This is a genomic window from Akkermansia sp. RCC_12PD (assembly GCF_036417355.1).
In the GTDB taxonomy this organism is placed as follows: Bacteria; Verrucomicrobiota; Verrucomicrobiia; order Verrucomicrobiales; family Akkermansiaceae; genus Akkermansia.
Map to the genome: position 1 here is coordinate 2,360,202 of NZ_CP143889.1, position 808,061 is coordinate 3,168,262.

Genomic DNA, 808,061 nt, shown 5'->3' on the forward strand with positions numbered 1-808,061 from the left:
ACATCCCGGCCAGGAGCAGAAGCGCCCGGGAGGAAGAGGAAAGAGCCAGGGGATTGCCTTCCGCCTGCATCCGGAAAGCCGTCAGGCACGCCACGGCAATCGCCCCGAAAGCCAGCAGGAATGAAGAGCTTCCCGTGCCGGGGGCCTTCTTCTCCTGCCGGATGCCGGAGTACAGGCCGCAGCCGCAGTAGAGGAGCAGTGTGCAGAGGGAAAGCAGGGTGACGGCCGGAATGTGTCCGTTCGCGTTGTATTCGTCAAACCAGCCCATCAGCAGCAGCGTATAGGACGCGAGGCCGATGGCTCCCACTTTCGTCCAGCGCGTGAAAGCCAGCACGGAAACCAGCCCGGCGTTCAGAAGGGTCATGTACAGGAACAGGGAAACCGTGTGGTCCTGCCCGGTGGACAGGATGACCGGCGTGAGAAAACCGCCGATGATGCCCAGAACGGCAATGACCTGGAAGCGGAGCCGCACGGCCAGGACGAACGCAGCAGCCGTGGTGGCGGCCAGCAAAAGGGCGGAAACTGCCGTATTGAAAAAGGGCAGCGCATAAAACATGCGGCCCGCGCAGGTGGCCAGGTACAGCACCAGAATGCCGGTGGCGGTCAGGGTACCGGAAAGGGTGGGGTATCTTTTCTTCAGGCGCGAGAGGCCCGTTCCCAGCAGGGCAAGGGCTGTCAGGTAGGTGAGGACGATTCTCCATTCCGGAGAAATCAATTCATTGTCAATGCTGTATTTGACAAAGAAACCCGTTCCCAGAAACAGGATGAATCCGCCGATCCAGGAAAGCAGCTTGGCTCCTATGAAATATTCCCAGGAAAAGGCGGGGGAAACGGCTGCCGGCTGTCTGGCCTTCCTGGGTGCGGGAGCGGGGGTCTCATAGGGGATGATGGCCGTGGCGGCCCGTGGCGGGGATGGCACGGGGCGCGGTGTGGCGGCTCCCGGTCTTGCAGCGTTCTGGGGTGTGCTTCCCGTAACTGATTTGCCGTAGGACATATGCATGTCCATATGCGCCTTGATTTCGGCAAGTTCGTTTTCCAGCTTGCGTACCTTGTGTTCCAGGAAAATGACCTGGCAGGCCTTCACAAACGTGAAAACCATGCCGGAAAGAAGGGCCAGCACAAGCAGTAAAATGAAAATTTCCATGGGGCAGGGGGGTAGGGAGAATGTATTCTACATGGGAAAAACGGGACTGCAAGACGCAAAAGGGGACATGTCCGGCTCTCATGAAAACGCAAATAGCGTCGGCCGGGCAGAGCCTGCGGATGGCATCTGTTCCGATGACAGGATTGATTTTTCGCAATCATTTAAAAACGAAGAGGGGTGGTTCCTCTGGAAAGGAATGGCCGTGTCGTACTCCTCTGGATATAAAACGGAAGGATGACTCAATAAGGTTTTTTTGCTGTTGTAGGCGGATAACGGATTTGTTATCATATTATACACATTAACGTGTAAAAAATTATGAAATTTACGATTCCTTTTTCATTGCGTCGCAGCCTCTTTGCGGGCTTCTTCATGTCCCTTTCCGCCTCCGCGGCAGACTATACCGTGGACGCTTCCCAGACCTCCGACCCTGGCCGGAAAGTATACCAGACGTTGGCGGAGCTGGCTTCAGCCGGAGTCCTGGCAGCGGGAGACACTGTCATTCTGAATAACGATGACTCCAGCCTCACTTCCAAGTTGCCCGTTCTCGTCAATTTCCGCTCCAATGATCCGGAAACGCCGCGTACGGTGGATCTGTCTGGATTGGGAAATACGCCTTTGTTTAGTCCGGCCAAAGGCAATTACACGCTGAATATGGAATCGGTCGTTTTTTCCAATGCTCCAGCCAGAGTATTTTTCTACAACAACAGCTCCAGCTCTGCTCCCATCTCCTTAAAAATTTCCGATAATGTCTCGTTTACGAAAAATTACAGCTCTGATAGAAATTCCTTCACCGCTAACGGATACGGTGGGGCGATTTGCCTGTACTCATCAGCGGCCACCGCACTGTCGATGGGAAACAACGCCATGTTCGCCGATAACCGAGCTGCCGGCAATGGAGGAGCGATTTCCATACACTCATATGGCAAAACCGCTTCGCTGACCATAGGGAACAACGCCGTATTCTCCGGAAATTATGCTTCCGGCAATGGCGGGGGTGCGGTTCAGGTGTACGGAGCAACTGGTTCCGCAGCGGTTATAGGAGACAACGCGACATTCACCGGAAATTATCTTTTAGGAGGTTACGGCGGCTCTGGCGGAGCCATTTATGTCGTCATGCCGGACAGCACAAACTACGGGGGAAACAGCCTTGTCATAGGCTCCAATGCCGTGTTTTCCGGGAATTATGTTTCCGGCCGTTACAGCAACGGCGGAGCGATTGCGCTTTCATCATCATCCCGTTCGGAGACTTCCTCGCTCGTTCTTGGCCCCGGCGCTGTATTCACAGGGAATTACGTTTTTTCTTCCGCCAGTCCGTCCTACGAAAGCATAGGCTCCGGGGGAGCGATATACATAACTTCATCAAGATATTCGAACATTACGGTGCGGGACGGAGCGACCTTCACCGGCAATTACGCGTGGACCAAAGGCGGGGCCATTCTTATGCAAGGCAGCTACGCAGGCAGTTCCAGCCAGTTCCTGGCTCTGACCCGTGACGTTCTTTTCAGCGGCAACATGACCGGCGGCACGTTTACCCGGCACTCTGACGGTTCCTTCTCCGTGGAAAACGGAATCGCCAACGCGATCCATATGGGAGGCGATCAGAGCATTCAGCTGGCTGCTTCCGAAGGCAGGCAGATCCGTTTCAACGACCCCGTCACCAGTTCGGCTCTGAGTTCCAGCCGGGAAAACATCGCCTTTTCCATCAACCAGTATATGGATGGCGACAATCCCCGCACCACAGGCGGCACGGTCATCTTCAGCGGGGAGCTCTACCAGGGGGAAGATTCCCATCTGGTTGCCAGCCGTTATAATGACTTCAAGGGACAAACCACTCTCTACGGGGGTACCCTTGTTTTGGAACATAACGTAGTCTTCGGTAATTCCGACCTGAGGGAGGACACTTCCATGACCCTGGAAAACGGGACTCTGGAAATCACCGGCGGCAGCACGGTCAACGCCGCCTCCTTCACCGTCTCCCATGCGGATATTGTCCTGCGTCCGGGAAGCAGCGCCTTCATCAATGCCAGGGACGTGGATATTTCCCACGGTTTCATTTTCGACATGCAGAAACAGCTTCCGTGGGCGTCTTCCCCGCAGTCCTCCCGCGGGATTTCCATCTCGGCTGCAGATTCCTTCACGCTGGGCGGTTCCGTCGGTATTCTGGACAACGGCATATCCGCCGACTACTTTTATGCAGACAACTCCTGGGCACAGAAGCGTGTCTTCATTGTGCTTACGGACTCGGACAAGACGCATGAGGGCGACTTCTCCGGACCTTATTCTCTAGCTACTGGCTCCGAAAATGTGGATAGCCCCTATGCCTACACGGGCACCTGGAGCCACCAATGGCTGGACGCGGACGGCGACGGCTTTTCCGAACAGCTTCAGCTTGTCTGGACGCCCACGCCCGGGAAAGAGGACATTCAGGAAATTCTGCCCGAGCTGGCCGGCGACATGGCCCTGAACTCCATGTGGTCCTCCGCCTCCAATGCTCTCGGCATGTCGGGCGCCGCTCTCGGCAGCCTGGACGCTCTGCGTTTCCTGGCGGGGCCGGAAAACAACTACTGGGTCAAGGGGCTGGGAGATTTCCTCTTCCATGCCACCGAAGGCGGCCGGGACGGGTTTGACTACAACGGCGGCGGATATGCCGTGGGAGCGGACCGCAGGGTGGCGAAGAATACCATCCTGGGCTTGGGATTCGGCGATCTGTACGGCAGGTTGTACAGCCGTAGCTTTGTGGGAGACATTGGCCAGCAGAGCCGCATAGCCATGCTCTATGGAGGATGGTACAAAGACCTCGGCAGGAAGGACGCTCTCATGGTGACGGCCTCCGCTGGCTACGGTTGGACAGCCAACAGAATGAATTCCTTCCACACTGGCGGATGGTCTCGCGGAAAATGGACCAACCGCACCCTGGCCGCTACCCTCAACGGGAAGTGGAGCCGTCGGTTGAGTGATGTTCTGGCGGTGGATTTCAACCTTGGGCTGGAATACACGGACGTGACCCAGGGTTCGTTCACGGAAACGGGGTGGGACGCGCGCCGTTTTGAAAAAGGGCACTTGAAAAACCTGTCCCTGCCTGTGGGCGTGGGGCTGACCTGCCGCAGCGAACTGAAGGGAAGGGAATGGATCAACAGCGTGGCGGTGAGCTACCTGCCCGATGTGTACCGTGAAAACCCGAGCGCGCCTGCCCAGCGCCTGCTCAACGGTTACCGCTGGGAAGCCAGGGGAACGGCGCCCGACCGGAACGCGGTGAGGGTGAACGTGAACAGTGCGCTGCAATTGAATGCGCGCTGGAGGGCGTACGCAGGATACGAATTTGAGGGAAGAAACAAGGCTGTGGCGCACCGGTTCAACGCGGGAGTAAGTTTCGCCTATTGACGGCAGCCTGAAATGCTCTCCGGTTCCTTTTTTTCAGGGAAAAGGGCCGGATGGCGGCTCCCGTGATCCTGATGTTCCGGGAGGGATTCTGGAGGCATGGACGGCGTGTTCGTTCATGCCTCCGTCTTTCTTTTCGGTGACATGCCCCAGGCGGATACGGACGGTTTTTTCTTGAGATGGGCACTCTTTTCTGATTCCATTACCGAGCATTATCATGAATGGTTTTCAACTTCTTCAATGTGGTTTTGGCGTGGCGGCCCTGCTGGCGGGCCCCGTCATGGGCGCGCCCGCTGTCTATCCCGTTCCCCAGCAATCCAAACTGTCTTCCCAGACGGCGGCTTTCTCCGGGAAACCGTCCGTCGTGGTCCGTTCCGCCAGGACGCAGGGAGACAAACTGCTGGCCGGCGTGCCGGAAAAATCCGGCGCGTACAAGCTGGTGGTCTCCCCGCAGGGGAAGGTGGGCATCGGCGCCCATGACGAGCGCGGGGCGTTTTACGCCATGCAGACGCTGCGCCAGTTGGGCAAAAAGACCGGAAACGGCGACGCCGTGATGCTGCCCGTGGGAGAAATCACTGACTGGCCGGACATTGAGTTCCGCGGCACGGTGGAAGGATTCTACGGCACCCCCTGGAGCCATGAAGCCCGCCTGAGCCAGCTGCGCTTCTACGGGCAGAACAAAATGAACACCTACATTTACGGCCCCAAGGACGATCCCTACCATTCCTCCCCGCACTGGCGGGATCCCTATCCCGCGGACCAGGCCGCCCAAATCAGGGAGTTGGTGAAAGTGGCCCGGGAAAACCATGTGGACTTCGTCTGGGCCATTCACCCCGGCAAGGACATCAAGTGGACGGAGGAAGACATGAACAACGTCATCAAAAAGTTTGAGATGATGTACAAGCTGGGAGTACGCTCCTTCGCCGTGTTCTTTGACGACATTTTTACCGAAGGCAAGAGAGGAGACATGCAGGCCCTCCTCCTGAACAAGATCAACAACGAATTCGTCAAGGTCAAGAAGGACGTTACTCCCCTGGTCATGTGCCCCACCCAGTACAACCGCGGCTGGGCGGACGACAAGCCGGGAACTTACCTGGACATTCTGGGCGAACAGCTTGACCCCTCCGTCCATATCATGTGGACGGGCAACTCCGTGTGCCATGACATCACACTGGAGGGCCAGGAATGGGTGAACAAAAGAATCAAGAGGCCGTCCTACGTCTGGTGGAACTTTCCCGTTACGGACTACTGCCGCTCCAACCTGTGCATGGGCCGCGTTTACGGACTGCCCCAGGAACCCGGATCACGGGAATCCATGAGCGGGCTGGTCTCCAACCCCATGGACAAGCCGGAAGCCTCCAAGGTAACGCTCTTCGGCATTGCCGACTACGCCTGGAACATCAACGGCTTCAAGTCGGACGAAGCCTGGAAGGAGGGCATTGTGCGCCTCTATCCGCAGGCTGCGGAGGCCATGCAGGCATTTGTGGACCACAACTCCGACCAGGGCCCCAACGGTCACGGCTACCGGCGTGAGGAATCCGTGAACATAGCCCCTGTGGTCAACCGCGTGCTGGAAGCCGCCCGGGAGGGCAAGGTGGTGAAATCGGACACAGACCTGCTCAAAAAGGAATTCTCCCGCATGGCCGCCGCCGCTCCCGTCATACGGGAAAAGGTGGACAACCCCCGCCTCATGAAGGAAATTGGCGCCTGGGTGGACGCCTTTGAACAACTGGGCATGGCCGGGCAGCACGCCGTGGCTGCTCTGGAAAGCAGCAATCCCAAGGCGGCCGTGACGAACTTGGTGAAAGCCACGCAGGCGCTTGCGGCCATGGACCGCATCTCCCAGCAGCACAACCAGCAGGGGCAATTGTACCGTTCCGCGGTGAAAACCGGTTCCCGCGTAATGACACCCGCCGTCAATGAACTGGCGGACATCGTTTCCAGGAAAACCTTCCCGTCTCTTTCCGGAACGCCCGCCCTCTCCCCCAAGCCCCTGGTGAAGGGCGGCAGCATGGACAAGGCGGAACTCTTCTGTGACGGGGACCGCGGCACCTTCTGGCATTCCGGAGCTTATGGACAGCCGGGGGACTGGTACGGCGTGGACTACGGCATGGCTATCCCCGTCAGGAGCGTGGAAGTGCTGATGGGACGCAATGACAAGGACGGAGACTACGTGGCCAAAGGGCAGCTGGAAGCCACCCAGGACATGAAAACCTGGAAGCCCCTGGGACCGGAAACCTCCGGCATGCAGGTGGCGTGGCAGGCGCCCAAGCCCGTTTCCGTCCGCGCCGTGCGCTACCGCGTCATTGAACCTAAAAAGACGGACAACGGCCGTGGCGTATGGACGGCCATTCGTGAAATCTCCGTGAATGCGCCGGCCGCCGCCCGCGCTTCCTCCAATGTGGCGGGGCTGGAAGGCGTTTCCGTGCAGAAATCGGACAAAATCGTGCGGATCAACCGTGTGATGGAAACCCATAAGATGAAGCCCGGAGAATTCATCGCCCTGGACCTGGAAGGGCCCACGGACGCCACCTGGCTGGAAATCAACCTGGAACGGGATGACGTGAACTCCTGGGCGGAAGTGGTGCTGGATGTGGAAGGGGCCGCCAAGCCCGTGGTGCAGAAGCTGGACAGGCAGGGCCAAAACTTCATTGCCAAGGCCAACCAGCTTCCCAAGGGCATCAAGGGCATGAAACTGGTCAACAAGAGCGGCAAGGAACAGGACGTGGTGCTGAACATGTTCAAATTCGACGTCCCCCCCCGCCGATCCTGGAGCTAACCTTGCGGCCCTGAGCGACAGGAACCTGAAAACGGTGTACCGTGCGGACAAGCCTCTGGACGTGGTGATTCCCAATCTGGACAACCCCAGGGCGACCAAACTCGTCGTGGTAGGGTCCGCGGCATACGCTGTGCAGGCCCGCAGGGGTGAAGGCGCGTGGACATCCGTAGGCAAGAAGGCCGCGGGAGCCGGAGCGGCGGAATTCGCCATTCCCGCCGGGACTACTGCCGTGCGCCTGTTCTACAACGCTCCCCAGAAGGATGCCGTGATCAATGAAGTGATCTTCTCTTCCAAAAAATAGGCGGTTTTATCCGTCTTCCGCAGGGCCGCCCGGATATTCCGGCGGCCCTGCTGCGTACCGGCATGACGGCTCCGGCAGGCGGCCGGACCGGAATGGTGAGAAAAAGACCGGGCGTGGCCGGATGCCTTTTCCATGCCTCGTAAAAACGGCCTGGAACTCTTCCGCGTAAAGGGCGCGGGGAATGAGGAGCGCATTCAAATGGCCAGCCGTGCCGGGTACATTCGGCAGCCGTCCCGGCTGAAACATTCGGAAACAACCTTGACCCTGTTGGCCGGAGGGTTAAAATATTGACATGACACCGGGCTTTCATTGGACTCTGCGCCCCTCCGTGAAGGAGGACGATCCGGCCCTGAAAGCATTCCCCGCGGAACTTCCCCTGCTGGTCAAGCAGCTCCTGCTCCAGCGCGGATTCAAGGGAGGCGCGGAAACGGAACTGTTTCTGGAACCCAGGCTCTCCCACCTGAGCGATCCTTTCCTGATGGGGGAAATGGGCGCCGCCGTGGAACGCATCTTCCAGGCCGTGGACGCGGGGGAAACCGTGTGCATCTACGGGGACTACGATGTGGACGGCGTCACCTCCGTGGCCCTGCTCAGGGCCATTCTGATGGCGTACGACCTGGACCCCCAGTACTTCATTCCCGTCCGTTCCCGCGAAGGATACGGCCTGAGCGAAGCGGGCATGGAACGCTGCCTGTGCGAATGCTCGGACAAGCCCAGCCTGCTCATTACGGTGGACTGCGGCACTTCCTCCGTCAGGGAGGTGGACATGCTCAACAAGCGGGGAATAGACGTCATCATACTGGACCACCACGAGGCCGGACCGCAGGGCAGGCCGGACGCCGTGGCGGTGGTCAATGCCAAAATAGAGGAAAACAGCCCGTACACCTACCTGTGCAGCGCGGGCGTGGTTTTCAAGCTGGCGCACGCCCTGCTCAAGGTGCGGAAATTGAAAACCTTTGACCTCAAGCTCTACCTGGACCTGGTTGCCGTGGCTACCGTGGCGGACATCGTCCCCCTGGTGGATGAAAACCGGATTCTGGTGCGCCACGGCCTGGGCAGGCTGGCCCACAGCCGCCATACGGGGCTGAAAACCCTGACGGAAATAGCGGGCATCCGCCCCTCGGACGCCGCCAGCCATGCCGGATTCCTGAACGCCGCGCACGTGGGCTTCCGGATCGGGCCGCGCATCAACGCCGCCGGGCGCATGGACTCCCCCATGGATGCCCTGGAACTGCTGCTGACCATGGACAACAGGCGCGCCGTCCAGCTCGCCCAGATGCTGGACTCCCATAACCGCAAGCGGCAGGAGGAGGAGGAGGCTATCAGGACGGACGCCGTCCAAATGCTCCACAACTCCTTTGACCCGGAGCGGGACAACGTCATTGTACTGGGCTCCCGCGCGTGGCATCCCGGCGTGGTGGGCATTGTGGCCTCCCAGCTCATGCGGCGGTACCACAAGCCGACCTTCGTCATCGCCTTTGATGAAAGCGGGGTGGGCAAGGGCTCCGGGCGTTCCATCCCCGGCGTCTCCCTCGTGCAGGCCATCCATCAGTGCGCGGACACTTTGGTTTCCGGCGGCGGCCATGACATGGCGGCGGGCCTGGTGATTGAGGAATCCCGCATGGACGACTTCCGGCGGGCCTTCAACCGCTATGTTTCGGAGACCACCACGGAGGAACAGCGCTGCCCGGTGCTGAACATAGACATGGAAGTCTCCTTCCAGGCCCTGACTCTGGACCTGCTGGACAGCTATGAAAAGCTGGAACCCTTCGGCAACTCCAATCCCCAGCCCCTCTTCATGAGCTCCGACGTCTTCCCCACGGAGCCGCCCAAGCGCGTGGGAACCAACCATCTGAAGCTCTTCATGCGCCAGGGCATGGTGGAACGGGACGCCATCTTCTTCAACGGCGCGGAACGGGAACTCCCCGAACCGCCGTGGGACATCGCCTTCACGATTGACCGGAACGTTTACCGGGGCAGGGCCTCCCTGTCCATTTCCATTCAGGAAATCCGTTCCCACCGGGAAATGTGATTCGTCTTCCGGGTCCTTTTTCCCTGCGGGGGTAAAAGTATCATTCCCGATATGCGCCTTTCCGCGCGCCGCAGGCTTGACAACAATCCGGCGGAAGTGCATTGTCTGGCCTGTTCCGCCCATTCGGGGAGGATTTGTTGTAAAAATAGGCAAGATGAATACCCTGTTCCTGCAAGGTCGTCTATTGCTACTTCTCGGACGGTAGTCCGTGAAGATATCTTGATATGCGCCGGTGAGCCGTTCCGGCGCGAGGGAAGTAAACGGCTGGTCTTGATTTGCGCCAAAGGAATGATTCCGGAACAGGAACGTTTTCCGTGCGCAGTTTCCGAAGGAATGAACACTTAACATTTTTACTGTAATGAAAGAACACATACATATTTTTGATACGACGCTGAGGGACGGGGAACAATGCCCCGGAGCCGCCATGACCGTGGAACAGAAGGTGCGGATAGCCATGCAGCTTGAAGCCTTGGGCGTGGACGTCATTGAAGCCGGGTTCCCCGTCATTTCCGACGGCGACTTCCAGGCCGTCCGCACCGTGGCGGAGCGCACGGAGTCAAGCCGCGTCTGCGGTCTGGCCCGCTGCGTGGAAAAAGACATTCTGGCCGTTCATGAGGCCGTGGCTCCGGCCGGGAACCGGGGGCGCATCCACCTCGTTCTGGCGACTTCCCCCATTCACCGCCAGTATAAGATGAACAAGAGCCGCGAGGAAATCCTGGCGATGGCCGTCAAGGGCGTCTCCCTGGCCGCGGGGCTGTGCCGGGAAGTGCAGTTTTCCGCGGAGGACGCCTCCCGCACGGAACCCGATTTTCTGGCGGAGGTGGTGGAAGCCGTCATTGGCGCGGGAGCCTCCATCGTCAACATCCCGGACACGGTGGGGTACACGATGCCGGATGAATTCCACCGCCTGATCTCCTACTTGAAGTCCAACGTCCCCAACGTGGACCGCGCCGTCATTTCCGTGCACTGCCATGACGACATGGGGATGGCCGTGGCCAATTCCCTGGCGGCCATCCGGGCCGGAGCCCGGCAGGTGGAAGGGACGATCAACGGCATCGGGGAACGGGCCGGAAACACCGCTCTGGAGGAGGTCGTCATGGCGGTCCATTCCCGCCCGGACTTCTTTTCCGGCCTGGAAACAGGCATCCGGACGCGGGAGCTGGTGAAAACCAGCCGCATCGTGGCGGAGATGAGCGGCATGGCTGTTCCCCGTTCCAAGGCCGTGGTGGGGGCGAACGCTTTTTCCCACGGTTCCGGCATTCATCAGGACGGCATCCTGAAAAACCGCAGCACGTATGAAATCATGAACCCGGAGGAAATAGGCTGGGGCCCTACGGAACTGCCCCTGACCAAGCATTCCGGCAGGCACGCCGTGAAAATGCGGCTGGACGCGCTGGGCTTTTCCATCCCGGAAGAAGACATGCCGCGTTTCTTCGAACTGTTCAAGCAGCGCGGAGACCGCTGCAAATTCGTGTATGACGACGATCTGTCAGACATGGCCAGGTCCATGCTGGCCTGAATTCACGCCGTCCGGGAACCTGTTGCAAGGTTCCCGGACGGCGGCTGTCCCGTAACCGGAGACGGCTCTGCGGCGGCGGGAGAGCAAGGTTGATGAAAAACCCCATGAATTTGCTCCGTATAGATTCCATATATGTGGCTCCCCAAACTAATCCCGTCCCTGTTCCTCTGCCTGTCCGGTCTTTTCGCGCAGGCCGCGGAGAATGTCCGCGTTCACGGCATTGCCGACCTGTCCCATGAATTCTCCTTTTATGCGGACGGCAGATTCCGCAGCCAGTATCTTCCCGACCAGGTTGTCTTGAGCAACTGGGGCAACCTCTATGATCTGGATACGGACAACATCAACCTGATCGCCCTGCTGGGCTGTGATGGCAACGTGCGCTACAATGCCCGCGACGTCGCCTTTCTGAAGAAATTCCTGCGGCAGGGCGGCTGCGTGCTGATTGCCGGGAATGCGGGAACAAAAGGCCAGAACCTGCTGCTCTCCGAATTCGGCGCCCGGTTTGAAGGAAAAGCCGTGCCCCCCTTCTCCCTGACTTCCGCTGTGGGCGGTTCTTCCGCCGTTGCCGGAAACAACTTGAGCGTGCTGGTCTTGAAACCGGGAGGGAAGTGGGAGACCCTCGTGCAGGATTCCGCGCAGGCCCCCGTGATGGCCCGCAGGAAGGAAGGAAAGGGAACATTGATTGCCGTTGCCCGCAATTTGCTGGGCAGCAATCCTGACGGCAAGGACGCCCTGAACAGGGAATGGGTAACGCCCGTACTGAAGGAGGCCGCTTCCGGCAAAGAGGTGAGCGGAGAAAAGCCGCTGCCCGCGGTAGGTTCCACCCGGATGGGAAATTCGAAGGTGGTGGATGGCGTGACGTTCCATTATTCCGATTATCTGGCGCCCTACTTCCAGGACATGATCAGGATTGAGGCCCAATGCCGCCCCGCCATGGAAAAGCGCCTCGGCGTGCCTCTCTCCCAGGGAATGGGAAACCAGGTGGGGCTGCTGGCGACCGGAGGCGGGGGTTTTTCCGCCGGAGGCTATGTGGGCCTGGCCGTCTTCTGGGAGAATTTTCCGAAGGAAAAGAAGGGCATGATCGAATTCCTGTGCCATGAATTCACCCACTCCTGGGTGCTTCCCCATCCCGAGGTATGGAACGAACCCATCGCCACCTACGTGGGGGACGTGGTCATGGGCGACTTGGGCTATCCGGAGGAAGGCAAACGCCGCATTGAAAACACCATCCGCCGCGCCAGCACCCTGGATCCGGACATGACCGTGTACGACATCTACGGCAACACGGAACGCCCCGGAGCCGTCCGGCTGGACGGAGGCAGGAAAAACGAGATACACTGGGGCAAGTCGTTCTGGGTCTTTGAACAGCTCCGCGGCATGGACCCGGAGTTCCTCTCCAAATACTTCCGGGCCAAGCGGAAATATGTTCCCGCCAGAATGGACCACCGCTATAACATGGATGACACCGTGGCCATCATCAGCATTGCGCTGGGGAAGGACATGTTCCCGTGGTTCAATGAACACGGCATGCCCGCGGACCGGGAAAAGACCCCGTTCAGCAAGCATATTCCTTCCGGCAAATAAATGGGGCGCACCGCCTTACCGGACCAGTTTCAGAATGATTCTGCGCAACCTGTAGGAGACTTTTTTCAGGAAGGTGTTCCGGCTGAGTTCCCGGTACGCCGCGGCGTGGTCGTTCCGGCGCATGGCGGAAAAGAAACTGTCATCAACTCCGGGATGTGCTTCCAGTGCCTGGCGCCAGATGGAACTTTCGTTCAGCTTTTGCAGGGCTTCCGGCATGCTGCGGGCCGTGAGCTGGCCTGAAACGGCCAGGGTTGCCAGAAAACTGCGGACGTTGTTCAGGAACGCCCTCAATTCGCTTTTTTTCCAGTCTTCCCGGTCCGTCATGCCCATTTTGCGGGAGTGCAGGCGGATCATGTCGTCAAACAGGGACAGCGTGAGATTTCCCGTCACTCCCCCGAATTTGTACACGTACACATCCTTTGCCAGCAGGGCGATGCGTTCTGCCGCGGGGAAGACCCGGAGGTTGAACAACTGGTCTTCCGCATATCTCAGTCCGCTTGGGGCGGGACGGCTGGCAAGCAGGAATTCCCTGCCGTAAAGCTTGGTGCACATTTTCCCGTAAGTGTAGAACAGGCCATACCGGTCCATGCCGAAAAAGCCGGAATAATAGGAAGAAAGGAACTCCTGCCGCTCCACCACGCGGTTTTCCGGAATGGCCCCGTCTTTTCTGCGGAAGAGGCCGAAGCGGTCCAGATGCCTGACATAGTCCCCGATGACGATGTCGGCGTTTTCCCGCATGGCCATTCGGGTCATGGCTTCCACGCAGTCCGGAAAAACGACGTCGTCGCCATCCAGAAACATCACGTATTGCCCCGTCGCCCTGTCCATGCCGGCATACCGCGCGGCGTCCACACCCGCGTTGTTCTGGTGGATGGCCGTCATGCAGGAATGCCGGGCCGCATACTTGTTCAGAATATCCGGCGTATGGTCCGTGGAACCGTCGTTGACCAGGATGATTTCCAGAGAAGGCCAGGTCTGGGACAGCAGGCTGTCCAGGCAGGCGGAGATGCTCGTTTCCAGATTGTAGATGGGAACAATGACGCTGACCAGGGGAAGCTCTGCGCCGTTTTGGATGGAAGTGTTCATGTTACCGGTGGTGATGGAGATGGCCGTCCTCAACGCAGGAAAAATGCCCCGAGCGGGCAGGGGGGAACAGAGCCTCTCCGGAACGCGGCAGGAAGAATAGAATAGTTGCCGGAATGAAACAATGCCGAAAAACCATTTCTGTTGTCGGATACCTCCGGATTCTTGTTTTTATTCTTTTAGTATTCAATATATAATAAACTCTAATAAAAAATGTTGCTTCTTAAAGAGACTGGGTAAACGGATTATCAGTCCGCTGTCAATCGAAGATCCTGGCAATAGGCAGATTAAGACAATTATAACCCTACTTAAGCAATAGGGATTTTTTTATTTACCTCCGCATAATATTGATTTTATTAGGTTTCCCGGAAGCTTTTTTCAAACGGACTGATAATCCGGTAATATTTAGGCACGGGTCTCTGTTTTATGTATGTGTTTTGAATTTATTCCAGTTTCTTTGTACACATCCTTGTTTAACTGGATCATTCTTTTATTAATGGCCGTCGCTGTATATCAGGCGGGAACCGGCGTGATTTATACGGGTTCCATGGCCAAAATGAATAATTTCACAGGATTTGTCTTTGTTGTGGCGCTGATCCTGTACATGGGGGCCCGCCCGGTCAGCCCGGAATTCGGAGATACCATCAATTACGCCGCGGAATTCCAGACGCTTCAGACGGAGGAAAGCGGCAACTGGATGGCGCAGGCGACATCCCTGCGCGGGGAATGGCTGTTTGCCCTTATTCTGCATGCGTGGGTGCAGTACGGGAATGTCCACGACTATTTTCTTTCCTGTTCTGCAGTGTACGTGGGGGCTCTGGCGCTGGCCAGCTACAGGATTTTCGGCGGAAGGTGGTTCATTCCCTTTCTGACGGCTTGCGCCATGTTCACCTTCTGGGTTTACGGGGTCAACGGAATCCGCAACGGCATGGCCGCCTCCGTGATGATTCTCGGTCTGTCCTTCCGGGATAACCTCAAGTACCTGGTGCTTTTTTCCCTTCTTGCCGTCAGCCTGCACAAATCCATGGCTCTGCTCATCGGAGCCGGAGCCTGCGCCTGGTTCCTGACAGATACCCGGTATTATGTGGCGGCGTGGCTGGCCTGCATTGTGGCGGTTATTCTGGCCGGTCCGGCCATTGGGGAAATGATTGCCTCTTCCGGCCTGTTTGACGATCCGCGCCTGACCCTCTACATCAGTTCCGCGGAGGAGGTAAAGGCGGCCAGCCCCTTCTTCAGCAGCACGGGGTTTCGCTGGGATTTCCTCCTTTACAGTGCGCTTCCCATCGTGACGGGCTGTTATTTTATTTTCAGGCAGGAGTACCGGGATGCCATGTATACGTGGCTGCTCAATATTTACATCGCGGCGAATGCGTTCTGGATTCTCTGCATGTATGCGGCGTTCAGCAACAGGTTCGCCCAGCTCTCCTGGTTCCTGATGGGATTCGTATTCATTTATCCCTTCTTCAAGTACAGGTTCTGGGCGGATCAGGAAAAGAAGCTGGCCGGTTTTTTCCCGCTGATTTATGCGTTTACCTTCTACATGAATATTTACAACGCATGAGAAAAAAACTCATCAGGATTGCGGCGGCTCCCATGTCTCTGGACCTGCTGCTCAGGGGGCAGTTGAATTACCTGAACGGGTATTTTGACGTTCTGGCCGTAGCTTCCCCCGGTGTGGAGCATGCGCGCATCCGCCGGCGTGAAGGCGTGGAGACCGTGGAGCTTGAAATAGAGCGGACGATTTCCCTGTGGAAGGATTTGAAGAGTTTGTGGCGTTTGTTTGCCCTGTTCCGCCGGGAACGCCCCTGGGGCGTGCACTCCCTGACTCCTAAAGCCGGTCTTTTAAGCATGGCCGCCGCCGCCCTGGCCCGTGTTCCCGTGCGGGTGCATACGTTCACCGGGCTGATTTTCCCCTACCGGAAAGGCGCGTTTAAATTCCTGCTCAGGCAGATGGACCGCCTTACATGCCTGTTCGCCACCCATGTCATCCCGGAGGGTGAAGGTGTCAGAAAGCTTCTGATTGCGGAAAAAGTGACGGGAAAATCTCTGGAAGTCCTGGCCTACGGTAATGTCAACGGCGTTGATTTGGAGCATTTCCGGCAATCCGGCCGCCGGGAGGAGGAAAGGCGGCGTCTTGGTCTTCCCGCAGGGGCCGTTTTGTTTGTCTTTGTCGGCAGAATCACGGAAGACAAGGGCATCCGGGAATTGCTTGCCGCGTTTTCCGCATTGCGCGGAGATGAGGAGCAGGGGGGAATTCCTGTTTTTCTAGCGCTGGTGGGTGGTCTGGAAGGTTATGCTGCAGCTGATTTGGAGATGCCCGGAGTGTTCGTGCCCGGCTTTCAGGAGGACATCCGGCCCTGGCTGGAAGCCGCGGACGTTTTTGTTCTGCCCAGCTACAGAGAGGGATTTCCAAACTCCCTTCTTCAGGCGGGAGCGATGGGACTGCCTTCCATCGCCGCGGATGTGTGCGGATGCAATGAAATTATAGAAGATGGCGTGAACGGCCTGCTGGTGGCCGTCCGGGATGAAGAGGCGTTGCGCAGCGCCATGGCCTCCTTCCGGGATGATCCGGAACGGCGGCGGCAAATGGGCGCGAGAGCCGCGGAAAATGTAAGGAGGAAATATTCCTGCCGGATGGTATGGGATGCCCTGCTCAATTTTTACGGGAGAATATCATGATATACGGGAATGGCATCAAGCGTCTTATGGATTTTTCTCTCGCACTGGCGGCCCTGGCTCTGCTGTCCGTGCCGTTCCTGCTGCTGGCGCTGCTGCTGGCCCTTGCCAACCGGGGAACGCCGTTTTTCCGCCAGACGCGCCCGGGGCGCGGCGGCAGGCTGTTCCGCATTGTCAAATTCAAGACCATGACGGATGCCCGTGATTCCCGCGGAGAACTGCTTCCGGACGAACAGCGCCTGACGCGCGCGGGGGCCCTGGTGCGTTCCCTGTCTCTGGATGAATTGCCCCAGTTGTTCAACGTTCTGGCCGGGCAAATGAGCTTCATTGGTCCCCGGCCGCTGCTGCCGGAATACCTTCCCTTGTATACAGCGGAGCAGGCGCGCCGCCACGACGTGCGGCCCGGCATCACGGGATGGGCCCAGGTGAACGGGCGCAATGCCATCAGCTGGGAACGCAAGTTTGAGCTGGATGTCTGGTATGTGGACCATCTGAACTTCCTGCTGGATATGCGCATTATTTTTTTAACGCTGGCCAAAGTGGTCCGGCGGCAGGGCATCAGCGCGGAAGGGTGCGCCACCATGCAAAAATTCACGGGTTCAGGAAAATGAAAAAGAACATAGCTATTGTAGGCGCCGGAGGATTCGGCAGGGAGACGGCTTGCTGTCTCCGGGCGATCAATGAAACGTCGTCCGCATGGAATTTGATAGGCTTCTTTGACGACAAGGTGCCGGCGGGCACGAAAAACGAATACGGCCAGGTGCTGGGCACCGTTGAAGACTTGAACGCATGGAGAGAGCCTTTGTCCATCGTGCTTGCGATAGCCTCCCCGGATGCGCTCAAGCGCATTTCCGGACGGCTGGACAACGCCCTGCTGGATTTTCCGAATATCATCGCGCCGGACGTGAAGTTTTATGACTGCGGCAGTGTCTCCATGGGGAAAGGCAATGTCATCAGCTTCGGCCATGTCTTCAGCTGCCATGTGAACATGGGTGATTTCAACCTGTTCACCTGCGGTTCCCTGATCGGGCATGACGTCGCCCTGGGGCATTGGAACGTAGTGGCCAACGGCTGCAAGGTTTCCGGGGGCGTCACGCTGGGGAATTCCAATTTCCTGGGGGCCGCTTCCGTGGTGCTTCCCTGCCGGAAGGTTGGGGAGCGTGTGGTGCTGGGAGCTAACTCCACGCTCGTCAGGGATGCGCTGGAAGAGGGAACCTATGTGGGGTGCCCTGCCGTGCTTAAAAAGTCCGCGCCTCCCTCGCCCGAGAAGAAATCCATGATCTGGCTGTCCCTGGCGCAGACGGGAGAGGCGGAAGAGCGGTTTGTACGGGAGGCTTTTGATTCCAAATGGGTGACGACGGTAGGGCCGAATGTGGACGCCTTTGAACGGGATCTTGAAGAGTACCTGGGCGAGCGGCATGTCGTGGCTCTGGCGTCCGGAACGTCTGCCCTGCATCTGGGGCTGGTGATGCTGGGCGTAGGGCCTGGGGACGAAGTCCTCTGCCAGTCCATGACGTTTGCGGCGTCCGCCAATCCCATTGTTTACCAGGGAGCTTCCCCCGTGTTTGTGGACAGTGAGGAAAAAACATGGAACATGTCTCCCGAATTTCTGGAGGAAGCCATCAGGGACCGCATCAGGCAGACGGGCCGCGCTCCCAAAGCCATTATTCCGGTGGACCTTTACGGCATGCCCGCCAGCATGACGGAGATTATGGAAATTGCCGGGAAATACGGCATTCCCGTGCTGGAGGACGCCGCAGAAGCGCTGGGTTCCGAGTACCGGGGGAGAAAATGCGGCATATTTGGCACTTATGGCGTTTTTTCTTTCAACGGGAACAAGATCATCACCACCTCCGGCGGGGGCGCCCTGTGCTGCCCGGATGAGGAATCCCGGAACAGAGTCAAATTTTACGCCACCCAGGCACGGGACCAAGCGCCGCATTATGAACATTCCCACATCGGCTATAACTACCGTCTCAGCAACGTGTGCGCGGGCATAGGCCGCGGCCAGATGCTTTCCCTCCCCTCATTCCTGGAGAAGAGGCGCAACATTCATGAGCAGTACAGAAACCGGCTTTCCGGCGTTCCAGGGCTGTCCCTGCTGGAAAACCCGTCCTCCCATTACCGTTCCAACCACTGGCTGACCTGCGTGCTGGTCAATCCGGAAGAAGCACGTTTTGACCGGGAAACGTTGCGGCTGGCCTTGCAGAAAGCGGGCGTGGAAAGCCGCCCCCTCTGGAAGCCCATGCATTTACAGCCCGTGTTCCGTTCCTGTCCTTTTTATGGCGCCGGCGTGTCGGACCGCCTGTTTGAGCGGGGGCTCTGCCTGCCGTCGGGGAGCGCCCTGGGCCAGGAAGAACTGGACCTCATCATTGATGTGATTTCCAACCTTTAACACGTATGCCCATAACTCACAGCCCCATAGCGCGATCTCTCTATTACACCAGGCATTATTTACTGAATGTCAACGGGAAGTTTATCTTCTTCCTGGATATTGCGGTGGCGTCTTTCATGACGGTGCTGGCGTGCTATTATTGCCGGTTCCTCTACCGGGGGGACTGGGTGGACAACAATCTGCTGTACGCCCTTCTTGTCGATTTTGCGGTTACGGCCTTCTTCCTCTGGAATTCGGGAGTTTACAAAACGCTTGTCCGTTATACGACCATGAAGGACCTGCTGAGGATCATGGTGGCCGTTCTTCTGTCCAACGTGGTTTTGTACGTGTTCAGTATCATTGTATGGCCGGCGTATTTCCGGATATTCATTGCCTGCGGCATTTTCAATTTCATTCTGACTTCTCTAGCGCTGATCGGATGCCGCATGGCGTGCATCGGCGGAAGAAGATGGCTGGAGAATTTCAATTCCAATAAAACGGTTGCTTCCATTACCACAACCGGACGCAAGAGGGCGGCATTGGTCGGAAAACTGGATGCCTGCCTGTTGAAGGCTTCCCTGATCAAAAGCCTGAAGAGTGATGAGTATGAGATTGTGGGCATCCTGACGTCGGAACCGCATGCGGACGGGAAGAAAATCAAGGGCATTCCGGTGCGTTTCGTCAAGGAAGTTTCCGATGTGGAGGAGGTTCTGGATGTTTTCCAGGCCTCGGCCATCATTTTCGTGGGAAAAGGATATCTTCTGGAGGAAAAAAAGCTGGCCGACATCTGCCTGGAGAGGGGCATCAACCTGCTCGTTTCCCATGATCTTTTCCAGTCGTTTGACGACTATTCCGGATTTGCGGTGGACGGGGTGCAGATTGAAGACCTGATGGAGCGCGAGGAAATCAAGATCGACGAAGAAGTCATTTCCGAAGGAATCAGGGACAGCGTGGTGATGGTGACAGGAGCCGCCGGCTCCATAGGCAGCGAGCTCGTCAGGCAGTTGTGCCGGTTTTCCCCCCGGAAGATCGTGCTGCTTGACCATGCCGAGACGCCGCTGTGGATGATCCGCAAGGAAATAGAAAAGGATTATCCGCATATTCCCATCGCAGGCGCCGTGACCAGCATCTGCCACCACCGCCAGATGGAGCGGCGCATGCGGGAGTACAGGCCGGATTTGATTTTCCACGCCGCCGCGTACAAGCACGTTCCCATCATGGAGGAAGATCCCTGCACGGCCGTGGTCAATAATGTGAAAGGAACCATGCACGTGGCCTCTCTGGCCGTCAAGTACGGCGTCAAGCGGTTTATCATGGTTTCCACGGACAAGGCGGTGAATCCTACCAGCGTCATGGGAGCCACCAAGCGCCTGGCGGAAATGTACGTCCAGAGTCTGGGAGAAGCATTGAAACAGAATCCGGAAAAAGGTTCCACCATCTTCATCACCACCCGTTTCGGCAATGTGCTGGGAAGCGCCGGTTCCGTGATTCCCTTCTTCAAGGAACAAATCAAGAGAGGGGGGCCCGTGACGGTGACCCACCCTGAAATTGTCCGTTATTTCATGACTATTCCGGAGGCTTGCCGGCTGATTCTACAGGCGAATGCCATGGGGAAGGGCGGCGAGATTTTCGTGTTCGACATGGGCGAACAGGTCAAGATCGTGGATCTGGCTGAAAAAATGATACGCCTGGCGGGGCTTTCCCCCTTGAAGGATATCCGCATCGTCTTTACCGGATTGCGCCCCGGAGAAAAGCTGTATGAAGAGCTTCTGACGGATGATGAGCAAACCCTGGAAACTGCCCACAAGCGCATCCGAATTTTCCAGACCAGAAAATATGAAATTTCCTCCCTGAAGAATTCCCTGGAAACCCTGGTCTCCCATGCTGAATCCCTCCGGATGGAGGATACCATCCGTTCCATGAAGCAGTTGATTCCCGAATATAAAAGCAATAATTCCCCTTATCAGAAATATGACTACCTGCACTCAAAAAAACTCCTCACCATCTAACCCTTGCCTAATCCATCCAATGAAATACCTACATCCATTCCTCCGTTCCACCGTGTGGAGCCGCCTTCTGGTGGGCGCCGTCCTGGTATGCGTTCTCTCCGCCTGTGTCAAGCCTGAAGAAGTCAATTATGTCCAGAACCTGGTGCTGGACCAGAAATCTTCCATCGGGAAGGAGTATAAAATAGTCATCAAGAAGGATGACCGCCTCTTCATTTCCGTCAGCAGCAAGAATCCCACCCTCGCCCAGATGTTCAACAAGGACAGCGGCAGCGTTTCCAGCCCCAGGGACGACGAGCGCGGATACTTCGTGAATACGGACGGCGATATCGTGTTCCCCGTTCTGGGCAGAATCAAGGCTGTGGGCAAGACCTGCACCCAGCTGGCGAACGATATTGAAAACGAGATTATCAGGGAAGGGTACATCAAGGACCCTGCCGTCAGCGTGCGCCTGATGAACTTCAAATTCTCCGTTCTCGGGGAAGTGTCCAAGCCGGGCAATTATGAAATCAAGGGGGAACGCCTGACGCTGCTGGAAGCGCTGAGCAAGGCTGGAGACCTGAACATGGATGGCAACCGTGACATTTATATCATCCGGGAGGCTGGGGGAGAGCGCATCGCGTCCAAGGTGGACCTGCGCAACAGCGACCTGTTTCATTCCCCCTATTACTATATCCAGCAGAATGACGTTATTTACGTCACTCCGTCCGACAGAAAAGTGAATACCCGGAGCGAGCAGCTCCAGATTTATCCCTACCTCATTTCCGGCACCTCTATTGCCATGGTCATCCTGGCCTTCTGCATTTAATCCCATGAACGATCTTTCTCCCAAGAAGGAATCCCTGGATGCCGTGGGCGCTGCCTCGGTATCCCTGTTTCCCAGCCCCAAGGCCATTCTGGGCCGGATTGTCCGGAAGTGGTATTGGTGTGTGCTTTCCCTGTGCATCTGCCTTCCCCTGGCCTATTTGTATGCAGCGCGGCAGCCCCAGGTTTACGGAAAGGCCACCACCATCCTCATCAAGGACGATTACCCCAAGGAATCCGTGGCCGCCACGGTGCTGGCCACCTCCAATGGCATCGTCAATACGGTCGCCACTAACCTGGATAACGAGATGTTCCTGCTTTCTTCCCATTCCTTGCTGGAAACGGTAGTCCGGAAGCTGAAGCTGGACGTCACCTACTGGAAGAAGGACAAGTTCCGCAAAGTGGAAGTTTATGAGGATTCCCCCATTGCGGTGCAGTTCACGCCGGAGGGGGGAGCGGCTGACGCCAGGTTCTGCGTGGTTCCTCTTTCCGGGAAGGAATTCCGGCTGGAGAAGGATGAAAAGGACCGCGGGGGTCAGGAAACGGGAACTTTTGGCAAGGAGGTCCGCTTCGACTCCCTGACGTTCATCGTGGAGAAAACTCCCCGGTTCAGTGAAGCCGCGCTGAACGTGCCCGTGATTGTCAGGAAAACCTCCGTCAGGAATGCGGCGGTGGGGTTGAGAAGCGGATTGACCGTCAAAAAGGCAAATGGAAAGAATAACCTGGTCAATGTTTCCATCCGCTGCAACAACCCGGTGAAGGCGGAGGTCATCCTCCACAGCATCGTCCATTTTTACAATGAGGCGTCCCTGAAAGAAAAAAACACGCGCGGCACAAAGACGAACAAATTCATCGGGGAGCGCCTGGCTGTCATCAGCGAGGAAATGAGAAAGAATGATCTGGCCGTTGAAAAGCTGAAAAAGGAGACAAATATCCTGACAGACCTGTCCACCGCGCTCACGGAAGAATATGAGAACAGCATCAATGACAAGAAGGATTTGAGGGAGCTGGCGCTGGAGATCAAGTCCATCGAATATCTGAAGCAGTATCTGGAAGAGGAGGCGGAACATGACGCGAAGCTGGTGCCCATCAATTCGAAAATAGCGGACATGGGCATCCGGGACCAGATCGGCGTGTTCAATGACACCCTGCTGAAGAAGACCAGCCTGAAGGTGAATGCAGGGGACAACAATCCCATTGTCCGTGAGCTGGAAGCCAATTTGTCCTCCCTGAAGGATGCGTTGAAACGTTCCGTGAACAATTACTATACTTCCCTGTTGGTCAAGAAGAAGAACATTCAGGACCAGCATGAGAAGACGCGGGAGCACATCAGGAACGTCTCCAGCAGGGAACGGGACGTTAACTACATTGACCGGGAGCAGCGCGTCCGGGAATCCCTGTATGTTTTCCTGTTGAACAAAAGGGAGGAAAATTCCCTGGCCCTGGCCGCCACGGAAGACAATGCGCGGATGGTGGACGGCGTGCGCGGAGGGGCCGGTCCGCTGGCTCCCAACGTGCCCAAGATTCTGCTGGTGGGCTTCCTCGTCGGGCTGGCCGTTCCCGTCCTGGGATGCGTGATTGCCGCGATGATGGATTCACGGGTGAAGCGCAGGGAGGAAATAGAATCCCTGACGGACATTCCCGTTTACGGGGTGCTTCCCCGCAAGCCCAGGAAGTTGAAAAACCAGGAAATCGTGGTGAATCTGGAAGAGCCTTCCGAATTGTCGGAAAGCTTTCCTCTTCTCGCCGAACGCCTGGTCTCTCTGGCGGAAGAAAACGGTCCCGGCTGTTTCAGCATTCTGCTGACATCTTCATGCCCCGGAGAAGGAAAGACCTATCTGGCCGTGAATTTGGCCCTGTCCCTTGCCGTGGCCGGAAAGAAGGTTCTCCTGATGGACATGGACTTGAGGAAGGGAACGCTCAGTTCCCTGCTGGGAGGGCAAGGGAAGCCCGGAATAGGGAATCTGGACCGCTCCGGGGAAGGCGGATGGCGCTCCCTGGTGGAGAAATCCTCCGTTTCCGATCATTTGGATTATCTTTTTGCCGGAACTCTGCCGGACCATCCGTCCCGGCTTTTGCTGCATGACCGCGTCCGGGTGCTAATGGAGGAATTGAAGGAGCATTACGACTTCATCTTCATGGACTGCGTTCCCTACGCTTCCCTGGCGGATGCGCGCATCGTCGCCAGGCTGGCGGACGCCACGCTGTACGTCATGCGGGCCGGGTGCGTGAGGAAACGCGACCTGCCCTGTCTGCAGAAAACGTGGAAGAATGGGAAATTGAAGCGCATGGGCATTGTCCTGTGCGATGTGGAGAACCATTCCCGTTCCTCCCGGAAATATGCCATGTACAGGAGTTTTGACACTTCTTCCCCGTGTCCGGGAAAATGACCCTGCCTGAAAACCATGATCATGTCCGGTTCGCGTCTCAACGTTTTGTTTCTGGTGGAATCCCTCGCCGGGGGAGGAGCTGAAAAAATCCTTTCCGGCCTGGTGCGCGGATTGGACCGGGACAAATTCAACGTGACGGTATGCGCTGTCGTGGATTGCGGGCAGTACCGGGATGAAGTCCGGAAGCACGCCCGCTACCGCTTCATCGTGGGCGGACGGGGCTGGCTTTACCGGTTGAAGTACGCGCTGGTGTACCGTTTTTTGCCCGCCGGGTGGATTTACAAATGGTTCATTGCCGGGGATTACGATGTGGAGGCGGCCTTTACGGAAGGCCTGCCTACCCGCCTGCTGGCGGCCGCGCCTGCGGGAAAGCGCGGAAAGGCCGGGAAGACCAGGAAAATAGCCTGGGTGCATGTGGACCTGGAAGCCAGGCCCTGGACACAAGGGGTGGTATTCCGGTCGCTGGACGAGGAAAAAAGGGCTTATGGCCGTTTCCACGTGGTGGCCCATGTGTCGCGGATGGTGAAAGAGGCTTTTGAAAGGCGTTTTGGAACGCATCCCGGTTCCGTCGTCGTGCATAATCCGGTGGACCGGGACGAGGTGCTGGCCAAATCCGCCGCTGTGGAGGAAGTTCCTGAAAAAAAGTGCTTCAGGATAGTTTCCGTCGGGCGTCTGGAAGAACAGAAGGGGTTTGACAGGCTTATCCGCGCCCTCGCCCGGCTGAAAGAGCGGGGCCACGCAGCGGAATTGGTTCTCCTTGGGGAAGGAAGCCTCAGAAGCGATCTGGAACGGCTGGCTGCCGGGCTGGGACTTTCGGAATCCCTGCTGATGCCCGGTTTTATGGAAAATCCCTACCCGTGGATGGCGGGGGCGGACTTGTTCGTGTGCAGTTCCCGCAGCGAGGGAATGAGTACCGTCGTGACGGAAGCCCTCATTTTGGGCGTGCCCGTTCTGGCGGTGGAATGCTCCGGAATCGGGGAACAACTGGGAATGGGCAGGTTTGGCCGCATGGTGGATAATGACGACGAGGCGCTGGCCCGTGCGCTGGAAGACTTCGTGTCCGGCGGGGAATCGTGTGCGGAATGGCGGGAAAAGGCGGCTTTGGGAGGCCGGCAGGTGGCCTACGCGGGCGCCGTCCGGGAGGTGGAACGTCTGCTGGAGGGAGCGGAAAGATGAAAAAAAGAATCGTGTTTTTCGTCAACAGCCTGACGGGCGGCGGCGCGGAAAAAGTCCTGCAAACCCTGCTGAACGGCTGGGAAGGGCGCGGCTGGGATATTTCCGTCTATTGCCTGAAAAAGGAGGACGTGCCGCCCGGTTATCCCCGGAACATTGCCTTCCGTTTTCTGCTTGATTCCCTGAGGAAAGGGGACGGGTTTTGGACGCGCCTGAAAGTCAAGGCGGGAAACAAGCTGAAGCTGCTGGTATACAGGCATTGCCCTCCGCCGGTCTTTTACCGCATGTTTGTCCGCGGAACCTATGATGTGGAGGCGGCCTTCATTGAAGGTTACGCCACCAGAATTGCCAGCGGCTCTCCCAATCCGGACAGCCGTAAGCTGGCATGGGTGCATATCGACCTTGCCGCCAATCACTGGACGCTGCCGGCCTACAGGAATGCGGAAGAGGAAAAACGGGCCTACCGGCAGTTTGATACGGTGGTTTCCGTTTCCCGTGACGTTCGGGAATCCGTAGTGGCCCTGGCCGGTCCCCTGCGCGATGCCAGGGTTCTTTACAATCCGATCGATGCGCAGGCCATCAGGGAAAAATCCGCGGAATTCGTGCCGCAGCGTCCGGAGGGGAAGATGCTTTTCTGCGCTTCCGGACGCCTTGTCCCGCAGAAGGGGTTCGACCGCCTGGCGGAAGCGTGCCGTCATCTGGTGCAGGCGGGATTCTCCTTCCATCTCTGGATTCTGGGAGAAGGACCGGAGGGCCGGAAGCTGAAGGCCCTGGCCGGGGAGTGGGGCTTGCAGGACAGGATCACATTCCTGGGCCATCGGGAAAATCCGTATCCCTATATGCGGGCGGCGGACTGGATGGTGTGTTCTTCCCGCAGCGAGGGGCATTCCACCGTCATTTCGGAAAGCCTGGTTCTCGGTATTCCCGTGGTTTCCACCCTGTGTTCCGGCGTCCGGGAGCAATTGGGGGACGGGGAATTCGGGCTGGTTGCCGGCAATAATACGCAGGACCTGCTCCGCGCTCTGGAAGATATCCTGACGGGAAGGGCCGATCGCCGGGATTACGGCGAACGGGCTCTCCGCGGAGGCAGCCGTTTTGATCTGGACGGACGGATGAGTGCCCTGGAAGGGCTTTTTGAAACAACCCATTGAATCGCATGCCTTTTGTCTCCGTTATCATTCCTGTTTTCAATGCCGGGCATTTTCTGGAAGAATGTGTGGATTCCGTCCTTCGGCAAACCCTGACGGATTTTGACGTCTGCCTGGTGGATGACGGTTCCACGGACGGGAGCGGCATCCTGTGCGATGCCCTGGCCACCCGGCATGAGAGGATCCATGCGGTTCACATGGGGAGGAACAGGGGCGTATCCGCGGCGAGGAACCGCGGCATTGAAGAAACGGAGGGCTCGTGGCTGTGCTTTGTTGACGGGGATGACCGCGTGGAGCCCGCGTGCCTGCGGACTCTTGCCGCCGCCGTGGAAGACGGGGAATGCGATCTGGCCGTCGCCGGGCTGCGTTCCGTGCGTGCCGGCGGAAAGGACGTGCTTACGGTGCCCGTGCCGGTGGAACTGGAGGCCGTCCCCGGAAGGGAGGAGGAGTGGGTGCGCCTGTTCCGCTCCTTCCTGCTCTTCGGGCCCGTTGCCAAGTTGTACCGCAGGGAGCTGGTGGACAGGTATTCCATCCGCTTTCCGGAAGGCGTCTCCTACGGGGAGGACCTGGAATTCAACATGGCCTACCTGAAGCACATCAGGCGGCTGAGGACGGTGGACAAGGCCGTTTATTTCTACCGCAGGGCGGAAAAGGGCACTCTGTCCACGCGGTTCGTTCCGGAAAAATTTGAATGGATTGCCGGACAGTTCAGGATGGTCCGGCAATATTTCCGCGACCAGGGGCTTCAGGGCGGCCTCGTGGAGAATTATCTGGCGTCCCGGTGGTGGGGAATGGTGTATGATTCCCTGTTTGAAATTTACCGTTTCAAGGAGTGCCGCGGCGTGAAGGACCGCTTCAAGGCCGTCCGCAGTATTCTGAAAGTTCCGGAAAACGCGTTGCTGCGCGCCCATCCCGGCGCATTTCCCTGTCCGGAATGGATGAAAGTCTGCCTCTTTCTTCGTCTCCCCTTCTGCCTGTTCCTGCTCCTGGAAGGGGCGTACGCCGGGAAAAAATCATCAGACGGCCATGCGTAAAATTCTTCTATATCCTCACGGCGGCAGCGGCAATCACGGGTGCGAGGCGATTGTCAGGTCCACCATGCTGTTGCTGCGTCCTGAAAAGGGCAGCCTTGTTTCCTCCGCCTGCGGGCAGGACGTCCGGTGCGGCCTGGACCGCCTGGTGCGCGTTCTGCCGGAACGGCGCCCCATCCGGAGGCTTTCCCCGGCCTGGGCTGCGGCGTGGATGCAGCTGCACGTTCTGGGGGTGAAGGATGCGTTTGACCTGATTGCCTTCGGCGGCATTGTGAAGGAAGCTGGGGATGCGGACCTGGCCCTGTGCGGCGGAGGGGACAATTACTGCTACGGGGAACCCGTCCATATCTACCTCCAGAACGAATTGCTCCGGAAGGCCGGCGTTCCTGTGGTCCTGTGGGGTTGTTCCCTGGAAAGGGAGGACATGAAGGGCAGGATGCTGGAGGACCTCGGGGCGTTTGACCTGATTGTGGCGCGGGAGTCCCTCACGTACGACGCCCTGCGGGAATGCGGCCTTTCCCGCGTGGTTCTGTATCCGGACCCGGCGTTTGCCCTGCCGGCCAACGAGGTGGAAGTTCCGGAGGGCTGGAAGGAGGGGAACATGGCCGGAATCAATGTCAGCCCCATGGTGATCGGGCACGAGGGGAGGCCCGGAGCCGTGATGGAAAATTATTCCCGGCTTGTCGAATGGCTGTTGGAAAACACGGAAATGAACGTGGCCCTGATTCCCCATGTGGTATGGGCCGGGAATGACGACCGCAAGCCTCTGGCGGAATTGCACGGGCGTTTCCGCCATACGGGAAGGGTGGTCATGATTGAAGACGCCCCCTGCGGGGACTTGAAGGGGTATATTTCCCGGTGCCGGTTCCTGGTGGCCGCCCGTACGCACGCATCCATCGCCGCTTATTCCACGGGCGTTCCCGCGCTGGTGGCTGGGTATTCCGTCAAGGCGCGCGGGATTGCCCGCGACTTGTTCGGAACGGAGGAGGGGCACGTGGTCCCGGTGCAGTCGCTGGACGGCCCGGATGAGTTGCGGAACGCCTTTGTTCGGATGATGGAAAGGGAGAAGGAAATCAAGGAGGCATACGGGAAAGTGCTTCCCGCGTATCTGGAACGGCTGTGCGGCTGCCGAAAAGAACTTGAATCCCTGGTGAAACGGTCATGACTCTTTATGTTTCCATTCTTTCCGCAGCGGCGGTTCTTACGGCAGCGGCGGCCTGCGTGGACGCGTGGCGCTTCATGGGAATCTGGACGGGCCGCATCCGCATCGGCCGCTGGCGGGACCGCCGCGCATGGCAGGACGCCCTGGCCCGGAAGGCCGCGGCATGGCTGAAGCGCATGCCGGCAGTCCCCAAAAAGGACCAGGGAAGGCTGGTCCTCTGGGACATGCTGCGGGGTGCATATGCGGACGCCGCCATTCAGGGCTGGCAGCTAGGCGGCCTGTCCCTGGGCCTGAATGCCTACGCCGGAGACCGGAATGACGGGGGGCTGAAGGAAAAACTGCGGGACGCCCTCGGCAGGCATGAACTGGTCGTGAATTATCTGGAGCGGGAAAATCCCGGAACATGGGAAGTGGACAGGATGCTGCTGGATTATGCCGTGCTGGAAGCCGGATGCGGCGGAGAGGACCGGCTGATGGAAAAGTCTCTGGCCTTTCTGGAATCCCTGAAAACGGAGGCGGGTACTCTGGCTTACAGGCGCGGGCAGCCCGCCGTCCGCTACGTGGACACCATCGGCCTGGCTTGTCCGCTGGCGGCGGCCTGCGCGGCGCGCACGGGGCGGGAGGAATACTGGAACCTTGCGGCAAGGCAGGTGGAGGAATACGATGCGGCCCTTCTGGCCGGGTCCTCTTTTCCGGCCCACGGGTTTGAGATGGACCGCGGCTATCCCCTGGGGCTGTACGACTGGTCGCGCGGTATCGGCTGGTATGCGCTGGGGCTGTGCGAACTGTACCGCCTGATGGAAGCCCACGGACGACCGGAGGCGGGTGCGATGGCGAAGCGCATTGTGTCCCTGTCCCGCGAACTTCTGCCCCTCCGCAAGCGGAATGGCGGATTCGGGTGGATGGTTGCCAGGCCGGAATCCGTCTTTGAATCTTCCGGAACCGCCCTGATGGGCCTGTTGATGCTGGAGGCCTACCGCATTTCCGGGGAGCCCTGTTTTCTGGAGGCCGCTTTTGGTGCGGAAAAGGCCCTGATGGGGGTGACGCGCCGCAACGGAGCGCTGGACATGTGCCAGGGGGATACCAAGGGAATTGGCATGTATTCGGACGTCTGGGGCCTCATGCCCTTTGCCCAGGGAATGGCCCTGCGCCTGAGCGTGGAACTCAATAGGGAGGAACGGAAAGAATGAGAACGCTGAATTCCGGCAAAAATTTTCTGGTAACCGTCAGCCTGATGGTCACGATGACCTTGCTGGGATTCGTGACGCGCAAGCTTTTCGTCAATGAAATCGGCGTGGAATACCTGGGCCTCAACGGGCTGCTGACCAATATCCTGGCGGCGGTCACCCTGCTGGAATCCGGCTTCGGAACCAGCGTGGTGTTCCATCTTTACAAGCCGCTGGCTGAAAACGACCAGCCTCGCATTCTCGCCCTGCTGCAATTCTACCGCAAGGTGTACCGCCTCATTGCGGCGGCCGTGTTTTTCCTGTGCGTGTGCCTGTACCCCTTTCTGGGGTGTTTCATCAAGAACGGGAATCATCTGGACTACCTGACACTGGTTTATTTCATCTTCGTTTTCAATTCCATCCTGCCGTACCTGACGGCGTACAAGAATTCCCTGATCAACGCGGACCAGAAAAACTATCGGCTGGGGACTATCAATTTTGTTTACCAGGTGGGCCTGAACCTGTCCAAGCTGGGCATCCTTTACTATACGGGCAACTACATCCTGTACCTGGTGGTGGAATCCCTGTTTCTGGCGGGGTTCAACGTGGCCATGGTGCGGAAGGTGGACGCGCTTTACCCCTATGTGAAAAGCCGCATGACCCATGCGGTGGACGCCGTGACGAAGAGTCAGATTGCCGTCAACGTCAAGGCGCTCTTCCTGCACAGCGTGGGGGGCTATTTCATGCATTCCACCAGCAACATTGTCATTTCCAGCTTCGTGGGGCTGGCGGCAGTGGGCTTTTATTCCAACTACATGCTCGTGGTCGGAACGATTTCCACCTTCATCATGCAGGTAATCAACAGCATGGCGGAAAGCGTGGGCAACCTGATCGCCAGCGAGGACAGGGCGCACGTTTATGAAATTTTCAAAAGGATTTTCCTGATCAACTTCCTGGTGTCCGGCGTGGCTTCCATCGTCCTGCTGAACACGCTGAATCCCTTTATCGGCTGGTGGCTGGGGGACGGGTACATTCTGCCGGGAGCCGTCTCCTTCGTGATCATCCTGAACTTCTTCGTGGTGGGCATGCGCCGCTCCGCCATGGTGTTCAAGACCAAGGCGGGCATTTTCCACCAGGACCGCTACTCCCCGCTTCTCCAGGGGGTGATCAACGTCGTCCTGGCCGTGATACTGGTGCGGTGGTGGGGGATAGCGGGCGTTCTGCTGGCGGCCACGCTCAGCCTTCTTTCCATCGGCGTCTGGCAGTTTCCGCGGCTGGTGTACAGGCATGTGTTTCACCAGCCCTTGAGGAAATACTTCCTGGCGTACGGGCAATACGTGCTGCTTACGGCGGCGGGCTACACTCTGACGTATCCCTTCTGTTCCCGGTCCTGGTTTGCTTCTCCGCTGGCTGACCTGCTCCTGTGGGGAACTATTTCCGTCGTCGTCCCGCTGGGGCTCTGCACAGCCGTTCTGTTCAGGACGGCGCCTTTCCAGGGATTGTTGATTCACGTGCGCAGACTGGCATGCAGATGAAGCGTATTTTCATAGCTATTCAATATATGGAACTGGGGGGCGCGGAGCGTGCCCTGCTGGGGCTGCTGGAAGCGCTGGACACTTCCCGTTTCCGGGTTGACCTGTTCGTTTACAGGCATTCCGGGGATTTGATGCCGCTGATTCCGGAAAAGGTGAACCTGCTGCCGGAGCTCCCGGCCTACCGGGCGCTGTCCCGGCCCCTGAAAGACATCCTGACGGAAGGCAGGCTGGGAATTTTCTGCGCCCGGCTGTGGGCCAAATGGCGTTCCGCGCGTTTTGGGAAAAGTCTGAACGGGTTGGAAAATTACGCCGTGTTCGATGATGCCGCCGCGGCTGCGGCCCCCTTTCTGCCATCCTTAAGAAAGTTGGGAATGTACGATTTGGCGGTCAGTTTCCTGACACCCCACCGCATCGTCAGGGACAAGGTGCTGGCCCGCAGGAAAGTTGCCTGGATTCATACGGATTACTCTTCCATTGGCATCAATGCGGAGCGCGAACGCCCGGTATGGAGCAGTTACGACCGCATCGTATCCATTTCCCCGGAGGCGGGAAAAGGGTTCCTGTCCCGGTTCCCGGAGCTGGAAGACAGGCTGATGCTGATGGAAAACATCGTTTCCCCCCGGGCAGTGCGGGAGCAGGCCGCGCTGGAGGACGTTTCCGCCGTGATGGAAGGTTCTCCGTGCCTGTGCACAGTGGGAAGGTTCTCCCATGCCAAGGGCATGGACCGCGCCGTCAGGATAGCCGCCCGTCTGGTGGAGATGGGAATGAACGGGCTGCGGTGGTATCTGGCAGGCTACGGGGACGAGGCTTCCCTGCGGCGGGAAATTGCCGCGCATGGGATGGAGGAACACGTCGTTATCCTGGGAAAAAAGGCCAACCCCTATCCTTATATGGCCGCCTGCGGCCTGTATGTGCAGCCGTCCCGCTATGAAGGGAAGGCCGTGGCGGTTAGGGAGGCGCAGATTCTGGGGCGTCCCGTGGCCATCACGCGTTTTCCCACGGCTTCCGGCCATGTGGAGGACGGCGTGGACGGAGTCATTGTCCCGAACGACGAAGAGGGCGCCGCGAAGGCCCTGTTCTCCCTGCTGCATGATCCCGCCCGCCTGGAAAGCCTGGCGGCGGCATGCCGCGCGCGGGACTACGGCAACCGTGATGAAATCCTGAAACTGGAGGCGCTGGTCTGAACATGGGAAGACGTATTTTATACATTGCCAACGGCATCACCGGGCCGGGAGGGCTGGAACGGGTTCTGTCCGTCCGGACGCGCCTGCTTGCGGAAGAATACGGGGACGAAATCCATATCATGACTCTGAATGAACGGGGTGCGGAGCCCTTTTACGATTTTCACCCGGGAATCCGTGTTCATGACGTTGCGATGGAGGGTAGCCCCGTGGCACGGCTGGCGGCCTGGGTACGGGGCATCCGGAAAACGGTGCGTACCGTGAATCCCGATGTGGTGGACGTGTGCGACGACGGGTTCAAGGGATTCTGGATTCCCCTTCTGCTGTCCGGGCGGCGTCCGGTCATCTATGAACGCCATGTCTCCCGGATGATCCAGACGGAGGGCGGGTGCCCTTCCGTTTTCATGAAGATGGAATTTGCCGCCATGTGTTTCCTGGGGGGGCGCTTTGCCCGCTTCGTGGTGCCTGCCTCCGGAAACAGGGTGGAATGGAATATGCGCAATGTGGAGGTCATTCCCAACCCTCTTCCCTTTTATCCGTCCGTTCCGTCTTCCGGAAAGGAAAAGCGGGTGATTGCCGTGGGCAAAATTTCCCCTCAGAAAAACTATGGGGCCTTGCTGGAGGCCTGGAAAAGGGTACACGGGAAATTTCCGGACTGGAGGCTGGACCTGTTCGGCGCGGAGCGCGACGGAGGCAGGCTGAGAACGGCGATTCGGTCGGCGGGGCTGGAAGAAAGCTTTGTGCTGCATCCGCCCACGAGGGAAATCATGGCGGCGTACCTGGGAGCCTCCATCTGTGCGATGTCTTCCAAATATGAGGGATTCGGCATGATGATGGTGGAGGCCATGGCGTGCGGCGTACCGTGCGTGGCCTTTGACTGCCCCTGCGGTCCCGCGGACATCATCAGCCATGAAGAAGACGGCCTGCTGGTGGAGAAAAACAATATTCCCGGACTGGCGAATGCCCTGGAGCGCCTGATGGGGGATGAAGTGCTGCGTGGAGCCCTGGCGGCGAAGGCACGGGAACATGTGAGGCGTTACGCGGCTGAAACGGTGGCGGAGCAGTGGAACAGGCTGTATGGCCGGGTTCTGGAGGAAGGAAAGGGGGGACGGCCATGATTTCCGTCATCGTTCCCGTGTACAATGCGGAAGCTTACGTGTCCCGCTGCCTGGAAAGCATCCTGAACCAGACGTACCGGGATATCCGGGTTGTCTGCGTGAATGACGGCTCCACGGACGGCACCGGCTCCATTCTGGAAGACTTCCGCCGCAGGGACAGCCGGGTGGAGGTTCTTGCCCGTGAAAATTCCGGACTTTCCGCCTCCCGCAATGCCGGGTTGGAACGGGCGGATGGGGAATACGTGATGTTTGCGGATGCGGATGACTGGCTGGACGAACATGCGTGTGCGGACGCGGTAAAAGCCATGCGGGGCCGGGATGCGGACATTGTTTTCTGGAGCTATGTGAAGGAATATGAATCGGTCTCGTCCCCGGTTTTGTTCTGGCCGGAGGAACGCGTCTTCGAGGGGGAAGCCATGGCGTGGCTGAGAACCCGCCTGCTGGGCCCCGGCGGCGCGGAACTGGCCCGGCCGGAAAGGATGGATTCCTACGGAACGGCCTGGGGCAAGCTTTACAGGCGTTCCCTGTTCCGGGATGCGGAGGCCGCGTTTGTGGATACCGCGCTCATCGGTTCCGCGGAGGATGTTCTCTGCAATCTTTCCCTGTTCGGAGCGGCCCGGAGGGCCGTCTATATTCCTTCCACGTTCTACCATTACCGGAAGACGGCTTCCGGGGCGCTGACCAGAAGGTACAAGCCGGACCTGGTGGCGCAGTGGGAGGAGCTCTTCAGGCGCATGGATGTACATGTGAGGAAACATGGCGCGTGTCCGGAGGCAGAGCGGGCCCTTCGGAACCGCATGGCCCTGTCCGTCATCTTTCTGGGGCTGAACATCTGCGATGCTCCCGGGTCTCCGGTGCGGCACGCCGCCATGCTCCGGAACCTGCTGGAACGGGACTGGTGCCGTGCGGCGGTCGGAACGCTTCCCCTGAAGCCGCTCCCGTTCCACTGGAAAACGTTCTTTCTGGCGGCGAAGTCGGGATTCGTTCCCGGCCTGTACCTGCTCCTGCGAATCATCAAGCGAATTCTGGCAACATGACCCCCCAACGAGTATTAATGGTATTCACCATCATGAACCGCGGAGGCGCGGAAACGATGGTCATGAATTATTACCGCCATATCGACCGCCGCAGGCTCCAGTTCGATTTCCTGGTTCACCGGGAGACCCCCGGCATTTATGAAGAGGAAATCCGGGAACTGGGCGGCCGGATTTACAGGCTGCCGCCCATCACCCTGTCCGGTCTGGCCGCGTACAGGAGGGAGGTGGCGCGCTTCTTTGACGAACACCCGGAATACAGGCTGGTTCACGGGCACTGCTCCGAGCTGGGCTACTGGGTGTACCGCGAAGCGGCCGCGCGGAACATCCCCTTCATTGCGGCGCATGCGCACAGTTCCCCGCTGGGAATGGATAAAAATTCCCTGTTCCGTTTTCTGCTCAAGCATCTGATGCGCCCGTACCTGACGCACCGTTTCACGTGCAATGAATTGTGCGGCCGCTGGCTCTTTGGCCGCAAGGGAATGAAGGATGCCGTGGTGGTCCGGAACGCCATTGATGCGGGAAAATTCAGTTATTCTCCGGAAACCCGTGAGCGGGTCAGGAGGGAAATGGGCTGGGAGGGAAAACTGGTGGCAGGCCACACGGGCAACTTTTCCTGGCCCAAGAACCATGAGTTCCTGCTGCGCGTTTTTCAGGCGTTCCTGGTCCTGCATCCGGATTCCCTTCTGGTGCTGGCGGGAAGCGGCGGGGAAAAGGAGGAACAGGTCAGACAGGAGGCGGAGCGTGCGGAATGGCGGGGACGCATCCGCCTGCTGGGCGGCAGGGACGACATTCCGGATTTACTGCAGGGAATGGACGTTTTCGTTTTCCCGTCGTGGTTTGAGGGGTTCGGCATCGCCATGCTGGAGGCCCAGGCGGCGGGGCTGCCCGTTTTGGCCTCCGACCGGGTTCCGGAAGATGCCGCGGTGGTGCCGGGCCACGTAAGCTTTCTGTCCCTCAGGGAATCCCCCGCGGTTTGGGCGCGGGAAATGGAGGAACTGGCCTGCGGATGGCGGCGGAACGATACGGCGGAGGCCATCCGGCAAGCCGGGCTGGACATTGCCGGCAATGCGCAGAAGCTTCAGGAATTCTATCTGGAACAGGGAGGTGAATCATGAAGACAATGAAGACGTTGACCGTGTTCACGCCGACCTTCAACAGGGCGGAATGCCTGCGCCGCTGTTATGAAAGCCTGCTGAGGCAGACCTGCCGCGACTTTGTCTGGCTGGTCGTCGATGACGGATCATCCGACGGAACCGCAGACCTGGTGCGGGAATGGCAACGGGCGGGGCATGTGGAAATACGCTACCACTATCAGGAAAACGGAGGAATGCACACGGCCCATAATGCCGCGTACAGGCTCATGGACACGGAACTCAACGTCTGCCTGGATTCCGACGACCTGATGACGGAAGACGCCGTGGCTGCCATTCTGGAACTCTGGAAGCGGCGCGGAAGCGAACGTCTGGCCGGAATTGCGGGGCTGGACGCCGACGTCCGTACCGGGGAACTCATCGGAACGGCCTTTGAAGAGGATGGCAGGGAGATGACGCTGACCGGATTCTATGCATCGGGGGGCAGGGGAGACAAGAAGCTCGTGTACCGGACCGCGCTGATGAAGCGGCTGCCGCCTTATCCCGTGTTTCCCGGTGAAAAGTATGTGGGGCTGGGCTACAAGTACATGCTGGCGGACGAAGCGGCGCCCCTGCTGGCCATGAACAGGGTGCTTTGCCTGGTGGAATACCGGGAGGACGGTTCCTCGAAAAACATGTTCAGGCAGTACGTCCGGAATCCCAGGGGATTTGCCTTTCTGCGGAAGGAGGGGATGAAGCGCCAGCCTTCCGGGCGCAGGCGCTTCATGGAGGCGGTGCATTACGTGTCCGCCTCCCTGCTGGCGCGCCATGCCCGCTTTTTGCAGGAATCCCCGCGTCCGTTCCTGACGCTGGCGGCCGTGCCCTTCGGAATAGCGCTGATGTGCCTGATTATCGTGAAAACCAGAAACAACGGATGACCGGAATATGAAGATTGCGTACGTACTGGATGATCTGGACGCGGCGGGAGGAATTCAGGCCGTCACGCGCGCCAAGGCTGCGGCGCTGGCCGCCGTGCCGGGCAATGAAGTCGTTCTGGTTGCGGCCAACGACGCCCGCCGGACTGCGGCGGATTTGCCGCCGGGCGTCAGGGTGGTGACCCTGGGTGTGAATTATTATGAGGACGACTGGAAGGGATTCCTGTATGTGATGAAGGGCATCCTTGTCAGGCGCAGGCGCCATGCGGAGGCTCTCCGGAAAACCCTTGGGGAGCTGGAGCCGGATATCGTCATTTCCGTAGGGCAGTCGGAAAAGTTCATGATTTCCCGGATTTCCCGCGGCAGACCATGGAAAACCGTGCGCGAATACCACTACTCCGGTACCTACCGGAAAGATTACGCGAGGCTTCAGGGCGGGATGAGGGCGCGTGTCATGGCCGCCGTTTCCGATTTTTATGAATTCGCGCTCCGCCAGGGCGGCTATGACGCCACCGTGGTGCTTACCCGGCAGGATATGGAGACGAACTGGAAGGGAAGGAAGGGCGTGCACGTGATTCCGAACCCGTGCATCCGCCGGACGGAACGGACTGCCTCCTTGGACCGTCCCCGCGCGGTTGCCGTGGGGCGTCTTGTTCCGGTCAAGGGATTTGACCTTTTGATCCGTGCGTGGGAAAAAGTGGCTGCCGTCCATCCCGGATGGGAGCTGGAGATATGGGGGGACGGTCCGGAAAAGGAATCCCTTGAAAACCTGGTCCGGGAAAAGGGGCTGGAAAGGCAGGTATTTCTGCGCGGAGCCACCTCTGAGGTGCAGGAAAAACTGCTGCAGTCCTCCATGCTGGTGTTTTCCTCCCTTTTTGAGGGATTCGGCATGGTGCTGGTGGAGGCGATGGCGTGCGGCGTGCCCTGCGTGGCGTTTGAATGCCCGTGCGGACCGCGGGATCTGATTGATCCGGAAAAAGACGGCCTGCTGGTTCCACCAGGAGATACGGGCCGTCTGGCGGAGGCCGTCATCCGGATGATTGAACATCCCGAATTGAGGCGCGCCATGGGAGCCGCCGCCCGGAAGAAGGCCGGACGTTATGGGCTGGACGCCATTGCCCGTTCCTGGATGGACCTGTTCCATGCATTGAAAAATTCTGAAAACACGAACCTTGCCTGATGACCATGCCACTCGTTTCCATTATCATTCCGTGCTACAATGTAGCCGCATTCATGAAAAAATGCCTGGATACCGTCTGCGCCCAGACGCTTCGGGACATAGAAATCATCTGCATCAATGACGGTTCCACGGACGGAACGCCGGACATCCTGCGGGAATATGAAGCCGCGGACGAAAGAATCCGCATCATCGACCAGCCCAATGCGGGCGTGGCGGCGGCCCGGAATGCCGGGCTGGATGCCGCGTGCGGAAAGTACATCGGGTTTGCCGACCCGGACGACTATGTCTCCCCCGTCATGTTCCAGCGCCTGTATCTGGCGGCGGAACAGTATGGAGCGGAGCTGGTTTGCATGGGGGCCACGATTGCCGGGGACATGCCGCTCTCCGTCCGGTGGAGCATGCTCAACGGCCTGCAATGCCCGGAATGGCACTGCAGCCATTACGACTTTGCGTCCATGGGAACGTTCAGCGAGCTGTGCTGGGACAAGCTTTACCGGGCGGATTTCCTGAAAAAGACGGGCCTCCGCTTCCGGGAGGGAATGAGGCAGGGGAGCGATGCCCTGTTCAACAACCTGCTTCACCCCTATGTGCGGAATATTGTCAAAATACCGGATTGCCTGTACATTTACCGTCCTACTCGTCCGGATTCCCTGGTTAACGTTTACAAGGCCCCGGACAAAAAGGGTTCCGGGTTTTATCCGGCTCTGGAGCGCGTGGACCTGATCGCCGCTGCCTACCGGGAATTGGGCTGTCTGGAAAAAGCCAGGATAACGGTCCTGAACTGGCTGAACGGCAGTATCCAGCTTTTCTCGTCCAACCTGCTCCACCAGACGGCGGGAGAGAAAAAGGAAGCCCTGGATGCGGTCCGCGCCCTGTTGGACAAATACGGGTGGCGAGAATTTGCCCAGTCCCCGGAATCCCCTTTCCGTCTCCTGAAATACATTGCCTGCGGGCACGACTTCCGCGTGAGGTGTGCCCTGTTCGGCCTTTACCGGTTCCTGCATTCCCGCGCCGGAAACAAGCTGGTGGAGCTATGCACCCGGATTATCAACCTGCGCGGAAGCTCCCGGTAGGCGGGCATTCCGGTTCATCTTCCTGCCGTGCAGGCAGGCGCCTGGGGCACTGTCTTCCGGGGCTGGAGGAGGCAGTCGTAAAAAGGCGTGTAAAGCAGGTTGTTGGGAATCAGGTAAAGGTAGCCGTTTTGGGAATCGTAAACGAGGTTGAAGCGTTTCAGAAGGTTGTTGCCCATGACTCCGTCCATCTCCGGCATGCTCTGGATGCCGCTGGTGACGGTGGAAAACGCTCCGGGAATGCGCGGCAATTTGCAGGCGCCGAGCTGGATGCTGTCGAAAATGACGTTCTCCAGCCTGCCCGTATTGGCATCGGAACTGGAAATGCTGGAGACGGAGAACGGAACCTGGCTGCCCAGGAGGCGGTGCTTGTTGACAAAGGGGGTATTGAGGTCCAGAACGCGGTCGGAACCCGTATCTACCGACAGGCGGAGCTGGTAAACCTTCCCGTTGACCGTTGCTTGGGCGGGAACTACCGGGATTCCCATCACGTATTCCATCTTCAGGCGGATGGCGTTTGGCGGCGGCGTGTAGGAACCGTGCGGATACAGGTAAATTTTCCGGTCCGTGTAATTGACTTCCGTGACCTGCCGCTGGATGAACCAGAGGCCGAGAACGCCGTCCCACTGGTCACGGGCATAGGGAATGGCGATGAAAGGGACGCTGGACAGGGACTGCTTTCCGACGGAAAATTTGTTTTCCGCGCTTTTGCGGACCTCATTGGAACCCGTGGCACCGTAATTCACAATAGTTTCATTGAACTCCATCGGAATGCCTTCCAGGGAATTGCTGTTGATGACCATGGAAGTGGCCCCGGTATCAAAAAGAAAAAGCAGGGGACGGCTGCCGTTGACGCGGCATTGCACGTAAATGCGGCTGGCGGTTCCGAGCTCGAACGGAATGCTGTCACTGGGAATGTTGGCGCTCCAGGCGCAGGGAAGGAGCCCCAGCAGAGCGGCAAAAAACGGCAGCAATCTTTTCATGCGTATCATCCCTGTATGTTTGGTTGACAAATAGTGCGTATTTTCCAGAGATGCCCGTTGAGAGAATCTCTTGGGACGGTTGCCCGTTGGCGTGCATCCTTATAACCGACCAAGGCCGGCCCAACAATGCAAAAAGGGAACTTCAAAGATTCCAGATGATTTGAAGGTTGCAGCAAATTATCTTTTTGGAAGAGAGGAGAAAACAGGATGCAAGTAGGAAATAGGAAATTTATTATACCGCAGAGAAAAAAGATATTTTCTGAATTTCTCTCCCAGGAGATGACTCGGAAAACCAACCTCGCGATCATATGGATGCTTATGACGGAAATGAATTGGTTACATAAATATTATGATAGACATTATTATTTCCTAACATAAATACGGAAAATCCGTGTGAATTGCGTTGACATCGGATACGGACATATGGTACGAGAAGGATGATTCTCAGGAACTACCCTCGTTTTTTTGTTAATCATTAACCCCAAACCTTGTGTATCCTATGAACACTCCGAATTTTTGGGCGGTTATTTCCGATACTGTTGACATGCACCTTTTTTTTACAAATCCATGAACCGAAAATTAAAAAATTCTATATTATTTTATTGATTTCTGAAGGAGTATTTTTAGCTTGATACGATGTAAGGGAGAGTAATTCCCACAGGAAGAAATATTGAGTGACAACGGTTTTTAGAAACGATTATTCATGACAAAGTAATTCATCTGCGTCTTTTCCAATTGAAGTTTAGGGTAATTCACATTAGCGAACAGGAAACTATTATTAACTCTATGAATATTTGCATGAATATTTTATGTAATAGAATTTATATAATTCTGTTAATGATTATTCTCAGTGGGTGCGATAAATCTCCCCCTCAACCCGATACATGGGAAAAAATGATGGCGAATACTATGGGTGTTCCTCAAAATTCGTGGAGGCTGCATACTTCAATGCGGGGGAGAATAAGAATAATTTATATTTTCCAAACTGATCAGCAATGGACGGATTGCATTCACCTGCAGGCCTTGAAATTACAAGACGGACTGGACGCAAAAGTTTCTTATTCAGGCATAAGCACAGATAATATTCTGGATATTTCAGGAGTAAAAAATTCTTTTAATGAAGAAATAATAAAAAATCCTGAAATCTATTCATTGATAAATGAGGATTTCTTAAAAGGGGATCTTACTCCGTATAGTATGTTACACATTCGGGAAAAATTCCTGGACCAGGAAAATGGAAGGGATAAATATAAATTTATGGAATTTCCGTTTGGAGAAATTTTCATATTATATAAAAAAATACTTCAGGGAGATAAATATTTAGCAATAGTAGCCATTTCTCCTCATGACAGATGGTAGGAAATGCATTTCATTAGTTTACAGTTAATAAAGTCTGTTTTTCCATCAGGTATCTCTATGGTGATTAATAGAAAGGTTATCCCGCTGATCCTTATTCGGGGATGGCCAGTTCCATTGGCCGTGGAATGAAGGATACTGACTCTGAATGGGGATTATGGAAATAGACAAAAGTATAAAACGCCAAACAGGCGCAGGGGAAATTTTAATGAAGGAGAGAATAGAATGAAGTATTCACTCATAATCATTTTTTTAATAATCCTGCAATCATGTTGCTCTTTAAATGTTAAAGAAGTTTCTCATTCTCAGCTGGTATATCCTTTAGTCACGCAGACAGCTCCTCCTTCTCTATATTACTATGGAACGCATGAAGGCTATGATTATTTTTCTATTTTGTTTACGAAGTACAAAGTTCTTGGAAGCAATATGAACGATCAATTCAGATTTGATTTCACATCCTGGAATAAAACCCACAGAATGGAAATGCATGTGCACATGCTGGAGTTAATTCCCCAGACAATTTACGAATCAGAAGTGTATCATAAAAACAGTCGACCCGTTCTTGAAGAGAAATCAAAAAATGTAATTATTATTAAAAGGACCTATATGTAGGCTTGGCGTGCGCATAGGCAAGCGTGTTTAATGGCGGGCAAGGATTCCCTTGCTTTGGACAACGCCCTTTATCATGTGATTGTCTGCAAGGAAAAGTAGAATGAGGTCCGTTCCTCTGTCGGAGAAACGTTCCTGAAATCTGCCTTTCACAAAGATAAAAAAGCCAGGGGCGTAATGGTGAAAAGGCCATGGAGAGCATTGTTGTATCAGTCAGATTGCCGGGAAAAGTCCATGTCATGGTAAAAGAATATTTGCCGCCTCAGTAGTTTTTTAGGTTTATTGAAGTTATTAAAATTATGTGACTTATGAAATAGTTTTAATTTTTATGGCTTCCAGTCAATTGTCATCTGCAACTCCGACAACTTATTTCGATGAATCGCGAGCATAAAAAATTTCGCCATTACCGGGTGTTTTATACAATTCACACACCCTCTGCATAGATGTTATTGTCGACTTAGTGGCCCACAAAGTCTGCAATAGTGATGAGAAGCTTTCCTGCTTTCCAGTTCTTCTGCCAGCTACTCGTAATTCTGGGAATGACTTCTCTCCTCATGCGTTTTCCGCCACTGCGGCAAACATGGTAGTGCTAAAGTGAGCCATTTTCCTCACGTTTTGGTGCGTTTTTACACGTTTTTAACGATTTTTGAGGGAAGTGGGAAGGGAAAGAAAAAGCCTCACAAGTAGCTAACTTGTAAGGCTTTATTTTGGTAGGCCCGGTAGGGTTCGAACCTACGACCAAGGGATTATGAGTCCCCTGCTCTAACCGCTGAGCTACGAGCCCGTTGAAGAACAACGTGCAAAAACATTAGCAGAATCCGGCGGGAAAGGCAAAGTTTTTATCCTGCTATGAACGTTTTGGATTTGCAGAAGATATGCCCTTAAAAATCAGGTACGGAGGATATGCACCCATCAGAGTACCTATTTTCAGAGGAGATTGCTGCCATAAGAAAGGCTGGTGAAATCCATTGTAGATGGATGAAATCCGCAGATGATTTTCTTTTGGAAATCAAAACAGGGAATCTTTCCATGGAACTGGACAATTGTTTTATGTATTCCTGATTTGCCTTTTAATAGCCCGCAGGACAGGAAGTCATGTTCCTTTCTTCCGTACAAATTGACTGTTTGTGGGGAATTTGTATAATAATTTCATCGATTTTGAACAATATGAGGATAAAGGTAAAAGTTGGGTTCATAGAGGGCGCCGAGGAATGGCAAATTAATTTTTTTCTACGGCGTTTCCAGAAGATTGATGGATCTGTTCTTGAGTTTGAAATTGATAAGGAAAGGGCTGATTTTCTTATTGCCTTCCCTTGGTTATATACGTCTTCCAGAGAGAATTATCTTCAGTTTCTGGAGGAATCCCGCGGAAAGATTGTTATCATGGATGTACTGGGAGAGGCTCTGGCTCCCAATTTGAATTTGTTTGATTACCATATCGGTTTTGACGCGCCTGATGACGATGGGCGGCTGCTTTGTATGTCCTATCTTTTTGATTTGAGGATGAAATTAAAAGATCTTCACACAATGAATCCGGACGATGCATTATGCGGGAAAGACGGCTTTTGCAATTATATTTATTCCCACGGCCTGGGGCATCCGTACCGCATCCAGTTGTTTTCCGAGCTTTCCGCCTACAAGAAGGTGGATGCAATAGGAAAGCATTTAAATAATACGCCATGCCTTATTCCAAGAGAGGCGGAGGACTGGCTGGCAGGAAGCGTTTTATTGAAAAAACCCTATAAGTTTTCCATAGCGTGTGAAAATAGCTGGTACCGGAGATATACGACGGAGAAGATAATAACGAGTTTTCTGGCCTGTACCGTTCCCGTTTACTGGGGTAATCCTCTGGTTGAGGAAGAATATAATCCGAAGGCTTTCATTAATTGTCATCGTTATTCATCCTTGAAGGAAGTTGTGGCGGAGATCAAAAGGATTGATGAAGATGAAGAATTATGGAAAGCCATGATGGCTGAACCCAGGCGGCTGCCGTGGCAGATTGAGCGGGAGCAGGAGAAGAAGGATAAATTTAACGCAGAGTTGATGAAAATTTTTACTTCTCCCGTTGAACATGTGAGAAAAAGGGGTGACGGCTTTTGGATGAACAATTACAGAAATTTTTTCACCGATAAGATGACTGTGAAGAAGGAAGATGACCGGAAGAAATTGAAGTCTGCTCTGAAGGAGTGGAATAAAAGGCTGTTTCCCAGGTTTTAAGGAGTATGGTGATTATAGCCTGCTATTTGTTTCCTGCCTGTTGTTATGCGGCGGGAAACCGGGCAGTCATTTTGATGGGCGGGGGAAGAAAGAAGCTGGTAGTTCTTCCTGGCAGGGCTGGAGGAACAGGCTGCTTGAAGAGGTCATTCCGATAAGATGCTGCTCCGCTTGTTGAACCGGATGGCCGTAGCAAATCAGGCCGGGGAAGAAATTGACGGGATTTGAATGGGAAGATGGTGTTTTCCCTTCAGGCCCGTTTTCCTGTCGCAAGGACGGACGCAGAAAGGGGCACAGGAGGTTACACTTGCAGTTTCGTCCAGCTCCGTCCTTTGACAATTTTATAGAGAATTACGGATTGCACGGCCATTTCAAAGGCGAAGAGCATCCAGATGCCCCACAGGGTCATGGTTTCCGGCGCCAGCTTGAACCAGGCCCAGGTGCAGCCCACCCGGAAGAAGCCCATGATGCCGTAGGAGATGAACATGACTCTCCGCGTGTCTCCAGCGCCGCGCAGGGACATTTTCATCACGATGCAGGCAGCGAAGAAGGGCTCCACCAGCAGCATGGTGCGCAGCACGGGAATTCCGGTATCAATGAGGGTCATGTTTCCATTGGAGAATATCTGCATGAAGAGGGAGGGGAAGATGCAGAAGAGCACTCCCAGGCCCGTCATGAAGATGATGGCGTACCGCATGCATTTCCAGATGGTGATGCGGGCCATCAGCGCATTCCTGGCGCCCAGGTATTGCCCCACAAGCGTGGAGGCCGCCATGCCGATGGCGAAGCCGGGCAGGAAGCTGAGGGATTCAATGCGCACGGCGATGTTGTGGACGCCGAGCACGCCCGTGATGGGAAGCTCGCTGATGATGGAGAGGCAGAACATCTGGATTCCCCACATGCCGAAGACTTCCACCGCTTGCGGGAGACCGATTTTCAGGATGCGCTTCTGCATGCCCATGTCCGGCCGGAGATGGGAGAAGGAGAGGTACAGAGGCGGCGCATAGTGTTCCCCCTTTTCCCTGACCAGTTCTTCCAGGGACAGGCCGGGATGTTCCGCGAAGATTTTTTTCCTGCGCCGCATCATGATGAAGAGAAGCAGGCACATGCTGATACCGTAGCCGCAGACCGTTCCCGCCGCGATGCCGCCGATGCGCCAGCCGCCCAGCGGGGCGTCCGCAAAGACGAAGAGGACGCTGAAGATAACATTGAGGACGCCCACGTTCATCATGATCCAGAAGGGCAGCCGGGTATCCCCGGAACCGCGAAGCGCCGCGTTGACGGCAAAGACCACGCCGCTGAAGGGGGCCGCGAATGCGGCTACGTACACGTATTGCAGGGCGTATTCCCGCGCGGCTTCATTCATGGTCAGCACGTGGGTGACCAGGAATCCGCTGCATGCAAAGAGCAGCCCGCAGGAGATGATCCCGGCGAGCAGGCCGAGCATGGCGGCCTGGTGCAGCCCGTGCTGGGCCTGGGAGTAGTCCCTGGCCCCCGTCATGCGGGAGACGATGGCTGTGGCTCCCATCATGATGGAACCCTGGATCACAAAGCCGAACCACATCAGGAAGACGACGGCTCCCATGCCGTCGGAGATGTTGATGGTGTCCTGGGCGTCTACCCCTATCTTGGTGGCGATGAAAAGGTCCGACGAGGTGACGAAGAAGCTGAGGAGCTGTTCCAGAAAAGGCCAGAAGGCAATGACGGCTATCTGCCGGGGCAGTGAAAGCCCGGCCAGTTTGCCGCCCAGCCGCGCACGGGAAGCCCGGCCGCGGATGATGCCTTCTCTTGCGTCTCCCGCACTCATTTCTGGGCCGTGTAAATGCTGGCGATGCCTCCGTTGAGGGGTTCCGCCGTGATATTGGTGTACCCGCAGTTCCGGAGCAGGTTTTTCATATCTTCTCCGCTGGGGAACGCTTCAATGCTGTCGGCCAGGTAGTCGTAGGCCTCCCGGTGGCCGGTCATCCATCCGGCGATGAGCGGAAGGATGCGGTGCAGGTAAAAACGGTAAGGACGCTTCAGCAGGTTTTCAGGCAGGGAAAAGTCCAGGATGAGCAGGTGCCCTCCGGGGCGCAGCATGCGTCCCATTTCTTTCAGGGCGTCCGGATAGCTGGCCATGTTGCGCAGCCCGAAGGCTACGGTGACGGCGTCGTAGGAAGCGGAGGGGAAGGGAAGGTTCATGGCATCCGCACAAACCAGATTCGTCAGTCCCCGTTCAGCGGCTACATCCAGCATGGGCTGGCAGAAGTCGGACCCCGTCAGGCGTATTTCCGGCATGGCGCGCAGGATGGCCAGGGCCAGGTCGCCCGTGCCGGTGGCCAGATCCAGCAGGCGTTCCGGCTTCCATTCCGAGACCAGCTGAACGACACGCTGCCGCCACAGCAGGTCCACCCCCATGCTCAAGACATGGTTGGTGGCTACATAACGCGTTGCAATGGCGGAGAAGGCAGCTTTGACGAATTCGGGGTTGCGCATGCGAACGGAGAGGGGATGAAGTAAAAAAGAGCACCGGAAGTGCTCTTTTTTAGGAAAGGGATGGGGTGTCGGACGGGGCTCGAACCCGCAACTACCAGAATCACAATCTGGGGCTCTACCATTGAACTACCGACACCATGTAGTGCTGTGGTGCGGCAAACATTACCCGCGCATATTCATTTTGGCAAGAAGAAAATAAGTTTGACGAGGGTTTTTAGAGAAAAATCTTCCAAAGATGAAAATTGCTGTTTCATTGGGATAAATATTTGTTTCCCGTTTGGAAAACCATGACAGTGGGGAATGATGTTTTATTGTGTTGGCGGGGTTTTTAGGTAAACTTTTTCATTATGCTCGTTGACATGGTAAATTCCTCCTCTGGGGCCGACCCGGTACACTTTTGTGTTCCGGGCGGAGAGGAGAGATTGTGCCCGGCGCGTTCCGGGTGTCGTGTGAGCGCAGAGAGGCTCGTAATCCGGCAGGAGCGGCTTGTGGGTGCATTGGGAAAGGAGAGGAAAGACTGTCATGGCAGAGGCTGTGAACAGAAGCGGTGGTTTCATCATGCCATGAATTTCTATGTCGGGAGATTGCTTTGTCAAGCTCCTGAATGGAGTTGAATGCTTTTGGAAAAATGAGAAGGGATTTTTATCTATTTTTTGAAAACGTTTGTTTGAATTTATTTTGTTTCCAATTATTATTACTGCCGTTGCATGGCTCTCACATATTGCAACTAACTAATTTCAAATAATTATTGCCTATGAATTTTCTTCCTCATATTCCTTTGCTGTCTACAGTTTTTGTAGGGATGGGCTATTATTTGCTCCCGTTCAGCATTGTTTTATTATGGTTTTTAAACGATTCCAGAAAAACAAAGTATTTACTTCTTGGCGCATTGGTTCTTCTGAGCATGATCTGCACGTTTTTTGAAGAGGCATGCTGCCCAAGCAGGGAATATCCGTGGGACTGCATGGTAGAGTGCATGTTCAAGGGAATGCTGGTGCCTTTGCTTTGCCTGTTGGGTTATACCGTGTATGTGTTTTTTGTGTACCTGTCTTCCTTCCGGGAAAAGTAAATGGAAAGGCGTGGGATTTATCGCCCTGGGTGTCATGAGTCTGGCGTTCGAGTATGTGAATGCCAGTTTTTCCATCATGCTGCTCACGGGATATTTCATCCTATTCATCATAAGAAGGAAGTTTCAATCCCACGTGCCTTTTTTGAGGAAGTGCAATGCCGTACTGGCTCTGGGCGTGATTCCGGGCATTTGCATGATTGGCGTCGTGTGCGCCCTTTTGTTCCCGCCGCCTCAGGATTACCTCTGTGAAAGAATCAAAGAGGAAATGAATCGGGATATGGCCATGTGGAACTACCGGAACAACTTGCTGCTACTGTCCTCCCGTTTTCTGGGCATGGAGCAGGGAAGCGACGGCATTACTGTGAAGTATTATTGTGAAACGAACATGGGTCCTGCCGTGTACAAGGCATTCTGCAATGGCTATGGAGGCTACAAGAGGGCTGAATGCGTTTTGCTGAAGAAATAGGCGGTACGTTTGCTTCTGTCTCTGCCCGTTTTTCTGAATGCAGGTGGTTCAGATTTCAATGTCCCCTTCAAAGACAAGGTCTGCCGGCCCGGTAAGGGTGACGTTGGTGAAGTGGTCTCCCGTGCGTGTGAAGCCGACTTCCAGCGTATCTCCCCCGGCTACGTCCACTTTGATGGGGGAAGGTGCGTCCGTCAGTACGGCGTGAACCAGAGCGCTCGCAGTCATTCCGGTGCCGCAGGCAAGTGTTTCGTCCTCCACTCCCCGTTCATAGGTACGTATGGCGATGTGGCGGGAAGACAGCACTTCTGCGAAGTTGGCGTTGGTGCCCTTGGGGGAGAAAGAGTCATGGTAGCGCAGGTAGGCTCCCATGTTGACGATGTCTGCGTCTTCCAGACTGTCCAGGAAAGCCACGGCATGGGGGACGCCGGTGTTCAGGAAATGGACGTCCGTTCCGACGACGTGGTCTGCATTCAGCACAAAAAGCTGGAGGGAATGCGGTTCCGTCAGGTTGACGGTGACATTGCCGTCCTCCCTGAAGGAGGCGGTGACGATGCCCGCCATGGTTTCGAAGGGAAGGGGCTTGGTCCGGTCATGGCGGAGCAGGGCTGCGGCAAAATTGCCGAAACAGCGCGCTCCGTTGCCGCACATTTCTGCTTCTCCGCCGTCGGAATTGTAATAGCGCATGCGCACCGCACCGCCTTTTCCCTGGGAGGACTCCACGGCAATCAGGCCGTCCGCGCCGATGCCGAAGCGGCGGTCACACAGGGCTTCTATGGTTTCCTTGTCCAGCACGGAAGAGAGGCTTTCGTCGCGGTTGTCCACCATGACAAAGTCATTGCCGGCGCCCGTCATTTTATAGAAATGAAGTAGCATAATAGTAAGTTGCGTTGTGCGGAAATCCTAGTCCCACCCCCCTGTTTTGGCAAGACAGCTTACATGAATGACATGGCGTCCACGTCAATGACGGCCGTCAGATCGTCTCCTAGCCCGGCTTCCTGCACCAGCTTTCTGAGTGTGCGCGAGATAGCGCGCGCGGAAGGACCCTTGACCGTGATCTGGTACCTGAACTGGCCGTGGGCACGGGGAATGGGAGCGGGCATGGGATCCGTCATCGTCGTGTCTGGCGGCAGCATTCCGCGGAGCCTGGCTCCCAGGGTCCGGGTGGCGAATTCCGCCATGTTTTCATGCTGGGAGCGGATCGTCAGCACGGCGATGTGGGTGAAGGGCGGAAGATCGAAGGCTCGGCGCATTTCCAGTTCCTGAGCCGCGTAGCCGTCCGTATCATGATGCCGTGCATATTGCAGGGAGGGGGATTGCGGGGTGAACGTCTGGATAATGACTTCCCCGGACAGGTCTCCGCGGCCTGCGCGGCCCGCCACCTGCGTCAGGAGCTGGAAGGTGCGTTCGCCTGCCCGCGGGTCGGGAATGTAAAGGCCCAAGTCCGCATTGAGCACACCCACCAGTGTGACGCCCGGAAAATCCAGGCCTTTGGCGATCATCTGGGTTCCCAGCAGAATGTCTATTTTACGGGCCCGGAACTGGTTCAGGATGTCCCTGACGGCGTTTTTCCTCCGCGCCACGTCTGCGTCCACGCGCGTGATGCGTGCCGCGGGAAAGGCGCGGCGCAGGATTTCCTCCACTTTCTGGGTACCGTAGCCCTGGAGAAGAATGTTGGCGGATTTGCATTCCGGACAGGCTCTGGGCACCAGGGACTTGAAGCCGCACAAATGACACATCAGGCGGTCTTCCGTGCGGTGGTAGGTGAGGGGAAGGGAACAGTGCATGCACGTGATGACGTGCCCGCAGTCCGGACACTGGATGGAACGAGCGAATCCGCGGCGGTTGAGCAGCAGGATTACTTGTTCGCCTCTGTCCAGCCGACGGTCGATGGACATTCTGAGGCGTTCCGAAAGCACATTGGGGCCGGCTTTATTTTTACCCTCCGTTTTCATGTCCAGAATGCGGATCAGCGGGAGCTGCTGGCCGTCCGCACGTTCCGTCAGCCTGGCCAGGGCATATTTCCCGGTCTGGGCATTGTGGATGCTTTCCAGGGACGGTGTGGCGGAACCCAGAACGACGGCGCAGCCTTCCAGATGGGCGCGCAGGACCGCCAGGTCCCGGCCGTGGTAGCGGGGCGAGCTTTCCTGTTTGTAGGAGGCATCATGCTCTTCATCCACAATAATCAAGCCCAGGTTCTGGAGAGGTGCGAAGACGGCGGAGCGCGGACCGACGACGATGCGCGCCTTTCCGGACCGGATGGCGTGCCATTCATCAAAGCGCTCTCCGTCGGAGAGCAGGCTGTGCAGTACGGCCACGGAGGAAGGCATGTCAGCAAAGCGGGACTTGAAACGCTGGACGGTTTGGGGCGTCAGAGAGATTTCCGGAACCATGATCAGGGCGGATTTTCCCTCCTTCACGATTTGGGAGACCGCCTGGAGATAAACTTCCGTCTTGCCTGAGCCGGTAACGCCCTGAAGAAGCACCGGTTTTTTGGTTTCCTCCCGGCACATGGCCGTGACGGCTTCCAGAGCTTTTTCCTGCTGGGGGTTCAGCTTCATGGACTGGCTGGGGGCGAATTGCTCTCCGGTCGTAGGGTCCCGGTGGACAGGTTCTTCCCGCAGGGTAATGAAACCTTTGCCTGCCAGGCCGCGGGCGACATTCAGGGCGCCGGGTCCGAATTCCGACAGAGGCGCCGCCTTATGTTCTACCGTCGAAAAATAATCCAGCATTTGAGCCTGGCGGGGAGCCTTGCGGTACAGTGTGTCCAGTTCTTCCCGGGTGGCCTGTTTTTCCAGATGAACCATTTTCCGGATTTTCTCCGCCGTGTTTTCCTGCCGGACCGTTTCCGGCAACAGGCAGCGGATCATCTGGTCCAGGGCTACGGAATAATAGTCGGCCGCCCATGCGGCCAGATCCATCATCACCGGAGAAACCAGCGGTTCCGGGTCGATCAGCTTGAGAATCGGCTTGAGCTTGTCCCGCCACGCCGGATCCGGTTCGGAAAGGGTGAGAACGGTCCCCGTAGCCATTCTGTTGCGCAGGGGGATCTGCACGCGGCATCCGGGCCGGACGTTTCCGGCTTCCGGAGGAATGCCGTAGTCCAGCACCAGATCGCTTTGACCGTCAACCAGGATGCGTGCCGCCAGCATGGGATGAAAAAGGGCAGGGATTAATGATAGGCGAAGGGAAAACGGGAAATGCCGCTCATATCCTTCAGCACTTCCACGTGATTGTAGCCGTCCATGATCCGGATAACGGCAGCAGCCTGGTCATGGCCTATCTCCAGGGCCACGAATCCGTTTTCCGTCAGGTGCTCGCGGGCCTGGGAAAGAAAGCGTTCAATAATTTCCCACCCCTGGGGGCCGCCGAACAGGGCTGTATGCGGGTCTCTCATCACTTCCGGGGCAAGTTGTTCCCCGTCCGCGATATAGGGCAGGTTGGCAACAATGACATCAAAGCGGGCTTCCTGCATGGTCCGGAGCTGTTCCACGGTTTCTTCCATATTCTGCTCCGGTTTTTCCGCAGGCTGCCATTCTTCGTCGGCCGGAGTGGCAGGCAGGTTTTCAAACAGGTCCGTCTGAATGGTGGAAACCCTGGCTCCCAGCCTCATGGCGTTTTCCAGGGCCAGATCCAGCGCCTTGGGGGAAATGTCCGCCAGAACGACTTCCCGTGCGCGGTCCTTCAATTCCAGGGCCAGCGTGATGCCGATGATTCCGGACCCGGTACCCATGTCCAGGATACGGACGGGATGGGCAGGTATCCTGTTCAGGACCATTTCCACCAGTTCTTCCGTTTCCGGCCGGGGGATCAGGGCACGAGCATCCGTCAGGAACTCCCGGCGGAAAAATTCCGTGGTTCCCAGCAGATGCTGTAGCGGTTCTCCTGCGGCCTTGCGCTTCAAAAGCTGGCGGAGGGGCACCAGTTCCTCTTCCTCAACCGGTCTGTCAAACTGGGAATAGAGGGTCGTGCGGTTGCAGTGCAGAACGTGGGCCATCAGGTGCTGCATGGTGGCGCGTGCCTCGTCACAGCCCTGGCGTGCCAGGTATTCCGTGCCGGACTGCAAAACTTCCAGTAAGGTTTTCATGAAAAGGTGAGAAGGAGGGTTAGGACATGCCGGCTTCCGCCAGGCGTTCTTGCATTTCTTCATGCTGTAGGGCCATGATCAGGTCCTCCATCTGGCCCATCAGGATACCGTCCAGATTGTGGGAGGTGTAGCCGATGCGGTGGTCCGTCAGGCGGTTCTGCGGGAAATTGTATGTTCTGATTTTTTCTTCACGTCCTCCGGAACCGATCAGGCTTCGACGCGCGGCAGAGTACTTTTCCGCCTCCTCTCGCTTTTTGGCTTCAAATAGCTTGGCACGCAGGATTTTCATGCCCTTTTCGCGGTTCTTCATCTGGCTGCGTTCTTCCTCGCACCGGACGTAAACGCCCGTGGGAATGTGCCAGATCTGCACGGCAGATTCCGTCTTGTTCACGTGCTGGCCGCCTGCGCCTCCGGAACGGCACACTTCAATGCGGAGGTCCTCCGGGCGGATTTCAATGTCCACTTCCTCCGCTTCCGGCATCACGGCCACGGTAGCGGTGGAGGTGTGAATGCGCCCCTGCGTTTCTGTAGCGGGGACGCGCTGCACACGGTGCACGCCCCCTTCATACTTCAGGAAGCGGAAGACTTCATCCCCGGCAATGCGGCAGACGACTTCCTTGAAGCCGCCTACGTCGGAAGGGCTGCTTTCCAGATGTTCAAAACGCCAGCCGCGTTCTTCCGCAAAGCGCTGGTACATCCGGAGCAGGTCCCCGGCGAACAGGGAGGCTTCATCCCCGCCCGTACCGGCGCGGATTTCAATAATGGCGTCCCGGTCCTCCGTCGTGTCACGGGGGAGAAGGCTGTACTGGACGTCACTGCGCAATTTTTCCAGCGCTGCTTCCAGTTCCGGAATCTCCAGGGAGGCCAGCTCCGCCAGTTCCGGATCATCCGTCTTGGCCAGCTCCTGGTTGTCAGCCAGCTGCTGTTCCGTGGCGTTCAGGGTATCCCACGTGTCCATCAGTTCCTTCAGGCGGCGGTGCTCCCTCATGGTTTCAGAGGCCCTCTTCTGGTCGTTGAAAAAATCCGGTTCTGCAATGACTGTTTCCAATTCTTCCAGGCGCTGGCGGCGTTTTTCAATGAGGGGTGTGTAATCCATGGCGTTTGCGTGTGAAAAATTCTAAAAGATAACAGGGCTTTCTGGAAGTCAAATCCGGGGGATGTAAGACATGTTCCGGTATTTGAAAAGGAAGGGGATACCCCTCCCGGCTGTCCCGGCTGCGCTTTCCGTATTCCGGCATCGCCAGACCAAAAGAAAACCGCAGCTATTACGTCTTTCCAATATGCCTTCCCTAAGTAAGGAGGGGCGGAAGCATCGTAACTGCTGCGGCGGTAAAGCTGGCATCGCGTACGGGACTCGAACCCGTGTTGCCCGCGTGAAAGGCGGGAGTCCTAGACCGCTAGACGAACGCGACTTTTAGGTTTGCAGGGACTGCGCGGCGAAGTAAACACCATCACTGTTCCAAAGGCAAGGATTATTTGATCATGAAGTAAAAAATTATGCTATTTGCCTTCCGGAACGTGGGATTCGTCATATTCATCCAGCCTGTGTTGCCAGAGGTAGTACTGCGTTTGCTGGACAAGCACTCCGGAAAGGGCCAGCAGTGAAATTAGGTTGGGCAGGGCCATCAGGCCGTTGGCACAGTCTGCAAAGACCCAGACCAGGTCTATTTTTGAGATGCAGCCCGTAAAGACGGCAACCACCCAGATGAAGCGGTAGGGCTTGACCAGTTTCAGGCCGCCCAGATATTCCAGGGCTTTTTCTCCAAAGTAGGACCACCCGAGAATGGTGGATACAACGAAGGTGACCAGGCTGAGCGTCAGCAGGGGAGAGCCCATGTAGGGGATTTTGCTGAATGCCAGGGTGGTAAGGCGGGAGCCGTCGCTGCATGAAATGTCCGGATGGGCAATGATGCTGGTGGTGAGCACGATGCCCGTCAGGGCGCAAATGACCACCGTATCCCAGAATGGGCCGCTGGAGGAAATGAGCGCTTGCCGGACGGGGTTGCGGTTCTGGGCCGCAGCGGAGGCTATGGCGGCGGAACCCAGTCCAGCTTCATTGGAAAACAGTCCCCGGGCCACGCCGGTTCTCATGGCGGTCATGACGGCGGCACCCACGACGCCGCCCGCAGCGGCTTCTCCCGTAAAAGCGCAGTCCAGAATGCACTGAATGGCGGGAAGGATATGGTCCGCCTGGACGATCAGAATATACACGCAGCCAAAAATGTACAAGACGGCCATGAACGGAACGAAAAAGGCGCACACGCGGGCTATTCCCTGAATGCCGCCCAGCATGACCAGGGCGGTCAGCGCCGTCAGGACAGTGGCCGTGCCCCATGCAGGAATGGAGAAGGCATGATAGAGCTGTTCCGCGGCGGCATTTCCCTGAGTCAGGTTGCCGATGCCAAAGGCGGCAATGGCCGTGAAGACGGCGAAGAGCACGCCCAGCCATTTGCATTTCATGCCGCGTTCCAGTACGAACATCGGGCCGCCGCTCATGTTGCCGTCCTTGTTTTCCACACGGTACTTGATGGCGAGCAGCCCTTCCGAGTAGCGCGTGGCCATGCCAAGCACCCCCGTCAGCCAGCACCAGAAGATGGAGCCGGGTCCCCCTGCGGCAATAGCCACTCCCACACCGATGATGTTGCCCGCTCCGATGTTGGCCGCCAGGGCCACCATCAGAGAACTGAATGGGGAGATATCCCCCTTGTCCGTGTGGTCTTTCACAAAGTACAGTTTCAGGGCCTTGAGCAGATAGCGTTGCGGAAAACGCAGAATGACGGTCAGGTACAGATGCGTGCCCAGCAGCAGAATGAGCAGAGGCCAGCCCCACAGAAAGGAACTGAAGGCGGACAGCCAGGAGGTGAGCATGTCTCCGGTTTGGAAGAAAGCATTTTGCAGAGCGTCAAACATACCGCAGGAACTCTAAGGGAAAACTGCCTAGTGGCAAGTTCTTTGATGGTTTGACGGGCGGATGGAAGAAAAAGACGGCCCTGGAAAATGAAAAAACCGCAGAAGAACGTTTTCTGCGGTTTTGGAAGCCGGAAGGTTTTCCTGGCGGGGGTAACCCGGCTTTTCCCTGTTCCCTGTTCCCTGTTCCCTGTTCCCTGTTCCCTGTTCCCTGTTCCCTGTTCCCTGTTCCCTGTTCCCTGTTCCCTGTTCCCTGTTCCCTGTTCCCTGTTCCCTGTTCCCTGTTCAGGTGAATTATTGAATTTCCCCTGTTCAGTAATATAGATACAAGCTTTTTATTTTGAAAGAATTTTGAACCTCGTAAAATCTCGAACAATACAAATACTGAGAAGATTATCCTTAATTTTCTTATTATATTGTTAATAAAGGAAGTAGGAATAATTTCTTTTCCGTAAGCAGCGAGTATGGGATGAGAGACGTTGCCGTTGTGCTACCCCGCTCTTTTTTAATTGAAGGTTGATTCCGGATCCAAATCGGACCTTTGGTTAAAAGCCGTAAAAAAGGAATAAGCCCCCGGAAAAGGACTAGATGCCGGGATACAGTAAACCCGCGGGAATCCTTTCGGATCTTGGCTCCGCGGGTTTACCTTCTCATCCCGGAATCAACTCCGGAAAAGGTTCAAATTCAATTCCTTGATGATGGATTGAAGTGCCGCCTGCCCCCTGACAGTGTTTCCTGCCGGGTCCAAGGGGGGAGAGAAGGCTGCCAGCGCCATCTTGCCGGGGGATACGGCCACCAGGCCGCCTCCCACGCCGGATTTGGCGGGCAGCCCTGCCTTGTACATCCAGTCTCCGGTGGAGTCATAGAGACCGGACATGCACATTTCCGCCAAAATGGGCGGAACGTTTTCTTCTTTCACCACCCGTTTCTTGCTGACCGGGTTGATGCCTCCGTTGGCGTAGCAGGAGCCCATCAAGGCAAGCTGGGCTGTGGTGATGTTGAGGGAGCACATGCGGGTGTACAGGTCCACGATCATCGGCGGCGTGTTGTAGAAGTAGCCGTAGCTGTCCAGCAGCCACGCGATGCCGCGGTTGTGCTGGTTGGTGGCGCTTTCCGATTTGTATATTTCCTGGTTGACCGTCAGGGCCGTGTTGGCGAAACTGTTGAAATTATTCATCATGTTTGCCCAGATTTCATCCGCGTCCGCGCCGTTGACCAGGCTGACGGTAGCCATGGCTCCGGCATTGACCAGCGGATTGAGCGGTTTGCCACCGTGCAGTTCAATGGCCATGACGGAGTTGAACGGTTCCCCGGTAGGATCCGCCCCGATTTTTGTCCTCAGCTGTTTCATGCCGACCAGGTCCATCACATAAGCCAGGTTGAAGGCTTTGGAGATGGATTCAATGGCGAAGGGCGTGTCCGCGGACCCTGCCGTCAGTACGTCTCCGTTGACGGTGACGGCGGCGATGGCCAGCAGATCGGATGGGACCTGTGCCAGGGCAGGGATATACGAAGCGTTTTTGCCGCCCTGGACGGTTTTTGCAAAGGCGTAGGCATTGTCCAGCGCCGTTTGTATTTGTTCTTTGGAAGGAATGTTGTCCATGAGAGTATCTCGGATTGGTTGTGATGCCTAGCGGTTTGGATTCGTTTTTTCCCAGCCGAAGGGTTCAAAGGCGTCTTCCGGGTCCACGGGGCGTTTCCAAGAGGGCTTGGCCATGGCATGGATCACGAATGGTATGCCTGCGAAGATGAATGCGCCCACAACCAGCAGAATGATGTACATGGCGTTGCTGCCCACCGTGATCTGGTTCGGCGGGATGAAACTGACCAGGAAGGCCGCCAGGCTGGCCAGGAAGCCGAGGCCGCCCACCACCCACATGCCGAAGGTTTTACCGCCGGGAATGCGGAAGGTGCGGGGAGTGTTGGGTTCCCTGTAGCGGAGATAAATGCCGGAGGCGAACATCAGCATGTACATGATGAGGTACAGGATGATGGTGAGCTGGGAGATGATCTGGTAGGCGGACTGAACGGATGGCATGATCACGAACATGATGGAAAGCAGCGTGACGATGCAGCCCTGAATGATCAGAATACCTTCCTGCACATTATTCTTGTTCCGCTTCTGCATGACGGGCGGCAGGTTGCCGGCCAGGCCCACCTGGTAAAGACCCTTGGAAGGACCTCCTACCCACGCGGTCACCTGGGCCAGAACGCCCACAGCCAGCGCCAGCGCCATAATCCAGTTCATCCAGCCCAGGCCAAAGAAGCTGAAGTAGTTGTCATAGGAGATCAGCAGGCTTTGCACCAGGTTGATCTGGGAATTGGGAATGATGAAGCCGATGGCCAGCGTGCCCAGAACGAAGATGACCACCGTGATGATGGCGGAAATCAGAATGGCCAGCGGATAGTTGCGGCCGGGATCGTTTACGTCCTTGACGTGTACGGCAGACATTTCCATCCCTGCGTAGAACAGGAAGATGCTGGCTGCCAGAACCAGGTTGTTGAAGTTGGTCATGTCCGGCACCAGTTTGTCCCAGCTCATGTCCAGCAGGATGGGGTTGCCTCCGGCCCAGTAGCTGAGGCCCAGCAGAATCAGAATGGCGCCAGGAATGATGGTGCCGATCATGGTTCCCCATTTGGTGACCCCGGCGGAAGTCCTCATGCCGCGCAGGTTGAGCAGCGTAGCGGCCCAGTACACGCACAGCACGATGATCAGTATGTACCATTTATTGGCGGCCAGGGCTTCGTCCCAGCGCTGGTTGGGTCCCATGAATGCCAGGGATACGGCCGCGAAAGTAAGCACAGTCGGGAACCAGATGGTACTTTCAATCCATTGAAGCCAGATGGCCAGGAAGCCCCATTTCTTGCCGAAGGCTTCACCCACCCACCGGTAAACGCCGCCTTTCTGGGGCCAGCCGGTGGTGAGTTCCGCAGCTACCAGGGAGACGGGAACCAAAAAGAAGACCGCAGCAAAAATGTAATAAAACACGGAACTGAGTCCGTACGTACTTTCCGCCGGCATGCCTCGGAGGCTGACAATAGCGGAAACGTTAATCATGGCGAGGGTGAATACCCCCATCCGGATGGCGGATTTTACCGCCGGGGCATTGTTCGGAGCAGCGGGACTGGTTGTGGCAGTCCCTGGTTGAGTCGTATTATTCATTGGTTTATTCCGGGTTGAGAATCGGGAGGCGTCGGGCTGTTGCCAGGCACCGGCCCTTATGGGAACGACTAGCCGGCACGGGGTTTCGTTGAAGATATGGAGCAGATTGCGTTATTGAGTTTGTCTTAACAGACCTTGGCGGAACGGGGAAGAATCCGGAAAACAGGTTCATATCCCGGGCAGTTCCGTCATGTGTTTGAAGAGAGACTGAATGAGGGAAGGAACGAGTGCCGACTAATGCGGCAGAGTTCCGGTTTTCCCATTCCTGCGTTGAGTGATCTGGATGAGGAAAGGCTTTTTAGTGGAGGGTGCCGGATGGAGACGGAAAACCGGGTGAGTACGCTACAAGGGGAATTGTCCATGAAAGTTTCTGCAAACGGCAAGAATTCCAACGGAAGATATGGAAGACTTTTGAAGAGTTGCGGACAGAAGGCGGATATGTTTTGAAGCGGCCATGAAAAAGATTCCGGACGCGGTTTAAAAGCTTCTCAAGGTGTCCGACCACGCAGTTTCGGAATGAATTACTGCGTTCTTGGGGAAGCAGTTGCCGCCGTATGCGGAGAGAATCAGATCTGATTTTTTCAGGATTTTTGCATTGTTGGCAGGGCAGGGGCTGGTTGTGGTGGAGATTGAGATACCTTGCGGTCCGGAATGATTCATGAGGGTAGTCAGTCCATTACGGCTGTTGCGTTTCCGTGGCGCGGAGTCCTGTTCCCGGGAATAAGAAAGCGCCGGGCGGACCCGGCGCTTTCCAGTGTGTTTTGCTATAGCGGAAAGTATAATGTTTCCGGATCAGACCACTCCCTGGTCGATCATGGAGTCAGCCACCTTGACAAAGCCGGCAATGTTGGCGCCGGTGACGTAGTTGGTGAAGGATTTGTCAGAGGAGTATTCCCTGGCGTGGGCCAGAGCGTTGGCGTGAATGTTGGCCATGATGCTCTTGAGCTTGTGGTCCACTTCTTCGCGCGTCCAGGAAAGGCGTTGGCTGTTCTGGGACATTTCCAGGCCGGAGGTGGCTACGCCGCCGGCGTTCGCCGCCTTGGCCGGACCATACAGGATCTTGGCGGCCAGGTAGGTTTCAATGCCTTCCAAGTCCGTAGGCATGTTGGCTCCTTCGGCAACCAGGGTGCAGCCGTTCTTGATCAGGGTGCGGGCGTCTTCTCCGTTGATTTCATTTTGCGTGGCGGAGGGGAAGGCGCAGTCGCACGGAACGCTCCAGGGACGCTGTCCTTCAAAGTACTGTGCCTTGGGGAACTGTTTCACGTATTCTGAGATGCGGCCGCGGCGTGCGTTCTTGAGATCCATGACCCAGGCCAGCTTTTCCGGAGAGATGCCGTCGGGATCGTAGATGTACCCGTTGGAGTCGGACATGGTGACGGGCTTGGCTCCCAGTTCATTGAGCTTTTCAACGGTGTATTGCGCCACGTTGCCGGAGCCGGACACCAGGCACACCTTGCCCTGCAGGTCCTCGTTGCGGGTGGCAAGCATGTTCTGGGCGAAGTAGACGCAGCCGTAGCCGGTCGCTTCCGGACGGATCAGGGAACCACCCCAGTTCAGGCTCTTGCCAGTGAGCACGCCGGTGAATTCATTGCGGATTCTCTTGTACTGTCCGAAAAGGTAGCCGATTTCGCGGCCGCCTACGCCGATGTCCCCGGCGGGAACGTCCGTATCCGCACCGATATGGCGCTGAAGCTCCGTCATGAAGCTCTGGCAGAAGCGCATCACTTCATTATCGCTCTTGCCTTTGGGGTCGAAGTCAGAGCCGCCCTTGCCGCCGCCCATGGGCAGAGTGGTGAGGGAGTTTTTGAAAACCTGTTCAAAGCCCAGGAATTTGAGGATGCCCAGATTCACGCTGGGATGGAAGCGGAGGCCGCCCTTGTACGGTCCGATGGCGCTGTTGAATTCCACGCGGTATCCGCGATTTACCTGAACCTTGCCCTGGTCGTCGATCCACGGCACGCGGAACAGGATGGTTCTTTCCGGTTCAACGATCCGTTCCAGAATCGCGTGATCTTCGTACTTGGAATTCGCGGCCAGGACCGGTTCGATCGTGCTGAGCACTTCCTGAACAGCCTGGATGAATTCTTTTTCGTGACTGTTCTTGGATCTGACCAAGTCGAGTACGCGCTGGGAATATGTCTGTGCCATCTCTCTGTATTGTATTTGGGTTAACGCTGCGTGCGCGGCTGGTTCCGCGTGTGCGCCTTCCGTTTATCATTCCGCAACACTGGCTAGCAATCATTTTTTTCTTTGATGAATAGAAGGGGTCAGCAGGAAAATGGAAAATATCTTTCCATGTTGTGATTTTTAATCTGACCCCTTGATGGAAGGTTTCATGCCACTTGGTTGTCATGGGAAGCGGAAGACTTTGCCGGGATTTCTTCCGGACCGGACGAGAATCGGTCAGCCGCGTGTTCTTCCCGTCTGAATTTTTCAATCCGCCATGAAAGAACCGGGTGGAGGAGGCGGTTTTATAGCCTTAACAGGATGTAGCGATCGCTTGTTTCAAAACCAAGTTTTTATATAATGAATATTCATCTTCCATGTGATTGAGATGAATTTCCGGACATCTTGCCTTCTGAGGCCCGCCAAAGTCAGCTACCGTAATTTTGCGGTATTCCCTTTCCTGCGATTGGCCTTTAGAGTAGAGACATTAAGCAGCCCTGCATTTTTTTCCGGAGGGGCGGGCGGGAAGAGGTGCCGTTATGAAAATGCAAGCCATGCAGGTGGCGATGATCCGTCCCGTGTCTGCAGCAATAAAGATCGATAAATCATTTTTCCCTGGATGCTCCCTTAGGTAGGTTTCCGTTTATTCCCGGAAGCGATTCATGTTGGAAATTTTCCCATGGACGAGGCAGATTCCATGCGGATATCTATGAAATTTTTCAGATCATCCTTGTTTGCCTGCCGGTATTCCATCTCTCTTTTTCCATTAAAATACAGTTCATTATTGATCTTGGTCCGACATTTTCGTCTGAAAAAGACTGCGGTTGTTCGTTTCTGCTGTTTCCTGCCGCATGAACGGTTTCCTGATCAGGTCGTCAGCCGTTCGATCCAGGCTCTGGTTTTCAGGTCCGTTTCCGCCATTTTCCTGGCCCGGTGAAGCAGGGTTCCCATGGATTTTGGGATGCCCATGTGCAGGCGGTTGCTGATCCATGCGTAGGGAACCATGGTGCTTTGCCGCACGGCCAGCGCAATGACGAGTTTGGAAGGGTGGCTGTAGGGTGTAGTGAGCAGTTCTTCTTCTGACAGACCGAAAGCCTTCAACCCGTTTTTGACAATGATTTCCGCCTGATATTCCCCTATTTCTGAGGCCCGGACACCTGTCGTAACGGGTTTTCTGCGCGCCAGCCTGGGAAGTTCGCTCACCAGTTTGGCACGGAAGGAGCTGGACCCGTAGCACCAGCCGCGCTGGACGGTTCCCGGACCCACGTGCCCTACCGGAATCAGGGAGCGTTCGTCCATGCGTTCCGCTTCAAAACGGCCCATCAGGTGGTTAAGATATTTTTGGCGGCCTTCTTCCGTGTCCGTGCAGCCGAAGCATACGAGACCGCGCTCCGGATGAATCCATTTGGGGCGTTTGGCAGGGGCATCCAGCCACGCCGGAAGGCTGGTCCACTTGCAGCCGGACAGAAAGGTATGGTGGCGCGCCAGCCCGGAACGCGCGGGGTTCAGGTGGATGTAGTCGATGATGGTGGAAAAGTAGTGGGCATTGTCCGCCTCCACCACCATCGCGTGGTAGCGGCCCGCAAAGAGGTGGCCGCGCATGCGGTGGCGCGCATTGAAACGCTGGGTATAGGCGGTTTGCAACCATTTCATGCCGTCCACTAGATTGGCCCTGGAAGTCTGGAAGAGAAGATGGTAATGGTTAGCCATCAGCGCGTATGCATAGACGGTCCAGCCGCATCTTCTGGCGGCCTCTTGGAATGTCCGCAGAAACGTCTTCCTGTCTTCATCATCCAGATAGATGGCGTCTCCGCGGTTGCCTTCACTCTGTACGTGGTAAACCGCTCCGGGGTACTCTATTCTCAGCGTACGGCTCATAATGCCGGAAGCGTACCGGATGGAGGTAAAAATTCAAGTTTGTTGTTATTTTTAACCTGACCCCGGTTGCGAGGCAAGAGGATGTAAAATTGCATTTTAAACGAAGGCATTTTTCTGAGAAGAGAGGTTTCCCCTCGCTGTATTTCCTGCCGGAATCATGACGGTCCTACGATTGGAAGTTCTTCAAGACCTTTCCCATATCAACCCAATTGAAACCTCCGGGAAACTGGAACGTCCACATTGCTCCCCTCGCTGGGTCGGAAAAGACCATGGACAGAATTCCCTTTTCCGGTTTTCCCGTCCACGAAGCGGTCACAGGCGTGCCTCTCTCTACATGGACCGTCCTGTTGCCGATCCCCTTTTCAGGCGCTCTCAAGAGCTTGACGAGTTTCTTCCCCTCTTCAATGGCTTGGTAATAATGTCCGTAGGCTTTTCCGGCGGGATTACCGATATTCACCAATGCACTCGTCCATCTGCCGTTTCCCGGTTTTCCCCTTTCCATTACCGGAGATACGGTTACGCTAAGTTCAAAGTTTTCATGTTTCGGAAAAATACGAACGTCATTAATCTCGTACATAGATGACGTCGTGATGCTTTTACCGGATTTCAAGACGCGGGCGGCATCGGTTCCATGAATATAGCGGTCCAGCACCATCAACTGCTCCGTTTTTTCTGTTCCATCCTCCTCTTTCCAAACGAAGCGGAAAAGAGCGTTTTTGCCCCATTCCCTGGGCAGGGTAATTTCTTTGCTGCTTCTGTTTGTCAATGTCAGGCGCAGGCCGAATGAGAAACTGAAAGGGCCCCCTCCTTCATAAGATTCCAAGGAAACCTTCAGGGGAGATTCGGGATCCTCCAGCGGTGCCGGATACACTCTCGCGGAAACATGCTCTCCCTCCGTCATCCAGATTTCATTGCCAACAATGAGTTTGTCACCACGCGTTTCTTCCAGTCCCACTCTGGTTTCATATTCCGTTTTGCCCGTCCTGGTATTTAGGACGGAAAGGCGGCCACTCCATCGGCTCCACCCGATATTGACAATCCTATCGCAGTCCAACCATTCCGCACTTGATAAATCATCAGAAGATATAGACCAGTCCAATGAATTGATCCGTTTGCATTCTCCTATGGCGGGACAAATCCACCACGCTCCGACTTCCGCACTGTCGGAAGCGTTTGCACGGGGGATGCCTCCTATGGCGACAATCCAGCCTTCCGGATTTTCCGTGGCAGTCACCAGGCAGAAACGGACCCCTTTTGGGCCGTTCCATTGAACAATTTTTCTGTCTTTTTTTGATCAAGAAAAGAATATGGATGCCCGAACCGGTTCGCCATAGCCATGTTCATGGCTATCTGATAGCACGGACTGTCGGAATCCATGACGACGTAACGCCCCGTTTTGGCATATGGTGTCCGGTCGTGATTGGAAAAAGTTTTCATTTCCCTCACAATGCGTTCGGGAGGACGGTAGGCGTAGAAACCTTGCGCAAACTCCTTTTTGTTGGATTCGCCTCCGGAATCATATTTGGGGTAAACGGAATAACTTATATAGAAAGAAGATTCTGGAGTCAGGCAACGGGTGGAAAACAATTGTCCCTCCTTGGCCGTATGCGCCTTTTTTTCAACCCACGGAACGGGGTTTTCTGTAGGCGAAGCTTCGCAGATGGAAACGCTCAATGCTAAAATCAATGGAACGACGGATTTCATGGATGGGAAAGGGTGGTTAGTTAAAGTCTTTCCCGTCTTCTTGGCGTTAACGAGAAATGGATGGAACAAACGAACATCCATACCGCTTAATGAATTATTCTTCCCTCTACATTTTCCTCTTCCGGAATGCAAATTTAAACGGAAACAAGGAAAATGATTTTCCTTGTTTCACCCTGTTGTCGTCAAGGGCAGGTTGAACGTGCTGGCCATTGGTGACTGCGGCATCTATCCAGAAAAACGGAGCCTTATTGCAGTTTCTCTCTCCGCATGATCTCGGAGAGCACCAGGTAAAGGTCCGTCTTGTTGACGACGCCCAGAAGATGGTCGTTGTCCGGATTCACCAGGGCCAGGGATTCTCCGCAATGGGGGCGGGAGAAAATGCCCAGGGCTTCCGGCAGGTGCATGTCCGCGGGGAGGGTGGGCATGTCGTTGCGCAGCACGTCCATCGCAAGAACGGCCTGGGCCAGCTCCTTGTTGCGGGCGAAGGCCGCCACGTCTTCCGCTTCCACGCTGCCCAGGTATTTTCCGGCGGGGGAGGTGACGAAGATGGGATGCGCGGGATTCTTGATGAGCATGGCGGCGATAGTTCCGAATTTGTCCAGCGGATGCACCACGGGCGGATCTTTGCGCGCCACGTCCTGAAGCTGTACTTGGGCGAGCGGCTTGTCAAAGGTGCTCCTGGGGCCGAAGGCCAGGGAGTCATGGTACATGGACTGGGCCTTGGTCAGCCGCGCCGTACCGTAGGAAACCAGAACGCCGATGATGAGGGGGAACATCATCTGGCCGGCCATCGTGAATTCCACCACCAGCACCAGGGACGTGATAGGGGCGTTGGCCGCCGTGGTGAAGAAGGCGGCCATGCCCACCAGGGAATAGGCAATGGCGTGTTCCCCCGGCACGCCCATTTGCGTGAGCGCCGCGCTGAACAGGAAGCCGAAGACGCTGCCGATGGTCAGGCTGGGCGTCAGGGCCCCCCCCACGGTACCGACGCCGAAGACGATGGCAACGGTGCAGATTTTCAGGGCCAGCAGGATGGACGCCTTTGTCGTGTCGAACTCGTAGTGGATCAGAGCCGTGATGATGTTCTTCCCGTTGCCTACGATTTCCGGGTAGAAGATGGCGATGACGCCTACCAGCATGCCGGCGGCCATCAGGCGCACGGGCAGCCAGTGCCTTTTGCCGTTCAGGTATTGGCGGGATTTCTTCAGGACCAGCAGCCAGAGGCTGGCCAGCAGGGAGGCCAGGCACCCCAGCAGGACGCACCAGAGCACGTGCTGGTTGCCTGTCAGGGAGACTTCCTGCTGGAGCTGGTAGATGGGGGCCGGTTCATGGAAAAGCCCCATCGTGAAGTAACCCGCACAACTGGCGACCAGGAGGGGGGCCAGGAAGTCAATGGTCAGCGCTCCCAGAACAATCTCGCTGACGAACAGGCCGCCGGCCAGCGGCGTGTGGAAGGCGGCGGACATCCCGGAGGCGGCGGCGCAGGCCACCACCAGCCTCAGGCGCGGTGCGGAAAGGTGAAAGAAGCGGCCCAGGGCGGATCCCACCACGGCGGCGGACTGCACCAGCGGGCCTTCACGGCCTATGGAGGCCCCGGAACCGATGGAAAAGACGGCGGAAAGAGAGCGCAGAAGGCTGGGTTTGGGCGGCACGTAGCCATTGCCCAAGGCCACGGCTTCCATGTATTCCGTGGCTTTGGCCGGTACAAAGCGCTGCGTGAACAGGAGGGTCAGGCCGGCCAGCAGGCCACCCGCCGCAGGAACGAAAATACACCAGGCCCAGTCCTGGGAAGCCATTTCCTGGAAAGCCTGTATTTGCCTGTAACCGTGGCGGCCCGTCAGCAGGTCCTGCACCAGTTCCACACCCATTTCGAAAAGAAGGGCGGTCAGGGCGCCCAGGGCGCCGACAAGGGCCGCCCAGATGAAGATGACCTGCTTGTCTCCCAGCTTGATTTTCTCCCGCAGGTTCAGCGCCATACGGAGCCAGGACCAAGACATATGCGTCTTGCCTGCGGTCTGGTCTTCCTCGTTCGTCATTGCAGGGCTTGTTGAAGGGATGACAGCAGGGTGGCTTCATCTCCCGTCCATTCCCCCCTGGGGCCCAGCGGGGCGTTTTTATGCCAGCGCAGCAGCTTCTGCATGGTGGTCAGGTAACCGGTGACCATGACAGTAGGGACGCCCAGCATGACAATCAGGTGGGCCGTCTGGGCGCCGTCCGGCCAGCGGATGCCTTCCGGGCTGATACCTACGGAGACATACATGGAATCCAGAGCCGTAGTGCGGCCGTGCGGCACCGCCAGCCCGTGGTCCAGATAGGTGGTTTGCGTTTCTTCACGCAGGAGCACGGCATTCTTGATATGCCTGGACTGTCTTTCATCAAGGACTTCCGCCATGGAATCCACCAGGGTTTCCAGAGCCTGTTCCTGTGTTGTGTCGGGCTGGAGTGTGCGTACGTGAATTTGAAGATTGTTTGCCACCGGGTCTGCTAAAGGCTTTTGGCTTTTCATTCTAGGAGGGGAACCATGATTATCAAGGAAATTCTGGCCTGCGGACGGGGAAGGAAGGCGTCTGGTGTCCTGGCACGGGAAAAACGCGCCGCGCCCGGCGGGTTCCGGGAGGCTTTTGGGGCGGTTTCGTCATGAAACGGCGTGTTTTGGGCTTTCTCTTCTCCGGAAATGAAGCTACCCTGCCGCCGTATGCAGGATTCGGAGGTAATCAAACTCGTCAAGCCCGTGCCGTCCGACAAACTGGCCATCCAGGTGCTGGTGATGTGGTATAATGCGGTGCGCCCCAAATGGAAAAAGCCGCTGGATCTGACGATTACCGGCTTTTTTGTGCTGATGACCCTGTATTCCTTTTCCCTGCGTCCGCTGCCTCCGTTCGCGTGGTTTTCCCTGGCCGGGGCCCTGGCGGCGATCATTCTGTCCTGGTTTTACGTCCCCTTTCTGGCGAAGGCCGCACTGACCGCCAACAAGAAGGTGCCGCTGTATTATCAGGAAAAAGACTACGTTTTCCATGAAGACTACCTGACTTTTTCCAGTGAAGGCGTGGACCCCCTGAACATTCCCTATGACCGCTTTACGACGCTTTGCAGGACGCGCCAGGCTCTTCTCTTCCTGTTCGGCAAAAAACTCGTGCTGTGGCTCCCTCTGCACATCATGAGCGCGGAGGAAATGGAAAGCATCATGAACCGGTTCCACAATCACGGGGTGGAGGTGAAGGAACTTTACTGATGAGGAGGCGCTGGCCGGATGCCGGAGTTGCGGAAAAGGGTAAAGTGCAGCATCTGAAAAATCGCATTTTCCGGGCTTTTTGATTGAGCGGAGGTGCAAAACGGGTAGGGTAGGCCCATGTCACGTTACAATGGAGAACAGGTACTGGTGGTTCCCCGCGCCGTCTTTGAGGAAGCCGGTTATTTCCAGGGACACCGCGAGGGCGGGGAACATTATCTGGACGCGTTCATGAAGCCTGGAATAGCCTCCTTCATGGACCGGGAAGCTGCGGAGAACGATCCGTCCCACAAGCAGATCATCGCCTATGCCATCTTCTGCCACCAGGGCCGCATCCTGCACTACACCCGCGGCGGTTCGGGGGGAGAAGCCCGTCTTCATGACAAGGGTTCCATCGGCATAGGCGGCCATATCAATCCGGTGGACCGCCAGTCCGGCCATGACAACGTTTCCACCTATCTGGCCGGTGTGGAGCGTGAAATCCGCGAGGAGCTCGTCATTGACGGCGGCTGCACCCAGCGCGTACTCGGCGTGATCAACGACGATTCCAATGAAGTGGGCGCCGTGCACCTGGGCATCGTCCATTTGTTCGAACTGGATACGGACCGGGTGCGCGCCAATGAATCCGCCCTGGACAATCTGCGCTTTGTAACTCCGGAAGAATTGTCCGGAGATATGTTTAATAAGCTGGAAACCTGGTCCCGGCTTGCCCTGGAGTTGTTCAGGAAAAGGCGTTCCTGATTTTACTGTTTTGCGGGGCAATGCTTCTACCGCATTGTTCCGGACAGGCTATTCCGGGGTTGCGTTGCCGGAAAAGCGGCTCCTTACCTGGTTTCAGCCGCGGCGGCGACGGCCGAGCAGGAGCCCCAATCCCAGCAGTCCGAGCGAGGCTGAGGCCGGTTCCGGAACGGCACTCAGAGCGTATTCCTTCATCTGGTCTTCTGTCAGGGCTCCCATATACAGGTCAAAGTTGTTCAGGGTATATTCCCCGGTGATCCCGTTCGGGACGCTCCAGGTATTGCCGGAACCGTCCTTGGCGGAGAAGTTGAGCTGGGTCATGGTGACGCTGCCGAACCTGACGCCGGTGCCGTTCAAAGATGCAAGAGTGGTCAGTGAAGACGTGTCATTGCCCAGCATGGCGGAAATGGTGACATTTCCATTACTGTAAGTGTAAAACAGGGTAAGGGGCTGTTCTGCGGAATAGCCGGACAGGGTATTCGTTTTCCAGGGGGAAGCGGCAGCGGTGCCTCCGTTGTAGTTAAAGCCTCCCACGCACAGGGTAAGGTCTCCGGAATCCGTCAACTGAAAGCCCATTCCTTCCAGGTTCTTGTAGTTGGAGGTGGTGTTATAGGTGAACAGTAGGCCCACATCCGTTCCGGAGGTGGCTTCCAGACCGGAAATGGTGAATGCCATGGTCCATGAAGTGGTTCCGCTCACCGGAACGGTGGTGGGAGAAGAGACATTCAGAGTATCTCCGTTGCTTCCGTCGTAGATGGTATAATCCTTTGAATAAGCCGGATTCAGATCATTGATGGAAGCGCCGCAGCACAGGCTGCTTCCCAGAATGGCGGCCAGGAGGGACAGGTATTTGGTCTTCATATTGATTGCTCTAGCAGATTGGAAAAATGCTCCCGGGCAGGAGAACATCCGTTTTTTATCGGATTCTTAATCCGCCAACAATTAAAAATATTAACGGTGAATGAATTATTTATCATAAAACATTGATTCCCATGGAAGTTTTACATATCTGGTCTTTTTTTAAATTCATTCCCCTATGATTCTCTAGTCTTTATCACTGTTTACTGAAGCGGATGTTACAGGCGGATTAAGAATTCGCCGCGGCATTGAAAATTCGCTGTAAGATCAGGAACTGTATTGGGTTGTGCATAATTATGGAATATAAAAACCATGGATAATTAATTCCTGAAAAACAAGATGGAGAATTTATCAGTATGTTAAATGTCCATGAATTAACCTTAAATCAATTTTGGAATGGAGCCCTTATACCCGGAAACCGTGCCGGGAGGGGGAAAAAAGAAGGAGATAAAGAAAGAATCCATACCGCCCGGCATCATGCGGCGGAAATGGCAGGGGATAATTCATTGAGTTCTTGTCCCGGAATTATAAAGCGCCTTTAGCGGAAAGGAGGGGAAAGGGGCCGTTCTGACCGGCAGGACCGGAAAGAAAGGGAAAATTCGTTTCTCCACATTACCGGAAAGAAAAATCCCCGGCAAGTTGTACTTGCCGGGGGATGAAAGAACAGTCAAAGAATCTCCCATTTTAAGGGACAGGCTTTTTTATCGCCTGGAAGGGCCGTCCATGATAGCCTTGTGGCTCATGTTCCAGCCGCCGCCCAGTGCCGTGTACAGGGATACCAGTGTGCTGGCGTGCTGATAATAGTACTGGGAGAGCTGGATCTGCGCCGGATACAGGTTCTGCTGGGCGTACAGCACTTCAATGTAGTTGGAAAGGCCAGTGCGGTAGCGTTCAAAGGAAAGCTTTACGGCCGTCTGGTAGGCTTCCACGGCTTCAGACTGGATGGTCGTAATGTCGCGGAGCTTGGTGCGCTGGATCAGTGTGCTGGAGACTTCAGACAGGGCGTTGAGCACGGTTTGTTCGTAGTCGTTCTTGGCCGCCAGGAATTCCGCCTTGGCCGCCTTTTCAGAGGCTGTGAGCCTGCCCGCCTGGAAGAGAGGTCCCGTCAGGTTGGCCCCAATGCCCCAGCCGCTACGGCGTCCCTGCACATGGCGCAAGTCACTTGAGGCGATGCCTCCGGCTGCCGTCAGGGAGATGGTCGGGAAGTAGTCGGCAATGGCCGCGCCTACGTCGGCATTGGCGGCGCGCAACTGGTATTCGCTCTGGCGCACGTCGGGCCTTCTGGAAAGGATATAGGCCGGGATGCCGGCGGGAACCTTGATATTGTAGGAAATATCGCGGAGGCTTCCGGAACGGCGGATATGGCCGGGAGCGCGTCCCGCCAGGGCGGAGACAGCGTTTTCCAGATTGGCTATTTGCGCTTCAATAGCGGGAATCTGTGCCTGGGAGGAGGCCAAGGCAGCCTTGGCGGAAGATACTTGGAGCTTGTCGCCTACCTCGCCTTCCAGCTGTTCGTCAAACAGGCGGAGGCATTCGGAATAGGATTCCACGGATTTCTGCACAATGGCAAGCTGTTCGTCCAGTTGGAGGAGCTGGAGATAGGAGTCAGCCACCTGGCGGAGCAGGGAGAGCATCAGGGCGCGCTGGCCTTCTTCGGAAGCCAGGTAATCCGCACGCGCCGCTTCCGTCAGACGGCGGGTCTTGCCCCAGATATCCAGTTCCCAGGAGATGCCGCCGTCAATCATGCCGGGCGTCAGCGTGGTGCCTGTGGTCTGCACGATGTTGCCGCTGGTGTAGTTGGCCCCCTTGCTGAGGCTGCCGGCATAGTCCGCCCACGGGAAGAGAGGGGCTTCCGTCACGGTAATGTACTGGCGTGCCTTTTCCACGCGCGCCATGGCCGCTTTCAGGTCGCGGTTATTGTTGTAGGTGTCCGTCAGGAGGTCTTGAAGGTCCTTGTTCTTGAATACTTTCCACCAGGGGAGGTCTGCGATGGATTCCGTGGATGCTCCGGCGCCCCTGAATGCAGCGGGCATGGGCATGTCCACGGGCTTGAAGTCGGGGCCCATCATGCATGAGGAAGCCGTCACGACAGTCCCGAGCAGAATGAGGCGTGTGATATATTGATTCGGTCGCATATGCGTATGTGTGTTTTAAATGTGGTCAGGGGCGTTGTCAGCCTTTCAGTGATTCATGGGCTTCATGAAAGAGGTGCTTGCGGGCGATGATTTCATCCGGATCGTCCGTTTCCACAGTCTTCCGGGCGATGCGCACGCGGAAGAGCTTCATGATGAAGTAGAAGGAACTCGGAATGAGGAAGATGCCCACGACTGTCGCCATCGTCATCCCGGCGATCACCACGATCCCGATGATGTTGCGGGAGTAGGCTCCGGAACCGGAGGCGATGGCCAGCGGTACGCAGCCCAGGATGAAGGCGAAGGAGGTCATCAGGATGGGACGCAGGCGGATTCTGGCCGCGGAAAGCGTGGCTTCCATCAGCGTCTTGCCGCGCTCCATCTCAATGACCGCGAATTCCACGATCAGAATGGCGTTCTTGGCCGCCAGCCCGATGAGCATCACCAGGCCGATCTGTGCGTACAGGTTCAGTTCATAGCCGAACCAGTACAGGCCGAGAAAGGCGCCCAGGGCCGCAATCGGCACCGTCATGAAAATACTGAGCGGAAGGGCCCAACGTTCATACAGGGCCGCCAGGATCAGGAACACGAAGATGGAGGAGAGCATGAAAATCTGCACGATGTTGATGCCGTTCTGGATTTTCTGTTCCTGATAGCTCATGTCCGCGTAACTGTAGCCCATGTCTGTGGGCATGCAGGCCTCGAACGTTTTTTGCAGGGCCTCCATGGCCTGGGAGTTGGAGAAGCCCATGGCCGGAGTGACCATGAGTTTGGATGAGTTGTACAGATTCTGGCGCAGCAGGAATTCCGGCCCCTTGGTGTCCGTGATCTTGACGAGCGTGGAGAGGGGTACGGAACTGCCCGTGTCGTTCTTCACGTAGAAGTTCTTGAGCATGTCCGTTCCGTTCCGGTCGTCGCCCTGGGCCTGGATGTACACCTGCCATTGCTGGCCGTACAGCGTGATGTAGTTGATGAACAGGGAGCCCATGTACGCCTGGAGCAGGTTGTTGGCCTCGCTGATGCTGACGCCCAGCGTGGCGCATTTTTCCTCGTCCAGCCGCACGTCCTTTTGATCCACGGCAAAGGACATGACGCTGCGCACGCTGCCGTTATGGAGAGGATCAAAAATCGGAAGCTTGCTGGCCTCCTTCACGAAGATGTCCGTCTGTTCGGCCAGGTATTCCGTTCCCTTGCCGTCGCGGTCTTCCAGCATGAAGGTGACGCCGTTAGCGGAACCCACCCCCGCAATGGCCGGAGGCTGGAAGCACATGGTGACGCCTTCGGAAACCTTGGTGCTCAATAGTCTGTTCAGCTCGGCGGTAATCGCCTTGGCGCTTTGGTCCGGATTGGGGCGTTCCTCCCAGGGCTTCAGCATCACAAAGAAGAAGGCGTTGTTCGTGCTCTGCACTCCGGTAAGAAGGCTGAACCCGGAAATGGCGATCACATCCTTGACGTTCGGATTCTGCCGGATCAGTTCGCTGACCTTGTCCGCGGCGGCGGTCGTGAGCTGGAGGGAGCGCGCTTCCGGCATGATCAGGGCGGAGAACAGGTAGCCCTGGTCTTCGTCCGGCAGGAAGCCGTTCGGAATGTGCTTGGCTACGGGGATGATGGCGTACGCGATCAGGGCCAGCAGAGGAATGGAAATGATGAGCTTCCTGGTCAGGAAGTGGCATATCTTCGTGTAGCCGCTGGCGGTGGCGTCATAGCCCCGGTTGAAGACGCGGTAGAAGAATTTCAGGGGGCCGCCCTTGTTCGGGTCCTTGGGCTTGAGCAGGATGGCGGACAGGGCCGGCGAGAGCGTCAGCGCGTTGAACGCGGAAATCAGCATGGAAATGGCAATGGTCACGGCGAACTGCTGGAACAGCGTACCCGTGATGCCGGGAAGGAGCAGGGACGGCAGGAACACCGCCGCCAGTACGAGGGCAATGGCGATGACCGGGCCGGACACTTCCTCCATGGCGGCGAAAGCCGCCTGGCGCGGCGTCAGGCCGCGCTCCATGTGGGATTCCACGGCTTCCACCACCACGATGGCGTCGTCCACCACCAGGCCGATGGCCAGCACCATGCCCATCAGGCAGATGGTGTTCAGCGTGAAGCCCAGCAACGGGAACAGCGCGAAGGTGGCGATGATGGAGACCGGTACGGCGATGGCGGGAATCAGGGTGGCGCGCCAGCCCTGCAGGAAGACGAATACCACCAGCACCACGAGGAGGAGGGCTTCCACCAGCGTGTGTTCGATTTCCACAATGGAGGCGCGCACGGCCAGCGTGGTGTCCAGCGTCATGTTGTATTCCATGCCGGGCGGGAAGCTGCGGGAACGTTCTTCAAAAAGCTTTTTCAGGGCGTCCACCGTATTGATGGCGTTGGAGCCGGGGGCCGCATACACGGCGATGGCGCCGGAGTCCTTCCCGTTGTACTTGCTGGATACGTTGTAGGTCTGGGAGCCCAGTTCCACCTTGGCGATATCCTTTAGGTAGAGCAGCTTGTTTCCGTTGGCACGGATGATGATGTCGCCGAATTCCTCAGCGGTCTTCAGGCGTCCCTTGGTCTGGATGCTGTACGTGAATTCCGTTCCGGGAGGCGCCGGTTCCGCGCCGATCTGGCCGGCGGGAATCACGGTATTCTGTTCACGAATGGCGGCCTGAACTTCTCCCACGGAGATGTTTTGGGCAGCCATCTTGGTGGTGTCCAGCCAGATGCGCATGGCATAGCGGCCCGCGCCGAACACCTGCACGTCGCCCACGCCAGGGACGCGTTTGACGGGATCCACCAGGCTCACGTAGGCGTAATTACTCAGGAAAATGGCGTTCAGGCTGTTGTCCGGGGAGTACAGGTTGAGCACGGCCAGCGGGCTGCCCGTGGACTGGGTGATGGTGATGCCCATCTGGGCCACTTCCGACGGAAGCTGGGCGGTGGCCTGGCCGTAGCGCATGTAGGCCAGCGTCTGGTCCATGTTCGGGTCTGTTCCTACTTCAAAGACGATGCTCAGGGAGCAGATGCCGTTGTTGGCGTTCGTGGAAGTCATGTAATCCATGCCCACCACGCCGGAAATGGACTGTTCCAGCGGGGAGGCTACGGAGTTGGCCACCGTTTCCGCATTGGCGCCCGGATAGGTCGCCTGCATCTTGATGGTGGGCGGGACGATGTTCGGGTACTGCTCAATGGGGAGCCCCAGCAGTGCCAGGCCGCCGAGCAGGATCATCACGATCGAAATGACGATGGCGATGGTCGGGTGTTTGATGAAAAAGCTGGACATGGTGTTAGATCATGGAATTGCGCGGAAGAGCGGCGGGGAATGCGGCTTCTCGGGAAAGAATGTTATTTGGAGGCCGGCTGGGCGTTGTCGTGGTGCATGCCTTCCGGAGTTTTGGCCTTTTCAAAGGACTGGGCGCCTACGGAGGGCATGACGGGCTGGGAGACGACATGCTTGTAGGGAGTCGGGTTGACAGGGGCTTGTCCCTGCAATCTGGCGGCCTGCTGAATGCCTTCCACCACAATGGGGCTGTCCTTCGTGAACGTGGAATTGGGCATCGGAATAATGTCGATCACCTGCATGCCGTCAACGACGGGTCCGGTTTGCACCACCTGCATGTGGGGAATGTTCTTGTCGTCCAGATAGACGATGAATTTGGCGCTCTGGTTGGACAGGATGGAGCGTGGCGGAACCAGCGTGGCGTTTTTCAGGATTTTCACAGTGGCCTGGATGCGGACGAACATGCCGGGGCGCAGGATCAGATTCGGGTTGGGAATGTGGCCGACGACATTGATAGTGGCCGTCTGGGTGTCCACGTTGCGGTCGGCCGCCACGGAGTAGCCTTGCTGGGGGTAAAGGGTGCCGTTGGGAAGGATGACGTTGAACTTGAATCCCTTTTTGCCGTTTGAACTTTCATCCAGGGAGCTGAGGTCCAGAAAATCCTTATCGCTGGGGTTGAAGTCCACGCGGATGGGATCAATGGCGGAAATCGTGGTCAGAGGCGTGGGGCTGGAGGGAGTGAGCAGGTTGCCGATGGAGGGAGTCGCCAGGCCGGCCAGGCCGGAAATGGGGGCGGTGATTGTCGTGAACTTGAGATTGATCTTCGCCTGGTCCACCTGCGCCTTGGCCGTAGCGATGGCGGCTTGCGTTTCCTGAACCTGTTGCAGGGCGTCGTCCAGCTGCTTGCGGCTGACGGACCCGGACTTGACCAGCGGGGTATAGCGTTCTACGTCCAGCTGGTATTTCTTCAGTGTGGCTTCGTATTGTTCCAGGCGTCCCTGGGCCTGTTCCAGCGTTGCCTGGAAGGGGCGCGGGTCAATCTGGAAAAGCGTCTGGCCCTTCTTGACATAGGCGCCGTCCTTGTAGTCCTTGGAAAGCAGGTAGCCCGTCACCTGGGAGCGGATTTCCGCGTCTTCCGTGCCGCGCAGGTTGCCTATCCATATCGCCTTGATCGGCACGTCTTCGGTCACCAGCTTGGTTACCTGCACGTCAGGAACGAGAGCCTGCGGTTGGCCGGCTCCGGCATCCTTTTTTTCACAGGAACTTAAAATTATCACCGGAGAGCACAGGAGAATGGTGGTGGCGGCAATCGTCAAAGGCTTGTTGTACATAAATGAACGCGGTTGTTTACAAACTGGATTGCCGAAAAGTGCGGCAAGTCGCGTGAATTTTGCTTTTTTTTCACCAAAAGTCAACGCAAAGATATGTCCTCTTTCATGTGAAATATGCGTAATATTATCATAGTGAATGGATAAAATAATTGAACAAATGTATAATATGTTATTCCTTGTCGTGATGATGACAGGGAGAACCGCGAATGGCGATTTTCCGCTGGCATTCAGGAGGTCAGCCGTCTTTTGCGGAGCATGGCGTCCATGTTCGGCTTTCTCCCCATGAAATCGGTGAACTGCTGCATAGGTGGGACCGTGAATCCCTTTTCCAGGATGGCTTTCCGGAATTTTCCGGCGGTTTCTCTGTTCAGCAGCCCAGAATGTTCGAAAGCCTCGAAAATGTCCTTGTCCAGAACCTCCGCCCAGCGGTAGGAGAAGTAAAAAGAGGCATAGCCGGAAGAAGAGGCGAACAAATGGCGCGCCGTCCTCAGCCTTCCGGCCTGCCTGCAATCCTTGAAATATTCCAGGTCTCCCGCCACGATGGAATCCACATCATCCAGGGAACACGCCGCAAACCGTTCCGGATCCATGTGAACGGCCAGGTCCGTTTTCGCATACAGAAGTTGTGAAACCAGCGTAACAGCGGGCGTGTTGCCGCGGGATTCCTCCAGGGACCGCAGCATGTCTTCCGGGATGGGCTGTCCCGTTTTTTCATGCCGGGCAAAACTTCTCAAAATATCAGGATGGGAACACCAGTTTTCCATGAACTGGGAGGGGACTTCCACGAAATCCCGCGGAACGCTGGTGCCGGCCAGGGAAGGGATGGAAACTCGCGAAAACATCAGATGCAGCAAATGGCCGAATTCATGAAAAAGAATCCTGACCTCCCTGTGAGAAAGAAGAACTGGCTCCCCATCCGCGGGTTTTTGTACATTCAGGCAGATCATTCCCAGGCGCGGTTTGCCGGGCTTGCCGCCCGCAGGCGGGGCGCCTGCATCCAGCGGTGACATCCACGCTCCGGCCCGCTTGTTGCTGCGGGCGAAAATATCCAGGTAAAAATACCCCAGCCGTTCTTCCTTGCCGTCGTCAATGGCAAAAAAGCGGACGTCCGGATTCCAGACCTCCGCCTCTCCGCCTTTTTCCGGTCCGGAAATGCCGGTCAATGGTTTCCGGACAGGGAGTTCCGTTACGCGGATGCCGTACAATTGTTCCGCCACGCCAAAGAGTCCGGCCATGACGCGGGGAAGGGGGAAATAATGCCGCAGTTCTTCCCGGTCCAGGCGGAAGCGCTCTTCCGCCTGGAGGTTGGCGTAATAAACCGTGTCCCAGGGGTGCAGGCTGACCTCTTTATTCTCCGTAAGCCGTGCCTTGACCTGGCGCAGAGACTCCATTTCCCTGAAAAACGGCTCCTTCACCCTGTCCAGAAGTCCGTTGACGAACCGCATGGCCTCTTTTCCGTTTCCGGCCATGCTCTGTTGCAGCGCATAATCGGAATACGTCCTGTAGCCGCACAACTGCGCTTTCTCGCTGCGCAGGGAAAGCATTTGCCTGACGACCGGTTCCGTGTCGTAGCTGTCCGTAGCCAGGGTTTGAAGATGTTCCCACAAATCCTTGCGGATTTTTTCACTCCGCACCTTCTCCATCACCCGTCCGGCAGCGGCGGAATTCAGGGTGAACGTCCAGCCGGGGCCGGTTTCTCCGGGATGGCGGGAGCGGAATTCCTGCGCCGCCTGCCGCAGCGTTGTCCGGCTCAGGCCGTCCAGGGCGTCGGCGTCGTGTACCGTCCAGCTCCAGTTCTTCCGGGCGTCCATGTACAGATTGTTGAAACGCTGGGCACACAGGGCCAGCTCCCTGTCAATGACTTCCAGCCTGGCGCGCTTTCCGGGCGGCAGGTCCGCCCCGTTATCCCGGAAGCTCTGCATGCACAGTTCCATGTAACGTTTTCTTTCAGGGTCCGCAACCACATCGCCCAGCCGGACATGGGCGGTTTTCAGGGTATTCCACAGGGACTGGTTTTTGGTGAGGGAAGAATGGAACGCGACTGCGAGCGGGGTGGCCTCATCCATGGCCTTCCGGATGGAATCGCTGTCGCACAGGCTTTTCAGGGCATATGCCTTGGCCATCGGCTCCGTCAGGGAAACATTGACCTCTTCCAGTGCGCCGAATGTATTTTCATACGTTATTTCTTCCGGAGCTGTGCGGCAGATCCGGTCCACTGCTTCATGGGCGCGCCGTATGGCTTCCTTCACGTCCGGCTGCAGGCGGTCCGCTGCCAGGGCACTCCAGCGGATGGGGCGTGAAGTATCCAGAAAGGGGTGGGCCGAAGACGCGGCAATGCAGGGAACCAGGCCGGAAAGGATCAGTGGAAGAAAAGCACGGAACAGGCGGATGCGGAGCATGCGTTCCACTTTAATGAATGCCTTCCCTTCATTCAAGCTCCGCGCTTTTTGTGTCTGCAAACGGCGGGAGGCCGGGACTGCCCTTGAATGCTGGCCCCTTTGCATGTATGAAGAAATGCGATGCCTGCCAAAATCCATCTCTACGACACCACGCTGCGCGACGGAGCGCAAAGCGAAGACGTGAATCTGAGCGCAACGGACAAGGTCCGGATCGCCCGCCAGCTGGATTATCTGGGTATGGACTACATTGAGGGAGGCTGGCCCGGCGCCAACCCCGTGGAAACGGAATTCTTCAAGGCCATGCGGGAGGTGGAGCTCAAGAACGCCAAACTGGCCGCGTTCGGCAGCACGCACCATCCGGCGCGAACGCCGGAGACGGACCCCACCTTGAACGCCCTGATATCCTGCGGAGCGCAGGTGGCCACCATCTTCGGCAAATCGTGCCCCCGCCACGTGGAAGTGGCGCTGGGCATTTCCAGGGAGCGAAATCTGGAAATTATCGGGGACTCCGTGGCCTTCCTCAAAAAGCATTTGACGGAAGTTTTCTTTGACGCGGAACACTTTTTCGACGGATTCAAGCGGGACGCCGAATACGCCCTCAGCGTTCTTCAGGCCGCCCATGAACACGGTGCGGACTGCCTCATCTTGTGCGATACCAACGGCGGCACGATGCCGGAGGAAACAGGCTCCATCATCAGGACGGTGAAGGAACGCCTGCCCGGCGCCGTCCTGGGCATCCACGCCCACAACGACTGCGAGCTGGCCGTGGCCAACAGCCTGGCAGCCGTCATGAACGGCGCCGTGCAGGTGCAGGGCACGGTCAACGGCATCGGGGAACGCTGCGGGAACGCCAACCTGTGTTCCGTGATACCCAATCTTCAACTGAAAATGGGCGGTTTTTCCTGCCTGAGCGAGATTTCCCTGACGCGCCTCAAATCCACGGCGGCCTTTGTTTCGGAAGTGTCCAACCTGGCTCCCTTCCGGCGGCAGCCCTTTGTCGGGAACTCCGCCTTCGCCCACAAGGGCGGCGTGCACGTAAGCGCCATCATGAAAGACTCCGCCCTTTACGAGCACATGGACCCTTCCCTGGTAGGGAACGCGCAGCGCGTGCTGATGACGGAGCAGGGGGGGAAAAGCAACATTCTTTCCCTGTCCCGTACCCTGGGCTTTGAGCTGGAAAAGGGGGACCCGGTGCTGGATGTCCTTTCCGCCGCCGTGAAGAAAAACGCCGCCCTGGGGTACGACTACGTAGCCGCCCCGGCCAGTGCCGAACTGCTCTTCCTGCGCCATATGCCGGACAAGGCGCTGAAACCCTACTTCAACATCCTGCGCACCGTCGTTCTTACCTCCCGCCATGAAATGGACCCGGACATGATGGTGGAAGCCTCCCTTAAAATAGACGTGCACGGCAACGTGGAACATACCGCCGCGGGCGGCTTCGGGCCCGTGCATGCGCTGGACCGCGCCTTGCGACGCGCCCTGACGCGCTGGTACCCGGAACTGGAGCAGATGCACCTCATCGATTACAAGGTGCGCGTGCTTTCCCCCACCCGGACGAACATTCCGGATGCCGCTGAGGAAAACGGAACCGGCTCCAATGTCCGTGTTCTCATTGAATCCTCGGACGGCGTCGCTACCTGGACTACGGTGGGCGTTTCCTACAACATCATTGAGGCCAGCCTGGAAGCCCTGGCGGATGCCGTCACGTACAAGCTATACAAGACGGAGCAGGCCAGATGGCGCGCGGAATGCTGATGGACAGCCCCCCGGAAGCTGACCGCCTGACGGTCTTATATTCTCTCTGAAGCGCACGGCGGCTTCCGGCGGGGAGAGAAGGCGCGCTCCGGATAAAATTCATTTGAATTTTACTTCCTCCGGTATTGGCATATCTTCCGGCAGGTCAAATGGAAGGACTACAGGACAGTTGTAATCAAGTATACCGGGCTCCTGCTTCATGGTCAGGGGACGGCTTTCAGGTTTAAAATGAAATACCTGGACAGTACTTGGGAATTCAGTTGCATAACGATGATGTTCTACATCATACATCAATGTCCAGTTAACGGTTGAAAAAATTCCGTACCGTTTGTTTGTTCCATATTGATCCCTTCTGGTGTATTCGCCCAACAATGCGATTCCCTGGACAACCACGCATAAATAAGGGCGGCTTCCCAGGCTTGCGGGTTGTTGTTGACGGCCATGGCGGAAGATAAGTTCCTGGTTGAATGGAATGATCAGCACCGGAAGCCATCCGCGGGAACCGGGCCATTCCGGGAATGCAGATAAAGACTTCCATTCCCGCTGTACGACCGGCAGTTGATTTCTCATGACCGTCCATAAATAATCACGGCAAAGAGGCTGGTTTAACATTATCCATAATAGATGGGGAGGCATTGTATTGCGGTTGTAGGCCTCTACAAATTCCTCGCCGCAACTGCGTACAAAGCTCAATTCCCAAAGCGGGAGGCCAAGTTTCGTTCCGTTTCACATCATTCCACTAGCTGCCGGTAGCTGCAGATATGGTTGACCGCCTCCCGATTGATCTCCACCCATACCGTCTTGTTATTTAAAGACGGCATGGAGAACAAATTCACCCCGGCATGGACTTGCTGAAGAAGCGTCAACCCTAAAAGAACGCAATAAATGGAAACGGAACTATATACTTTAGTCTTGTAACTCCCCCATAATCTATTACACTACTCCTAGAAAAAGAAAGGAGTAGAACATGACGTACCGTGAATTCATTGAAAAATTCCCTGATGATGAGAGCGTGGCAAAATACCTGATTGAAAAACGGTTTGATGGGAAAATAGTTTGCCCGTTTTGCGGGAAAACAGAGAAGGTTTATCACGCTCACTATAATTGCCGCAACGCCTATTGCAACAACTGTAAGATGGAATTCTCTATTTTCAAGGGAACCATTTTTGAAGAAACAAGAATGCCTTTAAGGCATTGGCTGTATGCTATCAATATGGTTTGTTTGTCTAAAAAAGGGATTTCAGCCATGCAATTGAAAAGGGAGTTAGGTGTTTCCTATAAAACCGCTTGGAGGATGATGCACAAGATTAGAGGGGCAATGGCAAAAAGGGAGGTAGGAGAAACCTTTGAGGCGATTGTTGAGATTGATGAAACCTATGTTGGTGGAAAACCCCGGAAGAAGAATGAGCATGGGGATGATGACGACTTGCCGAAAAATCCTAGAGGAAGAGGGACGGCTAAAGTTCCTGTTATTGGAGTCAGAGAAAGGGGAACAGGAAAAGTTCATGCCGTCGTTGCCAATAGGAATGGAGAGGGAAAACGATTGACGGGCAAACAATTATTCAATGTCCTTAGTAAGGTTTGCAAACCTAATACCAAAGTCATGACTGACCAGTTCAAGGGCTACAATATTCTGAACTATCCTAACAATAAGAACCTTACCCGCATCATGATTGACCATAATGTTATGTTCAGCGCGGGAAATGGGGTTCATACTAATGGCATAGAAAGCTTTTGGGCCTTATTGAAAAGAGGGATTCATGGAATATTTCACCATGTCTCTCTTAAACACCTACAGAAATATGTGGATGAATTCTGTTTCAGGCAATGCTATAGGAACGAGAATAAGGCATTTGAGGTTTTGATGGAGTTGTGCTGGAAATGAAAAGCCGCCACCCTGCGAACAAGGTGACGGCCAGTCAATGCAAATCAAAGAATCGCCCCCTTCCCCGAAAGGAAGGAGGCCAGTTAATTCACCGCCGAAGAGGTCTAGAAGGTCCAGCTAATACCAGCTTGGATGACATGGTAAGGGTCAGTATCATGGAATTTGAGAAGTTCGTACCCTAAAATCAAATCTGTTGTATTGCCAATGGCAAAGCGGAATCCTAACGTAGCAGAGAATGTAAAATCTGCATTGAACTCAGTTGCACTAGCTCTACCTCTCTCTATTCGATAAGTAGAATCAGATTGCCAAATTTTTCTATCAATCGTTGCTGTAGCTTTCAAAGAATTGAAAGTTACGCCAATTTTGCCACCTAAGAAGAAATATGCTTTCTCTTGAACCAAAGGAAGATTCAATGTATATCCTGCCAGTAGGGGGATAGATGTTTGGTATTTGATTTTCAAGTCAACATTCGTAATGTTTTTCTCATTTAGAAAATGTTGAATTTGAGCATCGGAATATCCCCATTCACGTCCAATATCGAAGGCATTGAAATGTTTAGCATCGGAAGACATCAATCCCGCCGTCAAAGACAATTCGTGAACGATATCTCCTGTTTCAGTATATGAATTTAGGCTGAGCAAACCGCCGCCAAGATTAGGCATGTCGCTATCTCCTGCAATCCCATAGGCCCCTTTGATAGTCATTCCAAAGGTAGAATCGTATTTCTGCGTATAGGACGGAGAACTGTAAGAACTGCCTACTCTATAATAATTCCAAGGGTCAGACGCTTGGGCCGAAAAAGCACAGGACAACAGGCCTAATGCACACGTTATAAACAAGTTTCTCTTCATGGTCGTTTATGGATTGAAGTCATAATGAACACACGGTCATCAACGAAACGCTCTAATTTTGCGTCTAATTGTGAATCGCAATAATCATCATATGCGAGTTATTATCATAACAAATGCGAACAACACAAGCTCTTTCTTTCTATGAACTGGGTTCTATCAGATAATCAAGCCGCATGTTTACGAGCAATTCCAAGCCTGAACCGGACTATGTGGACACTAAAAAATTAGGCCAATGGCTCAGCGAACATTCCATTAGCCGTGCCGAAATAGCCAAGGCTCTTGGAGTCCAAACCACCGTGGTTCATAACTGGTTTGCCCGTCAAAGAATCCCTAAAAACGTGCAAGGCTCATTGCGTCATTTAATGAGTGCCGATTATCCTACGGAATTGGAATCTCAAATTGCCGTTCGAATGAAAAATTCTACCCTGAACGAGGTAGTCAAGAGGGCCGTCAAGGAAGGATTATCCGTGGAGGAATGGATTTTGAGGGCGGTGGAAGGAAATTTAAAAAAGGATAATAAGTAAGAAAGTTGCCTAAAGAAGATAATGCTAAGGAATACTTCAAGGGAAATAAGAACAATTTTGACATGATGAGTTAATCATTGGATTCAATATTAAAAAAATTCTCACACATGTTAAAGAAAATACTTAATCAGACTATTACAGGTAGTATTTGGAAATTTCTTTCAGGAAGTATAGGAGCTATTTGTACCCTTCTTTATTTTGGGAAAAATTTTTTCGAAATGCACATAATTTATTCCATTCTATTAGGAATAGGCATTTTACTTGTCTGTTTTATTATTAGATTCTTATATTTCCTTATTAAGGAAATGTCTATATTTGTGCACAATACATATGTAAATTCTATTTGGGGAGAAGCTATTGTTGATTTAAAAAACGCTTATGCTGAGATTAATTTTTTAAGAAAACAGGAAAATTTTAGTGACCATGAATTTATGTCCATAATGATTACTTTTTGTGATACACTAAAAAATATTTTTGATAGAAAGACTAAAGCTGATTGTTGTGTATCAATCAAAGTTCCTACTACTGTAGAAAATGCTTCTCTGGAAACTCTTGAACTAAGAAATTTATGTCGAGATAGTTTTCATCATAATCGTGATACCGAAAAATATGCGAAAACTAAACATTCTATTATTGGAAATACTCCGTATAGAATTATTGTTAATAAAATATTGAAACAAAATTCTAAAAACTTAGCATATGTAAATAATGATATAAATAGTTCTAAAGATTATGACAACTCAAGTAAAGAATGTTACCCTAATGGAATTTTGCCATATAGTAGCGAGCTCGTTTTTCCTATTATTCCTGCTAAAAGAGATAAAACAAAAAATTATAAAATGAATGGCTTTATTTGTATTGATTGCAATATGAAAGACAAATTTGATGAAACTAGATATGATATCCCAATGGTTGAAGGAATTGCAGATGGAATTTATGATATTATATTAAAAAGAAATCTAATAAAATAAAAATATGAGTAAAACATATTATTCACACATAGAGTTTGAAATATCAAAAAAAGACAAAAACTCTATTACTCTGAAAAGTATTATAAGAAATAAAAAACAAAATTATTTAAAATCCATAGAACAATCGAAATTGATACTGCACTATTTCGATGAAGATGAAATTGAAAAGTTACAAAAAATTGAAAAGGAAATAGTTCAAAATATTCTTCATGAAAGAAAACAAAAAAAATTTCTTAACAAAGTAAGAAAAATTTTTATTCAAAATTAGGATATTATTTTTCTTCAAAAAAGATTTCCGAACTTGAGTATATAAACCCCTAAAAAAACTCCTTCCAAAAAAAGAAGGAGTTTTTTATTCCCCTACGAAGTAGGAGAGGGGGTAACAAGACTAAAAGGGATAATTCCGTAATAAGATAAGCCCATTTCATTTGATAACCCAATTTCTCTCTACTTAAGTTGGTATAAAAAGATATGTTCCCGCAGCTTCAATATCAATCTCCACCCCACCATAAGTGAGAATGCCTTCCCGTGTCAATTCAAGTTGGATTTCGATTTTACGCTGTCCGGTTCTACCTGTCTGAAGGATAGTGCCGTTATAATGCCTTTTCGTGGTCAGGGCAGCTTCTGAGGGATGCTTTTGCGTAGTGATGAGGGCCGATCAGGGTTGAAAAGACCGGATATTCGAGTTGATGTTGAAGCAGCTACGCAAGTCCCCGCCGATGCCGTACCCCGCAAGCTTCAGAAGAGGGCACGGGGCAGTTGGCGTGTGGAATGCGGCCGCGGCGGTGGGCTACATGGATGCCGCCCCCGTTTCGGAAACATATTCGGAACCGTGGTACAGCAGTTTGCCCTCCTTGATACTGAAGTACAAATCCGCATACCAGCCGCCGGTCTGATAGCTGATGAACAGCAGCGGCCTTCCGTCTTCGCATTTGTGGAACCAGTTTTTCAGGGCGTCATAGAAAACAGTAATGCTGGAGCATCCCTGTTCGACAGTACCCCGCGTCAGGGTGCACGGCACCATCCTGCCCCGGATGTCCATGTACCATTGCTGCCGGTCCTTTTTGGCAAACAGGGACAGGGCGTGCATGTTTCCGTCCCGCTCGCAGGCAATGTCCCACTGGTGGGCGTAGGGCGGCCGTTCACCGCCTTCCAGGTCTCTTCTCGTTTCCCTGCACAGGGCGGGAGGTTGGGCTGCTTCCGTATAGACTTCCGGTTGGGAGGAGGTTACAGGCCCTGTCCATTCGGGGTTAATGGAGGAAACGATTTCGGCGGCCTGTTCGGGCGTAAATGTGCGGATGCCCTCGCGGCAAGGTACGGGCAGGGAGGAAAAGGGAGGCGGCGGTTTTTCTATTTTACTTTTCTTTAACGCGTTCTTTTCTTTCCTGCTTCCCATGGGCGGCAGGAGGCTTCCCTGTTCGGGCTCGGGTTCGGGAAGCCTGAAAAATTTCCTTTCCGGAGGCTGTCCTGCATTGGGAATGAATTTGGGCCGTAAACCGGCAGGAAGCGCCGTCAGGCTCATGGAGATGGCTATTCCCATGAGCGGAAGGATGTAGAGGGTGAAAAACAACACCCGTGATTTTTTGTACACGAGGAACCAATTGAAAAAACATACCATGAACACCAGTACCGACAGGGAAATGATCAACAGGAAAGTTTCATCAAGACGCAATGTTCTGGGAATGAGCAGGAACACGCCCCCGAAGAACAGGTACGCGAAAAGAAGATAACTGGCAATGCATTTGCTCATGCCGTATTCGCTGCCCTGGAAAAACAGGTCGAATGAGATGATCTTCAGAAACAGGCTGGAACCTCGGCTGCCTTCTTTCCTGTGCTGGTTCATGATTCTATCCTGTAACTCATTTGTTCTTTTAAGTCAATCGGGTTGGAGGCGCAAGCCCAGCCGTTTTTATGGTCAGCCGGTTTTTCCGGAAAATGAATGCGGAAGTGCGGATGGAGGAAATGGCGGTATTTTCCCCGTTTCCGCCCGGTGGGCCGCATCTGCCAGGGGGCAAATAAAACATTGACCGGACGGGAGGGAAGTTTTATTCTGAAAGCCTCATTCAACCGGAGGAAGATTACAGCCGTGGAGGACGATATTATTTGCACAGAAAAAATCATTGCGGAACGCAAGACGTTCTTTCTTGATCTCAAACAGAATGCGCGCGGCAAAGTGGTGCGTATTACGGAAAAGGTGAGTTCCAACCGGGACCGGATCATGGTTCCCGCGGAAATTCTGGATGATTTCATCGCCGCTCTCCAGGATATCCGGGAAACGCTGAAGCAGCAGGGGGAATAAATCCCCCTGTCTTTTTTCTTCTTTTTAACGCTGGCGGGGCTGTGGTTGTCCCGCTTTTTCGCGGTATCCGGATGGCTGGGAATCCGGCAGGCAAAAAGTGGCTTTGTCTGAATTAGGCGTTGTCAAAAATAAAAAAGGGAGTATTTTTGCTTCCCGGTTTTGCCGTCCCCCTATCTCTGTATTCCGGCGCATGCTGCGCTCCGGAGGCACGGGGGCGGAATGTTTATGGCAACCACTAGTATTTCAGACATATGACGACACAACAGGAATTGACTCCGGAGCTGATAAGGGCCGCGCTGACAACGGTTAAATTCCCGGGTTTCAGCCGCGACATCGTATCCTTCGGGCTAGTGAAGAAGATCGACATTGACGCTGAAAACAATGTCACGATTGATTTGGTGATTGAGAGCAAGAATGCGGATATTCCCCGTTACATTTTTGAAGGCGTCCATGGTGTGATGAAGCATCTGCCCGGCGTAAAGCATTGTGACGTCAATATTGAACACAAGGCTCCGGAAGCTAAAAAGGGAGTCAATGACGATCCCTCCACCTGGAAATCCTCCGTCCCCGGCGCCAAGCACGTGATCGCCGTTGCCTCCGGCAAGGGCGGGGTGGGCAAATCCACCGTTTCCGCCAATCTGGCGGTGGCCCTGAGCAAGCTGGGCTATTCCGTGGGCCTGGTGGACCTGGATATTTACGGTCCCTCCATGTCCCTGATGTTCGGCACCAAGGAACGGCCCGGAGCCAATGAGAATGACGAATTTCTCCCGGTCACGGCCCATGGCGTGAAGCTGCTTTCCATGGGGCTGCTGATCAACGAATCGGACCCCGTTGCGGTGCGCGGCCCCCTGGCGACGCGCTACGTTCAGCAATTCCTGCGCAACGTGGCTTGGGGGGACGTGGATTTCCTGATTCTGGACCTGCCGCCCGGCACCGGAGACATTCAGCTCACGATTGTCCAGACGGCTGAACTGGATGGCGTAGTGGTGGTCACCACCCCGCAGGAGGTCGCGTTGATTGACGCCCGCAAGGCCATCGGCCTCTTTGAACGGGTGGAAACCCCCATTCTGGGCGTGATTGAAAACATGAGCTATTTCCAGTGCCCCTCCGACGGCAAGATTTACCACATCTTCGGAGAAGGCGGCGGCGAGCGGGAAGCGGCCAAGCTGGGCGTGCCCCTCCTCGGCAAGATTCCGTTGGATATCGCCACCCGCTCTGGCGGGGACGAAGGACGCCCCGTGGCTCTGGAAGACCCTGAAAAGAACCCGGTTTCCGCCGCGTTCCGCCAGGTAGCTGAACAATGCGCCCGCGTGGTGCTTGACCGCTGAATGTCCGGACGGGGCAGGAGGCCCCGGTCCGGTTGATACCCTTAACCTTGAAGCCGGGTTGGAGCCTGCCGCTCCGGTCCGGCTTGTTTGCCGGCATGTTCCGGCTCCCTGAAGGAGGAATGCATGGAAGGAAAGAAAGAAATGAATAAGACGTGGAATTTGAAGGAGATGAAAAAACTGATACCGCTGGCCCTCCCGGTGCTGGTGGTCAACCTCTCCATTGTGGGCATGGGAGCGGTGGACGCCATTGTGGCCGGGCGCGCCGGCGTGACGGACATGGCCGCCGTGGCGCTGGGGTCTTCCGTGTACCTGCCTGTGGCGCTGTTTGCCTGCGGCGTACTGATGATCATCGGCCCCGTGATTGCCAACATGCGGGGGAAAAGCCATGAAAGCCGCGTAGGTTACATGACCAACCACGGCCTGTGGCTGGCGCTGATGCTCAGCCTGGTTTCCATGCCGGTCATTTATGTGCTGAGAAACGTGTTCGGCTGGATTTCCGATGACGTCGCCATGTGCCAGATGGCTTCCGCCTACATGTTCGCCATCATGTGGGGACTGCCCGCCAACCTGGGATTCGTGGCCCTCAAGAGCCTGAACGAGGGGTCCAACATGACCCGGCCAGCCATGTACGTGGGGCTGTGCGGGCTGCTGCTCAACATTCCGCTGAACTACATCTTCGTCTTCGGCCTGTACGGTTTTCCGCGCATGGGCGGAGCGGGGTGCGGCGCGGCCACGGCAGTCATCTTCTACATTGAATTCCTGCTGATGTTCCTGCTGGTCTATCTGAATCCCAAGCACAGGCCGTACCGCAGGCACATCGTTTCCTGGCGGCGCCCCACGCCTTCCGTCATCACTCACCTCATGCGGCTCGGCGTGCCGATAGGCGTTTCCCAGTTGTGTGAGGTGATGCTCTTCTGCGCGGCCGCGCTGGTGCTGGCCCCGCTGGGAGAAACGCAGGTGGCCAGCCACCAGATTGCCGGGAATGTGGGCGGCCTGGTCTTCATGCTTCCGCTCTCAGTAGGGCTGGCGGCCTCCATCCGCGTGGCGTACCACCACGGCAGGAAGGATCTGGCGGGCACCAAATCCGCCGTTCTGTCCTCCTATGTGCTGGTGCTCACGATCTGCCTGTGCACCTTTGGCGGCATCACCCTGTTCCGGGAGCAGATTGTGCACTTGTACAATGATTCGGAGATGATTGTCAGCACGGCTTCCGTCCTGCTGATTCTGGCGGCGGCCTACCAGCTTCCGGACTGCCTGCAGGTGCTCTCCGTCGGGGTGCTGAGAGGCTTCCGGGACACCGCTTCCATCACCGTCATCACCTTCTTTTCCTACTGGATCGTCGGGTTCCCGGTGTGCTATATCCTGGCCCGTACCAACTGGATTGTTCCGGCCATGGGCGCGCGCGGCATCTGGATAGGGTTCATCATCGGCTTGTCCGTGGCGGCTGTGCTCCTGCTCTGGCGGGTAAGGCGCACCACCAGGCGGGAGTTCGCCCGCATGCGCTTAAGCGGAGAATGACTTTTTCTCCGGAACGGAAATAATTCACCTTTCCCGTTCCGGAGTGGGTTGAGTCGTCCGGAGACCTTTCAGGATATCGACTGCTTCACGGGCATTCATGATGTCCTTGAATTGGAAGCCTCTTTTCTTTCCGTATTTCAGCATGATGTCTCCGGAGCCGTTTTTGCGCAGACGGTGCCGGATCCCCTTGATTTTGTGAACGGAATAGGTCCGGATGCTGTGGTCGATGATCGTCATCAGGCGGTGTTCCGTCAGCACGTAAAGGGTATTGCGGCGGCGTTTCCGTTCCTTCCATGGAGCCGCAAATGCATTCAGGGGATAATAGATGGCTCCAAGGACGATACAAATCCATCCCGGAATAAAAAAGTAAAAAACGGGAGTGAACCTGCCGTCCGCCGGAAAACTGGTTACACGTTGCCAGCCCCCCAGAGTAAGCGCCAGTGGCAAGATAAACAGGAAGATTCCGTACAGGAATTGCCTTGTGCCCACGAAAGTCCAGCACCGTTCCATGGGATGGCTTTTCCACAGCACCTGTTCTCCGGGCTTGAGTTTTCTGCTCCAAATTTCTTCAGAGGCATCAATGCCGTCGTGACATCTTCGGGGCAGGACAGACTGATCTCTGTCGGCTGATGTAGCCAATGCTGCTGAAGCAGAGGCGTTATGCTGGTTCACCAGCTTTTTCAGAACATCCGCCGCTTCCCGGGGATGTTCCATGTCTTCCATCACAAAACAACCTCCTTTCCGGTACTCCAGAATAACATTCCCGGTACCATCCTTGCATGAATATGTCCGGATGCGCCTTCGCCTAGGAATAGGATAAGAGTGGAAGCGGAACTCTTGTGAGGAGGGGAAAAATAAAGGAGTTTCCCGAACGATGGTTAGCAGGCGCTGGTCTGTGAAAACGTAGCGGGTATTGCGCCTGGTTGTTCGTTTTCGCCACGGGGATGTCAGCAAATACAGGGAAGAAACCAGCAGGGGAGTGATGATAAGGGCGGCAAGGAGGATGCCTAATACGGAAGGGAAGCGATAGTATTTCATCCTGGCATCAAAACACAGGCTCAGGAACGTCGGCAGCATCAGGAAGAAGGCTGTGCACAGGCTGAACAGCGCGCTTCCGAATAGAAGTTTTCCCGTATCCCAACCAGTCCAGCTCCGTTCCACAGGCCGGCCTTTCCATAAAATCCTCTCTCCGGGTTTGAGCCTGCTGGCCAGCAGTTCTTCCGGGGTCTGTTTACCCTCGCTTCGTTTCATTGTGATATGGATATAAAGATGAGAGCATTTTGTGTCAACGGTTTGTAAAAAATGTAGAGTCAAGGTACATGACTTTTAAGTTGGAATAGATTCAGGAGCTTTCAGGCAATGCTGTTTCTTCCGTAGTGAAAATCATGGTTTAAATTTATTAACATCAAGACTTTACTATACATCTGGTCTTTTTCCGTCGTTTTCCCTTGTGGAGAAAAACAGTTCTTTTATACTAAACAGAATCGTACTATTTGATGCTTTTATATGTCTTTAACTATTAAATCAGAACAGGAATGCCGCTGGGACATTGCCTCCCTGGGTGAAGTGATGCTGAGGCTGGACCCCGGAGAAGGGCGCATTCATACCACCCGTTCCTTCCGCGTGTGCGAGGGCGGAGGGGAGTACAACGTGGCCCGCGGGCTAAGGCGCTGCTTCAGGATGCGCGGCGCCATTGTCACTGCCATTTGCGACAACCCGGTGGGGCGCTTGCTGGAAGACTGCATGCTCCAGGGTGGCCTGGACATGGATTACGTGGCGTGGAAGCCGTTTGACGGCATTGGCCGCGATTGTCGCGTGGGCCTGAACTTTACGGAGCGCGGCTATGGCGTGCGCGCCGCCGTGGGCTGTTCCGACCGCGGTCTGAGCGCCGCCTGCCAGATGAAACCCGGGGAGGTGGACTGGGACGCCCTGTTCGGCAGGGACGGCGTGCGCTGGTTCCATACAGGCGGCATTTACGCGGGCCTTTCGGAAACGACCAGCGCCGTGGTGCTGGAAGCCGTGCAGGCCGCCCGCAGGCACGGGTCCATCGTTTCCTATGACTTGAATTACCGCCCCTCCCTCTGGAAGAGCATCGGAGGGCAGGCCCGTGCGCAGGAGGTGAACCGGGCCATCGCCCCCTTTGTGGACGTGATGATCGGCAATGAAGAGGATTTCCAGGCGTCCCTGGGACTTTCCATTGAAGGGAGCACGGAGGATTTTTCCCGCATTGACCATGACTCCTACCGCCGGATGATCCGCCGCGCCGTCAAGGAGTTCGGCTTCAAGGCCGCGGCTACTACGCTGCGCGTGGCCCGAACGGCCACGCTGAACGACTGGGCGGCCATGCTGTATTACGACGGCGAATTTTATGATTCCATTTCCTTTCCGAACCTGGAAATCCTGGACCGCGTGGGCGGCGGGGATTCCTTTGCCTCCGGCCTGATTTACGGCCTGCTGTCCGGCAAGGGGCCCCAGTACGCCGTGAACTGCGGCTGCGCCCACGGCGCGCTGGCCATGACCACTCCGGGGGATACCTCCACGGCCACGCTGGCGGAAGTGGAAAAAGTGATGAAAGGCGGAACCGCCCGCGTGGACCGTTAACCCTTTAACTCTTTCTGACATGATTGAAAGCTGGAGATGGTACGGTCCAAGTGATCCTGTGACGTTGAGGGACATCCGTCAGGCCGGAGCCGCGGGCATCGTGACGGCCCTGCATGAAGTGAAGTGCGGGGAACTCTGGACGCGGGAGGCCGTGGCCGGACGCGCGCGGATGGTTGAAGAGGCCGGGATGAAATGGGTGGTGGCGGAAAGCATTGCCGTCCATGAAGACATCAAAACGCGTTCGGGGAACTGGAAGCATTATCTGGAGGTTTACAAGCAGAGCCTCCGCAACCTGGCCGCAGGAGGCGTGAAAGTGGTGTGCTACAATTTCATGCCCGTGCTGGACTGGACGCGTTCCGACCTGGCTTTTCCGCTGGAGGACGGCAGCAGCGTTTTAAAGTATGACGCCGTCCGCGTAGCCGCGTTCGACCTGTTTATTCTGGAAAGGGCGGGGGCTGCGGACGATTACGCGCCGGAAACGGCGGCGCGCGCCCGTGAACTTTTCCAGTCCATGGACGGAGACGCCCGCAAGGCGCTGGCGGATTCCATCCTGCTGGGGCTGCCCGGCACGGTGGATGACCTGACGCCGGAGCAGTTCAGGGAGATGCTCAAACGCTACGAGGGCATTGACGATGCACAATTGCGCCGGAACCTGTATGACTTTCTGAATGAAATCATGCCCGTGTGCGAGGAAACGGGCATCCGCATGGCCATTCATCCGGATGACCCGCCGCGCCCCATCTTCGGCCTTCCCCGCATCATGAGTGATGAGGAGGACATGCGCCAACTGGTGCGGGAGGTCCCCTCCATGCATTCCGGCTTCACGCTCTGCACCGGCTCTCTGGGCGGCCTTTATTCCAATGCGCCGCACCTGCTGATGGAGGAGTTTGCGGACAGGGTGTATTTCGCCCATTTCCGCAATACGGTGTTTGACGCGGACCATGAAAGCTTCCGGGAATCCGGTTCCCACCTTTGCGGCCATACGGACATGGCCTATGCCATGCAGTGCCTGCTGGACGAGGAAGCCCGCCGCAAGGCCGCGGGATGGCCGGAGTGGCGCATTCCGGTGCGCCCGGACCACGGGAAGCTGATGGACATTGATCTGGAGAAGCACTGCTATGCCGGGTATTCCTACGGCGGCCGCGTGATCGGCCTGGCGGAACTGCGCGGCCTGGCGCTGGGGCTCCAGTCCTTCCGCCCGCTGGCGGGAAAGACCGCTGTCGTGACCGGGGCCGCGGGCGTCCTCTGTTCCGTGATGGCCCGTGACCTGCTGAAGGCCGGGGCCAGCGTGGCTCTCCTGGGCCGTACTCGCTCCAAGCTGGAAGACCTCCAGCGGAAGCTGGCGGAGGAAGGTCTGGACCGGACGCTGGTGCTGGCTGCGGACGTGCTGGACAAGGCTGCTCTGGAACAGGCCTGTTCCCGCGTGAAGGAAGAATGGGGAAGGCTGGACATCCTGGTGAACGGCGCGGGCGGCAATGATCCGCGCGGAACCAGCCCGGCGGAGCAATGCATGCCGGACACTCCGGCGGATCAAGGCTTCTTCGGCATGGACATGGAGGGCTTTGAGTACGTGAACCGCCTCAACATGATCGGCACCATTCTGCCTTCCCAGGTGTTCGGGGAGCTGCTGGCCGCCTCCGGCGGGTGCATCGTCAACATCTCTTCCATGGCTGCCTTCCAGCCTCTGACCAAGGTGGGCGCGTACGGAGCCGCCAAGGCCGCGGTGGACAATTTTACCAAGTGGCTCGCCACGCATCTGGCCCCGCTGGGCGTCCGCGTGAACGCGATTGCCCCCGGGTTCTTCATCACGGAGCAGAACCGCTTCCTGATGATGGAAAAGGACGGGGCAACCCCCACGCCGCGCGGCCGCAAAGTGCTTGCCAAGACGCCCATGCACCGTTTCGGTGAACCGGAGGACCTCTGCGGGGTGCTCCGCTTCCTGGTCTCTCCCTCCGCTTCCTTCGTCACGGGCGTCATCATTCCCGTGGACGGGGGCTTTCTGGCCTATTCCGGAGTATAACCGCCAACGTTTGCCGCCATGTTCATCAACGACGATTTCCTGCTGGACACTCCCCAGGCCAGGACGCTTTTTCATGAGTACGCGGAAGGACAGCCGATCATCGACTACCATTCCCACCTGGATCCCGCCGCCATTGCGGACAACCGCCAGTTCTCCAACATCGCCCAGCTCTGGCTGGACGGGGACCATTACAAATGGCGCGCCATGAGGACAAACGGCATTCCGGAACGCCTCTGTTCCGGAGACGCTCCGGACCGGGAAAAGTATGACGCCTGGGCGGCTACGGTGCCGCGCCTGCTGCGCAATCCGCTGTACCACTGGACGCATCTGGAACTGCGCCGCCCCTTCGGCATTTCCGGCATTCTGTTCAGTCCGGAAACGGCGGATGAGGTCTGGGAAAAAAACCTCCTCCATGCTTCAGTCCGGAGGAATGGGCGCGCTGGATATCCTGAAAAGGATGAACGTGGAGACCGTCTGCACCACGGACGACCCCTGCGACGACCTGTCCGCCCACCGGAGGCATGCCTTTTCCGGGGATTCCGTCAAACTGCTCCCCACCTTCCGCCCGGACAAGGCGCGCGCCGTCCACCAGGGCAGTGCGTGGCGGGAGTGGGTGGCGCGCCTGGAACAGGCATCCGGCATGGAAATCCGTGATTTGGCCGCTTTCAGGGAAGCGCTCGCCTCCCGGCATGACTTTTTTGCCCGTCACGGCTGCAAGCTCTCGGACCACTCACTTGAAGCGTTTGACGAGGAAAGCTTGTCCGGAGAGGAAGCCGCCGCCCTGTTCGCCTCCGCTCTCCGGGGCGGTGACATCGCCTCCGGGGATGCGGCCCGTTTCTCCAACTACCTGATGGACTACTTCGCGGAGCTGGATTCCGCGAAAAACTGGGTGCGCCAGCTTCATGTGGGCGCGCTCAGGAACCCGAACGGAGCCGCCCTGCGGGACCTGGGGCCGGATACGGGCTTTGACGCCATAGCGGATTTCACGTACATGGCCCCGCTGGGCCGTCTGCTGGACCGTTCCGCTCAACAGGGAACGTTGCCGCGAACCATCCTGTACAACCTTAATCCGCGGGACAACGCCGCTCTGGCCGTGCTCTGCGGCAGTTTCCAGGACGGCGTCACGGCTGGAAAAATGCAGTACGGGGCCGCCTGGTGGTTCCTGGACCAGATGGACGGCATGACCCGCCATCTGGAAACCCTCAGCCAGCTCGGCATGCTCTCCCGTTTTGTGGGCATGCTGACGGACAGCCGCAGCCTGCTGAGCTACACGCGGCATGAATACTTCCGCCGCATCCTCTGCCGCGTCCTGGGGCGTGACATGGCGCAGGGCCTGGTTCCGGACGACATGGAGATGGTAGGCTCCATGGCGGCGGACATCTCCTACAGGAACGCCAAACAATATTTCAACTTTTAAATCATGAAGACACTGCTGGAAAAATTATCCGCCATCAGGCTTGTCCCCGTCGTCGTCATCCATGACGCGGACAAGGCCGTACCCCTTGCCAAAGCGCTGCTGGACAACGGCTGCGCCTGCATGGAAATCACGTTCAGAACGCCCGCCGCCGCGGAAGCCATTGCCCGCATTTCCCGGGAAGTCCCCGGAATGCTGGTGGGCGCGGGAACCCTCCTGACGCCGGAACAGGTGCAGGCCGCCTGCCGGGCGGGAGCCTCCTTTGGCGTGGCTCCCGGCTTTGATCCGCAGGTGGTGAAAGCCGCCGCGGGGATGGATTTCCTGTTTGTGCCGGGCGTCTCCACCGCCTCGGAAATGAGCCAGGCCCTTTCCCTGGGCTGCCTGTTCCAGAAGTTTTTCCCGGCGGAGGCCGCGGGCGGCGTCAGGATGCTTAAATCCCTGCTGGCCGCGTTCCGCCATACGGGCGTGCGCATCATGCCCACGGGCGGCATCAACGCGGGCAACATCGGCTCCTGGCTGGAAATCCCGGAAGTGGCCGCCTGCGGCGGTTCCTGGATTTGCGAATCTCCTCTCATTGAGGCCGGAGACTGGGAGGAAATAGGCAGGCGCACGCGGGAAGCCCTGAAAGCCTTGAAGGCAGACGCCCTTTAACAACCAACTGCGCTTTACCCATGCTCCAGGAACAACCAAGGCAGGACTCATTCCGGTGGATGATTCTCTTCATGCTCTTTGCGGCGACGACGATCAACTACCTGGACCGCCAGATTCTCTCCATCCTGAAACCCATTCTGGACCAAGAACTGGGCTGGACGGACGCCCAGTACGGCATGATCATGTCCATCTTCCAGGCTTCCTACGCGGTGGGCCTCACCATGTTCGGGTGGATTATCGACAAATACGGCGCGCGGATGGGTTTTGCCATTTCCATCATCTGGTGGAGCGTGGGCGCGCTTTCCCATGCCTTTGCCGTAGGCGTCAAATCCATGGGCCTCAGCCGCGTTATCTTGGGGCTGGGGGAAGGCGGCAACTTCCCGGCGAGCATCAAGACGGTGACCAACTGGTTCTCCTCCGGAGAGCGCGTGTTCGCCACCACCCTGTTCAATTCCGGCGCGAACGTGGGGGCGCTGGTGGCTCCGGCCACCATCCCGTTCATTGCCGCCGCGTGGGGCTGGCAGTCCGCTTTCATTGCCGCGGGCGTTCTCGGTTTTATCTGGGTGATATTCTGGCTCCGCATGCCGAAGAACCCGCGCGTGAAGCTGGCGGAGGAATCCGCCGCCCTGGCGCAGGCGGAAAAGGAGGAAGCCAGGGCCTCCATTCCGTGGAGGAAATTGCTGGCTTACAGGCAGTCCTGGAGCCTCATCCTCGTGCGCTTCCTGACGGATCCCATCTGGTGGTTCTTCCTCTTCTGGCTCCCGGATTTCTTCAGCAAGCACTTTGGCTATAACATCAAGGAATCCGCCCTGCCGCTGATCGTCATTTACGCCCTGGTGACCGTACTGAGCATTTTGGGCGGCACCCTGACCAAGTTCCTGGCAAACCGTGGATGGAGCCTGAACAAGGTCAGGAAAATCTCCATGCTCATCTTTGCGTGCTGCGTGGTTCCGGTGATCTTCGTCCAGTACTTTGACATGTGGACCATCGTGGCGGTGCTGGGGCTGGCGGGAGGCGCACACCAGGCGTGGTCCGCCAGCGTGTACACGCTGGGTTCCGACATGTTCCCGAAGTCGGATGTGGCATCCATCACCGGCCTTTCCGGCATGGCGGGGCAGATCGGCAGCGTGCTGTTTCAGACGGCGGTGGGCTTCACGTTGTCCCACTTCGTAGCGCTGGGCAATCCTTCCCACGGCTATGACATCATCTTCATCGTGTGCGGATGCGCCTATCTGGCCGCCTTCATCATCTTCAGCCTGATCGTTCCCAAAATCAACATGGTGGAGGTCAGGGAAAGTTAAGCTTCCGGTCTTGTGACGGCGGCGTGCGGGGAGGAAATTCCCACGCCGTTTCCATTTGATCCAGCTTTCTGTGGACAGGAACAATGGAATACGTGCCATGCAGCACCCCGGTATTTGTCCGAAGGCGCATTGCCGCCGGGAATGATGCTGATTCCTGGTCTCTTACCTTCAAAAACATGAGAGAGGGAATAAATCCCCTCCGGCATGTTGAAAGTGCTGCACGGGGAAAATGTCTCTTGAACCGGGGAGGCTTTTAACCCGGAGAAGCGGGCGCTTTCCTTTCCCGATTGTTGGAATAGCCATTCACGGGAATGCATATTTTCACCTTCTTTCTTTGTTTTCTTATAGCGGGGATTCTCTGGTGATCCGGGGGGCGCATTCCGGGGTTTTTCTTCCGGTGCTCAAGGAGTTTTTACCAGAAAAGAAGTCTGTAAAAAACAGGCTGTTCCGGATTTCCGGAACAGCCTGTGAATTGATTAATAAAGTATTTGTTCCGTCCTTAACCGACGCGTTCGACCTTAACGGAGTGGGCCTGGCCGTTGATGACGATAGTCAGGTCACGGGAGCCGGAAGGTCCGCTCACCTGGGCGGTGATGCCGTTGTCGATGATGGTCATGGACGGAGCGGCAGACGCGGGAGCGGAGGCTGGAGCGGTGTTCACCTGCACGGGGACTTCTTCCTTCGGTTCCGGCTTCTTGTAGAAATCTTCCACCTGTTGCGGGAACATGGCGTAAATCACGCAGTGTTCGTCGTCCGTGGGGAGTCCCTTTTCCGCAAGCTTCCTGCGCAGGTCTTCCATGCCGGGCTTGATCAGGTCCGCCGGACGGCAGGTGATCGGTTCCTTGCCCATCTTTTCCGCGCAGAGCTTCTGCACTTCCGGGTCCACGGGGGCCGGGGTGCGGCCGTAGTAGCCCAGGGCGATGTCCGCCGCCTGGGGAGTAATATTCTTCCAGCGGCCGAACTTCACGTTCAGCATGGACTGCACGCCCACAATCTGGGAGGTGGGGGTCACCAGCGGAATCCAGCCCAGGGCCTTGCGGACCACGGGGATTTCCGCGAACACTTCTTCAAACTTGTCTTCCATGCCCTGTTCCTTGAGCTGGGTGCGGAAGTTGGAAAGCATGCCGCCGGGTACCTGGTAGCGGAGCGTGTCGGAGTCCACCACTTCATTGCGGTGGGAAGTGAACTTGCCCAGGCCGTCGTAAACGGGCTTGAGCATTTCGGAAACTTCAATGAGCTTGTCCGTGTCGTAATCCGGCTTGCGGGGATTGCCGTTCAGCAGGGCGAGCATGCGCAGGCAGTCCGGCTGACCCGTGCCGTTGGCGAAGGGGGAGATGGAGACGTCGCACGCGTCCACCCCGGCGTCAATCGCGCTGAGGTAGGTGGAGGCACCTAGGCCGGCGGTGTCATGCGTGTGAATCCAGACGGGAATGTTCAGGTCCTTCTTCAGGGCGCTGACCAGTTCATGGGTCACATAGGGGGGGATGAGGCCGGCCATGTCCTTGATGACGATGGCGTCCGCCCCCATGTCAGCCAGTTCCCGGCCCATGTCCACGAAGCTTTGCGTAGTGTGCACGGGGGAGGTAGTGTAGCAGATGGTGCCGTGGGCCTGTGCTCCGGCCTTTTTGGCGGCGCGGATGGAGGTTTCCATGTTGCGCGGATCGTTCACGCAGTCGAAAATGCGGAAGATGTTCATGCCGTGCTTGGCGCTCATGGCGACGAAGGCTTCCACCACGTCGTCCGCATAATTGGTATAGCCCACGATGTTCTGGCCGCGCAGGAGCATCATGTGCGGCGTCTTGGGCGCGGCCTTTTTCAGGGCGTCCAGGCGGTCAAAGGGCCACTCTTTCAAAAAGCGCAGTCCGGCGTCGATAGTGGCGCCGCCCCAGGTTTCCAGGGCGCTGAAGCCCATGGAGTCCAGAATGGGGGCGACGGGCAGCATGTCTTCCGTCTTCATGCGGGTGGCCGCCAGGGATTGGTGCCCGTCGCGCAGAACGGTACAGTTGAATGTAACAGGATTCATATTTTATTTAACGATCGTTAAAAATTGAAGGAGGTGGCTTCTTGAAAAAAATTGTCTCATATGAGTTTGAGGAGGTCAAGCTTACATGAATGGAATTTAGAATTATTCTAATAAAACTCAATTATTGAACAGGAGCCATCAACCTGGCAAGGTTGCATAGCATTTTGAACCCCAGCGATTTTTTGTTGTAATCCTCCAGGGATTCCCTGACGGATGAGTAAAAGTCTTTTTCCAGCATGGCCTTTATCTCCGCGCAGACACCGGAATCGCGGACAATGGCGGTGAGTTCGAAGTTCAGGGCCAGGGAGCGGTTGTCCAGGTTGGCCGTTCCCACGGTGGCGATGTCGTCGTCCATCAGGATCACCTTCTGGTGCAGGAAGCCTTTTTTATAAGCCCAAAGCTGGATGCCGTAGGTATCCAGGTCCCGAAGGAAGGTGAAGGAGGAAAGCTTCACCAGAATATGGTCCGCCCGTTCCGGGCGCAGGATGCGCACGTCCACGTTCCGCAGGGCGGCCGCCTGGAGGGCAGACATCACTCCTTCGTCCGGGACGAAATAGGGCGTGGAAATCCACAGGCGGTGCGTGGCCCGGTTTGCCAGGGCAATGATGGTGGTCTTCCATGCGGGAATCACGTCCGCCGGGCCGGAGGGCAGCACCAGCACCGTTTTATCCTCCGGCTGGGGTGTAATCTCCCAGCACAGGCGGGGGAAGGTGGACGGGTTGGATTTCAGCATGGTGGCCCAGTTCCAGTCTTCCAGAAAGCTGATCTGGGTCTGCTGGACGGAGGGGCCGTGGAGCTGGATGAAGGTGTCTCTCCAGTATCCCAGCGCCCCCTTTCCCAGATACTCCCGGCCGATGTTCATGCCGCCAATGAAAGCGGTGGAGCCGTCCACGACGACCAGCTTCCGGTGATTCCGGAAGTTCAGGCGCAGAACGTTGCTCAGGAAGTGACGCTTTCCATTGAACGGCTCAATGTTCACCCCCTCCTTCCGCAGGGCGGAAATATAGCCGGGCGGCAGCTTGTGAGAGCCTATTTCATCATACAGCATATAAATGTTGATGCCGTCCCGCGCCCGCTCGATCAGCAGTTTTTTCAGGTTTTGGCCCACCGAATCGTTCTTGATGATGAAAAACTCGATCAGGATGTAACGCTCCGCCTTCTTGATGGCATCGTAAATGCGGGGGAAGGCATTGTCCGCATCGATCAGGAGATGGCAGGAATTGCCCCTGCACACGGGCAGCCGCACGATGTCCCCCAGCGTCTGCATGATTTCCCCCGCCGTGTCCGCTGTGCGTATGGCGTATGGCTTCATGCAGTTCGTGATCTTGTCCGTCAGCTCTCCCCACGGGGACTCGGAATCCGTCTGTCTCCGCCGCGTTTCCACATAGCCGCTGAAGGTGCGCCGTCCCAGAATGAGATAAAAGGGCACGGCGATGTAGGGAAAGGCCAGCAGGGAAATCAGCCACGCGATGGTACCCTGGGGCGTGCGTGTGTGGAGCAGCGCCGGAATCAGGCAGAATGCCCCGGCTATGTGGCAGAGGGCGGCGAATCCCAAATATGGCTCGTCAGGTATGAGCATGGAAATCATGGAACGCGTAACGGAAGAAAATACAGGGACGGGAAATAGTGAAAAGGCTGGCTTTTGGTGCTGGAGATGGTACTAAAGTGGCGCATGCTCGTATTATCACGGGCCAAGGGCTGAGAAAAGCGCAAATTACGGAAATGAAGCAGTATTTGGAACTTTTGGACGACGTTTTGACCCATGGGGTGGGGCGGGAGGACCGGACTGGAACGGGCACTATCGGCGTGTTCGGCAGACAGAGCAGATATGACCTGCGCGACGGTTTTCCGTGCCTGACCACCAAGAAGCTCCACCTGCGCTCCATCATTTACGAACTGCTCTGGTTCCTGAAAGGTGAAACCAACATCAAGTTTCTGAAAGACAACGGCGTCAGTATCTGGGACGAATGGGCTGATGAAAACGGCGAGCTTGGCCCCGTGTACGGCGCGCAATGGCGCTGCTGGCCGGGGAACGACGGCAAGCCCATTGACCAGATTGCCAGACTGATTGACGGCCTCAAGAATAATCCGTGGTCTCGGCGCCACATCGTCAGTGCCTGGAACGTGGCCCTGGTGGATGACATGGCCCTGCCGCCGTGCCATTCCCTCTTTCAGTTTTGTGTAATTCCCGCGCAGCCGGGAGAGGAAAGGAACGGCCTTTCCCTCCAGCTCTACCAGCGCAGCGCGGACCTCTTCCTGGGAGTTCCGTTCAACATTGCCTCCTATGCCCTGCTGCTGCTCATGACAGCCCAGGTGTGCGGCTATGAGGCCAGGGAATTCATCCATACCTTCGGGGACCTGCACCTGTACCGCAACCATCTGGACCAGGCACGGGAACAATTGTCCCGCATGCCGCGCCCGCTTCCGGTGATGAAGCTCAATCCGGATGTCAGGACCATTGATGGATTCCATTACGAGGATTTCGAACTTATCGGGTATGATCCCCTGCCGCATATCAAGGCCCCCATTTCCGTATAATTCCGCTCATCTCATTCCCTGATCATCATGTCACAGCCCGTCACTTACACAGGAGTGGTCGCCATGGCGTCCGACCGCGGCATCGGCTACCGGGGCGCGCTGCCCTGGCATCTGCCGGACGACCTCAAAACCTTCAAGCGCCTCACCACGGGGCATCCCGTTCTGATGGGACGCAAAACCTATGAAAGCATCGGCAGGCCGCTCCCCGGACGGCAGAACATTGTGCTGACCCGCGATCCGTTCTGGACGGCGGAAGGAGTGGACGTCATTCACTCCGTGGAGGAACTGGAGCGTCTGTCCCTGATGGACCCGGAAGTCATGGTCATCGGCGGTGCGGAAATCTTTTCCCTGATGATGCCGCTCATGTCCCGCATGTGGATTTCCCATGTCCGGGAGGAATACCCGGCGGATACGTGGCTACCGCCGTTTGAAGACCGTTTCCCGTCAGCAAATCTTCAGGAACAATTTGAAGGTTTTGATTTGTTTTTGCACGAATAGGGGATTCCGAATCCGTTGGCAATGGAATTTATTGACAATAAATGTTTTATTTTTATAAAGCATTGATAATGCTTGATCTTATTAAATTATGGTCTTTTTTCGATATTCTCCCTTGTTCATGACTGTCTTGGAATTATAAAGAGGGTGGACGACCGATCAAAAACGCGGATTCGGAATTCGTTACATTAACCGCGTATGAAAACTGTTCTGTCCCTGATAGTTGTTCTGTGCAGTACGGCATCCTTCTCCCTGGGAGCCTCCCTGTATTATTCCGGTTCCAATGATGGCTGGTGGGAAACGGCCGGGAATTGGAAAAGGGATTCTCCTGACGGCCCCGCTTCTGCATCAAAACCTGCTACGGGAGATACCATGTACATCGGCTCCGGCGGAAATATCAACGTCAAGATAGGGAGCAACGGAGGCAGCAATACATTCTACGGCATGAATATCAATATCGCGGAGGGGAGTACCCTGACGGTGACGACCAACGATGCGAAATTCTGGGGGTCCACCTTCACCATAGGCTCCGCGGACGGTCTGATTTTCACAAACAATGTGTGGGGGGACTATAAAAACGGCGCTCCAGAGGTGGGCCGCCAGCCTCTTACGTTTAATCTGGGCCTGGAAGGTTCCGTAGTGTACCAGGCCAATTTCAACAATTCGTCAAGCGCCCACTTCAATTTGAACGGTTCCCTGAATATTCTGGGAGGAGGAGAATTCTCTATCCAGCGCAGGGATTTGATGACCTTCGGGACCAATGGAGATGCCTTGTCATTTGATTTTTCCAATTTTCAGGTGAGCTTTGAATCCGGGGAAGTTTCGACCCTTTATGACCAGTCTGCAGAGCTGACCGCCACCAGAGAGGACTTGGGCAAGTACAAGCTGGTTTATGACGCCGACGGCAAGAAGCTGTATGTGGAATACGTGACGGGCTCCCAGGCCGTTCCAGAACCTTCCGTTTCTCTGCTGGGTTTCGCGTGCGTGGGTGGATTGCTGATGAGGCGCCGCCGTCAATAACTCGGAACTATTCGGATAGTCTGTTCCGCGTGAATGGTTTAAATGCGGGAAGAGGCATTCATCTATCCGTGGAGCAGCCCCTGGCGAGTCCAGGCAAGTAAAAAAGGCGGGAAATCTCCCGCCTTTGGAATTGATGCGACAAAACGAATTGTCCGTCAGAACCGTCTGCGGCGCATCAACAGCGTGCCGAGTCCAAACAGCCCCATGACGGCGGTTGCGGGTTCCGGGACGGCCATGGCTACCAGTTGAACATTTCCATCATTGTATTGCAGGCCGAATTCGCCTTCCTTGAGGTTGCTTGCATCCTGGGCGTAAGTAAGCGTATTGCCGTCGGAATCCATTACATGTAATTGGGAACCGTCAAAGTTGGAAATGGAACCGTCTCCGAAGCCGACATGTAGCATGTCAATGGAAGCAGTCAGCCCGGCTAGAGTGTAACTGCCCTTCAGAATGGTTGTTTTATCTCCAAGCCATGCCGTTCCAATAGTAACCAGGCTGTTTCCGGTCATCTGTCCGAAGTCGAAAACTGTTCCGTCCGCAACACCCATGTCAAAATTGAAATTCACTTGAGTGTTGGTTCCGAGATGCATGGAAAATGCTCCGTAATCTCCCCATTCGGTGGCATTAAGGGTGACATAGTCTCCCAAATAGATACCTGATGCACAACTTTTCAGATCGTTTCCGGCTGTAACGGTAATAGCTGTCTGGTTGCTGGTGAACGTCTGTTTTCCGCCTTCCACGGAAAAGTCATACCCAATAAAGCCGGGGTCCTGATTGATGGGCTTGTAACCGTCTCCTGATTGAAGACTGCTCTGGGATGAATTTTTAAGGACACCCCAGTTGTTTTCTGACCAATTTCCATTCTCGCCCCCATTCCAGACGTAAACCCAGTAACCGTTGTAATTGAAGTCGGGGTGTAATACGGTAGCCGCCTGAGAGGCGGAAACGGCCATCATTGCCATGAACAGCGATAAAATCTTCTTCATAAAAATGGTTTCTTCCTTGAACGAAAATAAATGTGTCGGATTTGATATCCGTTGTCAATAGATATGTTTGATAAATAGTGGTTTTTGAAAATTTAAACAAGGAATTCGCTTGTATTTCAGTATTTTCACATAATCTATAATTTTTATTAATCACTAAAAAAAAATAAGTAACAACAAAATGAAATCATTGCCGGATATCAAATCCGTATTTGCTTCTTCCTTCCAAGGAATTTATCGTTCGGAATAGACTTTTCCGACTGTGTTAACGGAATGAAAGGAATCACTCAGTTTTTCCGATGGAATGCATGAATAAGCTAAAGCAGCCTGTGGCGGCTGGATAATTTTCTGGTCCATGAGGAAAGATTTGATCCTGTTGCTCTACAGCATCATTTGCAGTAATGGCTAGATACTTTTCTTTCCCCTGCCGGAGTCCGGACTCAGAATTTTTAGGGCGGGAGAACCTCTGTCGGTTTTGCTGGAAGAGATAGGAGAATGCCGCAGCGGAAAGTTTTTTAGTCAGGAATGACTAATGCTGAATACAGTTGAACCCGTCTCGCGCGGAACCTTGAACGGAACCCGTGGGCAGGAGATTAAAACGTGGGATTGAGGTGCAAAAAGGTGCGGTGGGCATGACCGATTCCACAGGAGGCTGGCAGGGAAGGGAAACAGTGCGCTTCCGTTTGTTCACTTTTCCGGACGGGAAGACGGAGGGCTTCCGGGAAAAGCCCCTTCCTTCATGGATGTTTCCATTTCTGGGCTGTTCCTGAGTAGCGGGGCTTTATTTAAAATCGTCCTTGCCCGGAGAGAAGGGTTGCACGACCCAGTCGAATTCCAGTTCCCTGTCGCCTCCTCCCATGGAGACGTATTTCGGTCTGATCGAAGTCCCTACATCATCTCCCTCTTTTTGGGATGAAGGTTTTTCCCAGATAAAGGAGATCTCTTTTACCCTCTTTTCACCGGATTCGAGGAAGATCGTATGGGTTCGGGCGACCGGCATGTACCAGGAAGCGGCATCCGGATAAGAACAGGCGGTTTCCCAGGCAGCTTTATTTTCTTTTCCCTTCTTTTCCGCCTTCCAGGTGACGCTCAGGGAAGTTTTCCCCTGGCAGCCGTCTTCTGCGCCTCTAGTGTACTGAAGGGAGAGTGAATCCTGTGTAACGATGATGGGATTAATCAGGAAAAATCCGATGATAATGGAAGTGGCAGCAATCATATTTTCATGCAGGGGGGGTGGGAAAAAACGGGGCGGCAGGATTTCTGCCGTCCCGCTGGAAGAGTTTTTTATTTGCCGGATTTGCCCAGCTTGTAACCAGCATAGGTTTCCGTATTGTACAGGGGCTGTCCTTCCGGAACGGCATACCCGATTGCCTTGCGGATGGCGAGGAAGTCCGCCACGCCTTCCGGTCCCACCTGGTTCAGGGGGGCCTTGTGCAGTCCGGCCAGCAGGACCATGCGGCAGTAGGCATCCGCGTTTTCCATGAACCATTCCGCTTCCTCCACGTGGCGCCCTCCGGCGATGACGCCGTGGTTTTCCATGAATACGACGGTGGATTGTTTGGATACCTCCGCAACGGCCTGGGCCGTTTCCGGGGAGCCGGGCGTTCCGTAAGGGGCCAGCGGGATATGCCCCAGGAAAATGTCCGCTTCCGGATTGATGCCGGAGGGGGGAACCTGGCCGGCGAACAGGAAGGCGTTGCAGTGCGGTGGATGGGCGTGGATGCAGGAGTTGACACCCACGGATTTCATCATGGCAATGTGCGTCTTCACCTCGCTGGTAGAGGGGCGGATGCCCGCTTTTTGGCGTCCTTCCATGTCAACCAGGCAGATGTCCTCCACCTTCATGAATCCCTTGGAGCACAGAGTGGGGGAACACAGCACGAGGTTCTGCGCCACACGCACGGAGATGTTGCCGCCGTTTCCGTCCACATATTCGCGGTTCCACAGGCGGCGGCCCATGTCGCACATGCGTTCCTTGATCACCAGGATTTCAGGGGAATTGAAAAACGCGTCCACTTCCTCCTTCGTGACGGGATTGTACTTTTCCCACGGGAATACCTTGTCCGGGAGGGGCGGGGAGATTGACCAGTCTTCTGACATATTAGTTGCGTGTTAATGGTTGAGCTTTTCGTAGGCTGCCTTCTGGGGTCCGGGCAGGAATGTCCGGTACGTGATGCCGAAGGCGTCCCTGGCCTGCTCGGGCGTAGAGTACACTCCGGCTCCGGCAAAGGCAAACATGGATGCGCCCAGAACGGTGCTTTCCGAAACTTCCGAGACTTTCACCGGAATTTGGAGAATGTCTGCGCGCATCTGCGTCCAGATGTTGTTTCTGGCTCCACCTCCTACCAGGATGAGGAAGCCGCTCTTGAAGCCGCCCACGGATTCCAGGCGGGCCAGGCGGGATTTCAGGCGCCAGGAGAGGGCTTCCATGGCAGCGCGGTAGATGTGGGCGCGCGTCCTGCCCAGTACCAGGCCGTTGATGGAGCCCTTGCTGTCTCCGGAGGCCAGGAAGTCCGGCACCATGGTGACTCCGTCGCAGCCGGGCGGGATCAATTCCGCCTCCGCATCCATGACGTCATATGTCTCTCCCAGGAAGCAGGTGGATTTCACCCATTCAATGATGCCGGAGCCGAGCCATTGCAGGCCGGGGTTGAGCAGTCCGGGCTCCGCGTCGAACTCCGCCGTAGCTCCATCCGCATAATCTTCCGGAGTCAGGCGCGCCTGGGTGGAGCGCACCATCAGGATTTCCCAGGTTCCGGAGGAAAGGACCGGCTGGTTCCTGTCCGCTCCGGAACCGAAGATGGCGAACTGGGTATCATGTCCCGCGGAGATGACGGGAACGCCCGCCAAGGCAGGAATTCCCATGTCCGCAGCTGCTTCCGGTGTGACAAGGCCGATGGTTTCCCCCGCATCAACTATGGGCGGGAAAAGATCGCGGCTCAGGCCGAGGTGGTCCAGGATAAACGTGGAAAAATCACCCGTTTCCATATCCGTAAGCTGGGACGTGCCGGCCATCGTGCGGTCCGTCGCCATGATGCCGGTGAGTTTGCAGGCCAGAATGTTGGAGATGAAGAGCCACGCATGGGCCTTTTCCAGCAGGTCCGGACGGTTTTCCTTGATCCAGATGAGCTTGTAAATGGTATTGAAGGCAAAGGCTCCCACACCGGAAATCCGGTTGAGCTCTTCCTGGGAAATATATTTGCCGATGTGCTTCATGACGTCCGCCGTGCGGGGGCATTTCCAGGAAATGACGGGATAAAGAAGGTTGCCTTCCGCATCCGTCAGCGCGCCGTCCACGCCGAAGGTGGTGATTGTCACCGCCTTCACCTGCTCGGCAGGCAGGCCCTGGAGCGCCTGGACGGCGCATTCGGAAAGCTGGTTGAAAATCCGGTCGGCGTTCCATACATGGAAATCCGGGTTTTCCTGGCCCGGCAGCGTGGCGTTGGGTTGTGAGGCCTTCCCCACAATAACGCCTTTTTCGTCCACAACCATCGCGCGCACATTCGTCGCGCCGCAGTCCAAACAGAGGGAGTACATAGAGAAATACTAAATATTGAAGATTAGATACTAAAGGGAAACTGTTCAGAGATTTTGCCCGGCAAGCGTTTTTGTCGTAGCGGCCAATAGCCGCATTAATTCCAGGCAATCCTGTTTTAAACTTTCAAATTGCTGGTCCGTCAGGCAGGAAGTTGCATGCAGAAGGCGGAGCCAATACCAAGTCTCCGAACATTCTTTTAGTGAAATGTGTACTTTGGAGAAGAAGTCTTTTTTGCTGACGGCATAGGAGGCTTCCGCAAGATTGGCCCCGATGCTTGTTCCGGAGCGTAGAATTTGCTGGATCAGTGCCTGTTCGCACCGTTGCTTGCGAAGATGGCGGCATAAGGAAACGATACGAATGGAAAAGGCAAAACTTTTTTCATGAGCGGCACTTTCGTTCATCTTTTAGTCTTTAATCATTCGTATTTAGTCTTTGATATTAACGCTGAACGTCATCAGGGGAAGAATTTCTTCCCCTGATGAAAAGGTCAGCCGCTAATATTTGCCGTACAGCGGGCCGTAGTTGGCGCAGGCGCGGAAGTCGGCGCCTTCCGGGTCCGCGGTGCCGTGGAGGCCCCAGGCGGAGGGACGGTAGATTTGGTCGTCCGGGATGTTGTGGGCGTATACGGGGATGCGCAGCATGGAGGCCAGCGTCAGGATATCCGCGCCGATGTGGCCGTACGTGAAAGCTCCGTGGTTGGCGCCCATATTGGCCATGACACTGTACACGTCCGTGAAGGCGCCCTTGCCGGTAAGGCGTGGGGCGAACCAGGTGGTGGGCCAGCCTGGATCGGTCCGTTCGTCCAGCGTCTTGTGCACCTTGTCGGGCAGGTCCACGGACCAGCCTTCCGCCACAATGAGGACGGGGCCCAGGCCCTTGACGATGTTCAGGCGCATCATGGTGACGGGCGCGCCGCCCTTGGTGACGTAGTGGACGGAGTAGCCGCCGCCGCGGAAGTATTCCCGGTTGGCCGGGCACCAGGTGGCCTGGCTCATCATCTTGTCCGCATCCTCCTGGGTGACGTCCCAGTGCTTCTTCATGACGGGGTTGCCGTCCTTGTCCGTGCAGGCCATGCAGCCGTCCAGCGCGGCGGAGCCGGAGTTGATGAGGTGGATGATGCCGTCCTTGGCTTTGCCTTCCAGCTTATAGCCAGTGACGCGCTTTACGGCTTCCGGGCTCCAGTAGGTGCGCACGTCCGCAAAGACGTTCGCTTGGCCGGTGAGCAGGTAGCCGAACAGGAGGCACGCTCCGTTCAGGGAGTCGTTTTCCGTGGCGAAGGGCATCGGCGCGCGCGGGCCGTTCCAGTCAAAGGTGGAGTTGAGCAGGGTTTCCGCGATGTCCCCGTTCGGGTAAAAGTCCGTCCAGTGGCGCTGGCCCTGGAAGCCGCCGGCAATGGCCTGGTAACCCAGGGATTCTTCTTCCCGGTCAATCTTTTTGAGTTTGGGGTTGCCCTGCATCATGTCGCGGAAGATCATGGCCATCAGCACGCTTTCCTTGAAGGTTTTGCGGCGGCCGTTCTCATCCAGCTTCAGGTCCGGGCGGTTCTTGTCTTCCGCAAACTTGAAGACGGAGTCCGCCCATTTCATGGCGATGTCGAATTCCTCTTGGTCGTAAATCTTCTGGTCCATGCGGCGGCGCACTTCCGTCATGTCCACGGCCTGTACGCGGATGCCCAGGTAATTTTCCCAGAAGGACTGGTCCACGATGGAGCCGGCGATGCCCATGGAACAACCGCCGATGGAAAGATAGCCCTTGCCGCGGAGTGTCGCCACAGCCAGACCGGCACGGGCGAAGCGGAGTATCTTTTCCGCCACGTCATCCGGAATGGAGGTGTCTCCCGCATCCTGCACGTCCTTGCCGTAAATGGAAAAGGCGGGGAACCCCTTTTGGTTCAGGCCCGCCAGGGCGGCGGCCAGGTAAACGGCGCCGGGTCGCTCCGTTCCGTTGAAGCCCCAGATGGCCTTGGGCGTGAAGGGGTCCATGTCGAAAGTTTCACTGCCGTAGCACCAGCAGGGCGTTACAGCCAGGGAGACCCCTACGTTGTTGGCCTTGAACTTGTCCGCACAGGCGGCGGCTTCCGCGGGGCCGCCGATGCAGGTGTCTGCGATCACGCATTTGACGGGATCGCCGGAGGCGTGGCGGACATTGGCTTCAATAAGGGCGGCGGCGGCCTTGGCCATGTTCATGGTCTGGTCTTCCAGAGATTCGCGGACGCCGAGGCGGCGCCCGTCGATCGTGGGACGGATTCCTATGGTGGGGAGTATTGTTTTCATATCTTGCGTATGTGATGTGCAGGGATTATGCCGGAATGGACTCTTCTTCATCCTCCTTCTTCAGATGGATGTTCCGGAAGAAGAAGCCGTAAATTAGTACCACGGCAAAGCAGATGATGGGAATAAAGAAAGATGACCGCACGGCTTTTTCCACGAAGTTTTCCTGGGCCGTCTGGAACTGCTTCATGTCCAGGGGATGGTAGATCAGATCGTTCAGGACGTCGGGCCGGGAGGCGGGGAGCGTGGTCAGGGCCGGAATCAGGGAAAACTGCTGGATCTGCTGTTCCCGACTGGCAGCGGCGGGCAGCCGATTCAGGTTGTCCTTGAACAGGGAAAGTTCTGCGGGCGTGAGGCCGGAACAGCCGGGCAGCGTTTTGGCGGCTTCACTGAAGGCGGCTCCGGTCAGGGAAGGCAGGGACTGGAAGGTTTGCAGGTTCTTCTCGAACTTGGCGGCGGTTTTGGCCTGTTCCCCTCCTGCTGCGGCGTTTGCTTCCGACATTTTGTAGAGGGTGAGCATGGAGCCGGAGATGGATTTTCTGGAGTCAGCGGCTTCCACCTGGGCGATCAAGGGACGGTCGATGGATTCAAAATAGGCCACCTGGTTTTTCACCGTGGTATTGTCAATGCAGGCGCCCATGTACGGGGTGATGACTGCGCCGCCCAGAATGGCCATGATCAGGCCGGCCGCGCCCAGCTTGACTTCCGACCCCAGGCCGCGCAGCGCGATGCCGTAGATGGTCGGAAACATCAGGGACATGCAGCCGGAAATGGCAACCAGAGTCCAGACGGAGAATTCTTTGGGCAGGTACATGGTTCCCAGGCAGCAGAGAATGCCGGCGACGGCGAAGAGGGCCATCATGTTGGCCGGGTTGAATTTCTTCATCAGGGCCGTGGTGATGGCGCGGCAGGCGATAAAGAGGATGATGGAAAAGATGTAATAGTTGGAGGCGGCTGCTTCCTGCATGCCGGGGAAGACGGACATGATGTACTTGATTGTCCACGTCCAGACGGCGATTTGCACGCCCACATAGAAGAATTGGGCGACTACGCCGCAGGTATAGCGGGGAAGCCTGATGAGCTTCACGAGCTGGCAGCGGTAATCCGGCATGATGATCAGGAAGGCGATGGGGCCGATCATCATGATCAGGATCTGCTGCACCATGCTGAATTCAAAGCTGGAATAATACTGGAACAGGAAGGGAACCAGAATGAAGGCGATGCAGAGGCCCAGGCGGCCCAGTTTGGAGGAAAGCGGCCGCGTGTTTTCCTGCGTGGGTACGGTTGAGTCGTCGGACTTGTAGCGGCAGAAGAAGAACCAAATGACGGCCGCAATGGCGACGAGGCCAACGTAAGGCACGCATACCCAGAAAAGTTCGTCGCTCACGATGGCGTTGAGCTGTTCCGGGTCCATGGCCTTGCGGGTGTCCATGTCCGCATCGTTCAGGTGGGACAGAATGAAGTATTTTGCCAGGAAAATACCCGTCAGGGAGCCGATGGGGTTGAAAGCCTGGGCGAAGTTGAGGCGGCGTACGCTCGTTTCCTGTGACCCCATGGACAGCACGAAGGGGTTGCAGGTGGTTTCCAGGATGGAGAGGCCGCCCGCCAGTACGAAAATAGCCATTAGGTAAATGTCAAAGCTCTGGCCTATGGCGGCAGGAATATAGCAGAGGGCGCCTATCATGTAGAACCCCAGTCCAATCAGCACGCCCGCCTTGTAGGAAAATTCTTCCAGCAGGATGGAGGCGAAAATCGCCAGCACCGCATATGCCCCATAGAAGGAAATCTGCACCCCGGCTGACTCGGAGGCGTTGATCATGAAAATTTTGCTGAAAGCAGGGACCAGATTGTCCGTCATATTGTTCAACAACCCCCACAGGGCGAAGCAGGAGACCAGCATGAAAAATGGCAGCCGGTACTGCTTGGGTACGATCGGCACGGTAGAGGTACGATTTGTGTCCATATGCTTTTTCTAATCTCTCACACGAATATCGATGCGTCAATCTGGAAACAGGGAAGAAGTTGGGAATCCGATTTTTCTTCCATCCATATGAGCGCGTGCCTGAAAATATCCATATGCAGCTAACTATGAAAAAATAATCACGTTTTGAGCTGTTCCGTAGTGCGCATGCACGAGATACGCTTCCCTATCAAACGTGAAATTCAGGAATGGGTTCTTTCTACACCGCCATCACGGCAGGAAACAGATGCAGGAATGCCGGCGGAACAGGAACTACGATTTTCGGGAAAGTGGGGCCTGTCGCTAGAGGTATGTCCGGAACCTTGGAAACGGAAGAGGGAGAGCGAACAGAAATGGACAGGGAGAGTCTGCCGTGGATTTTGAATTTATTCATTTTGTTAGAAAAATATATCTATTTTTTAAATTAATTGTTGATTATTTCTGATTTTTTCATACCATAATAGGTGAAACATTGGAATTATCATCTATTTAAACAATTAAACAAAATAATGTTATGGGAAAATTAAGCGAAGCCAAAAACAAGGTGCAGGAAGAGAGGAAAGAAGTTCAGGAGCAACTGGATATCCTCATTTCTCTTGCAAAATCTCAAACGGAAATATTCCAGCAGCGAATCGAAGCCAGCTTGAAGGATGGAAAAATCAGCGACGATCTGACAGTACCTATCACGAAAGTCCTGGCCAAGCAATTGGAGTCCAGAGCCGTTTACAAGGAAGGCTCTGGTAACATTGTGACCAAGGTGACCGACGCCTTCAAACAGTTATTCAATGGGAATGGACAAATTGCGGATGCAGTGGGCTCCATCATTTCTACCGGGATTGACGCCATTCTGGGGGCAGGAGAGGGAACGGAGAAGATCGTGGAAACATACTATGTGGTCGTGGAATATCCCGCTTTAATACGGTACGATATCAGTTGCTGGGGCCGGAATATGAAGGCAACCGGTTATTTAACCTCCATCCTGACAAACGCCATATCATACACGGCCTACAAATCCGCTGTGGATGTCAGTAAAATGGACTTCAACACATTCCTGGCGGCCTATGCGGGCATTCTGAACAAGGCGTTTGGAGATAATCCCAAACAGATGAAGGAAATGATTGAGGAAGCAAAGGAAATATTCAACATGTTCAAGGACAATAAGATGAAAATCGATGGAGGGGATGATGTACAATATGTCAAGTCGATGCCATCCGTAGAGCATTACACGCGCCATGTAGAGGAGAAAAAAGCCGTGATTGGGGACTTCTGATCCGGAAACAGCATGATGTGCCATGAAGACTGAACTATCAATCAATGAACTGAGAAAGGGGGATGTCCTCCTTTTCTCCGTGCTGCAAGGGGACATAATCTCTTCCCTGATCGGGCTGCTGACAAATTCGGATGTAAGCCATGCCGCCCTTTATGCCGATGAGGAAAAACAGACCCTGCTCGAAGCCACCGGAGAACATCCTGTCCTGGAAAATCCGGCCCGGGAAAGGTTTGCCGGGCGTACCATCCATGTTTACAGAAACAGGGCTCTCCCTTCGCTGGACCCGGTTGTTGAAACAGGCAGGAAATACTTGCAGCAAAAACTCCCGTATGGCGGCATTTATTTGCTGGGGCTGCTTCTGGTTACCTCCAAATATTGCCGGTTCCGCTGGGACCGCGAGACGGCCGGGGCCGCAATATGCCTGCTGGCGTCTACCTATCAGGCATTGCGCTCTTTGCTGGAGGGCAGCCATCCTACGGCATTTTGTTCTCAATTTGTAGCGGAATGTTATGAAGAGGCCGGAGAGCCCTACCACTTGCACTACAAACAGCCGGTCATCCCTCTGGATGCTCGTGTCGGGGATGGGGATCGGTCTCTTCTGTCAGAAGCTCTGGAAGAAATGGAAGCCGGGAAACTGAACGTTGACGGTGTCGGCCCGGACGGGTATGAGGAGAATTTCATGATTCAGGAATTATCTGAAAACGTCTTTGATCCGGAGAAGCACGGGGCCGTCTTGCTTCAATCTGCCAGGGATGCCATGACTGACCAGTCGGAAAACGGCGGTTTTGTGTGTTCTTCATTCAAGGAGAAAATAGAGCTTATCCTATGGACAGGAAGGGTTGCCTATGTCTGGTACTGCCTCCTTACCCACAAGAAAGACTGGAAAAGCCTGTGGAGCCGGCAAGCCCAGAAAGAAGCCCTTCTCTGGCTCAATGAACATCGTTCCTCCTTCATTGCTCCTTCTGATTTCAAGAATACTGAGGAACTTTCCTGTGAAGGCTGCATTGCCGGGAACTGATCATTAAACGCCGTCCTGTTTGTTTGGAGAGCCGGACATACAGGGCGGAGTCTTTCTCCAGATCTTGAAGCTGCTCTTCTGCCTGTCCCATGCGGAAATTTATCCGGACGCATGCGGGAGAAGGCGGGCCTTCTGCTTGACTCTCGTTGGAGGGGTGTTTAAGCATGGACGCATGATTAAGTATGTTCCCGTCTTTGGCCTTTTTCTGATTGGTGGGCTGGTCTCCCATGCCGTGGAAAATTCTGTGGCCGTTCCTCCGTCTACCTCCGATACGCCGGAGGCGCCGCTTCCTTCCGGGGAATTGCTTTCCGACCATGTGGCGGAAGCCGAGTTCACGGGCATCATTCACAGAAAGTGCATGTTCAGGACTTCCCTGTGCCCGGACAAATGCGCCCATCCCAAGGACTTCGCCACCTTCCGGATCATCAAGTACCTGGATTACCGGAAGCCGGGCAAATATGGCGATGAGAAGCAGGAAAAGCTGATGGTTGACGTAAATCCGGATCACAAGCCCATTCTCCAGGATGCCTCCATCCTGAAGCAGATTGCCGCGTTCAAACCGGGTGACAAGGTTGTTCTGCACTGGTCCCATTATTATATGCACAAGGATTCCAGTTCCTTCCCGGAGCGGCCCGTGATTTCCATACAGCCTCTTTCTCCGTCCGGCAGGGAGAAGAAAGAGTGACTTCTGGTCTTTTTGCAGAAAAGCGGGCCGGGCTGGACTTGAAAATGCGGGGTGTGCTAGGAACCACGCTGGTAATGGCACGATGGACGGATAAGAATGATGCGTCCATCGCGTAGTTACCGTTACACACCATATTTACACCATGCGTTTACCTTTGAACAACTTGACAGTACTCTCCCTGCTGTGCGCGCTGGGAATGTCCATGACTGCTGCCCTGGGTACGGAAAGCTTTGAACAAGCCAAACGTGGCACGTTCACCAGCCTGCAGACCAAATACGGTCCCCTGTCCTGTGCGGATGGAGTGGCGGAAATCGGGGGAACCGGAAAATCCGGAAATTCTTCATTACGGATGTTCGGCGGGAAAGATGCCGAACTCAAACTGGACTTGAAGGACATACCCTCCACGGAAGTGCGGCTTTCCGCCTGGGCGGAACGCTGGACGGGGCAGGCCCCTTTTGAATTTTCCATCACGGCGGTTGGCCCCCAGGGAGAAAAGGAAATCTATGACGGCAAAAATATCAGGACGGGCGGGTTTAAGACAAAGATTGAAACGCGCGTTCCTGCAGGCACCCGTTCCCTGGTTTTCAAGCTGACGGCTCCGGAAAACAAAGGATTGAAGCTGGACGACCTGTTCATTGTCCCTTCCATTCCCATGAAAGTGGACCCTCGCGTGGAAATGTCCGCCCCGGTGGCTCCCGTGATGAAGCGCATCCCGGACAATCCCGTTCTTTCCGTGAACGTGAAAACGGAAGGATGCCTGAATCCCGTTTCCCTGAATGCCGTTAATCTGGATTTCTCCGGCACGGACAGGCTGGCGGACATTGAATCCGTGACGGTGCTGCGCGGCGGGGAAAAACCGGAAATCCCTGAGGGAGCGGCTACATTCCCTGGAGACCCGGCCCAGGTTCTGGGTACGGTCCGTGTTTCCGGCGGCATGAAGCCCCGGATTTCCGTCAGGGGCCGCTTGGAACTGGAACCCGGCGACAACCACATGTGGGTGTGTGTCACGATGAAGGACGGAGCCTCCCTGGACGGCAAGGTGGTTGTGCGCCCTGCCAGCGTCGTGGCTGGCAACAAACTGATGAAAGTGGCGGATGCCATCCCTGTGGCGCAGCGAATTGGCGTGGCTGTGGTGAGGCCCGGGGATTTTAACTCCAAATTCTACCGCATTCCCGGCTTGGTACGGACGAAAAAAGGGACCCTCCTGGCGGTTTACGATATCCGCTATAACCATTCCGGCGACCTTCCGGCCAATATCGACGTAGGCGTGAGCCGTTCCACGGATGGGGGGCGCACCTGGTCCGATGTGAAAATTGCCGTGGACGATTCCAAAATAGACCCAGCCAGGAAAGACGCCAAGGGCGTGGGAGACCCCTCCATTCTGCTGGATGAAAAAAACGGCCGCGTGTGGGTGGCCGCCATCTGGAGCTACAGGCATTCCATCTGGGGCAGCAAGTCAGGGGGCAATTCCCCGGAAACCTGCGGCCAGCTGGTACTCGCCAGCAGCGACGACGACGGCCTCACCTGGTCCAAGCCCGTCAACATTACGGAACAGACCAAAGACAAAGGATGGCGGATTCTGTTCAACGGACCCGGAAACGGCATCTGCATGAAGGACGGCACCCTCGTTTTTGCCGCCCAGTACTGGGATGGCAAGGGAGTGCCGTGGTCCACGATCGTTTATTCCCAAGACCAGGGCAAGACCTGGCACTGCGGTACGGGTGTCAGTCAGCAGACCACGGAAGCGCAGGTTATTGAACTGAAAGATGGCTCCGTCATGATCAATGCCCGCTGCAACTGGGGCGGTTCCCGCGTGGTGGGAGTGACGAAGGATCTGGGCAAGACTTGGGAAAAACATCCCACCAGCCGTACTGCCCAGCTCAGGGAGCCCGTCTGCCAGGGCAGCATCCTTGCCGTGGACGCCGTGCCCGGAGCGGGCAGACTGGTTCTGTTTTCCAATCCGAATACGACATCGGGCCGTTCCCATATGACGCTCAAGGCCTCTGCGGATGACGCTTCCTCCTGGCCGGAAGACAAATGGCTCCTGTACGACGAGCGCGGTTGCTGGGGGTACTCCTGCCTGGCGCCTGTGGATAAAAACCACATCGGCGTCCTGTATGAGGGCAGGGGCGCTTTAAACTTCCTGAAGATTCCTTACAAGGAAGCCCTCAATCCTCCGGCCGGGCGCTGAGCTTTTTCCGGCAGAACCCCGGTTTGGTGGAATTCGAGCCGCTTCGCTTCCTATGCGGGGCGGCTTTTTCTTTTCCCGCTGGTCAGGACAGGAAGGAAGCCAGAGCCTCCTTCAGCATGTTCCGGGCGCGGAACAGAAGGCTTTTAGTAGCCGGAACGGTCATTTCCAGCGTTTTGGCTATCTCCTCGTAAGGCATGTTCTCAAAGCGGCGGAGCTGGACGGCCAGGCGCGCCTTTTCCGGCAGGGCTGCAATGGCGTCATCCACGGCTTGCTGAAGCTCCGTTTGTTGTAGCGCGGCGTCCGGGGATTGGGAGCCTTCCAGAAACAGAATAGCACCTCCTTCCTCCTCAATGGCATCCGCAGATGTGGTGGGCTTGCGCTTCTGGCGGCGGACTTCATTGAATACCAGATTACGGAGAATCGTGAACATCCAGGTGGTGAAACGGGCGGAAGGTTCGTAATTCTTCGCTCCGCGCCATACGCGGATGAATACCTGCTGGGCAATGTCTTCCACTTCCGGACCGTTGTTCAGCATGCGGGCCACCGTGGCGTACACGGAATGCTGGTGTTTGCGGATCAGCATTTCCATGGCGGAGGCGTCCCCGTCCCTGACCCTCAGCATCAGCAGGGCGTCTTCGTCCGGTACGGCGGATGGCATGTCTCGTGCTTCGTCCATGAAAAGTCCCTTGTATAAACACTGCACCCGGGGGAAAGTTGCGTCCGGAAGGGCGAATGGCCCGGAAAATATATTTATCCCATTCTTCCGGAATGACGAGATGAAAACGGGTCTGTTCCCTCTTTTCGAAGGATTCCGTCCGGAGGATGGAAAGGAATGGATTTCCTGGTAATCCAGGATCCCATATCGGAAATGCCGGGAAAAATCTTCCGGCATTTTCCTGTCCTGTTGGCCGGAATGAAAACGCTTGGATGCGGGGAATGTCCGTGCTACTCTCCTTCCAAGTTCGGCAGGGGTGCCACAGACAAAAAGGCTGAGATTGCGGCAGCATGCTGTTTCCGCAGGACCCTTCAAACCTGATGCGGGTAATTCCGCCGCAGGGAGTTCGATCAAGCGGGCCGTAACCCGTTTTTTGCGGATGTTCCGTTCGGCGGCGTATCCCTTGCCGGTACTTAACAGCATCCATGCCATGAACGATACCGCCAAATTGTCTTATCCCGGGTCCCGCCGCATTTATATTCCGGGCCGCCTTCATCGGGACGTACAGGTTCCCATGAGGGAAGTCATCCTGAGCGATACCCTGCTGCCGGACGGCACCGTCCATTCCAATGATCCCGTACACATTTACGACTGTTCCGGCCCGTGGGGGGACGAAGCCTATGCAGGCTCTGCGGAGCAGGGGCTGCCGGCCCTGCGAGCCGCATGGATACGCTCCCGCGGCGATGTAAAGGAAGTGATTACGGAGAATGGCCCCTGCCTCCAGGCTGCCGGGGAAGGCCCCGTGACCCAGCGGCACTATGCCCGGCGCGGAATGATTACGCCGGAAATGGAGTTTGTAGCCATCCGTGAAAATCTGGGCCGCGAACAAGTATTCAAGGCTGTTTACGACCGTTACCCGAATGAAAAGAGCCGTCCGGACGAGGCCGGAGAAATCCTGGACGCACTGACGGTGATGCCGCGCCCGTCCGGGCTGGAAGCCGCAGAAGGATTCGGGCCGTCAAGCATGGTGGCGCGCGACCGTCTGGACCATCAGCACGCGCCGGAGCGCAGGAGCGGTTGCCGCATGCCCGCGTATTTCACGGCCGAATTCGTCAGGGATGAAATCGCCGCAGGCCGCGCCCTCATTCCCGCCAACATCAACCACCCGGAATGCGAGCCCATGGCCATAGGCCGTAATTTCCTGGTGAAAATCAACGCCAACATCGGCAATTCCGCCCTGGGGTCCAGCATTGAGGAGGAGGTGGAAAAACTGCGCTGGGCCATCCACTGGGGGGCGGACACCGTGATGGACCTTTCCACCGGAAAGAACATTCACGCCACCCGTGAATGGATTCTGAGGAACTCCCCCGTGCCCATCGGGACCGTGCCCATCTACCAGGCGCTGGAAAAGGTGGGCGGCAACGTGGCGGACCTGAGCTGGGAAATTTTCCGGGACACTCTCATTGAACAGGCCCGCCAGGGTGTGGACTACGTGACCGTGCATGCCGCCCTGCTGCTCAGGTTTGTGAACCATACGGCCCGGCGCATGACGGGTATCGTCTCCCGCGGCGGTTCCATCATGGCCCAGTGGAGCATGAGCCATGAGCAGGAAAACTTTCTTTACACCCATTGGGATGAAATTTGCTCCATTCTGGCGTCGTACGACATCGCCGTCTCCATCGGCGACGGGCTGCGCCCCGGTTCCGTGGCGGACGCCAACGACTTTGCCCAGCTTGCGGAATTGGAAATCCAGGGAGACCTGACCATGCGCGCCTGGCGTGCCGGCGTTCAGGTGATGAACGAGGGCCCGGGCCACGTGCCCATGCACCTCATTGCGGAAAACATGAACAAGCAGCTTGAATGGTGCATGGAAGCTCCCTTCTACACGCTTGGACCGCTGGTGACGGACATTGCTCCGGGCTACGACCACATTACCGGGGCCATCGGCGGGGCGATCATCGGGCAGCGCGGCTGCGCCATGCTTTGCTACGTCACCCGCAAGGAACACCTGGGCCTGCCGGACAGGGAGGACGTGCGGGAAGGTGTGGTCACCTACAAGCTGGCGGCCCATGCGGCTGATCTGGCAAAGGGCCACCCCTCCGCCCAATGGCGGGACAACGCCCTGGCCCAGGCCAGGTTTGAATTCCGGTGGGAGGATCAGTTCAACCTGTCCCTGGACCCGCAGAAGGCCCGTTCCTACCATGATCTGATGCTCCCCCATGCCAATGCCAAGAAAGCCCATTTCTGCTCCATGTGCGGCCCGGATTTCTGCGCCATGCGCCTGAGCCAGGACATCCGCCGCCGTTCCACGGGAAAATAATCCTCCATCCATTTCCCGGAAGCCGGGTGGAGGCTTCCGGGAATGGTGGGGTCTTCCGGGTGCGGAAGTGTTAAAAATGGGATGACACCGCATCAATTTGTGTTATTGTGCCCTGTAAGATGAATACCTTTTTTCATATAGCAGGGACGGCTTCACTTTCTCTGGCCGTAGCTCCCGCCACTCTCGCCGCTCCGGTCTGGGAGATTGATTTCAACAAGGGACTGGAGACGGCCAGGGACGGAAACCGCACCGTGATGGTGGAATTCACCGGTTCCGACTGGTGCCCGCCCTGCAAATACCTGCGCAGTACCATTCTGGACTCTCCGGAATTTGCAAACTATGCGGAAAGAAACAAGCTGGTGCTTGTGGAACTGGACTTTCCGCGTACGCCGGGGAAAATCTCTAAGGAACTCATGAAGGAACGAGAGGACATTATGCGGCGGTATGGCGTTACCGGTTTTCCCACCGTGATGCTGATGGACGGAACCGGAGCTCCCTATGCCCGGATCGTGGGGCCCACAAAAACGGCGCCGGAATATCTGGAAAAGCTGACAAAGGCCCAGGATCTGAAAAATTCGCTGAACGGGGAAATTGCCGTTGCCCGGAAGCTCTCCGGCAGCGAACGGGCTGCCGCCCTGGCGAAGGCTCTGGAAAAAGTGCCCGCGGAATTGCAGGGATACCACAAGGAATTGATCGCGGAAATCATGGCGTCTGACCCGGAAGACCGGTTCGGATTTGGAAAGAAGGAGAAGGAAGCGCGCATGATGGCGCAGCAAAGTGAGATGCTTGAGCAATTTTATCTCTCTCAGAGGGGGAAGATAAGAGGTGAGGAGCTCCGGAAGAGCCGCGAAGAAGCTGAAAAAATACTGTCGTCTCCCGATCTCCTGCCACCAATCCGTTTGAAACTGAATAAATTCATCAGTGACAGCTATGCCTTGGAACGCAACTATCCTAAATCCCTTGAATACCTGAAAAGCGCACGCGATTCCGATCCCGGCTCCAAGGAATCCTCCAGGCTGCAACCCTGGATAGAAAATATGGAAAAAATCATAGCACGCGAAAAATAAGAGGGCTGCATTCCTTGTTCTTGCTATTTTCCCGTTCATGCGGCTGAATACGGTTTCCTTCCCTCCCCACGGAGGGAAGAGTGATTTTTCCGTATAATATTTAGACAAAGGAAAGATGGCATTCCGCTATGATGATAGAAAGACCGCAAGACGAGGAAATGAATATGTCCGCACAGGCCATGGAACAGGAAATGAATGAGGATGCCGATCATCTGCTGAGCTGGGATGAATGGCTGCGCCGCCATGTGTCCCAGCTTCTCCTGTTCGCACGCCAGCAATCCCGTTCCCCGGAGGATGCGGAGGACATTCTCCAGGATGCCCTGGTCCGCCTGGCGCGCAAGGAAGCCGCAGGAGAATTCGTGGGCGGCCAGGAAGCGTGGCTCTCCTATGTCTTTGCCTCCATCCGCCGCCTGGCCGTGGACTATGGCCGCAAGGCGGACCGCCGCCAGAGGCGCGAGGACGAGGCGTGCAGCGCCGATCCGGCGCAGGATGCGTGTACGGACCCCTGGTTTTCCAGCTCTGCTGCGGATGAGGAGCTCAAGCAATTCATGGAGATGCAGCTCAAAAAGCTCCCTTCCAAATTTTCCGAAGTCATTGTGCTGAAAATATGGGGTGAACAGACCTTCCTGCAAATAGCGGAGACGCTGGAAATATCCCAGAACACGGTGGCAAGCCGCTACCGCTACGGCATTGACATGCTCCGGAAAGCGTTGAGAAACAGAAAAGAAGAAATTTGAACATACCTGCTCCACTCTTATGAAACATGAATCAGCATCATCCTCAGAGGAAGACGGCGGCGGTACCGCCACTATCCAGCCTCTCCCCGTATCCGATGAACTCATTGCCCGCCTGGCCGTCAGGTGTGAGGAAATATTCCCCCTGAATGACCGCGTCCGGCATGAAATTTCCGATGAAGAAATTCATGAAATGGAATCCCTGCTGAAGCGTTTTCAGCCGGCGCCTGCAAAAATCCTGTTTCGGGAGCAATGCTGCTCCCTGATGTGCACTGAATCCGAGCGTGAAATGGAAGACCGCCTGAAAAAATTCTCCGCCTCCTCCATGCTGGAATTCTCCGTCTGCAAAATGGCTTACGCCATGGAAGCCGAGGGAGAGGTGAAGCAGGAAAAAAATGTTTCCGGCCGCATGTGGAGGAAGCTGGCCTATGTCTCCGGAATTTCCGTGGCGGCGGCTGTTGGAGCCATGCTGCTCATGCAGAACATGCTGGACTCCCGCAGCGACGGGGCAGAGGCCATTGCGGAAAAATCGGAAAGCGTCCCCCTCCCGGAAGAGCACCAGGAATCTTATCGTAACCCCACCATTTTTGAACTGCAGGGGGGAGATGAGCGGGTGCCGGTCGTGGCCCCGGCAAATAGCAGGAAAATCATTCCTGAAAGGGAATATTGAGTAATTCTTCAATGGGCCGTTCAGTAGCGCCAGCCCCGGATTTTGATGATCCGGGGCCTCTTTTTTGCCGTGGATTGAAAAAAATATGCAAATTTTTGAACATGCAGTGTCCGGACATTGTATATTATCTCACATGAATATGAAAACCTGTACCTTTCTGACATTGGGGCTGTTGATAAGTACGGGTTCCGGTTTCTCTATTGACCGGCCCGCTGGAAATACTGCCGCTCTTCAGCCTCCCTCTCTTACTCCTTATCCTTCCCGGCCTGCTCCTCTGCCTGCGTCCCGGCCCGTGAGGCTGGGCATTGTGCCCGGCACGGTTCCGCAGGCGCTTGTGGCCCAGCTGGAGCTCAGCGGATTTCCCGGCGTGCTGGTGACCAAGGTTATTCCGGACAGTCTGGCGGCCAAGGCTGGCTTGCAGGAAAACGACGTCGTTGTCAAGCTGGGGGACATGTCCTTGTCCGGCCCCCGTTCCGTGACGGAAGCTTTGGCGGACAAGGCGCCGGGAGACAAAATAACTGCAGTGCTTTACCGCAAGGGCAAAAGAGAAACGGCAGACCTGACTCTGGATGCCGGAACGCTTTCCGCCGAGGAAATTCTTGCGGCCCAGGGTGATCCTCGTTCGCATCCCCGTACGTCTCCCGGTGGATTTTCCCCTCGTCCCACCCTGCCTCAGGGGCTGCTCGGAACGCAGCCGGATGCCTTTGACCGGATGCAGCAGATCATGGATGAATTCCTGAAAAATTCCGTGATGGATGATCCCGGAATGGATGACGTCTTTAGCAGGATGAACCTGACTCCTGGGTCGGCCCAGGTGCTCAGAAGCCTTCAAAATCTGCAGAAGATGCCCATGCCCTCCATGGGGAACCTTCCGGGGGGAGTCTCTGGCTCTTCATCCGTCCGCATGACGGACAACAACGGCACGATTATTATTTCCTCCAACTCTCAGACCGGGACCTCCGTCCATGTAACGGACCCCTCCGGAAAGGTACTTTATTCCGGCCCCTACAACACCCAGCAGGAAAAGGACGCCGTGCCTGAAGCTGTTCGGGAGCGGTTGAAAAACATAGAAACCAACTTCTGCTTTTAAGATTTCTGCTGAATATTCGTGATCATGTTAAGGATGGCTGCTCCGTTTACCGGGGCAGCCATTTTCATTGCCGGGAAAACCGTGAAAAGCCCGTCAGTGGATGCCAGTCAATTTCCTGTATGTTTCCAGTGCGAAGGAATCCGTCATGCCGGAAATGTAATCCAGCATATGGATCAGGCGTTTTTCCCGTGACTCTTCATCCGCAGGCAAAAGGGTTCCCTGCAAAAGGATGGCTACCTTTCTGGCTTGTCCGGAACCGGGGTTGTCCACCCATTCCATGAAAAAGTCGATCAATTCTCCCAGCACCTTGTAGCCCATGGCCTCCACCTGAATGACGTCCTGCGTCTGGTAAACGTCGCGTATGGCATCTTTGTAAAGACGGTCCAGAGGTCCGGCCAGTTCGGAAACGTCAATGAGGGACTTTTCCATGCTCCCGTCCAGAAGGCGGTCTTCATAGGCCTTGAAGCCCTCTACTACGGCGCGGATACTTCTGCCGATCGCCAGCGCCCGCATGTAATGTACGCAGGAATCCTCCTCCCTCCGTACTGCCAGATCTTCGGCATACTCCCTTTGAGAGGGAGTCAGGAAGGGATGGAACAATTCCATGACGTGGTCGAACCTCAGGATTCTTGAGAAAAAGCCGTCTTCAATATCCGCAATGCGGTAGCAGATATCGTCCGCGGCTTCCATCAGGAAAGCCAGGGGATGGCGGCACCAGCAAAGGTCGTTTCCTTCCGCCTCCGTCCGGGGTATCAGGCCCAGGCTGCCCGCCACAAATGCGGCGGCTTCCATTTCCTGGCTGCCTATGCCGAACTTTTTGCATTCCAGACTGTTGTCGGGAGTAAGCATCTTCTGTTTGGCTTTAAGGGAATAGGACTGTGTACAGGGATACTTCATGAAAGCGCCCAGCACGGCAGCCGTCAGCTTCAGGCCCTTGCCCTCCATGGGGTCTCCGGTGCGGGTCAGGATGCGGAAGCCCTGTGCGTTCCCTTCAAACGGGCGCGATAATCCATGCCGGAACAGGGCCGTCTCAATGGCATCCTCCCCCGAATGGCCGAACGGAGGATTCCCGATATCGTGCGCCAGACAGGCGGTGGAAACGATGGTAGCCAGGTCGGAAGGAATGATATGGGCCGGCAGCGAGTCTTTTCCGGAGAGCCATTCTCCCACCAGCATGCCCAGGGAAGAGCCGACGTGGGCCACCTCCAGGCTGTGGGTAAGGCGGGTGCGCACATAATCGTTGCGCCCCAGAGGAAACACCTGCGTCTTATCCTGAAGGCGGCGGAAAGCGCTGGAAAACAGGATGCGCCCGTAATCCCGGTCATAATTGCTGCGGTGCTTTTGCGGAGCCGCCGTACTCTGGTGGCTTGATCCCCAGCGGGCGTCTGACAGAAGCTGTTCCCAATTCATCTTTTGCGGCACGTTGCCGATGATAAGGGCGTCCGGTGCGGACACAAGCAAAAACGGGAGGGCAAAGGCGTCAATAAGTCAGCATCAGGCCTACACCCCAGTGCAGGTTATTGTCGTAATTGGTGGAAATGCTCACATGAGGCGTCAGGATGTAATGCAGTCCAACGGAATAATCCCGGTCCGTATTCAGGGAAAAGCTCAGGCGCAGGCGCGATGTCAGCGGAATATCGTCCCGTTCAAGCTGGAGACGCACCTTCCCGTCGGTATCAATGCGGGCGTCCGCCACCAGCAGCAGAGGCAGCGTGTACCGTGTTCCCAGGGTGCCGTCCAGTTCACGGTCCTTCCTGGTGGTCTGGCGGAACATGTTGCGTTCCCCGGCCTCGCCCTTCCTGTATGTCCAATCCATGCCGATGTAGGGATAAAGCCACTGCTTTTCTCCGATGTACCTGCCCAGGCGCGCTTCAGCTTCATACCCGCGGGTATCCTTGTATCCTGTCTGCCACTCTCCCTGGATGCTCCAGCGCGTGCCGCCGAACTCCAGATCCCCTATATTCCCGTTAGAGGCAAAATCATTATTTACGGTCAGGTACCATTTACGGTCCATTGCGTAAACGTGCTGGAGCGCCTGGCGGGGATGGGGAAGCTGGGGATTGGGCGGCGAATCCTCATACGTGAAAATACGCCCCATGCCGCTCATCATGTGGTACAGGATGTGGCAGTGGAAAAACCAGTTGCCCCGCGTCTTCTCCGCGGCATTGAACTCAATCACCTGCGTGGCCATGGGCTGGATGTCCACCGTGAACTTCAGCGGGGAAAAATCCCCCTGCTTGTTGACCAGGCGGAAAAAATGCCCGTGCAGGTGCATGGGGTGCCTCATCATCGTATTATTGGTCAGGATGATGCGGACATTCTGACCCTCCCGGATCATGATCCGGTCCGTTTCCGACAGTGTCCTGCCGTTGATGCTCCAGACGTAGCGGTTCATATTTCCGCTCAGTTGAAAATGCAGTTCCTTCACGGGAACGCCGGAGGGGAGGTTCGTTTTTGCGAGGGACCTCAGCATATCGTACGTCAGCGTAACCTCTCCTTCGTCTTCCTGCATGTCCTCCGCATGATGCTTTCCATGGGAACTGCCAGAAGACATGGACATCATGTGCATGCCACCCGCACGGGGAGAATCCATACCTCCGGACATGTTATGATTCATGTGCTTCATGCCGGGCATGGAGCCGGAGCCCATGTTCATCATCTTCATGCTCCCGCCCATGGTCATCATGCCGTTCATCCTCTTCATGTTCTTGAAATAATTCAGCTTGGGAAAGGGACGCAGGGGCTGCTTCTCCCCATGCCCCAGCCACAGTGAGGAAGACCCGGTGGTATCCTCCGCCGTCGCCTGGAACTCGAAAGCCCTGCCTGTTTCCGGCACGGTCAGGATCACATCGTAGGTTTCTGAAACGGCAATAATCATCCGGTCAACGTCCACGGGGACCACGTCCTTGCCGTCGCTGGCCACGACGCGGATTTTCCCGCCGGAATATCTGAGCCAGAAATAAGTGGAGGAAGCCCCGTTCACGATGCGCAGCCGCACGCGGTCCCCGGCCTTCAAACGGGGCAGGGAAGCATGCGGGCTCCCGTTGAGCAGGAAGCGTTCGTAATACACGTCGCTGACGTCCATCGGGTTCATGCGTTTCCATTCGCTGGTCAGCTTGGTGCCCAAATAGCCGGCCCGGAGCGCCTCCCAGTAGCTCTGCACGCTCCCCTTCCGGATGGAAAACCAGTCGGACCCCGTATGGAGTTTTCTATTCACCTCGTTCGGATTCTCATTGGTCCAGTCGCTTAAAACCAGGGTGTATTCCGGCAGGGTGTCCTCCGCTCTGCGCGCCGGATCGTTCCTGCGCTTGTGGACGACGAAGGCTCCGTACAGTCCGCTCTGCTCCTGAAGACCGCTGTGGGAATGGTACCAGTACGTGCCGTTCTGGATAATGGGAAAAGTATAAGTATGGGTGGTATGGGGCTTCACGGGTGCGGAAGTCAGGTAGGGCACGCCGTCCTGGTCATTGGGCACCAGAAGGCCGTGCCAGTGGAAGGACGTCTCCGTATCCATCATGTTGTGCACCCGGATCACTGCCGTGTCCCCCTCCGTAAAATGCAGCACGGGACCGGGAATGCTGCCGTTGATGCTCATGGCGGGACGCGCCGTTCCCGTGAAATTGACGGGGGTATTCCGCACATACAGGTCGTACTCCACCGTCTCTGCCTGGGCCGGGGAATGGAAGACGTACCCGTAAAGGCAAAGGAGGAGGAATAAATAATGCACAATCCTGAACATGAAAAAATGGGGCTGGCAGGAAAGACCGTGCCGCCTCCTTCCCGGTTCAAAATGAAAATGTACGGATGCGTCATATTCTGGAATAAAAAACAACGCCCGGGGTAAAACTCAATTTATCCAAACGGGGAAATGTTCCGGACTGCTTCCTTGTAATTGGCAGGAAAAGAAAAGGGGACAGTTGATTGAACAATAAAAAGCGGGGGCTTGTCCGTAAGGAACAGACGCATCAAACTCCATGATTCCCATGAAAGCCTTCATCATTTCAACCTGCATCTCTCTGTCAGCCATGTGCGCCTCCTTTTCTCAAGAAGCCCGTTCGGAATCCGGAATTGAACCCGTTGCTTCATTCAAGGGAGCCCAGGTAACCGGAGTCACGGTCACGGACAAGGGCAGAATCTTCGTCAACTTTCCCCGCTGGCATGAAACAATACCTTGCTCCGTGGCGGAGGTGGACCGGCAGGGAAACTTCAAACCCTATCCGGACGAGAAAACCAACCGGTGGGAAAAGGGAAAAACACAAGATGGAGACGCGTTCGTATGCGTGCAGTCCGTCGTTGCCGACAGAGACCGGCTTTACATCATTGATACGAAAAACCCGATGATAGGAACCACGGTGGCGACACCCACCTTGTACGTCTACGACCTCAACACCAACAAGCTGATCAGGAAATACCCACTCTCGGAATCGACCAAACCCAAGTCCTATGTCAACGACCTGCGCGTGGACCGGGAGCACGGCAAAATCTACTTTACGGACTCGAACGAACCCGGACTGATCGTGCTGGACATCAAGAGCGGAGAAAACTACCGCATGCTGGACAACCACTCCTACACGACCGCGGAGCAGGACCACATCACCGTCAACGGCAGGCGGCACGACGGGAAAGTCCATTCCGACGGCATAGCTCTGGATAAAAAGAACGGTATCCTCTATTTCCATGCCTTGACGGGCAGGACCCTGTACGGAATACCGGTGCGCCAGTTGATAGACCGCCGGATAGACGAGAAAAAAATCACCAAAATGAAAACGCCTTCGCCCGACGGCATGATCATGGACAGCCGGGGCAACCTCTATATGGGTGATCTGGAAAACAACAGCATCGTGTACCTCACTCCGGACCGCAAAAGCATCCGGACACTTGCCTCCGGAAAGGAAATCAGCTGGCCGGACACATTCAGCATCCATGACGGATACCTCTACTTCACCAACTCCCGCATCCAGGAAGCCCAGGGCGACATTTCCGACATGGTATTTACCCTGGAAAAGGTCAAACTGCCGGAATAAAGGATCCGCCGGAGTTCCAACGTCAGAAGTACTTCCGTTGGCAATGGCGCCTCCATTTCCTTCGTGATTGCGGTTGTTGATAAACTGAACGTTGTCCAGGCGGACAAGTGCGCCCTGTGACGAAATAGTCTCCGCTGTCCGGCTGGACATGAAGAACCTTCAGCCGGAAATCCGGGAATGGACGGCGGAACGCCGGGATATGGATTTCAACCGTCATATCAACAATGCCGCCTATCTGGTTTGGGCGCTGGAATCCCTGCCGGAAGCCTGGCAGGCGGAACGCGCCCTGACTGGCATTCACCTGCACTTCAGGAAGGAAAGCCATGCCGGGGAACAGATGAAGTCCCTATTGTTCCGCCAGGAGAATCTTACCTGCCACCATATCATGCAGGGGGATGAACTGCGGGCGGAAGCGGTGCTGGAATGGACCTGATGGACAGAATGATGAAGAAAAAACTCTACCTGTCCATCAAGTACGCCAGCTCCATTAAAGTCATTTAGCCACTCAACAACAAGGCCGCCCCGGTTCACCCCGGGCGGCCTTGTTGTTTTTGCAGCAGAAACGGTGTTTCCACCATTTCCCCTGATCTGTCCTGACTTTTTTTAGAAGTCGTAGCGGTAGCCGATGCTTCCGTTTACCGAGCTGGCTCCGTTGCGGATGTCCGCGTTGCCGTTGACAAAGACCGTCCCCTGCGTCCCTACCGGCACGCTCAGGCCCGCTCCTATCTGCAACGCCGTCCGACCTACCTTGGCTCCACGCACTTGCTGCGTGTAGCCGGGGTTGGCAAGGAAGCCCACCGACGTTTCTCCCCGGTCGTCTCCCAGGTCCTGGGCCGCGTTGATACGCAGTTCCGCCAGCGCTTCCCTCCCGAAGATGTTGCTGCCTACAAGACCCATCCACCGGCCGCCCAAGGCAAGTGTCCCCGTCGTCCATTCCTGCTTGTCCACGCTCAGGCCCGCGTTGCCCGCTCCCGTTTCACGGTAGCCGTCCATGCGCGTGGTGACCACCGAGGCGTTGAAGAGGGGCTGCAGGATGCTGCTCCTGTTTTCGTTGAGGTAGATGTCGTAGGTGAGTTCATACATCGCTCCCATTCCCCAGCCGTTGGTGTTGCCTTGCGTCCTGTAGCTGCCCGCTCCGTAGTCCACCGTCCGGTTGAGTTTGGCATCGTTCCACCCGCCCGTCAGGATGAGCGTGTGGGCCCAGCGCTTGCTTTGGTAGCGGCCGAAGAGGTTGGCGTAGTAGCTGTCCAGGTGGCCGTCGGCCGTGTCCGCCGCGCTGGCCGTCAGGTCGCCGTAGTTGGCCGTGAAGGCCGCCCCCATCGTGAAGGAGTCGCTGAGGTCCACGTCCACCCCGAAGGTGCCCCCCCCAGGTGGTGAGCTTGTAGCCGCTTTCATCACCCCTGGTGTCCAGCTGGGCGTAGGAGCCCGTGCCTTCCATCCACATGTGGAAGTAGGGGAGGTCTTCGTTGATGTAGGCGGGGTTGACGCCCATCTGGTTGGTGCGGTTGCGTATCCATCCCATTTGTTCTCTCAGCGCGTCGCGCTGGGCGGTACCCAGGGCGTTGACCGTGGAACCCGCCGACGCAGCCAGAGCTCTGGATGCACCGGACAGATTCGGAGCTTCCCCCGTAATCATATTGCTCACAGCATTCATGAGCTGGCCCAGTTGGGAAGTTGCGTCCAGATTGTTTCTGGCTTCCCACAGGAGATTGGAACCGGCTGCCGCATTGTAGGAGTCAGCGGCGGGAGTGAAGATGTTTTCCTGCTGAACGGTGGCGTTCAACACGATGTTATTCCCGTCCCTGGACATGACGGCATCCTTGTAGTACACGGCAAAAAGCCCGGTGGTCCCGATGGAAAGGGAAGCACCTTCATCCAGTCCATTGATCAGGTCCGCCGTCATCAGCACCACGTTTTCCAGGTTATCATACGTGCCCAGGCCGGTGTTGCCCGTCATGTTGGCAAGCACGAACTGGGCTCCATCTCCGATGGTGATGGAATCCGCCGTGATCATGGCGGAGCCAAAGGGATCCGCCTGGTTCAGGTTATACACGAATTCCGTGGTGGAACCGCTCTGGAAGTCAATGCTGTTCAGATTCAGGGCCGTATTGGCGTTTCCGCTGCCTGAGCCGGTGGCTTCCACGCGCAGGATGCCGGAAGAGCCCACCGCCACATTCCTGTAGTCAAGTCCGGCGGAAGCCTCCGTCCCCTTCAGGACGAGCGTGCCGCCGTCATGCACGTTCAAGTCGTACGCGGTGCTCCCGGTCCGCATTTCCTGAGTGACCTTTCCGGAGATGTCCAGAGTGCCCTCTCCCTGCAAAGTGCCGGAGAAGGAGGCGCTTCCAGCCGTGGTGGAGGTGATGGACAGGGTGTTCCCGTTCAAGGCCAGAGCGCCGGAACCGGACAGCCGCAGAATGGACTTGTCCCCCGTGCCGTCCAGGCTCAGAGTTCCATTCAGCGTGACGGACGTTCCGGACAGCCGGGCTTCTCCGCTCAGGGACAGTTCCGCCCCTTCCTGAATGCGGAGGGAGCCGGTTCCGGTGATGGTGCCGTAATCCATGCTGCTTGTTCCGGTCAGGTCGAGAGCGCCCTTAATAGTCAGGGTGCCTCCGGCTTCCGTGGCGGTAAGGATTCCGATTCCGGCGTTGCCGTTAATGGTCAGGCCGCCTCCTTCCAGCGTGAGGGTGCCCAGGGAGTTTTCCGCGCCGTTGAGTACGATGCCGCCTTCACGCAGAGTAAGGGTTTCCATGTTCATCGTTCCTCCAACCGTCAGTGTCCCGGTTCCTTCCTTGATGAAGGCAACGTTGCTGCCTCCCGTGATGCTGCCTCCCATGACGGTATCCTGGCCGGCCGGGTCAATGTCGTCTTCTCCCGTCGTCATTTCTTTGTTGTTGAGAATGACGACGGCCGTGCCATCTCCGGTGTTGTTGACGACCAGGCTGCTGCCGGAGGCTCCTATCAGGTTGTTGATTTTAGCTCCTTCGCCGTCGTCTTCTCCAGGAGTTCCAGCCAGGTTGACCGTCAAGGTCTGGCCACTGCCGATGACAACGCCGGCGTAGCCGGAGAGCGTTTGATAGGAGTTGACTTCATGAGCGTTTCCTCCTTCCGCCTGCACGCGGTAGAGGCCGGTGGCCGCTCCGCTGAGCACCAGGCTGCCACCGTCCGTTCCTGTGACCCGGATGCCGTAGTTGGTCAGAAGGTCGGTAGTGAAGGCAATGTCGCCCAGGTTACCGACGGTCAGCGTTCCGCTGGTCAGGGTCAGGTAGCTGGAGGTGTCGTCGGTTTTGTGGTCCAGCAGAAGGTTGACAACGGCGTCGTTGCTCAGGTCCAGCGTCAGCCCTTCTCCCGCAATGGCCAGGTTCGGGGCGCTTCCCGTTCCGCTGCCGTTGCTGATGACAGCGTCGGATGCCTGCGTATCCTGGCCGATGTTTTCCGTCCCAAGGGCAATGGTAAGCCCGTCCAGGCCTCCTTCTCCTACAGTTACGGATCCGGTGACTCCGGTCAGACGGGAGCCGGCGGCGATATTCAACGTCCCCTTCATATGGCTGCCGTTGGCTCCGGAGAGGTTCAGGTTGCCTTCCATGATGGAAATTCCTTCCGTGATTCCGCCGAGGATGGTTTCTGCTCCTGCCGCGTCTGCCCCGAGTTTCAGGTCTCCCGCTCCGGTTTTGGTCAGGGACGGGCTGTCAGTCAGTGCATAAACGGTGGCGGAGGTTCCTTCTCCGGTAACGTTGATTTTGTCAAATTGGGTGAAGGTTGTGTGTTGGAAGTCCGTGGCTCCAAAGCTTCCCTTGAATTCAAGCGTCCTGTCTCCCCCTACCGTCGCTCCGGCGCTTCCTCCAATGATGATGCCGCCTTCTTCCCCTTCCGCTCCAAAGACGCTTCCTTCCGTCAGAGAGACGAGTACGTCGCCTCCTACCGTGCCGCAGTTGCCTGCCCCGTAGATGTCGCCCAGGTAGGTCCCCGCCCCAAGGGTGACGGTGACGCTGCCGCCAATGCTGACGGGCAGGGCCGCGGCGTCTTCCGCCGTCCATGCGCTTCCTCTCCAGGACCCCCCCACGATCCGGCCCGTGAAGACGGATCCCCCGTCAATGGCGACGCTGGTATTTCCGTTGGTGGTCAGCGTGGTGCCGTCCCCCCAGTTCCAGAAAGAGCCGCCCATGATGTCTCCCGTGAAGATGATTCCTTCTTTTCCGGTGATGGAGACGCTTGAGTTTCCTTCCACTTTTTGTATGCCTCCGTTGCTTTCGGATTTCGTGTTTGCGTAACTGCCCCCATAGATGTTTTTGACGAAGTTGTTTTGCCCGTCTGTGCCGGAGAGTTCCGCATTGCTTAAATCAACAGTTACCGAGGTGCTGCCTTGGATTGTCGTCCCTGAAACCTGGTTGGCCGTCCATGCGCTGCCGCCCGTGATGAAGTTCTGGTTTGTTGCGTTGCTGAAGTCTCCCAGGTTGACGGTCGCGTTGTTGCTATACTGGATATTGGTGACCAGGACGTTTGTGTTTCCTGTGATGATGGTGACGGCATTATGGGAGGAAGTGCTTCCTCCGATGATGGCTCCGGCCACGATGGCGTTATCCTTGACGGTAACGTTTGTGCTGCCCGTCAGAGTTGTGCTCGCTCCCTGCTTGTTTCCGCCGATGACGTGTTCCGCCGTGGCGTTTCCCGAGAGCTGCACATGGGTGTCTCCCGTCAGTGTGCTGGTCTGGAGGTTGTTCCTCCATACGTTGTCTACCCCCCCGGAGATGATGCCAAACGCCCCTCCGTTAATATCCATCCAGATGTCCCCCTGGTAGTTGAGGTTGCCGGACGACAAGGTCGCCCCACTATTGTATACCCCGGCCAGGTTGATTTTGGTTTCGCTGGAGTTGATGATTTGATAAACTTTGTCCCCGCTGGTCGTCAGGGTTCCGTTCAAATATCCCAGGCTGACATTGGTCGCGGTTCCGTCAAGCGACAGGGTAAAGGCATTTTTGATGGTTTTTTCCAACGTTCCGTCCGCTCCCGCCGAAACCCAGGTCACGCTGGCTATCGCGCCTTCATTGATTGTAAGCGTGGAGCCGTTTATGTTGTATTGGTCCGAATTCAGCCCCGTGACGGAAAAGTTCGTATTAAGGATGCTCCCTAAATCGAACGTGTATTTCTGACCGTCCGCCACCAGGCTGTCAAGTGCGCCGCCGATGTCAATAGTACCTGAAGTGAAGGATACACCTTCCATGGTAAAGGAAGAGCCGGATTCCGTATAGGTTAACTTGGCTCCATCAACAGTCACATTCTGCAATGTGCCGGTGCCGTTCATATTCAGTACTGCATTTGTTCCCAGAGTGGCGGAGTTGAAATTCAGCGTTCCTCCTGCCATGGTGATTATTCCGGAATAAGCCAGGGAAGAATTATTGATATTCAGGATGCCTCCTTGGGCCGTGATATTCGCGTTGATGACGGCTCCCGTCAGGTTCTGCGTACCCGTTCCGGCCATGATTAGATTTATTCCTCCTGTGGGAGTAGTCTTGCCGTTCACCCCGGCGTACTGCGTGGTTTCCCCGATGCTTCCCCCGTACGTGTAATCTCCGTTGCCCGTCAGGGTAAGATCCGCTCTGGCGGAATTGGCCGACTGGACGCGTCCCTTATGCGTTCCGCTGAATTCGTCGGCATCATTCAAACCGGCCAGAGAAGCGGCATTGGAAATTTGCAGCGTCAGGTTGTTGGAACCTTGATTGGTTGAGCCCGACAAATCCACTGTTGCGTTGGCGAGCGCCGTTCCCGTAATCTGGAGAATGGCCCCTCCGGACTGCGTCTTCTTCTGGGAAAGGATAATGTTCCCGCTAAAATTGCTTTCCTGGGAACCAAGCACAAATTTGGAGGCATAGTCGGCATTCTTGTTAGCCGCTACCAGCATCAAATCTCCTTCTCCGGCAAATGAACCGTTCAAATTGATGGTACAGGCGCCGTTTGAATTCTGATTAATGGTAAACGAGGAGCCTGCTCCTAAATAAAGCCCTGTGGAGTAATTGTTATTTCCTGAAGTTACATCAAGGTTGAAGGATTGCTCCCCAGTGACTGAATATTCATTGGCGGACTCATTATTATTGAAGGTGGAGTCCGCTCCCCATGCGGGAGATTCAGAAGTTGGGACGGCCAAGGAAACACTGGTGTAACAAGCCAGAACAGCCGCCAGCAGAGCAATAGGCAGGTGTAGACGCATTTTTTGTTATGGTGTTAATTTTTATGTATTTATGTATAATAATACGAATTTGAAATCCGAAGTCAACGAAAATTTTTGATATGAAAACGTTTTAGAAAAGATGAGAAGAGTGAAGAAGAAGCAGGAACGAAAGGGAGAAACTATGTGAATACATATTCAATAACATCACTATTAATGATTTAGATATTTTCCAAAATAAATTTAAATCTTTATCGAATTTCAAAACCGTTGCGCTAACCTTGGAGGATGATTGTAAAAAATTGTTTATCAATAGATTTCTTTGTTGATTATCTTTAAGACACGAGCACAAATTACTCGAATTCTCCTCCTACCGATAGACGAGCCACGCTAGTCATGCATCGTTGCTTTGGCAGGATTAGTCTGCGAAGGTATCACTTCCGAACGTTTTCATTCTCCGGCCCGGCATCTAATGTTTCAGGGACCAGTACAGGAGGGAGTATTCCGGATGTGTAAAAGGTAAAGGGATACCGTGAGGCCGGCTTCTTCTTAACTCTCGAATGGCTGAATTCGTGCCACTTATTTTCGTACAAGGGGGGGTATCAGGCAACGGATCTGATCATGAAATTGAAACTCCAGCTGACTTTCAGAATCACCTTGAACAACTTCAAACAGGTGTGAATCAGAAAAAACAAGGTACTGATATGGGTGCTGGTTGAGCAATTTTGAAAAAGAAAAACGCCTCGAAATTCTTGATTCCGAGGCGTTTATGAAAATGGTACGCGGTACTGGTTTCGAACCAGTGACCCCATGCGTGTGAAGCATGTGCTCTACCACTGAGCTAACCGCGCGTCTATGGTGCGGAAAAAATATATCGGAGGGTTTGGGAATTGGCAAGGAGTTTTTTGAAGTCGGATGAAAATGATCAAAGTTTTTTCTTTCCTTGCTCTTTGGTAGGAACTGTCTTTATACGGGGAAAAATAGCCGGAAGGATTGATTTTTCTCATGCAGGGAAAATCTGTTTCCGACTGAAGCCCTCTATTAATGATCAACATGAAAATACCTCTGTTCCTGAAAGGAAATTACTGTGTACACTTGGCGCGAAGGGAATCGGGCCGGTGCTTTGGTGAGTTGTCGTGCCTACACGGAGGATTTCCGATTACCTGGTTTATTCCATTTATTGCGATAGGACGGAACGGCGCATCGCCGTGTAGATTTCAAATGGAGGGATGCTTTTGGCGCAGGATTTTACGCTTGCAGGCGTGTGCAGGACCTAGTGTATCCATTTCATAGTGTTACTTTCCCTTTTCCTGCGCATATCTCCCGGCAATGCTGAATTTCCCATCGGAAGAAGATTTGGCCAATAGAAAAAGCAAAGATGGCTGCGGTCATTTTGTCCCAATGGAAAGTGACCATGATCATACATATTGGAGAAGAACGATACCCGTCATGCCAATGGATTTGCAGTTTCTCATCACGCAGATGATTTCCATTCCGTTGCCGGAGAAAATGATTCTACTGCAGTTTCAAGATTAATGAATTGGGAGATGAGCGTTTTCCGTTAAAGGGGAAGGGCAGCGCTGCCCTGGCGATAATGCCGTGCTATTGTATCCTGAACCATAGGGGACGGGAATTTTCCTCTTGCCATGATTTTGGCACATAACGGCTTTCCAGGGGAAGGGAAATTGAATAGGCGGATCAACTTCACTGACCGGGAAAAAGCCCCCTCGTTCTTCCGGAGGGCTGGGGTACTGTCATTCTGTGTTTTTCAACGGCGGGTGTCCATACTGACAATTGTTTGGGGGAGGTAGCGCTTCGTAAGGATGTTGCTGGCCATGATGAAGCCGGCGAGATGAAGGAAAGTCTGCCGCCTCTTACATCCAATCAAAGGCTGGGAGTGACTGCCTGGATTTTTTGAAACTGTGGCTTGGAGGATTTTCCCAAGAGAGAAGAATGTTTCTATCCAAGGCTACTTTTTCTACTGTCGGGCCTCCCGGAATTCCCAGGCACGGCATGTATACTTTCCTCTTCTCAAGATTTTCTTCTTCATTTTATCAAGTTATTAATTGTCAATATTTTCCAGTGCTCTTTCCGGGAAAGGGGGATGGTGGCTGAATTCCGGCTTGTAGAATATCCGCCGTCTTTTTAAACTCCGGGCATGAGTTGCACAAGCCCACCCCGAGCATGGGCCCAGATTGATACTGGTGCATTGAAGCACAATCTGAATGTCGTCCGCCGCATCATGCCGGACCACCGTTTGATGGCCATTGTGAAGGCGGAGGCTTACGGACACGGTCTGGAAGGCGTGGTGAAGGCTCTGGACGACGAGGGCTGCGCTTTTTTCGGGGTGGCGACCGTGGCGGAAGCCGGCCGGGTGCGGGACGCTGGGGCCAAAACGTGCCCTTTCATTCTTGGTCCCTGTTTTGCGGGAGAACGGGAGGAAATTGTCCTGAACGGCTGGCGCGCCGCCCTTTCCAGCATGGAGGAGGCGGAACATTTCAATTCCCTGGGGAGGCTGTACAACAAGCCCGTGCATGTCCATCTGGCCGTGGATACCGGCATGGGGCGCAGCGGTTTTCTGCCCAGCGAACTGCATGGCCTTACCGAAAGGCTTAAGCAATTCTCCTTCCTGGATTTGGAAGGCGTGTTTTCCCACCTTTCCGCGGCATCGGACGATATTTCCTTTACGCACGGTCAGATCAGCGGATTTGCGGAGGCGGTGAATGAACTTTCCAAGGGCCACGAGTACAAGTTCCGCCATTTGTGCAGCAGCGCGGCCGTATTCAATTACAAGGTGCCCTGTGCCAACATGGTGAGACTGGGGAGAATTCTGTACGGGTATTCTCCCATGCCGTCGCCCCACAACAAGGAACTGCGCCCCACGCTGACGCTCTACAGCCGCATTACTTTGATACGTACATTGCCGGGCAATCACGGCGTCTCCTACAACCATTGTTATATCACCAAGGGTTGCACGAAGGTAGCGACTATCGGCATCGGTTATGCGGACGGCTATCTTCAGTATTTGTCCAATCAGGGAGCGCGTGTGTATATCAACGGCCAGTACTGCCCCGTTCTGGGACGCATTACCATGGACCAGATCATGGTGGATGTAACGTACATGGACCAGGTGAATACCGGTGACCTGGTGGAGATCATGGGGCCCAATGTGAGCTGGGAGGAGCTGACGCGCCGCGCCAATACCATCCCCAGCAACGTGCTGACCAGCATCAGTTCTCGTGTTCCGCGGATTTACGTGTAAGCAGTTTCGCGCGGAGGCCGGATTCTATTGTTTTTCTTTTTTCCGGGATGCTTTCCCGGAAAGTTCCGGCTGTCATGCCATTCCGGATTTTGGAGAATTGGAAAAGCCTGCTGATGAAAACAGAGTAGTTTTTCAGGATATTGCCGGACGGACGGCTCCGCGCTTTTTAAGCTTTGGTCCGGTGGTTCGGAGTTTTTACTGTTTGCGGGTGTTTTTCCCGGCTGGCGAAAATTCTCGTTCCGTTATGCTTCGGGAAGGGTTTTCCATCGCGGGAGGGGGAGCAGAAATGCCGGGGTGGGGGGGATGCTTGCAGGAAACAAGGAGGGTAAGAGAAATTTTCCGTCAAAAAGACAGTTTTTCTGGCGTTCAGCTTTCCTTTTAATTTTCCGGCGGAGTTTTACCTCTGCCGGAGTTTGTCCCAGTCTTCCGGCTCCAGGGAGCAGGGGTCCGGAGCTACCCAGTGTCCCGGTTCTATTTCCACGGGCGTCAGGTCCGCTCCCACGGTTTCCGGATAGGCGGGGTGCTGAATGCGGTGGCCGAAGGCAGAACCAAGCGGCGGATTGATGGGGGAGGGTACGTCTCCCGGCAACGGCTGGTGCGTGTTGGCTTTAGCGGGGTCCGGTTCCGGAATGGCATCCAGCAGAGCCTTGGTGTAGGCGTGCCTGGGAGCCTGGTAGATGGTTTCCGCGTCTGACATTTCCACGATTTTTCCCAGGTACATGACGGCCACGCGGTCGGAGATGTGTTTGACTACCGCTAGGTCATGGGCGATGAAGAGGTAGGAGAGCTTGCGTTCCTCCTGGAGTTCCAGGAGCAGGTTGAGCACCTGGGATTGTACGGACACGTCCAGAGCGGAGACGGGTTCGTCCAGAATGATGAGGCTGGGATTTAGCGTGAGGGCGCGGGCGATGCCGATGCGCTGGCGCTGACCGCCGGAAAATTCAAAGGGAAAGCGGTCGATGGCGCTGTCCGGCAGGCCCACGCGGTCCAGCAATCCGCGCACCCATTCCCGGCGCTGCGCCGGAGTGCCCATGCGGTGGATGACGAAGGGTTCCGCCACAATCTGCCCGATGGACTGCCGCTGGTTGAGGGATTCCGCAGGGTCCTGGAAGACCATCTGGATGTGGGGCCGCAGGGGCCGCATTTTGCGCTGGGAAAGGGTGGCAATGTTCTGGCCGTTGAACTGGATGGACCCTCCTGTAGGCTTCAGCAGGCGCACGATGCTTTTGCCGATGGTGGATTTTCCGCAGCCGGATTCCCCCACCAGCCCCAGCGTTTCGCCGGGATAGATGTTGAAGGAGACGTCGTCCACCGCCTTCACCCAGCCCGCCTGGCGCAGGAAGATCCCGGAGCGGACGGGAAAGTACATTTTCAGGTTGTTGACTTGCAAGAGTGGTTCCGGCATGGCAAAGGAGGGGTTAAAGGTTGGCGCAGCGGGGGCAGGCTTCCACGAAGTGCCCGGGGGTCACTTCCACCAGGGGCGGGCGTTCCGTCAGTTCCTCCGCAGGCACGCCCTGCCGCTGGCAGAAGCGGCAGCCGGGCACGAAGTCCGCAATGGAGGCCACCTGGCCGGGGATGGTGGGCAGCTTGGTCTTGCGCACGGAGCTTAATTGCGGGATGGAGGCCAGCAACCCCCTGGTATAGGCATGGAGCGGATTGGAGAAGAGTGCCCGGACCGGGGCTTTTTCCACCACACGTCCGGCATACATGACCACGACGGAGTCACAGCTCTGGGCGATGACGCCCAGGTCGTGCGTGATGAGGATGGAGGAGGAGCCCATTTCCGCCTGAAGGTCCTTGAGCAGGGAAAGTATCTGCGCCTGCACCGTGACGTCCAGCGCCGTGGTGGGTTCGTCCGCAATGATGAGTTCCGGATGGCAGGCCAGGGCGATGGCGATGACGACGCGCTGGCGCATGCCGCCGGAGAGCTGGTGCGGGAATTCGTCCACGCGCTGTTCCGGAGCGGGAATGCGGACGCGCTGCAGGAGCTGGATGGCGGCGTCGCGCGCTTCCCTGGCGTTCAGGCCGCGGTGGAGCATCAGGGATTCCCCTATTTGCCGCCCTATGCTGTGCACGGGATTCAGGGCCGTCATGGGTTCCTGGAAGATGACGCCGATGTGCCTGCCGCGGATGCCGTGCATGTCCGTTTCCTTGGCTTGGACCAGGTCGCGTCCCTGGAACAGGATTTCCCCGTCCAGGATTTTCCCCATGGGCTGGGGCAGAAGGCGGACGATGGACATGGCCGTGACGCTCTTGCCACAGCCGGATTCCCCCACGATGCCTACGCAAGAGCCCTTGGGGACGGTGAAGCTGACGCCGTCCACCGCTTTCAGCAGGCCGGATTCCGTCTCGAATCCGGTGACCAGGTTCTTGATTTCCAACAGGGGTTCGCTCACTTGTTATTTTTCCGTGGTAGGGGGTTCTTCCTGAGTGACGCCGTTTTCCGGGATGGCGGGGACGGAAGGCAGCTTGTCCGCGCCGTCCTTGTTGTCCAGGCTGTCGATGGAGTCAAGGAAGCGGTACTGGTCGTATACGGCGTCCACTTCCTCGAAGGTTCTGCCCTCCCGCTTGGCTTCCAGCGTTTCTTTCTTCACGTCGTTGTCCACCCAGTACAGGTAGCTTTCCATGGGGTCGAAGACGACCGGATGGCAGAATTGCGTGGTGGCGCTGTTGGGCCATTTGACCCATCGCCAATAGCCCAGGCGGATGAATTCCGTGGTCCAGCAGGGCACCCACAGGGCTTCGTCATGAATTTTCTGCTGCACTTTCCAGGTGGCTTTCTGCAGTTCGTCTTCCGTAGCGGCGTTCGTTTCGTCGTCCAGCAGCTTGTCCATCTCCTTGTCCGCATAGGCGGTGATGTTGTTGGTGTACGTGATGAGGCTGCCGCGTTCGTCGTAGGCGTAGCGGGAATGGAAGCCCTGCTCGTTCATGGGGTGGGGCGGAGTGAATCCCCAGGCCATGAAGGAGGCCTGGGCGCGCTTTTCCATGATCTTGCGGAAAGCTACGGTGGAGTCCAGCGGGTCAAGCTGGATTTCCAGGCCGCACTTGCGGGCGTCTTCTTTCAGCTTGCCCAGTGTGGAGGCCAGGGTTGGAGAAGAGTTGGGGAACGTGATGGCGGCGGTCAGACGGGTGCCGTCCGGCTTGCGGAGAATGCCGTCCGGACACGGAATGGTGTAGCCTGCCTTGGCGAAGAAGGTGCGCGCCTGTTCCGGAGAGTAGGACCGCGCCTTGATGTAGGGATTGGTGAATTTACCGAAGCCTGAATCGTAGGAATTGAGGCGCTGGTAATCTCCCCGGAATGTGATATCAATGATGTTCTGGATATTCAGCGCGTGCTGGAAGCCCAGGCGAACGTTGAGATCGTTGAACGGCGGCTTGGATGTGTTCAGGAAGATGCCCGTGGGCGGCCGAGGATAGATGGTGTAAAATGTGCTGCGGTTGATGTAGCCGTTGTGGACTTCCGGGATTTCCATGCGTTCGTGCCACAGTTCCGGCTTTGTGATGTTCAGCACGTCCAGCTCCCCGATGCGGAAGAGTTCAATGGCCTTGGACGGTTCCCCGATGAAGTTGTACACGATCTGGTCCACGTTATACATGTACTTCGTGAACTTCTTGTCCTTGCCCCACCAGTCCGGAATGCGCTGGAGGATGACCTGCCGCCCGCGGATGATGCCGTCAGGCTTCACCACGTATGCCCCGGTGGTGGGAGGCACGCGCCACTGGTAGCGTTCCACATAGCTGGGGCCGAACTCGCAGTAGAAATGCGGCGGGGACGGGATGAACAGGGTGCAGTAGTAGGGCAGCAGGGGCTTGGGGGAGGGAAGAGTGACGGAGAAGCGGCTATCGTCGTAAATGGTGATGTTGGAGGCGTTCTGGTAGTAGAAGTTGTTGTAAAAAACGTCACGGCTGTGTTCCGAGGTACGGATGTACATGTTTACCAGCAGGTCCACCGCCTTGACCTTGGCTCCGTCCGAGTAGCGGGCGTCCGGGTCCAGTTCGAAATAGACGGTGCGCCTGTCCGCGGATTCCGCCCATTTTCTGGCGATGCCGGGAATGATTTTTCCGGTGACCGGGTGGATGGAGACGAGGCCGATGATGATTTCATCATACAGGGGGCCGCGGAATCCGCTGTTGCTGTTCGGGCCATTGGGACGGAATGTATCCGGGTAGGAGCCGGGAGCCCACTGGCGCAGAACGCCGCCTTTTTTGGCGTTCGGGTCGCCTATTTCCGGATTGTCCAGCCCGTCTTCCCATTTGAGGTCTGCGGGGATGTCCGCCGGAGTCTTGAATTTAATATAGTCCCCTTCGCTCTGTCTCCGGTGAATGACGGACAGCGCGGCTTCGTCGGAGATGAGTTTGCTCTGCAGTTTTTCACGGATTTTGGGGTCTTCCTCCTTGAAGAATTTTTCCCGGAGTTCCCGGATTTCCTTTTGCTTGGCCGCTTCTTCCCTGGCCAGCCTGTCGTTGATCTGCCTGTTCCACCGTTCCGGGAAGGTGTCGAAACCCGGCGGCAGGGTTCCGAAAGGAACGTTCGGCTGCCAGCCCACCCCCTGGGATTGGGAGGAATCCTTGCAGCCGGCGCCCGCTGTCAGCAGAAGGGACACGGAGACGGAGGCAAGGATCGTGCGGAGAATGGCGGAAAGCTTGAGCATGGAGTCTGTGAAAAAGGGAATATTCTTATTTGTAAGTGGTGAATTTTTTTGGGTCGAAGGCTTCGCGGACGGCCTCCCCGATGAAGGTGACGAGCAGCAGAGTGATGACCAGGGCGGAGAAGGCGGAGGTAACCACCCAGGAGGCGGAAAGGTCCGCAAGGCCGTCATTCAGCAGGCGCCCCCAGCTTGCATAGGTGTCCGGAAGGCCGAAGCCGAGATAGTCCAGGGATGCCAGGGCCAGGATCAGGGCGGAGACGCTGAACGGCACCAGCGTGACCAGAATGGCAACCAGGTTCGGCAGGATGTGGACAAAGAGGATGCGGTTGGTGGACGCCCCCACCACGCGCGCCGCCGCCACGTAGTCCCGCGCCTTTTCCTTCATGGTGGAGGTTCGGAGCTGGTAGGTCATGGACATCCACCCGAACATGATCAGCAGGCTGATAATCAGGAACATGCCTTTCATCTGCAGGGGCACCATATCCGAGATGATCATGATGATGAAAAGGAAGGGTACCTGGGAGAAGATTTCTATGAGGCGCTGCATGCCGAGATCAAACATGCCGCCGAAATACCCCATCATCATCCCGAAGGTGATGCCGATGAAGTACACGATGGGCAGGTAGAAGATGGCGGCTTTCATGTTGACCTGAAGGCCGCCGTACAGGTAGGCCAGGATGTCCGCCCCCTGCGTGTTGGTGCCCAGCAGGTGGCCGCCCTTGAGGGGCGGGGCCGGGTGGTAGAAAATGCGGCTGATTTTGTTTTCATCCGTCTGTTTCAGGAAGTCCTCCTTGGTGCCGGGGCCGTTGTAGTGTTCAGCCACAATCTTGTTGTTCTCGTAGGTGGCGCTGTACACTTCCGTCCTGTCCTCCAGCCATCCGGTGGCGCGGTCCACCTTTTTTCCCTTGCGGAATTTGTAGCTGATGTGCGGCAGGGCCTCTTCATCCTTGTGCAGGCGGGAAGCAAGACCGGAGTACGGTTTGCCATCGGATTCGCAGACCAGCCCCTCTTCATTCACGACCAAGGCTTCCGAACCGGGATTGGTGGAATCTCCCGTGGGATCGTAGGGGACGAGGGGCATGACGACCAAAGAGGGTTTTCCCGGCTGTCCCGCCTGTTTTTTCAGTTCCCGGTAATTGGCTTCCGCATCCGCAAAGTCCCCGGTCTGGCCGAAGGTAGAACCCTTGTACACCTTGCGCATGATGGCAGGGAAATACCAGGAGCCATCCTGGATGACCAGAAGCGCCCTTTTTCCCACCAGACACTGGTCCATGCAGGCCAGCAGCGTCAGGGCCAGCAGGATGACCAGGGAGACGTAGCCGCGGGAAATGCTTTTGAACCTTTGGAGGCGTCTTTTGGTGATCGGCGTGGGGCGGAACCGGCGCGGTCCTTTCAGCCTGATCCAGAGGCCCGCTCCGGCCATGACCAGCACGCAGGCCCAGCCGAACCACAGGAATTTCCCCTGAGGCATCAGGAGGCCGCTGCTGTTCTGGTCCGCGCAGACGATGTGAAGCATGCTCATTTCCCGCGAGACAGTGAAGGGCCAGCTCAGCGTGGGGAGGAGCAGCCCGCACAGCTCGCCCGCGGCGGTGAGGACCGCCAGGATGATGAGAAGGTATGCCAGTTTTCTAACCATGTGTGTTATTCAAATTTAATGCGCGGGTCTACGGCGGCCACGATGATGTCGGAAAGCAGGTTGCCCAGCACCATCAGGAAGGAGGTGAGCAGCAGCGTGCCCATGATCAGGGCGTAGTCCTTGTCCATCAGGGCCTGGTAGCTCAGCATGCCGAAGCCTTGGATATCGAACACCTTTTCCACCAGCATGGAGCCGGCCACAATCAGGCTGATCAGACTGCCGAGCGTGGAAGCGATGGGAATGAAGGAGTTGCGAAAGGCGTGCTTGATCACGGCCCCCTTGAAGCTCACGCCTTTGGCCATGGCCGTCCGGACGTAGTCGGAGGAAAGGTTGTCCATCAGGTTGTTCTTCATCATCATCGTAGTGATGGCGAAGGAGCTGACCACGTAGCAGATCAGGGGCAGCACGGTGTGGTGCAGCAGGTCGGCCGCCTGTTCCCAGAATCCCATGTCTGCGAAATCCGCGGAGGTAAGGCCGCATAGCGGAAACCATTCCAGGCGCGCCCCCAGGTACACCACGAGCACGGCGCCCAGCGCAAAGCCGGGAACGGAGTACCCCAGGAAGATCAGCACGGAGGAAATGTTGTCTACCAGGCTCTTGTGCCGTATGGCCTTCACAATGCCCAGGGGAATGCACACGGAGTACGTGATGATGGCGCTCAGGATGCCGAAGTACAGGGACACGGGAATGCGCTCCTTGATCATGTCCCAGACCGGTTCATTGTATTTGAAGGAATTGCCCATGGTGCCCTGGAGCAGGCCGTCAAAGCTTGTCTTGTACATCACGGCCCGCCAGGCATAGCCTTTCGCCTTGTCCTGAATGGCCCCCTCATTTCCCGTCTGCCGCATGCGCCTGGCCCAGCGTTCGGCGCGGTCCATTGGGGATTCCACCTCCACCGTCCATCCTTCCGTAGCCGCTTTCCGGGAAGGCGTCCCGGAAAAGAAAGCGTCCTTGACTTCCTTGGAATCCTTGTCCGGCCGCACGACGACGACCTGTTCTCCCGTCTCGTTCAGATTGATTTTGGTGTGGGTGTCGGAAATGCCGGCATATTCGTCCTCCCTGTCTGCCGGCTCCTCACCGCTAATAACCCCGAATTCCTCGCGGGAAATGGAAATCTTCTTGGGCAGCACGCCCAGCCATTGCAGATAGGCGGTGACGATGGGTTCCTGAAGGCTGTATTGCTCTTCCAGCCGCTCCATGTCGGCCTCGCTCAGGTTATTGTCCCCGCGCTGGGACCCCGCCTTCTGGCCGGACAGGGCGCTCATGCTCTGCTGCTGCATCATTTGTTCAATGGGACCTCCCGGAACAAAGCGGGTTATGCAAAAGACGAGAAAGGTGACCCCCAGGAGCGTCAGGGGCATGAGAAGGAGTCGTCTGATGATATAGGTCTTCATTCGTCGCGCAAAACTCTACTGATTTGTGGCATGCTAGGCAAGCCGCAATCCTTGTTTGTGAGCCTTTCCTAACATGTGGCTTTCCACGTTTTCCCACATTCCGGACAGGAGAATACAGAAAAACCGCCAAAATGGCGCCGCATTTCCAGCTTCCGGCTTTGGAGGTCCGGCCGCTATTCGCGGAAGGGTTATATTCCTTCCCCCAATCGGCGCGCCAGCATATCCGGCAGTCCGGCAGCCAGAATGCGCCGCTGGGCTTCCTCTAGGTCGTATTCCACGCGGCGCTGGTAATAAACCATGCCGTTCGTATCCAGAATGCCGTAGGCGGCGCGGGGGTCTCCGTCGCGCGGCTGTCCTACGGACCCCACGTTGATAAGGTACTTGTTGGTTTTGAGAAGCTGGATATCCCCGGATTCGTATTCCTGGATGCTCCCTTCGTGCCGGATGAAGGTGCGCGGAACGTGGGTGTGGCCGTTGAAGCAGAGGAACTGGTTATCCCGCAGCATGTTGATGCTATGCGTAGCCGTGTCCACATTTGTGACGTATGCCCAGGAGTTGGGCTTGTCCTGCGTGGCGTGAACCAGCACAATTTCATTGGGAAGAATGCGCTGGAAGGGGGCACGGCGCAGCCATTTTTTCTGCTCGTCGGAAAGCTGCTGGCGCGTCCACATCAGGGCACTGTACGCCACGGGATTCATGCCTGCCGGATTGTCTTCCCCGATCGCTTCCTCGTCGTGGTTGCCGCGGACGGTAGGAATCTGGCGGGAACGGATGAATTCAAGGCATTCGGAAGGATTGGCATTGTAGCCCACGATGTCGCCCAGACAGTAAACGGCATCGCATTGCAGCTGTTCTATATCCTTCATCACCGCTTCCAGGGCGGGCAGGTTGGCATGGATGTCGCTGATCAGGGCTATTCTACTCATGGTATTGCGGAAAACTATTATAGCGCATTTCCCGTTTTTTGCCAAGGGGGGAAATTGCAACGGCGTAGCAATGGCCAAAGGCAGGAGATTAAATATCAGTGTAAGGGGATAAAGGCCGCAAAATAATTCTGCGGAGATAAAATATCACTTGTGCCCGGAAATCTTTAATCTTTTCCATCCGGCACCGGATCATCCCGTTTGGCTTCCGGCAGAGATTCCAGCGCTTCCCTCAGTCCATCCACGGGGTATCTGAGGGAATTGGCCAGGTGGGCGGTCATCATGTCGCGCGCTATTTCATCTGTAGGATAAAGTTCGCGGAAGGGAATCCTGTCCTTTTCCGGTATATGCAAACGGTTTTCCAGCACGAAAATGTTGGTGACCAGGCTGGGAACGCGGTTGTGGGGGTCTTTGAACAGTTCTTTTCCCAGTTCCAGCGCTTCTCTGGATTTGGAGGGCACACGGGTCAGAGCGTAAAACTCCTTGCGCGCCGTCAGGGCTGGAGCCCTCAGTTCACGGGCTTTCCGGTAGGCTTCCGCGGCCTTTTCAAAATCCGGCTGGCGGTACGTATCGCTGTACATGTTGCCCAGCAGGGAATACAGGTACCAGCTGTCGGGATTGGCCTTGATGCCCTTTTGCAGAAAATCGCGTCCCTTCTGAATGTACTTGCGGAATCCTTCGCGGCGTTCCAGCGGGGAAAGGCGCTTGTTGTCCAGATAGCTGGAGGAAGCGTTGTTGCCCAGATGCCAGGAACCGTTGTCCCAGTAAAAATCGGAATGGGGTGCAAGGGCGGTGATCTGGTTGTAGCGGCGCTCCAGATTGGCCCAGTCGGAAACCAGGAAGCAGTCAAAGGCTTCCATGCTCAGCACCGCCGCCACCAGGGAACGCAGGCCGCCCAGAGACACCATGGCAAGCTGCTGTTCCAGATAATCGGAGGATGAAAGGTTCACCGGCTCTTCCAGCAGTCCAGCGTTCTTCTCCTGCTCCAGAATACGTTCCTGCAGGGGCAGGCGGATCATGCCGAAGCCCAGCAGGGCAATGATGAAAATGACGGTGTTTTTCAGCATGATTCGTAAGGGGCAATGGAAATTACTGATGACCTACTGTTTAGAGATATAAGAGGTCATGATAGTTCAGTAATTCCTACTTCTTTTAGGTACTGATAAATACCATCATAGAATGAATGTTGCCGAGTGAAATCTGTGTCACTGCCTTCAGGTATAAAAATCACAAAACCCTGACGTGCACGTGTTAATAGAACTCGGTATGTATTCTTCAGGTAGAGCTGGGCATCTTGATTACGCACCATTTTCCATTTGGAGCCACTAAAATTGTAGGGTTTAAAAGACCCGTTTTCCATACGGTAGTCCGCATCCCATGCCACAAGGCTCCAATCTATTTCTAGACCTTGTATATCAAATTCTGTAGCCGTATCTTCTAAGAAATAGGAAGAACGCACATCTTCCTTATTGTTCAAGAACCAATTTTTTGCTTGGATAGTGCTTTGTACGCAAATGCCAAATTGACGCAATCGCTTAGCACCAGAACTGGCGATGAGTCCGTAACGCTCTGTGCCACCAGCTTTAGAATATATCCAATTCCGGGCTTTTTCTAGACTGCGCGTCATTACAATAGGATATTTATACTTTAATTGGGAATAAAGATTCTGTGCCCTTGGCAAGTCATTATCCAAAAGTGATTTTACAAAATCTGAGACTTGTTCACTGCGGAAAGAGCGGAGAGACACAGCTAGATGTAAATCTCTTTCTGGATAGTAATTTAATCCGTTAAAAAATTTTTCAAGTTCCAGCCCACGTGTGTATTCCTCATCAGAGATTTGACGTGACACATAAACTTTCCAATGAGGGAAACGATTTTTAAGGGCATCAAACCAGGCTGGTAATCCAGCTTCTCCGGTATGTATTTCTTGGCCACCACCAATTAAACAGATGATCACAGCCCAATCATCGTGGCGATCCATCGCACTGATGAGAAACTCAGGTTCGGACATCTCCCAAGAGAAAACGTTACGTTCTTTCATGAACTTGGCCGTTTTTTCTTGTGTCCAAGCACGCTGTGCTTCGTCAAAAATCGCTACCTTTTCAAGAGGAGCTTGGTCTGGTTTGTTGAGAGCATTGTCACGGAAATGGTGAATATTCTGAATGAAAACAGAGGATTTTCTTTCAGCATCAGTTTTAGTTATTTTTTGATCAGAACGCTCAACTTCATCTCGGGCAAGAGCTTCTCGTAACACCGATACTAGCGGGCCATTACCAGAAAGAAAGACAGCATGTTCTCCTTCATCATATTGGTGTCGTTCATTAGCAATATTGAGGCCCACTAAGGTCTTTCCTGCCCCCGGCACACCAGTGATAAAGCAGATCGATTTTTCATGGTTCTTTTTACTATCATTGATGATACGGTTAATAGTTTCTGTGGTCTGATTCAGATTAGAAGCTCCTGCATCACTGCGTGCGATTTCTTTAACATCATGCCCACGGTATAAAGCTTGAGCTGCTTCAATGATCGTGGGCGTAGGCTTATATGGAGATGAAAGCCACTGATCAAAAGAGAATGGCTTATCAGATAGTTGGTCAGTTAACTCTTTTAAGATTGGGCCTAATGAATTTTCATTACACAGAATAGGGCGATAAATATGGTCATCATCAGAGATAAGCTGGTATGGAACAGAAGGGGCATCACTACAAACAACGAGTGGCACAATTATTTTATGATGGCTCTCTTGATGAAAGTATTTTAAATCAAGAGCATAGTCTACTACTTGATCTATAACGTATTTAGAGTAATGTTTTTCTCCTGTCTTAAATTCAATGACATAAAGGATGCCAGAAATTGTTATAATGACATCAATGCGTTCTCCAATACGAGGAATTGTGTATTCAAATGTAATGAATCCTGAAGGAAAATTCTTAAGAACTTTCTGAAGTATTTCGATTTCACGAATCCATGCATTACGTTGAGTTTGTTCTAATACAAATGGGTTGTTGCGAGTAATTTGCCCAAGAATTTCATCTAAGGATTATTTGCAAAATTGTTGTATATTATTGGAATAATAAAAACGATACATTGTGTCTTATAGATTTAATTCATGGGTTGTTGTACACAAAAAATCCTTGGAGAAATAAAACTTTGGTAGATTGAAAAAAACTACCTGAATTATTCCTAGAATAAAGAAAAGAATAATCCTAATCCATTTTCAGGCGCTGGCGGATATCCCTGTCCAGTTGTTCCCATTCGGGTACGGAGGCTCCGGCCTGATGGGCTTTAGCGAGGGGATCGCCCCAGATGGCCGTGTATTCGATGGGGCGTCCTTCGTTGTAGTCCACGGCGCTGGACGGGATGAAAGCTCCCATGCTTTCCGTGCGGGAAAGGTGGAATTCGACCAGGTCGTCCGGCAACGTGTGGCCGCGGGCTTTGGCGGCCCGGACCACTTCTTCCATGATGCGGCGGACACGGGCGACGTTTTCCGGGTTTTTGTAGAGTTCCGCGATGCTGATGCCCCCCAGCGCCAAGCAGAGCCCGTTGAACGGTATGTTCCAGACGAGCTTGTACCACTGGATCTGTTCCGCGTTGTCAAAGGCGCGTGTCTTGATGCCCGCCCCGGCAAAGAGAGCGGAAAGTTCCTGCGCCTTTGCGGAGCCCTTCGGTGACGGTACGAACGGTGCGAATTGAATGTTGCCGCCTTCCAAATGGTTGATGTGGCCCGGTTCCTCCCGCATGGCGCAGATGAAGCACAGGCCCACGTAAATGCGGTCCGACGGGATAATACGGGCGATTTCCTCCGCGTTTCCCATGCCGTTCTGGAGAGTGGCTACCACCGTGTCCGGTCCCATCAAGGGAGGGAGGGCCTTGGCAAATCCCGCATTGGCCGTGCTTTTCCAGGCGACGACGACGAGATCCACCGGACCGACTTCCGACGCTTCCCGGTATACCTTGATGCGGGGCAGCGAAATGTTCCCGTGCAGGCTTTTCACTTCCAGACCGTGTTCTTTCAGGTAGTCGTATTCCGAGCGTACGATGAACGATACGTCCTGGCCGGATTCCTGAAGTCTGGCTCCGTAATAGCAGCCGAGCGCCCCGGCTCCCAGAATGGCTATTTTCATGGCGGTGAAGGAGGGTGTTTTTTCTTGGACCGTTTACAGCCCCTGGACGTTGCCTTTGTTGTCCAGATAGATGTGCATGGCGTTCGGGGAGACGGGCAGGGCGGGCATGCGCATGATTTCCCCGCAGAGGGCTACCAGGAATCCGGCCCCGTTGGCGATTTCAAAGTCGCGCACGGTGACGGTGAATCCGGTGGGGCGGCCGCGCAGCCTGCCGTTGTCGGAAAGAGAGTTCTGGGTTTTTGCCATGCAGATGGGGAGGTCCGTTAGACGGCTGGCTTCAAACTGGGCCAGCTTCTTTTTGGCCGCAGGCGTCAGTTCCACGCCGTCCGCTCCGTAAATGCTGCGGGCGATGATATTGAGTTTTTCCTCCACCGGCAGGGCAGATTCATACAGGGGCTTGAAGGGCGGGGAAGGACGGTCTGCCGCTTCTACCACGATTTGAGCCAGTTCCTTCCCGCCTTCCCCTCCGCGGGAAAAGATGTCCGCAATGGCGCAGGGGATGCCGCGTTCCGCGCAGTGCTCCATGATGGCGTCCAGTTCCTCCTGGGAGTCATCAAAGAATTTGTTGACGGCCACGACCACGGGGCGCTTGTAGTGGGCGGCGGCGTCCAGATGGGCGTCCAGGTTTGCCAAGCCCTTTTTCAGGGCGGCCACGTCCGTGTTTTTCAGATCCGCCAGGGCGGTTCCTCCGTGCATTTTCAGGGCGCGGGCCGTGGCGACGATGACGATGGCCGCGGGATTCAGGCCGGACTGGCGGCATTTGATATCCAAAAATTTTTCCGCACCCAGGTCAAAGGCGAATCCGGCTTCCGTCACGGCATAGTCACCGAAGTGGAGAGCCATTTTCGTAGCCAGCACGGAGTTGCAGCCGTGGGCGATGTTGGCGAATGGGCCGCCGTGCAGGAAGCAGGGCACGCCTTCCACGCTCTGGACTAGGTTCGGCATCAGGGCGTCTTTCAGCAGGGCCATGACGGAGCCGGTAATGCCCAGTTCCTTGGCGAAAACGGGTTTGTCGTCCGCCGTGAAGCCGATGACGATGCGGTTGATGCGATCCTCCATGTCCTTGTAGGACGTAGCCAGGCACAGGCATGCCATGATTTCAGAAGCCGGGGTGATATCGAACCCTGTTTCCCGCGGGAATCCCTGCCTGTTGAGGCCCACGATGATGGAGCGCAGGGCCCGGTCGTTCATGTCCATCACGCGTTTCCAAGTGACTTTGCGTTCGTCGATGTTCAGTGTGTGGAAGAACATGGCGTTGTCAATGATGGCGCTGATGAGGTTGTGCGCGGAGGTGATGGCGTGGAAGTCCCCCGTAAAGTGCATGTTGATTTCCTCCATCGGCGTCAGGGAGCTTTGTCCGCCGCCGGTGGCGCCCCCCTTGCGGCCGAAGACGGGTCCCATGGAAGGCTGGCGGAGCGCGAGGCAGGCTTTCTTGCCGATGGCCTGGAGCCCCTGTGCCAGACCGATGGACACGGTGGTTTTTCCTTCTCCGGAGGGGGTGGGGGTGATGGCGGATACCAGGATGAGCTTGCCGGGAGTGGCGGTCTTGTCGAGCACACTCAAGGGAATCTTGGCCTTGTTGCGGCCAAAGGGAATGACGTCGTTTTCATCGACGCCCAGCTTGCTGACACAATCGGAGAATGCGGGAATGACCATGTGCGTATGATGACGGAAGTATGGGGCTTTTGCAAGAAGTTCGTGGACTGTGGAGAGAGGAATCCGGGCCGTTTTTACAGCCGGTGGGGAGGGACGGCGTAGGCCGGGCAACGGACGGAGAGGACGACGGCAATCAACCGGAGGGATTGTTTCATCCTGCGGGATGAAGGGACCGGAGCACGGGAACAGAAAACGGAAGAGGGCACCGGATAACGGCGGCATTATTTTTGAAAAATGGAGGCAGGCGTAGGGAAAGTTTCTTGCCGGTTTCTGCAGGAAAAAGAGGGAAGGAGGACGAGCGGGAGAAAGGCGGAAAAGGTCCGGAGTTTTTCCGGCGAAAGGCTGGTTCATCATGATTTTTCCGCGGAAAACCGGGAAGAAAACGGTTGCCGGCTGGGTTGCTGCAAGGGAGCGTAGGTCGCATGCAAACTTTGTGTCTTTGTTTTAAGGCTGTTGAAACGGTCTGCTCGTTTTTGGAGAGAGGAAAGTCCTTTTTCCATTTTATGATAGAATAAGCCGGGGAAACGGGTATAGTTTCCGAACGCCTGCGACGATGACGGGCGGCGCTTATCCCTTCACCACCATGAGTACCAACCAACCATTGAATGCCGGAGGCGGTCACATCGCCTGGGTAGATTTTCTGCGCATCCTGGCCTGCTTCCTCGTCGTGCTGGCCCATTGCTGCGATCCTTTCGTAGGGAGCTTTGACGGCAGTTTTGACTTTAAGTCGGGCGTCTTCATCGGCAGCCTCGTACGGCCCTGTGTTCCTTTGTTTGCGATGATTTCCGGCGTCCTGCTTTTTCCCGTGACGATGGAAATGGGAGCTTTCTATTCACGCCGGCTCAAGAGGATTCTGATTCCGCTGGTCGTGTGGTCCCTGGCGCTTCCCCTGTTTTACTTCCTCTACTTTGCCGCAGGTGTGCAGACGGCCAGCCCCAACATCGTGATGGACACTTACACCTGGAGCGCCACGGTCGATAAGCTGTACACCTTTATTTTCAATTTCAATTATGATACCACTCCCCTCTGGTACGTGTACATGCTCGTAGGCCTGTACCTCTTCATGCCCATCATGAGCGCGTGGCTGACCCAGGCCAAAAGGAAGGACGTGAAGATTTTTCTGGGAATCTGGATATTCAGTATGGTCCTGCCGTACGTCCAGATGCTGGCTCCGACGCTGGGGTATGAGGGCAATTACGGCAATATGGGGATTCTGGGCATCTGTGACTGGAACCCGTACGGCATGTTCTACAACTTCGCAGGCTTCATGGGGTACATGGTCCTTGCCCATTATTTGATGAAGTATCCCCTGGACTGGAACTGGAAAAAGACACTGTCCATCACGCTCCCCCTGTTCCTGGCCGGATTTGCCATTACCTTCTTCGGCTTCCTGGAAACGCAGAAGCATTTCCCCGGCCAGTATTCCAAGCTGGAGATTCTGTGGTACTTCTCCGGCATTAACGTGTTCATGATGACCTTTGCCATCTTCGCCATAGTGAGCAAACTCCGGATTAAAACCAGCCCGGCGTTGTCCCGGATAGCCGCCCTGACCTTCGGCGTGTACCTGTGCCACTTCTTCTTTGTGCAGTGCGCCTATGATGCTATTGACTTCCTTGGGTGGACAGGTCTTCCCGCCTGCGTGAAAATTCCGTTGATGGCCTGCCTGGCGTCCGCCGTTTCGCTCTTCCTTGTCTGGCTGCTGAACCTCAACAGGTGGACGCGCAAGAGCATCATGTAAAAGATCCGGATATTTGTTTGCACGGACGCTGCGGAACGAGTGAAACTGTTCCGCAGCGTTTTTTGTTCGGAAAGGCTTTTTTCTGTGGTGGACAGCAAAGGCTGCGGTGTGGTTTGAGGAAAGTTGCTGGACGAATCGTCGTGGTCATTTTATTATAAATACGCATCACGTGCAGGCACCGGTTATCCGGATGAGGCATCTCTTTTGAAGAGAAGAGCCGGCATCCGTGGTTCCCGGGCCAACCCCAAGCACACAGAAAATTCCCGGAAAGTCGGCGCTTTTTGTAACCTGTTGGGGATGTTAGATTGACAGTAATGATCATTTTTTAAGGCGTGGGTGCTTGCAGATTGGTATGGCAGGTTGGCGCAAATCATTATTTGTGCAATTAATGATCAATTTGTAAGCTCCCCCGCCGTCGCACCCTCACGGGTGCGTGGATTGAAACAGGATTTGGAACTTACCGTTTCACCGTGGGCCGAAGTCGCACCCTCACGGGTGCGTGGATTGAAACTATGAGTGCGAAAAGTGCCACTCGATCACCGCAAGTCGCACCCTCACGGGTGCGTGGATTGAAACCCGGCTGACGTTGCGGCGATGCGAGAGGCACCCGTCGCACCCTCACGGGTGCGTGGATTGAAACTACAGTCCGCAAGTTGTTCTTCAGGCGCGTTACAGTCGCACCCTCACGGGTGCGTGGATTGAAACCCGGCGAGGATCACCTGGTGGAATTCGTATTGGAGTCGCACCCTCACGGGTGCGTGGATTGAAACCAATTTCTCCAATCAGGCCGCGGCATCCGTGCAGCGTCGCACCCTCACGGGTGCGTGGATTGAAACTTTCCGCATCCCATTCGATTTTAACGTGTTATAAGTCGCACCCTCACGGGTGCGTGGATTGAAACTCCGGGTTGGCGTTGTAGGTGTCGTCTATCACGTCGCACCCTCACGGGTGCGTGGATTGAAACTACCTGTCCCGCACTTTTTGGATTAACACGGCCGTGTCGCACCCTCACGGGTGCGTGGATTGAAACATTTTATGCTCATCCGTCCATCCCCTGCGCCTCAGTCGCACCCTCACGGGTGCATGATCATATGGATTGTTCATAATTCGAGCAGAATGCTTTTTCATATACACTGTAGAATGCAGGAGCAACGGTTATGCTTCAACATTTCACGATGCTAAAAAGCCGCCAGATTTTTTCTGGCGGCTTTTTTGTGTCGGTTAAGACAGGTGGGACAGGCCCGGATGATCTAAGGCCGGTTAGTCTTCCATGTTATCCCCTTATGGATCATGATTTCCCGTCAGCCATTCCACAGGTATTCCTGATATTTTTATCAGGCTTCCTGCCTTCGGCAGCTGTTTGTATGAGATAGTTTGCCCTGTGAAGACAAGGGGTTATCCCGTTATTGCTTCCATCTTTTGAGGTGCGGGAAGAATTGCTTCATGCCGGACCGGGCTTCTTCCACGGTATATTTCTTTTCCGAGTCCTTGTTGAATTCATCAAGGTATTCCAGGTTGTGCTCGATCATTTCATCCATGGTGCAGTCCCGGGTGAAACGGCCCTCTGCATAGCAGTAGTGGCAGTAGTCCTCGTTGCTGCTTCCGTCCGCTTCTTTTCCGAAGGTGGAGTCGTTTACGGGCATGCCGCAGCTCTGGCAGAATTGTTGTTCCATTTCCATGTTTGTTGGAGGGGTGTTTGTTACTTGTTCTCTGCACGAATGTCCGTGATATTCCGGAGAAGGAGATTGTTCCTATTGTGCCGGGAAAGGGCTATAGCGGCTGGGCGTCCGTCTTGGGGATCCAGACGGGAGTGTTCTGGAAGGTGCTGGCGTAGTACCAGGAGCCGCGTTCCGCTCGCAGGATGAGCGGCGTGGATTCCGGGAGGGTCATGAGGGCGGGACTGCCCATGTCCGCGGCATGGCGGGCGGGTGTTTTTTTCGTGACTACGAGGAGGCGGTCCGGCGGGATGGATTCCGGCGTTTCCGGGTACATGATGTAGTTCATGACGGCGGCTACGGTAACCAGACCGCTGAGGGTGGCCAGGATGGTTAGCAGGACGCCGTGCCTGCGGGAGACAGTAAGGAGGGCCAGGAAGGTGAGCATGACGGCTCCGGAGAGGATGGCTATGGGTACCAGCGCATCATGGCTGATGTAGGTGAGCCACTGGTTTTCCGTGGTATCCGGAGGAAGGATGGCCCCTTCTTTGCGTTCGATGAATTGGAGGTTGCTTTTCGCTTCCGTGAAGTACGGGGAGAGCTCCAGGGCGCGGCGGTAGTTGAGTGCGGCCAGGCCGGGTTTGTTGAGGCGGTAGTAGGAGTTACCGGTGCCAAAGCAGGCGTAGGCGCGGGCCGATTTGGAGAGGTTCGGATTTTCGCTTTGTTTATTGAAGTAGTCAATGGCTTTTGTGTATTCGCCCTGTTCATAGGCCCGGATGCCTGTTTCATCCGTTTCAGCGGCATGTCCGGACATTGCGGAGAGGGAGGCGGCCAGAATGGCGCCGAGCAGCAGCAGGGGAAGCTTGGCGATGGTTTTTTTTATGGATTGCAGTATGTTCTGGCGTTCCGCATGGGGCAGTTCGTCCGCGGTGCCGGAAGGTTGGAAGGCTCTGTCGTCCCGGAGTTGAAGGATCGTTTTCATTTCTTCATTTTGTTTGGACGGCGGGATGTAGCTTTCTATGAAGTTACCGGCGGCGCGCAGAAATTCCGTGGAGCTTGCCTGGCGCGGGGTGGAGGCAAGCTTTTTGAAGGAGCGCATGCGTTCCCTGGCCGTGAAGCTTTCCTTCTGCACTTTCCGGATGTAGCGGATCAGGGCCATGCCGAGCAAGATTACGGCGGGGATGTACGCCAGGAAGTACCATCCCCAGTGGGCCGGGGAAGTGAGGGTGTTCATGATGACGGCGGGCGCCATGCCATAAATGTCCGTCATTTCCGCCACCGGAATGGTTCCTGCCGGCGGAGGCGTAGCGGGCGCTCCCGTTCCGGCGGCGGTTCCCGTGATGGCAGAGGCTTTCCATTCCAGCGGAATGGGGGCGGTGGTTACGGTTTTGTATTGCTGCGTGCTGGGGTCAAAGAAGGTGAGTTCGAAGGACGGGATGGCGTCCGTCTGGGCGATGGGGCGCAGCATTTGCTGGAATTCCACGGTTCCCTGTGTAGTGCGCGTGTTCTGGCTGGGATCCAGCTTGTTGGGAGGGTAGAGTTTCCAGTTGGAGGCATCCGTCAGCGAAGGACAGTTGATACTGTGGATGTTGCCTGAGCCTTCCACTTTGATTTTAACGGTGATGGGTTCGTTGGCGCTGAGATCTCTTGCGTCCGTACTGGCGGAGATGCGGAAGTTGCCTACGGCATTGGTGAAGGAGGCGGGGGCGCCTTCAGGCAATTCCTGCGCGGTGATTTTCACTTCCGGTATGGCCATTTCCACCAGCATTTCCATGCGGCTGAAACTGGCGATGAGCGGGTCCGCTTCCGGTAGGATGGCGCGGGCCGTGACTGTGCCGGATGCCTTTACTTCTCCGGCGCGCAGCGGGAAGAAGGCGCTCTGAAAGGTCATGACATTCCAGTTGACGCCCCGGTAGAGTACGGAGCCGCGAGGCTGGCCCCGGAGCAGTTCCACCAGAGTAGGTTCAAAACGCCATGCCGCCAAGTTGGATGTAGTAATAGTAGGGATGGTGTATTCCAGGATGTTTTCCGGAGCGTAGATTTTCAGTTCGCAGCGGTCCGGCTGGTGAACGTATGGTTTCTGGTTGTCCACATGCCACAGCATACCATATGGAACGGTAGTGCCGTTCATGTTCAGCGTGTTCCATTTGATGGCACTGTACGGGTAAACTGTCAGCGTCTGGGGGGGCGTAGTGTAAGTGCGGCCATTGTTCGTTTTCAGGGTCAGGGAGGGAATTTGCACGGTGCCCGCTTCATCCGGGGTAATCTCAATGGCCATCAGGAAGGCGGACTGGTTGGGAGAGCCCGGCCAGCGGATGTAGTTGCCCTGGCTGATCCAGTGCATGCTGGCGCCCTTTACCCTGGGGAGCGGGTCCTGGCGGGCGATGCTGCCGTCTGTCAGGATGATGAAGAGACGGGTTTGTTCGCCCGGCACGACGGCGTCAGAAAGCCATGTGGTGACGACTTCCGCCATAGCCGTAAAGGTCATGCAGAAGAGAAGGGGGAGGAGGGCGATCAATTTTTTCATCATGTTGCGGATGTGTTTGAAAAGTTGTTGTAGTGGTATTGACGGACCAGGGATGAGGTTAATAGTCCTTGTCCGGCGGATAGTCGGGAGAGCGTTGGGGCACGGGGCAGCCGGGTTCAATGTCCCGTCGTTCCATCAGGATGGCCCGGGCTTCCCGCCGTTCTTTTGCTTCCTTGCTTTCCTTTTGCGCGGCTACAGGGACGGGTTTGCCGTCTTCCCCAGTGGGCTGAGGCTGAGAAGTGGAAGAAGCGGGAGCTTCAGGTAGCTTGTCTTTTTCCGGAGAGGAGGGAAGAGGCGTGTTTTTCATTTCGTCCTGCTTGTTCTTGTCCTGACTGCCCGGAGTATTCTGCTGATCCTTGTTCTGTTGATCCTTGTTCTGTTGATCCTTGTTCTGTTGATCCTTGTTCTGCTGATCCTTGTTCTGTTGATCCTTGTTCTGTTGATCCTTGTTCTGTTGATCCTTGTTCTGTTGGTCCTTGTTCTGTTGATCCTTGTTCTGCTGGTCCTTGTTTTGCTGATCCTTGTTCTGCTGGTCCTTGTTCTGCTGGTCCTTGTTTTGCTGATCCTTGTTCTGCTGGTCCTTGTTCTGCTGGTCCTTGTTCTGCTGGTCCTTGTTCTGCTGATCCTTGTTCTGCTGATCCTTGTTTTGCTGATCCTTGTTTTGCTGATCCTTGTTTTGCTGATCCTTGTTCTGCTGATCCTTGTTCTGCTGATCCTTGTTCTGCTGATCCTTGTTCTGCTGATCCTTGTTTTGCTGATCCTTGTTCTGCTGATCCTTGTTCTGCTGGTCCTTGTTTTGCTGATCCTTGTTTTGCTGGTCCTTGTTCTGCTGTTGCTGCTGTTTTTTCTTTTCTTCTTCCAGCTTCTTTTTCAATTCCTCCAGTTGCTTGCGGTATTCATCCAGCTCCTTGTCGTAGCGGAGCATTTCCTCCTTGTTGGCGGCAGCTCCTTCATGGGAGCGGTGGGCGGAAAGGGCATCGTCAAAGCGTTTGACGGCTTCCTTGATGTGTTGTTTGGCCTCCGGTATTTTAGCCAGCCGGGCGTCGATTTCCTTGATCTGATCGTCAATGGAGGCAGGCTGGGGCGGCGTCTGTTTTTCCTCCGACCTGGAGAAGGTCATGGACGTTTTGGCCTTGGCAGCTTCCATGTTGCCGAGGTTGAAGTGGGAGTCCGACTGAAGGCTTCTGTTGGGAGACAGGAGCGCTTGGGAGAATGCTTCCGCCGCTTCCTTGGGATTACCGGCCTTTTGCTCCAGGCAGCCTTTGGCGAATTCCAGGGCCTGGCGCGTTTCTTCCGGCAGGTCCGGCAGGGCGATCATGCCGTCTATGGCCTTAACGGCTTCTTCCGTCTTACCCGTGCGGATCAGGTCCGTGACGTTGTCCAGCATGGCAGTGTCCGCCCGGGCTTCCGTGCCCAGCAAGCCGGTGCAGAGCAGGACCGTTCCGGCCAGAAGCGCCATGCCGCGGCGTGAAGAACGGCGGAAGGAGCGCCAGCGGGTTCCGGCAATGAGGGTGAGGATCAGGCAGATGAGGGCGGGAACGGCAAAGATGATGTAGCGGTCGTTCGGGATGCGGCGCGTTTCCTCTTTTCCTTCCGTCACGTCCAGCCGTTCCGCAATGTCTTTGACGAAGCGGTTGAGGGCGGCTCCGTCCGAGAGCTGCACGTATTGGCCGTCTGTCTGGTTGGCCAGGTATTGCAGGCTGTCCGGATTGAGCCGGGAGACGACATGCTGCCCGCGGCGGTCGCGGTATAGCCCGGAGGGAGAGTTTTCATCCGGAATGGTGGTGCCGATGGTGGTGCCGATGCCGGCCGTGACGATGATGAGCTTGCTTTGCCTGGCGGCTTCCGCGGTTTTATAGGTGACGTTGACCGTGTCTTCCCCGTCGCTCAGGATGACCAGGGCGTTTTTGGAGTCCGCCTCCTTGTCGCGCTTGAAGGTTTGCAGGGCCAGGCGCACGACTTTTTCCAGGTTGGTGCCCCCCTGGGAGACCCATCCGAACTGGAGTTGTTCAATGGTTTCCTTCAGCGCGTTATGGTCGTGGGTCAGCGGCATGAGCAGGACGGATTCCCCGGAGAAGATGATGATTCCGAAGTTGTCCCCCGGCAGGGCGTCCAGCAGGTCGTAGGCGGCGGTTTTCGCCCGGCCCAGGCGGGACGGGGAGGCGTCCTTGCTGAGCATGGAGCGGGAGCAGTCTATGGCGATGAGGATGTTGCGTGATTTGGGCACTTCCTTTACTTCCGTGTAGCCGTCGATGGGGCGTGCGATGGACAGGATGCAGAAGACGGCCGCCAGCACGGAGAAGATGACGGGGAGCACCCGGTGCCAGGAGGCCGGAGCGTGGACCAGTTCATGCCTGTAGTCCGGGGAGACCAGCACTTCCCATTTTCTGGAGCGGCGGCGCCACAGCCACCATGCCGCCGCTGCCAGCAGGGCGGGGAGGATGAGCGCATACAGAACGTTGGGATAGAGGAATGTCATGGGGGAAAGGGTGTGTTACGGGGCCGGGGTGGGTTTGAGCACTTGCAGGGACAGCCCCAGGAGCGTCAGCGCGCCGCCTGCAATGAGGAAGTACATGAAGTATTCTTCAATATGGCGGACGGTATGCACCTTGGCCTCGCTTTTTTCCAGTTTTCCGATGGAGGTGAACGCCTTGTTGAAGGAGGCCATGTTCTGGGCCCGGAAGTGTTCGCCGCCCGTGATCTGGGCTATTTTCCGAAGCGTGGGTTCGTCGAATTCGCTTTGCACCACCATGCCGTTGGCCAGGGTGCCATTTTCCGTGCCTACGGCAATGGTATAGATTTTGATGCCCAGCTTGGCCGCGTTTTCCGCCGCCACCAGCGGGGATATCTGGCCGGAGTTGGAGGCACCGTCCGTGACCAGGATGATGATTTTGGATTTGGTGTCCTTCCGGTCATCCAGGCGTGTGGCCGCTGCCGCAATGGCGGAGCCGATGGCCGTGCCGTCCGCCTGGATCATGCGGAGGTGGAAGTTGTGGATGATTTCATTGACCAGGGCGTGATCCAGCGTCAGGGGGCAGAAGGATTTGGTTTTTCCGGCAAAGCCGACGATGCCGATGCGGTCGTCCGGCCTGCTGTCCACGAATTGGGTGATGACGTGCTTGGCGGCCACCAGGCGGTTGATGGGCATGCGGTTGAGCACCATGTCCGGCGTGTCCATGGAGTAGGAGAGGTCAAAGGCGATCATGATGTCAATCCCGTTGACGGTGCGGAAGCTTTTGTCTTCCACTTTTTGCGGGCGCGCCAGCGCGATGGCGATGGCGGCGGCGGCCAGCACGAAGCAGACGGCCCCGATTTTCCCGGCCAGGGAATGGGGAGTGCGGGCCAGGGGCGCGATGAAGCGCACTGTGGGGTAGGTGATGGAACCTTCCGCGCCGCGCCTGCGGCGGAGGATCAGGAGGCACAAGATGAAGGGAAGGACGTAGAGCCATTCAGGTTGTGCGAATTGGAAGTGTTCCATCATGGTGGGGTCAGCGTTGGTTGGTGCGTGCAGAAGGTTTTTTGACGATAAGGTCCGTTTCCTCCTGCGTGGTGCGGGAGGCCGCATCTATGTCGTTGATTAATTGGACTGTCCTGTCCGCCAGTTCGTTGACCATGGAGTCGTTTTCCGGGGTGTCCGGCTCGTATTTCAGGACGGCCATCCGGTCCAGCAGGTCGCGCGTGGGGCCTTGCAGTTCGGTGGAAAGTGCCGTGAGGGCATCCGCCCGGCGGTTGAATTCCTGCTGGGTTTCGTACAGGGCGGGGTCTTTGGTTTCCCCCACCAGGAATTTCCGCAGTATGAGGGAGAAGTCCACGGCGGCCTGCCTGAGGGACGGGTGTGTTTCCCGGAGCATGGTGATGTCCCTGACGGCGGACTGGGCCGGGGTCAGGGGAGCGGGGGCCGTGCGTCCCTTTTTGCGGATGAGCAGGATGACGGCGGCGGCCACGGCCAGCAGGATGGCGGCCAGCGCAAGCCAGATTCCCCATGTGTCCCAGAAACCCGCATGAAGATAGGCGTCCGGGGCCTGCGTTTCCATGAGGGAAGGGAAGGCGGGCGGTTCCGGAATGGCCGTGGGTGGTGGCTGGAAGGCGGTTGGTGCAGGCATGGCGGAAGGAGGGGAAATTTAGCGGGAGAATTTACGGGACCTCCGGGCAAAGAGGCCCTGAAGCGGCGGCATGAAGTTGTCCGTGGTCCGGAGGTCCAGGAAGTCGATGCCCAGGCGGCGGAAGTCCTGCGTCCATTTTTCCCGGTGCAGGTGTACGGAGTTGGCATGGGCGTCCCGGACGTCCTGACGGGAGAGGTTCAGGAACATGTTTCTGCCCGTTTCCGGGTCTTTCAGAATGACGCGCCCGGCGTCCGGCAGGTGAAGTTCCATGGGGTCCGCAATGCGGATGGGAATGAAGTCGTGCTTGAAGTTGAGCTGGCCCAGGGCCGCCTTGTTGTGTTCTCCCCAGAAGTCGCTGATCATGATGACCATGGCGGCTTTTTTCTGGGAGAGGACGAGCTGTTGCGCCACCTCGGAGATGCTTTGGTCCGCCCCGTCGTTTTCGCTGGCCACGATTTCACGCACGATGCGCAGCGTCTGTTTCATGCCCTTGGCGGGGGGGATGTAGCGGGACTGGCGTCCGCCGTAGATGAGCAGGCCGCATTTGTCCCCGCTCTGGGCCGCGCTGAAGGCGAGCACCGCCGCGATTTCCGCCGCGTAGTCCAGTTTGGAGGCGCGGGGGGAGGCGGAGGAGGCGTAGTGCATGGAGCCGCTGACATCCACGGCCAGAATGACGGCCTGCTCCCGTTCTTCCCGGAAGCGTCGCACGTACGGAGACCTCATTCTGGCCGTTACCTTCCAGTCGATGAAACGGGGATCGTCCCCCGGCATGTATTCCCGGAAGTCGTCAAAGTCCAGTCCCTGGCCGCGGAAGCCGGACTGGTACTGTCCGGCGAAGTTTTCCGTGGCCAGGTGTTTTGCACGCAGTTCAATGCGGCGTACGCGCTTGAGAATGTCTGAGGCTTTATCCATGAAGTGGTCCTCCCTGTTTGGGGGCAGTCAGGTCCGGCAGGGTATCCGCCTGATGCGGTCCGGATGGAAAAGCGGGCGGGGTACGCCCGCCTTGGGCCGTCACGGTACGGGGACTTTCGTCAGGATGTGGTCGATGACGTCGTCCGTGGAGATGTTTTCCGCCTCCGCCTCATAAGAGAGCAGGATGCGATGGCGCAGGATGTCATGGGCCAGGTCCTTGATGTCCTGCGGGGTGACGAAGGAGCGGTGGTGCACGAAGGCGTTGGCGCGGGAAGCCAGGGCAAGGTTGATGGTGGCGCGGGGGGAGGCGCCGGCGCGGATGAGGCCGCGCAGTTTCACGTCCACCGTTTCCGGGAAGCGGGTGGCGCGCACCAAGTCCACGATGTAGCCGCGCACGGCGTCGTCAATGTAAATCTGGTTGACCAGGTCACGGGAGGCGGCCACCTGTTCCGGCGTGGTGACCGGGGAGGTTTCCGGGGGCCTGGCGGAGCTGGCCATCAGGTCCAGCACCTGGAGTTCCTCTTCACGGGAGGGGTAGGTGACCACTACCTTGAAGAGGAAGCGGTCAAGCTGGGCTTCCGGGAGCTGGTAGGTTCCTTCCTGGTCAATGGGGTTCTGCGTGGCAAGCACGAGGAAGGGGTCCGGCAGGCGGTAGGTTGTTTCTCCCAGCGTTACCTGGCGTTCCTGCATGGCTTCCAGCAGGGCGGATTGCACCTTGGCGGGGGCGCGGTTGATTTCGTCCGCCAGGATCAGGTTGGCGAAGATAGGCCCTTTTTTGGCCGTGAACTGTCGTTCTTCCGGGTTGTAGATCATCGTGCCCAGAAGGTCGGCGGGCAGAAGGTCCGGCGTGAACTGGATGCGGGCGAATTGCGCGTGCAGCGTGCCCGCGAGTGCCTTTACGGAGAGAGTCTTGGCCAGGCCGGGAACACCTTCAAGCAGGACGTGCCCCTTGCAGAGAAGACTCAGGATCAGTCTGTCAATCAGGGCCTGCTGGCCGATGACCACCTTGCCTACCTCCGTTCGGAGAGCAGAAATCCACGATGAGTTCGCGGCGATAATTTCGTTGAATTCTTGGGTGTCCATGGTTCTCTAATAGCGGGTATGACAGTCTGTCAGGGAATTGCGTTGAAAAATTTCCGTTATTTTCCAAGAGCGAATCCGGTTTTCAGGAGGAGGTCCTCCCGGAAATGGGGCGCCGTCATCTGAAAGCCGATGGGGAGTTCCGCGCCGCCTTCCTTTACGGAACCGCATGGGATGGAGATGGCGGGCAGCCCTGCCAGGTTGGCTGGGATGGTGTAGATGTCCGCCAGGTAGGTCTGGAGGTGGTCCAGGGCGGAGTCCCCGATTTTGGGAGCGGGCGTCGGGGAGGTGGGGCCCACGATGATGTCCGCCTTTTTGAAGGCTTCCGCAAAGTCCCTGGCGACCAGGGAGCGGACTTTCTGCGCACGGGAGTAATAGGCGTCATAGTAGCCGGAGCTGAGCACGTAAGTGCCCAGGATGATGCGGCGCTTGACTTCCGGGCCGAATCCTTCCTCCCGCGTTCTGGAGAAAAGTTCCATGAGGCCGCTGGCATCCTGCGCCCGTTGTCCGTAGCGCACGCCGTCAAAGCGGGAGAGGTTGGAGGAGGCTTCCGCACAGGCGATGATGTAGTACGCGGCCACTACGGCGTCCGCATGGGGCAGGCGGATTTCCACGAGTTCCGCGCCCAGGCTTTCCAGCTGGCTGATCGTGTTCCGTACGGCTTCCGAGACGCCTGCGTGGTTGCCGGAAGTGAAGTATTCCGCGGGAATGCCCACTTTCAAGCCCTTTATGTCCTTTCCCAGCACGGCTTCAAAGTCCGGCACGGGCTGGTCTGCGGAGGTGGAGTCCTTGGGGTCGTGCCCGGAGATGGCCTGGAGCAGGATGGCGGCGTCTTTCACCGTTTGGGTCATGGGGCCGATCTGGTCCAGGGAGGAGGCGAAAGCCACCAGGCCGCAACGGGAGACGCGCCCGTAGGTGGGCTTGAGACCTACGATGCCGCAATGCCCCGCGGGTTGTCTGATGGAGCCGCCCGTATCGGACCCCAGTGCGGCAATGGCCGTTCCTGCCGCTACCGCCGCAGCGGAACCGCTGGAAGAACCGCCGGGAATGTGGTCCGGGGCGTTCGGGTTGCGGGTGACGCCGTAGGCGGAGTTTTCCCCGCTGGCGCCCATGGCGAATTCATCCATGTTTGTACGGCCCAGGGGAATGCCGCCGGCTTTTTTCAGAAAGTGGACGGATGTGGCGTCATAAGGGGCCGTGTAGGGGGAAAGCAGGCGAGAGGCACAGCGCGTAGGTTGACCGAGAATGCTGATGTTGTCTTTGACGGCAATGGGGACGCCCGCCAGCGGGCTGGCTACGTCCGCCGCGGCTGCGGCCCGCAGGGCGGCCTCCCGGTCAAAGGATATATAGGCGTTGGTAGTTTTGTCCGCCTCAATGGCGTCTGCCGTCAGGTTGACGAGTTCGGCAGGGGTGAGTTCCTTGCGGCGCAGGCGGTCGCGCCATTCGGCCAGGGTACCTTGAATGCTTGACATTGAAAATTTAGGGAGTGAACGGTTGAAGCGTGAAAGAGAGGAATCAGGCGGATTCCACCACCTTGGGCGTGCGGAATTGGCTCTGGGACTGCTGAGGGGCGTTAGACAGGGCTTCTTCCTGGGAAAGTCCGGGCTGCGGTTCGTCCTTCCGCATGACGTCCATGGCCGGCAAAGGATGGTTCATCGGGGTTATCCCCTCCACGTCATAGGATTCCAGCTTGGCAATGTAGGCAAGGACTTTGTCCAGATCCTGGGAAAACAGGTCCGTTTCCTCTTTAGTCAGGTCAATTTGCGCCAGCCTGGCAATGTAGGCTACGTCGATTTGAGGCGTACTCATGGGTGGAAAGTGTGTAGTGAGGGTGAAGCCACGGGGCGGCCTTACTGTTGTTCCAGCAGGCGAATGATCCAGCAGAAGGAGGCGGCGATGGCGCAGACCAGAAGCCCCAGGAGCATGAAGTTTTCCCTCAGTTCCCGGCGCATGTTCGTGGCGCGGCCGTCACGGGCCACCACAGCGCGCAGGGCGCGGTTCTGGTTGCCTTCCCGGATGCGGTCGGGCGGAGGCATCGTGTTGCGGTCCAGCCGCATGCGGGTCTGCGGGGCCGGGCGTTTGAGAGAGGCTTCCAGTTCTTGGATGCGGAGCTCGATTTCACGGGAGGCGCGGTCCAGCTCTGCCAGTTCGGAGGAACGGCGCTTGGCTTTTCTTTTGATCATGATGCGGAGGGGCTGAAGATCCAGATGAAGAAGAGGATGATAAGGGCAATCAGGAGCAGGGGAAGATGGAAGGAAAGGCCCTGAAGGAATTGGGTCATGAATTCGCGCGCGCTGATGCGCACCTTGCTGGAGCGACGCACGCCGGTAAGTACTTTGGTATGTTGCATGCGGGCGCACTGCTGGACAGCGTCCGCGAATTCCTCTTCGCAGCGGTCAATGACCTGCTGGCTTTGGTTGATCAGGTTTTCCGTGTTTTCAATGGGCCATTCGTCGGGGCGCACGGTGCTGAGCATTTTCAGGTTACGGGTCATCGCCATGTGGATTTGCTCCAACTCGTTGCTTTCCTGGCGCAGGCTTTCCACTTCACGGCTGATGAGATCCGCGGCGTTCACCATGCGGTCGCCCAGTTCATTCTGCTGGTCCATGAAGCGGGCCTTGCGCATATGGATTTCCTCCAGGCGGCGCCGGGAGCTTTCCACTTCTTCCTTTTCCCGCCTCAACTGCTCCAGCCTGAGCTGGGCTTGTTCCATGTCGGAATCCACCTGGTCCTCGGGATGGGGCGTATAGCCGGGTTCGGCGTCCATGCGGCGGTATTGGGCGTTGCTAGGTCTCATATGCGGTAAAGAATGTGCTGCAGCCCGTCTTCCAAAATTGCCGCCCTGCGGGCGCTTGGCGGGAACGGGCAATCCTTGCGCGTGCCATTATTTAACTTTGACAAAATAAATCAAGCCAAGAAGACGGCAAAAAGAGATTTTTCCCCATGGATGCGGATGGTCATGGACAGCCGGAACATTTTTCCCGCGGATGACCGTGGCGGCAGGGGACTGACGGGGCTCCGCAGGACATTCCCGGCGGCTTTCCGCCAAAGGTGCGCTTCCACATGCTTTTTTTATGGTCAAGGGCATGGAATTGCTGGTATGTAAGGGATATGCAGTCTGACACGATAGAGTGTAAGCCGACGATGTGGTTCACCGGCCGTGCACTGGTCATGGCCCTGATGTTTCTGGGGTTCGGCGCGTATTTCTATTATGATGCTGTTTCCGGCTATCCGCAGAAGAATCTGGAGTACTTCATGCACAAGACTTTTGTGGATGCCGGAGCCCTGTTTGACCGGGAAAGCCGCCTGAATGGCGCCGACAGCGGAGAATGGGCGCGTACCGTCCAGTCCCGCATAGTGGACTTTCCTGAAGATTATGAAATTCCCGCCGGAGTGGACAGGAAGGAAACTCCCTGGCCTGCCGTGCTGGCAGATTACGACCTGATGTCTGCGCCCGGCAAGGGATGGAGCGCCGCATGGCAGGCTTATTCCGGGGAAAAGCAGTACCCGCTCAAGCCCGTGGAGCAGCCGTATGACGGCTCCAAGATTTTTGAACAATGGGTGGCCGGCAGTATTTGCATGGTCTTGGCGGCGGCAGCCCTGTTCCTGCTGGTGAGAACCCGCCGCAGGAAGATGGCCCTGGAAGACGGCCGGGTGACTGCCGCCGGCAGGCAGTTCCTGGTGGAGGATATTGCCCGGCTGGACCTGCGCAGGTGGAAGATGAAGGGGCTGGCCCATGCGGTTCTGAAGCCTGAGTGCGGAAAGGTGAGAGTAAGGCTGGACGGCCTGACTTACGGGGGCTTCCGCAAGGAGGACTCTCCCAACAATGCGGAAGATTTTATGAAGGCCCTGCTGGCGCGTTATCAGGGAGAGGTGATTGATTATGAAGAAATTCTGGAGGCGGCTGAAATTTCCTCCGCCAAAGAAGGGCGCTAATGTTGATACGGAGCATGCTGTATGAGTAAGTTTCCTCCCCAGGCAAAAAACGGGCGTGACCGGGCATTTGGCATGGCTTGCTGGACATTGGGCGGAATGGCCTTTGTGCTTCTGCTGATGGTAGGCGTTTCCTTCAGCCTGTCCGGCAGGACGGTAGTGGTTGAAAAAGTGGTGCAGGTTCCGGTTCCGCAGCCAGTTGCCGTCGCATCCCCTGCGGCGTCTGCCGAGACCGGTGCTGACGCGGCTGAAGAAGACCCTGCCGGGATTCCCGACCATCCGAATTCTGCAGTAAGGCCGCGTTCCGTGGAGGAAATGCTCCTGGCGGCGGATCTGGCCGATCCGGAGGAAATTCCTTCTGCGGTTCCCTCTTCTCCTACAGGAAATGCTGGGGCGGTTTCCGCCCAGTCTGCATTGCCGGCGGAAAATCCGGACGACGTGATGCCGGCCATGACCGAGGAGGTGGCGGCTCTCGTCAAGGCCGCCAGATACGCCCAGATAGAGGGGGATCTGAAAGTGGCGGTGCTCAAGCTGGAACAGGCCATGAGGATGGAGCCTGACAACCCGGTGGTGCTTTATTATTACGGCCTGACCTATGAATGGTTGCGAAATGCCGACAAGTCCCGGGAGTTTTTCCTGAAGGTGTACACCCAGCGTGAGAAGGCGGGAAAGTACTTCTCCAGGGCGGCCAAGCATCTGCAGGCCGGCTTTTCAAGAGCTGCGGACATGCGCGGCGACATGTCCTTCGGGACCATTCTGGAATACCGGGACCCGGAATGCAGGACCGGAGAGCGGGTAAAGCTGACGGTCCCCATCCTCATGAAGGACGGATTGAACGTCAGGCCGGAAGATCTGCGCATCATCATCCAGTTTTTTGACGAGGTGAACGGGAAAAAGGTGGAAAAGACGCGTGCGCAGGAATTGCCCTACACATGGGTAACGGAACCCGTGGACTGGGCGGACGGGGAGGAAATCATGGAGATGACCTACTACATGCCCCCTCTGACGGAAGAGGAGACGATCGCCTTCGGGAGCCTCAAGTATTACGGCTATACCGCCAAATTGTACTACAAGGGCGAACCGATGGATTGCCAGGCCTCCCCTCCTGTGTTATTCTTGCTGGAACAAATGAAGCAGAGCGCCCCCTCCGGCATGCCCGAACTTTACGACGGCGGCCTGCTTCCCCCTGTGGATGCCGCCCCGGTCTCCGATTCCTACGATTCCCTCCTGCCTCCCTGATGCCCGACTGCTCCATGTTCGATCTTCCTCATAACTTTGGCGACTACACACTGGTGGCTCTTGTCGGCCGCACGCGGGGGGGTATTCTCTACCAGGCCATCCAGCAGGGCATGGACCGTTCCGTATTCATGGAATTGCTGGTGCCGGACAATCAGGAAGGAGTGACGGTGGAGGATTTCATCATGAAGGCCCGTACGCGCGCCGCCATCAACGTACCGGTACTGGGAACGGTGTACGAGGCTTCCCAGGTCCAAGGCTACTGGTTCGTTACCAGCGAGCAGCTGGGCGGCTCTTCCCTCCAGGGCATGCTGGACCGAGGGGAAACCCTGTCCGTCAAGGATATGCTGAAAGTGATTGAAACGGCAGGGACCATTTGCGGCAAGTACGAGCGTTTGCAGACGGCGTTCAACCTGATGGAGCCGCGCCATATCTTTCTGGACGACAAGTCCTGCGTGCGGGTGATGAATACAGCCATGCCCGGGAATTTTCACGAAGCGCAGTCCTGCGAACAAATGGAAAAGCTGGGAGAGTATCTTCTCCCCCTGGTGACGCCGGACGTGCCCGGCGCCACGCGCATGAGCACCCTGCTGGGCTGGATGCGCGACGGGCAGAACGGCAGCCGGATGCAGTGGGAACAGGTCATGGAGCTGATAGCGGCGGTTCGGGAGCAATTGGGTCTTTCTCCCCGGGCGACCACCCACCGCTATACCGTCCCGGCGGAACCGGTCAGAAAATCCCGGATGTGGATGATATGGACCGGGGTGGGCGTTTTGGCCGCCGGTGCGGGCACGGCCCTCCTTCTTTTCTCCGGTCCGGCCGCAGAAACGGCCCCGTCAGGACCGCCTCCGGCCCCGAAACATTATCCGGATTTTTCCGCTAGCGACCATACGGAAGTTCCCGTCACTATTCCCGGTACGGGGGACCTCATCGTGGGAGCCCATGAGATCACGATGGAATCCTACCGGTTGTTCCTGGACCAGTGGTCCCGGCTGACGCCGGAGCTGAAGGAAAAGTATTCCCATCCGGATCAGCCGGACAAGCAGAATGCCACCCATGTCCCCAGTGACTGGGAAGCCATGTGGAAGGCCGCCAGCACTCCAGGCGGCAAATGGAAGGGAAGGAGGATCACTCCCCGTTCCCCCGTCGTCAACGTCACTTTCTGGGATGCCTGGGCCTATGCCGCCTGGAAACCCGTGGGGTCTGGGGAACCGCGCTACCGGCTGCCTTCCCGCCAGGAATGGATGGCTCTGGGGGCCCTGATGGAAACGGGCGAAAAGGGGGATAAAACCCTGGTCATTGACAGGTACAGCAATGATTATGATCTGAAGACCGGCATATGCGGCATGGCCTCCGGCGTGATGGAATGGACCTCTTCCGTGGAAAAGGACCCCGCGCGCGTGAAGGAACCTCCGGGCCCCGTCGCCTGCGGCGGAGACTGGAAGCACCCCGGCATTACGGATAAGGTGGAATACCTGCGCTCGCGCGACGAATGCCGGGACAACTTGGGATTCAGAATCGTGCGGCCTGTCCGGTGACACATTTTCAACAGACAAATACATAAACACTTCAATCACTATGAAACATGTTCTCGCATTCATGATGCTGGCGCTGCTGGGCGCCTCCGGAGCCCTGGCCCAGATAGCGGTTAAAATCGTTCCGGAAAAGAAAACCTTCCTCACCGGGGAGGGCAACTACATGAGGCTGACGGTGACTAACAACTCCGGCACGCCCGTTGAACTGAAAAGCCGCGAGTATTCCTCCTGGCTGGACATTCACGTGGAGCACACCACCGGGGGTGCGATGCTTCCGCAGTCACGTTTTGCCGTTTTTCCTCCGCTCAACGTTCCTGCCGGCATGAGCGTCTCCCGCAAGATTGACCTCCGGCATTTCTATAATTTGTCCAGGGAGGGGAACTACCATGTGCAGGCCGTGGTGAAGATGCCCAATGAAAAGGACATGTTCGCCTCCCCAAAGGCCCTGTTTTCCATCCGTACGGGCACGCCCATGTGGTCTCAGACGGTAGGCATTCCAGGGAGTGTCAAAAAATGCAAGTTCTCCGTATGCACCATTCCGGAGCGGGGTATCCAGAAGCTGTACATCCAGACCAGGGACCCGGAAACGGGTGTGGCGTACAATGCCGTGTGTGTGGGAAACTGGCTGGGCACCACCCGTCCGCAGTGCCTGGTGGACGGGAAGGCCAACATGCACGTTTTCTTCCCCACCACTCCCACATTGTGCGCCTATGCGCGCATCAACTACCGGGGAACGATGGAAAAGCTCCAGTATTTTAAGAAAGTAATGGGTACGCCCAGCATGGTGTTCCTGCCGGACGGCAGCGTGCGCGTGACGGGAGCCGAGCATTATGATCCTACGGTGCAGCCCAAGGCTGTTCCGGATGCATCCGTGGTGCCGGGGATGTAAGAAAACACCCGGACCGTGGATCCGGGTGCAAAGGGGGAACGCCTGCGGGCGCCGCTAATCCGTCCGTATTTCCCGAACAGGCCGTTGTGCAGACATGCTGCAGATGTGGGATTGGGCCGCCGGAGGCGGATTATTTCCTCCTTCCCGGCCTGTGGGAAAGAAAGGGAAAAAGGGGAAATCATTCCGTCATTTCTCCGGCTTCGGTTTCCGGTTGTTTTTCAGAATGCGCTTCATGCTCTCCTGCACTACTTCGATCGGCAGGGCGTAATTCTCAGCCCGGTTCACTCTGGCAATATTCATGCCGATTAATTCTCCTTTGAGGTTGAGGAGCGGCCCTCCCATCAGCGTGAATCGGGAGGGGGTGTCGTGCTGGAGAACCATCGGAAAATCGTCGCGCCGTTTGCTGAAGCCGCCGCTGATCTCATCATTGGATGTTTCCGGGACCTGATCCCCCAGCGCCTTGCGCCGTGAACCCAGAGTGACGGTGTAGGAAATCTCCCTGTCTTCGCGCCTGACGCGCAGCTTGAGTTTTTCCCCGATGGCTTTTTTCGATAAAATGGGGGAAATGTCTTCCAGTGTGGAGACGGGAGTACCGTCCAGGGCTACAATCCTGTCTCCGGCCAGGGCGCCCGCTTGGAAGGCCGGACCATCCTTGACCACTTCCTGAAAAGAGCAGGGGGCTCCGAACACCACGCCCAGATAGACCGTATCCTTGTTTGGGATGGGGCGCCGTGCGGCGCTGATGGTACCCAGCTGGGGACGGCGGGAAATTCTGGTGGTGGACCCGTTGCTGACCACGAGCATGCCAATGGGAGCATCGCTGCTCACAGGGCCCGGCGCCGGAAGATCGGCGGCATCCACCTTGATCAGGGCAATGTCCGTGGCCGGGTCTGTGCCGACTACCTGAAAACTTTCATACTTGGAGGAACCTATGCGGATGAGCAGGCCGTTGCGGGACTCGAATTCGGACGCCTTCGTGGCGATATAGCCGTCCGGCGTCAGGATCACGCCGTAGGCCACTACGTCATGTTTGGAAAAAAAGACGGCGCTTAGATTCTGCAATCGTTCCCGAACGGGTTCAATGGTTTTCAGAACGACCTTGCCGTTGATGCGCTGTTCAAAGTCCAGGCTGCCATTGCTTCCTTCAGCCGAAGCCCAGGGAATCCATAACGCCGCCAAAGGAAACAAATATGCATAAGGGAGAAACTTCATGGCAGGGAAATGAATGGAATTAACCGTTCCGTCCGGGAGACGCCGCCTTGTCTTCCTCCGGAGGAACCGTCAGGGCATCAAACTCTTTCATGGGAACGTGCAGATTGTCTTCCAGACCGGAACCGACCCGGCTGTGAATACCGATTAATTCCCCGTTCAGGTTGAAAAGCGGGCCTCCGGAATCGCCGCGGATGAGTTTGCAGTCCGTCTGGATGACATCGTTTTTCAAGGAAACGATCCGTCCCAGGCGCACCATGGGACCGCGTTTCCGGTCCAGGCCGCCGCCGTGGCCCAGGGCAAAGACCCAGTCCCCCACCTGCGGCCGGTTTTCGGCCTTCTCGACGATGGGAAGATTCTTGTTCAGCCTGGTGGAAATCTCTGCAATGCCCGCATCTGAATCACTGTTCTCAGCCGTGGTTTTTCCCGGTATGCGGGTACCGTCCGGTAAAATGATCTTGAGGACGGTGTCTTTCTTGCCGACTACGTGAGCGGCTGAAAAAATCAGTCCCTTTTCGGAGACCAGAATGCCGGTTCCGCTGCTGTTGTTTACCTGAATGCATACCAGGGCAGAGAGCACTTTGGGAAGCACGGCCTGAAGCTGGTGCTCGATTCTCTGCAAATCTTCCACGGATTGCGGCGTGGTACGCAGAATTCTGGATGATGCGGACGCAGACTGGGCAACACCCTGCTGCATGGCAGCCAACAGGACCGTTCCGCATAAAACGGTGGAAAGGCAGAATCTTCGCAAGGTTTTTTTCATGATACCGGATTATTGTTCAGAAGCGGGAATTTCCTGCTTCCGGCCATCCGTCTGTCCGTTCCCCATTATGGAGTTGTAACAGGTAATTCCAATGACCAGTCCCGCCAGCGTGATGAAGGTGATGAACAACTCTTTCATGTTTTTTCTAACATAGAATTTGCCGCTCCGTCTGACGAGAGAAATTCATTGATAAGGCATACTTTCTCATGACAGAACAATCGGAACGGAAAGAAGCGCACCCGGAAAACAGGAAAATAAAGGTTGCTTTTTGCCTGTATTGACGTATAAATCGTTCAGCGACGCGGTCCGCGTCACTATTCATTCAAAGCGGATGTAGCTCAGGGGTAGAGCGCAACCTTGCCAAGGTTGATGTCGTGGGTTCGAATCCCATCATCCGCTCCATTTTTTTTGTCTTTGTTATTGTATAAATCCTTGCATTTTAAGGTGTTTTGAGGTTTTGGATTGTGTGTTGCTGCACCTAAGTTTGTGGTTCTGCTATGATTCTGCCATATATCGGGTTTTCTGAATGTAGCAAATGATCAAAACCACATACACACAAATCATTATATCTGGAATCATTAAACATGAGAATTCATGGTAAGCTTGCTTCCGTATAAGCGGTAAACTCAAGGGACGTACCAGCCGCATTAATATTTGCTCCATCAGTCTCCGGGTAAATCGGAAAACGCTGTTATGAAGGAAGCCGAACTTCGAGCTCGCTTCGTTGCCGAATAATTGAAAAAGGAAGCCAAGGGAACTCTGTTAAACGTGGATGTGAACGTTTCACTCACTGGAAACAAGTCAAAATCCATCCTGCGTGACAAGAGATATATTCCCGGCATTAAAGATCCTCTTGTTCAATGGCTGAAAGAATACGGAACTTGTTATTCAGGAAATACGGTGTCAGCATAGTTGGACAGGTTAAGGGGGAATTGGGGAAATTGATGGTGATTCCCGGTCATGTTTTTACCGGAGCTTTTCCCAGGGGCACCTCTCCCCTGGTCCTACTTGAAAGAGGGGATGGGGGAGGATGAATGGGGTTGGAAGCAGGGAGGCGTAACGGAGGGGATCCCTGTTCTGCAATTTGTTCAGAAGGTGGCGGAATTCATATTCCAGTTGTTTTTCCGGCAGGGGGAGAAGGGGAAGCGGTTCCACGGGCGCGATTTTCTGAAGGTCGAAATGGTAGCCCCTGCGAAGGGATTCGTCATGAACGGCTTTCAGATAGGCGTCCAGCGTTTGAAGAGGATGGGGAGTTTCCCGGAAACGTTGGAGCTGGGGATGATGGATATAGCCTTTGGTCTGGCCTGAGAGCACTTTCCGGGCCAGCAGTCCTTCCCTCCACAGGGCGACCAGTCCGGAGGAATCCAGATATGACGGGTGAAGGGACCAGAGCCTCATGATTTTTTGGACCGCAGGAGGCATCCGAGCGTTGAAGGGGAGACGGAAGGAAGCCGTCCGGCATATTCCGGATGTTTCAGGCTAATGCGATTTCTCCCTGAAGGTCTTCCGGTTCCGCAGGGGAAGGAGTTTGTTCCGTGACGGGCGTGTATACCGGGGAGGAAGTTTCCTGCGCCCGGGTTTTGACGGCTTCCAGAATGAGTTCCGCGGTGCGTTCCAGACCGTAGTCCGATGTGTTGATGCACAAGTCGTAAAGACGTGCGTTGCCGAGTTCCTGTCCGGTGTAGTGCAGGCAGTGGTTGCGGCGGCGGGAGTCCATCGTGTCCATTGTCCGGGCTACGCTGCGGGGGGAGACTCCGTAGTTTTCCACGACGCGCTGCATGCGGGTGGCGGGGTCGGCATGGAGGAAGACGCTGAACAGGTTGGGACGGCCTTTCAGGATGAAGTTGGCGCAGCGGCCCACGATGACGCAGGCGTGTTTGGCGGCGATATCCCGGATGACTTTGCTCTGGGCCAGGAAGGTTGCGTCTTCCGGCGGCTGTTCTTCCGCCGTGTAGGCATAGTTCTGGGCGTAGAGCTCGTAAAGGAAGCGGCTGGCAAGCTGTTGTTCGTGCCTGCGGATGTAGTCCGGTGTGAGGCCGCTTTGCGCCGCGGTGAGGTACACCAGTTCCGAGTCATAGAATTGGATGCCGAGCCGTTCCGCGATCATGGCGCCGATGGCGTGGCCGCCGGAGCCGTATTCCCGGTCAATGGAGATAACCAGAGGCGCATCCGGAGCGTAGGCCGCCGTTTCCGCGGACGGCAGAGGGGCCTGCATGGCGCCGGGCCGTGCGGCGCGTTCCAGCAGCCTGTCCAGCCAGAATACGTGTTTGTTGAAGAACCGGACGATCATTCCCACCAGAATGGCGGCCACGACGGTTCCTTCCCGGATGCCGGAGAGGCCGTGCAGCAGGAAAAACGAACAGGCGAGGCCGATGCAGACGAGCGTGCAGTCCATGCCGGTTTTCACGGCTCCGAATTCCCATTTGAAGAGTTTGACGAACGCCAGGTTCATGCCTTCCGCCGCCAGCAGGACGGCGTCCGCCTTGACCTGCATGAAGACTCCGAAGCCCAGAATGACGCAGCTCAGCAGGCAGATTACTGCGGACCAGGCGTACCCCGCCGGTTCCAGCGGAGATACCAGCCACATAGAGAAGTCCGTCAGCATGCCGAAGACGAAGACCACGGGGATCTGGAGCAGGTGGACGGGCCGGAACTGCCTTTTGAGCAGGGCCGCCTGCACGGCGACAAAGCTCAGGTGCATGAGGATGGTGATGGTCCCCATGCTCAGAGGGAGGGCCAGGCTGAGGATATAGGGCGTGCAGGAGATGGGGGAGACCCCCAGGCTGGCTTTGGCGGACAGGGCGATGCCCAGGGACATGATGAAGAGGGCCGCCACCAGGACGAAGCAGCGCAGGATGTGTTCTCCAATGCTTCTCCGTACGTGATAGTCTGCCATGGTACCAGATGTTAGTCCTTATGTCAGCATCAAGTCAAGGGTTCAAAAGCCGGAATTCCGGTGGTCGCTTTTTTTCATTTGCTTTCACATGGATGCTTCAGGCATGAAGGATGGCGGACGCCTGTGATTCCGTCCGGAAACCCTGACCGGGAATAGACATGGGAAACGGCTGGAGAAGCGAAGCCGCGCATGAAGGAGGGTGCGGGGGAAGAGGCCGTTTTGCCTGTCCCGTTCGTACCGGGATTTTGGATCCGGGGTGGGGGCGGGAGGTTTTCCTACAGCTCGAATACCGGGTTTTCCACGGCGTTTTTCACGGCGATGAGGAATTGTACGGCCTGTTTCCCGTCCACCAGGCGGTGGTCGTAGGAGAGGGCCAGGTACATCATGGGCCGAATGGTGATTTGGCCGTCCCTGACGACGGGGCGTTCCTGGATGGCGTGCATGCCCAGAATGCCACTCTGGGGCGGGTTCAGGATGGGGGTGGAGAGCAGGGAGCCGTACGTGCCTCCGTTGGATATGGTGAAGCACCCTCCCTGCAGGTCCTGCATGGAAAGGGTGCCCTTTCGTGCTTTTTCCGCCAGCGCGGCGAGTTCCAGTTCCAGTTCCGGGAGCGTTTTCCGGTCGCAGTCCCTCAAGACGGGCACCACGAGGCCCTTGTCCGTGCCGATGGCGACGGAGATGTCGTAGTACAGGTTTTCCACGATGTCCGTGCCGTCTATTTTGGCGTTGACCTGCGGCACTTCCTTGAGCGCCTTGACGGCGGCCTTGATGAAGAAGCCCATGAAGCCGAGTTTGGTGCCGTACCTTTCCCGGAAGGAGGCGTTGAATTGCCTGCGCAGTTCCATGACGGCGCTCATGTCGCATTCATTGAAGGTGGTGAGGATGGCCGCCTGGTGCTGGACTTGTGCCAGCCGGGCCGCGATGGTGCGGCGCAGGGGGCTCATGGGTTTCCTGATGAAGCGGGGTGCGGCCTGTTCCGGCCCGGCGGATTGCTTTTCCCGTGGCGTTTCCGACGGTTCGTGCGCCTGTTCCGGGTGTTCCTCCGGAGGAGATGCCGCCTTTTTTACGTCCGGCTGCGGGGTGTTTTCCGGTTCCGGAAGCACGGTGGCCTCTTCCTTTTCCGGAACGGAAGTTCCGGCGGACGGGGCAATGCGGCCCAGAACGGCTCCGATGGGGGCTTCAGCTCCTTCCGGTACGAGGATTTCCAGCATGCCGTCCTCATCCGCTTCCAGATCCGTGGAGACTTTGTCCGTTTCCAGCGTGACCAGGGTGTCTCCTCTGGCCACTGCGTCTCCGGCGCCCTTGTGCCATGCGGCTACGGTGGCGGCGGTGATGGATTCTCCGAAACTGGGGATCAGGATGTCGCTCATGGGATGGTGATGGTCAGGATTGGGCGCGCGGTCCGAAGGCCGTGGCGATGAGTCGTTTTTGCGCGGCGGCGTGCAGGGCCTTGGCCCCTTCCGCCGGGCAGGCCATGGGGGGGCGCCCCGCATAGCGGAACGAGGTGGCGAAGAGGCGGCCCAGCCGGTTGCGCAGATGGCCCCACGCCCCCATGTTGGAGGGTTCCTCCTGGCACCATACGAAGTCGCGCACTTTCTGGTAGGGGGCGAGCAGGTAGGTAAGCTGTTCCTGCGCCAGCGGGTAGATTTGCTCCACGCGGATGATGACGGTGTCCGCGATGCCGTGTTCCTTTCGGTAGGTGTCCAGGTCGTAGTAGATTTTTCCCGTGCAGAAGACGGCGCGCGTGATTTTGTCCGGAGCCGGGCTTTCCGGATCAGCCAGTACTTCGTGGAACCGGGACGGAGCCAGGAATTCACGGCGGGCGGAGGCGGCTTCCGGCCGGGAGAGCAGGCTTTTTGGCGTGAAGACGATGAGGGGCTTGTGTACGTTCTGGTGTATCTGGCGGCGCAGGGCGTGAAAGTATTGGGCGGGTGTGGTCGGGTTGATGACCTGCAGGTTGTCGTCCGCGCAGAGCTGGAGGTAGCGTTCCATGCGGGCGCTGGAGTGCTCGGACCCAGCCCCTTCGTAACCGTGGGGCAGGAGCAGCACGATGCGGCATTTCTGGTGCCATTTGGCTTCCGCGGCCGCAATGAACTGGTCCACGATGACCTGGGCTCCGTTGGCAAAGTCGCCGAACTGGGCTTCCCACATGACCAGGGCGTCCTGGCTTTCCAGGGCATAACCGTATTCGAAGCCCAGCACAGAGGCTTCTGACAGGGAAGAGTTGTAGATGCGGAAGGCGGTGGTGCCGTGGTTCAGTTTTTCCAGCGGCGTGTACACGGAGCCGTTGTTGAAGTCGTGCAGGACGGCATGCCGCTGGGAGAAGGTGCCGCGCTGGCAGTCCTGCCCGGAGAGGCGGACGGTGTGGTTTTCCGTGAGCAGGGATCCCCATGCCAGGGATTCCGCCATGGCCCAGTCCAGCGGGCCGTCTTCCCGGAAGGCTTCACGGCGGCGGGAGAGGAAGCGTTTTTCCAGGGTGGGGTGGGGCGTGAAGTTTTCCGGCAGTTCCGTCAGGATGTTTCCGATGCGCCGGAAGAGGTCCGGACTGATGCCCGTGCGCACGCTGAGGCGGGGAATGGGGGATTCATCCGCATCCTGCGCGCTGACCGGGAGGATGTAGTCCGCCGGGTGCTCCTTCATCTGGTCGTATGCCTGCTGCATGCCGTTCCAGATGCGTTCCCTGATGCCATGTTCCTCCTGTTCCGTCAGTTCCCCCCGTTCCCGGAGCAGGGTTCCGTACAGGGCCGCCGCCGTGGGGCGCGCCTCTATTTTTTTGGTCTGCATGGGGGCTGTGAAGGCGGCCTGGTCCGTTTCATTGTGTCCCAGGCGGCGGTAGCAGTACATGTCCAGAATGATGTCGCGGCCGAATTTCTGGCGGAACTGGAGCGCGAATTCCGCGGCCCAGATCAGGTTTTCCGGGTTTTCCCCGTTGATGTGCAGGATGGGCGCTTCCAGCATCTGGGCCACGTCCGTGGCGTAATGGGAGGAGCGGGCTTCATCCGGGCTGGTGGTGAAGCCGATCTGGTTGTTGATGATCAGGTGGATGGAACCGCCGGTCCGGTAGCCTTTCAGCTGGGAGAGGTTGAGCACTTCCGCCACCAGCCCCTGTCCGGCGAAGGCGGCGTCCCCGTGGAGAATAAGCGGGAGCACATGCTTTCTTTCCATGTCATCCAGGCTGTGCTGCCTGGCCCTGGCGCGGCCTTCCACCACGGGGTAGACGGCTTCCAGGTGGCTGGGATTGGAGGAGAGGTTGATGTGCAGGGGCACGCCGTCCACGTGGCGCGTGGCGGCATAGCCCAGGTGGTATTTCACGTCGCTGCGGCCGATGGGGGATTCCGGAAGGTAGTCCGGCGTGAATTCGTAAAAGATGGTTTTCAGCGGCTTGTGGAGGATGTTTGCCAGCACGTTGAGCCTGCCCCGGTGGGCCATGCCCATTTCCACGTGGGAGATGGCCGCCGCAGGACAGCGTTTGACCAGGGCGTCCAGCAGGACGATGGCGCCTTCCCCCCCTTCCAGGGAGAAGCGTTTTTCCCCGATGAAGCGCTTGCCCAGGAATTCCTCGAACAGTTCCGCCTTGCAGAGGTGGATGAAGGCGTCCCGGCGGGTTTCCGGGCCGTAGTCCACGCCGTCCGCCCGGCGGTCTATTTTTTCCTCAATCCACGAGCGGATTTCCAGGTTGTCAATGTGCTGGTATTCAAATCCGATGGCCCCGCAATAGGTGTTCCGGAGGTGGGCGATGATTTCCCGGAGGGTGAAGATGCGCCCTTTCTGGAAGGTGCCGATGTTGATGGGCTGGTCCATGTCTTCCGGGCGGAAGCCCAGTTCTTCCGGACGTACGGGAACGGTCGCTTCCTCCGGAGAGTCCAGCGGGTTGAAGCGGGCGCATTTGTGCCCCATGACCCGGTATGCCCGGATGAGCTGGTTGACGCGCCCGCGGCCTTCCGCACTTTCCGGCGGAACCGTGTACGGGGAAGCGTCCGCGGCGTTTTCCTCTTCCCGCGGAGCGCCGCCGCTGCCCAGCTCGTATCCCTCAAAGTAGGCCGCCCAAAGGGGATCTACGGACAGCGGATCGTTTTTCCATGTTTCATGGAGCGCCGTGATTTCCTCAGGCGTGAGTCTGGAGAAGATGGAGGCGTTCATGCGGGAAGGATGGACGGAATGGTGAACAGTGGTTTATTCGCTGATTGTCGTCCGCTTTCTGAAGGCGGAATTTCCAACCATTAATAGCTGTGCTCGTTGAGTTGCACCTTTCCGCGGAAGACCCAGTAGATGGCTGCGGAGTAGGCGAGGACGATTGGAACACCGATGAGGGCGATGTAGGTCATCACTATCAGGCTTTCCCGTGTGGAGGAACCGTTGACGAGGGTAAGGGAGTGCTCCGGATTGGGCATGGAGTATAGCAGGTTGGGGAACATGGAGGCCCCAAACATGGCCATCATGCACCCCATCGTGGAGCAGGAGGCGATGAAGGCCCAGCCTGACCGGTTTTTGCTCATGAATATCCAGATGGCCGCAATGGAAACAGCCGCCAGCGCGGCGATGCCGTAGATCCAGGGCGAGCGTTCCAGCGCCGCCGCTACGTGCGGCACGTACAGGAGCGTGGCCGCGCCGTGAACGATGATCAGGATGGTAAAGATGATGATGCAGGGCTTGAGGAGCCTTTTGATTTGCTGCTGGAGTTCACCCTGCGTTTTCATCATCAGGAAGATGCCGCCGTGCATGGCGAAGAGGGCCACCGTCGTGAGGCCCAGCAGGATGGCGTAGGGGTTCAGCAGGCTGAGGAAGGTTCCCGTGAAGTTGCCCTGGTCGTCCAGCGGGATTCCCCTGGTGACGTTCCCCATGGCCACCCCGATGAGCAGGGCCGCAAGGAGGCTGCTGACGGAGAAAGTGATGTCCCAGCCTTTGCGCCACCACGGCATGGGCTGCTTGCTCCGGAATTCGATGGAGACGGCCCGGAAGATAAGGGTGAGCAACAGGAGCATGAAAGCCAGATAGAATCCGGAGAAGACGGAGGCGTACACGTACGGGAAGGCGGCGAAGAGGGCGCCCCCTCCCGTGATGAGCCAGACTTCATTGCCGTCCCATACGGGACCCACGGCATTGAGCATCAGCCTCCTGTTTTCATCTCCCTTGATAAAGAACTGGAGGGTGCCGGTTCCCAGGTCAAAACCGTCCAGAACGGCGTAGCCGGAGAAGAGTACGCCGACGAGGATGAACCAGATGATTTGCAGGTCTGCGAGAGTGAGGTTGTCCAACATGGTTTTAAGTGGGGGGATGAGGGTTAGTCTTTGACGAAGGGGACCTGAAGCTTGCCTTCACCCGTGCCGTCGTCTTCCTTCGCTTCCTGGTCGGGGCCTTTGTGGATTTTATGGGTGATTTGATAAAGAAAGAGGGCCAGAAGCAGGGTATAGATGACGAAGAACATGCCCAGCGAGGAGAGTGCCTCCGCCGCGGTGAGGGTGGGGGAGACGGCGTGCTCCGTCCTCAGGATGCCGTACACGATCCAGGGCTGGCGGCCCATTTCCGCCACTGCCCAGCCTACCTGGTTGGCAATCTGCGGCCCCAATACGGAGAAGACAAAGCACCAGAGCAGCCATCGTTTTTCAAAGAGCCAGCCGCGTTTCCACGCCCAGAGGCCCAGCAGGAACAGGGCGCCCAGCGCACAGCCGATGAGGATCATGAGGTGGAAGGAGTAGAAGACGGGCAGGATGGGGGGGGCGTTCGTCCTGCGGAATGGCGTTCATGCCGGTGATGGGGGTATCCAGGTCATGATGAGTCAGGAAAGTGAGCATGTACGGGATGGAGATGCCTGTCACTTCATGGGTGGACGGGTTCATCCAGCCGACGAGGTGGAGCGACTGCGGAGCCCCCGATTCCATCACGCCTTCCATGGCGGCAAATTTAGCGGGCTGGTGGATGGAGACTTCACGAGCGCTGGAGTCTCCCGTGATGCCCATGCCTACCACGCCTATCAGTCCGATGACCAGCGCTACCTTGAAGCTTTTCTTGGCTCCGCCCGTGAAGCGTTTTTTGAGGATATACCAGGCAGAGACGCTGAGCACCAGCGTGGCTCCCGCCAGCCAGCACCCCGCCAGGGCGTGCGTCAGGCGGTCCACCGTAGACGGGTTGAAGACCACATCATAGAAGCTGGTGATGTGCGCCTGGATTTTTCCGTTTACTTCCACCAGCTTGTAGCCGGCGGGCGTCTGCATCCAGGAGTTCGCCACAATGATCCAGATGGCGCTGAAATGGGCGCCCAGGGCCACCATGCAGGCGGAGAAGAAGTGCATTTTGGGCCCCACTTTGTCCCAGCCGAAGAGCAGGATGGCCAGGAAGCCGGATTCCAGGAAGAAGGCGAAGATGCCTTCCGCCGCCAGGGGGCTGCCGAAGATGTCGCCTACGCAACGGGAGTAGTCCGCCCAGTTGGTGCCGAACTGGAATTCCATCACAATGCCGGAGGCCACGCCCAGCGCGAAGATGATGCCGAATATCTTGGTCCAGAATTTGGCCTGCTTGTGGTAGAGCTCGTTTTTTGTTTTCAGCCAGAGGCCTTCCAGTGCCACCAGTACCACCCCCAGGCCGATGGTCATCGGCGGGAAGATGTAGTGGAACATGATGGTGACGGCAAACTGAAGACGGGATAATAAGACCGGATCGTCCATGATTGATTGGGGATGAGTGGTTGTTTATGGAACAAGATGCCGGCAGCCAAATTCCGGAACCTTTATGTTTTATACATCCCGGAGAGGGCTTTGTTCAATTATTTTCCTTCTGCTCTGACAACTTTTTTAGATTTTCTCTAAAAAACAAGGGCTTAAAGGCGGATGAACGCTTCCGTGCCTTCTTCCGTCAAGTCAAAAAGGGTCAGCATGTCCTGCGGAGAAAGGCGAATGCAGCCGTGGGAGTCCGGTGTTCCGAGGCTGTCCGTCCGGTTGGTGCCGTGGATGTAGATGTAGCGCTCCCGCGTATTGACGTTTTCGGGGTCCAGGCCGTCCAGCCACAGGATGCGCGTCAGGATGAAGTCAGAATGTTCATTCATGCCCTCCGGGATGGCGGCCGGGTAGCGGCCAACCGGGAGCCGAGAGACGAAGATGGTGTCCTCAGGCAGTCCCGCTCCGATTTTTTTGCAGATGCGGAAGCGGCCCAGGGGCGTTTTCCCTGACCCCTGCTGACTGCCTGTGCCAGCTTTCCCGCTGGAAACAGGGCAGGAAAACAGGATTGTTCCGGCGGATTCCAGGGTCAGCTTCTGCCGGGAAAGATTAATGTGCAGAACCGCGGGAGGAGACATGCCGGGAAAGGAAAAAAGAGAAAAGGGGAACGGGAATGGGATTAGGCTTCCTGCTCCATGCGGGCGATGATGGCGCGAATGGCGTCCGTGAGCTGCCGCGCCACCTTGTTGTAGGCGGCCTGCCCGCATCCGATGGGGTCACTGATGTTCCTGTTGTCCGTGTAGCAGGTGACCAGCCTGATCTTGTCCGCGTGTTCGGGAAAGTTGGCCAGCATGACGGCCAGATGGCTTTCCGTCATCGTGTAGATGTCCGTGGATTCTTCCACCAGTTCCTGCGTGACGGCGCGGCTTGCATGGCCGGAAAGGTTTACTCCGTGCTCCCTCAGGACATGGAGCGTTTCCGGACTTGCCCCCTGCCCGTTCCAGGCCGCCGTACCTGCGGACCCCGCGAGCCATTCCGGATGGCTGGCGGAAAGCTTCAGGAAGAGGCCTTCAGCCATAGGGCTGCGGCACGTGTTTCCGGTGCAGATGAAGAGGATCTTTTTACGCTGGTTCATGAATCAGACTGTTTTTTGGGGTGGTGCGGAATGGGAACCTCATTAGGTTCCTGGTACAGGTTGTCCGGAGGGAGAACGCTGCCGGCTCCGTTTCCGTTTTCCGGAAGGGTGGAGGGCGGCGGATCTTCCTCGTCATCTTCTTCCGCATCATGTAAAGGAGGGGAAAACCAGGGAATCAGGCTGCCGGCCAGGGCCACGCCCAGCACGCCGGTTACGGGAGTCATGACGGGGAACCACACCCCGTGTACGGAAAAAAGGTACCACGCAAGGATGGGTGCCGACAGGATGCACAGGATCCACAAGAGCCAGCGCCCCCGTTTCCGGAAGCGGAGGGCCCACGTAGCCAGGAGCAGCACGTCCAGCACAATGACCCATTGTACCCATGCGGGAGCCACCGGAACCAGCACGGGAGGGGCCGGGGACAGGGCTCCCATGATGCTGCGGATGGTTTTTGCCGTCAGGAGCGCCTGGGCGTCGGGAGCCTCGGAGGGGGTGAAGGGTTCGGAAACGATGACGGCGTCTGCGGAGGAAAGAAGTTTTCTGACGGTGCTCATATCCGGGGGACGGAGGCCGGACATGACGGGAACGATGACTTCCTTCGTGTCCAGTAACGTGGGAGCGCTGTTTTCCGCCAGCGGGATGCGGCCATATTCATCCAGCGGAATGGAACGGTTGTTGCCGAGAAGGAGGGTATCGCCGGGGATGAGCCTGACGTCTTCCGGGTCCAGGTCCAGCGCATTCAGCGCAGCGACGAGGGGAAGGGTGGGGATGATGTCTTCTCCCCAGCGGACAAAGAGAGGGAACGATTTGCCGCTTTCCTGGCTTGCGGAGAACAGGTCGCTGTTTTCCACAACCGTTCCCAGCGTGCCGGCTTCCGTGGTTATTTGGGGTGCTTCCCCCACCAGCCTGTCCGCACGGGGGAATTGGTCCGTTTTGCCGATGATGTTACCGGGAGGGATGGCCAAATGCTTCCAGCCGGACGGCAGGGACGCTCTGCGGGATGATTCGCTCATCTGGCGTCCCAGCGCTTTGTGGCGGAAGCGGTCCAGTTCATATCCCACGGCAGATTTGACGATGTTGTCGGGTTCCTCTTCCCAGGCCATGGGGGCAATGACGTAAACGTTTCTGGCGCCCTGTTCGTACAGGTGGCGGAACAGAACCGTATAGTCCATCGGATTGGGCGGATAGGTGGGGAAACTGTTCAGGGCGGATTCCCGGTGCAGGGAGACGACGGGGAGAGGGGCCGTCTGTCCCTTGTTGAAAAACTCGTAAGGCTGTAGAACAATGTCGTTTTCGGCGTTCAGCCCCTCCGTCCTTATGGTGTGGTATTCCTTTTGCAGGGCGCGGACGGCGGCCCGTTCATAAAAAAAGACGGTAGGGGGGATGAGCAGGTAGCCGAATATCCAACCCAGCCCCAGCGAGAGCTGGAAAAGGGACAGAATGAGCAGGAATTTGGGTTTAAGAGTCATCAGGGCGGCCAAATAGTTATTCTAGCATGCCTGCCAGAGGCTCGGCAAGCATGGAACCGGGGAGAAGACGGCGCAGATGCGCCAGCCCTGCGGGGATTTGTTCCAGATACCAAGTTTTCCCTTTGTTGTGGCCGATGTTGGCGTACGCGCCCAGCATCTGCATGAGCCTTTGCAGTGCGCATGCTCGGAAGATGTCGCGGTCCAGGGCGCGCCCGGTGAGGTGCTCCCATTCCCGGAGCAGTTCGTCCGTCTGTTCCGTTTCCAGATGCGCGTACCCGTCAAACACCAGGGAAGCCAGGTCATACTCCGGACGTCCGCCGCGCATGCCCTGGAAGTCGATCAGCCAAGTTTTTCCTGCATGGATGTGCACGTTCTGCGACTGGCTGTCCCGGTGAACGGGGCAGAGCGGCAGGCCGGCCAGGAATTGCGCCATTTTCCGCAGCGCGGGATGGTTCAGGAAGCCGTTCGCGGACAGGCCCAGGTGCGTGCCCAGCAGATGTTCCGCAAAATATTCCTGCTCCCAGCGGTACAGGGATTCGTCAAAAGAGGGTTGAAAAGAAAAATTTTCCGGGAAGGGGCATTCATGCAGCAGGCGGAGCTGTTCCATGGCCCGGATGTAGCGGAAACGGAGTTTCTCCCAGGGTTCGCTTCTGAAAGACAGGAGATTGTCGTCTCCCAGGTCTTCCGCCAGGGCTGCTCCGCAGCCAGGGCCTAGGGGTTCGTAGTCATAGACCTCCGGCACGTTGACGCCGTTGGCGCGCAAATGGCGATCCGCGGGGATGAAAGAGTCGTTGTCCGCGCGATCATCTCCCCAGAGAATGCCGATGCAGGTCCGGTCTCCCAGGCCGATGCGCACAATAGTGCGGCCGGATGCGCCGAGGGCAATCGTCCGGAAGTCCTCTTCCCGGGGCGTGACGTGAAAGCTCCGTTGGACCAGGCGGGAGAGTTCTTTCATGGGAGGAATGCAGGGAGCCGCCGTGCAGGCGGAAAGGGAAGGAATCAGGCGGGGAACTGGTGGTTTTCTCCATAGCCATAGTTTTCCACGACGTAGTCCACGTCCTTGTCACCGCGGCCGGAACAGTTGACCAGAATGGCTCTTCCGGGGTTTTCCTGCGCCCACTTCATGGCATACGCAATGGCATGGGAACTTTCCAGGGCCGGAATGATTCCCTCATAGCGGGAAAGTTTGAAGAAGGCATCCACGGCTTCCTCATCCGTGGCGGTTACGTAATTCACGCGGCCGATGTCGTGCAGGTAGGCGTGTTCCGGCCCCACAGAGGGGTAGTCCAGGCCGCTGGCCACGGAATGGACCGGGCCGGGGTTGCCGTCGTCATCCTGGAGCATGATACTTTCGAAACCGTGCAGAACGCCCTTGCTCCCGTAGGTGATGGAGGCGGAATGCTCCCCTAGTTTGGGGCCTTTGCCGAGCGGCTCCACGCCGTAAATATCCAGCGGATCGCCCAGGAAGGCGGTGAACATGCCCATGGAGTTGCTGCCGCCGCCCACGCAGGCGCACACGGCGTCCGGGAGCAGTCCGGTCATTTCCAGGAACTGTTCCCGGGCTTCCACGCCGATGCACATCTGGAAGTCGCGCACCATTTGGGGGAAGGGGTGGGGGCCTACCACGGACCCGATACAGTAAATGGAGTCCTTGTAGCTGTTCAGGTAGGAATCAAAGGCGGAATCCACGGCTTCCTTCAGGCTCTGGAGTCCGTGGGTGACGGGAACGACCTTGGCTCCCAGAATTTTCATGCGTGTGACGTTGGGCGCCTGCTTGGCAATGTCGACCGCTCCCATGTGAATCTCGCATTCCAAGCCGAAGAAGGCGGCCGCCGTCGCCAGCGCCACGCCGTGCTGGCCCGCGCCCGTTTCCGCAATGATGCGTTTTTTGCCCATATATTTGGCGAGAAGGCCTTCCCCCATGCAATGGTTGAGCTTGTGCGCACCCGTGTGGTTCAGGTCTTCTCGCTTCAGATAAATCTGGGAGGTGCCCAGGTGGCGGGACAGGCGTTCGCAGTGGTAAACGGGAGTGGGGCGCCCCTGGAACTGCTTGCGGATGCGGCGCAGTTCGTTGATGAACTGGGCGGAATGGGCGATGGTCTGGTAAGCCTCCGTGATTTCTTCAAAGGCGGGGACGAGTTCGTCCGGCAGATAGACGCCGCCGTATTCGCCGAAGCGGCCCCGGGCATCCGGAAAATTGCGTAGATAAGTATGGAGATCCATGGTGTGTTTCATTCGTGACTGCCAGTATTTAGCACGATGACCCGGTCCAGGCAAAAACAATCTCCACCGGAAGCCCGATTTAAGAGCTGGAAAGCGGCCGTGAAAAGCGTTCCGGCAGGCAGGAACGGCCGGGAGGAGGAACTCCTCCTTCAACGTCCTCCCTGCATGGCTGGCAGGGAGGGGGAAAGAAACGGACCTGTGCCCGGTTTTCAGCCCAGGCGGCGTCTTTTGATGGACTTGCCGGTGTCCGCGATGGCTTGGCGCGCCTCATGGTCCGGACCGGCCATCAGGGCGGCCAGGTCCCGGACGATGTTCTGGCGCATGCGGTCCACCAGTTCCCGCCCTTCCTGGGTGATGGCGACCATGATCTTGCGTCTGTCCTTGGCCGCGCTCATGCGGGTCAGGTAGCCCATTTCCTGGAGTTTGTCCACCATGCCGGTCGCCGCCGCCGTGGAATGGCCCATCTTCTGCGCGATGCTGGACATGCTCAGGAAGTCCTCGCTGGCCAGATAGGTCAGCAGGAAAAACTGAGGGTAGGAAACCTTGCCTTCATTCAGCTCCGGAGAGAGGTTGAGAATGCAGGAACGCTGGGTGAGCAGGACGAAGTCCGCCAGCTTGTTTGCTTCTTCAGAAATGGAGTTCATCGACGTTGTGAATGTTTGGGGTAAGTTTGGTGCTGTGTTCGCATCCGGAAGCTGTCCGGCGGTTCGGCAAACCTACCTCTTGCATCTTTCCGGAGCAAGTCAAAAAGATAAATTTTTATTAAAATTTTACATTTGCGGATAGTACGACTTTTGGTGGTAACTTTTATACAATATGTTGAATGTGAATAGAATGATATTATTTTGATGATACAATGTGAATAACATGTAAAAAAGATGCGTAACCTGCTGAGAAAATAAATCATTTCCGTGTCCGGCATTTATAGCTGTCAAAAATGCCGGAAAAAGATGGATGCAGGATGACAAGGCCCTGCCGGATCAGGATGGCGGAAACGGGAAAAAGGCTGGAATTTGCCACTTCCAACGGAAAGTTTTATGCCGGAGCGGAGGCGCTTCAAGGGGATGGAAAACGGTGGATTTGCGGTGCCAGGCCCGTTCCGGAAGAGTTGGAATGCCTTCTCCGTGGAGGAGGCTTTTTTCTTTAAAACATCCTTATGGAAAATGCCGCTAAAGTGCTGTCTGCCAGGAAATGGCTCCGCCGATGCGAAGTTTCCGTGCAGGAGGGGTAAACGGGGGTGAAAGACTGTGGAAAGGCGTCAGTTCAGAGTCAGGTCCGGAGACGGTACAGGCGAGGAGCCGGGCGGGCAGGCTCACGTGCAGAGAGGCATTTTTCTCCGGGTTTTCCCTTCAATTCAGGGATATTCGGGCGGACGGGAAGCTTTCCTTCCTGTTACTGCCTTCTGGTGGCAAATGCTTCTCCGCCGACCAGCCAGTTCTTTCCATCCGGGGTATGGATGTTTTTCCAATGGAACGTATGATCCGTGATGTCGGAAAAAATCCATTTCATGTTCTTTTGCGTGATTTCGGTCAGGATGATCTGGCCGTCCTCCTTTTTAGCTTCAAGTTGTACGGCTTCCCCGGCGGTTCCGTAAAAGATGTCCCACGCGCGTTTTCCGGGGTGGTAAATCCTGATGGTTGTTCCGTAGGCCGCATCCGGCCACGTTTTCGTCTTCCTGGCCTGGCGGGAAGGGCAGATAAAGATGTCCTGAATGGCCGTGCCTTCCAGAACCCAGGAGAAAATCCATTCCCCCGGAACATGGCGTTCCTGTTCCGTACCATGGCCGTCAATCCATTCCATGTCCCAGGTTCCCACCAACGGACCGAACCAGTTGTCTTCTTCCGGAATGGAGGGGTGTTTGCCCTGGCTCGTCAATGCTTCTTCAAATTCTTTCATGTGTGGGAGTGTATTTTGCCTTCCCGTGGAGAAGAAACGGAGACGGGGACGTTGATTAGCAGGGCAATTCCGGGGAAAGGCGTCTACCCGTACCGCCGCAGGAGGCGATTGATGATTGAGCCGGAAGTCCGGAATCTGGGAACAAATCTCGGTCCATGAAAAACAGGAACGCTGGCGGTAGGGAATATCGTGGGTAGTAAAACGGCTTTTTTCAAACGGGCTGTACAGGGGAAGGAAAGTCTATCCCTCCGGCGGGGAGAGGGGAAGGCCGTTCTCCGGGGCACGGTTTTTCATGAAACAGGGCCGGAGAATGGCCGGAAAGCCGCTTGTTGCGCGTTAATTGGCGGGAGGAGGGGTAAAGACGCGGGAACCCAGGTCCTTGTCCAGGAGGAGCATTCCCTGGCCTTCTCCCTTGATCAGGCGGAGCTTGCTGATGATGTCCTTGACGGTTTCCTCTTCCTCCACCTGCTCGCTGACGAACCAATGCAGGAAAATGTCCGTGGCAAAGTCCTTTTCCTCCTTGGCCAGGCGCACCAGCTCATTGATGCGGCGGGTAACTTCCTGTTCATGCGCAAGCGTGGCTTCGAACACTTCCAGTACGTTGGCCCACTGGGCCGCGGGAGCGTCAATGGGAAGCATGACCACCTGGCCGCCGCGGGCCAGCAGAAAATCATAGAGCTTCAGGGCGTGGGCGGTTTCCTCCTGGTACTGGACGCGCATCCAGTGGGCAAACCCCGTGAGGCCGGCGTCCTGCATGTAGGCGGACATGCCGAGGTAGAGGTTGGCGGAATACATTTCCCATTTGATTTGCTCATTCAGAGCAGTTGCCATTGTTGTACTGATCATAATAAATAATCCTGTTGATTTCCCTTTCCTTCTACAAAACAAAGTCCGCAGGATCAAGATAATCCTGCGGACTGTATGACGGGAAATTCAGGGAAAAACCGCTAAATCAGGCTTCTACGGAAACGGCTTCCGGAGTTTTTTCCACGGGGGCTTCTTCCGTATCCAGGGACACGGTTACGATTTTTTCCTCTTCCGCGGCAGGTGCTTCCACTGCGGGGGCCTGTTTGGAGGCCGGAGTTTCGGAAGGCTGTATAGCTTCTTCCTGCGGGGCGGGCTGTGATGCGTCTTCCTTGACGGCGGCTGCCGCCTTGTTCCTGCCTTTGGCGGGTTTCGCTTCCTTTTTAGGCTGGGACGGGGCAGAAGCCGTCTTCGGCTGGCTTACGGTGTTGTTGGAGAAAACCAGAATATAGCCTTGTTCGGAAAGCCACAGCAGGTCGCGGACCAGAAGCTGCTGCTTTTCCTTGGCCTGGGCGGTTTCTTCTTCCGTCACACCTTCATGGTCCGGAATGGGAGAAAGCTCCTTGAGCATGACGTCCACTCCCTTGCCGGGATGTTCCTTTGCCCAGTTCACGATGGACATCAGGGAATCGGAAAGGATGGTGCCTTCCGTCATGGCCTTGGGCCGCGCGGGTCCCGTATAGTGGTTGCCCTGCCATTTGAAGATGGGCATGTGATGGCGGGCCAGTCCGTGGCAGAGGTTCGGAATAAGCATGCTGGGATGACGCCGGGTGGTGCTGGAAAGTTGAATCAGATGAGCCCACAGGCCGGGAGAAAGATGGTTCTTTTTCACTGCGCCGTTTACGAACACCTTGTCCGTGACGTCATAACACTCTTCAAAATGATTGGCTTCAAAGTCCTGTTCCACGGCGGACGGAGTTTCCAGAAGGGCTTCCGGAGCTCCTTCCCGGAGGGGCTTCCAAACCGTGCGTTTGGAAACGGAGGCCTGCCAGGCTTCCACGGTTTCTTCGCTCTTGTCCGTGACGATTTTGGAACGGAAAACCTCGAAAGGCATGTCCACAAACTTGGTGCGGTGCAGATTCATCAGGGCGGACTGGTAGCCGTGCCAGTTAACCGGGCCTATCAGTTCATTGTTCAGGGAACACTTGGCAATCGCCTTGAAATCTCCTTTAGGGGCTTCCACTTCCTGTTCCACGGACTCATAATACCTGGGCAGCCATTCGGCGTTCCAGAGGTGTTTGACGGCCTCCTGGCGGGAAATAAAGCAGGCTCCGTCGCCATGCTTGCAATGGTACAGGTCCGGACCGTTTTCCTGTTTCATGAAGACCAGGTCATAACGGTCAAATGCGCCCATGACCACCTTGGCCAGGTCCATCAGGGAAATGGTGCGGCGGTGCTTCTGCACCTCCTGGGAAAGCGCGGCCAGGCCGGAGTCCACGGGGCGCAGCTCCACGCGCAGCCCTTCCGCCGGTTCCGCCTGCGGCGCCCGCGCGGGGCGTTCATGGCGGTCTCCGTCGCGGCGTCCGCGGAAAGGTCCGCGGCTGCGGTCGTCCCGGTTAAACCTTTTTTCTCCCTGTCCGTCAAAACGGCGCTCCCCCCTGGGGCGGCGTTCGTCATGGTTGTCGCGGCGCGGCCGGCGGTCACTCTGACGATCCCTGTCACGGTAAGCCGGCGAGGAACCGGAGTATTCCTTCCGGGCTCCGGCTCTTGCCCATGCCGGACCAAATTGGAAGTCGGCCAGGCCGGAAAGATCCGGCAGTTGCTGCTTGGAGTCTGTGGAGGGAGTTTCTTCGGTCATGATGTACGGGTTGTTTCAATAGCAACTAAATGAGGTATATGGCAATCATTTTACGTGCAAACGCCCCTAAAAATGTTCAAACTGTCATGAAATGCGGCTGGAAATGCTTGTCATCCGCCTCATTTTTTCATCCAACCTTCGTTAAAAATTTCTATTTTATGGATAAAATACGTCAACGACTTTCCGAACTCGGCTACTCCGTTTATGATGCTCCGGCCCCGGTAGGCTCCTATGTCCAGTGCGTGCGCACGGGCAATCTGCTTCATCTCTCCGGCGGCATTTCCGTAAATGGAGAGGACAAATACTTTGGCAAGGTGGGGCAGGACCTCTCCGTGGAGGAAGGCCAGGCCGCGGCGCGGGCTGCCATTCTCAACCGTCTGGCCGTCATCGTGCAGGCGGTGGGCTCCCTGGAAAAGGTTTCCCGCATCGTAGCCGTCAACGGCTTTGTCAATGCAGGGCCGGAATTCTATGACCATCCCAAGGTGCTCAATGGCGCCTCCGACCTGCTGGTGGAAGTCTTCGGGGAAATCGGACGCCATAGCCGGACCGCCGTTGGCGTGTCTGCCCTGCCGCTCAACGTAGCGGTGGAAATCAGCATGGTCGTGGAAGTCCGCGACTAGGCAATTGACGGGCCTGGAGGGATTCGGGCTTGAATCCGCCCGGTATTCCTGTAAAGTGCCGTCCGGTCAATGCCCTCGTGGCGGAATGGTAGACGCTGCAGACTTAAAATCTGTTGTCCGCAAGGACGTACCGGTTCGAGTCCGGTCGGGGGTACTTCGCTAAACAGCAATAAATTGCATAGATAAAAGGCTCGCTTTTGGCGGGCCTTTTTCGTTTTAGGGAGTGCGGGAATTGCAGGTCAACGCTTACACGTGTGGTGAGAGAGAATTTGAAGAGAAAATCAGGATTGAACCCTCCGTATTCTACCAGCACCCGGAGACGGTAATTCTCAAAATTACGATACCCGCAGGCCCTCCCTTGGACGAACTTCATCTTCCGGTGGATCCTTCCGTGATTGCCTCGTTCTTCCTGTACCTCCACATACGGATGAGCGGGGCAAACCACTTCCTGATGGTCACCGCTATTTTGCCAAGTTCCATCGGAGCCTCATGGAGCGGCATTCTCACCATTTCCTTGAGTTGGCCGATGTCGCTTCTGTATTGTTTAACCGTCTGTAATAAGTTGCCTAACTTCTCCCTGAACTCATGGCATACCCAGATGGCCGGGTTGATCTTAAAGGAGCGAATCCAGGTTTTGCTTTCCCGGACCATCAGCTTGCAGCCCCTCTTTCTCAAGGAGGGGTGATGAAACTGCTCGTGGATGATGCGTTTCCTCGTGCTTGACGGACACCGAAGTCCTTGTCCATGATTTTGTTGTCAACGTTTTTGATGTTATTCCCGGGTGCTGGAGCGGCGATGCGATTTACTGGGAAGCTTTTCAGGGAGCAGGCCGGCGATGGGTTTTCTGAAGAGATGGGCGGCACTGTTGGCGTCTGAATAGTCTGGTGTTGATGATGGCTTTTTTGGCGGATCATTCACCGATTTTGATGTTGAGCCAAATGAATGGAAGATGCGGGCATGTGTTTGTCAAAAAACTGGACTGGTAACAAAGGTAAAAGACTGGAAAAGCTTTGGGCTGCCATGCCGGGTAATCTGTTTTTTCCTGTTTCCGTCAAGATATTGCTCCTGGTATTTCTGTCGGTCATGGTATGGCAAGGTGCTTTCCATTTTATCCGGTTGTGGAAAAATGAACAGCTCCGTCCATGGAATGTTCCTGGGCGGAGCTGTTTGAAGAATCGGCCTCCGGAATGTTGTACCGGAAAGACAGATTTCTATTTATGAGCGTTCTCGTAAAAGAGGTTGCCGTAATATTGGGGGATGAGCCAGTCCTTCCCCCAGGATGTTTGTTTGAGTTGTTCTATGTCTTTGGGAATGAGATCGTCGGCGGTCAGTTCGTTTTTGTTGTCTACGTTGCAGTTGTAGGGTTCGCACCCCCATTCCTTGCGGATGTAGTCGGAAAAGTCCACTATCCGGATAACCGTGTCAATCCGGTGCGTGAAGAGGAAATGGTTATATTGCGACTGGAGGTGAACTTCAAAGGGATCCGGATAGTTCCGGTCGTTGAGCTTGATGAGCAGGAGCATTGTTTCAATGAAACAGCGCTTGTCCTTGCAGGCTGCCGTGTAGGGAAGGGCCAGATTTTTGGCAATGCACCAGGCATAATTGCAGAGATTGACGAAACGGTCCACAGGATCGCGGTAGGTGATGATATGACGGTAGCTTCCAAGTTTTTCCGCGTTGTAGCTTGCATGCCCCCTGACCTGGGAACAGGCGAAACCGTCCCGCCATATCGGGTTTTGAGCTCCGGTTTCGCGTATCATGTATCCGTTGTGTTCGTGCAATGTAGTTCCGAGCATAGTGGAACAGGCATTTTTGGCGACCAGATAGCCTACAGTCTTATGCTCCTGAGAGACAACGAAGCGTGTGCCTTCCCTTGCATGGGGGTCACTGCACAGGAAACGCAGTCCTCCGCGGGAGTTGAGCAGAATCCATTCGTCTGTGGCGGGATTGCGGTGCAGGTATTCCAGAGAACGGTACTTGGGCCACCACAAGGTCATGGCGGTTTCCGATCTGGAGAGAATCTGGGCCTGGTCCGGACAGGAGTCCGTCCGGGTGAGTCTGTCGCCTTGAATTTCACAATCAGCTTGGAAATGATAGGCAACGACGCGTATGATTTGGTTGTTAGACATGTTTCTGTTTTACAGGATAGCTGTGAAACATGTAACAGGAAACGGAACAGGGAAAAGAGTGCCACTTCCTGGACAGACGGGATTGGCGAAAGGGATTTGCCTTGTGTTTTTTGCTTCCCAATGTTTATTGAAGACATTGTCCGGAAGATGTCTCCAAGGAGAATATCCCTTGACGGTAGAATATAAAAACAGTTCGGTTTAAGGGAAAAAACTATTTCCCCTTGTCCCATTTACGGCAGGGAATTGGTCCGTGGCTTAATACGGTTCTGTACGTTTTCCCAATCCCTGTGAAAACAGGTTTTTTGTTTGTGATTCATTCTCTTTTCTCTGCGGGAAAAATAGCCGGCTACGATTTCCCGGATTTCTTCCAGCCATTTGTAGCAGCCATCGGGCGTACGGTCTGCAATGATGCGGAACATTTTTCTTTCAAGGGAGGTTATTCCGCAGAAAGCGAAGATTCAGTTTTTCCTGATGTGCTTGGAGAGGATCGCCGAAAACGAATTGTTCACGTTTCTCCAGAGTACTGGAAGTATTGAAAATCAGGGGCGCTTTGCTTTCAGCAGGTCGATGGAGCCGTGTCCGTTGTCTCCCTTCGGAAATTTCCTGCCTGAGAACGTGTCCCTTCAAGGTTTCCACGGCTGCCGTGGCAATGGCCGCATGGAAACTGTCCTTGCAGGTGTGTCCTGGAATAACGGATATGTTCATGTCGGTCGATGAGGTTGTTGACCCCCGTCTGTGTAGAAGTAGCGTTCCAGCTACGTTGCCCCCAGGGCTAACTCGAACTTATTTCTTTTTCCTGAGAAGCCTGTCATGATTAGAACGGTGTTTTCCTTTATAAAGAAAATCAGTTTTGCTGTTCCTGCCAACTGTACGGTCAATGAGAGCGGGAATGTCTTCCTTTGAATATCCTGCCTTGAGAAGGAATTCCTCCGCGTTAGCATAGTTGCCTGGAAATACGGCAACAAGGATTTCCATGAACGTTTTTTCAAGCTCTTTGACTTCGTCTTCGAAAACCTGATTTCTCGTGTTGATAAAAGACTCTCCTGTTGCAACGTCGTTCATGAGTTTCCGAAGATCTTCCATTTTAAGATGACGGAGCTTTTTTACTTGTTCTTCGGCAGGTCGATGAGCAAGGCTTCCTTGTTGAGGGTCATCCTCGGTGATCCGGAAGGGATTGGTCTCGTGCGCACTTTTGAATTGCCTCAATATATGGGCATAATAAGGGAGCAGGAGGCGTGTAATAATCCGCTTCTTTTCAGGCTCCCTGATTTTATCGGTTTTTCTAACCAATCTGATATATTTTTCCATGAAGAGACAAACCTTGGATTTTTGGTTAATGTCAGACATTTCGTCAATGTTTATTTCCGGTTCGGTGTGCTTGTATGTGTTGAAGGAAAAGGTGGGGGCCAAAGCTACGAGGTAGCAATGCCATATTTTTTCCCTCAATTCGGTATCAACATTGTCTCGTGTAGTTACCTTGAAGGTATGTGTATGTTTTTTAGCCTTTTCATAAAATGATTTGAACAGCTTGTTCCGCAGGGATGAGGAAAGTTCCCGGACGGCGGGAGAGGGCTGTCGGTATGAGTCAATGCAGGCGGGACTTTCCAGCATGGGGTGGGAGTCGGCAGCATTGGCCGCCCCGATAAAGAGACAGACCACAAATATGTATAAAGGTGGTAACGTGTTCATAGTGTTTTAACCTTCATTGCTGTTTTTTTAAGGCCGTGCCAGATTTTTCTGCGATGGTTTTCGTCGTAAGTTTGTCAATAGCCTCAATATAAGCTTGCCATTTTGCTTTCCTGAAAAATGGCATTTTCTTTTTCATTTCCAGGCCTGACATTTTCTGAATGAACAGGGAAATCACATTTTCCCCTCTGTCAATAGGATGTTGGCACTGAATCAGATTGCCAGAGAATAAAACCAAAACCGTGGGAATAGGGAAGAAGAGTCCGCAAACATGCAGCCTTAAAAGATGGAATCATGGAGGGCCTGAGGCGAGGTATATTGGAAATGGAAGGACCTTATATGAAATTGAACGTCTTGGGGAACCGTTTGAGGGCAGGGAATGCCATGATTTTTTGTTTACGCACTAAAAAAAGCGCCTCCCATGGCGGGAGGCGCTTGGAAACAGGCTGATGAAAACAGCAAGTTACATGCCCTTGTTCTTCATGGCTTCCGCCAGGGCGGCGCCCATCTGGGCCGGCGTCTTGGCGACCACGATGCCCGCTTCGCGCAGGGCTTCCTGCTTGGCGGCGGCGGTGCCTTTGCCTCCGGCCACGATGGCGCCCGCGTGGCCCATGCGGCGTCCCTTGGGAGCCGTGGCTCCGGCGATGAAGGCGGCCACGGGCTTCTTGCAGTTGTTCTTGATCCATTCAGCGGCTTCCTCTTCCTCGGAACCACCGATTTCACCGATCATGATGAAGGCGTCCGTGTTGGGGTCTTCCGTGAAGAATTGAACGGCCTGCTGCTGGGTCATGCCATGGACGGGGTCGCCGCCGATGCCGATGCACATGCTCTGGCCCAGGCCCATGTTGGTGACCTGCCAGACGGCTTCATAGGTGAGCGTGCCGGAACGGGAAACGATGCCGATTCTGCCGGGCTTGAAGATGTACGCCGGCATGATGCCGATCTTGCAGCTGGCGGAGGGGTTGACGATGCCGGGGCAGTTCGGGCCGATGAGGGTCACGTCCTTGTCTTTCAGGAATACCTTCACTTTCTGCATGTCCTGCACCGGGATGCCTTCCGTGATGCAGACGATGAGCTTGACGCCCGCGTCCGCGGCTTCCATGATGGCGTCAGCCGCGAAGGGCGGCGGGACGAAGATCATGGAGGCGTTGCAGTCCGTGGCCTTTTTGGCTTCCGCCACAGTGTCGAATACGGGGACCTTGCCTTCAAAGAGCTGGCCGCCCTTGCCGGGAGTTACGCCGGCAACCACGTTAGTGCCAAAGTCCATGCAGTTTTTGGCGTGGAATGCGCCGGCGCTGCCGGTGATGCCTTGCACGACGAGACGGGTGTTTTTGTCAATGAGAGATGTCATTGTCGTAATAAATGGTGAGGGTTATTTGACTGCTGCAACCGCCTTCTGGGCAGCTTCGTCCAGATTGTCGGCAGGGATGATGGCGATGCCGCTGTCGGCGAGGATTTTCTTGCCGATTTCCACGTTGGTGCCTTCCAGGCGGACGACGAGCGGGATTTTCATGTCGATGTTTTTTGCTGCGGCCACGATGCCCTGGGCGATGACGTCGCAGCGCATGATGCCGCCAAAGATGTTGACGAGAAGGGCCTTGACGTTCTTGTCGCTGGTGAGGATGCGGAACGCGTTGGTGACCATTTCCTCCGTAGCGGAGCCGCCCACGTCCAGGAAGTTGGCGGGATCGCCGCCGTAGTATTTGATGATGTCCATCGTGGCCATGGCCAGTCCGGCGCCGTTCACCATGCAGCCGATGTTGCCGTCCAGGCCGATGTAGTTCAGGTCGTATTTGCCGGCTTCCACTTCGCGGGGGTCTTCTTCCGTTTCATCCCGCATTTCCATGATTTCCGGATGACGGTACAGGGCGTTGTCGTCAAAGTTGAATTTGGCATCCAGGGCGCACACGCGGTCATCCGTGGTGACGACGAGGGGGTTGATTTCCACCAGGGAGCAGTCCAGGGCGGTGAAGAGCTTGTAAACATTGGTAATGAGCTTGGTCGCCTGGCGGAGCAGGGGACCGGTGAGGCCCAGAGCCACGGCGATTTTGAGGGCCTGGAAGGGCAGGATGCCCAGGGCCGGGTCAATGTGTTCGCGGATGATGGCTTCCGGGTGGATGGCCGCTACTTCTTCAATGTCCATGCCGCCTTCCGTGCTGGCGACGATGACGGGGCATTCCCGGGCGCGGTCCTGCAGGATGGCGAAGTAGCATTCCTTTTTAAGGTCCACGGCTTCCGCCACCATGATCTTGCTGACCAGCTTTCCGGCTTCCCCGGTTTGCTTGGTGACCAGTACCTGGTTGAGCATCTTGCCGGCTACGTCTTCCACTTCCTCCACGGAGTTGACGACGTGCACGCCGCCCTTGAACCCGTTTTTGAATGTCCCTTTGCCGCGTCCTCCGGCATGTACCTGTGCCTTAACTACGTATTGGGAAACGCCCATGTCGCGGGCTACTTGTGCTGCTTCCTGGGCGGTGGTGGCGGCAATGCCCTTGGGAGTTGCCACGCCAAAGCGCTCAAAGAGTTGTTTTGCTTGATATTCGTGAATATTCATGACAGTGGGCCGTTCGGCCAAATGTTTGCGGAAGAAAGGCTAGGACTATTTCCCGTGCCGGTCAAGGGATAATGGTTTGGTCTTTTTATTTTTTTCCCGTTACCGTTGTGGAAATCAAAGAGGACAGAAGGCTTGACTGTCTGCATAAAGATTGGGAAACTTTCCTTCCATTTCCGTATGTTGCTATTTTATGAAAATTTATCGACCTGCCGATAGTTGTTTTGAAGAGATGAAAAACCGGATGAACCGCCGGGCCCTTCCCGAGAATTCCGTAAGAGATACCGTTGATTCCATTATTCAGGACGTTGCCGCCCGCGGAGACGCCGCCCTGTTTGATTATGCCGCCAGGTTTGACAAGGTCACCCTGGACAGCGGCTCCCTGTTTGTCACCGCGGAGGAACTGGCGGAGGCGGAAGCCGCCGTGGAGGAATCCGTGAAGGAGGCCATTGCCGCTTCCCTGAAGAACATTCATTATTTTTCAGACCGCAGCCGCAGGCAGGACTGGTCCGGAGTGAATGCCCAGGGCGTGGAGGTTGCGGAACGCTTCCTTCCCTATGACCGCGTGGGCATTTACATTCCCGGGGGCAAGGCGCCCCTTGTGTCCACCTCCATCATGACGGGCGGCTTTGCCCAGGCCGCCGGCGTGCGGGAAATCGTGGCCGCCACGCCGTGCGGGCCGGACGGACGGGTGAACCCCGCTCTTTTATATGCGCTGAAGGCTTCCGGCGCCACGGAAATTATCAAGATAGGCGGCGCCCAGGCGATCGCCGCGCTGGCGTTGGGTACGGAGAGCGTGAAGCCCGTGGAAAAGATTTTCGGCCCCGGCAACCGTTTTGTGGTGGAGGCCAAGCGCCAGCTGGTGGGCGCCGTGGCCATTGATCTTCTTCCCGGGCCGAGCGAAGTGATGGTGCTGGCGGATGAGACGGCGGACGCCGAGTTTCTGGCCGCCGACCTGCTGGCCCAGGGCGAGCACGGGCCGGACAGCGTCGTGGTATTTGTGACTACCTCGGAAGAGCTGCTGGAACGGGTGGAGGCGGAAGTGGAACGCCAGGCGGCCCTGTTGAGCCGGGGCGCTATCATCCGCGAGGTGCTGGACAAGCACGCGTACGGTTTTCTGGTCTCCTCTATTCAGGAGGGAGTGGACCTGGTGAATGCATTTGCTCCGGAACACCTGGTTCTGGTGACGGAGGATGAAGAGTCCGTGCTGGCGGCCATTCGGACGGCCGGCGCCATTTATGCGGGGGCCCTGTCTACGGTGGCTTGCGGCGATTTTCTGGCGGGTCCCAGCCATACGCTGCCCACGGGCGGGGCGGGCAAGTCGTTTTCCGGTCTGCGGGCGGACCAGTTCCAGCGGCGCACCAGCGTGGTGCGCATGAATGGGGATGCCGTTCTGAGGTCGGCTCCGTATGTGGCGGAGTTCGCCCGAGTAGAGGGGTTGGATGCCCACAACCATTCCCTCCAGGTACGCGCTTTGCGCGTGAATCCGTAACAGTAACCAAGATAGACATACGTCCCATTATGAAACAGGAGCAAGGGACCAGGGAACGGCTGCTGGAGGCCGCCGAAAATCTGTTTGCCGAATACGGCTATACGGAAACGTCGCTGCGCATGATTTCCCAGGCGGCCGACGTCAATATAGCCTCCGCCAACTACCACTTCGGCGGCAAGGAAGGGCTGTGGAAGGCGGTCATGATGAAGTACGCCCCGCTGGCACGGGATTTCCGGATGGCCCGGGTGGCGGAGGCCATGGAGCGGGACGGCTCCATTGAGGCCCTGGCCCACGCATACGTGTACCCCTCCTTTTACGGACTTCTGAACACGGGGGACCTGACTCTGGAGGAACTGAACACGTTCCCCCATTATCTGCGCCTGATGGGCATTTGCCATGTGCAGACGCCGGAAATTGCCGTGGAATATATCAAGGAGGTGTATTCCCCCATTCGGCGGCAGCTTCATGACAGCATCCGCAAGATGTTTCCGGACGCTTCCTCATACCAGATTTTCTGGACGGTGCTCGCCATTGAAAGCATCATGATCGGGCTTCTGACGCGTCTCCGGATGATCATGGAGCTGATGGAGGCCAACAGGATTCCGAAAGGGAGCGTGAAGGATCTGTTTGAACTCATTGTCCATCAGGTGGAATCCCTGATCCGCATGTGCGGAAAGACCATGTAGGCATTTTATCTTTCCGGAGTTCGGCATGTTCAAGTCCCTCATCCGTACGTTTGCCATCGTGGTCGCATTCGTTGCGGGTTACATGATGCCCTGGCTTCATGTGTACGGCTGGACATTCAAATGGATGCTCATTGGCATGCTTTTCGTGACTTTTCTGGGAATCCGCTTCAAGCGGATGAAGCCGGAACGTCCTCATTGGCTGCTGGTAGGGGCCAATTTGCTGATTGCCCTGGCCGCATGGGGCGTATGCCGCGCGTCGTTTGGGTCCGGTTACCTGGCGGAGGCTGCGTTTTTCGTGGGCGTCATGCCTACGGCCACTGCAGCTCCGGTGGTGATGGGGCTGCTGGGCGGCAGCGTGGAGTTTATGCTGACCGCCCTTCTTGTGACCAACGGCGTCATTTGCATTCTGCTCCCTTTCATTCTGCCCATGGTGGTGGGGCAGGGCGGCTTTGAGATTTATGTCAACGTAGCCCAGAACATAGCCCTGGTGATGCTCCTGCCTCTTGTGCTGGCCCTGGCCGCGCGCCGTTTTTATCCCCGTGCCATCGCGTGGCCCCGGAAGCTGAAGGACGTCACCTTCGGCGTCTGGGTGGTGATTCTGGTGCTGATTGCCGCAAACGCTTCCCATGACATTTCCTCCCGGGCCGGTATTTCGGAACGTGTGCTGGAGCAGATAGGAGCTCTTTCCCTGCTGATTTGCGCCCTGAACTTCGGCCTGGGCCATTTGCTGGGCGGCAGGGCCCGCTCCGCGGAATGCAGCCAGGCCCTGGGTCAGAAGAATACTACGCTTTCCATCTATCTGGCTCTGACGTATTCCAATCCCATCGCCGCGCTCGGACCTACCTTTTACGTTCTGTGGCATAATTTGTGGAATGCGTGGCAGCTTTACCGTGCGTCGGAACAAAAGCGCCGGATTGGAAAGTAGGCGGTTCCGTTTTTTATCGTATCCCGGCGGCCGCGTTTTCTGATCAATTATTGGCTGGGGGAGCTTGAGCGAAACGTCGCCTCCCTCCTTCCAGCGGCGTTGCGGCACACGCGGCATTCAAAAGGCTTGAATTCCGGGGGAGGGCCGTTAACGTTGTGCTCCCGTTATGCAGGCGTCCACTCCTCCCCTGAAACCTCTTTCTTCACGCACCAAATGGCTGATTGCCCTGTGCCTGTGCATGGCCGTCCTGTTGCTGGAGTTTTTGACGTATCACATGGCCTACCGCATCGGTTACGATGAAGGAGCCCTGCATACCCCTCCGGTAGTGATCCAGAAGAGTGATGAAAAAGCTTTCCAGAAATTGTCCCGTTTCATGGCGGATGTGTTCGCTTCCCGGGAAAGCCTGTCCGGAATTCTGGACAACCGGGAGGAACGCCTCGCCTGGATCAGGGATCCGGAAGTTCGGTCGGAAACGGCCTGGGGGCTGACCCGCGAACTGATCAGCCGCGGCGGTGTGAAGCAGGCGCTTCCTTCGGCCAGGGAATTGATTGAGGCAGGCTACGCGGAGGGAAAGCGGCAGATATGGGCTCCCCGCGCTGATGCCGTGGCCCGGGCCCTGCTGGCGGAGCACCAGTACGCGGCTGCCTACGATTATTTGAAAATAGCCGTGGATGGGTATGAGAAGGGGAGCATGGCCGCCGAGCTGGTGAAAGCCCTTCAAACCATGAGTTCTATTGACCAGATATTGAACCGGAATGACCAGGCAAATGCGTTGCTGCAGCGCGCCGTGGAGGCTTCCGCCCTCCTGGGGAGCGACTCTCTTGCCGTTAAGTCCAGGCTTCTGGCCGCCCAGGGCAGGCTGGCCCGCGCTGCGGGCCATGTTCCGGAATCACGGGCCTATTTCAAGGAAGCTCTGGTTCTGTTCCCCCAGGAACAGGGCAAGACCACGGGAGACCTGGCGCTGGCCAGCATCAGCATGGGAGAAGCCATGCTGGAAGCAGGCAGGAAGGAGGAGGCCCGCGAGCTGTTCCTGAAGGGGCTCACCGGCTCGGAAAATGCCTCCTATCTGCTCAACGACTGCCTGAACGCTCTGCGCGGGCTGGCACGCATCTCCACGGAGCAGGGAAATTATGAAGAGGCGCTGGCCTACCTTCACCAGGCGGAAGGCGCCGCCCGCGGCGTGCTTCCGGCGGACCACGCCTTCTGGGCCGGTCTGTATGACCAGCGCGGATGGGTCAACATCATGCGAAAGGCCGCGCCGGAAGCACGTGCGGATTTCCTGAAAGCAGTGAGCAATGCGGCGGTCTCTCCCATGATTGCCGCCCAGTCCCGCGAGGGCCTGGGGAAAGCGTGGCTGGACGCCGGGGAAGGAGGAAAGGCGCGGGAAAACCTCCGGCAATCCATCCAGGTCCGGGAATCCAACTTCTCTTCAGATACCCTTTCCCTGGGCAGGGTGTACCATTCCCTGGGAATGGCCAGCGACATGGAAGGGGACCGTGAAGGAGCCCTCCAGGCGTATTCCCGCGCCGTGGACGCCCTGCTGAAATGCGGGGACGGGCCGGAACGGAAAAATTTGCTGGTCCAGTCCTACCTGTGCAAGGCCTACGCCCTGTGCGACGGTGAGCAGTGGCAGGAGGCAGTGAACGCTTTTGAAGCCGTGCTGCCGCTGCTGGAAGGAGAACAGAGGTCGGAAAACTACAAGCAGCTCGGCCGCTGTTACGATGAACTGGGAATGACGGAGAAGGCGGATGAATGCTGGAAGGAATCCGGATTTCCGCGGGTGCGCCGGAGTTCTCCCGTGCGCCGGACGGACGGCGGCAGGGTATCTTCCCGGCGGTGACGGCCCTCCGCCGCCGCGCCGTAAGACGTTGCGGACTGCTGATTTTGCTTGATTTGTGCCCTCTTTTTGGCTCAATGCCTGCATGAGTTCCGAGCGCCATTTTTCCAATAAGCCTTATCGTCCGTCGCGCAAGAAAAAGTCTTACTGGAAACCGGTCCTCTGTTTGGTAGCGCTGGGCGGCCTCTGGTTCGGCTATGTCCAGTACTGGCCCGCCATTGAAAGCTGGTTCAAGCCCACGATTCACGAGGTGCACAGCCAGACCCAGGCCATGGGGCATCTTCAGGGCATGCTGGACTCCTGGAACGGCTCGAATGAGGAATTGGCGGCACTGGCCGCATCCGTGGACAAGGAGGTGGAATGGATGAATTCCGCGGAGGCGCGCGACTCCTTTGCATGGCTTCTGGCTATGGAAATGGACCGGCGCGGCATGGTCAAGGAGTCAGAGCCCATGATTGCATCCCTTCTGGAAAAGAAACTCTCCAATTCCGGCTCCCTGCCGGGGACGGACCGGGACCGCCTGCTGAACGTCAGCCTGAACTGGGCGCGTGAATTTGCCGCGCGCAACCATGACGCCGCAGCGGAACGGTTGTATGAAGTGATTTTGAACAATACGCCGGAAGACCATGTTTCCGTTCTGCTGGCCTGCCTGGAACCGCTGGCCCATTATGCCTATGACCAGGCCAAGTTCGAACGTTTTTCCTCCCTGTGCAAGCAGGCCTCCTCCCCTGTGATGAGGAGCATGTTGAAAAAGCCCGAGGACGTAAAAAGCATGGTGAAAATCCTGCTGCTTCAGGATACCCTGCCGGAAAAGGCGACCGGACAACCTGGCCGTACGGACAGCACCATTGCCAGGGAATTGCTTTCCCGATTCCGCCTCACGGCCAGTCCGGACATGGGGCGCATCATCCTGAATGAACTGAACATGCCCCTCAATGCGCGGCGGAAATATTCCCAGGCTGAATTGAAGGGCATGGCAGACCAGTTGGAAGCCGCCCTGATCTGCTTCCGTGCCGCGGAGACGGAAATGGACTGCACTCCGGAGACTATGCTCGCGCTGGCCCGCGTGAGGATGCAAATGGGGAATTTGAAGGAAGCGGCGCGGCTGCTCTCCCGTGCGGAAGGCTCCGCCATGACGCTGGGGGTGGACGCCCCGCGCATTCTCAGCGGTTCCAGCCTGAGCCAGGAAATTGCGGAACTGCGTTCCCAGCTGGACAAGTACGCGCAGGCGGAAGCCTTGGTAAAGCGGGCGTATGAAGATGTGAATATTGCCGCGGCTTTCCTGAGGGCGAAGGATTACGACCAGGCGGTAAAATATTCCGATCAGGCGATGAAAGTGGCACGGGAAAGCACCACCTTCATCCAGGCTCTTCAGCCCGTGATCATGACTCTCCAGGCGGAAATCAGCGCCGGGAGGGAACAATGGGCGGTAGCGGAATTGCAATACGGAAAGCTGGTGGAAACATGGGATGCACTGAGTGATGAAGACAAGGCCACTCTCCAGACCAACCTGGCATCCATCCAGTCGGAGGAACTTTACAAGAAAATCCACCGTGACTGGGCGGAAGTGTGCCGCAAGCAGAATAGAACCACGGAGGCGCGCCGGGTATTGACAAAAATCGGAGAGGCTCCTGCGGAAGAACCGGAACGGCCTGCCGCCCGCCGCCGCAGAAGGTAATTAATGTCCTGATGCCTGCGTACGGGCGAAGATAACAGGACGGGAATAAAAATACGGAACCGTCTTCAAATGTTGCCGGATTCTTTGAAGACGAACGTTGGAGAACTTTCCCTTCCCCCTCCATCTTCTTCCGGCACGGAACCCAGCTATGTCTCCGGAGAAGGAGCGGCGAACCGCACGAAAGGTAAATCAACTGCGCACTTTGGCCTTTTGTCTTGATTGGAGGGAGGTCCGTTTGCCGTGGGCCATTTTTTCCCGGCGGTCCGCTGCGGACTGGCGTCGGGAACGCACGGTATATTTTGCGAAAACTTGGCTAACGGTCAAGTTGCCCTGTTCAAGAAGCTTGAAAATATTGTCTCTCACCCTCATTGCCTCCTGAAGCGCCGCTTCCGCACCTCCGTACTGGGAATCCGAAAAATAACGGGTGAATAAGCGCTTGTTCTTACAAATAGCCAGCCGGTAGCCTTGAAAGGCCGTAGTTTCGTAAGTATAGCGGGTGATGTTTTTACAAGGCATATGCGCGTGAATTATTGGGACCAGAGAATGCGGGCAGTAGTAATAAGCTTCTCTTAGGATATGTCCCAATTCCGGTAAAATCCAGAAAAAACACAATTTGTTAGATTGTGTGCAAAAAATGTGCGATTATATGCTTGTAATAAACTTATTGATGTTTGTCAGCCGTGACAAAAAAATGACCGTTGAAGACACGAACTTTTAGCTTTTCTCCGGCATGAACCTGCCCGGTTTTCCGGATTAACTGTCTGTCTTCATTCTCCACGAGTGCGTATCCCCGGCGCAGCGTCTGTTCGGGATTGTGGGCTTCCAGCCTGGTCTGCAAAAGAGTCAGGGAAGATGAAAACGCCGTCATTCTGGCGGTTGCGGCATGAAGCAGCCGGGACTGCAGGGCTGAGAGCTGCTGGGCCCGCCCCTTGTTGAGATGGCAGGGATGGCTCAACTGGAGCTTGTGTTCCAGTTGATTGATTAAAAGTAAATTATGTTGTATTCGGAATAAAGAGGAAGACAGCAGGGATTCTTCCATCCCGTCCAGACGCTGTGCGTACGGGGCCAGAAGAGAGTCTGCGTCCAGCAATCTGCCGCGCAGATAAACGTCCAGTTTCAGCCGGGCGTGCAGCAGGGAATGGCGTGCTGAAGCATGGAGCGCCTGCTCCATTCTTCCGAGTTTGCGGAGCCATTCCGGGCCATCCGGCGTGGCGAGTTCCGCCGCCGCGGTGGGGGTGGGAGCCCGCAGGTCGGCCACAAAATCCGCAATGGTGAAGTCGGTGTCGTGACCTACCGCGGAAATAACGGGAATGGTACATTCGTGGATGGCGCGCGCCACAGTCTCCTCGTTGAAATTCCACAAATCTTCTATAGAGCCGCCTCCGCGGCCCACGATGAGGACGTCCACGGGGGGCAGTCCGTTGTGCGGCGCATGGGACCATGCCCGGATGGCGGCGGCAATCTCGCGCTCCGCCCCGCTTCCCTGGACGCGGACGGGCAGCAGGTATGCCTTCACCCAGGGGGCGCGGCGTTCCAGCACGTGGCGCATGTCCTGGATGACGGCTCCGGTAGGGGAGGTGACGATGCCGATGGCGCGCGGAAAGCGGGGAATGGCTCTTTTGCATTCCGCGTCAAACAGGCCTTCCCGCTGGAGCTTTTCCTTCAGTTCCAGGAAGCGCGCCTGGAGATCACCCATGCCGGCGGCCCGCACCTCTTTGATAACCAGTTGAAGCTGCCCCCTGTCCGGGTATACGGTGGCGTTCCCCAGCACGTGCACCTTCATGCCCTCCTGGAGCCGCAGGGGACAACGCGCGGCGGCGTTCTTGAAAAAGGCGCAGAATATTTCAGCACCCTGTTCCTTCAGGGTGAAATAAATATGTCCGCTGGTATGGTGCTTGACGTTGCTCAGCTCTCCAACAACCCACTGGGTTCCGACGGAGATGCCGACCACGTCCCTGAGACGGTAAACAAGCTGCTTGACCGTGATGGGCCGGGGGGCGGAAGCCGTTTCCTGCGGAAATTCCATGGTTTACGGTTCAAAGGGAATGTTCAGCGCCTCGTACGCCAGCATCCTGCACTGCTTCAGGTCCAGCTTGCCGGAAGGCAGCACCGGGATATGCTCCACGGGGATGATCTCTTTGGGGCACCACAGGGCGGGCAGCCCCTGGTCGATCAGGCCGTGCCGGATCAAGGTGCGCGCCTGGTGCACGTAATCCGTCACCAGGGTGGTCAGCAGGGCCACGGCTTCTCCCTTCGCCTGGTCCGGAATGGTGACCACGGCAATTCTCCGTTCGTCGTCAGTGGGGTCCAGGTTCCATATATTCATGATGGCTGCTTCCAGCGCTTCATGGGGGACCATTTCCCCGCCGATCTTGGAGAAGCGGGAGACGCGCCCCTCTATTTTAAGAAAGCCGTATTCGTCCGCGGCGCCAATGTCTCCGGTCTTCAGCCAGCCGTCCACGAAGATGTCCCTGTTCACTTCCGGTCCGCCCAGGTAGCCGGGGAAAATGTTCGGCCCCTTCAGCCAGATCATGCCGGAAGTGGTGACGGGCACTACGCGCCCCGTATGCGGACTGGTGATGCGTACGGCAATGCCGGGCAGCAGCGCGCCTACGGTCCCTTTTTTCATGCCCGGAATAAAGTCGCCGGCGGCATTGGACGGAGCAGAGTCCACAAAATTGACGGAACAGACGGGGGATGCTTCCGTCAGGCCGTATCCTTCACACGGAATGGTGCCGAATTTTTCCCGGAAGGCGGCGGCGAGGTCTTCAGGCAGTTTTTCCGCGCCCACGATCAGGTAGCGGACCGTCTTGAAAGTATCCGGTTCGCACCGCTTCATGAAGCCGCGCAGGAAGGTGGGGGTGGTAACCACCAGGCTGATGCCGTACTGCTTGATCAGCGCGCCCAGACGCTTGGCTTCCAGAGGGGAAGGGTAGGTTACCATGTCGTATCCTCCGATCATCGGATACCACAGGCCGATAGTGATGCCGAAGCAGTGGAACACGGGCAGGCTGCCCAGGAACCTGCTCTGCGGGGCCAGAGTGATGCGGGAGGAACACTGGGAAATATTGGCAAGCAGGTTGTGGTGAGTGAGGGGAACCCCCTTGGGCTCTCCGGAAGAGCCGGAAGTAAACATCAGCACGGCTTCATCCCCGCCCACAGGCGTGTCCAGCCCCAGTTTCCTGATCATGAAACCGGCTGTCAGGAACTTGATGGCCAGTCCCCACCGCTTGGCGGAACCTTTGAGAAGGGGAAGTTCGCGCTCCATGAAAATCAGGTCCCGCTGGGGTGGCCACGGAAAGTTCTGGAGCTTGCGCATGAAGGTGTCCGCCGTGATGAACCAGTCCACGCCGGACTGTTTTACGGAACTGGCGAAAGCGCTTTCCGAGGCGGAATAATTGAAATTGACTGGGGTCTTGCCCGCAAACAGGCAGCCCAGATTGGCAATGGCCGCCCCTTTGCCTGGCGGCAGGATGATGCCCACCCTCCGGTTGGAGGTGATTTTCTTCAGTCGCCTGGCGAAGGCTATGGAAATGGCCAGAAGCTGGCCGTATGTCAGGGAAGTGTCGTCAATCCCGTCAATAACCCGGCAATCCGAATGCTGCTTGAGACTGCGGAACAGCAGGGCGGAAAGGGAGCCGTGGAGCTGGGGCAGCGTGGCATACGCCTGGGCGGAGCATTCCAGCCATGCGGTGGTCAGGCGCGCGGCCATTTCAGCGCCCGGCGCCAGCTTGGGAAGGATGTAAATCTGGATGTCCGCCTGGGCGTCCGTATCCGCTTCCGCATCCAATACGGAGCTGGTGTAAAAACCCACATACACCGGGACGGGGGAAATGTGCAGGGCTCCCAGGGTTTTCATGACCCGCGGGGGAATCTGGCAGATGGAACCCTTGATATGCGCCACAGGGCCGGGCAGGAAAACCACCCTGCGCCCCTGGTTGATGCGCTCCATGATCGCCGCGCGCAGGGCGATGGGGTCGCTGGTTTCCGCGCGAAACAGAATGCCGTCCGCCTTGGTGGATTCCAGATGGGCCGCGATAGCCGCGTCCGGAGGGAGGGCTTCCTCCACCAGGTAGGTAATGCGGTCCCTGCCCAGTTCCTTTTCGAACATAAGCAGGGTTTTGTGGGACAGCTTGTTGAAAATCAGCAGGTCGCCGGCGTCGGATAGATGGGAGGTACCGAAAATGGCCATGAGGGAAAAATGAAAAACTTGCTCCATTTATTCTAGCGACCTGATGCCCGGAGGGCAAGAAGGAAAGCCGTCGCCTTTCCCGCTGTCATGAATGCACCGTGATCACCGGGGGATACAGATGGAAATTACCCTTTCACTTGTTATCGAAAATATACGGAATTTTTGAAAAACTTTTTCAGGGCCTGCAGAAATTTAAAAAAAAGGCGTCTGGCCGCCGTCGATTCTCCATATTTCGGGTCAGAGTGCAGACTGTTTTTCACGGCGGGATAAATTTATTTTTCTGTGTTTTCGTGAAAAAAATGATACTGGGAGAAGGTGGGGAAAGAAGTCTGAAGCAGTTTCTGTCAATTTGTAGCAATTACAATATCATGCAAATGAAAGACTTGAATCAAAGGCTGCCGTTCCGCGCCTGTTGCATGCGGAATCCATTGGCGGAGGCGCGGAAAAGATGGGAACGGAATGAAAAGGAGAAGGGAATGTGCGGATTTGAAATCCGTTCAGAAAAGGAAACTCAGGAGAAAAATGTCTTTTGATAATTGCATAAGTATTTCATTTAAAGAATATTTTATAATAAATGGAGTGCATGAAATTATTGAAAATAATTGTTATGTTCTTGAATTTGGTGAGAGGCGTTTGGAAGAAGAAAAATGATTTAAAGCATTGTAAATGGAACTTCCAGATTGACACCGGATTTCAAATTCGATAAACCGCTAATGATATAGAGAGCCTCCTCTGTTTTCCTGAAAAAATAGATTATAATTAAATATATTCATAACCAACATTTTATCTATGAAGCTTCACTTGCCCTTGCAACTGCTGTCCGCCCTGCTTGCCTGCTGTGCCCTCGTTTCCGCCCCCGCCTATGCCCTTGATCTGGGAGCCAATGAAACCATTACGGAGAATACGGACTGGACGGAAAATACAAATGTAACCGCCAACGTCACCCTGACCATTAACCCGGACGTTACAGTTACCCAGGAGACGGGTTCCCTGGTCATAGGAGCGCATACGCTGACGATTGACGGCGGAGGCACGCTCAGCATTCTCAGCACCGCTACGGAACACACGCTGGCGGCAGACGGGCGCCTGAATATCCAGGGCGGCTCCACGCTGGACCTGACGGCTCCGGATGCACGCCTTTCCGTGGCGCAGGATGCCAACTGGACCCGGTTCATCATCTCCGTAGCGGATAACAGCGTGTTGAAAACACGCAGCATGGATGCAGGGAATTACGTATTCGGAGCCAGAATGACCAATAAGGAAAATTTACTCCTGTCCGGCGGCGGCACCATTGAGGTGACAGCCACCGCGGCGGAGACGATATCCAACATCGGCTTTACCGTGAATGAAGGCGGAGGCAGCTACCTGGTGACCAATGCCGGAACGACGGTAAAAATGCGTCTGAACACTGACAAGACCATTCAGGTTGTTCTGAATGACGTGCTGACCCTGGGCGGTGCAGGCAATATCGAAGGCGGGGACAAGGATGACATGTTCACCGGGAACGGAGGATTGAAGAAAGTGGGGGACGGAACGCTGACGCTGGGATTCGCCAATTCCTTTGGCGGCGGTGTGGAACTGAATGGAGGTACGCTGATTGTGGGTCATGCCGGCGGCATGGGCACGAACAAGGTTCTTTCCGTGACGGGCAATGCGGCCATCGGAGGCATATCCGCCGCGTATCAGGGGCTTTCCCTGTCTTCCGGCGTCACCCTTGACGTGTCCGCGGTGGACGCCGGCGCGGGGCTGACTTTAAGCGGGGGCTCCCTGTCCCTGGGCGGGCAGAACACGATGACCGGCAACCTGAATCTGGGAACCGGCCTGTTCATTGATGCCAGCCATATGACGAAAAACGGGGACGCCCTGCTGGCTCTGAACGGTTCCTTGACGGTGAACGGCAGCTTGCTGCTGGAGAATGCAGACGACGTTTCATGGGGCGCCGGAACATACAGCCTGATCAGTGCTACGGGAGGAATTACCGGGGATCTGGCCAACACCGTCCTGCTCGGGTCCCAGTATATAGGGAATTGGGATACGGCGGACAATGTCCTGAAATTCGTGGTGACGGAACTGACCTCCATAAGCTGGACGGGCGGAGGGGACGCTACCTGGACGGTGGGGGGAAGCGGGACCAATTCTCCGTGGAGCGCCGGAAGCACTTTTGAAAACGGCATGGGAGTATCCTTTGGGGATATTGCCGGCAATGCTCCCCAAACGGTCAACATCGCCGGGCAGGTAAATCCCGGCCTGATTCTGGTCAACGCGGAATCCACCGATTACACATGGACGGGAACGGGCTCCCTTACGGGAAGTTCCAAACTCCAGAAGACCGGAAACGGAACGCTGATGATCGCCACGGACAACTCCGGCTTTTCCGGGGAAATCCTGCTGGGCGGCGGCGTGGTGGAAATGCAGAACGCCGGAGCGCTGGGGACGGGAAACATTATTTTCAACGGGGGCGCCCTCAAATACGGCACGGGCATCACGGCGGACATCTCCGGGCAGCTCAAGACGGATGCCCTGGCAAGCAACGCCATTCTGGTGGACACCAACGGGAATGCCGTGACGTGGGCCTCCCTGGCTGGGTGGACCGGAACGCTCACCCGTTCGGGAGAAGGCAGCCTGACGCTGGGCGCAGGTACTTATGAAGGCAAGCTGACGAATGAGGGGACAGGCTCCCTGACCATCGGAGCAGGGAACTCCTCCCTGACCGGCGGCATTGGGGGCACCGTAAGCAAGACGGGAGACGGGACGCTGACCATCAACAGGAATGCCTTTACCAATTCCAACGGCTCCACGCTCATCGTGGAAAGCGGGACTCTTTCTCTGAAACAGGATGAAGCGGCCTGGACCGGAAGCATGAATATTGTCCTGAAAGACAATGTGGCAATGACTGTCCCCTATGGTGTCGGTGTGAACGGAACAGGGACGCTGACCATGGGTAAGGGGACTTCGCTCACTTTGTCAAATGGGGGCGGTACTTCCGGGGTGTTCAACATGAACATCATTCTGGATGCGGCGGGAGGGCAGGCTTCCCTGAGTGCGGGCACTTTCGGGAATAATACGTCCGTCGGGAGCACGATCAGCGGTACCGGCGATTTGAAAATTACGCATATCAACAGCAATCAATGGAAATTTACCGGAGGCTGGGTGAAAAACTCCTACGACGGCAATACGGAAATTATTGCTACGGACAAGAATATTAATCTGACCTACGACGTAGGAAATGCCTCGGTTACCAGTGGACAGACTGTAACCCCCTGGGGGAAGGGGAATGTTACGATTGGAGGAGGTGCGGGTACGATTGCGGTGACATTCTCCGGATTGAATTCTAATGCTGCTATGGGAGGAGTTGCTCTGGATGGCGATATCACACTGAAAGGGGTGAACGCCGCCACTAGATTGAATATTTTTACCGGAGCCTCCGGGAACATGGTTCTCAACGGCAAGGTTTCCGTGGAGACGTCCGGTTCCGGAACAGCGATGATTTCAAGCGGAGACATGCTCCGAATGGAAGGCGGCCTGGGCGGGACGGGAACGCTGGCGGTGAATACCAGAAATAATGTCGGGGCCCTGACGCTGGGCGGGGATGTCTCCGGATTTTCCGGAACTCTGAATCTCACCGGCTCCAACCTGTACCTGGATGCGGATACGGCTTTGGCAGGAACGCTGAACGCCTCTTCCGCCAAGGTGACGGCCCTGCGTTCCCAGAATGTGACGGGAACTTTGAATGCCGCCTCCCTGGCCGTTGACGGAACCGCCCTGAGTGCGGATGGCGCTGTCCTGACGGTTGCCAATCTGGCGCTGGGCGCGGATGCCGGAGTGAGTCTGAACATTGACGGCAATGTAGCCGAAGGGACATACACGCTGGTGGGTTGGGACACCCTGACGTCCGGGAACTTTGTGGATGCAAACTCCATGACCCTGACCGGAACCCTGGCGGGCCTGTATCAGGGCACGTTCACCGTGGATACGGCCGGCAAGACGGTATCCGTCAGCGTGAGCATGGCGGATGGAGTGATTGTGTGGGACGGCAATCCGATCGGCGCAGTGGACAACACCAAGACGTACCTGTTTGACGGAACCCATACGGGCGCCGTTTCCTTGACGGGAAGCATGGACGCCAAGGCCATCTACTTCAACAACGGAGCGGGGCAGGATCTGGCGTTGACCAACAACGAAGGGGAACTGGCCGGCAACGGTACCATCACCAAGCTGGGAGAAGGAAAGGTAAGCTTCAACAGCTCCAACGAAAATTACGCCGGGGCGGTCAACATTCAGGAAGGAACAGTGGCCGTGACGGCGAACAAGGCGCTGGGTACGGGCACCGTAACGGTGGCGGGTGAGGGAACGCTGGAAATCGGCGTGGGCGGCAATATCACGGACATTTTGGGAGAAACGATGCCCGTGGTCAACGGCGGAACGCTGGCCTTCACTTCCGGGGTGGAAGTCACGCTGAACAAAATTCTTGACAGCGGCACGGGCGCCAATCTGGAAGTAACAGGCGAGGGGACAACCCTGAACCTTCTCAATGACAATCCTCAAAGGAACATCGTCTCCACTTATGTGGGGACAGGCTCCATTCTGTCCATCACGGCGACGAACACTATGAACACCCTGCTGTCCGGCAGCCTGACCGTCAACGGCGGCAGCCTGAACACGGACGGCGACAGCTTCGGCTACACCGGGGCGACACTCGGTTCCCTGACGCTGCAGAACGGCGCCGTGTGGACGCTCACGGGCACCAAGCACAATACGCTCAATACCCTGAACTTGACGATGGACGCCAGTTCCGTGCTGGTCAACACCAGCGGCAATGGCTTCTATGTCCTCAACGGCAGCCACCGGATCAACACGCTGTCCAGCGCTTCCGGCATGTCCGTGTTCACTTCGAACGGGGAGTTTAACAACAATAAAATGACGATCTCGGGGGCTACGGCCTTTAACATTGCCCGGGGCAACTTCGCACTGGATGACACCAGCACGGCGGACTTGAAGATAGACGTGATCGTCCAGGGCGGCAGCAACATCACCAAGACGGGTGACGGCGTTCTTCAACTGACGCGCGCCAACACATACTCGGGGCAGACCCTGCTCAAGGAAGGAACGCTTCTTCTGACGGGCGCCGCCACGCTGGGCAATGGAGCCGGCGCCGTGACGCTAGGCGGCAACGGGGACGCTTTCCTGACTTTTGCTGTGGACGGAGACCGAACGGTGGGCAATGCCATTGGCGGCACGGGCACCTTTACCCAGAAGGGGTCCGGAATCGTTACGCTGGGCGGAGCCAATACCTACACCGGCATCACCAGTGTGGAAGCCGGAACGCTGAAGGCGGGAAGCGCCACGGCTTTCGGGACGAGCTCCGTATCCCTCTCTTCCGGGGCCACACTTGACATCGGAGACTATGCGCTCGGCAATGCCGTGGCCGTAAAGGCCGGTGCTTCCGGCGCACTTTCCACGGCATCCATCATCAGCAATGGAGGCACGCTGGGCAGCCTGACGCTGGGCAGCTATTCCCGGCTGAACGTCGATGGCAGCATGGCCCTGGCCTCCGGGGCGGCGCTTACTTTTGACATGACGGGTTTGACGGCGGGAGACAATGCGCTGGTGACGCTCACCGGCGGCCTGACGGTCAGCGGAACGCACAACCTGACCCTCTCCAACTACGAAACGCTTACCGATTCCGGGAACTACTCCCTGCTGACGGTGGGAACCGGGACGCTCATGGTAGGCTCCTTCAATGTCGGAGAACTCATTAACGAGGCCCATCCGGAACTCACCTACATGCTGGGGCTCTCCGCGGACGGAAAGACGCTTCAGCTTAAAATAGAGTCCTCCGCGGACATGCTCACATGGAATGGAACGGCGGATGCCGGAACATGGAGCGCCGGCGACGTTTCCAACTGGACCTATGCGGGAAGCAGTACTAAGCCGACAAGCACGGACGGCCAGCCTCTGCTCTTTGACAACACGGCGGCCAACAAGGACGTGACGATCACGGGGAACGTGGCGCCGTCTTCCGTCGTGGTCAGCAACAGCGGTAATAACACCTACACCTTTGAAGGAGACGGCCACATTACTGGGGATACGACCATTCTTACCAAGAGGGGGGACGGAACGCTGATCATCCGCAACACCAACAGTTATGGAGGTTCCACGTCCCTGGAAGGGGGCATTGTGGACATCAACGGGGACGGAGCGCTGGGAACGGGCTCCATCATCTTCGGGGGCGGTACGTTGCAGGCCTCCGGGAACGTGACGCTCACGCAAATCATGGTGCAGAAAAACGCCTCAGACGCCGTGAAACTGGCTGCCACGGGCGCCGATACAGTGCTGACGGTAAGCACTGGCGGCCAGGACAGCTTCCTGGGGCTTAACTGGAATGTTTCCGGGAACGGCAGTGTCGCGCTGGGCGGCATTGCAGATACGAAGGTCCTTTCCGGCACCATCGCGGTGGCGGCCGGTTCCAAGCTCAACCTTTCCGGCGGAACGGAAATAGCGCTTTCCGGCATCCTCAAGAATATCTCCGGAACCTTGGAGAAAACGGATGGCGGCTCCCTGCTCATCAAGACGATCAACGGGAATGACGCGCTCAACGGAACGTTGCGCAACAGCGGGGCAGACATCGTCTTCTCCGGTTACGGAGCGGCTACGTCCAACCGGACTGTCACGGTCAATGGAATGCTGGATGCCTCCGTGGTCAATGCAACCTACGGCGTAACGCTGAACCTGAAACATTCCCAGAACATAGGCACGTTGCAAGTCGGCGGCGGAACCTTTGACGGCAACACGCAGGCCTCCGCAGTCATCGTCGGAACGGGGGTCACCCTCACAAGCAACAGCGTAACGCTGGGAGGAGACGTGGCCGGTGAACTCAACATCGCAGGAGGAACGGCGCAGCTGGGTGCTCTCGCTTTCAGCGGAACGGTCAGCTCCGGCATTACGCTGAACGGCAACGGTACGCTTACCATGGGCGGCAACATCACCGGAACCTCCGGTACGCTCACGCTGGGAGAAGGCACGCTCAACTCCAGTGCGGCCTGGTCCGCGGAAAGCGGAGTTGTGCTCAACGCGGCGCAGGGCAAAACCGCCACGGTAGACACCACGGGAGGGAACATCACCCTCAACGGCGCACTTAGCGGAACGGGCAGCCTCGCTAAAACAGGGACGGGCCAGCTCAGCCTTGGCTCAGCCAGTGCGGACTACGCGGGAACCGTAACGCTCTCTTCCGGCACGCTGGCCTTCCTGGCAGGGGCCGACGGTTACAAGGGCGCCCTCAACATCACCGGGGGCGAACTGCAGGGCGGCCAATACTACAGCGGCGCCAGCAAAAATGTCACCGTCAATGCGGCGGCCGGAGTCAGTTCCATCTCCCTGGGCGGTTTGAACGGCTCCTCGCTCAAATCCATAGGTATTACGGATGCCGGTACGGTCATCAGCGGCATCAACGGGGCGGCCAGCCTGGACAGCGCCAATCTGGTCGTCGGCACGGACAATGTCGCCAAGACGCAGGACTTGGCAGGCAGCGATTCCATCATTCAGTTCAATGAGAACGGAGCTACGCTGGACATCGCCAGCCTGACGCTCTCCCTTTCTGCGGACGTGGTCAACGCCATGCAGGGCTGGGGAGCCGGAGAACGCACCGCATGGCTCAACCTGACCAACGGATCTCTGAGTTACGGCACGGCCACCTTCAACCCGCTTCTGGAAGGCCTGGGCTTCACCGTCACGGGTATCAACGGCGGCTCCATCGGTATCACGGGCGACGCCACGCAGATCTATGCGGTGGGCAGTGAAGACAAGGAAATCACCAGCAACGCGGAACTTGATCCCTACCGGGCGGTTATTGTGGACGGCAATCTGGCCCTCAACCTCCCTGGTGTGGATGACGAGGCGGAAGGACTGACCATCAACAACCTTTCCGGAGCGGCTTCCGGAGTGATCACCATTACTGCAACCGATGACAAGACGGCCTCCGTCATCCTGAACAACGAACTGCTGGGAAATGATCCCAATACGTCCGGACCCGACACGAAATACGCCGGAACCATTAACGGCGGCACGGCCAATATCACCAAGACGGGTGCGGGTTCCCTGGAACTTTCCGGCAGCCTGAACACGGACGGCGCGCTGGACATGCGGGAAGGCAGCCTGACGCTTTCCGGCACGGCGGACCTGGGTTCTATCGTACTTGACTCTAGGGAGGCGGACAGTCTCTCCACCCTGAACGTCATCGGCACGGCAACTGCCGGAACGCTCACGGATGAAGGCAACGGCGGAACGCTCAACATTGGCGGGGACGGCAAGCTCACGCTTGATACGGCAGGTTCCGAACTCTCCAACAGCACTGTGACGGGTTCCGGTACGCTCCAGGTGGCGGACAACGCCTCCCTGCTATTCAACGGCACATCCAAGCTTGACGGCGTACAGGTGGAGCTCTCCACGAACGGAATGCTGGAACTTGGCAACGCAGCTAACAGCCTCTCCGGTCTTACGGGGAATGGAAGTCTAAACAACGGTTCCGCCCTGGAAATCACCGCCTCCGGCAAGTCCGTCTTTGAAGGCTCGCTGACCGGGGAAGGCAGCATCACCATGAACGGAACGGGTACGCAGACTCTCAAGGGCAGCGGCTCCGCCGGGCAGTCCCTCAACGTTACGAAGGGAACCCTGGAGCTGATGGGCGCTGAAGGGGGCAACGGTTCCGTCACCTACAAGACGCTCACGGCAGGTACCGGCGGCCATGTGCGCCTCACGGCGGTGGGTGACGGCGTGGACGCTGTCAACACCACGCTGACGGTCGGCAACGGCCTCAATCTGGCGGGGGCCAATCTGGACCTGGTCATCAACACCAACAGGGATGACCTCTTCGCCAACCCGGTCATTACGGTTCTGGCAGGGGATGTCAACCTGAACGGCACTACTGTTTCCCTGGACAGTCTGGGCGACTACGACGATCCGGCGGATCCAACGGCCAACCTCAACTTCACGCTGGTGGACGCGCAGGGTGCTGGCGGTACGGTAACGGCTGACGGCGCTTCGGTGACGTCCTCCGGATACTTTGACTTCTATTACCAGGAACTCGGCATCCGTGCGGAAGGCGGGAAAATCATCGTCAGCGGCATGGTCAAGACGGACAACGCCTTCATGGACGCGGCGGATACGGCCAACTCCGCAGCGGGAGCCAACCTTCTGTGGAACAACCGCGGCAACGCGCCCAAGGGTACGGTGTTGGGTGACCTGCGTGAAGCAGTACGCAACGACATCCAGTCCGGCAACGCGGGACAGGCCGCTCGTTCCATGGCGGCGTCGGCGGGTTCTACGGTCAACGCCCTGGGTACCGCCCAGCGCGACGCGCTGAGAGAACAAATGGGATGGATACGCAACCGCACCAACCAAATGGGCGTCAACCCCGCCTACATCAACGAAGACCTCCCCTACTTCCACATGTGGATGGAAGGCACGGGCTCCTACGCCCAGCTGGACACCAGGGGTGATGAAAGCGGCTACAAGCTCACCACCTGGGGGGGCACCTTCGGGGTGGACGTGGACCTCAGCGACTCCTTCACGATGGGGGCGGCCTTCACGGCCAACTACGGCGACCTGACGGCCAGCGCGGCGGACACGGCCGACGGCCACCTGGACAGCTACTACGCCAACCTCTTCGGCCGCTACCAAAGCAAGCGCTGGGCCCACACGCTCATCCTGACGGGCGGGTGGAACGATGCCAAACTCAACCGGACGGTGGACTACGGAGCGGGCAGCTACAGGACGCAAGGCAACACCAACGGCTGGGGAATGGGAGCGATGTATGAACTCACCTACGACATCTACCTCAACGAAAACAGGAGCAGCATCCTGCAGCCCCTCTTCAACGCCTCGGTGGTCACCACGCGCATGGACGGCTACCGTGAAACGGGAGCGGGCAACGCGGGCCTGAGCGTGGACAAGCAGGAATGGACGACGGGGACACTTGCCTTGGGGGGCCGGTGGATGGGTCTTGTAGGCAGCAACATCTTCGGGAGGGAAGCACTGGCGGAACTGCGTATCAACGCGGCCCAGGACCTGGGAGACGACCGGGGAGAAACGTCGGTGGGCTTCCTTGCCAACCCCGGCTACACGCAGCAAGTGCGTGGAGCCAAGGTAGGTCGGACGGCGTTGCAGATAGGAGCGGGCCTGAGCGTGCCGGTAGGGACGCAGGGGACGGTCTTTGTCAACGGCAACGCGGACATCCGCAACGGAGCCAGCTCGGTAAACGGAAGCATCGGCTACCGCTACGACTTCTAAAAAAAGTCAAGACAGATCAGGGGAAATGGTGGAAACACCGTTTCTGCTGCAAAAACAACAAGGCCGCCCGGGGTGAACCGGGGCGGCCTTGTTGTTGGTGGTAGGGAGATGGACAGAATGGACACAATGGAAAAGGGGAAACGCTGCCTGTCCATTTTGTCTATTTTCCTATTCCCCCCATAAAATATTTCCCCCGGAATTTCCCCCTCACAATAAACATTTTGGAATAAAAACCACTATATTTTGATATAAAAAATATTCACATTAATTTGAACAGCGGATTAAAAATCCGCTGTTGAGCGGCAAAGTTGCCAATATACCAGAACCAGCCCTCTTGTCTGTTTATATTAATAAAGATAACACCATGCGGCATTCCTTTCGCGGACCAGATCAGGCCGGAAAAAAGCCCTTTTGAAGATGCGCAACACCTAGGGAATCAACGTTTAATCTTGTAGCAGGATTTTTAATCCGTTAGTAATCATAAAAAGCCTCCCGTGCTGGTTCGGGAGGGATTTTCACCCTCATTTTCTCTAAGAAAAACTATGAAGTTGCATCTTCCCACTGGTTTGCTGTCCGCCCTGCTTGCATGCATGGCTGTCGTCCCCTCCCCGTATGCGCGCGCTGCTGAATATACGTGGCTGGGGCAGAATTCCGATATTCATGGAGCCAACAATTGGGATCCTTCCGTAACGGATTGGTCGGCCGTCTGGTCGGGCACGGCTGCCAATACCATTATTCTTGACCAGGGCAGCCTGACGGGCACCAGCAAGGAGCTTCAGGCTTCCTTTAATACGCTTTCCATTGGTGGGATTACCGTGACCGGAGGGTCGGACGGATTCGGCGTAGTCAAGGGAGGGGGATATAACCGCGCCATCAATTTGCGTGACGGGGGGGCAGGATATACGCTGTTTGACATTGGCGGCGATTTTACCCTGGGCAGTTCCGGCGCGCCCTGGGCAAACGGCATTATCTTCAATGCCGATGCCCTGTTCAAGATAGCAACCGGCAAAACCATGAACATGTTTGGCCCTCTGGGCGTGGCTGGGGAGGGAACCCGGACCGTAACCGTGGGGGCGGAAGGCCATTCCGGCACCCTTATCCTGAATACGGCCGCCCAGGCCGGGATGAACGCGGACTGGGTTGTTACTGGCGGGGCTACGCTGCAGTTGAACGATGCTGCGGCCCTGGGTTCCGGCGCCGTCAACCTGAATGGAAGCCATTTGACGGCTCAGCAGGATACCACTCTCGCCAACGCCCTGACCATAGGCGGTTCGTCGGGCATGACGGTGAATGCCGCCACGCAGTTTTCCAATGTGATCCTTTCCAATGCTTCTTCCCTGAACATGAATGGAGGAACGCTCTCCATTGCGGAATCCGGTTCCCTGTCTCTGGGAACTTCCGCTACCGTGACGGGCAACCTGACGCTGGGGAATGGCTCCTTTTTGAATTTCTCCGTGTTGCCTTCCTCCGGAGCGTACCTGCTGAATGTCACCGGAACGCTGACCGTAAACAGCGAACTTCTTCTGGGAGAAGCAACGATTAACGGCATGACTTGGGCGGCAGGTTCCTATGGCATGATCAATGCGGGTACCATTGCCGGAGTTCCTTCCAACTCCTTCGTTCTGGGGGATAATTTGATGGGATCCTGGAATGCGGAAAACGGAAAGCTTACACTGGTGGTGGCGCAGGCGACTCTGCTTGAGTGGAAGGGCGGCGACGGCGTCTGGTCCGCCGCCGCTCCCGCCGTCTCCCCGTGGAAAAATGACGGCGTGTACGGCAATGATGCCGGTGTCATCATGGGGGATATTGACGGTAATGCCCTGCAAACAGTGACCATTGACGGCGTTGTTTCCCCCACCATCATGATGGTGCAGGCGAACGACACGGATTACGTATGGAATGCAGCTGAAGGCGGCGGCTCCCTGGAAGGTGTTGGGAATCTGGAAAAAACCGGAAATGCCACGCTGACCATTAATACGGACAACACCGACTATTCCGGCAAGATCATCCTGGGAGGCGGCACAATTGAAATGGGCAGCGCTTCCGCTTTGGGCACCGGGGACCTGATGTTCGACGGCGGTACCCTCCGGTACGGTGCCGGTATAACGGCTGACGTCTCCGGCCGGATTTCCGCCGCAAGCAAGGAAAACATCAAGGTGGATACCAATGGAAATAACGTGACGTGGGCTTCCGTGGACAGGTACAAGGGATTTGCCATGGAAAAGTCCGGGGACGGAACATTGAACCTGGGCGCTGCCGTTTATACGAATGCGCTGACAGTGAACGGCGGCACTGTTTCCATCGCCTCCGGGGAAGTTCAAACGAGGTTTTCAGCGGGAATCTCCGTAAGCGCGGGGAGTTCCCTGTCCATTACCGGATCTATCGACGGCATTGCTTCGGGAAACAGCGCCAGTATCGTTATTAACGGTATGAGCGGTGCGGGCAGGATTGAACTGGATAACCAGGCGGCCAAATCCCGTTTTTACATTTCCGGAGATAATTCCTCCTTTACCGGGGAACTGGTGGCGACGGGATTGAACAACAATCCGGGCAACACGAATGATGCCCGCGACATTCAGTTTGCGACCGCCGCCAGCATGGGGAGGGGTACGATCACCTTGAATGGACGCGGCTTCTGGCTGGATAGCCCCAACACGGCGGATACCGCCGCCATGGCAACGATCAATGTGCTGGAGAAGGGAACCTACCTGAACGGGGGAAGCGGCAATTCCTATTATTTTGGAGGCGCGTTTACCGGAAGCGGCGAGGTAACGACCGCCATGGGCGGAGCCAGTGCGTTTTGCTACCTTTTGGGGGATATGACCGGCTTTACGGGAAGCTTTAACCACAGCAGTACTAACAGCGTCTATACCTGGGTATTTGGCAATGGAACTGCGGCTACTCTGGATAATGGCAAACTTTTCGGGGACGGGGTAATTTTGAAAGGCTCCAGCGGTACGGCAAAGTATAAATTTTCCTACGCGGACGACCTCGTTTTGATGAACGCCGCCGTAGGCGCTGAAGGCGCCCTGAACGCCGCATTGGAACAGGCCGGAACCGGAACGCTGGTGCTGACGCAGGATAATACCGCCACGGGAACACTCACCATCACCAGTGGCAAGGTCCAGCTTGGAAACGGAGAGGCTGCTGGTTCCTGGACGGGGCAGATTACCGGGGCGGGGGAATTGCTGGTAAACAGATCCGCGGGCTCCCCTGTAATCAACCTGAATGCCTCCAATAACTATGAGGGCGGCACCGTTTTGAACGGCGGCAGCGTAAAAGCGCTGGGCGCGGGATCCCTGGGTACGGGGGCCGTCACTGTCAACGGCGGCTCCACCTTGGACATGAACGGCCAGGCCGTGGCCAACAGCGTCACCATCACGAAGGGCGGCCTGCTGAACTCGGGGGCCTATGTTACGGCCGGCGGCGTGAACGTGAATGCGGAAGCCGGTTCCGGAGACATTAACCTGGGCGGCCTGGCCGGGGACAAGGTGGGTACCATCAATACAACCACGGCGGGAACCGCCGTCACCGGCCTGACCGGAAACCTGACCCTGGCGGGCGGCAACTCCCTGCACGTGGGGGTAAACAACACTTCCTACGCGGCCGGGGGCGACCAGAAGAGCCTGCTTCAGTTCAATGACACGGCTACCGGTACCGTCTCGTTCGGCGGGGACGCGTCCGACCTGACGCTGCATCTGGACATTGATACGGACATCCTCATTGCCATGCGCGATCTGGAATCCGTCGGTATCCTGCTCACCAACGGAACGATTGGCGGCTTGCCGTCGGATAATCTGGTTGAATGGCTTAACCAGCACCTGACCTTTAACGCCACGCTGGAAAGCCTCGGCTTCGGCATTCAGGGCGTGGAGGGTGGAAGCATCCTGATCTCCGGAAGAACGGACCAGATCTACATCGCATCGGAAGACGGGAATACGGTTACCAGCATTCCGGCCCTGAACTCCTATTCCCAGGTCATCGTGAATACGGACTTGGCGCTGAATGTGGATGTGCCCGCCGCCAACACGGATAAGACCGTCATCCGCCATCTTTCCTCCGGCACCTCCACCACGGGCAATCTGACTATCAACGCCACGGGGGACGGCTCCCTGAATGTGGAACTTGCCAACGACCTGGACAATTCCGTGTTCAACGGCAATCTCACGGTTAACGGCGAGCGTGTGGACCTGGTCAAGACGGGTGACAAAACGCTGACTATCAACGGAAACATCGCCACGGCCAATTCCGTGGTCGCGCAAGAGGGAACGCTGGCGCTGAACGGCTCCGCCAACAGCATCGGCACGCTCAACCTTGCCTCCTCTGCAGATGGGGCGGCCAAGGTAGTCATCCGTGGCACCACGACGGCTTCCCTGGCGGATGACGCGGCAGGCGGCAGCCTGGAAATCGCCTCCGGCGGCACCCTGAAAACTACCGGGGATTCCTCGCTGAACCTGGCCACTTCCATTTCAGGAGCGGGAACGCTGAACATTCAGGAAGGCTCCAGCCTGACCTTGTCCGGTGAGGCCGGGCTGTCCGGAACGTCCGTCACGCTGAATGGAACTCTGAGCCTGGACGGCACGGGGGACAAGTCCATTCTGCGGCTGTCCGGTTCCGGCGCTCTGGCCTTGAACGGGAACACCCTGTCCATCACCTCCACCACGGCTGGAAGCGCCTCCTTCTCCGGCACTTTGCAGGGAGAGGGCACTCTGGACATCTCCGGAAAGGTCACTCAGGAAATGCGGACCGGGAGCACCGCGTACGACTTGAACGTGCATGACGGCGGCACGCTCGTCCTGAAGGGGACGGAGGCTTCCGCCGGACTTGACTACAGGAATGTGGCGGTGGGCTCTTCCGGCATCCTGCGCGTGGAAGCCACCGGCTCAGGCAGCGGAAACGCCAATACGGCCCTGAATCTGAACAGCATTGACTTCCAGAGCGGTTCCACCACGGAATTCGTGTATAACCTGAACCAGGCGGATCCCTTTGGCTCCGCCATGATCACGGCGGATTCCATCACCATCGGAGATGGAGCCCAGTTCGTGCTTGCCAACATGACGGGCAACACCGGCCTGGGCACGTATGATAACCTGGAAAACGTGGTGCTGATGACGGCGGACCTGATCAATGGACTGGATGAAGGTGCTTCCCTTTCCATCGGGACCACCGGGCTTTTTGCCGTGTACTACAAGGATGCCGTCATGTCCAGGGACGGGAATAACATCGTGTTGAACGCCACCGTTCAGCAGGAAAACATCTTCACTCCCGCCGCTGACTCCTACAATGCGGCAGCCGGTTCCAATCTCCTGTGGGAAGCCAGAAACAATCTGGACGCAACTTCCCAACTGGGCCAGCTCATGAATGCTGTGAGCAATATGATTACGGGGGAAGCTCCGAATCTGTCCGGTGCATCCAGAGCTCTGGCTGCGTCGGCGGGTTCCACGGTCAACGCCCTGGGTACCGCCCAGCGCGACGCGCTGAGAGAACAAATGGGATGGATACGCAACCGCACCAACCAGATGGGCGTCAACCCCGCCTACATCAACGAAGACCTCCCCTACTTCCACATGTGGATGGAAGGCACGGGCTCCTACGCCCAGCTGGACACCAGGGGTGATGAAAGCGGCTACAAGCTCACCACCTGGGGGGGCACCTTCGGGGTGGACGTGGACCTCAGCGACTCCTTCACGATGGGGGCGGCCTTCACGGCCAACTACGGCGACCTGACGGCCAGCGCGGCGGACACGGCCGACGGCCACCTGGACAGCTACTACGCCAACCTCTTCGGCCGCTACCAAAGCAAGCGCTGGGCCCACACGCTCATCCTGACGGGCGGGTGGAACGATGCCAAACTCAACCGGACGGTGGACTACGGAGCGGGCAGCTACAGGACGCAAGGCAACACCAACGGCTGGGGAATGGGAGCGATGTATGAACTCACCTACGACATCTACCTCAACGAAAACAGGAGCAGCATCCTGCAGCCCCTCTTCAACGCCTCGGTGGTCACCACGCGCATGGACGGCTACCGTGAAACGGGAGCGGGCAACGCGGGCCTGAGCGTGGACAAGCAGGAATGGACGACGGGGACACTTGCCTTGGGCGGCCGGTGGATGGGTCTTGTAGGCAGCAACATCTTCGGGAGGGAAGCGCTGGCGGAACTGCGTATCAACGCGGCCCAGGACCTGGGAGACGACCGGGGAGAAACGTCGGTGGGCTTCCTTGCCAACCCCGGCTACACGCAGCAAGTGCGTGGAGCCAAGGTAGGTCGGACGGCGTTGCAGATAGGAGCGGGCCTGAGCGTGCCGGTAGGGACGCAGGGGACGGTCTTTGTCAACGGCAACGCGGACATCCGCAACGGAGCCAGCTCGGTAAACGGAAGCATCGGCTACCGCTACGACTTCTAAAAAAAGTCAGGACAGATCAGGGGAAATGGTGGAAACACCGTTTCTGCTGCAAAAACAACAAGGCCGCCCGGGGTGAACCGGGGCGGCCTTGTTGTTGAGTGGCTAAATGACTTTAATGGAGCTGGCGTACTTGATGGACAGGTAGAGTTTTTTCTTCATCATTCTGTCCATCAGGTCCATTCCAGCACCGCTTCCGCCCGCAGTTCATCCCCCTGCATGATATGGTGGCAGGTAAGATTCTCCTGGCGGAACAATAGGGACTTCATCTGTTCCCCGGCATGGCTTTCCTTCCTGAAGTGCAGGTGAATGCCAGTCAGGGCGCGTTCCGCCTGCCAGGCTTCCGGCAGGGATTCCAGCGCCCAAACCAGATAGGCGGCATTGTTGATATGACGGTTGAAATCCATATCCCGGCGTTCCGCCGTCCATTCCCGGATTTCCGGCTGAAGGTTCTTCATGTCCAGCCGGACAGCGGAGACTATTTCGTCACAGGGCACTTCCGGGAATTGGGTAATGTATTTGTTCAGGGGAACGGGACGCCTGCGGCGGATGTCGATGACGGCCCAGAGGCAACTTGCCTCAATGATGCCGTTTCCCTCCGCATCCCGGACTTCCAGATTGCGGCGCGCCTGGAGGGGAGAGGCCTGGGCCGTGCAAGTGCGCAGCTCCACGGTCTCCTTCCAGGCCGGTCGGCGCCTGATAGCCATGTCCAGGCGAACTTCCACCCAGGCCAGCCCGCGGGACATGACGAAATCATAGCCGAACCCCAGGGTGGAGGCGTGTGCCTCCGCTATTTCCTGAAGCCAGTGCAGAACCGTCTCCGGCTTCATGAGGCCGTCCGGTCCGCTTTCATAACTGCGGACGGAGGCTTGCGTGGAAAAGGTCCCTGCGGCTTCAAGATGTTTCATAACCGTACATGCTACCCGGACCTTCCCGCGGGAGCCAGTCAAAAACGGGTAATAAAGCCGTAAAAACAGCGGGAGAATGCACGGCCGGAGTTGGGCCATTCCGCCCGTTTCCGGCGTTAAAGAATGCTCCGGAAATAGGCAATGGTTTTTTCCAGCCCCTGTTCCAGCGGAATGACCGGCTGCCAGCCGAGCTTTTCATGCGCCAGCCGTATGTCCGGCTTGCGCTGGACGGGGTCGTCCTGGGGAAGGGGGCGGAACACCGTTTTGGAAGAAGCCCCGATTATTTCAATGACTTTTTCCGCCAGCTCCAGGATGGTGAACTCTCCCGGATTGCCGAGGTTGACGGGACCGTGGAAATCTTCTGCCGCCATCATTCGGACCATGCCTTCCACCAGATCGTTCACATACTGGAAACTCCGGGTCTGCCTGCCCGTGCCATAGATGGTAAGATCTTCCCCCTTCAGCGCCTGGACGATGAAATTGGAAACCACGCGGCCGTCATTCAGGGCCATTCGCGGCCCGTATGTATTGAAAATGCGGATCACCCGCACGTCCACGCCCATCGTGCGGTGGTAATCCATGAACAGGGTTTCCGCGCACCTTTTGCCTTCGTCATAACAGGAGCGCGGGCCTGCGGGATTGACGTTGCCCCAGTAGGTTTCCGGCTGGGGATGCACGGCGGGATCGCCGTATACCTCGCTGGTGGAGGCCTGGAGAATTCTGGCATGGCACCGTTTGGCAAGAGCCAGCACGTTGAGGGCGCCGAGTACGGAAGTCTTGAGCGTATGAATGGGATCGTGCTGGTAGTGAGGGGGGGAGGCGGGGCAGGCAAGATTGTAGATTTCATCCACTTCCACGGAAAAAGGCTCTGTAATGTCGTGTGCCAGCGCCCGGAATCCGGGACGGTCCAGCAGGTGCAGGAGATTCTTTTTGGAACCCGTAAAATAATTGTCGATGCTGGTGACCTCGTGACCGTCGTCCAGCAGGCGTTCACAGAGATGGGAGCCAATGAATCCGGCTCCCCCGGTGACTAAAATCCTTTTGCTCATGGTAGCGTTTGCATGCGTTTTTGCATCCCGGCGCATTCTCCGGCTCCTGACAGTTCCGTTTGGAACGGTAAAACCGCTTCCTGCCGTGCGCCGCCGCTTAATGTCACATATCCGTCACGGCATGGCAAGCTTCATCAAGGAATACCGCGGCCGCCAGGGCATTCTCTTTGTCCCGCAAATTCAGGATTTGGGAAGGGTCAGGAGAAAGCTGGCGCCCCCCAGCGTACCGAACTCCAGTTTCAGGTCCCCCCCCAGGGAGCGGGCAATGTCCCGTGCCAGGGAAAGTCCCAGGCCTACGCCGGGTTTCCGGCTGTTAGTGGCTTCCTTTGTGCGCCGGAACGGCTTGAATACCAGCTTGCGGTGCTTGGGGGAAATGCCGGGACCGTTGTCCCGGAAGCGGATGACGATATTATGGCGGTCCGCCTGGACGGTCAGCTGGACTTTGGCGTTTTCCCCCTTGGCGTATTTGATGGCGTTGGAAGTCAGGTTGTCCATGATCTGCTCCACAGCCACGGCGTCCGTATGGACGGGCAGGATGCGGATGGGCTGGGCCAGGGCAAAGGAAAAGCTGATGCCCGTTTCCCGCAGGCGCCGCTCTATCTTCTCCGCAATGGGTTCAAAAAGTTCCTGGCAGGTGAGCGTGTCCTTCGTGCGCCGGATGGCGTTCCTCTGAAGTTTGGAATAAGCCAGCACATTGTCTATCAGGTGTTCCAGTCTACGGCATTCCCGCTGCATGTTGGCGTAATATTCCGGTTTTTTTTGTTCCGGTACCATGCCGTCCTCCAGCATCTCCGTGTACAGGGAGAAAGAGGTGAGCGGTGTTCTGAGTTCATGAGTGACGGCGGAAACGAAATCCCCGCGCCTCTGCTCCAGGCGGAACGTACCCAGCATCAGCCAGATAACGCCGGCCGCCCCCAGCAGCACCATGCTCCAGATCAGAGTAAGGGTCCACGTCAGCATCTGTTTGTGATCCTGAACAGGCAGCTCTGCCGCGTCTCCCGGCAGGAAAACGAGGGGAGCGTTGGCAAAGAAAAGCGTGCCTTCCCGTCCGGCCTCTTCCGCTGGCGGGGCGGCGGGATCGAAAGTCGCCAGACGGCTTTGAGGGAGCGCCTTGGCCACCTGTTCCGGGAGACGCCTGTTCAGGCTCTCCATATTCATCAGGGCTCCCTGCAGGTAAACGCCGCGGTTGGTATGCACCTGCCGGAGAATGTACAGATTGCCCCCGTCTTCCACCGGAACCAGGGAGGAAACGGTCTCCACCTGGGCAGGAAGCCCGTCCCGCGGCGGTTCCGGCTCCGGAACCTCATGAAGAATTTCATTCCTGATATCCGCCCACAGATTGCCGCTGGCCGGCAGGGAGATGAGGGCGGAAACCTTCTCATTCAAACGCTGGTAAAGGTTCTTCTCCCCGTTCAGCCGTTCGGAAAGCTCCTTATTCAGAGCAGGTCCGGAGACCTGCCCGGAGGGGGATATCTGAAGGTAGGCCGTGACGTAATCCGGCAGGTAGGAGGCCAGGTTGGAGGAACGGGCGGGTTCGCTGGGTGCCGGGGCGTCCATGCGCTGGTCGTAGGGGCGCCTGTAGGCGTAAAAAGGCAGATATTCGTAATAGCCGCGCGCCTGTTCAAAAGTGATGAAGGCGGTGAGCAGGCGGTCCATCTCCAGCTTGGCCTCATGAGCCAGGGACTCTACCTTGATTCGGTGTTCGGAATGGCCCGTTTCCTCCGCCTGAATCAGGAGAACGTGGGTGAGCCAGCCCAGAGTGCCGACGACCAGCAGCAGGCTGACGGTGAGCAGGATGATGCGGATGCGCCTGTTCACGGATCAGGAAAGGAAGGATGAATTCCAGCGGTAGCCCTGGCTTCTGAGTGTCTCCAGGGAGGCGGCCGCCTTCCCGCCCAGCTTGTCCCGCAGGCGCATGACGGTCATCTCCACGGAGCGTGTATCCGTCAGCCGCGGGTCCATGTCCCACACGCGGCGGAGCAGCTCGTCCCTGGTAATAACCCGGTTGGGGTGGGTGGCCATGTAGCTCAACAGCTCGAACTCGCGTGCGGTGAGGGTGGCCGTTTTGCCGTCTTCAAACGTAAGAAGGCGGTTGGCGCTGTCCAGCACAGCGCCGGGAATAGTGATCTCCCTGATCTGGCGCGGCCGTTCCGGAGACCTGCGGAGTACGGCCTCAATGCGGGCGATCAGCTCACGGATGCTGAACGGCTTGACGATGTAATCGTCCGCCCCCAGCTTCAGCCCCTGCACGCGGTCCTCTTCCTCCCCGCGGGCCGTCAGCATGATGACGGGCGTTCCGGGGCGTTCCTCGGACATGACCTGGAGCACCTGGAAGCCGTCTGCGCCGGGCATCGCCACATCCAGCAGGGCCAGGTCGAAATTGCGTTCCCGCACGGCCCTGATGGCCGCCAGCCCTTCCTCCGCGGCCAGCACCTCGTAGCCGGAGGCGGTCAGCACGTCCGTCAGGGCGTGCCGGATGCTGTCGTCATCCTCTGCAACCAGAATGGTATATGTTAAGCTGCTCATCGTTTGAGTCTATAAAAACACACAATTTCCCCTTTTGTATAGAGAAACCTGCGCCCCTCCGGTAACAATGCCATAACAGGAAGCGCTTCTGCCGCGGAATTCCCGACCGTTTCAATTCTGCGTGAGGTTCCGGTACGGGGCGGGAAGGCTGGCGGTGGGAATCTCAATGGCCTCCATTGGTCCCGGCACGGTGCCTTCAAAAAACGGCACTCCCTTGTAGGAAAGAATGATCCTGGAATGGACCATGCCGCCGGTGGTCTGGCGCAGGAAATCCTTGTTCCGGAAAACGAGCAGCGTTTTTCCGTTCTCCGCGGCCACGGGGCGGCACTGGAAATTGCCCAGCGTAGCGCCGGAGGCGTCCGTCATCTGGACGGGAAGCACATACGCTTCTGAAAAAGTGGGGGCATACACTCCCCACAGGGAAGTGAGGCCCATGACGATGACAATCAGGACGCCGACGAATACTTTTGTTGAAGTGGACATGCGGAGAGTTGAATGGTGCTGCCCGCATATGTCCGCGTTCCGGAACGGATACCGTGCGGCGTCAGCGTTGTTGTTTAAGCCATTCGGCGGCCTGCGGGGCGTAATAAGTAAGGATCATGTCCGCCCCGGCGCGCCGGATGCAAGTTAGAGTCTCCAGAACGGCCTCCCGTTCATCCAGCCAGCCGGAGGATGCCGCGGACTTGATCATCAGGTACTCTCCGCTAACGTGGTAGGCCGCTACGGGCAGCGTGACATGCCTGCGCATGGCCGCGATTACGTCCAGATACAGCGTGGCGGGTTTCACCATCAGGATGTCTGCGCCCTCCGCTTCATCAAGCTGGGCTTCCCGCAGGGCTTCCCGGATATTGCCGGGATCCATCTGGTAGGTCTTCTTGTCCCCCTCCTTCGGCGCGCTCTCCAGAGCGCCGCGGAATGGCCCGTAAAGGGCGCTGGCATACTTGGCGGTATAGGCCATGATGGAAACGTCGTCCAGAGCCTCGGAATCCAGAGTGGCGCGGATGGCGGCCACGCGGCCGTCCATCATGTCGCTGGGGGAAATAATGTCCGCCCCGGCGTCTGCGTGGCACAGGGCCTGGCGGCAGAGGACTTCCACGGAATCGTCGTTGAGAATCTCCATGGTGCCGTCGGACCGGAACTCCACCAGGCCGTCGTGTCCGTCGGAATTATAGGGATCCAGCGCCACGTCCGTCATCACGGTAATACCGGGAACCCCGCTTTTAAGGGCGTAAATGGTGCGGGGAATGAGTCCGTCCGGGTTGCACGCCTCACAGGCGTCCGGCGTTTTCTTGTTGTCCGGAATGGCGGGGAAAAGGTCCAGCGTGTGGATTCCCAGGTCCATCAGGCGCTTGGCCTCCTCCACCAGTCCCCGCACGCTCCAGCGCGTGCAGCCGGGCAGGGAGGAGATGGGCTGGTTTTCGTCCCCTTCGTGGACGAAAACCGGGCAGATAAGATGTTCCGGGGAAAGGGAGGTCTCCCGGACCAGATCCCGGATATTGGCGGATTTTCTGTTGCGGCGCGGCCGTATCGGTAGATTCATCATGATGGAATTATGGAAGAATATTTGAGCGGGCATGTTTGATCATCTTCCCCGGCTGCCGGAATTCCCGGGGCGGAAAGCTTTTTTCTACAGTTTCAGCGGATTTTCATCGTCCGCTCCAGTCAGCATCCACCCTTTCTCCGTCCGGGTGAAGTACAAGTTGCATTTGGTGAAGCCGGACTTGAGATTCGGCTTGAGGCCGATGGTGGCCTTCAGAGAAGTCCCCCCGTCCTTCAGCTCAAAGGCGCCTTTCAGCGTGGGCTTGTAATCCTTCCTGTTCCGGGAAGCAGGCTGGAACTCCTCCTTGCTCATAACGGCTTTCAGTTGTGTGAGCGCTTCTTCAAACTCCGGAACGGAGGCGAATCTGGACGGAGCCAGCATCCGAATCAGCGTCAGGCTGTCTCCGGCCTCCAGGGCGCGTCCGGCTGCGGAAACGGCTTCCTTCGGTTCAGAATAGGCAAGGGCCGGATACGTCCTGTGGAAATCCGCAATGATGCGGCTGGTGGTGGACTCGTCCGGCTTCAGGTTCCAGGAGGAAAAAGCGTCCCCCACATACATCTTGAACACCGGGAAGCCGTCCGTGGGATCCTGTATCTTTTCCAGCGCGTAGCGGTAGATCAGGGCGGGTTTGTCTATGTCCGGCAGGCTCATGCGCGGCGGCAGAATGGTCATGGCCGCAATGCTGTGAATATCCTTGTCCGTCTTCTTGGCCTCGTTCTTGTTGCGTTCCGGCTGCTCGTCCCTCTTGTTCGGGTCAAGCTGGTCGTCCGGGTGGGGCTGGAGGGGAATAAGGATGGTGTTCGGGAACCCCATGAAACTGAGGTTGGTGGGTTGGATGTAGCGGTTCTCCTGGTTCTGGTCCTGCAGGCGCATGGCTTTCACCACGGGGGTCAGACGCGCGCTCTGGGTAATAGCGGACTCCATGTAATAGGGAGCGACGAGCAGGGCCGCGATGCGGGCCGGATCGCCCTCCTTCACGGTGCGGATCAGCAGCTTTTTAATCTCGTCGTCGGACTTGCCCTTGACGGCCTCCATCCGGAACCTTTTGATGTGCTCCAGGGCTTTCTTCACGGCGGCCACGGAATACTGGTGCGCGAGGCCGAAAATCTTCTTCTTGGCCTCGGTAGAAATCTGCGCCGCCCGCTGGCGGACATGGTCGTTGAAGGGCAGGAACGTATTGTCAAAACTGCCGGGAGTCAGGGACGCTTTCCATTCCCCGTTCTTCTTGATCAGGGCTACGGCGGTGGCCGCGTAAATATAGGGGTTGGTCCTGTCGGGCAGCATGATATAGGCCATGGCCAGGTCCCCGTCCATGATGATGGAGGCCTCATCCACAAACGGCGGCCTTTCCGGGGAGGACGCCGTCACGTAAGCCTGCACGGCCTCCATGCGGGAAAGGATGCTCTTCAGTTTCAGCGTTCCCACGAACGGGGACGTAGCGGGCAGGGACTTGTAGGGGTCTGCGGTCCAGTCCGTCTTTTCCTGCAGGGCGCGGAGAAGAAGTTTGGCTGCATTGAAGGGCGTGCTCTGGTCCGGCAAAGAGGCATCGTTCCCGTTCCCTTCAATCCCGCCCTCCGGCGTTTTGTCCAGATTGATCGGGAAACTTGCCGGGGCGTCGGCAGGGGGCTCCTGCGCGGCCGCGGAAAATCCGCAGGGCAGGCTGAGGCAGAGAAGGGCAAGGGGGAGGAATTTCATAACCGCTGGGTGCCACTATGGCATAAAGGGGCGCGGGTGTAAATCATTCGTTGAGGGGGGATAGAGGATGGAAGGCGAATGGTTGCATTCCATTTTTTTCCAGTTCTCCCCGCGATGGTGCAGAATGAGAAGATGTTTATAGGGAACGACGAAAAAGAAACTTGAAGATTTGTTTAACCAGATGGGCGCTGTACAGGAAGCCATCGGATGCTCATTTCTTGGGTAGGAGGAAGAAGCCAGAGAGCGGCGCAACCGAGGATTCCTCCTGCGAATGGTGTGAAGGAAAAGCTGTTCCATCGTTCAGACTTGGTGAAATGAAGGGAGATGAAAACGTACCAGTCCAGCAGAATGATCCATACGTTAAGCAGAAGAAGAGCGGCTTCCAAGGTATAGCAGATGACATTCAGCATGAATTTCTTGTTATACCAGATTTTCCGGTGCGGCAACCGTAAGGAAGAAAAAGGGGATGGTGCTCCTTCTCTTCCGGAAAGCTCCCGTGCGGCCTATGCCTTGAATTTTTGGGAGGGGAAGCTTTTTGCATTTGCCAACAGTGCCTAAGGGGGGTTAACTAATGCGCGTATGTCCGAACACAAGGAAAGAAAGACTCTTGAAGAACGCAACCAGATGTCTGATCTGGAACGCCTGCGCCACTCCTGCGCGCACGTTCTGGCTACGGCCATTTGCCGCATCTGGCCGGATGCCCAGCTGGCGGGCGGTCCCGCCGTGGAAAACGGTTTTTATTACGACGTGGAGCTGGACCACCGCATCAGCACGGAAGACTTTGAACGCATTGAAGCGGAAATGAAAAAAGTGGTGAAGGAAAACCAGACCTTCCAGAAGGAAATCATCTCCCGTGCAGACGCCATGAAAATGGCGGAATCCGGGGAACTGGGCGCTCTGGGCCCGCGCAGCGGCCCCTCCCGCTTCAAGATCGACCTGCTGAACGACATCCCGGAAGACGAGGAAATCTCCCTGTACCGCAACGGAGACTTCACGGACCTGTGCGCCGGCCCCCACGTGGGCCGCACCGGCAACTGCAAAGCCTTTAAAATCATGAGCGTGGCCAGCGCCTTCTACAAGGGGGACAAAAACCGCCCCATGCTCCAGCGCATCTACGGCACCTGCTTCCCGAACCGGACCCAGCTTGACGAACATCTCGCGCGCCTGGAGGAAGCGCGCCGCCGCGACCACCGGAAACTCGGCCGCGAGCTGGGCCTCTTCTGCATTGATGAGGCCGTGGGCCAGGGCCTCATCCTCTGGAAGCCCAAGGGCGCCCTCATTCGCCGCTCCCTTCAGGACTTCATCACGGAGGAACTGGACAAGCTGGGCTACTCCCAGGTATATACCCCCAACATCGGCAAGCTGGACCTGTACCGTACCTCCGGCCACTTCCCGTACTACCGGGAAAGCCAGTACGCCCCCATCCCGGAGCGCGACGCCATGGAAAAACTCTGTGAGGAAGGCGCCACCTGCGCGGAACTCTTCAACGGCCTGACGGACGGAACCATTGAAGGCTACATGCTCAAGCCGATGAACTGTCCGCACCACATTAAAATTTACGCTAATGACGCCCATTCCTACCGCGACCTGCCCGTCCGCCTGGCGGAATTCGGTACGGTATACCGCTGGGAACAGAGCGGGGAACTGGGCGGCATGACGCGCGTGCGCGGCTTCACCCAGGATGACGCCCACATCTTCTGCACCCCGGACCAGCTTGCCGGAGAAATCCGCCAGTGCCTGGGCATTGTGAAAACCATCTTCGGCACCCTGGGAATGACGGACTACCGCGTGCGCCTCTCCATGCGCGATCCGGAAAGCGACAAATACGTGGGTTCCCCGGAAAACTGGGACAAGGCGGAACAGGCCCTGCGGGATGCCGCAGAATGGCTGGGCGCGGACTATAGTGAGGAAGCCGGGGAAGCCGCCTTCTACGGTCCCAAGATCGACTTCATCGTGCGCGACGCCATCGGCCGCGAGTGGCAGCTCGGCACCGTGCAGGTGGACTACAACCTGCCGGAACGCTTTGACCTCCATTACACCGGTGCAGACAATAAGCCGCACCGTCCCGTCATGGTGCACCGCGCGCCATTCGGCTCCATGGAACGCTTCACCGGTCTGCTCATCGAACACTTTGAAGGGAAATTCCCCACCTGGCTCTCTCCGGAGCAGGTGCGCGTGCTCCCCATCTCCGACAAGGTGATGGACATCGCCAAAACCTACCGTGACACCCTGGCCTCCAAGGGCGTGCGCGTCACGGTGGATGAAACCGCGGACAAAATCGGCGCCAAAATCCGCAATGCCCGGCTGGAGCGTGTGCCCTACATGCTCGTCATCGGCCAGCGGGAGGCGGAGGAAGGCACCGTTTCCGTACGCCACCGGGAGAAGGAAGACCTGGGCTCCATGCCCTTTGAGCAATTCATGGATGCCGTCTCCCGGGAAATAGCAGAGCGTCATATTTCCCCCGTGATTTGAGTTGCCAAGTTATTTTATTTAGTTTAGTAATATCCGGACGTGCCAATAAAGCCAACGAAGAATAATGACGGTAATCGCCGCCGCGAGCGCGGTGATCAGACTCGGGTCAACGAGCGGATCCGCGCCCCCCGTGTGCGCGTGGTGACCGCCAATGGAGACCAGCTCGGGATAATGAACACGCGTGACGCGCTGGAAAAGGCCAAGGCCCTTGGCCTGGACCTGGTGGAAGTGGCGAGCAACGCAGACCCGCCCGTATGCCGCGTGGTGGACTACGGACGGTACAAGTACCAACAGTCCAAGCTTCAGAAAAACAACAAAAGCCGTACGATCAAACTCAAGGAAGTCAAGCTCCGCATCGGTACGGACACTAATGACTACAACGTGAAAATGGCCCGCACGGAAAGCTTCCTGGACCACGGTCACAAGGTGCGCTTCCAGCTCCGCTTCCGCGGTCGTGAAAACGCGCACCATGAGCTGGGCTACGACATGCTCAACAAAGTCATTGCGGACATGAAGACCATGGCGCAGGTGGATCAGCCCCCGCGCCTGGCCGGCAACACCATGCATATGGTGCTGGCTCCGCTGCCCGCCGCCCAGCGCGTGAAAAAATTCACCGCCCACCTGGACGCCGATTTCGACTCGGAAGACTCCGCCTTTGACGCGGAAGACGACGAATAAAACTGCGCCTTTTTCCATTTCACAGGCTTTCCGCTCCAAGAGCGGAAAGCCTTTTTTATGCCGGAATACCGCCATATACGGTAGTGATCCGTACCCAACGAGTTGTAAATTGCCCGGAAAACGGATGCGGCAGTACGCCACGTAATAATGGGAAGAGACGTTTTCCGGCACCTCCTTTCCAACCCGTCTCCATGGTGCAGGTGGGAAAGTTTCTGGACGAAATGCGCGGGACGGACTACTATTACTCCTGCATCGCGGCAGGCACGGGCCGTCAGGTGGCCGGAACGACTCCTTGGCGGGATCTTTTTCTGCCCTTCGCACTCCCCGCGCCAACCCCCAGCTCACAGGAAAATCCCAGAACACCGGCGATTCCTGTAACTCGCAGGGTATCTTAGATTGACATCCCCCATATACTATTTCAGGCGTGGAATATGCATCTCCGCGGGCAGGTTGGCGCAAAATATCCTTTTCGTGCCTGACCCTTAACATATATATTCCCCCGCCGTCGCACCCTCACGGGTGCGTGGATTGAAACAGGGAGAATGTGGTTAACGTGGATATTGAGGGAGTCGCACCCTCACGGGTGCGTGGATTGAAACCTGCCGCCTTTGACTACATGGACGGCGTGGGCGTGTCGCACCCTCACGGGTGCGTGGATTGAAACAATGGCTATCAGGAGGCAGCTCCGGAACACCCAGTCGCACCCTCACGGGTGCGTGGATTGAAACCCCGCGACCTTGCCGAGGGGGAAACCTCCCCAGTGGTCGCACCCTCACGGGTGCGTGGATTGAAACGATTTCACAGAAGAGGACAGAGCGGAAGCCAGAAGTCGCACCCTCACGGGTGCGTGGATTGAAACAGCAAAATCTGGAAAACGGAACATCCAGCCTTTTGTCGCACCCTCACGGGTGCGGCTGATGGAAGTTTATCAGGAGCAGATGGTCCGATGCGTTCTTCTGATGATTCCTTTTGCCTGAAAGGCTTTTCGATGACGTTCAGACCATGAAAAAGCGCCGGACCCCGGGAAGGGGGCCGACGCTTGCGGTATAGGAGGGGGGAATTAATGGGAGCAGCTGGCGCAGGCCCAGCCTTCGCGGATTTTGGCAAAGAAGTCGTTGCCTTTGTCGTCCACCAGGATGAAAGCGGGGAAGTCTTCCACTTCAATTTTCCAGATGGCTTCCATGCCCAGTTCCGGGTATTCCAGCAGTTCTACCTTTTTGATGTTGTTCTTGGCAAGAATAGCGGCGGGGCCGCCGATGGAACCCAGGTAGAAGCCGCCGTGCTTGTGGCAGGCGTCCGTCACCTGTTGGCTGCGGTTGCCCTTGGCGATCATGATCATGGAGCCGCCGTTTTCCTGGAACAGGTCCACATAGGAATCCATGCGTCCCGCGGTGGTAGGCCCGAAGGAGCCGGAGGGATAGCCTTCCGGGGTCTTGGCCGGACCGGCGTAGTAAACGGGATGGTCCTTGATGTACTGGGGCAATCCTTCTCCACGTTCCAGACGTTCCTTGAGCTTGGCGTGGGCGATGTCCCTCGCTACGACGATGGTGCCGTTCAGGCTCAGACGCGTGGTAACGGGGTATTTGCTCAGGTCCGCCAGCACTTCCTTCATCGGGCGGTTCAGATCGATGGAGACGGCCTCGCTGGAGGTCATACGGAGGGCTTCCGGAATATACTGGCCGGGGTTGGTCTCCAGCTGTTCAATGAAAATGCCTTCCGGCGTGATCTTGGCTTTGGCGTTGCGGTCTGCGGAACAGGAGACGCCCAACCCCACCGGGCAGGAAGCGCCGTGGCGGGGCAGCCGGATTACGCGTACGTCCAGCGCATACCACTTGCCGCCAAACTGGGCGCCCAGCCCCAGCTTGCAGGCTTCCGCATGCAGTTCCTTTTCCAGTTCCACATCGCGAAAGGCGCGGCCATATTCGTTGCCAGTGGTAGGAAGATTGTCGTAATACTTGGTGGAGGCCATCTTCACGGTCTTCAGGCACTTTTCCGCAGAGGTGCCCCCGATGACGAAGGCGATGTGGTAGGGCGGGCAGGCCGCCGTTCCCAGCGTGCTCATTTTTTCCACCAGAAATTTCTTGAGCGTGGCGGGATTGAGCAGGGCTTTCGTTTCCTGGTAAAGATAGGTCTTGTTGGCGGAGCCGCCGCCTTTGGCGACGAAGAGGAAGGAATACTTCATGCCTTCCACGGCTTCAATGTCTATCTGGGCGGGCAGGTTGGTTCCGGTATTCTTCTCCGTGTACATGTCCAGCGCCACGGTCTGTGAGTAGCGCAGGTTGTTCTGGGTGTAGGCGTCGTACACGCCGTGGGAAAGAAATTCACAATCGTCGCAGCCGGTCCAGACCTGCTGGCCTTTCTTGCCGACGATGGTGGCGGTGCCCGTGTCCTGGCAGAAGGGCAGGATGCCGGCGGCGGCCACTTCCGCGTTGCGGAGCATCGTCAGAGCCACGCTCTTGTCATTGGCGCTGGCTTCCGGATCGTCCAGAATGGCGGCCACCTGCTTCAGGTGGGCGGGGCGCAGGAAGAAAGCCACATCGTGGAAGGCTTCCGCGGCCAGAAGGCGCAGGCCTTCCGGTTCCACCTTGAGCATGGGGTGACCTTCAAATTCCCCTACGCTTACGTAGTCGGAGGTGATGAGGCGGTACTGGGTGTCGTCCTTTTCCAGGGGAAAAGGGTCCTGATAATGAAAATCCGGTGTTGCCATAACGGGGGAAAATATAGCGGAGGCCGCCCATGGGTTCGAGCAAAAAAAACAGGGCGGTTCCCTGGCGGGTAAGAACAGGAAAAGCTTTGGCCGCCGCTCCTGCATGGAACAGGATGGTGTGTGTTCAAAGAACTGCGGGCAGGCTTCCTCCAGGGCCCCCGGGGATGGCCATGTGCGCCGTGTTCCGCTGCATGCGCCGTTCGTCAATAAGGATGGAGAACAGGGGGACCGGGAGGAAAGACGGGGCCTCCAGAGGAGGCACCGCAGATTTCTTCCGGCGCCAGACACATGAATGATCCGGTTCCGGAAGACAGCGGACGGCTTCACCTCTCCCCGTGGGTTCCCGTTCCATATGGAGCCGGATGTTTCCGGAGCTGGAAACGCAGTTCCTGGGCGACCATTTCACCTCCCTCTTCTCCACGTTGCCGATGTCTTCAGGACTGATTAAAAATAATACGGAAGGGCGTGACCGGAAATCTTCTTCCGTTCAAGGAAGGCATGTCACCTTCTCCGGCCAAGGGTAACAGAACAGAAAATTTAAAAACCTCAGTGGGATAGAATATCCATGACGGCTTTTTCTTGGTTCTAACTATATGGTAGCAATTTATCAGTGCGGCTTGCTTGTAGAGGAATCCGGCCCGGAGGTACGCGGGATTCCGTACCTTTTGGGTTCTTCCGCAACGCGGAGGGATTCCGGGTAAACATGCTCCATGCGTTCCTGAGCGTCGCGGATCAGGATTTCTTCAGCCCATTCTTCCACAGTCATGTTGTCCTTTCGGGCGGCTTTTTCAATGAGCTTGTAATCGTCGGTATTCACCATGACGGCAAACGGCTTCCAATGAGCCCTGGCCGCTTCCTTGAGTTCCTTTTCCCTCTCCGTCTTCTCCATCAACAGTTTGATGAGAGCCTCCTTGTCCTTCGGAATAAATACTCTGGCCAACCAGTTGCGAACCGTGTTGGCCGACACGAAACATTTTGCCGCGAACTCCTCACGGGTCATTTTCTGCTGTTTCAGCCAAACCTTGATTTGGGCCTTGAGTTCGTCCTGGTTCTCACTCATGCACACCTTGTAACGCTATCGGTGCGAAAATTCAATCTTTTTTATGAATATGTCCTTAAAATGGTATATTATTCTTGACGAAAGTACCGTTTGCGTTGCAATATCCCTACGTAAAGGCATCCAAAGTTCAAATTCATACCTGAAAAGATATTTCATGAAGACGGGAAATAAGAAAAAAATCCAGAAAAAAATTCAGATCAAGGGGAAAATGCCGCTGTCCATCCAATTTTTCCGGGATGCGGAAGCGGACGCCCTCCACGTGCAGCGCTGTCAGCTGGACAGGGCGACTCTGCTTGCCTGTGCCGTGAAACGCCTGAGGGAAGAGCAGGCCGGGGAATCCGCGTCCGGTCAAAAGCCATCCGCATGACTCAGGATATTTACTGGGAGCTGCTGATTTGGTTGTTCCGCTCCTTTATGGGTGTAACGGCGTTTGCCTTTACCGTAGCCGCGTACCAGGCCATGCGGTGCCGGAGAAGGAGAGACCGCAAACGGAAAAGGTAGGGGCGGGATGTGCGGAAAAGCCGTACTTCCTGCGGGAAGGCTCCGGAATCATCTGTGGAATTGAACTCCGGGGGCATTTTCCCTATCTTCCGGAAATGTCCAGCAGCCTTCCGGATGAAGCCTTTCTGTCCCGCATGTGCCATGAGGAACTCTGGCGCCTGTTTCCCATCATCCTGAGCGGTTCCAGAGAGGAATGGGCGGAACTTTACCGCCGGGAGAGGGACCTGCTGGCGGAGGCCGTGGGCTGCACCCGCATCACCCGCATTTCCCATATCGGCAGTACGGCGGTGCCCGGCCTGGACGCCAAGCCTACCATTGACATTCTGATGGAGGTTTCTCCGGATTCGTTCGTTTTTGAAACGCCTCCTTTGCTGCGGAAATGCGGTTATATGGAGACGCATCGTGACGAGGAACGCATGGGCCTGGTCATGGTAAAGGGCTATACGGCGGAGGGGTTCCGGGGGCAGGCCTTCCACCTGCATGTGCGCCCCTGGCGGGATTGGGATGAGCTTTATTTCCGGGATTACTTGGCTGCTCACCCTAAAGAGGCGCAGAAGTACGCCGAGCTTAAGCGCTCTTTAAAAGAAAAGTTTGAGTTCAACCGCGACGCTTATACGGAAGGAAAAACGAAGATCATCACGGCCATGACCCGCCGGGCGCGGGAGGAAATGCCGGGCAGGTACGTTCCGTAAGGCCCCGGGGTGGGACTGTCCGCTTTTTATCGGAAGGGTGCGCGTGGCTTCGGCATGTGGCGGCTGGGGTCGCTATGGAACAAGCCCTTTTCCCTCATCCAAAATATCCTTTACAGTTTTTTTGGAGCCTATTATGTTGTAAACAATATAGTTAATAGTGATGAATATTGGAATATTCCTTGTGATCTTCCCCCTGGCATGTGTTGCCGAAGAGATGGAAAACCCCGGACTGGGCCAGATCCGGCCGGAGACGGCTGCTTCCCTGAAAACGCTGAGTCAGGAAGTAACGGCGGCGGAGAAACAATCGTTCCAGGTTCCCTCCTTTGATGGAACACGGTATAGCATTCCGGATGCTTCTCCGTATTGGGAGGCGGATTCCAGCACTCTGGTTTCGCGCAGTATGGGGCGCAACGAGGCCAACAGCCCCTGTTATACTGAAACCAGGGAAATGCTGAGCCCTGACGGAATGCTGCTGACCACCGTCCGGATGCGGAAGGTAAGAGACTCAGACCATTTTTTGAAAAAGAAGTTCACCGGGCCGTTTTCCCATATCTTTTTGTGGATTCCCTGACGGATATCGTGGAAAAAAAGGAAGAGCGTCTCTACTTCACTTTTTGGGATGTGGACCTTTCCTCAGGGGATCTGGTCCGGATCTACGTGCGGATCTATTTACTGCATTCCCGTCAATTGGTCTCGGAGGATATCCGGTATTCAAAATCCCGGAAGGGGAAAGATCAATAAATGCCGGGGGCGAGGGGGGCCGCAGCATTTAAGTGTATAACGGCAGGTGGATACTCTTCATAATTGGACGGTATGATTTCCGGCCGGTGCCTCGCTGAAAGGCATCTCACTGCTTTTTACCTGGACGGCATGGCGGCAAATATTTTTAGGGAATTTCCCGGATGGAAATCAGTATTGCCAGAAAAGGGGAATGGCAGTAACATTCCGCCGCTATGAGTATTGAAAGTTTCGCAAACCAGCATGTGCTTGAGCTGGTGGCTTATCAGCCGGGCAAGCCGATCGAGGAAACGGCCCGGGAACTGGGCCTGGACCCCCGTGACATTGTGAAACTGGCCTCCAATGAAAATCCCCTGGGACCGTCCCCCCGGGCGGTGGAGGCCATCTCCCGGGCGGCTGCCGGAGTAAACATTTATCCGGACGGCGCGGCTTTCCGGCTGCGTTCCGCCATTGCGGAATTCTGCGGCGTGGATTTTGGCCAGACGGTGGTGGGCACGGGCAGCAGCGAGGTAATCGAACTCATCTGCCACGCCCTGCTGAACCCGCAGGCCGAGGTGGTGGCCGCCAGGCACGCCTTTTCCATGTACCCCATCATGGCCAGGCTGTTCGGCGCGGCGTACGTGGAAATTCCCAATAAGCCGGACTGGACCCATGACCTGAACGGGTTTCTGAACGCCATTACGGACCGCACGCGCATCGTATTCATCACCAACCCCACCAACCCGGTCGGCACCGTCGTCGGCCAGCGGGAAATCGACGATTTCATGGCGAAGGTGCCGGACCATGTGCTGGTGTGCTTTGACGAGGCGTACCGGGAGTTTTCCGACAACCCGCCGGATACCCTCAAATTCGTGAGGGAAGGGCGCAACGTGATCGTTTTGCGCACCTTTTCCAAGGCTTACGGCCTGGCGGGCCTGCGCGTGGGCTACGGCATTGCCCCGGAACCCGTGGCCAACATGCTGCACAAGGCGCGCGCGCCGTTCAACCTGCACGTTCTGGCGCAGGAAGCGGCCCTGGCCGCCCTGGAGGACCAGGAGCATGTGCGCCGCACGGTGGAAAACAATGCTGCGGGCATGCGCTTCTACGAACAGGCGTTCAGGGACATGGGGCTGGAATGGATTCCCAGCCAGGGGAACTTCATCCTGGTGAAGGTGGGGCAGGGCAAAAAGGTGTTCAACGACATGCTTGCCAAAGGGGTGATCGTCCGCGCGCAGGACGGATACGGCCTGCCGGAGTGGATTCGCATCAGCATCGGCACCCCCGCGGAAAACGCGCGCTGCGTGGAAGTCCTGAAGGAAGTTCTTTAAACAATTTCACCGTTGGATCTGTCATACCTTTTATGATTTCACCGCAACAATACATTGACGGTCTTGAATGGCGCTATGCCTGCAAGAAATTTGATCCCCATGCCCGCATTGAAGAACCCGCCTGGCACGCCCTGGCGGAAAGCCTGCGGCTCAGCCCGTCTTCCCTGGGACTCCAGCTCTGGAAATTCGTGGCCGTCACGAACAGGGAGCTGAAGGAGCGCCTGCGGGAGGTTTCCTGGAACCAGTCCCAGGTGGAGGACTGCTCCCACTATGTGGTGCTGTGCGCCCGGAGGGACGCCACCCAGAAGGACGTGGACCGCTATCTGGCCCAGATCGAATTCACACGCCATCCGTCTGCGGAAAAGCTGGCCGCCTCTGCGGATTTCTACGGCGGCTACGTGAAAGCCCTGACTCCGGAAAAAATGAACACATGGCTGGACTGCCAGGTATATATCGCCGTCGGATTTCTGCTCAGCGCGGCTGCGGCTCTGCGGGTGGACTCCTGCACCATTGGAGGCATGGACCGCCAGAAATACGATGAAATTTTAGGGCTGGACGGGACGCCGTACCGTTCCGTAGTGGGCGTGGCCCTCGGCTACCGCGCCCAGGATGACGCCTACGCCCGCGAAGCGAAGGTGCGCTTCCCCGCCGGAGAGGTGATTGACATACGCGCCTGAACCGGCTCCCCCTTCCGGGACCGGGCTGCCTCAAGGCAGTCCGGTCCTTTTCTTTCCGTAAAATCGGAAAATGCCCCTTCATCCCAGAGCCGTTCGTGCCGGAATGGCAAGAGGGCTTTCGGCCTCTTTTTTATTTCCTTGCAAGAAAGGAACGGATGTTGCGTAATTCTTACAACAAATCGGGCATGCCATTCTTCCCGGAATCACATACGAAAATGAACAAGAACATACTTTTAATGATGGCCGCATTTGCGGCGGGTCCGCTGGCGGGACAGGATGCCCGGCAAATAGCCGACTCCCTCTCCATCCCGGAAATCAAGGCCGGGACCAGGCAACTGCCGATGCCCAGCGCCTCCGGAGCCCAAATCAAGCTCCTGGGGGCCGACTACGAGGAACTCGTCAACAGCAAAGGGAAAATAGCTCCTGTCATTTCGGACACTCCGGTAAACCTCAGCTTCAAAGTGACCAAGGGCGGCAAGGAGGCCATCAGCAAGGATTATGAAATCATCCTGAAAGCCCCGGTAGCCACGCAGGGCAATCCCAAGCCCCGGGTTATCCCGGAAATCCTGCAATGGAAGGGCGGCAAGGGGGAATACAAGCTGGGTTCCTCCATCACTGTTTCCTGCCCAGACAAGGAATTTGCCCGTACTTTTGCCGCCGACCTGGAAGACGTGCTGGGCCGCAAGGTCAAACTCGTCTCTCCCGGAGGGAAGGCGGACATCTCCTTCTCCTTGTTCAAGGAAAGCAACGTCGGGAAGGAAGGGTACAGCCTTGCCGTGAATTCCGGCGGTATCCGCATCGGCGCCCTTACCCCTACGGGCCTCTACTGGGGCACCCGCACCCTGCTCCAGATGCTGCGCCAGAACCCGGAGAGCGTGCCCTGCGGCACGGCCGTGGACTTTCCCCGCTATCCCGTGCGCGGCTTCATGCTGGACATTGCGCGCACGCCCTATCCCCTCAGCTACCTCAAGGACCTGATCCGCACCATGTCCTGGTACAAGCTGAACGATCTTCACCTAGTCATCAACAACAACTACATTTTCCACGAACACTACGTGGACAACGGGCATGACCCGTTCAAGGAATCCTACTCCGCCTTCCGCCTGGAATCCAACGTGAAGGGGAAAGACGGCACGCCCCTCACCGCGAAGGACCTTTCCTACACCAAGAAAGAATTTGCGGATCTGATCAGTTACGCCAAACACCACGGCGTCAACATCGTGCCGGAGTTCGACACCCCCGGCCACGCCCTCTCCTTTACCCGGGTGCGTCCGGATCTTATCTACAAAGGTCCCATGAACCATGAAAAACGCCGCTGCGAAATGCTGGACGCCGGCAACCCGGAGACGATCAACTTCGTGACCAAGGTTTTTGACGAATACCTGCTGAAAGACCCCAAGCTGGGCCGCCCGGTATTTGCCGGCTGCAAGGTGTTCCACGTGGGAGCGGATGAATTCTATGGAGACAAGGAAGACTATCGCCACTTTGCGGACGGTGTGCTCAGCCACGCCCTCAAACGCGGCTATACCCCACGCATCTGGGGCAGCCTCAGCGCCAAGCCCGGCAAGACCCCCGTGGTGAGCAAGGGCGTTCAAATGAACCTCTGGAGCACCGGCTGGATGAAGGCGTGGGAAGCCGTCAACCTTGGCTACGATGTCATCAACACGAATGACGGCGCCCTTTACATCGTGCCCTATGCCAACTACTACCGCATGGACAGGAACCACAAGGGCCTCTATAGCAACTGGATTCCCAACCGCATCGGCAATGAAACGCTTCCTGCCGGGCATCCCCAGCTCCTGGGAGGCACCTTTGCCATCTGGAACGATGAAACGGATATCATGCACACGGGGTATAGTCCGTACGATATTTGGGGAATGCTTTCCGGTTCCATGGATGTCCTCAGCCAGAAGCTGTGGGGCAAGGCCAAGGCGCCCGACACGTTTGAACAGCATCGCGAACTGGTGGCGGCCATCGGCAACGCTCCGCGCACCAACCCCCTTCACAAATGGAAGGACACCCAGCCCTTTTCGGTCACTCCTTCCTCCCTGCCCCAGAAGCTGGACAAGCCTGCCCTGGGACCGAAGTACCGCCTGACCGCGGAACTGGAACTCAACGCCGCTCCGGAAGGGAAGGAACAGGTGCTGCTTTCCGCTCCGGAGGGCGAACTGCTCGCGGTTATGAAGGATGGTACCGTCGGATTCCGTCGTGATGACTCCCTGGAATTCTCCTTCGGCGTCAAACTGCCCGCAGGCAAAAAGGTCAAGGTGGAAATTGTGGGCGAGCCGGAAAAAACCAGCCTGTTCCTGGACGGGCAGCCTGCCGGAACTGCCGTGCTGAAAAGCTTTTCTGACAAATCCAAGGACTTTATTGAAAAATTCAAGAACCGTCCCAAGGTGCACCGTTCCACCTTCATCCTTCCGCTGAAGACCCTGGGTGAATCTTTTCAGGGCAAAGTGTATAACTTCAACGTCCAGCCCTTGTAACACCTCGTGTTCCGTGCGTCCGCGCCTTTTAAAAGGCGTAGCGGACGCACGGAACCTTGGAAAACCAGGTGATACAGGATGAAGGCTCTCCTCATTATTGACGTTCAGAATGACTATTTTCCCGGAGGGAAGTGCGAGCTTTCCGGTCCGGAAAAGGCTCTGGGGAACATCGTCTCCGTTTTACGGCTTTTCAGGAAGGCCGGGCTGCCCGTGATCCATGTTCAACATGTCAACACCCGTCCGGATGCCACCTTCTTCCTGCCGGGGACGGATGGCGTAAACATCCACACCGGATTGACGCCGCTGCCGGGTGAGGATGTGCTCGTCAAGCACGCCCCCAACAGTTTTTACCGGACGGGCCTTGCGGACCTGCTCCGTGCGAAGGCGGTTGACGAATTGGTTGTGTGCGGCATGATGACGCACATGTGCATAGATACCACGGTCCGCGCGGCCTGGGATTATCAAATTCCCGTGACCTTGCTGTACGATGCGTGCGCCACGAAGGACTTGTCCATCATGCGGGAGACGATACCGGCCAAAACCGTGCATAACGCCTACATGGCGGCCCTGGATGGAATATTTGCACGGGTCCTGACTGCCGGGGAAGTGGAAATCTAGCCCCGGAACACCTCCGCGGGGACAGGGAAGGGCCGTCCCGGCAGCACACATGCCGGAATGACCGGGATAAATGTGCAGGCATGTCCCTTCCGGCGCATGGCCCATGTGTTCAGATAATTCCCCGGCGGATTTCCCGCCATCCCGCCGGAGCCGTGCCCCGGCGTTCCGAAAAAACTGATCACGGCAGTTTGCGCATCGGACGCCCGGAAAGGCTTATCGATCCTCCGTATCCTCCCCCATGGGAACGAGGTTTTCAACAGGCACCCATCCTTCTTCCCCGGAAGCGGAATTCCGGCACCATATCCAGCCGTTGAGCACCTGGGAACCGGTCAGGACTTCTCCCTCCTCCGCATCCAATTCCCTGGCGGAATAATCTTCCAGCGCTTCCCCCTCGCTGCCGCCCAGCCATTGGATCACCTGTTTGGGAATCCAGCCCTTGTTCCGGTCTTCCGTCTCGCAGAAATACCAGTCGTTCCAAGCCTTGTTCTCCTCATATTTCTCTCCAATGACAAGTTTTTCCCCCCTGGAAATGATGACGGGGTTCGGAAACTCGCTTTGGTGTCTTTTTATTACCTGATACTTCATGTTCGTGTTATTCATTTGAGTTTCCTTTTCCGGAAAAAACGGACTGCTGGGACATTTTTTACGGCTTCGCTGTTTCGGAATCCGTCTCCTGTTCCCGCATTCCCTTGTACCTCATGGGGCGGTAGCCCCCGCGCTCCAGAATAGCCCGGCTGAAGAAATGTTCCGCGCATTTCCATACCGGCAGGGGGCCGGCTTCACTCCCCAGGAATACCTCCCTGCCGTCTCCGTACCACTCAATGAACATGAGTACGTGCCGCCCCGGTACGATCAGGATGTCGCCCGTTCGCAACTCTTCCCAGCCCAGCGGCGTGCACAGGGAGGGAAGCTCGCGCGTGGACCAGGGCCGGGACAGGCGCCAGCACCGGGAGACGAAGCCGGAACAATCCACCCCGGCGGCAAACCTGCTGACCGCGTCATCTCCCTCCGCCTGCTTTTCCGGGGTGCCCATGTCTCCGGCAGCGGCGGGACGTCCTCCGTTTTCAGGGTCGCGGTTCAGGCGGCTGACGAATTGCCGCGGAGTATCGAACCCGCCCCATTTGTACGGCATTCCCGCGGACCGGGTGCCGGGCTTCCACCAGGCTCCTGCATGGGTGCCGGATGAGGAGGCGTCCGGGGTGTCTATCCTGATACCTTCGGGGTCCGTTCCGTGCCGGATGTTGCGTCGGGTTCCCCTCCAAGCCAGGTCCGTATAGGCACGGCTGGTGCGCAGGGCTTCCACCCTGGTGACCGTGGGCGCGGCAGACGGAATATCCGGTACAGGCGGGGAACAGGAAAAAAGGGTTGCGGAAAAGAGCACGCCTGCGGTACGGACATTCATGGGTAGTCTTTATGGCATCCGGCGGAGCCTTGTCAAGCCCCGGAGCGCATGTCTCTTGCAGCGGTTTAAAATATTGACTTGATAAGCAAAGCTATGAGAAAGTGCCAATAGTAGCGGCGTGAGGGAAATTCCCTGCATCCGCCGTAGCGATTTAATCCCGTATCAGAAACCATTATGGAAGAAACCAATCAGTCATCCGAACCTGAAACTCCCCAGGAAACCGTGGTTCCTGCTCCTGTTCCACCCCCCACTCCCGCTCCCACCCCTGTTCCGCCGCCATCTCCTGGACCGGTTCCTCCTCCTTCCGCGGCTTCAGTTCCGCCTCCCCATCCCGAGCCGCCTCCATCCCCCGAGCCGGCCGCTTCACCGCAGTCCAACAGTGACAATTTTGCGCTCGTTACGGCTATTTCTCCTCTGCTTTCCCTGTTCACCGGAGCCGTTCCTGGATTGAACATCATTGCTCCGCTCATCTGCTGGCTGATCTGGAAGCAGGACTACCCCCTGGTGAACCAGGTGGGCAAGAACGTTGTCAATGCCCAGATTTCCTGGGGAATCTACCTGTTTGCGTCCTGGGCGGTCTTCGGAATTCTGACCTTGATCTTCATTGGTTTCCTGTTCATTTGGATCATTCCCTTGGTGTGGATCATCCTGTCCATCATATACACGATCAAGATCGCCAACAGGGAATACACGTATCAGATGCCTTTCACGATCACCTTCATCAAGTAATCTCCGGATTGCCTGTGAATATTCAACAGGGGCCGGCCTGCGGTGCAAGCGGGGCGGCCTCTTTTTTGAATCATGTCTTCCTGCCGGATGGGGGGATGCCCCCTAAAATTTGCTGTTGCCCGCGGACTGTTTTCTGGCCGTGGCCCTCCAGGAGGGCCATAAGTGCCATCGGGGCCGGAAACTCCCGCTTGCAGGGAAACCGGCCATAAGAGGGAAGGCCGGTCCGCCGCGGGATGGGGCGGCAATCATTCCTGAACGCCTGTGTTCAGATGGGGATTTCCCGGTCGCTGCCGCCGTACATGAAAGTATGCAACAGGCGTGTGACCTGGTTCTGATCGGAATGAAGCTGGGCAGCAGGGCGCAGGGCGGCGTAGGTCAGGCTGTCATGCCCGGTAAATTCCCTCATGTGGAATCCCTGGAAATTGGTCATGGGCTCGCTGTCGTGGTACAGCTTGCCCCTTCTGAGCAATTCGTCAAAGACGTGTTCCGCCTCACGCGTGCGGGTCAGCGCCTTTTCCGGATGCGGCACGCGGATGACCAGGGCCCCTCCATCCCCACGGAAATTGATGCCTTCCCCGGCCATGACATCTGCGGAAGGCTGGCTGGTGGTGCTGCCGAGCAGCAGCACCCCGTTGTCCACCAAATGGATACGGTCGCAATGGGCCTGTTCCTTCACGTGAAGCACGCCTCCGTAAATGTGGGTGGAAACGCTGCCCGTCAGTTTTTTGATGCGCGCCAGACCGTGCCTGATGACGAACTCCGAGCCGTCGCAGGGCAGGTCTATGGCTGAGGCAAAAAGCCAGCCGTCCGTCATCGTGATACGTCCTTCATGCTCCCTGGCTCCCTGGATGCGCCCCTGTCCCATCAGAACGCGGCCTCCGTTGATCTCCAGGCTTCCGTTGGCCTTGTCCCCCAGAAACATGGTCATGTGGTCCGGCAGGTTGCCGATGAGCGTCAGGGCGCCTCCGTTGCGGACGACCAGGTGGGCGGTTCCGTGGCCGTGGTCCGGCTGATTGGGGCCGCCCACGTAAACGGGGGCGTTGATGATGTAAAGGCTGCCTCCGGCATCAATGGTCAGGGAGTCCTGAACATCCGTCTGCCCCTGGACCACGTCATTGGTGATGGTGACCGGGCACATGTAGGAAACGCGGTTCATGGATGACGCTGAAAGCGGCATCATTCCCGTTAGGATGAATGGGTTGATATTGCTCATGATATTGGTTCTACAGCTGGGTTGGCATTTGCGGCGTAATGAAAGTACGCCAATATGTTTGACCGTCCGGAAGTGAAAAATGTTCGGGTAAATTTTCTGATTTTTTCCGGGTGGGAGCGGAACGGAGAAAGGAGGATTGGGGTCATTCCCATTCCACGCGGGTAAGCTCCAGCTCCCGTCCCCGGAGGATGGCCAGGGCGGGTTCCCCGCAGCCGGGGCAGATGTAGCCGTGGTCCGTGAAGAGGAAATCCTCTTGGCAGTCGTCGCAGCGGCAGAGGGCCTCCACCCAGGTGATCTCCAGGGCGGCATTCCCTGCCGCGTAGGCGTCTCTCAGGGCCAGAAAGGCGGATTGCAGGGCGTCCGGCACCACGCCGCTCAGGCTGCCGATGGTCATGTGCACGCGCACCAGCCGGGAGCCGCCGTTTTCTTCCATGAGGCGGCGCGCCATGTCCAGCGCCCCTTCCATGATGCCTACTTCATGCATGGGCGTTTTCCCGGTCCGCGCAGTCCTCTACCGCCCGGGCAATGAGATTTTCAATCAGTTCCAGGGCCTGCGGCATGGCCGCCCGTACCTCTGCGGACATGGGCTGGCAGAAATCCGTGTGCGCGGCCTCCACCCCCACCAGCGTGATGGCGCGCGGCAGGGTGCCGCAGAGCTGGGCGGCGCCCAGCACCTCCTTCATGCCTATCTGGTGCGGGGAAATGACGCAGGAGAAATGGCGGGGGAGCTCCTCCTTGCTGCGCGTGACGAGCGTGCCCGGTGCGGCTCCCGTCTTCACGGCGTCCACCAGGATGACCGTGTCCGCGTCTTCCAGCAGGGGCAGCAGCGTCATGCCCAGTGTGCCTCCCTCCTCCACCTGCACCAGCGGGCCGTAATCCCGCTCCTGGAGCCGTTTCGCCAGTTCCACGCCCACTCCGTCGTCCCCCATGAGCGGGTTGCCCACGCACAGCACGAGCACGGGGTAGGCATTTCCCTTTACGGGGCAGCCACGCCGATCCTCCGTATATTCTTCAGCTTTCATGAATATTGATCCGGTATTATTCATCCCTGAACTTCACTCCCTTGCGTAGCCAGCGGCCGCCGCTGAACATGGAGGAGATGGTGCCGTCCCGGTCCACGTTTCCGGAAAGAATGGAAAGATACACGTGGATCATGGCAAAGATGATGAAGCACCACATGCCGATCAGGTGGATCAGGCGCACGTACGGGACCCCGATCAGGTCGTTCAGCGGCATGAACCAGTGGTAAAACCAGTGGCGCGGCTCGTACAGCGCGTACAGTGCCAGCCCGGTAACGATCATGGTGGTGAACAGGACGTATACGCCCGTATACGTCCACTGCTGGAGGGGGTTGTGGCCTATGTAGCGCGGACCGTCGTAGCTCCGCGCAAAAACGTAGTCCACCGCCGTGGTGTACAGGTCCTTCCACTGTTGTCTGGAGACGGGGAACAGCGCCCGGAAGCTCTGGTACTTGTTGGAGGCCATGAAAAAGCAGGAAAAGCGGAGCATCATCACCACCACCAGCGTCCAGCCCAGGGCGTAATGGACGAAGCGGAGCGTGCCGAACTGGAAGGCTCCGTGCAGGTCCCCCATTTTCAGGAACCAGCCTTCCGCGATGCAGATGCCCGTAACGGCCAGGCCGATGATGCAGAACACCCATGTCCAGTGCAGCACCCGCAGCGGCCAGTCCCAGACGTGGAAGTAGCGGAAATTGGCCTTGGCCTTGGAAAGATGGCGCACGTCCCGCATGGCGTGCATGGGCACCACGCCCAGCAGGCGCCACGGGGCACCGGAGCGATGCACGGCAATCCCCACGGGCTGGAAGCCGGACGGATCATAGGCTTCAAAAGCCTTGTTCATGCGTTCCTTTTCCAGATTGCTGACCTCGCACAGTTTTTCCAGGGCGTTCAGGTTGCCGCGGGCCACCATGAAGGGGACGGCGTCTTCCTTGTCCGCGGCTTTCAGGATGGCGGTGCTGTAATGGCGTTCTCCGGACGGGGCCTCCCAGGAATCCGCCTGCTGGGCGTAATTCAGCTGGATGCCGCGTTCCCGTGCCGCGTGCAGCAGGGCCAGGTCCCCCGGGTCCGTGCTCCCGTTGGGGGAGGCGCACACGGCCAGCGCCAGGATTTCTTCCGGAGAGTAAACGGTACTGGCCGGAATGGCATCCTCCACCACCAAGGTGAGGTCTTCATTGATGAGGGTCGTTTTCACGGGTCCTGTCTGGTCAGAATGGCCTCTCCCTCTTCGTCAAACAGATGGACGGCGCAGGATTGGCACGGATCATAGCTGTGAATGGTGCGCAGGGCCTCCACGGGGCGGGACGGGTCCACCAGCGGATGCGTTCCGGTATGGGCCAGGGAATACTCGTACGGCCCCATCTGGCCTTCCGCGTCCCGTCCGGAACTGTTCCAGGTGCTGGGAACCACGGCCTGGTAATTCACCGTCTGGCCGTTTTCAATCCTTACCCAGTGGCTGAGGCTGCCGCGGGGGGCTTCCACCCAGCCCACCCCCTTGCAGGAGGAGGGCCATGTCTCGGGCTCCCATTTCTCCGGGTTGAAGGTGGCGGTTTCCCCGTTCTTGATGCGGTTTGTCATTTCCTGGAGCTGATTCACCATCATATCCACATTGATCATGGCGTCCAGGGCGCGGCCGTACACGCGGCCCAGCGTGGAATTCATGAAAGCGTTGTCGCGCGGCAATCCCAGCTTGTCGCAGGCGGCGTCCACCCGTTCCACGATGGCGGGAACGCCCTGGGCGTAGCCGATCATCATGCGGGCGTTCGGTCCCACGGCCATGGCGTGGCCGTCGTAGCGCGGAGCTTTCACCCAAGTGTACTGGGGGCGGTCGGAAAGCCATTTATAGGGCGGCCTGGGACCGTTGTAATCCGCGTCCGTCTGGCCGTCGTACGGGGCCAGTCCCGCATCCCGCCCTTCCGTGTACTTGTACCACGCGCTGGTGACGAATTCCTTGATCTTGTCCTGGTCAAAGGGAAGGACGTTCTTGTAATCCCCGTTCAGCAGGACGCCCGGCTTGATCATGCCTTTTCCGGCAGGGGCACCGGTATTGATTTCAGACGGGTCTCCGGTGCAGAACAGGTTGGGGTTGGACGCGCCGATGTGGGCGTAATCCTTGTAAAAACCGGCAATGGCCACGATGTCCGGGTAGTATACCTTGTGGATGAAATCGTGGCAGGTATCTACGAGCTGTTTCAGGTAGCTCAGAGAAAACTGGTTGATGGCCTGGTCGTTGTTCATGTTGATGGCGCAGGCCATGCCGCCCACCAGGAAATTGGGGTGCGGGTTCTTGCCGCCCAGGATGGTGTGGATCTTGATCATGTCCCGCTGCCAGACGAGGGCCTGGAGGTAATGCGCCACGCCCAGCAGGTTCACCGCCGGCGGCAGCTTGTAGGCGGGGTGGCCCCAGTACCCGTTCGTAAAAATGGAATACTGTCCGTGGGCGATGGAATCCTTCAGTTTCTTCTGCACTCCGGCAAAGTACGTAGCGGAGGAAAGGGGCCAGTCGGAAAGGGACTTGGCAATGGCGGCGGTTTCATTCGGGTTCGCCTTCAGGGCGGAAACCACGTCCACCCAGTCCATGGCCTGAAGCTGGTAGAAATGAATTACGTGGTCCTGAATGCCCAGAGCGCCGCTGACCAGGTCCCGCATAAGTTTGGCCTGGATGGGCACGGGGTATTGCAGGGCGTCTTCCACCGCGGCCAGGGCGGCAATGGCGTGGGTGCCCGTACAGACGCCGCAGATGCGTTCCACAAAGGCCCACACGTCCCGCGGATCGCGCTTGCAGGCGATCACTTCAATGCCGCGGTACTGCGTGGTGGACGTCCAGGCGTTTTTGATCACGCCGTCCCCGGCCTCCATCTCCACCCGCAGGTGGCCTTCAATGCGTGTCACGGGGTCGATGACCACGCGGCTGGATTCCGGAACGGCCGCTGATGTATAATTGCTCATGGTAATCTGGTGTAAAAGGCTTCTTATTCTTCAGTTTCCTTGTCGGGGGAGCCGGGCTCGTCCCCAAAGGCGGGCAGGGAGACGTTCGCCTCCTCCTTCATGTGCTGCTGCCGGTAATGAATGGCGGACCCCACCGCATGGGCGGCGATGGCCGTGCCCGCCGCGGCCACGCCCACGGCGCCGATCACGTTGGCGGAGGCTTCCACGCCGAAGCCGTTCACGTTGGGCAGCGTTTTGTAGAAGGGAGTCATGCGGTCAAAGAAATACAGCTCCGTGCATCCGATGCACGGGTGGCCGGACTGGATGGGGAAGCTAACGCCGCCGTTCCATTTGACGATGGGGCAGGGGGAGAAGGTGTCCGGCCCCTTGCAGCCCACCTTATACAGGCAGAAGCATTCCCGCGCGTTCTCATCGTCAAACACGTTGACGAACTGGCCGGCGTCAAAGTGAGCCCGGCGCGGGCAGTTGTTGTGGATGCGCGTGCCGTACGCCATCAGGGGGCGCGTTTCCAGGTCGCACTCCGGTGCGCGGTCAAAGGTGAGGATGTACATGATCACGGCCGTGATCACGTCCCCGATGGGAGGGCAGCCCGGTACGTTGATGACCGTGCGGTCTGTCAGGATGTCCCGGATGCCTACAGCCCCGGTAGGGTTGGGTCGGGCGGCCTGGATGGAGCCGAAGTAGGCGCAGGATCCCACGGCCAGGATGTAGGAGGCGTTTTCCGCGCAATGGCGCAGCATGTTCTCCACCGTATCTCCGGCCACGGTGCAGTACACCCCGCCGTCGTTGACCGGGACGGACCCGTTGATGACAAGGATGTGGGGTTCCTTGATCGCCTCTTCCAGGGCCTGGTTGGCGGCCTCCCCGGAGGGGGCCATGAGCAGTTCCACATACGGCATGGACACGGCGGAAAGCACCATGTCCCCGATCTCCTCATTATAGCTGCGGATGGTGCTTTCCAGGCACCCGGTGCATTCCTGAAGCTGGAGCCAGATGACCACGGGCCGTTTGAGATTCGCCATCTTGTCCGCAATTTCCTGGGCGTTGGAGACACCCCCCGTCACGGTGGCGACGCCCATCAGGGCAATCATTTTCAGGCACCATTTGTTGAATTCGCGTCGGCTGACGCCGCGGCGCTCCATATGTTCCCCCAGGGTTTCCCCGGGGCGCCATGTGGTTAAAATCTCATGGTTCAGGGAGGCCTGCTCCGCCTCCTTCAGGGAAGATAGCTCAGTGCGCTTCATGTGCGTGGTCCGGGTAAATATGTTTCCATTTAGACACTATTTCCAGTAAATGCGATCAATATTTTCCAATATTTCCCGCACGGTCACTTACCAGGACCACACGTTCTGAATCTGGAAAACCACGGCAGTCTGCCCCCGGCGCCCGTTGACGGGATTTTTCACGAGCTGAATGTCAGGCTGAAGCGTCATGGTAGGCGTTACCTGCATCACGTATGTCAGTTCAATGCCATATTCATTCTTGTTCACGTACGGGCCGTTCTTCCTGGCTCCCTGCTGCCAGAGGAATCCCAGGCCCAGGTAGCCGTCATTGGAGGCACCCTTCCCGTAAAAGGGGGAAAGGAGCACCAGCCCTGTGGTGGCCGCACATCGCACACCGGTCAACGCAGCTGCGTTGTCGCTGGCCCAGCCGCCGCGGAAGAACCAGCCCAGATGACTGTGGCGGCCGAGCTGCTGCTGGAAGTTGACGCCTACGCCGCCTCCGTTTTCACTGTCGCTGGTGGCGAAGAAGGGCTGGAGGCGGTACACGCCCGGTCCCCACCCGCAGAAATCCTCCGCCACGTAGCCGAATTCAAGCACGTTCGTCCAGTTGTCAGAGTTCAGGTTCTTGAACGGATTGTGGTTGGCGGTCATGTTGTTGGCGGCTGTGGCGCCCATCACATAAAAGGAGGAGGTGGGTTGCCACGCAAAATGGAACCCCAGGGAGTTGTCCGTGAGCGGAAGCATGGGATTGTTGCCGAAAACGCTGTTGGTCAGGTTATTGTTGTGGGAATTGGCATACGCATTGTGGTCCATGTAATTGGTAGTGTCCAGTTGGCCCGCCATCAGCAGGAGCTTGCCGCCCGCGCCCACCCACGCCAGGCTCAGGTTGCTGAGGTGCGGGTCCGGCCCCTGGAAGGAGCTGGTGGGGTTCTGGAGGGAACCCAGGGTGGTGGCGGGGCCCTTGTTCCCTTCATTGAAGTCAAAGCCGTTGCCAAAGTCGAACTCGGAGGCCAGGTACAGGCCGCTGCCCGTGGAGTTGTTGCGGAAAATGGTGATATTGGTCAGAAGAGAACCGTTATAAGAGGGGAAATCCGTTTTCCCGTTCAGGCCGCCGCCCGTCAGGCCCGTGTAGTTGAAGCCGAACTGGGCGGAATAGGTGATGCCGTATTTGGACAGGGCCGTCTTGAGCTTTTGTGCTCCGGTGGAAATCATGTCCTCGCGGATCCAGGCATTCGGTTCCACGCAGGTATTGCCGAAGACGTAGGAACTGTCCAGATACGGCATCATCTTGAGGGGCTTGGAGGCAAAAAACTCAATGCCGGGCTTGGATGGGCGGGAAAGGTGCTGAAGAAGAATGCTCGGCTTGGTAGGCACGCCGGGCGTGCGTTTGGTAATCTGTTCCTCCGGCCTCTGTCCCTTGATCAGGCTGGGGCTTATTTCTCTGCCTTCCAGCGGCTTGACCCGCAGGCCGCGTTCCGTGTTCAGATAAACGGCCTCCGGGGCCGGCTGGGGAACCTGCTGGGCCAGGACGGGATCACAGGAAACAAGGGCGGCGGCGGCAAAAAAAGGAGGAAGCAATACATGTTTCATATGACAGTCAGACAAGGCCGTACCCGGAATTGTCATAACGCGGGGGGCATGCTGACACGAATACCTGACAGGCCTTCGCAAAAAAAGATGAAAGCCCGGGCGCCTTCCGTAAAAGCCGGTAAATCCCGGAGCGGTTGCTTCTGTGGCACATCGCCGGGGCCGCAGGACCGGGCCGTCTGTGCGGAAATCCCGCATTTCCGGGATCAGTCCTTTCCGTACAGCGGGGGAACGGGAGCCTTTGCCGGAAGCGTGTACAATTTTTCAATATCGTCCAGGTACCTGGCAATGGGCGTGTTGGCCGGAGCCTCTTGTTCCCGGATCATCTTCATGGTCGCCGCATAGGAATCAAACGTTTTTCCGGAACCGGTCCGGGTGTTGATTTCATACCAGTCCATATAATCCCGTACGCGCCGGGCCGTTTTCATGGAAAGTTCCCGTATTTCCCGGAGCTGGCTGATTTTCAGTGCGGCTTTCCTGCGGTCCAGTTTGTCCGTCTGCATCAGGGCGACGAGTTTGGCGTATTCCACGATAATGGGGCGGTAGGAGGGAAAGGAACGCCTGCTGAGGTTGAACAGGCTGCCGGATATGTTGGAAAGCTGCCTCTTCAGGTCGGGCAGGGAGGCGGCCTCTTCCAGATTGTCCACGGGGAAAGTGGTGGTGGTACGCGTGTCCGGATCATACTTGACCAGCGTAAGGGCTTCCTGCAGGTGCCTTTCCGTCTCCATGATCGTGAGGGTTTCCGTCACGGGGGGGGTAGCCATGCGGGAAAGCTGGAGCGTCCACCATTTATGCAGGGAGGAAGGCGTCAGATTGAGCTGGGGAAAGTGGCGCTTGATGAGGTTTTTGGGATCATCCCCCCCCAGAATCGCCTGGTCCAGCAGATGTTTCATCCCTTCCGGTCCGTTTTTCTGGTTTAGCAGACAAAGCATCAGGGCACCGCAGGAAGTCTGGTAGGCGGCGTAGGAAGTAGCGTCCAGCTCCTTCTCCGGTTCCCGGCTTTTCAGGATATCTTCCGGGCTCATGATGCCATCCTGCTGGAACAGGGTGGAATACAGCGCGCGGTCCGCTTCATTGGTGTGCCACAGAACTGCCTGTTCCAGTCCGGTGATAAGCCAGGGGGGAAGGCTGACCTGTTCCGGAAGCCCCTCCGGATCGACATTCCGCAGCATCATTTCATAAAGCAGGGTGGAAATGACCGCGTGCCGGAGCCTGTCCTGGTTGATGCCGCGACCCAGGTGGATGTAAATATTGTACGTGATGGCGTCCCCCAGAATCGTGGTCTGCATGCGGATGGGATTGGGCGGGACCGGGGTGCCCGGCTCCCCCATCAGGCGGATGATGATCCGGTTTTTCCATTCGTCCGGCTGCTTGAGGATTTTCAGGAGCGTCGTACGCATGGAATCTGCGCGGGAGGCGATTGCCCCGGCCAGCAGGGCGTCCTGTCCGATCACGTGGAACTGCTTGGAAGAGGAAATGCTGGTGAAGGGCTGCCGCCGTACCGGGGCTTCCGTGGCGAGAGCCGCAGCGGGCGGGGCTGCCGCTTCTCCGGACGGAGCCGCAGGAGCGGAAACGGGTTCGGCAACGGGCGCAACGTTGGACCGGCCCTGCAGGACGGGGCGGTCGGAGGAATCGTCCAGATGGTCCGTGTCCGGAACGGGCAAGGGAACTGTTTCTTCATGCGCGGCGGCAGGCGGCGCGCTTTCTCCCCGTTCCGCCTCCTGTCCGCAAACGCAGGGAACAAGGAGCAGGAGGGGCAGAAGAAAGCTGGTGCATGTTCCTCCGGAAATCATCGGTCGGGATCGGGTTAATCGAATTGTTCCGCCAGGCAGCCGAAATCCTCTTCCGCATGACCTTCGCGGCACAGGCGGTCCATGATGGAAGAGACGAGCGCCGCTACGGGAGGCTGGATGCCCTTTTCCGCCGCCAGTTCCTGGGCGTAAACGCTGTCTTTCCGCATATTGTCCAGGGAAAAGTGGGTGGAAAAATCGCGTTCCGCCATCAGGGGAAGCTTGAACGCCGCCAGCGGGGAGGCGATGACGTTCCGGGAAATGGCCTGCCCCAGCAGTTGCGGGGAAATGCCGTAGGCCTGGGTGATGGCCAGGGCTTCGCTGAGGCTCTGGACCATCGTGGCGGAAATCATGTTGGTGATCAGCTTCACGACGGTGCCGGCGCCCACGCCGCCCGCATGGAGAATATCCTTCGAGCTATGTTCCAGAACGGGACGCATGCGGTCCAGCGTGGAGGAATCCGTCCCCGCGTAATAAACCAGTTCCCCCTTTTCCGCGGGCATGCGGGAACCGGTGAACGGGCAATCCACATAAGTGCAACCGATTCCGGAGCACATCAGGGAAAGCTTGTCCACCGTGGCAAGGTCGATCGTGGAATGGTTCAGGATCACGTGTTCCGGGGTGAGGGCTCCCCTCATCTGTTCAAACACCTCCAGGCAGGCGTTTCTGTCCTTAAGGTAGATCTGGATAATTCTGGAAGCGCGGACGGCGTCCGCCGGGCTTGCGGCCACGCGGGGGTAACCTTCACGGGGCGTGCGGTTCCAGACGGTCACGTCGTCACCCAGGGAGATCATGTGCCGGGCAATGCGCGAGCCGATGATTCCCAAGCCGAGAATGGAAACTTGATGCATAACGGGATTCGGGAATGAAAAATGGGATCAGGAACCGATGCGGAAACGGCTTCTTCTGCGCGGTTTTTCCGCGGCTTCCGCCTGTGCCTGTTCCTTGGCGGGCGCGGTCTCCGCCTGCTGGTTGGCGGCAGTGTGCGCGGGGCCTGCCTCCTTCACCTGGGAGGCCAGGGAAGCGGGTTCCGGTTCCGTACGGAGGCTCACGGCGATGTGCCGGGATGCCGGAGCGGGGCGTTCCTGGGCGTTCGGATCTTCCGCAATGCTGGCGGGAACTTCCCCGGCTTCGTGAGAAATGGCTTTCGGGTCGCTCACCGCAACGGCCATGTGGGTGTCGGGAACGTCCGGAGCCGGTGCGGCTTCCTTCTCTGCCTGCTTGCGGCGCGGCAGTGTGCTGGTGCCGGTGATGGCCAGTTCCAGGTCGGAATCCGGCAATCCTCCGCAGCGGATGGCGGCATCGTAACTCTTGCGGGCCTGCGCTGTGCGTCCCAGCCGGGAATAGGTCCATGCGAGGTTGAAATGGGCTTCGGAGGATTCCGGATGGATCTTCAGCGCTTTTTCAAAATGGTCAACCGCCTTTTCGTAATTCCCGGCGCTGCTTTCCAGGTTGCCCAGGTAAAGCAGGGCCGGAGCGTTGGCTGGGTTCAGCCTGACGGTCTCCGTCAGGGAGGCCAGCGCCTGCTGGTCGAGCCCGGCCCGGTACTGGGCCACTCCCATCATGAACCATGCAGGGGAGGAGCCGGCATCCAGCTCGGTGGCCTTTTTAAGATGTTCTATAGCTTCCTCCGCCTTGTTGCGCTGGAGCAGGATGGTTCCCAGGTTCACCAGGGCGGGTACATGGTTGGGCTGCAAATCCAGAAGAGTGCGGTAGAGCTGTTCGGCCGCTACGTAACGTTTTTTGGCAAAGGCTTCCGCGGCTCCCTGGCCCAGGGCCTCCGCCTCCAGTTTTTTGCGCACGGCGGTTTTCATGCCTTGGTTTACCTGTTGCTGGTCCGGCGCAGCGGAGGAGGCTGAAAGGGCGGCCAGTTTCGCCTGTTCATTGAACTGGCGCGTCAAATCCTCCAGCTTTCTGCTGAGTTCCTCCACCTGGCGGTTTTTCTGTTCCACGGCTTCTTTGGCTTTTGCCAGGGCCTGGGTCTGAGCCTTGTTCGCCTTTCTGTTCTTGGACGCGTCATTTTTCATTTTGCTGCGCGCCAGTTCCAGTTCCTTGGAAAGCTGGGCAGCCTTTTCCCGTTCTGAGAAAAGTTCCTTGGCCAGCTTGTTCATGTCTTCCTTCTGCTGGTCCGTCAGGAAAAGTTTTAACTTGCTGTCCGCCGCAAGGGTATTGACGATTTGCTGTTCGGCGGGCGTCAGCTTGATGATCTCCCTGTTGCCCAGCAGGGCTGCAATATCCGCCGTGGCCGGGTTTTGCTGGAACTCCCTCATGTAAGTGCTGATGAGCAGGGAACGGCTTTGGTCCTGGATGGAAAGAATGCGGCTCTGCTTGGCGATGATGGAGCGCATCAGCTTGACTTCCTCCGTAAGCAGGGGGCTTTTTTCCGGATGCTCGGACAATTTGGAAAGCTCCACATCCGCGTTGATCAGCTTGGTCATCATCTCCGTGATGCGCTTGCGGTAGCCGATGTTCTCGTCGCTCATGGCAATCAGCTTCTGCTTGAGTCCGGCGGATTCTTCTCGGGCTTCTTCCAGAGCTTTCAGATTGGCCTTGCGCTGTTCCTCGGAATCGGAATTGGCCGTTTCCAGAGCGGCGATTCTGGCTTGTGCATCCTTGAGCTGGGCCATCAGGGTCATATTGCGGTCCAGCAGGTTCCTGGTCTTGTCCGGATTGTTCAGTTCCAGCAGGGCCGCCAGCTGGTTGCGTTCATTCTGCAGGGCGTCTCTATCGTCCGTCGTTTTCTTCAGGGCATCTTTATATTCCTGAAGTTCCTGCCGGAGGGAAGCTATCAGTTCCAGATGCTGGGCTCTTTCCTTCCCCAGCCTGTCGACGGTCTGTTCCAGTTCGTCCACGCGCCGGGTCAGTGTCTGAAGAAGCTTGTTGTTCGTGGCCCTTTCTTCATTCATCTGTTTCTTGACCTTGATCAGCTCGTCGCGGTAAACGGACTCTCCTGTGGCGGCCACGGCCAGGTCTGACAACGCTTTCTCCAGTTGCCTGCGGGTGCGCTTGAGGGCATCGATCAGGGCCTTGTTTTCCATTCTGGACTTGTCCAGGGCATTGAGGACGCGGTCGTAAGTACTTTCCACGACTACCGGAGGGGTTCCGGGAGATACGGACGATCCCGGAATGGGATTGATGGGAAGGGCTCCTGGCGTTGCCGGGAATTCCACGCCTTTGTACCCGGGGGGCAACGTGATGTTGGGTTTGAGCCTGGGACGGTCCGCGGAAGGAACGGCGGGAGGGTGCTCCACAGTCAGAGCGGGACCTGCCGGACGGGCTGCCGCCTGCTGCTGCGCCAGTTTTTGCCATCGGTCCAGGTTTTCCCTGTTGATCTGGCGGCGCTGTGTGAGCAGGTTGGGTCTCCATTGCGGATGAGATTTGACCAGTCGTGCGAGTTGTTCCTCCGCCTGCTGGGTGAGGCGGATGGCCCCCACATAGTCCCGCTTTTCCGCCAGTCCGGCGGACTTGTTGACCAGGCTGAGCGCCTCCACGTACATGTCCGAGGGGTCTTGCCACGTTCCGGAGGACGCGGACATGGAGCCCGGCACATAGATTTCCTGCGCCATAAGCGGCAGCGCGCCGCAGGAAAAGGCCATAGCAAGGGTAACGCCAACGGGGAGAGGAGTCATCATGGGGAGAAGCTCTGTTTACATACTTCAACCAGAACTGAACTGCAAGGATAAACCGTGTCCTTGTGCTTGTGTTCGGAATACGGGGTGCTAGACTTTGAGCAATCCTTGATTTTCCTGATGAATATATCTGTTTTGGACCGTTTTTTGAGATATGCGGGTGTGGATACTCAATCATCCCCGGACTCTGGAACCGTGCCGTCCACGCCCGGACAGACCGTTCTGAGCCAAATGCTGGCGGAGGAACTTCGGGAAATGGGCGCGCAGGCGGAGCTTGATGAAGCTTCCGGCATCGTGTACGCTTCCATCCCTTCCAATATCCGGAAAAAGGTTCCGGCCATCGGCTGGGTGGCGCATGTGGATACGGCTCCCGGAGTACCGGGCAGCGGCGTGAACCCTTCCATCGTGCATTCCTATGACGGGGGTGATATTGTTCTGGACGGAGAGCGGGGAGTAGTGCTTTCACCGGACGTATTTCCGGAATTGAAGGAATATGTAGGCCAGAACCTGGTGGTGACGGACGGGAAAACCCTGCTTGGAGCGGACGACAAGGCGGGCATTGCGGAAATCATGGACATGGCCGCCTCCTTCCTGCTGCATCCGGAACGCCCCCACGGAGACATCAGGATTGCCTTCACCCCGGATGAGGAAATAGGGCGTGGCGCGGACAACTTCGACGTGGCGCGCTTCGGCGCGGACTTTGCCTACACGGTGGACGGAGGACGGCTGGGAGAAATCGAATATGAAAACTTCAATGCCGCTTCCGCCGTGGTGACGGCGCACGGCAAGAGCATTCATCCCGGAAGCGCCAAGGGCAGAATGGTGAACGCCTCCCTTCTGCTCATGGAATTCCAGTTCATGCTGCCCACGTTCCAGAATCCGGCGTGTACGGAAGGCTACGAAGGATTTTATCATCTGGACTCGTTCCGCGGGGACGTGGAACAGGCCGTGGCGGAATACCTGATCCGGGATCACGACTCCGCGGAATTTGAGTGCAAAAAGGAATTCATGCGCGACTGTGCCGCCCTGCTGAACCGGAAATACGGGGAGGGCTCCGTCATCGTGGAAATCGAGGATTCCTATTACAATATGCGGGGGAAAATTCTTCCGCATATGCACTTGGTGGACCACGCCCGCCAGGCCATGGAAGCGGTGGGAGTGCGGCCGGAAATCATCCCCGTGCGCGGAGGCACGGATGGCGCGCGTCTTTCCTTCATGGGGCTGCCCTGTCCCAATCTGTGTGCGGGAGGCCACAACTTCCATGGAAGATACGAGTATGTTCCCGTGCAGTCCATGGAGAAAATTTCCGCCATCCTTCAGGAAATCGTTTCAGGATACGCTCGCGGGAAATGAGTGTCCGTTTGTGCCTGGAGACGGTCCGGGGCTGTTTTCTCCCGGAATGCTGCGGAGGCGTTTCTTCCCGTGCGGGTTTTTTCACGGGCGGAAAAGAGGGGCTTCCGCATGACTCCGGAAATTTCTTGACCGGGAAAGACGGCAGTTTTTTTTCTGGTTGCGGGAACGCAGATCAGTAGAAGACCGGATGCCGGGGGGACTTCTCCCTTCCGGTCCTTGAAAAAAGAAGGGGCCGGGCTCATGGCGAGCCGACCCCTGAAATTGATGGTCTGTCACGGGATGCCTTTATTTGGCCGCCGCTACCGCTGTTCTGGGAGCATCCTCCTTGTATACGTGCAGTTCCGCCAGGCGGACCTTGCCGCCTTTCTGTGAAAATTTGACACGCAACCTGTTTGTGGTGACCGGGTCGAACGTTCTCATGCACTTGATAAAGCCGTTGCCGGGGGCCTGGAGCATGCGCAGAACTTCCGGCTCATCGGCATACATGGCCTTCTGTGCATCGCTTACTCCAGCGGTAGCCGGACCTACGGAACCCCAATGGACGGGAATCCACTTGCCGCTCTTGTAGGCTTCAATGATGATGCGGGAATTCCCTTTGTCCAGCTTGAGGTCCACCGCCCGCAGGGTGGCGGGGGATTTCAGGGTAAGCTCCAGTACCAGGGGATTGTCTTCCCCGTTCGGCATGTCCAGCTCTTCCACGGTAGTGACGTCGCGGTCCAGAAGTTTGGCCGTGTCCACGCTGCCGCCGGTAGAAGCCTTCAGCTTGTAATCCGCGACTTCTTCAGACCCTTTGCTCAGCAGCTTGAGTTCGCGTACGCGGCATTCCAGGCCGTGCCAGTCCGTGGAAACACGGAACAGGCAGCGGGACCCCTGGGTCAGGCAGGAATCGTTCGGGGAAACCCATGTCTTTTTGTTCTTCTTGTCCGTTTCGTCGTACACCTCGATCTGGTTGCCCTGGGAGGCCGCAGAAATATAAGTGCCATCCGGCAGGTGGAAGGAACAGCCCCAGTTGCCATGGTCGCGGATCAGGATGCCCGGAACCCACAAATGGTTGCAGTTGGTGACGGGGCGCGCTTTCTCCCCACATCCCACTTCAAAACCGCCGACGGCGATGGGGCGGTCATACTCCACGTCCAGATCGTTCACGCGCCATTTGATTTTGGCCGTCATCTTGGGAACGCCCGGCTGGGTGGGGCCGCTGAGTTCCTTGCTGTAATTGTAAACATTCCATTGGCCTCCGAATTTGGTACCCGGCGTCCAGGAGATGGTTTCCATCGGGGAAAAGGTGGTGGTGTCGCTGAACTGGACGGTGCCGGCAAAGTCGTACTTGTACGCTTCATTGGCCTTGCTTTCCAGTTCCTTGTTGCGTTGCAGGCCCAGGGCACGGCCGCCCAGGGGCTGCTGGATGTCCAGGTTCAGGGAATATTCACCGGGCTGGAGTTTGTCGTCCTTGCGCTTGGGTTCAAAGAAAATGCGCACATCCATGCCCAGGATCATTTCCGCACAGGTGGCCTTGGTGAGTTGGTCCACGCCGGGAAGGGCCATGATGGCCTTGGAAATGGGGAGGGCCCGGGAATTGACCAGGTCCATGAGCTTGAAGCGGCAGCCCTGTTCCACGGGAATCTTCTTCATGTCCCGGATGGCGGACTTGAGGGAGGCCGGGGCCTTGGAGCCCAGAGCCGCACTGACCATGCTCCAGTTGCGGATGTAGGTATTCAGGAAGCGGGATTCCGTATCGTTAATGGGGGGAACCTTGCGGAAGGACTTGGCCTGGAACTCGGGCTTTCCGGTGATGGCCAGGTTCTGCCGTTCCGCACACAGCGCCGTGATCCACACGCCGGTGCGGATATAGGTGCCTATCACGGGATCCGCCGTCATCAGCTCCAGTCTGTTGGGATTCTGCATCATGCCTCCGTCAAACGGGCGCAGCAGGGTAAGCTTCCAGCGGAAAGCCTCCATGTTCTTGTAATAAACTTCCGGATTGACGCGCCAATAGGAGGGGAGGGCCCACATAATGGACAGCGTTTCGGAGGAGTGACCCTGGTCGCAGCCGCCGATGGGGCCTTCGCTGTACATGATGCGGCTGTTTTTGGTGTATAATTCCGGTCCTCCGCAGATGAGGGAGGCGATGAAATAGGGACCGTGGCGCCCGGAATAGGTGCCTCCGCAGTTGCGGTTGGGTTCAAAGGAGAAGGATTCCGTCATGCGGCCGTAGGGCCCCATCCCCGTGGGGCAGAGCTCCTGGGCGCGGTCCATCATCTTGTCCAGCACGCCGTCTTCCACCCGGGCCGGGGTTTTGCTGGCCAGCGCCAGGAACAGGCACATATGGGAGCCGCCGATGCTGACCCCCGTGCCCGCATAGCCGGGATGGATGCCGTGCCCGGTGACGAAGTCCCCGTAAAGCACTTCGTTCTTCATGCGCTGCACGCCGTTACGGATGGCGGGCAGCACGGAATTGTCCCGGTAGCGCAGCCAGTACTCGCACAGGAAGATGCCCGCGGAAGCCTGGGGAACCGCCCACCAGCACTGGGAGCCGGAAAAGGCGATGTAATGAGCGGCCTTCTTGATGACCGGATCATACTTGGGATTGCCGGTAGCCATCAGGGCCAGACCGGCCCATGCCGTATCGTAATGGTTGCCGCAGTAGCCGCCAGGGCGTTCCCAGGAGCCGTCCTCGCGCTGCTGGGCGGCGAGCCATTCGCTCATCATGTGGACCACGGCCTTGCTCTTGGCGCAATTTTTCGGGAAGCCGGGCGCATAGGACCCCAGCTGGGGAATCTTGAACGTGACGTTCTTCACGTACTTCTTGACGGCGTCCGGCAGGGTGGAGGCCCCTCCCGTGTACACGGTGACCCCTACGCTTGCGGCCCCTCCGGGGGTGCCGGTCCCTTTCAGCTTCCAGTTGCCTTTGGGGATGTCGAAAACAATAGAGGAGACGGCGTGCGCCAGCCAGACCTTGCGTTCGGGATCGTATTTGGCGGCGCCGTAGCCCACGCTGTACTGCAAGGGCCTGAGCTTTGTCAACGGAATGGGGCCTCCGGCCCCTTCCAGCCTCAGGTCCGACCATTCGAAACCGTCGCTGCCGATGCCGTTGCCGCCGTCGTCAACGTGCAGCCGGATCTGCTGGCCGCCCTGGACGGAGATGGAAAGATTGACGGGCTTCTTCGCCTTTTCCTCCCTGAACACTTCCTTCCAAAGGGGCTGGAGGCCCTGGACTTTTTCCACGTTCTCCGCAGGAATCAGGTTCAGGGTAATTTTTCCGGCGCCTTCCGCCTTATCCACCAGCAGGCCGGCGTGCATGTCCAGGCCGCGGGAATCCTGGAACTGGTAGGGACCGTAGGGAACATCCAGGCTCAGGGAGGTTTTGAAGGGCTGGCCATCGATACCGAGGATCACGTCCCCCTTGTTCACATATTTTTCAGCGGGGGAGCCTTCGATCACCTGGGTGACCACGTACACGTTCGCCACGGGGTCGCCGTTGGGGTCCAGCAGGGATTTGGGAAACATTCCCCTGAAATTGGGATTGGGCCAGGACGTATCCAGACCCCGGGCACGGAATCCGAGGGGGCCGAAAGTAGTGATCCACCCTTCGGCTATCTCTTCCTTGTTGCCGAACCAGCTTGTATAAAGCTGGGAGTACTGTTTCTTCCACTGGTTCAGGGGAAGCGCCTTGGCATACTTCTTGATGTACGCGTTGACGTCCCCCATATTGGTAGTTTGCCTGTGTGCCGTTGCGCGGGGCCTGCCTGCGGATGCGGTTGCGGCGGTATGTGCGTTGCGGGAAGGTGCGGCTACTCTGGCGGTGGTGGAAGACGGTTTTTCCTTTTCTACCGGAGCCGCTTCCTTAGCGTCGTCGGCGTCATCCGTTTCTGCAGGTTTTTCCGCCACTGCTTCGGGAACGGTTTCCTCGTCTCCTGCCTCTGCGGGCGCGTCCGCCTTGTCTTCAGCAGGTTGGACGGCAGCGGGGGATGGTTCCTGCGGAGGCTGTTCTTCCGCGGTTGCGGTTTCCTCTTCAAAGGGATCTGCCGCTTCCGGGGTAGGCTGTGCGGCCTTGTTCCCGGCTTCCGGCTTGGGGGCCTTCTTCTTTTTGTGAAGCTTGGCCGGTTCCTGGGCCGGAGCGGTTTCTTGACTGCGGCTGTGGGTAGAATAGTGGTACGCTGCGTAGCCTCCTCCCAGCAGGACCAGCAGCAGAATCCATATTCCCAGGGAATTTTTTTTCTGACGAGGCTGGGGCATGGCGACCGGAGAAACGGGTGCTTCCGCACCCGGTGTGGCCAGGGCCCGCTGGTCGCGCTGGAGGGAAACGGACTGGGCCTGGGGTTCTGCCGTTCCGGCCGCCGGATGGGCGCCGGGTATGGCATAAACCAGATACAGCGTGCCCTGGGCCGGAATTTCCGCCAGGGCTCCGGTGCGGAACTGGGCCTCAAAATCGTTTTTGAGCGGAATCACCTCCTGCTCGATGTCGGTGCTTTCCGGATAGCGCAGCTTGCCGCTTTCCGGGTCGCGCACGGCCAGGCCCTGCGGGCAGAATTCCCGGACCAGGTATTGGACATGGCTGGAATCCGCCGCAAAATAAACGTGGCAGAGGGGATCCGTCTGCTTCAGCGACTGGATAAGATAGCCGTTGATATTGAATCCTGAGGGAAGGGGAGGAGTTGTTTCCATGAACAAAGACAGTTGATATTCCTTAAAACTACTACCATATTTCTGCGCCTCTTTCAATTTAAAAGAAATGTCGTCCGAACATGGGTCTTGTGACGCGATTAAATGATTATTTGCTTGAATGCACGCTAATTATGTGGTGCAAGCAAGGCTCGATTTTCCGTTCCCCCTACAACCATGAGTTCCGACATCAGACTAGACGCCTTGCAGTACCACTCCCAGCCCCGTCCCGGAAAGATGGAGACGCTGCCCTGCAAGCCCTGCTTTTCACAACGGGATTTGACGCTTGCCTATTCCCCGGGCGTTGCCGAACCCTGTCTCCGCATTAAGGAAGACCCTTCCCAGAGCGCCCTGTACACCGGCCGTTCGAACCTGGTGGGTGTCATTACCAACGGCACGGCCGTACTCGGCCTGGGCAACATAGGCCCGGACGCCGCCAAGCCGGTGATGGAAGGCAAGGGACTTTTATTCAAGGTATTCGCGGATATCGACGTTTTTGACATTGAGCTGAACATCAAGGAGCCTGAAAAACTCATCGAGGTCATCAAGACCATGGAACCTACCTTCGGCGCGATCAATCTGGAAGACATCAAGGCACCGGAATGCTTCATGGTGGAGGAACGCCTGCGCGAAGAAATGAACATTCCCGTGTTTCATGACGACCAGCACGGCACGGCCGTGATTTCCGGCGCGGCCCTGCTGAACGCCGCGGAATTGACGGGACGCAAGCTGGAAGACCTGAAAGTCGTCGTCGTCGGGGCCGGCGCCGCGGGCATTTCCTGCGCCAAATTCTATATGACCCTGGGCGTGCGCCGCGAGCATATTTACATGTTCGACTCCAAGGGGCTGATCCATACGGGCCGCATTGACCTGCATGCCACGAAGGCGCAATTCTCCCAGTCGGAAGACTGCACGCTGGAAGAAGCCCTGACCGGGGCGGACGTCTTCCTGGGCCTCTCCACCAAGGGGCTTCTGACCCAGGACATGGTGAAGCTGATGGCCCCCTCCCCCATTATCTTCGCCTGTGCGAACCCGGACCCGGAAATCACCTACCAGGACGCCAAAAAGGCACGCCCGGACTGCATCATGGGCTCCGGCCGTTCCGACTGGCCCAACCAGGTGAACAACGTCTCCTGCTTCCCCTTCATTTTCCGCGCCGCGCTGGACGTGCGCGCCTCCGTCATCAACGAACAGATGAAAATCGCCGCCGCGCGCGCCCTGGCGGACCTGGCGAAGGAACCCGTTCCCCAGGAAGTGGTGGACATGTACGGCGGAGAACCCCTCAGCTTCGGCATCGACTACGTGATTCCCAAGCCCATTGATCCCCGCATCATCGAATGGGAATGCCCGGCCGTGGCGCAGGCAGCCATGATCTCCGGTGTGGCGCAGGCTCCCATCCGTGACATGGAAGCGTACAGAATGGAATTGAGCAAGCGCATTGCTGCCGTTAGGGAACGCGCCTCCGGCGTTGTGCGCAGTTATCTGTAAGGCCGGAATGGCGCACCTTCGGGCTCTTGACGGTAAAATATCCCCAACCGGGAGGAACACCTGGTTCCTCCCGGTTTTTTGACAGGCTTTCATTCTCTGTTCCTTCATTCTCCCCTTACGGTACGGACCAGAAGGGAAAGGGGATAATTTTGGGCGCATATGAGGGAGGCGGGATTTTTTAAATGTCTTGAACAGGAGCGGATCATGATGTATGCGACATGAAAATGGATTTCTATGGAATTTTTCAGCATGGAATGATCTTTGCCGCATGTGCCACGGGGCCTATGCGAAGGCCCTTGTTCCGCCGGAAGCGATACCTGCGGAACATTTGCCCATGAAAAAGATGCTGGAGGGACCGGCCCCAGTGGGGAAAAAACTTCCTTCTTTCCGGGATGTCTGCGACCGTTATCTCGTATCGGGCCTTTTGTCCCGGGACCCGTGCATTCTGAAAACGGCGAGGTACGGCCTGGATATGGTGCCTGACGCCGCGTGGAAGGTGGAAGAGGAATGGAGATGGAAGGCCCTGAAAGTCTATCTGGACGGTTCCGTAGCGTGGGTTTCCTTTGACGGCAGGGGAACGCCGGAAGATGGGGAACTGGGATTCGGCCGGGTAAAGGTGAATCACGGTTTCATGACGGTCTCCATCCAGGAATATGAGAACTGGAAGACGGGAAAAACCAAGGTTCTTTCTGAAATGTCCTGCCTGTTTGACCCCTGCGGAGAATGGATGAGGGAAATGAGGCACCTCTCTTTCCCCAATGGGAGAGACTTTGTTGACTGGTCGCTTTCTCATCATCCGGACGGACCGTTCAGGTTCAGGAATGACAACCGGGTTCTGGCGGGCAGTCCGAATTATACCCTGCATTCCTGGAAAGTGGAAAATGATCGGCTGCTCTGGTGGAAAAATGAGGAAATTCCCGCCCCTGAAAAGGAAAACGAAACAAGGCGGACCCTGGACTGGCATGGAGACGTGGCTGACCCTGTTCTGGAAAATGCCGCCGTGTACGCAGCCACCATGTATTTCCCGGGAGGGGAAAGCTCCCATCCTTCCCGCAAAATCATGGAAGACATGGAAAAAAAGGAAGTCAGGTGCCTTTATTACGACGCCTCCGGGCATGGAACGGCCCTGCTGGTGTACCGGAACGGGAATCTGGACAAAAAACAGTCCTGGTTCTTGCAGCCGCGCATGGATGCCCGGGCCGTGGCGGAAAAGGAAAAAAGGCGCGAAATGACGAAGAAAGGCGCCTGATAAGGTATCTTACCGTTTTTCTCCGTATGCGGAAAGACAGAAAACGGGCGGTTCCTCTTCACCGGAAGCCGGAGCCCGGTTCATTAACCCTGGGCCAGGGCGTTCCGTACCTGTTCCGTCTGCGACGGGTCTGGAATAAGCTCCACAAGGATGGCAACGTTTTTTTCAAGCGCCTCAAGCTGGTCGAATTCATCCGCCGTGCGGATGCACACGTAGCACATGCCCCACTGTTCCGCAATGGCCTTGAAGGAATGGTCGTGCGGCTGGATGAGCAATTTTCCCAGGGCTTCCGGGTGTTTGTCCCCTCCGGGAAGGGAGCGGAAAATGCCGCCGCCTCCGTTGTTGATGACGCCCAGGACACGAGTTCCGGGATCCAGTTGCGGGAGCATGGCCAGCGCATTGGAATCATACAGGGTGGTCAGGTCCCCTAGAAGAGCCCAGGCGCGGGCGCACCGGGCGGAAGCGCCCAGGAATGTGGAAATCTGGCCGTCAATGCCGTTGGCTCCCCGGTTGGCGCGTACGTTTTCCGTAGGTACCGCCGTCTGGGCGAAGCTGTTCCAGTAGCGTACGGGCATGGAATTGCCCAGGTAAATGCAGTCGCCGTCCGCGGCAAAGCAGGAAAAGGCGCGCACCATGGCCTGTTCGCTGTCCGGGCAGGTGATGAGCAGCTCCTCCATTTGAGCCTTGTGGCGCTTGTTCATGGCGCGCAGGCCGTTGACGTCGCCGACGGAATCCACATCCCCCAGGGCGCGCAGGACGGCGTCCAGATCCCCCGTCACCACGGAGGAAGGCCGCGCCAGTCCGGAAAAGCCGGTGCGGGTGATGGAAAACACCTCCGTGGAGGGAATATCCTCCAGGTCCCGCCAGAAGCGGGCCACGGGAACGTCCCCTACTCTCAGCAGAACGGCGGGCGGATTCTGTTTCAGCAACCGGTCCGCATCCGTCAGGGCCAGATGCTCCAGTTCCTCCCGGAGCCCGGAGGTGGCGTCCGCCACAACGGGAGCTTTTAATTCATTGGCCAGCCACAGGGCGGGGGCCTGTTCCGTGGGGTCCAGGCCGCCGATCATCAGAACAAGGCCGCGGCGCGCCTTGAAGCGCAGGGCCTGGGCCAGATCGGACAGGGAACCGCGGAACTCGTTCTCTTCCGGCGGTTCCGCCGGGTAAAGGTCGCAATGGCCCGGATTCCACGCGGGGTCCGGGTCCGGCAGGCAGACGTTGATATGGAGGGGGGACGCGTAATCCCAGTCTTCCAGGATATCTTCCGGCAGTTCGTCCGACGTCTGAAGATCAATCGTGGGAGCGTAAATGCCGAACATGTCCGCCTGCTCGATAGCCTGCGGGGCGGCGGAACCGCGGTAGTCCGCCGGACGGTCCGCCGTGAGCAGGAGCAGGGGCCTGCGCTGGTAGTACGCTTCCACCACGGCAGGGAGCAATTCCGCCGCAGCCGTGCCGGACGTGGTCACCACGGCTGCGGGCAGCCCCATGTCCTGAATGCGCCCCAGCGCGAAAAACGCGGCGGAACGTTCGTCAAAATGGGTCCATTTCACCAAATCCTCCGCGGCGGCCAGCACCTGCAGCAGCGCCATGTTGCGCGCGCCGGGGCAGACCACCCATTCACAAATGCCGCCCAGGCAGCACTGGGCCAGCAGGGACTTGACGAAGGACGTGGAGGCGTTCACGGGAGCTAGCCTTGTTTTTTGGCCGCCTTGGCCGCTTTTTCCGCCAGCTTGGCCTTCTCCTCTTCGGAAAGGATGCGCGGGAAAACGGGAGCGGGATCGTTGATGCGGTGGCCTGCGGGAAGAACCCCCCAGGCGAGCACGGATGGCGTCAGTCCCTGGAACAGGGAATCCGCGTTCAGTTGCTCCAGAATGCGGGAAGAGGCGCCGGGAAGCACGCAGCCGATGAGATAGCCCGTCTGGGCGCAGCATTCCAGCAGGTGGCGCAGCACGCAGCCCAGCCGCGGAGCGCTGGCCTCGTCCTTGGCGAGTTGCCAGGGCTGCTGCTGTTCAATATAGGCGTTGCAGGCGGAAACCTGCGCGTTCAGGGCCGCCAGCGCGTCGGAGACCATGTTCTCGTCCATGAATCTGGAAAACTGGACCACCGCCTGGTCCATGGTCGCGCGCAGGGCCTTGGAAGCGTCATCGTCATATTCACCGGGTGCGGGAAGGACGGACTCACAATAACGGCGGGTCATGTTGATGGAGCGGTTGCACAGGTTGCCCAGGTCGTTGGCCAGCTCCGTATTGTACAGCATGACCAGGCGGTCCGCGTCAAAATTGGCGTCCTTTCCGGTGGTGATGTCGCGCACCAGGTAATAGCGCACGGGCTCGGGGCCGAATTCCTCCACCAGCAGGTTGGGGTCCACCACGTTGCCAATGGATTTGGACATCTTCTCCCCATTAATGTTCCACCAGCCGTGCACGAGCAGGGTGGGCATTTCCTCGTCGGAAAAGCCCATGGCGTGCAGCATGGCGGGCCAGTACACGCCGTGGGCGGGCACCAGGATATCCTTGCCGATCACCTCGCAATCGGCGGGCCAGAGTCTGGAAAATTCCGGCAGTCCGCTTCCCGGTTCCGCCAGATAGCCGGCGAAGGAAACGTAATTGATCAGGGCGTCAAACCAGACGTAGGTGACGAAATCCGGGTCAAAAGGCAATTCAATGCCCCAGGAAAGGCGTTCCTTGGGGCGGGAAATGCAGAGGTCCGCGTCGAAGGAGCGTTCGATCGCGTTGAGCACCTCCGCCTTGCGGAAGGCGGGAAGGACGAAGGAACCGCTCTTTTCCACAAACTGCTTCATCCATTCCGCCTGGTCGGCCAGGCGGAAATACCAGTTTTCTTCCTCCAGTTCCACCACTTCCCCCCATTCCGGGCCGAAATTGCCGTCTTCATCCCGTTCCTTGTCCGTAAGGAACTGTTCCTGCCGGACGGAATAAAAGCCCCTGTAGGATTTTTTGTAAAGCTGGCCCTTGTCCTTCAGGCTGGTGAGGATCTTCTGCACGCACGCCTTGTGGCGCGGGTCCGTGGTGGCGGCCCAGCCGTCGTAGCTGATGCCCAGCCGTTCCCAGAGCGCCAGGAACCTGGCCGTGATGTTGTCCACATGTTCCTGCGGAGTAATGCCCAGTTTCTCCGCCGTCTGCTGTACTTTCTGGCCGTGCTGGTCCACCCCGGTCAGAAAATAGACTTCCTCCCCCTTCATCCGGTGCCAGCGCGCAAGAACGTCCGCAAGGACTTTTTCATAAGCGTGCCCGATGTGGGGCGGTCCGTTGGTGTAATCAATGGCCGTGGTGATATAATACATGCGGCAAAAGATACCCCTTTCCGTCCATTTTGCAAGCAAAGTCATTTTCTACGCGGCGCGTACAATTATGCCGCAGGGCTTTCTTTGACAGGAGTTTGATTTTCGTTTTCATCAAATTCTTCAGAAGACAGGATGGACTTTATGGAATCAAGAGTCCCGTTTTCCTTAATACACATGTAATATAGTGCGTAAAGCCTTTCTACATAAATCCATCTGTTGCGCAGGTACATTTTATAGGACATGTAGGCAATGGCTGCGTAAATGAGAGCGACAAACAAGGGATTCTCATACCAGAATGTTGTATTTAAATTTAAGCATGCCGGATCAAGACAATGCACCATAGCTATAATAAATACCAGAATTCCTGCAAGCATCATGCTGGCAAACATTTTTTCTTTAGCCTGGGAGGATTTTAGTTCGGAAGCAAAGCTGGTGTTGTGTTGGATGATAGTTTGTTTGATATGTTGGTAATAATTCTGTAAAAGCCTGCGTGTCAGATTATTATTTTCATTTTTTGCTGTGCCGGCAGATATATCTGCAGTCAATTGTTTCATGATGTTGAACAGGTATTTTTTATTTTTCATCCCGGTACTTTCTTTTTGGAACATTATTTTTTCTCCGTATTCTTCCAATAAAATTGATGCAAAAATAAATTTCAATCTTGTCAAAGATATAATTTTGTTTTTCCGATTGATCATATAATTGCGAGCAAAAAGAACGTGTTTAGTTCCTTCTACATGGTCAGAGCAGATAAGAACATTATAATAGGGACGATCAGTTAGATCAATGATCCAAGCAGGTTTGTTTTTCAGGAGATTGGTATGTCTGAGAGAATAGCGTATCCATTCCGATAGACCAGAAAGAACTTCTCCAATAACATAAGCCAAAATAATGAGGACAATTAATGAAGCAAAACTAAGGTTATTCGCGATTTGTGTATATTCTGTCGAGAAAATTTTTCCATTTATCCCCCAAACGCATCCTGTAATAAATACGGTTCCCGGAACAATGAATCCAATCAGTTGAAAACGGTCGGGATATGGAATAGAGCGTTCCAAAGTAGAATTATCTGTCATAGAAATGAGATAATAGGTGGTGAAAAGAGATGCTGGTAATTATTATAATTTTAAAAACCATGGTTTTGTTTGAGGTTTTTTCAAAAATAGTGAATAAGTCGCTATGTTGATTTTTCTATTTTGTCGTGCATACCCTATGCCGCCGACAAAGAGTAACATTGCAAAGAGAGGATATATAAAAGTAAAGGGGAGTGTTGGATTATAGGTTTCATCTGATAATACAAACTGCTCTTTATGAATATGATATAGGAATATTGAAAATAAAAATATGAATGAACAAATCATTATTTTTCTATAAAATATACGGTTTTTATCAAGAAAATATAAATATTCTTTATAAGATTTGCTTTCCATTTTTAGTTTTTCTTTCTCTTTTTTAAAGGCGATTATAAATTCTGATTTCAGGCATATACATTGGTGGAATCCTAAATATTTAAAAATATTTTCACTGTCTTTAAGAGTCATAAGCTCGGAATGATTTGGCTCTATAATAGGATGATCATGAATGGAATGATGCCTTACATTTGTAAGAATACTCTTTAAATCCTCTTCTTTTTTTTGTTGTGTGAGAATAGTAAGGGGCCTTGTAATTTGAAGGAATGATGGCTCTGTAAGTTGGACATAATGCAAGAAATAATAACAGAATGCATCCACCAGACATATCAGCACTAGGATGATGCAGATACATAAAAAATAGGGCAATATTTCATGCAGGTAGACTGGAAAGATATTTTTTAAAGTTCCTATCTTGTCAGCTACTATCTGATGCAAATTGTTCTTTAGGGCTGTGGGAATGGAGAAGAAGATGAGCATTGCATAGAAAAATGAAAGAATATAATTACCTAATAATTGGATAATATTTATAAAGGAAGAAATCATTTGTAATAAAATAATTATTTTGTTTTTATAAAATTTTTAATATGGAATAAATTTAGTGAAATAATAATATATTTTTATTTATTTGTCAATATATGTTAGAAAATATTGTTTTTTGAATTTATTATAATTATTTTTAAATTGATTGAAATTTGAACGGATTGCATGGACTTCCAGTATTGTGCACTGTCCCATTGTTCTACTAATGAAAAAGTGTAATGATAATTTTGGGACCTATCTACTTGATTAACCATATGATGAGAAATCCTTGTAACAACAAGGCTATTCGAGGCCAAGGCGCGATTCCTGCCGGTTACCTTTCCATGCACCGGATTTGTGTAAAAGGGAAAGGCCGTTTGCTGAACGGTTAATCAGCTATATAGGCCCCATAATTTTCTTCCTTCAGATCAATTAAAAACCGTTCTCTGATTTGAGAACGGTTTAAGAGATGGAAGGTATCTATTTTATTTCCCATTTACTGGGAAAGAATAATATAAGCCTTCTCCAGCTGGTTGAGGGCCCGGGCCAGCACGGAACGGGGGCAGCCCGCATTCAGGCGCATGAAACCTTCCCCCTCCTTGCCGAAGATGGCGCCGTTGTTCAGGGCCAGACGGGCGCCGTTCACGAAGAAATCCTCCAGTTCCTGCCGGGACAGGTTCAATTCCCGGCAGTCCAGGAACACCAGATAGGAGGCGTCCGGAAGAAGGGCCTTGATCCTGGGCATGCGGCTGCGCAATTCCGCGTCAAGGTAGCGGATGTTTTTCTGGATGTAGTCCAGCGCCTGGCGCAGCCATTCCTCTCCTTCCGGCTCCGTATAGGCGCTGATGAGCCCCGCATACGCAAAAACGTGGCCTTCCGCCATTTCCCGCCCGTTCACAAAATTCTGGTACTTCTCAAACAGGGCCGGATTCTGGCAGAGCAGGTAGGAACTGGCCAGACCCGGCACGTTAAACGCCTTGCTGGCCGCCATGTATGTGACGGAATTGTCTCGGGCTTTCTCCGAGACGGTGGCAAAAACGGTGTGCCGGCGGCCGGGGAGGGTGAGGTCCGCATGAATTTCATCGGAAATGACCAGGGTTCCGCTTTCCGCGCAAATTTCCGCTACCTGCTCCAGTTCTTCCGGACTCCAGACCCGGCCTCCCGGATTGTGGGGATTGCACAGGATGAACATGCCGCATCCGCGCACGGCCTCCCGCATATGCTCGAAATCCATCCGGTAGCGCCCGTTTTCCAGTACCAGCGGATTGTTGACGATTTCCCGCCCGTTTTCGCGGATAATCATCGCAAAGGGATGGTAAACCGGGGGCTGAATCATGATCCTGTCCCCCAGTTTGGTGAAGCACTGAATGGCGCTGGAAATACCCGGAACAATGCCGGGGGCGAACCCGATCTGGTCCGTTTCCACCTGCCAGCCGTGGCGGCGGCCCACCCAGCCCCGGATGGCCTCGAAAAAGGCGGGGGGCTTCACCGTGTAGCCCAGCAGTTCGTGTTCACAGCGGCGGCGCAGGGCTTCCATGATGAACGGGGGGGTTTTGAAGTCCATGTCTGCCACCCACAGGGGCAGCAGGTCATCCCGGCCCCAGCGCGGCAGCAGGGCTTCGTATTTTAGCGCGCCGGTGCCGCGGCGGTCGATGATTTCATCAAAATCGTACTGCATGGGAATAGCGCTCAAGGCTTTCAGGCGGCAGGAGTCACGCCTTTTTTCAGAATGATGTTGCCGTATTTGGCGGTTTCCCCGGTGATGACCACGGCATAGGCTTTTTTGGCGCGTTCATAAAATGCGTAGCGTTCCATTTGTTCGATTTCGCCGTCGTAGCCCAGCGCCTTGCGGTATCTGGCTTCTACGGCGGGGTCCAGAGAATCGCCGGGAACCGGGGCCATCATGATCACCGGGGTGGCGTAGGCGTCCAGTTCAAAAAGGGGAATGACGGCGCCCAGCAGGGAGTCCGCGTTCAGGCCGTCCGCCCTGAGAACGGTGTGATTGAAGGTATGGCCGGGGAAGTGGGCGTCTGAAAAGACGATTTCATCTCCGTGGCCCATTTCCGCAAGAATTTTCAGCAGGGACGGGCTGATCAGGGGGGAAATATTTTTTAACATGCGCGGCAGTATAGCAAACCCGCAGAGGGGGAAGCCATCATAAAAATCAGCCAGCCGGGGACTGCCGCTAGCCGTTGAACATCAGACCTTGACCGCCTTGAAAACGTCCGCGCACAGCTTTTCCATTTCCGGCATTTGCTGTTCCATGCTTTTTACCAGCGCGAGCTGGGTGCGCGCCCGGTGCAGGTTGTGCCGGTCTTTTTCCGTCTTGAAATAAACGTCCCCTTCCAGATAGTCCGTCAGGAAGCGGATGCCGGTTTCCAGCGTGATCAGTTTGCCGGAAAAGGGGAGCAGGGAAACCTCCAGGGGAGTGATGAAATCTTTGGCGGTTTCCAGGTAGCCCTTCACGACGGCCTCAAACATGGGCATGCGCATGAAGGTCTTTTCCAGGTCTTCTTCATCCTCCGCCGCGGGAGAAGTCATCGTGCGTGCCATGTCCCCGAAGTCGTAAAGAATGCTGCCGGGCATGACCGTATCCAGGTCAATGACGCATACGGCCCGGTCCGTTTCCGTATCCAGCATGACGTTGTTGATTTTCGTGTCGTTGTGCACGATTCTGACCGGGAGTTCCCCCTTTTCCTGAAGGTTCAGGAGAAGGTCCACTTCCTGTTCATGTTTCCTGATGAATTCCAGTTCCTTCCGGCAGGAGGCCAGACGGCCGGAGGAATCCTTCCGTGCTGCTTCCATCAGGCGGTTGAACCGTTTGCGGGTGTGGTGGAAGAAGGGGATGGTTTCATGGATGTCCTCCGGATTCATATCGCACAGAAGCTGCTGAAAGGCCCCGAAGGCCCTAGCGGCTTCATAGGCCTGGCGCGGGTGTTCCGCTACGTCGCACGTGTAGGTATTTTCAATGCAGTTGTAGCAGCGCCAGTATCCTGATCCTTGGAGTTTCAGGTATTTGCGGCCTCCGCGGGCGGAGTACAGGTTCAGCGTCTGGCGGAAGGGGGTTTTCAGCACCCGGAGCATTTTCCACCGGATGTGGTTGGTCACCTTTTCCACATTGTGCATCACGTCCCTGGGGCATTGGAACACGGCGTCATTCACCCGCTGAAAGATGTAGCGGTCCGTGGAACCGTCCTCCCGGCGGTAGGCGGCCCGGAAAGTCAGGTTGATGTGCCCGCTGTTGATGGTGTCGCAATGGAGGAATTCCCCGGCGATGGCGAATGCGTCACCGAGTGCGGCGACCTGTTCCTGTACGGAATGGGTATGGAAGACGGCGGACAGGGGCATGGGAAAGGAATAAATGCGGGCTCCAGCATGTTCATGGACGCCTGAGCCCGCTGGAAAGATGGGGCTTTAGAAGGAATAGGCCACGCCCACCCCCGCAACGAAGGTGAAATTACGGTATACCTTGGAGGGTGTTCTCCAGGGAAACCGTTCGGAGGCGCCGCGATGATTGGCGGCCATGCCGCCGTTGCCCAGCCAGACCGTGCCGGCAAAGGGTGTGACGACGAGACGTTCCATAGCCTTGAAAGGTACGGCCACAGTCAGGGAAATACCCTGCGTTCCGTTGGCATTGAGGGAATTGCGGTCAAAATATCCTGCCGTGGCATTCCAGGTTCCGGACACGATCAGGGAGGTGGAGCGGTTGAAGTCATATTTGTAGCCCAGCGTGTTGGAGAACCACCAGCCGGACATCCAGCGGAACGTGTACTGCACGCGGCTATCCCAGAAGAAGTTTTCCAGCCCCTTGCCGAAGTTATGGTGGATGTCCAGCACGAAGCTGTGTTCTTCCGCCCGGCCATGGTCAAAGGCCGGAAAGCCGGAGGTGTTTCCCTTGTGGATGTTCAGCGCGCCGGGAAGGCCGCCGTTCACGAACTGGTAGCTCAGGGCCGCTGTCGTGTAATTGCTGAATTTGCGGGAGATTCCCAGCAGCCCCGTGGATTCGTCGGAAATACCGGTGCTGTCATGATCCAGATTGTTCTGGGTCAGCCACTGGTATTTCAGCCCGGCCAGAATGGAATATTTGCTGTTCAGGTCATAGGCACCTACGGCTTCCACGGGAACGACATGGTCGCTGCCGGACTGCTGGAAGGCCAGGCCGCGGCTGACGTACTTGGTGGCGTAACCGGTTCCCACAGTGGCGGAGAACGGACGGGAGGCCTCGTAAGGGGAATTCAGCGATTCCAGCGGAGGAGTAATGTCCGCAGAAGCTGTTCCGGAGAGAGAACCCATGATGGCACATGCCGCTGTAATAATATTCTTGTATTGCATGATTGGTGGTTTGTGAAGGCGATTATATTAATATTCTTCAATAAGGAAAGTCTTTAAAAGAAAAATATGTTTATATTTAAAACGAATGCCTGTTTAAATGGAGCCCGGAATGGGAAATGCTCCTGTTTTAAAGGAAAATATTCAATGCTTCCTCTTTCTGATTAAGATAATGAATTCGGAAATGGTTCCTTGTCAGCAGGTTGCAGGAACATTCCGGATTGCCTGTGTCAACGGCGGACAAGACAGTGGTATACCTTGGCCAGCAGCCTTTTTCCTTTTCTTTTCATGAGCTGCCACTTTGTAGAAGGGATTTCCGGTTAATTTTTCTCTGTGGAGTAGGGTGTATGTTCCAGCGCTTCAGGACGTTTTTTGGAAAGCGCGTCCCGAAGCCATTGGCCGGATTGTTCAATGTGCGCCTGAAGTATCTTGTTTACGGCTCCATAATCCATCTCCAAGCTTGTTTCATCCGGAATCCTATCTGCGTATTCCGGTAACCATGCACTCCCTTAAATGAAAAAGCTCCAGAAGAGAGATGAAGCGGCCGGAACCTCGCAGGAGATTGTCGATGCAGATGAACGGCCTTTTGAAAATAAGTGCAAAGCAAATACCGAGACAGGAATCCGTGATGAAATTCTTGCAATGGGCGATGTTGCCGAGCCAGTCGTTCAGCGTTGCTTCCTCCATCGTGCCGGGCAGATTGAGAAGTTCCCGGTTGTTGATCTCCTTCTTTGAATGTCCACCATGTTCAGCAGCGGAGCTTGCAGTCTGGAAGATATGTCCAGAAGCAGTTTCCGCTTGGACTCCGTGGGGTCCAGGATGTAGGAGACGACGAAATTTCAGGCACCTTCCAGCTGGCTACGCCAGTTTAAGCCACTGCTCCCGGCTGTGCAGGAATACGGGGTCCATGACCCAGGTGCTGTCCGCAGCCGAAATGCTGCCGCAGGTGGTCAACCATGCCCTGTTCCCGGACGGATATGGGGTCGAACCGTTTCAGCAGCCTGGAGATTTTCCGGAGGTAGCGCTCCGAAGGTTTGTCGTGCCGGGCCATGGACGGCCCGTAGGCGATTTTTCTCTTTTCCCCTTTCGCGAAGTCGAGGAAAAACAGGGACCCCAGGAATCCCGGATTCCAAACCTGGTCCGATCCCACCATGAACGTGTCGAAATGGTCGTTCATGTAATACGCATGGTCCAGGTTGTGCATGGGAATGATGGAGAGCTTTTCCTGTGCCAGAAATTTTCTGAAAACCGTGCAGGTGCCCTTTTGCCGGTCGGGTATAGGAAAAATCAAGCAGGGACACTTTCTTCCCCATCCGTTCCAGCGTGCGGTAGGAGGGTATAGGAGGTCAGGACGGCTCCGTAATTGCAGGTCATCCACATCCCCAGCAGTCCGATATTTGTGCATTCAGCCCCGCAATGAGCCGGAGCGGAGCCTGGGAGGGACGGGTGGTGGAGGGAACATTTATGGACGGCCAAAGAGGCCGTTTCTACCTCAAACGAGGTAACTTCCCTCATTATCTCCCTCTTAGTAACCGGGTTATCAATCTCGCCATGAAAGCCGCCGCTCAGAAAAACGTCACGATGGAAGAGTTTATGGGGTGGGCTGTTGAAGAGGTCGCAAAGAAAATTGTTGAGGAGAGTGGGTGTAATCTCAATAGAGAATCACCGGCTACTTAAGTATATAGGTTCCTTTATTTTTTGTTTCATGTCAGTGTCTGAAGAGGTAGGGAGAAAAGAAAATGGAGTTCATGTTACTTAAAAAGCCCGCTCCTGCGACATACTTTGCATACTAGTTTCCAAAAAGTATTCGGCATGCCGTTGCTCCAATAACAAAGCCGCAATATTACATGCAGTGGAAAACTTTGAAGATTTCTCGTACGCGGCATGAACTCCGTCCATCGAAACAGGCTGCCGCCTGCGATACTTTGCTCCCAGGCATATTCTACAAAATCCCTCAGGCTGCGGGTGGTTTCCCTGTCGAATTTCCTGTCCCGAGCGAGCTCACTGTAGAAAGCTGCCGTTTCAAAAAGAGCCGTAAATTTCTCGGGGCCGTTGCTCATAATGACGGTGGAAGCGGAAAAACGGCGTTGTCGGTAATAGACCGTTACGGCAGAACAGTTGCCGAAATACAATTGAGTGCTTGCAAATTTCGCCCAAGCCATTTCGTCTTCTCCATTTTTGATGCCGGGAGGAAACAGTGATTCTGGAATGTAGCTCCGTTCCATGACGATAGCTGAAGTCCAAACCGCCGTCCAGTCCTGCATGCGCACAATGAAATAATTGCATACTTCCCATGGCGGCGTGCCGTTTATTGTTCGTTGCATATCCTCCTTGGTGATATGTTGCCGATATTCAAAGGCAGACGAGTACCAATGGATGTCCGGATAAGCTTCAAAGAAACGAAGGGCTGTTTCCAAATGAAATGGAAGCCACACATCATCTCCATCCAAAAAAGCCACATATTTTCCTCGGGCTTCGGCGATAGCGCGGTTGCGTGCTGCGGAAACTCCTGCATTGGCTTGATGAATTAGGCGAATTCGGGGATCGGTAAAGGAATGGACAACCTCAGTCGTTTTGTCTGATGACCCATCGTCCACGACGACAATTTCCAGATCCTGGATGGTCTGCGCCAGAGCGCTTTCCAGCGTTTGCCGAATTAGGGATTCTATATTATAAGCGGGAACCAGAACGCTGAATAAAGGTGTATGCATCTTTTCCTATTTCTAAATTCAATTGTTACGACAGTGCTTTCAAGAGGAAATCCGCCGATTGTTTTCTAAAGACCGCCAAACGGGCATCAACGTCATTCCAGTCAATGGAGGAGGACATCTGGGCAAACAGGGGCTGGGCCGGATCGCAGATACGGTCTTCGAGTCCCAGGATATGTAGCAGACTTTCAAATCTGGCATGCTCGGCTGATTCCTTATTGGTTTGAGGCATCACTAAAAACGGAGTATGCATCAATATTGAAAAAATGGTGCCATGATAGGAATTCGTCAGCACGTATTGAGCTTGATCAATGGCTGAACACCATTCCAGAGGGGCAGGTTCATACAGGTGTAGCGAGGCGATGTAGGGGCGGCTGCCTTGGCATGGCACCATGCGAATTTCTGTACCTGATTGTTGCGACAATGCCTGAATGGCCTGTTGGTGCATTTGTTGCCCATTTTTGATGTTCAACAGATAGACAAGCAATGTATGTTCCGGGATGGAAGCAGATATGCATTGGGATTTGATTTCGGTTCGGTACTGGTCGGGCATCAGCAAAAGTGTAGGGTCGCAAACCAGTACCCCGTCTTTCCTGCCCATCTCCCGGCACACAGACAATCCTGCGTCTTCCCGTACTGAGACATGCTGAGGAATGTGTATGAGTGTTTTGACCGTATTTTTCCAAGTTTTGTCCAAACTGGTCCACGCAGAGCTTGCGGCATAAATAATCGTTTTTTTTCCGGGAGGTGCGAATGAAAGGAAGTTAAGAGCATTTACGCCTTGCCATATCTGGTCACTGCCGGCGATATAGGCATCCGCCTCCGGAGGGGCGCTTTCCACCTGTTCCCCGCTCATTTCGTCCGTATGAGGCACGCAGGAGTCCAGAAATTTTGTAAAAGCGAGATTCTTTTCGGGTGGTTCCGGATTTTGCCGGGAAAGTCCGGAGCGGCGGTTAACCCAAGATTGTAATGCTATATAATAACGGTAAATATAATGTCCGCAACGGGAGAAAAATCCCGAATATTTCAGTTCCGGGTAAATTCCGGTCGTATTGCATATCAGGAAGGCGTCATGTCCTTTTTTCCGCAAGAAATATATCATCGCATATGTTTGCAGGCCGGAGCCGTAATTATGCGTTGATTTAAACCATGAGTATGTAGTAATGATGCCTATTTTCATTGTGATTCCTCTTCCTCAAAAAAGCAAATTTCAGACAACTCCTTCCGATACCCCATGGGTACCGAAAATTCATCCGGCAGACAGCCTACGCTGATAAAACATGAAACGGTCCAGTTTTCCGGAAATTGTATCAATTTCCGGAGTTTAAGATCATGCTCCTTTCCCCAAAACCAATGCAAGGGGCATGTCCCGTAGCCTAAATATTGAAGTCCATAAAGAAGGTTCATGCAAAAGATGCCGTTATCAATAAAAACCTGATTTCTTTCATGAGGGGAGGAGAAAGACTTCAAATCACCCGCCACCATGATCAAGGCTCCTATGGTGTCCGTAAATCCTCCCGTTCCCTTTTGCAGGGAAAGTACCTGCCTGATCTTTTCCTTGTTGTATATGATCTTGAGTCTTGTACTTTGCCTGTTGCAGACGGAAGGAGATTTCATCGCCCATTGAACCGCCTTGCATATGTCCTCCTTGGGAATTGGCTGGCCCGTATAGTGTCTTACGCTAAAGCGTGATGCGGACAAAAAGGGCCAGGGCTGCCGCGCGTCGTCCATGTATTTGGAACGGGTGAACGTGAGCGTACCCCCTTTGCAAATGGTGTGTTCAGATGACCTGTACTTTTTTACAAGCCCGGAGATATGTTCAAGATAAGTCTCATTCTCCTTTAAAAGTTCCTCTGATGCATGAGTTTGATTGAAGAGAACATATGCAGTCAGGACATCCAGGCAGCATTGTATTTCCGGTACGTTTTTCTTACCTCCCAATTTTTCAATATGCATCAGAAAGTGTTCGATATCCGCAATAACGGCCTTACCGAAAAAGAGCCGTGTTTTTTCAAGAGACAACCCCTTTTCAATGATATGCGTATACCACTGCAACAGGGGAATGAGTTTATCAATTTCATTTTGTTCCCGGTATGCCGAGTAGTTGCGGAAGCGGGCAAAGTCGTATGCAGTATTTGCAAGATGCTGTTTCAGGGGGCGTATTTGCCGGATAAAATACCCTATTTTACTTTTCAATGTGCGTAAAAACATTGCTTATTCCTCTCTATTGGTTACGGCATTTTTCAAAAAGGCGAGGGAGTCGGCCCTCTGTTGTTCAATCACACGATCCACTTTTTTCCAATCAATTTCTTCTGACAGCAAGGAAAGCGCCTGTTCGTTCAGCTTCGACAAATGGCGGTCTTGCAAGCCCAGCATTCCCAGCAGGGACAAGAGACGCGCGTTCCCCGTCTTCTGGTTTTCAGGACAAATGTAAACAAATGGCTTGTGAAAGATGAGAGCAAAAACGACGGCATGAAAAGAACTGCAAATAATGCATTGAGAATTTTTTATATAGCACAGCCATTTTTCCGGGGTGACTCTCGTATTGAGAGCTTTTTTGAAATGTTCCCCAGAGGCTGAATTGACGAGATTCACCCAGCGCAGGTGATGCTCCCGCGCATATTTTTTCATATAGCCTTCGGAATCACCTATGGGGTATAAGACATAGCTGGCAAGATAGGGGGAGGGGCATGTGTCCTTGTCCGTTTCTCTTTGCACAAGATCGCTGTAGTCGTGAGCGAAAAGAAGAAGGGTAGGGTCCATGCATACTGATACTTTCCTGCCTATGACCTCTTCCAGTTTTTCCGCAATATTGACCTCTCTTATGCTGATGGCATCGTATCGCGCCAAATATTGCCGGAGCTGGTCGGGATGCCGCGCCAGGTCAATTCCCTGGCCCATGCTGGCGGCATAAGAGACAAGTCTGGAAGAGGATGGAGCAAAGGTTCCAAAATAAACAGGGTCCAGCTCCCCGTCTGCGGTAATGCCGCTGTTCCATATCTGGTCGCTTCCGGTAATATAGAGATCATAGCGCAGCTTTCCGTTTTCCAATTCGGATAGTGAATGATATTTGCGGCACGACAATGTCAGGCAGCGTATATTTTTTTGTTGATATAATCTTTTCAGCACATGGGATTTCCAAAGAGAAAGCGTGGCTGCCGGAGATTTCCGCAGGTAGTTCCGCAAATGGAAGGGGAATTGTTTTCTATATTGAATAATTTCGGAAGAATGCCCCAGGCTACGTAAAACCTGTTGAAGGGCGTAGGCTTGAAGGACTGCTCCACAATTCGATGCTCCCAAAAACGTAAGGATACCTATATTCATGTTTTTCGGTGAATCAACTATTTTTTTCTAAAAAAGCGGGGCATGTTTTTTATGAATTTCATGCAATTCGAACTGATATTTTCATTGAGTAATCGCAATCCCATTCCTGCTTTCATCTGATTCCTGTACATGTCTTCAAAGTATCCGTTTCCCTTTCGGAAAGCTTTCTCAATTGGCTGCTTGAATATATTACCGTATCTTTTCACGTAATGCTCAAATATCCTGTCATCTTCCTCTATCTGTTTTTTCAGTCTCCATGGTTCGTCCATGATACGGCACCATAATTCATCATCGAGATCTACCCTGATAATAAATTCCAGAAGTTCATTAAGATTGGAATAATGATCAACATGGATAAAAGAATCGGGATTAAATTCATTGGATATCTCGGGATTGCCCCAGTAGATAGGCAACGTATCCGCCAGCATGCTGGTAAGGAGTTTTTCTGAAGTATATCCGGGAAACCAGGCGTTTTCCGCCGAAATGGAGAATTTATAGGGATTCTTTAAGTCAATGCTTTCAGAAAGCCAGTCTTTGTTATGACGGGAGGTCAGTATATCTATGTTGTGTTTATAGCGTCCTGGGGCATCTACTTTCCGGTAATGGGAAAGGAGGTCGAACAGCTGGCCTCTCATGGGATGCCCTTTTCCGTTAGAGTAGATAAAATTGCAAAATGCTTTCTTTTCTTTGAGTATTTGAACGGCAGGTCTTTTTTTGCATTCGGAAATTTTCCGCCGCAACTCCCTTTCATACAGTCTTTGAATAATACGGTCTCCGCAGGCTTCCGGATAAAACCCGATGTAATAATCAAAAATATTTAAATCGGGCATAATAGCTTCTCCTACACAATGCATGATTGTGATTGCAGAAGGTGCTTTGTCTAGAAAATCGGAAAACGAAACGAATGATGAGTACATGAAAGGAGTGGCGAACAAATAGTCCCCTCCTTCTTTAAGATGATGGAATTTTATCCCTTCAATATCGGAAAGCCCCGAGATGACATTTTCAATGAGCCAGGATGGAGTATTCCTGACAAAGGATATTTTGCAGTTTTTCATTTTTCAGAAATCTATATTTTGATGCCGGACAGAACTGAGCAGCTCGTTCAATAAAGGGAAGTTCCAGGGGTAAAGGTGTCTCTTCCAGCGTTTTACATGAAATTCACTTAAAATCAATTTCAGCCACATATCCCTGTTTCCCAGCCATTCTGGGTTATTTGCGGGAGTGTCGTCAAATGTATATTCATACAAGGATACATTATTTGATTCAAAAACAGTGCGTTTGTTAATCCCCTGCATACCAGGGCTGCTTTTAATATTCAGGACTTTGAAGGTTGCATGGGGGAATTTTTTAGAAAGTACCATGCAAAAATTTCTTATGCTATCATCATCTTCCTCTCTGTTCATCACGCAGCCGATGTTTTTTCCCTTTTCCAGTCTATCACAAAGAGCGGAGGTTCTTCGCGACATTTTGGAGTGGAAAAGTGCCATTCCCTCATCCACGGAAGATGTTTTCAAAAAGTCATGAGAAGAAATCATGCCGGTTTCCATATCCTGAACTACTCGGAAATGATGGTTAGATGGAAGCTCCATCCATGTATTGAACAGAGAAAATGTCCGGGAGAAAATAAGTTGTCCATAAGTTTTCAGACTGTAATTCGTCATCCAGTCACATGGGCACGACATTTGGCGCATTCCAAGGTACTTGAGCATCTCGGCGCTTCTGCATGCTCTCCCTGCCGAAAAGATAAAATCGCAATGCAGGCATGAAGCGCTTTTCCGTGTAATGATGCGATAAAACAGGTTTTTCCATACCATTTGGCAATATTCATGTACAATCACTTGTATACATTTGAATGCGGAACGCAATTTTAAGGCTTTCATTATTTGTCTCTCTTATTGTTAAAAAGGAAGTTTTCTCCGCAATGTATCAAAAAGAAAAATTCTTTCTTGTCTGTTCATTCCGAAAAAAATAATGGAAAGGCAGCCCAGGACGATTGCGGAAATAATCAATAAAATATTACCGAGATCATCGGGCGACAATATGCCTGTTTGTTGGATACCTATGACTGTAAAAGAAGAAATTAAAACGGTCATGGCGATTCGGGGGAATACATTTCGGGCAAATGCTCCGAAGGGGAATTGTATAAACCTTTTTAGGAGAGGGAATCGGGAAATAAAGGCTATAAGCGACAATAGTATGCTTATCATATAGGCGGATTCAGGATTTCCCGTGTATTTGAAACACAAATAGGATAGCGGTACGTTAAGTAACAGGATGGAACTGATCCAAATCTGGTACAACGCAATTTTTCCGACGGCGAGCATAATGACAACCAGGGGGGTCGCCATGGTATCAATGATGATATTTAAAATAATCAGGCGTGAAAAGGAAACGGCATATTCCGGGTATTCTCCTAGCCAAAGGCTCAAAACTGCAGGCATCCCTACAATCAGCGGAAATCCTATTGCATATAAGAGAAGAAAAGAATAACGGGCTTCCATATAGGCCAGTTTGTTCATTGTGGCGTAATCGGCCCTGGCGAACGCCTTGGTGATCTGAGGATGAATGGCGGTCGTAAAATTACCGGCAAGACTGCAAGCCGCATTTGTAATTTGAGACGCAACGCCAATTGCCGCATTCAGCGTGACTCCGAAAAACAAATTAATCAAAATATTGATGCCGTTTGTTTTCAAAATATATGAACTGCTTCCGAGAAAATTCCACAATGAAAAGGCAAACATCTTTTTCAACAATGGAATATCCAGTATGAACGAATATTTGCACTCTTCAAAATGCCGGGTACAGTAGGCCGCATAAATATACCTGACGCAAAATGCGGCAAGCATCACAAGAACCGCATAGATGACCAGGCGGTTGGAATCAAGAAAGCTGATCGTTAGTGCAATAGCCAGTTTCAAGATGACTTCAAAGATGCCTATGTAGGCAAATTTGTCAAAATGCTCATGAGCCGTTAACGCCGCATTATAGGGAATGCTGAGAACCCCCAATACGAACGTGACGACTGAAAACTGGTAAACCCAATTGATGGTAGAAAAACTGTCGGCGGGAAAAACCATTTTGTGATTCAGGAACCAGAGTCCAATACTTTCCGCAAATACCACGGTCACTAATGAAATGATCAACATGATATTGATGGAAGTTCTAAAAATCCGGCTTTGTTCCATCATGTCCGACTTGCCCAGACCCAAGGTCAAATAGCGCTGGATGCATGAGGTCATCCCTGCATTTAAAAGGGCGAAAGTGGCTATCATGCCGCCCACGGCATTGTAAATGCCGAAGTCTTCTATGCCGAGCGCGTTCAGGATGACCCGTGCCGTATAGAGCGAGACCAGAATGGAAAAGGCTGTTCTCAGATAAAGGAAAACCGTATTCCGGGCAATGCGTTTTGTATCTGCCTGTTCCATTATTGATTCCGGGAATTGAGTTTTGATGCCACCATCCTGATAAAACGCCCCAGCCTGGTTCTGTAACGGGTAGCGCGACTTGAACGGAAACTGCGCGCATGAGACATGAATCCTTTTGAACTCAAGGAATTCATGACGGATGAACGCCCTTCCGGCATCTTGACTGGAACCGAAAGAGATGATTGTATGGCTTCTTTTTCCGACAGGGGCTCCGTTTTGAAGTTACCCTTGATGTGGGAAAAGACCTCCCTCCCCATTTCCGTGTTAAGTAAAACCAGAGACACTCCATTAGGATTGAAGATGTCCGGCTTGATGTTCTGAACCGCCCAAAAATCCCCCAGGGAAATATCACCCGTTCTTTGAAAGGAAGTATAAGGGCAGCGATAACATGACGGGCGCATGTACAAAGCGCTATTATATGCCCTCTGCCATACCTGGGTTTCATCAGAACCGTTAAGTTCTTTTCCATTGGAGAATTCGACTCGTATTTGAGGGTTCAACCATCCATGGGTTTTGTCCTTCATGCAGATAGAGGCAATACGTTTTTTTTGATAACCTTCAAGCCACTTGACATATCCTTCAAAAGCAAGAGGACTGGCCACTCCATGGCAGACTAGGTCGCACGTCAGCAGGTTAGGGTGGCTTTTTTTCAAATAACGCCTCAATCCGGCAATTTGGCAAGGCGTACCGCTGAATAAAACCAAGCGTCCTGTTTTTAGCGTTTCCTTAATTTCAGAGAATATATCTCCAAGGCTGCTTTGCGCATATTTGGAGCCAGCAAAGGCGAGACAATCCTCCATTCTTTCCCTCAGCACATGACGAATGGTCATCTCATCATCATAAATGGCGCCAGCCACCATTCCTCCTTGCGCGATGACATATGTGCATAGTTCCAGAAAAACTCCTCCGGATGAACTTTTGTTCAGCAGGGCGGGGTCTTGATTGGTTGCTGCAATTATTTCCTGGCCATTGCCGCCATGGCGGATTTCATCTGCATGCCGCCCGGGGCAAGTCTTTTGGCATATATGGCAGTCAATGCAATCGTCTTGATTGATGTCGGGGTATAAAAAGCCTTCTGCATCAGCAACCATCTTAATGCAATGACGCGGACACGCCCAGGCGCAAGCTCCACATCCGCAGCAATCGTCCTTTTCTATAATCTGGTCCATTGCAATCGACTAATTAATTTATGCCGTTTCGGCCGTCAATTGGCGGCATCGTGAAACAGGCTCGCATTTAAGAAGGTCTACCATTTTTTAACAAATAAGGGAGCGCAAATATGTTCGCCGTCATATTTGAGGCCGCAATGTAAAGGCGCACCCATAGATAAGGGGCAATTCCCATGAGCGGTCGTGTGGGTTTCAGCGTCGGCAGCCAGCATGCCGGGCTGTTGCGAAGTATTTGATACATCCATTTGGACAAGATGCTGGAACGCATGCTTCGTACCGCCTCGGGAGTCATGGGGCACTCGCGTGACATCATGGCATATTGATGGAATATCTCCCAATCCGACTCAAGGCACTTACGGGCATTGGGAACCACACGGGCCGTCGCGGATCCGGGGCGCCGGCGATAAAAGGCTGATTCTACATGAGAAACCCCATAATCCAAATGAGTAAGGGCAAAGCGGATGAAAGCGCTCGTGTCTTCTGAATATTCCATGCTCTCAGGAAAGAACGGCAGTTCTTTTATGGCTTCCCGGCGAATGCACAAGCTGGAACTGCTCATATACCGGATGCGCCTGTCTTTGAAAAAATGTATGGCGGAGCTGTGCGTGTCTTCCGGCATGGCGGAAGACAAGTAATCACCCGGTATTTTTTCTACGATTTCGCATTTGGAGGAATGCCAGCATACTTCGGGATGTGATATGAAGAACCGGCGTGCCAGTTCCAAATGCCAGGGCTTCCATAGATCATCACTATCCAGCATAGCTATGTATTTGCCCCGTGCTACGGCAAACCCGGCGTTTCGGGCCGCGGACACGCCTTTGTTCTTTTGGCGTATCACTCTGAGACGAGGATCTTTGAGTTCGGCAAGAATCCTGGCCGTATCGTCTGTAGAACCATCCTCCACGACAATAATCTCGAAGTCGGCACATGTTTGGCAAAAAACACTTTGCAACGTGTCTCCTATGTATTCCTGTACATTATACGCTGGAATAACAACGGAGAAGAGCGGGGCGCCGTTCTCCGGCGGCTGAATCTCCCATCTTTGCCCTGGAACGGCGGAATGCTGTTTTTGAGCTGCATTCTCTTCGGGCGGGGGAACCCGGTTTCCTTTGAGCCAGAAATGCAGACAAAGCGGAAGTGAAAAAATAAAAGAAAGACCTTCGGACAATAGATGATAGGCGGTGGTCCAGCTTCGGCAAGGCCACCCCAGAAGAGAATGCAGCTCCCGTAAATGGGGGCTCCATTCCCGTCCATTGTTCAGATAAATACTGCGTATCCATTTACCGACAAGATGTTTGCGGCAGAATGACAGGGCTTGGTCCAGCCTTCCTTCTTCATATAAAGCGTTCCATTTCTCATAGAGGCCGCGGCTGGAGACGATTTCCGTATTGATATCTGCCGCCCGCGTCGCCACCGCTGAAGAAGCGTGAAAACGATAAATGCAATCGGCTTTCCTTCCCATTCCGATCAAGGGAGATTGCAGGGCAAAGCTCAACCAGGCCAGGACGTCTTCTCCGTAAGCCATGTCCGTCGGAAAAAGTTCTTTTCCTGGAATGGCCTTTTTCGCCAGAATGGCGGTGGAAGAGCATACCCATGCGTTGCCGGAAAAGTAATCCACGACATCGTATCCCGGATCCGGTTCAAGACCGGCAAGACTTTCCTTGACACAGTCGGAACGTAAAAATGGGGAGGCATACCAATGAACTTCCGGATGTTCCTCAAAAAAATGACAGGCATGCTCCAAATGCCATGGCGCCCAGATGTCGTCGCCATCTAAAAACGCGATGAATGTTCCCTGGGCCGCTGCAATTCCTGTATTGCGGGCCGCTGAAACGCCTGCGTTTTGTTGACGTATCACACGGAGGCGGGGATCATTCTGCCGGGCCAGCATTTCGGGAGTGCCATCCGTTGATCCGTCATCAACGACAATGATTTCATATTTGTCGAATGTCTGGGCATAAACCGAATCAAGAGTTTCCTGGAGATAAAGTTCGACATTGTATGCCGGGATCACAATGGAAAAAAACGGAGTCATGAGTTGGTTCACTTCATTCAAATGTTAAAACAGCGGTAAATAGCATGGCCGTGGCCGTCATTCCGGTTCATTTCTTGGCTGTTCGGGGGTGAAAGGATAATCTGCCCAGTAAAAACGGGCAAAATCTGGAAATAAGGAAGTAACAGGCAACGCATAGCAATAAGCATGCAAGCGCCACGCTTGTTCCGACCACATAGTTCATTCTGGCCAGCGGCATGGCCGTAAACGGCAGGCAGGTCTGGAAAAAAACAACGGGGAATTTGTGCAGGCACATAATAACCAGAGAAGCCCGCCCGGCGTATTCAATGGGTCTTCCTGCCAGAAGGGCCGCGCTTAAGCCCACATAGCCGAGGGAACTGACGAGGGCGACGATAGCCGTGAAAGGAGCAAAGATCGTAAACCCGATTTCCCTGTTGTAATGGACGGGACATAAGATCCAAAGCCACAGTCCCAGTCCGACAAGAGCCGCTCCGGTTATAAACGCAGCAAACCGCATGCGGAACTCTGCAAAAGGAATGCGGAGGACGGGGACCAGAAGCATGCCTGCGAATAAATAGGGCAACATGGCAATTTCCACTTGGAAGCGTTGTATGCCCAATGGCCATGCATGACCGGCAACACTCCAAGCAAGAATGAATACGGCCAGGAAAGCCAATGCCCTGAAACAAGAATTTTCCCGTCCCCACACAGCGTCTTCCCATTTTAAGAAAGGCCATGCCAACAACTCCATCAGCAACAGGCAGGGAAGGAACCAGAGAGAACGGTTGAATTGCAAGTCACCCAGAATAAAAAGGTTGAGCAGATTGCTTGCCAGAGAAAAATCCCCGTCGCTATGCATCAAAGCCGAATGGGCAAATGCTCCCGCCAACCGGAAAATGATGATACTCAATATTCCGAATACAAGATAAGGGATGAACAGAGTTTTCAGCTTTTTGATCAAAAAACCGCTGAATTCGTTTTGACCGCATTTGGCTGTCAATCCCGAGAGAATGAAAAAAAACGGCACATGGAAAGAGTACAGGTATTCATGCAGGGTTCCACAACCGGGAACAGAAGGATCAGACAAGGTGTGCCCCAGGATAATGAAATAAATTCCAATGCCCTTGGCGATATCCAGCCACGATATTCTTTGTTTTTGCATCAATTGAATGACCTGTGACATCAAAAATTACCGTTTTTTTTCATTTCATATACCTTGGCGTCCACTAGGGTGCGGTACCACCATCCTTGGAGAAAATGCCAAAGGAACCCTTCCTTGCCGTCCAAAAAGCCCAACTTAAAGCAATAGCGGTAGATAAAGTAGGCAAAAGCGCGCCAAAACAAAGGCAGGCGTGCATAATACGCCTTTTGATGCCGTTTGCGTCGGGCATGTTGACTCAAATGACCGGATTCGGATTGAGACTCTACCTGTTTGATTAACATGGCTGCCTCGCGCCGGGCATAACCAAGGTGTTTTGTCGTCCATTGCTCCAAATTCAGTAAACTGTGATCTGCAAACCAATGCTGCATTTCAACGGAACGGCCTTCCAACAGCGCCATGTATTCATCCATCGCACGTGTTTCACAACAGGCTTTTCCATGGCGCCATGCTCGCATCAGCAAAATCCGGGGAAGGCCATGTTTCATTTCACGGCCCATGAAAATCCGCCGCAATGGGAATATCAGCCCCGTGACATCGTCAGGCATACTCGGCAGCTTGGCCTGCAATTCTTCCTTGAGTTCATCTGAAAGATATTCATCCGCATCCAGACGCAGGACCCATGAGGTTTCCATGTTCAGATGGTCCAGGGCCCAGTTGAGCTGTGCCGCCTGGTTTCCCGGCCATTCATGATCAATAACTTTGACATTGTTGAACTCTTCGCATATCTGCCGAGTCGCATCGGAGGAATGGCAGTCAATGACATAGATGCATTTTGCCATGGGGCATACATTTTCCAGACAACGGCGTATGTGCAATTGTTCGTTATATGTTAAAATAATAACGGAAAGATCAAGTTTGGTCTTCATATTACAAAATCGGGTTTGGGGCCTTTCCCTGTAATATATTGGTAAAGGGTTATCATTCTATCGGCAATGATGGAAGAATGATACTCCCGTTCAATGAATGTTCTTCCTCTTCTGCCCATGGCGGACAGCTCTTCGGCGTTCTTGTCCGCACAGGCGGAAATGGCGTGGCTTAAACCATCAACGGTATTATCCGTCCAATAACCGCATCGTTCTGTTTCCAAGCTCTGCCATGGAGTATGGCGTGAAGCAATAACGGGCGTTCCCGCCAAAAGGGCTTCCGCAACGACAAGCCCGAAATTTTCCGAATCACTTGGCAGGCACAGAACCGACAGGGCCGCCAGTTCTTCAAATTTACGTTTGCCGGAAAGGAAGCCTGTGAAACGAACATTGGCCAATCCCAGTTGCTTGACGAGTTCGTGCAGCATGGCCGTATAAGCTTCATCCCCGCCGCCAATGATGCAAAGCTCTCCCTCGCGCACGGCGTGACCCGCTGATGCCCACGCACGGATCAAATGATCTATTTTTTTCAAGGGGTGAATTCTTCCCAGATAACCAAGCCTGAAACGGGATTGCTGACGCGGCAAAGTATCCAGATAATCAGGGATGGGAACGGGATTGCCTATCAAAGCTACGTTATTTGTAAACCCCAAAGCCCTGTAGGCGTCAGCCTCCTGTTTGCTGGTCGCATGCACGCAGGCCGCCATGTGTAAATCCTTGTTTAATACAAGACGCAGCATGATGCGCTTGCGCCAGGGATTGTGGAGCAGGGCATTCGCGCCAATGCCCCCGTGCAGGCTGATGATATAGGGTTTCCTGTGGCGCCGGGCATAAAGGGCGGTCGCATGCGGTACATCAGACCAAATGGCGTTTGCGTGATAAATGTCATATTCATCATGAGATTTCAAAAAACATCTTATATTTTTTGAATAACACCAAGGTGTTCGGGCATCATAAGGGACGCCGTAAAATCCCTGTTCCTGTTTGCCTATTACCTTTTCTCCCCGTGAAGAAGTGTCAAGGCTCAGTACGTCTGCGGAGCATCCTGCCTGATTCAAGCCCCTTACCAGGGAAGAAACGGCATGGGTAGTTCCTCCACTATTTTCACCCATCGTCAATACGGAATGCAAGATTTTCATATCATTTTTCCTCTTTAAGCCACGGAGCGGTGGGTTTTGGTCCGGACTTTTTCACATAATTTACAATTTCAACAAGATATGAGGCGGCTTTTTTTCCGGAAAGATTATCGAATGCCCATGAATGGATACGCTGGCGCAACTCATTACGCACTTTCCCATGAAGCAGTTGCTTTTTGAGAACATTGTACAGGTCGTCTTTTTTTTTCCAGGAAAAGGTCTCTCCCCTCCATTTATCTTTCAACAAGGTGGAAGCTCCGCAATCCTCCGAACAAACGACGGGAGTTCCCTGAATCAAAGCCTCGTTTACGACAGCTCCCCAACCGTCATAGACACTGGGGAGGACCAGAATATCACAATTCGCTATAAAAGACTGTACTTGTTTGTTTTCCATTGTACCACAGTATTCAATGGACAATTCGCCGTTACTTCTGAAATTTTCACTGTTGATTAAGGCGTTCAGCTCGTTTTTCAAAGGGCCTGATCCAATCACATACAGCTTATTGAAAAAGCCGGTCATTTTTTTCAGTGTTTGGACAAGGGACAATATCCTTTTCCGGTGATCCAGTCGCCCCACATACACAATATCCGGAAGGGAAGAAACCTCCTTATTCTTTCCGGAAAAATTGTGACACTCGGTGACGGGAATTTCCGTAAAATATCCCCAGTCAAATATCCTGTCCTTATGATATCCTGCCGCTTGATAAGCTTGTACCGCCGTATTTCCTGTGGCCAATATTCCCTTGATATATCGTCCATAACGGAGACGAAGCAAAGTATATTTCAGACAGCGCAGCCTGCCGGAGAATCCCAAATATTTGTATGTCTCAAGATAATTCAGAATGAAGCATCCTTGTTTGCAAGCCCGTTTGAATTGACGGTAGATGAGGGGATAAGCGTTGATTCCTGAAAAAACATGAACTGCATCCCTGTAATCATCCAAAATTTTGTCCGCTTCCTCTTCAGAGGGGCTTATAATGACCAAAGCCTTGCCCATATCGGGAACGGACCATCCCGTACCAATCCTGTCGGCGTCCATCGTGTGCTCGGCAACAAGTAAAACCTTATGATCATCAGCCAGGGCCGAGATAAGCGCTGATTGATGAATAGACAGCATATTTTGCCAAAATAAAAATTGCATGGTCTTAATTGAAAAAAGGAATGGAAGCAGGCTGCAATTTGTATCTCTCCAACGAGAAGATGACGCCGACACATAACCAAAACATGAAGTTCAAGGGCGACCCGCCTGCAAAAATATACCCCTCCGCAATAAAATGAAAAAGAAAGATGATAAGCACACCGCCCAAAAACGAAGACCAGTTATCCTCTTTTTTAACCATCTGCCATACCTTTGACAGGCTAATCAAAACAATGCATACAAAAGAAAGGCCGCCTACCAGCCCCGTCATGGAAAAAACAGCTCCCCAAGAAGTGCCGGGCTCTATCTTGCCCGATAGTAAATTGATAGCCCCGGAATCTTTGCTTACCGTCTGTGAGGAAAAGCCTATTCCCACAATCGGACTGTTTGAAAACTCATGGATTCTTGTTTGCCATGCTTTGTTTCGTGATGCAGTGATAGAACCCATATTCTCATTGCCTATCTGCTTGTTGACCAGCCCTTCAGAAAATACCTCCATCAGCGGCAATGAGATAAAGACGGAGATGCTGGCAATAAAGGCATATTTTACTAATTTGGATTGCCGTTTTCTGAACAAGAAAAATACGATGGATATAGCCCCGGCCAGAGTAGCCATATTCGCGGCCCGGGAAGAAGAAAGCAATGTCGTGGCAATACAGCATGCAAGAATGATATATTTCCAATATTCGACTTTTTGAGCAGCTATTTTTTGGGATAGAATGCCCCAAAGCATATAACACATTCCTATGCCGGCAAACGGACCCATCAGCATAGAATGCAAGGTGATGCCACCAAAGGAACCGGCATTGACGGCGAAGGCAAAGTCAATATCATTGCGTGCCAAATTGATGCCCAGAAAATAGGCTAGCAGAGAACCTGTGCCAATGAGCAGGGAAAGCCAGATCATCCATATGAACATGTTTTGGCGTAAATTAGTCAGGGATTGGGAGGTAAGCAAAGGAGAGGCAACAATCAGAAGCAGCGAAAAGTAAATAAAACGGGATTCCGCATGAAACAGGCTGGGAATATTGTTGAAGAGGATGCTGAGCGCGCAGCCGATCAAAAGAGACAAAATGCAGAACGTAATTCTTGTTGCCTTAAAAAATACATATCCGGAAGCCAGAAATAGCACTAAATAATAAATGATGACAGGATAGCTGAAAAACGCGAGGACATTACACGCAATGCACACGCTTATTGCGAATGCAACGGTATTGTGCTGTCGTATATACTGAAACATATTCAGCTTTCCCGGGGTTGCTCTCTTAAATCTCGCAGAATTGTGGCCGGAACTCCTGCTGCAAACATATAATCGGGAACGTCCTTCGCAACGCAGGCGCAAGGAGCAACCAGGGCCATTTTGCCTATGGTCACTCCCGGTTGAATAAAGGCCCGCGCTAAAACGCAACTGCCCGTTCCGATGCGAATATTCCCGAAACACCCTTCTTTCGCAACGCTTTCGCCATCGGCAGACCAGCGATGATAGCCTGTGCATAAAACGACAAACGAACTGATTGTAGAGTGGCTTTCAAGAATAATGGAACTACCTTCGGAACCGAGAAAGTAAGTATGTCCCCCAATGAAAACATGATCTCCTATCTCAAGATTTAACGCTCCGTTGATTGTAACGGAAGATGTAATGCGGACGTTTCGTCCCACTTTGGCGCCCGCCCAGCGGAGAAGCATATTCTTGAATTTAAAGAAACAGCTTTCGGGTAAAAGGTGCCAGACAAGATTCAGCAAGTATAATTTTTTTGTATTGAGCATAAGAGAAAATTCGGGAAAAAACTGCACTATCGAAACCATCCCCATGCATTGCGAATGTATAGCAAAGGTGATTGAAGAGAAAAAATTTTTGTGTAAAATCTTGATAAGGGATAATGCCATGGGCAGTAGAGATTATTTTTTTTAAATGAATCTCTGTTTTGCCTGGTATTGCGCAGGACTGCACTGAGTCCGGCCGTGCTAGAGCCACCCGTGCGCATGAAGACCATGAAGTGGTTTAGGTAATGAGTGGAAATGCGGTGCTTTTCAATGAAGCGGAGCATGAGCTCGAAATCCGCCGCACTGCCGATAGAGGGATCAAACATGCCGTACTGCTCAAAGCACCGCCTGGTGCAGTAAAAGGTGGGATGGGCGGGATTCCAGCCTTTCTGGAATGCTCCGGGGCGGTAGGGGAAACCCTGCCAGGTGCGGACAACCTGGCGTCTGGAATTGACGTAGGACAGATTGCCGTGCACGGCATCCGGTCGGTTCAGGGCAAAGGCACGGGCAATGTCTTCCAGAACCAGGTTGTCCTGGTAGTAATCGTCTCCGTTGAGGAAGCCGATCACGTCTCCCTCAGCCATGCGGATGCCTTTGTTCATGGCATCGTAGATTCCCTGGTCCGGTTCGGATATCCATTTCATGCGGCCGGAGAATTTGGGAGCATATTTTTCAATGAGCTCTTTTGTCCCATCCTTGCTGGCCCCGTCCACCACAATGTATTCCACGTCCGGGTAGGTTTGTCGCAGAACGCTCTCCAGTGTGTCTTGCAGTGTTGTCACACTGTTGTAACAAACCGTGATAACTGAAATCTTCATTTTGGGAAAATCACGTTAAAGGGTCTCCGTTTGATGGCTCCCATTATAAAATCCACTGTTCCCCCGCAGCCCCCTGGTATGCGGGTCTTTGGGCATTACGGTAAGGGCGGGTTTACCCAGGGCGTCCGGGCGCTGGTGAATGCCTTCCTCTTTGATGACCTTGTAGAAGGTATAAAGAAGGATGTTCAGGTCATACCGGAAGGAGAGGTGACGTTTGTAGCGCAGGTCGTAGCACACCCGTTGGCGGAAGGTGAGGTTGTTGCGGCCGTGGATCTGGGCCAATCCCGTGATGCCCGGGGGCAGGGCCATTCTTTTTTTCCGGGTAGAGGGGGTAAAGATGGCCATTTGCTCCGGAATCCACGGGCGGGGGCCGATGAAACTCATGTCACCCAGCAGGACGTTGACGAGTTCCGGCAGTTCATCCAGGGAAGTGCGGCGTAGCAGGGAGCCCAGAAAGGTGGTGCGCTGTTCGTCCGGCAACAGGCGCCCCTCCGCGTCCCTGGTGTCTTTCATGGTTTTGAATTTGATGATATAAAAGGGTTTGAGGCCGCGCCCGATGCGCTTTTGCAGGAAAAAGGGCGGCGTCCGTTGAATGACGACCAGCAGGACGGCCAGGATGGCGAATAACGGAATCAGGCACACCAGGCTGAGCAGCGCGACCGTGAAGTCCAGGACGCGTTTGCCACAGCGGCCGTAAAAGTCGGCGGGCAGCGGGTTGCCTGAGGAGGCCTTGGTTGCAGAGCGTGGCATGGGATTTGGTACGGGGGAGATGGAGGGTAAGGAGATACTAGATTTTCAGGGGCATGCGGCCTGCCATGGCGGCGCTGTGGCTGTCGGTTCCCCACCAGGAGTAAATCCCGGCGGAGAAGAGGTCTTTTGCCCTGGCGGCGGCGGATTTGCCGTAAAAACCGCCAAGGGAGCCCACATTGCCTTGAAATTTGACTTTTTCCTTTTGTGCAAGGTCCAGGAGTTCTTCCTGGGGAAGGAGGCGCCCGTAACGTTCCGGATGAGCCAGCACCGGGGCATATCCTTTGTCCCGGATGGCTGTGAACATGTCTTTCCATGTGCCGGGGAGATAGTGCTGGGGCAGTTCTACAAGCAGGTGCGTGCCGTCATACGTGAGCGGGGCATATCGGCTGATTTGTTCCTCAAACCGATCGTCCAGCATATATTCGGCGGCCAGTTTGAGTTCAAATTGTTCATTTATAACGGAGGCCAGCAGTTGTTCGAAGCGGCGGCGGAGGAAGTCCGGCGTGTTTTCCGGATAACAGGCCTTGATGTGGGGGGTACAGTAGGCCCCCTTCAGGCCGAAGGATTTAAGACGCCGTATGATGCCCAGGCTTTCCTGCAGGGAGGATGCTCCGTCGTCTACTCCCCACAGGATATGGGTATGCATGTCCATGCCGTCCGGGAAGAGGCTGGAGGTCGTATGCCTGGGGGTAAACAGGTTGCGGAACATGGTTTCACAGGTGGAGTGCCACAGGGAGGGGGGCTAGTTTTTCCCGGCGGCTTCTCTGCCGGAGCCATAGCTGTACCGGTAACCGTAGTTGTAACCGTAATAGCTGTAGCTTGAGGACTTGAAGTCCACGGCGTTGATGATGTAAGCGAGATTCGGCAGTTTGCCGCTATCCGCCAGTTTTTGTATTTGGTTGAAATACCGTTTGTCTATCATTCCGCTGCGGATGAGATACAGGGAAATATCGCTCAAAGCCGCAAGGATGGCTGTATCTGCCAGTATGCCGTAAGGTGGTGTGTCAATGATGACGGCATCGTATTTTTTTCTGAAACATTCCAATATCTGTGCCAGGAGAGGCTGGCTAAGCAACGTGACGGGGTTGGGCGCGGCAGGGCCCGTGCCCAGGAAGTCGAATGGGGTGTTGTTTTCTCCGGCCTGACGGATGATATGGAAAGGATCGTCCACTTGGTTGAGCAGAATGGAGGTGAGTCCGCGGCGGCCATGGCCGCCCATTTGACGGGTTAGGGAGAATTTGCGCAAGTCCCCGTCAATGAGCAGGACTTTTCTTCCGGCTTTAGCAAAGGTTGCGGCCAGGTTGGCAGAGGTGAAGGTTTTGCCTTCTCCGGGGGTGGTGGAAGTGAGCATAATCACATGCCCCCCTTCATCGGGACGGGGAAGAAGGGAGTCTACGTTGTTGCGCAGGATATGGAAGCATTCCGCCATCACAGACTGTTCCTCCTTAATGAAGAGCGAGGTGTTTTTGCGCTCTTTTTTGCTCATCCGGGGCAGTTCCGCGATGATGGGCTGTCTGGTTTGGCCTGTCAGGTCATGCTTGTTTTTCACCTTGTTGTTCATCATGCCCAGACCCAGGAAGGCAAAAAAGCACAGAGCTGCACCGCCAAGGGTGCCGGCCGCGATATATTGTTCCGTTTTAGGGGCGATGGGGAGATCCGACCCGTGGGCGGTTTCCAGGACTCTGGCGCTGGATTCTGCGGCTGCCAGGGCCATGGCGTTTTCCTGCTCCTTGCTCAGCAGGTTCAGGTAAAGTTCTTCCTTGACCTTGTGTTCCCGGATCAGGGGGGTAAATTCCTGTTCCTTGGTAGCCGTCTTGGTCAGGCGTTCCGAAAGAGTCTCGCGTTTTTTCTTGAGTTCTTCAAGTTTAAGGTTTTGATTGCTGCGGTAGTTGGCCAGGGCTTTATTGGCGGCGGAGAGGGTGGAATCCATCCGTTCCCGCAGTCCTACGGCGATGGGGTTTTGGGAGCCCGCACTCCCCGCTATTTTCTGATATTCCAGAAAGGCTTCATTGTAGCCTTCTATCTGGCGGGAAATGCCGTTGTCCGCCAGCCCGGTATCCACGGAGATGAGGCCATCGTTGCGGACGGTTTTCTTCAGGTTGTCTGCCAGGACGGCCGCCAGCTTGATCTGGGTTTCCAAGTCAAAGATTTCCTTTTCCAGCGCCTGGGCTGAACTGAAGTCCGCGCTTATGGTGGTTTCCGCGTTTCCGGCGATATCGTTTTTTGTTTTAAAATCCGTAAGTTCCTTGCCTGCCTTGTTCAGGCTTTTTTCCAGTTCCTCCAGGCGCCCTTCAATGAATTTCTTCGTCTTTTGGGCAGCCAGTTTTTTTTCATCAATGGAAACCTGGTTGTAAACGGCGATCAGCTGGTTGAGAACGTCGGCAGCTTTCTGCGGGTTATTTGCCGTAAGCGTCATTTCCAGCAGGCTGGATTCCTTGACGTCCGGTCTGGTAACGGAGAAGTTTTTTAAGAGGCCATGGGCAGTTTCCAGAACGGTAAGGTGGTTAATGATGATAGGTTTGCCGTCCCATTCCTCGTTCATCAGGGAAGTAGGATGGATGGAGACGGTGGCGAAGGGAAGGGCGATGGATTGTCCGTACGTTCCTTCTAAAGTTGTTGTCTTTTTCTGGCTGGTGGTATAGGCCAGAATGAAGTTTTGTTCTCCCCGGGGAGTGATGGAGAAGGAGCAGGAGCGCTGTTTTCCAATTTCTTCAAAGACGGCCAGGATGGGGCTGCTGTTGTAAAGCTCTATTTTCCGGAAATCTTGGGAGTACCAGTAAGAAGTGTTGAGTTTGAGGTCTTCCACCACTTTTTTCATGACGGCGGTGGATTTGAGGATGAAACTTTCATTGGCCAGATTGGCGGCGCCGGAATCAATGCCCAGCTCTGACATGATCCGGTCAGAGGAAGCGTCCGTTCCCGATTTTGCATCCCGCATGATGATGCTGGCCGTTTTCTGGTAAACGTAGTTTTGTCTTCCCGCCAGATAAAAGGCCAGCATTCCTCCCGCTACGGCAGCCAACATGATGATGAACCAGTAGCGGCGCAGGATGGCGAGGGCCAGATCCAGGGAAAGATTTGATTCTTCCTCCTCCATAACGGGAGGCGAGGGAGAGGGACGGTTTACCATAAGGGAGAGAGGGTAAAAAATGTTGGGAGAGAATACTGGAAATTTGGGGCATTGGCCCGATTGAACCGGACTGTTCTCCGTATTTCTATTTCCGATATAATCGGCTTCGAAGAGGGAGCAGGGTGAGGTTCGTTATAAGCATAAAGCGATTACGGCCAGAGTGACGCCGAGTCCGGAAAGCCCCCAGCCGTACCACTGGGCGGCGTCGCTGCGCGTATTGACCTTGCGTTCCGAAGGCGTTACATAAATGATGTCGTTCTGCTGGATGTAGTAATAGGGAGAGGTGAACAGATCCTTGCTACGCAAGTCAATGCTGGCGATCTGGCGGGTTCCGTTGGTTTCTCGAATCAGCGTAACGTCCCGGTTGCCGTCAATGTTCAAGTCGCCTGCCCGGCTGATGGCCTCCAGAATCGTGAGGCGTTGCCCTTCAATGGTGTAGGTTCCGGGGGAGTTGACTTCCCCCAGCACGGAGAATTTGAAATTCATGATCTGCACGTTGACGGAGGCATCCCGGATGTAGTCGTTATTCTTGAGAGTCGCGGCAATATCGGTTGCCAGCTGGGAGCAGGTCTTGCCCGCGGCCTTCATCTTGCCGATGACGGGCAGAACAATGTAGCCTTGAGCGTCCACCAGGTACCCTTTAGGCTTGTTGTTATTGTTGTTGTTGGTGGCGCCGATCTCGGACATGGCGAAGGGCGCCGTGAGTTCCGGCTGCTTGCTGCTGACTGCGATGTAGAGCTGGTCATCCTTCTGGATGGTCGTTTGGTAGTTTGCCTTGATTCTTTCCTTGGAGTTGTCGGAAACGTCTTGGATGTAAAGGACTTCCTTGGGGCTAACGCAGGAAGGAAGGAGGCTGGCTCCTGCCAGGGCTACGGAACACAGGAGAGCTTTGCTGAAGAGATGGTGTTTGTTCATTAGTTGAAATAATAATAGGAATAATGGAAGGGGGGGATGTTAGAAGGATCTGGTCGCCTCCGTGGTAGAGGGGAGGGAAAGATCGTTCTGCAGAAGGGTTTTCCCCAGTTTGTTCTGGAAGGCTTCGTTGCATTGCTGGATGCCTTCCCGGACCAGGACTTTCCGGGCTGTCCGGAAGACCAGGGAAATATCCAGCAGGAAGGAAACGCGGCGCACGTAAAGTACGTCGTAGCACAGGCGGCGGCAGAAGGGAATTCCGTTGCGTCCGTGGATCTGAGCCATGCCGGTGATGCCCGGCCGGACGGAATAGCGCTGGCGGCAATAATGAGGAGGAAGGGTTTTCATCTGGGAGGGAATCCAGGGGCGGGGGCCTACGATGACCATGTCTCCTTTCAGGATGTTGATCAGTTGGGGAAGCTCATCCAGCGAATTGGTGCGGAGGAAGTTGCCGAGCGGGAACAGTCTCTGGTTGTCCGGAAGGAGGCACCCATATTCGTCACGCGCATCCGTCATCGTTTTGAATTTGATGATTTTGAACAATTTTCCCTGATATCCAACGCGCGTTTGAAGAAAGAAGGGGGATTTTCGCGTGAATAAAAGAAGAAGCACAGATATCGTTAGCAGCAGCGGGCTGAGAATGACAAGCGCTATCCCGGCGAACAGGCTACTGATGACAGGTTTGCAGATACGCATGTACATAAAGGCTAGGGCACAAATAGCGGATTGCAAATCCGGTGTCAATAGTAATCATTAAAGAAAAAATACTTATTTGACATGTCTCTGAAAATTATAAAGACAAAATTATAAAAAAATATGTTCTATTTTTGAAATAAAATATTGATAAATAACATGTTGCATAATATTTTAGTGTTCCCCATTATTTTGATAGGATTTGCAATCCGTTGAATATTTTCTTATATTCGGGTGTGAATTACATATAATAATTTTTTTGTTACAAAAGTTTCGTTGAATTTACAAAATCAATCGCATAATAGAAACGGAATGGGGAAATTTGAGTTTGTATTGTTTTTTGACGCGGAGGGAGTAATTCCACAGGAAAAAAAACTCGGTGTTCTTTGATTTTCGGGGAGGGGCATGCGTCATGTTTTTTTCATGATGGAGCTGTTTCCGGCAGACAAGAAATCTTCAGGAGGAAGAGAACAGGTGCCTTGGTTTGGCCTTGAGTTCGGCTTCCGGTATTGTTAATATAGATGCCACGTATGGCATTGGATGCGCAGGAGCGTCATGTATTTGAGCATGAAGAGGACCATCCTCCCGTTTGGATGGGAATGGCGTGGGGAGTTGTTTCCGTACTGGCCGGAGCGGCTTTGCTGGCTTCCATGCTGACTTTTGACGTCCGGGAAATAAGCTGGAATTATCTCAATAAGTCCGGCGAGGTGATGGAAGGGACGACCAATCTTCTGAATGTGGTGGGGCTGTATGGCGCCGGCATCGTTTACTGGGTGCTGGGGGGAATGGCCTGGATGCTGGTGATTTTGCTGGCCTGGTGGGGATGTTACCGTTTTACCCACCGCGGACAGCTGACCCGCGGTGTGATCTATGGTGGCGTCTTTCTGCTGGTGAGCGGGTGCCTGTTCCTGACTGCCGGCCATGTTACGGGGGCGGAATGGGTAGAGCGTCATCAGGTGCTGGGCGCCGGGGGCCTTGTCGGCAATCTTCTCGGAACGAATCTCCTGATTCCTTTGGCGGGAGTGTCTGTCATTCTGGCTGTTTCCGGGCTGGGATACATCATTGCCTTGATCTATGCGGCGGGCCTGCGGCTCCGTCCCCTTTTCCGCGCTGTTCTCCGGGAGTTCCGCTCATGGAGAATGAACAGGAAAGAAAAAAAGATGGAACGCCGTTCCTCCCAACTGGCCAGAGAAGCAGCCCGCGTGAGAGCCAGCATGCAGGATGCGGCCCTGTCCTCTCCTCCTTCCGCCAGACGGAGCCGTGCGGCTTCTTCCCGCTTGCACCGTACCGGGGATGATCTGGAAGGGTTGTATAATGAAGTGGCCGCCGCTTCTTCTGTCCGGATGTCCGCATCTTCCAAAAAATCTTCCGCTTCGCGGACGCAGGGGAACCTGCCGCTGACGACGACTCCGAAAATCACAGTGGCGGAGCCTGCGGAAATCAAGCCTGCGCCCAAGGTGCAGCCTTTCGCCAAAATAGCCACGCCGCCTACGGAGGAATTCAAGGATTATCAGCTTCCCGGTTTCGAACTGCTGCATTATGAGGAAAAGCCGGACGGACCCACGGATGCGGACCGGGAGGAAATGCTGGAAATCCAGCAAAAAATCATTGAGACGCTGACGACGTTCCGCGTGGATGTGACGCCGGGGGACATCACCCGCGGCCCGACCATCACCCGGTATGAGGTATACCCCGCGCGCGGCGTGCGCGTGAACACGTTTGACCAGTACTCCAAGGATATCGCACTGGCGACCAGAGCGGAAAGCGTGAACATCGTGGCCCCCATTCCGGGCAAGGACACGGTGGGTATTGAAATCGTCAACCGCAAAAAGGTGGCCGTTCCGCTCCGGGAACTGCTCCAGGACCCCGAATTCTGTTCTCCCAAAAAGAAAATTCCGCTGGCCCTGGGCAAGGACGTGTATGGGCGCACCGTGATAGGGGACCTGGCCTCCATGCCCCACCTGCTGGTGGCGGGAGCTACGGGCTCTGGCAAATCCGTGTGCATCAACAGCATCATCTCTTCCATGCTGTTGAAATTCAGGCCGGATGAACTCAGGCTGATTCTGGTGGACCCCAAGGTGGTGGAAATGCAGCCGTACTCCAAGCTGCCTCATTTGATCGTCCCCGTGGTGACGGATCCCAAAAAGGTGCCGAATGCCCTGCGCTGGTGCGTGAATGAAATGGAGCACCGCTACCACTGCTTTGCCAAGGTGGGCGTGCGCAATTTTGAAGCCTTCAACAAGCGGCCGCCTGAAATGCCCGCGGAAGAGGAAGAAGAACCGGAATCCGGAGAAGTGGACGAGGCGCTGGCGGAATCCATCGCCCGGGAGCTGGAATCCCAGGGGGAATGGCCTGCGGAAGAGGATGACGAACTGGACCTGGACGACGACGGCGTGATTCCCGAACGCTTCCCCTACATCGTGATCATCATTGACGAGCTTGCCGACCTGATGCAGACGGTAGGGGCGGACATTGAAACCAACATCGGCCGCCTGACACAGAAAGCCCGCGCTGCCGGGATTCACCTCATTGTCGCCACGCAGACGCCGCGGCGGCAGGTGGTGACGGGTACCATCAAGGCCAATATTCCCACGCGCATCGCCTTCCAGGTAGCCAGCGGCACGGACAGCCGCGTGATTCTGGACAGGCAGGGGGCGGAAAAGCTGGTGGGGAAGGGCGACCTTCTGTACCTGCCGCCCGGTTCCGCCCAGGTGGAACGCGCCCAGGGCGCATTTATTTCCGATGACGAGGTGGAAGCCCTGGTGGCCCACTGCGCGTCCCAGGCCAGGCAGAAATTCCATGAAGAGGTCCAGAAGACGCTGGACGAAGCCTCCCATGGCGGAGCGGACAGCCCGCTGGATGACGCGGAGGAGGAATGCTACGCCAAATGCCTGGAAGTGGCCCTTATTGAACGCAAAGTAAGCACATCCCTCCTGCAGCGGCGCCTGAGCATCGGCTACGGACGCGCCGCGCGCATGATGGACCTGCTGGAATCCCGCGGAATCATTGCTCCTGCAGACAACACCAACCGCCCGCGCAAGGTGCTGGTGGAATAAAGGACAACCTTCTTAATTTCCTCTCTGTCATGAATAAAATCCTTTCCGTGTCCGCCCTCCTGGGAGGCATGCTGCTGGCGGCTTCCTGTTCCCAGCAGGTGCAGCCCGTCAAAAAAGCAGGCAGAAGCCCGGTTTACGTTGGAAAAGTGGAGCGGGTTTACCCCCGCCACAACTATGTGCTGATTGCCCTGGCCGGTACCGTGTATGAACCGGGAACAGTGCTTATCTCCCAATCCGCCGGTTCCGGGGAAAACCGGCGTGTCGCCAACCTCATCGTGACGGAAGAGAGAATGGGGCGCACGCGCATTCCGGCGGACATACGCAGCGGCACGGCGGAAAAAGGCGACCTGGTGTTCCTGTACCAGAATCTGGCCGCGCCGGAAAGCTCCGGAAAAACGGGGGAAGAGCCCACAGACACTCCCGAACCCGGAAAGGAAATCACCCCCCCCGTATCTCCCGACGGCCTGCTGCCGCTGCCCGGTGAGCGCCCCGCTGAGCCGGAGGGCCCCGCGGACAAACCTTCTGCAAACCCCGGCGCTCATTCCATTCAGGATGAAATCATGAAAGATCTGGATACCGTTCCGGGTACTTTGGAGGATTCCTTGAGAGCGGTAAGTCCGGAGAAAAAATCGGCAAGGTGATTTTTTAGATTCATTCAATAAATGCTTGTCTTTTGGCATCCCCCCGGTAGGATGAATCCACTTACACAAATTGGTGACTAGTTTATGAAATCCATCAAAGGCACAGAAACAGAAAAAAATCTCCTCAAGGCGTTTGCCGGGGAGTCCGAAGCCCGCAACCGTTACACCTACTTTGCCGGTGTGGCCAAAAAAGCCGGTTACGAGCAGATCGCGGCCATTTTCCTGGAAACGGCTGACAATGAAAAGGAACACGCCAAAGTGTTCTTTAAACTGTTGAAAGACGCCTGCATTGAAGTGACGCATACCGTTTGCACGGCCCCCCTGGAATCCACGGAGGAATGCCTGCTGGCCGCCGCCGCCGGAGAACACGAGGAGTGGTCGGACATGTACCCCGCCTTTGCCGAAGTGGCGGACAGGGAAGGTTTCCCCGCCATTGCGGAAACCTTCCGCAAGATCGCCACGGTGGAACAGCACCATGAAGCCCGTTACCGCAAACTGGCGGAGAACGTGCGCGAAGGCGCCGTATTCGCCAAGAAGCAGGAAACCCAGTGGAAGTGCCGCAATTGCGGTTACATCCACACCGGAGACACGGCTCCCAAGGTATGCCCCGCCTGCGTGCATCCCCAGGCATTCTTTGAAGTGCTGGCAGACAACTTTTAATCATTTTCCAGTCGGAAACATGATTGGGGCCGGTTTCACGATCTGATCGTGTGATCGGCTCCTTTTTTCCATAAGGACAACCCCATATAATGAACAGGGACAGGGAACGCACGGAAGCGGCGTGGAGGACATATAGCCGGAAACTCTGGAAATTCGGCGGCAGTTACGGACTGGGAATCGCCCTGATGCTCGTCCTGCTGGTGTTGACGTTTGCCGGCACTTTGCACCAGGTCCGGCTCGCTCCCTCCCTGGGATCGGAGGCGGCCATAGAATCCTTCTTCGGCGCTCCTTACGTGCTTATTCCGCTGGGAGGGGAACATTCTCTGATTTCCCTGCCGCTGCCCGGCATGGGCATTACATGCGCCCTCCTGTTCGTCAACTTGCTCATAGGCGGCATGTTCCGTGTAAAATGGACGTGGAGGCATGCGGGCATTCTGATTGCCCACGGCGGAATCCTTCTTCTGCTGGCCGGCATCATGCTGGGCAACAGAATGACTGTGGCCGTGGACCAGGTGGAACTGCCGCAGGGCGACCGCGTGCATGAGCGCGAGCTTCCCTTTGACATCCGCCTCAACCGCTTTATTCCGGAATTCTATCCCGGAACATCCAAGCCGAAATCTTATGAATCCCAGATCACCATTTTCCCGGAATCCGGCGGCCATTATGACGCCGTCATCCGGATGAATGAACCGCTGCGGGTGTCCGGCTGGACCCTGTACCAGATGAGCTGGGGCCAGGACTCCCTGCATCCGGGCAGGCTGATATCTATTCTCCGCGCCGCTCATAATCCGCTGGAACAAATGCCCAAATGGTCTTCCTACATCATTGCCGTAGGATTGCTGTGGCATTTTGCCCTGGTCTTCGGTAGATACCTGCGCCGCAAGCCGGAACAAAGGCTGGAAAAGGAGCCCGTTCCGAAACAGTCCGGCGGAAACGTTGAGGGGGCCGGGCTGGGGAAACCCTGGCGTCTGGCCGGTATTTGCGTTTTGGTGGCCGGAATCTTTGCCGTCGGTATGCTGGCGGCCAGGCCGTCCGTCCATACGGTCCATGTGGAACGCTATACGCCCTGGTCTTCCTCCTTGGTGGAAAAGGTGGAGGGCATGGCCGTTCTGGATGGGGGCCGCGTCAAGCCCGCCTCCACGTATGCCGGATTCCATCTGCTCCGGACCTTGGGCAGGAGGAGCTTCTCCATAGATACTCCGGACGGCAGGAAAAAGCTCACTCCGGTGGAGTGGATGCTGGACTGCATGTTCAGACCGGAATTTGCGGAGCAATACCCGGTATTCCTGGTCAACCGGGAGGAAGTGGTGCGCCGCCTGCATCTGCCGGACCAGGCGGACAAAAGGAAAAAATACTCCTATGCCCAGATTGCCGGCCAGTGGGAGGAAATGTCCCATGCCGTGAGGGAAATACGGATGCTGGGAGAAACGCAGCTCACGGAGGCGCAGAAGGAAATCCTGGCGCTTTCACGCAACTTTGACGTGGCGCGCGGCTGGATGCTCTCTTCCCGCATCATGCTGGAAGACCCCTCTGCCATGGAACGGATGGAATTTCCCCGGTGGTTCCCTGTATCCGGACATCATGAAGAACAGAAGTGGACCGCCGTTCCGGGGAAGGGCGTCGGAGCTTTTCTGGCCATGGCTTCCCTGATGGAGCGCAAGGCCATTGAGGAAGAAGAACCGAAAGGCGGAGAGCTGCGCGCCAAGGCGGAAAATCTGCTGATGGAACGGCTGGTACAGCCGAATGAAGCCGCTTCCGCCGGGGAACGGAATGCCCTGAACCGGGAAATTTTCTATTACCGTCTTGACCCGCTGTATGTTTCCCTGGCTGTCTTTGTGGCCGCCTTTGTCTGCCTGGTGGTCTGCGCGCTGTTCCGCCCCATGCGGAATGCTCCGTTCTGGAGGCGTTTTCTGCGGCCCGGCGGTTTCAGCCCGGCGTGGATTCTGGGCGCGGCGGGCGCGGCCGTTCTGGTGGCCGCCCTGACCATACGTGTGCTGATCACCATGAGGTCCCCGGTAGGCAATACCTATGAAACCATCGCCTTCATCGCCTGCATGGGCGTGATCTGCGCGCTGGTAGCGGAACTCTTCAGCAAAAAGGGAATTGTGCTGGCGGCCGGGTTGATCCTGGGGGCGCTCTCCTGCCAGATGGGCATCATGTATGAATCTTCCCAGGCCGTGGACCACATGGACCCGCTCGTGGCCATCCTGCGTTCCAACTTCCTGCTTTCCACCCACGTCATCACCATCGTCCTGGGGTATGCGGCCGGACTGCTGGCGGCGGTGCTTTCCCATGTATATCTGCTGGCCTCCCCCCTGCGCCTGGTCGGACGGAAAACGGAGCAATCCCTGGACCGCATGGCATACGGCATCCTATGCTTCTCCCTGGTCTTCACGCTGGTGGGCACCGTCTTCGGCGGCATCTGGGGCAATGAATCCTGGGGGCGTTTCTGGGGGTGGGACCCCAAGGAAAACGGAGCATTAATGATTGTGCTGTGGCAGCTGACCGTGCTTCACGCCAGGAAAGCGGGGTGGCTTTCTCCGTGGCTTCTCCACTTCAGCAACGTACTTGGCGGCGTCATCATCGCCTTTGCGTGGTGGGGCGTGAACATGCTGGGAGTGGGGCTGCATTCCTACGGCTTCACATCCGGGCGGGATGCCCTGGACATCTTCTATTGGTCGGAAGCTGTGCTTTGCGTCCTCTTCATTATCCTGCATTACCGCGCCCTCCGGCAGGCGGAGATGAGGTAATTTTGTGACGGTTTTCCGTTGACCGACCGGGCAAAAGTGCGGACATGCGGTATTTTCGTTTTTGCAGGAAAGGGAAGCAAACGGTATTACAGAAGTAAAAATGGGAAAAGGAGTTCTTTCCCCATTTTATCCTTGCCGTTTCATCCCGTCTGGCATATACTTCCACTACCTCATGCAGGGATAGCTCAGTGGTAGAGCGGCTGTCTTACACACAGTTGGTCGGGGGTTCGAATCCCTCTCCCTGTACCATTAATAAACCCCACAAGTTATTAAACTTGTGGGGTTTGCTTTAATGCAGTCTTGTATATCAGGTGATTCTGAACAGAGTTAACAAGAGGCTCTATCTTGTTGGGTCAAGGACAGTCTCAATAAGAAATTGAGATGATCAGGAAATCATGGTGTTTTGAAAAGGGATATTTAAACTTGGGTCTCTTTATGTATAATTCCTTTTTACATTTGTCTTGAAAATTTTCTTCCAATGTATTCAGGATGAATATGCAAGTCATTCATATTAAATCAATAAACATTAATATGAAAAGATTCTTTCATAATACGAATTTTGTTTTTCCAGGGGGATTTAATGTCATTTCATGAGAAGTAACTGAAGTCTTAACGTATCAGGCGTCTTTCATTGAGGGTGCCACAGGTTCTACATTGTCTGCAAATCATTTAACAACATGATTTACAAGACAATGAATAATACCCAAATTACCCAGGAACCCCGTTATCCCTTCGTTCCCATGTTCGCCAATGGGCAACCGCAGGCCGACTTCTACGTCAACGGCATCACCGCCCCCGTTCTCATCTCCCCACGTTCCGCTTCCGATGACACTCGCCATGAATGGACCGGGTACCTCAAGATCATGAAACGCGGTACCTATTTCCTTTCCCTGGACGCCGATTCCTCCATCTCCCTGGCCATTCCCTTCAAGAATGTGGAACTGACCAGCGAAGCAAAGGACCTTTCCGTGAAGCCGGAGAGCGTCGTGCTGGAACAGGGGTATTACTGGTGCCGAATCGTCCATGAGCACCATGCCTCCCTGGGCTCAGGACAGGAGTTCTGCATTGCCATTCTTTCCGACAAGGCGGAGGCGCCCGATATCAATTCCTACCTCGACCCCAATGTAACTCCTCCGGACAGGGAAGGGGAGGAAGTCATCACCCTGGTCAATCTTTATCGGGACGAGGAAGAAGAGAATACCTCCAGCAGCTCTTCGGAAGGGGGAGGGGATGATTTTGGGTTTGATCCCAAGTCAAGCAGTTCCAGTTCCAGTTCCAGTTCCAGTTCTAGCTCCAGTTCCAGTTCCAGTTCCAGCTCCAGTTCCAGTTCCAGTTCCAGTTCCAGTTCCAGTTCCAGTTCCAGTTCCAGTTCCAGCTCCAGCTCCAGCTCCAGCTCCAGCTCCAGTTCCAGTTCCAGCTCCAGCTCCAGCTCCAGCTCCAGTTCCAGCTCCAGTTCCAGCTCCAGTTCCAGCTCCAGTTCCAGCTCCAGTTCCAGCTCCAGCTCCAGCTCCAGTTCCCTGTCTTCTTCCTCCAGCGAACCGCCCACCGAGGAAGAACCATGCCCTTGTCCCTGTGACTGTGACGAGGAAGGCGATGAAAACTGCGTCCAGCAACAGCCCACTCCGGGCGACCCCGACGATGAACAGGACTGCCAGGGCAATGCATGCATCAATCTTTCCTCTCCAACAGGACCAACGCCCCCCGCTCCGGTCAGATTCATGCGCATGGCCCGTGCTTCCACTCCCGCTACCCCCGGCTCCAGCAGCGGATTTTCCATGCGCTACAACCACCCCATGGCATGGAGTGCCTCCTTCTCCAAAGACGAACGGCGCGTCACCGTCAAGCGCCCCTCAGGCAGTCACATTTATTTCAAGGCGGAAACGGGAAGCTCCGACGCTTCCCCCATCGGCAGCTCCAGAAAACTGGACTATCGTGTACGTCTGCTCAACCAAGACCTTACTCCCAATCAACAGGGTATGCCGTCCTACATGGATATGACGCTTCCTTCCGGCATGATCCTGCGCTTCTCTTCCTCTACCGGAGAGGTCGTGTCGGTCACCAGTTCTTCAGGACACGTCATGACCGCCGAGGAGTATGCCCGCAAGGTCCAAGTGGCCTACAACCCGGACGGCTCTCTCAGCAGCGTCTATTCCCGGGCCCAGGGGCTGATGCGCAGCATTCCCGGAAACAACAGTCTTGCCCTGGAGTGGTACGCTCCCGGGAATGTCTCTGCATCCCATGATGGGGAATTTGTGGTTACCGGAGAGCCCTACAAGACGGCCGTTTATAGAACTTCCATGGAGGATGGCGTAAAAGTAACTTACATCACCAATCAACGGGCCGGGCAGGAACCGCGGGTTATCGAACGCCGCGAGGAAGGAAACAAAATAAGCATCATCAAGGGAGAAGGAGATGAACGCATCGTGCGCACGATTGAACGCAACGCCCTGCCCGGCGCCAAGTGGGAGCGGATTGAAACGGTCAGGGGCATCAATGATTCCCGGCCTTCCCGCAGCAGGCGCACGGTGAAGAAGTATACCGACGGAGGCTGGCTGACCATCAGCAGCACGGAGGGCTATAATACATCCTTGGCCCAAACGACGCTCTACACCTACAACGACCAGTACCGGGTGTCTCTGGAAATCAAGCCCAACGGGGGCTGCACGCGCTACGAGTACGACGGCCAGGGCCGGGTGATTCTGGAAGCAACGCCGTGGGCTGGAGGCGGAGAGAAGGGAACGCGCACCACTTATGCAGACCTGAGCTTCAATGATTTCAGGCCGGCAACGGAAAGGGAAATCATCATTGCCCAGGACGGAACGGAAACCGTTCTAAGCCAAAGGAGCTATACCTATGAAGAGAGCCCCGAAGTCAACCGCACGACGGTGACAGAAACAGCTCTGGGGTCCGACCAGGTTCACACAAGCATTTCAGAAACTTATGGGGAAGCAGCACAGTATCCCTATGCCCGGGGAAGACAGAAGATGAGCCAGGGCATTGACGGTGTCCAAACTGTCTATACCTATGAAGCCACCACAGACCATGGGGGTGTTCACAAGGTGACGGAAACTGTTCAGGCAAACGGAAGCATCGTTCCCGCTCAAAGCACCAGAACCGTACAATACATTGCCGAAAACGGCACGACCACAAGAAAAGAGCAGTATGTCCACACGGGAGAAGACTGGTCATTGATTTCCACGGAGGACTATGAATACGATGCCGAGCTCAAGCGAATCAAAACAACGAAGGGCAACGGCCGCTTCAGCACGACGGAATGGATGTGCTGCGGTCCCTTGACGGAAACCAACGAAGACGGTGTGGTAACCAGCTACAGTTACAACACGGCCAAACAGTTGGTGGAAACCATCCGTTCAGCCACGGAAACCACGCCTGAAACAATCACGTCCTACACAAAGGATGTTGCGGGAAGAATTCTTTCCATACGAAAAGACATAGGAGCTATGTCGACAGTCGAAAATATGGAATACGACGACTTGGGAAGAATTATTTCCACAACGGATATTCTTGGTCGCACCACCAGAACTGAATACAGCAACGATCAGCTTACAACAACCGTCACCACTCCTTCGGGGGCTATTTTTGTGACGAAAACTTATTATGACGGCTCTACTCTTTGGCAGGGAGGAAACGGACAACAAGAAATTGAAATACAGCTCGAATTGACAGAAGAGGGTATTCTCACCACCACTCTGTCCAAAGGAGTAATTCTCTCACGTACCTTGGAAAATGGTTTTGGAGAAACTATTCGGGAGGAGCAGTCCAATACTCTGGGAGGTTTCATTGTCACTAGAAATGCTTACAATAGCAAGGGTCAGCTTGTACGCATTCAAACAGAGGATATGGCTCCTGAGATAACTGCTTATGACCAATCTGGCTACGAAGTGAGGCGGATTATTCTTCTGGATGAACTTTGTCCGGATGATGTTACAAAAAACAGGATCACGGAGAATACCATACGCTATCAGATCAAAGAGGACGGAGTTTACCGGGTACATACCACGACTAATTACAATGCCAATGGATTTCCTCTTGTTCAGACCGTGGAAAATCTTCTTTCACAATCGGACCCTATGTTAGAAAGCAAGACTGTTTCCACTGATATTTACGGTCAGTTGAGTGTTCAGTGGACAGAATATGCCGCTCCCACCAGACGCATCCAGTTCAACCGGATTCCCACTTCGGACATTGTCGCCAAGTCTTTCGTTGTTGATGGATTTACCATAAATCAAAATGACCATGCAGGCTTACATTCTTCCCAGGAACGTTTCTTCACTTCCTCAGGAATAACCATGAGGAGAACCGATGCACGAGGCAATGTTGCTATCACAGAGTCCGACGTAGCCAGACGAACTACCAAGACGATGGATGCCGAAGGCAATATGACCTCCATTTCTTATGACGTCTGTTGTGATGAACCTGTCTGCATCACTAATGCATTGGGAGGTACTATGTGCTATTCTTATGACATTCGCGGTAGAAAGACGGCTGAATACGGTACTGCCATTCAACCTGCATGTTTCGCGTATGATGACAATGACCATAGGGTTGCATTGACCACTTTCAGGGCGGATGAGGAGGACATTACCACCAATCCTTCCAACCGAACCGACGGGGATACCACCACTTGGCTTTACGATGTGGCTACTGGTTTGGAACTCAGGAAAACCTATGCTGACGGTTCCTGTATTTCCAAAACCTACGACAAGTTTAACCGTTTGGAAACGCTCACTCAAGCCAGAGGTATCGTAACAACCTATGAATATGCTCCGTTCACTGGAGAACTCATCTCAGTCTCCCATAGTGATGCTACCCAACCTTGGCTTTATTCATATAACCATCTTGGTCAGATAATTTCTGTCTCAGATGCCTCATGTATCAGAGAAATCTCTTATGACGTTTATGGGAGAATGCTCCAAGATGTTTCTTTGGGGAAAGTGGAAAGCTGTCTCCAGGAAAAGTATGATTCTTTTGGACGATCCTCCGGATACTATTTCATGCTGGGAACCCGCGTTGTCCAGCACTCCATCCTTGACTATGACCACAAAGGCGCCATAGTCAGGATGAATCTGGAAGGTCTTGATTCTCCCTTTACATGGGAATATGACAAAACCAGTGGCTTCCTTAAAAACATGTCCTATCCCAATGGCGTCGTTCGCAGGAATAGTTATCATCCTTCTCTTAACCTAATGAGCGCTATTGAGTATGAAGATTCCAGGAATGGAAGTGCGGTTGCTCGTTATAGTTATCAGTATGATGAATTGATGCGGCCCACTCAACATCAGGATTATTGGGATGTTGAGACACCCATAGCGGTAAGAAACTTCACCTACAATAACCGCAGTGAATTGATTAATGGACAATTTCAAGCAGAAGGAAATTGCAGCTATCAATATGACAACATCGGTAACCGTAAAATCTCTCAGGAATTGGAAAAGGAATTATTATCATATGGTACCAACCACCTCAACCAATATACGGATATTGCGCAGGGAGAATTAAAGTTTCAACCTGTCTATGACGCAGATGGCAATCAGATCCTTACCAAAACTTCAACAGGAGTTTGGAAGGTAACTTATGATGCCAATAACCGCCCTGTTAGCTTTATCAGTGAAGACGGACGGACCGTAGTTGTCTGCGGATATGACTACATGGGGCGCCGCTTCGAGAAAAAAGTTACTTTCAATGAATCAACTATCAGTCACGTCTATTACCTGTATCGTGGTTATGTGCAAATAGCTGAGATTGATGTGCTGCATCCCGAACCAGTCTTGGAGAAGAGTTATCTATGGGCGCCTACGGAGACGACTGCGCCATTTCTCTTAATGATGACGTGCTGGAAGAATAGTGAGACTGAAACAAGGGAGCATTTTTATTTCATTCATGATGCATTGAAGAATGTCGTCGCTATCGAAGGGGAGCAAAAAGAAAGAAGAGCTTTGTATGAATATCTTCCTTTTGGAGGAATTGCCAGAGAGGAAGGCGATATGGCTCACGTTAACAAATTCCGTTTTTCCTGCGAATACATGGATGATGAACTGGGTGTGGTTTATTATAATTACCGTTATCTTGATCCTCTCAGTGGAAGGTGGATTAGCAGGGATCCCATTCAGGAAAAAGATGGATTTAATTTATATGTATTATTAGGTAATTGTCCCATTTCCACGACTGATGCATTTGGATTATTGGATTTTAATAATTTTTCAAGTGTTGTTATTGCTCTAATTCCAAAGCAGGTGACGCATTCGGCTAAAAGTACACGTCTGGGGGTATGGCCATTGCCGTTTTTCCCTCTTGTTACGATGGAAGTAAACGCCGGTATTGATGTTGTCGTTTCATCTTGTTGTTCATGTGATGGGCAGAAAGGGTTAGTTGCATCCGGAATCGCTTATTTAGAGGGTACGGCGGGTGTAGGTACGAGCATTGGTGGCAATTCCGGCATTAGTGCAAGACGAGAAAAGAAACCGAGAAGAAATGGAACAAGAACTGTATATAAGAAAAAAGGAGATAATACATATACAAAAAACCCAGTAGGAGAAAATACAGGAGATGGAACAGGATCATCGAACGTTGGAGCGGGAGGATGTCCTGAACGCTGTCCAGATGGGAATGGGGATATTTCTTTCCTTTTTACTGTAGGAGCGTCCGGTTTTATTTCCGGAGGCATTGGAAGATTCTCTGCTGGTGTTGCTTTTGATTCTCCTGTTTTAAAATGTTCAGTACCAGGAAGGTGTGAAGCTTTAGACCCGAGAAAGTCTTCATCCGCTTATGCTGTCTATGGCATGGGAACAGGCATGCGTGTACAAGCATATGGAAGAGCCGAAGTAGAGTTGAGTTTAAGAATAATGTAACCTTGATTTCATGAATAAAATATTTAATAATAAACAACTTTTAGTTATTTTTCTGCTGAGTATTTTTGCAGCAGGCATGTTATATATGCTCGTATGGCTGCTGTCTCAAATGAGACTCTGTTGGTCCAGTGAAGAATGGCCGGAAACAAAAGGTACAATTACACAAGTCGAATATAGAAGAAAAAGTGCAGGTTCAGGTATTCATGGTACTTATGTTAATTTAGATATTGACGTAAGATTTGAATGGAAATCAAAAATGTATCATACCGGTAACCAGGGATGCAGTTTTGATATTCCGTATAAGAAATTGCATGTTGGAAAAGAAATCCCAGTTTTTGTCAATGAAAATAATCCTGACGAGTCTCTTTTATCAAAAGGCATCGCGGGATGGATCTGGATGGCTCTGGGAATATGTTTATTATTTTCCTGTTTTTCATTAATGATTATTTTTAAGCAAGCATTTAATTTATTAAAAAAGAAATAAATAATATTCAGTATTCTTCTTCCTTATCAAAGGATTTTTAATCCTATACCTTCTGCAAGCAGCCAGATTTGCAGAAGGTATATTTTTGTTTCTGTGGACGGCAATATGGCGAATTCTTATCTTTAAGACCAGCCAATTGAGTTATTGATAAAATTGGCAGGATGGATTTGAGGAGCAGGGGAATGGAATGTTGTTCCTTCCTTGAGTAAGTTATTCACAGGATTTAATTCTGTTTAATCCAACGAGCCATGAATACAAAATTTTGACGGATATTGAATTATGAAAATATTAAAGGTATATGTATGTGAAAAGAAATAATGTTAATCTGAAAATATTTTTTAATTTGCGTGTTCTTGAATACTGTAACAATTGACAATTTAATGACGACAATTGCAAATAATTTATTTTTGCCGATATGGTGATTCAGCCCAGACCTTTTTGCTCGCGAGCATGATCAATAGGAACTTTCCCTAATAAAAATATGCCTGCAAGCGTTAAACTTACAGGCATATGGTGACGTTCAGAGGAATGTTCCCGTCAGGCGCCGAAATCCAGCGCCTTGGGCTCGCGAGCCCAGGTGCGGTGCTGCTTCATCGCCGTGATGAAGGGCTTCATCAGCGCCTTGGTATCCTTCGGGGTGAGGAGGCCGGCATCGTCCATGTCGTCAGGCAGGGCGGCGGCCTGGAGCATTTTCCTGGCGTCTCCGGGGAGGCCGATGGCCTTCAGATGCCTGTAAGCCTGGCGCAGGTGGTATTTGGCGTCCCCGTCCATCAGGAGGGTCTGGATGCTCTGCGCGCCTTCCGGCACGATGACGGAGTCAAACAGGACGGAAAGATTGGCGGCCAGGCTGCCGTCCACCAGCAGGTCTTCCCCTTCTTCCGTTTTAACGGTTCCCATGTGGGCGGCAATGATCTGGGGATGGACTCCTTCCTTGTGCAGGGCGTCGCAGATTTCTTCCACGGATTTCAGGCTGACGCCGTCCGCCACCAGCAGGGAGACGCGCATGCCCTTGAGGTTGCCGTCGGGCTTGGCGTACAGGCTCAGCGCCGGGTCCTTTTCCAGGCCGCAGACCGGCTTGGGCAGTTCGCGGCTGAGCTGTTCCCTGGTCAGTTCAATGCCCAGGTTGCGGGCTACTCCGCCAGCCAGGTCCGGATCAATGCGCGTCAGCAGGTCCACGACGCGTTCCCGGATGTAGGGGCGGGTCACCTTGCTCAGTTCAAAACCGAAGGCGTTGATGATGTGCTCCTGTTCCACGGGCGTCTGGCTCATCCAGAACAGGCGCGGATGGGAGTAATACTCCGCAAAGGAGGGGCTCCTGAGGCGTTCCTTGATTCCTTCCACGCGTTCCGGAGTGGTGGTGAACCCTCCGTCTTCCGCGGCTTCCGGAGTTTCCCGCGGCCAGTTGTCGCCGATGGAGTTGGGATTGTAGTTGGCCGGAGCGGTATCTATCTGCATGCGGTGGAATCCGTCCCTCTGGTTGTTATGGAAGGGGCAGACGGGGCGGTTGATGGGGATTTCCGTAAAGTTCGCCCCTCCCAGGCGGTGGCGCTGGGTGTCGCTGTAGGAGAAGATGCGGCCCTGAAGAAGCGGGTCGTCGGAGAAGTCGATGCCCGGAACGATGTTGGCGGGGCAGAAGGCGACCTGTTCCGTTTCTGCAAAGAAGTTGTCCGGGTTGCGGTTCAGCACCATTTTCCCGACGATTTCCACGGGAACCAGCGCTTCGGGGATGAGCTTGGTGGCGTCCAGGATGTCGAAGTCGAATTTGTCCAGGTCTTCTTCCGGAATGATTTGCAGGCCCAGTTCAAATTCCGGGTAATCTCCGCCTTCAATGGACTGCCAGAGGTCTTTGCGGTGGAAGTCCGGGTCCCGTCCGGTGAGGTCCTGGGCTTCGTCCCAGATCAGGGATTTTTTCCCGTAAACGGGTTTCCAGTGGAAGCGGACAAAGGTGCTTTTCCCATCTTCGTTGACCAGTTTGTACGTATGGATGCCGAATCCTTCAATGGTCCTGTAGCTTCTGGGTATGCCGCGGTCGGACATGAGCCACATGACGTTGTGCAGCGTTTCCGGCTGCAGGGAGACATAATCCCAGAAGGAGTCGTGGGCGGTCTGCCCCTGCGGCATTTCGTTGTGGGGTTCCGGCTTCACGGCATGGATGAAATCCGGGAATTTGATGGAATCTTGAATAAAGAAGACGGGCGTGTCGTTGCCCACCAGGTCGTAATTCCCCTCCCTGGTATAGAATTTGGTGGCGAATCCGCGGATGTCCCTCACCGTATCCGGGGATCCCCGGAATCCCTGCACGTTGGAAAAACGCACAAAGACTGGTGTTTTTTCTGACGGATCCTGCAGAAAGGCCGCCTTGGTGTACTTGGAAAGGGATTTGTATACCTGAAAATAACCATGTGCCCCGGAACCTCTTGCGTGAACCACTCGTTCCGGTATCCGCTCCTGGTCAAAATGAGCCATTTTTTCCAGAAAGTGAAAGTCTTCCAGCAGGGAGGGGCCTCTGCTGCCTGCCTTGAGCGTGTTTTGATCATCGGCTATTTTTACTCCGAGGTTGGTGGTAAGGGGCTTTCCCATGCCGTTGTCGCGCATGGTATCCAGGTCTTTGATTTTTTCCGAGGTGTTTTCCGGCATTTTCATGGAGCCGGGGGCGGAAGGTTCCGCGTTGGGAGGAGTGGGTTTGGGCGTCGGCTTGATCAGTTCCGGATCAATGGTGTCCGTATAATGGGGTTCCGCCTCTTTCCCGTCCGGGAAGGGGGCGAGCCGGTCTTGCATCTGCTGGGTCTTTTTTTTCATTGGCTTGTTTCTGAAGGGATTGAATTTTCCTATGAGTAAGTAGTTCGACTCTGGCTTCCCGGACGATGTTCTGTCTTATTTTGTCAGTTCATGTGGAATTCAAATGATGGAAAAACGCTGGAAATGACTTGGCAGGAATGAAATAAACGGTAGGAAACAGGAGGCGGAAACGGAGCCTGTTTGACTGGCATGACGTTTCTGTCAGTACGCTGTCAGGACGGACCCCGGGATTTTCCGTGTCTTCCCCTCCCGCCGTGTCCGGGAAACCTTCCGTCCCTGGCGGCCATGTCCATCCCCGGTTTCATTTTCCGGGCAGGCCGTGTCATGCCGGAACAGGGTTTGCTGCATGCTCCTGTTCCGTTTTCCCGGAAAACCGCCTGTTTCCGGCCGGCCAGCCTGGGTGGCAGCTTTACTCATGGTGAAAGGGGGGCTTACGCCAAGTTGGCGTATTGTAAACGTACCGCAAGGGAACGGCGGCGGGGCGGGAATAGGGTGGTGAATTTAATCAATGACTTCTGCCACCAGATGGAACAGGGAGCAGGGCATCGGGAAGGAAGTGTGCCGGATTGCGTGGAGAGTTATGTAGTGGGTGAAAGGTTTCTTCCGTGGAAAATTTCCGGGGCCCCGTGGAGGGAGACAGAACTTCCGCAAATTTTCATAGACGTGCGGGATAAATAGGTTATGATGATTCCGTAAATTGCGTACCGGAGGCATGCGGCGTCCTCATACGGTTGTCTGTCCGGTGCGGGAACTGATCTTTCATTTATTTTAAAGGGTTATGACGGTGCAAGAAATAGCTGAACAAAGTTTGAAGAGCCTGCTGGCTTCACTGGGATTTTCTGCGGAAGTTGAAATAACGGAGACGGACGGCATCATATGCCTGAACGTTTCCTCCCCGGACTCCAGGTACATCATCGGAAATGACGGGGACAGGCTGGATGACCTGCAATATCTGGTCAACCGCATGATCCAGCGCAAGATTGAAGACGCGCCCCGCGTGAAGGTGGATTGCGACCATTACCGGGAACACAACGAAGCGCGCCTTCTGGAGAAGGCCCTTTCCCTGGCCGCCCGCGTGCAGGAGAGCGGCAAGCCCATGAAGATGCAGCCCCTCAACGCCTATCACCGCCGCCTGGTTCACAATGCCCTTCAATCCGTGGATGGCGTCACGACGGAGTCTGAGGAAGGGGACGGCCGCTACAAGCGGATCACGATCCGCCGGGTATAGCATCCCGCTTGAATTCCATGAGGCGCGGAGCGGTCATTTCCGGCATCTGGCTGGCGGCGGTTCTGGCCGCCGTGGCCCGGGCTGCGCCGGAAACTTTCGCGGCCTCTGATGCCGCCGTTCCGCCGCCCAGTCCCGTCCTGGTGGTTTACGCCTCCGCCAATCCCAGCGCGGAGGAAGCCCGCTGGCTTGCGGCGCTCCAGCCGGGGGGAGAAGGCCGCCGCATTCTGGACGGCCATGTGAAGGATGTTCAGATGGTGACGATGCCGTCCCGCCCGGCTTTGGAAGACTGGAGCGAGGAAGGGCGGCTGTTCCGAGCTTCCCTGCATGGGGTACGCGCGTTGCCGACCGTGGTCATGCTCGATTCCAAGGGGCGCGTTTTCGACTGGATGGCCGGAGGGGCGGATGAAGCCTCCCTGCCCGGAAAAGTCGCCTTGCTGAAGGAAAAGGCGTCCCGTGTCCGGCCCCTGACGGTGGTCAATGACATTCCCAAAGGCGGCGACCCGCGGGAGGAAGCGGCCGCCATCTGCCGCGCCATGGAGCAGGTGCCTGCGGAAGCGTGGTACCGGGATTACCCCCGGACCATGAAAAGGCTGGAAAAACTGGACTGCACGGAGCCTTCCTTCCTGGCCGCCCGCGAAGCGGCGGACCGTTTGGCGAAGAACCGGGAGACGGCCTCCCTGCTGCGCGAATCCTTTTTGGCGCGGGATGCTTCTTCCATCCGGGATTGCCTGGCCGCGTGGCGGAAGAAGGCGGATGATCCCGCGCTTCCCGTGGCTGACCGGCAGTTACTGCTGCTGGCCATGGTCCACCCCCTCTGGGTTCGGCTGGAGGACGTCCTGTACCAGGGAGCGCACAGCGCCGAAAGCGAGGAGGCTTTCAACTGCGCCATTGCCGTGCTTGAGGAAGTGAGGGACATGGACCGCTCCAGCGTTTGCGGCAGGCGCGCGCACCAGCTCCGGGAAGAGCTGAGGAAGGCCCGTCTGGCCGCGGCGCGGTACGATTGAAGGGTCGGATAATTTGTTTTCCGCAACCCGGACAGGAAGCCCCCGCGGCGCGGGCCGGAACCGGGGAATGCCCTTTTCCTGCGCGATTCTCCGGATTACAGGAAGGGGGCCGGCAAATTGGCTTGATTTTGCACATGGAACGGGCTAGTCTGCGGACCGTTATGACAGATTCCTCCATTCCGGACATGATGGCGGCGGCGCGCCGTGACAAATGGACCGACCAGCAGCTGGCAACCAAGGCGGTTGAATTGGCTGAATCCATTCTCAGACAGGCCAATGCCGGGATGCGCAGACATGAAAAGAAACAGGCGGAGCAATTGGAACGGATGATGGACGATCCCGCGGGCAAGGCGTTCACCCTGGCTCTGGCGGACCGCGTATTCCGCCCCGCTTCCCCCGCCCGCGGCGCGGAGCTGTTTCGCTACCTGCTGGGCGGCTATGGCGTGCCCAAATACCTGTCCGGCATGGACCGCCTGGCCATGAAGGTGGGGGACAGGCTGTCCGTGCAGTTTCCGGGCGTGGTGATGCCCATGATCACCAGCCAGTTGAGGAAGGAGAGCTCCAACGTGATTCTTCCGGCGGAGGACAGGAAGCTGCGCCCCCATCTGCGCCGCAGGCGCAAGGCCGGCATCCGGATGAACATCAACCAGCTTGGCGAAGCCATCTTGGGCGAATCGGAAGCCCACCACCGCCTCCAGCAGGTGGTGGACCGCCTGGGGGACAAGGACTGCGACTATATTTCCGTCAAGATTTCCGCCATTTTCAGCCAGATCCATCTGGTGGCCTTTGAAGAAACGGTCAAGCTGATTCAGGAGCGGCTGCGCATTCTTTACCGCGCGGCCATCACGAATGCGGTCACGCTGCCGGACGGCTCTAAAAAGCCCAAATTCGTGAATCTGGACATGGAGGAATACCGGGACCTTCACCTGACGGCGGAGGCGTTCAAGCGCACGCTGATGGAGGAGGAGTTCATGCATCTGGAAGCCGGAATCGTCCTCCAGGCCTATCTGCCGGATTCCTGGGAGGAACAGATGAAGCTGTGCGCCTGGGCGAAGGAGCGCGTGGAGCAGGGGGGCGCCCGCATCAAGATACGCCTGGTGAAAGGAGCCAACCTGGCCATGGAAAAAGTGGAGGCCTCCATGCACGACTGGGCGCAGGCCCCGTACGGAACGAAAGCCCAGGTGGACGCCAACTACAAGCGCATGCTGCATTACGGCTGCATGCCGGAAAACGCCAGGTACGTCCAGTTCGGCGTGGCCTCCCACAACCTGTTTGACCTGTGCTACGCCATGCTCCTGCGGGAGCGCGAGGGCGTGAAGGACTACGTGGAGTTTGAAATGCTGGAGGGGATGGCCAACCACCAGGCGCGCGTGATCAGGGAATCCGCGGACGGCCTGCTGCTGTATGCTCCCGTGGTGCTGAAGGAGGACTTCCACAGCGCCATTGCCTATCTGGTGCGCCGTCTGGACGAGAACACCAGCGAGGAGAATTTCCTGCACGACCTCTTCGGCATGGCGCCGGGCTCCCGTACCTGGGACATCCAGAAAAGGCGGTTCCTGAAAGCCTGCCAGGAGAAGGACAGCGTCAAGTACGGTCCCAACCGCACGCAGAACCGCGCCACGGATCCCGTGGAGCCCACCCATTACCGGGACGCCTTTGCCAACGAGCGTGACACGGACTGGTCCCTGCGGCAGAATTCCGAATGGATCAACGGCCTGATTGCCGCGGAAAAGGAAAAATCCGGGGAGGAAATTCCCCTGGTCATCAACGGTGAGCAGATCACGACCAACCTGTGGGGCGTGGGCCGCGACCCGTCCCGGCACAACGAGGTCTCCTACAAGTTCGCCTATGCGGACTTCGACCAGGTTGAACATGCCCTGGACACGGCCGACAAGGCGCGGACTTCCTGGGCGGCCAGAAGCGCCGGTGAGCGTGCGGAAATCCTGCACAACGCCGCGCGGGAACTCTCCGTCATCCGCGGGGAGGCCATCGCCGCCATGGTCAGGGATGCGGGCAAGGCGCCCACGGAAGCGGATGTAGAAGTGAGTGAAGCCATTGACTTCTGCCGTTATTATGCGGAAGGCCTGGACCGGGACGGCATGAATGACGGGGTGGAAATGACCCCGCTGGGTACCGTTTGCGTGATGTCCCCGTGGAACTTCCCCTTTGCCATTCCCACTGGAGGCGTAGCCGCCGCGCTGATGGCCGGGAACACGGTGGTCTTCAAGCCGTCCGAGCTGGCCGTCTATACGGCCTGGCAGATTGTCCAGGCATTCTGGCGCGCGGGAGTGCCGAAGGAAGTTCTCCAGTTCGTGCCCATGCCGCGCAACGAAATCTCCCACAAATTCCTGACGGACCCGCGCCTGCACGGCGTGATCATGACGGGCTCCTACCGCACCGGAAAAATGCTGCGGGAACTGCGTCCGGACCTGGCCGTTCTGGCGGAAACCAGCGGTAAGGACGCCATGGTCATCACCGCCACGGCGGACCCGGACCAGGCCGTGAAAGACCTGGTGAAAAGCGCCTTCGGCCATTCCGGGCAGAAGTGCTCCGCCGCCAGCCTGGCCATCGTTGAGGCTTCCGTCTATGACAACCCCGCCTTCCTGCGCCAGTTGAAAGACGCCGCCGCCAGCCTGAAGGTGGGGGGCTCCTGGGAGGTCAACTCCGTGGTCACGCCGCTTATCAAGGAACCGGAAGGCAATCTGCTGCGGGCGCTCACCCAGTTGGAGCCCGGAGAGGAATGGCTGCTGAAGCCGGAGCAGTCGGAAGACAACCCGTGCCTGTGGTCGCCCGGCATCCGCCTGGGCGTGAAGCCGGGAAGCTGGTTCCACCAGACGGAATGCTTCGGCCCGGTGCTGGGTATCATCCGCGCGGAAAATCTGGAAGAAGCCATCGACATTCAGAACGACTCCGAATTCGGCCTGACCGGGGGCCTGCAATCCCTGGATGAACGGGAAATAGCCCTGTGGAAGAGCAAGGTACAGGTGGGCAACGCCTACATCAACCGTGTCATCACCGGGGCCATCGTCCGCCGCCAGCCCTTCGGCGGCTGGAAACACTCCTCCATGGGCCCCGGCTCCAAGGCCGGAGGGCCCAACTACCTGACCATGCTCGGGCGGTGGTCGGAAAAGGAACTTCCCCAGAAACTGCGGACTCCCGGCGAACGCATCGCCGGGCTGGTGGAAAAACTGTGTTCCGAACTGCCGGACTGCGCCAAGCGCATCCGTTCCGCCGCGGGCTCCCAGGCCAAGTGGTGGATGGAGGAATTCGGCGTGGAACATGACCCCTCCCGCGTTTACGGGGAAAACAACACGTTCCGCTACGTTCCCGTGAAGGGAATCCTGGTCCGGACGGAAGGCATGGCGGACGACGATGTGGCCATCCTGCTGCTGGGCGCCAAACTGTGCGGCGTGGAACTGCACCTCAGCGTGGAGGAAGGGCGCCCGTGGATTCAGAAGATGAACGGTTATTACGCCTCCCTGGCCGTGGAAACGGAATCGGAGCTCATCGACCGCCTGCCGGAAATAGCCGGAGGCGTGCAATTCCTGCGCGCGAAGGGCATTTCAAACGCCCTGTTTGACGCAGCACGCGTCCGGGAACTGGAAGTGCTGGACCGTCCCGTGCTGGCCAACGGCCGTCTGGAACTGCTCGGCTTCTTCCGGGAACAGGCCGTCTCCGAGACAGTGCACCGTTACGGCAATATCATTCCTCCGCCGGACAGTTTCAAGGGAGCTACGGCTTAAAAACAATACCGTGCGTTTTCGCCGCTCCGGAGGATATTTCTCCGGGCCCGGAATATCCGCGGAATATCGTCTTGAAAACGAGGCGGGGAGCCCATACTCCCCGCCTCGTTTACTAACGGGTTTTTGAATGTCGTTCCGCGTGTCAGCGTTTCAGCACCGGGCGGTAATGTCCGGTAATGGTAAAGGAAAACAGGCAGTCTTCCTCCTGCGTGCCGCTGCCGATGTTGTGGATGATCAGCGGCGTGCCTTGCTCCGTCTTTTTGTCGGAAACGATGCCGATGTGGGGAACGCCCCCTGCGTCCAGGTTCCACGTGACGAGGTCGCCGGGCAGGTAATCCGCCGCCGTCTTCGTGACGGGCACGGACCATCCCTTGCGGGTAAAGAAGGTGCGCAGGTTGGGCACCCGGCGGTGGTCGATGCTGCGGTCCGTGCCCTTCAGGCCCCACAGGTTCGGGTACCTGGAAAAATTGGCCTTCATGTCCTCGTGCACGGCTTTCTGGAGGTCCAGGCCGAATGCCCGCAGGGCGCGGATAACCACGTCCGTGCATACGCCCGTGTTCTTGGGAACATCCCCGTTGGGGTAGGGGATGACCTGGTAGGAACCGTCGTAGGAGGTGGTCACCCCTATCTGTCCGCGCGCCTTGGCGGCCAGCGCGGCGTTGTCCGCCATCAGGAACGCGGAACAGGAGAGGAACAGGAAAGAGAGAGCGGCGGCAAACTTCATAGGTCGTTGTTGAGAGAGTTGCGGAAGTGTGCGGAAGGTCAGACAAAGCTGGCAAAGCCGATGTCCGGCCTGCGCTGCAAGCCGTCGAAGCTCACCTTCTTCGTTTCGTTATGAGCGCGCTGGCGCGCCTCGGAAAGGGTTTCTCCTTGCGCCACTACGGCCAGCACGCGGCCGCCGTTGGTTTCATAGCAGTTCCTGTCTCCGTTCCAACGGGTGCCGGCGTGATAGACGGAGGCGTTCGCCACGTCGTCCAGGCCGCTGATGGCGTCCCCGGAATGGGATGATTCCGGATACCCTTTGGAAGCCAGAACGCAGCAGACGCTCCAGCCGTTCTTAAAGGAGATTTCCTCCGGCGTGAATTCCCCCTTGGCGCCGTGCAGGCAGAAGGAAGCCAGATCGCCGGAAAGCAGGGGCATCACGGCCTGGCATTCCGGATCGCCGAAGCGGCAGTTGTACTCAATGACCTTGGGGCCGTTCGGGGTCAGCATCAGCCCGAAGTACAGGAAGCCGCGGTAGGGAAGGCCGTCTTTCTTCAGTCCGGCTACGGTCGGGGCCACGATTTCCTTCTCAATGCGTTCCAGCATTTCAGGCTCTACCAGCTGGCGGGATGCCACGGCGCCCATGCCGCCCGTATTGGGGCCGGCGTCGCCTTCCTTGAGGCGTTTGTAATCCCGCGCCGGGCACAGGATCAGGTAATGGTCGTCCACCAGGGCTCCGAAGATGGAAACCTCCGGTCCGGTTAAAAACTCTTCCACCAGGAGGCGGCCTTCTCCAAAGCGCCTGTCCGTGAACACCTCTTTCAGGAAGGCATCCGCTTCCTCGCGGCACATGCACACGGCCACGCCCTTGCCTGCGGCCAGCCCGTCAAACTTCAGAACGGTAGGATAAACGCCGCGGATGAATTCCTGGGCCTCTTCCAGCGTGGCGGCCACGCGGGCCTGCCCGGTGGGAATCCGGTGGCGCAGCAGGAACTCCTTGGCGAATTCCTTGCTGGCTTCCAGCTGGGCGCTTTCCTTGACCGGCCCCCAGCATGGAATCCCGACCTTGGCGCAGGCGTTGGCCAGCCCTTCGTCCTTCACCAGGTAGCTTTCTTCCCCGGCTACGCACAGGTCCACCTTATTGGAAACCATCCAGTCGATCAGCGTAGGCAGATCCCTGGCGGGAATGGGCTCGGCCAGGCGGTTGATGGCGTCGCTGCCCGGGAAGCAATACATTTCCGGAGCGGACGGAGATTCCTTCAGTGCCTTGACCAGCGCGTGTTCACGCCCACCTTTTCCAATGACGGCAATTTTCATACGCACATGAGTATGCAGGCGCGGAGTGAATTTGCCAAGCTGAAATGAATGGAGAAACAGACCGTTTGAGGGCATGTCCGCCAGGGGCCGTGGCTCTCCCGTTTGTGCGGTAATTTCATGAAAACAGCACGGGAAAAATCCCCGCCGTGTTTTTTTACGCGATGTTCCATGCACTTCCAATCTTGCCGGGCGGGACTCCTTCTGTTTTAATGACAGCGGTTTTCCCTTGCCGTCTGCGGGGAGGCCGGAAAAAGGGAAATGATGAATGCCGCATTCCACATCAGTCATGCCGGGATACGCCGGATGGCGGGAGCCTGCCTGCCGCTTTTTCTCGTGTTCCTGGCGGTTTGCGGAGGAATGCGGGCGGCCGGAGCCTCCTGGGAGGTGCGCGGGTATGATGTGGAAATGAGGGTTTCCCGGAATGCAGGCGTTTCCGTAACGGAGCGCATCTCCGTCTTCTTCAGCGAATACAGCCACGGCCTGTACCGCACCATCCCCACGGCCCTGCGCATGAAGCGCATCGTCAACGGACGGGAAAAGGAATACCTGTACCACCTCCGGGTGGAGGACGTCAGGGTACAGGGAAGCGGCTTCTCCTGCCAAAGACAGCAGGATGAGGGCAGAAGCCTTCTGATACGGGCGGGAAACCCGGACCGGTTGCAGAAGGGCGATGCCGAATATGTGCTTTCCTACACGGTGCAAATGCCCGATGACCTGGTGGAGGAATACGACGAATTCCATTACAATATCATCGGTACGGACTGGGAGGTTCCTTTGAACGGCGTGCGCTTTTCCATTGCCTTTGACAAGCCTGCCGACTTGTCCGGCTTCCGGATGTACCGGGGAACCTATGGAAGCAGGGATGAACGTGGAATTGACTATGAAATCTCCGGCAATGCCGTTCGCGGCACGGTGGACGGCAGGCTGGGGGCGCATGAGGGGTTAACGGCTTATGTGCGTCTGCCGGAAGGGTATTTTGAAGGCGCTCCCAAGCCCCCTTCCTTCCTGATTTCCGTCTTTGCCGCCGTGTGTGCCGGTCTGGCCGCCGGGGCTGTCTTCCTGATGTTCCAGACCTTCCGGACCGGAAGAAATCACAAAAGGGAAACGGGGAATCCCTTTCCTGTTCCTCCGGAACTGGACAGTGCCTCCCTGGCGTTTGCATGGGGAGGCGTTCCGCGCAACAGGCTGCTTCTTTCTCTGGTTCTCTGGCTGGTCTCCAAGGGATGCATGAAGGTGAAGGAAGAGGATGGGACCGTTTCCGTGCGCCTGATGAAGGGTGCGCATCATCTGCCGCCGCATGCGCGCACGTTCCTGCACGGCCTGTTCGCATCCGGCAAGGGAAACTGGGTGCCCCTGGGCCTCTTCCGGCCCGGTTTTTCCCGCGTGCTGGAGAAATCCTTTCAACAGCTTGAAGACGGATTCCAGGGAGAACGCCGTCTCGGGAACGGACTGGGCGGCCGCATGGCGCTGATGGCTTTTGCCATTTCCCTGGCGGCCTCCGCCGCCATCAGCCTGGCAGGCTGGCATCATTCGTTCATGGTCCATTTTGGCGCCGTCATGGGCGGCACGATCGTGCTGGGCTTTTTGGGAACGGGAATGATTTATACATCAGGCAGGCACTCGGGGAGGGGGCTGTGGATCAGGGTTGTCCTTCCCGTTCTCTGCATGGCCGGGCTGCTGTTTGGCGTGGTGACGGCCTTCCGCCTTCTGGCTGATGCGGTGATGGTGAACTTATATTATGATGCGTGGCTGTGGATTTGCCTCGGTTCCGTTTGCACCGCGTTTCTGGCTCTGGCGCTTGCCTGTAAGGAATCCGCCTACAAAAGAAAAACGGCGGCGGAGGCCTCGGAACTGCTGGCCTTCATGAAAAACGCGGAACCGGACCGGCTCCGGCGGCTGGCGGAGACAAACCCCGGCTATTTCTGGTCCCTGCTTCCGTATGCATACGCATGGGGCGTGGATGACAAGTGGATTCAGAAATTCAAGACTTTGGAAATGCCTGTCCCGGAATGGCATCAGGGCGGGATGAACGCTGAAAATCCGGTGTTTTACGCCGTTGCGTGGAGCCTGTCCTGCCATTTGAACATGTTCCTTCTGTCCTTGCCCTCGGGCCCGGGAAACGGCATGTCTCCCTGGGATGCTGGCTCCTCATCCTCCTTTTCCGGCAGGGGAGGGGTCTCCGGAGGCGGAGGATTCAGCGGAGGGGGATTCGGGGGCGGAGGCGGCGGTTCGTGGTAAAAGCCGGATCACGGCTCCGGACGCAGGACGACGGCCGTGCCGTAAGCCAGCAATTCGCTGAGGCCCTGGCCGATTTCACTGCTGGCAAAACGCAGTCCGATGACGGCATTGGCTCCCATGGCCTGTGCGTTCTCCTGCATCCGCTCAATGGCCAGGGCGCGGGTATCGTTCATGAGCTGGGAATACTGTGTGATCTCTCCGCCTACCAGGGTTTTCAGGCTTGCCATGATATCGGAGCCCACATGGCGGGCCTTGACGGCGTTTCCGGTCACGTGGCCCAGAACCTTCTCAATGGACTGGCCGGGAGTTGTTTCAAGAGTGCTGACGTACATGAAGCATATCTCTGGCAAAAGGGCAGGAAAATCAAGCAAATAAGCGGAGGAAGAGCATCCGCATCCGTACCCGGTGCGGAAGGTGCAGAGACGTTCCCGAAGGAATAAAAATGACTTGTAGAAAAAGTTTTCGTTTCTACGCTCTTCTGCGGCAATCATGGGAGCCGTCCTATTCAGCAGGCTGAAGAATGCCGTGGAGGTTTTACTTTTCCTTCCCCTCGCCCGGCAGTGGAGACGTTGACTGCTCATAGGACTTAGGCTCCGTCTGCTGGGCACCATTGACGGCAGCCCACAGGAGCCCGCCGGAATAGAAGAGTGTGTTGCTGGCAAGCCCCAGCACGCAGTCCACGGGATAAAGCGGCAGCGCAGCCATCGTGGCGAGGGGGCCCCATGCGCTGCGAGAGGTCGAGAGCTGTGCAAGCCCCGGCGGGTTATGGATGCCATCCACTCGGACCAAGTTGTTCTTGCCACGGTAGGGCACCAGCGTCTCGCGGTGGCGGATTTTCCTGTTCGGTTCCTGCGACCATTTCGTATATTCCACCTGCTTCGGCAGTCCGGGAAGCAATTCTACCCCGTGTTCGTACTTGTCCACCTTCACCCAGAGAGTGCGTCCCGTGGGTTCCACGCCACGGGCATACACTTGGTTGGTAAAGGCAAAGTCTCCAAGGCAGACCGGGCGGGTGGAGGGGCTGTAGGTCACTTCGGGCACTTGCATGACCACCGCCGAAGGAAACTTGTCCACCGCCTTTGACTGCGGTACATAGACGGTTCCCCCCACAGGCTTCGTCAAATCGACACCCGTGCAGGTATTTGGCAGTTCGCGGACGCAGTAGAAGAGGTTCCAGCCCACCCCACCGCAACTTGTGAGCAGTAGTGCTGCGGTGATGATAAGGAATGTAGTAAGAATTTTCATCAGGTGTGTCGAGTAGATACTCTCTATATTATAAGCTAACGAATCTCAACCACGTTTTCCAAATAACCACATTTTTTAGCATTACAGAATCCCTTATATATAAACGTTTACAAAAGACAGGTAAAGAATCGTGTTACTTTACCACCCTTCAACAATCTTGAAGTTGCCGTCTTGTCCAACGGCACCTGATTTGACTCGTTCAAGTTTTCGCCCCATGAATTTGCGGTTGTGTTCAGGCTTGATCATATCAAGCGGCATATCTTGGTTATCACCTGGGAAAGCCGGAAACTGTTCTACTGTCTTTTTATCTTTGCTTCACAGACAGGGCTTGCGTGTCCTCCTCCATTCAGCTGGATAATCACGCACTCCTTGTATGTAGGATGATCCTTTAGAATCTTCTTGGCTTTGCGTTCATTTGAAGAAACTGCCTTAACAGTTTCTGCGTCTTCGCGTTCACCATTGGGCTGCTTTTCCAATTATCCGGCCATAATGCAGGCTTTAGCTTCACCCTCCTTCAGAAGGTGGTCCTTGCTCTTGTCCAGAGAAATAGAGGCAGGCATGATGTCAACACTTGTAGATTTACAAACCTTGTGCCCGGCTACTGAGAAGGTAGCTATCCGTTTGTTTTTTACTTTGCTTGGTCCTGCCATGATTTTTTTGAGTTGGGGAGAGAGGCCAAGCAACAAGATATGCGCTATCGGGGGAAGTATTTCGCCTGATGCTGTGAAAGCAAGAAATGCAAAACTCCTTGATTTCTCAAGGAGTTTTGAATGGCGATAAAGCCTAAAGTGGTAGCCCTATGAGGACTCGAACCCCAAAATACGGAACCAGAATCCGCTGTGTTACCGATTACACTATAGGGCTATGTAACGGGCACCTTTGCGGTGCGGGCGGATTTAAGCGGAAACGCCCGTTTTTTGCAAGTTTTTTTTCATTTAAATGTCGTCCGGATGCAAAAAAAATGGGAGTCGCGGCCGGGCGGTCTTTTCATAACGGTTCAGTTTGCCAGGGAGCGGAAGTATTCCTTCACGTATTCTTCCGTGATCTGCTGGCGTTCCGGCGTGCCGTGGCGTCCCTGGGCAAGCTGCCAGGGGGAATTGGAGGACATGCTGCTGCGGGCCAGCTGCTGTGCCGTATATTTGCCGTACTGTTTCCATATCTGCTCCAGGGAGGGAATGGCGTCCGTCTCCGGTTCCAGCGGAGGCTGGCGCCGGCTGGGGTGTTCAATGGTGCCCCAGGGGGCTTGGTCCTTGTATTCGTGGTAGATGGAGGGAAGCACGGGACCCTGGGGCCATGCTTCGGCGGTCTCGTTGATGAGGCGGATTCCGTTTCTGTGCAGATGCCACCAGTCCGCGAGGATGACCAGATGGTTGAGTTTGACGGGATTCAGGGGAGTTCCGTTTTCATTCGCCCGTTGAATGAACCAGTTGCAGAGTTTTTGCGTGGTAATGTGATTGGACATGCTGATAGTTGTGGCCGCTATTATAGAAAGCGCAGGTGTTTTTCACAACACTAAACACGGCACAGGGGTATCCGCCTCAAGACTTCTGCGGGTAAACGGCAGGAAGCCGGAATTCATGCGGCAAAGGGTTACGGTTTAAGTGGAGAAGAAGAATTTGCCGTGTCATATGGTTTCCGGAAATCCGCCGCCATTCTTTTTGTAATAAGAATGTAATGAATATTGTTGGAAACAAGTGAATTTGATCATTTCCAACAAATGGCGAAGAAAGGTAAAAGCCGTAATTGGACACATGTTTTTGAATTTATGGATTGATTTATAGAAATATTTTGAACATTAATCATTCAAACTGTTTAACCTGTTAATTCCATCCTGTCATGAATTTACATTATATCTATCATTCCGGATTGCTGGGGGCTGCCTGCCTCCTTTCTTCTGCTTACGGCGGCTTGATGGCGGATTCTTTTGACGTCCAGACGTACCGCGATTTTGCGGAAAACCGGGGCGTTTTTGACGTCAATGCGGAAAATATTGCCATTTATGACAAAGAGGGCAATTACGCGGGCACCATCTCCCGGATGATGAATTTCGACAGTGTGGCGGATGCCCATATTGGAGAGGCCGCGCTGGTGGGAGGGCCCGGTTTCATTGCGACGGTGGCGCATGATTATTACAATTCTTTCGTTACGTTCACTAAACGTTTTGGCGCCACGCCCGGAACTCCGTTTTACGATTCCTACCGGAGCGTCACGAGAAAGGATGCGTGGGGCGATACACCCAACAATTATACGTACGACTACCGCGTGCAGCGGCTGAGCAAGATTGTGACGGAGGCGCAATACGTTCCCTACCTGACGGACCCGGAATATCTGGACAACATGAAGGGAAGGCTGGTCATGAGGGCGGGGGCCGGAGTTCAGGCGGTCGCCACTGGAAACGGCAAGCAGGAAAGGATTGATGGTTCCTATGGCTATTTGACCGGAGGCACTCTGGTTTTTGAGGGGCAGGCAAAAGTAAACGGAACCGGAGATCCGAACCCGGAAAACGCCAAAACCTATCCGGCCTATCGGTTTTGGTACGGTTTCAAGAGGCCTTCCGAAGCCAATCCATTGCCTTCCGGCGCATTGTCCGGGGACAGCGGCAGTCCCTGTTGCGTGTACAATGAGAATTCCGGGCAGTGGGAATGGGTCGGGGCCGCCCAGTCTGCCGGCGGAAGCGGTTATGGGCTGACTACCCACATGCGTTCCGGCAACCAGTGGGCGCAGGCTTACGTGGACAGCTTTAACCGCACCGTCAGCGTGTCCGCAGGAGGCGGTGCCGTGCTGTGGAATGTGACGGATGCCGATGGAAACGGCACTTTCGTGCAGGGAGATCTTGCCACGGATTACACCGGACTTGCTTCCGGCTTGCGCGGGGATACCTCCACGCAAGGCACGCAGGCGACCAATGAGCAGTTGAATGCGTGCACCAATCTGATTTTTGACGGTTCGGGCGGAGCGATTGTGCTGCAGGGTTCCGTAGACACCGGAGCCGGTTCCTTGACCTTCAACCACGATTACGTGCTGAGCGACGGCGGCAATGCTTCGTACCGCCTGAATACCGCGGGCTTCGTGGTCAATAAAGGAGCCGCGGTCACCACATTGCTGACCGGAGCTTCCGGGGACGAGTGGCGGAAGATCGGAGAGGGAATGCTGATTGTGGGAGGACATGGGAACAATGCGGCGGATATCAATGTGGGAGGCGAAGGCATGCTGATTCTGGACCGGGACGGTTATGCCGCCCATCATGTGAAGATGAACGGAGGGGAGACGATAGTGCGTCTGGAGGGAGAAAACCAGTTATCCGGGGAGTTTATTTTCGGCCACCGCGGGGGCATTGTGGATATGTATGGTCACAGCTTGTCCTTATCCGCTATTACGCATCTGGATTCGGGAGCGTGCTTTGGCAATTTTCTTGCCAATTCCACCGTAACCTTCACATTTACAGGGAATGGGGAACAGAATTACCTGGGTCGTTTTCTGGATGAAGGTTCCCCGAAGAACGGCCAGTTGAACGTGGCGTATGCTCCCGGAACGGCGGAAGGTTCCGTCTGGAACCTGTCCGGCGTCATCCTCAATTCCGGGACATGGACGGTGCAGGGAGGAGAGGTGAAGGTTGCGGGAGTTCCCACGCTGCACGCCGGAGGCTATGTGGATGAAAACGACTGGCAGACGGCCATTTTTACTACCGGAACAATTCAGGTGGAGAATGGCGCGCGGTTTACGGCAGGAGCGCATGCGGAAGTGGCTTCTTCCGTCAACGTGGCGGAAGGGGGAACGTTCGGAATTCTTTCCGGCGGCAGCCACAGCGGAAATGTGATGCTGACCGGGGCGGGATCCATATTCCGGGCGGAGGTGGATTCCGGTTCCGCAATAGAGTCCGGCGTGATTTCCGGAGCCGGTTCTCTTATGAAAACCGGGGAAGGAACGCTGGTGCTGACCGGGGGCAATTCCTATTCCGGCGGGACGACGATTGAAGCAGGAACCCTGGCCGTGGGCGATGGGGAAAGGAATGGAACTCTGGGCACCGGTCCTGTGGTCAACAAGGGAGTTCTTTCCTTCAACGTTTCCGGCTCTGTTTTCTGCAATTCAGAGATATCCGGCACGGGTGTTCTCGTGAAAGAGGGTTCCGGATTGCTTACCGTGCAGAAACGCCAGACATATACGGGAGGAACTACGGTCAATGCTGGAACGCTGTTCCTTATTTCAGGAGGGAAGGAAGGCATCATCCGCGGGAGTCTGGTGATTAACCAGGGCGGAAGGGTTGCTCTCCGCGGGGTTGACTGCTTCGGCAATTCAGGGAATGACGCCTGCGTCGGGAATGTGGAGATCAACGGGGGAACGCTGTTGCTGAACGATACGAGAAACCAGACATTCAGGAATATAACGGTTACGATGGCGGGGGGAATGCTGGACAGCGAAGTGCTGACGGGCAAGGGCGGCATGGACGTCTGGACGGACACCGTTTTCCAGGTGAGGGCGGCGGAGAAGGCGTCGGAAATCGGGAATATCAATGTCCGGCTAAGGGGCGGCAATCCCACGGCATTTGTAGTGGAACGGGGTACGGCGGCGTCCGATTTGAACATCTCCGGTAATATCGTCAATTTCTCCGGTGCCAAAGGCGCCGTTGCCAAGTCGGGCAACGGCATCATGGTTTTGTCCGGCAGGAATACCTATTCCGGGGGCACGACGATCAATGGGGGAACGCTGGTCGCCGCTTCCCATCAGGCTCTTGGAACGGGGCAGGTTGCGGTCCATTCCGGCGGCTGCCTTGTTTTGAGCGGAACGGGAGCGGATGCCGCTGCGGTCAGCCTGGGGAACAATATTCTGGTGAAGGATGGAGGCACCCTGGCCGGTTCCGCCACCCTGACCGGGAATACGACGATGGAAGCCGGCTCCATCTTTGAATTGAGCTTGTCCATTGGGGGACCCGCCGGAGATACACTGGCGTGCAACAGTTTGATGCTTCAGTCCGGCGTCTTCCGGATTGACGCGGGAGCCATGTTGAAACTGGCAGCCCTGACCATCGACTATTCCACCGATTTCTGGGACACATCCCGAATCCTGAATTTCATTGACGGAGGGGATAACGCCATGCTGACGGGCAATTTCACGCTGGATACGTCCGCCGCCGGGGATTATTCGGCCTACGGGGAGTGGAGCTTGCAAAAGAGTGAAGACTCCAAAGATATGAACATGGTGTGGACACCAAATGAAGTTTCCGCTCCGGTTTCCATGCAGTCTGCTGCGTTTACGGCTGCGGCTCCGGTGCCGGAACCGTCCGCCGCGGTGCTGCTGATGGCTGCCGCGGGAGCGTTGTTCCTGCGCCGCTCCGTTCAGCGGAACGGATAAAATGGCCGTTCAATTACAAACACCGCATTCCGGGAGGAATGCGGTGTTTTGTTTTTCTTCCTGTCCCCAGGGAAGGGACGGAATTCTTAAAGGGAAAGGATGCGCGCCCTGCGGGCTACATCCTCCGGGGAAAGGGAGTAAAGGCAGTCCAGCAGGGAGACGGCAAAAGAGCCGGGGGCCGGACTTTGTTCAAAGGCCATTTCCCCGGCGATTCCCATCAGGACGGCGGTGGAAACGGCCGCCTGAAGCGGGGATGGGGAGACGGCGGCGCAGGCGGCGGCCAGCGCGCCCATGGAGCAGCCCACGCCCGTGACGCGGGACATCATGGGATGCCCGTTTTCCGTGGAAACCACCTGGTGACCGTCCGTGGAATAGTCCGTACGGCCCGTGACGAGAACGGCCGCCCCCGTGTGCAGGGCCAGTTCCCTGGCCGCCTGCAGGGCGTCCGCGCTGGAACTGGTGCTTTCCGGTCCTTTCGTGACGGAGGAATAACCGGCCAAGGCCATGATTTCCGAGGCGTTCCCGCGGATGATGCGGGGCGTTTGTTCCTTCAACTGCCGTGCCAGCCGCGTGCGGAGAGAGAGCGCCCCCACGGCCACCGGGTCCAGAACCCAGGGGATGTTCAGCCGGTTGGCTTCCTGCACGGCCGTCTGCATGACGGCGCCTTGTTCGTGCGTGACAGTGCCCAGATTGACCAGCAGGGCGCCCGTTCCGCCGCGCAGCATTTCCACTGTTTCCTCTGCGTCGTTGAGCATGGCGGGGACGGCTCCCGCGGCCAGCAGGAGGTTGGCCGTCAGGGGCTGCACGACGGAGTTGGTCAGGGAGAGCACCAGCGGGGCCTCCTCCCTGATTTTTTCCAGATCTGAGGAGACGGCGCTGACAAGGCCGGATGATGAAGGCATGGCGTTTGAAAGAGTGTCTTGTTGTCCAGTGTTTCCGGAAAGACGGACGATCAGGCCAGCGCCCGTGCGGCGGCTTCCGGGTCCTCCGCTCCGCAAATGGCGGAGACTGCGGCAATGCCTGCGGCCGTTCCCGTGGCCCGCACCTGGCGCGCGCGTTCCGCATCCAGCCCACCGATGGCGACGACGGGCAGGGGGGACCGGGAGGCCAGGGCGGCGAAGCCCTTCACGCCCAGCACGGGCGGGGCGTTGAGTTTGGAAATGGTCGGGAAAACGGGCCCCATTCCCAGGTAGTCCACCAGGGAGGCGTCCACGGCGCGGAGCTGGTCCATGTTGGAGACGGACAGCCCCAGGATTTTGTCCGGGCCGATCATGGCGCGCACGGAGGGTACGGGAAGGTCCCGCTGGCCGATGTGGACGCCGTCCGCATCCAGCGCCAGCGCCAGGTCAATGCGGTTGTTGACAATGAAGGGGACGCCGCGCGCCGCCAGGAAATCCCGGATGGGCAGGGCTTCCCGGTAGCAGGTGCCCGCGTCCGGATTGGTGGAGCGGTACTGCACGATGGTGACGCCGCCGTCCACGGCCTTCCGGACGGTTTCCAGCAGGCCGTGGCGGCATTTGGCCGCTTCGTCAGTGACCAGGTAGAGGTGGAGGTTGAATGATTTCATTGAAGGTATGACGGCAGCCGGGTTAATCTGCAAAGAGGGGGGTGGACAGGTAGCGGTCGCCCGTGTCCGGCAGAAGAACGACGATGGTCTTGCCTGCGTTTTCCGGCCTTTTTGCCAGCTGCGTGGCCGCCCACAGGGCCGCCCCGGAGGAAATGCCAGCCAGCACGCCTTCCGTGCGGGCCAGTTCCTTGCCCGTGGCGAATGCGTCTTCATTGGTGACGGTGATTACTTCGTCGTAAATGGAGGTGTCCAGGGTTTCCGGCACGAATCCCGCGCCAATCCCCTGAATTTTGTGCGGTCCGGCCGTACCCTCGGTGAGTACGGGAGAGGCCGACGGCTCCACGGCCACGACCTTGATTCCGGGATTGCGGGATTTGAGGTACCTGCCCACGCCTGTAACGGTTCCCCCGGTTCCCACGCCCGCCACAAAGATGTCCACCCTGCCGTCCGTATCGTCCCATATTTCCGGTCCGGTGGTGCGGAAGTGGGCTTCCGGATTGGCTTGGTTCACGAACTGGCCGGGAATAAAGCTGTTCGGCAATTCGGCGGCGAGTTCCTCCGCCTTCGCAATGGCTCCCTGCATGCCCTTTGTCCCGTCCGTCAGCACCAGTTCCGCGCCGTAGGCTTTCAGCAGGTTGCGGCGCTCCACGCTCATGGTTTCCGGCATCGTCAGGATGATCCGGTACCCGCGGGAGGTAGCCACGGCCGCCAGGCCGATGCCCGTGTTGCCGCTGGTGGGTTCAATGATGACGGAGTCCGGCTTCAGCTGCCCGGAGGCTTCAGCCGCGTCAATCATCGCCAGGGCAATGCGGTCTTTCACGCTGCCTGCGGGGTTGAAGGCTTCCAGCTTGGCCAGGATGACGGCGCCCAGGCCGTGCCTGCGGTCGTAATTGGCCAGTTCCAGCAGGGGGGTGCTGCCGATCAGTTCCGTAATGTTCCTGTAAATTTTCATGTCTTGTAAGAAAATGAGCGTTTTTGACGGCAAATCGTTAGAGAATGGCGCGGAAACCGTGCTCCAGGTCCTCAATAATGTCGTCTATGTGTTCCGTGCCTATCGAAAGCCGCACCGTGGAGGGCGTGATGCCTCCCGCCTTCAGTTCTTCCTCCGTCATCTGGGAATGGGTGGTGGAAGCCGGGTGGATCACCAGGGACTTGACGTCCGCCACGTTGGCGAGCAGGGAGAATAGTTCCAGGCTTTCGCAGAACTTGCGAGCCTTTTCCGCGCCACCTTTCACCTCGAAGGTGAAAATGGAGCCCCCACCGTTCGGGTAATATTTCCGGTAAAGACCGTGGTTGGGATGTTCCGGCAGGGAAGGGTGGTTCACCTTCTGCACCTGGGGATGGGCAGCCAGGTATTCCACCACGCGCAGGGCGTTCTGGACATGGCGCTCCACCCGGAGGGAAAGAGTTTCCAGCCCCTGGAGAAGCAGGAAGGAGTTGAACGGGCTGATCGTCGCGCCCGTGTCCCGCAGAAGGGTGGCGCGGATTTTGACGATGTAGGCCAGATTGCCGCACACCTCGGAAAACACGGCTCCGTGGTAGTTGGCGTTGGGCTTGGAAAGGCCGGGGAATTTGTCGTTCTGCGTCCAGTCGAACCTGCCTCCGTCCACAATCACGCCGCCCATCACCGTACCGTGGCCGCCGATGAATTTGGTGGCGGAGTGCACGACGATGTCCGCGCCGTGCTCCAGCGGACGGAACAGGAAAGGCGTAGCAAAGGTGCTGTCCACAATGAGGGGAATGCCGTGGGCATGGGCGATTTCCGCCAGGGCTTCCATGTCCGCAATATCGCAGTTCGGGTTGCCCAGGCTCTCCACGTACAGCGCCTTGGTGTTTTTTCGGATGGCCTTGGAGAAGTTGTTCACGTCCCCGGCGTCCACGAAGGTGGTTTCAATCCCGTTTTCCGCGAGCGTGTTGGCAAACAGGTTGTACGTGCCTCCGTACACGGTGGCCGCGGAAACGATGTGGTCCCCGGCGCGGGCGATGTTCTGGATGGCGTAGGTGATGGCGGCGGCTCCGGTGGCTACGGCCAGCGCGGCGGCTCCACCTTCCAGCGCGGCGATGCGTTTTTCAAAAACGTCCGCCGTGGGGTTCATCAGGCGGTTGTAAATATTGCCCGGCTCCGCCAGGGCAAAACGTCCGGCGGCCTGCGCGGAGTCCTTGAAGACGTAGGAAGTAGTTGCGTAAATCGGGACGGCGCGGGCGTCCGTAACCGGGTCGGGATTCTCCTGGCCCACGTGGAGCTGGCGTGTTTCAAATCGATATTTTTTGCTCATGTTTTTATATTCCTATCGGAAAACTAGGGAATAAGTAATGAAAGAAGGGATCCATGTCAAGTACCGGCTGAAAAAAGTGGGGCATGAGGACCAGAAAGGGGAAAAAGGTAGCCGGAACGTTCCGGCCGTACCGGGAGGATCAAATGCCGGCTCCATAGTCGCAGCCCGCTTCCTTCTGCTGGATGGCCAAATCTTCCAGAGTGACGTTTCTCAGATAGTCTTCGATAACTTCCTGCAATCCCTGCCAGAAAGGCAGGGTCGTGCACGTTGCCGCGCGGGGACACGGATTGCTCTCCGTGGTTACACAGGAGATGGGCAGCATGGAGCCTTCCGTCAATTTGAGAATATCTTCCGTAGTGTATTCACGGGGATGCCTGGTCAGGCGGTAGCCGCCGGATTTTCCCCGGGAGCTTTGCACAAAACCCGCTTTCAGCAGAATGGCGATGATTTGTTCCAGATAACGTACCGTGATATCCTGCCGGACGGAGACTTCCTTGAGGGATATGTATTGCTTGTCCTGATGCTGCGCAAGATCAATCATCATGCGCAATGCATAACGCCCTCTGGTGGAAATCTTCATCATGTTGGCCTGAATAAACGACATTTCGGAACAGCCGTCAATCGAGAATGAATACATATTAATAATTGAAAGAAACAATCAGGAGAGAAAGCGGAAATTCAGTTGGAAGGCAAATGCCTGTTTTTTCAGGTATTGCAAATAAAATATTCTTCCCACTCCATTGGAGGAAAGCGGTTTTTTTCTGCATCCCGGACTCGTTTTTTAAATATCCCGGAGCTGTTTATTGAAGACGGCAGCGGAAAATCAATGTTCCGGGCACGGAAAAATGAGACCTGTTTTTGTGGTGTGGTCCGTTTCTTTGCAAAATCCGGAATATTTAATACCGTGAAGAGGAATTTTTAATCCGTTAAAGCTTACGGGAGAAAAATCGCTTGCCATGGGAAAAAGGGACGGAGGAGAGAGTTTTTCCCCATGTTTTTTGTTTGTTTAAGAAGCCGTCGGCTCATGAAAAAGCCGCCTGACCCGGAGGAAAGGCGGCTTGGGAAAGCTATTAATGAGATTCCTGGGGCTTTAGAACGGAATCTCGTCGTCCATGTCTCCGAAGTCGTTGGACTGCTGCTGATTGGAGGGCATGGGGGGAGGATTGTAGTTCTGGGGGGCCTGGGATTGTCCGTAATTGCTGGAACGGGGAGCGGCCTGCTGGCGGGGGGCGGCGCCCATGTCGGAGGAATCGCCGCCGCGGGGGAAGAGCTGGATGTTTTCTCCGATCACGCGCAGCTTGGTGCGCTTCTGGCCGGATGCCTTGTCTTCCCAGGAATCCAGTTGAAGACGCCCTTCTACAAAGACGCCGCGCCCCTTGCTGAGATAGTTGCCGGCCACTTCCGCCTGGCGGTTCCAGAGGGTGACGTCCACGAAGGTGGTTTCTTCCTGGCGTTCGCTGTTGTCTCCGGCGTAATAGCGGTTGATGGCAAGGCGGATGTCCGTGACGGCCGTACCCTTGGGCGTGTAGCGCAGTTCGGGGTCGGCAGTGAGGTTGCCCATTAAAAATACTTTGTTGAGATTGGCCATGTAATGGAGGTGTTAAGTATGATAAGGAGACGCCTTCTGTGCGGTATAGGCGGGCGTATGAATAATCGCTGACAATTATGTCTTCGCGCGCAGGCTTGTGCAATACTAAATTGCGGAATCGTTTGCAAACATGTCTGCTTTCTCCATTGCATTCATCACCGAACCGTGGAATGGTTACCCCCATGAGTTTCAATCAACGGCGGCAAGGCAGGCTGTTCCGGGTTTCCTGGGGCGCGTGTCTTTTGCTGTCCGTTCTGGCCCATTTGTTTTTGCTGGCGGGCACTTATCTGGTGCCGGAGGAATGGCTGGCCTCCCCGCGGCCGGCGGAGGTGCGCCGCCAGGTGGTGGTGACCGCCCGCATGGTGAGGAAGGTGGAGCCGGAGAAGAAGGGCAACAGGCAGGCTCCGCAGGAACGGCTGCCTTCCATGGTGAAAACCAGTGAGGAACAGGAAAGTGCCACCAGACCGGAAACTCCCCGGTTCCAAGGCAACCGCAATACGCGCCGGGAAGGCGGCCGCAAGGACCCGGACAGCAGCAGGGACATGCCCGCCCAGGACGGCGAAGAGCGGGAAAACGGGGAAATCGTCCTGTTTGACCAGGAAAGGCAGGACGGCGACATGAGCCATGAGCGCGACGGGAATAAGGACGCAGATCCGGGGGCTTCCGCCAGCATGCCCTTCCAGCCACTGGAGCCGTCCTCCCCTCCGCCTGGGCATCCGGACGCACTGAATCCTTCCCCCAATGCCACCGGCTCCCCCTCCGCCGTCGGGGAAGAAGGCCTTGCCCGGCAGGACAGGACGCCTGCGCGGGAACATGTCATGCAGCTTCCCCACGCGGTCACGCTGCCCCGGCCCGGCAGGCCGGAAGAGCCGGACGCTCTGGAGGAACTGGCAAAAAGCATCGCCAGGGGCGCGGACCGACCTCCCCTCAATCTTCCGGACCTTCAGCTGCCCCCCAATGCGCGGCCTCCGCAGAAACAGCCCCTGTACGATCCCATGTTCAATGCGGAAAACCAGCCCGGTTTCAAGACGCATGAACGGAAGACCAAGCTGACGGGCAAATTCAGCTTTGGCCGCCGTCCCACTCTGGATGTGGAAGCTACCCCCCTGGGCAGGTACCAGATGATCGTTTACCGCGCCATCGGTGAACAGTGGTACCGCCAATGTGATCTGAACCGTGACCTGATCGTCGCGGGAACCGTCCGCATCCGCATTCTGATAGCCAAAAACGGGAACGTCACCTCCATGAGGCAAACCTCCCGCGTGGGGGCCAGCGAGGTGCAGAAATCCTTTACCTTCCTTGCCATCAAGCTCGCCAAGCTTCCCGCGATGCCGCCGGAAGTGAGGAACGAACTCGTGGGAGAGACGCTGGAAATGTACTTCGACTTCAATTTTTAAAACCAACCAACACAGCTATTCCATAACCACCATCCATTGACATACCATCATGAATTTCATCAAGGACTGCATTACATTCTTCCAGGCCGGCGGCATCTTCATGTACCCGCTTGCAGCCTGTTCCATCCTGCTCATTGCCGCCATCATTTACCGCATGTTCAACATGAGGCGGCGGGGAATCGCCCCGGACAGGCTGGTGCGCGCCGTGGAACAGTACATGCAGGGAGGCCTGGACCGTAGGGAACTTGAAGAACGGGCGCTCGCCTCCCGTTCCGTGCTGGGCAGGCTGGTCCTGGAGACCCTGAATTCCCGCATGGAGGATGAAGCGTCCATGAAGGAAATGATCCAGGTCAAGGCGCGGGAGGAATTCGTCACGCTTCAGGCGGGTCTGCCCCTGCTGGACATGATCGTGATGATTGCGCCGATGTTCGGCATTCTGGGTACGGCCAGCGGGCTGGTTGAGATATTCAGCGTCTTCGGAATGGATGAAAGCCACGGCCAGATTGCCCAGGGCATCGCCCAGGCGCTGAACACCACGATCGCCGGTCTGGCCATCGCCACGCCCGCCGTCATCGCCCATGTCTATTATTCCCGCAAGCTGGAGCGCATTTCCGCGTTCATGGAGGTGCTGCTCACGGAGCTGATTTCCTTCCGCTATCATTCCCAACGCTGATCCGGCCATGCAGTTTTACCGTAAAAAAGGAAGAACCATGGGGGTGCCCATCGTCCCCATGATCGACATCCTCACCATCCTGCTCATCTTCTTCATCGTCCATACCCAGTGGAAAAAGCCCCAGACCCTGTTGAAGATAGACGTGCCGGGAGCGGAATTCATTGAAGGCGCCCCCTCCACGGAACAGCGCGCCGTGCTGGCCGTGACGGAGGAATCCTCAATCTCCCTGAACGGGCGGCTGGTGGAAATCGGCGAACTGCCGGCCGCCCTGGAAAGGCTGAAAAGGGAAAATCCGGACATCAAGCTTCAGCTTGACGTGGACAAAAAGGCGGCCTTCGGCGTCATCGTAGGCATTTGGGACGCGCTGACGTCTGTGGGTATTGACGCCGGGGAAGTTCCTGCCAGAATAGAAATCAGCAAATCCCCCGCACCATAAATCCTCCAGAAAGAACACCCTCCCGCATGTTGTTGGAAATCGTACAGTATGGAAATCCGGTATTGAAAGAAAAATGCCGCCCCGTGGAACATCTTGACGCCAGTTTGAAAGACTTGGCGAACAACATGCTGGAAACGATGTACGCCGCCGAGGGGATCGGCCTTGCCGCCCCGCAGGTGAACGTGCCTGTGCAGCTCGTCGTGATCGACATCCCGGCGGAGGAGGAATCCGTCACCTGGCTGAAAGTGGACGGGGAGGACAAACAGCTGTCCGACATCATGCCGCTGAAGTTCATCAATCCGGTGCTGGAGCCCTATGGCCCCATGCATCCCTGCCATGAAGGCTGCCTGAGCGTGCTCAAGATACGCGCCTCCGTCGTGCGCCCGGACTTCGTCAGGGCTACCCTGACGCTTCTGGACGGCAAACGGGTGACGATAGACTGCAACGGCCTTCTGGCCCGCTGCCTTCAGCATGAATGCGACCATTTGAACGGCATCCTGTTCGTGGAACGCGTTTCTTCCGCCCAGAAAATCACTCTGCGCAATAAATTGAAGCGCCTGGCAATCGGGTATTGACGGTTTCCCGGACCGGGATCGGACCGTCTGCTTGGAAAAAGCCCCGGCGTCAGGTCAAATCACTCTTGAAATGCCGCGACACGGCGCGAGGCCAGCCAGCATTTGCATCCTGAGGTGTAAGGGCATGTGAAGGTCGGGACTGAGCTTCTTTCTGCACGTTCCTGAATCCTTTTCCATGATCCTTGTTTTACTCCGCATCAGCTCAGGGAGTTAATACCGGGGCGCACAGAAGGTCTTGATTCCTTTTTCGCCAAACAGAGTGATGATTTCCTCGTGGGAGCGGGACACTCCCATTATTCATCATACCCGGCATGGCTTCCCGCGGTGTGGGGAAGGGAGGGGATTTTCCTCCTTCCAGGTTTCCGGTCATGCCGGGTCTGCCGTTTGACCGTTGAGGCGCATGGAGAATATGAGGGGTGTCACATTTCATCTGTCCATGAGAAGCATTCCCTGCCGACCGTCTCCCTTTCCTTGGATTTTTCCCCCGCCAATGTTTTTCAGAAGAAAACGCCCGGGACGGTCATCAACAGGCGCCGCTGCCGGACGAAGGTGGAATTTCAGTCCTGTTCCTGTGGGGCTTCCAGAGAAATATGACCAATGCCTGGAGCAGGAGGGAGGCCATGTTAAAAATGAAGATTACAGGAAAGGAACCGGGAAGGAAGAGCGTCACAAGGATGTTGAACAGGCTTCCGCAGAACAGGAACCTGCCGCCAAGGCGTTGAACCCTTACCCATGCTTCATCACTGCTGAAGGCATAAGGGGTGCGTATTCCCAACCATTTGTTGGGCGTTATCTTGGGACAAACGTTGACCATGAGCAGGAGGAATATATTCATGCCTATGAAGATGACTTTGGCCGTGTCTTCCAGGCTGACCGTATTGGTCAGGCTTGTCTTTTGAATGGCCAGGCAAAGATAGGAAAACAGGACGACCAGGAAAAATTCCACGTATGTGGCCATCTTCGCACCAATCCGCCTGTTGTTTTCATTCCTGCTGAAATGAATGGGCAGAAGGATGATCAGGCGGAGAACCTTCCCGATGAGGAAACCCAGGATTCCCAGGCCAATGAATCCCAGGAGGGCGTCCACGCTGTCCTTGTCTGCAAAACGGGTGGGAATGCCGTACTCATTGAAATGCACGGCGACGCGGGCGGGCAGCCGTGACGATACGGCGGCATAGTAAGTCAGCGCGGGAAACAGGGCGATGGCAAGTTCGCTGAAAATCGGCCCGGTCCACCAGGACGGGGAAGATGGAGCAGGGTGCGGGGATGGCTGCATGGCGTTTAATGGTTGGGCTGGGTTCCGATGATTTTGTCCTGTTTGCCGGAGGATGTTTCGCGGGCCGCCTTGAAATTGCCTATCCAGACCAGTATTTCCTGGAGGACGCTCAGGTTGACATCGTAAAAAATGAATTTGCCGTCTCTGTGGTCGCGGACAAGATCGGCTTCTTTCAGAACGGACAGGTGGCGGGAGATGGCGGCTCCGGTGATGCTGAAATGTTCCGCAATTTCTCCGGCAGGCATGGCGCCGTTTTTAAGTATTTCCAGAATTTCACGGCGCGTGGGGTCAGCCAGGGCCCTGAGCGTATATTGCAGGGAAGCGGGGTTATTCATTTTACATTTAACTTTATTGTTAAATATTTTTAATACGGACTCCAAGTGGAGTCAATAAAAATGGAGAGAAGGCCGGACGCAGGCATTCATTCATGCCGTTCCCGCGTGCCGTGATAGCCGCTCTGGCAGGATTTATTCCTGAAAAAAGGAAATCGCATTTGCCGGACTGCCGTCCGTTGTCCGGATGCGGAAACCACCATGTTCCAGCGGGAAAATGGTTTAAAGCTGTTTTCCGGGAATATCGCAGGCCCTTGCCGGCCATGGGAAACATGGGCAGGCGCAGATGCGTGAAATTGTTAAAAAGAAACGAAACTATTTACTTTGGTCTTGTATCAGTCGTTTTGGCTGTCTCTCCCGTCAATTTATTACCGAATATCAGCGTTAGCAGCAATGCGATATTCCAACAAGATTATTCTACATAATTCCGAAAAGAAATAACGCCTTCCTCGCGGCCTGGAAATATTCCAGAGTCAGACGGCGGCAGCTTTCGGAGATTCCCGCTTGACGCGGATCTGGAGGTCCGCCAGAGCGTTCATGTAATAGATGTATGCGTCAAAGGCGGAGGCATACGGAGTAAAGGAGTTTTCCTTTTCCATATAATGGAAGTGGTCCGCGCTCTGAAGCTTCCGCCAGACGTGCGTGAGGTCCTCGTCATTGGCGGCTTTCACTGGCTTTTCCAGGCGGTAGATTTTGCGGATGGCTTCGTCCTGCATGACGTTCCCGTTCCAATGGGACATGGTGCCGAAGGTGGAGCAGGTCATCTCCTGCGTGCATTCGCAGACGGAGAGGGGCTTGATTTCCCGCACGACCTCGGACGGAGTCATGAAACGGTTGCCGGCGTCCAGGCAGGCAATGATCATGGTGCGCCAGAATTCAAACACGCCCGTGGCGTCCGACTGGCGTTCGCCGAGGGTTTCATAGTCCATGGAGAGCGTCGTGACGCTGCCCTGCTGGTGCGTGAGCCAGTCTGCGAACGTGGTCGGGGAAAGGGGGTATTCGGGCCATTCCGGATTGGTGCGCATGACGGCCAGGTCGTTGGACAGTTCCCGGTTGCGGAAGATGGTGGTGGTGGTGTACACCCACGGGGCCAGGAATACTTCATTGCTCTGGAACCCCTTGAGCATGGCCGGATTGCCGTCCGCCATGATGCCCTTGAAGCCGAGCGTTTCCGCCTGGGCCGCAATGGCGTTGGAGTACAGCATGCCGGTATTCATCAGCACGTCGGATTCCTGATGAAAGAGCTTTTTGATCAATACCCTGTGCTCCTCGATCTGTTCCGCGAATTCCTGAGGGGAATACACGGAGGCCAGGGAGTTGTAGTAGGGCATGGTCAGGAAGTCCACGCATCCGGTTTCTGCCAGTTCCTTGAAGGAGGCGATGAGGTCCGGCCTGTGGTACAGGGCCTGTTCCAGAATGACGCCGCTGAGCGCCAGGCCGAAGCGGAATTTTCCCTCCGTCATTTCGATAAGCTGCTTCATCAGCCGGTTGGCCGGGAAGTAACAGCGTTCCGCCACGGTGCTCAAGACGCGTGCATTCAGGTCGTCGTCCTCATAAAAGGCGTGTTCGCCTATCTTGAAGAAATCGTAATGAATCAGGCGGTTGGGCTGGTGCGCTACGAAGGTGAGGGATATATTGCTCATGGACGAAGGAGGACTGGATGGTTGATTGATGCGGATGGAATGTTTTTTGCCGGCTAGCGGTTCAGCACATGCTCATAAACCCTGATGACCTTGTCTGCTGCGGAATCCCAGGTGGAGGCCTTGATGTCCTCCGTGCTTTGTTCCACCACCTTGCGGTACAGCTCTTCGTCCGTGCAGAGGTTCACGATGTGTTCCGCCATCTTGTTGACGTCCCAGAAATCCGCCTTCAGCGCGCCTTTCATGACTTCTGCCACGCCGGACTGCTTGGAGATGACCGCGGGAATGTTGAACTGGGCCGCTTCCAGCGCGGAGAGGCCGAAGGGTTCCGATACGGAGGGCATGCAGTAAATATCCGTGATGGAGAGCAGGTCGTTCACCTTGTCCTTGTTCAGGAAGCCGGTGAAGTGGAATTTGTCCCCCACGCCCTTGAAGGCGCCGGATTCGATCAACTGGCGCAGCTTTTCCCCCGTGCCGGCCATGACGAAGCGCACGTCGTCCGTTTGCTCCAGCACCTTGGCGGCGATCTGAAGGAAGAAGCCCGGCCCCTTCTGGGCGGTGAGGCGTCCCAGGAAAAGCACGAGTTTTTCCGGGAATTTCTTCTTGCCCTTGAAGACCTGGACCGGGTCCGCCCCGTTGTGGATGGGAAAGATTTTATGCGGATCAATGGCATAATGGCCGCTGGCGACGGTGCCCGTGTACTTGCTGACCGGAATGACGGCGTCCGCCTGTTCCATGCCGAATTTTTCAATGTCGTAAATCCAGCCGCGGGCGTCCGCTCCGGCGCGGTCGAATTGGGAGGCATGGAGATGCACCACCAGGGGCTTGCCCGTGGCCTTCTTTACTTCCACGCCGGCCAGGTAGGTCATCCAGTCGTGGGCATGGATGACGTCGAATTCCTGCTGCATGGCGATTTTGGCCGCGATTTTGGAAAATTGAATGACCTTCAGCGCCAGGTCCCCGGCATAGAGGTCTTCCTTGTTTTTGAAAAGCTGGAGATCCGCCTCATGGGTTCTGGAGAAGGAGATGCGCCCTTCCTGGGTGAACTGGATCATGCCGGACTCCCCTTCCACCGTGGTGTAGGGGTCCAGTTCAATGGGAGCGTGCTCCACCATGGCGAAACTTTCATAGGAATACTTGCGGTCCACTTGCTCCACTTCCCGGTAGGAGACATTGTTGAGACCCGTGAGCTGAAATCCGTCAGTGTGGACGGAAGGATCGGCCTTGGGAACAATCACCCTTAAATCCACCTTTTTTGCCAGTGCCTTGGAAAGACCCAGGCAGGCGATACCCAGGCCTCCGTTGACCAGTGGTGGAAACTCCCACCCTAATGTAAGAACTTTGATATTACTCATTGGTTAATGTGGGTTGTCGGTGTCGGGAAGAATGCAGTGGTACGGCGTGTTATACACCACAACCATAAAATCAAATTTTTCATGTCCGGTCTAGAGTAATAATTAGTAATTTTGTTCTATTAATGAAAAGAAAAAGGGTGGTTTAGTTCAATCTTGCGTTCGTCATGGAATTGATTAGCATGGGCAGAGCGTTTCCTTATTTTCCTTTCTTTTGTTTCCATGTGCGCCGCCTTCCACAACACTGAAAAACGGAAACTGCCCCTTGTCCGCGGCTCTGTGATCAGGAGGGAGTATGGAAATGTCATTTCCAAAATAACTCTCAGCGTGTGGATTGCGGAAGAGGGCCTCGTAAGGGTGGCTTATTTTCCCGGAGCGGTGGCTGAGGATGAGCCGAGTTATGCCGTCAGTCCGGAATACGTGGCGCCTGGCGCGGAAATCCGGGAATATGACGAACCGGGAATTCATGTCATTGAAACGCGCCTGCTGCGGATTCGCATCCGGACGGAGGAGCAGAAAGTGGATTTTTATGATATTGTTACGGATGAGCCGTTGCTCACGGATGAAAGCGGATTCGGCCGGGAATCCAAGGACTGGACCGGGGATTGCCGCGTATGGATCAGGAAGCGCCTTCAGGAGACGGAGCACTTCTTCGGCCTTGGGGACAAGCCGTGCGCCCTGAACCTGAGGGGCAAGTATTTCTCCATGTGGGGAGCGGACCATTACGATTTTCACGAGGAGTCCGATCCCCTGTACAAGAGCATCCCCTTTTTTCTCAGCCTCAGGGAAGGGAGGGCGTACGGGCTGCTGTTCGACAATACATGCCGCTCCTACTTCGACTTCGGCGCGACTGATGAAACGGTTCTTTCCTTTGGCTCCTTCGGAGGGCTGATGAATTATTACTTCATCTACGACCGCCGTCCCCTGGATATTGTGGCCGCCTACACGCGCCTTACCGGCACGCCGGAACTCCCTCCGCTGTGGGCCCTGGGCTACCACCAGTCCAAATGGAGCTATTACCCGGACAAGGCCGTGTTCAACCTGGTGGAGCGTTTCCGGGACCTGGGCATTCCCTGCGATGCCGTGCATCTGGACCAGCACTACATGAGGAACAAAGAGGGGTTCACGTGGGATTTGCAGAATTTTCCGCATCCCGCAGGCATGGTCGGCACGCTGAAAGAGCAGGGAATCAAGACGGTGCTGATCGTGAACCCCGGCGTCAGGATCAACCCGGAACATCCGGTGTGGAGGGAGGGCATGGAACGCAACTACTTCTGCCGACGTTCGGAGGGCAACCTGCTGTCGGAGGAAGTCTGGCCGGGACTGTGCAACTTTCCGGACTTCACTTCCCCCGCCGTGCGAGACTGGTGGGCGGAACTGTACAGGAAGGACATTGAGGAAATCGGCGTCCGCGGTCTGTGGAACGACATGAACGAGCCGGTCATTTTCCCGGACCGCACGTTCCCGATGGATACCCGGCACGAATATGACGGAATGCCCTGCTCCCATGAAAAAGCCCACAATATTTACGGACAGTGCATGGCGGAAGCCTCCCTGGAGGCGATGAAGCGCCATGCCCCCGGAAGAAGGCCCTTTCTGCTCTCCAGGTCCGGATTTGCAGGATTGCAGCGTTTTTCCGCCACCTGGACGGGGGACAACCGCTCCAACTGGGAGCATTTGAAACTGGCCAACTTCCAGTGCCAGCGTCTTGCCGCTTCCGGCATCTCCTTTGCTGGGTCAGACGCAGGGGGCTTTCTGGGCCATCCCACGCCGGAACTGTTCTGCCGCTGGATGCAGATGGCGGCTTTCCACGGCCTGTTCCGCAACCATTCCTCCGGGGAATTCGGGGGCCAGGAACCCTGGATGTTCGGGCTGGAAGCGGCCGGATACGTGAAGGCCGCCATAGAAGGGCGCTACCGCCTTCTTCCCTATATTTATACCCAGTTCCGCCGTTATGCGGAAACGGGCATGCCCGTGCTGCGCTCTCTGGCTCTCCAGTGTTTCGAGAATATGGACACCTACTGGCGCGGCGCCGAATTCTTTTTCGGGGACCATCTGTACGTCATCCCCATCCATGAACCGCAGGAAGGCGGACGTTTTCTCTACATTCCGGAGGGCATCTGGTATTCCTACCATGACGACAGCCTGATGAAGGAAACCGGGAGGGACGTGTGGGTGAAATGCCCGCTGGATTTCCTGCCCGTGTATGTCCGCGGCGGGGCGGTGGTGCCGCGCTGGCCCGTCCAGCAGTATGTGGGGGAAATACCGCGGCCTCCGCTGTCGCTGGACGTCTGGTGGGCTCCGTCCGGGGAAGTGGAATCCCGGTTGTACGAGGATGCCGGAGACGGTTACGGCTACAGGCACGGGGAATGTGCCGAGCACGAATTCCTTTTCCGGGGCGGCCCTTCTTCCCTGGAATTGTCATGGACCTGCCAGGGGGACCCCTGCGCCTTCCATGAAGCCGTGGAAGTGGTCCTGCACGGCCTGTCGGATGCGGTTTCCGTCGCGGCGGCCATGGACGGCATCCCCTGCGGTTCCGTCAGGAGGGACGGCAGGGTATGGAGAATCCCCGTGGAGGGCAAATTTGACCGTCTTTCCGTCACTTGGGACCGGGAAAACCCGTTTTCCGCATAATCAGGAAGGAGGGAACAGGCTTCAAGGCAGGTGGAAGCTGTGCCTGACCGTCTCCCTTTTCAGCTTCAGTTCCCGCCATTCGTGCGTGAGGGTGGAGGAAGCCACCACACCCCCTCCCGTGCACAGGGCCAGCCTGCGGCCCTGCCAGTACATGGAGCGGATGCCTACCAGGCAGAAAAAATCCCTGTCCAGCAGCAGTCCGAAGGGCGCGCCGAAATGGGGCGGGCAGCGCAGGCGGGAACGCCAGTCGTCCAGTTGGGCGAGCGTCTCTTCCGTGCGCGGCTGGGAACCCAGCGCGGGCGTGGGATGCAGCAGGCGAATCCAGTGGTCGGGCGGCAGGGGGCGGTCCGCTTCAAGCGTCAGGTAGGTGACGAAGTGGATCAGCGTGCCGAGATTCAGCACCCGGCGGGGCGTGCGGCTGACGCTGCCGCAGGGGGACAGGCGGGAGAGAATGCTCCCGGCCACGATTTCATGTTCCCGGATTTCCTTGTCGTCGTTGATGAACACGCCTTCATCCTCCGGACGCGCCGTTCCGGCCAGGGCCATTGTGGTGAGACGGCGGCCCTGCTGGTGGAACAGGGTTTCCGGAGACGCTCCGCAGAAGCCTTCCTTCTCCGTCCACCAGGCATAGGGATAATGAAAGGGAGAGCTTCCGAAGGCCCTGCGGATGAGTTCCTGTGGAACGTGCGGCGGCTGAAGCTCCCCGAACTGGGGTGTGGCGGGGACGCTCTTGACCAGGCGGCCGGAGGCGATCTGCTCCATTATTTCCGTGAACACCTGAGCATAGGCGTCCGGGGACGGTGCCTCCCAGCGGATTTCCGGCGCGGGGGGCAGTTCGCCCTCCGGCTCGGGGAGGGAATGCAGGGCCGCCGGTATTTTCCAGGGCAGGGGATCGTCCAGCCTGAACGTATTAACGTAAAAGGCGGCTCCGGATTCGGGAGGAACGGCCGATTCCCGGAACGGTCCTTCACCCAGCAGCAGGCCGGCGGAAGGATGCTTGATGAGGGCTCCGGATGATGAAAATGGCATTTCCATGAAAAAAGAATTTGGGAAGGGCGGGTCGCGTTTCAGATGGATGCAAATGGCCGTCTATTCTTCCGGGAGGTCCTTGTTGTCCCGGTTGACGACGGCTTTGAATATGGAGAAAATGCTTTGGGAGCCAAAGACATCTTGAATGACATCCTTTTGCCACAGGCGGCGCCGGTTCATGTACGTTAAAACTTCGCTGATCTTTTTTTCTGCGTAATTGAATTGGTAGGTCCGTCCGTATATTCCCAGGATATAAGCTTCTTTAAAGGAAAGGCTGTCGGATAACAGGGAAACGTAATGTTCTCTTTCTTCGCCGGAAAAATCAGCATTTCCAAGGAGCATGTGGGCGAAAGAAAAGAACGATCTTAAAAACGGGGAAATGGAGGCATCCGCCTGGCGGATGGTATTTTCCTCGGAGAGGGAAAGTTTTTTACAGTTTTGCAGCTTCAGGCCGACGGACTGAACGACATCGAACAGATGGGAGAATGCTTCATGTCCTGTTTCCAGGTGGGGAGACCGGCAATTCCTGTAAAAAGTGATTTGGGTATTATTGGCCAGATTGTGTAGATGATGCAATTGGTTGTAGAAGGAATTCTCAAACATTTGCCTGTTCATGAGGTATTGCTGCTCCGACAATTGCTTGCATTGCGTATATTGAAGCAGAATGGTGATGACCAGGCCGGAAAAAGCCAGCCCCGTGAACAGCGTGCTGGCCAGGATAAACTGGTTGGCAAATTCGGAAATGCTTGTCGGATAAGGCAGATGGGTTATTTGGGGAATGAAATGATGTTCCAGAACAAGTAACAAGATGATGAGAACAGGGGATACGAGCAGGAACCAGATGAGGTATTTGCGTTTGATGCAAATATGTTCGGAATCTTTTCCCGCATGAGGGGGAAGGGGGTGATGACTGGATTCGGCTTGTTTCATACTGGTTCGTCGTTGTGTTCCGGAAAATCCGCGGCTTGTTCCTTCAAGGGCCATGCTAATGAATGCTTTTCCGGAATCAATGTTTTTCACTGGCGCGCAGCGTGCATACGGGAAATGTCATGTCTTTTAGGTTGACGCTGGCGGAGCGGCAAGTAATCTTTAGCGAGCCTTTCCACGATTGCCGCCATGGATGATTCAACGCCTTCAACACTGCCTGCAGGGGTTCCCGTAAAGGCCATGCTGGCGGAAGTGCGCAAGCCGCTGGGGCCGGTGTGGTGGTGCGTGTTTCTCGCCAGCGTTCTGCTGGCCGCCTGGGGCGTGGGATGGAGTTCCTGGCGCATCGCCGCGGAAGGCGTGGGCGTGCTGGGGCTGAACAACAACGTGGTGTGGGGGCTGGACATCGTGCATTTCGTCTTCTGGATAGGGCTGGGGCATGCGGGCACCCTGATTTCCGCCGTGTTGCTGCTGACGCGCCAGTCCTGGAGAAGTCCTATCGCCCGCGGCGCGGAACTGATGACCCTGTGCGCGGTGGTGTGCGCCGCTGTGTTCCCCGTGGTCCACGTGGGGCGCGTCTGGATGGCCTGGATGGCCGGCCCTCTGCCGGAGGTAAGCGGCATCTGGCCGGACATGGCCTCCCCCCTGATGTGGGACGTGATGGCCGTCAGCACGTATTTCCTGCTTTCCCTGACGTACTGGTACATCGGCCTGATTCCGGACTTCGCCCTGCTGCGCGACTGCTGCACGGAGCGCTTGAAACGCCGCTACGGGCTGCTGGCGCTGGGCTGGCAGGGAACCGGGCGGCAGTGGAGGGCCTATGAGAAGGCCAGCCTGCTGTTCGCCGCCATTCTGACCCCGCTGGTGGTCTCCGTCCATTCCGTGGTGAGCTTTGACTTTTCCGTGACCCAGGTGCCCGGCTGGCACCAGAGCATCTTTCCGCCCTATTTCGTAGGGGGCGCCATTTTGAGCGGCATGGCGATGGTGCAGCTGATTCTGCTGGCGGTGCGGCGGCTGATGGCCGGAAGCGGCGTGCGGGAGGCGATCACGCCCGCCATCCTGAATCTGAGTTCCAAATTCGTGCTGGCCCTGGCCCTGGTGATGGGGGCCATGTACCTGTGGGAGCACATGGCCGTGCTGCTGAACGGGGGCGCTCCGGAATTGTTCCCGGGACGGAATCCGGTGGGCCCCGTTTTCATGGCCGCCATGATTGCCGGGAACGTGGTTCTGCCCCAGTTATTCTGGTTCCGCTCCCTGCGGACCAATCCGCTCGTCATCGTCGTGGTGGCCCTGGGGGTGCTTGCCGGCATGTGGATGGAGCGGTTCTGGATTGTGGTGGATTCCCTGAAGGCGTCCCTGCTGGCGGCCAATGCGGGGGATTACTTTCCCAGCCTGACGGACCTGGCCATGATGGCCGGAAGCGCGGGCCTGTTTACGGCCTTGTACATGATCCTGGTACGCGTCACGCCCTTCTTTTCCCTGTGTGACGTGCGGGAACAACAGTCTCTGGACAGGGAGGGCAGGGCATGAAAAAACGCATCGTATCCGGCTGGGTGCTTTCGTTCTCTTCCGAGGAATCCCTCCTGGAAGCCGTTAAAAAGCTGTTGAAGGAGGAAGGTCTGCGCTGGGAAGTCTGCGCGCCTTATCCCTGCGCCGCCGTACGGCTGGCCAACCGCCATGCGGGACGGGCCGTGGGTGCGGGGGTGCGGCTGTGGGCGGTGGCGGGCGGCCTGTGCGGCTTTCTGGCCGTGGCCCTGTGGATTTACTGGACCCAGTTCTGTGCGGACCCCCTGGTGACGCAGGGCCGGGTGCAGGGCTGGGAAAGCTGGCCCGCCTATGTTCCGCCCCTGTTTGAAGGAACCCTGCTGGGCGCCGGAGTGCTGACCGCCCTGGGATTCCTGAAAGGGGCTTTTCTTCCCAAATGGCACGACTGGGCGTTTGACTGCGATTTTTTCAGGACGGATGAGCACGGAGACGGCTATTTTATCCTGCTGGAAGAAGATGGAGAACGCGCCGCTGCGCTGGCCGTATTCCTGAATCCCGCGGCTGCCGAATATATTGGCGGGGAAGGAGGTCGTTCGTGAAAAGGGCCCTGGCGGTGGTTGCCGTTCTGGCCGTGCTGGCGGCAGGGTGGTTTTTGGTTCATGACGACGGGGGCAGGAAAGCCGTTCCCCACATTTTTGACAACATGAGCGAGCGCCCGCTGACGGACGCGCAACACGTGGAAGACACCTCCACCCCCGCGGGCAGGAAGGTCCGCCTGCTGCCTCCGCGCGCCGTGGCCCAGTCCCTGGGCGGGGCGTACGCTGTGCGGGACAGGGACGTCCGGGACGTTTTCGCCGGAGACGATTCCTATTTTTCTTCCGGCCGGACGCAGGGAGGGGATGAGGAAGCCATGCCGCTGGAACTGGGCGGCGTTTCCCGGAGCCGGGACGTTCTGGCGGAGGGAAGGGTCTTGTACGCGGCGCATTGCTCCGTCTGCCACGGGCCGGACGGAAGCGGCCGGGGAAACATGGCCGCTTATGAATCCTACCCGCAGATAGGCTCGTTCCGGGATGAAAAGTATGCCTCCTATTCCCCCGGCAGGATGTTCCGGAGCATCCGCCTGGGGCAGGGCAACATGCCGGCCTTTGGCCATGTGCTGAGCGCGCGGGAAATCTGGTGCCTGGTGGCCGTCGTCCGGGAGATGCAGGCCGGCTCCTCCCCCGCAGGAAAAACGGAAAATTAAAGGAAAGACATTACTCATGAACAGGAATGCAGCATCAACCGGGCGGGAGCGCAGGGACAGGGCGGGATTCCGCTGGGCCGGGCGCTCCCTGGCGCTGGCCTTGTGGCTGGCGTCCGCGCTTCTCTGGTGCGTGCTGATGCGCCAGTCCTATATCGCGATGCCGTGGGACGACATATCCGCCTTCGGCGTGAAACTTTATGAAATGCGCGGCCCCTTTGCCGCCGCCGGCATGAGCGTGGGACTGCTGGGCACAGGTATCTGCCTGGGCTGCCTGTTCTGGCTCTGCCTGTCCTGCGTGACGGGGGCCGGATGGGGAATTTCCCTGCGGCGCGTGCTGGCCGCCGGATTGTGGGGGTGCCTTCCCGGCGTACTGACATTGGCGGGAACGGTCGGCTGCCTGACGACGGTAATTTTTCCGGAAGCGGCCCGCTACTGGGGTGTGGCGGATGTTTCATCCCCCGGCGTCCGGGCGTTCAGCGTGATGGACTGGTCCGATCTTTCCTGGTGGAACCCGGCGTGGCTGTACGTGCGCATGGGAATACTGGCGGTGCTGGCATGGAGCATGGCCCAGATATGGATGACGCTGACCGCTGGGGATTCCGTCTGGAAGCGTTCCCTCTACCGCGGAGCCGCCGCCTTCAGCATGATTGCGGCGGTCATGGCGCTGGGCGTGCTGGGATTTGACGTGCTGGCCGGTCCGGGCGGCGCGGCGCTCTCCATGTTCCCCGTGTACATGATTGCCTGGGTTCTGCTCTCTTCCCTGGCGTTTGCCGTGCTGGCCGCCGTCTGCCTGAGAAGGCTGGAAGGCGGAAAATCCCTTTCATGGACCCGCATGGGCGGCATGCTGGCGGCCATGGTGCTGATCAAGGCCTACATCACCTATTCCCAGTACCTCGTTACCTGGTATGCCTCCATTCCCGGAGAAATGACCTTTTACACGGCGGCCTTGTCCGGATGGTCCGGGGTGCTGGCTGCCGCGCTGGTTCTGGAGTTGCTGGTTCCCTTCCTCGTTCTTCTGTTCCCCGCGCTGCGGCGCAGGCCCTCGGCTCTTCTCTCCGTCTGCGCGTGCATCCTGGCCGGTTCCCTGCTGGAAGCCTGCTGGATATTCTGCCCGCGGCTGGGACTGGAATTACATGCGTGGGGAACGTGGACGCCCCTCCTGCTGCTTCTGGTCGTGATGGGAGGCATTGCCGCCGTTTCCATCCTGGGCGCGCTGAGCGTCCGCAACGTGTTTCCCCGCTCATGATGAAGAATTCCGTTCCAGCTCCGTCCCCTTCCGGCTTCCATCCGGGAGAGCGCCTGCCGCTCTTCTGGCTGGCGGCGGCCTGCGTACTGGGCCTGTCATGGTCGCTGACGTATGCCTTCGGCTTTCTCTTCGGAGAACCTTTGCCGTGGCCGGCGGGGCGCCTGATGTTCGCCTTTTACGGAATTCTGGTTTATGGATGGGCTCTCCCGGTCCTGTTCTCCCGCATGAACGGCACGGAGGGGAAGTGGACCCGGCTGGCGGCGTGGTGCTGGCACGGCTGTCTGGTCCTGGGTTTGGCGTCCATTGCGGCCGGAAACGGCAGCGGGCTGCTGCTGATGCCCTTTGACTGGTGGGTCTGTCCTGTTTTTGCCCTCATTGCGGCCGGAATGGCCTGTGCCGTGTGGTCGGGGCCGCTGGTGTGGCCTCTGCGCCTCCTGTTCTGCTCCTCCGCCGGGTGCATGGCCGCGGCCCTTCTGGTGCTGTGGCATACGCGGGCCCTCTCCATGAACGGCCTGCTGGATTCCTCCTCTCTGGAAGCCTGCTTTTCCTGGGGGATTGCCTGTGCGGCGCTGGGCGCCGGGGCGCTCCGGCTGGGGCTGGCGTCCGGCAGGTGGTTCCGCGTCTTGTCCGTCTGGATGGCCCTTGTGCTGGCGGCGGCTCCGCTGATCGGCGGATTGGCCCGTTTGCAGGGCTTTCCCGTTCCTTGGGCGCTTGCGGAAGCGGGCATGGCGTGGTCCTGGTGCGCCGCCGCGGCTGTCGTGCTGGCGGCTCTCCATCTGTGGATGGCCTCCGGAACGGAATCCGGGACATGGCTGAAAACGGGATGCTCCCTGCTGGCCCTGGCGGAGGTCTGGAACGTGTTTGCCGGAAGCATGCCGGAAACGGCGCAGTTTTCCCTTTCCTCCTGGCATGAGGCGGAACTGTGGGCGTTCCTGGGGGCCGGGGTGCTGATGATGGCCGGACGGCTTCCGGAAACCGGAAAACTTTCTCCGGCCTGGTGGATGCTGGCGGCGGGAATTGGCGGCGTTCTGCTGGTTTACGCGGTGGGCGTGGCCGCCTCCGTGGATGTGGCGGCTTTTCCTTACGCAAAGCGTGCGGAACTGATGAGCGGCTGGGTGGGCATGTCCGCCTGCGTGCATGCCGTAGCCATGCTTTTGTGCCTGGCGGGAGCCCTGTGGATGTGGAAGCCGGATTCCGCCGGAAAACCGGATCAAGCCGGGACTCTCCGCGTGCTTCCGGCTCTGGCAGCCGCCATTGCCGTGGTTTTCGTGGCTCTGGCAGCATCCCTTCTGCATGCGCCTTCTCCTTCCTCCCTGGAGGTCAAGCGCCCCGTCCAAGATGCGGAAGGCGCCCGTATCTACGCCGCGGAAGGATGCGCGCTGTGCCATACCCAGGTGATCCGCCGTTCCATGTCCGGCAGGGACTGGCAGACGGCAATCGACCGGGGAACGGACCCGGATTTTCCCTACCGCGTCAGCGAACCGGAAGACGCGGATGCCGAATTCAACCGTGAAGGCGCGCCGCAAATGGGATTGGCCTCCGTCGGGCCGGACTTGAGCAACGCGGCGGAATACGTGGCAGGCAGGCTGGAATATGAAGATGCCGTTTCCAGAAGCACGCGCCGTGCCGCCCAGCCGCAGGAATGGCTGGCCCTGCATCTCTACAATCCCCGGGAGCCCCAGTTCAGAACTCCCTGGAGCGTATGCGCCGCCATGCCGGGCATGTTTGAATACCGCCGGATTCAGGGGAATGCGCCTTCCGCCGGGGCTATTCCCGTTCTCACGGAACCGGGGTGGGAGCTGGCGCCCTCTTCCCGCGGACGGCATCTGCTGAACTACCTCTCCTCCCTCAGAAGGCTGGAGCCTGAACGGAAAAGGGACGCGGGGGATTCATCCGCGGGAATGTCCCATATCCATCCGGAATATGCCGCCCATCCCCCCGTAGTGGACAGGGAACGTCTGAAAAAGGCGCGCGCCGCCGCCGTGATGGAAAAGGGAAGGAGCGTCTATCTTTCCAAGTGCGCCATTTGCCACGGCAGCGACGGCATGGGGGACAAGGTGACGTATCCGCCCCTGGCCGGATCGGAATGGCTGAAGGAAAAGCCTGCCGTGGAAATAGTCAAGATCATTACCGAAGGGCTGACGGGGCCGATCACGGTGGCCGGAAAGGAATGGAACTCCACCATGCTTCCTCCGGGAGTTACAGACCCGCGCGACCTGGCGGACCTGCTGACCTTCCTGCGCCGCCACTTTGGCGGAATGGAAGGGGAAACCTACACGCCGGAACAGATAGAGGAGATACGCTCCAGCAAGTAATTCCGTCAAGGGGGAATGGACTTATGGAGGATTCCCCAGTCAGCTGCCGGCAGTCTCTTCCTGAAGCAGTGCTTTTACCTCTTCCGGTTCACCGCGTAAAACGGCGTTTTCCAGAGGAGTCCGGCCTTCCTTGTTCCGGATGGAAGGATTAGCCCCGGCATTCAGGAGAATGGCAAGCTCTTTCTCGTTCCGGTGGTAGTGCAGGGCCGTATTGCCCTGGTTGTCCTGCATGTTGGGATCGGCTCCGTTTTGCAGGCACCATTCCAGAAGTTCCTCGGAAAGTGAGCGGTTCAAAACGGGAAAGGATGAAAGGTCGGCTCCTTGTTGGCGCACCCATATGAGCAGCATTCCCTGCGTTTTGACATCGTCCGGAAGGGAGGCTTCAAGAATGCCTGCCAGTGCCGCATTCAGTTCATTCCTGTCTGCGCGGTAATTTCCTGTATTGATGCGGCGCAGGGATTCGACAAGAGAATGGTGAGTGCCGCCCGTCCGGGTGTGGAACATTTCAATCCTCCGCGCGATCTGGGTGTCCCGCGGCCTCCTTTCATATTCCCGCCACCAGCCGGCGCCCTCAACAACCAGAGCCACCAGAATTCCCGCGGCCACCCATTTTCTGGCCCGGGAAGTTTTCTGAGCGGGCGGGGAATAGGAATCCGTTTTGAAAATCATTCTGTCTTGATGCCATTTTTTTCACGTCTTGTCCACTCATCAATAAGAGCCGTTCTTCCCAGTGGAAAAACGGCCCTTATTGAAATGGATGAAACTGTGTTCAGCTCAGAGCTTCCACCAGCCTGTCTCCAAAGGCGGAGCAGGAGAGTTCCGTGGAGCCGGGAATCATTTCCGCAAGGTCGAAAGTGACGGTTTTTTCGGAAATGGTTTTGTCAATGGCCTGAATGAGCAGGTCAGCGGCTTCCGTCCAGCCCATGTAGCGCAGCATCATTTCCGCGGACAGGATGACGGAGCTGGGGTTGGCCTTGTTCAGTCCCGCCAGTTTGGGGCCCGTGCCGTGGGTGGCTTCAAAGATGGAATGCCCGGTGAGGTAGTTGATGTTTCCTCCGGGAGCGATGCCGATGCCGCCCACCTGTGCGGCGAGCGCGTCGGAGATGTAGTCCCCGTTCAGGTTGAGCGTGGCCACGACGTCGAAATTTTCCGGATGGAGCAGGATTTCCTGAAGGAAGGCGTCTGCAATGCAGTCCTTGATCACGATGCCGTTGGGAAGGCGGAGCCAGGGGCCGTCCCCGATGGGCTGGGCACCGTATTCCCTCCGCGCCAGGTCGTAGCCCCAGTCGCGGAAGCCTCCTTCCGTAAATTTCATGATGTTGCCCTTGTGTACCAGGGTGACGCTTTCCCGGCCGTTTTCCACGGCGTAGTCGATGGCGGCGCGCACCAGGCGCTCCGTTCCTTCCCGTGACACGGGCTTGATGCCGAAGCCGGAACTTTCCGGGAAGCGTACTTTTTTCATGCGGTCCGGGAAGACGCGGCTCATGGTTTCAAAGAACAGCCTGGCGTCCTCGGAGCCTTCCTTGAATTCGATTCCGGCGTAGATGTCTTCCGTATTTTCCCGGAAAACGACCATATCCACCTTTTCCGGGGCCTTCACGGGCGTTTCAATGCCGTTGAAGTAACGCACGGGGCGCAGGCAGACGAACAGGTCCAGGTCCTGGCGCAGGGTCACGTTCAGGCTGCGGATGCCGCCGCCGACCGGAGTGGTGAGGGGGCCCTTGATGCCGACCAGGTAGGTGCGGAACGCCTCCACCGTTTCTTCAGGGAGCCAGGTTCCCAGATTGTCAAAGGATTTTTGTCCGGCGAAAACTTCATGCCACGCGATGGAGCGTTTTCCCTGGTAGGCCTTGTTCACGGCCGCGTCAATGACGCGGGAGGCGGCCGCCCAGATTTCCGGGCCCGTTCCGTCACCGATGATGAAGGGAATGACGGGCCTGTCCGGCACGCAAAGCCTGCCGTTCTGCATGGTGACGGCCGCGCCGTCTGCGGGAGGGGTGAATGTTAAGTTGGCCATGACGTGCGTTCCTTTATAGGACGCGGCGCGCTTTGGCAAGATAAAAGAACGGCGCTTCCGGGAGTCCGCGCCTTTTCCGGAACTCAGAACCAGCCGTCTTTTCCCGCGCTTTGCCGGGAATCCTGCGCTCTTTCCTGCAGGCGGCGCAGGAAGTTTTCTTCCGCCTGCCGCTTCAAGTCGCTTTCCATGATGTGTTTTCTGGCCGCCTCGTTGAGCTGGTTGACGGCAATGGCCGCGTCCCGGTGGGTGAGCTTGTTCCACAGGCCCGCGTCATCCCGAACCACGCGGAGAGAACCTTCGATCATCTCGCAGGAGACCAGTTTGCCGTGCAGGCCCTCCGCGGTGACGGGGCCTTTTCCCGCCGGGGGAATAATGATCCGGAGCGGTTCCGGGCCGTCCAGGTCAATGCCGCCGTGCGCCCGGTAGGCGGCTTTCAGGATCAGCGTTTTTTTGCTCCACCACCACGTGGTGGAATATTGGTATTCATATTCGAACGTCCGTTCCACCGTCACCAGGTTGGCCACCTTTTTGTCATTCTGGACAATGAGAGTCAGGCCGCCGTGGTCGGAGGAGAATCCCTTGTTGATGAGGGTCAGTCCCACTTCCTTTCCGGCCTCGATCAATTTTTCGGCCACTTCCATGGGTTTTTCCACCGGAGCGGTGATGCAGGAGCGGATGCCCCAGAACAGAACGGCCAGTATTCCGGCAAGGATGGCGCCCTTGGCAATGATGATGGCCAGGGGAGAATGGAGAAAGGATGAAGGGGGAGGAGGCATGGAGAGAGGTTTCCGGGTAAGCGGACGCGGCGGGTTGCCGGGAAAATCAGGGTTCCGGGTCCTCATGGGAGCCGTCCTTCCTGATGGGGGGCAGGAACATGGCCAGGAAGGCGAAGGCGATGACGGTCAGGTCGTCCAGCTGGCCCACTCCGGGAATGAAATCGGGAATCAGGTCAATGGGGGAAAAGGCGTAGGCCGCCGTCAGCAGGAGGAGCACCAGCTTACGTTTGGTGAAAAGCCGCGGTTCTCCCTCCCGGCTGCGGAAATAGTTGATGGCCCGGACCAGCAACTGCTGGTGGGGGGCGTTGGGAGGAGTAGGAAGATTGTTTTTCATGTGATTGCGTAAGAAAATGTTTGCCGGAACGGAAGGATTGCCGTCCGCCGGGAATAACGGGAAGGAATGCAGACGGCGCCCGGAAAGAAGTCCGGCAATGGCGCATCCTGCTGTCCAGACGCCCTGAAAGTTCATTCGGGAGGGCGCGCAGGGCAGGGACCGCCTGGAGTCATCCCTGGCGGGAGGCTTGTTTTTCATGAGGGGTATGACGATGGAATTATCACACACGCAACAGTCTGCGTCCAGAACAATTGCCTTGATGCCGCACTGTCCGTGTGCTGTAATGGAAGCGTGAAACATACCTTGTTTACCCTGATTACGTTGTGCGCGCTCTCCCTCTTTCCCGTATGCCCGGCTCATGACGCAGGGCATGACGGCGGCGGGGCACAGCAAAAGGCCGGTTTTCCGGAAAAAAAGGAGCTGGACGGGAAAGTCCCCGCCGTGTTTCAGGGAGAATGCGCTCTGGAAAAGGGAGTCTGGATGGTCCGCATGGAGAAGCTGAACAATCATCAGCTGGACAAGGCCGTCATGGCCGGACTGGGGGAAGACCATCCGGATTTTTCTCCCGCGGAAGGTAAAAAGTGTGCGGGGATAATTCCCGTTTCCGTCCCGAAGGGGGCGGAATCCGACCCAGGAAAGTGGAGGGTGTCCGGAAAAAGGGCTTATGCGGTCCAAGAAGATAAGCCCGAATATGTCGCGCGTCTGAACGACCTTGTTTTGGAATATTACGGCCGAGAGATCATGAATGGAATGGAGCGTTACATCGGCATTCTTGACCGGATGACGGACGTGAAAAAACTCGTGTCCCTGAATGAGGAACTGGTTTCCTGCTGCGGGGAACTGGCCCAGTGGGTACAGGTGGAGTCAAGCGTGGGGATGGACGTTCAGTTTGAATATATTCAACGGCACCAGGGATTGGTGGAACAGTACGGGGCTCTGGAAAGTCAAATGAAGGAGGCGCTCCGCAGATGGCAGGACAGGTTCGGGGTGGACGTGATGACGGTGGTGGATATCGTTACGGGAGAGCGTGAAGTCTGTTTCTGGGGAATTCCCGTTTCATTTTCCGCCGACGTATTGCGGGATATTGTCGTCCGGCTGAGAGATTGAGACAAGGGGAACCGGGCATAGGAATCAGGAAGAGGCGTTTTCCGGCGGCATGCCCGGCGGAGCCTTTTCCGAGCTCCCCGGAAAAGGGAAGAAGTTTCCTTTGTCTTCTCCATTTTTCCGTTAAAGGGCGTTTCCGGCGGCTCTGTGAACCCTGGGCGGCAGGGCGGCATTGACACGGGCGGGGGGAGCCGTTACTCTCCTGCCGCATATAATGATCAGTTTTACGAATATCAGCGGGGCCGAAGAGATCGGGGCCAATTGTTATCTGCTTGAAATGGACGGCACCCGGGTAGTGCTTGACAGCGGGATGCACCCGAAGAGGGAGGGACTGGCGGCCATGCCGCAGTTTGACGTTCTGGAACCCAATTCCGTGGAAGCCGTTTTCCTGAGCCATTCCCATCTGGACCATCTGGGCACCTTGCCCGTGCTGCAGGAGAAGCAGCCCGCGGCGGAAGTATTCATGACGCCCGCCGCCGCCGCCCTGTCTGAAGTGATGCTGCATAATTCCGTGAACGTGATGAGCGCCAAAAGGCTGGACCTGGGCATCGTGGAATATCCCTTCTTCACCCATGCGGACCTGGACCGGCTGTCCGACTCCTGGAACGCCAAGTCCTGCAACGAGGTGTTCCGCGTGGGCTTCCGCCAGAATCTGCTGGCCACCTTTTACGATGCCGGCCACATTCTGGGGTCCGCCGGGGTCATGCTGGAGAGCGAGTCCGGCCATACGGTGTTTTACACCGGAGACGTGCAGTTTGAGAACCAGAGCATGATTCCGGGAGCGGATTTCCCCGAATCCGGCGTAGATACGCTGATTATGGAATGCACGCGCGGCGGCTTCCAGCGCAGCGCCCATTATTCCCGGCCTGAGGAAATGGTGCGGTTCGGGCAGGCCATTGCCGATACGCTGGAACGCGGGGGCGCGGTTCTGATCCCCGTATTCGCCATCGGCAAGAGCCAGGAAATGCTGTTCAACATCCACCGTTTCAAGCAGCAGGGCGTGATTCCGGCCAATACGCCCGTGTACTTTGGCGGCCTGAGCGCAAAAGTGTCTTTATTATATGACCGTTTTTCCGGGCTGACCCGGCGGCATGACCACGATTTCAAGCTCAAGGAGGAGATTCAGACCGTGCCGCTTCCGCGCAAGGGGAAGGCTCCGCTGGTCTGCACTCCCGGTAACATTTACGTGGTTTCCAGCGGCATGATGACGGAGAAGACGCTCTCCAACGTGATGGCGGAGCAGGTGCTTCCCCATGAGAAAAACGCCATTCTTTTCGTAGGGTATGCGGACCCCGATTCCCCCGCGGGCCAACTGAAGACGACACCGCACGGTGAACTGGTCAAGATGAGGCCGAACGGGCAGCCGGTGCGCCGCAAATGCACGATTGACTGCTTTGATTTTTCCGGCCACGCCACCCGCGATTCCCTGGTGGATTACGCCGTGAAGCTGAATCCCAAACAGGTGATTCTGGTGCACGGGGACCCGGACGCCGTGGAATGGATGCACGACACGCTGGCTTCCCGCATGCCGGATGCCGAGATCATCGCCCCCGTTCCGGGGAAACGCTATACGTTCGATTCATGAGCTTCACCGGACAGAGAAAAGGCAGGCTGATCGTCTTTGAAGGCATTGACGGCACGGGGAAGTCCACCCACATCGGCCATTTGAGGAAGTATCTGGAAGACAGGGGCTTGGAAGTCGTGCAGAGTTTTGAACCCACGCGCGGCCCATGGGGCCGGATGCTCCGGGATTCCGCCGTGACGGGCCGCCTGTCCGTGCAGGAGGAAGTGGACCTGTTCCTGAAAGACAGGCGCGAACACGTGGAGACGCTGATTGCCCCGGCGCTGGCCCGCGGCGCGTGGGTGCTGCTGGACCGCTATTACCTTTCCATGATGGCCTACCAGGGCGCCCGCGGAGTGGACCCTGCCGCCATCCGCGCCGCCAATGAAGAATTCGCGCCCGTGCCGGATGCCGTGGTCTGGCTGGATATTCCCGTTTCCGTAGCCCTGGAGCGCATCGGCAGCCGCGGAGAACGCGACGCCTTTGAGACGGAGGCCGGGCTGACCGCCTGCCGCAGCGTCTTTGCCTCCGTTCACGAACCCTGGATGCTCCGCGTGGATGCGGACGCCGGACAGGAGGAAGTGGCGCGGAGAGTCCGGAAGGCCCTGCGGGAATTTTTGCCGGAAAATACGGCCGAATAAGGATTGAGCGCCGGACCAGGCATCACCGCCGGAGTCCGGATATTTTCCTCTGGACTCTCTGCCCCTTGATTTTTGATGACCGGGCTTATTGGTCCGCGTAAACCGTCGGATCCGGGATTCCGGCTTCCCGGAAGGCTTCCCGGCGTTCCAGGCAGGTGGAGCAGGCGCCGCAGTGGATGCGGCCTCCCTTGTAGCAGGAATAGGTTCTGGAGAAGTCCACGCCCAGTTCATGGCCTGTCCGGACGATGCCTCCCTTGGAGGTGTGGATGAAGGGGCGCAGGATGCCCAGCCCGGCATAAGTCCCCAGCCGGATGGCGTCCGTCATGGCGGCCATGAATTCCTCCCGGCAGTCCGGGTAGATGCTGTGGTCCCCGGAATGGGCGGCAATGACAAGCTGCTGCGCGCCGTGGCTTTCCGCAATACCCGCCGCCATGGACAGGAAGATGCCGTTGCGGAAGGGGACGACGGTCTGTTTCATCAGCTCCGTGTCGTATTTTCCGTCCGGAATGTTGTCCGCGCCGGAAAGAAGGGCGGATTTCAGATGGGCGGCAATGGGGGTGATGTCGATGATGCGGTGTTCCACGCCTAGACTGGCCGCCTGCCACGCGGCGCATTCCAGTTCCCGCGCGGCGTGGTTGGAAGCGTAGTCAAAGCTGAGGGCCAGCTTCACGTGGTGGTTTTTGTGCGCCCAGTGCAGGGCCGCGCTGGAGTCCAGGCCCCCGCTGAGCAGGACGGCGGTTTCCATTCTTTCCATGGCGGTTTTTAAGATTACAGGGGGCGGTTTTCCGGGTTGTGTTCGGCCATGGCGGTGAGCTGGATGCCGCCGCGGGGGGAGAATCTGCCCTCCACCTTCAGCCAGCGGGGGGAGATGGCCGCCACGAGGTCGTCCGTGATGCGGTTGACGATTTGTTCGTTGAAGGCTGGATAGTTGCGGTAGGAAGCCAGGTAGTACTTGAGGGACTTGGTTTCCACACAGTGTCCGTCCGGAACGTAGGTGATCGTCAGGTGGCAGGAATCCGGCTGGCCGGTGACGGGGCAGAGGGAGGAAAATTCGTGCGTGTCCAGCATGATGGTGTAGGGGCGGGTGCCGCGGTTGGGGAAGGATTCCAGTTTGGCGTCGTCCGGGCTGGTGAAGAAGGAGCTTTGGGAACCGAGAAGGGTCAGATTGTCAGACATGGTTGGTTGATATGGTGGAATGGTGAAGGGGCGGGAAGGTTATTCTTCCCGTGGGGAAGCGTTTGGTTCTTCCCCAGGCTGCCTGTCGGGGAATTCTTTCACGTACAGGTCCTGCTGGGGGAAGGGGATGGAGATGCCGTGCTCGTTGAACGCATTATAGATGCGTTCCCGCACCGTGGAAAGGCTGGAGGATTTTGTCATGACGGGAATCCATACCCATACGCCCAGGTTCACGGAGCTGTCTCCGAAGCTGTCCAGCACCACGCTGGTTTTCTTGATCTTGGAGAGGAAGGGCAGGGAGGCGAGCGTTTCCAGAATAATGCCGCGCGCCTTTTCCACATCCGTTCCGTAGGAGATGCCCACCTCCACCTTCACGCATTCGAATTTGTGGTTGCGGGTCATGTTTCGGAAGTTTTTGTTGAAAAGCTGGGAGTTCTGGAAGGCGATGATGGAGCCGTCCAGCGTTTCGATCATCGTGGAACGGTACCCCAGGGAGGAGACGCGCCCCCGGTAGCCGTCGCATTCAATCATGTCCCCCTGCCGCAGGCGCCCCAGCATCAGGGAGAGGCCGCTGATGATGTTTTCAATGGTGTCTTTCAGGGCGAATCCTATCCCCATGCTCAAGCCGCCCATGACCATCAGGATGCCGTTGTAGTTGGCATTCATGATGACCAGGGCCGTGAAGACGAACAGCCCCCACAGGAACAGGGTGGAGAGCGTGACAAAGGTGGGGATGGTGCCTACTTCATAGTTTTCCCCGTAGATTTCCCGGAGCGTGTTTTTCCCCAGGAAGATAAGGTAGTTGAGCACGATGGCGATCAGGATGACCAGAATGACGTGGCTCCAGCTGAAGGAGATGAGGTCCTTGATTTCCGTAGTAGTGTAAATCTTGCTGATGATGAGGTCGCCCATGTCGAAGGTGGCGGCGGGCCAGATCAGGCTGAACAGGATGAGGAAGATGGCCAGGCAGGGCAGGACGAGCTTGGAGATGAAGGGGCGGAACCAGACGATTTCCTTTTTATTCCGCTCCTTCCGGCGTTTTTCATAATGGTGCAGCAGGTCCCACAGGCCCACCAGAAGAAGGATGCTGGTCATCAGCATGATCCAGGTCATCAGCACCAGGAAGGCCATGAAGCTGAAACCCGCCCAGCACAGGATGCTGCCCAGGATGGTGAAGACCAGGGAAATGGTGGCGAAAAAGCGGTCCAGACGGGGCAGCCTGTGCCGCTGCCGCACCCAGGTCAGCAGGGAGAAAAGGGAAACCAGGGTAAACAGGACGGGCATGGAGACGTTCACCACGATGTTAGGGGCCATGAACATGCGCAGCAGCATGAAGAAGCCGCCCAGCAGGAGATAGGGCATGTAGATGCGTATTCCCGCGTTAATGGTGCCGTATTTCAGGCGCGTAACCAGGGAAAACAGGATGGCGCTGGACAGCAGAAGGAATTCGGCTCCCAGAGAAGCCGCGCTTTTCAGAAGGTAGTCCGTGCTCTGCATTTCTGAAACAATAAGCAGCACGGCTATCAGCAGGATGGTGGTGACATTGGTGAATGCGTGGCGCTTGTCGTAGTTTCCCGACTTTTCCAGTGTCTTTTTAAAACCCCACCATACAATGGCGCGGGAAAGCAGGTAGGCGCACAGGAGCATGCCCAGCAGGACCATCCCATAATGCTGGAGCGTCCCGCGGTCGGAAGGGAGCTGGAGCTTGCTGTCCGCGGATGATTCCCATGCGGACATGCATGCCCTGTAAATCATGGAGGGTTTCAGGAAAATGTATCTGGCAATGTGTGATGGTGTGTAGAATACCTTGCTGAACAACGTATTGAACAATTTGTTGCTTTCGGCGTTCAGGGCGTTGACCTTATTTTCCAAGTTGTTGAACAGTTCCTTGAGATAAGCTAGCTGCTCCTTTTCCTTCTCCAGTTTTTCCATCAGGGAATGGCAAGTGGTCAGGGCTTCATCCCGCTGGACCAGGGAGGTTTCCGACAGGCCGTCCGTGTTGACTTCTTCCAGGGATTGAATCAGTTTCTGGATGCGTGCTATTTCCTCTGCCGCTCTTGCTTCCTGCCCCTGGAAATCGGGCCTGCGTTCATAGTAGAGCTTCACCAGCCTCGTTGCGGCCTTGCAGTAAAAGGCCATGGTGAAAATCTTCTGGTCATCCAGCGCATAAAGCACGGCGGACATTTCATACACCCTGGTGTCAAAAAAACTGTAGGTTTCATCCGCCTCCGTCACCAGGCTTTCGCGGATGGCTATTCTTTTCTCCACGTTCTTTTGCAGAATGGAGATTTCATGGCACAGCGCCAGGATGACAGTGTCCATTTCCGTAGCGGACTCCGTTGTCGGTCCCGCCGCGGCTTCCTGGGACTGGACCGCGTCCTGGATGGGAGCCGCGTTTTCCGGCTGCTGTGCGAGCGCCTGGGCCGCGGCCAGAAAGCCGGCCAGCAGGAAAGAAGCGGAACGGCGGAAAAATGTCCGGTAATCAGGCATGCTCATGAATGTGTCATTTCTAGGGGGTGCGGGCTTCATGGTCAAGGGTTATATTCCCGCCTTTTCCATTCGGGCAGGAACCTTCCGCTGCTGGCGCGGCAGGAATTTACGGACTGGCGCCATCCACGAAAGACGAGATGGCAGGGAGTTTTTGGAATATGCTTTCGCCGTTTTATCCCTCGTCCGGTGCAGAAGGACGGCTGTCCTCCGGAAATTTGTTGTGGACGCCTGTCGATATAATGTTTAGTTTAACGTAAAATATCCTTGGCTTTTTTTTATTTATAAGATAAAGTTCTCCGGACGGTAGTATTTGTTTTATTCGAAATTTTGATGATTCAGATCCCGGATTTTCGGGAGCGCATTTAAGAGAATTCAGGTCGGCCGTCAACCCCGTAATATGAACACAAAATTATATGTAGGAAATTTGTCCTTTGATGCCACTGAACAAGACTTGAGAGATCTGTTTGGTTCTTATGGTGAAGTGACTGAGCTATTCATGCCAACAGATCGCGACTCTGGAAGACCCAGAGGTTTTGCATTTGTAACCATGGATTCCACCGATTCAATGGGCTCCGCAATTGAAGCCGTGAACGGCCAGGAATTTCAGGGACGAGCCCTGGTTGTCAATGAAGCCAAGCCCCAGGAAAACAGGGGCGGAGGCGGAGGAAACTACCGCAGCAATAACAGCGGCGGCAGGCGTGGCGACAACGGCTATGGCCGCAACCGCCGTTATTAATTAAATGGCAAAGGAAGAGCGTTGATCTCTTCCTTTCATAAGAGCCAGGTTCTTTATGTACCTGGCTCTTATTATTTTATTGAGGCAGGACGGTTCTTCCAGCGGATGGTGGGGGAAACGGGTAAAAGAAAAAGAGAGCAGGGGGGTGTCCTGTGCCTCAGAGGCATGCTGCGCTTATGCCGTAAATGAAGATAAACGGAGCCGAAATGAGGAGGAAAGGAGTAAAGAATAGGAAAACGGAAACCTGGACGGCGATGAATAAAGCCGGGCCGTGTTTTCCCCATGCCTTCAGTCAGGAAAGAAAAAGAGCAGGCGCCTCCTGTACGCGTCCGGAGAGGCGGCTTGCCAAATCATGAAGCTTTCCGCTTACAAATACCGCGCAGGGAATCCTGCACCCGCGGGAAGGGATTTGGACAAACCTCCTTCCTCTCCGCTTCCTCCTGTTCCGAGTTCCGGAGCAATTCAAAAGCAGAATGCCGTTCCTCTGGTGGAGAAACGGCATCCCGATCAAAAGGCTGTAACTGCCCCGGTTCAGTTCAGGGACAAGGCTCGGATTCTTTTCAAGGATTCCTCTTTCCCCAGCAGGGAGAAAACGGAGGACAGGTCCGGACCTCCGCTCAGGCCGGTCAGGGCCACGCGGGCGGGGAACATGACAGCCCCCATCTTGACTCCGTTTTCCTTGGCAAAGGCTTTCAGCACGCCAATGAGTTCATGGCCGTCCCATACCGGTTCCCGTTCCAGCCTGTCCGCCAGTTTGGAGAGCAGTTCCACGGCTTCCGGCTGGACTTTGGCGAGCGCTTCCGGGTCCATGGAAAGATCGAAGAAGAAACGGATTTTATCCGGAACTTCCGCCAGCGTCTGGACTTTCGTCTGCACGGTGGCGATGGCTTCATCCAGAATGCCGGAGTCCGGCAGTCCGGCCTGCAGGCAGAACGGGCGCGCCTTGGCGGCAAATTCTTCCGGCGGCAGGGCGATGATGTGCTGCTGGTTGACCCAGCGGCATTTGGTGATGTCAAACTTGGCGGCGGAGTGGTTGACGGCTTCCAGGGAGAAGCGTTCGATCAGCTCTTGCGGGGAAAAGATTTCCGTGTCGTCCTTCGGGGACCAGCCCAGCAGGGCCAGGAAGTTCATGACGCCTTCCGGCAGGAAGCCCTCCTCCGGGTAGGTGCCCAGGGCCGCCCCCACGTCGCGCTTGGACATTTTGGAGCCGTCCTGGTTCAGGATCAGCGGCATGTGCGCGAACACGGGCGGCGTGACGCCGAACGCCTCAAACAGCTGGATGTGCTTGGGCGTGTTCATGATATGGTCTTCCCCGCGGATGACGTGTGTCATCTTCATTTCAATGTCGTCCACCACGTTGACGAAGTGAAAGATGTAGGAGCCGTCCGCGCGGCGGATGGCCATGTCCGGCGTGTTGGAGGCGTCCCGGTAGTCGATGGTGATGTCGCCGCAGATCATGTCGTGGAACGTAACGGGCTTGGAGCGGTCAAAGCGGAAGCGCCATGCGCCGTCGTCCTCATAGACGCGCCCGGCGTCCTGGAGCTTTTTGAAGTAGGCGTCGTAAATATCGTTGCGCTGGCTCTGGAAATAGGGGCCGCAGTCGCCGCCTTTCATGGGGCCTTCGTCCCAGTCCAGGCCCAGCCATTCCATGCCGGTGAAGATCGCGCGTGTGGCTTCCTCCGTGTTGCGGGCCGTGTCCGTATCCTCAATGCGGAGAATGAAGGTACCCCCCATCTTGCGGGCGAACAACCAGTTGAACAGGGCGGTGCGCGCACCGCCGATGTGGAGATAACCCGTGGGAGAAGGCGCGAATCTTGTTCTGACGTGACTCATGATGCGTTAGAGAGTAAGAGCCTGCCTTCCCGCGTCAAGCAGATACAGGGTTTGCATGCCAAAAAAGGCCTGTGGACGGCCGGAGCGGGAAGGCAGGCGTTTCCCGGATTTTTTTATGGCGTTGTCGGCCTTGCGGCTTGCGCGGCACGGCCTTTTAAGCTTCATTAAACGCCGTGTTCTTTTTAAAGCACATATTCCGGCTGCGGGAAAAATGGCAAATCCAGCGGGATGATGAAGAGAAGCCCTTTCTGGAGCATTTGGACGATTTGCGCACCATGCTGCTGAGGATGGTGTTCTGCCTGGTGGTCAGCATGCTTTTGTGTGCCGGGTTCGCCTCCAATCTGATGGACATTCTGCGCCGCCCCGTCAACCAGGTATGGGACATGTTCGAGGAATCCCACCTGCCCGCCGGAATAGATCTGGACTCCTGGGGAAAGGCCAAGGAAACGGCCACCGCTGCCGTGGGGCTGGACGCCGGCCAGCGCCGGATCCTGTTCCGGGAGGTTTCCCCCCGGCTGGCGGAATTGACGGAAGCCGCCCTGGTTCTCCGGGGAGCGCAGGCCCTGCCGGACGACAGGAAGGAAATTTTTATCAGGGAAGCCAGCCCGGCTCCCGCCGTGCGGGAACTGGCGGAAGCCCTGCACGCCAAGGATGCCGTCCTGACGGACGGAACGGGGCGGGGTGCCCTGAAAATGATGAGCGCCTTCCAGCCGGGTGAAGCGTTCATGCTGACCATCAAGCTTTCCCTGTATGCGGGCGTGGTAATCTCCTTCCCCCTGCTGCTGTACTTCCTGCTCCAGTTCATCATTCCCGGCCTGCTGGAGCATGAGCGCAAGCTTCTGTACAAGTGCATGGCGATCGGGTTCGGGCTATTCCTGGCCGGCACGCTGTTCTGCTACTTTGTGGTGCTTCCCAGGGTGCTCACGTTCTTCTACACGTATTCCCTGGAATTCGGCATTTCCAACGAATGGCGCATCGGCTACTACCTGTCCTTCGCCACGCAAATGATTTTAATGTTCGGCCTGGCGTTTGAACTGCCCGTGGTGGTGATGCCTTTCGTAAAGCTGGGCGTGCTGACCTATGATATGATGAAGGCCACGCGCCGCTATGCCATTGTGGCGATAGCCATTCTGGCCGCGATCATCACGCCCACGCCGGACATAGCCACCATGATGCTGATGGCGGTTCCCATGTACGCCCTGTATGAAATCTGCATCATCCTGGCGTGGCTGCATGAGCGCAAGGAAGCCGCCCGCGCCCGCGAAGAAGTGGCGCGCTTTGAAGAAGACTTCAACAACGACAATTCTCCCTACAACTCCTAACCATACATCCAACCATCATTACCATGAATCTTCTGGAAATCATCATTCTGGGCATCGTGGAAGGCCTGACCGAATATCTGCCGGTCAGTTCCACCGGGCACCTGCTTCTGACGGAATCCCTGCTGAACATGTCCCAGAGCAAGGAAGCCCTGGATGCCCTGGCCGTCTGTATTCAGGGGGGCGCCATTCTGGCGGTGCTGAGCCTGTACTACCCGCGCGTGAAGACGATGGTGGAAGGAGTCCGCGGCACGAATCCCGCCGGATTCAAGCTTCTGGTCAATTTGATTCTCGCCTTTCTGCCTGCCGCCGTGGTGGGGTTGTGCTGCGCCTCCCTGATCAAGGAATACCTGTTCAACACGTACACGGTGGCGTACTCGTGGATCGTGGGCGGCGGCGTGATTCTGGCCTACTGCGCCTGGCGCGCCAGGCAGGGAAAGAGCAATGAAGGCAGCAAGGGGGATTCCATTGAAACCCTGACGCCGGGCAAGGCCCTGACCGTAGGCGTGCTCCAGTGCGTGGCGATGGTTCCCGGCACCAGCCGGAGCCTGATGACCATGCTGGGAGGCATGTTCGTGGGGCTGAGCGTGGAAGCCGCCGTGGAATTCAGCTTCCTGCTGGGGCTGATCACGCTGGGGGCGGCCACGGTGCATGATGCGTACAAGGACGGGGCCCTGATGCTGGAAGCCTTCGGCTGGGAGGCCCTGGCCGTCGGAACGGCAGTGAGCTGGTTCTCCGCATGGCTGGCCGTGAAGTGGATGGTCTCCTACCTTCAGAAACACAGCTTTGCGGTGTTTGGCTGGTACCGCATCGCCATAGGCATCGTGACTCTGGCGCTGCTGTCCCGGGGACTGGTGCATTGAACCTTTGGTTTTTCTTCCGGAGGGAGAAAAAGACTCCCTCTTCACGGAAGAAGCCGTAAGCCTTCCATTCCCGGCAGAGGCTTCCGCGGCGAATTCCTGGCGCTGCAATCCTTTTCATTTCGGCTCATATCAGATGAATGGCGCCTTTGCGAGTACTTCATAAGACATTCGCATGATTGAAATTGCGCAGTTGATTACAAACAGGGATGCTGAACGTCATCCATGGATGGAAGGCGTTTTTCAACGGAAATTCCGGAGGATGATGCATCTTTCCGCAAATGTAACCTGATTGTAACACACGGCATCTTTTCTTATGGCATCATGAGGGCATGAAACTGATGCCGTGCTTGATTGCCGTAGTGGCGGGATTGGCCGGGCTGGGACATTCCCAGACACCTGACGGAGACATTGACGGCCGGAGCATCGTCCTGCCGCAGCGGCGGGTGATCCCGCCCGTCAACAGGACCGTGCGCCAGCCCGTCACTCTGGAAAAGGTGAACGCCCTTGTCCGCGTCAACGGACGCAGCGCACAGACCACCCTGGAACTGAGCGTGCATAATGGCGGAAACGTTCCCACGGAGGCGGAACTTGTTCTTCCCGTTCCGGAAGGAGTCGTGGTCAAAGGGTTTTATTACGGAGACGGAAAGGCGTGCTGGCAGGCTTCCCTGATGCCCGCCGACGAAGCGCGCCGCCTGTATGACCGCATTGTGGCGCGCAGGCTGGATCCGGCCCTGCTGGAATTCGCCGGATTCGGCGCCATTCGCTCCAGCGTATTCCCCGTTCCCGCCAAGTCTTCCGTGAAGCTGGGCGTGGTGTATGAACAATTGCTGACTCCGGTGGACGGACGCCTGGATTACGTGCTCCCCCGGACGGAAGCGCTTTCCGGCCATGCGGCATGGTCCATGCGGGTGGAAATCTCCCCCGGAACTGAAGGCATCGGGAATGTGTTCACGCCCTCCCATCCGATGGAACGCCATCGGCTGAAAGATGAAACCCTCGTGCTCACCCTGGCGGAGGAGAAGATGAGCCCGGGGCCTTTCCGCCTGTCATGGATGGAATCCGCCGCCAAAAAGGGGGAAGCCTTTTACGGCCCCGACATCAGCGTCTATGCGGCTCCGGATGCGGAAAACGGCAGGAACGGCTATTTTCTGGCCATGATCGGAAAGGATAGCCCGGGGAATGAAAAGCAAATCCGCCGGGAGCTTACCCTGGTGCTGGACAGATCCGGCAGCATGCGCGGGGAAAAGCTCGCCAGCATGAAGGAAGCGGCCAAGCAGATCATTTCCGGTTTGAATCCCGGGGAACGTTTCAATATCATCACTTATAACGAAGGCGTGAATCTGTTTGAGGCGGCTCCCGTGGAAAAGAACGCCGCTACGGAAAAAGCGGCGCACGCGTGGCTGGATGCCGTGGTGGCGCGCGGCGGCACGAACATTCATGAAGCTCTGGCGACGGCGCTGGCCCAGCCCTCCCGCGAAGGGATGCTGCCGGTCGTGCTGTTTTTGACGGACGGCCTGCCGACCATCGGCCGGACTTCAGAGAAATCCATTGCCTCCCTGGCCGGAGAGGGCAACAGGGAAGGACGGCGCATTTTCACCATCGGAGTGGGGGAGGACGTAAACGCCCCCCTTCTGAGGCGCATGGCGGAAATTTCCGGCGGGTTGCCCTCCTACGTGCTTTCCGGAGAAAACCTGGAACTCAAGCTGGCGCAGGTATTCCGCCAGTTGTACGGTCCGGTGTTCCGGAACGTTCGCTATTCCGTCTGCTCCCTGGACGGCAGGGAACAGCCGGGAAGGGTGCAGGATGCCATTCCTTCCGGGCGGCTGCCGGACATCTATTCCGGAGCGCCTGCCGTTTTGGCCGGCAGGTATGTGGGCACGTCTCCTTTTCTGCTGAAAGGGACCTGTCTGGACCGGAGCAACAGGGAACAGTCGTTTTCCGTAGTGGTGGCGCCGGAACGGATTTCCAGCGTGAAAGATGACTTTACGGCCAGAATGTGGGCGGCGCGCAAAATAGGCAGCCTGGAAACCGCCCTGATGGACATGGGAGCGGACCCCGCCCATACGGGAGTGCTGGGAAATGATCCCCGGACCCGGGAACTGGTTGAGGAAATCATGCAGCTTTCCCGGGATTTCGGAATACTGAGTTCGGCGGCCTCCTTCTTTGCGGACGACGGCAGTTCCGCTCCGTGGCGGGGAGAATCTGTCTCCCCCTCGTCCTCCAGGTTCCGGGATTATGGACGGGTGATGCAGGAATCGCGCGAAGGGCTGGGTTCCATCGCCCTGCAGAGAAATGCCGTGGAAAAAAAGAGGGAATTGTCCGTCAACAAATTCAACCGCCAGATGGACAAGCACGGGCGTTCCGTTTCCTTTGAAGGAACGGCCCAGATCGCCCAGAACGGTTATTTCAACCAGAACGGAGTATGGATGGAAAATACGGTCCTACGCACTCCGGACAAGGAAAGTCCCGTCCGTACCGTGCAAGTGGGTACGCCGGAATACGCCGCCGTGGCGGACAAGCTGATCAGCACGAACCGCCAGGGGCTTCTGGCCCTGGACGGCTCCGTCATGATCCGCCTGGACGGGGAAACCGTGCTGATGCAGAACTCGTTCCCGTAATCCTTTCAACTATACATCTAACAACAAACACACCAATCATGATGAACCATGCTGTCAAATACTCGCTGGCTTTGCTGGGCTCCGGAGCGCTTTGCGCCTCTGCTGAATCAAAGACTGAACAGCCGGAAAACGTTCCACCTCCGGAACAGGAGGCCGGAACCGGGGCGTTGCCTGCACCTGGCTTGAGGTCGATTTCCTTCATGGGAGCGGGAACAGAGAAGAGCGACGCTGAAAAACGGAAAATACATGCCGCAATAGCACGTACGGAAGATCGGAAACTTCGCCGTGAACCTCGTGAAATTCCGGGCATTGCCATTTCAAAGTCCCGTCCGGACAGCCCGGAAGCAGGGAACATTGTTCTCACCATAAGCCAGGTTCCCTCCGGTCCGGACCGGCAGTCAATTCCTCCGGCTTCACTTGCCACCAGCAACGCTTCCGGCCATGATGGAGCGGAAAAGGCGTCCTATTCCATCATTACGGCGGCAGACTCTGAAAAGGCGGGAGAATTCACGGTAACCATCTCCCCGAAAATGGATGATGGAGAAACGCGCAGCAAGGAATCCCATTCCGCCGTTGCGAACCCGGAAAAAGAAGTCGGGACAGCCCCGCAGCCAAAAAACAATGGAAAGGCCCCTGGCCAGGCCGCCGCGGAAAAGGACGACCGCGCCGTGATTCAGATAGCCCTTCTTCTGGACACTTCCGGCAGCATGCAGGGGCTGATCAATCAGGCCCGCACGTATCTGTGGAAGGTTGTCAACGACATGACGCTGGCGCGCCAGAACGGCAAACTGCCTGCCATCCAGATCGCCCTGTACGAGTACGGGAGCGGCAGGCTGTCCTCCAAAGATGCGTGGGTTCGCCAGGTGCTCCCTTTTACGGACGATTTGGACAAGGTGTCCGATGAACTGTTCAAGTTGAAGACCGGAGGCAGTGAAGAATACTGCGGCGCCGTGATGGACCGGGCCCTGAAGGAATTGAAATGGAATACGGAGAATCCCCACGCCCTGAAGCTGATCTTCATTGCGGGCAACGAACCCTTCAACCAGGGCAATGTACCCTATGCCCCCGTGATTGCCCGCGGACTGGAACGCGGCATTACCGTGAACACCATTTACTGCGGAAGCGCGGGAGACGGCGATTCCGTGCTTTGGAAGGACGGAGCCAGAAAGGGGGACGGCAGTTTCCTCAATATTGACCACAACGCCGCTCCTCCCGAACCGGAAACCCCCTATGACGAGGAACTTGCCACATTGAACGTTTCCCTGAACGGAACTTATCTGGCGTATGGCTCCCAGGAAGTGCGGGCGGAAAAACTGGAAAGACAGGCCCGGCAGGACAAATTGACGGAGGCCGTTTCCCCCGCCGCTGCCGCCGGACGGATCGCGGCTAAAGCCAACAAGGCGGCTTACCGCAACACTTCCTGGGACCTGGTGGACCTTTATGAAGAACAGGGCTCCCGGGCTGTGGAAGAATTGGGCAACACCGGAATTCTCCCGGAAGAGTTGAAGGGAAAGAGCGCGAAGGAGGTTGAAGCGGCCGTGAAGGAGAAGGCGGAGGAACGGGCCCGGCTGCAGAAGAAAATTGCCGAGGTGGGCAGGCAGCGGGATACGTGGCTGAACAAATGGAAAGCGGAGCAGAGCGCTTCCGGCGGAGGCAAGGCGAATACGCTGGACGACGCCATCATCCAGGCCGTGCGCCGGCAGGCCGGCAGGAAGAAATTCTCCTTTGTGGAGGAGAACGTGCCATATGAAAATTCCCCTATGAATAAAGAGCAGTAATGAGTGCGCCTGCGGGGTCTCCGGTCTTCCGGCGGCCCCGCAGGAATGCTCCGGCTGAAAAAACTTTTATTCCGTACTTCATTTCCTATACTTGTTTTCCCATGCACCGCTACCGCATTCTGGTCGTAGAAGACGATCACGCCATCAGAAACGGGCTTACGGACGCTCTGACGGTGTCCGGTTACGACGTGCTGCCCGTCAAGGACGGCTATGATGCCCTGAACGTGATCCACGCGGAGGATTACGACCTGGCGCTGCTGGATGTGGTTCTGCCCGGGGCAAGCGGTTTTGACCTGCTCAGGCTCATCCGGGAAGACCGGGCTACCGTTCCCATTCTGATGCTGACCGCCAAGGGGGCGGAAGCGGACAAGGTGCGCGGGCTGAAGCTGGGAGCGGACGATTATGTGGTGAAGCCGTTCAGTCTGCTGGAAGTGCTCGCCCGGATAGAGGCGGTGCTGAGACGCTCCCCGGAAAGGCCCCGGACGCTGGACAGGGTGGGGCTGCCGGAGGGATACCTGGATTTTCCCACCCGCTCCCTGGTGCTGGGAGAGGAGCGGATTGTGCTGACGACTAAGGAATTTGACCTGGCCCGCCATCTGGCCGCCAATGCCGGCAGAATCATCACGCGGGAGGAAATCCTGACCAGGGTATGGAAAATGGACCCCCGCCTGGTGGAAACGCGCAGCATTGACACCACCATCGCCCGGCTCCGGGAAAAAATGGGGAAAAGGAATGCCGCCGTCATCCGCACCTTGCGGGGGCAGGGATACGTCTGGGAGGAAACCGCATGATCAGCCGTTTTTCCTTTCATTTCCTGCTTTGGTCCTGCCTGCTGATTCTGGTGGGGGTCATGGGGTGGCTGAGCCATTCCATGCTGAATGCGGAAAAGAGGAGGCTGGCGGAGACGCACCAGATCCGCCTGGTGGAGCAGAGCCGCCTGGCCCTGTGGCGCATGGATTCCCTGCTGGCCGCCATGATTGCCGCGGAGAACAACAGGTCTCCCGGAGAATATTTTCTTCAAAGCGACGGAACGAGAGACTCCGGCAGGAAGGATGCTTCCGTGCCGGATTTGTCGGAATTTGCCAAGCTATACTTTCAAATAGACCCGTCGGGGAATGTCTCTTCTCCCCAGACGGGGCCGGGAAGCGTGGTCCATGTAAACCAGTTGAACCGTTCCGGCATGGTGCGCCTGTTGCTGGGGACCGTGAAAAAACAGCCTGTTCCGGCGCCTGTTCCACGGAAAAAAGAGGAAAAAACGGAGCATGTGGTCGTTTCCAGATCAGTCCATCCCGACAGAATGCAGGCGGAACAGAAGGCGTCCGTAGAAAGGAGTCAGAAGCAGGTGGCCTTTTCCCCCGTTCAGCAGGAAGCCGGGCAGCAGGAACTTGCCGTGGACAGCCAGAAGGCGTTCCAGCAGGGCATTGAGGACTACAACATGCGCAAAAACCTCTCCAACAGCCAGGCGGTGGAATACAACATCACGGTGGAGAAAAAAGTCGGGGAGCTGGCCAGGGGAAAGGGAAAATCCCCATTCAGGGGCGGTACGGTTACGGCACAGGACAAGGCCACGCCGGAAGGATTGCCCCTGGCTTCAAAAAAAAGGCAGGAAGTTAAAAGTTCCGCAATCGGGGGCAGCTTTTCTAAGGAGAATGGGTTGTTGCATTTCGGCAAAGTGGGGGGCATGCGGGATGAATTCGGGGAACAGGAAGCAGGCAGGGAAGCGTTTTCAGCAGTGCAGGATAATGCCGGGGAACTTTTTCCGGAAAGCCTGAAGGAAAAGGGAAAGGAAGAGATGTATATGGAACTCTTCAAGGCTCCGGGGAGCTACAAGGAACTCTCCATTTCCTCTCTCCAGCCCCAGTGGAGTCAGGATGCGGAATGTTTCCTGACGCGCCGCGTCTCCGACCACGGGCAGGTATGGGTACAAGGTATCTGGCTGGATTGGGACAAACTGTCCGGCTATCTTTTGAAATCCGTAGCGGATATTCTGCCGGAAGCCACTCTGGAGCCTGCCGGCGAGGGGGAGGAAAGTTATTTGACGCTCGCGGGCATACCGGCCATGCTGAATCCCGGAGGCCTGCCCGACATGGCTGGGAATTCCCTGCGCACGGTCTGGAAATCCATTGCCATGGCGTGGTTCTGCGGCATTCTGGCGCTGTGCGGCGTCATTGGCTTCATGGTCGGCATCATCCGCTTGAGCGAACGGAGGGCCGTATTCGTCTCCGCCGTGACGCATGAACTGAGGACTCCCCTGACCACCTTCAACATGTACACGGAAATGCTTTCCTCCGGTCTGGTCCCCAAGGGCAGGGAAATGGCGTACGTGGACATTCTGAAGGAAGAGGCATCCAGGCTGACGCATTTGGTGGACAATGTGCTGAGCTATGCGCGCGTAGAAAAAAACTCCGTAACCCTCCGGCCGGAAAGAATCTCCGTTCCGGCCCTGGCCACTTCCGTCATTGCCCGCATTTCTCCCCGTCTGGCGGCTTCCGGCATGGATTCCCAGCTCTTCATAGCGCCGGAACTCCAGTCGGAATCTGTCATGGCGGACATGACTGCCGTGGAACAGATCGTGTACAATCTGGCGGACAATGCCGCCAAATACGCCCGGTTTGACGGAAGCATCCTGAAACTGAAGCTGACCCGGGAAAAACGGTTCCTGGTGATCCGGGTGGAGGACGGGGGGGAAAGGCATTTCCGAATCCCTGCGGAGGAAATTATTCCGTCCCTTTTCCCGGTCTGCGGAGGAAGCGGCCGGAAAACAGCCTGGCGTGGGGCTGGGCCTGGCCCTGTCCCGTGAACTGGCCCGAGGCATGGGAGGAGAACTGTGGCTGGAAGAAAGTTCCGGAAACGGAAGCCGTTTTGCCCTCAAGCTGCCGCTTGTCAGGGACTGACCGTCAATCTTCATTCAGAGATGGAAAACCTGGCAGCACCTGCTTCATTGAGGATATGGAAAGCGGTTTTGGTGCAAACAGGGTCATTCAACCAAGGGCTTGAATGAGGTATATTCTTGTAAAATATCCTCCATGGGAACTCTATCGGTTAATTGATTTTGGTGAAATTCCCCTACCGGAATGTAGTGGAGCATTTATTGCTTTTTGAAACTCTCTCATCACGAAGAGGCGTGTTGTTGTTCCGGGAATTTTCCATAGTTCCTAATGAATTAAATGTTTAGTTCATTAACAATAAACTATTAAGAAAATGAATGATTACATTCCTCTAAACAAGGCTGTTGGCCCGAAGGTCATTTGCGACGGTTATCAAGCCCTTATCCCACAGAAGCTCGGAGTCGAGGCGCTGACTTTCAACTTTGACGGTTCGGAGTGCGAGCACGCCACTTGTTCTGGTGCTCCGGAAATGTTCATTAAGGTCGAAGAGGACGCCCTGCATTATTTCGGCGTGGAAGCCGACGACACGGGTATCCTTTTTATTGCCGGCGAAGAAATCTGTGAGAAAAACGGAGAAAAGCCCAACGGCAAGCTAAATATTGAAAAGGCTGAGAGATACTTGAAAGCTGGTTATTACAAGGTGGCTTTGAAATATTCCAACAACGCCTACGATCCCTCCAGCAACAACGCTATTGCCTTCAATGTCACCATGGACAAGGAGCCTATTCTTGATGGAAAGTATGAAGGGGACTCGACAATGAATCGTGAATTTTCTCCTTCTCCCAAAATCAAGCTGTGGACGATTGAAAAGGAATCCACCATCACCTGTGAAGAGTCCAAGAAAGTTGAAGTAACGCTCGAAGAACCTGAACCTGTTATCCAAAGAGGTATTGGCGCTTGCAAAACGAAAGCCATCATGCCTCAAATCATCATAACGGCTTGCAAGGATGAAGTGCTTGATCGATGGAACGCGCGTGTCCAACAAGTGTCCGCAGGCAGCACGATTCTTATACTCACGGGAACTTACACAGACGCCATTGAAAACCCTCCCGTTACTGAAGATGAAGCTGTCGAAGCAGTCGACGAAATGAACGGTTATCAAGCTCGTGGAAGAGTTGGAAGATGGCACACTATGCAAGCTTCCCTCGCTCACGAAAAACACCATCGCCGAGAACTTAACGACGCCTTCAAATTCTACTGGGACAATTTGAGAATACAGGATTCAATCGAATTACAACATGTTTCGTGTGAAAAATTCCCGAAAATGGATGATGCCTTGAATGAAATGAGGAAGTTCGTTCGTAGTTGGACAGCCACCTACATGACGGCTGTTAAGAAATATGTCGAATTGTTACCAGATAAAGAAAATACTCGTCCCTACTGCGCCGGACAAAAAGTTCTGAATGAGGCGACTCTCCAAATTATCAACCAAGCGAAAGCCAACGGATGGAGCAAGGTACCCGATCAGGTCACGGAGCCGGGAACCATCGAGCCGCCCTGTTTCCTGCCTCCGGTCAACAAGGAGAAATCCCGGAGCATGGCCGTTGCGGAACAACCGACACCCTTGACCCTCTCCATTGCGGACACTTCGAAGTTCAGGGAAGGCAGGATTATGGTCTGCTTCCGCAACGAGGGTAATCAGCCTGTCCGGATTCTGGATGAAATCAATGACGGAACGGCTGATTATTTCTTCCTGACAGTATTGAGGACGGAACAGGGAGATGCCCGTATTCTGAATGCCGAACTGGGGAAAATGACTTTCCAGCGGCCCTTGAACTACCGGGAGCTTGCTCCCGCCAGGAATACAACGTCACGATTCCGGTATGCCTGGATAAAGTTGAGCTCGAAGACTGGAAACAATGTTCTTGTGAACTGGAAACGAGCTACTATAATCAGCAAGGTAAGAATTGTCTCTTGGGGGTTCTTCAGGCGACGACCAAACTCGCGCTGTGATGAAAAAAATCTTTCTATTTTTTGGAATTGTATTGAACCTGTCCCTCCATGCTATTGCATGGGGGGACATGGCCGACAATGGGGTTGAATGCTCCGTGGTGATGGAAAAAACCCGGTTTGATGTGAGGGAGGCTTTCCCGGACTTCAAGCTGGTGTTCACCAACAAGGGCGAAAAAATCGTGCGCCTTTTCGACGATTTCTATCCCCTGAAGGATGACGGGCCGAATATCCACATCGAAATATGGCGCAAGGCAAATGGGGAGAGAAAAGGTCCTCTAGCCTGGTACAGTCCCATGTATAAAATCGAACGGGTAGGGGCCTTGATGCGCTTCATTACGTTGAAGCCGGGAGAAAAGTATGAAGTGCCCGTCAAGGAAGCTTACCTGTTGCTGGTGTATCTTGAACATCTTCGCAATCGCGAGAGCTATGAATTGGAAGTAAGATTCCATGATGGATATGGAGAATCCGGTGTTCAGACGGATTATGTAGGGAAAGCAGATTTTGAGACGGTGAGCCGGGCCCCAAAAGGAGTTTATTCTCCATAGTCGTTTCATAGGACTCTCTGGATAACATTCAAACTCGTGCTGTGATGAAAAAAATCTTCCTATATTTTGGAATTCTAACAAGCCTATTCCTCCATGCTGCAGCATGGGGGGACATGGCCGACAACGGAGTGGAATGCACCATCAAGATGGAAAAAACTTTCTTTGACGTAAGAGACAGGTTGAGGGATTTTACACTCGTTTTTACCAATAAGGGAAAAAAGTCTGTTCGTCTTTATGATGACTTTTATCCTGAGCCAACCTTAGGTCCGCGTATCAAGATAGAACTTTGGAGTTGGCAAACAGGAAAAAAGAAAAAATTAGTTGGTTCGTATATAGGCGCTTATCATGTTAACAAGATGTTTCAGAACATCCGTTTTATTACCTTGAAGGCCGGAGATAAACATGAAGTACCCATTAAGGACGTTTACTTGCTGGTGAACTTTATCCCTGAAACGCTGCGTTTGTCCAAGGGGGAAATCTACTTGCTGGAAGTGGAGTTTGTAGATGAACGCGCAGAACCGGGAGTCCGAAGGGTGTACAAGGGAACGACAACGTTGGTCACTAAACCTTAATGACGATTGAAAAATCCCCGGTTCCTGATTGCCGAAACCGGGGGATGGTATTTTATTCAGTTGGTGCCGTTATCTTCTGGACGGGACAGCGTGTGACGGCCTACCGCCGGATGGAGAAGGGCGCGATGGCGCCGCGGACGGAGGTGAAGAAGGTCTGGAAGGCGCACTGGCGGAGGGAGGGGGAGAGGACGGTCTGGAAGGGGAAGGACTGCTGGGCCTGCTCATGCCGGAATTGCCGGGCCTTGGACCGCTGGGTCTGATCTGAGGGGAAGACGGGCGGCTTGGCCGGCTGGCTTCCGGTCTGTTTATTCCAGGACGGTTATTGCCCGGGTTGACGGCTCCGGGGCGGTGGGAACTGCCGCCGGGCCTGTTGATTTCCGGCCGATTGCTCGGTCTGCCAGGTTGAATTCCCGGTCTATTGTCTCCGGGACGATTGACCCCCGGGCGATTATGGCTTCCGCCGGGATTTACCGCCGGGGGACGGGAAGGGGAACCGGGCCTATTGATTTCCGGCCGATGGTTGGGCCTGCCGGGCTGAAACCCCGGTCTGTTGTCTCCGGGACGATTGATCCCCGGGCGATTATGGCTTCCGCCGGGATTTACTACCGGGGGACGGGAAGGAGGGCCGGGCCGATGGTTCGGACGGAAATGGTCAGGCCTGTACTGGGGCTTCATGGGCGGTCTTGCCATGGGGCGGCAGTAGTGGGGGCGGATGTAATGGCCCCGGTAATAGGGAGCCGGCCCCCACGTGGGGATGTAGTAATTGGGCCGGATCAGGTTGATGGAATAAATGGGGCTGCCAAACGTGTCATAGGCATAAATGGGCCTGCCGCCATAATAGCCGTAAATGGGGTAGCCGGAGCTGTCATACATGTAGGAAACGCTGGAGCCGCCGCTGCTGTAGGAGCCCGCCACGCTAAAATTGTCGTAGTAAGGATCATAGCAACTGGACAGGGCGCAGCCTATGGCCGCGGCCAGCATGGAGTTTTTCAGGATGTCGTATGCTTTCATGATGTTAAATTCTTTCAGGGTTTGTCTCCCTTTACATGAAAAGCGCTGAAAGAAATGCACATTTGTTTAAAATATTTTTGCTTGGAACGCGGCTTCCTTTTGTCTTAGACTGCAAAAACGTTCTACGCGATGGGAATTCTCTTTCAAGATAAAAAAATAGGCCTTGCCCTTTTGTGCGACAATGCGCCCTATACGCTTGCCATGACACTGGCGTCTTATGAGCGGACCGGATTGCTGGATTATCTGGATGCCGCATGCGTCGTTTATCCGGAAGGGGCGGACAAAGTGGAACATACGGCCCGCGTCTGCGGTATTCCCGCCGCGCCCTCCAGTATGGAGGGCGGATTCATCGGCGCCCTGGCTACGGCTGTCGCCACGCTGGACACGGATTATGTGCTGCTGGCGGAGGACGACTGCATGGTATGGGAGCATCTGCGCGGGGAGATGCTGGAAAAGCAACTCAAAAAGGCGCTGGACCTTCTGGTCTCCGGCCAGGCGGACATGGTGAGGCTGCGGCATGCCTGGCGCGGGAGCACCCGCTATAAGGCTGCCTATACATATTCCTATTTTTATCCCGTGGAGCAACTGGCCACTCTGTGGATGCATGCGGAAGGCCTGTCCGAGGCTCCGGACTGGGTCAAGAGCATGCGCCGTTTCTTCCATCCCGTCCGTTCCAAGCGTTCCATCGGCCGCTGCGTTTATGTGGAACAGAACCCCCATCTGCGTTTTCCCCAGTACATCAGGAAGATTGAAGGGGGCTATATCATTGACAGCGAGGTTTTCGAATGGACCAACCAGCCCACGCTCATTGCCCGTTCCAGAATGAGGCAGATACTGGCGGGGCTGGCCCAGGCCCAGGGAAACATCGGCAAGCTTCCCCAGGACTTTGAAAATGCCGTCAACAACCCCCGCTGGCGGGACGCCCATATGAACATAGGCGTCATACGGGGCATTTTTACTTAAAGAGAAGCCATGGCGGAGGAGGGCAGCCCAACTGCATGGTATGAATGCACCCGGTGCGGCGCCTGCTGCCGCTGGGCCGGCGACGTATGCATTGAGGAGGATGAAGTACGTGAAATCGCCCTTTTCCTGGAGATGGACGAACAGGAATTCATCAATGAATGCTGCCGTCTGCGGGCCAACCGCAAAGGCTTGTCCATCAAGGATGCGGCGGACGGCGCCTGCCTGATGCTGACGGAAAACGGCTGCCGGATCAATCCCGTCAAACCGCGCCAGTGCCGCGATTTTCCCAATAAATGGAATTTTCCCGGTTGGCGGGAGTTGTGCCGTGCTCAGGAAGTGAACCAAACACCGGACCCCCGATAGGAGGAAAGACGGTTTCAACAAGCCTGCCTGCGGCGTTTCCATGCCAGCCAGAGCAGGGCGGCCAGACTCAAAGTGGCGGTGCCCGGTTCCGGAATCAGCGCCAGCGCATTGCCTACATCCGTGGAAAGCCCGTATACTCCGCTGATGAAAAATTTTCGGTCCTCCCGGTGGTACCAGCCGTCTTCCGTCGTTTGGAAGTACAGGCCGCCGTCTTCACCTGTGTAGCAGGCCACTTCAAAAATACCATTGGAGGAGTGGTAGCCGTATTGGAGATCGTCGGAATCCGTCAGATACATTTTCGTCAGCAGGGAAGTCTGGTCATCATATTCCACTCCCCACAGGGTGATGGCGTGCGCCGTTTCGCCCAAGGTGTCTCCAATGCCGAGTGTCAGGCCGTATCCCGCATTCAAACGGTCCAGAATATACTGGGAGGAAGCGGAATAGGAAGTGGCATTGTAGGCGCTGGTCAGGAAAAACGCCTGGTTTTCAGAAAAAATGCTGCGGTAATATCCTCCCTCGGCGGCTCCTTCCTTGAGCTGGGACCATCCTTCCTGTCCCGCAGGAGGATAATCCCCGGAAAGCCACCATTGGAACGCATAAGAGGCGTTTCCGCCCAAATCCGTGAAGGAATCCTTGAAAGTCGTCCATACGGCCTCTCCAGTGGGAGTTCCGGATGGAATGACGTACCTGTCCTGCCACCAGTTGAGAATATTGCTGGCGGAGGCGGCCCAGCAAAGATTGTCGTCTCCCGGAGCAAGCGTTTTATTGGCGTCATACCATCCTCTCTCGGAAGAAACGCCCAAGGTCCAGGTTTCCAGAAGTTCGGCGTTTGCGCAAGATACGGCAAATGTACAAATTGTGATTAGAGAGAAAGGCTTTATCATCATGTCAAGTTGGAGATATTGTGTAATCCTTAACGGATTTGGAATCCGGAGTCAAACTACAATTTTGAGGAGAAAACATTTAGGCTAATTTCCGTTGTTGGCCAGGAGCATTTTTCACTTGGAAAACGAAGGCTGCCGCCTTCAACGATGAATGATTTCCGAATCTGAGCCAAGGGGAATTTTTCTTTCGCCTGTGCCGTTCAAGACTTATTGCAAGAGAGAAGAGAGCTCCTTTACTCCCAGTAAATTGCATTTATCAGTAAAACCGGGAAGATTTACTGCGGCACGGAAACGTGAAATGCTGAAGCAGACCGAGGAAAGAATCGGCTTATTCCCGTACAGGAACCTTCCGGATTCCAAATCCGGTTTTATTTTCTTCTCTAAAAGGGCAAAGGAGAGAAGGACAAAGCAAACACGAATCAGGGATGAAATGAGGGTTATTTAATACTTCGCATAATATATGTAATGCAAAATTGAATAGCGATGAAAATAGATGCTAATCAGTTTGCTGTAAAATAGATAAGAGGTAATCCTGCATTTCAAGACAGGCACGGTTCTCCTGTTGTGAAGCGTTGTTCCAAGGAAGCCGCATCATCCTCTGGGATGAAAACGGTGATGGATGGAATTCAGCCGTTGCTGTTCCAGATGCGTGTAAATCTGCGTGGTGGCTATGTCCGAATGTCCCAGCATCTCCTGGATGATTCGGAGGTCCGCGCCGTTCTCCAGCAAATGCGTGGCAAATGAATGGCGCAGGATATGAGGGAAAACATGCTGGTCAATCCCGGCGGCCCTGGCGCGCTCCTGAAGGATCTGGCGCACCCGCTCCCTGGTCAATGGCCGTCCCCGCACGGTCAGGAAAATGTGGCTCTTTGTTCCCGGTTTGACCAGTTTGGGCCTTCCGCGGTCCAGATACGCCTTCAGAGCCTCCAAAGCCGACGTGCCAATGGGAACGAGTCGGGTTTTGTCCCCCTTCCCCAGTACCCGGACGAATGCTTCATCTGCGTCAAAACTTTCTAATTTGCAATTAATTATCTCACTTACACGCATCCCGCAGGCATAAATCATCTCCAGCAGGGCCCGGTCTCTGCATCCCAGTGGAATATCCTGAATGTCAATACTTTCAAGAAGTTTTGAGACGGTATGCTGATCCAGCACATGAGGCAGTGTCAGACCCTGCCGCGGCATTTCCATGAATGCGGAGGGATCCTTCTCCAGAATACCCGTTCCGGCCAGCCAGCGGAAAAAAATGCGCAGATGCACCATTTCCACGCGCATGGAGCTGCGTGCCATGCCGCGGGACTGCAAATGCCGGAGGAATTCTGCCAGACTGCCTGTATCCACCCGGGAAGGATCCGCATCCCCTTCCCCCAGAAACCGGGAAAATTCTTCCAGGGTCTGCCTGACGGAGATCTGGTAGGCCGCACTCAAACCTTTTTCCGCAGCCAGAAAGCGGATGAAACGTTCTATGTGCACCTGCATGCCGAATCCTCCTCCCTTGTCCCGTCTTTAAAAGCGTTCCACCAGAAACAGGAACTCCGTCACATTCTGGGGGCGGTTCTTTAAATTCCTGCTTCCCCGGAAGGTGGCGTAAGGCGTTTCCAGCGTGGCAATGTGTCCCAGCTTGGCCAGGAAAGCCGTCATTTCCTCATAACCGATGAAACCTTCCGAACTGTAGGACAACAGAATGAATTTGGCAGGACAGGATTCCAGCAAATGGAATAATGACTCCGTGGCCTGCTGACGGCTGTTGTACGTGGAGCGTTTCCAGTCCTTCGGAATGCCGGAAACGCGGCTGATCTTTTCCGGCCGTTTGTAGGAAGACAGCAAATTCAGCATGAAATAGTTGGAGCCGTACGGATGCTGGTTGTAGGGAGGGTCTAGGTACACAACGTCCATCTCCGGCAATTCCTCCGCCAGCTCGTTGGCGTCCCGGCAATGGATGGAATACCGGCAGTCGAACCTAGAGAACACGGGAAATTGCAGGGAAATGTCCCCCAGAATGCGGCTCAAGGCGTTTCCTCCCGAACCGCCGAATTTTCCGACCCCCTGCTTGTCCTTGTAAAATCCCTTGAACACGCCTGCCGTATTGGCATGAATGGAGGCTTCCGCCAGCAAAGGGGCAATGAAGTACGGCCGTACTTCCTCTGGCAGCAGATTGATGGTCTGGCGCGCCGTGTCCAGATAAAGGGCATTCCGGCGCGTGTAAAAAACGCGGTCTTCCGCCGTGATGCGTTCCGGATTCCGGGGAGCGTACAGCTCCGTAATGAAACCGGGGGATTCATGAGTTTCCATATACCGCAGCAGACGCCTGTAATGCCTTTCCAGCTCCAGGCCGTCCACTTCTCCGGAGTTGCTCAAATAACAGGTGTTGACGAGTCGGCTGTATTCTTCCAGATCATTGACGATTAGTTCTTCCGAATGTTTTTTCAGGAAGCGGGCCACAATGCCGCTGCCGGAAAACAAATCTCCAGCCTTGAGATGCTCCTTCCCCAGGCGGCCCTTCACATATTTGAGTCCGCGTCCCAGGAAATTCAGCAGGGAACGCTTGTTCCCCAAGTAAGTTACAATCTGTTCAGTCAGGTATCTGGGGTCTTCCTCTATCTCGGTCGAAAGAGCGGATAATAGCGCATTAGGGGTCATAAGCAAGCCGCGCCAGCATACGGCACTGAGGCCTTCCCGTCAAGTTGAGCCGATGAATAAGAAATGGAACGGGATTTAAGTATTCATCAGGGATTCCGGCTGTGGCAGATGCGCTTTTTGAACCCTTCCCGGAAAGGTCAATCGTTCCACAGAAAACTGCCTGCGCCCAGCGGACTTCCTGTAGATGAACCTGTTTTTTATTTGCTGTTTTGGAAAGGCGATCCCATGGATGGCATCTCCTTTTCCGAAAGAGCTCTCCTGCCTTCCTCTGAAGAAAGGTCTTTTCAAGCCGGAAACACATGTTATATTTTCAATAATCATGAAAACCCGTTTACTACCCTGCACGCTGGCGTGCGTGCTCATGGCAGCCATGCCCGGCTTTTCCGGGCCGGAAGATGACTTTTATGAAGCCAACTTGACGCTCACGCGCGCCGGCCGCCTGGAAAAGGAGGGCGACTTCAAGGGAGCCCTGGAAAGCAGTGAAAAAGCGGCCCGGCTTCTGCAAGCCCTGAAGCAGTCCTCTCCCGACTGGAACCCCTCCTGGATAGCGTCCAAGCTGGAAAATGCCTCCCAAATCCGGGAACGCGTGGAACCGCTGGCGCAAAAAGCCCCCGAACCTAAAAAAAAGGAAGACCATTCCCTGAAGCCGGGAGAATGGAGGGACGTGACCTTTGAACGGGCCTACAAGGCCCACGAACAGCAACAACTGGCTGTCAGGCAGGCTCCCCCCGCCCCGGTGGCAGCCCCGGTTTCCGTGTCTTCTCCCGCGGCATCCCAACGGATCGCTCCCTCCGGCAGGCGTGCGGAGGTGCGCATCGTCCAGCCGCCGGCATCCGTCGTTCCCAGACGCACTCCGGAACCCACCAGGGTGCCTCCGCCGCGGTCGGACCACGGCGGCCGCTTCCGCATCGGCGGTTGAAGGGGGACGGTCTTGGGCACAAACCCCTGCTCCATGTTGAAAGAGACAGGGACGAGGGAGCCGTGATCTTTTTGCCTTCAAAAAGTCACTGACAATTGCAGCCTCTTTAACATGTCGGCTATCTGCGTATTTGTATCTTCCGTTCCATGAACGGAGGCCTTGGTTCTCATGGATGAATGCTTCCCCCGTACCGGGGAAAAGATCAGCGTCTCCGTTGAAACGCGCATTCCCTTGCGACAAAAAAAGAGCCGTCTCCCTGCTGGGGACGGCTCTTGATATAAAGGCGTTTGCCTTAAAGACGATTAGTTCTTGGCGGCTTCTTCAATCGCCACGGCCACGGCCACGGAGGCGCCGACCATGGGGTTGTTGCCCATGCCGATGAGGCCCATCATTTCCACGTGGGCGGGCACGGAAGAGGAACCGGCGAACTGGGCGTCGGAGTGCATGCGGCCCATGGTATCGGTCATGCCGTAGGAGGCTGGGCCGGCGGCCATGTTGTCCGGGTGCAGGGTACGGCCCGTACCGCCTCCGGAAGCCACGGAGAAGTACTTCTTGCCCTTCTCGTTGCATTCCTTCTTGTAAGTGCCGGCCACCGGGTGCTGGAAGCGGGTGGGGTTGGTGGAGTTGCCGGTGATGGAAACGTCCACGCCTTCATGCCACATGACGGCCACGCCTTCGCGCACGTCGTCGCAGCCGTATACGCGCACGGCGGCCTTCGGTCCTTTGGAGAAGGCTTTTTCCTGCACGATGTTCAGCTTGCCCGTGGCGTAGTCGAACTTGGTCTGCACGTACGTGAACCCGTTGATGCGGGAGATGATGTAGGCGGCGTCCTTGCCGAGGCCGTTCAGGCAGACGCGGAGGTCCTGCTTGCGGACGCGGTTGGCGGACTTGGCGATGCCGATGGCGCCTTCGGCGGCGGCAAAGGATTCGTGGCCGGCCAGGAAGCAGAAGCATTCCGTTTCGTCGCGCAGGAGCATGGCGGCCAGGTTGCCGTGGCCCAGGCCCACCTTGCGGTCGTCGGCCACGGAGCCGGGAATGCAGAAGGACTGGAGTCCTTCTCCGATGGCTTCAGCGGCGTCGGCGGCCTTCGTGCAGCCCTTCTTGATGGCGATGGCGGCGCCCACCACATAGGCCCAGCCGGCGTTTTCAAAGGCGATCGGCTGGATTCCGTTGACGATTTCACGGACGTTGATGCCTTTGGAAAGGCAGAGCTGTTCCGCTTCTTCAATGGAACCGATGCCGTACTTGGCCAGGGCTTCGTTAATCTGCTTAATGCGGCGGTCGTAGGATTCGAAAAGAGGCATAATGGTAATAGTGCTTGAAGTTGATATACTCTTTTTAATTCAATCTCATTCGTGACGAGGATCGATGTACTTGGCGGCCTCGTCGAAACGACCGTAATTGCCCGTGCACTTGGCGACGGCTTCGTTGGCGTCCATGCCTTTCTTGATCATTTCCATCATGGGGCCCATGCGGACGAATTCATAACCGATGATTTCACCGTCTTCATCCAGAGCCAGCTTGGTAATGTACCCTTCGGCCATTTCCAGGTAGCGGGGGCCCTTGGCGCGGGTGCCGTACAGGGTGCCGATCTGGGAGCGGAGGCCCTTGCCGAGGTCTTCAAGGCCGGCTCCAATGGGCAGGCCGCCTTCGGAAAAGGCACTCTGGGTGCGGCCGTACACGATCTGCAGGAACAGTTCGCGCATGGCGGTGTTGATGGCGTCGCACACGAGGTCCGTGTTCATCGCTTCCAGCACGGTCTTGCCGGGCAGGATTTCCGCGGCCATGGCGGCGGAATGGGTCATGCCGGAGCAGCCGCTGGTTTCCACAAGGGCTTCTTCAACGATGCCGTTCTTGACATTCAGCGTCAGCTTGCAGGTGCCCTGCTGGGGAGCGCACCAGCCCACGCCGTGGGTCAGGCCGGAAATGTCCGTGATCTCCTTGGATTGAGTCCAGTTGCCTTCCTGGGGGATGGGGGCCGGACCATGGTTGCAGCCTTTCTTGACGCAACACATTTGTTCGATTTCGTGTGTAAACTGCATGGTTTTAGGATGTTAATATGAAGGCGGCCCTGCAGTCATCGGACAGTGCCGCCTTGTAGCGGCACGGATCATATCAGCAAATCCCGGAATGGCAAACACGAATGATTGAAAACCGGGAGAAAACCCTCATAATCAGTCCGCAGTCCCCTTCCCTGCATGAGAACGCGGCATCGTCATCCACTTCTCAACAAACTTGCAATCATCTCTGTCTTAATACTCATGATTGACGGTGCATGGACCATGTGGGGAAAGAAGGGAGAGCCCGGGCGTGTGCAGACCGTCACGACCGCCCTGGACCTGCCCCAGTGGGCGGCGGAATCCGGCCCTCCACTGCGGGTTGCCGTGGCCGGGGACTTCCACCTGCGCCCGCGCGGCGGCAGGCAGGCGCGCATGTACATGGGAAAAATCATGGAGTCCCGGCCGGACATGATCTTTCTGCTGGGAGACTATGCCAACGGGCACACCCGGAAAAGCAGCATGAGCCCGGAAAAGGCGCGGGACTACTTCCGAATGCTCAGGGCTCCGCTGGGCATCTTTGCCGTGCAGGGCAACCATGACCAGTACTACGGATGGGAGTCGTGGAAAAACATGTTCGCGGACCTGGGCATCTGCGCGATGTGGAACGACTCCTTTCTTCTCCATCTGCCGGGTGGCAGAAAGCTCCAGCTTTCCTCCGTGCGGGACGACTACCACATGAGGATCAGGCCGGAGGAACTCCCGTTGCGCCTCTCCCCGTCCATCCCCCACATTCTCCTCTCCCATGTGCCGGACATCTTCCCCCTGCTGAAGCCCGGCACGGCGGACGCCGTCATCAGTGCCCACACCCACGGCGGCCAGATCTGCCTGCCCGGCGGCATTCCCCTGGGCTGCATCTCCCGGGAAAAAGTCAAATTCACCTACCCCTGGTCCCGCTTGAACGGCACCCCCTTTCTGATCACCAGGGGGCTGGGATGCAGCGTACTGCCCCTGCGCCTCTGCTGCCCTCCGGAAATCATCGTGCTGGAAATCCGTTAAACAAATCAACTCCCTCCAACTCTGACCGCCTGTGAAAAACATCCTTCCCTTCTCTTATTCACATTGTATTTACATCTTGTTGACAATAGCCGGTACGGCCGCCTGCCTGGAATCGTGCTCCGCACCCGCTGCCGCGTCGGCTGCCGTGGCCTCCTGGTACGAAGAAACCCTTTACGAAGGCAAGCCCTTCTACGTCACCAAAAACGCCGTAAGTTGGAAAAGCGGCAGAAAAAACGCGGACTTCGGCCATTGGACAGCCGTCAGCGTCTATGACCCTGCCGTGTATATGAAAGCGGAAGGCAGGCAATTCACCATCGGTTCCGGCTACGGATGGGATGGCGTCACGTGGGGAGCCACCCCGCCGGACATGCTCCTCCCTTCCCTGTTCCACGACGCCATGCTCCACGCCAAAATGAACGGCGCCTCCATCGCCAGAAGCCAGATAGACCTGGCCTTCTACGACCTCATGACCGCCCAGCATGCCGGCCGCAAGGGAATCTACTACCGTTTCGTGCGCCTCTTCGGCTGGTGCTTCACCTTCTCCCAGCACCCGCGGACATTGACAATCCACCGGGAGGGCTCCGGAGCTGAATCACTTTTCCGGAAACCATGCCGTTCCGATGGCGGCCATGGCGCCTGATACTCCTTGACTCCAGAGACAGACACTTTCGTCTTTTCCCTTCCTCTGAATGATTCAGCCAGTTGAACATGAAAAAGCTGGCAATCCTGCCTCAAGTAAGGCTTTTCCGGACAGTCTGCGGAGGGAATGAGGATTTAACTTTAAACAGTCGGTTTTGGCTTGTCTTTGTAATTAGTTTAAACTAACTTTTGGTGTCACAACAAACATAAACATCCATGAAAGTCACCATCATCTACGGAACGGAAACAGGAAACTCGGAAAGTCTGGCCCGTGAGGCAAATGTTATTGATATGGAGTATGTAACAGTGGAACAATTAAAAAACGGTGGAGCTTTGTTGATTATCACCAGTACCTGGGGAGACGGGGAGCCTCCTTCCAATGCGGAAACGCTGTACCAGGCATTGAAGAACTCCTCGGAAGACCTGTCCGCAGTCAACTATGCCGTCTTTGCGCTTGGCGACGGATTCTATGAACACTTCTGCCGGGCAGGCAAGGACTTTGATGCCTTTCTGGAACGTTTGAAGGCGCAAAGGCTGATGCCGGTGGTCCTGTCAGATGGGGACCACGATGATACCTTTCCTGAATGGGTGGATGCCGTGGCGGAAACACTCTCCTGAGGGATATTTCTTCTTTTACGGCATGCGGAGGGTCTCATCCCTTTATCAGGCCAATTTCTTAAAGGGGCTCCTCTTTCCGGCGTCACGCGGGGGGGGAGCGCTCTTTGTTCTGAAAAGAAAAACCTCAGCAAATAATCGGCTGCTGCCGGGAACAGGGAATCCTGACGCTTATAACTTGCTTTTTCCGAATTAATGAAAAATCACTTCAAAAGTGAAATATGGTCTTATCTCCAGGGCCTTGTCATAACTCTCCAGCGCTTCATCCTTCCTTCCAAGATTGTTCACTACATTCTCTCTTTGGAAATAAGCCCTGGTATTTTCAGGATCAAGAGTATCTCATGCTCCCATTTTTCCAGTTTCTCCTTCAGCTTTTCTTTATTGTCAAAATCAATCTTGAATATACCCGATACTACCTAACGGCAAAATCTTTGAAAAGACGATAATGGAAATGGAAACCATTTAGCGGGAAAAAGAACCGTTTATTCCTCAATCGGTGTGGCCTCGGGAATGTATTCATTCCCTGCGGGCGCAGGCTGGCGGGTATCGGTGACGAAGCCCAGCACCCGGTCCACGTCCAATTGGGACAGGACGGTGCGCACGTCCTGGTCTTCCAGAAAGCGGGTAAGCTTCACATCGTTGTAAAGCCCCTGCATATCCCCTTTTTCCACCAGTTGCCGGATGGCCGGGTCTTCGCTCAGGCTTTTGAGGCTCAGCACTCGGCTGGTGATTCGGGACCGCGGCATGTAGCAGTCAAGCTGGGTGCGGCGTTGGTCGGAGAGTTCCGGGCTGAGTGTCACCAGATAGGCGATCATCTTGGCTAGGGAGAGCCGTTCCGGGTCGTGCTCAGGAGAGACCTTTACCAGCCACGCCAGATGGGGATTGTCCGTGATGGCCTTCTTGACGGTGTAGATGGTAGGCAAAGAGATGGCGCGGGTTGGATCCATGTGGTACAGGGCCAGTTCCCGGGCGCGGGTCATTTCCGCCATGGAACCGTAATAAAAGATGCACATGACGCCCACCCAGCACACCACGGCGGCCATCAGCAGCGTGGTGACCGCTCCTTTGGCGCCCCCGAACCCCATCCGGCGCCCCCAGGAGAACACGTCACTGAACCAGAAGAGGCCGTGCATGAAGACAAAGAAGACGGCGAGCGCTCCTCCGATGGATAGGACGGAAACCATCCACTCCCGCGGATCGCTGGTGATGAAGGAAAGGTACGTGAACCCGTATTTGGACAGCCAGAAGTACGCCGCCACGGCGGAGAGCACCGCAGCGCCGAACAAGAGCATCTTGATCATCCCCTTCAGCATGCCGAGTATGATGAAGCCGGCCAGCAGAGCACCCAGAACTAGGTAGAATGTGAGGGAGGAATCCATGAAATATCCGGAAAAAATCGGCCGCGCCTTTACAGTGCCCGCTGGCAGCGCTGGCGCAGGTAATGGTCGCACAGGCAAAGCCACGCCATGGCCTCTACAATGGGGACGGCGCGCGGCAGTACGCAGGCGTCATGGCGTCCCTTGCCCTTGAGCCGCGTGTCCTCCCCGGTCCGGTTCACCGTCTGCTGGTCGAGCATCAGCGTGGCGGTTGGCTTGAAACCGATGCACATCAGAATGTCCTCCCCGTTGGAAATGCCACCCTGGATGCCGCCGGAATGGTTGGTTGTTGTCCGGACGCGGCCGTCCTGCATGCAGAAAGGGTCGTTGTGCTCCAGCCCGGTCATTTCCGCGGCGTCGAATCCGGAGCCCACGGAGAACGCCTTGGTAGCGGGAATGCTCATCATGGCGTGGGCCAGCGTGGCGTCCAGCTTGTCGAAGACGGGGTCCCCCCAGTCCGGGAGGGCAGCCGCGCACCGTGCACTTGACCACTCCGCCCAGGGAATTGCCCGCGTCCCGCGCTTCCTTGATGGCGGAGATCATGGCTTCCGCCACGGCGGGATCAGCCGTGCGGACGATGTTGCCCTCCACCACGGCGGCGGTTACGGCCGCCCAGTCCACAGAGGCCTTCACCCGGTGCACCTGGTCCACCCAGGCGATGATTTCCATATCGGGAAACGCCTGCTTCAGCACGGCTTTTGCCACGGCTCCGGCGGCTACGCGGCCGATGGTTTCCCGGGCGGAGGCGCGCCCCCCTCCGGCCCAGGCGCGGATGCCGTATTTGGCATCGTACGTGTAGTCCGCATGGGACGGGCGGTAGGTATGCGCCATCTCGTCGTAGGCGGAGGAACGGTGGTCCTTGTTGCGCACGCTGATGGCGATGGGCGTGCCCAGCGTCATGCCGTCCAGTACGCCGGAAAGGATTTCCGCGCGGTCCTCCTCCTTGCGAGGGGTTACGATGTCGCTCTGGCCCGGCCTGCGCCGATCCAGTTCCCGCTGGATATCCTCCTCTGTCACCGGAACGAGCGACGGACAGCCGTCTATCACCACTCCCACCCCGGCTCCATGGGATTCTCCCCACGTGGATATTCGGAACACCTGGCCAAAATTGCTGGACATGGCGGCATTCTAGACGCCGCCGCCCGTCCGGTCAAGCCGCAGGCCGCCGCCGCGGGACATAAAAAACACCCCGGCCAGCATTGGCCGGAGTGCTGAAAGAAGAAAGCTCCCTGTTACGGGCAGCAGCCGTCTTAGCCCTTCATATTGGAAGAGGCCTTGAAAGCGACCGTCTTGGAAGCGGGGATGGCGATGGCCTTGCCGGTCTTCGGGTTGCGGCCAGTGCGGGCTTCGCGGGTCTTGGTAGCAAACGTACCGAAACCGATGATCTGCACCTTGCCGGCGGACTGCACGCCTTCCTTGATGGATTCCAGCACAGCAGCCAGAGCTTCCTCAGCGTGCTTCTTGGTCGTGTCGGCACCCAGCTTCTTTTGAATCAATTCGATCAGTTGAGCCTTGTTCATAGGACTTCGGTGAATAGCACATGGATATCTGGCAGTAAAGAAAAAATGCGAAATGCGGACAAATCGGCCCTTTAATCACCGTCATCAGGCAGTCTTTCCACGGCGGCGCCGATGGCCAGCAGCTTTTCGTCAATCATCTCATAGCCGCGGTCAATGTGGTACAGGCGGTGGATCTCCGTGGTGCCCTCCGCCTTCAGTGCCGCCAGTACCAGCGCGGCGGATGCCCGGAGGTCGGACGCCATCACGGGCGCTCCGCTCAGGGAATCCACGCCGGAAATAACTGCCGTGCCGTTGTCCACCTTGATGTTGGCGCCCATGCGCTTCAATTCGGAACAGTGCATGAAGCGCTGTGGGAAAATGGTGTCCTTCACGACGGAAATTCCGGGTGTCGTGGCGAACAGGGCCGTCATCTGGGCCTGCATGTCCGTGGGGTAGCCGGGATAGGGCGCCGTTTTGATTTCCCCGCTTTTCGGCATCTTTCCGGCAATGATGGTGACGGTGTCCCCGCGTTCGTTGAACTCCACATGGTGGCCGCATCTGCGGAGCAGGTCGGTAATGACGGACATGTGTTCCTCGCACACGCGCCTCAGCGTCACGCCATCCCCCATCATGGCGGCCGCCACCATGAAAGTTCCGGCCTCGATCCGGTCCGGAATGACGGTATGATTGCAGCCCCGGAGCTTTTCCACCCCTTCAATGACGATCCGGCGTGTTCCGGCCCCCTGGATATTGGCGCCCATCTTGATCAGGAAATTGGCCAGGTCAACCACTTCCGGTTCCGCCGCGGCGGATTCAATGACGGTGGTGCCTTTCGCCAGCACGGCGGCCATCATCAGGTTGTCCGTTCCCAGGACGGTGGGGCCGTGGTCTCCGTTCAAATCCACGGTGGCTCCTTTCAGGCCGCGGGGCGCTTCAATAATCAGGTTTCCGCGTTCTATCTGGACGGTCGCACCCAGGGCCTGAATGGCCCGGATGTGAAGGTCTACGGGACGATCGCCGATCACGCAGCCGCCCGGCAAAGGAATCACGCACCGCTGCATGCGGGCCATCAGCGGCCCCAGAAGACAGATGGAAGCGCGCATTTTGCGCACCTGCTCATAGGCGGCTTCCGAATGCAGGTTCTTGGCCTCCACGCGCACGTTGCCGCTGGACCGCTCCACAGAGGCACCCAGCTGGCCCATGATCTGCACCATGAAATTGGTATCGGAAACATCCGGCACGCGGCGCACTACCACGGGTTCATCCGTCAGCAGGGATGCGGCCAGAATGGGCAGGGAAGCGTTTTTGGAACCGCTGATATTGACGGCTCCCCTGAGCGTAAATCCTCCGTGTACAACAAGCTTCTCCATAGTGGTGGCAATTAGGTGACGGATTCTACACATTTGCGAAGTCCTTGCAATCCCAAACAGGCCGCGGAACCGGACAAATTCCCCGGATGTTTTTGTTCCGGGAAAAACCGCGCCGGAATGGACAAAGAAAAAGACATCAGGGCCGATCAGGTCCTGTAAGCCAGATTTTGTCCGCCGGCGGATGCCGGCTGTGTGGCCATTTTTCTCACGCGGAATGCTGGCATTCCGCGCGCCCATTCGTTTTACGGAACAGATGCGACTAATACCCGGGGATCCGGCGGGCAGGCTACCCTTCCCCTGTTTGTCTTGCATCGCGCGGGGTTTACCATGCCTCCTTGGTCGCCCTCGGAGCGGTGAGCTCTTACCTCCCCTTTTCACCCTTGCCTGAACGGGGGAAACCCCGTCCCGGCGGTTTGTTTTCTGTGGCACTTTCCGTCCGGGAACCCTTGGGAGGTTCCCGTCTCCCGCTTTCACGGGACACGCTGCCTTGTGATGTCCGGACTTTCCTCTATCCCGGTCCGAAAACCGGAACAGCGACCACCCGGACCTGATCGGCACGGACTACATACGCTTTCGGGAAAGTCCGGTAAAGCCCAAAGAAAAAAACGGAGCATTTTTTTGACGCCGGCCTTTCCGGACCTGGCACTTTCCTCCGCTCCATCCCCGTTTTCCAAAAAATCCATCCGGAGGAAGCCTTCGTAAGATCGTTTCCTCCTTTCATCGTAAAGGCCGGAATTCCCGTATTCCCGCATATCCGGAGAGTGTGCGGACTTCTCCTCCGTCCCTCCTGAAAAACTTGGAGGCGAAGCGTTCTTCATCGGCGCCTTTCAGACTCCTCTTCCTTCCCCACTTGCGGCGGAATGTGAGACAAAGGAAAAAGCGGCCACAGGATATTTCCCGTGACCGCTCCAACTTACTACCTATGAAAACCAGCTTCGTCCGTTGCTCCTGAAAAGCTCTCTCCTTCCTCTCAGGCGGACTTTGCCGATAACCCCGGCAATATACTTCCCTGCCGCAGAAAATCAATCCTCATTCTGGTCCGTAACGCCTTTCCGTCCGGAGAACCGCAGTACAGTCGGCTTTACTGCATGGTTTCTGCCGAAGGGACGGCTTTTCTTCCCCTCCGCCCATTCCGCTCCGGGCTCCCGGCCCTTCTAATTGGCTTGATTCGATGCCCGATACAGGGTAGTTCTTCCGGGACAGAAAAGCTCATGAACCTTCACTCCCGTTCCATTTCTTCCCTGCAAGGGGTACTGACCGTACCCGGAGACAAGAGCATCTCCCACCGCGCCGCCATTCTGGGCGGCCTGGCGGACGGAGTGACGGAAGTAGACAACTTCCTGTGCAGTGAGGACTGCCTGAACACCCTGCGCGCCATGGAACAACTGGGAGCGCGGGTGGAGGTGCTGGAGAGCCGGGAAGGCTGCGGCCCCGTGCGCTTCCGCATCACGGGCGTGGCCATGCGGCCCCATTCTCCCTCCCGTCCCATTGATTGCGGGAATTCCGGCACGGGCATGAGACTGCTGGCCGGCATGCTGGCTGCCTGCCCATTTGATTCCGAGATGTTCGGGGACGCCTCCCTGAGTTCCCGCCCCATGGGCCGCATCATGAGCCCTCTGGAACAGATGGGAGCAAAAATTGAGGCCCGCGGAAGCAAACCCGGGTGCGCCCCGTTGTTCATCCATGCGGGACACGTCCGCCCCATCTCCTACACTCTTCCCATGGCGAGCGCCCAAGTGAAAAGCGCCATCCTGCTGGCCGGCATGTTTGCCGAGGGCATCACCACCGTCATCCAGCCTGCCGTCACGCGCGACCACACGGAACGCCTGTTCCGCCATTTCGGAGTTCCCTGCTCCGTGGACGGCCTGGTTGTCAGCACGGAAGGCCCCGCCCTTCCCCGCGCCCATGATCTGACGGTTCCGGCAGACATCTCTTCCGCCGCCTTCTGGATGGTTGCCGCCGCCACCCGCCCCGGCTCCCGTCTGACGCTGCGCCAGGTAGGGCTCAACGAGAGCCGCTGCGCCGTCATCAGCGCCCTGCGGCGCATGGGCGCGCAAATGGACATTGTGAAAACCTCTCCGGAAGATGCCGGGGAACCCTACGGAGACATCACCATCTACGGCGCCGACTCCCTCCATGGCACCGCTCTTTTGCCGGAGGAAATCCCCAACCTGATCGATGAAATCCCCATTCTCGCCGTAGCGGGAGCCTTGTCGGACGGCGACCTTGTCGTCCGCAACGCCCGTGAACTGCGGGTGAAGGAGACGGACCGGATCGCCACCACGGCGGCCAACCTCCGGGCCATGGGCGCGACTGTTGAAGAATTTGACGACGGAATGATCGTCCGCGGCGGCGCGGACCTGAAAGGTGCGGAACTGCCCAGCTACGGAGACCACCGGATCGCCATGAGCTTCCTGGTGGCGGGATTCAGCGCCTGCGGGGAAACCGTCCTGACGGATGCCGGATGCATTAATACGTCCTACCCCGGATTTGATCGGGATTTAAGCCAATTCCTCCAATAACCGGCGGAAAACGTTTATGGGGGCTTCACTTAACCATTTGCCGCCTCTGACCATCCATTTCACCATGGGAGGATAGCCGGATTAAGAAACTCCGGCCTTCCTTCCTCCTTTCCCATTCCGCTCTCCAACGCCCTTTCCCTGGAAAGTGAGCTTGTAAATCTGTTGTTAAAAACTTTCCTTATTCCTTCATGAAAAGGAGGATATTTCCCTCCTTCACCAGGTTTCAAGTCGAGTTCTCTCTTGCCAGATCACTTTTCATCCGCCATAATAAAAAAAGCATATGAACACTTTTGTCTCTCTTTGTCTCATTGGCGGCCTCGGCATCGGGTCCCTCTGCTCTGCCCAGCAGGTCATGGATAACGATGCCAAGAAGAAGGTTATCAAGGATTTGGATAACCTTTTGGCGCTGAACAGATCCGCAGAAACCAAAGTGATCAATGCGGCTATCAGCAGGCTTTCCGCCGCAGGCCGGGACCCCAATGCCGCCTACGATTTGCTGATCCAGTCCAAGAAGCTTCTGATGGAAGCGGAAAAGGAAAAGGACCGCCAGCAGGGCAAAAGCGCCAAAAACGCATCTAATGCCCTGAAAGACTGGATGGACCGTGAAGCCAAGAAATACCAGGACAAAAACTCCCGCAAGGGGTTGATGCTTCAATACCAGTGGGGCGTTCTCGTACTCAAGGCCCGCCTGAAGGAGAACATGATGAAAGCCACTTCCACAGGCAGTGTGGAAGAAGAAATTCTGGACGTTACGGAATTCCAGAAGCCGGCCATGGATCTGTTGAATGCCTACATTTCCGCCTGTTCAGATCCCGACTTCGTGGACCCTTCCTCTTCATCCAAGAATAACAATGGCGGAGGTGCGGGCCGGGCCGGCGCGCGCATTGCGGAGCAATCCGTGCTGGGCACGGAAGTGGGCGAAGCTCTCGGCATCGCCAGCATGTCGTCCCGGGCATTTCCGGACTCCATGAAAAACCGGGATGAAATTTTTGAAAAACTCTTCTTCGTCGGCTACCGGAAGACGCGGAATCTGGCTGCATTAAGGGCGGCGTGGAGTAAACGGATCGCTATGGAAACGCTTCTCGGCAAGGTGAGCCATGCCATTTCCTCCGGTAAAAAGTCCGGGATGCAGGGCCGCATCGCCTCCGCCTCGGAAGAAGAATTCGACGAACGGGATTTATCCCTGCTTGACCGCCTGCGCTGGCGCTGCGAGCTGGACTGCTTTGAACTCGGGGACCAGGCGAACGCCACCCGGAACATGATGGCGCTGATCAAGAACACGGTGGACCCCGTCCGCCGGGAACAGGGCATCAGGACTCTCCGGGACAAGCTCATCCAGAGTATGCGGAAAATGATTCCAGGCGCAGACGGTGAAATGGCCGCATCGGACCCTTCTTCCGCCGCGCCGCGCTCTGCCGCACCCCGTCCTCCCGCCAGGCGGACTCCTTCCACTACGATAACGACGAGTCGGGAAATGGACGATCCGGGTGCCATCGGCACGGACGTTCCCAGACCGCCCAAACCGGACCCCGCCAAGAGCGACGATTTTTTTGAAGACGTCTGAACCGTCTTCATTCTGGAAATGCTGTCCTGCGGAGGCGTCGGCGTACACGGAATGCGCAGAGCATTCTTGACGTTCGGCGTCTCCGTTTTACTATGAGAGCCATGTATCAGCCATTTCAATTTTTCATGCCCGCCCAGATCTTCTTTGGCGCGGGATGTCTGGACCAGCTTGGCACGGCTCCCCTCCCCGGCTCCAAGGCTCTGATCGTCATCGGCGGAACGTCCGTCAGGCGTCTCGGCTATTTGGACCGCGTACAATCCCTGCTGAAGCAGCAGGGCGTGGAAAGCGTCGTCTTCGACAAAGTGCAGCCCAATCCGGTGGTGGAACATGTAATGGAGGCCGCCGCCCTGGCGAAGGAAACGGGGTGCGACTTCGTAGTCGGCCTTGGCGGCGGCAGCAGCATGGACTCCGCCAAAAGCATTGCCGTGATGGCCTCCAATCCGGGAACGTATTGGGACTACATTCAGGGGGGCTCCGGCCTGGGACTTGAAATACCCAACCAGCCCTTGCCCATTGTCTGCATCACCACTACGGCGGGCACGGGAACGGAAGCGGACCCCTGGACGGTCATCACCAAGGAGGACACGCAGGAGAAAATCGGCTTCGGCTACCGGGGAACCTTCCCCACCATGTCCATTGTGGACCCGGAACTCATGCTCTCCGTTCCTCCCAAATTGACCGCCTACCAGGGGTTTGACGCCCTGTTCCACGCCGTGGAAGGATACATGGCAAAGGTGGCCTCCCCCATGAGCGACATGTTCGCCCTCCAGGCCATCGAATACATTGCCAAATACCTTCCCCGCGCCGTGGACAACGGGCAGGACTTGGAAGCGCGTGCCTATGTCGCGCTGGCCAATACCTATTCCGGCTTTGTGGAAACCATCTCCTGCTGCACCTCTGAACATTCCATCGAGCACGCCCTGAGCGCCTACCATCCTTCCCTGCCCCACGGAGCGGGCCTGATCATGATCTCCTGGGCCTACCATGAAGCCTACGCCCCCAGCTGTCCGGAACGGTACGCCAGAGTGGCCGCGGCCATGGGCATGGAACCCTCCGTGGACGGTTTCCTGAACGGCCTCAACAAGCTCAAGGAAGCCTGCGGCGTGGACAAGCTGAAAATGTCCGACTTCGGCATCACTCCGGATTTGTTTGAGGAATACGCCGGAACAGCCTTTTCCACCATGGGGGGCCTGTTTGAGCTGGACCGCTGCAAATTCACCACGGCGGACGTCGTGAGCATCCTGGAAAAGTCCTATTCATAAGCACGGAATTTTCGCCGCCGTTCCTTGTGATTGACTTGCTTCAGGATAATATGCAAGTATCCGGGCCGTCCGCTTCCCTGGCGGGCGGCTTTTTATTTTTTCACTCCTTTTTTTCTCCATGTCCCTTCCCCTCCTCATTACCGGAACCATCGGCATTGACACCATCATTACTCCCCGCGGCCGGGCGGAAGGGGTGTTGGGCGGCTCCGTCTCCTTCGCCGCCGTAGCCGCCCTGCTGTTTGCAGACCGGGTGGATGCCGTCAGCATCATTGGAGAGGATTTCCCCGTTCATTATGAAGAGGCCCTGGCCGCCAAGGGGCTGTGCATGGACGGAGTAGAGCGCAAAAAGGGTCCTTCCTTTGCCTGGACAGGGGAGTATTTCGACAATATGAACAAGCGCAGGACGGTCTGCGCCAACGATTCCGTGATGCTTGACTGGCAAGTAAACGTACAGGAAGCCCTGCGCAGCCATCCCGTGCTGGTTTGCTGCTGCATGGTTCCCGCCCAGCAGCTCAAGTGCATGGAACAGTGCCCGGACGCCTCCCTGGTGCTTTCCGACTCCATGGACAAGTGGCTGCGGCGCCAGCCGGAACTGCTGGACGCCGTCATCTCCCGCTCCCATATCACCATGATGAACGAGGACGAGGCCAAGGAATACGCCGGCGCCTCCACCATTCTGGAAGCCGGGGAATTCCTGCTTTCCAGGGGTGCCACCTACGCCGTCGTGAAGCAGGGCGAATACGGAGCCACCCTCATCGGCCGCGAAAAGGACGGCCGGACCAGGATTTTCCGCTGCCCGGCCTATCCTCTGAAAACGCTTGTGGACCCCACCGGGGCCGGAGACACGTTCCTGGGCGCTCTGGCCGGCTATCTGTCCACCCTGCCGGAGGGACTGCCTTCCTTCGAGGATATGAAGCGCGGCATTGTGTACGGCACGGTGGCCGCCTCCTTCACGTGCGAATCCTTTTCCGCAGACGCCCTGCTTTCCATGACTCCGGAAACGTTCCGCGGACGCCTGGCGGAATACACGGAAATGTGCAGTATCCCTGCCGCGTGCAATTCTTGGATTTAAGCGTTTCCGTCCATGAAAAAAACCGGCGCGGACAGGCACGCCGGGGTTTTGAAAGGGGAATCAACCTGCAAGGTGGAGGACAGGCTACATATCCTGAAGGCCGAATTTGAGCTCGGCTTCCGAAACCACCTGCCCGTTGACCAGGCAGCGCCCGGTAGCCTGCCCGATATTGCCGCGCATCTTGACAAGTTCCGCTTCAATGATCAGGGAATCTCCGGGGACGACGGGATGGCGGAACTTCACCTTGTCCGCACTCATGAAGTAGCCGATCTTGCTGGCGTTTCCAGGCTGGCGCAGCATGAGGATGGAGGCCACCTGCGCCATGGCTTCCACCTGGAGCACGCCCGGCATGACCGGATGGCCCGGGAAGTGGCCCTGGAAGAAGAGCTCGTTCATGGTGAGGTTTTTCAGGCCGCGGCACTTGGTTTCCCCCTCAAAGCCCACAATGCGGTCCACCATCAGGAAAGGATAGCGGTGGGGCAGCAGGCTCATCACTTCATTGATGTCCAGCACGGCGTCCCCGTACGGCACGTTGACGGGGTTGGGCATAAGCTGAAGATTGCGCTTGTGCTCCTTCTTGAGTTTGGCGGTGAGTTCCGTATTCGGGCCGTGCCCCGGCTTGATGGCGATCACGTGGCCCAGGATGGGCTTGCCGCACAGGGACAGGTCCCCGATGAGGTCCATGGCCTTGTGCCGGGCGAATTCGTTGATGAAGCGCATGGGCTCCTTGCTCATGAGCTCCTCCCCGCGGATGACCACGGCGTTTTCCAGGCTGCCGCCCTTGATCAGCCCTTTTTCCAGCAGCGGCTTGATGTCCTCGTAAAACGTGAAGGTGCGTGCGGGGGCCAGTTCCTTTTCATAAGTCTCCGGTGTGATAACGGCGTCAAAATACTGCGTAATGCGGTTTTCCGGCCCCACGCAGGTGACGGAAACGCGGAACTGCTTGGAAGGCAGAATGGTCAGGATGGAGCCGCCCCGGGTTTCAATGGTCACGGCCTCTCGCACTTCCAGATAGCGGCGCGGGGCGTCCAGTTCCACAATGCCGGCGCTTTTGATCAATTCCACGTAGGGAGCGGAAGAGCCGTCGCCGATGGGGGGTTCGTTGGCATCCATCTCAATGACGGCATTATCAATGCCCATGCCCGTCAGGGCGGAAAGGATATGTTCCACGGTGTGCACCTTTACGGAACCTTCCGCCAGGCTGGTGGCCCGTTCGACGGTCTGCACTTTTTCCACGTCCGCATTGATGAAGGGCTGGTCAGGCAAATCCACGCGGCGGAACTTGATGCCGAAGTCGGCGGCGGCCGGCTTCAGGGTCAGGGTGACGGGTTGTCCCGTATGCAGAGAAGTTCCGGCCAGGGAGGCCGGAGAGCCGACAGTTCTTTGGTTTCCACATGCCATGCGGAAATGCTAGTGAATGAGACCCTGTTTGAAAAGCACGAAATCACCGATTTTCCTGTAAATTCAAGCTTTCCAGCGTGTCATCGGAAAAAGGGCGGAAAAAGGGCGCTTGAAAAAGCCCCTCTCTCCCATTAGTCATGACTCATGCACATCACGGACGGTTCCGGCACTTGCGGCATATCCCGCGCATTCATCCTCGGCGCCGGGCTGGGCACTCGCCTGCGGCCCCTGACCGGCATGCTGCCCAAGCCGCTGATTCCCTTCTTTCATGAACCGCTCGTCCTGCACGCGATGCGCCGCTGCCACGAATGCGGCATCCGTGAATTCATCATCAACACCCACCATCTGGCGGACGCGTGGGACAGGGTTTTTCCGGAACGCTCCTGGAACGGCTGTCCCGTGCATTTCAGTCATGAGGCCGTGCTGCTGGATTCCGGCGGCGGCGTCAAGAAAATAGAACCCTGGGCCGCTGCGGACGAACCGCTTCTGGTGATGAACGGGGACACCGCCGCCACCTTCGACCTGCGCCGCGTGATAGCCGCCCACATGGAACGCCGCCCTGCCGTTACCCTGGCGCTCCGGACGGACGGAGACAAGCGGAACGTGGGGTTTGACGCCTCTTCCGGCCTGGTGACGGATATGAGGCACGCGCTGGGGCGGGATCTGGGAACCTGCCAGTTCACCGGAGCGTACTGCATGGAGCCGGAAGTGTTCGGACGCATCCCCGCGGACGAGGCCGTTTCCATCATTCCCGTTTTCCTGGACTACATCCGGGAAGGCCGCCTGCACGGCATTCTGGCGGACGATGGCCTGTGGATGGACATGGGAACGCCGGAATCCTACCTTCAGGCCCATTTGGACTTTTCCTCCCCCCTTCCGCGCATTCATCCGGAAGCGGTAATCTCCCACGGGTCTTCCGTGGACTCCGCCTGCGTGATCGGCCCCGGTGCCATTGTGGAGGAAGACTGCCGGCTGAATGGCTGCATCGTCTGGCCCGGGGCGCTGGTGCCTGCGGGAACCCGCGCGGAACGCCGCATTTTTTATCTTTCCCACTGATTGATCCGATGAAGAATATTCTCCGCCTTCTTGCCCTGCTCCTGTGCGTTTCCGGCCTTGTTCACGCGGAACACCGCGTTTTTACGAAAAAGGACGGCTTCCTCTCCATGAGGGACAAACTGAACGTGTATTTTTTCCGGTCAGATACGCACCGCCTGCTGGTGCGCGACGAAGGCAGCGTGCAAACTCCCCGCTACGGCTCCCTGGACAAGGCCATGCGCAGGAGCCCGTGCGTGGCCGGGGTGAACGGGGGCTTCTTCGGCGCGGATGCGGCGGGGACTCCCCTGGGGCTGGTCGTCCAGGACGGCAAACGCCTTTTCCCGCTGGCCTCCGGCTCCTTTGCCGTGTCCGGGGTCGTTTACTCCGGGGGCAAAAACGGCCTGGAGCTGGTGCGCAGCTCCGTCCTTAAACGGATGAAAAGCCTCCCCACCATGCAGGTCGCCATCCAGGGCGGCCCCTTTCTGGTGGAAAACGGAACGGCCGTCAAAGGCCTGAACGCGGAAAAATCTACCTACCGCACTTTCATTGCTACGGACGGCGGCAAACGGTGGTGCATCGGCGTTTCTTCCTCACTGACGTTGAAGGAACTGGCGGAATGGCTGGCCGCTCCGGGAGCGCTGGGCGGCTTCAAGGTGAAGACGGCCCTGAATCTGGACGGAGGTTCCTCCTCCGCCTTCTGGTGCCATGAATCCGGCATCTCCTACCCTTCCTTCAAGCAGGTCAGGAATTATCTGGGGGTGGCTCCCCTGTCCGGACGATAAACGCCGTTGCGCACGCTCTCCTTTCCCGCTCCGCGGCCGCCCGCCAGAATTCTGCGTATCAGCAGGACCAGGAAAAGCAGGAAACAGGCCGGAATGGCCCAATCCCCCAGCATGGCGTACAGCGTCACCTCCGTACAGCCGGCAGGAAGTTTGGCGGTCATCACGCCCTTGGTGAAGGGGGAGCCGGAAGTATCCCGCAAATCCGCGATCACGGCTCCGTTGGGGCCCAGGGCCACGCTGACGCCCGTATTGGCCGCCCGGATCATGGAGCGGCGCAACTCAATGCACCGGAAAGCCGCGTTGCGCCAATGCTGTTCGTTCGCCCAGGAACGGTTGAACCATCCGTCATTGGTCACGTTCACCAGTACCTGGGGTTCCGGCCGCACGAAGCGGCGCACCCAGCTTCCCACCACGTCTTCAAAGCAGACCAGCGGAATCACCCCTACCGTCACGGAACTGCCGGGACGGATAGGCACCGGCACGGGATTGGAGGAGGTGCCCGGCGTATAATTCATCCCCATGGCCGTTCCAGCCGAGGCTTCAAAGGCTTTTTCCAGGAACGGAAACGTCTCCCGCATGGGAATGTATTCTCCGAAGGGAACCAGAATGGACTTGGCGAAGGGGATGGCTGTGGAATAATCCCCTTCAAAGACGGTCAGGCAGTTGTAGGCGCGCGCCACGCGGCCTTCGTCGGAAAGATAAATATCGTCCGTGCCCGTCAGCAGGATAAAATTGCAAACCCTGTCGCGGATAGCCTGGACGTACTCTTCCTCCGCGCTCAGGAAATTGACGTTGTCCTGCCCCGGAAACCTTTCCCCCGTGGAATCCCGGTAAAACGTGGAGATGGGGAAGGAACTCTCCGGCCAGATCACCCAGGCGGGCATCTCCAGGGAGGTCTCCGTCCCTTCCCGGGCGGACCGTTCCAGCGCTTTTTCCTGGAGTTCCAGCATCCCCTGCTCCGTCGTTTCCAGCAATTCCCGGTAAATGTTTTCCCTGTTGGCCGCATCCCACTTTTCCTTCTGGCTCAGGTTTAACTGGACAGTCATGACGGGAATGGTGAAAGCCCCCTTTCCGGTGGAAACGTCGGAAAGGGGCGCGTAGCGCGCCGTCCACTGCACGCCGATGACGAACATGCCCAGCAGAACCGCCACAAGCATGAAGAAATCCCACGGCACGGACCTTCTGCCTTCATGCATCACCATGGTTCCCGCACGGCGGCAGACGCGCCACAGCCAGATGGAAAACACGGCGGGAATGAAAGCGAGGGCCGTCACGCCGAAGTATTCCGCCCATTGGGCCAGAGGATTCCCGTACAGGGCCACCCCCAGGTTGTTCCAGTTGAAGCCCGGGATCATCCAGCCCCTCAGCCATTCCAGGCATACCCACAGGGAGGCCCCCGCCAGCGCCGCCGCGGCGCTGGGCGCCATGTCGCGCATGGCCCACTCCTTCCAGGCGCGCCTGCGTTCCGCGGGCGGAAGCTGCGCGTCAGGCAGCGGGAGCCGTTCCGGACGGAACCGGGTTCCCATCACCAGGCCCCAGATGCCGGGAAACAGGCCCCCGTAAAAAAGAATCAGCGGGATGTAGCCGAGCGTGCTCACCTCATTGATCCACCACAGGGAAATGCCGAAAAACACGACTCCGCATGTCCATCCGTACAGAAAATACGCCAAACCGCCGCGCTTCCCTTCGCGCCGGGGGCCGTACCACAGGGCCGTCAGCAGGGGCAGAAGCGCTATCCAGACGCAGCCGCTCCAGTCCACCGGAATAAAGGAACAGGCCATAAGCGCCCCGGAAAGGGCGGACAGCAGGAAGGCGGCCCACAGGGGGAGGGCGCGAGGGGTGGATCGTGGAACGGCATGCATCGTGGAATAGGGGAAAAAACAAAGTCTTTTCAGCGGAAAAGGCGCTCCGGCATTCTTCCTCATGCTGACTCATTCCTGCAACAAAAAAGATTGCAAAATTCAGTCAAATGCGGAAATAGTTAGCCCAGTTCATACAACCCATCCATACATATGGCAGATATAGACGAAAAGACACCATTAAACGTCCCCGGCAAGTTTTACGTGGACAGTTCCTGCATCGACTGCGACCTTTGCCGCGAAACCGCTCCGGAAAACTTTGGCCGCGACGAAGACGAGGGCGTATCCTACGTCAAGAAGCAGCCGGACAATGAAACCGAACTGGAAGCCTGCGTGGAAGCCCTGGAAGGCTGCCCTGTGGAAGCCATCGGCGACGACGGCGAATAATTCATTTTCTTGCCACCTTACAGCGCCCGGGCTTGTGAACAGACACGCTCCGGGCGTTTTTCTTTAAAAGGCCCCCTTTTTTCCTTCCCTCCCATGATTCCGCCCTGGTCAGCCTATGTTCCCGACAGGGACCGGCCCGATCCCCATGCCTCCCCCATCCGGTACGACTACCTTTCCCGGGATGAGCAGGAGGTGCGTCAGGCCCTTGCGGACTGGTTCCAGGCCGTTCCGGTGTTCAGTGAAACGCGCAATGTCCATACGGCGGAATCCCTGCTGGGGGCCATCCTCTCCAAACTGCCCCTGGATGAAGAAGGCATGGACCCGGAACTTCTCCGGAAAGGCTGGATGGCCGCGGCAGGGCCGTTTCTGGGAAAGCAGGCCTGCCTGGTATCCCTCGTCAAGGGCGTGGCGACAGTCCAGGTCATTCAGCCTGCCATGCGCTACCATCTCCAGCAGTGGCAGGGAGCCCTTCTGGGAAAACTGAAGGAGCAATTCGGAAAAGACGCCGTCCATTCCATCCGCATACGGATAGGATAATTTTTTCGACGAACGGTTTTTCTTTTATTAATCTATTGATTTCATTGCGTTAACGGAGATTGAATTGTATTTCAGGATTTATAATCCGCTGTCAAATGGATTTTTCTCTTTCCTGATTTATGGTCAGGATCTTTTCTCCATTTCCCATGGCTTCCCGAAATATGAAAGCCACAGAAAAAATAATGTTGGATATTTTCGCTATTATATTTCTATAAGTCAATTAAGTTAATTTATCTTGTTGGCATTTCTATAGCGGATTATAAATTCTATAACGTTTTCGTGAACAAAGCGAAATTCGCGCCGGGTGGCGCGGGCTTTTGCTTTCTAATAGCAGTGATATACAGATGAAAACGATTCTCTTTCCGGCATTATTCACAGCGACAGTACTATCAGCACATGGAGCGGAAATCTGGAGTTCCCTGGACGGAATCATTCCGGAGCTGAAGATGGCGGAGACCTCCATCTCCCGCATTGATTATTCCTCCGGAGGTGCTCTGATTGCGAATGGAGGGCCCTCCGCAGACGCCGTGCAGTCCGTCCTTGGCTCCCTGGATGCGGGATGGTATTCCGGCAATAAGAATAGAGATACCGGTACGCTTGCCTCCGTGACGGCGGATGGCGCTACCAATCTGATTTCCGCCAGCGGCGCAGGTGGCGGATTTACAGCCGTCAAATTTCATGAATTGTCCTCCAACACCATATCCGGATATGAAGCGCTGAGGATTTCCTTTGATACGGGCGGCCTTTTCGAAACCAGCAGGACGGGCCAGCCTCAAAATTTCAGTCTGTGGTACAGTCTGGGAGGAGAGGGGGATTCTCTTTTCCAGGTTGGGTCTACGATTTCCGGCTCGGCGGGAGACGTCAGCAACAAATCCTATAGCTGGACAATTTCCAAAGACGATTACAGCAATTTGTTTGACCAGGGAGCCACTTTTTATCTGGTGATGAATACCGGCGTTCTCGACAGCAGCTACGCTTACCAGGAGCTTGCCGTAAAAAATTTCCGCATGGAGGGCCTCACGGTTCCGGAACCTTCCTCGGCCGCTATCGCATTGCTCGGAGGGCTGGGAAGCCTGTGCCTGAGGAGAAAGAGGTGATAATGCTGCAGGAACCGGAACATCCCTAAATCCGGAATTTTGCTTCATTTTAAGTTTGATGAAAGACAGTTCCTCGTTTAAGTGTAGTAATATTATGCGATTAGCTCCTTCCCTCCTTTTGCTGGCATCAGGCTTAATGCTCTGTTTCCCTTCTTCCTACGGTGACTGGACTTCCCCGCACCCCCTGCAGCAGGAAAAAGCCGCGCCTGTGCCCCTCATTCCCTTCCCGTCCCAGGTGGACTGGAAAACGGGGAAATGCCCTAAAAAGGCTCCCGTTTCCGTGAAAAAGAACGCAGCCCTGGCCAAGACTCTGGGCAAGGAAGGCTACGAGCTCCAGGTCCGCCCCGGCGGCATTCTGATCAGGGCCGCCACGGACGCAGGCGTTTTTTATGCCCGCAGGACGCTGGACCAGCTGGGAGCCGGAGGGGACTATCCGTGCTGCGACATCAAGGACAGCCCGGCGTTCGCCATCCGCGCCTTCATGCATGACGTAGGTCGCAATTTCCGTCCCATTGAGACCCTGAAGGCGGATATTGACGAAATGGCCCGACTGAAAATGAATGCCTTCCACTGGCACCTGACGGACTACCCCGCATGGCGCATCCAGTGCAAGAAGTACCCCGTTTTGAATGATCCCTCCAAGAGGATCAAGGGTCGGGACGTCAACGACACCTACACCTACGACCAGATACGGGACCTGTTTCGCTACGCCAAAAAACGGCACATCCTGATTATTCCGGAAATTGACATGCCGGGGCACAGCACCTATTTCAAAAACTGCTTCGGCTTCCCGATGCACGATCCCCGGGGCATCAAGATTCTGGAGGAACTGCTGGAAGAATTCTGCCGGGAAATTCCGGCGGAGATGTCCCCCTACCTACACATCGGCGCGGATGAAATCCATATCCCCAACGGGAAGCAGTTTGCGGACCGGATGGCGGCCAAGGTCAAATCCTTGGGACGCCAACCCATCCAGTGGGCGGGCAACAATGACCTGCCCGTTTCCGGAGACAGCTACGCCCAGTTGTGGAATGATGAGAATTCCGTAGGATTGCCGGACCCCGCCAAGCAGAAGAATCCCTATTTTGATTCCACGGCAGGCTACATCAATTCTTTTGACCCCGGCATCCTGGTGCGCAGGAATTTCTTCCGCCAGCCCTGCGGAACGGCAAAGAGCGACGACCACTCTCTGGGCGTCATCCAGTGCCTGTGGCCGGATACCCGGGTGGAGGACAAGAAGAACATCCCCATCCAGAACCCCCAGTGGCCCGCCATGTTCGCCATGGCTGAACGCAGCTGGAAGGGCATTCCGGAGGACGGCTCCCGCTTTGCCGGCAAACTGCCGGAGAAAGATACGGAGGCTTACCAGGCCTTCGCCCTGTTTGAAAAACGCATGGAAGCCCTGGCCGGAAACAAGCCCTTCCCCTACTGGCGGGATTCCTTTGTGGAATGGACCGTGTTCGGCCCCGTTCCGAAGGACAGGCAGGAGGAAGTGAGGAACGGGCTGCTGGCGGGGAAATCCCCCGCGGGACTGGAGCCGGTCCAGGCGCGCGGCGGCAATCTGTACTTCCGCACCCGTGCGGGAGCGGAAGGCCTGTTCTCCAAAGTAAAGCCGGGAAACACCGCCTGGGCGGAGACGACTTTTTACGCGCCCAGGGCGGGCACCATGTACGCCATGGTGGGGTTCGACGCTCCGGCCCGCTCCACGCGGCGCTGCTCCGGGGTTCCGGCTGCCGGGGAGTGGTCCCAGTGCGGTACCAGGATATGGGTGAACGGCAAGGAAGTAAAAAACCCCCAGACTTACAAGCTGGCAGGCCAGCGGCGTTATGAAAAGCACACCTGGAATTCTCCCGCCAATGAAATATCCTTTGACAATGAGGAGTTCTGGTGGGCGCGTCCTCCGGTTCCCTTTCAGGTAAAGGCCGGGGAAAATAAAATCCTGATTGAACAGCCGTACACGGGAAGCTTCCAGTCATGGGGCGTCAGCTTCATTCCGGTGAAAAAGTCGGGAGACCGCTGGATTGCCGACCCAAGCTATTATATCAAGCCCAAGGGAGAAAAATAGAATTCCGTCTTTCCACTGCAATGAGAGTTAAACATTTACTCCTTCTGCTGGCCCTCCTGCTGGCGGTTCCTTTCGCCACGGCTGCCCAGCGTCCCAACGTCATCCTCATCCTGATGGATGACATGGGCTGGGGGGACCTGCCCTCCTACCAGGACCGGCGCATGAAGGAAGGGCTTCCCGCCATGGACAACCCGGGCCTCCGGACGCTGGCCCGGGAAGGAATGACGCTGACGCGCCACTACTCCTCCGCCCCGCTCTGCGCCCCGGCCCGCGCCTCCCTGTTCACGGGCGTCCACCAGGGCCATGCCAAGGTAATCCGGGACAGGTCCTTTGACCTGCCCATTGAAGATGCCCCCACCCTCGGCACCGTCATGCAGTCCGCCGGGTACAGGACGGCCCTCATCGGCAAATGGGGGATAGGCGGAGGAACGGAACACGCGGGCACCCCGCAGGAATCCACGGCCTACCCCACCAGGCGCGGTTTTGACTACTACTTCGGCTACCTGGACCACGTCAGCGGCCACCACCATTATCCCAAGGAAGACCCCAATCCCATTTCCCCCACTAAAAAAAGCGGCATCTGGGACGGGGACAAGTGCATTACGGCGGATTGCGACAAGGCGTACTCCGTGGACCTGCTGACGGCCCGCGCCAAAAAATGGATTATAGACACAAGCCGGCAGAATCCCCGCCAGCCCTTTTTCCTGGCGCTGACCCACGTTGCCCCCCACTCCCAGCTTCAAGTACCTACCGGACCCTATCCGGAAGGCCGCGGCGTGAAGGGCGGCGTGCAATGGCTGGGCCAGCCCCACAAGCTGGTGAATACCGCGGAGGGCAGGATCAACTCCTACATCTATCCGCGGTATGCGGACAAGAAATGGCCCATGGCGCAGAAGAAGTACGCCACCATGATCGCGCGGCTGAGCGATTCCTTTGAAGACCTCATCCAGACCCTGAAGGACCTGAACATTGACAAGAACACCGTCATCATCATGACGTCGGACAACGGCCCGCATGACGAAGGCGGCCAGAATCCGCAGTTCTTCCGCAATTACGGACCTTTTGACGGCATCAAGCAGGACGCCTGGGAAGGCGGCTTCCGCGTGCCGACCATCGTCCGCTGGCCCGGCCATGTTCCGGCCGGGTCCACAAGCGACCATCCTTCCCAGTTCCACGACTGGATGGCGACGCTGGCGGAAATCGGCGGCGTCAGGGCCCCCTTCCGCAGCGACGGCGTTTCCCTGCTCCCTACCCTGCTAAACAAGGGGACACAGCCGGACAGCCGCCTCTACATGGAATACAGCGCCAAGATGTCCCGGAACAAGACGACGACGCCCGGCTACCAGGATTTTCTCCCGTCCAGGAGGAACGCCGTCCGGGGCGACCAGCAGATGGTCTACCTCGGCAAATACAAGGGGGTGCGTACCAACATCCAGTCCCATGCGGATCCGTTTGAAATTTACGATACCGCGAAGGACCCTGCGGAACGCCATGACCTGAAGGACACGCCGGAAGGGAAAAAGATGCAGTCCATCATGCACGACAAGGTGCTGAGAATGAGGCGTATTTACGATTATACCCACCCGGCGCGCGGCACCTTTGCCCAGCGGCCCTATGATGCGGAACCCGTTCCAGCCCTCCGGAAAGAGGAAATGCCCGGCAACCTGGTTCCCCTGACGGCGCAGTCCTCGCGGGGAGTCAGCCGGAAGGACGGCAGCGTGAAAAGAGTGCTCTATCTGAACGTTCCGGAAACGGGGAAATATGTCTTTTTCATGAAAACCCCGGTGAAAAAGGGGGCCAGGGCATTCGTCAGGCTGCATGATGCGCATCTACTGGATGCGGAATACGGTTACAAGCCCGGCGCGGAAGTCTCCTCCTCCATGGGGGAACATACGACGGAAAACGATCCCGCAAGCACGGGAATGAAGCCCGTGCCTCTGGAAAAAGGCTGGCATCCCTTCATCATTGAGACGGAAGGCTTCTCCGGCCTTCCCCTTTTCTTCTGGCAAAAGGAAGGCGGAGAAAAACGGGAAATCCCCGTCCAGTCCTTCCGCGTGGCGGGATAAACCGGAAAATACGGGCCGGGAGGTGGGCATTCGCTCCCCCGGCTCATTTTCCGCCCGTCATCAGCACAAGCGCGCGCGGAGCATGCCTCCCGACCAGCAGGTAAACACCCCGCGCCAGCATGTAAACGACGGGCACCAGACACCACCATGCCCAGGAGGGCCATGGGGCCGGAAAGCACGTTTCCACCCCCATCAGGGCAATCAGCACGAAAATATGGGAGCAGTACACGAAGAAACTGCCGGAAGACCACCCGGCCAGGAGTCTTGACAGGCCGGGACTGACGACCTTCAGTACAATCCCGGAACTCAGGAAGGCCAGGACGGCCAGTCCGGAAAAGGAGCCATCCGGAAGAAGGAACGTATCCGTGCAGCTGGCCCAGATAAGAGCCGCGCAGGACAGCAGAATGGCGGCATGCACGGCCAGGGGAATCCTCTCCCAGCAGTTCAGACAGCCGGGAGCGGCGGAAGCCAGCATGATGCCGAGCACAAAATCCCCGAACATGTAGGGACTGGGCCACGCCAGGGAATCATCCCACCTGTTCAGGAACAGGCAGAACAGGCCGAGCGTGTAAAGCGCCGGGCGGCACTTGACCAGCAGGAACGCCGCCAGGGTGAAAATCATCAAATCCCGCAGGAACCACATGGGCGTCAGCATGGGGCACGCGCCCAGACCGAACACGGAAGCCAGGGAGGCGGAAGAAACGGGCATGCCCGCCAGCAGCCAGTAGGCCGCGCACCAGAACAAATAGGGCCGCAGCAGGGACATCAGGCGCCTCGCCGTCCAGGTTCCGGCCTCCTGCCCCCGGAGGCGCGCTGCGGAAAAATACCCGGCCAGCAGGAAAAACGTGACCAGTGCCGGACCGATCAGCCATTGGTTGGGGGGAAACCCTCCCCCCGGAACGTGCTGCATGATGACGCTCAATGTAGCCAGCAGGCGCGCAATCTCCACCCAGGGCAAACGGACCGGGGGAGCGGCGCTGGGAGTGGGGGATGGCGTCATGGCGGGACTATTCTGACGGAATCACGCCGCAAAAGCACTATTTTTCCTCAGGACCGTGATGAAAAGGCTGCCCGCAGGTCCGTCATGAACGTTGACGCATTTTCCCTCAGTCCCGCCTGAAACGTGGAACCATTCTTCTCCCGGCACCACGGTGCGGGCTTTCCGGGGAAACAGGCTTTACAAGGTTTTCTGCATATAAACCACGCCGAAGGAGCGGTTTAATTTGTAACCGATGTTCTTGAGTTCTCCGCAAAAGGCAAATCCGTTACTGGCATGGAACTTCAGGCTTCCCCGGTTTTCGGACGAAATTTCAGCAATGATGTTTTCAATGCCCATTTGCCTGGCGTCCGCTTCCAATTGGTCGAGGCACTGTTTCCCTATGCCCTTCCCCACATGGTCGCGGGCAATGAAAGAGGTGATTTTGGCCGTTTTCCGGAAACTTGCCACAGGGGCATAGGCGCTCAGCCAGCAAAACCCGACGACATTCCCCGCCGACGCGTCCACCACCGCGTAAGCGGGATATCCGACCGTCTTTTCCAGCAGCATGGAAAAAGATGCTTCCGGCAAGGGCGCATCCGCAAAGGCCGCCGTACCATGTTCAATATAATCATTGAAGATTTCCATGACGGGCCTGGCATTCTCCCTTCCAAGTTTCTCGTATCTTACCTGCATGCTGAAAAATCTTTCCTGTGGAAATATGAGATTAAACAGGCGCAACCATCCGGAACAGTGCGTCCTTTGTCATTCGGTCCCGGTGAAGCAAACGGGAAGCAACACCTGCCGTCTCCAGGCTTCCCGTCCAGCCTCCATTAAAACGGCCACGGCCATGGGAATCCGGGCGTCCGTCCGTCTTCCCCAAAAAATGGCTGGTTCCTTTCGGAATCAGCCATGGGAAAGGGATCCGGCAAGGGTCTTGTTCATGAATAAAATCCGTTGTCCGGCTCCCGTTCCGGCTTTTTCCGCCTGAAGCGCGGATGGCGGCAGCGGTGAATCTGCGTATCCGTATCGGCTTCTGAAAAATGGCGCGGGTTAGCCTCTTCCCGGGCCTCCCTGCGCAGGATTTCCAGAAAATCCTTCAGCGGCAGTTCCATGTCCGCATCGTGGCAGGCCAGCATGGCGGACAGGCGCACCTGCCCGTTGTCATAGTCCACGTACATGGCGAACAGCGTGGTCTGGTACAGATGCCACGGTTCTTTTTCCGCACCGTTTTCCAGATGCGTGTTGATGGCTTCCAGAAGCCACGTGAGCGATTGTTCCAGCTCCAGGTTGTCCAGAACGTCCCGTATGAGGGACGTTTCCTGGCCGAAGTCAGTCACGCTTTCCAGTTGTCTTACCCTGTCGATCTTCATGTCTTGAATCTCCTTTCCGGTGTTTCCTTGTTTGGCGGGGCGGCGGACGGCTCTACCGCTCCGAGGGATTTAGACACTTTTTTTCAATAGTTTGTTCAATCTGGAAAAAACTTATTCAGTCCGCGGCAGCCTTGCCGATGTAGGGGAGGTCGCGGTACCGGTTGTCCAAGTCCATGCCGAACCCTACCAGAAAGTCGTCGCCCCAGGTAAAGGCCGCGTAATCCGCTTCAAAGGGAACCTTCCGGCAGCAGTGCTTGTCCACGGCCACAGCCGTCAATACGCGCTGCACGCCCCTCTTTTTCAATTCTCCACAAACGCCCGCCAGCGTCCTGCCCGTGTCCAGCACGTCATCCACCACCAGCACGGGGACGCCGGGACGGAACGCGCCGCAATCTCCGCGCCACGCCACGGAACCGGAACTTTCCATGCCGGAATAGCTGGATACCTTGACGGACCTCACTTCCGGGCGGGATTTCAAATGCTCCGCCAGCATGGACGCAAAGGGCACGGCTCCCTCCAGAAGCCGGAGCAGGACATAGGGGCGGTCCCCCATGTCGGCGTCAATGGAGGCGGCCAGTTCCCGCACGCGTGCGGCAATGGCCTTTTCCCCAATCAGCGGAGTAATGGTGTAAGTCATGAAACGGAAACAGGATAGCCTGCTCCGTGCGGGAAATCAATCCCGGAAGGGGAATGACCGGAACCACAGGACTGCCGGGGGATTCCTCCATGATTTCCCTGCGCCCGGAGGCAGGCCTTCCGTCCGCTCCATCCGGCTTCTATACAGAACAGGCGCCCGGCCGGAATGCGGAGGGCGGCCCCTTTCCCCCGGAAGTTCCCGGAAAAACAGCCTTTCCCGCGCGGTAAAAGCTCTTGCGTCACAGGGATTTTTCTGCATAATCGCCCGGCAAGAATGACGGAAAAACCCATACAACTTGGCTTGGCCGGACTGGGTACGGTCGGTTCCGGCGTTTATGAGACGCTGTGCCGCAACCACTCCCTGCTGGAAGCGCGGAGCAAGATCCCGTTCAGGATCAAGCGCATTGCCGTGCGCAACCTGAGCAAGCACAGGGATACCGCCGTTCCGGAAGAATTGCTGACCGACGACTGGCACGAGCTGGTGGGGGACCCGGAAATAGACATCATCATCGAACTGATCGGGGGCACCCGGCAGGCCTATGACCTGGTGACGACGGCCCTCCGCGCGGGCAAGCCCGTGGTGACCGGCAACAAGGCCCTGCTGGCCGAATACGGCGCGGAGATTTTCAAGCTTTCCGCGGAGATGGGCACGCCCATCTACTTTGAGGCTTCCGCCGGGGGGGGCATCCCCATCATCCAGAGCCTCCAGAATTCCCTGATCTGCAACCACATCAATTCCATCGTGGGGATCATCAACGGAACTTCCAACTACATTCTTTCCGCGATGGGGGAACACGGGGCCGACTACGAGGACGCCCTGGTGCAGGCCCAGAAACTGGGATTTGCGGAGGAAGACCCCTCCCTGGACGTCAACGGCTGGGACGCCGCCCACAAGGCCCTCATTCTGGCCACCCTGGCCTACGGCACCACCATCTCCCCGGACAAAATTTACGTCAGCGGCATTGAAAACATCACCAGCCGGGATTTCGAATTCGCCAAAAAACTGGGGTACACCATCAAGTTGCTCGTGGTCATCCGCTACCATGAAAACCAGGAAGATGCGCTGGAACTGCGCGTCCAGCCCTGCTTCGTCCATGACTGGCACATCCTGGCTTCCGTCAACGGCGTGTTCAACGCCATTTCCGTGAACGGGGACATTGTGGGGGAAACCTTGTTCTACGGCCGCGGAGCGGGCAAGAATCCCACGGCCTCCGCCGTGATCAGCGACGTGATTACGGCCATGCGCGAAAGCCGCTACCCGGAATTCCACACGGGGTTTACCCCTTACGCCAAATCCTGCGGCGTGATGCATATCAACGACACCACGACGCCGTACTACGTGCGCTTCCAGGTGGCGGACCAGCCCGGCGTGATTGCGGAAATAGCCCGCATCCTGGCCACTTTCGGCATCGGCATCTCCGCCACGTCCTCCGCACCCAGCCACATCGACGAAGACGGCGTGGCGTGGAACGACCTGGTATTCATCCTCCATACCTGCCCGTGGGGCCAGCTCCAGATGGCGCTGGAGGAAATTGCCCAGATTTCCTTCGTGGCGCCGGAAGCCCGCGTGCTGCGCATCGAACACCTTCTTCCTCAATCCTAACCTACATCATCCTGTTACATGGCACTTATCGTTCAAAAATTCGGAGGCTCCTCCGTAGGCACCATTGACCGCATCCGCAATGTGGCGCGCCGCATCCATGAGACCGCCGGAGACGGCAACCAGGTAGTGGCTGTCGTCTCCGCCATGAGCGGCGTGACGGACAAGCTGATCGGCCTGGCCAGGGAACTGTCCGCCTCCCCTTCCGAACGCGAGCTGGACGTCCTGATGGCTACCGGGGAACAGCAGTCCATCGCCCTGCTCTGCATGGCCCTGCATGAACTGGGAGACAAGGCCGTGTCCTTCACGGGAGCCCAGGCGGGCATTACCACCTTCGGCTCCCACACCCGCGGCCGCATCCACAAGATTGACCCGGAACGGATGAACAAATGCCTGATGGAAGGCAACATCCTCATCTGCGCCGGCTTCCAGGGCGTGACAGAGGAAGGCATGGTCCAGACGCTGGGCCGCGGCGGCTCGGACCTTTCCGCCATCGCCATCGCCGCTGCGCTGAAGGCGGACGTGTGCCAGATTTTTACGGATGTGGACGGCGTGTACACCTGCGACCCCCGCGTGGTGAAGGACGCCGTGAAGATCCAGACCCTTTCCTACGACGAAATGCTGGAAATGGCATCCAGCGGTTCCAAGGTGATGCAGTCGCGCTCCGTGGAATTCGCCAAAAAATTCGGCGTCGTCTTTGAAGTTCGCAACTCCATGAACAATAACCCCGGTACCATCGTGCAAGAAGAAACTCCCTCCATGGAAGCCGTCGTCATCCGCGGCATCTCCATCGACCGCAACCAGGCCCGCCTCACCATCACCGGCATTCCCGACAAAATCGGCTATACGGCCAGGATTCTGGGCGCCCTGGCAGAGGCGGAAATCAATCTGGACATGATTCTGGCCAACACCGCCCATGACGGCTACGTCCGCCAGTCCTTCACCATGCCTGCCAACGAACTGGGCCGCGCCCAGGCCGCGCTCAAGCCCGTGACGGCAGCGCTGGGCCCCGATGTGAAGGTGGAGACGGAAGCCGGACTCGCCAAGCTTTCCCTGGTGGGCATCGGCATGCGTTCCCATTCCGGCGTGGGCGCCACCGCGTTCAAGGCCCTGGCGGACGCCAACATCAAGACCGGCATGATCTCCACATCGGAAATCAAGATCGCCGTGATGGTGGACGAGTCCGACATCGACGAGGCGGCGCGCGTCGTCCACAAGGCATTCAACCTGGGCGGCCAGAATTAACCAGTCCCCCCTTTCCCTGTTCCAGGCCGGTTCGCTTGCGCGGCGGACCGGCCTTTTCTTTCTTGCCGTTTCATCCCTTTTCATCCCGTTCCCTGCGGATTCCCGCACACCTGATGAAGAAAGCGCCCCTTTTCAACGAATGGGGCAGGAGTGATGCCGTCAAGGGCGGAGTCTGCCGCCAACTGCAACACGGCTTGTGCCTCATGTTGCGGCGGAAGAAGAGAATGAGCAGAGAAAAAAGGAGAGTTTCCAGCCTGATTTCCGGCGGCATCGTTCGTCTGACGGCCCTTCCGCAAGCACCGTCGCGCCATGCCGATGCGTTATATGGGTCTGCCGGAAATGTGCAAAAGGAGGGGAGGCGGGAAAGCGGATGACTTCCTCCCTGGTTTATGCGATCATTGGCACAAGAAAGAGATGAGTGCCGAATTTGTGAACCTGACGGCGGAAAACCTTCCCCATGAACATTTATGCTGCATTATCCGCAGCAAGAAGTTCCATCCGGGCATTGACGCCAAGCGGCAATGGCTTTGCGGCCGGCTGAAGGAGGGCCATGTCTTTAGAAAGTTGAATGAGAAGGCTACAGTTTTTATTGAATATGCTCCCCTGGAAACCGCCTGGGTTCCCATCATCGGCGACAATTATTATTATCTGTACTGCCTGTGGGTTTCCGGCAGCTGCAAAGGGAAAGGGTACGGGAAGGCGCTGATGGAGTATTGTCTGGCGGATGCCGGAAAAAACGGCAAATCCGGCATTTGCATGCTTGGAGCAACAAAACAGAAAGCTTGGCTTTCCGACCAGTCGTTTGCGAAGAAATTCGGTTTTAAAGTTGCCGATACTATCGGCAACGGGTATGAACTGCTGGCCCTTTCCCTGGACGGAACCCTGCCGAGCTTTTCCCAACGAGCTAAAAAACTGGAAATTGAAAGCAGGGAGCTGACCATTTATTACGATATGCAATGTCCCTATGTTTATCAAAACATCGGGATCATCAGGCAGTATTGTGAAACGAACGGGGTTCCCGTGTCTTTCATTCACGTGGATTCCCTGCAAAAAGCCAAGGAATTGCCCTGTGTTTTCAATAACTGGGCCGTGTTTTACAAGGGGAAGTTTGAGACGGTAAATTTGTTGCCGGATGTGGCCGCCTTAAAGAGAATACTGAAAAAGTAATCCTGAAAAATGAACGTGCGGGTCCGTGTTTTTCCGGCGATTGCGGGATGATGCGGGCTTGTCGGAAATATCGGCCCCGGCCCCTTGCTCTCCCGGAATAACGGCCCGGAAGGGGAATGCGCAAACATCCGCCATGCCGGAATACGGATTTTCCCGAAGTTCTGCCGCAAGCGGCCGTTTCCTCCCCTTTCCCCTCCACTGACCTCCCCGGACAAGGTTTTTTCATCAGGGAAAGCAGAGGAAGAGGATGAACGGGACGGGCGGAAAAGGCGGCAGAATCCGGAAAATGAAACCGCGGCGCTCCGGGAAGGCCGTACCGGATTATCTTCTTCTCGCAGGCTGGGGCGCCGGGGGAGCGGGAGGAGCCGGGGCCTTCCCGCCGGAGAAGGGGGCGAAACTCCAATTCACGTTATCCAGGGGACCTCTGCCGCGCACCTGGAACAGGCCGCGCGCCAGCAGGAAGACGGGCGAGGTGAGAAGCTGCGGAATGCCGCGGAACCCCATCTGGAAATCGGAGTTGACCTGGAGGTCGGCCAGGCGTATCCATCCGCCGCCCTTCAGGGACAGGTTGCTGCCCGTGGCCACGAAGTTGTTCGTACGGATGTAGCCTTTTTCTATGGAAAAGTCGCAGTCGGCGCGGGTGAGCTTGTAGTTGATCAGGTGGCCCAGGCCGGGGATGTAATTGGCCAGGGCTTCCCCCAAAAAGCCGAAGATGGGGATTTCCACCAGGTTTCCGTGGACCAGCGCCGCTTCCCCCTTGGCCTGGATGCTGTTCATGTTGCCGCCCTTGGACGAGAATTCAATGGCTCCGTGCACGGTGGCCTTCTCCATTTTTTCCCCGTAGGATTTGCCGATGGCCGTCAGGTTCATGTCCTGGAGCACGAAGGAGCCGTTCAAGGCGTCCCCGCCGTCAATCTGCGCCAGCACGCGGCCGGTGAAGGAGCCTTCCCAGATGGTTCCCTGCAATTTGTCCACCACCACCCACTGCGGGGAGATGAGCACTTCCCCCTTCGTCCTGCCCAGGTCCAGCGTAGTTCCCAGGATTTTATAGCGGACGCGGCCCGCGGAGGCGTCAAAGCGGATGCGCCCCTTCATCAGCTTCAGGTCGTCCCCCATCGGGAACATGCCGCCGCCGGAAAGCGTCACGGGGCGCGTGAAGACGAATTCCCGGAGCACCTTCGCGGCGTCGTCCGAGAACATGCGCAGCGTATGGGCCGGATAGGCCTGCCCTTCCAGGCCCAGAACCTCCACGGTGTCCGGGACAAAACGGAAGTCGATGCTTTTGGCCTTCAGGGAACTGTCCGCCGGACCGCCGGACAATCCGGCGGAGGAAAGATAGTCGGAGTTGGAGACCGTCAGCGCCACGTTGGTCAGGACCAGCTGGTCCGTCACCAGGTGGGCGTCCGCGCGGGCGGATTTGATTTCCACCCCCTTGTATTTGGTGTTGGCGACGGATACGACGGCCTCAATATCGTAGGCCTTTTCCAGATTGTAAAGTCCCAGCGTTCCCTGGAAGGAGAGGTTGATCCCGGAGTTGCCGTGGAAGGCGAAGCGCTCCATGAAGAAGTCATCATCTTTCATTGCCATCAGCTTGTCGATCGTGTCCAGGGGAACCGTGGACTGTCCCATCACGAACATCTGCCCGTCCAAGAAGCCGTTGGCAAAGAGTTCAAATTTCCCTTTTTCCAGTTCTATGCGGCAGTTCTGCACGAAGAGCTGGTTGGGCCTGTATTCCACCTCCAGGTCCGCCGTTTTCACGGGCACCTTGTTCCAGGCCAGGTTTTCCGCCTTGATGCGTGCGCGCACCAGGGTGGGTTCCACGGGTTTTCCTTCCGGAATGTCCAGCCTGCCGTGCACGCGGAGAGTCGCTTTTTCCGGAATCTTCAGTTCCTCCGGCACGGGAACGGATTTGCCGCCCAGGGCCACGAGAATTTCCGGCTTCAGGTCCGATTCCACCGTAAAGACAAGGTCCGTTCCCAGATAGCTGCCGTCCAGTTTCATCCGTCCGTCTTCACGCACCAGTTCCAGCAGCGTCACGTTGACGGATTTGCCGATCACTTCCACGTTGGCCGTGGCGGAATCAAATTCTACCCCCTGGTACGCCACGTCCCTGACGGCGGCGTTCATTTTCAGGCGGTCCACGCGGACCGGGCCGGACCAGTCCACGCCCATGCGTAGCGTGCCCGCGGCATTCAGTTCCGGGTCCCCGTTGATGACCAGGGTGGGCGGCAGTTCCACGTCTTCCGGGGCCATGGACCGGGCCATGTTCAGCATGGCGTTCACGGGTAGCGTGCTGTGGATGTCCACCTTGATTTCTCCATTCACGCCCATCACCTTGCCGGAAAAGCTTCCTCCCTGGTGCCGTATGTCCAGATCCGTCACGTAGAAGTTGCCGTTTTCATAGTTGAAATCCCCGGACGCCTTTAAAAATTTCTCCCCGAACACGGAAAAGGCCCCCATGGAGCCGGACCCCAGCAGCTTGACCTGGTCCACGCCTTCCCATCCTTCCTTGAACAACAGCCTGCCGGATATTTGAACGTGAGGCTCGCTCAGGAATTTCATTTCCCGCGGAACGAGGGATTCGTTGAGGAAGGACACCGTCCAGGACACGAGGGGGGCCGTGCTGGTGACGTCCCAGATCAGGGAGCGCTTTTTCAAATCCGCCTGAAGGGACAGCCTCACGAATCCCGCCGTTTCCGCATCTCTCATGGTGAAGCGCCTGGCCATGATGACGGAGTCCGAGTAGTCGCCGCTGAAGATCAGGTTCTTGACACGAATTCTGCCGTATTGCAGTGAGGGAGCCTGAAAGTCCAGCCCCACGCGGATTCCGCCGCCCTTCATGTCGTCGCTCAGGTTGACCGCAAGCTGCGGCGGGGCGGATTCCGGCCACTTCACCCTGTCCAGGTATTCCAGCACGTGGTCAAGCTGCTTGCGGACGACCGCCACGTCTCCAGGCGTCAGCGCAAAGTCTCCGCCCTCCTCCTGCCCTGCGGGAAAGCTTCCCTGGGCGGTGACCCGTATTCCCTGCACCACGGCTTCCGCCTTCGTGAGGTCCACCATGCCGGGGCGGTTCAGGTCTATCTCCGCATTCAGCCCGGTGACGGAAAAGACCCGTTCCGGCCTTTCCTTGTCCACCGGCATGCTGACGCTCAGCCCCGCCACGTTCACCCGCTCCGGGTCCACCTGGCCGTCCAGCAGCTTTTTCCAGTTCAGGGATATGTCCGCCTCATGAAGCCGGGCGATGGGGCGGCGGTTTTCCGGCGGCGCTTCCGGGTCCAGCATTTCCACGTCCTTCAGCGTGACGACGGCCCGGGGCCAGATGCTGACTTTCAGCGTGCCGATGTGCACGGGCACCCCTTTTTCCAGCAGGGCCTGTTCCACGCGCACCACCACAAAGGAGGGCACGCCCCAGATGGAAATATAGCAAATGAAGCCAAGCACCAGGGCGCACAGCAGAATAACCACGGTGGGGACCAATCCCCTGATCCATCTCATGAATGTCGAATGAGCCATACGCCACTTACTTTACTTGCACAGGTACCTGCCCATGCTACCTTAAAAGGAGAGACATTGCACCATCATTTTACGTTGGCAATTTATTTCGTATTCCGGACATGCACGGGAATTTTCCATTTAAACGGCACCCGCAGGAAGCCCCGGCCCCTGTCATCCGGCTTGAACAGGATGGAACGCCATTCAGTCAAACCATGTGCCAGGTCCGGCTAAAAGCCGGAAGAATCTCAATATTATTGATCATGAATATTATTATCGACAGGGCATCGTCCAGGGGGCATGCCAACCACGGGTGGTTGAATACCTACCACACGTTCAGCTTTGCCAATTATTTCAATCCGGACCGCATGCAGTTCGGGGCCCTTCGCGTACTTAACGATGATACGGTGCTTCCGGACGAAGGTTTCGGAACCCATCCCCACAAGAACATGGAAGTGATTTCCATTCCCCTGAAAGGGAAGCTCCGCCACGGCGACAGCCTGAACAACAGCCACACCATCACGCGCGGGGAAATCCAGCTCATGAGCGCGGGAACGGGCATCCTGCACAGCGAGTACAACGACAGTTCCACGGATAATCTGGAATTCCTGCAAATATGGGTCATTCCGGACAGGATCAACACGGAGCCCAAGTACAAGGATTACGACATCAAGCCCCTGCTGAAGCACAATGAGATTTCCACCTTCCTGGCTCCGGAAACGGATATTTCCATCATGCAGCAGGCGTGGTTTTCCTGGGCGGAACTGGACCGCGGCACATCACGGGAATACAAGTTCAAGGGCCAGAATACGGGCGTGTACGTCTTCGTGGTCGAAGGAGAAGTCAAGATCGGGGACATTGTGCTGAACCGCCGCGACGGAGCCGGAATTACGGATACGGAGGCCATCACCATTGAGGCCCTCCAGAATTCCACCGTCCTTCTGATGGAAGTGGCGCAGTAGCGCAGCCGGAGTTTCTTCGGACGTGCTGCCGGATATTTTTATTCGGGCCTGCCCTTATGCGGGGGGCGGGCCTTTTTGTCGTCCTTTCCCGTGCTTGCTCCGGCCCTTGATGAGCAGGCCCAGCCGCCACCCAAGCTGCACGAGTCCGTAGCACAGCATCCCCAGCACGACGCTGGAGACGGCCCAGCCCGTCAGGAATTCCAGGGAAACCATGCCTATGCCCAAGCCGTTAAACGGAGCCCAGGACCATTGTTCCACTCCCGTTTTCAGCATGTTCCAGGTAGCGCCGGAAGTCGGCAGGCCAAGCCGGGAGAAAAGGAACCAGCCCAGCCACCACTGGGCGGGAATGGCAAAGAAGGTAAAGCCGGGAGGGGAAAGCCAGGCCATCAGGATGGCTACCGGAATGTTGCCCTTGCGCCACAGGCAGGCGAATACGCCCCACAGGCTCTGCATGGGCAGCGGGGCAATCGCGGCGGCGGCTCCCCAGGCTGCCCCGGTAGCCACGGATTCCCGTGTCCACGACCAGTAGACCGGGTCGAAGATTTTTGCGGAAAGAAAACGGCTGGTCCACGATTTTTTACGCACTTCCGTCAGCAGATAAAGCCTGACCTTGCGCATCAATTGCCTGTAGCGGTGTTCCATTCCGCGGCACAGTCTCATACAATCCCGCGCCTGATCAATTGTAAAATGCTCCAGCGCCTTTCATGCCGCATTTTATCCCAAATGCCGCCGCTGCGCGGTTTTGCTTGATTCTGCATGCGGTTTCATGAAATACCTGCGTGCGCACCTTCCTTCCGAATCATGAGCAAGCAACGACTCGACGTCCTTCTGGTTTCCCGCAATCTCGTAGAATCCCGGGAACTGGCCCAGCGGCTCATCATCGCCGGAGAGGTGAGCGTGGGAGGCCACCCCTCCACCAAGCCGGGCCTCAAGGTCAATGAAGACGCGGACATTGCCATCAGGAACCGCCCCCGCTACGTCAGCCGCGGCGGCCTGAAAATGGAGGGCGCCCTGAACGCCTTCCCCGTCTCTGCGGAAGGCAAGGTCTGCCTGGACATCGGCGCGTCCACGGGTGGCTTTACGGACTGTCTGCTTCAGCACGGAGCTGCCAGGGTGCACGCGATCGACGTCGGCACCAACCAGCTCGTCTGGAAACTGCGGCAGGACCCCCGTGTCGTCGTGAAGGAGAAATTCAACGCCCGCTACATGACTCCGGAAGACATCGGGGAACAGGTGGACCTGATCGTCTCCGACGTCTCCTTCATCTCCCTGAAAAAAATCCTGCCCGCGGCTTTCCCCCTGCTGAAGGAAGGGGGTGACGCCCTGGTGCTCATCAAGCCCCAGTTTGAACTCCAGCCGGGAGACATAGGCCCCGGCGGCATCGTCCGGGACCCGGCCCTGCACCAACGCGCAGTGGATTCCATACGCGCCTTTGTCACGGAGGAATTGAACCGCTGCTGGATGGGCTGCGAGCCTTCCCCCATCACAGGAACGGACGGCAACCATGAATTCCTGGCATGGCTCAAGTAGCCGGAGCCCCTTTCCCCGTGAGTCATGACATGCCCCGGAACGCCTCAACAGGCGGTCCCCCCTCCCCACAATGGAGCGAACTTTCCTTTCCCGGCAGATCAGATCCTATGGTACACCTCAGTGAACGGAATGCTGTACCGCTCGCCCCAGATGCCTTTCTCTCCGTCCCGTATTCCGCAGGGAACGACCATGTTGATCCCGACGCCATAAGGAAATTCCAGCAGCTTTTTCATACGCTTGCTGTCAAATCCCTCCAGCGGGCAGGGATCGTATCCTTCTGCGACCGTGGAGATCATAAACGTCTGGGCTCAAGAGCGCATGGCTTGTTGACTGTAACGCGCATATCGCACTCGGAAACTTCGCGCATCATGGGGCGGAAAAGGCCGATTCCCCAGGCCAGCAAGACCGGAAAGCGCCCAAAACGCCGCTACGGCGCGCGTAAAGGAACGGCATCAACTTTCCATAGTATAACCTCCCGGTCCCTGATGCGTTCCGCCGGATGTTTCCACGCTCGAATGCGAAGACGGATTGCGCCCGCTGCCGGTACAAGTACTGCCGCGTCACGAAAACGACTATTTCCGAAGCCGTGGCGGCAGCCGACTGGCCGAGGCAGGCTCCGGCAATGCGGGCTATCAATTTAGGAAGGGTGATTTGGAAGAATTCCCATAACTGCATGTAGCCAGGGCGGCCAGTTCCAGGCAGCATTTTACCTTTTCAGGGGCAAGCTGTTTATTCTTAATAGAATACCCGCACGGCCCGCCGGTAATTCAAGGCTTCTTTCAAATTCATACCGTTCACCGCCACCTGCTATTGATTGAACCGGCCCATGACCGTTTCAGCCATCTTTTCCGAACTGAACGGGTCCTGGCCCGTGATCAGGTTTCCGTCGGCCACGACTTCCGGCATCATCGGGATCAGTGATTTCTTGTAATCCGCCCGCCGTTCCTTCAACGCGGATTCCAGATCGAAAGGCACGTCCTTTTTCTTTCCTGCCAGGCCTTCCTCAAACCAACTGAATCCCGTGACCTTTTTATCTTTTACCAGGTATTGTCCGTCCGAGAGCTTTACGTTCAACAAACCGCATACGCCATGACAAATGGCAGCAACTATTTTATTGTGTTCATAGTGGTTTTTGATGAGTTCCTGCAGGACGGCGTTATCCGGAAAATCGAACATCGCGCCGTGGCCTCCGGCCAAATAAATGCAGTCGAACACCTCTCCGGAAACTTCATCCAGGCTTTTCGTGTGCCGCAGCACATCCCGGAATTCCGAATCGTCCCAGTAGCTTTTGGACAGTTTGTCCATGTACATCGTTTTCAGACTCGTGGGATCGACTGGAGTGTCGCCCCCCTTCGGGCTTGCGATGACAATGTCATATCCCCGCTTTTTCGCGCTGTCATACATGTGGGTAAGCTCGCTGAGCCATAATCCCGTTTCCTGTTTTCCGTCGGGAAACATCCCGGTTCCGGTTACTACCATTAATATTTTCATTTGTTTCATATCTCTGTTTTTCCTGTTCTATATAACTGCCGGTCATCATCTGTAATTCCTGATTGAAGTATGAATTACACACTGCCGGATATATTTTATTTTTCATCTATTGGCACCTTCAACCATGCACGGAAAATGAAACCCTTGTCAATGCGCCACTTCATCCTAATAAAAAGACGCCGCCGCTTAAATGGCCAGTCTTCCATTCCTCTTTTAAAGGAAATCCTTAACAGGAATTCCGGGGGGCCTCCGGGCTTCAAAGCCGCCTTCCTCAAACAGAAAACACACTTTGCCTGTTATCAAATCTATTCATTTCCAGCACGATACACAAACACATCTTCCCTTCCATTCCGCCGGGCCGGACATGAAGAGGAAAAACAGGCTTTATCCTTTGCCTGCCGTCGTGCGCACACCGGAGCAGCTACGGCTGTTCCGCCCTTCCTCAATGACACAAAATCTTCATTTGCGGAACCCGCCGCCCGAAGACTCGGCATTTTTCTCCGGCGGGATGTCGCCGGAAAAAGAAGATGCAGCCCTATCTCATTCCATCAAAAACGCCGCCTTTCCGTGAAACCGGGAAAGGCGGCGCGGCCGTTGTTGAAGCGGAAAATTAAAGCTGGGAAGCGGCGCCCTTGTCCAGGAGGAACTTGGCGTTCGGGTGCTTCTGCAGGTAGGAGGCGGCCACGTCCACCGTCACAGGACCCTGAACGGCCTTTTTCACGATGGAAGCCTTCTTTTCCCCCCAGGCCATCAGGGCCACTTCACGGGCGCCCATGATGGTGGCCACGCCCATGGTGATGGCCGTGGTCGGAACGTTCTCAATGCCGCCGAACGCGGGAGCCGCGTCGGAGCGAGTGAGATCGTCCAGGTGCACCTGGCGGGTGATCGTGGTGTCGTCGGAGCCAGGTTCGTTGAAGCCGATGTGCCCGGTGCGGCCAATGCCCAGAATCTGGAGGTCAATACCGCCGCAATCCTTGATCTTCTGTTCGTAGGCGGCGCAGTGAGCGGCAATTTCGTCGCCCTTCACCGTGCCGGAGGGAAGATTGATGTTTTCCGGCTTCATGTCGATGTGGTTGAACAGATTGGTATGCATGAAATACCAGTAGGATTCCGGATGGTCGCGGTCCAGGCCGCTGTATTCGTCCAGGTTGAAGGAGATGACGTTGGCAAAGGAGAGGCCTTCCTCCTTGTGCATGCGCACCAGCTCCGCATAAAAAGGCAGGGGTGTGGCTCCGGTGGCAAGGCCCAGCACCACGTTCCGGCCTTCGGCGGCGCGGGAACGGATCAGTTCCGCAACTTCTTTTGCCAAGGATTTGGCAGCATCCTGGGGAGTTTCAAAAGTTTCTACTTTCATAACGCGCCACATCCTACTCCGCTCCCCGGCATCATTCAATCAGAAATAGTCCCGGAAAGATGCACTAAAATGGAAAAGACCGCCAAGGCTCCCCCCGGCGAACCGGGCGGGAAGGGATTTTCCCCTGCATTCGGGGGCGCCGTCCCATTCCCTCCTTCCCTCCACTTCCAGCCGCCGCTTTGCCAGCAGGGAGCGGAAAACCTCCGGACGCGTGGCGCGCCGGGAGAAGGGAACTGCCCGCAGGCGCACGAATCCGCCCTTCCGCTGGGGCGGCCGGGCCGCCGCATTCCCCTTGCACTTTCCCTTCCGATCATGTATTGCCTGTCCCTGACATGGCAGGTTTAATCATTTCACCAAGGGCACGCATTTTTCAAGGACACGACTGGGTTTACGGAACGGAGGTCCGCAAGGTTTTCGGCAATCCCCAGCCCGGAGACGTGGTGGCGCTGAAGGATTTCAAGGACCGCTTTCTGGGGTCCGCCATGTTCAATCCCCATTCCCAGATTGTCGCCAGGCGCTTTTCCCGCCGCAAACAGGAGCTGGACGGGGATTTTTTCAGCAGGCGCATCAGCCAGGCGCTGGAGTTGCGCAGCCGCTTCCTGCCGGGGGAAACGCTCACGCGCCTCGTCTGGAGCGAGTCGGACGGCCTGCCCGGCCTGATCGTGGACCGCTACGCGGATTACCTGGTGGTGCAGACACTGACCCTGGCCATGGAACGCCGCCTCCACATCATTCTGAACGTGCTGGAGGACCTGCTCTCCCCCCGGGGAATCATCGTCAGGAACGATTCCCCCATGCTGGCGGCAGAAGGCATCGAACCTTCCGTCAGCGTGGCCCGTGGTACGGAGCCGGAGCCCTTTACCGCGCAAAGCGGGGATATCCAGTTCATGATCAATCTGCAAGCGGGCCAGAAGACCGGACTGTACCTGGACCAGCTGGACAATTACGCGGCCGTGGCGCGCCTGGCGCGCGGACGCCGCGTGCTGGACTGCTTCTGCAACCAGGGAGGCTTTGCCCTGGCCTGCGCCCGGGCCGGAGCGGCGGAAGTCACCGCCGTGGACGTTTCCCAGGAGGCGATGGACGCCGTGGAGCGCAACGCGCGCCTGAATGGGGTTTCCGTACGGGGTGTCACGGACAACGCATTCGATTTCCTGAAGAAGGAAGCGGCCCTCGTCCGGGACGGAGGGGAGCACAAGTGGGACCTGATCATTCTGGATCCGCCTTCCTTCACCAGAAACAAGAAATCCGTGCATGACGCCATGCGCGGGTACAAGGAAATCCACCTGCGCGCCATGAAGCTTCTGGCCCCTGGCGGCATTCTTTCCACCTTCTGCTGCTCCCACCATGCCGGCACGGGCCTGTTCCGGGAGAGCATTCTGGAAGCGGCCATAGACGCCCCAGCCACCCTGCGTCTGATACAGCAACACGGACAGAGGCCGGACCATCCTGTCCTGCTGAACATTCCTGAAACGGAGTACCTTAAGGGTTTTACTTATGAGCTGCTTCCGGGACGATAATATTGTTATAATTACAACATCTATCCCTCTTCCCCTTGAAGGTAACCAACAACGTTGTTTTTTTCTCAAAAAAAACAATCGTTTAAATGAAAAAAAAAGCTTGTAACTCCAGCACTCCTCACCTATATTGCGTTTCGAGCAGGTGAGCGCTCGTTAAAAAAGCTCTCTGGGTTCGCAAGGACCCAGTTTCATAGGGTAGTTGGGGCGCCCCGGTCGTTTTACGACCGGGGCGACTTTCTTTTTCGGGGAATGCCGGGATTTGCATCTTTTCAAGCCGGCGGTTTTATAGTAAAGTAAACATTGTAACAACCTTTTCCCTTCCATGCACCCTGCCGTAGAACAAATCCGCCAATACCTGCAACTGATTGCCCTTCAATTTGTCCAACATCCGGAACAGGCGGAGTTGCGCGTTGCCGAATCCCCCCAGGGCGACGCCGTGCGCTTCCGGCTGATTTTGGAAAAGACGGATGTGGCCCGCATCATCGGGCGCAACGGCATGACCGCTTCCGCCATCCGCTCTCTGGCCAAGGCGGCAGGGGAGAAGAACGGCATCAAGGTCATCGTGCACATGCTTTCCCATGAGGAAGCCGCCGAACAGGCCTGAATGCCCTGCCCCGTACAGCAAAATTGACAAAGCCGGAGGGAACCCCGTTCCTCCCGGCTTTTTCTTTTGAGCGTATGTGTACTTCCGCGCGATGGCTATAGCTCCACGTCCAGCACCAGGGCCAGCAGATTGAAGGGACCCGGTTTCTCCACACGGAGGGCGAACGCAGCCTGTTCATCCGTACCGTAGTTGTGGGTGAGCCTGACATAACCGGAGTACGGAGCCTCCGCTCCATATCTGCCGGGCTGGAAGTGCCGCCACGCGCCGGGAGCCCCCGTGCCGTACAGGAATTGCAGGGAGCTTTCATGCAGAAGCGCCCTGGCGCCCAGTTGTTTTTTCAGCCTGCCGAGCGTCTCCAGACTTTCAAGGGGCATCGTTCTCACCTCGGCCGGGGCGGCCATCCCTACCCTGACGGTTTCCCCTTCCCTGTTTTCCGGGCACAGCGCATTCCCTTCCCCGTCTATCAGGATGGAGGAGCAGGAGCCGTTCCCGTCCATCAGGACCGCTTCGCATCCGGCCAGATGCCGGAGCCCGCCAAGGCGGCCATCCCGGATGACTGCCTCCATGCAGGCGTCCAGATATTCGTTGCCTTCCGCCATGCATTCCACCGTGATGCACGCATGTTCTCCCTCTCCCCGTGCCACGGTGAACCAGACTTCCTCATCCTGCGTGTTCCCGGAACCCCGCAGGGAGGCCACGGACAGAATGCGGCCGTGCTCCAGGCGGTGGGCATGCCACGCCACGATGTTCTGTTCCCTGTTCAGGGTCATGCAGACCGCGCTGCCGTCCTTCAGCACGCACCAGACGTGAAATGCCGTGCTGCGCTGAATGGTCCAGTCCACAATGCCCTCCGTCAGAAGATGGTCGGAAAGAAGGCTCACGTCCCGCGTGAGAAAGCCGTCCGCCTCCAGGGAATAAAAAAACTCCCGCACCTTCCTGCCCCCCTGCTGGACGAACAGCAGGCTGTTTTCTACGGTCAGCGCGTCCAGCAGGGAGGAGCCCACGCCGGAATGGCGTTCGAATTCCGCATTATTTGCATTGATTCCCGTGGAGTCGGACGCCCGGAGCCGCCATTCCCCTTCGCTGGTGCCGATCATCAGGCCTCGAAGGGAGGATATCCACGCGATTCTGTTCTGCTGGGAGGCCGCCATGGTCAGAATCATGGGGGAGTCTGCCGGTATGCCGGGAATAAATGAGGAAAAGTCATCCACCCTGCTGGCCCACAGGGTCTGCGGCTGGCCCGGAGTGCTGCCGAACCAGAGGCGTCCCTGGGAAAATTCAATGGTGCACGGGTAGCCGTTCCTGATCCCGAAGGCCCCAAAGGACCAGTCGCTGGTATCATAGTCGTACAGCATGCGGCCCGGCATGTGCAGGGCGTTGCGCACATGCACGCACCGCGGGGAAACATACTCCTCCACCACGAATTCATGGTCGTATGAACAGGATTCCGACCGCAGTTCCGGAATTCCCGTGGAAGAGCCGTTTTTATAGGACATCAGCCGGAGGGTGTAGAAGGAGAAACCTTCTTCATTACCGCTCAGGGCGAAGTTGTTCCTGAATCCCTCCTTCTGGTAGAAGCTCTTGACGGAGTGCCAGACGAGGGAGGGCTCATTGGGCAGGTAGTTGGAGCCGTCCAGGTACGCCCGGCGCACCTCCCATTCCGCGTCCCATGTTCCGGTGGTTTCCACCGTCCATGCTCCGCTGACGAACGTGTATGTGCAGGCATCCGCGCCTTTTTCAAAGAAGGAGGTGTACTGTTCCGGAGAATTCTTCCCCGCCACATAGTCCACATCCTTCCTGAACGGGCGGATGCAGGTGTAGGCATTCCGCCATCCGTTTTTCCCGTCCATGGAAAAGGTGCCTCCCTTGTAGAAGTTCTGGTTCAGCGTCGCGGTATGGAACAGGGGCATCTGGTCGGCGCGGGCGAAACCTTCATCGTGCCTTCTGGTGATGCGAATGTGTTCCGTGCCCGCCATCTCCGGGGTGAATACGTCTTCATCCGCCGTCACCACCAGCTTGTTCCCGTCCGCGGAAGAGAACACCCGGTATTCGATCTTCACGGAGTTGAGCAGGGAGCTTTCGTAAGGAATGCCGGAAAATTCCAGAGGCTTCAGCCGCCAGTCGTCGTCGGCATGGCGGGAGAGCGTCATGGGGGGAGTCTCCGGCTCCACGCAGTAAATCACGTCGTTCAACTGCTGCATCCGGAGGTTCCTGACCTGCACGTCGCTCTTCCAGGGAGAGACGGTTTCCAGGACATTTCCCTCCGTATCCAGCAAGGGCGCGCCGTCCTTGAAGTAGCGGACGTAGCCGCGGCCCAGCTCCAGCATGAACTGGACGCCCGTGGAGTATTTGAAGGAAACCAGCCTCACCATGCCTTCCGTGCCGCCGGCACGGGCGACCAGGCGCGTGCCGGGCCTGCGCCTGATGCCGCCGAAGGGAGTGACCAGAAAATTCGTCAGGCGGGAGGCTCCGCGCGCCACGGGGTCCAGGTCCGCGCGGCCGGAAAGCCACGGACTTAATTCTCCCGCCGTGAAACTGAGCCGTTGTAATACTTGCTTTGCCATATTCCCCCCACGGAAACAGGGAGGAAGAGGCGCGGTCAAGACGCCGGAAAGGTGCTGCCCCTTCCGGCACCATTTCTACAGGGCGATGGCCCAGAGGACTTTCAGGTAGCGTCCTTCCGGGTAGGTGCTCAGATAGGGATGGTCCCAGCCGGGGCCGGTCATGCCCATGATCTGGAGTTTGCGCCCCTGCCGCTGGGCCGCCTTGACGACGGTCTGCTCAAATTCGGAGGGGGAAAGGAGTCCGGAACAGGAGCAGGTGACGAAGAGGCCGCCCGGCCTGACACACTGGAGCCCCAGCATGTTCAGATCATGGTATTTTTTGATTCCTTCCTCAAAGCCGTCACGGCCGATGATGAATTTGGGCGGGTCCAGCAGCACGGCATCAAACAGACGTCCGTTGCGCACCATCTGGCGCGCGTAGACAAAGGCGTCCGCATGTACGAAGTCGATTCGCTGCTGATTGATATTGCCATTCCTCTTCGCCATGGCGATGGCCTTTTCATCCAGGTCCACGCCCGTGACTTCCGCCGCTCCTCCCAGCATCTTGGCGGCAATGGAGAATCCGCCGCTGTAGCAGCACAGGTCCAGCACCGTAGCCCCCTTCACCAGGGAGGCGAACTTGAGGCGGTTGTCCCGCTGGTCGCAGAAAAAGCCCGTCTTGTGCCCCTGGGCGAAGTCCACTTCATACGTGATGCCGTTTTCTACAATCTTCACCAGCTTGACGGGAGCGGAGGATTCCGGCGCGTCTTCCGGGCGGATGCCCTCCATGCGGGCGATTCCCTCGTCCGCCTGAATCACATGCCTTCCGGTGCCGCACAGGCGGTGCAGCAGAGGAAGCCAGCGCCCCAGCCGCTGCCAGACGGCCAGCGTGCTTACTTCCAGGCTCAGAACGTCCGCGTAGCGGTCCACGACCAGGCCGCCCACACCGTCGGAATCACCGTGCAGCACGCGGTACGCATTTGTCGTCTCATCCAGGCGCAGGATATCGCGGCGCAGTTTCACGGCGCGTTCCAGAGCGGCATCTAGCTCCAGTTCCCCGAAGACATCGCGGCCGTGGTACACCATGCGCAGGGGGGTGCGGCTCGTTTCGTTCCAGAAGCCGGAGCCGAACAATTCCCCGTTTTTGTCGTACACGTGCACCAGACTCCCCGGTGCTATTTCTCCGCTGACGGAGCCGAGCATGCGGGGGAACACGGCGGGGTTGTACGTAAAGTATTTCAGCTCCACCCACGGGGAAAGCCAACTTTCGCTGCCCTCCGGGGACTTGTTGACAAACAGGTTCTTTTTGGGCGCGGAGCGCGGACGTCCCGCCGGGGGGCGGCGGTCCCTGTAGGAAGGTTTGGAACGGGAGTCGCGCGGATTGCGGGGGCTGCGGGGAGAGTGGGAATCGTTCATGAGATGCGGGAAAGAAATGTTGGATCTGCGGCATAGCGGGCCACGGCCAGCTCAACGGCTTCCTGGTACGGCCTCACGGGACGGCCCAGCAGGGAAGCCAGCCGTCCGGAGGACATGGCGGTATGCCTGGGCCGAGCATCCCTGAAACCCGCCTGTTCGTCGAGCTTTTGTTCCGCCACGGGCGGCAGCTCATGCAGAAGCCCGTGCTTCACCGCGCTTTCCAGGGCCGCCAGCGCGTACCCGTGCCATGAGACCGGCTCCCCGGACTGGCACAGGTGCAGGATTCCCGCCGCGTCGCTCTCATAGGCCAGAAAGCGGAGCCATTCGCACAAATCCTCAATCCACGCGGGGAGGGACCATTTGTCCGCCACGGCGGCCAGGGCCTGCCCGTTCAGCGCGCGCCGGAGCATCATCTCCGGGAAGGAGGGGCGGGTGGGATTGCCGAACACCCAAGAAACGCGGGCCACCAGGGCTTCCGGCATTTCCTCCCGTACGCGGAGCTCCGCCTCCAGCTTGGATTCCCCATATACGTTCACGGGGCGGCATTTGTCCGCCTCCGTCTTCAGGCCGGGCCGGCGGCCGTCCAGAACGTAGTCCGTGCTCAGGTGGATGAAGCGCATGCCCTCCAGGCGGCACAGGCGCGCCATCAGCTCCGGCGCCATGGCATTCACCCGGTGCGCGGTTACCGGATCGTCCAGGCAGGCTTCCAGCCCGCTTACCGCCGCGCAGTTGATGACGTGCGTAGCTCCGGAAGAAAGAAGAAATTTTTTCAGCGCGGACAAGTCCTCCAAATCGCAGGTATTGCGCCCGCAGGCAACCACTTCCGCTCCTGCATCCCGCAGGTGTTCCACCAGGCGGCTCCCCACACGGCCTCCGGCCCCGAATACCAATGTTCTGGACATGCGCACAGCCTACCCGCTGTCCCTCTAAAATCCAGTGAAAACCTCTTTTCATCGTGACAAAAAACCAAAAGCTGATTCAATGAATATTGTGTTTTACTATGAATATTCTTTAACGGCTTGCGGCCCTCTCAATGCCAGGGCCGCGGAAGTATGCAGGAAAGGGGCTCTCATCAGGACGGAGGAAGGCGGCTACGGCTGCATCCAGCCCTGGCCGGAGCTGGGGGATCATTCCCTGCAGGAGGAACTGGACGCGCTCAGGAAAGGTAATCCGCTGCCCCTGGGCAAACGGGCCCTGGAATGCGCGCAGGTGGACGGGGAGGCGCGCGCCGCCGGCGTCAGCCTGTTCTCCGGCCTCCACATTCCGGCCAGCCATGCCACCCTTCCCAGCTGCGTCAGCCCGGCCACTATCAGAATCATGGAAACGAAAGGCTTCAAGGCGGGAAAGATCAAGGCAAGCTCCAATCCGGCGGCAGCCCTGGAACGGCTGACCATGCTGGCCTCCATGGTTCCTTCCTGGCGCTGGCGGCTGGACTTCAACGGCTCCCTGGACGGAAACGAGGCGCTCCAGTTCTGGAAATCCCTGCCGCACCACCTCAAGAGCCGGATAGATTTCATTGAAGACCCCTGCCCCTTCTCCGTTCCCGGCTGGGAACGCCTGGTGAATGCGGGCGTGCCGCTGGCCCTGGATATGGGAACAGACACAGAGCACCAGCCCTCCATCACGGCGGACCTGCCTGTCACGCGTATCGTCAAGCCGGCGCGGGAGGCCACGCCCGGGGACCTTAATGATCCCCCCGTATTCACCACCGTCATGGACCACCCCGTGGGGCAGTTGTGGGCCGTTTATCAGGCGGCGGACTATTACCGCGACGCTCTTCCCACGGAGATTCCGCTCTGCGGCCTGTGCACCCACCTCCTGTTTGAACCGGATCCGTTCATCGACCAGATGGGAGGCATGAATCCGCAGGTAGCCGTTCCCGCCGGAACGGGGCTGGGTTTTGACGGCATGCTGGAAGCCCTGCCCTGGAAGAAGCTCTGAACGGAGGACGCCCGTTTCCCATCCTTCCCCCTGATCTTCTTTTTCCTTCCGCCTTCTCCCGGCGGACGCCGCATGCAAAAAGGCATGGAGCCGCAACGGTTCCATGCCTTTCTTTTCCGCCTCTGTTTCAGAATTTCACGGTTTCCGGCCTGGGTCCGTGGAAAATTTCAGACCGGGGAATTCCTTTACGTTGCAGCCGGGCGTTTTGGGATTCACCTGCACCGGGACGAAGGTGAACATCCAGCGGCGGGTGCTGTTGTTGTTCGGGCTTTTTACCAGAACGTGGTTCCAGCCTTTCTTGAGGGTAATCATGGCAGGTTCACGGAAATGGTAGTTTTCATCCACCATCACGCCGCCATTGCGCGGCCTGGCCCACTTGGGAGGCTCAATTTCCTTTCCGTTGACGAAGAACCTGGGATTCGCATGGAACCACTTGCCCGGCACGCTGGCGGGGCCGTTGCGCCAGTCCGACGTGGCCCAGGTGTGGCCGCTCACCCAGAAGGGGACCGTCTGGGCCTTGGGGGAATAAATGTAGGTCTGCGCGTAATAGGTATGGTTCTTGTGCGGGAAGGCCCCCATTTTCGCTCCGTTGAACAGCGTCGGGAAATCGCAGTAATGCTTGAAGATGACAGTGGCGCCGGTGTAGTCGTCCTTGGACCATGTGTAGGTGACACCGCCAATTTCATAGGAATCCTTCATTTTTCCGCTCTTGACGTCTTCCTCCGGACCAAATTCCGTTTCCGTCTTCCCTCCGTGGGGAATGGGCCCCAACAGCTTCCACGGAATGTTCGCCTGGCGCACGTAGTTGAACTCCTTGTTTACGAAGAAGCGGTCCCGGATGGCGAGCACGCGGTTTTCATAGTCCGCAAAGCCTTTCAGGAGCGGATCCCCCTGCACGGGAAGGTTGGAGAAGTATTTCATGTACTCGTCCTGGTTGGGGTCCCTCTGAAACTTTTCATGCGGATTGTTCCACAGGGGTTCCGAAACGAAAGCCATGCCGGCGTAAACGGGCGTCTGGAGGACCTGGTTGCGCGGGTCCGTAATCTCCAGGTCCGGCCATGAGCAGAGGATCATGCCCAGCCCTTCAGCATTCTGGAACGGGCATGCCCGGCGGAAGTACATGGTCATGGCCGTTTCAAACGGATCAATGTGGTTCAGGTAGGTTTCCAGGGAATCGATATACTTCGACCCGTCGGTAGGCCATGCCCGGCGGTTCTGGCGTCCGGACCACAGGTGCTGGATGGAGCCGTTATAGCCCTTCGGATTCAGGCCGGGCTGCCACCTCATGGGCGTGCGCCCGCAGGACTCCACCGCATGGATGTATTCTTTCAGAATGTCATCGTTCACCTGCTCGTCCTTGCCGTGGGCCTCGTCCGTGCCGATGTGGATGATGGGCATCTTTTCCTTGGGAACCAGGGAGCACATCTCCTTGATCAGGGCCACCAGGGCCTTGGTGGCCTTTTCATCGCTCATCTTCACGTTGAGCGCCTTCCGGAAGGCCTGGCTGTGCCCCGGCATGTCCATCTCCGGAATCAGCAGAATATTGCGCAGGCGGCAGTATTCCACCAGCTGCTTGAACTCCTTCTGCGTATAAAACTTGCCGGGCATGCGCGTGAAGTTCTTCGGATCGTTCAGTTCCGGATAAATTTTGGATTCCAGCCGCCAGCCTGGATGCTCCGTGAAATGAAAATGGTACACGTTCAGCTTGAGCTGGCCCATGGAGTCCAGTTCCTGGGCGATCAGGGGCAGCGGCATGTAATTACGGCCCACGTCGTTCATGAATCCGCGGACCTCAAAATCCGGCCAGTCCACGATGTCGCAGGCGGCAATCGTCGTTTTCCCGTCCCGGCGCAGAAGAAGCTGTTCCAGGGTTTTCAGTCCGTAATAAAAACCTTTGGTGTCCCTGGCCGTGATCAGGGCCCCGCCGGGAGTCACCCGCAGGGAATAGGCCTCTTCCTTCAATTTGGGATTTTCCGTGCCGGCCTTCACGTCTCCCTGCACGAATTTGACGGCAAACGCCCCCTCCTGGGAAACCTGCACCCCGTGGCCGGCCAGGAAGGACTTCAGCTCGGACACGATAAACTTCATTTGTTCCGGATAGGAAGTACGGGCTGGCGCCGGGGCCTGGATGCGCACGGACTGGACGGGGACCGCCCTGCCGCTCCACTTCACCTGCTGGGGCATGGGGACCAGCGGCGGCCGGTCCGCCGGGAACATCCGGTAATTGGGGCCGTTGGCGGGGAAGGCGGGAGCCGTGTCCTGCCCCAGAACGCCGCCGACCGCCAGACAAAGGCAGATAACTGGCAATATAAAGGATTTCATACGACGCATGATACATATCCGGGAAAAACGTTCCTGTCAAACTTCAGCGTCATTCCGGCCCGGTTTTGCAAAAAGACCAGAGCTTTTATTCCGAAACGGGAGTGGCCGCCGCTGGCAGGCTGTCTTCCACTTCCCCGGTCACGCCGTCAATGGCCACGCCGCGGCGCACGGCATAAAGCCCGGCCTCATCCCCGCTTTTTCCGGATACGAACGCCCAGTAATAGGACTTCCGGTCATGGTAGCACGCCCATTCCCCGCCAACGCCGGGGCGGACCTCCATCAGGAGGGAATAGGAGTCCGCTGGAGAAACCGTGAATCCGCGCGGGGTCTCCAGGCCGGCAGACGGGAAGGAGCAGATTTTTCCCCTCCAGACCAGTTCCAGAGGCGAGGACGACAACAGGCCGTCCGCCAGATGGCTGGCCGCCAGCATCTGGTGCGCTCCGAACATGGGAAGGCAGGACACACAAAGGGACAGGGAGCAACAGGCACCGGCGCTCAGAAAAAAACGAAGGGGAAAAGACATGGGCGTGCTTCGAGAAATTGCGGAAAGGAATCAACTCCCAAACGCTTCCCCAGTCAATTAAAAAGCCGCCGATTTCCGGGAAAGAAGGAAGAATGCCTGCACGGCGCGGAAGACGGGCCTTTCATGCGGCGGCTGGAAATGAAGCGGAGCCTTCCCGGCCCGGACAGGGGGGCCGCTTGACATCCCTTTTTTACACTCCTATAGTTTGCACTCCGTTGAAAGAAAAGCCGGAGTCATGACAGCCCAGTCACGCAACATCTCGGAATTGGAAAACGCATCCGTCTGGCGTCTTCTGGTCCAGTATTCCCTGCCCTCCATCGCAGGCATGGTGGTGTACTCCCTGTACAACATTATTGACAGCGTGTTCATCGGCCACGGCGTGGGGCCGCTTGCCCTTTCCGGCCTGGCGGTCACCTTCCCCATCATGAACCTGACTTTCGCCCTGGGAACGCTGGTGGGCATAGGCGGTGCGGCCATCAGCTCCATCAGACTGGGAAAGAAGGACCCGGAGGGGACGGAACATACGCTGGGGAACGTCCTGGTCCTGAGCCTGATCGCCTCCGTGGTGCTCGCTGTTCCCACACTGATCTTCCTCAAGGAAATTCTGGCCGCCTTCGGAGCCAGCGGGCAAACCCTGGCCTACGGGTATGACTTCATGCTGGTCACCCTGCTGGGGCTCCCCGTCACATACGTCTTTTTCAATCTCAATCACGTGATGAGGGCCACGGGCTATCCGAAAAAGGCCATGGGCTCCACCCTGCTTTCCGTAGGCATCAACATTGTTCTGGCGCCAATCTTTATCTTCTGGTTCAAGTGGGGCATCACCGGAGCGGCGTTCGCCACATTGATCGCCCAGATTGCCGGCATGGCGCGCGTGCTCATCCATTTTTCAGACAAATCCAGCGCCGTCCATTTCCGCCGCGGCATCTGGAACCTGAAAAGAGCCATCGTTACCGGCATTCTGTCCATTGGGCTGGCTCCGTGTCTGGTGAATGTGTGCGGCAGTGCGGTGGCCATTGCCATCAACAGGCAGCTTGCGGACCACGGCGGGGACCTGGCCATAGGCGCCTTCGGCATCATCAACCGGATTCTCATCCTGTTTGCCATGCTCGTCATCGGCCTCACGCAGGGCATGCAGCCCATCATCGGCTACAATCACGGAGCCATGAAGCCGGACCGGGTGTTGCTCACGCTGAAATACGGGATCATTACGGGCACGGCGTTCACTACGGCGGGCTTCCTGGCCTGCATGTTTTTTTCCCACGGCATTGCCGCCCTCTTTACGGATGACGCACAACTGATCAGCCTGGCCGCGGGCGGGCTCAAGATCGTCATTCTGGCCTTTCCGCTCATCGGCAGCCAGATCGTCATCGGGAACTTTTTCCAGGCCATCGGCAAGGCAAGGCTGGCCATTTTCCTCTCCCTCACCCGCCAGATGCTGTTCCTGCTGCCGTTCCTGCTGATTTTACCGGGGTTCTGGGGACAGACGGGCGTATGGGCGTCCATGCCGCTGGCGGACGTTCTTTCCTCCATCGTCACCCTGTGGTTCATCCGCAGGTTCTTGAAATATTACCGCGGGAAAAACCGGGAATACCTGGCGCAGCCTGCCGGGCAGGTCTAACATTTCCGGCGCTCCTTTTGAGTCCTTTTTAAAGGACATGATACTGGCAGTATGCCTAACGCGCCGCGTTTTACGGACTCTATTTCGATGAGGGCCCCCTAGGAATGAGGCGGAAAGCCCGGACCTTTTCATGGCGTCCTCACAACCGCCTCCGCTCCACCGCGGCGGAAAAAGACAAATGCGGAAAAATTATTCTGCCCAAACTCACAGAGACGATGAAAAACGGAATCATGATGCAATACTTTGAGTGGAACCTGCCCAACGACGGACAGTTCTGGAACAAACTGAAGGAAGACGCCCCCCATCTGGAGGAAATAGGGGTGACGGCCGTCTGGATTCCGCCGGCCTACAAGGGCAAGGAACAGAACGACGTGGGATACGGCACCTACGACTTGTTTGACCTGGGGGAATTCGACCAGAAAAACACCGTGCGCACCAAGTATGGCACCAAGCAGGAGCTCCAGGACGCCATCAAGGCCCTGCACGACCACCATGTGGATGTTTACCTGGACGCCGTGATGAACCACAAGGCCGGAGCAGACTATACGGAAAAGTTCATGGCCAAGGAAGTGGACGAGAACAACCGGGAGGAGGAAACCACGGACGCCTACGAAATTGAAGGCTGGACCGGATTTAATTTCCCCGGCCGCGGAGACAAGTATTCCGACTTCAAATGGCACTGGTACCACTTTACCGGCACGGATTACGACAATAAAACGGGCAAAACCACCGTGTTCAAGATCATGGGGGACGGGAAGGACTGGAGCAGCGGCGTGGATGACGAAAATGGAAATTACGACTACCTCATGTTCGCCAACCTGGACTTCGACCACCCGGAAGTGGTGAAGGAAATGGAAAAATGGGGCGTATGGGTCTCCCGCGAACTTGACCTGGACGGCATGAGGCTGGACGCCATCAAGCATATCAACGACGAATTTATCAAGAAGTTCCTGGCCGCCGTCCGCAAGGAACGGGGAGAGGACTTCTACGCCGTGGGGGAATACTGGAAGCAGGACCTGGATTCCCTGGACGAATACCTGAAGGAGGAACGCTACAAGGTGGACCTTTTCGACGTGCCCCTGCACTACAACATGTACCAGGCTTCCGAACACGGCCGGGATTACGACCTGACCAAGATTCTGGACGGCACGCTGGTCCAGAACCACCCCACCTTGGCCGTCACCTTTGTGGACAACCATGACTCCCAGTGGGGCAGTTCCCTGCAATCAGCCGTCAAGGACTGGTTCAAGCCTTCCGCCTACGCGCTGATCCTGCTCATGAAGGACGGCTACCCCTGCATCTTTTACGGGGATTACTACGGTGTCAGCGGCAATCCGCCCGTACACCGCGGCATCATCGACAACCTGCTGGAAATCCGCAAGAACCACGCCTACGGGGAGCAGAATTACTACTTCGACCATCCGAACACCATCGGCTTTACCCGAGTGGGGGACGAACAGCATCCGAAGTCCGGCGTGGCCGTACTCATCTCCAACGGGGAAAACGGGGACAAGGTCATGAACGTGGGCAAGCAGCACGCGGGAGAAACCTGGAAGGAAGCCACCGGAAACGTGGAGGAAACCGTCACCATTGACGACGAAGGCAACGGCCGGTTCATCGTCCACGGCGGCAACGTGGCCGTCTGGATTCCGGAGGATGCTCCCCAGGACCCCAAGCAGGACGCCCGGAAGGACGATGCCGGGGAAGAAAGCTGATCCATTTGCCGCAGGCGGATGAACACCGCCTGACGGGACTTTTTATCGGCGGTCTGGCCCTTCCGGAATTTTCCGGAACGCGGTCAGGCCGTTTTTACTTTAATTACCAGCTTGCGGATGACGCCTTCCCCAATGCACCCGGCATGGGCGTCTTCCGGGAAAAACACGGCGAACTGGCCGGGCCTGACGGTGAAGGAAGTTTCTTCCGCGTCGTCGTAATGCTGCGCATCCTTCTCCTCCTGGAAGGGTTCGGACGGTTTTTCCAGCACGGCGCGCTCCTTCCAGGTAAAGCGTTCTTCCCGTGAAAGAGGTACGTGGATGTCGATGAACTTGTTATGGACCTCCATCCTGGCCTTTTCCAGGGTCTTCATCGCCGTTTCGTTCACCATCACGATCAGGGCATCTTCCGCAAGAACATGAGGCCCCGGCTCCAGAACGGCCGGATCTGCAGCGCGTACGAAGTCGAAAGCCTGCTTGAACAGGGGATTTAATTTTTCATAACGAGCGGAATCGGAAAGAGAGGCAATAATCATGACAAACAATTCTGTTTAAAGGAAACGCCATTCTAATGTACCAGCAGGCCCCGTCAAATCCTTTGGTAAAATCCATTCAATCCCTGTCCTTCAAACATTATTTGAAACAAACAGTCAATATCTTGGAAAGATAAAAGAACGCTCATCGGATTACGAATCCGTGCAAATCCGCAAAAAGGGGGGAATGAAAAGATAACGCCCGTATGGAGAAGCACGATTGTAAAAGACCTGGGCATCGTTAAACTGCATCTCCTTAACTTTTCCCGGAAATAGAGCTTGGTAGTAAGGGACAAAGTGTAAAAATATTTTCTTGACGCCGGATTCGTAATCCGGCATGTTGAGGCAACAGTCATGAAAAAGATACTCTGCACCCTCTGTTTGGGCCTGGTCTCCCTGGCAGCCTCCGTTTCCGCCGCAACCATTGAGCTGATGCCGGAAATCACCGCCATCACCGGCCAGGGCTACAATTCCGCAGGACGTCTTGCCAACAACAATATCACAGCCGCCGACGTCAAGGCATGGCTGGGACCCGCCGGACGCGCGGACGGATGGTACACCACTACCGGAAACGGTGACATGGGCTGGGGCAGCGCTTCCGTCAATACAGCCAACCAGGCTATCAGCCTTCCCAACATGCCCGGTACGGCCGGGGTCTGCGCCGGCCTGAAAATGACCATTGAAAACATCCAGGCTTATTCCGGACTCACTTTCAGCTTCAGCCTGACTCCTCCCGGAACGGGCCCCACGTACACTTATTCCGTCTGGTATGAAACCACGGACGGAGACCTGGTGGAACTTTGCAGGGGAAGCAGGGGCAACAACGCCTCCCAGTGGAACGTTTCCTACGATGTGACCGATGAACAGCTCGCGGCCATGAAGGAAAACGGCAACGGCAAGGTTTACACTGTCATCGGAAGTTCAGGGGGCACCAACGGCAACAGCGGAACCATCCGCGATATTTCGCTGGAAGGCACACTGGCCGTTCCGGAACCAGCAACGGCTTCCCTGAGCCTTTTGGGGCTGGTCGCGCTGATGCTGCGCCGCCGCAGGGTGTAACGGAAATATTCCTCCCGTTTTTCACGGAAAAGGCTGTCCCCCGCGCGGGAGACAGCCTTTTTTGTCGGAGGACCATTCTGGAAAGACGCCCTTCCCCCATGGTCCGCCATCCCCGCAATTTACCTCCTTTCCTCCCCCCTTCGTGTTCCGGGAATCCCCTTTCGTCATGCGCCATGGTAAATGCTTGCCTTTCCATCTTCCCCGGAATATTAGAGTAACTGTAACCATTCCTCAAAACGATGATCAAGCAAAAGCCCAAACTGGGCACTTACAAAGCCTCCCACGACCGCACCCCCAAATATACGGTCAAGCAGGTGGCGGACATGATGGAAATGTCCGCCTACACCATCCGTTATTATGAGAACGTGGGGCTGATTCCCGACGTGGACCGCAGCGGCGGAAACGCCCGCATGTTTTCTGAATACACCCTGGGCTGGCTCCGCCTGGTTCACTGCCTCCGCATGACGGGGCTTCCCATTGAGGAGGTCAAACACTACATCGACCTGTGCCAGGAAGGGGATTCCACCATTCCGGAACGGGCGGAACTCATCTTCAAGCAGGAAAAAAGCCTCAGGAACCAGCTCCGCGTGCTGAAAAAGCAGATGGAAGTGCTGAAATACAAGAAGAAATTCTACCAGGACCTGCTGGAAAACCGCAGGCCGGACAGCTGCAATCCCCTGAACCACGCCCCCGCAAACGAACCGAACATCACGCCGGAGGACTGAACGCGGTTACCGGATGAAATTGGTTCCCACGCGCGGTTCTTCCTCCGGAAGGGGCACTCCCGCCAGCTTTCCCGCTTCAATGCTTTTCAGCAGCCAGGCCATGTTCCGGCCCAGCGTCCTCATGATTTGCAGGCCTTCCAGGTCCTTGAGGACTTCGTCCGGCGTGTTCCCGTGAACCATGTTCCAGTACTGGGAGGAGACGATGGGCATGGAGCTGAACAGCAGGTATTTATTCAACTGGTCAAGCGTGGCGGTGCTCCCCGCCCTGCGGCAGCTGGTGACCGCCGCGCCGGGCTTGCCCCTGAACCGGGCCGATGCGGCATAAAATATCCGGTCCAGGAAGGAGCTCATGTCTCCCGCCGCTGAAGCGAAATGAACGGGGGAACCAAACACGAAGCCGTCGCAGCCCGGGACTTTTTCAAGGAACAGGTTCACGCAGTCATTCCGGAAGCACTTGCCCGTTTTCCGGCATTCCCCGCAGGCGATGCACCCGGCTACCGGATGGCTGCCTATCCAGAAAATTTCCGTTTCCACGCCGCAGCCCTCCAGCGCCCCTGCAACTTCCTTCAGCGCCGTATAGGTACACCCGTGTTCATGGGGGCTTCCATTGACGAGCGCCACTTTCAGCTTTTTTCCGGAGGCGGCGGGAACGGTTTCCGCGGCGGACGCAAAGCCCAGCCCCAGCCCGGCTCCGGCGGCGGCCATGCCCATCTGTTTCAGGCTCGCTCTGCGCGAGATGCTGCTTGAATTATTCATCATGGATGGTCCTATTACAAAAAAGAGGGGGAAAACATCCCCCTCTTTGTCATGATCCGTTTTCTGTTCCGGACGATGCTATTTCCCTCCGGCGGCCTCCGCGTATTCCTTATCCGTCACGGGGCCGCCCCAGATGGTTTTGTTGGAAGCGGCTTTAGGAGTAATGCCGATGTGGACGAATTCGCTGTCCGGAGCCGCTCCGTGCCAGTGCTCCGTATTTGCCGGGATTTCCACCACGCTGCCGGGCTCCAGGCGGCGCGCCTTCCTGCCGCGTTCCTGGTAATAGCCCGAGCCCTCCGTGCAGAACAGCACCTGCCCCACGGAATGGCTGTGCCAGTTGTTGCGCGTGCCGGGGGCAAAGGTGACGTTGTAGGCGGACATGTCGTAGTCCCTGTTGTCCACCATCATGGCCACCCAGGCCTTCCCGGTGAAATTGGCGGGGGCGGGATTGCCCTTCGGGAAAGGGTCGTCCCTTCCGGCGGAGCCGGAAATATTCAGGATGGCGTCCACCTGTTCGTCCGTCAGGCCGTTGTATTTGCCGATGCGGATGTGGGAGTTCAACTGGCTTTCCGTGCCCTTCATGGAGGCCAGAGCCGCAATGGTGGCAAGCTCCCGGGTTTTCCAGTCAAGATTGTCGCGCCCGAAGATGTCGCCGAAGAGGTGGGCTTTCAGGAACTCGTCAATGGCCGGGGCAAACTGGAAAAGCTCGCCCTTGACCGGAGCGCCGCAGAGTTTTGTCTGGTTCTCCGTGCCGAATTCGATGCTCCTGCCAGCCGGAGGGGCTCCGGCTTCCGCACCCTCCCTGTCGTTGATGCCGCGCGCGGCGCGCTCCTTGGACAGCTCCATCAGGGAGCTCAAAGCGTTCAGGCTGCGGGGGAAACCGCAATAGGCATACATCTGGACGAGAACTTCCCTGATCTCGTTCAGGCTGAGTCCGGCGTCCAGCCCCGCGGCCAGGGCGGTTTTGAGTCCGTCCATGTCGCCGCGGGCGGTATGGGCGCTGATGGCGGCAATCTGCCGTTCCTTTGGCGACAGGGCTTCCGTGCTGTTGTTCATGGTCTGTGCTTCCGTGTGGTTCATCAGGAAAAGGAGGGAACAGGCCGTTCCCAGAAGGATTCGTTTCATCAGGCGCATTATTTGTTGATGGTGATTGTGTCATTGACCCACTTGGCCAGGGCGGCCCGGGACGTTCTGATTCCGTCGCCGGCAAAGGCGCCGCCCTTGAGAACGGAGGACTTAGGGCACAGCTTGCGGACCGCGTCCGCGCAGCGCGCCATGCCGCCGCCCCCATGCGTCACAAAGGGAATCACCGTCTTTCCGGAGAGATCATGCCCCGCCAAAAAGGAGGAAACGGGAGGGGCGATCGTGCTCCACCAGTTGGGACTCCCGATGAACACGACGTCGTACTTCCCGAGGTCCTCCACCCGGGCGCTCAATTTCGGCCTGGCTCCTTCCTGAATCTCTTTCTTGGCCTGCACGGTGCATTCCCGGTAATCGGCGGGATAAGGCTTGACAGGCTTGATTTCAAACAAGGTTCCTCCCGTTTCCTTCTGGATCTGGGCGGCCGCGTACTTCGTGTTGCCGCCCCAGGAATAATAGGCGATGAGAATCCTGGACGGTTCCGTGGAAACTTTGGGCTGTTCCTGGGCTGAACATCCCAGCCCGGTCAGGAGTGACGCCGCCACGGCGGCTATGATTGATTTGCTCTTCATGTCTGGTGTTCCGGTGAATGGTTGACCTGTGCACCGGTCCGTACCGGGCCGGTTCATCCGGGGAAAGCCGTACTCCGGCGCTTCCCCTTGTCTCCTGTTTAAAGGTTACAGTTACTGTAAGTCAACAGGATTTCATGAAAAACTTTTTCTCCAGCTTTTCCGGCAAAGATGGAATATTGCCCCATCAAAGGAAAATCCCCATGCTCCTCATTCCGGCATGAGCCGCCCACATTCGTGAAGATCAACGGCTTTCTGCCGGGCAGAAAAAAATTCCACGCCCCGCATGACGCGACGGAACCGCGACCGCATGCTATTTGCCATCAGTACACATCCGGTACGTTATTTTGATCCGTTCATGACCTCCGGCCATTTGGGAAGGCAAGCGGCTTCAGTACCTTTCACTTATCTCCAATTTTGGAAAAGGAAAGGCGGGAGAATAGAGAGAATCCGGGCGGGGACCTATTCCTTTATCCGATCAATATAAACTATTTCCGGTGTGTCCCCGTTGAACTTGAGTCCGTAAAAATTCGTGATTATTTGCGTCCTCACCTGTCCCGCTCTTTTTTTAAGGGTGAGACGGATTTTTGCCACCGCCTCATAATCAAATAAATTGTTGTCTTCCGCCTTGTTTGCCTTCACATCCAACAAATCCGTGGCAAAAATTTCATAAGGGCGGGTATGGTTTTTTATATCTTTCCTGATAAAAGACTTTTCCACCTGCCCTTTATCAAAATATTTAAAAATGCGGTCCCCGAAACATGCCATCTGTCCCTCTACATCTCCGATGTTCGTGAAACGGCAATGATTTTCAACCAGTTCACGTACTTTCTTTTCCTTGTTTTGGGAAAGGTCCACAACAGAAAGAACGGTTTCAGCCGGTTGTTGAGGCTCTGCCGAGCCTGCCACAGAAGTCCGGGATGGAGGAGGAGAAACTGAAGTCCCGTTATAGTTCAAATGTTCTATATGAAGAAGATGATCTACATGTAAAAAAGGAAAACTTATCACTCCGCCAATAATGGACAACCATCCCAGGCCTTTTGCACTTATAAAATCCATAAATCGTATTTGTCTTTTGGGATTGAGCTGAAATTTCGCATGATGGAACCATATTTTAAACAATAAGTCAAACTTCAACACTCAACAGGGTCGGCAGGATTCCGTTTCCAGCACGTTCCCGCAACTCCCATTTCTTTATCAACTTCCAATGTTGACCATTCCGCGCAGGCAGGGAAAAATCCGGCATTCAATTTTTTCCCAGCCCCGGAAATCATGAAGAATGACCGGACCCTGTAAAATCCGGGATAGGGAATATTCAACGGGGTTGCCCCGCTAGCGGAACAGCCCCGTTTCCCAGGGAATTTTCCGGAGCATCATACCTTCTTTCTCTTCCCAGCCGTCAGGCGGAAGAAGAGGGGAACCAGGAAAACGGCCAGCACCGTGGCGGTGATGATGCCGCCCAGCACGCCCGTGCCCACGGCCTGCTGCGCTCCGGCGCCCGCGCCGCGCGCAAAGGCAAGCGGAATGACGCCCGCGCCGAATGCCAGGGAGGTCATCAGGATGGGGCGCAGGCGCAGCTTGGCCGCCGTTACCGTGGCCTCCATTATTCCCATGCCGTCGCGGTACAGTTCCTTGGCCACTTCCACGATCAGAATGGCATTCTTGGCGGAAAGGCCGATGGTGGTGATGAGGCCCACCTTGAAGTAGATGTCATTGGGCATGTCCCGCAGGAAGACGGCGAGCAGCGCCCCGATGAGCCCCAGCGGAACCACCAGGATGACGGCGAAGGGGATGGACCAGCTTTCATACAGCGCGGCCAGCACTAGGAACACGATGAGGATGGAAAGCCCGAACAGGAGGGAGGCTTGGGAGCCGGCCTGCTGTTCCTCATACGACTGCCCCGTCCATTCAAAGCCGATCCCCGGAGGCAGGGAGGAGGCAATCCGCTCCATGGTCTTCATGGCGTCCCCACTGCTTTTGCCGGGAGCGGCGGAGCCGTTGATGGTGAAGGAGGGATAGTTATTGTACCGGGTGAGCTGTGGCGGTCCGGCCGTCCATTCCAGATCGACGAAGGAGGAGAGCGGCAGGAGGCTGCCCGCTTCATTGCGCACGTGCAGGTCTTCAATGTCGTCCCCGCTCAGGCGGCTCTTCCCGTCCGCCTGGATGATGATGCGGCGCACCTGGCTGCCGTGCATGAAGTCCCCCACATAACTGGAGCCGAACATGACCGCCAGGGAGTTGCTGATTTCCGTCATGGGCACGCCCATGGAAAAGGCCTTGTCCCTGTCAATGGAGACGTCCAGGCGCGGCGTGTCCGCCTGGCCCATGAAGTGGACGTCCGCCAGGCTGGGGTCCGCAGCGGCCCGGCTGAGCAACTCCTCGCGGGCTTCCACCAGGCGTTCGTAGCCGATGGCGCCGTGGTCCTGGAGCCGGAAGTCGAACCCGGAGGAGTTCCCCAGTTCCGGCAGGGCCGGCACGTTCATGGCCAGGACAAACATCTGGGGGTCGCTCATGAAGCGGCCATTGATCCGGTTGACGATTTCACCGACGCCCAGGGCCGGGTCCGTGCGCTCGCTCCAGTCCTTCAGGCCGACGAAGAGCATGGCCATGTTCGTCCCGCTGCCGAAGAAGCTGAAGCCGCCCACGGAATAGACGTGCTTCACCGGTTCGTTCTTCATCAGGTAGTCTTCCACGTCGCGCAGGCGGGCGCTCGTTTCTTCCTGAAGGGTGCCGGGCGGCAGAGAGACAAGCACCATGCAGCTCCCCTGGTCCTCTTCCGGAAGGAAGGAGGAAGGCAGCGTGAGGTACAGGTATCCGGCCCCGGCAATGACGAGGACGTACACGAAGAGGGAACGGACGGGCCGCCGGATGATGCCGGAGACGGTTTTTCCATAGCGTTCCGTGGAGCGGTTGATCGTTCTGTTGAACCAGCCGAAGAAGCCCCTCTTGTCCTGATGCTCCACGGAAGAGGGTTTCAGCATGGCGGCGCAGAGCGCGGGCGTCAGGGAAAGGGCCAGGAACGCGGAGAAGGAGATGGAAACGATCAGGGTTACGGAGAACTGCCGGTAGATATTGCCCACGGCCCCGCTGAAGAAGGCCATCGGGATGAACACGGACACCAGCACCGCGGTAATGCCCACGATGGCGCCCCCGATCTGCTTCATGGCCTTGATGGTGGCCTGCCGGGCGTCCAGACCCTCCTCCTGCATGATGCGCTCCACGTTTTCCACGACGACAATGGCGTCGTCCACCAGGATGCCGATGCTGAGCACCATGCCGAACATGGTGAGCATGTTGACGGAGAATCCGGAAATCCACATGACGGCGAAGGTTCCCAGCAGGGCTACGGGAACGACGAGCGTCGGAATCAGCGTGGCCCGGAAGTTCTGGAGGAACAGGAACATGACCAGGAACACCAGGCCGATGGCTTCCAGCAGCGTGGAGACCACCTTCTGGATGGAAATTTCCACAAAGTGGGTGGTCTCATACGGGATTTGGTAGGAAACGCCGGGAGGAAAATCCTTGGACAGTTCGTCCATCTTGTCCCTCAGCAGCCCCATGGTTTCCACGGCGTTGGAGCCGGGGGCCATCTTGATGGCCATGCCGGTGGCGGCCAGTCCGTTGCACCGGGAGAAGAAGGAGTAATTGTTGGCGCCCAGTTCTACGCGCGCCACGTCCCCCAGCTTGACGGAGGAGCCGTCCGGGAGCGTTCTCAGCGCAATGGCTTCGAAGTCTTCCGGCGTGTGCAATTCCTCGCTGGCCACCACGCTGGCGTTGATCGGCGCGTTTTTGGAGACCGCCGCGCCGCCGATGTCCCCGATGATGATGCGCTCGCTCTGGGAAGCTACGGCGCTGACGATGTCCGTAGGCGTAAGCCGGAGGGCTTCCAGCTTTTCCGGATCAGGCCAGATGCGCATGGACATTTCCGCCCCGAACAGCTCCACGCGGCCCACGCCCTTCACGCGCTTCAATTCAGGAATGAGGCGGGCGGAGGCAAGTTCCCCCAGCTCCGTGCCGTCCAGCGCCCCGTCGGAGGACAGGGAAATGACGGCCTGAATGTTGTTGGAGGATTTTTCCACGAACACCCCTTCCCGGCGTACGGATTCCGGCAGGCGGGATTCCACGATTTTCAGGCGGTTCTGCACTTCCACGGCGGCAATGTCAGGGTCCGTCCCCTGCTGGAAGGTGACGGCTATTTCCACCATGCCGTTGGAGTCGCTGGTGGCGGACATGTACAGCAAGTCCGGCGCGCCGTTGATTTCCTTCTCAATGACGGCGGTAACGGCCTCCTCCGTAATTTGGGCGGAGGCCCCCGGATAAGTGGTGCGGATGGTGATGACGGGCGGTGCGATGTCCGGGTACTGCGCCACGGGCAGCATGGGAAGGGCCAGCAGGCCGACCAGGGAGATCAGCAGGGCCACCACCCACGCGAAAATGGGACGGTTAATGAAAAAGTCAGGCATGGTCTGGCGGTCAGTTGGAGTTTTCCAGAGGAGCGGCCTCTTCCTTCACGCTCACTTTCATTCCGGGCCGGAGGAACATTGTCTTGCTGGTGACCACCCTGTCCCCGTCCTTCAGGCCGGAGGTGACCAGCCATCTCTTTTCATTCATGGTTTCCGTTGTCACCGGGCGGCTTTCCAGAATGCCGTCCTTCCCGACGACCAGGACGGAGGCGCCCTGCGCCGTGCGCATCACGGAATCCCGCGGCACGGAAAAGACATGGTTGCGGACGGCCTTGTCAAAGACCAAGCGCACGTAGCTTCCGGGAAGCAGTTCGTGGTCCGGGTTGGGGAACTGCGCCCTCATTTCAATGGTGTCCGTGCCGGGGTCCACCGCCATGTCCGAGAAGAAGAAATGGCCCTTATGCGGGTATTCCTCTCCGTTGGGGAGCAGCAGCCGGACCTTGATTTCTTCCAGCGGTATTTCCTTCCACAGGCCGGAAAGAATGGCCCTGCGGAGCCTGCTGCGCTGGGAGGCGGGGGAACTGAAACGGACGTAGATGGGGTCTATCTGTTCCACCGTGGTCAGGTGGGTGAACCCGTTCTGGTCCACCAGCGCCCCCTTGGTGACCAGGGCGCGGCGCACGCGCCCGGAAATGGGGGCCGTCACATTGGTGTATTCCAGGTCCAGCCGGGCCCGTTCCAGGGCGGCCTTCGCCGCGGCGTATTCCGCACGGGCGCGGGCTTCCTCCGCCACGGACTGCGTGTGCTCCCGGCCGCTCACGGCCCCCTTGGAAACCAGGGCGGAATACCTTTTGGCCTTGTCCTGCGCGTCCGTCAGTACGGCCTGCGCGCGGTCAAGGGCGGCCTTGCACTCGTCCAGCGCCGCCTGAAGCGGCTCCGGTTCAATCTTGAACAGCAGGTCGCCCTGTTTGACGTTCTGCCCTTCCTGGTAAAAGCGTTCCTGAATGATGCCGGTGACGCGTGCGCGCACCTCCGCCTGAAGGAAGGCCTCCATGCGGCCGGGCAGATTGGAGGTGACGGGGATTTCCTCCCCGCGCACCGTCATCACCGTCACTTCGGGTTCCGGCATCATCATGGGGTCCTGCACGCTTCCGTCGTCCCGGCAGGAAGAGAGGAGAGGCCCCGCGGCAAGAAATAAAGAGAAAATAAATTGGGATTTCATTTGGCAAACAAGGTTGAACATGCCGGGAAAAGGATACTTGTCATGCACTCTTTTTCCATGGATCATGCAGTGAGGTCTATGCTATAAACCCTCCCATAATAGGAGGGTCAACACGAAATTCCGCAATGCAAAATTTTCCCTTTGCGCAGGAAGGTATTTTGAAGCCTAATCTTTATAAAAACGGTAACTAAGGAATTATATAAACTACTGTTTAATAATTTATTATATTTCTCCATAAAATTCATGCCGGGTACTTTCTCCCCCTTTTAAACTATTTCTGCCATACATGGACAAAAAACATTTGCTGACCATCGGAAACATCTCCAAACAGACCGGGGTCCACATCAAATCCCTCCGTTACTACGACAAAATAGGTATTCTGCCGCCGGCCCATGTGGACAGGGAAACAGGGTACCGCTATTACGATTTCTCCCAAATCCAGCTCGTGGAGGCCATCCAGTTATGCGTGGAGCTGGATATTCCGCTGAACCGGTTTACGGAATTCCTGACGGAAGACAAGAAGAGCATCCGCTACGGCAAGCTCATCGCGTACGGGTCCATGCTGGCGGATGAAAAGATCCGCGCCATCAATACCAAGCTGCACATCCTGGACGAGATGCAGAAACACATCCGCCACGCGGAGAACTACCGGTTCCACAACGGCCCCATCAAGCTGGCAATCCCGGAAAAATACTGCTGGGCCCTTCCCTACCGCGGAAGGCAGCGCAGCACGGAATACCATCTGAAATTCAACCGCGCGCTGGAGGACATCAGCCGCCGCGGACTGAAAACAGGATCGGAAGCGGGCATCCTGATGATGTGCCGTAGCGGCGTCACGGAACGCTTCCTTTACATTGAGGTGGACATGGAGCAGTTCCGCGAGCCGCTTCCGGAGGAAATCATTCATCTGCCGGAACTCTCCTGCGTCTGCATGAAAACGGACCACAGCGACATTGAACAGGCCGCCTTCCTGTTCCCGGACCTGTTCAGCCGGGAATACGACCGGATTGTGATGGAAACGGAGCTGTTCCCGGACCATTACTATTTTTCACACCCGCATTATGAAATCAGATGCTCCGTGCCGGACGGCGGGGCATAAGCCCCGGCACTCCTGAACAGGCTGTTCCGGGGGCTTTCACCGCCCTCCCGGAATAAAAAACTCCCGGCTTGCACGTAGCCGTGGCTGCCTTTCATTCCCTCTTCAGGCGGATCAGGACGATTTCCGCGGGAACGCCGATGCGGACCGGAAAACCGTTCCATATCCCCGCTCCGTTGGAAACGTACAGCTTCATGGAGCCCACCTGGTACGGCCCGGAAACGAAGCCGTCATTGAAACGCGCCACCAGCCGGTCAATTCCGGTGATCATGCCGCCGTGCGTATGGCCGGAGAGCTGGAGGTCCACCCCGTGCCGCGCCGCCTCACGGGCAAGGCGCGGCTGGTGGGAGGCGAGAATCCGGACCTTCCCCGGCGGAGCTCCTTCCAGCGCCTTGTTGATGTCCGGCTCTTCCCTGCCCGTCATCCCGGCCACGGGGTCCGTCACTCCCGCCAGAATGACGTTTCCGCCGCCCGTCAGGACATGTTCGTTGGGAAGCATCCGGATACCGAGCGTCGGAAAAAATTCCATCCATTCCTCATAGCCGGAGTAATATTCGTGATTGCCCGGAACGCCGAACACGCCGTATCTGGCTTTCAGGTCCGCAAGAGGCCGCAGGTCCTCTCCGTGCACAGGAACCGTGCCGTCCACGAAGTCCCCGGCAATCACGATAAGGTCGGGATTCAGCGAGTTCGTGCGCTGCACGATCCTGCGGATGCGGTCGGCGCGCGTGATGCCGTCCGCGTGCAGGTCCGCCAGCAGCGCAATCGTCATGCCGTCCACCTCTTCCGGCAGATGGCCGACTGTAATCGTTTCTACCCGCACTCCCGGCACGCTGGTCCCGCCGATGACGCCCACGGTTGCGAGTACGGCGGAAAGAACCAGCAGGGCCAGGTTTACCCTGTTGACGATGATGCGGCGGCGCGCCGTCCTTTTCTTCCGGAGGAAGAACAGCATCAGGCGGTACAGTCCGACCACGATGTCGGCGGCCAACAGCAGGAAGAAGAACAGGAACAGGACGGAAAACAGCCACGCGGCGGCGAGCAGCAGCCACTCCGGCAGAACCGGGGAAAAAAACATGGGGCCGCCGAAAAGGTGCAGAAGGTGGAATTTGAACGCCGCCACGGCCAGCAACGCCGAAAGCGCCGCCTTCCATCCCCAATGCAGGCGCAGCGGCAGAATGGCCCGCCAGAAAATGTAGCCCGCAAGCAATGCTTCAAAAATCAAGATCATGCGTTTGTTCCATTCATGTTACTGCATTCCGCCGCACCTCGCAAGAACGGGAAGCGGCACAGGGACTCGTGAAGGTTTCTGCGCCTTCAGGTGCGGGAATTCCCGGAGAGCTTTTCATGCCTCCCACGTGGATGGGCCTTTTTGTCCGGACCGTTCCTCTTCCCTGCCGGAATGCCCTCATTCTTTTATTTCCCGTAATTGATCAGGAATTCCACCGTTGCGGGGTCTTCATGGGAAAAGAAGAGGCTTTCCCCGCCGTCCAGCCCGGCGATGGCTTCCATATCCTGCGGGGAGAGTTCAAAGTCAAAGATGTTGAAATTCTCCACCATTCTCTCCCGGTGGGTGGATTTGGGAATGGCAATGATGCCTTGCTGGACCAGGAAGCGGAGGGCGACCTGGGCCGCCGTCCTGCCATACTGCGCGCCGACGGCTTTCAGCACTTCATTGCTGAAAAAGCCGTTGCGTCCTTCGGCAAAAGGCCCCCAGGATTCCAGGCGGGTGCCGTACTTCTTCATAACCTCCCGGGTGTTGGCCTGCTGATGGAAGACATGTGTCTCCATCTGATTGACGGCTGGCTTGACTTCGCAGAATTCCGCCAGGTCGATAAAGCGGGCCGGATAGAAGTTGCTCACGCCGAGGGCGCGGATTTTCCCGGCGCGATATGCCTCCTCCATGGCCCGGTAGGTTCCGTAATAGTCATTGAAGGGCTGGTGGATGAGCAGCAGATCCAGGTAATCCGTGCGAAGCTTGTTCAGGGATTCCTCAATGGAAGCCTTCGCCTTCTCATAACCGCCATTGGAAATCCATATCTTGGTGGTGATGAACAGTTCTCCGCGGGGTATGCCGCTCTTTTCCGCCGCGCGGCCTACCGCTTCCTCATTGCGGTAGGCCTGCGCCGTGTCAATGGAGCGGTAGCCGACCTCAATCGCGTCCAGCACGCAGCGTTCGCATTCGGCGGCGTCCGGTATCTGATAAACGCCAAAGCCCAGAACGGGCATGGCTACTCCGTTATTTAATGTAACTTCTTCCATAACTATTTTTTTTGCATTGTTTTGATAAATCAAAATAAATCCTTGTGTTGCAATCTCTGCAACGCGGGTTCATGAGTGGCGTCGTCCATCATATGGGGAAATTCTCCACGATTCTTTTCCATATTCTTCTTATTTGTTCGTGTTCATTTTCAGAAATATCTCAGGCATGCCTGCCGGATCAACGGCATGCATATCCACTAAGTCGAGCCTCTTCACCATGTGTAGCGTTTCCGTCTTATACTTCTGGAAGTGGGCTGTCTGAATATGATGTCGGTAGGCTTCGGGCGAAGCATAGATTTCGAGGATGCGGATTTGTGTTGAATCCCGCTTCATCTGCATCGGATAAATGCAAATAACTCCCGATTCCTCTTTGACCGATGCAGCCCCTACCGTAGAGGCGTATTCCAGATATTCCTTCAAATACTGGGGATGTACTTCGATTTCAGAAATTCGAATTAACATGCCGTCTGCCGAGACTGCCGGCTTCGTTTGGGCTGATAATTGGAATGATGTAATCAACATCAATAAAGGGATAAAAAGATATCTTTTCATATTTTTGTAAAACGATGACTTGTCAATTTTACCTTCTATGGCAGCTTTTGCACGAGTCTTGGCAAAGCTGGTTTCAGAATATCAGATAATGTGCATTCCCATGCAGAATTCGCTCCGCACATCCGCGATATTCAGCCCCATGCCTGCGGCTACCGTGCCCATCTTCTTGAATGCCTTCGTCGTGTTATGTTATTTTCAATGTTCATTCCCTATGATTAACCTCCTGTCGACTATTTTAATGATAAGGATATCCGTCTTTAAAAGGAACATCTCCCGTTAAACGGTCTGCTGTGGTTCCAGCTCCTTCAGCTCGTACTTCCTGGTGCCCAGGCCTATCCTCTCGGCATGGTCCACCGTATGCTGGCCGTTGCGGCTTTTAATGCGCTCAATCAGGGGTTTGCTGTTGTTGCCTTCCGACGGCTGGACGGCATGCACCAGATCCAGGCACGCCTGGTCCAGGGCAACCGGATCAAGCGACGCCAGAATGCCAATGTCCTTCATTTCCGGGTCATGGGGGTGGGCGTCGCAGTCACAGTCGATGGACAGATTGTTCATGACATTGATGTAAAGTATCCTGTCCCCGAAGTAGTCCGCGACCGCCTGGGCGGACGCGGCCATGGATTCCAGAAAGGCGTCCTGTTCACCCAGATTGTCCCATACTTTGGAGACATCCTGCGTTTTCCCGGCCGAATGGATGTACGCCTTGCCGGCGGCGGAAGCCACGCCAATGGACTGGTTTTTCAGAACGCCGCCGAAGCCGCCCATCGCATGCCCCTTGAAATGGGCCAGGTTGATCATGAAATCATAGTTTTTCAGATGATCCCCTACAATGTCGTACTGGAGGTGCTTCCTGTCTTTTACCGGAATATGGAATTCTCCTTCGGCATCCATGATGTCCACCCTGGCAATGTCAAGGAATCCGTGGTCTTTGGCGGCCTGCATGTGGGCCTCCGTGCTGGAGCGTTTGCCGCCGTAGGCCGTGTTGCACTCCACGATGGTGCCGTTTACCTTGCGCACCAGGTCCCCGATGAGGGAGGGCTGGAGAAAGTTGTGCCCTCCGGGTTCTCCCGTGCTGATTTTGACGGCTACCTTTCCGGAAGCCGGACGTCCCAGGGCCTCGTAAATCTTCACGAGGCTTTCCGGGGTGATCTTTTTGGTCATCAGGACTTTTGACGCCTTGCCCGGCGTGGAGCTTCCGTGGGCGTATTCCGGCAGAATGCCGGCCGCCGCCAGGGAGGCCAGCGCCGCGCCGGAGGATTTGAGCCATGACCTTCTCGTTACCGTATCTTTCATGATGAATTTCTAATGGTTGTTGATGATTTTTCCCTTCCTGTCTTTAGGAGCGCATGGCGCCGCCTCCGCGTTCAGCATCTCCGAAGATTTTGAAAATTCCTTCCAGTCCCCGGAGCAGCAATTCCCTGGGGCAGGCAATGTTGAGGCGGATGAAGCATCCCTCCGTTTCTCCGTACATTTCCCCTCCGTTGACCATGACACGGCCTTCTTCCATCAGCCTTCCGACAACTTCTTCGGAAGGGATGCCCAGCACGGAACAATCTATCCAGACCAGGTACGTCCCTTCCAGCGGCAGGACATGGAACTGCGGCAGGCGCTCCCGGAAAAACTCCCGGACCGCCTCGTAATTTCCGTACAGGTAACGCTTCAATTCATCCAGCCACTCCTCCCCCTCCCCGTATGCCGCGACCAGGGCATCCACGGCGAAGGAGTTGACGTCGCACACTTCATTGACGTTGATGGCCCTGTCTATCTTTTTCCGCACTTCTTCATCCGCCGCGACGATGTTGGCTATCTGAATCCCGGCCAGGTTGAACGCCTTGCTGGGAGAAATGCAGGTGACGGAATGGAGAAGGGCCTCCTCCGAAAGGGAGGCGAAAGGCGTGTAGCGGTGGCCCGGATAAACCAGCTCGCAGTGGATTTCATCCGCCACGACAAAAACACCGTTTCTCAGGCAAATGTCCGCGATCTTCTCCAGTTCCTCCCGCGACCATACGCGCCCCGCCGGATTGTGGGGATTGCACAGGAGCATGAGCTTCACGGAAGGATCGGCCGCCTTGCGCTCCAGGTCTTCAAAGTCAACCGTGTAAACTCCGTCCGCGTACCGCAGATGATTGTATTCCGCCGCGCATCCGTCATTGCGGATGGAGGAGAAGAAGCAATTGTACACCGGCGTCTGGACGAGCACCTTGTCCCCCAGATCCGCCAGAGCCTTGATGATGGCGGAAAGGGCGGGAACCACCCCGGTCGTGTAGATAATCCAGTCCGGATTGATCTTCCAGCCGTGGCGGCGTTCAAACCAGTTCGTGACCGCCTCGTAATAGGCGGAGGGAACCCGTGTGTAGCCGAAAATTCCGTGGGCGGCCCTTCTCTGCAGCGCCTCCGTGACGGGGGGAGCCGTGCGGAAGTCCATATCCGCCACCCACATGGGCAGGATATCCGCCTGAGGAACGGAATCCCACTTGTAGGAATTTGTGCCCCGGCGCGGTATGACGGTATCAAAATCGTACTTCATGCGGCCTCCCCCGGCTGGACGTTTCTCGTTTCAATGGAGCAGTTCCCCGGAGCCTTGCAGTGGGCGTCCAGGAGTATTTCCCCGTATCCGTCCGCCACAATGCGGCCGCTGCGCGGGTTCCTGACGCTGGTGACCACGCCCCTGATGCCGGCCTGGACGGAGGAATATTCAAAGCACAAGTCCGCGTCCTCCGCAAACGTGCAGTTCTCCAGAACCAGGTTTTCCGCATAACAGAGGGGCTGGGTCCCGGAAATCCGGCAGTTGACCAGCCGCAGGTTTTTGGAGTGCCAGCCCAGGTACTCCCCGTCCAGCACGGAATCATACATGATAACGTTTTCCGTATTCCAGAAGGCGTCCTTGGAATGAATCTCCGCATGGCGGATGACCACGTTCCTGCAATACTGGAAGGAGTAATTCCCATTCAGCCGGAAGCCGTCTATGCGGATGTCCGCCCCGTGCATGAAGAAGTAGTCCCCCCTGTCCACCTCCACGTGCCGCAGATCCGCGTTCCGGCAATGCCAGCAGCATTCCTGCGCATCCGTCAGGACCACGTTTCCCAATACCATTCCTTCCATGTCGCGGAACATCTTGGGGGCTTCCACACGGGTATCCTTCATGTGCAGGTTGCGGGAATACCAGATGGCGGCGCGGGCCCCTTCCCTGAACAGGCAGTGTTCAATCAGGAAACCGTCGTTATGCCAGAAAGGGTACTTTCCGTTGAACTCGCACTGCACGGCTTCCACGCCGGAACATTCTTTCAGGGCGGACTCTCCGGGAAGAATCGTGACGTTTTCAAGCCTCAAATGGCGGGAGGAGAAGAGGGGGCGCTCCCCCTCGTAGGAAGTGTTTCTAATCGTTCTTTTACTCATGGCGATAAGGTTTTATGAAATGTTTTCCTCGGCGGGATGAAATCCCGTTCCTTCCCTTTTCCGTGGAAAGGAAAAATGTCTCAAGACATCTTTTGCGTCTTCTGTTTCCTTTATTCCACGTTAATGGTTACAGTAACTATCATGCAAAATATTTTTTCATTCTTCTTAAGAAAAGTCATAAAAAAATTATATTCAGTTTATTATACTGTCATGAAATAAATGGAGAACAAGGAGAACCATCAAAATCACCCTTCATTTTTCCGCTTCATGAATTCTTCCGGCCCGGGAAAAGCATGACACGCGGACAAAAGTGCACCGGAACCTCCGGCACGGCAGGCATACGGAGGTGCCGTAAAATTCGCGCTAACTTCCACCTCAAGGTTTTCATGTCAATGACATGCCGGATTTCGGCCCCGTTCCGGTAAGCTTCATCCACGGCCCTGGCTTCCGCCCGAATGTTCAGGTAGATATTATTTCTTCACGGAATAAATCCAGCATCTCTGCGTTTCTTTCATGTCGTCCCGCGGGAAAACCGTTATGGTCAATGAACGCCTTCATCTGGACGCACAGCAAAATACACGGGGTGGCCAAAACGGCGATGCCCGCGTCAAGTGCCTTGTCCATCAATTCCGCCATTGTCGTCCTTCTGGCGGCAGAGATGAGTATCATTGCAGGGAGGCAGTAATGGATGGTTTTGTCCGCAAGCGCACCTTCTACCAGGCGGCCGACGCTGCGGGTTCGCCGCCCAGAAGATCGGAATTGCCGCTCTTGCGGAAGTCTGAAAGAGGTAATGAAAATATTCTTATCCGGCTTTTTGGGGAATTGCTTTCATTTAAAGGAATCGCGGTAGTCGGACATCTTCTCCTTCATGCCTTGGAAAGCATGGCAATCTTCCTCTCCATTTCCGCATACCTCTCACCCACCATTCCTGCCAACAGCTAATCCCCTGATTTACAAAGAAAAAAGAGCCTGCACCGTTGAAGTGCAGGCTCTTAAAAAATGAAAGGTTTTGGCGGAGCGGGAGGGATTCGAACCCTCGGTACCGGTTTTGCCAGTACGTTCCTTTAGCAAAGGAGTGCTTTCAGCCTCTCAGCCACCGCTCCGTCTGGGTAATGTGTGGGGGAGAAGGTACACACTACTCCAAATGATGTCAATACATAAATATACGGGCAGGAATTAATCAAGATAAGTATATTGATACTCCAGTTCCTTTTTCTCATCCGGCTTCAGCGTGAGTTTCCACTGGAATTTTCCGTTAGGATTCAGGGAACGGTTCCAGTTGGGAAGGCTGGACATTTCTCCTTCTCTCAAAACAGTTTCCGGAGTCCCGATAATGTCCTTGTTTACCTGGAATTCCATGTTCCTGCCGGAAACATTCTTCATGGTCAGAGTTCCCTTTATGGTGTATTTCCGGTAGCTGGAGCCTCTCACCTGCACTGGCTCGGAAGAAAGCGTTTCTTCCGAAACATGAACCATGGTTTCCATGGATTTATTCAGCCTGACCAGGACACGTTCTCCCGGATTGGTGAAGGTGAGCGTGCTCTGCCCGGCAAGCCTGCCCTGGGAAACGAATTCCACCATTCCCGTGGACCAGGGCAGATTCAGGGCATTCGTCAACTGGATGCAGTGCCAGACGTCCAGCGGGGAAGCCGCCGCCCCGCGGTCTCGGTTCTGGTCCCATTCCGACAGGTCCTTCTGGTTGGGAATGTCCCACGTATAAATGTGGCGGTAGGGAACATCGCCGCCAAACAGGTTCCTGGTCACCGTCTCCCGGTAGTTGCAGGAAAAATCCGGGATGGAGTAGAAGAACAAATCCTCCGCCTGTTTGACGGTTCCCGGATCAATGGCCGTGGCCTTCTCCATGGTGAATATGGGCTGCGGAGTACGGGCCTGGCTCATGTAGTTGCCCATGAGGGACCGGGCGTATTCCGTTCCAGGTTTTTCGGACCCCAGGGCGGCAAACAAGGCGCTCATGTTCTGCTTCATGGAGATGGGAGAAGGCAGCCCGGGCATTGCCAGGCGAGGGAAGCCGGAAATAAGCTCCATATCCACCTTCTCCAAATCCATCAGTTCATTCATGATCGTCGCCTTACACTGCAATTGTGCATGTCCTTCCGCACCCAGCTCTACCCGGTAGGTGGGCAGCCAGCTGATCCCGGAAGACAGGCTGCTCACGGTTACCGTTTTTCCCGGAGCCGGTTTTTCAAGGTTCATCACCAACCGCGTTCTGTCCGTCGTCCAAGAGGGAAAGGAAATATCCTTTTCCAGAAACTCGACCTGTTGAACCGCGGCTTCCTGAAGCATCACATGTCCAGTCTCCGTCTGCATCAGGAGGCTTCCCGCCATCGCAAAGGAAGACCTGTTCATGTCCCGGCCGTCTTCCACAGGAGAAGAAAGGGAGCCCATCAAATTGGGACGATTGGATTCCCGGACCTTGTTGTTCACTGGCTTCACCATTCTTCCTACAATCATTCCTCCTTCTGTGGTTGTGATCTTGATCAGCTTTCCGGCATTGGCGGCAAGCAATTCATTCCTGCCGTATTCCGGCTTGGGGATGATTTCCTTCACCTTGCTGCTGATCAATTCCCGGACGGAAACGCCCTGCTCTGTGGAAAGCCAGAATGAGCCGTAGGAAGGAGTGGGAAGCCCGGCCAACTCCATGGAGGAGCCTTCCGCCGTCTTCCCTTCCAGCGTCACCGTGCCGTACCCGTTTTTGAACAGGGCCAGCTTTTTAGGAACCATCTTTACACTTGGCAGGGAAGGTTCTCCAGAGGTAGCGTCAAGCATGGAAGCCCATCCGCAAGTTCCAAACAGGAAGAATGGAAGCAGTCCGGCCCCGGCGGCCAGAACCAGACGCCCCGCATCAGTCATGGTATCATTGTCTGTTTTCATGAATACAGACTAAACAGCCCGTTTTCAGAAAATCAACCTTCAACCACCCTCCGCAGGCAAATGTAACTCCGTTGTAACATTCAGTTGCTATACAATGGATGAAAATGGAAGTATTTCCTTTTCTGAGAGATCGGGAGGAGAGCGCAAGACGGAAAGACCGGCCTCCTACACGCCGCAATGTTCGGCGATCATCTCCAGAAAATCATCCAGATAACGTGCGGCCTTCCGCTCCCCGATGCCGTGTATGTTCATGGCCCCCCGGCGCGTAGTCGGTTTCAGCCGGGCCATGGCTTCCAGCGTGGAATTGTGGAAAACCGCATAAGCGGGCACCCCTGCTTCCCGGGCCAGCTCATTCCGCAGTTCTTTCAATTTCATGAATAAATCTTCGTCAAACTCTCCCAGGGCAGCCAAATCCCCGGTGGCACGGACTCTGGTCTGCCCCCGGCGGTCCGGGACCGCACTTTTGCGGGCGAAAGGCCAGATCATGGAAACCGCCTGCCTGCCCATCATTACCTCGTTCCCCTTCGGGCTCAGGGCAATCAGGGGACGGTCCGCTTCCCCGCTCATTTTAGTGAGGCCCGCCATCTGCATGGCACGGAACAATTGGCGTATATCGTCCTCACTCCAGGATGAAAGAATGCCGTACGTACTCAACCGGACCAGAGATGTCTTCAATAAATCCTGGGACTTGGACCCCTTGAGCATCTGGATGACTTTCGTTCTGCCCCAGCGGCCCTGCCAGGAACCGTCCGCCAAGCGGACGGAAGCGCGTGCGATGCCGCTTAATGCCTGCCGCACAATTCTGGTTTCCTCCTCCCCTATCACCTGGCCTTCCTCCACACCCAGCGCCATGCACTGGTCACAGCGGCCGCACGGAACGGCCCCTTCCTCGCCGAAGTAATTCAGAATCCACTGTTGGCGGCATCCGGACGAATAGGCAAACTCCGTCATGGCCTTCAGCTTCTCGCGGTCGCGCACCTCCTTCTCCCGGATGGCCCGTTCATCCAGAGGAATTTTCAAGCCGCTCATGGACGGATCCGCCACCCTGGTCAGCTTCACCCGCTGTCCCGGAACATCATGGCGGCTGATCGCTCCGTTGCGCATCAGGACGGACAGGGCCGCTCCCACCTGCATGGCATTCCGGCATTTGAGGCGTTCCGCCATTTCCTCCAAAGTCCAGGACACGTCGTGGGATTCCGCGCCGCAATGCTTCCGCAGCAATTCATACAGCTCCACAATAAGAGGCACACCGGGATTGACTCCCTCAATGAAAAACTCCTGCGTCCTCAAATCAGCATGGTTGAATAAAAGCTCGCAATATGCGTCCTGTCCGTCTCGCCCGGCGCGCCCGGCTTCCTGGTAAAAAGCTTCCACACTGCCGGGAATCTCAAAATGGGCCACAAACCTGACATCCGCACGGTCGATCCCCATGCCGAAGGCATTCGTGGCAATGACAATGTCCGCCTGACGGTTCATGAAGGCGTTCTGGGCCTCCTCCCGCTGGGCGTCCGTCATGCCGGCATGGTAAGCCGTGACGCTCAGGCCCAGATCGGAAAGCGCCTCGTACACCTGTTCCACCTTCTTGCGGGTGGAACAATAAATAATGCCCGTCTTGTTGCGTTTTACAAGATCGTACAGCCTCTTGTACTTCTCCTTGTGCGTATCGCACGCAGTAATCCGGAAATGCAGATTCTCCCTGGCAAAACCGCGTACAATGGTTACAGGATCATCCAGATGCAGATGCTCCAGAATATCGTCCCGCACTCTGGGCGTAGCCGTGGCCGTCAGGGCTGCAACCTGTGGACGCCCCATGGCCTCAATAGCGCGGCCAAGCTTCAAATAATCCGGACGGAAATCATGCCCCCACTGGCTCAGGCAATGAGCCTCATCCACGGCAACCATGTTCACGTCCACTCCCGCCAGGGCTCTCATGAATCCCTCGTGGCCAAAGCGTTCCGGAGCTACGTACACCAGCTTGTAGCTTCCTTCCTTCATGCCGGACAGGCGTTCCTTCTGCTCCGGAAAACTCAGGGAACTGTTGATCATGGTCGCGGGAATGCCTTTGACAACAAGGGCATCCACCTGGTCCTTCATCAGGGCAATCAGCGGACTAACCACCAGGCACACGCCTTCCCGGCACAAAGCGGGAAGTTGGTAGCACAGGGACTTGCCGCCCCCGGTAGGCATTACCACCAGAACGTTGCGGCCCTCCATGATGGCAGCCACCACGCGGTCCTGCCCTTCCCTCAGCCCGGAAAACCCGAAGTGTTCCTTCAATGCCTCCATGGGCGATCTGATCAGCTTGAACCCACTCATCTTCTCCACATAGTGTGCCACAGGACACGCTGCCGCGCAACGCCTTTCCCCATGATCAGGACGGAATGCCAGCCGCTCGGTACGAGAAGATTCCGTCCATCGGAAAAAGAAAATGCTGATTATTTTATCAAATTACATCACAAACATCTTGACTTTCCCGAAGAAAAATCTATATTTTCTTCACCGCTTATGCGGTACACGACGCAAGTCAAAGCGCCCGTAGCTCAATTGGATAGAGCGTCTGACTACGGATCAGAAGGTTTGGGGTTCGAATCCCTACGGGCGTGCCACTTGCATCACATCCGGTAAAGCATGATTCCTGCCTGAACATTACGGCAGGATTTTTTGTCTATACCGGTAATACATATGGGGGCGCCATGGTTTCGACTGGAAGTCTGCGGTGCTGGCTGCATGTGAAGGTTAATCGGCTGGCCTTCTAAAAAGCCGATTAGAAAAATAAATGCAGAGTCTAACGACCTTGCTCTGGCTGCCTAATTAGTTCAGCCGCGTCAGAACCTCAACGCCTGCTAGAGGGAACGACGAAGATTTAGCAGGCTGGTGCAATGCGGGGTTGCCGCGCAACGCACGAGACTTCCACAGGCAACTAGCGAGCCTGCCTAGTTGGCGCATGACGAAGCAGCCGTGAAAGCAGCAACATGCGTCTGAACATGGAGATGCCGGTATCAACGGCCTTCAGGACACGGGTTCGACTCCCGTCGCCTCCACCATTTCAAAACAACCGCAAGCGTTTGAAAAATAACGCTTGCGGTTTTTGTTTTTATAAAACTGCAAGACAAACTGCAAGACATTGAAATTCGTTTTGGAAACAATGTCTTGCAGTCGGAGGTGTGTCTTGCAGACATGAAGAAGCCCTCCCTCCCCTGTGATGGGCGGGAGAGGACTTCAGTGGGCTGTTTCCTGAACTGGGGCGTTATTAGCTGGTATCTCCGCCGCCATGTAGAGGTAGGCAAGCATGTAGCCGTGCGCATCCTCAATAGATGGCCGCCAGGGTGAATTGCTCCTATTCGCCGGGCCGTGGAAACTGAATCTGTATCTCTGAACTATTCATAAGGCGTAAAATCATAAGTGGAAGTTGACTGAATTAAGCGGGTTTCCAACGACGTAAAGGCATGATAAGCTCCGTTTTGCTGATTGTATCCCGGAGCCGTCATCTGGTGCATGGCTCCGACATAACTATGCGAATTGTAACCCTCACAATCCCAATACAGAGAGTTAACGCCCATCCAGTTAAATGAATCTGTCACGGCATGCAAATCGGCAATTCTCAACAACCTTCGCGCATCATAGCCATTACTGCCTATCCACAGCCCCGCAGGAATGGACAATGATGTATCTGCTTGCTGGTAAGCCAAAAACATATTACAGGACGGAGCGGTATTGAAAGACGGGATGACCGAATTTGTTTCATACACGACCCACTTCGCCTCTGACTTATTGTACAGCAACTCACGCACCCGGACAGGATAACCCGCAGGAGTAGTGGTGCTGTCATTGATCTGGTAAAACGTCACGTCGATGAAACGCACAAAAGTACCGGTATTCCCAGCCGCCGGAGACAAAGTAAACATATCCAGATCCTCTGCCGTCTTTTTTGTCAGATTGTCCGTAGTACCGACAAAAAAGGTCAATTTGCGGGCATTCCTGCTGCCGTTATTGCCCAAAGCAATGGGCAACACAAATCCCCGCCAACCGGAATAATTACACACTCCCAGGAAAGGACTTATCAAATTGACTTGAATTGTACCATTCGCAGCGGCCGTTTTTCGCAGCATCCAACACCACCCCGGCACCGTCTGTTCAACGGCAACGGAATTGCCGTAAAGCGTGAACGCAGAAAGAAAGCTCTGCGTGGAAAACGCATCAGTCACAGCGGCCATCCCCAGCGAGCACAGGCGGTTGACGGCACTTGCCGGAGTATTAGGTGATGCGGCCAGCGGAATATTAATGCCTCCGTTGGCGTTGATGGTACTGGCCACCGACAAATCGCCATCCAGCGTCATGTTGCCCGCTTCATCTGTCAGTTTGTCCTGCTTGCCGTTCCACGTTTCACGTTCTTTAGCCGTTATGTGGGCTGCTGCATCTTCTTTGTGTGCATTAAAGGAAGACGCGTCTGCTTTTGCAGAAAGAGCGGAAGCATCCACCTTCGCGTTCCACGTACTGCGCTCTTCCTCTGTAACATGTGCTATTTCATTCTCCACATGCTCACTCCATTCATCCAGAGGAGTCAGGAGAATTCCATTGATAGAAGTAATTTTATTCATGCTTGTTATTCTTTGTTATTGCTTGTCGTGAAGCGGTTGAAAAACGCCACTGCCATCCCGTCCACCATCGTGAACTCCAAAAATTCTGGCTGGTGAAAAACCCGCGCCCTTCCGGACGGTGCTGCTTCCACGGTCAGCAATCGCATCCCTGGATTCCAGGAATGATTTCCCTCCCTCTACAGGTGAGCTGATGGCTTGGTCCAGCCGCCCCCATCTTTCCGTTCATCGAATAAGACGGCAACGCGTGTTGCCCACTTCGTTGAAAGTTTCTACCCGTTCCTGAAAAATATCATCCTGCGTGAAACGTCGGGACTGGATGAAACCGTTGTTGCCCAGAAATATGGCCGCCAAGAAAGGCTTTGTCCGTAGAAGAATGGATATTGAGAGCGGTGGAGGAGAAATTGGAAAAGGAGCATCAGCAGAGGCTCAGGCTCATCTGAAAAGATGATGTCTCTCAAGCATGCAGGTTCCCATTTTCCCGATCAGAAGGCACAGAAAAAATAGAATCCCACTAAAGACGGAATTCATTAATGGAGGCGGAGCGGAGGGTGCCGGCGGCAAATTTCTCCTTTTCCTTCCCGTGACCGCCGGATTTTTCCGCTTTTGGGCAAAGATCAGGTATTCCCAGCCGGGGTAATGCCGGACCACCCATTGATGAAGAAAGAATGCTCCTGCAAATATCAGAACCGTCGCAACCATGGCAGAAGGGATTCCCCCAGGAAGGATTTTTAACAGGAGCGGCATCAAGTAGGGCAGGATCAGGCAATGAATGGCATAAATGAAGAAGAAGAGGGGAGCGCATGCCTGAGCGATTTTACGAAAGAACGTATTTTCCGTCAGCAGAACACACAGGGAGCCCAGTCCCAGAATACCGGGAATCCAGCAAGGCAGGGTGTGCGGGATTTCCGTGGAGATGGCGCCGCCATGGTTCATCCACGCTATTGCCGCCCACGCGCGGGGGGGAGGAAAGGCAACTTATTTTTTTCAGGAGGCCAGCAGCAGGATACAGACAGCCAGAGAAGTCAGCCGGAAAATTCCGGAAGAAAAAAGTGTGCGAATATTCATGGTCGCTAGGTAGGTATGATGGTGTGTGATTTCATACAACTGGATAAGAACAAGTCAGGACTCCTCCTGCCCGAACGGAAACACCACCGGCACGGAAAGATCGTTTTTGATCAGAATACTGCCCGTGGTATTCCGGAAAGCGTCCCTGCACTGCTGGACATCCTTGCGGGTTATGATCCGGACAATGGTTTGGAAAACGATCCTGATATCCGTGAACAGAAATACATTCCGGGTATAAACAAGGTCGCAGCACAACCGCCTGTAGAACGGAATACCGTTTCTCCCGTACACTTGGGCCATTCCGGTCAATCCGGGGCGGACGGAGCAGCGTTCCGTGCGGTAGCGTTCGGGGAAAACAGCCAACTGCTCCGGAATCCATGGCCGGGGACCTACAAGGGACATGTCACCCTTGATGATATTGATCAACTGGGGCAGTTCATCCAGGGAATAGTGACGTAAAAAAGTCCCCAACGGAAAAGACCTCCGATCATCCGGAAGCAAGTGCCCTTCCGAATTGCGGGCATCTGTCATTGTTTTGAATTTAAAAATCCTGAATAATTTTCCACGATATCCTACACGCACTTGTAAAAAAAACGGAGACCTTCCTGTATTAATCACAAGCATTATGGAAATAATCGCCAGAACAGGAAAAATAAGTATAAATGCACATAATGAAATAACTACATCCAATACGCGTTTTCCAAAAAACTTATACATAGGCAAACCAATTTCTGGGCCTAGATTACCGGATTTCAAATTCGTCCTTTACATGACAGCTTAAAAATTCACAAAAAATATTTTATTATAAATATTTTATATATTCTTCATCATACTGCCTTCTGCAAATTTTACTCATCCAAATTTTTCTATATCAAGTACAAGTAGCTGAACTGGAGTAAAAATTATATAATTTGTATTGCCTGCGAATTTGAAATCCGCGCAGATTTTGCAATCTCTTTGCAAAAAATACTTTATATGAATAATCTCCGTTCAGCAGGGAGTACTTTTTTTGTCTTTCTCTGTAGAATAAGAAAATTAAAGTTTACTGGTTTTCAGGACTTCTTTCTGACATTTGATTGCCGGACCGCCTGTGAAAATCAGATTAATCAAAAACATTAATAATCAAATTACTATATACTGATAAAACCAAATCCGGCGTTTTCATGAAATTCACAGTTTCAAATCAAGAAAAGAAGGGAAAGGCTGCTGAGAACGACAAGAAATCATATTCGAAAATAGAAAAAATCAATTTATATATAATATATTTATTTTAATATAGTTATGCATGATTAATATTTATTCTTGCAGGCAAAGAGAAAAGCCGGAGAAGCGGGACATCTCCAGCTTTGGTACAATTCCATGTTCTTTCCAGGCATATCCGCTTCAACCGCTTGAAAAAGGCCGCTAATGCAAAAACAGAAAACCAGGGGAAGCGGAATACGGTTTTTCATGAACAGGGAAATATTCCGGAGTGGACAACAATCTGATGAAAAATAAGATAATGTGTCGGGCATCTCAACTTCTCCTGACAGCAACAGCTGTTTCTCGTCAAGCGCACTCTTTTCCATCATTTCCGCTCCTTCATCAACGAATGACACGGCCATGATTTGTACCGGCCATATATTGATTTGAAGCGTTTTCCATTTACTGCTGAAGCGGCACTTCATCACAAGCTTTCAAATCTTCTGCTTCACGATCACCCCTCTGGAACGTCCGGGCATGCCCTTCTTTCATCCAGGAACAGAAAAGTCCATCCCGAACGTGTTTTCTACGTCCGGGATGGACTGTAATATCATTGCCGCCTTTTAATCATGAATACGGAAAATATCCTATCCGTATGGGCGTTCCTCATCTTTCAGGCCTGTTGGTAAACTACAATGGAATAGGTTACTCCATTGCTCATCCTGAGATCAATCAAGCCAAGGCGTTCAGCGCCTGTATCATTAGCTGTCAAGGCCAATTTCAAAGTACCGCCATCCTGGGCAGATACGGTAATCCACTCCGGTTTGTCCACTACCTCATAGGAAGTATCTTTTAAAGAAATGGACACGGACAGTACTTGTGCCGTACGATCCGGCTTGAACAGGCTCTGACTGATGGGATAACGTCCCGTCGTCCTAATATCTGATCCCGCATGGATGCAAACGGACCGATTCCTCAATCCGTAGACGTCTCCCGAGTATATGGCCATTTTCAACACGCCGTCTCTCCCGTGGTTGCTCATGGCAAGCGCGTAATCCGACCAGCCGGCATTAATGGAATAACCAATATAATAACTCTCACCCCGGCAGTCCTGGGCAAATAAATAGATATTATTATGCCACTGCTTGTTAACCAGATCGCCTTGATTATCTACATAACCGGGCGAATACAGAACAAGCCTTACCCAGTCCGAAGGCAGAACAGCAAATAAATAATCCAGATTGCGCCCGTTGAGCAGGTTATTCCGGAATCCGGCCACAAATCCGAATCTCTGCTTGCCGTCTCCGCCAGTGGAAATCGGCCACACCATCGGGCTTCCGCCTGTATAATCCCTCCAGCCATCAGCTATCGCAAGAGCGGTATCATACCTGTTGGCCGGTCTGGCCGTGGGAGATACAGGATTTGCGTTATATAGCCTTCCCCACTGGCAATGCACTCCCTGGGGTCTCGTATTGCGGCTGGAACCATTGGCATCATCAATTCTGTAACCGCACAAATCCAGAGTGTAAGTATACTCTCCCCGCAGGTGTCCTGAAAAATTGTCTCCCTGCTGAACACAGTTCTGCAGAATCAATACAGGGTCATCCAGGTTCACCAAATGCCCGAAATAGGTTGTCGGACGTCCGTTCCGGACAAACAGATTCCAGCCCAACGTACCCTTATTGTTGCCATCCGGCAAAAACAGGGGACGGGACAAATCCAGTTTGCGGGCCGCATCCGTATCGGCCACAGGACTGACAGGAATATTCACTCCTCCCACGGCATTGACGGGTTCCGTAAACATACCACCCGCGGCGGTCAGACTACCCGCTAGAATCATATTCCCGGCTCCGTCGCTTTCCGGCGCCCTGTTCCATCTTTCTCTCTCTTTTGCTGAAACATGCTTTACATTATTGGATTCATGAGCAGTGAAAACATCAGCATCCAGTTTGGAGTCCAGTTCCCGGGCATCAGCTTTAGCATTCCATGCCGTACGTTCTTCTTCCATGATATGAATGTTCGTATTTTCGACGTGCTCGGTAAAATCATTCTGAGTCGCCATAAAAACACCGTTGATGGTAATAATTTTATCCATATTTATCTTCATTTATTTATGAAAAGGTTCAGATCCATCCTTATCCATAACTGAATAACTTTCAATTTACAGAATAAAAAACAATAGAAATGAACGCTTTATTATAATTCTCATACTTTCCCGCAACACCTGCATCCAACGCATCACGTTCAAAAGGAATACCGCGCCCTCAGGAAAATAAAGCAGTGTTCCTCATCTGTTTAAAAACAGCATTGAAAGGCCTTGAAGGAGATCATGCTGTGGAAGCCTGCCGTCCCCCAAATTTTTGCCATGGTGAAACTCGCAATGAAGGACATGGCACTCTCCTCTACACAAATTAGGGCGGCCCGGCGTTCCATGCCGAAAAAATCAACGCAGGTTCACACTCCGCGGCCTGAGCGGGATTTTCCGTTCGTTACTACTCCGCCGTTTCTCTTTTAATCAAAAACGGGATTCCAGAGTGGATCCGACGCGGCGTCAAAACATAGCCGCACCTGTTCAGGCGTATTTTTCTCCAGAACCATGGGAGGCAGTTCCTCCCTGCCGAACCATCCGCTTTCAGACGTTTCCACATTAGGGCGGAAGCTTCCACCCCGTTCTTCACAGAGAACGAAGATTTTGCAGACTCCGTAGGCATAGGGGGGAGGATTATGCCTGTTGCGGTCATGAAGCGCTATCAACCGGACGGGTTCCACTTTCAGGCCGGCTTCCTCCCACACTTCCTTGGCCGTATTTTCCCGTACGGTCTGGTTCACATCCACCCAGCCGCCCGGCAGAGACCACAGGCCGGACTCCGTTTCCCTGACCAGAAGAATGTTGCCGTCCCTGAAAATGGCCGCCCGCGTATCCATCTTGGGCGTTTGAAATCCCGTTTCATTGCAAAACAGGCCGCGGACCGTATTCATATCCACCCCGGACTTGGCACTCATGATTTCAGCGGCAATATCCCTCAGTCGCTCGAAACGCTCCAAATCATAAGGGTCTTTGGCGTAAGTGATTCCCGCCTGGGCCAGAAACTGGATTTCCACGGCCCACTCCAGCCAGCGCGGAGGCAGCGCTTCCCGGACCAGATCATCTTCTCCGTTCATGTGGCCCACGCTAGCATTGCCCGCAGATGCTGCCAATCTTTATATTCCTTTTCATACACATGACGGATTGTTCACACAGGAACGCTGGACCATTCCATGCGTCTGCCGCAGACTGGTCCGCGTAACCGGGATTATTGATTAAACATCATTCCTGCTGGAAGAAGGTCCGTTCATTCCTGCCGGTCTGACGGACCGCCCGAAAAAACGCCTCATGACATTTCAAGAGTTATGGGGCGTTTGGATTGTTCCCCCATCCTCTTCCGGCAGTGCGACCGGATCTCCCAAAAACCGGGGTTCCCTGCCCCACAGCCACAAATCCATCATCATCCACACGCGGGCGCCGCGTTCCCTGATCCAGCTTTTAACCCGGGAACGACGATTGGGCACGTCCGGAGCATTCACGGCATAGGCGTCCATCCCGTTGTACCGGGCAATCGCCAGGGCGCGTCTGTTATGAAAGGTCTGGGAAACGACGATCATTTGAGAGACTCCGAACACCTCCTTCATCCGCACCACGGAATCCAGAGTCCTCAATCCGGCAAAATCGCAGACAATCCGGTCTTCCGGAACTCCCCGCTCCACCAAGGCCTGTTTCATTGCTTCCGGTTCATTATAGGCGTGGGAGGAATTGTCTCCGGATACGACAAACACAGTAACCTTTCCCTCCCTCCAAAGTTCCGCGGCCGTGTCCATCCTGTTGTCAAAATAGCCGTTGGGACCGCCCATGAAGGTAGGGGAACACCCCAGCACCAGGGCTGCGGCCCTGACAGGGACATCACGGGGATGGTCAAACAGCCGGTCTCGGGAAGAGAAATCCGCATACCATTCAGAGACGGCTACCAGCATGCCCACGGCAATCACCGCCGCCAATCCTGTCTTCAGCGCCAAAATCAGGATCTTTTTCTTCCTGCACCAAAGGTCCCGGACTATCTTTCCCAATTTGCTGATCATCTTGGCAAACAATGGTTTCTACTTTGCTTCCAGCTTGGAACGCATCTTGTGGGACCACAATTGCATTCCTCCATCAGATACTTGACGATGTTCATATTACCACAGGAATCAACGGCCGCCGCCGCCAAGTGAGAGAACAACGGCAGCACCAGACAGGCCATTCCCCATGCAGGGAAAATATTCTTTTTCATCATAGAGGGTTGATATTGGAAATCCGGAGCACCTGGAAACGGCATTTCCAAAGCACCTCTGAATTATAGAAAATCGTAGGGCAACATGCTACCGGGGTCAATTCCATAAACGGTCCCGCATATATCACAATGGAAGCTATGTAGGGCTGGAGAAACAGCTTCCAGGGACCAACTCTTCCAAAATACCATCTCAAATACAACTCTCATTCCCCATCATCTCCAGAGAAAGAAAACGGTTCCCACTCAACAGGCCAATCTTTTATGAAGCATGCTTGCGATTGCCTGAAATGGGAGCCTCGCAAAATTAACCAGGAAAACATTGCTACCTGCAAATAGAGGCACAACCGGTCATTTGGCTCAACGTCAAAATCGGTGAATGATCTGCCAAAAAAGCCATCATCAACACCAGACTATTCAGACGCCAACAGTGCCGCCCAGCTCTTCAGAAAACCCATCGCCAGCCTGTTCCCTGAAAAGCTTCCCAGTAAATCGCATCGCCGCTCCAGTACCCGGGAATAACATCAAAAACGTTGACAACAAAATCATGGACAAGGACTTCGGTGTCCGTCAAGCACGAGGAAACGCATCATCCACGAGCAGTTTCATCACCCCTCCTTGAGAAAGAGGGGCTGCAAGCTGATGGTCCGGGAAAGCAAAACCTGGATTCGCTCCTTTAAGATCAACCCGGCCATCTGGGTATGCCATGAGTTCAGGGAGAAGTTGGGCAACTTATTACAGACGGTTAAACAATACAGAAGCGACATCGGCCAACTCAAGGAAATGGTGAGAATGCCGCTCCATGAGGCTCCGATGGAACTTGACAAAATAGCGGTGACCATCAGGAAGTGGTTTGCCCCGCTCATCCGTATGTGGAGGTACAGGAAGAACGAGGCAATCACGGAAGGATTCACCGGAAGATGAAGTTCGTCCAAGGGAGGGCCTGCGGGTATCGTAATTTTGAGAATTACCGCCTCCGGGTGCTGGTAGAATACGGAGGGTTCAATCCTGATTTTCTCTTCAAATTCTCTCTCTCCACACGTGTAAGCGTTGATTCATCTGTCGCCCGGCTGAAGGGCTGTTTTTCCACAAGGCGTTTACAGCAATCCTGAACAGCGCATCAATGGAAAAGGCTTGCAAGATTCTTTCTTGCAAGCCTTTATTTGGTGGAGCATAGCGGGTTCGAACCGCTGACCTCTTCAATGCCATTGAAGCGCTCTACCAACTGAGCTAATACCCCTTTGACTTTCGTCTTGGTGTGTCCTGTAGAGGACGGAGAGAAATTAGCATGACCATGGTGCCACCGCAAGTTTTTTCTGCAAAAAAAACGTTCGCGTCCACATTTTTCCCGGAAATGACGGCCCTTCTGCGGCGGCAGGCCGCAGGACTTGCGGAAAATCGGGACAGCCGGGGAAATATGGTTGAATGGGGTTCCGGCCTGCTTTAACCTTTCACAAAAGATGAAACGGCCTATTTCTCTCCACCGCACTCTTGCCGCCACGGCGCTGGCGGCCTTTTTCCTTGCAGGTTCCCTCCAGGCCCAGGAGCCGGGCGGGATGGAAAAGGAACCCTCCGGGACGGAAGAGTCCGGCATTTCCACACCGCGCCGGGTTGCCGGGCTGGGCGTACTTGCCTTCCTGATCGGCTGGATGGTTTGGCGGAACGGTTCCCGCCGCCACCGGGACGCCGGACAGGATACGGAGACCGGCAATGATGACACCAGCCCCAAAGAATGACGCCGTTTCTGAAAGAATGCTTCCATGCCGCCCGTAGTCGTTGCAGAGAGCATCCCCTCCACCCGACACTGCATGAATGTTTTTCTTACCGTTCTGAGCCTTCTTTTCTGCACAGCCCTGGCAGGAACAGCCGCCGACTCCCCCGCGGAGGAGTTTCCCTCCGGCGTGGTTCAGGAGCTGTGGTTCGGCATTCCGGGAGGTTCGGTAAAGGATTTGACGCACCGGAAGGTCTTTGAAAAGCCTTCTTCCGACATCCGGAAGATCGTCCGGCTGGACGCAGAAAATCTGGGCGACCAGTACGGAGCCCGTTATTCCGCCCTGCTCCGCGTCCCGGCTACCGGAGAATACCGCCTTTATCTGTCTTCCGACGATTCCGCCGAACTGTGGCTGGGCAAGGACGCCACCCAGAAGGACATGAGCTGCATTGCCACCGTGAAGGGATATTCCGACCGCCATAACTGGACCAACCAGCCCAACCAGTCATCCGAACCCGTTCACCTGGAAGCGGGCAAGTTTTATTTTCTCCAGGTGATTCACAAGGAGGACGGCGGCCCGGACCACATGTCCGTAGCCTGGTCAGGCCCCGGCATTCCCCAGCCCGTGCTGGTTCCCGCGTCCGCCCTGTTCCTTCCTCCCGGCATGTTGCCGGAGGAGAAGCCGCAACCCCAGAATCTGAATCCGAGTCTGGCCGAATGATTTCGTCAGGCGGAGGCCGTCCCCGGTTTCTCCTGCGTCCCATGCATTCCGTCTGCCGGAAGATGGCAGGAATTCTCCATTTTTCCTGATAAAAGAGATGAGTAGGTGCAGTCGCATTTACTCATTTAGAGAGGAAAGCTTCCCTGCCCCTTTCCTTCTTTCCGGTGTGGTTCCGGTGCGCCCGTCCCGAAGTTTCCAGCGCCTTTTCCAAGATTCCCGGTGATTAGTTATTCACATATTATACACATTCTATTAACATTTCTCTTTTTCCGCACGTCATCCTTCCCAATAAAAACTTGCAGACAATCAAAGCTATACGTCCTGAATCACGTTAAAATCCTTTCCCGGCTTTCCGCATCCCCGTGCTGAAACAAGAATACGTTTTCCCGATCACTTTCCGCCCGCCTACCGGCTCATGCACGCTTTTCCGTCGCCGGACTTTATAGTGATAGTGCGGCGGCTTTCCGTCCCCTGGCGAGGTTCGGGATGCACGGCGAGTCCGGACATGCCTTTCTCCAGTACCTCTACCCCGGGAAATTCACCCGCAAGGGCATTTTCCCGATACGCGCCCGTCCCGGAAAAGGGGTGACGTCAATTATCCTTGTTCACGGAGGGTACGGGCTGTAGATTTTCCGCGCCCGCTTATGACCAAAGCATCCCGACTCAAACGTCTTGATTATCTCAAAGATCAACTGCGCAAAAGGATTGTGATCCTGGACGGCGCCATGGGCACCAATATCCAGAAGTTCAAGCTGAAGGAGGAGGATTACCGGGGAGAGCGCTTCGCGGATACGGAATTGTATCCCAACGACCTGAAGAACAACAACGACCTTCTCGTGCTGACCAGGCCGGAGGTGATTCTGGACGTGCACCGCCGCTTTCTGGATACGGGCCGTGCGGATATCATTGAAACCTGTTCCTTTGGCGCAACCAGCATCGGGCAGCACGACTATTTCTGGCATCATCCGGAAGAGGGGAAGCGCAAGGACCAGTCCTACTTCCAGCAAGTGGTGGATTCCCCCGTTTTAAAGTCCCTGGTGCGGGACATGAACCTGGCTGCCGTTTCCCTGGCCCGCCGGGCCTGCGACGAGGCGGAGGCGCACGACGGCAGGCCCCGCTTCGTGGCCGGGTCCATCGGCCCCATGCCCGTCACCTGCTCCCTGTCTCCTGACGTGAATGATCCGGGCTTCCGGTCCGTGAATTTCAACCAGCTCAGGCAGGCCTACCGGGAACAGGTGCTGGCCATGCTGAAAGGCGGGGTGGACCTGATTCTGCTGGAAACGGTTTTCGATACGCTGAACGCCAAGGCGGCCCTGTTCGCCATGGAAGAGGTGTTCGACGAACAGCCGAACGCCGCCGTTCCGGTGATGGTGTCCGTAACGCTGACGGACAAGGCGGGGCGCACCCTGTCCGGCCAGACGATTGAGGCGTTCTGGAATTCCATCCGCCACGTCCGGCCCTTCTCCGTGGGCATCAACTGCGCCCTGGGTGCGGATTTGATGCGCCCCTTTGCCGAGGAAATCGCCGGGCTTGCGGACTGCTACGTTTCCATTTACGCCAACGCGGGGCTTCCCAACCCGCTCAGCCCCACGGGCTACGACCAGCTTCCGGAAGACATGGCGGCATTCATGAAGGAGTATGCCTCCCTGGGCATCCTGAATATTGTGGGCGGCTGCTGCGGCACCACTCCTGAACACATCGGCGCCATCGCCCGGGCCGTGGAGGAGCTTCCCCCCCGCATTCCTGCCGCCCAATCCCCCGCCCTGCGCCTGTCCGGGTATGAGGCCTATAACCATACCCGTGAAAAAAACACCCTTTTTGTCGGGGAGCGCTGCAACGTGGCGGGTTCCCCCAAATTCGCCCGCCTGATCCGGGAGGGGAACTATGAGGAGGCGGTTTCCATCGCGCGCCAGCAGGTGGAAAACGGCGCGCTGGTGCTGGATTTCTGCTTTGACGACGGTCTGATTGAAGGCCGGGAGGCCATGGTCCGTTTCCTGAACCTGGTTTCCGCGGAGCCGGACATCGCCAAAGTTCCCTTCATGGTGGATTCCTCCAAATGGGAGGTGCTGGAAGCCGGGCTGCAATGCATGCAGGGCAAGGGCATCGTCAACTCCATTTCCCTGAAGGAAGGGGAGGAGGAATTCCTCAGGAAGGCCGCCCTGATCAAGAGGTATGGGGCGGCGGTCGTCGTGATGGCCTTTGACGAGGAAGGACAGGCCGCCAACTACGAGGACCGCATCCGCATCGCGCAGCGGGCCTATGACCTGCTGGTGAACCGGGTGCAGTTCCCGGAGGAGGACATCATCTTTGACCCCAACGTGCTGACCGTCGGCACGGGCATTCCGGAACACGCCAACTACGCCCTGGATTTCTTCAAGGCGGCGGGCTGGATTTCCACCCACCTGCCCCATACCCACATTTCCGGCGGCATTTCCAACGTCTCCTTTGCGTTCCGGGGCAACAACCCGGTACGGGAGGCCATGCATTCCGCCTTCCTGTACCATGCCACCCGGCAGGGGCTGGACATGAGCATCGTGAACGCCGGCATGCTGGAGGTGTACGACAACATTCCCGGGGAAAGGCTGGAGCTGATCGAAGACGTTCTGCTGAACAGGAGGCCGGACGCCACGGAACGCCTGACAGATTACGCGGAGAAGCTGGCCGCGGAAAAAGCGCAGGCGGGCGCGGAAAGGAAACCCGTGCTGGCCTGGCGGGAACAACCCGTGACCGGGAGGCTGGAACACGCCCTGGTCAAGGGGATCACCGAGTTTGTGGACGCGGATACGGAAGAGGCGTTCAAGGAACTGGGTTCCCCCCTGAAAGTGATTGAAGGCCCGCTGATGGACGGCATGAAGGTGGTGGGGGAACTGTTCGGCGACGGAAAGATGTTCCTGCCCCAGGTGGTGAAGAGCGCCCGTGTGATGAAGCAGGCCGTGGCATGGCTGACCCCGTACATTGAGGCGGACAAAAAAGGATCTTCCAAAACGGGCAAGGCCCTGATCGCCACCGTGAAGGGGGACGTGCATGACATCGGCAAGAACATCGTCGGAGTGGTTCTGGGCTGCAACGGCTTTGAAGTAGTGGACTTGGGCGTGATGGTCCATTGCGACACGATTCTGGACCGCGCGGAGCAGGAAAATGCGGACCTGGTGATGCTTTCCGGCCTCATCACCCCTTCCCTGGAGGAAATGTCCCACGTGGCGGCGGAAATGCAGCGCCGCGGCATGACCATTCCCCTGATGGTGGGGGGCGCCACCACGTCCGCCCTGCACACGGCGCTGAAGATCGCCCCCCATTACGAGGGGCCCGTGGTCCATACCGTGGACGCCTCCCAGGTGGTGCCCGCCGCCGCGGCCCTGGTGGGAGAAAAGAAGGATTCCTACATTTCCGCCGTCAAGGAACGGCAGGAGGAACTGCGCACCAGCCATGAAAACAAGCCTTCGAAGGACTTCCTCTCCCTGGAGGAAGCACGGGAACTGCGCTGGCGGGGCGCGGACGGCGGCTATGCCCCGCCCGTGCCGGGGCGTCTGGGACCCGTTTCCATCGGCAGCCTGCACAGTCCAGTCAGCTGCGGCTGCTGCAGCGACGATCCCCGGTATTACGTGACCATTCAGGAACTGGTCGGCCGCATCGACTGGACACCCTTCTTCCATGCCTGGGAACTGCACGGCGTCTGGAGCGACTCCCGGCAGGAATTCCGCACCAAGGACCCGGCCAAGGCGGACGCTGCCGCGGCCCTGTACAAGGACGCCCGCGACCTGCTGGAACAGGCCGTCAAGGAAAACCGCTACCAGGCCCGCGGCGTCATCGGCATCTTCCCGGCCAATTCCGCTCCCAACCATGACGACATCACCGTCTGGACGGATGAATCCAGAACCATGCCGCAGGCCACCCTGCTGACCCAGCGGCAGCAATTGAACGCCCAGGGAAGGAAGCGTCTGGCCCTGGCGGACTTCATTGCCCCGGAAGGGGTGAAGGACTACATCGGGGCCATGGCCGTCAGCATCCACGGAGCCAGGCGATGGGCGCAGGAATGGGAAGCCAGGAATGATTCCTACCGCGCCCTTCTGGTCAGTTCCCTGGCGGACCGGCTGGTGGAAGCCTTTGCCGGGGCCGCCCATGAAAAACTGCGCGTGCTGTGGGGCATACCCGCCGGAACGGGAGTGCGCCCGGCCTGCGGCTACCCCAGCCAGCCGGACCATCAGGAAAAGGAAACCGTGTTCCGCCTGCTCCATGCCGGAGAAGAGGCGGGCATGAGCCTGACGGAAACATGGATGATGCAGCCCGTTTCCGCCGTCTGTGCGCTGGTATTCTCCCACCCGGAAAGCTCCTACTTCTCCGTAGGGGCCACGGACGGGGACCAGCAGCGGGACTACGCCACCAGAAAACAGCAGGCCCATTCCTGACCCGCCCCTTTCTTTCCTTGCTCCTCCAGCCAATGCCCCATACAGACCAGATTCAGGCCCTGTCCGAGTTCCTGCTGGAATACGCCACCACGCTCATGGGCGCCGGGGTGCACACCAACCGGGCCGTGCGCAACATCTCCCGCATTGCCGCCGCCTACGGGTACGCGGCGGACATGACCATCTTCCAGCGCAACATCACCATGAGCCTCATCAGCACGGATGACGAGAATCTGCGCCGGACTTCCGTCAGGAAACTGAAACCCCTGGCCTTCAACCTGAACCTAATCCAGCAGCTCAGTGAACTGAGCTGGCTTCCCGTGGACAACAACGTCAGCATTGAAGAAATGGAGAGGGCCTTCCGGTCCATTGCGGCGACAAAACGCTTTTCCCCCTGGACGGATCTTCTCCTGGTCAGCGTGGGCAATGCCGCCTTCTGCCGCCTGTTCAACGGGGACATCTGGGCCATGCTGACCGTCTTCGGCGCCACCCTGCTGGGCTTTCTGGCAAAGCAGCAATTCTCCCGGCTGAAATTCAATCCCCTGGGCGTCGTCATCCTGTCCGCGTTCACGGCCTCCATGGCGGCGGCCTGCGCCGTCATCTTCCAGTTCGGGGAGACGCCCCAGATCGCGCTGGCCACGAGCGTCCTGTTCCTGGTTCCCGGCGTGCAAATGATCAACTCCATCATGGACCTGATGCACGGCCACATCCTGATGGGGATTTCCCGGGGCGTCCATTCCATCATGATGATCACCTGCATCACCATCGGCCTTTCCGCAACCATGCTTATTCTGGGGGTGAACAGCTTATGAATCCGGACTTCTTCTCCTCCATCCTCTGGGACGGCCTGATGGCCGCCATAGCGGCTACGGGCTTTGCCGTCATTTCCAATCCCCCCAAGCGGGCGATCGCCGTCTCCGCCCTGCTTGCGGCCGTCGGCCACGCCTTCCGCTTCTACATGATGCACTCCTGGTCCATCGACATTTCCAGCGCCACCTTCATAGCCGCTTTCACCATAGGCATGCTGGGCGTGCTGACGGCCAAGCTGGTGAAATGCCCCGCGGAAATCTTCGCCTTCCCCTCCCTCCTGCCGATGATTCCCGGCGTGTATGCCTACAAGACCATTCTGGCCCTGATGCAGTTCATGCAGGAAAACCAGGACATGGAAACCATGAACAGGCTGATCGTGGATATCTGCAAAAACGGTATCACCGCCTTCTTCATCATCTTCTCCCTGGTCATTGGCATAGCCATTCCCCTGCTGATGTTCAAGAGGCTGAACTATACCCGCATCATCAGGCCCCGGAATTGAAACACAAACGCGGAGGAGTCCATTTTTCTCTTGCCAGAACTGGTCCGCTGTGATTAACTACGCCCCGCAAAGGCAGCAATGCCCTTTTCCACAGCCCCATAGTGTAATTGGTAACACACCTGATTTTGGTTCAGTATTTCTAGGTTCGAGTCCTGGTGGGGCTGCCAGCTTTAAACAAAATATCCCGTCTCTCCGGAGGCGGGATATTTGTTTTTACAATGAAGCAATTTTTAGCGGCAGAATCTTCCGTATCCACAGAACACCCTTAAACGGTGATTCAAAAATTGCATAATCCATAGCTCCTGCAGGACGGCCTTCATTTTCCGATGGAATTCTTGCGTGATTCCGCTGTTTTTCCGGAACCTTTGATAAACGAATATTGGGCATGGCGGAAATACATTCCGCCATGCCCAATTTATTTTCCGTGATATGGCCTTTTTATCCTTTGGGATGCCCATCCGCCGATATTGACAGGGAAACTTCTCTGAGCTATTCCATCCGCAGGCCTCCGTCCAATTTCTTAACCCTGTTGATTAACAACAATGGTGTAAGTGATTCCATTATATAGCAAAACATTCACAAGGCCTTGCCTGGCCGAGCCCGTGTTGTTGGGCGTTACGAGAAGTTGCCACGCTCCCGTTCCGCCTTCCCCATCCAGCCATGTTATCCAATCCGGACAATTCACGCACGTATAAGACTTGTCTTCGCAAGTCAGTTCAATATTCAGCGTACTACCCTCTGCCAAAACATCAAAAAGGCTTTGTCGGAGAGGCCATGAACAATCGTCTGCAGGGCGCTGCCCCCCTATCCAGGACTCTTGAACTTTTGAAACAAGATCAAAAGGATCATCCTTCCTTGCCCACCAGCCGGCTGCGCCGGAAACCCCATGTCTGGACATGCTCAGGAGATGATGGCTGAACGCATAGCTCGATTTCATCGCTCCCACCAGTTTTATGGAGCCGTCGCGGCCCTGGGAAAACAGATACAGACGTTTGCGTCCTTGATAATGAGAGTTCGTCTCGCGAAATACAATGAATCTTGCTGTTTTATAACGGTCATAGACAGCGTATAAATAATGACTGTTATCACGTACGCCGCCAGGTCTTTGTGTACTCTGGAATCCACACCGGGGCAGGAAATCACCACCGGTATTGCCGGGCCATACCGATGCCACAGGGCCACCATGTTCATTCTCCGTATAGGAATAAATGAGGGGATCAGCATAATCATTTTGCCGATATGGCCAGGTGACTGGCGGCCATGCTACCCAGAAAACGGCAAACCAGGGTTTATAACACGGTCCGAAATTTGCCCGTACTCCAAATTTTGACGTAGATTCATTCATGGCGTCAATCTGGCCGTAATTGAACAATGTATTAAGCTCAAGTACAAACGTGGTAGGATACCAAGCATACAGATTATCGTCTCCTCCTCCGATTATCCGATGTTCGGACATGATGAATGGGAAATCTTCTGATACGCATGTAGTCACACCGCCCGCCGTAAACGCATTGCCAAGTTTATGATAGAAACCTACGCCATTTTCCTGCTGGGAGGAAAGCATGGGTATCAACGGCTTGGTTAAATCAGCCTTGCGTACCGCATCTGTATCATCTCCAGGTATTATGGGAATATTGACGCCGCCGGCAGCATTAATTGCATTGGAAAATGTTCCACCCTTGGCTTTCAGATTGCCGGAAAGGGACATATTGCCGGCTGCATCCGTAACCGGAGCCTTGTTCCATTTTTCCTTCTCTTGCTCTGTGACGTGGACTGTTGTATTCTCTACATGCTCAGTAAAATCATTCTGAGCGGTCATAAGAATTCCGTTAATGGTAGTAATTTTATCCATCATGGTTTTTATTGGTTAAGAAGTGTCATGCCGTCTTCATCCTGGCGGAGCATTCAGGTTAAATCGTAAAGTAGGAACCTTCACGGCGCCGTGGATATTTCTCCCATGCCCTCTTCATCCGGTTCCGGCTGTCCGGATTTTAATGGATTCTCCATCCAGCGGTTCATGGCTGGCATTACTTCGACGGAATCCTGCCCCTCTTTCCGGAAAATATCATCCAGTCTGTTGCGTTGAAACCGCCCCGGCCGACGCCGGCCAATAAGACACCGGAGCATGGAATGAACAATCAGACACGGTATTGACGGTTTGTTTTTTTCACGGAAAGGCTGCGTTCCCGATGAAAAAAAAGGCATCTGCGATTGAAATCTGCATTTTTCGACGGACTTCTTCCCTGGTTCGGCTTATACTGGAAACATGAAACATCTTCTCTACATACTGGCCGGTGTCCTGTGGTGCGCAGTCTTTCCGTCCGGGGCTGCGGATAAATACAGCATTATTCCGGAACCGGAGCGCACGGAACTGAAGACGCAGATCACCAAAACGCTCAAGCTTCTTTCCGACAAGGCCGAAGCTTCCCTGGGCAAGGACGCCTACCGGCTGGCCGTCACCCCCGGGGGCGTGCATCTGGCTTCCGGCGGACGGGAAGGCAGGCTGTACGGACAGGCCACCCTCCGCCAGCTCCAGGACCAGCTTGCCGCACAGCCGGAGGGCATCCCCTGCGGCGTCATCAAGGACAAGCCCCGCTACCCCTGGCGCGGGCTGATGGTGGACCCGGCGCGCCATTTCATCCCGCTGGCGGATTTGAAAAAATTCGCGGACCTGATGGCCTACTACAAATTCAACAAACTGCATCTGCACCTGACGGACAACCAGGGCTGGCGCCTGCCCGTTCCCGGCTACCCCAGACTGAAAAGCGTGGCCTCCAAGAGGGCGGAAACCTTCGGTGACGGAATTCCCCACGAAGGCATGTACACCCGGGAGGAACTGAAAGAGCTGGTGGCCTACTGCGCGGAACGCGGCATTGAGGTGATTCCGGAAATCGACGTGCCGGGCCACAACGAAGCCCTGGCCGCGGCCTATCCCGAATTCTTCTGCTTCCCCAAACCGGACATGAAAGTCCGCACCGTGGCTGGAAACAGCAAGGAACTGGTCTGCCCGCAAAAGCCGGAAGTATGGAAATTCTACGCGGCCGTCTTCAAGGAATTGAAGGACATCTTTCCGTCAAAAATCGTCCATCTGGGCGGGGACGAAGCACCCACGGAACTTTGGGAAAAATGCCCCCTGTGCCGCCAGGCGCGCGCCAAGGCCTCCATGAGGGACGAGCAGGAACAGATGCGTGACTTCTTCGCCCGGATGACCTCCCTTCTCGCCAAAAACGGACAAACGCCGCAATTCTGGTACGAAGGAAATGCCGGAATCTATCACCCGGGGGAAACAGTGTACGCCTGGCGTCAGGACCAGGCGCGCCAGTCCATCGACAAGACGAAAAAGGCCGGGCTGAACCTGATCATGGCCTCCAACGAATACTGCTACCTGGACTTCCCCCAGATACAGGGACAATACAACTGGGGATGGATGCAGACGACCACCCTCCGGAAATGCTATGAACTGGACCCGGCCTTCGGAAAATCCCCGCAGGAAACCGGCCATATACGGGGAGTTCACGCCGCAGCGTGGGCGGAACACCTGCCGGACCTGAACCATCTGCTCTACCGCGTCTATCCGCGGGCCATGGCCATCGCGGAAGCGGGCTGGTCCCCGATGAACGTCCGCTCCTGGGACAACTTCCGGCGCAAGGTAGCGGATCACCGCGCTTTCGTCCTCAAACGCTTCAACTACGATCTGGAACGAACGAAGGAAAACGAACCTCCCTTCCGCTGGGAAAACAAAAAGTAATTCCGCTGTTTTTCCTTATCACGCACGATTCATCATGATAAAATAATTCCGGAAAACACTTCTCCTCATGTTCAACTTCCTTCGTATTCTGGCCTGTACTCTTCTCTCCTCCGCAGCCATGGCTCAAGCCGCGGACAAATACAGCATTATTCCGGAGCCGGAGCGCACGGAACTGAAACCGCAGACCACCAGGACGCTCAAGCTTCTTTCCGACAAGGCCGAAGCTTCCCTGGGCAAGGATGCCTACCGGCTGGCCGTCACCCCCGGCGGCGTGCACCTAACGTCCGGCGGACGGGAAGGCAGGCTGTACGGACAGGCCACCCTCCGCCAGCTCCAGGACCAGCTTGCCGCACAGCCGGAGGGCATCCCCTGCGGCGTCATCAAGGACAAGCCCCGCTACCCCTGGCGCGGGCTGATGGTGGACCCGGCGCGCCATTTCATCCCGCTGGCGGACCTGAAAAAATTCGCGGACCTGATGGCCTACTACAAATTCAACAAGCTCCAGCTCCATCTGACGGACGACCAGGGCTGGCGGCTGCCCGTTCCCGGCTACCCCAGGCTGAAAAGCGTGGCCTCCAAGAGGGCTGAAAGCTTCGGCAACGGCATCCCTCACGAAGGCATGTACACCCGGGAGGAACTGAAAGAGCTGGTGGCCTACTGCGCGGAACGCGGCATTGAGGTGATTCCGGAAATAGATATGCCGGGCCATAACCAGGCCCTGGCCGCCGCCTACCCTGAATTCTTCTGCTTCCCGGACCACAACACGAAAGTCAGCACGACCGGCGGAGTGGGCTTGTACCTGGTCTGTCCGCAAAAGCCGGAAGTATGGAAATTCTACGCGGCCGTTTTTGATGTGCTCAAGGACATCTTTCCGTCAAAAATTGTCCATCTGGGCGGTGACGAGGCCCCTCTTGAAAAAACCTGGCAAAAATGTCCCCTCAGCGTCAAATACCGCCAGAAAAAGGGCATGAAGGACGTCCACGAGGAACTAAAGGAATTTGAAGGGAAAATGGCCTCCATGCTTGCCGCGCGCGGCAGGCGTCCCCAGCTCTGGTATGAAAAGCCGTGGGCGGAAGCCGGAATCTACCGCAAGGGGGACACCGTCTTCACCTGGCGCATGGGGCTGACTCCCTCCACCATCACGGAAACCAAAAAACAGGGGCTTCCCCTCATCATCGCCGCCGGGGAACACTGCTACCTGGACTACCCGCAAATCCCCGGCCAGGACAACCGCGGCTGGATGCCCACCACCACGCTGGAACGAAGCTACAAGCTGGACCCCGCCTATGGCAGGCCGGAAAAGGCAACGGACCATATCATCGGCGTGCAGGCCACCATGTGGGCGGAGCATCTCCCCACTCTGAACCATCTCCTTTACCGCACCTACCCGCGGGCCATGGCCATCGCGGAAGCGGGCTGGTCCCCGATGGACGTCCGCTCCTGGGACAACTTCCGGCGCAAGGTGGCGGATCACCGCGCCTTCGTCCTCAAACGCTTCAACTACGATCTGGAACGAACGAAGGAAAACGAGCCTCCTTTCAAATAAACACTCCGTATCCCTTTCTCATGAGCAGCATCAAAATAGTACGCCCCCACCGCCCCTCCGTGGAAGAACTCGTCCAGGGGGTCATCTCCGGAAACAGAGCCCTCCTGGGCAGGGCCATCACCCTGATAGAAAGCAACGCCGCCAGGGACCAGGAAGCCTCCCGGGAACTCATCTCCAAGCTCCTTCCCCACTCCGGCAATGCCGTCCGGATCGGCATCACGGGCGTTCCGGGAGCGGGCAAATCCTCCTTCATCGAGGCCTTCGGCACCTACCTGTGTAGAAAAGGCTTCAAAGTGGCCGTCCTCGCCATCGACCCCTCCTCCTCCGTCTCCAGAGGTTCCATCATGGGGGACAAAACCCGTATGGAAGAGCTCTCCGGGGAGGAAAACGCCTTCATCCGCCCTTCCCCGTCCGGAGGCTCCCTGGGCGGCGTGGCCCGGAAAACGCGTGAAACCATGATCGCGTGCGAAGCCGCGGGCTTCGACGTCATCCTCATTGAAACCGTCGGCGTGGGCCAGTCGGAAACCACGGTGCGCTCCATGGTGGACATCTTCATGCTCCTGCTCATCACGGGGGCCGGGGACGACCTTCAGGGCATCAAGCGCGGCATCATGGAACTGGCGGACATCCTCGTGGTCACGAAAGACGACGGCGACAACCGCCAGCGCGCCGCCGCCCACTGCCAGGAACTGAAAATGGTGCTCCACTACCTGCAAAGCCCCACTCCCGGCTGGACGCCCTCCGTCCTCACCTGCTCCTCCCTGGAAGGGCGCGGGCTGGACACCATTGAAGAAACGCTCTTCCGCTTCCGGGACAGCATGAAGGAATCCGGCTTCTGGTACAACCGCAGGCGGAACCAGTCCCTCTCATGGGTGCAGGCACTGGTGCACGAGGCGCTCCTCACCTCCTTTGAGCAGCACCCTGCCGTGGCGGAACGCATGCCCATTCTGGAAAACATGGTGGCGGCGGACAAAATGGACCCCGTCTCCGCCGCCCATGACCTGCTGAGCCACTTCACCTATCCTCTGCCCGGACATTGAAGAAATCCGCCAGAACCCTGGCGTACACCTCCTTCTTGAAATCCGGCAGCCATTTCAGCCTGAACTCCTCCGGGGCTATCCATCTGAAGGCGCAAAACTCCCGGTAATCCAGCGTGGGTTCCGGAGCGTCCGCGTGCAGGCGGCACAGGAAATACTCCTGTTCCTGCCCCACGAAAGGCTGGTCCCTCTTCTTCCGGACGTAATCGAGCACCTCCGGCGGATAATCATAGCGATATCCGCCGCGGGACTCTTCAATGGAATACTGGGAAGGCAGAAAACCGACCTCCTCGCAAACCTCCCGGTGCACGGCCTCCAGGGCCGTCTCACCCGGATCAATTCCCCCCTGGGGAAACTGCCAGGCCCCGGGATCCCTGGAACGCTCACAAATCAACAGCTTTCCGTCCTCCCGGATCATCAACCCCGCCACATTGGGACGATACAATCTTTCCATGTCTTTCTAACTAGCACAAATTTCCGGTCATTTCCAGTCATGTCTCTCACAAGCTTGTTGCAAACATATAAAAATAACTCGAATACAGACACTTTATCTTTCTTCCGAACGGCTCCGGATGTAAATCACAATGCATCAGGGAAATAAGAGGCATAAAAAACAACAACGCCTTTCTTGATAATGGAATTTCCTGCAAACCATCCAAAAAACTCTGGCAGTCAGATATTAACATACTGCCATCCTTCGAACACTGTTTTTTAACGGCAAGTCTATTTTTCTACAAGTAAAAATCGGCACACAGACTGTTTTTACACTTCACGTCTAATTAATAAAATCTGATCATGAAAACTAGAATAAGTTATTTTTCTGCCCTGCTGCTGGCAATATCCTCACTGGCAAGCATAGACGCCAGCGGTGCGGAGCAGTCCAAAAAGGCGACGAGCCACACTATTGAATACAACAAGAACTTTCTCGGCGCTCATGGGCTGGATGAAAATGATCGACAAGACTTTCAGGCCTCCGAAAAGGGATTTATAACAACACTTAAAAATCCAAACATTAAAAACAAGGAGGGACGCACGGTCTTTGACGTTTCTTCCTTTGATTTTACCAAGAACAAGCCGGCCCCCGATACTGTGAACCCGAGTTTATGGCGCGTCTCACAGCTTAATGCCAAAAGCGGTCTGTTCAAGGTTATGGACGGCATCTACCAGATTCGCGGCTTTGATCTTTCCAACATGACTATCATCGAAGGAAAGGAAGGCCTCATCATCATTGACCCCCTCATTTCAGCAGAAACGGCAAAAGCGGGCCTTGAGCTTTACTATCAGGAAGTGGAGCAACCGAAAACAGGGAAACGCCCGGTCAAGGCAGTGGTTTATACGCACTCCCATGTCGACCACTTTGGAGGAGTGAAAGGAGTAATATCCGAACAGGACGTCAAGTCCGGCAAAACGCAGGTACTGGCGCCGGAAGGATTCATGAAAGAAGCCGTCTCCGAAAATGTCTACGCAGGCAACGCCATGGGAAGGCGCTCCACGTACATGTATGCGGCGCCTTTTCACAAAGGTCCGGAGGGGACCGTAGGCTCCGGCCTGGGAACCGCCAGTTCCAGCGGAACCATTACGGTTATTCCACCTACTGATACCATAACCAAAACAGGAGAAACGCGAACGATCGACGGAGTGGAGATGGAATTCATGATGGCTCCCGGAACGGAAGCTCCTTCCGAAATGCTGATGTATTTCCCTCAATTCAAGGCACTTTGCAGTGCGGAAGATGCGACGCATACCATGCACAACCTTTACACTCTGAGGGGAGCCAAGGTACGGGACGCAAGCAATTGGTGGAAGGCTCTTGATGAAGCCATTCAGCGCTATGGCAACAAAACGGACGTTCTGTTTGCGCAACACCACTGGCCCAGATGGGGAAAAGAAAGCATCAACCAATTACTGGCCAAGGAGCGCAACGGTTACAAGTACATGCATGACCGGACGTTAAACCTGATCAACAAGGGATATACACCTGTAGAAATTGCGGAAATGATCAAGCTTCCTGCGGAAATAGACAAGCAATGGTACTTCAGGGGCTATTACGGCACGCTGAATCACAACGCCAAGGCCATTTATCAACGGTATATGGGCTGGTATGACGGTAATCCGGCCAACCTGTATCCCCTCCCTCCTGTGGAAGCGGCCAAGCGCTATGTTGAACTGGCAGGCGGACCCGACAAGATGATCGACAATGCCCAAAAGGCCTTTGACCAAGGAGATTACCGTTGGACAGCCGAGGTTTTAAAGCACGTGGTTTTTGCTGATCCGCAAAACACCAAGGCAAGAAATCTGGCGGCGGACGCTCTGGAACAGCTCGGCTACCAGGCGGAATCCGGCCCGTGGCGCAATGAATTTCTCGTGGGCGCCTACGAACTGAGAAATGGACTGCTTAAAAACCCCCTGAACCTGGTATCCACGGACATTCTGTCCAACCTGACTCCGGAAATGTTGTTCGACTACATGGGAATCAGTTTGAACAGTGATAAATCCAAAGGAAAGAAGCTGTCCTTCAACTGGATAGATCAAAATGGAAAACCGCACGGCTTCTGGGTTGAGGACGAAGTGTTGATGTATCGAGAAGGAAAACCGGTCCAGCATCCGGATGCAGTCATTACCGGAGACCAGCTCAATTTCGCCCTGGTTGCCATGCAGGCGATGCCCCTGAAGGAAGCTCTGGACAAAGGCACGATCAAGATCGAAGGCAATCCGGATAAATTCAAGGAACTGATCGGATACATGGACAAATTCAATGGGAACTTCCACATCATAGAACCCTGATCTTCCATGGTCTTTTTAATGAAACCGCTTTTCCCGGTATCTGGGAAAAGCGGTTTTTTGCGTATGTTCCAACACAGGGTAAAACAAGCTCTTCCGCGTCTTGGTATCAGCTTGTCATGATTACACAAATCCTCCCAGCCTTTCCATGTCCGCCGTCCTAGCACAGCCCCGGCATTTCCAGACATGTACCTGCAATAAATGTGCTGTTACAGGACATAAAACGTGAAAAGGATCTCCGGCTCTTCATAAATTCCTGCCTTCAAATGGGAAAAATCCAGCCCGTCAAAAATTGTTCCGGATACAAGAACTGACAGAAAAACGCCGTGGGAATTTGAAGCAAGAAAAAGAACGGTAGAAAAAGGATTGCCGATGATGCCTCATCTCTTGGAGAAAAAAATCGGCCTCAACAAACTTCCGCCTTGTAACACAGCAACGGAGGATTCTGACAAATTGAGAGAGTGCAGAAGTTGAACATGAACAGTGCATGCAACCAATGGAACACGGGAAATGGACTGTGGAAGAAACAAGGAAGGGGAAAGACGGATGAAAGCAGCGGCAGAAAAAATCATGCCCACTTCTTGAATTGATCATATTTCAACCTTACATCCCGGGACAAAAATGAAACAACCGCCTTCTTCTCCCTTTTCCGCCAGTCGGTTCCTCAACAGGCGGCAGCATTCGCAACCAGGCAATCGGAAATCGGCAGACCGTCCAAAGGACAATCGATGCCCCCTGCACCGCAGGAGATGAAACAATGTGCCAGATTCCTTTTCCGATGCTGATGAAGAAAGCCTCCCTACCCCTTCACACTGTTCTTGGGCTTTAAAAATCGGCCGATCAGGTACTTCCGCACGGGTATATCATACCATCTCAAGCAGACATAAGCTAATACAATGCTCCCGACGACCACACCCAGCGCACCGGGAAACGACTCCCAAAAGGTAAGCTCTTCATTCTTGACCCAGGCATAATACAGGTAAATGAACGGATAATGTACCATGTACAGGGGATAGGAAATGTCTCCCAGGAAATTGCAGATCCGCGTCGTGTATTTATCGGTCGTCTTGCCGGAAGCCCCAAGATAGACGAGAAGCGGGAAAAACAGGGCAAAGCAGACCGTATCATACAAACCGTTCATCCATAAATTCTCTGCCCCTCCCAGGCGCGGCACGGCCAGAAGAACGACGATGGACAGGCTGCATATCCAAAAAGCCCCCTTCACCCGGGCAGGTTTGAATATGCGGAAAAGAAGCAACCCTGCGGAAAAGGAAAACATCAGCCGCAGGAATCCAGCGGTAAACTCCGTCCCGGTCAGGGAAAATCCGGCACAAATATCACCGTACGGCCCCAGGATGGCAAATGCGGCCAGGCCGCAGCCGGCGGCAAAAACCAGCAAGGCAAGAGCCCTGGTGGAAAACTTGTGGATGAACAAGGCATAAAGAACGTTTCCGATATACTCGAAAAACAGGGACCAGCTGGGACCATTCAAGGGATACATCTCTCCGAGTCCCCGGACTTCCGTTCCCGGCGTGGCCGGAATCAACAATGCGTTGATAAACGTAGCAATAAACAGGGCCAGGACAGTCACGGTGGACACATCCCACACGGAGCAGCCCTGAAAATAAAACATGATTCCCCCGATGACGGCCCCCATCACCACCATCGGATGCAGGCGTATCACCCGGCGCTTGATGAACTCCTTGATCCCCATCTTCCCCCAGCGGTCATCATAAGCATACCCGATCACGAACCCGGACAGGATAAAGAAAAAATCGACCGCCAGATAACCATGGTTGATATTCTGATCCAAATGGCTGGTCGCGTAAGCCTCAAAAATGTGGAACCATACCACCATGATAGCCGCTACCCCACGCAGCCCGTCGAGAATATGATAATGCGGTTTTGTATTGGGAAGGGTAGCTGTAGAGAGTTGTGTTTCTAGCATAAATAAGTTCCGGAACGATATTTTTCCTTCTTAAAGGGAGGCGTTTATGAATGGTACCTGTGCAATGATGCGTAATATTTGGATAACGGTCACTCACTTAATTGACTTTTTTGAAAATATTTGTAAAAACATTAAAAACATGTCATTTACTTTTTCATGTTACCATATGTACGCTGAACTTTTCAGATTCTTTCTCAGCTCATTGATAAATTCTTGCGGACAATTCTGAGAATTTTCCTTCCCTCGGCTACTTGGCTGATATTAAATAGCGGCATGAAACGGTTTTTCTTTTCTGTGCTGGTGCTGTGCGTTTGTGCCGCAACTCCACTTTCAGCCCAGTCCAGAACGGGGGCTCCTACTCAGTCCACGGACGATTACAACCAGAGCCAGTTCTGGATCGGCAATTTTCCGGAGGGGCAGTATGTGGTGCATCTCAGCCGTATTGTAGCCGTAGCCCAGCACAGGTATATCCTAGATAATGCCTGCATGGTGCATGAGGTGACCCTCATCACCATGGGGAATACGCCCACCAAGTTTTATTATCTGGAAACGCTGGGACAGGGGTCGGGAATCAACGCCATTAAAAATGTGACCGAACGGGCGAAGGAACTCGGTTCCGGCGCCGTCAACCGGGCGAGCGGAGGCGGCATCGACCCGGATACGACCGTCGTCAAGGCATACCCGAACACGAATACCGTCGAGTTCCGCGTGGCTACGCTGGAACAGCTCAACAAGATGTATGCCTCTCTCCTGAAAGCGTGGCAGGACGGAAAGGGAAGGACTTTCAAGCCGTAAAGGCGAGAGGGAATACTAAAGATCAAAGACTAAAGTTGTTGATGTCCAGGGACGGAATGTCCGGACATTTGTTTTTTGGTCTTTGATCTTTTGTCTTCCGTATTTGAGGCCTCGACCTCAAATATATTTCCGTTCTATCATGTGGGCCTTCAAAGGGTCCGCGGCAAAGAGGTGGGTGAGGCCGATGGCCAGGGCGTCAGCGGCGTCGGATTCCGGCGTTTCCCGTAGTTCCAGCAGGGCGCGCACCATGAAGGCTACTTGCGCCTTTTGCGCTCCCCCCCCGCCCCACGACGGAGAGTTTGACGCTTTTGGGGGAGTATTCCATGATGCGCAGTCCGGCTTCCGCCGCGGCAATGACCACGGCCGCCTTGGCCGCCCCCATCGTGATGGCGGTCTGGTGGGACTGGACGTAGATGATGCGTTCCACCGCCATTTCATCCGGCTCCCATTTGTCAATGAGGTTGCCCAGATGCTGCTTGATGGCGAGCAGGCAACCGGATTGGGACACGGTCCGGGGAATGGACAGCGTGCCGTAGTCCAGGGCATGCGCCCGGCGGTGGTCGCCTTCCACCACGGCGTACCCCGTATTGCGGATGGCTGGGTCTATGGCAAGAATACGCATGGGACACGGTTTCTTCCCCACCGTTCCTTGTGATTCCTAGCGCCTGCGGCGCTTGGGAGCCGCGTGCTTGGGCTTGCGGACGGAGCGCACAGGCTCGTCTTCCAGAAGGGCGGAGTAAGTGTAGTTGAAGCCTTCCAGCTTTTTGCGGGCAATGGGTTTGCCGATGAAGTTTTCCACGGCGGCGGCAAAGTCCACCTCATCCGCCGTCATGATCGTGAAAGCGTCTCCCGTGGCTTCGGCACGGCCCGTACGGCCGATGCGGTGCACGTAGTCTTCCGCGTTTTCCGGAACGCGGTAGTTGATGACGTGGGTGACGCCGCTGATGTCAATGCCGCGCGCGGCCACGTCCGTAGCCACCAGAATATCGTATTTGCCAGCCTTGAATCCCTTGAGCGCCTCCATGCGTTCCTTCTGAGGAATGTCGGAGTGCATGACGGCCACTTCACCGCGGTAGCCGTGCTGCTTCAGCATGCCGCACACGGCGTCCGCCTCCTTGCGGGTGCGGGTGAAGATCATGACGGAGTGGAAGTCCGTTCCCTTGAGCAGGGCCAGCAGCAGTTCGTCGCGCTGGTCCAGAGCCACCGGATAGATGGCGTGGTTGATGGTGGCGGCCACTTCCCGGCGGGCGATGGTGACTTCCGCGGGGTCTGTGAGGCACCATTTGGCAAATCCGGCGATAACCGGAGGCATCGTGGCGGAGAAGAAGAGGGTCTGCCTGCCCTCCCACGGGCACAGGTTGACGATTTTACGGACGATGGGCAGAAAGCCCATGTCCAGCATGCGGTCCACTTCATCCAGCACCAGAGCCTTGATTTCTCCGAAGCGCATCGTGCCGCGGTAGAAGTGGTCCACCAGGCGTCCAGGCGTGGCGACGACGATATCCGCGCCCTTTTTCAGCTCTTCCGTCTGCTTGCCGTAGCCCAGGCCGCCGTACAGCAGGGCCACTTTCAGCCCGGTGAATTCGCCGTATTCGGCAAAGGCTTCCGCCACCTGGTCCGCCAGTTCGCGGGTGGGTTCCAGCACCAGTATCTGGGGCTTGCCCATCGGCTGTATCTTGGTCAGCAGCGGCAGGGCGAAGGCCGCGGTCTTGCCCGTTCCCGTCTGGGACGCTCCGATCAGGTCCCTGCCCTCCAGGATGATGGGGATGGCCTGCTCCTGAATGGGGGTGGGATGTTCATAACCGCATTTTTCCACCGCCTTCAAGACGGGTTCCGATAGGCCTAATTCTGAAAATAACATTGATTTTGTATGTTTGATAAACGCAAGACCCCCAACGCGGCGCCGGACGGCGAGGCAGGCGGGGTCAGGAAATAAACGGATTGGTCAGCAATTCGTTTTTCACGGTGGTGTACGGTCCGTGGCCCGGGAAGATCATGGTGGTGGCCGGCTGGTTGAGCACTTTTGTTTCTATGCCCTTCTTCAGCAGGCGCAGATTGCCGCCGGGAAGGTCCGTCCTGCCGATGGAACCGACAAAGATGACATCCCCGGTGAACATAATCCCCTCGTCCGGAAGATCGTACACGATGCTGTCCGGAGAATGGCCGGGCACCTGGTGCAGGTGCCAGAGCAAACCGCCCCAGTTGGCCGTATGGATGTCGGACGTGAGCACCTCATCCACCACGAAGGGCTGGACGTTGAGGGGGAGCCCCCACGCGTCGCGGGCCATTTTTTCAAGTGTCAGGTTCTCATTGTACGGCTGGCCGGCATGAATGCGGCAGTCGAAAATCTGGCGCATCCGGCAGGCATCCTCCACATGGTCAAAGTGCTGATGGGTGATCAGCAGGTCCGTGATGATGATGTCGGGTTTTTTGGAGTAAATCCAGTCCGCGAATCCGGAGGGAGCGTCCACCGCCACATAAGTGTTATCCTTTGTCTTGAAAAGATAACCATTACAGGAAGCTACTCCGCCCGTATAAACACGAATCCGATCCATGGGGAGGGATTGTAATGGAATCGGCGGGGATATCCAGTACAAAGACAGGGCATGCAACCCGCTTTATGTCATTTTTATAAAGCCGCCCTGCATCAGGCTCCACGGGATGACGTGCCCGGCTTCCATGGGTACTACTTTCTGCCCGTATCCTTCATAAGCGTCCGGCACCAGCATTTCCCGCCTTTCCAGGCGCACCGTTTTGGAGGGCGGCGTGAGTCCGTACAATGCGCACGCATGGCCGGAAACAAATCCCTGCAGGCGGTTCAGCGCATTGTGTTCTTCAAACAGGGCAGCCAGGCGCGGCAGGGCGATGGGAGCGGTAAACACGCCGGCGGCGCAGCCGCAGGCTTCCTTGGCATGGACGGGATGAGGCGCCGAGTCACTGCCGAACATGAGGCGGGGATGTCCGGACAGGGCGGCTTTCAGCAGCGCTTCCCGGTCTTCCGGCCTTTTCGCGATGGGTTTGCAAAACAGGTGGGGGCGCAGCATGCCGCCCGCCACGTCGTCCAGCGTGATGAGAAGATGCTGCAGGGTGACGGTGGCCGCCAGATTTTCAAATTCGTCCAGAAGCCGGACGGCGGCAGCCGTGGTGATATGCTCCATGCAGATGGTCAGCCGGGGATATTGTTCCGCAAGCTTCCTGTAAATACCCAGGAATTCCGTTTCCCGGTCCATTACGAATCCATGGGTTTCACCGTGCACCAGCAGGGGTATACCCATTTCCTGCATCATGGACATGGTGGCTTCTGCGTCCTTCATGGCCTTCACACCGCCTTCGCTATTCGTGGTAGCCCCCGCCGGATAAAGCTTGATCCCGAAAACCAGGTCCTTGAGCCGCTCCAGCTCCCTTTCCGTGTAAGAGCGGAAAAACGCCGTCATATAGGGCTTGAATACATCGCCGCCGCAGGCGTCCATAATGCGGCCGCGGTAGGCCTGCACCTCCTCCGCATCCGCTACGGGGGGAACCAGGTTGGGCATGACGACCGCCCCGGCGAAGGAGGCGGAACTCAGGGGGGCGACCAGTTTCAGCATGTCGCCGTCCCTCAAATGAAGATGCATGTCCAGCGGAGAGTGCAATTCCAGAATCATGCGGGCATCATGCCGGAAGCAACTCCCGAAATCAAGCATGGTCCCCCGCCCTCGGAAAGGAAGCGGCATTGCCGAAGGAAAACGCGGGAACGGTCCGTTCCGTTCCTTTTCCTGAAAAGACAGGGACAACTACCGCAGAGATGACCCATGCCGCCTCCGGCAAATCGGGCACAAAAAAACCGCCCGGAGGCGGTTGTTTCTGCAATGCAAGGTGGCGAAGCGGACGGGGCTCGAACCCGCGACCTCCAGCGTGACAGGCTGGCGCTCTAACCGAACTGAGCTACCGCTCCATAACCTTGACTGCCGTCCCCTGCCTTGCGGTGAGGACGTGGGGTTTATATACGCCTGAAAATATTCTGACAAGAAAAAAAGTTTATTTTTGCAACCGGAAACGGTCGGCTGTGTTTATCATTGAAGAGATTTATCATTTTAACTTTCTATTTATTTCAAAATAATAACAACTTCCCTGCATTATTTATTTTAGTTTGACAACTATTCACTGCATTTGACATAAAAGCCATATGATCCAACCTGCCATAGATATTACCACCTCCGTCCACAAGTTTGAAACCATTCTCTACCAGTTCAAAAGGGACAATCTGAACGAGGTGGACGAGAACCATTACCAGAAAATCATGGGGCTCTCCGTCCGCCAGATGAACGCCCTTGGGGCTCTCAACAGGCTCATGACCAACCGCCATGAGGGCATACCGCTGAAGACGCTGGCCCACCACCTCCGCATGAGCGTTCCCTCCACGTCTCTGCTGGTGGACAGCATGGTGAAGAAAGGCCTGTTCGACCGCAAGGAAAACCCGCGCGACAGGCGTTCCCTCTGCATTCGCCTTTCCGAGGAGGGAGAATCCAGATTCCAGCTGCTTTACAACGGCATGAAGAAGCGCCTGGATTCCCTGTTCGGCATCCTTTCCGATCAGGACCAGGAAGATTTCTGCCGCATTGTGGACACCCTTTACACCCACGTTTATACCAAGTAATACCATATGAACACACACACGCATGAACGGAAAATTCCGCTCCGCCTGCTGGCCGGCTCCGGACTGCTTTTCAGCCTCATGATGCCGGGTTACTCCCAGGGAATGCCGGGGGCTCCCGCCAAACCCAGTACCGTGCTCGTCCAGAAGGCCAGCACGATCGACAGCGCGGTGAACAAGAAATACATAGGCCAGGTGGAATCCATCGACCGGGTTACCGTGCAGCCTCGCGTTTCCGGCAACATTGTGGCCACAAGGTTCCGGGAAGGGAACGTAGTCAAGCAAGGCGACCTCCTTTTTGAGATAGAAGACACGCGCTACAAGGCCGCCGTGGAAGAAGCCGAGGCCAAAAAAGCGCAGCTGGAAGCCAAGCTCCTTTACGCCAAGAACAGTTTTGAACGCTATAACAAGCTGCTCGCCTCCAAATCCGTCTCCATGGACACGGTGGAAAACGCCAAAAGCACCATGCACGCCCTGGAAGCGGAAATACAGTCAGCAGACGCCTCCATCATCGTGGCCAAGGATGACCTGAATTACACCAGAATCATGGCTCCCATCACGGGCCGCACGGGCAGGGTCACGTTTTCCACGGGCAACTACATCACCCCTACTTCCGGCTCCCTGGTGACCATCACAGGCATTGAGGAAGTATACGTGAAGTTCCCCATCAGCGAACGCGACTTCCTTTCCCTGTTCGGCACCCAGGATGACATGAAGAAGGAGGCCATCGTCACCCTGACCCTGGCCAATGGCAAGGCCTATGCCCATCCGGGCAAGGTGTTCATGACGGACAACACCGTCCAGACTACCACGGACACGCTGAATGTCTGGGCCAAATTCCCCAACCAGGAGGATATGCTGACTCCCGGCGGCGTGGTGACCGTCAATCTCTCCAAGAAGAATGTGGACCGATTCCCGGCCGTGAACATCTCCTCCGTCATGCATGACGCCTACAAGAGCTATGTTTACGTCGTAAACGACCAGGGCGTGGTGGAACGCCGGGACGTCACGCTGGGCAACACGGTCAACAACGAACAATGTTTCAGCTCCGGCGTCAAGGAAGGGGAAGTCATCATCATCGACGGCATGCACAAGGTGCGTCCCGGTGCCAAGGTGAACCCCGTGTATTCCACTCAAAACTGATATTTCCATGATTGCGGACCTGTTTATCAAACGTCCCAAATTCGCCATTGTCATCGCCATCCTGATGGTGCTGGCCGGGCTGCTTTGCCTGGAAAAGCTGCCTGTGGCGGAATATCCGGAAATCGCCCCCACCAGCATCAATGTGCAGGCCACCTATACGGGAGCCAGCGCCCAGGTGGTGATGGAAACCCTGGCCTCCCCCATTGAGGAGGAACTCAACGGCCTGGAAAACCTGATCTATTTCTCCTCCAAGTCGGACAACACCGGCGGCTATTCCCTGTCCCTGACGTTCAAGAGCGGCACGGACTCGGACATCAACATGGTGAACGTCCAGAACGCACTCAAACGGGTGGAATACAAGCTGCCCAAGGAAGTGACGGACCAGGGCATCAAGATCAGGAAGCGTTCCTCGGACATCCTGGGCTTCTTCGCCTTCCGCTCCACCAACATGAGTTCCCTGGAGCTGAACAACTTCGTCAAATCCAGGGTGAAGGACGAAATCGCCCGCGTGCCGGGCATTTCCGCCATCAACCTGATGCCGGAAAAAAACTACAGCATGCGCATCTGGCTGGACGCCCTGCGTATGTCCGCCCTGAACATCACGCCCGATGACGTTTCCAACGCCATCAAGGCGCAGAATGTTCAGGCTGCCGCCGGTTCCATCGGTTCCGAAGGGGAAAACAACTTCATCCAATACAAGGTGAACGTTACCGGGCGCCTGAAGACGGTGGAAGAATTCAGCAAGATCATTGTCCGCACAGGTCAGGACGGCCATGTCACCCGCCTGGACGACATCGCCAGAATCGAACTGGGTGCGGAAACCTATTCGGGCAGCAGCCGCAACAACGGGGAAGACTCCGTGAACATGGCCGTGTATCGCCTTGACGACGCCAACGCCATGGAAGCCATGACCGGGGTGAAGGACGCCCTGCAGGAGCTTTCCAAGCGCTTCCCTCCCGGCGTTTCCTATGAGGTGAGCTACGACCCCACGCAGTATATTTCCGCCACCATGGCGGAAATCGTGGAAACGCTCGTCATCGCCCTCATCCTGGTGGTGGGCATCACCTACCTCTTCCTGCAGGACTGGCGCGCCACCCTCATTCCGGCCCTGGCCATTCCCGTTTCCCTGATCGGCACATTCGCCATCCTGTACCCGCTGGGTTTCTCCATCAACGTGCTGACCATGTTCGGCCTGATTCTGGTGATCGGCTCCCTGGTGGACGACGGGATCATCGTGGTGGAAAACACCATGCGCATTCTGGAGACGGAGGACCTGCCCCCGGAAGAGGCCACCAAAAAGAGCATGCACCAGATTACGGGCGCCATCATCGCCACCACGCTGGTAACGGTGGCCATTTACGTCCCCATCGCCTTCTTCGGCGGCATGGTGGGCAACATCTACATGCAGTTCTCCGTAACCATGTGCGTGGCACTCTGCCTTTCCGCCGTAAACTCCCTGACGCTCAGCCCCGCCCTGTGCGCTCTGCTGCTGAAGAACAGGAAGGGCAAGAAGCAGAAAAGGTTCAATCTTTTCCGGCCTTTCAACGCCACGCTGGAATGGGCTCGCCAGAGCTACATCAAGTGCGCCGGCGTCATGGTGCGCCGCGCGTGGCTCACCCTGATTCTCCTGGCCGCAGTCTTCGCCGCCAACTGGAAACTGTTTGAAACCGTTCCCAAATCCTTCCTGCCCAAGGAAGACAAAGGCACCGTCTTTTGCGACATCCAGCTTGCGCCCGGCGCCACCCTGGGCCGTACGGAACAGGCCCTGCGCAGTGCGGAACAAAAGCTCATGGGCATCCCCGGCGTGCGCCAGGTTTCCTCCACCTCCGGCTTCAGCTTCATGGGTGGGAACGGGGAAAACCTGGGCATGTGCATCGCCCAGCTTGATTCCTGGGACAAACGCAAGACTCCGGAACTCTCCGTGGATTCCATTATCCATCAGGCCTCCAACCTGTGCGATGAGATTCCCGCGGCCAAGGCCACCGTCTTCAGCCCGCCGGCCATCATGGGGCTAGGCCTGACCGGCGGCGTCTCCTTCATGCTCCAGGCCAGCGGGAATGAAACCCCAAAGGATCTGGAGCGTGAGCTGGAAAAACTGATCGACCAGATTGAAAAACTCCCGGGAGCCCTGTTCCCGCGCAGCTCCTATGAGGCGAACACGCCCCAGCTTTTCCTGAACATTGACCGTGAAAAGGCGCAGAGCATGCACGTGCCTGTCAACCGTATTTTCACCACGCTTCAGAGCAAGCTGGCCTCCATGTACATCAATGACTTCAACCTGATCGGCTACACGTTCAAGGTGAAAATGCAGTCCGCACCGGAGGACCGCACCACCATCAACGACATCATGAACACCTACATCCAGAACGATCAGGGCCAGATGGTGCCGCTCAGCTCCGTGGCCACCTTGTCGTACATGGTGGGGCCCCGCCAGATCGCGCGGTTCAACCAGCTCATGTCTGCGGAAGTGACCGTGCAGACTAGGCCGGGAACCAGCAGCGGGGACCTGATGAACCAGATTGAAGCCATTCCCCTGCCGGAAAACTACTCCATCACCTGGACGGACATGAGCTACCAGGAGCGCCAGAACGACGGAAAGATCGTCCTGCTGATGGGCCTGGCCCTGCTCTTCGGCTACCTGTTCCTGGTAGCCCAGTATGAAAGCTGGACGGTTCCCATCTCCGTGATTGTCTCCGTATCCGTGGCTCTTCTGGGCGCCCTGCTCGGCTTGCTGATCTGCAACACGCCCCTGAGCATTTACGCCCAGCTCGGGCTGGTCATGCTCGTAGGCTTGGCCGGGAAGAACGCCATCCTGATGGTGGAGTTCTCCAAGGCGGAGCGCGAACACGGCGTCCCCATCCAGCAGGCGGCCCTGGAAGGAGCCCGGCAGCGTTTCCGCGCCGTGATGATGACGGCCATCTCCTTCATCATCGGTGTGTTCCCGATGGTGATCGCCTCCGGGGCGGGAGCGGAAAGCCGCAAGGCCATCGGCATCACCACCTTCTATGGAATGATCCTGGCCACAATCGTGGGCATTCTATTCATTCCGGCTCTGTATTCCATGTTCCAGCGCTACCGGGAGTGGGTGAAAAACCTGTTCTCCGGCAAGGCCGGCTAATGGGTCTCCGGGATCTTCCATCCGGACGGAGCGGCTCATCCGCTCCGTCCTTTTTCATTTCCGGAATTTGTAAATTCCACCATTTTCTTAAAAAGAAATAAAATCTGAAAATCAGCATGTTACGCAGAAAAAAATGGATCAGGTTTTCCCCGCTTCCCGAAGATAGACGCCGTTTTTTCTATCTTGCATGCCGGTCTGGTCCAATTATGATGCACCGTACATGAAACAAACTCCATTACTCCCTATCCTCCTTGCATCGGCCGCCCTCCACGCCCAGGCAGTCCCGGCCCCCATGGAAGTGACCGCCCACGAGTCCGCAACCATCTGGACACAGGGCTACGGAGTCGGAAACGGCAGGCTGGGAGCCCTTTCCTATGGAGAATTCCCCAAGGAAATTCTCGTCCTCAATGAAGAAAGCATCTTTGCCAAGTCCAGCATTGTCCCCAGGGAGGGCGCGGCGGAAGGCCTGAAAGAGGCCAGGGAATTGTGCGCCCGCGGGGATTATAAAAAGGCGGACGAAACTTTCCGCAGCAAAGTCCTGTCAAACAAATCCTCCTCCGGCAGCTACCAGCAGGGCGGCCTGCTTGACGTCCAGTGGCAGGATCTGCCCCCTTCCACTTCTTTCTCCAGAAAGCTGGACATGAAACACGGGAAGGCCCAAATGGACGTACATTTTGCGGACGGGGCACTGAAAACGGAACTGGTCGCCGCTCCATATTCCGATTGCATCGCCTACCGCATGGCCTGCTCCCTTCCCAAGGGCTGCACCGTTACCCTCTCCCTGCGCCATCCGGATAAAAAATCAGAAATCACTCCAACCAGGGACGGATGGATTCTCAAAGGCCAGGGCCACAACGGAGGTACCCGCTTTGAAAATGCCGTCAGAGTGCAGGCCATCGAGGGACGCGTTTCCCTGGACGGCGGCATTCTCAGGATAGACAACTGCAAGGAACTGCTCGTCCTCTCCTCCACTAAAACCGACTACAACAGCCGGAAACCGGACAGCCCGCTGAAAAACGACCTGGGAACCCTCAACCGGAACATTCTGGACGCCGCTTCCAGGGCAGGATGGAAAAAGCTGGAACAGGAAACGGCCAAATACTTTTCCGAACGCATGATGCGCTGCCAGGTGGACATTGGAGACACGCCCGCCGAAACCGCTCAAAAAACGACCCCCGAACGCCTCCAGCTGGTCAGGCAGGGAGGCAAGGACCCGGACCTGATTGAACAGCTTTTCCAGTTCGGCCGCTACTGCATCATTGCCAACACGCGCCCAGGCGCGCTGCCCTGCGGCCTGCAAGGACTGTGGAACCCGGATCTCAACGCCGCCTGGAAAGGGTGCTTCTTCCTGAACATCAACTGCCAGATGAACCAGTGGCCGGCCGACGTGACCGGACTGGGGGAATACCACCGCCCCTTCCTTGAATTCGTGGTCAGCCTTCAGCCCACCGGTGAAAAATTCGCCCGCTTCCTGAAACTTGACGGCTTTTGTTTTGCCCACAACGTGGACTGCTGGAAGGAAACCTACTATGTCGGGAACGTACCCGAATACTCGGCCAGCCTGATGAACGGGGCATGGGCCTGCGCCCACCTGATGGACAGCTACCGCTTTACGGGGGACAAGGCGTTCCTGAAAAAATCCATTCCCATTCTGGAATCCAACGCCCGGTTCATCATGTCCTGGTTCCAGAAAGACGGGAAAGGGCGCTATATCTCCGGTCCGGGAACTTCTCCGGAAAACATCTTCAGAGTCCTGGACGAGACAGGAAAAAAAATCAACCTTTCCGTCTCCAACGGCTGTTCCCATGATCTCCTGCTCGGCAGGGAATCCCTGCGCAACTACATTGCCGCGTGCCGGGAACTCGGAATCAATACGCCAGTACTGGCAAAAGCCCTCCAGTTCCTGCCGCACATCCCCCAGCCGGCCATCGGGGAGGACGGCCGCATCCGGGAATGGCAGGAACCCTTTGAGGAAGTCCAGAAGGGGCATCGCCACATCAGCCACCTGTACGGCCTGTTCCCGGGAAATGAATGGGATGTGCTCAACACCCCTGAATACGCCGCCGCCGTCAAGAAATCCGTGGACTACCGCCGCAGCTTTACCGGAAAAAGCGGCATATGCACCGGCTGGAGCACCGCGTGGCTGATCAACATGTACGCCACGCTCGGCTGCGGCAACGACGCGGAGGAACGCATCTACACGCAATTGAAAAAATACATCAGCCCCAACCTGTTCGACATGCACCCCCCTTACCAGATCGACGGCAACTTCGGCATGACTTCCGGCCTGGCCCAATGTCTGATCCAGAGCCAGATTGAACAGCAAGGCTACCGTGTGATTATGCTCGCCCCGGCCCTGGCCGATTCATGGACGGAGGGTTCGGCCACGGGACTCCACGCTCGCGGAGGGCTTACGGTAGACCTGTCCTGGAAAGACGGGGGCATCAAGGCCACGGCCAAAGCCTCCCGTCCCGGCAAATTCCGTTTCATGCACCGGGGCAGGAAAAAAGATGTGGTCATGAAAGCAGGGGAAAGCATCAACATCTCCTTTTAATTTCCCTGCACTTGAACACGGATAAAGGCGGCCATGCCTCTTTCATCCCGGCGTCCCGCTGCCGGCAGGTGTGGCCGCCTTCCATGCCGTGCCGAATGAAACGGGGGCGGACGGTCCGGAAGCTCCGGCCTTCGCACCGCCTCTTTAACAAGGCTCCGATTCCCCATCCACGGAATAAACGGCAAAAAAGGAACCGCCCTCTACATGAAAGCAACGGGGAACCGACGCTTTTTTCCAAATCGCGCCTATACCGTGCAGGGAACCGGGGAATGCACTTATTCCACCCGCACGGTCTGTTCAATCAATTGGTCCAAACGGGCTGCGGAAACGCCGCCCACCATTTCACGGAGTTTCATTCCTTCCAGATACAGAACCGTCAGCGGAACCGCCTCCAAATGGTACTTGCGTGCCAGCTCCGGATGCGCGTCCGCGTCAATCAACACGGCAAAGGCCTTCCCGTCCTGCGCCTCGGCATAGGATTTGACCGCCTGGACGTATTCCATGGCCTGGGAACTCCACGGGGCGTAAAAGACAATCAGCACCCTGCGGCCGGAAAGTTCCGTCAACTGCCGCATATCCTCCCCCTTGTAAACCATCCATGCCGGCTCCTTCTTTTTGGGGGCGGAAGGCGGCAATACCTGCCTGGGAGGGTCAAAATTCCGCTCCAGCGGGCGCGGGGCGGGCTTCTTCTCCGCATAGCGGGAACGCCTGTCATTGGAATCGTCGCAACCGGCCAGTGCGGCCAGCAGCAGCCCGCTGATCACTATAAACGCTCCCTGCCTCATCACGGAGGCAAGTATGCCCGCGAAAGTCGAATTTGCAAGACTGAACCTTTCCATCCGAATTCCGCGTTTTCGCGGTTGCCTTGGCCGCCCCGTATCTGTTATGGTAGTTATTGAATGAACAGCTTGCCGCCACTGGAATTTGGAGGAGTGTCCCATTGGACGGCCCTGGCCGTTCTGCTGGTGGCGGGGCTGTGCATTGTGGAACTGGGGCAATCCTACAAAAAATCCGTCAGAAACCGCACGGCGTTCTGGCTGGGGACCGCATGCCTGTTGAGCCTGGTTCCGGACCTGATCGCCCTGCTTGCCGACGAGCCGGACAAATCCTGGGAGTGGATGCTGCCCCTTCACTTCTGCTCCGTGATGCAGGTGGCGTGCGCCCTGAGCCTCTGGATACCTTCCCGCATTCTGCGCTCCATCGTATACTACTGCGTGCTGTGCGCCACTCTTCAGGGGCTGGTGACGCCTTCCGTGGCCCACGACTTCCCTTCATGGACGTACTTTGCCTTCTTCCTTTCCCACGGCGTTACGGTCATTGCAGCCCTTTACCTGCCCCTGGCCCTGCAATGGAAGCCGGCGCGGTGGGACTTCCTGTGGGCTCTGCTGTTCGCCAACCTGTATCTGGCCGCGGTGCATCCCGTCAACAAATTCCTGGGCACCAATTACGGCTTCACGGTTTCCACTCCCGCCTCCGGGTCCGTGCTGGACCTGCTGGGGGCATGGCCCTGGTACCTGCTGTGGATGCAAATTCCGGCCCTGATCCTGATGTACCTGCTCACACTGCCCTTCCGCCATTATCCCATGGGGCGCACGGGGGGAGCCCTGTTCCGGAGCTGAAAAACTTATGTGGAAAAAACATCCCCGCAAACTTGAACCGCCCAGCCTTCCATATGATCCCATACCTCTTCCTGTTTCTTCCCGCCGAGGCGGTCTTTTACTTCCTTCTTCACCTTTTTCTGGGCGCCCCTCCCCATCCCCCTGCAGCGCAGGCTTCCGTGTCCCTCCCCTCCGGCTACGCCCTTTCATGGAATGATGAATTTGACGGCTCGTCCCTTGACATGGAAAAGTGGTCCTACCGCCAGACCGGGCCGCGCCACAATGCGTTGAACACTCCGGAAGCCATTTCCACGGGCAATGGAATTCTGAGCATCCGCACTTATACGGAAAACGGAAAACATCATACCGGAATGATCGCCACAAAAAAGAAGAGCCTGAACCGGACATACGGCTTTTACGAGGCTTCCATTGAATTTGCCGGAGACAGGAATGCTTCCTCCGGCATGTGGTCCGCCTTCTGGCTCCAGAGCGACACCATTTCCACTGTGGGCAACACGGGTAAATACGGTACGGAAATAGACATTGTGGAATACAGGCCCAACCCCTCCAACGGATATGAAACCAACCAGGCCATCCACTACCACGGCTACGGGGAACACCACAAATCGGCGGCAAAACAGCACAAAACCGGACTTCTGGAAGGCTATCACACCTACGGCGTACTCCGGACGGCCGGAGGATACACGTTCTATATGGACGGAAAGGAAGTCTGGAAAACGCAGGAAGCCCTGTCCTGCATTCCGGAATACATCATCCTGAGTTCGGAAATCCGGGATAAAAACTGGGCAGGCGACATCCCCGCAAACGGCTACGGCAGCAGGGACAAAAGCCCAACGGCCATGAACGTGGACTATGTGCGGGTTTACTCCCTGCCCGATTCCTACCGGACCGCGCCCGACGGAAAATGGAGCGACCGCCAATGGGAAACCGTCCTGCCTTCCGGCAGGAAAATCGCCCGGCTGGCGCCCCCGGACGGAGCCAACGTCTGGTTCAACAGGGAAAGGACAAGCAGCCTGCTTCTGGATCGCGACGCCGTCGTGGATTCCCTCACCGTCGGGAAAGGGAAATTCTTCCACCTGCAAGGCAGGAATAAAACGCTGGCCATACGGAGCGGAATCGCCGCACTGGAAAGAATGGATCTGATCTTTGACGCGAAGATGGCGCTTGAAGGCGAAGACGTTACCTGGACTCTGTTTGAACCCTATTCCTCCTTGTATGCCAACGGCCCCGTACATGGAAAAGGCAGCCTGATCCTCCGCTGCGGCAGCGGAACACTCGTGGACTCCACGTTTCTCTTCAACGCCCCCGTCACCCTCCAGGGGGGAATGGACGTGAAAGGGCAAGTCGCTCTCGGTCCTTCCGGGAGCCTGTCCATCTCCGGCAAAACCGTTTTCCGCCGGAATTCCCGTCTTGTCGTTCATCTGGACGGCAAAAATGCGTCTCCCAAAATAAAGGCGGAGGGAGGGCTGGAACTGGAGAAAAACGTTTCCCTGTACCCCGAATTTTTCTATGTCCCGGAACCGGGCGACCGGATCATCCTGGCGGACGGCCTTAAAAAGACTGCCGGGGGAACTTTCTTCAACCTGCCGGAAGGCCGCGTTTTTGACGCTGAAATATACCGTGATTCCCCGTTGAAAACCTCGCTCGCCGGAAAAGCCTCCCTGCGCATCCATTACACGGATACGGGAATTCTGCTGACGGTCCTCTCTGTGGACAGGACGGCCCTTTCATCCGTCCCGGATTGAGATGAATAAATAAGGGAAAATCTCCGCAAACCAGCCGCCCCTATCTCACGATCGGCTTGAGCACGCCCAGATAGGTATCCGCCGTGCCCGTCCCGGGATAAATGGAATCTATCCTGATCCTGATGGTATGCACGGGAGCCTTGTAATAGGGGGGAATGACAATCTGCGGCGTCCAGTCGTCCCGCAGGGTGGCGTCAAAAGTGTACTCCCCGTTCAGAATTACCTGGACGCTTTTAGGACGGCCGAACATGGAATACGCAATATTCGGATGGCGGCGAGCCTCCGTATCGTTTTCCGGCAACGTTACCGGGGAAATTCCGGATTCCAGCATGATCCCCAGCAAACGGCCCGGATTCTTAAGCTTCACCTCCAGGGTTTCCCCCTGCCCGTCTCCGGAAACGCCCTCCGCCCAGTATCCCTGGCCGTGCTTCAGGTTGTCCGGAGAGCAGGGATTGCCGTAGGGGTCCTTTTCCAGGGTGGAACTGGCCGTAATGTCGTACTGGTCCGTCAGGGAACCCTTCTCCCCGCGGATGGTGACATGGCCATCCTTGTCCAGTGTCCAGCCGGGGCCGGGGGTCAGCACCATGGAGGGCGCGTACGGGCGGCCATCCGCCCCCAGCAGGGACCAGGTATAAACGCCCTGGGGCGTCGTGACGATGGACTTGGCATCGGCGGAAGGATCCAGCTTCACGGACTGGTTGGTCATCTCGGAGCTGTACACGTTCACCACTGCCCTGGGCGTCCCTCCCGTCCACGTCATGAGGGGGGAGGTAAGCAAGGTCAGGCGCGGTTCCCCCATCCTGACTTTCTCTCCGGGGGTGATGCTGATATCCTGCGTGTAAGGCACGGAAAACTGAAAAGTCAGCACGTGCGTTCCCGGCTTGTTGGGAACCTGGGCCACCAGCCAGTGGGCAATGCCGGCCACGGGAGCCATGGTGGGCGCGTCCGCCTGCTGGTGGCGTCCCTCGGTAAGGGAGGAATCGCACTTCAAATCGTCCACGGACGCCACGGCATCCAGCACCGCCTTGGTGAAGGGAAGATTGCGTATGGGCTCCGGACTGGCGGCGTTGGTCTTTTCGTCAGGGGGACTGTACCGGAACGGAACTCCCACGGGAATCGTCTTCCCCTTGATGCCTTTGGAAATGTCCAAAGCGCAGGTGTAAATCAGTAAAGTCTGGTGCTGCTTCAGGGAAACGGTCAGGTCCAGGGCATTCAGACGGATGCCGTCCGCCTGCGTCAAATCCATGGGAACCGGAAGTCCGGGCACCGGAGCTATGCACTGGACCGCGACATCGCGCGGAGCATCCTGCCGGGTCTTTTCCACGGCGGCCTGTTCCTGATGCGTAGGCTCTGCGGCCATGCACGGCGCACAGCCCACGGCGCCGGCCACACAAATGAGAGAAGCCAGTCTCATGCCGTTAAAATAATGTCTATCCTTCCATTCATCAAGGTTCATTTTCCGGACGTCCGGGGTCCGTCCGTTTGCCCCCGGCCGGAGGCTGGGAAAATTTCTTCCCGTTCCAGTCTTCGCCGATCGCCCAATCCGGCGCCATGAAAAAGGAAATGGGAACGGGCCCCAATCCGTCCATGAACACAACGGTTTCTTCCTGACAGACGCCGGAAAGGAAAATGTCTTCCCCCTGAGCCTGCCGCCAGTCAGCGCTGAACATGTCTTTCACTACATAAAAATCCCTTACGCCAAAACACGCCGCAAGAATGGAATCCTGTTCCTCACTGGTCACATCCGGAGAGAAAACAACAAACCGGATGGACAAGGCTCCGGTATTCTTCCCAATCTCATCCAGGGAATGGCAAACCTTTCCACGGTAAAGAAAAATATGGGAATGGCCTTCCTCCGGAAGAGGATTTTCCGCAACAACGAGCGTATCTTCCAAGGCATCTTCCAGTTCTTCACGATCCACGACACAAGGCAATTTGCCGGAACAACAAAAATCCGGCACCGCAAGTGCGTGGGGAACCTTCATCAAGCGACCGCTTCTATAGCTCCATTGGTACCGTACGCACGCCATGCCGGAATCCCGGGAAAAAGGGTCATGAAGCCATTGGCCGCCCTCTTTTCCTTCCGCCGTTCCGGTTCCGAGCCGGCCAGGATTTTTCCATTCCCGCGAAAGCCGCGTCCCGCGGCTCCTTCCCTGAGGAGTGACGCCACATCTGTAAACAGGACCGCGGGCTTCGGGAAAGGGTTCCGGCAGAGCAACGCCGGAATCGGCAACTCCCCAGCAGAACAGGAGAAAAATTACAGGGTAGTTCATGTTAGATAATACTATATTCATCTCATTAACAACATTCAAGAAATAATCTTCCTTTTCCGGAGTTGGCCCCCCCCCCTCATCCGCCTTCCACGTAAAAAAGCACTCCCGCCAGCTGTTCGCCGGAAATTCCGCCGTCCGGAACCGCTGCCGTTTCATAGCTCTTTCATGATGAAAGGAAGCAGGGGAAAAGAAGAAAAAACGTCCACGGAAGAGCATTCCCGTCAAGCAAAAAAAGTTGAATTCGGAAGACAAAAAAAATGTCCGCAAGACCGGACGGAAATCCCTTGGAAACAACGCCAATACTACCATATGTGGTATACATTAAAAATATCCGTACAATATTTCCTTTTCATCGCGATTTTTTTTCAGTAGATAATGCAAACGTTACGCGCCGCCCCCAACACCGCGACGAAGCAACGCCCTCAGTACCTTTCACTTCGCAAACCATGACTACTGACAACTCGCAAATTACGCTCAAATTACGCACCGGACAGGAAATCATCCTTCCCCCCAGGAAGGACCTGCTGGGCGGCCTGAAGTTCACCAGAAGATTTTCCCATAACGAGGTTCATCCCTACGATGAAGTGGACTGGGCGCGGCGCGACGTCCGCATCATGGACTGGAAAACCGGAAAAACCATTTATGAGCGCCTGGGCCTGGAAGCCCCGGCCCACTGGGACGACAACGCCGTGAAAATCACAGCGGACAAATACCTGTTCGGCAGCGAGCCGGGCTCCCTGGAATACGAAGACAGTTTCCGCAACATTTACGACCGCATTTCCAACACCTACACCGTCTGGGGCTGGGAGGAAGGCTACTTCGCCACGCTGGAGGACGCGGAAATCTTCAATGAGGAAATAAAGGCCATGCTCGTCCAGCAGATCTGGGCTCCCAACTCCCCCGTCTGGTTCAACATCGGCCACTGGGAGCAGTGGCGCTGGGGGCGCCCGGACCTGCGTGAAAACTATACCGGCCACGGCAACAAGGCCTACCACGCCAAGGGCTCCAAGAACAATCTGAAAACCTACACGGTGCAGTCCACCTATGAATATCCGCAGTGCTCCGCCTGCTTCCTGACGGAAGTGGGAGACAGCATGGAGGACATTCTGGACCACCTGACCACGGAAGGCCGCATCTTCGCGTCGGGGTCCGGCGTGGGCATCAACCTTTCCACCCTCCGCTCCTCCAAGGAGCCCATCAGCGGCAAGGGCCGTTCCTCCGGCCCCATCTCCTTTGACCGCGGCTGGGACCGCATGGCAGGCGCCATCAAATCCGGGGGCAAGACGCGCCGCGCCGCCCGCATGGTGCTGATGTTCAGCGACCACCCGGACATTTTCGAATTCATCAACACGAAAAACCGCCAGGAAGACATCGCCAAGGTGATCCTGCGGGAGCACAACGTGCATGTGGAACTCAAGCAAATTGCGGAAACCAAGCTGGTGGCCGGCACCCCTGCGGAAAAGGCCGCCGCCCGCGTCATCCTTTCCCTGCCCCTGGCTACCAAAAACAGCTTTGACCCCCACATGGACGCCCTGCTGTACGGGGAAACGCTTTCCCACCAGAACGCGAACCACTCCGTTTCCGTAAAGGGGGACTTCTGGCAGGCGCTGGCCAACAACGGCAACACCTACACGCGCTGGGTCACGAACCCCGCCCACATTGAACAGACCTTCCGGGCCCAGGAACTGCTGGAAGCCATGGCCAAATCCATCTGGGAAAACGGGGAGCCCGGCGTGCACAACAACGACGTGATCAACCTCTGGAACCCGGTCAAATCCATCGGCTCCATCACCACGTCCAACCCCTGTTCCGAATACGTCTTCCTGAACAACACGAGCTGCAACCTTTCCTCCTTCAACGCCTACCGCTTCCTGACAAAGGGCGATGACGGCAAGCCCGTCTTTGACGCGGATGCCCTGACCCACGCCGCGCGCCTGGCAATGGTCTGTGCTGACCTGAACGTGGAACGAGGCGGCTTCCCGATTGAAGAAATCGCGGAAGGAACGTACAAGTACCGCACCACCGGCATCGGCTTCGCCAACGTGGGCGGCTCGCTGATGGCCCTGGGCGTGCCGTACGACTCTGACGAAGGCCGCTGGATCGCCTCCCAGCTTTGCAGCGCGCTGACGGCGGCCTGCTGGACGGCTTCCGCGGAAATGGGCGCGGAACTGGGTTCCTATGTGGAGTACCCCGCCAGCAAGAAGGACCTGCTGGCCGTGCTGCGCCTGCACCATGCGGCCCAGAAGCTGGCCGTCGCCCTGCCCGCCCAGAAGGACGCCAAGGCCCTGGACGACATGATCGACAACATCATCGCCAATGCCGGAGGAGTCCTGCCGGAAGCGCAGGGGCTGACCGCCTCCTACGCCCTGCATGCCTATCTCAAGAGCTTCAAGGCGCCCACCCAGATGAACAAGGAGCGCATCGCCCCCGCCGCCAAACTGGCGGAAGCCGCCTCCGCCATGTGGGCCAGGGCGGCCAAGGCCACCGCGCACCGCAACGCCTTCGTTTCCGTCATGGCCCCCACGGGCACCATTTCCGCCCCCCTGGGCTGTTATGACGAAGGCACCACCTCCATCGAACCGGACTACACGCTGGTGAAATGGAAGCAGCTTGCGGGCGGCGGCTCCCTGAAAATGTTCAACCGCCTGGCCCTGGAGGGCCTGCGCTCCCTGGGTTATCCGGAAGACTTCGTCAATGAGGCCGCTCTGGAAGTGGCCGGCCTGGACGGCCTGATTTCCGCCTTCCAGGGGAACATGGACTCCGTCGTCAACCAGATCATCATCGACCCCTGCAACGACCAGGCGGGCCCCGTGCGCCTGGCGTGGCGCCGCCTCCTCTCCGGCACGGAATCCCGCAGTGAAATTCAGGAAAAGGTGGCTTACATCAGCAATCCGGCCAACATGTCCGTGCTGACTGCGGACGAGCTCACCGTCGTGAACGGCGCGGCCCATATCGAATCCATCCCGTGGCTGGACAAGAAAGACCTGGCCGTCTTCGACTGCGCCGCCACCAACGGCAACGGCGTGCGCTCCATTACCCCGGCCGGGCACGTGCTGATGCTGGGCGCTCTCCAGCCCTTCATTTCCGGCGCGTGCTCCAAGACGGTGAACATGCCCGTCTCCGCCACCGTGCAGGATATTTACGACTCCCTGATCATGTCCCATGAACTCGGCGTCAAGTGCATCGCCATCTTCCGGGCCGGGTCCAAGGCAAATGCCGTGTATGTGGTGGACACGCCGGAAACGCGCATGTTCAAGGCCAACCACGTCTGGGAACAGCTCGTGGGAGCCGGATCGGAAGCGATTGACGAGATCATCGCGGAGGCGTCCAAGCCGCGCCAGCGCAAACTGCCCGGCCGCCGCCTGGGCCAGACCGTGAAATTCTCCGTGGGCGGCCAGCTCACGGGCTACCTGACGGTGGGCGTCTATGCGGACGGCACCTGCGGGGAAGTCTTCGGACGTCTGGGCCAGGTAGGCTCCTTTGCCTCCGGCATGTTTGAAGCGTACTGCAAGCTCCTTTCCACGGCCCTTCAGTTCGGCGTACCCCTCAAGGAAGTGGTGAAGGGCTTCCGCAACTACTCCTTCGAGCCCTCCGGCTTCTGCCGCGTGGGGGACGACACGGATGCGGACACCTGCACGGAAATCCGCTCCTGCGCGTCCGTGGTTGACCTCATCGCCAAAATTCTGGCGTGGCTCTTCCCGGAAAGCAACGGCTACCGCCTGCGGGACGTATTCTCCATCCCCAGCGTCAGCCTGCCCGGGCAAAGTCCGGACACCACGGTAAGCGTGCTGCCTCCCCGCATCATTACTACGCCGGCCCACAAGCAGAATCCGGTCCTGCCGGAAATTCCCGCCGGAAAAGCGCCGGAAGGCACCATGCTCAACGGAGCCTCCCTCTGCCCGCAATGCCATTCCCTGGCCTACGTCCAGGACGGCAAGTGCAAATCCTGCCGCTCCTGCGGCTACAAGGACGGCGGCTGCGGGGAATAAAGCCCCGGAACGCTCCCGTTCCATCCATTCATCAGGCGGAATCCGGACTTTCCGGGTTCCGCCTTCCTCATGCTCTTATACCGTATGGCACGGGCCGACTCTCCATGTTCAGGAAATGCCGCATGCCCTTGCGGTGCTGAAAATCATGGAACACCCGCAAATGGGTCTTTAAATCCCTCCCCAACGCGGACGGAAACGGGAGCCAGCAACAGGCCAGGAAAAAACGCCCTGCGGCGCCAGCCCAGATTGCCGCATGGCAGGCGGAGCTCCACGCGGTTAAAGAAGAACCGCGTCAGCGCACCGCACCCCAGACGATAATGGCCGCCAGGCACAGGAAGAGGACGCCCAGCAGCATCTTCACCAAAAAGGCGTGCTTCTGCTGGTAGCGGATCAGGGACTCCGCCTTCATTCCCCGGTAGGCCAGGAAGAAAATAAGCAGCAGGGGCAGGATGAATGCCAGGTTGTACAGGGCCAGCATGCCCACGGCGGACGAACTCCCCTGCCTGATCTGGTAAATGATGGGGGCGTACACCTGCCCGGTGCAGGCCAGTTCCAGCGCGGAAATGACGATCCCGGCAACGAACGCCGCCACGATGAAGCGGGCGGACTTGCTCTGCTCCCTGGCCGTCCGGCGGATGCGCTTCTTCAGGAAATCCGGCAAAGTCAGCGACATGTCCGCCAGCCGTCCCCGGCGGGCCAGCCACGCATCCCGGAAGGAAAGGACCGCCGCAAGCAGGGCCAGCAGGGAGAACAGGACGTCCATGACCATCTTCAGGGAAGACCACGCCTGCAACTGCCCGATGAGTTCATGAAACGCCAGACCAATAGCGAAATACGTCAGATAAACGGAAAGAACGAAGCTGCCGCCCGTCAGCAGCAGCTCCCGCGGGGAGCGCCGCGCAATCTGCAGATAGGACAGGAAGAAAATCAGGGTGGCGAACGCGCACGGGTTGACGCCGTCTATCAGGCCGCCCAGCAGCACCACGCCCAGGGAAAGGCTTTCATACGTGTTCCGCACCTCCTTCCCGGCCTGTTTCATGTCTTCCCGCTCCATCATGGCCCACGCGGGCCTGGTCCCATCCGGACGGATGCCGCTTTCCGGCTGCCTTCTCGAATCTTCCAGCAGGGCCTTCAGGTTGCCGGAGGTCAGGCGGTCGCGCATCAGCCCCCCTGCCGCTCCGAATACGGACGGGGCGATCAGTCTGTCCCGCTGGGGAATCCTGAACCGTGAAGACAGCAGGGCGTTGAACTCCGTTCCCCGGTCATCCGTGATGGAATAGGTCTCCAACTGCATGGCGGGATATTCCCGGCGCAGGCTTTCCAGGTCCCGCATGACCCTGGCGCATTCGTCGCAGCCACTTTTCTCAAAGAAAACGACCAGGAACGGCGCATTCGGATCGGGGGGATGTGTCCCGGCCGTCTCCCGGACCGCAACGGAATCCGTCTCCGCCGCCGGCGCGGCTTTTTCCCTGCCCTGCATCATGGACGCAAAGCTCATGACCGCCGGAACGGCCGCGGCTCCGTACTTGCCCGTCAGGGAGGAAGACCAGTACATGTCCTTCAGCACCTCGGTGGAGACGCGGACGAACAACCGGCGTTCCTCTTCCGTCAGCTTGCCCTTGCCGGGGAGAGGATCCGGCGGTTCAAAGGCAAACATGGTGCCTCCACCGCTAAAGTTCTCGTACATTTCATATTCGCGACTCTGTAAACGGTCCGTAAACACATTCTGGAAATAATCGAGAAGCTTGTCCCATTCATTGTTATACCGGCCCTGTTCCTCCAATTCCTCATTCTTCCGGGAAACCTCCCCCAGTATCGCACAAAAGGCGTCCACATCGCACTTGCGCGAAACCACCAGTTGTGCCAGGGAGGCGTAAACCCGTACGCGAAGATCCGGGTCCTTGACGGCCAGCCGGGAAAGGGAGGCCAGCACATCCGGAAGGAGGGATGACTTTTCCGCCTTCCTGCCGCCCAGGTAGGATTTCTCGTAAAGCCGCCTCAGCGCGGGGAAATCCCCTTCCAGAAGTTCCCCCTCAGGCGACCTGAGCGCCATTTTGATCCCGCTTAACGGCATCAGCAGGGTGATGGCGTTGCATCTGACCATGGGGTCGGGAGAGGAAAGGGTCTGAACGATCCATTCCGGAATCTCCCGGATGCCCTGCGGAAAAGTCCTGAGGGACGCGAGAACCGGGTTTTCATCAACTCCGGCGGGAGGGAAAACGGCATGGGGATACTCCTGCAGGAACAGGGCGAATTCCGCAGAAGCCCGCTGCCATGGAGAACGGGCGGGATCATCCGCCACGCCGCGTATGTACTTCCGCGGGAAAAAGATGGAATACTTGTCCGGCGGAATCCTTTCAAACAGCCTGGAAATCTCGTAACTGCCCAGGAAATTCCTGAGGAAATACGTCCAGTACTGGTCGCCGTACTTTTGCGTGAACACTTCGTCCAGAAATGCCTGCATCTCCGCGTTCCTCCGGGAATTATTCAGGATGGTGAGCTTCCTTCCTCTGGATTCTTCCCTTTTGCTGGAAGAATAATATTCACAGACCTTTTCAAAAAATGACTTCATGCGTTCGCGGACTTCCGGGTCCTCATCCTGCGCCACCAGCTTCACGAGAGGCAGGTTCCTGAACAGGAAATCCTTTTCATTATTTACCCTGTAGGCAATTTCAAACCGCATCTCCTGGGACAGGGTGCGGTAGGAAGACAAAACACTGCGGAACGCTTCCTCATCCCCGTATTGCAGCAGGCTCCGGATACATTTGTTCTTCAAACCGGAATATTCCTCATCCTCCAGCGTGGAAAATTCTCTCAGGATATTCACCAGTTCCACTCCGAAAGACTGTATTTTTTTAAGTTTTTTGATTTTTTGAGTCTCCCAGGAGTCATTGGGATCAACCTTGATATCACCGAGAATGACCAGTTTGCACAATTTGCTGATTTCCCCGTAGGTGAGGGACATGGCAGAAACCATTTTCTCCTTTGTTTCAAGGGGAACGGAGGAATCTTTCAGCCGGTCCAGCACAAATCTCCAGGCCTCAGGGGAAGAATCTTCATCCAGGCGGCCCGCCTCCATGACAGCCAGAATGCTTTTCACCTCCGGGTCCGGATGTTCCAGAAGGCACCGGATGACGAGTCTGGCCGTATCATTGAGTTCAGAAGCCGTCAGCATGTTATCCCACTGGTCTTCCTGACGGACCAGTACGTTCACCTTTTCCGCGGGCATTCTCTTGAGCATGGCCTGCATGGCGGGGCTCAGCTCCGCATTTCCGGCCATCATGGCATACAGGATGACGGGGACCATGTCCGGCATGTCGAATGCAAGCTGTTCCAGAGCCGGAGCCAGTGCGGCACTTTTCATCCGCGCCGCCACTAGAAACGCCGCTGCGCGCACGGATTCGTCTTCATCCCGGAACATTTCCACCACGCGCGGATACAGGAGTTCCGCAGAAGAGGGCCGGACAACGCCGCTCCTGACCGCCGCCGCGCGTATTTCTCCCAGCTTCCCGTCCAGGGGAGGCTGGACGATCCTGTGTTTTCCGGCATACAGCAGGGCCTGATGGCGGATTCTCCATTCCGGGTGCCGGAACAATTTCAAAAGCTGTTCGGGATCAATGGCCGTTTGGAGCTTTTCGATTTCCGACAGGGACTTCAAGGCGGCCAGGCACAGGTCTTCCGATTCCGAAGTGGCATGCCTGATCAGCAGCTTCTCCAACCCCGGCAGGGACTCTTCATTGTCGCTGGCCCTCCGGAACGCGATTTGCAGCACATTTTCATCCGTTTCCCGTTCCAGGAAGGGAACGATGTGGTCCACGGCGCTCTTTTCTCCATTCTGCAGGAATACGTCCACCGCCACTTCCCGGACGAGCGGATCGCGGTGGTCCAGAAATTCGTGAATGACGGGCAAGGTGGAAACGGGCTTCTTGCGGAGAGCTTCCAGAGCGTCGATGATGTCGTTCCGGTGGCTGCCGGCCAGTTTGCGCGCCAGCAGGGAGGCGTCCGGCGTCATTTCATCCAGTTGTATCCGGAAACGCGCCTGACGGATGGCCCGTTCCGTATCCGCATCCAGGTCCGGATGCTTTTCCAGATATCCCGTCAGGAATTCCAGCGCCTGCCGCTTGCGGGAGAGAAGAGCCCGGCAGGCACTTTCCCTCGCCTTTTCCGTTCCCGTCAGGATCATGGAATACAGGCGGGTATCGTCCTGTTCCCTTCCCCCGTTTTCGGCCCGGGAAGGCTGTTTCAGCCACGCTTCCCAGGACAGGAGGGGGCCGGGGTCGGCCTTGTCCGGGTCCGTCCAGGGGTCAAAGCCGAAGTCGTTCCCCGCCATATCCTCCAGCGCATCCAGTGCCTTGCTCCGAACGGCCAGGCGCTGGCTTTTCAGCATGGCCACCAGGTCCGGGCGCGGGTCCTTCCCCTCCTTTTCCAGAGACTTGACCAGCGCGGACGGCTGTTCCGCCGCTATCAGCTGCTCTTCCGTCAGAACGGCTCCCCCGGCGTTCAGGCCAAGGAACATGGACAGGCACAGGAAATGGAACAGGAAGGGCTTCATCAGCGCAGAAGGGCGTAAGCCAGAATATTGGCGTTGATTTCAAGGGCGTTTCCCAATTCGCTGCCCCCGCAGCAGCAGCACCCCTTGGAATGGCGGCTGTCGTTGAGGCCGTCCGCGGAATAAATGATGACCAGCTTGTCATTCAGCGTGACTCCTTCCAGATGGCCTTTCGCGGCCTGTTTTCCCGCCTCCAACTGCTTGATGTTGAAGACGGTTGAAAAAACAGGATGGCGCATGGACACGGGCTTGAGAACGGCTTCTCCGAAGATGGTGCGCATCTCCCTGCGGAAGGAAGCGTCCCAGGCGGCATTGGAGCACCCGGCGGAGGCCAGCAGGAAGCCGCCCGACTGGACATATTTTTTCAGGTTTTCCCGTTCCCGTGCCGTAAGGACGAAGTCCCCCTCCCCGGTCATTACCACAAAGGGGAAGCGGAACAGTTCCTCATTGTCCAGCCGTACGGCCCGGAACCGCCTGCTGGTAGAAATGCTGGTTTTCTGCTGGACGGTGGACAGGAATTCGTCACTGAAACAGCGGGAAGTCTGCGTACCCGCATAAATCAGGTTGCCGCACTGAACCACGCCTTCCTTTCCACGGCTTTCCGCCGGATACAGGAACAGCGCGGCAAGAACCGCCGTCATCATTCGTTTAAGGGTCGTTTTCATTGTTTTGGCTCGTTTTGCCTGTGTTGTTCAAAGTATTGCCTGACGGCATCCCGGTAAAGGCCGGGCACCTGCTGCATGGCCGGACTGCCCAGGCCGTCCCCCGGCGTTTTTTCCTGTTTCCGCCCGGCTTCTTCATCCTTATGGCCGGAAGAGGAATGCCGGCCGTTCGTTGCGGTCCCGTCTCCGCCTTCCCCCTTCTGCGGACCCTCGCCCGCTCCTTCCCGGGACGGGCGGGGCTGCTGGAACTTCTCCCTCTGGGGGCCGAACATGGGGACTCCATTCATCAGGCCGTCCCCGCCATCCCCCTGTCCGCTCCCAAATCCGCCTCTTCCCTGCCTTCTGCTCAGCATGGAATTCAAAAGCTGCTGCATGGCTCCGGCGCATTCCCGGCTCATACCGCTTACGGAGCATGCTCCTGACGATGCGGCGGAGTTTTCCCCCAGCAGCTTCATCATGATTTCCCAGGCTCTCTGCGCCCTGTCCGCCGCTGCCGCGGGCTTGCCCGCGTAACAGGCGGAAGCGCTCTCCTCCATGAGTTCCGCAATGCCTGTCTGAAGGCATGCCTGGATGAAGCCGGCCATCTCCCGCTTGAATTCCTCCGCTTCCTCCGGAATGGCGGAAATGACGGCGGGAGCCCTGCTGTGCCAGAGCCAGTACAAAGCCAGTATTTCTTTCTGGGACTCGCCCAGAGCCTTCAACTGCTCCCTCGTCACGGGACGGCCCTCCTTCCGTTCGGACAAAAAGCGCCCCAGCATGGTCGCCGTCTCCTTCTGGGAATCCGCCAGACGGCGGAATTCCATGATCAGGCCGTACCCCTGCATGACTTTTGCGGCCATTTCCGCTTCTCCGCTCTGCCGGGCCGTTTCCTCCTGCGGAGCGCGCAGCCTGTCGCGCATGGTCCGGAAAAACTCCTGGGTGGATTCCTGAGTGCCGGGAAGTTCTCCGGAAAGGTCTTCCTCATTCTTCGCAATGATTCCGGCCAGGGAGGAAGCCGTTTCCGACAGTTTTCCGTCCGTGTCGAAAATAGGAAAATCCTTCGCCATCTTTTCCGCCAGTTTTCTGACTTCCGCGTGCTTTTCCTTCAATTGGACGGCTTCTTCCCGGCTCAGTCCGGACGGATTGGCTTTCTTCGCCCTGTCCAATTCCCGGACCAGATCGTCAATGGACTGGGCCAAAAGGCGGTATTTGTTGACGAACTCATCCACGCCCGTCCTGATGCGGAGCATTTCCCGGTACTGTTCCTCACTAATGACATGTACCGTGACAGGTTCTGAAACCGTCATGTTCAGCAGGTAGGGATTGGCGTCGCGGGCCTCCACGGACAACTGGAGCACATCCCCGGCCCTGGCCCCCAGCGCCGGCAGGGAAAGCTGTTCCGCCAGGAACAGGGACTTTTTGGACGCTTCCGGTACCGGCATTTCAAGCGAACGCGCGCGGGAGCCGCTCACGCTCCTGACCCACGCCACACGGGTGACGCCGTAGTCGTCCTGCACCTCCGCATGGAAGGGAATCACCACGTCTTCCAGGGCCACGGAAACCGGAGCGGGGGCATGAATAACCACGGACGGACGGGCGTCCGCATTCACCCTGACGCGGTTTTCCAGAGGCCGCGCCATCCCGGTCCCGCGGTAATCCGTCATCTGGATGGACGCCGTCCCTGACTGGCGCACGCGGAGGGGGAAGGAAATGCGGCCGTCCGGCAGAAGGACTCCCTGCACGGTTTGCGCCTTCAGGTCCTTCCTGTCCGGCGTAAAGACGGCTTTTCCGGACATCAGAGGACGATTGCTTTCCAGAATGAAATCCGCCGTGCCGCCGTCAATCACCGTCACATCCTGGCCGTTCAGGGGATATTCCACGGGCGGCAGACCGGTATATTCCGGCGGAGACACGATCACGGAGCCGCCCGCCACCTTGGGCTGGTAGTTGATTTCCAGCGGATACCATTCGCTCCTGGCCTTTCCGCCGGCAGTGGCGAAGGCGATCCGGCACGGAGCCGTCAGTTTTTCCAGCCTTCTGGCCCAAATGCCGGACTGGTCGCGGAACGCGGCCAGCTTCTGGACGGGATGGCCGTCCGGCCTGACCCATATTTCCACGGGAGAAGTCAGCGGAGCCCCCGTGACGCGCACCTGCATCAGGGCGTCCTCACCGTACACGACGGAAGAAGGGGAGTCCACCAGTTCAAAACGGTAGGGGGAAAGGGGCGGTATGTCCTCCCACGGGGTGCACAGCCTGCCGTACAGCACTCCGGCCGCGTCCCGGTTCCATGAAACCAGCGCCGCGCACAGGGCCAGCAGCAAAAGCAGGCCCCATACGGATTTTCTTTTCAACAGGCGCCACAGGCGGTCGTTCTGCGCGTATTGCTCCAGCCTGGAACGGGCGGCGCGTTCCGTTTCCCCCATCAGCCAGGCTCCCAGGGAATGGCCGGAAGACTCCGGCGCAAGAGGGCTCCGGCTCATTTCCCAGAAGGAAAGCACGGTTTGACGGGCGTCATGATTGGCGGAATCCGCCTTGCGCGCCAGGTCCGCCGGATTCCTGCGCCACGCATGCGCCAGCAGTGCGGCCAGCAGAACCAGCAGCAGGAGCGCCAGAACGGGGGAGGCCCATTCCCGCGTCTTATTCTCCAAGGGGGAATAAACGTCGGCCAGGACATACAGGCCGCATGCCAGGATGACCGCCATCCCCCACAGGGAGCAGGCGGCGGCCAGCGCCCGGCGTCTTTCCCGGCGCAGAACGGCGGAAAACAGTCCGCGAAATCCCGGAGCGGGCCGGGAGGCGGATGAAGCCGGAGTGTTGGAGTCCTTTTCCTTCATGGGGTCGTTTACAGTAATCCGTTGCGGCGGCGCACCCACCAGTACAGGGCCGGAAGCACGGCCAGCACCAGCAGGACGTACCAGCGGTTCCAGAGGGGGAAGAAGGCTTCCTCCCTGCTCGTGTAGTCGGGCGGCGGTTCCATCATGGCTGGCAGGGTTCCGTCCAGTTCTTCACGGGACAGGCGGCGGCCCCCGGTCAATTCGCTCATGGAAGCCAGAAAAGCCGGGTCCGCATCCAGATTGTCCCGTTCTCCCGGCGGTTCGGGAACATCCAGACAGACGTCCGGCATGGGGGAAGCGCCGCTCCCCGCCATGCGTGCGCGGAGAATGTAGCGGCCCGGTCGGGGGGAAGTGAACACGCCGTTCCAGCGGGGCAGCCCCCCGCGGGAGGCGTCCTGCCGCGCGGCGGCTGAAAAGATGGTTTTTTCCGGATTCCTGATGTCCGCCACTTCAACGGACACCCCGGACGGGCGCCCTCTGCCCCTCCAGCTCATGGAGAAGGAGACGGGAACGCCAGGTTCCACGGAAGTGCGCTCCACATGCAGGGAAAGGTCATAGCCGGGGAGGAATTCGGCCGCCGTCTGCATCCACGGCAGGAACTGCCCCCAGAAATCCTCATACCAGTTCCCCAGCCTGAGTGCCTCCGGGAAAAAGTCCCACTTCCACAATCCGTCGCCGTTGATCATGCCCGCGGCGCCCATGCCCACTCTTTTGACGGCCAGCAGGGGAATGCGGCCGTCCGGGGACCGGGCCACTACCCGCGTGCCGGGGAAAATTCTTTCCACGTCCCAGGAATCCTCAAGCGGCGGCAGAGAACGCCACACGTCGGCCCCGGTCCCCGGCAGCACGACGCCGAACAGGCCGTCCTTCACCCCTTCCGGGGACGGGGTGAGCTGGTGGTCACCCGGGAACGGCGCCTTCCAGGCGAAGGGTTCCAGGGCTTCCATCTCCGGAAAGCGGCCCGCATACGACTTGCCGCGCGCAAAAACGAGCAGGCCGCCGTAATCGCGTACAAAGGAATGCAGAGCGGCGGCGCGCGCCGGGGTGATGATCCGTTCCGCCCCCTTGCCCAGAATAACCATGTCAAAGCGCAGGAAATCCTCCAGGGAGGACGGGATGGACTCACCGTCCGCCTTCGCGCCGGTTTCCTCCCCGGTGTTGATGCTGTAAAAACGCTCCTGGGTCAGCATGTGGATGGAGCGGACGTCGAACGAAGGCTGGCGGCGCAGGAACTGGGCCAGGAATTTGCTGTCCCAGTACGGGGCTCCCTCCGCCATGAACACTCGGATGCGCGATCTCATGGCTTGTACGGAAAAAAGGGCTTCATGGCCTTCCGGTCCGGATTCGTCGCCGGGCACGGCATCGCATTTCAAGGAAAAATGGGCCGATTTGGGCGGGCATTCCAGAGTGAAATTCACTACGGCGTCCGCATCGTCGGCCACATTGACCACCTTCCTGTCCAACACCCTACCCCCGGCATCCAGCAGGGACACGGCGGTCTGGACGGCACCCAGCTTCCTGTTCCTCACCCGCGCGGACGCCTGAACCGTATTTCCGGGGAAGGAGTGAATGATGGTCTTGGTCGCTTCCAGCGTCAGGCGGGGGGCCTCCCACTTCTCTCCGTAGCACAGGGTATGGACCGGAACTCCCAGATTCCCGGCCTCCCGTGCCAGCCTTCCCAGATGCGCGGGCTCCGTGTCCCTGCCGTCGGAAAGAAGGATAAGGCCGGAAGGGGCGCGCCCTCCAGAGCGTTCATCCTCCAGCAAGGCGGCCAGGGAGCGGGACAGGGGGGAGGAACTGCCGTCCGCCTCCACACGGGCGAGTGCTCCCGCATCCGGCAGGATGGAGGAAGAATCTTTCACAGAAACCCAGCGCACGTCCACGCCGTCCGGCACCAGGCCGGCGATGGATTTCAGGTCCCTGCGCGCGGCATCCACCCGGGAACCTCCCGCACCGGAGGACTGCATGGGGGAGGTCATGGAGGAAGAAGCGTCCAGAGCGACGATCCAGACGGGACGGGAATGCACCGTCAGCGTTTCCTTCCTGCCCGGATTGGCAAGCAGGAACAGGGTTCCTGCAATTCCGGACAGGTAGGCCGCGGACACGAGCATGCGGGTGCGCGGGCGGAAACTCCGCGTGCCGCGCGCCAGAAGAAAACAGAACAGGACCAGGCAGGCCGCGGCAACGACGCCCAGCCAGCCCCAGGGAATGACGGGTTCAAAGATCATGATTGCGCCTCCTTTCCATCACGGACCGTCCGGACAGGCAGGGAGGAAAGCCGGAGTTCCAGGGCAAGAAGAAGAACGGCCGCCCCCAGCAGCCACGGCCACAGAGGTATTCTGCCCGTTACTTCCACCAGTTTTCCGGAAGCCGTGACGACAGCCGCGGATGCGGGCAGGTTCCCCGCCGCCAAGGTTTGCAGGTTGGATTCCCCCGCCGGGAAATTGACTACCTGGGTATGCAGAGGCATTCCGGCAGCATGACAGCCGCTCCACACGTAGGTTCCGGGAACGGCGGGAGTCATGGAGGAAAGAAGGCGCTTGCCGGAAGAAAGGCGGGATTCCTTGCACAGAAGTTCCGCACCGTCCGGCCCGGTCAGAACCACGTCCGCGGCATCCAGCGTATCCGGCAAAATCCAGGAAGGAAAGTCCCTGCCCGGCTCCGGAGCGGCTTCCCCCACCCCCTCCTGGCGGGATTTCAGCATGGCTTCCGCCAGGAACGGGAGGAAAAGGGGGGATTTCCCCCAGTCCGCATCCATGGACTGGACCGGAACATTCCACAAAACAAGGGCTCCCCGCCCCTTCGCCCTTCTGGCAATGGCCGGAACCCCGTCTTCATAGCGGACGAGAACGCTGACCAAATCATTCCAGGAATCCGGAGCCAGCCCTTCGTTCAGGCGCCGGAACACGCGGGCATCCAGGGGGGAGGCCGCGTCCCCTCCGCGGAACAGATCGAACACGGGGTCGTCCGGCAGGGCGGCATTCAAAGTCCAGCCTTTTCCCGTCTTCTCGTATTCGGAAAAGGTCCTGGGGCCGTCCGGAAGGCCCATGAGGGCGTTTGCCACGGCATCCCCGGAAAAATCAGGCACGGCCACAATGACGGAACCGGCCTCCGCCAGCGCCTCCATCTTCTTCAAATCCTCTTTTTCCGGCTTGTTCCAGACAATGAAATCCGGCTGTTCCCTCCCCAGCCCCCCGGCGGACTGGACATCCAGAAATGGAATGAACCGGAGAGCCTTCATCATGAAACCGAGCTGCGCCTCGTCCTGCGTTACGGCGTCGCACTCCAGGGAAGCTCCCACCCTGACCACCGTTCCGGCGGTATCGTCCGCAGGGAACGCATCATGGTCCAGCGTGACGAAAACGGGCCATTCCTCCACGGAACTTGGAACTTGCGCCTGGAAGGAAACCGTTTCTTTGGCTCCCGCGGGAATTTCAGCCGTACGGGAAGCCCGCAAGGAACCGGCCTCCAGATGGGCCGTGACGCGTACGGGCTGGGAACCGAAGTTGGAAAGAACGGCCTGCACCGTTACGGACTGCCCGGGAAGCACCGTGGCGGGCATCACCTTCAGGGAAGTCACGGCCGTGTTGGGAAGACATTCATGGACCGCCACCTGAATGCACCGCACGTCCAGGTCCGGAGGAAAAGCCTTCTCCCAGTCCACTCCGCTCCAGTTGGACGACTGGAAATCGGAAAGAATGTAAACGGAGGTGGGACGCGTGGAAGCCGTCCGTGCCGCCTGCTCCACGGCCAGGGCCAGCGCGGCGGCGGTATTGGCCGCCTCCGGCCTGCTGTGGATGCGCTGAAGCTCCCTGTTCACCAGGTCATGGGAGGGCATGGGCTCCCGGAACAGGGCGGCGGGGGCCGCATCCGCCCAGATGAGGTTCACTAGGTCCCCCCTTTTCAGATCCGACATGATTTGTCCGGCAAAGACACCCGCCTTGGAAATGCGGGATTCCTGGCCGTCCGCCGCGGACATGGAAGCGGAACGGTCCACCACCAGAATGACGGAGCGGCTGCCCTGCTCCTCCATGCTCCTCCCGGCCATGTAGGGAAGCAGGAACGCCGCCGCCAGACAAGCCGCCGCCAGTGTCCGGACAGCCAGAAGCAGCCAGTCCTTGGGCCTTCTCAGGCGCACATGGCGCTTCACCGCCCTGCGCAGGAAAATCAGGGAGCTGAATTCCCGTTCCCTGGGCCTGCTGCGGGCAAAAAGATGCACCAGCAGCGGAACGGCCGCCGCGGCCATCAGCCAGAACAGGGGGTTGGAGAAAAACAGGTTCATGGGGAAAGGAAATCGGGAGAGGAAAAGATCAGCCTGCCAGTTGGTCGAAAAGGCCGTAGTACGGCTCCCTGGTGGTTGCGGACATGAAGGCCACGCCCCTTGAAGCGGCCATGGAACGCAGGACCTGACGGTGGCGCATGAAATCGCGCTGGTAGTCCGCACGCACGCTGGCCGCGTTCAGCACCAGGCGGTCTCCCGTCTCCATGTCCCGGTAGCGGACGGCGCCCTGGTCCCTCAGGGAAAGTTCGCCGGGGTCGAGAACCTGGATAAGGATGATCTTGAATCCCCGGTGCAGGTAGGGATTCAGTGCGTGGAAAATGGAGGCGGGGTCGTCCAGAAAATCAGAGACGACGACCAGCGTCCCCTTCCTGCGGAGAAGCCCACGGGAACGCTCCAGCGCGGCGCTGACGGAGGTGAGGCCGCCCGGCGTGTTGTGTTCCAGCCGGTTCAGTATCTGGTCCAGGTGCTTCATGGATGAACCGGGAGGAATGAAACTGCGTATCTTTTCATCAAACAACTGGAGGGAAACCATGTCATGCCCCCGCACTACCAGCCACGCGAAACAGGCGGCAAAAAAAGAGGCGTACTCCAGCTTGCTCATGGGGCCGAGGTCCCGGAAGCCCATGGACGCGCTGCTGTCCACCAGCAGATGGCATTCCAGATGCGTCTCATGTTCAAACGTCTTCAGATAATGCCTGTCCGTACGGGCATACACGCGCCAGTCCACCATGCGGACGTCGTCCCCCTGGGCATACTGGCGGTACTCCAGAAAGTTGCTGGAAGCCCCCCTGCCCCTGGCGCGGTGGCGGCCGGACATCCACCCTTCCACCATCATTTTGGCGGCAAAACGGTAGTTTGCCAGGCGCCGCACGTCTTCGGGACGCAGATATTTGTGGCTCGTTTCGCTCATGAGCGGTCTTCCGGATTGAAAAAAGGAGCGGAAGCGGGATGCTGCGGCAAGTTACAGGGATTCCTGCAATCTGCCCAGAATGTCTTCCACGGAAACACCTTCCCCGGTGGCGTTGTAATTGGGAATCAGGCGGTGGCGCAGAACGGGCCGCATCACTTCCCTGACTTCCTCCACGGAAACGGAGGTCTGGCCGCGCAGCAGGGCCAGCGCCCTGGCCGCCCTCAGCAGGCACTGGGAGGCGCGGGGACCCGCGCCCCACGCCAGATAGGAGCGGATGTAATCCGGCGCGGAAGCGGATTCCGGCCTCGTGCTCTGCACCAGGCGCACGATCGCCTCATACACGTGTTCGGGCACCGGAATCTCCGTGACGGCATTCTGCAGGGCGATCACCTGTTCCGCATCCAGCAGGACTTCCGGCTCCGGCATGGCCAGGCCGCCGGTGCGCCGCAGGATTTCCACTTCCTGCGCGGCATCGGGATACTTGATCAGAATCTGGAAGAAAAAGCGGTCCAGCTGGGCTTCCGGCAGGGGATAGGTGCCTTCATGCTCCAACGGGTTCTGCGTGGCGTACACGACAAAGGGTTCCGCAAGCGTCCGCGTCTTTCCGGCCACGGTGACCTGCTTTTCCTGCATGGCCTCCAGCAGGGCCGCCTGGGTCTTGGGGGGAGTGCGGTTGATTTCGTCCGCCAGCAGCAGGTTCGTGAACACCGGGCCCGGCACATACTCGAACGCCCGGCTGCCGTTTGCGGCAGTCTGTAAAATCTCGCTGCCCAGAATATCCGGCGGCATCAGGTCAGGCGTAAACTGGATGCGCTTGAAATCCAGACCCAGAATCCGGCCCAGCGTGCCGACGAGCAGGGTCTTCGCCAGACCGGGAACGCCCACGATCAGACAATGCCCGCGGCACAAAAGAGAAACGAGCATTTGATCCACCACATCCTCCTGCCCCACGATCACCTTGGCGGCTTCTTCCCGGACGGACGCCACAACAGCGCGGATACGCTCCCAGTCCGAGAAAACGGGTTCTTGTTCTTCAGTATTTATCATAAAATAGTTGGTAGAAATCTCCATCAGATTCTCATAACCATGTCCCCTGCGTCAATTCCATAATGGAAAAAATCAATGATATGCGTTTGCCTTGAAATCCGGCGGGGTTTCCGCCATAATATAACCTGAACGCCAGCCTCCGTTCCTCTATCTTTCCATGAAACCCTATTACACCCTGGCCGATCTTCTGGATGAAGAAAACCCGATTAACGCCGGCGAATCCGTTCCCGCCGGACTGGCCGTCATCGGCTTCCCCATCGCCCATTCCAAATCCCCGGCCATGCAGCAGGCCGCGCTGGATGCCGCGGGCATCAAGACGCGCTACATACGCATTCAGGCGTCTCCGGAAGAATTCGCGGACGTGGTGCGCCTGATCAGGGACAAGGGATTCATCGGCGCCAACGTAACCGTTCCCCACAAGCAGGCCGCCTGCGCGCTGTGCGACGATACGGATGCCCTGTCCCGCGCCACGGGGTCGGTCAACACGCTCGTCTTCCAGAAAGACGGCTCCATCACCGGATTCAACACGGACGGGCCCGGTTTTTCCCGCGCCATCCGGGAGGAATTCTCCGTGGACCTAAGGGATTTGAAAATCGTTCTTCTGGGCGCCTGCGGAGGCGCCGGACTGGCCCTGGCCTACACCTGCGCCATGCAGCGCTGCGAACGGCTGACGCTGGCCGGCAGGTCGGAGGACAAACTCCAGGACCTCAAGAACAGGCTGAGCTCCTTCTTCATTGACGAAAACAGGCTGGAAGGGGCGTCCGACCGCCTGGCTGCCCACCTGAACAACACGCCGCGCTTCAATGCGGCCCTAGAGGATGCCGACCTGATTGTCAACGCCACGGCCCTGGGCCTGAAACCTACGGACCCGTCCCCCGTGCCGTCCTCCCTGTTTTCCGCGCACCATCTGGTATATGACCTCCAGACGCATAATGACGCCTTCCAGATGGAAGCCCGCTTCCAGGGAGCCAGAACGGCCAACGGCCTTTCCATGCTGATTCACCAGGGCGCTCTCTCCTTTGAACGCTGGTTCGGCGTCAAGCCGGACGTAGCCGTCATGCGCCAAGCTCTTGAAAGGAAAGATGCCTGAGACCGCCCCTACCTTCGACATTCAGGCCTTCCGGAACGCCCTGGTGGAATGGTTCAGGCGGGAGGGAAAAGACTACCCGTGGCGGCGCACGGAAGATCCATGGCACATCCTCGTCTCCGAGCTGATGCTCCAGCAGACCACCATCCCCACGGTGCTGGGCAGGTATGAACTCTGGATGCACCGCTTCCCCACTCCGCACCACCTGGCCGCGGTGGACGAACAGACGGCCCTGCGTTCCTGGGAGGGTCTGGGGTATTACCGCCGCGTGCGCTCCCTCCAGGCCATTGCGCGGGAAATCGTCACTTCGTTCGGCGGAACATTCCCCTCCGACAAGGAAGGGCTGAAAAAGCTTCCCGGCATCGGCCCGTACACGTCCGGGGCCCTGCTTTCCTTCGCCTTCAACAAGCCGGCCCCCATCGTGGACGCCAACGTGGCGCGCGTGCTGTCCCGCATAGACAACTATTCCACGGCCGTGGACTCCACGGAGGGACTGAAATATTTGTGGGCGCGGGCGGAAGAACTGGTGGACCCGGATCATGCGCGGGAATTCAACTCCGCCATCATGGAACTGGGGCAGACCTATTGCCGGATCAGCGCGCCGGACTGCCTGCTCTGCCCCGTGCGCTCCTTCTGTACGGCGGAACGGCCGGAAACGCTGCCCGTCAAAAATCCCAAGCCGGAAATCACGCGGGTGGAGCACCACGACATCCTCTACATCCGCAATAAATCCATCCTGCTGTCCAAATGTCAGGAAGGCGAACGCCACGCGGGCATGTACCGCTTCCCCCAGCGGGACGACGACCACACGCTCTCCCTGCCCCATCTGCTGAAACAGACCTACAGTGTGACCCGCTACCGGGTCACGCGCTATATCCACCATGTGACGGACGCCCCCGCTTTAAGACCGGAGGAGGAACTGATCCCGCTGGAAAAAGTTCATGAACTGCCCATGGCCTCCCCGGACCGCAAGGCCCTGAATTCCGCCGCACTCGGCAAACTGCTGGACAAGATCAAATGACTTCCGGCCTGACACCTGAACTCACTCTCTCCGCTTACTGCCAGGGATGCTTCCCGATGGCGGATCCGTCCACCGGGGAAATTTCCTTTTATGAACCGGACCCGCGAGCCCTGATTCCCCTGGACGAGCGCTTCCACATTCCCCACGGCCTGCGCCGCACCCTGCGCAAAAAACCTTTTGAAATACGGATGGACACGGCTTTTGCGGAAGTCGTCCATGCGTGCGCCCGGACGGACCGGCCCGAAGAACAGTGGATAGACGGCCAGATTGAGGAAGTGTACGGCAAACTCCATGAAATGGGATTTGCACACAGCGTGGAATGCTGGGATGGAGAAGGACTGCAAGGCGGCCTGTACGGGATTTCCCTGGGAAAGGCGTTTTTCGGGGAAAGCATGTTCCACCGGAAAACGGACGCCAGCAAGATAGCGCTGGTGGCGCTGGTGCAGTACCTGCGGGCGCACCAGTTCCTTTTTCTGGACACACAGTGGACGACGCCGCATTTGCTGAAATTCGGCACGTATGAGGTGCCGGCCCGGGAATACCGGGAAATGCTGAAACGGGCGCTGGAGGGGTAAAAGGGGCGGCGGCTTTAATGGACTTAATGGACTTAATGGACTTAATGGACTTAATGGACTTAATGGACTTAATGGACGGAAGGGACAAGGATGGACAACGGATTTATTCCCAAACACGGAGGTTACAAAAATCTGGTTGTTTACCGGATTGCAGAGGTCATTTATGATTTCACCTTCCGGTTCTGTAACAAATACGTAAAAAATCAGGGACGAACGTATGACCAAATGGTTCAGGCGGCACGTTCCGGCATGCAGAACATCGCGGAAGGAAGCGTGGATTCGGGCGTCAGCAAAGCATCTGAATTGAAACTCACCGGAATCGCTAAAGGAAGCCTTCAGGAGCTAAGGGAAGACTATAGTTCCTACATGCGCCAGCGGGGGCTGGAACAATGGAAAAACAACAGTCCTTATGCACAGGAACTGATTAAAGCCAGATTTTCTTCAGCACAGGAAGTCATCCGCTGGGTAGGAATACACAAGGAGTTCCGGCCCGACCACTTTGGAGCCAATGCGGCGATTATCCTCATCAATGTGGCTCTTGGCCTTCTCACGAGGCTGATCCAGACTCAGGAACGGGATTTCCTGCAAAACGGCGGCATTCGCGAACGCATGACCCGCGCCCGTTTGGAACAGCGCAAGCGCCGGGACAAGTAACCCATCATAGGAGGGATACCTCACCCAATCCACCCAGTCCACCCAGTCCACCTAGTCCACCCAGTCCACCCAGTCCACCCAGTCCACCCAGTCCACCCAGTCCACCCAGTCCACCCAGTCCACCCAGTCCACCCAGTCCACCCAGTCCACCCAGTCCACCCAGTCCACCCAGTCCACCCAGTCCACCCAGTCCACCCAGTCCACCCAGTCCACCCAGTCCACCCAGTCCACCCAGTCCACCCAGTCCACCCAGTCCACCCAGTCCACCCAGTCCACCCAGTCCACCCAGTCCACCCAGTCCACCCAGTCCACCCAGTCCACCCAGTCCACCCAGTCCACCCAGTCCACCCAGTCCACCCAGTCCACCCAGTCCACCCAGTCCACCCAGTCCACCCAGTCCACCCAGTCCACCCAGTCCACCCAGTCCACCCAGTCCACCCAGTCCACCCAGTCCACCCAGTCCACCCAGTCCACCCAGTCCACCCAGTCCACCCAGTCCACCCAGTCCACCCAGTCCACCCAGTCCACCCAGTCCACTCTGTCCACCCAGTCCACCCAGTCCACCCAGTCCACCCAGTCCACCCAGTCCACTCTGTCCACTCTGTCCATTAAGTCCATTCCCCCTCCCTATCCACAAAAAAGCCCGCGGCTCCGGAGAGCCACGGGCTGACTTTTAACCCTTAACAAAGACTTACGCCTGTTCCAGAGCTGCCTGGGCGGCGGCCAGACGGGCGGTCGGGACGCGGTAGGGGGAGCAGCTCACGTAGGTAAGGCCGAGCGTATTGCAGAACTTGACGGAGGCGGGGTCGCCGCCGTGTTCGCCGCAGATGCCCAACTTGATGTCCGGGCGGGTGGAGCGGCCAAGTTCCACGGCAATCTTCATGAGCTTGCCGACGCCTTCCTGGTCGATGGAAGCAAAGACGTTTTTCTTGATGATTTCCAGTTCCTGATACTGCGGCAGGAAGGAGCCGGAGTCGTCGCGGCTCATGCCCAGGCCCGTCTGGGTCAGGTCATTGGTGCCGAAGGAGAAGAACTGGGCGGTTTCCGCGATTTCGTCAGCCGTGACGGCGGCGCGCGGAATTTCGATCATGGTGCCCACAAGGTAGTCCACCTTGGCGCCCTTTTCCTCGAACACCTGCTGGGCCACCTTGTCGATGATGGCTTTCTGGATGTCCAGTTCCTTCTTGAAGGCCACCAGGGGAACCATGATTTCAGGCACCACGGCAAAGCCTTCTTCCTGGGAGACTTCCACAGCGGCTTCAAAGATGGCGCGGGCCTGCATTTCCGTGATTTCCGGATAGGCGATGCCGAGACGGCAGCCGCGGTGGCCGAGCATCGGGTTGAACTCGTGGAGTTCAGCCACGCGGCGCATGATGACTTCCACGGGCATGCCGATCTTCTGGGCCAGGTCAAGCTGCTGTTCCTTCGTCTGGGGCAGGAATTCGTGCAGGGGCGGGTCCAGCAGGCGGATGGTGCCCGGCAGGCCCTTGAGCGCCTTGAAGATGCCCTTGAAGTCGCCCTTCTGGTAGGGAAGGAGCTTGGAAACGGCCGCCACGCGGTCGCTCTTCTTGGTGGAGAGGATCATTTCACGAACGAAGTCGATGCGGTCCCCTTCAAAGAACATGTGCTCCGTACGGCAGAGGCCGATGCCCGTGGCGCCGAAGGCGAGGGCGGCTTCCGTCTGCTTGGGAGAGTCCGCGTTGGTGCGCACCTTCATCTTCGTGCAGTCGTCGCACCACTGCATGAGCCTGGCGAAGTTCTGGTAGGTACGGCTGTCTTCCGGCTTCATGGTCTTGGAGATCAGAACCTGGATGATTTCAGAGGGGGAGGTTTCCACCTTGCCGGCGTACACCAGGCCGCTCGTTCCGTCAATGGACATGTAGTCGCCTTCGTTGAAGGTCATGCCGCCAACGGTGACGGTGCGGTTGTTGTAGTCCACGATGACTTCGTCGGCGCCGCAGACGCAGACCTTGCCCATCTGGCGGGCGACGAGGGCCGCGTGGGAGGAGACGCCGCCGCGGGCGGTCAAAATGCCTTCCGCGGCGATCATGCCGCGCAGGTCTTCCGGAGAGGTTTCCAGACGGACCAGGAGAACTTTTTCACCGTTGTCCGCGGCTTCCACGCAGCGTTCTGCGTTCAGGTAGATGCGTCCGGTGGCGGCGCCGGGGCCGGCGGGAAGGCCGCGGGTGAGCATCTTGGCCTGCTTGATGGCCTCGCGGTCGAAGATCGGGGTCAGGAGCTGGTCCACCTGGTCCGCAGGAATACGGCGCACGGCGGTTTTCCAGTCGATCAGGCCCTGCTCCACCATTTCACAGGCGATGCGGAAGGCGGCCACGCCGGTGCGCTTGCCGTTGCGGGTCTGGAGCATGTACACGGTGCGGTCCTGGATGGTGAATTCGAAGTCCTGCATGTCGTGGAAGTGGTTTTCCAGCACTTCGCGGATACGCATGAGTTCATTGAACGCGGCGGGCATCACGTCGTGAAGGGCTGCCACGGGAGCGGGCGTACGGACGCCAGCCACCACGTCTTCACCCTGGGCGTTCATCAGGAATTCGCCGTAGAATTCGTTTTCGCCGGAAGCGGGGTTGCGGGTGAACGCCACGCCGGAACCGGATTCTTCACCCGTGTTGCCGAATACCATGGCCTGCACGTTGACGGCGGTGCCCCATTCGGAGGGAATGCCGTATTTCTGGCGGTAAACGATGGCGCGGTCATTGTTCCAGGAACCGAACACGGCGCCGATGGCGCCCTGGAGCTGTTCCCACGGGCATTCCGGGAATTCATGGCCGGTGCGTTCCAGCACCAGCGCCTTGAAGCGGGAGACAAGTTCCTTCAGGTCGTCCGCGGAAAGCTTGGTGTCTTCCACGTCGGCGCTGCCGTAGCGTTCTTCCTTGATGGCGGCAATGGCGGCTTCAAAGGGTTCGTGGTCTTCATCCGGGTTCTTCTGCACGCCCAGCACCACGTCGCCGTACATCTGCACGAAGCGGCGGTAGCAGTCCCACGCAAAGCGGGGGTTGCCGGTGGCCTTCACCATGGCTTCCACGGATTTTTCATTCAGGCCGAGGTTCAGAATCGTATCCATCATGCCGGGCATGGATTCCCGGGCGCCGGAACGCACGGCCACCAGCAGGGGCATGGCTTCCGTGTCGCCGAACTTGCGGCCCAGGATTTGTTCCATCTTGGCAACGCCTTCCTTGATCTGGGCGTCAAGCTGGGAGGGATAGGTGCAGCCGTGGTCGTAGTAATAGGTGCAAACTTCCGTGGTGATCGTGAATCCGGGAGGAACAGGCAGGCCGATGCGGGCCATTTCCGCAAGGTTGGCGCCCTTGCCGCCCAAAAGATTTTTCATGCTGCCATTGCCGTCAGCGGACCCTCCGCCGAAGGAATAGACGAATTTGTCAGTGGATGCGCTGCACGCGCAGGAATTGGTGGACATATCGATTGTTGTAGTCGAATTAATGATTCTGCCCCAAAGCCGGCCGCATGAGTCAACAAGAGACCCAAAAGCAAGTTGGGGTCGAGTAAAGATGCCCGGCGCACCCGCCTTTGTCAACTCGAAATTGTAAGGAAAACAAAAATGTTTTTCAGTTTTTTTGGGGAAAAACAACGCAGCCAAAAAACTTTTTCCGAAGCGTCAGAACCGGAATTTTCATTCCTCCCAGTATTTCCATTCTCTATTTTCCCAGACGGCCCGGAATTTCTTCCGGTCAGACTCATCGGGTTCATGATAGAGGATATTCACCGGAATTTCCACGTAGTAGGTTCCGCCCGTCCAGTACAGCAGCGGAATCAGGATGCCAGGTATTTCGTAACTCCGCGTGCGAGAGACAACCATGTTCCCCTTCATCTGCATGTTGACGACGTGGGCGGAGCTGCTTTTTCTGAGAGGAATCCCCCGGATGTCCCCGCTGACCGGTTCATAGTCTACGTCTGTAGAGAACACCAGAATATTGGAACTGATATTGCCATACCCCGCCACGCGGCAAGCCTTTATCGCTTCCTGACGCAACTCTTCCCTGGCCGTGAAAGAGAGATCGGAAGGGATATAGATTTTCATGGGATTTTCCTGCGTGATGGCGCAGGATGCAAGAAGGAGGGAAGCCCCCCCGAGGAGAAGAACGGATTTCATGACTATGAGAGAATAGAGAGGACAGGAGAGTACGATGGAACTAATGTTTTGACGGACGAATGAACGCTTTTCGGTCTTCAGGAACCACGGAGGCGGATTCATAGGGTGATTGTTTTAATAAATAAAAAGCGGACACTTATCAACCAGATAAGCGTCCGCCGGAAGGAATATGTTTTTTATTTTTACGCCTTGCAGAAGGTGTCTTCATCCGCACAGGAGGACTGGACCCACTTGACGGAGGAATCACTGGAGGCGATATGCACCAGGCAGTGGTACACGGCTTCCTGTTCGGCATCCAGCCGGACGGCCACCTGCGCGGCCGTTTCCGGAGCGGAGCCGATGGCTTTCCGGACTTTCCCCAGCAGGGCCAGGAAGGTTCCGGCGGCTTTTTTGCCGGCTTCCACGCCGGGCTGGTGGTAGGCGTTGATGTTCACCAGGGACGCATAGAAGGAAACGGCGCGCTCAAAGAGGGCGATCAGCATGCCGAGCGTTTTGGCGTTCACTTCCGGAATGGAAATGGTGATGGAGGAACGTCCGGATTCCGCAAGAGCCTGGCGCGTACCGCGCAGGAAGCCCTGGAGGAAGTCCCCGCAGGTGGCGCCCGCTTCCACTTCCACCGCGTCCGCGGAGCATTCCCGCACTTCAATGAAGGTGGCGAAGAAGTTGTTCACGCCGTCGCGGAGCTGCTGCACATACGCGTGCTGGTCCGTGGAACCCTTGTTGCCGTACACGGAAATGCCCTGGAAGACTTCATTGCCGTCCAGGTCCAGCCTTTTGCCGAGGGATTCCATGATGAGCTGCTGAAGGTATTTGGAGAAAAGCACCAGGGCATCCTTGTAAGGGAGGACCACCATGTCCTTTTCCCCTTTGCCGCCGGTGGCCTTGTACCAGGCCAGGGCCAGCTTCATGGAGGCGTTGCACTTCACGCATTCCCGGCGTGTCTTTTCATCCATCAGGCGCGCGCCTTCCAGCATGGCGTCCACGTCCACGCCCTGCAGAGCGGCGGGAACAAGGCCCACTACGGACATGACGGACGTTCGGCCGCCCACCCAGTCTTCCATCGGGAAGCGCTTGAGCCAGCCTTCCGCTTCCGCCGTCTTGTCCAGTTTGGAGCCCACGCCCGTAATGGCTACGGCTTGCGCGGCGAAGTCCAGCGCGTGCTTGTTGAAAAAGTCCTGGGCCACCATCATGCCGTTGCGTGTTTCCGGAGTGCCGCCGGACTTGGAGATGACCACCACCAGCGTTTCTTCCAGAGGCAGGGATTCCAGCACGCGGTACATGCCGTCCGGGTCCGTATTATCCAGGAAGAACATGTCCAGCCCCGCGGCGGGAATGGCGTCGGCCACCAGTTCCGGCCCTAGGGCGGAACCGCCGATGCCGATGACGAGGGCCGCGGAGTATTGTTCCGCGCGGGGAGGGGCGATCCTGCCGTCCAGCACGTCCCGTCCGAAGTCCTTGACGTCCGCCAGAGGGCCGTCAATGGCGGCTTTCAGTTCGGGAGTGGGAGCCAGGGCGGAATTGCGCAGCCAGTAATGGCCCACCATGCGGCCTTCGTCCGGGTTGGCGACGGCGCCGGATTCCAGCGCCTTCATGTCGGCGAAAGCCTTGTCGATCCTGCCCTGCATGGAGGACAGGAAAGCGTCGTCCAGCGGCAGTTTGGAAAAATCAAGGGAGATACCCATTTCCGGGTAGCGAACGAGTTGTTGTGCGTATAGGCTCATGATAGTAATAGAGTGAGAAAGAATTATTTAAGTTTTTTAAGCACGCTTTTCGCCTGCACGTCATCCTGGTCCGCCGCCTTCTGGAACCATTCCCTGGCCTTGGCCGCGTCCTGCTGTACGCCGAAGCCTTTCTGGTACATGATGCCCATGTTGTACTGTTCGGAGGCATAGCCTTCTTCGGCAGCCCTCTTGCGGCGGTTGAGCTGTTCCTTCGCCTCCGCGGGGGACAGGCCCACGGCCCGCGCCGCGTCCGGCCAGGTGTCGCCGTATTTCATGGCGGACGGGGCATAGGCGGCGGCGGCGGCCTTGCGGTTCAGTTCATCGGCCTTTTTCTTGTCCCGCTTCACGCCGTATTTGCCCAGGTCATAGAGAAACGCCATGCCCCAGTAACCGCGGGGACTGCCCAGTTCCGCCGCCTGCTGGAAGCATTCAAAGGCGTCCTCATATTTTTTGGTTCCCATGGAACGGACGGCATCCGCAATATGAAGTTCCGCCTCTTTCAGATCAGGGAATTCCGGAATGGCGGCCCATTCCCTCTTCAACTCCTCCCGGTCCCTCTTGGATTTGGGAGGCATGCCCGCCGGACCGGAAAGGCGGAATACGGGGAAGTACCCCTCCATGGCCCCCATGTTCCCCAGGCCGGACATTAAAAACACGCTGGGAGCCACCCTCCACATGTGCATGTACAGGATGCGCCCTTCCTGCAGGGAATCCTTCGGCAGCCATTCCGGCATGTTGGAAGGTTCCCCGTACTTTTCCGTCAGGCCCACCAGCAGGGCCTTGTAGGCTGATTTGAGCCTGGTTTCATATTCGGCACCCTTGAATTTGCTGCGGGAGTAGAAAACGACGCCGCGCAGGCCGCCGGAAGGGTCGTAGTCAAAATTCAGGGAAAAGGTCTGGCCGCCCACGGGCTGCCTGGTCTTGAACACGCCGTTCAGCCCGGTGCGCCCCAGCAGGGCGTCCGTAGGCGGCCCTTCAATCCGCTTGCTCTGCCTCAGCGCTTTCAGCACCTGGTCCTTGTCCATTCCCGTCTCCAGATTCTCATAAAGGGCGGCAAAGAGATGCGGGCACGCGAACGCAAGAATACTGATGACACAGACTAGTTTTTTCATATAAGAAGCAATGGGCGGTTTCCTATCAAAGGGGCATGGTTTTCAAAAGAATAAAATGCGTCAGCGCAGGTGAGGAAAATTTTTCATAAAATATTCACTTCCAGTCCACCCACAGTCTTTTCAGATAATCCTCCCCCGTAAAGTCCGCAGGCATGGGATCATGGGTGAGGCGGGCCCCGGGAGCGGCGGCCTCCACCATCCTGCGGAAGTCGGAATGGCTCAGCTTGCGGCAATTGCTGGTGCACAGCATCCAGCCGTCCCGCTCCAGGCATTTCCGCGCCAGGGAGACGAGTTCACCGTAATGGGATTCCACCCGGAACACCCCGCCCCTGTCGTCCCGAGAAAAAGTGGGGGGGTCCAGAATGATGCCGTGGAAGGTTCGGCCCTGTCTGGCGAACCGTTCCAGCCAGTGAAGCACGTCCCCCTTGCAGAAGTACTGGCCGGCGGGGTCCATCCCGTTCAGCCTGAAATTTTCCCTGGCCCATTCCAGGCACGGCTGGGCCAGGTCCAGTGTAGTCGTCTGCGCGCCGCCCAGGGCGGCATAAACGGAAAAAGCCCCCGTGTAGGCGAAGGTGTTCAGCACTTTCATGCCCGGCCTGCTCCGTTCCCGCACCCGGCGGCGGTGGTCGCGCTGGTCCAGAAAGATTCCCTGGGAGTAACCCGCGGACATGTCCAGCCTGAACAGAACGCCCTGTTCCTCCGCCTCAAATTGCAGGGGAAGGACCGGTCCGGCAATCTGGATGGGCACCTCCTTCTGATTCTGTTCCAGACGCTTGTTAAATACGGGAACATCAAGTCCAGCGAGCTCCTTCCTCAAATTCACGGGAACGGCACAGTCACGCGTGGAAACCAGAATGCGATCTCCCAGGCGGTCCACAAACACGTCAGGATAGCCATCCCCTTCCCCGTCAATCACGCGGAAAATATCAGTACGCGGGGGAATCAGTCCTTTCTTGTATTCCAGGCAATGGCGGTACGTGCGGCTCACGGCACGGAGAGACTACGGAATTTGACCGCCGGGGGCAATGGCAAAAGCAGGGAAAATGGATTCTGAAACAATCTTCTCGTGCCGGCAGAGAAAACCATGTTCCGCACACCATCCATTTCCCCGGATTATTCCGGGGCATGCCGCCAGCCGGGCGGAATGCTTTCCATTCTTCTCCATGCGGCCCCCGCCACTTTTACACTGAAAAACTTCCTCTTAATTCTGAAAAAATAATTGAAAAATAGTCACTTATTTAAAATTCCAACAAATTCATAAAGCACAAGCAGAAGATATCATCCCTTTCCCGCATGAAAAAATATTCCTTGCATCCTTTTTTCTGATACCCTCCCTTTTTTCTGCCGTCCCGGCGGCAGACGGCAATCCCCCCGGAAACAAGAAGATAAAAATAGAGAAGATCTACTGCGGAGACAGAACTTTTTCCTTCAAGCTCCCGGTGGAAGGAAAAATCCTCACGCCTCTGGAAGTTGAGGAAGGGGAAACCATCTTCATCGGCGTCCATTCAGGCAAGCCCTGTCCGTTTTAAGATTCTGCCGTTTCCACCAAGGATGAAAAACTCTCACAGGGAAATCTGGATACCCATGAAATTTCCGTGCTTTTATCCCGTTATCAGCCACCCACGCCATGAAGGCGGCCCGGCACATGATCCGGAAATATTTCCGAACATCAACCGTTTAGAGGACGGCTCCTTTAAAGCCCGTTCCAACCGCTGAACGGCGACCTGCCTTCCGGGGACGCAGCAAACAGCCGGAGAAGCTTTGATTTTTTTTGAAGGAAGAGCTCTTCCGGCAGCCCCTCTTCAAATCGAGCAATGAAGTTTCCAAGCGCATTTTATCCTGTCTTTCCTGAATAATTTCCTGCGGAAATTCCTGTAAGAACAACGTTTCCTTTCTTCTCCTCCCGGTATATTTGGCGCCTTCCGCGACATCGGGCAGCACGGAATTATTCCCAGATATGAGTAAGGCATCTTTTTCCCCGTCTCGTAAATATCACCCGGTCCGGGAATATCAGGGTCTGCGCCGACGCACCATCAGAACGGCCACGCCAAGCACCCCCAGGGATGCCGCAGCCGGTTCGGGAACCACGGAGAAGGCCATGGCCGCCACACCGGCTTTCTGCCCCCCCAATGCGAAAATCAAGCGTGTCCGATGTTGCCGTTCCCGTCCATTTGACCAGCGTCAGCTTGTTGTTCGCAAAAGAAGGAACTGCAGAGAACCCCGTTCCATCCGTGGCGGCGTATTCAAAGGAACCCGTTCCTCCGGTGACGGTTGTAGCTCCGGGAGTAACAGCTATACTGGAAACGAACATATAAAAGGTTATGGTGTCCCCTGCCGTCAATCCGCCTAGCTGGACGGAGGATGTCGTGGAACCGCCGGCTCCGGGATTCATGAATGTAGACAGCGCTCCATAGTCGAAAGAACCAAGGGTATTGACCAAGTCCGTCATCGCGGCCTCGTTCTGGTAATAGGCGTAATAAGGGGGGTCTCCTTCTCCGGGAGTGATGGCAGTGACATTGGTGTTAAAGAAGTTCCCGCCGCTTTTAACGATTTTAAGCGTGTAGGGAGTACCGTTTCCCGAAGCATCCTGAAGCTGCAATTCAGCCGCGCTGTTGGACGTATACTGATTCATGCCGGGCCTTCCCGTGCCGTCCCTGTACACATCCACCAAGACGGAAGCCGCCTGTGCAAGGGGAAAAAACCCTCCGGCCATAAGTAAAAATAATGTTTTCTTCATGGTTTCCAGCTTTTGTGAAAGATGAAAACAAATGTAGGGATTTTGAATCCGAAACACGTCATAAATACTATTTTTTCATATTCTTACGAAAAAAACACCCCCGTATAGTCGGGGTGAAGAACCAAGCTCCGCACCTCTTGTTTATTTTTATAACTTTTTATTTTTCATCTTTTCTTGTTGACACCGGATTCAAAATCCGCGTTGAGTAAAAAAGAGGCCGGATCAAATGATCCGGCCTCTGGTTTTCAATTTGTTCCGCGAACAGCGTTTTCGTTAGTCGGCGTATTGTTCGTTGAGGGCTTCCATGATTTCCTTGGAGGCTTCCGGAATATTCGTACCGGGGCCGAAGATGGCTACGGCTCCGTGTTCCCTGAGGAAGTCGTAGTCCTGGGCGGGAATGACGCCGCCGCAGAAGACCATGATGTCCGGACGCCCCTGCTTCTGGAGTTCTTCCACCAGGGCGGGCAGAAGCACCTTGTGGCCTGCGGCCAGGGAGCTCATGCCGATCATGTGCACGTCGTTTTCAATCGCCATTTTGGCGGTTTCCTCCGGCGTCTGGAAGAGCGGGCCTACGTCCACGTCGAAGCCGAGGTCGGCATAGGCGGAGGAGACCACCTTGGCGCCGCGGTCGTGGCCGTCCTGGCCCATTTTGGCAACGAGGATGCGGGGACGGCGCCCCGTGCGTTCGGCGAAGTCGTCCGTCATCTTGCGGACTTCCTCCACCAGCGGATCTTGACCATAGGATTGTGCGTACACGCCGGTAATGAGTTTAATTGGAGCTTTGTGCCGCCCGAAGTGCTTTTCCAGGGCGGAGGAAATTTCACCCAGAGAGGCGCGAGCCTTGGCCGCCTTGATGGCGAGGTCAAGGAGGTTGCCTTCTCCCGTACGGGCGCATTCGGACAGGGCTTCCAGCGCGGCTTCGCACGCAGCGGAGTCGCGTTCAGCACGCAGTTTCTGCAGGCGGGCGATCTGGGCGTCCCGGACGGTGGTGTTGTCCACTTCCAGAATGTCGATTTTTTCCTCCTGCTCCAGACGGTACTTGTTGACACCGATGATGGGCTCCTTGCCGGAGTCAATGGCCGCCTGGCGGCGGGCCGCGGCTTCTTCAATGCGCATCTTGGGCAGCCCGGTTTCAATGGCCTTGGCCATGCCGCCGAGTTTTTCCACTTCCTGAAGGTGGGCCCAGCCCTTGCGGATGAGCTCGTTGGTGAGGTATTCCACGTAGTAGGAACCGCCCCACGGATCGATGACCTTGCAGATGGTGGTTTCATCCTGCAGGTGGAGCTGGGTGTTGCGGGCAATGCGGGCGGAGAAGTCCGTCGGCAGGGCGATCGCCTCGTCCAGGGAGTTGGTGTGCAGGGACTGCGTATGGCCGCAGGCGGCGGCCAGGGCTTCAATGCAGGTGCGGGTCACGTTGTTGAACGGGTCCTGCTCCGTGAGGGACCAGCCGGAAGTCTGGGAGTGCGTGCGCAGGGCCAGGGACTTCGGGTTCTTGGGGTTGAACTGCTTGATGAGCTTGGCCCACAGCACGCGCGCGGCGCGCATCTTGGCCACTTCCATGAAGTAGTTCTTGCCCTGGGCCCAGAAGAAGGAGAGGCGCGGAGCGAAGGCGTCGATGTCAATGCCGGCCTTGATCCCGGTGCGCACGTATTCCAGGCCGTCCGCAAGCGTGTAAGCCATTTCCAGGTCCGCCGTGGCGCCGGCTTCCTGCATGTGGTAGCCGGAGATGGAAATGGAGTTGAACTTGGGCATGTACTTGGAGGTGAACTCAAAGATGTCCGCAATGATCCGCATGGACGGGTCCGGCGGATAAATGTACGTGTTGCGCACCATGTATTCCTTCAGGATGTCGTTCTGGATCGTCCCGGAGAGCTGGTCCAGCGTGCAGCCCTGTTCCTGGGCGGCCACGATGTAGAAGGCAAGCACGGGCAGCACGGCGCCGTTCATGGTCATGGAGACGGACATTTTGTCCAGCGGAATGCCCTTGAAGAGGATTTCCATGTCCAGGATGGAGTCCACGGCCACGCCGGCCTTGCCCACGTCGCCCACCACGCGGGGGTGGTCGGAGTCATAACCGCGGTGCGTCGCCAGGTCGAAGGCGATGGAAAGTCCCTTCTGACCGGCCGCCAGGTTGCGGCGGTAGAAGGCGTTGGATTCCTCCGCCGTGGAGAAACCGGCATACTGGCGCACCGTCCAGGGACGCGCCACATACATGGTGGCGTAAGGTCCGCGCAGGTTCGGGGCCACACCGGCGGTAAAGTCCAGGTGCAGGCAGTCGTCATACACGCTCTCGGAATAGGTGGGCGGCACGGGAATTTGTTCATTGGTCACCCAGGTTTCCGTCTGGGTGGCCGGGGACTGGCCGCCGGCCTTGACTTCTGGATAGGCGGCGGTTGCAAAGTCGGGAATATTGCTCATATGATGAAATTTGGTAAATGGTTTAGAGGCCGATCTTGTTCTGAATGGCTTCAATGGTGTTGTAGCAGTTGGCCCTGACGTGGATGAAGATGTCCACGCCGGCTTCCTTGAACGCTTCCACATGGTCCGCCGGATAACCGGCGAGGGCCACCATCATGTCCGGCTTGATTTCCCTGAGCGCCTTGCAGAAGGCGGGAACGATTTCCGGATAGGTGTCGTCCGTGGAGCAGATCACACACACGGCGCAGCCGCTTTCCGCGGCGGCCCTGGCCGCCTCTTCCGGAGTCGGGAAGCCGGACGGGTAAACCACGTCCAGACCGCCTGCGCGCAGGAAGTCGCGGGAGAAGTCCGCACGGGCCTTGTGCTGGCGCAACGGCCCCATGTTGGCGAAGAAGACCATCGGGCGGGTTCCCTTTTCCTCCACCCAGGCGTCGGCCTTGGCGAGCAGGGATTCAAAGCGTTCCGCCAGGCGGCGCTTCGGCAGGGCTTCAATTTCCAGCGGTCCGCCGCACTTGCAGTCCGCGCCGGCCGTGAGGGCCTTGTTGATGAGGCAGGTGGAGAAGCCTTCCTCCGCGGCCTTGCAGACGGAATCCACGCACATTTTCACGTCGGGCAGTTCCACGTCCGCATTCTTGCAGCAGCCGTGGCCCTTGGAGGCGGAACAGGAGGAGCCTTCCGGCACTTCCAGCTTCTTTTCCACCAGGTTGACGTACTGGTTGACGCCCACGATGGACTGGCGGCGCTGGTCGGCCATTTCATACCGCTTGGCGGCCGTGGCGTTCACGCTCTTCTGGATGGAGCCGGACTGAAGGGCCTTGATGATGCCGCCTTCCTTTTCAATTCCCTGGAAGACGTCCCAGATTTTCCGGGAGACTTCGTCCGTCAGGTTTTCAATGTACCAGGAACCGCCGGCGGGGTCCACCACCTTGTCCAGGTTGCATTCGCCCAGCAGGATCAGCGGGCAGTTGCGGGCGATGCGGCGGGAGAATTCGTCCGGCATGCGCACGGCCGCGTCGAAGGGCAGTACATCGATGCTGTCCACGCCGCCCATAATGGCGGAGAAGGCTTGGGCGGAACCGCGCAGCAGGTTGACCCAGGGGTCCACCTTGGAGAGGGTCCAGAAGGAAGTGCGGGCATGCAGGCTGATTTTGGCGGCTTCCTCGCTACCGCCGCATTCCTTGACGATGAGGGCCCAGAGTTCGCGCAGGGCGCGGATTTTGGCCACTTCCAGGAAAAGGTTGGCCCCGATGGATACGGTAAAGCGCATGTGGGCGGCCGCTTCATCCACGGAAATGCCGCGTTCTTCCATGGCGCGCAGATAGGCCACGGCGGTAGCGAGCATGGCTCCCGCTTCTTCAAAGGCGGAGGCGCCGGAATCCGCATAGGGAAGCCCGCTGACGCCGATGGTCTGGAAGGCGGGCGCATTGGCGATGGCCCACTTGGTCATCACGGCCATCTGGTCATAATAGGCGCAAATGCCCTTGCCGCCGCAGAGGGAACCCTTCATCACGGCCTTGCCGACCGGGTCGTAGAGAACGCCGCCCCGGAGGCCGGCGGTGTCGAATCCGGCGGATTTGTACGTGTTCAGGAACATGGAAAGCGTACCCAGGCCGCAGGAGCCGGGAGTGATGTAAACGGGCAGCTTGTCCAGCGGGAGGCCCTTGAGGGCGGTGTCCCAGGCCGCCTGCTTGCGCAACTTGAGGCCGCATTTGCAGTTGAGCTGGACGTTCACGGCGGTCAGGCCGCGTTCCAGATCGTGCAGGATTTTGCTGTTGAAGTCTTCCGGAGTGGAGGCGGGAATGCTCTGGGCGATTTCGCAGGGCTTTTCCACATAGCCCAGGGCGCGGGTTCCGCGGCGGTACGGGAACTGCCCGGCAGGCATGACGGGAGAGTGCTCGTCCCACTTGTTGTAAATGGGATGCAGCGTGATTCCCTCCACGAGCTTCGTGAAAAGTTTTTTATCAAAATCAGCCCCCTTCAAGGCAGCGACGGCTGCCTCACGCCATTCGGCGTATGTGGCTGGTGCGAATTCTCCGAAGTCGATCTCCGGATCCGTTGTTTTGTTTCCCTTTTGCATGGCGAAGTCAATGGGTAAGGCCTAATATGTTGGTTTTTAATTGCGCAAACCAGGCCAGATTTAAAGCGCAGAGTTATTTTAGAAAATCAAATTATAAAGTCCAGCGTGAAAAACACAAGAGGCCCAATGAAGGCGAATTTGCCCTATCACGTTCGGGAAGCTTGCAAAAACAGCATAAAAAGAGTAGATACAGGGTTTAAGCATGCCGACCTCACCTACCGTCAAACTCCCTGTTCAACTAGTCAGGCAGCTCCAGGCATTCCGCCGTCGCCTCAGAACGGTAAAAATACTGGAAGCTATCTGCCTTGCCGGCCTTGCCGTCATCCTCTCCTATGTGTTTCTGTATGTTTCCGACCGCGTTTGGGAAACACCGCCCACGCTGGGATGGATTCTTTTCATCTGCGCCGTGGCGGGATTGCTGACCTTCATTCCGTGGTGGAGCTTCCGGTGGGTCTGGCAGCGCAGAACGGCCGCCCAACTGGCGCGCCTGATCGGCAAAAATGATGCGGCGCTGGGAGACCGCCTGCTGGGGGTCATTGAACTGGACTCCGAAATGTACGGGCACCAATACAGTTCCGAAAAGCTCAAGGAGGCGGCCATGGAACAGGTGGCACGCGAAGTCGCCGGACAGGACCTGACGGTCAACATCCCCAGGCCGCGGCACAGGATTCTGTTCCTTCTTCTTTCCATTCTGGTTCTCTGCACGGGCGCCCTGTGCATCGTCAGCCCGGAAGCGGCGGAAAACGCCCTGCACCGCTGGCTTCAACCCTTCAATCCTCCGGAACGCTACACCTTCACGCAACTGGATCCCTCCCCCGACACCCTGGTCATCCCCCTGGGGGAAAGCCATGCATATGAACTCAGGCTGGCGGATTCCACCAAGTCCCGCCCGGAAACCGCTCATTACGTTTTCGGAAACAGGATGCGCCAGCAGGCGAGTCTGGAGGACGGCGTTTACAAAGTACTCATTCCACCTCTCCAGCAACCGGACAGGCTTGAATTTTCAGCGGGGGACGTCGTGCGCCGCATGCGCATCGTGCCGAAGGCGCGCCCTTCCCTGATCTCCGCCGCGGCCGCGGTGGCCTATCCGGAATACATGGGGCGTCCGGATGGACGGGAACCGATGAGGGCCGGAGTCGTTTCCGCGCCGGAAGGCTCCACGCTGACGCTGGAGGTTACCGCCTCCCAGCCGCTGGCTTTCGCCGCCACGCCCCAGGGAAAGCCCCTGCGCGTGGACGGCAGCAAGGTGATCATTCCCTCCATTCTTCTGGGGAAAGATCCTCAGGAAATAGAGCTGACATGGACGGACCAGGACGGCCTTGACGCCGCGCAGACCGTGAAGGTGCGCCTGGAACCCGTTGAGGACAAGCAGCCCTCCGTCTACCTGAGGGGCGGAGAAAACGACCGCCACGTGCTGGAAGACACCAGCATTGAACTGGAAGTGGAGGCCGCGGACGATTTCGGCCTGCGGGAACTGGGCGTGGAGTGGCAGGGAGAAAAGTCTTTTTACGAGGAAGAAAATCCGGACGGAGAAGCGGCGGCTCCGGAGAAAGCCGGCAAGACCGTTCCGGGACTGCACGGGGAAAAGGTTCTGGAAACGGGCGATCCGACCCGGACCGGATTGAAGGGAACCTTCCTGTTCCAGGCCAGGGCCCTGAAGCTGTCTCCCCAGCGCGTGGTCGTCCGCGGATTTACGCAGGACTACAAGCCCGGCGGCAAAAGAGTGTATTCGGAACCCATGGTCATCATCGTCCTTTCCAAGTCGGAACATGCGCAGATGATTCGCAATGAACTGGAACGCATCGTCAGCGAGCTGGAAGGAATGATCCGCCGCATGGACGCCATGACGGACGAGGCGAAACGCCTGAAAACCCTGGAAGAAAAGGAACTCAGGAATACGGAGGGCCAGCAGAGGCTCCATGCCCTGGCGGATGAGGAACAGGCCAACCGAAGGGAACTGAATGAATTGATCAACCGGTCCGAAACGCTGTTCAAGGAAGCCTCCCGCAATACCCAGATCGATCCATCCGGAATGAAGGAGTTCATGAAGGGAATTTCCATGCTGAAACCCGTTCCCGACAGTGCCATGAAGAACGCCCAGAAAAAATTCCGGGATTCTACAGCGGAGAACAGCACTCCGCAGGAAAGCCGGCAATCCCTCAACGGGGCGGAAAGCGACCACTCCGACGCCACGCAGGCCTTGAAAGACGCCATGAACCAGCTTTCCAAGTCCGCCCAGGACATGGAAGCCAGCACCTTTGTGGCCAGGCTTCTCCAAGCGGCCTACAAGGAAGATTTCATTGCCCGCTCTCTCGCCGGCCAGCTCAACACCGTTGTAGGTATGACCATGGAGGAGCTGGACCCCTCCACCCGCCGGGAAATGGAAACCATTGCCACCCTCCAGAATGCCTCCACACAGGACATAGGCTGGATTCTGGAAGACCTCAATTATTACAAGTCCCGCACGGAGGAACGCATTTACAGCGACCTGTACAACCAGATGAACGCCTTCTCCCTCCGTGAAAAGCTGGACCTGGTGCACGGAAACATTCTGAACTCCATCACGGCGCAGTCCATTGACGAATCCCACCTGTACGCGTCCACCCTGCGCCACTGGGCCAAGCTGATAGACGACTACAAGAAAAGCCGCGGCGGAGGCGGAGGCGGCGGAGGCGGAGAAGAAGAATCCATTTCCGACGCCGACTTCGAGTTCATGCTGAAAATCATCCGAATGATCCAGCAGGAACAGGACATCCGCATGCGTACCCGCGCCGCAGAAAAGGAACACCGCAAACTCAACGCACAAACCCCATGAATACTGTCCGCCTGCCAGTCATTCTTCTGGCCCTTTCGACCTTTTCCCTGCCCTGCCTGGCCACTCCGGAGGGACAAACGATTTATACCGCCAAGCACAAGGAAACGGCGGAAAAGCTGGCCGTCCAGCAGGACGAGCTTCAGGCGGACACGTCCGACCTCATCATGGGAGAAACGAATGAGGAAGTGGTCGACCTCCTGAAGAAATGCCGCCATGCCATGAACGACGCCGTGGACCTCCTGGAGAACTACAACACGGGAGGCCCAACGCTCGCCGCCCAGTCGGACGTCATTGAACTGATCTACCTGGCAGCCAAGGCCAGAATGAGCATGCCGGGAGGGGGCGCAGGAGGCAAACTGCCCAAATTCGGAGAAAATGGAATGAAACCGGGCAGCGAGGCCCTGATGAACATGCTCCGGCAGCTCCTTGGCATGGACAGTGAATCCCAATCCATGCAGCAGGGGGAAAGCGAAGGAGAGGGAACAGGAGAAGGACAAGGAGAGGGCCAGAACAACCGGGGCAACAAACCGGGAAAAGGAGCCGACGGAAAGTCGGATATGGCTTCCTCCCAGGAAAGGGGAGTTTCCAACCCAGACACGGCGGTGGAAAGCCGCTCCGTCCCCAAATCCACCGGGATGTCTGCAGATGACATGCCCGCCGAATTCCGCAAGGCGCTGGACGCCTATAACAGAACCCTCCAGAAGTAGCAAAAGATGAACACGCATTCTGCCGGAGCATTTCTGCTATTCTTTTTCTGCGTCCTGACGGCAGGGGGAGCCGATCCGCGCAGGGATGTGGCTGGCATCATGCCGGTCCGCACGGAAACGGTGCCCGTGCAGGTGGAATCCATGTATCTGAAAGGCCTCAGTTTTTTACAAAACGCCCAAAAAGCAGACGGTTCCTATGAAGACAATGAAGGAAGGCAGCCGGGCATCATCGGTTTCTGCCTGATGTCCGTTCTCGCCCACGGGGACGATCCGAACGCGGGGCCGTACGCCACCATGGTGCGCCGCTGCCTCAACTATATCCTCTCCAAACAGAACAGCGGCTCCGGCTATATAGGTGACACCATGTACAACCACGGATTCGCCACCCTGGCGCTGGCGGAGGCCTACGGCATGGTGCGCGACGACCGCATAGGCCCCGCCCTCCAGAAAGCCGTGGCCCTGACGCTGACCGCCCAGAAGAAGAACAAGACGGGCGGCTGGCGCTATGCTCCGGATTCTACGGATGCGGACAGCACGGTAACCGGATGCCAGATCGTCTCCCTGTACGCCGCACGGAACGCGGGCATTCCCGTGCCGGACGAGGCTTTTGAACGCGGCCTCAAGTACATGGCCTCCTGCCGCGACAACAAAGGAGGTTACGGCTATACCGGACCGTCCGGTCCCCGCGTCACCCTTACGGCCATCGGCTCCCTGACCTTGTCCCTGGCCCGCCAGAAGTCGGACCCGTCTTTCAAAGCCTCCCTGTCCTTCCTGAAAAAAAATCTTAATTACCGGGATTCCTTATATCCATTCTACTTCGAGTACTACATGTCCCAGGCTCTGTTTCATGCAGACCAGCCCCTCTGGGAAGCCTGGAACCATAAAAACATACGCTACCTCCAGGCATCCCAGACGTCCAACGGTTCCTGGCTGAGCGACAGGGGAAGTTCCTATGCCACCTCCCTGGCGCTACTTTCAATTGCCTTGAATTACCGTTTCCTGCCCATTTATGAACAATAAGCACACCCGCACTCTTTCCATGAAAAAAGCCTTTTGTTTCCTGTTGATTGCCTTGGGAATGGCGATCATGCCGCAGTCTGGGATGGCCCAGTCTTCCCTGCGCACGTCTTCCCCGGTGCCTCCACAGGTGGAGCTGATGTACGTCAAGGGGCTCAGATACCTCCAGAACGCCCAGAAAACGGACGGCACCTATGAAGGCACCTACGGCCAGGAGCCGGGCATCATCGGTTTCTGCCTGATGTCCGTTCTCGCCCACGGGGACGATCCAAATGCGGGGCCGTACGCCACCATGGTGCGCCGCTGCCTCAACTATATCCTCTCCAAACAGAACAAAAGTTCCGGTTACATAGGAGATTCCATGTACAACCACGGATTCGCCACCCTGGCGCTGGCGGAGGCCTACGGCATGGTGCGCGACGACCGCATAGGCCCCGCCCTCCAGAAAGCCGTGGCCCTGACGCTGACCGCCCAGAAGAAGAACAAGACGGGCGGCTGGCGCTATGCTCCGGATTCTACGGATGCGGACAGCACGGTAACCGGATGCCAGATCGTCTCCCTGTACGCTGCACGGAACGCGGGCATTCCCGTGCCGGACGAGGCTTTTGAACGCGGCCTCAAGTACATGGCCTCCTGCCGCGACAACAAAGGAGGTTACGGCTATACCGGACCGTCCGGTCCCCGCGTCACCCTTACGGCCATCGGCTCCCTGACCTTGTCCCTGGCCCGCCAGAAGTCGGACCCGTCTTTCAAAACCTCCCTGTCCTTCCTGAAAAAAAATCTTAATTACCGGGATTCCTCCTACCCATTCTATTTCGAGTATTACATGTCCCAGGCCCTTTTCCATGCGGATCTGGACATTTGGAAGGAATGGAATTATAAGAATATGCGGTATCTGGGCGCTTCCCAGGCGCCCAACGGCTCCTGGCTGTCCGACTATTCCCCGGCCTATTCCACGTCCGCCGCCCTCCTCTCTCTCGCTCTCAACTACAGATTCCTGCCCATTTATGAAAAATAGGATACGCTTTGCACTCCTCCTGGCCCCCGCCTGCCTGCTGCACGCGTGGGCGGTCCCTACCGTCGATGTGGTGATGGAAGACAATTACCGCCTCCGCGGAGAAATCGTCTCTTTCGGGAAACAGGGGCTGGTTATTAGGCACCCGTCCGTGCGCCAGAACGTCTCCATTCTGCCCTCGGAAATAAGAGCCGTCTATTTCACGGATACTGCCCCTCCCGACCTGCGGGCCAGGGACAAGATTTTCATCTCCACGGGACACCGGGACATCATTCCGTGCAATATCACTTCCATCTCGTCTGACAAAGTGAAGTACCGGGATATGTTCGGCACCTACCGCTCCATTCCGCGCAGCCAGGTGGCCGGCTTCCGCCTGGGAACTCTCCAGCAGAAGGGATTCTGGCAGGAGCCCCTGGTATTTGACAACAGCTGGCTTCATTCCGGAGACAATGAGAACGACTACCGCATCCAGTCCGGAAGAAAACTGATGAATGCCATGAACCCGAAGCTGGACGGAGACAAGTACCATTACAAGTTGTCCAACGGCAACTATCCTACCTGGGTGCCACTGTACAAGAGCATCGGGCTGGACCCTTCCTCCTTCACCTTCCGAATCGCCCTGACAATGGACGGCAGCAGTGACCGCTCCGGCATTGTCTTCTGCTTCGGCGGCAAGGAAAACGTCACGTTCAGGTCCAACTCCGGCAGCAGCCTCAACAGGCTCATGCTCAGCATTGCCCCCGGCAAATGCACGTTGCTGAGAGAGCAGAAATCCGGTATCCTCCTTTTGGGAGAGGTGGACATTCCGGCCCCGAAAATGACGGCGGGGATAGATATCAGGCTGACTTCCTCCCGGCACGAGAACAATGAACAGGTTTACGAACTGCTGGTGGGGGACATGCCGCCCAAGCTGATCAAGGATCCCTCCCCTCCCGAACAGCAGCTGGAAGGGGACGCCTTCGGACTCCAGATGGAAGGGCATATCTCCCTGACCATCTCAAAGCTTCAGCTTTCCGCCATTTCCCTGAGCGCCAAGGCCCTGACCAAGAACGGCAGCCAGGGGACGGATCTGGTCGTGACGAAGGAGGAGGACGCCATTCCCGGCTCCGTCAACAGCTATAATGACAGGGACAAAATACTGAACCTCTCCACGGATAAGGAATATCCCGGCGTTCCAAGGGAGCTCTCCATCCCGGCCAGATACCTGGACACGGTCTTTTTCGCGGAACCGGAAAAACAGGATGTCGTCCGGGATGAAGCCCGCCACAGCATCCAGATGAAAGACGGTTCCCGCCTGCACGGCGACATCCGGAGCATCGACTCCGGAAAGGTCGTTCTTCAGCATTCCCTGCTGGGCCAGGTTTCCCTGCCGCTGAAAAACATTATCCGCGTGGAATTCCTGAATTCCGCCCAACCCTCCCGCTCCACTCCCTGACAATGAGCCCGACCATGAAACAAACCCGCCTGTTGTTCCTGTCCGCCAGCGCCCTTCTGGCCGCAGTCCACTTCCCCGCCTCGCGCGCGGAAGGCGTCATCACGCTCAAATCCGGAGAAAGCCTGCCCGGACAGATAGGAACCCTGCAGGGCCAGTACCTGAACATACAGTCCAGAATCCTTTCCCGCCCGGTGGATATCAAGTTGGAGGAACTGGACCAAATCACCTCTTCCGTGCCCCTGTCCGTTCCGGAACAGTTTTCCATCATCAGGCTGGAAAACGGTGACGAGTTATACGGCACGCTCAAATCCCTGGACTCCGAAAGCCTTCAATTGGAAACCTCCTGGGGCGGACTGCTTCCCGTCAACAGAAGCCACGTGCGGTACATCGGCTTCGACAAGCAGAAAGCCTATCTGCGCAATGCCACGGCATCCCTCCAAGGATGGACATCCACAGGCAATAGCATGCTGCCGGAATGCCGCAACGGCTCCTGGATCATGCGCGGCTCCAACAATACGGAACTGCAAACCAAATTCGACATGCCGTCCCGGCTGCATGTCCAATTCTCCGTTTATCACACCAATTCTTTCCGAGTCCATGTCTTCCTGTGGAACGACGCTAATTCCCAAAACAAGGTGGAACTGACCGTTTCCCTGGAAAAGGCGGAGCTGATCAAGATCAGCTCCGGTTATCACAAGACCATAGGAAGAGTCAAAAGGCAGACAGAAAGGAACTGGTACGCTGACAAGGGGATAAAGCGTTCCGACGTGCAGTTTTACGCAGACCGGGAAAAAGGGAATTACTACCTTTACCTCAACGGGAAACAGATCGCCCGGTGGGAAGAAGGCAAGGAATTGCAGAACATCTTTGACAACGAGGAAGCCGATGAGAAGGAAGAAGCCGGAAAAGATGCCAAAACCCGCGAATTCAAGCCCGGCAACCACTTTGGCATCCGCGGCTACGATTCCCAGAACATGGCCCTGACCAACATGAACGTACTGGAGTGGAACGGCGCCCTCCCCTATCCTCCGGAGGAACAGGACATCGTCGGTAAATACGATAGGGAATCCTCCACGGACAAGGTGATGCTGGTGAACGGGGACGTACTCCGCGGCAGCATTTCCCTTCAGGAAGACGGCAGAATCCGTGTCAAGTCCGGCCTTTACGACGTCATGGTGCCGACCTCCAGGGTGCGTTCACTGAACCAGAAGAAGGAAGATGAGAAAAAAACGGCGCAGGACAATTCCGACGTGCGCGTTTTTCTGGCCGACCAGAGCATCGTTTCCATCAGACTGGACGCCGTCAGGGACGGCCGACTGGAGGGGCATTCCTCCGCACTCGGCAAAGTCAGCATCCCTATCCAGTCCTTGCGGAAAGTCCTGTTCAATCTCCAGAGTCCGGAACTTAAAAAACAGCGTGAAAATCCGTTCCTCGGCAGGTAGCTGCTTTTCGGGGAAAAAGGCTGCATGGTACACCCTTCCTTGCTACTCCGACGCGAAAAAACGTTACGGAGCAGTGCCGGAAAACCTAATTCCCCTCCATCTCCTCCGCACGACGCACGGCTCTTTTCACGGCCTGAATCCACGCATTGCGGAAGCCGCATTCATCCAGCGCATTCAGGGCGGCAATCGTGGTGCCGCCGGGGGACGTGACAGCATCTCGGAGAGCCATAGGATGTTCTCCCGTCTGTTCCACCATCAGGGCGGATCCGAGCATGGTGCCGGCGGCCAGTTCCAGGGCCGTTTTCCTGGGCAGGCCCATGGCCACTCCGGCATCGGAAAGGGCGTCCAGGGCCGTGAACATGTAGGCGGGACCGCAGCCGGAAATGGCGGAAACGGCGTTCATCCGGGATTCCTCCACCTTGAAAACGGAGCCGCAGCCGGACAACAGGCGGCGAGCCGCTTCTTCATCCTCATCCGTGACGGCTGTTCCCGTACTGTAGGCAATGACCCCGGAAAGCACCATGCATGGGGTATTGGGCATGGCGCGCACGATTCGCGTTCCATCGCTGGCGCAGGCTTCCATGTCATCCAGGGAAATGGCGGCGGCTATGGATATCAACAGCGGCAGCTCTGCGCCGCGCTCGGAGAGGGAGGAGATAAGAGGCAGAATTCCATGCGGTTTCACAGCCAGGATAAGAACTTCCACCGCATCCGCCGCGACTGCCTCCGTGGGCGCCTCATGAACGCCGGGGTATTCCTCCTGAAGGGCCTGCACGTTTTCATGGTGGTGGTCGTACACCCAGACTTCTTCCGGAACCACTGCTCCGGCTTTCAGCATGCCCCTCAGCAGGGCTCCGCCCATTTTTCCCAGTCCAATGATACCTGTTTTCATGATTGAAGATTTTTTAAGGTCAAAAACACAAGAGATTTATAGAAAATAAAATACTGGTTACGATCATAAAATTGAAAGGGAACGATGATCAATTCCCTTTGCAGAAGCAGCCTTCCACATGGTCATTCACAAAGCCTGCTGCCTGGAAAAAAGCGTAGCACATCGTTGAACCGAAGAATTTGAATCCCCTTTTTTTCATGTCCCTGCTCATGGCATCCGACTCGGGAGATGTGGCGGGGATTTGGCTCAGGGTCTTGAAATTGTTTACAACAGGCTGCCGTTTCGGGAAGAATGACAAGACATACTTGTAGAAACTGCCAAACTCTTTCTGAATATCCATAAATAATTTTGCATTATTGACCGTGCTATTGATTTTCAGCCGGTTTCTGACGATTCCGTCAAATTGCATCAACCGATCGATGTCTTCTGGAGTCATTTGAGCTACTTTCTCCACATCAAAACCGTGAAAGGCTTCCCGGTATCCTTCGCGTTTCCGGAGGATAGTAATCCAGGCTAATCCCGCCTGGGCGCTTTCAAGTACCAGAAATTCAAACAGGATCTTGTCATCCGTAACGGGTTTTCCCCATTCTTCATCATGGTATTTTACATATAGTTCGTCTGTTCCTGCCCAGCCGCAACGTGCATTGATGATGTCTTCCATACGTCTCCAGGTTAAAATTCCTTTTTTCTGAACAGCCATGCGGCCAGCGTCATATGAAAGACGAAGTAGCCCAGCGTAATCAGCGCCAGACTGCCGAAGAGGGAAAGGGGAATTACCTGCCCGTTCAGGGCGGAATCCGTCACGGAATAAATCTGGAAATTCGGAAAAATGAGGGAGAAGAGCTTGCCGCCCATTACCTCCCACCAGGACAGGCCGCCCGTTCCGGAGCCCATCCACATGGAGAGCGCCTGTGTCTGGAACAGGCCCGCCAGATAAACCATGAACGTCAGCAGCGCGCTGATGATGGTGCCGTTGGTAATGCAGGACATCAGCAGGGTCAAGGAGGAAAGAACCACGAATTCGCACATCATCACGCCCAGTCCCACCTGGACGTTCCAGGTAGCGCCCTGCAGGCGTATCCTGTCCAGATAAGGCTGCATTTCCTCCACGGTATAACGGCCTTTCAGGGCGGCCATCTGTTCGGCCACGACCGTATCCGTGCGGAGCCAGAGCACCAGTGTCATGACCGCATCCATCAGTAGCACGGCAATCAGCGTCAGGGCCAGCACCCCCAGCACCTTCCCCATCAGGTAGTCGATGCGCGGCACGGGCTTGCACAGGATGGTGTACAGGATGCGGTCCTCCGCATCCTTGGGAATGATCAGCGCCGTGGCGGCCACGCAGAAGAACAGGCCGAACACCCGCATGGCTCCGTACGCCGAGTTTTTCAGCAGGACAAGTTCATTGATTCCCCCCGTTTCCGGCCCCAGCACCTCGCTCAGCCGGAAGGAACTCAGGGCCAGCAGAGCCAGGGCAAACAGCCCAAGGAAAAGAAACACCTTCATGCGGACCAGCTGCGTGAAGGTGGTACCGGCGATTACGGCCATGCGCCCGGGCGAAGGTATATAACCGGAGGTAATCCATGCCATGCGGACCATTTTGCCGGATTCCTCTTTAAATAAAAGAGCTTTTTATTTCATGTGCATGAACTCCTTCCTTCTTGAAGAAAACGCCGGCGCGTGGTCTCATGGAGCGCAGATGAGTTTACGATCCCAACTGGAAGAATTGCTGCCGGAGCTTTTGCCGTCCGATCCGGCCCAGGCCATCAAGGGAACCGAACTCATACGCCTGGTACGGCTGAGGCTGGGCGAAGAATATTCCGACGCCTCGCTGCGTTACCATTTTTCCTTCATGGCCTCCGATCCTGATTCGGAAATCGCCAAGGTAGAGCGCGGCCAGGGCTATTACAGACGCCAGCGGGACCGCGGCGGCAAGTCCGCCGCCAGAGGGCTTCTGCCCCTGTTTCTGGGGGAAGGAGAATCCGACGCGCTGAATTGCCGCGCCAGGGCTCTGGCGCTGGCCGTGCGGCAATACGATACCACGGGGCGCGGGGTCTTCGTTTTCAGCACCAGTGAAACGGGCTCCTCCTGGACGAAACCGGACCTGGCCGTCGTGGAATGGCCGGAAGGGGAGTGGGAGGGAAACGCCCTGGTGTTTGACAGGAGCGCTCTGGAACGCCGCCGCATGATCGGAGCGCCCATGATGGGCATCCGGGGCGTCTGCGTCGCCTGCATGCCGGAGGGGGAAGAGGCCAGGAAGGAATTTTTCCGTACCCTGGCCACGTCCCGGTGGGCCCAGTGCGGGGAACTCGTTATCGTCGGAGAACTGCCGGACGACTCCGAATGCGCGGAACTGCGCGGACTGGCCGCCGAGTTCGGCGTGGGCGTGATCTGCCTGGAAATTGCGGAAGAACGCCTGTGCGAGCTGCCGGGAGCGGAAGAAATTTTCAAGGCAGGGGACGAGGAATGCGCCTCGCTTCTGGCGGAGCTCACCCCCATCCGCCTGGCCGCAGGACGCGTGAAAGCCCTGGAAGCGGACACAGGGGAGACACTGGGAGGGGAATTCGGTGCCCTGTTCGACTGGCTGGCCGCCTGCCTGGAACGCGGAAGCGTGGAGGAGTACGAGTTCAGAGTCTCCTGCTACTGAACAAAACAGAGAGATTCTTGACAGAGAGACCTTATTGAATTAAAGATTTTCCCGCCCCCCATTATCCCTCATGGAACAAGAAACTCTGGTTTATCCTCTTGCAGACAATACCGTCCTGCAAGGCAAATACACGATCCTGAATGTACTCAACGCCGGCGGCTTCGGCATCACCTACCTGGCGCTGGACAATCCGAATTCCCGCTATGTGGTCATCAAGGAATGCATGCCTGACGCCTATGCCTACCGGGACATGGAAACGGGTTTCGTCCACCCGCGGGACGAGCAGACCGCCGTCAACTTCGCCCAGAGCATTTCCAACTCCCGGCAGGAGGCATCCGTGCTGGCCCAGCTCAGCCACCCCGGCGTCGTGCAGGTGTTTGACATGTTTGACGCCAACGGCACCTGCTATTACGTCATGGAGAATATCCAGGGGCAGACTCTGTTCGATCTGATGGCTGCCATGCACGCTACCGGGCAAAGCATGGAGCCGGCCCGGGCCACGGACCTGCTGTTCCGCCTGCTGGATATCCTGCACTACCTGCATTCCATGGGCGTGTACCACTGCGACATCAAGCCGGGCAACATCTTCATCCAGCCGGACGGCACACCCAAGCTGATCGACTTCGGCGCGGTGCGCACCAAGACCCTCCAGCACCAGGGCCTGGTCCAGATCACTCCCGGCTACACGCCTCCGGAATTCTATCCGGGACGCCGCAGCGAAATCGGTCCCTGGTGCGACATGTACGAACTGGGAGCCACCTTTTACGAATTGCTCACGGGCCAGGTTCCCCAGGCCGCCGACCAGCGTTCCGTAGTGGACCGCAATCCGAAAGTGACCAGTTATGCGATTCTCCGCCAGACGTACCCGATGAATTTCCTTTCCGGGATAGACAAGGCGCTTTCCCCCGACGAACGCAACCGCTTCCATTCCGCCAAGGCATGGCATGACTACATCAACGCCATGGGAGCGGCGGGAACCCTGAAAGCGGGGGGAGTGGCCAGAAAAACCCTTCCAAAGGCGCAGAAAAAGTCATCCGCCGGGACCGCCTTTCTGATCATCCTCCTCATTGTGGGGGCAGTTCTCTGGGTCTGCTGGAAACAGGGGCTGATCCAATTTTAAGTCTTATTCAGACTAAATAGCCCAGAAAAACAAAAGCCTCTTCTGTTTTTACACAAGAGACACAACTTCTTTTAATATTGGAAAATATGCTGTTTCATTCTATTTTCTGCCTGCATGACAACTATGTTTTCCCGCCTAATATACTATCTCAGTAATAACCGGATTACAATACGGTCTATTTTTCTGGTTCTTATTCTATTTTTCCTAGGACCGATAACCCGAGCAGAAGACACCGAAAGCGAATGGGCAGAAGGTCTTGAAATCGTATCAAAGACGGAACTTCATTCCGCAAAATTCAACATGGGAATCAGCGAGGATTCCGCAGAAGATGACCTGAAACGCCAAACTATCGGAATTGGAGAAACAATCACCATCAGTTTGGAGGCAAAACCAACCTTGATGGGAGATCCTAAAAAACTGGAATGGATCGTTACCGATGAAGAAGGTGCGTTGATTCTTCCTGAAAAAATGAAAGGAATCACATCTTTCGATGCTCAAGCCAAACCAACAGCAGAAAAAAAACGGACAGGTTACGGTGACAGTAAAAACAGAAGAGGGGTTAGTATCCAAACCGTATTCTCTTAAAATTGTCATCCCTGAGGGAGCGAAGGCTAAAAAGCTCCAGGAAGGCCAGGACACTCCTCCTCAAATCCAGGAACAAATGCCGGGAGTCCCCTTTGCTTCAGCCTGGATGATTGTCCAATTAACTATTTATCCTCTTGACGTAAATTTCTCAAAAATGAAAATCAAGGAAATAGACGAAGGATATGTCAATTCCCAGCACAATAAAAACAATCGTCCACCACATACCCCCAATCCCAAGCCCGTGGAAATTCAACAGACTAAACAGTTTAAGGATGAAATAGCTCTTGATTTGCCGATTACCAAAGATCAATTAAACATTCTGGACAAGGAAAACCCAATGACATGGGGACACAAATGCTGGTTCAGGTTAGTGCCGGCACAATCAAACGGTAATGATCCGGAGTTGTGTGCGGGAGCCGTCCGCAGCGTTATGAATTGCAGTATTTCCAAAACAAATAAGGATATTGCAATAGAAATCGATAAATTTCACTCTGAGAAAAATCCGGTCAAGGTACAAAAAACAACTCCTATTCCAAATAATTTAAATAACTGATCATGAAAAGTATTTTTTTCATTTTGCTTGCTCTGGGTATGGCCAAACCAATAAACGCCGATCTCGTCAAGATCAAGACCGTTCATCCTGCCCCCATTCATCCAGAGCCTGCCAAGCTCTATCCCGTCAAGCTTGATCCAGCCCTAAAGCCGCCGTCAGCCTTAAAAAATCTCCCCCTGCAACCTGAAGAATTCAAAGAATTTGATAAATTACTCGGCCAGGGAGATATAAAGAGCTTCTACAATGTAGCTGAGAAATTATACAGAAAAATCGGTTGTATAGATGAGACTTCCACCAGTAAAGAACTGATTTCATATCACTTGTGGCTCTTCTACTATTTGGGAGCGGCTCCTATTGGTTATCAGGATCTGAGTCGTCCTTCCAAGGAAAATATTCCTCCTTTCATCGGTTCCAAAAACGACATTCTGTTAAAGCATTGGATATTTGATTCCATGCTTTTCCTGGATCATTCAAAGATCGCATCAAAACTTGATATTCGAGAAAGAGAGCTAAATCTTCTTACTGCATCCTATGCTTCATCCTACATCAAGCAGTTCCGTTCCGTAGCCAATAACGGGTTCAGCGATATATTCCCGACGGAAGACAAGATATTCGGGAGAGAATATATCCGGGGACAGTTCGAAGCGCGCAGACGTTACAGTGACATGTATGTCACTGCCCAAAACCGTCAGTTAAGTGCAAAATCCAATCTGGAACGCATGGAAAAACTCTGGATGACGGTTCTGATAAAGCATTTTCCCAACAGCAAAGCGGACATTCTTAAATTCATACGCATGGCAGGGTACCGGGACGGCGAAATGGTGGATCTGTTTGACAGGACAGTGGGCTGCGGACCACAGACAAATTTCATCTACAAGGGATTCCGGAAAAAACGACTTGCGCTAGCACGTCTTTTATCAAAAAAAACGGAAAATACTTTTTTAAATTATCTTTCTTTAAAAAACAAAGCCGGATCCATGGATCCGGCTTTGTTCATTATTCCAGTAGATCGTAGATTTTTTACAGGCTTTCTCCGAAGTCCTGGCGGTACTTGGCGGCCAGTTTTTCAGGCCAGTCGCTCTTGGCGCGGAGCTTGCCCATGAAGAAGCGCAGGACGGGCGGTTCTTCCACGAATTCCAGGCCGCCGATCAGTTCCCGGTTGTCGTAGAGCCATTTCATCCGGTCCGCCGTGTACTTGACCTGGGACAGCGTGAAGACACGGCGCGGGAAGGCCAGGCGGAGAAGTTCCACATCTGCCAGAACGTCGTTGCCGTTCTCGTCCCGGACGCTGGAGAGCGTGCCGCGCTCCATGCCTCGCACGCCGGAGGCGATGAAGAAGGCCGCCGCCAGCGCTCCCGCGGGATAATCCTCCTGCGGAATGTGGGAAAGGAAGCTGCCCGCGTCAATATGGGCGCCCAGGCCGCCCGCGGGAGTCACGCAGGGAATGCCCATGTCCACCATCTGGCCGATGAAGTATTCAATGAAAGAGGGGCTCTGAGAGATCACCGTCAGGTCCGTGGTTTCATACAGGCCCACGGCCATGGCTTCAATTTCGCGCACGGAGATGCCGCCATAAGTCAGGAAGCCTTCAAACAGGGGAACAAGATGTTCCATTTTTTTGGCGATGGCGGGATCGTTCGTGCAGATGCCGCCGCCGCGGGAGGAGGAAACCTTGCGGGCGGAGAAGTACACCAGTTCCGCCAGACTGCACATCGTTTTCAGGATTTCCGCGCAGGAACTGTCCTTGAATTCGTCCTCCCGCATCTTGATGAAGTAGGCGTTTTCACCGATCAGGGAGGCGTCCAGCACCATCATGATGCCGTGTTCGTCACAAATCTTGCGGATTTCCCGCATGTTGGCGATGGAGAAGGGCTGGCCGCCAATCAGGTTGGTGGAGGCCTCCATGCGGACAAAGGGAATCTTGTCCGCGCCGTGCCGGGCGATGCAGTCGCGCAGCTTGTCCGGGTCCAGGTTGCCCTTGAACGGATTGGAGCTGACCGGGTTCACGGCGTCATCCGCCACCAGTTCCTCGATTTTGCCGCCGTTCAGGTCGATATGGGCGTGGGTAGTCGTGAAATGGTAGTTCATGGGGACCACGTCGCCGGGCTTCACGAAGGTGCGGGAAATGATGTTTTCGCAGGCACGCCCCTGGTGCGCGGGAAGAAGATATTTTTTGCCGAATACATCCTCTACGGCCTTCTTCAGACGGTCAAAGCTCTGGGAACCGGCATAGGCGTCGTCCGCACGGAACATGGCGGCGATCTGGTTGTCGCTCATCGCGTTGACGCCGGAATCTGTCAGCATGTCCAGATAAACGTCATTCGTACTGAGCTGGAAGGTGTTGAAACCCGCTTCCCGTGCCGCTTCCAGGCGTCGCTCCACGGGTACGAGGTGCAGCTTTTGGACCACGCGGACCTTGTGCAATTCCAGAGGAATCTGCTCTCCATTGTAAAATTTGACAGAGTTGGATGTTTCTGAATTCATGAAGGAAAGATTTTAGCAAAATTTCTTTTCCGTGCAAATCAAATTCGACAGGAAGGAAGGCATCCCGCATCCTGTGACCGGCTGGCAGAAACGGTGCGGGGAGCGGCTTGAAAATGCCTCTATTCCGTAGTGGAGGGAATGGAGGGAGCCGGTTTCAATGGCGGGGAAAATTCTTCCGCAGCTCCGCAAGAGGAAATTTACATCCATCCGGGACCATTTCGCGGCACAAACCCCATAAAAACAACATAATATTTTAAAATATAAATATTTGAAAACATTTTTCACAAATAATTACGCCAATGGATGCGGCGGACAACACCTTGGGACAGGCAGCAATGCCTCCGGGGGAAAATCTCTGGTTCCAGGCAGGAACGATACCTATTTTTAAAACCTATGAAAGAATTATGGAGATTGATTCAACAGAATGTAGGTGTTGACGGGGACGGAATTCCCGGGCCAAAGACGGCGCGGGCCCTCATGAAGAAGCTGGATATCCAGACTCCAGCCCATGCGTGGCCCAGCCAGGCTGAGGTGCGTTCAGGAAATTCCATGTTCGGCCGCGCAGGAGACGAAAGTTCCCTGACGAATATCAGACTGCCCTATGTGATGCGCATTGCCTGGGATACGGAGAGGACCGTTTCCACCATGCGCTGCCACAAGATGGTTGCGGAATCCCTCACCCGCATTTTCCAGGCGGCGCTGGACCATTACGGCATGGAGAAAATCAGGGAAATGGGCCTGGATTTGTACGGCGGCTGCTTCAACGACCGCGCCATCATCGGCGGCAAGGCCACGTCCATGCACGCCTGGGGCATCGCCGTAGATATGGACCCGGACAGGAACGGCCTGAACATCCATTCTCCAAACGCCGTTTTTTCCCGGCCGGATTATGCCGCATTCTGGGAAATCGTGGAAGCGGAAGGGGCTGTTTCCCTGGGCCGTGAGCGCGATTACGACTGGATGCATTTCCAGTTCGCTACTCTCTGACCGCAGCGGCTTGATCCGCATTCCATCCTTCCTCCCAGCGGCGGCGGAGCCGGTCCCAGCCCTCCCCTTCCCGGCCATGGCCCAGAAAGGAGCGTTTTTTGAGCTCCTGAAAGCTTTCGCCGGGGAGGTGGAGGAGTTCTCCGCGGTCATAGGCATCCTGGTCGCACATGCCGTTGAAAAGAGGAGTCCATTGCCAACGGCGCACGCCCAGGTAGTCCTTGAAGGTATCCACCAGTTCCGTCGTGCAGTTGGCCGTTACGGTGTTGTAGTAGCGCGGCCGGGAATGGAAGCCGTTGATTTTTTCCACAAAGCCCAGAAAAGCCTTTTTCAGGTCGTCCCTGCCGATGTTGATCCGGTACAGGTACATGTCTTCCTTCCTGTAGGTGGTGCGCAGGGCGAAGAGGTCTTCCTCGTCCGCCAGGATGTAAATGATATTGAATTGCTTGTAGAGGCCCCGTATGGTTCCCTGCTCCACTCCCTCAGGCAGGCGCGTTTCCGCGGAAAGGGCCAGGTGCTTCCCGTCCTCAAAGCCGAAGGAGAGCATGGTGTGAGCCACAAATTCCATCCCGTCCCAATGGCTGACGGCAAAGTCCAGCGTGGAGAGCTTGTCCAGGTCGAAACGGCGCGTGACATAGCGCGCATCAAAGTCCTGTTCCGTGCGGTAGATGAAGTTGCGCACATTTGTCACGACCACTTCATTTCCGTTGATTTCCACGGAAGGAAGGCGGCTCCAGGAGGGCTGCCATTCCTTGTCGTTCGTGGCCGGGATGCACAGGTAATACACCAGAAGGAGGAGCAGAATTCCCCAGGAGGACCACCAGGCAGCCGGATACCGTTTCCGGAAGGCAAAGGCGCAGGCCATTCCGGCTACATACAGCCATACCAGCACGCAGCCGCCCCATACGTTGTAAAATACCACGCCCGCCGCCCAGAGAGCCACGCCGAACCATGCCGCGTACATCAGGATGCGGGCGGTTGCCGGTCCGGCACGGCGCAAGGAGGACAGGTTCATGGGAGGAAGCAGGGAAAAAGCCGCGCGCTCCGGTTTCCGAAACACGCGGCCCGCCGATAAGGATTTATCTGAAGGAAAGACCTTTCACCTTGTCCGTCAGGGATTTCAACACGCGCTGGTGCGCGGCGTCCACTTCCGCGGCAGTCAGGGTCTTGGCCGGGTCCCGGTACAGAAAGGTGTAGGCGATGGATTTGCGGTCCGAGGGCAGTTTCTGTCCGGAGGGGTCCGTAAATACGTCAAAGCAGGAGTAGCTGACGAGCAGTTTTTCCCGGGCGGCTTCAATGGCCTTAACGATGTCCGCATTGGGCGTGGAGAGGGGCAGTTCCATGGCCGCGTCACGGGAGGATCCGGGGAACTGGGGCAGTTCCGCAGCCTTGACAGGTGCGGTAAGAATTTCCTGCATCTTGCGCAGGTCCAGTTCCGCCACGTACACGGGCTTGTCCAGTCCCAGTTCCCGGCAGCGCGCCAGGGACAGGCGGGCGAAGTAGCCGCAGGCCTTCCCGTCCAGCTGCACATCCGCACCCAGGGCGGCCTGCTCACGGGGTTTGGCAGGCGTCAGTGTGAAGCGGCGACCGGGGGCCAGAACTTCCATCACGGCCAGCAAGTCTTCAAAGGAGGACTGCTCCGGCCTGGGGTCCGCCCAGGAGCGGGGCGACCTGTCCCCGGAGATCAGGATACCGAGCGTGTCTGTTTCAATGTCCCTGCCCTTGCCGCCGCCCGTATTGCGGAACACGCGGCCCAGTTCAAAGAAGCGCAGCACGGAAGCGCCCTGGTTGCTGTTGCGCACGGCTGCGGCAATCAGGCCGGGAGTGTGAGCCGGGCGCAGGACGGAATGGTCTTCGCTGAGCGGAAGGGCCACGCGGATGATGTCGCCTTCCTGAAGGGGACGCACCGGCAGGGCGTCCTTCACCTGGGCGATGGAGCCGTCCGCAGACTCGGAAGCGATGAGCTTGATGGTCTGGGTTTCATAGAAACCCAGAGCGGCCAGCTTCCGGCGCAGGCGCATCTGGAAATTATAGGCCGCGTCTACCGGGGATTCCGGCACGAAGGGGCCGCAGAACCGGGAGGGAATGCCGTCCAGCCCGAAGACGCGGACGATTTCCTCCAGCAGGTCGCAGGAACGGGTGAGGTCCAGGCGGTGGGGGGGGATCAGCCAGTATTCCGGGGCGTCCGGAACCTGCATCAGGCCCAGCCCCGTCAGGATGCGCGCTCCTTCCTCATGGGAAATGGAACCGCCGGAAATCTGGTCCAGGGCCTTCCAGGGAAGCTTCACGAAGCCCAGTTCATTGGTCACCGTGGCGCCCTTCCCCTGTTTCAAGGACGGAAAAATGGCGGTGGGACCGTCCGGATGTCCGCAGGAAGGCATGCACTCATGGGCGGGATTCGGCACGGGAGCCCCGGCCACATACGTTTTGGAGGCCGTGCCGCCCGCCAGCCGGAGGATCAGTTCCACGGCGCGCACGGAACCGCGCAGGACATTCCAGGCGGAAGTACCGCGTTCAAAGCGGTAGGAGGAATCGGAAGAGAGGGCCAGCCTGCGGGACGTGGCGCGCACGGAAGAAGGCTTGAACCAGGCGGATTCCAGAATAATGTCCGTAGTGGCGTCCGTCACTCCGCTTTCTTCCCCTCCCATCACGCCGCCGATGGCAAGCACCTTGCCGGACTGGTCCGTGACGACCAGATCCGTACAGTTGAGCGTGTATTCCTGGCCGTCCAGAGCCTTGAAGGTTTCTCCTTCATAGGCGGTCCGGGTGACGATGCCTCCCTGCACTTTCGCCGCGTCAAAGGCGTGGAGGGGCGTGCCCTGCTCATGCAGGACGAAGTTGGTGACGTCCACAATGTTGTTGATGGGGCGCAGCCCGATGGCAACCAAACGTTCCTTCAGCCATTCCGGGCTTTCCTGCACCTTCACGCCGCTGATTTTTACGGCCGTGTAATACGGGTTGATTTCCGGCTGGTCCAGGCGCACGAAGTCCCCGGCGGGTTCCAGCTCCACTTGGATGTCGTCAATCGGGACGGGGTTGTATCCGCGGCCTGAGATGGCGGCCAGTTCAAAGGCCATGCCGTTGTGGGAGAGCAGGTCCGGACGGTTGGGCGTCACTTCCACTTCCACGATGGTATCCGCTTTCACGACCTGGGAGATGGGCATGCCCACTTCCAGCGCCTGCGGCAGTATCCAGAGGCCGTGCTCCTTGTCCGGCAGGCCCAGCTCGGAGGCGGAACACAGCATGCCGCGGGATTCCACGCCGCGCAGCTTGCCCACCTTGATTTCAAAGTTGCCCGGAAGAACCGCGCCCGGCAGGGCGCAGGGCACCTTGTCGCCCACCTTGTAGTTCTGCGCTCCGCACACGATCTGGTGTAGCGTGCCATCGCCCACGTCCACCTGGCAGACTTTCAGGCGGTCCGCCTGGGGGTGCTGTTCGGCGGAGGCCACGCGCGCCACTACCACCAGGGGGGAATCCACGCCCTGCTGGCGGATGTCTTCCACCTCAATCCCGGCAAAGGTCAGCATGTCCGACATTTCGTCCACGCTCAGACCGGCCAGGTCAATGTACTGGGAAAGCCAATTAAGGGAAATTTTCATATCTGGATAAGGTAAGATTTATTGGAATTGGGCGAGGAAGCGCACATCGTTTTCAATCAGGGCACGGATGTCCCGGATGCCCCAGCGGATCATGGCCAGGCGGTCCAGGCCGATGCCGAAGGCGAATCCGGTCAGCCCCGTGTAGCGGGCCTGGACGCCGGGTTCCAGCCCCAGCTCGCGGTCCACGGCTTCAAAGACATTCGGGTCCACCATGCCGCAGCCGGCGATCTCCACCCAGCGCGGTTCCTGGCCGTCCACCTTCAGCTTCACGTCAATTTCAAAGCTGGGTTCCGTAAACGGAAAGAAATGGGGGCGGAAGCGCACTTCCGTATCGGAACCGAAGAGGGCGCGCAGGAAGTATTCCAGCGTTCCCTTGAGGTCACCCACGGAAACGTCCGTATCCACATACAGCCCTTCAAGCTGGTTGAAGGCGGAAAGGTGCGTGGCGTCAATCTCGTCCCGGCGGTAGGCGGAGCCTGGGGAAATCACGCGCACAGGGGGCGTCTGCTTCTCCATGGAACGGATCTGGACGGTGGAGGTATGCGTGCGCAGCAGCTTGCCGGAATCAAAGTAAAATGTGTCCTTTTCATTACGCGCCGGGTGGTCCGCCGGAGTGTTCAGCGCGTCAAAGCAATGGAACTCATCCTCAATCTCCGGGCCATCCGCCAGCGCGAACCCCATGCGGCGCAGAATGCCGATGGCCTCGTCCCGGACGATGGTCAGCGGATGCAGCCCCCCAAGCGGGAGGGAACGTGCAGGAAGGGTCAGGTCCACACCGGCTACGGCCTCCCTGTCCGCCAGGGCCTGGACTTCCACGAGCTTGGCGTCCAACGCTTCAGTAATCGCCTTGCGGGCGTCGTTGAGCAGCTGGCCTACGGCGGGTTTTTCCTCCCGGGGCACGTCCTTCATGCCCGTCTGGGCCATGGTCAGCTCCCCTTTTTTGCCGAGGATGGCGACGCGGACATCTTCCACGCCACGCCTGTCAGACACCTGGGCGATGCGCGCCAGGGCGTCCCGTTGAATGCGTACGATCTCTTCCTTCATAAAATTTGACGGGCAATAGATTACCCGTCCTCCCCGCCAGCGTCAAGTCCTTCGGACGGCGGGGTAGCTCCAAAAAACAAAAGGACCGGACCGGAAATGTGAAGGAACAGCACCCCTCTCCATCTAATACCTAATCCTTAATATTAATGTCTCCCTGAAAAATTACACGTATCCCGGCTGGGCGGACATGCGGCCGGAAATCATGCCGAGCACGCAGAAAAATGTATAAACCAGGCAGAATGGCAGAAAGGAACCTTCCTGATGCAGGAAGGAGGTGAACAGCAGGCTCAGGAGGGCGCCCATAGTAAAGCCGATTCCCTGGGACATGCCGGAAAGCCTGATTGACTCGGAGGGAGTCCGGGCGCGTTCCACCATCAGAGCCATCCCGCGGCTGAACACGGTTCCCGTCGCCAGGCCGAACAGAATAGCCATCCAGAGAGCCCAGTCCAGCGGAAGATAAAGAATGCCCCAGCAGGAAAGGGCCGCCAGCGCCATGGCCATCACGATGAGCAACCCCCGTCCTCCCGTGGCCTTCTCCAGTGCGTGCGCGGAAAGCGTGGCGGGAAGTTGGGCGAACATGGCTACGGAAAGAATGAACCCGGCGTCCACGTAGCTCATGCCGCGCTGCCTCAGGAAGATGGGAATCCAGGTATAAAAGAAGTAGGCAGCCCCCACGCGGCTTAAATAAAAAATGGTGACCTGCCATGCCTTGCTGCTGTGCAGCAGATTGTGTCCGGAAGACGCCGGATCGCGCGAAAGCATGCCGACCGGATGCTTGAGGAAGTAGGCGCCCCATACCAGCATTCCCAGCAGAATGGGAATAATCCACACCCCCAGGCCGAAACGCCAGCCGCCCAGCATATTGGAGATGGGTACGGACAAGCCGGAGGCCACCGCGCTCCCCACCCCGATCATCGCGCTGTAAACGCCCATCATGGCGGAAGCGTGGTCCGGGAACTGGTGCTTGATCAGTCCGGGAATGGCCGCTCCGGCAATCCCCATGCCCAGCCCCATCAGAACCATGCCGCCGTACAGGCCCGCCACACCGTCCCAACTGCGCCAGAAAATGCCCGCCACCGCCAGAAGCTGGAACCAGAAGATGATTTTCCACGGAGTCATCCAGCGCGCGACGCGCGGAGAAATGGGAGCGGCCACCCCCAGCACAAACACGGGCAGCAGAGCGAACAGCCCTGAATTCTCCAGGGAAAGCCCCATATCCTTTTCAATCGTCCCCAACAAAGGATCGGGAGAATCAAACCCGGTGCGCAGGTTGAAGCAGACAATCAGAAAAGCCGCCAGCAACAGTACTTTGCCTTTCATAATCCCAGAAGAATCCGTCTTATCCATCCCATGTTATACAGCATCCCCGCCGCTTGCGTTCAAAACGCGTTTCCCGGCAGGGAATCCGTTTTTGCCGCCTGCCGGGAAACGGAAGCCTCCCTTTTTCCAGCCCGTGCGGCATTACGGAAATTAGAGAAAATTATTTGAAATTAGAATAATTCTCTTGACCTTGATACCTTCCTTTACTACGAGGAGATATGTTTACTTTACATTCATCTCCTGAAAAATGCCTTCATTATGCCGAACAATTGCAGAAACTGGGCATCAATTTCATCAGAGTGGCCATTTTTATCGTATTCGCTTGGATCGGCGGCCTCAAGGCCTTTCAATATGAAGCGGACGGCATCGTTCCCTTTGTGGCCAACAGTCCGATGATGAGCTTCTTCTACAACAAGGAGGCTCCGGAATACAAGCAGCACATGAACAAGGAAGGCGCCGTGGTGCCGGAAAACATCGCCTGGCACAAGGAGAACAACACCTACGGCTTTTCTTATGGGCTGGGAGTTTTGATCGTTTCCATCGGCACGCTGGTGCTGCTGGGCCTTTTTTTCCCGAAGGTGGGCCTGGCGGGAGACTGCCTGGCAATCATCATGACTTTCGGCACCCTGTCCTTCCTCATCACCACGCCGGAAACGTGGGTGCCCGACCTTGGAGGGCCGAACCACGGTTTTCCTTACCTGAGCGGGGCCGGACGCCTGGTGATCAAGGACATTGTCATCCTGGCCGGTGCAGTCACGCTGCTGGGGACGGATATCAGGCGCATTCTTAAAGCGCGCCTCGGCTGCGCGGCAGGGGAAAAATCCTGCAGCCGCCGGAACGACTAACTTTTCATACCTCGTTCCTGTTTCATCCCGCCCTTGCCGAAAGCCGGGACGGGAATTTTCTTTTCCACGGAAAGGAGTCATAAACAGATGCCAGGACGGTTTTTTAGAGAAAGAAGCCGTTTCCGTCCCTGGGACAGTACGCCTGATCAGATTCTGCCGGGCAGCGAACGACGCAGTCACGGCTCCCTTGTGTCCCGGACATCCCATGAATGGCTGATTCCTCCCCTTCTCAAATTCACGGGCCTTTCCCATCACTGATTCATGGCCCCCGTCAACACGATGGCCGGTTTTCAGGTATTCATAACAGGCTGAAAAAACACGTTTCCCCTTCTCCGGTCTATCCTCTCCATGAAAAAGCGCCGCCGTTCCTTCCGGAACGGCGGCGCCAGAACACGCTAACCTCTTAAGATATTATTTGGTTGGCCTCTTTCCATATACCAGGGTGCGCTTGCCGTCCCATGAGACAGCCTCAATCCTGGTAGAGCCTTCCGGATATGTCACCGTTGTGGAGGAATTGTCCTTGGAGTCCGTGCCGACCATCGTCGCGCGGACCAGTTCATTATCCTTGTAGGTTTCAAATACGACGACGTTTTTCCATACGTCATGGGAAATGATGCGGCGGTTGCCCTGCTCCGTAATGCCCTGATTGTAGGAACCGCGGACGGGGAGACGGTTTTTGTAGGCCTCCACACTGTTGACGGAGATGTAGTAGATGACCGGGCTTTCCGGCTTTTTGTACTTTCTGGCGTAGGCGACCAGGTTCCTGCAATCCGCTTCCGTGATGGTCATCCGGGCGCAGGTGTAGTCGTCCAGTTCCTGGTCAATAGGCTTGAGCATCCCGGTTTTCCGGAAGAAATCCGTCAGGTCCTGCCGGGAAACGTCGCATGCGTTTTTCATGAACGCCAGCTGGAGTTCACCATCCTTCTTGCCTCTGGTATCCATCTTGATGGCCTTGTAGAAGATGTCCGGATAAAAATCCGGATTCCCCTTGCCGGCCACCTTGAAATAAAGTTCCAGCTGCCACAGGGGGGCCAGCTTTACGAAGTGGTCATGCACCATCGGGCGGTTGTCGCCGCCGGAACGCTTGTCCGGGCCGCCCTGGATGAGCCAGTTTTCCCCCTTCACGATGCCGTTGTTCAGATACGCATTGAAACGGCCGCCAATCATATTTCCGTCGCCGCCGTTGATCCGTTCATGCTCCAGGCGCATGCTGGTGGGATTCAGCATGTAATTTACGTAGGCGGAATAAATGTTGTTGGTCACTTCCCCGGTAGAAACCCATTTCATCGCGGGCCGCACCTGGTTGACATGGCCGAATTCGTGGGCGATGCCCCAGGCGCTGCCGGGAATCTTGTCCGGATTGGCCACTTCCTTCATCGTTCCGTTGTGGAAGGCGGCGCCCGTGCCGTCCGCGTGCATGAATCCCTGCCAGATCACGCGTCCGAACATTCTGTTCTTGGGAAGCATCTTGTACTTGTACAGGCCCATGATCTGCTGTTCCATGCCGATGATCTTGTCGTACAGGGCGATCAGTTCCTCACCCTTGTCCGGGCAGACCTGCCTGAGCTCCTCCACCGGGTACACCAAGTGGACGCGGCTGCCCACGATGTCGATAACCTCCGTCGGGGAGTTTTCCAGCATCTTCTTCCAGTCGCTGTTCTTGTGCACGCCGCCCACGAAAACGCCGTTCACCTTGCCGGAGGGAATGGAGACCTTCACCTTTCCGGCTTTCTTGTAGTTGGGCGTGAAGTATTCGATATAGCCCAGCCCCTTGTTCTTGGCCTTGAAAATGTTGACGCCCGCCTTCAGCGGGTAGGAACTGCGGCCCCCGCCGCGCCCGAAGTTCTGGATGACCAGGGAAAGCTTTTCATCCTTGGGGTCTCCCATGATGACCAGCACGTCCTCTCCTTCTTCAAAGAAAATGCCCGTGGGGTTTTCAAATTTGCTGTACTGGCTGGTGCGCAGGCGGTCCGCCAGGTCCTTCACCGGTTCGTACGGTTCCGCCAGCATAGTGCGGGACTTGCTGTCGTACTTCTTGTCCGCCATCTGCTGGGCGATCCGGCGCACAAAGGGGTCGCGGATTTTCGCAATCCGGTCACGGTTCACGGCGGGCTTCAGCGCCACCATGAATTCATTCGTGAAGACATTGGAATCCAGCGCCTTCAGACCTTCTTCCGTAATGGGAGGCTGCTGAACCTCCTGGGCCGGGAGCATGCCGCCTCCCAGCCATCCGCAGACGGCCAGCAGAAGACACCCTTTTTTGAAAAGCTGTGAAAGCATCATGATTATAAAGTAATACTGGTGAGTTTGCGGAATTGTTTCAAGGAAAATTCCCCGCCGGACCGCCGGACCGGAAAAAAACCGGATTGTGTGACATGGGATGACGCCCAAAATGTTAAAAAGTGTCCACCCTCTTGACGGCTCTTCTATAATGGTGCCCGCAACACATTTTTCCATATGAATACAGAAACACATCAATTTCAGGCGGAAGTCCGGCAGCTGCTGGACATTGTCATCAATGCCCTTTACAGCGACCGCGAGATTTTCGTCCGGGAACTCGTCTCCAACGCTTCGGACGCCCTGGAAAAACTGCGCGTGAAACAGTTGACGGACTCCAACATCTACCAGCCGGACAAGCCGCTGGAAATCAGCATCACCACGGACAAGGACAACAAGACCATCACTATCGCGGACACCGGCATCGGAATGGCGGAAGCGGACCTGGTGGAAAACCTCGGCACCATCGCGCACTCCGGCACCAAGAAGTTCCTGGAGGCGCTGAAGCAGAAGCAGGAAGGCGGAACCGACCTGATCGGCCAGTTCGGCGTGGGGTTCTACAGCTCCTTCATGGTGGCGGAACAGGTGGAAGTGTTCACGCATTCCCATGAACCGGAAGCCGCCTCCCTCCGCTGGGTATCCGAAGGCCGGGAGGGCTATTCCATTGAAACGCTGGACGAGCCCCTGGACCGCGGCACCCGCATCGTCATCCACCTGAAGGAGGAATACGCGGAGTTCTCCCAGGATTACCGCGTGAAGGAACTGCTCCGCCGTTATTCCAACTTCGTGGCCTTCCCGATCAATTTCAACGGGGAGCACATCAACACCGTGCAAGCCATCTGGTCCAAGTCCAAATCCGACGTGAAGCCGGAGGAATACAACGAATTTTACCAGTTCATCTCCCACACGGACGAGAAGCCCCTTTCCTACATGCATTTCAGCGCGGACGCGCCCATCATGCTCCATTCCCTGCTCTTCATTCCGCGGCGGAATCCGGAAATGTTCGGCTTCGGCCGCGTGGACCCCAACGTGTCCCTGTACTGCAAGCGCGTGCTGATCGACGCGAAACCGGAAGGGCTGCTGCCCGACTGGCTGCGCTTCCTGAACGGCGTGGTGGACAGCGAAGACCTGCCCCTGAATATCTCCCGTGAAATGCTCCAGGACAATTCCCTGGTGCGCAAGATCAGCGACATCATCACCAAGCGCTTCATCAAGCATCTGGAGAAGCTCGCCAAGGACGAAAAGGAAACCTACAAGGAATTCTACGCCCAGTTTTCCCGCTACCTGAAGGAAGGCGTGGTGACCTCCTGGCCGAACAAGGAATCCCTGGGCAAGCTGCTCCGGTTTGAATCCACCGCCACGGACCCGGGGGAAACGACCTCCTTCCAGGAATACATCACCCGCATGAAGGAAGGCCAGACGGCCATTTACGCCCTGACCGGCCCCTCCCGCGCCCATCTGGAAAACAGCCCGTATCTGGAAGCCTTCAAGGCACGCGGCTATGAAGTGGCCTTCTTCACGGACCACGGGGACGAATTCGTACTGGATTCCCTGTCCAGCGTGGACGCTAAGCCCGTCACGATGATCGACCGCGCGGACGTGGAACTTCCTGAACTGGAAACGGAACGGAAGGACGCCCTGCCGCAGGAGGAAGCCGCCGCCCTGGAGGAATGGCTGAAAGAACTTTATCCGGACAAATTTTCCAAGGTTACCCTGGGCAAACGCCTAGTCAGCGGTCCCGCGGTGGCCCTGCAGAGTGGCAACGACATGGGGCCGGAAATGAGGGCGTACATGAAGGCCATGGGGCAGGAAGTTCCGGAAAGCCATCCCCAGCTTGAATTGAACCCCTCCAATCCCCTGGTCAAGAAACTTTCCGTCCTGCGGACGGAGAACCCGGAACTGGCCCAGATGGTCGCGGATCAGATCGCGAACACGGCCCTGCTCCGCGCCGGTATGCTGGACGACCCCGCCGTGCTCGCCCAGTCCTCCCAGACGCTGATGGAACAGCTTCTGCTGAAGTAACCCAGCCGGAGGTTCATCCCTTCAAGCCGCTTCCCGCCATCCGGGAGCGGCTTTTTACTACCCTTCCCCACCATGGCTCAAGGCGCAAAAATTCCCCGGCACTTCCTGTTCCTGAAACTGGCATATGAAACGGCCATGTGCCTGCTGGCCCTGGTGGCCGTCACGCTGGCCGCCATCGACCTGACCTCCGGAGCCGCGGAATGGGAAGTCACCGTGGACCGTGTCATTTACTGGATATTCGTCCTGGACTACGTCACCCGTTTTTTCCTCAGCCCCTCCAAATGGCTCTTCATGAAAAGCCACGTCTGGGACCTGCTGGCCATCATCCCGTTCGATTCCCTGTTCCGGCTGTTCCGCTTTGCCAAACTGGAAGAGATCCTGCGGCTCGCCAGGTACCTGGACCTGTTTTCCTACTCCATGCGGTTCTCCGCGCGCATCCGGCGTTTTTTCAATACGAACGGATTCAAGTACATCTGCATTGCCGCGCTGACCATTATCCTGCTGGGGGCCGTAGGCATCCATCTGGCGGAGGGCATGAGCCTGTCCAACGGCATTTGGTGGTCCTTCGTCACGGCCACCACCGTGGGCTACGGAGACACCTACCCAATCACCACGCCGGGCAAGTTTCTTGCGGTCTTCCTGATGATTACCGGAATCGGCTTCGTGGGGACGCTCACCAGCACCATTACTTCCTTCTTCCTGCATACCCACGCAGGGGAAGAATTGCCATACCGGGAGGAAGTGATTGAAGGTATCAAGGAAAAGCTGGACCACCTTTCCTCCATGTCCGATGAAGACATAGACACTCTGGCGGCCATGCTGAAGGCCCTGAAGCACGATCAGCACTCCTTCTCCGAGCCTGAAACGCTTCCGGAAACGCATGCGGACGGTTCAAAGTAACGACTGACAAAAATCCGTCTGGCATTACGCGCGCAAAGACGGACAATCTTTCGCGTTTGGGGCGTTCGCGCCCGCTTTCCTTTCAACCAGCCGCCTTTCTCTGCCATGCCAGCCACCAGCCCTCCCCGCGCCTGGGCCGAAATCGACCTCGGAGCCATCCGCCACAACCTGAACGTCGTCAAGCAGGCGGACAAAGGGGAATATTACATGCCCGTGGTGAAGGCGTCCGCCTACGGCCACGGTCTGGAACAAGTCTGCCGGGCACTGGACGCGGAGGGGATCGCCTTCTTCGGCGTCGCGAACGTGGGGGAGGCACGGCGCATCAGCCAGGCGGGCTGCCGCACGCGGCCGTACATCCTGGGCCCCTCCTTCCCGGAGGAGCGGGAGGAAATCGTGCTGAACGGCTGGCGCTCCTTCATCTCCACCATGGAAGAAGCCGTGCATTACAATTCCCTGGCACGGCTGTACGGGAAAACGCTGCCCATTCATATTTCCGTGGACACAGGCATGGGCCGCGGCGGGTTCCTCCCGGACCAGCTTGAAGAACTGCTCTCCCGCCTGGGGGAACTGGACAGCCTGTACATGGAAGGACTGGGCGCCCACCTGCCCTGCGCGGACGAGGACCGGGAAACCACCCTGGAGCAGATAGCCTGCTTTGAACGGATGGCGGCCCGCATCCGGGAAAGACTGCCGCTGGAATTCTGCCACCTGGCCAACAGTGCCGCTTCCCTGGATTACGATATTCCCTCCAACAACCTGTGCCGCCCCGGCCTGGTCCTGTACGGCTTTTCCCCCATTCCCTCCCCATGGGAAGCGCAGTTGAAGCCTGCCATGTCCCTCTTTTCCCGCCTGACCGTGGCGCGCACCCTGCCGGCAGGCCACGGCATTTCCTACGGGGGCACCTTCGTGACGGACCACCCCACGAAGGTGGCGACTGTGGGCATCGGCTATGCGGACGGCTATTTGCGTTCGCTGGCCCACAAGGGAGCGCGCGTCATGGTGGAAGGCATTTCCTGCCCCCTGCTGGGCCGCGTCACGATGGACCAGATCATGGTGGACGTCAGCCGGGTGCCCAGCCCGGAGCCCGGCATGACCGTGGAAATCATGGGGCCGAACATTCCCGTGACGGAATTGGCGGAAAAGGCGGGCACGATTTCCTGGGAAATATTCACGGGCATCGGCCCGCGCGTCCCCAGGCATTACACGCACTGATTTTTCCGGAGCGCCGGATAAACCGCCCTTCCGGATGAAAACCGCGCCCCCGCGCGGCGCACGCCCCGGAAAGGCATTCCATCCTCGTCCGGCCGGACCTTGCGCCGCCATAAGGCTTGCGGTATGCCGTCCATCCGGAAGGCACAAGCCGCATTTAACTGTCGCCACCTTCCGGCCGGAATGGTACATTGGCGCAGAAATGACTGAATCCACTCCCAAGCGCCTTTTCATCCTGGACGGCATGGCTCTGGCATACAGGGCCCACTTCGCCTTTTTCTCCAATCCCATCCGCAATTCCAAGGGAGTCAACACATCAGCCGTTTACGGCTTTGCCAACACGCTGCTGTCCATTCTGGAACAGGAGCACCCCACCCACATCGCGGCCTGTTTTGACACCTCGGCCCCGACGGCCCGCCACAAGCTCTACCCTGAATACAAGGCCAACCGGGAATCCATGCCGGAAGAGCTAAGCGTTCAGATTCCCATCATTTTCAGTCTTCTGGAAGCCATGAATATTCCCATTCTGCGCTATGAGGGATATGAGGCGGACGATACGATAGGCACGCTGGCACGCATCGCGGACGATACGAAGGAGTTCCACACCTACATGGTTTCCCAGGACAAGGACCTGGGCCAGCTTATTTCCCCCTCCTGTTACCTGTGGCGGCCCGGCAAGCGCGGCAACGACCACGAGGTGATTGACCTGGAAAAGCTCAAGGAACAATGGGGCATCGAACGGGCGGAGCAGGTGATCGACATCCTGGCCCTGATGGGCGACAGCTCCGACAATATTCCGGGTCTGCCCGGCGTGGGGGAGAAAACGGCCAAGCTGCTGATCGGGGAATTCGGCTCCGTGGAAAACCTGCTGGCAAATACGGACAAGTTGAAAGGAAAGCGCAGGGAGATCGTGGAGGAGAACGCCGCGCTGGCAACCCTTTCCAAGGAGCTTGCCACCATTGACAGGAACGTGCCCCTGACCGTAACCCTTGACGAGCTTGTCAAGAAGGAGCCCAGGCCGGACGAACTGCTGAGCCTCCTTCAGGAACTGGAGTTCCGCGCCATGCAGGCCAAGCTGTTTGGCAGGAAGGTTCCGGCCGCCAGAGCGTCCGCCCCCCTTCCCGCAGACGATTTGTTCGCTCCCGCCCAGCCGCGGGAGGCTTCCGTCACGGCCGCCCCGCCTCAGCAGACGGGAACGGGACAGATGGAATTGTTTGAAGAGCGCCAGCTGAAAACCGTGGACGACATCAGGCACGAATACATCATCGCGGACACGAAGGAGGCCCGCGACGCCATGATCGCGGAACTGAACAGGCACGATTCCTGGTGTTTCGACACGGAAACGACGGGTCTGAATCCGATGACGGACACCCTGCTGGGCGTCTCCTTCTGCGCCGAACCCCACAAAGCCTGGTACCTGCCCGTCTCCGGTCCGGAAGACCTGGAAGCGGTGAGGCCCCTTTTTGAAGGCTCCGCGGAAAAAATCGGCCACAACCTCAAGTTCGACCTCCAGGTGATGCGCGCCCACGGCATCCACGTATCCGGCCCGTTTTTCGATACGATGCTGGCCCACGCGCTAATCGCGCCCGGCATGAAGCACGGCATGGACATTCTGGCGGAATCCCTGCTGCAGTATTCCACCATCAAGTTGAGCGACATTGCCCCGGCGGGGGCCAAAAAACGGGAACTGGACACGAAGAATATTCCCGTGGAAGTGATGGGCAGGTATTCCGCGGAAGATGCGGACGTCACCCTTCAATTGTCGGCCATTCTGAAGAAACAGGTAGCGGACAGCGGCATGCAGGAATTGTTCCGCACGGTGGAACTTCCCCTGCTGCCGGTGCTCGCAGACATGGAATTCACGGGCATCCGTGTTCTTCCGGAATCTCTGGAAAAAGCTTCCGTCAAGGTGGGGGCCATCATTGAGGACCTGCGCACAAAGATCGAGACGGCCGCGGGCCACCCGCTCAACCTGAATTCCCCCAAGCAGCTCGGCGATTTCCTTTTCGGGGAACTGGAGCTGGTGAAGAAGCCCAAAAAGACGAAAACCGGGCAGTTCGTCACGGATGAGGAAACCCTTTCCGCCCTGGCGCCGCTCCATCCCGTCGTGGAAGACATCCTGGCCTACCGGGAAAACATGAAGCTGAAGAGCACCTACCTGGACGCCCTGCCCAAGTACATCTGCCCGAAGGACGGCCGCATCCACACCCAGTTCCACCAGATGCTGACGTCCACGGGACGGCTGGCCTCCCAGGATCCCAATCTGCAGAATATTCCGGTACGGACGGAACAAGGGCGGCTGATCCGCACGGCCTTTGTTCCCGCCTCCGGTGAATACACCATGCTTTCCGCGGACTATTCCCAGATTGAGCTGCGCATCATGGCCGCCATGTCCGGAGACCCTGCCATGTGCGAGGCCTTCAAGGAAGGCCGGGACATCCACACGGAAACGGCCTCCCGCGTGTACGGCATTCCCCGCGACCAGGTGGACGCAGTCATGCGGCGCGCGGCCAAGACAGTGAACTTCGGGATTATCTACGGCATTTCCGCCTTCGGGCTCTCCCAGCGGCTGGGCTGCCCCCGCAGCGAGGCCGCCACCCTGATTGAAAATTACTTCCTTCAATTCCCAGGCGTCAAGACCTTCATGGAAGACCTGGCGCACCAGGCGGAACAGAAGGGATATGCGGAAACTCTCCTGGGGCGCAGAAGGATCATCCCGGATATCAATTCCGCCAACAGGACCATCAAATCCGCCGCGGAACGCACCGCCATCAATGCCCCCATCCAGGGAACTGCGGCGGACATGATCAAGATTGCCATGATCAATGTGGACAAGTTGCTGGAAGGCACCCGGTCCCGGCTTATTCTCCAAATTCACGACGAATTGCTGGTGGACCTGCACAAGGAGGAAACGGACCTTATTCCCCGCATTGAGGCGGCCATGACGGGCGCCCTGCCCCTGCCCAACGGCGTCCCCATCCTTGTGGAAGCCAGAACGGGGGACAACTGGCTGGAAGCCCACTAGGAATTTCCCGGCGACAAGGGGCGCACGATACAGCCCCCGGTCCGCGCCGGATTTTTGAATTGACGAATGCCGCCGCATGGCGGATTCTTCCGAATCATGCATTCATCATCTCTTCCGGCGCTTGCCCTGACTGCCTGTTCCTGCATCTGCCTTCAAGCCGCGACGGCCTCCGTAACGTACCCGGGAACAGCGCCCGGCGCGGCGGCAGCCCACCGGGAGGGGGATGTCTACAGCTTGAGCAATAATGTCCTGACCGCTTCATGGAAGGTTTCCGGCAACAGGCTGGTTCCTATGGGAATCGTAAATAAAGAACGGCCCTCCGGGGCGGAGAATGCAGTCCCCAGAGAACAGGCTCCGGAGTTATTCCGTCTTTCCACGGAGAAGGAAGATTACAATCTCCCCTCCTCCCGGTTTGTGATGGAGGGGGCTCCCTCCATAAGCGCCCTGAAAGGGAGCGACGCCAGTCCCCGGCTGGGGGAACGGCAGGAAGGAGCTGTGGTTTCCGCCATTTTCAGGGATAAAAAGAGCGGGGTGACGGTCCATTGGAAAGCGGAATTGAGGGAGGGTTCCTCCTACGTCAAGGAAACCTACAGGATTGAAGCGTCCAAGGATGTGGATTTGAAGAAAATCCAACTGATTGATTTGAAGGACCCCACCTTGGCCGTGAAAGGTTCCGTGCCGGGCAGCCCCCTGGTCAGCGAGAGGGAAGGCACGTTTGCCGGAATTGAACTTCCCGTAGCCAGGGCTCAGGCCGGAGGAGGAACGGGGACCGTCGGGTTTGACTGCAACCTTCCCATGGGCAGCGGAAGTGTCCAGACATTTACCACGGTGCTGGGCGTATGGCCGGAAAACCAGTTGCGCCGCGGCTTCCTTTATTATCTGGAGCGGGAACGGGCGGCGCCCTACCACCAGTTCCTGCATTACAACGGCTGGTATGACGACGGCCTGGACCCCACGGAGAAAACGCTGGTCAAGACAGCCGGAGAATACGGGAAGGAGCTGGGAGCGCGCCATGTCAAACTGGACGGCTTTGTGCTGGATGACGGGTGGGATGACGTCAACGAAGACCTCTGGCAGCCATCCACCAAAAAATTCCCGCACGGGTTCGGCCCCGTAGTCAAGGCGGTGGGCAGGATTCCTTCCAGCTTCGGCATCTGGATTTCTCCGCTGGGAGGGTATTTCGGCCCGGAAAAGAGGGTGCAGCACGCCAAGGACAAGGGCATCCTGCCCGAGGACGCCGCAGGATTCGACCTTTCCTGCCCCAAGTATTACGAATGGTTTAAAAAACGCTGTTCCGACCTGATGAAAAAGGACAAGGTGACCTACTTCAAATGGGACAAGGCCGGAGACGGCATCAGCCCCCACTTCATGGCCCTTCTTTCCATCGCCAGCGAACTGCGCCGGGAGAATCCCCGCCTGTTCATCAACACGACGGTAGGCACCTGGCCCTCCCCCTTCTGGCTCAACCATGTGGATTCCACCTGGCGCAGCGGCACGGCGGATGTGGGCTGGACCGGGAAGGGAAATGACCGCGAGCAGTGGATCACGTTCCGCGACGGGGCCTGCTACAACGTCATTGTCAAGCCCGGTCCCCTTTATCCCCTGAACTCCATCATGCACCACGGCATGGTGCTGGGTACCAAGTTCCAGGCGGAGCGCGTCAGCAAGGGAGAAGACGGCAAGCAGGACAACAGGGACCTGAAGAACGACGCCCGCATTTATTTCGGCTCCGGAGCCAATCTTCAGGAGCTTTACCTCACGCCGTCCATGATGGACAAAAAGGCGTGGGACGACATCGCGGACGGAGCACGCTGGGCGCGGCGCTTCCAGGACATCCTGGCCGATGTGCACTGGGTGGGCGGTAATCCGAATCGATTGGAACCCTACGGCTATGCGGCCTGGAGTCCGCAAGGATGTACTTTGGCCCTCCGTAATCCGGACGACCAGCCGCGAACGATCGTCCTGGACGCCGCTACCGTCTTTGAACCGGTGAAGGGAACGCCTGCCGTTTTTTCCATGAAAGCCTCCTATCCGGACCAGCGTGTTAAAACGTTGAAACTGGAACAGGGCAAGCCGGCTTCTCTGGAGCTTCAGCCCTTTGAAGTGCTGGTGTTCGACATGAGGACGGACAGACACTAACGCATGGGCCGCCGGCCTCTGAACACTAATTAAATATATATCTAATTAAAGAACCAGGGCATCTCCGTCCTGGAATTCCGGAATGGTCACCAGGGCTTTTCCGTCTTTCAACGCCACCACCTGCACCTTGCGCTCCTGCATTCCTGTCGGAGTCTTTACCTGGATGGAGCTCCCATCCCTGAAGGCGACTGAAGGAATCCAGACGGAGCCGGGAACATTTATCTTCATTTCCACCTGAAGAGCCATGTTGACGGGAGCAACCTGCCATTCCGCCACGTGGGATTCATTCGGGTCCAGGGCGGCGATCAGGATGGCGGAATTTCCGGTAGGGTCCAGGGCGGAATCCACCGCCGTGACGCGGCCGCGCCATTGCAGAAGCTTCCCGTTTTTCAGCGTGCAGGAGGCCGTCAGGGGCACCCTCACCCTGCCCTGTTCGTCCCTGGGCAGGGCGGAAAATTCTTCCAGCGGCACGGGAATGCGGATCATCCGCTCCTGAAGAGGGATGATTTTCCCCACCGTCTGGCCGGCCACCACGCGTGAACCCAGCCCCACGGAGCATTCCACCACCTGGCACGTATAAGGAGTGTGGAGAACCGTATCCCGCAGGGCCTGTTCCGATTCCTCCACATACGCCTCCGCGGCGTTCAGCCGGGCATTCACGGCGCGCCTCTGCGGCACGCGGAGGACCAGCTCGGAGTCCCGGCCGCTTTTGGAGACGGAACTGTACGTTTTTTTGACGGCTTTCAATGCCTCCGCCTGTTCCGTGGACACGTCCAGGCGCGCCTGTTCCAGTTCCGCCTGAGCCTTGGCCAGCCTGGCGCGGTATTCAAACTTTTCCAGCTCCACCAGGGGAGTCCCCTTCAGGATGATTTCTCCGGGCCTGAACAGGGAGTGCACCTTGTCCACCTTGCCGGAAACACCGGGGGAGAGCATCGTGAGGTGTGCGGCCTGCACCAAGCCTCGCGTCGTAATTTCAAAGGAATTATCCTGCAATTGCAGGGGGAGAATGGAGCGCTGCGCCGTCTCCGTCCCGCTGTCTGCGGATTCCGTTGTTTCCGGCTCCGTCACAATGGCCGTCCCTATCAAAAGGACGGTGATCCCCAGGCCTACGCCTATGGACAACCATGTTCCCTTTTTTTGGGGAGCTTCGCTCATGAACAGCATTGCGAGAGGGAAGCCGCCTTTACTTGGGATATTCCGTTTCCATGATGTGGGAGTAGGCTTCCGCCGTTTCCACAGCCACGGTTTCAATGTTCTTCATCAATTGGGCGAACTGGGCTTCGCTAAGATCCATTCCCTCCAGTACAAAGGACTGACGGTAATAAACGTACCCGCTGTTGGGGTCCAGCTGGAAGGCGCCGGCGGTCTGGTCCGCATTAAGTTCACTCAGGATGATGCTGACTTCCACCCGGCGGCTTTCGGGGACCTTGGCGGCGAAGAGGACGTCAATGACCAGCGTTTCCGGATGTTCGATCATCGTGTACAGAAGGCTCACGGGCGTGAACGTGTCACAGGGAACGAACGCAATGCCCGTTCTGATTTCATGATTGTCCGCGGAGGTGATCCATTCCGTCTCTTCCCCTCTCTTTCTGAGAACGGTATACACACGGTCCAAAAGGTTGAGCTGCTGGTTTTCCATATTGAAAATTGTTTACAGGAGGGTTTATTTGCAAAAGCGCGAGAAAAGTTGCACGCCCGTTTACTGGTTTCCAGATTACTGGCATCCTCCAGATTCGTCAAGCTCTCCTGACGCAAAGATATTGAAAAACAATGTATGTATTCGGCATCGGAGGCCGGGTGTTCCGGGCGCTCCCTCCCTGAAGCGGAGGCGCGCGCGCCGGATTTCCACCTCATCCGTCATGCCGCGCCCATGCCGGAAAAAAAGGGAGCGGGAGCCTTCCGGTCCCGCCCCGCATGGAGAGCCTGCTCTCCGTCACCAGTTAACCGCCGGCGGCTCTCTCTTAAAGAATGTCTCCCGGCGTGTAACCCGCACCGGAGGGGAACCTGTCCACCAGGTCCGCCACCATGCCCTGGAACGCTTCCACCTGGGCGTCCGCCATGCCGATGGCGGCGGAATTGGCGTCAAAGATTTCCTGGAGGGCGGCCCGGTCAATGCCCAGGCGGCCGTCTTCCGCCAGGCGGTCCAGCAGGTTGTTTTCCGAAATCTTTCCGGCGCGCAGGTCGTTGGAGACGGCTACGGCATGTTCCTTGATGACCTCATGGGCGGTCTCGCGGCCGATGCCGCGCTTGACGGCTTCCATCAGAATGGTGGTGGTCATCAGGAAAGGCAGGTAGCGGCGAAGTTCCGCGGCCACCACGGCTTCATAAACGCCCATCTGGTTCAAAACGGTCAGGAAGGTTTCAAACAGGCCGTCGGCGGCATAGAAGGAATCCGGCATCACGACACGGCGCACCACGGAGCAGGACACGTCCCCTTCGTTCCACTGGTCGCCTGCCAGGCCGGAGATCATCATCAGGTAGCCTTTCAGGATGACATGGAAGCCGTTGACGCGTTCGCAGGAACGGGCGTTCATCTTGTGGGGCATGGCGCTGGAGCCCGTCTGCCCTTTGGCGAAGCCTTCCGTAGCCAGTTCATGGCCGGCCATCAGGCGCAGGGTCTTGGCAAAGGAGGAACAGCCGGAGGTCAGCTCCACCAGGCCGGAAACCACGGAAAAGTCAAGGGAGCGGGGATACACCTGCCCCACGTTCATCCATTTGGCGGGAATGCCCAGATGGGCGCACACCCGGTCCTCCAGCTCCAGCACGCGCGAGGCATCCTTCCCAAAGAGGGAGAGCTGGTCAAGCTGGGTGCCCACGGCGCCTTTCAGGCCGCGGACGCTGTAGCGGTCCATGATGGAAATCCAGGAACCCAGGCCGTGAACGATATCCTCCCCGAACATGGCCACGCGCTTGCCCATGGTGGTGGTCTGCGCGGCTACGTTATGCGTGCGTCCGGCCAGGGCCACGTGCTTCCATTGTTCGGAAAGCGCGCTCATGCGGTTCAGCACGGCCACGGCCTTGTCACGGATGATCTGCATGGATTTCCATACCTGGAGCTGCTCCACGTTTTCCGTCAGGTCGCGGGAGGTCATTCCCTTGTGGATGTGCTCGCATCCGGCCAGGTCGCAGAATTCCTCGATGCGTGCCTTCACATCGTGGCGGGTGACGCGTTCGCGGGCATCGATGGAAGCCAGATTCACCTGGTCCTTCACCCGTTCATAGGCTTCAATCACGCCATTCGGAATATCCAGCCCCAGGTCTTTCTGGGCCTTCATTACGGCAATCCAGAATTCGCGCTCCAGAACGATGCGCCCTTCGGCGGACCAGATAGATTTCATCGCCGGAGAGGCGTACCGCTCCGCCAGAACATTGGGAATCACGCTCATGTCAACAAATGTGTATTATGCAGGTTAAAAAATGGTGAACCGTCATGATCATGACGAACAGGAAAAAAGCAAGCACTTTCCCCTCTTCCGGCGCAGGAAAGGAAGGGCGCAAACCGGGCACCTTCCATTCTCCGGGCTTACGCTCCTCAGGGAACTTTCCCGTCCGGAATCCGCTCCCTTCCATAAAATGGGGGAGGCATCCCGCAGGAGGATGTCCTCTTTTTATCGGGCCAACGAAAAAACACGGGACGCCGCTCCTTCTAATACTGCTGCACCGGGGAGGAAGGAAGAGGCTGCTCCCCCTCCTCTCCCGCAGACAGGCAAAGGAGTTCCGCACGGTGCAGGCACTTGATCCACAAGGAGGCCTCCGACAGGGGGAAACACAGGGAATCGCTCAATGCCTCCACGCGTTTGAAAGAATCCTCCCTTTCATAAGGATCAAGTTTGTCCAGGCGCGCAGCCAGGGGCTCCAGCCACGGAAGCGGTTCATGGCAGACCAGGGGCAGGTCACAACCAGCCTTCAACGATAAAAAAGCGGCTTCGTCCGGGGCATACTGGCCGGCAATGGCCCCCATGCACAGGTCGTCCGTAAACACCACCCCCCGAAAGCCGAGGCGCTCCCTCAGCATTCCGCCGATCACCCGGCAGGACAGGGTGACGGGAAATTCCGCGTCAATCCGGGGGAGCATGATATGGGCGGACATGATGCCGGGAAGCTCCGGACACAGGGCCAGAAAAGGTAGCATGTCCGTCTCGAACAGCTCACGTTCATCCAGGTCAATCGCCGGGAGGCTGAAATGGGGATCCGCCTGCGCACGGCCCATGCCGGGAAAGTGCTTCCCGCAACTTTGGATGCCGCCCCTGCGGAGGTTGGAGGAATACACCCCGGCGTAGGAAATCACGTCCTGGGCATTGTTTCCCCAACAGCGTCCGGGGAGGGCGTTGGCGGCGCCGGGATCGTGGCAGATGTCCAGCACCGGGGCAAAGTTCATGTTCACGCCCAGGCAGCGGAGGGCCAGCGCCGTCACGGAAGCCAGCTCCACCACGCCGGAAAAATCACCGTTCCGCGCCAGGGAAGAAGGGGAAGGCAGGTTCAGACCGAGAGCGGCCGTCCGCACCACCCTGCCCCCTTCCTGGTCCACGGCGATGACGGGATGGTGATTGCTCAATTCCCTTAGCCTTGCCGCCAGGCGCCTGACCTGCTCTACGGATTCCACATTCCGGGAAAACAGGACGAAGCCCGCGGGCTGGAAACGGCGGATGGCCGCTTCTTCACCTGCGTTCAGATCAGGACCGTCGATGCCGATCAGGACGGGAAGCATGGCAGGCGCAGGCTTACTTGCCCAGCAGGGAAGATCTGGTAAACAGGGCGTACACGGGAATGCCGCGCGCTTCGATCGCCTGGCGGCCTCCTTCCTCCCGGTCCATCAACACCAGCGCGGCAGCCACTTTGCCGCCTTCCGCCTCAATGGCGTCAATGGCCTTTAGCGTGGAGCCCCCGGTGGTGATCACGTCGTCCACGACAAGAACCGTATCTCCCGCCTGGAAATTCCCTTCGATGCGGCGTCCGCGTCCGTGGTCCTTCGGTTCCTTGCGCACGGTGAACACCTGGAGCTTTTTGTCGGCCCCCTCCAGCGCGCTGGTCATTCCCACGGCCAGGGAAATGGGGTCCGCCCCCATGGTCATGCCGCCGATCGCCGCAATTTCCGGAAAGCGGGGGAGAATCTCCTCCCGGACAAGCTTCCAGCCCAGGGAACCCACCAGCGTGGCGCCCACGGGGTCCAGGGCGGTCATGCGGCAGTCCACATACAGGTCGGACACCTTGCCGGATGCCAGAGTGAAAGTGCCCGTGCGCACGGATTTTTCAAGAAGGATGCTTTTCAGAAGGTCGTATTGCTCGTTCATGGCGGAGTATGGTGAAGTGATTGGGCCGTGTATATCAAATCCGCCCGCAATAAGCAACGGATAACAGTATGCAAATCTTGACAAAAGAGCGGACAGGGCCCATAACCTGCCTGTCAATTTCCCGTTCCCATGAAACCCGGCATACTGGCACTAGCATCCTTCGGTATCATCTTCGCCTCCTGCACTCAGTACAACAGGCCGCCCCTTTTTGATAAAATTGCGGACAGAGTACGCGGCAACGGGCAGAAAGACGCTTATCTGGCAGGCGTCGGCTCCACGGCGGGCGTCAATACGGAAATCCCGCCGGAGGCACGGCTGGGCCAGGGTTACTGGGACAAGCCCGCCGGCATTCAGGGCGAACCCCACATCATCATTGACCTCAAGCAGCAGAAAGTCTTCTACTACGTGGGAGCCACGCTGGTAGGAATTTCCCCCATGTCCTCCGGCAAGGAAGGGTACGGCACCCCCAAGGGGACCTACAAGATCATCCAGAAGGACGCCAACTACAAGTCAGGTACCTACGGGGTACTGCGCAGCCGGGCGACCGGGGCCGTCGTAAACAGCGACTACAACGCCAGAGCCGGTTCCACGCCTGCGGGAACCTACTTTGACCCGGCTCCCATGCCCTACTGGATGCGCATCACGGGAGGCTACGGAATGCACGTGGGCTTCGTGACCGGGTACCCGGTCAGCCACGGGTGCGTGCGGCTGCCTGCGGATATGGCCAAGACCTTCTTTGAAAACACGCCTCTCGGCACCAAGGTAACCATCCGCTGACCGTTCCTGCTCCGCCCTCCGGCAGACAAACCGGTGGCGGGAAGGGCTCCCTTCTCTTCCTTCATTTTCCGCCGGATGCCGGAAGTTTTTTAAGACACAGGATGAGTGTAACTTCCGCATTCCGGCATTGACAAATGGGGGTGTACTTTATTTAATATATAAGGCTTTGATTTTTCTACCCCTTAATCATGACAAACCAGCAAATTTCCCCTTTGCCGCCCCATTTCAACGCAGGCAGCTATAAAATTACAGCCGTTCTGGAAAACGGGCCGGACTATTATTTATACCAGGCCGTGTCCCCGGAAGGGCAAACGGTGCTGATGCGTGAATTCTGCCCCGCCGGACTGGCCACCCGCGACATGGTCAGCGGCAACCTGACCGTTTCCCCGGAAAACCAGGCGCAATTCGACCAGGCGCGGGAAGCCTTTGAAGCCCGCTGCTCCGTGAACGCCCAGGGAAAACTGCGGGGGTTCGGCACCGTCTTCTTCGTTTATCCGGCGGTTCCGGCTCAGGAACAGCCTCCCGTGGCGGCGGTAGCGCACGCCCAGGCCCTGCGCCCGGCCAAAAAAACGCAGCCGCAAATCCGCAAGCCCATAGCCGGAACAGCCGTTCCCAGGGCCCCGCTGCCCAAATTGAAGAAATCCGGCGGCTTCCCCGTCATCACGGTCATCGTCACCGGGATGCTGGCCCTGTTTGGATTCCTGGGATACCAGATTCTCAAGGACAAGGAGGCGCCCCTTGCCCCGAAGATTGAAACACCCGTGGTGGCGGCGCCCAAGCCCAAACCCAAGCCCGAGGCTCCCAAGCCGGAACCGGTCATCGTGGAACCGGAGCCGGAACCCGAGCCCATCGTCGTGGCGCCGGAACCGGAGCCGGAACCTGAAGAGCCGGCTCCGGACCTCTCCCCTTCCCCGGAAGTCATCGCCATGGAAAAGGCAATCCGGGAAGAGGCCCTGGCATCCAAAGGGAAATTCACGGAAAAGCTTCTGGATAAATATCCCTACTATGCGGAAGCCTACGTGCGCGATTACGTGAAAAAGCGCGGCGGCTCCTTTTCTCCCGAATTTGAAAAATGGCTGAAGAACACGAAGACCAACCGTGAAGTCTTTGCGATGTTCTATCCGCCGGACCCCAGCGTAGCCACGAACGTCGCGATCATGGTGGATGAGCTGGGACTGGAAATGACGGAAAAGTACAACCAGCTCGTCCTGGCCTTCGCCGTGGGACGCCGTGAATTCGGCATGGGCGCCTTCGACCTCACCCAGCAGGGCCGCTACATCGACGCCCTGGGCAAGCTCAGGGAATTCAAGAACTCCGGCATCATGACCTCCCCCGCGGACCTGTACTGCGCGGGCAAGCCTCCCGTCAACTGGTACGGTTCCTCTCCGCGGATGGTGGACGAGGAACTCTATAAAAAGGTGGAGACTTATCTGGACAACAAGAAAATAACGACCAAGCAAGCCTGGATCAACAAGTACAACACTGTCTCGGAAATCGGGGACGAAGGCATTACCCAGGGCAACATCGCCGCATTCCTTCATGAATACATGTACCGCCACAACCAGTTGAGGCGCAAGCGCGATCCGTTCCCCACCCCCGTGGAATTCTTCACCTACCTGGTGGACAAGTACGAAAACTGCAGCAAGTTGCGGGATGTAGACCGCAAACGGGTGGAATGGACCGGGGTTTCCCTGGAAGGGACGCCCTGGCCGGCCATGATGGCTCTTTCCGAAACGCGGCCCCTGCGGGAATGCGACAGCGTATGGGAACGCTACATGGGCCATCGCGGCCCGACGCGCCTGTGGCTGTACGGTCCCTACCGCATGGACGACGACAAGGAGCCCCCCATCCTGTTCAGCTTTGACCCGGATCCCGAATGGTCCCGTGAATCCAACGAACGCAAGCTGCATGAAGGCGGCGTCTGCGGCACGATGTCCCTCATTTCCCGCAATTCCCAGATTGCCCGCGGCATCCCTGCCGCCCCGGCGGGCCAGCCCGGCCACGGCAACCTGATGACGACCAACTTCGGCGGCAACGGCTGCTGGCTAAGCGTAGGCCAGAGCGTAGACACCCTCAAGGCCACCACAGGCTTCTGGTACCTGCGGGACTCCAAGGCGGCGCGCACGGGCAACGCCGAATACCAGTCCGGCCTGGCCCTGTCCATGAACATCGACTATGAAAAATTCATCGGCAGCCGCTTCGCCATGAACGTTTACAAGCTGGCGGGAGGAAACTCCTCCGCGGAATCTTCCGGAGAGATTGCGTCCAACGCGCTTCCGCAGGAATTTACCAAGACAGCCATGAGGACCATTATTAAGGACAATCCGTTCTATACGGAAGCCTGGTACACGCTGTTCCAGACGGAGCCGCAGGACCTCATGGGCGCCAGAAAAATGGTGGAGGAAGTGCGTGAAGCCCTGCCGGACGGCATGGGGATCAGAAAACTCTGGAAAACGCGCAAATACGTTTCCTCCGTGGGCCGTGGCGACAAAAAGGGCAAGGACATCCTGGCCAATCACACCAAGGAATACGTCAACGTGCTCTGCTCCGTGATTCTGGAAAACGCCCTGAAACAGGACAACGAATACAAGACCTTCCAATGGGCGGAACTCATGTCCTGGCTCAAATCCGAATCCAAGGACAACTCCTATCCGGAACCGAAGGCCGCCTACCAGATCGCCTACGCCAAGGCTCAGGGAACCGACCGGCTCAAGAGAACGGTGGACCGCGGCTTCAAAAAAGCAGTCAATTTCTACCGGGACGACAGCAACGCGCTGGCCGCTCCGAAAGACGTGGACCAGCAGGACATGTCCTTCTCCCTGGACGCCCTGTGCATGGTGCTCCCCAAGGACGAGCTGATCCCCTGGATGAAGGAAATGCTGGACACCTGCCCGGATGGCTTCAAGTACAAGCCCAAGAACAAGAAGGAAACGAAAATCCACCCCTTCTACAGCGCCCTGACCAAAAACTACATGTCCCTGGTTGACGGCTCGGAGAAATCCCGCATCAAAGGGGAAATGAAAAAGGCTTCCGAAAACATCCTGAACCTCTCCAACAATAAGGGAGAAGGAAAGGAATCTTCCGGCCGCCGCCGGAGACGCTGAGTTCTCCGCCCCGTGCATCTTTACGTCCACATTCCCTTCTGCCACCGCATTTGCCCGTACTGTGCGTTTTTCAAGCACACGCCGGCTTCCACGGACATGAAGCTCTTCATCCGTGCGCTGGCGCGGGAGGCGGAAGCCCGCGCCGCAGCGCTGTCAACCAGGCGCGGCGGCGAGGCTTCCACGCTCTACTTCGGAGGAGGGACGCCCTCCATGCTGTCGGACACGCATCTGGGGAACCTCATGGAATCCCTGGATAGGCTGATCCCCGTGGACAGCCTGGACGAATTCTCCTTTGAAGCCAATCCGGCCACCTTTACGGAAAAAAAAGTCCGCTTCTGGCGCAGCCTGGGCATGAACCGCGTTTCCCTGGGCGTTCAATCCCTGGACGCCCGCATCCTGCGCCTGCTGGGCCGGGAACACACGCCGGAACAGGCCCTCCGCTCCGTGGACATGCTCAACAACGCCGGAATGCCCCACGTCAACATGGACCTTATGTTCGCCATTCCGGGGCAAAGCCTCTCCGTCTGGGAAAATACGCTAAAGGAAGCCGTTCGGGCCGGAACGGACCACATCTCCGCCTACAACCTCACCTATGAGGAAGATACGGAATTCTTCCGCAGCCTGTCCCGCGGAGAAAAAATCCAGGACCCGGACGAGGACGCGGCCTACTTTGAACTGGCGGAAAACATTCTGGAAGCCGCGGGAATGCGGCATTATGAAACCTCCAATTACGCCAGGGAAGGCGCGCGGTCTCCGCATAACATGGCCTACTGGAAGGGGGAGGACTATGTAGGCATCGGCCCCGGCGCGGTCAGCACCATCGACGGCGTGCGCTACTCCAACACACGGAACACGGAAACCTACATCCGCACCACACTGGAAAACGGCCTGCCGGAATCCGAACGGGAACCCGTCACTGCGGAAGACTACCGCCTGGAGCGCATCGCCCTGATGCTCCGTACGGACGAAGGGCTTCCTTTGAAATACCTTCTGCCGGAAGCCCTGCCCCTGCTGGAACGTTACCGTTCTCTGGAACTGGCGGACGTCTCCGCGGAACAATGCCTCATCCTGAAAGGCCGCGGCCGCCTGCTGGTGGACGCCATCGCCGCGGAATTGTGCTGAGCTGAAAATTAATCCCGGCAGCAAGGAGGAAAAAGGAGCTGTCTTCTGCATGCTGAATAAAATAATTCCATGTAAATCAACGGCATGAATTTGAAAAAACAGCCACGCATACAAGTATTTTCTTGACCTCTGATAGAAATTGTATTCCTGCTCTCATATAAACAGGAAAATGTTTCCATGAGCTCTCCCATGAACATTCCACTCGTTTGCTGTTTAACCGAATTTATCCTCATGCCGCAAACCTTTGCCTTTCAATTATCCCGATCTCATCTCCCAACATCTGAAGAGCATCTCCGGTCTTCACTATTCTGTCCTATACAGAAGCTGCATGGAGACAAATTATTCCCGCTGCCAATACAAAAGGGATTTGATGCGGTAGAAGGGCTGCCGATTCCATAAACCATTTCAATCAATAACTAAATGATGAAAAATATAAAAAACATCGCCCTCATATACGCCTTGTTCCTGTATTGTTCCGCATGCTACGGAGATATTTTTAAAATCAACAGAATAGAACAGGAAATATTGGATTCGGATCCTGAAGTATTGAAAAATCTTTCCTATGATCCGCCAGGCCAGGATTTGCTCTCCAATGAACAAAACAGGAAAGCGTGGCAAACCTTCGTAAAAACCTATGAAACGCCCGTCCGCAAGGTTCAGGACTGGTACAATTCCATCGTCGACAAAAAATCCGCCGATGCCGCGGCTGATTCCTTCAACAAGGACGTTCTGCCTATTCTTAAAAAACTTACAGGATGTTCCGCCGACATGAAAAAACAGGCTCTTGCCATTCCTGCTTCTCCTGAAATGCAAAAGTTCATATTTCTACGCATTTCTCAATTGCAAGGACGGCTGCTCATTATCTTCCTGCCCATGCAAAATGAAGAAAAATTAAAAGCTGAAACATGTTACCGCGACAGTGCCAAACTTTTTGAACTTATTCTAGGATTGACATCCCCATCAGCGCTTGAGATTTCAAGGTTTATTGAATCCCGAAACGAATCCGAGGAAAGCATTGAAGAAGCTTTCAAAGACCCATGGCCGGCATCCCCTCAACCTTAAAGAGCCTTCATAGGGAATACAAATACCCTGCCTAGTCAATCCTGAACTGCCGCGCCATTTTTTTCAGCCACCAGTCTCGGTGGCGCATTTCATCCCGGCTGTTTTCCAGCTTCCTGAGTTCGCTGCCGCGCAGCCCCCCCCTTCATATACTGTTCGTCCAGCTTGCGCATTTCCTCCCGTGTGTTTTTCCGGAGAGCCTTGTAAAACTGGGCTCCGGTCACCAGAACGCCGTCCGCGCCGCTTTTTCCCACCATGCCCATGTAAAGTTTCCTGAGCCTGTTGTAGTCCTCCACCACGCGGTTGTATTTCAGAGCGGCGTACTGGTAGCGTTCCTTCCAGTCTTCCGGACCGGGATTGACGAGCCGGGACGCCACGGAACCGGGAGGAGGGGAAACTCCCGGCGGAAAGCCGCCGGAAGGCAACGGCGTCAGCGGGGGAGCCTGGGGGACGGATTGCGGCTGCCGCGCCGGAATTCCGCTGCCCGTCATGGAGAGGGGAGCGCGCTCCGCCAGCAGGCTGTCCATGCGCACCTGCTCCAGGGATTCCAGCAGACGCTCGCGTTCCTTCTGCAGGACTACATTGGATTCCCTTTCCTCCGACAACGATTTTTTCAGCCCCCCCATGCTGCCGGACATTTCCGTATAAACCAGGGCATACGCTCCGATGCAGCCCAGGAGAAAGCCCAGGCCCAGCATGATTCCCCTTTCCCTCCAAGGCCCCGCCTTCCGTTCCGCAGCCGGGGCCGGATTTTCCGGTTCGTGCCCGGGGGAAGAGGCCAGATAGTGCTCCAAGGGACCCTCGTCAGGCATGGGCTTGATTCAGGGGGGTGGAAGTGAAAAATCGTCAGGGCTGTTCCGGACGGATGCAGTCCGCGCCGAAGTACGGCACGAGCGCTTCCGGAATGCGGATGGAGCCGTCCGGCTGCTGGTAGGTTTCCAGCAGGGCCACATACAGGCGCGGCAGAGCCGTTCCCGAGCCGTTCAGCGTATGGCAGAACTGGTTTTTGCCGTCCGCGTCCTTGTAACGCAGGCGCATGCGGCGCGCCTGATAGTCCGTGAAGCAGGAACAGGAGGAAACTTCCAGATACTGGCCCTGGCCCGGCGCCCATACCTCAATGTCATACGTCTTGGCGGAGGAAAAGCCCAGATCGCCCGTGCAGAGTTCAATCACCCTGTAGTGCAGCCCCAGCTTCTGGAGGATGGATTCCGCGTGGCTGCGGAGCACTTCCAGTTCCCGGAAGGAGTCTTCCGGCTTCAGTATCTGCACCAGCTCCACCTTGTCAAATTGGTGGATGCGGATCATGCCGCGGTTGATGCGTCCGGCGCTCCCCGCCTCCCGCCGGAAACAGGGCGTGTACGCGGCCATTTTAACGGGCAGGTCGCTCTCCTGGAGAATGGTGTCCCGGTACAGGTTGGTCACGGGGACTTCCGCCGTGGGGATCAGGAACATCTGCTGGTCTTCCGTCCCGTACATGTCTTCCTCGAACTTGGGAAGCTGGCCCGTGCCTTCCATGCACTCGCGCTTGACGATGAAGGGAACGCCTACTTCCTGGTAACCGTTCTCCACCGTCTGCGTATTCAGCAGGAAGTTGATCAGGGCGCGTTCCAGACGGGCGCCCGCGCCGCGGTACACCACAAAGCCGGAGCCCGTAATGCGCGTGCCGTCCTCAAAAGAGATCATCCCCAGCCCGGCGGCCAGTTCCACATGGTCCTTCGGGTTGTCAATGGCGGGCTTTTCACCCCACACCTTGATTTCCGGATTGGCCGTTTCATCCGCCCCAACGGGGCATTCCGCGTGCGGCAGGTTGGGAATGTTCATCAGCAGGGAAGCTAGCTGAGCGGAACTTTCTTCCGCCGCCAAGTCCAATTCCCGGATGCGTTCTCCGATTTCGCGCACGCGCGCTTCCATGGAGGAAGTGTCTTCCCCCTTCTTTTTGAGCATGCCGATCTGCTTGGAGGTGGCATTGCGCTCGGATTGCAAAGTCTGTTTTTCCGTTTCTGCATTACGGCGCGCTTCGTCGCAGGCCAAAACGTCATCGACAAGTTTCCACGCGTCGCCGCTGCGGGGCTTCAGGCGCGCTTTCACTTCCTCCGGATTTTCTCGTATTACACGGATATCGAGCATAACGCGCACAGCTTGCACTTCTTCCCTCCCCCAGGCAAGCCAAATGAACGGCCCTCAACAGAAAAATGCCATCCGGTTCCAAATGCCGCCAAGACACACGCCACATGCTTTACAACCTGTATGTTGCACGGCTTCCGGGTTTCTTCCGGCAAAACTCACGACAGTGGAATATGCGTGATTCCCGGCTACGGAGCATTTGACGAGGCGCCTCCGGAAAGACCGTTGATTTTTATTCAACCGCCATTCCCATGCCTTTTCCCTGTAGGATGGGCGGCATGCAAGCCAACACTCCAATTCCACAAACCGGGGCATTTTCTTTCTCCAGAGCGATTTCCGGAGCATGCTCCGGAAATCGTTCCCTCGACCCCTAAAACCGCCAGAATGCCGTGGGGAGGTTTGGCTGAAAGCGCAAAGGTCCGGCTGATCGTTTTCACGCCGGAAGCCGTCCTCCTTCCAGTGGGTTCCATCCGGAACGACAGTATTTTATGGACACTTCGCACTCCGTTTCCGTCCGGAAAACGTCCCCAGCACAACGCGCTCCATCCTGATTGGCGGCAGACTAATTTACGTCCGGTTTCATTTGTCCTTGAAGAGACCGAAGGCAAAAGGCTAGTGTAGAAACACTATGCAACAAACCGCTCGCGTAGCTGTTCTGACAGCTCCCAAGACATTTGAAATCCGTGAATACCCCATTCCCTCCATCGGCGACGACGAAATGCTGATCAAGGTGGAAGCGTGCGGCGTTTGCGGTACGGACGGCCATGAATACAATCGCGACCCCTTTGGCCTCTGCCCCGTGGTGCTCGGCCATGAAGGCACCGGGGAAATCGTCGCGATGGGTAAAAATATCACCAGGGATACGGCGGGCAATCCCGTGAAACTGGGGGACAAGATCGTCACCTGCATCATCCCCTGTGGCACCTGTGATGCCTGCCTGAACACCCCGGCCCGCACCAACCTGTGCGAAAACGTGGGCGTGTACGGCCTGATGCCCGACGACGACGTTCACCTGAACGGCTACTTCGGGGAGTACATGGTGGTGCGCAAGGGTTCTACGTTCTTCAACGTTTCCAACATGACCCTGGACCAGCGCATCCTGGTGGAGCCCGCCGCCGTCGTGGTCCACTCCCTGGAACGCGCCAAGTCCACGGGGCTGCTCAAATTCAATTCCGTGGTGCTCGTCCAGGGCTGCGGCCCCATCGGCCTGCTCCAGATCGCCACGCTCCGTACGCTGGGCATTGAAACCATCATCGCCGTGGACGGCAACGATTCCCGCCTGGAACTGGCCAGGGAGATGGGCGCTTCCCGCACTTACAATTTTACCCATTACGCCGACCTGAACACCCTGCTGGACGCCGTGAAGGCGGACAACGGCGGCCGTCTGGCGGATTTCGTGTTCCAGTGCACGGGCGTCGGCAAGGCCGGGGCCAACGCCTGGAAGTTCGTGAAGCGCGGCGGCGGCCTGTGCGAGGAGGGCTTCTTCATGGACGGCGGGGAAAGCGTCATCAACCATCATTTCGACCTCTGCAACAAGGAAGTAACCGCCGTAGGCTCCTGGGTGTATTCCCCGCAGGATTACCCGACCACGTTTGACTTCCTCAAGCGCGCCTACGGAATCGGCCTGCCGCTGACCAAGCTGATTTCCCACCGCTTCAAGCTGGATGAAATCACGGAGGCTCTGGAAACCAACGTCCAGATGAAGGGCATCAAGATCGCCGTCATTTGCGACTAATCCTTCCCTGTACCTCTCCCCCGCTTCCGGGCTGTCGTACTGAAGAGTGCGACAGCCTTTTTTGTCCGCTGGAACGGGACCGTACTCTCCTGTGCCGGAGCGGTTTTCTTGAGGTTAATCGTCATCCTGCGGAAACGCGTCTTTCCAGTCCAGAAACTCGTATTCGTCCGAAGAAGCGTTCACCAGCTTTTTCAATTCCGGAACCAGCGTATTCAATTCGTTTTCAGCCACATCTTTTTCTTCCCCAAAATAACGGGCCTCATTTCCATAAGCGTCACGGCGCAGGGAATAAATTCCCCGGAAGGAACCATCGGGATTCAGCCGGGCCTCCACGGCAAACTGGACAAGCTCCCCCGGCCTTCCGTAAAAATCAAATTCATACAGCCAGGTCGCCACGGAGCACCACACGCCCTGTTCCACATCGTCCCACGGATCATTTTCTTCATCGTCGCCATCTTCCCTCCGGGGCAGACCTTGTTCATACCATTCGTTGAGCATGTGGAACAGGTTCAGGACAGCCCCCCGATCCCGGACAGTAATCCGGCATCCCCGTTCATCCACCGTTTCCGCAAGGCAGTCAACCATTACTTCCCTGCAATCTTCCTTCATCCGGCAAAGAAAACCGGGAACCCATTCCGGCTGCGGCTCCGTTTGCCAAGTTTCCGGTTTCCGAATAGCACATCCTGATGATTCCCAGGGAAACAGGGACAATTTGCCTCCACGGCACCGCCTTGCGCAGGTTCGCCACTACCTTGCGCACATGAAGAAGCCGTTTCATAACCGATAACGTTTCTTCAGGGAAGCGCCCGGGAGGGGAGCGGACCGCAAAGGGCAAAAACTTTCAGTACGGACTTTCAATATCCTATTTTCCCCAGCGTTCCGTGATTCCGCCGTAGGAGTCGATGCGGCGGTCGCGGAAGAAGGGCCAGATGCGGCGGTGGTCTTCCAGAGCATCCAGGTCCAGATCCGCGTACAGGATGGTTTCATCACTGACGGGAGCCTTGGCGACGATCTGGCCGTAATAGTCCGCCACAAAGGACTGGCCCCAGAATTCGCTTTCCCCTTCCGTGCCCACGCGGTTGACGGCGCAGACGTAGCACCCGTTTGCCACGGCATGCCCGCGCTGGACGGTTTCCCACGCGCAGTGCTGCTGTGCGCCCAGCAGGGGCTTTTCTTCCGGCAGCCAGCCGATGGCCGTGGGATAAAAGAGTATTTCCGCCCCCTGCATGGCGGTGAGGCGCGCCGCTTCCGGATACCACTGGTCCCAGCAGATGAGTACGCCGATGCGGCCGAATTTGGTGTCGAACGCCTTGTAGCCCAGGTCTCCGGGCGTGAAGTAGAATTTTTCCTCGAATCCCGGGTCCTGCGGAATGTGCATTTTACGGTACATGCCCAGGAAGGCTCCGTCCGCGTCAATCACCCAGGCGGTGTTGTGGTAGAGGCCGGTGGCACGCTTTTCAAAGCCGGAGGCCACGATCACCACGCCCAGTTCCGCCGCCAGCTTTTGATGCGCAGCCGTCAATTCCCCGGGAACCGGTTCCGCCAGGTCGAACAGTTCGCATTCCTCCGTTCTGCAGAAGTATTCCGTGGTGAAGAGTTCCTGGGTGCAGATGATCTGCGCCCCGTTCGCGGCGGCCTCCCGGATGGCGGCTTCCGTTTTCTCCTTGTTCACGGCGGGCCGGGCGTCTGCGGACAATTGAATGAGTGCGATTTTCGGCATGCCTCTTCCTTACCCTGTTTGTCCCCGCATTCCAAGCAGGGAAAATGCGCGCGACGCAATTATTTGATGGAAAACACGCTAAAAAGTGCTATGAATCCTCAATATGGAACCAGCCAACCCCTCCCTGCCCGCCGACGACGTAGCCGCCATTGACCGTCTCGGCACCATTTACAAGGAACTCTCTGCGGAATTAAGCAAGGTCATCATCGGCCAGCAGCGCGTCGTGGAACTTTTGAGCATCGCCCTGTTTTCCCGGGGCCACGCGCTCCTCATGGGCGTGCCCGGACTGGCCAAGACCCTGCTGATCAGTTCCGTGGCCAAGACCCTGGACCTCAGCTTCAACCGCATCCAGTTCACCCCGGACCTGATGCCCGCGGACATCACGGGCACGGATATCATCCAGGACGATTCCGCGGGCGGAAAACGCCAGTTCGAATTTATCAGGGGCCCCGTCTTCGCCAACATCGTGCTGGCGGACGAAATCAACCGCGCCCCCGCCAAGACCCAGTCCGCCCTGCTGGAAGCCATGCAGGAGCGCCGCGTTACCGTGATGGGCCGCACCTTCACCCTGCTTCCCCCCTTCTTCGTGCTTGCCACCCAGAACCCCATTGAGCAGGAAGGCACCTATCCCCTGCCGGAAGCCCAGCTGGACCGCTTCATGTTCCTGATTGAAGTGGATTACCCCACGGAAGACGAGGAAATGCGCATCGCCCGGGAAACTACGGGCAACCGCAGCGAGGAACTGAAGCACATCCTTTCCGGGGACGAAATCATCTTTTACCAGGACCTGGTGCGGCGCGTCCCCGTGCCGGAACATATTTACGAATACGCCGTGAAGCTGGTGCGCTCCACCCGCCCCTCCCTGGACACTTCCCCGGAATGGGTGAAACAATACGTAGCCTGGGGCGCAGGCCCGCGCGCCGTGCAATTCCTGATCCTGGGCGCCAAGACGCGCGCCGCACTCCAGGGCAGCTACATCGTCCGCAAGGAGGATATCGACGCCATTGTGGAACCCGTGCTGATGCATCGCGTGGTCACGAACTTCGCCGCGGAATCCCAGGGCATCACGCCGCGCAAGGCCGTTGCCCGACTGGCCGCGGAAGTCTGACGCGGCGGAACACATTCACCCCTTTTCCCCGACTGTTCATGTCCACGAAGTACCTGAACCACGACCTGCTTTCCCGCCTGGGCAACCTCCCCCTGGAGGCGCGCCAGAGCATGGCGGGGAACGTGTCCGGACGCCACAGGAGCGCCAACCGCGGCTCTTCCGTGGAGTTTGCGGAATACCGCAAGTATGTGGCGGGCGACGACACGCGGCGCCTGGACTGGAAGGCCTACGCCCGCTCGGACCGGTATTACATCAAGGAGTTTGAGGCGGACACCAACCTGCGCGCCTACATCGTCATGGACCTTTCCGGCTCCATGAACTACCACCCGGAACAGGTGGAGTCCAAATACATGCGCGCATGCAGGCTGGCCGCCAACCTGGCCTACATCGGCATCCGGCAGGGGGATGCCGTTGGGCTGAGCTTTTCCCAGCAGGGGAAGGACAGCGCCGCGCTGCACATTCCCGCCTCCCGCCGCCCCGCCCACCTGAACGTGCTCATCAGCCAGATGGACACGCACCATCCCCGCGGGGAGACTGTCCTGGCGGAGACGCTGCACGAACTGGCGGAGCGCGTGAGCCGCCGCGCCCTGATCCTGATTTTCTCAGACCTGTTCACGGATACGGCCGAACTCAAAAACGCCATGCGGCACCTCCACTTCCGCAAGCACGACGTGGCCGTATTCCATCTGGTGGACCAGCTGGAAATAGATTTCGACTTCGACCGCCCCATCCGCTTCGTGGACATGGAAGGGGGCGGCTCCCTGATTACGGAACCGGACCTCATCGCGGACGAGTACCGTACCATCGTCTCCAATTATCTGGAAGAAACGAGAAACATCTGCACGGACATCAACGCGGACTACCGCCTGGTCCGCACCGGGGATTCCCTGGAATCCGTGCTGACGGGATTCCTGATGGGCCGCCAGAAGAAGAAGGCGGGGAGGTAAAGGCGGCGGCGCTGTCTCACGGAACGGTTGATTGCCGGACGCAATGGAGGCAGGATGGCCCGCGCGTGTTCCCGGACGGGTTCCGCCATGTTCATCATTCCTGTTTTTCCCACCGTGGACGTTACTCCCAAAATCATCGTGGGCCTGGGCAATCCGGGCAAGACCTATGAGAATACCCGGCACAACGCGGGGTTCATGGTTGCGGACCGCCTGGCCGCCCACTGGGGATGCGTGTTCAAGGCGGACAAACAGCGCAAGTGCGAACTGGCGGCAGGTCCCGGCGTACTGCTGGTGAAGCCGGACACGTTCATGAACGAATCGGGCCTCTGCGTAGGGCCCATGATGCGCTTCTTCAAGCTGGACCCGCGCAGCGTGTTCGTCATTCATGACGAGGTGGATTTTCCGCTGGGCGTCATCAAGCTCCGGGAGAAGGGTTCCGCGGGAGGCCACAACGGCCTCAAGTCCCTGATCGCCCACATGGGCACGCAGGAGTTTCCGCGTCTCCGTTTCGGCATCGGGCTTCCCCGCGGCAAGGGGGAAATGACGGGCCATGTCCTGGGAAAATTCCGCCCGGAGGAACGGGAGCTTCTGGACGTCATGGTGGCCAAAGCCGCGGATGCCGTCCTGTACACCATGCAGCACGGGCTGACCAAGGCGGGCAATATCTTCAATGCCGTGCAGGATGTGTAGAAGCGTCTTTCCATCGTCCGCCGCCCTTCAATCCCAGTCCTGCTCCGGCCCGAACGCCGCAAGTCCCAGTGTCCGTTGAAATTCTCTTAAGAACAGAGAACAGTTTTTTCCAAAAAGCAGGTGCGGCTGCGGCCACATCGCCGCCCCGCCGCGGCAAAGGCCCGCGACCATCCGGACGCGGAAAGGAGAATGGCGCGGGCACGCATCTTTTTCACCTGCCAACAGTGTATGGTATTGCTAAACAAACCGGAATCCGGTAAGCTTTTTCACACGTTTTTTCCTCAGGACAGACCCTGCTACGTATTCATGGCTGAATTAAATTCACAGGCTCCGCGCAGACACACCCAGGCAAACAAAAGGCGGCATCCCAAGACCAAGCCACGGAACCGTTTCCGGGGTTTTGTCAAAAAATTCGTCGCTTGGTGCCTCGTTCTGGCCCTGATCGGCGGCGCTGTGGGGTACTTCGGCTTCATGGCCGCCTGGAAGCGCTACGACAACTGGGCCGCGGAGTTTGACCTGGAACGCATCAACGACGTGGAGAAGCCGAGCATTATTTTTGACCGGAACGGGGAGGAAATAGGCCGCATTTACGTGGAAAACCGCAGTTATGTGACGCTGGATAAAATTTCCCCCGCCATGATCAACGCCCTGGTCGCCCAGGAAGACTCGCGCTTCTGGGAACATCCGGGCTACGATTTCCTGGGGATTCTGAGAGCGGCCAAGGAATACGCCAGCAACAGCGGGGAGGCCAACCAGGGTGCCTCCTCCATCACCCAGCAGCTTGCCAGAAACGCCTACGACCTGAAAAACAGGGCCAAGGCGCGGAATGAAGGAAGCTTTGGCCGCAAGTTTGTGGAAATAGCCCTGGCGCGGCGCATCACGGAACGGTACAGCAAGGAACAGGTGCTGGAGTTTTACATCAACCGCGTATACTTCGGCAGCGGGTTTTACGGCATAAGATCCGCCTCCCTGGGGTACTTCGGCAAGGAACCAGCGGACCTGACTACGCGGGAGGCCGCCTCCATTGCCGCCCTGATCAAGAACCCGAACGGCCTGTCCCCCCTCAACAACAAGGAGGGCAACCTGAAATGGCGCAACCACGTGCTCAACCGCATGGCCAGGGAAAAATACATTACTCCGGAAGAAGCGCAACGGCTTTCCTCCATGGACCTGGGCCTCAACCCCAAGCCACTGAAACGCGGGGTCTCCCACATTTACGACCGTATTTACGCGGAAATCACCGCCTATCTGGGCGAGGAGCGCGTCAACGCCGCCGGCCTGAGGATTTACACCACCATTGACAAGAAACTTCAGGACGCTACCGGGAAGGCCCTGTCCCAGGCGCTGGAAAACATTGAAAAACGCCCGGGGTACAGCCACCAGAAAGCCGAGGACTACGACCGCTTCTCAGGCACCAAGCCCCGCTATCTGGAAGGAGCCGTGCTGATGGTGGACAACCAGTCCGGCGCCGTCCTCGCCTATCACGGAGGCCGCAACCACACGAACCGCCAGTACGACGTCATCAAGGAAGGAGCGCGCCCCACCGGCACGGCCATCCTGCCCTTTCTGTACGCCGCCGCCTTTGACACGGGCAAAAGCCCCGTCACCCGCATCCTGGACGACGCCATCGACAACCGCCTGACCGGTATCGGCGGATCGGAAGGAATCCTGGGAGAATGGGGGGCGGAAAACTCCAGGAACCGCTATGAAGGCATGATCACCGCCCACCGCGGCCTGGCCGCCTCCAAGATAGCCGCCTCCCTGCGCATGGGCATGGACATGGGAACGGCCCCCTTCATCAAGAAACTGGCGGACTTCGGCATCCGCAAACCAGTCCGGGAAGCGGGAAGCACGGAGGTAAACCCGGTTTACCGGCCCAAGATTTTCGTGGGAACGGAACCGGCCTCCCTGACGGAAATGACGCTGGCCTACACCGCCATTCCCAACGGAGGCTCCCGGCCGGAAAACATCTATTACCTGGACAGGATAGAAGACGAGGACGGACGGCTGATCTGGGAATCCACCCAGGCCATTGAAACCAGAAACAACGCCCAGGTCCGGAAAGGAGCCGCCTCCACGGCCACCGCCTTCCAGCTTCACAATATTCTGCACTCTTCCCTGAAAAACGGTTCCGCCCAGCGGGTGGCGGACAGCCTGCCCGCGAATTTCAAAGGCGGTGTCAAGACCGGCACCACGTACGACTTCGGGGACAACTGGCTGTTCGGTTATGACGACCGGGTGACCTGCGGCATCTGGATCGGCTTCCTGGAAGGGAAAAAGCCCATTTACAACGGCGCCTTCTCCTCGGATACCTGCGCCTCCATCCTGGGAACGGCCTTTAAGGAATCCGAACGCCTGTTCCCAGCCGGGGAACTGGTCCCCCCGCCCAGCGTGGAGCGCGTGGAAATCTGCCTGACGACTGGAAAGCGGGCCACCCACAGCTGCTACGACATTGACCCGGTGGACAAGAAATACCGCCGCCACACCATGTTCGAATACCTCCGCAAGGGGGATTCCAGCCTCCCCTTCTGCGACTTGCACGGAGAAGACCCTGCCGCGCCGTCCTCCCCCTTCACGGCGCAGAACCGTATTCTTCCCCTGCCTCCCATCCTGCCTGTCAAGCCCATCCTGATAGGGGACGATCCCTACCACACGGAATTGAACCAGGGACCGCCCAACCGCAATTTCGAACTGCTGGGCACCAATGAAAACGTGCCGGAGGCGCAGGCACTTTCCTCTGATCCCGTCGCTCCAGACCATGCGGACACGAGCATCACGCTGCCCGCTCCCAAGCCCATCGCCATCCCGGTTCCGGAATTCATCCACCTGTAATACGCTCTTTCCCCATGTCATCCCTTCCCCAGGATACGGTAGCCTGCTCATGCCCGGCATGCGGCAATCTTTTTGCCGTCAAGACTTCCTTCCTGGGCCGTCAGGTCAGGTGCCCCGTCTGCAGCTCCATCATTACAGCCGCCCGGGACGTAAAACAGCCGGAAACCGTATCAAAAGCAAGGCAAGATAAAGAGACAACGCCATCCGGACCGGAAACGGAAGAAGAAAAACACCCACGCCCCCCGGTTTCCGAATATCTTCCTTCACCGCAAAAGAAGACGGATGTGCGGAACATCCCCCGGTCCAGAAAAGCGCCTTCCGCACCGGAACGGAACACCACGAAAATCCGCAAGCGTGGGGAACGGAAAGAAGAATCTCCGGCCATCGCCACGGCAGGCACCTCCGCCCTGGCGCAAGAATTGCCCGAATACAATTCCCCCTCAGGCGGAACTGCCGGGGAGAAGCGCAAAACCACCTGGCATATCTGGCTGTTTATCTCCGGACTGGTTCTCGCCGTTCTGGGCGTCTTCATGTTCCTCCGAGGTAATGACCTGGAGGCGGAAGACGGCAAGATTCTGAACATCTCGGAAAAATTCGTGGATCATGAGGCTGATTTCTCTACTGAAGCGGATGACGCCATGATGCAGGCCCTGAAAAAAAAGGCGGAACAATATCAAATGGCTTTCCGACACCGCAGGGAGGAGGACCGCGAAGCTGAATCCGTAGCCAGACACATCGCGGCCGCCATGAATGAACTGGCCCTGTACTGCATGGCAGGATCCGACGAAGAACGGCTCAACCATGTTATCTCTCCCGCCGCCACGCGTCCAAAGATGGCGCACTGGGCCAAGTACGCCCATTACAAGGATTACCTGCCCCACGAACCGGGAAAGAGCTCCAAGAATGGCGACCTGCTCCAGATTCCCGTGCTGATGGACGACAATACGATGCGCCCGGCCGTATTCCTGTATGACCACGACTCCAAAAAATGGAAGCTGGACTGGGAGGCGTGGGAAGGCTATTCCTCCCTTTTCCCGGATGAATTGAAGGAAAAGCGCCCTTCTTCTCCTGTTCCGGTGAGGGTGACCATCAGCATGTCCAGCCATTACGCAGCTCCGTTCCTGGAAGAATCCGCCCCGGAAAGCTACCGCAATAGCGCCTACATTGCCTTTACGCTGGAATTCCCTAACGGAGAACGTCTGAACGCCTATGTGGACAGATATTCTCCGCTGGCGCTGGAACTGACCAAATTGCTTTACAACGGCGCCGTGCGTGCCTGCATCTCCATTCATTATCCGGCGGACCTCCCCGGCAGCCAATCCGTCATCATAGACAGGGTGGAGTTTCCCGGCTGGATGAGCGACACTACCCGGAAGCTTCTTCCCAAAAACGACCGACAATATTAACCGGATTACCTGTTTCTCATGAGTTCCAAGGCATTAGCGCAAACACAGGACAAGGCCCTCCAGCTCAATCTGGCGACCTCCATTTACGGGACCTTTGCGGAAATCGGCGCCGGGCAGGAAACTGCCAACTGGTTTTTCCGGGCTTCCGGCGCCGCCGGAACTGTGGCAAAGACCATCTCCGCCTATGACATGACCGTCAGCGACACGCTGTACGGCCCCGTCAAGCGCTACGTTTCCGAGGAACGCCTGAAGGGAATGCTGGACTATGAATTCTCCCAGCTCATCAACCGCCTGGGCCCCAAGCGCGGGAAGGACACCCGTTTCTTTGCCTTCTGCAATACGGTAAAGGTGAAAGGCTACCGGGACAACGGCCCGTGGAACGGCTGGATAGGCGTACGCTTCCAGTTGAAGCCGGAAGCCGAACCCTCAGACCTGATCATCCACGTGCGTCTGAATGATCCTGACCACGACAGCCAGATGAAGGACCTGGGCATTCTGGGCGTCAATATCCTGCACGCCGTCTTTTTCAAGAGGGACCGGCTGGAGGAATTCATTGAAGCGCTGGTGGACAACCTGGACCCCCGGCTGGTGGAAATAGACGTCGTCCGCTTTGAAGGCCACGGCTTCTCCATGGTGGACAACCGCCTCTTTGCCTTGCAATTGGTGAAGTCCGGCCTGACTCCGGCCACCCTGTTCCTGGCCAACGGACAGGTGGCGCAGGCGGCGGACGTGCTGTACAAGCGCCCCATCGTGCTGATGAGGGGCAGTTTCAACCCCGTCTGCAACTTGCACCTGGAAGTCATGTCGCAGGTGAAAAAATGTTTCCTCACCCACATTAATGAGACGCAGGCGGACCGGTGCATGGAAATCTGCGAGATTTCCATGAACAACCTGCTGCGCGGCGGAGACGTGGACCATCTGGAATTCCTGGACCGCGCGGACAGCCTGAAGGCGCTGGGCAAAAATGTGCTGATCACCAAGATGCCGCGTTTCGACAACCTGTCGGAACTACTCGCCCGCTACACGAAGGAACCCATCGCCATCGCCCTTTCCATTGGCCTGCTCAACGAACTGTTCAAGGAAAAATGGACGGAAGACATTCCCGGCGGCATTCTGGAATCCTTCGGCCGCACCTTCCAGAACAAGACGCGCCTGTACGTCTCCCCCTGGCTCAACCGCAAATCCGGTGAATTCGTCACGGCCAGAACCTTCCGCGCCCCGGAGCAGTACGTGCACCTTTACCAGCACTTCCTGGCCAACGGACTGGTGGTGGACGTCCCCTTCTTCAACGAATACCTGCTGCGCCACACGCCGCGAGACATCCAGCGCATGATCGCCGCGGATGAGGACATCTGGAAAACCCTGGTCCCGGCGGAGGCGCACCGCTCCGCCCTGCACTTCCGCTAACGCCCGCGCGGCTGCATTCCTATTCCTTTAATCAGGAAAACTTAACAAGATTGTCTTGCCATGCGGCAGGAAAATCATTAAGGTCTTCGAGTTCCATTTTTATCATGAATACCATTATTATCGGCTCCCAATGGGGCGACGAAGGCAAAGGCAAAATGATTGATTTCTTAACGGAATCGGCCGACGTGGTAGCCCGCGGCCAGGGCGGCAACAATGCCGGCCATACCGTTATCGCCAACGGGAAGAAGTATATTCTGCACCTTGTCCCCTCCGGCATCCTGTGGCCGGGCAAGCTCTGCGTCATTGGTAATGGCGTCGTACTGGACCCCGTAGGCCTGGTGGAGGAAATCAACGAACTCCGCGGCCAGGGCGTTTCCATCACCAGTGAAAACCTTCTCATCTCCGACCGCGCCCACGTGGTCCTCCCCTTCCACAAGGAAATGGATGCTGCCCAGGAATCCGCCCTCGGCAAAAAAGCCATCGGCACCACCAAGCGCGGCATCGGCCCGACGTACGCGGACAAGGCCCGCCGCATCGGAGTGCGCATGGCGGACATGCGTGATCCGTCCATTTTTGACGAAGTATTGCGCCGCCGCATCAGAATGGCGAACGCGGAAATGGAACGCATGGGCCTTCCCGCCATGGACGAGGAAGAAATGGTGAAGGAAGTCAGCGCCGCCGCGGACGTGCTGCGCCCGCATATCACCAACACCATCCCAGTCATGAATGAGGCCATTGCCTCCGGAAAGAGCATCCTCTTTGAAGGCGCCCAGGGAGCTTATCTGGATGTGGACTTCGGCACCTATCCGTTCGTGACCTCTTCCAACACTTCCTCTGCCGGGGCCTGCACCGGCACCGGAGTCCCCCCCCACAAGATCGACCGCATCATTGGCGTCTGCAAGGCCTATACCACCCGCGTGGGAGCCGGTCCCTTTGTCACGGAAGATGAGGACATTTCCAACCACCTGCACAGCATGGGCCGCGAATTCGGCGCTACGACCGGGCGCCCCCGCCGCTGCGGCTGGGCGGATGGCGTGCTGCTCCACTTCTCCGCCATGTTCAACGGTTTTGACGAAATGGCCATGACCAACCTGGACGGCTACGACAAGTGCCCGGAAATCAAAATCTGCACAGGGTATGACCTGGACGGGGAAATCCTGGCCTATCCGCCCGCCACGGTGGACGAATGGGAACGCTGCAAGCCCGTCTATGAAACCATGCCGGGCTGGCTCCAGGACATTTCCTCCTGCCGCTCCTGGGAAGAGATTCCGGAAAACGCCAAAAAGTTCGTCAAACGCATGAGCGAACTCATCGGCTGCCCCGTCACCACCGTAGGCGTGGGACCCGACCGCGAGCAGACGATTGCCGTCAAATAACCCATCCGGGGAAATATCCCTTTTCCTATCTTCAGGACTGCTCCGCCGTCATCCAGGCGGAGCAGTCCTTTTATTTTCAATATTTTTCAGACTGCACCGGATTTATAATCCGAAAGTCAAGCCACATTTTTAACATAAAACAGGTTGCGTTTAAAAGCTCTCTTGATGAACAAAAGCTGTATTCCCGGGGACAGAAGCATTTCGGATCGCGTAAACAAAAGATTCCAAAAGTGCTTTACATGAGGATTTCTTCTTTCTTTTTTGTCATCCAGAGTTTTGAACATGATGGAATAGACTCACTGTCATAAGTTTATTTTCCGTTTCAAAGCAAGGTGAATTTGTTGATTCCCCGGAATATGAAATTTCTATTCGACGGGAAAAGCATGATTCCTCCCATTGAAAAATATTCCGGATTATAAATCCGAATATCTTTTTGTTTGGTTTTAACAATCTGAATTAAAAATGAAAAAATCCTTATTTATTGCAGCCACTCTGCTTTATTCCGGGCTGGACGTACAGGCCGCCACTCTTAAATATTATTATGATTTCAACAAACTCAACGGCAACCTGTCTTCCCTGAACGACAACAATCTGGCGGGAGAAACGGCAGGCGCCGCCGTATTCAGCGGCGGTGGCTGGATCAATTATGCGGACGGTTATGAAGGAAAGGGATACGACAGCCGTTCGGACGGTGGCCAGCTTACATTGGGGTCCGCCGACAACGGCCTGGGCCTGAATACGGAGGATGGATTCAGCCTTTCCATTGCCGTCAAGGACTTCTCCCCCGGCCATTCCCAATCCACCGCTCTTTGGAAAGGGCTGCTGACCTTCACTTCCGGAAGCGGGCAAACCATGTATCTTCAAAAGGACTCCGGAGACGCCTCCAGCGCCGGAGAATGGGCCGCCTATTGCGGCGGCAACGTGGGCAATTGGGCCAACATGACCATCTCCAGGGATTCCTTCTCCAATATCATCATTACCTTCCAGGCTGGAGAGCTGAACATTTATCTGGATGGACAGCGCAGGATCAGCGCTTCCGGCGTCAATTTCACCGGGGATGCCCAATCTCTGAAACTGGCTTCCACGGCCGATACTATCATGGATGACCTCCAGTTGTATTCCGGCGTCTTGAATCACGATGAAATTGCGGCCCTGGCCGCCAATCCAGCCCTCCCCGTACCGGAACCAGCAACGGCCGCCTTAGGCATGCTGGGATTGGCTGCCCTGAGCTGCCGCCGCAGAGCCTGAATACCGGCCCCACATGGCAATTATTTTTTTTACGGGAAAACAGGTTTGTTTTCCCGTTTTGTTTGTCTGACAACATCCTCTTATACATTTTTCATGAAAATTATCTCGCTTCTGTTCGGAATCTTCGCCGGCTGCATTTCTGTTCCCTTTGCCTGTGCCGCCGACTATACTTGGAACGGCGGCAACGCTTCCTGGACGGACTCCGGAGCGTGGCTGCTGGACGGCAGCTCCGCGGATTGGATTAACGGCAACACCGCCCTGTTCCGAACCGGCTCCACCCTTACCGTGGGCAGCGGCATCAGCGCCTCCGGCCTCCTTTACGAGGGAGCGGCCGTCACGCTGAACGGAGGTTCCCTGACTCTGGCCGGGAGCGCTTCCGGCAGCAACGGAGGTTCCGCCACCCTCTCCGGAACGGCGCTGACCCTGAACTCCACCAATCAGGAAGATGGGTGGACTGTCCGGGATACCAGCCTGAGCGGTTCCTCCACGCTCACCAAAACGGGAAACGGAACGGTTGCCTTATCCGGAACGCATACGGCGAACGGAGCCTGGAACATCAATGAAGGAACCCTCGTATTTACAGGTACACGGGATATTACGGGGGGGGGGCAGATCAACATTGCCTCCGGCGCGGTTCTGGATGCCAGCGGAGGACGCCTGTTCCATGCCGCCAACTACGCATCCAATTGGGAGCAGCCTACCATCACCTTGAACGGCGGAACACTTAAGCTGAACCAGTTCGGTTATAATTCCGCCTCACTGGGATGTTTGCAGAATAATTTTTACGCCCTTAAATTCTCCTCCGGCACCACCAGCCGCGTCGTTATCTCCCAGGGCTACGAGTCCGGAGGCACGGGCAGCCGGGGTATTTACATTGCCGGCTGGGGCACCACCGCCGTGATTGAACTGGGAGCCAACCAGACATTTACCTGGAGTTCTTCCAACGGACAGAATTTTGATTCCATCGTCTGCGAGTCCGGCGCGGGAAGTGCCCTGCAATTGGACGTCGGGGAAAATTCCGTGTTCAATTTCGACCAGAAGTTCGCCAACAAGAACACGGCCAACGAATACGGGGCCCCGACCACCTCCAATTTTTCCGGGTTGAGTCTGATTAAATCCGGCAGCGGGGAACTGGTTATCAAACGGGCCAATACGATTTCCTCCGGCCGCGTGGTACGGGTGGATGCAGGCAAACTGACGCTTGACGTGGACAACGCCTTCGGCACGGGCTCCGGCCTGGGCGGCGTGAACATCGCCTCTGGAGCCCTGCTTTCCATGAACGGGCACACGCTGAACAATACCATTGAGGTGGTTTCCGGAGCCACGCTGGACATGGGGGGCAGTTCCTACGCCAGCCTAGTCAACTGGCATGAAGGGGGCATTCTCCTGAATACGGAGAACAACAAGGGCACGCTCAACATCATGACCCACACGGAACTGGAATTGGGAGCCAAGTCCTGGGCCGGGAGCGTGGTCACGGACACGGATACCGTCTTTACGCTGACCACGAACCAGAATCTGGGCGCACTGGGAGCCGCCGTCAACTGCTGGATAGGAGGCAGGGGAAACAACAACACGCGTCAAAGCATTTCCTTCACGGGAGGACACGGCATCAACATTGACAATTACGGGGCCAAATGGGCGGTCATTCTTTCGGAAAACGTCACCTTCCAGAATACCGGTGATCTGACTTTCTCCAACAATGCGGCGGATATGACGAATACGGACGCCCTTTACGGAGCAGGCGCCATTGCGGCCAATGACACGGTTACGTTCAGTGGCACGGGAGCCCTTACGTTCAGCGGCAATAGCGTCCGGGGAGATTCCGCCGCATCCGGAGGGGCCATTTATGCTTCCGGGGGAGCTCTGTTCACCAATACCGGCGCTATCAGCTTTGCGGGCAACACCGCCATGACGCACGGAGGCGCCATCCATGCGGGAGGCACCACGGGCAGCCTGGCATTTTCCAATATTGCGGAAGATATTTCCTTCTCCGGCAATACGGCGGGAGAAAACGGAGGCGCCATCAACAACGATTTTGAGACCGTGGAATGGTCCGGCGTCGGCAACGTTTCCTTCACTTCCAACAACGCGGAGACGGGCGCCGGAGGCGCGATCTGGACCGGCATGGACATGACGGTGGATACGGCCGTCTCCTTCACCGTAACGGACAACCAGGCAGGGGACGGAGGTGGAGGCGGAATTTACGCAGACGGCAGCGTTTCCTTCTCCAGCGTGGACAGCATCATCTTCTCAGGTAACCATGCCTCCACCTACGGAGGGGCCATTTCCGCCTATAACGCCATCACCGTTTCCGATTCCGGAAAGGTCACCTTTTCCGGCAATACCGCCGGCTATGACGGGGGAGCCCTGGATGCCTGCAACGTCACCATTTCCGGAAATACGGATACGGTCCTGTTCGAGAACAATAGCGCGGAGGACAACGGAGGAGCCGTCAACCTGCAAAACGGCGGTACCCTGACACTGGCGGCGGACCATGCGGACATCGTTTTCCGCGGCAATACGGCCCAGAATGGAAGCGTACGCAATGCGATTCACTTTAACGACAGCGCCACAGCCTCCTTCAATGCCGGAGCCGGGCACCGGATTCTTTTTGAAGACGGCATCAGCTCACTGGAAGATTCCGTTGTAGAAATCAATGTGAACGAAGAAGCGGGGGCCGAAGGCGATGTTTCCATGTCCGGAGTGGACAGCCAGTCCGGCATCAAGGCCAATACCACGGTACACGGAGGCACATTCTCCGTCATCAACGGGGCTTCCTACGGCTACCAGTCTTCCGACTGGATCGCGGAAGATTCGCGCACTTCCTTCACGGTCAACGGCGGAACGCTTCACATAGGCGAACAATCCTCCTTGAATGCGGCGGACGTGAGCTTTGCGGACGGCACGCGGTTTTCCATCACGGGAACCGGCAGCCTGAACGCGGACACGCTGACCCTGGGCAACGACGTTTCCATCATCGGCGCGGGGACAGGCAGCTTCTCCATTACCGCCGCCGCCATTGATATGTCCAACGGCATCACGATTGACCTTTCACAGGGTGCACAGGTAGGACTCGTCCTGCATGCGGATATGCTGACCCTGGGAGGCAGCCTGGCTCTTGATGACAACGCTGTGGATTACACCGCCCGCCCATGGCAGACCGACCAGTCCTGGCTGGTCATGGATTCGGACGGCGTCACACGGACAGACGGTGAATTTTCCGGGGCTCTTTCCGGCCTCTCCAACTCCTCCACGGTCACGGTAGGCGATCTGGGGCTGGAAGGCTATGACCCCTCACTGGAACTGGGCCGCTGGGAGCTGCGCTGGGATGAAAACCACGCCCTGTACCTGGACTGGATTTCCACCGGACTCAGCGTCCCGGAACCTTCAACCGCCATCCTGCTTCTTCTGGCGGCCGGGAGCATGCTTGCCAGAAGAAAGCGTTTCCATTAAAAACATTTACTTCCTTCCACCATGAACAGCATCATTAAACCGACATTGTGCGCCCTGGCCCTGGGCGTTTGCGGCGCGGCCCCTCTTTGCGCGGCGTCAGCCACGGCCTCCTGCGAGCAGACACACTCCGTCCTGTACGCGGGGGGCGTCAGCCAGGCCATCATGAAAATCAAGATAACCGCCCCGGAAACCAGCCAGATATTGAAAGGCATGACCTTTTCCATGGCGGGAACCACCTCCGTTGCCGACATTGCCAAGGCGCAGATATTCGCATCCGGAACCACTCCGTACTTTTCCCCGAATTCGGGCCAGGCCAACCGCCGCGCCGTCCCCATCCTCAACACCATTTCCAAGGGCGCGAAAACCCTCCAGTTTGAAGGAAGCCATCCCCTCTCCCCCGGAGACAACTATTTCTGGCTGTGCGTGGACCTTATCCCCAGGGCGCGCGGCCTGAACAAGGTGGACGCCGCCTGTACCGGAGTCGCCCTGCTGGAAGACTCCAACATCGCCGTTTCCAATCCCTCCCCGGAAGGCTGCGCCCAGGTTTACCCCTACCAGTTCCGGGTGGTTCCCTACTACCGCCACACCAACCTGATGCAATGGAACCGCGACCAATTGAATGCCCAGCACTTCAAGTCCTTCACGGACCTTATTTACTTTAATGTGGGCTGTGACACTGACGGGAACCTGACTGGACAGAACAACGAACAATTCCTGAACGGACTGGACAAGCTCAAGAACCTGCGCGGCACTGGGGGCAGCAAGATCATTCTGGGTGTAGCCCACTGCGATGCGGGCATGACGGCCATAACGGCCGATCCGGAAAAACGGATCAAATTCGCCCGTCAGCTGGTTTCCTTTGCCAAGGAAAAGGGCTTTGACGGCATTGACATCGATTGGGAATATCCCGACAACGATACCCAATGGTATTATTTCTCCCTGTTCCTGGGGGAAGTCCGTTCCGCCATGGGTGCCAACGGCATGTCCCTGAGTTCCGCCATCAATCCGTATTACCTGGCGCCTACCTCGGAAATGATGGACCTGCTGGACTTCGTCAACGTCATGAGCTATGACCGTGCCGGCCAGCATTCCACCTATCCGGACATGGTGACGGACGTGAACACCATGCGGAATAAAAACGTGCCGGACTGCAAAATCGTGATGGGACTGCCGTTTTACACGAATGAAACGCGCTCCAACCGCAACTGGGACGCCCAGAAAGGCTATTCCACCGTCATCCAGCTCTATCCCAACATAGCGCCCGGAACAGATACCTGCATCATCGACGGGCAGCAGCACTACTTCAACGGCATCACCACGATCAAGAAAAAATGCCAATACGTAAAAAACCAGAAGCTGGGCGGCGTGATGATCTGGTGTTATGACGGCGATCTGCTGCTGACGCACGTCAAATCCCTGGCCAAGGCCATGTTCGGCGTCATCAAGCAACAGGCTGTCCGCTAACCGTTAAAGGCGTATTTTCTCCAAACGGGCGTTTTTTTCGGGGAAACGCCCGTTTTTTCATGTGGTCTTTTTTGTGGTCTGTAAATTCCGGGATTGTCATCATAAACATGCTCTGGCATCATCCGCTTGAACCTTTTCATACTACATGAATACCTCACTGAAACTTCACGGCCTGGTGGCCGCCGTACATACACCGTTCAAGGCAGATGGTTCTTTGAACGCTTCCAGTGTAGACGCCCAGGCCAAACTGCTTGCCTCCCAGGGCATCAAGCTCGCTTTCATTACCGGCAGCACCGGTGAGTCCTCCTCCATGCAGCTTGCGGAACGCAAGGAAATCTATTCCGCATGGAAGGAAGCCTCCGCCAAGCATGGTGTTCAGGTGATCGCCCATACCGGGTCCAACAGCGTCTGGGACGCCAGGGAACTGGCCGCTTTCGCCCAGGAATGCGGATTTGTAGCCACCAGCTCCCTGGCCCCCTCCTACTACAAACCCGCCACGGTTCAGCGCCTGGTGGAATGCTGCGCCTTTGCCGCTTCCGGCGCTCCGGACCTGCCTTATTACTATTATGATATTCCCGTGCTGACGGGCGTACGCTTCAATCCGGTCGATTTCATCAAGCTGGCCAAGGAGCAGATTCCGAATTTTGCAGGCATCAAATTCACCAATCCGGACCTGGCCCTGTACCAGACCACCCTGAATTACGACGAAAACGTGGATATTCCATGGGGAGTGGACGAATGGTTCACGGGGGCCCTGTCCGTCGGCGCCAAGGGAGCGGTAGGCAGTTCCTTCAACTTTGCTCCGGCCCTGTACCAAAACCTGATCAAGGCTTTTGAAAAGGGAGACATGGAAACGGCAAAGGACTGCCAGTGGAAGTCCGTGCAAATGATCAACATCCTGGCCTCCAAGGGCTATATGGGATGCGCCAAGGCCCTGATGGGCTGGCTGGGCGTGGACCTGGGTCCGGCGCGGCTGCCGCAAGGCAATCCGACCGCGGACCAGCTCAAGGAACTCCGCTCCGAGCTGGAAGCCATCGGCTTCTTCCAGTGGGCCATGAACTGAACTGCCTTTTCTTATGGCTGCAACGCTTGACATGCCCGCACTGGGCGCATTCTACCGCCGCCAGCTTTTGGAAGACGTGCTTCCCTTCTGGTTCCCCCGCGCCTGCGACGAGAAGAACGGCGGCCTTTACCACTGCTTTGACGCGGACGGTGCCCTGGTAGACACGGACAAGTCCGTCTGGGCCCAGGGCCGCATGGCCTGGATGCTGCTGACCATGTACAACAGCGTGGAGAAAAATCCGGACTGGCTCAAGTGGGCGGAAAGCGCCCTGACCTTCCTGTCCACCAAATGCGTGGACCCTTCCGACGGCCGCATGTACTTCCATGTGGCGGCGGACGGTACTCCCATCCGCAAGCGCCGCTACGCGTACAGCGAATCCTTTGCCGCCATCGCCTTTGCGGCCCATGCGAAAGCCGTGGACAGCGAGGAATCCGCCAAAGCGGCCCGGCACTGGTTCGACATTTTCACGGACATGTGTTTCACTCCCGGCAAAATGGCTCCAAAATTCACCGGGAACCGCCCCACGACCGGGCTGGGAACGCGCATGATTACGTTGGCCACCGCCCAGGAAATGCGCAAATACCTGGGCGACGAGGACGGATTCTACACCGGGTGGATCGACCGCTGCATCCACGACCTGCGCACCCTGTTCATGAAGCCGGACATCAAGGCCGTGATGGAAGTGGTGGGAACGGACGGCTCCATCATTGACCACTTCGACGAGCGTACATTGAACCCCGGCCATACCATCGAGGGAGGCTGGTTCGTTCTGGAGGAAGCCCGCTACCGCGGCCATGATCCGGAATTGATCAAAGTGGGCTGCGACATGATCGACTGGGCCTTTGAACGAGGCTGGGACCGGGAAAACGGCGGCCTGCTCTACTACACGGACGTGTACGGCAAGCCCGTTCAGGAATACTGGCACAACATGAAGTTCTGGTGGCCGCACGACGAAGCGCTCATCGCCATGACGCTCGCCTACAAGCTTACCGGAGAAGAGCGCTACGCCATCCGGCACAACATGGTGCACAACTGGGCTTTCTCCCATTTCCAGGACGTGCAGCACGGCGACTGGTTCGGCTATCTGAACAAGGACGGCTCCAAGGCAAACACCCTTAAGGGCAGTCTCTGGAAGTCCTTCTTCCACCATCCCCGCGCCATGTGGTGCTGCGCTCACTACTGCGGCGCCATTTGACGGAAAAATAAAAGTTCCCCCTATTCAAACGGCTGTCCTGTTATCCCAGGACAGCCGTTTTTATCCGGAAAAGGCCGTCCTCCGGCAGGGATTGTTCCGGCTTCATGCCGCCCGTCCCCTGACCGGGAACGGCGTTTTCAACAATGACAAGGATCGCTCAGGGAAGAAGAATGTCTTCCGTACGCACCACCACATCGCCGGGGTCCAGCATGGCGTTGACCAAAGAACAAAAGTGGAACTTTTTCACGTCCTCCGCTTTCAGGGGGCGGCATTCCATCCTCCCCCGTTCCAGCAGGAACGCGCGCTTGGTGCCCGGCAGCAGGAAGGTCTCCGGAGCCACCCAGTGGGAGCCGTTCCCGAATGCGACGTTGCTGTAGCGGGTATCCGTCACCAAGCCGTTCCGGAGAATGAGGGCTTCCTCATCCCCGCCCAATCCCGCACCCACGGCCTCCAGTGCCGTCCTGTCCTCCCACTTGCAGGAGTAATCCAGGTGCGGAGCTTCCACACACACCAGTTTTTTCACCCTGCGGGGGCGGTAGGGTGCAAATACGGGGGCTTTCACCCGTCCCTGAGTGTCGTAGGTAATGTGGCATTTATAGATGCCGCTGCCGGGGCCTGGACAGGAAGCCAGCACGGCCTCCAAATCCGGCACGGGCGCGCCTGCCACGCCGTACAGGCTCATCGCCCTCTCCACCCTTGCCTGATGCCAGGGAAGCAGGCGGGGCGCTCCGTCCGCCCACTTCACGGTTTCAAAGATCAAACGGCACATAGACTTTGGCAATTGCTTCCCGGTATTCATCTTCCATCCGGCTCATCACGGTGATGCCCCCTCCGCTTTTATAGACAAGGTTCGCCCCGTCCTCCTCCATGAAGCGGATGGCTACGGCGGAGTCCAGGTCCCTTCCGTTGAAAAAGCCGAATATTCCCGTATAAAATCCGCGCTCCATGTCTTCCGCCTCCGCAATGGCGCGGCAGGTGGCTTCCTTCGGCGCGCCCGTCACGCTTCCGGCGGGGAGCAACGCCATTATGATCTCCCCCAGGCGGGAAGGCCAGTTTTCCGGCAAAACGCCGCCGATTTCGGAACTGCATTGCAGAATCGTCCCTCCACGCGTTTCCACGGGGCTGATATAGCGGTAGCGTTTCACCTGCACCCGGGAAGCCACCATGGAAAGGTCGTTCCGCATCAGGTCCACAATGGTGGCGGATTCACGATTTTCCTTTTCATCCTCCTCCAGCCAGCGCCGGGCTTCCAGAGTGGCGGCATCTGCCGTTCCCTTCATGGGAAACGTGGAGATTTCCCGCCCCCGCACCCTCACAAACGGTTCTGGGGAAAAGCAGGAGCAGGCGCGGCCATGCACTCCGGCAGCGGAGGCGTCCGGCCCCAGAAACATCCTGTACGGAGCCTGGGCGAACCGGAACAGGTGGGAAAGCGTCAAATTCGTCTTCACCGGAGTGGCCACGCACAGGTTGAGCAAATAAGAATCGCCGCGCAGCAGGTGGGCACGCACGGAAGAGAAAGCCGAAACATACCAGTCCACGGGACAGGGAACGGGCTCAAACCGGATTTGCTCCGGGAGGGGAGGGCTGTTTCCCCATGCTCCATATTCCCCCAGCGGAAGGGAAAAAGCCGCAGAGCGGCCGTGCCCCGCACCTTCCTTTTCAAACAGGAGATTGTGCTCCAAATCATAGGAAATCACGAAAAAAAAGGGAGTGCCGGACCGGCCCAGAACATTCATGCGGCGGATGGTTTCTTCCCGTGTGTACATTGGCGGGATTTACTTTATCATGTGCGCGTCATGAGTCAACCGAACGTCTGGATCATCGATCACCGGGATTCCTTCACCTGGAACCTCGCGGAACTGGCCGCAACTACAGGCATGGCCGTTCCGCGCGTAGTTCCCAATGATTTTCCCGGCCTGGAAGAAGCGGTGCGGAAGGGGGAAAAAGTCATCCTCTCCCCCGGTCCGGGCGTGGTACACGATTTCTGCCACCGGGCTACCTTCCGCCTGCTGCGCCGCCTGCCGCCGGATATTCCGGTGCTGGGGGTCTGCCTGGGACATCAGATCCTAGGCGTCTGCTTCGGAGCCGCTCTGGAACAACTCCCCAGCCCGCTCCACGGAGCGCGGGCGCAGATACGCCGCTCCGGCCCGTCTCCCCTTTTTGCCGGGCTTCCGGAGGAGTTCCCCGCGGGCCTGTACCATTCCTGGCGCCTGTCACGGGAGTCCTGGCCGGATGAGCTGATTGTCACGGCGGAGGACGGCCGGGGCCATATCCAGGCCATCCGGCACCGGACCCGCCCCCTGTACGGCATCCAGTTTCATCCGGAATCCATCCTGACTCCGTCCGGAAGCCTCATGCTGCGCAATTTTCTGGCGCTTTCTCAGAAATAAAGGAGGGAAGGCAGCGTACACGGGAATTCCCCCATGCCCGGAACGGGGATGAACAGGAGCGCGCCGGGAGTTGTCTCATTCCTGTACATGTCCGGCGCACTCTGCAGTCCGGCCCATCCACCACAGCCTCCATTTCATGAATACACAGGATGAACTCAAGATCAGGGACATGGAAATTCTGTTCCAGCCCTTCCATTCACGCAAGCTTGATACCCCCACGCGCATCGTCCTGCCGGCCATGACCCGGGGATTTTCCCCCGGCGGCGTGCCCACGGACGAGGTGGCCGCCTACTACCAGCGCCGGGCCAAACATGAAGTGGGCCTCATCATCACGGAAGGTACGTTTATTGACGAGCCGAGCGCCTCCCCTTCCTCCAACTATCCCAATTTTTTCGGCGGCGCGCCGCTCCGGGGCTGGAAAAAAGTGCTGGAAGCCGTCCACACGACGGATTGCAAGATAGCCCCACAGCTCTGGCACGTGGGCATGGCGCGGCCATTCAAGGGAGAGAACCTTCCCAACCCGGAACTTCCGCCCATCGGGCCTTCCGGCATTGACGTGAATACGCTCCAGCAGACGACGGACCCCATGAGCGCCGCCAAGATAGAAGAGGTGATAGATGCCTTTGCCCGTGCGGCCGCGGACGCCAAAAGACTGGGATTCGACGGTGTGGAGATTCACGGAGCCCACGGCTACCTGATCGACCAGTTTTTCTGGAAGGAAACCAACAAAAGAACGGACGAGTACGGAGGAGACCTGGTAGGGCGCACCCGCTTTGCCAGCCGTATCATCCATGCCGTCCGCAAGGCGGTAGGCAGCCAGTTCCCCATTATTTTCCGCTTCTCCCAATGGAAAACCGGGCATTACGACGCCAAGCTGGCGCGCACGCCCGTGGAACTGGAAGATTTCCTGACGCCCCTGACGGAAGCGGGCGTGGACATCTTCGACTGTTCCACCCGCCGGTTCTGGGAACCGGAGTTTGAAGGCTCCCGCCTTAATCTGGCAGGCTGGACCAAGAAGCTTACGGGCAAGCCGGCCATTTCCGTCGGCTCTGTGGGGCTTAACCGGGAATTCACGAATGTTTTCGACGGCGGCCCGGAGGCGGAAGCCGCCAGCATCGACCCTCTTGTGGAACGGATGCAGGCAGGCGAGTTCGACCTCATTGCCGTGGGGCGCGCCCTGCTGGCGGATGCGGAGTGGGCGCAGAAAGTCCACCATTCACGGGAAAAGGAAATCCGCCAGTTCACAAAGGAGGCCCTCCAGTCCCTGAGCTGAAAAACGGTTCCTCCAGAAAAAACACGGGGCGGCATGCGTCAGGAATATTCCCCCGATAACTTCATGAGCCCAGACCGCCGGCAGCAACGGATATCAAGAGCCGGATACAGGCGCTTTACGTACCCCTGCCATTGCAAGCCATCTGACGATGTAGACGCCGAGAAACCGCTTGGACGCCCCGTCACTGCCATCAAGAGCGGTTGATACCCGCGCAGCCTCCCGTTTCCACGGTAGTAAAACACCGGTAGTTTTCCCTTGCGAGCATCGAGACGGCATTTACGGATATGCAGTTTTCTGAAATGATGATGTATTTCCAAGAAGGGAGCACTGGTCCCTGGGATTTTCCAAGCAGGAAGACGTCACCTCCATCTCCGAAGAAGAAAGTATGATATTTACGCGGAATGGTGCAGGAGTAGTCAAAAAAACCGGTAGTTTTTATATTCACTGAAGGGGTACATTATTTTTCCGCTGTCGGTACGGCGTTTCAAATCCAGGATTTCACGGATATTTCAGGGCAATGGACGCGCCTTCATTTCTTGAAAAACCAGATGCGTTCCGTCTTTGGAAATCATTTCAAACGGGCTGTTCCCATTCAGAACGAGAGATTTTCAAAAGATGCGACGGAATTTCTTCCCTAGCAAATCCTCATTAGCTCCCGCATACCGGTACGCAAGAAAATTCACACTATTGTCCAGGATTTTTTTCAATGGCAGCCGTCCCTTCCCTGCCCCCCTTTTTCCGGGGCCGCACGGTCAGATACAGCAGCCTCAGCACAGCCAGAGCCGGGATCTGAAGCGTCAGCAAATACCAGGGCGCAGGACCGAAGTATTCCAGAATGCTTCCCTCCGGAGCGTACCGGGTAAATCCGTAGTTCGTTCCCAGCCAAATGTTCACGGGAATGATCAGGAGAAGATAGGCGTCGCACAGAAGCAGGGTTTTTATGTCGTCCCACGGGCGGGAGCGCCATCCCAGCACCAGCGGGAGATAAAGGGCGGAAACAAGCAGAAGACCGTGCCCCACAAAGAAAGCGAAAAAGGCGGCGGAAGGAAAACCTTCATACAGCATGGGGGTGATCAGCCCCTGGATGCTGGCCGTCAACACTCCGAAATAGGCTGCGGCACATGCCCAGGGCCTGCGGTACCAAAGGGCAATGAAGCATACCAGCGTCATCAGACTGCAAAAATGCAGGGGAAGCCTGTCCTGCCACGGCTCCCAGTGCTCCCGGACGATACGCCCGAACGTTTCCGCCAGAAAAGTCAGCAGAAAGACGGCCCCCAACACCTTGCCCACCAGTATCCGCTTTTCCATCCGGAGACGGCGGCCGCCCCACAGCAGGACTGCAGCGGCCAGCGCCACCGCCCCGAGCGCCGCCCAGTGGGCCAGGCTCCAGCGGATGAACAAGGGCGAAACGTCGTCATTCATAAATCACCAGGAATATCAACAATCGACGGGACCGGGGGGAACATCCGGCCGCGCACGGAGTTTTCCGCTGACGGATTCCGCTTTCAGGCGCAGGACGCAGACGGTGCGCGCCATGGACGGCGTCAAGACCGCTTCCCGTCCGGTCTGATGCAGCATGATGCGGTTCAGGGCATGAATCTTTTCCGCGTCTTTTTCAAGAATTTCCACCATCCCACGCCCCATGACGCTGCAATAGGAATAGCCGTACTGGCAGGGCGTATTCCCCTCCACCAGCAGATGATTCCCGTCCATTTCAAAAGCGGCTTTCGGGTTATTCCGCAGAATGTCCAGCTTCCGTCCCTCCCTGGCGCAGTGGAAAAACAGATGCAGGGCTCCGGCCCGTTCCTCATACCCGAAATTCAGGGGGACGACATACACTTCCTCCCCGTCCCACAGGCCAAGGCGGCACACCTTGCACTGCGAGATCATGGCCAGCAGGTCCTCCCTCCGGCGGACTTCCCTGTCTTTTCTTCTCATCACCTGACAGTATTCATTGATTTTTCCGCACGGAAAAAGAAGCATTCCAGCGCAGGGAACGACGACGGGAAGCGGAGGGAAAGCCCCCCATTCATCGGGGGCCGGCATGTATGGAAAAGAGGATGGCCGTTCATGGAACCGGAAGGACTGGCTCCGACAGGAATACAAAAAAACAGTCTGCCGGGAAAGCTTTTTACCGGGAAAAGCGGGCTTTTCCGGAATGGCTGAAATGACGCAGGGCGGCCCGCTCTCCGCCAAAATGTCCAGCATGGCAGCATGATCCGTACGCATCGGCAGTCAGCCGCCGAGGATAAAAAATCTGGAAACCAAACGTTAAAAATGTTAGAAGATAATTTAATACATGGTGCAGATAAGGATATCCATTTAAGAATTTTTCATCAGCAGAAATACGAAGCGAACCGGGATGCCAAAGAGAGTAAAGAATACCTTGCTAAAAATCAGCATATGGCTCCTTCCCGGAGCCATGCTTATCCTGTTTTTTGTTTTTTCTCCGGATCTGCACGGAAAAGAACCATGGGCCGTTGGCATGCACAATCAGCACGGAATACCCGTGGAAGGCTGCATTTCCGTCGAAAGGGACAATACGCTGCTACAGAAACTCCTGAATCCGGTCGGATGTTTCTATCATGGCAAGTATGTCGTCAGAACGGCCCTTGTCAGAGGGAAAGGAAATTTAAAAGGGATCAGAAACGGCGATCAAATCGTGGTGTTTGCCCATAGAAGCATCCTGCCCCTGATTCTGAACGTCAAGGGAACAGACATCCTGCTGGATGCCGGGAACATATCTTCCACTCCCGGCGGTGCAGCTCTCTCTCAGGATGATCGGTGCATTATTTTTACCTGTGAAACCAGAGATGGAAAGATCAGCCTCGCAACGGTCGAATACGCATGGTCCGGGGAAGAAATCCGGCAGTGCCAATCCATGAAGCTCATGGAGGACAAAACGAATTAACGGAAAGGCTTTTTCCGGAGAAAATCCGCATTTCCGGAATAGCAGCCGTCATGGGCGGCCGCCCGGTTCCGCTACATCCGCAAAGGAAGCGTCCGCCGCCTGAAGCAAATCCACGGGGGCAAGTTCGATCTGGCATCCCAGACGTCCCCCGCTCACCACGATTTCCGGCAGGGCTTCTGCGCCGGAGTCAATCACGGTGGGATATTTTTTCTTCATGCCCAGGGCCGTACAGCCGCCGCGGACATAACCCGTCACCGCGGTAATATCCTTCACAGGGATCATGGACAGGGATTTGGTTCCCACGGCCCTGGCGGCCTTTTTCAGGGAGAGTTCCGAATCAATGGGAATGACGAATACGTAGTATTGGCGGGGAGCCCCCTCCGTCACCAGAGTCTTGTACATCCTTTCCGGCGGCAGTCCCAGGGCCGCCGCCGTGTGCCGCGCATCCACAAATTCCGTACATTCATACGCATAATGCCTGTACGGGACATGGAGCGCGTCCAGCAGCCGCATGGCATTGGTTTTGACATCCCTTTCCTTTTTCCCGGCCATAAGAGCTAAAAAACGTGCCGTAATTTTAGAGAAAACACACGGTTTTGGCAAGGGTCCGCGGGGAAATGCCACTCTGCGGCAGTCTCCGTCACGGCACAGGCAGGACCGGATGAATGAAGGCTCCTATTCGTTATTCGCTCAGCAGGCGGCAGACGGCCTGCGCCGCATGTTCCGCGGCTCCGCCCTGCCCCAGCCTGTCCGAGGCCCGCTTCATTTCCGCCAGCAGCGCATCCCTGTTTTCCGGAACGAGCAGCCGCTCAATTTCTTCTATGACCTTGTCCGGGGTGAAATCAAACTGAACCAGTTCCTTCACCACGGGCTTTTCCGCCAGAATGTTCACCATGCCGATGAAGCGGATTTTAATGAGCATGCGGGCCATCCAGTACGTCAGCAGGGGGACCTTGTACACGAGCATGTACGGGAGGCGGTGGAGGGCGGCTTCCATCGTGGCGGTGCCGGAGGCCACCACGCCCACCGCGGCGCGGTCCATGAGTTCATGGTAACGCCCTACGGTGATATTGAAGATATCCGGAGACATTCCGGCCTTCCGCGCCATGCCGCGCATTCTTTCCGCCAGGGCCTCATTGGAGGCGGCGGTCTCAAATTTCAGGTCTGGCCTCGTCCGGGAGAGGCGGCGGATAACTTCCGCGAATACAGGGAAATGCCTGTCTATCTCCCGGTTCCGGCTGCCGGGAAAGAGGCCGACCAGGGAAGATTCCCGCACGCCTTCCTTCCGGATGGCGGCGATTTCGTCCACCAGGGGATGCCCCACAAATTCCGATTTCAATCCGGCCTCCCGGAACAGGGGGGCTTCAAAGGGGAAAATGCACATCATCAGGTCCAGCGTGCGAACCATTTTGGGAATGCGTCCGCGGTGCCAGGCCCAGACCTGCGGAGAAATGAAGTAAACGATTTTGGTATGGGGGCAGTATTTGCGGACTTTCTCCGCCATGCGCAGGTTGAATCCCGGATAGTCAATCAGGACCAGGCAGTCCGGCTGGTCACGGCGGATCTGCTCCAGCAGGGCCAGGAAGCGCTTCCTGAACCAGCCGTATTTTTTAGCCACCTCCACAAAGCCGATCACCGCCGCTTCATCCGCCCAGTCTTCCACCTCCGGGCACAGCGCATGCATGCCGCCGCCGCCCAGCCCCCGGACCTTCAGGCCGGGCATGAGACGCAGCAGGTTTTTCAGCAACAAGGCTCCGTGAATATCCCCGCTCTTCTCACCCGCTATAATGTAAAGATTCATAATACTCTGGAACGACGCGCGCCGTACGCCTGCGGATTTTACCCGCTCCCCTCCAGCGAGGCAATAAAAGACTTTTCTTTCAAGGATTTTAATGCAATATACGCGCGGTATGCATGAGCTGATCACACTTTGGATGTCCTGGGTCCAGGACTGGGGATATGCGGGCGTCATCATTCTCATGGCCATGGAAAGCTCCATTTTTCCCGTGCCCAGCGAGGTGGTCATTCCTCCCGCGGCCATTCTTTCCGCCCAACCGAACGCCCCCATGAGCTTCTGGGGCGTCGTTCTTGCCGGGACCTTCGGTTCCTGGGTGGGATCCGCCATCACTTATGTGGTGGCCAGAGTCGTCGGACGCCCGGTCATCATGCGCTGGGGCAAATTCTTTTTCATGCCGCCCCACAAGGTGGAGAAGGCGGAACTTTTCCTTCAGCGCTATGAAGTGTCCGGCGTCTTTTTCGCGCGTCTTCTTCCCGTCATCCGCCACCTGATCTCCATCCCGGCCGGCATCGTCCGCATGGGATTCGGCGTATTTTCCCTGGTCACCACGCTCGGCGCCTTCGCCTGGTGCGCCGTGCTCGCCTGGTACGGGCACCGGATCGGCGAACGGCATCCGGAGTTGCTCAAGTCACCTGAAGAACTGATCCGCACCGTGAAGAGCGAAAGCCTGCCCCTCATTCTGGCCGTACTCGTCCTGGCCGTCTGCTACATCATCATGCTGCGGCTGACAGACAAGAAAAAGGCGGAGGAAGGAACGGAAAGCGCTTCTCCGGAAACAGACGAATAGACAGCCGCCCATGACCATTTCCGGGGAATACCGCGCAGCCCGCGCGCTGGACTACTTTCACCAGGGCTACAATTGTTCCCAGTCCGTGTTCACGGCCTTTGCGGATGTCTGCGGACTGTCGGAAGAGACGGCTCTCAGGCTCTCTTCCCCGCTGGGGGCGGGCATCGGCCGCATGCGGGAAGTCTGCGGCGCGTTCTGCGGGTTGAGCATGGTAGCCGGCAGTCTGCACGGCAATACCTCCCCGGATACCGGGGAAAAGGAAAAAATCTTTTCCCTGGTGCAGTCCCTGGCCGCGGATTTCAAGAAAGAATTCGGCACCCTGTACTGTCGGGAACTGCTGGGCCTGACCCCGGAACAACTGGCGGGGGAAACGGCGCGCCCCGGCGACAGGACGGCGGCCTATTATGCATCCCGCCCGTGTGAACGCTGCATCGCCTTCTGCGCACACTTGGCGGCGGATCTGGAAGCCGGCACTCCGGCACATTAAAACGCCCGGGCCTCCCTGAGGAAAACCGGGCGTTTCAACCATGAACGAAGGGAAATCCTCGTCAATGGGCGTCCTTGCCGGAGGAGCACTGGCCGCTCTTGCAGGAACCTTTCAGTTTTTCAATTTTTTCATTGGTTTCGCCCATCCCTTCGTCGTAGAAGCCCTGTTCATCCGGGGCCAGAACCTGAAGGAGACGGAGAAATTCGCCGGCGTGTTCCTTTTCTTCATTGGTGATGTCCAGAAGGACTTCCTGGGCAAGCTTGTTGTCCGTGGATTCCGCAAGCTGGGTATAAAGCTGGATGGCTTCATATTCCGCCGCGATCATGAACCGGATGGCCCTCACCAGTTCATTGTGAGTGAGCATCCGGTCTTCCTTCAATCCGCTAAATGCATTTGTAAATTCAGGCATATTGGGTATGACTTAATATGCTACTCTTTCATTCAATATGGTTTTGTCATAATTTTTCCGTGACATTCTTTGAACTTTCGCTACGAAAACTGGTCTAATGAAACTTCCTTCCCCTTCGACATTTTTTTGTGAAACATATTCCCAGACTACGGAAGAGCAGACAGGCATTGAAATGGATATCATCCGTGCGCCCAGGTTTCCCGGCCTTCGCATTCACAAGAACACGGCAGGACACGGGTAATTCCGCATCTCCGGACTTTTCTCCGGCCAGGAGGAATCAAGCCGCCGAATTTCATTGGGCGCTCCGGCGGCTGCGCCGTCTTCCATATACGGCAGGCAGTCCAGGCAGAAAGCGCTATATTTAAACGCCCGGCCTCCCTGGGGGAAAACCGGGCATTTCAACCATGAACGGCGGGGAGTCTCCGTCAATGGGCGTCCTTGCCGGCGGCACACTGGCCGTCTTTGCAGGACCCTTTCAATTTTTCAATTTTTTCATTGGTTTCACCCATCCCTTCGTCGTAGAAGCCCTGTTCATCCGGGGCCAGTACCTGAAGGAGACGGAGAAATTCGCCGGCGTGTTCCTTTTCTTCATTGGTGATGTCCAGAAGAACTTCCTGGGCAAGCTTGTTGTCCGTGGATTCCGCAAGCTGGGTATAAATCTGAATGGATTCATATTCCGCCGCGATCATGAACCGGATGGCCCTCACCAGTTCATTGTGAGTGAGCATACGGTCTTCCTTCAATCCGCTAAATGCATTTGTAAATTCAGGCATGCAGGTAAGACCGGATGGAAGGCAGCTTCATTCAATGTGTTTTTGTCACAGAAAAGATTCCGGTAAAAAATTCTTCCGCACCCTTTAATAACAAACAGCAGGAGCGGCGGTCTTCAGCCGCCGCTCCTGCCTGAAATACCTCGGTCAGAACACCAGTTCTATTTGACCTCTGAGGTTTTGGGTGCGTACTTCTTGAAAAATTCAACGTACTGGACGGGAGTGCGTCCGGGAATATAACCCGTGCGCCCCAGTTCCTTGCCTTCCGCATCCACCACGACCATGGCGGGAACACCCGTGACTTTATATGTCTTGGCCTCCTTCGACTTGCTGAAATCCGAACTGCTGAATTCGAATTTGACGCCTATGGCCACGCCGTCCATGCCCTGTTTGAATTCCTTCTTGGAAAGGACTTCCTTTTCCAGTTTGACGCAGTAGCCGCACCAGGACGTTCCCGTGAAAAGAAGAACGATGGGAAGCCCCGTTTCTTCCGACTGCTTCTGGGCGCTCTTCAGGCTCTTTCCCCAGCGGAATTTCACCTTGGCAGCCTTGGCCGCTTTGGCGGCGGCTTCCTTGTCCGCCGGGGCATCCTGAGCCAGAGAACCCCCGGAAACGCTGAATCCTACTGCGGCGCATAATGCAAAAATCAAATGTCTGTTCATCGCACTTTTGAAATGTTTTTTTCAACCTATCAGAAACAGGCCGGATAGAAAGAAAAATCAGCGTCTTTCCCAAGTCCGGAATCTTTCCGGATCTTCCATAAAATGGGCAGGATTCAAAAAAAGTATTGCTCTTTCCGTCTTAATCGGGTAATAATCCGCCCGCACTTCCAAACGCGCGGTTAGCTCAGTGGTAGAGCAACACCTTGACATGGTGGAGGTCGTAGGTTCAAATCCTATACCGCGTACCACTTCCCCTTAAAATCCCGTCCCTTCCCGGACGGGATTTTTTATGGCGCCGTTTCCGGGAACAGAGCGCACGCAGGGAATGGGCAACAAAACTTAAATGACGTGTTCCGATACGATAAGAAGAACGCTTTTCCACATCGTAATTTCTGATGCTCAAAAATCTTTTTTCAACTTTTTTTGAACATAAGCCCCCTCTCAGGACGCTAATGGTAGGAAGGAAAAAGAAGGCCCCAGCCCTTGAAACCTTCCGCTGATGAAAAACTGACATTAAGCCCGGCGGAAGTTCCCCTTCCGCCGGGCTTGTTTTATCCGGCTCCGGCGTTCCACGGGCCGGGGCCGTTACCGGGAAGTCAGGCGGTCATACAATTCATTGGCGTACTTGTGATTGGGATGGTTCACGCTCATGTATGCCTCATAGAGAGGATGGGAGGGGTCCGACTCCATCCGCATGGCTTCTTCAGCCGGGGAGGGAGCGGCTGCTCCCTCCTGATGGAGGGGCGCCTCATCCAGCAGGCGGGAGACCTGATACAGCAGGCGGATGACATCCGGATTGGAACCCAGGGCCCGGTTGTCCAGAAGGGCATCCGCATCCACACCCGTTTCCGAGGCCAGGCGCTGAAGGGCCGCCGTGGCCCTGCCCATGTTGCGCTCGTAGCTGCCGCCCCATTCGTTCTGCAGGGACTGTTCCGCCTGGGTTTCCTGTTCCATCTGCTGTTCCTGCACCTTTTCCCTGGCCTCCTGGTAGGCCTGCGCCATCGTGTCCTGCAGGGCGTTCATGGCTTCCGGAGGAACACCGTAGCGATAGGCGGCGCGGGCCATGCGTTCCGCCAGTTCAGGGTTCCATTCCTCTTCCGGCATGGTTTCCGGACGTTCCAGACGGTAGTCTTCTTCGGAGTCAGGCAGGCCGGCCATTTGGCGGAAACGCGCCATTTGTTCTTCATTATCCACCCCGGGATAACGCCGCAGGCGTTCCAATTCCGTGTAGCTCCTGGCCAGGGCTTCCGGAGTCTTGAATTTGGCCAGGGATTTTTCCGTGCCTTTCAATTCCTCAAACCGGGAATACCATTCCGGAACAAAGGAACCGTCTTCTCCCAGCAGGCCGGACGAAGTGGGGGTAGCAGAAATGGAGTCGGCAGAGGATTCCGCCTCAAGGGGCGCGGCTGAGGAAAAATCCGCATCCCCGGCGGGTGCGGCGGCATTGGTGTCTATGGAATCAATCATTTTTATTTTCTGTTGTGGATTCTTTAAGGGCTAGCTGGAGCTGGCGGCGGATGTACAGGAATACCTCCCTGTACGCATCGCGCCTCATGGCGTCCAGGGGGTCGTAATTCCCCGGACTGCCTTGAAAAACGGGTAAATCAGTCTGGAAGCGGGCTTCCAGAAAGGAGAGGGCGTCGCGGCCGTCCGGCGTGTCAAACACGCGGAGGAGCTGCCGCCTTTTAAGCCGGGCCTCCTTCAGGGAGGCCTCCTGCTGCAAGATGGTATCCTGGTTCATTCCTGAATGGCTGTTAATTGGCTGAGCAACGGATCAAGGGAGGCGTAAGGGTCTTCCCCCCCGGCAGGTTCCTGCTCTCCGGACTGCTGCAACGCCTGGCGCTGGCGCCGCGCGGCCTGAACGTCCGCCCAGGGTTTCAGCATGCTTTCCGGCGCACCTTCCACCCGTGCGGACAGGCGGAAGCAGGCATCCCAGTCCACATGGTCCGCCAGTTCCGGAGCCGCCTGCATCATCATGTTCAAGCGCTGCAGGCTGCGGTCCATGCCTTCGTTCTGCAAACGCCGCAGCACCAGGGCTATTTTGGACTGGTATACCACCCTGGGTTCCCCCACCCGGACGGTGCCGTCCCGCCCCTCCCTTAGAACAGCGCGGGGCGGCCTAGGGAATTTGCCCATGCGGAACAGGAGGGAAAAGATGCGCGCCATGGTGGAATACAAGTCGCTCACGAACAGGGTGAAAGACGGGGAAAACATGAGCACGCGCTCGTTTTCCCGGGCCATCACTTCCGTGGCTGTCATGCTGCCGTGATGGCCGCCCCACAGTTCCAGCATGGGCAGATAGTAGGCCCGCTTGATGGCCTCCTGCTTCTGGGCCAGGCGGTCCATCCCTATGTCGTACCTGCCCTGCGTGGCCCATTCCCGCGGCAGATGGAGGGAGGCGGCCTCCGGCGTAATCACCGTTCTGCCGCCGGCCCTCAGGTCCACCTCCCCGATCTGACTGGCCAGTTCCAGAATGCGGGGGAAGGCGGCTACCTCTCCCAGCGTGTCCAGAATACGGTTCAGGAACTGCGCCTGCTGGATGGCGGGAAAAACCAGCCTGCCGGGAGCCAACCCGTACGGGCCGTTTCCCCATTTCAGGAACCGGGTGACCAGGTACGGAAATTCCATGTATCCCCCTTCCTCCACGATCACCTGGTCGTCCAGAGACAGGTAAACACTTTCAAATGGCATGTGGGACGCCTGCACCCTGCGACGGCTGCGCCGGGTGCGCGGACGCACCACGTGAAGAAACCTCAGGGAGGTGGAATACGGATTGCCGCCGCGTTCCAGCACTTCCCGCGCCCGAGGGCCGAGAGCCTTGAGCCCGAACATGCTGCGTGCCTGATGGGCCGTGAACGTGAATTCCCTGACGTAGGTGTCCACCCTGCCCTCCGCATTCTCCGCGCAGGCGAATTGCCCGCAGGGGATGTTCGTAAACAGCAGCCGTCCGTCCACGGACGTTCCGGTAAAGAGGCTGCCCGTTCCCAGAGCCACGCGGTCCAGGAAGCATTCGTGAATCTCCGTGTAGAAATTGGATACGGAGAGTTCCTTCAAGGCGACTTCCGAGCACTGGTTGTACCACGCCTCCGCCTCGTCCCCTCCCTGGTCATCCGGAGCGGACCACTTGAACCACACGTCATGGCTGGGGGTGATGTAGGACATATGGCCGCTGGCGAGCTTCTGGCAGGCCTCCACGGCGGTCGTGTCCGTCATGCGGTCCATGGCGTCCCGGCTGGGGAGGGAAACCTCCCCCTCCCGGTTCAGGCGCCTGGGCAGTACATAGTCCCGGAGCCGGTCCCACCAGGTCTCCCAGGGCGCGCGCTGGGCGGCCAGAGCCTTATACACGGAAGTCAGTTCCGCAATTCGTTCTTCCATGATAGTTGGCTATCCCAGTGTTTTTCTCAACAGGGTTTTCGGATTGACATCTTCCTGCCCTCCGGCGGCTCCGCGCCGCGCCAGAATGGTGGAAATCATTCCCTGCCTCTGGCGTTCCCTAGCCTGATAATCTTCTCCCACTTCCGCACCTACGCTCTCCGCCTTGACCGGGATGGTCTGAACGGGAGCGGGAGTGGAAGGCGTGGATGGTTTCATGAATCCCATAATATCTTCTTTTTCTGTATTTTGTTATTTACCGTTCCGGTCATGACAGGACGGTCTGGGCCGACTGCGGGACATTCCGTCCGGCAGGCCGTAAAACGACTTGCCCTTAAAAACACCCCGTTCCCCGCATCCGGAAGGAACGCTATGCCGCCTGCCGAACGGTCCCGGCCAGCGCACGTCCCTATCCAATAACGGAATTCATATAAAATGCATCCGGAGAAGCCCGGAACGCATACCTGCCACCGATGGCACAAAAGAGGCGCCAGCCAAACATGATGCACCAGAAAAAAATTTCCGCCAATCATGGGGTGCTATGACAAATGAATCCATTCTTCAACCGGACACACCGTCCGCACTGGATATATGCAATGCCGCACTATCCAAAATCGGGGAGGCTCCTCTGGACGCCCTGATTGCCAATGAATCTACAGCGTCCCGCCTTTGCGTTCTACACTACCATCCGGCCCGCAGGGAGACCCTCTGCATGGCCCGGTGGACATTCGCCACCGTGCAAATCACGCTGGACTCCGTTTCCGCACAGGCGCCCAATTCCCTGACGCCCTATCAATTCACCCTGCCGAAAGACTGCCTGCGCATCCTGGATGTGGAATGCACGGAATGGAAAATGCAGGGCCGCCGCATTCTCGCCTCCCGGGCACCGCTGCGGATGAGCTACATCGCGGACATTGAAGACGCAGAACAATTCGATCCCCTCTTCATGGATGCCCTGGCGACGCGACTGGCGGAAAAACTGGCCATGCCCATGACGGGGAACCAGAACCTGCGCCAGAACCTTCATCAGGAATTCCACAAGATCATCCTTCCGCAGGCCGCCACGGTCAACGCCGTCCAATCCTTCTCCAATGACTCTCACCCTCTGTTGGACCTCTTGAGAAAAATGAGGGCCCCCCACAATCCGGAAGATTGTGAATAACTTGAAAATAACAAGTGAATAATATCTAAAAAACCTGTGAATAAAAATTCATGAAAGCCTTGGACTTCATCCAAATATTCGCTTCCAACGTACGCAGGATGGACTTCCGCCTCAGCAGCGCGCAAGTCATTCTGGCCATCATTGCCGGGTACCGGCGTCACAGCACCATCACGGAAGCGACGCGGCTGCACCCCAACACCGTTACAAACATTTTGCAGGACCTCATCGCGCAGGGTTACGTGGAGCGCTTCGGGGACTGCCGTCCCTATGTCTACCGCTCTACGGAGAGAGGCAGGCAACTGGCCGGAAACCTGCTGGACAAACAAACACAGCCGGACTCATGAACGATCCCCTGCTCAGCACGGAAGAAAAACGCCGCTGGCTTGCCCGTGTCTTCCGGGATACGGACGGAGAATACTCCCAGGCAGACAAATTCAAAGCCCTGGTGGAAGACACCAAACTGGCCGCCCTCCAGCAGGAAGAAGAGGAATTCAAACGCCAGAGTGAAACAGGAACCGCAGTGCAGGACCCCCTGCTGGCCCTGCTCCGTTCCCTGCCGCCCGCCGAACTCAACCCGAAAGATCGACCCATTCCCTGACTCCTTCGGCAGAAAACAAAAAAGCACCCCGGACTTATCTGGTCCGGGGTGCTTTTTAATCATCGTACAAGTCAGCCGGCCTCCTTGCGGAGAGCGACCGCTCTCCGCAGACACCTCATCCGCCTCCCTCTCGTTTCAATCCACGCCCTCCTTGCGGAGAGCGACCCCATCCGCACGCCGGTCCGCTCTCTAGCCTATGTTTCAATCCACGCCCTCCTTGCGGAGAGCGACTCTCCTGCGCCGTCAATCACTTCCACCTTCACGGTTTCAATCCACGCCCTCCTTGCGGAGAGCGACAGACGGAACAGAAGAGTGCGTGGGAGATTCATACGTTTCAATCCACGCCCTCCTTGCGGAGAGCGACGGATGGTGCCTGTACTGCAATTTCCTGCTTCATGTTTCAATCCACGCCCTCCTTGCGGAGAGCGACTTTCGGAATTTATCAAGTACGCTACTCCACGTCTTGTTTCAATCCACGCCCTCCTTGCGGAGAGCGACTTTGAACGGCACGTCAGTTGACACAAAATTGCCGGTTTCAATCCACGCCCTCCTTGCGGAGAGCGACCCAGGTGTACAATATCTTCAATGAGTTCGTCAGGTTTCAATCCACGCCCTCCTTGCGGAGAGCGACCGCGCCGCCTTTGCTTCCGTAACAGCAGCAGCCTGTTTCAATCCACGCCCTCCTTGCGGAGAGCGACAGCATCAGGAGTACCAGGAATAACTTCCTGCAAGTTTCAATCCACGCCCTCCTTGCGGAGAGCGACTCAATTTTAAGGTCAGGCGCGAGATAGTACACCCGGTTTCAATCCACGCCCTCCTTGCGGAGAGCGACCTTCTTCAGCACAAGTACCTGTATTTCTTCAACGCGTTTCAATCCACGCCCTCCTTGCGGAGAGCGACTCCAGGTCTTTTCGTCCCCTCCTTTTGCCGGGGGTTTCAATCCACGCCCTCCTTGCGGAGAGCGACGCCATGGCCCCTTCAGCGTCGCAACGGATTCCGGTTTCAATCCACGCCCTCCTTGCGGAGAGCGACTGCCCCAACGGTACATGTTGTTAATCAATCATGCAAGCGGGGCTTTGCGCCAACTTCACGAAGACGGTACATCACATACCGTCTTCTCTTCATCATACTTGGTTGTCAATCTGCGTTTTCCAATGTCTTACAAGAATCGCCGACTTCCCGGCAATTTGATGTAAGCTTGGGGTTGGCGCAAAGGCCATGTCAAACAGCACTCAAATGATCAACGGCCCGGAAATGTCATAGCTCTTTTCCTTGCCTAATTGTTCGATTTTATGATGCCAATTGGACCCCATGTGGTAAATCCGGAGGCTGTCACTGTCCTGATCAATAATTTTAAGCAACTTGCTCCTGATTTCAACCAATTGGGCCGGAGAAACCTCGCATTCAAACACGGAATTCTGTACTCTCTGCCCGATGTTTTCACAAGCACGGGCAACCCGCCTCAGGCGGCGCTGGCCGGCCTTGTCTTCCGTAACAACATCGTAGGTGATGAGAATATACATGGAGAGAAAGCATTTATTTGCCAATAAACGGAGGATAACAATCCATATCTCCGCGCAGATGGCGTGCCAGCAACAGCGCCTGAATATGGATCAGCAGTCCCAGCGTGGTTTTCTCCTGGAGGAAGGGATGAACCAGAACGGTTTTCTTGCGTTCCTGCCATGCGGTCAGAACTTTTTTACGGGAATCCTCCTTCAAAAAGACGGCTCCGGATTCTTCCCTGTCAAAGTCGTCTGAAGATATCTGCTTGCGGTTAATCAGAGTCAAGGCCAGACGGTCCGCCAAAGGAGCCCGGAATTCTTCCATAAGGTCCAATGCCATGCCGGGGCGTCCCGGACGATCGCGGTGCAGAAACCCTGCAGCCGCGTCAATCCCGGAGCTTTCCAAGGCGGACCTGGCATCATGGCACAACAAACTGTACAAAAAGGAAAGCAACGCGTTGAAACAGTCCTTTGGCGGTCGTCTGTTGCGGCCTTCAAATACCAGTTCCGGATCTTCCGTGCGCTGGCAGTGGGACAGGCAGGAAAAATACGTTTCCGCGGCGGAGCCTTCAATTCCCCGCAGAATGTCTCCGGAAACGCACCCGCGGACCATGCGGCAAAAAGCAGCCAGCCGGTTCACTTCTTCCGAAAGATTTTTCCCGTAAGTCCTCTGTGCCCTCAACAGCAAGTTGCGGCAATTGGCGATTTTTGCGGCAATCATTTCCCGCGCCACTACAACCCATTTTGCTTCTTCATCGGCCCAGCGGTACTGTTCCCGGCGCAACAGGATGTTTCCTTTCATGAATCCCTGCACGCCAGCCAGGAATTTACCGTAAGGATTGCAGAACGACAGTGTAATTCCTTTTTCCGCACAGGCCCCCATCAAATACGGAGACACGCCGATATCCCACCCCAGCGTGACGATTCCTTCCAGATTATGAAGAGGGACCCGCAGCAGGCACTGACCTTCCGAATTTACTTTTACAGTATCTCCGTCCTTGGACAGCCAGCATCCTTCCAGCGTCACGAACAATGTATTTAAATGCTTCTTCATAAATCATCAGCCTCCCACATATTCAGACTTTCCTCAAATACTTCGTCCACACGGTCCTTCATTCCCAGCCTGCGTTCCCGGCATACGTCCGGAAGGCAGTCGTTGACCAGAGAACAGGATTTACAGGCTTTGGAATATTGGGGCAAAGGCGTTACCACTCCGATCAGGATATCCCTGGTTTCCCGAATAATCCGAACCGTCAGGGAACGCAATTCATCATCAAACGCCACCTCATGCCTCCTCTGGGTTTTCCCGTAAAATAAAAACCCCGCAGGAATGGCCGTTCCGAACATTTCCTCCAGGCACAAGGCCTGGGCGCATACCTGCACTTCGTCCGCGCGATGCGGTTTTGGCTTGCCTACCTTGTATTCCACCGGAGTCATGGATATGGGAACGCCGCCTTTTTCAGCATAAACAGCCTCCACAACATCCGCAATGCCGTGAATTCCCCATTGGAGGGAGGAAACATGCAGGGAACGCAGAATTTTCTTTCGTCCGCGGTTTTCCGTCATGCCGGAATCCGCCCGTTCATGAAATACATTCCCTTCCGCCGTAAACTGGTTGTCAGCCCACACACATTCCAGATGAATCAGCGCGCACTGCCTGGGACAGTACAGATAATGCTGCAATGCCGCCAGGGGAACGGAAAAGAGAGAAGGTAGCATCCGATAAATTTGTTTGAAAATGTTACTATTGCATAAAATAATAAAAAAATCAATTCATACATTGAAAATCCCACGGAAAAGACTATTCTGATTTTCCGTACCCAACTGGAAAGGATACATGGCACATGCTAGCACGGCCCGGACAGACAATAGAACAACACACACATGAGTGTACTGTAGGAGCTTCACTCAATGCCTCAAGAATAGGTTTGGCAAGGACGGCTGCTCTGATTGGAGCGTTCCATGATTTTGGAAAATGGAGTGATGCCTTTTATGACTATATGGAAGCTATTGCCTCGGGGAAAAATCGTACTCGGAAGGGCTCCGTCGATCATTCTACGGCAGGAGCACAACATTTATGGCGTTATTTCACAGATGGACGGCAAGCAATAGAGCCCTTTGAAAGATATTGGGTCCAAATAATAGCCCTCTGCTGTCTTTCCCATCATGAAGGGTGCCTGATTGATAACTTAAAGACAGAGGGAACAAATCATTTCAAGGCACGCATTACCAAAGACGTCCGGCAATCCTATTATGAAGAAGCCTGGAAAAATATACCGGCAGAAGAAAAGGCCCGGATGCAGGAATTGCTTTCAGACCCGGCATTAAGGGAAGAATGGCGTTCGTTTGACGCCCTACTCCGGAAAGGTGAAAAAAAACTTTCCTCCAGGGAAATAAAATACCGATATGGCCTTTTATCTCGCTTTTTACTGAGTTGTCTTGTAGATGCCGATCATTCCAGTGCGGGGGGCGAACCGATTGAAGCCGTACCTACTCCTCCATGGGATAAAATGTTGGCAAATCTGGACAGATATCTGGCGCGCCTTGCCTCACGAGGAATGATTGATGATTTGCGGGCAGAAATTTCCCAACGCAGTTTCACCGCCGCTGACCGTCCTCAAGGCAAGTTTTTGATGACACTCCCCACAGGAGCCGGAAAAACTTTGGCAAGCCTGAGATTTGCATTGACTCATGCCCTGAAGCACCAGCTGGACCGGCTAATTTATGTCATTCCCTACACTTCTATTATTGATCAGAATGCAGCCACTATCCGCGAGGCATTGGGAAATGAGTTTGCCGACCTTATTCTGGTTCATCATGCCAATGTGCTGGTGGATCCAAAAAACGATCTATCTGAAGAAGAACTCTACCAGGAGGAAAAACGCCGTTATAAAGCAGAATGTACGTGGAAATCTCCCGTCATCCTGACAACGGCAGTACAGTTTCTACAGACTCTGTTTTCCAAGGGTAGCAGCTATGTGCGCCGTATGAACAGTTTGGCCAGTTCCGTGATCATTTTTGATGAAGTACAAGCACTTCCGTTAAAATCGACCTACCTGTTGACGTCTGCATTAAATTTCATGGAAGAAGTCATGGGATGCAGTCTTGTTTTATGCACGGCCACGCAACCTATATGGAGCCAATTGGAAGACGAAAACTGGCACTTAAGATTAAATCCGGATCCTCATATCATTCCCGACTATCAACGGTACTTTGAATTGTTTTATTCCAACCGCCGGATCGCTGTGAATATAATTGAAGAATCCGAAAAATGGAAGCTGCAGCAATTTGCCGATTTTGCTCTAAAACAAGCTCAAAGCGGGAGAAATACCTTAATGGTTGTTAATACCAAAACATTTGCCCGCAATTTATATGAGGCGTGTGGAGACGTACCGGACGTGCAAATCTACCATTTGAGTACGAACATGATTCCACAGGATCGCTCAAATATCATCACCAATAGAATAGACAAGCAATCTCTTAAAACGGCTAAAAGGATAAAAAAGCCCGTTTTGTGCTTTAGTACGCAATTGATTGAAGCGGGGGTGGATGTAGACTTTGATGTAGTTATTCGCAGTGCAGCCGGGTTGGATTCCCTTGTCCAAGCCGGAGGCCGTTGCAACAGAGATGCTCAACTGGATAAAGGAGAAATCTTTGTCGTTTTCCCATCTGAGAAATTGGAAAATATAAACAAACTGGAAGAAATCAACATAGGCAAGACTCTTTTAAAAACGATTCTCCCTGATGTGCAAGGCAATACCAACTTACTCATGGAAGAGAACGCCTTGAACTCATTTTATCAATATTATTATTCCGAAAATAAGAGCAGGCTGTATTATCCGTTGAAAACCAACAGTTACACTATGATGGACCTTCTTTCGACGAACAGTACCATCAAAATGGAGGCTCAACGGATCCAGACCGATTACTCCTTTATGCTTCTGCACCAGTCCTTCCAGGAGGCAGCAAAAAATTATCAAGTTCTGGAAGGTTTATCAACCCCCGTCATTGTAAGTAAAGGAAAAGGTGCAGAAATCACTGAGCATCTGCGGGCCTTGGCACATCCCCACTCCAAGGAAGAATGGGAAGCAGTCCGGAAGTTGCTCAAGGAAGCCATGGAATATACTCTCTCCTTAAACTATACAGAGAAGGATATCAATGCCATGCTTGCAAGCGGCATCATTGCCTTATTGCCCACGGATTATCCTGTCTATATACTTTCAAAACATCATTATGATGAAAAAACTGGTTTTTCATGGTCAAAGTCGGAACCATATGCTAAAAATCCGAACGGCCTTACCGTTTAACTTACCATTATCATGGGAAATAACATAGAATATCTGGTATCAGGGAAATTAGCCTTATTCACTGATCCCCTTACCCGCATGGGCGGTGAAAAATGCTCTTACCATATCCCCACCTATGAAGCATTAAAAGGGGTGACCAAATCCGTCTACTGGAAACCCACCATTAATTGGGTCATTGATGAAGTACGCGTCATGAATCCTGTCCGTACTTTCGCAAAAAACATGAAACTGATCAAGTATCATGAAAGCGGCGCCGAATTATCCGTATATACCTATTTAACAGACGTTTCCTATCAGGTACGGGCACATTACGAGTGGAATTTGCTTCGCGATGATATGAAGGCGGACCGAATTGAAGGCAAGCATTCCGCCATTATCCAGCGCACGCTGGAAAAGGGCGGAAGACGCGATATCTGCCTGGGTGCGCGCGAATGCCAGGCTTATGTGGAACCGTGCCGGTTTGGAGAAGGCCCGGGAGCGTATGATGATATTCCGGAATTAGCCTTTGGCGTTATGTTCCATGGATTTGATTATCCGGATGAAACAGGAAGAGAAGAATTGGGAGTACGGTTCTGGAAACCTGTCATGAAGAATGGGATTGTTAAATTCATTCGTCCCGAAGAGTGCAAAATAACCAGAGCTGTCCGCAAGATGAAAGCTAACCCTCCACGATCATGTGGTGTAAATGATTTATCTTTAGAAGAATAGAAAGTGAGGTAAACATGAACTGGATGGAAGCTTTATATAAGACATATGAAGATAATGCCCAACGGACAGGCTTGAATTCTTCGGAAGAGAAAAATTCAAAAAACCGAACAATCACCCCGTTATTTCCGCTTTATCATGGCAGCCAAAATGCCCAGGTAACAGTTGTACTGGATGGTTCCGGTGCATTCAGACGAGCGGAGGTAGTCCCTGCCGGGAACCAGCAGACAATCATTCCCGTTACTGAAAAGTCGGGAGGCAGAACCAGCGGATTGTGTCCCCACCCCCTTTGCGACAAACTGCAATATGTGGCGGGAGATTTCACTAAATGGACAGGTAATACAAAAACCGGGTACAAAGAATATCTCAACCAACTGGAGCGTTGGAAAGATTTTGATCCTTCCAATGCAACGCTTTCTTCCATCTTTTTGTATGTATCCAAAGGCTGTCTTTTGGAAGACCTCGTCAAATCAGGAGTTCTTCCCGTGAATGAAGCTTCCGGTACCTTGATGAAAAAATGGATGGGAGAAAAAAATGACGCACCGGAGATTTATGCGGCTCTCGGCGTCGTTGGCATGGATGCCATCCTGATCAGATGGCGTGTGGAAATTCCCGGAAACCTTATCCCGGATGTATGGAAAAACAAGGAAATGTGGGATTCCTGGATCAGATTTCAAGAGTCACAGGAACAAAATACAGGTCTTTGCTATGTAACAGGTGAAATAACCAATTTGGCAATACAACATCCAGCCCGGATCAGAAACGCTGGAGACGGAGCCAAGATCATCTCTTCCAATGATTCTTCCGGGTTTACGTTCAGAGGCAAATTTGATGATTCAACCGAGGTTTGCGGAGTTGGAAGAAAAGTCTCCCAGAAAGCTCACAGTGCGTTGAGATGGCTTATTTCCAACCAGGGATGGAGGGATGATTCCCAGGCGATCGTAGCTTGGTCATCCAACAGTTTTTTGATACCGAATCCGTTAACCGACACTGAAGGGCTGCTGGATTTGGACCCTGATGAAGAACATGAAACTGTCCCGTATACGGCTGAAGAAACGGGACGGAAAATTAGAGAAAAAATCTCCGGTTACAAAGCGGAAGTGGCCAACACCAGCCACATTTTTATTATGGGCCTGGATTCAGCCACACCAGGGCGGCTCTCCATAACCTTCTTCAATGAGATGGATTCTGTGGAATACTGGAACAACATTGAACACTGGCATACCGAATGTGTGTGGTGGCAATGGAATAACAAAAACAAATTGTGGTACGTTGGAGCACCCTCTCCCCGAACTATCGCGGAAGTGGCTTATGGAAAATCTTCAGATGAAAAATTGCGCAGGCAAACAGTAGCACGCTTACTTCCCTGTATTATTGAAAAACGCCCCGTACCCTCTGATCTTGTGGAAGCTTGCATCCATCGGGCGTGTAACAGAAACGGCCTGGAATCTTGGGAATGGAATGTTGCCGTCAATACAGCGTGCGCTCTATTTCGATACCGATTTAACTCAACTAAAAAACAATACCATTATACCATGAGTCTGGATAAAACCATTACAGAACGGGGATATTTATACGGAAGGCTGCTCGCCGTAGCGGAATTGCTGGAAAAAACCGCCCAGAAAACTTCCTCCGACACGGAACGTCCCACGAATGCGGAAAAACTGATGCAGCGCTTCAGCATTCACCCCCATTCAACGTGGGAAATACTGCGCAAAGCATTGGACCCCTATCTTCAAATTCTGACCAAAAATGAACCTGGATTAAAATTCTACTATGACAGGGAATTAGCAAGTATCCATGCCCTTTTCGATCGAAACGACTTCATCGACGACAGCAAGGTGTCAGGAGAATTTCTTCTTGGATACTACTGTCAAAAATCAGAAATGTTCCCTAAAAAATCTTCTGAAAAAGAAAAGGAAAATTCCCAACCTAAAGAATAAACATTATGTCACTACAACATAAGATAGACTTTGCGGTGATTTTCACCGTAAAAAATGCAAATCCCAACGGAGATCCGTTAAATGGCAACCGTCCGCGCACCACGCTTGACGGGAATGGAGAACTTTCCGATGTCTGCTTGAAACGTAAAATCCGCAACAGGCTTCTTGATTTGGGAGTGCCTATATTTGTTCAATCAGACGATCACAAGGTGGATGAATGCAAAACATTAAAAGACAGGGCTTCCATCCTTCTGGAAGGAAAGAAAACCAAAGAGGAACAAACAAAGCTGGCCTGCCAGACCTGGTTTGACGTACGCGCTTTCGGCCAACTGTTTGCTTACAAAGGTACCGGGGAAAAAAAGAACGACGGCGTTTCTCTCGGGATTCGCGGCCCCGTCACCGTTCAGGCAGCTTTCAGCGTGGAACCTGTGGAAATCACCAGCACCCAAATCACGAAAAGTGTAAGCGGGGAGGGGGATGGAAGCAAAAAAGCATCTGATACCATGGGGATGAAACACCGTGTAGATCAAGGAGTTTATGTATTCTACGGGGCCATTTCTCCACAGCTTGCCTCCCTGACAGGTTTTAGTGATGAAGATGCAGAATTATTAAAAAATACTCTTCCTTTTATGTTTGAAGGGGATGCCTCTTCCTCCCGGCCTGAAGGAAGCATGGAAGTGAAGAAAGTGATCTGGTGGAAACATTCCTGCCCTGCAGGTCAATATTCTTCTGGAAAAGTCCATAGAAGCCTCATTGTCAATAATGATGGTACCTATGAATTGAAAGAACTTCAGGGATTGACCCCAGAAGAAATTGATGGATTTTAATCTCTCCTGTCCGGCCTATTTTCATTGAAAATAGGCCGGGCTTTGAATTTACTTATAATTTAGACTTTACCTTTCCCTTGTAAACTAACCCCTCTAAATAAAATTGGGGCAATATTTATTTCTTCATACTATGATATGGTAAATGAGTCACCCACTCTTTCCAGAACAATTCAATACTTTTTACTAAACACTTCCGTTTTTAGAAAATTCTATTGAGGGGACTCATTGTTTTAATAGCATTTTAGATTCTTTCTGTCTTGTTATATAAATACATCCCGTGAGGATGCGACTGTCCAGCTTTTTGATCCTGGATCCCTTTTTTGACTTTCAATTCGCGCACCCGTGAGGGTGCGACTCTTTCTGGCCGCTACGCTCGAACTCTCTCGCCGTTTCAATCCACGCACCCGTGAGGGTGCGACATCATAGAATTAAATCATATGGATAATTTAAACGTTTCAATCCACGCACCTGTGAGGGTGCGACTTGCGGCCATGCGCCTTCTCCAGAAACTTCCGTTGTTTCAATCCACGCACCTGTGAGGGTGCGACCCCTCCCTTCACCATCTTGCTCTCTACCCAATACGTTTCAATCCACGCACCTGTGAGGGTGCGACCGCAGCGCGGGCAGCAAACGGAAGAGGCCCGGAAGTTTCAATCCACGCACCTGTGAGGGTGCGACACTTCTTCAACCCGGTAAACTCCACCGCCGTAAAGTTTCAATCCACGCACCTGTGAGGGTGCGACTCACCTCTCCATTCTCAAATTGAAAAATGAAAATGTTTCAATCCACGCACCCGTGAGGGTGCGACAAATAAAATTCCAACTTCCGACCGCACAGATTGGGTTTCAATCCACGCACCCGTGAGGGTGCGACTCCGTTTTAAAACGCCCGTCCTCGCTTTGCGGCTCGTTTCAATCCACGCACCCGTGAGGGTGCGACAGGATTCCTTGCCTTGCTTACCATCCATCATGATGTTTCAATCCACGCACCCGTGAGGGTGCGACGGAGAGCGCTTTTCCAATACGACTTCCCGCATCCAGTTTCAATCCACGCACCCGTGAGGGTGCGACGGCGGCGTCATTCGCCTCCTGCTGCTGGACATGGTTTCAATCCACGCACCCGTGAGGGTGCGACTCTTGCAGTATTATCGGACTTCCGCTTCGAATTCTGTTTCAATCCACGCACCCGTGAGGGTGCGACCCCTGGCCGGAAGGGAAGCCCAGGAAAAACTCCTGGTTTCAATCCACGCACCCGTGAGGGTGCGACCTGATGCGGTTTTTCCGCCGCCTCCGGGCGGCGGTTTCAATCCACGCACCCGTGAGGGTGCGACTCCACTCCTTAGCCCACTCATCCCAGGCTTCATAGTTTCAATCCACGCACCCGTGAGGGTGCGACTGCTCAGCCTGAGACAGTAATGCCTGTTCAAGAGTTTCAATCCACGCACCCGTGAGGGTGCGACTGGCAAGGTCAGATCATGACTCCAAATGATGCCGGTTTCAATCCACGCACCCGTGAGGGTGCGACTGGCGTAGATAGCCTCCTTGTCTATGACAGGAACGTTTCAATCCACGCACCCGTGAGGGTGCGACCGACGAAGAAACAACAGGGCTATGTAGCACAGCTGTTTCAATCCACGCACCCGTGAGGGTGCGACTCTCCGGTAGTGAACATCCGCAGGCGTAAGGTGGGTTTCAATCCACGCACCCGTGAGGGTGCGACTCAGAAAGGTGCTATCATGCGGAAGTTCGAACCAGTTTCAATCCACGCACCCGTGAGGGTGCGACCATCCGGGAAGGAAGGATGGACCCCTGCAAATGAGTTTCAATCCACGCACCCGTGAGGGTGCGACAACTTACATGTTTGGCGCCCCGGAGGTATTCGGAGTTTCAATCCACGCACCCGTGAGGGTGCGACTCCCAACGCGCGATTCCCGCCCGTGCTGGAAACGGTTTCAATCCACGCACCCGTGAGGGTGCGACCGCTGGACGCCCCCTGCGTTACGGTATGCACGCAGTTTCAATCCACGCACCCGTGAGGGTGCGACAGCTTTGAGGATGATCCCAACAACGTGTGGTATGTTTCAATCCACGCACCCGTGAGGGTGCGACTTGCTCTGCTCACTATCCATCATGATGAACGGAGTTTCAATCCACGCACCCGTGAGGGTGCGACACGCGCAGGAGATTCATGAACACGTCAGTATTCAGTTTCAATCCACGCACCCGTGAGGGTGCGACCCCGCCTTTGGCCTCGCCTGCTCTACCGTGGACGGTTTCAATCCACGCACCCGTGAGGGTGCGACCCTTCTTCCTCCATAACTGTTTCAGTGTAAAGGGGTTTCAATCCACGCACCCGTGAGGGTGCGACAGCGTGAGGAAATATCCATTAAGAGAGAACAGCGCAGAAGGCTTTTTGCGCCAACTTCTCTCCATCACGATATTCCGCACGACTTAAATTTTGTAATTGGATATGTCAAACTTCGTTTTCCAATGACTTACAGCAATCGCCGAACTTCCGGGGAATTCCTGTGAGCTTGGGGTTGGCGCAAACAGAACAGCAGATTTTCAACAAGTGTTGAGATCATTGTTTTCCGCCTGCCTGTACAACCTGCATCTCCTGAATGCTAGACATTCATTCATGCGCCGTCCAGCAACTTTTCCTTTCATTACAAGTTCTGGAAAACAGAAGGCCGTTCCGCCATGAGCGGAACGGCCTTGGAGTATTTACAATATTTAATTCCGCTAAGGAACATATTACCGCACACGGGCAATGAGCCAGTGCAACAGGTCCTTAACGGCGACGCGTTCTTGTTCCATGGAGTCGCGGTGGCGGATGGTCACCGTGTCTTTGAGGGAAGGATCGTTTTCTCCGAGGGTTTCGAAGTCCACCGTGATGCAGAAGGGGGTGCCCACTTCATCCTGGCGGCGGTAGCGGCGGCCAACGGCTCCCGTTTCATCGTAGAAAACGGTCATCCAGGGCTGGAGGGTCTTTTCAATTTCCCGGGCAATGCGTACCTGTTCCTCGTTTTTCTTGAGGAGCGGGAAGATGGCGGCCTTGATGGGCGCTATGCGGGGGACAAAGCGCAGCACCGTGCGCACGTCCTTTTTGTCCTTGTCGTCCACAAGCTCTTCTTCATCGTAGGCTTCACAGATGATGGCAAGCACGGTCCGGTCACATCCGGCGGAGGGTTCCACAACATGGGGAATGAATTTTTCCCGCGTTTCTTCGTCGAAGTATTCCAGGGGACGGCCGGAACCTTTCTGGTGGCAGGTCAGGTCGTAGTCCGTACGGTAGGCGATGCCTTCCAGTTCCTGGATGCCGAAGGGGAATTCGTATTCCAGGTCATAGGTTTTTTTGGAGTAGAAGGCGCGTTCGTCATCCGGTACGTCCAGAATGTGGATGTGTTCACGGGGAACCCCCACTTCGTCGTAGAAACTGAGACGCTTTTCCAGCCATTCGTCCACCAGCCTCAGGCCGTCTTCCGGACGGCAGAAGTATTCGATTTCCATCTGCTCGAATTCACGGGAGCGGAAGGTGAAGTTGCGCGGATTGATTTCATTGCGGAAGGATTTGCCGATCTGGGCGATCCCGAACGGCAGTTTCACGCGGGAACTGTCCAGAATGTTTTTGTACTGGCAGAAGATGGATTGAGCCGTTTCCGGCCGCAGCCATCCGGTGGCGTTGGGATCGTTTTCATCGGAGGTGGCCCCGATGGTCGTCTTGAACATAAGGTTGAATTCGCGGGCTTCCGTCAGCAGGGAGCCGTTGGCGGGGTTGTACATGGTGGAGTCCGTGACGGGTTCCATACGCTCCCCCCGGAGCTCGATTTCCTTGTGGGATACGTCCTTGCCGGCCAGTTGCGCGTAGTACTGGGCCGCGGTTTTGCGGGCCTTGTCCGCCTGTTTTTCAGTTTCCACCAGCACGGAGTATTCCTTTTCCATGCTCCAGGAACCGTCCTTTTTTGCGGCTCCCGTGTAGAAGAATCCCATGCCGCTCTGGGCCGGCACCTGGTCGGCGCGCAGGCGTTCCTTGGTCAGCAGGCAGTCGCACATCGGGTCAGAGAAGCCGCCCACGTGGCCGGAGGCCACCAGCACGGAGTTGTGGGTCAGGATGGAGCCGTCCATGCCCACCACGTCGTCACGTTCCTGGACGGTTTTGCGCCACCAGTATTCCTTGAGGTTGCGCTTGAGCTCCACCCCCATGGGACCGTAGTCCCAGCAACCATTCAGACCGCCGTAGATTTCGGCTGCCTGGAAAATGAAACCTCGCCTTTTGCAAAGGCTTACAATTTTCTCCATTCGGGCGGGATCTGTATTGGTTCTGTCTGCCATGATTGAATATAGGTTGGGTTGGCTGTGCGGGGGTATTGATGACCTCAAACGGAGGGCAGTGAAAGCAAAAAGCGTGTCTTCTCAAGAATTCCAGGGGAGGGGAATGTTCCTGAGCAGCTGGGAGTCATAGCCCGCTTCCACGAGCGTGCGGAAGGCTTCCATCGCTTCCGGAGTTACGGGCTGTTCCGTGGAGAATCCCTGCCGCGGGTACTCCAGGATTCTCTGGAAGTCCCCCACCATGGCGGAGACAACCAGCTCCTGCGGCAGTTCTGCGGTCAGATATCCCCGAAAAGTGACGGGAGGGGAGCTGACCGCCACCCGCGCTTCCGGCCACTGGGCCTGGAGCGTGGCCAGCGTCCGCCGTTCCATGTAGGGCTTTTGCAGGGCAATGAGGCTGACAGGCTCCCCGATTCCCGCCCGTTTCAGCACTTCCCGTGAGAAGCGGACATTTTCCCCGGTGTTGGTGGATTTGTTTTCTATCAGGATGCAGTTTTCCGGAACGCCCGCTTTGATGGCCGCCTCGGCAAAGAGTTCCGCCTCCGGGACGGCCCAGCCTCCCGTAAAGCGCCCCATGCCGCCGGAAAAAAGGATGACCGGAGCTAAATGCCGCTTATAGAGCTCCGCCGCATATTCCGCCACGCGTACGTCATTGCTGCCAAGCACGAAGATGAGGTCAGCCGGGTGGAGCTCCTGCCCGACGTGATGGTAGTTCCACAAGATTTCTATGGCTTCATCCGGAGTCATCGCGCCTGTGTACTCAAGATTGGTCTCTCTGTAAATGCCGGATTCACCACAGTCCGCATTTGCCCCATTCCAGTGCGGCCCAGCCCAGCAGAGCATTGGCCACGGCGTGCATCACGATGACGGCGCACAGGTTTTTCTGCCAGACAGCGAGCAGATACGCCAGCGAGCCGTAGATGAAGGCGCCGCAGTAGTCCACGGGCTGATGCACGGCCATGAAGCAGAGCGTAGTGATCCAGTACGCTTTCCAGGAGTGCGTGCCGAACGGGACTTTCCACGGATGGTCCGGATTGACCAGGAAGCGCATGAGGTATCCGCGCCAGAAGAGTTCCTCCACCACGGCCACCACGATGACGGCGCGGAAGAACCGCAACGCCAGAGCCGTCAGCCAGCTCCAGGATCCCGGAGCAAATACTGCCGAAGGATCAAATCCCTCCGGCCGGGCGTCGATTCCCAGCAGATAACGGTACCAGGGCCATTCCGGATGACCGAACCACGCATCGGGGCCGCCCGGCAGGCGGTCCGCCGCCATGGTAGGGGCCAACCAGCACAGGATACCCAGCACGCCGAAGAGGATTCCCCACGCCGCAGGCTTTCCTTTCCAGTCCCAATCCACGGATTTTCTCCACCAGAGGACCAGAATGAAGCAGACAACGGCCTGGAGCGGGTAGAGCCATTGCCCGGGAGCCCTTCTCCACCACGCGGCAACCGGATGGTCCCATTCCAGAAGGGGGGCGCCGAATTGCCAAAGGAGGGTGAATCCCATGAATACCGCGAACGGCGCCACATACGCCTTCGTTTTCTGGTACTCCAGGTCGGAGTTCATGAGAAGACCGGGTCAGGAGAGTGTCTTGACGAAGCGCTCCATGCGGTTGCAGGCTTCCTTGATTTGATCGTAGGCCGTGGCATAGCAGCAGCGCAGGAAGCCTTCCCCGCTTTTCCCGAAGGCGGTACCCGGCACGGCCGCCACTTGTTCCTCCATCAGGAGACGTGTAGCGAATTCCTTGCTGCTGAGTCCGAATTTGGAGATATCCGGGAAGACGTAGAACGCACCGCCGGGCATATGGCAGTCCATTCCTATTTCATTGAAGCGCTTCACCAGGTAGTCACGCCGCTGGCGGTAGCTTTCCCGCATCTTGAGCATGGCATTCGTACCGTTTTCCAATGCCTCAATGGCCGCTTCCTGAGAGGTGATGGGCGCGCAAAGCATGGAGTACTGATGGATTTTCATCATGGCGGAGATGAGGGGTTCCGGCCCGCAAGCGTAACCGAGGCGGAATCCTGTCATCGCAAAGGCCTTGGAGACGCCGTGCAGCAGCAGCGTGCGTTCCCTCATGCCCGGCAGCGCGGCGATGGAGACATGCGGCTTGCCGTCGTAGCGCAGTTCGCTGTAGATTTCATCCGTCAGCACAATGAGATCGTGCTTGATGCAGATGCGCGCGATTTCCTGGAGGGTTTCCACCGGAGCCACGGCCCCGGTCGGGTTCGTGGGGAAGTTGAGCATCAGCACCTTGGTTCTGGGGGTGATGGCGGCTTCCAGCACGGCAGGATTGAGGGCGAAGAGATCCTGCTTGCTCGTAGGCACGGCGGTAGCCACTCCGTAAGCCATCCTGACGCTGGGCGCGTAGGAGACGTAGCAGGGTTCGTGGTACAGCACTTCATCCCCCGGATTCAGGACGGCGCGGAGAGCCAGGTCAATGGCTTCACTGACGCCCACTGTCACCAGCACTTCGTTCAGCGGGTTGTAGTCCACATGGAAGAAACCGCGGACGTATTTGACAATGGACCGGCGCAGGGATTCCAGGCCATAGTTGGAGGTGTAGGAGGTATGGCCTTTTTCCAGAGAGTAAATGGCGGCTTCCCGGATGTTCCACGGCGTAACAAAGTCCGGCTCCCCGACGCCCAGGGAGATGATGTCCGACCTGCCCGTGACCAGGTCAAAGAATTCCCGGATGCCGGAACGGGGTATGGAGCCTACCTGCTCCGCAATTTTATTCTGCCAGTTCATGATGTTTCCTTTCTTGACGGCAGAGGCTTACGGTGCAACGACGAGGCGTTCCGTCTGCGCGGGCGCTTCAAAGATACAGCCGTTTTTCTTGTAGGTTCTCAAATGGAAGTGCGTGGAAGTGGAGAGCACCCCTTCCAGTGTGGAGAGTTTTTCCGCTACAAACCGGGCAATGTCCCGCATGCTTTTGCCTTCCACCAGGACAAGCAGGTCAAATCCGCCGCTCGCCAGGTAGCAGGAGGATACTTCGTCAAAGCGGGAGATGCGCATCGCCAGGCGGTCGAATCCGCCGTCGCGTTCCGGAGTCATCTTCACTTCAATGAACGCCGCCACCTTGTTATCGTGTTCGTATTCCTCGTTCACCACGGCCTGGTAGCCCACGATCAGCCCTTCCCGTTCCCATTGCTCGCGCTGGGCCCGCACGGCTTCTTCAGTCATGTCAAGACGTTCGGCCAATTCGCCATCGCTCAAGCGCGCTTGAGTCGCCAATAACTGTAAAAGAGGTGCGGAGGACATAAATTTTCAGAGATAAAAGACTCTTTTGAAGCTGGCGTGTCAAGGATACATATTCCGGAAGACTGACATTCTCCTTTCCCGGGCCCTTTCATTCAAGCGCCTCATTTGAAGCCGGGACCATGCCTGTAAAAAGGGAACGCCATCGTTATCAACACAATAATAATCGTTTTAAACATTCGTTAGAATTAATTTCAGAGAATAGTTGCTCTAATCCGCCTTTTGTGCCATAATAAAGTGCATAGACCTATAGCGTCCTTTTTCCGGGGAACGCTGGACACCAATTTTTATATGACAGTTTGACATTATGAGTATGGCACTTAATCCTGACAGGGCTACCCTGAACTTTCTCAATGCCTTCCCGGAAGAAATCCGGCTGCGCGGTGAAAAGCTGCAAAAAGACGGAGCAGTTACACAAATTTTCGGCAATCATTTATATATTCAGGGCCGTGTGGAAGACGCGCACGGCGTCCACCGGGTGAATCTCCGCCTTCAGGGGAACAGGTGGTTCGGAGCATGTTCCACGGAAGACGAAGATCTGGCGGGCGCGGCCATGTATGCCACCATGCTGGAACGCATGTACCGCGGCCAGGACCTTCCGGAATCCCCCAACGAACTGAACGACGTTCCCCTGCTGGACATTCTGGAAGAGAAGCTGGGCCGCGAGCTGGACGACAAGGAGGCTGATTACGTAGGCAAGCTGGAAAAGCGCTACCGCCGTTTCGCCATTGAGCAGGAAATCCATGACCACGACATGGTACGCCTGAATCCACGGTGGGAAATCACCACCTATGATCCGCTGGAGCTGTGGCCGGTCCCGCCGACGAATATTCTGGAATTCTGGAATTACATTGCCTATGCCTTCAACAAGAGGCGCTTGCCCTATCCGGAGTTCATGGAGAGCATCACGGACCTGGAAAAGGTGCAGCACAAGATTCACGAGTGGGAACGCTCACGGGAGGTAGGCACCTGGTACGACCGCATCCAGTCCGTCAACGAACGGCCGCCCCAGCCTCCGCGCGGCGAGTTGTTCATGCGGCTCGTCTCCACCATCAACGAAGGGCACTTCGAATACCGCCATTCCCTGAAGCAGGACTGGATTCCCGTCCGGGAAAAACAGGACCTGGAACATCTGGAAAACCTGCATGAACGCGCCGCCGTGCGCATGGACGCCCAGACGGAAATCCTGCTGGTATCCCTGGCCGATTACGCCCATGAGGAAGACGCCCTGACGCTGGACCTGGACCAGGAGGCCGCCTGCGCCCTGATGAACAAGCTTTTCCACCAGCCCGCACTGAAGGGATATCTGGTGAATCTGGATGAGAATTATTTCAAGGTGGTGGACGAACCGCTCAAGTGGGTCTGCCAGGACGATCCCATTGAGCCGGACTGCTACGCGCTTCAGCTCGTCACTTCCTCCGGCATCAACGTTTCCCACTCCGTCAGGCAGCTTCCCGGCCAGCAGGAATTGTACCAGTCCGACGAAACCGTTTTCCCCGGCCCTCCCCGCTGGCTGGAGAGCACGGAAGTGGAACCCCGCTATTCCATCCCCAAGCAGGTCATCGACAGCCTGGAAGGCGTGGAATTCCTCCGCAAGATCGGAGCCACCCTGCCCCCCAGCATGGAGGACCGCGTGGTGGACATCGACCTGCGCGGCAGCTTTGACATGAAGATCGTGCGCGGCCTCACCTCCGCAGAAACGGAACACGTGCTGTGCGAAGTGACCGCCACGGACGCTTCCGGCTACCGCACGGAAAAACTCGGCAAGGACGGCTGGGAAGTGGCTCATCAGGAACCCATGCGCAACAAGGCGCTCCTGCGCTTCATCCGCGAACACCTTTACCCCATCCCCGGCCTGCTGGAGGAGATGGGCTTTTCCTACGATCCCCAGGTAGGGGCTTTCAAGGCGCGCGTCACGCGCCAGTTCCCTGAAAAGTTTGCGGAATGGGCCAAGCACCTGCCCGAAGAACTGACCGTGAACATGGATGAGAAGCTCAAGACGCTGCTGGCGGACCCGGTGGCGGCGGCCGTCCGGTTCGAGGTAGTCAACCAGGAGATCGACTGGTTCGACCTCCGCATCGTCATTGACGTGGAGGGCGTCCAGCTTTCCAAGGAACAAATCCGCGCCCTGGTGGCCGCCAGAGGCGGCTACGTCCGCATGGACGACGGCGGCTGGATGCGCCTGGAAATCAAGCTGGACAACGACCAGCGCGACGCCGTTACCCGCCTGGGTCTGGACCCCTTCGACCTTTCCGGGGAAACCCACCGCATGCACGCCATGCAGCTCGCGGACCCCAAGGCCGCGGAAGTGTTCGACCCGAAGGCATGGAAACGCATCAAGGACCGTACCGCGGAAATCCAGATCGACGTCAAACCGGACGTTCCCAGCCAGCTTCAGGCTACCCTGCGCCCCTACCAGATCGACGGCTTCCACTTCCTGGCCTACCTGGCCACGAACGGGTTCGGCGGCATTCTGGCGGACGACATGGGCTTGGGCAAAACCATCCAGTCCATTACTTACGTTCTGTGGCTGCGCGAGGAATACGCACGCAAGAACAAGTCCAGGAAAAAGCTCGCCGTTCCTCCGGTACTCATCGTGTGCCCCAAATCCGTGCTGGACGTATGGGCGGGGGAAACGGAGAAATTCGCCCCCGGCGTGCGCGTTCTCGTCATCCGCAGCAAGGACCAGGCCAATCTGGAGGACATCAACAAGAATTACGACATGGTCGTGGTCAACTACGCCCAGCTCCGCGTCTGCGGAGAAACTCTGAACCAGATCAAATGGCTCACGGTCATTCTGGACGAAGGCCAGCAGATCAAGAACCCGGATTCCAAGGCCGCCAAGGCCGCGCGGGACATCGTTTCCTACAACCGCCTCGTCCTCTCCGGCACGCCTATTGAAAACCGCCTGCTGGATATGTGGTCCCTCATGGCTTTCGCCATGCCCGGCGTGCTCGGCTCCCGTTCCTACTTCAAGAAGAGGTTCGACAAACGCAAGGACCCACAGAGCCAGAACCGCCTGGCCGCCCGCCTGAAGCCCTTCCTCTTGCGCCGTACCAAGTCCCAGGTGGCAAAAGACCTGCCGCCCAGAACGGAAGAGGAAGTGTACGCCAAGATGGAAGGCATCCAGAGCCAGCTTTACAAGGCGGAACTGCGCCGCATTCAACAGGCCCTGCTCGGCCTGGATTCGGACGAATCCGTGAAGAAGAACAGCTTTGCCATTCTTCAGGGCCTCATGCGCCTGCGCCAGATTTGCTGCCATCCCGGCCTGGTGGACCCGAAGTACGCCAAGGAGGATAGCGCCAAGATGACCGCCCTGTTCTACCTGCTGGACCAGCTCCGGGAGGAAGGGCACAAGGTGCTCGTCTTTTCCCAGTTCGTTTCCATGCTGGAAATCATCAAGAATCGCCTGGAAGCGGAGAACCGTCCGCTCAACTACCTCACGGGCCAGACCAAGGACCGCCGCGGGGAAATCGAAAAGTTCCAGACGACCAAGGACCCGTCCGTCTTCCTTCTTTCCCTGAAAGCCGGGGGCGCCGGCCTCAACCTGACTTCCGCCTCCTACGTCATTCTGTACGATCCGTGGTGGAACCCGGCTGTGGAAAGCCAGGCCATCGACCGTACGCACCGCATCGGCCAGAAGAACAAGGTAATCGCCTATCGTCTTCTGACGAAGGATTCCGTGGAAGAGAAAATCCGCATCCTCCAGCACCAGAAGAACCAGCTGGTTGCCAACGTGCTTGGAGACGAAGGCTTCACGTCCAGCCTCGGCATTGACGACCTGAACTTTATCCTCAACCACGGGGACGACGAGGAAGGTTAAAGCCGTCCGGCACTGCCGGATGGCAGTGGTCCATGATGAAAGACCAGAAAAAGGGCAGGATTCCTATTCCCGCCCTTTTTTCATCATCGGTTTTGGCACTGTTTCAGCGGCATGGCCGCTGAAATGTCCATTCGCCAGGCAGCATCACCAAGTCAGGCTGACGGGGTCCGTATGGTAGAGCATGCCGCCCTCGTCCCGGACAAGAAGCGTGAGCTGGATGCGCGCGGGAAGGCGAAGCATCTGAAGGCCGTTGAAGGCGAAAATCTGCCCCTGGCACAGCAGGGGGCGGGAACCGAAGAGTTCATCCCCCTCAATGACCTGCGTGCCGTCCTGGTGGGAACGGACGGTCCATTTTTTGCCGATGATGCGCACGGCCCCGTCCCCCATGTTGCGGATGCTCACATTGTAGGGCACGGGGATGCGCCCGTCGTCGCCCGCCATTTGCTGCAATTCCTGATCCTGGGAATACAGATTGCGCGGAGAAAGACGCACGTTCAGGCTCGTCAAGAGGGGAAGCACCATAAGGAACAGGGAGAGTTATGATTCCGCGGGCGCCAGCGCCGCCTTCATCAGCTCCAGCGTCGTCTTGCGCAGGGCTTCCACTCCCGCCTTCGTAGGCTTGGCTCCTGGAGCCAGCGTCATCTGCTCCTGCAACGTGGTCAGTAGGTTCATGATTTTGCCGATGTCCCGGCGTTCCTTCATTTCCGGCTCCACTCCGTCCAGAATGTAATGGAAGTATTCCGGCACGTCCGGCTGAAAAATGACTTTGGCCTTGTCTTCGGAGAATTTGTTGTCCAGGGCCGCCGTAGCGGCATCCAGCGCCCGAATCCAGCCGCCTAGGCCGATCAGGTTAGCCATGTCGGAATCACGCAGGGAGGCAAGCTCCTGCTCCACGTCGGACTGGATCAGGGCCAGATTATTCTTGAAACTGCCCAAATCGCCGTCCTCCGCATTTTTCAGCAGGCTGGCGGCGTGGCGGTTTACGCGCTCTCCGGCTCCTATCGCCTTCGCGTAGTTGGAGAGGTCCAGCGCAATGGGCTTCACTTCGTTCATCTTGCCGCACTGCACGATGACAAAGCCGTCCGCCATCATTCCTCCCAGTTGAAGAGCCAGTGAGCAGCGGTCCATCGGCGGCCGTTCCGGACGCGGACGCAGGGCCGCGTTTTCCGGGATTTCCGGCAGTCCCTCCAGGTCTTCAAAAATCTTGCGGATGGACGGGGCGGTAAATTCGTTGATTCCCAATTCCTCATTCATATGGGAGTCGTCCAGAAGGCGCTCCGGAATGGCCGGCTGGGACTGCCTGTCAGGCTGCGGAAGCTGGATGTCCAGCACGGCGCCGTCCCTTTCAGGTGCTTCTTCCCCGGGATCGGCAAATGCCATTCCCCCCGTCACGGATACGGCCGCGGCCAGCAGATAAAATCTCTTCATAACAATATTCAAAAAGGTTAGGCAAAACTGAATATGTCTTGACTCTCGGCTTATGGTGTCTTATACGGGCGTCGCGTCAAGGAAATCCCTTGCGTCTGACGCAAAAAGGATATTGAACAACCCATCCGCCCTGCATGAACTACAATTTTATCTGGCTCTTGTGCTATCTTCTGGTCCTCGTAGGCCTCGCCGGCTACGGTTTTCACCGCCTCACCATCGTTTACCTTTACTGGAAGAACCGCAACAACAAGCCGCAGCCCAAATCCCGCTTCCGGGAGCTTCCCGTGGTCACGGTCCAGCTTCCCATGTTCAATGAAAAGTTCGTTGTGGACCGCCTTCTGGAATCCGTCGCCGCCCTGGACTACCCCAAGGACAAGCTGGAAATCCAGATTCTGGACGATTCCACGGACGATACGACGGAACAGTGCTACCGGAAGGTGGAGGAATTGAAGTCCCGCGGCTTTGACGCCGTCTGCATTCACCGCACGGACCGCACCGGTTTCAAGGCCGGAGCGCTGGAAGCGGCCACCAAGGTTGCCAAGGGAGAATTCCTGCTGATCCTGGACGCCGACTTCGTCCCGGAACCCGACCTTCTGCAAAAGACCATTCATTATTTCACGGATGAAGGCGTCGGCCTTGTCCAGACCCGCTGGGGCCATATCAACCGGGAATACAACCTTCTTACCCGCGTCCAGGGCATGTACCTGGACGGCCACTTCGCCATGGAACAGACGGCCCGCAACCGTTCCGGACGCTTTTTCACGTTCAACGGCACTGCCGGCATCTGGCGCAAATGCGTGATCGGCGACGCAGGCGGCTGGTCCCACGATACGCTGACGGAGGACATGGACCTTTCCTACCGCGTCCAGCTCAAGGGATGGCGCTTCATTTACCTGAACGACGTGGTAACCCCCGCGGAACTTCCTGTGGACATGGACGGCTTCAAGTCCCAGCAGCACCGCTGGACAAAGGGCTCCATTCAGGTCTGCCAGAAGATACTGCTGGACATCTGGCGTTCCAAGGCTCCGCTGAAAGCCAAGGTGGAGGCCACCACCCATCTTACCTGCAATTATTCCTACCTTCTTCTGGCCCTGCTCTGCTTCCTGGTGTACCCCATCTGCACGCAGCGCATCCCGGAAAATGAAACGGTGGTCATGTGGTTCGTGAACGTGGCTCTGTTTTTCCTGACCAGCGTGGCCGTCTGCATCTTTTACATGAGCGCCCAGATCGTGGTGCGTCCCAAGTCCTGGTGGAAGGAACTTCCCTACCTGCCTCTTCTGCTCACCCTGAGCGTGGGCATGGCGGTCAACAACGCCAAGGCCGTTCTGGAAGCCATCTTCGGCCACCAGTCCGCCTTTGTCCGCACGCCCAAGTACGGCGTGGAACAGAAGGAAAACAGGCAGCATGTCTCCCAGCTCAAACGCAACGGGTACAAGGCGATCAAATCCGTTGTCATTCCCGTGCTTGAAATCGCCTGCGGCACTTTCTTCCTGAACCTGATCATCCTGATGATACGCCAGGGCCACTATATTTCCCCCATCCTGATGATTCCCTTCCTGGGATTCTATTACACCGGGTTCTGCTCCCTGGGCCGCATGATTTCCAATCTGATGCCCGCCCGGCAAACCGCCAAAGCCAAGAACTAGCCGCCTCCCATGCCTGCGCCTCTCTCGCAAGCACGCCTGATTCAACTGACCGTTACCGCTGTTGCGGTGCTCGGTGCCCTCGTTTCCTGCACCGGCAGGGACTACCAGCCTACTGCCATCGTCAAGGACGGCGTGGTCGTCAGCGTCCGGGACCAGAAAATGGCCGTCATGCGCGGCGGCAAGGTCGTAAAGACCTACCCGGTCAGCACATCCAAATTCGGACTCGGGGACGGCAAGGGAAGTTGCCGTACTCCGCTGGGCGCGCACCGGATTGCCGCCAAGATAGGGACAAACCAGCCCAAGGGCATGGTGTTTAAAAGCCGGAAGCCCACCGGGGAATGCGTGGCGCCGAATTCTCCCGGCCGCGACCCTATCGTCACGCGCATCATGTGGCTGAAGGGCGTGGAATCCCGCAACCGGAACGCCTATTCCCGCCTGATCTACATTCACGGAACGGCGGAGGAACGCACCATCGGCACTCCCGCCTCCTACGGTTGCATCCGCATGAAGAGCGACGACGTGTATGAAGCTTTCAACCTGGTCAATACTGGAGACCCCGTGGTGATTGAACGCTGCTCCATCAGCGCCTCCCTGAAAGCGCTGGAAGAGGCGGAAAGAATGCAGAACACCCCCCTTCTGGTCATGGCCCCCGCCCCGGCAGCCGCAGAGCCCCACAATACGGCTTCCCTGGTTTCCTACCGCCACCGGTCTTCCCGCCCCCCTGCCGTGGCCCTGACGCACAAGCAGACCACCGCCAAAAAGAAGGCCGCCTCCCGGACTCAAACCATACAGTCCCGCAAGGCGAAAAGCGGCAAGTCCGCGTCCCGCTCCTCCAAAACATCGCGGTCCCGCCGCGGCTGATTTTTCTCCGCCCGGCTTCCTTCCTCTCCCGGCATGCCTGACACGGCTGTTTGAACGCGCGGTTGCGCGCCTTCGTCACATTTGTTAACATGCGCATATGGAGATGATGGAACACGAAGATATCAGCAACGCTAATCTGGCCGGGCATCTGCTGGTGGCCGCTCCCTACCTGGAAGGCGGTGGATTCCACCATTCCGTCATTTTCCTGAGCCGGGTGGAGGAGGAATTCGTCATCGGCTACATCCTGAACCATCCGGCCAACATGACCGTAGGAGACGTAGCTCCCAGCACGGACATTCCTGCGTCCCTTTATTCCGTCCCCATCTTCAAGGGCGGTCCGGTGGAGCGCAACCAGCTCATTTTCGCCGCCTTTTCCCGTACGGAGGAAAAATTGCGCGTCCAGTTCCACCTTCAGGAGGAGCAGGCGCTGGAATATGCGGAAGACCCCCATGTCATGCTGCGCGCCTATGTGGGGCACAGCGGATGGACGCTGCCCCAGCTGCGCAGGGAGCTGAACGACCGCGCGTGGTACGTTTCCCCCATGGTTCCGGACCTTTGCCTGGAGCCGGATTATTCCAAGGTGTGGGCCATGGCCATGCGCCGCCTGTCCCCGCTGCACCAGATCATGAGCCACGCGCCCGCACAGCCTTCCTTGAACTGATACCACCCGTCATGAGCATCCAACAAAACCTGGAACACATTATCTCCCGCATCCGCGCCGCGGAAGCACGCGCCGGACGCCCGGAAGGGTCCGCCAGCCTGGTAGCCGTCAGCAAAACGTTTCCGGCCTGCGACATCCGGACCTGCTATGATGCGGGACAGCGCGTCTTCGGAGAAAACAGGGTTCAGGAAGCCCTGGAAAAGATTCCCGCCCTGCCTCCGGACACGGAATGGCACCTTATCGGCCCCCTCCAGCGCAACAAGGTGCGCAAGGCCCTGGAACATTTCACGCTGATCCATGCCGTGGATTCCCTGCGCCTGGCGCAGTTCCTGGACACGGTAGCGCAGGAGACGGGCAAACGCCCCCGCATCCTGCTGGAAGTCAATGTCGGGGCGGAAGACAGCAAATTCGGGTTCTCCCCGGAGCTTCTGGAACAGAAGTGGGAAGAACTGGCACGGCTCGGCCATATCGAGATCGCCGGCCTGATGTGCATTCCCCCTCCCGTGGATGACCCGGAAGAGGCTCGGCCCTATTTCCGCCGCCTGCGGGAGCTGAGGGATTCCCTGGCCGCCAAAAGCGGAATGCCGCTTCCGGAGCTGTCCATGGGCATGAGCCATGACTTTGAAACCGCCGTGGAGGAAGGAGCCACCCTCGTCCGCGTGGGCACGGCCATTTTCGGAGGCAGGACGTATGCCCCGGCGCCGTCATTTTAATTGGACAGAAGGAATTGCGGCGTGTAGGGTTGCTGAAGAGGGAGGGAAAGCCCCGGACGGTTTTTTTGATTTCATAGCCCATGCTGACAGGAGGGAAAAATGTGATTCCGCATGCGGTGCGGGACGTAGCGGATGCCGCCGCGGCATTTTCCGCTCGCATTGGTCCGGACAGGCATTTCGATTCCCAGAAGGATGTGGAGGAAGCGCTGGAGGAATGCTGCACTCCGCAGAATGTCACCGTCATCGGCCTGACGGGGTCCGGCAAGTCCTCCACGCTGGACGCCTTGGCGGGGGAATATTTCTGCTCCCGCGTTTCCAGCGAAGCCACCCTGATACGCTGGCAATACAAGCCCAACCCCGCCCCGCACACCCATGAATGGGTGGAGGACCGCTTCTACCCGTCGGATTCCCTGCTGAATCTGGAGTTCTGGGACACCATCGGCCTGGAACAGCCCGCCGCCCCCCCAGCGGCTGAAACACATCGTCCCCAAGTCGGACGCCGTGCTGGTCGTCATTTCCGCCAAAGACGGCAATGAACCCGCCATCTGGGAGTATTTGAAAACGCTGGAGGAACGGCTCCATTCCCGCATGGTGCTGGTCATCACCCACGCGGAGCTTCTGCCTTTTGAACAGCTTCAGGCGCTGAAGGAGGAGATGCGCTCCGTCTCCCGGGAACATCTGGGCGTTCAGCTTCCCCTGTACCCCATCACTCCCGCCGGGGAGCGCGCGGGCGAGGGAGTGGAAGCCCTGAGAACCTGCGTGCAGGAGGTTCTGAAACGGAGCCCCCTGACGGACAGGCGCGTGGAACGCCTGCTGCTGGCCACGGACCGCCTGCTGGAGGAACAGGGGAAGGTACTCAATGAACTGCACCGCCTTTCCAAGCTGGATTCCGGCTTCCTGACTTCCATTGACCGGGAAATCGACCGCATCCAGCTTCAAATGGAGGAGGAAATGCCCGCAAGGCTGAAGGCATACGCGCAATACGTCCAGGATTGCGTGCCGCGGCTGGGTAAAAAGTCCGCCCGGCAGCTGGGACGCTTCCTTTCCATCAGAAGGACGATGATCCTGCACAAGCTTCCCCCCGTCATCGACGAATGGTTTTATGAACTGGTCAAGTCGGGCATCGAAGAACGGCACGCCTACTACAACAAGGAGTTTCTCAACATCTGCCAGACACACTGGAACCACGTGCGCCCGCGCGTCAGGGAGCAGTGGGATTGCGACATCGGGGAATTCCCGGCAGCCCGGCTCCAGGCGGACCTGGAGGTGTACAAGGAACGGCTGGGACGCTCCGTGTACATGCCGCTGAAGGATTTCGGCATCAAGCCGTGCCTCAGCAAGCTGTTCCTGGACCAGGAAGACGTGATGCGGACGGAACTTAAGCTGATGCTCGTCATGGTCATTCTGGGCGCGTTGCTGGGCAGCTTCGGGGAACACGGGGCGGGATTCGCCTGCCTGGGCGTGGCTCTGGTCCTGTGGCTGGGGAGCAATCTGGGACTGGCCTGGATGCAGTACCGGCTGTCCAAGCAGATCGTCTCCGCGGCGTCTGAAATGAGCATTGCGATTGACTGCGGCCTGCGCACTCCCCTGTATGAAGCCATGATCAGCGGCCTTTCAGATTACCGCAAACTGTACGCGGATATCCGCGGCCAGGTGGCCGGAGGCGTGGAGCACCTGACGCCCCTGCTCAATGCACGCTATGACCTGTTCTACAAGCTGACCGTGCAGAAGCACCGGTTCCGCATTTAACCCCCCTACTTTTCCAGGCGCCCTGCCCGCTCCGGGGAATTTCCGTTTTCCCTTCCATTCGCACTTCCGCAAACGGGCTTTTGCGGAATATTGCGGAATACGCAGCTATGCGCATTACTCCATGCCGGGGATGACGACCATGTCCACCTTTTTGTCGTGCGGTTCCACAGGTAGGTCGTCCAGAAGCTGGCAGGGAAAGCAGACGCCGACCAGTGGAACGCCGCGCGCCGGACCGGCCAGCAGGGTATCGTAAAACCCCCCTCCGTAGCCCAGCCTTCTTCCATCTCGCGTGAAGGCGGCTCCCGGCAGAACAATCAGGTCCAGTTCCCCCGCGTGCAGTTCCGGACATGCCGGACCGGGTTCCCGGATGTCCCAGCTGCCCGTGACGAATTCCCCGCCATGGCACACGCGGTGAAAACTCAACCGGCGCCCTTCATGCACCAAAGGAAAATACCATTCCCGTTCCGGCATCATGTCCAGCAGGGGCAACAGGTCCACCTCCCCCGGTCTGGCGGCAAAGACGGCCACGCGCCGATAGTCCTTTTCCCGTGCCAGGGCCGCCAATTTCCGGCAGATGTCCAGGGACACGGCCTGCCGGGCGGCGGCGTCCAGTTCCGCAATCCTCCCGCGGATCATGCGGCGCAGTTCCCGCTTGGCGGCCGGCAGTCCTCCTATTGTTCCGGATTGGGGTGCTTCGCTTTCCATTCCAGCAGGCTTTTAAGAAATACGCTTTCCAGTGAATTGCGGGGGTGCCCGTCCTCCAGCCACACGGCGCGCCCGTCTTCCCGTACCATTTTTTTCAATTCCTCCAGAAGGCGGGGGGAGGCGTGTTCCAGCAGGATTTCCTGCTTGTCGGAGTCCCTCGTCAGTTCGTTCATGGAGCCTTCCGCAATGAGAAGGCCCTTGAAGATGATGCCCACCCGGTCGCACACTTCCTGAACCTGCTCCAGAAGGTGGGAGCACAGGAATACGGTCATGCCGCGGTTCTTGAGATTTTCAATGATGTTCCGGATGTCCCGGGAACCGAGGGGGTCCACCCCGGCGGTCGGTTCGTCCAGCACCACCAGGCGGGGGGACTGCACCAGGGCCTGGGCCATGCCGATGCGCTGGAGCATTCCCTTGGAATAGCCGCCCAGACGGCGGTCCGCGGCGTCCGACAGTCCCACCAGGTCCAGCAGTTCCCTTACTTTTTCCTTCAGGCTTCTGCCACTGAGTCCGCACAACTTTCCGTAAAAAGCCACGGTTTCCGCCCCGGTCAGGAATTTGTAGAAGTACGGGTTTTCCGGCAGAAAGCCCACTTCCTCCCTGCTGTCCGGGGACAGGCTGGATTTGCCGAAGATGGAGCAGGAGCCCTGCGTGGGCCTCACCAGCCCCAGCAGGGCCTTCATCAGCGTGGATTTTCCGGATCCGTTGGGACCGATGAGGCCGTACACCTCCCCCTGCCGGATGCTCATGTCCACCCCGCGCACGGCGTGCACCACGGGCTTGCCCAGACCCGTCTTGAAGGTCTTGTGCAGGTTGACTATTTCAGCGGCGGCAGGCTGGTCCATAAAAGGGGGGGATTACCGTTTGATCTGCCCCAGGCGGCGCAGAAGTATCTGGCTCATTTCTATTCCCTTGGTGAACAGTTCCACGGAGAAGTTTTCATTGGGGGAATGGATGCGTGCATCCGGCAGGCACATGCCCAGCATCAGCGCATCCGCTCCCAGCACGTTTTTCATTTCCTCAATGATCGGGATACTGCCGCCTTCACGCACCAGCACCGGCTTGCGCCCGAAGGCTTCCTCCAGGGCCTGCTGCGCGGCGAGGCCGAATTCGGAGTTGGGATCGCAGACATAGGCCCTGCCGCTGTGCTCCCGCTTGAATTCCACGGACACTCCCCTGGGCGTATGCGTTTTCACGTGCTCTTCCAACAGGGATTCGATCCGTTCCGGGTCCTGGCCCGGCACGAGGCGGCAGGATATTTTGGCGAAGGCGCGGCTGGGTATGATCGTCTTGCTGCCCTCTCCCTGGTAGCCGCCTCCGATGCCGTTGAGCTCCAGCGTAGGGCGCGCGTAAATGCATTCCGCTCCGGTAAACCCGGCTTCCGTCACCACGGTATCCACTCCCGTCAGCTTCGCCAGTTCTTCGTTGCTCATGCCGGGCACCGTGGCCCACATGCTGCGTTCCCAGGTGGCGATGGGTTCCACGCCGTCATAAAATCCCCTCACGGCCACGCGGCCTTCCGAATCATGAAAGGAAGCGATGATTTCCGCCAGAGCAGTGACGGGGTTGGCTACCGCCCCGCCGAACACGCCGGAATGCAGGTCGGCGGACGGTCCCTTCACGATGATTTCCGCGCCCGCCAGACCGCGCAGGCCGTAGGAAAAGGTGGGAGCGTCCGGAGCGGCCATGCCGGTATCGGAGACAACGATGACGTCGCAGGCCAGTTCATCCCTGTGCTCCTTCAGGAAGAGGGAAAGACTGCCACTGCCGACTTCCTCCTCCCCTTCCAGCAGGAAGATCACGTTCACGGGCAGATGCCCGCCGTTCTGGCGCTGGAGTTCCTCCACGCCCAGAATGTGGGCGAACAGCTGGCCTTTGTTGTCCGTGGCTCCGCGGGCGTAAATTTTGCCGTCGCGCACTTCCGGTTCAAAGGGGTCGGACTCCCACAGCTCCACCGGATCCACGGGCTGCACGTCATAATGGCCGTAAATCAGCACGGTCGGCCTGCCTTCTTCCCGGGGGCTGCGCCCCACCACGACGGGATGCCGGTGCGTCTTGTGCGCCACGGCTTCAAATCCCATGCCGGAGAGCTTGTCCACCAGCCAGTCCGCGCAGTCGCTCACGTCCCGGGCATGCTCCTTCTGCGCGGAGATGCTGGGAAACCTTAACAACGTAGCCAATTGATCCAGTCTGTTCATGGCACCATGAGACCATGCCTGGGCTCTCAAATCAACAGGTAAAGTGTGGCATTCCCTTCCGGAACGGGGCTTTTTTCAAAAAAATGGGCCATCGGGGCAGTCCGGGAATATATTTGATTGCCCTGAAGCGTCGTTTGTCCCTTTAATAAGCCTATGTTCAGTAAATCCAAAGTAAAAAAAGTGGATTTCGTCACCCTGTCCAAATTTTACGGCAAATACAAGGAAGCCCTCCAGCTTGAGCTGATCAACAGCCCGGCGGGCCTCACCCGCCACATTTGCGAACCGGCGCTCAACCGTCCCGGCCTGGCCATTGCCGGGTTTTACTCCTACTTCGCCAACAAGCGCATCCAGGTATTCGGCTCCGCGGAGCTGGCCTACCTCCAGAAACTGCCGGAAGGCATGCGCAAATCCCGCATCCAGCGCATGTTCCGGTGCGAGGTGCCGGGCATCGTTTTTTTCCCGGGACCAGGACCCTCCCCAGGAGATCGTGGAACTGGCTGACGAGGCCGGGGTCTGCGTCTTCCGCACCAGCCTGGTTACCATGAAATTCGTCAACTCCGCCACCATTATTCTGGAAAATGAATTTGCGGAAAGCATGACCTTGCACGGCTGCATGGTGGACGTGCGCGGCGTGGGGGTGCTGATACGCGGCAAGAGCGGCGTGGGGAAGAGTGAAACGGCCCTGGGCCTGATCGAACGCGGGGCGGCTCTCGTGGCGGACGACATGGTTTACGTGCGCAACGTGGGCGGAGAACTAGTGGCAAGTGCGCCGGAGATGAGCCGCGGCTTCATGGAAGTGCGCGGCCTGGGCATCGTCAACATCACTACCCTGTTCGGGCTGAAGTCCCTGCGCCACAACAAGCGGCTGGACCTCATCGTCACGCTCATTCCCGCCAGGGACCAGGAACAGCTGGACAGGCTGGGTCTGGAGAGGGAAGGTCTTGAAGTTCTGGGAGAAAAAGTATTGCACGTCCAACTTTCCGTGGCCCCCGGCAGGGATATAGCGCGCTTGGTGGAAGTGGCCGCCATGGACTACCATCTCAAGGACATGGGCATCGATATGGCCGGAGAGTTCAACCGCCGCCTCATGTCAAACTTCCCGGCCCCGGAAAGCGACGACTGACAAAAAACTCTTGGAAAAAAGCTCTTATTAGTGTACTTACCGTTTTAGCAACCGCTTCACCCCTTACTTCTATTTCCATGGTTACCAAGGAACTCACCATCATCAACAAACTCGGCATTCATGCCCGCCCGGCTGCTCAATTCGTCAAACTGGCCAGCAGCTTTGATGCAGACATCGTCGTGGAAAAGGATGGCGAAGAAGTTGACGGAAAGAGCATTCTGGGCCTCATGATGCTGGCCGTGGGACACGGTTCCAAGATCACCGTCACGGCTGAAGGGAAGGACGAGCAGCAGGCGCTCGACGCGCTGGAAGACTTGGTCGCCCGCAAATTCGAAGAAGATTGAACATATTCCGGCTCATGGCCATGAGTCCGGGCCAGAAAGCCCGCAGATGATTCAGGAACCCATTTCCACGGAAGAAATACATCTCCAGGGCATTCCTGTTTCTCCCGGCATCGCCCTCGGTAAAATCAGGATCCAGATCAAGGGGTCCAAGGAACCGGTCGCCTACGACATTGAGCCGGACGAGGTGGATTCCGAATTGGTGCGCTTTCACCGCGCCCTTCAGACGACCGCGGTGCAGATCAGGGCCCTGCGCGAGCGCATGATCCAAATTTCCGGGGAAAAGGAAGCCGCCATTTTTGACGCCCACATTCTCCTCCTCCAGGACAAGATCATCCTCGACCAGGTCCGCACGGAACTGGCCAGGCGCCTCCAGAACGTGGAGCATATCTTCTACGTGGTCATGCAGAACTACATGGAAGTCCTGCGCCGCGTGGACGACCCCTACCTGCGGGCCAAGACCGCGGACATGGAGGACATCATGCAGCGGGTGATCGACAACCTGCGCAGCACGGAACCGCCGGAGGAAGACGAGGAGGACGGGGAAGAGCCCGAAATCCTCGTGGCGTACGACCTAACGCCTTCCGACACCGCCGCGGTGGACGCCAGCCAGATTCACGGATTCGCCACGGAAATAGGGTCCTCCGTTTCCCATACGGCCATTCTTGCGCGTTCCATGGGCATTCCCGCCGTGGTGGGGCTGGAGCAGGCGCTGCTGAATGTGGAAAGCCACGCTCCGGCCATTCTGGACGGCTACAAGGGCGTCCTCATCCTCAAGCCTTCCACGGAGACCGTAGAATACTACAAGCGGCTCCAGGTGGAGAAGGAAAAGGCGTACAAGGCCCTGGAAGCCCTGCGGGACCTGCCCACCGTCACCCGGGACGGCCGCAGCATCCGGCTCTCCGTCAACGTGGAATTCCCCCATGAATACTCCGGCATCAAGGAGGTGGGCGCGGAAGGCGTAGGGCTGTTCCGCACGGAGTTCTTCCTGCTGGGCAATCCATCCGGCATGCCGGATGAAGAGGAGCAGATGCACTATTACAAAAAACTGGCGGAAGGCTGCGCCCCTCACGGCGTCATCTTCCGCACGCTGGATTCCGGAGGCGACAAGCTGCCCTGCGAACGGCTCGACACTCCGGAACCGAACCCCTTCCTGGGCTGGCGCGGCATCCGCGTTTCCCTGAGCCGTCCGGAACTGTTCAAGCAGCAGCTCCGCGCCATTCTGCGCGCCTGCGCGGACACGCCCGGCTGCGGCATCATGTTCCCGATGATTTCCGGCTATACGGAAGTAATCACCGCCAAGCACATCCTCCAGGAATGCAGGGAAGAGCTGGAACGGGAAAAAATCCCCTACGCGCGGGACTTGAAAGTGGGCATCATGATTGAAGTCCCCAGCGCCGCCATCATGACGGACGTGCTTGCGAAGGAAGTGGACTTCTTTTCCGTGGGAACCAACGACCTGACACAGTACACAATTGCCGTGGACAGGGTCAACAACCGTGTGGCCAACATGTTCCGCCCCACGCACCCGGCCGTGGTGCGCATCATCGGCATGACGATTGCCGCCGGTGACAAGGAAGGCATCCCGACGGCCATCTGCGGGGAAATGGCGGGTGACATCACCCTGCTGCCCCTGCTGGTGGGGCTGGGGGCCACCTCCATGTCCGTGGGCGTCCACCTGGTTCCCATCATCCGCTACGCCATCCGCAATCTGGACTACGGCCAGTGCCGGGAGATGGCCGGGAAAGCCCTCTGCGCTCCCAACAGCCGGACCATTGTCAATTTGAGCCTGGCCCTGGCCCGGGAATCCTATCCGGCCCTGTTCGAATAAAACCGGAGCACGGCCGGGAAACCGTTCTATCCCGCATCCGGCAAAAAACATGGCTGGGCAGACATGCAATCTTGACAGATTCACGCGTCACGTGCGTTATATTATTATCAGCATTTTCACCATGAGATATTCCAAAACCGCCGCCTCTCTCGCCCTGTGCCTGGTCGGCACTGCCTTTTCCGCCTCCGCAGCGACTCCGGCGGCAACTGCCCCGGCCGCCCAGAAACGCCCCAACATCATTTTCTTCCTGGTGGACGACATGGGCTGGCAGGATACCTCCCTGCCTTTCTGGAGGGAAGCCGACGGCACGCCCAAACCCACCTTCCTGAACAAACGCTACCGCACACCGAACATGGAGGCCCTGGGCAAACAGGGCATGGTCTTTACGGATGCCTATGCCCAGCCCATCTGCTCCCCCAGCCGATGCAGCCTCATGTCCGGAATGAACTCCGCCCGGCACCGCGTGACGAACTGGACGCTTCTGCGGGACAAAACCACGGATGCAAGCCACAAGGTGCTGCAAGCGCCTCCGGACTGGAGCGTCAACGGCATTCAGCCGGCAGGCACCAAATCTTCCGGCACCACTCATCTGCCGCTGACGGAACAGGAAATCCGGTACAAAATGGACAAACCCTTCACTCCCGTCCTGGCTCTCCCTGCCCTGCTCAAGAAACAGGGATACACGACCATTCACTGCGGAAAGGCCCACTTCGGCAGCAAGGAAACTCCAGGAGCCAACCCCAAGCTCTTCGGGTTCGACTACAATATCGCCGGTACGGAAATAGGAGGTCCTGCGGATTACCGGGGCTCCCAGAAATACGGCACCGGCAATTTTCATGTCCGGGGGCTGGATGAGAACAACTATTATGAGAACGACACCTTCCTGACGGAAGCACTTACCCTGGAAGCCCTCAAACGTCTGGACGCCATCCGCAAGAACCCTGGGGAATCCAACAAGCCTTTCTACCTCTACATGTCCCATTATGCCATCCACGCTCCATTCAATATGAACGGCTACGACAAGCGTTTTGCGGAAAACTATTCCAACCCCAACGACGGCCACAAATGGTCCGACAACGAGAAGAGATATTCCGGCCTGATCGAAGGGATGGACAAGAGCCTGGGCGACATCCGGGAATACCTGAAAAAGAACAATCTGGATAAAAACACCATCATCATTTTCATGGCGGACAACGGCGGCCTGGCCATCAGCGGCCGCATGGGCAACAAGGAATCCAACTATCCCCTCAGCTTCGGCAAGGGGTCCAACCGGGAGGGAGGCATCCGCGAGCCGATGATCGTGTATTGGCCCGGTGTCACCAAGGAGGGAAGCGTCTGCACCACGCCCGTCATCATTGAAGACTTCTTCCCCTCCATTCTGGAAATGGCGGGAGCCAGAAAAGTAAAAACGCCCCAGGTAGTGGACGGCAAGAGCTTCGTTCCTCTGCTGAAAGGCGGCAAGATATCCGCCAACCGCCCCCTGCTCTTCCACACGCCCAACGTGTGGGGAGAAGGAAACGGCAACAGTCCCCTTTATTCCCCCAGCACCGCCATGCGCCAGGGCGACTGGAAGCTGATTTACTGGCACCCCACCCAGAAGTTCGAACTGTTCAACCTCAAGGAAGATATCAGCGAAGAAAACAACCTGGCGGACAAGCACCCCGAACGGGTGAAAGCCATGGCCAAGGTCATGACGGCCCTGCTCAAGGACCGCAAGGCCCAGATGCCCACCTACAAGAAGAACAACCCCGCGGGGGCCCGCGAAGGCTCGCCCGTGCCGTGGCCGGACCAGGCCGCCGCCAGGCTTTAAAGGCATTTGCTCTCCTCCCCGGAAAGCCGCATTATTCCCTTTTCTTTTAAAGGAACCGGGAGTATGGTGCGGCTTTCCTGTTTTTATTCCCTTTCCAACATATGAAAAACCTCCTTTCCATAGAACAGCTCACCGGAGACGAAATCAGGGACCTGCTGGCCCTGGGCCACAAACTCAAGGCGGAACGCGGCCACCATGAACACCTTCCCCTGAAAGGCCAGACCTGGGCGCTGATCTTTTCCAAATCCTCCACCCGCACCCGCGTTTCCTTTGAAGTGGGCATCAGCGAGCTGGGGGGGCGCCCCATGTTCCTTTCCGTCCATGACATCCAGCTGGGGCGGGGAGAACCCATCAAGGACACCGCCCGCGTGCTGGGCCGCATGATCCACGGCGCAGCCATCCGCACCTACGGACAGCAGGAAGTGGAGGAATTCGCCTCCTTCTCCGGCATTCCCACCATCAACGCGCTGACGGACGAGGAACACCCCTGCCAAATCCTGGCGGACCTGCTGACCATTGAAGAGCTTTACGGCCCCGGCTCCTGGAAGGACATGAAAATCGCCTTCGTCGGAGACGGGGACAACAACATGTCCCGCTCCTGGATGTGGGCGGCCAAGCGACTGGGCTTCACGCTCGCTATCGGCGCGCCCACCAATTACCTGCCTCTGGAAGACTTCCGCAGGCATCTGGACTGCGACAACGTCATCTTTACCACAAACCCCGAGGAAGCCGTCCGGGACGCCTCCGTCATCAACACGGACGTCTGGCTCTCCATGGGCCAGGAGGCGGAAGGCCAGTCCAAGGAAAAGCATTTCTACCCCTACCAGGTGAACGAGGAACTGCTGACCCACGCGGCCCCCAGCCATTCCGTGTTCCACTGCCTGCCCGCCTACCGCGGGAAGGAAATCACGGAAGACGTGCTGGAACGCTTCGCCCCGGTCATCTTCCAGGAGGCGGAAAACCGCGTGCATGCCCAGAAAGCCGTTCTCGCCACGCTTGCCGAAGCCAGCAAGGCATAACCTTTCCATTCCCCCCGCCATGAATTACGAAGAACGCCTGCAAGACCTGCTGGACGAACTGGACCTGTTCCAGGACTGGACGGAACGCTACGAATACATCATCAGCCTGGGCAAGAAGCTTCCTCCGCTGGAGGAGGCGTACAAGACGGACGAGTCCCTCATCAAGGGCTGTCAGTCCAGGGTGTGGGTGCATACGGAACAGGATAACAACGGCCTTCTGAAACTCTACGCGGACAGCGATTCCCTGATTACCAAGGGTCTCATCGCCGTATTCGTACGCCTGCTCTCCGGCCTGCCGCCGGAAGAAATCCTGAAAGCGGACATGTCCAAGCTGGACAAGACCGGACTCAAGGACCACCTGGCGCCCACCAGGGCCAACGCCCTCAACTCCATGGCAGCCCAAATCAAGCAGGCCGCCATGCGCATGGTTGAAAACAAGTAACCGTCCCTTCCCCGATGTTCTCCAGACTCCTTCCCCATCTGGCCCTTCTGGCCGCCGCGGCCTGTTCCTGCATCTCATGCAGCAGCACTTCCGGAGACATGACAATACGCAGCATTCCTTCCGGGGCCAGCCTGCGCGTCAACGGGGAGTATGTGGGGCAGGCTCCCGCCACCCTCTCCCTGAACAGGCACAAACCTATTCACGTGGCGGCGGACAAGCCGGGCTACTACTCCGCGGAAAAAACCTTCCACCCGGAAATGACCACGGGAGGGGCCATTCTATGGGGACTCAACAACGAGAAGTCTAAAAACTTCAAGACCGATACCCTGACCATCCGTCTCAAAAAGAGGAATTCCGAAGCGCCCCCGCTGGAGAAACTGCCTCCGGCATGGGAGCAAGGCCATAAGCTTTAGTAAGCGCACGGGCCGGAAAAGTTGATTCATCCACAGCCATTCAGAGAGGCAACGGCCATCCTTTTTCCATCAGGGACCGCAACGCCCGGATTTCTCCCGGCTTCAGGCTTCACCGGACATCAGGAGAGTGCCCTCCCCTTCTTTTGTAAAACGGCAAAACCGTCCGCCATTTCCCCAATCCGCATCTTCAGGGAATCCGGAAAAGATGTAGGCGCATTCCTTTCACCGGACAGGGCGGCGATTACGGCATTCGCTACGCATCCGGTTCAGCGGGACGGGCCATCACGGCGGACCCCACTCTTTTCAACACCAGGGCCGTGCGGGGAAGCAGGTACAGGGAGAGCCTGCTCTCTTCATCCGTAAAATGGTGCACGGCTCCGTCCTGCCGCCCGAATCCGCCAAACCGGGCATTGTCCGTATCCAGCACCACCTTCCATTCCCCTTTCTGGGGTGCGGGCAGCGTGTAGTCCATGATCGCCCGGTCCCCGGACCAGTTGAATACGAAGACAAGCCCCCCGCGATGGAATGCCATGATCTGGTTTTCCTCGTCAATATTCAGCGGGAACGGAGGGGGATTATTCAGCAGACGCGCCTCCAGGGCCAGCTGCACCATGGCATGGTCAAAAGCGTTCAGGAACTTGAACCTCAATCCGGGGTTGTCCACCAGAGACCACTGGCGGCGGCAATGGCTGTAGGACCAGCCGTTGCCCTCCCGCGGAAAATCAATCCATTCCGGATGCCCGAATTCGTTGCCCATGAAGTTCAGCCAGCCTTCCCCGCCCGCGGCCAGAGTCACCAGGCGGATCATCTTGTGCAGCGCCATCCCGCGGTCAACGATCAGGCTTTGCTGGTCCACGGCCATCTTCCAGTACATTTCCTCATCCATCAACCGGAACGCCAGGGTCTTGTCCCCTACCAGGGCCTGGTCATGGCTCTCGCAGTAGGCCACGTGCGGTTCTCCGTAACGCCTGTTTGTCAGCGTGTACCACATGTCCCCCATGCTCCATTCCTCGTCCTTCCTCTCCTTGAGCAGCTTAATCCAGTAATCCGGAATGCCCATGGCCAGCCTGTGTGAAAAACCGATGCCGCCTTCATCCACCGGACGGCACAGCCCCGGCATGCCGGACATGTCTTCCGCAATCGCAACGGCGCCCGGCTTCACCCGCTGGATCAGCGTGGAAGCCAGCTGCAGGTAGGCGACGGCATCCGGATCAACGGAGGAGCCGAAGTACGCGCCCAGCTCCCCGAACGGCTCATGTCCCCTGTGGAAGTACAGCATGGACGTTACGCCGTCAAAGCGGAAGCCGTCGAACCGGAACTCTTCCAGCCACCACCGGACGTTGGAAAGCAGGAATTCGATCACCTCGTCCCGGCCGTAGTCAAAGCAGCAGGAATCCCAGTCCGGATGGCGGCCGCGCTCCCCGGGCAGAAAATACATGCCGCCAGAACCGTCGAAGTCGTTCAGCCCCTCGGCCTCGTTCTTCACGGCGTGGGAATGCACCACGTCCAGCAACACGGCAATGTTCAGGCCGTGCGCCTGGTCAATCAGGTATTTCAGGTCCTCCGGCGTGCCGAAACGGGAGGAAGGAGCAAAAAAGGAGGAAACGTGGTAGCCGAAGGAGCCGTAATAGGGATGCTCCTGCACGGCCATCAGCTGGACAGTGTTGTACCCCAGGGCCGCGATGCGGGGAAGCACCTCGTCCGCAAACTCGCGGTATGTATGCACGCGCCCCTCTTCCCCGGCCATGCCTACATGCGCCTCATAAATGAACGGCACGTCTACCCGGGAAGGATCAAACCCGGAGTTCCTCCATTCGTAAGGACGTTCCGGCATCCATATTTCCCCGGCAAAATCATAGGTGGAAGGGTCCTGGACCGTCCTGGTAATCCAGGCGGGAATCCGGTCCTTGCCCGTGCCGTCCGCCCCCACCACGTGGACTTTCACCTTCTGGCCGTGGGCGAGAGAATCCGGAGGAAGGTTGATTTCCCACACGCCGCGTTCATTCCGCACCAGCGGATGGCTCCTGCGGTCCCAGCCGTTGAAATCCCCCGTCAGGAATAATCCGCGCGCGGCGGGCGCCCATTCCCGGTATGTCCATGCCCCCGTCTCCGGGTCCCGGTTGAATCCGTAATAGCGGTATCCTTCCGCATGCCTTTCCAAGGTCCCGGAACGCTGGATGATCCGCTTCATTTTCAGATCAAACAAACGCTGGCGGTCGCGGATCTGGCGAGCATACGGCTGCAGCCATCCGTCGGCCATCACCAGGCCGGGAATCGGGGGTCTTCTCATTATTCAATGATACTCCGCCGTAATCAGCAGGGTCAAGGAGAAAGCCTGGAAGTTTTCTTCCTTCTCTCAAGTAGTGGAAGGTCGAAAATACTGGACAACCATTCCCAACGTTTTCGGACAAAAAAGCCTTTCATTTTAATTCTCCATACGGAAACAAAACGATTCTGGCTATCTCTCTTGACGCCATTCGTATTCCTTTTTTAGGGAGACCCCTTTGAGGGCGGCGCAGTAACAGGTATAAAACTCGTTCCTTCGCAGGGCCAGGGCGGTATTGATCTTGCGCTTGAGCCATTTCACCTGGTGGTTGGCATCCATGTCCAAGGAAAAGGAATGGCTATTGCCCGGTTTCCAGGAACCGCAGCAGTGGTGAATGGAGAAGCCATGGGAGCGAATGAAGGCAGGCTGCTCGAAAAACTCTTTGGGATAAAGTTCCACCAGGTCATTTTTCCACGCCTTGCCGTTCAGCAGGAACCCCGGAACTTCATTAATGAAATAATCTGTATAAATGCTATTGGAAACAGGCCAGTACTCTTCCTTGATTTCATTGTATAAATTCAACAATTCCATACAAATAGGATGACGTGAAGGGGCATAGAGAAAGGCGGTGCCCAAGGCGCAATCATACATGTATCCCAATGCAAAACGATGATCTACGGAAAGCAGGGATAAAGGTTTGAACAATTCTATGTCGCAATCCAGATAAAATCCTCCCTGTTCGACTAAAGCCTGCAGGCGAACCACATCCCCCAGAAATCCCCATTTCTTTTGTTCCAGGCACCTCCTGCCAAATTCAAACCCTGACACATCAATATTGTCTTCGTTCCATTCGATAATTTCGAAATCCGGATTAAGCGACTTCCATCTCTCCACATTGGACAGAACCGCTTCGGGAATGGGTCCTCCAAACCAGCAATAGTGAAGTTTTCGAATCACAAGTTGTTAGAATTAAGGTTGAAAAAACCATAAGTATTGCCAATCCGTTGTCAATGGAAAAAATTGAAAATAAATGGATTGAGTTTTTTAGAGGTTAGAAAAGGGGTGGGGATCATGATCAACAAATATTTGTATAATTATTTCAAACAATTGACAATGAATATATTATTTGCATTTTTTCATTCATTTAATTTGCAACGGATTGGCAATTCGTCAAGACCCGCGACCAGTCAACACTCACGGTGCGGTCACTGTTTCCCCGGATGAAAAACAGGAAGAACTCAAGAATGCTCGGAAGCCGAATATCCCGCGCCGTACGGAAAGCCAGCATGCAGGTAGACATGCCTGCCGCAAAATGGCTGAAGAGGAATTGCCGTCTCAGCTGATTTCCTCAACATCCCGGCCAGCCCGGAATTGCCGGGTCACGTCAGCCATGAACAGGGAATCATTCCGGGACATGAGGGGAATCTAATGACGGCAGCCGTGAATCAGATGTAAAAACGCCCCAAGCTCCGCAAGCCATCGCCCCCAAATTTAATAAAATATTTTTCGGAATTATGTAAATAACCTTGTTAGAATATTGCATTGTTGCTAACGCTGATATTCAGTAATAAATTGGCGGGAGAGGCAGCCAAAACGACTGATACAAGACTAAAGTAAATAGTTCCGATATTTTTTATTGAACTGCGGATCTTCAAAGTGCACTTCAAACAGTCCTGTCTTCCACCACGGAGCAGGCACATAAGTCGGTGATGCACAAATCCCCCTCCTGCTTGGCGCCGATTACCGCCGTAGCGGCGGTCACCGCATGGGAATAAAGAACTTCGGCGCGGGTAAACACATCCACGCCCGTCTGCGGCTTCCTGCAAGTTGCAAAGAGAATGTTGCGGGGTTCCGTGCCCAGCAATTTTCCTATGACAAAAACGGGATAGGCATCAGGCTCCGTCCAGGCTCCCCCGCCTGCATAGGATCGTATTCCCGCTTGAATCTTCCTCAATCAGCTTGGTGAACGAGGCGTCCACCGCCTTGACGGAACTGATGACGCCACTCCCCGCCACAGCCACCAACTGCCGGAATACCGGGAAAAACGCCGTTTTCAGCGCTTCCTGTAATATGCACCCCTTCCCGCGAAAAATTTGAAAAACAGCTTTTATCCCGCAGATGGAGATGAAGAGGCATTCCCGAAAACCCTTTTTCCCTTCTTTAACAACCACATTAAAACACCCACCAGGACAATCGTCGCGCTGAAAGACAACAACAGGACGGCCCATGAGCGTGTCTGTTCCCGGCTGATCACTCCAAGATACAGAAGTCCCATATAACAGGCATTCAACACGGGCACATGAAATAAAAATATTCCATAAGTCAGGGAGGAGCCATAGGCCAGCCATTTCTCCACGCGGAACATCCTGTTGCCTTCACGGAAGGAAAAGAAATAGGCGGACGGAAGCAGCGCCATGTAAAACAAGGCTGCCATCACCTGGAATGGAAAGGAGTCTTCATAATAATGAAGCTCCTGCTGGGAAAGGCAAACAGAAATGGCGCTCCCTACCAGAAAAACAAGGAACAGCACGGGAAAGGCGCCCGCAAGGACTTTCCAGCGTTATCATGCGATACGCCAGCACCCCCGCCATAAACTGCCACATGCGCGCCAAAGGGCTGTAATACAGACCGCCTCCCCGCGGAATGCCTTCGGGAACATGGGAATACAGGGCAAAAGCCGTCAAAAACAGAAACGCCAGTACGGCCGCATACCACAGAATATTCGCCCTGCACAACGCATAGAAAAACGGCACGAGCAGAAGGAACATCAGCTCGCAATTCATGTACCATGCCGGAACGTCATAAAAATACATGATTTTCAGGATGGAAAAATCGGTATGGGAAAACACGTTCCAATGCGCCATATTGCGGACATGATAAGAAAACACCACCGCCAGAACAAAACCGGACAGCAGGGCCAGCCCCAGCAAAGGCAGCAGACGCCGGGCCTTCCCCCGGTAAAAGGAGACGACATCCAGCTCCTTCCTTTCCAAAAGCGGACCTATCCAGAAACCGGACATCACGCAAAAGCCTATCACGGCAATCGCTCCGCTGGGCGGTGCGGGCACTAGGTAATGCTCGCACACCACCATCAGGCAAAAGACGATGCGGATGAAGTCGAGCGCCGGCTTGCGGGAAGCCGCCGCAGGAATTGAATTGGAAATCCTGTTCATGCTTCAAACAAGCCCATCCGGGTTCCGGGTCTTCTTCCCCTGCTCTCTTCCATCACGCACATCATTCATTTTCCGGCTACGGGCATTTCATCCTTCGTTGAAAGGCGTTTTCTCATCTCTTCCAACTGGCGGTCATACTCAGGGAAAGCCGGAACGTCTCCCGTGAAAGGTCGCACGCAGGGAGAGCATAAATTCAGGCCGGGATCAACCACCTGGGAGGAAATGCTCCCCAGTGCAATCACCGTATGGAAAAAATAATCATGGGATATCATCGGCAGCCTTTCTGCATTAGCTTCCAGGTTTCTGACCATATCCGGATGCGTCTTCCTGAACAGATCGGAAAACCAGACGAAACAGGCTACATAACGCTGTTCCGGGATATCCATGGAACCGTTCTGGGTATAATTGCCCCGTTCCCCCAGGGACTGCCCATGATCGGAACAATAAAAATAAACGGCATTCCGGTCTTTTAATTTTTCAATAATGGAATAAATGAATTCATCATTCTGCAGGATGGTATTGTCATAGGCGTTCACGATGTTTTGCTTCGGGAACATGGTGGGAAAGACCATGTTGCGCTCATCGGGCAGGAACACCTTGTTCTTCTCACGGTAATAATAGGCAGGATGGCTCCCCAGGTTGTTGACGTAAAGCACCAGCCTCTGATCCCGCCCCTGCTCCAGGATGTTGAAAATATAAGGCAGGGAGTTCATCACATCATAAATCTCGTCTTCAGGAATCTGCACGATATTCCGGGTATCCTTCAACAACCGGTAGGCCGGCATGTCGTGAACGGATCCGGAAGGAAGCAAGACGGCATTTGTGGAAAACCCGTGCTTGTTAAAAAGGGACATGAACCCGGAATAATGCAGTTTGCGTCCCTCCACCGTGGCATCGGACAAAGCGCCCAGGGTACTCTCACGGGTAGCGGTGGCGTAGGAAGCCACCTTCGGGAAAGAAATGATTCCCGGAAGACGGGAGAGGAGCGGCATTGTGTTGCGTTCATACCCGTTAAAGGGAAGATGATCCGCCCGGAGCGCCTCCCCGAAATGGATCAGGAGCGTGACCGGCTCCGCTTCCCCACAGGTGGAGGCAAGCTCCGCAGGATCCTTCAATCCGTCGAGTTCCTGGAGAACACGGGTAGTTATTTCATAATAATCTTTAATCATTGTTCCCACTTTCTTGTAGGAATGCATGGGGAATTTGGAAGCCTGGCTGAACACTTCCTCCTGCATGGCCGCGGGAAGCAAAACATTATAAGGCAACCCCCTGTACCAGACGATATTCAGGCAGACCACCGCCGCCGCGGCCAGGGCAAACAGCGCGGCCCTTTCCCGGCGGGGGACAGAATACGTTCCGGCTATCCACCTTGCAAGCACATAACAAACCGCCCCGGTAGCCAACGCCAGGGGGATGGACACCGCGTTGAGATAAATGAATATCTCCTGAGGCTTCGTCTCCATGACGCTGGCGACTACCTCGTCGTTAAGCTCCAGTCCAGAAGTCCTCAGAAACCACGTAATCATGAACAAAAACAGGGAAGAACCCCACAAATACAGCATCAGACACACCCAGTGAAGGGAATACATCAATACCAGAAAGGCAAAGCACATTCCCCACCCTGAGACAAATCCGACAATCCCCATTCCAGGACCGAATTTTTCCATCACATCATATGCATATACATTAAATGCACATGAAAAAATAAATGAAAGAAGCAACAGCAACAAGAGCGCCCTGCCGTTATGCTGCAACAAGGCTTTAAAAGAGGATAAAAGCTTCATGGAGCTAGCGGGGTCTATATTAGTCACCATTCCGTGTCAATAATAAATTCGCGTCCATTGAACAGATACAGAAGCAGAAGCGTTTTACTCCTTCGGAACGCATCTCCATCCACTGCCTTGTTCCTTAAGGAACAAGGCAGGATAAACCATGGTCCCCGGCACGAATAGCGTAAACATTACTAGTCAGTTTCCTACAGCTTATCCTTGGCGGCACGGCCATAAGCCGTGTTCGGGTACTTGCTGGCGGCCTCCTGCCAGTATTTCAGGGCCTTTTCCGAATTATTGAGCAGGGAGGAATAAATTCCCCCTATTTTATACAGGAAAAGGGCCCGGTCCTCCTTCCTCCATCTTCTGGACGCCAGTCCTTCCTGTAAAAGTTCAACGGATTCCGCATACCTGCGCATGTCGTTCAGCAGACCGGATTCCATCAGCCAGGGACGCACCATTCCGGGATTTTCCTTCCGGTTGCGTTCCAGAAGCTCCAGGGCGCCCGCCGCATCTCCGGCCCCCAGCATGCGCCGGGCCGCATCCACCAGCACTTCTTCATCCGTGGAGATGTTGGACGCATACAGGGTTTTCGTGACCACGTCGCTCATGCCCGGAAGCAGGTACTTGACCACCAGCCATACTTCAAAGACAATGACTGGAATCAGTCCGCACAGGGCCTGGAGCGGACTCAGAGGGATGGCCCGCACCAGAAAGGCAAAGATACCGAGAGGAAGCAGCAGCCACAACAGACGTATGAAGGTGTGGCGGGCAAGAATAAGAATTGTTTTCCACATGGCGGCATCTTTCATGAATCATGCATTATTCCCCGGCCGTAGCCGAAAACGTCAAATGCCTCCAGGAGGCGTTTTCCCTTCCCGTTTGGGAAGGAAGAAAGCCCCCGGAGGCCGTTGTCAGAATCTGTAAACGGCTTCCACGCCCACGCGGATGCGGAAGTCTTCAATAGTGCTCATGCCGGCGTAGCGGCGAATATCGGAACGCGTGTTCCCCGCCCAGTCAAACTGGATGAAGGGAATGACACGGAAACCGCTCCGGGAATCCACCCCGGAAATGCGCACGGGAGCCGCCAGCTTGACGTTGAACTGGTCGAATCCGGCCACGCCGGCGCCCCAGTAGCTGGAGGAATAGCTGGTACCAGCGCTCAGTTCCAAATCCACCTTTTCATGAATCAGTCCGCTCCAGCGCTTGCCCGCATTCAAATCGATGCGCCAGCCCGTCATGCCGTAAAAACCGTACTGGACATCCAGAGCGCCGAAATAGCCGTGCCCCGGATCATCGTACGCCAGCCCGGCGGTAAAGGATTGGGCCACGGAGTGGGGGGCCTTGCCCGTGTATTTGCTCAAATAGCCGGGAAGACCGCCGTAATTGAACTCATAACCGCCCCGGAAAGTCAGGTTCGGGAACAATTCCTTCACAGCCTTCCAGTCCGCGTTAAAAGCGTTCTTGTCGCTCAGCAGGCCGTCGCAGAAAGCCAGGTATTCCGCGCCGATTTCCTGCTTCCAGTCCTTGACGAGGTTCAAGTCCACTTCCCCGCCAAAGGTGAACACGCCGCTGCGGTTCAGCAGGGAGGAGGCCACCAGGTCCTTGTAGGCATAGCGGGAATCGTAGCCGATTCTGGCCGCGCCGCTGATCGTATCGTTGTAGGCACTTGCCGGCCGGGGATCATATCCGTATCCGTCATAGGCGCCGGCGGAAACCGCGGCCAGGGCTCCGGCCGTCATGAACAGGGCTGTTGCTTTCATAGTAAACTTATCTTAACCATTCCACGCCGGCCAAAGCAAGCAGAATCCCGGACGCATGCGGAAAATGCGCAAGGGGCCGTTTCCCCGCCGGGACATGGCATAATAATGCGGGGTTCGTCTTGGAGAAAAAGCCCGTCACCTGTATGCTGGCGCCGTCATGGAGTGGAACGCGGATTTGTATGAAGACAAGCACGGCTTTGTCGCGGACTACGGGAAAGACCTGCTCTCCCACGTTCCGGACAATCCAGGACAGGCCATTCTGGACCTGGGCTGCGGCACGGGCGCACTCACGCAGGAACTGCTGGCCAAATCCGCCCATGTCGTCGGGGCGGACGCTTCTCCAGACATGGTGCGCAAGGCGCGGATGCTTCACCCGGACATCGACTTCCGGGTGGTGGACGCCTGCCGGATGCCGTGGTCCGACCGGTTCGACGTCGTTTTTTCCAACGCCGTTTTTCACTGGATTCCCGATCAAAAGACCCTGCTGGAAAATATTTTCCGCGTGCTGAAACCGCAAGGCAGGCTGGTCTGCGAATTCGGAGCCGTCCGTAACATACACCGCATTCAGCAAGCCTTTCAATCCATCCTTTGCCGCCAGAAAAGACATTATGAAAGTCCCTTTTACTTCCCCACCGTGGAGGAATACCGGAAATTAGTGGAACAGGCCGGACTGCACCCGGAACTGGTCATGGATTACGACCGCCCCACGCCGCTGAAGGACGGGGAGAACGGCCTGCGCAACTGGGTGGCACAGTTTTTTGCCTCCGATCTGGCCCCGCTGCCGGAAGGCAGCCGCATCCGGATTTTTGAAGAGATGGAGTCCGCCCTCCGGAATGAGCTGTGGAACGGAGTCCAATGGGTGGCCGACTACCGGCGCATCCGGGTCATAGCCGTGAAATGACATTTTCCGCACCGCTTTCCCACGTGAGGAACATTCCCTTTCTGCCTCAGCGTTATCGCAGAAGCACCGGATATTCGGCACAAAAAAGGCTTCCCGGAACAACTACCGGACTTTCTTTCCCTTTCTCCATCCGACCATTCGCGGGAGGAAGGAAAACTACCGGAACTACCATGCCGGGTACGCGCATAATGCTTGAGAGTTCTCCGGTCATTTTGTACAACCCCCGGCAATGAGTACGTTCACTCCTTTTGAAGAAAAGATGGAGTCCGCGGGCATCTCCACCGCAGCCATCAAGGCATTTTCCCGCTGTTACGAAGCTCTCGTTTCCAACCATTCCGGCATGATCCCCGAAACGGACATCAGTCCGGCGGACCAGGTGGCGGACTGGAAGAACATCACGGATTCCACGGCCCCGGCCGGAAAGGACCTGATTTCCCAGTGCGTCTGCATCAAGCTCAACGGGGGCCTGGGAACGAGCATGGGACTCCAGAAAGCCAAGAGCCTGCTCAAGGTGAAGGGGGAGGACACTTTTCTCGATCTCATCGTCAGGCAGGTGAAACACCTGCGCACCATATCCGGAACCCCGGTGCGCCTGCTGCTGATGAATTCCTTCTCCACCAGCGCGGACACGCTGGCCTATCTGGAAAAGTATGCGGCGGACGGTTTTGCCGACGCCCACCAGGTGGAACTGATGCAGAACCGCGTGCCGAAGATTTTGGCCGATACGCTGGAACCAGCCTCCTATCCGCAGCAGCCCGAACTTGAATGGTGCCCTCCCGGCCACGGGGACCTGTACCCGGCCCTGCTGGGTTCCGGCTGGCTGGACCGGCTTCTGGAGGACGGCGTCAAGTATGCCTTCATCTCCAATTCCGACAATCTGGGAGCCCAGCTTGACATGAATTTCCTGCGCTGGTTTGCGGAAAGCGGAGCCCCCTTCGTCATGGAAGTCACGCGCCGCACGGAGGCGGACAAGAAGGGCGGCCACCTGGCCGTCAGAAAATCCGACGGGCATCTGATCCTGCGGGAGGTAGCCCAGTGCCCGGACGCGGACATCCCCGAATTCCAGAACATTTCCAAGCACCGTTATTTCAATACCAACACGCTCTGGATCCGCCTGGATTCCCTCAAGCAGATTCTGGACGCCAACGGCGGCGTACTTCCCCTCCCCATGATCCGGAACAGCAAGACGGTGAACCCCAGGGACCCGGAGTCCGCCAAGGTGTTCCAGCTGGAAACGGCCATGGGCGCGGGCATCGAATGCTTCCCCGGCGCGCGCGCCGTCAATGTGCCGCGCTCCCGCTTTTTCCCCGTTAAAACCACCTCCGACCTGCTTTTGCTGCGTTCCGACGCGGTTTCCGTAGATGCAGACGGCAAGGTGGCCCTGGCTCCGGAACGGAATGGAGCCGCCCCCATCGTGGACCTGGACCCCAGCCTGTACAAGCTGGTGGATTCCCTGGACAGCCTCGGCCTGCCTTCCCTGGTGGGGCTGGACAAGCTGACCCTGCGCGGCCGCTTCCATTTTCAGGATGGGGCCGTCCTTCAAGGCACCCTGCTGATGGAGAATAACACGGAAGAAACGAAGGAAATCTTTCCTGGCATTTATGCCGGAGCCTGAACATACATCATCCGACACACTTCCCAGTCCGGTGAAAACCGGCCTGGGGGTGGACGATATCCGCCACATTCCCGTACAGGAGAGGGAATTGCGCTTTACGCGCAACCGGGCGGGAACCTTCCTGACCGGATCGGCTTTCCTGCTGATTGCCATAGCAGGTTTTCTCCAACTTGCGGGGCACGGCACCATCACGCCCTATCTTCCCGCCCCCTTGTGGGCCATGCAGGCTGCGGCCCTGATCCCAGCCGTCCTCTTCCTGTATCTGGGGCTCCGCTGCCTGAAGCATGCGGCCGTCATCGTCACGCCTCTGGGCGTGGAAATTCTCCCCTTTGTGCGTCCGCGCCATACCATGCGGTGGCACCTCTGGCAGCAGATATGCTCCGCAGAGCGGGACGGAACACGGCTGACGCTCCGCCTGGCGGACGGAACAAACACCATCATCGGAATGGCTCCCCTGACGGCATCCAGCCGGGACATGCTGGTCCATGCCGTTCAGGCGCGCCTCAACTCCCTGCATCAATCCGGTTATGGTAAGGCCTGAAAAACTCGCCGCCCTCAAGGAGCGCATGGAATCCCTGGGAATCCGGGAGCAGGACCTGGAGGAAAGTTTTGTTAGAGGCGCCGGGCGCGGCGGCCAGAAGGTGAACAAAACCAACAATTGCGTTTATCTTAAACATGTCCCGACGGGCATCGCCGTCAAGTGCCACGTGGACCGTTCCCGGGAGCTCAACCGCTTTCTGGCGCGCCGGGAACTGTGCGACGCCGTGGAACGGCAGCAGACGGGCCAGTGCGCCTCAAAAGCCCGCGTTATCCAGCGCATGCGCAAACAGAAGGACAGGCGCAGAAGGCGTTCTTCGGCGCATTCCCGGCCGCCAGCGGAAGACATAAGACATGTAAGCAATTCCCGTGAACGCGCCGCTGCATGTATCCCTGCTCCATGGGCAATTTCCTGGTAGTCCCCGTTCTGCCGGACGGGACTGGTTTCTGTATTGACTTTCCGGTATGTCCTGATATTTTTAGTCCGAAATCAGACTATTTATTACATGCACCTCGACCTCAAATCCACGATCAGGCGTTACTACCAAATCTGGCTTGAAACCAACGAGCTTTATTCCCAATGGGCCGAACAGCACGGAATCACGATCAACACGCTTCTGGTGCTGTACATGGTGCGGAATACCGAACGCTGCACCCAGACGGACCTATGCAGGATGCTCATGCTTCCCAAGCAGACGGTGAACAGCATCCTCAAAAACCTTGAAAGCCGTGGTTACGTTTCACAGCAGACGGACAGCGCCGACAGGCGCAACAAGATCATCATTTTTTCCCCTGAAGGCAGGGATTACGCGGAACACGTCCTGACCGAACTTTACGAGGCCGAATCGGAAGCGTTCAATGCCATGAGCCTCGAAGAGGTCAACGGATTGATCAGCCACAGCCGCACGTACCTCCGCCATTTCCGGAAAGCCGCTCATCCATAGGAGACTGTCATGCCGTATTTGTATTTGCTGCTGTCCATAGCGGGAGAACTGATAGGAACGCTCTGCCTGAAATACGCGGAAGGGTTCACCCGCCCGTGGCCGACGGCAGGGGCCATTGCCGCCTATGTTATCTGCTTCCTTTTCCTGTCCAAATCCCTCAGGGGTATTGAGCTGAGCATCGCGTACGCTTCCTGGTCCGGCATCGGTATGGTAGCCGCCACCTGCCTGTCCGTCTTCCTGTTCAAGGAGCATCTGAATGCCGCAGGCGTTTTTGCCATCGTCCTCATTGTAACGGGCACTGTGCTTCTGAATGTCTCCGGCACGACGCATTAGGGCAGAGATTTTGAGCCGTCAAGGTTCTGAGGAATTTTCCCCAGCCGGGACGGAGGAAGAGGCGCAGGAAGCTCTCCGGAATGCGTTGAGGGAAATGTGACAGGCGCCGGGAATATCCCTATTGGCCGCCCTGCCGGCGCATTTCCTCCGTCAGGGTTTTATATTTCTTCTTGAGCAGGGCGAACACGTTCGGGGGAACGTAGCGGCTCACCTGGCTTTCCCAGCCTTCCGGCCCGATCAGGCCCTTGATCATGCTGGAGGACAATTCCGCCGTATCGCGCGGGGGCATCAGGAACACGGTGCAAACCTTGGGAGCCATGTCCGCATTGATATGGCGCATCACGCGTTCATATTCATAGTCCTGTGTAGAGCGGATGCCGCGCAGCATGAAGGAGGCCTCATGCTCCTTGGCAAAGTCCACCAGAAAGCGGTTGTGGAATTCGGCGATGCGCACTTCCGGCATGTCGGAAAGCGCCGTCCGGAGCATGTCCATGCGCTCTTCATGGGAAAACGTGTAGTTCTTTTCCGGATTGTCGCCAATGGCCACAATCAGCTCATCAAACATCCGCGCCCCCTGCCTGATCATCCACAAGTGGCCATTGGTCAGGGGGTCGAAACTACCGGCGTACACGGCGATGCGCTTCATCCGTGCATGCTATACGCCCTCTTTTGGAAAATACAATCCTTTTTCATCATACCTTGTGACCACCCTTGGAAACGGCATGGCCGAACCTCCGCCTTTCATCGGAATCCGTCTTGACAGTTTCACGGAAATCTTTAAAGAGGAACCGTTCCCCGTGCCGCTGCGTGCAGGGAAACCTTCCCGTTCCCCCTCCCCCGGCAACTCCCATGACAGACCAGCCCTCTCCCTTTCCGGAACGCCCGGCGTTTCCGTCAATGCCCGCAGACACATCCGTCCGCCCTCCAGCCCCGGCACTCCCTCCTTCCTGGTGGAGGCACGGGAACATACCTCTCCTTGCTCTGGTATGCAGCGGTTTTGCCGCGGATTTCATGTTCGGCACCCTGCAAGGCCTGGGAATCGGTACGGCGCTGGCCATCCTGCTGTACACCGCGGCCTTCCTCATGCTGCGGACGGATATCAGCCGCAAGGAACAGTGGTTCCTGGGCGTCATGGCCGTGCTGAATGCCACCGCCGCCGGCCTCAACCTTTCCCCGGATTCCCATTACAACCTGCTTGTCGCCATGTTTCTTCCCCTGGCCGTCATTTTCCTGCCGCGGAAAGAGGGAAACGGCTATGTTCCCGGAACAAGGTACGTTTCCTGGCTGGAATACAGATTTTTCCGCATGAATCAGGTGCGGAAGGCGGCACAGGGTCTCAGGGGAAAACTTCCTCTTGCCGCCAGCGTCGCCATCGGTATCTCCCTGTTTCTCTTCTTTCTCTCCATCTTTGCGGACGGGAATCCGGTCGTCGCTTCCGTCAGGACCGCCATGAACGAGCTGGCCGTCCGCTACCTGTCCTGTCTGCTTCCCAGCAGGGAGATGTTTATTCACTTCCTCCTGTGGGGACTGGGTTCCCTGTCCTTCGGCATTCTGACCATGCACCGCAGATGCGCCCCCTTTGGCGAGGACCGGCCCATCCGGCCGGAGAAGCCGTGGCTGCCATCCCTTCCGGTCATTTCCCTGCTGTTCATCAACCTGGCTTTCCTGGTCAACAACGGAACGGACATCTCCTTCCTGTGGAGCGGGAAGGTGCCGGAAGGTATTTCCCAGACAGGCTACCTGCATGAAGGGGCGGACTCCCTTACGCTGGCAGCCATTCTTTCCGGCTTGATCCTGTTGGTCATGTTCCGCTCCTCCGGGGCCGTAAGGGCTTCAAAAACGGGGACCGTCCTCGGCTTTATACTGGCTGTCCAGACAGGGCTGATCGCCGTCAGCGTCGCGGTGAGGCTGTACAACCAGAAGAAGACTTCGGCTTTTCCCCCACGCGCGTTACGGCCGGAATTTACCTGCTCCTGGGCGCCTGTTTCCTGGGCCTTCTGTTCGCCTACATGGCCGGCAGCGGCAACTGGGAACGCTACGGGGTGCGCTGCGGGGCATTGTCCCTCGTTTTCCTGTGCCTGGGGGGGTCCGCAGTCCTTCCCAGTTGAGCGGGGACCTCAACCTGATGACCATGGACAGCCACCCGGAGTGGTATTTCAGCGACGGCGACCTGTCGCGCTTTGAAATCCGGGACAATTTTTCTTTTGCGGCAGCTGTTTACCAAAGGCTGGGAGCAGACACCGTAGCAGGAGCCAATGTATACCAGATGATTAGAGAGTCCATTTTTTACTATAAGATTTCCAACTGGAGATCCTTCAATTTGCAGGGATGGCGCCAGAAATACCAGGAGGAGGCATTCAGCCGCCTTCCTGTTCCCATGGCGGAGGCCACTTACGGGACCAAGGCCTGGAAACCCTCCAGCCGCCCCACGGGAATGAGGCCGGAAGCCTGACGGAAAACCTCCACACCGCGCTCCGTCAAGATTTTCATCCCCCGGCTTGTCAAGAGACCATATTTTTTGCATCATTCTTTTCCGTTATGCAGAAACGACGCGTCGTTATCCTGGGCTCCACCGGTTCCATCGGAACCAGCGCCCTGAAAGTAGCCCGGGACATTCCGGACAGAATGGAAGTGGTGGGCCTGGCCGCCGGCAGCAATGCGGAGGCCCTGGCCCTCCAGGCACGGGAATTCGGCGTTCACAACGTCTGCATTTACGATCCGTCCAGGGAGGAGGAACTCTCCCGCGCCCTTCCCGGCTCGCAGGTTGAGACGGGGGAGGAAGGCCTGTGCCGCCTGGCACAGCTTCCGGAGGCGGACATGGTGCTGATTTCCATCGTGGGCACGGCGGGGCTGCGCCCGGCGCTGGCCGCCATTGAGGCGGGGAAGGACCTGGCCATCGCCAGCAAGGAAATTCTGGTCATGGCCGGACAGATCGTGATGGAAAAAGCGAGGCAGGCCGGAGTACGCGTACTCCCCGTGGACAGCGAACACAACGCCATTTTTCAATGCCTGAACGGCAACCACGGGGGGCCGGAAGCCGTCTCCCGTCTGATCCTGACAGCCTCTGGAGGCCCCTTCCGCACCTGGAAGAAGGAAGACCTGGAGCACGTCACTCTGGAACAGGCGCTCAAGCACCCCACATGGACCATGGGCCGGAAGATCACCATTGATTCCGCCACCCTGTTCAACAAGGGGCTGGAAATGATCGAAGCCCGCTGGCTGTTCGACGTCCCCATGAACAAGGTGGACGTAATCGTGCACCCGCAGAGCATCGTGCATTCCATGGTGGAATACATGGACGGCACCGTGCTGGCCCAGATGAGCAGTTCGGACATGTGCTTTCCCATCCAGTACGCCGTCACCTGGCCCGACCGCGTTCCCAATTCCCTGAAACAGCTCAATTTCGCGGAGATCGGTCAACTGGTTTTCGAGGCCCCGCGGCCGGACGCCTTCCCCGCCCTGGACTTGGCGCGCAGGGCCGGAGAATGCTGCGGCACGATGCCCGCCGTGTACAATGCCGCCAATGAAGTGGCGGTGGACGCCTTCATCCGCGGCGATCTCCGCTTCACCGGCATCTGGAAGCTGGTGGAAGCCGTCATGAACGACCATGCGAACACGGACGCCCGCGAAAACCTGGCCCCCATTCTGGAGGCGGACGCCTGGGCCAGGAGCCGCGCCGCCGCGCTAATACCTTCCATCCCCTGATTTCCCCTCCTCTCATGACAGCCCGGAGTTCCTCCGGGGCCCCTGCTCCCGCGCCCCGGATCACCATTCTTGACATTCTCAGGGCACTGGCCCTGCTGGGCATTGTCATCGTCCACGCACACGACCATTTCAACCTGTACCTTCCCGTTCTCCCCGCTACGGGATGGCAGGCGGCGGCCAACGGTGCCGCGGACTGGCTCTACGAACACCTTTTCGTCAGCAAGTCGTTCCTTCTCTTTTCCTTTCTGTTCGGCCTCAGCTTCTTCATCCAGCTGGACAGACAGGAGCAAAGAGGCGTGGATTTCCGGAAAAGATTCATGTGGAGGCTCGTTCTGCTATTCCTGCTGGGCCTGGTCCACACCCTGTTTTACGACGGGGACATTCTCACCATTTTCGGAGTCCTTGGATTCGCGCTGGTTCTACTGTACAGGCGCCGCACTCCCTTTCTGGTCATTCTGTGCCTGCTGTGCCTGATGCAGCCCGTCAACGTCATGGACGCCCTGGCCCGCGCCGGAATGGCGGAGGGCTGGCCCCATTCCTCCGGCTGGTTCCTCCCGGATTCCCCGGCGGCGGGGCCTTCCCGGGAATTCCTGTACGCCGGCGGCTCCTGGGGGGAGGCGGCCTGGTGGAACCTCACCCGGGGACAGGTCGGGAAATGGCAGTTTTTCCTGCTCAGCGGCCGCATCTGGCAAACGCTGGGACTGTTCATCCTAGGCATGCTGGCAGGCAGATGGCGGCTCTTTGCGGACGCTCCCGGCAAGCGTGTTCTGTTCCTCCGGCTGCTGGCAGTTTCCCTCTTGCTATTCCTGTCCCTGCTGGCCGTGCGAACGCTCCTTGTTCCGCTGACGTCCTCCCCCGCGGGTTCCGACCTCCGGCACCTTGTCCTTCAGTGGGAAAACCTTTCCTATGTAGCGGCTTTCGTTTCCGGAGCCGTCCTGCTGTTTTCCCGCCCCGGCCTTCACCTGCCCTCCGACCTGCTCAGCAACACCGGAAAATGCACGCTGACCTGCTACGTGACGCAAACGCTGATATTCACGTTCCTGTTTTTCGGCTGGGGACTGGGGCTGGCACGGAGCATGGGACCGTGGATATGCCTGTGTTCCGCCGTAGCGGTCTTCTGCCTTCAGGCATGGGTATGCCGCCAGTGGCTGAAGCACTTCCTGTACGGCCCGCTGGAATGGCTGTGGCGCACGGCCACCATGTGCCGGATGCAGCCGTTCATCAGGAAATAAGGCCTGTACCTCGCACAGGACTCCCTTCCTCAAGCCAGGGAAGCGCGGAAAGCGGTTTTCCCGTGGAACGGCGGCGGATTCACAGCCCCCACACGGAATAGCACAGGACAAGCACAATATTGGCTGCGGCGGCGAGAAAAAAACGGCCGATTTTCAAATAGCCGATTTTTCCCAGCACGAGCGACAACAGCAGAAAGGAGGAATACAGGGCAATCCAGATTAGGGCGAACGCCGCCAGGGCGCTGCCATTGCCTCCTCTGTCAAGGGTCATGTGCCAGCCGGACAGAATCAGCGGGAGTGCGGGCATGACCGCATAAACGGCATACACCCAGTTCCGGACTACCGGTCTGGAAGTGACGACCAGCGGGTCCTTGTCAAAAAGAACGTTTCCGGACTTGATCGCGCTCCCGGTCTCCCTGCGCAACGCAAAGGGCAAATAGAACGGTACCAGCATCGGCAGAAGGGCGGGCCATCCGTACACAATCGCCCCCAGGCCGATGATGAAGGCTAAAACTGAAACAAGAATGACCGGCGCCAGTGCGATCAACAGGAAAACTAGGCCCGTTTTGCGATCGGCCCTGTCACCCATTTTCAGGAATGTCCATGAAACATAAGCCATAAGATGATACCGGGATTTTCTCTTTCCCGTTTCCTCCTGATACAGGATCAACGCACGGATGGCAAGACATTTGCAGGCTTCACGGTTTTGCAGCCTGTACACTCATTTGCGTGGGCGTCCGCTACAATGAGCTTGTTTTCAAGACATCAGGGGTTTTCTATTTCTTTCTCGCCATTCTGTGTACCCAGGCTTTTCCCATGTTGGGGAGAAATCGTAAATTCCTCCTTGTTGCCTATATTGCCCTCTGCAGCATTTTTCCGTTCAAGATTTTCATGCATCATGCCAGGACATTTGCAGTCACCCCGGAAGCCATTCAGAAGAATATCCGCAATGAATGGAACGGCTCCCTTTACCATCCTGAAGACATTTCCTACTGGCAGATTGTGAAAAAGCTGACTCCGTTTGAACAGCTGCTGTTTTATTCCCGGAAAGGGGAAAACGGCGAAAGAGTCATGGCATGGTGCCGCACAGGACGGGATATGAATAGTCCGTCCAGCCGACCGCAGAAGGGGGAAGCCATATGGAAACGCCCCTCCCGCAAGACAGATAACGCCCCTCTTTGATATTGCCCCCCATGGCCGGGCACGTTATCCTTCTTGCATGGCATACCGAATTTGCAAATCAATCGAGCTGGAAAGCGGACACCTTTTATCCAAGCATCCGGGCAACTGCAAATTCCCCCACGGCCATACACGCTCCGTGGAGATGGTATTCCGCGCGGATTCCCTGGACGCCAGCGATATGGTGCTGGATTTCAAGGCTGTCAAGCAGATGATGGGCGAGTTTCTCCAGCAGTTTGACCATTCCCTGTGCATGAATACGGAAGATCCGAATTACAGGACCTTCCTCGCCGCGTACGGCGACCGCATCATTCCATTTGACCGGGAGGACCCCACCAGCGAAGTGATGGCCCGCACTATTTTCACCTACGCCCGGAAAGCGTTGGAAAAGGCCAAGAAAACTTTTACGGAATACCCAGTCAGGGATTGTGTTACGCTGGAACGCGTACGCGTCTGGGAAACCAGCAGTTCCTGGGCAGAATATGGGGAATGAGGGAAAAACCGGGCATTCCGGCCCCCGTCATAATGCCTGATCCACTGTTAAAACGGGTTTAGCGTCATCATGTGCTTATTCGTCCTGTGCCCATAGGTGGAGGAATACACATCCGTAATTTCCCGAGCCCATTCGTCAATAGTGTGCTGATGGTGGGCGTATTTTTTAAAGTCCTTGGTATCCACGCCCAGCAGGGAGCTGTGGTCTTCCTCATAATCCGCAAATTCGGAAACGATGCGGCCGTTCTCATCACGCAGGCGGCCCGCCATGGCGATGTGACCCTTCTTGATGAACCTCTTGACCAGGCCGCCGCCCTTGATACCACTCAACGCCGTGACAAAGATGCCGGCCTTGGCGTTCGTGGGTGTGATGGAGATGATGGCGAGTTCCAGCGTATAAGCACCCTTGGTTCCGACGGGAACCATGTCAAAATTCGGGTTTTTGGCAACCTCCTTCTCCATACTGGCCGTCACGCTCCTCTGGAAGTACGCCGCCAAATTGTGCAGGGCGTCAACCCCTTCCTTGCTTTCCGGCCTCACATCCATGTGAACCGTATCCACCGGAAGAACAGCCATCATCACCTTTTCGCCATTGACGCCGTTTACCCTGTCATTCCATATTTTGTCATCCGGGGCGTTCCAGTACGCATCAAAGGGAATGTGGGAGTCCTCATTCTTCACATGATGCTCCACAAACCCCGTCTGGGGCACATGCTTGAAGTTATTGGAACAGGCCACTACCGCCATGCCGCCAAGCAGAACGAGCACCATCAGGGAAGCCAGAAACAGAAACCGATATTTTTTCATAAACAGGCAATCAGCTAGAATCATTTCATACATGAGCCCGTTCTCCGTGTCAATCAAACCGCCGGAAATGAAAACATTAAATAATACATTCCTCCATGTGCAGTCTTCCGCCTTTCCGGAACGCCGCTCAGTCCTGACATTCTGCAGCCGTATTTCCGTCTCCTGAGGAAACGCCGGAATAAAATTCCCGGATGAACCAGGGGTTGCGTTCCTCCCACAAGGTTTCCGCCACCCTGTCCGCCACCCGGATGGAGAGTTTTTCATGGAAACAGGTGAATTCCCCCACCCAGTCCGTCCTGCCGGAGGTTACGTAGTTGACGCAGCCGCACCATTGGAGACACCGCGCACGCAGGGAACAGTCCAGGCATTTGGGGTTCCTGTTGCCGCGGGCAGCCGCCAGCTTCAGCTTTTTCTCCCGGTCCACTCCGGTAAGGACATTGCCCATGCACAAGTTTTCAAGGTCATCATTCCCTACCAGGCGGGCGCAGGGGTAGATGTTTCCGGAGACAGCTACGGCGATTTCCCGTTCCCCCAGGGAACACATGTCACAGGTCTGATACCCGCCCTTCACATAGGCGCCAATCTTGCTCTGAATGACGTTCAGCGTCAGCGGATTTCCTGCCCGGTAACGCCGCACGACTTCTTCCCCTACCTTTTCATAGGCAGCGGAAAGGGCTGCCAGTGCCTCCGGCGTCCATTTAGCGCCAAAGTCCGGGTTCAGCATGATGTCCAGCCCGCAGGCCCCCCCCATCCACCGCACGGATTCCTCCAAATGCTTCACATTGGCCGGATTTACCACGCAAATCAGCTCCGCCCGGTGTTCCCTTCCCTTAAACCATTCCAGCGCGGCCACGCACTCTGCATGAGAGCTGCGGCCATCCGGATAATTGCGCCATACTCCGTGCATAGCTGCGTTTCCGTCCATGGAAAGCCCCAGATGAAATCCTTTTTCCATCAGCCATACCACACGCTCTTCCGTCAGCAGGGTCATGTTGGTGGTGAGCGTCCATTTCAGGTTGATTCCGGCGCGGGAGGACTCTGCTTCCGCATATTCCCGGCATTCCTGAAGAAGAGTCCATTCCAGCAGGGGTTCCCCGCCAAAAAAGCCTATCTGGATTTCAGTCATTTTCCCCAGCGCCTTCCCTTCCCGGCATGCCTGTTGCAGCCCGAAGTCAATGGAGCGGAAAGCGGTTTTGCGGCTCATGGAAACCGCCCTTTTACGGCCTGCATAGCAGTAGCCGCAACGCAGGTTGCAGTCATGAGTCAGGCACAGGGTCAGATAAATCATGGTTTTTAGGGAATATCAGCCTGTCAGGACAACGAAACAGAAGATGATTTATCCGTTCACCTTCCACGTAGTTTCTCCGGGCAGCCGCTTCCTCCATTCCTTGGAACGGGAATCCGCACGTTTTTCAGGAGATAGAATTTCAGGGTGTTCCGTTTTTTTTCTTTTCCAAATCCGAATCTCCAGAGCAATCCTGATCGGAAACTGCCTCGTTCACCGGAAGTACATCAACGACCATGCCCGCAGTTCTCGTGATGGTATACAAGCCGGAGCCATCTTTTGTGTGAATCGCCTCTTCCTTTTTTCCGGCATTATCTGGAGCTTCCTCCCGGGGCTGGCAGGACATCAAGGTTCCGGCGGCAGTCAGCAGGACACCCGTTTTCAGCAACCTGGAAAATTCGGCGCGGGTGGGATAACCGCCGGAAAAAGATTTTTTTGCATTCCCGCCTATCATTCCTTTATTTTCCCTTAACGTGAATAATCTTAATAGGAGGAGGCAACGGAGCTACGCCCAAGACCTGTTGCTGGGAGCAGGCGATCAGGTTGCCGGACATGGCGGTGAGGAGGCCCAGCTTCAGCAGTCTGGACATTTCCTTTCCGGTAGGATAATCGGGTTTCCGCTCCGGTTGCGGAGGAATGGAGGCGCGGGGGGTAGTCATGCTTTCCTGTTCCTATAAAATACTTTGACTGTCAAGAAAAAACATTATTTTCCCAGTCACCGACATGGCATTTTCCTTCCAAAGCTCCCCCAGATTTCTTTTGCCTCCTGCGCAGCAGCATCCACAATGCAGGCTGATGCCATGTATCAGAGGAAAAATCAATGCAAACAATACATTCAACCTACCCAGTGAAAGACGACAGAAATTCCAAGTTGCTCACTTCTCCAATCGCCTCTCCCATGCAGCCGGAAACTCTCCGCCGGTACGGCGCAAATGGTCATCAGGACAGGATCCCGTGTCTTTTTCATGACCGCCAACCGGGGATGCATTCACCCCTGATGAAGTTTGGAGTCCGCAGGACATCAAGGTTCCGGCAGCGGTCAGAAGAACTCCGGTTTTCAGCAATCCGGAGAATTCGGCCCGGGTGGGATAACTGCCGGAAAAAGACTTTTTTACATTCCCGCTCATCATTCCTTTACTTTCCCTTACCCTGGATCATCTTAACGGGAGGAGGCAGCGGTGCGCCCCCCAGGTGCACTCCCTGCTGCTGGGAGCAGGCGATCAGGTTGCCGGACAGAGCGGAGAGAAGGCCCAGTCTCAGGAGTTTTGATATTTCCTTTCCAGTGGGATAACCGGGCTTCCGGCACGGTGCGAGGGACATGGAAGCAGAAGGGGCAGCCATGTCTCCCTACTCGCACCAATGCCGTTGACCGTCAAGAAAAAATTATTCGTCCTCCCCCAGGGGACGATACTTGACGGCCAGTTTTTCCAGGAGTTTCAGAGCCATGGCCGCACGGGCGCGGAAGGAGCGGTAATCCCTGGGATCACAGTCGCTCCAGGCGCGCTCCGCCAGCGCGAGGGCGCGAGGCCACGCCATGTATTCCACCAGCCCCATATTGTACAGGTATTCAGTCCAGATGTTGGCCTGAAGGCCGCGCACCTTGACGACCTCCTCCGGGGAGAGTTCCGGCAGTTCATAACCATACACCTGCTTGAGCGGAATGAGGCCGCCTATGGCTTTAGGCTCCGTGGAACCGGCGGACTGGTAGTAGTCAAAGTAGAAGTGGGAGCTGGGAGCCAGAATGACGGGGTGCCCTTTTCTGGCGGCGGCAGCGGCAAAGTCATTGCCGCGCCACGCCATGACGAAGATATGCTTGTCGGCTTCCAGTTCACCGCCCTCGTCCCAGACGATGGCGTCATACCCGCCCTGCCGCACATAAGCCGCCACTTGACGGAGAAAGTCCCTGCCCAGAGCCTTCAGGCTGTTTTCATTCAACCCCTTCAGGCGGCTCTGGCAGTACTTGCAGTTTCTCCATGATTCCGTGGAAACTTCATCATGCCCCAGATGAATGGGGGAACCGGGCGGAAAAATGGTCTTCAATTCATCCACCACGTCTTTCACGAACTGCATGGTTTCCGGACGCCCCATGCAAACGGTGTCCCGCCCTTTTTTGCCTTCCACGGGAAAGTTGACACCGTCGCAGACCAGTTCCCCGTAGGCGTGCATGGCGGCGTACGCATGTCCGGGCAATTCTATCTCCGGAACGACTGTCACCCGGCGATTCCGGGCGTATGCGATGATCTCCTTCATCTGCTCCTGTGTGTAGAACCCGCCGTACGTCGCTTCCGGATCGTTCTCCTGAATAGCCAGCTTCACTTCCTGCCAGTTCCATTCCCCGTTGGCCAGCGGCACGCGCCAGGCGCTCATGGTCGTCAGGAGCGGGTATTTTTTGATTTCCAGCCGCCAGCCGGGACCGTCCGTCAGGTGCAGGTGCAGCCGGTTGAGCTTGAACAGGGACATGGTGTCTATCATGCGCTTGACTTCCGCCATCGTGAAGAAATGGCGGGAGACGTCCAGCATGATGCCACGCCACTCGAAGCGCGGAACGTCCCTGATGGAGAAGGCGGGTACGGAAAAGCCGCCTTCCGTCCGGTTGGCGTTCAGTATCTGTACTGCACTCTGCCATGCGTAGAAGAGCCCCTGCGGAGCCGCCGCGCGAAGATGCAGGACGCCTCTTCCCCCATCCCGGCTTTCCAGGCGCATTTCATACCCCTCTTCCGTTTTCATGGGCTCACCTTCCAGGGAACATAGCACATCCGCCGAGTTCCTGTCTCCGGTCATGGACAGGCCCGTGACAATGCCCTGGGCATTCAAAATATTAAGCAGGGCCTCCACCGTTCCGGCGTCCCTGCCGGGGGCATAAACGGCCAGGCGCAGTGGCAGCCGTACGGGAACGGAGACGTCAGACCTGCATTCGGACGGAGCGGGAAGCAAAATGTTTTCCGCAGGGACGGGAGCCTCTCCCGCGGCCGTCAGACATCCAGCCAGAGCCAGAAAGGCGCTCATCCGGTGAAAACGTTCCCTGGTCAGCCTCATTCCGGATTTACGTGTCCAGGGGCAGAGACCTTTCACCCAGGGAAAATAAAAAAGGCGCGGCATGATGCACGCGCCTTTTTCAAAACGGTTATTTGCGGCCGCCGAAGAGGCCTCCCAAACCTCCGCCGAGCCCGCCAAGACCTTTCAGGGCTCCCAGTCCGCCGCCCATGCCGGGAAGGCCGGGCATCTTGCCTCCCTTCCCCTTCATGGCCCCCATCTGCTTCATCATGGCGCCCATTTTACCCTTGCCGGACATCATCTTGCGCATTTCCGAAAAGTTCTTGATGAGCTTGTTCACCTCCATCAGGGAACGTCCCGAACCGGCAGCGATGCGCCGGCGGCGGGACGGGTTCAGCAGGTTGGGGTTGCTGCGCTCCCTGGCCGTCATGGAAAGGACGATGGCTTCCATGTGCTTCATCCTTTTGGGATCAAGCGCGCCGTCCGGGAGCTGTTTTTTGATTTTTCCGAAGCCGGGCAGAAGTCCCAGCAATCCTTCCAGGGGACCCAGGTTCTGCATCATTTTCATCTGCTCCAGAAAGTCATTGAAGTCGAATTTGCCGGACATCATCCGGCTCATGGACTTGGCCGCCTGTTCCTCGTCAATGCGGGCGGCGGCATGCTCCACCAGGCCCACGATGTCCCCCATGCCCAGAATGCGGTCCGCCATGCGGCCGGGGACGAAGGGGCCGAACTGGTCCAGCTTTTCCCCTTCCCCGGAGAATTTGATGGGCTTGCCCGTCACGGAACGCATGGAGAGGGCCGCGCCGCCGCGGGCGTCGCCGTCCAGCTTGGTAAGGACGATGCCCGTCACGTTTACGGCCCGGTCAAAAGTCTGGGCCACGTTCACGGCCTGCTGCCCCGTGGCAGCATCCACCACCAGAAGGGTTTCACGCGGAGAAAGGAAGGAATGCAGATGGCGGAGCTCGTCAATGAGGGCTTCGTCCACTTCCTGTCGGCCCGCCGTGTCAAAGATCATGACGGTGCCGTTCTGGGTCTTGGCCCATTCCAGGGCTTCCCGGGCCACGGCCACCACGTCCCGGCTGCCGGGGGCGGGCTTGTACACGGGCACCTGGATTTGTCCCGCCAGCGTAGCCAGCTGGTCGATGGCGGCGGGGCGCACCAGGTCGCAGGCTACCAGCAGGGGGCGCCGCCCTTCGTTTTTCAGGCGCAGGGCCAGCTTCGCGCTGGTGGTGGTCTTCCCGGCGCCGTTGAGGCCTACCACCATGATTCTGGCGGGGTCCGTCAGATCCAGTCCCACGGCATCGCCGCCCAGCAGGGAGGCGATTTCATCACGGAAGATTTTGACGATCTGTTCTCCGGGCTTGATGGATTTGAGCACTTCCTGCCCCATGGCGCGCTCCTTGACGCGGGCAATGAAGTCCCTGGCCACGCCGAACTCCACGTCGGCTTCCAGCAGGGCCAGCCGGATGTCGCGCATGGCGTCCGCAATGTTCTTTTCAGAAATCTTTCCCAGGCCCCTCAGCCTCCGGAACGTGTTGTCCAGTTTATCTGCTAAAAGTGAAAACATAATCGTGCGGTGTGCCAGACTGTGCCACAATTCCCCGCCTCCGTCAACAGGCGCGGCCTGCATCAGGACATGATGCTTGACTTGCCGGGGCTTCCGTCCCATCTTTTCCCGCATGGCACCCGTTGACCTGAAAGAGGAAATCCTGCGCTTGAAGAAAGAGCGCAACGCCGTCATCCTGGCGCACAGCTACCAGACGGCGGATATCCAGGATATTGCGGATTTTGTGGGGGATTCCCTGGGACTGGCCTACAAGGCGCAGAGCACGGACTGCCGCGTGATCGCCTTCTGCGGCGTCCACTTCATGGCGGAAACCGCCAAGATTCTCAATCCGGATAAAACGGTCGTCCTGCCGGACGCCGACGCCGGGTGCTCCCTGGAAGCCTCCTGCGACGCCGGGGAACTGGGAGCTTTTTTAAAAGAAAACGCCGACAGGAATTATTACGTGGTGGCGTACGTGAACTGCTCCATAGGCGTGAAGGCTCTGGCGGACGTCATCGTCACTTCCGGGAATGCCGTCAACATTGTCTCCCAGGCTCCGGAGGACCGCCCCATCCTGTTCGTGCCGGACCAGAACCTGGGCGCCTGGGTAGGCCGCCAGCTCGGCCGCCCGATGGAGTTGTGGAACGGAGCCTGCCACGTGCACATGGAGTTCACGCGGGACCAGATTCTGGCCCTGAAGGAGAAACACCCCGGCGCGCTGGTGGTGGCCCATCCGGAATGCACGGAGGCCGTGCGCCTGCTGGCGGACCACATTTGCTCCACGGAAAAAATGATTCCCTTCTGCACGGAGAGCCCCGCCTCCTCCTTCATCATCGTGACTGAATCCGGCATCCTGCACCGCCTGCGCAAGCTGGTGCCGGGCAAGGAGTTCATCCCGGCCCCCACGGAACAGTGCTCCTGCAGCACCTGCCCGTACATGAAGATGAACACGCTGGAAAAACTGTACCACGCCCTGCGTGACCTCACCCCCGCCGTGGAATTGCCGGAAGACCTGCGCAAACGGGCGGAGGCCCCCCTGCTCCGCATGCTGGAGCAGTCCAAATCCTGACCGCCGTTCCCGGACATGATACGCCTTTCCGACCACATCGCCGCAGCCGGGGGCTGGCTTTCCCTGGAAGCCTTCATGCAGCTGGCCCTGTACCATTCGGAGGAAGGCTATTATTCCACCGCCATTGAAAACATCGGGATGCGCGGGGATTTTTCCACCACGCCCACCCTTTCCCCCATTCTGGCCAAAGCCATCATTGCCCGCTGGAAGGAGGCGTGCGCCCGCTGCGGCACGCGGCTGCCTCTGCTGGAGATAGGAGCCGGGTCTGGCGCCCTGGCCGTCAAGATCATGGACCAACTGGGGTTCTGGAACCGGCTGAACACGGATTACGTCATTGTGGAGACGTCTCCCCGGCTCCGGGAGTTCCAGCACCTTCTGCTGGGCAGCCAGGCAAAAATCTATTCCGGCATGGAAAAAGCACTGAAGCACTGCGGCGGAAAGGCCTTCATCTTTTCCAATGAACTGGTGGACGCCTTTCCCGCGCGGGTGTTCGAATATACGGAACAGGGCTGGCAGGAAGTCGGTCTGACCGTGAAGGACGGCGCCGTCCGGGAGGAGTTGCGCCCCGTCCTTCAAAAGCCCCTGTTTTCCCACATGCTGGAGTACGATTCCCAGCCGGGCCAGCGCATTGAAATCCATGATTCCTACGCCAAGTGGTTCACCGGATGGCTTCCCCTGTGGAGTATGGGCTCCATGACGGTCATCGACTACGGAGCAGAGATGGAATACCTGTACCATCGCCGCCCCAGAGGCTCCCTGCGCGGCTACAAAAGCCACCAGGTGCTGAGCGGGGAGGAGCTGTACAGCTACCCCGGCAGGACGGATATTACCTGCGACGTCAATTTTACGGACCTTCTGGAACTTTCCCGCAACTGCATCGGGGACCGGGTCACCCTGGCCACCCAGCGAGACTACCTGCTTCCCTACGCGGAAAAAACGCCCCAGGACGCCTTCCTGACCGACGAATACGGTGCGGGCGGCCATTTCCAGGTTCTGATTCACGAACGCTTGTAAATGAGCACACGTTTTAACGGCAGGAGAACATACTTCCCCTTCAGCCCCAAGTTTTTTATGGAAGCACTCAATGCAAATCCGCGATGCCTGCCGCCGACGGATCGAACCACATGTTGATTCTTTTTTGTATTATTGTATTTTTACAAAGAAACAGCTATTGCCTGCCGATGTTTTCCTGTGAGGCATGCCCGGTTATCGGGGCTGACTTATTTGATTCCGTCAATTCATGTCCTCAATTTGCATTTTTCTTAATTCCGCTGCCCTGTAAGCGTTCCTGAAAACAAAGTAAACGGTGGACATGGGAAACATGGTAACTCCTCCGGTCAACAGCAGCGTATACCAAACGTGATAGGGCTGACCGACAACATAAGCAGTACCCCCGGAGAGTAAAAATAACAAACTAATACCAAGAAGACATTTGGCCGTGTTCAAGATCAACCTGCGGCATTTGCCTTTCCGGGCGTAAAATGCAGCAATGGGAGCCAGAGTGCCACAAAGTACTCCGATGGCCGTACCTGGTATCCAGGCATACCTCGCAGCCGTCATTGGATCGAACCACATAGTGTTTATTCCTTTCTAGTTTTATTGTATTCGTTGATAAGGGACTTGGCAGTTTCCAAATCAATTTTCTCATTCAGGGCAAGTTGCTTGATATACGTGACAAAAGGGTCATTCATCATGATGCTATCGGCCGCTTCAATTTTTTTAATCAGCTTGTCCAACCGCAATCTTACGGTGGGATACGTTACCCCGTATTGTTGCGCCACCGCCTTTAATGATCCTGAAGACAGAATGAACTTCTTAATGAAACTTATGTCTTCATCCCCAAGATTCGTGAACCAATCTGACGTAATGTTCATAAAAATACCTCAAACTCTTTAATATTATTCAATGTATATTTAATTATATCCAAGTCAAGAGAGATCGTTTTAATTTTTCCGCCTGAGGATTTTGAGCATCGTCCCACTTGGAAATAGAAAAATAAAGGACATGAGGGTTCTCTTCCAGATCTGTTGAAATGATCCCGCAACTGTGCGGAGATTGCAAAACCGGACAAGCCCGGTTAGTCGGAAAGCACAGCCTAAAGCCCGTAAAGCAAATAAAAATGAATCAAACCTTCGCTAACAAAAGGCGTCCTTAGGTCAAACCATGTGAAATATTCTCCTTCTTTCGTTCCCTTCTGATGACCGCGCCTTGGGAACAGAGATTTTCCGGTTCTTGCCAGTTAGCCTGGACATTCCGGGTTCCATCCATCAAATTCCGTTTCCACCTCCTTTCCCAACACCATGCTCGACCTTCTTTCCCTTCTGCTGGATGTCCCGTCCCTTTTGGCGGGGCTTTCTCCACGTTCCCGATATGAAGGGGAATCCCCATACTGGCGTTTCATGGGACTTCTTCTTCTGGCGGCGGACTTGGCCGTGTTGTTTTCATGGAACATTACGGAAAGCATGCCGGCCCTGGTGGCCGCTATTGCCCTGAGCCTCTGGCTGGTCGTGCATCTTGTCATCCGCTCCTCCAAGGACAGGGAGAAACGCGGTTAACTCTCCCTTCATGACAAAAATTACATAATATGTTCATTTGCAATTTCTACCGCTCTTCTGTCATAATTTCTTCAACTTTTTTGAACGTTAAACCGTCCTGCGGACTCTAACCTGCATCAGTAACAAACCGGGTGGCGGGAGGTAGAGAGACCGCCGTCCATAATGGGGAGTTCTGAGTTTCATAGGTAATATAGTTGGATAAAAACCCGCACGGGGGCAACCCTGTGCGGGTTTATTCATCCCGCTCCGAATGGTTTGAAAGACCAGGCGGAACGGGGCCGTAGAAAAACATGATTGAACCAAATTAAGGCTTGAGAGTTGAAGGCAGGTCGCTAATCTGGCTTCAGCAAGATTTATCTATCATCATGGTCACCACAAACGAACCGAATATTTACGAAACAGGAGTATTGGACCCCAATGCGGAAGGCAATTTCGTCTACACCACGCTGGATGCCGCCATCAACTGGATTCGTAAAAATTCCCTCTGGCCCATGCCGATGGGGCTTTCCTGCTGCGCCATCGAGTTCATGGCCGTGGCCTGCTCCCGGTACGACCTTTCCCGTTTCGGCTCCGAAGTGACGCGTTTCTCCCCGCGCCAGGCGGACGTGATGATCGTGGCCGGCACCGTGACCTACAAGATGGCCCTGGCCGTGCGCCGCATCTGGGACCAGATGCCGGAGCCCAAATGGTGCATTGCGATGGGCGCCTGCGCTTCCACCGGCGGCATGTTCCGCTCCTATTCCGTGCTGCAGGGCGTGGACAAGATTCTGCCTGTGGACGTTTACATTTCCGGGTGCCCTCCCCGGCCGGAAGCCATTCTGGAAAGTCTGCTCACCCTCCGCAAGAAGCTGGACACCCAGCATCCCGCCCGCACCTTCTTCAAGAAGGATGAACCCAGGGAAGCCAACTCCCCCATGCCGATTTCCACGGAAATGCCCATCGAATAAACCTTCCCTCCTCCACCTTTTACCTCCTTTTCTCCATGCCTTCTTCAGAATCACAGATCAAGACCGCTGCAGACAGCGTCCTGAACCGCTTCGGCAGGGACGTCATCACGGACCGTTATGAATTTCGCGGAGACACCACGCTGATCGTGGCCCGCAGTTCCGTGGCGGAAGTCGTCCGCTGGCTGCGGGATTCCGCCGGGTTTGACATGCTGGTGAACCTCTGCTCCGTGGACAACATGGGCGAGAGCCCCCGCTTTGAAGTCATCTACACGCTGACCCAGGCGGAAACGGGCGTGAACCTGAGCCTCAAGACGAAGGTGGACGACGGCGAGGAAGTGCCCAGCGTCTCCGGGATTTTCCAGGGCGCCAACTGGCACGAACGCGAAGTGTGGGACCTGATGGGCATTAAATTCTCCGGCCATCCGGACATGCGCCGCATCCTGATGTGGGAGGGCTATCCCTATTTCCCGCTCCGGAAGGATTTCCCCGTCCAGGGCCTGCCCACGGAAGTGCCCGGAGTGGCGTTTACGGAAGCAGCCCCCACCCAGGGAGCGCCGTTCGCCACGGAACAGGGCGCCTGCCCCAGTACATGCCGCGAACCCAGGTCACACAAGTTTTAGCCCCGTTTTCCGCCCTGCGAGCCAGGGCCCGCCCCATGATCCGTTTCGCCTCCATCCTGTCAGTATGCTTCATCGGCCTGCTCGGCAGCTGCCAGAACACCAATCCGGCAGAGCAGGAATGGAAAGATCAGTTGTATAAAAATCTGGCCCTTGTCGGAGCCAGGAACTGGATTGTCATTGCGGAAGCCTCCTTCCCGGCTTACACGGGGCCCGGCATCAGGACCATGGTTTCCGACAAGAAGTCCGACGAAGTTCTTCTTGAGGTCCTGGACATTCTGGAAGAGGAGGCCCACGTGCTGCCCCGCATCATGATCAGCTCCGAGCTGCGCAGCGTCACGGAGGACTACGCTCCCGGCATCAAGCGCTACCGCAACAATATCAACAAGATGCTTCCCGGACGCCAGCATTTTGAACTGATGAGCCGCACGATCAATTCCCTGATCGAAGACGCTTCCAAGCAGTTCAATGTACTGGTCATCAAGACAAAAACGGCACTTCCCTATTCCAACATTTATATTGAACTGGATTCCGGCTACTGGAATTCGGAGTCGGAAACGGCCCTGCGCAAAAAGCTGGAGGCCAGGGACGCCGCCAACCGCCGCCAAGCCGCGGACACCGTCCTGGACGTTCCTCTCGCGCCTGTTCCGGCCCCCAATCCAGCCGCTGCCCCGGGGCAGCCCAATTCCGCAACCCCGCCGCCGGCCGTTCCCGCCGCATCCCCTGCGGACAAGCTTCCCGCGCTTCCCAAGGACAGCGGGCAGCCTGCGCCAACCACGCCGCCGGCCAGAGACAAAACACCCGGAATCGCCCCGCCGCCCATCAAGGACCCTCTGGGCGGCAAGTCAGCTATCGCCAGATTTTCATGAACCGACACATCGACAAGGCTACCGAGGAACGCCTCCGCATTGAGGCATGGGTGGGCGACGCCATTCTGGCGCTCTATGTAAGGGAATGGATTCTGGCGGAAGAAGGAGCCATCAACGGCAGGCTCTTCGTGGAATTCACCAGCAATGATTTCCTGCGCCGCACCGGCAATGCCACGGGAGTGGAAGCGGAAATAGGACGCATGTTCAAGGCGGAGGGGCTGGAAGCCGCCTACGCCTGGATTGAACAGAATTTGAGGCCCCGCATGGAGGAGCGCTGGCATACCCTGCGCCGGAAAGCCCTCAAGTAATTCCGCAGCCATGGCCGCTACTGGAATACCCATGCCCTGGGAAAAAAACGCCGGACCGTGCGTGATGGCACCTCCGCATCTGTCCGAATGGGCGCAGCGAGCTGCCGCCTTCCTGGAACGGCAGGGCGTGGAAGACCTCGTCGCATTCGCTACGTCCGGATCTTCCGGCTCCCCGCCCAAGGCCGTTTTGTTTACCCGGCAGGCGTTGAACATCTGCGCCCGCGGCGCTCTGGAACACCTGCATGCGGAACGCGGAGACTGGTGCTGTCCCCTCCCTGTCTGGCACGTGGGGGGAGCCATGATTTACCTGCGCGCCGGACTTGCCGGAACGGCCGTACATACCCTGGAGGGCAAGTGGAATCCCCATGCCTATGCGGACCTGATGAAAACTTCCGGTGCCTGTTGGTCCTCCCTGGTGCCCACGCAGGTAGTCGACCTGGTGAACGAGGCAATACAGGCTCCTCCCGCCGTCCGGTGCATCATCGTAGGCGGCGGCACTCTGGATATGGAGACAGGCAGGCGCGCCCGCTCGCTCGGCTGGCCCGTGGTCCAGAGCTACGGCATGACGGAGTCCGGCTCCCAGCTGGCTACCGCCTTTCCGAATGAACCCTACCACACGGACCGGCTTTCCATCCTCTCGCACTGGGAGGTGGCGGCGGATTCCCTGGGCCGTGCACGCTTCCAGGGTGAAGGGAAGCTGTGCGGCCGCCTGCTGACGCAGGACAACGGCGAATTCCTGCTGGAACACGTGCCGTCCCGCGACTGGTGGACCACCTGCGACCTGGTTCGCCTGGAAGGGCGCTTCCTGACGTTCCTGCGCCGGGCAGACAGGCTCGTCAAAATCCTGGGGGAGCTGGTTGATCCGGATGCGGTCCAGGAGGCCCTGCGGCACCGCGCACCCGGCGCCGTGGTGGAAGCCGTGCCCCACCCGCGCGCAGGAGCGGAACTGGTGGCCTGCGGTCCTTCCGCGGCACGTCTGAAAGAAGCTTCCCGCAAATGGAATGAAACGGCGCCCGGCCCGCAGCGCATAGGCTCCATCATGGAAACGCCCATACCCCTGACAATCATGGGAAAACTGGACCGCATCGCCCTGCGCGCCATGCTGCGTCAACATCCGGAGAAACGGGAGCGGATGGATTTTCCCTGCTAGGAATGCATCCGTTCCGCGGCTTTTCATTTCCCCCTCCGGAGTGCGGGCAGAGGCATATCCGCCACTCCCGGAAAAAGAACGTGACATAATAAATATTTAAACATCAGGGCACGTGAAAAACGCTTGTAGGGCATAGGTTTTTCCTGTTAGAAAAGAACTAATCCATGCGTGCCTGTCTTTTGCTTATTCCTTTTATTTTTTCCGCCCTGGCCCACGCCCAGGACATTCCTGCGGCATTAACGGAGACGGCGTCCGGAAAACCCGGACAGGTTCAGCCACCGCATCTGGACCGACTGCCCATGGACGGAGGGTGGACTTACGGAGAACTTCTCGACAAGGCCCTGACGGGCGATTTCCGCGCCAATATGCTGGCAGGGGAGTACTGGATGGGGTTTTATTACCTGAACCGGGGCGACCTGCCTCTGGCCTGCCTGGAGCATATGCAGAGCTTTTTCCAGAAAGCGGCGGAGAAGTCCGGGCATCCGGCACCGCGGCTGATGATGACGGACCCCTACGGGATTTTCGGAATTTTCAAAACCGCCCCCATGCGGCCGGAGCACGCGGGATGGCTTGCCGACTGCCGCAAGCTGGCGGAACAGGGAGATATGGATGCCGTGACGGCCCTGTACACGGTTACGGATCTTCCCGCGGAAGATTTGAAGCGTTATCTGGCGCCGCTGGAAAAGAAGGCAGCCAAGGGGGACCAGGACGCCCTGGCCCAGCTTGCCTTCATCAAAACGGACTGGCTGAAGGAAGACCCGGCCGCCACTCTTGCTACCCTGCAGAAGCACGGCAGGAATGCCAAACCGGTCCTGCTGGCGCGCATGGGTCAGCTGGCCCTTTCCCTGAGCAATTCCGTTCCTCAAAACGATCCGCGCCGGAAGGAATGGCGGGATTTGGCTGTTCAAACACTTTCCCGGGCTGCGGAACAGGGCCATGCCACGGCCATGCGGACCCTCGCGGCCATGCCGGAAGGAACCGATGCGGAAAAAAACAGGGGATTTCTGAAAAGCCTGTGCGCCCGGGGAGACTTGGAATGCCTGCTGGCCGGACTTTCCGGCTACATGAAGGAAAAAACTGGTTCCGTGGACGGAAAGATGCTGCAGGACATGTTCGACAAAGCCCGGAAACTGGGCAGTAACAATGCCTGCGCGTGGTATTCCCAGCTTCTGTCCGAGGCCAAGCCTCCGCAGGAACAGGAAGTGCAGGAAGCGGCCCGGGCCCTGCTGGCGCTTCATGACGAACGGGCCATGCCCTTCCTGAAAGAACCGCTCGCGCTTCCGCAGAAAAAGCTCAACCATCTTCCCCCCTACGCCAAAACGCACAAGGAATTGGAACTGGCCTCCCAGATGGGGGACGTGGATTCCTGCGTCCAGCTCGGCGAGCTGTGGAAGGAGGAATTGGCCAATACGATGGATTCCGTGGGAAAAGCCCATGAAGCGCAGGAGAACATGCGCACATGGTACAAGATGGCGGCGGAGGAAGGCCACCCCCCTTGCCAAATTGCGCCTGGCCCAGATGGAAGACCCCGACCTGCTGGAAAAACCGGCTTCGGAGCCGGGGGCAACTCTGCTGAACGACTGCCTGGCCAAAGCCGCCACCGGAGATTTCATCACGCTGAAAGGCATTGCGGAGTACGTCACACCGGAACAGTGGGAAACACTGATAGAACCCCTCCGCAACAAGGCACGGGAAGGAGATTCCCTCAGCCAGGCCAATCTGGCCTACCTGATGCTGTTCAGCTACAGGAGCGAGGAGTCCGGCTATCCGGAAGCCCTTGCCTGGGCCCGTCTTTCCGCCGGACAGGGCGATCCCTGCGGCATGTACGTTCTGGGCCGCGCCCTGATTTATGAGTTCGGACTGGAAAAACGCATGGCAGAAGGAGATTCCTGGATGTTCCGAGCGGCCCTGAAAGGCCATGTGGACGCGGCGGACATATGGAGCTCCAACAACGAGAACCTTCAGCCCTACAGTGCCATGATGCATGGCCTTGCTTCCCGCGGGCACATCCCTTCCCTGCTTTTCCTGGCGAACCAGGCGGCCTATCCCCAGAATGCGACGGAACAGGCAGCCGGAGAGGAAAGGAAGGATGCCTCCCGCACGGACAAGACGGCCACGGGAGGGGATGAAACCGATCCCGGCGCCGTTCCCCCGTGGATGACCGAAAGCGGCAGGGAGCGCAGCGTTCCGGAACCCGCATCCGTCAATCCGGAAGCCGTGAAGTTCTGGGAACAGGCGGCGGAACTGGGAAGCCTGACCGCCCTGGACGAATTGGCCGCCTATTACGAAACCGTGGCCCGCAACGTGCAGGACCCGGCCGAACGCCAGCAGCTTCAGGCCTCCGCCATGACCGCTTCCACCGCACTGGTGAGGAAGAACGACGTGCGCGGATTCAAGCGCATGGCCCGTTATTACGAGCAAGGAATCGGCGTGCAGCCGAACAAGGAACTGCACAGGGATTATGTGCTGAAAGCCGCGGAAACGAACGACCCGGAAGCCCTGGTGGAAAAGGCCAGGCTGCTGATCAAGGGAGAAGGAATGGAACCGGACCCGAAAGCCGCCCTGGAGATTCTGACCAGGCTGGAGCCGAACCAGGTCCGTCCCGTTCCCGGGCTGTACTTCCTGCTGGGCTACCTGCATGAAGAAGGACTGGGCACGCAGCGGGACACCGCCCTGGCGTACCAGTTTTACATGAAGGGTGCGGAACAGGAAGACGACAAGGCCATGAACAATCTCGGATCCATGTATGAAGGAGGAAACGGAGTGGCTAAAAACCTGGACGAAGCCAAAAAATGGTACGAACAGGCGGCCGCCCTGGGCAATGAAGACGCCCGGGCCAATGTGGAACGGGTCAAGGAGAAGATGAAAAAGGCGGTTAAATAATCCCTGCCTGCGGGAATGCCCGCAGAGTGAAAAACGGGGTCTTTTCCATCCCCGTCCGTGGCCGGAAACGGAGAACTCCGCCTTTTATGCTGAAAGCCTGCTGGCGGCTCCTGTCCGGCAGTGCATGGCGCCGTCCCATTTTCCTTTCCGCGCAGGGTCCGCATCCCCTTGACGACAAAGACCAGGGACCTCCATTCCCCGGAAGGAGTTTGAAGGAATTTTGGTGAAACCCGGCAAGGGATCATTCCCTGGTCACTTTCAGGCGCAGAAAGCGGCGTTCCCTCCCTGTGCCGACCGCTTCCGGGTCCATAAACTCCGCCGAGGTCTTTCCCGCCGTCTCCGCTTCACCCAGCAGGGTCCAGGTTTCCAGATCCGTGGACGCCTCCACCTCATGCTTCACGTCCATTGCATCCGGATTGACGGGCCACGATAGGACCAGGTGCATTTTCCCATCCTCCCCTTCCTTTGCCGTCACGCTGGTGACGCTTCCGCAGGGCCGGAGAGGATCAAGCCCCGTAGCGTATTTCATCAGGTTGACGATGCCGTCGCCGGAGGGTGCGGCCTCCGGGGCCGTCTGGTCCCCCGCCGTTCCGGAGGGGAATTTGTCCTGTACCCATTTGTCATATCCTGCCGTTTCAGGTGCTTCCTGCGTGACGCTGACGGAGCATTCCTGCCCCTCGGACGCCCGGAACACAACCGTTCCGGAACGCGGCCTTCCGGATTTGTTTTCTCCGGCCGTCAGAACCACCGTCGTTCGGCCGATGCCGGAATCCGCGGAAACGGATAACCATTCCGGACGGACGGTCACCATCCATCCCAGATTTTCCTCTTCCATCTGCACTTCCACGTCCGCCGTGCCGCCTTCCGCCGGCAGGACGGCCCCCACGCGGGAGAGGGAGAAAGGAGAGGGCGTGTCGGGGAACGATGTGGAAGAGACATATCGATTGGCGGCGCGCAACAGGGAACGGCGGTCAAAATAGTTGTTCCGACCAGCGGAGTCCGCCAAGTCCAGACCCAGGTCCCAGTACATGAATCCGGCCAGTTTCTGGTCGCTGATGTATTTGGCCTTTTTCTTAATGGTCGTTACACCGTTGTAATGGAGTGTTCTGGTTCCGTCGGAGTAGGTATAAACCGCCGTGTCGTTGTCCGGATTGTCCGCTTCCGGGCAATTGGCGGCTATGTCCCTGTATCCCTTGATATAGGCGCCGGGACTGGAGCCTCCGGGCGTTCCCTGGAAGGGCGCGCTCAGAATGATCTTGTTGTCCGGGAAGCCCTGCTTCCGGAAATTGCCGCATGCCGTGACCATGCTGTTGTACGTGTTCACGTCAATGGACGGCCCGTAGTTCTGGAAAGTGAAATAGTCCACATACTGCATGTAGGCCGCCGGAAATTTGTAGGAAACCGTATGGAGGGAGATGGAGAAGAACATGTCCGGGCAGGCGGTGCGGATAGCCTGGGCCAGCATGCCGTACTGGTTCCACTGGGCAGTGTTCTCATACATCCATTCAAAGTCCAGGTCCACACCGTCCAGCGGGTATGTTTTGATCAATTCCGCTATGTTGTCCGCAAATCTTTGACGCGCGGCGGCATTGGAAATCATGGAAGACCACGCTCCACCGGCAATGCCGAGCCGGATGCGCATGCCGGAAACGCCCGCCGTCCATTTGCGCAGGCAGCGCAGGTGTTCCGCCCAGGAAGCGGTATCGCGCCCGAAGATATCGCTATTGCCCCAGCGGGCGACAATGAGGCGGTCATTCCAATTGGGCTGCACTTCCGTACCCAGACGATTCACCGGCCGGGCCAGATGCCACACGCGCATTTCATCAATCCTGCCTTGCAGATCCCGCCCCACTACGGCATTCGCCGTGCCGTTCATATTCCCCGGGGAAGCTTTTGCCGTAGCCACAGCGGAACCGTTCACGTAAAAAACGCCCGTTCCCTCCGCGGAATTCCGGATGAAGGACAGCCAGAAGTATTCATGGAGGGCGATGGCAGGCAAATCCGCCTCCCAGGCGGCGGAGGAGCCCACCTGCAAACGGGCCTTGTAATGGCCGTCCGCCCATGACAGCGTCATGGACACGCTGTCATTCTCAAACAGGGTGACGTTCTGTTCCCCCGCGGAAAGGGCCATGTTGATTTCAATGGTGAACGCATTGGCATTGTTTCCCGTTACCAGGCCGTTGCCTACGTACATGCAGGCCCCGTCCCCGGAGAATTCCAGAACGTTCGTCCGCGTGCCGTCGGAAGGAAGCAGCCGCACGCCCCTGCTTTCCGTCACATCATTGTCCGGGTAGGAGAAATTGATTTCTCCATTGGCGGCAGGAGAAGCGGAACCGATGTAAATCAGGTCCGAATTATTGATCATGTGGGACCTGTTCGGCCAGTTCCACATGATATGGCTTTCACGCACATACCCGGTTACCAGCATGTAGCGGAACACGGAATTGTCCGCCACGATGGAGAATTCCGCTCCGGCAGGCGCAACCGCCTGGTAGGAACGGGTCAGGGCACTCCCTGTTTTTTCCGCAAATTCCGTCCATTTGGCATCCCGGAAATCACCGTCCAGCCTCCAGAGTCCGACCAGCCGGTCATACCTGGGATGCGCCATGGGCAGAGGCCCCGTCAGAAAGAAATCGTCAATGTCATCCCCCAGTGAGGCATTCCAGAACCTCACTTCATCCCTGGCACCCCTGAATTCCGCATCCAGCACCACGCCGTTCCAGGCTTTTTCCGCGGCGGCGAGGAAAGGAGCGCCGGGAAGAGAACCTGCCGCAGCGCCGTCCACATACAGGCGGGCGTTTTCAGCATCCAGGGAAACGGCCACATGATGCCAAGACCCGGCGGCAAACACATCTCCGGAAGCTTCCAGAACCGTTTCCCCTTCCTGCCCCGGGAAGGATAATTGAAGTTTTCCGCGGTTCAGGGAAAGGGAAATGTTTCCCAGAGACAGAATCCTGCCGGAAGAAGAGTCTCCTTCCGGCTTGATCCAGAGTTCGCACGTCATTTCACGGGAAGAGGACCATGTGTCCGCCGGCACAGGCAGCGCGACCGCGGCAGGAAGGGAAGTCAGGGCCCTGTTATTCAGCACGCTGACGGGCCTCGGCTCCGGTGCGGGAGGAGCCGGAGAGCCATCCGTCATGACGGTAAGGGCATTCAGTTCCATCCTTCCAGAAGCGGAAGCATTCGCCTTCTTGGTTACGTCAAATTCCAGAACGCCGGAAGTGTCCGCACAGGCCTTCCACTCCACCGCCATGTAAATGTCTCCTTCCGCCGTGTTCACCGCTCCCGTCCAGGTTGCGCCATTCAAGGTTCCCGAAGAAGTCTGGAGGGCATTCACCTCCTTCAATTCCCCGGAAACCAGGGAAACGGACTGGTACTGGGGTTTATTGGACCCCATGAAGAAGGAAACCGTATATTCCTTCCCCGGAAGCAGTCCGGACAGAGATACGCGCGCCGTGGCCGTGGCTCCGGGCGTACCGTTGGCACTCAGTCGTCCGCTGGTGTTGAATGCCTCGCAATGATTGGGAAAATCAAATGCCGAAGGGGAATCCGGCGTGGCCGCTGCGTGAGTTCCACGGCTGGCCGAGTTTTCCTGCCATGTCCACAGTGTGTTGGAAGAAAGAAGATTATTAAAATTTCCAACACTGGCCTTGGCGGAAACGGACAGATATACGGCATTGCCGAACAAGCTACCCGCCATGATGGATGAGGAGGAAGCCGCTCCGTTCCTGCTCAGCGGGACATTCACGAAAGTATTGGCCGCTCCGGCCCTGGTTGCCGTAAAGGACGCATTGGTCCATCCCTCCTGAGTGGTGGAAGAGGCATTTCCGAAATCAACACCAAAGGATTCCCTGGCGGATTCCCCATGCACCAGAGCACCCAGCCCGCATGCAAACGCCGCAATCAGGCTAAGCAAGATGTTGTTCCTCAACATGATCATTGAGCATCCAACATGGGAATCACTTTACAAGCAAAAAGCTGCCGGAACACCGGACAGGAAAGATTCACTTCTCTCCCCTTGTTCCGGCATTCCATACAGCCCAGAAAACAGAAGCCATTCAAGCTCTACTCAACCTCTGCGGCGACGCATCAGCATGGCGGCCAAGCCTATCAATCCCAGAGACGCCGTAGCCGGTTCAGGAACCATTTCTCCGGAAATCTGAAGATTGGTGATCGACGCGGCCATACCCCCTGACTGGCTCCCCGATTTATAGGCGTTAAAAATAAGCCCGTAGGAATCATAGGAGGCATCACCCATATTCAGGTCGATGGAAACGTGGATGCCATCGGAAGACAGATTGTCAACCGCATCCGCCAGGGACCAGGTGCCGATAACCGTGGAAGAGCCGTCGGCTGCAAACCCGTAAATGTCGCACGTGTAGGTGCATTCAAACTGAGCGGAACCCCACGTACTGCTTTTGGCAATGTCAAAGGACAAGGCAGAAGGAGCAGCGGCAGGGGCCAGAGAAAATTTGAGCCCGGCAAAGTTGCCGCCAGTGTTCTGGGAAGCCGCGCCCCCAACCTGCAAACTGACAGCCCCGGCGCTGAATGCAACCTGGTTCGCCAAAGCCGACTTCTCCCAAACGCCATGCCAGGACATGAGATCATACCCCCATACATCCGCGGGAGTGATCCCGTTCGCGTTCAAACCTGTAGTTCCGGAATCCACCGGGGACAGGTCCATCAGCACGGTGGAAGCCTCCGCTGCGGGAAGCAATGCGAGGCAACCTATGAGATATAGAGTTTTCTTCATATGAGGCTATTAATATTTTATTGGTTATAGATACCGGATTTCTAATCCGTGATAAATCAACGCCGCAACGCAAGAATGCTTATGACAGGGAGCATAAGGATCATAGGAATGATAGAGGATTTTGCTACTCCCTGTTATTCCTATTATCCTTATATATTTATTATCCCTAATCAACTTTTCTCCAGATTTTTTCGTTGACTTCCGGATTAGAAATCCGCAGCAGATGTTTTCCATATTCCTACATTTTGCTTATTAAATATTTACTTTAATTCAAAATAGAAAAAAGGAGCAGGATTTCCTATCCTGCTCCCTTGAAAACAATGGCGGGTTAATGGTTTAATACGCCAATTCACCGTTCATGACGCGGCGTTCAAACTCGGCCACGTCCACCACCTTCCCGCTCAGGCGGGCGTGTTCCGTGGCAAAGGCCATCACGTGGGAATGGGCGGATTCCTCAATGGAGGTTGTCATGTCTGCCGGGGAGGATACCGTGAGTATGTCGTCATACAGCGCCTGCACCAGTCCCCAGTCGCCTCCGCCGTGCCCCTGGTAGCCGCCTTCCAGTTCTTCCAGTTCCACCACGCGGGGCCGGCCTCCGAAGTGGGGCGTCACGGTGATTTCCCCCGGGCCGTTTTCCTTGTAGAAGGCTCCGGCGCGGATCCTGCCTTTGGTGCCGTACACTTCAATGTGGCGCCCCTGTTCAAAAGCCGTCATGGTGAAGGTGCCGGTCAGGCCGCCTTCAAAGCGCATGATGGAGACCTGGTGGTCCGGCTGGTCGTTGTCGCACTGAAGGTAGTCCCTGCCCCACGGGGAGGTCTTGAGCCATTCATAGATTTCCTCCGCCGTGGCTTCCCGGGCACGGTCGTACACCATGCCCAGCCAGCGCTTGCATTCGTCGTCCGTGGCGTATTTGCGCGCGTCCCAGGGGTCTTCCCCCACCGGAGCGGTCCAGTCCGTGCAGCGTTCCGGACGCGGGGATGAGAGCGTCTTTCTCGTGAAGAAGGAGAGTTCCCCGAAGCTGGCGAGGGACAGGCATTTGCGCCGCCCCATGAGCCAGTAAAGGATGTCCATGTCATGGCAGCATTTGGCTACGATCATGGGCGTGGAGGTTTTGCTGTTTCCCCAGTGGCCGCGAACGAAGGAGTGGGCGAAGTGCCACGCCCCTACGCCTTCATTGGCGTTGAAGGTGACGATGTCTCCGATTTCCCCGCTGTCGATGATTTTTTTCAGCGTGCGGTAGAACTGGGTGTAGCGCAGGACGTGGCACACGGCCACGCGGCGGTCCAGGCGTTTCGCCAGGTCGCGCAGTTCCAGTGCTTCTTTCAGCGTTTTGGCGATGGGTTTTTCCAGCAGGACGTTGTAGCCCAGTTCCAAGGCCTTTTTACAAGGGACGTAATGGTAGTCATCCTGCGTGCCGATGATGGCGACGTCCGCCAGGCGCGGTTGCGCCAGCAGAGATTCCGCATCCGGAAACAGGCGGACGGAGGCGCGTTCCTCCTCCGGGGCAAAGTCCCGCACGGCTTCCGCACGTTCCTTCACGGGGTCCGCCGCCGCGGCGATGCGGTAACGGTCCTTCCGTTCCATGGCCAGCTCCATGTAGGTCCGGGTGCGGGAACCGCAGCCGATGCCGGCGAGGGAGAGTCTTTTTTGTTCAGGCATGAGTATGGCAGACAGGCGGACGGTTTAAAGAATGCCGGATTTGACAAGGAGGGCCTCCGCATCGGGATCACGCCCCATGAAGTCCCGGTAGAGTTCTGCAGCGGGCTTGCTGTTGCCCTTGCTCAGGATGCAGCGGCGGAAGTCGCGGCCGGTCTGCGGGTTCAGCACCCCTTCCTTCAGGAATCGGCTGAAGGCGTCCGCTTCCAGCACTTCCGCCCATTTGTAGGAGTAGTAACCCGCGGCATAGCCCGTGGGGTCCGCAAAGATGTGGGTCAGGCGGCGTGCAACGGACGGGCCACGGTGCGTCATCGGAACCCGGTAGTCCGCCAGAATGCGTTCATCCGTTTCCTCCAGGGCGCTGCCCTTGTATTCGGGCCAGCGGGCATGCAGTTCCAGGTCCAGCTTGCCGAAGCAGAGCTGGCGCATGAATGCCGTGCCGCTCATGTAGTTGCGCGCGGCGCGCATTTTGGCGAAGAGTTCTTCCGGAATTTTTTCACCGGTTTCATAATGGGCGGCAAAGAGGTCCACGGATTCCCGTTCCCAGCACCAGTTTTCATTGATCTGGGAGGGCAGTTCCACGAAGTCCCAGGCCACGCTCGTTCCCGCCAGGGATTTCACTTCCACATCGGAAAGGAGCTGGTGCAGCAGGTGGCCGAATTCGTGGAAGACGGTTTCCACTTCCATATGGGACAGCAGGGCCGGCCTGTCCCCTACGGGCTTGGTCATGTTCCCGACCATCAGGCCCAGGTGGGGCACCCGCGGGCTGCCGCCGCGTGGCGGTTCCCCGACGCTCAGGCAGTTCATCCAGGCTCCTCCGCGCTTGGAGTCGCGAGGATGCCAGTCGGCATAGAAGGACCCCATGTGTTCCCCCGTTTCCGAGTCGTGCAGGTCATAGAACAGCACATCCGGATGCCAGACTTCCACCGCGCCTTCCGGCATTTCTTCCCCGGGTTTGGCGACCGCCGTTTTTCTGGGCGTTACCGTGATTCCGTACAGTCCGGAGTAAATGGAGAACAGGCCGTCCATGACCTTCTGCACGGAGTAGTAGGGCCGCAGGTCTTCCTCGTCAAAGGCATACAGCTCCCGGCGGCGCTTTTCCGCCCAGTAGGAGGTTTCCCACGGGGAAAGCTTTTCCACGGGTTTTCCGGTTTTTTCCTCCTTGTATTGGCGCACGGCTTCCATATCCGCCAGGAAGGAGGGTTTCACTTTGTCGTGCAGGTCATTGATGAAGTCCAGGGCGTTCGCGCCGCTGGCCGCCATCCGGCGGGAGGTGGTGTAGTCCGCAAAGGTACCGAAGCCGAGCAGGCGGGCCTTCCGGTCGCGAAGGTCCAGGATTTCCGCGATGAGGGCTTCGTTGTCGTATTCCCCATCCCTGCCGATGGTGCAGGAGCCTTCCCATACCTTGCGGCGCAAGTCGTCGGAATCCGCAAATTGCAAAACCGGCTGGAGGGAGGTGAATTTCTGCGTGAAGCGCCATTCGGGGTTTTCTTCCGTACCGTGGCCGTTGGCCAGGGCGTCCAGTCGGGCGGCTTCCCGTGCGGATTCCGGCAGGCCGGCAAGCTCCGCCTCATTCGTCACCACCAGTTCCCACGCATTGGTGGAGTCCAGGACGTTTTCCGCAAATTTCTTGGTCTTGAGGGAGAGCTGCGCTTCTATTTCCGCATATTCCGGCTTCACTTCATCCGGCAGGTCCGCTCCGCTTTCGCGGAAGTCCGCCAGGGTTTCCTGGATGAAGCGCTGCTTCACGGGAGAGAGGTCTTTCACCCAGTCGCAGGCCGCGGCGGCCTTGAGCACCTTCCACAGCATGGGGTTGAGGGAAACGGAGGAGGAGAAGGCCACCACCTCCGGCAGCATTTCCCCGATGGCTTCGCGCTGGGAGGGTTCATCGTTCACGGAGTCCAGATGCATGATGCGGCCCCAGCCGCGGTTCAGGTCCTCGGAGGCTTTTTCCAGGGCGCCGAATGTGTTTTCATAAGTCAGGGAGTCCAGAGGCAGGTCGCAAATGGCCTGGATGTTCGTCTTGGCGCGGAAGATGGCTTCCGTAATGTCCGGCTTGATGGCTTCCGGCGTCAGCCGGGACCAGGAGACCAGGAAGGAGGGGTCCAGATAAGGATGGTTCATGTCGATTAATGGGTTTTATTGAAAAGGATTATTTGGCCGCGGCGCGGGCCTTTTTCATGGTTTCCAGCACTCCGGCGTGGTTGGGGAAGCGTTTCAGACCCTGCTCGCACATTTCCAGGCTTTCCTTGCTCTTGCCGGCTTTCAGGTAGGCGCGGGCCAGAATCCATTCCTCCGGATACGGCAGCACCGGGGGCAGGAGAAGGGAAGCGAAGCGCTGGTCCCGGATGGCGTTGGAAAGCCAGATGTTGGCGGATTCCGGGAACATCATGGCGCGGATTTCCATAGCGTACGCGTTGCCGAGCTGCAGGCAGCGGACCCAGTAGGAAAGGCTCATTTGCTGCCTGGCCGTTGCCGCGCCGTCCATCAGAAGACGGATGATGCCGGAGAGCTTGTCAAACCGGGCGGATACGGCGGACACCGCGCCCTGCTGCAAGGAGTATTTGGCCCCCATGTATTGCGTGAGCATGGCCATCATGCCGTTGCTCAGGTCCGGGAAGCCCTTGGGAAGGGGAGCCGGCGAGGCTTTGAGGACGTATTCCTGCCGGGGAAGGTCCGGATTGGCCAGCATGAGGCGCACGGGAAGGTTCCTGGCCTCCCATATTTGCAGGAGCGTTCCGGGGGCGAGGGGATATTCCCTGTCCAGAGGAACGGAGGCAACGGCGGAGGCTATCCTGTCCGCCTCCTTGTAACGGCCCGCGCAGAATTCGGAAACCGCGCGGTAAATGGCGGAACGGAAGTAGGCGTCATTGAGGGCGCGGGGTACTTTTTCCGATTTTTCCCAGTTTACGCACAGGTCCTCCGATTTTTTAAAGGCGGCCGAGGCGCCCCGGTAATCCCCCGTGCGGAACAGGAAATGGCCCAGCAGGTGATGGGCGGAAGAAGACTGCGGGTTGGCGGCCACAGCCCTGCGGGCGGTTTCCACCGTTTCCGGGGGGATGACGGGAGCCACTTCATCCAGCAGGGCGCGCATGAACAGGGCCGCTTGGGAGCCGGGACGCTTTTTCAGCACTTCATCCACGAGGCGGACAGCTTCCTCCTGCCCTTCTCCGGGTTTGCCCCGGTCATCAAAGCCGTCCCGCAGGAGCATGGCGTAAAACAGGGGGGCGTAAGGGTCGCGCGGCCATGTTTCGTACAGGGTCTTCCACGCCTTGCGGGCTTCTTCCGGGCCATCCATGAGCAGCACAGCCAGGGCGTCCGCATAGGCCCGTTCATGTTCCGGGAAGGCGGGATGAAGCGCCAGCTCCTTCATGCTTTTCATGGATTCCACGCGTTCCTTCTGGAATTCCGGCCCTGCCGCCATGAGGCTCATGCATACGCCCCAATGCGCCATCAGGCAGTCGGGGTCCAGCTTCAGGGCGGCGGAAAATTTCCGGTACGCCTTCATGTCGCCGAAGGTGAGCAGGTGCGTCATCCCCTCCAGCACCAGCGGCTGGGCCGCGGGGCAAGAGGTGCAGACGGCCATCATTTCCACACCGGGAGGCAGCGGCGGGGCCTGAGCCGGACGAACGGCAGCGGCCTCCTTCTTCCATGCATTCAGGACGGGACGGTCCAGCCAGGAAGCAGCATTTGCGGAAAGAGCCGCACACAAGCCGCACGCGGCAGCCAGAAAAATACGGTTGAAGGGAAGCTGCATGGGATAAGGCGGTGTTGGTTACATTCTGTCCGGCACACGGATGCCAAGCAGCCCCAGCCCGTGTTCCAGCGTTCGGGCGGTCAGCTCGCACAGGGCCAACCGGGAATGGCGGACGACGCCTTCCGATTTCAGGACCGGGCAGGCTTCATAGAAAGAATGGAAGGCGCGGGCCAGATCGAACAGGTAGGCGGCCAGGACGTTCGGACGGCAGTCGTCCAGCACTTGCGGAACGACTTCCCCATAACGGGCGAGAAGTCTTGCCAAGTGGATTTCCGCGTCCCGGGAGAGCTCCACGGGGGCAGTCCAGTCCAACAGAGCGCCGTCCAGCTTCCTGAAAATGGAGCGGACGCGCACGTAGGAGTTCTGAAGGTAGGGGGCCGTGTCCCCCTGGAGGGCCAGCATTTTATCCCAATTGAATACGTAGTCCGTCATCCGGTTCTGGGAGAGTTCCGCAAATTTCACGGCACCGATGCCGACGATTTCCGAAACGCGCTTCTTTTCCTCTTCCGGCATGTCCGGGCTTTTTTCCTCCACCACGCGGGCGGCCCGTTCAATGGCTTCATCCAGCACGTCCTGAAGGGAAACGGTATCCCCAGACCGCGTCTTGAAGGGCTTGCGGTCGTCGCCGAGAATGGAGCCGAACGCAATGTGGCGGTAATCCCCGTCCATGCCGCGGCGGCGCTGGGCGGAGAAGATCTGGCGGAAATGAAGCGCCTGCGGAGCGCCTACCACGTACCAGATGGAGTCCGCGCCCCAGGTCCTGATCCGGTGGTCCAGCGTGGCCAGGTCCGTAGTGGCGTAAAGGAAACCGCCGTCCGCCTTCCGGATAATGCAGGGGTTGGCACGCCATTCACCCTTTTCCTGAACCAGGAAAGGATCTTCATTCGGAGGAACGGAACCGTCGGAAAATACGCAGATGGCTCCGTCGCTTTCGCGGGCGAGTCCGGCGGCGATCATACCGTCCACCAGCGGAGCCAGCGCATCGTTGTAAAAACTTTCCCCCAGCCAGTAGTCAAAGTGAATGTCAAGCTGGTCGTAAATCCTGGAAAGGCCGGATTTGGATACTTCCACGCAGCGTTTCCAGATGGCGAGGTTTTCTTCGTCCCCGGCCTGGAGCTTCACCAGTTCCGCCTTGCAGGTGTCCAGCAGTTCCGGCTGTTCCTTGCACATCAGGTTCACGTCCTTGTACACGCGGAGCAGTTCGTCAATGGGGTTGGCGGCCAGGGCCTGTTCATCCAGAATGTTTTTCCAGCCCCACAAGATCATGCCGAACTGGGTTCCCCAGTCGCCGATGTGGTTGTCCGTAATGACCTTGTGGCCTACAAAGCGGGCTACGCGGGAGAGGGCGTCGCCGATGATGGTGGAACGGATGTGGCCCACGTGCATCGGCTTGGCGACGTTGGGCGCGGAAAAGTCGATCACGATCGTTTTGGGATTCTGCACCTGCTCCACGCCCAGCCGTTCGTCCGCCAGCATGGCAAGCAGCCGCGAGGCGTAAAATTCCGGCTTGATGCGGAAATTGATGAAGCCCGGTCCGGCGATTTCCAGGGAGCAGACATCGTCCTCCCCCGCCTGGTCGACCACCTGCTGGGCGAGCGCGCGGGGATTCGTTCGGCACTGCTTGGCCAGAACCATGGCGGCGTTGCTCTGGTAGTCCCCGAAGCGCAAGTCCGCGGACGGGGCCACGGTGGCGCGAAAATCGGCGGGAAGGTCCGCCCCCAATACCGCCTTCAATGCGGCCGATAACTTTTCTTCAAGTATTCCGGGTATGGTCATGTCTGCTCAGATGAACGGACATTCCACCTCCATAGTCAAGGCGCAACTGTCATCAAGACATATCTTTTCCAGTAAAAACAACACGTCGCGGCACTCGCCCCGGCCATCCGGCCGATCCGGGCATGAAACGTCCAAACCAGCCTGTTTTCTCAGATCCTTTTAAAAGGACCTCATTCTGGAAGATTTCAGCCAGTCCTCCAGTTTTTTGGAGGCCTTTGCCTCCCTGTTCACGTTGCCTTCCGGCGCGGCCTTCGGCGAAAAGGCCCTTGCCAGAACCCATGCCAGTTTGTTTTTTACGTTCATCATGTTTTTCTATCAGGTTTGAACCCCTCGGAACAGAGACCGTTCAGTGAGGAACCGCACCGTTCCCGCGGGGAATGGCGCCTACTTACTGTACAAGATACATTTACAGCAATAGAAAAAATTCCTTCTTTTGTCATACTTATGACGATAAGCAGGAGAAGAATAACAACCGCTAATCAAGAGATGATTCCAGCAGACGGCTTTCCCTGGCGATCTCCTTGCTGAACGGCTTGCCTATCTTTTTCATTTCCGCTTCCACCCTCCGGTGTGACGAATTGCCCTCCATCATGTCGTCCACGGAACGCTTCAGGGAAGCCAGGTTGGACGTGTAAAGCTTCCGGCGGTCCGCCGTACGGGACTGGAGAACGCCCTTCCGGTCAAAGAGGACCAGAACGGTATAAACGTCTCCATTTTTGCCTCCGGCGATCAGCCCCACGCCAAACAGGGGGATATTGCCCACCAGATTGTTTTTCGCCTTCCGGTAGCGGTACGTCCACAACACTCCCTTTTCCATCTCCAGCACGTCGGAAGGCTGCCCCAGTGCCTCGTAAACGTCGGCCTTGGCGGCCCTGCCCGGCTTCAGTCCTTCATAGCTTGAAGCGGAAGCCACCGCCTTGTTCCCGTAAGTCACGGAACAGGCCGCCAGCACCAGGCCGGCGGCGGCCACGCATGGAAGAACCGCGTAAAGATTTCTCATGACGGCAACGGTACGCCGTCCCGCCACCAAGTCAATCACCCGCGCAGCCATTCACAACAACATCTCCCCGGACAGCGGAAAGGCAGGAAATGCCGAGCCGCTGCCGGGACGGTCTAATTTTCCCCGAATTCGTACTTTTCCGTCTTCCAGAGGAACATCCTGCGGTACACATGGTATTCCGTCAGGCAAAGAATCGGCATCCCGATGATGCCGATGAAGGGCAGCAGCCGGAACAGGTGGCGGCACAGAAAGAGGAATACCATCAGGAAGCTTTCCCGGAATACGGTCATGTACAGGGAATAGGGGTCAATGAGTGTCCGCTTGTACAGGGATGAGGCCAGGAGAGGCCCCAGAATGGGGATGATCCCCAGAAACACCACGGCCCCGAAGGTCCACCAGGTACGCCGGGAAATGTAGGTGTCATAAATGTCCACGGACCGTTCCCCCTGGAGCACGGCCTTCCCGCACGCCGGGCATTTCTGCAACAGGGTGGGTTCCTTCAGCGGCTCCCCGCAGTAAAAGCACCTGCGGAAGCTACGCAGGGCTTCTTCATGCCTGATTCTTCCGGATTCCGGCACCACTTTCCGGAGACGGGAATACCCGAGCCAGTTCAGGGCGCGGGGAAAGGGATTCGGCGCTCCGCATTTGGGACAGTGGAGGCCGCAGGGATACATCACGGTACCGCATTCCGGACACACGATGCGGTGCCTGTATTCCCTTCTCTTGCAGAAATGGAACATGGCCCACATGCCCGCGCCGCCCAGAATGGCCAGGAGAATCACCACCCCGGGATACAGGAGGGAATACGCCACCAGGTACTCCGACCAGGAATGGTCCGAATGATGCACGAGGGATTCCGGCCGTATGGGATTCTGCTCCACGTCGGGAAGCTGGCTCACATATCTTTCCCCCATGTCCCTCAGCGGCCCCGCGGGCAGCCATTGTTGTATGGGATAGGGTTCTCTCATGATCGGATGTGCATACGGTGCTCACATTACAGACAGGATTCCCCCACGGTTTCCGTCAAAAAAGCCTGCGTCATTCATCGTAAGGCCACGGTCCGGAAACATGGAGAAAAAAGTCAGCCATTGCCGGAAAATTCCGGCGGCGGACGGAAGCCGCACTTTTCATGAAAAGCCTTTCCATGTAACATCCGCAGCCATGCCGACACTCCGCCAAGCCACGAAAGACGACATCATGCTCATCCACGAACTGGCACAGCAGGCTTTTCCCGCCACTTACCGGGACCTCCTTTCCCGGGACCAGATGGAATTCATGATGGACTGGATGTATTCCCCCGCCAACCTGCTCAAGCAGATGGAGGAAGGGCACGTGTACTTCATCGCCATTCATGAAGGGGAACACTGCGGTTACCTTTCCGTTCAGCCGGAGGGACCGGGCGTCTTCCATCTGCAGAAGATTTACGTGCTGCCCGGCTTCCAGGGAAAGCACATCGGCAGCTATCTGTTCCGCCAGGCAGTCAGCTACATCAGGAGCATCCATCCCGCGCCCTGCCAGATGCGCCTGAACGTCAACAGATACAACACCAGAGCCGTCGAATTTTACAACCGTATGGGAATGAAGGAAGTGGAGCGCGGAGACTTCCACATCGGCCACGGCTATTACATGACGGACTACATCATGGGCCTGGACATTGCCTGAGCACTCCGGCACAAGAAACCCGCACTTCTGGACGGATGCATGTTCCCTGCTTGACTCTCAATGGAAAATGTTCCATCATTCTTTCATATGAGAACCCTGACCACTCTTTTTCTTGCCGGAACCCTGGCCGCCGTTACGGCGCCAGCATACATCCATGCGGCGGAAACCGGCAAGGGGGTCAAAGTCACTTACCCTGCCTTTGACGACAGCAAGTACATCCACGGCCCGAAAATCACAGCTTCCAGCCTGAAAGGGAAAGTCGTCTTTTTTGAATACTGGGGCATCAACTGCCCGCCATGCATCGCCAGCATGCCGCACCTTCAGGAACTCCAGGATAAATACCAGTCCAAGGGGTTCACCGTCGTTGGAAGCCACAGGCAGGGACTTTCCCCCAGGGTGAAGCAGTTTCTGGAAGAAAAGAATATTTCCTTCCCCGTTTACCAGGGACTGGACATCCCGGCAGCCTCATGTCCGGGCGGACTGCCCCACGCCGTTCTGATCGGGGCCAATGGAAAAGTCGTTGCCAAGGGATACCCGCCCGAACTTTACGACCTGGTTAAAAAGGAAGTGCTCAAGGCGGAGCGCGGTCTTCCCATTCTGGAAGACGTGGAGCTGAACAAGTACAAATCACTGGCAAAAACGGTCGTCTCCAACGGCAACAACATCGAATCCAAAATCACTCCCCTCCGAAAAAAGACGGACGACGAGGAAGCACAGGCCGTGTGCGCCGCCTTTGACGACTGGCTGGGGGATGCCAAGGACATGGTGCAGGCCCAAATCAGCACCAACCCTCTGGAAGCGGTCTCTGCCATCACGCGCCTGAAAACCGCCGTGCCATCCGTCAAGGAATTCGATGAAGCCCTGGCAACGCTGAAAGCCAACAAGGATCTGCCCAAGCTGGCGGATATCAATAAAAAGATCTCTGCCTTGGAGCAGCGCAAGGCCAAAGGGCGCAAAATAGCGGAAGCGGACCTTAAATCCCTGACGCAGGCCGTGGACAAATTCACGGAGTCCGACAACGAAGCCACGCAGACCGTGGCATCCAGCCTGAAAAAATCTCTTTCAGCTCTGGCTACTCCCACCTCTGACGAGAAATAACTCTTCCGCCGGACAGTCCGATTTCCAATACAAACAGGCGTTCACGAACGCCTGTTTCTTTTTGATCCGAAAGTTTTATTCTTCTTACCGCCGGATAAAACGTCGGGAGCCGAAAGAACCGAACAAGTTTTCCGGACAAAAGAGGAAAGCGCCTGGTCATCGTCCAGTTCCATCATCAGGAAATGTGGTTTGGCTCCAGGATAGGGACTGCCCTGCTCTTGTTCCGGAAGCATCTCCAGCCCCGGAACCGTCACCTTTACAAACAACTGGTTGTCGCATACCAGACCGAAATATTTCCGGTCACAGTACAGACCGTATTCTCCAAACATTTTTTTGAAGGAAATCTCCCCTGCATGCCGGAGCTGGAAACAAACATACTCTACAAAATCCGGAGACGAGGCCATGCCTTATATTCCCATATACACGGCCTTCCCTGCAAGCTGTAAACGAACATCTTTTGTCTCCATGATGCCTTTTATGGAATCCGTTCCGCCATCACTCGTTTTCAATCCTGTCGCGATTCGGGAACCTTTCGCGGAAAAACCGTCCCTGCCGCCTTCCCCTCAAACCGCTGCAAATCCGTTCTTATCCCGTTCACGAGTGCTGGGGCACCTCTTTCCCTGCCGCTTTGAACTCATGTGGAACATAAAACAGGCTTTACAGCAAAAAATTTTCAAGATACTTTACGCCCACGCTTTTTTGCATGGAGAGATGGCAGAGCGGTTTAATGCAGCGGTCTTGAAAACCGCCGTGGGGAAACCCACCGTGGGTTCGAATCCCACTCTCTCCGCCAACAGTTTAAGTAAGAAAACCTACGTAAACCTTGATATCGTAGGGGATTATGAATAAGGTTCGCGTAGGTTTTCTTACGCGAACCTTATTACAAAACCATTACAGAAGATATTACAGGTATGAGTAAGCCTTTTTACAAGGGGCGTCTGTCCATCAACAAGGAAAAATCCTCCCCCTATTGGATGGTGACATTTCAGGGGCCGGACGGCAAGATGAAGCGCCGTTCCACGAAAGTTCCTGTGAATGGCGGAGAATTTGAAGGAGACCGGATCACGGCCAAACTGGCGGAACGTATCGCCTACCAGCGGGGCGTGCAGATAGCCTGCGCGGAAGCGGAAAACCATCAATCATACAACAACACCTCCGTTCGTGCCTGGTGTGACGGATTTGTAGGGCGCAAGGCGGCTCTTGTCTCCGAGCAGACGGCCTACAACGCTAGAACCGCCTGCAAGCATTTTTACGAGTATCTGGGAGCGCGGGCGAATGCTCCGCTTCGCCTGATCACCAAGGCAGACATCAAGGGGTTTGTGGCTGCACGCCGCGAGCTGGTGCGGCAGAAGACTGTGTACAAAGATATGTCCGTTCTTTCCCAGGCATTCGCCGACGCCGTGGATTCCGAAGTGATTGACCGCAATCCGTGCACCGGCGTTTCCATTCCCCCGGACCGCGCCGGGGAAAAGCTGCACAAGGAAGCCTTCACCATTGACGAGATCCGCTACATGATTGAACACTTCCCTCCCCTGTGGAGTTCCGCTGTGCGTTGCTCGTTTGAGACCTTCGGGCAGCGGCTGGGGGATATTCTACGCCTCAACTGGAATCAGTTTGACTGGGAGCGCCGCGTCGTGCGCTTTGACACTGGGAAGACGGGGCGCTGGATGGATCAGCCCATGAGGGAGGGCTTTTACCAGTGGGCGCTCGCCCGCTGGAAGGAAGCCGGGGAACCGGCGGACGAACTGCTTCACGCGCCCCTTCTGGCCCTGGGGGATGGAGCTTCCGCCCAGTTCGGATTGTTATTGAGAACGCACGGCATCGGCGTGGTGCACGGCGCTGCCGGCGGCCGCAGACGGAGGATGAACAGCAAGTCCTTCCACAGCATCAGGGCCACGGCGGCCACGTTGTTGCAGGCTTCCGGCGTTTCCCAGGGGCTGGCCATGGAGCTGGTGGGACATGATTCATCCGCCGTGCATGCGGTTTATATCCGTCCTTCCGCGGACCAGCTACGTTCTGCAGCCGAATCCCTGCCGGAACTTTAAACACAAAAAGCCCTGCTCCCAGCTCAGGAACAGGGCTTGCAGGTGAAAAAAATACTGGCTCTACGCCCCCATCAGGCGCATGTACTTGGCTCTCACCTCGGCAAAGCGCGGATTGTCACAGTCGTGGAATGCTGCGTAATCCGGGTGTTCCGGGTCGTGCATCATGCGCTGGGCCTCCCCGCGGGCCTGCTGTTCCTGGCGTCCGGGCGGCACGGGAAGGGCCGGCTCATCCAGCAACCTGCCAACCGCATCCAGAATCTTGTACATGGCCGGGTGGTCGGCAATGCCCATCTCGCTGAACACGCTCTGATCAACCCCGGCCATGCGGCACAGGCGGCCAGCCATCTGGACGGCCCGCATCTGGCGCGAGTCGCTATCCCGGCCCCATTCGCCATCCAGTTGCTTCCATGCCTCGTTCATGGCTGCTTCCTGGGCCTGCTGTTCTTCTGCCGCCTTGGCCGCCATGCGGGAATCCATATCCTTGATAAACGCAGAAAGTCCCTCAACGGGCAGCCCGTGGGTCTTGCCTGTCTCAGTCAGCAAATTGCGCAGCGTCTCGTCGCCGGAAAACGACTCGTCAAAAGCCAGCACGTAATCCTCCTGGGCGGGAGGAGCGTCCTTCGGTGCAGCCGGATCCGCGGGGGGAGGATCTGCAGGCGGATTGCCGGGCGTCGGATCTGGATTCGGGGCCGGTTCAGCCAGACTGGGACGGCCGGGCGCAGCAGGAGGGGCAGGAACTCCTCCACCCCCACCTCCGCCTCCATTCTCAGGAGCCTCATCAAACAGGAATCGGTTATGGTACAACTTAAATAAATTCATAGTGGTTATTCTGTGGTTTCTTCTTCTGGTTCGTGGTTATTGCCAATAACCGCTTCGATGAACAAAATCACCTCGCGGTAGGCATCTCGACGCATGGCGTCAAGGGGATCGTAGGAACCGGCCTTCCCCTGGAAACAGGGGAGGTCGGTCTGGAAATGTCTCTTCAACTCCGTCAGGACCTCCGGATTCCTGAAAGCATCCCGGAAAACCCTTCTGCGGCGTTTCATGATCTGTTCGTACTCTGCTTCCGTCTTCATGATGCTTGTAAAGCCTGCTGTGCCTGGGCGTTATTCCTATTTGCTACGGAGGACTGTTCCGCCAGCATCGCCTGCAGGGCGGCTTCCTGCTGCTGTTTTCTCTCGTCCTCCTTCTTCTTCAGCTCTTCCTCCGTCGCCTTGCACTCCATCGGAGCGCCCTTGGAATCGTAAATCAATTCCCCCGCCTTATTGAGATTCACAATATCCAGCAACTCCGGCCGCCCGGTCAGCTGTGACAAAGTGCCAATGGACTCAAGAGCCGTCATCAGGCCGTCCGTCTGCGTCCGGGCAATCGCCTGGGCAATCTTGCCCATGAACAGCACTTGAGGTACAGCCAATCTGGTGGGCGCTCCCCTCCGGTTAACCTCAAACACCCCCGGCACCGGATCCGGCATCTTCCCTGCCCGGTACAGCAAGGCCATAATACGTTGGCACATCGCCCGGAAATCAGACACAAACAGTGTAAAAGAAGGGGTAAATCCAAGAACCTTCTCGGCTTCCCGGGCCGCCACCTCCGTGGCCGTCATCTGGCGGTCAATACGGGAAACGGTCTCCAGCATGGGAACGTAAAAAGCCTCTTCAATCTTGGCGTACAGGCCGCGCAGATACTCAAGACCAATATCATACTGCCCCTGCGTCCCCCACTCTTGGGGAAGTTTGAGGGAAGCCGCCTTCTCGGAAATAACTGTCTGTCCTCCAGCCCTCAAATCCACGTCTCCGTACTGCTCGGCCAGCAGGAAAAGCCTCGGATACGCTTTCACCTGCCCCAGCGTATAAAGAATCTTCTCCATATCAATAGCCATGCGGATGGTACGCCGGGCGTGCCATGCCGGACTCACCCCATAAGGACTATCGCCCCAGCGCAGGAAACGTGTCACCAGGAACGGAAACTCGTAAAAACCGCTCTCAAACACAATCCTCTTATCGTCCAGGGAAACAATCACATCCTGCCATGGCCTCTTCTTGGCTGGCAGATTATTGGAAAGCAGCCTGCCCTTCGGATTGGGAAGCACGCACTGCACAAACTCGAAAGAATCCGTGTACCGTCGCTTTTGGTCTTTCAAGGCTCTCCTGACCTTGGGCCCCAGCGCTTCTTCTCCCCACTTCTGCGCGGCTTGGTGGGCGGTTAGCCTGAACCAGCGCACCAATGTGTCCACATCTCCGGACTCCGACTCCGCAATGGCATAAGTGCCCGTGGGAATGTGCCGGAAAATCAGCTGCTTGTTAAGACTCATCTCGGCGAACATGCAGCCGGTCCCCGTCAGGCATCGGTCCAGGTAAACCTCGTGCATGACGCTGTAGAAATTGGAAACGGCAAGTTCCCTCTCCTTCACTTCCGTAGCCTTGCTGTACCAGTCATTCAGTAGCTGATTCCCATCCTTCTGATACCCGACAGGGCGCAACGTGAACCAGCGCCTGTCCAATGGCGTGATGTACGTCAGGTGGGCGGACGCCAGCTTTTTCAGGCAGGTATTGGCAACATCGCTATGCTCCAGGCCGCCGCCGTTATCCGGTACGCTGTCTGGATGGGCATTGCCCGTAGCCCTGGGCATGATGATGCGGCGCATCTCGTCCCAGCCGCCTTCAAAAGCAGCGCGTTCCGTGCGCAGATTCTCTGCCAGTGCAATATAATCGCGTACCTCCATGACTGTTATCCCAGGGTTTTGCGCAGCGTGGAAAGGCCGCCGGACAAATTCGGATTATTCACCGTGTCAGACAACTTCAATCTTCGCTTGCTCTTGGTCTGCACATCCTCGGACGCGTCGGAAACGGACATCTCCGTAGCCGTCGGATTCAAAGGCTCTTCCACCACCGGCGGGGCCGGAGCCTGCGTGACTTTTGGTTTGAAAATAGATCCCATGATAATATTACTGGTTGAGGGTGTAGGCGTCCACGCCTTGTGCAATAGCGCGGGCAATGGCGCCGGGGGTGTCGCGCAACACGGAAGCGTCTCCAGGGTTGGTCAGAAAGCCACACTCCACCAGCACGGCGGGCGGCACGGTCTTACGAAGCACATAGAGGCTGGACTTATTGGGCCGGCAGGAGCGGTCAGGGCGTGCCTGAACATGGTCAGTGCGGCCCGGCATGAGCTTGCAGAGAGGCCCGGCAATGGCTTTGGCCAATGCTTTGCCCCGCGCAGAATCCGTGTAAGAACCGTCGCCGTGGTAATTGCGGTGGTGGCAGACGTGCGCCCCGCAGGCTGTGGCAGAATCCGAAGAATCACAGTGAAGGGAAATGGAAATGTCGAAGCATCCGGTATTGATGACCCTGACGGTATGGGCAAGGTCATCGTCGTTGTCCATACGGGGGAAGTCGATGATTTCCACGTTGTGCCCTTGGGCTCTCAGCATGGGGGCCAGATGGTCGGCGATAGTTTTGGCCGTGGCGTGTTCTTCCAGGCCGTTGCCGCGGGAGCCGGTATTGTTGGCATGTCCGATGTCTAAAGCGATATTCATTTGTTCAGGTATTGGTTAATAAGGTGTTCTGGTACGTCGTACTCCGCGTAGATGCTGTTGAGGTGCCATTCTTCGTGCTGGGCCTTGTAAGCTGAACGCTGCTTCCTGCTGGGCAGGATGTGCATTTCCTGCTTGCGTCCGGGAGTGTTGATAACGAGAAGGTAAAGGTATTGTTCCGGCATGGTTAATTAAGTTATAAACTATTTCCTGTAGAACTGGTTAGAACTGGTAAGAAAAACTTTACAGTTGGGGTTAGTTTTCGTCGTCAATGAGGGCTTTGTTGGCCGCTTTGGCGAGGTCGCAGTTTTTGCAGTTGCTGATGAGCTGCATGGTGAGTTCCCTGATTTGGCGGTCGCGGGCGTCGATGATGTCGTCTTTCCGCTTGAGCAGTTTGATGGTGTAACTGACGGCGTAGACAAGGACGCCGAAGCCTCCGAGGGATCCGACTGCCGATACCCAGCCTTCGAGTTCCGTTGTGGCCGGAACGGTGGCAAGTATGGAGCCGACAATGTAGGAGGCACGCGAGATGTTATCCATGTGCAGGGGTTATTTTTCCTGTTTGATGACGACGGGGGCTTGTTCCGCGGAGGCCGGAGGTTCCGGTGCATTCTGGCGGTAGGTGATGCTCTGGCCGTTTTTGTCCAGGACGAGGCAGGAGCCGTCTTTGCAGATTTCCGTATGATCAGGCGTGATGGTGACGTCATGCCCGCATCCAGCAAGGGAGGATGAGATGCCAAGAACAGCCAATCCGGCGACAATGATGGAGGCTGCCCAATAGAGGGCTTTCTTCCAGCCGGACGTTTCTGACGCCTTGACGCCGAGGTAGTCCTTCACGTCCTTAAGCGCGTGCTTGCCGATGATGGGGAGGGCAGTATTTGCTACTGCAATCCATCCTTTCTGTTCGTTTTCGGTCAGGTCTGGCCAGTGAGGGATTGGCGTGTTGGACTCATTATGTGCCTGGGCTGCATAGTACATGTGCATTTCCCTGGCGATAGCCTCGGCGTGATTGCATTGATTATTAGTAGTCATATGGTTATGGTTGTTTGGTGAAGTGTTTGAAAAACGCCACGGAGGCGGAATCCGTGATCACAAAAACCGGGTAGTCGCGGGAAGTGAACACCCTGCGCCCTCCTTGGGGATTGACGGCCTCAACATCAAGCGCAACCTCGTCCCGTTGCCCGGTGGGGGTGTAAGGATCATCCTCACTGTAGATCGTCGCCGTCATCAGATGCGCCCACACCTGAGACGCCTGCCACGGCTCGGCCAGCCCTACCAGCGCGGCCACAACGGCGGCCATGGCCGGGGCTTGATCGGCGGGGATCTCGTCCTGCGTATAGCGGTCCGTGCGGATGTAACCCTCCGCATCCCGGTACACGGCGGTCATCGTAAACTCCTCCCACACTCCGGGCCGGGGAAACTGAATTTGTAATTGTCTTTCACTCATAACTCTAACTGGCCTGAATCAAACTGCACCACTCTCCCACAACAGTCCCTCCATAATACCGGGGAGCATGGACTCCCATAGCCGCATGCCATCCTGTCTTTGCCAGAGACAATCTATTATTGGATAGTACCCCACGATAGGAACTCCCTTCAAACGTCTCCGGCAAAACCTTATAGGAAACAAGACGGCCAACCTTCTTATCAAAACCAACCAGCCATACCCCGGAAAACTCACTCGTCATGGACAAGGCCACCCCCCGCAACGCAAGACTGTCAGGAACTGAAGAGCGATACTCGGTATTGACGAGACTGTTGGAACCACGATCCCACCAGAACATGCGGACAAACACGCTGCACTGAGCATTGGCCGGACGGCCAATCTGAACATCAACCCAATACCTCATATAATCCGCGGGCGTGACAAACGGATCTCCATCCAGGCTCGCGTAATCCGCATTGAAAGCAACATTGCCGATGGCGATGGAATCGAAACACCGTCCAAACCCCAAACCGCAGGACATCGGAAAATAGCAACTCGTCAAGCTGTCGTAATCGAAATTGAAATAGTCAGGACTGATCTGGGAAAACTCGGCCGTGGCTACTGTCCATGCCGGCATATTATCTCTGTTGGCAGCCCACCAAAAACGGTCCAGAAGCACGCCAAAGGGAACAGGGTTGGGAGACTTGAAATAAGTCCTCAACGGAGAAAACTCCATCTCCTGAAGAAGCTGCACCTCGCGGAATCTGGCCGCCTGCGTATCCATGGATGGCGCTACGGGAATATTAATCCCCCCGTTGGCGTTGATCACGGCGGCCGTGGTCAGCCCTCCGGCCAGCGTCATGTTCCCGGCAGCGTCTACTTGAGGAATGGCGTCCAGGGCCTGCTGGGCCGCCGTGGCGGCACTGGCCGCGCTGGTGGCGGATGTCCCGGCTCTTTCCGCTGCCGCTTCTGCTGCTGTCTGTGCCGTCTGTGCGGTAGTGCTGGCATCAGTAGCTTTTTGGACCATTCCGCCAATGGACGACTCCGCCGTTGCCTGCGCTGTTTTCACCGCCTGTACTGCTTCCGTCTCCGCCGTCCCCACGGCGGTGACAGCGGCGCTTTGGGCGCTGGCAACACTCTGCTGTGCCGTCTGCGAGGCCCTGCCTACAGCAAGCACGGAATCAGCCTGCTTGCCTTGGATAGCGGTAACGGCTTCCTCCCTGGCCGTGCTGATCGTCTGCTCCGCATTGCTGACCGTCTGCGGCCAAGTGGAGGAAATCCCCACCACCTCCGCCCTGGCATCGCTGGCGGTCTTGGCATCACGGGCGGCCTCTGCCGCGGACGTGCTGGCGGCGGACGCGGAATTGCCTGCCTCTACCTTGGAGACCGCGGCGGATCCGGCATAGCCCTCCGCCTCCTTGGCCCGTTCCGTGGCGGTGGAGGCAGCGCCGGTTGCCGTCGTGGCGGCCTGTCTCGCTGTTTCCGCGTCTGTGTGGGCGCTGGAAGCATCCTGCTGCGCCTGCTGGGCGGCGAGAGAAGCCGCCGTGTTTGAAAGCCACTGCGCCTTAATCGTCTTACCTGCCTCAATGGGAATCGCAATACCCATCACCGGAATATCGTACACCGTTGTAGCCTCGAGGGGAGCCACAGACTCCACAGCACCAATGTAACCGGAAAACAACCTCAAATCCTCACCGGACTCGTCCTGGGCATGAATGGCATAAGGCCAGCGCCCGATAGGCAGCGCCGGAAAAGTAAGCTTCAGGTAATTCTCCTGTTCGCCGTGTTCAATGGTGATAGGCAGGTCTCCCTGTTCGGTCTTCACCGCGCCCGTGAAGGAAACCCCTGTCACCGGAAAAGGAGACTGTGTCACATCCTCACGCAACAGCCAGCCAATGCGTTTCGCATAGCCGGCGGTCGTGGACAAATGGCGTGTAATCCCCAAAAAATTAAGCATGCCTCCTTCATGAGGCAAAACCGGAAAAACCTCAAGTTGGCGAGTGTCACTACTTTTTGCCGGACTTCACGGGAGGATCAAAAGGCAGGGATGCCAAAAGACTCATAAAGTTCTCTCCTGCATCTACTTCCATCTTCTGTGGCGTGTAAGCTCCATCCATCTTATTGAGCTCAGAAATGGCTGCAATTTTTGACGGCATCTTGAATTTCATGCCATCTTCGCCACAGGAATACTCCTGACAAAGCTCTGACGATTTATCAATATCACCGATGGGAGTCATCACAACACGGGAAAGCCACTCCATGCGCTGCTGCTTGGTCAGCACTGTGGATTTATCCAACTGCTTGTTCAACTCGTCGGTCATCCGCACAACTACATCATCTTTGGACAATCTGTAGGCCGCCTTATTTGCCGCATCAGTGCTTAAATCCTTGCGATTGTACGCCTTGCGGTATGCGTCCGCCTTGGACAATTTTGCTTCCACCACAAGCCGTGCAAACTCCTTCTTCTTCTCCGTTGCCTTGGATTTGTTACCCTCTCTCTTCATACCAATATTTTACCCTCCTGTTTTTCGGCGTGTCGAGTTGCTGAGTGTCACTACTTTTTGCCTGCTGCCTCAACCTGCTGGCTTTGAATCCTCTAAACTCTCCAAAAAATCACGCCCCTGCCTGCTGATGTAAAACACACAGGGGCGTGATCCGGTCCTGGTCACGTCGCCAGTCTGAACCAAATAAGCCAGCCGATGGGACACATTGCTTGGATCCAGATGGCATCTGGCGGCAATCTCCCGTGACATCCTGCCCGGATGGTCCCGGATTTCCATCAGGATCAGCAACTGGGAAGGACTCACCTTTCGATTGATGATGTTCCGTAGTAGGTTCTTGTGTTCTGCGCTCATACTTCACCTCCCAATCCCATTTCTTCTCTCAATGCTCGAATCTCCGCTGCGGCGGTGTCAGTGTCCACGACGGGCCCTTCCGGCTGCTGGGGTTCCGGTTCGGGCTTCGGCATCTTGCGAGCGGCTGCGGGCTTCCATCGCGTCTCTTTGGCCCACCTATCGGCATGCGTCAAAACGTCCCCGAAGCACTCCCAGAACTTCTTGCGGCTGTCCGGCCTCCAAAAAGCCTTGTCGTGCCGGTCACGAGCCAAGGGGCTGGCGTAGTAGGCCCGCAGCATCTCCATGTCCCGCGGAGTAACCCGGCCCTGTGCAGACTGGTACGCCTCAATCGCAGCGGCCTGCTCAATGGCGGTTGGCAATGTCCGAGCCCAGGACGGGTTGATGTCCAGGCATGCAGCCATGAATCTGGCAGCGCCGGGAGAAGCCCCCAGATCCGCGTGATTGTCGGCGCAACGCATCCCCCGGACGTCGTTCAGTCGTTCCCCAGCCGGGAAAGACTGGGCAGGCAGAACAGGAGCGGCGGCCGATTCTCCCCACGGTGTATTGTTCACCGTAGTAGTTTCTCCCCCTATATTCCTTTCTTCCTTTCTTTCTTTCTTCCGGTTTTGGACGTTGGCCCCTACATTGGTTCCTATTTCGGTTCCTACGTTGGTTTCTGAATTAACCGACGTAGGTTTTTCTTCGGTTTCAATGTCGGTTCCTACATTGGTTTTCTTGGGACGTCCGCCAAGCTTCCCATTTTCGCGCGCAATAACTCGCTTTCGCTCAAGAAGTTCTTGCACGCCTCCGGGGTAGCCAAAAACAACAAGGTCGTCGCCGTCGAAGTGGTATAGTTCCCCACCGTTCATGACTTCCTTGTCCATCACACCGCAGGTTTGCATCCAGCGGCGCATGCCCCAGGTCCGGCAGCCTTCGATGATGCCGCCGTTTTCCTGGGTGCAGCACCACGCCAGCAGGGCAATCCATGTAGCGCGCTGGATTGGTTCAGCCCCGATGAATTCAGGGCTGGAAAACAAGGCTGTTGGTACGTTCATGTATTCCATATATACTATATCCCTTCTTTCTCTTTTGCTTCTGCGCCAAATACAGGGGAGAGCTGTATTTTCCTGCCTTGGACAGTATTGATTTTTAGCGGCTTCTGGATGTACAAACATGCGGTCAAAAGGCTCCTTTCAGCGGCGTAGTTTGCCTCACGGAAATATCTGCTGTACCGAACTATCCGAACCCGTCCGCCAGGGAGGACATACAGTAATCCCCACCGTTCCGGCAGGTCATCTTCTGTGATGATCCCCGGCTCACAGATGTAGTATCGGCAATACCCCATACCCTTTTGAGGATAGATGCGGAACGGCTTTTTGAGGTCTGCCAAAAAATCCGCCCGGCTGGTTTTAGCCTCAACGAGGATGCTATACGATCCCTTGAAACCTATAGCGTCGGGCTGCTCGTTTGTGACGATGCAGTTCGGTTCCGCGATCGCCACCCGGCAACGTTGAGAGCCCATGAGCCAACCCTCGGCTATCTCGCATAGTTCCCGGTGCGTTCGTGGAATTAAAGATGTTGGTTTATGTGCCATATCAAAAAAGCGTCAGTTGGGGGTTGTAGATTTCATGAATACAAGAAAGACGGTCTTCCCGCGGCGGTGTCCGAACAAAGGCTCATGGCTGGCCAGCTTCAGCACATCTGCCGTGCTGACCTGATCCTCACACCACTTGAACACCAGAATGCCGCCCGGCTCCAGGACCCGGAAGCACTCCCTGAACCCGGCTTTCAAATCCTCCCGCCAGGTCTTCCGGTCCAGCTTGCCGTACTTCTTGGCCAGCCAGGATGATTCCCCGGCATGAATCAGGTGGGGAGGATCGAACACGACAAGGCGGAACGTCCCGTCGCTGAAGGGCATCTCCCGGAAGTCTCCGACGACGTCCGGCTTGATTTCCAGGGTGCGCCCGTCGCAAAGAGTATGGGATTCATTCCTCTGGTCCATGAACACCACGTCAGGATGGCGGCGGTTAAACCAGAACATTCGGGAGCCGCAGCAGGCGTCAAGCACGGCTTTCATGCCGCCATCCTCCTTTCCACGATTTGAATTCTGCGCCCGATATACCACATGACGGGCACGGCCATGCTGTTTCCCACGGCCTTATAGCGGTGACTGTCCGGGCAATCCTCGGCAGGTTTGCCCCGCCACGGTATCAGCGTCCAGTCATCCGGGAAGCCCTGCAAACGCTCGCATTCCCGCGGCGTCAGGCGGCGCACGACGAAGTGGTAAACGGGGTTGCATACTAATATCATATTGTTGCCTTGCCCGGCCTTTCCTCCTCCGCATGAGACTGTCGGCTGTACTCCATCGTAGAGCCTCATTTCCGCCCTCTGGTTTTCATAGAGTCCATAACACACGTCGGGGATCTTCCCGCCGGCCGTCAAGGTGTACATGGGGTCTCCCACGTCTCCCCAGCCTTTCCCGGTCACGTCGTTATCGCTCTGCCGTATGGCGTTGCGTATGTCCACAGGGAGACAAACGCATTGATTGACGGCTCCGCCGCCATGCCCGCTCCGCAATGTCGGAGCAACGTCAACAGCGGCGTCCCGTCCCGCGTCGTTTTGGGTAAATACCACAATCGGCGTATTTCCGCCCCCCGTGCCGTACTTGGCCGACACCGTGGAGCAGACATCACCCATTTCACGGACGCGTGAATCCTGGGCGTGATTTTCATAGACAAAAAATCCATCACGGAAACAATACTGATCGCCTGTCCATTTGTCGCCATAGCTGGCGTCAAGGGTGGGAGCCACATCGGGCACCAGATAAGCCCCCCGCTGCCTGAAAATCTCCTGGTCGCTCATGCCGACTCCTGACTTGTGGGCGTACAAGGTAGGGTGGACTCTTCCTCCATCCCAATGCGAGCCTTCAAAGCGGCTTCCAGCATTTCCGGCAGCTTCTTTCCACGCTTGGCGGCACGCCTCAAGATTCCCCGGCACGCGTTCGCCGACAGGTAATAGCGCGTCGGCACTGGCCCAGTTTCCAGCACCTGCCACAGCCAGGACAAACACACGTTTTCGTCGCTGGGGAACTCGGTGCCATTGGGCGTCAAGCACCCTCCATGCCACGGTTCTTTTTGGCCCGGACACCACACCGCTATTTGGGTGCTTCCTCCCTCCCCCTGGAGGGATGACGGGGGCGTCAGCTCCGCAAAGAGCGCCCAGGAAGCATCCAAACGCATTATCCGGCGTAGATAAGACTCCGGGGACGTTTTCCCACAGCACCCATTTAGGGGAGAAATGGTCTGCCATGCGGCAGAAGGTAAGGCAGAGGTTTCCCCGGTCGTCGGCGAGGGAGCCTCGCTTTCCGGCGACACTGAATGCCTGGCAGGGGGTTCCTCCGACCATAAGGTCAATTGCTGGTATGTTCCATTCATGGTATTTGGTCATATCGCCGAGGTTGGGAACGTCCGGGAACCGCTCGGCGAGTACGGCGGACGGAAAGGGTTCGATTTCTGAAAATGCCACGGGGTCCCATCCAAGGGATGCCCACGCCACGGAGGCGGCTTCAATGCCGGAGCAAACGGAAAGGTATTTCATTCTCCCTCCTTTCCCGGCTCCCAGTTACTAGGTATTTCATCATCAATTCCTGGGCAATCATAACAAGGGGAACCAGATTTGGTGTCACGATGAAGGTGCATGCAGTTGTTGCAATTTCTCTCTTTTAAAGGCACCCACGCCCTGCACGCGGCCCGCTTCTGCCGGACGCATGCAATGATGCCTTTGATGTTAAACTCATTCCAAACAAGTTCTCTTACGGGGAACACTACTTCACCATATCTGGCTCCATGTCTCTCCCACGCTCTGCGCCGTATGGTATCAATGGCCATCCTCAACCGGCCTTTCTCAAATCCATACTCAAAAGAAGCTTCCTGTTCAGGCGTCATCTTCATTTTCGGCCTCCTGTTCTATTTCTTCGATTTTAAAATCTTCGCAGGCATTTGCATCTCCATCTCGATCATTTAAATAATTGAGGCTGTGACTGCACCAGCAACATCCATCAAACTGACTCCAATAGGTGCATTCAATGCAGGTTTTCATTGCCTTAATCATTTCCTCGGTAAAAGTCTTTAATTAAACTATCTATAATATCTAAAGCATCTGACACATAGCTTTTTGCGTTATTAAGTCTGGAATCATAATAACTTCCAATAGTTGATTCAACATCCTTCAAATCTTCACGAATTGAAATCAGATCAGATATTGTTAATCTCATTTCATTCTCCTTTCCAGCATCTCCGCTTGCTCGTCAGTGATGTACTGCCAGGACTGCGGCGGACGGGTCATGCCGATGGCAGAGAGCGGCACGGCGGCGGGCAGCCTCACGGGCTTTCTCACAAGCCAGCCATAACAAGGGGCATAGTTCATAAGATGATCTTTTTCAACCCGCGCCTGCGAGACAACCCATTCAATAACGCGGAAATCCAATAACTCGGAAACACTTGCATACCCTGAATAACGGCACTTCCCGACTATTGCGTGTTCTCCGCCTTTACCTGATTCGTAAATCCACAAAGTTATATCATCTTTTGTACTGATTTTTGGATGATTTTTCCTAAGCTCAATAGTTTTTTTACCATCCAAGATAAGCCCGGAGAAAGGCTGCCTGACGGATAAGAGGATGTTAATCATTGTTCCCTCCTTTCAAACACGATTTCCACCTGTCCGGCTTTTGCCAGGTCGTGAACCCGGTCAATCCCGGCACAATCCAGCGTCCGGTCGTCAATGCCCATGGCCTTACAGGCTCCATCCAGGTACGCCTTGCAGCGGGCAAGGCAGTTGTCCGCATCCGGGCGCGGTCCCTTGTAATACCAGATCACCCGGTAATGCGTGGGGACCATCCTGCGGCTATTCAGGGCTTCGTAGGTTCGGCCCCAGGCTATGTTCCGGGCGCGGCTCTTGGCAGCCGTCTTCTTGTAGCTGGCCACAATGGCCCCCCTCTGCGTGAGGGGAACCTTGGCGTTAGGAGACAGGCAGCGCGGCGTGTGAGGCAAGGTAATGGTCAGCGTGGTCATCATGCCGCACCTCCTTCCAATTTGCGTTCCCAACGCGGGATGCGGTAATACCGCGGCAGAACCACGGCCCCCGGATAAATCCCCGTCGCCACGCACTCGGCGAACTGGCGCAGGGCGGCCATATACTGCCCCCGGTAATGCTCCAGGGCCTCCTGGTCCATCCGGACCTCGGAAATGCAGTAAGGGGCCACAGACTCCATAAATTCGAACATGAAATCACGGCGTATGCCAAAGATCGCCTCATACAAATCGCAGTACAAGGCAGCCTGCCAGCCGTAACCGTAGCGGGCCATGTCTCTATCAATCAGGCCGGAATCTTCCACGGGCGTGGAGGTCGTCTTCATGTCGATGATCGGCAAATCGATATCATGGGGCAGAATGTCAATCATGCCCGTGATCGTGATCGGAACCGGCGGCTTGTCCGGTGCATATTCAATGAGCAGCGTTTTGTACATCGCCACTTGGGATTCAAACGATTCCCCCAGCACCAAGCCGTGTTCCGTCTTCAAATAGTCATTGAAAATCCCCACGGCCTTCTGTGCTTCGGCGTATTCTTCCGGCGTCAACACGGCTCCCCCACGGTCGGCAAACGCCGCCCAGCGAGCTGCTTGCCCGTCGTCCTGCTTTGTCTTGGACACGGAGCCGTTCTTGTTCACCCCCGGTTGCCATTCCTCCACCAGATAGGAGTTCTGGAACTGCTCCGGCGTCAGGGCCAGACAATCCACCAAACTGCCAAACCGGAACCCCAGGGAAACCTTCTCAATTCCTTCATCCTGCCGGTACTTCCATTTATAGGGATTCCGGGCAAAATCCATCAGCATGGACTTGGAAACGCAATGAGGAATACCCTTCTTGGAATCGTGGTACGCCTGGGGGTTATCCACCCGGCCATAAGCCACGCCGGAAGCTGTAAAACCCGATAAATCTAAAACATTCACGGTTAAATGTCCTTTCTATCTTGTGCGCTTACTTCCCGGAGGCTCCCACCCAGGCAATCACCTGGTTGAAATTCGCTACCAGCCATTCCAGCGTCTTGGGAGGAAACGTCTCTTCCCGGCTGGCTCCCTGCACGTAGTAAATCTGCTGGCTCTGACAGAACTTCACCACCTGAGGCATGCTCACGCCATGGGCTTGCAGCAGCTTTTCCAGGTCCGCCACGCTCACAGACGTTTCCGGTTCCAGCTTCAAATCGGCAGCAGGAGGGGGAGAGGAAACCACTTCCGGCTCGATGGGCTTTTCTTCTTGCTTGGGAGCCGCCGCCACTGGCGGAGGAACTGCCGCCCCGGCGAGAGGATTGCCGGCCTTCGGTTTCTGCGTTCCGGAATCCGGAGTAGCATTCCGCATTTCTCGTCCGTCTTCCACCTCACCATCGGAAATAATCGTGTCGGTCAGGTGGGAATAAAGCCATGCCTTGGCCTTGCGTTCCGCCTTGCCAATGATGGCATCCTGGCTCATTCCGTTATTCACACGAATACAGAACTCAAGAGTCTCGGAATCCGGAACACCCTTGAACTCCCAGCTCATATCTACTCTCACCAATCCTTCCCGTTCAATCTTCTGGTACTCTTTACCTTGCTTGCTGATGCCGGAAGTGGAGGACTCTTTGATTTCGGCGGGATGATAGACCATCTTCAAATTGGTCAGGCCATCCAGATTTTTCAGCAGGTAGGTCATGCCTTCCTTGGTCACATACGTGCGCCCGGCAAGGATGTTCCATTGATTGCCCACCGGAGAAAGCCCCATGCAGGTGGCTACAATCAGGCATTCCCTGACCGCATCCACACCATAGGAAATGCCTTCCTTGTATTGTGTCGGCTGGCATTCATCGGTGCGGAAGCCGAGCTGGGAACCTTTCAGCTTCATGATGGATTTCATGATTTCTGGCGTCAGGGCGTCGCGCAGCCGGTTCATGGCAATGCCCATGTTGATGGCCTTTTCAAAACTGCCCTTACAGCTCAACGCCTGTTGGGCTTCCAAGGCCAGATTGTCCAGGCTGACGGCAAGCTCGGTGGACTTGGAGGGAGCCATTACTTTCTCTTGCCGCGTGGCTTCACTTGGTGTATTCATAACTCGTTACTAATTGTAATTTTGTAGGTTGCATTCGTAACAGGCCGGGGACCAGTTGGAGCTGGCCCCGGCCAACTGAATCAGTCTTCGCATTCCTCGCATCTGCACCCGGCGATTCCGAGCATGGCCGCAATGGGATTCATCCCCCTTTTCATTTTCTCTTTTTGCTGTTGTTCAAGGAACAAACGGACGCCTTCTCCCATAGTTTTTACATTGCCCTCAAAGCATTCGTTTGCTTTGAGCAAATAGCCGCAGGCTCCAGTCCATCCGTAAACTTTGGTATTCATTCCCTCGGACTGAAAAACGGCATCGGAGGCTTCGAATAAACGGCGAGTTTTTCTTTCTTCCGTGTCTTCAAAGAAGGCGGAAAAAATAGCGCACCCATCGTAACGCTTAATCAAATCAATAAGGTTATCCAGCGCGGCGTTGATTTCTTCCTTTGTGGATGCAGCAGTATCGCAGCAGCAGGCTTCGTCCGGCGTGCAGGGCTGCTCATTCTTTTCTTCGGTATTGTCCATTGTATTGGTTTTCTATTGGTTATTGTTCCTCATACCGTGAGGGCGGGACGGTTTTTCAAAACCGTCAAAAGCTTTCGGGCAGTCGGGAGTAAACCCGGAATGCGGAGACTTGCCCGCCTGGAGCTCGGCGTTGTCTATCTCCACGGCCAGCCAGAACGACAATGCCATAAACAGGCCACTGGCTGCGGCTGCCAACATTTCCAGCAACGTCTTCATTTGCTCATTCCTCCGTTTCCGTATTCCCGCAGGAGCGCTCTTCGGAACTGCTTGCCGTGCACCTTCAGCTTCCCTTGCTTACCCCAGTTCAACGTGTCGATTACATGCCCCTTGGCTTTTAGCTCGATCACCGTCTCCTTGATTTCGTCGCGGCTGGAGTCGTACATTCTGGCCAATGTTATGCAGCTTAAATATTCTGATTCAGGGTAGGTCATAGTGTTTCATTGGGTTAAAGCTCGTGCCAGCCAAGCAGCTTGAGCACATCAATCAGTTCGGGTTCCAGGTCAGTCATGGTGTCCGTCAGGGTTGGGCCCGCAGCTCTTTGCATGTGGGGAACGGCCCATTTCAAACATGGCATCATCCAAATCAGTGAGTTGTTCCCGCAACGTGGCGGCATACTCACCCGCCTGGTCCAAAGTCATCCAGCGGTCGTCTGCCCAGATAAGGCCCACTTCTTCGTCGTATTCGATAGTTGGCATATCTAATCCTCCACGTCTGCATAGGCTATATAGTCCTTCATATCCGGGCGGAGGCAGGACCCTTTCCCGACAAAAGGCGTAAAGACTTCGGGAGTCGTATTCCACAGCTTGTAGAACTTATTGGTGAGCCAAATTCTGCCCTTGGGTGTAAGATAGGGCGTTACGCTTGATTCCTTGACGCCGTTTGTTCTGGTAAAAGTTGTGATAGAAACCCGGAAATATCCCATCTCAATGCAGTGCTGATTAGGTTCGTTGTTACCCTTGCCGGTTTTGCCAAGGATACCAAGCTCTCGGAGAAGAGCGAAAAGCCGTCTTTCTCCGATAATCATTCCTGCCTGGGTAAGTAATTTTGCATAAGTCCTCACCAGTTTGCTACCTTCTGCAACCTCTACGGACTTTCCATAAATCACGTAAGGAGCATTCTTCTCTGCGTTGACTTCAAGAGCTTTTCTCTTTTGCCTTTCTTCTTTAAGGGTCGTGAGTGTTTGAATAAGAAAGTCGGGATTCTGTAAAAGCTGTTCAGGATTCATCTTGCTATTCAATTCAGCTTCCATCCGGTTGAACTCGGCAATGTAGGCTTCCTTGAATTGGGCTGCCTTCGCGCCGGTGAATCCCATGGCAAGGAAGGTGAAGCCGTCGCGAGTCATCAGAACTTCGGGAAGTTTTCGTCCCGTGGAGTCTGTATATTCACTGGGCGCAAAATTGCGCTCAGTGAAACTCGTTGAGCAATCAAGGTTTTTGACGGCTTTGAGAATATCCTTGTGAAGCTTTCCGAACTTGTCGGCCACGTCCCGGCTGGAGACGACGACCTTGCCTTCACGGACGGAGAGCCCCAGGGAAGACGGGGCGGTGATGTGATTTTGAGTGTTCATATATAAATGGTGGAGCGTTGCGCTTTCGTTCATGCCGCCGGCTTCCTGGGTTCGGGGTTACTCTTCCGGGGCTGCGGAATCTTGCTGGAAGGAGTCAGCACAAATCCCAGCCGCCGGGCTTCTTGGATAAGAAGGGACTTGATCACTTCTTTGGGGCGAACTCCCTGCTCGGCGTAGGCCAGCAGGCAATTCTTGATGCCGTCCTCCATTTTATCTAGTTTGATGATTGAGTACATGGTGAGTTGCGTTTGATGAATTCAAATTGCACCATCTGTTGACATTTTGCAAGAACTATTTACACCGTTAGATGACAAATCTTTTACATCACGCGTTGACATGTCATCAAAATGTTGTAATATCAACGCATGACGCCAACAAAAGAGGATATAAAAAAATGGATTAAAGCCTCCGGCAAATCTCGTGAATGGGTCGCGGAACAATGCGGAGTCGGTAAAAGGACGCTCGATAACTGGTTAAGTTCAGCTCGCCCCGTTCCTTCAAAAGTTATTTTGATCATTCAGCGTCTCATGGCAGAAAAGGTCTCTCCCATCCTTCCCGAGGTAGAACTTGATTTTACAGATGAAGAATGGGAGGTGATAAGTGCGGCCATGACCTCCACCCAGCAAACATTCATGGAGTTCATCAATAGTGCGTTCCGTAACGCACTCAAAGAGTTCGCAGATATAGCGCTTCAAAACGCAGCCAAAGAAAAAGAAGCAGCCCGCAAGCAGTTTGTCCCGGTGGAAACATTCCCTTCTATAGTGTCAACCAGCAACGAAAGGTACAATCTGTCCGTGATCGGCAATATCGCTGCTGGCGGATTGCAAGCTGGTGACACCATTCCTTATCACATCACCGCAAACCGCCCTCTCGGCAAGGATGAATATGTCCTGCGTGTAGAAGGAAAATCTATGGAACCCATTATCCCAGACGGGGCCCTTGTCATTATGCGTAAGCACACCATCCCACCGGTTCCCAAAGTGGGAACAATCGTGGAATACTACGATGAACGAGGAGTAACACTTAAAAAGCTGGCCCGGAAAAAGAATCCGGAAACTGGGAAGATGGACTACGTCCTGCATCCCCTCAATCCAAAATTCGGGGATATTGAACCAATGGACGGGGGCAAAATCTCCGGTGTGTATGTAGAAACCCTCGAGAAATGGGAAAAGGTGTAAATACCGAAATAATGATAAACGTGTTGCAATTTGTATCTTTTGTGGTATATTATACGCCTTTACGTTAGAATGCTTCGCCCCTTGGCCTTCGGGCCAGGGGGCTTTTTTGTTTGATAGAGATGGATACATGAGTACTCTAGCGTTGTGCGCGTTCTTCTTCTTTATTTCCTAACAACCTTTTCCGTTATTGCTTCGACTCTTACAGGAAAAGTTATAACGGTTGCTGACGGTGATACGGTTACAATTCTTGATGACGCCAAAACGCAGCACAAAATCCGCCTTTGGGGAATTGATGCTCCTGAATCGAAACAAGATTTCGGACGACGTGCTAAGCAAGCCTTGTCCGATATGATTTATCTCAAGAATGTTAGGGTGGAAATTGAAGATAAGGATAGGTATGAGCGGAAAGTCGGTAAGATATACCAAGATAAAATTTATATCAACTTGGAGATGGTTAAGAAAGGCCTTGCATGGTGGTACCGACAATACGCAAAGCAAGCAACGGATATTCAAGAAGCTGAAAAGCAAGCTCGAGTCAATAAGATAGGAATATGGTCACATGAAAATGCGATGCCACCATGGGAGTTTCGACGAATTAAGCAACAACCTACGGCAACAAAACAGAATGCAGAAATTAGATATTGGGTAACTCTATCAAGTGGGAGAGTCCATAATTCATCATGTCGGTGGTATCAAAATAGCGATGGATATTTTGAAAAGACTCCTACAGGGCCTAATTGTAAAATATGCGGTGGCTCCAAGACTCCTGCATCTGCCATAAAAAAGGAGAATGACATGTCTTCTTTTATACCTTATGCCGAACCCATATCAGACGGGAATTTTGTGCACCAACAGGATTTTATTCCAGAAGCTGAACCTATTCCTGGAGAAACGATAGTTTATGATGATAATTATGAACAACGAATGATTTCTTCTAAAAAACGTAATAAGTTAGAAAGAGAGGAAACTGATGTTATTTTAAAGAAATACATGCCTAACGCAATCAATCCGTGTGAAAGTCAGTTTTCTCCAGATAAAATAAATAGGCAACTTTTTAGTGCTAAAAATTATTGTGATAATTTAGAGAATAATGAGTATTTGAGAGATAAAGATCACAATTATACCATTAACTTTCCTACATCGAAAAACGATAATCATAATTCATCTACCGGTTTACGAACTTCATATACAGGAAATATTAAAAAAGACAAATTGCATTCAGAATTGTATTCATCAGCATATAAAGATAGTTACCCAAAAAAAGAATACTACGAACGTAAGAATTACAATCGGTTTTCTGCATGTAAATCAAAAACACCAAATTTTGTACGAGATAAAATTGGTTTTATGTTTCAAGGTTCGTTCTGGAGTGGAGCAAAAGAAATTGTCAGTATAATAGCATTGTTTTTTATCTATCTATGTTTGTTGGTAAATTTGTTTTCCAAAAGAGATAAGATAAAATGTTATATGGGAGAAGAAAATTGCTCTCAATTTTTGAGAGAGATTATCGCACGACATAAGGATTATGTGACACGATTTGTAAAAAAAATAGAAAATAAGAGATTTATAAAAAATAAGCTGATAATTATTTCTTTCATAATATCATCAATAATAATTATCTCCATTTTTAAAGGAGAAAAAACGCCGTCAATGTTCTTAAAGATACATTTTGGAGTTGGAATGTTATTTTTGATTATCGTATCTTCTTCTGTTAGAATGAAAGATATTTATTTTTATAATTTTGAAAAAGAAAATAAATTATTTATATGTTTTAATATTGATGATTTTATTAATAATCCCGCCTATTACAAAAATATTTTTGATTTTAATAAATATTGTTTTAAGAATATTGATTTTAATAAAAATATGGTGATTAAAATAGAAGAATTAATTATTTATATATGTCTATTTAGGGATGAGCGTTACTATAGCTCAAATATATATGGAGAAAAAAATGTTACAACAAAGCATCAAAGGGCAGAACAAGTATTAAAAAAATTACATTCCTTGTACAAGGAATGATAATATAGAATTATCGAAGTGGTAAACTGGAAGTATGGAAGCTTTAAAATGGAAAGTACCATCTCTGTCCATGAATTCCGTCCTCCTGAAGCCTGAGAAAGTGGTGGATATTGATGAATGGGTGAGGAAGAAAATGGAATGATAGAATGCTTTGCTCCTTAGCCTTCGGGTCATTGAAAAAAAATCAGGAGAGAGCATGGGTATTTATATATTCATAAATATATTAAATATACTTTAAGTAGTTCAAAAAAAGTAAATCCATAGGAAAAAAGGCATGTCATATAATTAAGTATAGTAAACCATGATATTAACAGCAATAAAACAATCAAAAGACAGGATAAGGATTTTTCAGGACTTTCTTCTTTATAAAATCTTATTCCTTTATTAAGGATATTTTTGATAAATGGGATAATGAGAGCAAGGAATACAAACCAAGCTAAAACAAATGTTGCACCTCCATGCTTATGAATGATGGAAGATGAGTATTGATCAATCAAACACTCACTTGTAAATACGTACAATCCACAACCGATCAAGATAATAGCAACTTGTAGCCATCTTATAGGTTTAATTGCAGTAGAATATTTTTCTTTCTTTTGTTCTACAGGTGGTCTTTGCTCAGAATCCTGCTCTCTATTTTTCCTCCTACTCAACTCCCTGATTATCCATGGAACCAGAATCCATGCGCCAATCCCTGCTCCCCACACAATCAACCCACCCAGCTGGATTCCCTCTCTTCTGAAAGCTTCATATACCCCCATCACAACCATCACGCCGAAGAACCGGGCCAGCCATAAGAACACACGGTGCGGTTTGCCGGCTCGCATGCGCTTGACGGCCAGCCAGACAAACACGGCGCAGATGACCAGGCAGAACAGGGTGGGGAAGAGGAAGGTGTCCATGGCGGAGAGAATAGGCTATCAAAAATATCCTGGCAAGCTTGTGGTGCGATGAACCATAGAAGCACAAAGAGAAAAACTAATTGAAAAAGCGGCAGGGAAGCTACACTTTTTCTGCTCCCTTGGCGAGTATTTTTTTTAGAGTTCATTCTATTTGTTGGATAGTTTTGCAAATAATTTATTTATAGATTATTATATACTATAATATATTATTATATTGCAGTATAACGTGTAATAAGTGGTTGATTTCATTGAGAATGTAGCTATAACTGTGTGCATGTCTAAGATTCATTTGCTGCTGGTCTTTTTCGCGGCTCTTGTTGCCGTTCCTGCGCAAGCCCATCCGGGGCGTCTGGATTCCCAAGGCGTTCATTGGGATCATAAATCCGGGACTTATCATCGACACAGGTAAATTTAGTTATATGAAATAACTGATGTGAACCAAGTTTTAGGCGTCATATACTGTCATTTAAATAACGATTTGTGCATTAAAACTTTCTATTTGAATAGAGATTAAAGGATTTTTACGGAAGAACAGTTTTAATATGGATGCGATTACTGAGAAAAAAACAACTATTTGTTCCTCTTTTTTTAGAAAATTTATTTTAACGAAAAAGAGGGTATCGGCTGCTTATAAATATGATGCGGATGTTCAGATTGGTTTGTATTTTTCTGATCAGGATATGAGAATTCCAAATCCAGATCCTGATCATACAAGTGTTTTGTTAGAATTATTTTTAAAACACGCTAAAGAGAATATTAGAATATATTGTAACCAGCTTGCTGGTGAAGTATATGATAGTCCAAGTGTTATTAAAATGTTGAAAAAGGTAAAAGATAAAATTAATATTCAGATTATAACTGAACGAAATATTTCTGGAGAAAACAGGGAGTTTTTAAAATACATACCTTTATCAAATATTAGATTTTTGGACAGAAAAAAGAATTATGGTGACCATTTTTGGGTAATGGATTCTAGAGCTTATCGACAGGAAAAAGACTCCGAAAAAAGAATTGCATGGGTACATACTAATGATCCTGATGGCGCCAAAGAAAGGATCATTAAATTTGATCAAATGTTTTCACAAGCAAAAGGCCCTAGTTTAGACTATTCATATAATCCGAGACATTCATATTGCCAGAACTATTTAAATCGCTCTGTTTCTTACTTAGGTGATTTTTAAATAAATATTATAATGGACAAAGGTCTTGTTATTTTATTATATCAGTTGGGTATTACCTTAAATCTGATATTTGCTTTTCATACTGTTATAGTAGGAATCGTATTATCGATTCTCAATACTATTGTCAAATCTCATAATAAAATAGTAAAAATTCCGTTTAACATTGATGAAATAAATAGCCAGTCTCTCTATCCTTCTGATTGGTTAAAATCATTTAAAGGTCAGCATCTAACATTGATGGAACTTATTGAAGGATTGAAATATAAAAATACCACAAGTTTGACGTTCGTAGGAAAAATTTTAGCTATTATATCTATTATTATTTCTACCACTATCTTGTGTTATTATTATGTAGACTTAAAATCTGGAAGAGAGATAGTACCAAGCCTTCTTCCATTATTGCTGTTGTTAATTCCGTTAGCATATTGGTTTTTATTATTGTGTATTTTATCCTTATTAAAGATATCTATGTTATTTCTTGTGAAATGTTTGACATGGTTATTCAATAGGGATTATTCTCATCAAAACATATCCTATGCGGTAAACTTACTATTAATCATTGTTTTAAATACATTATTTGTAATCATTTCTTCTATTTTAGAAAAATTTATAGAAATATTCATGGTTAATTTTTCTGGGAAAATTCGAAATTTCATTAGGAAAAATGAAATAGAGCATCTTACGCCTTGTATGAATTGTTCTCATCATTCTAAATTTGATTAATTACAGTCTTCACCGGATTCATCAGCGCAGCCCCCAAAGTGACATACTGCCCGGCAGCTTGAACCGCCTTCGGCCCCCACTTGCTGGCAACCCCTCCCACAGCGCCAAAGAATCGGCCCAGCCGGATTACCTGCTTCATGTAATCCCCGGCTTCATGGCCTCCCTCCTGTATCATCTCACCCAATTTCCAGGCGGCATTCCAGCCTGAGCGGAAATCAATCATGGCACGCCCTGCGGAACCCGTATAAACCTTGGCTCCCAGCAACTCGGAAAACATCCACTCCACGGCTTCCCCTACCAGCGGCATCCCGGCAAACGGCCCGGCCAGCGCAGCATAAAGATACCCCTGCCAACCCCGCTTCTCCCACTCCTCCTCATCGTCCTTCATGCAATCCAGCATGGCGCCGATAATCGCGTTAAACGCCCCATAGGCCAGCCACACCTTCCCGGCCTTGGACAAAGATGCCCACCGCTGCCTGGACGTCACCCCTGGGGCAAACCCGGCCCTGGCCAACCCGTAAATCGCGGCCGTCTTATTAAAATTCTCGCTCATCATGTAAAAAATGGCGCGTCCAAACGCCCCGCGGTGCAGCCCGCCAAACGACTTGTCAATCCACGTCTGGGGCTGGGCGGAATGCAGCGCATTCCTCACGGCCTGCCACGCCTCATCCCTCGCCCTCCCTTCCTCCACGCCGGCCTTCACGGCCTGCCGGAACTTGATATTCCACAGCGCGGCGGACCCCACGGCATTAAAAAACACATCCGTGTACTCAATCCCGTTCATCCCCCACACCAGCGCGGCCTCCGCCAGCGTGTAGGAAGAATCATCCCTCAGCCGGGACAACCTCTCCACGTCAACCCGGTCATTCAGCCGCGCCTGGAACTCGGCGCTCTTCAACATCTGGATCACCCCCATCTGGGCCGTCCCATTGCGCAACATCGCCATCGTGCCCAGGTAATCCAGCAACCCGATGCTCGGATCCCCGATCCACGCATTCAGCACGGCGGAACCCTGCTTCATCAGCGTCTCAAACCGGAACGCCAGAATCGCCTTCGCCTGTCCGGAATAAATCGCATTGAGCAACTTATCCAGGGAACCCACCGCCTGGCCCTGGACCACCCCGGCCCGCTCCAGCAAATCCACCCAGCGGCGCAGCCTCACAAAATCATCCTTCCCCAAATTCGCCACCAGGCTCTCCGCCACCTCCCGGCGCCGCAGCAGCCCCCGGAAATCTGCCGTAACATCCTGCGTGTAATACCAGTGATCCGTGATGTCCGTCGCCTCCCAGAACACGGAAAGCGCCCCCACGCTCGTATCCAGCCTCCGGTGGTGCTTCGTCCTCACCCTCTGCCAGCCCTGGTTGCCTCCCTTCGTGTTCGGCACGCCGGAAATCATATCCGCCGCATCCGCGTCACTCATCGCATCCAGCGCCCAGAACCGGGCCGGGAAATAATTCTCCACGCGGGGGAAGGGGACGCCCGTCACCTGCTCGTACAGCCTCCCGATCTTATCCCCCTGGGCCTTCAGCAGCTCCCGCAGCCCGTAGCCGATCGCCATCCCCTCCTCACCCACATACTCCCTCAGGGCGGCAACCACCTCCGGCGTATACCCCTGCTGCTTCATCATCTCCCGGTAACTCTCCTGCTCGGACTGCAGCACCAGGTACAGGGCATTATCCCGGCTCAGCACCAGCGGGGAACCCTCCTCGCCCTTGAAAGACACGTTCGCCGTCACATACTTCCGGTAGCGCGGCCTCTTCCCCTCGGCCTTCGCCCGGGCCGCGGCATCCTCATGCTCCTTCAGGCGGGCCAGCAAAACATCCAGCGTCTCTTCGGAAAAAAACTCCATCCCCTCCTCCCAGCGCTTCCGGACAAACTCCCTCCTCTGCCGGGCATCCATCTCCCGCACCTCGCGGGCCTGCTCCAAAGTCAGCTGGGCCGTCTGCGTAACCCACCCATTCAGCCGGATCCCCGTATCATGGCTCGTCTTGAACCATGCCACCCAGCCGGCCATATTGCCAGCCTTCCGGGCCTTCATCACCTTCTCCGTAAGATGCCTCTCATACAAATCCTGCACGGCCGCCGCCCGCAGCCCGCGGGCATCCCTCATCTGCTGGAACGCATTCGTCAGCCGGCTGCGCATATCGGCCGTGAACTCCTGCAGGGCGGGCATCTTCCCCATGCGCGTCAGCAGCTGGTCCATATTCTCCATGAAATCGCCGAAATTCTTGAAACTCACCTTCCCGTGGAACTTCTCATTGGCAGCTCTCAAGGAATTCTCATCGGCCTTCTTCCCGGTCTGGTTAAACCTCTCCACAATCTTCCGGCCAATCGCATTCAACCGCTCGGCAGCAGCCTCCTGCACGGTGGCCCATCCCTCCTTCTCCGTATTAATATAAATCTCCAGCGCCTTCGCGGCGGCCTCCGCCTCGTCCACGCTCATCCCCTCCAGATTCCCGTACAGGGCCAGGCGGGTCAGCTCCTCATTCAGCTCATCCATCCGGGCCACAGCCTCGCCATCCATCTGGTCGGGATGCCCCTTCTCCAGCCTCTCCATCTCGGCGGCAGCCTCATTCATCGCCGCCTCCTTCTCCTCCGCCGTCATCCGTAGCAGGGGAACCACCTGTTCTTGAAGATAGGTGTAAGCCTCCATGGAAACCTTCCCCCTCTGCTGTTTCCCCTTCTTCTTGCGGATAATGAGAACCTGGTCCAGCATCCTCGCAATCCCGGCGGCAATCCCGTCCCTGGCCAGAGCCTCCAGCCTCCCGGCGGCCTTCTCCATCATCTCGGCCATCAGCTCATGCAGGCGGTTCTCCGCCCAAGCCTTGCGCACCTTCTCCATCTCATCCTCAAACACCTCCCTGGTGAACTTTTTGGTAGGACCACGCCCGGTCATCTTTCCTGCTACGCGGGCGGCAATGCCGGCAGTCTCTTCCGCCTCCTCTCTCCACTCTTCACTCTCAATCCTCCACTCTCTCATCATCTCTCGGCGGGCAAATATATTCACCATCCTCGTCTCGTCGATCTTCCCCTTGGCCGCCAGCTCCGCCAACATCTGCAACCGGTCGATGTAGGGCTTCACGGCCACGCGGTACCCGGCGGGCAGGTGCATCAGGGCGCTCTTCACCATGGAGATATTTCTGCCTACATTCACCAGAAACGCCGCCTCATCCGTCTTCCCGGCGTAGCGCCCCCAGGTGGCGGCGTCTGCACGCAGGTCGGCGGCAATCCGGTGGACCACCTCCAGACTCTGTGTTCCGCGGCTCACGGTCAGCAGCGGGGAATCTTCGGACAGGGAAAGGGAAACGTCATGCTCCCCGCTGCTGTCATTGACAGCCCGGCTGGAATCTGCTATTAAAAAAACGTCGTCAAGAGCAGAAAGGCTTCTGCCGGGGGCTTCTTTGGAAGTCTGACTGATTGTGACCGGGCCGTCCACAGACGATGACTCCTTGATCTCCAGCCGTTTTAAATTGGGATAAACCTTCCCCTTACGGTTGAAAAACGTCTTGTGGAGAAACAGCTTGCCGGAATCATTTTCTCCCAGCTCAATAACTACAACACCCGTTCTTTTAAGGCGTTTAATAAAAATAAACTTGCTTCTTCCTTCGGTTCGGTCATCAAGAGCCACTTCGTCAGGAGCTGATAAAATCCTATGAATATCCGCATACTCATGCGGAAAAACCTCCGGATGATGGTTCACGGCGTGATCAATAAAATACCCTTTTCCGGAATACACCCGGTTATCCATGACATCGGAACCGAACATGCGGACATACTTGTCCGGAATAACGGCAATCGGCTCCAACTCATTTCCGAAAAGCCGGAAAATCTCTTCCCGGCTCTTTCCTCTTGCCATTTCCATACTCTCAGGAGAAACCCACTCCTTCAAACGTTGTTGGATATCCAGCATTTCTTCCGGAGTCACACCTGACCCTTCGCGGAGAGACAGGGAAACCCCGCTGCCGGCCACCTCCTTCACTATCTGCTCAACCGCAGTCTCTCCCTGCCGTGCCCCCTCCTGCATCCAGTAGGATTCCAGGTTATTGGAAAGCGCATACACCGTCTGGGCGAAATCCGCATCAATCGGCACGCTCTCCCCCGCCAGCCGGCGGCGCTCCATCTCGTGCAGACCCGTTCCCAAATCCAGCAGAGCCTTGGCGGAAGAAACCCACTGGCGCACCATCTGCAGAAAATCCTTCATCCACTGGGGCAGCCTCATATCCGCGGCCCGGGCCAATACGTCGCCCTTGGCCAGCATGCTCATCCCCTCAATCACATCTTTCACGGAAACCTCCCCATCCTTCCGGATCAAACCCTTCCCGTGGGACAAAAACCCCTCCTTCTGCAACGCGTCCTGAAGGGCTCGCAGATTATTCGCATACCAATCCAGACTATGCTTCGTATGCTCCATATCCTCCGTCAGATGCGTCTCCAGCACCTCCTCCAGCAACTCCGGCACCGTCACCTCCCCCTTGTGAAAACGGATCAGCGTTTGTCCGTTCCTCATCGCCACACGGTACGCATTGCTCCGGGCCCGTTTGGCGGAAGCAACCTCTCCGCGCTCCACGCCCAATTGCACGCGCCCCTCAAACGTACTATCCATCCTGGCCGCCTGCCCATATGTCATCCGCGTCCCCAGGTCCGCAGCCTCTGCATTTACACCCGCCCCTTCGGCAATGCGCAGCCGGGCGGCCTCGGCCAGCTTCCGGGCCGTCTCCACTGTCTCGGCACGGCCCATATCCTCAAACACGTACTTCCCGGAACCCTCCAGCTGCCCAATCGTCCTATTCACGGCAAACGCCTGCTGGGCCTCCAGCATCCTCAGGCGAATCCCGTCGTGCAGCAGGGCTTGCATCCGTGCCGTGGCGTCCTGTTCGCTCAGCTCCAGAACATCGTAAGACTCTTGCCCCTCCGCATCCCTGACTGTCGTGGTAAACCTCCAATGACCATCCCCCAAATCCTCCACGCGGGGAAGGTTGAGAAGCTCCACCTCCGCCTGGTAGGCTTCCTGCCGGGCTAGCCAAGAGTAATCCTCCTTCATGGAAGAAAAACCCTGGCGCACGTTCTCCAGCTGGGCCGCCCGGTCAGACATGCTCAACGCGGCCTGGAAAATCTCCCGGTTCTTCTCCACGGGGTCCACAATATTGGCAATCCTCTCCGCTTCGGCGCGGTTCACACCCAGCCCCATAATCTTCGGAGCACTCACCCGGGAAACCTGCGCCTCCCGTGCAAACGCCGGAATTTGGGCTCCACCAGCTACGGCTCCGAACATGATAGACGCACCGATAAACTCAGGATCAGCAGCCTGTTTGGCCTGCTCCCACCAATCATCCACACTCATCCCGTCCTTGCTCCCAAATGCCCATGCAATGGCATTATCAACAGGGTACAACATGGTCGGGGAAGTCACCTCCTCCATGGACTCCGCAAAACCTGATCCAAGCATAAACGCCCCCGTGCGCGCCCAGGTGCGCCGGAAAACCTCCCTTCTAATAGCATCCACAGGACCGGCAATCACCGCGGCGGAGCTCCGCATAAAAGGAAACCTCTTGGCCAGCCACTTCATATTCCTCTTAAAAAACAACCCGCCCCCCATCTCGGAAGCCCACTCCGCTACGCCGGCAGCCGTCCCTCGCAAGTAAGACTCCGCATCGGAATGTCCGCGTGCCTGCATCTCAATCGTCTGATCATTAGTCACAGTTGCAAACATCCCGGCTCCTCTGGTCAATGCAAAATCAAGAGAATAAGCACCTATGGAACCAAGCATATCAAAAGACCCTCGCAGCCAGGAAGCTCCGTCCGGAGAATCCTCCATGGACTTCTTAATCTTCACAATCTCATCCACCACCTCGCGCTCGTACTTGGTCTCCTTCCTGTAATTGTCCTCATTAAACTGCTGGGTACTACTCCATAAGCTATTTGCGTAGGACGAATGGACATTGGGCTGATATGCCTCCGCCGGATTAAGACTCACGGAGGCGGCTCTGGCCGCCTTCTTGTAAAAATCAGCCGTACTGTCCAGCGTATGTTCCAGCGTCCTCGCAAAAGTAGAAACAACAGGCAACCCGTTATTGCGTCTCTCATCCGCTTCCATCATCGCCAACCCAACCACGATGCGGTAAGCCTCCTCGTTCTTCAGCTTTAACTCCGCAAGATCGCGGCCAAGCTCATAGGCGGAATCATCCGTAATGGAAGGCAGCTCATCCAGGACCAGAGCCTCCTCGCTCTTATTAAATGAAAATCCTCTCTTTCTGCTCAGCATCACTGCCCCTGCCGGCGTCTTGCTCAACCTCTCCCTTTCCGCCTGAAGCTCATCCACTTTATCCTGCACAGCCCGGTCATCCAAAAAGCCGTAGCCGCGCGCCTTAAGCCAATCACCGGCGTCCATGATAGCCTGCCTCCACTTGGTTCCATATCCACAATTCAGCATTGCCCAATTCCTTTCCTCCGGAGTCAATCCCGGATGACGGTCCAGGGCGTCAGAAAGGCTCTCCCCATTCAACAAAGCGTGCATCACAGGTACGGACTTGCCAAAAAAAGAATTGCCTAGGGCCACTTCCTTCTCCTGCGCCTTCATAAAAGGTTTTCGCCTCGCAAACCATCTATCCCACACGTCTTTGCTCCCGCGGATGCCTTCCGGAGCATCCACGGAAGACAAAAACCGGATCATGGAATCACCGTCCCTATCCCCCGGTTGTGCGTAAAACTCCTCTAAAACCTTCTCTCCGCGCACCCGCCCTTTGTACTCATCCGGAGTAGCCTCAAAAGCCTGTGTCCACTCCTCGCCATAAGCCTCTACAACCTTCTTCCTGGCCTCGGGATGTGCCTTCCAATCCATCCCCAGGGCATCCATCCGTTCAATCTTCTCTTGATACTCTCTCCGCTCCCTCTCTCCCAGCGGACTCTTGTAATCCTCCAGTACCTGCCTGCGCTCCCACCTATCCAACTCATTAAGTAAAGCGAACTTCGACGGTCCATCCTCCAACGTATCGTAAACCTCAAGAGCATCCCCAAAATCCAGATCGCTCCCGATAGGAGGAGGCGGTTCCATCACATCAATGCCCTTAAAATTCTGCTGTTCAATCTCACTGATAGGCTCAAGACCTGTGACGCGCGCAGCATCTTCTACCTGCAACTGAGGTGCAAACACCTCCTCTTGGAGTCCTTCGATAGGCACACCTGCCAAACTACCTTCAGAAAAAGAAAAATCATTCATAACGTGTTAAAAATAAAAATTAAAGAGAATTGTAATACTTGCGTACGCCCTTGGCCCAATGCTGATTGAGATTCCGAGGGTCATTATCCGCTCCCACTGGAGCATACTTCCCGCCAATGGCTGCAATCGTCGTCAACCCTTTGTCCAGGTAATGTTTTCTGAGAAGGCGAGCGGCATAATCAATACTCTCCTCCACGGATGAAAAATCGCGCGGACCTCCTCCGTTGGGGCTGATCCCCATGGCGTTGTTCTTGCGGAGAAAGGCAGGGCTCGTCCCTTTGTCGGTTTCGTGCATGGCAATAGCTATCAATAGCTTCGGGTCCACGCCGTACTTCTTCCCTGCATCGTAAAAAGCCTGCTCGTAAGGGGCCAGTCCACGTAGAGCGGATTTATTTATCTTTACTGCCTTACCAGTAGGAAGGGCTGCATCCTGCTGCTTCATCAGCTCATCCGTATCTCCTTTAATAATCCTCATATCCACAGCAAAGGACCTGCCGGCATCATAAAAACCCTGTCTCGCAACGGCATAAGACATCTGAGGAGAATCCCCTTCACATGTGCCCACGACGCGGAAGCGGCGGAAATGCTCATTATCGAACGTTGCTTCAACCACATAATCCTTTAACCCATCACCATAAAGAACATCTTGTCCCTCGTGGAGCCGTCTGGCATACGCCGTGGCGTCCTCCGGAGAATCGAACACGCCCAGGTGTTTGCCCGTCTTCTTGAACTGCTTCACGGCATCGTCCTCGGAAAGAACCTTGCCATCCTCGGAAACAGTGGGAATCAGATATTCCTTCCCGTCAATCCCCACGGAAATGGAACGCACCGTGCTGATGGAGCCGTCGGCATTTCGGACGACGGGACGTGCACTCAAATCAATATTGCCGGACTCGATCATTCCTTTGGCATGGGTAGGAAATAAATCTTGAACCATCTCTCTGGGTAACAAAATACCGGCAGGCAAATCCTTTCTGGTGGAATCAAACCCCAGGCTCACGCGCTGCATGGGGGCTTCCTGAGCGGAGGAATCCACCCAATATTTCCTGCCGCTCTTCACAGCCCACTGGGCAAACCTGCTCCTCTGAGCATCCCTGGCATTGGCAATATTGGAATCCATCTGATTCACCCCTTCATCCACAAAAGAAATATCCCTGTTCCCGGTAATCTCCCGGGTAAGACTGATCAGTTTCGCCTGCTGCTCCGCCTGGGTGGCGTCCTTGCCGTCATTCTCCCGCCAGGAGTGGAACCGCTCGGAAATCTGGGAGCGCAACCCGGCGGCATGATTAGCCCGCGCATACGCCATATACTTGGCCATGGCGCTTTTATTTGTCTCCGTTGGAGTCAATCCCAACTGCCCCATAAACTCATCACGGAACTTCCCCCCGGATTTCCATCCTTCCTCATCGCTGTAGGGCTGATTCTCTGCATTGAAAGCTTGCTGATTCAAAAGGGTTCCCTTTTTCTCCAGTAGATTCAGACGTCCTTTAATGTCAATAGTGGGAGTCTTCAGCTTCTTACGCATGTCATCAGCGGCAGTCCATTGTCTCCCCAGCCACTCCTTCTCCAACCCAAACCGGGAATACTTCTGAATATAGGCATCCCTGGCTACCTCGCTTTCCTCTTGAGACAAGGAAGGATTAAATGCCCTTGCCTCTTCGGCAGCAGCAGCAGCAATTTGTGGGCGCACTATAGCTCCTTTCCCGGCTTCAAAAGCACGGATCCATCCACATTCTTTCTTTGTGTAAAATCCTGTCCACTCCGGTCCATCATTCTTTGTCCCAGATTTCCCTTTATCCTTCTTGCGCGTCAAAACAAAGGAATTGAAAAAACTATCCGCGGCGGCTGGCCTTGCCTGGCTGGCCAGCTTCCGGCGCATCGCATCAAGTTCGTATGGAGAAAATCGATTCTTGTAATCCTCGCTATCCAGTAAATCATAAGCACCTGCCGGATTGGTTGCAGCCAGATTATTAAAATTCTGGAGAGAAGCCTTCTTTCTTCCTCTCAGCAAACGCAATTCTCCCTCTGCCGGAGAAATCACTTGGGACTGGACGCCGCCCATGACGGAAGACTCATACCCTCCCCAATCCTCCTTCTCCTCGGCCAGCTTCAAATTGGTCTCAAAAGCCTGCCGGGCCACGCTCAACTGGTGCTTGGCCGCCAGCCCCCAATAGCGTTCCGGCAGGCTCGCCTTCACGGACTCCATCACGCCACGGGCCTTCATGGCAACCTCCGGACTGAAAAACGTCCCGCCCAAACTCTCAATCCGCTGACCGAACTTGAAAGCCAAATCATCAAGCCGCCCCTTAATAATCGACCCGTCATTATTAAAAACGCTATCCTTCGTCCCCGGAGCATAGGCAAGCATCCGGGAAAACTCGGCATCGGACTCGTCCCGGATGCGGCGCAGCTCCACCTCCTGGCGCTGCATCTCGCCAAAATCGGAAATCCTGGCAAACGCCTCGGCGCTCCCCTGAAGGGCCTCTTCGGCCTTCTGAATGGAACCACCCAGCATCTGCCCCTGGTCCCCGTTGGCGGCTCGTGCCGCTGTACCAGGATCAGCCTTCGCCGTCCGCAGGGACGGCCCTCCGTATAAAGGAATCTCTTTCATCGTGTTGTGTAATTGGTAAATTGATCAATGGAAAAAACATGCACCTGCGGCCCGCGCAAAAAACGCTGCCAGGCCACATGCGTAAAACCTCGGCGGGCAAACTGCCGCGCCAGGCGGGCCAGCTCCCGCGGCCTCCCGGCAGCCCACCACACAAACAGGCATCTGTCTGGAAGCGCCGGCATCTCTTCTGGAGGAAAACACAACTCGCCCAGCCTGTCGGCAGGCAGAGCCAGACACACCTCGTCGGGAGAAACAAAAGCCAGCCCCATGGACGCGCAATCCTTCACATCCGTCCACAAATCCCGGCCCACCTCTGCATAAGCACTCACGGTCGCATCAAACGCATTCATTATCTCAAGAAAGGGTTGAACTTCTGTGCATAACTATAAAAACTGAAATCACTCTTGGCCGGACTCGCCGCCCAGGACCCCAGCTCCATCATCCCCATGCGGGAATCTGCCGTGGAACCGGGAAACACGCTCCCGGCCAGCCCTCCCAAATTGAACCCGGCAAAAGCCCCCTGGGCGGCCGTGGTGGAACCAAACGCCCCCATCCCGGCCCCAATGCCGCCAATCAACGCCCCTCCAAGCTGAATCCCCGTGGAAACCAGGGCTCCATTCGCCGCGGACCTGTAAGCCGCCGCCTGATTCTGCGCGCTCACCAGCGCGGCATCCCCCTCCCATCGCTGCATGGCTGCCTCATGGCGCTTGCCCTGGTCATTGATAGCCGCTCCCAGGGACATATCGGAAATCTGCTTCTCCAAAATCTCTGCGGTAGTGAGCTCCGCCTTCAGCCCGCTTCCCTCCGCCGTCAGGCCGGAAGCCCCGCGGGCGGCGCGCACGGAAGCCGTGGCCGCCGTCTGATTGCGTCTGGCTGTTGCCATATTCTCGGCGGCAAGCCGCAGGGCGGAAGCGGACTCGGCCTCCGTATTGGCCGCATTCACGTAAGCGGCCTCCCTGGCCGCGCGTCCCTGTGCCAGGGCGCTCTGCGCGATGCCCCTATTCGTTGCGTATGAACCAATGCTACCCATGACATTTAAAAAATGGAACGGTTTAAAATACCCTTCAGGGGATGCTGGTCATTGCTCCCCCGCTGGCTCACGTCCTGGTGCAGGGCGTCGGCAATATAGCGCCTGTACAAATCCAGGAACACGCCCACACTCTGCGGCTTGCCCGTCACCGTCGCGGCAATCCTGGCAGCCAGCAAACACTTCACGGCCTCCACAAACAAAGGCTCGTTATCCGGCAGCCTCTCCCCCAGGGCCAAATCATTGGACAAAAACCGCACCTGCAGGCGGGAGGGGCGCTCCTCGCAAACCACCGTGCGGCCGGCCATGCGCCAATGCCTCGCCTCCACCCTCAACAACTTCAGGCAATCCTCCGGCACCTCAAACCGCCCATTGCCCTCCGGGCACTCCAGCACGGCCTCCTTCGTGGCAAACGACCACGGCCCGTAGGACACGGCCTCCAGCATCACGGAGGGGAACCACAAATCGCACGCCCTGGCCGCAGGAGAATCAAGCACATACTCCTGCTCCCCCAGCAGGGAAAGGCACTGTGAAAAAAACGTCAGCTTATCCATCCCTCAAAAATCGCATGAGGGCGCACTTCGTTCAAGTTGGCGAGTGTCACTACTTCTTGCCGGAGTCCATCAATAAAGCATCCCCCTCAAAACATCGGGGCGTTTATGCGGCCTCTTCTCCCTCTCCGGCACGCCGGCATGCCCGGAAACCAGCCCGTGGCTCACCGCCTCGGCAAACGTCCTGGCGGCATCCGCCCCATGGGAACACTCGTCATGCAGCGGCATCTCCCTCACGCACCCGTTGGAACCCGGCGGCAGGCTGCGGTAAAACTCCAAAGACCCCAGCCCGGAAATATACTTCTTCCCGTTAATCTCCGGCCTCCTGCTGCAGCGTTCATGAAACGTGCAAAACCGCAGCATATTGCGCAGCGCATTAATCCCTGTCCACACATCGGACGTGCGCGGCACAATCGCCGTGCGGAACCCCGCCTTCTGTAAAACGGACTCAAAAGACGTATTGGAAAAATCCCTCCTGGCCGCATCGTGTGGCAGCAGGTGCAGGGCAATCGGGCCATAATCCCTCTCCCTCATCCGTATCTGCCCCACATAAAAATCAACCGCCTGATTATTCCCGGCAATATAATCCAGCGCGTAATACTTCCCCCCAATCACCTGCCACAGCCAAATTGCCGTGGAATCGCTCAACCCCAAATCCCAGGAAGCATAAATCGGAGCCACCTCATCCGCCTCAAACTCGGCGGCAACCCTCCCCTCGGCACGCAGGGCGGAAATCCACCTGCCGTAAATCGCCCCCTCCACGGACGTTTGAAGAGCCTCTTCGGGCACCGTGGGAAACTCCTGCTTCACCTCCGGCCCGTTGGCCCTGTACTGGGTCGCGTACCACGCCTTCTGCCCCTCGGTCAGCTCAATCCCGTAGCGCTTCTTCAAATCGGCAAAATACTCCACCAAAAAATCATCCAGCCTCGGCTCCACTCCCTCCAGGCAATACTCCTTGTGCCGGATCCATGAAAAAAAGAAAAACCTGAAATCCAGACTGGAAAGAGGCTTGCCCACCATCTCCATGGCCTGCTCCATCAGCTGGTAGGCCAGCCCGGCCTTGCCCCCCTCGTGGGTGGACTCCATCACCACCACGCTATTCTTCCCGACGGCATTCAAAGCCCCCGTCCGGATCTTCTTCGCCCGGGCCGGATCATGTAAAGCTGTGTAGGAAAACTCGGAAATGTGGAGAAATTGAAGGGTGGAACCGCGCAGGTTCGTACCCACATCCACGGAGCCGTTCGTGGACCAGGCCATGCGCTGGGTCCGGCTCTCCACCAGCGGGCAGCTCTCCTTAATCTTCTTTCCCAAGGCAGCAAGAGCCCGGTCCTCCATCGTCGGACTCTCCGGCAAAAAATCCAGATGCTCGTAGGCAAAAGCAATCTTGCGCAGCTTCGCCTGTCCGTCGGGCAAAGTCTTATCAATAATCCCGCAATGCTGGTTCTGCCCGAACAGGCACAAATCCAGCATATAAATCGCGCAAAACGTGGAAATCCCCAACTGTCGCACCTTCAGGACAGTATTGCGGTACCAGAGATTATTGTACAAATCCTGCTGCGCCCAATTCGGGCGGAAACGCACCATGCGGCCATCCTTATCCTCAATCCAGTAAAGATGATTCAGCCGCCACCAGCGATCGGCCAGCAGCTCCTTCCAATCCGGTCTTGTATCCGCAGGCTCCGTCATAGCACATCAACAGCTAAAAACTCAAGAGGACGGTCCCCGGAAACCCGGATGCCAAACCGTGCGCCGCGGCTCCAGCGGGAACCGGTCAGCACCTCGTGCCATCCACGCTCCATCATCCGTGTCTTGCCCAGCCTGTCCCAGGCGGCGCCATCATTGGAAACCTCCACCCCGGACGGATCCGTATCGGAAGCAAAAAACACGCGCACAGATGCGGCCTGCCTATCCTTGCCCAAACTCTCCACCACATCCAGCTCATTAGTCACCACGGTGGACGTAAACTCCCATGCTCCGGCATCCACAAACGGACCGTCCGGATCAAACACCTCGATAAACCGGCCGTCCTCGCGCTCCACCACTACAAACAGCAAATCATCACTGTTCCCATTGGGAAGCACCACGGCATTGGACATCCTCCCTTCCGTTCTGTGCCGGTGCCACGCGTGAACCTGATGCATGGAATTGTAGGTCATCAAAGCCATCGTGCCGTCCGCCAGGGTCATCACGGCGCGCGGATGGGGCTTCCTCATAAAATCGCCGGAAGTCACTCCACCTCCCTGGGCCAGCACATGATCGGCAAACACGGTCAAGTCACGGGAAACAAAGCCGTCCGTCTCATAATCATACCCGAACTGATAAGCCCTCCCTCCGCCGCGCTCCACATACAGCACCTTATCGGTTGCCATCAGGGCCGGCACATCGGAAGACCCCACAAACCCGTGACTATCCGCCCTGGCATTCTCATGCGTCATCACCCCCTGGCCGCCGGAAACCACCCACTCCGCGTCCGCCGTCCCCAGCAGCAAGCGGGAACTCTGGGCCATCAGCCAGCAAACCCGGTTCTGTGTCGTCGTGGAAAGCGTCAGGGCCAGCGCGGAATCATCCTGCTTGCCCACCTCAAAACTATTAAGATCATCCGTCTTGCTCAACCACACCGTCTGCGGCTGGGCCTGCGTGGCGGCCAGCACCAACCGCTGCTGAAACACATCCACCAGGGACGGAAACCCATACACGCCCCGGAACGCGGCAAAACTCCACATCAGCGACTCCCCGGACGGCGGTACCCCCTCCGGAATCACGGAAACATTATCCCACAGCGAATACTCCGCGGAAGCAACCAACTCGGAAACCTCCGCCTCGAAGTGTCCAGTACAGGCCGGAATAGATGCAGAGGCGGAAGCCCACTGCACGACATTTGCCGGAAACCCCAGGGGAACATAAATCAAATAATGGCCGTCCGCCGGCGCTCTCCATGTTCCCGACATGGTGTAATACGCTATATCCCCCTCCTTGTTGGCCTGGAACCAGTACTTATACACACCGACGCCGGCAGGCAGCTCATTGCGCGTGCCGGCGTAGTTATCAATATGCCCTTTCAGTGAGACGACAGTACCGGCAGGCAAAAACCTCGTCAGCCACCGGGTCCCAGTCTGCTGGGAGGTCTTGGCGCTGAAACTCTCGGCGGCCTGGGCCCACTCGATGCGGACGGTCTGCCCCTGGGCAATATCATCCGTTGTCAATCCCGTGGGCTTGATAATCAGATTATCGCCATCTACCAACCCCTCGCACTCGATTGTCTTGCGTACTCCATCAATCACCAGTGCCTTGATCGCGGGAACGCCATATGTGGAAAAATGAGCCTTGGCCGTGGGGGAAAGGGGCAGCGTAAAGCGCAGCACGTCGCAGGTGGACAAGGCGGCCGGACTCGGCGCATCCTCCTGGACATCCGGCTTGACCACGGCGGAAGCCACGCCTGAAATCTCCGCCTGACACTCGGTGGCCTCAAGCGTGCTGCCGTTGTTGGCAACAATATACAGTGTATAAAATCCGCTGGAAGGAGTGGTATAAATATCCGTCCTGCTCTCCCAAGTCGTCGTGTATTGTACATCGGCGGAAGAAAAAGCAGTCAGCCTTACCACAGCGCCCCGGCCCCGTCCAAAATTCGCGCCCAGGTTAACATCGAACTTGGCCCCTGCAGGAAGATAAACCGTCTTCATCCCCCGGAAATCCAGCCCGAAAATCCTCCCCGTCTTCCTGGGCTCGGTCCAGGCAAACCGGACTGTCTGCCCGTCGGCCAGGGCATCGGCAGCCAAACCTTTGGGCGTCACGTCGATGCCCGATTTGCCCAGTGTCAGCACGGCGGAGGCCCCCACCTGCTCCACATCATCCACCCACACGCGGCTTGCCTTGATGGATGAAACCGTATTAGTCAGGAAATGCCGCAGCGTAGCCGTGGCGGGAATCGTAAACCGCTGAACCGTGGCAGGCCGTCCGCCGGAACGCAGCTGTAGCACCACATCCTTGCGGTAGGCATCCACCACCAGCTTATTGCCGCAGGAATCAGGAGGAAACCCGTTGGAAGGATCCGTGGATGACCCCAGCTTGGACTCATAAAGCATCAGCCGTAAATAACACTCCTCTTCGCTCTCGTCCCCGGTAATCTGCATGTTGGATGCTGCATCAATACGCGAAGTAGAAGTACCCAGCAACTGCCAATCATCTCCGGGATAGCGGCGCTCCACAGCGTAGGTACCATACCATTCCTTGTTGCACCAGAACTTCCAGGTACCCTTGCAGGTAATCGTATTGGAATGGCAAACAACCCCCTTGTGGAAAAAATCAGGATAATCCGCCGGTGACGTGAGACCGTCCACGAAATCCGCCGCACCATTGAAATCCTTGTCACAGGACCACCAGGACCAATAACTCCCCTCATTCACGCACAGCTTCTTTCCGGCGGCATAAGTCGATGCCGCAGTAAACGCCTTGGCAATCACCCAGCCCTGGCGGATCACAGCACCCGTACTATACCCGGTCTGCTGGGGTACCGTCACCTGAACGCGCATCACGTCCCCTTCGTTGGTGGCCGCGTCAGGATCCTCGGAATGCTCCCCGAAGGAAAGCCTGTAGCAGCCATCGTCCAGCGTCAGCCGGACCGGGAACTCGCGGTACTCCTCGTAGCGCCAGGGACGGGCCTTAAACTCATAGGGAGCCAGGGAAAACGTGCCGTCATCATCTCGTTTGAGCACCATCAACTCGTGCGTGGGGCAGGCCAAAAACAGCATCGAATTCACCTGCTTGTGCCGCAACCGGGAAACATCCCCCGCTGCCCAAACGGAAGGCAGGGAAGCCACCACATCGCCATCAACGGACAACACGCGCAGCAGCGCGGGGCTCACCTCAACCAGAAACCGGTCAGCCGTCGAATACACATAGGGAACCATCACGGACCCCTCCAGGGCGGCAATCACCCTCTTCATCCCGTGCCTGCGGGCAACTCCACCCGTTTGGGAAACATCCACATTCTCCAGCACGGACGCCCCCCGATGGTACACGTCCAGGTCAGGCCGCCCACCAATGCCGGGTGACACCTCGCCCCCATTAAAAGAAATCCTCTTCATTTGCTTTCAACTATAAATGGAGCGCGGGAACGGGCGCAAGTTGGCGAGTGTCACTACTTCTTGCCGGGCGGCCGTAAAAAAAGGGCCGCCCCATGCAAGGACGGCCCTATGGACAAACCAACGAAAAAAACTACTGGATTCCGTAGGCAATGGAAAAAACAAGCTTCTTGCCGGCAGTAACCGCAGGTGTACCGCCTACCTTGGCATAAAGCATCGTCGTGGAATCCATCGGCTTGATGGAAACCGCCTGGGAGCCTTTGGCCAGCTGGTACGTACCGGCGGCTGTCACAGTCAGAGAAGCGGAATAGGCGTCCGCCGCATCCTGCGTGCCTACGGTCAGCTGCAGCGTCCCCACGCCTTCGGAAGCAATGTAGGAAAGCTGGGGCAAAACACGGGCTCCGCACGGAACATTGCAAATGGCGATCAAATCGCCGGCCGCCACGGAAGCGGGCATCGTAAACTCCGCCGTAGCCACATGGACTCCGGCTCCGGTATGAATAGCCGCAAGCTGCGGAACAGTAGCCAGACCGGTACGGTCCGCCAGGGCGATTTGCTTTTCAGCGATATTTGTTTTAAGTGTTGCCATGATAATTCAATAATGGGTTAGGGGTTCTTAGGACAAGGGCTTGCACTTGATCTGTACGAAAGCCTCTTCACGCATGCGGGTGGAACCCATAATCGTCTTGAGGCCGATCTGGATGGTATCTTCTTTGTCGGTGCGCTTCTCCACCGTCACCTTGCTCTGCTTCCAGGAACCGAAATACAGGGAATTCTTCATCCACATCGGACAAATAATATTCCCGCTCTCATCCAGGGGCAAATTCGGCGAAACAACAAACTGAATACCCATGACAGGATCCAGCGCTCCATTAGTCTTGCGCAGGGAGGCAAACCCGAAATCCGCCTTCTGCAGGCGCTCGTCATTAATCAAAGCCTCACGCATGCGGGGAGTAATCGCGCAGCACACCTGATCTCCGTAAGCATTGGAAGCATCATCCAAAATGCCGGCCTCCTGCAAAAGCGTAATGCCGCGGTTAAGCTTCTCGATAGTCATCGGGCAATCCTTGGCCGTGCCGCCTGTATGGTCAACCGGAACAACATTGGAAGCAAGAAGCTCCAGCTGGTCCATGCCGTCATTGCCGGCAAACGCCGTGCCGAAAATGCCGCCCTTGGAAGGAACGTAAACGCCGCCCTGCTTGCGCAACCCAAACAGAACATCGTCCATCTTGCGGGCTGCCGCATACTTCAGGGCATTAATCGTCTGCGTAACGGGAGCATCCAGCCCGTGAAGGAAAATATCATCGTCCTCATCGTAGCCCAGGTGCTTGGAAAAACTCACCGGAAGCATCCGGCGCTTGAAATAATTAAGCTCATCCAGAACAATATCCTGCATGCGCCCGCGCTTCTCTTCCAACTCCGTGGCGCCCACGAAATTGAACTCCATAAGCTTGCCGGTCAGGCCGGACTTAACCACACAAAAGCGTTCCAGGCGGGAAGTCGCCTGCTGAACCTGCTCCTGCCACTGGTTATCGTAAGTCTCCTGATAAAGATCGGAGATGGGAAGGGTATAATTACTTGGCATGCCTCCTTCATGGAGGAACCCCGGAAAAATCTCAAGTTGGCGAGTGTCAATTCAGTTGCAGATTTGACAATTCACACATCAATCACTGTCATACAGGCGTTACAAAAACGTTACAGAACAAAGTAAATTGCTTACATAAAATTAATTAAAACCCACTCTCTCCGCCAGTTTGTTTTCCCATGTAAAGAGATAGGGTATCCCTGGGTATAGGACAACGCCTCCCCCGGAAGCCTGTTCCGGAGAAATGCATTCCGACACCCAATTTTGCGTTATGGACTTAATTCAGGGACAGATCCACATACGAACTGTTTGCCTTCTGAAGCAACGGAAGGATATGAGTCCGGAAACGATTCACCAAATCAGGATTTTGAGAAAGAGGTGTGATTTCATTTTCCTGAAAGTCCCGGATAACGTTTCCGTATCTGGCTTTTCTCATGAAGTGCATCCAGCAGGTATTAGAATAGGGTCTTATCCAGGGGTGACGGGTTATATCCACTTCATAAGGCGCGGCAATTCCATAACGGGGCAAATTGTTCATGCCACAAATAAATGAATCTCCTCCTCCATTTCCCGGTCGCGGCCCATAAATCATTAACCTTTTCTGGAAAACCAAAGTATTATGCCCCCGGATAGAAACACAATCATCCGGTTTGCCTATCATTTGGTATGCAGCTTCCAATTCCTGTGTAAAATAAATTTGATCAGCATCAACTTTGCCGACACAGAATGATTTCCCCGCATAGAGATTACCAATGAAATCCATTCCGAAATTCAAGTAGGTGTCAATTCTGTTTTCTTTGGGAAGAGCCCTTAAATCATCAACTGAATGAGGAGGAACCACATGATGCGGATAATGAAGAAAACTCAGGCGACACTCATATTTATCTTCAATATACTGTTTCCATTCTTCCATGAGCTCAATAGTGCGGTCCTCCGTATCCGACCAAAGAATAACGACATGATCCAGAACGGGAGCTACGCTTAAAAGACAGGGAATAACAGTATTTTCTTCATTAAGAATACGGAGAAAGCCTACCCGTTCCAAATATCCTTTCGAGGAACCCGTTTCTTGTACGCCAGATTGCATTTTAACTTCAATAGTTTTTAAACATTAATGATATTATCTCAGGCAGATATGCTCATTACAGATTTATTTGAATTTTCTCCGCATTCACTTTGTATCATTTTCTGAAACATTTCCTTCATCCATGATTGGATCAATTCCGGTTTTTGTTTTACCAATTGTGTGATTTTTCCATGAACGTGGGCAATTTCCTCATTACCTTCAGCCTGATGAACATATGTTTTTGTCAGATAAGGCTCCAATCTTTTTGTGGCGTCTGCATCACAGAACCAATGTGGATTTGAACTATAAAAGCCAAATAGGTGAAGACCGGAGGATGTTTCCTGCCGCAGTATCGCCAGGGGGTCTCCATAATGTTGAAAAAGAGATGAAAACGTTTTTTTCTCCCTTATTTGTGCATGCGCCGGAGAAATATACTTTCCCTGATGCATAGGTGATTTGCCACTGAAATCGAGCGGCCACGGACACCCCCAAACGCCCATGTGGAGATGAGGAAAATCTTTTTTCAACCGGACCGCCAAAATCAGCGCTACGAGAGCATCCTTGCAGATACCTGTCAGAAGAATAGATTTGAGGGAGGGCATCTTTCTTATTTCACGTTCTATATCAAGGCACATGCGGTCCAGCAGAAGAAGCCCTTCCCATTGATGATACTTCATGCAAATAAAGGGATGCCGAAAGTTCAGCCATACGGAATTAGTGCCGTCACAGGGATTGATGAGCAATTCATCCGCGTACTTGTTCACTTCATTGATGGAAGAAGTACAATGATAACTGAGATACTGGTAGTTGCCCTCTTCCATTTCATAAAATTCCTCCCTTCCCCAGTTGTCCCATTGAAGAACAAGCTTCTCTTCATCATGCTGTAGAATGACTGCAGCATCATTGCGGTGGAGCCTGCGTCCCCGTTTTCCCTCTATATGGAATTGGTCCGTCCACTGGGGATGCCTGATGACGATGTCCTCTGCAGGTTCCTCTTTCATTGAGGGGGACTCTGAAGAAGCAGAACCTGGCAATAGAGGGGAGGAATAATAAAACTCCCCGGCCTCGTCCTCCAGAATGGGAATTATCCTTCCATGATCGATGAGGGACTGAATATAGGCATTTTCCACAGATGCATGATGCTTGGGACTCCCGGAAGCCCTCAAATTCATATCCGTATCTCCCAAATAATAGAGTTGGGCATCCGGAAATAGATAATCCGCCAGGCAAAGAGCTTTGCTCAATGTTGTAAAGTTGGGCGTACTCCGATGAACTGCTCCCGGCATGAATTTCCAGTTTTTCAGTCCTTCCCGGCAGGCAAATTCATTGGAGCACCCCAATTCTTCATTATTGAAATAGATTTCCGGGATTTCAGGAAGCATATCCATATGCCTTTCCGCAGGAGAAAAAGCCAGATACCCATAAAAGCATGAAATCAAAAGGATATCCGTTCTCGTTCCCGCCAAACCGGAATTCAGGTTATCCATTTTATTAACCCTCATGATTTTATCACAGGAATCAACAAACGCTGAATAATTGCGTTTCAAGTTCCGTTTATTAGAGACGATGCATATTCGTTTCTCACGTCCTTCAGAAGCCAGCAAACCCTGATATTCTTCATTTCCGCTCAATCTTGCCAACAGCTTCCATTCCTCTTCCGTATCAATTTGCAAACAACACGGAAAATCGTTTAAATACGGGCGCGAATCATTATCAAAGAGAGTTCCGGATTCCTGAAAATGCTTTTGTGTGATAGCATTAATATTGCCATCAAAGAAATAGAAAAATTTCCTGGCATCCTGTTCGCGATGAGCCACGTGGAATTGTCCATCCAGATGGCCGATCATTTTAATTCTATGGGCCGTATAGGCTGAGTGAATTTCTCCTTTTTCCATGTCTTCCGCCATCTGGCGCAGAAGCCCGGCCCTGCGAAAAGGAGAAGTCGGCTGAAGAATGGCAAACATTTTGCAAGAGATCCCGGACAGAACCTGATGAATGCAATTTTCCATTCTCTTATCATTCACCTTTTCCCGGACATAACGGATACCTTCCCGGCGGCAGTATTCCATAATTTCTTCACTATCAGTACTGACAATCGGCATGAATCCTTCCTGAAGGGCATATGAAACGGAATACTGGAACAAGGGACGCCCTGCAAATAATCGGCAGTTTTTGCCGGGGCAGCGTTCCGAGTCTTTCTTGGCCGGAATAACGGCCAGTTTAGGAATCAAATGCGAGGCTGCGTCTTCTTTAGCTGGCTTAAAGATAGAAGAAACGGATTTTTTCAGTAACCGGGGCAGCCTGAGTTCCATTTTTCCCGACCATTGCTTGCCGTCGTCATACCGGGGCATGATGGGATGGCCGTGATGCAAGCATGTCACCTTGAGGCGCGGCCTGCATTCACGCAGTATGTTCCCATTGGAAGCCACCATGGAAAAAAAATTCTCCAGACGGCGCATGTATTCCTTAATATCCGGCCTGCCGGGAGCAAAGACGGGGCCATCCATGTAACTGAGATAAAGTTCCTCATCCTGGTCAAGCCGGATAATGTATTCAGCCAGGGCTTCCGGGGATGAAAAATCCCCGGCATTGACAAAACGGGAAGGGTTGACTTCTTTTTCGGCGTCCGGTGCCCCCCAATAAATGGGAAGGGAAAGGGCGGCCAGGGAATCAATCAGTTTTTCAGTCGTGTAGCCGGCAGCGGGATAGTTTTCAAAGGCAATCGTGAATTTATAGGATGAACAGAAGGCAATCTTATCCCGAACACGTTCTCCCATGTTGTTCAGAACCGTACCCCCGCAATCTACGGTTTTGTATTGGGAAAGAAGGCGCATAAAATAAATTCTTTCCGGAGAGTTGCCATTGGAATATACGAAGTTGCAAAAACGGGTATGCCTGGACAAAAGGGATCTTTTATCCTTGGGATACTGTTCCACAACCCCTGTCTGCTTTATATAATTCCTTTCCATCCAGTTGGGAAGACGCAAATGGCATTCGGGATAGGGGACATCCTCCCTCATGAATGAAATGGCATAATCGCATTCATCCCACAACGGCTTTACGGATTCGGCCGTATAGAAAACCCGGACGCCTTTAAAATAGTGGTGCGCATTTCCAAAAACGGAGTAAATCAGCAAATCTGCTTCATCCTGATTATCCACAATAACCATATTCAGCCGTTCCTTTAAAACTGCTGATAAAATAAAATCATGCGGATTAAATCCCTGCCAAAAGTCGGCAAAGGCCACGCGAGTTAATTTTTTATTATTCATACCAGCTTCCTCAACCATGCATGCCCCCCATATTTGGAAAGCGATTTATCCTTCACCAGAATTTTAACCCTATGTTTAAGCCCCATAAGATAATAACGGTTAAATACCAAAGTCTCAGGGAACAAATATTCCGGTCCTAGAACAAGGGGATGTCTGCCAACCACATATTTGTTGAGGTGGCTTTCATCATGCCAGACAGCTATAATTCCATTGTCAAGATCCCGTTTAACAGCCCCGGCCAGTTCCCGGCACATGGAAAGAAAGTCCTTAGTCCTTCCTCCATTAAATCCTCCAGCGACATAGTATTCCCCCTGTTCGGGAAGAATCCGCGCTTCGGACATTCCGTTCTTTTCATAGGGATAACAGGAACGGGTGTTTCCGTAATATCCCGGATGAAGAGTTACTGCAATCCCCTGCCGGTCATTCGGAAATATTTCTTCTCCAATGGGGGAAACCGGCAATAACGTACCATTCATAAAGTAAATGTAGTCATATTCCTGCAATTCTTTCTGAACACTTAAGAAAGTTTCAAAACGCCTTAAGGTTTCCATCGGCCAGGGATAGAACGGCTTGATGACAAGCGTTACGTCATCAGGAGTTTTAACTTCATTATGATCCGTGAACAAAAAATAGCGGACGTCATGGCCTGGAAGGAAATATTGTTTGGCGGCTGCATAAAAATCTTTCCAAAACGCCATATAGCGTCCCGTGGCGATATATAATACGGCCACTTTCTTTCTCTGTGAGGAAGGAGAATTCTGTTGTTCCCCGTTTCCTGAAAGGAAAAACGAACCATCATCCCTCCTTCTGAATGTCTCCGTTCCCCATTGGTCCCACTTAAGAGTCACTTCTTCATCGGTCAAGGAAAGAACGTCAGCCCAGTCATTCCTTTGAAAACGGCATGCCCTGCCGCCAAAAATACGTACGATGTCGTACCATTGGGGATGACCGATTTCCATGAAGGATTCGGCATTGAACCGGCTGTGAGAGATCTGCCAGTTTCTTCCCCGGAAGTCCCCCGGCACCAGTCCCCCCCGCATCACGGAAGCATTGTTGGTCTGAATAACCAGGTGCATTGGAAGAGACATCTCCTGCACGTAACGGATACGGTTGCAGCTTCCGGTGTCAATCATGAGCTTGTGCATGAGATTGTCTTCCGTAAACCCGTATCCGGAATGTCCCAGCCTGGGAGAAATCTCGGAGATCCTTCCGGGATCCTGTTCACAGGTGATTAATTTTTCAAGGACATCCCTGCTGAATACCATGGTGGGTCCAAAACAGCTGAAAAAGCCATTCCCGCAAAGTGGATAACCCCCACGGGCGTTCAGATATTGGCCGAAGCCGCAGTAATAACTGCTGAATTCCCGTGGAAGATGTTGATGGAAGTCATTGATGGATTTAAAATAGTCTCTTCCGTACAAGTCATCGTCGTCAATTTTGGCAAAAAGGTCGTAGTCGGAAATATCCAGATCCCGTATTGCATCCAAAAAGTTGGAAAGCTGGTTTTTATTCGGGAACAGTCTCATTGTCAGGCGTCCTTCCTGGATGAAATGTTCAAAAAGAGGAAGAACAGTCTTTCGGTATGTAGCTTCCGGTATGCCTTTAACAGCGGCAAAAACATGGAAATTCTCATAGCTTTGATCCATCATGCACCAGATTTGCCTCTGTAAGTCCGTTAAGCGCCTGTAGGAAGAAAGACAGGCCGCAATACGGCAGGCCGGTCTTTTTTTTGTCCGTTCATGCTGGTAGAATAAATTGTGACGGGCAACCCGGATATGAAGCTCCCCGTTGCTGTTGGCCGCCTCCAAGGCAATATCCGTTGGCAGCCGATAATCGGCAAAAACCTGAATGACTTTTTCCCGTTTGCAAGAGGGGATTACCATGGCATGCGTTCCCCATACATAGGGAGTATTGAAGTCGGTCTTTCCCGTTTTGAAATCTTCAAACAAAAGTTCATCAGACTCAAATGGATTTCCCTGAGGCGACCAGACGGCATGGTGAAAAAGCCTGAAAATATCCGTTTCCGGGTGTTCCTTCATCTCTTTCCTCAAAGCCGCCTCCAAACGTGATGAAGCTACCATGGGAACGGCATCGCTTTCTCCGAAGATGATCAAATCATTTCCGGCATATCTCCTGTCTTCCAGCATCCGTATGAAGGATGCTCTCAGGGAACGCACATGGGAGCGTTCCGCGGAACAAGGATCCCGTCCGATAAATGCGGCGCTTTCCTTCTCCCGTGTATCCTTCAAGGATGAAAGATCCCGGGTGGAAGGATAGAGCTCCAATTCATATCCCATCCGGTGCAGTTCAGAAGCTCCTTCCGCCATCTCTCCGGAAGATATAATCAAGACGCATTTCATAAAATTTAAATGTTAAAGTTTAATCCAGGAAGGGCAGAAAATATCCTGTTCATCTTCAATATTTCCGGTAAACCACTGTTTTTGAATGAAAACCCGTTGCTGGGAGCCCAGCCACGCCCCCCACCAGGAAAAGGAGGAGCAAGAGAGGACAAGTTCCTGCATGGCCGTTAATTCCCGGAGGGCATCCAGTGTTTCATGTTCATCCATGACTATTTCAAAACGCTTGGCTTTCGGGACACTTTCCACCAGCTTCCGGGCCAGTTCAGGAGAGTCGGAGAAAACAACCAGTGTTCTGATATTGTCGGAAAGTCTTTTAAACGCCTCATTAAGGAAGGCGCCATCCGGCGTGTGATACATATCCGCTCTCTGAAGGTAATCTCCTATCCTCAGATGAACGCCGGCAGTTCCTTCCTGCACGGGCGCTATGAGAGACTGGAACAGGGAACGTATTTCTTCAGCAAAATCCTCAAAATACCGTTCACTCTGAAAGTAGCCGCTCAACGCGCCACGACGGACCGTATCCGGAATGGGCCTGTAAGAAAATCCGGGTTCCCGGTATGTTACAGGATCGGAATAGCCGCCATCCGGGCATGGAGAACACGCACTTCCCAAGTAAGACATCAGGTTCCAGGTGTTCAAATCGTGCCTCCAGGGAATGCGGCATCCAACGTCCGTCCTAAGCGCATGGGCATAAGTTGCGGCTATCTGGAACAAATGCCGGCCTGTACGTGAGTTTGGAAGGAATTGAGTAGTCACGTATTCAGGAGAAATCTTTTCTGAGTCAGAAGACAAAGAAAGAAACCTCCTGGAGCTGCTCTTCTTCGGTTTTCCCGCATCCAGACAAACGGCGCCCAGCAGATCAAAAGGATGTTCGTCCCGGTCGATGCGTCTTTCAAGACATTGAAGATGCAAATACCGGGATTCCCCCGGCGCATGCTGTGAAACGTAAAATCCGAATTCCTTCAACAGATAGCTTAAAAAATCGGTATTCCACAGGGACTGATGCTGGTAGGCTTCCATAAGCATGCACAAGTCATGTTCCGGAACCGGCTTTTCCCGAAACCGTTTCTTCATGTATTGCTTGAAAGCGGGAGATATCACTCCGTGCATCAAACGAATATCACGGAAACTCAGACGCAAAAAGCCTCCCGGTTTTAAACAGCGGAATGCCTCTGCAAAAAAATGGCAGGCCTCCACGGGCGTAACTTTGTCAATCCCATATTCCAGATAGAATGCATCTACCGAGTCATCTTTCCACGGAAGCGGACGGGTAATGTCATAGTTGGGGGAGTCCAAATTCAACCAGCCATTCAATCTCCGGTTACCGCACCCCAAATGAATATACTGCAGAGGAGATTGATCCATGATCTCGGCGCTGCTGGCAGAGAGTTTGCTTTCAGACCACAATCGGTACAGGGAAGGCATGCCGGGGCGCTGGTGAATCTCCATTTCCGACCCAATATAGGCATCTCCTTCTAAAAGAAGCTGTTCCATCGGCCACATTTGCCATTTCAACGTTAACTCCCCTTTATGCCCAATACTCCACCACCCATAGCAGGACGTGTCACGGCGCCGGAACACTCCGTTGGCATAAAACAGCATTTCACCCTTCCAGTGGAGATGAGTCACGTCGCAGACAACTGAAGGAACCCTGTGGTTGAAAGTATACAGGGCATTCATAATGGCAGGCGTGCACCAGTGCGCCGTTACCATGTCATTCCCGGCATCCGGGTAATGGACATTGCTCATGTAAAGACGGCCTGTCGACTTCAGCCTCCCTTCAAGTTTCCCTACCAGTTCACCCACGATCACATCCTCCGCCCCGCAATCCGCAAAGCCGGGCGCCTCCACAAGCTTCTCCACCATGCCCCTTTTCAGAAAATAACCCGCTCCCCCACTCGGAGAGTTGCGCATGGACACCAGCGCATCCCCGATCAAGTCGTACTCATCATCCACCACGGATTCCAAACGTTCCAAGTCCACATACGTATCGTCATCACACTTGAACAGCCACTCAAAGTCGTAGTTCTCCAGCGCATACCGAAAGAAAGACTTCACCTTCCCCGGTAGCTCGTCGTAGCCATCCGCTGTGTCCAGCACCACCGTATCCCCCCTTTCCTCTTCCAGTCCTTCCTTTCCTCCCACAAAGAACACGCATTCTATCCCATCCGCCGGATGCTCCAGCCACGTCTCCCTCACCGCATCCCTCTTTTCCTTCATCCGCTGGCACGAGCAGATTCCTACCAGTATCTTCACTTGCTTTTTCATGTCTTTTCTCCTTTCTAGGCAGGAAGCTGTTCCACCGCTTCAAAGATTTCCTCCCAGCTGGATACCGACGATTCCAGCCCTCCAAGTTCCAATCCCCGCTCACGAGCCGCCTCCGCCATGTCCCTCCTCAGGTTCGGTTCGTAGGCCATCTTGCTGGCGTAGTAGATGAAGTCCCTTTCATGGTCGCACAGCCATCCGGTTTTGCCGTGCTCCACCATCTGGCGCCAACCTCCGCGGTTGTCCACCACCAGCACGCTGCCGCTGGCCATCGCCTCAAAGCCCACTCTCGGCCAGTTTTCCGTCGTGTCCGTGGGCTGAAGCACTATTTCACAGTGCTTGTAGAAGTCCTGCTGGCTCACCTCCCTCTGGTCGCGCGCCGTGCGTATCCACCCGTAGGGTTCTCCGATTTTCTCCCGGCTCCTCTGGTCGAAGCCCAAAAACAGGCCACGCTTGAAGAGGGGGGAGACGAAGTATTCGTAGATGTGGAGCGTGTTGGCGGCGAATTTGTCCGCGTCCTGCCGGGAGATGCGCCCGCAGCCGAAGTATTCCCCGCTTCTCTCGGCGATGAAGGGGAAGGAGTCGTTGTGGAAGTAGGGCTTGAAGGTCATGAACGCAATGGAGGGGTCGTCGTTGCAGCGCTTGAGCAGGGGCATGTTTTTCTGGCGGACTTCTTCGTTTTGGTAAAGGAACATGGCAATGAGCCCCTGCTTCATGAGTTCCTTTTCCTTGTTGAAGAGCCAGGTCATGCAGTTGACGAAGATGGTGCGCCTGGTTTTTTGGCGGATGGCGGGGAGGTTTTCCAGGTATTCGCCGTTGCAGAATCCGATGATGGCATCCCCTTCTTCCAGGACGGACCAGTCGTTGGGAGCGTGGATATGAACGCCCAGCCCCAGCATTTCCAGGTAGAGGGCTTCGTTTTGGAAGCCGTCGTTGGTGGGGATGATGTGGACGTCAATGTCCATGTGTTTCCAGACCAGTATCTGGTGGTGGAGTTCAGTTCCGGCTCCGCCGTAGAGGCTGGGGAAGCCGTTGACATAGATTTTCTTTAAGGAGGTGCTCATGGGTTAATTCTCAAGTGGATTCACTGAGCGACGCTAGCACGCGAACTTTTATCCTGGCAATGGACAAGTTTTGAAAATATGGCAAAGAAATACCTGCCACCGGCAAGGGATACCTTCTCTTTTCGCATGTTGTCATCCGCCTCAAAAATTCACCAAATATCATAACGTTTCCGGCGTGTTTACTTTGCTGGTTTCTGTTAGCCGCATTCCCACTTCGGAGATCACAGCTGAATCACTGGTCGTAAACGGGGTTAGCGTAAGCCAGACTGACCATGAAGGCATTCATTCTTCACAACGGCGCTCCTGCATCTCTACAGGGATGTTTCTGGAAAAAAACCGATGGTAGCGGCAACACCATTATGGAGGAAACGGACGTAGCCGGACGCCCCGGCTAAGACTACTGATCCTGCGGGCCATGTCACCACCACCAGCTATCTGCCCTGCTGTGACAATCCTGCCTGCATCACCGACGCATTGGGAGGAACAACCTGTTATACCTACGACATACGCGGCAGAAAGACGGCAGAATATGGCACCGCCATTCAGCCGGCCTGCTTCGCCTACGACGAAGCCGACCGCATGGTGGCCCTGACTACCTTCCGTGCAAACGAAGGCGACATCACCACCGATCCTTCCGGCCGAACCGACGGAGACACCACCACCTGGCTCTACGATCCAGCCACCGGTCTGGAGCTGAAAAAAGCCTATGCCGACGGTTCCTGTGTCTCCAAAACCTATGACGATCTCAATCGTCTGAAGACATTGACCAAGGCCAGATGTATCACCACCACCTGTGCCTATGCTCCTCTCACCGGGGAACTCGTCTCCCCTCCCACAATGACGCTACTCCCGGATGGAAGTTCACCTACAACCACATCGGACAAATGACCTCCGTCCGGGACGCTTCAGGAACCAGGGAATTTTCCTACGATGCTTATGGCCGCATGATTCAGGACACTTCCTTTTGAACCGTGGAAAGCTGCACCCAGGAAGAATACGATGCCTTGGGGTGTTCCAACGGATACCGCCTGATGCTCGGCACACGCACGGTGCAGCACTCCCATCTTGACTACGGCCATCAGGGAGGCATTATTGGGATGAATCTGGAAGGCATCGCTTCTCCCTTTACATGGCAGTACGATCCAACCAGCGGCTTCCTCCACTCTCTCACCTACCCCAACGGCATGGTCCGCCAAAACACCTACCATCCTGCCCTCAACCTCGTAACCGCTATTGGTTACAGGAAGGGAGCGGACGGCGAATTGGCGGCCGGCCACGAATACGACTACAACGCGCTGATGCGTCCCACTCAACGACGGGACTCATGGGATGCTGCCACTCCCGCGACGATAAGAGGTTTTACCTATAACAGCCGCAGTGAACTGCTGGAAGATCGCATCAGCTGGGGAGGAAGGTTTGCGTCCTGCTATGACAACATCGGCAATCGCAAGACCGCCCGGGAATTGGAGGAAGACATCTCCTACGAATCCAACCGGCTCAACCAGTACACGGATATTGCCGAAGGGGTAGAAGATTTTAACCCCGTCTACGATGCCGACGGCAACCAGACCAGGATCAAGACTTCAACGTGTGTCTGGGAGGTATCCTACGACGCCAACGACCGCCCCGTCGTCTTCACCAGCCAGGATGGCAGAACAACCATCACCTGCGGTTACGACTACCGGGGAAGGCGCCTTGAGAAGAAGGCCACGGTCAATGGGGCAGTATCCGGCCACTCCCGGTTCCTGTACCGAGGCTATTTGCAGGTAGCCCAACTGGATTTGATGCATCCCGAACCCTTGCTGGTGAAGAGCTATTTGTGGGATCCGACAGAGCCCACGGCCACGCGCGTCCTGATGATGACATGCAGGAAAGACAACATTTCACAGCAGGAAGAGCATCTCTACTTCATCCACGATGCCTTGAAGAATGTCACTTCCATCCTTGACGGCCAGCAGAAACAAAAAGCCCGCTACGAATATGCACCTTTCGGAGGCCTGCTCACCGCTGAAGGGGACATGGCCCGGGAGAACAAGTTCAGGTTTTCCTGCGAGTTCTCGGATGACGAACTGGAACTTGTCTACTACAATTACCGCCATCTCAATCCCGCAGACGGCAGATGGATTAACCCCGATCCTATCCAGGAACAAGGAGGTGGAATTTATACGGTTTTGTTTCAAACAAATTGTTCATTACAGACCTTCTTGGATGTGCCATCTACGTGGTTGCCTGTCTAGATAAAAACAAAGAAAAAGACATAGAAAAAAATAAAATATTTATAAAAAACTCTAAAAAATATTACAGAGGAATATGATACATTAGCAGTAATCTCCCATGATGAATATTCAACAGCTACGGGAATAAAAAAGTCTACAATCAATTAATTATAGAAAAAAAAGGAAAATAAATCTAAAATATATGCCGACATGGGAAAATTTAAAAAATTCTTATCGTCATTGTATCCATCGAATGCAACAAATGGATATGGTATTTATTTAGTGGCATGCCATCAAGATGGTGTAATTTCCGATGGAGGCTGGAGAATTTATTCTAATGTTGAAGGAATAGTTGTACCTGATATCTCCGCATTATATGATTCCGATACATATTTTTTATCTCAATGATTCTTTACTGAAAGCAGAAGATTTATCCAAATTCGACTGTTGTGTAAAATGCAAATTAAAAAAAGATCCTACTTTAAAATTTGTTCACAAATCATAAAATATTATTTATCTATTTTAAGCATAACAAAAATCTATGCATGATTCTTGTTTTTTTCATGAAAATCATGCACATGAACTTTAAAAATTATAAAAGTAGCATAAATTATTTAATATGAAAACTAATATTATATTTCCTTCGGTTATTTTGGCATTAAATTTATTAGGGTCCTGTACATTCATATCCCAAAAAAAAGAAGAAACAAAAAACTCCTATATTCCTCCTTACTACCTACATTACAATACTCCTGCCTACATTGTAGGAAAAGATATGATTAGAAATTCATTAAAATCATACTGGGATTTGTCATCAAATACGACTCCACAACCAAATCTTAATCCATATGATAAAAAATGGAATGGAAGCGAAACAGCTCTTATGCTGGCGGCAGCTATCGGGGATATTGATACCATGAAGAAATTACTCGAATTTAAGGCTGATATTAATGTAGCTTCAAATGAAATGAAGCTCCCCTCTATGACCTTTCCCTACAAAGAAACTGCCTTACATTATGCTGCTCGTACAGGACAAATAGGTGCCTACAATTTTCTAATTAAACAAGGAGCTAACCAGAATTTGAAAAATACTGATGGAAAAACAGCCCAGCAATTACTGGAGAATGAAGTAAAAAATAATTAAAATTATAGAGTAACATACAGGATCGAAATAGGAGGGATAGGCCTGCCGGACAGTAACAGGATAAGAATATATACAGGACAATTTCTTCCAAAAAAAGATTTTCAGAAAGAACTTATTAAGTTAAAATTATCCTGTCTATAATAAAATAAAAGGGCAGCAAATTGACATCCTCTATCTTCCCCATACTCCTTTTTGTGCCATGATTAATGATTTTCCATATGGACTGGGATAGGTACTGGCCCGGGGAACCATTCTTGTAGCTTTATTTTCTGCATTTATACTTTATGTATTGCTGCTGAAATGGGAAAATAATGATACGACGAAATAGAGGTGATTTTTCCATGCCCTATATAATAGATATACTCAATAATTTATCCCCAGGAAGTGCTATTTACGAATTTAAAACTCCTGCATTGGAATTTAAATAAGTTATTTATTTTTAACAATATTGACATAAATTAATTAAGTATATAAAATACTTTTTTGAATTGAAATATGTTATGAATACAATAATTTTTAATAACAGATGGATTTCAGGAATTAAGCCGATAGTGATCGTGGTTTTCCTATTCCTCTGTTTCATCTGCATATTCTTTCCCGTCGTTTTCTATTCATTTATCATCGAATTAAAGAAGGAAACCAATGGCCATTTCATAATTCTGGGAATCACGTCTTTTTTTTCTCTGATTTTCATTATTACAACTCTCTATATTAGTTTGCTGCTTGTTTTTGGTAAATTACACATTGTTTTAGATCATTTTAAAATTATTGTTGACCAATATGTGCTGGGAATACGCATGACATCACAGCAGATTCCTTTAAGCGGCGATACCCGTATTATTCTGGAAAGCGGTCCTTTCGGTTCAAATGCCCATATCTTTAAAAACAATGGTAAGGTTCAGGCATTCCCGATGGCTCCAGTCGTATACAGTATCAAAATTCAAGAGGCAGGCAGATCAGACGTTATTCTTTCATCAGGTAATTATTCACTGGTATTAAAATTATTCCGCCAGATCTCCGGCCTATATCCAGAATTAACGGCTGAAATTGATACGAGCAGTGAAAAAAGATTACTTGATGAATACAGAAAGCGGATAAATTCCATAAAAAAACGGTCCGCATTGGCGCTTTCTCTTTTATGTTTTTTTGGCACAATATTAACGGGTCTTCCTTTGTCCCTGGAATACATGAATTATAAATATTCCAGGAACTGGGTTGAAATCCAGGGGAGAGTGGAGGAAATGCAGAAAGCTGAAAACAAGGATGGATTCCGCGTAGCATATTCTTGGAAAGGGAAAAAACGGTACACATCCCCGTATGAAAAAAGTTTCCTGTCGGACCAACATGAAGAAAATGCTACGGAAGGAAATCTGGTCCGTCTCTATGTTAATCCCGAGGACCCGGAGCAATACACTTTTGGCAGTTCCATATTGTCAAGTATGATAGGGCTCATTATTTGTTTTTGCTTATTACTACTATTTTCCCTATTACTATTCTGTGCGTTTTTGAAGCTTAGAAAAACAAATCTTGAACATAAAGTATTTAAAATGAATACTTTGTTGTACTATTTCCAGAAACCTTCCAAAACGATTGCTTTTCCGGAAACTGAAATACCCGCCTCCTTTGAACGGCGGCATATTCAAGCATGTAGTACCAGAACATCTTGAACCGACCAACATTTGTCCTCCTTTTTAAAATTATGAAATCATAAAATACTTTGTCGTAATATTATCAATATTGGTTACAATTTTTATAATTGGGCATAGTATTCTATTTTGTCCGTCTTTGTAAGATCCCTTTAATCTACACGGTCGTAATATTTATAAAGACTAATATTTATACTATTTTCAAGAAGGAGATATGCATGTCCTGTGGAAAAAGTATTCCTCGTTGCCTGACATACCCTTTAACCAGGCAGTTTCCTGTATTTATCGAAATGATATTCATACCATTTCCGTGTGTATAGACAATGAATGGTATGAAGTAGATATGATGAATGACAATATTAAAAAAATATCTGGAAATATTTTAACACCACATTCTGTACCCTCACCTATTTTCTATAAACAATTATAGGAGCCATCTGACAAAATCGGCCTTTGTCCATACATAAAAACGCCGTTCCGAAAAAATCCGGAACGGCGTTGCAGATGTTACGGCTATTTACTATCAACCAACTCCCGGCGTATGTATTCCGCTGTGGGCGAATCCTTTTGAGCGATTTGCTCCGGGGTGCCGCTGGCTACGATGCGGCCGCCTTCCTCTCCTGGTCCGGGCCCCATGTCGATAATATAGTCCGCCTCCGCCATGATTTCCGTGTTGTGCTCAATGACAATGACCGTATTTCCCTGGTCCGCCAGGCGGTGCAGCACGTCGATAAGAAGACGCACGTCCCGCGGATGCAGGCCGATGGAGGGTTCCTCAATGAGGTACAGGTCACCGGGCAGTTCCTTGCCTTTCATCAGGGCGTTCCGGCTGACGCGCCGGCCCTTGATGAGTTCCGTCACCAGCTTGAGCCTCTGGGCCTCCCCGCCGGAGAGCGTGTTGGAGGCCTGCCCCAGTGTCAGATAGCCCAGGCCGGTTTCCGCCAGCAATTTGAGGGGATCTGAAATGCGGGGCTGGCTTTCAAAGAATTCCGCCGCCTCCGAGAAGTCCATCCGCAGCACGTCCGCAATGGTTTTCCCCTTGTACCTCACGGTCAGGGTGGCGGCGTTGTAACGCTTGCCCCGGCAGGTTTCACACGGCACGTAGCAGGGAGGCAGGAAGTCCATTTCCAGCTTCTGCATGCCTGTTCCCTTGCAGGACTCGCAGTTGCCCTGCCCCGTGTTGAAGGAGAAGCGGCCGCGGTCGAAACCCAGCCGCCGGGCATCCGCCGTCTGGGCGAACAGGGTCCGGATATCATCCAGAAACCCCACGTAAGTGGCCGGAGTGGACCTGGGAGTCTTGCCGATGGGACTCTGGTCCACCCCGTACACCATCCGCAGGGAATCAAACCCGGAAGAGGATTTCCACAGCTTCTTCTGTTCACGGGTCAGTTTGTCCCCCAGCGCCTGGCGCGCCGCCAGGCGGATGGTTCCGGTCATCAGGGAGGTCTTGCCCGCTCCGGAAACGCCAGTCAGTACGGTAAGGCGCCCCTTGGGAATAGCCACGTCCACATTCTTCAGGTTATGCAGGCAGCAGCCCTCCACCCGGAGCCACGCGGTTTCATCCTTGCGGGCAGGTATCCGGCGCCGTTTGCCGCGGTACGGATGGTGCGGCTTGTGATGCAGGGCCAGCCCGGTAACGGAATCCGGCATTTCCGCCAGTTCCTCAAAGGTCCCCTGGGCCATGACGCGCCCACCGTGGACGCCCGCTCCGGGGCCCATGTCCACAATGCGGTCCGCACGCTTCATCGTGTCCTCGTCATGTTCCACCACCAGCAGCGTATTCCCCCGGCGTTTGAGTTCATCCAGCGTGCCCAGAAGCAGTTCATTGTCCCGCGGGTGCAGCCCGATCGTGGGTTCATCCAGAACGTACAGTACGCCCCGGAGATGAGAGCCAAGCTGGGATGCCAGGCGAATGCGCTGGGTTTCCCCGCCGGAAAGCGTCGTCGCACTGCGGTCCAGGGACAGGTACCCCAGCCCCACGCGCTGGAGGAAGCCGAGCCGCTGCGTCACTTCCGCAACTACGTCCCGGGCGATCAGGGCTTCTTCACGTTCAAACTTCCAGCCCTCCACCAGTTTGGCGGCCTCCATGGCCGGCAATGAGGCAAGCTCGCCAGGCGTCACGCCCTGGAGCCTGACGGCACGGGCAAATTCATTCAGGCGCACACCGCGGCAGGCAGGGCATGTTTTTACCTCCTTTTCGTCATCCACCTGCTTGGCAAGCTCCTTGTCGTATTTCAACTCCGCTTCCAGCAGGGACTGGGCCTGGTCTTCCTTCATCTTGCGCTTGCCCACCACGCCGTGCCCCCGGCAGACGGGGCACCAGCCGCGGGGAGAGTTGAAGGAAAACGTGTACGGCTCCAGTTCCGGGAAAGACTGGCCGCAGGAGGCGCAAGCCAGCTTCACGCCCATCAACTCCGGAGAGGAGGAACCGGGGGGAAGCACCTGCAGGAAACCTTCCCCCATGTCCAGCGCGGCGTGAACCGCCTGCGCCACTTCATCCGGGGTCCAGGAACTTTCCGGACGGCTCATCACCAGGTCCAGATCGTGGCTGGAATAACGGTCCAGGGGCTGAAAGCCGCTCAGCGGCACCAGGCCTCCGTCCACCCACAATTCTTCATACCCCTTGCCTTCCGCCCAGCGCGCCAGATCGGCGTAATGCCCCTTGCGCCCGCGCACCAGGGGCGCCAGCAGGGCCAGCCTGCCATGCTTTTTCAACTGCCGGGAAACGAGTTCCACCACTTCCGATTCCGAACGCTTGCCTACCGGCACTCCGCACTTCGGGCAATAGGCCTGCCCCAGCTTGGAATACAACAGGCGCAGGAACTGCCAGATTTCCGTAACCGTCCCCACCGTGGACTTGGTACCGCCGCGGGACATGTTCTGCTCAATGGCCACCGTGGGCGGCAGACCCGTAAGGCGGTCAATGTCCGGACTTTCCAGTTGCTCGGTAAACTGGCGGGCATACGGAGACATGACGTCCATGAAACGCCTCTGCCCTTCCGCAAAGAAGATATCGAAGGCCAGGGAGCTTTTTCCCGATCCGGACAAGCCGGTCAGCACGGTCATTTCTCCGCGAGGCACGTCCAGATCCACGTTCTTCAGGTTGTGGTGCCGCGCCCCCCGCAGGGCCATGACGCCTGCCGGAATATCCATATCCGCGGAATCCGGCATGGCGGCGTCCTGCGGATCGTAAACGGAGGGAAGGCCTTCGAGCACGTCCTTGAGGTACTTGCCCGTGTAGCCCTTGCCGGCCGCCACGATTTCCTCCGGCGTCCCGGCCGCAACCACATGGCCGCCGCCCGCTCCGCCTTCCGGCCCCAGGTCAATCACGTAATCCGCGGACTTGATAAACTCCGGGTTGTGCTCAATCACCAGCAGGGTATGCCCCTGCTCCACCAGCTCCCGGAAAACGGCCAGCAGCACTTCAATATCGGCAAAATGCAGCCCCGTTCCCGGCTCGTCCAGAATCAGCATCTTGGGATTGTTTTTGCCGGAGCCCATCTGGTCCAGCAGTATCTTGGCCAGCTTCAGGCGCTGGTTCTCCCCGCCGGACAGCGTATTCAGCGGCTGTCCCAGCGTCAGGTGGCCCAGCCCCACGCGCCGGAGCACGCCCAGCTTTTCCGCAATGCGTCTGGCACGCGCACCCTTTTCCCCACCGAAGTATTCCAGGGCGGCCGTCACGGTCATGCCCAGAACGTCGGCAATATTCCTGCCGTCGCGGTACACGCTCAATACCTCGTTCCCGTAGCGGGCACCGTGGCACAGGGGACACTGGACGAAAATGTCTGAAAGAAACTGCATCTCCACCTTCTCGCTGCCCATCCCCATGCAGCGGGGACAGCGCCCGTCGCCGCTGTTGAAGGAAAAGAATCCCGGCTTCATCCCGCGGGCGCGGGCCGTTTCCGTATCCGCAAACAGGGCGCGGATTTCCTCAAACACGCCGGAATACACGGCAGGAGTGGAACGGGGTGTGCGCACGATGGGACTCTGGTCCACCATCACCACTTCATCAAGCAGCTCCCAGCCCTTGACGGACTTCACGTGTGCAGGCTCTTCCTCGCACACGCCGCCCTTGGCCACCAGCGCGTTCAAATACACCACGTCGTGTGCCAGCGTGCTCTTGCCGGAACCGCTGACGCCCGTCAGGCAGGCGAACACGCCCAAGGGAATGTTCACGTCCAGTTTTTTCAGGTTGTGCCGGGTAGCGCCGGAAATCTGCAAAAACTTTCCGGGCTTGCGCCTCTTCTGCGGAATGGAGATGCGCCGCCTGCCGGACAGGAACGCCCCCGTCAGGGATTCCGGCACCTCCGCAATACGGTCCGGAGCGCCGGAATACACCAGGCGCCCCCCTTCGCGGCCGGAGCCGGGGCCCATGTCCACCAGACAGTCGGCGGCGCGCATCACGGCTTCCTCGTGCTCCACGACCACCAATGTGTTTCCCCGTGTCTTGAGACGGTTCATGGCGGAAATCAGGCGGGAGGTATCCCGGGGATGCAGGCCCACGGTCGGTTCATCCAGCACGAACAACGTATCCGTCAGAGAAGCCCCCAGGCAGGTAGTCAGACTGACGCGCTCGATCTCCCCGCCCGAAAGGGTGCGCGTGGCGCGGTCGGAACTCAGGTAGCCCAGTCCCACTTCATTAAGATACTCCAGGCGGCTCCGCAATTCGGCCACGGCATGCTTCAGGCCGGGGTCTTCATGGGAACGCGGCGTCACATGCTTGTCCACCCAGGCCAGCAACTCATCCATGGGCATGCAGAACAGATCCGGCAGGCTTTTGCCGCCCAGCTTGAACTGGAGGGCCTCCGGCCTCAGGCGCTGTCCATGGCAGGACGGGCATTCCTGATAAACCCGGAAGCGGCTCAAATACACCCTGACATGCATCTTATGCGTCCGGCTCTCCAGATACTTGAAAAATCCAGCGATGCCGTACCACAGTCCGCGTTCGTACATTTCATCCGGGTCACTGCCGTCGCCATACATCAGCCAGTCCCGTTCCCACTGCTTCAAATCCTTCCAGGGCACGTCCAGACGCACCTGCCGGGGGCTCTTGCGCCAGGCGCGCATCAGGTCCTTCTTGCATTCGGAAAAGACCTTGCCCTCTCCCTCGAAAATATGGATGGCCCCGTTCCTGACGCTCAATTCCGGCTTGATGCAGCGGTTGTAGTCCACCGTGATCACGCGGCCGTAGCCCCGGCATTCCGGACAGGCGCCCAGGGGTGAATTGAAGGAAAACAGGCCGGGCCGCGGCTCCATGAGCGGATACCAGTCTCCGCGGAACTTCATGGCCGGCAGCCAAATTCCGTCCACGCGCGGAACCACGTGGGCCACGCCGCCGCCCAGGCGCATGGCCGTTTCCAGAGCCTCCAGACGGCGTTCCCTCTGTTCCTCATTCAGCCGAACACGGTCCTGAATGACCAGCAGGGATTCGCCTTCCGGCAGGGACCAGTCATCGTCCTCCAGCCGCAGCATCTCCCCATGCGCGAAAACGCGCAAATAACCCTGCGCCACCAGGTTCATCTTGAGCGTGGACAGGTCAATGGACTCCGTACGGGGCACCTCCAGGCAAATCATCAGCTCCGTGCCCGGAGGCAATTCCGCATTCAGCTTTTCGTCAATGGAACCGGGCGTCTCCGGCCTGATCTCCCGGCCCGTCTCCGGATCAAATCCGGACGCCAGCCGGGCGAAGACGAACTTCCAGTAATCATTCAGTCCCGTCATCGTTCCCACGGTAGAGCGGGAAGTCCTGACGGAATTGCGCTGGTGCAGCGCAATCGCCGGAAGAATATTCTCTACGGTATCCACGTCCGGCTTGTCCATGCGGTCCATGAACTGACGTACGTAGGGGGAAAAGGTTTCCATATACCGCCGCTGCCCTTCCGCGTACAGCGTATGCATGGCCAGGCTTGTCTTTCCGGACCCGGAAGGCCCCGTCACCACCGTCAAACGCCCCAGGGGAATATCCACATCCACATTCTGCAAATTATGCTCGCGGGCGCCCCGGATGCGTATGCGCCCATCATCGCAATGACTCATGGGCGGATAATATCATCAATTTGGAATCATTCCAATGACGTTACATGTCATGATTCCGAATTCATTCGCCCTGCGGGTTTCCCGTTGCTTCCTTTATTTTCTCTGCCTTTTTCCGTGTATTCCCTCAGGAAAAATTATTCTGGAACCGTCCCCTTCCACCCTTTCATGAACCAGCCTGCTTTAACCTTATTCCGACTTGGAGCCCCCGAAATTTCCTGCTCCTCTTCTGGAGCATCCTCCCCATGGCCATCTATTACTGGCTGCGGTCCCGCAACAAGGAAAAACCCGTCACCGGCACGGAATATCTAGTCACCATTCCTCTTTTCCTGCTTTTCGGCTGGTTCACCCTGTTCTGCACCTGGCTCATCCATCTTGCCCGGAACAAGCCGGCCGGCCGTTGAACATCGCCCTCCCTCCGCTGCCGGCCTTTACTCCTTTGTCCATGCATCCAGCTTCATGCCGCAGAGGTTGACCTCCACGGAGGCGGCATTCTCCGGCCAGGGAATGACCAGCTGATAACCGCCCGCATAGAGCAGCTTTCCGGAAGTCCTGCCCGCAGGCCGGGTGTAGAGGAACACGTTGACCTCATCGCCTTCCGGCTGCATCTCCACGTACAAGTCTCCCTGATACTGGGTATTCAAGTCAAAATGAAGGGAAATATTCCCTTCTTCATTAATTTCCCCGGATATCAAATGAATATCGTCCTTGCACACGGTTCCGTCCTCATGGCAGCATCCCGCCAGCGTACAGGCGAGGGCCATGGGAACCCAGCAGGGAAGTTTGTGGAAAACATGAGGCATAAAACGTTCTCTCCTTTCTCCTGTAACATCTTGCAGGGAAAATAAGGATGCAAGGAAAATCAGGTCCAACGCCCCGGCATGTCATTCAAAAATGAACCTATCACGTCATGATTTGCCCAAATCGCGGGCCGTGCTTGCATTTCTTTCCGCACCCGCTAGTATTTTTCGATTCTTAGATCGCTGAAAGCGCCTCTACCTCGTCAATTTTCAACAAGACAAAGATGATTAAGTGGATTCTAACCAAGATTGTCGGTACCAAAAACCAGCGTGAAGTGCGCCGCCTGCGCCCCATTGTGGAACAAATCGTCTCCATTGAGGAATCATGGAACGGCAAGGGACAGGACTTCCTGCTTGAAAAAACAAGGGAATGGCAGAGCTACCTGCACCGCTTCCTTCCCATGGACCTGCCGCCCGTGCGCATCGTGGAAGCCGCGCCCAAAGAAGAACTGGAAAGCATCGCCTCCCGGCTGAATGCCCGCTTTGAATCCCTGAAAAACGAATTCGCCGCCCTCCCCACGGTGGAAGCCACTCCGGCCTCCATTGAGGAAGGCAAGGCCGCATGGAACAACATCACGCCCCAGTTCGACAAACTCCGGGAACGTTACCTCAACCAGATCCTTCCGGAAGCGTTTGCCGCCGTCAAGCACGGCGCCCGCCTGCTCTGCGGAGAAGAACGGGAAATCTGCGGACAAAGACAGCTCTGGGACATGATCCACTTTGACGTCCAGCTGCTCGGCGGCATCGCCCTGCACCGCGGCTACATCGCGGAAATGGCCACGGGCGAAGGCAAAACCCTCGTCGCCACCCTTCCCGTCTATCTCAACGCCCTCACCGGCATGGGGGTACACGTGGTAACGGTGAACGACTACCTGGCGCGCCGCGACTCCGAATGGATGGGCATGCTCTTCCAGTTCCTGGGGCTGACGGTCGGCTGCATCCAGAGCATGATGCCTTCCCAGCTGCGCCGCGAACAATATGCCTGCGACATCACCTACGGCACCAATGCCGAATTCGGCTTTGACTACCTGCGCGACAACGGCATGGCCACGTCCAAATCAGAGCAGGTTCAGAGAGGCCACTACTTCGCCATCGTGGACGAAGTGGACTCCATTCTTATTGACGAAGCCCGTACGCCGCTCATTATCTCCGGCCCCGCCGTCGTTACCCGTGAACAGCAGTACGACAACCTGCGCCCCTCCATCGAACGCGTGGTGAAGGCCCAGACCGACCTCTGCAACGAACTGATGACCCAGGCCCTGAAAGCCCAGGAAGAAGGCAGGACGGAAGAAGTGGGACGCAACCTGTTCAAGGTGAAAATGGGCCAGCCCCGCCACCGCGCTTTCATGCGCGCCATGCAGGACCCGGAACTGCGCCGCATCGTGGAAAAATACGAACTGACCCTTTACCAGGACACCCGCAAGAAGGAACTCTACAAGCTGAAGGAGGAAATGTACTTCACCGTGGATGAAAAAACCCATGACGCGGACCTGATGGAAAAAGGCCGTGAAATCATCTCCCCCGGACACCCGGAAGACTTCGTTCTCCCGGACCTCGGCACCGCCTTTGCGGAAATGGATGAAAATCCCCGCCTGACGGAAAAAGACAAGCTCCGTCTTAAAAACGAACTCACCAAAAAGCTGGATGAAACGGGCGCCCGCCTGCACACCACCTCCCAGCTTCTCAAGGCCTACTGCATTTACGAAAAAGACGTGGAATACGTCGTCAAGGACGACAAGGTCATCATCATCGACCAGAACACGGGCCGTGAAATGCCGGGACGCCGCTGGAGCGACGGCCTGCACCAGGCCGTGGAAGCCAAGGAAGGCGTGGAAGTGGAACGCGAAAACCAGACCTATGCCACCATCACCATCCAGAACTACTTCCGCCTGTACAAAAAACTGGCGGGCATGACCGGCACGGCGGAAACGGAAGCCGCGGAATTCCACGACATCTACAAGCTGGACGTGCTTCCCATCCCGACCAACCGCCCCTGCATCCGGAAGGACCAGAACGACCTCATCTTCAAATCCCGCCGCGAGAAATTCAACGCCGTCATCAACAAAATCCAGGAACTCCACGGCAAGGGCCAGCCCATCCTGATCGGCACGGCCAGCGTGGACGCCTCCGAAACCCTCTCCCGCATGCTCAAGAGGGCTAAAATCCCCCATGAAGTGCTGAACGCCAAAAACCACCAGCGTGAAGCCGAAATCGTGTCTCTGGCCGGCAAGCGCGGAGCCGTTACGGTCTCCACGAACATGGCCGGACGCGGTACGGACATCAAGCTGGGAGAAGGCGTGGCGGACCTGGGCGGCCTCTTCGTACTGGGTACGGAACGCCACGAATCCCGCCGCATCGACCGCCAGCTGCGCGGCCGCTGCTCCCGTCAGGGCGACCCCGGCGCTTCCCAGTTCTTCATCTCCTTTGAAGACGACCTGATGCGCAACTTCGGCGCGGCGGAACGCATGACCAAGATGATGGAACGCCTCGGTGTGGCCGACGGCGAAGCCCTGGAACACAGCTTCCTGAACAAATCCGTGGAATCCGCCCAGAAGCGGGTGGAACAGCGCAACTACATGTGGCGCAAGCACGTGCTGGACTATGACGACGTGATGAACAAGCAGCGCGAAATCGTGTACGGTTACCGCAATGAAGTACTCTCCACGGAAAACCCGCGTGAAATGATCTACGACGTGCTGGAGGAAGTAATCGCCACCCGCGCCCACGAATTCCTTGACCCGGACGCAGAAGGCATTACCCATCCCGACGAGCTGCTTGCCTGGATGAACTCCTCCTTCCCGCTGGGCCTCACGGCGGATGCCGCCAAGCTGGAAGACCGCCCGCTGGACGAAACCATCGCCTTCCTGATCGACAAGGTAAAGGCCACGTATGAAGACAAGGCCTCCCGCGAACGTCCGGAATACCTGGACCACATGGAACGCCAGATCATCCTGGGGGCCATTGACAAGCTGTGGCAGGAGCATTTGTACAACATGGACTCCCTCCGGGAAGGCGTCCGCCTCCGCGCCCAGGGCCAGAAAGACCCGCTCGTGGAATACAAGTCGGAAGCCTACGACCTCTTCGTCACCCTGATGGACAGCATCAAGAGCGAAGCCATCGGCAACCTCTTCAAGAGTACCACCAACCTGGACGCCTTTGAAGACTTCCTGGCCAGCCTGCCCCAGTTCGAGACCTCCGACGACGGGCAGGAAAACGGAGCCAGCCTCCCGGAAATCGGATTCGACGGCATGCCGACGGACCTACTCTCCGCCCTGCGCGAACAGGTATCCAGGGCCCGCGAACAGCAGGCAGCGCAGCAGCCGGAACAGGAATCCTCCTCCGCCCCGGCCGCCATCTCCGATGCCACCACCATCGGTGAAGGCTATCAGCCTGCGGCTCCGGAACCCAAACTGGTGATGCCCAAACGCAAGGTCAGCGTCGTCCTCCGCAAGGAAGAAACCGCATCCGTACCGGCTTCCGCTCCCGTCTCCGATGATGAGGAAATCGCCGTCACGCTGGACTCCCAGGACTTCGCAGAAACCATGGACAACCGGGACTCCGCGGAAACCCGCACATTCTAAACACCATCCTGTCTTCGGGCGGAGGAAACGGGCTTGACGGCCTTTTCCTCCGCCTTCAAACTTTCGGTGCACTCCTTGACCACGCTTCCTCCCAATAAATCAACCAACGTCCGTTCCGTACTGGAGTATGTTCCCTACTTCAGGGGCAAAATCTTTGCCGTACATGTGGAACAACCCCTGGTGAACTCGGAGGAACTGGTGGATGCCCTGCTGGACCTGGATGCATTGCAGGAAATAGGGGTGAAGCCCGTCCTGATTGCAGAAGGGCCGGACGCTTACGCCCTGTACGAACATACCCGCGTCTGTGAAATGCGCTCCGCCCTGGTGGAAGCCCCGCTGAAAGGCGGCCAGCTTGTCCGCGAACGCGTCCGGGAAATCCTGGGACGCCATCAGATACCCGTCGTAGCCTCCGGGCGCACGGGCTCGTTTGATACGGACTCCATTCATCTGGCGTACACGCTGGGAGCCTCCAAATACATTGCCCTGCTCAACGACCACAAGGTTCCTTCCCGGGACGGCCACCCCATCGCCGCCATTCTGGAATCGGAGGTTGCCGGACTGTCCGGAAATCTGGCACACAGGGAATTGCTGGACCAGGCCGCGGAAGCCTGCCGTGCCGGCATTCCGCGCGTGCACCTGCTGGACGGCAAAATGCGCGGGGTACTGGTGGAGGAACTCTTCTCGGAAGAAGGCGTGGGCACGATGGTCCACACGGACTCCTACCGGGAAATACGTCCCCTGAAAGAAGAGGACATCCCGGAACTCCTGTCCATGATCGCCCGTTCCGTCGTGGACTCCAAACTGGTGGACCGCAACTATGAGGATATAGCCGCGAAAATCGACGACTACTACGTCCTGACGCTGGATGACAGCATCGTGGGCTGCGTGGCCGTGTACCCTTATCCGGAACACCGCAGCGCGGAACTCGGCTGCCTGTACATCAAGCACCGCCATGAAGGCCGTGGATACGGCCGCACGCTCTGTGAATTTGCCAGGAAAAAGGCGGAGGAAATGGGCGTGGACTTCATCTTCGCCCTGTCTCAAAGCGCCGTCCACTACTTCCGGGACCGCATGCACTATGCGGAATTCTCCCGCGACTGCCTTCCCCCGGAACGTCTCCGCGCTCTGGAACTCAGCGGCCGCAAATCCGGAGTCTTCGGATTGAGGCTGAAATAAATCTGCCAGGACTTCCATTCCTCTTACCGGCTCTTTCTGCCACTCTCTACCATTCCGGCAGTTACCTGCTAAAACACCCCGGAACCAAGCAGTTCCGGGGTGTTTGCAAAACTGGTAGCAGGGAGGTGATTTGAACACCCGACCAAAGGCTTATGAGTCCTCTGCTCTACCACTGAGCTACCCTGCCATGTAGTGGTTGGTGCCGTAAGGCGGAGAGATATTTAGCCCGAAACGGAAAGAATGTCCAGAAGTTTTTATGGGACCGGCATATTTTATGACGCCGGAGCCCTTCCTCACGCACAGAAACTTTTGATGCTGAACAGGATCGTTCCCCCGCAGTCCATCGGCCCGCCGGGACAGGAAGGCCGCCATGCTGTCCGGCGCCTTCCCGGCTTGGATCATCCTTCTTCCCTGTCGGAGCCGTCAAACCGGTGGAACAGAAAATAAAGTCCCATGAAAATTTTCGGGTCCACCACCTTTCCCTGTCCTGTCTGGTCCATCAGCCAGTCGTGCACCAAAGAAAGAGGAATCCGGTGTACGGTAATATCCTCATTGTCCACCCCTCCTCCTTCCGCTACCTGCCGAAGTCCGTCCGCCAGATAAAAGGATACCATTTCCGTCGTCAGTCCGGGGGAGGAAGGCCCGGTAAATAGATAGGTCCAGAAGGAAGCGCTGTATCCGGTTTCCTCTTCCAACTCCCTGCGCGCGGATTCCAGGGAGCTTTCCTCTCCGCCGTCCCCGGAAAGCCCGGCAGGCAGCCCGATGGTACGTGCATGCAGGGGAAAACGGTACTCCTCCACCAGCAGCAATTCTCCCTCTTCCGTCACCGCAATCACCATGACGGCTCCGTTGGCGTTTACCCTGCGTACATATTCCCATCTGCCCTCCTTGACCAATTCCAGAAATTTGCCACGGAAAAGGGTTTGAGGCCGTTCTTCAGGATTATCCGCATGTTTCATCATGGGGCCACGTTAGATTTCCGGCCGGCTCTTGTCAACCACGTCGCCGTACCTCTTCCGTAGCATGCCGGATTCCGGCATGCTACGGTTCGTGTAAGTGCTTGATAAGCCCGTTCGTAATTGTTTCCTTTTCGTCACATTAGGCCCAAACAACAAAGTAAATCATTGATAATAAAAAGGTAATATACGTTTCAAAGAAATATACTCAGGAGGACTAAATTATTGATCGAATCAAGACTAAAAAATTCTTTGATGTGGAACCCCCGTGGAACTTGAAGCGGTGGAACGATGACTCATGAAGATTCAAAAAGATGTTTTTTCTCTTGCCGCAAATCAGTAATTTGGCGCTCCCGTCAGCCGGGATGTCGAGCTGGAGGCGGACGAGTTCGCCTTCTCCATTCCGATAGACGCCGCGAGTTTTCACGGATACGGATGAACTGTTATGTTCTATCCGCGTCCGGTCTCGCAGCCAGACGGGGAAAGCCCATATAGGCTTTACAACCAAACAACTTCATCATTTTCATAACA

Annotated in this window: 646 protein-coding genes, 16 tRNA genes, 2 other RNA genes, 9 pseudogenes, 4 CRISPR repeat arrays and 1 riboswitch (1 of these 678 only partly in view); of the genes and pseudogenes, 300 read left to right on the plus strand and 373 right to left on the minus strand. The window is 56.4% G+C overall.

The window, feature by feature from the left end; genetic code table 11:
- Nucleotides 1-1,144, minus strand: the beginning of a protein-coding gene (locus tag V3C20_RS10055) for a DUF2339 domain-containing protein (protein WP_130083804.1). It extends 1,472 nt beyond the left edge of the window; 1,144 of the gene's 2,616 nt are visible here — the first part of the coding sequence; it begins with the start codon at nucleotides 1,142-1,144; its stop codon lies beyond the left edge, outside the window.
- A gap of 315 nt (nucleotides 1,145-1,459) precedes the next feature.
- Between V3C20_RS10055 and V3C20_RS10060 the strand changes: the two genes are divergently transcribed.
- The 6 genes from V3C20_RS10060 to V3C20_RS10085 all read left to right on the plus strand — a co-directional run bounded on the left by V3C20_RS10060 (nucleotide 1,460) and on the right by V3C20_RS10085 (nucleotide 12,737).
- Complete coding sequence (locus V3C20_RS10060) at nucleotides 1,460-4,525, plus strand: autotransporter outer membrane beta-barrel domain-containing protein (RefSeq protein WP_130083802.1); 3,066 nt, start codon at nucleotides 1,460-1,462, stop codon at nucleotides 4,523-4,525.
- A gap of 214 nt (nucleotides 4,526-4,739) precedes the next feature.
- On the plus strand, nucleotides 4,740-7,301 hold the full coding sequence (locus V3C20_RS10065) for a beta-N-acetylglucosaminidase domain-containing protein (protein ID WP_330935368.1): 2,562 nt from the start codon (nucleotides 4,740-4,742) through the stop codon (nucleotides 7,299-7,301).
- Between the two features lie 34 nt (nucleotides 7,302-7,335).
- Entirely contained in the window at nucleotides 7,336-7,602 is a 267-nt protein-coding gene (locus V3C20_RS10070; RefSeq protein WP_330935369.1) for a hypothetical protein, read from the plus strand.
- Nucleotides 7,603-7,894: 292 nt separating this feature from the next.
- Nucleotides 7,895-9,634 (plus strand): single-stranded-DNA-specific exonuclease RecJ, encoded by a 1,740-nt coding sequence (recJ, locus tag V3C20_RS10075; RefSeq protein ID WP_130083800.1) that lies wholly within the window; start codon nucleotides 7,895-7,897, stop codon nucleotides 9,632-9,634.
- A 358-nt stretch (nucleotides 9,635-9,992) separates the two neighbouring features.
- Nucleotides 9,993-11,153, plus strand: coding sequence for a 2-isopropylmalate synthase (locus V3C20_RS10080; protein ID WP_130083799.1), 1,161 nt, complete (start codon nucleotides 9,993-9,995; stop codon nucleotides 11,151-11,153).
- A gap of 132 nt (nucleotides 11,154-11,285) precedes the next feature.
- On the plus strand, nucleotides 11,286-12,737 hold the full coding sequence (locus V3C20_RS10085) for a hypothetical protein (protein ID WP_130083798.1): 1,452 nt from the start codon (nucleotides 11,286-11,288) through the stop codon (nucleotides 12,735-12,737).
- Nucleotides 12,738-12,752: 15 nt separating this feature from the next.
- On the opposite strand, the gene V3C20_RS10090 is transcribed toward V3C20_RS10085, so the two are convergent.
- Nucleotides 12,753-13,823, minus strand: coding sequence for a glycosyltransferase (locus V3C20_RS10090; protein WP_130083797.1), 1,071 nt, complete (start codon nucleotides 13,821-13,823; stop codon nucleotides 12,753-12,755).
- 493 nt (nucleotides 13,824-14,316) lie between these two features.
- Between V3C20_RS10090 and V3C20_RS10095 the strand changes: the two genes are divergently transcribed.
- The 21 genes and pseudogenes from V3C20_RS10095 to V3C20_RS10190 all read left to right on the plus strand — a co-directional run bounded on the left by V3C20_RS10095 (nucleotide 14,317) and on the right by V3C20_RS10190 (nucleotide 38,879).
- A complete protein-coding gene (locus V3C20_RS10095; RefSeq protein WP_161981665.1) occupies nucleotides 14,317-15,381 on the plus strand; it encodes an EpsG family protein in 1,065 nt (354 codons plus the stop codon).
- Nucleotides 15,378-16,499 carry a glycosyltransferase family 4 protein gene (locus V3C20_RS10100; RefSeq protein ID WP_130083795.1) on the plus strand — a complete coding sequence of 374 codons (1,122 nt, stop codon included), beginning with the start codon at nucleotides 15,378-15,380 and terminating at the stop codon, nucleotides 16,497-16,499. The genes V3C20_RS10095 and V3C20_RS10100 overlap by 4 nt, the downstream gene beginning before the upstream one ends.
- A complete protein-coding gene (locus V3C20_RS10105; RefSeq protein ID WP_130083884.1) occupies nucleotides 16,499-17,107 on the plus strand; it encodes a sugar transferase in 609 nt (202 codons plus the stop codon). The genes V3C20_RS10100 and V3C20_RS10105 overlap by 1 nt, the downstream gene beginning before the upstream one ends.
- Nucleotides 17,104-17,337: pseudogene (locus V3C20_RS13460) on the plus strand (serine acetyltransferase); the annotation flags it as partial. The gene V3C20_RS10105 and the pseudogene V3C20_RS13460, both read left to right, overlap by 4 nt.
- A gap of 435 nt (nucleotides 17,338-17,772) precedes the next feature.
- Nucleotides 17,773-18,891, plus strand: coding sequence for an aminotransferase class I/II-fold pyridoxal phosphate-dependent enzyme (locus tag V3C20_RS13465; protein ID WP_342778990.1), 1,119 nt, complete (start codon nucleotides 17,773-17,775; stop codon nucleotides 18,889-18,891).
- A gap of 5 nt (nucleotides 18,892-18,896) precedes the next feature.
- Nucleotides 18,897-20,879: a nucleoside-diphosphate sugar epimerase/dehydratase gene (locus tag V3C20_RS10115; RefSeq protein ID WP_130083793.1), complete on the plus strand. Its 1,983-nt coding sequence runs from the start codon at nucleotides 18,897-18,899 to the stop codon at nucleotides 20,877-20,879.
- A gap of 19 nt (nucleotides 20,880-20,898) precedes the next feature.
- Complete coding sequence (locus tag V3C20_RS10120; RefSeq protein ID WP_161981285.1) at nucleotides 20,899-21,684, plus strand: polysaccharide biosynthesis/export family protein; 786 nt, start codon at nucleotides 20,899-20,901, stop codon at nucleotides 21,682-21,684.
- A 4-nt stretch (nucleotides 21,685-21,688) separates the two neighbouring features.
- Complete coding sequence (locus V3C20_RS10125; RefSeq protein WP_130083791.1) at nucleotides 21,689-24,070, plus strand: polysaccharide biosynthesis tyrosine autokinase; 2,382 nt, start codon at nucleotides 21,689-21,691, stop codon at nucleotides 24,068-24,070.
- Nucleotides 24,071-24,085: 15 nt separating this feature from the next.
- Nucleotides 24,086-25,246, plus strand: a complete 1,161-nt coding sequence (locus V3C20_RS10130) for a glycosyltransferase (RefSeq protein ID WP_130083790.1) — start codon at nucleotides 24,086-24,088, stop codon at nucleotides 25,244-25,246.
- Nucleotides 25,243-26,394 (plus strand): glycosyltransferase, encoded by a 1,152-nt coding sequence (locus V3C20_RS10135; RefSeq protein WP_161981284.1) that lies wholly within the window; start codon nucleotides 25,243-25,245, stop codon nucleotides 26,392-26,394. Before V3C20_RS10130 ends, V3C20_RS10135 begins: the two co-directional genes overlap by 4 nt.
- Nucleotides 26,395-26,399: 5 nt before the next feature.
- The gene (locus tag V3C20_RS10140) at nucleotides 26,400-27,425 is read left to right on the plus strand and encodes a glycosyltransferase family 2 protein (RefSeq protein WP_130083788.1); all 1,026 of its coding nucleotides are present in this window, start codon (nucleotides 26,400-26,402) and stop codon (nucleotides 27,423-27,425) included.
- Nucleotides 27,418-28,587, plus strand: a complete 1,170-nt coding sequence (locus tag V3C20_RS10145; protein ID WP_130083787.1) for a polysaccharide pyruvyl transferase family protein — start codon at nucleotides 27,418-27,420, stop codon at nucleotides 28,585-28,587. Before V3C20_RS10140 ends, V3C20_RS10145 begins: the two co-directional genes overlap by 8 nt.
- Nucleotides 28,584-29,774 (plus strand): glycoside hydrolase family 88 protein, encoded by a 1,191-nt coding sequence (locus V3C20_RS10150; protein WP_130083786.1) that lies wholly within the window; start codon nucleotides 28,584-28,586, stop codon nucleotides 29,772-29,774. Before V3C20_RS10145 ends, V3C20_RS10150 begins: the two co-directional genes overlap by 4 nt.
- Nucleotides 29,771-31,285, plus strand: coding sequence for a hypothetical protein (locus V3C20_RS10155; RefSeq protein ID WP_130083785.1), 1,515 nt, complete (start codon nucleotides 29,771-29,773; stop codon nucleotides 31,283-31,285). Before V3C20_RS10150 ends, V3C20_RS10155 begins: the two co-directional genes overlap by 4 nt.
- Nucleotides 31,282-32,469 (plus strand): glycosyltransferase, encoded by a 1,188-nt coding sequence (locus V3C20_RS10160; RefSeq protein ID WP_202975651.1) that lies wholly within the window; start codon nucleotides 31,282-31,284, stop codon nucleotides 32,467-32,469. The genes V3C20_RS10155 and V3C20_RS10160 overlap by 4 nt, the downstream gene beginning before the upstream one ends.
- Before the next feature lie 2 nt (nucleotides 32,470-32,471).
- Nucleotides 32,472-33,584: a glycosyltransferase family 4 protein gene (locus tag V3C20_RS10165; protein WP_130083783.1), complete on the plus strand. Its 1,113-nt coding sequence runs from the start codon at nucleotides 32,472-32,474 to the stop codon at nucleotides 33,582-33,584.
- Nucleotides 33,581-34,621, plus strand: coding sequence for a glycosyltransferase family 2 protein (locus V3C20_RS10170; protein WP_130083782.1), 1,041 nt, complete (start codon nucleotides 33,581-33,583; stop codon nucleotides 34,619-34,621). The genes V3C20_RS10165 and V3C20_RS10170 overlap by 4 nt, the downstream gene beginning before the upstream one ends.
- Nucleotides 34,618-35,736, plus strand: a complete 1,119-nt coding sequence (locus V3C20_RS10175; protein WP_130083781.1) for a glycosyltransferase — start codon at nucleotides 34,618-34,620, stop codon at nucleotides 35,734-35,736. Before V3C20_RS10170 ends, V3C20_RS10175 begins: the two co-directional genes overlap by 4 nt.
- 5 nt (nucleotides 35,737-35,741) lie before the next feature.
- Nucleotides 35,742-36,629, plus strand: a complete 888-nt coding sequence (locus V3C20_RS10180; protein WP_192907212.1) for a glycosyltransferase family 2 protein — start codon at nucleotides 35,742-35,744, stop codon at nucleotides 36,627-36,629.
- A gap of 7 nt (nucleotides 36,630-36,636) precedes the next feature.
- Complete coding sequence (locus V3C20_RS10185; protein WP_130083779.1) at nucleotides 36,637-37,806, plus strand: glycosyltransferase family 4 protein; 1,170 nt, start codon at nucleotides 36,637-36,639, stop codon at nucleotides 37,804-37,806.
- Nucleotides 37,806-38,879, plus strand: a complete 1,074-nt coding sequence (locus tag V3C20_RS10190) for a glycosyltransferase (protein WP_130083778.1) — start codon at nucleotides 37,806-37,808, stop codon at nucleotides 38,877-38,879. Before V3C20_RS10185 ends, V3C20_RS10190 begins: the two co-directional genes overlap by 1 nt.
- A 14-nt stretch (nucleotides 38,880-38,893) precedes the next feature.
- Here V3C20_RS10190 and V3C20_RS10195 read toward each other — a convergent pair whose 3' ends face one another.
- Nucleotides 38,894-39,859, minus strand: a complete 966-nt coding sequence (locus V3C20_RS10195) for a retropepsin-like aspartic protease (RefSeq protein ID WP_161981283.1) — start codon at nucleotides 39,857-39,859, stop codon at nucleotides 38,894-38,896.
- An 837-nt stretch (nucleotides 39,860-40,696) separates the two neighbouring features.
- Between V3C20_RS10195 and V3C20_RS10200 the strand changes: the two genes are divergently transcribed.
- Nucleotides 40,697-41,218: a hypothetical protein gene (locus tag V3C20_RS10200; protein ID WP_130083776.1), complete on the plus strand. Its 522-nt coding sequence runs from the start codon at nucleotides 40,697-40,699 to the stop codon at nucleotides 41,216-41,218.
- A gap of 1,314 nt (nucleotides 41,219-42,532) precedes the next feature.
- Here the strand turns inward: V3C20_RS10200 and V3C20_RS10205 are convergent.
- Nucleotides 42,533-42,608, minus strand: a tRNA-Ile gene (locus V3C20_RS10205).
- Between the two features lie 311 nt (nucleotides 42,609-42,919).
- On the opposite strand from V3C20_RS10205, the gene V3C20_RS10210 reads away from it, so the two are divergent.
- Nucleotides 42,920-44,041, plus strand: coding sequence for a glycosyltransferase family 10 (locus V3C20_RS10210; RefSeq protein ID WP_130083775.1), 1,122 nt, complete (start codon nucleotides 42,920-42,922; stop codon nucleotides 44,039-44,041).
- 298 nt (nucleotides 44,042-44,339) lie between these two features.
- Here V3C20_RS10210 and V3C20_RS10215 read toward each other — a convergent pair whose 3' ends face one another.
- The 3 genes from V3C20_RS10215 to V3C20_RS10225 form a co-directional block, all read right to left on the minus strand.
- Nucleotides 44,340-45,845, minus strand: coding sequence for an MATE family efflux transporter (locus V3C20_RS10215; RefSeq protein WP_130083774.1), 1,506 nt, complete (start codon nucleotides 45,843-45,845; stop codon nucleotides 44,340-44,342).
- Nucleotides 45,842-46,513: a ubiquinone/menaquinone biosynthesis methyltransferase gene (locus tag V3C20_RS10220; RefSeq protein ID WP_130083773.1), complete on the minus strand. Its 672-nt coding sequence runs from the start codon at nucleotides 46,511-46,513 to the stop codon at nucleotides 45,842-45,844. Before V3C20_RS10220 ends, V3C20_RS10215 begins: the two co-directional genes overlap by 4 nt.
- A gap of 61 nt (nucleotides 46,514-46,574) precedes the next feature.
- A tRNA-His gene (locus tag V3C20_RS10225) sits at nucleotides 46,575-46,649 on the minus strand.
- A gap of 768 nt (nucleotides 46,650-47,417) precedes the next feature.
- Here V3C20_RS10225 and V3C20_RS10230 point away from each other — a divergent pair.
- Both V3C20_RS10230 and V3C20_RS10235 read left to right on the plus strand, forming a co-directional pair.
- Nucleotides 47,418-47,582, plus strand: a complete 165-nt coding sequence (locus V3C20_RS10230) for a hypothetical protein (protein WP_330935370.1) — start codon at nucleotides 47,418-47,420, stop codon at nucleotides 47,580-47,582.
- A 10-nt stretch (nucleotides 47,583-47,592) separates the two neighbouring features.
- Nucleotides 47,593-48,048, plus strand: coding sequence for a hypothetical protein (locus tag V3C20_RS10235; protein ID WP_330935371.1), 456 nt, complete (start codon nucleotides 47,593-47,595; stop codon nucleotides 48,046-48,048).
- Between the two features lie 48 nt (nucleotides 48,049-48,096).
- Here V3C20_RS10235 and dapF read toward each other — a convergent pair whose 3' ends face one another.
- From dapF to V3C20_RS10310, 15 genes are all read right to left on the minus strand, one after another.
- Nucleotides 48,097-48,921, minus strand: a complete 825-nt coding sequence (dapF, locus tag V3C20_RS10240; protein WP_130083771.1) for a diaminopimelate epimerase — start codon at nucleotides 48,919-48,921, stop codon at nucleotides 48,097-48,099.
- Nucleotides 48,922-48,980: 59 nt separating this feature from the next.
- The gene (priA, locus tag V3C20_RS10245; protein WP_130083770.1) at nucleotides 48,981-51,197 is read right to left on the minus strand and encodes a primosomal protein N'; all 2,217 of its coding nucleotides are present in this window, start codon (nucleotides 51,195-51,197) and stop codon (nucleotides 48,981-48,983) included.
- A gap of 20 nt (nucleotides 51,198-51,217) precedes the next feature.
- The gene (gene prmC / locus V3C20_RS10250) at nucleotides 51,218-52,132 is read right to left on the minus strand and encodes a peptide chain release factor N(5)-glutamine methyltransferase (RefSeq protein ID WP_161981282.1); all 915 of its coding nucleotides are present in this window, start codon (nucleotides 52,130-52,132) and stop codon (nucleotides 51,218-51,220) included.
- A 19-nt stretch (nucleotides 52,133-52,151) separates the two neighbouring features.
- Nucleotides 52,152-53,228: a peptide chain release factor 1 gene (prfA, locus tag V3C20_RS10255; RefSeq protein ID WP_130083768.1), complete on the minus strand. Its 1,077-nt coding sequence runs from the start codon at nucleotides 53,226-53,228 to the stop codon at nucleotides 52,152-52,154.
- 240 nt (nucleotides 53,229-53,468) lie between these two features.
- Nucleotides 53,469-53,544: transfer RNA gene (locus V3C20_RS10260), tRNA-Glu, on the minus strand.
- Between the two features lie 88 nt (nucleotides 53,545-53,632).
- Nucleotides 53,633-55,042 carry an alanine/glycine:cation symporter family protein gene (locus V3C20_RS10265; RefSeq protein ID WP_130083767.1) on the minus strand — a complete coding sequence of 470 codons (1,410 nt, stop codon included), beginning with the start codon at nucleotides 55,040-55,042 and terminating at the stop codon, nucleotides 53,633-53,635.
- Nucleotides 55,035-55,415, minus strand: coding sequence for a hypothetical protein (locus V3C20_RS10270; RefSeq protein ID WP_330935372.1), 381 nt, complete (start codon nucleotides 55,413-55,415; stop codon nucleotides 55,035-55,037). The genes V3C20_RS10265 and V3C20_RS10270 overlap by 8 nt, the downstream gene beginning before the upstream one ends.
- Before the next feature lie 285 nt (nucleotides 55,416-55,700).
- Nucleotides 55,701-56,642 carry a glutaminase A gene (gene glsA, locus V3C20_RS10275; protein ID WP_130083766.1) on the minus strand — a complete coding sequence of 314 codons (942 nt, stop codon included), beginning with the start codon at nucleotides 56,640-56,642 and terminating at the stop codon, nucleotides 55,701-55,703.
- 27 nt (nucleotides 56,643-56,669) lie between these two features.
- The gene (gene gadC / locus V3C20_RS10280) at nucleotides 56,670-58,118 is read right to left on the minus strand and encodes a putative glutamine/gamma-aminobutyrate antiporter GadC (RefSeq protein ID WP_130083883.1); all 1,449 of its coding nucleotides are present in this window, start codon (nucleotides 58,116-58,118) and stop codon (nucleotides 56,670-56,672) included.
- Between the two features lie 876 nt (nucleotides 58,119-58,994).
- Nucleotides 58,995-60,350, minus strand: coding sequence for an NADP-specific glutamate dehydrogenase (gene gdhA / locus V3C20_RS10285; protein ID WP_130083765.1), 1,356 nt, complete (start codon nucleotides 60,348-60,350; stop codon nucleotides 58,995-58,997).
- An 885-nt stretch (nucleotides 60,351-61,235) separates the two neighbouring features.
- Nucleotides 61,236-62,246: a transposase gene (locus V3C20_RS10290; RefSeq protein ID WP_130083764.1), complete on the minus strand. Its 1,011-nt coding sequence runs from the start codon at nucleotides 62,244-62,246 to the stop codon at nucleotides 61,236-61,238.
- 166 nt (nucleotides 62,247-62,412) lie between these two features.
- Nucleotides 62,413-63,201 (minus strand): hypothetical protein, encoded by a 789-nt coding sequence (locus V3C20_RS10295; RefSeq protein ID WP_130083763.1) that lies wholly within the window; start codon nucleotides 63,199-63,201, stop codon nucleotides 62,413-62,415.
- Between the two features lie 275 nt (nucleotides 63,202-63,476).
- Nucleotides 63,477-64,082, minus strand: a complete 606-nt coding sequence (locus V3C20_RS10300; protein WP_149873372.1) for a hypothetical protein — start codon at nucleotides 64,080-64,082, stop codon at nucleotides 63,477-63,479.
- A gap of 113 nt (nucleotides 64,083-64,195) precedes the next feature.
- Entirely contained in the window at nucleotides 64,196-65,986 is a 1,791-nt protein-coding gene (locus tag V3C20_RS10305; protein ID WP_130083761.1) for a chloride channel protein, read from the minus strand.
- Complete coding sequence (locus V3C20_RS10310) at nucleotides 65,983-66,456, minus strand: PTS sugar transporter subunit IIA (RefSeq protein WP_130083760.1); 474 nt, start codon at nucleotides 66,454-66,456, stop codon at nucleotides 65,983-65,985. Before V3C20_RS10310 ends, V3C20_RS10305 begins: the two co-directional genes overlap by 4 nt.
- Before the next feature lie 189 nt (nucleotides 66,457-66,645).
- Here V3C20_RS10310 and V3C20_RS10315 point away from each other — a divergent pair, with 189 nt between their 5' ends.
- Together V3C20_RS10315 and V3C20_RS10320 are read left to right on the plus strand one after the other, a co-directional pair.
- On the plus strand, nucleotides 66,646-67,182 hold the full coding sequence (locus tag V3C20_RS10315) for a hypothetical protein (protein WP_149873371.1): 537 nt from the start codon (nucleotides 66,646-66,648) through the stop codon (nucleotides 67,180-67,182).
- A gap of 117 nt (nucleotides 67,183-67,299) precedes the next feature.
- Entirely contained in the window at nucleotides 67,300-67,920 is a 621-nt protein-coding gene (locus V3C20_RS10320) for a hypothetical protein (protein ID WP_130083758.1), read from the plus strand.
- Nucleotides 67,921-68,013: 93 nt separating this feature from the next.
- Here the strand turns inward: V3C20_RS10320 and V3C20_RS10325 are convergent, their stop codons facing one another.
- The 5 genes from V3C20_RS10325 to V3C20_RS10345 all read right to left on the minus strand — a co-directional run bounded on the left by V3C20_RS10325 (nucleotide 68,014) and on the right by V3C20_RS10345 (nucleotide 77,890).
- Nucleotides 68,014-68,778 (minus strand): PEP-CTERM sorting domain-containing protein, encoded by a 765-nt coding sequence (locus tag V3C20_RS10325; protein WP_161981281.1) that lies wholly within the window; start codon nucleotides 68,776-68,778, stop codon nucleotides 68,014-68,016.
- 698 nt (nucleotides 68,779-69,476) lie between these two features.
- Nucleotides 69,477-70,910 carry an efflux transporter outer membrane subunit gene (locus V3C20_RS10330; protein WP_130083756.1) on the minus strand — a complete coding sequence of 478 codons (1,434 nt, stop codon included), beginning with the start codon at nucleotides 70,908-70,910 and terminating at the stop codon, nucleotides 69,477-69,479.
- 37 nt (nucleotides 70,911-70,947) lie between these two features.
- Nucleotides 70,948-74,163, minus strand: a complete 3,216-nt coding sequence (locus tag V3C20_RS10335) for an efflux RND transporter permease subunit (RefSeq protein ID WP_130083755.1) — start codon at nucleotides 74,161-74,163, stop codon at nucleotides 70,948-70,950.
- A 62-nt stretch (nucleotides 74,164-74,225) separates the two neighbouring features.
- Nucleotides 74,226-75,491 (minus strand): efflux RND transporter periplasmic adaptor subunit, encoded by a 1,266-nt coding sequence (locus V3C20_RS10340; RefSeq protein WP_130083754.1) that lies wholly within the window; start codon nucleotides 75,489-75,491, stop codon nucleotides 74,226-74,228.
- 227 nt (nucleotides 75,492-75,718) lie between these two features.
- Complete coding sequence (locus V3C20_RS10345) at nucleotides 75,719-77,890, minus strand: M3 family metallopeptidase (protein WP_161981280.1); 2,172 nt, start codon at nucleotides 77,888-77,890, stop codon at nucleotides 75,719-75,721.
- A 120-nt stretch (nucleotides 77,891-78,010) separates the two neighbouring features.
- Here V3C20_RS10345 and cimA point away from each other — a divergent pair, with 120 nt between their 5' ends.
- Entirely contained in the window at nucleotides 78,011-79,645 is a 1,635-nt protein-coding gene (gene cimA, locus V3C20_RS10350) for a citramalate synthase (RefSeq protein WP_130083752.1), read from the plus strand.
- 99 nt (nucleotides 79,646-79,744) lie between these two features.
- Here the strand turns inward: cimA and V3C20_RS10355 are convergent, their stop codons facing one another.
- Nucleotides 79,745-80,281: a hypothetical protein gene (locus V3C20_RS10355; protein WP_330935373.1), complete on the minus strand. Its 537-nt coding sequence runs from the start codon at nucleotides 80,279-80,281 to the stop codon at nucleotides 79,745-79,747.
- Between the two features lie 331 nt (nucleotides 80,282-80,612).
- Between V3C20_RS10355 and V3C20_RS10360 the strand changes: the two genes are divergently transcribed.
- Entirely contained in the window at nucleotides 80,613-81,530 is a 918-nt protein-coding gene (locus tag V3C20_RS10360; protein WP_130083750.1) for an IS1595 family transposase, read from the plus strand.
- Between the two features lie 104 nt (nucleotides 81,531-81,634).
- On the opposite strand, the gene V3C20_RS10365 is transcribed toward V3C20_RS10360, so the two are convergent.
- The gene (locus V3C20_RS10365) at nucleotides 81,635-82,381 is read right to left on the minus strand and encodes an outer membrane beta-barrel protein (RefSeq protein ID WP_330935374.1); all 747 of its coding nucleotides are present in this window, start codon (nucleotides 82,379-82,381) and stop codon (nucleotides 81,635-81,637) included.
- Nucleotides 82,382-82,554: 173 nt separating this feature from the next.
- Between V3C20_RS10365 and V3C20_RS10370 the strand changes: the two genes are divergently transcribed.
- The 3 genes from V3C20_RS10370 to V3C20_RS10380 all read left to right on the plus strand — a co-directional run bounded on the left by V3C20_RS10370 (nucleotide 82,555) and on the right by V3C20_RS10380 (nucleotide 84,144).
- Nucleotides 82,555-82,905 (plus strand): hypothetical protein, encoded by a 351-nt coding sequence (locus V3C20_RS10370; RefSeq protein ID WP_130083748.1) that lies wholly within the window; start codon nucleotides 82,555-82,557, stop codon nucleotides 82,903-82,905.
- Between the two features lie 107 nt (nucleotides 82,906-83,012).
- Complete coding sequence (locus V3C20_RS10375; RefSeq protein ID WP_130083747.1) at nucleotides 83,013-83,876, plus strand: hypothetical protein; 864 nt, start codon at nucleotides 83,013-83,015, stop codon at nucleotides 83,874-83,876.
- A gap of 4 nt (nucleotides 83,877-83,880) precedes the next feature.
- Entirely contained in the window at nucleotides 83,881-84,144 is a 264-nt protein-coding gene (locus V3C20_RS10380) for a hypothetical protein (RefSeq protein ID WP_130083746.1), read from the plus strand.
- A 522-nt stretch (nucleotides 84,145-84,666) separates the two neighbouring features.
- Here the strand turns inward: V3C20_RS10380 and V3C20_RS10385 are convergent.
- On the minus strand, nucleotides 84,667-85,719 hold the full coding sequence (locus V3C20_RS10385; RefSeq protein WP_130083745.1) for a hypothetical protein: 1,053 nt from the start codon (nucleotides 85,717-85,719) through the stop codon (nucleotides 84,667-84,669).
- Nucleotides 85,720-85,962: 243 nt separating this feature from the next.
- Between V3C20_RS10385 and V3C20_RS10390 the strand changes: the two genes are divergently transcribed.
- The 3 genes from V3C20_RS10390 to V3C20_RS10400 all read left to right on the plus strand — a co-directional run bounded on the left by V3C20_RS10390 (nucleotide 85,963) and on the right by V3C20_RS10400 (nucleotide 89,021).
- A complete protein-coding gene (locus V3C20_RS10390) occupies nucleotides 85,963-86,175 on the plus strand; it encodes a DNA/RNA-binding protein (protein WP_012421062.1) in 213 nt (70 codons plus the stop codon).
- A gap of 251 nt (nucleotides 86,176-86,426) precedes the next feature.
- The gene (locus V3C20_RS10395) at nucleotides 86,427-87,503 is read left to right on the plus strand and encodes a P-loop NTPase (protein WP_130083743.1); all 1,077 of its coding nucleotides are present in this window, start codon (nucleotides 86,427-86,429) and stop codon (nucleotides 87,501-87,503) included.
- A gap of 141 nt (nucleotides 87,504-87,644) precedes the next feature.
- Nucleotides 87,645-89,021: an MATE family efflux transporter gene (locus V3C20_RS10400; protein WP_161981279.1), complete on the plus strand. Its 1,377-nt coding sequence runs from the start codon at nucleotides 87,645-87,647 to the stop codon at nucleotides 89,019-89,021.
- Between the two features lie 24 nt (nucleotides 89,022-89,045).
- On the opposite strand, the gene V3C20_RS10405 is transcribed toward V3C20_RS10400, so the two are convergent.
- Nucleotides 89,046-90,272 carry a hypothetical protein gene (locus V3C20_RS10405; RefSeq protein WP_130083741.1) on the minus strand — a complete coding sequence of 409 codons (1,227 nt, stop codon included), beginning with the start codon at nucleotides 90,270-90,272 and terminating at the stop codon, nucleotides 89,046-89,048.
- Between the two features lie 255 nt (nucleotides 90,273-90,527).
- On the opposite strand from V3C20_RS10405, the gene V3C20_RS10410 reads away from it, so the two are divergent.
- The 6 genes and pseudogenes from V3C20_RS10410 to V3C20_RS10435 all read left to right on the plus strand — a co-directional run bounded on the left by V3C20_RS10410 (nucleotide 90,528) and on the right by V3C20_RS10435 (nucleotide 97,008).
- Nucleotides 90,528-91,622, plus strand: coding sequence for a sugar kinase (locus V3C20_RS10410; RefSeq protein ID WP_130083740.1), 1,095 nt, complete (start codon nucleotides 90,528-90,530; stop codon nucleotides 91,620-91,622).
- Between the two features lie 19 nt (nucleotides 91,623-91,641).
- Nucleotides 91,642-92,811: pseudogene (gene uxuA, locus V3C20_RS13470) on the plus strand (mannonate dehydratase); the annotation flags it as partial.
- A 12-nt stretch (nucleotides 92,812-92,823) separates the two neighbouring features.
- Nucleotides 92,824-93,642 (plus strand): SDR family oxidoreductase, encoded by an 819-nt coding sequence (locus V3C20_RS13475; protein ID WP_343160558.1) that lies wholly within the window; start codon nucleotides 92,824-92,826, stop codon nucleotides 93,640-93,642.
- A gap of 18 nt (nucleotides 93,643-93,660) precedes the next feature.
- Nucleotides 93,661-95,059, plus strand: a pseudogene (uxaC, locus tag V3C20_RS10425) (glucuronate isomerase).
- A 3-nt stretch (nucleotides 95,060-95,062) separates the two neighbouring features.
- Nucleotides 95,063-95,707 (plus strand): bifunctional 4-hydroxy-2-oxoglutarate aldolase/2-dehydro-3-deoxy-phosphogluconate aldolase, encoded by a 645-nt coding sequence (gene eda, locus V3C20_RS10430; protein ID WP_130083737.1) that lies wholly within the window; start codon nucleotides 95,063-95,065, stop codon nucleotides 95,705-95,707.
- 20 nt (nucleotides 95,708-95,727) lie between these two features.
- On the plus strand, nucleotides 95,728-97,008 hold the full coding sequence (locus tag V3C20_RS10435; protein ID WP_130083736.1) for an MFS transporter: 1,281 nt from the start codon (nucleotides 95,728-95,730) through the stop codon (nucleotides 97,006-97,008).
- Between the two features lie 499 nt (nucleotides 97,009-97,507).
- On the opposite strand, the gene V3C20_RS10440 is transcribed toward V3C20_RS10435, so the two are convergent.
- Entirely contained in the window at nucleotides 97,508-99,031 is a 1,524-nt protein-coding gene (locus tag V3C20_RS10440; protein WP_130083735.1) for a pyruvate carboxylase subunit B, read from the minus strand.
- Nucleotides 99,032-99,152: 121 nt separating this feature from the next.
- Nucleotides 99,153-100,610, minus strand: a complete 1,458-nt coding sequence (cls, locus tag V3C20_RS10445) for a cardiolipin synthase (RefSeq protein WP_161981277.1) — start codon at nucleotides 100,608-100,610, stop codon at nucleotides 99,153-99,155.
- Nucleotides 100,611-100,753: 143 nt separating this feature from the next.
- On the opposite strand from cls, the gene V3C20_RS10450 reads away from it, so the two are divergent.
- From V3C20_RS10450 to V3C20_RS10460, 3 genes are all read left to right on the plus strand, one after another.
- The gene (locus tag V3C20_RS10450) at nucleotides 100,754-101,569 is read left to right on the plus strand and encodes a thymidylate synthase (RefSeq protein ID WP_130083733.1); all 816 of its coding nucleotides are present in this window, start codon (nucleotides 100,754-100,756) and stop codon (nucleotides 101,567-101,569) included.
- Nucleotides 101,570-101,596: 27 nt separating this feature from the next.
- The gene (locus tag V3C20_RS10455; RefSeq protein WP_130083732.1) at nucleotides 101,597-102,067 is read left to right on the plus strand and encodes a dihydrofolate reductase; all 471 of its coding nucleotides are present in this window, start codon (nucleotides 101,597-101,599) and stop codon (nucleotides 102,065-102,067) included.
- A gap of 195 nt (nucleotides 102,068-102,262) precedes the next feature.
- The gene (locus V3C20_RS10460; protein WP_130083731.1) at nucleotides 102,263-103,084 is read left to right on the plus strand and encodes a hypothetical protein; all 822 of its coding nucleotides are present in this window, start codon (nucleotides 102,263-102,265) and stop codon (nucleotides 103,082-103,084) included.
- Between the two features lie 155 nt (nucleotides 103,085-103,239).
- Here the strand turns inward: V3C20_RS10460 and V3C20_RS10465 are convergent, their stop codons facing one another.
- The 7 genes and pseudogenes from V3C20_RS10465 to V3C20_RS10495 all read right to left on the minus strand — a co-directional run.
- Nucleotides 103,240-104,070 (minus strand): PEP-CTERM sorting domain-containing protein, encoded by an 831-nt coding sequence (locus V3C20_RS10465; RefSeq protein WP_130083730.1) that lies wholly within the window; start codon nucleotides 104,068-104,070, stop codon nucleotides 103,240-103,242.
- Nucleotides 104,071-104,848: 778 nt separating this feature from the next.
- Nucleotides 104,849-105,283 (minus strand): hypothetical protein, encoded by a 435-nt coding sequence (locus V3C20_RS10470; RefSeq protein WP_130083729.1) that lies wholly within the window; start codon nucleotides 105,281-105,283, stop codon nucleotides 104,849-104,851.
- A gap of 68 nt (nucleotides 105,284-105,351) precedes the next feature.
- Complete coding sequence (locus tag V3C20_RS10475; protein ID WP_130083728.1) at nucleotides 105,352-106,167, minus strand: class II aldolase/adducin family protein; 816 nt, start codon at nucleotides 106,165-106,167, stop codon at nucleotides 105,352-105,354.
- Between the two features lie 12 nt (nucleotides 106,168-106,179).
- Nucleotides 106,180-107,604 carry an L-fuculokinase gene (gene fucK, locus V3C20_RS10480; protein ID WP_130083727.1) on the minus strand — a complete coding sequence of 475 codons (1,425 nt, stop codon included), beginning with the start codon at nucleotides 107,602-107,604 and terminating at the stop codon, nucleotides 106,180-106,182.
- 45 nt (nucleotides 107,605-107,649) lie between these two features.
- On the minus strand, nucleotides 107,650-108,006 hold the full coding sequence (locus tag V3C20_RS10485; protein WP_130083726.1) for a four helix bundle protein: 357 nt from the start codon (nucleotides 108,004-108,006) through the stop codon (nucleotides 107,650-107,652).
- A gap of 93 nt (nucleotides 108,007-108,099) precedes the next feature.
- Nucleotides 108,100-109,878, minus strand: coding sequence for an L-fucose isomerase (locus V3C20_RS10490; protein ID WP_130083725.1), 1,779 nt, complete (start codon nucleotides 109,876-109,878; stop codon nucleotides 108,100-108,102).
- A 619-nt stretch (nucleotides 109,879-110,497) separates the two neighbouring features.
- Nucleotides 110,498-111,838 (minus strand): annotated as a pseudogene (locus V3C20_RS10495) (sugar MFS transporter); the annotation flags it as partial.
- Between the two features lie 206 nt (nucleotides 111,839-112,044).
- On the opposite strand from V3C20_RS10495, the gene V3C20_RS10500 reads away from it, so the two are divergent.
- From V3C20_RS10500 to V3C20_RS10520, 5 genes are all read left to right on the plus strand, one after another.
- Nucleotides 112,045-112,263: a hypothetical protein gene (locus tag V3C20_RS10500; RefSeq protein WP_130083723.1), complete on the plus strand. Its 219-nt coding sequence runs from the start codon at nucleotides 112,045-112,047 to the stop codon at nucleotides 112,261-112,263.
- Between the two features lie 86 nt (nucleotides 112,264-112,349).
- Nucleotides 112,350-113,105: a hypothetical protein gene (locus V3C20_RS10505; RefSeq protein ID WP_130083722.1), complete on the plus strand. Its 756-nt coding sequence runs from the start codon at nucleotides 112,350-112,352 to the stop codon at nucleotides 113,103-113,105.
- Nucleotides 113,106-113,127: 22 nt separating this feature from the next.
- Nucleotides 113,128-114,123 carry a hypothetical protein gene (locus tag V3C20_RS10510; RefSeq protein ID WP_130083721.1) on the plus strand — a complete coding sequence of 332 codons (996 nt, stop codon included), beginning with the start codon at nucleotides 113,128-113,130 and terminating at the stop codon, nucleotides 114,121-114,123.
- A 172-nt stretch (nucleotides 114,124-114,295) separates the two neighbouring features.
- Entirely contained in the window at nucleotides 114,296-114,808 is a 513-nt protein-coding gene (locus V3C20_RS10515; RefSeq protein ID WP_130083720.1) for a hypothetical protein, read from the plus strand.
- A gap of 142 nt (nucleotides 114,809-114,950) precedes the next feature.
- Nucleotides 114,951-116,999, plus strand: coding sequence for a sialidase family protein (locus tag V3C20_RS10520; protein ID WP_130083719.1), 2,049 nt, complete (start codon nucleotides 114,951-114,953; stop codon nucleotides 116,997-116,999).
- An 82-nt stretch (nucleotides 117,000-117,081) separates the two neighbouring features.
- Here the strand turns inward: V3C20_RS10520 and V3C20_RS10525 are convergent, their stop codons facing one another.
- Nucleotides 117,082-117,675, minus strand: coding sequence for a sigma-70 family RNA polymerase sigma factor (locus V3C20_RS10525; protein WP_130083718.1), 594 nt, complete (start codon nucleotides 117,673-117,675; stop codon nucleotides 117,082-117,084).
- Between the two features lie 281 nt (nucleotides 117,676-117,956).
- Nucleotides 117,957-118,076, plus strand: a riboswitch (TPP riboswitch).
- A gap of 68 nt (nucleotides 118,077-118,144) precedes the next feature.
- Here V3C20_RS10525 and thiC point away from each other — a divergent pair.
- The 5 genes from thiC to V3C20_RS10550 all read left to right on the plus strand — a co-directional run bounded on the left by thiC (nucleotide 118,145) and on the right by V3C20_RS10550 (nucleotide 123,535).
- Nucleotides 118,145-119,974: a phosphomethylpyrimidine synthase ThiC gene (gene thiC / locus V3C20_RS10530; protein WP_130083717.1), complete on the plus strand. Its 1,830-nt coding sequence runs from the start codon at nucleotides 118,145-118,147 to the stop codon at nucleotides 119,972-119,974.
- 119 nt (nucleotides 119,975-120,093) lie between these two features.
- On the plus strand, nucleotides 120,094-121,041 hold the full coding sequence (locus V3C20_RS10535) for a thioredoxin family protein (RefSeq protein ID WP_130083716.1): 948 nt from the start codon (nucleotides 120,094-120,096) through the stop codon (nucleotides 121,039-121,041).
- A 164-nt stretch (nucleotides 121,042-121,205) separates the two neighbouring features.
- Nucleotides 121,206-121,778 carry a sigma-70 family RNA polymerase sigma factor gene (locus V3C20_RS10540; RefSeq protein WP_330935376.1) on the plus strand — a complete coding sequence of 191 codons (573 nt, stop codon included), beginning with the start codon at nucleotides 121,206-121,208 and terminating at the stop codon, nucleotides 121,776-121,778.
- A 19-nt stretch (nucleotides 121,779-121,797) separates the two neighbouring features.
- Nucleotides 121,798-122,445, plus strand: coding sequence for a hypothetical protein (locus tag V3C20_RS10545; protein WP_130083714.1), 648 nt, complete (start codon nucleotides 121,798-121,800; stop codon nucleotides 122,443-122,445).
- Between the two features lie 139 nt (nucleotides 122,446-122,584).
- On the plus strand, nucleotides 122,585-123,535 hold the full coding sequence (locus tag V3C20_RS10550) for a PDZ domain-containing protein (protein WP_330935377.1): 951 nt from the start codon (nucleotides 122,585-122,587) through the stop codon (nucleotides 123,533-123,535).
- Nucleotides 123,536-123,628: 93 nt separating this feature from the next.
- Here V3C20_RS10550 and dgt read toward each other — a convergent pair whose 3' ends face one another.
- Nucleotides 123,629-124,990 (minus strand): dGTP triphosphohydrolase, encoded by a 1,362-nt coding sequence (gene dgt, locus V3C20_RS10555; RefSeq protein ID WP_149873370.1) that lies wholly within the window; start codon nucleotides 124,988-124,990, stop codon nucleotides 123,629-123,631.
- Between the two features lie 25 nt (nucleotides 124,991-125,015).
- Nucleotides 125,016-127,274 (minus strand): multicopper oxidase domain-containing protein, encoded by a 2,259-nt coding sequence (locus tag V3C20_RS10560; RefSeq protein ID WP_130083711.1) that lies wholly within the window; start codon nucleotides 127,272-127,274, stop codon nucleotides 125,016-125,018.
- A 244-nt stretch (nucleotides 127,275-127,518) separates the two neighbouring features.
- Here V3C20_RS10560 and V3C20_RS10565 point away from each other — a divergent pair, with 244 nt between their 5' ends.
- The gene (locus tag V3C20_RS10565; RefSeq protein ID WP_161981275.1) at nucleotides 127,519-128,559 is read left to right on the plus strand and encodes an L-dopachrome tautomerase-related protein; all 1,041 of its coding nucleotides are present in this window, start codon (nucleotides 127,519-127,521) and stop codon (nucleotides 128,557-128,559) included.
- A gap of 148 nt (nucleotides 128,560-128,707) precedes the next feature.
- Complete coding sequence (locus V3C20_RS10570) at nucleotides 128,708-128,992, plus strand: hypothetical protein (RefSeq protein ID WP_330935378.1); 285 nt, start codon at nucleotides 128,708-128,710, stop codon at nucleotides 128,990-128,992.
- Between the two features lie 642 nt (nucleotides 128,993-129,634).
- Here the strand turns inward: V3C20_RS10570 and V3C20_RS10575 are convergent.
- Entirely contained in the window at nucleotides 129,635-134,488 is a 4,854-nt protein-coding gene (locus V3C20_RS10575; RefSeq protein WP_330935379.1) for an autotransporter domain-containing protein, read from the minus strand.
- A 791-nt stretch (nucleotides 134,489-135,279) separates the two neighbouring features.
- Here V3C20_RS10575 and V3C20_RS10580 point away from each other — a divergent pair.
- Nucleotides 135,280-135,438 carry a hypothetical protein gene (locus V3C20_RS10580; RefSeq protein WP_153812552.1) on the plus strand — a complete coding sequence of 53 codons (159 nt, stop codon included), beginning with the start codon at nucleotides 135,280-135,282 and terminating at the stop codon, nucleotides 135,436-135,438.
- A gap of 57 nt (nucleotides 135,439-135,495) precedes the next feature.
- Here the strand turns inward: V3C20_RS10580 and V3C20_RS10585 are convergent.
- A tRNA-Val gene (locus V3C20_RS10585) sits at nucleotides 135,496-135,570 on the minus strand.
- A 478-nt stretch (nucleotides 135,571-136,048) separates the two neighbouring features.
- Between V3C20_RS10585 and V3C20_RS10590 the strand changes: the two genes are divergently transcribed.
- The 3 genes from V3C20_RS10590 (at nucleotide 136,049) to V3C20_RS10600 (ending at nucleotide 138,363) form a co-directional block, all read left to right on the plus strand.
- Nucleotides 136,049-136,255 (plus strand): hypothetical protein, encoded by a 207-nt coding sequence (locus tag V3C20_RS10590; RefSeq protein WP_149873738.1) that lies wholly within the window; start codon nucleotides 136,049-136,051, stop codon nucleotides 136,253-136,255.
- 622 nt (nucleotides 136,256-136,877) lie between these two features.
- A complete protein-coding gene (gene alr / locus V3C20_RS10595) occupies nucleotides 136,878-137,981 on the plus strand; it encodes an alanine racemase (protein WP_130084886.1) in 1,104 nt (367 codons plus the stop codon).
- Complete coding sequence (locus V3C20_RS10600; protein WP_130084885.1) at nucleotides 137,959-138,363, plus strand: hypothetical protein; 405 nt, start codon at nucleotides 137,959-137,961, stop codon at nucleotides 138,361-138,363. The genes alr (V3C20_RS10595) and V3C20_RS10600 overlap by 23 nt, the downstream gene beginning before the upstream one ends.
- Nucleotides 138,364-138,378: 15 nt before the next feature.
- Here the strand turns inward: V3C20_RS10600 and V3C20_RS10605 are convergent, their stop codons facing one another.
- From V3C20_RS10605 to V3C20_RS10650, 10 genes are all read right to left on the minus strand, one after another.
- A complete protein-coding gene (locus tag V3C20_RS10605; protein ID WP_130084884.1) occupies nucleotides 138,379-139,386 on the minus strand; it encodes an oligopeptide/dipeptide ABC transporter ATP-binding protein in 1,008 nt (335 codons plus the stop codon).
- 13 nt (nucleotides 139,387-139,399) lie between these two features.
- Nucleotides 139,400-140,377: an ABC transporter ATP-binding protein gene (locus V3C20_RS10610; protein ID WP_130084883.1), complete on the minus strand. Its 978-nt coding sequence runs from the start codon at nucleotides 140,375-140,377 to the stop codon at nucleotides 139,400-139,402.
- Between the two features lie 3 nt (nucleotides 140,378-140,380).
- Nucleotides 140,381-142,633 carry an extracellular solute-binding protein gene (locus V3C20_RS10615; RefSeq protein ID WP_130084882.1) on the minus strand — a complete coding sequence of 751 codons (2,253 nt, stop codon included), beginning with the start codon at nucleotides 142,631-142,633 and terminating at the stop codon, nucleotides 140,381-140,383.
- Between the two features lie 25 nt (nucleotides 142,634-142,658).
- Nucleotides 142,659-144,266 (minus strand): ABC transporter permease subunit, encoded by a 1,608-nt coding sequence (locus tag V3C20_RS10620; RefSeq protein WP_130084881.1) that lies wholly within the window; start codon nucleotides 144,264-144,266, stop codon nucleotides 142,659-142,661.
- Between the two features lie 5 nt (nucleotides 144,267-144,271).
- Nucleotides 144,272-145,660: an ABC transporter permease gene (locus V3C20_RS10625; RefSeq protein WP_130084880.1), complete on the minus strand. Its 1,389-nt coding sequence runs from the start codon at nucleotides 145,658-145,660 to the stop codon at nucleotides 144,272-144,274.
- A gap of 188 nt (nucleotides 145,661-145,848) precedes the next feature.
- Nucleotides 145,849-146,586 carry a metallophosphoesterase family protein gene (locus V3C20_RS10630; protein ID WP_130084879.1) on the minus strand — a complete coding sequence of 246 codons (738 nt, stop codon included), beginning with the start codon at nucleotides 146,584-146,586 and terminating at the stop codon, nucleotides 145,849-145,851.
- Nucleotides 146,587-146,750: 164 nt separating this feature from the next.
- Nucleotides 146,751-147,650 (minus strand): hypothetical protein, encoded by a 900-nt coding sequence (locus V3C20_RS10635; protein ID WP_130084878.1) that lies wholly within the window; start codon nucleotides 147,648-147,650, stop codon nucleotides 146,751-146,753.
- 56 nt (nucleotides 147,651-147,706) lie between these two features.
- The gene (locus V3C20_RS10640) at nucleotides 147,707-149,305 is read right to left on the minus strand and encodes a DUF2075 domain-containing protein (protein ID WP_202975691.1); all 1,599 of its coding nucleotides are present in this window, start codon (nucleotides 149,303-149,305) and stop codon (nucleotides 147,707-147,709) included.
- A 484-nt stretch (nucleotides 149,306-149,789) separates the two neighbouring features.
- Nucleotides 149,790-150,707 (minus strand): 2-dehydropantoate 2-reductase, encoded by a 918-nt coding sequence (locus V3C20_RS10645; protein WP_130084877.1) that lies wholly within the window; start codon nucleotides 150,705-150,707, stop codon nucleotides 149,790-149,792.
- Between the two features lie 33 nt (nucleotides 150,708-150,740).
- Entirely contained in the window at nucleotides 150,741-152,363 is a 1,623-nt protein-coding gene (locus V3C20_RS10650) for a formate--tetrahydrofolate ligase (RefSeq protein ID WP_130084876.1), read from the minus strand.
- A 583-nt stretch (nucleotides 152,364-152,946) separates the two neighbouring features.
- Between V3C20_RS10650 and V3C20_RS10655 the strand changes: the two genes are divergently transcribed.
- A complete protein-coding gene (locus V3C20_RS10655) occupies nucleotides 152,947-154,101 on the plus strand; it encodes an acyltransferase (RefSeq protein WP_130084875.1) in 1,155 nt (384 codons plus the stop codon).
- A gap of 414 nt (nucleotides 154,102-154,515) precedes the next feature.
- Nucleotides 154,516-155,196: direct repeats of the CRISPR family, unit length 31 nt; unit sequence GTCGCACCCTCACGGGTGCGTGGATTGAAAC.
- A gap of 308 nt (nucleotides 155,197-155,504) precedes the next feature.
- Here the strand turns inward: V3C20_RS10655 and V3C20_RS10660 are convergent.
- The 11 genes from V3C20_RS10660 to V3C20_RS10710 all read right to left on the minus strand — a co-directional run bounded on the left by V3C20_RS10660 (nucleotide 155,505) and on the right by V3C20_RS10710 (nucleotide 167,175).
- On the minus strand, nucleotides 155,505-155,774 hold the full coding sequence (locus tag V3C20_RS10660) for a zinc ribbon domain-containing protein (RefSeq protein WP_130084888.1): 270 nt from the start codon (nucleotides 155,772-155,774) through the stop codon (nucleotides 155,505-155,507).
- Between the two features lie 97 nt (nucleotides 155,775-155,871).
- The gene (locus V3C20_RS10665; protein WP_130084874.1) at nucleotides 155,872-158,286 is read right to left on the minus strand and encodes a BatD family protein; all 2,415 of its coding nucleotides are present in this window, start codon (nucleotides 158,284-158,286) and stop codon (nucleotides 155,872-155,874) included.
- A 55-nt stretch (nucleotides 158,287-158,341) separates the two neighbouring features.
- A complete protein-coding gene (locus V3C20_RS10670) occupies nucleotides 158,342-160,762 on the minus strand; it encodes a VWA domain-containing protein (protein ID WP_290531375.1) in 2,421 nt (806 codons plus the stop codon).
- Nucleotides 160,763-160,777: 15 nt separating this feature from the next.
- A complete protein-coding gene (locus V3C20_RS10675; protein WP_067951829.1) occupies nucleotides 160,778-161,764 on the minus strand; it encodes a VWA domain-containing protein in 987 nt (328 codons plus the stop codon).
- 7 nt (nucleotides 161,765-161,771) lie between these two features.
- Nucleotides 161,772-162,386: a hypothetical protein gene (locus tag V3C20_RS10680; protein WP_130084696.1), complete on the minus strand. Its 615-nt coding sequence runs from the start codon at nucleotides 162,384-162,386 to the stop codon at nucleotides 161,772-161,774.
- Between the two features lie 18 nt (nucleotides 162,387-162,404).
- The gene (locus V3C20_RS10685) at nucleotides 162,405-163,298 is read right to left on the minus strand and encodes a DUF58 domain-containing protein (protein ID WP_130084695.1); all 894 of its coding nucleotides are present in this window, start codon (nucleotides 163,296-163,298) and stop codon (nucleotides 162,405-162,407) included.
- Between the two features lie 99 nt (nucleotides 163,299-163,397).
- Nucleotides 163,398-164,381 (minus strand): MoxR family ATPase, encoded by a 984-nt coding sequence (locus V3C20_RS10690; protein ID WP_130084694.1) that lies wholly within the window; start codon nucleotides 164,379-164,381, stop codon nucleotides 163,398-163,400.
- Nucleotides 164,382-164,437: 56 nt separating this feature from the next.
- Nucleotides 164,438-165,850: an Asp-tRNA(Asn)/Glu-tRNA(Gln) amidotransferase subunit GatA gene (gene gatA, locus V3C20_RS10695; RefSeq protein ID WP_130084693.1), complete on the minus strand. Its 1,413-nt coding sequence runs from the start codon at nucleotides 165,848-165,850 to the stop codon at nucleotides 164,438-164,440.
- A 43-nt stretch (nucleotides 165,851-165,893) separates the two neighbouring features.
- The gene (gene gatC / locus V3C20_RS10700; RefSeq protein WP_130084692.1) at nucleotides 165,894-166,187 is read right to left on the minus strand and encodes an Asp-tRNA(Asn)/Glu-tRNA(Gln) amidotransferase subunit GatC; all 294 of its coding nucleotides are present in this window, start codon (nucleotides 166,185-166,187) and stop codon (nucleotides 165,894-165,896) included.
- A 41-nt stretch (nucleotides 166,188-166,228) separates the two neighbouring features.
- The gene (locus tag V3C20_RS10705; RefSeq protein ID WP_130084691.1) at nucleotides 166,229-166,561 is read right to left on the minus strand and encodes a hypothetical protein; all 333 of its coding nucleotides are present in this window, start codon (nucleotides 166,559-166,561) and stop codon (nucleotides 166,229-166,231) included.
- Complete coding sequence (locus tag V3C20_RS10710; protein ID WP_130084690.1) at nucleotides 166,558-167,175, minus strand: hypothetical protein; 618 nt, start codon at nucleotides 167,173-167,175, stop codon at nucleotides 166,558-166,560. The genes V3C20_RS10705 and V3C20_RS10710 overlap by 4 nt, the downstream gene beginning before the upstream one ends.
- A gap of 314 nt (nucleotides 167,176-167,489) precedes the next feature.
- On the opposite strand from V3C20_RS10710, the gene V3C20_RS10715 reads away from it, so the two are divergent.
- From V3C20_RS10715 to V3C20_RS10730, 4 genes are read left to right on the plus strand one after another with little or no spacing between them, the layout of a single operon-like run.
- Nucleotides 167,490-168,314, plus strand: coding sequence for a hypothetical protein (locus tag V3C20_RS10715; RefSeq protein WP_130084689.1), 825 nt, complete (start codon nucleotides 167,490-167,492; stop codon nucleotides 168,312-168,314).
- A 21-nt stretch (nucleotides 168,315-168,335) separates the two neighbouring features.
- The gene (locus V3C20_RS10720; protein WP_161981418.1) at nucleotides 168,336-169,550 is read left to right on the plus strand and encodes a hypothetical protein; all 1,215 of its coding nucleotides are present in this window, start codon (nucleotides 168,336-168,338) and stop codon (nucleotides 169,548-169,550) included.
- Nucleotides 169,550-171,085, plus strand: a complete 1,536-nt coding sequence (locus tag V3C20_RS10725; RefSeq protein WP_161983223.1) for an SUMF1/EgtB/PvdO family nonheme iron enzyme — start codon at nucleotides 169,550-169,552, stop codon at nucleotides 171,083-171,085. Before V3C20_RS10720 ends, V3C20_RS10725 begins: the two co-directional genes overlap by 1 nt.
- 40 nt (nucleotides 171,086-171,125) lie before the next feature.
- A complete protein-coding gene (locus V3C20_RS10730; protein ID WP_130084687.1) occupies nucleotides 171,126-171,971 on the plus strand; it encodes a hypothetical protein in 846 nt (281 codons plus the stop codon).
- Nucleotides 171,972-172,157: 186 nt separating this feature from the next.
- Here V3C20_RS10730 and V3C20_RS10735 read toward each other — a convergent pair whose 3' ends face one another.
- The 3 genes from V3C20_RS10735 to V3C20_RS10745 are packed head-to-tail and all read right to left on the minus strand — an operon-like array spanning nucleotide 172,158 to nucleotide 174,081.
- Nucleotides 172,158-173,183, minus strand: a complete 1,026-nt coding sequence (locus V3C20_RS10735) for a PDZ domain-containing protein (RefSeq protein WP_130084686.1) — start codon at nucleotides 173,181-173,183, stop codon at nucleotides 172,158-172,160.
- Between the two features lie 19 nt (nucleotides 173,184-173,202).
- Nucleotides 173,203-173,943, minus strand: coding sequence for a serine protease (locus V3C20_RS10740; protein WP_130084685.1), 741 nt, complete (start codon nucleotides 173,941-173,943; stop codon nucleotides 173,203-173,205).
- A gap of 9 nt (nucleotides 173,944-173,952) precedes the next feature.
- Complete coding sequence (locus V3C20_RS10745; protein ID WP_275124806.1) at nucleotides 173,953-174,081, minus strand: hypothetical protein; 129 nt, start codon at nucleotides 174,079-174,081, stop codon at nucleotides 173,953-173,955.
- Nucleotides 174,082-174,270: 189 nt separating this feature from the next.
- Between V3C20_RS10745 and V3C20_RS10750 the strand changes: the two genes are divergently transcribed.
- Nucleotides 174,271-174,345: transfer RNA gene (locus tag V3C20_RS10750), tRNA-Gly, on the plus strand.
- A gap of 564 nt (nucleotides 174,346-174,909) precedes the next feature.
- Here V3C20_RS10750 and V3C20_RS10755 read toward each other — a convergent pair.
- From V3C20_RS10755 to V3C20_RS10830, 16 genes are all read right to left on the minus strand, one after another.
- On the minus strand, nucleotides 174,910-175,341 hold the full coding sequence (locus V3C20_RS10755; RefSeq protein WP_130084684.1) for a pyrimidine dimer DNA glycosylase/endonuclease V: 432 nt from the start codon (nucleotides 175,339-175,341) through the stop codon (nucleotides 174,910-174,912).
- Nucleotides 175,342-175,417: 76 nt separating this feature from the next.
- Nucleotides 175,418-176,839: a cytidylate kinase family protein gene (locus tag V3C20_RS10760; protein WP_130084683.1), complete on the minus strand. Its 1,422-nt coding sequence runs from the start codon at nucleotides 176,837-176,839 to the stop codon at nucleotides 175,418-175,420.
- A gap of 275 nt (nucleotides 176,840-177,114) precedes the next feature.
- Nucleotides 177,115-178,209 (minus strand): 2-oxo acid dehydrogenase subunit E2, encoded by a 1,095-nt coding sequence (locus tag V3C20_RS10765; RefSeq protein WP_130084682.1) that lies wholly within the window; start codon nucleotides 178,207-178,209, stop codon nucleotides 177,115-177,117.
- 13 nt (nucleotides 178,210-178,222) lie between these two features.
- Nucleotides 178,223-180,979 (minus strand): 2-oxoglutarate dehydrogenase E1 component, encoded by a 2,757-nt coding sequence (locus V3C20_RS10770; protein ID WP_130084681.1) that lies wholly within the window; start codon nucleotides 180,977-180,979, stop codon nucleotides 178,223-178,225.
- Nucleotides 180,980-181,059: 80 nt separating this feature from the next.
- Nucleotides 181,060-182,097, minus strand: a complete 1,038-nt coding sequence (gene cydB, locus V3C20_RS10775) for a cytochrome d ubiquinol oxidase subunit II (protein ID WP_130084680.1) — start codon at nucleotides 182,095-182,097, stop codon at nucleotides 181,060-181,062.
- Between the two features lie 23 nt (nucleotides 182,098-182,120).
- Nucleotides 182,121-182,519: a cytochrome ubiquinol oxidase subunit I gene (locus V3C20_RS10780; RefSeq protein WP_330935380.1), complete on the minus strand. Its 399-nt coding sequence runs from the start codon at nucleotides 182,517-182,519 to the stop codon at nucleotides 182,121-182,123.
- Entirely contained in the window at nucleotides 182,443-183,501 is a 1,059-nt protein-coding gene (locus tag V3C20_RS10785) for a cytochrome ubiquinol oxidase subunit I (RefSeq protein ID WP_330935381.1), read from the minus strand. Before V3C20_RS10785 ends, V3C20_RS10780 begins: the two co-directional genes overlap by 77 nt.
- A 152-nt stretch (nucleotides 183,502-183,653) precedes the next feature.
- Nucleotides 183,654-184,127, minus strand: a complete 474-nt coding sequence (locus tag V3C20_RS10790) for a L,D-transpeptidase (protein ID WP_130084678.1) — start codon at nucleotides 184,125-184,127, stop codon at nucleotides 183,654-183,656.
- A 41-nt stretch (nucleotides 184,128-184,168) separates the two neighbouring features.
- The gene (locus V3C20_RS10795) at nucleotides 184,169-184,624 is read right to left on the minus strand and encodes a low molecular weight protein arginine phosphatase (protein ID WP_130084677.1); all 456 of its coding nucleotides are present in this window, start codon (nucleotides 184,622-184,624) and stop codon (nucleotides 184,169-184,171) included.
- Complete coding sequence (locus tag V3C20_RS10800; RefSeq protein ID WP_130084676.1) at nucleotides 184,621-186,093, minus strand: MerC domain-containing protein; 1,473 nt, start codon at nucleotides 186,091-186,093, stop codon at nucleotides 184,621-184,623. The genes V3C20_RS10795 and V3C20_RS10800 overlap by 4 nt, the downstream gene beginning before the upstream one ends.
- Before the next feature lie 16 nt (nucleotides 186,094-186,109).
- Complete coding sequence (locus V3C20_RS10805) at nucleotides 186,110-187,048, minus strand: phosphotransferase (protein WP_130084675.1); 939 nt, start codon at nucleotides 187,046-187,048, stop codon at nucleotides 186,110-186,112.
- A 44-nt stretch (nucleotides 187,049-187,092) separates the two neighbouring features.
- Entirely contained in the window at nucleotides 187,093-188,316 is a 1,224-nt protein-coding gene (gene trpB, locus V3C20_RS10810) for a tryptophan synthase subunit beta (RefSeq protein ID WP_130084674.1), read from the minus strand.
- 209 nt (nucleotides 188,317-188,525) lie between these two features.
- Nucleotides 188,526-188,960, minus strand: coding sequence for a MarR family transcriptional regulator (locus V3C20_RS10815; RefSeq protein WP_130084673.1), 435 nt, complete (start codon nucleotides 188,958-188,960; stop codon nucleotides 188,526-188,528).
- 748 nt (nucleotides 188,961-189,708) lie between these two features.
- Complete coding sequence (locus V3C20_RS10820) at nucleotides 189,709-190,212, minus strand: hypothetical protein (protein WP_130084672.1); 504 nt, start codon at nucleotides 190,210-190,212, stop codon at nucleotides 189,709-189,711.
- Nucleotides 190,213-190,548: 336 nt separating this feature from the next.
- Nucleotides 190,549-191,058, minus strand: a complete 510-nt coding sequence (locus V3C20_RS10825; RefSeq protein ID WP_161981416.1) for a ferritin — start codon at nucleotides 191,056-191,058, stop codon at nucleotides 190,549-190,551.
- 106 nt (nucleotides 191,059-191,164) lie between these two features.
- Nucleotides 191,165-192,814: a hypothetical protein gene (locus tag V3C20_RS10830; protein ID WP_130084671.1), complete on the minus strand. Its 1,650-nt coding sequence runs from the start codon at nucleotides 192,812-192,814 to the stop codon at nucleotides 191,165-191,167.
- Between the two features lie 158 nt (nucleotides 192,815-192,972).
- Here V3C20_RS10830 and V3C20_RS10835 point away from each other — a divergent pair, with 158 nt between their 5' ends.
- The 3 genes from V3C20_RS10835 (at nucleotide 192,973) to V3C20_RS10845 (ending at nucleotide 194,119) form a co-directional block, all read left to right on the plus strand.
- Entirely contained in the window at nucleotides 192,973-193,434 is a 462-nt protein-coding gene (locus tag V3C20_RS10835) for a RidA family protein (RefSeq protein ID WP_130084670.1), read from the plus strand.
- Nucleotides 193,435-193,505: 71 nt separating this feature from the next.
- Nucleotides 193,506-193,588 (plus strand) — tRNA-Leu (locus V3C20_RS10840).
- Between the two features lie 204 nt (nucleotides 193,589-193,792).
- Nucleotides 193,793-194,119 (plus strand): hypothetical protein, encoded by a 327-nt coding sequence (locus V3C20_RS10845; RefSeq protein WP_238623865.1) that lies wholly within the window; start codon nucleotides 193,793-193,795, stop codon nucleotides 194,117-194,119.
- A gap of 526 nt (nucleotides 194,120-194,645) precedes the next feature.
- Here V3C20_RS10845 and V3C20_RS10850 read toward each other — a convergent pair.
- Nucleotides 194,646-195,563, minus strand: coding sequence for a hypothetical protein (locus tag V3C20_RS10850; RefSeq protein ID WP_130084668.1), 918 nt, complete (start codon nucleotides 195,561-195,563; stop codon nucleotides 194,646-194,648).
- A 287-nt stretch (nucleotides 195,564-195,850) separates the two neighbouring features.
- On the opposite strand from V3C20_RS10850, the gene V3C20_RS10855 reads away from it, so the two are divergent.
- Nucleotides 195,851-196,099, plus strand: coding sequence for a hypothetical protein (locus V3C20_RS10855; RefSeq protein WP_153812575.1), 249 nt, complete (start codon nucleotides 195,851-195,853; stop codon nucleotides 196,097-196,099).
- Between the two features lie 247 nt (nucleotides 196,100-196,346).
- On the opposite strand, the gene V3C20_RS10860 is transcribed toward V3C20_RS10855, so the two are convergent.
- The 4 genes from V3C20_RS10860 to sucC form a co-directional block, all read right to left on the minus strand.
- Complete coding sequence (locus V3C20_RS10860; RefSeq protein ID WP_130084667.1) at nucleotides 196,347-197,252, minus strand: hypothetical protein; 906 nt, start codon at nucleotides 197,250-197,252, stop codon at nucleotides 196,347-196,349.
- Nucleotides 197,253-197,265: 13 nt separating this feature from the next.
- Nucleotides 197,266-197,427 (minus strand): hypothetical protein, encoded by a 162-nt coding sequence (locus V3C20_RS10865; RefSeq protein WP_153815384.1) that lies wholly within the window; start codon nucleotides 197,425-197,427, stop codon nucleotides 197,266-197,268.
- 285 nt (nucleotides 197,428-197,712) lie between these two features.
- Nucleotides 197,713-198,600 carry a succinate--CoA ligase subunit alpha gene (gene sucD, locus V3C20_RS10870; protein ID WP_067570758.1) on the minus strand — a complete coding sequence of 296 codons (888 nt, stop codon included), beginning with the start codon at nucleotides 198,598-198,600 and terminating at the stop codon, nucleotides 197,713-197,715.
- A gap of 21 nt (nucleotides 198,601-198,621) precedes the next feature.
- Nucleotides 198,622-199,803 (minus strand): ADP-forming succinate--CoA ligase subunit beta, encoded by a 1,182-nt coding sequence (sucC, locus tag V3C20_RS10875; RefSeq protein ID WP_130084666.1) that lies wholly within the window; start codon nucleotides 199,801-199,803, stop codon nucleotides 198,622-198,624.
- Between the two features lie 229 nt (nucleotides 199,804-200,032).
- Here sucC and hisD point away from each other — a divergent pair, with 229 nt between their 5' ends.
- From hisD to V3C20_RS10900, 5 genes are all read left to right on the plus strand, one after another.
- The gene (gene hisD, locus V3C20_RS10880) at nucleotides 200,033-201,292 is read left to right on the plus strand and encodes a histidinol dehydrogenase (RefSeq protein WP_240042504.1); all 1,260 of its coding nucleotides are present in this window, start codon (nucleotides 200,033-200,035) and stop codon (nucleotides 201,290-201,292) included.
- 29 nt (nucleotides 201,293-201,321) lie between these two features.
- On the plus strand, nucleotides 201,322-201,978 hold the full coding sequence (locus tag V3C20_RS10885) for a TetR/AcrR family transcriptional regulator (protein WP_130084664.1): 657 nt from the start codon (nucleotides 201,322-201,324) through the stop codon (nucleotides 201,976-201,978).
- Between the two features lie 25 nt (nucleotides 201,979-202,003).
- Nucleotides 202,004-202,903 carry a hypothetical protein gene (locus V3C20_RS10890; RefSeq protein WP_130084663.1) on the plus strand — a complete coding sequence of 300 codons (900 nt, stop codon included), beginning with the start codon at nucleotides 202,004-202,006 and terminating at the stop codon, nucleotides 202,901-202,903.
- 166 nt (nucleotides 202,904-203,069) lie between these two features.
- Nucleotides 203,070-204,743 carry a tetratricopeptide repeat protein gene (locus V3C20_RS10895; protein WP_130084662.1) on the plus strand — a complete coding sequence of 558 codons (1,674 nt, stop codon included), beginning with the start codon at nucleotides 203,070-203,072 and terminating at the stop codon, nucleotides 204,741-204,743.
- Between the two features lie 82 nt (nucleotides 204,744-204,825).
- Nucleotides 204,826-206,418 carry a hypothetical protein gene (locus V3C20_RS10900; RefSeq protein ID WP_130084661.1) on the plus strand — a complete coding sequence of 531 codons (1,593 nt, stop codon included), beginning with the start codon at nucleotides 204,826-204,828 and terminating at the stop codon, nucleotides 206,416-206,418.
- 189 nt (nucleotides 206,419-206,607) lie between these two features.
- On the opposite strand, the gene V3C20_RS10905 is transcribed toward V3C20_RS10900, so the two are convergent.
- The 3 genes from V3C20_RS10905 to V3C20_RS10915 all read right to left on the minus strand — a co-directional run bounded on the left by V3C20_RS10905 (nucleotide 206,608) and on the right by V3C20_RS10915 (nucleotide 210,610).
- On the minus strand, nucleotides 206,608-206,934 hold the full coding sequence (locus V3C20_RS10905; RefSeq protein ID WP_130084660.1) for a hypothetical protein: 327 nt from the start codon (nucleotides 206,932-206,934) through the stop codon (nucleotides 206,608-206,610).
- A gap of 145 nt (nucleotides 206,935-207,079) precedes the next feature.
- Nucleotides 207,080-208,444 (minus strand): exodeoxyribonuclease VII large subunit, encoded by a 1,365-nt coding sequence (gene xseA / locus V3C20_RS10910; protein ID WP_130084659.1) that lies wholly within the window; start codon nucleotides 208,442-208,444, stop codon nucleotides 207,080-207,082.
- A 3-nt stretch (nucleotides 208,445-208,447) separates the two neighbouring features.
- Nucleotides 208,448-210,610 carry an AMP-binding protein gene (locus V3C20_RS10915; RefSeq protein WP_161981504.1) on the minus strand — a complete coding sequence of 721 codons (2,163 nt, stop codon included), beginning with the start codon at nucleotides 210,608-210,610 and terminating at the stop codon, nucleotides 208,448-208,450.
- Nucleotides 210,611-211,069: 459 nt separating this feature from the next.
- On the opposite strand from V3C20_RS10915, the gene V3C20_RS10920 reads away from it, so the two are divergent.
- The 3 genes from V3C20_RS10920 (at nucleotide 211,070) to V3C20_RS10930 (ending at nucleotide 227,301) form a co-directional block, all read left to right on the plus strand.
- Nucleotides 211,070-211,261: a hypothetical protein gene (locus tag V3C20_RS10920; protein ID WP_130084657.1), complete on the plus strand. Its 192-nt coding sequence runs from the start codon at nucleotides 211,070-211,072 to the stop codon at nucleotides 211,259-211,261.
- 138 nt (nucleotides 211,262-211,399) lie between these two features.
- On the plus strand, nucleotides 211,400-220,894 hold the full coding sequence (locus tag V3C20_RS10925; protein WP_149879817.1) for an autotransporter-associated beta strand repeat-containing protein: 9,495 nt from the start codon (nucleotides 211,400-211,402) through the stop codon (nucleotides 220,892-220,894).
- Between the two features lie 542 nt (nucleotides 220,895-221,436).
- Entirely contained in the window at nucleotides 221,437-227,301 is a 5,865-nt protein-coding gene (locus tag V3C20_RS10930) for an autotransporter domain-containing protein (RefSeq protein ID WP_330935382.1), read from the plus strand.
- Between the two features lie 170 nt (nucleotides 227,302-227,471).
- Here V3C20_RS10930 and V3C20_RS10935 read toward each other — a convergent pair whose 3' ends face one another.
- From V3C20_RS10935 to V3C20_RS10970, 8 genes are all read right to left on the minus strand, one after another.
- Nucleotides 227,472-228,206, minus strand: coding sequence for an acyl-ACP thioesterase domain-containing protein (locus tag V3C20_RS10935; protein ID WP_295971646.1), 735 nt, complete (start codon nucleotides 228,204-228,206; stop codon nucleotides 227,472-227,474).
- A gap of 116 nt (nucleotides 228,207-228,322) precedes the next feature.
- The gene (locus V3C20_RS10940; protein ID WP_130084652.1) at nucleotides 228,323-229,255 is read right to left on the minus strand and encodes a UDP-glucuronic acid decarboxylase family protein; all 933 of its coding nucleotides are present in this window, start codon (nucleotides 229,253-229,255) and stop codon (nucleotides 228,323-228,325) included.
- A 180-nt stretch (nucleotides 229,256-229,435) separates the two neighbouring features.
- A complete protein-coding gene (locus V3C20_RS10945; RefSeq protein ID WP_130084651.1) occupies nucleotides 229,436-231,073 on the minus strand; it encodes a HAMP domain-containing sensor histidine kinase in 1,638 nt (545 codons plus the stop codon).
- 3 nt (nucleotides 231,074-231,076) lie between these two features.
- The gene (locus V3C20_RS10950) at nucleotides 231,077-231,781 is read right to left on the minus strand and encodes a response regulator transcription factor (RefSeq protein WP_130084650.1); all 705 of its coding nucleotides are present in this window, start codon (nucleotides 231,779-231,781) and stop codon (nucleotides 231,077-231,079) included.
- A gap of 111 nt (nucleotides 231,782-231,892) precedes the next feature.
- Nucleotides 231,893-232,264 carry a hypothetical protein gene (locus tag V3C20_RS10955; protein WP_130084649.1) on the minus strand — a complete coding sequence of 124 codons (372 nt, stop codon included), beginning with the start codon at nucleotides 232,262-232,264 and terminating at the stop codon, nucleotides 231,893-231,895.
- A 61-nt stretch (nucleotides 232,265-232,325) separates the two neighbouring features.
- On the minus strand, nucleotides 232,326-233,321 hold the full coding sequence (hemB, locus tag V3C20_RS10960) for a porphobilinogen synthase (protein WP_130084655.1): 996 nt from the start codon (nucleotides 233,319-233,321) through the stop codon (nucleotides 232,326-232,328).
- 87 nt (nucleotides 233,322-233,408) lie between these two features.
- Nucleotides 233,409-235,016, minus strand: a complete 1,608-nt coding sequence (locus V3C20_RS10965) for a hypothetical protein (protein ID WP_130084648.1) — start codon at nucleotides 235,014-235,016, stop codon at nucleotides 233,409-233,411.
- 173 nt (nucleotides 235,017-235,189) lie between these two features.
- Nucleotides 235,190-235,426 (minus strand): hypothetical protein, encoded by a 237-nt coding sequence (locus V3C20_RS10970; protein ID WP_130084647.1) that lies wholly within the window; start codon nucleotides 235,424-235,426, stop codon nucleotides 235,190-235,192.
- Nucleotides 235,427-235,595: 169 nt separating this feature from the next.
- On the opposite strand from V3C20_RS10970, the gene thrS reads away from it, so the two are divergent.
- Together thrS and infC are read left to right on the plus strand one after the other, a co-directional pair.
- Nucleotides 235,596-237,488, plus strand: a complete 1,893-nt coding sequence (thrS, locus tag V3C20_RS10975) for a threonine--tRNA ligase (RefSeq protein WP_130084646.1) — start codon at nucleotides 235,596-235,598, stop codon at nucleotides 237,486-237,488.
- Between the two features lie 39 nt (nucleotides 237,489-237,527).
- Nucleotides 237,528-238,166 carry a translation initiation factor IF-3 gene (infC, locus tag V3C20_RS10980; protein WP_130084645.1) on the plus strand — a complete coding sequence of 213 codons (639 nt, stop codon included), beginning with the start codon at nucleotides 237,528-237,530 and terminating at the stop codon, nucleotides 238,164-238,166.
- 504 nt (nucleotides 238,167-238,670) lie between these two features.
- Nucleotides 238,671-239,090: a CRISPR direct-repeat array (repeat unit 31 nt; unit sequence GTCGCACCCTCACGGGTGCGTGGATTGAAAC).
- A 136-nt stretch (nucleotides 239,091-239,226) separates the two neighbouring features.
- Here the strand turns inward: infC and V3C20_RS10985 are convergent.
- Both V3C20_RS10985 and V3C20_RS10990 read right to left on the minus strand, forming a co-directional pair.
- A complete protein-coding gene (locus tag V3C20_RS10985) occupies nucleotides 239,227-240,873 on the minus strand; it encodes a fumarate hydratase (RefSeq protein ID WP_130084644.1) in 1,647 nt (548 codons plus the stop codon).
- A gap of 607 nt (nucleotides 240,874-241,480) precedes the next feature.
- Complete coding sequence (locus V3C20_RS10990; RefSeq protein ID WP_130084643.1) at nucleotides 241,481-241,933, minus strand: helix-turn-helix transcriptional regulator; 453 nt, start codon at nucleotides 241,931-241,933, stop codon at nucleotides 241,481-241,483.
- Between the two features lie 154 nt (nucleotides 241,934-242,087).
- Between V3C20_RS10990 and V3C20_RS10995 the strand changes: the two genes are divergently transcribed.
- The 7 genes from V3C20_RS10995 to V3C20_RS11025 all read left to right on the plus strand — a co-directional run bounded on the left by V3C20_RS10995 (nucleotide 242,088) and on the right by V3C20_RS11025 (nucleotide 248,952).
- Nucleotides 242,088-242,300, plus strand: a complete 213-nt coding sequence (locus V3C20_RS10995; RefSeq protein ID WP_130084642.1) for a hypothetical protein — start codon at nucleotides 242,088-242,090, stop codon at nucleotides 242,298-242,300.
- 229 nt (nucleotides 242,301-242,529) lie between these two features.
- Nucleotides 242,530-243,126, plus strand: coding sequence for a GrpB family protein (locus V3C20_RS11000; RefSeq protein WP_130084641.1), 597 nt, complete (start codon nucleotides 242,530-242,532; stop codon nucleotides 243,124-243,126).
- Between the two features lie 160 nt (nucleotides 243,127-243,286).
- Nucleotides 243,287-243,697 carry a hypothetical protein gene (locus V3C20_RS11005; RefSeq protein WP_149873801.1) on the plus strand — a complete coding sequence of 137 codons (411 nt, stop codon included), beginning with the start codon at nucleotides 243,287-243,289 and terminating at the stop codon, nucleotides 243,695-243,697.
- Between the two features lie 382 nt (nucleotides 243,698-244,079).
- Nucleotides 244,080-245,171 (plus strand): histidinol-phosphate transaminase, encoded by a 1,092-nt coding sequence (gene hisC, locus V3C20_RS11010; RefSeq protein WP_130084639.1) that lies wholly within the window; start codon nucleotides 244,080-244,082, stop codon nucleotides 245,169-245,171.
- 32 nt (nucleotides 245,172-245,203) lie between these two features.
- Entirely contained in the window at nucleotides 245,204-245,848 is a 645-nt protein-coding gene (locus V3C20_RS11015; protein WP_130084638.1) for an NAD(P)H-dependent oxidoreductase, read from the plus strand.
- Between the two features lie 236 nt (nucleotides 245,849-246,084).
- Nucleotides 246,085-248,334 (plus strand): family 20 glycosylhydrolase, encoded by a 2,250-nt coding sequence (locus tag V3C20_RS11020; RefSeq protein WP_161981415.1) that lies wholly within the window; start codon nucleotides 246,085-246,087, stop codon nucleotides 248,332-248,334.
- 78 nt (nucleotides 248,335-248,412) lie between these two features.
- Nucleotides 248,413-248,952 carry a cysteine hydrolase family protein gene (locus V3C20_RS11025; protein ID WP_130084636.1) on the plus strand — a complete coding sequence of 180 codons (540 nt, stop codon included), beginning with the start codon at nucleotides 248,413-248,415 and terminating at the stop codon, nucleotides 248,950-248,952.
- A 213-nt stretch (nucleotides 248,953-249,165) separates the two neighbouring features.
- On the opposite strand, the gene V3C20_RS11030 is transcribed toward V3C20_RS11025, so the two are convergent.
- Nucleotides 249,166-249,552 carry an SH3 domain-containing protein gene (locus tag V3C20_RS11030; RefSeq protein ID WP_130084635.1) on the minus strand — a complete coding sequence of 129 codons (387 nt, stop codon included), beginning with the start codon at nucleotides 249,550-249,552 and terminating at the stop codon, nucleotides 249,166-249,168.
- 43 nt (nucleotides 249,553-249,595) lie between these two features.
- Nucleotides 249,596-250,354 (minus strand): hypothetical protein, encoded by a 759-nt coding sequence (locus V3C20_RS11035; RefSeq protein ID WP_130084634.1) that lies wholly within the window; start codon nucleotides 250,352-250,354, stop codon nucleotides 249,596-249,598.
- Nucleotides 250,355-250,528: 174 nt separating this feature from the next.
- Between V3C20_RS11035 and V3C20_RS11040 the strand changes: the two genes are divergently transcribed.
- The gene (locus V3C20_RS11040) at nucleotides 250,529-251,083 is read left to right on the plus strand and encodes a DUF4870 domain-containing protein (protein WP_130084633.1); all 555 of its coding nucleotides are present in this window, start codon (nucleotides 250,529-250,531) and stop codon (nucleotides 251,081-251,083) included.
- Nucleotides 251,084-251,348: 265 nt separating this feature from the next.
- Here V3C20_RS11040 and V3C20_RS11045 read toward each other — a convergent pair whose 3' ends face one another.
- From V3C20_RS11045 to V3C20_RS11090, 10 genes are all read right to left on the minus strand, one after another.
- Entirely contained in the window at nucleotides 251,349-252,263 is a 915-nt protein-coding gene (locus V3C20_RS11045; protein WP_149874203.1) for a hypothetical protein, read from the minus strand.
- 175 nt (nucleotides 252,264-252,438) lie between these two features.
- Complete coding sequence (locus tag V3C20_RS11050; RefSeq protein ID WP_130084631.1) at nucleotides 252,439-252,780, minus strand: hydrogenase maturation nickel metallochaperone HypA; 342 nt, start codon at nucleotides 252,778-252,780, stop codon at nucleotides 252,439-252,441.
- Nucleotides 252,773-253,318: a HyaD/HybD family hydrogenase maturation endopeptidase gene (locus tag V3C20_RS11055; RefSeq protein ID WP_161981414.1), complete on the minus strand. Its 546-nt coding sequence runs from the start codon at nucleotides 253,316-253,318 to the stop codon at nucleotides 252,773-252,775. Before V3C20_RS11055 ends, V3C20_RS11050 begins: the two co-directional genes overlap by 8 nt.
- A gap of 16 nt (nucleotides 253,319-253,334) precedes the next feature.
- The gene (locus tag V3C20_RS11060; protein WP_130084629.1) at nucleotides 253,335-254,507 is read right to left on the minus strand and encodes a cytochrome b/b6 domain-containing protein; all 1,173 of its coding nucleotides are present in this window, start codon (nucleotides 254,505-254,507) and stop codon (nucleotides 253,335-253,337) included.
- Nucleotides 254,504-256,261 carry a nickel-dependent hydrogenase large subunit gene (locus tag V3C20_RS11065; protein WP_130084628.1) on the minus strand — a complete coding sequence of 586 codons (1,758 nt, stop codon included), beginning with the start codon at nucleotides 256,259-256,261 and terminating at the stop codon, nucleotides 254,504-254,506. Before V3C20_RS11065 ends, V3C20_RS11060 begins: the two co-directional genes overlap by 4 nt.
- 23 nt (nucleotides 256,262-256,284) lie before the next feature.
- Nucleotides 256,285-257,505, minus strand: coding sequence for a hydrogenase small subunit (locus V3C20_RS11070; protein ID WP_238623863.1), 1,221 nt, complete (start codon nucleotides 257,503-257,505; stop codon nucleotides 256,285-256,287).
- Between the two features lie 87 nt (nucleotides 257,506-257,592).
- Nucleotides 257,593-259,074 (minus strand): carbohydrate porin, encoded by a 1,482-nt coding sequence (locus tag V3C20_RS11075; protein WP_161981413.1) that lies wholly within the window; start codon nucleotides 259,072-259,074, stop codon nucleotides 257,593-257,595.
- A 203-nt stretch (nucleotides 259,075-259,277) separates the two neighbouring features.
- Nucleotides 259,278-260,864: a hypothetical protein gene (locus tag V3C20_RS11080; RefSeq protein WP_130084626.1), complete on the minus strand. Its 1,587-nt coding sequence runs from the start codon at nucleotides 260,862-260,864 to the stop codon at nucleotides 259,278-259,280.
- A gap of 14 nt (nucleotides 260,865-260,878) precedes the next feature.
- Entirely contained in the window at nucleotides 260,879-261,712 is an 834-nt protein-coding gene (locus tag V3C20_RS11085; RefSeq protein WP_130084625.1) for an NAD(P)-dependent oxidoreductase, read from the minus strand.
- 27 nt (nucleotides 261,713-261,739) lie between these two features.
- Entirely contained in the window at nucleotides 261,740-264,493 is a 2,754-nt protein-coding gene (locus V3C20_RS11090; protein WP_130084624.1) for a tetratricopeptide repeat protein, read from the minus strand.
- Nucleotides 264,494-264,610: 117 nt separating this feature from the next.
- Here V3C20_RS11090 and pepT point away from each other — a divergent pair, with 117 nt between their 5' ends.
- Nucleotides 264,611-265,843 carry a peptidase T gene (gene pepT / locus V3C20_RS11095; RefSeq protein WP_130084623.1) on the plus strand — a complete coding sequence of 411 codons (1,233 nt, stop codon included), beginning with the start codon at nucleotides 264,611-264,613 and terminating at the stop codon, nucleotides 265,841-265,843.
- A gap of 285 nt (nucleotides 265,844-266,128) precedes the next feature.
- Here the strand turns inward: pepT and V3C20_RS11100 are convergent, their stop codons facing one another.
- A complete protein-coding gene (locus V3C20_RS11100) occupies nucleotides 266,129-270,508 on the minus strand; it encodes a DUF6288 domain-containing protein (RefSeq protein ID WP_130084622.1) in 4,380 nt (1,459 codons plus the stop codon).
- 174 nt (nucleotides 270,509-270,682) lie between these two features.
- On the opposite strand from V3C20_RS11100, the gene V3C20_RS11105 reads away from it, so the two are divergent.
- Together V3C20_RS11105 and V3C20_RS11110 are read left to right on the plus strand one after the other, a co-directional pair.
- The gene (locus tag V3C20_RS11105) at nucleotides 270,683-271,993 is read left to right on the plus strand and encodes a malic enzyme-like NAD(P)-binding protein (protein WP_130084621.1); all 1,311 of its coding nucleotides are present in this window, start codon (nucleotides 270,683-270,685) and stop codon (nucleotides 271,991-271,993) included.
- A 334-nt stretch (nucleotides 271,994-272,327) separates the two neighbouring features.
- Nucleotides 272,328-273,242, plus strand: coding sequence for a hypothetical protein (locus V3C20_RS11110; protein WP_130084620.1), 915 nt, complete (start codon nucleotides 272,328-272,330; stop codon nucleotides 273,240-273,242).
- An 83-nt stretch (nucleotides 273,243-273,325) separates the two neighbouring features.
- Here the strand turns inward: V3C20_RS11110 and menD are convergent, their stop codons facing one another.
- From menD to V3C20_RS11150, 8 genes are all read right to left on the minus strand, one after another.
- Nucleotides 273,326-274,921: a 2-succinyl-5-enolpyruvyl-6-hydroxy-3-cyclohexene-1-carboxylic-acid synthase gene (menD, locus tag V3C20_RS11115; protein WP_130084619.1), complete on the minus strand. Its 1,596-nt coding sequence runs from the start codon at nucleotides 274,919-274,921 to the stop codon at nucleotides 273,326-273,328.
- A gap of 5 nt (nucleotides 274,922-274,926) precedes the next feature.
- Nucleotides 274,927-276,540, minus strand: a complete 1,614-nt coding sequence (locus V3C20_RS11120) for a class I tRNA ligase family protein (RefSeq protein ID WP_238623860.1) — start codon at nucleotides 276,538-276,540, stop codon at nucleotides 274,927-274,929.
- 65 nt (nucleotides 276,541-276,605) lie between these two features.
- Nucleotides 276,606-277,616 carry a hypothetical protein gene (locus V3C20_RS11125; protein WP_130084617.1) on the minus strand — a complete coding sequence of 337 codons (1,011 nt, stop codon included), beginning with the start codon at nucleotides 277,614-277,616 and terminating at the stop codon, nucleotides 276,606-276,608.
- Nucleotides 277,617-277,658: 42 nt separating this feature from the next.
- Nucleotides 277,659-278,495: a hypothetical protein gene (locus V3C20_RS11130; RefSeq protein WP_130084616.1), complete on the minus strand. Its 837-nt coding sequence runs from the start codon at nucleotides 278,493-278,495 to the stop codon at nucleotides 277,659-277,661.
- A 472-nt stretch (nucleotides 278,496-278,967) separates the two neighbouring features.
- Entirely contained in the window at nucleotides 278,968-280,149 is a 1,182-nt protein-coding gene (locus V3C20_RS11135; RefSeq protein ID WP_130084653.1) for a MalY/PatB family protein, read from the minus strand.
- Between the two features lie 20 nt (nucleotides 280,150-280,169).
- On the minus strand, nucleotides 280,170-280,589 hold the full coding sequence (fucU, locus tag V3C20_RS11140; RefSeq protein WP_130084615.1) for an L-fucose mutarotase: 420 nt from the start codon (nucleotides 280,587-280,589) through the stop codon (nucleotides 280,170-280,172).
- Nucleotides 280,590-280,670: 81 nt separating this feature from the next.
- Nucleotides 280,671-281,819: an aminoglycoside phosphotransferase family protein gene (locus V3C20_RS11145; RefSeq protein WP_130084614.1), complete on the minus strand. Its 1,149-nt coding sequence runs from the start codon at nucleotides 281,817-281,819 to the stop codon at nucleotides 280,671-280,673.
- 66 nt (nucleotides 281,820-281,885) lie between these two features.
- Complete coding sequence (locus V3C20_RS11150; RefSeq protein WP_149874579.1) at nucleotides 281,886-282,803, minus strand: hypothetical protein; 918 nt, start codon at nucleotides 282,801-282,803, stop codon at nucleotides 281,886-281,888.
- A gap of 510 nt (nucleotides 282,804-283,313) precedes the next feature.
- Between V3C20_RS11150 and V3C20_RS11155 the strand changes: the two genes are divergently transcribed.
- Entirely contained in the window at nucleotides 283,314-283,535 is a 222-nt protein-coding gene (locus V3C20_RS11155; RefSeq protein ID WP_130084612.1) for a hypothetical protein, read from the plus strand.
- Between the two features lie 133 nt (nucleotides 283,536-283,668).
- On the opposite strand, the gene V3C20_RS11160 is transcribed toward V3C20_RS11155, so the two are convergent.
- Nucleotides 283,669-284,205: a polysaccharide pyruvyl transferase family protein gene (locus V3C20_RS11160; protein ID WP_130084611.1), complete on the minus strand. Its 537-nt coding sequence runs from the start codon at nucleotides 284,203-284,205 to the stop codon at nucleotides 283,669-283,671.
- 146 nt (nucleotides 284,206-284,351) lie between these two features.
- On the opposite strand from V3C20_RS11160, the gene V3C20_RS11165 reads away from it, so the two are divergent.
- Complete coding sequence (locus V3C20_RS11165) at nucleotides 284,352-284,477, plus strand: hypothetical protein (RefSeq protein WP_275124805.1); 126 nt, start codon at nucleotides 284,352-284,354, stop codon at nucleotides 284,475-284,477.
- 74 nt (nucleotides 284,478-284,551) lie between these two features.
- On the opposite strand, the gene V3C20_RS11170 is transcribed toward V3C20_RS11165, so the two are convergent.
- From V3C20_RS11170 to V3C20_RS11270, 21 genes are all read right to left on the minus strand, one after another.
- Nucleotides 284,552-285,511 (minus strand): glycosyltransferase family A protein, encoded by a 960-nt coding sequence (locus V3C20_RS11170; RefSeq protein ID WP_130084609.1) that lies wholly within the window; start codon nucleotides 285,509-285,511, stop codon nucleotides 284,552-284,554.
- A gap of 25 nt (nucleotides 285,512-285,536) precedes the next feature.
- Nucleotides 285,537-286,688, minus strand: a complete 1,152-nt coding sequence (locus V3C20_RS11175) for a polysaccharide pyruvyl transferase family protein (protein ID WP_130084608.1) — start codon at nucleotides 286,686-286,688, stop codon at nucleotides 285,537-285,539.
- On the minus strand, nucleotides 286,685-287,719 hold the full coding sequence (locus tag V3C20_RS11180; RefSeq protein WP_130084607.1) for a nitroreductase family protein: 1,035 nt from the start codon (nucleotides 287,717-287,719) through the stop codon (nucleotides 286,685-286,687). The genes V3C20_RS11175 and V3C20_RS11180 overlap by 4 nt, the downstream gene beginning before the upstream one ends.
- A gap of 3 nt (nucleotides 287,720-287,722) precedes the next feature.
- On the minus strand, nucleotides 287,723-288,832 hold the full coding sequence (locus tag V3C20_RS11185; protein ID WP_130084606.1) for a polysaccharide pyruvyl transferase family protein: 1,110 nt from the start codon (nucleotides 288,830-288,832) through the stop codon (nucleotides 287,723-287,725).
- Nucleotides 288,833-288,849: 17 nt separating this feature from the next.
- On the minus strand, nucleotides 288,850-289,890 hold the full coding sequence (locus V3C20_RS11190; protein ID WP_130084605.1) for a glycosyltransferase family 10: 1,041 nt from the start codon (nucleotides 289,888-289,890) through the stop codon (nucleotides 288,850-288,852).
- A gap of 3 nt (nucleotides 289,891-289,893) precedes the next feature.
- The gene (locus tag V3C20_RS11195) at nucleotides 289,894-290,715 is read right to left on the minus strand and encodes a DUF1796 family putative cysteine peptidase (protein ID WP_130084604.1); all 822 of its coding nucleotides are present in this window, start codon (nucleotides 290,713-290,715) and stop codon (nucleotides 289,894-289,896) included.
- Nucleotides 290,716-290,733: 18 nt separating this feature from the next.
- Entirely contained in the window at nucleotides 290,734-292,260 is a 1,527-nt protein-coding gene (locus V3C20_RS11200; RefSeq protein ID WP_130084603.1) for a lipopolysaccharide biosynthesis protein, read from the minus strand.
- Entirely contained in the window at nucleotides 292,260-293,429 is a 1,170-nt protein-coding gene (locus V3C20_RS11205; protein WP_130084602.1) for a Coenzyme F420 hydrogenase/dehydrogenase, beta subunit C-terminal domain, read from the minus strand. The genes V3C20_RS11200 and V3C20_RS11205 overlap by 1 nt, the downstream gene beginning before the upstream one ends.
- 67 nt (nucleotides 293,430-293,496) lie before the next feature.
- Complete coding sequence (locus V3C20_RS11210; protein ID WP_130084601.1) at nucleotides 293,497-295,464, minus strand: glycosyltransferase family A protein; 1,968 nt, start codon at nucleotides 295,462-295,464, stop codon at nucleotides 293,497-293,499.
- Between the two features lie 67 nt (nucleotides 295,465-295,531).
- The gene (locus V3C20_RS11215; protein ID WP_130084600.1) at nucleotides 295,532-296,626 is read right to left on the minus strand and encodes an acyltransferase family protein; all 1,095 of its coding nucleotides are present in this window, start codon (nucleotides 296,624-296,626) and stop codon (nucleotides 295,532-295,534) included.
- Entirely contained in the window at nucleotides 296,626-297,471 is an 846-nt protein-coding gene (locus V3C20_RS11220; RefSeq protein ID WP_130084599.1) for a glycosyltransferase family 2 protein, read from the minus strand. Before V3C20_RS11220 ends, V3C20_RS11215 begins: the two co-directional genes overlap by 1 nt.
- On the minus strand, nucleotides 297,468-298,607 hold the full coding sequence (locus V3C20_RS11225; protein WP_130084598.1) for a glycosyltransferase: 1,140 nt from the start codon (nucleotides 298,605-298,607) through the stop codon (nucleotides 297,468-297,470). The genes V3C20_RS11220 and V3C20_RS11225 overlap by 4 nt, the downstream gene beginning before the upstream one ends.
- 1 nt (nucleotide 298,608) lies before the next feature.
- On the minus strand, nucleotides 298,609-299,745 hold the full coding sequence (locus V3C20_RS11230) for a glycosyltransferase (protein WP_130084597.1): 1,137 nt from the start codon (nucleotides 299,743-299,745) through the stop codon (nucleotides 298,609-298,611).
- 4 nt (nucleotides 299,746-299,749) lie between these two features.
- Nucleotides 299,750-300,982: an O-antigen ligase family protein gene (locus V3C20_RS11235; protein ID WP_161981411.1), complete on the minus strand. Its 1,233-nt coding sequence runs from the start codon at nucleotides 300,980-300,982 to the stop codon at nucleotides 299,750-299,752.
- A gap of 2 nt (nucleotides 300,983-300,984) precedes the next feature.
- A complete protein-coding gene (locus V3C20_RS11240; RefSeq protein ID WP_290511886.1) occupies nucleotides 300,985-301,554 on the minus strand; it encodes a hypothetical protein in 570 nt (189 codons plus the stop codon).
- Nucleotides 301,536-302,324 carry a glycosyltransferase family 2 protein gene (locus V3C20_RS11245; RefSeq protein ID WP_290511885.1) on the minus strand — a complete coding sequence of 263 codons (789 nt, stop codon included), beginning with the start codon at nucleotides 302,322-302,324 and terminating at the stop codon, nucleotides 301,536-301,538. Before V3C20_RS11245 ends, V3C20_RS11240 begins: the two co-directional genes overlap by 19 nt.
- A 15-nt stretch (nucleotides 302,325-302,339) precedes the next feature.
- Nucleotides 302,340-303,074, minus strand: a complete 735-nt coding sequence (locus V3C20_RS11250) for a sugar transferase (RefSeq protein WP_130084594.1) — start codon at nucleotides 303,072-303,074, stop codon at nucleotides 302,340-302,342.
- 37 nt (nucleotides 303,075-303,111) lie between these two features.
- Nucleotides 303,112-303,783, minus strand: a complete 672-nt coding sequence (locus V3C20_RS11255) for a CpsB/CapC family capsule biosynthesis tyrosine phosphatase (RefSeq protein ID WP_130084593.1) — start codon at nucleotides 303,781-303,783, stop codon at nucleotides 303,112-303,114.
- 33 nt (nucleotides 303,784-303,816) lie between these two features.
- Entirely contained in the window at nucleotides 303,817-306,204 is a 2,388-nt protein-coding gene (locus V3C20_RS11260; RefSeq protein ID WP_130084592.1) for a polysaccharide biosynthesis tyrosine autokinase, read from the minus strand.
- Between the two features lie 132 nt (nucleotides 306,205-306,336).
- Nucleotides 306,337-307,119, minus strand: coding sequence for a polysaccharide biosynthesis/export family protein (locus tag V3C20_RS11265; RefSeq protein WP_130084591.1), 783 nt, complete (start codon nucleotides 307,117-307,119; stop codon nucleotides 306,337-306,339).
- Between the two features lie 39 nt (nucleotides 307,120-307,158).
- Nucleotides 307,159-307,818 (minus strand): sugar transferase, encoded by a 660-nt coding sequence (locus tag V3C20_RS11270; RefSeq protein ID WP_130084590.1) that lies wholly within the window; start codon nucleotides 307,816-307,818, stop codon nucleotides 307,159-307,161.
- 521 nt (nucleotides 307,819-308,339) lie between these two features.
- Between V3C20_RS11270 and V3C20_RS11275 the strand changes: the two genes are divergently transcribed.
- The 5 genes from V3C20_RS11275 (at nucleotide 308,340) to V3C20_RS11295 (ending at nucleotide 315,165) form a co-directional block, all read left to right on the plus strand.
- Nucleotides 308,340-310,865, plus strand: coding sequence for a DNA translocase FtsK (locus V3C20_RS11275; protein WP_161981408.1), 2,526 nt, complete (start codon nucleotides 308,340-308,342; stop codon nucleotides 310,863-310,865).
- Nucleotides 310,866-310,894: 29 nt separating this feature from the next.
- Nucleotides 310,895-311,506, plus strand: a complete 612-nt coding sequence (locus V3C20_RS11280) for a hypothetical protein (protein ID WP_130084588.1) — start codon at nucleotides 310,895-310,897, stop codon at nucleotides 311,504-311,506.
- An 84-nt stretch (nucleotides 311,507-311,590) separates the two neighbouring features.
- Nucleotides 311,591-312,166 (plus strand): rubrerythrin, encoded by a 576-nt coding sequence (rbr, locus tag V3C20_RS11285; RefSeq protein ID WP_130084587.1) that lies wholly within the window; start codon nucleotides 311,591-311,593, stop codon nucleotides 312,164-312,166.
- An 89-nt stretch (nucleotides 312,167-312,255) separates the two neighbouring features.
- Nucleotides 312,256-314,916: a cytochrome c biogenesis protein CcsA gene (gene ccsA, locus V3C20_RS11290; protein WP_130084586.1), complete on the plus strand. Its 2,661-nt coding sequence runs from the start codon at nucleotides 312,256-312,258 to the stop codon at nucleotides 314,914-314,916.
- A gap of 174 nt (nucleotides 314,917-315,090) precedes the next feature.
- Nucleotides 315,091-315,165 (plus strand) — tRNA-Val (locus tag V3C20_RS11295).
- A gap of 416 nt (nucleotides 315,166-315,581) precedes the next feature.
- Here V3C20_RS11295 and V3C20_RS11300 read toward each other — a convergent pair.
- Both V3C20_RS11300 and V3C20_RS11305 read right to left on the minus strand, forming a co-directional pair.
- On the minus strand, nucleotides 315,582-315,941 hold the full coding sequence (locus V3C20_RS11300) for a hypothetical protein (RefSeq protein WP_205125335.1): 360 nt from the start codon (nucleotides 315,939-315,941) through the stop codon (nucleotides 315,582-315,584).
- 149 nt (nucleotides 315,942-316,090) lie between these two features.
- Nucleotides 316,091-316,693 carry a hypothetical protein gene (locus tag V3C20_RS11305; RefSeq protein ID WP_330935383.1) on the minus strand — a complete coding sequence of 201 codons (603 nt, stop codon included), beginning with the start codon at nucleotides 316,691-316,693 and terminating at the stop codon, nucleotides 316,091-316,093.
- 16 nt (nucleotides 316,694-316,709) lie between these two features.
- Between V3C20_RS11305 and V3C20_RS11310 the strand changes: the two genes are divergently transcribed.
- Nucleotides 316,710-321,785, plus strand: coding sequence for an RHS repeat-associated core domain-containing protein (locus V3C20_RS11310; protein ID WP_330935384.1), 5,076 nt, complete (start codon nucleotides 316,710-316,712; stop codon nucleotides 321,783-321,785).
- Between the two features lie 10 nt (nucleotides 321,786-321,795).
- On the plus strand, nucleotides 321,796-322,269 hold the full coding sequence (locus V3C20_RS11315) for a DUF3592 domain-containing protein (RefSeq protein ID WP_130082881.1): 474 nt from the start codon (nucleotides 321,796-321,798) through the stop codon (nucleotides 322,267-322,269).
- Between the two features lie 537 nt (nucleotides 322,270-322,806).
- Here V3C20_RS11315 and katE read toward each other — a convergent pair.
- The gene (gene katE, locus V3C20_RS11320; RefSeq protein ID WP_130082879.1) at nucleotides 322,807-325,068 is read right to left on the minus strand and encodes a catalase HPII; all 2,262 of its coding nucleotides are present in this window, start codon (nucleotides 325,066-325,068) and stop codon (nucleotides 322,807-322,809) included.
- Between the two features lie 778 nt (nucleotides 325,069-325,846).
- Here katE and V3C20_RS11325 point away from each other — a divergent pair.
- The 3 genes from V3C20_RS11325 to V3C20_RS11335 all read left to right on the plus strand — a co-directional run bounded on the left by V3C20_RS11325 (nucleotide 325,847) and on the right by V3C20_RS11335 (nucleotide 331,043).
- Nucleotides 325,847-326,296, plus strand: a complete 450-nt coding sequence (locus V3C20_RS11325) for a R3H domain-containing nucleic acid-binding protein (RefSeq protein ID WP_130082878.1) — start codon at nucleotides 325,847-325,849, stop codon at nucleotides 326,294-326,296.
- A gap of 8 nt (nucleotides 326,297-326,304) precedes the next feature.
- Nucleotides 326,305-327,300 carry a hypothetical protein gene (locus tag V3C20_RS11330; protein WP_130082876.1) on the plus strand — a complete coding sequence of 332 codons (996 nt, stop codon included), beginning with the start codon at nucleotides 326,305-326,307 and terminating at the stop codon, nucleotides 327,298-327,300.
- Nucleotides 327,301-327,461: 161 nt separating this feature from the next.
- Nucleotides 327,462-331,043, plus strand: a complete 3,582-nt coding sequence (locus V3C20_RS11335; protein WP_161981274.1) for a bifunctional proline dehydrogenase/L-glutamate gamma-semialdehyde dehydrogenase — start codon at nucleotides 327,462-327,464, stop codon at nucleotides 331,041-331,043.
- 142 nt (nucleotides 331,044-331,185) lie between these two features.
- Here the strand turns inward: V3C20_RS11335 and V3C20_RS11340 are convergent, their stop codons facing one another.
- Both V3C20_RS11340 and purD read right to left on the minus strand, forming a co-directional pair.
- Nucleotides 331,186-331,713, minus strand: a complete 528-nt coding sequence (locus tag V3C20_RS11340) for a DUF1287 domain-containing protein (protein ID WP_342778971.1) — start codon at nucleotides 331,711-331,713, stop codon at nucleotides 331,186-331,188.
- A 92-nt stretch (nucleotides 331,714-331,805) separates the two neighbouring features.
- Nucleotides 331,806-333,062, minus strand: a complete 1,257-nt coding sequence (gene purD / locus V3C20_RS11345; RefSeq protein ID WP_130082870.1) for a phosphoribosylamine--glycine ligase — start codon at nucleotides 333,060-333,062, stop codon at nucleotides 331,806-331,808.
- Nucleotides 333,063-333,320: 258 nt separating this feature from the next.
- Between purD and V3C20_RS11350 the strand changes: the two genes are divergently transcribed.
- A complete protein-coding gene (locus V3C20_RS11350) occupies nucleotides 333,321-335,300 on the plus strand; it encodes a DUF2207 domain-containing protein (RefSeq protein ID WP_130082868.1) in 1,980 nt (659 codons plus the stop codon).
- An 8-nt stretch (nucleotides 335,301-335,308) separates the two neighbouring features.
- On the opposite strand, the gene V3C20_RS11355 is transcribed toward V3C20_RS11350, so the two are convergent.
- A complete protein-coding gene (locus tag V3C20_RS11355; protein WP_067573515.1) occupies nucleotides 335,309-335,632 on the minus strand; it encodes a YbjQ family protein in 324 nt (107 codons plus the stop codon).
- A gap of 202 nt (nucleotides 335,633-335,834) precedes the next feature.
- Nucleotides 335,835-336,422: a hypothetical protein gene (locus V3C20_RS11360; protein ID WP_149874308.1), complete on the minus strand. Its 588-nt coding sequence runs from the start codon at nucleotides 336,420-336,422 to the stop codon at nucleotides 335,835-335,837.
- Between the two features lie 681 nt (nucleotides 336,423-337,103).
- Here V3C20_RS11360 and V3C20_RS11365 point away from each other — a divergent pair.
- Nucleotides 337,104-337,325 (plus strand): hypothetical protein, encoded by a 222-nt coding sequence (locus tag V3C20_RS11365; protein ID WP_130082864.1) that lies wholly within the window; start codon nucleotides 337,104-337,106, stop codon nucleotides 337,323-337,325.
- A 9-nt stretch (nucleotides 337,326-337,334) separates the two neighbouring features.
- Here the strand turns inward: V3C20_RS11365 and V3C20_RS11370 are convergent.
- Nucleotides 337,335-337,409, minus strand: a tRNA-Gln gene (locus tag V3C20_RS11370).
- 133 nt (nucleotides 337,410-337,542) lie between these two features.
- The gene (locus tag V3C20_RS11375; RefSeq protein WP_130082862.1) at nucleotides 337,543-338,007 is read right to left on the minus strand and encodes a type II toxin-antitoxin system antitoxin SocA domain-containing protein; all 465 of its coding nucleotides are present in this window, start codon (nucleotides 338,005-338,007) and stop codon (nucleotides 337,543-337,545) included.
- Nucleotides 338,008-338,381: 374 nt separating this feature from the next.
- Here V3C20_RS11375 and V3C20_RS11380 point away from each other — a divergent pair, with 374 nt between their 5' ends.
- A complete protein-coding gene (locus tag V3C20_RS11380) occupies nucleotides 338,382-341,894 on the plus strand; it encodes a S6 family peptidase (protein ID WP_130082860.1) in 3,513 nt (1,170 codons plus the stop codon).
- Nucleotides 341,895-341,980: 86 nt separating this feature from the next.
- Here the strand turns inward: V3C20_RS11380 and thiM are convergent, their stop codons facing one another.
- The 6 genes from thiM to V3C20_RS11410 form a co-directional block, all read right to left on the minus strand.
- Nucleotides 341,981-342,796: a hydroxyethylthiazole kinase gene (gene thiM / locus V3C20_RS11385; RefSeq protein ID WP_130082858.1), complete on the minus strand. Its 816-nt coding sequence runs from the start codon at nucleotides 342,794-342,796 to the stop codon at nucleotides 341,981-341,983.
- Nucleotides 342,797-342,846: 50 nt separating this feature from the next.
- Nucleotides 342,847-343,461 carry a thiamine phosphate synthase gene (thiE, locus tag V3C20_RS11390; RefSeq protein ID WP_130082856.1) on the minus strand — a complete coding sequence of 205 codons (615 nt, stop codon included), beginning with the start codon at nucleotides 343,459-343,461 and terminating at the stop codon, nucleotides 342,847-342,849.
- Between the two features lie 22 nt (nucleotides 343,462-343,483).
- Entirely contained in the window at nucleotides 343,484-344,413 is a 930-nt protein-coding gene (gene cysK, locus V3C20_RS11395) for a cysteine synthase A (RefSeq protein ID WP_130082854.1), read from the minus strand.
- A 37-nt stretch (nucleotides 344,414-344,450) separates the two neighbouring features.
- Entirely contained in the window at nucleotides 344,451-345,737 is a 1,287-nt protein-coding gene (locus V3C20_RS11400) for an O-acetylhomoserine aminocarboxypropyltransferase/cysteine synthase family protein (protein WP_130082852.1), read from the minus strand.
- Between the two features lie 139 nt (nucleotides 345,738-345,876).
- A complete protein-coding gene (locus V3C20_RS11405) occupies nucleotides 345,877-346,317 on the minus strand; it encodes an Rrf2 family transcriptional regulator (protein WP_130082903.1) in 441 nt (146 codons plus the stop codon).
- A gap of 510 nt (nucleotides 346,318-346,827) precedes the next feature.
- Entirely contained in the window at nucleotides 346,828-347,325 is a 498-nt protein-coding gene (locus V3C20_RS11410; RefSeq protein ID WP_130082850.1) for a single-stranded DNA-binding protein, read from the minus strand.
- 182 nt (nucleotides 347,326-347,507) lie between these two features.
- On the opposite strand from V3C20_RS11410, the gene V3C20_RS11415 reads away from it, so the two are divergent.
- The 4 genes from V3C20_RS11415 to def are packed head-to-tail and all read left to right on the plus strand — an operon-like array spanning nucleotide 347,508 to nucleotide 350,406.
- A complete protein-coding gene (locus V3C20_RS11415) occupies nucleotides 347,508-348,722 on the plus strand; it encodes a hypothetical protein (RefSeq protein WP_130082848.1) in 1,215 nt (404 codons plus the stop codon).
- 49 nt (nucleotides 348,723-348,771) lie between these two features.
- Entirely contained in the window at nucleotides 348,772-349,395 is a 624-nt protein-coding gene (locus V3C20_RS11420; protein WP_067573495.1) for a MotA/TolQ/ExbB proton channel family protein, read from the plus strand.
- Between the two features lie 7 nt (nucleotides 349,396-349,402).
- Nucleotides 349,403-349,831, plus strand: a complete 429-nt coding sequence (locus tag V3C20_RS11425) for a biopolymer transporter ExbD (protein ID WP_067573493.1) — start codon at nucleotides 349,403-349,405, stop codon at nucleotides 349,829-349,831.
- A gap of 26 nt (nucleotides 349,832-349,857) precedes the next feature.
- Nucleotides 349,858-350,406, plus strand: coding sequence for a peptide deformylase (gene def / locus V3C20_RS11430; protein ID WP_130082846.1), 549 nt, complete (start codon nucleotides 349,858-349,860; stop codon nucleotides 350,404-350,406).
- Between the two features lie 523 nt (nucleotides 350,407-350,929).
- Here the strand turns inward: def and V3C20_RS11435 are convergent.
- From V3C20_RS11435 to V3C20_RS11455, 5 genes are all read right to left on the minus strand, one after another.
- Nucleotides 350,930-351,682, minus strand: coding sequence for an SdpI family protein (locus V3C20_RS11435; protein ID WP_130082844.1), 753 nt, complete (start codon nucleotides 351,680-351,682; stop codon nucleotides 350,930-350,932).
- Between the two features lie 5 nt (nucleotides 351,683-351,687).
- The gene (locus V3C20_RS11440) at nucleotides 351,688-352,017 is read right to left on the minus strand and encodes an autorepressor SdpR family transcription factor (protein WP_130082842.1); all 330 of its coding nucleotides are present in this window, start codon (nucleotides 352,015-352,017) and stop codon (nucleotides 351,688-351,690) included.
- Between the two features lie 19 nt (nucleotides 352,018-352,036).
- Nucleotides 352,037-352,279, minus strand: coding sequence for a hypothetical protein (locus V3C20_RS11445; RefSeq protein ID WP_149874564.1), 243 nt, complete (start codon nucleotides 352,277-352,279; stop codon nucleotides 352,037-352,039).
- Nucleotides 352,280-352,487: 208 nt separating this feature from the next.
- Nucleotides 352,488-353,657 carry a glycoside hydrolase family 57 protein gene (locus tag V3C20_RS11450; protein ID WP_130082838.1) on the minus strand — a complete coding sequence of 390 codons (1,170 nt, stop codon included), beginning with the start codon at nucleotides 353,655-353,657 and terminating at the stop codon, nucleotides 352,488-352,490.
- A gap of 53 nt (nucleotides 353,658-353,710) precedes the next feature.
- On the minus strand, nucleotides 353,711-355,009 hold the full coding sequence (locus V3C20_RS11455; protein ID WP_130082836.1) for a glycosyltransferase: 1,299 nt from the start codon (nucleotides 355,007-355,009) through the stop codon (nucleotides 353,711-353,713).
- Nucleotides 355,010-355,228: 219 nt separating this feature from the next.
- On the opposite strand from V3C20_RS11455, the gene V3C20_RS11460 reads away from it, so the two are divergent.
- Nucleotides 355,229-357,640, plus strand: a complete 2,412-nt coding sequence (locus tag V3C20_RS11460; protein WP_130082834.1) for a TIM-barrel domain-containing protein — start codon at nucleotides 355,229-355,231, stop codon at nucleotides 357,638-357,640.
- Nucleotides 357,641-357,661: 21 nt separating this feature from the next.
- Here the strand turns inward: V3C20_RS11460 and V3C20_RS11465 are convergent, their stop codons facing one another.
- Together V3C20_RS11465 and V3C20_RS11470 are read right to left on the minus strand one after the other, a co-directional pair.
- The gene (locus V3C20_RS11465) at nucleotides 357,662-358,675 is read right to left on the minus strand and encodes a chorismate-binding protein (protein ID WP_130082832.1); all 1,014 of its coding nucleotides are present in this window, start codon (nucleotides 358,673-358,675) and stop codon (nucleotides 357,662-357,664) included.
- A gap of 54 nt (nucleotides 358,676-358,729) precedes the next feature.
- A complete protein-coding gene (locus tag V3C20_RS11470) occupies nucleotides 358,730-359,599 on the minus strand; it encodes a hypothetical protein (RefSeq protein ID WP_130082830.1) in 870 nt (289 codons plus the stop codon).
- A 186-nt stretch (nucleotides 359,600-359,785) separates the two neighbouring features.
- On the opposite strand from V3C20_RS11470, the gene nrfD reads away from it, so the two are divergent.
- Genes nrfD through V3C20_RS11495 form a run of 5 tightly spaced genes read left to right on the plus strand, consistent with a single transcriptional unit; the run spans nucleotide 359,786 to nucleotide 365,882 of the window.
- Nucleotides 359,786-361,123 carry an NrfD/PsrC family molybdoenzyme membrane anchor subunit gene (gene nrfD / locus V3C20_RS11475; protein ID WP_130082828.1) on the plus strand — a complete coding sequence of 446 codons (1,338 nt, stop codon included), beginning with the start codon at nucleotides 359,786-359,788 and terminating at the stop codon, nucleotides 361,121-361,123.
- Nucleotides 361,120-361,677 (plus strand): quinol:electron acceptor oxidoreductase subunit ActD, encoded by a 558-nt coding sequence (locus V3C20_RS11480; RefSeq protein WP_130082826.1) that lies wholly within the window; start codon nucleotides 361,120-361,122, stop codon nucleotides 361,675-361,677. Before nrfD ends, V3C20_RS11480 begins: the two co-directional genes overlap by 4 nt.
- Nucleotides 361,674-362,321, plus strand: a complete 648-nt coding sequence (locus V3C20_RS11485; RefSeq protein WP_130082824.1) for a cytochrome c — start codon at nucleotides 361,674-361,676, stop codon at nucleotides 362,319-362,321. The genes V3C20_RS11480 and V3C20_RS11485 overlap by 4 nt, the downstream gene beginning before the upstream one ends.
- Before the next feature lie 16 nt (nucleotides 362,322-362,337).
- Nucleotides 362,338-363,567 carry a hypothetical protein gene (locus tag V3C20_RS11490; RefSeq protein ID WP_161981272.1) on the plus strand — a complete coding sequence of 410 codons (1,230 nt, stop codon included), beginning with the start codon at nucleotides 362,338-362,340 and terminating at the stop codon, nucleotides 363,565-363,567.
- Entirely contained in the window at nucleotides 363,564-365,882 is a 2,319-nt protein-coding gene (locus tag V3C20_RS11495; protein WP_161981271.1) for a c-type cytochrome, read from the plus strand. Before V3C20_RS11490 ends, V3C20_RS11495 begins: the two co-directional genes overlap by 4 nt.
- 39 nt (nucleotides 365,883-365,921) lie before the next feature.
- On the opposite strand, the gene V3C20_RS11500 is transcribed toward V3C20_RS11495, so the two are convergent.
- The 4 genes and pseudogenes from V3C20_RS11500 to V3C20_RS11515 all read right to left on the minus strand — a co-directional run.
- Nucleotides 365,922-366,551 (minus strand): ankyrin repeat domain-containing protein, encoded by a 630-nt coding sequence (locus V3C20_RS11500; RefSeq protein WP_130082820.1) that lies wholly within the window; start codon nucleotides 366,549-366,551, stop codon nucleotides 365,922-365,924.
- 100 nt (nucleotides 366,552-366,651) lie between these two features.
- Nucleotides 366,652-367,899, minus strand: coding sequence for an NADP-dependent isocitrate dehydrogenase (gene icd, locus V3C20_RS11505; protein ID WP_130082819.1), 1,248 nt, complete (start codon nucleotides 367,897-367,899; stop codon nucleotides 366,652-366,654).
- Between the two features lie 83 nt (nucleotides 367,900-367,982).
- Complete coding sequence (locus V3C20_RS11510; RefSeq protein ID WP_161981661.1) at nucleotides 367,983-368,675, minus strand: DUF4230 domain-containing protein; 693 nt, start codon at nucleotides 368,673-368,675, stop codon at nucleotides 367,983-367,985.
- Nucleotides 368,676-368,793: 118 nt separating this feature from the next.
- Nucleotides 368,794-368,892 (minus strand): annotated as a pseudogene (locus V3C20_RS11515) (DUF1232 domain-containing protein); the annotation flags it as partial.
- 408 nt (nucleotides 368,893-369,300) lie between these two features.
- Here V3C20_RS11515 and V3C20_RS11520 point away from each other — a divergent pair.
- The 3 genes from V3C20_RS11520 to tmk all read left to right on the plus strand — a co-directional run bounded on the left by V3C20_RS11520 (nucleotide 369,301) and on the right by tmk (nucleotide 372,315).
- Nucleotides 369,301-370,116, plus strand: coding sequence for a hypothetical protein (locus V3C20_RS11520; protein WP_130082813.1), 816 nt, complete (start codon nucleotides 369,301-369,303; stop codon nucleotides 370,114-370,116).
- 211 nt (nucleotides 370,117-370,327) lie between these two features.
- Nucleotides 370,328-371,698 carry an MBL fold metallo-hydrolase gene (locus V3C20_RS11525; protein WP_130082811.1) on the plus strand — a complete coding sequence of 457 codons (1,371 nt, stop codon included), beginning with the start codon at nucleotides 370,328-370,330 and terminating at the stop codon, nucleotides 371,696-371,698.
- Nucleotides 371,695-372,315 (plus strand): dTMP kinase, encoded by a 621-nt coding sequence (gene tmk / locus V3C20_RS11530; RefSeq protein ID WP_130082809.1) that lies wholly within the window; start codon nucleotides 371,695-371,697, stop codon nucleotides 372,313-372,315. The genes V3C20_RS11525 and tmk overlap by 4 nt, the downstream gene beginning before the upstream one ends.
- Nucleotides 372,316-372,400: 85 nt before the next feature.
- Here the strand turns inward: tmk and queC are convergent, their stop codons facing one another.
- From queC to V3C20_RS11545, 3 genes are read right to left on the minus strand one after another with little or no spacing between them, the layout of a single operon-like run.
- On the minus strand, nucleotides 372,401-373,069 hold the full coding sequence (gene queC, locus V3C20_RS11535; protein WP_130082807.1) for a 7-cyano-7-deazaguanine synthase QueC: 669 nt from the start codon (nucleotides 373,067-373,069) through the stop codon (nucleotides 372,401-372,403).
- A 14-nt stretch (nucleotides 373,070-373,083) separates the two neighbouring features.
- Entirely contained in the window at nucleotides 373,084-373,491 is a 408-nt protein-coding gene (gene queF, locus V3C20_RS11540; RefSeq protein ID WP_130082805.1) for a preQ(1) synthase, read from the minus strand.
- A 39-nt stretch (nucleotides 373,492-373,530) separates the two neighbouring features.
- Nucleotides 373,531-375,987: a mechanosensitive ion channel family protein gene (locus V3C20_RS11545; protein WP_161981270.1), complete on the minus strand. Its 2,457-nt coding sequence runs from the start codon at nucleotides 375,985-375,987 to the stop codon at nucleotides 373,531-373,533.
- A 391-nt stretch (nucleotides 375,988-376,378) separates the two neighbouring features.
- Here V3C20_RS11545 and V3C20_RS11550 point away from each other — a divergent pair, with 391 nt between their 5' ends.
- Nucleotides 376,379-376,717: an RNA-binding protein gene (locus tag V3C20_RS11550; RefSeq protein ID WP_130082802.1), complete on the plus strand. Its 339-nt coding sequence runs from the start codon at nucleotides 376,379-376,381 to the stop codon at nucleotides 376,715-376,717.
- Nucleotides 376,718-377,248: 531 nt separating this feature from the next.
- Here the strand turns inward: V3C20_RS11550 and gltX are convergent.
- The gene (gltX, locus tag V3C20_RS11555; protein ID WP_130082800.1) at nucleotides 377,249-378,550 is read right to left on the minus strand and encodes a glutamate--tRNA ligase; all 1,302 of its coding nucleotides are present in this window, start codon (nucleotides 378,548-378,550) and stop codon (nucleotides 377,249-377,251) included.
- Between the two features lie 173 nt (nucleotides 378,551-378,723).
- Between gltX and tatC the strand changes: the two genes are divergently transcribed.
- The 10 genes and pseudogenes from tatC (at nucleotide 378,724) to V3C20_RS11605 (ending at nucleotide 391,086) form a co-directional block, all read left to right on the plus strand.
- Nucleotides 378,724-379,872 carry a twin-arginine translocase subunit TatC gene (gene tatC / locus V3C20_RS11560; RefSeq protein ID WP_130082798.1) on the plus strand — a complete coding sequence of 383 codons (1,149 nt, stop codon included), beginning with the start codon at nucleotides 378,724-378,726 and terminating at the stop codon, nucleotides 379,870-379,872.
- 23 nt (nucleotides 379,873-379,895) lie between these two features.
- A complete protein-coding gene (locus V3C20_RS11565) occupies nucleotides 379,896-380,732 on the plus strand; it encodes an undecaprenyl-diphosphate phosphatase (protein WP_130082797.1) in 837 nt (278 codons plus the stop codon).
- Between the two features lie 329 nt (nucleotides 380,733-381,061).
- Entirely contained in the window at nucleotides 381,062-383,350 is a 2,289-nt protein-coding gene (locus tag V3C20_RS11570; protein ID WP_130082796.1) for a VWA domain-containing protein, read from the plus strand.
- Nucleotides 383,351-383,388: 38 nt separating this feature from the next.
- Nucleotides 383,389-385,128, plus strand: a complete 1,740-nt coding sequence (locus V3C20_RS11575) for a vWA domain-containing protein (RefSeq protein ID WP_161981269.1) — start codon at nucleotides 383,389-383,391, stop codon at nucleotides 385,126-385,128.
- 101 nt (nucleotides 385,129-385,229) lie between these two features.
- On the plus strand, nucleotides 385,230-385,919 hold the full coding sequence (locus V3C20_RS11580; RefSeq protein ID WP_067573621.1) for a response regulator transcription factor: 690 nt from the start codon (nucleotides 385,230-385,232) through the stop codon (nucleotides 385,917-385,919).
- Between the two features lie 1,385 nt (nucleotides 385,920-387,304).
- A pseudogene (locus V3C20_RS11585) lies at nucleotides 387,305-387,514 on the plus strand (histidine kinase dimerization/phospho-acceptor domain-containing protein); the annotation flags it as partial.
- Between the two features lie 319 nt (nucleotides 387,515-387,833).
- Nucleotides 387,834-388,022 (plus strand): ATP-binding protein, encoded by a 189-nt coding sequence (locus tag V3C20_RS11590; RefSeq protein ID WP_330935448.1) that lies wholly within the window; start codon nucleotides 387,834-387,836, stop codon nucleotides 388,020-388,022.
- A 307-nt stretch (nucleotides 388,023-388,329) separates the two neighbouring features.
- Nucleotides 388,330-390,057: a PA14 domain-containing protein gene (locus tag V3C20_RS11595; RefSeq protein ID WP_238623750.1), complete on the plus strand. Its 1,728-nt coding sequence runs from the start codon at nucleotides 388,330-388,332 to the stop codon at nucleotides 390,055-390,057.
- A 13-nt stretch (nucleotides 390,058-390,070) separates the two neighbouring features.
- Complete coding sequence (locus V3C20_RS11600) at nucleotides 390,071-390,514, plus strand: hypothetical protein (protein ID WP_240042249.1); 444 nt, start codon at nucleotides 390,071-390,073, stop codon at nucleotides 390,512-390,514.
- A 44-nt stretch (nucleotides 390,515-390,558) separates the two neighbouring features.
- Nucleotides 390,559-391,086 (plus strand): hypothetical protein, encoded by a 528-nt coding sequence (locus tag V3C20_RS11605; protein WP_130082901.1) that lies wholly within the window; start codon nucleotides 390,559-390,561, stop codon nucleotides 391,084-391,086.
- A 69-nt stretch (nucleotides 391,087-391,155) separates the two neighbouring features.
- On the opposite strand, the gene V3C20_RS11610 is transcribed toward V3C20_RS11605, so the two are convergent.
- A complete protein-coding gene (locus tag V3C20_RS11610; RefSeq protein WP_130082790.1) occupies nucleotides 391,156-392,097 on the minus strand; it encodes a hypothetical protein in 942 nt (313 codons plus the stop codon).
- 201 nt (nucleotides 392,098-392,298) lie between these two features.
- Here V3C20_RS11610 and V3C20_RS11615 point away from each other — a divergent pair, with 201 nt between their 5' ends.
- Together V3C20_RS11615 and V3C20_RS11620 are read left to right on the plus strand one after the other, a co-directional pair.
- Nucleotides 392,299-393,060, plus strand: coding sequence for a hypothetical protein (locus tag V3C20_RS11615; protein WP_149873777.1), 762 nt, complete (start codon nucleotides 392,299-392,301; stop codon nucleotides 393,058-393,060).
- 9 nt (nucleotides 393,061-393,069) lie between these two features.
- Nucleotides 393,070-393,423, plus strand: a complete 354-nt coding sequence (locus V3C20_RS11620; protein ID WP_130082787.1) for a YkgJ family cysteine cluster protein — start codon at nucleotides 393,070-393,072, stop codon at nucleotides 393,421-393,423.
- A gap of 14 nt (nucleotides 393,424-393,437) precedes the next feature.
- Here V3C20_RS11620 and V3C20_RS11625 read toward each other — a convergent pair whose 3' ends face one another.
- The 3 genes from V3C20_RS11625 to V3C20_RS11635 all read right to left on the minus strand — a co-directional run bounded on the left by V3C20_RS11625 (nucleotide 393,438) and on the right by V3C20_RS11635 (nucleotide 396,947).
- Nucleotides 393,438-394,310: an IdeS/Mac family cysteine endopeptidase gene (locus tag V3C20_RS11625; protein ID WP_130082785.1), complete on the minus strand. Its 873-nt coding sequence runs from the start codon at nucleotides 394,308-394,310 to the stop codon at nucleotides 393,438-393,440.
- A 588-nt stretch (nucleotides 394,311-394,898) separates the two neighbouring features.
- Complete coding sequence (locus tag V3C20_RS11630) at nucleotides 394,899-395,786, minus strand: tyrosine recombinase (RefSeq protein ID WP_130082783.1); 888 nt, start codon at nucleotides 395,784-395,786, stop codon at nucleotides 394,899-394,901.
- 27 nt (nucleotides 395,787-395,813) lie between these two features.
- Nucleotides 395,814-396,947, minus strand: a complete 1,134-nt coding sequence (locus V3C20_RS11635; RefSeq protein ID WP_130082781.1) for a DNA adenine methylase — start codon at nucleotides 396,945-396,947, stop codon at nucleotides 395,814-395,816.
- Between the two features lie 319 nt (nucleotides 396,948-397,266).
- On the opposite strand from V3C20_RS11635, the gene V3C20_RS11640 reads away from it, so the two are divergent.
- Nucleotides 397,267-397,866: a hypothetical protein gene (locus V3C20_RS11640; RefSeq protein WP_130082777.1), complete on the plus strand. Its 600-nt coding sequence runs from the start codon at nucleotides 397,267-397,269 to the stop codon at nucleotides 397,864-397,866.
- A gap of 302 nt (nucleotides 397,867-398,168) precedes the next feature.
- On the opposite strand, the gene V3C20_RS11645 is transcribed toward V3C20_RS11640, so the two are convergent.
- A complete protein-coding gene (locus V3C20_RS11645) occupies nucleotides 398,169-399,170 on the minus strand; it encodes a GGGtGRT protein (RefSeq protein WP_067573408.1) in 1,002 nt (333 codons plus the stop codon).
- Nucleotides 399,171-399,215: 45 nt separating this feature from the next.
- On the minus strand, nucleotides 399,216-399,908 hold the full coding sequence (locus V3C20_RS11650) for a hypothetical protein (RefSeq protein WP_067573406.1): 693 nt from the start codon (nucleotides 399,906-399,908) through the stop codon (nucleotides 399,216-399,218).
- Nucleotides 399,909-400,127: 219 nt separating this feature from the next.
- On the opposite strand from V3C20_RS11650, the gene V3C20_RS11655 reads away from it, so the two are divergent.
- The 3 genes from V3C20_RS11655 to V3C20_RS11665 all read left to right on the plus strand — a co-directional run bounded on the left by V3C20_RS11655 (nucleotide 400,128) and on the right by V3C20_RS11665 (nucleotide 402,179).
- The gene (locus V3C20_RS11655) at nucleotides 400,128-400,922 is read left to right on the plus strand and encodes a metallophosphoesterase (RefSeq protein ID WP_161981268.1); all 795 of its coding nucleotides are present in this window, start codon (nucleotides 400,128-400,130) and stop codon (nucleotides 400,920-400,922) included.
- Between the two features lie 76 nt (nucleotides 400,923-400,998).
- Entirely contained in the window at nucleotides 400,999-401,562 is a 564-nt protein-coding gene (locus V3C20_RS11660; RefSeq protein WP_130082774.1) for a hypothetical protein, read from the plus strand.
- Between the two features lie 215 nt (nucleotides 401,563-401,777).
- Nucleotides 401,778-402,179, plus strand: coding sequence for a flavodoxin domain-containing protein (locus V3C20_RS11665; protein WP_130082772.1), 402 nt, complete (start codon nucleotides 401,778-401,780; stop codon nucleotides 402,177-402,179).
- A 479-nt stretch (nucleotides 402,180-402,658) separates the two neighbouring features.
- Here V3C20_RS11665 and V3C20_RS11670 read toward each other — a convergent pair whose 3' ends face one another.
- From V3C20_RS11670 to rnpB, 5 genes and pseudogenes are all read right to left on the minus strand, one after another.
- Nucleotides 402,659-403,555 (minus strand): hypothetical protein, encoded by an 897-nt coding sequence (locus V3C20_RS11670; protein WP_130082770.1) that lies wholly within the window; start codon nucleotides 403,553-403,555, stop codon nucleotides 402,659-402,661.
- A gap of 29 nt (nucleotides 403,556-403,584) precedes the next feature.
- A pseudogene (aroC, locus tag V3C20_RS13480) lies at nucleotides 403,585-404,671 on the minus strand (chorismate synthase).
- Between the two features lie 131 nt (nucleotides 404,672-404,802).
- Nucleotides 404,803-405,072 carry an HU family DNA-binding protein gene (locus V3C20_RS11685; RefSeq protein WP_067570335.1) on the minus strand — a complete coding sequence of 90 codons (270 nt, stop codon included), beginning with the start codon at nucleotides 405,070-405,072 and terminating at the stop codon, nucleotides 404,803-404,805.
- Nucleotides 405,073-405,143: 71 nt separating this feature from the next.
- Entirely contained in the window at nucleotides 405,144-406,421 is a 1,278-nt protein-coding gene (murA, locus tag V3C20_RS11690) for a UDP-N-acetylglucosamine 1-carboxyvinyltransferase (protein WP_130082767.1), read from the minus strand.
- Between the two features lie 140 nt (nucleotides 406,422-406,561).
- Nucleotides 406,562-406,974, minus strand: an RNA gene (gene rnpB / locus V3C20_RS11695) — RNase P RNA component class A.
- A gap of 658 nt (nucleotides 406,975-407,632) precedes the next feature.
- Between rnpB and aroA the strand changes: the two genes are divergently transcribed.
- The 4 genes from aroA to V3C20_RS11715 all read left to right on the plus strand — a co-directional run bounded on the left by aroA (nucleotide 407,633) and on the right by V3C20_RS11715 (nucleotide 412,841).
- On the plus strand, nucleotides 407,633-408,943 hold the full coding sequence (gene aroA, locus V3C20_RS11700; protein WP_130082766.1) for a 3-phosphoshikimate 1-carboxyvinyltransferase: 1,311 nt from the start codon (nucleotides 407,633-407,635) through the stop codon (nucleotides 408,941-408,943).
- 280 nt (nucleotides 408,944-409,223) lie between these two features.
- Complete coding sequence (locus tag V3C20_RS11705; RefSeq protein ID WP_130082765.1) at nucleotides 409,224-410,507, plus strand: hypothetical protein; 1,284 nt, start codon at nucleotides 409,224-409,226, stop codon at nucleotides 410,505-410,507.
- 101 nt (nucleotides 410,508-410,608) lie between these two features.
- On the plus strand, nucleotides 410,609-411,769 hold the full coding sequence (locus V3C20_RS11710) for an iron-containing alcohol dehydrogenase (protein ID WP_130082764.1): 1,161 nt from the start codon (nucleotides 410,609-410,611) through the stop codon (nucleotides 411,767-411,769).
- Nucleotides 411,770-411,887: 118 nt separating this feature from the next.
- A complete protein-coding gene (locus tag V3C20_RS11715; protein WP_130082763.1) occupies nucleotides 411,888-412,841 on the plus strand; it encodes a PfkB family carbohydrate kinase in 954 nt (317 codons plus the stop codon).
- Between the two features lie 84 nt (nucleotides 412,842-412,925).
- Here the strand turns inward: V3C20_RS11715 and V3C20_RS11720 are convergent, their stop codons facing one another.
- Nucleotides 412,926-414,242 (minus strand): bifunctional UDP-3-O-[3-hydroxymyristoyl] N-acetylglucosamine deacetylase/3-hydroxyacyl-ACP dehydratase, encoded by a 1,317-nt coding sequence (locus V3C20_RS11720; protein ID WP_130082762.1) that lies wholly within the window; start codon nucleotides 414,240-414,242, stop codon nucleotides 412,926-412,928.
- Nucleotides 414,243-414,386: 144 nt separating this feature from the next.
- Here V3C20_RS11720 and V3C20_RS11725 point away from each other — a divergent pair, with 144 nt between their 5' ends.
- Nucleotides 414,387-415,298, plus strand: coding sequence for a nucleotidyltransferase family protein (locus tag V3C20_RS11725; RefSeq protein WP_130082761.1), 912 nt, complete (start codon nucleotides 414,387-414,389; stop codon nucleotides 415,296-415,298).
- 8 nt (nucleotides 415,299-415,306) lie between these two features.
- Entirely contained in the window at nucleotides 415,307-416,059 is a 753-nt protein-coding gene (locus V3C20_RS11730; RefSeq protein ID WP_130082760.1) for a phosphodiester glycosidase family protein, read from the plus strand.
- Here the strand turns inward: V3C20_RS11730 and lnt are convergent.
- On the minus strand, nucleotides 416,026-417,921 hold the full coding sequence (gene lnt / locus V3C20_RS11735) for an apolipoprotein N-acyltransferase (protein WP_161981662.1): 1,896 nt from the start codon (nucleotides 417,919-417,921) through the stop codon (nucleotides 416,026-416,028). The genes V3C20_RS11730 and lnt overlap by 34 nt on opposite strands.
- Nucleotides 417,922-418,071: 150 nt before the next feature.
- Between lnt and V3C20_RS11740 the strand changes: the two genes are divergently transcribed.
- The 5 genes from V3C20_RS11740 (at nucleotide 418,072) to V3C20_RS11760 (ending at nucleotide 424,070) form a co-directional block, all read left to right on the plus strand.
- Nucleotides 418,072-418,305 (plus strand): ferredoxin, encoded by a 234-nt coding sequence (locus V3C20_RS11740; RefSeq protein WP_067570353.1) that lies wholly within the window; start codon nucleotides 418,072-418,074, stop codon nucleotides 418,303-418,305.
- Between the two features lie 93 nt (nucleotides 418,306-418,398).
- Nucleotides 418,399-418,842 carry a DciA family protein gene (locus V3C20_RS11745; RefSeq protein ID WP_130064165.1) on the plus strand — a complete coding sequence of 148 codons (444 nt, stop codon included), beginning with the start codon at nucleotides 418,399-418,401 and terminating at the stop codon, nucleotides 418,840-418,842.
- A gap of 344 nt (nucleotides 418,843-419,186) precedes the next feature.
- Nucleotides 419,187-419,939, plus strand: coding sequence for a PEP-CTERM sorting domain-containing protein (locus V3C20_RS11750; RefSeq protein ID WP_130082758.1), 753 nt, complete (start codon nucleotides 419,187-419,189; stop codon nucleotides 419,937-419,939).
- A 136-nt stretch (nucleotides 419,940-420,075) separates the two neighbouring features.
- A complete protein-coding gene (locus V3C20_RS11755; RefSeq protein WP_161981267.1) occupies nucleotides 420,076-422,004 on the plus strand; it encodes a family 20 glycosylhydrolase in 1,929 nt (642 codons plus the stop codon).
- Nucleotides 422,005-422,024: 20 nt separating this feature from the next.
- The gene (locus V3C20_RS11760) at nucleotides 422,025-424,070 is read left to right on the plus strand and encodes a sulfatase-like hydrolase/transferase (RefSeq protein WP_161981266.1); all 2,046 of its coding nucleotides are present in this window, start codon (nucleotides 422,025-422,027) and stop codon (nucleotides 424,068-424,070) included.
- A 43-nt stretch (nucleotides 424,071-424,113) separates the two neighbouring features.
- On the opposite strand, the gene V3C20_RS11765 is transcribed toward V3C20_RS11760, so the two are convergent.
- From V3C20_RS11765 to V3C20_RS11780, 4 genes are all read right to left on the minus strand, one after another.
- Entirely contained in the window at nucleotides 424,114-425,070 is a 957-nt protein-coding gene (locus V3C20_RS11765) for an acyltransferase family protein (protein WP_130082755.1), read from the minus strand.
- Nucleotides 425,071-425,247: 177 nt separating this feature from the next.
- A complete protein-coding gene (locus V3C20_RS11770; RefSeq protein ID WP_202975633.1) occupies nucleotides 425,248-425,694 on the minus strand; it encodes a GNAT family N-acetyltransferase in 447 nt (148 codons plus the stop codon).
- A gap of 293 nt (nucleotides 425,695-425,987) precedes the next feature.
- Nucleotides 425,988-426,419 carry a hypothetical protein gene (locus V3C20_RS11775; RefSeq protein WP_130082753.1) on the minus strand — a complete coding sequence of 144 codons (432 nt, stop codon included), beginning with the start codon at nucleotides 426,417-426,419 and terminating at the stop codon, nucleotides 425,988-425,990.
- 115 nt (nucleotides 426,420-426,534) lie between these two features.
- Entirely contained in the window at nucleotides 426,535-427,056 is a 522-nt protein-coding gene (locus tag V3C20_RS11780) for a phosphoribosyltransferase family protein (RefSeq protein WP_130082752.1), read from the minus strand.
- Between the two features lie 273 nt (nucleotides 427,057-427,329).
- On the opposite strand from V3C20_RS11780, the gene V3C20_RS11785 reads away from it, so the two are divergent.
- The 3 genes from V3C20_RS11785 to V3C20_RS11795 all read left to right on the plus strand — a co-directional run bounded on the left by V3C20_RS11785 (nucleotide 427,330) and on the right by V3C20_RS11795 (nucleotide 431,067).
- Nucleotides 427,330-428,658: a homoserine dehydrogenase gene (locus V3C20_RS11785; RefSeq protein ID WP_130082751.1), complete on the plus strand. Its 1,329-nt coding sequence runs from the start codon at nucleotides 427,330-427,332 to the stop codon at nucleotides 428,656-428,658.
- Between the two features lie 18 nt (nucleotides 428,659-428,676).
- On the plus strand, nucleotides 428,677-429,900 hold the full coding sequence (locus V3C20_RS11790; RefSeq protein ID WP_130082750.1) for an aspartate kinase: 1,224 nt from the start codon (nucleotides 428,677-428,679) through the stop codon (nucleotides 429,898-429,900).
- 414 nt (nucleotides 429,901-430,314) lie between these two features.
- A complete protein-coding gene (locus tag V3C20_RS11795) occupies nucleotides 430,315-431,067 on the plus strand; it encodes a GNAT family N-acetyltransferase (RefSeq protein ID WP_130082749.1) in 753 nt (250 codons plus the stop codon).
- Between the two features lie 321 nt (nucleotides 431,068-431,388).
- Here the strand turns inward: V3C20_RS11795 and V3C20_RS11800 are convergent, their stop codons facing one another.
- On the minus strand, nucleotides 431,389-434,562 hold the full coding sequence (locus V3C20_RS11800) for an AsmA-like C-terminal region-containing protein (protein ID WP_161981462.1): 3,174 nt from the start codon (nucleotides 434,560-434,562) through the stop codon (nucleotides 431,389-431,391).
- Between the two features lie 260 nt (nucleotides 434,563-434,822).
- On the opposite strand from V3C20_RS11800, the gene V3C20_RS11805 reads away from it, so the two are divergent.
- Nucleotides 434,823-435,521: a pirin family protein gene (locus V3C20_RS11805; RefSeq protein WP_130082747.1), complete on the plus strand. Its 699-nt coding sequence runs from the start codon at nucleotides 434,823-434,825 to the stop codon at nucleotides 435,519-435,521.
- Between the two features lie 54 nt (nucleotides 435,522-435,575).
- On the opposite strand, the gene V3C20_RS11810 is transcribed toward V3C20_RS11805, so the two are convergent.
- A complete protein-coding gene (locus V3C20_RS11810) occupies nucleotides 435,576-436,181 on the minus strand; it encodes a DUF2062 domain-containing protein (RefSeq protein ID WP_130082746.1) in 606 nt (201 codons plus the stop codon).
- A gap of 141 nt (nucleotides 436,182-436,322) precedes the next feature.
- On the opposite strand from V3C20_RS11810, the gene V3C20_RS11815 reads away from it, so the two are divergent.
- On the plus strand, nucleotides 436,323-437,051 hold the full coding sequence (locus V3C20_RS11815; protein WP_130082745.1) for a TlyA family RNA methyltransferase: 729 nt from the start codon (nucleotides 436,323-436,325) through the stop codon (nucleotides 437,049-437,051).
- Nucleotides 437,052-437,149: 98 nt separating this feature from the next.
- Here the strand turns inward: V3C20_RS11815 and V3C20_RS13485 are convergent.
- Both V3C20_RS13485 and V3C20_RS11825 read right to left on the minus strand, forming a co-directional pair.
- Nucleotides 437,150-437,840 (minus strand): annotated as a pseudogene (locus tag V3C20_RS13485) (nitroreductase family protein).
- 18 nt (nucleotides 437,841-437,858) lie between these two features.
- Nucleotides 437,859-438,551 (minus strand): type 1 glutamine amidotransferase domain-containing protein, encoded by a 693-nt coding sequence (locus V3C20_RS11825; RefSeq protein WP_130082744.1) that lies wholly within the window; start codon nucleotides 438,549-438,551, stop codon nucleotides 437,859-437,861.
- 280 nt (nucleotides 438,552-438,831) lie between these two features.
- Here V3C20_RS11825 and V3C20_RS11830 point away from each other — a divergent pair, with 280 nt between their 5' ends.
- Nucleotides 438,832-439,113: a hypothetical protein gene (locus V3C20_RS11830; protein WP_130082743.1), complete on the plus strand. Its 282-nt coding sequence runs from the start codon at nucleotides 438,832-438,834 to the stop codon at nucleotides 439,111-439,113.
- A 39-nt stretch (nucleotides 439,114-439,152) separates the two neighbouring features.
- Here V3C20_RS11830 and nagB read toward each other — a convergent pair whose 3' ends face one another.
- A complete protein-coding gene (gene nagB, locus V3C20_RS11835) occupies nucleotides 439,153-439,896 on the minus strand; it encodes a glucosamine-6-phosphate deaminase (RefSeq protein WP_130082742.1) in 744 nt (247 codons plus the stop codon).
- A gap of 69 nt (nucleotides 439,897-439,965) precedes the next feature.
- Between nagB and V3C20_RS11840 the strand changes: the two genes are divergently transcribed.
- From V3C20_RS11840 to V3C20_RS11850, 3 genes are all read left to right on the plus strand, one after another.
- Nucleotides 439,966-440,241, plus strand: a complete 276-nt coding sequence (locus V3C20_RS11840) for a hypothetical protein (protein ID WP_130082741.1) — start codon at nucleotides 439,966-439,968, stop codon at nucleotides 440,239-440,241.
- Nucleotides 440,229-441,413 carry a class I SAM-dependent rRNA methyltransferase gene (locus V3C20_RS11845; RefSeq protein ID WP_130082740.1) on the plus strand — a complete coding sequence of 395 codons (1,185 nt, stop codon included), beginning with the start codon at nucleotides 440,229-440,231 and terminating at the stop codon, nucleotides 441,411-441,413. The genes V3C20_RS11840 and V3C20_RS11845 overlap by 13 nt, the downstream gene beginning before the upstream one ends.
- A 322-nt stretch (nucleotides 441,414-441,735) precedes the next feature.
- Entirely contained in the window at nucleotides 441,736-442,017 is a 282-nt protein-coding gene (locus V3C20_RS11850; protein WP_067570394.1) for a KH domain-containing protein, read from the plus strand.
- 95 nt (nucleotides 442,018-442,112) lie between these two features.
- Here the strand turns inward: V3C20_RS11850 and V3C20_RS11855 are convergent, their stop codons facing one another.
- The 3 genes from V3C20_RS11855 to V3C20_RS11865 all read right to left on the minus strand — a co-directional run bounded on the left by V3C20_RS11855 (nucleotide 442,113) and on the right by V3C20_RS11865 (nucleotide 446,878).
- The gene (locus tag V3C20_RS11855; RefSeq protein WP_130082739.1) at nucleotides 442,113-444,581 is read right to left on the minus strand and encodes a hypothetical protein; all 2,469 of its coding nucleotides are present in this window, start codon (nucleotides 444,579-444,581) and stop codon (nucleotides 442,113-442,115) included.
- 75 nt (nucleotides 444,582-444,656) lie between these two features.
- Nucleotides 444,657-445,976 carry a class I SAM-dependent rRNA methyltransferase gene (locus V3C20_RS11860; protein ID WP_192907206.1) on the minus strand — a complete coding sequence of 440 codons (1,320 nt, stop codon included), beginning with the start codon at nucleotides 445,974-445,976 and terminating at the stop codon, nucleotides 444,657-444,659.
- Entirely contained in the window at nucleotides 445,973-446,878 is a 906-nt protein-coding gene (locus V3C20_RS11865; RefSeq protein WP_130082738.1) for an NAD(P)-dependent oxidoreductase, read from the minus strand. Before V3C20_RS11865 ends, V3C20_RS11860 begins: the two co-directional genes overlap by 4 nt.
- Before the next feature lie 79 nt (nucleotides 446,879-446,957).
- Here V3C20_RS11865 and V3C20_RS11870 point away from each other — a divergent pair, with 79 nt between their 5' ends.
- Nucleotides 446,958-447,917 (plus strand): enolase C-terminal domain-like protein, encoded by a 960-nt coding sequence (locus tag V3C20_RS11870; RefSeq protein ID WP_130082737.1) that lies wholly within the window; start codon nucleotides 446,958-446,960, stop codon nucleotides 447,915-447,917.
- 135 nt (nucleotides 447,918-448,052) lie between these two features.
- On the opposite strand, the gene V3C20_RS11875 is transcribed toward V3C20_RS11870, so the two are convergent.
- Together V3C20_RS11875 and V3C20_RS11880 are read right to left on the minus strand one after the other, a co-directional pair.
- On the minus strand, nucleotides 448,053-450,239 hold the full coding sequence (locus tag V3C20_RS11875; RefSeq protein WP_161981265.1) for a family 20 glycosylhydrolase: 2,187 nt from the start codon (nucleotides 450,237-450,239) through the stop codon (nucleotides 448,053-448,055).
- An 85-nt stretch (nucleotides 450,240-450,324) separates the two neighbouring features.
- On the minus strand, nucleotides 450,325-450,762 hold the full coding sequence (locus V3C20_RS11880) for a hypothetical protein (RefSeq protein ID WP_130082735.1): 438 nt from the start codon (nucleotides 450,760-450,762) through the stop codon (nucleotides 450,325-450,327).
- A 235-nt stretch (nucleotides 450,763-450,997) separates the two neighbouring features.
- On the opposite strand from V3C20_RS11880, the gene V3C20_RS11885 reads away from it, so the two are divergent.
- Complete coding sequence (locus tag V3C20_RS11885) at nucleotides 450,998-452,383, plus strand: MATE family efflux transporter (RefSeq protein ID WP_130082734.1); 1,386 nt, start codon at nucleotides 450,998-451,000, stop codon at nucleotides 452,381-452,383.
- A 215-nt stretch (nucleotides 452,384-452,598) separates the two neighbouring features.
- Nucleotides 452,599-454,098, plus strand: a complete 1,500-nt coding sequence (locus V3C20_RS11890; RefSeq protein ID WP_130082733.1) for an alpha-amylase — start codon at nucleotides 452,599-452,601, stop codon at nucleotides 454,096-454,098.
- An 83-nt stretch (nucleotides 454,099-454,181) separates the two neighbouring features.
- On the opposite strand, the gene V3C20_RS11895 is transcribed toward V3C20_RS11890, so the two are convergent.
- On the minus strand, nucleotides 454,182-454,631 hold the full coding sequence (locus V3C20_RS11895; protein WP_130082732.1) for a YhcH/YjgK/YiaL family protein: 450 nt from the start codon (nucleotides 454,629-454,631) through the stop codon (nucleotides 454,182-454,184).
- Nucleotides 454,632-454,982: 351 nt separating this feature from the next.
- Between V3C20_RS11895 and V3C20_RS11900 the strand changes: the two genes are divergently transcribed.
- Nucleotides 454,983-455,687: a PEP-CTERM sorting domain-containing protein gene (locus V3C20_RS11900; RefSeq protein ID WP_130082731.1), complete on the plus strand. Its 705-nt coding sequence runs from the start codon at nucleotides 454,983-454,985 to the stop codon at nucleotides 455,685-455,687.
- Nucleotides 455,688-455,926: 239 nt separating this feature from the next.
- Nucleotides 455,927-456,412, plus strand: a complete 486-nt coding sequence (locus V3C20_RS11905; protein WP_130082730.1) for a MerR family transcriptional regulator — start codon at nucleotides 455,927-455,929, stop codon at nucleotides 456,410-456,412.
- Nucleotides 456,413-456,418: 6 nt separating this feature from the next.
- Here the strand turns inward: V3C20_RS11905 and V3C20_RS11910 are convergent, their stop codons facing one another.
- The 6 genes from V3C20_RS11910 to V3C20_RS11935 form a co-directional block, all read right to left on the minus strand.
- Nucleotides 456,419-457,039, minus strand: a complete 621-nt coding sequence (locus V3C20_RS11910) for a flavodoxin family protein (protein ID WP_130082897.1) — start codon at nucleotides 457,037-457,039, stop codon at nucleotides 456,419-456,421.
- 207 nt (nucleotides 457,040-457,246) lie between these two features.
- Complete coding sequence (locus V3C20_RS11915; RefSeq protein WP_149873411.1) at nucleotides 457,247-458,293, minus strand: carboxymuconolactone decarboxylase family protein; 1,047 nt, start codon at nucleotides 458,291-458,293, stop codon at nucleotides 457,247-457,249.
- An 8-nt stretch (nucleotides 458,294-458,301) separates the two neighbouring features.
- Complete coding sequence (locus V3C20_RS11920; protein WP_238623747.1) at nucleotides 458,302-458,880, minus strand: flavodoxin; 579 nt, start codon at nucleotides 458,878-458,880, stop codon at nucleotides 458,302-458,304.
- A 459-nt stretch (nucleotides 458,881-459,339) separates the two neighbouring features.
- Nucleotides 459,340-460,017 carry a hypothetical protein gene (locus V3C20_RS11925; RefSeq protein ID WP_130082729.1) on the minus strand — a complete coding sequence of 226 codons (678 nt, stop codon included), beginning with the start codon at nucleotides 460,015-460,017 and terminating at the stop codon, nucleotides 459,340-459,342.
- 233 nt (nucleotides 460,018-460,250) lie between these two features.
- A complete protein-coding gene (locus tag V3C20_RS11930) occupies nucleotides 460,251-463,340 on the minus strand; it encodes an efflux RND transporter permease subunit (protein WP_130082728.1) in 3,090 nt (1,029 codons plus the stop codon).
- Between the two features lie 10 nt (nucleotides 463,341-463,350).
- The gene (locus V3C20_RS11935) at nucleotides 463,351-464,502 is read right to left on the minus strand and encodes an efflux RND transporter periplasmic adaptor subunit (RefSeq protein ID WP_130082727.1); all 1,152 of its coding nucleotides are present in this window, start codon (nucleotides 464,500-464,502) and stop codon (nucleotides 463,351-463,353) included.
- Nucleotides 464,503-464,788: 286 nt separating this feature from the next.
- Between V3C20_RS11935 and V3C20_RS11940 the strand changes: the two genes are divergently transcribed.
- Entirely contained in the window at nucleotides 464,789-465,601 is an 813-nt protein-coding gene (locus V3C20_RS11940) for a MerR family transcriptional regulator (protein ID WP_130082726.1), read from the plus strand.
- A gap of 91 nt (nucleotides 465,602-465,692) precedes the next feature.
- Here the strand turns inward: V3C20_RS11940 and V3C20_RS11945 are convergent, their stop codons facing one another.
- The 6 genes from V3C20_RS11945 to V3C20_RS11970 all read right to left on the minus strand — a co-directional run bounded on the left by V3C20_RS11945 (nucleotide 465,693) and on the right by V3C20_RS11970 (nucleotide 471,808).
- Complete coding sequence (locus V3C20_RS11945) at nucleotides 465,693-466,829, minus strand: metallophosphoesterase (RefSeq protein ID WP_130082725.1); 1,137 nt, start codon at nucleotides 466,827-466,829, stop codon at nucleotides 465,693-465,695.
- Nucleotides 466,830-467,014: 185 nt separating this feature from the next.
- Nucleotides 467,015-467,860: an aldo/keto reductase gene (locus tag V3C20_RS11950; protein ID WP_130082724.1), complete on the minus strand. Its 846-nt coding sequence runs from the start codon at nucleotides 467,858-467,860 to the stop codon at nucleotides 467,015-467,017.
- A 129-nt stretch (nucleotides 467,861-467,989) separates the two neighbouring features.
- Complete coding sequence (locus V3C20_RS11955; RefSeq protein WP_202975630.1) at nucleotides 467,990-468,412, minus strand: antibiotic biosynthesis monooxygenase; 423 nt, start codon at nucleotides 468,410-468,412, stop codon at nucleotides 467,990-467,992.
- A gap of 276 nt (nucleotides 468,413-468,688) precedes the next feature.
- Complete coding sequence (locus V3C20_RS11960; protein ID WP_130082723.1) at nucleotides 468,689-469,705, minus strand: DUF362 domain-containing protein; 1,017 nt, start codon at nucleotides 469,703-469,705, stop codon at nucleotides 468,689-468,691.
- 43 nt (nucleotides 469,706-469,748) lie between these two features.
- Nucleotides 469,749-470,939 carry a MalY/PatB family protein gene (locus tag V3C20_RS11965; RefSeq protein ID WP_130082722.1) on the minus strand — a complete coding sequence of 397 codons (1,191 nt, stop codon included), beginning with the start codon at nucleotides 470,937-470,939 and terminating at the stop codon, nucleotides 469,749-469,751.
- Nucleotides 470,936-471,808 carry a DUF3737 family protein gene (locus V3C20_RS11970; RefSeq protein ID WP_130082721.1) on the minus strand — a complete coding sequence of 291 codons (873 nt, stop codon included), beginning with the start codon at nucleotides 471,806-471,808 and terminating at the stop codon, nucleotides 470,936-470,938. The genes V3C20_RS11965 and V3C20_RS11970 overlap by 4 nt, the downstream gene beginning before the upstream one ends.
- A gap of 537 nt (nucleotides 471,809-472,345) precedes the next feature.
- Here V3C20_RS11970 and V3C20_RS11975 point away from each other — a divergent pair.
- On the plus strand, nucleotides 472,346-472,750 hold the full coding sequence (locus tag V3C20_RS11975) for a hypothetical protein (RefSeq protein ID WP_130082720.1): 405 nt from the start codon (nucleotides 472,346-472,348) through the stop codon (nucleotides 472,748-472,750).
- Nucleotides 472,751-472,818: 68 nt separating this feature from the next.
- Here the strand turns inward: V3C20_RS11975 and V3C20_RS11980 are convergent.
- From V3C20_RS11980 to V3C20_RS11990, 3 genes are all read right to left on the minus strand, one after another.
- Nucleotides 472,819-472,911 (minus strand) — tRNA-Ser (locus V3C20_RS11980).
- Nucleotides 472,912-472,984: 73 nt separating this feature from the next.
- On the minus strand, nucleotides 472,985-474,700 hold the full coding sequence (locus V3C20_RS11985) for a hypothetical protein (RefSeq protein ID WP_130082719.1): 1,716 nt from the start codon (nucleotides 474,698-474,700) through the stop codon (nucleotides 472,985-472,987).
- Between the two features lie 165 nt (nucleotides 474,701-474,865).
- Complete coding sequence (locus tag V3C20_RS11990; protein ID WP_130082718.1) at nucleotides 474,866-477,016, minus strand: ATP-dependent DNA helicase RecQ; 2,151 nt, start codon at nucleotides 477,014-477,016, stop codon at nucleotides 474,866-474,868.
- 213 nt (nucleotides 477,017-477,229) lie between these two features.
- Here V3C20_RS11990 and V3C20_RS11995 point away from each other — a divergent pair.
- A tRNA-Arg gene (locus V3C20_RS11995) sits at nucleotides 477,230-477,306 on the plus strand.
- Nucleotides 477,307-477,384: 78 nt separating this feature from the next.
- Nucleotides 477,385-477,744: a transfer-messenger RNA gene (gene ssrA, locus V3C20_RS12000) on the plus strand.
- Between the two features lie 333 nt (nucleotides 477,745-478,077).
- Here the strand turns inward: ssrA and V3C20_RS12005 are convergent.
- From V3C20_RS12005 to V3C20_RS12030, 6 genes are all read right to left on the minus strand, one after another.
- The gene (locus V3C20_RS12005; RefSeq protein ID WP_130082717.1) at nucleotides 478,078-479,298 is read right to left on the minus strand and encodes a hypothetical protein; all 1,221 of its coding nucleotides are present in this window, start codon (nucleotides 479,296-479,298) and stop codon (nucleotides 478,078-478,080) included.
- 1,119 nt (nucleotides 479,299-480,417) lie between these two features.
- Entirely contained in the window at nucleotides 480,418-481,080 is a 663-nt protein-coding gene (locus tag V3C20_RS12010; RefSeq protein ID WP_238623756.1) for a sugar transferase, read from the minus strand.
- 572 nt (nucleotides 481,081-481,652) lie between these two features.
- Nucleotides 481,653-482,033, minus strand: coding sequence for a hypothetical protein (locus V3C20_RS12015; RefSeq protein WP_130082715.1), 381 nt, complete (start codon nucleotides 482,031-482,033; stop codon nucleotides 481,653-481,655).
- A 185-nt stretch (nucleotides 482,034-482,218) separates the two neighbouring features.
- A complete protein-coding gene (locus V3C20_RS12020; protein ID WP_130082714.1) occupies nucleotides 482,219-483,640 on the minus strand; it encodes a BACON domain-containing protein in 1,422 nt (473 codons plus the stop codon).
- Nucleotides 483,641-484,056: 416 nt separating this feature from the next.
- Complete coding sequence (locus tag V3C20_RS12025; protein ID WP_130082713.1) at nucleotides 484,057-484,707, minus strand: NUDIX hydrolase; 651 nt, start codon at nucleotides 484,705-484,707, stop codon at nucleotides 484,057-484,059.
- Between the two features lie 219 nt (nucleotides 484,708-484,926).
- Entirely contained in the window at nucleotides 484,927-485,658 is a 732-nt protein-coding gene (locus V3C20_RS12030) for an ElyC/SanA/YdcF family protein (RefSeq protein ID WP_130082712.1), read from the minus strand.
- An 806-nt stretch (nucleotides 485,659-486,464) separates the two neighbouring features.
- Here V3C20_RS12030 and V3C20_RS12035 point away from each other — a divergent pair.
- The gene (locus V3C20_RS12035) at nucleotides 486,465-486,770 is read left to right on the plus strand and encodes a transposase (protein ID WP_149874315.1); all 306 of its coding nucleotides are present in this window, start codon (nucleotides 486,465-486,467) and stop codon (nucleotides 486,768-486,770) included.
- Between the two features lie 240 nt (nucleotides 486,771-487,010).
- Here V3C20_RS12035 and V3C20_RS12040 read toward each other — a convergent pair.
- Nucleotides 487,011-487,086, minus strand: a tRNA-Ala gene (locus V3C20_RS12040).
- 220 nt (nucleotides 487,087-487,306) lie between these two features.
- On the opposite strand from V3C20_RS12040, the gene V3C20_RS12045 reads away from it, so the two are divergent.
- The 6 genes from V3C20_RS12045 to V3C20_RS12070 all read left to right on the plus strand — a co-directional run bounded on the left by V3C20_RS12045 (nucleotide 487,307) and on the right by V3C20_RS12070 (nucleotide 494,160).
- Entirely contained in the window at nucleotides 487,307-487,582 is a 276-nt protein-coding gene (locus V3C20_RS12045) for a hypothetical protein (RefSeq protein WP_130082710.1), read from the plus strand.
- Between the two features lie 72 nt (nucleotides 487,583-487,654).
- Nucleotides 487,655-488,278: a PA14 domain-containing protein gene (locus V3C20_RS12050; RefSeq protein WP_161981264.1), complete on the plus strand. Its 624-nt coding sequence runs from the start codon at nucleotides 487,655-487,657 to the stop codon at nucleotides 488,276-488,278.
- Between the two features lie 644 nt (nucleotides 488,279-488,922).
- On the plus strand, nucleotides 488,923-492,684 hold the full coding sequence (gene metH / locus V3C20_RS12055; RefSeq protein ID WP_130082708.1) for a methionine synthase: 3,762 nt from the start codon (nucleotides 488,923-488,925) through the stop codon (nucleotides 492,682-492,684).
- Between the two features lie 32 nt (nucleotides 492,685-492,716).
- A complete protein-coding gene (locus tag V3C20_RS12060) occupies nucleotides 492,717-493,493 on the plus strand; it encodes a threonine/serine exporter family protein (RefSeq protein ID WP_067574138.1) in 777 nt (258 codons plus the stop codon).
- Nucleotides 493,490-493,993, plus strand: coding sequence for a threonine/serine exporter family protein (locus tag V3C20_RS12065; protein WP_067574136.1), 504 nt, complete (start codon nucleotides 493,490-493,492; stop codon nucleotides 493,991-493,993). The genes V3C20_RS12060 and V3C20_RS12065 overlap by 4 nt, the downstream gene beginning before the upstream one ends.
- A gap of 92 nt (nucleotides 493,994-494,085) precedes the next feature.
- Nucleotides 494,086-494,160: transfer RNA gene (locus V3C20_RS12070), tRNA-Gln, on the plus strand.
- Between the two features lie 46 nt (nucleotides 494,161-494,206).
- On the opposite strand, the gene V3C20_RS12075 is transcribed toward V3C20_RS12070, so the two are convergent.
- Both V3C20_RS12075 and V3C20_RS12080 read right to left on the minus strand, forming a co-directional pair.
- Complete coding sequence (locus V3C20_RS12075) at nucleotides 494,207-494,401, minus strand: hypothetical protein (protein WP_130082707.1); 195 nt, start codon at nucleotides 494,399-494,401, stop codon at nucleotides 494,207-494,209.
- 112 nt (nucleotides 494,402-494,513) lie between these two features.
- A complete protein-coding gene (locus tag V3C20_RS12080; protein WP_130082706.1) occupies nucleotides 494,514-495,848 on the minus strand; it encodes a BACON domain-containing protein in 1,335 nt (444 codons plus the stop codon).
- Nucleotides 495,849-496,259: 411 nt separating this feature from the next.
- On the opposite strand from V3C20_RS12080, the gene V3C20_RS12085 reads away from it, so the two are divergent.
- The 3 genes from V3C20_RS12085 (at nucleotide 496,260) to meaB (ending at nucleotide 500,327) form a co-directional block, all read left to right on the plus strand.
- Nucleotides 496,260-497,741 (plus strand): beta-N-acetylhexosaminidase, encoded by a 1,482-nt coding sequence (locus tag V3C20_RS12085; protein ID WP_130082705.1) that lies wholly within the window; start codon nucleotides 496,260-496,262, stop codon nucleotides 497,739-497,741.
- Between the two features lie 67 nt (nucleotides 497,742-497,808).
- Entirely contained in the window at nucleotides 497,809-499,287 is a 1,479-nt protein-coding gene (locus tag V3C20_RS12090) for a beta-N-acetylhexosaminidase (RefSeq protein ID WP_130082704.1), read from the plus strand.
- 20 nt (nucleotides 499,288-499,307) lie between these two features.
- Nucleotides 499,308-500,327, plus strand: a complete 1,020-nt coding sequence (gene meaB / locus V3C20_RS12095; protein WP_067571891.1) for a methylmalonyl Co-A mutase-associated GTPase MeaB — start codon at nucleotides 499,308-499,310, stop codon at nucleotides 500,325-500,327.
- On the opposite strand, the gene V3C20_RS12100 is transcribed toward meaB, so the two are convergent.
- Entirely contained in the window at nucleotides 500,302-500,778 is a 477-nt protein-coding gene (locus V3C20_RS12100) for an NUDIX domain-containing protein (protein ID WP_130082703.1), read from the minus strand. The two genes, meaB and V3C20_RS12100, sit on opposite strands and share 26 nt — an antisense overlap.
- Nucleotides 500,779-501,119: 341 nt before the next feature.
- On the opposite strand from V3C20_RS12100, the gene V3C20_RS12105 reads away from it, so the two are divergent.
- Nucleotides 501,120-503,108, plus strand: a complete 1,989-nt coding sequence (locus tag V3C20_RS12105; protein ID WP_130082702.1) for an alkyl sulfatase dimerization domain-containing protein — start codon at nucleotides 501,120-501,122, stop codon at nucleotides 503,106-503,108.
- Between the two features lie 796 nt (nucleotides 503,109-503,904).
- On the opposite strand, the gene V3C20_RS12110 is transcribed toward V3C20_RS12105, so the two are convergent.
- Nucleotides 503,905-505,053 (minus strand): acyltransferase, encoded by a 1,149-nt coding sequence (locus tag V3C20_RS12110; protein ID WP_130082701.1) that lies wholly within the window; start codon nucleotides 505,051-505,053, stop codon nucleotides 503,905-503,907.
- 273 nt (nucleotides 505,054-505,326) lie between these two features.
- On the opposite strand from V3C20_RS12110, the gene V3C20_RS12115 reads away from it, so the two are divergent.
- Nucleotides 505,327-505,848, plus strand: a complete 522-nt coding sequence (locus V3C20_RS12115; protein ID WP_130082700.1) for a hypothetical protein — start codon at nucleotides 505,327-505,329, stop codon at nucleotides 505,846-505,848.
- Between the two features lie 117 nt (nucleotides 505,849-505,965).
- Here the strand turns inward: V3C20_RS12115 and V3C20_RS12120 are convergent, their stop codons facing one another.
- From V3C20_RS12120 to V3C20_RS12145, 6 genes are all read right to left on the minus strand, one after another.
- The gene (locus tag V3C20_RS12120) at nucleotides 505,966-506,097 is read right to left on the minus strand and encodes a hypothetical protein (RefSeq protein ID WP_330935386.1); all 132 of its coding nucleotides are present in this window, start codon (nucleotides 506,095-506,097) and stop codon (nucleotides 505,966-505,968) included.
- Complete coding sequence (locus V3C20_RS12125; RefSeq protein ID WP_330935387.1) at nucleotides 506,045-506,470, minus strand: crossover junction endodeoxyribonuclease RuvC; 426 nt, start codon at nucleotides 506,468-506,470, stop codon at nucleotides 506,045-506,047. Before V3C20_RS12125 ends, V3C20_RS12120 begins: the two co-directional genes overlap by 53 nt.
- 36 nt (nucleotides 506,471-506,506) lie before the next feature.
- On the minus strand, nucleotides 506,507-507,664 hold the full coding sequence (locus V3C20_RS12130; RefSeq protein WP_238623755.1) for a DEAD/DEAH box helicase: 1,158 nt from the start codon (nucleotides 507,662-507,664) through the stop codon (nucleotides 506,507-506,509).
- A gap of 109 nt (nucleotides 507,665-507,773) precedes the next feature.
- Nucleotides 507,774-508,403: an MBL fold metallo-hydrolase gene (locus V3C20_RS12135; RefSeq protein WP_298000546.1), complete on the minus strand. Its 630-nt coding sequence runs from the start codon at nucleotides 508,401-508,403 to the stop codon at nucleotides 507,774-507,776.
- Nucleotides 508,404-508,466: 63 nt separating this feature from the next.
- Entirely contained in the window at nucleotides 508,467-509,492 is a 1,026-nt protein-coding gene (pyrC, locus tag V3C20_RS12140) for a dihydroorotase (protein WP_130082697.1), read from the minus strand.
- Nucleotides 509,493-509,704: 212 nt separating this feature from the next.
- Nucleotides 509,705-509,782, minus strand: a tRNA-Asp gene (locus V3C20_RS12145).
- A gap of 231 nt (nucleotides 509,783-510,013) precedes the next feature.
- Between V3C20_RS12145 and V3C20_RS12150 the strand changes: the two genes are divergently transcribed.
- The 4 genes from V3C20_RS12150 to V3C20_RS12165 all read left to right on the plus strand — a co-directional run bounded on the left by V3C20_RS12150 (nucleotide 510,014) and on the right by V3C20_RS12165 (nucleotide 517,296).
- On the plus strand, nucleotides 510,014-510,484 hold the full coding sequence (locus V3C20_RS12150) for a MarR family transcriptional regulator (protein WP_130082696.1): 471 nt from the start codon (nucleotides 510,014-510,016) through the stop codon (nucleotides 510,482-510,484).
- Between the two features lie 6 nt (nucleotides 510,485-510,490).
- Nucleotides 510,491-511,624: an efflux RND transporter periplasmic adaptor subunit gene (locus tag V3C20_RS12155; RefSeq protein ID WP_130082695.1), complete on the plus strand. Its 1,134-nt coding sequence runs from the start codon at nucleotides 510,491-510,493 to the stop codon at nucleotides 511,622-511,624.
- Nucleotides 511,625-511,631: 7 nt separating this feature from the next.
- A complete protein-coding gene (locus V3C20_RS12160) occupies nucleotides 511,632-514,742 on the plus strand; it encodes an efflux RND transporter permease subunit (RefSeq protein WP_130082694.1) in 3,111 nt (1,036 codons plus the stop codon).
- Between the two features lie 220 nt (nucleotides 514,743-514,962).
- A complete protein-coding gene (locus V3C20_RS12165; protein ID WP_161981263.1) occupies nucleotides 514,963-517,296 on the plus strand; it encodes a glycoside hydrolase N-terminal domain-containing protein in 2,334 nt (777 codons plus the stop codon).
- Nucleotides 517,297-517,571: 275 nt separating this feature from the next.
- Here the strand turns inward: V3C20_RS12165 and V3C20_RS12170 are convergent, their stop codons facing one another.
- Complete coding sequence (locus V3C20_RS12170; RefSeq protein WP_238623753.1) at nucleotides 517,572-518,081, minus strand: thioredoxin domain-containing protein; 510 nt, start codon at nucleotides 518,079-518,081, stop codon at nucleotides 517,572-517,574.
- Between the two features lie 114 nt (nucleotides 518,082-518,195).
- Between V3C20_RS12170 and V3C20_RS12175 the strand changes: the two genes are divergently transcribed.
- Complete coding sequence (locus V3C20_RS12175) at nucleotides 518,196-518,915, plus strand: TIGR02206 family membrane protein (RefSeq protein ID WP_130082691.1); 720 nt, start codon at nucleotides 518,196-518,198, stop codon at nucleotides 518,913-518,915.
- Between the two features lie 53 nt (nucleotides 518,916-518,968).
- Complete coding sequence (locus tag V3C20_RS12180) at nucleotides 518,969-520,660, plus strand: glycoside hydrolase family 16 protein (RefSeq protein ID WP_161981261.1); 1,692 nt, start codon at nucleotides 518,969-518,971, stop codon at nucleotides 520,658-520,660.
- Between the two features lie 40 nt (nucleotides 520,661-520,700).
- Here the strand turns inward: V3C20_RS12180 and V3C20_RS12185 are convergent, their stop codons facing one another.
- Complete coding sequence (locus V3C20_RS12185) at nucleotides 520,701-522,074, minus strand: hypothetical protein (protein ID WP_130082689.1); 1,374 nt, start codon at nucleotides 522,072-522,074, stop codon at nucleotides 520,701-520,703.
- A 31-nt stretch (nucleotides 522,075-522,105) separates the two neighbouring features.
- A complete protein-coding gene (locus V3C20_RS12190; RefSeq protein ID WP_130082688.1) occupies nucleotides 522,106-522,933 on the minus strand; it encodes a hypothetical protein in 828 nt (275 codons plus the stop codon).
- Between the two features lie 446 nt (nucleotides 522,934-523,379).
- Here V3C20_RS12190 and V3C20_RS12195 point away from each other — a divergent pair, with 446 nt between their 5' ends.
- The gene (locus V3C20_RS12195) at nucleotides 523,380-526,922 is read left to right on the plus strand and encodes an adenosylcobalamin-dependent ribonucleoside-diphosphate reductase (RefSeq protein WP_130082687.1); all 3,543 of its coding nucleotides are present in this window, start codon (nucleotides 523,380-523,382) and stop codon (nucleotides 526,920-526,922) included.
- Between the two features lie 292 nt (nucleotides 526,923-527,214).
- On the opposite strand, the gene V3C20_RS12200 is transcribed toward V3C20_RS12195, so the two are convergent.
- Genes V3C20_RS12200 through V3C20_RS12230 form a run of 7 tightly spaced genes read right to left on the minus strand, consistent with a single transcriptional unit; the run spans nucleotide 527,215 to nucleotide 541,185 of the window.
- Nucleotides 527,215-531,474, minus strand: a complete 4,260-nt coding sequence (locus V3C20_RS12200; protein WP_130082686.1) for a cytochrome c biogenesis protein CcdA — start codon at nucleotides 531,472-531,474, stop codon at nucleotides 527,215-527,217.
- Nucleotides 531,474-532,136 carry a DUF4159 domain-containing protein gene (locus V3C20_RS12205; protein ID WP_067571849.1) on the minus strand — a complete coding sequence of 221 codons (663 nt, stop codon included), beginning with the start codon at nucleotides 532,134-532,136 and terminating at the stop codon, nucleotides 531,474-531,476. The genes V3C20_RS12200 and V3C20_RS12205 overlap by 1 nt, the downstream gene beginning before the upstream one ends.
- Entirely contained in the window at nucleotides 532,133-534,946 is a 2,814-nt protein-coding gene (locus tag V3C20_RS12210; RefSeq protein WP_130082685.1) for a hypothetical protein, read from the minus strand. Before V3C20_RS12210 ends, V3C20_RS12205 begins: the two co-directional genes overlap by 4 nt.
- A gap of 8 nt (nucleotides 534,947-534,954) precedes the next feature.
- Nucleotides 534,955-537,174 carry a VWA domain-containing protein gene (locus tag V3C20_RS12215; protein ID WP_130082684.1) on the minus strand — a complete coding sequence of 740 codons (2,220 nt, stop codon included), beginning with the start codon at nucleotides 537,172-537,174 and terminating at the stop codon, nucleotides 534,955-534,957.
- A complete protein-coding gene (locus V3C20_RS12220) occupies nucleotides 537,171-539,228 on the minus strand; it encodes a BatA and WFA domain-containing protein (RefSeq protein WP_130082683.1) in 2,058 nt (685 codons plus the stop codon). The genes V3C20_RS12215 and V3C20_RS12220 overlap by 4 nt, the downstream gene beginning before the upstream one ends.
- A 28-nt stretch (nucleotides 539,229-539,256) precedes the next feature.
- On the minus strand, nucleotides 539,257-540,138 hold the full coding sequence (locus V3C20_RS12225; protein WP_130082682.1) for a DUF58 domain-containing protein: 882 nt from the start codon (nucleotides 540,136-540,138) through the stop codon (nucleotides 539,257-539,259).
- Nucleotides 540,139-540,189: 51 nt separating this feature from the next.
- Nucleotides 540,190-541,185 (minus strand): MoxR family ATPase, encoded by a 996-nt coding sequence (locus tag V3C20_RS12230; RefSeq protein WP_130082681.1) that lies wholly within the window; start codon nucleotides 541,183-541,185, stop codon nucleotides 540,190-540,192.
- A gap of 157 nt (nucleotides 541,186-541,342) precedes the next feature.
- Between V3C20_RS12230 and aroE the strand changes: the two genes are divergently transcribed.
- The 4 genes from aroE (at nucleotide 541,343) to V3C20_RS12250 (ending at nucleotide 544,522) form a co-directional block, all read left to right on the plus strand.
- Nucleotides 541,343-542,275 (plus strand): shikimate dehydrogenase, encoded by a 933-nt coding sequence (gene aroE / locus V3C20_RS12235; RefSeq protein ID WP_130082680.1) that lies wholly within the window; start codon nucleotides 541,343-541,345, stop codon nucleotides 542,273-542,275.
- The gene (locus tag V3C20_RS12240) at nucleotides 542,268-543,293 is read left to right on the plus strand and encodes an A/G-specific adenine glycosylase (RefSeq protein ID WP_130082679.1); all 1,026 of its coding nucleotides are present in this window, start codon (nucleotides 542,268-542,270) and stop codon (nucleotides 543,291-543,293) included. Before aroE ends, V3C20_RS12240 begins: the two co-directional genes overlap by 8 nt.
- The gene (aat, locus tag V3C20_RS12245) at nucleotides 543,290-543,868 is read left to right on the plus strand and encodes a leucyl/phenylalanyl-tRNA--protein transferase (RefSeq protein WP_130082678.1); all 579 of its coding nucleotides are present in this window, start codon (nucleotides 543,290-543,292) and stop codon (nucleotides 543,866-543,868) included. The genes V3C20_RS12240 and aat overlap by 4 nt, the downstream gene beginning before the upstream one ends.
- A 90-nt stretch (nucleotides 543,869-543,958) precedes the next feature.
- Nucleotides 543,959-544,522 (plus strand): four helix bundle suffix domain-containing protein, encoded by a 564-nt coding sequence (locus V3C20_RS12250; protein ID WP_130082677.1) that lies wholly within the window; start codon nucleotides 543,959-543,961, stop codon nucleotides 544,520-544,522.
- Between the two features lie 51 nt (nucleotides 544,523-544,573).
- Here the strand turns inward: V3C20_RS12250 and V3C20_RS12255 are convergent, their stop codons facing one another.
- The 10 genes from V3C20_RS12255 to V3C20_RS12300 form a co-directional block, all read right to left on the minus strand.
- Complete coding sequence (locus tag V3C20_RS12255; protein WP_330935388.1) at nucleotides 544,574-545,131, minus strand: hypothetical protein; 558 nt, start codon at nucleotides 545,129-545,131, stop codon at nucleotides 544,574-544,576.
- An 82-nt stretch (nucleotides 545,132-545,213) separates the two neighbouring features.
- Nucleotides 545,214-547,958 carry a pyruvate, phosphate dikinase gene (gene ppdK, locus V3C20_RS12260; protein ID WP_130082676.1) on the minus strand — a complete coding sequence of 915 codons (2,745 nt, stop codon included), beginning with the start codon at nucleotides 547,956-547,958 and terminating at the stop codon, nucleotides 545,214-545,216.
- A gap of 213 nt (nucleotides 547,959-548,171) precedes the next feature.
- Nucleotides 548,172-548,651, minus strand: a complete 480-nt coding sequence (locus V3C20_RS12265) for a hypothetical protein (RefSeq protein WP_149873732.1) — start codon at nucleotides 548,649-548,651, stop codon at nucleotides 548,172-548,174.
- A 182-nt stretch (nucleotides 548,652-548,833) separates the two neighbouring features.
- A complete protein-coding gene (locus tag V3C20_RS12270; protein WP_162851512.1) occupies nucleotides 548,834-550,372 on the minus strand; it encodes a glucose-6-phosphate isomerase in 1,539 nt (512 codons plus the stop codon).
- Between the two features lie 23 nt (nucleotides 550,373-550,395).
- Nucleotides 550,396-551,484: a tetratricopeptide repeat protein gene (locus V3C20_RS12275; RefSeq protein ID WP_130082673.1), complete on the minus strand. Its 1,089-nt coding sequence runs from the start codon at nucleotides 551,482-551,484 to the stop codon at nucleotides 550,396-550,398.
- Nucleotides 551,485-551,578: 94 nt separating this feature from the next.
- Entirely contained in the window at nucleotides 551,579-552,472 is an 894-nt protein-coding gene (locus V3C20_RS12280) for a class I SAM-dependent methyltransferase (protein WP_130082672.1), read from the minus strand.
- 689 nt (nucleotides 552,473-553,161) lie between these two features.
- Nucleotides 553,162-553,425: a hypothetical protein gene (locus V3C20_RS12285; protein ID WP_130082671.1), complete on the minus strand. Its 264-nt coding sequence runs from the start codon at nucleotides 553,423-553,425 to the stop codon at nucleotides 553,162-553,164.
- Nucleotides 553,426-553,429: 4 nt separating this feature from the next.
- Nucleotides 553,430-554,221: a hypothetical protein gene (locus tag V3C20_RS12290; protein ID WP_330935389.1), complete on the minus strand. Its 792-nt coding sequence runs from the start codon at nucleotides 554,219-554,221 to the stop codon at nucleotides 553,430-553,432.
- 273 nt (nucleotides 554,222-554,494) lie between these two features.
- On the minus strand, nucleotides 554,495-556,639 hold the full coding sequence (scpA, locus tag V3C20_RS12295; RefSeq protein WP_130082669.1) for a methylmalonyl-CoA mutase: 2,145 nt from the start codon (nucleotides 556,637-556,639) through the stop codon (nucleotides 554,495-554,497).
- 22 nt (nucleotides 556,640-556,661) lie between these two features.
- Entirely contained in the window at nucleotides 556,662-558,716 is a 2,055-nt protein-coding gene (locus tag V3C20_RS12300) for a methylmalonyl-CoA mutase family protein (RefSeq protein WP_130082668.1), read from the minus strand.
- Nucleotides 558,717-558,918: 202 nt separating this feature from the next.
- Between V3C20_RS12300 and V3C20_RS12305 the strand changes: the two genes are divergently transcribed.
- Genes V3C20_RS12305 through V3C20_RS12330 form a run of 6 tightly spaced genes read left to right on the plus strand, consistent with a single transcriptional unit; the run spans nucleotide 558,919 to nucleotide 567,147 of the window.
- Nucleotides 558,919-561,531, plus strand: a complete 2,613-nt coding sequence (locus V3C20_RS12305) for a hypothetical protein (protein WP_130082667.1) — start codon at nucleotides 558,919-558,921, stop codon at nucleotides 561,529-561,531.
- Nucleotides 561,528-562,238: a hypothetical protein gene (locus V3C20_RS12310; RefSeq protein ID WP_130082666.1), complete on the plus strand. Its 711-nt coding sequence runs from the start codon at nucleotides 561,528-561,530 to the stop codon at nucleotides 562,236-562,238. The genes V3C20_RS12305 and V3C20_RS12310 overlap by 4 nt, the downstream gene beginning before the upstream one ends.
- A 6-nt stretch (nucleotides 562,239-562,244) precedes the next feature.
- Nucleotides 562,245-563,258, plus strand: coding sequence for a prenyltransferase/squalene oxidase repeat-containing protein (locus V3C20_RS12315; RefSeq protein WP_192907197.1), 1,014 nt, complete (start codon nucleotides 562,245-562,247; stop codon nucleotides 563,256-563,258).
- Entirely contained in the window at nucleotides 563,248-564,273 is a 1,026-nt protein-coding gene (locus V3C20_RS12320; protein WP_238623744.1) for a prenyltransferase/squalene oxidase repeat-containing protein, read from the plus strand. The genes V3C20_RS12315 and V3C20_RS12320 overlap by 11 nt, the downstream gene beginning before the upstream one ends.
- Entirely contained in the window at nucleotides 564,263-565,705 is a 1,443-nt protein-coding gene (locus V3C20_RS12325) for a hypothetical protein (RefSeq protein WP_130082665.1), read from the plus strand. The genes V3C20_RS12320 and V3C20_RS12325 overlap by 11 nt, the downstream gene beginning before the upstream one ends.
- Before the next feature lie 14 nt (nucleotides 565,706-565,719).
- Nucleotides 565,720-567,147: a hypothetical protein gene (locus V3C20_RS12330; protein WP_130082664.1), complete on the plus strand. Its 1,428-nt coding sequence runs from the start codon at nucleotides 565,720-565,722 to the stop codon at nucleotides 567,145-567,147.
- A gap of 85 nt (nucleotides 567,148-567,232) precedes the next feature.
- Here V3C20_RS12330 and proC read toward each other — a convergent pair whose 3' ends face one another.
- The 3 genes from proC to V3C20_RS12345 form a co-directional block, all read right to left on the minus strand.
- Nucleotides 567,233-568,039 carry a pyrroline-5-carboxylate reductase gene (proC, locus tag V3C20_RS12335; protein WP_130082663.1) on the minus strand — a complete coding sequence of 269 codons (807 nt, stop codon included), beginning with the start codon at nucleotides 568,037-568,039 and terminating at the stop codon, nucleotides 567,233-567,235.
- Between the two features lie 88 nt (nucleotides 568,040-568,127).
- A complete protein-coding gene (locus V3C20_RS12340) occupies nucleotides 568,128-568,700 on the minus strand; it encodes a DNA-3-methyladenine glycosylase I (RefSeq protein WP_130082662.1) in 573 nt (190 codons plus the stop codon).
- An 11-nt stretch (nucleotides 568,701-568,711) separates the two neighbouring features.
- Nucleotides 568,712-569,629, minus strand: coding sequence for a hypothetical protein (locus V3C20_RS12345; RefSeq protein ID WP_149873731.1), 918 nt, complete (start codon nucleotides 569,627-569,629; stop codon nucleotides 568,712-568,714).
- 55 nt (nucleotides 569,630-569,684) lie between these two features.
- On the opposite strand from V3C20_RS12345, the gene V3C20_RS12350 reads away from it, so the two are divergent.
- The 5 genes from V3C20_RS12350 (at nucleotide 569,685) to V3C20_RS12370 (ending at nucleotide 574,047) form a co-directional block, all read left to right on the plus strand.
- Nucleotides 569,685-570,686, plus strand: a complete 1,002-nt coding sequence (locus V3C20_RS12350) for a hypothetical protein (protein ID WP_149873730.1) — start codon at nucleotides 569,685-569,687, stop codon at nucleotides 570,684-570,686.
- 70 nt (nucleotides 570,687-570,756) lie between these two features.
- A complete protein-coding gene (locus V3C20_RS12355) occupies nucleotides 570,757-571,806 on the plus strand; it encodes a serine/threonine-protein kinase (RefSeq protein ID WP_130082659.1) in 1,050 nt (349 codons plus the stop codon).
- Nucleotides 571,807-571,920: 114 nt separating this feature from the next.
- On the plus strand, nucleotides 571,921-572,391 hold the full coding sequence (locus V3C20_RS12360) for a hypothetical protein (protein WP_130082658.1): 471 nt from the start codon (nucleotides 571,921-571,923) through the stop codon (nucleotides 572,389-572,391).
- Complete coding sequence (locus tag V3C20_RS12365; RefSeq protein WP_149874302.1) at nucleotides 572,297-572,944, plus strand: hypothetical protein; 648 nt, start codon at nucleotides 572,297-572,299, stop codon at nucleotides 572,942-572,944. The genes V3C20_RS12360 and V3C20_RS12365 overlap by 95 nt, the downstream gene beginning before the upstream one ends.
- A 2-nt stretch (nucleotides 572,945-572,946) precedes the next feature.
- Nucleotides 572,947-574,047 (plus strand): hypothetical protein, encoded by a 1,101-nt coding sequence (locus tag V3C20_RS12370; RefSeq protein WP_330935390.1) that lies wholly within the window; start codon nucleotides 572,947-572,949, stop codon nucleotides 574,045-574,047.
- Here V3C20_RS12370 and V3C20_RS12375 read toward each other — a convergent pair.
- On the minus strand, nucleotides 573,965-575,428 hold the full coding sequence (locus V3C20_RS12375; RefSeq protein ID WP_130082655.1) for a tryptophanase: 1,464 nt from the start codon (nucleotides 575,426-575,428) through the stop codon (nucleotides 573,965-573,967). The genes V3C20_RS12370 and V3C20_RS12375 overlap by 83 nt on opposite strands.
- 477 nt (nucleotides 575,429-575,905) lie before the next feature.
- On the opposite strand from V3C20_RS12375, the gene V3C20_RS12380 reads away from it, so the two are divergent.
- A complete protein-coding gene (locus tag V3C20_RS12380; RefSeq protein ID WP_130082654.1) occupies nucleotides 575,906-576,415 on the plus strand; it encodes a M15 family metallopeptidase in 510 nt (169 codons plus the stop codon).
- On the opposite strand, the gene V3C20_RS12385 is transcribed toward V3C20_RS12380, so the two are convergent.
- From V3C20_RS12385 to V3C20_RS12400, 4 genes are all read right to left on the minus strand, one after another.
- Entirely contained in the window at nucleotides 576,405-577,427 is a 1,023-nt protein-coding gene (locus V3C20_RS12385) for a DUF4105 domain-containing protein (protein ID WP_130082653.1), read from the minus strand. The genes V3C20_RS12380 and V3C20_RS12385 overlap by 11 nt on opposite strands.
- 64 nt (nucleotides 577,428-577,491) lie before the next feature.
- Complete coding sequence (gene pheT, locus V3C20_RS12390) at nucleotides 577,492-580,011, minus strand: phenylalanine--tRNA ligase subunit beta (protein ID WP_130082652.1); 2,520 nt, start codon at nucleotides 580,009-580,011, stop codon at nucleotides 577,492-577,494.
- 18 nt (nucleotides 580,012-580,029) lie between these two features.
- Nucleotides 580,030-581,055 (minus strand): phenylalanine--tRNA ligase subunit alpha, encoded by a 1,026-nt coding sequence (pheS, locus tag V3C20_RS12395; protein ID WP_130082651.1) that lies wholly within the window; start codon nucleotides 581,053-581,055, stop codon nucleotides 580,030-580,032.
- Nucleotides 581,056-581,217: 162 nt separating this feature from the next.
- Entirely contained in the window at nucleotides 581,218-582,375 is a 1,158-nt protein-coding gene (locus tag V3C20_RS12400) for an MFS transporter (RefSeq protein WP_161981260.1), read from the minus strand.
- A gap of 218 nt (nucleotides 582,376-582,593) precedes the next feature.
- On the opposite strand from V3C20_RS12400, the gene V3C20_RS12405 reads away from it, so the two are divergent.
- Nucleotides 582,594-583,220, plus strand: a complete 627-nt coding sequence (locus V3C20_RS12405; RefSeq protein WP_130082649.1) for a DUF417 family protein — start codon at nucleotides 582,594-582,596, stop codon at nucleotides 583,218-583,220.
- Nucleotides 583,221-583,631: 411 nt separating this feature from the next.
- Here the strand turns inward: V3C20_RS12405 and V3C20_RS12410 are convergent, their stop codons facing one another.
- Complete coding sequence (locus V3C20_RS12410; protein WP_161981259.1) at nucleotides 583,632-585,503, minus strand: M60 family metallopeptidase; 1,872 nt, start codon at nucleotides 585,501-585,503, stop codon at nucleotides 583,632-583,634.
- Between the two features lie 174 nt (nucleotides 585,504-585,677).
- On the opposite strand from V3C20_RS12410, the gene htpG reads away from it, so the two are divergent.
- From htpG to V3C20_RS12435, 5 genes are all read left to right on the plus strand, one after another.
- Complete coding sequence (htpG, locus tag V3C20_RS12415; protein WP_130082647.1) at nucleotides 585,678-587,519, plus strand: molecular chaperone HtpG; 1,842 nt, start codon at nucleotides 585,678-585,680, stop codon at nucleotides 587,517-587,519.
- 72 nt (nucleotides 587,520-587,591) lie between these two features.
- The gene (locus tag V3C20_RS12420; protein WP_130082646.1) at nucleotides 587,592-588,419 is read left to right on the plus strand and encodes a potassium channel family protein; all 828 of its coding nucleotides are present in this window, start codon (nucleotides 587,592-587,594) and stop codon (nucleotides 588,417-588,419) included.
- Between the two features lie 105 nt (nucleotides 588,420-588,524).
- The gene (alr, locus tag V3C20_RS12425) at nucleotides 588,525-589,631 is read left to right on the plus strand and encodes an alanine racemase (RefSeq protein WP_130082645.1); all 1,107 of its coding nucleotides are present in this window, start codon (nucleotides 588,525-588,527) and stop codon (nucleotides 589,629-589,631) included.
- Nucleotides 589,632-589,830: 199 nt separating this feature from the next.
- Complete coding sequence (gene polA, locus V3C20_RS12430) at nucleotides 589,831-592,653, plus strand: DNA polymerase I (RefSeq protein WP_130082644.1); 2,823 nt, start codon at nucleotides 589,831-589,833, stop codon at nucleotides 592,651-592,653.
- Nucleotides 592,654-592,749: 96 nt separating this feature from the next.
- A complete protein-coding gene (locus V3C20_RS12435) occupies nucleotides 592,750-594,792 on the plus strand; it encodes an alpha-galactosidase (RefSeq protein WP_161981258.1) in 2,043 nt (680 codons plus the stop codon).
- Between the two features lie 45 nt (nucleotides 594,793-594,837).
- On the opposite strand, the gene V3C20_RS12440 is transcribed toward V3C20_RS12435, so the two are convergent.
- The 5 genes from V3C20_RS12440 to pyrE form a co-directional block, all read right to left on the minus strand.
- Nucleotides 594,838-595,947, minus strand: coding sequence for an HlyD family efflux transporter periplasmic adaptor subunit (locus V3C20_RS12440; RefSeq protein WP_161981257.1), 1,110 nt, complete (start codon nucleotides 595,945-595,947; stop codon nucleotides 594,838-594,840).
- A 28-nt stretch (nucleotides 595,948-595,975) separates the two neighbouring features.
- Nucleotides 595,976-596,431: a YbjN domain-containing protein gene (locus V3C20_RS12445; protein ID WP_130082641.1), complete on the minus strand. Its 456-nt coding sequence runs from the start codon at nucleotides 596,429-596,431 to the stop codon at nucleotides 595,976-595,978.
- Between the two features lie 322 nt (nucleotides 596,432-596,753).
- Nucleotides 596,754-598,178 carry an adenylosuccinate lyase gene (gene purB, locus V3C20_RS12450; protein ID WP_130082640.1) on the minus strand — a complete coding sequence of 475 codons (1,425 nt, stop codon included), beginning with the start codon at nucleotides 598,176-598,178 and terminating at the stop codon, nucleotides 596,754-596,756.
- A gap of 260 nt (nucleotides 598,179-598,438) precedes the next feature.
- Nucleotides 598,439-599,500 (minus strand): beta-N-acetylhexosaminidase, encoded by a 1,062-nt coding sequence (gene nagZ, locus V3C20_RS12455; protein WP_130082639.1) that lies wholly within the window; start codon nucleotides 599,498-599,500, stop codon nucleotides 598,439-598,441.
- Between the two features lie 13 nt (nucleotides 599,501-599,513).
- On the minus strand, nucleotides 599,514-600,083 hold the full coding sequence (gene pyrE / locus V3C20_RS12460; RefSeq protein WP_130082638.1) for an orotate phosphoribosyltransferase: 570 nt from the start codon (nucleotides 600,081-600,083) through the stop codon (nucleotides 599,514-599,516).
- A gap of 129 nt (nucleotides 600,084-600,212) precedes the next feature.
- On the opposite strand from pyrE, the gene V3C20_RS12465 reads away from it, so the two are divergent.
- The 4 genes from V3C20_RS12465 (at nucleotide 600,213) to V3C20_RS12480 (ending at nucleotide 606,148) form a co-directional block, all read left to right on the plus strand.
- The gene (locus V3C20_RS12465; protein WP_130082637.1) at nucleotides 600,213-600,860 is read left to right on the plus strand and encodes a L,D-transpeptidase; all 648 of its coding nucleotides are present in this window, start codon (nucleotides 600,213-600,215) and stop codon (nucleotides 600,858-600,860) included.
- A 188-nt stretch (nucleotides 600,861-601,048) separates the two neighbouring features.
- Nucleotides 601,049-603,964, plus strand: coding sequence for a hypothetical protein (locus V3C20_RS12470; protein WP_192907198.1), 2,916 nt, complete (start codon nucleotides 601,049-601,051; stop codon nucleotides 603,962-603,964).
- Nucleotides 603,965-603,976: 12 nt separating this feature from the next.
- A complete protein-coding gene (gene hemW / locus V3C20_RS12475) occupies nucleotides 603,977-605,086 on the plus strand; it encodes a radical SAM family heme chaperone HemW (protein WP_130082636.1) in 1,110 nt (369 codons plus the stop codon).
- Nucleotides 605,087-605,506: 420 nt separating this feature from the next.
- Nucleotides 605,507-606,148: a hypothetical protein gene (locus V3C20_RS12480; RefSeq protein WP_130082635.1), complete on the plus strand. Its 642-nt coding sequence runs from the start codon at nucleotides 605,507-605,509 to the stop codon at nucleotides 606,146-606,148.
- 89 nt (nucleotides 606,149-606,237) lie between these two features.
- On the opposite strand, the gene V3C20_RS12485 is transcribed toward V3C20_RS12480, so the two are convergent.
- Nucleotides 606,238-606,957 carry a hypothetical protein gene (locus V3C20_RS12485; protein WP_330935391.1) on the minus strand — a complete coding sequence of 240 codons (720 nt, stop codon included), beginning with the start codon at nucleotides 606,955-606,957 and terminating at the stop codon, nucleotides 606,238-606,240.
- Between the two features lie 34 nt (nucleotides 606,958-606,991).
- Complete coding sequence (gene serS / locus V3C20_RS12490; RefSeq protein WP_130082633.1) at nucleotides 606,992-608,272, minus strand: serine--tRNA ligase; 1,281 nt, start codon at nucleotides 608,270-608,272, stop codon at nucleotides 606,992-606,994.
- 120 nt (nucleotides 608,273-608,392) lie between these two features.
- Here serS and V3C20_RS12495 point away from each other — a divergent pair, with 120 nt between their 5' ends.
- Complete coding sequence (locus V3C20_RS12495) at nucleotides 608,393-608,890, plus strand: hypothetical protein (protein WP_149874839.1); 498 nt, start codon at nucleotides 608,393-608,395, stop codon at nucleotides 608,888-608,890.
- 7 nt (nucleotides 608,891-608,897) lie between these two features.
- Entirely contained in the window at nucleotides 608,898-610,004 is a 1,107-nt protein-coding gene (locus tag V3C20_RS12500) for an alcohol dehydrogenase catalytic domain-containing protein (protein ID WP_130082632.1), read from the plus strand.
- 114 nt (nucleotides 610,005-610,118) lie between these two features.
- On the opposite strand, the gene V3C20_RS12505 is transcribed toward V3C20_RS12500, so the two are convergent.
- The 3 genes from V3C20_RS12505 to V3C20_RS12515 all read right to left on the minus strand — a co-directional run bounded on the left by V3C20_RS12505 (nucleotide 610,119) and on the right by V3C20_RS12515 (nucleotide 611,724).
- Nucleotides 610,119-610,589 carry a hypothetical protein gene (locus V3C20_RS12505; protein ID WP_130082631.1) on the minus strand — a complete coding sequence of 157 codons (471 nt, stop codon included), beginning with the start codon at nucleotides 610,587-610,589 and terminating at the stop codon, nucleotides 610,119-610,121.
- On the minus strand, nucleotides 610,582-610,782 hold the full coding sequence (locus V3C20_RS12510; protein WP_130082630.1) for a hypothetical protein: 201 nt from the start codon (nucleotides 610,780-610,782) through the stop codon (nucleotides 610,582-610,584). The genes V3C20_RS12505 and V3C20_RS12510 overlap by 8 nt, the downstream gene beginning before the upstream one ends.
- An 84-nt stretch (nucleotides 610,783-610,866) precedes the next feature.
- Nucleotides 610,867-611,724, minus strand: a complete 858-nt coding sequence (locus V3C20_RS12515; RefSeq protein ID WP_130082629.1) for a carbon-nitrogen hydrolase — start codon at nucleotides 611,722-611,724, stop codon at nucleotides 610,867-610,869.
- Nucleotides 611,725-611,827: 103 nt separating this feature from the next.
- Between V3C20_RS12515 and V3C20_RS12520 the strand changes: the two genes are divergently transcribed.
- The 12 genes from V3C20_RS12520 (at nucleotide 611,828) to V3C20_RS12575 (ending at nucleotide 629,916) form a co-directional block, all read left to right on the plus strand.
- Complete coding sequence (locus tag V3C20_RS12520; RefSeq protein ID WP_130082628.1) at nucleotides 611,828-612,832, plus strand: AAA family ATPase; 1,005 nt, start codon at nucleotides 611,828-611,830, stop codon at nucleotides 612,830-612,832.
- A gap of 38 nt (nucleotides 612,833-612,870) precedes the next feature.
- Nucleotides 612,871-613,779 (plus strand): DUF58 domain-containing protein, encoded by a 909-nt coding sequence (locus V3C20_RS12525; RefSeq protein WP_067573082.1) that lies wholly within the window; start codon nucleotides 612,871-612,873, stop codon nucleotides 613,777-613,779.
- A gap of 87 nt (nucleotides 613,780-613,866) precedes the next feature.
- Nucleotides 613,867-614,469, plus strand: coding sequence for an aminoacyl-tRNA hydrolase (gene pth / locus V3C20_RS12530; RefSeq protein ID WP_162851511.1), 603 nt, complete (start codon nucleotides 613,867-613,869; stop codon nucleotides 614,467-614,469).
- Nucleotides 614,470-614,775: 306 nt separating this feature from the next.
- Entirely contained in the window at nucleotides 614,776-617,301 is a 2,526-nt protein-coding gene (locus V3C20_RS12535) for a transglycosylase domain-containing protein (protein ID WP_161981256.1), read from the plus strand.
- A 14-nt stretch (nucleotides 617,302-617,315) separates the two neighbouring features.
- Nucleotides 617,316-618,707 (plus strand): hypothetical protein, encoded by a 1,392-nt coding sequence (locus V3C20_RS12540; protein ID WP_130082626.1) that lies wholly within the window; start codon nucleotides 617,316-617,318, stop codon nucleotides 618,705-618,707.
- An 18-nt stretch (nucleotides 618,708-618,725) separates the two neighbouring features.
- Entirely contained in the window at nucleotides 618,726-620,114 is a 1,389-nt protein-coding gene (locus V3C20_RS12545; RefSeq protein WP_130082625.1) for a TonB-dependent receptor, read from the plus strand.
- 104 nt (nucleotides 620,115-620,218) lie between these two features.
- Nucleotides 620,219-621,490 carry an adenylosuccinate synthase gene (locus tag V3C20_RS12550; protein ID WP_130082624.1) on the plus strand — a complete coding sequence of 424 codons (1,272 nt, stop codon included), beginning with the start codon at nucleotides 620,219-620,221 and terminating at the stop codon, nucleotides 621,488-621,490.
- A gap of 462 nt (nucleotides 621,491-621,952) precedes the next feature.
- Entirely contained in the window at nucleotides 621,953-622,738 is a 786-nt protein-coding gene (locus V3C20_RS12555; RefSeq protein WP_130082623.1) for a LamG-like jellyroll fold domain-containing protein, read from the plus strand.
- 93 nt (nucleotides 622,739-622,831) lie between these two features.
- Entirely contained in the window at nucleotides 622,832-626,194 is a 3,363-nt protein-coding gene (locus tag V3C20_RS12560) for a PEP-CTERM sorting domain-containing protein (protein WP_130082622.1), read from the plus strand.
- Between the two features lie 21 nt (nucleotides 626,195-626,215).
- The gene (locus tag V3C20_RS12565; protein WP_130082621.1) at nucleotides 626,216-627,658 is read left to right on the plus strand and encodes a glycosyl hydrolase family 18 protein; all 1,443 of its coding nucleotides are present in this window, start codon (nucleotides 626,216-626,218) and stop codon (nucleotides 627,656-627,658) included.
- A 145-nt stretch (nucleotides 627,659-627,803) separates the two neighbouring features.
- Nucleotides 627,804-628,721: a dihydrodipicolinate synthase family protein gene (locus V3C20_RS12570; protein WP_130082620.1), complete on the plus strand. Its 918-nt coding sequence runs from the start codon at nucleotides 627,804-627,806 to the stop codon at nucleotides 628,719-628,721.
- A 13-nt stretch (nucleotides 628,722-628,734) separates the two neighbouring features.
- Nucleotides 628,735-629,916: an AGE family epimerase/isomerase gene (locus V3C20_RS12575; protein WP_130082619.1), complete on the plus strand. Its 1,182-nt coding sequence runs from the start codon at nucleotides 628,735-628,737 to the stop codon at nucleotides 629,914-629,916.
- Between the two features lie 157 nt (nucleotides 629,917-630,073).
- On the opposite strand, the gene V3C20_RS12580 is transcribed toward V3C20_RS12575, so the two are convergent.
- Both V3C20_RS12580 and V3C20_RS12585 read right to left on the minus strand, forming a co-directional pair.
- The gene (locus V3C20_RS12580; RefSeq protein ID WP_149873729.1) at nucleotides 630,074-630,676 is read right to left on the minus strand and encodes a 4-amino-4-deoxychorismate lyase; all 603 of its coding nucleotides are present in this window, start codon (nucleotides 630,674-630,676) and stop codon (nucleotides 630,074-630,076) included.
- Complete coding sequence (locus tag V3C20_RS12585; protein ID WP_130082617.1) at nucleotides 630,666-631,682, minus strand: aminodeoxychorismate synthase component I; 1,017 nt, start codon at nucleotides 631,680-631,682, stop codon at nucleotides 630,666-630,668. The genes V3C20_RS12580 and V3C20_RS12585 overlap by 11 nt, the downstream gene beginning before the upstream one ends.
- Nucleotides 631,683-631,712: 30 nt before the next feature.
- Here V3C20_RS12585 and V3C20_RS12590 point away from each other — a divergent pair, with 30 nt between their 5' ends.
- Nucleotides 631,713-632,306: an aminodeoxychorismate/anthranilate synthase component II gene (locus tag V3C20_RS12590; protein WP_130082616.1), complete on the plus strand. Its 594-nt coding sequence runs from the start codon at nucleotides 631,713-631,715 to the stop codon at nucleotides 632,304-632,306.
- Nucleotides 632,307-632,442: 136 nt separating this feature from the next.
- Nucleotides 632,443-633,579 (plus strand): NADH:flavin oxidoreductase, encoded by a 1,137-nt coding sequence (locus V3C20_RS12595; protein WP_130082615.1) that lies wholly within the window; start codon nucleotides 632,443-632,445, stop codon nucleotides 633,577-633,579.
- A 684-nt stretch (nucleotides 633,580-634,263) separates the two neighbouring features.
- On the opposite strand, the gene V3C20_RS12600 is transcribed toward V3C20_RS12595, so the two are convergent.
- Together V3C20_RS12600 and V3C20_RS12605 are read right to left on the minus strand one after the other, a co-directional pair.
- Nucleotides 634,264-635,001 carry a TIGR02206 family membrane protein gene (locus tag V3C20_RS12600; RefSeq protein WP_130082614.1) on the minus strand — a complete coding sequence of 246 codons (738 nt, stop codon included), beginning with the start codon at nucleotides 634,999-635,001 and terminating at the stop codon, nucleotides 634,264-634,266.
- 15 nt (nucleotides 635,002-635,016) lie between these two features.
- Complete coding sequence (locus tag V3C20_RS12605; protein WP_202975629.1) at nucleotides 635,017-635,625, minus strand: pyridoxamine 5'-phosphate oxidase family protein; 609 nt, start codon at nucleotides 635,623-635,625, stop codon at nucleotides 635,017-635,019.
- A 439-nt stretch (nucleotides 635,626-636,064) separates the two neighbouring features.
- Here V3C20_RS12605 and V3C20_RS12610 point away from each other — a divergent pair, with 439 nt between their 5' ends.
- Entirely contained in the window at nucleotides 636,065-636,490 is a 426-nt protein-coding gene (locus tag V3C20_RS12610; protein WP_130082613.1) for a hypothetical protein, read from the plus strand.
- A 48-nt stretch (nucleotides 636,491-636,538) separates the two neighbouring features.
- Here the strand turns inward: V3C20_RS12610 and ybaK are convergent, their stop codons facing one another.
- On the minus strand, nucleotides 636,539-637,042 hold the full coding sequence (ybaK, locus tag V3C20_RS12615; RefSeq protein WP_130082612.1) for a Cys-tRNA(Pro) deacylase: 504 nt from the start codon (nucleotides 637,040-637,042) through the stop codon (nucleotides 636,539-636,541).
- A gap of 130 nt (nucleotides 637,043-637,172) precedes the next feature.
- Nucleotides 637,173-638,291: a lipid-A-disaccharide synthase gene (gene lpxB, locus V3C20_RS12620; protein ID WP_161981255.1), complete on the minus strand. Its 1,119-nt coding sequence runs from the start codon at nucleotides 638,289-638,291 to the stop codon at nucleotides 637,173-637,175.
- Nucleotides 638,292-638,424: 133 nt separating this feature from the next.
- On the opposite strand from lpxB, the gene V3C20_RS12625 reads away from it, so the two are divergent.
- On the plus strand, nucleotides 638,425-639,075 hold the full coding sequence (locus tag V3C20_RS12625) for a DedA family protein (protein WP_130082610.1): 651 nt from the start codon (nucleotides 638,425-638,427) through the stop codon (nucleotides 639,073-639,075).
- A 10-nt stretch (nucleotides 639,076-639,085) separates the two neighbouring features.
- The gene (locus tag V3C20_RS12630; RefSeq protein ID WP_130082609.1) at nucleotides 639,086-639,562 is read left to right on the plus strand and encodes a C-GCAxxG-C-C family protein; all 477 of its coding nucleotides are present in this window, start codon (nucleotides 639,086-639,088) and stop codon (nucleotides 639,560-639,562) included.
- Between the two features lie 61 nt (nucleotides 639,563-639,623).
- Here the strand turns inward: V3C20_RS12630 and V3C20_RS12635 are convergent, their stop codons facing one another.
- The 3 genes from V3C20_RS12635 to V3C20_RS12645 all read right to left on the minus strand — a co-directional run bounded on the left by V3C20_RS12635 (nucleotide 639,624) and on the right by V3C20_RS12645 (nucleotide 641,391).
- Nucleotides 639,624-639,971, minus strand: coding sequence for a ferritin family protein (locus tag V3C20_RS12635; protein ID WP_130082608.1), 348 nt, complete (start codon nucleotides 639,969-639,971; stop codon nucleotides 639,624-639,626).
- A 425-nt stretch (nucleotides 639,972-640,396) separates the two neighbouring features.
- Nucleotides 640,397-640,744, minus strand: a complete 348-nt coding sequence (locus V3C20_RS12640) for a ferritin family protein (RefSeq protein ID WP_130082607.1) — start codon at nucleotides 640,742-640,744, stop codon at nucleotides 640,397-640,399.
- Between the two features lie 158 nt (nucleotides 640,745-640,902).
- Entirely contained in the window at nucleotides 640,903-641,391 is a 489-nt protein-coding gene (locus V3C20_RS12645; RefSeq protein WP_161981254.1) for a thioredoxin family protein, read from the minus strand.
- A gap of 185 nt (nucleotides 641,392-641,576) precedes the next feature.
- Between V3C20_RS12645 and V3C20_RS12650 the strand changes: the two genes are divergently transcribed.
- A tRNA-Val gene (locus tag V3C20_RS12650) sits at nucleotides 641,577-641,651 on the plus strand.
- Nucleotides 641,652-641,988: 337 nt separating this feature from the next.
- Here the strand turns inward: V3C20_RS12650 and V3C20_RS12655 are convergent.
- Genes V3C20_RS12655 through V3C20_RS12670 form a run of 4 tightly spaced genes read right to left on the minus strand, consistent with a single transcriptional unit; the run spans nucleotide 641,989 to nucleotide 644,994 of the window.
- Nucleotides 641,989-642,870, minus strand: a complete 882-nt coding sequence (locus V3C20_RS12655) for a hypothetical protein (RefSeq protein ID WP_130082605.1) — start codon at nucleotides 642,868-642,870, stop codon at nucleotides 641,989-641,991.
- Nucleotides 642,863-643,144, minus strand: a complete 282-nt coding sequence (locus V3C20_RS12660) for a hypothetical protein (RefSeq protein ID WP_130082604.1) — start codon at nucleotides 643,142-643,144, stop codon at nucleotides 642,863-642,865. The genes V3C20_RS12655 and V3C20_RS12660 overlap by 8 nt, the downstream gene beginning before the upstream one ends.
- Complete coding sequence (locus V3C20_RS12665) at nucleotides 643,141-644,778, minus strand: portal protein (RefSeq protein WP_130082603.1); 1,638 nt, start codon at nucleotides 644,776-644,778, stop codon at nucleotides 643,141-643,143. The genes V3C20_RS12660 and V3C20_RS12665 overlap by 4 nt, the downstream gene beginning before the upstream one ends.
- Before the next feature lie 9 nt (nucleotides 644,779-644,787).
- Nucleotides 644,788-644,994, minus strand: a complete 207-nt coding sequence (locus V3C20_RS12670) for a hypothetical protein (RefSeq protein ID WP_130082602.1) — start codon at nucleotides 644,992-644,994, stop codon at nucleotides 644,788-644,790.
- 322 nt (nucleotides 644,995-645,316) lie between these two features.
- On the opposite strand from V3C20_RS12670, the gene V3C20_RS12675 reads away from it, so the two are divergent.
- From V3C20_RS12675 to V3C20_RS12685, 3 genes are read left to right on the plus strand one after another with little or no spacing between them, the layout of a single operon-like run.
- Complete coding sequence (locus V3C20_RS12675) at nucleotides 645,317-645,937, plus strand: hypothetical protein (RefSeq protein WP_130082601.1); 621 nt, start codon at nucleotides 645,317-645,319, stop codon at nucleotides 645,935-645,937.
- Between the two features lie 50 nt (nucleotides 645,938-645,987).
- Nucleotides 645,988-646,281, plus strand: coding sequence for a MarR family winged helix-turn-helix transcriptional regulator (locus V3C20_RS12680; protein WP_067573027.1), 294 nt, complete (start codon nucleotides 645,988-645,990; stop codon nucleotides 646,279-646,281).
- Nucleotides 646,278-646,535, plus strand: coding sequence for a hypothetical protein (locus tag V3C20_RS12685; protein ID WP_067573025.1), 258 nt, complete (start codon nucleotides 646,278-646,280; stop codon nucleotides 646,533-646,535). Before V3C20_RS12680 ends, V3C20_RS12685 begins: the two co-directional genes overlap by 4 nt.
- 65 nt (nucleotides 646,536-646,600) lie before the next feature.
- Nucleotides 646,601-647,567: a CRISPR direct-repeat array (repeat unit 33 nt; unit sequence GTTTCAATCCACGCCCTCCTTGCGGAGAGCGAC).
- Nucleotides 647,568-647,767: 200 nt separating this feature from the next.
- Here the strand turns inward: V3C20_RS12685 and cas2 are convergent.
- From cas2 to cas4, 3 genes are read right to left on the minus strand one after another with little or no spacing between them, the layout of a single operon-like run.
- Nucleotides 647,768-648,058 (minus strand): CRISPR-associated endonuclease Cas2, encoded by a 291-nt coding sequence (gene cas2, locus V3C20_RS12690; protein ID WP_130082600.1) that lies wholly within the window; start codon nucleotides 648,056-648,058, stop codon nucleotides 647,768-647,770.
- Nucleotides 648,059-648,071: 13 nt separating this feature from the next.
- Complete coding sequence (cas1c, locus tag V3C20_RS12695; RefSeq protein ID WP_130082599.1) at nucleotides 648,072-649,091, minus strand: type I-C CRISPR-associated endonuclease Cas1c; 1,020 nt, start codon at nucleotides 649,089-649,091, stop codon at nucleotides 648,072-648,074.
- A complete protein-coding gene (gene cas4, locus V3C20_RS12700) occupies nucleotides 649,088-649,756 on the minus strand; it encodes a CRISPR-associated protein Cas4 (protein ID WP_130082598.1) in 669 nt (222 codons plus the stop codon). Before cas4 ends, cas1c begins: the two co-directional genes overlap by 4 nt.
- A gap of 125 nt (nucleotides 649,757-649,881) precedes the next feature.
- On the opposite strand from cas4, the gene cas3 reads away from it, so the two are divergent.
- The 4 genes from cas3 to cas7c are packed head-to-tail and all read left to right on the plus strand — an operon-like array spanning nucleotide 649,882 to nucleotide 655,819.
- A complete protein-coding gene (cas3, locus tag V3C20_RS12705) occupies nucleotides 649,882-652,344 on the plus strand; it encodes a CRISPR-associated helicase Cas3' (RefSeq protein ID WP_130082597.1) in 2,463 nt (820 codons plus the stop codon).
- A gap of 12 nt (nucleotides 652,345-652,356) precedes the next feature.
- Nucleotides 652,357-653,052, plus strand: a complete 696-nt coding sequence (gene cas5c / locus V3C20_RS12710; protein WP_130082596.1) for a type I-C CRISPR-associated protein Cas5c — start codon at nucleotides 652,357-652,359, stop codon at nucleotides 653,050-653,052.
- Nucleotides 653,053-653,066: 14 nt separating this feature from the next.
- The gene (gene cas8c, locus V3C20_RS12715) at nucleotides 653,067-654,992 is read left to right on the plus strand and encodes a type I-C CRISPR-associated protein Cas8c/Csd1 (RefSeq protein WP_130082595.1); all 1,926 of its coding nucleotides are present in this window, start codon (nucleotides 653,067-653,069) and stop codon (nucleotides 654,990-654,992) included.
- A gap of 5 nt (nucleotides 654,993-654,997) precedes the next feature.
- Complete coding sequence (cas7c, locus tag V3C20_RS12720) at nucleotides 654,998-655,819, plus strand: type I-C CRISPR-associated protein Cas7/Csd2 (protein WP_130082594.1); 822 nt, start codon at nucleotides 654,998-655,000, stop codon at nucleotides 655,817-655,819.
- Nucleotides 655,820-656,143: 324 nt separating this feature from the next.
- Nucleotides 656,144-658,186: a CRISPR direct-repeat array (repeat unit 31 nt; unit sequence GTTTCAATCCACGCACCCGTGAGGGTGCGAC).
- A 386-nt stretch (nucleotides 658,187-658,572) separates the two neighbouring features.
- Here the strand turns inward: cas7c and V3C20_RS12725 are convergent.
- The 5 genes from V3C20_RS12725 to V3C20_RS12745 form a co-directional block, all read right to left on the minus strand.
- Nucleotides 658,573-660,150 (minus strand): glycine--tRNA ligase, encoded by a 1,578-nt coding sequence (locus V3C20_RS12725; RefSeq protein ID WP_130082593.1) that lies wholly within the window; start codon nucleotides 660,148-660,150, stop codon nucleotides 658,573-658,575.
- A gap of 81 nt (nucleotides 660,151-660,231) precedes the next feature.
- Nucleotides 660,232-660,894 carry a YdcF family protein gene (locus V3C20_RS12730; protein ID WP_130082592.1) on the minus strand — a complete coding sequence of 221 codons (663 nt, stop codon included), beginning with the start codon at nucleotides 660,892-660,894 and terminating at the stop codon, nucleotides 660,232-660,234.
- A 43-nt stretch (nucleotides 660,895-660,937) separates the two neighbouring features.
- Nucleotides 660,938-661,717 carry a CPBP family glutamic-type intramembrane protease gene (locus V3C20_RS12735; RefSeq protein WP_130082591.1) on the minus strand — a complete coding sequence of 260 codons (780 nt, stop codon included), beginning with the start codon at nucleotides 661,715-661,717 and terminating at the stop codon, nucleotides 660,938-660,940.
- 12 nt (nucleotides 661,718-661,729) lie between these two features.
- Entirely contained in the window at nucleotides 661,730-662,899 is a 1,170-nt protein-coding gene (locus V3C20_RS12740; RefSeq protein ID WP_130082590.1) for an aminotransferase class I/II-fold pyridoxal phosphate-dependent enzyme, read from the minus strand.
- Nucleotides 662,900-662,926: 27 nt separating this feature from the next.
- Nucleotides 662,927-663,412: an Lrp/AsnC family transcriptional regulator gene (locus tag V3C20_RS12745; RefSeq protein ID WP_130082589.1), complete on the minus strand. Its 486-nt coding sequence runs from the start codon at nucleotides 663,410-663,412 to the stop codon at nucleotides 662,927-662,929.
- A gap of 304 nt (nucleotides 663,413-663,716) precedes the next feature.
- On the opposite strand from V3C20_RS12745, the gene V3C20_RS12750 reads away from it, so the two are divergent.
- Entirely contained in the window at nucleotides 663,717-667,232 is a 3,516-nt protein-coding gene (locus V3C20_RS12750; protein WP_130082588.1) for a DEAD/DEAH box helicase, read from the plus strand.
- A 144-nt stretch (nucleotides 667,233-667,376) separates the two neighbouring features.
- On the opposite strand, the gene V3C20_RS12755 is transcribed toward V3C20_RS12750, so the two are convergent.
- Complete coding sequence (locus V3C20_RS12755) at nucleotides 667,377-667,754, minus strand: ApaG domain (RefSeq protein WP_130082587.1); 378 nt, start codon at nucleotides 667,752-667,754, stop codon at nucleotides 667,377-667,379.
- 15 nt (nucleotides 667,755-667,769) lie between these two features.
- Nucleotides 667,770-668,660 (minus strand): hypothetical protein, encoded by an 891-nt coding sequence (locus tag V3C20_RS12760; RefSeq protein ID WP_130082586.1) that lies wholly within the window; start codon nucleotides 668,658-668,660, stop codon nucleotides 667,770-667,772.
- A gap of 134 nt (nucleotides 668,661-668,794) precedes the next feature.
- On the opposite strand from V3C20_RS12760, the gene V3C20_RS12765 reads away from it, so the two are divergent.
- The 6 genes from V3C20_RS12765 to V3C20_RS12790 all read left to right on the plus strand — a co-directional run bounded on the left by V3C20_RS12765 (nucleotide 668,795) and on the right by V3C20_RS12790 (nucleotide 674,290).
- A complete protein-coding gene (locus tag V3C20_RS12765; protein WP_067572993.1) occupies nucleotides 668,795-670,306 on the plus strand; it encodes a cellulose synthase family protein in 1,512 nt (503 codons plus the stop codon).
- A 9-nt stretch (nucleotides 670,307-670,315) separates the two neighbouring features.
- Nucleotides 670,316-671,167 carry a L,D-transpeptidase gene (locus V3C20_RS12770; RefSeq protein ID WP_130082585.1) on the plus strand — a complete coding sequence of 284 codons (852 nt, stop codon included), beginning with the start codon at nucleotides 670,316-670,318 and terminating at the stop codon, nucleotides 671,165-671,167.
- A 103-nt stretch (nucleotides 671,168-671,270) separates the two neighbouring features.
- Nucleotides 671,271-671,828, plus strand: coding sequence for a YqgE/AlgH family protein (locus V3C20_RS12775; protein WP_161981253.1), 558 nt, complete (start codon nucleotides 671,271-671,273; stop codon nucleotides 671,826-671,828).
- Between the two features lie 11 nt (nucleotides 671,829-671,839).
- Entirely contained in the window at nucleotides 671,840-672,541 is a 702-nt protein-coding gene (locus V3C20_RS12780) for a YggS family pyridoxal phosphate-dependent enzyme (RefSeq protein ID WP_130082584.1), read from the plus strand.
- An 80-nt stretch (nucleotides 672,542-672,621) separates the two neighbouring features.
- Complete coding sequence (locus V3C20_RS12785) at nucleotides 672,622-673,077, plus strand: hypothetical protein (RefSeq protein WP_330935392.1); 456 nt, start codon at nucleotides 672,622-672,624, stop codon at nucleotides 673,075-673,077.
- Entirely contained in the window at nucleotides 673,043-674,290 is a 1,248-nt protein-coding gene (locus V3C20_RS12790) for a hypothetical protein (RefSeq protein WP_330935393.1), read from the plus strand. Before V3C20_RS12785 ends, V3C20_RS12790 begins: the two co-directional genes overlap by 35 nt.
- A 114-nt stretch (nucleotides 674,291-674,404) precedes the next feature.
- Here V3C20_RS12790 and V3C20_RS12795 read toward each other — a convergent pair whose 3' ends face one another.
- From V3C20_RS12795 to V3C20_RS12805, 3 genes are read right to left on the minus strand one after another with little or no spacing between them, the layout of a single operon-like run.
- Nucleotides 674,405-674,995 carry a 5-formyltetrahydrofolate cyclo-ligase gene (locus tag V3C20_RS12795; protein WP_130082582.1) on the minus strand — a complete coding sequence of 197 codons (591 nt, stop codon included), beginning with the start codon at nucleotides 674,993-674,995 and terminating at the stop codon, nucleotides 674,405-674,407.
- Nucleotides 674,962-675,840, minus strand: a complete 879-nt coding sequence (locus V3C20_RS12800) for an ABC transporter ATP-binding protein (RefSeq protein ID WP_130082581.1) — start codon at nucleotides 675,838-675,840, stop codon at nucleotides 674,962-674,964. Before V3C20_RS12800 ends, V3C20_RS12795 begins: the two co-directional genes overlap by 34 nt.
- A gap of 12 nt (nucleotides 675,841-675,852) precedes the next feature.
- Nucleotides 675,853-677,193: a dipeptidase gene (locus V3C20_RS12805; protein WP_130082580.1), complete on the minus strand. Its 1,341-nt coding sequence runs from the start codon at nucleotides 677,191-677,193 to the stop codon at nucleotides 675,853-675,855.
- Between the two features lie 153 nt (nucleotides 677,194-677,346).
- Here V3C20_RS12805 and V3C20_RS12810 point away from each other — a divergent pair, with 153 nt between their 5' ends.
- The 8 genes from V3C20_RS12810 to V3C20_RS12845 all read left to right on the plus strand — a co-directional run bounded on the left by V3C20_RS12810 (nucleotide 677,347) and on the right by V3C20_RS12845 (nucleotide 684,172).
- Nucleotides 677,347-677,694 carry a hypothetical protein gene (locus V3C20_RS12810; protein WP_330935394.1) on the plus strand — a complete coding sequence of 116 codons (348 nt, stop codon included), beginning with the start codon at nucleotides 677,347-677,349 and terminating at the stop codon, nucleotides 677,692-677,694.
- Nucleotides 677,681-678,316, plus strand: a complete 636-nt coding sequence (gene hprK / locus V3C20_RS12815) for an HPr(Ser) kinase/phosphatase (protein WP_330935395.1) — start codon at nucleotides 677,681-677,683, stop codon at nucleotides 678,314-678,316. Before V3C20_RS12810 ends, hprK begins: the two co-directional genes overlap by 14 nt.
- Nucleotides 678,317-678,393: 77 nt before the next feature.
- Nucleotides 678,394-678,660, plus strand: a complete 267-nt coding sequence (locus V3C20_RS12820; protein ID WP_067572974.1) for an HPr family phosphocarrier protein — start codon at nucleotides 678,394-678,396, stop codon at nucleotides 678,658-678,660.
- A 46-nt stretch (nucleotides 678,661-678,706) separates the two neighbouring features.
- The gene (gene ptsP / locus V3C20_RS12825) at nucleotides 678,707-680,488 is read left to right on the plus strand and encodes a phosphoenolpyruvate--protein phosphotransferase (RefSeq protein WP_130082578.1); all 1,782 of its coding nucleotides are present in this window, start codon (nucleotides 678,707-678,709) and stop codon (nucleotides 680,486-680,488) included.
- Nucleotides 680,489-680,609: 121 nt separating this feature from the next.
- Nucleotides 680,610-682,298, plus strand: a complete 1,689-nt coding sequence (locus V3C20_RS12830; RefSeq protein WP_130082577.1) for a sulfatase — start codon at nucleotides 680,610-680,612, stop codon at nucleotides 682,296-682,298.
- 101 nt (nucleotides 682,299-682,399) lie between these two features.
- Nucleotides 682,400-683,317, plus strand: a complete 918-nt coding sequence (gene argF / locus V3C20_RS12835; RefSeq protein ID WP_130082576.1) for an ornithine carbamoyltransferase — start codon at nucleotides 682,400-682,402, stop codon at nucleotides 683,315-683,317.
- Nucleotides 683,318-683,336: 19 nt separating this feature from the next.
- Complete coding sequence (locus V3C20_RS12840) at nucleotides 683,337-683,759, plus strand: SufE family protein (RefSeq protein WP_130082575.1); 423 nt, start codon at nucleotides 683,337-683,339, stop codon at nucleotides 683,757-683,759.
- A 14-nt stretch (nucleotides 683,760-683,773) separates the two neighbouring features.
- On the plus strand, nucleotides 683,774-684,172 hold the full coding sequence (locus tag V3C20_RS12845) for a PEGA domain-containing protein (RefSeq protein ID WP_130082574.1): 399 nt from the start codon (nucleotides 683,774-683,776) through the stop codon (nucleotides 684,170-684,172).
- Nucleotides 684,173-684,425: 253 nt separating this feature from the next.
- On the opposite strand, the gene V3C20_RS12850 is transcribed toward V3C20_RS12845, so the two are convergent.
- The 8 genes from V3C20_RS12850 to V3C20_RS12885 all read right to left on the minus strand — a co-directional run bounded on the left by V3C20_RS12850 (nucleotide 684,426) and on the right by V3C20_RS12885 (nucleotide 693,143).
- Nucleotides 684,426-686,462, minus strand: a complete 2,037-nt coding sequence (locus V3C20_RS12850; RefSeq protein WP_130082573.1) for an alpha amylase C-terminal domain-containing protein — start codon at nucleotides 686,460-686,462, stop codon at nucleotides 684,426-684,428.
- Between the two features lie 168 nt (nucleotides 686,463-686,630).
- Nucleotides 686,631-687,395: a glycosyltransferase gene (locus V3C20_RS12855; RefSeq protein WP_130082572.1), complete on the minus strand. Its 765-nt coding sequence runs from the start codon at nucleotides 687,393-687,395 to the stop codon at nucleotides 686,631-686,633.
- A 706-nt stretch (nucleotides 687,396-688,101) separates the two neighbouring features.
- On the minus strand, nucleotides 688,102-688,392 hold the full coding sequence (locus V3C20_RS12860; protein ID WP_130082571.1) for a hypothetical protein: 291 nt from the start codon (nucleotides 688,390-688,392) through the stop codon (nucleotides 688,102-688,104).
- A gap of 153 nt (nucleotides 688,393-688,545) precedes the next feature.
- On the minus strand, nucleotides 688,546-688,968 hold the full coding sequence (locus V3C20_RS12865; protein ID WP_330935396.1) for a hypothetical protein: 423 nt from the start codon (nucleotides 688,966-688,968) through the stop codon (nucleotides 688,546-688,548).
- Nucleotides 688,895-689,611 carry an acyltransferase family protein gene (locus V3C20_RS12870; RefSeq protein WP_330935397.1) on the minus strand — a complete coding sequence of 239 codons (717 nt, stop codon included), beginning with the start codon at nucleotides 689,609-689,611 and terminating at the stop codon, nucleotides 688,895-688,897. The genes V3C20_RS12865 and V3C20_RS12870 overlap by 74 nt, the downstream gene beginning before the upstream one ends.
- Before the next feature lie 65 nt (nucleotides 689,612-689,676).
- A complete protein-coding gene (locus V3C20_RS12875; protein ID WP_161981252.1) occupies nucleotides 689,677-691,137 on the minus strand; it encodes a phosphoethanolamine transferase in 1,461 nt (486 codons plus the stop codon).
- 449 nt (nucleotides 691,138-691,586) lie between these two features.
- Complete coding sequence (locus V3C20_RS12880; RefSeq protein WP_161981251.1) at nucleotides 691,587-692,177, minus strand: tetratricopeptide repeat protein; 591 nt, start codon at nucleotides 692,175-692,177, stop codon at nucleotides 691,587-691,589.
- A gap of 117 nt (nucleotides 692,178-692,294) precedes the next feature.
- Nucleotides 692,295-693,143, minus strand: a complete 849-nt coding sequence (locus V3C20_RS12885; RefSeq protein ID WP_130082567.1) for a hypothetical protein — start codon at nucleotides 693,141-693,143, stop codon at nucleotides 692,295-692,297.
- Between the two features lie 157 nt (nucleotides 693,144-693,300).
- On the opposite strand from V3C20_RS12885, the gene V3C20_RS12890 reads away from it, so the two are divergent.
- The 6 genes from V3C20_RS12890 (at nucleotide 693,301) to V3C20_RS12915 (ending at nucleotide 697,473) form a co-directional block, all read left to right on the plus strand.
- A complete protein-coding gene (locus V3C20_RS12890; protein WP_130082566.1) occupies nucleotides 693,301-694,044 on the plus strand; it encodes a class I SAM-dependent methyltransferase in 744 nt (247 codons plus the stop codon).
- A 229-nt stretch (nucleotides 694,045-694,273) separates the two neighbouring features.
- Nucleotides 694,274-695,659 (plus strand): UTP--glucose-1-phosphate uridylyltransferase, encoded by a 1,386-nt coding sequence (locus V3C20_RS12895; RefSeq protein WP_130082565.1) that lies wholly within the window; start codon nucleotides 694,274-694,276, stop codon nucleotides 695,657-695,659.
- A complete protein-coding gene (locus V3C20_RS12900) occupies nucleotides 695,646-696,200 on the plus strand; it encodes a hypothetical protein (RefSeq protein ID WP_130082564.1) in 555 nt (184 codons plus the stop codon). Before V3C20_RS12895 ends, V3C20_RS12900 begins: the two co-directional genes overlap by 14 nt.
- Nucleotides 696,187-696,615: a peptide chain release factor-like protein gene (locus tag V3C20_RS12905; RefSeq protein ID WP_130082563.1), complete on the plus strand. Its 429-nt coding sequence runs from the start codon at nucleotides 696,187-696,189 to the stop codon at nucleotides 696,613-696,615. The genes V3C20_RS12900 and V3C20_RS12905 overlap by 14 nt, the downstream gene beginning before the upstream one ends.
- Before the next feature lie 87 nt (nucleotides 696,616-696,702).
- Nucleotides 696,703-697,140 (plus strand): MarR family transcriptional regulator, encoded by a 438-nt coding sequence (locus V3C20_RS12910; protein WP_130082562.1) that lies wholly within the window; start codon nucleotides 696,703-696,705, stop codon nucleotides 697,138-697,140.
- A gap of 9 nt (nucleotides 697,141-697,149) precedes the next feature.
- Entirely contained in the window at nucleotides 697,150-697,473 is a 324-nt protein-coding gene (locus tag V3C20_RS12915; RefSeq protein ID WP_130082561.1) for a multidrug efflux SMR transporter, read from the plus strand.
- 118 nt (nucleotides 697,474-697,591) lie between these two features.
- On the opposite strand, the gene coaD is transcribed toward V3C20_RS12915, so the two are convergent.
- On the minus strand, nucleotides 697,592-698,119 hold the full coding sequence (gene coaD, locus V3C20_RS12920) for a pantetheine-phosphate adenylyltransferase (protein WP_067572938.1): 528 nt from the start codon (nucleotides 698,117-698,119) through the stop codon (nucleotides 697,592-697,594).
- Nucleotides 698,120-698,322: 203 nt separating this feature from the next.
- Here coaD and V3C20_RS12925 point away from each other — a divergent pair, with 203 nt between their 5' ends.
- From V3C20_RS12925 to V3C20_RS12940, 4 genes are all read left to right on the plus strand, one after another.
- Nucleotides 698,323-699,657 carry a DUF4173 domain-containing protein gene (locus tag V3C20_RS12925; protein WP_130082560.1) on the plus strand — a complete coding sequence of 445 codons (1,335 nt, stop codon included), beginning with the start codon at nucleotides 698,323-698,325 and terminating at the stop codon, nucleotides 699,655-699,657.
- A complete protein-coding gene (locus tag V3C20_RS12930; RefSeq protein ID WP_130082559.1) occupies nucleotides 699,605-699,925 on the plus strand; it encodes a hypothetical protein in 321 nt (106 codons plus the stop codon). Before V3C20_RS12925 ends, V3C20_RS12930 begins: the two co-directional genes overlap by 53 nt.
- Before the next feature lie 86 nt (nucleotides 699,926-700,011).
- A complete protein-coding gene (locus V3C20_RS12935; RefSeq protein WP_130082558.1) occupies nucleotides 700,012-701,178 on the plus strand; it encodes a 1-deoxy-D-xylulose-5-phosphate reductoisomerase in 1,167 nt (388 codons plus the stop codon).
- Between the two features lie 14 nt (nucleotides 701,179-701,192).
- Nucleotides 701,193-702,410, plus strand: a complete 1,218-nt coding sequence (locus V3C20_RS12940) for a DUF418 domain-containing protein (RefSeq protein ID WP_130082557.1) — start codon at nucleotides 701,193-701,195, stop codon at nucleotides 702,408-702,410.
- Between the two features lie 79 nt (nucleotides 702,411-702,489).
- Here the strand turns inward: V3C20_RS12940 and V3C20_RS12945 are convergent, their stop codons facing one another.
- The gene (locus V3C20_RS12945) at nucleotides 702,490-703,029 is read right to left on the minus strand and encodes a hypothetical protein (RefSeq protein ID WP_130082556.1); all 540 of its coding nucleotides are present in this window, start codon (nucleotides 703,027-703,029) and stop codon (nucleotides 702,490-702,492) included.
- Between the two features lie 272 nt (nucleotides 703,030-703,301).
- Here V3C20_RS12945 and V3C20_RS12950 point away from each other — a divergent pair, with 272 nt between their 5' ends.
- Both V3C20_RS12950 and V3C20_RS12955 read left to right on the plus strand, forming a co-directional pair.
- The gene (locus V3C20_RS12950) at nucleotides 703,302-703,592 is read left to right on the plus strand and encodes a hypothetical protein (RefSeq protein ID WP_130082555.1); all 291 of its coding nucleotides are present in this window, start codon (nucleotides 703,302-703,304) and stop codon (nucleotides 703,590-703,592) included.
- Nucleotides 703,593-703,629: 37 nt separating this feature from the next.
- Nucleotides 703,630-704,082: a 6-carboxytetrahydropterin synthase gene (locus tag V3C20_RS12955; RefSeq protein WP_130082554.1), complete on the plus strand. Its 453-nt coding sequence runs from the start codon at nucleotides 703,630-703,632 to the stop codon at nucleotides 704,080-704,082.
- A 47-nt stretch (nucleotides 704,083-704,129) separates the two neighbouring features.
- Here V3C20_RS12955 and V3C20_RS12960 read toward each other — a convergent pair whose 3' ends face one another.
- A complete protein-coding gene (locus V3C20_RS12960) occupies nucleotides 704,130-704,888 on the minus strand; it encodes a DUF3313 domain-containing protein (RefSeq protein WP_161981250.1) in 759 nt (252 codons plus the stop codon).
- A gap of 127 nt (nucleotides 704,889-705,015) precedes the next feature.
- On the minus strand, nucleotides 705,016-706,176 hold the full coding sequence (locus V3C20_RS12965) for a radical SAM protein (protein WP_130082552.1): 1,161 nt from the start codon (nucleotides 706,174-706,176) through the stop codon (nucleotides 705,016-705,018).
- 43 nt (nucleotides 706,177-706,219) lie between these two features.
- Between V3C20_RS12965 and V3C20_RS12970 the strand changes: the two genes are divergently transcribed.
- Nucleotides 706,220-706,645 carry a hypothetical protein gene (locus tag V3C20_RS12970; protein WP_330935398.1) on the plus strand — a complete coding sequence of 142 codons (426 nt, stop codon included), beginning with the start codon at nucleotides 706,220-706,222 and terminating at the stop codon, nucleotides 706,643-706,645.
- Here the strand turns inward: V3C20_RS12970 and V3C20_RS12975 are convergent.
- From V3C20_RS12975 to ffh, 4 genes are all read right to left on the minus strand, one after another.
- Nucleotides 706,632-706,832, minus strand: a complete 201-nt coding sequence (locus V3C20_RS12975) for a hypothetical protein (RefSeq protein WP_130082550.1) — start codon at nucleotides 706,830-706,832, stop codon at nucleotides 706,632-706,634. The genes V3C20_RS12970 and V3C20_RS12975 overlap by 14 nt on opposite strands.
- Nucleotides 706,833-707,307: 475 nt before the next feature.
- Complete coding sequence (locus V3C20_RS12980; RefSeq protein ID WP_130082549.1) at nucleotides 707,308-707,514, minus strand: hypothetical protein; 207 nt, start codon at nucleotides 707,512-707,514, stop codon at nucleotides 707,308-707,310.
- 42 nt (nucleotides 707,515-707,556) lie between these two features.
- Nucleotides 707,557-709,272 carry a beta-N-acetylhexosaminidase gene (locus tag V3C20_RS12985; protein ID WP_130082548.1) on the minus strand — a complete coding sequence of 572 codons (1,716 nt, stop codon included), beginning with the start codon at nucleotides 709,270-709,272 and terminating at the stop codon, nucleotides 707,557-707,559.
- 25 nt (nucleotides 709,273-709,297) lie between these two features.
- Nucleotides 709,298-710,737 carry a signal recognition particle protein gene (ffh, locus tag V3C20_RS12990; RefSeq protein WP_130082885.1) on the minus strand — a complete coding sequence of 480 codons (1,440 nt, stop codon included), beginning with the start codon at nucleotides 710,735-710,737 and terminating at the stop codon, nucleotides 709,298-709,300.
- Nucleotides 710,738-710,849: 112 nt separating this feature from the next.
- Between ffh and nadA the strand changes: the two genes are divergently transcribed.
- The gene (nadA, locus tag V3C20_RS12995) at nucleotides 710,850-711,785 is read left to right on the plus strand and encodes a quinolinate synthase NadA (RefSeq protein ID WP_130082547.1); all 936 of its coding nucleotides are present in this window, start codon (nucleotides 710,850-710,852) and stop codon (nucleotides 711,783-711,785) included.
- A gap of 15 nt (nucleotides 711,786-711,800) precedes the next feature.
- Complete coding sequence (locus tag V3C20_RS13000; RefSeq protein ID WP_130082546.1) at nucleotides 711,801-712,799, plus strand: SAM-dependent methyltransferase; 999 nt, start codon at nucleotides 711,801-711,803, stop codon at nucleotides 712,797-712,799.
- 566 nt (nucleotides 712,800-713,365) lie between these two features.
- Here the strand turns inward: V3C20_RS13000 and V3C20_RS13005 are convergent.
- On the minus strand, nucleotides 713,366-713,659 hold the full coding sequence (locus V3C20_RS13005) for a DUF2089 family protein (protein WP_130082545.1): 294 nt from the start codon (nucleotides 713,657-713,659) through the stop codon (nucleotides 713,366-713,368).
- A gap of 426 nt (nucleotides 713,660-714,085) precedes the next feature.
- On the opposite strand from V3C20_RS13005, the gene V3C20_RS13010 reads away from it, so the two are divergent.
- The 8 genes from V3C20_RS13010 (at nucleotide 714,086) to V3C20_RS13045 (ending at nucleotide 721,114) form a co-directional block, all read left to right on the plus strand.
- The gene (locus tag V3C20_RS13010; RefSeq protein WP_130082544.1) at nucleotides 714,086-714,340 is read left to right on the plus strand and encodes a hypothetical protein; all 255 of its coding nucleotides are present in this window, start codon (nucleotides 714,086-714,088) and stop codon (nucleotides 714,338-714,340) included.
- Between the two features lie 365 nt (nucleotides 714,341-714,705).
- Complete coding sequence (gene nuoB, locus V3C20_RS13015) at nucleotides 714,706-715,287, plus strand: NADH-quinone oxidoreductase subunit NuoB (RefSeq protein WP_067572915.1); 582 nt, start codon at nucleotides 714,706-714,708, stop codon at nucleotides 715,285-715,287.
- 35 nt (nucleotides 715,288-715,322) lie between these two features.
- Nucleotides 715,323-715,907 carry an NADH-quinone oxidoreductase subunit C gene (locus V3C20_RS13020; RefSeq protein ID WP_130082543.1) on the plus strand — a complete coding sequence of 195 codons (585 nt, stop codon included), beginning with the start codon at nucleotides 715,323-715,325 and terminating at the stop codon, nucleotides 715,905-715,907.
- A gap of 35 nt (nucleotides 715,908-715,942) precedes the next feature.
- The gene (locus V3C20_RS13025; RefSeq protein WP_130082542.1) at nucleotides 715,943-716,773 is read left to right on the plus strand and encodes a hypothetical protein; all 831 of its coding nucleotides are present in this window, start codon (nucleotides 715,943-715,945) and stop codon (nucleotides 716,771-716,773) included.
- Nucleotides 716,770-717,081 carry a ribonuclease III domain-containing protein gene (locus V3C20_RS13030; protein ID WP_130082541.1) on the plus strand — a complete coding sequence of 104 codons (312 nt, stop codon included), beginning with the start codon at nucleotides 716,770-716,772 and terminating at the stop codon, nucleotides 717,079-717,081. The genes V3C20_RS13025 and V3C20_RS13030 overlap by 4 nt, the downstream gene beginning before the upstream one ends.
- 31 nt (nucleotides 717,082-717,112) lie before the next feature.
- Nucleotides 717,113-718,231: an AMP-binding protein gene (locus V3C20_RS13035; RefSeq protein ID WP_161981649.1), complete on the plus strand. Its 1,119-nt coding sequence runs from the start codon at nucleotides 717,113-717,115 to the stop codon at nucleotides 718,229-718,231.
- Between the two features lie 164 nt (nucleotides 718,232-718,395).
- Nucleotides 718,396-720,084 carry a hypothetical protein gene (locus V3C20_RS13040; RefSeq protein WP_330935399.1) on the plus strand — a complete coding sequence of 563 codons (1,689 nt, stop codon included), beginning with the start codon at nucleotides 718,396-718,398 and terminating at the stop codon, nucleotides 720,082-720,084.
- A complete protein-coding gene (locus V3C20_RS13045) occupies nucleotides 719,966-721,114 on the plus strand; it encodes a tetratricopeptide repeat protein (RefSeq protein WP_330935449.1) in 1,149 nt (382 codons plus the stop codon). The genes V3C20_RS13040 and V3C20_RS13045 overlap by 119 nt, the downstream gene beginning before the upstream one ends.
- A 241-nt stretch (nucleotides 721,115-721,355) precedes the next feature.
- On the opposite strand, the gene V3C20_RS13050 is transcribed toward V3C20_RS13045, so the two are convergent.
- The 9 genes from V3C20_RS13050 to V3C20_RS13090 form a co-directional block, all read right to left on the minus strand.
- Nucleotides 721,356-725,030 carry a glycosyl hydrolase family 18 protein gene (locus V3C20_RS13050; RefSeq protein ID WP_161981800.1) on the minus strand — a complete coding sequence of 1,225 codons (3,675 nt, stop codon included), beginning with the start codon at nucleotides 725,028-725,030 and terminating at the stop codon, nucleotides 721,356-721,358.
- 153 nt (nucleotides 725,031-725,183) lie between these two features.
- A complete protein-coding gene (locus V3C20_RS13055; protein WP_130082537.1) occupies nucleotides 725,184-725,867 on the minus strand; it encodes a PEP-CTERM sorting domain-containing protein in 684 nt (227 codons plus the stop codon).
- 336 nt (nucleotides 725,868-726,203) lie between these two features.
- Complete coding sequence (locus V3C20_RS13060) at nucleotides 726,204-727,526, minus strand: Gfo/Idh/MocA family oxidoreductase (protein WP_130082536.1); 1,323 nt, start codon at nucleotides 727,524-727,526, stop codon at nucleotides 726,204-726,206.
- Nucleotides 727,527-727,550: 24 nt separating this feature from the next.
- Entirely contained in the window at nucleotides 727,551-729,647 is a 2,097-nt protein-coding gene (locus V3C20_RS13065) for a M3 family metallopeptidase (protein ID WP_130082535.1), read from the minus strand.
- A gap of 28 nt (nucleotides 729,648-729,675) precedes the next feature.
- Entirely contained in the window at nucleotides 729,676-731,280 is a 1,605-nt protein-coding gene (locus V3C20_RS13070) for a hypothetical protein (protein ID WP_130082534.1), read from the minus strand.
- Between the two features lie 18 nt (nucleotides 731,281-731,298).
- Nucleotides 731,299-733,056 carry an arginine--tRNA ligase gene (gene argS / locus V3C20_RS13075; RefSeq protein WP_130082533.1) on the minus strand — a complete coding sequence of 586 codons (1,758 nt, stop codon included), beginning with the start codon at nucleotides 733,054-733,056 and terminating at the stop codon, nucleotides 731,299-731,301.
- Nucleotides 733,057-733,215: 159 nt separating this feature from the next.
- On the minus strand, nucleotides 733,216-733,362 hold the full coding sequence (locus V3C20_RS13080) for a hypothetical protein (RefSeq protein WP_153812533.1): 147 nt from the start codon (nucleotides 733,360-733,362) through the stop codon (nucleotides 733,216-733,218).
- Nucleotides 733,363-733,531: 169 nt separating this feature from the next.
- A complete protein-coding gene (locus V3C20_RS13085; protein WP_149873728.1) occupies nucleotides 733,532-734,056 on the minus strand; it encodes a hypothetical protein in 525 nt (174 codons plus the stop codon).
- 113 nt (nucleotides 734,057-734,169) lie between these two features.
- Complete coding sequence (locus V3C20_RS13090; protein ID WP_130082531.1) at nucleotides 734,170-735,024, minus strand: hypothetical protein; 855 nt, start codon at nucleotides 735,022-735,024, stop codon at nucleotides 734,170-734,172.
- A 193-nt stretch (nucleotides 735,025-735,217) separates the two neighbouring features.
- On the opposite strand from V3C20_RS13090, the gene V3C20_RS13095 reads away from it, so the two are divergent.
- Both V3C20_RS13095 and V3C20_RS13100 read left to right on the plus strand, forming a co-directional pair.
- A complete protein-coding gene (locus V3C20_RS13095; protein WP_130082530.1) occupies nucleotides 735,218-735,718 on the plus strand; it encodes a GNAT family N-acetyltransferase in 501 nt (166 codons plus the stop codon).
- A gap of 87 nt (nucleotides 735,719-735,805) precedes the next feature.
- A complete protein-coding gene (locus V3C20_RS13100) occupies nucleotides 735,806-736,816 on the plus strand; it encodes a TlpA disulfide reductase family protein (protein WP_161981248.1) in 1,011 nt (336 codons plus the stop codon).
- 41 nt (nucleotides 736,817-736,857) lie between these two features.
- Here the strand turns inward: V3C20_RS13100 and V3C20_RS13105 are convergent, their stop codons facing one another.
- Nucleotides 736,858-737,220, minus strand: a complete 363-nt coding sequence (locus V3C20_RS13105) for a TfoX/Sxy family protein (RefSeq protein WP_130082528.1) — start codon at nucleotides 737,218-737,220, stop codon at nucleotides 736,858-736,860.
- A 301-nt stretch (nucleotides 737,221-737,521) separates the two neighbouring features.
- Here V3C20_RS13105 and V3C20_RS13110 point away from each other — a divergent pair.
- Nucleotides 737,522-737,609, plus strand: a tRNA-Ser gene (locus V3C20_RS13110).
- 118 nt (nucleotides 737,610-737,727) lie between these two features.
- Nucleotides 737,728-738,861 (plus strand): tyrosine-type recombinase/integrase, encoded by a 1,134-nt coding sequence (locus V3C20_RS13115; RefSeq protein WP_130082527.1) that lies wholly within the window; start codon nucleotides 737,728-737,730, stop codon nucleotides 738,859-738,861.
- A 60-nt stretch (nucleotides 738,862-738,921) separates the two neighbouring features.
- Here V3C20_RS13115 and V3C20_RS13120 read toward each other — a convergent pair whose 3' ends face one another.
- From V3C20_RS13120 to V3C20_RS13190, 15 genes are all read right to left on the minus strand, one after another.
- Nucleotides 738,922-739,680: a hypothetical protein gene (locus V3C20_RS13120; RefSeq protein ID WP_149873319.1), complete on the minus strand. Its 759-nt coding sequence runs from the start codon at nucleotides 739,678-739,680 to the stop codon at nucleotides 738,922-738,924.
- A gap of 5 nt (nucleotides 739,681-739,685) precedes the next feature.
- A complete protein-coding gene (locus V3C20_RS13125; RefSeq protein ID WP_130082525.1) occupies nucleotides 739,686-739,937 on the minus strand; it encodes a hypothetical protein in 252 nt (83 codons plus the stop codon).
- On the minus strand, nucleotides 739,934-741,583 hold the full coding sequence (locus tag V3C20_RS13130) for a portal protein (RefSeq protein WP_130082524.1): 1,650 nt from the start codon (nucleotides 741,581-741,583) through the stop codon (nucleotides 739,934-739,936). The genes V3C20_RS13125 and V3C20_RS13130 overlap by 4 nt, the downstream gene beginning before the upstream one ends.
- A gap of 5 nt (nucleotides 741,584-741,588) precedes the next feature.
- Nucleotides 741,589-741,798, minus strand: a complete 210-nt coding sequence (locus V3C20_RS13135) for a hypothetical protein (protein ID WP_130082523.1) — start codon at nucleotides 741,796-741,798, stop codon at nucleotides 741,589-741,591.
- A gap of 7 nt (nucleotides 741,799-741,805) precedes the next feature.
- Complete coding sequence (locus V3C20_RS13140; RefSeq protein WP_130082522.1) at nucleotides 741,806-742,393, minus strand: N-acetylmuramoyl-L-alanine amidase; 588 nt, start codon at nucleotides 742,391-742,393, stop codon at nucleotides 741,806-741,808.
- On the minus strand, nucleotides 742,390-742,575 hold the full coding sequence (locus V3C20_RS13145; RefSeq protein WP_130082521.1) for a hypothetical protein: 186 nt from the start codon (nucleotides 742,573-742,575) through the stop codon (nucleotides 742,390-742,392). Before V3C20_RS13145 ends, V3C20_RS13140 begins: the two co-directional genes overlap by 4 nt.
- A gap of 70 nt (nucleotides 742,576-742,645) precedes the next feature.
- Complete coding sequence (locus tag V3C20_RS13150; protein ID WP_094135211.1) at nucleotides 742,646-742,930, minus strand: hypothetical protein; 285 nt, start codon at nucleotides 742,928-742,930, stop codon at nucleotides 742,646-742,648.
- A 9-nt stretch (nucleotides 742,931-742,939) separates the two neighbouring features.
- Nucleotides 742,940-743,422: a hypothetical protein gene (locus tag V3C20_RS13155; protein ID WP_130082520.1), complete on the minus strand. Its 483-nt coding sequence runs from the start codon at nucleotides 743,420-743,422 to the stop codon at nucleotides 742,940-742,942.
- Between the two features lie 4 nt (nucleotides 743,423-743,426).
- On the minus strand, nucleotides 743,427-743,837 hold the full coding sequence (locus V3C20_RS13160) for a hypothetical protein (protein WP_149873727.1): 411 nt from the start codon (nucleotides 743,835-743,837) through the stop codon (nucleotides 743,427-743,429).
- Nucleotides 743,838-743,841: 4 nt separating this feature from the next.
- Complete coding sequence (locus tag V3C20_RS13165) at nucleotides 743,842-745,743, minus strand: hypothetical protein (protein ID WP_149874449.1); 1,902 nt, start codon at nucleotides 745,741-745,743, stop codon at nucleotides 743,842-743,844.
- A gap of 79 nt (nucleotides 745,744-745,822) precedes the next feature.
- Entirely contained in the window at nucleotides 745,823-746,320 is a 498-nt protein-coding gene (locus V3C20_RS13170; RefSeq protein ID WP_130084771.1) for a terminase small subunit, read from the minus strand.
- 347 nt (nucleotides 746,321-746,667) lie between these two features.
- Nucleotides 746,668-747,705 (minus strand): hypothetical protein, encoded by a 1,038-nt coding sequence (locus V3C20_RS13175; RefSeq protein ID WP_130084769.1) that lies wholly within the window; start codon nucleotides 747,703-747,705, stop codon nucleotides 746,668-746,670.
- A 14-nt stretch (nucleotides 747,706-747,719) separates the two neighbouring features.
- Nucleotides 747,720-748,244, minus strand: a complete 525-nt coding sequence (locus tag V3C20_RS13180) for a hypothetical protein (protein ID WP_130084768.1) — start codon at nucleotides 748,242-748,244, stop codon at nucleotides 747,720-747,722.
- A 12-nt stretch (nucleotides 748,245-748,256) separates the two neighbouring features.
- Entirely contained in the window at nucleotides 748,257-748,727 is a 471-nt protein-coding gene (locus V3C20_RS13185) for a class I SAM-dependent methyltransferase (RefSeq protein WP_130084767.1), read from the minus strand.
- Entirely contained in the window at nucleotides 748,724-750,247 is a 1,524-nt protein-coding gene (locus tag V3C20_RS13190; RefSeq protein ID WP_130084766.1) for a DNA cytosine methyltransferase, read from the minus strand. The genes V3C20_RS13185 and V3C20_RS13190 overlap by 4 nt, the downstream gene beginning before the upstream one ends.
- A 99-nt stretch (nucleotides 750,248-750,346) precedes the next feature.
- Here V3C20_RS13190 and V3C20_RS13195 point away from each other — a divergent pair, with 99 nt between their 5' ends.
- Nucleotides 750,347-750,673, plus strand: coding sequence for a hypothetical protein (locus V3C20_RS13195; RefSeq protein WP_130084765.1), 327 nt, complete (start codon nucleotides 750,347-750,349; stop codon nucleotides 750,671-750,673).
- 246 nt (nucleotides 750,674-750,919) lie between these two features.
- On the opposite strand, the gene V3C20_RS13200 is transcribed toward V3C20_RS13195, so the two are convergent.
- The 10 genes from V3C20_RS13200 to V3C20_RS13245 all read right to left on the minus strand — a co-directional run bounded on the left by V3C20_RS13200 (nucleotide 750,920) and on the right by V3C20_RS13245 (nucleotide 756,110).
- A complete protein-coding gene (locus tag V3C20_RS13200) occupies nucleotides 750,920-751,339 on the minus strand; it encodes an ASCH domain-containing protein (RefSeq protein WP_130084764.1) in 420 nt (139 codons plus the stop codon).
- Nucleotides 751,336-751,725 (minus strand): hypothetical protein, encoded by a 390-nt coding sequence (locus tag V3C20_RS13205; protein ID WP_130084763.1) that lies wholly within the window; start codon nucleotides 751,723-751,725, stop codon nucleotides 751,336-751,338. The genes V3C20_RS13200 and V3C20_RS13205 overlap by 4 nt, the downstream gene beginning before the upstream one ends.
- On the minus strand, nucleotides 751,722-752,660 hold the full coding sequence (locus V3C20_RS13210; protein ID WP_130084762.1) for a PD-(D/E)XK nuclease-like domain-containing protein: 939 nt from the start codon (nucleotides 752,658-752,660) through the stop codon (nucleotides 751,722-751,724). The genes V3C20_RS13205 and V3C20_RS13210 overlap by 4 nt, the downstream gene beginning before the upstream one ends.
- 28 nt (nucleotides 752,661-752,688) lie before the next feature.
- Nucleotides 752,689-753,789, minus strand: coding sequence for a hypothetical protein (locus V3C20_RS13215; RefSeq protein ID WP_130084761.1), 1,101 nt, complete (start codon nucleotides 753,787-753,789; stop codon nucleotides 752,689-752,691).
- An 80-nt stretch (nucleotides 753,790-753,869) separates the two neighbouring features.
- Nucleotides 753,870-754,307, minus strand: a complete 438-nt coding sequence (locus V3C20_RS13220) for a hypothetical protein (RefSeq protein ID WP_130084760.1) — start codon at nucleotides 754,305-754,307, stop codon at nucleotides 753,870-753,872.
- 12 nt (nucleotides 754,308-754,319) lie between these two features.
- On the minus strand, nucleotides 754,320-754,523 hold the full coding sequence (locus V3C20_RS13225; RefSeq protein ID WP_130084759.1) for a hypothetical protein: 204 nt from the start codon (nucleotides 754,521-754,523) through the stop codon (nucleotides 754,320-754,322).
- The gene (locus V3C20_RS13230; protein ID WP_149873724.1) at nucleotides 754,520-754,738 is read right to left on the minus strand and encodes a hypothetical protein; all 219 of its coding nucleotides are present in this window, start codon (nucleotides 754,736-754,738) and stop codon (nucleotides 754,520-754,522) included. The genes V3C20_RS13225 and V3C20_RS13230 overlap by 4 nt, the downstream gene beginning before the upstream one ends.
- Before the next feature lie 69 nt (nucleotides 754,739-754,807).
- Entirely contained in the window at nucleotides 754,808-755,002 is a 195-nt protein-coding gene (locus tag V3C20_RS13235; protein WP_149873395.1) for a hypothetical protein, read from the minus strand.
- Nucleotides 755,003-755,004: 2 nt separating this feature from the next.
- Nucleotides 755,005-755,907 carry a phage regulatory protein/antirepressor Ant gene (locus tag V3C20_RS13240; RefSeq protein ID WP_149874422.1) on the minus strand — a complete coding sequence of 301 codons (903 nt, stop codon included), beginning with the start codon at nucleotides 755,905-755,907 and terminating at the stop codon, nucleotides 755,005-755,007.
- The gene (locus V3C20_RS13245) at nucleotides 755,904-756,110 is read right to left on the minus strand and encodes a hypothetical protein (protein ID WP_130084758.1); all 207 of its coding nucleotides are present in this window, start codon (nucleotides 756,108-756,110) and stop codon (nucleotides 755,904-755,906) included. Before V3C20_RS13245 ends, V3C20_RS13240 begins: the two co-directional genes overlap by 4 nt.
- A gap of 129 nt (nucleotides 756,111-756,239) precedes the next feature.
- On the opposite strand from V3C20_RS13245, the gene V3C20_RS13250 reads away from it, so the two are divergent.
- The gene (locus V3C20_RS13250; RefSeq protein ID WP_130084757.1) at nucleotides 756,240-757,052 is read left to right on the plus strand and encodes a S24 family peptidase; all 813 of its coding nucleotides are present in this window, start codon (nucleotides 756,240-756,242) and stop codon (nucleotides 757,050-757,052) included.
- Nucleotides 757,053-757,196: 144 nt separating this feature from the next.
- A complete protein-coding gene (locus V3C20_RS13255) occupies nucleotides 757,197-759,074 on the plus strand; it encodes a thermonuclease family protein (RefSeq protein ID WP_161981247.1) in 1,878 nt (625 codons plus the stop codon).
- 212 nt (nucleotides 759,075-759,286) lie between these two features.
- Here V3C20_RS13255 and V3C20_RS13260 read toward each other — a convergent pair whose 3' ends face one another.
- Nucleotides 759,287-759,976 (minus strand): hypothetical protein, encoded by a 690-nt coding sequence (locus V3C20_RS13260; protein WP_130084755.1) that lies wholly within the window; start codon nucleotides 759,974-759,976, stop codon nucleotides 759,287-759,289.
- 274 nt (nucleotides 759,977-760,250) lie between these two features.
- Here V3C20_RS13260 and V3C20_RS13490 point away from each other — a divergent pair, with 274 nt between their 5' ends.
- The 3 genes from V3C20_RS13490 to V3C20_RS13270 all read left to right on the plus strand — a co-directional run bounded on the left by V3C20_RS13490 (nucleotide 760,251) and on the right by V3C20_RS13270 (nucleotide 761,880).
- Entirely contained in the window at nucleotides 760,251-760,385 is a 135-nt protein-coding gene (locus V3C20_RS13490) for a YHYH domain-containing protein (protein ID WP_130084754.1), read from the plus strand.
- Between the two features lie 133 nt (nucleotides 760,386-760,518).
- On the plus strand, nucleotides 760,519-761,157 hold the full coding sequence (locus V3C20_RS13265; protein ID WP_130084753.1) for a hypothetical protein: 639 nt from the start codon (nucleotides 760,519-760,521) through the stop codon (nucleotides 761,155-761,157).
- Nucleotides 761,158-761,169: 12 nt separating this feature from the next.
- A complete protein-coding gene (locus tag V3C20_RS13270; RefSeq protein ID WP_130084752.1) occupies nucleotides 761,170-761,880 on the plus strand; it encodes a hypothetical protein in 711 nt (236 codons plus the stop codon).
- On the opposite strand, the gene V3C20_RS13275 is transcribed toward V3C20_RS13270, so the two are convergent.
- The 15 genes and pseudogenes from V3C20_RS13275 to V3C20_RS13340 all read right to left on the minus strand — a co-directional run bounded on the left by V3C20_RS13275 (nucleotide 761,867) and on the right by V3C20_RS13340 (nucleotide 789,978).
- Nucleotides 761,867-769,030, minus strand: a complete 7,164-nt coding sequence (locus V3C20_RS13275; protein ID WP_149874448.1) for a hypothetical protein — start codon at nucleotides 769,028-769,030, stop codon at nucleotides 761,867-761,869. The two genes, V3C20_RS13270 and V3C20_RS13275, sit on opposite strands and share 14 nt — an antisense overlap.
- Before the next feature lie 85 nt (nucleotides 769,031-769,115).
- Nucleotides 769,116-769,631 (minus strand): glucosaminidase domain-containing protein, encoded by a 516-nt coding sequence (locus V3C20_RS13495; protein WP_343160562.1) that lies wholly within the window; start codon nucleotides 769,629-769,631, stop codon nucleotides 769,116-769,118.
- 108 nt (nucleotides 769,632-769,739) lie between these two features.
- Nucleotides 769,740-770,015, minus strand: a pseudogene (locus V3C20_RS13500) (hypothetical protein); the annotation flags it as partial.
- A 1,688-nt stretch (nucleotides 770,016-771,703) separates the two neighbouring features.
- Complete coding sequence (locus V3C20_RS13285; RefSeq protein ID WP_130084749.1) at nucleotides 771,704-772,036, minus strand: hypothetical protein; 333 nt, start codon at nucleotides 772,034-772,036, stop codon at nucleotides 771,704-771,706.
- A 20-nt stretch (nucleotides 772,037-772,056) separates the two neighbouring features.
- Complete coding sequence (locus tag V3C20_RS13290) at nucleotides 772,057-772,737, minus strand: hypothetical protein (protein WP_130084748.1); 681 nt, start codon at nucleotides 772,735-772,737, stop codon at nucleotides 772,057-772,059.
- A gap of 5 nt (nucleotides 772,738-772,742) precedes the next feature.
- Entirely contained in the window at nucleotides 772,743-773,288 is a 546-nt protein-coding gene (locus V3C20_RS13295; protein WP_130084747.1) for a hypothetical protein, read from the minus strand.
- 69 nt (nucleotides 773,289-773,357) lie between these two features.
- Nucleotides 773,358-774,971, minus strand: coding sequence for a hypothetical protein (locus V3C20_RS13300; RefSeq protein ID WP_130084746.1), 1,614 nt, complete (start codon nucleotides 774,969-774,971; stop codon nucleotides 773,358-773,360).
- Nucleotides 774,968-778,369 (minus strand): hypothetical protein, encoded by a 3,402-nt coding sequence (locus tag V3C20_RS13305; protein WP_130084745.1) that lies wholly within the window; start codon nucleotides 778,367-778,369, stop codon nucleotides 774,968-774,970. Before V3C20_RS13305 ends, V3C20_RS13300 begins: the two co-directional genes overlap by 4 nt.
- 130 nt (nucleotides 778,370-778,499) lie before the next feature.
- Complete coding sequence (locus V3C20_RS13310) at nucleotides 778,500-778,955, minus strand: hypothetical protein (RefSeq protein ID WP_130084744.1); 456 nt, start codon at nucleotides 778,953-778,955, stop codon at nucleotides 778,500-778,502.
- 27 nt (nucleotides 778,956-778,982) lie between these two features.
- Nucleotides 778,983-779,951 carry a phage capsid protein gene (locus tag V3C20_RS13315; RefSeq protein ID WP_130084743.1) on the minus strand — a complete coding sequence of 323 codons (969 nt, stop codon included), beginning with the start codon at nucleotides 779,949-779,951 and terminating at the stop codon, nucleotides 778,983-778,985.
- Nucleotides 779,952-780,228: 277 nt separating this feature from the next.
- Nucleotides 780,229-781,038, minus strand: a complete 810-nt coding sequence (locus V3C20_RS13320) for a hypothetical protein (protein ID WP_130084742.1) — start codon at nucleotides 781,036-781,038, stop codon at nucleotides 780,229-780,231.
- 38 nt (nucleotides 781,039-781,076) lie between these two features.
- Nucleotides 781,077-784,307, minus strand: a complete 3,231-nt coding sequence (locus tag V3C20_RS13325) for a glycosyltransferase family 10 (RefSeq protein ID WP_130084741.1) — start codon at nucleotides 784,305-784,307, stop codon at nucleotides 781,077-781,079.
- Nucleotides 784,286-786,436, minus strand: a complete 2,151-nt coding sequence (locus V3C20_RS13330) for a hypothetical protein (RefSeq protein WP_161981246.1) — start codon at nucleotides 786,434-786,436, stop codon at nucleotides 784,286-784,288. Before V3C20_RS13330 ends, V3C20_RS13325 begins: the two co-directional genes overlap by 22 nt.
- Before the next feature lie 225 nt (nucleotides 786,437-786,661).
- Nucleotides 786,662-788,917, minus strand: coding sequence for an alpha-1,2-fucosyltransferase (locus V3C20_RS13335; RefSeq protein ID WP_149874446.1), 2,256 nt, complete (start codon nucleotides 788,915-788,917; stop codon nucleotides 786,662-786,664).
- A gap of 14 nt (nucleotides 788,918-788,931) precedes the next feature.
- Entirely contained in the window at nucleotides 788,932-789,978 is a 1,047-nt protein-coding gene (locus V3C20_RS13340) for a glycosyltransferase (RefSeq protein WP_149873365.1), read from the minus strand.
- 272 nt (nucleotides 789,979-790,250) lie between these two features.
- On the opposite strand from V3C20_RS13340, the gene V3C20_RS13345 reads away from it, so the two are divergent.
- From V3C20_RS13345 to V3C20_RS13370, 6 genes are all read left to right on the plus strand, one after another.
- Nucleotides 790,251-790,373, plus strand: a complete 123-nt coding sequence (locus V3C20_RS13345; protein WP_275124783.1) for a hypothetical protein — start codon at nucleotides 790,251-790,253, stop codon at nucleotides 790,371-790,373.
- A 79-nt stretch (nucleotides 790,374-790,452) separates the two neighbouring features.
- Complete coding sequence (locus tag V3C20_RS13350; protein ID WP_238623798.1) at nucleotides 790,453-790,866, plus strand: hypothetical protein; 414 nt, start codon at nucleotides 790,453-790,455, stop codon at nucleotides 790,864-790,866.
- A gap of 83 nt (nucleotides 790,867-790,949) precedes the next feature.
- The gene (locus V3C20_RS13355) at nucleotides 790,950-792,215 is read left to right on the plus strand and encodes an RHS repeat-associated core domain-containing protein (RefSeq protein WP_130083528.1); all 1,266 of its coding nucleotides are present in this window, start codon (nucleotides 790,950-790,952) and stop codon (nucleotides 792,213-792,215) included.
- 189 nt (nucleotides 792,216-792,404) lie between these two features.
- On the plus strand, nucleotides 792,405-792,602 hold the full coding sequence (locus V3C20_RS13360) for a hypothetical protein (RefSeq protein ID WP_130083527.1): 198 nt from the start codon (nucleotides 792,405-792,407) through the stop codon (nucleotides 792,600-792,602).
- A 211-nt stretch (nucleotides 792,603-792,813) separates the two neighbouring features.
- Entirely contained in the window at nucleotides 792,814-793,338 is a 525-nt protein-coding gene (locus tag V3C20_RS13365; RefSeq protein WP_130083526.1) for an ankyrin repeat domain-containing protein, read from the plus strand.
- 716 nt (nucleotides 793,339-794,054) lie between these two features.
- Entirely contained in the window at nucleotides 794,055-795,005 is a 951-nt protein-coding gene (locus V3C20_RS13370; RefSeq protein WP_161981324.1) for a DUF3592 domain-containing protein, read from the plus strand.
- A gap of 492 nt (nucleotides 795,006-795,497) precedes the next feature.
- Here the strand turns inward: V3C20_RS13370 and uvrA are convergent, their stop codons facing one another.
- Nucleotides 795,498-801,020 carry an excinuclease ABC subunit UvrA gene (gene uvrA / locus V3C20_RS13375; protein ID WP_130083524.1) on the minus strand — a complete coding sequence of 1,841 codons (5,523 nt, stop codon included), beginning with the start codon at nucleotides 801,018-801,020 and terminating at the stop codon, nucleotides 795,498-795,500.
- A gap of 242 nt (nucleotides 801,021-801,262) precedes the next feature.
- On the opposite strand from uvrA, the gene V3C20_RS13380 reads away from it, so the two are divergent.
- Nucleotides 801,263-801,421: a hypothetical protein gene (locus tag V3C20_RS13380; RefSeq protein ID WP_153812548.1), complete on the plus strand. Its 159-nt coding sequence runs from the start codon at nucleotides 801,263-801,265 to the stop codon at nucleotides 801,419-801,421.
- A 27-nt stretch (nucleotides 801,422-801,448) separates the two neighbouring features.
- On the opposite strand, the gene V3C20_RS13385 is transcribed toward V3C20_RS13380, so the two are convergent.
- Nucleotides 801,449-801,820: a hypothetical protein gene (locus V3C20_RS13385; protein WP_130083523.1), complete on the minus strand. Its 372-nt coding sequence runs from the start codon at nucleotides 801,818-801,820 to the stop codon at nucleotides 801,449-801,451.
- 221 nt (nucleotides 801,821-802,041) lie between these two features.
- Between V3C20_RS13385 and secA the strand changes: the two genes are divergently transcribed.
- Together secA and V3C20_RS13395 are read left to right on the plus strand one after the other, a co-directional pair.
- Nucleotides 802,042-805,398, plus strand: a complete 3,357-nt coding sequence (gene secA / locus V3C20_RS13390; RefSeq protein WP_130083522.1) for a preprotein translocase subunit SecA — start codon at nucleotides 802,042-802,044, stop codon at nucleotides 805,396-805,398.
- 75 nt (nucleotides 805,399-805,473) lie between these two features.
- Nucleotides 805,474-806,574 carry a GNAT family N-acetyltransferase gene (locus V3C20_RS13395; RefSeq protein WP_149873773.1) on the plus strand — a complete coding sequence of 367 codons (1,101 nt, stop codon included), beginning with the start codon at nucleotides 805,474-805,476 and terminating at the stop codon, nucleotides 806,572-806,574.
- Nucleotides 806,575-806,686: 112 nt separating this feature from the next.
- On the opposite strand, the gene V3C20_RS13400 is transcribed toward V3C20_RS13395, so the two are convergent.
- Together V3C20_RS13400 and V3C20_RS13405 are read right to left on the minus strand one after the other, a co-directional pair.
- Nucleotides 806,687-806,761 (minus strand) — tRNA-Met (locus tag V3C20_RS13400).
- Between the two features lie 211 nt (nucleotides 806,762-806,972).
- Nucleotides 806,973-807,536 carry an NUDIX hydrolase gene (locus V3C20_RS13405; protein WP_238623797.1) on the minus strand — a complete coding sequence of 188 codons (564 nt, stop codon included), beginning with the start codon at nucleotides 807,534-807,536 and terminating at the stop codon, nucleotides 806,973-806,975.
- Nucleotides 807,537-808,061 lie beyond the last annotated feature (525 nt).

Bases quoted from the DNA above. Each gene is read 5' to 3' on its own strand.
- V3C20_RS10060 (WP_130083802.1), top strand. From the start codon at position 1,460: ATGAAATTTACGATTCCTTTTTCATTGCGTCGCAGCCTCTTTGCGGGC.
- V3C20_RS10065 (WP_330935368.1), top strand. From the start codon at position 4,740: ATGAATGGTTTTCAACTTCTTCAATGTGGTTTTGGCGTGGCGGCCCTG.
- recJ (WP_130083800.1), top strand. From the start codon at position 7,895: ATGACACCGGGCTTTCATTGGACTCTGCGCCCCTCCGTGAAGGAGGAC.
- V3C20_RS10080 (WP_130083799.1), top strand. From the start codon at position 9,993: ATGAAAGAACACATACATATTTTTGATACGACGCTGAGGGACGGGGAA.
- V3C20_RS10085 (WP_130083798.1), top strand. From the start codon at position 11,286: ATGTGGCTCCCCAAACTAATCCCGTCCCTGTTCCTCTGCCTGTCCGGT.
- V3C20_RS10090 (WP_130083797.1), bottom strand. From the start codon at position 13,823: ATGAACACTTCCATCCAAAACGGCGCAGAGCTTCCCCTGGTCAGCGTC.
- V3C20_RS10095 (WP_161981665.1), top strand. From the start codon at position 14,317: ATGGCCGTCGCTGTATATCAGGCGGGAACCGGCGTGATTTATACGGGT.
- V3C20_RS10100 (WP_130083795.1), top strand. From the start codon at position 15,378: ATGAGAAAAAAACTCATCAGGATTGCGGCGGCTCCCATGTCTCTGGAC.
- V3C20_RS13465 (WP_342778990.1), top strand. From the start codon at position 17,773: ATGATCTGGCTGTCCCTGGCGCAGACGGGAGAGGCGGAAGAGCGGTTT.
- V3C20_RS10115 (WP_130083793.1), top strand. From the start codon at position 18,897: ATGCCCATAACTCACAGCCCCATAGCGCGATCTCTCTATTACACCAGG.
- V3C20_RS10120 (WP_161981285.1), top strand. From the start codon at position 20,899: ATGAAATACCTACATCCATTCCTCCGTTCCACCGTGTGGAGCCGCCTT.
- V3C20_RS10125 (WP_130083791.1), top strand. From the start codon at position 21,689: ATGAACGATCTTTCTCCCAAGAAGGAATCCCTGGATGCCGTGGGCGCT.
- V3C20_RS10130 (WP_130083790.1), top strand. From the start codon at position 24,086: ATGATCATGTCCGGTTCGCGTCTCAACGTTTTGTTTCTGGTGGAATCC.
- V3C20_RS10135 (WP_161981284.1), top strand. From the start codon at position 25,243: ATGAAAAAAAGAATCGTGTTTTTCGTCAACAGCCTGACGGGCGGCGGC.
- V3C20_RS10140 (WP_130083788.1), top strand. From the start codon at position 26,400: ATGCCTTTTGTCTCCGTTATCATTCCTGTTTTCAATGCCGGGCATTTT.
- V3C20_RS10145 (WP_130083787.1), top strand. From the start codon at position 27,418: ATGCGTAAAATTCTTCTATATCCTCACGGCGGCAGCGGCAATCACGGG.
- V3C20_RS10150 (WP_130083786.1), top strand. From the start codon at position 28,584: ATGACTCTTTATGTTTCCATTCTTTCCGCAGCGGCGGTTCTTACGGCA.
- V3C20_RS10155 (WP_130083785.1), top strand. From the start codon at position 29,771: ATGAGAACGCTGAATTCCGGCAAAAATTTTCTGGTAACCGTCAGCCTG.
- V3C20_RS10160 (WP_202975651.1), top strand. From the start codon at position 31,282: ATGAAGCGTATTTTCATAGCTATTCAATATATGGAACTGGGGGGCGCG.
- V3C20_RS10165 (WP_130083783.1), top strand. From the start codon at position 32,472: ATGGGAAGACGTATTTTATACATTGCCAACGGCATCACCGGGCCGGGA.
- V3C20_RS10170 (WP_130083782.1), top strand. From the start codon at position 33,581: ATGATTTCCGTCATCGTTCCCGTGTACAATGCGGAAGCTTACGTGTCC.
- V3C20_RS10175 (WP_130083781.1), top strand. From the start codon at position 34,618: ATGACCCCCCAACGAGTATTAATGGTATTCACCATCATGAACCGCGGA.
- V3C20_RS10180 (WP_192907212.1), top strand. From the start codon at position 35,742: ATGAAGACGTTGACCGTGTTCACGCCGACCTTCAACAGGGCGGAATGC.
- V3C20_RS10185 (WP_130083779.1), top strand. From the start codon at position 36,637: ATGAAGATTGCGTACGTACTGGATGATCTGGACGCGGCGGGAGGAATT.
- V3C20_RS10190 (WP_130083778.1), top strand. From the start codon at position 37,806: ATGACCATGCCACTCGTTTCCATTATCATTCCGTGCTACAATGTAGCC.
- V3C20_RS10195 (WP_161981283.1), bottom strand. From the start codon at position 39,859: ATGAAAAGATTGCTGCCGTTTTTTGCCGCTCTGCTGGGGCTCCTTCCC.
- V3C20_RS10200 (WP_130083776.1), top strand. From the start codon at position 40,697: ATGATTATTCTCAGTGGGTGCGATAAATCTCCCCCTCAACCCGATACA.
- V3C20_RS10210 (WP_130083775.1), top strand. From the start codon at position 42,920: ATGTTCCTTTCTTCCGTACAAATTGACTGTTTGTGGGGAATTTGTATA.
- V3C20_RS10215 (WP_130083774.1), bottom strand. From the start codon at position 45,845: ATGAGTGCGGGAGACGCAAGAGAAGGCATCATCCGCGGCCGGGCTTCC.
- V3C20_RS10220 (WP_130083773.1), bottom strand. From the start codon at position 46,513: ATGCGCAACCCCGAATTCGTCAAAGCTGCCTTCTCCGCCATTGCAACG.
- V3C20_RS10230 (WP_330935370.1), top strand. From the start codon at position 47,418: ATGATCTGCACGTTTTTTGAAGAGGCATGCTGCCCAAGCAGGGAATAT.
- dapF (WP_130083771.1), bottom strand. From the start codon at position 48,921: ATGCTACTTCATTTCTATAAAATGACGGGCGCCGGCAATGACTTTGTC.
- priA (WP_130083770.1), bottom strand. From the start codon at position 51,197: ATGCTGGCGGCACGCATCCTGGTTGACGGTCAAAGCGATCTGGTGCTG.
- prmC (WP_161981282.1), bottom strand. From the start codon at position 52,132: ATGAAAACCTTACTGGAAGTTTTGCAGTCCGGCACGGAATACCTGGCA.
- prfA (WP_130083768.1), bottom strand. From the start codon at position 53,228: ATGGATTACACACCCCTCATTGAAAAACGCCGCCAGCGCCTGGAAGAA.
- V3C20_RS10265 (WP_130083767.1), bottom strand. From the start codon at position 55,042: ATGTTTGACGCTCTGCAAAATGCTTTCTTCCAAACCGGAGACATGCTC.
- glsA (WP_130083766.1), bottom strand. From the start codon at position 56,642: ATGGACAACATTCCTTCCAAAGAACAAATACAAACGGCGCTGGACAAT.
- gadC (WP_130083883.1), bottom strand. From the start codon at position 58,118: ATGGGGGTATTCACCCTCGCCATGATTAACGTTTCCGCTATTGTCAGC.
- gdhA (WP_130083765.1), bottom strand. From the start codon at position 60,350: ATGGCACAGACATATTCCCAGCGCGTACTCGACTTGGTCAGATCCAAG.
- V3C20_RS10290 (WP_130083764.1), bottom strand. From the start codon at position 62,246: ATGAGCCGTACGCTGAGAATAGAGTACCCCGGAGCGGTTTACCACGTA.
- V3C20_RS10305 (WP_130083761.1), bottom strand. From the start codon at position 65,986: ATGACGAACGAGGAAGACCAGACCGCAGGCAAGACGCATATGTCTTGG.
- V3C20_RS10310 (WP_130083760.1), bottom strand. From the start codon at position 66,456: ATGAAAAGCCAAAAGCCTTTAGCAGACCCGGTGGCAAACAATCTTCAA.
- V3C20_RS10315 (WP_149873371.1), top strand. From the start codon at position 66,646: ATGCAGGATTCGGAGGTAATCAAACTCGTCAAGCCCGTGCCGTCCGAC.
- V3C20_RS10320 (WP_130083758.1), top strand. From the start codon at position 67,300: ATGTCACGTTACAATGGAGAACAGGTACTGGTGGTTCCCCGCGCCGTC.
- V3C20_RS10325 (WP_161981281.1), bottom strand. From the start codon at position 68,778: ATGAAGACCAAATACCTGTCCCTCCTGGCCGCCATTCTGGGAAGCAGC.
- V3C20_RS10330 (WP_130083756.1), bottom strand. From the start codon at position 70,910: ATGCGACCGAATCAATATATCACACGCCTCATTCTGCTCGGGACTGTC.
- V3C20_RS10335 (WP_130083755.1), bottom strand. From the start codon at position 74,163: ATGTCCAGCTTTTTCATCAAACACCCGACCATCGCCATCGTCATTTCG.
- V3C20_RS10340 (WP_130083754.1), bottom strand. From the start codon at position 75,491: ATGTACAACAAGCCTTTGACGATTGCCGCCACCACCATTCTCCTGTGC.
- V3C20_RS10345 (WP_161981280.1), bottom strand. From the start codon at position 77,890: ATGCTCCGCATCCGCCTGTTCCGTGCTTTTCTTCCACTGATCCTTTCC.
- cimA (WP_130083752.1), top strand. From the start codon at position 78,011: ATGCCTGCCAAAATCCATCTCTACGACACCACGCTGCGCGACGGAGCG.
- V3C20_RS10355 (WP_330935373.1), bottom strand. From the start codon at position 80,281: ATGCCTCCCCATCTATTATGGATAATGTTAAACCAGCCTCTTTGCCGT.
- V3C20_RS10360 (WP_130083750.1), top strand. From the start codon at position 80,613: ATGACGTACCGTGAATTCATTGAAAAATTCCCTGATGATGAGAGCGTG.
- V3C20_RS10365 (WP_330935374.1), bottom strand. From the start codon at position 82,381: ATGAAGAGAAACTTGTTTATAACGTGTGCATTAGGCCTGTTGTCCTGT.
- V3C20_RS10370 (WP_130083748.1), top strand. From the start codon at position 82,555: ATGTTTACGAGCAATTCCAAGCCTGAACCGGACTATGTGGACACTAAA.
- V3C20_RS10375 (WP_130083747.1), top strand. From the start codon at position 83,013: ATGTTAAAGAAAATACTTAATCAGACTATTACAGGTAGTATTTGGAAA.
- V3C20_RS10380 (WP_130083746.1), top strand. From the start codon at position 83,881: ATGAGTAAAACATATTATTCACACATAGAGTTTGAAATATCAAAAAAA.
- V3C20_RS10385 (WP_130083745.1), bottom strand. From the start codon at position 85,719: ATGAACCAGCACAGGAAAGAAGGCAGCCGAGGTTCCAGCCTGTTTCTG.
- V3C20_RS10395 (WP_130083743.1), top strand. From the start codon at position 86,427: ATGACGACACAACAGGAATTGACTCCGGAGCTGATAAGGGCCGCGCTG.
- V3C20_RS10400 (WP_161981279.1), top strand. From the start codon at position 87,645: ATGAATAAGACGTGGAATTTGAAGGAGATGAAAAAACTGATACCGCTG.
- V3C20_RS10405 (WP_130083741.1), bottom strand. From the start codon at position 90,272: ATGAAACGAAGCGAGGGTAAACAGACCCCGGAAGAACTGCTGGCCAGC.
- V3C20_RS10410 (WP_130083740.1), top strand. From the start codon at position 90,528: ATGTCTTTAACTATTAAATCAGAACAGGAATGCCGCTGGGACATTGCC.
- eda (WP_130083737.1), top strand. From the start codon at position 95,063: ATGAAGACACTGCTGGAAAAATTATCCGCCATCAGGCTTGTCCCCGTC.
- V3C20_RS10435 (WP_130083736.1), top strand. From the start codon at position 95,728: ATGCTCCAGGAACAACCAAGGCAGGACTCATTCCGGTGGATGATTCTC.
- V3C20_RS10440 (WP_130083735.1), bottom strand. From the start codon at position 99,031: ATGAATCCTGTTACATTCAACTGTACCGTTCTGCGCGACGGGCACCAA.
- cls (WP_161981277.1), bottom strand. From the start codon at position 100,610: ATGCTCATACCTGACGAGCCATATTTGGGATTCGCCGCCCTCTGCCAC.
- V3C20_RS10450 (WP_130083733.1), top strand. From the start codon at position 100,754: ATGAAGCAGTATTTGGAACTTTTGGACGACGTTTTGACCCATGGGGTG.
- V3C20_RS10455 (WP_130083732.1), top strand. From the start codon at position 101,597: ATGTCACAGCCCGTCACTTACACAGGAGTGGTCGCCATGGCGTCCGAC.
- V3C20_RS10460 (WP_130083731.1), top strand. From the start codon at position 102,263: ATGAAAACTGTTCTGTCCCTGATAGTTGTTCTGTGCAGTACGGCATCC.
- V3C20_RS10465 (WP_130083730.1), bottom strand. From the start codon at position 104,070: ATGAAGAAGATTTTATCGCTGTTCATGGCAATGATGGCCGTTTCCGCC.
- V3C20_RS10470 (WP_130083729.1), bottom strand. From the start codon at position 105,283: ATGATTGCTGCCACTTCCATTATCATCGGATTTTTCCTGATTAATCCC.
- V3C20_RS10475 (WP_130083728.1), bottom strand. From the start codon at position 106,167: ATGTCAGAAGACTGGTCAATCTCCCCGCCCCTCCCGGACAAGGTATTC.
- fucK (WP_130083727.1), bottom strand. From the start codon at position 107,604: ATGTACTCCCTCTGTTTGGACTGCGGCGCGACGAATGTGCGCGCGATG.
- V3C20_RS10485 (WP_130083726.1), bottom strand. From the start codon at position 108,006: ATGAACGAAAGTGCCGCTCATGAAAAAAGTTTTGCCTTTTCCATTCGT.
- V3C20_RS10490 (WP_130083725.1), bottom strand. From the start codon at position 109,878: ATGAAAACAATACTCCCCACCATAGGAATCCGTCCCACGATCGACGGG.
- V3C20_RS10500 (WP_130083723.1), top strand. From the start codon at position 112,045: ATGGGTTCTTTCTACACCGCCATCACGGCAGGAAACAGATGCAGGAAT.
- V3C20_RS10505 (WP_130083722.1), top strand. From the start codon at position 112,350: ATGGGAAAATTAAGCGAAGCCAAAAACAAGGTGCAGGAAGAGAGGAAA.
- V3C20_RS10510 (WP_130083721.1), top strand. From the start codon at position 113,128: ATGAAGACTGAACTATCAATCAATGAACTGAGAAAGGGGGATGTCCTC.
- V3C20_RS10515 (WP_130083720.1), top strand. From the start codon at position 114,296: ATGATTAAGTATGTTCCCGTCTTTGGCCTTTTTCTGATTGGTGGGCTG.
- V3C20_RS10520 (WP_130083719.1), top strand. From the start codon at position 114,951: ATGCGTTTACCTTTGAACAACTTGACAGTACTCTCCCTGCTGTGCGCG.
- V3C20_RS10525 (WP_130083718.1), bottom strand. From the start codon at position 117,675: ATGGACGAAGCACGAGACATGCCATCCGCCGTACCGGACGAAGACGCC.
- thiC (WP_130083717.1), top strand. From the start codon at position 118,145: ATGAACGATACCGCCAAATTGTCTTATCCCGGGTCCCGCCGCATTTAT.
- V3C20_RS10535 (WP_130083716.1), top strand. From the start codon at position 120,094: ATGAATACCTTTTTTCATATAGCAGGGACGGCTTCACTTTCTCTGGCC.
- V3C20_RS10540 (WP_330935376.1), top strand. From the start codon at position 121,206: ATGTCCGCACAGGCCATGGAACAGGAAATGAATGAGGATGCCGATCAT.
- V3C20_RS10545 (WP_130083714.1), top strand. From the start codon at position 121,798: ATGAAACATGAATCAGCATCATCCTCAGAGGAAGACGGCGGCGGTACC.
- V3C20_RS10550 (WP_330935377.1), top strand. From the start codon at position 122,585: ATGAAAACCTGTACCTTTCTGACATTGGGGCTGTTGATAAGTACGGGT.
- V3C20_RS10560 (WP_130083711.1), bottom strand. From the start codon at position 127,274: ATGTTCAGGATTGTGCATTATTTATTCCTCCTCCTTTGCCTTTACGGG.
- V3C20_RS10565 (WP_161981275.1), top strand. From the start codon at position 127,519: ATGAAAGCCTTCATCATTTCAACCTGCATCTCTCTGTCAGCCATGTGC.
- V3C20_RS10570 (WP_330935378.1), top strand. From the start codon at position 128,708: ATGAAGAACCTTCAGCCGGAAATCCGGGAATGGACGGCGGAACGCCGG.
- V3C20_RS10580 (WP_153812552.1), top strand. From the start codon at position 135,280: ATGGCTGAATTCGTGCCACTTATTTTCGTACAAGGGGGGGTATCAGGC.
- V3C20_RS10590 (WP_149873738.1), top strand. From the start codon at position 136,049: ATGCTGAATTTCCCATCGGAAGAAGATTTGGCCAATAGAAAAAGCAAA.
- alr (WP_130084886.1), top strand. From the start codon at position 136,878: ATGAGTTGCACAAGCCCACCCCGAGCATGGGCCCAGATTGATACTGGT.
- V3C20_RS10605 (WP_130084884.1), bottom strand. From the start codon at position 139,386: ATGCCGGAACCACTCTTGCAAGTCAACAACCTGAAAATGTACTTTCCC.
- V3C20_RS10615 (WP_130084882.1), bottom strand. From the start codon at position 142,633: ATGCTCAAGCTTTCCGCCATTCTCCGCACGATCCTTGCCTCCGTCTCC.
- V3C20_RS10620 (WP_130084881.1), bottom strand. From the start codon at position 144,266: ATGGTTAGAAAACTGGCATACCTTCTCATCATCCTGGCGGTCCTCACC.
- V3C20_RS10625 (WP_130084880.1), bottom strand. From the start codon at position 145,660: ATGAAGACCTATATCATCAGACGACTCCTTCTCATGCCCCTGACGCTC.
- V3C20_RS10630 (WP_130084879.1), bottom strand. From the start codon at position 146,586: ATGAGTAGAATAGCCCTGATCAGCGACATCCATGCCAACCTGCCCGCC.
- V3C20_RS10635 (WP_130084878.1), bottom strand. From the start codon at position 147,650: ATGCTGAAAAACACCGTCATTTTCATCATTGCCCTGCTGGGCTTCGGC.
- V3C20_RS10645 (WP_130084877.1), bottom strand. From the start codon at position 150,707: ATGAAAATAGCCATTCTGGGAGCCGGGGCGCTCGGCTGCTATTACGGA.
- V3C20_RS10650 (WP_130084876.1), bottom strand. From the start codon at position 152,363: ATGGTCATTCCCGCATTCTCCGATTGTGTCAGCAAGCTGGGCGTCGAT.
- V3C20_RS10655 (WP_130084875.1), top strand. From the start codon at position 152,947: ATGAGTACCAACCAACCATTGAATGCCGGAGGCGGTCACATCGCCTGG.
- V3C20_RS10660 (WP_130084888.1), bottom strand. From the start codon at position 155,774: ATGGAACAACAATTCTGCCAGAGCTGCGGCATGCCCGTAAACGACTCC.
- V3C20_RS10665 (WP_130084874.1), bottom strand. From the start codon at position 158,286: ATGATGAAAAAATTGATCGCCCTCCTCCCCCTTCTCTTCTGCATGACC.
- V3C20_RS10670 (WP_290531375.1), bottom strand. From the start codon at position 160,762: ATGACATTCCTCTATCCCAACGTTCTGTATGCGCTCATCCTCCCCGCC.
- V3C20_RS10675 (WP_067951829.1), bottom strand. From the start codon at position 161,764: ATGATGGAACACTTCCAATTCGCACAACCTGAATGGCTCTACGTCCTT.
- V3C20_RS10680 (WP_130084696.1), bottom strand. From the start codon at position 162,386: ATGCCTGCACCAACCGCCTTCCAGCCACCACCCACGGCCATTCCGGAA.
- V3C20_RS10685 (WP_130084695.1), bottom strand. From the start codon at position 163,298: ATGGATAAAGCCTCAGACATTCTCAAGCGCGTACGCCGCATTGAACTG.
- V3C20_RS10690 (WP_130084694.1), bottom strand. From the start codon at position 164,381: ATGGACACCCAAGAATTCAACGAAATTATCGCCGCGAACTCATCGTGG.
- gatA (WP_130084693.1), bottom strand. From the start codon at position 165,850: ATGTCAAGCATTCAAGGTACCCTGGCCGAATGGCGCGACCGCCTGCGC.
- gatC (WP_130084692.1), bottom strand. From the start codon at position 166,187: ATGAGTACGCCTCAAATCGACGTAGCCTACATTGCCAGGCTGGCGCAA.
- V3C20_RS10705 (WP_130084691.1), bottom strand. From the start codon at position 166,561: ATGATCAAAAGAAAAGCCAAGCGCCGTTCCTCCGAACTGGCAGAGCTG.
- V3C20_RS10710 (WP_130084690.1), bottom strand. From the start codon at position 167,175: ATGAGACCTAGCAACGCCCAATACCGCCGCATGGACGCCGAACCCGGC.
- V3C20_RS10715 (WP_130084689.1), top strand. From the start codon at position 167,490: ATGCAGTCTGACACGATAGAGTGTAAGCCGACGATGTGGTTCACCGGC.
- V3C20_RS10720 (WP_161981418.1), top strand. From the start codon at position 168,336: ATGAGTAAGTTTCCTCCCCAGGCAAAAAACGGGCGTGACCGGGCATTT.
- V3C20_RS10725 (WP_161983223.1), top strand. From the start codon at position 169,550: ATGCCCGACTGCTCCATGTTCGATCTTCCTCATAACTTTGGCGACTAC.
- V3C20_RS10730 (WP_130084687.1), top strand. From the start codon at position 171,126: ATGAAACATGTTCTCGCATTCATGATGCTGGCGCTGCTGGGCGCCTCC.
- V3C20_RS10735 (WP_130084686.1), bottom strand. From the start codon at position 173,183: ATGAAGTTTCTCCCTTATGCATATTTGTTTCCTTTGGCGGCGTTATGG.
- V3C20_RS10740 (WP_130084685.1), bottom strand. From the start codon at position 173,943: ATGAAAAAAACCTTGCGAAGATTCTGCCTTTCCACCGTTTTATGCGGA.
- V3C20_RS10745 (WP_275124806.1), bottom strand. From the start codon at position 174,081: ATGAAAGAGTTGTTCATCACCTTCATCACGCTGGCGGGACTGGTCATT.
- V3C20_RS10755 (WP_130084684.1), bottom strand. From the start codon at position 175,341: ATGAGGCTCTGGTCCCTTCACCCGTCATATCTGGATTCCTCCGGACTG.
- V3C20_RS10760 (WP_130084683.1), bottom strand. From the start codon at position 176,839: ATGGCAGACTATCACGTACGGAGAAGCATTGGAGAACACATCCTGCGC.
- V3C20_RS10765 (WP_130084682.1), bottom strand. From the start codon at position 178,209: ATGAGCGACATCCTGATCCCCAGTTTCGGAGAATCCATCACCGCCGCC.
- V3C20_RS10770 (WP_130084681.1), bottom strand. From the start codon at position 180,979: ATGAACGCCTCCATCTTCTCCAGACTCACGCCTGAGGAAATCACGGCG.
- cydB (WP_130084680.1), bottom strand. From the start codon at position 182,097: ATGTTGGACAACCTCACTCTCGCAGACCTGCAAATCATCTGGTTCATC.
- V3C20_RS10780 (WP_330935380.1), bottom strand. From the start codon at position 182,519: ATGATCCTCATCGGCTGTGCGCTGGGCGCCCTGTTCCTGCTGGGCCTC.
- V3C20_RS10785 (WP_330935381.1), bottom strand. From the start codon at position 183,501: ATGGACGATCCGGTCTTATTATCCCGTCTTCAGTTTGCCGTCACCATC.
- V3C20_RS10790 (WP_130084678.1), bottom strand. From the start codon at position 184,127: ATGTCTCCTCCCGCGGTTCTGCACATTAATCTTTCCCGGCAGAAGCTG.
- V3C20_RS10795 (WP_130084677.1), bottom strand. From the start codon at position 184,624: ATGAACCAGCGTAAAAAGATCCTCTTCATCTGCACCGGAAACACGTGC.
- V3C20_RS10800 (WP_130084676.1), bottom strand. From the start codon at position 186,093: ATGACTCTTAAACCCAAATTCCTGCTCATTCTGTCCCTTTTCCAGCTC.
- V3C20_RS10805 (WP_130084675.1), bottom strand. From the start codon at position 187,048: ATGAAAGAACTCTCCCGCCTGGTCCAACGGAGCTTTCACGTCACGCCC.
- trpB (WP_130084674.1), bottom strand. From the start codon at position 188,316: ATGGATCTCCATACTTATCTACGCAATTTTCCGGATGCCCGGGGCCGC.
- V3C20_RS10815 (WP_130084673.1), bottom strand. From the start codon at position 188,960: ATGAACTCCATTTCTGAAGAAGCAAACAAGCTGGCGGACTTCGTCCTG.
- V3C20_RS10820 (WP_130084672.1), bottom strand. From the start codon at position 190,212: ATGAAAGAATTTGAAGAAGCATTGACGAGCCAGGGCAAACACCCCTCC.
- V3C20_RS10825 (WP_161981416.1), bottom strand. From the start codon at position 191,058: ATGATCAGTACAACAATGGCAACTGCTCTGAATGAGCAAATCAAATGG.
- V3C20_RS10830 (WP_130084671.1), bottom strand. From the start codon at position 192,814: ATGACCGAAGAAACTCCCTCCACAGACTCCAAGCAGCAACTGCCGGAT.
- V3C20_RS10835 (WP_130084670.1), top strand. From the start codon at position 192,973: ATGGATAAAATACGTCAACGACTTTCCGAACTCGGCTACTCCGTTTAT.
- V3C20_RS10850 (WP_130084668.1), bottom strand. From the start codon at position 195,563: ATGTCTAACAACCAAATCATACGCGTCGTTGCCTATCATTTCCAAGCT.
- V3C20_RS10860 (WP_130084667.1), bottom strand. From the start codon at position 197,252: ATGAACACGTTACCACCTTTATACATATTTGTGGTCTGTCTCTTTATC.
- sucD (WP_067570758.1), bottom strand. From the start codon at position 198,600: ATGACATCTCTCATTGACAAAAACACCCGTCTCGTCGTGCAAGGCATC.
- sucC (WP_130084666.1), bottom strand. From the start codon at position 199,803: ATGAATATTCACGAATATCAAGCAAAACAACTCTTTGAGCGCTTTGGC.
- hisD (WP_240042504.1), top strand. From the start codon at position 200,033: ATGAAAAACCGGATGAACCGCCGGGCCCTTCCCGAGAATTCCGTAAGA.
- V3C20_RS10885 (WP_130084664.1), top strand. From the start codon at position 201,322: ATGAAACAGGAGCAAGGGACCAGGGAACGGCTGCTGGAGGCCGCCGAA.
- V3C20_RS10890 (WP_130084663.1), top strand. From the start codon at position 202,004: ATGTTCAAGTCCCTCATCCGTACGTTTGCCATCGTGGTCGCATTCGTT.
- V3C20_RS10895 (WP_130084662.1), top strand. From the start codon at position 203,070: ATGCAGGCGTCCACTCCTCCCCTGAAACCTCTTTCTTCACGCACCAAA.
- V3C20_RS10900 (WP_130084661.1), top strand. From the start codon at position 204,826: ATGAGTTCCGAGCGCCATTTTTCCAATAAGCCTTATCGTCCGTCGCGC.
- V3C20_RS10905 (WP_130084660.1), bottom strand. From the start codon at position 206,934: ATGCCTTGTAAAAACATCACCCGCTATACTTACGAAACTACGGCCTTT.
- xseA (WP_130084659.1), bottom strand. From the start codon at position 208,444: ATGGAATTTCCGCAGGAAACGGCTTCCGCCCCCCGGCCCATCACGGTC.
- V3C20_RS10915 (WP_161981504.1), bottom strand. From the start codon at position 210,610: ATGGCCATTTTCGGTACCTCCCATCTATCCGACGCCGGCGACCTGCTG.
- V3C20_RS10920 (WP_130084657.1), top strand. From the start codon at position 211,070: ATGAAAAGGAGAAGGGAATGTGCGGATTTGAAATCCGTTCAGAAAAGG.
- V3C20_RS10925 (WP_149879817.1), top strand. From the start codon at position 211,400: ATGAAGCTTCACTTGCCCTTGCAACTGCTGTCCGCCCTGCTTGCCTGC.
- V3C20_RS10930 (WP_330935382.1), top strand. From the start codon at position 221,437: ATGAAGTTGCATCTTCCCACTGGTTTGCTGTCCGCCCTGCTTGCATGC.
- V3C20_RS10935 (WP_295971646.1), bottom strand. From the start codon at position 228,206: ATGAAACATCTTGAAGCCGCAGGGACCTTTTCCACGCAAGCCTCCGTC.
- V3C20_RS10940 (WP_130084652.1), bottom strand. From the start codon at position 229,255: ATGAGCAAAAGGATTTTAGTCACCGGGGGAGCCGGATTCATTGGCTCC.
- V3C20_RS10950 (WP_130084650.1), bottom strand. From the start codon at position 231,781: ATGAGCAGCTTAACATATACCATTCTGGTTGCAGAGGATGACGACAGC.
- V3C20_RS10955 (WP_130084649.1), bottom strand. From the start codon at position 232,264: ATGTCCACTTCAACAAAAGTATTCGTCGGCGTCCTGATTGTCATCGTC.
- hemB (WP_130084655.1), bottom strand. From the start codon at position 233,321: ATGAATCTACCGATACGGCCGCGCCGCAACAGAAAATCCGCCAATATC.
- V3C20_RS10965 (WP_130084648.1), bottom strand. From the start codon at position 235,016: ATGAAATTCCTCCCCCTTGCCCTTCTCTGCCTCAGCCTGCCCTGCGGA.
- V3C20_RS10970 (WP_130084647.1), bottom strand. From the start codon at position 235,426: ATGCTGAATGTCATCTGCTATACCTTGGAAGCCGCTCTTCTTCTGCTT.
- thrS (WP_130084646.1), top strand. From the start codon at position 235,596: ATGTCCGAACACAAGGAAAGAAAGACTCTTGAAGAACGCAACCAGATG.
- V3C20_RS10985 (WP_130084644.1), bottom strand. From the start codon at position 240,873: ATGGCAACACCGGATTTTCATTATCAGGACCCTTTTCCCCTGGAAAAG.
- V3C20_RS10990 (WP_130084643.1), bottom strand. From the start codon at position 241,933: ATGAGTGAGAACCAGGACGAACTCAAGGCCCAAATCAAGGTTTGGCTG.
- V3C20_RS10995 (WP_130084642.1), top strand. From the start codon at position 242,088: ATGAAGACGGGAAATAAGAAAAAAATCCAGAAAAAAATTCAGATCAAG.
- V3C20_RS11000 (WP_130084641.1), top strand. From the start codon at position 242,530: ATGTCCAGCAGCCTTCCGGATGAAGCCTTTCTGTCCCGCATGTGCCAT.
- V3C20_RS11005 (WP_149873801.1), top strand. From the start codon at position 243,287: ATGAATATTGGAATATTCCTTGTGATCTTCCCCCTGGCATGTGTTGCC.
- hisC (WP_130084639.1), top strand. From the start codon at position 244,080: ATGAGTATTGAAAGTTTCGCAAACCAGCATGTGCTTGAGCTGGTGGCT.
- V3C20_RS11015 (WP_130084638.1), top strand. From the start codon at position 245,204: ATGATTTCACCGCAACAATACATTGACGGTCTTGAATGGCGCTATGCC.
- V3C20_RS11020 (WP_161981415.1), top strand. From the start codon at position 246,085: ATGATGGCCGCATTTGCGGCGGGTCCGCTGGCGGGACAGGATGCCCGG.
- V3C20_RS11025 (WP_130084636.1), top strand. From the start codon at position 248,413: ATGAAGGCTCTCCTCATTATTGACGTTCAGAATGACTATTTTCCCGGA.
- V3C20_RS11030 (WP_130084635.1), bottom strand. From the start codon at position 249,552: ATGAATAACACGAACATGAAGTATCAGGTAATAAAAAGACACCAAAGC.
- V3C20_RS11035 (WP_130084634.1), bottom strand. From the start codon at position 250,354: ATGAATGTCCGTACCGCAGGCGTGCTCTTTTCCGCAACCCTTTTTTCC.
- V3C20_RS11040 (WP_130084633.1), top strand. From the start codon at position 250,529: ATGGAAGAAACCAATCAGTCATCCGAACCTGAAACTCCCCAGGAAACC.
- V3C20_RS11045 (WP_149874203.1), bottom strand. From the start codon at position 252,263: ATGATGCCGCTTTCAGCGTCATCCATGAACCGCGTTTCCTACATGTGC.
- V3C20_RS11050 (WP_130084631.1), bottom strand. From the start codon at position 252,780: ATGCATGAAGTAGGCATCATGGAAGGGGCGCTGGACATGGCGCGCCGC.
- V3C20_RS11055 (WP_161981414.1), bottom strand. From the start codon at position 253,318: ATGAAAGCTGAAGAATATACGGAGGATCGGCGTGGCTGCCCCGTAAAG.
- V3C20_RS11065 (WP_130084628.1), bottom strand. From the start codon at position 256,261: ATGAGCAATTATACATCAGCGGCCGTTCCGGAATCCAGCCGCGTGGTC.
- V3C20_RS11070 (WP_238623863.1), bottom strand. From the start codon at position 257,505: ATGAAGCGCACTGAGCTATCTTCCCTGAAGGAGGCGGAGCAGGCCTCC.
- V3C20_RS11075 (WP_161981413.1), bottom strand. From the start codon at position 259,074: ATGAAACATGTATTGCTTCCTCCTTTTTTTGCCGCCGCCGCCCTTGTT.
- V3C20_RS11080 (WP_130084626.1), bottom strand. From the start codon at position 260,864: ATGATTTCCGGAGGAACATGCACCAGCTTTCTTCTGCCCCTCCTGCTC.
- V3C20_RS11085 (WP_130084625.1), bottom strand. From the start codon at position 261,712: ATGCATCAAGTTTCCATTCTCGGCTTGGGAATCATCGGCTCGCGCATT.
- V3C20_RS11090 (WP_130084624.1), bottom strand. From the start codon at position 264,493: ATGATGACTCCTCTCCCCGTTGGCGTTACCCTTGCTATGGCCTTTTCC.
- pepT (WP_130084623.1), top strand. From the start codon at position 264,611: ATGAATATATCTGTTTTGGACCGTTTTTTGAGATATGCGGGTGTGGAT.
- V3C20_RS11100 (WP_130084622.1), bottom strand. From the start codon at position 270,508: ATGGAAACAACTCCTCCCCTTCCCTCAGGATTCAATATCAACGGCTAT.
- V3C20_RS11105 (WP_130084621.1), top strand. From the start codon at position 270,683: ATGAGTTCCGACATCAGACTAGACGCCTTGCAGTACCACTCCCAGCCC.
- V3C20_RS11110 (WP_130084620.1), top strand. From the start codon at position 272,328: ATGAAAAAGATGCTGGAGGGACCGGCCCCAGTGGGGAAAAAACTTCCT.
- V3C20_RS11120 (WP_238623860.1), bottom strand. From the start codon at position 276,540: ATGTATTATATCACCACGGCCATTGATTACACCAACGGACCGCCCCAC.
- V3C20_RS11125 (WP_130084617.1), bottom strand. From the start codon at position 277,616: ATGACAGATAATTCTACTTTGGAACGCTCTATTCCATATCCCGACCGT.
- V3C20_RS11130 (WP_130084616.1), bottom strand. From the start codon at position 278,495: ATGATTTCTTCCTTTATAAATATTATCCAATTATTAGGTAATTATATT.
- V3C20_RS11135 (WP_130084653.1), bottom strand. From the start codon at position 280,149: ATGCAGTACGATTTTGATGAAATCATCGACCGCCGCGGCACCGGCGCG.
- fucU (WP_130084615.1), bottom strand. From the start codon at position 280,589: ATGTTAAAAAATATTTCCCCCCTGATCAGCCCGTCCCTGCTGAAAATT.
- V3C20_RS11145 (WP_130084614.1), bottom strand. From the start codon at position 281,819: ATGCCCCTGTCCGCCGTCTTCCATACCCATTCCGTACAGGAACAGGTC.
- V3C20_RS11150 (WP_149874579.1), bottom strand. From the start codon at position 282,803: ATGCAATACAAGAATATTATTACAGCGGCATGTGCCATCATGGGTTCT.
- V3C20_RS11155 (WP_130084612.1), top strand. From the start codon at position 283,314: ATGAAAAAGCTCCAGAAGAGAGATGAAGCGGCCGGAACCTCGCAGGAG.
- V3C20_RS11160 (WP_130084611.1), bottom strand. From the start codon at position 284,205: ATGCACAAATATCGGACTGCTGGGGATGTGGATGACCTGCAATTACGG.
- V3C20_RS11165 (WP_275124805.1), top strand. From the start codon at position 284,352: ATGAAAGCCGCCGCTCAGAAAAACGTCACGATGGAAGAGTTTATGGGG.
- V3C20_RS11170 (WP_130084609.1), bottom strand. From the start codon at position 285,511: ATGCATACACCTTTATTCAGCGTTCTGGTTCCCGCTTATAATATAGAA.
- V3C20_RS11175 (WP_130084608.1), bottom strand. From the start codon at position 286,688: ATGAAAATAGGCATCATTACTACATACTCATGGTTTAAATCAACGCAT.
- V3C20_RS11180 (WP_130084607.1), bottom strand. From the start codon at position 287,719: ATGTTTTTACGCACATTGAAAAGTAAAATAGGGTATTTTATCCGGCAA.
- V3C20_RS11185 (WP_130084606.1), bottom strand. From the start codon at position 288,832: ATGAATATAGGTATCCTTACGTTTTTGGGAGCATCGAATTGTGGAGCA.
- V3C20_RS11190 (WP_130084605.1), bottom strand. From the start codon at position 289,890: ATGAAAAACTGCAAAATATCCTTTGTCAGGAATACTCCATCCTGGCTC.
- V3C20_RS11195 (WP_130084604.1), bottom strand. From the start codon at position 290,715: ATGAAAGCCTTAAAATTGCGTTCCGCATTCAAATGTATACAAGTGATT.
- V3C20_RS11200 (WP_130084603.1), bottom strand. From the start codon at position 292,260: ATGGAACAGGCAGATACAAAACGCATTGCCCGGAATACGGTTTTCCTT.
- V3C20_RS11205 (WP_130084602.1), bottom strand. From the start codon at position 293,429: ATGGACCAGATTATAGAAAAGGACGATTGCTGCGGATGTGGAGCTTGC.
- V3C20_RS11210 (WP_130084601.1), bottom strand. From the start codon at position 295,464: ATGACTCCGTTTTTTTCCATTGTGATCCCGGCATACAATGTCGAACTT.
- V3C20_RS11215 (WP_130084600.1), bottom strand. From the start codon at position 296,626: ATGTCACAGGTCATTCAATTGATGCAAAAACAAAGAATATCGTGGCTG.
- V3C20_RS11220 (WP_130084599.1), bottom strand. From the start codon at position 297,471: ATGAAGACCAAACTTGATCTTTCCGTTATTATTTTAACATATAACGAA.
- V3C20_RS11225 (WP_130084598.1), bottom strand. From the start codon at position 298,607: ATGAAAATCTTGCATTCCGTATTGACGATGGGTGAAAATAGTGGAGGA.
- V3C20_RS11230 (WP_130084597.1), bottom strand. From the start codon at position 299,745: ATGCAATTTTTATTTTGGCAAAATATGCTGTCTATTCATCAATCAGCG.
- V3C20_RS11235 (WP_161981411.1), bottom strand. From the start codon at position 300,982: ATGTTTCAGTATATACGACAGCACAATACCGTTGCATTCGCAATAAGC.
- V3C20_RS11240 (WP_290511886.1), bottom strand. From the start codon at position 301,554: ATGGGGATGGTTTCGATAGTGCAGTTTTTTCCCGAATTTTCTCTTATG.
- V3C20_RS11245 (WP_290511885.1), bottom strand. From the start codon at position 302,324: ATGAAGATTTCAGTTATCACGGTTTGTTACAACAGTGTGACAACACTG.
- V3C20_RS11250 (WP_130084594.1), bottom strand. From the start codon at position 303,074: ATGCCACGCTCTGCAACCAAGGCCTCCTCAGGCAACCCGCTGCCCGCC.
- V3C20_RS11255 (WP_130084593.1), bottom strand. From the start codon at position 303,783: ATGTTCCGCAACCTGTTTACCCCCAGGCATACGACCTCCAGCCTCTTC.
- V3C20_RS11260 (WP_130084592.1), bottom strand. From the start codon at position 306,204: ATGGTAAACCGTCCCTCTCCCTCGCCTCCCGTTATGGAGGAGGAAGAA.
- V3C20_RS11265 (WP_130084591.1), bottom strand. From the start codon at position 307,119: ATGAACAAACACCATCTCTTCAGCAAAGCTCTCCTGTGTTCCGTAGCC.
- V3C20_RS11270 (WP_130084590.1), bottom strand. From the start codon at position 307,818: ATGTACATGCGTATCTGCAAACCTGTCATCAGTAGCCTGTTCGCCGGG.
- V3C20_RS11275 (WP_161981408.1), top strand. From the start codon at position 308,340: ATGGCATTGGATGCGCAGGAGCGTCATGTATTTGAGCATGAAGAGGAC.
- V3C20_RS11280 (WP_130084588.1), top strand. From the start codon at position 310,895: ATGAATAAAATCCTTTCCGTGTCCGCCCTCCTGGGAGGCATGCTGCTG.
- rbr (WP_130084587.1), top strand. From the start codon at position 311,591: ATGAAATCCATCAAAGGCACAGAAACAGAAAAAAATCTCCTCAAGGCG.
- ccsA (WP_130084586.1), top strand. From the start codon at position 312,256: ATGAACAGGGACAGGGAACGCACGGAAGCGGCGTGGAGGACATATAGC.
- V3C20_RS11300 (WP_205125335.1), bottom strand. From the start codon at position 315,941: ATGGACGATTCGGCACCAGTAATACCCCTGTTCCAGCACGACGCTCTC.
- V3C20_RS11305 (WP_330935383.1), bottom strand. From the start codon at position 316,693: ATGGAAAATCCGCTGCTGGAGCCGGGGGTAGCGGGAGTGGAAGCACGG.
- V3C20_RS11310 (WP_330935384.1), top strand. From the start codon at position 316,710: ATGGCATGGAGTGCCTCCTTCTCCAAAGACGAACGGCGCGTCACCGTC.
- V3C20_RS11315 (WP_130082881.1), top strand. From the start codon at position 321,796: ATGAATAAAATATTTAATAATAAACAACTTTTAGTTATTTTTCTGCTG.
- katE (WP_130082879.1), bottom strand. From the start codon at position 325,068: ATGAAAAAAAAGACCCAGCAGATGCAAGACCGGCTCGCCCCCTTCCCG.
- V3C20_RS11325 (WP_130082878.1), top strand. From the start codon at position 325,847: ATGACGGTGCAAGAAATAGCTGAACAAAGTTTGAAGAGCCTGCTGGCT.
- V3C20_RS11335 (WP_161981274.1), top strand. From the start codon at position 327,462: ATGACAGATTCCTCCATTCCGGACATGATGGCGGCGGCGCGCCGTGAC.
- V3C20_RS11340 (WP_342778971.1), bottom strand. From the start codon at position 331,713: ATGGCGGACAACGCCGCGCTGGCCGCCAAGGCGCGCGGACAGATAGGG.
- purD (WP_130082870.1), bottom strand. From the start codon at position 333,062: ATGAAAATTGCCGTCATTGGAAAAGGTGGGCGTGAACACGCGCTGGTC.
- V3C20_RS11350 (WP_130082868.1), top strand. From the start codon at position 333,321: ATGATGAATGCCGCATTCCACATCAGTCATGCCGGGATACGCCGGATG.
- V3C20_RS11355 (WP_067573515.1), bottom strand. From the start codon at position 335,632: ATGTACGTCAGCACTCTTGAAACAACTCCCGGCCAGTCCATTGAGAAG.
- V3C20_RS11365 (WP_130082864.1), top strand. From the start codon at position 337,104: ATGATGTCAACACTTGTAGATTTACAAACCTTGTGCCCGGCTACTGAG.
- V3C20_RS11375 (WP_130082862.1), bottom strand. From the start codon at position 338,007: ATGTCCAATCACATTACCACGCAAAAACTCTGCAACTGGTTCATTCAA.
- V3C20_RS11380 (WP_130082860.1), top strand. From the start codon at position 338,382: ATGAATTTACATTATATCTATCATTCCGGATTGCTGGGGGCTGCCTGC.
- thiM (WP_130082858.1), bottom strand. From the start codon at position 342,796: ATGCCTTCATCATCCGGCCTTGTCAGCGCCGTCTCCTCAGATCTGGAA.
- thiE (WP_130082856.1), bottom strand. From the start codon at position 343,461: ATGAAATCATTCAACCTCCACCTCTACCTGGTCACTGACGAAGCGGCC.
- cysK (WP_130082854.1), bottom strand. From the start codon at position 344,413: ATGAAAATTTACAGGAACATTACGGAACTGATCGGCAGCACCCCCCTG.
- V3C20_RS11400 (WP_130082852.1), bottom strand. From the start codon at position 345,737: ATGAGCAAAAAATATCGATTTGAAACACGCCAGCTCCACGTGGGCCAG.
- V3C20_RS11405 (WP_130082903.1), bottom strand. From the start codon at position 346,317: ATGAAGATTTCCACCAGAGGGCGTTATGCATTGCGCATGATGATTGAT.
- V3C20_RS11410 (WP_130082850.1), bottom strand. From the start codon at position 347,325: ATGGCCAATCTCAACAAAGTATTTTTAATGGGCAACCTCACTGCCGAC.
- V3C20_RS11415 (WP_130082848.1), top strand. From the start codon at position 347,508: ATGAGTTTCAATCAACGGCGGCAAGGCAGGCTGTTCCGGGTTTCCTGG.
- V3C20_RS11420 (WP_067573495.1), top strand. From the start codon at position 348,772: ATGAATTTCATCAAGGACTGCATTACATTCTTCCAGGCCGGCGGCATC.
- V3C20_RS11425 (WP_067573493.1), top strand. From the start codon at position 349,403: ATGCAGTTTTACCGTAAAAAAGGAAGAACCATGGGGGTGCCCATCGTC.
- def (WP_130082846.1), top strand. From the start codon at position 349,858: ATGTTGTTGGAAATCGTACAGTATGGAAATCCGGTATTGAAAGAAAAA.
- V3C20_RS11435 (WP_130082844.1), bottom strand. From the start codon at position 351,682: ATGCAGCCATCCCCGCACCCTGCTCCATCTTCCCCGTCCTGGTGGACC.
- V3C20_RS11440 (WP_130082842.1), bottom strand. From the start codon at position 352,017: ATGAATAACCCCGCTTCCCTGCAATATACGCTCAGGGCCCTGGCTGAC.
- V3C20_RS11445 (WP_149874564.1), bottom strand. From the start codon at position 352,279: ATGGCCGGCAAGGGCCTGCGATATTCCCGGAAAACAGCTTTAAACCAT.
- V3C20_RS11450 (WP_130082838.1), bottom strand. From the start codon at position 353,657: ATGAGCAATATATCCCTCACCTTCGTAGCGCACCAGCCCAACCGCCTG.
- V3C20_RS11455 (WP_130082836.1), bottom strand. From the start codon at position 355,009: ATGAGTAATATCAAAGTTCTTACATTAGGGTGGGAGTTTCCACCACTG.
- V3C20_RS11460 (WP_130082834.1), top strand. From the start codon at position 355,229: ATGTGCGCCGCCTTCCACAACACTGAAAAACGGAAACTGCCCCTTGTC.
- V3C20_RS11465 (WP_130082832.1), bottom strand. From the start codon at position 358,675: ATGGAAATGCCATTTTCATCATCCGGAGCCCTCATCAAGCATCCTTCC.
- V3C20_RS11470 (WP_130082830.1), bottom strand. From the start codon at position 359,599: ATGAAACAAGCCGAATCCAGTCATCACCCCCTTCCCCCTCATGCGGGA.
- nrfD (WP_130082828.1), top strand. From the start codon at position 359,786: ATGGATGATTCAACGCCTTCAACACTGCCTGCAGGGGTTCCCGTAAAG.
- V3C20_RS11480 (WP_130082826.1), top strand. From the start codon at position 361,120: ATGAAAAAACGCATCGTATCCGGCTGGGTGCTTTCGTTCTCTTCCGAG.
- V3C20_RS11490 (WP_161981272.1), top strand. From the start codon at position 362,338: ATGAACAGGAATGCAGCATCAACCGGGCGGGAGCGCAGGGACAGGGCG.
- V3C20_RS11495 (WP_161981271.1), top strand. From the start codon at position 363,564: ATGATGAAGAATTCCGTTCCAGCTCCGTCCCCTTCCGGCTTCCATCCG.
- V3C20_RS11500 (WP_130082820.1), bottom strand. From the start codon at position 366,551: ATGATTTTCAAAACGGATTCCTATTCCCCGCCCGCTCAGAAAACTTCC.
- icd (WP_130082819.1), bottom strand. From the start codon at position 367,899: ATGGCCAACTTAACATTCACCCCTCCCGCAGACGGCGCGGCCGTCACC.
- V3C20_RS11510 (WP_161981661.1), bottom strand. From the start codon at position 368,675: ATGCCTCCTCCCCCTTCATCCTTTCTCCATTCTCCCCTGGCCATCATC.
- V3C20_RS11525 (WP_130082811.1), top strand. From the start codon at position 370,328: ATGATCAGTTTTACGAATATCAGCGGGGCCGAAGAGATCGGGGCCAAT.
- tmk (WP_130082809.1), top strand. From the start codon at position 371,695: ATGAGCTTCACCGGACAGAGAAAAGGCAGGCTGATCGTCTTTGAAGGC.
- queC (WP_130082807.1), bottom strand. From the start codon at position 373,069: ATGGAAAGAATGGAAACCGCCGTCCTGCTCAGCGGGGGCCTGGACTCC.
- queF (WP_130082805.1), bottom strand. From the start codon at position 373,491: ATGTCTGACAATCTGACCCTTCTCGGTTCCCAAAGCTCCTTCTTCACC.
- V3C20_RS11545 (WP_161981270.1), bottom strand. From the start codon at position 375,987: ATGAGCATGCCTGATTACCGGACATTTTTCCGCCGTTCCGCTTCTTTC.
- V3C20_RS11550 (WP_130082802.1), top strand. From the start codon at position 376,379: ATGAACACAAAATTATATGTAGGAAATTTGTCCTTTGATGCCACTGAA.
- gltX (WP_130082800.1), bottom strand. From the start codon at position 378,550: ATGAGTCACGTCAGAACAAGATTCGCGCCTTCTCCCACGGGTTATCTC.
- V3C20_RS11565 (WP_130082797.1), top strand. From the start codon at position 379,896: ATGAATCTTCTGGAAATCATCATTCTGGGCATCGTGGAAGGCCTGACC.
- V3C20_RS11570 (WP_130082796.1), top strand. From the start codon at position 381,062: ATGAAACTGATGCCGTGCTTGATTGCCGTAGTGGCGGGATTGGCCGGG.
- V3C20_RS11575 (WP_161981269.1), top strand. From the start codon at position 383,389: ATGATGAACCATGCTGTCAAATACTCGCTGGCTTTGCTGGGCTCCGGA.
- V3C20_RS11580 (WP_067573621.1), top strand. From the start codon at position 385,230: ATGCACCGCTACCGCATTCTGGTCGTAGAAGACGATCACGCCATCAGA.
- V3C20_RS11595 (WP_238623750.1), top strand. From the start codon at position 388,330: ATGAATGATTACATTCCTCTAAACAAGGCTGTTGGCCCGAAGGTCATT.
- V3C20_RS11600 (WP_240042249.1), top strand. From the start codon at position 390,071: ATGGAAAAAACCCGGTTTGATGTGAGGGAGGCTTTCCCGGACTTCAAG.
- V3C20_RS11605 (WP_130082901.1), top strand. From the start codon at position 390,559: ATGAAAAAAATCTTCCTATATTTTGGAATTCTAACAAGCCTATTCCTC.
- V3C20_RS11610 (WP_130082790.1), bottom strand. From the start codon at position 392,097: ATGAAAGCATACGACATCCTGAAAAACTCCATGCTGGCCGCGGCCATA.
- V3C20_RS11615 (WP_149873777.1), top strand. From the start codon at position 392,299: ATGACACTGGCGTCTTATGAGCGGACCGGATTGCTGGATTATCTGGAT.
- V3C20_RS11620 (WP_130082787.1), top strand. From the start codon at position 393,070: ATGGCGGAGGAGGGCAGCCCAACTGCATGGTATGAATGCACCCGGTGC.
- V3C20_RS11625 (WP_130082785.1), bottom strand. From the start codon at position 394,310: ATGATGATAAAGCCTTTCTCTCTAATCACAATTTGTACATTTGCCGTA.
- V3C20_RS11630 (WP_130082783.1), bottom strand. From the start codon at position 395,786: ATGCAGGTGCACATAGAACGTTTCATCCGCTTTCTGGCTGCGGAAAAA.
- V3C20_RS11635 (WP_130082781.1), bottom strand. From the start codon at position 396,947: ATGACCCCTAATGCGCTATTATCCGCTCTTTCGACCGAGATAGAGGAA.
- V3C20_RS11640 (WP_130082777.1), top strand. From the start codon at position 397,267: ATGAAAACCCGTTTACTACCCTGCACGCTGGCGTGCGTGCTCATGGCA.
- V3C20_RS11645 (WP_067573408.1), bottom strand. From the start codon at position 399,170: ATGCCTCTTTTCGAATCCTACGACCGCCGCATTAAGCAGATTAACGAA.
- V3C20_RS11650 (WP_067573406.1), bottom strand. From the start codon at position 399,908: ATGCAGTTTACACACGAAATCGAACAAATGTGTTGCGTCAAGAAAGGC.
- V3C20_RS11655 (WP_161981268.1), top strand. From the start codon at position 400,128: ATGATTGACGGTGCATGGACCATGTGGGGAAAGAAGGGAGAGCCCGGG.
- V3C20_RS11665 (WP_130082772.1), top strand. From the start codon at position 401,778: ATGAAAGTCACCATCATCTACGGAACGGAAACAGGAAACTCGGAAAGT.
- V3C20_RS11670 (WP_130082770.1), bottom strand. From the start codon at position 403,555: ATGGATTCCTCCCTCACATTCTACCTAGTTCTGGGTGCTCTGCTGGCC.
- V3C20_RS11685 (WP_067570335.1), bottom strand. From the start codon at position 405,072: ATGAACAAGGCTCAACTGATCGAATTGATTCAAAAGAAGCTGGGTGCC.
- murA (WP_130082767.1), bottom strand. From the start codon at position 406,421: ATGGAGAAGCTTGTTGTACACGGAGGATTTACGCTCAGGGGAGCCGTC.
- aroA (WP_130082766.1), top strand. From the start codon at position 407,633: ATGAACCTTCACTCCCGTTCCATTTCTTCCCTGCAAGGGGTACTGACC.
- V3C20_RS11705 (WP_130082765.1), top strand. From the start codon at position 409,224: ATGAACACTTTTGTCTCTCTTTGTCTCATTGGCGGCCTCGGCATCGGG.
- V3C20_RS11710 (WP_130082764.1), top strand. From the start codon at position 410,609: ATGTATCAGCCATTTCAATTTTTCATGCCCGCCCAGATCTTCTTTGGC.
- V3C20_RS11715 (WP_130082763.1), top strand. From the start codon at position 411,888: ATGTCCCTTCCCCTCCTCATTACCGGAACCATCGGCATTGACACCATC.
- V3C20_RS11720 (WP_130082762.1), bottom strand. From the start codon at position 414,242: ATGGCATGTGGAAACCAAAGAACTGTCGGCTCTCCGGCCTCCCTGGCC.
- V3C20_RS11725 (WP_130082761.1), top strand. From the start codon at position 414,387: ATGCACATCACGGACGGTTCCGGCACTTGCGGCATATCCCGCGCATTC.
- V3C20_RS11730 (WP_130082760.1), top strand. From the start codon at position 415,307: ATGAAGAATATTCTCCGCCTTCTTGCCCTGCTCCTGTGCGTTTCCGGC.
- lnt (WP_161981662.1), bottom strand. From the start codon at position 417,921: ATGCATGCCGTTCCACGATCCACCCCTCGCGCCCTCCCCCTGTGGGCC.
- V3C20_RS11740 (WP_067570353.1), top strand. From the start codon at position 418,072: ATGGCAGATATAGACGAAAAGACACCATTAAACGTCCCCGGCAAGTTT.
- V3C20_RS11745 (WP_130064165.1), top strand. From the start codon at position 418,399: ATGATTCCGCCCTGGTCAGCCTATGTTCCCGACAGGGACCGGCCCGAT.
- V3C20_RS11750 (WP_130082758.1), top strand. From the start codon at position 419,187: ATGAAAACGATTCTCTTTCCGGCATTATTCACAGCGACAGTACTATCA.
- V3C20_RS11755 (WP_161981267.1), top strand. From the start codon at position 420,076: ATGCTCTGTTTCCCTTCTTCCTACGGTGACTGGACTTCCCCGCACCCC.
- V3C20_RS11760 (WP_161981266.1), top strand. From the start codon at position 422,025: ATGAGAGTTAAACATTTACTCCTTCTGCTGGCCCTCCTGCTGGCGGTT.
- V3C20_RS11765 (WP_130082755.1), bottom strand. From the start codon at position 425,070: ATGACGCCATCCCCCACTCCCAGCGCCGCTCCCCCGGTCCGTTTGCCC.
- V3C20_RS11770 (WP_202975633.1), bottom strand. From the start codon at position 425,694: ATGGAAATCTTCAATGATTATATTGAACATGGTACGGCGGCCTTTGCG.
- V3C20_RS11775 (WP_130082753.1), bottom strand. From the start codon at position 426,419: ATGAAGATCGACAGGGTAAGACAACTGGAAAGCGTGACTGACTTCGGC.
- V3C20_RS11780 (WP_130082752.1), bottom strand. From the start codon at position 427,056: ATGACTTACACCATTACTCCGCTGATTGGGGAAAAGGCCATTGCCGCA.
- V3C20_RS11785 (WP_130082751.1), top strand. From the start codon at position 427,330: ATGACGGAAAAACCCATACAACTTGGCTTGGCCGGACTGGGTACGGTC.
- V3C20_RS11790 (WP_130082750.1), top strand. From the start codon at position 428,677: ATGGCACTTATCGTTCAAAAATTCGGAGGCTCCTCCGTAGGCACCATT.
- V3C20_RS11795 (WP_130082749.1), top strand. From the start codon at position 430,315: ATGAGTGCCGAATTTGTGAACCTGACGGCGGAAAACCTTCCCCATGAA.
- V3C20_RS11800 (WP_161981462.1), bottom strand. From the start codon at position 434,562: ATGAGATGGATCAGGGGATTGGTCCCCACCGTGGTTATTCTGCTGTGC.
- V3C20_RS11805 (WP_130082747.1), top strand. From the start codon at position 434,823: ATGAATATTATTATCGACAGGGCATCGTCCAGGGGGCATGCCAACCAC.
- V3C20_RS11810 (WP_130082746.1), bottom strand. From the start codon at position 436,181: ATGAGACTGTGCCGCGGAATGGAACACCGCTACAGGCAATTGATGCGC.
- V3C20_RS11815 (WP_130082745.1), top strand. From the start codon at position 436,323: ATGAGCAAGCAACGACTCGACGTCCTTCTGGTTTCCCGCAATCTCGTA.
- V3C20_RS11825 (WP_130082744.1), bottom strand. From the start codon at position 438,551: ATGAAACAAATGAAAATATTAATGGTAGTAACCGGAACCGGGATGTTT.
- nagB (WP_130082742.1), bottom strand. From the start codon at position 439,896: ATGAAAGTAGAAACTTTTGAAACTCCCCAGGATGCTGCCAAATCCTTG.
- V3C20_RS11840 (WP_130082741.1), top strand. From the start codon at position 439,966: ATGGAAAAGACCGCCAAGGCTCCCCCCGGCGAACCGGGCGGGAAGGGA.
- V3C20_RS11845 (WP_130082740.1), top strand. From the start codon at position 440,229: ATGGCAGGTTTAATCATTTCACCAAGGGCACGCATTTTTCAAGGACAC.
- V3C20_RS11850 (WP_067570394.1), top strand. From the start codon at position 441,736: ATGCACCCTGCCGTAGAACAAATCCGCCAATACCTGCAACTGATTGCC.
- V3C20_RS11855 (WP_130082739.1), bottom strand. From the start codon at position 444,581: ATGGCAAAGCAAGTATTACAACGGCTCAGTTTCACGGCGGGAGAATTA.
- V3C20_RS11860 (WP_192907206.1), bottom strand. From the start codon at position 445,976: ATGAACGATTCCCACTCTCCCCGCAGCCCCCGCAATCCGCGCGACTCC.
- V3C20_RS11865 (WP_130082738.1), bottom strand. From the start codon at position 446,878: ATGTCCAGAACATTGGTATTCGGGGCCGGAGGCCGTGTGGGGAGCCGC.
- V3C20_RS11870 (WP_130082737.1), top strand. From the start codon at position 446,958: ATGAATATTGTGTTTTACTATGAATATTCTTTAACGGCTTGCGGCCCT.
- V3C20_RS11875 (WP_161981265.1), bottom strand. From the start codon at position 450,239: ATGAAATCCTTTATATTGCCAGTTATCTGCCTTTGTCTGGCGGTCGGC.
- V3C20_RS11880 (WP_130082735.1), bottom strand. From the start codon at position 450,762: ATGTCTTTTCCCCTTCGTTTTTTTCTGAGCGCCGGTGCCTGTTGCTCC.
- V3C20_RS11885 (WP_130082734.1), top strand. From the start codon at position 450,998: ATGACAGCCCAGTCACGCAACATCTCGGAATTGGAAAACGCATCCGTC.
- V3C20_RS11890 (WP_130082733.1), top strand. From the start codon at position 452,599: ATGAAAAACGGAATCATGATGCAATACTTTGAGTGGAACCTGCCCAAC.
- V3C20_RS11895 (WP_130082732.1), bottom strand. From the start codon at position 454,631: ATGATTATTGCCTCTCTTTCCGATTCCGCTCGTTATGAAAAATTAAAT.
- V3C20_RS11900 (WP_130082731.1), top strand. From the start codon at position 454,983: ATGAAAAAGATACTCTGCACCCTCTGTTTGGGCCTGGTCTCCCTGGCA.
- V3C20_RS11905 (WP_130082730.1), top strand. From the start codon at position 455,927: ATGATCAAGCAAAAGCCCAAACTGGGCACTTACAAAGCCTCCCACGAC.
- V3C20_RS11915 (WP_149873411.1), bottom strand. From the start codon at position 458,293: ATGAAACGAATCCTTCTGGGAACGGCCTGTTCCCTCCTTTTCCTGATG.
- V3C20_RS11920 (WP_238623747.1), bottom strand. From the start codon at position 458,880: ATGAAGAGCAAATCAATCATAGCCGCCGTGGCGGCGTCACTCCTGACC.
- V3C20_RS11930 (WP_130082728.1), bottom strand. From the start codon at position 463,340: ATGCCTGACTTTTTCATTAACCGTCCCATTTTCGCGTGGGTGGTGGCC.
- V3C20_RS11935 (WP_130082727.1), bottom strand. From the start codon at position 464,502: ATGAAATCCCAATTTATTTTCTCTTTATTTCTTGCCGCGGGGCCTCTC.
- V3C20_RS11940 (WP_130082726.1), top strand. From the start codon at position 464,789: ATGGACAAAAAACATTTGCTGACCATCGGAAACATCTCCAAACAGACC.
- V3C20_RS11945 (WP_130082725.1), bottom strand. From the start codon at position 466,829: ATGATCTTGATTTTTGAAGCATTGCTTGCGGGCTACATTTTCTGGCGG.
- V3C20_RS11950 (WP_130082724.1), bottom strand. From the start codon at position 467,860: ATGGAAGAAGTTACATTAAATAACGGAGTAGCCATGCCCGTTCTGGGC.
- V3C20_RS11955 (WP_202975630.1), bottom strand. From the start codon at position 468,412: ATGAAAAGATATCTTTTTATCCCTTTATTGATGTTGATTACATCATTC.
- V3C20_RS11960 (WP_130082723.1), bottom strand. From the start codon at position 469,705: ATGAAAGATACGGTAACGAGAAGGTCATGGCTCAAATCCTCCGGCGCG.
- V3C20_RS11965 (WP_130082722.1), bottom strand. From the start codon at position 470,939: ATGAAGTACGATTTTGATACCGTCATACCGCGCCGGGGCACAAATTCC.
- V3C20_RS11970 (WP_130082721.1), bottom strand. From the start codon at position 471,808: ATGAGTAAAAGAACGATTAGAAACACTTCCTACGAGGGGGAGCGCCCC.
- V3C20_RS11975 (WP_130082720.1), top strand. From the start codon at position 472,346: ATGGTCAATGAACGCCTTCATCTGGACGCACAGCAAAATACACGGGGT.
- V3C20_RS11985 (WP_130082719.1), bottom strand. From the start codon at position 474,700: ATGAAAACAGACAATGATACCATGACTGATGCGGGGCGTCTGGTTCTG.
- V3C20_RS11990 (WP_130082718.1), bottom strand. From the start codon at position 477,016: ATGAGTGGGTTCAAGCTGATCAGATCGCCCATGGAGGCATTGAAGGAA.
- V3C20_RS12005 (WP_130082717.1), bottom strand. From the start codon at position 479,298: ATGAATAAAATTACTTCTATCAATGGAATTCTCCTGACTCCTCTGGAT.
- V3C20_RS12010 (WP_238623756.1), bottom strand. From the start codon at position 481,080: ATGTATAAGTTTTTTGGAAAACGCGTATTGGATGTAGTTATTTCATTA.
- V3C20_RS12020 (WP_130082714.1), bottom strand. From the start codon at position 483,640: ATGGATAAAATTATTACCATCAACGGTGTTTTTATGGCGACTCAGAAT.
- V3C20_RS12025 (WP_130082713.1), bottom strand. From the start codon at position 484,707: ATGAACGGAGAAGATGATCTGGTCCGGGAAGCGCTGCCTCCGCGCTGG.
- V3C20_RS12030 (WP_130082712.1), bottom strand. From the start codon at position 485,658: ATGATCAGCAAATTGGGAAAGATAGTCCGGGACCTTTGGTGCAGGAAG.
- V3C20_RS12045 (WP_130082710.1), top strand. From the start codon at position 487,307: ATGAAACGGCCTATTTCTCTCCACCGCACTCTTGCCGCCACGGCGCTG.
- V3C20_RS12050 (WP_161981264.1), top strand. From the start codon at position 487,655: ATGAATGTTTTTCTTACCGTTCTGAGCCTTCTTTTCTGCACAGCCCTG.
- metH (WP_130082708.1), top strand. From the start codon at position 488,923: ATGACCAAAGCATCCCGACTCAAACGTCTTGATTATCTCAAAGATCAA.
- V3C20_RS12060 (WP_067574138.1), top strand. From the start codon at position 492,717: ATGCCCCATACAGACCAGATTCAGGCCCTGTCCGAGTTCCTGCTGGAA.
- V3C20_RS12065 (WP_067574136.1), top strand. From the start codon at position 493,490: ATGAATCCGGACTTCTTCTCCTCCATCCTCTGGGACGGCCTGATGGCC.
- V3C20_RS12075 (WP_130082707.1), bottom strand. From the start codon at position 494,401: ATGGCGGAATGTATTTCCGCCATGCCCAATATTCGTTTATCAAAGGTT.
- V3C20_RS12080 (WP_130082706.1), bottom strand. From the start codon at position 495,848: ATGATGGATAAAATTACTACCATTAACGGAATTCTTATGACCGCTCAG.
- V3C20_RS12085 (WP_130082705.1), top strand. From the start codon at position 496,260: ATGAAACATCTTCTCTACATACTGGCCGGTGTCCTGTGGTGCGCAGTC.
- V3C20_RS12090 (WP_130082704.1), top strand. From the start codon at position 497,809: ATGTTCAACTTCCTTCGTATTCTGGCCTGTACTCTTCTCTCCTCCGCA.
- meaB (WP_067571891.1), top strand. From the start codon at position 499,308: ATGAGCAGCATCAAAATAGTACGCCCCCACCGCCCCTCCGTGGAAGAA.
- V3C20_RS12100 (WP_130082703.1), bottom strand. From the start codon at position 500,778: ATGGAAAGATTGTATCGTCCCAATGTGGCGGGGTTGATGATCCGGGAG.
- V3C20_RS12105 (WP_130082702.1), top strand. From the start codon at position 501,120: ATGAAAACTAGAATAAGTTATTTTTCTGCCCTGCTGCTGGCAATATCC.
- V3C20_RS12110 (WP_130082701.1), bottom strand. From the start codon at position 505,053: ATGCTAGAAACACAACTCTCTACAGCTACCCTTCCCAATACAAAACCG.
- V3C20_RS12115 (WP_130082700.1), top strand. From the start codon at position 505,327: ATGAAACGGTTTTTCTTTTCTGTGCTGGTGCTGTGCGTTTGTGCCGCA.
- V3C20_RS12120 (WP_330935386.1), bottom strand. From the start codon at position 506,097: ATGGTGCGCGCCCTGCTGGAACTACGGGAAACGCCGGAATCCGACGCC.
- V3C20_RS12125 (WP_330935387.1), bottom strand. From the start codon at position 506,470: ATGCGTATTCTTGCCATAGACCCAGCCATCCGCAATACGGGGTACGCC.
- V3C20_RS12135 (WP_298000546.1), bottom strand. From the start codon at position 508,403: ATGGATCGGATTCGTGTTTATACGGGCGGAGTAGCTTCCTGTAATGGT.
- pyrC (WP_130082697.1), bottom strand. From the start codon at position 509,492: ATGATTCTGGAATTGCACTCTCCGCTGGACATGCATCTTCATTTGAGG.
- V3C20_RS12150 (WP_130082696.1), top strand. From the start codon at position 510,014: ATGATCCAACCTGCCATAGATATTACCACCTCCGTCCACAAGTTTGAA.
- V3C20_RS12155 (WP_130082695.1), top strand. From the start codon at position 510,491: ATGAACACACACACGCATGAACGGAAAATTCCGCTCCGCCTGCTGGCC.
- V3C20_RS12160 (WP_130082694.1), top strand. From the start codon at position 511,632: ATGATTGCGGACCTGTTTATCAAACGTCCCAAATTCGCCATTGTCATC.
- V3C20_RS12165 (WP_161981263.1), top strand. From the start codon at position 514,963: ATGAAACAAACTCCATTACTCCCTATCCTCCTTGCATCGGCCGCCCTC.
- V3C20_RS12170 (WP_238623753.1), bottom strand. From the start codon at position 518,081: ATGAGGCAGGGAGCGTTTATAGTGATCAGCGGGCTGCTGCTGGCCGCA.
- V3C20_RS12175 (WP_130082691.1), top strand. From the start codon at position 518,196: ATGAACAGCTTGCCGCCACTGGAATTTGGAGGAGTGTCCCATTGGACG.
- V3C20_RS12180 (WP_161981261.1), top strand. From the start codon at position 518,969: ATGATCCCATACCTCTTCCTGTTTCTTCCCGCCGAGGCGGTCTTTTAC.
- V3C20_RS12185 (WP_130082689.1), bottom strand. From the start codon at position 522,074: ATGAGACTGGCTTCTCTCATTTGTGTGGCCGGCGCCGTGGGCTGTGCG.
- V3C20_RS12190 (WP_130082688.1), bottom strand. From the start codon at position 522,933: ATGAACTACCCTGTAATTTTTCTCCTGTTCTGCTGGGGAGTTGCCGAT.
- V3C20_RS12195 (WP_130082687.1), top strand. From the start codon at position 523,380: ATGACTACTGACAACTCGCAAATTACGCTCAAATTACGCACCGGACAG.
- V3C20_RS12200 (WP_130082686.1), bottom strand. From the start codon at position 531,474: ATGAAGCCCTTCCTGTTCCATTTCCTGTGCCTGTCCATGTTCCTTGGC.
- V3C20_RS12205 (WP_067571849.1), bottom strand. From the start codon at position 532,136: ATGAAAACGACCCTTAAACGAATGATGACGGCGGTTCTTGCCGCGCTG.
- V3C20_RS12210 (WP_130082685.1), bottom strand. From the start codon at position 534,946: ATGAAGGAAAAGGACTCCAACACTCCGGCTTCATCCGCCTCCCGGCCC.
- V3C20_RS12215 (WP_130082684.1), bottom strand. From the start codon at position 537,174: ATGATCTTTGAACCCGTCATTCCCTGGGGCTGGCTGGGCGTCGTTGCC.
- V3C20_RS12220 (WP_130082683.1), bottom strand. From the start codon at position 539,228: ATGAACCTGTTTTTCTCCAACCCCCTGTTCTGGCTGATGGCCGCGGCG.
- V3C20_RS12225 (WP_130082682.1), bottom strand. From the start codon at position 540,138: ATGAGCGAAACGAGCCACAAATATCTGCGTCCCGAAGACGTGCGGCGC.
- V3C20_RS12230 (WP_130082681.1), bottom strand. From the start codon at position 541,185: ATGATAAATACTGAAGAACAAGAACCCGTTTTCTCGGACTGGGAGCGT.
- aroE (WP_130082680.1), top strand. From the start codon at position 541,343: ATGAAACCCTATTACACCCTGGCCGATCTTCTGGATGAAGAAAACCCG.
- V3C20_RS12240 (WP_130082679.1), top strand. From the start codon at position 542,268: ATGCCTGAGACCGCCCCTACCTTCGACATTCAGGCCTTCCGGAACGCC.
- aat (WP_130082678.1), top strand. From the start codon at position 543,290: ATGACTTCCGGCCTGACACCTGAACTCACTCTCTCCGCTTACTGCCAG.
- V3C20_RS12250 (WP_130082677.1), top strand. From the start codon at position 543,959: ATGGACAACGGATTTATTCCCAAACACGGAGGTTACAAAAATCTGGTT.
- V3C20_RS12255 (WP_330935388.1), bottom strand. From the start codon at position 545,131: ATGGACAGAGTGGACAGAGTGGACTGGGTGGACTGGGTGGACTGGGTG.
- ppdK (WP_130082676.1), bottom strand. From the start codon at position 547,958: ATGTCCACCAATTCCTGCGCGTGCAGCGCATCCACTGACAAATTCGTC.
- V3C20_RS12265 (WP_149873732.1), bottom strand. From the start codon at position 548,651: ATGAAATCCGTTCTTCTCCTCGGGGGGGCTTCCCTCCTTCTTGCATCC.
- V3C20_RS12270 (WP_162851512.1), bottom strand. From the start codon at position 550,372: ATGAGCCTATACGCACAACAACTCGTTCGCTACCCGGAAATGGGTATC.
- V3C20_RS12275 (WP_130082673.1), bottom strand. From the start codon at position 551,484: ATGAAAAAACTAGTCTGTGTCATCAGTATTCTTGCGTTCGCGTGCCCG.
- V3C20_RS12290 (WP_330935389.1), bottom strand. From the start codon at position 554,221: ATGAAGAAAACATTATTTTTACTTATGGCCGGAGGGTTTTTTCCCCTT.
- scpA (WP_130082669.1), bottom strand. From the start codon at position 556,639: ATGAGCAATATTCCCGACTTTGCAACCGCCGCCTATCCAGAAGTCAAG.
- V3C20_RS12300 (WP_130082668.1), bottom strand. From the start codon at position 558,716: ATGCAAAAGGGAAACAAAACAACGGATCCGGAGATCGACTTCGGAGAA.
- V3C20_RS12305 (WP_130082667.1), top strand. From the start codon at position 558,919: ATGCCGACCTCACCTACCGTCAAACTCCCTGTTCAACTAGTCAGGCAG.
- V3C20_RS12310 (WP_130082666.1), top strand. From the start codon at position 561,528: ATGAATACTGTCCGCCTGCCAGTCATTCTTCTGGCCCTTTCGACCTTT.
- V3C20_RS12315 (WP_192907197.1), top strand. From the start codon at position 562,245: ATGAACACGCATTCTGCCGGAGCATTTCTGCTATTCTTTTTCTGCGTC.
- V3C20_RS12320 (WP_238623744.1), top strand. From the start codon at position 563,248: ATGAACAATAAGCACACCCGCACTCTTTCCATGAAAAAAGCCTTTTGT.
- V3C20_RS12325 (WP_130082665.1), top strand. From the start codon at position 564,263: ATGAAAAATAGGATACGCTTTGCACTCCTCCTGGCCCCCGCCTGCCTG.
- V3C20_RS12330 (WP_130082664.1), top strand. From the start codon at position 565,720: ATGAAACAAACCCGCCTGTTGTTCCTGTCCGCCAGCGCCCTTCTGGCC.
- proC (WP_130082663.1), bottom strand. From the start codon at position 568,039: ATGAAAACAGGTATCATTGGACTGGGAAAAATGGGCGGAGCCCTGCTG.
- V3C20_RS12340 (WP_130082662.1), bottom strand. From the start codon at position 568,700: ATGGAAGACATCATCAATGCACGTTGCGGCTGGGCAGGAACAGACGAA.
- V3C20_RS12345 (WP_149873731.1), bottom strand. From the start codon at position 569,629: ATGGCATGGATTACCTCCGGTTATATACCTTCGCCCGGGCGCATGGCC.
- V3C20_RS12350 (WP_149873730.1), top strand. From the start codon at position 569,685: ATGAACTCCTTCCTTCTTGAAGAAAACGCCGGCGCGTGGTCTCATGGA.
- V3C20_RS12355 (WP_130082659.1), top strand. From the start codon at position 570,757: ATGGAACAAGAAACTCTGGTTTATCCTCTTGCAGACAATACCGTCCTG.
- V3C20_RS12360 (WP_130082658.1), top strand. From the start codon at position 571,921: ATGACAACTATGTTTTCCCGCCTAATATACTATCTCAGTAATAACCGG.
- V3C20_RS12365 (WP_149874302.1), top strand. From the start codon at position 572,297: ATGCTCAAGCCAAACCAACAGCAGAAAAAAAACGGACAGGTTACGGTG.
- V3C20_RS12370 (WP_330935390.1), top strand. From the start codon at position 572,947: ATGAAAAGTATTTTTTTCATTTTGCTTGCTCTGGGTATGGCCAAACCA.
- V3C20_RS12375 (WP_130082655.1), bottom strand. From the start codon at position 575,428: ATGAATTCAGAAACATCCAACTCTGTCAAATTTTACAATGGAGAGCAG.
- V3C20_RS12380 (WP_130082654.1), top strand. From the start codon at position 575,906: ATGAAGAAGCTGGATATCCAGACTCCAGCCCATGCGTGGCCCAGCCAG.
- V3C20_RS12385 (WP_130082653.1), bottom strand. From the start codon at position 577,427: ATGAACCTGTCCTCCTTGCGCCGTGCCGGACCGGCAACCGCCCGCATC.
- pheT (WP_130082652.1), bottom strand. From the start codon at position 580,011: ATGAAAATTTCCCTTAATTGGCTTTCCCAGTACATTGACCTGGCCGGT.
- pheS (WP_130082651.1), bottom strand. From the start codon at position 581,055: ATGAAGGAAGAGATCGTACGCATTCAACGGGACGCCCTGGCGCGCATC.
- V3C20_RS12400 (WP_161981260.1), bottom strand. From the start codon at position 582,375: ATGAAAGGCAAAGTACTGTTGCTGGCGGCTTTTCTGATTGTCTGCTTC.
- V3C20_RS12405 (WP_130082649.1), top strand. From the start codon at position 582,594: ATGTTTACTTTACATTCATCTCCTGAAAAATGCCTTCATTATGCCGAA.
- V3C20_RS12410 (WP_161981259.1), bottom strand. From the start codon at position 585,503: ATGATGCTTTCACAGCTTTTCAAAAAAGGGTGTCTTCTGCTGGCCGTC.
- htpG (WP_130082647.1), top strand. From the start codon at position 585,678: ATGAATACAGAAACACATCAATTTCAGGCGGAAGTCCGGCAGCTGCTG.
- V3C20_RS12420 (WP_130082646.1), top strand. From the start codon at position 587,592: ATGGCTCAAGGCGCAAAAATTCCCCGGCACTTCCTGTTCCTGAAACTG.
- alr (WP_130082645.1), top strand. From the start codon at position 588,525: ATGCCAGCCACCAGCCCTCCCCGCGCCTGGGCCGAAATCGACCTCGGA.
- polA (WP_130082644.1), top strand. From the start codon at position 589,831: ATGACTGAATCCACTCCCAAGCGCCTTTTCATCCTGGACGGCATGGCT.
- V3C20_RS12435 (WP_161981258.1), top strand. From the start codon at position 592,750: ATGCATTCATCATCTCTTCCGGCGCTTGCCCTGACTGCCTGTTCCTGC.
- V3C20_RS12440 (WP_161981257.1), bottom strand. From the start codon at position 595,947: ATGAGCGAAGCTCCCCAAAAAAAGGGAACATGGTTGTCCATAGGCGTA.
- V3C20_RS12445 (WP_130082641.1), bottom strand. From the start codon at position 596,431: ATGGAAAACCAGCAGCTCAACCTTTTGGACCGTGTGTATACCGTTCTC.
- purB (WP_130082640.1), bottom strand. From the start codon at position 598,178: ATGAGCGTGATTCCCAATGTTCTGGCGGAGCGGTACGCCTCTCCGGCG.
- nagZ (WP_130082639.1), bottom strand. From the start codon at position 599,500: ATGCTTCCCGTCCTGATCGGCATCGACGGTCCTGATCTGAACGCAGGT.
- pyrE (WP_130082638.1), bottom strand. From the start codon at position 600,083: ATGAACGAGCAATACGACCTTCTGAAAAGCATCCTTCTTGAAAAATCC.
- V3C20_RS12465 (WP_130082637.1), top strand. From the start codon at position 600,213: ATGAAACCCGGCATACTGGCACTAGCATCCTTCGGTATCATCTTCGCC.
- V3C20_RS12470 (WP_192907198.1), top strand. From the start codon at position 601,049: ATGACAAACCAGCAAATTTCCCCTTTGCCGCCCCATTTCAACGCAGGC.
- V3C20_RS12480 (WP_130082635.1), top strand. From the start codon at position 605,507: ATGATGAAAAATATAAAAAACATCGCCCTCATATACGCCTTGTTCCTG.
- V3C20_RS12485 (WP_330935391.1), bottom strand. From the start codon at position 606,957: ATGCCTGACGAGGGTCCCTTGGAGCACTATCTGGCCTCTTCCCCCGGG.
- serS (WP_130082633.1), bottom strand. From the start codon at position 608,272: ATGCTCGATATCCGTGTAATACGAGAAAATCCGGAGGAAGTGAAAGCG.
- V3C20_RS12495 (WP_149874839.1), top strand. From the start codon at position 608,393: ATGTTGCACGGCTTCCGGGTTTCTTCCGGCAAAACTCACGACAGTGGA.
- V3C20_RS12500 (WP_130082632.1), top strand. From the start codon at position 608,898: ATGCAACAAACCGCTCGCGTAGCTGTTCTGACAGCTCCCAAGACATTT.
- V3C20_RS12505 (WP_130082631.1), bottom strand. From the start codon at position 610,589: ATGGTTGACTGCCTTGCGGAAACGGTGGATGAACGGGGATGCCGGATT.
- V3C20_RS12510 (WP_130082630.1), bottom strand. From the start codon at position 610,782: ATGAAACGGCTTCTTCATGTGCGCAAGGTAGTGGCGAACCTGCGCAAG.
- V3C20_RS12515 (WP_130082629.1), bottom strand. From the start codon at position 611,724: ATGCCGAAAATCGCACTCATTCAATTGTCCGCAGACGCCCGGCCCGCC.
- V3C20_RS12520 (WP_130082628.1), top strand. From the start codon at position 611,828: ATGGAACCAGCCAACCCCTCCCTGCCCGCCGACGACGTAGCCGCCATT.
- V3C20_RS12525 (WP_067573082.1), top strand. From the start codon at position 612,871: ATGTCCACGAAGTACCTGAACCACGACCTGCTTTCCCGCCTGGGCAAC.
- pth (WP_162851511.1), top strand. From the start codon at position 613,867: ATGTTCATCATTCCTGTTTTTCCCACCGTGGACGTTACTCCCAAAATC.
- V3C20_RS12535 (WP_161981256.1), top strand. From the start codon at position 614,776: ATGGCTGAATTAAATTCACAGGCTCCGCGCAGACACACCCAGGCAAAC.
- V3C20_RS12540 (WP_130082626.1), top strand. From the start codon at position 617,316: ATGTCATCCCTTCCCCAGGATACGGTAGCCTGCTCATGCCCGGCATGC.
- V3C20_RS12545 (WP_130082625.1), top strand. From the start codon at position 618,726: ATGAGTTCCAAGGCATTAGCGCAAACACAGGACAAGGCCCTCCAGCTC.
- V3C20_RS12550 (WP_130082624.1), top strand. From the start codon at position 620,219: ATGAATACCATTATTATCGGCTCCCAATGGGGCGACGAAGGCAAAGGC.
- V3C20_RS12555 (WP_130082623.1), top strand. From the start codon at position 621,953: ATGAAAAAATCCTTATTTATTGCAGCCACTCTGCTTTATTCCGGGCTG.
- V3C20_RS12560 (WP_130082622.1), top strand. From the start codon at position 622,832: ATGAAAATTATCTCGCTTCTGTTCGGAATCTTCGCCGGCTGCATTTCT.
- V3C20_RS12565 (WP_130082621.1), top strand. From the start codon at position 626,216: ATGAACAGCATCATTAAACCGACATTGTGCGCCCTGGCCCTGGGCGTT.
- V3C20_RS12570 (WP_130082620.1), top strand. From the start codon at position 627,804: ATGAATACCTCACTGAAACTTCACGGCCTGGTGGCCGCCGTACATACA.
- V3C20_RS12575 (WP_130082619.1), top strand. From the start codon at position 628,735: ATGGCTGCAACGCTTGACATGCCCGCACTGGGCGCATTCTACCGCCGC.
- V3C20_RS12585 (WP_130082617.1), bottom strand. From the start codon at position 631,682: ATGTACACACGGGAAGAAACCATCCGCCGCATGAATGTTCTGGGCCGG.
- V3C20_RS12590 (WP_130082616.1), top strand. From the start codon at position 631,713: ATGAGTCAACCGAACGTCTGGATCATCGATCACCGGGATTCCTTCACC.
- V3C20_RS12595 (WP_130082615.1), top strand. From the start codon at position 632,443: ATGAATACACAGGATGAACTCAAGATCAGGGACATGGAAATTCTGTTC.
- V3C20_RS12600 (WP_130082614.1), bottom strand. From the start codon at position 635,001: ATGAATGACGACGTTTCGCCCTTGTTCATCCGCTGGAGCCTGGCCCAC.
- V3C20_RS12605 (WP_202975629.1), bottom strand. From the start codon at position 635,625: ATGCCGGCCCCCGATGAATGGGGGGCTTTCCCTCCGCTTCCCGTCGTC.
- V3C20_RS12610 (WP_130082613.1), top strand. From the start codon at position 636,065: ATGCACAATCAGCACGGAATACCCGTGGAAGGCTGCATTTCCGTCGAA.
- ybaK (WP_130082612.1), bottom strand. From the start codon at position 637,042: ATGGCCGGGAAAAAGGAAAGGGATGTCAAAACCAATGCCATGCGGCTG.
- lpxB (WP_161981255.1), bottom strand. From the start codon at position 638,291: ATGAATCTTTACATTATAGCGGGTGAGAAGAGCGGGGATATTCACGGA.
- V3C20_RS12625 (WP_130082610.1), top strand. From the start codon at position 638,425: ATGTCCTGGGTCCAGGACTGGGGATATGCGGGCGTCATCATTCTCATG.
- V3C20_RS12630 (WP_130082609.1), top strand. From the start codon at position 639,086: ATGACCATTTCCGGGGAATACCGCGCAGCCCGCGCGCTGGACTACTTT.
- V3C20_RS12635 (WP_130082608.1), bottom strand. From the start codon at position 639,971: ATGCCTGAATTTACAAATGCATTTAGCGGATTGAAGGAAGACCGGATG.
- V3C20_RS12640 (WP_130082607.1), bottom strand. From the start codon at position 640,744: ATGCCTGAATTTACAAATGCATTTAGCGGATTGAAGGAAGACCGTATG.
- V3C20_RS12655 (WP_130082605.1), bottom strand. From the start codon at position 642,870: ATGATTGATTCCATAGACACCAATGCCGCCGCACCCGCCGGGGATGCG.
- V3C20_RS12660 (WP_130082604.1), bottom strand. From the start codon at position 643,144: ATGAACCAGGATACCATCTTGCAGCAGGAGGCCTCCCTGAAGGAGGCC.
- V3C20_RS12665 (WP_130082603.1), bottom strand. From the start codon at position 644,778: ATGGAAGAACGAATTGCGGAACTGACTTCCGTGTATAAGGCTCTGGCC.
- V3C20_RS12670 (WP_130082602.1), bottom strand. From the start codon at position 644,994: ATGAAACCATCCACGCCTTCCACTCCCGCTCCCGTTCAGACCATCCCG.
- V3C20_RS12675 (WP_130082601.1), top strand. From the start codon at position 645,317: ATGACAAATGAATCCATTCTTCAACCGGACACACCGTCCGCACTGGAT.
- V3C20_RS12680 (WP_067573027.1), top strand. From the start codon at position 645,988: ATGAAAGCCTTGGACTTCATCCAAATATTCGCTTCCAACGTACGCAGG.
- V3C20_RS12685 (WP_067573025.1), top strand. From the start codon at position 646,278: ATGAACGATCCCCTGCTCAGCACGGAAGAAAAACGCCGCTGGCTTGCC.
- cas2 (WP_130082600.1), bottom strand. From the start codon at position 648,058: ATGTATATTCTCATCACCTACGATGTTGTTACGGAAGACAAGGCCGGC.
- cas1c (WP_130082599.1), bottom strand. From the start codon at position 649,091: ATGAAGAAGCATTTAAATACATTGTTCGTGACGCTGGAAGGATGCTGG.
- cas4 (WP_130082598.1), bottom strand. From the start codon at position 649,756: ATGCTACCTTCTCTCTTTTCCGTTCCCCTGGCGGCATTGCAGCATTAT.
- cas3 (WP_130082597.1), top strand. From the start codon at position 649,882: ATGCTAGCACGGCCCGGACAGACAATAGAACAACACACACATGAGTGT.
- cas5c (WP_130082596.1), top strand. From the start codon at position 652,357: ATGGGAAATAACATAGAATATCTGGTATCAGGGAAATTAGCCTTATTC.
- cas8c (WP_130082595.1), top strand. From the start codon at position 653,067: ATGAACTGGATGGAAGCTTTATATAAGACATATGAAGATAATGCCCAA.
- cas7c (WP_130082594.1), top strand. From the start codon at position 654,998: ATGTCACTACAACATAAGATAGACTTTGCGGTGATTTTCACCGTAAAA.
- V3C20_RS12725 (WP_130082593.1), bottom strand. From the start codon at position 660,150: ATGGCAGACAGAACCAATACAGATCCCGCCCGAATGGAGAAAATTGTA.
- V3C20_RS12730 (WP_130082592.1), bottom strand. From the start codon at position 660,894: ATGACTCCGGATGAAGCCATAGAAATCTTGTGGAACTACCATCACGTC.
- V3C20_RS12735 (WP_130082591.1), bottom strand. From the start codon at position 661,717: ATGAACTCCGACCTGGAGTACCAGAAAACGAAGGCGTATGTGGCGCCG.
- V3C20_RS12740 (WP_130082590.1), bottom strand. From the start codon at position 662,899: ATGAACTGGCAGAATAAAATTGCGGAGCAGGTAGGCTCCATACCCCGT.
- V3C20_RS12745 (WP_130082589.1), bottom strand. From the start codon at position 663,412: ATGTCCTCCGCACCTCTTTTACAGTTATTGGCGACTCAAGCGCGCTTG.
- V3C20_RS12750 (WP_130082588.1), top strand. From the start codon at position 663,717: ATGAGTATGGCACTTAATCCTGACAGGGCTACCCTGAACTTTCTCAAT.
- V3C20_RS12755 (WP_130082587.1), bottom strand. From the start codon at position 667,754: ATGGTGCTTCCCCTCTTGACGAGCCTGAACGTGCGTCTTTCTCCGCGC.
- V3C20_RS12760 (WP_130082586.1), bottom strand. From the start codon at position 668,660: ATGAAGAGATTTTATCTGCTGGCCGCGGCCGTATCCGTGACGGGGGGA.
- V3C20_RS12765 (WP_067572993.1), top strand. From the start codon at position 668,795: ATGAACTACAATTTTATCTGGCTCTTGTGCTATCTTCTGGTCCTCGTA.
- V3C20_RS12770 (WP_130082585.1), top strand. From the start codon at position 670,316: ATGCCTGCGCCTCTCTCGCAAGCACGCCTGATTCAACTGACCGTTACC.
- V3C20_RS12775 (WP_161981253.1), top strand. From the start codon at position 671,271: ATGATGGAACACGAAGATATCAGCAACGCTAATCTGGCCGGGCATCTG.
- V3C20_RS12780 (WP_130082584.1), top strand. From the start codon at position 671,840: ATGAGCATCCAACAAAACCTGGAACACATTATCTCCCGCATCCGCGCC.
- V3C20_RS12785 (WP_330935392.1), top strand. From the start codon at position 672,622: ATGCTGACAGGAGGGAAAAATGTGATTCCGCATGCGGTGCGGGACGTA.
- V3C20_RS12795 (WP_130082582.1), bottom strand. From the start codon at position 674,995: ATGGAAAGCGAAGCACCCCAATCCGGAACAATAGGAGGACTGCCGGCC.
- V3C20_RS12800 (WP_130082581.1), bottom strand. From the start codon at position 675,840: ATGGACCAGCCTGCCGCCGCTGAAATAGTCAACCTGCACAAGACCTTC.
- V3C20_RS12805 (WP_130082580.1), bottom strand. From the start codon at position 677,193: ATGAACAGACTGGATCAATTGGCTACGTTGTTAAGGTTTCCCAGCATC.
- V3C20_RS12810 (WP_330935394.1), top strand. From the start codon at position 677,347: ATGTTCAGTAAATCCAAAGTAAAAAAAGTGGATTTCGTCACCCTGTCC.
- V3C20_RS12820 (WP_067572974.1), top strand. From the start codon at position 678,394: ATGGTTACCAAGGAACTCACCATCATCAACAAACTCGGCATTCATGCC.
- ptsP (WP_130082578.1), top strand. From the start codon at position 678,707: ATGATTCAGGAACCCATTTCCACGGAAGAAATACATCTCCAGGGCATT.
- V3C20_RS12830 (WP_130082577.1), top strand. From the start codon at position 680,610: ATGAGATATTCCAAAACCGCCGCCTCTCTCGCCCTGTGCCTGGTCGGC.
- argF (WP_130082576.1), top strand. From the start codon at position 682,400: ATGAAAAACCTCCTTTCCATAGAACAGCTCACCGGAGACGAAATCAGG.
- V3C20_RS12840 (WP_130082575.1), top strand. From the start codon at position 683,337: ATGAATTACGAAGAACGCCTGCAAGACCTGCTGGACGAACTGGACCTG.
- V3C20_RS12845 (WP_130082574.1), top strand. From the start codon at position 683,774: ATGTTCTCCAGACTCCTTCCCCATCTGGCCCTTCTGGCCGCCGCGGCC.
- V3C20_RS12850 (WP_130082573.1), bottom strand. From the start codon at position 686,462: ATGAGAAGACCCCCGATTCCCGGCCTGGTGATGGCCGACGGATGGCTG.
- V3C20_RS12870 (WP_330935397.1), bottom strand. From the start codon at position 689,611: ATGAACAGGATTTCCAATTCAATTCCTGCGGCGGCTTCCCGCAAGCCG.
- V3C20_RS12875 (WP_161981252.1), bottom strand. From the start codon at position 691,137: ATGATTACGTGGTTTCTGAGGACTTCTGGACTGGAGCTTAACGACGAG.
- V3C20_RS12880 (WP_161981251.1), bottom strand. From the start codon at position 692,177: ATGTGGAAAACAATTCTTATTCTTGCCCGCCACACCTTCATACGTCTG.
- V3C20_RS12885 (WP_130082567.1), bottom strand. From the start codon at position 693,143: ATGAAAGCAACAGCCCTGTTCATGACGGCCGGAGCCCTGGCCGCGGTT.
- V3C20_RS12890 (WP_130082566.1), top strand. From the start codon at position 693,301: ATGGAGTGGAACGCGGATTTGTATGAAGACAAGCACGGCTTTGTCGCG.
- V3C20_RS12895 (WP_130082565.1), top strand. From the start codon at position 694,274: ATGAGTACGTTCACTCCTTTTGAAGAAAAGATGGAGTCCGCGGGCATC.
- V3C20_RS12900 (WP_130082564.1), top strand. From the start codon at position 695,646: ATGCCGGAGCCTGAACATACATCATCCGACACACTTCCCAGTCCGGTG.
- V3C20_RS12905 (WP_130082563.1), top strand. From the start codon at position 696,187: ATGGTAAGGCCTGAAAAACTCGCCGCCCTCAAGGAGCGCATGGAATCC.
- V3C20_RS12910 (WP_130082562.1), top strand. From the start codon at position 696,703: ATGCACCTCGACCTCAAATCCACGATCAGGCGTTACTACCAAATCTGG.
- V3C20_RS12915 (WP_130082561.1), top strand. From the start codon at position 697,150: ATGCCGTATTTGTATTTGCTGCTGTCCATAGCGGGAGAACTGATAGGA.
- coaD (WP_067572938.1), bottom strand. From the start codon at position 698,119: ATGAAGCGCATCGCCGTGTACGCCGGTAGTTTCGACCCCCTGACCAAT.
- V3C20_RS12925 (WP_130082560.1), top strand. From the start codon at position 698,323: ATGACAGACCAGCCCTCTCCCTTTCCGGAACGCCCGGCGTTTCCGTCA.
- V3C20_RS12930 (WP_130082559.1), top strand. From the start codon at position 699,605: ATGGACAGCCACCCGGAGTGGTATTTCAGCGACGGCGACCTGTCGCGC.
- V3C20_RS12935 (WP_130082558.1), top strand. From the start codon at position 700,012: ATGCAGAAACGACGCGTCGTTATCCTGGGCTCCACCGGTTCCATCGGA.
- V3C20_RS12940 (WP_130082557.1), top strand. From the start codon at position 701,193: ATGACAGCCCGGAGTTCCTCCGGGGCCCCTGCTCCCGCGCCCCGGATC.
- V3C20_RS12945 (WP_130082556.1), bottom strand. From the start codon at position 703,029: ATGGCTTATGTTTCATGGACATTCCTGAAAATGGGTGACAGGGCCGAT.
- V3C20_RS12950 (WP_130082555.1), top strand. From the start codon at position 703,302: ATGCATCATGCCAGGACATTTGCAGTCACCCCGGAAGCCATTCAGAAG.
- V3C20_RS12955 (WP_130082554.1), top strand. From the start codon at position 703,630: ATGGCATACCGAATTTGCAAATCAATCGAGCTGGAAAGCGGACACCTT.
- V3C20_RS12960 (WP_161981250.1), bottom strand. From the start codon at position 704,888: ATGAAAAAATATCGGTTTCTGTTTCTGGCTTCCCTGATGGTGCTCGTT.
- V3C20_RS12965 (WP_130082552.1), bottom strand. From the start codon at position 706,176: ATGATTTATCTGACCCTGTGCCTGACTCATGACTGCAACCTGCGTTGC.
- V3C20_RS12970 (WP_330935398.1), top strand. From the start codon at position 706,220: ATGATTTATCCGTTCACCTTCCACGTAGTTTCTCCGGGCAGCCGCTTC.
- V3C20_RS12975 (WP_130082550.1), bottom strand. From the start codon at position 706,832: ATGACTACCCCCCGCGCCTCCATTCCTCCGCAACCGGAGCGGAAACCC.
- V3C20_RS12980 (WP_130082549.1), bottom strand. From the start codon at position 707,514: ATGGCTGCCCCTTCTGCTTCCATGTCCCTCGCACCGTGCCGGAAGCCC.
- V3C20_RS12985 (WP_130082548.1), bottom strand. From the start codon at position 709,272: ATGCCGCGCCTTTTTTATTTTCCCTGGGTGAAAGGTCTCTGCCCCTGG.
- ffh (WP_130082885.1), bottom strand. From the start codon at position 710,737: ATGTTTTCACTTTTAGCAGATAAACTGGACAACACGTTCCGGAGGCTG.
- nadA (WP_130082547.1), top strand. From the start codon at position 710,850: ATGGCACCCGTTGACCTGAAAGAGGAAATCCTGCGCTTGAAGAAAGAG.
- V3C20_RS13000 (WP_130082546.1), top strand. From the start codon at position 711,801: ATGATACGCCTTTCCGACCACATCGCCGCAGCCGGGGGCTGGCTTTCC.
- V3C20_RS13005 (WP_130082545.1), bottom strand. From the start codon at position 713,659: ATGAACATTACGTCAGATTGGTTCACGAATCTTGGGGATGAAGACATA.
- V3C20_RS13010 (WP_130082544.1), top strand. From the start codon at position 714,086: ATGCTCGACCTTCTTTCCCTTCTGCTGGATGTCCCGTCCCTTTTGGCG.
- nuoB (WP_067572915.1), top strand. From the start codon at position 714,706: ATGGTCACCACAAACGAACCGAATATTTACGAAACAGGAGTATTGGAC.
- V3C20_RS13020 (WP_130082543.1), top strand. From the start codon at position 715,323: ATGCCTTCTTCAGAATCACAGATCAAGACCGCTGCAGACAGCGTCCTG.
- V3C20_RS13025 (WP_130082542.1), top strand. From the start codon at position 715,943: ATGATCCGTTTCGCCTCCATCCTGTCAGTATGCTTCATCGGCCTGCTC.
- V3C20_RS13030 (WP_130082541.1), top strand. From the start codon at position 716,770: ATGAACCGACACATCGACAAGGCTACCGAGGAACGCCTCCGCATTGAG.
- V3C20_RS13035 (WP_161981649.1), top strand. From the start codon at position 717,113: ATGCCCTGGGAAAAAAACGCCGGACCGTGCGTGATGGCACCTCCGCAT.
- V3C20_RS13040 (WP_330935399.1), top strand. From the start codon at position 718,396: ATGCGTGCCTGTCTTTTGCTTATTCCTTTTATTTTTTCCGCCCTGGCC.
- V3C20_RS13055 (WP_130082537.1), bottom strand. From the start codon at position 725,867: ATGAAGAAAACTCTATATCTCATAGGTTGCCTCGCATTGCTTCCCGCA.
- V3C20_RS13060 (WP_130082536.1), bottom strand. From the start codon at position 727,526: ATGCCTGAACAAAAAAGACTCTCCCTCGCCGGCATCGGCTGCGGTTCC.
- V3C20_RS13065 (WP_130082535.1), bottom strand. From the start codon at position 729,647: ATGAACCATCCTTATCTGGACCCCTCCTTCCTGGTCTCCTGGTCCCGG.
- V3C20_RS13070 (WP_130082534.1), bottom strand. From the start codon at position 731,280: ATGCAGCTTCCCTTCAACCGTATTTTTCTGGCTGCCGCGTGCGGCTTG.
- argS (WP_130082533.1), bottom strand. From the start codon at position 733,056: ATGACCATACCCGGAATACTTGAAGAAAAGTTATCGGCCGCATTGAAG.
- V3C20_RS13080 (WP_153812533.1), bottom strand. From the start codon at position 733,362: ATGATGAACGTAAAAAACAAACTGGCATGGGTTCTGGCAAGGGCCTTT.
- V3C20_RS13085 (WP_149873728.1), bottom strand. From the start codon at position 734,056: ATGAGAAATCTTTACGCGGTTCTTCCATGCGTGGCCGCCGCCGGCCTG.
- V3C20_RS13090 (WP_130082531.1), bottom strand. From the start codon at position 735,024: ATGAGAGAACCCTATCCCATACAACAATGGCTGCCCGCGGGGCCGCTG.
- V3C20_RS13095 (WP_130082530.1), top strand. From the start codon at position 735,218: ATGCCGACACTCCGCCAAGCCACGAAAGACGACATCATGCTCATCCAC.
- V3C20_RS13100 (WP_161981248.1), top strand. From the start codon at position 735,806: ATGAGAACCCTGACCACTCTTTTTCTTGCCGGAACCCTGGCCGCCGTT.
- V3C20_RS13105 (WP_130082528.1), bottom strand. From the start codon at position 737,220: ATGGCCTCGTCTCCGGATTTTGTAGAGTATGTTTGTTTCCAGCTCCGG.
- V3C20_RS13115 (WP_130082527.1), top strand. From the start codon at position 737,728: ATGAGTAAGCCTTTTTACAAGGGGCGTCTGTCCATCAACAAGGAAAAA.
- V3C20_RS13120 (WP_149873319.1), bottom strand. From the start codon at position 739,680: ATGAATTTATTTAAGTTGTACCATAACCGATTCCTGTTTGATGAGGCT.
- V3C20_RS13125 (WP_130082525.1), bottom strand. From the start codon at position 739,937: ATGAAGACGGAAGCAGAGTACGAACAGATCATGAAACGCCGCAGAAGG.
- V3C20_RS13130 (WP_130082524.1), bottom strand. From the start codon at position 741,583: ATGGAGGTACGCGATTATATTGCACTGGCAGAGAATCTGCGCACGGAA.
- V3C20_RS13135 (WP_130082523.1), bottom strand. From the start codon at position 741,798: ATGGGATCTATTTTCAAACCAAAAGTCACGCAGGCTCCGGCCCCGCCG.
- V3C20_RS13140 (WP_130082522.1), bottom strand. From the start codon at position 742,393: ATGAATATCGCTTTAGACATCGGACATGCCAACAATACCGGCTCCCGC.
- V3C20_RS13145 (WP_130082521.1), bottom strand. From the start codon at position 742,575: ATGCCGGAACAATACCTTTACCTTCTCGTTATCAACACTCCCGGACGC.
- V3C20_RS13150 (WP_094135211.1), bottom strand. From the start codon at position 742,930: ATGGATAACATCTCGCGTGCCTCCTACATTGTCGGCTCCATACTTGCC.
- V3C20_RS13155 (WP_130082520.1), bottom strand. From the start codon at position 743,422: ATGACTACTAATAATCAATGCAATCACGCCGAGGCTATCGCCAGGGAA.
- V3C20_RS13160 (WP_149873727.1), bottom strand. From the start codon at position 743,837: ATGAGTGAAAGACAATTACAAATTCAGTTTCCCCGGCCCGGAGTGTGG.
- V3C20_RS13170 (WP_130084771.1), bottom strand. From the start codon at position 746,320: ATGAAGAGAGAGGGTAACAAATCCAAGGCAACGGAGAAGAAGAAGGAG.
- V3C20_RS13175 (WP_130084769.1), bottom strand. From the start codon at position 747,705: ATGAACGTACCAACAGCCTTGTTTTCCAGCCCTGAATTCATCGGGGCT.
- V3C20_RS13180 (WP_130084768.1), bottom strand. From the start codon at position 748,244: ATGGCACATAAACCAACATCTTTAATTCCACGAACGCACCGGGAACTA.
- V3C20_RS13185 (WP_130084767.1), bottom strand. From the start codon at position 748,727: ATGAAAGCCGTGCTTGACGCCTGCTGCGGCTCCCGAATGTTCTGGTTT.
- V3C20_RS13190 (WP_130084766.1), bottom strand. From the start codon at position 750,247: ATGAAATACCTTTCCGTTTGCTCCGGCATTGAAGCCGCCTCCGTGGCG.
- V3C20_RS13195 (WP_130084765.1), top strand. From the start codon at position 750,347: ATGCAGTTGTTGCAATTTCTCTCTTTTAAAGGCACCCACGCCCTGCAC.
- V3C20_RS13200 (WP_130084764.1), bottom strand. From the start codon at position 751,339: ATGATTAACATCCTCTTATCCGTCAGGCAGCCTTTCTCCGGGCTTATC.
- V3C20_RS13205 (WP_130084763.1), bottom strand. From the start codon at position 751,725: ATGATGACCACGCTGACCATTACCTTGCCTCACACGCCGCGCTGCCTG.
- V3C20_RS13215 (WP_130084761.1), bottom strand. From the start codon at position 753,789: ATGAATACACCAAGTGAAGCCACGCGGCAAGAGAAAGTAATGGCTCCC.
- V3C20_RS13220 (WP_130084760.1), bottom strand. From the start codon at position 754,307: ATGGACAATACCGAAGAAAAGAATGAGCAGCCCTGCACGCCGGACGAA.
- V3C20_RS13225 (WP_130084759.1), bottom strand. From the start codon at position 754,523: ATGAAGACGTTGCTGGAAATGTTGGCAGCCGCAGCCAGTGGCCTGTTT.
- V3C20_RS13230 (WP_149873724.1), bottom strand. From the start codon at position 754,738: ATGACCTACCCTGAATCAGAATATTTAAGCTGCATAACATTGGCCAGA.
- V3C20_RS13235 (WP_149873395.1), bottom strand. From the start codon at position 755,002: ATGCCAACTATCGAATACGACGAAGAAGTGGGCCTTATCTGGGCAGAC.
- V3C20_RS13240 (WP_149874422.1), bottom strand. From the start codon at position 755,907: ATGAACGAAAGCGCAACGCTCCACCATTTATATATGAACACTCAAAAT.
- V3C20_RS13245 (WP_130084758.1), bottom strand. From the start codon at position 756,110: ATGTACTCAATCATCAAACTAGATAAAATGGAGGACGGCATCAAGAAT.
- V3C20_RS13250 (WP_130084757.1), top strand. From the start codon at position 756,240: ATGACGCCAACAAAAGAGGATATAAAAAAATGGATTAAAGCCTCCGGC.
- V3C20_RS13260 (WP_130084755.1), bottom strand. From the start codon at position 759,976: ATGGACACCTTCCTCTTCCCCACCCTGTTCTGCCTGGTCATCTGCGCC.
- V3C20_RS13490 (WP_130084754.1), top strand. From the start codon at position 760,251: ATGTCTAAGATTCATTTGCTGCTGGTCTTTTTCGCGGCTCTTGTTGCC.
- V3C20_RS13265 (WP_130084753.1), top strand. From the start codon at position 760,519: ATGGATGCGATTACTGAGAAAAAAACAACTATTTGTTCCTCTTTTTTT.
- V3C20_RS13270 (WP_130084752.1), top strand. From the start codon at position 761,170: ATGGACAAAGGTCTTGTTATTTTATTATATCAGTTGGGTATTACCTTA.
- V3C20_RS13495 (WP_343160562.1), bottom strand. From the start codon at position 769,631: ATGTCTTATGCCGTTGCGAGACAGGGTTTTTATGATGCCGGCAGGTCC.
- V3C20_RS13290 (WP_130084748.1), bottom strand. From the start codon at position 772,737: ATGGGTAGCATTGGTTCATACGCAACGAATAGGGGCATCGCGCAGAGC.
- V3C20_RS13295 (WP_130084747.1), bottom strand. From the start codon at position 773,288: ATGGATAAGCTGACGTTTTTTTCACAGTGCCTTTCCCTGCTGGGGGAG.
- V3C20_RS13300 (WP_130084746.1), bottom strand. From the start codon at position 774,971: ATGACGGAGCCTGCGGATACAAGACCGGATTGGAAGGAGCTGCTGGCC.
- V3C20_RS13305 (WP_130084745.1), bottom strand. From the start codon at position 778,369: ATGAAGAGGATTTCTTTTAATGGGGGCGAGGTGTCACCCGGCATTGGT.
- V3C20_RS13310 (WP_130084744.1), bottom strand. From the start codon at position 778,955: ATGGCAACACTTAAAACAAATATCGCTGAAAAGCAAATCGCCCTGGCG.
- V3C20_RS13315 (WP_130084743.1), bottom strand. From the start codon at position 779,951: ATGCCAAGTAATTATACCCTTCCCATCTCCGATCTTTATCAGGAGACT.
- V3C20_RS13320 (WP_130084742.1), bottom strand. From the start codon at position 781,038: ATGCAATCTGGCGTACAAGAAACGGGTTCCTCGAAAGGATATTTGGAA.
- V3C20_RS13325 (WP_130084741.1), bottom strand. From the start codon at position 784,307: ATGGTTGAGGAAGCTGGTATGAATAATAAAAAATTAACTCGCGTGGCC.
- V3C20_RS13330 (WP_161981246.1), bottom strand. From the start codon at position 786,436: ATGCTGGAAGACAGGAGATATGCCGGAAATGATTTGATCATCTTCGGA.
- V3C20_RS13335 (WP_149874446.1), bottom strand. From the start codon at position 788,917: ATGAAAAAGCAAGTGAAGATACTGGTAGGAATCTGCTCGTGCCAGCGG.
- V3C20_RS13340 (WP_149873365.1), bottom strand. From the start codon at position 789,978: ATGAGCACCTCCTTAAAGAAAATCTATGTCAACGGCTTCCCCAGCCTC.
- V3C20_RS13345 (WP_275124783.1), top strand. From the start codon at position 790,251: ATGAAGGCATTCATTCTTCACAACGGCGCTCCTGCATCTCTACAGGGA.
- V3C20_RS13360 (WP_130083527.1), top strand. From the start codon at position 792,405: ATGGGAAAATTTAAAAAATTCTTATCGTCATTGTATCCATCGAATGCA.
- V3C20_RS13365 (WP_130083526.1), top strand. From the start codon at position 792,814: ATGAAAACTAATATTATATTTCCTTCGGTTATTTTGGCATTAAATTTA.
- uvrA (WP_130083524.1), bottom strand. From the start codon at position 801,020: ATGAGTCATTGCGATGATGGGCGCATACGCATCCGGGGCGCCCGCGAG.
- V3C20_RS13380 (WP_153812548.1), top strand. From the start codon at position 801,263: ATGGCCATCTATTACTGGCTGCGGTCCCGCAACAAGGAAAAACCCGTC.
- V3C20_RS13385 (WP_130083523.1), bottom strand. From the start codon at position 801,820: ATGCCTCATGTTTTCCACAAACTTCCCTGCTGGGTTCCCATGGCCCTC.
- secA (WP_130083522.1), top strand. From the start codon at position 802,042: ATGATTAAGTGGATTCTAACCAAGATTGTCGGTACCAAAAACCAGCGT.
- V3C20_RS13405 (WP_238623797.1), bottom strand. From the start codon at position 807,536: ATGATGAAACATGCGGATAATCCTGAAGAACGGCCTCAAACCCTTTTC.